This is a genomic window from Streptomyces abikoensis (assembly GCF_014648775.1).
Classification (GTDB): Bacteria; Actinomycetota; Actinomycetes; order Streptomycetales; family Streptomycetaceae; genus Streptomyces; species Streptomyces abikoensis.
On sequence record NZ_BMRT01000002.1, the window covers coordinates 170055 to 880596 of the forward strand.

Genomic DNA, 710542 nt, shown 5'->3' on the forward strand with positions numbered 1-710542 from the left:
CCGGTGCCGCCGATCTCCACCCGTGCGTCGGGGTGGGTGAGGGTGGTGGTGGAGTGGTCGTTCATCGGGTGCCTACCTCTTCCGGGAGGGCCGGGCGGATCTGGTCGCGCTCGGGGACGAAGCGGACGGAGGGGTCGGGGGTTCCCGGGGCGTTGACGAAGGAGACGAAGCGCCGCAGCCGGTCGGGGTCGGCGAGGGTGGCGGCCCACTCGTCCTCGTAGCCCTCGATGTGGCGGGCCATCAGCTCGTCCAGTTCCCCGGCGATGCCGAGCGCGTCGTCGACGACGACGGCGCGCAGGTGGTCGAGGCCGCCTTCGAGGCGTTCGACCCAGGGGGCGGTGCGCTCCAGGCGGTCGGCGGTGCGGATGTAGAACATCAGGAAGCGGTCGATGGTCCGGATGAGCGTGTCGCGGTCGGTGTCCTGGAGGAGGAGGTCCGCGTGGCGGGGCGTGGCGCCGCCGTTGCCGCCGACGTAGAGGTTCCAGCCCTGGGCGGTGGCGATGACGCCGAAGTCCTTGCTCCGCGCCTCGGCGCACTCGCGGGCGCAGCCGGAGACGGCGGCCTTGATCTTGTGGGGGGAGCGCAGGCCCCGGTAGCGGAGCTCCAGTTCGATGGCGAGGGCCACGGAGTCCTGGACGCCGAAGCGGCACCAGGTGCGCCCGACGCAGGACTTCACGGTTCGCAGGGACTTGCCGTAGGCGTGCCCGGACTCGAAGCCCGCGTCGACGAGGCGGCGCCAGATCTCGGGGAGCTGGTCGACGGTGGCGCCGAACATGTCGATGCGCTGACCACCGGTGATCTTGGTGTAGAGGCCGAAGTCCCGGGCGATGGCGCCGATGGTGATCAGGCCGTCGGGGGTGATCTCGCCGCCGGGGACGCGGGGGACGACGGAGTAGGAGCCGTTGCGCTGGAGGTTGGCGAGGAAGTGGTCGTTGGTGTCCTGGAGGGCTGCCTGTTCGCCGTCGAGGATGTAGGAGGTCTCGCCGAGCCCGGCGAGGATGGAGGCGACGGCCGGCTTGCAGACGGCGCAGCCCCGGCCGGTGCCGTGTTCGGCCAGGAGCCGGGCGAAGGAGGTGATGCCCTTGACGCGGATGATCTCGTAGAGCTCGGCGCGGGTGTGGGTGAAGTGCTCGCACAGGCCGCGGCCGGCCGGGGCGCCCGCCGCGGCGAGTTCGCCGGTGACGATCGAGGTGAGGAGCTTCTCGCAGCTTCCGCAGCCGGTGCCGGCCTTGGTGCACTTCTTGACGGCGGGCACGGTGGTGCACTGGTGCTCGCCGACGGCGGCGCGAATGGTGCCCTTGGTGACGTTGTGGCAGGAGCAGACGACGGCCTCGTCGGGCAGGGCCGCGGCGCCGACACCGCCGCCCGATGATCCGGCGGGCCGGGGCAGGAGCAGTTGTTCGGCCGGTACGGGCAGGGGGGCGCCGTTGCCCGCGAGGGGGCGCAGCGTGGCGTAGTCGTCGGTGTCCCCGATGAGGATGCCGCCGAGCAGCGAGCCGTCGGGGCCGAGGGTCAGCTTCTTGTAGACGCCGGCCCGGCTGTTGGCGTAGGTGACATCCAGGGCGCCCTCGGTGGTGCCGTGGGCGTCGCCGAAACTGGCCACGCCCACGCCGAGGAGCTTGAGCCGGGTGGAGGTGTCCGCGCCGGTGAACTCCCCCGAGGCGTCGCCGGTGAGGGCGCGGGCGGCGGTCTCGGCCATGGCGTAGCCGGGGGCGACGAGCCCGTAGACACGGCCGTCGACGGCCAGGGCGCATTCGCCGATCGCGAAGACGTGCGGGTCGGCGGTGCGGCAGCGGGCGTCGACGACGATGCCGCCGCGTTCGCCGACGGGCAGGCCGCAGTCCCGGGCGAGCCGGTCCTGGGGCCGGACGCCCGCCGAGAAGACGACGAGGTCGGTGGGGAAGCCGGTGCCGTCGGAGAGCGTCAGGGCGCTGACACGTCCGTCGGGGCCGGTCTCGACGGCCCGGGCGCCGGCGCCCGTGTGGACGGTGACGCCGAGGTCCTCGATCTTGCGGCGGAGGAGCGCGCCGCCGGCGTCGTCTATCTGAAGGGCCATCAGCCGGGGGGCGAATTCGACGACGTGGGTCTCAAGCCCGAGGGCGCGCAGGGCTCCGGCGGCCTCCAGGCCGAGGAGCCCGCCGCCGATGACGGCGCCGGTGCGGGCCCGGGCGGCGTCGGCGCGGATGGCGGCGACGTCCTCGAGGGTGCGGTAGACGTGGCAGCCGTCGGCGTCGTGGCCGGGGACGGGCGGCACGAAGGGGTAGGAGCCGGTGGCGAGGACGAGGGTGTCGTAGGGCACGCTGGAGCCGGAGGCGGTGGTGACGGTGCGGGCCGGGCGGTCGACGGCGACGGCCGGGTCGCCCAGGCGCAGGTCGATGCCGTGGGTGGTGAGGAAGTCCGGCGGGCACAGGGACAGTTCCTCGGCGGTGGTGCCGCTGAAGGCCGAGGTGAGGTGGACGCGGTCGTAGGCGGGCCGGGGCTCGTCCGCGAGGACGGTCACCGTGAAGCGCCCGGCCGTGCCGGTCCGCTCGTGGAGGGCTTCGAGGAAGCGCTGGCCGACCATGCCGTGGCCGACGAGGACCAGCCGGTGCGGGGCCGGGGTGGAGAGCGGGGGCGTCACGCGCGGGCTCCTTAGGGGATGAGCAGGTAGGAGGGGTCTGCGGGCAGCGGTTCGTCCCGTTGCCAGGCGAGGGCGATGTCGCCCGTGGCGGCGAGGTCGCCCAGGAGGACGCCGGCGACGAGCCGGTCGCCGCGCAGGACGAGCGTGGTGGAGGTGCCGCGCAGGGTGTCGGAGTAGCGCAGCGTGTCGTGGCCGGGGGCGTGTTCGGCGGTCATGTCGCCGAACGCGGCGAGCTGGAGGGGGCCCGCGGACAGCCGGGTCAGGGGGCGGGTGCCGGTGTGGCGGGCGCCGGGGTCCGTGCCCGAGAGGTGGGCGGCGAGCGCGTCGGCCTGGGCCCAGGCGGGTCCGGTCAGTCCGTGGACGGCGCCCCGGTGCTCGGCGCAGTCGCCGATGGCGTGGACGCCGGGGGCGGAGGCGGCCAGCCGGTCGTCGACGACGACGCCGTGGCGTACGCGCAGCCCCGCCGCCCGGGCCAGCGCGGTGCGGGGCCGGACGCCGCAGGCTAGCAGGACGAGGTCGGTCTCCAGCTTGGTGCCGTCGGCGAGTTCGAGGGCCTGGACGTGGTCGGTGCCGTGGAGGGTGACGGGTTGGGCGGCGAGGTGGGTGGTGATGCCGAGGGCGGCGAGCTGCCCGCGCGCCAAGCGCGCGGACCGGTCGTCGAGGTGGCGTTCCATCAGCCACGCGCCCCGGTGGACGATCGTGGTGGACGCGCCGAGGGCGGCCAGGGCGCGGGCGGCGCTGACGCCGAGCACTCCGCCGCCGATCACGACGGCGTGGGTGGCGCGGCGGGCGGCGTCGGCCAGGGCCCGGCAGTCGGCGAGCGTGCGCAGGAGGTGAACGCCGCCGGGTTCCCGGTCGTCGTCGCGCAGCCCCCGCAGGGGCGGCAGGACGGGGGCGGCTCCGGTGGCGAGGACGAGGGTGTCGTAGGACTCGGTGGTGCCGTCGGCCAGGGTGAGGGAGCGGGCGGCGGGGGCGACGGCCGTGACGCGGGTGCCGGTGCGCAGGGTGGCCCCCTCCCCCAGCGGCAGGCCGATGCCGTCGGGGTCGTGGCGGCCGGTGAGGACGTCGGCGAGGAGGGCGCGGTTGTAGGGCGCGTCCGGCTCCGCCCCGTACAGCGTCATCTGGACCGCGCCGGGGGGTGTGCGGGCGAGGAGTTGCTGGGCGAAGCGGGCGGCGGCCATGCCCGCGCCGACGACGGCGACGCGGCGGGTGTCCGTGCCGGCGCTCGTGTTCACGCGTCGGCCTCGGCTTCGGCCGCCTTCTCCACCCGGACCGCGCACACCTTGAACTCGGGCATGCGCGACTGGGGGTCCAGGGCGGGGTTGGTGAGGGTGTTGGCGCGGCCGGGTCCGTCCCAGTGGAAGGGCATGAAGACGGTGTCGGGGCGGATGGCCGCGGTGATCCTGGCGGGGGCGAGGGCGCGGCCGCGCCGGCTGGTGACGGCCAGGACGTCGCCCTCGCCGACGCCGAGGCACTCGGCGAGGTGGGGGTGGAGCTCGACGAACGGGCCGGGGGCGGCCGCGTTGAGCTCGGCGATCCGGCGGGTCTGGGCGCCGCTCTGGTACTGGGCGGTGACCCGGCCGGTGGTGAGGTGGAGGGGATAGGCGGGGTCGGGCTCCTCGGCCTGCGGGCGGTGACCGGCCCCGGCGAACCGGGCACGGCCGTCGGGGGTGGCGAAGCGGTCGAGGAACAGGCGTGGCGTCCCCGGGTGCGCGGGGTCGGGGCAGGGCCAGAAGACGCCGTTCTCGGCGCGGATGCGGGCGTAGTCGATGCCCGCGTAGTCGGCGGCGCCGCCCGCCGAGGCCCGGCGCAGCTCGTCGAAGATCTCCTGCGGGTCGTCGGGGAAGCCGTGGGTGGTGCCCAGGCGCGCGGCGAGCTCCTTGAGGAGGGTGAGGTCCGTGCGGACCCCGGGGGGCGGGGGAACGGCCGCCTGGCGGAGGATGACCCGGCCTTCGAGGTTGGTGGTGGTGCCGGTCTCCTCGGCCCACTGGGCGGCGGGCAGGACCACGTCGGCCAGTTCGGCGGTCTCGGAGAGCACGACGTCGCTGACGGCGAGGAAGTCCAGCGCCCGCAGCCGCTCGGTGACATGGGCGGCGCGGGGCGCGGAGACGACGGGGTTGGAGCCCATGACCAGCAGGGCGCGTGTGCCGTCGGGGGTTCCGGCGCGGTCGAGGAGCTCGTAGGCGGAAGGGCCCGGTCCGGGAAGGGAGTCGGGGTCCACGCCCCAGACGGCGGCGACGTGGGCGCGGTCGGCGGGGTCGGTCAGGGAGCGGTAGCCGGGGAGCTGGTCGGCCTTCTGCCCGTGCTCGCGGCCGCCCTGGCCGTTGCCCTGGCCGGTCAGGCATCCGTAGCCGCTGCCGGGCCGCCCGGCCTTGCCGGTGGCCAGGCACAGGTTGATCCAGGCGCGGACGGTGTCGGTGCCCTTGCTGTGCTGTTCGCTGCCGCGCGCGGTGAGGACCATGCCGGTGCCGGCTCCGGCGAACATGCGTACCGCCTCGCGCAGTCGCGACACCGGCACCCCGGTGATCTGCTCCACCCGCTCGGGCCAGTGGGCCATGGCGGTGGCCCGGGCCCCTTCGAAGCCGGTGGTGCGGGTGGCGATGAAGTCCTTGTCCAGATGGCCGTCGGCGATCACCAGGTGCAACATCCCCAGGGCGAGCGCCAGATCGGTGCCGGGCACCGGGCGCAGGTGGAGGTCCGCCTGTTCGGCGGTGCGCGTCCGGCGGGGGTCGACGACGATCAGCCGGCCGCCGGCCTCGCGCATGCGGGTGAAGTAGCGCAGCGCGGGCGGCATGGTCTCGGCGGGGTTGGCCCCGACGAGGACGACGCAGCCGGTCGTGGCGATGTCCTCCAGCGGAAAGGGCAGGCCGCGGTCGACGCCGAAGGCCGCGCGGTGGGCGGTGGCGGCCGAGGACATGCAGAAGCGGCCGTTGTAGTCGATGTTCGGGGTGCGCAGGACCACGCGGGCGAACTTGCCGAGCGCGTAGGCCTTTTCGTTGGTCAGCCCGCCCCCGCCGAACACGCCGACGGCCGCGTTCCCGTGGCGTTCGGCGGCCCGTCGGAGACCGTCGGCCGTCCGGTCCAGGGCCTCGTCCCAGGACGCCTCGCGCAAGGTCCCGTCCTGAGCGTCGCGGACCAGGGGCGCGGCCAGGCGGAGGGCACGGGCGAGGAGGGCGGGCGCGGTACGGCCCTTGCCGCACAACGCGCCCTGGTTGACGGGGAATCCGGGGCGTTCCTCGACGTCGACCGGCGGGGCGGCGGGCGGCGTACCGCCGGGACCGGTGGGTCGCGGCCGCAGTCGCATGCCGCACTGCAACGCGCAGTACGGGCAGTGGGTGTCGGTCGGGGTCATACACCGAGCATGGGTCCCGACCGTTACACGGCCGGGTCCGAGGTGTTGCGGCCGTGGCACGGATTCCTCACGCCCCGGCGGTGGCCGTGTGATGTGGGTGGCATCCGCATTTAACACGAGCCGGGCACATACTGACGCCGCCATGACAGTGCGGCAACTCGCCGGTAACAGAGCGCCGCGAGCCTGAGCCCATGAGTACGGGGAACACGACCGCCGGCCGGGACACCGGGGCGGTGGGACCGCTGACGGGTTTCACGATCGGGGTGACGGCGGACCGCCGCCGCGAGGAGCTGGTGGCACTGCTCGTGCGCCGGGGCGCCCGCGTCGTCGAGGCCCCCGCCCTGCGCATCGTGCCGCTCGGTGACGACGCCGCGCTGCGCCGCGCCACCGAGCGCTGCCTCGAAGCCCCGCTGGACTACGTCGTCGCCACGACGGGCGTGGGCTGGCGCGGCTGGATGAGCGCCGCCGAGGGGTGGGGGACGGCCGACGCGCTGCTGAGCGCGTGCCGGGGCGCCACGGTGTTGAGCCGGGGCCCGAAGGCCACCGGCGCGGTACGGGCCTGTGGCCTGGCGGAGGCGTTCGCGCCCGGGACCGAGGCCAGTCACGAGGTGCTGACGTGGCTGCTCGCCCGGGACCTCGACGGCCGCCGGGTCGCCGTCCAGGAACACGGGGCGCCGCTGCCGGACTTCACGGCCGCGCTGCGCGAGCGGGGCGCGGAGGTCATCGAGGTCCCGGTCTACCGGTGGGGGCCTCCGGAGGATCCCGGCGCGGTCCGCCGCCTCGTGGAGGCCACCACGCGCGGAGAGGTGCACGCGCTGACGTTCACCAGCGCCCCGGCCGCCGTGGCCCTGCTGGAGGCGGCCGCGGCGGCCGGGCAGCGGGAGAGGTTCCTGGCCGCGCTGCGCGAGGACGTGGCGGCGTTCTGCGTCGGCGAGCTGTGCGCGCACCCCCTGCGGGAGGCGGACGTACCGGTGCACTGCCCGGAGCGGAGCCGGCTCGGGGCGCTCGTACGGACGCTGGAGGACGTCCTGTCCCGGCGCGGCCGCCGCGACCTCAGCCCCGCGCCGGACCCCCTGGTGCTCCAGGGCAACGCGCTCCTCGGCGACGGCGCCCCGGTGTGGCTGCCGCCCCTGCAGGCCGCGGTGCTGCGCGCCCTCGCCGAGCGCCCCGGCCAGGTGCTCAGCCGCGCCGAACTGCTGGTGCGTGCCTGGCCCGACGGCCGCGCCGACCGGCACGCGGTCGACATGTCCATCGCCCGGCTGCGCAGGGCCCTGGGCCGCCACGCCGCCTTGGTCCGCACGGTCCCGAAGCGGGGCTACGCCCTGGCGGGGGCGTGATGGCCGGGCCCGCCCCCGTCCTCGTCGCCGTCGCGCACGGCACGCGGGATCCGGCCGGGGTGCGGACCGTGCACCGGCTGCTGGAGCGGGTGCGGGCCCTGCGGCCGGGGCTGCGGGTGGAGTGCGGGTTCCTGGGGCTGGCCGCGCCCTCGCTGCCGGACGTGCTGGAGCGGGTGGCGGGGCCCGTCGTGGTGGTGCCCGTGCTGCTCGGGCCCGGCTATCACGTCCGCGTCGACATCCCCGCCGTGCTGGACGCCGTCGGCGCCGGTCACCGGGCCGTGCCGGCGCCCGCGCTGGGCCCGGACGCGCTGCTCGCCGAGGCCCTGTCGGGGCGGCTGCGCGAGGCGGGCTGGTGCGGCCGGGCGCCCGGCGCGGCCGTGGTGCTGGCGGCCGCCGGGTCCCGGGACCCGGCGGCGACGGCGGCCACGCGCGCCATGGCCGGGCTGCTCGGCACGCGGCTGGGCGCGCCCGTCGTCCCCGCGCACCTCGGCGGGCCGCTGCCCCCGCCCGCCGAGGCCGTCGCCGCGCTGCGGCGGCGCGGCCTCCCCGGGCCGGTGGCGGTGGCCCCGTACCTGCTGGCGCCGGGCGACTTCGCCCGGCGGGCCGGGTCCGGCTGCGCGGCCGACGCCGTGGCCGCGCCGCTCGGCGCGCACCCGGCCGTCGCCCGCCTGGTCCTGCGCCGCTACGACGAGGCGGCGGCCGTCACGGCACCGCCGGTTCCGGGTGCGCGGCCGGCCCGCGCGGCGGACCATGGAAGCCGCAGCCGGACCGGGAGGTGACCGTGACGGCGAGGAAGACCCGGGACATCCGGGTGCGCAGGGTCTACGAGGAGCCCGCGACGGCCGACGGCAGCCGGGTGCTGGTCGACCGGATCTGGCCGCGCGGCCTCAGCAAGGAGGCGGCCGCCCTCGACGAGTGGTGCAAGGACGTCGCCCCCTCGACGGGGCTGCGCACCTGGTACGGCCACGACCCGGGGAAGTTCGCCGAGTTCGGCCGCCGCTACCGGGCCGAGCTGCACGGCGACGCGACGCACGAGAACGCCCTCGGGCATCTGCGCGAGGTGGCCGGGGAGCGCCCGCTCACCCTGCTGACGGCCACCCGCGACCAGGACATCAGCGCCGCCGCCGTCCTCAAGGAGGAGCTCGAGCGGCGCTGACCCCCCGCCGCGGCGCTCATCCCCCGTACGTCGCCTGGGAGTCGCCCAGCACCGCCGCGAAGTCGGCGGCCAGCCGCCGCCCGTCGGCGGGTGGCAGCCCGGCGGCGGTGATCCGCACCCCGGGCGCCGCGCCGATCCGGAAGCGCGCTCCGGCCGCAACCCACCAGCCGTGCGTCCGCAGGCCGTTGACGACGGCGGACTCGTCCCGCACGGGCACCCAGAGGTTCATGCCGCTCACCCCGTGGGCCGTGATGCCGTGCCGGCCGAGCTCGCCGATCAGGGCCAGCCGCCGTGCCTCGTAGGCGTCGCGGGCCCGGCCCACCAGGTCCCGGGTCGCGGGGTCCGTCATCAGGCCGAGGACCGTCTCCTGGAGCAGGTGACTCACCCAGCCGGAGGTGAGCAGCATCCGCCCGTCGTGCCGGGCGAGGGTCGTCGCGTCGCAGGCGGCGGCCGCCCAGCGCAGGTCCGTGCCCAGGTACTTGGTGACGGTCGCGACGTGCGCCCAGCGCGCGAGGCCGCCGCCGGTGAGGGTGTGGAGGGGGACCGCCGCGACGCTCCCCGCGTGGTCGTTCTCGATCACGAGGACGTCGGGCGCCTCGCGCAGGACCGCCACCAGCGCGTCCCGGCGGGCGGGGGTGAAACGGCCGCCCCAGGGGTTCTGCGCCCGGGGGCTGCACACCACGGCGCGCACTCCCGCGCGCAGCGCGGCCCGCAGCGCCTCGGGGCGCATGCCCTCGTCGTCGACCGCGACGGCGACGGTGCGCAGCCCGAGCGCCGTGACGAGGTCGAGCAGGTGGTGGTAGCCGGGGTCCTCCACGGCCACGGCGTCGCCCGGACGGAGCTCGACGGACAGCAGCCGGCCGATCATGTCCAGCGCGCCGTGCGCGAACGTCACGTGCTCCACCGGCACTCCGTCCGCCCCCAGCCAGGCGCGGACGGCCTCCTCCAGGCCCGGCAGCCGGGGGGACGAGCGGTGGGAGCGGGCGCCGGGCGAGAGCCGGACGGGCGGCAGGAGATCGGGGAGGAAGGCCGGGTCGGGGTGACCGCCGGCCAGGTCGCGCAGCCCGTCGGGCACCTTGGGCGGGCGCCGGGAGGCCACGGCGGGGGCGGGCGCGACGACCGTGCCGCCCCTCCCCCGCGTGACGACGATGCCGCGCCGCCGCAGTTCCTTGTAGGCGGTCGCGACCGTGCCGGGGCTGATCCCGAGGTCCTCCGCGAGCCTGCGCACCGGCGGCAGCGCGGCGCCGGGCTCCAGGGCGCCCTCGGTCACCGCCCGTTCGACGGACGCGGAAAGGGCCTTGGCTGTCGTACCAGTGATCGCATATTGTGTTGCCACACCGTCAATTATGTATTGATACATAACTGGTTGGCAAGGGAATCGGGGGAACGATGCGCGGCGCACGGACACCAGGACGGATACCAGGAGGGCGGGACGGGCGGCGCATGCTCGCGGTCGCCCTCGTCGACCGGGTCGGCAGCGGTCTGTGGGCCGCCACCTCGGTCCTGTATTTCACCTATGTCGCCCACCTCGGCGTGGCCCGGGTGGGCACCCTGGTCGCCGCCGCCGGGATCGTCGGCATCGCGGGCGCGCCGCTCGGCGGCCTGCTGGCCGACCGGCTGCCGGTCGTCCGCGTCCTCGCCGCCCTCCAGCTCCTGCGCACGGCCGCCGCCGTGGGCCTGCTCCTGACCCACGACTACCCGCTCCTGCTGGTCTGTTCGGCGGCCGGCGGCTTCGGCGACCGGGCGTCGAGCGTGCTCACCAAGCTCTACGCCTCCCGCATCGCCGGGCCCGACCGGGTGCGCTACCAGGCGCTCCACCGCACCGTCGCCAACGCCGGCTGGGCCGTCGGCGGGCTCGGCGCGGCGGCGGCCCTCTCGGCCGGCACGACGACCGTCTACACGGGCCTGCTCCTCGGCGACGCCCTCTCGTTCGTCGCCGCCGCCCTGATCATCCTGCGCTGCGCGGAGACGTCCGCGCCCGCCCGCACCGTCACGGGCGCCGACGGTCCCGTGCCGGCGGCGCGCCCCACGAACCCCTGGCGGGACCGCACCTACCTCGCGTACGTGGTCAGCGACACGGTGCTCTTCCTCGACGACGCCGTCTTCCGGGTGGGCCTGCCCCTGTGGGCGATCCGTGCCACCGACGCCCCGCACGGCCTCGTCCCCCTGCTGCTGGTGCTCAACAGCGTGCTGGTCGTGGCCCTCCAGGTGCCCCTCGCCCGCTTCGGCGCCACGACCACCAGGGCGCGGGCGCTGCTCCTCCCCCTCACCGCCGTCTTCGCCGCGTCCGGCGTCGCCATGGCCGCCTCCGCCACCCACGGCGCCGTGCCCGCCACGATCTTCCTGACCCTCGCGGCCACCGGCTTCACCCTCGCCGAGATGCTCCACGCCACCGTGTCCTGGGAGTTGTCCGTCGCCCTGGCCCCCGACACCGCGCAGGGCGCCTACCTGGGCGTCCACGGCCTCGCCCAGGCGACCCAGCGCGCCGTCGGCCCCCTGGCCGTCACGGCCGCCATCGCCACGGGCCCCCTCGGCTGGACGGCCTTCGGCACCCTCATCGCCGCGACCTGCGCCGCCCAGCACCGCCTCGTCCGTGCCCGCCTCACCGATCCGGCCCCACTGCCGGAACCGGTCCCGGCGACGCGGGGCTGACCGGGTCCGCCCGGTCATCGGCACGCGCGCCGCGTACTCCTTCCGACGGCATCCCTCGCCCGAACCGCCCGGAAGACACCGGTCCTTCACTACCGTGATGGTCCTCGGGGCGCACCCGAAAGGCGCTGAAGGGGAGGGGCGATGGGACTCGCGTATCTGCGGTCGGACGCCGACCGGGCGGCGGGGACGGGCACGGCACGGGTGCTGGCGCGGGAGGCCGCCGGGTGTGTGCGGGACATGGCGGTGGGCCTCCGGCGGGGGCGGGGGGCCGGGCGGGTGACGGTGCCGTACTGGATGGCCCGGCGCTTCGCCGGCGCGGCCGGCACTCCCCTCGACAGCGAGGCGTTACTCGCCTTCCGCTTCGCGACGCCCGACCGTCCCGCGTCGGTGGTCGTCCGGCGGGGCCAGAGCGACCTGCTGATCCTCTGGCAGGTGTTCCTGCGCCGCTTCTACGAGCTCGACGCCGTCTACGCGCTGGACGAGCCCCTCACCACCCTCGACACGGTGGTGGACCTCGGCGGCAACACCGGGCTGGCCGCCGCCTATCTGACGGCCCGCTACCGGCCGCGCAGGCTGCTGACGGTCGAGCCCATCGCGGAGAGCCTCGCGGTGCTGCGGCGCAACGCCGGGCTGTCGGGCCTGGACTGGATCGTCGAACCGCTGGCCGTGGACGGCCGGGAAGGGGAACTGGAGTTCGCGGTGAGCGGCTTCTGGGACACCTGCACCGCCGTCCCCGCCGTCCGTGAGCTGCGCGGCAGCCGCCCCCACCGGCTGGAGAACGTGCTGGCCCGGCCGTCGCGCACGGTCCCGGCGGTCACCGTGGAGCGCCTGCTGGACAAGCACGGCATCGACCGCGTCGACCTGCTGAAGATCGACGTCGAGGGCAGCGAGGCCGGGATCTTCGCCGAGCCCCGGCCGTGGATGGCGCGGGTGGCGCGGATCGTCATGGAGATCCACGACAAGTACATCGACGGCATCGCCGTCCGCTCCACGCTGGCCCGGGCCGGTTTCCGCCGCGTCCCGCCCCGGGTCCCCGACCCGGTCGGATTCAACCCGGTGGAGCTCTACATCCGCCGCGCCTAGGCGCCCCCGTCCAGACCCCGGGCCCTCCGTTTCCCCTTCGCGGTCGCGTTACTTACGGTGGAAGAAGAGGGATAAAACGCTACATTCCACACGTCAAAAGCTTGACGTGAAGGTTCCGCACCCGCCGTCGTCCGGGCCCATCGGATGAACAGCACCCCTCACCAATCCGTACATATGGACAGGCAAGGCACACACGCTGCGGATCCGCCCCGCAGGGAGAGGTCATGGCAGAGTCGACAACGGTCGCATACGCCCGTGGCGCCCTCGGCCGCCCGGTCACCGTCGGCGTGCTCCTGTCCACACACCGTGTCCACCTCCTCGACGAGGGACTCCAGCGCGGGCTGCCGCCCGAAACGATCGCAGGAGGCGCGTCATGACCGCGCTCGTCGCCGCCCGCCCGCTGACCGCCCCGCACGTCGACGGCGAGCTGCCCGGTCCGCTCTCCACCGAGCTGCTGGCTCGCCAGGAACTCCGGGAGTCGAACGCCCGGACGTATCCGAGGCATCTGCCCATCGCCCTGGCGGAGGGCTCCGGGAGCTTCGTCCGCGACGTCGACGGCAATGTCTTCATCGACTTCCTCGCCGGCGCGGGGGTGCTCTCCCTGGGCCACAACCACCCCGAGGTCGTCGCGAGCGTGACCCGGCAGCTGGGGCTGCTCGCCCACGGCCTGGACTTCCCCACCCCCGCCAAGGACGCCTTCACCGAGGCCCAGCTGTCCATGCTCCGCCCGGGGCTGCGCGAGAAGATGAAGATCCACTTCTGTGGGCCGACCGGCGCCAACGCGGTGGAGGCCGCCGTCAAGCTGTGCAAGACCGCGACCGGCCGCGGGGACGTCGTCTCCTTCCAGGGCGGCTTCCACGGCAGCACCCACGCCGCCATGGCGCTCAGCGGACTGGTCTCCGCCAAGCGGAACGTGCCCAACACCATGCCGGGCGTCCATTTCTTCCCGTACAACCGCGCCGAGCCCCTGGAGCAGGCGCTCACCGACAGCCTCGGCGGCATCCCACCGCCCGCCGCCGTCCTGCTGGAGCTGGTGCAGGGCGAGGGCGGCGTGGTCCCGGCCCACCCCGAATTCGTCCGGCGGGTGCGGAAGCTGACCCGCGACCTCGGCGTGCCCCTGGTGGTCGACGAGGTGCAGACGGGCTGCGGGCGCACCGGCACCTGGTTCGCGTTCGAGCAGTACGGCATCGAGCCGGACGTCGTCGTGGCGTCCAAGGCCCTGAGCGGCATCGGCATGCCGGTCGCCGTCATCCTCTACGACGCCGCGCTGGACACCTGGGAGGCCGGGGCGCACATCGGGACGTTCCGGGGCAACCAGCTGGCGTTCGCCGCCGGGGTGGAGGCGATCCGGGTGATCCGGCGCGACGACGTGCTGGGCAACGTCCGGCGGCGCGGCGAGCAGATCGCCGGCCGGCTGGCGCCGCTGACGGGCCGTCCGGGGGTCCGCGAGGTGCGGGGCCGGGGCCTGATGTGGGGGGTCGAACTGGCCGATCCCGTGACCGGCCGGCCCGCGACCGGGGCCGCTTCGGCCGTGCAGGCCCACGCGCTGCGCCACGGTCTGATCGTGGAGCTCGGCGGCCGGGACGACTGCGTCGTACGGATCCTGCCGCCGCTCAATGTGACGGCCGAGGTCGTCGACACCGCCTGTTCGATCCTCGTCGACGCGATCACCGCCCGCGCCGCACGTACTCCTTGAGCAGTGGCTCCTCAAAGCAGTGGAAGGCCCCGAACGATGCTCATCGTCCAGAAATACGGCGGCTCCTCGGTGGGGAGCACCGAGCGGGTCCGGCGCGTCGCGGAACGCATCGTCGCCACGCACGACGAGGGCCACGACGTCGTCGTGGTGGTCTCCGCCATGGGGGACACCACCGATCGGCTCCTCGGGCTGGCGCGGGAGATGGCTCCCGTCCCCTCCCGCCGCGAGCTGGACATGCTGCTGAGCGCCGGTGAGCGCATCTCCAACGCGCTGATGGCCATGGCGGTCCAGACGCTGGGGGTGCCGGCCTGCTCCTTCTCGGGCCAGCAGGCGGGTGTGATCACCAGCTCGGTGCACGGCCGGGCCCGGATCATCGGCGTCGAGCCCACCCGGGTCCGGCAGGCGCTGGACCGCGGGCTGGTCGTGCTGGTCGCGGGGTTCCAGGGCGTCAGCCGGGAGACCGGCGAGGACACCACGCTGGGGCGCGGCGGTTCCGACACCACGGCCATCGCGCTGGCCGCCGCGCTCAAGGCGGACGTCTGCGAGATCTACACCGACGTGGACGGCGTCCACACCGCCGACCCCCATCTGGTGCCGCAGGCCAGGCCGCTGTCCCGGCTGGACTACGACACGATGCTGGAGCTGGCCGCGTGCGGCGCCAAGGTGCTGGCCCCGCGCAGTGTGGAGTACGCGCGCCGGCACCGGGTGACCGTGCGCGTCCGCGCCGCCGAGGGCGGCTGCCCCGGCACGGTGGTGACGGCGTGCGCGGACGAACCGGAGCGCGGGGCGTGCGCGGAACACGCCGCCTGTCCGGAGCGCGCGCCGTTCGTGGGCGTCGCGCACGACCTGTCCACGGCCGAGATCACCGTGACCGCGGTCCCGGCCCGCCCGGGGGCCGTGTCCGCGGTGTTCCGGGTGGTGGCGGACGCCGGTGCGGAGATCGACACGGTCGTCCGGTCGGCGCCGCGCGAACCCGGGGAAGAGCCCGGCGAACGGGCGGGCGAACGGGCCGGTGACATCAGGTTCGTCCTCCCGAAGAGCGACGTGCCCGCGGTGCTCGCGGCGCTGTGCGAACACCGCGCCGAGATCGGCCACACGACGGTGACCAGCCGCGACGACATCGGCAGGGTCTCGCTCATCGGCTCCGGCGTCCGGACGGGCACGGGCGCGATCGCGGCGTTCTGCGAGACGCTGGCCCGGGCGGACGTGCGGTTCGAGTCCATCACGGCGACGGAGACCCGGATCTCGGTGCTCTGTCCCGCGGACCGGCTCCCGGGCGCGCTGCGCGCGCTGCACCGGTCCTTCGGTCTCGGCGCGGACGCCGAACCGGCCAAGCGCGTGGTGCCGTCCGGCCGGGCGGCGCCGGTGGACGCGGGGGCCGAACCGGCGCGTGCGGGCGTCTGCCGGTAGCTCGCCACTGGCTCTTACACAGAGCTAAAATGATGGTATGGCCGCAGGGAGTCTTCCCGACGAGCTCGCCGGGGTTCTGTCCGGTATCCAGCGGATGGCCCGCCGGAGGCTGTGGCACGGCCTTCCGGTGCCACGCCCCCGTGGCGCCCAGGTCGAACTGATGCGGCTGGTCACGGCGCGCCCCGGCATCGGCGTCTCGGCCGCCGCCCGCGAGCTGTGCCTGGCCGCCAACACCGTCAGCACCCTCGTCAACCAATTGATGTCGGCCGGCCTGCTGCGCCGGGAGGCCGACCCCGGGGACGGGCGCGCCGTGCTGCTCTTCCCGACGCCGTCGTGCGGGGAACGGCTTCGGGACTGGGACGCGCGGCGCGCCGCGCTCTTCCGGGACCACGTCCGGGAGCTCACGGACGAGGACCGGGCCGCCCTCGCCGCGGCGCTGCCGGCGCTGCGCAGGCTGGCCGCGTCGATGCGGGCGGCGGAGCCCGTCTGACCATCACGGAGGTGCCATGACCACTTCCCTCCCCCACCACGTCGAGCCCGCCGGGCGGAGCGCCGACGGCGCGGCGCTCAGCTGTGTCGACCTCCACTACGCGTTCGGCGCCACCAAGGCCGTGGACGGCCTGGACCTGCGGGTGGAGCAGGGCGAGGTCTTCGGCCTCCTGGGCCCCAACGGCGCGGGCAAGACGACCACGATCCGCGCGATCACCACGCTGCTGCCCGTCCCGCCGGGCGTCGTCGAGGTCTTCGGGCACGACGCGGCCCGGCAGAAGATGGCCGTCCGGCGGCTGCTCGGCTACGTGCCCCAGCAGTTGTCCGCCGACGCCGGCCTCACCGGCCACGAGAACGTGGCCCTCTTCGCCCGGGTCTTCGACGTCCCCCGCCGCGAACGCGCCGCGCGCGTCGCGCAGGCGCTGGACGCGGTCGGCCTGACCGACGCCGCGCAGCGGTCCGCCGGGACGTACTCGGGCGGCATGGTCCGCCGCCTCGAACTCGCCCAGGCCCTGGTGAGCGCCCCGCGCCTGCTGATCCTGGACGAGCCGACCATCGGCATGGACCCGATCGCCCGCGACAGCGTCTGGGAGCGCATCTCCGACATCCGCGCGGGCACGGGCATGACCGTGCTGGTGACCACCCACTCCATGGAGGAGGCCGACCAGCGCTGCGACCGGCTGGCGCTGATGCACCGGGGGCGCGTCCGGGCCCTGGGCACGCCCGAGGAGCTCAAGGCCGAACTGATCGCCCACCGCCGGGAGTCCGGCGACGCGGATCCGCGGCCGCCCTCCCTGGAGGACGTCTTCCGGCACTTCGCGGGCAGCGGCCTGGGCGACCCGGGCCCCGACGAGCAGCGAGGGGAGTTCAGCGATGTCCGCCGTACCCGCCACACCGCGTCCCGCGTCGGCTGACGCCGTGCCGGACGGGCCCGTCGCCCCCGACCAGCGGTTCGCGCTGCTGCTGGCCCCGCCGCGCGCCCGCGGCGGGCTGCGGGTCGTCCCGGCCCGGGTGGTCGCGATGTGCGCGGTCGAACTGCAGAAGCTGCGGCACGACCGCACGGAGCTCTACACCCGGGCCGTCCAGCCGGCGCTCTGGCTGCTGATCTTCGGCGAGACCTTCACGCGGATGCACGTCATCCCCACGGGAAACGTCCCGTACATCGACTACCTCGCCCCCGGGATCATCGCCCAGTCGGCGATGTTCATCGCCATCTTCTACGGCATCATGATCATCTGGGAGCGGGACTCCGGCGTCCTCACCAAGCTCCTGGTCACCCCCACGCCCAGGGCGGCGCTGGTGACGGGCAAGGCCTTCGCGTCCGGGGTGAAGGCGGTGATCCAGGCCGTGGTCGTGATCGTGATCGCCGCGGCGCTGGGCGTCGCGCTCACCTGGAACCCGCTGCGGCTGCTGGGCGCTCTCGTGGTCGTCCTGCTCGGCTCGGCCTTCTTCGCCTGCCTCTCGATGGCGATCGCCGGGATCGTGCTCACCCGCGACCGTCTCATGGGCATCGGCCAGGCCATCACCATGCCGCTGTTCTTCGGCTCCAACGCCCTCTACCCGGTGGACGTGATGCCCGGCTGGCTGCGGGCGTTCAGCGCCGTGAACCCGCTCAGCTACCAGGTGGACGCCCTGCGCGGGCTGCTCATCGGCACCCACGCCCACCTCCTCGCCGACTTCGCCGTCCTCACCGTCGCCGCGCTCCTGGGCATCGCCGCGGCGGCCTCCCTGCTGGGCCGGCTGGCCCGCTGAGCTACGGGCGGGCGCCGCCGGACGCACCGGGTGCGGCGGGCGGGTGGGCGTGCCCGGTGAAGACGCGTTCCAGCGCGCCCCATCCGGTGTCGTGGGCGCGCTCGGCGGCCTCGGCCCTCCCGCCGCCCCGGATGCCGAACAGCCGCTTGGCGAAGAGCAGATACAGCACGACGGCCAGGTTGATGACCAGCGTCAGGACCTTGGTGGCGCTGATCCGCCCGGTGAGCTCGTACACCTCCGGCACCAGCAGCACCTACGTCGCCACGAAGGTCAGGTATTCCGCCCACCGCTTCGCGTACCAGAGCCCCACGGCCTCGACCCCTTCGAGGAGCGCGTACGCCGCCAGGACCAGGCCGACGAGCCAGAGCGTGGCGGCGTGCGCGGCGAAGGCCCTGTCGAGGTCCTTGAGCAGCCCGTGGTTCGCCATCCCGCTCGGCCCTCCGACGCCGTTCTGGATGGCGTCGACGATCCGGTAGAACGGCTTCTGGAGCCGGCCGCGCTCATGGGCGAACACGAAGACGGCGGCGGCGAGCACGGCCAGAACGGCGAAGTGCACCATCCGGTCGACGGCGATCAGCCGCAGGACGTACCGGTCCCGCAGCGGCCTGCCCCGCAGCGGGAGCGCGATCTCCGCCCGGGCGGGCGGGAACTCCCGCGCCGGCGAGGCGGGCGCGGGCAGCGGCAGCCACGCGTCACAGCGCAGGCAGCGGTGCCAGCGCGCCCCGTCGGCCGTCTCGCGGACGACGAGCGCGTCCTCGTGGCGCACGGCGGCCGCGTCGGTGCCGACGAGGCGGTGCCCGTGGAGGGCGCAGTCGATCAGCTCGTAGACGGGGGCGCGGCGACGTCGGCGCGGCCCGGGGTGGGGGTGCGCGCCGGGAGCGGGTACGAGGGCGGGCTTTTCCGTCACGGTCGTGGAGTATGCCCGGGTCCGGCGGTGCTACGCCCACGGGTGCGCAAACGGTGGGCGAGCCGACCGGGCACCGGCTATCTACCGTTCGAGTGAACCGACATGAGCGTTCGTGCCGTCAGAACGCCGAAGGCGTCCCTGTACCGTAGCGGCGGCGGATTTCCCGGGCGGACGGTCCCGGCGGACGACGGAGGCGGAGAGACCTTGAACGATCCCGGCCGGACCGAGGCGTACACGGCCGAGGACCGCGCGACCATGACCGGGCCCGCGTGCGCGTTCCTCGACCAGTGGCTGGCCACCATGGACACCGCGCTGGCGGAGTGGCGCCGGGCCCATCTCCCGGCCGGTTTCCCCTTCGACTTCGGCCTGGATTCGCTGGACGCGCTGGAGCCGCTGCTGCTGTCGCGCTTCCCGGACCGGGCCGCCATCGACGCCGCGTCCAACGCGGACTTCACGACCGGCGCCGTGCGCTACATCGGCGAGACGCTGCTGCGCGCGGTGCCCGCCCGGTGGGGCTACGAGGACCGCGGCCCGGAGGACACCCACCGGTACAACCGGGTCCCGGTCGTCCGCTCCAACACCCCCGCCGCCTTCATGGAGGCGGTGGCGCCCCACCTGGCCCTCCACGTGCTGGTCCGCGACCGGGGGCTGGGGACGCTGCGGCAGTTCACCGGCCCGCTCCTCGACGCCCACGAAGCGGCGGAACTCGCGGGCGGCTGAACCGTCACCGGGCCGTGTACGTCAGGCAGTCCGCCGCGTCCTGGAGGGCGGCCACCGTGATGCCGGGCGCCTGGCACTCGAGCCCGACGTTGTGGAGGCACCCGGCCATGTGGCAGGCGCCCACCCGCCCCACGGCGGAGGTGTCGCCTCCCTTGACCGGGTGCACGAAGAACGTGTCGCAGCGCGCGCGGGTCGCGTCGCCCACGGTGATGGCCAGGGCATGGCAGGCGCTGTCCTCGTTGTACGCGCACTCGCCGACCTCGCACACGGCCACCTGGGGCATCTCCACAGCGCTCTCCTCGTTCCTGGGGGTTCGCGCCTGATGCCTTCCTCGGGCATGAGGTCATGACACCGCCCGTCCCGTCCGTTCACCCGGAAGCCGGGGCCGGGCGGTCCGGTCGGCGGTCCTGTCAGCGGTCCTCTCGCGCCAGCAGTTCCCTCTCCTGTTCGGGGCTGAATCCGCGCCGGAGCGGGGGCAGACCGCGGGCGCGGTCCCAGGCGAGGACGTCGGCCGCCGTCACCTCCAGCGGGGTCGCGGGCAGGCCCGCCGCGCGGGCGCGGGCCGGGCTGCGCTGCTGGGACGGCCAGTCCGGGCGCAGGAGGGGGAAGAGGGGTGGGAGCTCTTCGGGGGCCACCGTCACCGGGACGATCTCGACCCGTGTCCCGGCCACGCGGGCGCAGGTGCGGATGAGCCCGCCGAGCGTGGTGGGTTCGGCGGGGCCCACGGCGTGGAACGCGCCGGGGCGGTCGTCGGCGAGCAGCCGGCCGACGAGGCGGGCCAGGTCGCGCGAGTCGACGATCTGGACCGGCTGGGCGGGGTCGGTGGGCAGGGCGACGCGGCCGCCGAGGGCGGCCCGCCGCACCCAGTGGGTGAAGGTGTCCGACGGGTCGTGGGGGCCCGCGACCTTGCCCGGCCGGACGATCGTGGCCCGGGTGCCGTACCGGGCCAGGACGTCGTCCTCGCAGGCGACCTTGCACGGGCCGTACGTGGAGTTGTCGAGCACCTCGGTGTCGCGCACGGGCGGGCGGCGCGGGGTGTCCTCGTCGGAGCCGGGCCGCAGGCCCGTGTTGTCGTAGACGGCGTGGCTGGAGATGAACAGGTACCGGCCGACGCGGTCGCCCAGCGCGTCCATGGCCTGGCCGACGTGGCGGGGGACGAAGCCGCTGACGTCCACCACCGCGTCCCAACGGCCGTCGCGCAGCGCGGCGTAGTCGCCGGTGTCGCGGTCGCCGATGAGCCGGGTCAGCCCGGGGAACAGGTCGGTGCCCGTCCTGCCCCGGCCGAACAGGGTCACCCGGGCGCCGGCGCGCAGGGCGTCCTCCACGATCGCGCGGCCCACGAACGACGTGCCGCCGAGCACGAGGATGTTCATGTCCATGGCGTGGTCCATGGCCGTCGACCCTACCCGGCGGGGTCGCGGGCGCAAACCGCCGGGCGGGCACGGGTGTTCACCGCGCGCGGCGCCGGAGGGCGATGACGTTGTCGGTGACGGTGGCCGTTCGTCCGTCGGGCCCGGTGACCTGGCGGGCGGGGGCGTCCAGGCGCTCGGTGTGCCACTCGTCGAGTGCGAGGCCCAGCGCGGCGAGTTCCTCTTCCGGGGTGGGGACGGCGTCCTCGTGGGGGTGCCAGGACCACGGGGGGACGGTGGCGTGGGTGACGACGAGCAGGAGGCCGCCGGGCGCGACCTCCTCCGCGACCGCGCGCAGGATCCGTTCGCGGGGCAGTTCCACGTTCGACTGGAAGAACTGGGCGGAGACCAGGTCGAAGGGGCCGTCGGGGAGGGTGCGGGCCAGGTCGTGCCGCTGGAAGTCGATCCGGTCCGCGACGCCCGCCTCGGCCGCGTGGCCCGCGGCCCGCTCCAGGGCGGTGGCGGCCACGTCGGCGGCGGTCACCCGCCAGCCGCGCCGGGCCAGCCAGACCGCGTCGGCGCCCTCGCCGCAGCCCAGGTCCAGGGCCGTGCCCGCCGGCAGCGGCTCGACGACGTCGACGAGGACCGGGTTCGCCCGGCCGCTCCACACGCGTGCGCGCTCCTGGTAGCGCCGCTCCCAGTACTCGGCGGGGTCGACGTTCTCGGCCTGGTGGTGCCGGTGCTCGCTGATGCTCATCGGGAGTCCTCCCTCTCGGTTCCCCGTGAGCCTCGCCCGGACCCCACCCGCTTGACAAAAATTCTTGCCGGATCGGCAAATAGGGGGATGACCGACGACGACATTCCCCAGGTGCTCAGCGCTGTCGGCCCCCGGCTGCGGGCGCTGCGCCACGAGCGCGGGGTCACCCTGGCGCGGCTGAGCGAGACCACCGGGATCTCGCTCAGCACCCTCTCCCGGCTGGAGGGCGGGCAGCGCAAGCCGACCCTCGAACTGCTGCTGCCGCTGGCCAAGGCCTACGGAGTCCAGCTGGACGAGCTGGTCGGCGCGCCGCCCACCGGCGACCCGCGCGTCCACCCCCGCCCGTTCACCCGGAACGGGAAGACCTTCATCCCGCTGACCCGCGACCTCGGCGGCGGACTGCGCGCCTTCAAGCACATCGTCCCGGCCAAGGCGACCAAGGACGTCCGGCCCGAGCAGAAGACCCACGAGGGCTACGAGTGGCTGTACGTGCTGTCGGGGCGGCTGTGGCTGGCGCTCGGTGAGCACGATCTCGTCCTCACCGCCGGCGAGGCCGCCGAGTTCGACACGCGCGTCCCCCACGGCTTCGCCAACGCCGGTGAGGAACCGGTGGAGTTCCTCAGCCTCTTCGGCCCGCAGGGCGAGCGCATGCACGTACGGGCCCGGCCCGGCGGCGCGTGACGGGCGCGCGGACCGGGCTACCCGCGCCCCGACGGGGGTAGAACCAACCCCGTCGGCGGCGGACGGGGGGAGTGGTGCGGGTGAAGTGGCGGGACCGGCTGCGGTACTGGTTCGACAGCACCATGGACCGGGGCACACCGGCCCTCATCGGCTGGCTGGCGCTGGCGTCGGTGGTGCTGGTCGGCGTCACGACCGTGCTGGTGGTGACCCTCACCGACGAGGACACCGAGGCCAACGGCGGCTGGGCGGGCGTGGCGTGGATGAGCATGCTGCGCACCCTGGACCCCGGCACCATGGGCGGGGACCACGGCGGATGGGTGTTCCTGGCGCTGATGCTGATGGCGACCATCGGGGGCATCTTCATCGTCAGCACCTTCATCGGTGTGCTCACCACGGGTCTGAACAACCGGATCCAGCAGTTGCGCAAGGGGCACTCGCAGATCATCGAGAGTGGCCACACCGTCGTCCTGGACTGGTCGGAGCAGGTCTTCACGGTGGTCGCCGAGCTGGTCGAGGCCAATCAGAGCGAGCGGCGCTCCTGTGTGGCCATCCTGGCGGACCGCGACAAGGTGGACATGGAGGAGCAGATCCGGCTGCGCGTCCCCGACACCCGCCGTACACAGGTGATCTGCCGGTCCGGCAATCCGCTGAAGCAGGCGGACCTCGAGCTGGTGAGCCCGGACACGGCGAAGGCCGTCATCGTGCTGCCCTCGTTCTGCCCGGACAGCGACACCAGGGTGATCAAGACGCTGCTGATCCTCAACAACAGACAGTGGACCAGGGGCCGGCCACCGCTGATCGCGGCCGTGCAGGACGCGGGCAACCTCGCCGCCGCCCGGCTCGCGGCGGGGCCGAGCGGACTGGTGGTCGACGCGGACGACCTCGCCGTGCGACTGACCGTGCAGTCGCACCGGCAGTCCGGCCTGTCCACGGTCTGCAACGAATTACTGAGCTTCTACGGCAACGAGATCTACATCGTCGCGGAACCGGCCCTCGCCGGGGTGGCCTTCGGCGACGCCCTCCACCACTACTCCCTCGGCGTGCCCATCGGCGTGGCCCGGGCGGACGGCCGGATCCTGCTGAACCCACCCATGGACACCCTCATCGGCGCGGAGGACGCCGTCATCCTCGTGGCAGAGGACGACGAGTTCATCCGGCTCGCGGAAGAGCCGCCGCCGATCGTGGAGGAGGCTATCGCCAGGGGCGCCGGGCGGCCGCCGGCCCCCGACCGCACGCTGCTGATCGGCTGGAACTCCCGGGCTGAGAAGATCATCGAACTGCTGGACCGGTTCACCCGCCCCGGCTCCGCCCTCGACGTGGCCTCCCCCGGCCGCCCGGCCGGCTTCGACGACCTGGCGCCGGAGCGCCTCGTGCTCGGGCACAAGCCCTGCGAGCCGACGAACAGGCGGTCGCTGGAGGGCCTCTCCCCGGGCGACTACCAGCACATCCTCCTCCTCTCGGACGAGACCGTGGACCCCGAACAGGCCGACAACCACACACTGGTGACGCTGCTCCACCTCCGGGACATCGAAGCCGGCCTCGGCGACCCGTACTCGATCGTCTCGGAGATGAACAACGACAGCAACCGCGAGGTCGCCCAGGTCACCAAGGCCGACGACTTCATCGTCAGCAACAAGCTGATCTGTCTGCTGCTGACGCAACTGGCCGAGAACCAGCGGCTCTACCGGGTGCTGCGCATCCTGCTCGACCCGGCCGGCTCGGAGATCTACCTCAAGCCGGCGGGCCACTATCTGGTCCCCGGCGCCGAGGCCACGTTCGCGACCGCCGTCGAGGCCGCCCGTAGGCGGGGCGAGGTCGCGATCGGCTACCGCCTCGGCCGGGACCGCGACACCGCGCCCTCCTACGGGGTGTGCCTCAACCCGTCCAGGACCGAGCCCTTGACCCTGCGCGAAGGGGACCAGATCGTCGTACTCGCGGAGGAGGGGTGACAGGCGTGAAAATACTTCATTGCTTGCGCAAGTCGGGAACCATAGGTTTTGGCCTGGCGTTATGCGAAATGACAACACCGCGCGATGACAGCACGCGGTCCAGCGAACCCCCGGAGGAAGAACATGGCCGTGACCCTGGCCAAGGGCGGCAACGTCTCACTGAGCAAGGAGGCCCCGGGCCTGACGGCCGTGATGGTCGGGCTGGGCTGGGACGTGCGCACCACCACGGGCGCCGACTACGACCTCGACGCCTCCGCCCTGCTGTGCGACACGGCCGGGAAGGTCCTCTCCGACGAGCACTTCGTGTTCTTCAACAACCTCCGCAGCCCCGAGGGCTCGGTGGTGCACTCCGGGGACAACCTCACCGGCGGCGGCGACGGGGACGACGAGCAGATCCAGGTCGCGCTGGGCCAGGTGCCGCCCGGGGTCGCCCGGATCGTCTTCCCTGTGTCCATCTACGACGCCGACCAGCGCGGCCAGAGCTTCGGGCAGGTGCGCAACGCGTTCATCCGCGTGGTGAACCAGGCCGACGGCCGTGAGCTCGCCCGCTACGACCTCACCGAGGACGCCTCCACCGAGACGGCGATGGTCTTCGGCGAGCTCTACCGGCACGGCGCCGAGTGGAAGTTCCGGGCCATCGGCCAGGGTTACGCCTCGGGGCTGGCGGGCATCGCCTCGGACTTCGGCGTCAACGTCTGACGGTCAGTGGGAATCCCCGGCGCGGGTGATGCCCGGGGCGGGTGAGGAGGCGGACGGCGCATGGCAGCTCGGCGACCCCTGAGGCGGCTCGCCGCGACGGTCGTGGCGACCGCGGCGGCGGCCGGGGCCCTCACGGCCTGCGGCGGCACGGGCGACCGGGCCGCGCCGCCGCCCGCCCCGGCGAGCCCCGGCGCGCCGGGCGGGCCGTCACCCTCCGCGAACCAGGACCCCGCGCGCTTCGCGCCCCAGGTCGTGGAGCAGGCGGGCCGGGCGAAGATCGACGCCCAGCTGCTGATGGCGATCCTCTACAACGAGTCGTACAAGCCGCACGACCCGGCGCTGGAACGGGCCTGGCAACGGATGAAGCCCGATTCGGCGTTCGGCATCGCCAACATGCACAAGGCGGCCTTCGACGACACCAAACAGGGCCGCGACTTCGCGAACCGATCGTGGGACGAACTGCCCGACGATCCCGGCCTGGCCGTCGAGGCGGCGGCGTGGTACCTCCACGACCTGGCCGCTCAGCTGCCGGGGCAGCCGTCCGGCCCCTACACCAGGAACGAGCTGCTGGCGCTGGGCTACAACGCCGGCGCGGGCAACATGAGCGCGTTCGCCCGGGGCGCGAAACCCGGCCCCCAGGCCCAGTCGTATCTGGACCGGCTCCGCGCCAACTGGGCGAAGGCCGGACAGGCCGTCAAGCGGTAGGGCCTCCGCCGGGGCCCTCAGCCGACCACCCGCAGACCGAGCGCGGCGCACACGGCGGCGGCCTGCTCCGGTGAGATCACCGTGCCGCGCAGCCGGGACACCACGGTCTCGCCGATCTCGCCGAGGTCGGCGCCACGCAGATCGGCGCCGTCCAGCCGGGCGTCCCTCAGATCGGCCTCGCGCAGCCGGCAGTCCTCGAAGACCGCGTCCCGCAGATCGGTGCGGTGCAGATGTGCCTCGGTCAGGTCGCAGCCGGTGAGGTGGATGCCGCGCAGGGCCGTGTCGCGCAGGTCGACGAGCTGCATCGCGCAGTTCCGCAGGGTCAGGGTGACGGCCAGGCCGCGCAGCGCGGACAGATCCGCGCCGGTCATCCGGCAGCCCGTGAACGCGGCGTCGTCCAGCAGGGCCCGGGTGAAGCAGGAGTTGGCGAGGTCGGTCCGCTCGAAGACGGCGTCGCCCAGGTCGGCGTCCTCGAAGTCCGCCGAGGCGAAGGAGCCGCCCAGGAAGCGGGCCCGCGTCAGCACCGCCTCCGTGAGACGGGCCCCGACGGCGACGCAGTCGTCGAACAAGGCCTCGTCGAGATCGGCGCCGCGCAGATCGGCCCCGCCGAGGTCGCAGCGGCGCAGCACCACGGGGGCCGTGCGCCGGGCGAGGGCCGCGCGCAGGTCCAGGCCGGTGAGGTCGAGGCCGGTGGGCTCGTCCTGCCCGGCCAGCGCGTCGAGGGCGTCCTGCGGGGTACGGGGAGCGGCGTTCATGCCGCCAGCATAGGCAACCGGCGAGAGGGGTTCCGCCGGCCGCCCATCGCGTCCCTCGGTGCCGCCCGGGCCACGGGACTTGAGCACACCGCACCGCCGCCCGCGCCCGGTCCGGCCGGGTCAGCTCCCGACGCTCCGACGAGCCGTCACCCACGCGGGTGTCCCGGGGGCCGTCCCGGGCGATCGTGGGTCCGTGCGGTCCGGCGGCCCGTGCCGCGCGCGGATCCCGGGCACGGACAGTTCTCAGGCACGGACGGATCTCAGGAACATACGGAGCTCAGGGACAGGAGCACGCCACCATGGCCATCGTCGTCACATTCCAGGTCGAGGGCACCGCGGGTCAGAAGCTCTACGACGACTGCATCACCCGGATCACCAACGGCCGCGGCTTCACCTCGCCGGCCGACCTGCCCGTGCCCGGCCTCCTCGCGCACATCGCGGGCCCGGTGGACGGCGGCTGGCGGGTCGTCGACGTCTGGGAGTCCGCCGAGGCGCTGGAGGCCTTCGCCAAGCACCTCGGCCCCATCCTGGCCGAGCTGGGGTACGCCGATCTGCATCCCGACGTCACCCCCGCCTACAACGTCGTCCTCCGCTGACCGGACCACCACCGGCGGGCCCGCGCCGCACTCCCCTGCGATGCGGCGCGGGCCCGCCCGGCGTCGCCCTCCACCCTGCCGTCCCCCACGCCCCGGGACATCCCTCCGGAGGCGGGTGTCCCTCCGCCGTACGGCGGAGGTGCCCTCCGACCACGGGTCGTACCGTGGCGTCATGACACCGCTGAGCTTCGACCGCCTCCGCGCCGAAATCCTCACGCAGACCGATCTGTTGCGGTCGCACGTCGAAGGCGTGGACCTCCGCGTCCCCGTGCCGTCCTGCCCTGGCTGGAACCTCGGGCAGTTGCTGCGCCACCTGGGCTGGGCGCACCGCTGGGCGGAGACGATCGTGCGGACGCGGTCGCCGGAGGCCGTGTCCCACGCGCGGCTGGACGACGTCGCCGGGTACACCGACGAGGACGTGGCCGTGGTCGGCCCGTGGCTGGCCGAGGGCGCGGAACTGCTGGTGGCCGCGCTGCGGGACGCCGGGCCGGGGGCGGTGGTGTGGACCCCGGTGCCCGGGGAGGACTCCCCGGCGTTCTGGGCCCGCAGGATGACGCACGAGACGGTCGTCCACCGGGCGGACGCGGCACTGGCCGCCGGTGTGGAGTTCACCGTCGACGGTGACGTCGCCGTCGACGGGCTCGACGAGTGGATGTCCTTCGGCTCGGTACCGGAGGCGTTCGCCCCGGGCCCCGGGGTGCCCGCCCTGCTGGGCCCCGGCCGTACGCTCTCCTTCCGCGCGACGGGCGCCGCGCCCGGGGCGGGGGCGTGCTGGCGGGTCGACCTCACCGGCGACGTCCCCCTCTGGAGCCGTGGCCGTGAGGAGGCCGCCGTCGTCGCCAGCGCCCCGCCGGCCGACCTCCTGCTGTTCCTCTACGGCCGCCCCACGACGGACGGTGGCCCGGAGGTCACCGGGGACGCGGCGCTGCTGGAGCTGTGGAGGGAGCGGACCGGCTTCTGGCTCCACGAGTGAGCGTGCCGCCGGCGTAGGAATCCCGCCAGGGAAGCGATCGGATCACGCCGAAAGGCGGGACACGCCGGGAGCCGGTGTCACCGGTGAGCGCGTCCTGCGGTTGTGTCTGCGTGCCACACCGGCACGCTCGCACACCACGAAAGGGACCCGACGCCTCCATGACCCTCCACCGCACCGCCGTCCGGGCCGTCTCCTCCGCCGCGCTGGCCGCGGCGCTCAGCCTCGTCCCCCTCCACGTGGCCTCGGCGGCGCCGGCCGGCGCGGCCGTCAAGACCGTCAACGCCTTCAAGGGCGACCCCGGCGACGGCGGGTGGCACGGCGACGGGCTGGAGCTCAACGCCGCCGACAACAAGAAGGTCGACACCTTCCTTCTCCGCGCCCGCCGCGCGGAGCGGAACATCAGCCCCCAGGTCAGGGCGGCGGCCGTGATCAGCCACGCCCAGGTGATCGGCTTCGACCACCGGCTGAAGTCCGCCGACTCGCTCAAGCGCAAGGTCGCCACCGCCCTGAAGGAGACCCCCGGCCGGACCGTGGACCAGGCGCTGGCGGGCATCGGCGACTCCGTCCGCTACACCCTCCAGTGGCCCGACGGCCGGTACACGTCGGGCGTCGCCCTCGCCTCGTCGGTCCTGGCGGGCTGGGGCGACGACAACGTCAAGTGGTCCAACACCTGGAACCGTCCGAAGGGCTACAAGGGCGTCAATTCCGCGTGGAAGGAGCCGCGTTCGGGGCACGTCTTCGAGGTGCAGTTCCACACCCCGGCGAGCAAGCGGGCGCAGGAGGAGACCCACAAGCTCTACGAGGAGCAGCGGCTGCCCACGACCACGCCCGAGCGCAAGAAGGAGCTCCAGGAGCAGCAGGACGCGATCTTCGCCGCCGTGCCCGTGCCCGCCGGGGCGCCGGAGCTGACGGCGCCCGCGTCACGCCGCCAGCCGGCCCACCCCGCTCACCCCGTTCACTCCGCCGTCTGACGCAGGAGGGCGAACGCCTCCACCTCCAGCAGCAGCTCGGGCCGGAACAGCGCGGCCACCTGCACGGCCGTGCCGGCGGGCAGCGCCGCAGGTTCTCGAAGACCTGCCGTGCCTGAGCGGCGGGGCCGCCCTCGCCGACCACCTCGCCATGTGGCTGAGTCGGGTGTCGGTCATGGCGGCATCCTGACCCGTGGAAGATCGTTTCCGCTACCCGCCTACCGTGGTCGGGTGGACGGAACGAGAACGACCGAAGCGATGACTGCTCCCGGCACGCCGGGGCCCCGCCGGGACCCGGGGGCCGTGCTGGCGCCGGTCGCCGTGGCGGCGGCCGGGCTGGGGACGACGAGCCTGTGGTGGGCCCTGCCGGCCATGGCCGCCGCGTTTCTGGCCGGGCGGCTGTCGGGGCGGACGCGGCCGCTGGTGGTGGCGCTGACCGTGCTGGTGACGGCGGCCTCGATCGCCGTGGTGGCCGTGCCGGGGCTGCTGGTGCTCGGCAGCCGGTTCGTGGTCGTGGTGGTCGGGGCCGCGCTGCTGCCGTGGTTCGCGGGCCGGGTGTGGCGGCAGTACCAGGAGCTGACCCGGCTGGGCTGGGACCGCGCCGCGCGGCTCGAGCGCGAGCAGCGGCTGGTGGCGGAGCAGGCGCGGCTGCGCGAACGGGCGCGCATCGCCCAGGACATGCACGACGCCCTCGGGCACGACCTGAGCCTGGTCGCGCTGTCGGCGGGGGCGCTCAAGCTCGCCCCGGGCCTGACGGAGGCGCACCGGGCGGCGGCCGAAGACGTCCGGGCCCGGGCGGCGGGCGCGGTCGAGCGGCTGGGGCAGGTGATCGGCATCCTGCGCGAGGAGGCGGACGGCGCGCCCACGGAGCCGGCGGACTTCGCCGTCGCGCGGCTGGTGGAGGACGCGGCGGCCTCGGGGCTGCCGGCCGTGCTGCGCGTCGAGGGCGAGGAGTACGCGATGCCGCCCGCCGTGGAGCGGGCCGCGCACCGGGTCGTCCAGGAGGCGCTGACGAACGTCGCCAAGCACGCCCCGGGCGCGGCGGTCACCGTGCGGCTCTCCCGGACGGCCGCGGAGGTCGTGGTCTCGGTGGAGAACACCGCCCCGCCCGCGCCCGTGGCCCCGCCCCTGCCCGGCGGCGGGCTGGGGCTGATCGGCCTGGACGAGCGGGTGCGGCTGGCGGGCGGCTCGTTCGACTGCGGTCCGCGCGGGGGCGGTTTCGCGGTGACGGCCCGGCTGCCGCGCACGCCCTCCGCGGCCGCCCGGCCCGTGTCCTCCCCGCCTTCCGCACAGGCCGGCGCGCTGCCGCCGGAGCACCGGCGGGCCCGGCGGCGGGCCGGCCGGGCCCTGGCCGCCGCGGTCGCGGTGCCGCTGCTGGCCACGGCGGTGCTCACGGGTGCCCTGACGGCGTGGGGCTCGCTGACGCTGTCCCACACCGTCCTCGACCCCGGCGACTACGCCGCGTTGCGCGTCGGGCAGAATCGCGCGGAGGTGGCGCGCGTGCTGCCCGACCGTCAGTTGCCGTACCGGCCACGGGCGTACGAACCGAAGGGGCCGGGGATCGAGTGCGAGTACTACGCGGTGACGGCCGCCCGGTTCGTCTCCAGTTCCGGGGACGCGTACCAGCTCTGCTTCCAGGGCGGCCGGCTGATCGGCCGTACCGTCTTCGGCGGGTGAGCGGGCGGTGATCCGGGTCCTGATCGCCGACGACGAGCCGATGGTCCGCGCGGGCGTCCGGGCGGTGCTGGCCACCGACCCGGGGCTGACGGTCGTCGCGGAGGCGGGTGACGGCGCCGAGGCGGTGGAGCTGGTCCGCAGGCACCGGCCCGACGTGGCCGTCCTCGACGTCCGCATGCCGCGCGTGGGCGGCATCGAGGCGCTGGCGTCGCTCCGGGCCGCCGCGCCGGACACCGGCGTCGTGATGCTCACGACGTTCGGCGAGGACGACTACATCCTCCAGGCGCTCGCGGGCGGCGCCGCCGGATTCCTCGTCAAGTCGGGCGCGCCCGAGGAGCTCATCGCGGGCGTCCGCGCGGTGGCCGGCGGCGCCGCGTATCTCTCACCGAAGGTCGCCGCCCGGGTGGTGGCCCATCTCGCCGCGACCGGCGCCGGGTCCGCCGCCGGCCGGCGCGCCGCCGCCCGGGAACGGGTCGCCGCCCTCACCGCCCGCGAGCGGGACGTGCTGGCCCATGTGGCCGCCGGGCTGTCCAACGGGCAGATCGCGCGGCGGCTGCACGTGGTGGAAGGCACCGTCAAAGCGCACGTCAGCTCCATACTGGCCCGGCTGGGCGTCGACAACCGCGCCGCGGCCGCCGTCATGGCCCACGAAGCGGGTGTGACGCCCCCGGCCGCCCCGGTCCGCGCCGAACCGTGACATCAGCCGGGCCACCGGCCCGACGGTGACCGGCGCCAGCGCGAGGAACAGCACGACCGCGGCCGCCGCGCCGAGCACGGAGCCGGCCAGCACGTCGTGCGGGTAGTGGACGCCCACGGCGACCCGCAGCAGCGCGCCCGCCGCGCCCAGCGGCAGGGTCACGGCGGCGAGCCGCGGCCGCGCCAGGGCCACGCCGACGGCGATCGCGACGGCGAGGGTGGAGTGGTTGCTGGGGAAGGACCAGTCCCCCACCCCGGGACACGGGTCGACGGCCGTGACACCGCTCAGCGCCCGGCAGGGCCGCTCCTCGTCCACCCTCGTCTTCAGGACCTCGCTGATCCCGTACGCCACGACGGTGGCGACACCGGCCAGCACCACCGCGGCGACCGTCCGCGCGTCCCCGCGGCGCAGCCCGCGCAGCCCGGTCCACACGAGCAGCAGCCCGAGCACCACCAGCGTCCCCTCGGTGGCCAGGCCGAGCGACGTCCCCACCCACCCCGGCGCGTCCGCCGCCGCACCGGCGAGCGACCGGTACGCGGAGACGGAGGCCCCGCCGGTGACCTCGACGGCCCCGCCCGGCCCGGGCGTTCCGCCGGGCGTCAGCCACCACAGCAGCCCGGCGGCCGCGACCGCGACCCCCACGGCGGCCGCCGGCCGCCGCCCGGGCCGGCCGGCGCTCATTGACATTCGTTCCCTGTCGCGCTGTTCCATGAGCCCGAACCTACGGACCCGCAACCGGCGCCACCCCTGCCGAACGGCATCGCCGACCCCTGACGATCGTCAGGGTTGCGAGGGCGCCAGAGGGGCGGGTACAGGGAGGAAGGGGCCCAGGGCGGCCAGGCTGTGCTCCACCGCCTCGGCGCCGTAGCGGAGCATCCGGCGCTCGTACGCGTCGACGGCGTCGGGCAGGGTGCGGCGGCCCGCGTGGGCGTCGACGAGCAGGCTCCGCAGCAGGTCGGCGTCGCGCAGTGCCGTGTTGGCGCCGTTGCCGCCGCTGGGGGAGGTGGCGTGGATGGCGTCCCCGAGCAGGGTCACGGGTCCCAGGGGCCATCTCTGTCCCGGCCGTACCACCCGGATGGAGAGCAGGGTGCTGTTGTCGGGGTCGGCGGCCTCGATGACGGCCCGCACCTCGGGGTGCCAGCCCTCGGTCCGGGCCAGTACGGTCTGTTGCGCCGCCTCGCGGCCGGGTTCGGGCGCCTGGCCGGGCGGCAGCAGCATGGCCCAGCGGAGGTAGTCGGCGGTGCCGGGCAGCGAGAGCCCGGGCGCCAGCTCGGCCGCCGCCTCCCGCGGCGGCCGGCGGAAGCGCATCAGGCCGAGCAGCATGCTCACGTCCTGGGCGACGACCCGGGTGCCGAAGCCGGGGACCAGACCGGCGAAGCGGTCGGTGAGCGGCGTACGGCCGATGACGAACCGGACGCCGGTGTCGTGGGGGCGGACGGCCGGCGCCAGCCGGGCCCTTACGGCGGAGTTGACCCCGTCGGCGCCGACCAGCAGATCGGCCGTGGTGGCGGTCCCGTCCGCGAAGCGGGCCTCCACCCGGCCGTCCGACCGCACGTGATAGCCCGTCAGCTCCTGGCCGAAGCGCAGGGCGTCGTCGAGCCCCGCGAGCAGGATGTGGCGCAGGACGTGCCGGTCGGCGGCGGTGGCCCCCTCCGTCGGCTGCTCGTGGAGCGGGCGCAGCCACGGGTCGACGGCCCGGGCGGGGCCCGTCATGTCGCCCAGGGTCGCTTCGACCACGGAATAGAGGTCTTCGGGCAGACAGCCGCGCAGCGCGGCGCGCCCTCGTTCGGCGAGGCCGATCCGGAAGCCCTGGAAACGGGCCGTGATGCCCTGGTCCTTCTCGTGGACCGTCACGTCGACGCCGGCGCGCCGGAGCCCCTGTGCCAGGCACAGCCCTCCCAGCCCCGCGCCGATCACGATGACACGCATGTCTCCCCCTGACTTGAGCACTGTTCAATTGAACAGTGCTCAAGCTACTTGGTCGGTGTTCAACCCCGCAAGGAACAGCGGGCATCATGGGACGGCGAAGGAACAAGGGGAGGTTCGCGATGCCGCTGGACAGGGCCGTCGTGCTGAAGGCCGCGCTGGAGCAGCTCGACGAGGTGGGGCTGGACGAGTTCTCCACCCGCAAACTGGCGGCCGCGCTGGGCGTCCGGGTCGGCGCCCTCTACTGGCACTACCCCAGCAAGCAGGCGCTGCTGGACGCGATCGCCGAACACATCGCCGCCGACGCGGCGGCCGCGCCGCTGCCCGACGGGGACTGGGCGGAGCGACTGGCCGCGATCGCCCGGGCGCACCGCGACGCCATGCTCGCGCGCACCGACGGGGCCCGGGTCATCGCCTGCATGAGCGCGCCGGGCCCCATGGCGCGCGCCTTCTTCGAGCGGCTCGTCGGCGTGCTCCGGGAGGCGGGGCTGGACGCCGAGGCCGCCGCCTCCGCCGGCGACGTCCTGACCAGCTACGTCAACGGGTTCACCGTCGAGGAGCAGGCCCGTGGGCTGCGGCGGCGGAGCACGGCCGAGCGCGACCGGCTCTTCGCCTTCGGCGTCTCCGTGGTGATCGCCGGGCTGCGCCCGCTGGTCGAGGACTGAGCCCGGGGGCCGTCCGGCTCAGCTCGCGGTGTGCCGCGCGACGGGGCGGGTGTCCTCCTCGGCGGGCGTCCTCCTCGACGATCGTTCTCCACGCGGAAGGAGGGCCGCCGGGAGCAGGCCGAGGGCGGTGACCCCGGCCAGAACCAGGAGGGCCGGGCCCATCCTGGGGGCCGCGCCACCGCCGGCCTGCGGTCCGGTGAGCATCATGCCCGCGGCGACGGCGATGCCGAACGCCGGACCGACGTTCATCGCGGTCTGCTTGAGGCCGCCGACGACCCCGGCGTACCCCGGCGGGGCGTCGCCGACGACCGTCCCGGTGGCGGTGACCATCACAGTGGCGAACCCCGCGCCGAGCACCGCGAAGGCGGCACCGGCGACCGTCCACGGGCTGTGCGCGTCGAGCCGGGAGAGCCCGGCGACGCCGAGGACGACGAGGAGCGACCCGGCGGTCGCCATGCGGCGCGGGCCGTGGCGGCGCAGGGCGGCGGCCGCGACGGGCGCGCCGAGGACCATCAGCGCGGTCAGCGGCATGACGCGCAGGCCGCAGTCGAGCGGGCCGAACCCGAGGACGTTCTGGAGGAAGAACGTCGTCACGAACAGCGCGCCGAACATGCCTGCCGTGGTGAGCAGCAGGAGCGTCATCGACGCCGTCACCGGCACGGACCGGGCCACGGCACGCGGCACGATGGGCTGTGGCGTGCGGCGTTCGTGCGCGGCGAACGCCGTCGCGAGTGCCGCGACGGCCACGAGGCCGAGGAGCGTCGGCGGGGCCGTCCAGCCGTGTTCCGGTACGCCGACGAGGGTGTGGACCAGGGCCGCGAGCGCCGTCGTGAGCAGGGCGGCGCCGGGGAGGTCGAGCCGCTGGGAGCCGTCGCGGGGCGGCGCGGGGGCGCGGACGGCGAGGGTGACCGCGGCGCTCGCGAGGGCGACCGGCACGTTGATGACGAACACCGCGCGCCAGCCCAGCGGGCCGACGAGGGCGCCCCCGAGCAGGGGTCCGGCCGCGGCCGCCACCCCGATCGCGCTCGTGCGGAGGGCGACGGCGCGGGCGAGCCGCTCCTCCGGGTACGCCGACCTCAGCAGGGCGAGGGTCGCGGGCTGGAGGAGCGCCCCGAACACGCCCTGGGCGGCGCGCAGTCCGATCACCCAGCCGATGCCGGGCGCGAGCGCGATGCCCGCCGAGGCGGCCGCGAAGCCGAGCAGTCCGAGGCGGAGCATCAGCGGGTGCCCGTACCGGTCGCCGAGGCGTCCGGCGACGACGAGGAGCGCGGCGACGGCCAGCAGATAGCTCGTGCTCGTCCACTGGACCTGGGCGACGCCCGCGCCGAAGTCCCGTTGCAGGCTGGGCTGCGCCACGCTCAGCACCGTGCCGTCCAGGGCGACGATCATCGCGCCGGCCACGCTGACGAGGAGGACGAGGCGGGCGCGCGCGGTCTCCGTCACGGGTTCACCGGACCGAGGTGGGCGTCCAGGGCGGCGGTGACGAGCGCGTCGAGCGGGGCGGGGAGGAGGCGGCCGGCTCCGGCGCGTTCGTCGGCGGGGGTGCCGAGGGCGAGGGGCAGGCTCTCCGCGGTCCAGAGCTGGGCGATGCCGTGGAGGTTGGCCCAGAGGGCGGCGGCCGCGACGTCCGGCCGCGCGTCTCCGTCCGCGCGTGCGCGGCAGTGGGCGACGAGCCCGGTGAGGAGGCCGAACATGGGGAGCGTCGACTCCCGGAGCCGGGACCCGGCCTCGTTCGGCTCGTGCTTCTCGCTGTCCAGCAGGTCGTGGCGGAACATCAGCTCGAACATGCCGCGGCGCTCCAGCGCGTATCCGACGTACGTCCGGGCCAGGGCGTCCAGCCGGGCGCGCGGCGTCGCGGCCTCCTCCGTGATGGCGGCGACGCGGGCACCGAGGTCCGCGAAGCCGCGGCGGGCGATCGCGGAGAGGAGGGAGTGGTGCGTCGGGAAGTACCGGCGCGGGGCCCCGTGCGACACACCGGCGCGACGGGCGATCTCTCGCAGGCCCAGCGCGGCGGTGCCCTCGGCCAGCACGAGCTCCACCCCGGCGTCGATCAGCCGTTCCCGGAGGGAGGAGGTATCGGGTTCCTGTGACATGCGCACTGTCTACCACCGGGGCGTAGACATTGTCTACGCGCGCTGCGGCGCGTGCCTCGCCCGATGGGACATGAACCGGGTGCGGCTGGGCAGGCGAACGGCAGGAGGTAAACGACTGATGGTTCCGATCCTTCTCGTCCTGCTCCTCGCCCTGCTCCTCTTCGGAGCGGGGTTCGCCATCAAGGTGCTGTGGTGGATCGCCGTGGCCGTGCTCGTGATCTGGCTGCTGGGCTTTGTGATGAGGTCCACCGGGCCCGGTGGCACACGAGGGCGGTGGTACCGGTGGTGAGCGACCCCGAGCCGTTCCCCGCATGGGCCGTCAGGATGTGACATACCTTCAGGGGTGAGATCCATTCTGATCAGCCGGCGCTCCCGGCTGCCCGTCGACGAGGCGTGGCGGCGGCTCACGGACTGGGAGCGGCACGGGGCGCACGTCCCGTTCACGCGCGTCGTGGTGACGACGCCGCCGCCGACGGGTGTGGGGACGCGCTTCACGGCCCGGACCGGGGTGGGGCGGGCGGCGTTCGAGGACGTCATGGAGGTCGTCCGCTGGCATCCGCCGGCCGGGGGCCGCCCGGGCCACTGCCGGCTGGAGAAACGCGGCTCCCTCATCACCGGCTGGGCCGAGCTGGAGGCGGGCCCGTCCGGGTCCGGCTCCTGGATCGTCTGGCGCGAGGTCCTGCACATCGCGGGACTGCCGGCGGCGTTCGACTCGGTGACGGCCCTGTGCGGCCACTGGGTCTTCGGCCGGGTGGTCCGGCGGCTGATGGAGGGGTGACGCCGCTTTGGAGGGGTGACGCGGCTGAGGGAGGGGTGAAGCGCGGGGCCCGTGCCGGGGTCAGCGCAACCGATCGACCTCGGCGTCCGCCGCCTCCGCCGCCTCCCGGGCCGCCTGCCAGGCGCGTTCCGCCTCGTGGAGACGGTCACGGACCTCCCCCACCGTCTCCTCGGCGGAGCTCCGCCGGGCCCTGGCGGCGTCCAGTTCGGCGGTCAGCTCCGCGAGGTGCTGCCCGGCCGTGCGCTCGTCCCGTTCCGCCCGGTCGGCCGCCTCGCGGACCCGGGCCAGCTCCGCCTCGCAGGCGCGGACGTCGGCGGCCGCCCGCTCGGCCCGGCGCCGGGCGCGGTCGAGCTCCTCGCGCCGTCGCTCCCGCCGGCGCCGCTCCCGCGCCTCGGCCAGGTCGGTGACCTCGGTCCCCTCCCCGGCCCCGGTCTCCCGGCCGGGCGCGGCCGGCGCCGGCGGGGCCGCCAGCCGGTCCGCCGGGCCGGGGAGCAGCCCGGGAAAGCCGGGCACCCCGGCCGGCGGCCGGGACAACCGGCCCGTGGCCCACTCCTCCGCCGCCCCGGCGTCCGCGAGGACGGCGTACAGGCTCTCCTCGACCTCACGCGCCACGGCGTCACCGACCGGATGCCCGGCCTCCTCCGCGAGCAGGCGTGCCTCCCGCGACAGGGAGGCGACCAGGACGCGCTGCCGACGGCCGAGCTCCCGCAACTGCCCGCCGTCCAGCGTCCGGTGGGCCTCGCGCAGCCCCTCGCCGAGGCGGACGAGCGCGTGGGCCTCGTCCGGCCGTTTCCGTACGAGGAGGTTGCACACCCAGGCCGCCAGGGTGGGACGACGCAGGGCCTTCAGCCGGTGGGCCAGTTGCCGGTCGCCGTCCCGGACGGCCCGCGCGGCGAGCCGGTCACGGGCGGCGGTGAACTCCTCCGGCCGCAGCAGGAAGAGCTCGTCGGCGACGCTGTCGGCGTCCATGGCCGTCGCGTGCGGAACGCCTCGCGTGCGAACGGGCGGCGGCTACTTGTGCTTCTTCCTGAAGGTCTGCCGCGTCTTCTCCATGACGTCGCGGAGGTCGCCCTTGGCCCGCTCGTAGCGCCCCTGCGCCTCCATGCGCCGGTCGCCGGTCATCCGGCCGGCGGTCTCCTTGATCAGGCCCTTCGTCTGCTCGGCCTTCGCCCTGACCCTGTCCTTGGCGCTCATCCGGAGTCCGCCTTTCGCAAGCGAGGTGCTGCGGTCGTGGTGGTGCGGTCGTGGTGGTGCGGTCGTGGTGGTGCGGTCGTGGTGGTGCGGTCGTGGTGGTGCGGTCGTCCCCTCCGTCCACGAGTGTCGGGGGGCGGCGGCGCGGGCGCATGCCCCGTACGGCATACGGCTGAACCGGCCCACGTGCCCGGCGGCGTGCGCACCGCCGGAACGGGTACCCGCCAGGCATGCGAAAGACGGTGAGCGCATGGGACCGGGCCCTGTTCCAGCGGGTCGCGACCCATCACTGGCCTGCGGGCGACCGGGTGCTGCCGCGGCTGTCGCGCGGCGCCGACCACGGGGTGCTGTGGCTCGGCGTGGCCGCCGGCGCGGCGCTGCTGGGCGGCCGGCCGGCCCGGCGCGCCGCGCTGCGGGGCGTGGCCTCGCTGGCCGTCGCCTCGGCGACGGTGAACACCCTCGGCAAACGGACGGTACGGCGCGGCCGGCCGGTGCTGGACGCGGTACCCCTGGTCCGCCGGCTGCCCCGGCAGCCGTTCACCACGTCCTTCCCCTCGGGGCACGCCGCCTCGGCCGTCGCCTTCACCACGGGCGTCGGCCTGGAGAACCCCGCCTGGGGCCTGGCCCTGGCACCGCTCGCCTGGTCGGTGTGCTTCTCCCGCGTCTACACGGGGGTCCACTACCCCGGCGACGTCCTGGCCGGCGCCCTCCTCGGCGCGGGCGCCGCCCTCGCGGTACGCGGCACCCTGCGCCGGGACGACGACAGCGGGGTGTGAAAAGGCACCCCGAAACCTTGGTATTCTTTTCCACGTCGCCACGGGGAAAACCCGGCGGTGACAAAACATCCGGTCCGGGTGGCGGAATGGCAGACGCGCTAGCTTGAGGTGCTAGTGCCCTTTATCGGGCGTGGGGGTTCAAGTCCCCCCTCGGACACCAGCAAGATCAGACGAAACCCCTGCTCAGCGGGGGTTTTTCTGTTTTCCCGGACTGGCTCAGCGCTCGGCGTGACCAGTAGCGTGACCAGTAGGTTTCGAAACTTCCCGTGACCGGCGGCGTGACCAACCACGTGACCAGACCGGACGGGGATCTTGCATCAGTGCGAACGTGCGAGTGCGGGGTGACTTCCTCGGCGTTGACTTCCTCGGCACAGGCGCCGATGTCACTTGGCAGGGCTACGGCGCCGACCTGCGTGCCGAGCGGTGGAACAACCTGTCTGCGGTGATACTCGCTCCCGGGGCCACCGCCATGAAGGGATGACCCGTGGACTTCTCTTCCTGGAATCCCCGGGATCTGGCCGACGCGGGCACGATGAACGCTCGCGTGCGCGACGTTCACCGGCAGCTGGCCAGCCCGCCCCGCTTCTTCGCGGCGGGCGTCAGCACGATCACAAGCGTGCCGGACAGCGGCGTTTTTAAAACCCTTGAGTGGGACGTCGTCGACACGGCCAGCGGATGGGCCACCACCGCGGACACCTTCACCGTGCCGACGGGCGGCGCATACTTTGTGACCGCCGACTTCACCGCCCTGTCCCCCAGGGACACTTCCAAGCGGCCCGCGCTCCACCTGTCCGTCGTCGCTCAGAGCGGCCAGGGCGAGAAGGAATGGCTGCGTGCCTCCACCCCCATCGCGTGGGCGGGACCTACCTCACCTGTTCCCTGCGGGGCGAGGTGGTTGCCGCCAACGGCGACCGGCTCAGCCTCCGGGCCTACACGGCGCCGGGCACAGGCTCTTGGGAGGTGTCGGCCGGCTCCCGGACCAGCGGCCAACTGAACCGATTTTCCGCGGCGCTCATCGCACCCAGCAGCACCAGATAGCCAGGTGACCCGCATAGCAACATCGACTCTCATCCTGGATCTCTTCGGCATCGTCGGAATCCTGGCGACCGTGATCGGCGGCTACGTCGTCGTGAAGGCCTCCAAGGAGGCCAACCGCCGAGGTGTGGCGGGAGGAGGCGGAAGCCCAGAAAGCAAGGGTCGACCGCCTTCAAGAGGGTCTGGCAGAGATCAAGGAACGCCTGAAGCGTATTGAGCAGGAGAACGCCCGGCTGATCGCGCTTCTGACCGCCCTGGACCCGGCCCGGATCCTCCACCCCACTGCGCTACGGGTACCGGGCCTACCCGGAGGGCATTGTCGTTGCTGACCCGGACTGGAAGGGTCACGAGGGTGTTGTTTTCTTCGGCCGTGAGGCCTCGGAGGATGACATCCCGGCCGGCGGTTCCCGCCTGAGCACTCCGACCGATTCCGGCCGTCAGGTCGTGATCGACGGTCTTGCCCTACGACCCGGGGGCGAAGGGTGGCCACATCACGGCTCTCGGCCGGATGCTCGTCGCCGCAGGCTGCTCCGCCTACAAGGAAGGCCCTGGCCCGGTGTGGACTTCTGCGGACTCCGAGTCCATGAGGAAGTACCAGATCAAGGTTGGCGACCAGGGTTCGGCTGCGGACGGCATTCCGGGCAAGCTCCAGCTGGCGCGCCTGAAGCGCGGCTTCGGGCGGTCGGCGTAATGGCGGCGATACCGAAGCGCGGTCGGCACCGAGGACCGGCCGCAGCTTCCCCGATTCTGGAACTGGCACGCGAGCACCCGGCCCGGCTGTACAGCACCGCGGCTGCAGCCGTGGCTCTGGTCACGCAGTACGTCACCATCCCCGAAGAGGCGATCTTGACCCTGGTGGCCGCGCTCCTGGGTGCCGGTGAGATGACACAGCGGGTGGAGAACATCAAGACGGCGGAGGCTTTTGAGCTGCTTGCCTAGAGCGCATCACGAAGAGCCCCCAGCCGCTACGGCACCCCCTGATCGGATTGGAGCGCAAGTCGCCCCTACTGGTCGAGCTGGCGCTCCGTCAGGCTCCCTGCGAGCCAAGTGGGTTGAAGCATCCAGTAAAGAGTATGTAAGATCCACTTCGCTCCGGTTGGCGCCGCCGCGAGTGTCCATCCGTACCTTTTCTGGGGGGGGGAACTCATAATGAAGATAATGGGTAGGGCCGCCGCAACGCTCGCGGCTGCAGGTTCCTTGCTGCTCCTGACCTCGACGCCGAGCCAGGCATATCCTCCGTCGCCGAACCTGAATACCATTAAGAATCAGAACAGCGGCAAGTGCCTCGAAGTCGAGAACTCCGACTTTTCAAATGGCACCCGGGTTCAGCAGTGGGACTGCAATGGTCAAAGTGGCGCACTCTGGAGAATGGTACCCTCGGGGGGCTACGCATTCGAGATCCGGAGTATGTACGGCAAGTGTCTTGAGGTGGACAACGGTCGCAGGGACAACGGCGCCCCGGTGCAGATTTGGGATTGCAAGGGGTATGATCACCAGCGGTGGTTCTTTGATGAGGATTTCGCAATCCGCAACGTGAACTCCGGCAAGGTGCTGGAGATTGAGGATTCCTCTACCAGCAACGGTGCCGGAGCGCAGCAGTGGGACGACGCAGAAAAGCGAACGCAGCGCTGGTACTGGACGGTCGCAATGCCGTAAATCGGGAATCACTCCCGCTTATTTCCTTATCGAACAAACTAACGCCGGCAAGGTGAAAGTGTAGGCCCCGCCCGTCCGAATGGATGAGCGGGGCTTTCCTTGTCCAGCTATTCGCTGGTTGGTGACCTCGACCACAGTTCGAGCGGTGGGCGTCACCAAGCCACCTGGGTCACACCTACGTTATTTGTGGGGCAGTCCTATATAACCAATCAAGACATGAGAAAGCCCCCTCTTCAAGGAGGGGGCTAATGATGGGTTCGGACTACTTGGCCTTCTTGTGGACCTCTCAGATGTCGGCTTGTCCGGGGAGATAGGTCTGCTGCCACTCCACGGAAGTCATCTGCAAGGCTACTTCAGCAAGGGCCTGGGCAGACGCGGTCTTGAGCTTCGAGATGCTGCTGTCGATCCAGGGGCCAACGTTCTTGTACCCCTGCTCGCGATACTCGACAGCCTGGATAAGGCACTCAAGCTTGTCGGCGTCATGCGCGCAAACCACTTCCAGCGAGTCGCCATTTTCATACTCGCTTACGATGCGTTGCGCAGCCGCCCGGACGGCGGGGTGTGCCGCGGAAACTTGGTCTGCGGTGACCTTCTCGTTCGACGCGGCATCGAGGTACCGCCGACCGATGTGCGGGATGTCTCCTACCCGAGTCTCCTGCGTGTCGTGCCACAGGCCCAGGAGGGCCGTCTTCGCCGGGTCGGCCCCTTCCATCATGGCCAGGACCGAGCCGATGAGGGCGACCGGAAGCTATGTTCGGCGATGGTCTCCGGGTCCTTGACTCCGGCGATCCACCACCCGCTCCTCTTGGCCCGCTTCAGCATGCCCATCTCCAGCAGGAAGCCTGCGGTGCCCTTGGCGTGCTCGGTCTCGTCGGCCATGTGGTGCCCTCCGGTTCGTCAGTTGCCCTACTCGCGTAGACGGTATGTCACGGCTCCGAGCTCCTGCCGAAACACCACCACCGTCAAGGATGCGTTCGGTGCGCTCGCGTAGCGCCGGCGGCGAGCGTTGGCGCGGCCTGCGGCAGCCAAGGACAGACCGTAAAGAGCGCCCACAGCGAGTGCGCGTATAGCTCGACGTACGTTGGGCTTCATCAAGCCCTTGAACGAGCAGACGCAGAAGGGTCAGAGGATCCCAGCCGGTCAGCCCGCGATCAAGCATGAAGCCATCGTCCGCCTGCGGTCCGTGGGCAGCGCCAAGCCAGTAAGCCCAGTAGTTCAAGTTCGCAGCCTCGGCTGCATCGTCGTCCACTAGGGAACGGTCGATGAAGTCAAGCAGAGGCTGCTGGTCGCCCTGTCGAGCGAGGGCGGCGGCGATGGAGTGGGCCTCCGCCCAGTGCTGGGACCAGCCTCGGACAGCCAGCACGCCTCGCCGACTGTGCAGGGCGTGAGACGTCCAGGCAGGGGCGTCAAGGCTGCGGTCGTACGAAGTGAGATAGAGCGCCTGACGGCGTAGTAGCGGAGCACTGTCTCCCGCTCTGTGCGCGACCTCGGCGGTGTCGCGAAGCTGTGCGAACAGGACGGCTCTCTCTTGAACAGGTAGTCGAGGGGCTGCTGGAACCGCACCACGACGGATGGGCAAAGGCCTGCTTCCGATGAGCGGCGGAGGCGTTCCGTTCACTGCCCAAGCGATCATGTGGGCGGTTGTGCGGGTGTGTACCCATTCCGCGGGGGGATGTCGGTCAGGGCGCTGCGGCGGGTCCATGTCCGCGCCGACGATGCGGTCAGCGTCCATCGCAGCTCCAAGGAGCTTGACGACGGCCCGGTCTGCTCCGAGAACCGGTAGGCGCCGTTTCAGATCCAGAAAGACCCCGGCCCTCATATTGGCAAGTGGCCGGCGACCCGACTCCCAGCCTTGCACAGTTGCCAGGTCAACTTCCAAGGCTTCAGCGAGCCCGGCTTGCGTGCACGGGATGCTTTCCCTGGCCAGGCGCAGAACGTACCCGGCGATGGTTCCTGTGACCGCACGGCGGCGTGTGGGCGGTCTCGTGGTCATGCCGGCTTCCCGAGTGCGTTCCACGGCGGAACACGTACTCGCAGTCAGTCCTACCGCATCACTGATGACCGTACGGTCAAGCCGTGGATTCAACCAGGGTCCTTTGCAGGACCGGAAGTTGGCCTTCAGCCGCCCGGATTGGGGTGAGGGCACACGGCTCCGCGCTCACCCCACCAGTCCCGGGCGGCACCTAGCCGAAGCCTCACCGCGAGTGCTCCGCGAAGCCCGCACGGCATCCGGCAGGCCGCGGAAGCGTTCCCCCTGAAAGGCGAACCTGTGATCACCCCTGCTGTGCCCGTCACTCCGACCGCTGGACTCCTGTGTTCCGTGAGATTCGCGCACTGGGTCGAGGACACCACCGCCGGCCTTGTCGCCTACCTCCTCATCACCCGCCCGCCCGGCGGCGGAACGAGACGGCCGACACCATCGCGCACGACATGCGGGAGCTGGGGGCCGCCCTGGGCCTGCACCCGGCCCGGGAGACGCTCCAGGACGCCGGACCCCGGCTACTGCTGGGTAAGAGGGCCAACCGGCCCGTGCTCAACCTCGACGAGACACACCTGCGCCTGCACGTCCCTCCTGTTCGTGCCGGCTGGCAGAAGGTCGTCGAGGACAACGGCACGGCATGCACCGTCCTTGGCCTCACGCCGCTGGACCCCCTCGCCACGCACCGCGAGATCGTCAACTACATGCGCAACGGGGCGAAACACGACCTGGTGTACATGGGCCTGTGCCGACTCCCCGAGAACCACGCCCTCCGCCGGGATGCGCCCCGCCCCGCCTCGCCGCTGCGGCACTCCTCCGAGGCCGCGGTGATGGACCGCCGCGTCTTCGTCACCAGTTTCGGAGGGATCACCGAGCAGCACCCCAATGGGCCGGCCGCACCGCCACTCCAGAGGCCCATCGAGGCTGCCCGGCAGCAGAACACGCCGTGAGGAAGCCCAAGGCGCGTGACGGCCTGGTGAGACGGCCGCGCCTGATCGGACGGCGGCGCCCCCGCGAGCCGCTGTCGAACTACGAGCGCAACGTGCAGAGGATCCTCTTCCCGCCTCGGCCGACGCTCGGTCAGCGATTGCGACGGGCCGCATACGCGATCGAAGAATCCTGGCACCGCCATGTGTGGAGCCGGGAGCTGTACCGGAGGCTCGACAACCTTCGAGCCATGGTGGAGGCGCCCCGGCCGCCGGAGTGGGACACGCCGGAATTCGTGGAGCGTGGCCGCCACCCGCCCCGGCCGCCGGGACCGCCTGGCCTTCCTGTTCGCCGGCCCCGTCCTCGACCCCGCCGACACCAGCCGCATCACCTTGCAACGTGACGAACTCGACGCCTGGCGATGGGCCACCCGCGCCGAGGCGAACAGCCTGCTCCATCCCACCATCGCCGCACGCATCGCCAGACCGCGCCAGTTCCCCCGCGGCACGGTCTACCGTGCGCGACGACACGAAGGGTCGTTAAAGACGTCATGAACGACTTTCCCGCCCGCACGCTGCGCATCGGCACCCGCAGCTCACCCATGGCCCTCGCCCAGACCGAACACGTCTCCAAGCTGCTCCGCGACCTCATCCCTGACCTTGAGATCGAGGTCAAGCCCACCACGACCAAGGCCGACCGATGGCAGGGAGACCTCGCACAGCTCGGCGGCAAGGGCCTGTTCGTCAAGGACATCGACGCCCAGCTCCAGCGCGGCGACATCGACATGGCGATCCACTGCCTCAAAGACGTCCCCGGCGACGTCCCCATGCCGCAGGGCCTCGTCTTCGCCGCGATGCTCCCGCGCGCAGACGTTCGCGACGTCCTCGTGGTCCCCGAAGGATCAACCGTCAAGACGCTGGCCGACCTTTCCTACGGCGCGGCCGTCGCCACGACCGCTGTGCGCCGCAAGGCCCAGATCCTCAAGGTGAGGCGCGACCTCAACGTCATTCGGGTTCGCGGCGCCGTCGGGACACGCCTCGAAAAACTCGACGGCAAGATGGGCGACCTCCAGGCCAAGGCCATGGTCCTTGCCCGCGCCGGCCTCGAACGCCTCGGCCTCGAAGATCGGATTCGCCACGAGTTCACGTCGCACGAGATGCTCCCCGCCGTCGGCGCCGGTGTCCTCGCACTCGAATGCCGCCGCGACGACGGCCCCGTCGCCGCACTCCTGGAACGCCTCAACGACCCCAAGACACAGACCGAAGCCACCGCCGAACGCGTGATGCTGCACGGCCTGCGCGGACACTGCAACAGCCCCATCGCCGGGCACTGCACCACCGAACCCGACGGACAACTCTCCCTCCGCGGCATGGTCTTCTCCCGCGACGGCAGCAAATTCGTCCACGCCCACATCTGGGGCGAGACCTCGAACGACCCCGGCACCCTCGGCGCCCGCGTCTCCGCCGGACTGCTCCGGCAAGGCGCCCACGACATCATCGAAGGTATCCCTCACTGACCGGAAGGAGCGATGGACGATCGATATGAACGCAGAGCAAGCCCGTCAAGTGGAAGCCGCCCTACGGCGACTTGGCGCCCCCGGCGTAATCGCGCCGAAAGATCCCAACGCCCCCCAGGGGCCTGGGCGGGTGTACGACCAAGTCGACCCCGAGCAGCGCGAGGACGTGACCGCTGACGCGCCGGCTGCTGTGGCAGCCAGGGTCCTGGAGCCTGCGTCTCCCCGTTGTCGGCGGGCGTGTTCTGGGCCTGGACGTGTGGTGGGCGCACCTCGCCGACGTCACGGTGTTACGACCTGCGGACGCGCGAAGACCGAGTTGTCGATGACAACGTCCATCATCGGCAACGGGTCGACTTCCTGAAGATAGATACGCTCGGCGACCAGATACCTGTTGCGGTGGATCGACTCTGCTTCAGTTCCGGCCCAGTCCTGGTCACGCTCGGCGCCCCGCTGAACGGACAGTTCCGTATCCACCTGCAACCAGACGCGGAAGTCCCAGTATTCATTGATCTCGGGGCGGAAGGCGAAGACACCATCCACAATCAGCACCGCGTCCGCCTCAAGTGGCGTCACTTCGGATGAGTGATCTCGTTGGGTCAGCGGGTCGATGCCGCACAGCGCACAGGTTGTCGCTCCCGCTGACCGGCAGGGATCCAGCAGCAGACGCTTGACCGCCTCATAGTCATACGCGTTGCGGTAGTACCCCTCACCAGACTCCCGGTCATAGAGATGCCGGTCCCTCCACGGCTTCTTGAAGTCGTCGAGAGTCGCCCGGAGCACCGGCCGTCCCGCAGCACTGATCCACTCAGCCAGTTCATGTCCGAAGCTCGTCTTCCCAGCAGCGGTGAAGCCGTCGATCCCCACGAGCAGGCGCCCCTGACCGAGGGCCAGAATGCGCTTGGCGATCTCTTCAACCAGCATGCTGCGCTCGACGGAGGCCGCCGGAGGAGAGGGCTGCCGCCAGGACGAAGCCGAATGATGCACGTCCGCCTGTGGTGATGTCATGGAGGTGAACCTATCGGCTGCTTCAACGGCCAGGAAGATCGCCCATCAGCACTCAGAGCGCCGGCCCTCCACGGCCGTCCTTCCAGGCCAGCGGACACGATGAAGTGAGACAGCCGTCGGCATCTGTTTGGCGCGGGCACGATGAGATGAGACATGGGTGTGGTCCCCTCTCACGTCAAAGCACATCCTCGCTGGTCAGAAGGCCTCGCGAAAGCAAGACCCAATGAGACGGGACAGCTTGATCGGAACCACCTGCGACGGCGCGTTCGAATCCGAGCTCCCCAGAGCTTGCCCCGCCCGGCTCAGGACGTGTCTGGCCGGACGGGGCGTCGTTGATCCGGCCACCAGGCCGCAATGATGAGCGGCCCATATGACAGGAGTGCAGCGACGCTCTTGCCCATTGTCGGTCAGCTCTTGGGCCTAGCCGTGGTCGGGCTCCACGCTCTCGCCGGAGTGGTGATCAGCAACCTGGCCGGCCTGCTCTGAGAGCGGCCTGCTTCCCATGGCGTCGGGCGGGGGAAGCCTCGGGGCCTCCCTTGGCCCGACGCCACCCTGCCCTGAAACGCCTCTAGGGGCTGTCCGATGAGTCACATCTGACCCACCGGACAGCCCCTAGGCCTTGCGGGCTTCTCTACGCCTCGCCTCGAGGTTCCTCACGGCCTGGAGGGCCATAGGGGACAGGGCTGGGACGGTGTCGTCACGGACCACGAGCCAGTTGGTGCCCGAGGTGAGAGTTCAAGTCCCCCCTCGGACACAAGGAAAACCCCCAGATTCTCTGGGGGTTTTTTCGTCTCCCGTCGTGGATGTCCGTCGTGGAGCTCTAAAGGCGCTCGCCCGGAATACCCGCGTACGCGTCGCGCAGTGCCGCGAGCACCGGGTGGTCCTGGGGGAACCGCACGTCGTCGAGGGCGCTGACGGTGCGGACGCCGATGGACGCGTTCGTGGCGAACGCGGCGGCCATGGCGGGGACGTCGGCGAGCCGTACCGGGGCGGTGATCTGTTTCGGGGCGTCCAGGCTCTGGAGCAGCAGCATCGTCGTGCCGGGGAGGACGGGGGCGTCCGGCCAGACGACCGTGCCCTGCTGGTCGACGAAGCCGAGGTTCCAGGTGGCGCCCTCGGAGACGCGGCCGTCCGGTTCGGCGAAGACGGCGTCGTCGAATCCGGCGAGCTGGGCGTCGCGGCGGAGTTTGAGCTGCGGGTGGAGTCCGACATGCTTCACCTCCGCGTTGTCGCGGGTGAAAGTGAAGGTCTTCGCTGTCAGTGGGGGCGGTGTCAGGGCGCCGGCGGGGCGCAGGTTCACCAGGATGTGGGGGTCCTCGGCGGCGCTGGGGCGGCTCAGGTCGAGGGCGGGGTCGAAGACGGTGACGCGGATGCCGGCGATTCCGGTGACGCCCTCGGCCGCTTTGCGGATGTAGTCCAGCGTCCGGTCGCGGTCCAGTTCGACGCCGAACACGATGCGGCAGTCCCGCACCAGGCGGTCCAGGTGGAGCGACAGGCCCCGGATCGTGCCGTTCTCCATCCGCATGGTCGTGAAGTGCCCGTAGTTCGTGAGGGCGAGGCTCTGGAGGTCGTCGAGGGTAACGGGCTTTCCATTGAGTTCGGCCATGCGGGCAGTCTCTCAGCCGTCGAGGAGACGGGGTGCCCCCGGTTGATGACGACCCGGGGGCACCCCCTCCCGCGCCTTACGAGGAAGAGGAAGAGGACGAGGACGAGTCCGGGAGTTCCTCCCTTATCGTGCGCGCCGCCGTCACCAGGTGTTCCAGCGAGGCGCGGACCTCGGGCCAGGCGCGGGTCTTCAGGCCGCAGTCGGGGTTGACCCACAGTCGTTCGGCGGGGACGGCGGCCAGTGCCCGGCGCAGCAGGGCGGCCAGCTCGTCGGCGGCGGGGACGCGGGGCGAGTGGATGTCGTAGACGCCGGGGCCCACCTCCCGGGGGTAGCCGGCGCCGGCGAGTTCGTCCGCGACCCGCATGTGGGAGCGAGCCGCTTCCAGGCTGATGACGTCGGCGTCGAGGTCGTCGATGGCCTGGAGGACGTCGCCGAACTCCGCGTAGCACATGTGGGTGTGGATCTGGGTGTCCGGGCGGACGCCGCCGGTGGTGAGGCGGAAGGCCTCGGTGGCCCAGGCCAGGTAGCCGGGGCGGGTGGCGGCGCGCAGGGGGAGGGTCTCGCGGAGGGCGGGCTCGTCGACCTGGATGACGGCGGTGCCCGCCGCCTCCAGGTCGGCGACCTCGTCGCGCAGGGCGAGCGCGACCTGGCGGGCGGTCTCGGCGCGGGGCTGGTCGTCGCGGACGAAGGACCAGGCGAGCATGGTGACGGGGCCGGTGAGCATGCCCTTGACGGGTCGTGCGGTGAGGGACTGGGCGTGGGTCGTCCAGCGCACGGTCATCGGCTCGGGGCGGGAGACGTCGCCGGCGAGGACCGGCGGGCGGACGTAGCGGGTGCCGTAGGACTGGACCCAGCCGTGCCGGGTGGCGAGGTAGCCGGTGAGGCGTTCGGCGAAGTAGGCGACCATGTCGTCGCGTTCGGGCTCGCCGTGGACGAGGACGTCCAGGCCGGCCTTCTCCTGGAAGGCGACGACCTCGCGGATCTCGGTCTCGACGCGCCGCTCGTAGGTGTCGGCGTCGATGCGTCCGGCGCGCAGATCGGCGCGGGCGGTGCGCAGTTCGGTGGTCTGGGGGAAGGAGCCGATGGTGGTCGTGGGCAGCGGGGGGAGGCCCAGGCGGGCGCGCTGGGCGACGGTCCGTTCGGGGTAGGGCAGGGAGCGGCGGGCGTCGGCGGGGGTGACGGCGGCGGTGCGGGCGCGGACGGCCGGGTCGCGGGTGAGGGCGGAGTCGGCCCGGGAGGCCAGGTCGGCGCGGTTGACGGCGAGTTCGGCGGCGATGGCGGCGGTGCCGTGGCCGAGGCCGCGGGCGAGGGTGACGATCTCGGTGGTCTTCTGGCGGGCGAAGGCCAGCCAGCGGGCGATGCGCGGGTCGATGTCGCGTTCGGCGCCGGCGTCGAGGGGGACGTGGAGGAGGGAGCTGGAGGCGGCGACGTCCACGTGGCCGGCGAGGCCGAGGAGGGTGGCGAGGGTGGCGAGTGACGCCGTCAGGTCGTTGATCCAGACGTTGCGGCCGTCGACGACGCCCGCGACGAGCCGTTTGCCGGGCAGTCCGCCGGCGGCCGCGAGGTCGTCGAGGTTGGCGGCGGCGGGGCCGGTGAAGTCGAGGGCGAGGCCGTCGACGGGGGCCTTGGCCAGCACGGGCAGGGCCTCGCCGAGGCGGTCGAAGTAGGAGGCGACGAGCAGTTTCGGCCGGTTCGTCAGGGACCCGAGGTCGCGGTAGGCGCGGGCGGCCGCGTTCAGTTCGGCCGGGGTGCGGTCCTGGACGAGGGCGGGCTCGTCCAGCTGGACCCACTCGGCCCCGGCGGCGCGCAGCGCGGCGAGCACCTCGGCGTAGACGGGCAGGAGCCGGTCCAGGAGGGTGAGGGGGTCGAAGCCGGGCGGGGCGCCGGGGGCGGGCTTGGCGAGCAGGAGGTAGGTGACGGGGCCGACGAGGACGGGGCGGGCGGCGAGGCCGAGGGCCAGGGCCTCCTGGAGTTCGCCGAGTTGTTTGGCGGGGTCGGCGGCGAAGACGGTGTCGGGGCCGAGTTCCGGGACGAGGTAGTGGTAGTTGGTGTCGAACCACTTGGTCATCTCCAGGGGCGCGACGTCCTGGGTGCCGCGTGCCATGGCGAAGTAGCCGTCGAGGGGGTCGGCGGCGAGGGCCGCGCGGTGGCGGGCAGGGATCGCGCCGACCATGACGCTGGTGTCGAGGAGGTGGTCGTAGTACGAGAAGTCGCCGGTGGGGACCTCGTGGAGGCCGGCGGCGGCGAGATCGCGCCAGGTGGCGGCGCGGAGCTCGACGGCGGTCCGGTGGAGGGCGTCGGCGGTGACGCGGCCCTTCCAGTACCCCTCGACGGCCTTCTTCAGTTCCCGGTCGGGTCCCTGGCGGGGGTAGCCGTACACGGTGGCCCGGGCCGCCGCGGCTGCGGACTTGCTGGTCACGGAACTCTCCTTCGCGAGCTCGTCTCCTGGATCCCGGGAGGGCCGCGAGGGGTCGCGTCGGTGCGGGCGAGCCGTCACGTGCTCGTCCGTGCGCGCCGACCCGCCCTCGGGGTCACCGGGATGTCCGCGCGCGATGCGTTCGCGCGCGGGCAGCGGCAGGTCTTCGGACTCGCGGGCACGTCCGCCCGAGGGCGGACACCTAGTGGCCGTCGCTTCCCGGGCCCTGTCGGGCCCAGTGCGTATGACGGCGGTCGTTCCCGCTCACCGCTGCGGGGCAGTCCCGGATTCCCACCGGGTTCCCTCTTGCGACGCGTCTGCCTGGCGGGCAGGGCGAACCGGCTGCGGCGGCCAGCGTAGGCGGTGAAGCCGCCCGCTGGACAGTGCTGTTCACATACCGGTCACCCATGGGCGGCGGAGGAGCGGAACGGGCGCGGCCCCGGCGCACGCTCCAGAGCGCGCGCGCCGGGTGGTACGCCGGTGCGCATCCTCCCACCCCATGGCGCAATGTTGGCCGGAACGGTACGGTCGCGTGGACATGACGACGGGGTGGCGGAAGCCGGTGGGAATCCGGCACGGTCGCGCCACTGTGAATCCGGTCGGCGCTCGCGGCAGCGCGGCGACGCCCGGGGAGTCAGACCCGCCCTCCGTCGTCCAGGAACCCCTAGTTCTGGGACGCGTGTTTCCCCAGGAGGTCTGCATCATGGCTCACTCCGCCGCTTCCACGACCGGCTCCCCCGCCCTGCCGGAGGTCGCCCCCATATCCCTGAAGGCGATCGCCCCCTGGGCGGTCTTCTTCGGCGTCCTCATGCTCGTCCTGCTGTACTTCGTCGGCGCCGAGCAGGGCGCCACCTCGCTGCTCTCCGGTGAGAGCGTCCACGAGTGGGTCCACGACGGACGTCACCTGCTCGGCTTCCCCTGCCACTGACGGCCGGGGAGTCGCTCTCGTGAACACCGTCTCCGTACGGTCGCTGCTGGTGCGCGGCATGCTCGCCGGGCTGGTGGCCGGCTGTGCCGCGCTGCTGGTGGCCTATTTCCTCGGTGAGCCGTCCGTGGACGCGTCCATCGGCTATGAGGAGGCCCACAGCCACCACGACGACCACGGCGTGGAGCTGGTCGGCCGCACCCTGCAGTCCACCGCCGGGCTGGCGACCGGCGTCCTGGTCTACGGCGTCGCGTTCGGCGGCATCGCCGCGCTGGCCTTCTGCGTCGCCCTGGGCCGGATCGGCCGGTTCGGGCCGCGCGCCACGGCCGCCCTCCTCTCGCTCGGAGGGCTGCTGACGGTCTATGTGGTGCCGTTCCTCAAGTACCCCGCCAATCCGCCGGCCACCAGCGACCCGGACACCATCGGGCAACGCACGGCGCTCTTCTTCCTGATGATCGCGCTGAGCGTCCTGCTGGGCCTCGCCGCGATCATCCTGGGGCGCCGGCTGGCTCCCCGCCTGGGCGCCTGGTGGGCCACCGTCGCCGCGGTGGCGGCCTTCGTCCTCGCGGTCGGCCTGGCGTACGCCTTCCTGCCCTCGTACGACGAGGTGCCCAAGGACTTCCCGGCCTCCGTGCTGTGGCGGTTCCGCCTCTCGGCCCTGGCCGTCCAGGGCGTCCTGTGGACCGGCTTCGGCCTGCTCTTCGGCCACCTCGCCGAACGGCGGCTCGCCCCGCGGGCCGGCTCCGTCGACCCGGCCCGTGGAGTGGTCGAAACCACTCCCTGAACCGATTCCGTTTCCCTCCCCCGACGTGCGGGGCGGCCACCCGGCCGCCCCGCACGTTTTTTCGACTCTGGACTTAGTAGGACGTCCAACTATATGTTCGGGGGCAACCACGAGGACGGACAGGACGGACCGCGCCCCACAAGGGCGCGCGCCCGCGGCCCCGCCGTGCCTGTCCCCGGATCTCACCTGATGAGAGCAGGCTTCCATGGTCCGTGAACTGACCCATTTCATCGGCGGCAAGCACATCCCGGGAACATCGGGCGCCTTCGCCGATGTGTACGACCCCAACACCGGCGAGGTCCAGGCCCGGGTCCCGCTCGCCAGCCGCGCGGAGACCGAGGCGGCCATCGCCGACGCGGTCCGCGCCCAGCGCGAGTGGGGCGAGTGGAACCCCCAGCGCCGGGCCCGGGTCCTGCTGCGCTTCCTCCAGCTGGTCGAGGGCGAGAAGGACGCGCTGGCCCGGCTGCTGTCCGCCGAGCACGGCAAGACGATCGCCGACGCCCACGGCGACATCCAGCGCGGCCTGGAGGTCGTGGAGTTCGCCGCGGGCATTCCGCATCTCCTCAAGGGCGAGTTCACGGACAACGCCGGCACCGGCATCGACGTCCACTCCCTGCGCCGCCCGATCGGTGTCGCCGCCGGGATCACCCCGTTCAACTTCCCGGCGATGATCCCGCTGTGGAAGGCCGCCCCCGCGATCGCCTGCGGCAACGCCTTCATCCTCAAGCCCTCCGAGCGCGACCCGTCCGTGCCGCTGCGGCTCGCCGAGCTGTTCCTGGAGGCGGGCCTGCCGGCGGGCGTCCTCAACGTCGTCAACGGCGACAAGGAGAGCGTGGACGTCCTGCTCGAGGACCCGCGCGTCGGCGCCGTCGGCTTCGTCGGCTCCACCCCGATCGCCGCGCACATCTACGCCACCGCCGCCGCCCACGGCAAGCGCGCCCAGTGCTTCGGCGGCGCCAAGAACCACATGATCGTGATGCCGGACGCCGATCTCGACCAGGCCGTCGACGCCCTCATCGGCGCCGGCTACGGCTCCGCCGGCGAGCGCTGCATGGCCATCTCGGTGGCCGTGCCCGTCGGCGAGGAGACGGCCGACGCGCTCGTCGCCAAGCTCAAGGAGCGCATCGGCACGCTGCGCATCGGCCGCTCCGACGACCCCGAGGCGGACTTCGGCCCGCTCGTCGGCCGCGACGCTCTCGACCGGGTGCGCGGCTATGTGGACCTGGGCGTCGAGGAGGGCGCGGAACTGGTCGTCGACGGCCGGGACTTCGTCCTGCCGGGCCACGAGAACGGCTTCTTCGCCGGCGCCACCCTCTTCGACCGGGTCACCCCGGAGATGCGGATCTACCAGGAGGAGATCTTCGGGCCCGTGCTGTCGGTGGTCCGCGCCGCCGACTACGAGGAGGCGCTGCGGCTGCCCAGCGAGCACCCATTCGGCAACGGCGTCGCCCTCTTCACCCGCGACGGGGACACCGCCCGCGACTTCACCCGCCGCGTCGACACCGGCATGATCGGCGTCAACGTCCCGATCCCCGTGCCCGTCGCCTACCACACCTTCGGCGGCTGGAAGCGGTCCGGCTTCGGCGACCTCAACCAGCACGGTCCCGACGCCATCCGCTTCTACACCCGCACCAAGACCGTCACCTCGCGCTGGCCCTCCGGGGTCAAGGAGGGCGCGAGCTTCACGATCCCGACGATGGGCTGACCGCCATGACGACCACCTTCCTCACCGAGGACCAGCGCGCCATAGCCGAGACCACCCTCGACTTCGCCCGTGAGCACCTCGCCCCCAACGCCGTCGACTGGGACCGCGACAAGCACTTCCCCGTCGACGTCCTCCGCAAGGGCGCCGACCTCGGCCTCGGCGGCATCTACGTCCGCGAGGAGTCCGGCGGCTCCGGCCTCACCCGCGCCGACGGCGTCCTCGTCTTCGAGAGCCTGGCCACGGGCTGCCCCTCCGTCGCCGGCTACTTCTCCATCCACAACATGGTCGCCTGGATGATCGACCACTACGGCGACGACGCCCAGCGCGCCCGCTACCTGCCGGGCCTGTGCGCGATGGACACCCTCGGCAGCTACTGCCTCACCGAGCCGGGCGCCGGCTCCGACGCCGCCGCCCTGACCACCCGCGCCGAGCGCGACGGCGACGAGTACGTCCTCGACGGCGTCAAGCAGTTCATCTCCGGCGCGGGCTCGACCGACGTCTACATCGTCATGGCCCGCACCGGCGGCCCCGGGGCGCGCGGCGTCTCCGCCTTCCTCGTCCACCGCGACGACCCCGGTCTGTCCTTCGGGCCCAACGAGAAGAAGATGGGCTGGAACGCCCAGCCCACCCGCCAGGTGATCCTCGACGGCGTCCGGATCCCCGCCGACCGGCTGCTCGGCGGTGAGGGCGAGGGCTTCCGCATCGCCATGGGCGGGCTCAACGGCGGCCGGCTCGGCATCGCCGCCTGCTCCCTCGGCGGCGCCCAGAGCGCCCTCGACCGCACCCTCGCCTACCTCGCCGACCGGGAGGCCTTCGGCGAGCCCCTCATCGACTCCCCGGCCCTGCGCTTCCGCCTCGCCGACATGGCCACCGAGCTGACCGCCGCCCGCGCCCTGGTCCGACAGGCCGCCGAGGCCCTGGACCGCGGCGACGCCCAGGCCCCGCAGCTCTGCGCCATGGCGAAACGATTCGCCACCGACACCGGGTACACGGTCGCCGACCAGGCGCTGCAACTCCACGGCGGCTACGGCTACCTCAACGAGTACGGCGTCGAGAAGATCGTCCGCGATCTGCGGGTCCACCGGATCCTGGAGGGGACGAACGAGATCATGCGCCTCATCGTGGCCCGTGGCCTGACGGGGGCCGGCCGGTGAGCGGGAGCATCGACGACTCCGTACTGTTCCGCGTCGAGGGCCGGGCCGCCCATATCGTCCTCAACCGGCCCAGGGCCCTCAACGCCCTCACCCACACCATGGTCTCCCGCATCGACGAGGCCCTCACCGCCTGGGAGCACGACCCGGCCGTCGAGACCGTCGTGATCACCGGCGCGGGCGAGCGCGGGCTGTGCGCGGGCGGCGACATCCGTTCCATCCACGAGGACGCCCGCACCGGCGGCACGGCCTCGGCCGACTTCTGGCGCGACGAGTACCGGCTCAACGCCCGGATCGCCGACTACCCCAAGCCGTACGTGGCCGTCATGGACGGCATCGTCATGGGCGGCGGCGTCGGCATCGCCGCCCACGGCGGCGTACGGATCGTCACCGAGCGCTCGCGGGTGGCCATGCCCGAGACCGGCATCGGCTTCGTCCCCGACGTCGGCGGCACCTACCTGCTGGCGAAGGCGCCCGGCGAACTCGGCACCCACCTCGCCCTGACCGGTGAGGCGGTGGGCGCCGCCGACGCCCTGCTGTGCGGGCTCGCCGACCACTTCGTCCCCTCGGACCGGCTGCCCGCGCTCCTCACGGAGCTCGCCGACGCGCCGGCCCACGAGGTCGTCGCCCGGCATGCCGCCGAGGCGCCCGGGGGCGAACTGGCCGGTCACCGCGAGTGGATCGACGCCTGCTACGCCGCCGGCACCGTCGAGGAGATCGTCGAGCGCCTCCAGGGCCATGGCACCCCGGCCGCCAAGCAGGCCGCCGAAACGATCCTCGCCAAGTCCCCGACCGCGCTCAAGGTCACCCTGGCAGCGCTGCGCGCCGTGCCTGGGCTCGGTTCGCTGGGGCGGGCGCTGGAGCAGGAGTACCGCGTCTCGTGCGCGGCCCTGACCGCGCCGGACCTGGTCGAGGGCATCCGCGCCCAGGTGATCGACAAGGACCGGAACCCGCGCTGGTCGCCCGCCACGCTCGCCGAGGTGGGCGAGGCGGACGTCGCCCGGTTCTTCGCACCGCTGGGCGAGCGGGAACTCGCCCTTACCCAGGAGGTGTCGTGATGAGCAGCAGCACTCCCCTGACCGTCGGCTTCGTCGGCCTCGGCCACATGGGCGGCCCGATGGCCGCCAACCTCGTCAAGGCCGGGCACCGGGTGCGCGGCTACGACCTGGTGGCCGAGTCCCTGGAGGCGGCCGCGGCCGCCGGTGTCGAGCCCGCGGCCTCGGCGGCGGACGCCGCGACCGGCGCCGACGTGGTCGTCACCATGCTGCCCGCCGGACGGCACGTCCTCGCCCTCTACCGGGACGAGGGCCTCCTCGCCGCGGCCGCGCCCGGCACGCTGTTCGTCGACTGCTCCACCATCGACGTCGCCGACGCCCGCGCCGCCCACCAGGCCGCGCTCGAGGCCGGCCACCAGGCCCTGGACGCGCCCGTCTCCGGCGGGGTCGCCGGTGCCGAGGCCGGCACGCTGACCTTCATGGCCGGTGGCGGCGAGGCCGAGTTCGCGCGGGCCGAGCCGCTGCTCGCCGTCATGGGCGGGAAGACCGTGCACTGCGGCGGCCCGGGTGCCGGGCAGGCGGCGAAGATCTGCAACAACATGATCCTGGGCATCTCGATGATCGCGGTCAGCGAGGCCTTCGTCCTCGGCGAGAGCCTCGGCCTGTCCCACCAGGCCCTGTTCGACGTGGCCTCCACGGCGTCCGGCCAGTGCTGGTCGCTGACCAGCAACTGCCCGGTCCCCGGCCCGGTCCCGGCCAGCCCGGCCAACCGCGACTACCGGCCCGGCTTCGCGGCCCCCCTGATGGCCAAGGACCTCGGCCTCGCCGCCGACGCGCTCCGCGCGAGCGGGATCGACTCCGCCTTCGGGATCGAGGCGGCGAAGCGGTACGCGGAGTACGCGGCGGGCACCGGGGCGGCGGAGGACTTCTCCGGGATCATCCGGACGATCCGGCAGCGCGACGAACGAAACGAGACGGCTTCCTGATGACGACCACGTACGAGACCATCCTCGTCGAGCGCAAGGGCCGCGTCGCCCTTGTCACCCTCAACCGCCCCAAGGCCCTCAACGCCCTCAATCTCCAGGTGATGAACGAGGTCGTCGAGGCCACCGAGGCCCTCGACCGGGACCCGGACGTCGGCTGTATCGTCCTCACCGGCTCGGCGAAGGCGTTCGCCGCCGGTGCCGACATCAAGGAGATGCAGCCGCAGGGGTACATGGACATGTACCTCAACGACTGGTTCACCGCCTGGGACCGGCTCGGCGCCCTCCGCACCCCGACCCTCGCGGCCGTCTCCGGCTACGCGCTGGGCGGCGGCTGCGAACTCGCCATGCTGTGCGACATCCTGCTCGCCGCCGACACCGCCGTCTTCGGGCAGCCGGAGATCAAGCTCGGCGTCATCCCCGGCATCGGCGGCTCGCAGCGGCTGACCAGGGCCGTCGGCAAGGCCAAGGCGATGGAGCTGTGCCTGACCGGGCGCACCATGGACGCGGCCGAGGCGGAACGGGCGGGCCTGGTCTCCCGGATCGTCCCGGCGGACGAGCTTCTCACGGAGGCGCTGTCCGTCGCCGAGACGGTGGCCGGGATGTCCGCGCCGGTCGCCATGATGGCGAAGGAGGCGGTGAACCGGGCGTTCGAGACGACGCTGGCGGAGGGCGTGCGGTTCGAACGGCGCGTCTTCCACGCGGTGTTCGCCGTCGCGGACCAGAAGGAGGGGATGGCGGCGTTCGTGGAGAAGCGGAAGCCGGATTTCCGTCACCGCTGACGTTCCGGGCGCGCCCCGTCGCGGGGTGCGCCCCGTCGCAGGGTGCGCCCCGTCGCAGGGTGCGCCCCGTCGCAGGGTGCGCCCCGTCGCAGGGTGCGCCCCGTCGCAGGGTGCGCCCCGTCGCAGGGTGCGCCCCGTCAGGGGCGCGGGGAACTGCGCGAACGGCCACGCACGGCCCGCAGCCGCTCGACCGCGCGCCGTCGGGGGCTGATCGCGCAGTTCCCCGCGCCCCTGACGGGGCACGTCTCTAAAGCGCCAGCTTGAAACCGTCGTGGCTGCGCGCGAAGCCCAGCGCAGCGTAGAAGCGGTGCGCGTCCTCGCGCCGCTTGTTGCTGGTGAGCTGCACCAGCGCGCAGCCACGCGCGCGTGCCCTTTCGACCGCGCGCGTCATCAGCGTCCGGCCGAGCCCGCCGCCGCGCCGGTCGGCGCGGATGCGGACCGCCTCGATGAGCGCCCGCTCGGCGCCGCCCTTGCCGAGCCCGGGGATGTACGTCGCCTGCAGGCACCCCACCACCGTGCCGGCCTCCTCGACCAGGACCAAGAGCTCGTTGCGCGGGTCCTCGTCGATCGCCGCGAACGCCCGCTCGTACTCCTCCGTCACCACGACCGTCGACGGATCCACGACGTTCTCCTCGTCCGCGAGCAGGGCGAGCACGGCCGGCAGGTCCGCGCGGGTGGCGGGGCGCAGGATGAGAGCGGGGACGGGGGCGGTATCCGGAGCGGCTGACATGGCCCGACCATAACCGACATCCCCCAGGGTCCCGATCCGGACAAGTCGCGTGCGGGGCCGATACCGTGGTCGGGTGGGGTTACCGGGGGAACCCGGGGCGGTCCGAGGGGGTTGGGAGGGGCTGAAACCCACAGGCCCTCCCGTGTCACTAACGGAGCGTGTCCGGTCCACACTTGACCGTAGTCGGCCGACGCCGATTGACTTCTGCCCGCTTACGTACAGCAGCGCAGCGCCCCGTGACCTCGGAGACCCCGTGACCCCTGAAGTGACCCCCGAACCGCTCACGCCGCTCGACCTCGCCTTCTGGAACATCGAGTCCGCCGGTCATCCCCTGCACATGGGCGGGCTCTTCGTCTTCGACGCCGACACCCCGGACGCCGCCGAGCGTGCCGCCGGGCTGCTCGCGGACCGCGCCGCCCGGATCCCGGGGCTGAACACCCGCATCCGTCCCGTCCTGCTCCCCGTCGGGGCCGCCGCCCGGCATGTCGCCCCCGGCTACGACCCGTCGGACCACGTCCATCTCACCGCGCCCGTGCGGGACTTCTTCGCGGCCGCCGGGGCGCTGATGCAGCGGCCCCTGGAGCGGGGGCGGCCGCCGTGGGCCGCGCACGTGCTGCCCGGTGCGGACGGCACGTCCTTCGCCGTGCTGTTCACGTTCCACCACGCCCACGCGGACGGCATGCGCGCGGCGTCGTACGCCCTGTCGCTCCTGGATCCCGCCGCCGACGGGGCGCCCGTTCCGGCCGGCGTGCCGCGGAAGCCGAAGCAGGCGGCCGGGCCGCGTCTGCCCGGGCCGCGCGAGCTGCCCGGTCTCGTGCGCGGTGTCGTCACCGACGCCGGGCGCGCCCTGTCCATCGGCTCCGCCATGGCCCGCGCCGCGCTGGACGTGCGCTCCTCGCCCGCTCTCGTCTCCCGCGCCACCGGCGCTCGCCGCGCCGACGGCGCGATCGTCGATCTGCGCGATGTGAACCGCGTCCGCGAGGCCACGGGCGGCACCGTCAACGACGTCCTCCTCGCCGTGGTCGCGGGCGGCCTGCGGCGCTGGCTCGACAAGCGCGGCGACGGCAGCGACGGCGTACGTCCCCGCGCCCTCGTCCCCGTCTCGCTGCGCGACCCGGGCGACCCCAGCGCCTCGGGCAACCGGCTCTCCGGCTATCTGGTCCGGCTCCCCGTCGCCGAGGCCGAGCCGCTCGCCCGCCTGGGCGCGGTACGCCGGGCCATGGAGACCAACAAGCAGGCGGGCCCCGCCAGCGGGCCGGGCGCCGCCGCGCTGCTCGCCGAGGTCATCCCGCCCCTCGGCCACCGCTTCGGCGGCGGCCTGATCGCCCGCTCGGGCCGCCTCTTCTACGACCTGCTGGTCTCCAGCGTCCCGTTGCGCGGCGCCCAGGGCCTCACGCTCGCGCGCAGCCGCGTCCGCGAGGCCCATCCGCTCGCCCCTCTGGCGCCCGGGCAGTCCCTCGCCGTGGGCATCACCACCTACGAGGACCGTGTCTGCTACGGCCTGATCGCCGACGCCGTCGCCGTGCCCGACCTGGACCTGCTCGCCCGGTCGATCACGGAGGAGGCCGCCGAGCTGGTCGCCGTCTGCGGCGGCTGAACCGCATGGAAAAGGCCGCTGCCCCCGTCGAGGAGACGGGGGCAGCGGCCCTTCGTGTGGAGAAACGCCGGTCAGTGGTGGCTGGTGGTGTTCATGAAGCCGATGACCACCGCGCCCCACCAGCAGATCTGGGAGATCATCGCCGTGGCCCCGCCCCAGGCCAGCAGGCGCGGCGACGGCTCGCCGGCCGGCTGCCGGGCCATGTGCTTGTTGAGCAGGCCCGCCTGGAGACCGTTGAGGCTCAGGACGAGGACGAACGCCAGCTTGATCGCGGTGGGCGTGGCCGAGGGGTTGGGGTGGAGGAAGACCCCGCTCGTGACGAGCCCGGCGAGACCGGCCCAGATGGGCAGGTGGAGCTTGCTCGCGCTGCCGAGGGCCTCGCGCAGGGTGGTACGGCCGGTGATCCACAGCAGGCCGTAGTAGTCGGCGACGAGCACGGCGCCGAAGCCGAGGACGAGGCTGGCGAGGTGCACGAAGAGCGCGACCGTGTGGAGGGACGCGTCCGCCTGGAGGTGGATCGAGACCCACACGCTGGCGGCCCAGCCCGCGCACAGGGCGACGGCGGCACCGGCGAGCGTCCACCAGGTGTCGTAGAGGCCCAGCGGACGGGCGTGACGGGCGCCGCCGGTGCGGGGTGCCGCCATCGCGACGGGCGGGCGGGACGGTCGGATGACGGACAGAGGCGGCTGTGACGACAGAGCGGACACGTGAATCTCCCAACGCGGACCCTTGGCGATGGGCAGAGCTCACCCGTCGCCGATCCTGGGCCGTACTGTGACCGGCCCGAGGCCGGTACCGAATGAGTCGCGTCCTCGACTGTGAGGACCGACACCAGTGCCAGAGGTCTCCCCGGCAGTGCCAGAGGTCTCCCGGCCAGGTCTTCGGCCTCGGCGCGGCCGGTCGATCCGGCACGGCGCTCCACGCGGCCGGTCGATCCGGCACGGCGTGTCCACACCAGAACATCCCTTCGAGGAAATCGCAAGCCCGGACGTCACAGTCAATGCCGTCGTTTCGGTCCCTCCTGGCCTAGCCTGAGCCCGCAGGACACGGCCTGGGCCACCGGAACGAGGCGGGTGGGGGCATGCGCGTCACTGTCGTCCTTTTCACAGCCGATCTGCGGCTGCGCGACAACCCCGTACTGGGTGCGGCGCTGCGCGCGGCCGAGCGCGTGGTGCCCCTGTTCGTGATCGACTCCGGGATCGCCCGTGCGGGCTTCGTCACACCGGCGCGCGCGGCCTTCCTCGCGGACTGCCTCGCCGATCTCGACGAGGGGCTGCGGGCGCGGGGCGGCCGGCTGGTCGTCCGGGCCGGGGACGTGGTGGGCGAGACGTGCCGTGTGGCCGCCGAGACGGGTGCGACGGAGGTGCACCTCGCGAGCGGGGCGAGCGGCTACGCCCAGCGGCGGGAGGAGCGGCTGCGCTCGGCGCTGGCGGCGGACGGCCGGGCGCTGCGGGTGCACGACGCGGTGACGACGGCCGTGGCGCCGGGGGTGCTCGTGCCCTCGGGAAAGGATCATTACGCGGTGTTCACCCCGTACCACCGCCGCTGGTCGGCCGAGCGGCTGCGGCCCGTCTCCCCCGCGCCCCGGCGCGTCGAGCTGCCCCGGGTGCGCTCGCTCCCGCTCCCCGGGCCCGGGGACCTGGCCCGGGGGCCCGCCCCGGCGGGGCTGCCGAAGGGCGGCGAGAGCGAGGGCCGTCGCAGGCTCGCGGCCTGGCTGCGCTCGGGCCTCTCGGGCTACGCGGTGGCGCACGACGATCTGGCGGCGGACGCCACGTCCCGGCTCTCCCCTTATCTGCGCTTCGGCTGTCTGTCACCGGTCGAAGTGATCTCCCGGGCCCGACGGGCCGCCCAGGCGGGGGCGGGCGCGGAGGCGTTCGTCCGCCAGCTGGCGTGGCGCGACTTCCATCACCAGGTCCTGGCCGCCGTCCCCGAGGCGGCCCACCGCGACTACCGCCCCCGGCACGACCGCTGGCGCACGGACCCCGACGAGCTCGCCGCGTGGCGGGCGGGCATGACGGGCTACCCGGTCGTGGACGCGGCCATGCGCCAGCTCGCCCACGAGGGGTGGATGCACAATCGCGCCCGGATGCTGGTGGCCTCCTTCCTCACCAAGACGCTGTACCACGACTGGCGCGAGGGCGCCGGGCACTTCGAGGGCCTCCTCGTCGACGCGGACGTGGCGGACAACCGGCTGAACTGGCAGTGGGTGGCGGGCACGGGCAACGACACCCGCCCCCACCGCGTCCTCAACCCCCTCGTGCAGGCCAGGCGCTTCGATCCCCGGGGCGAGTACGTGCGCCACTGGGTCCCGGAGCTGGCCGCGCTGCCGGGGGCCGCCGTCCACACCCCGTGGCGGCTCGACGGCCCCGAGCGGGCGGCGCTGCGCTACCCCGCCCCGATCGTCGGTCTCACCGAGGGCCTGGCCCGCTTCCGGCGGGCGAGGGAGCTGGACTGACCGGCGCCGGGCCCGTCGGTTAGCGCACGTCGAAGACGTTCGGCCGGCCCGCCCGGTAGCGGGCCTCGTCCTGGCGCTGGAAGGGCTCCAGCTCGGGCGGCCGGTACAGGGTCCAGACGCGGCAGCGCGGGGCCGGGGAGCCGTCCGCGTCGAGCAGGGCGTTGACCGCGCGGCGGGCGGACTCGTTGGCGCCCTCCATGGTCGCGAGGTCCATGTCGGTGGCGACGTAATCGCCCGCGAGGAACAAGTTGGGTACGGCGGTGCGGCTCGGGGGACGGTCGTACCAGGTGCCCGTGGGGTGGACGAGGAGCTGTTCGCGGTTGGCCGGGGACGGGCCGCCCAGCCCCGTGACCGCCGGGTCCATGAACCAGGAGTGGACGTCGTCGTCGGACAGCACGCGCCGCCCCGTGTCGTTCAGCCCGGCCTTCAGCTGGGCCCACACCTCGCGGATCACCTCCTGCTTGGTGCACTCGATCGCGGGTTTGCCGTAGAGGATGCCGGGCGCGTCCCATTGCGAGACGCACACGGACAGGCAGTCGGCCACCTGGCCGTCGCCGTAGTCCGCGCGGAAGTCACGGCCGGGCCAGAACTGCGCCTGGCTGATGGTGGTGAGCGCCCACGGGGAGTCCACGTGGTCGACGTGCCCGTGGACGACGGGGGTGCGGGTGCGGAGGTAGAACTGCACGCCGACCATCCAGTCGGTGCGCAGCCGGTCGCAGCGGGCCAGCCGGGGGTCGGCGGCCCGCAGGGCGCTCCCCCAGGTGGCGCGGGCGTGCTCGACGGGCATCGCGCTGACGTAGTGGTCGGCGCTCACGGCCCGGGGTACGCCGATCCCCCGGGAGCGCAGCCGGACGTGGCTGACGCGGCCGTCGCGGCACACCACCTCCTCGACCTCGGCGCCGAGTGCGAACCGGACTCCGAGGCGGCGCAGGTGGGCGGCCCAGGGGTTGATCCACGCCTCGTTGGTCGGGGCGTTGAGCACCCGGTCCGGCTCCCCGTCGTTCCCCCGGCCGAGCCCGTTGTAGAGGAAGGCCTGGAAGACCCGGGCGACGGTCCGGGTGCTGGCGATCTCGGCCTTGGTGGCGATGACGTTCCGGGTGACGCCGGTGCCGAGGAGCCGCTGGTAGTCCTGGGACATCCGGGCCGCGTCGATGAAGTCCCACCAGGGCACCCGCTCCCACTGCCCGTAGCGGCGCAGGTCGCAGCTGGTGAGGTGGACGAGCACGCGGTGGGCGAAGTGGAGGACCTCGCCGGGCGGCAGGCGCAGGGCCGTGTCCAGGGCGCCCGCGAGGGTGCCGGGCAGGGCGTCGGGGAGCAGTGCGGCGAGGCCGGGCGGGGCGAGGAGGGTGTGGAAGGGGATGCGGAGGCCGGGGCGGCCGCCGGTGCGGGCGAAGAGTTCCTCGGTGGCGTTCACCAGGTTGTCGTGGACGCTGTGCCTGCCGTCCGGCAGCGGGATCCTGCGCAGGGTGTCGGGGAGGTTGCGGTAGAAGCCGGGGAAGAAGCGGAAGCCGTGCTCTCCCGGGAGCGGGCGCCGGCCGTCCCGGGCCGTGCCGGGGACGTCCATGCTGCGGGCCTTGCCGCCGAGCGCGGTGTTGCGTTCGTACACGGTGACCCGGTAGCCGCGTTCGGCGAGCTCCTGCGCGGCGCTGAGCCCGGCGACGCCGCCGCCGAGCACCGCGACGTCGCGGCCCGTTCCGCCGTGGCGGGCGGCGGCCCCGGCCCGCCCGGCGGACGCCAGGGCGGCCGCGCCGCCGGCGCCGCCCGCCGTCGCCAGGAATTCCCGCCGAGTGCGCTCGTCACGCCCGTTCCCCTGCCGTCTGCCCATGACCGGGCCAACGACCGCACGGCGTCCGGGGCACCGGGCGGGCAGGGGGCGGACAGGGGGCGCGCTCCCCCGCGCGAAGGAGCGAAGGGGGATGCGCGGGATCAGACGGACAAACACACGAACAGGCCAGCACGAACAGGCCAGCACGAACAGTCAGACGGACAAGCGGAAGTGCAAGCTTCCGAAAGCCACTTGGTCCCCCGGGTGGACGCGTACGGTGCCGGCTATGCGCTGCCCGTTGACGTAGGTGCCGTTGCGCGAGCCCAGGTCGGACAGGCGCCAGTGATTGTCCACATAGCGCAGCTCGGCGTGGCGGCGGGAGACCGTGTCGTCGTCGAAGCGCAGGCCGGACAGGGGCGAGCGGCCGATGGTCAGCGTCGCCCCGCCCGGCTCGGGCAGCCTGAGCCCGGGCAGCCGTGCTCCGCGCCAGGCGCCGCGCAGCAGGCCCGTCAGCCCCGCCAGGCGGGTGACCGTGCGGACGAGGAAGTCCGAGAAGCGGCCGTGGGTGCGCAGGTCGGCCATGGCGAGGTCGATCTCGGCGCGGTGGCGGGCGGTCAGGACGATGTTCATCCGGCGCATGAACGTGTCGTGCGAGAGCCTGCCGTCTCCGGCGCCGTCCCGGAGGACGACCAGGGCCTGGTTCCGTTCGGCCTCGGAGGGCCGGGTGAGGCGCGTACGGAAGTCAGGTGAGGTCATAAGGGTGATTCTCGGTCCGGCAGGCGCTCCCTGTCCATATCTCACGCCCCCGGGAGGCGACCGGCGCCCCACCGGCCCCTCCGGGGTGCTCATCGCTCAGGCCGTGGCCGTGAGTTCCCCGATCCGCTCGGGGAAGTCGGGCTGGGGCAGGGGCAGATCGACCTCCTCGACGAAGCCGAGGGCGTCGGGGACGTAGGCGATGACGGCGCTGGCGGCGGGCGAGAAGCGCTCCCCGTCGCGGAGGCTGTCGAGCATCTGGAGGGCGGCGTTGAGATCGCCCCGGTCGATGTCCTCCGGGGTCTGCGGGATGAGCGCCTCCAGCCCGGCCTGCCGGCGCCACAGCTCCGCCTCCCTGCGTTCGCCGAAGGCCATGTGGTGGAGGTAGAGGCAGCAGGCGGCGCCGGCGGCGTCCGCGCCGGCGGCGAACTGCCACCAGAACCGGGCGCTGTCCTCCCGGTCGGCGAGCTGGAGCACACAGCCGAGGACCAGGGCGCCGTCGGGCTCCAGCATCCGGTGGGCCAGGAACGCCCCGAGCTTGTGGAGGTCCTGGGCGACGACCGTCTCGCACAGGCTCCGCAGCCGCCGCCGGAAGGCCCGGTGCGGCAGCGAGTTGCGCTCGGCGGACCGTACGGCGGCCGCGCGGGCGGGCTCCATCTGGTCGTCGAAGTACAGCGCTCCGTGCCACATCCGCTCGGCCAGGCGGGCCCGCAGCCGGGCCTCGGCCTGGTCGGTGTCGGCGATCGTGTAGGGCCGGGGTTCGAGGCGGGCTTTGGCCAGGGCGTGGTCGAGGGACCCGATCACCGGTGCTCCTCTTCTCTCTCCAGTCCGAGGGCGTCGTGGAGACGGTGTCTCGCGAAACGGGCGGTGGACCGTACCCCGCCCTGGGTGATGCCCATGATGTCGGCGGTCTCGCGGATGCTGTAACCGAGGCAGTAGTGCAGGACGATGACGTCGTGCTGGCGCTCGGGCAGGGCGCAGATGGCCTTGTAGACCGACAGGCTCTCCTCGAGCTCGCCGATCGGGTCGACGGCGTGCCGCAGCGCGGACGTCTCGAAGGCGGCGGTGTCGATGACGGTGGGGCGCCGGCCCCGGGCGCGGGCGCAGTCGATCGTGCGGTGCCGGACGACGGACCAGGCGTAGGCGTTCGGCGACTCGGTCCTCAGAACCTCGCTCCAGGTGAAGCAGAGATCCTCGAAGGCCTGGTCGACGGCTTCCTCGGCGTCGTGGCGATTGCCGAGGTAGAGCTCGGCCCACTGCATGTAGCGGGGGCGGTAGAGCTGGTGGAACGCACGATAATCGGCAGGCAGTTCGGTCATGGGAAACGTACCCGCATGGCGGGAGAGCGTCACCGTTTCCCTCCCCGCCGCCGGCCCGTCGCCCCGTCGCCTGCATCGTGTGGGATCACGGAAGTACTGGTCCCTCCGGTTGTGGATGGTCATGAGCCGGGCGGGGCCTGTCCACGCCCCGGTGTCACCGCGCCCGGGAGGGGACGCCTTCGCTCCACCCCCTCCGCAAGTAATGGCGTTCGGGGCGGCGCGTTTGTGCATCGAGCGATCGTAAAGTCTTACGGAAGGCTACCTTCCGGTTGCCCTCCGCCACCCGGCGCGGCGGCCCTTGATCACTCGACGCGCCTGGCCGAAAGCGGACGGGCACCGTCGCCCGCCCTCCACCGGCTCTGCCACAGTCGGCCCGTCAGCAGTTGACGATCAAGGAGAGTGCCGTGAGGGACGTCGTTCCCCCTGCCCGAATACGTCTGCGGGCCGCCGGCGCGGCCGCTGTCATGACCGCCGGATTACTGTGGGCGGGCCCGGCGTTGACAGGCCCGGCGTGGGCAGTCCCGGCCCACCCCGCCGCCACATCCGAAGTCACCGCCGGTGAGGCACCGCTGATCGACGCCGGGTCGGCCGACGGCCGGCGGTTCCGGGCCTCGGGCCGGCTGGTCGGGGGCGGCGGTACGACGTGCACGGCGACCGTCGTCCACGGCACGGGGCAGCCCGACCCCGCGCGCAAGGCACTGATCCTGAGCAACGGGCACTGCGCCGACGACTCGATGCGGACCAACGACGTCGTCGTCGACCAGGCCGCGCCCGAGGGCTGGAGCTTCACCCCCGCGTTCTTCCACGACAACGCCGCCGAGCACAGGACGTTCACCGTCGAACGCGTCGTCTACGCGACCATGAAGGACATCGACGTCTCGCTGCTCCAGCTCTCGGCCACCTACGGGGAGCTCGCCGCGCTGAAGGTGACGCCCTGGACGCTCGCCGACCGCCCGGTCGCGGCGGGGACGCCGCTGCGGGCGGCCCACGCGCCGACCGACGGGGTCGAGGAGGGCAAGCGCTTCCTGCGCCTGTCCACGTGCGGGGCGACGGCCGCCGCCGTGAGCCTGCACGAATCCTCCTGGCTGTGGCGAAACTTCACCCGGACCGACTGCCTCGGCATCAGCGGCGGCTCGTCGGGCGGTGCCGTCACCACCGCCGACGGGACCCGGCTCGTCGGCCTGCTCAACACCGTGGCCACGCCCGGCTATCTGGGCTGCGGCCTCGGCCGGCCCTGCGAGGGCGGCCCGGCGGGGCTGGTCGTCCCCAAGGACGACACGGCCTACGCCACGCCCGTCGACGCCGTGGCCTCGTGCCTGGACGGGACCGGTCTGCGGCTGCGCCGGGCGGGCTGCCGGCTCGACCGGGGCGAGCAGGTGACCGTCGAATCGGCCGGACAGCACACGCAGTCGCACACACCGCAGGGCCCGGCCCGCTGGGAGGCGCGCGTCACCCCCGACAAGGCCGGCCGGCACACCTACGTCGCCTTCAAGAGCGGCCCGTTCGGTGTCACCGACTGCACCCGCCCCCAGGGCTACGGAAAGCCCCAGCGGCTGACGGCCACGGGCGTGGACCACAAGGACCCGCTGCCGCCGCGCGAGGGCCTCCACGTCCTGTGCGTCGCGGGCGGACCCGACGACACCGCGCACGGCCCCGGCTGGGCCGCCTCCTTCGCCCACCCGTCGTACGCCTGGGCCCTCGTGGACGACACCCCGCCCACCGTCGCCCCGACGGTCGACATCCGGAGCTTCGAGGGCGAGGACGGCGGCAAGCGCTTCTGGGTCCGCCCGGTGTACGCGCCCTGGGAGATCACCTCGTACAAGATCAAGTACGGCCCGAAGGCCGGCACCGACTGCGCCGCCCCCGAGGGCTACCGCCCCTACCTGGGCGTACCCACCACCCTCGAGGCGGCCAAGGGCCCCTGGACCTACTGCGTCATCGGCTACGACAACGCCGACAACCCCACCCCGCCGACGCCCTTCACCGTCGCCTGACCCACTGGGACGTCCGGCTGTGGCGCCCGTCGCCCTCTGTCGGCCGGCGGTGCGCCACTGCACGATGGGACGCGTGGTGCCCGCCGGGCATCACGCGTTGCCGGGCGCCACGCGTTCCGGCCGAGGACCTGATGAGGGGGTCTCATGCGACGGATCGCCATCGTAGGAGCGGGACAGGCGGGATTACAGCTGGCGTTGGGGCTCCAGGCCCACGCCTACGACGTCACGCTCGTGTCCGCCCGCACGGCCGGGGAGATCCGGGACGGGCACGTGCTGTCCACCCAGGCGATGTTCGGGCCGGCGCAGACCATCGAGCGCGAGGCCGGGCTGAATCTGTGGGACGACCAGGTGCCCGCCGTCCACACGATCCGGGCCACCGTGATCGACCCGCCCGGCACCCTCGCCGCCGCTGTCACCGGCAGGCTCGACCACCCCCAGCGGTCGGTGGACCAACGGGTGAAACTCTCCGGCTGGCTGGAGCTGTTCGAGCGGCGGGGCGGCCACGTCGAATACCGCTCGGTGGACCGGGCGGAGCTCGCCGCACTGGCCCGCGGGCACGAGCTGACGATCGTCGCGGCCGGACGCGGCGGGCTCTCCGGCATCTTCCCGCGCGACCCCGAGCGCTCCCCCTTCGACCGCCCCCAGCGCACCCTGGCCTGCCTCTATCTGCACGGCGTGGCCGCTCCGCCGGAGCCGGCCGAGACACATGTGCGCGTCATGATGATCCCCGGCGTCGGCGAGGGGCTCCTCCAGCCCGCCCTGACGACGAGCGGCCCCTGCACCATCCTGCTGTGGGAGGCGGTCCCCGGCGGCCCGCTGGACTGCTGGCAGGACCGCCCCGGGCCGCGGGACAACCTCGAGCGCTCGCTGGCGCTGATGCGGGAATTCGTGCCGTGGGAGTACGAGTTGTGCGCGAAGGCGGAGCCGACGGACGCGACGGCCACCCTCTACGGCGCGGTCGATCCCGTCGTCCGGCACCCCGTCGCCCGGCTCGACGGCGAGGTGTCCGTCCTGGGCATGGGCGACACCGTCGTCGTCAACGACCCGGTCACCGGGCAGGGCTCCAACAGCGCCGCCCGCTGCGCCGACGTCTACCGGCGCGCGATCCTCGCGCGCGGCGACCGCCCCTTCGACGACTCCTGGATGCGCGACACCTTCGAGGAGTTCTGGGCCTACGCCCGCCACGCGACGGCCTTCACGACCGCGATGCTCGGCCCGCTCCCCCCGCACGTGGCACGGGTGCTGGCGACGGCGACCGTGCGCCAGGAGGTCGCCGACCGCTTCGCCGAGGTGTACGCGGACCCCTCCGGGGCCCGGTGGTTCCTCGACCCGGCGGAGGCCGGCGCCTATCTGGACGCCATCGGCGCGCGGCCCTGACGAGCCGGGGCGCGCAGCAGCCGTGCGCCCCCGCCCACCGGCCCGAGGGGACCGGTGGGCGGGGGCGACGCCCGCCGCCGTACGGGATCAGCTCCCGGCCACCGCCGGGGCCGGCGCGCGGTGGTGCCGGCTGATGTTCTTCTCCAGCAGGGCCAGGCACTCGGCGACGCCCACGCTCGACGGCGTCGTCTCGGGCAGCCGCCCGTCGTCCTCCTTCAGCCGGCGCAGCGCCTCGTCCATCGCGGACTGGGCGGCGAACAGGCAGGGCGTGCTGTAGATCGCCACGTCCACGCCCAGCTCGGTCAGTTCGGACCGGCTGAGGCGCGGGGACTTGCCGCCCGCGATCTGGTTGAACAGCAGGGGCTTGTCGCCGATGACGCCGCGCACCTTGCGGATCCATTCGACGCTGCGCACGCCGTCGACCAGGATCACATCGGCGTCGCTGGCGGCCAGCGCCTCGGCGCGGCGCAGGATCTCGCCCTCCTCGGTGGCGTCGGTCCGGGCGACGACGACGAGGTCGCGCCGGGCGGACAGGACGAGTTCGAGCTTCTCCAGGTACTCGGTCAGGGGCAGGATCTGCTTGCCGTCGACGTGGCCGCAGCGGCGCGGGCGCTTCTGGTCCTCCAGGATCACGCCCGAGGCGCCGATGGCCTCCAGGTGCTGCACGGTGTGGCAGGCGGTCTCGGGGTCGACGTAGCCGTCGTCGATGTCGACGAGCAGATGGTGGGCGGGGAACGCCAGGCGCATCCGCTGGACGAAGGCGACGATGTCCGGCCAGGCGATGAACCCTATGTCCGGCAGGCCGTAGTGCGAGGCGGCGAAGCCGAATCCGGAGACGAACATGCCGTCGTAGTGCTGGGCGGCGACGGAGGCGGAGAACATGTCGAAGACGCCGATGAGGGGTGTGGTGCCGTTCTCCGCGATGGCGGCACGTAGCCGGTTGGGGTGATTCACGGTACCCTCCAGGACACTGGTCGCGCCGACGCGTGCTGATGACCGCTGCCCGCTGAAGCTCGCGGTCATGCCGTCGGCGTCACGAGAAGGAAAAGTGAAGAGCGGGGAAGCCCCGGGAGCTGTCGCGCGGTCAGGCGCGATACGGCTCCCGGGGTTTTCTGCGTCTGCCATGCGAGTGCAGGTGCGCTGATGCAGGTGCGCTGACGCGACAGGACGTTAGTCAAGCTTTGGTCATGGCACAATATTGGCGAGGTAAAACAGACCGCGCTGCGACGCTTTCACGCCGCCCCGTCCCTCGCCCCACCCCGGCCCCTCCGGACCGTCCTCACCCCTCGTAGGCGTCCACCAGCTCCTGGATGTCGATTTTCTTCATGCCCAGCATCGCCCGCATGACCCGCTGGGACTTGACCGGATCGGGATCGCCCAGCAGCTCGGTGAGGGCCCTCGGTACGATCTGCCACGACACGCCGTACTTGTCCTTGAGCCAGCCGCAGGGACCCTCCGACCCGCCCTCGCCGAGTGCCGACCACAGCTCGTCGACCTCCTCCTGCGACGCGCAGTCCACGCTCAGCGAGATCGCCTCGTTGAACGTGAAGTCGGGGCCGCCGTTGAGCGCGAGGAACCGCTGCCCCGCGAGCTCGAACTCGACGGTCATCACCATCCCGGCCGGCCGCGGACCGGCCTCCCCGTAGCGCCGGATCTCCACGATCCGGGAGCCGGGGACGACGGACGTGTAGAACGTGGCCGCCTCCTCCGCCTGGTCGTCGAACCACAGACAGGGCGTGATCTTCTGCATGGTGTTCTCCCGGCTTCTCCCACGGGCGGCCCGGTGCCGCCGGCGGCGGCGACGCCACCCGCATCATCGCCCACGGCGGCGGCTTTGTCCGGGCGACCCGGGCGGCGTCCGGGGGGAAAACGACAGGACCGGGCGGCGCCCGTGGCGCCGCCCGATCCCCGGTGGATCAGTGCCCCGCGGGCTCGTCGAGCGAGCTCAGGTCGTGGGCGTAGATGCCGACCGCGTGCGCGATGACCCCGATGTTGAGGTCGAACGCCTTGCGGTCGATGTTGGCGAGGGTGTCACCCGCGCCGTGGTAGTTGGGGTCGTACGCGGTGCCCGCCGTGCCGCCGAACCGGGCCGCCTGGTCCTTGGTCTTGATGCCCTCGGCGCCGGTGAAGGTGCCGCCCGCCGGGATGCCCTTCTCGATGAACGGGCCGTAGTCGGAGCGGCCGTCGAAGTCGGTGCCCTCGTGCGGGGCGCCCTTGCGGTCGAGGTAGCCGTTGATCAGCTTCTCGATCTGCGCCGAGCCCTTGGGGCCGGGGCCCGAGCCCGTGTGGTCGGAGTCGTCGCCGTCGTAGACGAACTCCACCGGGTTCGGCGAGGCGATCATGTCGAAGTTGAGGTAGAGCGCGATCTGCTTGCGCTGCTTCTCGCTGAGCTGGGCCACGTAGTGCTCGGAGCCGAGGAGGCCGAGCTCCTCACCGGACCACCAGGCGAACCGCACCTTGTTGGTGGGCTGCTGGCCGTGGCCGCGGGTCTGCTGGGCGAGCTTGAGGGCGACCTCCAGCAGGCCGGCGGAGCCGGAGCCGTTGTCGTTGATGCCGGGGCCGGCGGGCACGGAGTCGAGGTGGCTGCCGAGCGTCACGACGTGGTCGGCGCTGCCGCCCTTGGTCTCGGCGATCACATTGCGGGTGGGGCGCTTGACCGCCTCGGTGGCCACGTCGAGACGGACCTTGGTCTCGCCCTTGGCGACCTGCGCGGCCAGCGCCTCGCCGTCGGCGAGGGAAACGCCCGCGGCCGGGATGTGGGCCTTGTCCGGCGTCTCGACCGTGCCCCGGACCGGCTCGGTGCCGGAGTGGTTGTAGAGGATCAGGCCGGCGGCGCCCGCCTTGGCGGCGATCTCCTCCTTCTGCTGGAGGGCGCAGCTGCCGCGCTTGACCAGCGCGATCTTCCCCTTGAAGTCCTGGCCGGCGTAGTCGTCCAGGCCGCAGCCCGGGGTCGCGTCGACGCGGACGGCGGCCAGCGGGGCGACGAGGCCGCCCTCGGGCGTGGCCTTGCTGAACTTGTAGGCGAACGTGCGGATGTCGCGGGGCTCGGGCGTGACGACCGCCAGCTTCTCGCGCAGCGTCTTGGACTCGTAGAAGTCGAAGTCCTGGTACGAGACGTCGTAACCGGCCTTCTTCAGCAGGCGGTAGACGTACTCGGTGGACGCCACGTGGCCGGGGGTGCCGGCGGCGCGGTTGCCGCCGTTGGCGTCCGCGATCTTCTGGAGGGCCTGGAGGTGGCGGTAGGCGCTCTTGCCCGAGGAGTTCTTGACGAGCTTGCGGGCGAGCCGTTCGGCCTTCTCGTGCTGCCCGGCGGGCCGCGCCTCGGCGGGCGCCGCCGCGGCGAACAGCACGGGGGTGGCGACGACGGTGGTGACGAGAGCGGATATCGCTCTTCGGCGGAGGTGTGCGCGCACGGAGGTCCTTTCGGTGCGGGCGGCCTTCGGTGGCGGCCGCCCGGTCTGCGGTCGTCGCGATCGACGGCCGATCACAACCGACCGGACGGTATCGAGTCAACACCGGTCAGGGGAAGGGTCCCGGGCGGTCGATACAAGATCGCCACATGCCGGTCATGCCCGACCCGGTCGGCGCCGGTACGTCCCCGTATGTGCGAGGCTGGGAGGGCAGCACTGCGGACCACCGAGGACGAAGGACCGGTACATGCTCCAGCACAGAACCGTGGGCGATCTGATGACCCGCTCGGTCGTCCGGGTGCAGCGCGGCACGCTGTTCACCGAGATCGTGCACGTGCTGCAGGAGCACGACATCACCGCCGTCCCGGTGGTGGACGCCGAGGACCGGCCGGTGGGGGTGGTCTCCGAGGCGGATCTGCTGGCGAAGGCATCCCGGCGGCCGGATCCCCATGACGGGCCCGGCGCCCGGGCGAACGCGCCGGGCGCCGGCAACGGGACGGGCGCCAAGCACGAGGCGACCACCGCCGAGGGGCTGATGACCAGTCCGGCCGTGTGCGCCCGGCCGGACTGGAGCGTGGTGGAGGCCGCCCGCACCATGGAGGAGCACCGTGTCAAGCGGCTGCCGGTGGTGGACGACACGGGCCGGCTGGTGGGCCTGGTCAGCCGGGGCGACCTGCTGCGGGTCTTCCTCCGCACCGACCGGGCCATCCGCGAGGAGATCATCGAGGACGTCCTCGTCCGCACCCTGCGGCAGCCGCCGTCAGCCGTCGGCGTCGAGGTGAACCACGGTCAGGTGCGGCTCAGCGGCTCGGTGCGGCGCGCCAGCCTGATCCCGGTCCTCGTCCAGCTGTGCCAGAGCGTCGACGGCGTGGTGAGCGTGGATCACCAGCTGGCGGCGGAGACCGACGACACGGGGGACGAGCCCAGCGGGTCGTGATGGATCCGCGCGGCCGGCACCCCGAGCTCGCGCAGCGCGCGCACAGCGGCCTCGACCATCCCGGCCGGCCCGCTGACATAGGCGAGGCGGTCCGCCCACGCGCCGTGGCGCGCCAGGGTGTCGGTGAGCAGGGACCGGCCGCCGGCCGGGGGCGCGTCACCGAGGACGGGCAGCACGGTCAGCCAGGGGCGGCGGCGTTCGAAGTCGGCGAGCCACTCGCCGTCGTAGAGGTCGCCGCGGTCCCGGGCGGCGAGGAGGAGCTGGACCCGCGGGCCGCCGGTGCGGCGGGTGGCCAGCTCGTCGAGCAGGGCCTTGACGGGGGCGAGGCCGCTGCCGCCGGCGACCAGCAGCAGATCGCGGGAGAGTTCGTCGCCGAGGGTCATCGTTCCGGTGGCGGGGCCGAGCCGCAGGGTGTCGCCGACGCGCGTCCGGTCGACCAGGGCCTCGCTTACCCCGTCGAGGCCGGTGCGCCGCACGTGGAACTCGACGATGTTGTCTGCGCGCGGGGCGCAGGCCATCGAGTACTGCCGCCAGGCGTGCGGGAGTAACGGGGACTCCAGCGCGCCGTACTGGCCCGCGCGGTAGGGGTAGGGCTCGTGGGTGCGGACGCGCAGCACCGCCAGGTCCGGGCGGCGCAGGTCGTGGCGGACCACCGTGGCGTGCCAGTAGGGCGGTTCGGTGAGCGCGGCGTCGGCCCCGGCGACCATGGCGTCGACGGCGGACCGCAGCATCCGCAGCCAGGCCCGCTCCAGTTCCACGCTCCAGCGCCGGCCCGCGCGCAGGCGCAGCGCCTCGCGCAGGGCGTCCTCGAACGTCGCGTAGTGGGCGCGGCGGACGCCGAGTTTGCGGTGGTCGCGGCCGAGCCGGGTGAAGGTGGCGACCACCTCCTCGGGCCGGTCCAGATGGTCCGTCAAGTACTGGAACGCCTGGGCGAGATGGGCGCGCTGGAACGCCATCGACTCGGGGAACATCGAGCGCAGATAGGGGTGGCGGCGGAACATCACCTCGTACAGGGGCGTGATGAGCTCCTCGAACGGGGTGACCAGGTCCAGATGCCCCAGGATCAGCCGCCGGTCGGCCTCGTCGCAGTACGGGGTGGCCTGCGCGGGTCCGGGGCTTTCGGCCGGGCCGGGCGCCCCACCGGGTGCGAGCAGTTGCCGCCGCAACCGCATCGCGTCGTGCCGGGCCAGCAACGCGTAATAGTCGTTGCCCTTGGGGGTGTTCACGGGCTGGGTCTCCTGTACTCCGTCGTTCCGAGCGCAAAGCAGTATGGCAGTGCGGGAACGCACCCGATCGGCCCGGGATGACAGGGCCGTTCGGCCCTTCCGGGGGCCCGGAGGGAGGGGGTAGAGGCTACGGCCGGTCTTCGCCGAGGGCGGCTCTGTGCTCACGCCAGCGGTCCAGGACGCCCTCGAACTCCTTCTGCAGGAATTCGATGAACTCGGCGGTCTCCGCCACGCGCACCCCGGCCGGGCTGTCGGCCCCCAGGGTCTTCGCGCCGTCGCGCAGGACGCCCTCCCAGCGGATCAGCAGCTGGTCGCGGCGGGTGAGGGCGTGGAACCAGACCTCGGCGTTGAGCCGGTAGCGGTCGCGGCGCGTGCCCGGCTCCCGCTCGCGGCCGATCATGTCGACCTGGGTGAGGTAGCGGACGGCGCCCGAGACCGCCGCCGGGCTGATCCGCAGGGCCTCGGCGAGGCCGGCCGAGGTCATCACGCCGGCGTCGGAGGCGAGGAGCGCGGCGAAGACCCGGGAGGCCATGCGCGGCATGCCCGCCTCGGTGAGCTCGGCGGCGAAGCGCTCGACGAAGCGGGAGACCGCTTCCTGGTCGCGTTCGCGGTCCGGCTCCCGGTCGTGGCCGCCCGCTCCGGTCGTCTCGGTCATCGTCCTCGCCCTCTCCCCTGTTCGATCTCACCGGCCAATTTACACTCTTTCCAACCTTCACAAATTTCTGAAGGAAGCGTACGTTCGGAAGCATGACGAAGGCGATCCACGTGTCCGGCCTGACGAAGTCCTTCGGCCGGACCCGTGCGCTCAGCGGCCTCGATCTCACCGTCGAGGCCGGTGAGACGCACGGATTCCTCGGCCCCAACGGCGCGGGGAAGTCCACCACCATCCGCGTCCTCCTCGGACTGCTGCGCGCCGACGGAGGCTCCGCGCGCGTGCTCGGCAAGGACCCCTGGCACGACGCCGTGGAGCTCCACCGCCGCGTGGCGTACGTCCCCGGGGACGTCACCCTCTGGCGCAACCTCTCCGGCGGCGAGGTCATCGACCTGCTCGTCCGGCTGCGCGGCGGCGCCGACCGGGCCCGCCGCGCTGAACTGCTGGAGCGCTTCGACCTCGACCCGACGAAGAAGGGGCGCGCCTACTCCAAGGGCAACCGCCAGAAGGTCGCCCTGGTCGCCGCCTTCGCCTCCGACGTCGACCTGCTCGTCCTCGACGAGCCGACCTCCGGCCTCGACCCGCTGATGGAAGAGGTCTTCCGCGCCTGCGTGGCCGAGGAGCGCGAGCGCGGCCGCACCGTGCTGCTCTCCAGTCATGTCCTCAGCGAGGTCGAGGCCCTGTGCGACCGGGTGAGCATCATCCGCGAGGGGACGACCGTGGAGACCGGCTCCCTCGCCGAGCTCCGCCACCTCACCAGGACCTCGGTGACCGCCGAGCTCACCGGCGCGCCCAACGGGCTGGCGCGCCTGCCCGGCGTCCACGACCTCACCGTCCGCGAGCTCCACGGGGGGCGGGGACAGCAGGTGCGGCTCCAGGTGGACACCGACCGACTCGGGCCCGTCCTCCGTCAGTTGAGCGAGTCCGGCGTCCGCAGCCTGACCAGCGTGCCGCCCACGCTGGAGGAGCTGTTCCTCCGCCACTACCAGCAGGACGCCCCCGCCGCGCCCGCCCGGACGGTGGCGTCATGAGCGCCCCCGCCGCCTCGTACCGGCCGGCTTCGCCCCGGCTGGCCGGCGCGGGCACGCTGACCCGGCTCGCGCTGCGCCGCGACCGGGTGCTGCTGCCGGTGTGGGCGGTGGCCCTCTCGCTCGCCGTCGTCAGTGTGGCGAGGGCCTTCGAGTCGCTGTACGCCACGGCCGCCGACCGGGCCGGGGTGGCCCGCTCCACCAATGCGGGCGCCTCGGTCCGCGCACTGTACGGGCCGGTGTTCGGCGACTCCACCGGCGGTCTGGTCGCCTGGCGCATGGCCGTCCTCGGGGGCGTCCTCGCCGGGATCATGAGCCTGGTGATCGTGGTGCGGCACACCCGCGAGGAGGAGGAGACCGGCCGTCAGGAACTGCTGTCCGCCGCCGTCGTCGGCCGCCGGGCCCCGCTGACCGCCGCGCTGCTGACGGCCCTGGCCGCCAACGGCCTGGTCGCCGCCCTCGTCACCGCCGGGCAGGCCCTTGCCGGGCTGCCGGCCGGCGGCGCGGCCGCCCTGGGCCTGGCCGTCGCCGGTACGGGCCTGTGCTTCGCGGGCGTCGCCGCCGTCACGGCCCAGCTCACCGACACCGCCCGGGCGGCGCGGAGCCTCGCGGGCGCGACGGTGGGCCTCGCCTTCCTGCTGCGCGCGGCCGGTGACGCGGCGAGCGCCGGCGCCTCCTCGCCGTTGGTCTGGGTCTCCCCCGTCGGCTGGGTCGAGCAGACCCGGGCCTTCGCGGGCGAACGCTGGTGGGTCCTCGTCCTGCCCTACGCGGCGGCGGGCCTCGCCGCGGCGGCCGCCTTCGCCCTGGCCGGGCGCCGCGACATCGGCGCGGGCCTGCTGGCCGGACGCCCGGGCGCCGCGACGGCGCCGCGCCACCTCACGGGCGCGACCGGCCTGGCGTGGCGGCTCCAGCGCGGCACGCTGCTGGGCTGGGCGGTCGCCTTCGCCGTCGCGGGCACCGTGTTCGGCTCCCTGATCGAGGGCGCCGCCGATCTCGTCGGCGACAACGAGGGCACGCGGGAGATCATCGAGCGGATGGGCGGCCGGGAGGGCCTCGCCGACGCCCTCCTGGCCGCCCTGACGGGCCTGCTCGGCATGGTCGCCGCGCTCTACGCGGTGGGCTGCGTGCTGCGGCTGCGCGCGGAGGAGACGAGCGGGCGCGCCGAGCCCGTACTGGCCGGAGCGACCGGCCGGACTCGGTGGGCGGCCGGGCACCTGGCCTTCGCCGGGCTGGGCACAGCGGTCGTCCTGCTCGCCGGCGGCCTGGGCATGGGCCTGGCGTACGGCGTCTCCGCCGGGGACGTCGGGGGGCGACTGCCGCCGGTGCTCGGCGCGGCGCTCGCGCAGTTGCCGGCGGCGTGGGTCCTGGCCTCCGTGGCCGTACTGCTCTTCGGGGCGCTGCCCCGGTGGGCGGTGGCGGCGTGGGGGCTCGCCGGGGGATGCCTGGCCATCGGCTGGCTGGGGCCGGCGCTTCGGCTCCCGGGGTGGGTGATGGACCTTTCGCCGTTCGGGCACCTGCCGAAGCTGCCGGGGGCGGGGGTTTCGGCGGGGCCGTTCGTCTGGCTGACGGGCCTTGCCGTCCTGCTCACGGCGGTGGGGGTGGCGGCGTTCCGGCGGCGGGACGTGGGGTGAGGATGCCCCGGGCGGGCTGATTTCAGCCCGCCCGGCGTTTGAGGACCGGGGGTCCGGGGGCGGAGCCCCCGGAAACGGCTACCCCTCCGCCACCAGTGGCGGCTCCACCGGGGACTGCGGGTCCTGGCCGAAGAGGACCGCCTTCGCCACCGGTGGCGCGAAGAGGGACGTCACCGGGGCGGTCAGGGAGAGCACCCGGCGGAAGGCCTCGCCCACGACGGGGTCACCGGTGGCCCGCCGCTGGACGCGGGCGAGGTACCAGTCCCCGGGCCGGTCGACCGGCCGGCCCCGGGGGATGTTGCCGGTCGCGCCGGGCACGTTCTTGTCCGCGCCGGAGGAGATGTCCCACGCCTGCCGGGCCGCGTCGAGGAGGGCTCGCTGCACCCGGCCGGTCGTGGGGGTGCGGCGCGGGTCGGTGAGGGCGTCGCGGAGGGCGACGGCGCAGAGCGCGGCGACGGACATGCCCTGGCCGTAGACGGGGTTGAAGGCGCACAGGGCCTCGCCGGTGGCGAGGAAACCGGCCGGGCGGCGGCCGGGGCCGTCGTAGCGGCGGCGGACGTTGCCGGTCTTGCGGAAGCCGTGGATGGGGGTGAGGGGCTCGGCCCCCCGCAGCCAGTCGTGGAGGACCGGGTGCGGGAGCTTCGCGGCGAAGGCGAGGAAGCCGTCGTCGTCGGTGGGCGGTTCGTTGCCCCGCAGGCCGGAAAGGATCACGGACCAGCGGCCGCCGTCCAGGGGCATCAGGATCCCGCCGTAGCGCTGGGCCGGGTTGGGGATGATGTAGACGCCCCGGAAGCCGGGGTCCTCCAGACCGGCGGGGGTGCGGTAGAAGCGGGTGGCGTAGGCGAGGCCGGTCTCGAGGACCTCCTCGTGGGGCGGTTCGGCGCCCAGGGCGGCCAGCCAGGAGGGGGCGCGGGAGGAGCGGCCGGAGGCGTCGACGACGATGTCGGCCTCCAGGGTGGTGCCCGCCGTGGCGGCGGGCAGGCCCCGCTCGCGCAGACGGACGCCGCGGACGCGCGTGGCGTCGCCGAGCAGGCCGGTGACCTCGGCGCCCTCGACGGTCTCGATCCGGGATCCGGCCCCGAGGACGCGGCGGCGCACGACCCAGTCGGTCAGGGGCCGGGAGCCGGTGAGGACGTGGGTGGTGGGGCGGGTCCGGCGGTACCAGCGGCCCACCTGCCACTGCAGGACGTCGGTGGGCATCGCCACGCGCGGCGAGCCCTCGTCGAGCAGCTCGCCCACGATGCCGGGCAGCAGTTTCTCCAGCGCGCCCTGGCCGCTCTCCAGCATGACGTGGGTGTGCTTGTCCTGGGGGATCCCGGAGCGGTTGTCCGGGCCCTCCGGGAAGCGGTCGCGCTCGACGAGCGTCACCTTGTCGGCGTGGGCGGTGAGCACGTGTGCGGCGAGGAGGCCCGCGAGGCCGCCGCCGATGACGACGGCGTGCCGCCGGGCCCGGCCCTCGTCCTCACTCGCGCGTGGTCCGCCTTCGGCGCCCTCTGCTGTCACGTCGACACCCCATTCGTTCCGTCGTCCGAACCGGAAAATGCTGCGATCACCGTACCGGCAGGGCGCGTTGGGCGTGACCGGGGGCGTTCGGCCGCACCCCAGTGACTTGAGGGGCTTTGGTTCGTTTTCGTGGTGTACGTCGTTCCGGTACCGAGAGAGGCTCTCATGCGTCTGCGTCACACCGTCACCCCGCTGCTGGCCGCCCTGTCGTTCGCCGTGGTCGCACCGGCGGAGGCGTCGGCGGCGCCCCCGAGCGCCGAGCAGCTGCCCGAGTCGTTGTCGTTCCAGGCGGCGGCCGACCTCCCGAATCCGGGGGCGCTCGTCAAGAAGGAACAGGCCGCGGCCATGGACCGGATGCGGGAGGACGCACCCCAGTCCGCCCCGCAGTCCGCACCTCAGGCGGCACCTCAGTCCGGTCCGCAGGCGGCACCTCAGTCCGCGCCCCAGGCGGCGCCCCCGGCGGCTCCGGCCCCGTCCGTGCCGGTGAGCAACGCGGGCAACTCGCTCGGCGGCCCGCTTCAGCCGCTCGTGGGGCCGCTCCAGCACCAGTTGACGCACCTGCCGGTGATCGGTCAGCTCCTCGCGGGGCCCGGCGGAGGGCACTGAGCCCCGAAGGCGTGCCGGGCCGCGCGGCGCCAGCGGTTGCCGGGGAGGCCCGGCCGTAGGGCCGCGTACGCCCCGCAGTACTTGGTGAAGACCGCCGGGCGTACGCCGCTGTCGTGCAACAGCCGGTCCGCCTCCGTCAGATGTCCGGCCGTCTTGGTCTCCACCAGGACGAGCCCGGGCGCGCAGCGCACGCTCCGCCCCGCCCGCAGGTCGTCGCAGACCAGTCCGACGTCGCAGGTGACGCGCTCGCCGTCGGCCACGAAAGTGGTGCGGACGTAGTCCGTGGTGAGGGACGGCCGCAGCACCGGGGGCGAGTCGATTCCGTAGGCGTCGCGCAGGGTGTCCGCGAGGAAGGCCCGGAAGGGCGGGTCGAGCGGGGTGTCCTCGCCGGTGAGGGGGCGGCGGTGTTTGACGGTGTCGCCGCGCCCGCCCTTGAGCTTGATCTCGAACTGCCGCTCACCGCTGTCCTGGTAGACGCGTTCGCGGATCTTGAAACGGAGGCGGCGACCCTGCCGGTGGTCGTGGAAGGAGCGGAGCTCCGGGGTGTCGTAGTACACCGAGTGGTACCGGAAGGCCCGCCGCCCGTCGATGGTGAGGGCGCGGAAGGGGCCGCCGGGGCGGCGGGGGTCGGTAAGCCGTCGCGCCACCGCCAGGAAGACGTCGGCGGGAACGAGGTAGCTGCGGTCGAAGCGGGCCATGAGCTCCGCCCGCGCGTTGACCTCGGCCAGGGAGATCGGCGCGGCGGCGCCGGCCGCCTCGCCGACGGCGCGGACGGCCGCGGGGAGCGGTGGTGCCGGTGTGGTGGTCATACGGTCTCCCACGCGGGCGCGGCACGGTGCGCGGTGCGGGACGGTCCGGCCTGCCGGGCGGCGTCCGGGGCGGGTTCGCGGTAGCGGACGTCGACGACCATCAGGTCGCGGACGTAGTCCACTTCCATGACCGTCCAGTGGAAGGGTTCGCCGAGTCTGCGGGCCAGGTCGGCGCGGAGGGCGGCGGGGTCGGCGTGGACGGTGTCGAGGGTGACGACCGTACGGCGGGAGCGGGCGAACAGCCGGGGGTGGTCCGCGGCGTAGACGACGAGGAGCAGGACCGCGCTCAGGCCGGCCGCCGCGGTGAACGGGAGGTGCGGCAGCCCGCAGAGCAGGCCGAGGACCAGCGTGGTGAAGTAGTAGGCGACTTCCTCGTGCTGGACGGCGTCGGAGCGGAGCCTGATGATCGAGAGCACGCCGAAGAGGCCGAAGCCGAGCGCCGCCCCGCCGTTGCCGCCCACCCGGGCGAGGGCGGCGACGACGGTGAACAGGGCGACGTTCAGGGCGAGATAGGCCGGTACGAGGTCGCGGCGGCGGTGGCGGGGGTAGTAGATCGCGAACGTCAGCAGGCATATGGCGGCGAGGTCGAGCCCGAGGTGGGCGACGAGGTGCCGTGACGAGTCCATGGGGTCGGCTCTCCTGGGATGACGGGAGGAAGAGCTCAGACCCTAGGGAAACGGATGGTGAACACGCACCGGCTTCCGGGTGAACCATGCGCTTCCTTGACGGAAGCGGACGGCAAGTGTCCGGAACGGCACCGCTCCTGTCCCGTCAGGCACTCTTGCCGCCGCGCCGCAAGGTCACTTGACGAAGTCCTCCACCACCTTGGGCGGCCAGGTGCCGACCTTGAGCACACCCATGGAGTAGGCGCGCGAGACCAGCGCGGCGCGGTTGGGCACCTTCAGCTTCCGCAGCAGACAGGTCACGTGGTACTCGACGCCCTGCCGGCTGAGGTAGAGGCGGGACGCCAGCGGGATGGTGGACACGCCGGCGGCTATGCCCTCCAGGATGCGCGCGTCCATCTCGGACAGGATCTTCTTGCGGCCCGCCACCACCCGGGCGCCCTCGGCGCCCCGGGTCGCGGGCATCATCACCAGGATCGCGGTGGTGTCGGGGAGCCCGCCGCGCACGGAGACCGCCGTCAGGGGCACCGTGAAGGCGGACTCGTCCGCGCCCACGGCTATGACGGGGGTGACGAAGCGCTGGTGCTTGCCCTCGATCAGGTGCGAGAACTGCCGCATCAGCGGCTGCCGGACGCTGGGGTGGACCACGTCGCGGAAGCTTCTGCCGCACAGCTCCTCCGAGGAGCCGTCGAACTGCCGGAAGAACTCCTGGTTCGCCTGCTGGATGGTCAGGGACGTGTCGAGGCTCGCCATGCACAACCCCGACTGGTCCGACTGCGTACGGGCGTCCGGGTACCCCGCCTGGCCCTCCGGGCCGTCCTGGGAGGTGACCCGAGCCGAATCGACCGAAGCGAGAACAGAATTCAACAAGAGATGGAACCCTTTCATGGCACTTCACACATGCGGAATCGCTATGCAATCGCGCTGTAACGCGGAATCCAGACCCTCGTCCCGAGGCCCGGCAGCCGAACTGGGCGAACTGATTGAAAGACTAGATAGCCGCCGGTCGACGGTCAACGACCGCCCTGCCGCTCGGCCTAAACCTGCGGTCGGTCGCGAGCGAGGTACGGTCCGCCCTTCGGCCTTCGGTACCCGCGTCCACCTGCGCGTACGGCGCGCCCGGACATCCGGGCGCGCCGTACCGACGGTTTATTGGAAGCCGCGCGCAACACGCGCGGACAAAGGATTCAGCCGGTCATCCCCAATGCCGGTCCGCATTGCTCGGCCGCCAACTCGGCGCGGCCCTTGATCCCCAATTTTCGATAGGAATTCGTAAGGTGTTTCTCGACCGCCCGGGGACTTACCCCGAGTTCCCGGGCGATGCTCTGGTTGGTGAGGCCACGGCCGACGAGCGCGGCCACCCGGCGTTCGGCCGGGGTGAGGACCGCCGCGGGCACCCCCGGGGCGCCGAACTCCTCGCGCCCGGCCCGTCTCACCAGCCGGGGCACGCCACAGGCCACGGCGAGCTCCCCGGCCTCCCGCAGCGCGGCCTCCGCCCGGGGGCCGCCGCCGAGCCGTCTGCCCAACTCCTGGAGGGCACGGGCGAGTTCCAGCCGGTTGGCCGAACCCCTGAGCACGGTGACCGCCTCGGTCAGCAGGGCCTCGCCCCGACCGCCCCCGTACAGCCGGCCCTTCAGCCGCAGGGCGCGGCCGAGCACGGCGGGCGCGCCCCACCGCTCGGCCCGCGCGTGCTCCTCGTCGGCGAGGGCGCGCGCCGCGCCCGAGTCGCCGAGCCGGTGGTGGAGGCTGACGGCCCAGGGCCGCCAGGGGAACAGCGCCGAGCTGTGCCAGCCCGACGCCGCCAGTTGCCGGCCGCAGGACAGGACGGTCTCCAGGGCATCCGCCCAATCGCCGCGCCCCGCCTCCAGAGATGCCTCCAGGAGTCTGAGCATGGACGTGGTGACCAGCCCCGGCGCCCGGCACCGGCCGCCCAGGGCCAGTACGCGCTCGCTGAACGCCGGGTCGCGCACCTCCAGCGCCACGGCGGCGAGCACCACGGCGAACGCCGCGCTCCCCTCGCCGTCCGGCTCCCCCGGCCGGTGGACGACGACGCGCTCGGCGTGCTCGCGCGCCTGCGTCAGCCGCCCCTGGGCCAGGAGCGTCAGCGCCCGCTCCGCGTGGTCGACGGCGCACGCCGCCGGGCCCTCCCCACGGGAAGGGAAGCCGTCCCCGCGAGCGGGGGAAGGGGCTCTCAGCCGGTGCCCGGCGGACAGCCAGGAGGAGACGGCGTCCACCGAGTCGGCCCCGCACAGCGCGAGCACCACCAGGGGCAGCGCCGAGTGGGTGCGGTCGGGGGCGGCCGGCTCGTGCTCCAGGATCCGGTGGCCAAGCCGGGCCGCCTCGGCCGCCGTCAGGGCGCCGGAGACCGCCGCCGCGTAGAGCAGGACGGCCGCGAGCTCCCGCTCGCCCGCCGAGCGCAGCGCGGGCTCCTCCCCCATGCGCCGCAGCCGCAGCACCGACGCGCCGAGCTCGGCGGGGTCCTCGCGGCCCGCGTGGCGCAGCCGCGCCTCCAGGCGCAGGGCCGCCTCGCGGGCCGTGCCCTTCAGCAGCGCGGCGGGGCCCAGTTCCCCGGCCGTCCGGCGGAGCAGGGCGATGGTGGGTGCGGGCAGCGCGCCGAGGAAGGCGGGCGGTATCCGCAGGGCGGCCAGTGCCCGTTCGGTGGGGTCGGACAGCAGGGAGACTGCCTGGGTGACGTGGCGTTCGCAGGCGGCGGCGTCGGTGTCGCGGACGGCCGCGGCGAGGTCGGCCAGCAACCGGGCGCGGTCCGGGCCGGGTTCGGGGCTGTCCTGGAGCGCCCTGCGCAGGGCGCGGGCGGCCGTCTCGGGGTCGCCGGCGCGCAGCGCGGTCTCGGCGGCCTCGCGGAGGATCGCGGCGGCCCAGGGCCGGGGGGCGGTGGCGGACTCCACGAGCCGCTCGGCGATCAGGGCGGCGGGGGCGCCGTGCCGGTGGAGGAGGTCCACCGCGGCCTCGTGCCGGGCGCGGCGCTCGTCCGGGGTGGTGGAGGCCGCCACCGCGTCCTGGACCGCGCGGTGGGCGAAGCGCGGCTCGCCGGGCCCGGTGAGCAGGCCGAGCCGGCGGAGGTCGGCCAGCGCGCCGTCGGCCTCCCAGGGGTCCAGGCCGGCCAGTTCGGCGGCGAGGTGGGGCTCGGCGTGCCCGCCGAGGGCGGCCAGGGCCTCGGCGAGGTGCCGTACGGGGCGGGACTGCGCGCGTAGACAGTCGGCGAGCCGTTCCGTCAGCTGCGGGGGCCGCAGCGTGTACGCCCGGTCGGCGTGGGCGGCCGTCGGCTCGTCGCCGTCGGCGGCCATCCGGTCCAGGAGGCAGGTCAGGAGGAGGGGGTTGCCACCGGTGGCGTCGTGGCAGGCGGCCGTGAACTCCTCGTCGCCCGGGGTGCCGAAGCGCTCGCGGACCAGCGTCCGGGTGGCGTCCGGTGTCAGGGCGGCGGGGCGCAGTACGCGCGGGCCCGCGTCCAGCAGGTCGAGGACGGCGGGGCGGCGGCCGCCCGGGTCGCCGTCGCGCAGGGTGCCCACGACGGCCGCGCGGAGGCCGTGCGGACGGGCGGCCAGGTGGGCGAGCCAGCGCAGCGACGGGGTGTCGGCCCACTGGAGGTCGTCCACGAGGATCAGCAGCGGGGCCTCCGCACTGATATCGGCGAGCAGCGAGCGCAGTCCTTCGAGGACCGCCCACTCCTCGGCGGCGTCACCGGGCCCCTCCCCGGCCCGGTCGGTGGCGGTGAGGCGGGGGTCGTCCTGCCATCGCTCGGTCTCCTCGCGGGGCGCCCGGGACCGGAGGCTGTCGAACAGCTGGTGTGCCACTCCGAAGGCGAAGTCCGTTTCCATGGGGGCGGCGTGGGCGCGCAGGACGCGTACGCCCTCCCCGCCGGCCGGGCCGGGCAGCGCGCGCAGCAGCGCGGACCGGCCCGTCCCCACCGGGCCGGTCAGCAGCAGGGATGACGCCCTTCCTCCGGCGGCGGCGCGCAGGGCGTCACCGGCCGCGGTGAACTCGGTGCCTCGTTCGAGCAGCATGTGGTCAGTTACTCTCCATTCCCCGGACGAGGGCGCGCAGTTCGCCGCGCCCACTGACGCCGAGCTTCTTGTAGACGCTGCTCAGCCGCAGTTCCACGGTGCGCCGGGAGACCGAGAGCATCTCGGCGATGACCCGGTTGGCGTGGCCGTGGCCGGCGAGCGTCGCGGTGTGCGTCTCGGCCTGGGAGAGGGTGGCCCACTCCCGGAGCCGGCGGACGTCGGTCGGGGACGGCGCGCGCCCGTGGTCCCCGGCGAGCCGGCGCACGGTGTCCGCCAGTCTGCTGCTGGGGTGGGCGGTGATGAGCGCGGAGAGGTCGCTCGCCCAGGGGGCGGCGGCGGCCCGCTCGCGGGTTGTGCGGAGTTCGAGGGCGGCGAGGTCGGCGAGCGCCCAGGCGTGGGCGAGGCCGGCGGGGGTGTCGCGCAGGACGTCCACGGCGCGGCCCACCTTGGCGGGTCGTTCCTCGCCGGTGGGCAGGGCGGCGTTGAGTTCGGCCCAGCCGATGGTGCCGGCGGCTCCCCAGCGGCGGGCCAGCGCCAGTTCCTGTCCGCTCAGGCGCCGCGCCTCGGCGTGCTCGCCGAGCGCGAGGGCAGTGCGGGCGGCGAGGGAACGCCAGGGCAGCAGGGCGGGGTTGACGTACTGGCGGCGCAGCAGGATCCGGCCGGTCTCGCGGAAGAGGCCCATGGCCTCGGGCAGGTCGTCGTCGGCGACGGCGACCAGGGCCCGGGCGAAGAGCTGGTACGCCCAGGGGGCGCTGCCCTCGGTGCCGGCGGGGGCGGGTGCGCAGGCGTGGGCGCGGGCCTTCTCCCGGTCGCCGTTCTCCAGGGCGACGGCGGTGCGGACAGCCGTCAGGTAGGGGGCGGTGGCGGGGTGCCAGCCGTTCGGGGGCAGGGAGCGCTCGGCTTCGGCCACGTACCGTTCGGCGTCGGAGAGCAGGCCCCGGCGCAGGCTCAGTTCGGCGCGGACGGTGAGCACCCGGGCGACGCCGGCCCGCAGCCGGTCGCGGCGGACGTCGGCGAGGAGGGCGGCGATGCCGGCGTCGGCGGCCTCGTAGTCGTCGGCGAGGTAGAGGGCGCGGCAGGCGGCGAGGCGGGGCAGCAGGGGCGTGTCCCGGCCGGCCGGTGGGACGAGGGCCGCGCGGGCCAGCCGGAGCGTGCCGGCCAGGTCCTCGCCGTCGCGGGCCAGTTGCCAGGCCCGGACGCCGGCCTGGGCCGGGGTGCGGGGGACGCGGGGCAGGCCGGGGACGCGGGGGGTGCCGGGGTCCGTCTCCTCGCGCCAGCCGTGGTGGGCGGCCCAGTACAGGGCGACGAGGTCGTCGCGCTCGGTGTCCTCGGCGCGGGCCAGGGCGTCGGCCAGCGCGTGGCCCAGTCCGTGGGTGTAGCCGCGCAGGAGGCCGTGGTCGACGGCGCGCACGCGCGCGGCGGCGAGGGCGGGGCCGGGGGTGCGGGCGATCGCGCCGAGCCTGCGGTCGGCGGCCTCGGGGGCGGTCAGGGCCTCGGTGGCGGCCAGTTCCAGCTCCAGCCGGGCGCGTTCCACGGGGTCCTGGGGTTCGGCGAGGGCGCGGCGGAGGCAGGCGGCCGCGTGGTCGTGGTCCTCCCGGCGGAGGGCCGCCGCGTGGGCGTGGCGCAAGGCGGGCACGACCCAGTCGTGGCCCGTCGGCGGGGTGTCGAGGAGGAGCGCGGCGAGGTCCTCGCCGGTCGTTCCGGCGCGGTGGGCCAGTTCGGCGGCGCGCCCGCACAGGGCGGCCCGGTCGCCGGCGGGCATGCCGGCGAGGACGCGGACCCTGGTGGCCGGGTCGACGCCGGGCAGCGGCCGGCCGGGGGTGACGAGCCCGGTCGCCTCCAGCGCGGCCCACAGGGCGGGTTCGTCCTCGGGCCGGGTACCGGCGAGGTCGCGGAGGTCGGGGAGGCCCAGGACGCCGCGGGCGGCGGCGAGGGCGCGCAGGGCGCTGCGTTCGGCGGGGCGCAGGGTGCGCAGGACGCGCGCGACGTGGTCGGTGGCGGCCGCGGCGGCCAGCTCCTGTATTCGGGGGATGTGCGCGGCGACGGGCGGGTGCCCGCGCTGGGCCAGGCGGCGCAGCGCGTCGTCCAGCACCGCGGGGTTCCCCCCGGCCGCCTCGGCGGCGGCCCGGGCGAACCGCTCGTCGACGGACGGTGCGGTGCCGCAGATGGCGGCCGCCATGGCGGCGGCGCCGTGCTCGTCCACCGCCGGGAGGACGAGCACGGTGCCGCCGCCACCGCTGCCCACCCGGGCGAGGGCACCGGGGAGCCGGGGCGGGGTGCCGTGGGTGCCCATCAGCAGGACGAGGGGAGCGGCCCCTCCCGGGCGGCCGACGAGCGCGGCCAACAGCCGCGCGGACTCCGGGTCGGCCCGGTGTACGTCCTCGACGACGAGAAGGGTGGGACGGGCGTGGAGAACCGCCGACAGCGCGTCCGTGATCTCGCCGGGTGCCGGCGGCAGGGTGACCCGCGCGGGCGCGGCGGTGCCGCTCGCCAGGAGGGCGGACGTGAGGGCGTGCGGGATCGTGGCGGCGGATTGCGTGGCGCGGGCGGTCAGGACTTGGAGGCCGCGGGCCTCGGCGGCTTCGGCGGCCCAGCGCAGCAGGGCGTGCTGGCCGTGGCCCGGGGGGCCGGTGACGACGACGACGGTGGAGCCGCCGCGTTCCAGGCGGGTCAGTGCCGAGGTCAGCCGTCCCCGGGCCCGGCCGCAGTGGGCCAGGAGGGGGTCAACGAGCGGCACGGGCGGGCCTCCCGTACGCCACGGTGGGCATTCCGGCGGGGGGTTCCGGCGGGGCTTCGGGGGGCAGCGCCGAGGCGAGGGCGGCCCGGTCGCCGACGCCGAGCTTGCGGTAGACGCCGGTGAGGTGCATCTCCACGGTCCGTACGGTGACGAACAGCGCTTCGGCTATCTCGCGGTTGCTCGCCCCGGCGCGGGCGAGGGCGGCGACCTTGCGCTCGGTGCGGGTGAGGAGGTCGGTGCGGCATCCGGTGGCCTTGCGCATGCGTCCGCCGGCGGTCACGAGCCCGCCGCGGGCGGCCTCGGCGAGGGCGAGGGCGCCGCACTGCCGGGCCAGGCCGACGGCGGTGCGCAGGTGCTCGCGGGCGGCGGGCTGGTCGCCGGCCGCGAGCAGGGCCCGGCCCAGGTGGTACTCGGCGCGGGCGTGTTCGACGCGGGCCGGGGAGCCGGCCAGCCACTCCACCGCCTGGGTGTGGAGGACGACGCCTTCGGGCCCGGGGGTGGTCACCGCCAGGGCGTGGGCGGCGAGTCCGAGGGCGCGCGGGGTGCCCCAGGACCGGGCGGGGCCGGTCCAGCGTTCGGCGATGTCGCGGGCCTCGCCGGTCCGGCCGAGGGCGGTCAGCTGGCGGACGGCGTGCACCCACCAGGGGTGGAAGACGGCGTTGGCGACGCCGGCCGCCGCCAGGGCGTCCCCGCAGGCGAAGAGGAGGGCGAGGGCGCCCTCGTGGTCGCCGAGCCCCCGCCGGGCGCGGGCCCGGGCCAGCAAGTAGGCGGGCTGCTCCAGCACATGGCCGTCCAGGTCGCCGGGCTCGACGCGGGCGAGGGCCTCCTCGGCCCGCCGGGGCTCGGCGTGGTCGACCAGTGAGGTCGCCAGCACGATATGAGGCATCGTCAGCTCGGTGCACTGGTCCTCCTCCGCGGTCAGGCCGACGGCCGTGCGGGCGTCGGCGAGCGCGTCGGGGATCGCGCCGATGCCGTGGAGCACGAGCGAGCGGGCGGCCAGGGCGAGGGTGTACACGCGGGCCTCGCCGTACTCCTGACCCTGGGTCAGGACACGGTCCAGGGCGCCGAGCGCGTCGTCGACCTCGTCGGCCAGGGCGAGCGGGAAGGCCGCGGCGAAGGCGGCCCAGCCGCCGGGCTCGGCGGCCGGGGAGCGCAGGGCCCGGCGGGCCTGGAGGACCGTGCGCGCCGCCGAGCGGCCGTCGAGGGCGGTCAGGATGCTCATCATGGCGGCCTTCTGCCGCTGGGCGGGGGTGTCGCCGTGGGGCAGGGCCATCCGCGCGGCGCGCTCGCGGACGGCGGCGATCGTCTCCCGCCGGACGGTCCCGGCGAGCAGCAGGACGGACTCCAGGAGCGCGGTCAGCTCGCGGTCGGCGGGCCCGGCGTCGGGCCCGGTCTCGGCGGCGAAGGCGGCCACGGCCTCGTCGAGGACGCGGACGGCGGTGGGGACGCGGCGCAGGGCCAGGCAGGTCAGCCCGTACTGGGCGGCGACGGCCGCCTTCGTGCGCGGGTCGGTGCGCAGTGCGAGCGTCTCCTCGATCAGCGGCAATGCCTCCTCGGGGTTGATCTCGGCGAGCGCCCGGGCCAGTTCGGTGCGGGCGGACAGGTCGTCCGGTTCCGCCCGGAGCACGGCGTGGAGGTAGCGGGCCGCCGTCTTGTGGGCGCCCCGGGCGGCGGCGCGCGCGGCGGCGTCCCGCAGGGTGGCGGCCATCCAGGGCGGCACGGGGCCGGGCAGCCGCAGCACGTGTTCGGCGATGTCCTCGGCGGGACGGCCCGCGTCGCTGAGCAGGAGGACGGCCCGGGTGCGCAGCGCGGTCAGCTCCGGCTCGGTGAGCGGGGCGAGGACGGCGGCGCGGGTGGCGGCGTCCGTGAGGGCGGCGCGGCCGGGGGCGACGAGGCCGGCGCGGCGCAGCGCGGTCAGGGCGTCCTCGGCGAGGGCGGTGGTCACCCCGGCGAGGGCGGCGACGCGCCGGGGTTCGTCCTCGCCGAGGACGGCGACGGCCGTGGCGACGTCGCGGACCCAGCCGGGCTGGTGGCCGAGCCGCCGGCGGGTGGTCCTGGCGGTCATGGCGGCGCAGAGTTCGGCGGCGCGGCGCGCGCCGTGCTCGTCGGGCGCGGCGCCTTCGGCGCGCAGGGTGCGCAGGGCGTGGGTGAGGGTGCGGGGGTTGCCGCCGGCGGCCTCCGTGAGGTGAGCGGCGAAGGCGGGGGCGACGGGGGTGCCGAGGATCCGGCGGGCGAGCTCGGCGGCTTCCGCTTCGCCCAGCGGGCCGAGGGGGAGGAGGGTGGTCCGGTGGGGTGCGCAGGCGGCGGCCAGGGCGGCTCCGGCGACGGGCTCCGCTTCGGGGCGGTGGGCGAGGACGACGAGCAGCGGCAGGTGGTGCTCGGCGCGGCGCAGCAGGAAGTCGAGCCAGCGCAGGGAGTGTTCGTCGGCGTGGTGGGCGTCGTCGAGGACGAGGGTGAGCGGGCGGTCCGCCATCAGGTTGCCGGCGAGGCGGTAGAGGCCGTGGAGGACCTGGTGCGGGGGCGTGGCGGTCGCGTCCGCGCCGGGGGCGAGGGCGGGCAGGGCGTGGTGGGCGCCGCCCCGGAGGAGGGGGGAGGGGCCCGTGCCGGTGAGGCCCAGGGGACCGAACAGGGCGCGCACCGCGCCGTAGGGGGCGGCGGCACCCCCGGGTATGCCCGCGGGTGTGTCCCCGGGCGCACCTGCGGAGATGCCCCCGGGTATGCCCCCGGGCATCTCCCCGGGTATGCCGTCCGGCAGGCCGTCGTAGGCGCTGGGCGCCCGGTGCGCGGCGGGTTCCCGGCCGCAGGCCGCGTAGAGGGTCCGGACGCCGTGGGCGGCCTGGTCGTCGAGTAAGGCCCGCAGGAGCCGGGTCTTGCCGATGCCGGAGGGTCCGCCGATGAGGACCGCCTGGGCGTGGCCGGTGCGGGCGGAGGCGGCGCGGGCGGCGAGCGCCGCCAGTTCCCCGCCGCGGCCGGGCGGTGGCTCCGTTAAGCCGCCGGCGGGCGGACGGTGCAGCACGGTCGTTCTCCTCACGCCCCACGGGGGGATCCGGCGCCCAGACATCACATTCCGCTCAAGTCCCGGCAAGGTGGATCTTGGGCCACCTCGTCAGGTCTCTTGTCACTCTAGAGCGTTTTGTATGACTAGGGGTTCCACTTGCTCGAACTCCTGGACATTAGAGCCTCTTGTCGTTTTGACGTGGTAAGGGGCCGTGCCCGGCGCGTCGCGTCCGGGAGGAGTCTAAGGATTTCCCGGGGCGTGGCGTGAGATCACAGTGCGGGGAGGCCGACCGGCCCGCCCGGGGGCGTCCCGTGCCCCGCCCCGACGGCCACCACTGAAAGGGATGCCATGGACTCCGCCCGACGGCCGATCCTGTTCGTCAGCCTTCCGGAGAGCGGACTGCTCAACCCGCTGCTCGTACTGGCGGGCGAACTCTCCCGGCAGGGCGTGGAGGACCTGTGGTTCGCCACCGACGAGCCGCGTCGCGAGGACGTGGCGAGGATCGCCGAGCGGTCGCCGGTGGAGTTCGCCTCGCTGGGCGAGGTGATACCGGAGCTGTCCGCCGTGACCTGGGACGACGAGGTCTACCGGGAGGTGACCCAGTCCTCCCGCTTCCGGGCGCACCGGGCCGTCATCCGGCAGTCCTACAAGCCGGCCCTCCAGGCGGGGAAGTTCCGCAAGCTGGAGGCCGTGGTCGAGAAGGTCCAGCCGGCGCTGATGGTCGTCGACTGCATGGCGGGCTTCGCCGTGGACCTGGCCATCGCCCGGGACATCCCGTTCGTGCTGAGCGTCCCGTTCCTGCCGAGCAACGTCCTCACCTCGCTCAACCCCTTCGCCAAGGGCCACACCCCCCGGGACTTCCCGGTCCCCCACTCCGGGCTGCCGCGGAAGATGACCCCGGCGCAGCGCCTGAGCAACGAGCTGTTCAAGTACCGGACCCTGGCGATGTTCTTCAACCCGGCCATGGGCAAGGTGCTCCAGGAGGACGCGCGGATCCGCAAGGAGCTGCGCATCCCGCCGCCCAACCCGATGACCAGGATCGACAAGGCCGAGCTGGTCCTGTGCAACTCCATCGCCGAGCTGGACTACCCCTTCCCGATACCGGAGAGGATGCGGCTGGTGGGCGCGATGATGCCGCCCCTGCCGGAGGCCCCGGACGACGAGGACGTCCGCGCCTGGCTGGACGCGCAGTCGTCGGTCGTCTACATGGGCTTCGGCACCATCACCCGGCTGACGAAGGAGCAGGTCCACGCGCTGGTGGAGGTGGCCCGCCGGCTGGAGGGCGAGCACCAGGTGCTGTGGAAGCTGCCCAAGGAGCAGCAGCACCTGCTGCCTCCGAAGGAATCGCTTCCGGCCAACCTCCGTATCGAGGGCTGGGTCCCCTCCCAGCTCGACGTCCTCGCCCACCCCAACGTCAAGGTGTTCTTCACCCACGGCGGCGGCAACGGCTTCCACGAGGGCATCTACTTCGGCAAGCCCCTGGTGGTGCGCCCCCTGTGGGTGGACTGCTTCGACCAGGCCGTCCGCGGCCAGGACTTCGGCATCAGCCTGACCCTCGACCGGCCCCAGACCGTCGCGGTCGACGACGTCGTCGACAAGCTCACCCGGGTGCTCGGCGACCTCTCGTTCCGTGAGAAGGCGGAGCGGCTGGGCGCCCTGCAGCGCGCGGCGGGCGGTCGCGAGACGGCCGCCGGGCTGGTCCTCGGTCTCCCCGCGCTGGCCTGATCCCGGCCTGATCAGAGAGGAACCCATGTCGTTCAAGTACCCCGTGTCCCGTCCCGCCCTCGACGGCAAGGAGCTCGAGTACGTCACCGCGACCATCGGCGACGGCTGGATATCGTCCCAGAGCCCCGTCATCCAGCGGTTCGAGCAGGCCTTCGCGGACTGGAACGGGATCGCCCACGGCGTGGCCTGCTCCTCCGGGACGGCCGCGCTCACCCTGGCCCTGCGGGCCCTGGGCGTCGGTCCCGGCGACGAGGTGATCGTCCCCGAGTTCACCATGATCGCCTCGGCGTGGGCGGTCACCTACACCGGCGCCACGCCCGTCTTCGTCGACTGCGGGGACGACCTCAACATCGACGTCACCCGCATCGAGGAGAAGATCACCCCGCGGACCAGGGCGATCATGCCGGTGCACATCTACGGCCGGCGTTGCGACATGGACGCGATCATGGACATCGCGTTCCAGTACAACCTCCGGGTCGTCGAGGACTCCGCCGAGGCCCACGGCATCCGCCCGGTGGGCGACATCGCCTGCTACTCCCTCTTCGCCAACAAGATCATCACGGCGGGCGAGGGCGGCATCTGCCTCACCGACGACCCCGGGCTCGCCGGCCAGCTGGCCCATCTGCGCGCCATGGCCTTCACCCGGGACCACAGCTTCCTCCACAAGAAGCTCGCCTACAACTTCCGGATGACCGGGATGCAGGCCGCCGTCGCCCTCGCCCAGGTCGAGCGGCTGGACGAGATCCTCGCGACCCGCCGGGAGATAGAGAAGCGCTACGACGAGGGCCTCGCCGGCATCCCCGGCATCACCCTGATGCCCTCGCGCGACGTGCTGTGGATGTACGACCTGCGCGCCGAACGCCGCGAGGAGCTGCGCGCCTTCCTCGCCGACGCGGGCATCGAGACCCGGCTCTTCTTCAAGCCCATGAGCCGCCAGCCCGGCTACCTCCACCCCGACTGGCCCTCGCTGAAGGCCAACCGGTTCGCGGAGGACGGCTTCTACCTGCCCACGCACACCGGGCTCACCGCCGCCGACCAGGACTTCATCATCGCCCGGGTCCGCGAGTTCTACGCCGCCGCCCGCTGACCGGACCCGCAGGCACGCCACGAGGGAATGAGTTTCCGATGACGCACGCCGACCCGATGGTGGTCGACTTCCCGCTGCGCAAGCCCGGCGAGGCCTTCCCGCCTCCCCGGTACACGACCTACCGCGAACAGGAGGGGCTGGTCCTCTCCTACCTGCCCAACGGCAACAAGTGCTGGCTGGTCACCCGGCACGAGGACGTCCGCGCCGTCTTCACCAACCCGAAGATCAGCTCCAACCCGGACCACAAGGGCTTCCCCAACATCAGCGAGACCATGGGCGTGCCCAAGCAGGAGCAGATCCCCGGCTGGTTCGTGGGCATGGACTCCCCGGAGCACGACCGCTTCCGCAAGGCGCTCATCCCCGAGTTCACCGTGCGCCGGGTCCGGGCCATGCGCCCCGCGATCGAGGAGACGGTCGACAAGCTCATCGACGAGCTGCTGGCCTCCGGCAACTCGGCGGACCTCGTCGCCGACTTCGCGCTGCCCGTGCCCTCCCTGGTGATCTCCGCCCTGCTGGGCGTGCCCCCGGTGGACCGCGACTTCTTCGAGTCCCGCACCCGCACCCTGGTCGCCATTCGCTCCTCCACCGACCAGCAGCGCGACACCGCCACCAAGGAACTCCTGCGCTACATCAACCGGCTCATCGACATCAAGTCGAAGTGGCCCCAGGACGACCTGGTCAGCAGGCTTCTCGCCACCGGCACCATCGCCCCCCACGAGCTGTCCGGCGTGCTGCTGCTCCTGCTGATCGCCGGCCACGAGACCACGGCCAACAACATCGCGCTGGGCGTGATGACCCTGCTGCAGAACCCCCAGTGGATCGGCGACGACCGCGTCGTCGAGGAGACGCTGCGCTTCCACTCGGTCGCCGACATCGTCTCCCTGCGGGTGGCCGTCGAGGACGTGGAGATCGCCGGGCAGCTCGTCCGGGCCGGGGAGGGCGTCATCCCGCTGGTGGCCGCCGCCAACCACGACGAGAAGGTCTTCGCCTGCCCCCACGCCTTCGACCCCTCCCGCACCGACCGCCACCACGTGGCCTTCGGCTACGGCATGCACCAGTGCCTCGGCCAGAACCTGGTGCGCGTCGAGATGGAGATCGCCTACCGCAAGCTCTTCGAGCGCATCCCCACCCTCCGGCTGGCGGTCCCCGTGGAGGAACTGGCCTTCAAACACGACGTCGTACTCTTCGGGCTGCACGAGATGCCCGTCCAGTGGGAGAGCTCCTGATGCGTATCACCGCCGACAACGAACGCTGCATCGGCGCGGGCCAGTGCGTGCTGACCGCCCCGGACGTCTTCGACCAGGACGACGACGGACTGGTCACTGTCCTGGCCCCCGAACCCGGCGCCGGACTCACCGACGCCGTATGGCGGGCGGGCGACCTCTGCCCGGCACGGGCCATCACCGTGCACGAGGACTGAGCCCGCGCGAGGACCGACGCGCGCAACGCCCCGCCACCCCCACCGAGAAAGGACCCGAGCCCTTGAACAGCGCGGACAACGACCTGGCCCTGTGGGCCCGGCGCTACCACCCGGCCGAGACCGCCACCACCCGGCTGGTCTGCTTCCCCCACGCGGGCGGCTCGGCCAGCTTCTTCCACCCCGTCTCCGCCCGGTTCGCCCCCGGCGTCGACGTCATCGCCCTGCAGTACCCCGGCCGCCAGGACCGCCGCCACGAGCCCTGCATCACCGACATCGCCACCCTCGCCGACCGGATCACCGACCGGCTCATCGACCTGGACGACAAGCCCACCGTCTACTTCGGCCACAGTATGGGCGCCGTCCTCGCCTTCGAGGTGGCCCTGCGGCTGGAGGCCAAGGGCGCGGCGTCCGCCCCGAAGGCCGTCATCGCCTCCGGCCGGCGGGCCCCCTCCACCTCCCGCCCCGAGACCGTCCACCAGCGCGACGACGACGGCGTCATCGCCGAACTCAAGCTCCTCAACGGCACGGACGCCGGGGTCCTCGGCGACGAGGAGATCCTGCGGATGGCCCTGCCCGCGATCCGCGGCGACTACACCGCGATCGAGACCTACCGCTGCCCCGAGGACCGCGTCGTCCGCTGCCCCGTCACCGTCCTCACCGGCGACGCCGACCCCCGCACCTCCCTGGACGAGGCCAAGGCCTGGGAGCGGCACACCGAGGGCGAGTTCCGGCTCGAGGTGTTCCCCGGCGGCCACTTCTTCCTCACCGGCAATCACGTGGCCGTGAACGCCGAGATAGCCCGCGAACTCGGGAAACTCTGATGCGCACGCTCCTCGTCGACAACTACGACTCCTTCACGTACAACCTCTTCCACTACCTGTCCGAGGTCAACGGCGAAGAGCCCGAGGTCATCCGCAACGACGACCCGGCATGGCGCCCGGAGCTGCTCGGCGCCTTCGACAACGTCGTCCTCTCCCCCGGCCCCGGCACCCCCCACCGGCCCGCCGACTTCGGGTTCTGCGCGGAGATCGCCGCCGAGGGCCGGATACCCGTCCTCGGCGTCTGCCTGGGCCACCAGGGCATGGCCCTGGCCCACGGCGCCTCCGTCGGCCGGGCGCCCGAGCCCCGCCACGGCCGGGTCTCGCCCGTCCGGCACGACGGCACCGGCCTCTTCGAGGGACTCCCCTCCCCCCTCGACGTCGTCCGCTACCACTCCCTCGCCGTCACCGAACTCTCCCCCGACCTCGAACCCACCGCCTGGTCCCCGGACGGCGTGGTCATGGCCCTGCGCCACCGCACCCTCCCCCTGTGGGGCGTGCAGTTCCACCCCGAGTCCATCAGCACCCAGGGCGGCCACCGCATCCTGGAGAACTTCCGGAAGCTGACGGAACGCCACCAGCGCGCCACCGGCACCCCGCGCGCCGCAGCGAGAACGGCGACGAGAACCACGCCGGGAACCGTGCCCGCCCCGGCGGAGCACGCCGCCCCCACCCGGCGGCTGCGCGTGCTGACCGAGTCCCTCCCCACCCGCTGGGACCCCGAGGTCGTCTTCGACCGGCTCTTCCGCACCGGGAACCACCCCTTCTGGCTCGACAGCAGCCGCACCGGCGGCCCCCTCGGCGAACTCTCCGTCATGGGCGACGCCTCCGGCCCCCTCGCCCGCGTCGCCACCGCCGACGTCGCCCGGGGCACCGTCACCGTGACCGCCACCACGGAACCCGCCCGGACCGTACCCGGCGACTTCCTGACCTGGCTGGAGCGGGACCTGCGCGCGGCCCGCGTCGAAACCCCCGGCCTGCCCTTCGACTTCGCCCTCGGCTGGGTCGGCTACCTCGGCTACGAGCTCAAGGCCGAGTGCGACGGGGCCGCCGCGCACCGCCCCGCCGAGCCCGACGCCGTGATGGTCTTCGCCGACCGTGCCGTCGTCTTCGACCACCGCACGGACACCACCCACCTGCTGGCCCTCGCCGAGGACACCGACGAGGCGCCCGCCCGCGCCTGGCTGCGGACCACCGCCGACCTCCTCGACGGGGCCGCCGGCCATGACCCCGGCCCCTGCGACCGGCCCGTACCGCCCGGCACCACCGGGATCCGGCTGCGCCACGACCGCGACACCTACCTCAAGCTCATCGCCGCGTGCCAGGAGGAGATCAAGGCCGGCGAGACCTACGAGGTCTGCCTCACCAACATGATCGAGGCGGAGGCCGACCTCGACCCCTGGCAGGCGTACCGCTTCCTGCGCCGCACCAGCCCCGCCCCCTTCGCCGCCTACCTCGGCTTCGCGGACCTGTCCGTCCTCAGCACCTCCCCGGAGCGCTTCCTGCGCATCGACCGGAACGGGCTGATGGAGTCCAAGCCCATCAAGGGCACCCGGCCGCGCGGCGGCTGCGCCGAGGAGGACGCGGCCCTCGTCGAGGAGCTCGCCTCCTGCGAGAAGGACCGCGCCGAGAACCTGATGATCGTCGACCTGGTCCGGCACGACCTGGGCCGCTGCGCCGAGATCGGCTCGGTCACGGCGTCCCCCGTCTTCCAGGTTGAGTCCTACGCCACCGTCCACCAGTTGGTGAGCACGGTCCGGGCCAGGCTCCGGGAGGACGACTGCGCGGTCACGGGCGTCCGGGCCGCGTTCCCCGGCGGCTCGATGACGGGTGCGCCGAAGATCCGCACCATGCAGATCATCGACCGGCTGGAGGACGGCCCCCGCGGCGTCTACTCCGGGGCCATCGGCTACTTCTCGCTGACCGGCGCGGCCGACCTGAGCATCGTCATCCGCACCGTGGTGCTCAGCGGCGGCACCCTCCGCTACGGCGTGGGCGGCGCGATCATCGCGCTGTCGGACCCGGAGGCGGAGTTCGAGGAGACGGCGGTGAAGGCCACGCCGCTGCTCGAGCTGCTCGGCGCCGAATTCCCCGGCCGCGCGCCCGCGACCCACCCCTGACCGCCGCACCGGGCCCGGCCGGCGACACCGGCGCCCATCCGAACCTCCGGGAGTGACGATGCCCGTCCGCACCACCGACTACACGATCGACCCGACGGCCGGTTCCCCCGGCGTCCTGGGCGGCTTCACACTCCCGGACGTGTTCCAGGCCGCCGTGAGCGCCGCCCCCGACGCGGTGGCCCTCGTCGACGGGGAACGCTCCTGGACCTGGCGGCAGTGGCACGCCGACGTCGACGCCCTGGCCAGGGGCCTCCAGGAGCTCGGGGTGGCGCCCGGCGACGTGGTGGCGGCGCACCTGCCCAACAGCTGGGAGTTCCCCACCCTCCACCTGGCCGTCGCCGCCGTCGGCGCCGTGCTGCTGCCCGTCCACCAGGGCAACGGCCCCAAGGACGTCCACGCCCTGCTGAGCCGGGTCGAGCCCGCGCTCGCCGTCCTCCCCGCCGCGACCCAGGACGGACGCGAACACGAACTGACCGTCCGTCATCTCCAGCGGACCGTGCCCTCACTCGGGACCGTCCTGCTCACCGGCACGGCCGGCAAGCAGGAGGACGAGCCCGGCACGGCCCGGCTGGACACCCTGCTGGCCACCTGGTCGGGCCACGCCCCCCACCCCGTGACCGTGACCCCGGACATGCCGTTCGTACTCGTCCCGTCCTCCGGCACCACCTCCGCCCGGCCGAAGATCTGCCTCCACAGCCACGACGGCCTGCTGTCGAACACCTCGGCCGTCACCGCCGAGGCCCCGGAGGCGTTCGCCCGCGCGGTCGTCACGGCCTGCCCCCTCACCCACCTCTTCGGCCTCCAGTCCCTCCACTCGGCCCTGTTCGCCGCCTGCCGGCAGGTGCTGCTGGGCTCCTGGGACCCCGACCGCTTCCTCGCCCTGGCCCGGGAGGCCGACCCGAGCGTCGTCTTCGCCGTCCCCGCGCAGCTCCACGACGTCGTCACCCGGCTCACCGAGACCGGCGAACCGGCCGGCTTCCGGCCCCACGAGGTGCGCACGGCGGGCGCGGCCATCCCCGGCCCGCTCGTCGCGGGCGTACGGGACGCGCTCGACTGCGCGCTCGTCGTCGTCTGGGGAATGTCCGAACTGGGCACCGGCACCCGCACCCGCGCCGACGACCCCGCCGACGTCGCCACGCGCAGCGTCGGCCTGCCCACGAACGGCGCCGGGATCCGCGTCGTCGACGAGGACGGCCGCGACTGCCCCCCGGGCACGGTCGGCGAACTGCGCTACCGCAGCCCCGGGATGTTCCGCGGCTACTACCGCGAGCCGGAGCTCACCCGCGCGGCCGTCACCGACGACGGCTGGCTGCGCACCGGCGACCTGGCCGCCCTGGGCCCCGACGGGCGGGTCGCGTTCCACGGCCGGTCGGCCGAGATCGTCAACGTGGGCGGCCGGAAGTTCAACGCCACGGAGATCCAGGGCCTGCTCGCGGACCTCCCCGGCGTGGGCCCCCTCGCGGTCCTGGGCGTGCCGGACGCCCGCCTCGGCGAGTACCCCTGCCTGGTCGTCACGGAGAAGGCCGCTCCCGCGCCCGGCCTCGCGGAGGTGACGGACTTCCTGCGGCGGCGCGGCGTGGCCGACTACAAGATCCCGCTGGAGGTGGTCACGGTGCCGGAGCTCCCACTCACCCCCGCCGGCAAACTCCACCGCCGGGCACTGGAACAGGCGCTCGCCACGGGCGAGATCGCCCGGGGCCCGGTCTGCGACGGCCCGGACCGGCGGCCGTGCACGGTCGAGGAGGCGCTGGACCTCGTCCGCGGGTGCGTGGCCGACGTCCTGGCGGGCGTATCGGTGGGCGCCGACGGGGACGTGCCCGGGGCCGGCCGCGGGGACGTGCCTGGCCTGCAGGACGCCGTCCCCGCGGAGGCGACCTTCCGTGATCTGGGCCTCGACTCCGTCCTCGCCATCCGGCTGCGCAACCTCCTCCAGGAGGCGACGGGGCTGCCCCTGCCCACCACCCTGGCCTTCGACTTCCCCACCCCGCTCGCCGTGGCGCGTGCCCTGACCGGCTGCCCCGCCGAGGAGACGGCACCGGAGGCCGTCCCCGCGCACGGAGCGGACTCCGGCGAGCCCGTGGCCGTCATCGGCATGGCCTGCCGACTGCCGGGCGGCGCGAACTCCCCCGAGGAGCTGTGGGCCCTCCTCGCCGACGGCACCGACGCGGTCTCCGGCTTCCCCACGGGCCGCGGCTGGGACCTCGACCGGCTCTTCGACGACGACCCCGAGCACCGGGGCACCTCCTACGCCCGCGAAGGCGGCTTCCTCCACGACGCGGGCCACTTCGACGCGGGCTTCTTCGGCCTCTCCGACCGGGAGGCCCTGGCCACCGACCCCCAGCAGCGGCTGCTGCTCGAGATCTCCTGGGAGGCCCTGGAACGGGCGGGCATCGACCCGACGACCCTCAAGGGCACCCGCACGGGCGTCTTCACCGGCGCCATGTACCACGACTACGCCACCGACCGGGCGGGCGCGGCGGCCGATCTGGAAGGGCTGCTGGGCATCGGCACGGCCGCGAGCGCCCTGTCCGGGCGCGTCGCCTACACCTACGGTTTCGAGGGCCCGGCCCTGACGGTCGACACGGCCTGCTCGTCCTCGCTCGTCGCCCTGCACCTGGCGTGCCAGTCCCTGCGGTCCGGCGAGTCCTCCCTGGCCCTGGCGGGCGGGGTCGCCGTCATGGCGACCCCGGCGTCCTTCGTCGAGTTCTCCCGGCTGCGCGGCCTGTCCCCCGACGGGCGCTGCAAGTCCTTCGCGGACGCCGCCGACGGCGCGGCCTGGTCCGAGGGCGCGGGACTGCTCCTGCTGGAGCGGCTGAGCGACGCCCGTCGCAACGGCCACCCGGTGCTGGCGGTCGTCCGGGGCTCCGCTGTCAACCAGGACGGCGCGTCCAACGGCATCACCGCCCCCAACGGCCCCTCCCAGCAGCGCGTCATCCGCCAGGCCCTCGCCAACGCCGGGCTGGAGGCGGCGGACGTCGACGCCTTGGAGGGCCACGGCACGGGCACGGCCCTCGGCGACCCCATCGAGGCGCAGGCGCTGCTGGCCGCGTACGGCAAGGACCGGGACGCGGACCGGCCGCTGTGGCTCGGGTCCGTCAAGTCGAACATCGGCCACGCGCAGGCGGCCGCCGGCGTCGCCGGTGTGATCAAGACTGTGCTGGCGCTGCGCCACGAGGTCCTGCCCGGGACCCTGCACGTGAACCAGCCGTCCTCGCACGTGGACTGGGCGGCGGGTGCGGTGGAACTGCTGACGGAGGCGCGGGCGTGGCCCCGGGAGGACGGGCGGACGCGCCGGGCGGGCGTGTCCTCGTTCGGGATCAGCGGCACCAACGCGCACGTGATCCTGGAGGAACCGCCGGCAACGGCGGCGGACCCCGTCGGGCCTTCGGGTGAGGATGACGGGCCGGCCGTGCCCTGGGTCCTGTCCGCCCGCACCGACGCGGCCCTGCGCGCCCAGGCGCTGCGGCTGGCCGAGCACGCGCGGGCGAACCCCGCCCTGTCGGCCCGGGACATCGGCTACTCCCTGGCCACCACCCGGGCCCTGCACGGCCGGCGGGCCGTCGTCACCGGCTCCTCGCGCGAGGAACTGCTCGCCGCCACCGCCGCGTTCGGCGGCGGCGAGCGCGCGCCCGGCGTCGTACGCGACGAGAGCGCGCCCGGCGACATGGCGTTCGTCTTCACGGGCCAGGGCAGCCAGCGCCCGGGCATGGGCCGGCGGGCCGCCGCGGCCTTCCCCGTCTTCGACGCGGCGCTGCGCGAGGTCTGCGCGGTCCTCGACCCGCTGCTGGAACGGCCGCTCACCTCGGTGATGTGGGCGGCCCCCGACTCCGAGGAGGCCGGGCTCCTCGACGACACCGCGTACGCCCAGCCGGCGCTGTTCGCCGTCGGGGTCGCGCTCCACCGGCTGTTCACCTCATGGGGAGTGGTCCCGGACCACCTGGTGGGCCACTCGGTCGGCGAGATCACCGCCGCCCATGTGGCGGGGGTCCTCGGCCTGCGGGACGCCTGCGCGCTGGTCGCGGCCCGGGGCAGGCTGATGGGGGCGCTGCCCCCGGGCGGCACGATGGTGGCGGTCCGCATCGCCGAGGACGAGCTCACGCCGTGGCTGGCCGGGCTCGCCGACAGCGTGGCCGTCGCCGCGGTGAACGGGCCGCGCTCGGTGGTGCTGTCGGGCGCGGAGGGCCCGCTCACCGGGCTCGCCGACCGGCTCGCGGCCGCCGGGCACAAGACCCGGCAGCTCGTGGTGAGCCACGGCTTCCACTCGCCGCTGATGGAGCCGATGTTGGCGGAGTTCCGGGAGGTCGTCGAGGGGCTGTCCTTCGCCGCCCCGGCCGTGCCGGTCGTCTCGGCCCTCACCGGCCGCCCCCTGACCGCCGAGGAGGCCCGCGACCCCGGCCACTGGGTGCGGCACGTCCGGGAGGCGGTGCGCTTCAAGGACGCCGTCGACCGGTTGCGGGGCGGGCCGGCCGCGACGACGTGCTTCCTGGAGCTGGGCCCGGACCCGGCGCTCACGCCGATGATCGACGAGTGCGTCCAGGCGACGGCCGGCCGGCCGGGGGCCGTCACGATCGTCCCGACACTGGCGACGGGTCAGGACGAGGCGCGGGCCGCGCTCGCCGCCGCGGCCCGGCTCCACGCCCACGGCGCGTCCGTCGACTGGCGGGCCGTGCTGCCGGCGGCCGTGCCGGTGGCCCTGCCGACGTACGCCTTCCAGCGCCGCGAGTACTGGGTGGGCTCGGCGGCCACGGCCACCGCGCCCCCGGCGCCGCCCGTGATGCCCTCGGTGCCCGCCGTCGACGACACGGGCGCGTCCCCGCTGCGGGAGCGGCTGGCGGGGCTCGACGGGCCGGAGCGGGATGAGTTGCTCCTGGGCCTGGTCCTGGCCGAGGTGACCGCCGTGCTCGGCGGGCGCGGGCCGCAGGGCGAGGACGCCGGGGCGCAGCCCTTCACGGAGATGGGCATCACGTCCGTGAACGCGATCGAGCTGCGCGGACGGATCATCGAGGCGACCGGCGTCCGGCTCCCGGCGACGCTGGTCTTCGACCACCCCACTCCGGACGCCGTCGTCGCTCTGCTGCGGGAACGCCTGGAGGAGACGGCGACGCGGTCGCCGCGCGGGGTGACCGGTCTGGTGGACGAGCTGGAGTACCTCCTCTCCACGGGCGTCACGGTCAACGCGGAGACGGCGGCCCGGCTGCGGGCCCTCGCGACCCGCTGGGGCCCGGAGACCACACCCGAGGCCGAAGTGCCGGAGAGCGGGCTGGACCTGGACTCGGCCAGCGACGAAGAGCTGTTCCGGCTGATGGACGGGGAGTGAGGGCACCCGCGACGTTCGAAGCGGGGCGTGAGCGCGTGGGTGAGCGAGTGGGTGAGCGAGTGGGTGAGTGCGGGCGCGAGTGCGGGCCCTGACCGGTGGGGCGCCCGTCGCCGACGGTGTGCGCCGGCGCCCGTTCCCGGGGCCGGCGCACCCTCACCCTACGACCCGGCTACGCGCCGGCCCGCCGGGCCAGGGAGTACAGGGGCCAGCCGTCGTGGTCGGCGTGGGTGGACACCTCGGTGAAGTGGCCGCTCGCCCACAGCAGTTCCGGCACGGACTCGCCGTGGACGTGCCCGTGCTCCACGACGAACCCGCCCCCGGGCCGCAGCAGCCGCCCGGCCGCCGCGACCACGTGCCGGATGACCCGCAGCCCGTCCGGTCCGCCGAAGATCGCCTGCCGGGGCTGGTGGGTGCCGAACTCCGGGGGCACCTCCGCACCGTCCGGCATGAACGGCGGGTTCGCCACCACCAGGTCCACCCGTCCGGTCAGCTCCTCCAGGAGCCCGGGGCGGGTGACGTCCGCCTCGTGGAGGACGATCGGGGTGTCGCCCAGCTTGACGCGGCGCTCGCGGTTGCGGCGGGCGAAGTCCAGCGCCAGCGGGTCGAAGTCGACGGCGTGGACGGTGGCGTCGGGCCGCCGGTGGGCCAGGGCCAGCGCGATCGCGCCCGAGCCGGTGCACAGGTCGGCCACGAGCGGCGCGGAGACCTCCGCGACGGCCGCCAGCCCGCTGGAAAGGACCAGCTCGCTGTGCGGGCGGGGGACGAACACCCCGGGACCCACCGCCACCTCGACGCCGCCGAGCTCGGCGAGGCCGGTCAGGTGGCCCATCGGCGCCCCGTCGGCCCGGCGCCCCACCAGCCTGCGGAACTTCGCGACGACCCGGTCGTGCGGCTCGAAGTCCGCGACCAGCTCGCCCACCCTCCTGCCGAGCACATGGGCGGCGATCTCCTCGACCTCGCCCCGGGGGGCGGGATGCCCCTTGCGGCGCATGATCGCCACCGCCTCGTCCAACAATTCCCCGAGGGGCTCTCGTGCCATGGATCCTCCCTCTGCGCGGCCATCGGTCGACGGACGCCGAAGCAGCAACCATGCACCCGACAGCCCTAGGTGAGACCCGAGACTTTTCGTGTTACGGCCGGTGGCCGGTCAACTCCCGGGTCCCGCATGCTCGCTGTCGGAAATCACTCGAAAATCACGGCGTTTTCGCCATCTCATCCATCTGCGGGAGAACAGCCATGAGTGGGCTCACCGTACCTGTCGACGCCCCGATGGCCGGGGACGACATCATGATCGAGACCGAGGACGTGGGCAAGGTCTTCGGCTCCGTACGCGCACTGGACTCGGTGAACATCACCGCCCGGCGGGGCACCGTCCTCGCCCTGCTCGGCCACAACGGCGCGGGCAAGACCACCCTCGTCAACATCCTCGCCGCCGCCCTGCCGCCCAGCTCGGGCCGGGCCAGGGTGGCCGGTTTCGACGTCACGCGCGAACCCCGCGAGGTCCGCCGACGCGTCGGCCTGACCGGCCAGTTCGCCTCCGTCGACGCCCAGCTCAGCGGGCGGGAGAACCTCGTCCTCATCGCCCGGCTGCTGGGCGCCGACCGCAGGTCCGCCCGGGCCAGGGCCGACGAACTGCTGGAGCTCTTCGGGCTCCAGGAGTTCGCGACCCGCCGGCCGGGCACCTACTCCGGCGGCCTGCGCCGGCGCCTCGACCTCGCGGCGAGCCTCGTCGGCCAACCGGACGTCATCTTCCTCGACGAACCCACCACCGGGCTCGACCCGTCCAGCCGACTGAGGCTGTGGGAGATCGTGGAAGGGCTCGTCGCCCAGGGCACCACGGTCCTGCTCACCACCCAGTACCTCGACGAGGCGGACCGGCTGGCCGACTCCATCACGGTGCTCTCCGCCGGATCCGTCATCGCCGGCGGCACGGCCGCCGAGCTCAAGGCCACCGTCGGCCAGCGCACCGTCACCGTCACCCCCGACCCGGCCACCGGCCCGGACGCCGCCGCCGCGGCCCTGCGCCGCGCCGGGATGGAACCGGTCCCGGACCGGGAGAACGGCACGGTCGTCATCGCCATCGAGGCGTCCAAGGACATCGCGGCCGTCATCAGGGCCCTCGACCACGCGGGCATCGAGGCCACGGAACTGTCCTTCGGCGAACCCAGCCTCGACGACGTGTACCTGGCCCTGGCCGACCAGCAGACCCGCCCCCGGCCGGCGGCACCGGCGGCACCGGCGGCACCAACGGTCGTCCCGTAAACCCCCGTCCCCATCCCCACCCCCGCCCATCCGCATGTTCGCGTTCACTGTGGAGACTCCATGACCGCACCGCTCACCCGGACCCCCGAGGAGGGCACGGCGGCGCCGGTCGCCCACGCCCCCGGTCGCCCGGGCAGCCCCACCGCCTGGGCCGGCAGCTCCATGCTCGGCCAGGTACGGGTGCTCACCGGCAGATCCCTCCGGGCGATGGCCACCGACCCCGGCACGGTCCTGTTCGGCCTGATCCAGCCCGTGATCATCCTCTTCGTCCTCACCCAGGTCTTCAGCAAGATGGGCCACCCGCCCCACTTCCCCAAGGGCGTCAGCTACCTCGACTTCGTCCTGCCCGCCGTCCTCGTGGACAACGCGGTCCAGTCCGCCATGCAGAGCGGCGTCGGCCTCGTCGACGACCTCAAGAACGGCATCGTCGCCCGGCTGCGCTCCCTCCCCATCCACCCCAGCTCGCTGCTCATCGCCCGCAGCATCTCCAGCCTCGTGCGCAGCGCGATCCAGGTCGTCATCATCCTGCTGCTGGGCATCACCGTGCTCGGCTACTCCCCCAAGGGCGGCGCGGGCGAACTCGCCGCCTCCGCCGGGCTGACGCTCTTCATCAGCTGGACGCTGGGGTGGGCGTTCATCGCGGCCGGCGCGTGGCTGCGGCGCGCCGAGCCCATGCAGAACCTCGCGATCATCGCCATCTTCCCCCTGATGTTCGCCTCCAGCGCCTATGTGCCCGTCGACGACCTGCCCGCCTGGCTCCGGGTGGTCGCCGAGGTCAACCCGCTGACCTACGCCATCGACGCCACGCGCGCCCTGGCCCTCGACGTGCCGGGCGCCGACGCCGCGCTGCCCGCGGTGCTCATCAGCGGCTTCATCGCCGTGGTGGGCGCCGTGGCGGCGGTGCTGGGGTTCCGGCGTCCGCTCTGACGAGTCCTTCCTCTCACCTGCATACGACTCACCTGCATACGACGCTGCCCGTACCGGGATTCCGGTACGGGCAGCGCGCTGTTCGGGGCTGGTGTCAGATCTCGTCCGAGAGCCCGAGCTCGTTGTCGAGGAGGTCGAAGACGTCCTCGTCGGAGGCGGACTCGAAGTCGAACTCCGCGTCCTCCCCGGAGCCGGTCACGTCCCCGGCGCCCGCTCCCTTGCCGCCGTCGCGCAGGGCGCCCCACTTGGACCGGAGCACCTCCAGGCGGCCGGCGACCCGCTCGAACATCTCCTCGGTGACCTCCAGGCCGAGGAAGGCCTTCTCGAGCCTGTCGAGCTCGCCCAGGACCGCCTCCGGGCCGGAGGGCGAGTCCGCCGGGGCCACCTTGGCGTACAGGTGGTCCACGAGCTCCCCGGCCGTCGGGTAGTCGAAGAGCAGCGTCGCCGGCAGCCGGACGCCCGTGAGCGCGCTGAGCCGGTTCCGCAGCTCGACCGCCGTGAGGGAGTCGAAGCCCAGGTCCCGGAACGCCTTGGCCGGGTCCACTTCCGCGCCACCGGCGTGGCCGAGGACCGTCGCGATCTGCCCCCGGACGGCGTCCAGCAGCACCTCGCGCCCCTCCGCCGCCGACAGCCCGGACAGCCGCTGGGCGAGATCGGCGGCGGCAGCGCCGCCACCGGCCCCGGCGGAGGCCGCCCGCCGGCCCGCCGGCGTCCGGATCAGGCCGCGCAGCAACGGCGGCACCTCACCCCGCGCGCGCAGCGCCGCGAGGTCCAGCCGCACCGGCAGCGTCACGGGCTCGTCCGCGAGGGCCAGCGCCCTGTCGAACAACGCCACGCCCTCCTCGGCCGAGAGCTCCGGCATGCCCGTCCGGGCGATCCGCTGGACGTCGGCCTCGGTCAGTGTGCCCGTCATACCGCTGTCCTGAGCCCACGGGCCCCAGGCGAGCGACGCTCCCGCGAGTCCCTCTGCCCGGCGGTGCCGGGCCAGGGCGTCGAGGAAGGCGTTGCCGGCCGCGTAGTTCGCCTGGCCGGGGGTACCGAAGGTGCCCGCGGCGGAGGAGAAGACGACGAACGCGTCGAGATCGAGGTGCTTGGTCGCCTCGTGGAGGTTCCAGACAGCGTCGACCTTCGGCCGCAGGACGGCGGAAACACGATCCGGGGTGAGGGAGGCGACGATTCCGTCATCGAGCACACCGGCGGTGTGCACGACGGCCGTGATGCGACCGTGCCGGGAGACGAGATCGTCCACCGCCGCGCGGTCCGCGACATCGCACGCTTCCACGGCCACGTCGACACCCTCGACGGCCAACTCGGCGACCAACGCCTCAGCTCCCAAGCCGCTACGGCTCACCAGGAGAAGGCTGCGTACGCCGTGGTGAGTGGCCAGGTGCCGGGCGACGATCCGGCCGAGGCCACCGGTGCCGCCGGTGACGAGGACCGTACCGTCGGAGCGCCAGGGGGCCTCGGCCTCCGGCTCGGCCGTCACCCGGGCGAGACGGGCGGCGAGGAACTCGCCGCCACGGACCAGGAGCTGCGGCTCGTCGACAGCCAACGCCCGGGACAGCACCGAGGCATCGACATCACCATCGACATCCACCAGACCGAACCGGCCCGGGTTCTCCGACTGCGCCGAGCGGACCATGCCCCACACCGCCGCACCGGCCAGATCGTCACCCGTAGTGGCACCACGCGTCACGAACGTCAGACGCGACTCCTCGAACCGCTCCTCCACCAGCCACGACTGCAGCAGACCCAGAACACGAGCGGTGAGCTCGTGCGTCGAAGCCACTACGTCAGCCTCACCGCCGACCTCGACCACGACTGCCGCAGGGACGGCCTCCGTCTCACCCAGCTGGTCGAGATCCACATACGACACAGCCTCGACGCCCGTCACCTGGACCGGCGTCCAGTCGAGAGCGAAGAGCGAGTCCCTGTCGACTGTGTTGAGCTGGTCGGCCGCGATGGGCCGGACCACGAGCGACTCGACGGAAGCGACAGGCGCACCCGTCGTATCGGCGATCGCGATGGACACCCCGCCGCCATCGACGGCCGTACGGATACGCACCCGGACGGCGGAGGCACCAGTGGCGTGCAGCGAGACACCCGTCCACGAGAACGGGACGTCACCGCCCTGGCCCTCACCATCCCCGCCGCCGAAGGCAGCGGCGTGCAGGCTCGCGTCGAAGAGCGCCGGGTGGAGGCCGAACGCCCCACCGTCGGTGCCTTCGGGCAGCGCCACCTCGGCGAACACCTCGTCGCCGAGCCTCCACGCCGCCCGCAGACCCTGGAACACCGGACCGTACGCGAAACCGGACTCCGCGAACCGCTCGTAGGCGCCCGCCACGTCGATCGCTTCCGCTCCGGCCGGCGGCCATGCTGCGGCATCGAATTCCTGCGCCTGCGCGGTGCTCGTGGTGAGGAAACCGCTGGCATGCAGCGTCCACGGCTCCTCTCCCGTACGGGAGTGGATCGTCACCGCGCGACGGCCCGCCTCGTCGGGCTCACCGACCCAGACCTGCACCTGGACACTGCCCTGCTCGGGCAGGACGAGCGGCGCGGCCAGCGTCAGCTCCTCCAGCAGGCCGCAACCAGCCTCATCGCCCGCTCGCAGCGCCAGCTCCACCAGCGCCGTACCCGGCACCAGCACCGACCCCATGACAACGTGATCCGCCAGCCAGGCGTGGGACTGGACGGACAGCCTGCCCGTGAAGAGGAAGCCATCGGTGTTGACCAGTTCCACTGCCGCGCCCAGCAGCGGGTGCTCGGCGGAGCCGAGGCCCGCGAACCGGACGTCCCCGGCGCGTACGGCCGTGCCCGTGGGCCAGAACCGCTGGTGCTGGAACGCGTACGTCGGCAGGTCCACGTGCCGCGCGCCCGTCCCGGCGAAGAAGGCCGTCCAGTCCACCTTCCCGCCGTGGACGTGGAGTTCGGCGAGCGCGCTGACGATCGACGTCTCCTCGTCCCGGTTCCTGCGGAGCGCGGGAACGAGGGTGGCCGGGTCGGTCAGGGACTCCTCGGCCATGGCGGTCAGGACACCGTCGGGGCCGAGCTCCAGGAAGCGGGTCACGCCCTCGGTCTGAAGGGTGCGTATCCCGTCGGAGAAGCGGACCGCCTCGCGGACGTGCCGCACCCAGTAGTCGGCGGAGGCCAGTTCCTCGGGCTTGGCGAGGTCACCGGTGAGGTTGGAGACGACCGGGACGGCGGGGGCCCCGAAGGTCAGACCCTCCACGACCTCCCGGAACTCCGCCAGCATCGGCTCCATCAACGGCGAGTGGAACGCGTGCGAGACACGCAGACGACTCGTCTTACGCCCCTCCGCCTCGAAGTGCCCGGCGATCCGCGCGACCGCTTCGTCCGCGCCCGAGACCACGAGCGACGACGGGCCATTGACTGCCGCTATCGAGACGTCGTCCGACAGCAGCGGCAGAACCTCGTCCTCCGTGGCCCGGATGGCGACCATCGCCCCGCCCGCAGGCAGCTCCTGCATCAGCCGCCCGCGAGCGGCGACGAGCCGGCAGGCGTCGTCCAGCGGGAAGACCCCGGCGACGTGTGCCGCCGCGACCTCGCCGATCGAGTGCCCGGCGACGAAGTCCGGGCGCACGCCCCACGACTCCACCAGCCGGAACAGCGCCACCTCGACCGCGAAGAGCCCGGCCTGGGTGTGGACGGTCTGGTTGATCAGCTCCTCGTCCTCACCCCAGACGACCTCCCGCAGGGGCCGCCGGTCCAGGTGTTCGTCCAGGTGCTTGTCCAGGCCCGCGCACACCGCGTCGAACGCGTCGGCGAAGACGGGGAAACGGGAGTACAGCTCCCGGCCCATGCCGAGCCGCTGGGAGCCCTGGCCCGAGAACAGCACCGCTGTCCTCCCCGAGCCGACCGAGCCCTCGACCACACCGGCGCCGGACTCACCCGACGCCAGTGACGCGAGCGCTCCCGTCAGCGACTCCGCGTCGGCTGCCAATACGACGGCCCGGTGCGCGAAGCTCGACCGGCTCGACACCAGCGAGAATCCGACATCCACCGGCCGGCTTCCGCTGATGTGCGCCAGCAGGCGTGCGGCCTGATCCCGCAGAGCGGCTTCGGTCTTGCCCGACAGCACCCAGGGCACGACCGCACCCGAGACGGGGGTGTCGTCGCCTTCCGGCTCCGGCTCAGGGTCGGCCTGCTCCAGGATCACGTGCGCGTTCGTCCCGCTGATGCCGAACGACGACACACCCGCCCTGCGCGGTCCGTCACCCTCGGGCCAGACCGTCCGCTCCGTCAGCAACTCCACCGCGCCCGCCGACCAGTCCACGTGCGAGGACGGCTGATCGACGTGCAGCGTCCGCGGGAGGACGCCGTGGCGCATCGCCATGACCATCTTGATGATGCCGGCCACGCCTGCGGCCGCCTGGGTGTGGCCGAGGTTGGACTTCACCGAGCCGAGCAGCAACGGCCGCTCCCCCGACCGCCCCTGACCGTAGGTGGCCAGCAGCGCCTGTGCCTCGATGGGGTCACCCAGAGTGGTACCCGTACCGTGTGCCTCCACCGCGTCGACATCAGCGGCCGACAGCCCGCCACTGGCCAGCGCCTGGCGGATCACCCGCTGCTGCGACGGACCGTTCGGCGCCGTCAGACCGTTCGACGCACCGTCCTGGTTGACGGCGCTGCCCCGGACCACGGCGAGGACGCGGTGGCCGTTTCGACGGGCGTCCGACATCCGCTCCAGGACCAGCATGCCCACGCCCTCGGACCAGCCGACACCGTCGGCCGCGTCCGCGAACGCCTTGCACCGGCCGTCCGGGGACAGGCCGCGCTGACGCGAGAACTCGATGTACGTGGTCGGGGTCGACATGACCGTCACACCACCGGCCAGCGCCAGCGAGCACTCACCCGAACGCAGCGCCTGCGCCGCCAAGTGCAGAGCGACCAGGGAGGACGAGCAGGCCGTGTCGACCGTCACCGCAGGGCCCTCGAAACCGAAGGTGTAGGACACCCGGCCCGACGCCACACTGCCCGCGCTGCCACTGCCCTGATACCCCTCGAACTCACGTCCGGAGAGGAGGTTGGCGTAGTCGTTGTACATCACGCCGGCGAAGACGCCCGTCTGGCTGCCGCGGAGCGACACCGGGTCGACGCCGGCCCTTTCGATCGCCTCCCACGTAGCCTCCAGCAGCAGGCGCTGCTGCGAGTCAGTCGCCAGGGCCTCACGCGGGCTCATCCCGAAGAACGCCGGGTCGAACTCCGCCGCCTCCCGAAGGAAGCCGCCCTCACGGGTGTAGACGGTCCCCGTGTGGTCGGGGTCGGGGTTGTAGAGAGCGTCGAGGTCCCAGCCGCGGTCGGCCGGGAAGCCGGAGACCGCGTCCACACCGTCCGACACCAGCCGCCACAGGTCCTCGGGCGACGAGACCCCGCCCGGGAAGCGGCAGCTCATGCCCACGATCACCACCGGATCGTCCGCGACGGACGGCAGCACCCGTACCGGGACGATCGCATCGGCCTCGGTGTCCCCGCCGAACAGCTCGTCCAGCAGGAAGCGGACGAGAGCCTCCGCCGTGGGGTAGTCGAACACCACTGTCGCCGGCAGCCGGAGGCCGGTCACCGAACCCAGGCGGTTGCGCAGTTCGACCGCCGTGAGGGAGTCGAAGCCGAGGTCCTGGAAGGCCCGCGTCGGGTCCACCTCGGCGGAGCCGGCGTGGCCCAGGACCGTCGCGATCTGCCCGCGCACGACGTCGAGCAGAGCCTCGTGCCGTTCCGGCGTGGACAGCCCGCCCAGGCGCTGGATCAGCCCGGAGGCCGCAGCCGTGCCCGCGCGGCGCGTGGGCCGCGTACGGATGAGCCCGCGCAGGAGCGGGGGCACTTCGCCCTGGTTCCGGAGCACCGGCAGGTCGAGGCGGACGGGCAGCACCGCTGCCTCACCGCCGGCGACGGCACCGGCCAGCGCCGCGTCGAACAGCGCCAGCCCCTGTTCGGGCGACAGCGGCGGCATGCCCGCGCGGGTCATCCGCGCGGCCTCGGCCTCGCTCAGCGTGCCGGTCATGCCGCTGTCCTGGGCCCACGGGCCCCAGGCGAGCGACAGACCCGGCAGCCCCTCGGCCCGACGGCGCACGACGAGCGCGTCGAGGAACGCGTTGCCCGCCGCGTAGTTCGCCTGGCCCGCGCTGCCCAACGTACCGGCGACGGAGGAGAACACGACGAACGCGTCGAGATCAAGGCCCTTGGTCGCCTCGTGGAGGTTCCAGACAGCGTCGACCTTCGGCCGCAGGACCGCAGAAACACGATCCGGGGTGAGGGAAGCGACGATTCCGTCATCCAGCACACCAGCGGTATGCACGACAGCCGTGATGCGACCGTGCCGGGAGACGAGATCCGCCACGGCAGCCGGATCCGCGACATCGCACGCTTCCACGGCCACGTCGACACCCTCGGCCGTCAAGTCGGCGACCAATTCCTCGGCGCCCAGGCCACTACGGCTGACGAGGAGGAGGCTGCGCACGCCGTAGGCACTCACCAAGTGCCGGGCGACGATCCGGCCGAGGCCACCCGTACCACCCGTGATCAGAACCGTACCGTCAGGACTCCACGAAACCTCCGCCGACGCCTGCCGCTCCACCCGCGCCAGCCGGGGGATCAGGAACTCGCCGTCCCGGACGAGCAACTGCGGCTCGTCCACAGCCAGCGCGCGGGACAGCACCGAGGCATCGGCAGCGTCGTCGAGATCCACCAGGCCGAAGCGGCCCGGGTTCTCCGACTGCGCCGAGCGGACCATGCCCCACACCGCCGCACCGGCCAGATCGTCACCCGTAGTGGCACCACGCGTCACGAACGTCAGACGCGACTCCTCGAACCGCTCCTCCACCAGCCACGACTGCAGCAGACCGAGAACACGAGCGGTGAGCTCGTGCGTCGAAGCCACTACGTCAGCCTCACCGCCGACCTCGACCACGACTGCCGCAGGGACGGCCTCCGTCTCGCTCAGCTGGTCGAGATCCACATACGACACAGCCTCGACGCCCGTCACCTGGACCGGCATCCAGTCGAGCCGGAACAGCGAGTCCCTGTCCACTGTGTTGAGCTGGTCGGCCGCGATCGGACGGACCACGAGCGAGTCGACGGAGGCGACGGGCGCGCCCGCCGTGTCCGCCACGGCGATGGACAGCCCGCCGTCGGCGGCCGTACGGATACGCACCCGGACGGCGGAGGCACCAGTGGCGTGCAGCGAGACACCCGTCCACGAGAACGGGACTCCGCCGCCCTGGCCCTCACCCTCCCCGCCGCCGAAGGCAGCAGCGTGCAGGCTCGCGTCGAAGAGCGCCGGGTGCAGTCCGTACGCGCCGCCGTCCACGTCCTCGGGCAGCGACACCTCGGCGAACACCTCGTCGCCGAGCCTCCACGCCGCCCGCAGACCCTGGAACACCGGACCGTACGCGAAACCGGACTCCGCGAACCGCTCGTAGCCGCCCGCCACATCGAGGGGCTGGGCGCCTTCCGGCGGCCATACCGTCGCGTCGAACGCGACGGCGGAGCCCACTCCGTCGGCCAGTGTGCCCTGCGCGTGCAGCGTCCACGGCTGATCCTGACCGTCGTCGGGCCGGGAGTGGACGGTCACGGTACGCCGACCCGCCTCGTCGGGCTCGCCGACCCGGACCTGTACCTGCACGCCACCCCGCTCGGGGAGGACGAGCGGCGCGGCCAGCGTCAGCTCCTCCAGCAGGCCGCAACCGGCCTCGTCACCGGCCCGCAGCGCCAGCTCCACCAGCGCCGTACCCGGCACCAGCACCGAACCCATGACAGCGTGATCCGCCAGCCAGGCGTGGGTCTGGAGTGACAGCCGCGCTGTGAAGAGGAAGCCGTCGGAGCCTGCCAGCTCCACCGCCGCGCCCAGCAGCGGGTGACCGCCCTCGGACGAGGCGCCGAGGGGCGTCATCACCGCCGGCCAGAAGCGCTGGTGCTGGAAGGCGTAGGTGGGAAGGTCGATTCGGCGGGCACCGGTGCCGGTGAAGAACGCCGCCCAGTCCACCTGCTCACCGGAGGTGTGCAGCCGGGAGAGGGCATCCACGACAGCGGTTTCCTCGGCCTGATTCCGCCGCAGAGCGGGGATCACGCTGGCTTCGCCTGTGAGGGAAGCCTCGGCCATGGCGCTCAGGACGCCGTCGGGGCCGAGCTCCAGGAAGCGGGTCACGCCCTCGGTCTGAAGGGTGCGTATCCCGTCGGAGAAGCGGACCGCCTCACGGACGTGGCGCACCCAGTACTCAGCGGACCCGATCTCCTCGGCCGTCGCCAGGGTGCCGGTGAGGTTGGAGACGACCGGAATGGCGGGAGCGTCGAAGGAGACGCCCTCCACGACCTCCCGGAACTCCGCCAGCATCGGCTCCATCAACGGCGAGTGGAACGCATGCGAGACACGCAGACGACTTGTCTTGCGCCCCTCGGCCTCGAAGTGCCCGGCGATCCGCGCGACCGCCTCCTCCGCGCCCGACACCACCACCGACGACGGGCCGTTCACAGCCGCGATCGCGACATCGTCCGTCAGCAGCGGCAGGACCTCGTCCTCCGCCGCCTGGACCGCCACCATCGCACCACCGGCAGGCAGCTCCTGCATCAGACGACCACGAGCCGCCACCAACGCACACGCATCCGCCAGCGAGAAGACCCCGGCCACATGCGCCGCCGCCACCTCACCGATCGAATGCCCGGCCACATACTCCGGCCGCACACCCCACGACTCCACCAACCGGAACAACGCCACCTCGACCGCAAACAACCCGGCCTGGGCATACACCGTCTGGTTGATGACCTCCTCGTCCTCACCCCAGACAACATCCCGCAGCGGACGCTCAAGGTGCTCGTCCAACCCGGCACACACCGCGTCGAAAGCATCCGCAAACACCGGGAAGCGGGAGTACAACTCCCGACCCATCCCCAGCCGCTGCGAACCCTGACCCGAGAACAGCACCGCCAGCAGTCCTTCGGCCCGCGAGCCGTGCGCCGCCGCCTCGCCGCGTGCCAGGGCTCGCAGGCCGGCGACGAGTTCGTCCGGCTGCGTGCCGACGACCGCCGCGCGGTGGTCGAGGGCGGCCCTGGTCGTGGCGAGCGAGAAGGCCACGTCGAGCGGGCTGTGCTGCGGCGACGACCCGGAGTCCAGCAGGGTCAGCAGGCGCTCGGCCTGCGCCCGCAGCGCGTTCTCGTCACGGGCGGACAGCAGCCACGGCACCACGACCGGTGCCGCGTCCCTCTCCTCCTCGATCGCCGCCTGCGGCGCCTGCTCGACCAGGACGTGCGCGTTCGTGCCGCTGATACCGAAGGACGAGACGCCCGCCCGGCGCGGGCGGCCGTTCGTACCCCATTCCCTGGTCTCCGTCAGCAGGCGCACGCTTCCCTCGGACCAGTCGACCTTCGACGACGGCTCGTCCACGTGGAGCGTGGAGGGCAGGACGCCGTTCCGCATCGCCATGACCATCTTGATGACGCCCGCGACGCCGGCGGCGGCCTGTGTGTGACCGATGTTGGACTTCACCGAGCCCAGCCACAGCGGCCGGTCCTCCGGCCGGTCCTGACCGTACGTCGCCAGCAGCGCCTGTGCCTCGATCGGGTCACCCAGAGTGGTGCCCGTGCCGTGGGCCTCGACCGCGTCGATCTGGTCGGCGGCGAGGCGGGCGTTGGCGAGGGCCTGGCGGATGACGCGGCGCTGGGACGGGCCGTTGGGCGCCGTCAGGCCGTTGGAAGCGCCGTCCTGGTTGACGGCGGAGCCGCGGACCACGGCGAGCACGGGATGCCCGTTGCGGAGGGCGTCCGACAACCGTTCCACGACGAGGAAGCCGGCGCCTTCCGAGAAGCCCGTGCCGTCGGCGGCCGAGGCGAAGGACTTGCAGCGGCCGTCCGACGCGAGCGCGCCCTGGCGGCCGAACTCCGCGAACACGCCCGGGGTCGACAGCACGGTGACACCGCCGGTCACCGCGAGCGAGCAGTCGCCCTGCCGCAGGGACTGCACGGCGAGGTGCAGTGCGACCAGAGAGGACGAGCACGCGGTGTCCACGGACACGGCGGGCCCTTCCAGGCCGAGCTTGTAGGAGACCCGGCCGGACACCACGCTGCCGTTGCCGTCGCTGCCGGGGTAGTCGTGGTACATCACACCGGCGAACACGCCGGTCCGGGTGCCCTTGAGCGAGGTCGGGTCGATGCCCGCCCGCTCCAGGGCCTCCCAGGACAGCTCCAGGGTGAGCCGCTGCTGGGGATCCATGGCGAGGGCCTCGCGCGGGGAGATCCCGAAGAACGCGGGGTCGAAACCGGCCGCCTCGTCGAGGAACCCGCCCAGGCGGGGGTACTGGCCCGCGTCCTGGAAGCCCTCCCAGCCGCGGTCGTCCGGGAACGCGGAGATCGCGTCGCCACCGGAGGTCACCAGCCGCCACAGGTCCTCGGGGCTGGTCACCCCGCCCGGGTAGCGGCAGGCCATGCCGACGATGGCGATGGGCTCGTGCCGGGCCGCGGAAAGCTCGCGGTTGTGCTTCCGGAGCCGGGCGGTCTCCCTGCGGGCGGCCAGCAGCGCCTCGCCGTCGATGTCGTCGGTGTCGTCGATGTCGTCGGCGCTGATGTCGGGCGCCTCTTCCGCGTCCGGGCCGACCGGCAGTCCACGCACCTCCGCGAGTTCGAGGAGGCTGTCCATCAGGCCGGCGTCGCGCAGCCGGTTCGTCGGGATCGTCTGAAGCGCCCGGCGGATGTCGTCGTCGACGCCGCCGGTTCCGGCGCCGTGTGCGTCCACCACCGGGGTCAGCTGGGCCTCGATGTGGTCGGTGACGGCACGGGAGTTGGGGTAGTCGAAGACGAGGGTGGCGGGGAGACGGAGACCGGTGATGCGGTTGAGCTGGTTGCGCAGCTCGGTCGCCGCGAGCGAGTCGAAGCCGAGCTCCTGGAACGCCCGGTCCGGACCGATCGCATCGGCCGAACCGTGCCCCAGGACGGCCGCCACCTGACCGCGCACGATCTGCAGCACCGCACGGTTCCGCTCGTTCGCCGACAGTCCCGCGAGCCGCTGTTCGAAGCCGGCCGGTTCGCCCGCTGCCACGCCGTCCCCGGCGGCCGCCGACCGGCGTGCCATGGGGGCGAGGCCGCGCAGGAGGGCGGGGATCTCGTCGGTACGAGTGCGCAGGGCGGCCGTGTCGACGTGGATGGGGACGACCGTGGGCCGCGACGACCGCAGCCCCGCCGCGAACAGCTCCAGACCGGCCTCGTAGGAGAGTGCCGGGACGCCCTGGTTGGCCATGCGCTTGCGGTCGATGTCACTGAGGTACTGGCCGAGTCCGGCCCCGACCTCCCAGAGGCCGTACGCCATCGCGGTGGCGGGCAGCCCCTCGGCGTGGCGCTGCTGCGCCAGGGCGTCGAGGAAGACGTTGGCGGCCGCGTAGTTACCCTGCCCGCCCGTCAGAACGAGCCCGCCGGCGGACGAGAACAGGACGAACGCTGCCAGGTCCATCTCACGGGTCAGCTCGTGCAACCACCAGGCCGCGTCCGCCTTCGGCGCGAGCACGGAGTGCACCTGCTCGTGCGTCAGGGCGTCGACCAGTGCGCTGTCACCGATTCCGGCAGCGTGGACCACGGCGGTGAGCGGCCGGTCGATGGTGATTCCGTCCACCACGGCGACCAGCGCCGCCCGGTCGGACACATCACAAGCGACGACGCGCACGTCAGCGCCCGCAGCCGTCAGCTCCGCCACGAGCTCCGGAGCACCCGGGGCCTCCAGACCCCGACGGCTCGTCAGCGTCAGATGCCGGATCCCGTGCTCGGCGACCAGGTAACGGGCCACGACCGCGCCCAGACCACCCGTACCACCGGTAATCAGCACCCCACCCTCGACATCGAGGGAGACATCCGCTGCCTCAACACCAGGCGCCAAGCGCACCAGGCGCGGCACCAGCACCTCACCACCGCGCACCGCCACCTCCGGCTCACCCGAAGCCAGCGCCGCGACCAGCGCCTCCCCCGGCTCACCATCAGCGTCCACCAGAACGAAACGCCCCGGGTTCTCCGCCTGCGCCGAACGCACCAGACCCCATACCGGAGCCTGCACCACGTCCAACGCCACACCATCAACCACAGCCACCGCGTTGCGGGTCACCACAGCCAGCCGCGCGCCCTCGAAGCGCTCATCGGACAGCCAGCGCCGTATCGCCTCCAGTACGTGGTGCAGCACGGCTCGTACGTCGCCGGGCACATCGCCCGCCGACGCCGCCGCACCACAGTCCAGCACCACCACATCCGGCACGGCAGCACCGGACCCGGACTCCGCGTCCACGGCCTCGTCCCACAGCGCCCACGACACCGCCGCAGCACCATCCGCCACCGCCGCACCGGACCACTCGACCCCGTACAACGACTCGCCCGAGCCGTCACCCGCGTCGAGCTGCTCGGCCGACACCGGCCGGCCGACCATCGAGCCCACGGACAGGACCGGTCGCCCGGCCGTGTCGGCGACCGCCAACGCCAGCCCGCCACCGTCGAGCCGTGACAGGCGTACCCGGACCGCGGAGGCGCCCACCGCGTGAAGGGCCACATCGGTCCACGCGAAGGGGATCCTGGTCTCGCCGTCGCCCGCGCCGACGAAGATCGCGGCGTGCATGGCAGCGTCCAGCAGCGCCGGGTGGAGACCGAACGCCCCACCATCGGTGCCTTCCGGCAGCGCCACCTCCGCGAACAGCTCATCGCCCACCCGCCACGCGGCCCGCAGGCCCTGGAACACCGGGCCGTAGCCGTAGCCGTGCTCGCGCAGCGCGTCGTACGCGCCGTCCAGCCGCACCGGTTCGACACCGGCCGGGGGCCAGGCGCTCAGGTCGAACGCCGCTGCCTTCCGGCCGTCGGCCGTGGCATCGGCCGTGAGGAACCCGGAGGCGTGGCGGACCCATGCGCGGTCGCCCGTGTCCTCCCGTCGCGAGTACACGGCCACCGGGCGACGCCCGGCCTCGTCCGCGCCCACGACGACCTGGACCTGTATCGCGCCGCGCTCGGGCAGCACCATCGGCGCGGCGAGCGTCAGCTCCTCCAGCACGTCGCAGCCGACCTCGTCACCGGCACGGACGGCGAGCTCCAGCAACCCGGTGCCCGGCACGAGCACCGTGCCCCGCACCGCGTGATCGGCGAGCCACGGGTGCGAGGACACCGACAGCCTGCCCGTGAGGACCACGCCGTCCGAGTCGGGCAGCCGCAGGACCGCGCCCAGCATCGGGTGCGCCACCGTGTCCACACCGGTGGCGCTCAGGTCACCCGTGCCGGTCGTGGCGTTCACCCAGTACCGCTCGCGCTGGAAGGCGTAGGTGGGCAGATCGACACGACGGGTGCTCGGGCCGGCGAAGTACGCGTGCCAGTCCACGGCGGCACCGTGCACGTGCAGGTGACCGAGAGCGTTCGCGAGGTTCGCGACGTCGTCCCTGCCCTTGCGGAGGGCGGACACCGTCAGGGCGCCGTCCGCGGCGTCGTCGCCGAGGGTGTCCTTGACCATCCCGGTGAGCACGGCGTCGGGGCCGAGCTCAAGGAAGCGGCTCACGCCCTCGGCGAGGAGAGTGCGGACTCCGTCCGCGAAGCGGACCGCCTCGCGGACGTGGCGCACCCAGTACTCAGCGGACCCGATCTCCTCGGCCGTCGCGAGCGCGCCGGTGAGGTTGGAGACGACCGGAATGGCGGGAGCGTCGAAGGCCAGGCCCTCCACGACCTCCCGGAACTCCGCCAGCATCGGTGCCATCAGCGGCGAGTGGAACGCGTGCGAGACGCGCAGACGACTCGTCTTACGCCCCTCCGCCTCGAAGCGGGAAGCGATCTCCAGGACGGCGTCCTCACCACCCGACACCACCACCGACGACGGGCCGTTCACAGCAGCGATCGCGACATCGTCCGTCAGCAGCGGCAGGACCTCGTCCTCCGTCGCCTGGACCGCCACCATCGCACCGCCCGCAGGCAGCTCCTGCATCAGACGACCACGAGCAGCGACAAGCCGGCAGGCATCCGCCAGCGAGAAAACACCGGCCACATGCGCCGCCGCCACCTCACCGATCGAGTGACCGGCCACATACTCCGGCCGCACACCCCACGACTCCACCAACCGGAACAACGCCACCTCAACCGCGAACAACCCGGCCTGGGCATACACCGTCCGATTGACCAACTCCTCGTCCCTGCCCCAGACAACACCCCGAAGCGGCCGGTCCAGGTGCTCGTCCAGCCCCGCGCACACCGCGTCGAAAGCATCCGCGAACACCGGGAAACGGGAGTACAACTCCCGACCCATCCCCAGCCGCTGCGAACCCTGACCCGAGAACAACACCGCCGTCGAGTCGTTGCCGCGCGCGGAGGCCGTGAAGGCGGTGGGTACGGACTCGCCGCGGGCGAGGGCGTCGAGGCCGTCGAGCAGCTCGGCGCGTTCCGCGCCGACGACGACCGCGCGGTGCTCCAGGGCCGACCGGGTGGTGGCCAGCGAGTGCGCCACCTCGAACGGGGTGAGCTCCGGGCGGGCCGCGAGGAACGAGTGGAGACGGGCGGCCTGGGCGCGCAGCGCCTCCGGCGTGGCGGCGTGGACCAGCCACGGCACGACATCAGCCGTGTCACCGTCCGGTTCGACGCTCTCCGGCTGCGACGTCGACGTCGACGGACCCTGTTCCAGGACCACGTGCGCGTTCGTGCCGCTGATGCCGAAGGCCGAGACGCTCGCGCGTCGCGGGTGTCCGGTCTCGGGCCACGCGGTCGGCTCGGTCAGCAGTGCCACGGCACCGGCGGACCAGTCGACGTGCGGCGAGGGCTCGTCCACGTGCAGGGTCTTCGGCAGCAGACCGTTCCGCATCGCCATGACCATCTTCATGACGCCCGCGACACCGGCCGCCGCCTGCGCGTGACCGATGTTGGACTTCACCGAGCCCAGCCACAGCGGCCGGTCCTCCGGACGCCCCTGGCCGTAGGTGGCCAGCAGCGCCTGCGCCTCGATCGGGTCACCGAGCGTCGTGCCCGTGCCGTGGGCCTCGACCGCGTCGACGTCGGCGGGTGCGATGCCGGAGTTCTCCAGGGCCTGGCGGATCACCCGCTGCTGCGAGGGGCCGTTGGGCGCGGAGAAGCCGTTGCTCGCCCCGTCCTGGTTCACCGCTGTGCCCCGCACCACCGCGAGCACCTCGTGGCCGTTGCGCAGGGCGTCGGAGAGCCGCTCGACGAGGAGGACGCCCGCGCCCTCGGACCAGCCGACGCCGTCGGCCGCACCGGCGAACGCCTTGCAACGGCCGTCCGCGGAGAGCCCGCGCTGGCGGCTGAACTCGATGAACATGCCCGGCGTCGACATCACCGTCGCACCGCCGGCCAGCGCCAGCGAGCACTCGCCCGAGCGCAGCGCCTGCACCGCCAGGTGGAGGGCGACCAGCGACGACGAGCACGCCGTGTCGACCGTCACCGCAGGTCCCTCGAAACCGAAGGTGTAGGAGACGCGGCCGGATACGACGCTGCCTCCGCTGGTGCCCGAGGGCGAGACGTTCAGGGCGTAGTCGTGGTACATGACTCCGGCGAAGACGCCGGTCCGGCTGCCCTTGAGCGTGGCCGGGTCGATGCCGGCGCGCTCCATCGCCTCCCAGGACACCTCGAGGAGCAGTCGCTGCTGCGGGTCCATGTAGGTGGCCTCGCGGGGCGAGATGCCGAAGAACCCGGGGTCGAATTCGGCCGCGTCGTGGAGGAAGCTGCCGCGGCGCGTGTAGCTCTTGCCGTCCTTGCCCGGCTCGGGGTCGTAGAGGTCCTCGACGTTCCAGCCGCGGTCGACGGGCAGGTCGGAGACGGTGTCGACGCCGTCGACGACCAGCCGCCACAGGTCCTCGGGGGACGCGACGCCGCCGGGGTAGCGGCAGGCCATGCCGACGATGGCGATCGGTTCGTCGTCCAGGGGACGGGGGCGCCGGCCGACGTCGGCCGTGGTCACCGCACCCGCCACCGCCCCCTCCTGGTCGGCGACCAGGGCGAGGATGTGGTCGGTGACGGCACGGGAGTTGGGGTGGTCGAAGACGAGGGTGGCGGGGAGGCGGAGACCGGTGATGCGGTTGAGCTGGTTGCGCAGCTCGGTCGCCGCGAGCGAGTCGAAGCCGAGCTCCTGGAACGCCCGGTCCGGACCGATCGCATCGGCCGAACCGTGCCCCAGGACGGCCGCCACCTGACCGCGCACGATCTGCAGCACCGTACGGTTCCGCTCGCCGTCCGTGAGTCCGGCCAGGCGCGCCCGCAGGCCGGTGGCCGTGACGGCGGTCGCGTCGGCGGCCGTGGCACGCCGGATCCTGGGCGCGAGGCCGCGCAGGAGGGCGGGGATCTCGTCGGTGCGGGTGCGCAGCGCGGCCGGGTCGACGTGGATGGGGACGACCGTGGGCCGCGGCGACCGCAACCCGGCCGCGAACAGCTCCAGACCCGCCTCGTGCGACAGCACGGGCACGCCCTGGGTGGCCATGCGCTTGCGGTCGATGTCGCTCAGGAACTGGCCGAGCCCGGCGCCCACGTCCCACAGGCCGAAGGCCATCGACGTCGCGGGCAGCCCCTCGGCATGGCGCTGCTGCGCCAGGGCGTCGAGGAAGACGTTGGCGGCCGCGTAGTTGCCCTGCCCGGCGGCGAGGACGAGCCCGCCGGCGGAGGAGAAGGTGACGAAGGCCGTCAGGTCCATCTCACGGGTCAGCTCGTGCAGCCACCAGGCGGCATCGGCCTTCGGCGCGAGGACGGCGTCGACGCGCTCGGGGGTGAGCGCTCCGACGAGACCGTTGTCACCGATTCCGGCAGCGTGGACCACGGCGGTGAGCGGCCGGTCGATGGTGATTCCGTCCACCACGGCGACCAACGCCGCCCGGTCGGACACATCACAAGCGACGACGCGCACGTCAGCACCCGCAGCTGTCAGCTCCGCCACGAGCTCCGGAGCACCCGGAGCCTCCAGACCCCGACGGCTCGTCAGCGTCAGATGCCGGATCCCATGCTCGGCGACCAGGTAGCGGGCCACGACCGCGCCCAGACCGCCCGTACCACCGGTAATCAGCACCTCGCCCTCGACATCGAGGGAGACATCCGCTGCCTCAAGCGCAGAGGGCAAGCGCACCAGGCGCGGCACCAGCACCTCACCACCGCGCACCGCCACCTCCGGCTCACCCGAAGCCAGCGCCGCCACGGGCACCTCATCAAGCCCGCCATCGACGTCCACCAGGACGAACCGGCCCGGGTTCTCCGCCTGCGCCGAACGCACCAGACCCCACACCGGAGCCTGCACCACATCCAACGCCACACCATCAACCACAGCCACCGCGTTCCGCGTGACCACGGCAAGACGCGACGTCGCATAGCGCTCGTCGCCGAGCCACTCCTGCACCACGCCCAACACACGGCGCAGCACGGTCCGTACGTCGCCGGGCACATCGCCCTCCGACGCCACCGCACCACAGTCCAGCACCACCACATCCGGCACCGCAGCACCGGACTCAGCATCCACGGCCTCGTCCCACAGCGCCCACGACACCGCCGCAGCACCATCCGCCACCGTCGCACCGGACCACTCGACCCCGTACAACGACTCGCCCGAGCCGTCACCCGCGTCGAGCTGCTCGGCCGAGACCGGCCGGCCCGCCACGGAGCCCACCGTGAGCACCGGTCGGCCCGTCACGTCGGAGACCGTCAGCGACAGCGCGCCGTCGCCCTTGCGGGCGAGGTGCACCCGGACCGCGGAGGCGCCCACCGCGTGAAGGGCCACATCGGTCCACGCGAAGGGGATCATCGTCCCGCCCTCGCCGTCGCCGGCGAGGATCGCGGCGTGCATCGCCGCGTCGAGCAGCGCCGGGTGGAGGCCGAACGCCCCACCATCGGTGCCTTCCGGCAGCGCCACCTCCGCGAACAGCTCATCGCCCACCCGCCACGCGGCCCGCAGGCCCTGGAACACCGGGCCGTACGTGTAGCCGTACTCCGCGAACGTCTCGTACGCGCCCTCGACCGGCAGCGGCTCGGCTCCCGGCGGGGGCCAGGCGGCATCGGAGGTGTCCGGGGTCTCGGCGCCCGAGGCGAGCACGCCGGTGGCGTGCTGGGTCCAGGGGTCGAGCGCCCGGCCCTCCGGACGGGAGTGGATGCCGAGGCTACGGCGCCCCGTCGCGTCCTCCGCTCCGACGCGCACCTGGATCTGGACCGCCCCGCCCTGCTCGGGCAGCAGCAAGGGTGCGGTGAGCGTGAGTTCCTCGACGAGGTCGCAGCCGACCTCGTCGCCGGCCCGGACGGCCAGTTCGAGCAGACCGGTGCCGGGCACGAGCACCGTGCCCTGGACGACGTGGTCCGCGAGCCACGGCTGCGCCTGCGCGGACAGCCGGCCGGTGAGCAGGAAGCCGTCGGCGTCGGCGAGTTCGAGGGCGGCGCCCAGCATGGGGTGTCCGGCCGCGCCGAGGCCCGCGAAGCGCACGTCCCCGGCGCGGGCCGGGCCGCCCGTGGGCCAGAACCGCTCGCGCTGGAACGCGTACGTCGGCAGGTCGGCCCGGTGTGCCCCGGTACCGGTGAAGAGGACGGACCAGTCGGCGGCCGCGCCGAGCACGTACAGACGGGCGACGGCGTCGAGGAGCGCCCGCTCCTCGTCCCGGCCCTTGCGCAGGGCGGGGACGAGAGCGACCTCTTCGTCCGCCGGCTCGATCGACTCGGCCGCCAAGGCGGACAGGGAGCCGTCCGGGCCGAGCTCCAGGAACGACCTGACGCCCGCCGTCCACAGCGTCCGCACGCCGTCGGCGAAGCGGACCGCCTCCCGGACGTGCCGCACCCAGTACTCCGGGGAGCGGAGCTCCTCGTCGGTGGCGGATTCACCGGTCACATTCGACACGAGAGGGATGGTGGCGGTGCCGTACGTCAGGCTCTCGGCGACGGCGCGGAAGTCCGCCAGCATCGGCTCCATGAGCGGCGAGTGGAAGGCGTGCGAGACCCGCAGCGGGGTGGTCTTGCGGCCCTGCTCCTCGAAACGGGCGCGGATCGCCTCGACAGCCTCCGCGGCTCCGGAGACCACCACCGACGACGGCCCGTTGACCGCCGCGATCGCGACCTCGTCCGTCAGCAGCGGCCGGACCTCGTCCTCGCCTGCCCGGACGGCCAGCATGGCGCCGCCCGAGGGCAGCGCCTGCATCAGCCGCCCACGGGCCGCGACGAGCCGGCAGGCGTCGGCCAGCGAGAAGACGCCCGCGACGTGCGCGGCCGCGATCTCACCGATGGAGTGACCGAGCAGCTGGTCCGGGCGCACGCCCCAGGACTCCAGCAGCCGGAACAGCGCCACCTCGACCGCGAACAGCCCCGACTGGGTGTAGACAGTCTGGTTGATCAGGCCCTCGTCCTCGCCCCAGACCACATCCCGCAACGGCCGGTCCAGGTGTTCGTCCAGGCCCGCGCACACCGCATCGAACGCGTCGGCGAAGACGGGGAAACGGGAGTACAGCTCCCGGCCCATCCCCAGCCGCTGCGAACCCTGACCCGAGAAGAGGAAGGCGACCTTCCCGGGGCGCACAGCGCCCTCCGGGTGCTCCTCCGACCGGCCGGCCGCGAGTGCCGACAGGGAGCGCAGGACGTCGTCCCGGTCCGCGCTCAGCAGCACGGCCCGGTGGGGGAAGACCGCCCGGCTCGTCACCAGCGAGTACGCGACATCGGCGAGCCGCGACTCCGGCCGGTCCTGAAGATGGGCCAGCAGGCGCGACGCCTGATCACGGAGGGCCGCCTCGGTCCTGCCGGACAGCACCACGGGCAGCAGCGACGCGTCCGGCATCGGGGCGTCCTCACGCTCCGGCTCCGGCTCGCCCTGTTCCAGGATCACGTGCGCGTTCGTCCCGCTGATGCCGAACGACGACACACCCGCCCTGCGCGGTCCGTCACCCTCGGGCCAGACCGTCCGCTCCGTCAGCAGTTCCACCGCGCCAGCCGACCAGTCCACATGTGCGGACGGCTGGTCGACGTGCAGCGTCTGCGGCAGGACGCCGTGGCGCATCGCCATGACCATCTTGATGATGCCCGCGACACCCGCCGCGGCCTGGGTGTGGCCGAGGTTGGACTTCACCGAGCCGAGCAGCAACGGCCGCTCCCCCGACCGCCCCTGACCGTAGGTGGCCAGCAGCGCCTGCGCCTCAATCGGGTCACCCAACGTCGTACCCGTACCGTGCGCCTCGACCGCATCCACATCAGCGGCCGACAGCCCACCGCTCGCCAGCGCCTGGCGGATCACCCGCTGCTGCGACGGACCGTTCGGCGCCGTCAGACCGTTCGACGCACCGTCCTGGTTAACAGCGCTACCCCGCACGGTCGCCAGGATCCGGTGACCGTTGCGACGGGCGTCCGACATCCGCTCCAGCACGAGGATGCCGGCGCCTTCACCCCAGCCGACACCGTCGGCGCCGTCCGCGAAGGCCTTGCACCGGCCGTCGGCGGAGAGCCCGCCCTGGCGGGAGAACTCGACGAAGGTCAGCGGCGTCGACATGACCGTCACGCCACCGGCCAGCGCCAGCGAGCACTCACCCGACCGCAGCGCCTGCACCGCCAGGTGCAGAGCGACGAGCGACGACGAGCACGCCGTGTCGACCGTCACCGCAGGTCCCTCGAAACCGAAGGTGTACGACACCCGGCCCGACGCCACACTGCCCGCACTGCCACTGCCCTGATAACCCTCGAACTCACGCCCGGAGAGGAGCTGGGCGTAGTCGTGGTACATGACGCCCGCGAAGACGCCCGTCCGGCTGCCGCGCAGCGTGGCCGGGTCCATGCCGGCCCGCTCCAGGGCCTCCCACGTCGTCTCCAGCAGCAGGCGCTGCTGGGCGTCGGTGGTCAGGGCCTCGCGGGGGCTCATGCCGAAGAACTCGGGGTCGAACTCGGCCGCGTCGTGGAGGAATCCACCGGACCGGGTGGCGATGGCGCTCTCACGGTCCGGGTCGTCCAGTTCCCAGCCGCGGTCCGTCGGGAAGCCGGAGACCGCGTCCACACCGTCCGACACCAGCCGCCACAGGTCCTCGGGCGACGAGACCCCGCCCGGGAAGCGGCAGCTCATGCCCACGATCACCACCGGATCGTCGACGAGCGAGGGCAGCGAGCCGACGGCCTGGAGCGAAGCCTCCGGCTCCGCGCCGAAGAGCTCGTCGTACAGATGGCCGACCAGGGCCCGGGCGGTGGGGTAGTCGAACACCGCCGTCGCGGGCAGCCGCAGGCCCGTCGCCTTGCCGAGCCGGTTGCGGAGCTCGATGGCGGTCAGCGAGTCGAAGCCGAGGTCCTGGAAGGCCCTCGACGGGTCCACCGTGTCCGACCCCGCGTGGCCCAGCACGACGGCGATCTGCGTGCGAACGAGGTCCAGCAGGGCGTCGCGCCGCTCGGCCTCGGGGACCGCCGCCAGCCGCCGGATCAGCCCGGAGGCGGCAGCCGTGCCCGCGCCGGCCGTCCGCCGGACGCGGGTGCGGACGAGGCCGCGCAGCAGCGCGGGCACCTCGCCCCCCGCCCGCAGGGCCGCGAGGTCCAGACGGACGGGCAGCAGCGCCGGCCGCGACGCGGCCACCGGCAGGGCGGCGTCGAACAGCGCGAGGCCCTGCTCCACGGACAGCACCGGCATACCGGAACGTGCGATCCGCTGGACGTCGGCCTCGCTCAGCGTGCCGGTCATGCCGCTGCCCTGGGCCCACGGGCCCCAGGCGAGCGACAGACCCGGCAGCCCCTCGGCCCGACGGCGCACGACGAGCGCGTCGAGGAACGCGTTGCCCGCCGCATAGTTCGCCTGGCCCGCGCTGCCGAACGTACCGGCGACGGAGGAGAACACGACGAACGCGTCGAGATCGAGGCCCTTGGTCGCCTCGTGAAGGTTCCAGACAGCGTCGACCTTCGGCCGCAGGACCGCAGAAACACGATCCGGGGTGAGGGAAGCAACGATTCCGTCATCCAGCACACCAGCGGTGTGCACGACGGCCGTGATGCGACCGTGCCGGGAGACGAGGTCGTCCACCGCCGCGCGGTCCGCGACGTCACACGCTTCCACCGCCACGTCGACACCCTCGGCGGCCAGCTCGGCCACCAGCGCCTCGGCACCATCGGCGCCCAGGCCACTACGGCTCACCAGTAGAAGGCTGCGCACGCCGTAGGCACTCACCAAGTGCCGGGCGACGATGCGGCCCAGGCCACCCGTACCACCCGTGATCAGAACCGTACCGTCAGGACTCCACGAAACCTCCGCCGTCGCCTGCCGCTCCACCCGCGCCAGCCGGGCGGCCAGCACCTCGCCGCCACGGCCCAGCACCTGCGGCTCGTCGACAGCCAGCGCCCGGGACAGCACCGAGGCATCGGCATCGATATCGCCATCGACATCCACCAAGCCGAACCGGCCCGGGCTCTCCAGCTGCGCCGACCGGACCAGACCCCACACGGCGGCACCCGCCAGGTCGTCGCCCGCGACGGCCCCATGGGTGGTGAACACCAGACGCGAGGAGGCGAATCGCTCCTCGCCCAGCCACGACTGGACGAGTTCGAGGGCGCGCGCGGTGGCGGCGTGGACCGAGCCCACCACGTCGTCCGCATCGATCATCGGTACCGAGGTCACGACGACGGCCGGTACGGCATCGTCCTCGCTCAGCGACGCGAGGTCCGCGTAGGCCACGGCTTCGGCGTCCGTGACCTGAGCCTGGGCCTGGACCTGGACCTGGACCGGGGTCCAGTCCAGGGCGAAGAGCGAGTCGCGGTCGGCGGTGCGGAGCTGGTCGGCCGCGATCGGACGGACCACGAGCGACTCCACGGATGCGACGGGCGCGCCCGCCGTGTCCGCCACGGCGATGGACAGCCCGCCGTCGGCGGCGGTGCGGATCCGGGCCCGGACGGCGGAAGCACCCGTGGCGTGCAGCGAGACACCCGTCCACGAGAACGGGACGCCACCGCCCTGACCCTCACCATCCCCGCCACCGAAGGCAGCAGCGTGCAGGCTCGCGTCGAAGAGCGCCGGGTGCAGTCCGTACGCGCCGCCGTCCACGTCCTCGGGCAGCGACACCTCGGCGAACACCTCGTCGCCGAGCCTCCACGCCGCCCGCAGACCCTGGAACACCGGACCGTAGTCGAAGCCCGCCTCCGCGAACTCCTCGTAGCTACTGGTGACATCGACCGGCTCGGCACCCGCCGGCGGCCACGTCGCGGCATCGAAAATCTGCGGTTCGGCGTCGTCAGCGGTGAGGAAACCGTCGGCGTGCAGCGTCCACGGCTCGTCGGCCTCGCGCGAGTGGACGGTCACGGCGCGGCGGCCCGCCTCGTCGGGCTCGCCGACGCGCACCTGTATCTGCACCCCGCCCTGCTCGGGGAGGACGAGCGGCGCGGCCAGCGTCAGCTCCTCCAGACCCGCGCAGCCGACCTCGTCGCCCGCTCGCAGCGCCAGTTCCACCAGCGCCGTTCCCGGCACCAGCACCGACCCCATGACAGCGTGATCCGCCAGCCAGGCGTGGGTCTGGAGCGACAGCCGCGCTGTGAAGAGGAAACCGTCGGAGCCCGCCAGCTCCACCGTCGCACCCAGCAGCGGGTGATCGGCGGAACCCAGGCCCGCGAAGCGAACGTCTCCCGCACGGGCGATCGTGCCCGCCGGCCAGAACCGCTGGTGCTGGAACGCGTACGTCGGCAGGTCCACGCGCCGCGCGCCCGTCCCGGCGTACACGGCGGCCCAGTCCACGGCCGCACCGGAGACGTGCAGGTGTGCCAGGGCGGTGAGTGCCGTCAGCTCCTCGGGCCGGTCCTTGCGCAGGACGGGCACGAGCACGGCGGCCTCGTCGGTCACCGACTCGCGGGCCATTGCGGTCAGCACACCGTCCGGGCCCAGCTCCAGGAAGCGGGTCACGCCTGCGGCGTGGAGGGTGCGTATGCCGTCGGCGAAGCGCACGGCCTCACGGACGTGGCGGACCCAGTAGGCGGGAGAGGTCAGCTGTGCCTCGGTGGCGGTCTCCCCGGTGAGGTTGGAGACGACCGGGATGGCGGGGGTGCCGAAGGTCAGACCCTCCACGACCTCCAGGAAGCGCGCGAGCATCGGTGCCATCAGCGGCGAGTGGAACGCGTGCGAGACGCGCAGACGGCTCGTCTTGCGCCCCTCCGCCTCGAAGCGGGAGGCGATTTCCAGGACGGCGTCCTCACCACCCGACACGACCACCGATGACGGGCCGTTGACGGCCGCGATCGTGGCATCGTCCGTCAGCAGCGGCAGGACCTCGTCCTCCGTCGCCTGGACCGCCACCATCGCACCGCCCGCAGGCAGCTCCTGCATCAGACGACCACGAGCCGCCACCAACACACACGCGTCCGCCAGCGAGAAGACCCCGGCCACATGCGCCGCCGCCACCTCACCGATCGAGTGACCGGCGACGAACTCCGGGCGCACGCCCCACGACTCCACCAGCCGGAACAGCGCCACCTCGACCGCGAACAGCCCGGCCTGGGCATACACGGTCCGGTTGATCAGCTCCTCGTCCTCGCCCCAGACCACATCCCGCAACGGCCGGTCCAGGTGCTCGTCCAGCCCCGCGCACACCGCGTCGAAAGCATCCGCGAACACCGGGAAACGGGAGTACAACTCCCGACCCATCCCCAGCCGCTGCGAACCCTGACCCGAGAACAGCACCGCCGTCCTGCCCGAACCCGCCGCCGAGCCCTCGACCACACCGGCGGCGGGCAGCTCGCCCGACGCCAGCGCCGCGAGCGCCCCCGTCAGCGACTCCGCGTCCGCGCCCAGCACCACCGCGCGATGCGCGAAGCTCGACCGGCTCGCCACGAGCGAGAAGCCCACGTCCACGGGTCGCTGCCCATCGACGTGCGCCAGCAGGCGCGACGCCTGATCCCGCAGGGCCGCCTCCGTCCTGCCCGACAACACCCAGGGAACGACCGCGCCCGACTCCACCGGCTCCGACTCCACCGGTTCCGGCTCGGCCTGCTCCAGGATCACGTGCGCGTTCGTCCCGCTGACGCCGAACGACGACACACCCGCCCGCCGTCGGCCGTCCTCCGCGGCCGTCCACTCGACGGGTGCGGTCAGCAGTTCCACCGCGCCCGCCGACCAGTCCACATGCGTGGACGGCTCGTCGATGTGCAGGCTCTTCGGCAGAACACCATGCCGCATCGCCATGACCATCTTGATGATCCCGGCCACACCCGCCGCAGCCTGCGTGTGCCCGATATTCGACTTCACCGACCCCAGCCACAACGGCCGGTCCCCGTCCCGCTCACGACCGTACGTCGCCAGCAACGCCTGCGCCTCGATCGGATCACCCAGAGTGGTGCCCGTACCGTGCGCCTCCACCGCGTCCACATCAGCCGCCGACAACCCCGCACTCGCCAGCGCCTGGCGGATCACCCGCTGCTGCGACGGACCATTCGGCGCCGTCAGACCATTCGACGCGCCGTCCTGGTTCACCGCCGAGCCCCGCACCACTGCCAGCACGCGGTGGCCATTGCGCCGCGCGTCCGACAGCCGCTCCAACACCAGCATGCCGACGCCTTCCGCCCAGCCGACTCCGTCGGCGGCGTCCGCGAAGGCCTTGGAGCGGCCGTCCGCCGCGAGGCCGCGCTGGCGGGAGAACTCCACGAACGTCGTCGGCGTCGACATGACGGTCACACCGCCGGCCAGTGCCAGCGAGCACTCGCCCGAGCGCAGCGCCTGCGCCGCCCAGTGGAGGGCGACCAGCGACGACGAGCACGCCGTGTCCACCGTCACCGCCGGGCCTTCCAGGCCGAAGGTGTACGACACCCGGCCCGAGGCGATGCTGGCGGCGCTGCCGTTGCCCCGGAAGCCCTCGAACTGGTCTCCGACCAGCATGTTCGCGTAGTCGTTGTACATGACGCCGGCGAAGACGCCGGTCCTGCTGCCGCGCAGCGACACCGGGTCGATGCCCGCGCGCTCGATCGCCTCCCAGGTCGTCTCCAGCAGCAGGCGCTGCTGGGAGTCCGTCGCCAGGGCCTCCCGCGGGCTCATCCCGAAGAATTCCGGGTCGAACTCGCCCGCCTCGTGGAGGAAGCCGCCGGAGCGGGTGTAGGAGGTGCCGGGGACGTCGGGGTCGGGGTTGTAGAGGGCCTCGACGTCCCAGCCGCGGTCGGCCGGGAAGCCGGAGACGGCGTCCACGCCCTCCGACACCAGCCGCCACAGGTCCTCGGGGCTGGTCACCCCGCCCGGGTAGCGGCAGCTCATGCCGACGATCACGATCGGGTCGTCGGCCACCGCCGGCAGCGTGCTCACGGCCGCCGGGGGCGCGGCCTCGGGCTCCGTGCCGAACAGTTCGTCCAGCAGGAAGGCCACCAGGGCCTCCGTGGTCGGGTAGTCGAAGACCACCGTCGCCGAGAGGCGCAGGCCCGTGGCCGCGTTGAGGCGGTTGCGGAGTTCGACGGCCGTCAGGGAGTCGAAGCCGAGGTCCTGGAAGGCGCGTGACGGGTCCACGGTGTCCGCGTCCGCGTGGCCGAGGACGACGGCGATCTGGCCGCGGACCAGGTCCTGGAGCACCTCGCGGCGCTCGACCGGGCCCAGCCCGGTCAGGCGGCCCACGAGTCCGGCGGCCGCCGCCGAGGTCGTGGCCGCCGAGCGGCGGGCGCGGCCCCGGACGAGGCCGCGCAGGAGCGCGGGGGCGTCGCCCTGGGCCCGCAGGGCGGGGAGGTCGAAGCGGACGGGAAGGACGACGGCGTCGTCCACCGTCAGCGCGGCGTCGAACAGGGCGACGCCTTCGGCGGGGGTGAGTTCGGGCATGCCCGAGCGGGCGATGCGCCGGATGTCGACGTCCGACAGGGTGCCGGTCATGCCGCCGTCCTGGGTCCACGGACCCCAGGGCATGGAGACGGCGGTGCGGCCGGTGGCGCGGCGGTGCTGGGCGAGCGCGTCGAGGAAGGCGTTGCCCGCCGCGTAGTTGGCCTGGCCCGGGCCGCCGAAGACTCCGGAGACGGAGGAGAAGGTGATGAAGGCGTCGAGGTCGAGGTCCCGGGTCGCCTCGTGGAGGTGCCAGGCGGCGTCGGCCTTCGGGCGGAGGACGGTGGCGAGCCGGTCGGGCGTCAGGGCTTCCACCACGCCGTCGTCCAGCACTCCGGCCGTGTGGATCACGGCTGCGAGGCGGTGCCGGGAGACGAGGTCGTCCACCGCCGCCCGGTCCGTGACGTCACACGCTTCGACGGTGACCTGGGCGCCCCGGTCGGTCAGTTCGCGGGCCAGTTCCCCGGCGCCTTCGGCGGCGGGGCCGCTGCGACTGACCAGCAACAGGCTCCGGACGCCGTGGGTGGTGACCAGGTGGCGGGCGACGGCGCGGCCGAGGCCGCCCGTGCCGCCGGTGATGAGGACGGTGCCGTCGGGGGTCCAGGGGGTGCCCGTGGTCTCCTGGGGCGTGGCCCGGGTCAGTCGCGCGGTGAGGATCTCGCCGTCGCGGAGGAGGAGTTGCGGCTCGTCGGGGGTCAGGGCGAGGGCGTGCGGGAGTGCGGTGAGGCAGGCCGCCTCGTCGCCTTCCCGGTCCAGCAGGCCGAAGCGGTCCGGGTGCTCCGAGCGTGCCGAGCGCACCAGGCCCCACGCGGCCGCCGCGGCGAGGTCGTTGCCGGCCGTGGCGCCCCGGGTCGCGAACACCAGCCGCGACCCGGCGAACCGCTCGTCCGCCAGCCATGCCTGGACGAGTTCCAGCACCCGGGCCGTCACCGTGTGGACGGAGTCCACCACGGCGTCCGGGTATCCGTCGCCCGCCAGGGGGACGAGCACCGTGTCCGGTACGTCGCCGGCCTCGGCCAGCGCCGCCAGGTCCGTGTGGTGGACGAACCGTTCGGGGTCTGTGACGGCGAGCGCCTCCGGGCCCACGACCGTGACGCTGCCCGGTCGCGGCACAGCCCGGGGTGCGGGTGTCCAGCGCAGCTGGAACAGCGAGTCCCGGCCGATGGCGCCCGGCGTCGTGCCGGCGCCCGTCAGCCGGTCGGCGCGGTCGGCGGAGACCGCCCGCAGGACGAGCGTCTCGACGGAGGCGACGGGCCCGCCCTCGGTGTCGGCGACGGTCACGGACACCGAGTCGTCGCCCGTGCGGACGACGCGGACGCGGATCGCGGAGGCGCCGGACGCGTGGAGGGTGACGCCCTCCCAGGAGAAGGGGAGGACGCCCCGTTCCATGCCGTTGAACGCGGTGACGTGGAGGGCCGCGTCCAGCAGCGCGGGGTGGATGCCGTAGGCGGCGGCGTCGCCCTCGCCCGCCTCGGGCAGGGACACCTCGGCGTACATCTCGTCGCCGCGCCGCCAGGCGCGGCGCAGGCCCTGGAAGAGCGGGCCGTAGTCGAAGCCGCCGACGGCCATCCGGTCGTAGAGGCCGGTCAGTTCGACGGGCTCGGCGCCGGCGGGCGGCCAGGCGGTCATGTCGAGGGCGGCCGGGGGCCGCTCCTCCCCCGTGCCGCCGATCACGCCGGTGGCGTGGCGGGTCCAGGGGCGTTCGCCGTCGCCTTCGGGGCGGGAGCGGGCGGTGAGGGTGCGGCGGCCGGTGTCGTCGGCGGGGCCGATGTGGAGTTGCAGCTGGACGCCGGTGCCGTCCTCGGGGAGGACGAGGGGCGCGGCGAGGGTGAGGTCCTCGATGCGGTCGCAGCCGACCTCGTCGGCGGCGCGGATGGCGAGTTCGACGAAGGCGGTGCCGGGCAGGAGGACGGAGCCCAGGACCATGTGGTCGGCGAGCCAGGGGTGGGTGCGGACCGACAGGCGGGTGGTGAGGAGGAGGCCGTCGCCGCCGTCGGGGAGTTCCACGGAGGCGGCGGCGCTCAGCAGCGGGTGGTCGGTGGCTTCGAGGCCGGCGGTGCCGACGTCGCCGGTGGCGGGGGCGGGTTCGGGCCAGTAGCGGCGGTGCTGGAAGGCGTACGTGGGGAGGTCGGTCCCCCGGGCCGCCGTACCGGTGAAGAGGGCGCTCCAGTCGACGTCCGTGCCCTGGACGGACAGGTGGGCGAGGGCGGTGACGAGCGCGGTCTCCTCCGGCCGGTCCTTGCGGAGGGCGGGGACGGCGGGTGTCTCGTCGGGGAGGGTTTCCCGGGCCATGGCGGAGAGGGTGCCGTCGGGGCCGAGTTCCAGGAAGCGGGTGACGCCTTCGGCGTGGAGGGTGCGGATGCCGTCGGCGAAGCGGACGGCTTCGCGGACGTGGCGGACCCAGTAGTCCGGGGAGCGCAGTTGGTCGTCGTCGGCGAGGCCGCCGGTGACGTTGGAGACGACGGTCAGGTCCGGGCGGGCGAAGGTCAGGGCGGCGACGGTGGTGCGGAAGTCGTCCAGCATCGGTTCCATCAGCGGGGAGTGGAACGCGTGGGAGACCCGCAGCCGGCTGGTCTTGCGGCCGTCGCCCTCGAAGTGGGTGCGTATGCGTTCGACGGCGTCCTCGGCGCCGGAGATCACGACGGAGGACGGGCCGTTGACGGCGGCGATGGCCACGTCGTCGGTGAGCAGCGGCAGGACTTCGTCCTCGGTGGCGCGGAGGGCGGCCATGGCCCCGCCCCGCGGCAGGGCCTGCATGAGCCGGCCCCGGGCGGCGACGAGGGCGCAGGCGTCGGCCAGGGAGAGGACGCCCGCGACGTGGGCGGCCGTGATCTCGCCGAGCGAGTGCCCGGCGACGTACTCGGGGCGGACGCCCCAGGACTCCACGAGCCGGTACAGGGCGGTCTCGACGGCGAACAGCCCGGCCTGGGCGTACGTCGTCTGGTTGAGGAGGTCCTGGTCCTCGCCCCAGACCACTTCCCGCAGGGGCCGGTCCAGATGCGCGTCCAACCCCGCGCACACCGCGTCGAAGGCGTCGGCGAACACGGGGAAGCGGGCGTGCAGTTCGCGGCCCATGCCCAGGCGCTGGGAGCCCTGGCCGGAGAAGAGGAAGGCCGTTCTGCCCGGGGTGGCCGCGCCCTGGACGAGGCCGGTGTCGGGTTCGCCGGAGGCGAGTGCCGTCAGGGCCCGGGTGAGGGATTCGGTGCCGTCGCCGAGGACGACGGCGCGGTGCGGGAAGCCGGCCCGGGTCGTCGCCAGGGAGAAGCCGACGTCCAGGACGTGCCCGCCGGTGTGGTCCAGCAGGCGAGCGGCCTGGGCGCGCAGGGCGGCTTCCGTCTTGCCGGAGAGGACCCAGGGCACCACGCCCGGGGTCACGGCGGGTGCCTGCTCCTCGGCGGTGGGCTCGGGCTCGGGTTCGGCCTGCTCCAGGATGACGTGGGCGTTGGTGCCGCTGATGCCGAAGGCGGAGACGGCGGCGCGGCGCGGGCGGCCGGTGGCGGGCCAGTCGAGGCGTTCGGTGAGCAGTTCGACGGCGCCGGCCGTCCAGTCCACGTGCGAGGTGGGCTCATCGACGTGGAGGGTGCGCGGGAGGACGCCGTGGCGCATCGCCATGATCGTCTTGATGACGCCGGCGACGCCGGCCGCGGCCTGGGCGTGGCCGATGTTGGACTTGATGCCGCCGAGGCGCAGCGGCTGTCCGGCGGGCCGGTCCTGGCCGTAGGTGGCGAGGAGCGCCTGGGCCTCGATGGGGTCGCCCAGCGTCGTACCGGTGCCGTGGGCCTCGACGGCGTCGACCTGGTCGGGGGTGAGCTGGGCGTTGGCGAGGGCGGCGCGGATGACGCGCTGCTGGGAGGGGCCGTTGGGGGCGGTGAGGCGGCTGCTGGCGCCGTCCTGGTTGACGGCGGTGCCGCGGACGACGGCGAGGACGCGGTGGCCGTTGCGGCGGGCGTCGGAGAGGCGTTCGACGAGGAGGACGCCGACGCCCTCCGCCCAGCCGGTGCCGTCGGCGGCTTCGGCGAAGGGCTTGCAGCGGCCGTCGGGGGCGAGTCCGCGCTGGCGGGAGAACTCGGTGAAGAGGCTGGTGGTGGGCATCACGGCGACGCCGCCCGCCAGGGCGAGGGAGCATTCGCCGGAGCGCAGGGCGCGGACGGCGAGGTGGAGGGCGACGAGGGAGGAGGAGCAGGCCGTGTCGACGGTGACGGCCGGGCCTTCGAGGCCGAGGGTGTAGGCGATGCGGCCGGACAGGACGCTGGTGGCGCCTCCGGTGAGCAGGTGGCCCTCGGTCTCGTCGGTGCGGGAGGCGAGCGAGCCGTAGTTGGTGTCGGCGCCGCCGACGAAGACGCCGGTGTCGCTGCCGCGCAGGGAGGCGGGGTTGATGCGGGCGCGTTCGACGGCCTCCCAGGCCGACTCGAGGAGCAGCCGCTGCTGGGGGTCCATGGCCAGTGCCTCGCGGGGGGCGATGCCGAAGAGTTCCGCGTCGAAGTCGGCCGCTCCGGTGAGGAAGCCGCCCTGGCGCACATAGCTCTTGCCGGGCTTGCCGGGCTCGGGGTCGTAGAGGGCGTCGAAGTCCCAGCCGCGGTCGGTGGGTACGTCGCCGACCGCGTCGACGCCGCCGTCGACGAGCCGCCACAGGTCCTCGGGGGAGGCGACGCCGCCGGGGAAGCGGCAGGCCATGCCGACGACGGCGATGGGCTCGCTGTCCCTGGCCTCGACGGTCTCCAGCCGCTGCTTGGCTCGCCGCAGGTCCGCGGTGACGCGCTTGAGATAGTCCCGGAGCTTGTCTTCGGTGCTGCTGGTCATGGTGCTTGCTTCCTCCCAGTCCGGAAAAAGGGTGTTTTTCGACTGACTGGGCTTGTCAGGCGAGGCCGAGTTCTTTGTCGATGAGGTCGAACATCTCGTCGTCGGTCTCGGCGGCTTCGAGGTCGGAGGCGGCGGGGTCGGCGGCCGTGGGGTCCTCGGCCGTCGTGCCGTCGCCGTCGGCGTCGAGCTTCCACTGGAGTGACTTCAGGCGCTGGAGCAGCCGGGTGCGGGCCTCGCCGTCGAGTTCGCTCGCCGCCACGGCGGCTTCCAGGAGGCCGAGTTCGGTGAAGACGGGCGCGTCCCCGCCGGTGCCGTCGGCGCCGGGGGCGAGGTCGAGGCGTTCGCGGAGGTGGCGGACGAGGCCGAGCGGGGTCGGGTGGTCGAAGATCGCCGTGGTGGGCAGCCGCAGTCCGGTCTCGACGTTGAGCCGGTTGCGCAGTTCGACGGCGGTGAGCGAGGTCATTCCCAGGTCGAGGAAGCCGCGTTCGGCGTCGACGGCGTCGGCGGAGCCGTGGCCGAGGACGGTGGCGACGTGCCCGGCGACGAGCCGCAGCAGCAGGGCTTCCTGCTTCGCCGCGCTCAGCCCGGCCAGCCGTTCGGCGATCCCCGTCTCGCGGGCGCTGTCGCCGCCGCTGGCGGCGCGCCGCACGGGGGTGCGGACGAGGGCGCGCAGCAGCGGGGGGACGCCGGCGGGGGCGGAGGCGGCCAGGGCGCGCGGGTCGAGCCGGACCGGCACGAGGAGGGCGCGCTCGACGCCGGCGGCGGCGTCGAGCAGGTCCAGTCCGTGGCCGGTCGGCATGGGGAGCATGCCGGAGCGGGCGAAGCGGTCGAGGTCCACGTCGTCCAGGGTGGCCGTCAATCCACTCGATTCTTCCCAGTATCCCCACGCGAGGGACACGGCGGGCAGGTCCTGGGCGCGGCGGTGGTGGGCGAGGGCGTCGAGGAAGGCGCTGGCGGCGGCGTAGTTGGCCTGGGCCATGCCACCGGCGACGCCGGCGAAGGAGGAGAAGAGGACGAAGGCGGAGAGCCCGGCCTCGCGGGTGAGCTCGTGGAGGTGCCAGGCGGCGTCGGCCTTGGGCCGCAGCACCCGCTCGGCCTGTTCGGAGGTCAGGTTCTCCAGCAGTCCGTCGTCGAGGACGCCCGCGGCGTGGACGACGGCGGTCAGCGGGTGTTCGGCCGGGATCGCGGCCAGTACGCGGGCGAGGTCGGTGCGGTCGGCGGCGTCGCAGGCGACGACGGTGGCTTCCGCGCCCAGGGCGGCCAGTTCCTCGCGCAGCTCCCGGGCGCCGGGGGCGTCGGGGCCGCGGCGGCCGGTGAGGAGCAGGTGGCGGACGCCGTGCCGGGTGGCGAGGTGCCGGGCGACGTGACCGCCGAGCGTTCCCGTGCCACCGGTGATCAGCACGGTGCCCTCGCCGGTGGGGTTCCACTCCCACACGGGGGTGTCCGTGAGGTCGGCCGGGTCGGTGCGGACCAGGCGCGGGACGGTCACCGTGCCGCCGCGAACGGCCAGTTGGCTCTCCCCCGCCGCTTCGGCCGCGGCGAGGGCCGGGGCCAGGGCGGCGGTGGAGCGGTCGTCGCCGTCGAGGTCGGCGAGGACGAAGCGCCCGGGGTGCTCGGTCTGCGCGGAGCGCACCAGGCCCCACAGGGCGGCCTCGGCCGGGGCGGGCACCGCGTCGTCGGGTCCGGTGGCGACGGCGCCTTCGGTGACGAGGACGAGCCGGGAGCCGGCGAACCGCTCGTCGCCGAGCCAGGACTGGACGAGGGCGAGGCCGTCCCGGACCACCCGGTGGGCGGCCCCGGGCACGTCCTCGTCACGGCGCGCGTCGACACGCAGCAGGACGGTCCGGGGTGCCGGCTCCCCGGCGTCGAGGGCCGCGCCGAGGGCGGCGAGGTCGGTGTACGCACGGACGGGCAGCCCGTTCACCGGGGCCGCGTCGCCGAGGACGGCGAAGTCCCCGGACTCCGGCGCCGCTTCGAGGGCCAGCGGCGTCCAGTTCACCCGGTGGAGGGCGTCGTACCGTGCCCGGCTCGTGGTGGTGAGCCGGTCGGCGGCGAGCTCCCGCGTCGTCACGGCCTCGACGACGGCCACGGGCGCGCCCGTGGTGTCCCACGCGGTCAGCGACAGCGTGGCGTCGTCGCCCGCCGGGGCGAGCCGCACCCGGAGGCGGTCGGCGCCGGTGGCGAGGACCGTGGCGCCCCGCCAGTCGGACGGGAGCGCGGGCGTGCCCTCGGGGTCGCGGAGGGTGAGGAGCGCCTGGAGGAGGGCCGGGTGGAGGCGGAAGCCGGGGGCGCCCGCCCGGTCCTCGTCGGCCAGGGCGACCTCGGCGTACAGCTCGCCGTCGCCCTGCCAGAGCGCGCGGACCGTGCGGAACGCCGGCCCGTGGTCGTGGCCGTGGGCGGCGAGCGTGTCGAGGAGGGCGTCGAGGTCGACCGGGCGGGCGGCCGTGGGCGGCCAGGTGACGGGCGCCGGGGCGGCGGGGGCGGCCGGTCCTGCGGTCAGGGTGCCGGTGGCGTTCCGCGTCCACGGCGCGTCCGTGCCGCCCGGGCGCGTGTGCACGGTGACCGGGCGCCGCCCGTCGCCGTCCGGCGCGCCGACGGCCACCTGGACGTCGGTGGCGCCCTGCCCGGCCAGGGCGACCGGCAGGTGTTCGGTGAGCTCGTGGACCGTCGCGGAGCCGGCCTCGTCGCCCGCGCGCACGGCCCATTCGAGCAGGAGTGTGCCGGGGACGACGGCGGAGCCGTGGACCGTGTGACCGGCGAGCCAGGGGTGGGAGGCGAGGCCGACGGTTCCGGTGAGGACGGTGCCGTCGTCGGCGAGGGCCACGGCCGTGCCCAGGCCCGCCGGGTCGGCGGAGCCCGACGGCTCCAGCCAGAAGCGCTCGCGCTGGAAGGCGTAGGTGGGCAGCTCGACGGGGCGGCCGCCCGTGACGGGGCCGGTCCAGTCGACGGGCAGGCCGTGGACGTGGGCCTCGGCCAGGGAGGTCAGCAGGCGCTCGGCCCCGCCGTCGTCGCGGCGCAGCGAGCCGAGGGCGACGGCGTCGGCCTCCGCGTCGGCGACGGTGTCCTCGATGCCCATGGTCAGGACGGGGTGGGGGCTGCACTCGACGAACACGTCGTGGCCCTGGGCGAGGAGCGCGCGCAGCGCGTCCTCCAGCCGTACGGTGCGGCGCAGGTTCCGGTACCAGTAGGCGGCGTCCAGACGGTCTCCGTCGCCCTCGTCCTCACCGGCGCCGAGCCAGTCGCCGGTGACGGTCGAGAAGAACGGCACGTCGCCCGGGGCGGGCGCGAGGCCGTCGAGGTCGGCGAGGAGGGTGTCGTGGATCCGCTCGACCTGGGCGGAGTGGGAGGCGTAGTCGACGGGGATCCGCTTGGCGCGGACGCCGTCGGCCGCGCACTCGGCGAGGAGTTCGTCGAGGGCCGTGTCGTCGCCGGAGACGACGACGCTGGAGGGGCCGTTGACGGCGGCGACGGACAGCTTGTCGCCCCAGCGCGCGAGGCGGTCGGTGACGTCGGCGTGGGCGGCGGTCACGGACACCATGCCGCCGTGGCCGGAGAGCTCCTTCGCGATGGCCTGGCTGCGCAGGGCGACGACCTTGGCCCCGTCCTCCAGGGACAGCGCCCCGGCGACGCACGCGGCGGCGATCTCGCCCTGGGAGTGGCCGAGTACGGCGGCGGGGCTAACGCCGTGGGCCCGCCACACCTCCGCGAGGGAGACCATGACCGCCCACAGCGCGGGCTGGGCCACGTCCACGCGGTCGAGCCCCGGCGCGTCCGCGTCGCCGCGCAGGACGGCGGTCAGGGACCAGTCGGTGTACGGGGCGAGGGCGCGTTCGCACGCGGCGACGCGGTCCGCGAAGACGGTGGAGGTGGCGAGGAGTTCGGTGCCCATGCCGGCCCACTGGGAGCCCTGGCCGGGGAAGACGAAGACGGCCTTGCGCTCGCGGGAGCCGGTGAAGCCGCCGTGGACGGTCGCGGTGGCGGGCTCGCCCTCGGCGAGGGCGCGCAGCCGCTCGGTGAGCCGCTCGCGGCCGGCGCCGACGACCACGGCCCGGTGTTCGAGCGTGGAGCGCCGGGTGGCGAGGGAGAACGCGACGTCGAGGGGGTTCGCGTCCGGGTGCTTCTCCAGGTGGGCGAGCAGGGCGCGGGCCTGGCCGCGCAGCCCGCGCTCGCTGCGGGCCGACAGCAGCCACGGGACCGTGGCCTCCGAGGGCTCCGGCGTGCTCTCCGCCGGTGCCTCCGTATCGGCGGGGGCCTGTTCGAGGATGACGTGGACGTTGGTGCCGCTGATGCCGAAGGAGGACACGCCGGCCCGGCGCGGCCGGTCGTTCCCGGGCCACTCGACGGCCCGGTCCAGCAGGCTCACCGCGCCCGCGCTCCAGTCGACGTGCGGCGACGGCTCGTCGATGTGGAGGCTGCGCGGCAGGACGCCGTTGCGGATCGCGAGGACCATCTTCATCACGCCCGCGACACCGGCGGCGGCCTGCGTGTGGCCGATGTTGGACTTCACCGACCCCAGCCACAACGGCCGGTCCTCCGGCCGGTCCTGACCGTACGTCGCCAGCAGCGCCTGCGCCTCGATCGGGTCGCCCAGGCCGGTGCCGGTGCCGTGGGCCTCCACGGCGTCGACGTCGGCGCTCTTCAGGCCGGCGTTGACGAGGGCCTGGCGGATGACGCGCTGCTGCGAGGGGCCGTTCGGGGCGCTCAGGCCGTTCGACGCGCCGTCCTGGTTGACGGCGCTGCCGCGGAGGACGGCCAGCACGGGGTGGCCGTTGCGCCGCGCGTCCGACAGCCGCTCGACGAGGAGCAGGCCGACGCCCTCGGAGAACCCGGTGCCGTCGGCGCCCGCGGCGAAGGGCTTGCAGCGGCCGTCGCCGGCGAGGCCGCGCTGGCGGGCGAAGTCGGTGAACAGGCGCGGCGAGGACATGACGGTCACACCGCCGGCCAGCGCCAGCGTGCACTCGCCCTGCCGCAGCGACTGGGCGGCCATGTGCAGGGCGACCAGCGACGACGAGCAGGCCGTGTCGACGGTCACCGCCGGGCCCTCCAGGCCCAGGGCGTAGGCGACGCGGCCGGAGACGACGCTCATGGCGTTGCCGTTGTTCACGTACCCGGCGAGTTCCTCGGGGATCTCGGGGATCCGGGCGAGGTAATCGCTGGAAGCCAGTCCGGCGAAGACGCCGGTGCGGCTGCCGCGTACCGACCTCGGGTCGATACCGGCGCGTTCGAAGGTCTCCCACGCGGTCTCCAGCAGGAGCCGCTGCTGCGGGTCCATGGCGAGGGCCTCGCGCGGCGAGATGCCGAAGAACGCCGCGTCGAACTCGGCGGCGTCGTAGAGGAAGCCGCCCTCGCGGGTGCGGGAGGAGCCGGTGCCCTCGGGCACGGAGGCGTAGACCGCGTCCGGGTCCCAGCCGCGGTCCTCGGGGAAGCCGGCGATGGCGTCGGTGCCGGAGGCCAGCAGCTCCCACAGGTCCTGGGGCGAGCGGACCCCGCCGGGCAGCCGGCAGGCCATGCCCACGACGGCGATCGGCTCGTCGGCGGCGGAGGCGACAGCCGTCTCGTCACCCGGGGCACTGTCGGGCAGGCCGCCCGCGAGCTCGCCGTCGAGGTAGGCGGCGAGGGCCGCCGGGGCCGGGTAGTCGAAGGCGAGGGTGGCCGGGAGGCGCAGGCCGGTGGCGGTGCCGAGCCGGTTGCGGAGCTCCACGGAGGTGAGCGAGTTGAAGCCCAGGTCGCGGAAGGCCCGTTCGGCGGGGACGAGGCTCGTGTCCGTGTGGCCGAGGACGGCCGCGACGCACCCGCTGACCAGCTCCAGCAGGTGGGCGCGGCGGTCGGCGGAGGGCAGGCCCGCGAGCCGCTGCCGGAGCGCGTCGGTGCCGGAGGCGGGCCGTTCGGCGCCGGCCGCGCGCCGCGCGGTGGCGGCGTTGCCCCGGTACAGGCCACGCAGCAGCGCGGGGAGTTCGGCCGCCTGGCGGGCGCGCAGCACGGAACCGTCGAGGCGGACGGGGACGAGCAGGGGCCTGCGGGCGGCGAGGGCGGCGTCGAAGAGGGCGAGGCCGTCGGCCGTGGAGAGGGTGAGCGCGCCCGACTGGCGGGCCCGCGCGCGGTCGCCGTCGTCGAGGTGCGCGGTCATCTCGCTGGCCTGTTCCCACAGGCCCCAGGCGAGGGAGGTGGCGGGCAGGCCCTGGACGCGGCGGTGCTGGGCGAGGGCGTCGAGGTAGGCGTTGGCGGCCGCGTAGTTGCCCTGCCCGGCCGAGCCGAAGACGCCGGCGGCCGAGGAGAACAGCACGAACCCGGCGGGGTCGTGGGGCGCGGTCAGCTCGTGGAGGTGGCGGGCGGCGTCGGCCTTGGCGCGCAGGACGCCGGAGAGCCGGTCCGGGGTCAGGGAGGTGATCACGCCGTCGTCGAGGACGCCGGCGGCGTGGACGACGGCCGTCAGCGGGTGTTCGGCGGGGATGCCGGCCAGCAGCGCGGCGAGCGCGTCGCGGTCGGCGGTGTCGCAGGCGGCGACGGTGACGTGGGCGCCCAGGGCGGTCAGTTCGTCGCGGAGCTCGGGGGCACCGGGGGCGGACGGGCCGCGCCGGCTGGTGAGCAGCAGGTTCCGGGTGCCGTGGTGGGTGACGAGGTGGCGGGCCAGCAGGCCGCCGAGTTCACCGGTGCCGCCGGTGATCAGCACGGTGCCGTCGGGGTCCCAGGGGCGGGGCACGGTGAGGACGACCTTGCCGACGTGGCGGGCCTCGGACACGAACCGGAAGGCCTCGCGGGCGTGCTGGACGTCCCACGTGGTGACGGGCAGCGGCCGCAGCGTCCCGTCCTCGAACAGGGCGACGAGCTCGGCGAGCATCTCGTGGATGCGCTCGGGCCCGGCCTCGATCAGGTCGAACGCCCGGTAGGTGACGCCCTCGTGGTTCCGGGCGACGTCGGCGGCGTCGCGGATGTCCGTCTTGCCCATCTCGATCAGCCGGCCGCCGGGGGGCAGCAGGCGCAGCGAGGCGTCGACGAAGTCGCCGGCGAGGGAGTTGAGGACGACGTCCACGCCCCGGCCGCCGGTGGTCCCCCGGAAGTGGTCCTCGAAGTCGAGGGTGCGGGAGGAGGCCAGCTTCTCGGCCGGCCAGCCCTCGGCGCGCAGCAGGTCCTGCTTGTGGGTGCCGGCGGTGCCGAGGACGTCGGCGCCCCAGTGGCGGGCCAGTTGGGCGGCCGCCATGCCGACGCCGCCGGCGGCGGCGTGGATGAGGACGGACTCCCCGGCGGTGAGGCCGGCGAGGTCGCGCAGGGCGTAGTAGGCGGTGAGGAACACCACGGGGACGGCGGCGGCCTGCTCGAAGGACATGCCGCGCGGTACGGGCGCGAGGACGCGGTGGTCGGCCACGGCCAGCGGGCCGAAGCCGCCGGGCACCATGCCCATGACGCGGTCGCCGACGGCGATCCCGTCGACGCCGGGTCCGGTCTCGACGACGACGCCGGCGGCCTCGGAGCCGAGGTACTCGGCGCCGCCGGGGTACATGCCGAGGGAGTTGAGGACGTCGCGGAAGTTCAGGCCGGCGGCTCGGACGGCGATGCGGACCTGTCCGTGCTCCAGGGGGGCGGCGGCCTCGGGGCAGGGCGCCAGCGCGAGGTTGTCGACGGTGCCCTTCTCGGGGATGTCCAGCCGCCACGGGTCCTGGCCGTCGGGGACGGGCAGGGGCGCGTGGGTGTGGGTGCGGACGAGGCGGGGCGCGTGGGCGGTGCCCTGGCGGAGCGCCAGCTGGGGTTCGTCGGCGTCGCTGACGAGGGCGGGCAGCGGCAGCCACGAGCCGGCGTGCGCGTCGACGTCGGCGAGGACGATCCGGCCGGGGTGCTCGGACTGCGCCGAGCGCAGCAGACCGCGCACGGCGGCGGCCGGCAGATCCCGGACGTCCTCGCCGGTGTGGGTGGCGACGGCGTTCCGGGTGACGACGACGAGGCGGGTGTCGGCGAACCGTTCGTCGGCGAGCCACGCCTGGACGAGCGCGAGCGCGCCTTCGAGCGCGGCGCCCGGCGCGTCGTCCGGGTGGCCACGGCCGGTGACGAGAACCGCGATCACGTCGGGCACGGGCCCGGCGGACGCGGCCAGGGCCGCGAGACCGTCCCACGCGGTCACGGCCACACCGGCGTCGGCGAGGGCGCCGGCGACCGCGCTGTCGGGGTCGGACCCGACCAGGGCCCAGGCGACGGGCCGGTCGGTGCCGACGTGGCCGGCGTCAGCACGACCCGCGTCAGCGGTCCGCGTGCCCGTGAGCGGCGTCCACTCGACGTGGAAGAGCGCCTCGCGCGCGGCGTGGGCGGCCGGGTCGAGGAGGGCGGCCGGGACGGGGCGTACGGTCAGGCGCTCGACGGTGGCGACCGGGCGGCCGGTGCCGTCGGCCATGGTCACGGCGATGGCGTCCGGTCCGGCGGGGGCGATCCGTACGCGCAGCAGGGTGGCGCCGGTGGCGTGGAGGGTGACGCCGGTCCAGGAGAAGGGCATGCCGGGGCGGCCGTCCCCGGCGTCGAGCGGGCCGAGTCCGGCCGGGTGGAGGGCGGCGTCCAGCAGGGCGGGGTGGAGGCCGAAGCGGGCGGCGTCGGTGCGGGCCCGTTCGGGCAGCTCCACCTCCGCGTACACGTCCGTGCCGTGCCGCCAGGCGGCCCGTACGCCCTGGAAGACCGGGCCGTAGCCGTAGCCGCGCTCGGCGAGCGTGGTGTAGAAGCCGTCGACGGCGAGTGCCTCGGCGCCCTTCGGCGGCCAGGCGGTGAGCTCCTGGGGCGCCGCCGGGGCGGCGGGGGCGAGGGTGCCGGTGGCGTGCTCGGTCCAGGTGTCCTCGGTGGTGCGGGCGTGGAGGGTCACCGGGCGGTGCCCGGACTCCTCGGGGGCGCCGACGGCGATCTGCACCCGGATCTCGCCGCGCTCGGGCAGGACGACGGGGGCGTGGAGGGTGAGTTCGTCGACGTGGCCGCAGCCGAGCTCGTCGCCGGCGCGGATCACGGCCTCGACGAGGGCGGCGCCGGGTACGACGACCGTGCCGGACACGGCGTGGTCGGCGAGCCAGGGGTGGGTGCGCACGGACCAGCGCGCGGTGACCATCAGCCCGCCGCCGCCCGCGAGTTCCACGGACGCGCCCAGCATCGGGTGCTCGGGCGACTCCAGCCCGGCGGAGGCCACGTTGCCCGCGCCCTCGACGACGCGCGGCCAGTACCGCTGCCGCTGGAAGGCGTAGGTGGGCACCTCAACACGCGGGGCGCCCGTGAACAGCGTGGACCAGTCCACGGGGACGCCGTGCGTCCAGGCGTCGGCGAGCGCGGCCCGGAATCGGGCGGGCCCGCCGTCCTCGCGGCGCAGGGTGCCCATCGCGGCGGCGGTCACGCCGGTGTCGGCGGCGGTCTCCTGCACCCCGGCGATGACCACCGGGTGCGGGCTGACCTCGATGAAGGACCGGTGCCCGGCGCGCAGCAGCGCCCGCGTGGTCTCCTCGAACTCGACGGTCTGCCGCAGGTTGCGGTACCAGTAGGCGGCGTCGAGCGTGGTCGTGTCGACGGGCTCGCCGGTGACCGTCGAGTAGAACGGGACGTCGGCGGCGCGCGGCGTGACGGGGGCCAGCAGGGTCAGCAGTTCGTCGTGGATCCGCTCGACCTGGGCGGAGTGGGAGGCGTAGTCGACGGGCACGCGCCGGGCGCGCACGCCGTCGCGCTCGCAGTCGGCGAGGAGCTCGTCGAGGGCGCCGGGCTCACCGGAGACGACCACGGAGGCCGGGCCGTTGACGGCCGCGACGGAGACCCGCTCGCCCCAGGCGCGAATGCGTGTCCGCACGGCGTCGGCGGGCTGGGCGACGGACACCATGCCGCCGTCGCCGGACAGGGCGCGGGCGATGGCCTGGCTGCGCAGGGCGACGACGCGGGCCGCGTCGTCCAGGGTCAGGGCGCCCGCCACGCAGGCGGCGGCGATCTCGCCCTGGGAGTGGCCGAGGACGGCGGCGGGCTCGACGCCGTGCGCGCGCCACAGCGCGGCCAGCGACACCATCACGGCGAACAGCGCGGGCTGGACGACGTCCACCCGGTCGAGGGACGGCGCTCCGGGGGCGCCCCGCAGGACGTCCGGCAGCGACCAGTCGACGTACTGGGACAGCGCGGCGCCGCATTCGGCGAGGCGTTCGGCGAAGGCCGGGGAGGTGTCGAGGAGTTCGAGGGCCATGCCGGCCCATTGGGAGCCCTGGCCGGGGAAGACGAACACCGGTCCCCTGTCGCCCTCGGCGGTGCCGTCGAGGACGTGCGGCGAGGGCAGCCCGGCGGCCAGCGCGTCGAGCGCGGCGAGGAGTTCGCCGGTGTCGGCGCCGCCGGTGACGACGGCGGCCCGGTGCTCCAGGGCGGCGCGGCCGGTCGCCAGCGCGTGTGCAATGCCGACGGCGTCGGGCGCCTCGGCGGCACGGACGTATTCGGCCAGCAGGCGGGCCTGGTCGCGGAGGGCGTCCCCGGTCTTCGCGGAGAGCAGCCAGGGGCCCGGGGCGGCGGGGGCCTCGGTCACGGGCTCGTCCGCCGGGGCCGCCGCCGGGGCCTGTTCGAGGATGATGTGGGCGTTGGTGCCGCTGATGCCGAAGGAGGACACGCCGGCCCGGCGCGGCCGGTCGCCACCGGGCCACTCGGTGGGTTCGGCGAGCAGGGCGACGGCACCGGTGGCCCAGTCGACGTGCGGGGTGGGCTCGTCGATGTGGAGGCTGCGCGGCAGGACTCCGTGGCGCATGGCCAGGACCATCTTCATCACGCCCGCGACACCGGCCGCCGCCTGCGTGTGGCCGATGTTGGACTTCACCGAGCCCAGCCACAACGGCCGATCCGCGTCGCGGTCCTGACCATACGTGGCCAGCAGCGCCTGCGCCTCGATCGGGTCGCCCAGCGTCGTACCCGTGCCGTGGGCCTCCACGGCATCCACATCGGCAGCCGCCAGGCCCGCGTTGGCCAGTGCCTGGCGGATGACGCGCTGCTGAGACGGGCCGTTCGGGGCGCTCAGCCCGTTCGACGCGCCGTCCTGGTTGACCGCGCTGCCGCGGACGACCGCCAGCACCGGGTGGCCGTTGCGCCGCGCGTCCGACAGCCGCTCCACCAGCAGCAGGCCGACGCCCTCGCTCCAGCCCGTGCCGTCGGCGGCGGCCGCGAAGGGCTTGCACCGGCCGTCGGCGGCGAGCCCGCGCTGCCGGGAGAACTCCACGAAGGAGTACGGGGTCGACATGACGGTCACGCCGCCCGCGAGGGCGAGCGTGCACTCGCCCTGCCGCAGCGACTGGGCTGCCATGTGCAGGGCGACCAGCGACGACGAGCAGGCCGTGTCGACGGTCACCGCCGGGCCCTCGAAGCCGAAGGTGTAGGCGACGCGGCCGGAGACCACGCTCATGGCGTTGCCGGTCAGCAGGTGGCCCGCGACCTCGTCGCGGGTGCCGTCGAGGATGGTCTGGTAGTCGTTCGAGTTGGTGCCGGCGAACACGCCGGTGCGGCTGCCGCGCAGGGACGTCGGGTCGATACCGGCCCGCTCCAGGACCTCCCAGGTGGTCTCCAGCAGCAGGCGCTGCTGGGGGTCCATCGCGAGGGCCTCGCGGGGCGAGATCCCGAAGAACCCGGCGTCGAAGCCGGCCGCGTCCGTGAGGAAGCCGCCCTCGCGGACGTAGCTGGTGCCCTGGTGGTCGGGGTCGGGGTGGTGGAGCCCGGCGGTGTCCCAGCCCCGGTCCTCGGGGAAGGGGGTGATGCCGTCGGCGCCCTCGGCGAGGAGCCGCCAGAACTCCTCCGGGGAGTTGGCGCCGCCGGGGAAGCGGCAGGCCATGCCGACGATCGCCACGGGCTCGTCGAGGAGGGCGGCCGCGTCGGCCTGCTCGAGTGCGGCGCCCGTCGCGCCCAGGACCTCGGTGCGCAGGAGCGCGGCCACGGCGGCGGCCGTGGGGTGGTCGAATAGGAGGGTGGCGGGCAGCCGTACCCCTGTCGCGGCGGAGAGGCGGTTGCGCAGCTCGACGGCCGTCAGGGAGTCGAAGCCCAGGTCGCGGAAGGCCCGTCCCGCGTCGATGCCGTCGGGTGAGGCGTGGCCGAGGACCTTGGCGATCTCCTCGCGGACGAGGTCGACGAGCAGCCGGTCCTGTTCGGCGGCCGGGCGGCCCGTGAGGCGGTCGCGCAGCGGCGAGCCGCCGGGTGCGGCGCCCGGGGTACGGCCGGCTTCGCGGGTCCGGCGGGCTTCGGGCACGCCGTCGATCAGGGGGCAGGGGCGGGTGGCGGTGAGGGCGGCGGCGTAGGGGGCCCAGTCGATGTCGGCGACGGTGGTGTGGGCCGTGCCCCGGGCAACGGCCTGCCGCAGGGCGGCGAGGGCGGGGGCGGGGGCCATGGGCCGCAGCCCGTCGCGGTTCATGCGTCCGGCGAGGGCGTCGTCGGTGGCCATGCCGTCGCCCGCCCACGGGCCCCAGGCCACGGAGGTGGCGGTCAGGCCCTGGTGGCGGCGCTGTTCGGCGAGGGCGTCGAGGCAGGCGTTGGCGGCGGCGTAGTTGGCCTGGCCGGCGTTGCCGATGACGCCGGTGATCGAGGAGAACAGCACGAACATGTCCAGGTCCTGGCCCTGGGTCAGCTCGTGGAGGTGGCGGGCGGCCTCGGCCTTGGGGCGCAGGACGGTCGCGAAGCGCTCGGGCGTGAGGGTGGTGAGGACGCCGTCGTCCAGGACGCCGGCGGCGTGGACGACGCCGGTGAGGGGGGTGTCGTCCGGGATGTCCGCGAGGAGGGCGGCGAGCGCGTCGCGGTCGGCGGCGTCGCAGGCGGCGAGGGTGACGCGGGTGCCGTGTGCGGTGAGTTCGGCGGCCAGTTCGCGGGCGCCGGGGGCGTCCGCGCCGCGCCGGCCGGTGAGCAGCAGGTGTTCGGCGCCGGCCTCGGCGAGGGTACGGGCCACCCGGGCGCCCAGGGCGCCCGTGCCACCGGTGATCAGGATCGTGCCGTGGACGGGCCAGGCGGTGTCCGTGTCGTCGGCGGCGGCCGGGACGCGCTCCAGGCGGCGGGCGAGGGTTCCGGCGGGGCGGAGGGCGATCTGGTCCTCGCGGCCGTCGGCGAGCACGCCGAGGAGGGCGGAGAGGGCTCGCGCGTCGGCGTGCTCCGGGAGGTCGATCAGCCCGCCCCAGTTGCCGGGGTGTTCGAGGGCGGCCACGCGGCCGAGTCCCCACAGCTGCGCCTGGGTGGGGCTCGTCGGTGCCTCGGTGGCGTCGGTGGCCACGGCGCCCCGGGTGGCGCACCACAGGGCGGCGGGGGTGCCGGCGGCTTCCAGGGCGGTCAGGAGCGCGGTGGTCGTGGTGAGGGCGAGCGGTACGGACGGGTGCTCGGGGTGGGGTCGTTCGTCGAGGGCGAGCAGGGACAGCACGCCGGTCACGGGCCCGTCGGCGAGGGCGGCGGTGAGCGCGTCCCGGTCGGCGGTGGCGTCGCCGGTCAGGGTCAGCTTGTCGGCGCGCGGGCCGGCCGGGCCGGTGAGCGCGTCGATCCAGCGGTCCGCCGCCTCGTCGGTGACGGCGGGTACGGCGAGGAGCCAGCGGCCGGCGGGGGTGCGGTCGGTGCCGGTGGTGACCGGGGTCCAGGTGGTGCGGTAGCTCCAGCCGTCGACGGTGGCGCGGGTGGTGCGGCGGCGGCGCCAGGACGCGAGGGCGGGCAGGATGCCGCCGAGGGTGGTGGCGTCGTCGCCGTCGAGCGCGAGGACGTCGGAGAGGGTGCGGGTGTCCTCGCGTTCGACGGCCGCCCAGAAGTCGTCGTCGACGGCGTCGGCCGGGGCGGGGGCCGTGTCGGTGCCGCCGGGGGCGTCGGCGGCGTTCAGCCAGTACCACTGTCGCTGGAAGGCGTAGGTGGGCAGGTCGACGCGCGTGGCGTCGACGCCGGCGAAGGAGGCGGCCCAGTCGACGCGGACGCCGCGTGCCGAGACCGCCGCGAGGCCCTCGGCGAGGGCGCGGGCCTCGGGGCGGTCGCGGCGCAGCAGGGGCACGGCCACGGCCGCGCCGGCGGCGGTCAGGCAGCCCTCGACGAGCGGGGTGAGCACCCCGCCCGGGCCGACCTCGACGAAGGCCGTCACGCCCGCGGCCTCCAGGGCCCGTACGGCGTCGGCGAAGCGGACGGTCGCGCGGACCTGGCGCACCCAGTACTCGGGGGAGGTCAGCTCGTCCGCGCCGGCGAGCGCGCCCGTGACGGTGGAGACGACGGGGACGCGCGGGGCGTGGTAGGTGAGGCTCTCGGCGACGCGCCGGAAGTCGTCCAGCATGGCGTCCATGCGCGGCGAGTGGAAGGCGTGGCTGACCCGCAGCCACTTGGTGCGGTGGCCCTCGGCCTCCCAGCGGGCGGCGAGGCGGGTGACGGTGTCCTCGTCGCCGGAGACGACGACGGAGCGCGGCCCGTTGACGGCCGCGACGGAGACCTGGTCGTCGAGTCCGGTGAGCGAGGCGCGGACCTCGTCCTCGCCGGCCTCGACGGCCACCATCGCCCCGCCCTCGGGCAGCGCCTCCATCAGACGGGCGCGGGCGGCCACGAGCCGGGCGGCGTCGGGGAGGGAGAGGACGCCCGCCACGTGGGCGGCGGACAGCTCGCCGATGGAGTGGCCGCCGACGAACTGCGGGGTGACGCCCCAGGACTCGACGAGCCGGTGGAGGGCCACCTCGACGGCGAACAGGGCGGTCTGCGTCCAGCCGGTCCGGTCCAGCAGCGCGGCCTCGGCCGTGCCCTCCCCGGCGAGGACGATCTCGCGCAGCGGGCGGTCCAGCAGCGGGTCGAGCTCCGCGCACACCGCGTCGAAGGCCTCGGCGAACGCCGGGTAGGTGCGGTGGAGTTCACGGCCCATGCCGGGGCGCTGCGAGCCCTGCCCGGCGAAGAGGAACGCCATGGGGGTCTTCTTGGCGGCGGTGCCGGTGACGAGGCCGTTCGCGGTGCGGCCCGCGGCGAGGGCGTCGAGCCCGGCCAGGGCCTCCTCGCGGCCGTCGGCCACGACGAACGCCCGGTGCTCCATCAGGGGCCGGCCGGCCGCGAGGGAGAAGGCCGCGTCGGCGGGGGCGAGCCCGGGGTGGGCGCGCAGGTGCCGGGCGAGGCGCACGGCCTGCGCCCGCAGGGCCTCCTCCGAGCGGGCCGACAGGGCCCACGGCAGCGCGGCGGGCCGCACGGCGGCGATGGGCGCCGGCGCTTCCGGCTGCTCCACGGGCTCCGGTTCCGGGGCCTGTTCGATGATGACGTGGGCGTTGGTGCCGCTGACACCGAAGGAGGAGACGGCGGCGCGGCGCGGCCGGCCGGTCTCCGGCCAGGCCTCCGGGCCGGTCAGCAGCCGGGCGTGGCCGGACGTCCAGTCGACGTGCGGGGTGGGCTCGTCGAGGTGGAGGGTCTTCGGCAGAAGGCCGTGGCGCATGGCCAGGACCATCTTCATGACGCCCGCGACACCGGCGGCGGCCTGGGTGTGCCCGATGTTGGACTTGAGCGAGCCGAGGAGGACGGGCCGGTCGGCGGGGCGCTGGCGGCCGTAGGTGGCGAGCAGGGCGTGGGCCTCGATGGGGTCGCCCAGGGTGGTGCCCGTGCCGTGGGCCTCGACGGCGTCGATCTCGTGGGCGGTGAGCTCGGCGTTGGCGAGGGCCTGGCGGATGACGCGCTGCTGGGACGGGCCGTTGGGGGCGGTCAGGCCGTTGGACGCGCCGTCCTGGTTGACGGCCGAGCCACGGATGACGGCCAGCACGGGGTGGCCGTTGCGCCGCGCGTCGGACAGCCGCTCCACGAGCAGCAGGCCGACGCCCTCGCTCCAGCCGGTGCCGTCGGCGGCGGCGGAGAAGGGCTTGCACCGGCCGTCGGGGGCGAGCCCGCGCTGCCGGGAGAACTCGACGAACATCTGCGGGGTGGACATCACGGTCGCCCCGCCCACGAGCGCCATCGCGCACTCGCCCTGGCGCAGCGAGTGCACGGCGAGGTGGAGGGCGACCAGGGAGGAGGAGCAGGCGGTGTCGACGGTGAGGGCGGGGCCTTCGAGGCCGAGGACGTAGGAGATGCGGCCGGAGGCGACGCTGATGGCGTTGCCGGTCAGCAGGTGGCCGCCGACCTCGTCGGTGCGCTGGACGGCGCCCAGCGAGACGGCGCCCGGGTCGTAGCCGCCGGGGCCGGTGCCGACGAAGACGCCGGTGCGGCTGCCGGCCAGGGACGCCGGGTCGATGCCGGCGCGTTCGACGACCTCCCACGCGGTCTCCAGGAGGAGCCGCTGCTGCGGGTCCATGGCCGTCGCCTCGCGGGGCGATATGCCGAAGAACGCGGGGTCGAACTCGCCCGCGTCGTGGAGGAAGCCGCCCTCGCGGGCGTAGCTGGTGCCCTGGTGGGCCGGGTCGGGGTCGTAGAGGCCGTCGAGGTCCCAGCCGCGGTTGGCGGGGAAGGCGGTGACGGCGTCGACGCCGCCCTCGACCAGCTCCCACAGCTCCTCGGGGGTGCGGACGCCGCCGGGGTAGCGGCAGCCCATGGCGACGATGGCGATGGGCTCGCGCTGCCGCCGCCGGGTCTCGCCGAGTTCCTCGCGGGTCTCGTGAAGGTCGGCGATGGCACGCTTGAGGTACTCGCGGAGCTTGCCCTCATTCGACATCAGGATGTCAACCCCTCGCTGATCTGCCGGTCTTGGGGAGCGGACTGCCGACTGCCGACACTCACGTCTGACCCGTTGCAAGGCCATCCTGATCGAGGTCGACTGCGGGTTTCCCTAGATGCGGGCGCGAGGGGACGTTCCGGAACACCGCGGCGGGCGGCCCGGGGGCCGCCCGCCGTGGGTCGTGCGTCAGGCTCCGGTGATCGCCCCCAGCCAGTCCTCCATGATCGCGGCCGTGGCGGCGGAGTCCTCCCGGACCATCGAGAGATGGTCGGCGTCGACCGTGCGGACGTGCGCCGACGGGATCAGCGGCTCCTGCGCCGCGCCGGCGGCCCCGCCGGTACCGAGCGCCTCGGACTCCGTGCCCAGCAGCTGCCGGTCGCACTGGATCATCAGGACGGGCGCGGTGGTCGGCTGCACCTCCAGCCGGTTGAGCAGGACCATCCAGCGGCCCATCGCCGAGAGCCGGGAGTTCGTCATCCGCACCGGCGACGCGTCACGGCCCGCGAAGTTGAGCCGCATCATGCCCGCGTAGTCGACGCCCTCGTCGCTGTTGTGCTGGATGCTGAGGGTGTCCAGCAGGACCACGGCCTCCGGCCGGATGCCCCAGGTGCTCTCCAGCAGCCCGGCGGCCGCGTAGGCGAACGAGCCCCCGGAGGAGTGCCCGACGAGGACGAACGGGGCGCCGTCGCTCGCGCGCAGCGCGCTCTCCGCGATCACCCGCGTGGCGCTCTCGGGCGTCGCCGGCAGCCGCTCACCGGTGGCGAAGCCGATCAGCGGCAGCGCCGACACGTCCCGCCGGCCCCGGAAGTGCGCGGCGAGCCGCGCGTACTGGTGGACGCCGCCGTTGGCGGTGGGCGCGCTCACGCAGATCAGCTTCGGCCCGTCCGGGCCCTCGGCGAGGGTCGCCGGCAGCGGCAGGTCCTCCAGCTCGGCCGTCGCCTCGAACGTCGGGCGCAGCGCCGCGACGGTCGCCAGCATCTTCTGGGCCTCCGGCATCTTGCCGTTGGTCATCGCGTCGAGGAACAGCCGCTCCAGCGAGTCGATCTCCGGCTCGCCGGACGGGATCCGCAGCCCCTCCCCCTCCGGGGTGCCGTCCGGGCCGGGCTGCGAGGCGAGCTCGCTGCGCAGCCAGACGGCCAGGTCGGCGGGCGTCTTGCTGTCGAAGACGAGCGTCGCGGGCAGCCGCAGCCCGGTCGCGGAGCTGAGCCGGTTGCGGAGCTCGACGGAGGTCAGGGAGTCGAAGCCCAGCTCGTAGAAGTCGCGCCGCTCGCCGATCTCCTCGACGGAGGCGTGGCCGAGGACGGCCGCCGCCTCGGTGCGGACGAGGTCGACGACGTGCCGCACGCGGTCGGCCTCCGCCATCTCCAGCAGCCGCCGGGTGAACGAGGCGGGCGTGCCCGAGCCGCCCGAGGCGGTCGCGGCGGCACGCCGGCCGCCCTTGACCAGGCCCCGGAACAGCGGCGGGACGTCGCCGACGGGCCGCATGCTCCCGGCGGCCAGACCCAGCGGCACCACGAGCGGCTCGTCGGAGCCGAGGGACGAGAAGAACAGGTGGAGGCCCTGTTCGACCGTCAGGGGCGGCATGCCGCCGCTCTGCATCCGCTGGACGTCGGCCTCGCTGAGCTTGCTGGTCATACCGGCGTCCTGGGCCCACGGGCCCCACGCCAGCGACATCCCGGCGAGGCCCCGGTCCCGGCGATGCCGGGCGAGCAGGTCCAGGAAGACGTTGGCGGCGGCGTAGTTGCCCTGGCCGGGGCTGCCCATGGTGCCCGCGACGGACGAGAAGGTGATGAAGGCGGCGAGGTCGAGGCCCTCGGTGAGCTCGTGGAGGTGCCACGCGGCGTCGACCTTCGGGCGCAGGACGCCCGAGAGCCGGTCCGGGGTCAGCGAGGTGATCACGCCGTCGTCGAGGACACCGGCCGTGTGGATCACGGCGGTCAGCGGACGGGCGGCCGGGACCGCCGCGAGCAGCTCGCGGGCCGCCTCGCGGTCCGCCGTGTCGCAGGCCACGACGGTGGGCTCCGCGCCCAGCGCCCGCAGTTCCTCGGCCAGTTCCGCCGCGCCGGGCGCGGCCGGGCCGCGCCGGCTGGTCAGCAGCAGGTGTCGGACGCCCGAGGCGGCGAGCCGCCGGGCGAGGTGCCCGCCCAGGGCGCCCGTGCCACCGGTGATGAGCACGGTCCCGTCGGCGGGCCAGGGCACCTGGGCGGCGGCCGGGGTCGGGGCCGGGGCCTCGGTGGCGGGCAGCTGGGCCAGGCGGCCCACCCGCACCTCGCCGCCGCGCACGACGAACTGGGCGTCCCCGCTGGCCAGCAGCCCCGGCAGGACCGGGAGCAGCGCGGCCGGGTCGGCGCCGGCGTCCAGGTCGAGGAGGACGAACCGGTCGGGGTGCTCCGCGTGCGCCGAGCGCACCAGGCCCCAGACCGTACCGGCGGCCAGGTCCGTGACGGCGTCGTCCGCACCGGCGGAGACGGCACCACGGGTGACGAAGACGAGCCGGGAGGCGGCGTACCGGTCGTCGGCCAGCCACTGCTGGAGGAGCCGGAGGACCTGGCCGGTCAGGGCGTGGACGGCGGCGGGGAGGTCGTCAGGCGCGTCGCCGCCGGTGGCGGTGCCGGAGAGGTGGACGAGGACCAGGTCCTCGCCGCCCTCGACGCCCGCCAGGGACACGGTCCCGTCGGCGCCCGTGCCGAGCGTCACCGACCGCACGCTGCGGTCGGCGCGCACCTCGGGCGCCGGGACCCAGTCCACCCGGAACAGCGGATCACGTCCCCGGGCAGCGGAAACCTCCGCCGAAGGAGCGCTCAGCGTCAGGGATTCCGCTGACAGAACGGGCGCGCCATCGGCGTCGACCGCCGCGAGGGACACGGTGTCCTCACCGGTGCGGGCGATCCGGGCGCGCAGCACGGAGGCACCGGCGGCGTGCAGGGACACCCCGCTCCAGGCGGCGGCCTGCGGGATGACGTCCTCGTCACCGGTGCCCGCGAAGGCGGCGGCGTGGGTGACCGCGTCGAGCAGCGCCGGGTGCAGCCCGAAGTACCGGGCGTCGTCGGCGGAGTCACCGGGCAGCCCGGCCTCGGCGAACACCTCGTCACCGCGGACCCAGACCGCCCGCAGCCCCTGGAAGACGGGGCCGTAGTGCGTGGCGTCGTAGAAACCGTCCAGGTCGACGGCGGCGGCGCCGGTGGGCGGCCAGGTGGAGGCGTCGAAGTCCGCGACCCGCTCGCCGGAGGCGAGGACGCCGGTGGCGTGCTCGGTCCACGGCTGGTCGAGCGCGTCCTCGGGCCGGGAGTGAACGCGGATCGGGCGGGCCCCTGCCTCGTCCGGCGCGCCGATCCACACCTGGAGCGCCAGCGCGGAGGCGTCGGTGAGCGCGAGCGGCGCGGTCACGGTCAGCGTCTCGACCCGGTCGCAGCCGACCTGGTCGCCCGCGCGCACCGCGATCTCCACGAACCCGGCGGCGGGCATGACGGCCGCACCGCCCACCGTGTGATCGGTGAGCCAGCCGTGCACCAGCAGCGAGAGCCGGCTCGTGAACAGCACCCCACCGGCTTCCGCGAGCGACACGGCGGCACCGAGGAGGGGGTGGTCCGCAGGGACCAGACCCGCCGACGTCACGTCACCGCTGAGAGCGGCGGGCCGGGGCCAGTAGCGCTCGTGCTGGAAGGCGTAGGTGGGGACGTCGACCTGACGGGCGGACGTACCGGCGAACCAGGCCGCCCAGTCGACGTCGACGCCGGCCACGTGGAGCTGGGCGAGGGCGGTGAGGAGAGCAGTCTCCTCGGGACGGTCCTTGCGCAGAGCCGGGACGGAGACCCTTGCCTCGGCGTCGTCCAGGGTGTGCTGGGCGAGGGCGGTGAGCACACCGTCGGGGCCGAGCTCCAGGAAGGCGGTAGCGCCTGCCTCGCTCAGCGCACGGACACCGTCGGAGAAACGCACGGCCTCACGAACATGCCGCACCCAGTACTCCGGGGTGGCCACGAGCTCCGCCGTAGCCAGCTCACCCGTCACATTCGAGATGAGAGGAATTGCCGGGGCCTGGAAGGACAAGCCTTCAATAGCCCGACGGAAATCGTCCAGCATCGGATCCATCAACGGCGAGTGGAACGCATGACTCACCGACAACCGCTGAGTCTTACGACCCTCGGCGGCAAAGCTCGCCGCGATGGCCAGAGCCACGCCCTCGTCACCGGCGATGACCACGGCCTCGGGGCCGTTGACAGCGGCGATCGAGACACCAGCGGTGAGACGAGGAACCACCTCGTCCTCGGACGCCTGCACAGCCACCATCGCACCACCAGCAGGCAGCGCATCCATCAACCGAGCACGCGCCGCGACGAGGGAACACGCATCCTCAAGAGAGAACACCCCCGCCACATGCGCGGCAGCGATCTCACCGATCGAATGCCCCGCCACGAAGTCCGGCCGCACTCCCCACGACTCGACCAGCCGGAAAAGCGCCACCTCAAGCGCGAAAAGCGCGGGCTGAGCGAAACCCGTCCCGTTCAACGCCTCCGCATCGGCACCGAACATCACCTCCCGCAGCGGACGCTCCAGCTCCGCGTCCAGCAGGGCCGCCGCCGCGTCGAAGGACTCCGCGAACACCGGGAACCGGGCGTACAGCTCCCGGCCCATCCCCAGCCGCTGCGAGCCCTGTCCGGAGAACAGCACCGCCAGCGACCGGTCAACAGCGACTCCGCGAGCCACCTCGTCCCCTGCCAGCAGCACGGCACGGTGGTCGAAGACCGACCGACCCGCCGCCAGCGAGAAGCCCACGTCAACAGGCTCAGCCGTCACGGAAGCCAGCCGCTCCACCTGCTCCGCCAGCGCGCTCTCGGACTTCGCCGACACCACCCACGGCACCAGCCCACCCGACGACGACACACCAGCGCCAGCATCAACAGCCTCGGGCGCCTGCTCCACAATCACATGCGCGTTCGTCCCACTGATGCCGAACGACGACACACCCGCACGCCACGCACGTCCCACCTCCGGCCACGACCGCGACTCCGTCAGCAGCTCCACCGCACCCGCCGACCAGTCCACGTGCGACGACGGCTCGTCGAGGTGGAGGGTCTTGGGCAGGACGCCGTGGCGCAGTGCCAGCACGGTCTTGATGACTCCGGCGACGCCCGCCGCCGCCTGGGCGTGGCCGATGTTGGACTTGAGCGAGCCGAGCAGCAGCGGACGGTCGGCCGGGCGGTCCTGGCCGTAGGTGGCGAGGAGGGCCTGGGCCTCGATGGGGTCGCCGAGCGGGGTGCCCGTGCCGTGGCCCTCGACCGCGTCGACGTCCGCCGCCTTCAGCCCGGCGTTGGCCAGGGCCTGGCGGATGACCCGCTGCTGGGACGGCCCGTTGGGGGCGGTGATGCCGTTGGACGCGCCGTCCTGGTTGACCGCCGATCCACGCACCACCGCCAGCACCGGGTGACCGTTGCGGCGGGCGTCACTCAGCCGCTCCAGGACGAGCATGCCGACGCCCTCGGACCACGCGGTGCCGTCGGCGGCGTCGGAGTAGGCCTTGCAGCGGCCGTCGGGGGCCAGGCCGCCCTGGACGGTGAAGCCGGCGAAGCTCGCCGGGGTCGTCATCACGGTGACACCGCCGGCCAGGGCCAGCGAGCACTCGCCGTCGCGCAGGGCCTGCGCGGCCCAGTGGAGGGCCACCAGCGAGGACGAGCACGCGGTGTCGAGCGTGGCGGCGGGGCCTTCCAGCCCGAAGGTGTAGGAGATCCGGCCGGAGATGACGCTGCTGGCGAGACCGGTGCCGGTGTGGCCGGCGACGTCCTCGCGGGAGTTGAGCACCAGCTGGGCGTAGTCCAGGCCGTTCGTGCCGACGTAGACGCCGGTCCGGCTGCCCTGGAGGCTCTCGGGGGCGATGCCGGCCCGCTCGAACGCCTCCCAGGACGTCTCCAGCAGCAACCGCTGCTGCGGGTCCATCGCCAGGGCCTCACGCGGCGAGATCCCGAAGAACCCGGCATCGAAACCGGCGACGCCTTCGAGGAAGCCGCCTTCCAGCGTGGCGCTGCGGCCGCGGCCACCGGGGCCGCCGGTGCGGAGGGTCTCCAGGTCCCAGCCGCGGTCGGCGGGGAAGGGGCTGATGCCGTCGCGTCCCTCGGAGACCAGGTTCCACAGGTCCTCCGGCGAGGTCACGCCGCCGGGCAGACGGCAGGCCATGCCGACGATCGCGATCGGGTCATCGGCGAGGGAGTACGTCTCCGACAGACCGCCGTCGGCGGTGCCGGGCTCGTCCCCTGTTCCGTCGGACAGCTCGGCGAGGAGGTGCTCGGCGAGTGCCGTGGACGTGGGGTAGTCGAAGACGGTGGTGGCCGACAGGTGGAGGCCCGTGGCGAGGTTGAGCCGGTTGGGCAGTTCGATCGCGGTCAGCGAGTCGAAGCCGAGGTCGCGGAACTTCCGGTCGGGTTCGACGGCCGCCGCGTCGGCGTGGCCGAGGACGGCCGCCACGTGCGTACGGACCATGGCGACCAACGGTGCGAGCCGCTCGTTCGCGGCCAGTCGCCGCAGCCGCTGCCGCAGGGCGAAGCCGGCCGACTCGCTCTCCTCACGCGAGACGGTGGGCTCCGTGCGGGCGGCGCGGATGCCCGGCAGGTCCCCGAGCAGGGCGCTGTCCCGTACGCCGAGGAGGGTGTCCAGGACGCGCGGCTGCTGGAGGTCGAGGAGGACGAGGCCGGGCTCGGGGCGGGTGACGGCCTGCCGTACGGCGGCGATCGCCAGGTCCGGGTGGACGGCGGGGTACGGCTGCTGGGGGTTCGTCAGCGGCTGTCCGACGTCCGACGGTTCGTCACCGATCCAGGCGCCCCAGGCCAGGGACGTCGCGGCGAGGCCCTCGGCGCGGCGCCGGACGGCCAGGGCGTCGAGGACCGCGTTGGCGGCGGCCAGGGTGGCGCGGCCCGCGCTGCCGACGGCGCCCGCGACGGACGAGAACAGGACGAAGGCGGCGAGGTCGTGGTCGCGCGTCAGCTCGTCCAGGTGGAGAGCGGCGGTGACCTTCGCGCGGTGGACGGCGGCGAAGCGTTCGGGGGTGAGGTCGGCCAGCAGGCCGTCGTCGACGACACCGGCCGCGTGCACCACGGCGGTCAGCGGCGCGTCCTCGGGGACGGCGGCGAGCACGGCCGCGAGCGCGTCGCGGTCGGCCGCGTCGCAGGCGGCGACGGTGACCCTCGCCCCCAGCTCGCGCAGCTCCGCCGCGAGTCCGGCGGCGCCGGGCGCCTCCTCGCCCCGGCGGCTGACCAGCAGGAGGTGGTGGGCGCCCGCCTCGGCGAGCCGGCGGGCGATCCGCCCGCCCCGGCCGCCGGTACCGCCGGTGATCAGTACGGTGCCCTTGGGCTCCCAGCCGTCGTCCGGCGCGCCCGCGGGGGCCTGCGCCAACCGGCGGCCGTACGCGGCGGAGGAGCGCACCGCGACCTGGTCCTCGCCGTCGGAACCGGCCAGGACGGCCGCGAGGCGGTGGGCGGTCCGGGGGTCGAGGTCCTCCGGCAGGTCGACGAGGCCGCCCCACTCCGCCGGGTACTCCAGGGCCGCGACCCGGCCCAGTCCCCAGACGCCCGCCTGTTGCGGGGCGGTGAGCCGGTCCGAGCGGCCGATGGAGACCGCGCCGCGCGTCACGCACCACAGCGGTGCCGTGACGTCCGCGTCGCGCAGGGCCTGGAGGAGGGCGGCGGTCGAGGCGACCGCGCCGCCGCCCTCACCGACGGCCTCCGTGAACGGCGCGAGCAGGGAGATCACGCCCGCGAAGGCCGTGCCGTCGGTGGCCTGTTCGCGTAGCAGCTCCGCCAGGGCCTCCCGGTCGGGGGCGCCTGGGGCGAGGTCGACGTCGAGGCGGATCGTGTCGGTGCCGACGGCCTCGGTCACGGTCGTCGTCCACGCGTCGTCGGCGGGGGCGAGGGCCGTGCGGGCCGGGGCGACGACGAGCCAGGTGCCCGCCGGGCGGCGGCCGGGCGCGCCGCCCGACAGCGGCTTCCACGCCTCGCGGAAGCGCACGGCGTCGAGCATGGCCTGGCCGCGCCGGTTGCGGCGCCAGGTGGACAGGGCGGGCAGGACGGCGCCGAGGGCCTCGGCGCTGACGTCGAGGTCGGCGGCGAGGCCGTCGACGTCGGGGTCCTCGCCCTCGACGACGGCCCAGAACCGCTGGTCGACCGGGTCGCCGGCGGCGGCCGCCGGGCCGGCCGCCGCGGGCCGGGGCCAGAAGCGCCGGCCCTGGAAGGCGTACGTGGGCAGCTCGACCCGCCGGGTGGCCGTGCCGTCGAACAGCGCGGCCCACTCGACGCCGACGCCCGCCGCGTACAGCGCGGCGACCGCCGTGACCAGCGTGGTCTCCTCGGGGCGGCCCTTGCGCAGGGCGGGCGCCACCACGGGGGCCGTGGCCCCGGTGCGTTCCGGCAGGGCGCGGTGGGCCAGGGCGGCGAGGATGCCGTCGGGGCCGAGGTCCAGGAAGGCTGTCGCGCCTTCGTCGGCGAGGGTACGGAGGCCGTCGGCGAAGCGTACGGCTTCCCGGACGTGGCTCACCCAGTAGTCCGCCGAGCGCAGCAGGCCCGGCGCGGCCACGCCGCCCGTGACGTTGGAGATCAGCGGAATGCGGGGTTCGCTGAACGTCAGGTCCTCGATGGCCCGGTGGAAGTCGTCCAGCATCGGGTCCATCAGCGGCGAGTGGAAGCCGTGGCTGACCGCCAGCCGCTGGGTCTTGCGGCCCTCTGCGGCCAGGCCCTCGGCGATCCGCAGAACGGCCGCTTCCTCACCGGCGATGACGACGGAGTCGGGGCCGTTGACGGCGGCGATGGACACGCCCGCGGTCAGCAGGGCCTCGGCCTCTGCCTCGGAGGCCTGGACGGCGACCATCGCGCCACCGGCGGGCAGTTCGCTCATCAACCGGGCGCGGGCACCGACGAGCTTGCACGCGTCCTCCAGCGAGAACACTCCCGCGACATGCGCCGCCGCGATCTCACCGATGGAGTGGCCGGTCACGAAGTCCGGGCGCACTCCCCAGGACTCCACCAGCCGGAACAGGGCCACTTCGAGGGCGAAGAGCGCGGGCTGGGTGAAACCGGTCTCGTCCAGCACGGCCGCGTCGTCCTCGAACATCACCTCGCGCAGGGGGCGTTCCAGCTCCGCGTCCAGCAGCGCCGTCACCGCGTCCAGCGCCGCCGCGAAGACCGGGAAACGGGCGTACAGCTCCCGGCCCATCCCCACGCGCTGCGAGCCCTGGCCGGAGAACACCACGGCCAGCGACCCGCCCGAGGCGGCGGTGCCGCGCGCCACCTCGGCCGTGCGGCCGTCGGCGTCCGTCAGCAGCACCGCGCGGTGGTCGAAGGACGACCGGCCGGCCGCCAGCGTGAAGCCGACCTCGGCGGGCGTCAGCTCCGGCCGCTCGGCCACCCAGGCGCGCAGCCGCTCCAGCTGGGCGTCCAGGGCGTCGGCCGACTTGGCCGAGACGGGCCACGGCACGGCCGTCATCGCGACGGGCCGGGTCTCCCCCTCGCCCGCCTCGGGCTTCGGCTCGGGCTCCGGGGCCTGCTCCAGGATCGTGTGGGCGTTGGTGCCGCTGATGCCGAACGCCGAGACGGCCGCCCGGCGGGGCCGGCCCGTCTCGGGCCAGGCCCGCTCCTCCGTGAGCAGCCGGACGTCACCGGCCGTCCAGTCGACGTGCGAGGAGGGCGTGCCGATGTGGAGGGACTTCGGGAGGGTCCCGTGGCGCATCGCCATGACCATCTTGATGACGCCCGCGACACCGGCGGCCGACTGGGTGTGGCCGATGTTGGACTTCACCGAACCGAGCAGCAGCGGCTGTCCTTCGGCGCGGCCCTGCCCGTAGGTGGCCAGCACGGCCTGGGCCTCGATCGGGTCGCCCAGCGTGGTGCCCGTGCCGTGCGCCTCCACGGCGTCGACGTCGGCCGTCGACAGCCCGGCGCTCGCCAGCGCCTGGCGGATGACGCGCTGCTGGGACGGGCCGTTGGGGGCGGTGAGGCCGTTGGAGGCGCCGTCCTGGTTGATGGCCGAGCCGCGCAGGACGGCCAGCACCTCGTGACCGTTGCGGCGGGCGTCGGAGAGCCGCTCCACGACGAGCATGCCGACGCCCTCGGACCAGCCGGTGCCGTCGGCCTCGTCCGAGAAGGCCTTGCAGCGGCCGTCCGTGGCGAGGCCGCCCTGGCGGGTGAAGCCCGGGAAGCCGACGGAGGTGGACATGATGGTGACACCGCCGGCCAGCGCCAGCGTGCACTCGCCCGAGCGCAGCGCCTGCGCGGCCCAGTGGAGGGCCACCAGCGAGGACGAGCACGCGGTGTCGAGGGTGACGGCCGGGCCCTCCAGGCCGAAGGTGTACGAGACGCGCCCGGAGACGACGCTCGCGGCGAGGCCGGTGCTGGTGTGGCCCTCGACGTCCTCGTCGGAGTTCATCACCAGCATCGTGTAGTCCTGGCCGCCGGTGCCGACGAAGACGCCGGTGCGGCTGCCGCGCAGCGAGGTGGGGGCGATCCCGGCGCGTTCGATGGCCTCCCAGGAGGTCTGGAGGAGGAGCCGCTGCTGCGGGTCCATGGCGAGGGCCTCGCGCGGGGAGATCCCGAAGAAGTCGGCGTCGAAGTCGGAGATGCCGTGGAGGAAGCCGCCCCGCGAGGTGGCGCTGCGGCCCCGGCCGCCGTCCCGGTCGTCGCCGCCCAGCAGGGTGTCGAGGTCCCAGTCGCGGTCGGTGGGGAAGTCGGAGATGCCCTCGCGGCCCTCGGCGACGAGCCGCCACAGGTCCTCCGGCGAGTTCACGCCGCCCGGCAGCCGGCAGGCCATGCCGACGATGACGATCGGGTCGTCGGCGGTGTCGAGGGCGGTGGCGCCGGTGCGCGCGGGCACGTCGGCGGTGTCCTGCTCGTCCAGCAGCAGGGCCAGCAGGTGTTCGCCGAGCGCGGTGGGGGTGGGGTAGTCGAAGACCAGGGTCGCGGAGAGGCGCAGGCCGGTGGCGGTGCTCAGCCGGTTGCGGAGCTCGACGGCGGTCAGCGAGTCGAAGCCCAGGTCGTGGAATTCGCGCCGGTCGTCGACGGCCTTGGCGGAGGCGTGGCCGAGGACGGCGGCCGCCTCGGCCCGGACGAGGTCCACGACGAAGCGGAGGCGCTCGTCCTCGCGCAGCTCCCCCAGCCGGCGGGTGAGCACGGCGGCCGTGCCCGCGCCCGCGGCGGTGGTCGCGGCGGCGCGCCGGGTGGTCTTGACGAGGCCGCGCAGGACGGGCGGGACCGGTCCGGCCACCCGGACGGGGCCGGAGACGGCGCCGATGGCGACGAGGTGGGCGGCGTCGCAGATCCCGGCGGCGTCGAACAGCGCCAGGCCCTGCTCGACGGTCAGGGGCGGCACGCCGGACGAGGCGATGCGCTGCATGTCGGCCTCGGACAGGGTGCCCGTCATGCCGGTCGACTGCGTCCACGCGCCCCACGACAGTGACTGGGCGGCGAGGCCCAGGGCCGTACGGTGGCGGGCGAGGGTGTCGAGGAAGACGTTGCCCGCGGCGTAGTTGCCCTGGCCGGCGGCGCCCGTGACGCCGGCGATCGACGAGAAGAGGACGAAGGCGGCGAGGTCGAGGTCCTTGGTGAGCTCGTGGAGGTGCCAGGCCGCGTCCACCTTCGGGGTCATGACGGAGGCGAGCCGCTCCGGGGTCAGCCAGGCGACGACGCCGTCGTCGAGGACCCCCGCCGTGTGGATCACCGCGGTCAGCGGGCGCTCGGCGGGGACCGCGGCCAGCACGGCGGCGAGCGCGTCGCGGTCGGCCACGTCGCAGGCGGCGACGGTGACGTGGGCGCCTGCGGCGGTCAGCTCGTCGCGGAGCTCCGCCGCGCCCGGGGCCTCCGGGCCGCTCCGGCTGACCAGCAGCAGGTGTTTCACGCCGCGTTCGGCGACGAGGTGGCGGGCCAGTTCACCGCCGAGGCCACCGGTGCCGCCGGTGATGAGGACGGTGCCGTCGGGGTTCCAGGCGCGGGGCATGGTGAGGACGATCTTGCCGATGTGGCGGGCCTGGCTCATGTGGCGGAAGGCCTCGCGTGCCCGGCGGACGTCCCAGGTGGCGACGGGCAGCGGCCGCAGCGCGCCGTCGGCGAACAGCCCGAGGAGCTCGGCCAGCATCTCCCGGATGCGGTCCGGGCCGGCCTCGGCGAGGTCGAAGGCCCGGTACGCCACCTCGGCACCGTCGATCCCGGTCACGGAGCGGGGGTCGCGGATGTCGGTCTTGCCCATCTCCAGGAAGTGGCCACCGGGGGCCACGAGGCGGAGGGAGGCGTCCACGAACTCGCCGGCCAGGGCGTTGAGGACGACGTCGACGCCGCGTCCGCCCGTGGTCGCGAGAAAGCGCTGCTCGAAGTCGGTGGTCCGGGAGGAGGCGATGTGGTCGTCGGGGACGCCCAGTTCCCGGAGGGTGTCCCACTTGCCCTCACTGGCGGTGGCGAACACCTCGGCGCCCAGGTGCCGGGCCAGCTGGATCGCGGCCATGCCGACGCCGCCGGCGCCCGCGTGGACGAGGACCGACTGCCCGGCCCGCAGCCCGGCGAGGTCCTTCAGGGCGTAGAGGGCGGTGAGGAACACCAGCGGCACCGACGCCGCCTCCGCCGCCGTCCACTCCTCCGGCACCCGCGCCAGGAACCGCTCGTCGACGACGGCCAGGGTGCCGAAGCCGCCGGGCACCATGCCCATGACCCGGTCGCCGACGCCCACGCCGGTCACCCCGGGCCCGGTCTCGACGACGACACCGGCGGCCTCGGCGCCCAGCAGCCCCGCCTCACCGGGGTACATGCCCAGGGCGTTCAGCACGTCGCGGAAGTTCACACCGGCGGCCTGGACCTCGACCCGGACCTGTCCGGGCGCGAGGGGCGCCAGGGTCTCGGGGCAGGGGGTCAGCAGCAGTCCGTCCAGGCTGCCCTTGGCTGCCGTGTCCAGCCGCCACGGGACCCCGGCGGGCGGCAGCAGACCGGCGCCCGCGCCCAGGTGGGCGAGCCGGCCCACGCGCACGAGGCCGTCGCGCACGACGAACTGGGCGTCGTCCGTGGCGAGCAGAGCCGGCAGGGCGGGCAGGAGCGAGGGGAGGTCGGCGGCCTCGTCGAGGTCGAGGAGGACGAGCCGCCCGGGGTGCTCCGACTGCGCCGAGCGCACCAGACCCCACACGGCACTCGCGGCGGGATCCGCCACGGCCTCGCCCTCGTCGGCCGACATGGCGTTACGGGTGACGAAGACGAGGCGGGAGCGCTCGGAGTGGCGCTGGGTGAGCCAGTCGTGGAGCAGGTGGAGGACACGGTTCGTCAGGGCGTGGGCGGCGGCGGGGACGTCGTCGGTGCGGTCGGCACCGGTGACACCGGAGAGGTGGACGAGGACCAGATCCTCGTCGCCCTCGAGGTCGGCCAGGGTGGCGACGGTCGCGCCGACGCCCAGCTCGTCGGTGCCCAGCGATACGGCCTTGGCGTCCGTGGTCAGGTCCACGTCCGGGGCGGGTATCCAGTCGAGCGACAGGAGCGCGTCGTGCTCGGCGCTGCGCGCGGCGGCGGCCGGGGACACGGCGGAGGACCGGGCACGGAAGGCCAGCGTCTCCACCGACAGCACCGGGGCGCCCTCGACGTCGACGGCCGCGATGGACACCGACTCGTCACCGGTGCGCGCCACCCGGGCCCGCACCACGGACGCCCCGCCGGCGTGCAGGGACACACCGCTCCAGCCGAAGGGCATCAGCAGGTGGTGCTCGTCACCCACCCCGGCGAAGCCGTGGGCGTGCAGCACCGCGTCCAGCAGGGCCGGGTGAAGGCCGAAGGCACCGGCGTCCCCGGCGGCGTCGGCGGGCAGCGCGGCCTCGACGAACACCTCGCCCTCGCGCAGCCACACCGACCGCAGCCCCTGGAAGACGGGCCCGTACTCGGTCCGCCCGTAGAACTCCTCGAGGTCGACGACCACCGCGTTCTGCGGCGGCCAGACGGTCGCGTCGAAGGCGGCGACCCGCTCGCCCGTCGCCAGAGTGCCCGTGGCGTGCTCGGTCCACGGCCGGCCGGGGGCGTCGTCCGGACGGGAGTGGACGGTCACGGTACGGGCGCCGGCCTCGTCGGGCGCGCCGACCAGCACCTGGATCAGGACCGCGCCCTCCTCGGGCAGCACCAGCGGCGCGAGGAGCGTGAACTCCTCCACCCGGTCGCACCCCACCTGGTCCCCGGCGCGCAGGGCCAGCTCCAGGAACCCGGTGCCGGGGAACAAGGCCCTGTCGCCCAGCACGTGGTCGGCCAGCCACGGGTGCGTACGCAGCGACAGCTTGCCGGTGAACAGCACCTCCTCGGAGTCCGCGAGGGCGAGCGTGGCACCGAGCAGCGGATGCCCGGCGGGCATCAGCCCGGCACCGCTGACGTCGCCGGTGAGGGCGGCGGGCCGGGGCCAGTAGCGCTCGTGCTGGAAGGCGTAGGTGGGGACGTCGACCTGACGGGCGGACGTACCGGCGAACCAGGCCGCCCAGTCGACCTCGACGCCGGACACGTGGAGCTGGGCGAGGGCAGTGAGGAGAGCGGTCTCCTCGGGACGGTCCTTGCGCAGAGCCGGGACGGAGACGCTCGACTCGGCATCGTCGAGGGTGTGCTGGGCCAGAGCGGTGAGCACACCGTCGGGGCCGAGCTCCAGGAAGGCGGTAGCGCCTGCCTCGCTCAGCGCCCGGACACCGTCGGAGAAACGGACGGCTTCACGAACGTGCCGCACCCAGTACTCGGGAGTCGCGACGAGCTCGGACGTAGCCAGCTCACCCGTCACATTCGAGACGAGGGGAATGGTGGGGGCCTGGAAGGACAAGCCCTCGATGGCCCGACGGAAATCGTCCAGCATCGGATCCATCAACGGCGAGTGGAACGCGTGGCTGACGGAAAGCCGCTGGGTCTTGCGGCCCTCGGAAGCGAAACCCGCCGCGATCGCCAGGGCCGCGTCCTCGTCACCGGCGATGACGACAGCCGTCGGACCGTTGACGGCCGCGATGGACACGCCCTCGACCAGCCGTACCGCGACCTCGTCCTCGGACGCCTGGACGGCGACCATCGCACCGCCGGAAGGCAGCGCGTTCATCAACCGAGCACGAGCCGCGACGAGGGAACACGCATCCTCAAGGGAGAACACCCCCGCCACATGCGCGGCCGCGATCTCACCGATCGAATGACCGGCCACGAAGTCCGGACGCACTCCCCACGACTCCACCAGCCTGTAGAGCGCCACTTCGAGTGCGAAAAGCGCAGGCTGAGCGAAACCCGTCCCGTTCAACGCCTCCGCATCGTCGCCGAACATGACGTCCCGCAGCCCGTCGAAACGAGCCGCAATCTCGTCCAGCGCCTCCGCGAACACCGGGAACCGGGCGTACAGCTCCCGGCCCATCCCCAGCCGCTGCGAACCCTGACCCGAGAACAGGAACGCCGGCTTTCCGTCGACGTCCCCGGTGACACCGCGCGCGATCTCATGGGCCTCGTCGGCGCCCGCCAGGAGCACGGCGCGGTGGGCGAGGTGGGAACGGCCGGTGGCCAGCGAGTAGCCGATGTCCGCCGGGGAGTCCGTGCCCACCAGGGCCGTGATCCGCTCCAGTTGTGCCGCCAGGGCGGCCTCGGTCTTCCCGGATACCGGCCAGGGCACGACGGCCGGCGACGGTGCCTCGGGGGCCGGGGCCGGCTCTTCGGCGGGCTCGTCCGCCGGGGCCTGCTCGACGATGACGTGCGCGTTCGTGCCGCTGATGCCGAACGACGAGACGCCCGCGCGCCACGGCCGGTCCACCTCCGGCCACGCCCGGGCGTCCGTCAGCAGTTCCACCGCGCCCGCCGACCAGTCGACGTGGGTGGAGGGCTGGTCGACGTGCAGCGTCTTCGGCAGGACGCCGTGCCGCATCGCCATGACCATCTTGATGATTCCGGCGACGCCTGCGGCGGCCTGCGTGTGCCCGATGTTGGACTTCACCGAGCCCAGCCACAGCGGCCGGTCCGCGTCCCGCTCGCGCCCGTACGTGGCCAGGAGCGCCTGCGCCTCGATCGGGTCACCCAGCGTCGTACCCGTGCCGTGCGCCTCCACCGCGTCCACGTCGGCCGTCGACAGGCCGGCGCTCGCCAGCGCCTGGCGGATCACCCGCTGCTGCGACGGGCCGTTCGGCGCCGTCAGGCCGCTCGACGCGCCGTCCTGGTTCACCGCGGACCCACGTATCACGCCCAGGATCCGGTGCCCGTTGCGCCGGGCGTCCGACAGCCGCTCCAGGACGAGCACGCCGACGCCCTCCGACCAGCCCGTGCCGTCGGCACCGTCCGCGAACGCCTTGCAGCGGCCGTCCGCCGCCAGGCCGCCCTGGCGGCTGAAGCCCGCGAAACCCATCGGCGTCGACAGGACCGTCACACCGCCGGCGAGCGCCAGCGAGCACTCCTCGTTGCGCAGCGCGTGGGAGGCGAGGTGGAGGGCGACGAGCGACGACGAGCACGCCGTGTCGACCGTCACCGCCGGGCCCTCCAGCCCGAAGGTGTACGAGACGCGCCCGGAGAGGACACTGCCGGCGAGGCTGGTGCCGCCGTGGCCCTCCACGTCCTCCTGCGAGTTCATCACGACGCCCGCGTAGTCGACGCCGTTGGTGCCGACGAAGACGCCCGTCCTGCTGCCCCGGAGAGAGGCCGGGGCGATGCCCGCGCGCTCGATCGCCTCCCAGGACGCCTCCAGCAGCAGCCGCTGCTGCGGGTCCATCGTCACGGCCTCGCGCGGCGATATGCCGAAGAAGTCGGCGTCGAAGCCGGCAGCGTCGACGAAGCCGCCTTCGGCGGTGACGCTGGTGCCGTCACCGCCGTCGCCCGTCAGGGCCTCGAGGTTCCACCCACGGTCGGTCGGGAAGGGCGTGATGCCGTCACGTCCTTCGTGCAGCATCCGCCAGAGGTCCTCCGGGGACCGAACCCCGCCCGGCAGCCGGCAGGACATGCCCACGATGGCGATGGGCTCCTGCTTTCCGGCCTCGACTTCCAGCAGCCGTTGGCGGGTCTGGTGCAGATCCGCCGTGACCCACTTGAGGTAGTCAACGAGCTTGCTGTCGTTCGACATTGCGTGGAACCTTCCGTGTGAAGAATGAGGCCGGGTCAGCGATCGCCCAGACGGCCGAGCTCGTTGTCGATGAAGGCGAAGATCTCGTCCTCGCTGGCGGAGCCGATCCGCTCGGCGACCTCGGTGCCGGCGGTCTCGGCCGCGCCGCCCCGCCACTTCTCCAGCATCTGGAGCAGCCGGTTGGAGACGGCCGCCCGGGTGAGGGCGTCGGGTTCCGTGGTCGTGAGGGCGGAGTCGAGGCGGTCGAGCTCCGCGAGGAGGGAGGAGGAGGTGTCGGGGCCGTCCTCGCCCACGAGCTGCGAGACGAGGTGTTCGGCCAGGGAAACGGGGGTGGGGTGGTCGAAGGTCAGGGTGGCGGGCAGCCGCAGCCCCGTCGAGGCCGTCAGCCGGTTGCGGAGCTCGACGGCGGTCAGGGAGTCGAAGCCCAGGTCCTGGAACCCCTTCTTCGCCCCGATCGCCTCGGGCGAGGCGTGCCCGAGCACACGTGCCGCCTCCGCCCTGACGAGCTCCACGGCGAAACGTACGCGCTCTTCTTCCCGTATTTCCCTCAACTGTCGTGCGAGTCCGGCGGCCGTCGCGGCACCGTCCCCGGCGGCCGCCGCCACCCGTCGGCCGCCCTTCACCAGGCCGCGCAGCAGCGGCGGCACCTCCCCCTGGGCGCGCCGTGCGCCGGAGGCCGGGCCGATCGGGACGACGTACGGCTCGTCGAGCCCGACGGCCGCGTCGAACAGCGCCAGGCCCTGCGCGACCGTCAGCGGCGGCACTCCGGACGCCGCGATCCGCTGCATGTCGGCCTGCGACAGCGTGCCCGTCATACCGCTCCCCTGTGCCCACGCCCCCCACGCCAGGGACTGGGCGGGGAGGCCGAGACCCCTGCGGTGGTGGGCGAGGGCGTCCAGGAAGACGTTGCCCGCCGCGTAGTTGGCCTGACCGGCGCTGCCCATCACACCGGAGATGGAGGAGTAGACGATGAAGGCGTCGAGGTCGAGGCCCTTGGTGAGCTCGTGGAGGTGCCAGGCGGCGTCGGCCTTCGGGCGCAGGACGGTCGCGAGGCGGTCGGGGGTCAGGGAGGTGACGACGCCGTCGTCGAGGACACCGGCCGTGTGGATCACGGCCGTCAGCGGACGGGCGGACGGGACCCCGGCCAGCAGGCCCTTCACCTCGGCTCGGTCGGACGTGTCGCAGGCGACGAGCGTCGCCTCGGCGCCCAGGGCGGCGAGTTCGTCGGCCAGCTCCGCCGCGCCGGGGGCCTCCGGGCCACGGCGGCTCGCCAGCAGCAGGTGCTTCACACCGTGCTCGGTCACGAGGTGCCGGGCGAGTACGCCGCCCAGGCCGCCTGTGCCACCGGTAATCAGCACTGTGCCGGTCGGGTTCCATGTGTGTACCGCTGCCGGAGTGCCGACCTCCGCCGCGACGCGGGCCAGCCGCCCCACGCGCACCACGCCGTCGCGGACGACGAACTGGGCGTCGCCGCCTGCGAGCAGACCGGGAAGCACGATGCTCGGGTCGGCGACGGCGACGTCATCGACGTCGAGGAGGACGAATCGTCCGGGGTTCTCCGACTGTGCCGAGCGCACCAGGCCCCAGACCGCGGCGGCCGCCGGGTCACGGACGGCGTCCGCCGCGTCGGCGGGGATGGCGTTACGGGTGAGGAAGAGGAGGCGGGAGGCCGCGTGGCGGTTGTCGGCGAGCCACTCCTGAACGAGCTGGAGGGCGTGGGCCGTCAGCCGGTGCGCGGCTGCGGGTACGTCCTCGCCGTCGGTGGTGGCGACCGGGACCACGACGAGATCCGTGCCGGCCGGTACGTCGGCCAGGGACGCGATCCCGTAGCCGCCGAGCGTCACGGACCGGTGCGTCTCCTGGGCAGTGGCGACGGGGTCGGGCGCCGGGACCCACTCCAGGCGCAGCAAGGCACCCTGCTCCGCACCGGCCCCGGTGGGGGCGTCGTCGGCGACCGGCCGGGGGTGGAGGACCAGCGTCTCCACCGACAGCACGGGAGCGCCGGAGGCGTCCACCGCCGCGACCGAGACCGAGTCCCCCGCGGTCCGGGTGAGGCGTGCCCGTACGGCCGAGGCGCCGCTTGCGTGCAGGGAGACCCCCGACCATGACAGCGGGGACAGCTCTTCCTCACCGTCCAGGCCCGCGAATTCCGCTGCCTGAGCGAGGGATTCCAGCAGGGCGGGGTGCATGCCGTAGTAGGCGGCGTCGGACGCGGCCTCACCGGTCAGCTTCGACTCGACGTACACCTCGTCGTCCCGGACCCAGAGGGTGGTGAATTCGTCGCCCGCCTCGACGGCGGTGGCGCCGGTGGGCGGCCAGATGGACGCGTCGAAGGACACGACCTGCTCGCCGGAGGCGAGGACACCGGAGGCGTGCTCGGTCCACGGCTCGTCGAGGGCGTCCTCGGGGCGTGAGTAGACGCGGACGGCACGGGCCCCTGTCGCGTCCGGCGCGCCCGTCCACACCTGGAGCGCGAGCGCGGACTCACCGGTGAGGGCCAGGGGCGTGTGGACGGTCAGAGCGGTGACGCGGTCGCAGTCCACCTCGTCACCGGCGCGAATGGCCAGCTCAAGGAAGGCCGATACGGGGAATTCGCTGGTCTGCGGGGCAAGCCGGCTCGTGAACAGCATCCCGTCGGAGTCGGCCAGCGGCACAGCGGCGCCCAGGAGCGGATGCCGGGCGGGCACGAGGCCGACGGACGAGACGTCACCGGTGAGGGCGGCGGGCCGGGGCCAGAAACGATCGTGCTGGAACGCGTACGTGGGCAGCTCGACACGCCGGGCACCGGTACCCGCGAACAGCTCGGCCCACGCGACCTCGACGCCGGCCACGTGGAGCTGGGCGAGGGCGGTGAGGAGAGCGGTCTCCTCGGGACGGTCCTTGCGCAGGGCTGGGACGGAGGGCAGGTCCTGGCCGGGGTCGAGGGTGCGCTGGGCCAGAGCGGTCAGGACACCGTCGGGGCCGAGCTCCAGGAAGGCGGTAGCGCCCGCTTCGCTCAGCGCACGGACGCCGTCGGAGAAACGGACGGCCTCACGAACGTGCCGCACCCAGTACTCGGGGGTCGCGACAAGCTCGGCCGCAGCCAGCTCACCCGTCACGTTCGAGACGAGGGGAATGGTGGGCGCCTGGTATGACAGGCCCTCGATGGCCCGACGGAAGTCCTCCAGCATCGGGTCCATGAGCGGCGAGTGGAAGGCGTGGCTGACGGAAAGCCGCTGGGTCTTGCGGCCCTCGGAAGCGAAACCCGCCGCGATGGCCAGAGCCGCAACCTCGTCACCGGCGATGACCACGGCCTCGGGGCCGTTGACAGCGGCGATCGAGACACCAGCGGTGAGACGAGGCGTCACCTCGTCCTCGGTCGCCTGCACAGCCACCATCGCGCCGCCGGAAGGCAGCGCGTTCATCAACCGCGCACGCGCCGCGACGAGGGAACACGCATCCTCAAGGGAGAAGACACCGGCGACGTGCGCGGCAGCGATCTCACCGATCGAATGCCCCGCCACGAAGTCCGGCCGCACTCCCCACGACTCGACCAGCCTGTAGAGGGCCACTTCGAGCGCGAAAAGCGCAGGCTGAGTAAAACCGGTCTCGTTCAGCGCCTCGGCGTCGTCGCCGAATATGACATCCCGCAGCCCATCGAAGCGCCCCAGCACCTCGTCCAGCGCCCCCGCGAACACCGGGAACCGGGCGTACAACTCCCGCCCCATCCCCAGCCGCTGCGAACCCTGACCCGAGAACAGCACCGCCAGCGACCGCTCCACGGCAGCCCCGCGAGCCACCTCGTCCCCTGCCAGCAGCACCGCGCGGTGGTCGAGGACGGCCCTTCCCGTCGCCAGCGAGAAGCCGATATCGACCGACTCACCAGCCACAGAAGCCAGCCGCTCCACCTGCTTCGCCAGCGCCGCCTCCGACTTGGCCGACACCACCCACGGCACCAGCCCACCCGACGACGCAGCAGTGTCAACACCGCCCTCAGGCGCCTGCTCCACAATCACGTGCGCGTTCGTGCCGCTGAGACCGAACGACGACACGCCCGCGCGCCACGGACGGTCCACCTCCGGCCACGCCCGCGCCTCCGCGAGCAGCTCCACCGCGCCCGCCGACCAGTCCACATGCGACGACGGCTCGTCGATGTGCAGGCTCTTCGGCAGAACACCATGCCGCATCGCCATGACCATCTTGATGATCCCGGCCACACCCGCCGCAGCCTGCGTATGCCCGATATTCGACTTCACCGACCCCAGCCACAACGGACGCTCCACGTCCCGCTCACGACCATACGTCGCCAGCAACGCCTGCGCCTCGATCGGATCACCCAACGTCGTACCCGTACCGTGCGCCTCCACCGCATCCACATCAGCCGCCGACAACCCCGCACTCGCCAACGCCTGCCGAATCACCCGCTGCTGCGACGGACCATTCGGCGCCGTCAGACCATTCGACGCACCATCCTGATTCACCGCCGAACCACGCACCACCGCCAGCACGCGGTGGCCATTGCGCCGCGCGTCCGACAACCGCTCCAGCACCAGCACGCCTGCGCCCTCCGACCAGCCCGTGCCGTCGGCGGCGTCCGCGAACGCCTTGCAGTAGCCGTCCGCCGCCAGCCCGCCCTGGCGGCTGAAGCCCGCGAAGGTCATCGGCGTCGACAGGACCGTCACGCCGCCGGCGAGGGCGAGCGAGCTCTCGCCGCTGCGGAGGGACTGGGCGGCGAGGTGGAGGGCGACGAGCGACGACGAGCACGCCGTGTCCACCGTCACCGCCGGGCCCTCCAGCCCGAAGGTGTAGGAGATCCGGCCGGAGATGACGCTGGTGGCGAGGCCGGTGCTGGCGTGGCCCTCGACGTCCTCGCGGGAGTTCATCACGAGCGTGGCGTAGTCCTGGCCCGTGGTGCCGACGAAGACGCCCGTCTTCGTGCCGCGCAAGGCCGTCGCGTCGATCCCGGCCCGCTCGAACGCCTCCCAGGACGTCTCCAGCAGCAGCCGCTGCTGCGGGTCCATCGCCAGGGCCTCGCGCGGCGAGATGCCGAAGAACCCGGCGTCGAAGTCGGCGACGTCCTGGAGGAAGCCGCCGCGCCGGGTCGCGCTGCCGCCCCGGTTCTCCGGGTCCGTGCCGAAGAGCGCCTTGAGGTCCCAGCCCCGGTCGGTGGGGAAGCCGGTGATGCCGTCGCGGCCTTCGGCGAGCATCCGCCACAGGTCCTCCGGCGACCGTACGCCGCCGGGCATCCGGCAGGCCATGCCGACGATGGCGATGGGGTCGTCGGCGACGGCCGGGGTCCCGGCGGTGGTACCGGTGGCGCCGGCGGCCTCGTGCTGTTCGAGCAGCTCGGCCATGAGGTGGCTCGCGAGGGCGGCCGGGGTGGGGTAGTCGAAGATCAGGGTCGCGGTGAGCCGCAGACCGGTGGCGGTGGTGAGCCGGTTGCGGAGTTCCACCGCCGTCAGGGAGTCGAAGCCGAGTTCGCGGAACTCCCGGCCCGCTTCGACCTGCCGTGCCGAGGCGTGCCCGAGGACGGCGGCCGCCTCGGCCCGGACGAGGTCGGTCACGGACCGGAGCGCGTCCTCCTCCCCCAGCGCGGACAGCCGGAGGCTGAGCGCGGCCGCCGTGCCGGCGCCGCCCGCCGCCGTGGCCGCCGTTCGCCGGCCGCCGCGGATCAGGCCGCGCAGCAGCGGGGGTACGACGCCCGGGGCGCGCCCGCCGCGCGCGGCGGGGCCGATCGGGACGACGTACGGCTCGTCGAGACCGACGGCCGTGTCGAAGAGCGCCAGGCCCTGTTCGGCCGTCAGCGGGGGCACTCCGGAGGCCGCGATCCGCTGCATGTCGGCCTGCGACAGCGTGCCCGTCATGCCGCTCGACTGCGCCCACGCGCCCCACGCCAGGGACTGGGCGGGGAGGCCGAGACCCCGGCGGTGCCGGGCCAGGCCGTCGAGGAAGACGTTGCCGGCGGCGTAGTTCGCCTGGCCCGCGCCGCCCATCACGCCGGAGACCGACGAGAAGAGGACGAACGCGGCCAGATCCAGTTCCCTGGTGAGTTCATGGAGGTGCCAGGCCGCGTCGGCCTTCGGGCGCAGGACGGCCGAGAGGCGGTCAGGGGTCAGGGAGGTGACGACGCCGTCGTCGAGGACACCGGCCGTGTGGATCACGGCGGTCAGCGGACGATCCCCCTGGACCCCGGCCAGCAGCCGCTCCACCTCTCCGCGGTCCGCCGTGTCGCACGCCTCGACGGTCGCTTCCGCGCCGAGGGCGGTCAGTTCCTCGACCAGCTCCGCCGCTCCCGGCGCCGCCGGGCCGCGGCGGCTCGCCAGCAGCAGGTGCCGCACACCGTGCTCGGCCACCAGATGCCGGGCCAGCAAGCCGCCCAGGCCGCCCGTACCACCGGTGATCAGCACCGTGCCGGCCGTGTCCCATGTGCGTACCGCTGCCGGAGCGTCCGGCTCCGGCGCGACCCGCGCCAGCCGCCCCACGCGCACCGCACCGTCGCGCACCACGAACTGGTCGTCGCCCGCCGCCAGCAGCCCCGGCAGTTGGGGCAGTACGTCAGCGATGTCCGTATCGGCGTCGAGGTCGAGCAGGGCGATGCGGTCCGGGTGTTCGGTCTGCGCCGAGCGCACCAGGCCCCACGCGGCGGCGGCCGCGAGGTCGCCGCCGTCCGTCGCGCCCCGCGTGACGAACACCAGTCGTGAGCCCGCGAACCGCTCCTCCGCCAGCCACTCCCCCACCAGGCCGAGCGCCCGGGCCGTCAGCTCGTGCGCCGCGCCGGGCACGTCGGTCCCGTCGGCGCCCGCTGCCAGCGGGGCCAGTACCAGCTCCGTGCCGTCCGGTACGCCGGCCAGGGCCGGCGCGGCCGTTCCGGCGGCCAGGGTCACCTGGCTGATCTCGCGGTCCTCCGACCGCTCCTGCGGTGCCGGGACCCAGTCCAGCCGGAGCAGGGATCCATGCTCCTGGCCGCCGGCCCGGCGGTCGGTCTCGGTCTCCGCCCGGTCGCGGAGCACCAGCGTGCTCGCCGAGAGCACCGGTGCGCCCTCGGTGTCGACGACGGTCACGGAGACGGTGTCCTCGGCGGTCCGGGTGATGCGTATCCGTACGGCCGACGCGCCACCGGCGTGGAGGGAGAGCCCGGACCACTTCAGCGGTACCGGCTCGTCGGCTCCCCCGCCCGGCGCCGTGATGGCGAGGGCCTGGGTGACGGCCGTCAGCAGCGCCGGGTGGAGGCCGAACGCTCCGGCGTCGTCCGCGGCGTCGGCGGGAAGGGTGGCTTCCACGAAGGTGTCGGCGGCCCGCGTCCAGATCGCGCGGACGGTCCGGGAGGCGGGGCCGTGTCCGGCCTTGTCGTAGAACTCCTCGACGGCACCGGCGCCGACGGCGGTGGCGTCGCGCGGCGGCCACTCGTCGGTGCCGAAGTCCGCGACGCGCTCGCCGGGGCTCAGCGTGCCGTGCGCGTGCTCTGTCCAGGTCTGGTCGGGGGTGTCGGCGAGCTGGGAGTAGACGCTCACCTTCCGGGCGCCCGCGGGGTCGGGGGCGCCGACCCAGACCTGGAGGAGGACGGCGTGCTCGTCGTCCAGGGCGAGCGGCGACGTCAGGGTGAGTTCGTCGACGCGGCCGTAGCCGACCTGGTCGCCCGCGCGGACGGCGAGCTCCACGTACGCGGCGGCCGGGAACGTGGTGCCGTCGGCGAGCCAGGGGTGGGTGCGGGTGGAGAGTCTGCTGGTGAACAGCACGCCGTCGAGGCCGGCCAGGGACACGGCCGCGCCGAGCAGCGGGTGGCCGGCGGGGGTGAGGCCGGCGGCGGACACGTCGCCCGCGACGGCGGCGGGCTTGGGCCAGTAGCGCCGGTGCCGGAAGGCGTACGTCGGGACGTCCACGCGGCGGGCGCCCGTGCCGTCGAACCACGCGGCCCAGTCCACGGCGACGCCCGCCACGTGCAGCCGGGCGAGCGCGGTGAGCAGCGAGCGCTCCTCGGCGCGGTTCCGGCGCAGGGCGGTGAGGGCGAGCGGGGTCCCGGTGGTGTCGTCGAGGCTGTGCTGGGCCATGGCCGTCAGCACGCCGTCGGGGCCGAGTTCCAGGAACGCGGTGGCGCCCTCGTCGGCCAGCGTCCGGACGCCGTCGGCGAAGCGGACGGTCTCCCGGACGTGCCGCACCCAGTACTCGGGCGTGCACAGCAGTTCCGCCGTCGCGATCCTGCCCGTCACGTTGGAGACGACCGGGAGGCGCGGTGCCTGGAAGGACAGCCCGGCCAGGGCCTGCCGGAAGTCGTCCAGCATGGGGTCCATGAGCGGCGAGTGGAAGGCGTGGCTCACCGCCAGCCGCTGGGTCTTGCGGCCTTCGGCGGCGAACTTCTCGGCGATGCGGGGCACCGCTGTCTCGTCGCCCGCGATGACGACGGCGTCCGGGCCGTTGACGGCGGCGATCGAGACGCCGGCGGTCAGACGAGGAACCACCTCGTCCTCGGACGCCTGGACGGCGACCATCGCACCGCCGGGAGGCAGCGCGTTCATCAACCGAGCACGGGCCGCGACGAGGGAACACGCGTCCTCAAGGGAGAACACCCCCGCCACATGCGCGGCCGCGACCTCGCCGATCGAGTGGCCGGTGACGTAGTCGGGGCGCACTCCCCACGACTCGATCAGCCGGAACAGGGCCACTTCGAGGGCGAAGAGCGCGGGCTGGGCGAAACCGGTGCGGTCCAGCACGGCCGCGTCGCCCTCGAACATGACCTCGCGCAGCGGGCGTTCCAGGGCGCCGTCGAGGTGGGCCGCCACCGCGTCCAGGGCCTCGGCGAAGACGGGGAACCGGTTGTACAGTTCCCGGCCCATGCCCACCCGTTGGGATCCCTGGCCCGTGAAGAGCACCGCCAGGGGGCGGCCGCCGGCGGCCGCGCGGCCTCGCGCGGCCTCGGACAGGGAGCCGTCGGGGCCGGCGAGGAGGACCGCGCGGTGGTCGAAGGACGAGCGGCCCGTGGCCAGGGAGTGGCCGACGTCCACGGGGGCGGCGGTCCCGGCGAGGGCGGTGGCGCGCTCGATCTGGGCGGCGAGCGCCTCCTCGGTCTTGGCGGACACCGGCCACGGCACCACACCGGGCCGGACCACGGGCGCCTCCGGCTCCCCCACCGACTCGGGCTCGGTGGCCTGTTCCAGGATGACGTGCGCGTTCGTCCCGCTGATGCCGAAGGAGGAGACGCCCGCGCGCCACGGCCGGTCCACCTCCGGCCACTCACGGGCTTCCGTCAGCAGTTCCACCGCTCCCCCAGCCCAGTCCACGTGTGCCGAGGGCCGTTCCGCGTGGAGGGTGCGCGGCAGCACGCCCCGGCGCATGGCCATGACCATCTTGATGACTCCGGCGACGCCCGCCGCCGCCTGCGCGTGGCCGATGTTGGACTTCACCGAGCCGAGGAGCAGCGGCCGTTCGGCCGGGCGGCCCTGGCCGTAGGTGGCCAGCAGGGCCTGGGCCTCGATGGGGTCGCCGAGCGGGGTGCCCGTGCCGTGGCCCTCGACCGCGTCGACCTCGGCGGCCGTCAGGCCCGCGTTGGCCAGGGCGCGGCGGATGACCCGCTGCTGGGCGGGGCCGCTGGGGGCGGTGAAGCCGTTGGAGGCGCCGTCCTGGTTGACCGCCGAACCGCGCACCACCGCCAGCACCGGGTGACCGTTGCGGCGGGCGTCGGAGAGGCGTTCGACGAGGAGCATGCCGACGCCCTCGGACCAGCCGGTGCCGTCGGCGGTGTCGGCGTAGGCCTTGCAGCGGCCGTCGGCGGCGAGGCCGCCCTGGCGGCTGAACTCCATCAGGGAGCCCGGTGACGACATGACGTTGACGCCGCCGACGAGGGCCATGGAGCACTCGCCGGCCCGCAGGGCGTGGATGGCGGAGTGGAGGGCCACGAGGGAGGAGGAGCAGGCCGTGTCGACGGTGACCGCCGGTCCTTCGAGGCCGAGCGTGTAGGAGAGCCGGCCGGAGGTGGCGCTGGCGGCGATGCCGGTGCCGATGTCGCCGGTGGCGTCGGCGAGGGAGCGGACGAGGAGGTAGGCGTAGTCCTGGCCGTTGGTGCCGACGAACACGCCGGTGCGGCTGCCGCGCAGGGTCGCCGGGTCGATGCCGGCGCGTTCGATCGCCTCCCAGGAGGTCTCCAGCAGCAGGCGCTGCTGGGGGTCCATGGTGACGGCCTCGCGCGGCGAGATGCCGAAGAAGTCGGCGTCGAAGTCGGCCGCGCAGTCGAGGAAGCCGCCTTCCTGGCTGACGCTGTTGCCGCGCTTGTCGACTCCGGCGTCGCGCAGGGCCGCGAGGTCCCAGCCCCGGTCGGTGGGGAAGCCGGAGATGGCGTCCCCACCGGCGGCGACGAGGTCCCAGAGGTCCTCCGGGGTGTGGACGCCGCCCGGGTAGCGGCAGCTCATCGCGACGATGGCGACGGGCTCGGTGGCGGCGGCCGCCAGGGCGCGGTTCTGCCGGCGCAGGTGCTCGGTCTCCTTGAGGGAGGCCCGGAGAGCTTCGACTACTTTTTCGCTGGGCGTGGTCATGTTCCGCTCTCTCAGCCTTCGTCGTCGTTGGAGCCGGTGGAGCCAGTGGTGCCGGGAGTGCCGTCCAGCGCCGCCCGGACGAGGGCGTCGACGTCCATCTCGTCGATCGAGTCCGCGTAGCCGCCGTCCGGGTCCGCCGTCCGCCCGGTGGTGGCGTCGTCGGCCGTGGCCGTGGTGGCGGCGAGCCTCAGCAGGGGTTCCAGCACGCCGATCTCGCGCAGTTGGGCCACGGAGACGGAGGCGAGCAGGGCCCGGATGCCGTCCTGGTCGATCTCCTCATCCTCCCCACCGGTGCCCTGTCCGGCGCCGGGCAGCAGCTCGCGCAGGACGTGGGCGGCCAGGTCGACGGGGGTGGGATGGTCGAAGACGAGCGTGGCGGCCAGGGTCAGCCCGGTCGCGGCCGTGAGCTGGTTGCGCAGTTCGACGGCGGCGAGCGAGTCGAAGCCGAGGTCCCGGAAGGCCCGGTCGGCGCCGACGGCGTCGGCGTCGGTGTGGCCGAGGACGGCGGCGGCCCGGGTCCGTACGACGTTCAGGACGGTCTCGGTGCGCTGTGCCGCGCTCTGGCCCGCCAGCTTCTCGCGCAGGGCCGCGCCGTCCGCTCCCGGCGCGGTGTCGTCGCCGCCGGGACCGACCGGGGCCGGGTCGCCGGCGGGGGCGAGCTCCGCGAGGAGGGGGCTGGGCCGGACGGCGGTGAAGGCGCGGACGAACCGGGCGGGTTCGACCTCGGCGACGACCTCCGTCGGCCCGTTCTCCATGACGGCCCGGCGCAGCGCGGTGACCGCGAGGCGCGGGTCCAGCGGCCGGATGCCGGTGCGCTGGGCGGCGGCGGTGGCGCGGGCGTCGGCGGCCATGCCGCCGCCGGCCCAGGCGCCCCAGGAGATGGAGGTGGCGGCCAGGCCCTCGGCGCGGCGCCGCTCGGCGAGGGCGTCGAGGAGGGCGTTGGCGGCGGCGTAGTTGGCCTGGCCGGGGTTGCCGACGGTGGCGGACGCCGAGGAGAACAGGGCGAACACCGTGAGGTCGAGGTCCCGGGTCAGGTCGTGGAGGGCGAGGGCCGAGGCGGCCTTGGCGCGGTGCACGGCCGCGAACCGCTCGGGGGTCAGGCCGTCGATCACGCCGTCGTCGAGGACGCCCGCCGCGTGGACGACGCCCGTCAGGGGCGTCTCGTCGGGGATGTCCGCGAGGAGGGCCGCGAGCGCGGCGCGGTCGGCGACGTCGCAGGCGGCGAGGGTGACCTCGGCGCCGAGCGCGGCGAGTTCGGCCCGCAGCTCCTCGGCGCCGGGGGCGTCGGCGCCCCGGCGGCTGACGAGCAGCAGGTGTGCCGCGCCGGCTTCGGCGAGGCCGCGTGCCACGTGGGCGCCCAGCGCCCCGGTGCCGCCGGTGATCAGGACGGTGCCGGTGGGCCGCCACTCCCGTACGGGCACGTCGGCCGGTACGGGCACGAGCCGGCGGCCGAAGACGGCGGAGGGCCGGACGGCGAGCTGGTCCTCGCCGCCGGAGTCGGCGAGGAGTCCGGCGAACCGGTCCGCCGACCGCTCGTCGAGGGTCTCCGGCAGGTCGATCAGGCCGCCCCAGCGGCGCGGGTGCTCGAGTGCGGCGACCCGTCCCAGGCCCCAGACGCCGGCCTGGGCGAGGCCCGGTACCGGCTCGGCGGGCGAGACGGCGACCGCGCCGCGGGTGACGCACCACAGGGGCGCGTCGATCCCGGCGTCGCCGAGGGCCTGGACGAGGGCGGTGGTGCGCAGGGTGCCCTCGGGGACGCCGTCGGTGTCGCCCGGAGCGGCGAGGGCGAGCAGGGAGAGGACTCCGGTGAACTCACGCCCGGCGGCGGCCTGTTCCTTCAGCAGCGCGGCCAGGGCGTCCCGGCCGGTTCCGGTGGTGACGTCCAGGCGTACGGCCCCGTCGCCGAGGCGGGCGAGGACGCCGGTGGCCCAGGGGTCGTCGGCCTGTCCGGCGGGTACGACGGCGAGCCAGGTGCCGGCCGGGCGGCCGGTGGGCGCGGCGGTCAGGGGCTTCCAGACGACGCGCTGGCGCCAGCCGTCCACGGTGGAGCGCTCGGCGCGGCGGCGGCGCCAGTCGGCGAGCGCGGGCAGGACCTTGGCGAGCGCGTCGCCGTCGACGTCCAGCTCCGACTCCAGGGCGGCGAAGTCCTCGCCGCCCACGGCGGACCAGAACGCCTCGTCCTCGCCCCCGGTCGTGCCGGGGGCGGCGGCGGGCCGGTGGTCGGGCCAGAACCGCTGGTGCTGGAACGGGTAGGTGGGCAGGTCCACGCGCGCCGCCGGGTCGGCGGCGCCGAGGACGGCCGTCCAGCGCGGGCTCAGGCCGTCGGCGTGGAGCCGGGCCAGGGCGGTGAGCACGGACCTCTCCTCGTCGCGGCCCTTGCGCAGCGCCGGTACGGTCACCGCCCGGGAGGAGGCGGCGTCCAGGGTGTCCTGGGCCATGGCGGTCAGGACACCGTCGGGGCCGATCTCCAGGAAGCGGGTGACGCCGCGCCCGGTGAGGGCGGTGACGCCGTCGCCGAACCGGACGGCCTCGCGGACGTGCCGCACCCAGTACTCGGGCGAGCACAGCTCCTCCCCCGTCGCCAGGTCGCCGGTGAGGCAGGACACGAGCGGGAGCGCCGGCGCGGCGTACGTCACGCCGCGGGCGGCCCGTCGGAAGTCCTCGAGTACGGCGTCCATGTGCAGGGAGTGAAACGCATGGCTGACCAGCAAACGCCTAGTCTTGCGGCCGTCGGCGGCGAACTTCTCCGCGACGGCGAGCACGGCGTCCTCGTCGCCCGACAGGACGACCGCCCGCGGGCCGTTGACGGCGGCGATGGACACGCCGTCGACCAGCCGCCCCGCGATCTCGTCCTCGGTGGCCTGGACGGCCACCATCGCACCGCCGGAAGGCAGCGCGTTCATCAACCGAGCACGGGCCGCGACGAGGGAACACGCGTCCTGAAGGGAGAAGACGCCCGCGATGTGCGCGGCGGCGATCTCACCGATCGAGTGACCGGCCACGTAGTCCGGTCGCATCCCCCACGACTCCACCAGCCGGAACAGCGCGACCTCGAGGGCGAAGAGCGCGGGCTGGGTGAAGCCGGTGTCGTTCAGCGCGGTGCCGTCCCCGGCGAACATCACGTCGCGCAGGGGCTGCTCCAGCACGCCGTCGAATTGGGCGGTCACCGCGTCCAGCGCCTCGGCGAAGACGGGGTACCGCTCGTACAGCTCGCGGCCCATGCCCGGGCGCTGCGAGCCCTGGCCGGAGAAGAGGAAGGCGAGCTTTCCGGCACGTCCCGCCGTGCGGCCCTGGACGACGCGCGGGTCGGCCTGGCCGTCGGCGAGGGCCGTCAGGCCCTCCAGCAGCTCGTCGCGGCTCGCGGCCAGGACGGTGGCCCGGTGCTCGAAGGACGACCGGGTCGTGGCCAGGGCCCGGGCCAGGTCGGCGACGGTCAGCTCCGGGCGGCCCGTCAGATGGGCGGCCAGGCGGGCGGCCTGGGCCTTGAGGGCCTCGGGGGCGGCCGCCGAGACGGGGACGGGCAGCACGCCCGGGCCGCCGTCCTCGGGCGCGCTCGCGCCGGCAGGCACCACTACCGGCTCCGGCTGCTCGATGATGACGTGCGAGTTGGTGCCGCTGGCGCCGAAGGCCGAGATGCCGGCCCGGCGCACACGGCCCGTCTCCGGCCAGTCGGCGCGCTCGGTGAGCAGCTCGACCGCACCGGCCGTCCAGTCCACGTGGGTGGACGGCTCGTCGATGTGCAGGGTGCGGGGCAGGACGCCGTGGCGCATGGCCATGACCATCTTGATGACGCCCGCGACACCGGCGGCGGCCTGGGTGTGGCCGATGTTGGACTTCACCGAGCCGAGGAGCAGCGGCCGCTCCTCCGGCCGGTCCTGGCCGTAGGTGGCGAGGAGCGCCTGGGCCTCGATGGGGTCGCCGAGGGTGGTGCCCGTGCCGTGTGCCTCCACCGCGTCGACGTCGGCGGCCGTCAGGCCGGCGTTCGCGAGGGCGCGGCGGATGACGCGGCGCTGGGAAGGCCCGTTGGGGGCGGTGAGGCCGTTGGAGGCGCCGTCCTGGTTGATGGCCGAGCCGCGCAGGACCGCCAGCACCTCGTGGCCGTTGCGGCGGGCGTCGGAGAGCCGCTCCAGGACGAGGACACCCACACCCTCGGACCAGCCGGTGCCGCCCGCCGACGCCGCGAAGGCGCGGCAGCGGCCGTCGCCCGACAGGGCGCCCATCTCGCCGAACTCGATGAAGTTCACCGGGGTGGACATGACCGTCACACCGCCCGCGAGGGCGAGCGGGCACTCGCCGTTGCGCAGCGACTGGGCGGCCAGGTGCAGGGCGACCAGGGACGAGGAGCAGGCCGTGTCGACGCTGACCGACGGGCCTTCCAGGCCGAAGGTGTAGGACAGCCGGCCGGAGAGCAGGCTGGCCGACTGGGCGGTCTGCGCGTGGCCGAGCTGGCCCGCCTCGGGGCGGTAGTCGCCGGTGCCGCCGCCGATGAAGACGCCGGTGTCGCCGCCGCGCAGCGCGGCCGGGTCGATGCCGGTGCGCTCCAGGGCCTCCCAGGATGCCTCCAGGACGAGGCGCTGCTGCGGGTCCATCACCATGGCCTCGCGCGGCGAGATGCCGAAGAAGCCCGGGTCGAAGTCCGCGACGTCGTAGAGGAAGCCGCCCTCGCGGGTGACGCTGCGGCCCCGGCCGTCCCGGTCGCCGTGGACCATGCGGTCCAGGTCCCAGCCACGGTCGTCGGGGAAGCCGCCGATGGCGTCGGTCTCCCCGGCGACGAGCTCCCACAGGTCCTCGGGCGAGCGGACGCCGCCCGGGTAGCGGCAGCTCATGCCGACGATCACGATCGGGTCGTCGGCACCGGCCGTCGCGGCCGGCACGGCGGCCCGGCGCTCGTCCTCGCCGTCGCCGCCGAGGAGTTCGGCGAGCAGGTGGGCGGCGAGGGTCTCGGCCGTCGGGTAGTCGAAGACCAGGGTGGCGGGCAGGGTGAGCCCGGTGGCCGTGGCGAGCTGGTTGCGGAGGTCGACTGCGGTCAGCGAGTCGAAGCCCAGGTCCCGGAAGGCCTGCGCGGCCGGTACGTCCGCCGGGTCGGCGAAGCCGAGCACGGCGGCGACCTCGGTGCGGACCAGGGTGAGCAGCGCCTCGGCCCGGTCGCCCTCGGCGAGGGCGGCCAGTTCGGCGCGCAGGCCGGTCGCGGCGCCCCGCTCGTCGCCCGTGGCGGGCGTCAGGGCGGCGCGGGCCTCGGGCAGTTCGGTGAAGAGGGCGGTGGGCCGGGAGCGGCCGAAGGCCGGGGCGAACCGGTCCCAGGCCACGTCGGCGACCGTCACCGCGGCGTCCTCGCCGGCCGTGGAGCCGGCCATGGAACCGGCCAGGGACAGGGCGAGCGCGGCGAGCGCGCGCCCGGGGTCCATGGCGGGCAGGCCGTTGGCGCGCAGGTGGGCGGCCAGGCCGTCCGGGGTGGTGTCGGCCCAGGCGCCCCAGGACACCGACAGGCCGTGCAGGCCGCTCGCCCGGCGACGCCGGGCCACCGTGTCGAGGTAGGCGCTCGCGGCGGCACCGGCGCCCTGGCCGCTGACGCCCCAGACGCCGGCGATGGACGCGAAGAGGACGAACGCCACGTCCGCCGCGCCGTCACCGGCAGCCGCGTCGACGGCGGCCTCCAGGCCCGCGACGTCCGCGTGGAGCGCGGCGAGGTAGGCGGCCGGGTCCGGGTCGGGGCCGGTGTCCCGGCCCGTGTGGACGACGGCGGTCAGCGGGTGCTCGGCGGGCGCCGCGGCGAGCGCGGCCGCCACGGTCTCGCCGTCGGCGAGGGAGCCGGTCGCGACCGTCAGCCCGGCGCCCAGGCCGGCGAGTTCGGCCTCCAGGGCCGCCACGGCGGAGGCGTCCGGTGCCGTGTCGCCGACGAGCAGCACGTGCCGGGCCCCGCGCTCGGCGAGCCAGCGGGCGGTGTGGCCGCCGAAGCCGGCCGGGCCGCCGGTGACCAGCGCCGTGCCCGAAGTCCGCCACGCGTCCGGCGCGGTGGGGGCGGCGACGCGCACGAGCCGTCGGCCGAGGAGGCCGGAGGAGCGCAGCGCCAGCTGGTCCTCGGCGTCGATGCCGGCCAGGGCGGCGCGGAAGCGGTCCGCGCCGCGCCGGTCGAGGACGTCGGCGACGTCGATCAGGCCGCCCCAGCGCTCGGGCCGCTCCAGGCCCATGACCCGGCCGAGCCCCCACGCGGCGGCCCCGGCGTCGTCGGCGGCCGCCTCGGAGCGGCCGGTGGCGACGGCGCCCCGGGTGACGCACCACAGGGGGGCGTCGACTCCGGCGTCCGCGAGGGCGCGCAGGAGTTCGTCGGGCGCGGTCGTCACGGACAGGGAGACGACGCCGGTGAAGTCCGTGCCCAGGCTGGCGAGGTGCTGCGTCAGCCCGGTGTGCTCACCGTCGCCGACCTCGACGCGCACGGCGTCGTCGCCGAGCGCGCCCACCAGCGCGGAGACGTACGGGTCGTCGGCGTGGCCCGCCGGGAGCAGCGCCAGCCAGGTGCCGGTCAGGGCGCTCGCGCCCGGGACCGCCAGCGGGCGCCAGGTCACGCGGTACCGCAGGCCGTCGACGGCCGACCGCTCGGCGCGCTTGCGGCGCCAGGACGACAGGGCCGGTACGAGGGCCGACAGCGCGGCGTCGTCCAGCTCCAGCTCGGCCGACAGCGACGACAGGTCCTCGCGCTCCACGGCCGACCAGAAGGCGGCGTCCACCGGGTCCCGGTCGCCCGCCTCGCCGTGGCCGGCCGCCGTGGCGCGCTCCGGCCAGTACCACTGGCGCTGGAACGCGTACGTCGGCAGCGGCGTCCGGCGGGCGCCCGTGCCCGCGAACCAGGCCGCCCAGTCCACGGGGACTCCGGCGACGTGCAGCCGGGCGAGGGCGGTGAGGAGAGCGGTCTCCTCGGGGCGGTCCTTGCGCAGGGCGGACACGGCCGCGGTGCCGTCGAGGGTGTGCTGGGCGAGGGCGGTGAGGACACCGTCGGGGCCGAGCTCCAGGAAGGCGGTGGCACCGGCCTCGTTCAGCGCCCGGACGCCGTCCGCGAAACGGACGGTCTCCCGGACGTGGCGCACCCAGTAGTCGGCGCCGCACAGCAGCTCCGGCGAGGCGATCTCACCGGTCACGTTGGACACGACGGGAACGCTGGGCGCCTGGTACGACAGGCCCGCGGCGACCCGGCGGAAGTCCTCCAGCATGGGGTCCATCAGCGGCGAGTGGAAGGCGTGGCTGACGGAGAGCCGCTGGGTCTTGCGGCCCTCGGCGGCCAGCTCCTCGGCGATCCGCAGGACGGCCGCTTCCTCACCGGCGATGACGACGGCCTCCGGGCCGTTGACAGCGGCGATCGAGACACCAGCGGTGAGACGAGGCGTCACCTCGTCCTCGGACGCCTGGACGGCCACCATCGCACCACCGGAAGGCAGCGCGGCCATCAACCGAGCACGAGCCGCGACGAGGGAACACGCATCCTCAAGGGAGAAGACACCGGCGATATGCGCCGCCGCGACCTCACCGATCGAATGACCGGCCACGAAGTCCGGACGCACTCCCCACGACTCGATCAGCCTGTAGAGCGCCACCTCAAGCGCGAAAAGCGCAGGCTGAGCGAAACCCGTCCCGTTCAACGCCTCCGCATCGGCACCGAACATCACCTCCCGCAGCGGACGCTCCAGCTCGCGGTCGAAGTACGCCGCCACCTCGTCCAGCGCCTCGGCGAAGACGGGGAACCGCTCGTACAGCTCCCGGCCCATGCCCGCGCGCTGCGAGCCCTGGCCCGAGAACAGGAACGCCTGCTTGCCCGTCGCGTCCCCGGCGACGCCGCGCGCGGCCTCCCGGGCGCTCTCGCCGTCGGCCAGCAGCACCGCGCGGTGCGCGAAGGCCGCCCGGCCCGTGGCGAGGGAGAAGCCGACGTCCGTCGCGTCCCGGCCCGTTCCGGCGAGGGCGGCGATCCGCTCGGTCTGCGCGGCCAGCGCGGCCTCGGACCGGGCGGAGACCACCCACGGCACGAGGCCGGGCGCCCGCTCCGCCACCGGCTCCTCGGAGGGCGTCGCCTCCGGGGCCTGCTCCACGATGACGTGCGCGTTGGTGCCGCTGACGCCGAAGGCGGAGACGCCCGCCCGGCGCGGGCGGCCGGTCTCCGGCCAGGCCCGGTGCTCGGTCACCAGCGCCACGGTCCCGTCCGTCCAGTCGACGTGCGAGGACGGGGCGTCGACGTGCAGCGTGCGCGGCAGTTCGCCGTGGCGCATCGCGAGGACCATCTTGATGACGCCCGCGACGCCGGCCGCCGCCTGGGTGTGGCCCAGGTTGGACTTGACGGCGCCGAGCTGCAGCGGCAGCGCCGGGTCGCGGTCCCGGCCGTAGGCGGCGATGAGGGCGTGCGCCTCGATGGGGTCGCCGAGGGTGGTGCCGGTGCCGTGGGCCTCCACGGCGTCGACGTCGGCCGGGGTGAGGCCGCCGTCGGCGAGGGCCTGGCGGATGACGCGCTGCTGGGCGCGGCCGTTGGGGGCGGTCAGGCCGTTGGAGGCGCCGTCCTGGTTGACGGCGCTGCCGCTGACGACCGCGAGGACGTCGTGGCCGTTGCGGCGGGCGTCGGAGAGCCGCTCCAGGACGAGGACGCCCACGCCCTCGGACCAGCTGGTGCCGTCGGCCGTGTCGGAGAATGCCTTGCAGCGGCCGTCGGGGGCGAGTCCGCCCTGCGCGGTGAACTCGGCGAAGGCGTCCGGGCTGGACATGATCGACACGCCGCCGGCCAGGGCCAGCGCGCTCTCGCCCTGCCGCAGCGAGCGCGCGGCCATGTGGAGGGCGACGAGCGAGGAGGAGCAGGCGGTGTCGACGGTGACGGCCGGGCCCTCCAGGCCGAGGGCGTAGGAGAGGCGGCCGGACATGACGCTGGCGGTGTTGCCGGTGGCGACGTGGCCGCGGACGTCGGCGGTGCCGGCGCGCAGCACGTTGACGTAGTCCTGGCCGTTGGTGCCGACGAACACGCCGGTGCGGCTGCCGCGCAGGGACGTCGGGTCGATGCCGGCCCGTTCGAAGGCCTCCCAGGTGGTCTCCAGCAGCAGGCGCTGCTGCGGGTCCATGGCGAGGGCCTCGCGCGGGGAGATCCCGAAGAACGCGGCGTCGAAGAGGCCGACGCCGTCGAGGAAGCCGCCTTCGAGGGTGGCGGAGCCGCCCCGGGCGAGGTGTTCGAGGTCCCAGCCGCGGTCGGCGGGGAAGCCGGAGATGGCGTCCTGCCCGTCGGACAGGAGCCGCCACAGGTCCTCGGGGGAGCCGATGCCGCCGGGGAAGCGGCAGTTCATGCCGACGATCACGATCGGGTCGTCGGCCACGTCGGCCCGGGCGGCCGGGAGCGCGCCGCCGCCGTCCCGCTCGGGCAGGGTGCCGAGGAGCTCGGTGAGGAGGAACCCGGCCAGTTCCGTCGGGGTGGGGTAGTCGTAGACGAGGGTGGCGGGCAGCTTCAGGCCGGTGGTGGCCGACAGGGCGTTGCGGAGTTCGACGATGGTGAGGGAGTCGAAGCCGAGGTCGGTGAAGGCCTGGTCGGCGGCGATGCTGTCGGCTCCGGCGTGGCCGAGGACGGCCGCGACGTGGGCGCGCAGCAGGTCCAGGACGAACCGGGGGCGCGCGGACTCGGCGAGTGCGGCGAGCCGGCGCCGCAGGTCGTCCTCGCCGGAGCCGCCCGTGAGGAGCGCGGTGCCCTGGGGGGCGGCGGTGACGACGGTGGCGGCGCGGAGCTCGGGGAGGTCGCCGACGAGGGGGCTGGTGCGGAACGCGGTGGCGTAGCGGTCCCAGTCGATGTCGGCGACGGTCACGGCGGTGTCGTCGTGTTCGACGGCGTGCCGCAGGGCGGTGAGGGCGGAGGCGGGTGCCATGGGGGTGAAGCCGCCGCGGCGGACGCGGCCGTCCGCGAGCGTTCCGTCGCCGGCCATGCCGGTTCCGGCCCAGGGGCCCCAGGCGATGGAGGTCGCGGGCAGGCCCTGGGCGCGGCGGGCGGCGGCGAAGGCGTCGAGGTAGGCGTTGGCGGCGGCGTAGTTGCCCTGTCCGGCCGCGCCGAGGGTGCCGGCGGTGGAGGAGAACAGGACGAAGGCGGCCAGGTCCGTCTCGCGGGTGAGTTCGTGGAGGTGGACGGCGGCGGTGGCCTTGGCGCTCAGGACGGCCGTGAACTTCTCGGGGGTGAGCGTGTCGACGACGCCGTCGTCGACGACTCCGGCGGTGTGGAACACCGCTGTGAGCGGCTGCTCGGCCGGGATGTCCGCGAGCAGCGCGGCGAGCGCGTCGCGGTCGGCGGTGTCGCAGGCGGCGAGGGTGACGTCGGCGCCCAGGGCGGTGAGTTCGGTCCGCAGGTCCTCGGCGCCGGGCGCGTCGGCGCCCCGGCGGCTGACGAGCAGCAGGTGGGGCGCGCCCGCTTCGGCGAGCATGCGGGCGACGTGGCCGCCCAGCGCCCCGGTGCCGCCGGTGACCAGGACGGTGCCGGTGGGGGTGTAGGGGCGGGGGGCGGGGGTGTCCCCGACGGGGTGGTGGGCCAGGCGGCGGGCGTAGGTGGCGGTGGGGCGTACGGCGAGCTGGTCCTCGTGCCCGGCGCCGGAGAGGACGCCCGCGAGGCGGCTCAGGGTGGCGTCGTCGAGGGTTTCGGGCAGGTCGACGAGGCCGCCCCAGCGCTCGGGGTGTTCGAGGGCCGCGACGCGGCCGAGGCCCCAGAGGGCGGCCTGTGCGGGGTCGCCCGCGGGTTCGGTGCGGGTGACGGCGACGGCGGCGCGGGTGACGCACCACAGGGGGGCGTCGATCCGGGCGTCGCCGAGCGCCTGGACGGCCGTCGCGGTGAGCGGCAGGGCGGCGAGGCCGTCCGGGCCCGGGGTCAGGGCCGGCAGGGACAGGACGCCCGTGAACTCTGCGCCCTCGGCGGTGAGTTCGCGCAGGCGCTCGGCGAGGGCGGCGCGGTCGGGCGTGGTGACGTCGAGGCGTACGGTCCCGGTGCCGAGGCCGGCCGCGATCGCGTCCGTCCAGGCCCGGTCGGCGTCGGACGCCCCGGCCGTGTCGCCGGGGGTCAGCAGCAGCCAGGTGCCCGTCAGTTGGGCCGTCGGGGCCTTGGCGAGCGGCTTCCAGGTGACGCGGTAGCGCCAGCCGTCGACCGTGGTGTGCTCGCGGCGCTTGCGGCGCCAGGAGGTGAGGGCGGGGACGACGGCGGTGAGGGTGGCGTCGTCGAGTTCCAGGGAGGAGCCCAGGGCCGTCAGGTCGGCCCGTTCCACGGCCGACCAGAACTCGGCGTCGACCGCGTCGGGCGTGCCCGCCGGGGCGGGCGCGGCCGGCAGGGCGGTGGTGTCGGGCCAGTAGCGCTGCCGCTGGAAGGCGTAGGTGGGCAGGTCGACGCGCCGGGCGGGGGCGTCGAGGACGGCCGCCCAGTCGGGGCGCACGCCGTGGACGTGGAGCCGGGCGAGGGCCGTGGTCAGGGTGTGGGTCTCGGTGTGGTCGCGGCGCAGCGCGGGGACGGCGAGGGCGGGCGAGTCGGCGTCGAGGGTCTCGCGGGCGGCGCCGGAGAGGACGGCGTCGGGGCCGAGTTCGAGGTAGGAGGTCACTCCGGCGGCGTCGAGGCGGCGTACGGCGTCGGCGAAGCGCACGGTGCGGCGGACCTGCCCGGCCCAGTAGGCGGGCGAGGTGGCTTCGTCGGCGGTGAGGAGTTCGCCGGTGACGGTGGAGACGAGGGGGATGGCGGGCGGCTGGAAGTCGAGCCCGGCCGCGACGCGGGTGAACTCCTCCAGCATGGCGTCCATGCGGGGCGAGTGGAAGGCGTGGCTGACGCGCAGGCGCTTGGTCCTGCGGCCGAGGGCCGCGAAGTGCTCCTCGATCGCGTGGACCGCGTCGTCGTCGCCGGCGACGACGACGGAGGCCGGGGTGTTGACGGCGGCGAGGGAGACGCGGTCGTCGTTCCCGTCGAGCAGCGGCAGCACCTCCTCCTCGCTCGCCTGTAGGGAGCACATGGCGCCGCCCGTGGGCAGGGCGGCCATCAGCCGGCCGCGTGCCGCGACGAGCGTGCAGGCGTCGTCCAGGGAGAGCACGCCCGCGACGTGGGCGGCGGCCAGTTCGCCGATGGAGTGCCCGGCGAGGTAGTCGGGGCGCAGGCCCCAGGACTCCATCAGCCGGAAGAGGGCGACTTCGAGGGCGAAGAGGGCGGGCTGGGTGTAGGCGGTGTCGTCGAGGAGGGCGGCCTCCTCGGTGCCCGGTTCGGCGAACAGGATGTCGCGCAGGGGGCGGTCGAGTTCGAGGTCGAAGCGGGCGAGGACGGCGTCGAGTGCCTCGGCGAAGACGGGGTGGCGGTCGTGGAGCTCGCGTCCGGTGCCGGGGCGCTGGCTGCCCTGGCCGGTGAAGAGGAACGCGAGGCGGCCGCGTCCGGCCCGGCCGGTGAGCAGGGCGCCGTCGGGGGTGCCGTCCCGGAGGGCGGCCAGTGCCCGGCGGAGGGTGTCGTGGTCGTCGGCGACGACGGCGGCGCGGTGGTCGAGGGCGGCCCGTGAGGTGGCGAGCGCGTGGGCGAGGTCGGTGAGCGGCGGGGCGGGGTGCTCGTCCAGGAGGGCGAGCAGGCGCCCGGCCTGGGCACGCAGGCCCTCGTCGGTGCGGCCGGAGAGCACCAGCGGCACGGTCGTGGGGCCGGCCTCGGTGGCGTCGGCCGGCTGCTGCGGCTCGTCCTCGACGGGGAGTTCGAGGACGGTGTGGACGTTGGTGCCGCTGAGGCCGAAGGAGGAGACGCCGGCGCGGCGCGGACGCCCGGTCGCGGGCCACTGCTGGTCGTCGGTGAGCAGCTGGATGGCGCCGGAGGTCCAGTCGACGTGGGTCGAGGGCCGGTCGACGTGGAGGGTGCGGGGGACGGTGCCGTGGCGCATGGCCATGACCATCTTGATGACGCTGGCGACGCCGGACGCCATCTGGGTGTGGCCGATGTTGGACTTCACGGAGCCGAGCAGCAGCGGCCGGTCGGCGGGGCGGTCCTGGCCGTAGGTGGCCAGCAGGGCCTGCGCCTCGATGGGGTCGCCGAGCTTGGTGCCGGTGCCGTGGCCGTCGACGACGTCGACGTCCGCGGCGCTCACGCCCGCGTTGGCCAGCGCCTGGGCGATGACGCGCTGCTGGGACGGGCCGTTGGGGGCGGTCAGGCCGTTGGAGGCGCCGTCCTGGTTGACGGCGGAACCCCGGATGACGGCGAGGACCTGGTGCCCGTTCTTCCGGGCGTCGGAGAGCCGCTCGACGAGGACGAGGCCGACGCCTTCGGCGAGGCTCATGCCGTCGGCGGCCTCGGCGTAGGCCTTGCAGCGGCCGTCGGCGGCCATGGCGCGCTGGCGGCTGAAGCCGACGAAGGCGCTGGGAGTGGCCATGACGCTGACGCCGCCGGCGAGGGCGAGGGTGCTCTCGCCGTTGCGCAGCGACTGGCAGGCCAGGTGGAGGGCCACGAGGGACGAGGAGCAGGCGGTGTCGAGGGTGACGGCCGGGCCCTCGAAGCCGAAGGTGTAGGACAGCCGGCCGGACAGGACGCTGGAGATGGTGCCGGTGATCAGGTGGCCCTCGTTGCCCTCGGGGGACGCCGGGCTGCTGTAGTCCTGGTAGCTGGCGCCGATGAAGGTGCCGGTGCGGCTGCCGCGCAGGGTGGCGGGGTCGATGCCGGAGCGCTCCAGGGCCTCCCAGGCGGTCTCCAGCAGCAGCCGCTGCTGCGGGTCCATGGAGAGGGCCTCGCGCGGGGAGATGCCGAAGAAGCCGGCGTCGAAGTCGGCGACGTCGTGGAGGAAGCCGCCGCGCGTGGAGTAGGTGCGGCCGGGCCGGTCCGGGTCGGGGTCGTAGAGGCCCTCGGCGTCCCAGCCGCGGTCGACGGGGAAGTCGGTGATGGCGTCGCCGCCCGCGGCGACGAGGTCCCACAGCTGCTCGGGGGTGCCGACGCCGCCGGGGTAGCGGCAGCTCATGCCGACGATGGCGATGGGCTCGTCGTCGGCGGCCGCACGGACGACGGCGGCCGTCTCGGTGCGGGCACCGGCGACGCGGGTGCGGAGGAACTCGACGAGCGCGAGGGGGGTCGGGTAGTCGAAGACCATGGTGCTGGGCAGGGTGAGCCCGGTGACGTTCGACAGCCGGTTGCGCAGGTCGACGGCGGTCAGCGAGTCGAAGCCGACCTCGCGGAAGGCGCGCTGCTCGGAGAGGACGTCGGGCGAGGCGTGGCCGAGGACGGTGGCGGCCTCGCCGCGCACCAGGTCCAGCAGCACCCGGTCCTGCTCGACGGCGGGCAGGGTGAGCAGCCGGGCGGTGAACTCGCTGTCCCCGCCGGCGGACGCGGTGCTGTCCTCCGCGAGCTTCTGGACCTCGGGCACGTCCTCGAAGAGGGCGGTGGGCCGGCCGGAGGTGAAGACGGGGTGGTAGCGCTCCCAGTCGACGTCGGCGACGCACAGGACGGTCTCGTCGTCGTCGAGGGCGCGGCGCAGGCCGGTGAGGGCCGCGCGCGGGTCCATGAACTCCAGGCCGCTGCGGCGGATGGCGCCGGGGTCGACGCGGCCGAGCTTGAGGTCGTCGGCCCAGATGCCCCAGGAGACGGCGGTGGCGGTGGCGCCCCGGGCGCGGCGGTGCTCGGCGAGCGCGTTGAGGTAGGCGTTGCCCGCGACGTAGGCGGCGTGCCGGCCGCTGCCCCACATGCCGGCGGTGGAGGAGTAGAGGACGAACGCGTCGAGCTCGTCGTCGTCGAGGAGTTCGTCGAGGTGGCGGGCGCCGGACACCTTGGCGTCGACGACCTTCGCGAAGGCGTCCAGGCTCGTCTCCTCGATGGAGGCGAGCTCGATGGTGACGGCGGTGTGGACGACGGTGCGCACGGTGTGGCCGTCGGCCTTGAGGCCGGCGAGCATCGCGGCGACGGCGTCGCGGTCCGTCAGGTCGCAGGCGACGACGGAGGCGTCGCAGCCCGCGTCGGTGAGCTCCTGGACGAGTTCGGCGGCGCCGGGTGCCGCCATGCCCCGGCGGCTGGTGAGGACGACGCGTTCGGCGCCCTGCTCGGCCAGCCAGCGGGCCAGGTGGGGGGCGAGGGTGCCCGTGCCGCCGGTGACGAGGGTGGTGCCGCGCGGCGTCCAGGCGCGGGCCGGGGTGGCCCCGGCGGTGGCGCGGGCGACGCGGCGGGCGAGGACGCCGGAGGCGCGGACGGCCAGCTGGTCCTCGCCGGTGCGGCCGGTGAGGACGGCGGCGAGCCGTTCCCCGGCGCGCCGGTCGAGGGTCTCGGGCAGGTCGACGAGACCGCCCCAGCGCTGGGGGTGTTCGAGGGCGGCGGTCCAGCCCAGACCGAGGATCTGGGCCTGGACGGGCCGGGTGAGCCGGTCGGAGCGGCCGGTGGCGACCGCGCCCCGGGTCAGGCACCACAGGGGCGCGTCGATCGCGGCGTCGCCGAGGGCCTGGAGGAGGGTGACGGTCAGGGCGAGGCCGGTCGCGAGCGCCGGGTGCCCGGGGGCGGGCTCCTCGGCGGCGGCGAGCAGCGACACCACGCCCGTCAGGCCGGTGGCGTCGTCGAGGCCGGTGAGGCGGTCGGTGAGGGTGGCGCGGTCGAGGCAGACGTCGTCGAGGACGAGCGTGCGGACGTCGGCGCCGTGCGCGGCGAGCGCGTCGGTGACGTCGTCGCCGGGCAGGCCCTGCGCGGTGACGACGAGCCAGGTGCCGGTGAGGGCGGCCGGGGGCAGGCCGGTCAGCGGCTTCCAGGTGGCGCGGTAGCGCCAGGAGTCGACGGTGGTCTCCTCGCGGCGGCGCTTCCGCCACGTCGCGAGGGCGGGCAGCACGGGGGCCAGGGCGGCCCCGTCCAGGCGGAGCCCGGCGGCGAGGGCGTCGACGTCCTCGTCCTCGACGGCCGCCCAGAAGGCGCTGTCCGCCGGGTCCGCGTCGGCGCCCGTGCGCTGCTGCTCGCGGATCGCCCACAGGTGTTCGCGCTGGAAGGCGTAGGTGGGCAGCTCGACGCGGCGGGCGCCACCGCCGAGGACGGGCGTCCAGTCGGCGCGGACGCCCCGGACGTACGCCTCGGCGAGGGAGGTCAGGAACCGGTCGGCGCCGCCCTGGTCGCGGCGGAGGGTGCCGAGGACGGTGGCGCGGGCGCCGGTGTCCTCGGCGGTCTCCTGGACGGCCATGGCCAGCACGGGGTGGGAGCTGACCTCGACGAACACCCCGTGCCCGGCCTCCAGGAGGCTGCGGACGGCGGGGTCGAAGCGCACGGTCCGGCGCAGGTTGCGGTACCAGTAGGCGGCGTCGAGGGGCGTGTCCTCGGTCAGCCACTCACCGGTGACGGTGGAGAGGAACGGCACCTCGGGGGCGTTCGGGCGGACGGGGGCGAGCGCGGTGAGGAGCTCGTCCTCCAGCAGCTCCACCTGGGCGGAGTGCGAGCCGTAGTCGACGGCGATGCGCTTGGCGCGCACGTCCTCGGCGGTGAGCCGCTCCATGAGGATGTCGAGGGGTGCGGCGGGGCCGGCGACCACGACGGAGCGCGGGCCGTTGACGGCGGCTATGGACAGCTCGCCGCCGAGGGCGGCCAGGCGTTCCTCGACGTCGGCGGCGGGCAGCGGCACGGAGACCATGCCGCCGGTGCCCGCGAGGATCCGGCCGATGGCCTGGCTGCGCAGGGCCACGACGCGGGCGGCGTCGCGCAGGGAGAGCGCGCCGGAGACGGCGGCCGCGGCGATCTCGCCCTGCGAGTGGCCGATGACGGCGTCGGGGACGACGCCGTGGGCGCGCCACAGCTCGGCGAGGGAGACCATCACGGCCCAGGAGGCGGGCTGGACGACGTCGACGCGCTCCAGCGAGGGGGCGCCGTCGGTCTGCCGGAGGACGTCGAGCAGCGACCAGTCGGTGAACTCCGAGAGGGCGGCCGCGCATTCGGCGAGGCGCTCGGCGAAGACCGGGGACTCCTCCAGGAGCCTGGCGCCCATGCCGGCCCACTGGGAGCCCTGGCCGGGGAAGACGAAGACGGTCTTGCCGTCGGCGTCGGCGACGCCCAAGGCCGCGCCGGGCGCGGAGCGGCCCTCGGCGAGGGCGCGCAGCGCGGCCGCCGGGTCCTGGCCGGGGCCCGCGAGGACGACGGCGCGGTGGTCGAACAGGGCGCGGGAGGTGAGGAGGCTGTGGGCGACGTCGACGGGACGGGCCCGGTCGAGGGCCGGGTGCTCGATGAGCCGGGCGGCCTGGCCGCGCAGCGCGCCCGGGGTGCGGGCGGAGAGCACCCACGGCACGACGGCCGGTGCCTCGGGGGCCTGGGCGGCCTCGTCCGGCACCTCGGTGCGGGGGGCCTCTTCGAGGATCGTGTGGGCGTTGGTGCCGCTGATGCCGAAGGAGGACACGGCGCCGCGGCGGACGCGCTCGCCGCGCGCCCAGTCGGCGCCCTCGCGGAGCAGGGAGACCGTGCCGGGGCTCCAGTCGACGTGGGTGGTGGGCGTATCGGCGTGGAGGGTCCGCGGCAGCACGCCGTTGCGCAGCGCCATGACCATCTTGATGACGCCCGCGACACCGGCGGCCGACTGGGTGTGGCCGATGTTGGACTTCACCGAGCCGAGCAGCAGCGGCCGTTCGGGGGCGCGGTCCTTGCCGTAGGTGGCGTGGAGGGCCTGGGCCTCGATGGGGTCGCCGAGGGCGGTGCCGGTGCCGTGGGCCTCGACGGCGTCGACGTCGGCGGCCGTCAGGCCCGCGTTGGCGAGGGCCTGACGGATGACGCGCTGCTGGGAGGGCCCGTTGGGGGCGGTCAGGCCGTTGGAGGCGCCGTCCTGGTTGATGGCGGAGCCGCGGATGACGGCGAGGATCTCGTGGCCGTTCCTCCGGGCGTCGGAGAGGCGCTCCAGGACGAGGACGCCGACGCCCTCGGCGAGGGTCATGCCGTCGGCGGCCTCCGAGAAGGCCTTGCAGCGGCCGTCGCCCGCGAGGGCGCGCTGCTTGCTGAAGGCGATGAAGGGGGCCGGGGTGGTCATGACGGTCGCGCCGCCCGCGAGGGCGAGGCTGCTCTCGCCGTTGCGCAGCGACTGGCAGGCCAGGTGGAGGGCCACCAGCGAGGAGGAACAGGCGGTGTCGACGGTGACGGCGGGGCCTTCGAGGCCGAAGAGGTAGGCGAGGCGGCCGGAGAGGACGCTGGGGCTGGTGCCGGTGACGGCGTGTCCGGCGGCGGCGCCGTCGTCGAGACCGAGGCCGTACTCCTGGTAGGTGGAGCCGATGAACGTGCCGGTGGCGCTGCCGTGGACGGTGGCGGGGTCGATGCCGGCCTGTTCGAACGCCTCCCAGGTGGTCTCCAGCAGCAGCCGCTGCTGGGGGTCCATGGAGAGGGCCTCGCGCGGGGAGATGCCGAAGAAGCCCGCGTCGAACTCGCCCGCGTCGTGGAGGAAGCCGCCCAGGGTGGAGTAGGTGGTGCCGGGGTGGTCGGGGTCGGGGTGGTGGAGGCCGGTGTCCCAGCCGCGGTTGACGGGGAAGTCGGAGATCGCGTCGACGCCGCCCTCGATCAGCTCCCAGAACTGCTGGGCGGAGCGGACGCCGCCGGGGAAGCGGCAGCTCATGCCGACGATGGCGACGGGCTCGTCGAAGCCCCCGGCGGGCGCGGCGGCCGGGGCGGCCGCGGCCTGCCCGGCGCCCAGGAGTTCGCCGCGCAGGAAGCGGGCGAGGGCCAGCGGCGTCGGGTAGTCGAAGGCCATGGTCGCGGGCAGGGCCAGGCCGGTGACGCCGGCCAGGCGCTTGCGCAGCTCGACGGCGGTCAGCGAGTCGAAGCCGGCGTCGCGGAAGGCGCGGCGCCCGTCGACGGCCTCGGCGGAGGCGTGGCCGAGGACGACGGCGGCCTCGGCGCGCACCAGGTCGGTCAGCAGCCGCTCCTGCGCGGCCTCGTCCAAGCCGGCGAGCCGCCCGGCGAACTCGGGCGCGGCGCCTTCGCCGGTGGTGCCGGCGGGGGTGGTCAGGGCGCGGACGTCGGGGAGTTCGTCGAAGAGGACGCTGGGGCGGACGGAGGTGAAGACGGGGTGGTAGCGCTCCCAGTCGATGTCGGCGACGGTGACCGTGACGTCCTGCTGGACGACGGCGCGGCGCAGCTCGGCGAGGGCGGCGGCCGGCGCCAGGAAGCGCAGGCCGCTCTGCCGGAGACGGTCGGCGACGGCCTCGTGTGTGGCCATGCCGGCCTCGGCCCAGGGGCCCCAGGCGAGGGAGGTGGCGGGCAGGCCGCGGGCCCACCGGTTCTCGGCGAGGGCGTCGAGGTAGGCGTTGGCGGCGCCGTAGGCGCTCTGGCCGGCGCTGCCCCACACTCCGGCGACGGAGGAGAAGAGGACGAAGAAGTCCAGGTCCTCGTCGGCGAGGAGGGCGTCCAGGTGGGCGGCGCCCAGGAGCTTCGCGGCCATGAGCGCGGTGGCGTCGGCCAGGGAGGTGTCCGTCAGGGGCGCGGCCTGGCCGACGCCGGCGGCGTGCACGACGCCGGTCAGCGGGTACTCGTCCGGGACCGCCGCGAGCAGGTCGGCGAGCGCGTCGCGGTCGGCGATGTCGCAGGCGGCGAGGGTGACGCGGGCGCCCAGCTCCTCCAGTTCGGCGCGCAGCGCGTCGGCGCCGGGGGCGTCGGGGCCGCGGCGGCTGGTGAGCAGGAGGTGTTCGGCGCCGCTGCGGGCGAGCCAGCGGGCGACGTCGGCGCCGAGCGCGCCGGTGCCGCCGGTGACGAGGACGGTGCCCTCGGCGGCGAAGGCGTCGGCGGGCGGCAGGTCGGCCGCCGGGCGGCGGACGAGCCGCCGGCCGAGCGTGCCCGTGGCGCGCAGGGCGAGCTGGTCCTCGCCGCCGCGCGCGGCGAGCGCGCTGACGAGCTGCTGGACCACGGGGGCGTCCAGGACGGGCGGCAGGTCGATCGTGCCGGTCCAGCGGCGCGGGTCCTCCAGGGCGGCCACCCGGCCCAGGCCCCAGGAGGCGGCCTGGAGGGGGGCGGCGAGCGGGTCGTCGGGGCCGGTGGTGACGGCGCCCCGGGTGAGGGTCCACACGGGCACGGTCAGGCCGGCGTCGCCCAGTGCCTGGGTGAGGACGACGCCCAGGGCGAGGCCCGTGGGCAGCCGGTCGTCCAGGGGGCGGCCGGGCCGGTCGGCCAGCGGCAGGAGGGAGAGGACGCCGGCGATGTCGCCGGACTCCCGGAGGCGGTCGGCGAGGGCCTCGCGCTCCTCCCCCGCCGGGTCGAGGTCGAGGCGCTCGAACTGGGCGCCGTGGCCGCGCAGCGCGTCCACGATCTCGTCGGCGTCCACGCCGTCGGTGGTGACGACCAGCCAGGTGCCGTCCAGGACGGGGGCGGCGGCAGCGTGCACGGGCCGCCACTCGACGCGGTAGCGGGTGGCGTCGAGCAGCGCCTTCTCCTGGCGCTGCTGGCGCCAGGACGACAGGGCGGGCAGCAGGGTGTAGAGGGAGGCGTGCTGTTCGTCGCGCAGGCCGAGGAGCCCGGCGATCCCGGCGGCGTCGCCGCGTTCGACGGCGCCCCACAGCTCGGCGTCGGCCGGGTCGGCGAGCACGGCGGCCGGAAGCGCCTCGGGCGCGGTCTCGGGCCAGTAGCGCTCGCGCTGGAACGCGTAGGTGGGCAGGTCCACGGCCGGGGCGGCGGGCGGGGTGGTGCCGGCGAGGACGGCGGTCCAGTCCACGGCGACGCCGCGGACGTGGAGGCGGGCCAGGGCGGTCGTGGCGGCCCGCTCCTCGTCCCGGCCGGCGCGCAGCAGCGGGACGACGTCGGCGCCGGTGTCGCTCTCGTCGCCCAGGACGTCCTGGGCGAGGGCGGCCAGCACCCCGTCGGGGCCGACCTCCAGGAAGGTGGCCGCGCCCAGGGTACGGGCGGCGCGGACGCCGTCGGCGAAGCGGACGGTCTCGCGGACGTGACGGACCCAGTGGTCCGGGGAGCACAGCTCCTCGGCGGTCGCGGGACGGCCGGTCAGGTTGGAGACGACGGTGACGGCCGGCGCGCTGTAGGCGATCTCCTCGGCGACGCGCCGGAAGTCCGCCAGCATCGGCTCCATGAGCGGCGAGTGGAAGGCATGGCTCACCCGCAGCCGCCGGGTCTTGCGCCCCAGCGCGGTGAAGTGCGCGGCGATCTGCTCGGCGGCGGCCTCGTCACCGGCGACGACGACGGCGTCGGGGCCGTTGACGGCGGCGAGGGACAGCTCGTGCTCGCGCCCGGCGAGCAGCGCGGCGACCTCGTCCTCGGTCGCCCGCAGGGAGACCATCGCGCCGCCCTCGGGCAGGGCCTCCATCAGGCGGGCGCGGGCGGCGACGAGCTTGGCGGCGTCCGCCAGGGAGAACACCCCGGCGGCGTGCGCCGCCGCGATCTCGCCGACGGAGTGGCCGAGCAGGACCTGCGGGCGGACGCCCCAGGAGCGCAGCAGCCGGTGGAGGGCGACCTCCAGGGCGAACAGGGCGGGCTGGGTCCAGCCGGTGCGCTCCAGCAGCTCCGCCTCGGCGCTGCCGTCGGCGGCGAAGAGGACGTCCCGCAGCGGGCGGTCCAGGTGCGGGTCCAGGGCGGCGGTGACCTCGTCCAGGGCCTCGGCGAACACGGGGAAGCGGGCGTACAGCTCGCGGCCGGCGCCGGGGCGCTGGCTGCCCTGCCCGGAGAACAGCAGGGCGAGTTCGCCGGCGGAGCCGGTCTCGCCCTCGACGAGGGCCGGGTCGGGCCGGTCGGCGGCGAGCGCGGCGAGCGCGCGCGACAGCTCGTCCCGGTCGCCGACGACGACGGCGCGCCGGTCGAAGGCGGAGCGGGTCGTGGCGAGCGCGAGGGCGGTCGCGGCCGGGTCCAGGGCGGGCTCGGCCTCGACGAGGGCGTACAGGCGCGCGGCCTGTTCGCGCAGCGCGGCGCGGCTCTTGGCGGAGAGCGTCCACGGCACGACGGCCGGGGAGACGGCGGGGTCCTGGACTTCGGCGACCCTGGGGGCCTCTTCGAGGATGACGTGGGCGTTGGTGCCGCTGATGCCGAACGACGACACGCCGGCGCGGCGGGCGCGTCCCGCCTCGGGCCACGGCGTCTCCTCGGCGAGCAGCCGGACGGCGCCGGCCTCCCAGTCGACGTGCGAGGACGGCGCGTCGGCGTGCAGGGTGCGCGGCAGCACGCCGTGGCGCATGGCCATGACCATCTTGATGATGCCGGCCACGCCGGCGGCGGCCTGGGTGTGGCCGATGTTGGACTTCACCGAGCCGAGCAGCAGCGGCCGCTCCTCCGGCCGGTCCTGACCGTACGTCGCCAGCAGCGCCTGCGCCTCGATGGGGTCGCCGAGGGTGGTGCCGGTGCCGTGGCCCTCGACGGCGTCGACGTCGGCGGTGGTCAGGCCGGCACCGGCCAGGGCCTGGTGGATGACGCGCTGCTGGGACGGCCCGTTGGGGGCGGTCAGCCCGTTGGACGCGCCGTCCTGGTTGACGGCGCTGCCCCGGACCACGGCGAGGACGCGGTGGCCGTTGCGGCGGGCGTCCGAGAGCCGCTCCAGGACGAGCATGCCCACGCCCTCGGACCAGCCGACGCCGTCGGCGGAGTCCGAGTAGGCCTTGCAGCGGCCGTCCGGGGACAGGCCGCGCTGGCGGGAGAACTCGATGAGGGACGTCGGCGTGGACATCACCGTCACACCGCCGGCGAGCGCCAGCGAGCACTCCCCCGCCCGCAGCGCCTGCATGGCCCAGTGCATGGCCACCAGCGAGGAGGAGCAGGCGGTGTCGACGGTGACGGCCGGGCCCTCCAGGCCCAGGACGTAGGAGACGCGGCCGGAGGCGATGCTGGGCGAGGTGCCGCTGCCCTGGAAGCCCTCGAACCGCTCGTCGGCGAGGTGGGCCGCGTAGTCGTTGTACATGACGCCCGCGAACACGCCGGTGCGGCTGCCGCGCAGCGACACCGGGTCGATGCCGGAGCGCTCGATCGCCTCCCAGGACGCCTCCAGCAGAAGGCGCTGCTGGGAGTCGGTGGCGAGGGCCTCGCGGGGGCTCATCCCGAAGAACGCGGGGTCGAAGTCGGCGGCGTCGTGGAGGAAGCCGCCGAAGCGGGTGTAGGTGGTGCCGAGGTGGTCGGGGTCGGGGTGGTAGAGGGCGTCGAGGTCCCAGCCGCGGTCGGTGGGCAGGCCCGAGATCGCGTCGGTGCCCTCGCTCACCAGCCGCCACAGATCCTCGGGCGAGGCGACGCCGCCGGGGTAGCGGCAGCTCATGCCCACGATGACGATGGGGTCGTGGTCGGCGGCGGCCTTGGGAGCCGCCTCGGGTGCGGCGGTCTCCGCGCCCATGAGCTCGGCGAGGACGTGCCCGGCCAGCGCGGTGACGGTCGGGTAGTCGAAGACGACGGTGGCGGCGGTGCGCAGCCCGGTGACGGCGCCGAGGCGGTTGCGCATCTCGACGGCGGTGAGCGAGTCGAAGCCCAGCTCCTGGAACGGGCGGTCCACGTCGACGTCCTGGGCGCCGTCGTGCCCGAGCACGGCGGCGACCTGCGTGCGGACGAGGTCGCGCACCAGCGCGGCGCGGCCCTCGTCGTCGAGGACGGACAGCCGCTGGACGAGGCCGACGGCGGTCTCCGCGCCGGAGACCGCGGAGCGGCGCACGGGGGTGCGGATCAGGCCGCGCAGGAGCGGCGGCACGTCGCCCTGGAGGCGCAGCACGGACAGGTCGAGGCGCACGGGCAGGAGGACGGGCGTACGGGAGGAGAGCGCGGCGTCGAAGAGGGCGACGCCCTGCTCCTCGGTGAGCGCGGGCGTGCCCCGGCGGGCCATCCGCTCCAGCTCGGCGCCGGACAGGCCGCCGGTCATGCCGGCGGCGGGCGCCCACGGGCCCCAGGCCAGGGACAGGGCGGGCAGGCCCTGGGCGTGGCGGAGCCGGGCGACGGCGTCGAGGAAGGCGTTGGCGGCGGCGTAGTTGCCCTGGCCGGGCGCGCCGACGGTGCCGGAGAGGGAGGAGAAGACGACGAAGGCGGCGAGGTCGAGGGCCTGGGTCGCCCGGTGGAGGTGCCAGACGGCGTCGGCCTTGGGCCGCAGGACCGCGTCGAGGCGCTCGGGGGTCAGCGACTCGATGACGCCGTCGTCGAGGGCGCCGGCGCTGTGGAGGACGGCGGTGAGGGGGTGCTCGGCGGGCACGGCGGCGAGCAGCCGCTCGACGGCGGCGGCGTCGGCGAGGTCGCACGCTTCCAGGGTGACGTGGGCGCCGAGTTCCGTCAGTTCGGCGCGGAGCTCCTCGGCGCCGGGGGCGTCTGTGCCCCGGCGGCTGACGAGCAGCAGCCGGGTGACGCCGCGTTCGGCGACCAGGTGCCGGGCGAGGACCCGGCCCAGGCCGCCGGTGGCGCCGGTGAGGAGGACGGTGCCGTCCGGGTCCCAGGCGCGCTCTTGCGCGCGGGGCGCCTGGGCCCGGGCGAGCCGGGCCCCGAGGACGGTGCCGGCGCGGACGGCGGCCTGCGGCTCGGTGACGGAGAGGGCGCCGTCGGGGAGGAGGGCGGCGGGGGCGGCGTGAGCGCCGTCCTCGCCGGGGGCACCGGCCCCGGCAGGGACGTCGGCCTCGGCGAGAGCCGCAGCCTCAACGGAGACGTCGGTCTGGGCAGAGGCACCGGCCCCGGCGCGGGCACCGGCCTGGGCCGGGTCCAGGTCGAGGAGCCCGAAGCGGCCCGGGTGTTCGGTCTGCGCGGAACGCACCAGGCCCCAGACGGCGGCGGCCGCCGGGTCGACGGCCTCCTGCCCGTCGGTGGCGACAGCGCCCCGGGTGACGAACACCAGCCGGGACTGCTCGTACCGCTCGTCCGCGAGCCACGTCTGGAGCAGCTTCAGCGCGGTCGCGGTGAGGGTGTGCGCGGCGGCGGCCGCGTCGTCCGGGTCGCCCACGACGGGCACGAGGACGAGCGCGGGCACATCCTCGGCGGCGGCCGGCGACGCGAGCGCCGTGGCGCCCGCCGCCGCGGCGAGGCCGAACGCGTCCGGCCCGAGGACGGCGACGGACGCGGGCGCGGCGGCGGCCCGGTCCCGCAGCGGGGACCAGCGCAGCTCGAACAGCGCGTCGCGGACGATGGGCGCGGCGGCGGCCGACTGCTCGTCGGGCAGGGCGCGCAGGACGAGCGAGCCGACGGAGGCAACGGGGGCGCCCGTGGTGTCGGTGACGGCGAGGGAGAGGGCGTCGTCCCCGGCCCGGGACAGCCGGACGCGGACCGTGGTCGCACCGGAGGCGTGGAGGGACACGTCCTGCCAGGAGAAGGGCAGGCCGCCGCGCCCGCGCTCGCCGAGGCCGAGGAAGGCCGAGGCGTGGAGGGCGGCGTCGAGCAGCGCGGGGTGGATGCCGAAGGAGCCCGCGTCGGCGGTGGAGTCCTCGGGCAGGGCCACCTCCGCGCAGACGTCCTCGCCCGCGCGCCACGCGGCCCGCAGGCCCTGGAAGAGCGGGCCGTAGCCGAAGCCGGTGGCGGCGAGTTCGTCGTAGAAGCCGTCGAGGTCCAGCGGCTGGGCGCCGGCGGGCGGCCAGGCGGCGGCGTCGGGGCCGGCGGCCCGGTGCTCGTCGGGGGCGAGGACGCCCGTGGCGTGCTGGGTCCAGGGCAGTTCCTCGGCGCCGTCGGGGCGCGAGTGGAGGCTCAGTTCGCGGCGGCCGGTGGCGTCGGGGCTGCCGACCCACACCTGGACCTGGACGCCGCCCTGCTCGGGCAGGACGAGGGGCGCGGCGAGGGTGAGTTCCTCGACGCGCGCGCAGCCGACCTCGTCGCCCGCGCGGACGGCCAGTTCCAGGAAGGCGGTGCCGGGCAGCAGCGCGGTGCCGCGCACGGCGTGCTCGGCCAGCCAGGGGTGGGACTGGAGGGAGAGCCGGCCGGTGAGCAGCAGTCCGTCGGAGTTGGCGATGGTCACGGCCGCCGCGAGCAGCGGGTGGTGGGCGGCGCCGAGTCCGGCGGCGCGGACGTCGCCGCTCTGGGTGACGCCCTTGGGCCAGTAGCGGCGGCGCTGGAAGGCGTACGTGGGCAGGTCGACGCGGCGGGCGCCGGTGCCGGTGAAGTAGCCGTCCCAGCGCAGGGCCACGCCCCGGACGTGGAGTTCGGCGGCGGCCGCGGTCACGGCGCGGGTCTCGGGGCGGCCGGCGCGCAGCAGCGCGACGGTGGCGGGCGCGGTGCCCTCGGCCCGCTCGTCGGCGTCCAGGCAGTCGCGGGCCATGGCGGACAGGACGCCGTCGGGGCCGAGTTCGAGGTGGGTGCCGGTGCCGTGGGCGTCGAGCCAGGCGATCGTGTCGGCGAAGCGGACGGTGTCACGCGCGTGGCCCGCCCAGTAGTCGGGCGAGGTGAGCTGCTCGACGGTGGCGAGCGCGCCGGTGACGGAGGAGACGACGGGGACGACCGGCGCCTGCGGGTCGAGGCCGGCGACGACGGCGCGGAACTCGTCCAGCATCGGCCGCATCAGCGGCGAGTGGAAGGCGTGCGAGACGCGCAGTTCCTTGGTCTTGCGGCCCAGGTCGGTGAAGTGCCGCTCGATCGTGTGGACGGCGTCGGCCTCGCCCGCGACGACGACGGCGCGGGGGCCGTTGACGGCGGCGAGGGAGACGCTCTCGGCGCGGTCGGCCAGTAGCGGCAGGACCTCGTCCTCGCTCGCCTGGAGGGAGACCATCGCGCCGCCGGCGGGCAGGGCCTGCATCAGCCGGCCGCGCGCGAGGACGAGCGTCGCGGCGTCGGCCAGCGAGAACACTCCGGCCACGTGGGCGGCGGCGATCTCGCCGACGGAGTGCCCGGCGAGGAAGTCGGGCTTGACGCCCCAGGATTCGGCCAGCCGGAACAGCGCGACCTCGAGGGCGAAGAGGGCGGGCTGGGCGTAGCCGGTCTGGTGGAGGAGCTCGGCCTCGGGGGTGCCGTCGGCGGCGAAGAGGAGCTCGCGCAGGGGCCGGTCCAGGCCGGGGTCGAGGTGGGTGAGGACCTCGTCGAGGGCCTGGGCGAAGGCGGGGAATCGGGTGTAGAGCTCGCGGCCCATGCCGGGGCGCTGGGCGCCCTGGCCGGTGAAGAGGAAGGCGAGCTTGCCGCGGCCGCCCTGGGTGGTGCCCTGGGTGAGGGTGGCGGCGGCCGGTTCGTCGGCGGCCAGCGCGGTGAGCGCGGCGATGGCCTCGTCGCGGTTGGCGGCGGTCACGACGGCGCGGTGCTCGAAGCCGGAGCGGGAGGTGGCGAGGGAGTAGGCGATGTCGGCCGGGTCGAGGGCGGAGGCGGGGGCGGTGGTGAGGAAGGAGAGGAGCCGGCCGGCCTGGGCGCGCAGGGCCTCACGGGTGCGTCCGGAGACGAGCCAGGGCAGGACGTCGACGTCGAGGCGCCCGTCCTCGGCCTCCTTCGTCTCTTCGGCGTACTCGGGGGCCTCTTCGAGGATCGTGTGGGCGTTGGTGCCGCTGAGGCCGAAGGAGGAGACGCCGGCGCGGCGCGGCTGGTCGCCCTTGGGCCAGGGGGTGGCCTCGGTGAGGAGCCGTACGGCGCCTTCCGTCCAGTCGACGTGGGTGGACGGGGTGTCGACGTGGAGGGTCTTGGGCAGCAGGCCGTGGCGCATGGCCATGACCATCTTGATGACGCCGGCCATGCCGGCGGCGGCCTGGGTGTGGCTGATGTTGGACTTGACGGAGCCGAGGAGCAGGGGGCGGTCCTCGGGGCGGCCCTGGCCGTAGGTGGCGAGGAGGGCCTGGGCCTCGACGGGGTCGCCGAGGGTGGTGCCGGTGCCGTGGGCCTCGACGACGTCGATCTCGTCGGCGGAGAGGCGGGCGCTGGTCAGGGCCTGCTCGATGACGCGCTGCTGGGAGGGCCCGTTGGGGGCGGTGAGGCCGTTGGAGGCGCCGTCCTGGTTGACGGCGGAGCCCCGGATGACGGCGAGGACCTGGTGCCCGTTGCGGCGGGCCTCGGACAGCCGTTCCAGGACGAGGACGCCGACGCCCTCGGACCAGCCGGTGCCGGCCGCGGAGTCGGCGAAGGAGCGGCAGCGGCCGTCGGCGGCGAGCCCGCCCTGGCGGCTGAACTCGACGAAGGTGGTGGGGCTGGACATCACCGTGACGCCCGCGGCCAGTGCCAGGGAGCACTCGCCCTGGCGCAGGGAGTGGGCGGCCAGGTGCAGGGCGACCAGGGAGGAGGAGCAGGCGGTGTCGACAGTCACCGCGGGCCCGACGGCCCCGAAGAAGTAGGAGAGCCGGCCGGAGAGGATGCTGGTGGCGTTGCCCGTGAGGGTGAAGCCCTGGACGTCGTCGTCGGGGCCGACGCGGTAGTCCTGGGGCATGGCCCCGACGAACACGCCGGTCCGGGTGCCCCGGACCGACGCCGGGTCGATGCCCGCCCGTTCGAAGGCCTCCCAGGAGGACTCCAGCAGCACCCGCTGCTGGGGGTCCATGGAGAGGGCCTCGCGCGGCGAGATGCCGAAGAAACCGGCGTCGAACCGGGCGGCGTCGTGCAGGAAGCCGCCGAAGAACTCCTCGGTGCCGTCGGTCATCAGTTCCCAGCCGCGGTCGCCGGGGAAGCCGGTGATGCCGTCCTCGCCGGCGACGAGCATGGACCAGAGCTCCTCGGGGCTGCTCACGCCCCCGGGGAAGCGGCAGCTCATGCCCACGATCGCGATGGGCTCGCGGGCGGCCGCCTCCAGTTCGCCCACCCGCTGCCGCGTGCGCTTGAGGTCCGCGCTCGCCCGCTTGAGGTAGTCCCGGAGCTTCTGTTCCTTGTCCATTGTCAACTCAACCCATCTCAAGACCGGCGGACAGCAGAGGAATTCGCTGTGGGCATCCGGCACTCGGGATGGCTGATCCACAGTCGACGTGAGTCATCTGGGCGCCCCGCACCGACGGGGCGCCTGCTCGACTTCCCGCACGCCACGCGCTCAGTGTCGGCGGGCGTGGCCATGGAATTCCCTAGAGTCGGCCGGTTCGCTCGGTTCGGTCCGCTCCGGGGCGTGTGCGACGGGTGTGAGCAGGGGGGCGTGGTGGGCTCGGGCCTACCAGCTCGCGGCGGAGAGCAGCTCGCCGTATTCGCGCTCGCGGCCGGCCTGGCGGAGGTCGGACTCGACCATCATCCGCATCAGTTCGGGGAATTCCACCGAGGGCTCCCAGCCCAGCTGTTCGCTGGCGTTGCCGTGGTCGGCGCAGAGCGTCTCGACCTCGGCGGGCCGCACGAGGGCCGGGTCGACGACGACGTGCTCCTCCCAGTCGAGGCCCACGCACTCGAAGGCGATGCGCGCCGCCTCGCGTACGGAGTGCATCTGTCCGGTGCCGATGACGTAGTCGCCGGGTTCGTCCTGCTGGAGCATGAGGTGCATGGCGCGTACGTAGTCGCCGGCGAAGCCCCAGTCGCGTACGGCGTCGAGGTTGCCGAGCAGCAGTTTGTCCTGGAGGCCGAGCTTGATCTGGGCGACGGCCAGCGAGATCTTGCGGGTGACGAACTCGGCGCCGCGGCGCGGTGATTCGTGGTTGAAGAGGATGCCGGAGACGCCGTACATCCCGAAGGACTCGCGGTAGTTCTGGGTGATGTAGTGCCCGTAGGTCTTGGCGACGCCGTAGGGGCTGCGGGGGTGGAAGGAGGTGCGCTCGTTCTGGGGGCTCTCGACGACCTTGCCGAACATCTCCGAGGAGGAGGCCTGGTAGAACCGGATCTGCCCGGGCCGGTCCGCCCGCGCGGACGATCCGCTGAGCCCGCTGACCATCCTGATGGCCTCGAGCATCCGGAGCACGCCGGTGCCGTTGACCTCGGTGACGAGCTCGGCCTGCTGCCAGGACATGGGCACGAAGGAGATCGCGCCGAGGTTGTAGACCTCGTCGGGCTGGACGAGGTCCACGGCGGCCACCAGGCTGGCCTGGTCCATCAGGTCCCCGTGGACGAACTGGAGGTCGGGGATGAGCTTGCTCACCCGGTCCTTCCGGGGATTGGCCTGCCCCCGGTTCAGCCCCCAGACCTGGTACCCCTGGGAGAGCAGGTGCTCGGCCAGGTACGAACCGTCCTGCCCGGTGATTCCGGTTATCAGCGCGCGCTTGGACATCCAGTCCCCTTTCGCAGTGCTCGGCACGCTCACGGAATCACGCATGGGGCTAAGGAATTTCCGAGACTTCGGGAAGGAGGCTTCGGAACGGGACGCCGAGACGGACCGGGGGCGGACGGCCACCGGATGTGATGGTGGCCGCCCGCCCCGGGCGAAGCGATCGGGATGGTGTGGCGTCAGTCGCCGAGGATCTCCAGCGTGACCTCGGTGAGGCCCCGGTCCGTATCGGCGATCCGGGCGAAGGCCCCTCGCGTCAGGTCGATACAGCGGCTGGTGTCCGTGGGGCCGCGGTCGTTGATTCTCACGGTGACGGACTCACCGTTCTCGGCGTTGGTGACGCGGACCTCGGTGCCGAACGGCAGGTCGCGGCTCGCGGCGGCCATCGCCTCGGAGTCGAAGGGCTCACCGCTGGCGGTGGGCCAGCCCGGCGGGATCTCGCCGGGCGCCCCGTACCAGGAGGCGGTGCAGGCCTGCGGCCCGCTGTCGGCGTGCGCCGGCACGGAGACGACGGTGGTGAGACCGGCGGCCAGCGCGGCGACGGCGAGCGTACGGCCGAACAGGGAGCGTACGGAAGCGGACATCGGAGTGTTCATCCCATCTGAGTGGTGGTTGTGACGGCGGCGGGGAACGGATCGGCCGGGGCCGTTCGTCAGCCCAGGACGGCCGGACGGTCGTCGTAGTAGCCGTTGTTGGAGAGGTCCTCGAGGATCCGGCCCATGGCCTCGACGCTCTGGCTGCGGTCGTTCTCCTGCGAGCCGTCGTGCATGAGGATCACTCCGCCGCCCTGGAACGCCCGCTTGTAGTTCTCGAAGATCGCGTCGGCGCCGGGCCGCCGCCAGTCCTCGGTGTCGACCGACCAGCCGATCGGCTGCATGCCCTGGCTCGCGGCGTACTGCTTGGCGTCGTCCGTCCAGCCGCCCTCCGGCGCCCGGTAGAAGTCGATCGACGCACCCGGCGCGGCGGCGCGAATGGCGTCCGAGGCCTCCTGGATGTCGGACCGCTGCTGGTCCGGGCTCTGCGTCGTGGGGTTCACATGGTGCATGGAGTGGTTGCACAGGCTGTGCCCCTCGTCCACGATCCGCCGGATCAGGTCCGGGTACTGGCGCGCGTGGTCCCCGATGACGCAGAAGGTGGCCTTCACCTCGCGATCCTTGAGCAGGTCCAGGACCTGGTTGGTCCAGGTGGGGCTGGGGCCGTCGTCGATGGTCAGGGCGAACGTACGGCTGCCCGCCCCGGACGCGGCGGCGGTGACCACGTCGGTGTTCGCGGCCGACGCCGTGCCGGCCGCCGTCACGACCGCGGCGGCCATGGCGGTGGCGACCCAGGCGCCCTTGAGCACGGTGCGCATCGTTTTCATGGTTCTGCTCCCTTTCGCTGTCGGCCGGGTTGGCCGGCGGAACGAGCGAGAGCTTGGAAGCCTGCGTTCACCACACGCTAAACGCCCGATCAATCCTGAATAAAAAGCCTCGTGGGCATCGGTGCACCCATAGGTCGCACACATCACACGCATCACACACACGCGCAGCCGCGGGCAACCGGCTGGATCGCGACGGCGTCTCCACCACTACCCCCGGACCGTGCGAGGCTGAGGGGCTTCGGCATTCGAACGGCAGGGGATGGACGTGGACGACATACGCGGGTCGGCCGGGGTGACGGAGGCGGCACCGCACCGACCGCCCCGGCCGACGGCAACCCCGCGAGGACTGATGGATCTACGGGGGCAGGACGGCACCCCGGTCACCCTGTCCTACCCGGCAGGCGCCGCACTGGTCGTCTCCGGTCTGCCCGGCAGCGGCAAGAGCACCTTGTTGCGGCGCCTGTCCGAGGCCGCCCCGGCCATGGACCCGCGCATGGTCCACGAGGCGTGCGAGGCCGTGATGCCCGCCTGGCTGCCGTACGCCGTCTACCGGCCCTGGGCTCGTGTGGAGTACTTCCGGTGGCTGCGCGCGGAGGTGCGCGGGGGCCGGCCGTTCCTGGTGCACGACTGCGGCAGCCGGGCGTGGATGCGCCGATGGCTGGCGCGGGAGGCGGCACGGCAGGGGAACGAGCTGCATCTGATCCTGCTGGATGTGACCGCGACAGAGGCCCTGGCCGGGCAGGACGCCCGTGGCCGGTGGGCGCCCCGGCGCGTCTTCGACAAGCACCGCAGGGGACTGGACCGTCTGCTGGGCGAGCTGTCCGGGGGCTCGCTTCCGGAGGCGGCGTCGGTGGTGCTGCTGGACCGGGTGTCACGGGAGCGGGTGGCGGCGGTGGAGTTCGCACCGGGCGGCGGCCCGGGGCCGACGGCACGGAAGCTGCCCGCGGTGCTCCGCCGAATACACCGGCGCACCGCGGACGCGGCCGCTTAGCCGCCGCTCACCACTCGATCTCGGTCCCGTCGGAGGGGACCTCCACCGGCGTCCCGGCCAGGGCGCCGCGCTCGGGGGACGCCCGATCGGCGAGTGGGTTGGTGTTGTTGAGGTGCGTGTAGAAACAACGGACGCCATCACGGCCGAGAAGCCGTACGAGCGTGCCGTCGGGCCCGTCGACGGGCAGGTGGCCCATCGCGCGGGCACCGCTCCCCCGGCCGCCGGTCGCCCGGGCCATCTCGTCCTCGCTCCAGAACGTCCCGTCGAGGATCAGGCAGCCCACCCCGGCGAGGGCGTCGTCGAGGGCGTCCGGCCAGCGGGCCAGCGAGGGCGCGTAGACGGCGGCGGCGCCGGTGGCGGTGTCGTCGAAGCGGTAGGCGACGACCCAGGGGCCGGGGGCGTCGGATCCAGAGGCGTACCGGGGCCGTTTTCCGCTGATGGGGACGGCGGTCACCCGCAGCCGCCCGCCGTCGAGGAGCAGTGGGCCGGAGCCCACCGCGTGCCAGCGGGCGGAGCCGTAGGGGGCGAGCAGGGTACGGAGCGGGAACGGCCCGTCCAGCGCGGCCAGGACGGCGGGCGGGGCGTACAGATCGAGGGCGGCGCCCTCGCGCAGGGCCAGCAGGCCGGCGGTGTGGTCGAGTTCGCCGTCGGTGAGGAGGACGCCGCGCAGCGGGGTGTGCCGGGTGCCGGTGGGTGGGGTGAGGCCGGGGGCGGCGAGGATCTGGGCGCGGACGTCGGGTGAGGCATTGACGAGGTACCAGGCGTCCGGGGAGACGGAGACGGCCAGGCATTCCTGGGTGCGCCAGGCGTGGGAGCCGGTGGCGCGGGCCCGGGCGCAGCCGGGGCAGGCACAGTTCCACTGCGGCAGTCCGCCGCCCGCCGCTGTGCCCAGGATCCGTAGCTTCATGCCCGGTACGGAAGCGTGTCGGGGGCGCTTTCGGCGTCCTGGAGGAGGGTGCGTACCAGCGCGTGGTGTGGGGAGAGCCGGCAGGCCGGGTCGGTGGCGGCGGGGTCGCCGGCCAGCTGGAAGGCCTGGCAGCGGCAGCCCCCGTGGTCGTCCTCCTTGAGGGGGCAGCTCCGGCACGGCTCGGGCATCCATGCGGTCCCCCGGAAGCGGTTGAACGCGGCCGAGTGGAACCAGATGTCGGCGAGAGCCGCCTGCCGGACGTTGGGCACGTCCAGGCCGGGGATGCGGGCGGCGGCCGGGCAGGGCAGGACGTCGCCGCTGGGTGTGACGGTGAGCTGCCGGCTGCCCCAGCCGTGCATACAGGGCTTGGGGACGCCGTCGTGGAGGTCGGACCGCACGTAGACGATCTCCAGGCGGTGGGCGAGGGTGTTGCGGGCTTCCTGTACGAGGGTCTCTGCGGCGTCGAGCTGTGCCCGGTTGGGCAGCAGGGCAGGGAGGTTGAGGAGGGCGGACCCGTAGTACTGGGCGTTGGCGAGTTCGAGCCGGTCGGCGCGCAGTCGGAGGGCGAGGTCGATGAGATCGCGGGTGTGGCCGATGTTGGCGCGGTGCAGCACGACATTGAGGGTCAACGGAAGCCCGACTTCCTTGACCAGCCGAGCGGCGGTGAGCTTGCGCCGATGTACGGCGGCACGCCCGGCGATGGCGTCGGCGACCGCCGCATCGGCATCCTGAAGGCTGATCTGGACGTGGTCGAGGCCGGAGGCGACAAGGTCGGCGAGCCGGTCGGCGCTCATCCCCTGCCCGCCGGTGATGAGGCTGGTGTAAAGCCCGAGGCGCCGCGCATGGGCGACGAGCCCGGCCAGATCGCGGCGCAGCAGAGGCTCTCCCCCGGAGAAATAAACCTGAAGCACTCCGAGCTCACGGGCCTCTTCGAACACCTGACACCACTGTTGGGTCGTGAGCTCGCTGGAACGCGAATGACGCCCAATGGGGTTGGAGCAGTAGCCGCAGCGGAGGGGGCAGCGGTGGGTGAGCTCGGCGAGCATGCCGAGGGGCCTGTTCACGGGTGTGCTCGTTCGATCAGCCGTCGCCGGGCGAGTGCGTCGAGGAAGTCCCGGAGGTCGTGCAGGGGGACGGCGTCGTACGCCCGGGACAGGGCGTCGGCGATCGTGACCAGGTCCGTGTTCCCGTCACAGAGTGCGAGAACGCGGGCACCGGTCTCGTTGAGGATCAGCACCCCGTCGGGGTGCAGCAGAACACCGGCGTCCCGCACGGAGTCGTGGATCAGCCGCACCCCTGGCCGCAGCCGCCAACACGTCACCGGCCACGACCCGTGTGTGCGTGATCGAGGGAGTCGAGGATGCTCCACAACACCTCGCACTTGAAGGCGAGCGCGGCGAGTGCCGCGTCCTGCTCGGCGCGGGTGACGCAATGGGTGGTGACGAGGGTGAGGGCGTGCCCGGCGTCGTGGGTGGCGGTGTCGGGCCGGGCTTCGTGGTAGCGGTGGCCGGAGGGGGCGATCCAGGGATAGTGGGTGCGCAGGGCGGTGAGGCGGGTGCGCATGAGGGCGGGTGAGAAGAGCTCGGTGAGGGAGGCGGCGACGGCCTCGGTCCAGGGCCGGGTGCGGGCGAAGGCGACGTAGGCGTCGGTGGCGAAACGCACGCCGGGCAGGACGTGGCGTTCGTCGAGGACCTCGGCGCGGGTGAGCCCGGCGGCTTCGGCGAGGTCGAGCCACTGCACGTGCCCCCCGGGCCGGCCGTCGCTGCCGTCCTGGTCGGCGAGGCGCCGTACCCAGCGGCGGCGCACGTCGGCGAGTGGGCAGTTGGCGATGATGGCGGCGTCCTTCTGGGGCAGCCATTTCTGGTAGTACCAGCGGTTGGCGATCCACTGCCGCAGCTCGTCGGGCGCGAGACGTCCTTCGTGCAGCCGGAGGTGGAAGGGGTGTTTGTGCCAGTAGCGGTCCTCGTGGGCGCGGAGGGCGGCGGTGAACTCGGCCGTACTGCGGGCTTCCGGGTCGGTCATGAGGCTCCTCCCGGTCTCGGAATGACGGGTTCCGGGTTCCGGGTGGGGCCTACCAGTGCCCGGCGTAGGCGGTGACCTCGGCGGCGAGCTCGACTTCGGTGAAAGCGGGCGGCGTCCAGGGCCGCGAGCCGGCGGCAGGACCACCCGCACCCTGCTGCGGGTCACCGCGTACACCCGTGACGGCCTCGGCGACGATCGACGGCACGACGGTCTCCGGCATGACATCTCCCCCTGATCCGGGCCGGGGCGACGCACCCGGCCGGTATACCAGGTTCGGTCAACGACCGCACGCCCCGCAATCGCCGGAACGAGTGACGGGTCGACGGGGCAGCACAGCGGTGTGGAAGGTGTATGCGTCGGCGTATGAGAGCGAGCGTGTGCGGTGGGTGCGCTCCAACGAGCCAGGGGCGACCGGGACCTGCGTGGGTAGCAAAGGTGGCGACAGCGTCTCGGGACACTCTGGAGGATGCATGGTCGGCAGGCGCGGTTCGGCACTGGCGTTGACTTCGCTGGTCTTGGCGGGCTCGGTGGTATGCGCCCCGGCCAGCGAGGCCGGCACGGGTCATAGTGGCGGGATCACCTGTACGGGTACCTTCAGCAACGCTTACGACCCGCCCCTGACCCTTGCGCCTCGGACAGCCGGCATCCATTCCGAGGCCCGGTACACGTGTACCGTCGCACCCGGTCGCACCGTACCCGCCACCGGCTCTCTCGACGCGGTGGCGCCGAGAGCGTCCTGCGTTGCGGTAACCGCACCACGCGCCACAGAAACCGTTCGGTATGCCGACCGTCACCGGTCGTTGATCGTCTATGACCGTGCCACTGCTGTCTATGTCGCGGGCGTCCTCGTTGTCAGGCTGTCGGGCCGGGTGACCGAGGGACGTGGCGAAGGGCAGCCCGCACAGCGAACCGTGACGACGCTGCCCGGTCAGCTGCCTACGGAGTGCCTGGCTTCCGGCCTGCGGGGAGACCACGGTGGGGTCGAGCTGGACATCCAGCCGTAGCCCCCGTGGAAGGGTCTGCCTCGATGAGTCCTCTGGACAGCAGCGGCAATACCGGAGCCGAGCTGGTCAAAGAGGCGATACGGCGTCAACTGAATCGCAGCGGCAACACCTTGCTGTGCGGGCTGGAACCCCTCGATGACGCCGAATTCTTCGCCGAGGGTCCAAGCGGGATCTCCGCCGCGTGGTCGGTGGGACACCTGGCATGCGTGTGCGATCTCTTCTCGTCATGGTTCGACCATGACGAGCTCGTCCTGGAGAAGTCCTTCCACCGAACGTTCAACGAATTGGGCATCGCCCTGTCCGAGGGCGTCAGCAAGGCAGCCAAAGTGAATCGTGGAAGGTTCTCCAAGGAGCTGCTGTTCGCGTGCTTCCGGCGGGCCCAGATCAAGGCGCTGCGTACCCTTGCCGCCTTCGATGTGCGGCTCTGGAACGCCGCCGGCCCTCCGGCTGCCCCGGACACGCTGCTGACCTGCGGCGCCGTGTGGGAACACCTGGCGGTCCACACCTACTGGCACTTGGGCGAGCTGGCCGGAAGCATGCCGCGCTTCTTCGGCACGTACACGCTGAACACACTGCCGCACTTCTTCTACGAGCCACCTGGGACTGGGAAAGGAGGTGCGGTATGCGGGACCGATTGGACGTCGTCAATGTGATCCAGTGGGCCCTCGACAGTGCCGCCGCCGGCGCGAAGCCGGTGATGCATCACGAGCTCCTCTGGAACGACGGACTCATGGTCGCGCTTTTCGACGGCCCCAGCCCGCCCGGCAGGAGCGACTTCCACATCAACACTTCCCCGGAGCTGTTCTACCAGGTCCGCGGAGAGCTGATCAGCCGAGTGCACGAAGGCGGAAAGTTCCGCGACCTCCTGATCGGGGAAGGCGAGATGTTCCTGATCCCCCCTCAAATACCTCACCTGAACATCCGAACCGAAGGGAGCGTCGGGCTCGTCATCCATCGAAGCCGCGCAGCGGACGCCACCGAAGCGATCGTGTGGTACTGCGAGCAGTGCAGCCATGAGCTGTATCGCGAGGAGTACGTCCACGAGGACGTGCAGCGACAGGTACCCGCGTTCATCGACGCGTTCCACCACCACGAGGAACGCCGCACGTGCTCACAGTGCGGGACGGTCAAACCGGTGCCCGCTGAAGTGGTGCAGCGTTGCCATGGAAGCTCGGTCCGCTGACGATGACCCGACGCTCACCAAGGACCTCACCCTGCCGGATCCGATACTGCCATGACCGGCTTGGCAACCGGAGCAGTCGTCAGGGGCGGAGGCCGGTTGCGGTGAGACATCCGTCGATGAGATGGCTGCGGTACTGGATCTCGCGGAGGCCTCGGCGGAGGGCCCGGAGGAGCTGGCCGGGGTCGGTGAGCGCGGTGTTGGCTTGGGAACTGCGGCGTAACAGGGACCAGACGCCTTCGACGGGGTTGAGGTCGGGCGCGTAGGGCGGTAGCTGGAAAACCGTGATCCAGCCGTGCCGGGCGACGAAGCCACGAAGGCCTTTCGCGGTGGTGGGTGTTCAGGTTGCCCCAAACGAGCACGAGCGGAGCGCCGAGCTGCTCCTGAGCGGCGATAAGCAGGTAGCGGTAGTCGGTCCAGGCGAAACTCCGGCGCCCAGCCCTCGTTCCGCCGTGGGGTCGTGGAAAATGGGCCGGTAGATCAGGCGGGACCGCTCACCCGGGCGGTAACAGCACAGGGCCGCCATCGGGATCTGGCCCCGGGAGCCTCCGCGGACTCGCATCACCGGGGTGTGAGCGCCGGGCCGGGTCGACGCACCCGGCCAGTATTCCAGGTTCGGTCAACGACCGCACACCCCGCAATCGCCGGAACGAGTGATGGGCGGGCAGGGTGGAGCGGCCGGATACGGGCAGATAAGGAAACGTTCAATCCAGCAGCGCCGTCGTCAGTCCGTGGCGTGACTGTGCGGCGCCTCGCCCCATGGATGGTTCTCCTCGACGGCGGGTGTTTGGATCGGTGTGATGCGATCGGTGCGTCCGTCGCCACCGGCGTCCAGGGGCGCGGATGCTTCCGCTGTGTCGTCTGTACGGGTTGAGCCGGCGCCTGGCGTTTCAGTTTCTGCCCGACCGGCTGATGTCCTGGATCACGGCTTGCGATCGGTCCTTGGCAGGGCCTCTGAGGGATTGCCGGACACATTCTGCTGGTCAGTGGAAGAACGCGAGACTGTGCTGGCCGCCGGCGCCAACGGTGTTCATGTTTTTGATCTTGTCGGTATGAACCGGTACCCAGCTGTGTGTGTTGCTGTTGTTCCCCAGTTGGCCGAAACCGTTGTTGCCCCAGGCCCAGACGCTTCCATCCTCTTTGGCTGAGAGGCTGTGCGCATTGCCGGCAGCAATCGCTACGACGTGGTATTGGTCCTGTGCAGACTTGGGGACCCAGCTGTATGACGCACTGATGTCTCCCGTGCCGAGCTGCCCGTTCATGTTGAGGCCCCACGCCCAGATCCAGCCGTTCTGTTCCAGGGCCAAGCTGTGGGCGCCTCCTGCGGCGATAGCCTTGAACACACCGTATGAGGGCGCTGCGACCTTGACCGGGGTAGTCCGACCCTTCAGGGTGTGATCGCCGAGCTGTCCGGCTCCGTTGTCGCCCCAGGACCAGAGGCTGCCATCCTGTTTCAGAGCCAGTGTGTGAAAGTAGCCGCCGTCAACAGCGATCACCTCCGTGATCCCCACAGTCTGGACCGGGCTGGTTCTGCTGATGGTTGTTCCGTCTCCTAGCTGTCCTCTCGCGTTGTCGCCCCAGGCCATTACGAAGTCGTCGGAGTTGATGGCCAGGCTGTGGCCCGTGCCGGCCGAGATGTACTTTGCGGGGGACTGATGCAACTGTTGTGGCGTGTTTCGGTTGATGTTGGTGCCATCGCCCAGCTGGCCCCAGGTGTTGTCCCCCCAGGTGAAGACGGTGCCATCATTGCCCAGCGCCAGGCTGTGGTAGCCGCCGGCTGCGATAGCCCTTACGGGCGGAAGCCCAACCTGTTGGGGGGTGGTCTTCTTTGTGGTGGTGCCGTCTCCGAGCTGACCGCTGTTGTTGGCGCCCCATGCCCACACCTGTCCGTCACTGGTGAGGGCCAGGGTGTGCCGGTCACCACCGGAAACGGCGATCACGCCGGTGAGCCCGAGCACCGCGACCGGCGTTGGACGGTTCGTGACAGTGCCGTCCCCGACCTGACCGTCAAGGTTCCGGCCCCATCCCTTCACCAGCCCGAGCTCGGGTGTATCCACCTGCGAGCACCCGCCGAAGGTTTGCACATAGATGTAGCCGTCATCTTGGGCGTGCTCCTGTGTCGCGGTTCCTCGGAGGACGGCGACTCCTGACTCCTTGAAAGCCGGGTTGAGAATGTTGGCGGCGTGGGGCGGGCTCCCCATCCACCAGCTGACGGCAGCCTCGGCCGTAGTGTCACCCTGGTCGGCAACGGGAGACCCGGGAGTGAACCAGGAGTCCCGGCCGTTTTCCGCCGTTGGAGGGCCGGCCTGGGCCGGGCAGTATCCGCTGTCCTTGATGCGGGACTGCGGGGTCGACCCGGTGTGGGGGTTGGTGTGGATCTTTGGCCCGCCACCGTCCCACCATTTGATCAAGGAGGCGGCCAGAGCCTGATCACGTGCGGCATTCCGCAGCTCTAGATTGAGAGTCAGGGGAGCGATGCCGTTCTTCTGTCGCACCTCATTCACACGACAGAGGATCGCTGCCTCAACCACCTCGACATACCCGGTATTGCCGTTCGTGTGGGGCAGGGTGCTGGGTGGTGTATTGACGTCAGGGCATGGCATGCCTTACTCATCCCCACGCTGCCTCACCGAGGACCGGCTTTTCGGCATAGGAGCCCACCTTCGGAGCAGCGAAATCCCTCACTCTGCCCTCGCGGGTGCCTGCTGGTCGGACCTGGTCGGTCGGGCCATCGCAGGTACCCCGCGCGATACGGTCGTCGTCCATGCGCGCCCACTCTTTTCAGCTCCGTCGAGATCTGCGGCATACCCAGGCCACCCGTACCGCCTGTCCGTCGCGGACGACGGCGGAAGCGTGCAGGATCGACCAGCCGTCTGCCAGCAGCCGGCCACGGACGACCTCGCGGACGAGGCGGGCGGCGGCCAGAGCAACGGGGACGTCCTCACAGCCGTAGACGTGCAGGGGGCCGCCGGGCTCGGCCTTGTAAGCGGTCTTGTCCTCGGGCTGGGCAGCGAAGATCATGCCGTTCGCTTGGGTGACTGGGGGCGGGCCTAGGGCCTGTCCTGCGGGACCCGCGGCACCGGCGTGGCGCGATGTGGTTGAGGATCTGCTGGGGCAGGCGGGCATGGCGCTGCGCCGGACGGACGAGAACCACAATGACTGGTTCGGCGGCGGACACATCAACGGCCGCATCGCCCACGACCTGGACGGAAGGAGAAGACCGTCCGCAATCACGTCTCCAACGTCTTCGCCAAGTCCAGGTCACAGACCGCGCCGCAGCCGCGATCCGCGCCCGTGATGCCGGCCTGTCCGGCCAGCCTGAGCGGCGGCATGCTCACTTCGGCGGAAGGAACCCTATGGCCGGCGTAGAGCCCAGCGATGCGGGCTGTTCGGACTCGGGTCCGCTGTGACGATTTTGCGACATGGAGCGAACTCGTCAGCCACGCAAGTACGTCCGCGCAGCGAGAGAATCTTTCACTGCGCGGACTCGCCATGGTGGCAGCCGCCCCCCTTCATCGCCTCCGCCAATACGGGAGCGATGCGATGCTGTTGAGTCAGGCAGCTGACGACTCGGACAGCAAGGCACCGGGCAGGCCGGGGATTCCCACCTTCAGGCAGGAGCCGCCACCACGGGGCCACGTAGGGAACCCATCATCCGGTCGCCTACCAAGCATGGGGGCTCCGCCACCGATGAGCACCGCATGGCGCGTGTGCCGCCTCCGGTGGTCTCGCGACCGCCCTCGTGGGGCCGGAATCAGGGCGCTGTCAGGTGGACCGGAGATAGCGGATGCCCGGACCAAGGTCGGCGTTGTCGGACAAGGGCGTCAGGTGGAGCGGGGTCTGGGAAGGGGTGATGCTGGTGGGGATCAGGCACAGAGGGTCGTTGTAGCCGATGACCACGGTGCGGTCGGTGCGATTCTTCATCGAGCGGGCGGTCATCAGCCGCGCCGGGTCGCCGGCGGAAGGCTTGACGAGGCGGGTGCATTCGACGAGCGCCGACTTGTAGACGGTCTTCTCCCCGCGGAAGCCGGGTTCGGACCAGAAGCAGATGTTGCCCGCGGTGCATTCGTCGTGCCCGACCGCGCGTCCGATCCTCTGCTTCCCGGTTCCGTGATCGCCCGGATCCGTGATCGCCGCCATGGGCGTCGGCCGGAACGGCCGGGCCGAGGACCGCGGTTGACGCGAGGAGGAATCCGAGGGCGGGTGCGGCAATGCGCTGAAGCATGTCTCTCCCAGGAGGTTGCGGGCCTACGGCGAACCCAGGCCGTAGCGTCCGTACGCTTAACCACTGAGATGCCTATCGGTTCCGCAGGTGGGCGCAATCCGACCGTCGGGATGAAACACCGGCCGGCGCGTTGACATCTGCCGTACGACATCACGTCCAGATTCGTCAGCACCGGTCATGCCCGGGGATCGGCATCCGCGCGACAAAGGGCAGTGGCTTCTTCCCGAGTGGCATTGTTCACGAGCCGACGGCGCCTGTACACGAGTTTGGGCAGCACTCGAAGCTCTCTACAGGCATCGAGCAGTTCATGGCATCGGGCAGCGCGGCCGGGCCCCTGCCGAGAGTCTGGCAGGGGCCCGTGGTGCAGAGAGCCGAGGAGGGCCGGGCCCTGTCCCTGGAGGGGCAGCATCCCGGCCGGCACGGCTTACCGTCTGCTGGTGGCCTGACGGCCCGGCGTCACTTCAGGTGTCGGGCGAAGAACTGGGCCGCGGCGTCCCCCGCGAACTGCGGGACGCCGGTGTGCCCGCCCATGTTGGCGTGCAGCGTCTTCTCCTTGGAGCCGAAGGCGTCGAAGAGCTCCAGGGCAGCCTGCCGGTCGTTCCCTTCGTCGTCCCACTGCAGCAGGACGTGCAGCGGAATGGTGACCTGTCGAGCCTCCTCGAACATGGCCCCAGGGACGAAACTCCCGGCGAACAGAACTGCGGCCGAGATCCGCGGCTCGACCGCCGCCAGCCGGGTCCCGATGGAGATCACTCCCCCCGAGTACCCGACCGGGCCGTCGATCTCGGGCAGCGACAGGAGAGCGTCCAAGGCTGCCTGCCATTCCGGGACCGACTTTTCGACCAGCGGGAGGATGAGGGCGTCGACGATCTCGTCGCTGACCGGCTCGCCGGCCTGCACGGCCCGGCGCAGGTCGGCGCGGGCCTGCTCGGCGGCGGGCTCACGGGGCCGGTCGCCGCTACCGGGGAGCTCGATGGTGGCCGTGGCGAAGCCGTCCGCCGCAGCGTGCCGGGCTCGGGCCACCAGCCGGGGGTACGCCTTGCGCAGCCCGAGAGGAGGAGGGCTGAGCAGGATAAGCGGCGCCGGTGCGGACGCGGATACCGATGCGGGCGTCCACAGGATGCCGGGGATCTCGCCGAGGGTGAATGCGCGCTCGAGGACACCGTCGTCGAGACGCTGTTCAGAAGTGAAGTGCATGGTCATGCCTTTCAGGAGTGCCATTGAACGGCGCTCCCGGACGACCTACCGCCCGACCGTGACCCCGGAGGGGAGCACCCATGTTGATACTGCGTTCACGGGTACCACCTCCTCGTTCTCTCGCACGGCCTCCGGAAACATAGCAGTGGCCGCCGTGGTTCCGCCAACGGGTTTTCGCGGAGGCGCCGTGGCCGGACGCCACGGCGCCGGCTTCGTCGCCCTGGGCCGCCACCACCGGCTGCGCATCGTGAACGACGACGCGAAGGAACCCCGTCCGGGAGAGCACGTTCACGAGCCGGCGTGCGGCAGCGGCGGCCTCCTACGCGCAGCCGCGCAGGGCATGCGCGAACGCGGACTTGATCCGGCATCCGTGCACTGGTCGGGCGTCGACATCGATCAGATCGCCGCCGCCTGTACGGCCGTCAACGCGATCGTCTGGGGGGCTCGGTCCCCGTGTGACCGTTGCCTGTGCCAACATCCTCGACCGCCCTGACGCCGTCGAGCAGGCCGCGGAGGAAGCGCGCACCGTCATCGAGCACCGCGACCAGCTCTTCGGCCGGGCCGCCGTGATCGGCGCAGTACGCAAGGCCCAGCGCCTCTTCGACCAGGTGGTGGCGGCAGCGTGAGGGTCGTCAGCTACGACGGCGGCGTGCCGTCCACCGCCCCCTCGACCTGACCGCCCAACACGAAATCCCCTACCGCAACTTCCTGTTCGCAAACACGGGCGACGACGTCGGCTGCGACTCCGGCTGGTGCATGACCTGACCGGTCACCCGACCACCACCCCATCACCGACATCCAGCGAGAAGGACAGCTTCGCCATGCCCAAAATCACCGCCCTTCAGATCGACCTCGACGGCACCCTCACGGAACTCGACCTCACCGACGACCCCAGGCAGCAGGCCAAGACCATCGCCCGCGCCCTTCTCGACGCACCCACGGCCATCGCCAGGTTTCACCGCCGCACCGGGTGCCTGGCTGTCATCGCCGGAATGAATCGAGCCCAGTCCTTGCCCAACTTCCACGCCGGCGTCGCCCTCGAAGAGCTCACCGGCGAATTCCACGACGCGATGGGCACGGTCATCTTCACCGGCTACCACCGCGACGGGGAGCTCACCACGCTCCCGCACGACGTCAACAGCTGCCTCCGCACCCTCTGTCCCTGCGCCACCAGCTGACCACCGTCCCACTCGGGGCGGCGGCAATCCGCCGCCCCGGCCCTACTGTGCGAAAGCCCGCTCATGATGATTGTTGACTACAGCCGCGCAGCCATCCGCAAAGAGCTCGAAACCGCCGACCGCCCGCTCCTTCGGTACGACATCATGGTCCGCCTGCACTGGGCCGCCGGCGCGGACCCGGCCACGTACCGAACCATGCTCGACTTCCCCATCCACGGATCCGCCGGGAACGCGATCGAGTTTCACCGCACGCTGGGCGCGATGCGCGCGGACAACGAGGTGGTGCTAACTGCGCAGCCCCGAATGGCGCGACGCCCTCGGCCACCGCTTCAACCCGAAGCTTCGCGTCCATTCCCAGCACGGCGGCACCTACTGGTTCGCCGCCCGCGCCCAGTACGACCGATGAGCGAAGGGCCCCGCAAGCCGAGCCCAACACCTCGCCCAGGTTCAGACCCTCCTCCACTCCGACGCCGACACACCATCCGTCACCGTGGCCCGCGACGACCTCAGCCTCCTCCTCGACCCGGCTCACCACGACACCCCCTCACCCAGTGCCGCACCAGAGGGCCTCCGTCAACTTGGATTCGCAGGTCAAGTGGCTGGTGTGCCGGTCTGTTGGGGTACTCGCGCTGGGTGCGAGCGACTGCTTGAGGAGTAGGTCGTCCGCCTGGATGTCGTTCGGCTGAAGGCCCGGCAGCGAGGAAAAGCAGTTCGTTCTTCAGTGCAGTCCGATCTAGGTTCGCGGCCTTGCGGAACTCGTCAATTTGGCGAGCACGAAGCATGACACTGCGGCGACAATTAGTCACGCGGTCCGAGCTCGTTGGATCGCCCCCACTTACCTCACCAGGCGTTCAAGTGGCTCGATTTCTCGAACGATGCCAGGGCAGGTGTGGCTATCAGTCAGGTTCTCGGTGGGCCGGATTGATGGGCAACCCTCTGCACGGCACTCGCCTCGTCTGCAGGGTGCTGGTAAACCCCTGCCTGCATGCGGTCAACCCCGGGCAAAGGACCAATAGGAAGAAGGGGGAACATTCATGCTCACACGCGCAAAGGCTGCTGTCGGCCTCACGGCCGCTGGCCTGGTCCTCGGTCTGACCGGCACTCTCGTTGGCGCAACCACAGTCACTGCCGCACCCGCCCAGCAGGTACACACCCAGACCGTCGCCATCCAGGCCGTGAACAACCTCGGCCTCAGCACCAGCGAAGGCAAGAGCGTACAGTGCTACGTCCGCGATGCCGGATTCGACCCCGGCACGATCGACGGCCAGCTCGGCTCCAACAGCTGGATAGCCTGGCAGAATTTCCTCAACTCCCGCGGATTCCCCGCTGGAACCGCCGACGGCATCGTCGGCCCCAAGACCATCAGCGGCCTCCAGAGCTTCCTCGTTAAGCTTGGCTACGACACCGGCGGTGTCGACGGTGTCGCCGGACCCAAGACCAGGGACGCCTGGAAGCAGTTCTCCCACCTCGGCCAGGGCAGAGACGGAAGCTGGTGCTGACCACCCGTCGCGCCCCGGATTCCCCTTGTGTCACTCTCCAGCAAGTTGTGAAGCAGGCCGATCACCGCCTCGCGGGCGTCGGCAGGGGCGAGGCGCTGACAGCCTCTCCATTCGTCCCACCCCGTCGTCATCCTGGACAGCATCCATGCAGGTCAGGGGCTGGGACGTCCCACCTTTTCTTCAACTCTTCAACAGCCGTGGCTGAATGCTGCAATCGGTTGGAACACCGGTGACGCAAGCCGGGCGTCCCTCTGATGCAGGGCGTCCCGACAGCGGGTGTAATCCCGAAGCTGATCGCTACACGAGGGGACTTTCAACGATGAACACGCGGAAGCGGGTTGCGCTGTATACAAGCGCACTCACGCTGGTGGCTGGAACGGGCGTTGGAGCCCTGGCTGGAGGTGCCAACGCGGCGCAGAGCACACCACAAATCAACTCGATCTGCAAGGCCCACCACACCGGCAGTAACGGAGCGTACTCTCAGTGCAGTCCTCCCCGGGCTCAGTGGACTCATCGCATCGTTCTCGTCTGCCTCACACCGGTCAATGTCCAGTACAAGAAGTACGGTCCCTGGGTCGGCGGCTACAGCACGTCGAAGCGGTACTGCGACCACAAGTGGGATAGCCTCGACCGGGCGTATGTGCAGGAATACTCAGAACCGCCCGCGTAGTTCGGCGCCAGCAACCGATACCCCACACCTGGACGGTGTGGGGTATCGGTTGGGTGACGGCCGGAGAAAAACGTTCGACAGTACGGCGGCCCAGGGGCGTCTTCCGCCACCCACCCCTCTTGTTCCGCCTCCTGGTTCGCCGGGAGGATCACGGTCATGACCGAGCTGCAGCGCCTCGCCGGCGCCTTCGCCGCAGACCGCCTTTCCGGACAGTGGACACCCGGCTCGACCGAGGAGCACCGTGCGCGGATCCTCTCGCTGAGTGCCAGCGCCGACGACGGCTTGGACGGGCTCGCCTCGGGCGGCGTGATCACCGGCGAGGCCATCGCGCAGATGCTCCGGCCGCTCCCCGACCTCGTCTGATGGCCCCTGGCCCCGGTCCTGCGCGCCTACCCCACCGGCGACACACACGGGCGGGCCCTGGTCCGCGACCTTCTCGAACATGGTGGCCGGCCACCAACATCCCCCTGCCGACCGGTACGTCCGCTCGCCCCATCCGTACGACGGCAGCGGGCCCGCAGTGTTCCTGGCCGGTGGCATCACCAGCTGCCCGGACTGGCAGACCCGAGCAGCCCTTCAACTCCGCTCCGCCGGCGTCACGGCCAGGATTCTCAACCCCTGGCGAGCGGACTTCTCCGAGGGCAACCCTGTGGCCGCCCGGGAGCAGATCGCCTGGGAGCATGAGCACCTGCACCGCGCCGACGCCGTCCTGTTCTGCGCGGAGAGCATCCAGCCGATCGCCCTTGTACGAACTGGGCGCCCACGCCGAACGCGGAGCCACGATCGTGGTCGGCGCGCACTCGGAGCACGCCCGCCGTCTCGACGTCGGAGGACGGCCCGGCAGATTCACCGGCCACCAACTGCGACCGCCCCACCTCCGAGGCGCTGCAGCACCCCGAGCTGACCGGCATGCCCCGCCAGCAACTCGACGAAACGGCCCGCAGCTTGACGCCTCTGCTTGAGGAACAACGCGAACGATCCCGGCACGCGCGCACGCACGCCGCGGCGGCGAACGCCACGCAACCTGCGGTGGCGGCCCCAAAGAGAAGCTCACGCCAACCGACCGGATCCTGATCACCGTCCTCGACCTGCGCAAACTCGCCCCCAGGAACTCCTCGGACAGCTCTTCGACGTCACTACCATGACCATCTGCACCGTTCGCGAAGTCCGCCCATTCCTGCCAGCCCACGGCGGCACCATCGACGCTTCAACCGCCCGATTCCGCACACCAGCGGACAGCACAAGCTTCCTCGCTCCGGATGAGACGACCGGCAAGATCGAAGCAACACGTTGATTCTCTGCTGTCCCAAATCACTAGAAATCGGTCGAGCAGACGGCGAAGACCTCCGTCAGACCGGCGAGGGGCTCTCGTGGACCGACCGTCAGCGCCAGGACGTCGACGCCACCACCAGCCCCCGGCCGTGGACGTCCTTCAGCGGGCGGGGACACTCGCGCGGGCGGGCACGGAGAGGTCGAACGGGGGGAGCGAGTCGGTGCGTTCCCACGTCGCAGAGTCGATCGCATCGCGCTGGCAGACGTACTCGACGGGCTGGAGCCGTTGTTCAAGCAGGACGGAGTTCATCTGCTCGGCGCTGAGGAAAATCTGCCAGGGGTTCTCCAACACGCGCTCAGAACCGTCACCAGCTTCCCGAAGGTGCGCGGGCTCAGCCCGGAGAACGGGGCTAATCCAGTACGGCTACGACGCCGTGATCACACCAGTCACGTGAAGAGATCGTTCCACAGCTGTGGGCCTCGGAAAGCTGCGAATCAGCCGCAGCGGCTCTCCTGTAGCTCCGCAGAACCCACCTGTTCCATGCGTCGGATCTCCCGCTTCGCCGCTTCCAGACGCTCGAGGTCGAGGGTCATCGCGGCCCGCCCGGCGACGTAGTAGACGTCCTGGCGGATCCGGCAATCCAACGTTTGTGAGACACCGGCTGCACCCCGCGCACTTCCCGATGCGTCAGCGCGCCGGCAGCGCGGCGTCGTTGGGGCGCTGCTGATTCAATGCGTTGTTCTCAGCGGCGGGGTAGTACACCCAGGAGAGTTGCGGTCAAAGCCTGCTTCAAGTAGTCCTCCAGGTCCAGGTGGAAGCGGGCCAGGTCGGGCTCGGCCTGGTAGGCCGCCTGCAGACTGGGTGGGGGGGTGCTGTACGCCGACAGCGCCCCGGCCATGACCATGGTTTGCAGACTGAACAGGGTGGCGTTCTCACCGAGTTCCGGTAGGTACGTCCGGATCAGGCCGGTCATGGTCGTCAGGCGGGCCAGGGAGGCGCGCTTGTAGCGGGCTGCGACCTCGACGGAGACATTGTGTTCGAGAACGCTGCCCTGTGCACCGAAGAGCTCGCACAGCACCACCCGGCCGGACAGCGAGCGACTGAGGACCTCGGCCACCGCTGCCGCTCGCTCCGGCATGGAGAGATCGTTGTCGACAGCGGTGGCCAACTCCTCTGCCAGTTCTGCCAGCCACTCCCGCAAGAAGCGGTCGAGCAGTTCCAAGAGCACCGCTTCCCGGGAGTCGAAGTAGCGCAGCACATTCGGCTTCGCCAGCCCTACCCGGCGGCTGAGCTCGTTGAGGGTGACCGCGGCCACCGGCATCTCGTCGAGCATGGCCGACGCCACGTCGAGGATCGCCTGCCGGCGGATCTTCCGTTGTTCCTCTGTTCGCGCGCGCTGGAAAGTCACGTTCCCCAGTCTAGATTACGTACCGCCGGTACGTTGACATCGTACCGGCGGTACCTTAGCGTCCAAGGTACAAGATACCTTCGGTACTTTCAGCGGCTGGGAGTCTGGCATGAGCGATAAGTGGACGACCGCACGTATCCCTGACCAGCACGGACGGGTGGCCGTCGTGACCGGCGCCAACACCGGCCTGGGATTCGAGACCGCCAGGGCGCTCGCCGAACGTGGAGCCTCCGTGGTGCTCGCCGTGCGCAACGTCGAGAAGGGCGAGAAGGCGGCGGCCCGCATCAGCGGCAAGGTGACCGTGCAGGCGCTGGACCTGACCTCGCTCGACTCCGTCCGGGCCGCAGCCCAGGCCCTGCGATCCCGGTACGACCGGATCGACCTGCTGATCAACAACGCCGGCGTCATGTACACCCCGAAGCAGACGACCGCCGACGGTTTCGAGATGCAGTTCGGGACCAACCATCTGGGCCACTTCGCACTCACCGGCCTCCTGCTGGACCTGATGCTGCCGGTGCCCGGCTCGCGCGTGGTGACGGTCAGCAGCACCGGCCACCGCATCCGGGCCGCGATCCACTTCGACGACCTGCAATGGGATCGGTCGTACAGCCGGGCCGGCGCCTACGGCCAGTCCAAGCTGGCCAACCTGATGTTCACCTACGAGCTGCAGCGCCGGCTCGCCTCGCACGGCACCACCGTCGCGGTGGCCGCACATCCCGGCCTGTCCAGCACCGAGCTGGTCCGTAACAGCCCTGCAGCCATCCGGCTCCCGCTCACTTGGCTCGCGCCGCTGGTCACCCAAACCCCGGCGATGGGCGCGCTGCCGACCCTACGCGCCGCCGCCGACCCCGCCGTGCTGGGCGGCCAGTACTACGGCCCCGGCGGACGCCTTGAGATCAAGGGTCACCCTCAGCTGGCCACCTCCAGCGCGCAGTCGTACGAGACGGCCATCCAGCAACGGCTGTGGGCGGTCTCCGAATGCCTCACCGGCGTGATGTTCCCCGTCGCCCAATCCCAGCCGCGGCCGGGGTGGAGGCGGTGAGGCTGTAGCGGCCGAGCACGTTGAGGTTGCGTTGCTTGAGCGGGGAGAGGCGGGCGATTTCCTCGTCCCGGATCTCGCGGCCCTCGGCGCGGAGCTGGGCGACGGCGGCGTCGACGTACTTCGTGGTCCAGAGCACGATGGCGTTGAGGACCAGGCCGAGCGCGCCGAGCTGGTCTTCCGTTCCGTCCCGGTATGCCTGGTGGATGGTGCCGCGCTTGCCGTGGCAGATGCCCCGGGCGAGAGTGTGACGGGATTCCTGGACGGACAGCTGCTTGCCCATCTGCCACCGGTAGGTGTCATCGACCGGGTCGACGACAGCGAGCAGGTGCAGGGTCTTGGCGATACGTCCGTACTGTGCCAGAACCGCTGGTCGTCCAGGTCCTCGAACCGCGGGGAGAAGTTGTAGCCCAGGATCTCGAACAGGCCGAACACCATGTCCGAGTACGAGGCGTTGTCGCTGGCGACCATCTCCGGCTTCACCCCGCCATCCAGGTTCAACAAAAGCGCCCAGGATGTGCAGGGAGTCGCGTGGCGTGGCGGGGACCACCATCTGCCCGATCCCGAAGTCCTGGCCGCACCCAGCAGCCTGAAGACCTTTCACCAGGGTTCGCCGGCCCCCTGTGGCACCGGCGGTCTACCGTACGGGCATGCCCGCGCTCCCACTGCGGCCATCAGAGGAGGAACCCCGTGCCATCGCCCTGCGATCCCCAGCATGCTCCCGCCGGTGACGTGGGTGCTGCGCTCATGTTGATCGACTCTCGGCTCAAAGGCATCCACGACGGCAAGACCGCCACCGACCCCGGACAACAGGCGCTGACAGACCAGGTCACCGCGTCCCTGGGGCCCAAGGAAGCCAATGACGTGCTGGACGGCACGTGCACGCTCATCTTCATGTTCACGCAGTGGCTGCGAACGGCCTGCGCGGAGCACGACGAGGACGTCATCGCGTATGTGGTGCCCAACCTTGTGGCGACGATGCGCATGATGCCCAAGAGCGTCCGCCCCGAGGTCATCCCCACCATGGCCGGCCTGGTCATAGCAGCGGCCACGGACCTGAGTCCCAACCTGTGGCGCAAGCAGTACGGATTCTGGACCGAGGAGGAGATGAATCCCCTCGAAGCCACGGCCTTCCTGCTCGCGGAGCAGATCAACCGCCTCACAAACGATCCCGACTTCGCCACCCGCTTGATCACCGAAGCACTGTCCGATGCAGGCTGGTACTGACGAGCCGCACCGCGTCGGACGTCACATCGCCTCGGCAGCGTGTCACCGGGGCGGCCAGGCTTGGATGTGCTGATGGGGCATGGCAGGGGCCCGCCCCAGGTTCGCCTCCCGGCATCGAACCGGCATCGTCATGATCCGAAGGCCGGGAGCGGGCCGACAGCCCCCGTCCACCCAGCGGGCGTGCCCAGCCGTCCGGTGCCACGCTGGGCGTGGGGTCCGGCCTGTGGAATGCGGAGGAGCGGACATGGAGATCAAGCCGCAGGCAGTCGTCATCCCCAAGGAGACCGACCACCTGGAACAGGGAAAGTACGGCCCCGTCTTCCCGAGAACTCCGGCCTGCTACGGATTCACCATCGTCGGGAACGTCAAGCCGGGCCGGGCCGACGCGATACGGGAGCACGGCCATGCGCTGGCCAGGGCGCTGGAGCAGGATCCGTACCTTCTCGCGCCATTGAAGCTGCACTACCTGCGCTGGGTCCTGTTCGACGACGACACCCGCTTCATGTACCAGGGGATCTTCGACACCGACTTCGACAAGTACACCGAGGACGCCGTCGCGCTGTTCAGCAAGGCGGGTGTGAGCACCGCCTTCGAGAACCTCGAAGGGTTTCCCGAGGACTGGCGGACCAACCCGGAGGCGTTCGTGCGCTTCGTACGGGAGCACCACTGTCCGAGCTTCATCGAGTACGGAGAGTATCCGTACGTGACGGCGGACGAGATCAAGAAGGCTCTGCGGATCAAGAGCGCCCTGTCGGAGATGCTCGACCAGATGCAGTGAGGGCTGGGCGATGAGCGAGGCCAGAACAGCGCGGACCTACAACCAGCGGCACATCCTTCGGAAGTACAGCCCAGCCGGACGGCGCGTGAGTATCTACGTGTCGTGGAGCTATCCCGCCGAGGCAGGCCGGAACGCGGCCGAGCTGGACAACCGCTTCTCCACGATGACCGAGGTCAGGCGGGTGGCCTGGCCCGCGTACGAGGACCCGAAGTGGTCGGACCCCTACCGGTTCCAGCAAGGCATCGCAGGCTCCCTGGAGCTGTTCTTCTGGGCCTGGGTGCCGTTCCAGGACTTCGTCGAGGAGGTGACCGGGCATCCCGTCCCGGTCTACCAGCGCATCGACCAGGCCGGTTTCCGCACCCCGCTCGATGAGCGGGTACTCGACGACACGGACGTACTGTTCGTCTTCGGACTGGACCACATGATCACCGGGCAGGAAGCCGAGCCCGGGGAGATCGAGGCGCTGCGGGCCTTCCTCGCCCGGGACGACGCCCGACTCGTCCTCGGGCCCCACCACGACGTCGGCGCGTCGGACGATCTGTCCGTGCGGGAGGTGGAGTACCGCCACCACGGCGACCCCCTGGTGCCGCGCCAGCAGCGGTTCGCCACCTACGCCAGGGACCTCATGAAGGGCCTGGGCGTGCCGGTCATCAACCGGTACGGGCTGCGTCCCGCCACCGGTGAGGACAACCGGATCGCTCCTCTGTCGACCGTCCCGGACCTGGACGAGAAGGGGTGGCTGAACGGGGTCACGAACTTCAACTTCCACATGCATCTGCCGCACTACGCCGTGACGGCCGACGAGCCGAAGGCCGTCCACGTGCTGGCCCGGCAGCCGATCGACACCTCCCGGCCCCATCCGTTCACCGAGGACGGGAACACCGAGTTCAACATGCTCCTGTGGATGCCCCCCGGCGACAACCGCGCGGCAGACGTTCTGCTGGCCGACTCCACGATCTTCAGCACGCTCTTCGGCGCCGACGACAGCCTGCGGAACTTCTGGCGCAACCTCGTTACGTAGCGATGCCGCAAGGAGGCCGACGTGAGCGCACCCACCCACGTCACACTCGAACTCGACGACATCCAGCGCGGGGTGCTCAGCCCACGCCCCACCCCGTACGCGGCGACGTACCTCGTCTTCCGCATCGACGACCGCACCCAGGGCCGGGAGCTGATGCGGCGGGCGAGCGCGGCGGCGACCTCCGCCACCGACACCTCCAGCCCCCTGGGGGACACCTGGGTCAGTGTCGCCGTCACCTACTGGGGCCTCGAGGCCCTGGGGGTGCCGCGCTCCTCGCTGGAGACGTTCGCCTGGGAGTTCCGGCAGGGCATGGCAGCCCGCGCCCGAACGCTGCGCGACGAGGGAGCAAGCAGCCCACAGCACTGGGAGGCACCGCTCGGCACGCGCGACGTCCATGTGGTCATCACGGCGATCGCACCCGACCCCCCGCACCTGGAGGCGGCCATCGACCGCGCCCGCCCCGCCTACGAGCGTCTCTCCGGCGTGACGGCCATCTGGAGACAGGACTGCTACGCACTGCCCACCGAAAAGGAACACTTCGGCTACCTCGACGGCGTCAGCCATCCGGCCATCGAAGGCAGCGGCATCCCGGGCTCCAACACGCTGGAAGCGCCCCTGAAGAGCGGGGAGTTCGTCCTCGGCTACCCCGACGAGCTCGGCGGCGTCCGGACGCCCCAGCCGACCGTGCTCGGGCGCAACGGCAGTTACGCGGCCTTCCGCAAGCTCCACCAGGACGTCGCCGCCTTCAGGCGCTACCTGAGGGACAACTCCGCCGGCCCCGAGGACGAGGAGCTGATCGCCGCGAAGATCATGGGCCGCTGGCGCAGCGGGGCCCCTTTGGCACTCGCCCCCCAGCACGACGACCCCGCGCTCGGCGCCGACCCGCACCGCCGCAACACCTTCCTGTACGAGCAGAACGACCCCATGGGATTCACCACGCCCGGTGGCTGCCACATCCGCCGGGCCAATCCGCGCGACGCCTCGGTGGCCGGGGAGGTCCGGCTGCACCGCATGATCCGGCGCGGCGCCGTCTACGGTCCGCCGCTACCCGATGGCGTGCTGGAGGACGACGGAGCGGACCGCGGCCTGATGTTCGCGTTCATCGGCGCCCACCTGGGCCGGCAGTTCGAGTTCGTCCAGTCGGAGTGGATGAACGACGGCGTGTTCTTCGGGGCCAGCAACACGAAGGACCCCGTCGTCGGCGCCGCCGACGGGGAAGCCGGCTACACCGTCCCCCGGCGACCGGTGCGGCGCCGCCTCGCCCCGCTGCCCCGGTTCGCGGTCACCCGTGGAGGCGAGTACTGCTTCCTGCCGAGCCTGAGCGCCCTGCGCTGGCTCGGGGACCTCCACGACTGACAGGGCGGGCAAGCGCCATGGACACCCTGCGTCTCGTGCTCAACGCGGTCACCGTCATCTTCATCGCGGCCACCATGTTCGCCGCCGGCCTGCGCGCCACCGTCCCGGCACTGCGCGGCGTCTTCGCCGACGTCCCCCTGCTGTCGCTGGCGCTGATCGCCAACATGGCGGTCATCCCGCTGCTCGGCTGGGGCATCGGCGCACTGTTCGTCCTCTCCTCGGCTTCCTTCATCGCCCTCGTCCTGATCGCCTCCTCCCCGGGCGGCCCCTTCGGGGCGAAACTGGCGACCGTGCAGCAGGGCGACGTCGTCGCGGGCGCGGCGATGCAGGTACTGCTCGCCTCCCTCGGCAGCCTCACCTTCGCCCCCACGGTCAACGCCATCCTCACCGCGGCCGACATCGGCACCAAGGTCTCCCTCGACGTCGGCGCGCTGGTGCGGACGGTGGCGCTCCTGCAGCTCGTCCCCTTCGCCATCGGCCTGCTCATGCGCCACTACGCCGCACCCATCGCCCAGTCATGGCACCCCACTGCGGCCGCCGTCTCCAACGTCACCTTCCTGATCGTGCTGGCGGGCATGCTGCTGGGCAACTGGCGCGATGTCGTCGATCTCTTGGGCTCACTGGCCCTGCTCGCGGGGTTCCTCCTCGCGGTGTTCGCCTTCGCCGTGGGAACACTGCTGGCCACCGGTCCGACGACGCGCCGCACCACCATGGGCGGCGTCGCCTTGGTGCGCAACGCCGGTCCCGCCCTGGCCGCCATCGGCCTCGCCTTCGCCGACCAGCCCGCGATCCTCGGCGCACTCGCCGCGATCCTCCTCAGCGGCCTCGCGGCAGCCCTCCCGATCTCCACACTGCTCAGCAGGCGCAGGATGGCCCCGGACGCCGCCCCAAGCAGGAGCTCACCGTGAAGCAGAAGCCGATCAACCCGGCTGCGGTGTCTGGTCTGGCGCGGGCGGGTCCCTCGTCAGCGGGGCAGCAGCCCCAGGAATCGGGTGGCCGAGGTCCACGCCTTACGGCTGTGCCCGGCGGAGTAGTGAGGACTGCCGGGGTCGCAGAACCCGTGCCGGCAGGGGTGCACCTCCGTCACGACGCCCCTTCGGCCTGCCAGACGTCCGGCGACTGCCGGCACCGAGAAGCTGGGCTCCTGCTCGGCGAAGATGACGAGGCACGGGGCAGTCGGTTGGATGTCCAGGTAGTCGCGGATCCGGGAACCGTAGAAGCACACTGCGCCGTCCACAGCGCCGGTCCCCGAGGCGAGCCAGGTGCTGGTGGCTCCGACGCTGAAGCCGATGCAGAGCACCCTGCGATAGCGTTCACGAAGGCCGTCGGTGTACTGCGCGAGTGCGTTGCCCATGCCCTCCACACCTGGGGTCCGCGTGAATTCCCGGTATGCCCTGGGCTCGTCTTCGCGGGCGTACACGACGCCCGACGGAAGGAAGCTGGGTGTGAAGACGTCGCAGCGGTACGGGCGAAGCATCCCGGCGACGCCGTTGATGTGCTCGTTGACTCCGTAGATCTCGTGGGCGACGACCACAGCCGTGTCGTGACCGTTGCCGTCCAAGGGGTGACTCGCCATGAAGGGACTGTAACCAGGGTCGCAAGACGGGTGATCAGCTGGTGGCCGATGAGTCGACACTCGACCTGTGAGCCGGAAGCCGTCTCCTCCTCTCCCCGGAACGTCCGTTCACGGGCGAGGGTTCATTCGGACGGCGCCGCAGCCGTGTCCCCCCTCAAGGAGCGGTCGCCCGCGAGTGCGCCCAGCAGGAATCCGGCGTACCCGGCCAGTAGAAGCAGCAGAACACGCCCGTTGCCGCCCTCGTCGGTCCGTGGATAGAGCCCGTCGAAGGCCAGGACGAGGACCACGTCGAGGAGTTGGCCGACGATCACGACGGCGACACCGAGTCGAACTCCGTATCCGGCCGGGAGGAGTCGGCCGACCAGGGCGCCCATGCCCGTGAAGGCGGCCACGACCGCCGCCGCGACCGGTGCGGTCGGGGCGCCCGCGAGCGTGGGCGCCAGGGCCGTGACTCCCGCCGAGGCGGCTACCCAGATCACAAAGGCCCCCACTGTCTCGGGCCACACGTGCGCCAGCCGTCGCTTCTCCATCGAGCCGCACCTCGCCGTTCACGTAGTATGTAGCGATCGCTACATACGCTACATCCCCCAGAAGGAGAAATCGCGTGTCCCGTCGTGAGGAGCTGCTGAGCGCGGCCATGCACTACGTCGGGGAACACGGTCTCGCGACGCTCACCCTGCGGCCCCTCGCTGCCGCGTTGGGCACCAGCGACCGGATGCTCGTGTACCACTTCGGCAGTCGCGAGGGGCTGGTGGTGGCCCTGCTGGACCGGGCATTCGCCGACCTTGCCATCGTGTGGCAGGGGCGGCAGGCCGCCAGGCCGTCCGATCTGGTACGTGCGCTGTGGCAGACGTTCGCAGAACCCGGGGTTCGCGTGGCTCTGCGGTTGTACCTGGAAGCGGCCTCGCTGGCAGGCACGGACGAGCTGTGGCGCGAGCAGCTGGCGCCAGCCGCGTCGTCCTACCTTCGCACTGCGGAGCAGTGGCTCGTCGAAGCAGGCATGTCTCCCGCCATCGCGCCGAGCGCCGCCCGCCTCGCCTCCGCCACCTTGGACGGTGCGCTGCTGCAGCTGGGCATCGACGGGGATCGGAGCGCGGCGACGGAAGCCGTGGAGTTGCTGGCCCGCCAACTGGACAGCCTGATCGACTGAGTTGACCTCCCCCCCCCCCTCACGTCGCGCCGCTTTGTCCGCGACGGTGATGATCTCCCCGGTTGCGACGAACCGCCTACCCCTGGGCCGGGACGGCCCCGGCTTTCCAGGTACGACCGAGAGGCCCGGCCTCCCCGACCCGAGGCAGGGAGGGCAGTCGGTATCCCGGTGACCGTTCCTCAGCGGCACGCACACACCCGGCGCGAGGCGGCTTCAGTCGTCGCTCCCGACACCGCGATCGGGTGCGCTCATGTCCCCCGTGTCGGGCGTGCCGCCGGCGGCGCCCCCGCCCGGCCCGGCCGTCGCCACCACGAGCAGCAACGCCACGTTCACCATGCACACCACGAACCACAACGACCGCTGCCCCGTCCCCTCGGGTCCACACCCCCATCGGGGCCCCTGCCGGAGCCTTCCGGCGGGGGCGTGGCATGCCCGCGACCGGTCCCCGAACGGGAACCACTGCGGCTGGTGTGGCCCAGGTGAAAGAAGCGGTTACAGTACTCTGCCCGCGTGGACGGTACGGATGAGGTGAGGAATCTTCCCGACTGGCGGGTGCTCGTCGTCGGGGGCGCGTCGGGGATGGGGAAGACCGGTGTCGGACGGGCCTTGGCACGACGGTACGACGTCCCCGTCGTGGAGGTCGACGACATCGTGGAGGCCCTCCTTGCGGTGACACTGCCCGAGCACCTGCCGGAGGTCCACTTCTGGCGCACTCACCCGGAAGCCGCCCGCGGGACGCCCGAGTCAGTGGTCGAGCGGCAGATCGCGATCGCCGAGGCGCTGGCGCCGGCGATCGAGGCGGTGGTGGCCAACCATGTGGGCACCGACACCCCGGTGATCCTGGAAGGGGACTACATACTGCCCACACCGGCGACGCCCGAAGGCCCGGTCCGTGCCGTCTTCCTCCACGAGGACGACGAGAGGCAGGTGACGGCCAACTACCTACGCCGGGAGCCGGAGGCCGGACCACAGCGCCATCGCGCACGCGTCAGCGTGCTGTACGGCCGGTGGCTCGCCGCACAGGCACGGGCGGCCGACGTGCCGGTCGTCGCTCCACGTCCGTGGGAGGACCTGGCCAGCCGTGTCGCCGAGACGGTGGAGGATGCCTCTACAGAAACCGTGGCGTCAACCTGAACCACCGCTACCCAGAGCCTTCCGAGGAGCCCGGCGGCTTGATCGATCCGAAGGTGACCACGCTCCGGGGGGTTCAGAAGCAGGCACTCACCTCGTTCCTTATCGTCGACTGTCACGTAGAGCGACGAGTGCCTCGGGGCGTTTGACGGTCTTGCCCACGTCGTAGCGGATGGCGGGGTGCCGGTTCCTGTCCGCGCCGACAGCGCCCGGCGTGAGGCGGGCCTCCTCGCACACCGACCGGCCGTTGGCGCCGCGCAGCGTCGTCGGCTCCGCTCGCGCGACAGCAGCGGCCATTGCGGCCCGTCGAGCCAGGCGACTCACCGCCCGCCAGCTCAGCCCACTTCGCAGGTCACCTCAACGCGGCCCGGGCCGCGGCGGGGAACGCCCCACCTGTCCTGTGACGCCCTGAACCGGACACTGCAGGAGGGAGCGGTGCTGCCGTATGCGACAGAGCACACCTCCCATGGTGCACCAAGCCCCCTGCCACCCAATCAGATCGGCCGTTTTCGACCTACCGAACAGGGGTGATGTGGCACTGACTGGCACTACCCGCAAATCGACCATTCAGGTCTATTCTGCGACAGAAAGGAGAACGCCATGCCTCCGACCGGCACCATCGTCGATCTCTCCACCAGCCCCCAAGCCCAGCCCAACGCGTACTACACCGGCCTGGGCCAAGAGCTGCACGTGGTCGACGCACGCTTCCTCGAACCGCACGTCACCGCCAACTACCTCACCATCTCCGGCAATCCGAGCATCGACGGCTGGGCCGTCACCGTCGACAACATCGACACCTTCAGTGCCGACTTCACCAAGACCGGCAACCTGTCCCAGGCCGTGAATCTCAACGGCACCCAGGCCGGCGAGATCCAGCAGGAACTGCTCACCACTCCGGGCCACCGTGTGACGGTCAAACTCCGGGCCGGCCACAACACGGCCGGGAGGTACGACACGGACGCGCTGTTCTGGATCCAGGTCAACGGAAACCCCACCACCCGTGTCACCTACAACCTCGGCGCGCTCTCCAACCTCGTCGACCAGCCCGGCAAGCAGAACTACTGGCACGAGGTGACGTACCAGTTCATCACTGAAGGGCACGACGTCCCGCAACTCCACGGCGATCCCGAAGGCGGAGCCTACGGGGCGCTCGTCACCGAGGTCCGCGCCTACCAGGCGGCCGCCTGAGACGGTTCCTCGGCAGCCAAGCGCTTGGGTTCCGCCCGGCCATCGCTCGGTCTGGACGGCGAACTCCCCCTGGTCGAAGCACACTGATCCGTCTCAAAGTCGACCACCTCCCCGGCGACCGTGACGCACCACCGGTCTGGCTGTGGTCCTCCGCGACCGGCGCCACCCCGGCCGCGCGCACACCCAGCTCCGCCTCGCCGTCCCTCTCGCCACGGACCAGCGCAAGCCCTGGGAGAAGACCACCCGCCCTGGCATCATGCTCACCCCGACCCGGGTCCGGCGTGGGTTCAGGAACATCCGCCCCCGCCTGGGCAGTCCGGCCCGCGCACCCAAACCCAGCCGGCCAGGACCAGGACGGCCACTCGGCTCGAAGAACCGCCGCACGGCAGAATCAGGCTGACCGGTGGCGCTCAAGGCGAGCCACCCCGGCGTCGAGGTCGATCCGGGCTCGCCGCGGGGCGCCATCTTGCTCGTCATCCCGCAGCACTAGCTCAATGCGGCGTTGCTCCAGCTGGACCCGCTTGCTCGGGTAAATCAGAGCATGCAGTTCCTCAGTAGCCGTGGCGCCCACGCCCCGGCTCCCCAGCTCCCGTTCCCGAAAACGGCCAGGTAGCCACCCCCGCCGCTGAGCCTGCCGGACCACATACTGGACGGCCGCCAAAACGAACAGCGGTATCACCACGATCAGCACCACGAACGGGCTTGTCAGCAAGCGCACCATGAGCTGACAACGTCCGCCATCGCACTCACGTTCCAGCTGACCTGACCGCCCAGGAACCACAGGAGAGCTGTCGAGAAGCGCGGGCGCCAACGCGGCGATCACTGCGACCCTCACCCGTGATGGTCATCGTGGCCGCCCGGCCCATGGTGGCCGTCGTGGTCATCATGGCCGTCATGGCCACCGTGCCCGTCGTGGCCATCGTGGCCGTCATGGCCGTTGCCATCCCCGTCATGGCCGTCGTGCCCGCCGTGGCCGTCATGGCCGTCGTGCCCGTCGTGGGGACCCTCTCCCTGGCCGCCCTGCAGTGGCGGTAGGTCGACAGTGCCGCAGTAGATCACCGGCCCCGGTGCCGTAGGCGCGGTGGGGCCGCCGTCCGGGAGGTCCTCGGTCTCGACGACCAGCAAACGCAGGGGCACCCCGCGCAGCCCGGGCGGTACCGGGACCTGACCCGTGTAGAAGGGCCTGTGGGAGGACTCGGCGTCGACCGACTTGAGAGCGACCGCCGTGTCCCCGAGCGTGACCCAGCCGAGGTCCTTGTCGGTGACGACGTCGTGCCGACGCTGGAGCGTGGCGGTGATGTGCGGCGGAAACGATCCGGTCGGGTCCCAGGAAGGGCCGGTGACGCTGACCGACAGCACCTCGCCGGGCCGGACTGTCAGCTCCCGGTCGGGCAGGGTGCGCACCAGGTCGGCGAGAACGACCTGTGAGATCTCGGCTCCGGGGATCGAATCCGGCTGGAAGCGGACCAGGGCGAGCCGGAGGAACGGGAGGCAGGCGTCCCCCGTGTTCAGGTCCAGGTCGCAGAACCAGCGGCCGCCCTTCTCGCTCGTGTCGTCCCTTTCGAACTGCGGGGTGAAACCCACGACCGTGACGGAGAGCGGACCGGAGGGCCTGGACAGGGTGAGCTTGCCGGATCGCCGGACCGCGTTGGTGAACACGTCCGGGGTCGGGGCGACGACGGACGCGGAACGGTGGATGGGGTCTCGGCCCATCAAAGTGACCCACGCGTCCCGGGTGGAGTTCGGATCGCCGCCCGGTGGCTCTCCGAGGACCACGCCCAGCAGTTCGCCGTCTCCGGAGGAGTACCACGGACGGTCCAGGTACACCCGGATACCGCTGCCGCGTCGACGTTGGACGATGGCACCGGCCGGTCCGTCGAGGGTCTCCAGGGCGAGAGTGGGGACGCAGTACAACAGCCGTGGCGCCGTGGGCGACGCGCTGCTCGGCACCGAGTGCTCCTTGGCGTCACCCTGAACGGTGAGCGCGTTCTGGCCGGGCTCCGCGAAGCTCGGAGGGAAATAGTCGCTGAACTTGCTGCCGGCCACCGGCCGGTAGCTCACGATGCGGTGTTTGGTGTCTCCGAACTCGTGCTTCTCGGGCACGGGCTTGCCCTGGTTCGCTTTCGACTTGTCCTCGGCCGCCTTGGTGCTGAAGGTCAGGGTGCCGTTCCGGAGGACGGCGGGATCGGCGCCGGGCACGCCTTGCCGGTCCACTCTCGCCGTCAGCAGGCCGAACACCGGGACCGTCATCTCCCGGGCGTCGCGGCCCGTGGGGCCGGCGTCCGTCACCTCGGTCCACTCCGCGACCAGCTCGATCCGGTCCGTACTCGCCTCGTCCAGCGCGATCGCACCGGCGAGGTGCTCGGCCGTCTCCTTGGGGCCGCGTGGGGTTCCCAGGGCCGACAGGTCCAGTACCGGTGTCCTCAGCGGCCTTTGCACCGCGTGGACGAGCGTCAGTTCATGCCAGGGGGTGAACATCCAGTGCCGGCCGGCGGCGGCCAGTTCCAGCGCCTGGTCGGTACGTCGCAGCTCTTCCGTCCTCCTCGCCGCCGCGTCCGCCTCCGTCTCCGTCGCGAGCTGAGGTGTCGACTCCACCGCGTCCCGGCACCACGAGGCCATGCCCATGACCTTCTCGTCGAAGTCGATGCCGGAGCACAGCCGTACGGTCGCCACGGCACCCTTCGGCAGCGACACCGTCAGCACCCGGGACGCCTCGTCGAAGCGGGGCGCCGCGGTGCCTTCGGCCAGCCTCAGCCTGAAGGACCTGGGGCGGTGCCAGACCTCGCCGCCCCAGGGGACGGTGAAGGGCTCCCCGGGGGGCATTCCCGGAAGGTCCAGGAAGACGGCTGCCCTGGCGAGGGGGTCGGGAAGGTACGGCAGTTCGATCGTCTCGCCCGTGTGCAGGGCGGTCACCGCCGGGTTCCTGGGGTCCGTCGCCGGTGAGTCCACCGTCTCCAGTCGCACATTCGGCTGGGACGAGTCGTTCAGCGAGCCTTTCTCCCGTCTGGCCACCTCATAGACCGAGTTCTGGGCGTGCTGGTCGGTGGAGCCGATGGCTCCGTCCAGCAGCCCGTGCCACTCGACGCACCGCAGCGACGCCTTCGGTGCCACCACATGACGCTCGTCCGCCCCTTGGTACGGGACGTGTCCCCCCGTGGTCACCAGCGAGGACCGGTTGAAGTCCGCCGCGTACTGCTCGGCTGTCACGCCCGGCGCGGGGCTGTGACCGTCACCGCAGTCGACGGTGAAGCCGCTCTCGCTGCCCAGCTTGGTCAGGGACGTACAGCCGGGGTTGCCGTCCGCGTCGTCTCCTGAGAAGCCCTGGTCGCGTTGTTCCTCGGCGTAGGCGGCCTTGGTCCGCGGGCCGAAGACGCCGTCCGCGCCACCCACGAGCTGGTGGCCGCGGTCAATGAGAGCTTGCTGGACGATGCGGACGTCCTCGTTGGTCTTGCCGAACTGGACGTTCGCCAGGGCGACCCTCACCACGTTCCCCGCAGGGCCGGCCGCGGGCGGCCGGTCCCCCGGGCTGCTCCGGATCACCAGCCGGAAGGCCGAGGCCCCTTCCCCGAACGGCAGTCTGGGTGCCACGGCGGGTGCCAGGACGGGCTCGAACCTCTGAAAGGTCAGCAACCCCTCACCGGGGAGCGACAGGACCTGGGCATTGCCGTCCATCAGGGCGTCGGCCTCGGCCGGCCCGAGGCCGTTGCCCGCGAGGTCGACGGTGCGCAGCCGCACCCTGTACTCGTGGCCGAACCGCAGCCTGGGCAACGAACCGGGCCTTACCTTGGCCGTGATCTCCAGCGGAAGTGCCGTCTTCGCCTCGTTGATCGCCTCCACCGGCTGGTTGGGGGCCTTGGGGGGCTTGCCGTCCTCGACCGATCCATCATCGATGCCCAGCACCAGGCCGAGGTACGGCGCGGACAGCGACCATCCCTCCCAGGTGACCAGTTGCTCGGGTACGTGGAGGTGAGTGTCCAGGGCCTCGGGCGGCGGTGTGGCCAGGTTGGCCTGGAAGAAGCCCTCGTCGGAAACCGACAGCAGGACGGGACCGTTATCGGGCTGCCGATACACCACATCACGCTCGTGCAGTGAGAACCACCGCTTTCGTTCCTCGTCCCAGATGTCCATCCGGTGGCCGCGTACCAGGTCCTCGGCCACCAGCTCGGGGACGCTCGGGGCGCCCTGGACATCCGGCGTGGCGGCTGCCGGGGACGGCGGGTCCGGCACCTGGACCGCGGCTCCGTCCCGGGCGAGGGCCCGGGTGAAGGCACCCTCGTGCTGGGCCGCCCGGCCGAAGTCCTCCTTGAGGCTGCCCAGACGGTCCTCCCTGACAAGCGAAATCCCATAGGTCCGTACCGGGGACAGTCCCTTGGCGTCCGCCGGCACCGACGTCAGCTTGAGCGCGGCACCATCGATGTCGGCCTGCTCGATGCGGAAGTCGCTCTGGAGCGCGACCAGGCCACGGGATGGCGGTGCCAGCGGGTCGGCGGCCGTGAGGGACTGGGCGCCGGGCACGAAGGCTCGCCGGTCGGGGAGGAAGACGTACCGCGTGCGTGGGGACACGTCATGCGAGTCGTCCCCCAGCGCGGGCTTCCAGTGGGGGGTGACCGTCAGGAACCGCTCACCCGAGGAGACGGGGAGCCGGTCGGCCGGCAGGAGGACGTCCAGAACCAGCCCGAGGCGTCGGAGCAGCTGGGGATGGTCGCCCAGCGAGGTGAGAATCTGGTGGAAGTCGGGACGCGGCAAAACGGGCGGTGGCTGCGGCCGAGGATTGACGCCGACGACCGTGGGAGCGCTCCTCACCGCGTGGAAGTCGTCCAGCGCGGCCAGCTTCGGGGGCATCCCACCGTCCGTCGCCGAGGCCACGTTTTCGGTGCCTGCTCCGGCGGCGGTTGCCGCGCGCAGCATGTCCCTTGTGACAGGCGGGCTTTCGGGTGACGTCTTGGCCGCCTTGGCATAGGTGTCCCTGGTGAAGTCGTGGACTTCCTTGGCCGAATAGGTGCGGAATTCCCGCTGTCCGGCGTCCAGGAAGACGTAGGGCTCCAGTGGGATGTCCTTGTGGAAGAGGTTCGTCCACAAGTTCGTGTCCGGTGCCGGGCCCTGTGGTTCGAGCGGGCCGGTGAAGGATACGGACGACGTGGAGGAACCGTCCGTGGTACCGAACTCGAAGGTGGCCGCCTTGACCTTTTCCGGCCAGGTGATGAAGTCGGGGAAGTTCTCCAGCGTGACGCGGCCGTTCCCGGCGGTTGTGTCGGGGCCGGTCCCGGCGGGTGCTTGCAGGCGCGGGGCGATGAACACCGATACCCGGGCCTGGGTACCGTCGGCCGAGAGCCCGGCGGGAAGAACGGTCCAGTTGATGTGCTGTTCGAACGTCATCTCGCCTCCCACGGGCTCACGGGGCGAAGGCCGCGCAGTACTCCTGCCAGTGGTGTGGCAGAACACATACGTCGAAGGACGGGTCACCGGGCGCACCGGAGAAGCTCCGCTCGAGGGTGAGCGAGACGGACTTGCTGAAGAAGGCGATCCGCACGCCGACGGTGAGGGTGCCCCTGCCCCGCACCACCGACTGGTGACCGTGCTTCTCGTAGGTGAGCTCCAGATAGAACTGGGCGGTCACCGTGAGGATGCCCAGCACCGTCAGATTGCCGTTGCACCGTAGATATCCGCCCAGCGTGACATCCTTGGGGCCGAGCGAGAAGCGGACACCCGCCATGACCGACACCCCGCCGCTGGCCACCCCGAGATTCAGTGCCGTGGCGCCGCCGAACTCTATGGAGCCCTCGGCCTGCCGCACACCTTGTTCTGTATCGACCAGCATGGAGAAGTAGCCGCCGCCTCCGAACAGGGAGACGGTGACATTGAAGGGGTGTGCCCGCTCGGAAACCGAGAAACGAAACGAGACCGGCTCGCCCTCGAAGGGCACATCCAGCTCCGCGCCCAGCGAAAGGTTCGACAGGGTGAAGGCGCCTAGCCCTATGGCGGGAACCGCGAGTTTGAAGCCCGCACGGATACCGGACGGCTGGACGTCCAGGTACGAGCCGGGGCCGAACGCGTCGGCGGGCAGGGCGCTGCGGAGGGAGTTGATGAATTCCAAGTCCTTGTGGAAGGTCAGTTCCAGGCCACTGGCCGTCACGTCGGGCTTCTTCCCGGGGGAAGCCTTGAACTTCAGTTCAGCGAAGTCGAGTCGGGCGATGTCCTCGAAGTCCAGTGCGAAGTGGGTCAGTCTCCCCTCCACGGTGGACCGGTCGACGGCGTCCTTCGAGCGGACGGTCCGGGCGTCCAGGATCAAGGAGGCTTTGGACACATCGAGAAGGTGCGCCGGTCCGGACTCCGGCCGCTCCAAGGAGGGCTTCCAGACATAGCGCAGTTCCTTCCCCTGCCCGTCCACCAGGTCGCGGATCCGCAGCACGGGCGCCGGCAACAGGCCGTTGGCATCCCGCAGGATCGCCTCGATCTCGGCGTCGCCCAGTTGCCGCAGAGCGCCGAGGCTGTCCTTGGTGACACTCTTCAGGATGTCGCCGAGAGGGATGAATCCGAGCATCTTCGCCCCGGCGAAGGCGGCCCTGATGGCGCCGATGTCATGCGCGCCGACAACCTGCCCTGTGGCACCGTCCGTCTTGAACATGTCCGGGATGACGCCCGCCTGGGCGGTGATGACCTTGACCGCGGCGTTGGGACTGGCGACTCCCCCGGACTTCTCCGCCCCGAAGGTGAGGCTGACCGCCTTCTCCAGATCCAGGTACGCGCCGGCGGGATGCCCCGCCATGGTCTGCTGAAGGTACGTCTCGTTGAACGCGACAGAGAGAGCGCCGCCATTCGGGGTGAACTGTTCGACGGCGGGGACCCGCACCGTCGCGCCGGACACAAAGGGCAGACCGATCACGGGCAGGTCTCGGTCCTTCCCGTTCCCGTTGCGGATCCCGAGCCCGAACGTCAAGGTGCCGACCGCGTGGCTGGTGCTGCCGGGAGCGCCGGGGGGCGGTTGCGCCATGGCCATCACCTGGCCGCCCATCGACCGGTTCAGGCGATCGCCCAGCCGTGGCTGCTGCGCCGGGTCGTACAGGTTGTTCAACCGCTCTTGAGGCACTCCGTCGGCCACGAACGCCAGCGGCATGGTGAAGCTGACCTTCCGGCCTTCCCCGCCGTCCCGGCCTTCGCAATCCGTGCCGATCAAGGTGAACTCGTGGTCCTTCCCGGAATCCTGGAGAATCACCCAGAACGCATCGGGGTCGGATACGGGTTGCTGAATCAGCGGCGTGACACGGTCCGTGATACGCAATGCGCTGAAGGGCATTTCACGCCCTTCGTGCCGGTAACCGGACGGTCCGTACTGGACCTCCGGCTGCTTGATGACGACGCGGTCCTGCCGCTGCAGGTAGGCGACGATTCCGTCATTGGGGCGCGCGACGAACACCCGCCTGAATTCCTGGATATGCACGGCCTCGTGGCCCGTGCTCATGCGTCCGTGTGTGGCGGTGCGTACGAACTGGTCACGGCCCAGGCCCGTGATGTGGTCGTACAGCACCAGGTTCGGCGGGCGTCTCCCCGCCTGTGTGAACCGGTCCTGGGCCGGTTGCGACAACGGCTCCCAGGCGCCGTGCAGGTGGGCCGAGGATCCCAGGGGCGTCACGATGAACTGCTCGGCGTGCAACGGCGCGCTGTGGACCTCGAGGGGCGGGCCGCCACCCGGGCCGGGTAGCTCGACCCGGCTCGTGAGCGTGACGATGTCCTCCAGGTTCTCGGTGGAGAGCGGGGTGGGCGCGGGCAGGCCGCCCCGGTCTCTCACTGTCGCGAAGGCCCGCAGCAACACCTCGCCGTCCTGCGAGCCGCGCAGCCGGGCGTGCCACAGCGCGGTCGGCCCGTCCGCCTCGGGGGGCTCCGACGTGACCACCCAGCCCACCGGCTCGTCGTAGGTGACCAGCAGTCGGGTGGGGAACTCGAGGACGCTCTTGGGGATGCCCTGGAAGACCGCCGATCCCGGCGTGTCCGGGACCTGCAGACCCACGGGCACCGTGATCGGCACCAGCCGTGCCCAGTCGAGCAACGAAGCCAGCGACAGGTCCAGGCCGTCCATGGTGGCCGGCACCGAGAAGGCCAGGTGAGTCGGACCGGCGGTGAAAGCCTTCATGGGGCCGAGCGCGGTGGTGACGGTGCTCAGCAGCGGCGGCACCTCTTCCACCACATGCTGTGGCGGCAGCCCGACGACCACGAACGCCGCACCCGGATCCCTCCGCACGAGGCGGTGACCGTCGAACCGCAGATTGACCAGGTTGATGTCGACGACGAGCATGTCCGCCGGCCGCACCACCCGGAACGGCCCCTCCGCGACGTCCGCGTCGTGGGGCCCGGGTCCCGGGGGGCCGTCGGGGTGGGGATGCGGGTGCGGGCCGGAGGGCTGGCCCGGACCGTGCCCTCCGCCGAAGCCGCCATGATGGTCACCATCGTGATCGTCGTCGGGATGGTTCCGCGCCTCCAGCCAGAGCCTCAGGGAGACGGGACGGGCAGCGTTGAACGGCATGACGAATCCCCATCCGAGTCAAGAAGGTGTGGGGTACGAATCAAGAAGGCGTGGGGTACGCGGCGGCTTCGCTCACCATTTTCCATGCTCACTCCGATGGCGGATCCCCGCCACTGGGCGTCGGCACGACGGCTGGGGCTCCGAGCCGGAGGTAGGCCTGTGTCACGACCTGCACCCTTGCCCCGCCCGAAGGATGATGGGTTCGCGGGGAGGAGCCCCTACATCCCGATGGCCGGCAAACGGAGTGCGGCAGGTGCGGGGGTTCGCGGGCGGACGATCCGCGACTTCGAGGGGTTCATCACCATGGTTCTGAGATGTCCACGATTCACCGGTGATCCTGTGCTGGAGGCTTGCCTGGCCGGTACGCACCGGATGTTCCAGCCCGAACAGGGACTGGCGGTCAAGCGCGTCCAAGCCGCGCTGATCGCGCTCGGCAGGCCGGTGGGCCCAGCAGGGGACGACGGATTCTTCGGCCCCGACACGGGCGCGGCCGTCTCGGCGTACAAGGACGACAAGGGGCTTTCACCGGACGATCCGGTCGTCGGCAAGGGGACGATGGGCGCCCTGGATGACGACCTGTTCGTCGACCCGCCGACGCTGGATCCGGCGTTCAAGGAATTCAGCCCCTTCGTGGTCGGCCGGCGGCTCGAGCCGTTCGCCGGGCTGGAACTGGCCGCGCTCATCGACACACCTTTGAACTCGTGGCGCCATATGCTCGGCCGATTCACGCTCGATGCGCTCAACTCGCGTACTTTGCTCGGCATCGTGGCCATGAGCAGAAGTCTGGACCTCCGTGACCGCTTCCTCGCCGCCGCGGCGCCGACGCAGCCCAATGGGACTTCTGCTGCGGACTTCTTCGACGACGCTCTGATCACCGACGACGCCGTGGGCCGCACCGTCACCTTCCAGGCCCGGGACGGCACGCGGCAGGCCTTCGTGCTGATCAAGGACGACGTCATCCTGGGCCGCCAGTTCATCGTGCGCACCACCACCGGCGGCCGGGCACGGGTGAGCCTGCAGGGCGTCCTCGTCCACGAACTCACCCATGTCCGGAACCGTTCGGCCGAGGTGCAGCTGCTTCAGACCCCGGACACCGATGGCGGCACCTACATCGACACCGCGCTCGCCCAGGCACGATCAGCGACGGGCCGGCCGACCGCGCAGGTGCTCGACTCCTTCGTGGGGGAGATCTGTGCCCGCCATGTGCACTGGATCGTGGTGCAGGAAGCGGCAGGCAACCCCTTCGCCCCGCGGTTCCTGCCGCCCGAGAAGCTTGCGGAAGCGGTGAGGTTCTACGCTCAGGAAGTCACCAGCCTCTTCGACTCCAACGGATATCTGACCGGCATCGTCCACCAGGGGCGGGCAACGCTTCTCCAGCAGCTGAGCCTCTGGCTCCAGCGATGCCGGGAGTTCACCTTGACCGACGACCCGGACGAGAGTGCGCGCACCGACACGCTCTTCGCCGATACGGCCGACGCATGCGCCCGTGGCGCTGTCGACACCCAGGCTGACGGGCTCTTCCCTCTCCCGGCGGACTTCACTGAATGACTTCCTCGGCCCGAAACCCTCTTTCTCCGCTCGTCTCTCTGCTCGCACTTTCACACGCAGGAGTTGCCATGCGTCGTCGCGCCCTCCGTACCGGCTTAGCCGTCGCCGCCCTCGCCGGTTCCGCCCTCGCTCCGACCGCCGCGTTCGCGGCCGGTTCGCACGGCACCCGCACCGCGTCGCCGGCCGATCCCTCGACCGCCCGCTGCACGGTGGTCAAGGAGGACAGCATCGGCGCGGGCACCGGCGTCCGGATGACGATGAGCCCCCAGGGCCCGTCGGTCGTCTTCCTCGACCCGGTCGACGGCCCGATCACCGGGCTCGGCACGCTCGACCGCAGCCGTCCCGCGCTGCCGCAGGACGCGGGCATCGACGTGGAGATCCTCAACCCGTACGGCTCGACCCCTCAGCTGCTTGCCAAGACCAACGGCGGCAACGACGGCCTGTACGGCCTCGCCGACTTCCCCCGGATGCCCAAGGGCTGCTCGGTGGACAAGGCACTGGTCATCAAGCAGTGCACCGTGGTCAAGAGCCAGGACATCGGCGCGGGCACCGAGGCCCGGATGACGACGAGCCCGCAGGGCCCGTCCGTGGACTTCTACGACTGGGCCGACGGCACCCGGATCTCACGTCTGGGCACACTCGACCGTGCCCACCCCAAGCTCCCCGATTCCGCGGGGATCTACGAGGAGATCGTGGAGCCGAACAGCTGGAACCCGCGACTGAAGTCGAAGACAGAGGGCGGCCGGACCGAGTACGCGTTCTTCGACTTCGCCAAGATGCCCAAGGGATGCCCGCTGCGCTGACCCGCTCCGCACCACGTCAGCCATCCCCGTTTCCGGCCGGAGCCACCAGCATACGGTTGCTCCGGCCGGAAGCCGCGAGACGCCGCAGTCGCCGTGCCGCTACCTCCAACCGGCGCGAGGACGATCAACACCCGGACGCACCCGGCGCGGGGTGGCCTCAGTGGTCGCGCCCGACACCGCGATCGGGTGCGCTCATGTCCCCCGTCGCGGGAGTGCCGTCGGCGAGCCCGTAGCGCAGGTACACGGTGCCCTTCGGGCTGGCTGCCGGGGGTGCGAGGAGCGTGACGTTGGTGGGTACCGCGCCACCGTCGAACACCTTCTTGCCGACGCCGAGCACGATCGGGTGCAGCCACAGGTCGAGACGGTCGAAGAGCTTCTCGCGCAAGAGGGTCTGCACGAGGTTCAGGCTCCCGACGACCTTCACATGCTCGTGCCGGTCACGGATCTCGCGCACCGCGTCGGTGAGGTCCGGGCCGAGTCGCGTGGACCCGGCCCACGAGAGGTCGGGCCTGCCGCGAGAGGCCACGTACTTCGGGACGCGGTTGAAGAGCGTGGCGATCTCGTTGTCCTCGCCGCCCTCCTGGTGAGGCCAGTAGGCGGCGAACAAGTCGTACGTCCGCCTGCCGAGCAGCAGCGCGTCCGTGCCCTCGTACGCGGCACCGACCTGCGCCCCGGCGACCTCGTCCAGCAGGGGCGCCTGCCAGCCGCCGAACGGGAACCCCACCGGGTCTTCGTCAGGGCCGCCGGGCGCCTGCCCGACGAGGTCGAGGGTCGCGAACAACTCGATGTGGATGAGGCCCATGGCTTACTCCTGATGAGTCGGTTTCCTCCGTCAAGAGGTAGACCCACGGGTACGCGCAGACTCACCGCCACGCCGGAACACGGAAAGTTCCGATTCACCCGGATGGCCCAGCTGGGCAGGTGCCGGGTCCCACCTCGCCGCACCGTGAGAGGCGAGTGCGGTAAGCGCAGCCACCGAGTAGGAGGCCTCATGGAATACGCCGCCCCTACTGCTGGACTCATAATCGCCGCAGTGCTGTTCCTCATCGGCGTTCTCAGCGTGAACGACCTTGCGGCACGCGACTTCAAGATCACCATTTCCGGCAAGGTTGGCCCGTTCCAGAGAGGCGTGCTGGTAGCCGCTGCCGCCCTCTCCTTGACTCTCTCCGTTGTGGGGTTCTACCTGCTGGCCAATCGACCCGCCGGTTCGGATCACACTCCACCCCCGGTCGGCCAGGAAATGTCGGTAAAGGTCTCCAGTTCGCTGGGAATCGAAGGGCAGGATGTCAAGTCGGAGACGGACACGATCACAATCGACGGCGCACAGCTGAAGCTCACCATGGATAGCGACAACCCGGAGACGAGCGACGTCTTCCATTTCCAAGGGGACCCTGGGGATCAGAACTACAGGGTGGAGATTTCCATGACCATGAATGACGACTCCAAGAAAGAGGTCTCCGGGACTGGGACCGTGTACATCGACAACCAACTCTCTTATAAAGTTGACATAACGGGTGGCGATCAGCCGCAGGCTGTACTGACGAGAACGGCCTAGGCTGCTCGCCGAAAGGATTCTTTTCGCTGCTCCGTGAGGGAGTTGCGGCTGTTCAGGGCAAGTCGGGGCCGCGGATAGACGCTTCACTCGATCGTTAGAGGACCTGACGACTCCTCGGAGATTCCAGGGGTCGTCCTCCCCGATTCTCCGATTCCCGGAGGCGGACATGCCACTCAACAGCGCCCGGTTCGCCGGGGTCGACAGGTTGGAACGGTGTCTGGCAGGAGAATTCGCGGCCCGTCTGACCCAGGGCACAACGGGGGACTTCGTCGCTCTTGTGCAGCAGGCACTGATGGATCTTGGCGAATCACTGCCGGCCTTCGGCGCGGACGGGGTGTACGGGCAGGAGACCGGCGCGGCTGTGCTGAGTTACAAGACCGCCCACGACCTGCGAAGCCCGGACGGGTCGATCGACGGGGTCGTCGGGCCACTGACGATGGCCGCGCTCGACGAAGAGTGCACGGCACTCGACGAGACCTTCGGTGGGTGTCCGCCGGACTCGGACGGGCCGGTTGTCGATCTCGGCGGCGCCGACGAACAGCTCGTCAACGTGGTACTCGCCCACACAGCGGCCGCTGTCGCCGTGGGCGTCGACGGCGATGGCGCGACCCGCCTGGTGAACTCGGGGGCCGAGGTGCCCACGGACCTGGCGGCCGGCCTGGTCGGCGCGGCGGCCCGGATGCTCGGCGACGACGGTGCGGCGGCGTCCGTGGATCTCGTCGATGCGCTCGGTGAGCTGGCGACCTTGTTTACCGATGCCGGGGAGGTGGAGACCGCCAAGGCGGTGACCGACGGGGCGCAATGGCCGCCGACGGTGGATCCGGGGCCCGCGCTGGCGGCGCTGATCGCGGAAGAGCTGGCGCAGCACATCATCGGCGGGGCAACGCTGGTACGCGACCACAGCAAGGACTCGGCCCTGATCGAGGCGGTTCAGCACGCCGGTCTGGGACGTATGACGCTCTCGCCGGCTCCTACCACGGCGCCGGACGGTTCGGTCCACATGCCGAACCCGCACGGGAAGTTCACCATTTCGTCCACGGTCGCCGGGGTCGCATTCAAGTCCACGGAGGGCGGCGACAAGCGACTGCCGAGCTACCACCCGGTCGCGGCGGCGTTGACAGGGCTCGACATCCGGCACGTGGTCGGCCTGGTCCGCCTTGCGCTGCACCTGTCGTCGACGTGGGGTGTGACCGAGGTGCATCATTCCGGGATCAGCGGTGACGCGTCCCGGAACGACTGCCACGGCAACGGCAGAGCGATCGACTTCGTCGGCGTCGTGGGTTCCCGGCTCGGGACGCCGTTCCATCTGACGGTCTTCAACGACTGGAAGAACCACAGCGTGCCGGATCTGGACGACCCGGCCAAGCCCCGCCGTCCGGACTGGCCCCCGGTGTCACGCCCGCTGGTGTTCCGCCTGCTCAGTCTCCCCGGTGTGGACCCGCTCGCGCGCGACTTCTTCGCCGACCTCTACGCCTGGGTGGCCGGCGAGTACCAGGACAGGACCGAGGACGCGCTCCAGATCGCTCCTCCGTCGGCGATCGGCGAGGCCAGCAGGATCATGACACCCGACCATCCGACCTCCGCGCCCGGCACTCCGAACGGCCGGGAGGCCCACCACTCCCACATGCACTGGCAGGTCGGGCCGACCGGAGCGCAGGTGCCGTGAAAGCGGCCTGACGCCGAGCTGCGCAACCGACATTGCCCACGCCTTGCCGTCGCCGCGATTGCCGGGCGGGACGGCTATGACGCCGCCCACCTCGACGCGAGAACGGCCGTATTCGGGACAGGATTTGGCCGCATACGTGCCCTGGACGTGGCGGAACCAGGGCTTTACAGGTAGGCGGAGCGGCCGCTGAATCGTCCTTGAAGGGCGGTTCAGGCCCACCGTGGGCCGCCACCGTGGGCCGCCACGTGCCACGCGGCAGGCGCCGCCCTCCTGGACTCGCCTGGAGGCCGCAATGGACTGGCAGCGTCACCGTCGCCCCAACCGTCACAAGCGGCGCAGACGGCCTGCCGCGGTGGCCCTTGCCGCGGCGGCCGCCCTCGCCGCTTCCCTCGTGGGCGTCTGCTCGGCCCCGGCCACCGCGGCAGTCGTTCCCGCCTCGTCTCTGTGCCCCACCGGGAACCTCTGCCTCACGGGGGCCGGAATCGGCATTCCCGAGCCGCTGCCGATTCGCGAGTGCAAGGTGGAGGACTTCACCCCGTACTTCGAGGTGAGCGTGGTCGAGAACAACACCGACCGCTCCGCACGGATCGTGTACAGGGGCGGATCGCTCATCCTGATGCCCCGTACGGGCATCGACTCCCGACCGCCCCTGGAGATCACTTCCGCCGGAACGCTCTGCTAGGGCATGACGAATAGGGCATGACGAACCCGCCGGGCATCGCCCCTCGGTCTGCGCCGGCACGCATGGCTCCGGCCCTTCACGCGGTGGGCTGGAGAAGGAGCAGGGCGATGTCGTCGGTGCGTTGACCGGTGGGGCAGGCGTGCTGGACGAGGCTGTCGATGAGGTGGTGCAAGGGGAGATCGCTTGATCTCGCAAGGTGCTGCGCGAGGTCGTCGGTGGTCCGGCCGATGTCGGCGCCAGGCACTTCGACGAGTCCGTCGGTGTAGAGCGTGAGGATGGCGCCGGTCGGCAGGGGCAGGACGGTGAGCGGTTGAGGGACCTCGATGCCGATGCCCAAAGGAGGCTCGGGGTCGACGTCCACGACCTGTACATGGTGGTCCGAGTGATACAGCAACGGGGGCGGGTGTCCGGCGCTCGCGACGGTGACCTGCTGACGGGCGAGGTCGAGGTGGGCGTAGAGGCAGGTGATGAAACGGCCCGGGTCCAGGTCGGCGAGGTCGCGGTTGGTTCGCGTGAGCACCTTGTCGGGAGACGCGCCGGCGGTGGCGTGGGAGTGGATGGCCGTGCGGACCTGGCCCATGAGGGCGGCCGCTGTCACGTCGTGGCCCTGGACGTCACCGATGACGGCGGCGACGGTGGTGTCGGTGAGACGGATGAGGTCGTAAAAGTCGCCGCCGATGTCCATGCCGAAGCTGGCCGGCAGGTAACGGGCGGCAACGTTCAACCCGTTCACCGTGGGCAGGGCGCGGGGCAGGAGCCGCTGCTGGAGGGCATGGTTGAGGGTGTGTTTGGCATCGTAGAGGAGGGCACGGTCCAGGGCCTGTGCGATGAGGCTCGCGAGCGGGATGAGGGTGGCGCGTTCATCGGCGGTGAAGACGTGTGAATGGCTGTAGGCGAGGACGCAGCAGCCGACGGGTCGCCCGGAGGCGATCAGCGGCAGGAAGGCCCAGGCCTGCTTGTCGCTGAGCGGGCTTTCGGGGTGGCTGCGGGCCAGTTCGGAGCGGTCGGCGAAGAACGAAGGACTGCCGGTGGCCAGCGCCCGGCCGACGGGGGTCAGGTCGGCGTCCACCGGCAGCCCTTCCAGGCGTTCGATGACCTCCGGGTCGTAGCCGCGGTGTCCGATCGCTTTCAGTCGGCCGGCTTCGGCGGTGGACACGACCATGCTGTCGGCTCCGAAGGTGGGCATGATCAGCTCGGCGATCAGGTCGACGACGTCCTGGACGCTGACGGTCTCGGTCAGCGACGCCGCCAGGTGCATCAGCTGGTGGATCCGGCCTGCGGCAGCGGCGGAAACGACCGAGGCCGGGTCTGGCGTGTGCGCGTCGTGCGGCTGGGGGTGCTGTTCAGCCGCGCGGCCGGGGGTGATGAGGATGCTGATGCCGCCGGCATCGGGATACAGGCGAAGGCTGAGCGACCGGTCCGGTGGGCGCACCACGCCGAGGGCTGCGGGCGCGCCGCCGAGCCAGGCGACACGGTACGTCTCCTTGCAGGAGGCATCCCCCAGCCAGGGAACCGTTTCCCACAGCAACGTGCCCAGCAGTTGCTCGGGAGTACGGCCCAGCAGTCCGGCGGCGGCGTTGTCGACGAAGGTGACGTGCCCTTCGCGGTCCAGGGCCAGGGCACCGGCGGGCAGCCGTTCGACCAGGTCAGCGGCCGCCAGCGCGGCCTGCCCCGGCCTCGCGGCGCCGGGGTGCACCGGGACGACGCGCGGCGTGTCCGGCAGGTCAGGAGGGTGGACGGCGGCGTCCAGGACACGGGCGACGTCACGGGCGCCGGACAGGACCCGCGCGCGCTCACGCCGACCGAGCCGCGGCGACCGTCTGGCCGCCCACACCAGATTGAGTGCGCCCCAGCAGCGGTGCGCACCCCGGATCGGGGTGGTCGCCACCGCCATCCTGTGGGGAAGAGTCGCCGCGCTGGGTGGGGACAGGCGTGCCATGTCCTCTTGAGAGCCCACCCACACCAAGCGGTCCTCGCGCACCGCTGTCGACGGCGGACCGCGACGGGCGACGGGCACCCGCCACCACGGTTCGGTGACCTCTTTGGGCGCACCGCACATCACCGCCAGGCTCAGCACCTGCTCCTGCTCGTCCAGCAGGTAGATGCCGCCGCATGCCGCTCCCGCGCGGTGCACAGCCCGGACCAGGGCCTCGTCCACAAGGCCCGCCGGGTCCAGCCGAGACGGCCTGGTCAAGCGCGCCACCGCTGCCGCGCGCCGTGGTGCATGCCCACGTACCGACGATATGACCAAACGGCTGTGGCGGCATACCGGATCTTGCCGGGGCTGATCAGGCAGGCGCCCTCGCGCGAGAGGGTGCCGACCGGATGAGAGGTGCCGGTATCAAGCGGTCATGGCCAGTATGCACTGATCCCGAAAACCCAATGGTTGTTATCCGTCACACGCGCGAGCATCATGTCCGGGCCGATTCTCGTGACGGCAAAGAAGCGACCGTGGCCAGCAAAAGTCCTTCATTTGTCCATCCCCCTTCCCGGTACCCGTCAAAGGGAGTTGTCCCATGCCGTTCATCACGGTTCAGAACCAGCTCTACAACGCGCTGGTCGAAGGTCTGGGCCAGTCGAATCAAACCTTCCAGCTCCTCCAGCCGGCGGCGCCGATCACCTCGGACGGCGGGGACAGATTCCTCTGGTCCTTCCTCAACAACATCCCGCCGCTCTCGCTGGACCAGAACTACACGCAGAGCGGCGGAAATCAGCTCTTCTCCGACTACAAGGGCGTCCTGTCCGCACTGCGGCCGGCGACCAGGGTCGACATCAAGCAGGAGATCGGTCAGGAGAACTTCGAGAACTTCGTGAAATACCTGCAGTCGCTGAAGCCGATACCTCCGGCGAACCAGTTCCCCGACGTATTCTTCAACTGGGCGATGGTGAACGCGCCCGACGTCGCGCAGCAGGGAGCGTCGGCGTACGCGGCCATCATCCTCGACCCGATCGGCGGCGCGCAGCAGGCTCTGATGCCCTACATGCAAAGACCGCCCGCGCCACCGGACTGGGTCCGGGGGTACGACGCCCTGGTGCAGGACCTCTCGCAAGCGCCTCGGCGGGCTTTCGAGATGCGCAGCGCCACCACGAGCTCGGACGTGAGCAGGACGTGGAGCTCGGGGCGGCGCTCCGTACTGTTCGGCCTGTGGAGAAGTAGCGAGAGCACCGAGCGTCTGAGTGAGTACTTCTCGCAGAGCGAGCTCACCGTCACCGCCTCCTTCGGGCACGTGCTGAACTTCCAGACCAACGCGGGAGCCTGGTACGGCTCGTCCGCCCTCGGCACCGCCTACACCAAGAAGGGCGACCCGCCGTGGCGTAGCGGTAGCGCGATCACCTGGGACAACACGTTCGGCGCCTCGGGAAACATCCAGCGGGTCGCGATCAATCTGATGGTGGCCGACACCATGGAAATCACCGTGACGGCCAAAACTTCGTTCAGCCAGCAGGACCAGCAGATCATCCGCGGAAACGCGGGCTTCGGGCTCTGGCCGTTCTACAACGGCCGCGGAGAGTACGGAATGACAACGAACACACAGTTCAGCGGTTCAGGCGGGACCACGATCACCACCGCGTCCGCTCCGGGCGTTCCGGTGGTGATCGGGGTCAACGTCCTGCCGATCAGCCGTTTCCTCGGCTACACACCGGCAGCGCGCGAGCAGTAGCGCCCTGGTCGGCGGCGACGCCGATGGCCGGGCAGCCCGGTGAGCCGGCGGCCGCCCGCCGGCTCACCGGCAGTTCGGAAACGCCCAGGGAAAAACGACGGAAGGCCGGCGCCATGCCAACCGTGCAGCCTCCGCCCAACCCGATGGCCGAGCTCCAGAACCGCTGGTACAACGCCGTATTGAAGAACTTGCCCGCTTCTCCCTCGACCGCCCAGCTCATCCAGCCCGCTCCCCTGGTGGAACTGTCCGACATCAAGCTGTGGGCCCGGGAGAACGTCGTTCCGCCCGCGTCTCTCACGTTCGACCGTCAACTGGCCGAGAGCACGTCCTTCTTCGACGAGTACACCACCGTGATTCAGGAACTGTCCGTCCCGGAGAGCACCCTCGTGGCGGCGATCGGCTCGGGCGTCCATCAGGAATGGCTCGCCTACGTCAGAGGACTGACGCCCCAGCCGGGCGAGGACAGGCTGCCCGATGTCTTCTACGCCTGGGCCATGACACACCACCCTGATATCGCCAACGAGGGCGCGTCCGTGCTGCGGGACATCGTACGCCTGAGAGCACTGCAGAGGTTTCTCCGCTCGTATCAGGGGCCGCCCCCCAAACCGGCCGAATACCTGGGCGGTATCAGGGAGTTGCTGAGCCTGCTCAGGAACTCCTCATCCGCGACGATTTCTTTTGACAGTACGACAACGAGCGGTGATGTTTCCGGCACCTGGACCAGAGGGGTCAACAAGGACTTCTCGGGCCTGTGGTCCGGCGCCGATCAGTTCGACACAACGACCACCGGATTCGCCCGGAGTGTGGTGACGGTCAAGGCCGAACTGGGTGCGTATGCGCTCTGGGCGGTCAATCCTGACCCCTGTTGGTACGATTCGAGTCAACTTCACGTGGCCTACACCAAGCAGACGATTCCCCCCTGGGCCTCGAATCCCCGCCTTTACTGGGACATGGCGTTCGGCGAGAAGTCCGGGAGGCTCCAGCGGGCGATCGCCTCACTGATCGTGGTGGAAAGGCTCAGGAGTGTGGTCACCTCGGATGCCGTCTTCTCCCCCGAGGACCAGCAGGTCATCAAGGCGAAAGCGGCTGCGGGCCTGTGGCCGTTCTTCGTTCCGACCGGCGACGGCGTCACCAACAATGCCGAGTTCGACGGTGGAAAGCTGAGGCTCGAAACCACCACCCCAATGGACCGACCGCTGGTCATCGGAGCCCATGTACTCCCCATCGCCAGATATCTCGGCGCTTCGCGTATCGCTCCTCGAGCAGGAACCGACCGCTACTGAAAATCCGTCGTCAGACGACCGTCCGTCGGTGCCGCCCGGCGAGCCGGCCTGTGCGGTCGTGCCGCAGACGCTGCACGGGCGGCAGGACGTCGACCCCGCACGGCAGGCCGGCCACCCTGGACAATGCCGCTTCTGTGGTGACCTCGATGGTGTGAACAACCATGAGGCGCGAACGCTCAGGCGCCACAGCGCGCACACGCAAGCAAGGGGGCGGCAAAGACCCACCGAAGTGAGCACATACCCGGCCCCTATCCTGCCGCAGGTCCGGCCAAGTCAGAAATCGGTCGGGTCGTCAGGGCGAGGGGTGTGCCATGCTCAAGGGCGTGACGACCGAGTCTGTTCGCGACGAGGACCCCGCCACACTGCCTGCCGTGGTCGCACTGGGCAAAGTGGTGGCCAAGCTACGGGCCGACAACGAGCGGCTGGAGCGCCAGGCGTCCACCACGGCCGTGCTGGAACGTGCCAAGGGCGTGCTGATGGCCCGTTCCGGCTGCTCGGCTCCGGCGGCGTACGAGGAGCTGACCCGGCGTGCGGCGGCCGGCAGCCGCACGTTGACGGAGGAGTGCTGGATAGTCCTCGGCGAGATCCACCAGCGTCCGACCGTGCCCGCCGCCCGGGAGGACGAGCGGCCGCCCGTTACGACCGACGCGCCCGGCGGCGGTTCGGTGTTCGACTCCACCCGTGGCACCCGGCGCGCAGCCACCGACGTCCCGAGTCCGCCGTCCCGGCCGAATCCGCCGAACCCGTCGAATCCTTCGCCCCCTTTGAACGCATCGAACCCGTCGAATCCCCCGGAGACGATCACACTCGGCGCTCTGGGCGAGGCCCTGGCCGGCGTCACCGATCCTCATGACCTGGCCTGGCGACTCCTGGACCACCTGGCCGCGGCTCCGGTACAAGCCGACGCCGTGATGCTTTACACCCGTACCGGTGACAGCGCCCTGGAACTGAGCGGGCACGCCGGTGTCGGGGCCACCGTGGCCACCCAATGGCGGCATGTGCCGCCCGTCGCCGGGGTGGCCGCCCTGGACGTGATCCGGCGCGGCGAGCCTGTGTGGCTGGAGGACCACCAACACGACATAGAGCATTATCACTTGATCGGGGAGCCCGCTTCCCGGTGGCCCACCCGCGCCTGGCTCCCGGTGGTCACCGGTGGCACGGTCACCGCGGCCCTGGGCGTACTGCGCACCACGGACGCACCGTTCGAGCCGGCGGTACGCGAACTGCTCCGGCAGGTCGCTCCGCTGTGCGCGGGAAGCCTGAGCATGATCGGCGCGTCCCGCGCACGGACCGACGACCGCACCGACCGCACCGCGCAGCGGGTGCAGGCGGTCTTCGACGCACTCCCCGGGGCGGCCGTACTGCTCACCCCCCTGCGGTCGGCGGCCGGCCAGGTCGAGGACTTCCGCGTCGATGCCGCCGCCCCGGGCTCGGTCGACGTCGCCGGGAGGCAAGGCCGACAGCTGGTGGGGGCGCGACTACTGGAGTGCTACCCGACCGTGGCCGGTTCCTCGGTCTGGAACGGCTATCTGGATACCCTGCGCACCGGCGTGGTCTTCGAGACCGGCTCCTTCCCCTACCAAGAGGTGACGGCCGGAGTCCGGCAGCACTCCACCTACAGGCTGCGGGCCGCCAAGCTGGACGACCGGCTGGTGATCACCTGGGCCTGCGAGGACGAGGCCGACCGCCAGCGGCAACTGCTGGCCGACCTCCAGCGGGTCGGCAACCTCGGCTGGGCGGACTGGAACCTGGCCGCCGACACCGTCACCTGGTCACCCCAGGTCTACGACATCCTCGACCGGGACCGGTCGCTGGGCCCGATGTCGCTGGAGGAACTGCCCAGCCGTCTGCTGCCCGAGGACCTGCCCGCCTTCGCCCGGGAGCTCCGGGAACTCCTCGGCCGGGGAACTCCCCTCGACCATCCGTTCCGGATCAGGACGGCTGCCGGGGTGCGGCATCTGAGGATGGTCGCCGAAGTGGTGCCGGACGCCGACGGCACCCCGGTGGAGGTCCACGGCTTCGTACAGGACCTCACCGCCCGGCGCCGCGCCGAGCTGGCCCTGACCGAGTCCCAGCAGGCCGTCCAGGCGCAGCGCAACGTGCTGGAGGCGGAACGGACCGTCGCCGCCCGCCTGCAGCACGCGCTGCTGCCGCTGCCCGGGCAGTCGCTGAACCTGGCGGACCTGCGGGTGGACGTGGCCTATCTGCCCTCGCACGACGACCTCAATGTGGGCGGCGACTGGTACAGCGCCCTGGAAATGCCGGACGGCAGCGTGCTGTTCGCCGTCGGCGACGTCGCCGGGCACGGCATCGACGCGGTGGCCACCATGGCGCAGCTGCGCTTCACCGCCAAGGGCATGGTCTTCACCGGCTCCTCACTGACCGGCGCGCTCCACCGGCTCAACACCCTGCTGCTGCATGCCCACGACGGGCACCACTCCACCGCCACCATGGTGCTCGGCCGCTACGACCCCGCCCGCCGCTGCCTGACCTGGGCGCAGGCCGGCCATCCACCGCCACTGCTGGTGCGGCAGGGCAAGACGGACTACCTCGCCCCGCCCGAGGGCATGCTGCTGGGCGCCACGCCACAGCCGCACTACGGCGAGGCCGAGTGCCGCATCGAGCCCGGCGACCACCTGCTGCTGTACACGGACGGACTGATCGAGCGCCCTTGTGAGCACCTGGACGAAGGCTTCGACCGCTTCGCCGAGGCGGCCCGGCGTGAGCTCGGGGAAGCGGACGACGGATCGCTTCAGCCGCTGCTGGACCGGCTGCTTTCGGGCCGGCAACGCGATGACGTCTGCCTGCTGGACGTACACCTTCCCCTGGAAGGCGAGGGGCAGGAGGGCGAGGGACGTTCCTGACGCCCTCGCCGCAGTCCGGGACACGAGACGCCTGTCCGGCCCCACCCGAACGCACGCGGGGCGGGGCCGGACAGGCGTCTCGACACAACGACCGGCGCTCGCCGGCGTCCTTACTTCTCTTCGGCGACGCAGGTGGTGTGGTTGAGGACACCGATGGTGTCCGTCCCGCAGTTGTTGCTGAACCCGGAGGCGTTGCGGGAGTCGATGTTGGAGAGCAGACCACCGCTCGGGCCGGTCACCTGGCGGTCGTTGCCGTGGCCCTTGTGGGAGTCGCGCCGGGTGACACAGGTGCGGTCGTTGAGCAGGCCCACCCTGCTGGCGCCGCACAGGTTGGAGTGCGCCGAGGCGTTCCTGCTTCCGATGCTGGACAGCAGACCGCCCGCCCCCGCATCGATCGTGTCAGCACTCGCGGCCCCGATGCTCGCGGGGGAGGCCAGGACCGCCAGGGCCATGCCGGACAGAACCGCGAATCGCTTCAGTGAACGCACTGGTCCGCCTTTTCCTTTGTTTTTCCGATGATGTGATGCAAGAAGGGCGGGAAAAGCAGCCGACACACCCTGTGGCATTCCCGTCGACCCCCACCCGGTTGGTCTAACGGAAATGCTCGCCCGAGGTTACGATCGGACGAGCTCATATCGAGACCGTATCCGGCGGAAGAAAATCGTCACCCGGACCGGGGTCAGCTCCCGTCCGCGGTCTCCGCCAGATCGATCAGCGCCCAGAGATTCCGCCACCACTGCTCGAGAAAGCCGTAATGGCGTACCGTGTGCGCCACGAAGTAGAGCCCGAAGCGGTTGACCGCCAGGTCCTTGAGGGCGAGGCGGTACCCGGATTCCCACCGGTCCTTGTCGATGGCCGCCCCGGTGTGGGTCTCGAGCGATCTGCGGTGGACTTCCGAGAGCTCCCGGACCACCGCCGCGTCGATGTCGGCGGGCTCCAGGGCGGTGCAGAGCAGTTCCGCCAGGTCGTGCTGCGGAATGTGGAGAGTGGCGAGCTCCCAGTCGTACGCGCAGAGCCTGCCGTCCGCACGGATGGCGAGGTTACGGGGATTGAAGTCGTTGTGCACGAGCGTTCTGGGCATGGCCTCGATCCGCGGCCACCAGCGGTCGATGGTCCCGATGCAGTCGAGAAGCCGGTCGTGGTGGCGTCCGCTGACGATCTCGGGGAACTCCTGCGCCGAATGGTCGGCCAGGGCCAGCCACAAGTCCCTCATCTCCACCATGTCCGGGGCATTGGGAACATGACCGATCCACGGCATCCGGCGGAGCGCCGATTCCTTGCCGTACCAGACGGAGTGGAGTTGCCCGAGGTCGCGCAGGGCGATGGTCAAATGCCGGCGCGACCAGCCGCGCCCCCGGTCCGACGTGTCCATCAGCTCCATGTCGCGAAGGCACTCCATCACGATGACGTACGTCTCCCGCCGGTCGTCACGATGGGTTCGGTACTGCTTCGGCACGAGGCTGGTGAAGCGGGTGTCGGTCTGCTCGTAGAGGGCCAGTTCGCGCACATCGCATCCCACGAATCCGAGGCGCCGGTCGAACGCGCGGTAGTGGGTGGCCACCGGACCGCCGCACAGAGCGGCGGCCAGCCCGGCCATCTTGATGACCTCCCGGTCGGTGGGCTTGACCTTGACCATGACGTCGAGCTTGTCCGCCACGTCGTCACGCTCGATCTTCAGCTGCATCGGGAAGAGGCCGACGTCCTTCTTCACCGTCCGCGACGTCAGCTCGGAAAGGACGCTGGGACCCATGGGAATGCTCACTGCCTCGACACCTGTGACCTTGACGCCCGGCATCCCGGAGTCGCCCAGCGCCGATTCGAAGAACGCGGCGTCCAGCTCGTCGAGTTGAAACCGGCGGACCGGCCGGTTGCGGCCGAGGCGTTCGTGGGCGCTGGCGAACTGGCCGGAAGCGGCGGCCGAGACCGTCGAGAGATCCAGGGCCAGGGCGAAACCGGCGATGATTTCCGCCAGCCGTGCCGCGCTCCCCCGGCCCGTGCACCCCATCGACTCCAGAAGTTCGTGTTGCGCGGGGAGGTGAGTGCCGCCCCCGACCGTGCCGATGGCCAGACCGGGGAGGGTGATGCTCGCGTAGACGCCTTCCGGCCTCCGTTCGAGGACGAACTGGCTCAGGCTCGACTCGTGAACACAGGCGATGTCCTGCCCCGTGGCGGTGAACAACGCCGCCACCATATTGGCGGTGTTCGCGTTGGAGCCCAGAACTCCGCTGTGCACGGCCCCGGCCGCGATGTGCTGGTAGCCCCTGACCAATTCGTCGGGCGTGGTCTTCAGGACCCGCTCGACGATTCCCCCGGGCAGGAGACAGTCGGCGGACACTCTGATGCCGCGGCCCTCCGCCATGGCCTGGGACGACGCCTTCTTGTCGCCCGAGGTGTTTCCCTCGACGATGAAGGATTCGAGCTCTTCGGCCCCGATCAGATGAGGCTGGTCCAGGATCCACTGGCAAGCGTGCCAAGTACAGGCCGTGGTCATGTTCTGCCCGGCCGCGTCCCCGGTGGTGTACCGGAATTTCAGATGAACGGTCCTGCCCACCACCAAGGGCTGGACCGAGAGGAGCCGGGCATGGTCGGAGACCTGCCGAACGGCCGTGCGGAGCGCGTCGAGGTGCTGGGGAATCACCGAGGCGAAACGGCTCGCGGCCGCCAGCCGGGAAAAGGCGAACACGGGTGCCCGGGTCATCGTCTGCGAGAGCACGCGAGTACTGACACCGCCTGCCATGGTGACGGCCAGGGCGCCCCGCGTCGCCGAGGAGACCAGGGCACCTTCCGTGGTCGCCATGGGGGCATGGACCTCGCCCTGGACGTTCTCCCCGTGGATAAGCAAGGGACCGGCGACGCCCACCGGGATTTCGACGGCGCCGACGAAACCCTCGATGTTTCCCGTCAGTTTCCCGGCGTCGAGCTGTGTGTGCTGCAAGGAGTCGAGCTCCAGCCGGGTCGTGGAACGGAACCAGGCGAGCCGCTGAAGGCGCGCCGACTCCGTGTAGATCCCTCTGGCGGGAACGTACCGTCCGGTGGGACGGGAAGGACGGGGCCGGCCCGGATCTTCTCCAGGGTTCATGAGGCATCGCTTTCGTCGTGCGGGCACGTGCGTGACCGAGGGGATTCTTCGAGGACAGCGGTGACCCGAGGCACACCGGAAGGCACATTGGAAGGCGAGCCAGGGCGCGAGCCAGGGCGCGAGTCGGGAAGCGCGTCGGGGAGCGAGTCGGGAAGCGAGGAGAAGCGCAGGACCAGGAACGGGACGGCCAGGGCGGCGGCGCCGAGGGCCAGGCCGTCCCACAGGCCGTACCAGGTCCCGACCGCGCCGGCGAGAAGGGCGGCCACCGGCTGGGAGCCGTAGACGACCCACCGGCTCGTGGCGAGCATGCGGCCCTGCAACGCGGGATCGCAGGCGGCCTGCCGTACGGTGCGCTGGGTGGAGCCCTGGGCGACGGCACACCCCACCTGAACGAACATCCCCAGGGCTACGGCCATCTGCGAGAAGCGGCCCGGCGTGGCGAGCAGGAGCGGCGCCACCGTGAACGGGGCCAGGGCCAGCGCGGCGAGCATGACGCGCACCGGGCCGTACCGCGCGACCAACGGGCGGACGACGAGCGCACCGCAGAACCCACCGAGCGCGGCCACGCTGAGCGTCGTGCCCAACGCCGCACTCGAGTAGTGCAGCCAACGCAGCAGGTAGACCGGCCACAGCGTGGTGAGGAAGGCCATGACGGCGACGTACGCGGTGGCGGCGAGCACCAGCGGCCGGATCGTGGGATGGGACCACACATAGCGCAGCCCCTCAGCGATCTCTCCCCGGAAAGTCGTCCTCCGGCCCGGACGTGCCACATCCGGTTCGTGGGTGCGGATACGCCCGAGGAGCAGCGCGCAGAGCAGGTAGGAGAGGACGTCCAGGCACACGGCATGGGCGGCGCCGAGGGCGGTGACCACGACGGCACCGAGCTGGGAGCCCGCGCTGTCGGCCAGGGAGTTGATCCCCCCGAGCTTGGAGTTCGCCTCCATCAGCCGGGAGCGGGGCAACAGCGACGGGAGAAGGCTGATGCGCGCTGTGGAGCCGAACACCTCGGCGACCGAGCCCACCAGTGCCACCCCGTACAGCAGCCCCAGGGACAGCCGGCCCACGGCGTCGGCGAGGGGGATGACGAGGAAGGCCGCACCGCCCACCAGCGCCGCGCCCACCGTCACCGGACGCTTGCGGTGCCGGTCCGCGAGCGCCCCGGCGGGGAGCGACACCAGCAGGGGCGGGCACTTCTGGGCGAACGAGAGCAGCGCGGCCTGCCAGACGGAGGCGTGCAGTTCGACCACCGCGACGAGCGGCAGCGCCACCTGCGTGACCCCGCTGCCCACGAGGTCGACGGCGTTCGCGAGCCAGTACCGGAAGAAGCATCCGTGCCGCCAGAGACTGCCTCCCGCCGCGGCGTCCTTCACCACGGAGCGCCCTCCGATCGTCGTAACGTCATACCCATCACAACGATCAACTCGGGAAAGGGTGCGGAGGCCATTGCCACCAGGACGCCGAGTCCGTGATCACCTCACCTGCCGGGCCCGTCGCCCTCCGCGTGGACGGCCTCACGCCCTGAAATCCCGGACCGGGGTCGTTCCCCTCGCGACGCGCTCGTCTCCCTCAGCAAGGAGGCGACGGTGAGACCGGTTGCCGGACCGTACCGCACCATGCCAACGGTCTGAGCGAGCGTGAGCGCCAGCAGCGCGCCCATGACCGTCGACCGCGCGAGCGCGTCCCATCCGGCCTGGTCCGTCGCCAGGTGGGCCAGCTGCAGGATCAGCATCCCCCGGCCGAGGGCCGCCGCGCCGGTGATGAGCGCCTCCTCACGCCGGTGCCCGACCTCGCCCGCCAGGGTGCGAAGGATCACCAGCGCGAGAACGAGGCAGAGGAGGTAGGAGCATACGAGCGCCGGGGTGCGCCGAGGTGTCGCGGCCAGGATGACGAGGCCGCCGATGGTCCAGCCGCAGGCACTGAAGAGGCAGGTCGCGCGTCGTCCGTGCCGGACCAGGAACGTCCGCTTGCCGAAGAGGGTGTCGCCGCGCACATCACGGAAGTCCTTGAGCAGGATCCGGCCGACGAAGCCGATGTAGAGCCCGAGGAACATCAGCAGGTCGCGCGGGTGGACGGCGGAACGGGCCGCGGTGAGGGCGAGCAGGTACGGCAGCGCGACGTAGCAGGCCGGCAGCGCCAGGGCCGCTACGGCTCCCCGGTCGGCGAGGCGGATCGGGCGCAGCGAGTACCCGGCGCTCACCGCGAGAGCGGCGAGCATCAACAGCCCGGGGCGGCATCCGAGCACGAACGCCGAGCCGAGTGCGACGACGGCGGACACCACGGCCGTGACCACGAGTTCGCGGCCGCCGGCGGCGGCGGTGACCAGCGGCCGGTTCCGGTCACCAGGAAGGTTGACTTGGTCGATGGCCCGGTCGGACAGGTCGTTGACACAGACCGAGCAGAGCAGGAAGGCCATGACCGGGATGAGGCACCCCGCCAGTAGCAGACGGTCCTCCGCGTGTCCGGCCTGGCCGAGGCCGAGCGCGACGTAGAGGGCGAGGAGCACGGCGACGGCGGGACGGCTGAGCACGACCAGCACACGGATTCGGTCGGCTGTCTGTCCATCGAGCATGTGCGACCGCCTCACTTGTTGGGAAACAACTGGATCGAGCCGGTCGCGAGCAGCACCATCACTCCGAGGACTCCCAGGCCGCTGAGTATCAGGACGGCCGCGAGCACGCACCCGAAAGCCATGCCGATCTTCGCCAGGAGCGACCGCTCCCCGGTCGCGGGGACATGTGACGTGGGCGGATGCGACGGGTAAGGCGGTGGCGAAAAAGGATCCTGCACGAGCTTTCCCCCTTCTTTCGGGATGTGACGGGCCGTCGGCCAGTGTCCACTCGGCGTCGCCACGGCACCTGAGTACTCGTACTCAGACGCCACGCCGCACGTATTCCTCGGGCGTCCACCGGGCGTCCACCGGGCTTCCGCGCGCCGGGGGCGCATTCGGCCCTTCGGGAACGTGCTCCGGCGGGCCGGGCCCGTAGGCACTACCGTCGGCGGCATGACACGCTACTTGCGCGGCCGGGCAGTCGCCGCCGCGCTCGCCACGGTCCTCGCCCTGATCGCCGCGCCGAGAACGGCCGTTGCCGCCCCGGCCGCCCCGCAGCTGAGGTGGGGTAGCTGTGTGCGCGGCTCCGACGACAGTGCGGGCAGGGAACTGGAGGCGGCGGGCGCCCGGTGCGCGCGGTTGGCCGTCCCGCTGGACCACACGCGCCCCGGTGGCCGGACCGTGACCGTCGCCCTCGCCCGGATCCCGGCGGCGGACACGGCCCACCGCATCGGCACCCTGGTGGTCAACGAAGGCGGGCCCGGGGATCCGGTCATCGACTTCCTCCCCGCCCGTCGTACGGCGTTGGGCGCCACCGGCGCACGTTTCGATCTGGTGGGTGTCGATCCGCGGTTCACCGGCCGGAGCACCCCGCTGGACTGCGGCTGGGAAACCGGCAGCTACTTCCGGTCGGCCGGTCACGACCGTGCCGGCTTCCGCCGCACGGCCGCCTTCGAGCAGGACCTCGCGCGACGCTGCCGCGCCCGCGCCGATGCCCGGGACCTGCTGCCCCACGCGTCGACCCGGAACGTCGCCCGCGATCTGGAGCTGGTCCGCGCGGCCCTGGGCGAGCAGCGCCTTTCGTACCTGGGGATCTCCTACGGGACGTACCTGGGCGAGGTGTACACGGCGATGTTCCCCGGCCGCACCGACCGGATGGTCCTGGACGGCGTGCACGAACCGGGCCACCTCGCCCCGTGGCCCGAGTACGGCACCGAAAGCGCCAACGAGGCGGCGCTGCGGCACTGGGCCGCTTGGGCCGCCGCCCGGAACGGCACGTACGGGCTGGGGGCGAGCGCCGACGACGTACTCGCCACCGTGGCCGGGATCGCCGGGGCGGCCGCCCACCGGCCGCTGCGTGTCGGTGACTACCTGCTGGACGAACACGTGGTGCCCGTGCTCTTCTACGGGGTGCTCGGTGCCGACACCGAGGCGACCGACGCACAGATCGCGGTGATGACCGGCACCCTCAAGACAGCCGCCACGAAGGGGCGGGCCGAGCCCGACCCCGCGCTCGCCGAATTGCTGCCCTCCCTGCTGTCCGCCCAGGACTCGGCGTACGCGAGCGCGCAGACGGCGTTCCTGTGCGCCGACACACCGGGACCGCACGATGCGGAAGTGTTCTGGCACGCGGTGCAACGCTCACGGCACGGGCATCCTCTGTTCGGCCCGCTGCTCAACAACACCACCCCGTGCGCCTTCTGGGCCCCACCACGCGAGGGGCCCACCGCCGTCGACGGCGACGTCCCCGCGCTGATGCTCAACGCCACCGGCGACCCCCGAGTGCCGTACGACGAGGCTCAGGCCATGCACACGCGGTGGCCCTCGTCCCGGATGATCACGGTGACGGACTCGTTCCGCCACGCGGTCTACGGCACCGATTACGGCAACGCCTGCGTGAACGACGCCGTCAACGCCTACCTGGCGAGCGGCAACCTCCCACCGGCCGACCTGAAGTGCGCTGCCGGCCGTCAGTACCGCACGGCTCTGGCGACTTCGGCCCGCACGTCACCGGACAACTTCCGGTTGCTGCGCGCCGTGGCCGTGCCGTTCTTGCCGGCGGGGACATCCGACACGGTCACGACCGCGGTGTCCAGGAGGTTGCCTCCCGGATCCGTGAAGTTGACCTGAACGGCGAACGATTTGGTCGAGTCGGTCGTGTTGTCGGGGGTGAGCCGGACCTCGGCACGTCCTTCGCCGTCAGTGGTCACGTTGCCGAGCTTCACATCACCTTTGACGTCGACCCCGCCCTTGATCCCGTCCAGCTTCCGCCTCGCCTCCGCGCTGGCCGACGCCAGCGCGCCGGAAGCCTCCGAGGCGAGGGACGACACCGCCGCGGAAGCCTGAGAGGCGACGGAGGCCGCCTTGCTCCCCGTGCCGGACGGGCCGCTCGAGCCCTGGGAGCAGCCGACACCCGTGAAGGCGACGAGTCCGGCCAACGTCACGCCCGTCGCGCGGTGTGTCCAGCGTCGAGTCACTTCTCCTCCAGGGGCACGTTCGGCGGTTCGCTCTCCAGTCAAGGGCTCACCGCCCGCCGACGCACGCCGAGAGAGCGAAACGGATGGTGCCGGGCAGTGGGGAGGCAGGGGTGGGCATGGGCATGGAGCGGTAAAATTTAAGTGCCACCAATATCCGCGCGAAGCTGTTGTGGCGGATCATGACCCCGGATGACGAGCGGAGAGAAAGGGAAACCCCCGGACGGGAGCCGGCGTGGCCGTGGGTGCCACGGTCGTCGAGTCGGCCGGACGGGTTGCTGACCTGCGCCGGGGACGGCGGACCGGCCCGTTGGCGGGACGGTGAGCGGCTTGAGCGTCTGTTCGAGGAGCGGTGCGACCGGCTACGGGCGCAGGGCCGGGAAAGCCGGCTCGCGGTGGACGCCGGCGATGTCACACTCACCTACGCACAGCTGGACGACAAGGCGAATCAGCTCGCCCGCTTTCTGCTGGACCGGGGCACCCGCCCCGGCGACCGGATCGGGCTGCTGCTGGACGACCCGGTGGACGCCTACACCGGGATGCTGGGCGTACTGAAGGCACACGCGGCCTACGTCCCGCTGGACCCCGGATTCCCGGCGGACCGGCTGTCGTACATCGTCTCCGACGCCGCCGTACGCACGGTCCTGACGCTCTCCGGGCTCGACGACCGGGCGGCCCACCTCGCCGCCGGGGACGGTGCCACCGGGGGCGGTACAGAGCTGGTGTACCTCGACCGGGTGCGGGCCGACATAGCGCGGCGATCCACCCGACGCCTCGGCGCCGCGCCCGCCACCGCCGCCCCCGGCCGGCAGGCCGACGATCTCTGCTACGTCATCTACACCTCCGGCTCCACCGGCCGCCCCAAGGGAGTGGCCATCGGCCACCCGGCCATCTGCAACTTCGTCCGCGTGGCGGCGGAGGTCTACGGCCTCACCGCCGAGGACCGGGTGTACCAGGGGATGACCCTCGCCTTCGACTTCTCCGTCGAGGAGACATGGGTGCCCTGGATGGCCGGTGCCACGCTGGTGCCCCGGCCGGCCGGGCCCGGTCTGGTCGGGGCCGAGCTGGACGCCTTCCTGCGGGACCGGCACGTCACCGCGCTGTGCTGTGTCCCCACCCTGCTGGCCACGCTGGACGCGGACCGGTCCGAGCTGCGGTTCCTGCTGGTCTCCGGGGAGTCGTGCCCCCAGCACCTCATCCGCCGCTGGCACCGGCCCGGCCGGCGGTTCCTCAATGTGTACGGCCCGACCGAGGCGACCGTCACCGCGACCTGGACCCTGCTGGACCCGGACCGCCCGGTGACGATCGGCGTCCCGCTGCCGACCTACGCCGTGGTCCTGCTCGACCCCGAGGGGAACACCGTGCTGCCACCCGGATCGATGGGCGAGATCGCCATCGCCGGCATGGGGCTCGCCGACGGCTACCTCAACAGGCCGGACCTGACAGCACGCGCCTTCGTCCCGGACTTCCTCGGCGTTCCCGGCAACCCGTCCGGCAGGATCTACCGCACCGGGGACCTGGGCAGGATCAACGATCTCGGCGAGATCGAGCATCACGGCCGCATCGACACCCAGGTCAAGATCCGCGGCTACCGTGTGGAACTGGCCGAGATCGAATCGGTGTTGCTCCGCGTCCCCGGAATCGCCCAGGCCGTGGTGACCCGGCACGAGGCCGCCCCGGACACCGTGGAGCTGTGCGCGTTCTACACCACCCGCGAAGACGCCGTCGTGGACCCCGATCACGTCGTCGTACAGCTGCGGGAGCAGCTGCCGGGTTACATGGTTCCCGCCTACCTCGAACCCCTCCCGTCGATACCGGTGCTGCCCAGCGGCAAGGCCGACCGCAACCGTCTGCCCGCGCCGGCCGGACCGCGCCGACTCGCGACGCGACGCGGGTTCACGGAGCCGAGGACCGGCACCGAACGGGCGCTGGCCGAGCTGCTGGCCCGTACCCTGCGGGTCGAACGGGTCTCCGTGGACAGCCACTTCTTCGACGAACTCGGCGCCAACTCCCTGCTGATGGCGCACTTCAACGCTGCCGTCCGCGACCTCCCGGGCCTGCCCGGCGTGTCGATGAAGGACGTCTATCTGCACCCCACCGTACGCGCCCTCGCCACGGCCCTGGACGGGACGGCACCGGCCGCACCGGACGACCGCGCACCGGCGCGGCACCCGGCGCCACCACCGGTACCGGAACCAGAACCGGGGCCCATGGTGAGCACCCCTCGGTACGCCCTGTGCACGGCGGCGCAACTCCTCGTGTTCCTCGCCTACGTATCCCTCGCCTCGGTGGCACTGGACGCCGGGACCGCCTGGGTGAGGCAGGCCGACGGGTGGCCCGGCGCCTGCGGGCGCGCGATCGTCCTCGGTGCCGCGGCGCTGGGCGGGACGGGACTGCTGCCGATCGCCGCGAAGTGGGCCCTCGTCGGCCGGTGGTCGGCGCGGCGCATCCCCCTGTGGAGCATGGCCTACGTCCGCTTCTGGTGCGTGAAGACCCTCGTCACCACCAATCCGCTCGCCCTGCTGTCCGTCGGTACGCCGTTGTACACGCTGTACCTGAGAGCGCTGGGTGCCAGGGTCGGACCCCGTGCCCTGATCCTCACCATCCGGGTACCGGTGTGCACCGACCTGCTCACCGTCGGAGCCGACGCCGTCATCCGCAAGGACACCTATCTCAACGGCTACCGGGCCCGCGACGGGTTCATCGAGACCGGCCGCGTCACCATCGGCGACCGCGCCTTCGTCGGCGAGCACAGCACCCTCGACATCGACGTGCGCCTCGGGCACGCCGCCCAGCTCGGGCACGCCTCCTCGCTGCACTCCGGCCAGTCCGTGCCAGACGGGCAGTGCTGGCACGGCTCACCGGCCGTGCCGACGCCGGCCGGCTGCCAGTACCTGACGGTCCCGCCGGCCCGTTGCGGCAATGTGCGCCGCGTCTGCCACAGCGTCGTCTGGCTGCTGACCGTCATGGCCACCGCCGGGGTGGGCGGCACCGCCGTCGCCGCGCTGCTGGTGTCCCGGCCCTCCCCGCTGGCCGACGCGGTCCCCGGGACGGCCGGCCCGGACAGCTTGAGGTACTACACCGACAGCCTGTGGATCGCCGCCGCCGCGGTGCTCGGCCTGGCCGTCCTCGGGCCGGTCCTGATCTCGGCCCTGTCGCGGCTGCTGTGCCACCTGGTCAGGCCGAACGTGGTGCACCCGCTCTACGGTGCGCGGTTCGCACTGCAACGCGCCACCGCCCGCGTCTCCAACATCCGCTTCTACAACGCCCTGTTCGGCGACAGCTCGGCCGTCGTGCACTATCTGTGCGCCATCGGCTACCGACTGAGACCGTTCGAGCAGACCGGGTCCAACTTCGGCATGGTCGTCAAGCACGAAGTCCCCACCCTCAGTCACGTGGGCACCGGGACGATGGTCTCGGACGGGCTGTCCCTGATGAACGCCGAATTCTCGAGCACGTCCTTCCGCGCCGTCCCGGCCGTCATCGGCCGGAACAACTTCCTGGGCAACAACATCGCCTACCCCGCCGACGGCAGGACGGGCGACGGCTGTCTGCTGGCGACCAAGACCATGATCCCGGTCAGTGGCCCGGTCAAGGAGAACACCGGGCTGCTCGGCTCGCCGCCCTTCGAGATCCCGCGCTCGGTCGAACGCGACCGCCTCTTCGACCAGGCGGGCACGGGACCCGAGCACCGCGCCGGGCTCGCGGCCAAGAACCGCCACAACGCCGTCACCGTCGCCCTGTTCCTGACCGTCCGGATCCTGTACGTCTTCGGCCTGGTGCTGATCGCCATGCTCCCCTCGGGAGGCGACGACGTGTCGCACTGGCTGGGAACGGTCTGCTCCGCCGTGCTCGGACTCGCGTTCACCGTGGGCTGGTTCGTGGTGGTCGAACGGGCCGTGGTCGGCCCGCACGGACTGCGGCCACGCTTCTGCTCCATCTACGACAAGGACTTCTGGAGACACGAGCGGTACTGGAAGGTACCGTCCACGGCCTATCTCGCCGTCCTCAACGGAACCCCCCTCAAGCCGGCCGTCTGGAGGCTCCTCGGTGTCCGCATGGGCCACCGGGTCCTCGACGACGGTTGCGGCATCATCGAGCGCACCCTCACCCGGGTCGGCGACAATTGCGCCCTCAACGCGGGCAGCACTCTCCAGGCCCATTCCCTGGAGGACGGTGTCTTCAAGTCCGGCCCCATCGCGATCGGCGACGACTGCACCATCGGCACCAACGCGTTCGTCCACTACGGCGTCGTCATCGACGACTCCGCCCACATCGACGCCGACTCCTTCCTGATGAAAGGTGAACACGTTCCGGCTCGTACGCGCTGGCGGGGAAACCCCGCCGCCGAAACACCGGAGGCGCTCACCTCGGCCCGGCCCACGTCCGCGCCCGGCCCCTCGCGCCCGACGTGAGAGTGGTCGGGATCGGTGTGAGACTGGGAACGGAAGGTGGTGATCCCGGTGCCGGACCCACCGCATGTTTCCGCTGGTCCCCGCGTCGCCGTCGACGAGAACCGATTGGAAGAGCTGCTCACCGAGGCGCAGACGGCACTGCCGTTCGAGCTGCCCGACCTGGCGAACCGGTGCGCCGCGGCCCTCGGCCTGGGCACCGCCCTGATCTACCTCGTCGACCTGCAGCAACAGTTGCTCGTCCCGCTCGACGAGGCCCTGGAGCCGCTGCCGGTGGACCGTTCGCCGGCCGGCTGGGCCTACCGCACGGTCACCCCGCGCGTGGTCGACGCCGACAACGACATGATCGCCTGGATGCCCCTGATCGACGGCTCCGAGCGCTTGGGCGTGCTGGCGGTACGGACCGCCTCGCTCGACGGGATGCGGATGCGCCGCAGCCGGATGCTGGCCCATCTGTTCGCCATGCTGATCACCTCCAAGCGCGCCTACAGCGACTGGCTCGCCGCCCGCACCCGCGTCACACCCATGCGGTTGCCCGCAGAGATGCTGCGGGCCTTCCTGCCCTCCCACACCATCGGCAGCAGCAAGTGCGTCTCGACCGCGGTTCTCGAACCGGCCTACGAAATCGCCGGTGACGCCTTCGACCACGCGGTGGTCAAGGACATACTGCACACGATGATCATCGACTCCATGGGCCACGACGTGTCCGCCGGCCTGACCACGTCGGTCGCCATGGCGGCGGCGCGCAACGCCCGCCGCGGCGGTGGCGACCTGGCCGACATCGTCGGCTCCGTCGACCAGGCGCTCGCCCAGTGGCTGCCCGACCACTTCTGCACCGGTGTGCTGTGCCGCCTCGACGCGGCCACCGGGGTGCTGCGCTGGGTCAACTGCGGTCACCCGCCGCCGCTGCTGATCCGTGCCGAGCGGGTGCTCGAGGGGGCGCTGGACAGCCCCCCGCAGCCGCCGATCGGCCTGATCGGCCAACTCGCCCCGGCGGCCCGGCACGTCCACGAGACGACACTGGAGCCCGGCGACTGCGTCCTGCTCTACACCGACGGCGTCGTGGAAGCCCGCGACGACGACGGCGCGGAGTTCGGCCTCGCCCGGTTCACCGACTTCATCATCCGCTCCTCCGCGGCCGGCCAGCTCCCGGCCGAGGTGCTGCGGCTGCTCATCCACGCCATCCTCGACTACCAGCGCAACCACCTACGGGACGACGCGACCATCCTGCTCTTCGAGTGGCGCCCGCAGTACCAGTGACGCGGCATCGCGCCGCGAGGTCTCTCAGGTCGTGTGCGTGGGCGGGAAGGCCGCCGCCTCTCCCGAGGCGGCGGCCTTCCGGCGGCCGGTTCGTTACTGCTGCTTGACCACCGCGAGGTATTCCTGGGCCGCGTCAAGGGTCGCGATCTTCTTGCCGCCGACGGCGTGGGGTTCCACGGGCTGGTTCTTGAGCTTCTTGACGGCCCACGTGGAGAAGGGATCCCAGTCGTTCTCCAGGTCGACCAGCAAGTCGCGCTGAGCGACGGATCCGTTGACCCAGCCGGCTGTCACCAACGTGTCGATCTTGGTGAACCGAGCGGCTTCGTTGATCTCCTGGACCAGGACGAGGAGTGCCTTGGCGGCTTCCCCGCCCTTCGCCGGAGTGGTCGCCAGGTTGATGACGCCCTGCTTGGTGCTCTCCTTGCCGAGAGCGACAGTGAGGCGTGTGGCCTTGCCGGGCGCGCGGCCTTCGAGAGTGCCGTAGTTGCCGTCGTAGTCGAGCCGGTCCTGCGTCGTGTTCGGCTTCGGCGCGTAGACGGGGTTGGTATTGCCGTCCTTGAGGGAGTGGAAGGTGTTGTTGCTCTCGGTGTACCAGCCCACGGTGTACAGGTCGCCGGAGCGGACGACGAGGTCCACGGAGGCCCTGGCCGTGGTCAGGCGTACCGGGAAGAGGTCGGTGGCCTGCGGGTTGGTCCTGTACATCTTGTCCTTGAAGACCTTGCCGTTGGTGGCTCTCAACCGCAGGCTCTGGACGAAACTGCGGTAGTCCTTGGCGCTGGCCTTCTCGACGTCCAGAACCGGGTTCGGATAGGCCGCGGCCTGGGCGGCCGGGGGCGCCACGACCGCCGGTCCGGCCGGCCCCGGTGCCGCGAAGGCGGCTCCGGTGGTCATGACGGCGGCTGCCACGGTCGTGGCGGCGATGACGGCGGCGTTCGAAGGACGACGCGACACACGCATGCGCATGCTGAACTCCTGTGGGGGCGAACTCTGGTGGCGATGCGACGGAATCAGGAGATGGCGTCAGCTGGTGCACTCCCACATGGCCGCCTGCGTGCCGGGCGAGGTGCTCCAGCCCGGCATGTCGAGGCACATCCACGTCGGGGCGCCGCTGGGCGTGTTACCGCTGATCCACCAGCCCTGGTCGGCGTTGATGCCGTCCGTGTCCCACCACTTCTGGTTGCCGCCGCCGAAGCAGTCCCACTGGACGATCTTCGCGCCCCTGGTCGCCCTGCCGCCGTCGATGCTCAGGCATTTGTTGGAGTTGGCGTTCCGGAGCATGATGAACGTCCCGTTGTCCGTCACCTGGGGCTTCCACAGGTTCTCGGAGGCCGTGCCGCATTCGCCCTGGACGACCGGTGCCCCGTTGTCGGTCGAGCCGCCCTTCACCTTCAGACACAGATCACTGTGGGAGTTGGCGATCTCGTACTTGTCGCCCTTCTTGCGCAGCTTCCACAACTGGTTCCCCTGCAGCCCGGCCAGCTGCTGGGCCTGGGCGGTCTTCGGCTGGGCCTGCTGCGTGACGCCCGGGACCGGCGTGGCGGGGCTCGCCCCGGCGGCGCCGGCGGGCAGGGCGAGTCCCGCGGTGATGCCGGCGGCGGCGAACAGCGTGGCCAGGGAGTTCCGGACGGTCCTGCGCGTGGTCGGCCTCATGATGGTTACCCCTCTTCCGCGAGCGCTCGGCGGCTCGCACGTCTCCGGTGGGAAACGCCGGGTCCCGCACCCGAACCACGGCCGGTGCGGGTGGGTCCTGCCGGTACTGCCCGGCGCGGCTCCCACGATGCCCGGCGGCCGGATGACCGGGCCATCGTGGAAGACCACGAACACAGCGGACGCACAGCGACGGCGTGGAGATGTGGATCGGGCTCGGGACCGGGATCAGGTCAGCGCGGTCATGTCCCGTGCGGCGGAGGGGCTTGCGGAGGGGTTTCCTGTGCTCGCGGCACCCAGACAGGACGCGAGCTGGGTGCGGCGCGTCACGCCGAGCTTCCGGTACGCGTTGGTGAGGTGGGTCTCCACCGTGCGGCGGGCCAGGTGGAGCGCCGCACCGATCTCCGCGTTCGTCCGCCCCGTGGCCGCGAGTTCGACGATGCGCCGCTCCGCGACGGTGAGCGCGGCGCTGCCCATCGCGACGCGGCGGGTCCTCCGGGCGCCCCCGGTGCGCAGAGCGTCCTCGGCGGCGCGGACCAGGCGTCCGGTGACCGGAGCGGAGACGGAGACAGGGACGGAGTCGGGGGCGGAACCGGGGGTGGAGTCGGGGGCCAGGAGCCGTAGTGCCAGGGTGTGGGCCTCGTGCAGATCGTCGCGGCCCTTGCGGCCGTTCCCGGCGCCGATCCGCGCCTGCCCCAGGTCGAGCAGCGTTTCGATGAGGTCCACGGGCGCCGGTGCCTGCCGCAGCACGGCCACCGCCTCCCGCAACGAGTCCAGCCCGCGCCGGCCGCCCACCGCCGCGCCGTGGGCCCGCAGCGCCCGGCCCACCGTACGGGGAGTCCCCCAGGTCCGCGCGTGGCGCAGTTCCTCCTCCGCCAGGTCCAGGGCCCGCACCGGCTGCCCGAGTCCGACGAGGGCGAGGGCCGCGCCGGACCGCCAGGGCGTGGCCACAGGGCTGACGAAGTCGCGGGCACTCTGCCCACGGCCGCAGGACAGGTAGTCGTCGAGGGCGGCCTGCAAGTTCCCCTCGGCCATGCGCATACGGGCCCTGGCGTGGCGCAGCTCGTTCCACTCCCAGGAACTGTCGGCGCTCGCGCTCGCCTCGTCGAGGGTGGCCACCAGTCGCCGGGCGTGGGCAGGGTGGCCGAGCTCGTGGTGGGCGAGTGCCACCATGGACACCAGGTGGGGCATGCGGAGTCCCTGCCCGGTGCGGGCGTCCAGGAGCGGGGCGTTCTCGGCGATGACCCGCCGGAAGTCGCCGACCCACAGGGCCGCCTCGGCCCGCACGCTGATCAGGCACTGCTGACCGATGTCCGTCAGGTCCGGCAGCGCGGGCGGCGCGGGAAGGCACTCGTCGGCGAGCGCGCGTGCCTCGTCCAGCCGGTCGGCCCACTGCAGCAAGGTGGCCGCGCTGCCCAGCCAGCCCGTGCGGAGCCGGGGGTCCACCGGTGCCTTCAGCCGGGGCAGCACACGGGTCATGGCCTCGGCCGCCGACAGCCCGCCGGCCCCGGCCTCGTACTCGGTGACCAGGCCGCAGGCGAGCGGCTCGACGGTGGCGGGGGCCGTCGCCGCCAGCTCCCGCATGCGGGCGACGGCGTTGCGCCAGGCGATCGCGTCATGGGAGGCCATGAGGGCGGCCGTGGTCTGCAGCACGCGGACGAGCTCGTCGTCCTCCACGGCACTGCCCACTTGGCGCATGACGTGCATGGCGGTGTCCGTACGGCCCCGGGCGACGAGCGCCGCGCCGAGGGCGGGCGCGACGGTCGCGCGTTCGTGGCCGTCCGCGTGGAGCTCCAGGGCCGCGCGCAGCCTGCGGATGCCGGCGTCGGCGCTGTGGGGCAGTTCCAGGGCGGCGAGGCGCAGGGCGAGCCCGGCGCGCCGGGCGGGGGCGAGCGGGGCGGTGAGGGCATGGCGGAGGAGGGCGGTGGCCTCGTCGGCGCGGCCGTCGCGTACGGCGTCCTCGGCCGCGTCCTCCAGGGACTGCGTCATCCACTCCTCACCGGGCCGGTCGGTGTGGAGCTCCATGTGGAGGAGATGCGCGGCGACATGAGCCGCGGGCGCGCCCTGTTCGTCGAGCAGCCGGGCGATACGGCGGCGCAGCGCGTTCAGTTCGGCGGGTTCGGCGGCCGCGAGGGCGGCTTCCCGTGCCAGCGGGTGGGAGAAGAGACGACCTAGGCCGAGCGCGTTCGCGGGAGGGTCCGCGGGGATGTCCGCACGGGTGTCGTGCCCGTCGGGGCCGAGGTCGGCGGGGCGGAGGTCGGTGGGGCCGAGGGCGGCGGGTCCGAGGGCGGCGGCCTCGTGGAGCGGTCTTCCACCGAGCGGTGCGGGACCGTCCCCGGCGACGGCCACCGCCAGGGACAGGCGGCGCGAGCGCGGGGTGGCGCGGACCCGTAACCAGTGACCGATCACGTCCCGGTAGCGGCGTCCGGCCAGGTCGGACAACCGGCCGGGCGGCGGCCCCTCCCCGAGGTCGGCGAGGAGGGCGTGCACCAGTGCGGGATTGCCGGCGCACGCCCGGACGCACAGCTCGGCCCGGTCGGCGTCCTGCTTCCGGGTACGCGCCGGGCCGGCGAGCGCGAGGCGGGCGACGGCCCCGGGGCCGAGCGGGCGGAGCGTCACGGACGTACCCGTCGCGCCGGGCAGCGCGGTGTTGTCGTTCTCGAGGTATTCGGTGAGGCACTTGGTGAGGAGCAGCAGCACGGGCAGGCCCGCGAGCCGCCGGGCCAGGTAGCCGATCCAGCGGCGTGACACCGCGTCGGCGTCGTGCAGATCGTCGACGGCCACGAGCACGGGCCGCCGGGCGGCGGTGCGGGCCAGGGAGGCCACGAGATGGTGGAAGACCTGCTGTTCCTCGGCAGCCGGCGGGTCCGCGAACGGGATGTCCTCCGTTCCGGCCTCGGCCTCGGTCCTGGCCTCGGCACCGGCACCGGCGAAGATCAGGCGCACGAGGCCGAAGGGGAACGCCGACTCCTCCGGCGAGCAACGCGCGTGCAGGACGCGCATGCCGCCGGCCGTCGCCTCCCGCCGCACCGCTTCCTCCAGCAGGGCGGTGCGGCCCAGGCCCGGCGTCGCGCGGAACAGCAGCCAGCGCCCGTTGCCGGACCGTGCGGCCTCGGCGGCCCTCGCCGCCTCCGCCAACGCCTCGTCGCGTTCGAGAAGCACGTTCCTCACGCTCAACCCTTCACCTCGGTCCGTCCGTACGACGCCGTTCGACGTGCCCCCTGATGAATGATGGACGGGGCGCATGACCGGGAAGGATGCGTTCTGGTCACCCTTGCATGGAAAATGTGCGATTCCAGCCATGCTGGCATGGTCTTTTGCACGGCGGCCGGGGGGACAGGGCCCAGGAGGGAAGCCATAGGGTGCTCGTTCGTGATGGAACCTTCCCTTTACTCTTCCTCTCCCCCGTACCTCCGGACGACAGCGGACGCGTACGACGCCGTCGCCGTCCGCTACGCCGAATTCGTCCGTGATTCGCTCGACGCTCTTCCGCTGGATCGTGCGGTGCTCGCCGCGTTCGCCGAGCTCGCGCTGGCCTCCCGGGGCGGGCCCGGGGCCGGTGCCGTCGCCGGTGCCGTCGCCGAGCTGGGGTGCGGCCCGGGACATATGACGGCACATCTGCGGGACCTGGGACTGGACGCCTTCGGCGTCGACCTCTCGCCCGTGATGATCGACCTCGCCCGTGAGGCACACCCGGACCTGCGGTTCGAGGTGGGTTCCATGGACGCCCTGGACCTGGCCGACGGCGAGCTGAGCGGCATCCTCTCCTGGTACTCGGTCATCCACACCCCGCCCCGGGAAATCCCCTCGTACTTCGCGGAGTTCCGCCGGGTGCTCGCACCCGGCGGCCACCTCCTGCTCGCCTTCTTCGAGTCGGAGGGCGAGCCGGTCACGGCGTTCGACCACAAGGTGACGACGGCCTATCGGTGGCCGATCGACGACCTGGCGGGACTGGCCCGCGAAGCCGGGTTCGTCGAAATCGGCCGGATGCTTCGTGAACCGCGCCAGGACGAGCGGTTCCGGCGGGGACATCTGCTGATGCGCATGCACGAGTGACCACCGTGCGTGAGCCGTCCCGGGGTGCCGACGCGGGCGACGTGAAAGCCGCGGCCGGTCGCGGAGCCCGCCATATGCTCAGCGGCAAGCACGGCGGGAGAGGGCCGTGATGGTGAGGGAGACCGCGGCCAGAACGGAGATCGTGGTGCCGGGGGTGAGGTACTGGGCGACACCGCCGGCGATCGCGGCTCCGATACCCTGCCACGTCATCCGGCCGGCGGACTCGACGCCTTGCACCTGACCGCGGACCGGATCGGGCGTCGACGCGAGGAGCTGCTCCTGGAGCGGCAGAGTGGCGGCGAACCCGGCACTGGCGACGAACACCGCCGCCGTCGCCACCAGCACGGGTGGGTGGACGGCGAACAGCAAGTAAGGGGCGGCGAGCAGCAGCCGCAGGGCGAACGCCCAGCGGCGTCGCTGGTCGGCGGTGAGCAGCCGTCCGACGGTCAGGTCCCCGAGGAGCATGCCGGCCGAACCGGCGGCCAGGAGGGCACTGGCGGGTCCTGGGTCGTAGGAGATGAACAGCGCCTCGCAGCCGACGATCAGGCCGTTGGGAACCCACAGGTTCAGCAGCAGTACCCGCCGCCCGGGGCGGGAGAAAAGCGCGATGTTCGCTGTCCAAGTCTGTCGCAGTCCGGGGCGGCGGGTCAGACGGATCGAGCGTTCCCGGATGGTCGCCCGCACGAGGACCAACGCGGTTCCGGTCAGGGCGGTGGCGACGAGGAAGACTTCTCGCGGACTCAGGTGCCGCAGCAGTACCGCGCCGACGGCGTAGCCGAGGACTGCCATGCCGCCCGAGGTGATGTTCATCAGCGAACGTGCCAAGGCGTACGCGGAGTCCGGTATCATCTCGGCGAGCAACCCCATCCGCGTGCCGGTCGCCAGGGACTGGAAAAAACCCACCACCAGGAGCAGCCCGAACCGGGCGACCAACGACAACCCCGGAACCGCCTGCGTGGCGACCGCCGCAAGCGAGACGCACTGGAGTGCGAGGAGGGTCCGGCGGGGACGGCTCCCGTCCGCGACCGACATCAGTGTCAGCGCCCCGAGCACCGTGGCGAAGGTGGCGCCGTACATGCTCACGGCCGTCAGGAACGGGGAGTTGGTCTGACGGTCGACCAATGTGCCGAGCGCGAAGCCCGACAGGGTGCCGGCGGCGACAGTGAGTGTGAAGCCGGCGTACAAGCCGGCGAACTCGCGGTTGCGCAGGAGGGCGCGGTAGCCCGCGACAGTAGGTGCGGTGGATGGCGGTATGGATGTGTCAGTAGGCATGAAAAAAGCCTCCGTACGCACCTATGGGAGCGCCGAAGGCCAGCGCGTTCATTGTAGCAGCCGGCCCCACGGACAGGACGGCTGCTTAAGATTCCGCCGTGAACGACAGCACACATGACATACGGATCAGACCAGGCGGCCTGGCCGACGCACCGGCCGTTCTGGACATGCTCGACGCCGCGGTGGCCTGGATGAACGGTCGCGGCAACACCGAGCAGTGGGGCACGACACCGTATTCGCGAAAGCCCGGTGGTGTGGCGCGGGTCGAGCGGTACATGACCGAGAACACCCCCTACATCGCGGAACGGGACGGCACACCCGTCGGAGCCATGGTGCTGGACTCCGGGCCCAGCCCGCAGATGCCGATCGCCCCGGCCGGGGAACCCGAGCGGTACGTCCGGCTGCTGGTCTCCGACCGGCGGTACGCCGGTCTGGGCGTCGGGGCGGCACTGCTGGCCCATGCCGTCGAGGAGACCCGGCGGGCCGGTGTGGAGCTGCTGCGGGTCGACTGCTGGGCGGGCGGCGGGGGCGAGCTGGTCGCGTTCTACGAACGCAACGGGTTCGCCCCCACCGACCGGTTCCTGTCCGACTCCTGGCCGGGACAGGTACTGGCCCGACGGGTCGGCTGACGACGCGGCACGGCTGGGCACGGCTCGGCACGGCACGCCTCGGCGCCGGGATCAGCGCCCCTGCTGCTCCGGCACCCCTACTCCGGCTTACGGAGCGTCTCGACGAGTGCCGAGATGCTGTGGTCGCGGTGGCCGTCGGCGACGGCGCGTTCGAGCAGCGCATGCATCGGCAGGTGCCAGGACACATCTATGTCGGCCTCCCGGCCGAGCTGGGGCACGTTGGCGATTCCCTGGTGGAATATCCCGACCGTCGCGCGCGGCCGGGTGTAGTCGCCGCTGTCGATCTCCTCGGCGATGGCCGGCAGTTCGGCGGCGATCATCTCCAGCCACTTGACGGTGTAACGCACCAGGGTGCCGGCCGTCAGACCGCGTGCGGTGACCAGTGCGGCTCCCTGGAAGAAGCCGAGGAGGGCGGGCAGCAGGAGCCCGCCCACGGCCTGCTCGTAGAGCGCGGCCAGGTCCGGCTCGTCACCGAGGTGGACGGTGTCCCCGCCCAGCACCCGCAGTGTCGCCTCGTGTGCGTCGAACACGCCCTTGTCGCCGCCGTAGTACAGGAGGGTGCCGGGTGCGCCGACGGCTGTGGGCACGTTCTTGACCGCACCGTCCAGGAAGCGTGCTCCTCGCTCCTCCGCCCAGCCGGCCATTTGGCGGGCGCCTCCCGGCGTCCCGGTGTTGAGGGTGACCAACGCACGCCCGGCCAGGGCGGCGGAGGCCGGCTCCAGGGCCTCGCGGGTGGCGTCGTACGTGGTCAGGCAGGCGACGATCAGCGGGCCGGCGGCCACCGCTTCCTCCACCGTGCCGGCCTGTCGCGCTCCCTTGGCGACGAGTGGCGCGGCCTTCTCCGCGCTCCGGTTCCATACGGTCGTCGGGTGCCCCGCCGCGACGAACGCCTCCGCCAGCGCGGTACCCATCGCCCCCAATCCGATCACGGTCACCGGCGTGCGGTCGTTTGCAGGCATGCTCAACTCCAGTCGGAACACGGGCGGTTTCGGCCCTTCGGCCGTTGCCGCTCCATGCTCCGGCTCATGCCGACATTTCCTCAAGTACCGACTATTTTGACGGGTACTTACTTTTGGATCGGTAGATCAGTGGGAGTGCTGATGACGAAACGAACCTTCACCTGCGGGTTCGACGCCGCCCTCGCCGTCGTCGGCGGCAAGTGGAAGATGCTGATCCTGTGGGCACTCCACACCGATGGACCACTGCGCTTCGGAGAGCTGCGGCGCGCGGTCGTCGGCATCAGCGAGCGCGTCCTGATCAGCCAGCTCAAGGAGATGGAAGCGAGCCAGTTGGTTCACCGCGAGGAATTCCACCAGGTGCCGCCGAAGGTGGAGTACTCCCTGACCGAGTTCGGCGCGTCGCTTCTCGGCGCCCTCATGCCGCTGGGCGAGTGGGGGTCGGCCAACATGGAGCGCATTACCTCGCTCGCCGCTTCCGAACCCGCGCACGGCACGGTTCAGGCCCGTACGGCCCGGGTCGGGCCGAAGGCGTAGCGGCGGCAGCCGGACCTTCACCAGCTCACCGTCGCCGCCTCAGTGCAAGTGTTCGTACCGGGATGTAGGTTGGTGGCGGCCGGCGGGGGTGACACGGGGTGAGGGGGCAGGCGTTGGGCGTCGTACTGTTGGCACTCGGCGGCACCATTTCGGTGCCGGGGCGGGGGCGGGGAGCGCGGCTGAGCGGGGCCGAGATCGCCGCGGCCGTACCGGGCCTGACGGAGCTGGGCGTCCCCCTGGACGTGCGGGACGTGCAGGCCGTGCCCGGCGGGAGCCTCACCTTCGCGCAGTTCCTGGACGTCGTCGCCATCGCCTCGCGGGCCGTGGCCGAGGGCGCGGACGGCGTCGTCGTCACCCAGGGCACCGACTCCCTGGAGGAGACGGCGTTCCTGGCCGACCTGGTGTGGCCGCACGAGGCGCCGTTCGTGCTGACCGGTGCGATGCGGCAGCCGGCCATGGCGGGGGCGGACGGGCCGGCCAACGTCCTCGCCGCCGTGCGCGTCGCCACGGCACCCGAGGCGCGGGGCGCGGGTGCGCTGGTCGTCCTCAACGACGAGGTGCACGCTGCGCGGTGGGTGCGCAAGACGCACAGCACGAGCACCGCGACCTTCGCCTCGCCGAACGCCGGCCCGCTCGGGCACATCGTCGAGGAGCGGGTACGGATGCTCCTCACCCCGCCCCGGCACGAACCGCTGCCCGCCGGGCTCGACCGGGAGCGGCTCGCGGACACACGCGTCGCCCTGCACGTGGTCACCCTGGACGATGACGGCACCCAGCTCCAGGGGCTGGAGGCCACGCACCGGGGCCTGGTCGTCGCCGGGTTCGGCGTCGGCCACGTGCCGGGCGCGCTCGCGCCCCGGCTCGGCGCCCTGGCCGAGCACATGCCGGTCGTGCTGACCTCGCGCACCGGGAGCGGCCCGGTCCTGCGGCACACCTACAGCGCGCCCGGCTCGGAGACGGACCTGCGGCGGCGCGGGCTGATCGACAGCGGCTTCCTCGACCCGTACAAGGCCCGGGTGCTGCTCCGGCTGCTGCTGGCGGCCGGTGCCGGGCGCGACGACATCGCGGAGGCGTTCGCCCTGCGGGGCTGAGGGGTCCGGCCTCGGTCAGCCACGGGAGCGGCGGCTCCGGGGCGGCGGCGTGATGCGTACGCGCTCCTCGGCGGGGGCGTTCTCGATGTCGTCGAGCTGCGCGACGATCGTGCTCCGCAGATCGTCGTAGTCCTCGAACCGGTAGTCGTGGAACAGCGTGTGGCCCGTCCACATCAGGTTCGCGCACACCCGGGCCGGCACCCGGCCGGTGTGGGCGCCCATGCCGACCAGTGCCACCGACTCGATACTGCCCGGCGCCTTCTCGTTCTGCTGGTGTATCGCCTGGAACGCGGCGGCGCACGCCAGGGCCACGTTCAGGGTCTCGCTCACGTTCTGGGCGGAGTGCTCCATCGTCGGTGTCGAGATCAGGAACTTCGGGTGGACCGCCCCGGACGGCACGCACACCGCGCCGCCCACCGGCAGGCTCCCCGCGAACCGGTCGCGGATCGCCCGCTGCACGCGCAGCTGGATGCCCGCCCCGAGGTATCGCTTGATGGCCGCGTCGACCCCGCCGTCCATCCGGCCCCGGGAGTTCGTCGGAGTCACCCAGGCGTCGGCCTTCTCGTCCAGGATCGAGCCCTTGCGGATCTCGATCCCGGGGGTGTCGGCGAACGCCGCCCGCCAGGCCTCCACCACCGACGCGTTGATGTCGGTGAGCACCACCTTCAGCGGCGACTGCGTACGGTCCATGCTCATGCTCCACTCCGATCGGAATACGGCCCTCGGCGATGCGGCCCTCGGTCGTTCACGACGCTACCGCGCCCCACTGACAAGCCCGTTCCGGCCGGGCGCCGTTGTCGGACCCCCTCGGTATAACAGTGGCGTCCCGCACAGCTGTGGGGTCCGTCAGCCATCCGACGGGCTCCCACGAAGACCGGAGTCCCCGCACCATGAGCGACGCCCAGACCCCCGCCACGCCCGACCCGAACGACCCGCTGGCCCTCGCCGAGCTCTTCGAAGGCGGCGGTGAACCGTGGCTTCCGCTGCTGAAGCCGGTGATCGAGGCGCAGCCGGACGCGGCCGCCTTCATCGGCACGGGACGCGGCCCGGAGGTCGTCCCCGTCCGTGAGCTGACCTTCCAGGCGCTCAAGCCCCATCCGCCGCACAAGTGGAAGGTCGTCGTCTTCGGCCAGAACCCCTACCCGCGGCCGGAGAGCGCCACCGGCATCGCCATGTTCGACAACACCTTCCACGACTGGAAGGACAGTCAGTTCGGACGGGTCGTCAGCATCCGCTGCATCATCAAGGCGGCGGCCATGTGGAAGTACGGCATACCCAAGAAGACCCCGATCGCCGACGTCCGCGCGCTGCTGAAGGAGCAGGACACCGTCCAGCCGCCCGAGTGGTTCCAGGCGATGCTCACCCAGGGTGTGCTGCTGCTGAACGCGGCGCTCACCGCCAGTAGCGCCGAGGCGCGGGGAGCCGACCGGCACACCGTGTTCTGGCGTCCGGTCGCCGAGCGGATCGTCGAGGAGATCCTCAAGGCCAAGCAGAACGCCGACGAGGAGGACCGCGGTGTCGTCTTCGCGTGGTGGGGCGCGCACGCGCGCAACCTGAAGAAGATCGTCCTCAAGCTCCAGGAGAAGTACCCCGAGGTCGAGGTCCGGCACATCGACCACGCCAATCCCGCCGCACAGGGTGACCTCTTCTGCGAAGGCGGCCATTTCGGCGTGGTGAACGACGCCCTCGCGTCGCTGGGCATGGATCAGATCGACTGGCTGCCGAGCAAGGGGTGGAACGACGCCGCGGCGGAGGCAGGAGGAGGGGTGGACGGCGGCGTGGCCGAACGCATGGGGGCGTTCATCGCGTCCACCATGGAACTGCACCAGCTGTATCTGGAGCGGCTCGCCGGCGTCAAGGACGAGGGTCTGGCCCTCCCCGCGATCACCGGTGTGTTCGACACCCCGCTGATGGACTTCCGGGAGGCCGTGGCCCCGGTCGCAGAGCTGCTGTCCGGCCTCGGCCGGCACGTCGACCTGTCGCACGACTTCGGCAAGAGGCGGGCGGACGAGGCGGCCGGCGCCGGCGGTCTGTCCGCCGACGCGATCGCCGCGCTCTACCTCTACACCTGCGAGTCCGCGTTCTACCGGGAGATCAACGCCATTCTGCGCTCCCCGGACCGGAGCAGGCTCATCCCCTACCTTCCGTACTTGCGGCTGCTGTTCTCGGCGGTTTCGGGGCTTCCCGCCCGCACGGAACCGCTGTGGCGCGGGGTGTCGCTGGACCTCCGCGCGCAGTACCCGGTCGGCCGGACCGTCACGTGGTGGGGCGTCTCCTCGTGCACGTCCAAGCTCAGCGTGGCGCGGGCGTTCCTCGGGAGCAGCGGCAAGCGGACGCTCTTCGAGGTGACGCCCGCCCGGGCCGTGGGCATCCAGAACTTCTCGGCGTTCACGGGCGAGGAGGAGTTCATCCTCGCGCCGGGAACGCAGCTCAAGGTGACGGACGTGAGGACGGAGCGCGGCGGCCTGTGCACCGTGAGGCTGACCGAGCTGGAGGAACAGCCCCTCGTGTCCTGACCGGCCTGTGCCCTGACGGGCCCGTCCCCTGACCGGCCCGTCTCCTGACCGGGGCCGGCGCCGTCAGCCGGTCGCGGCCGTGGCGCAGGCGGGGTGGCCCCAGCCGTCGGGGTTCTTCGCGATCGTCTCGCCCTTCGCGTACGGCTTTCCGCAGCGGCAGCGCCCGGGGAACCTCGCCTTGAGCGACCCCCTGGTCCGGCCGCTCGACGGGCGCCCCGCCCCCGGCTCCGCGGCGGGCTTCCGGGCGCGGCCGCCGCCGGCCCGGGGCGCGGCCCCGGCCTCCGGTTCCGGCAGGTCGGACCCGAGGGAGGTGCCCGCCTCCCGCTGGGTGCGGGCGGTGTGGCTGGCGGCCGCGTCGGCGGCGGCGTTGAGGGGGTCGCCGTCGACCTGGTGGGCCGGTACGTACACGAACTCGACGGCGCGGCCGGTCAGCAGCTCGTCGATCCGCATCACGAGTGCCTGGTTGGCCACCGGGGTGCCGGCGGCCGTCTTCCACCCCTTCCGCTTCCAGCCGGGCAGCCATGTCGTCACGGCCTTCATCGCGTACTGGGAGTCCATCCGCACCTGCAGGGGGACGCCCGGGTCGGTGGACTCCAGCAGCTCCTGGAGCGCGGTGAGTTCGGCGACGTTGTTCGTCGCGGTGCCCAGCGGTCCGGCCTGCCAGCGGTGCACCTCGCCGGTGGCGTCCCCGATGACCCATGCCCAGGCGGCGGGCCCGGGGTTGCCCTTCGACGCGCCGTCGCACGCGGCGGTGATCTGTTCGTGCATCCCACCATGGTGCCAGCACTTCGCCATCAGTCGCTCACGGCCGGAACCACCCGCCCCCACCGACCCCTCTGTTTGATCAACGGGGGCTCGGTTAGGCGCATCAGCGCACACGCACACGCACCAAAGGGGCAGGGATCGGCATGGCCATCAGCAGGCGCACACTCCTGACAGCGGCGGGCACGGGTCTGGCGGCGACCGCCGCCTGGGGCGCCACGGCGACGACCGGCGCGGCGCGGGCCGATACGAAGAGGGCCGGCGACGCGTGGGGCGCGTCCAGGGCGGCCAAGGTCGCGGAGAGCGACTGGACCGCCCTCGGCAAGGGCCTCGCCGGCGGCCTCGTCCGCCCCGGCGACGCCGACTACACGGCCGCCCGTCAGCTCTACAACACGCGCTTCGACGCGCTGCGCCCGGCCGCGATCGCCTATGTCGCCGGCACCCCGGACATCACCGAGGCCCTGGCCTTCGCCCGCCGCTTCTCCATACCCGTCTCCATCCGCAACGGCGGCCACAGCTACGCGGGCTGGTCCAGCGGCAACGGCCGGCTGGTCGTCGACGTCTCCCGGCTCAGGAGCGTCCGCACACCGTCCGCGTCCGACGCCGTCATCGGCGCCGGAGCCAAACTCATCGACGTGTACACGAGCCTGGCCGCGCACGGCGTGACCATCCCGGCGGGCTCCTGCCCCACCGTCGGGGTCTCCGGGCTCACGCTGGGCGGCGGGCACGGCGTCCTCTCCCGCGCCTACGGTCTCACCTGCGACAACCTCACCGGCGCCACGATCGTCACCGCCGACGGCAAGACCCTCGACTGCGACGCCACCCGCGACGCCGACCTGTTCTGGGCCTTGCGCGGCGCGGGCAACGGCAACTTCGGCGTCGTCACCGAGCTCCGCTTCCGCACCCATGCCGTCGGCGAGGGGGTGACGGGCTACGTCTCCTTCCCCTGGTCCAAGGCCGCCGCCGTCGTGCGGGCGTGGCAGGAGTGGGGACCGAGCCGGCCGGACGAGATCTGGTCCGCCTGCGACCTGTCGGTCGCGGCGGGCGGCACCCCCCACATATCCGTCGCCGCGTTCACGATCGGCACGCACGGGGACCTGGAGAACGCCTACGACGAGCTGATCGGCAAAGTGGCCGGGGCGAGCGGCGGCAGCGACGGCATCGGGACGGTCCGGCTGCGCCGCCACTCCTACCTCGACACGGTCCGTGCCTACGCCGGCTGCGGCGACACGACCACCGAGCAGTGCCACCTCCCGGGCACCACTCCGGGCCGCGAGTCCTCCGGGAAGCTGGAGCGCGAGACGTACGCGGCGCGCTCGGACTTCTTCGACCGCTCGCTGGACGACGCGGGCGTCCGCACGCTGCTCGACCAGCTGGAACGCTTCGGGCGCGGGGTCAAGGGCGGCGGCGCCTCGGTGCAGCTGACGGCCCTGGGCGGCGCGGTCAACCGCGTCAAGCCGCTGGACACGGCCTTCGTGCACCGGAGTTCGCGCATGCTGGCCCAGTACCTCACGTCGTGGGCGGCGGGCGGGCCGGGCACCGCGCAGACCGCCTGGCTGGACGGGACGCGCACGGCCATGGGCCGCCACGCCTCGGGCGCCGCCTACCAGAACTACACGGACGCGGGCCTGACGGACTGGCGCAGGGCCTACTACGGGGACGCGGCTCCCCTGCTGGCGGAGCTCAAGCGGCGGTACGACCCGAAGCGCGTCTTCGACTTCCCCCAGGCGCTCTGACGCACGAGCGCACCGGCCGGTCCCCGCAGGCATGAAAACGGCGCAAGCACAGAAGCGGCGGGGCCCGGCCGGCGTGGCGCGTCAGACCGCCGGAGCCGCCTCGACGATCGACACGGCCGATCCGGTCGGCACGACGCGGACCAGCCGCAGCCCCGCCTCGGTGAACAGCCGGCGGAAGTCCTCCTCACCGCGCTCCCGGCCGTTCAGCGCGGTCATCATCAGCACGTCGAGGACCTTCCCGGGGTGCGGAGTGTTGTCCTGCGGGATGACGCAGTCGACGGCGAGGAGACGGCTGTCGGCGCTCATGCCGGCACGGCACGCGCGCAGGATGCGGACGCACTCCTCGTCGGACCAGTCGTGGAGGATCCGCTTGAGGAGGTAGACGTCGGCTCCGGCCGGGACGGACGTGAAGAAGTCACCGGCCCGGACCTCCCAGCGCCCGGTCAGCTCGGGCACGTCGAGCGAGTGCCCGCGCAGCACGGCGTCCCGGTCGTAGAGGACGCCCGTGAGCCCCGGGTTGCGCACCAGCGTCCGGCCGAGCAGCCCGCCGCGCCCGCCGCCGACGTCCACGACCGTGCCCTTCGCCGGGAAGGAGTACGCGGCGGCGACCGCGTCGTCCTCGCCGGTGGAGACGTTGGCCATGCCCCGGTCGAACGCCTCGCCCGCGTCGGGCTCGCGGGACAGGTAGTCGAAGAAGGGTGCGCCGTAGATCTCGTCGAAGACGGAGCGTCCGGTGCGCACGGTGTCCTCCAGCCGCGTGGCGGGCCGCACGAAGGTCTCGTCCGTGGCCATGAGGACGGCCTCGCGCAGCGACGCCGGGGTGTCGGAGCGCAGGCGTTCGGCCAGGGGCGTGAGGTGGAAGGCGCCCTTGTCGTCCTCGTGGAAGACGTCCCTGGTGGCGAGGAGCCGCAGTATCCGGCGCAGGTGTCCTTCGGAGGCGCCGGTCAGCGCGGCGAGCTCGTCCGCGCCGCGGGGGCCGTCGGCGAGGTGGTCGGCCACGCCGAGCCGCGCGGCCGTGCGCAGCGCGGCGGAGTGGAGATAGCTCAGCGCGTAGTCGGTGAGGCGTGCGGCGAGCGGATCGGTGGCGGTGTGGTCCATCGGGGCTGCCTCCATAGCGGTTCCGAAGTGGCGGTTCCGAAGTGCCGGCCGTACGGCATATGCCGGGCCGTACGACTCCACGATGGCCGTGCCGCCCGCCCGGCCGCCAGGGCATCTCACGCCACTTCGTGCCCGTTTCAACGACGGAGGCCGGGGCGACCGTTGCGGGGGAGCCCCGGGCCGCGCCACGATGCCAGGATGCGGTTCTCGGTGAACGTACCCAACTTCGGCGACTTCTCCGACGCCAGGAACGTGGCGACCCTGGCCGTGGCCGCCGAGGAGGCGGGGTGGGACGCCCTGTTCCTGTGGGATCACGTCGTCCACCGGAAGGACTTCCCCCGCCCCGTCGGTGACCCGTGGATGCTGCTCACGGCGGCCGCGCTGGCCACCACGCGCATCAGGCTGGGCACGCTGGTCACGCCCGTGCCCCGGCGGCGGCCGCACCAGCTGGCGCGGCAGGTGGCGACGCTGGACCGGATCAGCGGCGGCCGGGTCGTCTTCGCGGCGGGACTGGGCGGGCCGGTCGAGGACGAGTACGGCAGCTTCGGCGAGCCCACCGACGAAGTCCTGCTCGCCGAGCGCCTGGACGAGGGGCTGGGCCTCCTGGAGGCGTACTGGACCGGCGAGCCGGTCACCCACCACGGCCGCCACTTCCACGCGGACGACGTGGCACTGCTGCCCCCGCCCGTGCAGCGCCCGCGGCCACCCGTGTGGATCGCCGGCTTCTGGCCGCACCGCAGGCCCATGCGGCGCGCGGCGCGCTGGGACGGCGCGGTGCCCCTGTTCGAGTCGGCGGGGCACGGCAGCGCCCCTGCCGTGGACGAGCTGCGCGACCTGGTGGCCTACGTCCGCCGGCACCGGCCCGGCGACCGCCGTGACGCGCCCTTCGAAGTGGTCGTCGGAGGCGTCTCCCCCGGGCAGGACGCGGCCGCCGCGCGGGACGTCGTCGGGCCTCTCCTCGACGCGGGCGCCACGTGGTGGGACGAACGGCTTCCCCTCGGCGACCCGCGCCTGTCCCACCTCGGGACGGTCCTCCGCCGCGCCGAGCAGGGGCCGCCCCGGCTCTGACCCGGCGGCGGCGTGCGCGGCGACGGCCGGCCTCAGCGCATCAGGCCGGCTCGGCGCCACCAGTGGTACTGGGCCGGGGTGATCATTCCGACGTCCTGGAGGAAGGCGACCACCTTCGCGCCGGAACGCAGCCGGAACTCCCTGTGGTGGGGGTTCCGGCCGGCCTCGCGCCGGGCCCGGGCGGGATCGAGGCCGGCGTTGGCGTAGAGGCTGGGATCGAGGAGGCCCGGAATGATCAGGCTTGCGGCCAGTCCCGTGAGTTCGCGATGGCAGGCGAGGCGTCGCCGCGAGGCCCTGCCTACGGCATCGCGCAGTTCGGTCCGGGCGAAGCTCACATGGCGGGCTTCCTCCGCGACGTGAATGCGGCAGATCTGGCGGACCAGGGGATGGACGCGTTCGTCCGCGAGGAGCGCGCGCTGGAAATGGTCCAGCACCTCTTCGCCCACCAGAGTGGCGGCGAAGGTGGTGAGGCCCTGGAAGAGCGGGTCGCCCAGCGGAAACAGACGACGGACACTCCCGGGGAGCCGATATACCGGGCAGCCGAGAACGCTCAGGCAACGCCCGAACATCTTCATGTGGCGTGTTTCGTCGCCCAGTTCCGTGAGTGCGTAGTGACCGCGCGGGTCGGTGGGGGCCAGCGACGTCAGGTGGCGGGAGAACATGCGCAGGACCAGCAGCTCGACCCAGTACCCCATGCTCATGTAGCTGGCCAGTTCCTGACGGGAGAGTTCGACGCGCTGCCGCGTGTCCATCCGGTCCCACAAGGCAGTCCCGTACAGCGACACCAGCTCGGGCGGGACGAACCAGGCGTCGTCCGGTGCGCGGACCTCCCAGTCGACGTCCCTGTCGGGGTCGAAGGAGCGGGTTGCGGAGGCACGCAGCAGGCGTTGCGCCACGGCTGCGGGGCCAGGGGACGGGGAGGGGGTACGAGTCGTCATCTAGCGCCGGCGTCCGTTCAGGCGCAGGGCGGTGCACATCGCGAGGTCCACGGCGGCGGGCGGGATCAGGCGTGCGGCCCGGGCCACAGCCGCTTCGTAACCGACGCCGTAGCGGCGGCGGGGCACCCGGGCGGTCAGCGCCCGGCGGACCGCGCGGGCGACGGTTTCGGGGCCGGGCGGCTTCCGGGCGACGACGATCCGGCGGGCGCGGTCGTAGGCGGCCTCGTATCGGGAGCCCGGAGGGGCGATTCGCGCGAGTGCTCCGGAGACCAGCGGTGTGTCGACGGTTCCCGGTTCGATGAGCGAGACCCGTACTCCGCTTCCGGCGAGCTCCCTGCGCAGGGTGTCGGTCAGGGCCTCCAGCGCGAACTTGCCGGCGGAGTACCAGCCGTTGAAGGGAACGGCGATCAGTCCTCCGGCGGAGCTCATCTGGAGGATGCGGCCCTCGCCCCGCCGGCGCATTCCGGGCAGGATCAGCCGCGTCATACGGGCGACGCCCAGCAGGTTGACCTCCAGCACGGCGCGCGCGTCCGCCTCGGACACGTCCTCGAAGGCACCGGGGTTCACGATGCCCGCGTTGTTCACCAGGGCCCAGGGGCCGCCGTCGGTCTGTTCGTCGATCTCGGCGACGGCGTCCTGGCAGGAGCGGGGGTCGGTGACGTCCAGGAGGACCGTGCGCATGGTGTGGCCGCGTTCGGCCGCCTCGGCGGTGAGTTTCCCGGCCTTTTCCGTGGTCCGGGCGGTGGCGATGACGTGGAAGCCGTGGGCGGCCAGGTCCAGGGCGGTGACCCGGCCGATGCCGCTGGTGGCTCCGGTGATGACGACGGTCTTCTTCACAGGGCTGATTCCTCGGGTCGGTTGATGAGCGCTGTGCGAAGTTCGGTGAGGGACTCCGCGATGAGGCCGGGCAGGCGGCCCGCGTCGCCCACGAAGGGCCGCAGGACACAGTGCACCGTGATCTTCGTGGTACCTACGGTGACGAGGAACCCGGCGGTCTGTTTCGGCAGCCTCGCGGGCAGGGCGAGCAGTTCCTCGGCATCCAGGTCGGCGGGGTCGGCGGCGGGAATGATCGTCACGATGGGCCGGGGTTTCTCACCCCTGAGCACCACATGGGCGAAGAGCCAGCCGAGCAGGTTCGGGGCGCGGTACAGGGAGGTGAGAAGCTTCCGGAAGTCATTGACCTCCCGGTAGTCGGCCTGTTCGGCGATCCGGCGCAGGCGCCGCACCGGCGAGGGTTCGGCGCAGGGCAGGGTCAGGGGCAGACCCGCGACCCGGTTTCCCAGACAGTTCGTCTCGCGCTGGGCACGCAGGCTCATGGCGAGGTACGCGGGCAGGCCCCGGCGCTGCCGGCGATCGAGGGCGCCGGTCCAGTGCCCCGGTGTCCAGGCCCGTAGCGCCCCGCAGAGCACGGCCAGGCAGATCTGCGCGGTCCCGGCTCCGGTGCGACGGCCGATGTCGTCGAAGTCCGAGCGGTCCAGGACGGCTGTGTACCGTTGCCATTCCTCGGAGGCGTCGGGTTCGTCGGCCGGCAGCCAGCGGGCGCTGGGCAGGAAGAAGCGCGGCGCGAGGCGCAGGCCGACGCGCAGGGCGCGGCCGGACAGCTTGTTCCCGGGTGGCTGGGCGGGGACGAACGGCAACCGTTCGCCGCTGAAGAGGGATTGCCCCGTCATGGCGATGGCGATGCCGTCCTGGAGGACGTGGGAGACGCGGTAGGCGAGCAGGTGTTCGTCGGCGCGATATCCGCTGATGATCTGCACGCTCCACGGCGGGCGGCCCGGGGGCCACGGCCGTTCCACCGCTTCCTTCATGCACTGCTCGGGAGTCCGGCCGGCCGGGAAGCGCAGTTCTTCGACGTGGTGGCGCAGGTCCACCTCGCACGCTTCGAAGTACCGCCTCCATCCGCGACCGCCCACGCGGTGGCCGAGCGCGGGAATCCGTTCGACCACATCGGACAGCCGTGCGCGGACCTCCCCTGCCGTCGGCGGGGCGCCGCGTCTGCGCAACGCGGCGATCGCGTTCCAGTCACGACTGTCCTGCAGATGGATGGACTTGTCTCCCACGCTGAAGGGCACCGTGCCCTCCGCCGTTCGACGCGTACGTGTGAACATGCCGGGCCGCTTGACGATGACTTGAGCGGTCTTCATGGAACCATGTTCCACATTGACCGGAATATTCCATTTTGCGACACAGTGCCCTTCTTTATTGCTATTTGATGATGCGAAGGAGGCGAATTACGTGACATGGCCACGAGCCCGCGGGAACCGGTGGCACGTACTGGCGTGGGCCGTTCTCGCGCTGGCCGCGTGCCTCGCCCTCCCCGCCGGGCTCGGTCATCTGCGCGGCGCCGTACCGGAGTTGCCGGGCAGTTCCTCCGCCCGCGCCGCCGCGCTCGTCGTGCGCGGCATGCCACGGCTCGGCACCGAGCAGCTGGTCCTCGCCTTCGACTCCCCCACCCTGCGCGCCGACGAAGCCCCGTACCGCCGCGCCGTGACGGCCGCCGCCCGGGCCATGGCGGCGGCGCCCGGGGTGGGGCAGGTGCTCACCGTCCCGGACACCCCGCGCGTCGACCCCCACCACGCTTATCTGATCTTCGGGGCCCGGGGCGACGCCGACGCCCGGCAGCGGCTGTTGCCCGTATGGCGCGCCACCGCCCACCACGCCACCGCCACCGCCTCCGGCGGCCGGGTCACCGTCGCGCTGACCGGCGGGACGCCCGTCTTCACCGCCCTGCGCGACGCGGATCTGCGCGACCTGCGGTACGTGGAGGCCGTGACCGTACCGGCCGCCCTGCTGCTGCTCGTCCTGGGGCTGGGCTCGGCGGGATCCGCCCTGGTGCCGTTGGCGGCGGCCGGGTTGGGAGTCCTCGTGAGCGCCGGGTCGCTCGCCGCCCTCGCCTTCCTGCTGCCCGTCGACAGCATGGCGCTGACCGTCGCCACCACCGTGGGCTTCGGTCTCGGCCTCGACTACACCCTGCTGGTCCTGCTCCACTACCGCCGTCACCGCGACCACGGTCTCGCCCCGCGCGCGGCGGCCGACCTCGCGCGGGCGACGGCGGGGCGGGCGGTGCTGTGGTGCGCGGCGGCGGTGCTCGTCACCAGCGCGGCCCTGCTGACCGTACCGCTGGCCTTCGTCCGCACGATGGCGCTGGCCACCGGTCTCTCCACCGTGGTCACCGCGGCCGTGGCGACCACGGCCCTGCCCGCCGTCCTGCCCCGCCTGGACCGGCTGCCGGCTTGGGGCCGGGTCCGGCGCGGGCGCCCCCGGCGGGGGCGCTGGGAGCGCTGGGCCGAGCACATGATGCGCCGCCCCTGGCCGTATCTCCTCGGCGCCGTCGCCGTCCTCGCCCTCGCCGCCGTGCCCGCGGGCGACCTGCGGCTCGGACTGCGGATGGACCGCGCGGCGATCGCCCACAGCGCGGCGGGAGCCGGCCTGGCCCGGCTGGAACGGGACGGGCTGGCCGACATCACCCTGCTCGCCCTCCCCCACCGCGCCGGAGCGGACCCCTTGGACACCACCACCCTGGTCGACGCGCTGCACCACGACCCACGCGTCACCACCGTCGGCGCCGTGGACAACGGGCGCGACCTGACGGTCGTCACCGTCACCGACCGCCTCCCCGTGGACAGCGCCGGGGCCCGCCGGCTCGTCCATGACATCCGGTCACTCGCCACCCGCACCCTGCCGCCGGGCCAACCGGTGTACACCGGCGGTCCCGCCGCCACCCTGGCCGACTTCGTCGGCGCGCTCCGCTCCGCCCTGTGGCAGGTCGGCGCGCTCGCCCTCGCGGGCTCGCTCCTGGTGATGCTGGTGGCCTTCCGCAGCCTGCTCGTCCCGGTCAAGGCCCTGGCCATGAACGCCCTGTCGACGGCGGCCGCCTTCGGGCTGCTCGCCTCGCTCACCCGGAACACGGCGGGAACGGTCAACCTCGCGGTGCCGCTGCTGGCCCTGACGATCGTCTTCGGGCTGTCCCTGGACTACGAGGTCTTCCTCGTCCACCGCATCACCGCCCACTACCGCGCGGACGGCGACTGCCGCCGGGCCGTGGCGCGCGGGCTGAGCGAGACCGCCCGTCCCATCACGCTCGCGGCGGCCACCATGGCCGTCGTCTTCGCCGGACTCATGGCCACCCACCGCCAGGACTTCCGCCAGACCGGCTTCCTCGTCGCCACCGCCGTGCTCCTGGACGTCACGCTGATCCGCCTGGTGGTCGTACCGGCACTCATGCGGTTGCTCGGCCATCGCAACTGGTGGCTGCCGCGACCGCTGCGCCGGCTGCTGCCCCCGTTCCCCGCCGCCGCACTGCCCCCGCAACGACCGGCCCCGCCCGAGCCGGTGGCCACCTCGCCCGCCCACCCCCAAGGAGACCCCTTGTGACCCCGCCACTCCTCCGCCCGCTCAGGACCGCCGTCGCGGCTCTGCTCGCGTCGACGGCCCTCGCCACCGCCCCGGCCCCCGCGACCGCCGCCCCCACCGACCTGCGCACCGTGCTGCGCTGCCGCGTCGCGACGGCCACCGAACGGCCGATCACGTTCTCCCCCGAACTCACCCTCCAGCCCCGGACCATCCGGGTCACCGGCACCTTCCGCGTGACCCACTGCAGCTCACCGGACGGCTCCGAACCACGGCTGCGCGGCGGGATGGCGATGGTCCAGGGCAATGCCCTGGCCAGTTGCACCGGTGCCTCGCGGATCACCGGTTCCGGCAGGATCGTCTGGTACGACAGCGCGGGTCGCCACGCGGGCGTCTCCCGTTTCCGGCCGCTCCGGGACACGGTGAACGGCCACAACCCCGGCGACGCCTTCCTCGGCGGCGTCGTCACCAGCGGGCCGCTCACCGGGGCGTACCTGTCGGGCAAGGCCACCCCCACCAGTGACGTGAGCCAGTGCGCCGGCCTGGGCCTGCGCACGGTGTACGGCACGGGCAGGCTCAGGTTCCTGCGATGAGCCACGACGGCGCCGTCCCGCCATCCCCCGGCCTTCCCCGCCACAGCGCGCTCTCCCAGGTCGCCGTCCACACGCCGCCCGGCCGCCAGACCGGCGAGGAGATCGAGGACGACATCCGGGCCCGCAACCCGGGCATCCGGCTCCTCCCCGGGCTGCTGCGGCAGATGTACGGCTTCGAGGAGCGCCGCGTGGCACCCGCCGGCACCTGGCCCTCCGACCTGGCCGCGGCGGCGGGGCGCCGCGCCCTGGAGCGGGCGGGACTCGGTCCGGACGCCGTCGACCTGCTGGTCTTCGCCTCCGCGAGCGAGGACGTGGAGGAACCGGCCACGGCCCACATCGTCGCCCACAAGCTGGGCATCACCGCGCCGGTCTTCGACATCCAGAACGCCTGCAACGGCGTCCTCAACGCCGTCGAGATCGCCGACGCCCTGATCCGGGCAGGCCGCTACGACCGCGTGCTCATCACCACCGGGGAGCTCGGCAGCGCCCTGTCCCGGCTCCCGGCGCGGCACCAGGACGAACTCGCCGCGCTCCTCCCCGCATACACCCTCGGCGACCTGGGCGCCGCCCTCCTCCTGGAGGCGAGCGACCACCCCGGAGTGCTCGGAGCGGCCTTCCACGCCAACTCCGCCGGCTGGCGGGCCGCGACCGTCACCAATCCGTACTACACCCCCCGGTTCGGCTCGCAGTCCGCACGCTTCGACTCCCACGCCCTGGCCGCCTCCTTCACCGGCATGGAAGGGGCGGCGTTCGACGCCCTCCACGCCATCGGCCGCACGACGGGCGACATTCACCTCTGCTGCGTCCACCAGGCATCGGTCCCCTTCACCCACGCCATCCTGGAAGCCCTCGGCGTTCCCGGTGACAGAGCCGTCTCCACCTTCCCCCGCTACGGCAACGTCGCCACCGCGACCCTGCCGCTGCAACTCGTCGAGGCCGAGCGGCGGGGCATGCTGCGCCCCGGCGACCTGGTGGCCCTGTTCGGGCTGGCCAGCGGCGCCTCCTTCGGAATGCTCCTCATGGCCTGGCACCCGTCCGGAACACCGAGGCCACCCGCCCAGCGGACGTGGCAGCACACCACCTCCCTCGTGCCCTGACCGGCGGAAACGTCCACGACCGAACCGAAAGGAAAGGAAACACACCATGACCGACACCTACGCCGTCATCCACTCCATCCTGACCACGACCTTCCGGGTGCCGGACCACGAGATCGGGCCCCAGGTCACCCTGGAGCAGCTCCAGTTGGACTCCCTAGCGCTCGCCGAGCTCGCCCTCCTCCTCGAGGAGCGGATCGGGGTGAAGCTCGACAGCGAGCACGCCACCCGCTTCACCACGCTCGCCGAGATCACCGACCACCTGGACGCCCTGCGGCGCGGGGAGGCGGTGGGAGCCCCGTGAACCCGCCGGGACCACCGGTCGCCGTCACCGGCCTCGGCCTGGTCACCCCGGCCGGGGACGGTGTCGACGCCACGTGGGAGGCCGTCCTCGACGGCCGGGGCACGGCGGCCCGCGACCCCCTGCTCGACGGCCTCCCCATGGACTTCTCCTGCCGCGTGCCCCTCGGCGAGGACGACCTCGACCGTCGCGTCGGGCGGACGTCCTGGCGCATGGGCAGGCCGGCGAAGCTCGCCGTCCTGGCCGCCCGCGAGGCGGTGCGGGACGCCGGGCTGGACCCGGCCGCGTGGGACGGTTCCCGCGTCGCCACCGTCATGGGGTGCGGCATGGGCAACATGGAGCAGGTCGAGGAGCAGTACCGGCGTCTGGGCCGGCGCGGCCCCGACGCCGTCTCGCCGCTCGCCATCCCCATGATCATCCCCAATCTCGGCGCCGGCGAGGTCTCCATCGACCTCAAGGCCCGGGGGCCGAACCTCGCCCCGGCGACCGCCTGCGCCTCCGGCGCCACCGCCATCGCCGTGGCACGCGACCTGCTGGTCTCGGGCGCGTGCGACGTGGCGGTGGCCGGGGGCGTGGAGGCGGCCATCAGCCGTCTTTCGACAACCGGATTCCGCAACATGGGCGCCCTGTCCGGACGGACCGACGCGCCCGGCGAGGCGTCCCGTCCGTTCGCGCCCGACCGGGACGGCTTCGTGATGGCCGAGGGCGCCGGCGTCCTCGTCCTGGAGCGCGTCGGGGACGCCGCCGCGCGCGGCGCCCGTCCCCGTGCCCTGCTCACCGGCTGCGGCAGCGCCTCGGACGCCCACCACCCCACCGCGCCGCCCGAGGGGGCCCCCGGCGCGGAGGCCGCCCTGCGCACCGCGCTCGGCGGGGCCGGGCTCGCGTCGTACGAGATCGACCACGTGAACGCGCACGGCACGTCCACCCCGCTCAACGACGCCACGGAGGCGGCGTTGATCGCCCGGGTCCTGCCGCACCGGCCCAGCGTCACCGCGCCCAAGGGCGTCCTCGGCCACACCCTCGGCGCGGCCGGGGCGATCGAGGCGGCGCTGACGGTCCTGACGATCCAGCACCGCCTCGTACCGCCGATCGCCAACCTCACGGCGCCCGCACCGGAGTTCGACATCGACTGCGTGACCAAGCAGCCACGCCGTCAGGACGTCCGCGCGGCCGTCAGCCACTCCTTCGGCTTCGGCGGCCACAACGTCGTCCTGGTGCTCACGGCCCCCTGAGCGCCCGTCACACTCGGAGCGTCACACCCCGCACGTCACGCTCCGAGTGTGGCGAGCAGTTCGTCCCGGCCGCTCACCCCGGTCTTGCGGAACACCGCCTTCACATGCGTGTTGACCGTGTGGAGGGACACGCTCAGGCTGCGGGCGATCTGCTTGGGCGCCGCGCCGGAGTGCAGGTGCTGGACGATCTGGCGTTCGCGGGCGGTGAGGCCGTGCCAGGCCGAGAACACGGGCAGCAGCAGGTCACCGGTGGCCTCCTGGAGGATCACCGCGACATCGCCCGTACCGTCGGCGTCGAGTGGCTGCGCGTGCACGGCGACCCTGCGGCCGAGAAACGCGGCGGGACTGCAGGCGACCGGGGCGGGAGCGCTCGGATCGATCAGGTGGCGCCGCGCGGCGAGGGTGATCTCACGCATCGACACCATCGGCATCCACTCCGGTGCCATGCCGTGCGCCGGATCGATCTCCCCCAGCCACGCCCGCGCCTCGGGGGTGAGGGAACGCACCTCGTTGTCGGCGCCGACGATGACGACTCCGGCCGGCAGATACGGCCGGGCGGTACGGGGTTCACCGGCGGTGGCGTACCGGCGCAGCAAGGTGATCAGGGGTGAGGAGATCCGGGAGAGCCGCTCGGCGTCGTCGGGGCCGAAGGCCCTGCCGCCCTCCGACCTCAGCAGGGACAGCAGGCCCCACAGGCCCCGGCCGTCCCGGAGGAACAACCGCAGCTCGCAGCCGGCGCCGTGCGCCGTCAGGATCTCCAGGGCACGTCGGCGCCCGGGCGACCTCGGTGGGGGCGCTTGATCAGGGCGCTCGTCCCCGCCGATCAGGCCCACGGGCGCCGGCAGCCGGGCGACGTCGACCGGGCTGAAGGGGTCGTCACCCAGATAGGACTCGTACAACTGGTCCCGGACGAGACCGGGGCTGAACGTGTGCAGGAACCCGAACGAGACCGCTCCGGTGACCGGGTTCATCCCGAACAGCCGCAACCCGTCGTGCGCCACGCAGGGGCCGATCGCCCGCGAGACCAGCTCGGCCAGTTCGTCGCGGACGAACCGCTCCCCCGCCGCCGCTTCCAGGCGGCGTGCCACCTGGGACACATCTCCGCGCACCGGTTTTACCGCCAACCGACGTCTTCCCTCCGGCCTTCAGCATGCCGGGGCGCGGGGAGGGCGGGAAACCGGCGGTCCACTGAGCGGACCATGACGTGCCGCATAGCGACGGGCCCGGGGCGCGCCCAGTCCCCAATTCTCGGGATTACGGGAGGAACGACGGCCGGGCGACAGTCAGGTGTCCGGAACAGAAGGAGGAGACCATGCGAAGCGTCATGCGCGGCCCGGCGAGATCGAAACGCTTGTTCGCCCTGCTCACGGCCCTGCTGGCCCTGGCCGGGGCCCAGCTCGGCGGCTCCGCCACGGCGGCCGACCGCGCTCCCGTCGCGCGGGCTTCCGCGCAGGGGCGGTCCGCCGAGGTCGCGAGGTACCACGACGCGAGCGGCCGCGTCACCGTCGCCGTCTTCAGTGAACTCGCGCAGCCGCCCCAGGAGGTGTGGACCGACCACCGGGTGCAGGTCACCGACCCCTCGATGATCGCGATCGGGGGCGGCGCGACGGGGGCGGAGTACCCCTACGGCGCCTACCTGACCGCCTCGTACCCCAGCAACGACCTCTCCTCGTGGATCGTGTCGTCCAAGGACCACAACGGCAGGCGACAGCCGCACGAGCTCAACGGCTACGCGATCGGCCTGAAGATCGAGGGCGTGGACAGGGACCAGTTGCGCGCCTGGATCAACTCGTGCAGCACCTCCCGGCCCAGCGGTGCTCCCGCCCCCGCCCCGCAGGCGACCGCCGGCATCAACTCGGACCGGTGCGTGCTGCTCGGCGGCGGCTTCAAGGTGGACTGGCTGGGGAAGGGCAACATCGCCACCGCCTCGTACCCGGCCATGGCGTCGTCGTCCTCCTCGGGCTCGACGTGGACGGTCCGGTCGAAGGACCACATGGTCGACGATCCGGCCAGGATCACCAGTTACGCGATGGGCATCCCGAAGTCGCTCCCGGTCGGCACCGTGCTCTCCCGTGCCTTCTCCGGGTCGGGAGGCGCCGCGCAGCACCCCACCGCCACGGCGCAGGTGGACGACGGATGGTCGCTGACCGGCGCCGGCGCGCGGGTCTTCTACCACGCCGACGGCAGCCTGCTGTGGAACCTCCAGCCGGTCGTCAACGACACCCAGCAGTACGTGACCGCGGCGTCGAAGGACCACGACAGTACCGACGCGGCGTCGATCGTGGCGTGGGCGATCGCCATCCGGCTCGTATGACCCGTAGGGACCGGGGCCGCGCGCCGAGCCGGCGCCCTCGGGGGCGGCTCGGCGCGCGGCGCGTCAGACGGTCGAGCCCAGCAGGGTGCCGACCCCGTAGGTCACCGCCATGGCCAGCGCCCCGCCGATCACATTGCGCAGCGCCGCCGGGCCGATGGTGGCGCCGCCGAGCCGGGCGCCCGCCCAGCCGGTGGCGACGAGGGTGGCGAGGACGGACAGGACGGTCACCGGGAGCCGCCAGTCGGCCGGCGGCAGGACGATCAGCAGCAGGGGCAGCAGCGCACCGGCGGTGAAGGAGAGGAAGCTGGCCACGGCCGCGGCCCAGGGATTGGTGAGGTCGTCCGGGTCGATGCCGAGCTCCACGCGCGCGTGCGCCCGCAGCGCGTCGTTCCCGCTGAGTTCCCGGGCGGCGGCCTGGGCCACGCCATGGCTCAGGCCGCGCCGCTCCAGCGCGGCGGTCAGCGCCGCGAACCCGGCGCGGGGATGCGCGCGCAGCTCCTTCTCCTCCAGCTCCAGCGCCGCCCGCTGCGCGTCGCGCTGGGCGCAGACGGACACGTACTCGCCGGCGGCCATCGAGAGCGAACCGGCCAGCAGCCCCGCCAGCCCGGCGGTCAGCAGGGTGCCCCGTTCCTCGGTCGCGCCGGCGATGCCGACGACGAGTCCGGCGGTGGACACCACCCCGTCGTTGGCGCCGAGGACAGCGGCACGCAGCCAGTTGAGCCGTCCTTCGGTGGCCTGGACGGGCCCGGCGTGGTGCGGCGGGTCATGATCGCTCACGGGGCAAGGATCCCGTCGGGCCGGGCGGGGCCGGCGCACGGCGCGCCGGAGCCCGAATTTCCTGTGATTGTCAGCCAGTTGGCGCGCATTCTCCCTCTGTGACATAAAGGGTGACATGGCGGATACGTTCAGGAACGCCGAGGCCGAAATCAAGATCATCCTTGCGGGTGGGACGGCGGAGGACGCGCGCCGGGCCCTGGGGCTGGAACCCGGGAACGGCAAACACCTCGGCATCCACTTCTGGGACGCCCCCCGGGAGGACGGCGCGGGCATCCGCCTCCCCCTGGCGGAGGCCGGGGTCATCATCCGGCTGCGCAGGCCGGACAGGGGTGGCAGGGGAGACAAGGGCGGCAAGGGGGACAAGAGCGATCTCACGGCGAAGCTCCGGCCGTGCGACCCGGCCGCTCTGCCCGCGAAATGGCGCGAGAACCGCGGCGGCAAGGGGTGGGAGTTCAAGGTCGAGGAGGACTGGAGCGGCAGCGACCGCGTCTGGTCGGCCTCGCTCAAGGTGGACGGGACCTTCGAGCCGCCCGCCCCCGGCGAGGGGAAGGGGCCCGCCGCCTGGCCGCCCCCGCTCACCCCCGACCAGCGCGACCTGCTGGCGCACGCCGGGATCACCGACGACGGCCTGCGGGACGCCGTCGCCCTCGGCCCGGTGAGGGCCGTCAGGTGGAAGCTCTCGCGGCCGGACCTGGCCCGGCCGCTCACCGCCGAGTTCTGGAGCGTCGACGACGACGGCCCGTGCTTCCTCGAACTGTCCCTGCGCGCCCCGCACGCCGACGCCCCGGGCGCCCAGGAGCTGCTGGAGCGCATCGTGCTGGAGCAGGGCCTCCGGCCCGCTCCACGGCAGGCGTCGAAGACCCAGACGGTCATGACCGAGCTCGCCCGGAACCATCTGCGCGGGGCGGTGTGACACGTCCGGCGGCCGCGAGGCGACCGCCGGATCGATGTCTGCGGCGGCCGTCAGTGAGCCGTGCGGGTGTTCCAGATCGCCTGGCTGCCGTCGTAGATCACGACATTGCCGTCGTCCTGGACGGCCAGGCGCGACCCGGGGTGCCCGGCGGTGCCCGAGGCCCAGACGGCCCTGCCCGAGCGGGTGTAGACGACGAAGTTTCCGTCCTCCTGGAACGCCGCCCGCCAGCCGCTGTTGACGGTGTTGGAGGCCCAGCGGGCCCGGTTGAACTCGTCGTAGACGACGAGGTTGCCGTCGGACTGCATGACCAGCCGGGCGGTGTCGGACGACACCGACTGGTCTCTCTCCAGGACGAACGGGGCGTAGCGAATTTCCGTCGACATGGCTGTGGACGCGCTCGTCCGGGTCGCGCCGGTCGTCGAGGAGGTGTGATCGAGGGTGGCCGCGCCGGCCTGGCCGCCGAGGGTGACGGCCATCAGTGCCGCGGCCGCGAGCGTCGTTGCGGTCTTCTTCGCGGTCTTCTTCCCCACGAAAGGATCCCTTCGTCGAGTTGCTCTTCCACCGGTGCCCCCGGGTGAAGGCGGGCGGAAAGGAACTCTCGCAGCTTCCCCCGTCACGGAGGACCGCTCGGTTCCCGTATGACGGGTTCACACCGACCTTTGGCCAAGGAACTCGCGTTCGATGCTTTTTCGCCGGTGAAAAGCCACGCGCTTGGCGGGAACTAGAGCGGGCGATCCTGAAATGATGTGGTCCTGCTGGAGCGGCGCCACAGGAAGTTGACGGCGGCGTGGACGGCGAACGCCACCGGCAAGGCCGGGAGGACCTCCCAGGGGACCACGCCGAACGCCGCCAGCGAGGCGAGGACCGGGACGGCCAGCGCGGTGGGGAACGTCTCGATCAGTGCGAGGCGGACACGGGTACGGATACGGCGGTGGCTCACGGCCGGGCTCCTTCGACGGAAGAGGGCGGAAGAGGGCGGGGGGAATCGACGCGGGCGGCGTCCAGGTAGTCGGCCAGTTCCCGCCACTCATCGGCCGGGGCGTCCGGCCCACCGGACATCGCGGCCGGGTCGTCACGCCACGCCGCCCGCACGCCGGTGGAGATCCCCGCGTCGCCGCCGGTGAACAGCGTGCTCAGCTCGTCCATGCGCGCCACCAGGCGCCGGACCTTCGGATCGGTGGGCGGGATCCCGGCCGTACGGAGCCGGTCGGCCCGGCGGTAGAGCTCCGGCCATTCGATCCGCAGCAGGTAGTGCGCCGCGGGTCCCAGGGCGGCGGCGCGCGTCTCCAGCACCCGCATCCGGTCGTCGTCCAGGTGGCGGCGCAGCGTTCGTTCGCCGTCCGGACCGGTGCCGCCGATGGCGTGCAGGGCGTCGAGCAGCATGCCGGTGGTCGGGTACCGGTCGGACGCGAGGCTGTCGCCGAGGCGGCGCAGCCGTTGCCGCAGGACGTCGAGCGCGGCGATGGATTCCTCGACCTTCGCCAGGTGGTCCCGGACCAGCCGTCCGGGGTCCACTCCGGCGTCGAGGCAGACGGCGATGGTGTCCAGGCCCAGCCCGAGGCCGCGCAGGGCGAGCACCTGGTAGAGCCGGACGAGGTCGTCCTCGGTGTACTCCCTGTGCCCGCCGGCGGTGCGCCGGGAGGGGCTGAGCAGGCCGATGGTGTCCCAGTGGTGGAGCGTCCGGACGGTCAGCCCGCTGGCCTCGGCGAGCGGACCGACCTTCCAGGTCGTGGAAGCGGTCATGGGGACAACGATGCATCCTCACGTGACGTGAGGTTCAAGCCGGGATCCGGACTGCCGGCGGAGCGCTCAGTAGCGCAGCACCGCCGCCAGCCGGTCCTCCTCGGCCAGGGTGTCGTCCCGGACGAACTCGACGTCCGCTCCGTTGTCCAGCGCCGCCTCGACGATCTCGTCGACGACGTCCTCGCGGATGGCGGGGTCCGCCGTCAGCGGCTCGGCGGGCTCCTCCAGGCGCACCGGGTGGCCGCCGTTTCCGTCGACGCGGGCGGTGATCTGGTAGTGGTCCTCGACCGCGAGGAGCGCCACCCGGCCCTGGCGGACGGTCTGCCAGATCTCGTCCAGCCCGGAGGTGAAGCGCTTCTGGCCGCGCGCGTCGCTGAGGCGGCGCAGCACCTCCCCCTGCCGTGCGGCGCGGCGCTCCTCGAACGCCGGGCGCAGTACCTCGGCCAGCGCGTGCGCGGACAGACCGATCGCGCCGCCCTGCTCGGTCCGGGCGGTGATCACACCGGGCTTGGGGCACAGCTTCTCGAACAGGGCGATCTGCTCGCGCAGCCCCACGACGTACAACGGCCGGGGCTCGCGGTCCAGCACGGGCATGAGGGCCCCGACGACGGAGCGCGTGTACTGGCGCTCGCGCTCCACGTGGGCCTCCTCGCGCGCGGTCGTGGCATGGCTGCCGACCTTGTCGAAGTTCGCGCCGGGCAGGGCGTCCTCGTGGTCGGGAAGGGAGGGGCGGACGGGGAAGCCGTTGCCGATGGTCTCCACGAGGTGGTCCCCGGCGCCGTCCCACAGCCGGGTCTCGGACTCGGAGAGCACCAGCACCCAGTACGGCTCCTCGGAGAGCCGGGCCGCGACCAGGTTGCGGGTGAGGAAGGTGTCCGAGACCACGACGCGCTGCGGCACGGTGCGCGGCAGGTACCAGACCTGGTGCTCGCCCGGCGCGGCCAGGATGAGCAGGCCGTCGCTGGAGTGGGCGAGGTCGACCTCCCTGACCGCCGCGTCGATCTGCGCCTCGACGTCGATGCGCGCCGACCGGCTCGCCTTCGGGTCGTCGGCGAGCCGCCGCTTGGCCTCCGCGACCGTGTTGCGCAGCCTGACCTGGTCCTCGGTGCTGGTCGGGGCACGGCGCGTGGTCGGCAGGAGCAGTGACACGGCCGGGTACGGGCGCTCACGGCGCAGGTCGCGGAGCGTCTCGTCGGTCAGCTCGCCGATGTCCATCAAGGTCCTCCTCGGGCCTGCGGGGTGTCTTCCAGCTCACCAGAGGCACGGCCGAACGGCCAATCGAGCGGGTCCACCCGGTGCACGGTCGCGGTGCGCCTACCCGTGCGGGGGCCGTCCACCCGTGCGGGTTCCCCGTACGGATGACTTCCCCCGCTCGTCCGACGGGCGGATCGTGGGTCGCGGTAGCGAAGAGTCATGACGAAGCGCACCGTCCGCGGCGTTCTGCCGGCCCTGCTCGCCGCCGTGGCGCTGATCGGCGGCGCGTCCGGCCCGTCCGGTGCCCGCTCGTCCGTCCCGCCGGACCGCCGTGCGCACGAGGGGACGCGGGCGGCCATGGAGGCGCTGGTGCGGGCCGGGATGCCCGGCGTCGTCGGCCAGGCGCGCGAGGGGCGCGACGGGGGCGACGGGAGCGACGGGCGCCGCGTCTGGAACGGGTCCGCCGGGACGGCCGAACTCGGGCGGCCACGGGCGCCGCGGGCGCGCGACCGGTTCCGGATCGGCAGCAACACCAAGACGTTCGTCGCCACCGTGATGCTCCAGCTGGAGGCCGAGCACCGGCTCCGGCTCACGGACACCGTGGAGCGCTGGCTGCCGGGCGTGGTGCGCGGCCAGGGCAATGACGGGCGCGCCGTGTCCCTGCGCCGGCTCCTCGACCACACCAGCGGGATCTTCGACTACGCGGCGGACCCCGCCCTCCACAAGCGGCTCTTCGAACGGGACTTCCTCCACCACCGCTTCGACACCTACACCCCACGGCAGTTGGTGCGCACGGCCGTGTCCCATCCGCCGGTCTTCGCGCCCGGCAAGGGCTGGAGCTACTCCAACACCAACTACGTGCTGGCCGGGCTGGTCATCGAGAAGGTCACCGGCCACCCCTACGGCCGGGAGGTCCGCGACCGTGTCCTGCGCCCGCTCGGTCTGCGCGCCACCTCCGTACCGGGCCGGTCGACCGCCCTCCCCCGGCCCTCCGGACGCGGCTACATCCGCTTCCCGGACGAGCCGGGGACGCCGTTCCACGACGTCACCGGCATCAACCCGACGGAGGCGTGGGCCGCCGGCGAGATGATCTCCACCGTCGGCGACCTCAACGCCTTCTACCGGGCGCTGCTGGGCGGCCGGCTCCTGCCCGCCCGCCAGCTCGCGGAGATGCTGACCACGGTGGACACCGGGCTGCGCCCGCCGGCGCGGTACGGGCTGGGCGTCGCCGCGCGGAAGCTGTCGTGCGGGGTGACGGTGTGGGGGCACGACGGCGGGATCCAGGGCGCGGTCTCCCAGGTGAGCAGCGTCCGGGACGCCTCGCACACGGCCGCGTTCGGCGGCAACGCCCTCGGGGTGCCCTTCGACACGCTCGCCCTGGCGGAGGCCGAGTTCTGCGGTGGGGCGCGGTAGCGCCGCGCGCGTCGGGCGTCCCGGGTGTCGAGATGCCCCCGGTGCCGTGGTCGGCGGCTCCTACGCGAAGGCCGGCCAGGACCCGGGATCCACATGGGTGTTCTCGGGTACCTGTGCGTGGGCGTACCAGCCGCCCTGGGTCTCCCAGACCATTTCGGAGCGGTTGGGGGTGAAATCCACGGGGTGCCCCATGGGCCAGGTATCCGGAACCTCCCAGGAACGCACCCACGCGTTGAGTTTCGGCCACCCTTTGCACGGGGTGTCGGCCAATCGCCGGAACACCTTGCCGTCGACGCGGCAGAACGGGAAGAACAGGGCCTCGATCTGGATGACGACCTTTCCCGCACGGTTGGTCCGCGTGCCGCCCGCGAGGTCGTGCACCGCCTTGCTCCGGGACGTCGCGGGGAAGAACTGGGCGAAGGCGCCGGCGAACGGGTCCCAGAGGATGTGCGGCGCCTTTTCCTTCCCGTCGTGGGTGAAGAAGTGCTGGAGGCTGGCGAAGGGCACAAGGTCCAGCGGATTCTCCGCCGTGGCGTTGTCACGGTCCGCCGTGATGTGCGCGATGGCCTTCGGCGGAAAACCCGGGTCGTAAGGGGCGTGGTCACCGAGGTCCATTTTGATGGCTTGCGGCATCCATATCTCGGCCATGGTCCACCTCCTGCCGTCATGGCGTGCCCTTCCAGAGTCGTCCCGTGCGTACCGTCCGGCCACTGGTGGGCCAGCCCGTACCGGGCGTCTCAGCCGCGCACGCGGCAGCGCCGTACGAGCCGCCCCAGGTCGGCGAAGCCGTAGCCGTGGGCGCGGGCGGCGGTGATGATCCTCGGCAGGGCGTCGGCGTCCAGCACGGAGTGGCGCGCGTCCGTGGAGCCGACGTGCATCTGGATGATCGCCCCCGGTGAGAACGCCCGCTCCGCCCGCCGGACGACCATGTCCACCGTCACGCCCCCGTCGGGCCCGCGCCAGCCGGCCGTGTCGTCCACCCACTCGACGACGGGGTACCCGAGCGCGTTGACGTCGCGGACGTTCCGCTCGGTGAACTCGCCGTACGGGAACCGGAAGGCCACGGGCGTACGGCCCGTGGCCCGGCGGATGGCGCGTGCGGACAGGACGGCCTCCCGGCGCTCCTCGGGGAAGGACAGGCCGGGGAACCTCGGGTGACTGTAGGAGTGGCTGCCCACGAGGTGGCGGGCGGCCAGCGCACGGGCCGCCTCGGGGTGGCGATCGGCGAAGTCCCCTGTCAGGAAGAACATGGCGGGCACCCGCTCCCCGCGGAGCACGGCCAGGACGCGGCTGACGCCGTCCTCGTTCCACGCCGCGTTGAAGGTCAGCGCGATGACCTTCCGCTCCGTGGGGACGCGCCGGAGCGCGGGCCCGGAACACCCCGGCCGCCCGCGTTCGCCCGCAGCGCCCGGAGCCGCCACGGCGAGCAGCGTCAGAAGGACGGCCACGATCGCGGGCCACCGACGGGACCAGAACATGTGAACACTCCTCCCGCGCGGAAACCCGGGACGATCTCACGCGATCCGGTGCCGTCCACTCGCACGCCGTGCCGATAGATCGTTTCTCCTTCCCCCGTACGGGCGATACGGCGCGTGCCGTCCCGGCACCGGGGCAGACCCCTTACGACCAAGCCGATGACCGGATAAGAGGTACTTCATGCGCCGCACCCCTGTCATGACCCTTGGCACCGCCGCCGTGCTCGGCCTCCTGCCCGGCTCGCCCGGGACGGCCGACAGCGGCGCCCCCACCACCCCCGCGTGCCGGCTCCCCACCCCCGCGCGGCCGGGCACCCGGTTGCGCGGCACCGCCCCGGTGGCACGCTTGAACTGTGGCCCGGCCCAATGACGAGGTCGAGGCGGTCCTCCAGGAGTACGCCGACCTCGTCGCGATCACCGGTGGCGACGCCTTCAAGGCCCGTGCCTACGAGAAGGCCGCCCGCGCGATCGGCGGCTTCCCCAAGGACGTCTCCACCCTCGACGCCGAGGGCCTGCGGGAAATCCCCAACGTGGGGAAGTCCATCGCCGACAAGGTCCTGGAGTATCTGAGCACCGGCCGCATCCCGGCCCTGGAGGAGACCAGGGCGGCGATCCCGCCCGGCGTCCGGGAGCTCATCTCCGTCCCCACACTGGGCCCCAGAAAGGCCATGACGCTCTACGAGGAGCTGGGCGTCTCCTCCGTGGAACAACTCCTCGACGCCATCCACGACAAGAAACTGCGCGACCTCAAGGGCTTCGGGCCCCGGACCGAGGAGAACATCCTCCACGGCATCGCCCTGGCGCAGAAGGCGGGCGGCTCCGGCGGCCGCATCCTCCTCAACGCCGCCATGGACGTCGCGGAACAGATCGTCGCCGAGCTCTCGGGGACGCCCGGCTGCGAGGGGTGCGCGTACGCCGGGTCGCTGCGCCGCATGCGGGAGACCATCGGGGACATCGACGTCCTCGTCGCCGCCACCCGCTCGGGCCCGTTCATGGAGGCGATCGCCGCCCTCCCGTACACCGCCGAGGTCATCGCGCACGGCGAGAAGAAGACCTCGATCCGCACCACCGAGGGTCTCCAGGTCGACCTGCGCGTCCTGCCGCCCGGCTCGTGGGGGGCGGGGTTGCTGTACTTCACCGGCTCCAAGGCGCACAACATCCGTATCCGTGAACTCGCCGTCCGCCACGGGTACAAGCTGTCCGAGTACGGGCTGTTCCACGCCAAGAGCGGACGGCGGATCACCTCGGCGACGGAGGAGGACGTCTACGCCCGGCTGGGCCTGCCCTGGATCCCGCCCACCCTGCGCGAGGACCGGGGCGAGGTGGCGGCCGGGCTCCGCGACGAGCTGCCCGAACTCGTCGAGGACGGCGACATCCGGGGCGACCTCCACACCCACACCGACCTCACGGACGGGCTGGCCTCCCTGGAGGACATGGTCACCGCCGCCGCCCGGCGCGGCTACTCCTACTACGCCGTCACCGATCACGCCCCCGACCTGTACATGCAGCGGATGACGGACGCCAAGATCCTCGCGCAGCGCGAGCGGGTGCGGGAACTCGACGGGAAGCACCGGAGGATGCGGCTGCTGCACGGCGCCGAGCTGAACATCGGGCCGGACGGGGAGGTGGACTGGCCCGGCGAGTTCCTGGCCGGGTTCGACCTGTGCGTCGCGTCCGTCCACTCGCACTTCAACCAGAGCCGGGCGGAGTTGACCCGACGGCTGGTGCGGGCCTGCGAGAACCCCCATGTGTCGGTCATCGGGCACCCCACCACCCGGCTCATCGGCAAACGGCCCGGAATCGACGCCGACTTCGACGCCGTATTCGAGGCGTGCGCGCGGACCGGCACCGCCCTGGAGATCAACGCCCATCCGGAGCGGATCGATCTGTGCGACGAGGACATTCTGCGGGCGAAACGGTACGGGGTGAAGTTCGCGGTGAACACGGACGCGCACTCCACCACGCATCTTCCGTATATGCGCTACGGCGTGGGAACGGCGCAGCGTGGCTGGCTGACCAAGGACGACGTCATCAACACCTGGCCGCTGCAACGGCTGCGCCGTTTCCTGTCCCCGAAATGACGGGGAGTCGGTCGATCAGGCCTCAGACGGCGCGGCGCCCTCGGCGCGGCCCTTGGCGCGGGCGCGCTTGGAATAGGTGATCGTCCAGGCGATCAGAAGGGCGGGGACGCCATAGGCGAGGACGGAATTCACGCCGACCATGGCGCCGGTCGACAGCGCGTAGGACAGTCCGACGCGGGCGATCGCCTCGACAATGTATCCGAGGCCCCAGACCGTGGTGATCAGGGTCATCGTCCGCCGGAAACTCTCGTGCCGCCAGAGGCCGTTCCAGTGGGCGACGGCGTTCGCGGAGCCGTCGGTGCCGAATTTCCGGCCGAGGTAGAACATCAGCGGGCGCGGGGTGGCCAGGCTGATCAGGCAGACGACACCGAAGAGGCCGGTGATCAGGGAGTCCTTGACCAGCAGCAGACGGGCCGAGTGCGGTCCGACGCCGGTGACGGCGATGGTCAGCACCAGGAAGATCAGGGTCAGCACGGCGAACTCGTCGACGCGCCGGTGCCAGATCAGATAGATGACGACGTCCACCACCGGCCAGACACCGGAGGCCACCAGGGCGGAGAAGTCGCTCCAGCCCGCGTCGGTGAGCTGGTTGTAGGTGACGAACGGCAGCACCACATTGCAGGCGATGGTCAGGGCCCAGCTCAGCATGGCACTGGGCCCGAAGCGCCGGGACGGCGCGGATGACGTAGATGACGCTGTGGTCATCGATTCCCCCAAGATCAAATGAGCAAAACGGGGGGACTGTAGGGGAAAGGCGTCATCAGTAGCAAGATCGTTAATCTCAACCCCTCTTTTATTCACCATATTGGGCGGAAATCCTACTTTCCCTGGACTCCTCGCCCACTCCCCGCCATAGCGTGCCCCCGACGGTCCCATCCGCACCGAAAGGCCGCCCACGCGATGCCCAACCCCTTCGAGCTGCCCCGCTTCTACACACCGCACCCGGCCCGCCTCAATCCCCATCTCGAGGGCGCGCGGCGGCATTCGAAGGCATGGGCGCGGCGGATGGACATGATCGAGGGATCGGGCGTCTGGGACGAGGGGGAATTCGACTCCCACGACTACGCCCTGTTGTGCTCCTACACCCACCCCGACGCCTCCGGCCCCAAGCTGGACGTGGTCACCGACTGGTACGTGTGGGTGTTCTTCTTCGACGACGACTTCCTGGCCCGGTTCAAGCGCACGGGCGACACCCTGGGCGCCCGCGCGTATCTCGACCGCCTCGGCGCCTTCATGCCGCTCGGCCCGGACGACGCCGCCCCCGAGCCCACCAACCAGGTGGAGGCGGGGCTGGCCGACCTGTGGGCGCGTACCGTGCCGGACATGTCGCCGGAGTGGCGGCGGCGCTTCCGGGAGAGCACCTGGCATCTGCTCGAGGAGTCGATGTGGGAGCTGTCGAACATCAACGAGGGCCGTGTCGCCAACCCCGTCGAGTACATCGAGATGCGCCGCAAGGTCGGCGGGGCGCCCTGGTCCGCCCACCTCGTCGAGTACGCGGCGGGCGCCGAGGTGCCCGACGCCGTGGCGGCGACCCGGCCGCTGCGCGTCCTGAAGGACACCTTCGCCGACGGGGTCCACCTGCGCAACGACCTCTTCTCCTACCAGCGCGAGACCGAGACCGAGGGCGAACTCGCCAACGCGGTCCTCGTCTTCGAGCGCTTCCTGGGCTGCGACACCCAGCGGGCCGCCGACGCCGTGGGCGAGCTCCTCACCTCCCGCCTCCAGCAGTTCGAGCACACCGCCCTCACCGAGGTCGGCCCCGTCCTGGCGGAGCACGGGCTGGACGCGCGGGCGTACGCCGACGTCTTCGCCTACGTCAAGGGCCTCCAGGACTGGCAGGCCGGCGGCCACGAGTGGCACCTGCGCTCCAGCCGCTACATGAAGAGCACCACGGGCGGCCCCCGGGTGCCCGAGGCCCTACTGGGCGGGCCGCTCGGCATCGGCACCTCGGCGGCCCTGCTGGTGCCCTCGATCCTGGCGGCGCTGCCCGCGCGGCTGCGCGGGTTCACCCACGTCCCGTTCGAGAAGGTGGGCCCGCTGCCGCGCCCCGACTTCGAGATGCCCTTCCAGACCCGGCACAACCCCCACCTGGAGGCCACCCGCCGGCACGGCGTCGACTGGGCCCGTCGCACGGGCATCACCGTCCCCAGCCCCGCCGACCCCCTCGCGGGCCACTGGGACGAGGAGAACCTCCACGACTTCGACCTGGGGCTGTGCGCCGCCGGCATCAGCCCGGAGGCCGGCCCCGACGAACTGGACCTCGCCACGGACTGGCTCATCTGGGGCACCTACGCGGACGACGTCTACCCCGCCCACTTCGGACGGCGCCCCGACGGGCTGACGGCGGCGAAGGACTGCACCGACCGGCTCAAGCTGTTCATGCCGCTGGACGCCGTCGTCACCGAGACACCGCTGAACTGCCTGGAGCGGAGCCTGGCGGACATCTGGGTCCGGACGGTGACGCCCATGCCCGCCGCCGACCGCGCGGTGTTCCGGCGGGCCGTCGAGGGGATGCTGGACAGCTGGCAGTGGGAGCTGTCCAACCAGCGCATGAACAAGATCCCCGAGCCGGTCGACTACATCGAAATGCGCCGCGACACCTTCGGCTCCCCGCTCACCATGACGCTCTCCCGCCTCCGCCACGGCAGGGCGCTGCCCCCGGAAGTCCTCGCCTCCCGGCCCGTCCAGGCGCTGGAGAACGCCGCCTCGGACTACGCCACGCTCATGAACGACGTCTTCTCCTACCAGAAGGAGATCGAGTTCGAGGGCGAGGTCCACAACTCCGTCCTGGTCGTCCAGAACTTCTTCGACTGCGGGCGCGAGGAGGCCCTGGGCATCGTCGCCGACCTGATGAGGTCCCGGATGCGGGAGTTCCTCCACATCGTCGCCACGCAACTGCCCGCCCTGTGCGAGGAGTACGCGCTCGACGTGCGGGCCCGCATCGCCCTGGACGGCTACGTCCAGGAGCTCAAGGACTGGCTGGCGGCCATCCTCACCTGGCACCGGGAGTGCCGGCGCTACGGCGAGGCCGACCTGATCCGCCGCCGCGCCGCGTCCGCCGCCGCGCCGCCCCCGGAGGCGCCCCTGGGCGCACCGGCCGGCCTCGGCACCTCGGGGGCCCGGCTCGCGACCCTCCTGCGGGGCTGACGCCCAAGGAGCACGGCGAAGGCCCCCACCGACCGGTGGGGGCCTTCGCTGTCGTTCAGTGCGCCACCAGGGACTCGAACCCCGGACCTGCTGATTAAGAGTCAGCCGCTCTGACCAACTGAGCTAGCGGCGCGGCACACATACTACCCGATCGGCTGACGGGCTCGTATCCCGAGAACGTATGACGCGGTATGCGCGACGGCACGGTCTTCGTCATGTGACAGATCCGCGAGGGCACGTGACGCCGTGGTTCCCGGGATGTCCGCGAGCGCTTGTGTCAGCCGTCGGCGTGCGGACGTTCCGACGCTGCTGTGGGCGAGGCGGTCGACGAGCCCGGTGGCGATCTGATCCGCCAACGCGGGATCACTCGCCAGCGCGCTCAACGTATCGGCCGCGTCGGCGTCGTACGCACCCTCGGCGATCATGTCGATGAGCGTCGGGACCGTGTCGACTGCTCCCCGTGCCCCGAGCGCCAGAGCCGCATACCTGCGGACCGTGATGTCGAGGTTCGTGAGGGCGTCCCGCAGCAGTGCGGTCGCCTCGCCGTTCGGGATCTCGGCGACGGACCGGACGGCACGTTTCCGCACCTCGGCCACCGGTGAGCCGAGTGCCTCCGTCAGCAGCGCCAATCCGCCGTCGCCCGTTCGCGCCAGAGCCCATCGAAGGGCTCCGGCCACGTTCGGGTCCGTCTCGTTCAACACTGCCTCGACCAGTGCTTCCACCGGCACCGGAACCCCTTCGACCGAGGACAGTGCCGCGCGTTGGCGCGTCCCGGCGCTCTTCGACCCCAACGCCTGGAGGAGTGCGACGATCCGGAGGACTTCCGGCCAGCCGACGGGTTCCGCGGCGTCGACCCGGCTGAGCCGTGTGAGCAGCTCCGTCTCATCCGCGATGCGCTCTCGCGTCCGGCGGATGAGGTCGTCGACGAGCTCCGTGGGCGTGAAGCCCGGATCGTCGAGTGCGCGCCCGACGTCACGCAGCGACATCCCCAACGACCGCAGGCTCTCGATATGGAAGATCCGCCTGATGTCCTCGCTCGAGTACTCCCGATAGCCGGCGTCGTTACGATCCGTCGGCCGCACCAGGCCGAGCGCGTCGTAATGCCTGAGCATGCGGGCGCTGACCCCGGATCGTCGTGCCACATCACCGATCAACACGGCCTTGTCACCCCTCCTGGCTGGTCGTACCGAGGGCCATGATGCGCTTCGCCTCCTCGATCGCGAACTCGAATCCGGCATCGGGGTCGCGCAGCAGCCGTTCCGTGGCGATCGCGTGCTGACGCACGCGAGGATCGGGATCCGTCATCGCGGCACGCAGGGTCGGCATCATCGCCTCACCGAGCGCGATCAGCGCCCGGCTGAGACTCAGCCGCGTCTCACGCTCGCCGCGCCCGAGCTGTGTCGCCAGCACTCCGGCCAACTCGGGCTCCTCACCGTCGGGTACGAGGACGACTGCCGCTCGCCAGGCGCTCCGCACCACCTCGTCATCCGTGGCGGTGAGTAGTCGCCGTGTGATCGCCGGCCACGCTCGCCGATCCCCGATCTTGGACAGCGTGTGCAACGCCTGGCTCCGCGCCTGCGCACGCTCCGAGCGGAGTTCATCGATGAGCCTGGGGAGCGTCATGGACGACGAGTGGCGGGTGAGTGCCCACGTGAGCATGTCCCGCACGTGGAATTCGGGCTCGATCGCGCATCGTTCGACGAGCTTGTCGATCAACCGCGGGTCGGGGGTCGTGCCGGCCGCCAGCGCCGCCCGCAGGCGCACTGACGAGCGGCTGTCCTCCAGCCCCGGCACGGTCATCGGGACCACCTCCTCGACGCAGTGAAGACCTTGTCACTGTGTCAAGGTCAAGCGGTTCGTTGGTCCGGACGGCCCATGGTTGCCCTCCCCGCCCCAGGGGCATGATCGCCCGGTTGGTTCCACCCCCTTGACCACGTCAGGAGATCCCATGCAGCGGATCGGTATCGCCGCCACCGCGGCGGCCGCCGCCCTCGCGCTCGTCCGGATGCCCGCCTCCGCGCAGCCGCCCACCACCGCGGCGAACGGACCGGCGTCCTGGACGGCACCGTCCTGCACCCGTGTCACCGGTGACGGCTCCGTCACCTTCACCACCGACGACGGCAGGACCCTCGCGCCCACCTCCGGCACCCTCAAGGCCACCGGCTACACCCACGGCCTGGTCGCGCTGGACACCCCGGGCGCCCTGCTCGCCACCCACAACGACGCCCTGCTGCGCTCCACCGACGCCGGCTGCGTCTGGCAGCGTGTCGCCACGCTCGGCGGCGCGTCCACGCGGCTGGCCGCGGCACCCGGCGGGCGGGCCTTCGCCTGGCAGAAGAACGGCCGTTACCTCGCCCGCGTGGACGGCACCACCGTCACGCCCCTGAAGGCGCCGACCGCGCGCATCAGCGGGCTGGGCACCGACCGGGCGCGGCCCGGTCATGTGCGCCTGGCCGGGGACGACGGGCAGTTGTACGACTCGGTGGACGGCGGGGCCGGCTGGCGCCGCGTCGGCACCCCCGCGTTCGGCGGCACGGCGAGCGTCTACGGCGTGGCCTTCGACCCGGCCGATCCGGATCACGCCGTCGCCGGGGGCATGGCGACGGGTGGGGCCGTGACCACCGACGGGGGCGTCACCTGGCGGGCGGCGCGCGGGCTTTCGGCCGACGGCGGGCGGGCGAACCTCTTCGACGCCGTCGTCTCCCCCGCCGACCCCCAGGTCGTCTACGCCCTGGGCATCGACCTGGTGGAGGCCACGCCGGGCTCGTCCTCCGAGGGGCGGCATCTGTACCGGTCGGCCGACGGCGGCCTGACGTACGTCAAGGTCGTCGACGACTCCGCGGCCGTCAAGCTCACCAACGGCACGCTGCTGGCGCCCAGTCCGGTCGACCCGAAGGTCCTCCACTTCACGTACGGCACGTACTTCCAGAACTACGGCACCGATCTGTTCCGTTACGACGCCTCGACGGGCCGGGTGACGGCGACGCACAACGCCTACGACGGCGTCTCCGCGATCGCCTTCAACCCGGCCCGGCCGGACGTGATGTACCTGGGCGTGGAGGAGGTGCGGGTCGACTGATCCGCGCCTCACCTCATGGGCGCCCGCCCGACGATGGGCGCCCGCCCGGCTCGCGCGGGGTGCCCTTCAGCGTCACGGTGATGCCGGACCGCGCGTTGGCCACGGTCACCGCGTACGGCCCGAACGCCCGCTCGGGGGGCGGGAGATAGCCGTCGGGCACGACGGTCTGGCGCAGGTAGTACGCGCCCGGCGGCAGGCCCCGGAAGGCGCAGCGGCCCGCGCGGTCGGTGGTGCAGCCGGGGTCGGCCCGGCGGTCGGGGGCGGCGCCCGCGATCTGGAGCCCGGGGCGGCGGTTGGTCTCGCGCCACAGCTCGAAGCGGGCTCCGGGCAGCGGCCGGCCGGTGCGGGCGTTCTTGGTCACCAGGTGGATCGAGCCGTAGGAGGCCGGGTCGGGGGTGCTGCCGACGGTGACGGAGACGCCTTGGGCCGCGTTGACGGCGGTGAGCTCGAACGGCCCGAACACCGTGCGGTCGGGCAGCCGGTAGCCGGGCGGGGGCTGGAGCTGCTGCCAGTAGTAGGTGCCGGGTTCCACCGTGCTGCGGCACACGCCGTGGGTGTCGGAGACGCACTCGTCGGCGGAGCGGGTGTCGGGCCGGTCGCCGGAGGTCTGGAGGCCCGGGACGCCGTTGGTCTCCCGCCAGAGCTGGAAGCGGGCGCCTTGCAGCGGCCGGCCGTCCTGGGCGTCCCGCTCCACGACCGTCACCTCTCCGGTGGGCCGGGGCGGGGGCGCGCAGTCGGGGAGGTCGCCGGTGAAGGGGTAGGCGTGGAACTCCTGGCCGCTGCCGCCGCCCGTGGCGGAGGTGTGGGTGAGCGAACCGGCGGTGAGGAAGCGGCCGTTCATTCCCGGCAGGGTGACCGTGGCCTCGCTGGTGGGGTCGCCCACCAGGACGCTGCCCTGGAACTGGCCGGTGCCGAGGAAGTCGACGCGCCGGGCGTCGGGGACGTTCCACAGGAGGCGCTCGCGCAGCCGGTTGAAGGGGTTGTCGTCGGTGGCACCGCCGCTGAAGGTGTTGACGACACGGGAGGTGCCTTCGAGGTTGACGAGGACGGTGGCGCCGGCGGGGATGCCGGTGAAGCGGATGGCCTGCTGGCCGCCGTCGCGGCCGACGAGGTCGAAGCCGACGTGGAACACCTGGAGCCGGGAGGTGCCGTCGCCGGTGAACACGGTCTCCGTACCGGTGTTGCGGGCGGTGCCGGTGGCGGGGCGGGCGCGTCCGTCCGCGCCGCGCGCGTAGCAGCGGGCCGCGGCGACGAGCCGCTCGCGCAGTCCGGCGTAGGGCCGGGCGGCGCCCGAGGCCGCGACGTCGCCGCCGATGACCAGGCCGGAGACGTCGCCCGCGTGCCGGACGACGCCGCGTTCGGCGTCCAGCCGCTGGCCGGGGGCGACGAGGACGTCCCCGTCGGTGGTGAGGAAGTCGGCGCCGTCGGACGGGGGGACGCGGGAGCCGACGTGGAGGACGCCCACGGTGTAGAGGGCGCCACCGGAGGTCTTGTTCACGTCGAAGTCGCCGAGGGACACCACCCGGCCCTCGGCCCCGGCGGCGCCGCCGCGGACGCGGAAGTCGCCGCCGGTGAAGACGTTGATGTTGTCGTCGCGGCCGGTGAACGGCCTGTCGTTGAGGGCCGGGTAGGTGCGGGGGCAGCTGCCCGGCAGGCAGGGGCCGAGGCCGCCGGGCAGCGGGGCCGCCTGGGCGGGCAGGGCCAGGCCGCCGAGGGCGGCGGCCGCGGTGGCGGCGCCCGCCGCCGTGCGCCGCAGCCATGTGGCGCACCGGGTGCGGAAGCGGGTCCGGGGGTCGTCGGGGGGCCCGGCCGTGCCTTCGTTCACTTTGTCTCCGCCTGGTCTAACCGATTTGTCGACGTTTTCGCCGCACGGTCCCGACTATGGCTTTGACCATCTCTTCAGATATTCCGACGCGCCGGGTCGTGACCCGAACAGCCCCCTCCCCGGCGCGCCCGGCCGGGCGGCGTCACGGACGCGGCGTCACCTCGGCCATGGCCGACCAGCCGGTGCCCGGCGTCTCGACGTGGATGATCTCCGGCGTGCTCGCGACGACGTCGGGCATCCAGGCCATGGCGGTCTTGAAGTGCTCGGAGTTGACGTGGACCTCGCCGGCCGCGCTGTCCTTGAACGCCTCCAGCAGGACGAACTGGTGGGGGTTGTCGACGCTCTTGGACCACTCGTAGAAGACGTTGCCGTCCTCCGCGCGGGTGGCCTCGGTGAAGTCCTTGACCAGGTCCAGCCACTCGGCGCTGCGCTCGGGGCGGATGGTGAACTTGACGGCGATGAAGATCATGCGTGCTCCCGGGGGATGCGGACGGCCGGACGGCTGAATCGCCACCATCGTGCCCCGGCCCGTCGCGGCCCGCGAACGCCGGTGCGACCGATTCCGGCCCTGCCGGAAAACGGGCCGCCCGGCACTCACCCCGCGAGAGCGGCCGCCCGGTCGCGAAGCTCCGCCAGGGCCAGCCGCAGCAGGGGGTGCCCCTCGCTGCCCCGGCGGACGGCGGTGAACACCCGGCGCGTGGGGCCCGGACCGCGCAGCGGGCGGACGGCGGGGGTGAGCGCCGGGCGGATGCCGTGGAGGGCCGAGCGCGGTACGAGCGCGACGCCCGCCCCGACGGCCACCAGCGCGCAGACCGCCGAGAAGTCGTCCGAGAGGCACTCCACGCGGGGCCGGAACCGGGCCTCCTCGCAGGCCCGCACCACGGCCTCGTGGACGGGGTTGCCCGGCCAGGGGGTGATCCACGGGTCGTCCCGCAGGTCCGTGAGGTCCACCTCGGGCTTGTCGGCGAGGCGGTGGCCGGGCGGCAGGACGGCGTCGAAGGGCTCCTCGTAGAGCGGGGCGTGCAGCAGCCGCCCGGCGTCGGAGGCCAGGGCGTCGCGGTGCTCGACGGCCACGGCGATGTCCGCCTCGCCGTCCAGGAGCAGCCGGGCGCTGGTGTGCCCCTCGGCGTCCTTGACCCGCACCCGGACCTGGGGCGCCCGCCGGCCGAGGGCGGCCACGGCGGGGGCGACGACCTCGGTGATGGACGTGGCGAAGGCCGCGACGGTCACCTCGCCCACCAGACCGGTGGAGCACCGGGCCAGGTCGGACTCGGCCCGCTCCAGCTGGGCGGCGATCTCCACCGCGTGCCCGGCCAGGACGCTGCCGGCCGCCGTGAGCCGCACGGTGCGGCCGCGCCGCTCCAGCAGGGCGTGCCCGGTCTCCGCCTCCAGGGCGGCCAGCTGCTGGGAGACCGCCGAGGGCGAGAGGTACAGGGCGTGGGCGGCCGCGGTCACGGTGCCGTGGTCGGCGAGGGCGCTCAGCACCCTGAGCCGGCGGGGGTCGATCATTTGTCCACTATCGCATCCATGAAGCAGAGCTTCACAGGTGTCATCGCATAACGTTGATGGACTTCACAGTCCTCAGCCGCCACAGTGATCCCCCATGAGGGCATTGGTGAAGACCGCGGCGGGGCCGGGTCTCGAACTGACCGAGGTACCGACCCCCGAGGCCGGTCCCGGGCAGGTACTGATCAAGGTGCTGCGCACCGGCATCTGCGGCACGGACCTGCACATCGACAGCTGGGACGACTGGGCGGCCCGCGTGGTCCGCGCCCCCCTCGTCGTCGGCCACGAGTTCGCGGGCGAGGTCGTCGAGACCGGCCCCGGTGTGAGCACCGTGAGCGTCGGCGACATCGTCAGCGGCGAGGGCCACCTCGTCTGCGGCACCTGCCGCAACTGCATGGCCGGCCGCCGCCACCTGTGCATCCGCACCATCGGCCTGGGCGTCCACACCGACGGCGCGTTCGCCGAGTACGTGGTCCTGCCCGAGTCGAACGTCTGGGTCCACCGGCACGAGATCGACATCGACGTCGCCGCGATCTTCGACCCGTTCGGCAACGCCGTGCACACCGCGCTGTCCTTCCCGGTGCTCAACGAGGACGTCCTCATCACCGGCGCCGGCCCGATCGGCATGATGGCCGCGGCCGTCGCGAACCACGCCGGGGCGCGCTCCACCGTGATCACCGATGTGAGCCCCTACCGGCTCGCCCTGGCGGAGAAGATGGGCGCCACCGTCGCCCTCGACGTCAGTGAGCGGCGCATCGCCGACGTCATGCCGGAGCTCGGCATGACCGAGGGCTTCGACGTCGGCATGGAGATGTCCGGCCGCGCCGACGCCCTCCAGGACATGATCGCGACCATGTCCCCCGGCGGCCGGATCGCCGCCCTGGGCCTGCCCACCGGCGACGTGAGCATCGACATGGCCACCGTCGTCACCCGCATGCTGACGCTGCGCGGCATCTACGGCCGCGAGATGTTCGAGACCTGGTACGCGATGTCCGTGCTGCTGCGCAGCGGCCTCGACATCTCGCCGGTGATAACGCACCGCTTCGGTTTCGAGCAGTACGCCGAGGCCTTCGCCACGGCCCGCTCCGGCCAGTGCGGGAAGATCGTCCTCGACTGGACCCGTCCGGTCCTCCCCTGACGCCGTCCCGCCCCCGACGCCGGTCATCCCCCTGGCGTACGACCACACCACGAGGAGTCCCCCCGTGTTCGACAACATGCGCGAGCACCTGCGCAAGGAGCTTCAGGGCATCCGTGACGCCGGGCTGTACAAGTCCGAGCGCGTGATCACCAGCCCGCAGTCCGCGGCCATCAGCGTGGGCGACGGCAAGGTCCTGAACTTCTGCGCCAACAACTACCTCGACCTCGCCGACCACCCCGAGGTCATCGCCGCCGCGAAGACGGCCCTGGACGACTGGGGCTTCGGCATGGCCTCCGTCCGCTTCATCTGCGGCACCCAGGCGCCGCACAAGGAGCTGGAGGAGAAGATCTCCCGGTTCCTCGGCATGGAGGACACGATCCTCTACAGCTCCTGCTTCGACGCCAACGGCGGTGTCTTCGAGACGCTGCTGACGGCCGAGGACGCGGTGATCTCCGACGAGCTCAACCACGCGAGCATCATCGACGGCATCCGCCTGTCGAAGGCGGCCCGCTTCCGCTACCGCAACCGTGACATGGCCGATCTGGAGCGCTGCCTCAAGGAGGCCTCCGGCGCCCGTCACAAGCTGATCGTCACCGACGGCGTCTTCTCCATGGACGGCTACATCGCCCCCCTGGACGAGATCTGCGACCTGGCCGAGCGCTACGGCGCCCTCGTCATGGTCGACGACTCGCACGCCGTCGGCTTCGTCGGCGAGGAGGGCCGCGGCACGCCCGAGCTGTTCGGGGTGACCGAGCGGGTCGACATCATCACCGGCACCCTCGGCAAGGCCCTCGGCGGGGCCAGCGGCGGCTACGTCGCCGCGCGCGCCGAGATCGTGGAGCTGCTGCGCCAGCGCTCGCGCCCGTACCTCTTCTCGAACTCCCTCGCGCCGTCCATCGTCGGCGCCTCGCTGCGGGTTCTCGACCTGCTGACCGAGTCCGGTGACCGCCGGGCGCGGCTGCGGGAGAACACCAAGCTCTTCCGCACGGAGATGACCGCCGCGGGCTTCGACATCCTGCCGGGCGAGCACCCGATCGCCCCGGTGATGGTCGGCGACGCCGCGCTGGCCGGCCGGATGGCCGCGGCGCTGCTGGAGAAGGGCATCTACGTGATCGCCTTCTCCTACCCCGTCGTGCCCAACGGCAAGGCGCGCATCCGCGTCCAGCTGTCGGCCGCGCACTCCCGCGAGGACGTGCTGCGCACGGTCGCCGCGTTCCGCGAGGTCCGCGACGCGCTGGTCGCCACGGCCTGAGCGCGATGACGCCCGCAGGGCCCGTCCCGGATCACCGGGACGGGCCCTGCGGCGTGTCCGGCCCGGATCAGTCCGCGAGGCCGGCGACGCCCGCCTTCGCGTACTTCTCGTCGAGGTCGCCGCTGGGCGCGCCCGCCACGCCGATGCCCGCGACCGGGGCGCCCTTGTCCTGGACGGGGGCGCCGCCGGGCAGGAAGAGCGTGCCCGGGATGTCCTTGAGGTTCGGGGTCTGCTGGAGCCGCTTGACCAGCTCCGAGGTCGGGGCGTTCCAGGAGACGGCCGTGAACGCCTTGCGCTCGGCGGACTCGTAGGACTGCGGGCCCGCGCCGTCGCCGCGCAGGGTCACCACGGTGTTGCCGTCGCGGTCGACGACGGCGACGGACACCTTCTGCCCGTCCTTCTTCGCGGCGGCGAGCGCGGCCTGCGCGGCCTTGGCCGCCGCGTCCACCGACAGCCGGTTCACCTGGACCAGGCCCTTGGCGGCCGGGGCCGGGGCGGCGGGGGCGGGGGCCGCCGTGGCGGCGACGGCGCCGAAGGTGACGGCACCGGCGACGGCCACCGCCACGCTCCCGGTGATCACACGGGCGCGGACGGAGAACTGCTGCGGGCTCTTCATGGGAACTCCAGTCGGACTGTCGGAACTGATCGGAACCGATCGGGACGTCTCCATCCTCGAAGCGATCACGACCCCTCCCGGTCGTCGGTCCGGAGGGCGTCCGCGCGCGGTTCGGACGACCCGGGGTCGACCGATCGGATGATGCGAGGGCGATCACCAGGGGTTAGGACAGAAGACGTGAACACGTACGTGACCGGCACCGCCCCACCGCTCCCGGACCGCGACCCCGACGCGCGGTGGTTCGCCGTCGTCCGGCACACCGCGTTCTTCCTCCTCCTCGGCGCGTCCCTCGTCCGTTTCCTGATCCGCCACGCGGGCCAGCCGGACACCCCGTGGATCATCGCCCTGAGCACCCTGCTCGGCATCCTCTACGTGCTCGGCGCGGGCCTCGACGACGCCGCGCCGGCGCACCGGCGGCTGTGGCTCGGCGCGGTCGTCGGGGTGTGGGTGGTGCTGGTGGTCGCGGCCCCGAGCTTCGCCTGGTGCGCCGTACCGCTCGTCTACACCGCCCTGCGCACCCTGCCCGTCCGCGGCTCCCTCGTGCTGATCGCGGGGCTGACGGTCTTCGTCGTGGCCGCGCAGATCAGCCTGTTCGGCTTCGACCCCAACCTCGTCGTCGCGCCGCCCACCGTCGCCGCGCTGGCCACCGCCGCCTTCGTGCACATGGAGCGGCAGCGGGCCCGGCAGGACGCCCTGATCGGCGATCTGCTGCGCACGCGCCGCGAGCTGGCCGCCACCGAGCGCCGCGAGGGCGCGCTCGCCGAGCGGCAGCGGCTGTCGATGGAGATCCACGACACCCTGGCCCAGGGCCTGTCCAGCCAGCAGATGCTGCTCCAGGCGGCCGACCGGATCTGGACGGCCGACCCGGGCACGGCCCGCCACCACGTCCGCGCCGCGGCGGACGTCGCCGCCCGGGGTCTGGCCGAGGCCCGCCGCTTCGTCCAGGACCTGGCCCCCGCCGACCTCGCGGACGGGGTGCCCCTGGCGGAGGCGCTGCGCGCCCTGGCCGAACGGGAGCCGGTGCCCGGCCTCACGGTCCGCTTCCACCAGGAGGGGACGCCCGTGCCCCTGCCGGAGAGCGCGGAGTCGGCGCTGCTGCGGATCGCGCAGGGCGCGCTGGCCAACGTCCGCGAGCACGCGGGGGCGAGCACCGCGGCCCTCACCCTCACCTGGCTCGACGACCAGGTCGTCCTCGACGTCGCCGACGACGGGCGGGGCTTCGACGCCGGTGCCGCCCCGGTGGCCGGCCCGGGGCGCGGCCACGGCCTGCCCGCGATGCGGGCCCGTGCGGGCCGGCTGGGCGGCCGGCTGAGCGTGGAGTCCGTGCCCGGCGAGGGCACCGTCGTCTCCGCCGCCCTCCCCCTCGTCTCCTCCGACTCCCCCGACTCCCCGGAGCTGTCATGAGCGCCGCCACGCCCGTCCGTCTGCTGCTGTGCGACGACCACGCCGTCGTCCGCGCCGGGCTGCGCGCCCTGTTCGCCAGCGAGCCCGGCATCGAGGTCGTCGGCGAGGCGGGCACCGGCGAGGAGGCCGTCGCCATGGCGGCGAAGCTGCGGCCGGACGTGGTCCTGATGGACCTCCAGCTGGGCCCGGGCATCGGCGGGGTGGAGGCCACGCGCCGTATCACCGCCGCGCCGGACGGGGTGCGGGTGCTGGTGCTCACCACCTACGACACGGACGCCGACGTCACCCGGGCCCTGGAGGCCGGGGCCACCGGCTATCTGCTCAAGGCCGAGCGGCCCGAGGAGCTCTTCGCGGCCGTGCGGGCCGCCGCCCAGGGCCGTACGGCGCTCTCCCCGCCGGTGGCCGGCCGGGTCATGGCCCGGCTGCGCGGCACCCGGCCCGCCACCGGCACGCTCACCGACCGCGAGCGCGACATCCTGGGCCAGCTCGCGCGCGGCCTCGGCAACCGGGACATCGCCCGGGCGCTGTTCATCAGCGAGGCCACGGTCAAGACCCACCTGGGCCGCATCTACGCCAAGCTGGGCGTGGACACGCGGGCGGGGGCGGTGGCGGTGGCGAAGGAGCAGCGGCTGCTGGGCTGAATTCAGCCTCGCCGGCGTTTGAGGCGCGGGGGTCCGGGGGCGGAGCCCCCGGTGGCTAGTGGTGGAACGCCGTCGCCACCCGCTCCGGCCGGTCCAGTGGCGCGTCCTGCCGGCGCAGTTCGGGCAGGAGGGCGGCCAGGTCGTCGAGGAAGACGTCCGCGAGGTCCTGCGAGAACCCGTTGCGGCACACGACCCGCAGCACCGACAGGTCCTCCCGGTTCGGCGGAAACGTATACGCGGGCACGAGCCAGCCACGCTCCCGGAGCCGGCGCGAGACGTCGAAGACGTCGAAGTTGGTGATGCCGTCGGCCGTGGTGAAGGCGAACACCGGCAGTTCGTCGCCGCGCGTCAGCAGACGGAAGTCGCCCAGTTCCCCGATGCGCCGGGCGAGACCGCTCGCGACGGTGCGGGAGTTGCGCTGGACGGCCCGGTAGCCCTCGCGGCCAAGCCGCAGGAACGTGTAGTACTGCGCGGCGACCTGCGCGCCCGGGCGGGAGAAGTTGAGGGCGAAGGTGGGCATGTCGCCGCCCAGGTAGTTGACGCGGAAGACCAGCTCCTCGGGGAGCGCCGCCTTCTCCCGCCACAGGGCCCAGCCGACGCCGGGGTAGACCAGTCCGTACTTGTGGCCGGAGGTGTTGATGGACGCGACGCGCGGCAGCCGGAAGTCCCACACCAGGTCCTCGTCGAGGAAGGGGGCGATCATCGCGCCGGACGCGCCGTCGACGTGGACGGGGACGTCCAGGCCCGTGCGTTCCCGGAGGGCGTCCAGGGCGGCGCAGATCTCGGCGACCGGTTCGTAGGAGCCGTCGTAGGTGGAGCCGAGGACGGCGACGACGCCGATGGTGTTCTCGTCGCACAGCCCGGCCGCGGCTTCCGGGTCGATGTGGAAGCGGTCGCCCTCCAGGGGCACCTGGCGGGCCTCGACCTCCCAGAAGTTGCAGAACTTGTCCCAGCAGACCTGGACGTTGGAGCCCATCACCAGATTGGGCCGGGCCCCGCCGCCCGGGTAGCGGTCGGGGTGGGCGAGGGCCCAGCGGCGCTTGAGGGCGAGGCCTGCGAGCATGCACGCCTCGCTGGAGCCGGTGGTGGAGCAGCCGACGGCGGAGGCGGGGTCGGGGGCGTGCCACAGGTCGGCGAGCATGGCCACGCAGCGCCGCTCCAGCTCGGCGGTGCGCGGGTACTCGTCCTTGTCGATCATGTTCTTGTCGCGGCACTCCGCCAGCAGCACCCCGGCCTGGGGCTCCATCCAGGTGGTGACGAAGGTGGCCAGGTTGAGCCGGGCGTTGCCGTCGAGCATCAGTTCGTCGTGGACGAACTGATAGGCGGCGGACGGGGTCATCGGCCCGTCGGGCATCCGGTGCCGGGGCGGCTCCAGCGCCATCGAGGAGACCGGGTCCGCCTCGCCGTAGAAGGGGTTGACCGCGTAGCCGCGGGCGGCGTGCCGGCCGCCGCCGCCCTTGTGCAGCGCCATGCGCGCGTCAGCCCTCGCCGCCCTCCGCGGGCTGCTCGGCCTCGGCCGCCTCGGCCGGGGCGGCGGCCTCGGCGGCGGCGCCCTCTTCCTCTTCCTCCTCGGGGACTTCCTCCGCCTGGGCGGCGACGACCTGGAGCAGGGCCGTGCTCCCGTCGACGGCCAGGGAGCAGCCGCGCGGCAGGTCGATGTCCTCGGCGCGAATGGTGTGACCGGCCTCCAGGCCCTCGATGGAGACGGTGAACGACTCCGGGATGTGGGTGGCCTCGGCCTCGACCGGCAGCGCGTCCAGCATGTGCTCCAGCAGGTTTCCGCCGGGGGCCAGTTCGCCCTCGGTGAGGACCGGGACGTCCACGGTGACCTTTTCGCCCTTCTTCACGGTCAGGAGGTCCACGTGGATCAGAAAGCCCTTGAGCGGATCGCGTTGGACGGCCTTGGGGAGCACCAGCTCGCTCTTGCCCCCCTCGATGTCGAGCCGGATGAGCACGTTCGGCGTCTTGAGGGCCATCCACAGCGCGTGGCCGTCCAGCGCGAGGTGCTTGGGGTCGGCGCCGTGGCCGTAGACGACGGCGGGGACCCTGTTCTCGCGGCGGATACGCCGGGCGGCACCCTTGCCGAAGTCGGTACGCGGTGTGGCGGCAAGCTTCACTTCGGCCATGGGGGCGCTCCTCGGAATTCGTGGCTCTCCGGCCGCCGAGTTTATTCCGGGTTCATCCGGCCGGACCGCCCGGGAAATTCTCGATTGCTCCGTTCGGCCGAGAAACCCATTTCCTCGGGCGGCGCCCGGCGGCCGTGCCGTCGGGGCCGCGCGGACGGGGCGAACCACCCGTCCGTGCGCCCTCTCCGCACGCCGGAGCACAGCCGGGCGGCCGCGCTTCGGCCCACGGGCCGTCACCCGTGAATCACCGGTGACGGCCGGAAAGCACGGTGAAATCATCGGTTCCGCGCAGCATTCCGCATCCGGCCGCCGCCGGGTGCCGCCCGTCTGCGCGGACGCGAGGAAAGGGTGGCCCATGCCAGAAATCCGCCTCGAACCACCGCCGGACCGACCGGGCCTCCCGGAATTCCCAGCCGTCGTGGAGCCCGCCGTCCGTGACATTCCCGGGCCGCCGCCGGCCCCCGGCCCCGCCGAGCCGGTGGCCTGGGAGCGCACGGCGACCCCCTCCGGCGAGGAGCTGCTCGACCGCGCCGCCCCGGCGGTGCTCGCCGACCCCCGGGCGCGGGCCGCGCTCGACGGACACCGGTACGCCTTCCTGGGCGCCGGCCTGCTCGCCGACGACAAGGACCGTACGACGCCCGCGATCCTGGTGCTCGTCTACGACTACACCGACGACCGGACGCTGGAGTTCACCCTCGACGACGGCGAGCCGCCGGTGCTCACCGGCATGACCGCGGGCCCCGGCCAGCCCGCCCTCTCGGACGCGGAGATCGAGCGGGCGGTGGAGATCGCCCGGGCCCAGTCCGAGGCCGCGCGCCGGGCCCCGGCCGACGCCGTGCCCATGGTGCTGCTCACCAGCGACGTCCATGAGGGCGACGAGCACCACGGCCGGCGCCGCGCCTACGTCGCCTTCGGCTCCCCCGACCGGCGCATGCCCCAGGTGCGCGTCCTGGTCGACCTCGGGGAGGAGCGGGTGGTCGACGCGGGAAGGAGGGTGGGCGATGAGTGAGTCGGGCCGGATCAGCTGGCCCGCCCAGCAGCCGGTGTGGACCTTCGACTGGCGGCTGGCGGACGCCCCCGACGAGGAGGGCATCGTCATCCTCGGCGCCGCCTACCGGGGGCACCAGGTCTTCGCCAAGGCCAGCCTCCCCTCCTTGCGGGTGCGGTACGAGGGGCCGTGCGGCCCGTACAAGGACCCGCTCAACTACAACAACGCGCACCCCACCTCCCGCTGCCCCGGCAGCAGGGTGTGCGTCTACGCCTACTCCAGCGGGGGCCTGCGCGCCCTGAGCGTGGAGTCGTACCACACCATCAGCGCCTACCGGCTCACCCACCGCTGGGTGTTCTGGGAGAACGGCGTGATCATGCCCCGGCTCTTCAGCGCGGGCATCCAGTGCCCCTTCGACCACCGCCACCACGTCTACTGGCGGCTGGACTTCGACATCGACGGCGCGCGACGGGACCTGGCGCTGGAGTACAACACCTATACCGGCGAAGAGGGGTGGGGAGCGGGCTGGCACCCCTTCCGCACCGAGACCAAGCGGCTGAAGAACCCGCCCTCGCGGCGCAGCTGGGCCGTCGTCGACCTGGACAGCCACCGTGGATACCACGTGCTGCCCGGGCCGAACGACGGCACCGCGGACGCCTTCTCGGCCTCCGACCTGTGGCTGCTGCGCTACCGTGCGAGCGAGGACCGCTACGGACGGCAGGGCACCGCGGCCGACGACGGGCTGAACGGCTATCTGAACGCCGAGAGCACCGACGGCCAGGACCTGGTCGTCTGGTACGCCGCGCACCTCTTCCACCGGGTCGCCCACGGGGGCGACGACTGGCACGGCGTGGGCCCGGACCTCGTCCCGTTCGGGCCGTGGTGACGTGTCGTGGGCACGACGCGACCACCGGCCCGCCCCCGGGGACCCGGCATCAGCCCAGCAGACCCCGCACGAGCCCGCTGATCAGGTCGTTGACGCCGCCCACCACACCGCCGAGCGTGTTGACGAGCCCGCTCAGCAGGCCCTGGACGGAGGGGATCAGCCCGGCGCCGTCGAACCGGCCGCCGTCGTGCGCGGCCCGCTCCTTGGCGAGCCGTACGGTCGCGACGACCGCGTCGGTCGTGGCGACCGTGACCGCGCGGAGCTCCGGACGCCCGCTGCCCGCCTGCCGCTCCAGGCCGGCCCGGGCCCGGCCGAGCGCGTCGAGGTTGTCCCGGATCGTCCCGCAGTGCCCGGCGCGGGACCGCTCCGGGCCGAGGGCGGCACAGCCCGCGGCCTCCTCGGCCGCCTCCTTGCCGACGGCGTTCTCGTCGATGGCCCGCATCGCCTGGCCCGCGGCCTTGCGCAGGGCTTCGGGCGAGGGGGCCTGGACGTGGGCGGTGGCGCCGGACGCGCCGGCCGGCGCGGACACCGTGCCGGCCGTGGTGGGGGCCGCGGTGCCGAGGAGGAGCGCACCGCACACGGTGGCGGACACCAGCAGGCCGGATCTTCGGGGGACACCCATGGAGGTAACTCCTTCGAACAGAAGGGGATCTTCACGAAGACCCTGCGCCGGGTGCGACGCCCCCGCAAATCGGGCCACCCCTCCGGTGACAACGGGTCCCTGACACGGTGTGCCGCGGTGCGGTCGTCAAGTCGCCAAAACGCTTCAGACCTCCAGTTCGGACTCGATGCGGCGGAGCTGATGGCGGGCCATCGCGAGGTTGGCGCGCTTGGAGTCCAGGACCAGGTACAGGAACAGGCCGTTGCCGCCCCGGCCCGTCAGCAGCCTGATCAAGTGGTACTGCGTGCCGAGGGTGATGAGGATGTCCTCGATGCTGTCCTGGAGGTTGAGCATCTCCATGGCGCGCAGCTTGGCCCGGACGACGTCCGTGTTGGCCGCGGCCGCGACGTTGAGGTCGAGCGACGCGGAGCCGCCCAGGGTGCCCAGCGCCATGCCGCTGCCGTAGTCGACGAGGGCCACGCCCAGCGCGCCGTCGATCGAGTTCATCGCGTCCTTGAGGGCCGTTTCGGTGTTCGCCATGGGAAACCCATTTCTTTGTCGATGAATTTATGGATGGATACGCGATCGGTCACTACGCCTGGCGCTGCCGCTCCAGTGCGCCGTCGACGATCTGCGCGATGCGGGCGCCCGCTCTGCGGGCCTCCAGGTTCAGCCGCCCCACATTGGCGTCGGCCGAGGCCAGCAGCGTCAGCACGCTCGCGGCGCCGGCCGCGTACGTGGCCACGTAGCCGAGTTCGCCGCTGACGACGAGTTCGCGGAACCCCCCGTGGCCCACGGCGTCCGAGAGCCGCGCGCCGACCCCCAGGGCCGCCGCGGTCAGCGCGGCCAGCCCGTCCGGTTCGGCACCGGTGACGAGGTGCGCGATCACCAGCCCGTCGGTGCTCGCCACCATGGCACCGGTCAGATGCGGTACCCGGACACGTAACCCCTGGAGCTCGGCGAGCACCTCGGGTGCGGCGGTCATCGGCTGCCTCCTTACGACGAATTGCCTCAACGCGCGCCTCATCATGGGATCGGTGGGACCCGGCCGGCACCCGGCCCGGTCGCGGAGCGTCTCAGGGTCACAAGGCCTCCAAAGCGTCGCGGATCCGTTGGAGCAGGAAGATCTCCGGTGCGTCGGCGGGGACCCTCGCGGCCGGCGCCGCCGGGCGGGCCCGCCGGGGCGGCGGCGTGCCGGGTGCCGGGGTCCGCACCAGCCCCGCCGCGGCCAGCCGCCGGACGTCGAGGAGGGTCGCGAACGCGGAGCGGCCCAGCGCGCCGGCGATCTGCGTCGGCGTCCGCACCCCGTCGGCCGCGGCCAGCACCGCGCCGGACGGCGACCGGCGGACGGCCCTGGGCGCGGGGGCAGGGGCGGGGACGGGGACGACCGGGGACACGTCGAGCTCCGGGCAGGGCCAGGCCCGCTCCAGCAGGCCCCGGCGCCGGCGCACTTCCCGCCGCACGGCCGCCACGGGGACGGGACGGACGGGCCCGAACCAGTGCCGGGCGCCCCGCAGGAACCGGTCGGGGGCCCGCTGGGAGCCGTCGAGGGGGGACAGCACGAAGTAGGCCGCGTCGAACAGGGCGCTGAGATGGCACAGTTCGAGCTCGCCCCGGCTCAGCCTGCCGCGTTCGACGAGCAGGCTCCCCGCGCGGTGGTCCGGCCCGCCCTCGGTCACCGCCTCCTCCCAGCTCTCCCGCGACAGCCGGCCGCTCGCCGTCAGCCGCCACCCCACGTCCGGCACGACCGGGCTCTCGGCGTGCACCAGGGCCCCGTCGGCGAGGTAGAGGGCCCCGGCCCGGCCGTGCAGCGCTCCCGTCGCCCGCTCCCGGACGAGCCGGTCCAGCGTGGCCGTCACCACGGCACCGCCCGTCACCACAGCCGTCATGCCGACACCAGCCGGGTGGCGAGGTCCTTCATCCGGAACAGCGCCACCGCGAGATTGGCCTCCGTCCGGTCCAGCCAGACGTACAGGAAGACACTGCTGTCGAACGAGGTCGCCACGTACCGGAACAGGTGGTAGCTCCCCCGGGCCGTGACGATCAGCTCCTCCACCGGCCCGTCATGGCGTGCGCCGCCACCCGTGAACCCACCGTTCTCCACGGCGAGCCGGGCCAGTTCGGCGGCCTCCGCCGCCGACGCCTCGTGATCGCCGTCCGGCCCGTCGCCCACCGCCCCCAGGGTGAGCCCGCTCGTCCAGTCCACCAGGCTCGCGCCCCGCGCCCCGGGAATGGCCATGGCCTCCGTCAGGCACCCGTCTATTCCGGTCACACGATCCTCTCCAGCCGCGCGACGGCAACAGGGAGCGCCGCGTATCGGTACAAGGCTCGGTACATGGGGGGTGATCACCAGGGGATGTGACCCATGCGACGGAAGGTAACCGATACCGGTGGCAGGGGGTGAGGGTTTTGGCATTTTCTCTCGGCACATGTGCGGAGGTGCTATAGGCCTGACGTGTTGGGCGTTAGGGTGAGCGCTGCCGGTCCCCCCACGTTCGGCGGCGATGCCCGCCTGCCCGTCCGTACCGATCGTGGAGTTCCGCCTTGGCCATAGCCACCGTGTCCCGTCCCGCGTCCCGCCGGCGCCTCGCCGCCGCGTGCGGGCTCGCCCTCGCGACCGCGCTGACCCTCACCGGGTGCACGGGGGACGACAAGTCGCCGACGCGCCCGTCCGCTTCACCGTCCGCGTCGACATCCGCGTCGACCTCACCGTCGCCGGGCCCCACGGGGAGCGCGACGCACACCGACACGCCGTCCCCCGGGTCGGCGACCCACGTGCCGAAGGCGCCGCCCAAGACGCGCGGGCCACAGACCGAACCCCCGGCGCCCGGCGCGGAACGCACGGCGGGGGCGGCGGGGGCGAAGGGGTCGTCCACGTCGGAATCGTCCTGCGAGATCCGTTCCGACGCCGGGAACTGCTACAAGGCGGGCCAGTTCTGCCGCAAGGGCGATGTGGGCGCCGGTACGCACGACGCCCACGGCCGCCTCATCACCTGCGGCGGCGACGGTGGCCGCCCGCGCTGGCACTACTGACCGCCGGGCGGCCGCCGCGCGCACGATCCGGGCGTGCGGCGGCCGGGCACCCGGGCGGGGCGTGCCGCCGGGGCGGCGTACCGGGGCCGGCCATCGGCTTCCGGCCCCGGCACGCGCCCGGGGGACCGAGCGGGGACGACATCCCGTCCGGGCTGTGACCAGCGTGCCGTCGCGCGGCCCCGGCGCGCAGGGGCCGAACGGACCCCGCGCGGGGACACCCGGGCCTTGCCGTCCCCCCGGGCCCGGCGCACCGTGGAAAGAGCGAGGGCCCGACGGCCGGAGGTGAGCACGATGACGGTCCCGGAACCGCAGGCTCCGCGATCCCCCGGACCCGTGCCGCCCCCGACGGAGACCACGGCCTGGGTCGTCGACCACACAGCGCCCGCCACCGAACGGCCGCTGCGCCGGGAGCGCAGGCCGCTGCCGGAACCGGGCCCGTACGATCTGCTGATCAAGGTCGGGGCGTGCGGGGTGTGCCGGACGGATCTGCATCTGGCGGAGGGCGATCTGCCGCCGCGCGCGCCCCGCCGTACGCCCGGCCACGAGATCGTCGGCCGGGTGCTGGCCGCCGGGCCGGCCGCGGAGGGCTTCGCCCCCGGTGACCGCGTCGGCGCCGCCTGGCTCGCGGGCACCTGCGGGATGTGCCGCTATTGCACCGGTGGCCGGGAGAACCTCTGCCCGGACTCCCGCTACACCGGCTGGGACGTCCACGGCGGGTACGCCGAGCACGTCATCACGGACTCCCGTTTCACCTACCGGCTGCCGGAGGGGCCGCCGGACGAGGAGCTCGCACCGCTGCTCTGCGCGGGCATCATCGGCTATCGCGCGCTGCGGCGGGCCGAGCTGCCGCCCGGCGGCGCGCTCGGCATCTACGGTTTCGGCGCGTCCGCCCATCTGACCGCGCAGCTGGCGATCGCCCAGGGCGCGTCCGTGCACGTCCTCACCCGTGCCGAGCCGGCCCGCCGGCTGGCGCTGGAGCTGGGCGCGGCGTCGGCGGGCGGCACCTACGACGATCCGCCCGTGCCGCTCGACGCGGCGATCCTCTTCGCTCCCGTCGGGGATCTCGTGCCGGTGGCGCTGGCGGCCCTCGACCGGGGCGGGACGCTCGCCGTGGCCGGAATCCATCTCACCGACATCCCGGTGCTCGGCTATGAGCGGCACCTCTTCCAGGAGCGGACCCTGCGCAGCGTCACCGCCAACACGCGGGCCGACGGGCGCGCGTACCTGTCCGAGGTCGCCCGGCACCGGCCGGTGGTGCACGTCCAGCCGTATCCGATGAGCCGCGCCGACGAGGCGCTCGCGGACCTGGCGGGGGACCGGGTCACGGGCGTGGCGGTGCTGGTCGCGGAGGAGTGAGCCCCGAGCCGGCCCGGCGGCGTGGGGCGGCCGGATCGGGGCCGTTCGGCCCATGGCGGTCCGACAAATGCTGGATCATGATCCAAACAGGACGACATGCCGACGAATCGATGAGGAGCCGGAGCGGTGGAGCAGCAGTCAGCGCGAGCGGGGGCGTTCTCCGCGGAGCGGCCGATCCGGGTGTTCCTCCTGGACGACCACGAGGTCGTCCGCCGGGGGGTCCACGACCTGCTCGACGGCGAGGACGACATCTCGGTCGTCGGCGAGGCCGGCAGCATCGCCCAGGCGCTCGCGCGCGGGCCCGCGCTCCGTCCCGACGTGGCGGTGCTGGACGTCCGGCTGCCCGACGGCGACGGCATCACGGTCTGCCGCGAGCTGCGGTCCCGGATGCCGGGGCTGACCTGTCTGATGCTCACCTCCTTCGACGACGACGACGCGCTGCTGGACGCGATCATGGCGGGGGCGTCCGGCTACGTCCTGAAGCAGATCAAGGGCTCCGACCTGGTGGCCGCCATCCGCACGGTCGCCTCCGGCCAGTCGATGCTGGACCCGGCGACGACCACGCGCCTGATGAACAGCCTGCGCGGCGAGGACGAGCAGCCCGAGCCGGAGGACGAGCGCCTGGCCGGGCTGTCGCCGCGCGAGCGGGAGATCCTCGGCCTGATCGGCGACGGCATGACGAACCGTCAGATTGCGGAGCGGCTCTACCTGTCCGAGAAGACGGTCAAGAACCACATCTCGCGGATGCTCGCCAAGCTCGGCGTGGAGCGCCGCATCCAGGCGGCCGTGCTCGCGTCGAACGTCGCCCGGCCGTCCTGACCCCCGGTTCCCGTCACACGTCGCCGGACCTGTCACCCCTCGCCGGAGCCGTCACCCCTCGCCGGAGCCGCCCGGCAGCGGGATGCTCCACGTGAGGGTCGTCCCGCCGCCCGGCGGCGCTGTGAGCCGGAGCCGGCCGCCGTGGCGGGCAGCCCGCTCGGCGAGGTTGCGCAGGCCGCTGCGGCGGCCGCCCTCGCCCTCCGGCATCCCGGCACCGTTGTCGGTGACCGTCAGCGTCAGCCGGCGGCCGTCGTTGACGACGGCGACATCGGCCGACCGGGCGCGGGCGTGCCGGGCCACATTGGCCAGGGCCTCGCCCAGGACGGCGGCGACGTCCTCGGTGACCTCGCGCGGCACCTGGGTGTCCAGCAGCCCCTCCATCCGCAGGCTCGGGGCGAAGCCGAGGAGCGTGCCGCCCTCGCCGACCGTCTGGACGACCCGGGTGCGGAGCCCGTGCTGGGGAGCGGTCTCCCGGGAGCGCAGGCCGAAGATCGTGGACCTGATGATCTTGATGGTCTCGTCGAGGTCGTCGACCGCCCGCTGGACGCGCTCGGCGGCCTCGGGGTGGTCGATGAAGCGGTCGGCGCTCTGGAGCGTCATACCGGTGGCGAAGAGCCGCTGGATGGCCAGGTCGTGGAGGTCGCGGGCGATGCGGTCGCGGTCCTCCAGCACGGCGATCTGCGCGGCGTCCGCCCGGCGTTCGGCGAGCTCCATGGCCACGGCGGCCTGCCCGGCGAAGGCGAGGAGGGGTTCCGTCTCCTCCTGGGTGAACGGCGCGCGGCCCTTGGCCCGGGCCAGCAGCAGCACACCGCGCACCGCGTCGCCGGAGGTGAGCGGTACGGCCGCGGCGGGACCTGCGGCGCGGCAGGGCCCGGCGGCGTTCGCCGGGTCCGCGGCGAGGCCCGCGCTGAGGACCGGCCGGCCCGTGGTGTACGCGCTCCCGGCGAGGGTGCCGTCGGCCGGCAGGACCGCACCGCGCAGGTCGTCGGCCTGCTCCCCCAGGGCGGCCTCGACGGTCAGCGCGGGCTCCCCCTCCGGCAGGGGCAGGGAGACGGTGACCAGGTCGGAGGAGGTGATCTCCTTCGCCCGCTCGGCGATCAGGCCGATGACGTCGGCCGGGCGGGCGCCGGACATCAGACGGTTCGTCACCTCGGCGCCCGCGCGCAGCCAGCGCTCGCGGCGGGTGGACTCCTCGTACAGCCGGGCGTTGTCGATGGCGACGCCCGCGGCGACGGCGAGCGTGGCGAGCACCTCCTCGTCCTCGTCCTCGAAGTCCGCGCCGCCCCGCTTCTCGGCCAGGTAGAGATTGCCGAAGACCTGCTCGCGTACCCGGATGGGCACGCCCATGAAGCTGTTCATCGGCGGGTGTTCCGCCGGGAAGCCGTACGAGGCCGGGTGCGCGGAGATCCGGGGCAGCCGCAGCGGCTCGGGGTGGCGGATGAGCTCGCCCAGGATGCCGTGGCCCGAGGGGTACGGCCCGATGGCCTTGATGTGCTCCTCCGACAGCCCGACGGTGAGGAACTGCGACAGCGTCCGCCCGTCCGGCCCGATGACGCCCAGCGCGCCGTACCGGGCGTCCACGAGCGCCACCGCCGCCTCGACGATCCGGCGCAGCACGTGCTCCAGTTCCAGCTCCCGGCCGACCGACATCACGGCCTCCAGGAGGCTGTGCACCCGGTCCCGGGTGCCGCGCGCGGCGTCGATCCGGGCCTGGAGCTCCTCCAGCAGCTCGTCCAGTCTGAGTTGCGGTAAGCGCACCACCATGCCGTGCCTCCTCGTAGGCGCGTCCGAACCTTCACGGACGGACGACCCGCCCACCCGATGACCACCGTATCCGCTGGCCGGGGTACCGGAGGAGCCGGGTCCGGGCCATGAAGGGGCCCGGACCCGGCCTCGGCCGGGGCATCCGCTCAGGTGCCGGCCTTGCGCCCGTAGACGTAGACGTCGTCGCCGTTCTTCAGCATCGACCAGTACGCTTTCGCGTCCCCGCGCCGCATGTTGACGCAGCCGTGGGAGCCGGGCGCCGACCAGACGCTGCCGTCGATGGAGTGGAACGCCTGCCCGCCGTCGAAGAACTGGCTGTACGGCATCCGCACCTTGTAGATCGTCGACCAGTGGTCGACGCTGCGCCAGTAGATCCGCTTGAGCCCGGTCCGCGTCCCGTACCCCTCCCGGCCGGACCGTATCGGCACCGGCCCGAACGCCAGCCGCGAGCCGTCCTGTATCCAGCTCAGCTGACGGGTGAGGTCGACGCAGGCGATCCGCCCCTTGTCGACCGGGCACTTGCGGTCGGCGTTGGGGTTGCTCCCCGCGGCGCGCTGCTTGGCGACGAGGTCCATCACGCCCCAGGTGACGGGCCCGGCGTAGCCGACGGCGGGGCTGATGCCGTGGTCGAGCTGGAAGTCCCGGATCGCCCGGCAGTCGGCGGCCGACTGCCGCCCGTCGACGGGCCGCCCCAGGAACCGCTCGGCCTGTTTCTGGTACGGCCCGGCCCCGGCGGTGCAGGAGGCCGTGGCCGCCTGCGCGCTCCCCGACCCCGCCGCGACGGACAGCGGCACGGCCAGCACGGCCGCCGCGCCGAGGAGAACACCCAATCGTCCGCGTGGGCGGACGTTCGCTCTCTTCACTGCTGCGCTTGTCATGCCCGTATGACACACGGGGGGACCGCTTGGTTGCGCTCCGGACACGTCGCGGTGACGGTTTCGGAAGGGCCGGGTGGGGATACCCGACGGCGATGACCGAGTACGGCTATTTCCTGTCCTGTGAGGAGCACTCCCCCAGGGACCTGGTCGAGCAGGCCCGGATGGCGGAGCAGGCGGGCTTCACCTCGCTGTGGATCTCCGACCACTTCCACCCGTGGACGGGCGAGCAGGGGCACAGCCCCCTGGTGTGGTCGGTCATCGGCGCGCTGTCCGAGGCCACGTCGCTGCCGGTGGAGACCGCCGTGACCTGCCCGACGATGCGGCTGAACCCGGTGGTGACGGCGCAGGCGGCGGCCACGAGCTCGGTGCTGCTGCGGGGGCGCTTCCGGCTCGGGGTGGGCAGCGGCGAGGCGCTCAACGAGCACATCCTGGGCGGTCCGTGGCCGCCGGCGGCGGTGCGGCTGGAGATGCTGGAGGAAGCCGTCCAGGTGATGCGGCTGCTGTTCGAGGGCGGCCAGGTCAACCACCGGGGCAAGCACTACACCGTCGAGAACGCCCGCCTGTACACGCTGCCCGAGGCGCCGGTGCCCATCGACGTGTCGGCGTTCGGGCCGGCGGCCACCGAGGTGGCCGGGCGCATCGGCGACGGGCTGGTGACGATGACCCCGGACCAGGACGCGGTGGCCCGCTTCCGGCGCGCGGGCGGCGGCCGGAAGCCGGTGCAGGGCGGGTTGAAGGTGTGCTGGGGCCCGGACCGGGAGGCGGCGCTGGACACCGCGCACCGGCTGTGGGCCGTGGAGCAGCTGCCGGGCGAGCTCAACCAGGTGCTGCCCACGCCGGCCCACTTCGAGCAGGCCACCGAGCTGGTGACGCGTGAGCGCGTGGCCGGATCCATCACGTGCGGCGACGACGTCGAGGCCCATGTGGAGGCGCTGCGCGCGTACGCCGACGCCGGGTTCGACCGGGTGCACGTCTCGCAGATCGGCCCCCTGCAGCGGGGGTTCTTCGACTTCTACCGGACGAACGTGCTGCCCCGGCTGACGGGATAGGGCGGGGCCGCCCGGGAAGCCCCGCCCGTCGGGCCGCCGCCTACGCCTTGCGGAGGCGGCCGATGATGCCGTCGAGGTCGCCACGGAAGAACTCCGTGCGGAAGAAGTGGCCGCCGCCGTCCTCGTGGGCCTCGTAGGGGATGCCGGCCCGGTCCAGGAGGCCGCGGAACTCCCGCTGGCCGGCCAGGACCTCGGGCTCGTTGAGCCAGTCGAAGGCGGTCTTGGGTGCCGTACCGGCAACCATGAAGATCCGCTTGTTCCGGTAGCTCTCGACGCGCTCGACCGGGTTGTCGGCGCTGACCCTCCGCTGGTCCCACGGCACGCCGTAGACGGTGGCGCCGCCGAGGTCCAGGGCGGACGTCGTGTTCGCCCAGTGGACGACCAGGCCGCCGTCACGGCGGAGGCTGGCCGGGCCGGAGTAGGAGCTCACCGAGGCGAAGTGGCCGTAGTACTTGGCCGTGTACTTCAGCGCGCCGAAGCCGCCCATCGAGAATCCGCCGATGGCACGGCCGTCGTACTCGGCGAACGTCCGGAAGTTCGCGTCGATCCACGGGATCAGCTGGTTGATGTGGAAGTTCTCCCAGTTGCGGGGCCCGACGTTGGAGCGGACGGGGTTGGAGTACCAGCCCGTCTTCCCGCCGTCGGGCATCACCACGATGATCGGCTTGCCGGCGGTCAGCTCGCGGATGCCCGCGCGGTCGAACTCGATGAAGTCGCCCCCGCCGCCGTGGAGCATGTAGAGGACGGGGTAGGTGCGTCCGCTGGTGTGGTAGTCGTCGGGGAGCAGGACGTTGACGGCGGGCTTCCAGCCGATCTCCGCGGTCTCGAAGCGGTAGTACCACATGCGGGGGTCGTTCTCACCGCGTTCCGCGACGCGCAGCCCGAAGCCGTCGCCGACGGCGTGGGCCGCCGACGCGGTCGCGAGGACGCCTCCGGCGCCGAGCGCCACCGCCGCGGACAGGCCGCCCGCGGCCTTCAGCAGGCTCCTGCGGGAAGGGCTGTACTCACTCACCATGACCTCCTGGTCGTCGAACGAAGACAGAACGCGACGGCCCGCAAGGTAGTGGCGGTGTGCCGGGGCGCGGCATCCGGAACGATCCGGGGTGACGGCGCCCGGCGCTCACCGGTAGGAAGGTGGGTGCCGCGCCGGCCGGGTCAGCGCGCGGGGGTGGGGCGCGGGCAGCCGGGAATCCCGGGGCGGTCCTTCGTGCGCACGGCCGGGAGCCAGGCGGTGGGTTGCGCGGAGCCGTTCGGGAGGCGGACGCGGTACCACTGGGCGGACCACGTGCCCGCCTCGTCGACGATGGGCACGCCGTGCGGCAACTGGCAGTCGACGGCGAGGACGTCACCGTGCCACACCCGGGTCGGGACGACGTTGTCGATGGTGTACGGCCGTTGGGGGTCGATCGCCAGGCCGAGGCTGCACTCCGCGTTCCGGTCCTTCCGGTCCTGGCATGCCTCCTCGACGTTGAACACCCGGATCCGGCCGTTGCCCCCGGAGTCGGCGGGCGGGCCGGATCCGGCGTCGCGCACGGCGTACGACCAGCCCGCCGCCACCACGCCGCACACCGCCACGGCCCCGACGGCGGCACCGATGCGGAGGCGTCGGCGTCCCGCCGGTGGCGGGGTGCCGGGGCCGGCCCGTTCCGGTGGGACGTCCTGCCGGGCGTCGATACGGGCCAGCAGGCTTTCGGCGGTGTGGGCGGCGCGCGCGGAGTGCGTCGGGGCCAGGCAGTCGGCGGCCAGGGCGCGCCAGAACGGGGGCACCGCGCCGTCCATGCGCAGCGGTGCCCGTCCCTCGGCGTACTCCTGCGTCGAGGCGGCGCGCGAGACGGGGGTGGCGCCGGGGAACGGGGAGGTTCCGGAGGCGAACACCTGGTGGATGATGATGCCCAGGGCCCAGATGTCGGCGCTGGGCCGGACGGTTACCCCGTGCTCGCCGAGCGGGGCCTTCCAGCGCTCGGGCGGAAGGTAGTCGAAGGTGCCCATGGGGGGCGCGTAGCCGTGGGTGCCCCGGTCGCCGGTGAGTTCCGTCGCGAGCCCGAAGTCCGAGAGCCTCACCGAACCGTCGGCCATGAGCAGGATGTTGTCCGGTTTGAGGTCGCCGTGCACCCAGCCGGTGGCGTGGAGGTGCGCCAGGCCCTCGCAGATCTCGGCGACGATCCGGCCGGCCTCGGTCTCGGTCGGCCCGCCACCCCTCAGCGCGTCCCGCAGGCTCCGCTCGGCCCGCTCCATGACGAGCACGATCGCGCCGTCCAGGAAGGGGTGGTCCGGCTCGCTGAGCACGAAGGAGTCCAGCAGAGGGATGAGCCGGGGGTGGCGGGCCCGTCGGGCGAGTTCCACCTCGCGCCGGGCCGTCTCCGCGACCTTGCGGGCCTGGCGCGGCGCGAGGCCCTCGGTGGGCAGGATCTTGAGGGCGACGTCGTCGGCGGTGTCCTCGCCCCGGCCGGCCCGTCGTCCCGCGTAGACCGTGGCCCAGCCGCCGGCCCCGATCGGCGCGGTGACCTCCCAGTCGCCGACGCGCCGGCCGGGCGGGAGCGGCCGGTGGGTCATGGCGCGCTCTCCCACGCCACCGCGCCCGTCCCCACCCGGGGCGGCAGCAGCGCGAGGTGTTCCTCCCGGACGAGCCCGAAGCGCAGCGCGAGGCCGACGATCGCCTCCCGTTTGCCGTTGCGGCGGGCTCCCCGGCCGGTTTCGGCGCCGGCCGGCGCGGCGATCCGCATCTTCTCCTCGGCGAGGTAGTCGATGTGCGAGCTGACGGCCCGGGCCGTCAGCCGGGCGCAGGCGGGGTGTCCCCGCAGCCGTTCGACGATCTGCGGGGTGGTGGGCACCGCCACGGGCGACTCGTCGCGCAGCCTCGGTTCGCAGAGGGCGACCAGCACCAGGAAGTAGGTGGCGGTCTCGTCCAGGGAGTACGCGGTGACCGTGCGGTGCTCCCAGGGGCCGCCCGCGCCGTCGGGGTCCAGGTAGACGTGGTCGGGCGCGTACACCTGGAAGGCGACCGTGCTGCCGCCGCGGGTGGGCAGGACGACCCGGGAGAACTCGAAGGGGATGGGTGCCCCGGCCCGGCGCGGCGGCACTCTCAGGTACTCGCCCGCCCCTTCGGGGTTCTCCACCAGATAGCTCTGGGTCGCGCTGTGATTGCTGAGCTGCCAGTGGTCGTCGGTCACCCGGATCTCCCCCGCCAGCCGGGAGATCGCCTCGTCGACGAGGCGGAGCTCGACGGGGGTCGTCGCGGAGCCCCGCCCGAAGCGGGCCACCTCCCCCGGGCCGAGCCGTAACGTGACCGCGTCGCCGTACGGCTCCCCGTCGGCGTCGCCGCTCCCGTCCGGCGGCCGGTTACCGCTTCCCTGTGGCAGATGGACGACTATCCCGCTCACTCCGCCCCCTCCTTACACCCCGTCAACAGCTGTCACACAGGGGTGAACATTACCGATCCCGCGTCCGGTGACGGGGTCAGGGCTGTCGCCCCAGTAGCGCCAGCAGCCGCTGCCAGGAGTCGGCGTCCGGCGGCGGTTCGACCGCCGGTGCGAACAGGCCCGAGCCGGAGAGCGCGCCGGCGTAGGGCTCCACCTCGTGGCGGGTGAAGTCGACCAGGGCCTTGGAGGGGTGTTCGTCCGCGCCGATGGCCCGGGAGAGGTCCCACGCGTGGACGACCAGGTCGGCGATCATCTGGGCGCAGTAGGCGTGGGTGGCGGTGCGTCCGTAGGACAGCTCGACCGTCCCGGTGAGGGCGCCCCGGGCTGCGAACGCCTCGCGGGCGGCCTCGGCCGCCCGTTCCCAGGCGGCGACGGGGTCGTCGCCCAGCTGGTCGCCGTCGAAGGCGTCGCCCACGTCCGCGATGCCCTTGCCGTCCAGCAGGGGCGGTACCCACAGCTGTTCGACGGTGAGGTGGTTGACCAGGTCGCGGACGGTCCACTCGGTGCAGGGGGTGGGCGCCGTCCACTGGTCGGGGCGGACGGCGCGCACCCGGTCGGTGAAGAGGTCCAGTGCCTCCGCGTGCCGGGCGCGCACGGTCCTGCGCCGCGATTCGGTGGGGGTCGCGTCAGCGCTCATGCCACCCATGGTCCGCCCGCATGCGGGTCGCGGCGAACGCGGCGGCGACGAACGCCGCGCCGGCCGCCAGGGCGCCCCGGTGTTCGGAGAGCCACAGCTGCGGGCCGTGCGACCGGGCGCCCATGCCGAATTCGCCGTGGGCGCCGTGGTCGTGGCCGCCGTCCCCGTCGGCCGGGTGCCACAGGTTCACCTCGGGCAGCGGGGGTGCCGGTTCCGGGCGCTGCTGGGCCTCGTAGCCGGTCCGGGCGAGGTAGCGGTCGAGCAGGCCGGGGGCGACGGCGTTGGCGAGGAGGGTGGCCACCGTGCTCGCGCCCACCCAGTACTCGCGGCGGCGCGGGTGGGCGGCCGCGAACAGGATGGCGCGGGCGGCGAGCTCGGGCTCGTAGACGGGCGCCACGGGCCGGGGGCGGCGGGGCATCCGGTTGAGCACCCAGCCGAACTGCGGGGTGTTCACGGCGGGGAGCTGGACCATGGTGGTGCGGACCTTGCTGCCCTGGTGGAGGAGTTCGCAGCGCAGGGACTCGTTCCAGCCCTGGATGGCGTGCTTGGCGCCGCAGTAGGCGGACTGGAGCGGGATGCCCCGGTAGGCCAGCGCCGAGCCGACCTGGACGATGGTGCCGTGGTCGCGCGGGAGCATCCGGGTCAGCGCGGCGTGGGTGCCGTACACATAGCCCAGATAGGTGACTTCGGTGACGCGCCGGAACTCGTCGGGCTCGATCTCGACGAAGGGGGCGAAGACGCCGGTGAAGGCGTTGTTGACCCAGACGTCGACCGGGCCGAAGACCTCCTCGATCCGGTCGGCGGCCTCGGTGACGGCCCGGTGGTCGGCCATGTCCACGGACAGCGGCAGCGCGGCGCCGCCGGCCCGCAGGACCTCCTCGGCGGCGGCGTCCAGCCCCTTGCGGCCACGGGCGAGCAGCGCCACGCTCGCGCCGCACGCGGCGAAGGCCCGGGCGGTGGCCCGGCCCACGCCGCCGCTCGCCCCGGTCACCACGACGACGCTCGGCTGGTTTCTCTTCATCACCGGAGCCGGGTACCCGGGCCGGTGCCCCGTAAACAGGGCCCCATAAACGGTGGCCCATAAACAGAAGGCCCGGTAAGAGGGTTATCGCTTGCTTTCACCCGTTCCGGTGATTGTGACCCGTGTCGTCACCGCTCACCCTGGAATCCGGGCCGCCGGGGGACGGGGAGCGCCATGCAGCGGACAGCGAACGTTCCGGTGGCGGTCACCACGCAGCACAACGACAACCGGCGCACCGGCCTCAACGCCTTCGAGACGACGCTCCGCCCGGCCGACGTCACCCCCGCCACCTTCGGCCGGCTCTTCAGCCGCGCGGTCGACGGCCATGTGTACGCCCAGCCGCTGGTCCTCCCCGGCGTGGAGCTGCCGGGCCGGGGCCCGCGCGACGTGGTCTACGTGGCGACGATGCACAACAGCGTCTACGCCTTCGACGCCGTCGACCCCGCCGCCTCCGCCCCGCTGTGGCGCACCTCGCTCGGCCCGTCCTGCCCGCTGCCCGACCCGGAGATCGGCCCGCCGCACTACCGCGACATCGCGGTCGAGGTCGGCGTGGTGAGCACCCCCGTCATCGACGCCGCGCACCGGGTGCTCTACGTGCTGGCGTTCACCAAGGAGGCGGACGGCCACCACCACACGCTGCACGCCCTCGACACCCGCACCGGGCAGCCGGTCCTCGGCGGCCCGGTGCGGATCGAGGCGACCGTGCCGGGGACGGGCGACGGCAGCGTGGGCGGGCGGCTCGCGTTCACCAGCAGCCGGCAGATCCAGCGCTCGGCGCTCACCCTGGCGAACGGCACGGTGTACGCCGCCTTCGCCGCCTACGGCGACCGGAGCCCGTACCACGGCTGGGTGTTCGGCTTCGACGCGCTCACGCTGCGCCGCACGGGGGTGTACGTCACCACGCCCGGCACCGGGCTGGGCGGCATCTGGCAGGCCGGGCAGGGGCTCGCCGTGGACGAGGCGGGGTGCCTGTACTTCATGACCGGCAACGGTGGCTTCCGCCCCGACGGCTCGGAGCTCGGCGACAGCGTCGTCAAGCTCCGCCCGGACCTGACGCCCGCCGACTGGTTCTCGCCGTTCGACAACGCCGCGCTGGACGCGGCCGACGCCGACCTGGGCTCGGCCGGGCCGCTGCTGATCCCCGGCACCCGGCTGCTGCTGGGCGGGGGCAAGGAGGGCAAGTTCTACCTGCTGGACAGGGAGGCCCTGGGGCACTTCCACGCCGGTTCCGACAGCCAGATCCCGCAGAGCTTCTACGTGGTCGCACCCGACGCGAACAGCCATCACATCCACGGCGGGCCGGTCTACTGGGACCTTCCCGGCGGCCCCTGGTGCTACGTCTGGCCGGAGAACGCCTTCCTGCGCGCCTACCGCTTCTCCGGCGGGCGCCTCGATCCGTCCCCCGTGTCGACGAGCACCACCACCGACCCGACGGGCGTGCCGGGCGGCTCCCCCGGCATGCCCGGCGGGACGCTGTCCGTCTCCGCCGCCGGCCGGGACCCGGACTCGGGCCTGGTGTGGGCGTCCCACCCCTGGAGGGAGAACGCCAACCAGGCCGTCGTGGACGGCGTCCTGCGGGCCTATCGGGCCCACGACCTCACCGACGAGGTGTGGCACAGCAGGATGAACGCCGCCCGGGACGACGTCGGCAAGTTCGCCAAGTTCGTCCCGCCGACCGTGGCCAACGGCCGCGTCTACCTGCCGTCGTTCTCCGGCGCGCTGCACGTGTACGGGCTGATCGGCTGAACGGCGACGCCCCGGGGGGCCGGGCGGCCGGGCAGCCGTGCCGTGCCCGGCCGCGGCCGGGCCTCCGCGCGCAGGGCCGCGGCGAGCAGCCCGAACCACACGCCGACGAGCAGCAGATGCGCCCGCTGGGGCACCCCGTGCCAGCCCGGCCGCCCGAACAGGGGCCCCACCGTGGCCAGCGCCGTCGTCATGGCGGTGCCCAGCACCCACGGGCCCCAGCGGCGGACGGCGGGGCGGGGCGGGGCGCCGAGCGCCGCCGAGGTCAGCAGCAGGGCCATCGAGGCGAACAGCGCCAGGTGCACCAGCGCGCTGGTGGTGGTGTGCCAGGGGTTGACGGCCTCGCAAAGGCTCTCCACCGAGGGGGCGCAGCGCATCGGGACGGCGACGTCGGCCACGGAGGCCGCGCCGAAGGCCACCAGCGACCACCAGCCCGCCTCCTCCCAGCGGCCGGGCGACCGGCCCCGCGCCAGCAGCGCCCCCGCGCCCACCAGGGCGGCGGCCAGGAGCTCGATGCCGCCGAAGAGCCCGTGGAAGCGCTGGTCGGCGGCGTAGAGCTCGCTGACGTAGGAGTGCCGGGGGTCCAGGCCGGTGGGCAGGAGGAACTCCAGCACCCAGTCGTTGTAGACCACGGCCGCCGTGGCCAGCAGCAGCGGGGCCCACACCGCTCGCGCGGTGTGCGGGTCACGCGTCGGACGGGGCATCAGCGCGGGCGGACCGGGGGCGGGCCGTACGCCGGGGGCGCCGGCGGCTGCCCGGGCGGCGTGGTGACGTAGGGCGTGGTGGGCGGCGGCGCGGTGGTGTGCGGCGGCGACTTGGGCGGGGGCGGGGGTGCCGGCGGGGACTGCTGCCCGCCGCCGCCCTGCGACGGGTTCGGCTTGGGGCTCATCGTCACCCCGCCCTTGGGGGCCGAGGTGGAGCGGTCGTCCTCGCCGTCGGTGCCCACGGGCCGTTCGAACCACTCGCCGGTGTCGGGGTCGTAGACGACGAAGTACTCGAGGACGGAGTCGGCGGGGGTGACCGCCACGACGTCGGAGGCCTTGTACAGGGGCCAGGAGTCGCCCTTGGCCGTCGGGGTGCCCTTGGCGGCGACCGGCGGGCCCAGCGGGTTGCCGCAGGCGCAGCGCACCCGGGGCATGCCCCGGTCGTCGACGAGCACGGCGGTGCCGGCCTGGAGGACGGACTGATAGCTGGTGACGGAGCCGTCCTTGAAGCCGTGGTTGGTGACCCGGGTGTCGGCGCGCAGCTGCAAGGGGGTCAGGCCGCGCAGATAGGCGGCGAGGCCGTTCTGCTCGATGCCGGCGGCGCCCGCGAAGGCGCGGCCCTTGGCCTGGTCCTGGGTCAGGTAGCCGATCTGGCGCTCCACGTCGCAGCTGGCGTTGTGCCGGGAGCCGCCGTAGAGGCCCCGGGTGTCGCCCTTGACGCTCCGGGTGCCGCCGTTGCCGCCCGTACCGGCCGGGACGACGGGGTGGGACGACGCCGACGCGCCGTAGTCCTTGGCCGTCGACTGGGTGAACGGATCCCTGCCGTTGGCGGACGCGGCCTGGAGGTACACCTCGCCGGCGCCGCCGGAGCCCTGGCGGAGGAAGAAGACCGCGAGCGCGGCGGCGACGACCAGGGCGGCGAGCGAAACGAGCGCCTTCTTCGACCGCCACCAGCGCGCGCCTCCGCCGGGGCCCTCGCCCGGGGTGCCCCCGGGTGTGCCCCGCCCGCCGGCGGGCGGGGCGGGCGGGCCGCCGGGACCACCCGGTGCGGCGGGGCCGCCGGGGGTCTCCGGGCGGGGGGCCGACCAGTCGGGCCGGGTCTGCTCCGGCTCGCCCGCCGGGCGGTCCGGCGGCTGGGAGCCCCGGCCCGACAGGGGGCCGGACGGCGGGCCGGAGGGGCGGTTGGCTGACGGTGGCTCGGACGACACGTCCCTGACTCCTCAATGGAGGTTTTTATTCCTTTTCACCACCCCTGCGCACATTGTGTGTACCAGACCCATGGGCCCCGCAAGCGGGCGTACGGGTTGCTCCCGAGTCGCTCCGGACAGCGTTAGCCCGCCCGCGCGCCCGGACGGGTGGTGCGATCGCCGCTGGCTTACGTTGGCGGCATGAGCGAGCTGCGTGCCTGGGGGGACGCCCTCGCGGCCGTGGCCGCCGGGCTGGCCGCCATGGCCGCGGTCGCCGCGCTCGGGCTGTGGGCCGCCGGGGCCGGGGCGCTGGGGGCCGACGCGCTGGCCCCCGTGATCGCGGCCACCGTCGTCAGCGCCGTCGGCGGGACCGTCGAGCTGTCGGGCGGCGCCGGCTTCCTCGGCCGTACGGGCGCGGGGCTGGCCGTCGTACCGCTGTCGGTGACCCTCGCCGGGGGCCTGGCGCTCGCGGCGGTCTTCCTGCTGCCGATGCGCCATCACGCGGTGGCGAGCGGAGCCGCGTTCCTCGGCCGGGCCGCCCGTACGGCCGTGGTCTGGGTGGTGGCGCTGCTGCTCGTCGCGCGGGCGGCCCGGCACACGTTCCGCATCCGCCTGGACGAGGACATCCTCGACGAGCTCGGCGCGGCGCTGGGGGTGACGCCCACGGTCGGCTTCCGCGCCGCGGCCGGGCCGACGGTCGGCTACGGGCTGTTGTGGCTGCTGGTCCTGCTGCTCGTGGCGACGGCCGCGTCCCGGAGGACGCCGCTGCCCTCGCGGCTGCTGCGCTTCCAGGACTCCGTCCGCCCGGCGGCGTTCGCGGTGCTGGTGCTGCTGCTGGGCTATGTGGTGCTCGGGCTGCTCGTGGGCCTGGTGGTGGCCGCCACGCGCGGGCACGCGGACCGGACGTTCGCGGTCCTGCTGCTGGGGCTGCCCAATCTCGCCTGGATGGGGCTCGGGATCGGGCTCGGCGGCGCGTGGGAGGGGCGGGTCCCGGACGGGATCGGGCTGCCGATGCCGCAGGCGCTCGCGGCGGTCCTGCGGGAGGGCGGCGAGGGGACCGCGACGGTCGACCTGTCCTCGCTCTCCGCCCATGACGGGCGGGCCTGGCTGCTGGCCCTGCTGGCCGCGCTCGCCCTCCTGGCGACGGGCTTCCTCACGGCCGTGCGCTCCCCCGCCGGGACGAGCCCCTGGCGGCTCGCGGTCCGCCTCGCGGTGGCGCTGGCGCTGGCCTTGCTGGTGATCGGGCTGCTCACCCGTGTCTCAGCCCGCTACGGCCTGTCCTTGCTGGGCATCGGTGACCTGGGCGACTTCGGCGGCGAGGTGTCCCTCGACGCGCGGCTGTTGCCGCTGGTGGGGCTGGGGTTGCTGTGGGGGCTGGTGGCGGGGTTCCTGGGCGGGGTGCTCGTCGGATACCTGCGGCGCCGCGAGGGGACCACGGGGGCGGGCTGAGGCCGGATCCGCCCCCGGGCGGATCCGGCCCGGCGGGACGAGCCCGGCGCGGCGGGCCCGGGTCCGGCACGACACCCCCCGGGCCGGCGGGACGAGTCCGGCCCGGCGAGGCGGACCCCACCGGCCTCCGGCCGGCCCGCCGGGCGGGCATCCCGCCCGGCCACGCACGTGGGGCCGTGCCCGGCGGTCTCCCGTCGGCCACGGCCCCACGATCCGGGCCGACCGGGGTCCCCGGTCGGCACCCGGCGCGTGACGTCACCCCTGACGCGTCACGCGCCGCACCGCTCACTCAGCCGGCGCCGGAGGCGCCGGCGTCAGCGCTTGAGGTTGGCGTTCACCGAGGGCGTGTTCGCCTCGGTGACGTTCACGCCCGCCCACGCGGCGTCGACGGCCTTGTACTCCGCGCCGTCCTGGCCGTAGATGTCCGCGGCCGCCTGCAGGGTGGCCTTGCGGGCGTCGTGGAAGTCGCTGGTGGAGACCAGGTAGCGGCTCAGGGCGCGGTAGAAGATCTGCTCGGCCTTGGCGCGGCCGATGCCGGTCACCGTGGAGCCGTCGTAGGTCGGCGAGTCGTACGAGAAACCGCCGATCGTCTTCTTGCCGCTGCCCTCGGCCAGCAGGTAGAAGGCGTGCGAGGAGACGCCGGAGCCCGCGTGGACCTCGCGGTCGTAGGAGCCCTCGTCCCAGTAGTCGACCGTGCCCTCGAGCTTGTCCAGCGACGGCTTGTCGAGGCGGCGCAGGAAGGTCTGCTGGAGGCCGAGCTTCTCGCCGAGGAGGTAGTTCGGCGGGTTGGCCGGGTTGTTGGTGGCGAACTCCACGCCGGTGCCGAAGATGTCGGCGAAGGACTCGTTGAGCGAGCCGGCCTCGCCGAACTGGTTCTGGTCGTCGTCGACGCGGGTGGGCTGGAAGTTCGCGGTGGCCTCGACGACGCCGTGGCTCAGCTCGTGACCGGTGACGTCCAGGGCGACCAGCGGCTGCTTGAACGTTTTTCCGTCGCCGTCGCCGTAGAGCATGCAGCCGCAGTCGGGGGACCAGAAGGCGTTGCCGACGTTGCTGCCGAAGTGGACGAGGGCGTGCGGGCCGACGCCGTCGTTCTTGATGCCGTTCCGGGCGAACGTCTTCTTGTAGTAGTCGAACGTGGCGGTGATGCCGTACTGGGCGTCCACCGCGGCGCTGGCGGAGTCCGACGTGGTGCCGTTGCCCCACTTGTTGTCGCTGTCGGTGAAGGCCTTGCCGCTGGTGAAGGTGCCCAGCTGCTGACGGCCCGCGTTACGGGTCTCGGCGTTGCCGCGGCTGGGGTCCTTCAGGGTGAAGGAGCTCGTGGCCGTCTGCGTCGTGATCAGCGGGACGTTGCCGACGAAGATCGAGGAGCCGCTGCCGGTGGCCTGCGCCGGGAAGGCGCCCGAGGCGGGCTTGACCGGCCCGGGCAGGGGCTTGGTGCTGGGGCGCGGGGTGGCCTGGGCGCCCTGCTCGCGCAGCTTCGCCTTCAGGGCGGGCGAGATGAACGCGTCGGAGAGCGGCGTCTTGCTGATGACCTTGCCGGACGCGGCGTCGACGAGCACCGAGTGGGCGGCACCGGCCTCGGCCTTCGGGGTGCCGGTGACGGTCACCCGGTAGGCGAGGACGGCCTTGTCGGCGCGGGCGTCCACCACCAGCTCGGGCTTGCCGGCGGCGGTGCCGTCGGCCGACGCGGCGGCCTTGGCGGCGGCGTCGGAGGCGCTCAGCTTGGGGGTGACGCTGGGGACGGTGACCTGGCGGTTGGCCGAACGGGTCACGCCCAGGTAGGAGTTCTTCGCGTCCAGGTGGACGATCAGGTCGCCACCGACGACGGCGACGCCGTGCTGCGACCGCTCGAAGCGGACGTGCCGCTTCCCTTCGGGGTCGGTGAGGACGTCCTTGACGGTCAGCGTGTCCGCCGAAGTGACGCCGGTGGCCGCCGCGTTCGCGACAGCGGCGCTCCGCGCGGCCTTGACGACGTCCGCCTGGACACCGCCGGCCACGGCGGTCGCGGCCGGGGCCTCGGCCGCGGAGCGGGAGGGGAGGGTGTCGGCCGCGGCCGTGCCGGCCATGGTCGCCGCGGCGGCGACCGCGACGGCGATGGTCAGCGCGCGTCTGCCGGACGAGGCCGATATGAAGTTCGTGGGGGATGTACGCACGTTTCAGCGCCCTTTGCCATGAGGGCGGTTCGGACGACCGGACCGCCTGCGTGCACGCGGTGCCGGTTCTGCCGCACCACGGGGACCCCTGGTCCAGGTCCCGTGGATGACCATGCACCCATTGGCATGCCCATGAAAAGAGCGAAGAGGCTTCTTGTCCGAACAGTTGATCTATCGTTTACAAATACCCAACGCACCGTTACGACAGCGCAACTTCCTGTCGACTTATGGGGGAGGATGCGGCAACGCGCCGAAAGGTTGCCGCCGTTGGCCAACTGATCACTATGTGAGACGGGGCCCGCCGCCACCCCGCCAGTCGCCGCCCGGCACCCTGGTTCCCGACGACCGCAGCCGGCGCGCCACCCGGTCCGCCGCGAGATACACCCACCCCCGTACCGGACCGCCGCCCTCCACCAGCACGTCGCACACCACGCGCTCATAGAGATTGAGGGGATCGCCCGGCACGTAGTCCTCCAGCGCGTCGAGCGCGGCCAGCACCCGGACGTACTCCCCCGGCGCCACGGTGATCAGCTCACCGCGGATCTCGCCCTCCGCGTCCGCCACCGCGTACGGATACCCCGGCCCCTCGTACAGCACCGCGCCCCGCAGCCGCGCGGGTTCCTCCGCGACCGTCCGGCCGCGCAGGAAGCGGTCGTGGTTGTGCCGCCCGGGCCGCAGCGTCCCGTAGACGAAGACGGGCAGCCCTCCGGATTCCTCCGCCACCGCTCCCGCGCTCCCTTCCCCGGCCGTCCCCGGCCATCCGTCTCCCCTTGCCCCCGTCCGCCGCCGCCGGAAGGCGGGCGGCGGCGGTCGGCCGTAGCCTGGACCCATGGGAGAGCGGTCGGTCGCGCCCTCCGCGCCCGAGCTCGTCGTCGAGGCCGACGGCGGCTCGCGGGTGATGAGCCCCGACAGGGTCTACCACGTGGGACGCGACCCCCTCAGCGACATCGTGCTGCACGACGGGCGCGTCTCGTGGCACCACGCGGTCCTGCGCGCCGTCGCGGACCACTGGACGCTCGAGGACACCGGCAGCACCAACGGCACCTACGCCGAGGGCCATCGCGTGACCTCGCTCGACGTGGGCCCCGGCAGCGTCGTCCGCTTCGGCAACCCCTCCGACGGGCCCGCCGTCCATGTCACCGAGGCCCTGCGGCGCCCCGCCGACCGGCCCTCCGCCGTCTCCCACCCCTCGGGCACCAGTACCTTCCGGCAGCCCACCTCCGTACGCCCCCTGCCCACCCGCACCGTACGGATCGGCCGCGCCGCCGACAACGACCTCGTCCTCGACGACCTCATCGTCTCCCGGACCCACGCCGAACTGCGCGCGCTGGCCGACGGCGACTACGAGATCGTCGACCTCGGCAGCCACAACGGCACCTACCTCAACGGCCACCCGGTGCAGCGCGCCCTCGTCGGGCCCGGCGACATCATCGGCATCGGCCACTCCGCGTTCAGCCTGGTCGGCGACCAGCTCCAGGAGTACGTGGACACCGGCGAGGTCTCGCTCGACGTGCAGGACCTCTCCGTCCAGGTCGACGAGGGCCGCAAGACCCTGCTGGACGACGTCTCCTTCCCCGTCGGCGCCAAGACCCTGCTCGCCGTCGTCGGCCCCAGCGGCGCCGGGAAGTCGACCCTGCTCAACGCCCTCACCGGGCTGCGCCCCGCCGACCGGGGCACCGTCCTCTACGACGGCCGCGACCTCTACCGGGACTACGCCGAGCTGCGGGCCCGCATCGGGCTCGTCCCCCAGGACGACATCCTCCACACCCAGCTGACCGTGCGCCGGGCCCTGAACTACGCCGCCGAGCTGCGCTTCCCCGGCGACACCGCCAAGGCCGAACGCCGGGCCCGGGTCGAGGAGGTCATCGGCGAACTGGGCCTGGAGCAGCGCGCCGACCAGCCCATCCACAGCCTCTCCGGCGGCCAGCGCAAACGCGTCAGCGTGGCACTGGAGCTGCTGACGAAGCCCTCGCTGCTCTTCCTCGACGAGCCGACCTCCGGCCTCGACCCGGGCATGGACCGCTCGGTGATGAACATGCTGCGCGGCCTCGCCGACGACGGCCGCACCGTCATCGTCGTCACCCACAGCGTGCTCAGCCTGGACGTCTGCGACCGGCTGCTGTTCCTCGCCCCCGGCGGGCGCACCGCCTACTACGGGCCGCCCGGGGACATGCCCGGTTTCTTCGGCTTCGGCCAATGGCCCGAGGCCTTCGAGGCGTTCGAGAACGACAGGGACCGGGACTGGGCGGGCGAGTACCGCGCCTCGGCCCACCACCGGCAGTACATCGCCTCTGCCACCGACCAGCCGCGCCTGGGCGCGCCGCCCGCGCCGGAGGCGGCCCCCGCGCCGGCCAAGGCGCAGACCTGGGGCGCCCAGCTGTGGACCCTGATGCGCCGCTATGTGATGGCGCTCAGCGCCGACCGGACGTTCCTGATCATCATGGTGGCGCTGCCCTTCCTCACCGGCGCCATGGCCCGGTTGTCCTCCGGCACCCGCTTCGCCTCCGCCGACAAGGCCAACACCGTGCTGCTGATCCTCTGCGTGGGAGGCGTGCTGACGGGCGCGGCCAACGCCGTGCGGGAACTCGTGAAGGAACGCGTCATCTACCGGCGCGAGCGTGCCGTCGGGCTGTCCCGGTCCGCGTATGTGATGTCGAAGATCCTGGTGCTGGGCGTGATCACGGTGGCGCAGGCGATCGTCCTGGGCGTCGTGGGTCTGGGCGGGGTGGACACCCGCGCGCCCCACGGCCAGGGCGTTCTGATGCCACCGCTGCTGGAGATGACCCTCGCCCTGGCACTGCTGTCGTTCACCTCCATGCTGCTGGGCCTGCTGGTGTCGGCGTTGGTGCGCAGGGAGGAGGTCACCATGCCGCTGCTGGTGCTCATCACCCTCGTCCAGGTCGTCTTCTGCGGCGGGATGATCGAGCTCAACGGCAGGCTGGTGCTGGAGCAGCTCTCCTGGCTGGTGCCGTCGCGCTGGGCGCTGGCCGCGATGAGCGCGACCATCGACTTCACCCATATCCCGCCCGAGACCGGCCAGCTCCCGCCGAAGGGCGGGAGCGGGGCCGATCCGCTGTTCCGGCACGCCGTCGGCACGTGGCTGCTCGACATGAGCATGATGGTGGTGCTGTCCCTGGTCTTCGCGTTCCTGGTGGCCCGGCTGCTGCGCCGCCACGAGCCGGCGGTCATGCGGAAGTGACGGCGCCGCCATGAGTACGGTCCCCCTGCCGTCCGGCGCGGCGCCGGACGTCCCCGGTTTCCAGCCGACCCACGTCGTGCCCAACGAGGGCCTGTCGACGTGGGCGACGCCCGACGCGGCCGTCCCCAGCGAGCCGCTGGACCCGCTGCTGCCGGTGCGGCTGCTGGACCGGCGCGGCGACTGGGGTCAGGTGCTGTGCTCCAACGGATGGTCGGCGTGGGTGGACGCCCGGCTGCTGGTCACCTTGCCGCAGCGGCCGCCCGGTACGGGCGGGGCGCTCGTCCGCACGGCGGACGCGCGCGAGCTGCTGGCCGGGGTGGAGGAGACGCTGGGGCGCTACCGCAGGGCGGTGGAGGACCTGACGGCGGGCCGGACGGACGGCGAGACGTTCCGGCTCACGACGCGGGGCCTGCGGATCGGGGTGGTCGTGGCGGGCGAGGAGATCTGGCTGTACGACGTGGCGCACGACCGCTGGTGCTACAGCGACGGCGCGACGATGACGACCGTCGCGGGCGGCGAACCGTCCCCGGACCGGAACGCGAGCGGTGGCCCGGCGTGGGCGAGCGACGCGAGCGCGGGCTCGACCCGCCTCGACACCGGCGGCCCCGCCGCCGGCTCAGGCCCCACCGGGCCCGGGGCGACGCGGCTGAACGGCGGGGGCGCGGGGCCCGCCGCCGACGGCGGAGACTCCGGAGCCACCCGGCTCGACGGCGGGGGCCCCGCTCCTTCCGGCCCCGGCGGCGGGGGCGGGCGCTCCCGGCCGTCTGACGGCGGGGACCGGTGATGGCCGGCGAGGGGGAGGCGCGGGCCGCGCGGCCCGATGTGTCGCTCGGGGCCGGGCCCGGGGGGCTGCTTGGGCATCAGATCGCGAGCTATCGCGTCGAGAGCGAGATCGGCCGCGGCGGCATGGCCGTCGTCTACCGCGCCACCGACCTCCGGCTCGACCGCACCGTCGCCCTCAAGCTCCTCGCCCCCGAGCTGGCCCGCAACGACACCTTCCGCCGCCGCTTCAGTCATGAGTCGAGGGTGGCCGCCGCCATCGACCACCCCCACATCGTGCCGGTGTTCGAGGCCGGTGAGGTGGAGGGCGTCCTCTACATCGCCATGCGCTACGTGCCCGGCCAGGACCTCCGGGCCCTCCTCGACCGCGAGGGACCGCTGTCGCTGTCCGTCACCGCCCGGATCGCCGGGCAGGTCGCCTCCGCCCTGGACGCCGCGCACGCCCACGACCTGGTCCACCGGGACGTCAAGCCCGGCAACATCCTGGTCGCCGAGGGCACCGACGCCGAGCACCCCGAGCACGTCTACCTCACCGACTTCGGGCTCACGAAGAAGTCCCTGTCGCTGACCGGCTACACGAGGGTGGGCCAGTTCGTCGGCACGCTGGACTACGTCGCGCCGGAGCAGATCTCCGGCAAGCCGGTGGACGGGCGGTGCGACGTCTACAGCCTGGCCTGCGTCGTCTTCGAGATGCTGACGGGGGCGCCGCCGTTCCGGCGCGAGGACGACATGGCGCTGCTGTGGGCCCATCAGTACGAGCCGCCCCCACGGCTCTCGGAGCTGCTGCCGGGGCTGCCCCCGGATGTCGACGACGTCCTGGCGACGGCGCTGGCCAAGGCACCGGACGACCGTTTCGACAGCTGTCTGCGGTTCGTGACGGCGCTGCGGCGCACGGGACGGGCCAGGCCGGCGCCGGAGGCGGCGGAGCCGCCGCCTCCCCCGCCGGACTGGGCGGCCGTGGTCTTCCCCGGCCCGGGTGCGGGCCAGGGCCCGGGTCAGCGTCCCTGAGGGATCGTGAAGGGCAACTGCTGGGAGTGGAAGGACGCGTCGCCGTTGCCGACGGAGAATCCCGCGTCCGCACGGGTCACGTCGCGCGGGGCCGTCCGGGCGACGGCGACCTTCAGCCGGTAGACGGCCGTCTCGCCGGGGGCGAGGACGCGCTTGCCGGTGGTGGGCAGCAGGGCGGCGCTCATGCCGGGGTCGCAGCCGCCCGCGACCAGCGGGACGCCCACCCAGCCGCGGTCCGAGCGGTACTGGGACAGCGTCAGGTCCTTGGGCGTCAGGACGTGCGAGCCGCCCGCGCCGTAGGCGAAGTACGAGCCGTTCAGGGCCGGGTAGGCCCGGTCGGTGGTGTTCTTCACGGTGACCGTGACGACGCGCCCCGTCCCGCCGCGCCGCAGGGTGGCGCCCCGGTCCCATCCGGTCACGGTGACCTGCGGCCGGGTGGCCTCGGCGGTACGGGCGGGGGCGCGGTAGGTGTGGCCCCGGCCGTCGTCGAGGGAGGCGGCGACCGTGAGGGTGCCGGGCCGGTCGAGGTCCTGGAGCCGCAGGGCGATGCCCACCGGGTGCTCGGCGCTCGCGTCCGGCGCGGTCACCGGGAAGGTGAGGACGCCTCGGGTGGGGAAGGATTCCGAGCTCGGCTTGGTGTCCAGGTCGACCCAGCGGCGGTCGCGCGGCTCGTAGCGCTGCACCGTCAGGGAGTCGGTGCTGAAACCCTTGCTGGCGACGTCCAGCCGGACCGTGCCCTTGGTGACGGGCGTGCGCAGGGTGACACCGGATTCCGACCACAGCCCGATGGGCAACTGGCCAGGCATGCCGTACGCGAGGCTCTGCGCGGCCGTCCCGGTGAGGGCCGGCACGGGCGCCGGCTGGTGCGCGGCGGCCCACGCGGGCGCGGCGCTCGCGGCACCGGCCCGGTCCGGGGTGTCGCAGCCGGCCTTGGCCGGGGCGGCGCCCCCGGCCGGCGTGGCGGCGGCCTGGCCCGGCGCCGCCGCGCCCATGACGAGCGCCAGGCCGGCGGCCAGCGCGGCCGCCGTTCTGACCGTGGCCTTCCGTGCCGCCGACGACCGCCGCTGCGCGACCTTGAATGTCATGTACCGCCCCCCGCGATGTGGGTGTGTATCCCGTGCTCGACGTACGTGTGTACGCGTCCGGCCTCAGAGAGGGCCGTCCACAGCTGATGGTTCCCCACGGGGAACGGAAATCCCACGTTTTCCGTCAGTGGCCGCGCAGCTGCTCCATTTCGCGCCGGTCGCGCTTGGTCGGCCGGCCCGCGCCCCGGTCGCGGACACCGGCGGGGGCGACGGCCTCGCGCGGCGGGGGCGGCGGGCTGTTGTCCTCGTAGCACTCGACCGCGACGGGCGCGCCGACGCGCTTGCGGATCAGGCGCTTGACGACCACGACCCGTTCCCGGCCCTCCTGGCGCACCCGCACCTCGTCCCCGGGCCGGACGGTCTGGGCGGGCTTGGCCCGCTCGTCGTTGAGCCGGACGTGCCCGGCGCGGCAGGCCGCGGCGGCGGCCGAGCGTGTCTTGGCGAGCCGTACGGACCAGATCCAGGCGTCGATCCGTACCGCCCCTCCCTCTGTCTCCATGTGCGTAAGCCTAGGGGACCCCACCGACATGGCCGATTACCGTCGGCGCCACCCGGCCCGGCCCGGGAGTCCGTTGACTTCTGCACCTTCCCGTGCGACTGATGTCGTGTTCACATCAACCCCGCTCTTCGCAGCCGGCGGTGGCCGCGAGTGCCGCTCCCGGCCGGAAGGGAGTACGGCGATGAACACATCCACCATCGGCAACCGGCACCGCGGGCGCGCAGCGGCCGCCGCGGCCTTCGTGGCCGCCCTGGCGAGCGCGGGCCTCGGACTGGGCGCGCCGTCCGCCGCCGCGGACACGGTGTCCGTCAGCTACACCTGCACCGGACCGGGCGCCCCCAGCGACGTCCAGTCGCTGCAGGTCACCGTGACCGCTCCGGCGAGCGTCCCGCAGGGCGGCACGGCGGACCTCACCGTCGAGGCCAGCACCCAGCTGAAGGTGCCGATCAGCGTCCCCGCGCGGGCCGTCACCGGGGAACTCGACCTGACCCTCGGCGGCGCCGCGTCCGGCACCGTGACGGCCACCGGCTTCACCAACCCCGACCCGGTGCCGAGCGGTTCGGGCGTGACCCTCACCGGCGGCACGGCCTCCGTCAAGCTCGACAGCGCGGGCACCACGACCTTCAGCCCCGGCACGGCGAAGGTGCACGTCTTCGGTGTGACGGTGGAGTGCGCGGTCTCCGGCAGCGCGCCCGTGGCGGCGAGCACGCAGGTGACGACCGAATAGCCCGCACGGTCCGGCCCGGTCCGGCACGGGTCGCCTCGCGCGCCGGGCGGTCACGCCGCCGTCCGGCGCCCGCCGGCCGACAAGGCGCTGGTCGGGCGAAAAGGCACCGGCCCGCCGCCGGTGCCGGCCCGGGTGCGCCGCGCCCGTCCCGCGCGCGGTTCAGTCGTCCTCGGCCAGGCGCGCGAGGAGGCCGAGCGCCTCGACGACCACGGCCTGTTCGCGCTCGTCCAGGCGCTCCGCCAGGGCCCGGGCGATCCAGCCCTCGCGCTCCCGGCGGACCTCGGCCAGCCGGAGGCGGCCCTGGTCGGTGAGGGACATGATGGCCTGGCGGCGGTCGCTGGGGTGCGGGGAGCGCTCGACGAGGCCGGCCTCCTCCAGAGCGGCGAGGGTCGCGCCCATCGACTGCGGGCGCACGCGCTCGGCGCGGGCCAGAGCCACGGTGGTGGCGGGCCCCTCGCGGTCGAGCCTGCTGAGGGCGGCGGCCTGCGAAAGCGTCACGTCCGTGCCCTCGGAGGCCGCGCGCAGACGCCGCATCAACTGCCCGGTGAGCACGCGGAGCCGGGCGGCCGCCTCGGTCAGTTCGGCGGACGGGGCGGGGGCGGCGGTGGGCTGCTCTCGGTCCTTCATCAAGCAAGGGTACCTTTCGAACGGCCGGCGGTCCGGGGCCGGGACGAACCGGTCCGGGCGGACCTCACCCCGCGTCGCCCGGGCCGCGCGGCAGGTCGCGGTCCGCCAGGGTCGCCACCAGCAGGAGCACGCTCAGCGCGCCCAGGACGAGGGCGAGGGCGTGGAGCCCGGACGTGGTGGCGCGGTCCCCGTAGAACAGGCCGATCAGGCTGGAGGCGGCGATGGCGCCCGTGTACTGCGCGGTGCGGAAGAGGCCGGCGGCGGTGCCCGTCTGCTCGGCGGGGGCCTGGGCGTACAGGGCGGTCTGATTGCCCACGGCGTTCAGCCCGTTGGGCAGCCCGAAGAGGGCGCCGAGGACGACGAGGAGCACCACGGGGCTGTCCGGCCCGGCGCACAGCAGGACCCCGGTGGCCACCACCATCGCGCCGGTGCCCAGCAGCAGCGGGCCGCGCACCCGCTTGCGGCGCGAGCCCAGCCAGGAGGCCACGGCCGCCACCACCGACATCGGCAGCATCAGCAGCCCCGCGGTCGTCGTCGAGCGGCCCGCCGACTCCTCCAGCCATTGCGCATAGCCGTAGAGGACGCAGTAGAGGACGAGGAAGGCCGTGGCGTAGCGGGCGTAGGTGCGCACCAGGGGGCGGTTGGCCGCCAGCATCCGCAGGTCGAGGAAGGGGCGGCGGGCGCGGAGCTCCCAGGCGACGAGCGCCGTGGCGAGGGCGCCGCCCAGGACGAGCAGGGACCACCGGGGGTGGTCGAGGCGCATCAGGAAGAGCACGGCGGGCAGGGTGACCCCGGCGAACAGGGTGGCGCCCAGCGGGTCGAGGGCCGTCCAGGCGGACTCCCGTCCGCCGGCCGGGCGCGGGGCGTCCCGGGGCAGCCAGGCGAGGGTGAGCAGGAGGCCCACCACAGCGAGCGGGACGTTGACGACGAAGATGGCGCGCCATCCGGCGAGTCCGGTCAGCAGCCCGCCGAGGGCCGGGCCGACCGCCGCGCTGGCGAGGCCGGCGATGGTGAGGGCGCCGAGGACGCCGCCCGGCGGTTCCCGCCGCAGGCGGGCGGACTGGGCGCGGATCATGGCCATCGCGGCGGGGTAGGCGGCCGAGGTCCCCACCCCCAGGGCCACCCGCACCGCGACCAGCTGCCCCAGCGAGCCCGCCCGGAGCGCGGCGAGCCCGGCCAGGGCCACCAGGACCAGCCCGGCCGCGTAGACGCGGCGGGGACCGAACCGGTCGGCGACCTTGCCCATCGCGGGCTGGGCGACGGCGCTGGCCGCGTAGAGGCCGGAGACCAGCCAGGCGGTGCCGGCCGCGCCCGTGCCCAGCGCGCGGCCGATGGGAACGAGGGCTGTGGAGATCATGGTCGAGTTGACCGGGTTGAGCATCGACCCGATGACGATCGGCACCACGAAGCGGGGGCCGAAGCCTATGGATCCGGGTGGCCCGGACGGGGAAGGCGACATATAGGAAGGCTAACTTCCCAGAAGGTCACCTTGCAAGGTTGCCTTTCTATTATCGTTTTTCCCTACGGACGATCAGCAGCGCGGCGTCGTCCGCCAGCGCACCCCCCGTGTAGTCCCGCAGATCGGCCATGATCCGGTCCGCCAGCTGTCCCGGCGTCAGGTCCGGCAGCGCCGCCAGCCGCTCGCCCAGCGGGTAGAACGTGCCGGTCGCGTCGCGGGCCTCCGTCACCCCGTCCGTGTAGAGCACGAGCGTGTCGCCCGGCGCGAAGGGGGTGCGCAGGAGGTGGTACGGGCCCGGGTCCAGCTGCCGGAGCGCCAGCGGCGGGTCGGGCGTGGGCGACTGGATCTCGGTCACCTCGCCCGCGCGCCACAGCAGCGGCGGCAGGTGCCCGCAGTCGACCAGCTCCGCCGCGCCGTCCCCCACCGGCACCCCCACGAGCACGGCCGTCACGAACTCCTCCCCGGCCCCGCGCCGGACGACGGTGGCGTCCAGCCGCCGGGCGACCCCGTCGAGCCCCGGCTCGACCTGGGCGGCCTCCCGGAAGGTGCCGAGGACGTCGGCGGCGGTCTCCACGGCGGCCAGCCCCTTGCCCCGTACGTCGCCGAGCAGCAGCCGCGTCCCGTACGGGGTGCCCAGCACCTCGTACAGATCGCCGCCCACCCGCGCCTCGGCCGCCGCCGAGGCGTAGCGCACCGCGATCCGCAGGCCGCCGATCCGCTCCGGCGCGGGGCGCAGCAGGGCGCGCTGGGCGGCCTCGGCGATCGAGCGGGACTGCAGCAGCTGGCGCTCGCGGGTCGAGACGAGGACGACGTTGGCGGTGGAGACGCAGGTGATGGCCAGGACGGTGGCCCCGGCCGTGAGGTGGACGGGCAGGGCGACGCCGGGGTCGGCGAGGGCCAGCGGGGCGACGAGCAGCAGCGCGATCAGCCCGGTCGCCAGGGGGACGCGGGCGCTGCGGGTGCCGAGGCTGGCGAGCGCGGGGGCGGTGGCCAGCACCGGGGAGAAGGTCAGCGAGGGGTTGGTGGCGAGGTCCAGCGCGACGGCGGCGGCGAGCAGCACATAGGCCGCCACGACGAGCGGGCGCACACCGCGGGGCAGGGGCGGGGCCGCCCCGGGCACCTCGGGGCCGGGGTCTCGCTTCATGGCTGTCTTCCACCCTAGGGGCCGGGCGGGGCGCCGCAACCGCTGGGACGGCCGTGACCGGCCCGGGGCCACCGCCCATGGCACAGTGCGCCTTATGACCCGAAAAAAGGCCATTGCTCCATAAAGGTGATCGTTGACCCGTTCGGCCGTGCGCCCCCGGGGCGGCGCTCGATGATGGGCCCGTGAGCGGCAAGGTGGTGACGCGCGACGTCCTGATCGTCGTGTACGACGGAGTGCAATTGCTGGACGTCGCGGGGCCCTTGGACGTCCTCGACCGGGCCGGCGGCGAGGGGGACGGCGGCTACCGGGTGCGCCTGGCCTCGCTGGGCGGCCGGTCCGTGTTCACCTCCGCCGAGGCGCAGTTGGGCGTCTCGGCGGACCTGACCCGGATCCGCAAACCGCCGGACACCCTGATGGTGGCCGGCGGCCGGGGCTACGCCGCCGCCGCGTCGGACCGCGAACTGGTCCGGCACGTACGGCGGCTCGCCACCGGGGCGCGGCGGACGGGCTCGGTGTGCACGGGCGCGTTCGTCCTGGCCGAGGCCGGTCTGCTGGACGGGCGGCGGGCCACCACCCACTGGGCGTTCTGCTCCGAACTGGCCGCCGGCTACCCGGCCGTGTCGGTCGAGCCGGACGCCATCTTCGTCCGTGACGGCGCGGTCGTGACCTCGGCGGGGGTGACGGCGGGGATCGACCTCACCCTGGCGCTGCTGGAGGACGACCTCGGCCCGGAGGCGGCCCGTGCCGTCGCCAAGTTCCTGGTGGTCTTCATACAGCGCCCCGGCGGCCAGTCCCAGTTCAGCACCTGGACGCGTGGCGACCCGCCGCGCGGGGGCGCCCTGCGCGAGCTGGTCGAGGACATCGACGCCCACCCGGCGGGCGACCGGTCGGTGCCCACGCTCGCCGCGCGGCTGGGCATGAGCCGGCGCCACTTCAGCAGGCTGTTCAGCCAGCAGGTGGGGACCAGCCCCGGCGCGTACGTGGAACGGGCCCGGGTCGCGGCGGCGCGGGCCCTGCTGGAGAGCACGCCGGACAGCGTCGACGCCATCGCCGGGCAGTGCGGCTTCGGCACGGTCGAGACGATGCGCCGCGCGTTCGTCCGCGAGACGGGGGTGTCCCCGGCCGCGTACCGCGACCGCTTCCGCAGGGTCTGAACCCCTCGCGCGATGCCACCGCCGGCCGTCGGCCCATGCCGGGGATCTCGCGGATGATCACCCGTGGTGCAATTCACGAGTGAACGCGATGGTCAATTCCGCTGGTCCCGCCGCTGATCCCACCCGTGGGACGACCCTGGGCGGCCCCGGCGGCGATCTCCACCTGGAGCTGCCGGACGGCCCCGGCGGGCGGCGCGGCGCGCTGATCCGGGCCCTGCGCGACGCCGTCCGCACGGGCCGGCTGACGCCCGGCACCCGGCTCCCGCCCTACCGCTCCCTCGCCGCCGACCTGGGCCTGGCCCGCAACACCGTCGCCGACGCGTACGCCGAACTCGTCGCCGAGGGCTGGCTCACCGCCCGGCAGGGCTCCGGCACCCGGGTCGCCCACCGGGCGGAACCGCCCCGCGCCGAGCGCCTCCACCGCCCCACCGACCCCACCCCGCCCCGCGGCCCCGTCCACGATCTGGTGCAGGGCACCCCCGACGCGTCCTGCTTCCCCCGCACCGCCTGGGTCGCCGCCACCCGCCGCGCCCTGACGGCCGCGCCCAGCGAGGCCTTCGGGCCCGGCGACCCCCGGGGCCGCCCCGAGCTGCGCCACGCCCTGGCCGACTACCTCGCACGGGCGCGCGGCGTACGGGCCGACCCCGAACGCGTGGTCGTCTGCGGCGGCTTCGCCAACGCCCTGCGGCTGCTGGGCCGGGTGCTGGAGGGGACGGTCGCCGTGGAGTCGTACGGGCTCGGCTTCCACCGCGGCCTCCTCACCGAGGCCGGGCTGCGGACGGTCACCCTGCCCATCGACGAACACGGGGCGCGGGTCGACGTGCTGCCCGCCACCGGCGTGAGCGCGGCCCTGCTCACCCCCGCCCACCAGTTCCCGACCGGCGGCCCCCTGCATCCCGGGCGACGGGTCGCGCTCGTCGACTGGGCGCGGAGATCGGGCGGGCTGGTACTGGAGGACGACTACGACGGCGAGTTCCGCTACGACCGCCGGCCCGTGGGTGCGGTCCAGAGCCTCGACCCGGAGCGGGTCGTCTACCTCGGCACGGCCAGCAAGAGCCTCTCCCCCGCGCTGCGGGTGGGGTGGATGGTGCTGCCGGGGCACCTCGTGGACGCGGTACTGGGGGCGAAGGGCGAGCGGGAGTCCTGGACGAGCGCGCTGGAGCAGCTGACCCTCGCCGAGTTCATCGCCTCGGGCGCCTACGACCGCCACGTCCGCCGGATGCGGCGCCACTACCGGCGGCGCCGCGACCGGCTCGTCGCGGCCCTCGCCGAATCCGCCCCGCACGTCCGGGTCACCGGGATCGCGGCCGGGCTGCACGCGGTGCTGGAGCTCCCGCCGGGCACGGAGCGGGCCGTCGTCGGGGCCGCCGCCCGGCGGGGGCTGGCCGTGGAGGGGCTCGGGACCTACCGGTACGGGGAGGCGGCCGGGGTGCCGGGTGACGGCCTGGTCGTGGGGTACGGCACTCCGCCCGAGCACGCCTTCACGGGCGCGCTGGAGGCCCTGTGCGGGGCGCTGCCACCGGCGGGCGGGGTACAGTAAAAAGCACCCTTTGGTTCATGATGTTGCCCTGAAGGGTCCGAGGAACCGTACCGACCCGAGGAGCAGGCATGACCACCGGCACCGGCACCGTCGACACCGCCGACATCGGGACCTGGCTCGAGGCCGTGGCCGTCGACCCCGCCGTACGGGAGCTGCGGCCCGACTACCGGGCCCTGGTCGTCGTCGCCGAGGGCCTCGTGCCCGGCCCGAGCGACGACGCCAGCGAGAAGCTGCTCGCCGGGGCGGAGGAGACCGCCCGCGAGTGGCTCGCGCACACCGCCCCGGAGGACCACCCGCACCTGGCCGCCTGGCGCGAGGCGTTCCGCGCCTTCGGCGCCAAGCCGCAGCGCACCCGCCCCAGCGCGGAGGCGCTGCTGCGCCGCGTGCCCGCCGGGCTGCCCCGGGTGGACCGGCTGACCGACATCTACAACGCGATCTCGGTCGCCCACGTCCTGCCGCTGGGCGGCGAGGACCTCGACCACTACCGGGGCCCGGCCCGGCTGGTCCGCGCCACGGGCGACGAGCCGTTCGAGACGACGGGCGGCGGCGAGAGCGTGACCGAGCACTGCCCGCCCGGCGAGGTGGTCTGGCGCGACGACGCCGGGGTCACCTGCCGCCGCTGGAACTGGCGCCAGTGCGCCCGCACCCGGCTGACCCTCACCACCACCCGAGCGGTCTTCATCCTCGACGCCCTCGGCCCCCTCGACGACCCGTCCCTGACGGCCGCCGGGGACGCGCTGGTGACGGCGCTCGGGGAGAGCAGCCCGGGGGCGAGGCTGGCCTCACGGCTGGTCCGGTAGGGCGGGTACCGTCGCCTCTCGCGGACCGGCGCTGTCAGACCCGCCACCGCCGAACGAGGCACTGGGAGTCGCCGACAAGGCGGGAGTGCCTCTCGGCCGACGAGGCCAGCGAGCACGAGATGCTGATGGATCTGCTCCGGCGGGTCGCCGCCCACCTCGACGCCCTGGCGGCCGAAACGCCCCGGTAGCAGTCGTCGGCGGCGTTCTCCCCGCGAGGTGGTGGCCATCAGACGAGGACGCCGACGCGGGCGGCGAGCCCGCGTAGTTCCGTGGTCGTCCGCCCGGAGAGCAGTAGCCCGGAGACCAACGACTTCACCGCCGGGCGAGCGTGGGTCTCCTCGGGGGCGTGATGCTCGGCGGCCAGGAGTGCACGGATGCAGTCGTCCCGGCGGTTCCAGCGGGCGAAGGCGGTGGCGACGTCGGTGTAGTAGCGGGCGCGGCGCTCGGTGCTGGGCAGGCTCCCGGGCGCCACCGCCTTGGCCGCGGCGAGCGCGGCCGCCGGGTCGCCGGCGGAGTTCTCCGCGGACACCAAGTGCAGCTGAACGGTGGTGGGGCCGAATCCGCCGCCGTGGTCCCGCAGCAACGTCGCCTTGCCCAGCTCCTCGGCGATGGCGGCGGCTTCGCCGGTCAACTCCCGCATGCCCGCGGCGTCACCGGCACGGGCGGCGGTGTAAGCGGCGGACTGGATCAGCAGGCCCCGCTGCGCCGCGAGGACCGGAGCGCCGCCACGCAGACGGGGATCGTCGGCGGCGGTGAGCGCAAGGGAAAGGGCCTGCTCGTGCCAGTCGGCCTTGCGGGCGAGTACGGCGAGCTGCCGCGCGGCCTCGGCGGCCAGCAGGGCATCGTCGGCGGCTTCGGCGGCCTGGCGGGCACGGTCCGCGGCCATCCAGCCGAGCTGCTGTTCGTCCAGCTTGATCAGCATGCGTGTGGCCAGCAGGTAGCTGTGTGCCAGCAGTCCGTCGTCCTCTGCCGCCCGGGCGTGCGCGGCGCTCAGGAGCCGGGGCAGGCGGATCGCAAGACTGCTGTAGGCGCAGGCGCGGAAGTCGGTGAAGGCACGGGCCAGGTCGGTGCGCAGGACCGTGACCGATGGCACGGCGGTGTCGGTATGGAGACCCAGCATGGCGTCGCGGACGCGCGCGACCAGGGCCTCTCCAGTAACGGCTCCAGCGGCGGGTGTCTTGCCGGTGGGCGGGATCGGGGCGCCGACGGCCGCGGCAGCGGTGACCGCGAGATGGGCGAGCAACTGCCTGCGCCGCACCGGATCCTCCCCGTCTCCTCGACGAGCCGTCCCCGCCAGCCTAGGGGCTGGCAGGCGCGGGTAGGCGGTAGTCCGCACGACCGCGCGCCCGTGCCGGATCTCGGGTGGGTCGGTCAGCCCCAGGGCCTGCGCCGGGATACCGAGCGCTCCGGCGAAACGCCGCAGCACGGTGATGTCCGTCAGCGGTGAAATGCCCCGTTCGTAGCGGGATACCTGGGCGGCGGAGTACCCGGTCAGTTCGCCGAGCTGGGCCAAGGTCAGCCCGTGTTTTTTACGCGTCAGCCGGACCAGCTTCCCGGAATTTCCGTCCGTCGCCGGTGCTGGCCGTGCTGGGACCGCGTGCATATCCGTCCCCCGTTCGCCGGGAGTGCGCCGCGGCAACCGTAGCGGTACCGGCCGTCCGGGGACAGGGGCTTTGCACCGGATGCAAACGGCTTTGCGGCTCACGGCTACGCCCCTGACGCCGCGTTGCCGGTCGCGGTGTCCTCGAAGGGCGGGCGGCCCGGACGGCGGGCCACCGCCGCGCGTCCGAAGGGGGACATGAGCGATGACCGTACGCAAGAGGGCGGTTGTGGTGGGGCTCGGTGGCCAGGCCACCGGAGACCATCTTCCCGGCCTGGCCGAGTGCCGCCTCGCCGAGCTCGTCGGCGTCTGCGACGTCGACCCCGATCGGATCGCCCTCGTGGCCGACAGGCACCACGTGCCAGGCTTCACCGACATCGAGCAACTGCTGAAGTCGGTGCGGCCGGACTTCGTCATCATCGCGGTCCCGCACCACTCCGGCCGGGAGGTCGTCAAGGCGTGCGCCGGGGCGGGGGTGCACGTGCTGAAGGAGAAGCCGTTCGCCACCGACCCGCACGAGGCCGCAGACCTGGCCATGCTGTGCGAGAAGGCAGAGATCGAGCTGATGGTCACCGTCCAGCGCCGCTTCCACCCCGTCTACGCGGGCGCGCTCGCCCTGCTGGAGCGGATCGGCGACCCGTACCTGGTCGAGGGCCGGTACACGTTCCACTGCCCGGACCCGGCCGCCGGTTGGCGTGGTCGCGCCGAGCTCGCCGGGGGCGGGGCTCTGGCGGACATGGGCTACCACCTCGTCGACCTGCTCCTGTGGTACCTCGGTCTGCCCGACCGCGTCCTCGCCGGCATCTCGACCGCCGCGGCGCCGGAGAGCGAGTACGACGCGGAGGACACCGCCCTGGTGCACGTCGCGTACGACCGTGGGCTGTACGGGTCGCTGTTGGTCTCCCGCTCGACCGGTCCGAAGACCGAGCACCTGGCCATCACCGGCCCCCACGGCACCCTCGCCATCGAGCGCGGCACCGCGCGCCTCCTCGCCCCCGGTGGTCAAGTCGTGGAGTCGCTGCTGCGGGAGCCCGCCTGGCCCTGCCCTCCCGCCACCGTGATCGACCGCTTCTGCCGAGTGCTCGACGGCACCGCCACCAACCCGTCGGGCCCGGCCGAGCACCTGCCGCATGCCGCGTTCCTGGCCGCCGCCTACGCCTCCACGGCCACCAACCAGCCCGCCGACCCCAAGGAGTACCTGCCATGAACGACTCCACTCTGGCCCTGCTCGGCGGCGCCCCGGCCATCACAGCCTCGGGCCCGCACTTCGCCTGGCCGCCGATCACCGAGGCCGACCGCCGGGCGGTGGCCCGCCAGTTGGAGACGGCCGTCTCGATCCCGGATCGCTCCGGCGTCGTCGCCGACCTGGAGGACGCCCTCGCCTCCTACCTCGGCGTCCGGCACGTGGTGACCACCTGCACGGGGACAGCGGCGCTGCACTCGTTGTACGCGGCCGTCGGCATCGGCCCCGGCGACGAGGTCATCATCCCGGCGCTCACCTTCCACGCCACCGCCACCCCCTTGTTCCACCTCGGCGCCCATCCCGTTCTCGCCGACGTGGACGAGCGCGGCCGACTCGATCCGGAGGAGGCAGCACGCCGTATCACCGACCGGACGAAGGCGGTGGTGGCTGTGCACCTGTGGGGGCTGCCGGAGGACATGGACGCGTTGACCTCGTTCGCCGATGAGCACGAGCTAATGCTGCTGGAAGACGGCTCACACGCCCACGGCGCCATCTGGAATCGCCAGATGGTGGGCACCTTCGGTACCGCTTCGGCGTTCAGCCTCAACGGGCCCAAGCCGTTGTCCGCCGGCGAGGGCGGCTTCGTCGCCACCGACGACACCGAGCTGTACTACCGGGTACTGCTGCACGGCCAGTACAACAAGCGCTGCCGCCGCGAGATCCCCGCCGACCACCCACTCGCGCGCTTCGCCGTCACCGGCATGGGCCTGAAGCTGCGTATCCACCCCTTGGCCGCCGCGCTCGCCCGCGCCCAGCTCACTCGTCTGGAGGACCACCTCGCCGGGCGTCAGGCGGTCGCGCGCCGGATGTGCGCCGCGCTGGACGGCGTCCCCGGCATCAGCGTTCCCGACCTGCCGGCGGTGACGCGGCCGTCGTGGTACGCGCTGCCACTGCGCTACGAGCCGGCCGAACTCGACGGCCTGCCGATCGAGAGGTTCCTCGACGCCCTCCACGCCGAAGGCGCCACCGAGGCCGACCGCCCCGGCTCCACCTGCCCGTTGCACGCCCATCCGCTCTTCCGTACCCCGGGCGCCCTGCTGCCTGGCTACGCTGACGGCCACGGCCTGCCCGCCGACGGCTTCCCGGCGGCGGAGCACGTGCATGCCACGACGCTGAAGCTGCCGGTGTGGCATCACGAGGGCGACGTTCGCCTCGCCGACGCCTACACCGCCGCCATCACCAAAGTCGCCACTCACGCGAAGGACCTCACGTGACCTTCTCCACCGTCAACCCTGGCCTTCTGGACGACCTCGCCCGTACCGCCGCACAGGACAGCATCGAGAAGACCGTCGTCGGCGCTGTCATCACCGACCCGGACGACAGGGTGCTGCTGCTGCACCGGCCTGCCGACGACTACCTGGGCGGCCTGTGGGAACTGCCCTCGGGAGGTGTCGAGCCCGGCGAGAGCCTGACCGAGGCCCTGCGGCGCGAGGTCACCGAGGAGACCGGCCTGATCGTGACAGCGGTCGAAGACTACCTGGGGCACTTCGACTACCGCTCCGGCTCCGGCCGCCGCACCCGGCAGTTCAACTTCACCGCCGCGGTCACCGGGCAGACCGTCAGGCTCACCGAGCATGACGCGCACCTGTGGGCCGGTGACGGCCGGCAGAGCCAGGTCTCCAGCGCCGTCCAGGCCATCCTGGACACCTGGCGCCGGCATACGGCCGGGCGTACGCCGCTACGGCGAGGGCACAGCGAAAAAATTCCGCACGGCGATGTCGAGAACCCGCGTCCGGCTCCGTCCCCGGGGTGAACGCGACCACAATGGGTCGCACCCGCACCGAGGAGAACCACCATGGCGAAGTACCTGCTGCTGAAGCACTACCGCGGCGCCCCGGATCCGGTGAACAACGTGCCGATGGACCAGTGGACGCCCGAGGAGATCTCGGACCACATGCGGTACATGAACGACTTCGCGGCCCGGCTGGAGAAGACCGGCGAGTTCGTCGACGGTCAGGCGCTCGCCCCCGAGGGGGCGTGGGTCCGCTACGACGGCGAGGGGCGCCCGCCGGTCACCGACGGGCCGTTCGCCGAGACCAAGGACCTCATCGCCGGGTGGATGGTGATCGACGTCGACAGCTACGAACGCGCCGTCCAGCTGGCCGGGGAGCTGTCGGCCGCCCCCGGGGCGGGCGGCAAGCCGATCCACGAGTGGCTGGAGGTGCGCCCGTTCCTGGCCTGCCCGCCCACCATCACCGAGTGACCTCACCCATGGACGAGGCCCTGCTGCGCGGCCTCACGCCGAGCGTGCTCACCGTCCTCGTCCGCCGCGGAGCCGACTTCGCGGCGGCCGAGGACGCCGTGCAGGACGCGCTGGTCGAGGCGCTGCGCGTCTGGCCCGCCGACCCGCCGCGGGACCCCAAGGGCTGGCTGGTCACCGTGGCCTGGCGCAGGTTCCTCGACGCGACGCGCGCCGACACCGCCCGCCGCCGGCGTGAGGACCGCGTCGAGGAGGAGCCGTCGCCCGGGCCGGCGCCCGCGGTGGACGACACGCTCCAGCTCTACTTCCTGTGCGCGCACCCGTCGCTGACCCCGGCCTCGGCGGTCGCGCTCACCCTGCGTGCCGTCGGCGGGCTGACCACCCGCCAGATCGCCCGCGCCTACCTGGTGCCCGAGGCGACCATGGCGCAGCGGATCAGCCGGGCCAAGCGCACCGTCTCCGGCGTGCGGTTCGACCGGCCCGGCGATGTCGCCACCGTGCTGCGCGTCCTCTACCTGGTCTTCAACGAGGGCTACTCCGGCGACGTCGACCTCGCCGCCGAGGCCATCCGGCTCACCCGGCAGCTCGCGGCCGCCGTCGACCACCCCGAGGCGGCGGGGCTGCTCGCCCTCATGCTGCTCCACCACGCCCGGCGCGCCGCCCGGACCGCGTCCGACGGCAGCCTGGTGCCGCTCGCCGAGCAGGACCGCGGCCGGTGGGACACCGCGGCGATCGCCGAGGGCATCGGGATCCTCCAGGCGGCCCTCGCCCGCGACCGGCTGGGCGAGTTCCAGGCCCAGGCCGCCATCGCGGCACTCCACGCCGACGCGCCCACGGCCGAGGAGACGGACTGGCCGCAGATCGTCGAGTGGTACGACGAGCTCGCGCGCCTGACCGACAGCCCGGTCGTCCGGCTCAACCGCGCGGTCGCCGTCGGGGAGGCCGACGGACCGCGCGCCGGCCTGGCGGCGCTCGCCGCGCTGGACCCCTCCCTGCCCCGCTACACCGCGGTGGCGGCATACCTCCACGAGCGCGACGGCGACCTGGCGACGGCGGCCCGGCTGTACGCCGAGGCGGCCCACAAGGCGCCCGACCTCGCCGAGCGCGACCACCTGACGCGCCAGGCCGCCCGGCTCAACGCCCTCCGACGCCGCTGACGGGTCGCTCTCGGAATTCCCCCGCCGCGCTCAGTGGCGGCCGGCCGCCAGCGTGGTCGCGATGCGGTCGGCGGCTTCCCGCAGGAGGTCGCGGCAGTGGCCGGAGGCCGGGAGGGTCGGGTCCAGGGCGGGGCGCGGGCCGGTGAGACCGAGGGCGCAGGACGTGGGTTCCGGGCCGGGGCAGGGGATCGTGGTGGCCAGGGAGGCCGTCCCGTGCCCGTCCGTGTCCGTGTCCGTGTCCATGGCGTAGACGAAGCGCCCGTCGTGCGGGGCGGCCAGGGCGCGGGCCAGGGCGCCGGTCGCGGGGCGTGTCTCGCCCGTCTCCAGGCGCTGCGGACTGTTGTCGGGGCGGAAGACGTGGTGGACGATCCGCGCCCCGTCCGGGTGCGCCACCGCCAGGCGGACGCTCATGCCACTGTGCGCGGCCAGCTTGTCCGCCCAGTTCATGGCGGCGGCACGCAGGTCGTTGCAGTCGGCGGCGGGCCCGCCGAGCGGGCCGGCCGGCCGGAAGGCGCCGTCCGGCTCCCGCCGGACCAGCCCTTCCGCCTCCAGGCTCCGCAGCAGCGCCGTGACACCGTCCTCCGGGTGCCGGTCCAGAAGCCGCAGCGCGGCGGCGGTGCGGCCGGCGAGTGCTTGGTTCCGGTACATGCGGCCCAGGCTAGGAGGGCCGCCGCCGGACGCGGGTCGGCCGAATGGCCGATTCGGCGAGACTGCCGTCATGGATCTTCTGTCGCTGCGCTATTTCCGGGCCGTGGCCCGCCACCAGCACATCAGCCGCGCCGCCGAGGAACTCCGGGTCGCCCAGCCGTCACTGAGCCGGACCATCATCCGGCTGGAAGCAGAACTGGGTGTTCCGCTCTTCGACCGCCACGGCCGCCGCATACGGCTCAACGAGCACGGCGCGGCCTTCCTGCGCCGCGTCGAGCGGATGCTGGCCGAGCTCGACGACGCCCGGCGCGAGATGGCGGATGCCGCCGGTGACGGCCCGGGCCGGGTCGCCGTCGCCGCCGAGACCCTGGTCCAGCTGGGCGGGGTGCTGGCCGCCCTCCGCGCCCACCGCCCCGGGGTGGGGGTGCGCCTGTTCCAGGCGCCCCCGGAGTCGATGCGGCGCCATCTGCGCTCCGGCGAGGTGGACTTCGCGGTCGCCTCCCAGCCGCTGGCCGGCCCCGGGCTGTGCGCGGTGGAGCTGGTGCGGGAGGAGGTGATGCTGGCCGTGCCGCCCGGGCACCCGCTGGCCGGCCGGGAGCGCGTGGCGGTGACGGAGCTGGCGGACGAGGAGTTCGTCAGCACGCGCCCCGGCCACTGGCAGCGCGCCCTGCTGGAGCGGCTCTTCGCCCGCGAGGGGCTCACACCGAAGGTGGTCTGCGAGGGCGACGAGGCCGCCGCCACGCCCGAGCTGATCGGCGCCGGACTGGGCCTCGGCCTCATGCCGGCCGTCGCGCGGGACACCCTCGGCGGGCGCAGCCCGGTGGTCTGGCTGCGGCTGGACGCCACGGACTGCCACCGGACGCTGAGCCTCGTATGGCGCGAGGACGCCTATCTGTCCCCCGCCGCCCAGGACTTCCGCCGGCTGGCCATGTCGGGCACGGATCATGCCTCCGGGGTCATGAGTTCATGGCGGAACAGGTCGTGGAAGGTATGAGGGGCCACCACTAGCGTCGGGTCCGTCCACCGGTTCCGACGAGGGAGACCAGCGATGAGCCAGCGAGACGACACCCGGGACGACGGTTCCGGCGGCTATGTGGAGGCCGTCCTCGACGCCCTGTCCGAAGGGCCCGGACGACCGGCCGTCACCACCGCCGAGGGGCGGGTGATCAGCGCGGGCGAGCTCCGGGACCAGGTGTTCCGGCTCGCCGGGGAGCTGGCGGAGCGCGGGGTGGCCCGTGGCACGACGGTCACCCTGCTCACCGGCAACACCGCCGAGGCCCTCGTCGCCCGCTACGCCGCCAATCTCGCCGGCGCGCGCGTCGTCGGCCTCTACGAGGGCATGAGCCCGCCGACCATGGCCGAGATCATGGCGAGCGTGGAGTGCGCCCTCCTGCTGGTGGACGACCGGCGGCACGACACCGCCGAGGAGCTGGGGAAGATCGCCGGCGTTCCCCCGATGCTCGCCCTGGGGCCGGCCGGCTTCGCCGAGGACGTCCTGGCCGCGGCCGCCCAGCGGCCCGCCCGGCCGATGGGCGGCCTGGTGGGCCCGGGCGACGACTGGTGCGTCCGGCACACGGGCGGCACCACCGGGGTCCCCAAGGGCATCCGGACCACCCACGGCCCGTACCGGCGGAGCCTGGACCACCGGTTCACCGGCGCCGGCGACCCGTCCCGTTTCCTGGCGTGCACCGCGCTCGCCCATCTCGCGGGCGTCTTCATCGACATGACGCTCCGTCAGGGAGGTTCGGCCGTCCTGCGGCACGGCTTCGAGCCCGGGGACGTGCTGGCCACGATCGAGCGCGAGCGCGTCACCCACACCTGGCTGTTGCCGCCGCTGCTCTACCGGCTGCTGGACCACCCGGACCTGCCCGGCACCGATCTCTCCAGCCTGAGCCGGATCAGCTACGGCGGCACCCCCGCCTCGGCGGCCAGGATGCGACAGGCGGCCGAGGCACTGGGGCCCGTCCTCTACGGCCTGTACGGGCAGGCCGAGGCGCAGCACATCACCGAAGCGGGCCCCGACGAGCAGACGACGACCGGCAGCGGCGGGCATCTGACGGTCGGCCGGGCCGTGCCGGGGGTGGAGATCGCCATCCGGGACCCCGACGGGACGACCCTGCCGCCCGGGGAGCGGGGCGAGGTGCAGGTGCGCACGCCCCAGGTGATGGCCGGCTACTGGAAGCGGCCGGACCTGACGGCGGAGGTGCTGCGGGACGGCTGGGTGCACACCGGGGACGTCGGCTACCTCGACGAGGACGGCTATCTCTACATCGTGGACCGCATCAAGGACATGATCGTGGTCGTCGGGGGCCATGTGTACCCGACGGAACTGGAGGAGCTGCTGCTGAGCCACCCCGATGTCGCCCGGTGCGCGGTCTTCGGCAGCCGGGACGCGGAGTCGGTGGAGCACGTCCACGCCGCCGTGGTGCCCGTGGCGGGGCGGCGGCCCTCGCTGGAGGAGGTCCGGGAGTTCGTCATCTCCCGCAAGGGGCGCCTCTACGCCCCCGAGTCCCTGCATCTGCTGCCCGACATCCCGCTGACGGCGGCGGGCAAGCCGGACAAGCGGCTGCTGCGGGAGCGGCTGGCGGGCTGAGGCCCGCCGGACCGGTCGTCGCACGGCCCGGCGGGCGCGGTCTAGGCCGTCAGTTGTTCCTCCGCCGGGTCCAGGTCCGCGACACAGGCGTCGGCCAGGGTGTCCATGGACAGTCCCAGCGCGTTCGCCAGCGCCGAGATCGTGAAGAACGCCGGTGTCGGCGCCCGGCCGGTCTCGATCTTCCGCAGGGTCTCGGAGGACAGCCCGGCACGGGCCGCCACCTCCACCATGCTGCGCTCACCGCGGGCCTCGCGCAGCAGCTCGCCCAGCCGCTCGCCGCGCTGCCGCTCCCAAGGGGTCAGAGGAGTCCTCACCATGCCCACGATCCTAGTGGGCGTGATACTAATACCGGTATAAGAATTGGTTGATCACCGGTGGGGAGTCAGTGGACATGGTGGAGATAAAGACGGACGCGGCGCTCACGGCCATGCGGGAGGCGGGCCGCGTCGTGGCGCACGCGCTCGCCGCCGTGGAGGAGGCCGCGGCCGTGGGGGTGAGCCTGCGGGAGCTGGACGGGGTGGCCCGTGACGTCCTGGAGAAGGCCGGGGCCACCTCGCCCTTCCTCGGCTACCGGCCCTCGTTCGCGCCCGTGCCGTTCCCGGGGGTGATCTGCGCGTCGGTCAACGACGCCATCGCCCACGGCATCCCCGACGACTACCGGCTGCGCGACGGCGACCTCGTCAGCGTCGACTGCGGCGCGATGCTGGACGGCTGGGCCGGCGACGCGGCGGTCAGCTTCACCGTCGGCACGCCCCGGCCGGCCGACGCGGAGCTGATGGAGACCACCCGGCGCGCCCTCGACGCGGGCATCGCCGCCGCCACCGTCGGCCACCGCGTCGGCGACATCTCCCACGCCATCGGCGCCGTCGCCCGGGCCGCCCGGCTGGGGATGCCCGCCGACTTCGGCGGGCACGGCATCGGCCGCCGGATGCACGAGGATCCGCACGTCCCCAACCGGGGCCGGGCCGGGCGCGGCTTCCCGCTGCGGCACGGGCTGGTGCTGGCCATCGAGCCGATGCTCATCGCGGGCGGCCGCGACGACTACGCCACCGCGGCCGACGGCTGGACCCTGCGCACGGCCGACGGCAGCCGCGCCGCCCACTTCGAGCACACCGTCGCCATCACGGACGACGGCCCGCGCGTCCTGACCCTCCCCTGACGGGCGGGCGGGGGGAGCCGCGCGGGCGTCCTCACCGCCGCCGCTACTTCTTCGCGACGATCTCGACGAGGGTGTAGTCGCGGCCCTGGCCGTCGGCGGTCTTGCCGATCGGCGTCCAGCGGTTCTTGTCCAGCTCGAAGGACTTCTCCTCGGCGCCGGTCACCATGCTGACGTTCACGTTGTAGTCGTTGTTGCCCATGCCGCCCACGACGCGCGGGATCTCCAGGCTCAGGTAACCGGACGCGCCGGTGACGCGGAAGCAGAACCGGCCCTGGCCGACCTTGTCGGTCTGCTTCATGCCCTGGGCCATGATCTCGATCAGGCCGGGCTCGCTGTCGCACGTGGCCAGCATGAGGTGGCCGTCGCCGCTCTTCAGCTTGATGCCGCGCTCCTGGAAGATCTTGTCGGCCTGCGGGTACTCGAAGTCCTCGACGTTGGACGGCGGCATCTCGTCGGCCACGGCCGTGGCCGCGCCGGCCATCACGGTGGCGGCCACGACGGCGCCGGCGGCGAGCGTACGGGTGAACAGACGCATGGATTCGGTTCCTTGCTTTTCGGTCGGCGATGCGATGGGTGAAGGCCGTGCCGCGACTGCGCGCACGGACGCAGGCCCGCCCGGCAAGGAACCGGAAAGTTCGGTCGTACCCCCCAGTGGCGGGCGGACGTCAGCTCTCTGACGGTCCGTCCGCATTCCCCCGTGCTCGGACTGGCGAGCGAGCTATTGATATCACCTGGGCCGCTTGTCCCGGAAGCCGGTCCGGTACCGGTCCTCACCCTCTGACCCGCTCTGCGGCTGTGTGTCATCTCCTCCGGCTTTTACGGAACTTGAGGCTCCACATCCGGATCGAGCCATGTCGGCCGATTCGCTTACGATCATGCGCTGTGTGCCGTGCTGACCGCCGCGCACCCGACAGGCCCGTTTTGGCCTGCGAACTTTCGAGGGGATATGACCGACAAGAGACCGACAGCGGGTCCGTCGCGCGGGGGGACCATGCGCGCGAGACTCATCGCTGTCGCCGCACTGAGCATGGCCGCCACCGTCTTCGGGACCACGGTGGCGGGCGCCGTGCCCGCCACACCGGACGGCCCTCCACTGCCCGAGAACGCCCGGGCCCAGGTCGTCGAGGCGTGGAGCGCCGGTGGCTCGGCGACGAAGGACGCCGCGGAGAAGGCACTGCTCGGCTCCGAGGGCGACATCGCCACGTTCCTCCGGTCGGGCCGGGACCGGGCCCGGGCCGAGGACGAGCGCTTCGCCGTGCTCAAGATGCTGAGCTCCTCGGGTGACAGCGTCCGCGAGGCCGCCTCCAAGGCGCTCAGCGGATCCGACGCGGACATCCACGAGTTCGTGAGGTCCGGTTACAAGGACCCGCTGGAGGAGGACCAGCGCGCGGCCGTCCTCTCGGCGATGAACAACGCCGGGGACGAGGTCCGTGGCGCGGCCGACCAGGCGCTCAAGAAGAACACCGCGGACGCTCTGGAAGCGTTCCTCCAGCAGGGCCTGCCCGAGGCCCAGGAGGAGGACGACCGCTTCCAGGTCCTGAAGGTCATGAACAACGCCGGGCCGGAGGTGAAGAAGCTCGGCGACCGCGCCCTGAAGGGGACGGCGGAGGACCGCCGGGAGTTCCTCGAGACCGGCCAGCACGTGGGCCGGGCCCGGGACCAGGAGAGCCTGACCGTCGCCCAGCTCGCCCAGGTCGCCCAGGACGCGGGCAAGCGGGCCCAGGTGGAGACCGAGGCGGCCAAGGAGGCCGGCAAGCGGGCCGAGGACGCGGCGGAGAAGGCCAAGGAAGCCGCGCTGAAGGCCGCCGAGGAGACCGCGGCGGCCAAGGACGACCTCCAGAAGGCGGGCCAGTCCGCCAACCGCGCCGCCGCGGCCGCCGAGGGCGCCGCCGACGCCGCGCGGACGGCCATCTCCGCCTCGAACACCGCCGTGTCCGCCGCGCGGACGGCCGCGAACGCCGCCCAGGCCGCCGCCTCGGCCGCGGCCGCCGCCGGCCGGGCCGCCGCGCGCGCCTACTCCGCCGCCTCCGCGGCCGCCGGGAACGCGGGCGAGGCCGCCGCGGCCCGGCAGGCCGCCCAGGCCGCGCGGAACGCCGCCGCCGGTGCCCGCACCGCCGCGGACGCCGCCGCCAACGCCGCCGACGCCAGCGCCAAGGCGGGCCTCTCGGGCGCCGCCGCCGCGCGGGCCGCCCGGAACGCCGCCGCCGCCGCGGACGCCGCCGCGAGCGCCGGCAGCGCCGCGAACCAGGCGAGCAGCCAGGCGCGCCGGGCCCGTGAGGCCGCCGCCACCGCCCGGGGCGCCGCCGCCGCGGCGACCGAGGCGTCCGACCGGGCGCAGTCGCTCGCGGCCCGCGCCGCCGAAGCGGCCCACGACGCGCACACGTACGCCAACGGTGCCGCCGACCACGCCGACAAGGCCGCCCAGGCGGCCGACGAGGCCGCCGCGCAGGCCGGCCAGTCCCAGGACTGGGCGGACAAGGCCACCGCGCACGCCAACGCCGCCGCCGAGGCCGCGAAGACCGCGTCCGGCGCGGTGGCGCAGGCGCAGAAGACCGAGCAGCTCGCCCGCGACGCGGAGAAGGCCCAGCTCGAGGCGGACACGCAGGCCGGCATCGAGGACGCCAAGGCCCGCAAGAAGGCCGAGCAGGACGCGTTCAAGCAGGTCAACGACGCACGGAAGCAGTCCGGCGCCGTCGACGACGCGACCAAGGACCTGCTGGCCAAGGCCGCCGCGGCGGGCAAGGACACCAAGTCCGCCGCCCAGCTCGGCCGCAAGGCCGCGGTCAACCTGCTGCGCAGCACCGGCACCTGGACGCGCGGGGCCAGTGAGGCCGCGCTGTCGGGGACGGACAGCGACGTCGTCAGCTGGGTGAGGACGGAGTTCCAGCGGGCCCGGCAGCTGGACAACCGGGACCAGGCCGTCTTCCTCGCCAAGGTCGGCGGGCCCACGCTCGCCGAAGCGGCCCGGAAGGCGCTGGAGAGCAAGGACCCCGGCCAGGTCGACAAGTTCCTCGACGAGGGCGCGTACGACGTCCAGGCCGAGGACTACCGCGTCCAGGTCCTCAAGCTCATGAACGGCGCGGGCGACGCCGTCAAGGACGCGGGCAGCGCGGCCATCAAGGACGGCGGCGTCAAGGCGCTGCACGCCTTCCTCCTGAGCGGCTACCAGGACGCCCTCGAAGAGGACGACCGGGTCCGCACGCTCACCATCATGAACAACGGCGGCGCGGCCGTGAAGGCCGCCGCCCAGGTCGCGATGGCCGGACCCACCTCCATGCAGCACGACTTCGTGACGCGGGTCCAGTACAAGGCCGCCCAGATGGACGCCGACACCGCCACCCACGTCGCCTCCGTGCGGGCGCTGATCGCGAGCGCCGCCCAGGCGGCCGCCACGGCGAACGAGAACGCCGCCCTCGCCTCCGAGGTCGCAGCGAAGGCCCGGGACAGGGCCCAGGAGGCCGGCGAGTGGGCCGACAAGGCGAGGGCCTCGGCCGACGAGGCCAAGGGCTACTCCGCGGAGGCGCAGAAGAAGGCCCAGGAGGCCGACGCCTCGGCGGCCTCCGCGGCGAGCTCCGCGCAGAAGGCCAAGGACGCCGCGTCGACCGCCCAGCGTGCCTCCCGCCAGGCGAACTACTCGGCCAACCAGGCCACGGCGTCCGCCCAGCGGGCGGCCGCGTCGGCCGCCAACGCGGCGGCGTCGGCCGCGAGCGCCCGCCAGTCGGCCACCAGCGCCGGCCGGGACGCCGCGGCGGCTTCCGCCGCCGCGTCCGAGGCCCAGGGCATCGCCGCCGCGAAGTACCAGGCGGAGCAGGCGGCGGCCGCCGCCCAGGCCGCCCAGGAGGCCCGCGAGAACAGCGCCAAGGGCGTCGACCCGGCCGACAACCCGGCCAACGACATGGCCCTCGCGGCCGTCGCCGCCCCGCTGCCCGGCGAAAAGGGCAACGAGCACGAGACGGCTCAGAAGTGGGCGAACTACCTCGGCATCATCGGCACCGTCTCGGGGTTCATCTCCGGCTGGCTGTCCAAGGTTCCGAAGGGCATCCCCTACGTCGGTCAGCTCGCGACGATCGCCGCGGGCGTCACCAAGGGCATCAGCATGGCGGCGGGCGCGGGCAGCGCGTTCCTCAGGTTCTACGCGACGGGCGCCCTCGACGACTCCCTCCGCAGCGCCGGCAACTCCCTCAACGAGTACATGCACGGGCACACCGGCCCCGGCGCGAGCCCCGGCGCCCGTGCCCTGGGCATCGTCACCCGGAAGACGAACGAGGTAGTCGACAGCGTCAAGTCCGGCTTCAGACGGCTCTTCGACTGACCGGTCCGCAAGGCACACAGTCCGTAAGGCACATCACCGAGGGGCCCACCATGTGGGCCCCTCGGTCCTATCCCTGGGGCATCCCATGCACTCCCCCTCGTTCCCCCTGTCCGTCTGGTGGGTCGTCTCCGCCGTCGTGACAGTGATCTACCTCGCCTTCTACGCCCGGCTGATCCCGGACCGGCGCATCACCGTCCGGCTGTGCACCGCGCCGGCCTGGATGGCGGCGGCCGCGGTCGTCCTCACGCTGGTCCGGTGTTTCGACGCGCAGGAGGCGCTCGTCTGCTACTCCGCCGCGCCGCTGGGGCTCGTCCTCGCCTTCGCGGGCCGCGGCAGGACGATCAGGCAGGCGTACCTCGACGGCGCCGGCCGCCCCGGCGTGGACGCGCCGAAACTGACCCCCGGCATGCACGCACAGCTCTTCGGCGCGGTCACGGCCGTGATCGCGCTCGCCGTCTGGCTCTGCGCCTGAGAGTTCCGCGCGTAAGACTTTCGTCATCGGAAATCCGGATCCCGGCCCGCCTCCCCGGCGTTCTCCCCGGTGAGATACGGAACGGCTTCGGGAGGCGGAACATGGGACGCGTGCGGCGACTGCTGGGCAAGAAGGTGGTCATCGGCATTCTGGGCGTCGGGATCCTGCTGGTGGGCGCGGGGACGTACTGGTTCCAGCCGTGGAAGCTCTGGGTGAGCGAGACGGTGCGCGAGGCCGCGCCGACCGCCGGGGACGGGCGCGGGGAGGCGCCGCGCACGCTGGCGACCGGCCGGCTGATCAGCCACGAGCACGCCACGAGCGGCACCGTGCGGATCCTGCGGCTGCCCGACGGCTCGCGCACCCTGCGCCTGGAGAACCTCGACACCAGCAACGGCCCCGACCTGCGCGTCCTGATCACGGACGCCCCGGTGAAGGAGGGCCGGGCCGGCTGGTTCGTCTTCGACAAGGGCGCCCACACCAGCCTCGGCAAGCTCAAGGGCAACAAGGGCGACCAGAACTACGCCCTGCCCGCCGGCCTCGACCTCAACCGCTACACGAGCGTGAGCATCTGGTGCGACCGCTTCGACGTCTCCTTCGGAGCCGCCGCCCTGACCCGTGTGTGAGCACGCATTTCCGCGCCCCCGCCCGGGCAGGGTGAGAGGGCGAACGGGAAAGGGGAGGTGCCCATGGGAAAGGGCGCGCGTGATGTGGTGATCGTGGGAGCCGGGGTCGCGGGAACCAGCGTGTTCCTGTGCCTGGTGCGCGCGCTCGGCCGGGAGAACGCCGGGCGGATGCGGTCCATCCGGATCGTCGACCCCAACCCCGTCGGCTGGGGCCTCGCCTTCGGCGACACCGACCCGCTGCTGCTGTGCAACAGCGCCGCCGAGGTCAACTCCCTCCTCGCCGACGAGCCCGCCGACTTCGTCGCGTACCTGCGGCAGCACGGCTGGACGGGCGAGCCGCGCGACTGCGTGCCCCGGGTGCGGATGGCCGAGTACTGCCGTGACCGCTTCGAGGAGGCCCGCGAGACCGCCGAGGCCCTGGGCGTCGAGGTCACCCACGTACCGGCGGTGGTCGACTCGATCGCGGCCGGTACGGTCCGGCTGAGCACGGGTCAGGAGCTGTACGCCGACGCCGTCGTCGTCTGCACGGGCGTCCACCGCCCCCGCGTCCCGGACGGCTTCGCCGCCTTCACCGGGCACCCCCGCTACTCGCCCGCCCCCTACCCCTCCGCCCGGCTGCGCGACCCCGAGCTGGGGCCGCCGCCCGGAGCGGAGGTCCTGGTCCTGGGCAGCCGCCAGTCGGCCATCGACGCCTCCCTGCTGCTGTGCCGGGAGGGCCACCGGGTGACGATGGCCTCGCCCTCGGGCGTCCTGCCCGCCGTACGGGTCTCGCTGGGCGCGCCCGTGGCGGACTTCCCGTCGCTGGAGGGCCTCGCACGGCTCGCCCCGGACGATCCCCTGCTGGAGGAGAAGGTGCGGCGCGCCGTCGTGGAGGCCGTACGGTCGCTCGACCCGACCCCGCTGCGCCTGCAGTCCTCGTCGGCCGGCGACCCCGTGGCGCGGCTGCGCGAGGAGACGGCGCTGGTGGAGGCGGGCGCGTGCGCCTGGCCGGGGGCCGTCATGGCCGCGCTGGAGGCGGTCATCGAGCTGGGCGCCCGGCTGCCGGCCGAGCGGCGGGCGGCGCTGCTGGAGCGTCATGGCCGGCTCATCGCCCGGTATGCCACGGCGATGACGGTCGTCAACGCGCGCCGGCTGCTGACGCACATCGACTCCGGCGCGCTGCGCCTGGCCGGCGGCTACCCGGACGCGGTGGCCTTCGAGGCGGGCGCCTGGCGGGTGGAGTGGCCCGGTGCGGGCGGGCCGGAGCGCTTCGGCCACGTGGTGAACGCCACGGGCTTCGACCAGCCCCGGCTGTACTGGTCGGAGGACGGCGCCGCCCTCCACCCGGCGGAGCCGCCGCGCCACTCCGGCACCGTGGACTTCCTGGCGGACGACCTGCGCGTGCGGCGGAGCCCCGGGGCCCGGCCCGAGCGGGTGTGGGTGGTGGGCGTCGGAACGCACGTACGGTTTCCGTTCTCGAACCACCTGCGCCAGGTGGTCCGGCAGGCCCGCCGGGTCGCCGGGGAGGTGTCGGGGACGGCGGACGGCACCGCGGTGTGAGGCGGGGCCGCCGCCGGGCGCGCCTTCCCCTCGGGCGCCGGTCGGGCGGCGGACAATACGCTCGCCCGTCCGCGACCGGCCGCCGAGGAGTCGCATGCGCCACAGCCCGCCCCGCTGGACCACCGAGGACATGCCGAGCCTGGAGGGCCGGCTGGCCGTCGTGACCGGCGCCACCGGTGGCATCGGCTATGTCACCGCGCGCGAGCTGGCCCGTGCGGGCGCCGAGGTCGTGGTGACGGGGCGGGACGCGGGCCGGGCGCGGCGGGCGACGGAGGACATGGCGGGCGAGGTGCCGGGCGCGCGGGTGCGTCCGGACCTGCTGGACCTCGCCGACCTGGCCTCCGTCACGGGCTTCGCCCACCGGGTGGAGCACGGCGGTCGCCCGGTCGACCTGCTGGTCGACAACGCGGGGGTGATGGGCGTCCGGCACCGGGCCACCACCAAGGACGGTTTCGAGCTGACCGTCGGCACCAATCACCTGGGCCACTTCGCGCTCACCGGCCGGCTGCTGCCCCAGCTGCTGGCCGCGCCCGCGCCGCGCGTGGTGACGGTCAGCGCGGCGATCTCCCGCAGCGCGATCGCGGAACTCTCCGACCTGCAGAGCACCCGCAAGTACCGGCCCCTGAACGCCTACGCCAAGTCCAAGCTGGCCAACGTGCTGTTCGCCCTGGAGCTCCAGCGCCGGGCCGACGCGGCGGGCGTCGCGCTGACGAGCGTGGCCGTCCACCCGGGCTTCAGCGCGACGGGCCTCCAGCGGCACGCCACCCGGCCCGTCCGCGCGCTGGCCCGGCTGCTGCCGGGGCACTTCGTGGGCCAGTCGGTGGAGTCGGCCGCGCTGCCGACGCTCTACGCGGCGACGGCGGCGGACGTCGCCCCCGCCGGCTTCTACGGCCCGACCGGCCGCTTCGAGACCCGTGGCGACCCCGGCCCGGTGGACCTCCCCGCCCCCGCCGCGAGCGCCGCGCTCGCCACCTGGTTGTGGGAGACGTCCGAGTCCCTCACCCACGTCCGCTACCGCTGGCCGGAGGGCGCTTCCTGACGGGCGTCTCACCGCCTGAGCACCTTGCGGGCCAGGAAGTTGCCCAGCAGCTGGGCGAGCTGCACGAGGAGCACGAGGACGGCCACGGTGACCACCATCACCGAGGTGTCGAAGCGCAGATAGCCGTACGTCATGGCCAGGTTGCCCACTCCCCCGCCGCCGACGGTCCCGGCCACGGCCGAGAAGTCGATGAGGGCGACGAGCATGAAGGTGAAGCCCAGCACCAGGGGTCCGAGGGCCTCGGGGACGAGGACGGTGAGCAGGACGCGCAGGGGCCCCGCGCCCATGGAGCGGGCGGCTTCGATCACCCCGGGCTCGACGGACAGCAGGTTGCTCTCGACGATCCGGGCGACGCCGAAGGTGGCCACGACCGTCATGGGGAAGATGGCGGCCTCGGTTCCGATCATGGTGCCGACGACGCCGCGGGTCACCGGGGAGAGCGCCACGATGGCGATGATGAAGGGGACCGGGCGGATGACGTTGACGAGGGCGCTCAGGACGGCGAAGACCGCGCGGCTCCGGAGGAGGCCGCCCTTGCGGGTGGCGTAGAGGGCGAGGCCCACGGCCGTGCCGAGCACGGCGGACAGGGCCAGGGTGACGAGCACCATGTAGACCGTCTCGCCGGTGGCGTCGACGACCTTGACCCAGAAGGTGTTCCAGTCGGCCTTCATCGGGCCACCACCTCTTCCCCGGCGGTCAGGCGGGCCAGGACGGCGGCCACGTCCCGTTCGGCGCCGCGCAGTGCGAAGGTGACGCCGCCCAGCGTCCGGTCCTGGACCTCGGTGACGCCGGCGTGGGCGATCGTGAAGTCGACGTCGTGTTCGCGGAAGAGCCGCGAGAGGTCCTCGCCGCCGCCCACCGGGACGGTCACCAGCCGTCCCGGGTGGCGGGCGCGGAGCCGGTCCAGGGTGGCGGCGTCGGGTACGTCGTGGAGCGCGGAGCGGACGAACGTCTCGGTGACGGGGTGCGCGGGGCGGGAGAAGACGTCGTGGACGCCCCCGCTCTCCACGACCTTGCCGGCGGCCATCACGGCCACGTGGTCGCAGAGCGAGCGGACCACCTCCATCTCATGGGTGATCAGCACGATCGTCACGCCCAGTTCGCCGTGGACGCGCCGGAGGAGGTCCAGGACCTCGCCCGTGGTCCGCGGGTCGAGGGCGGAGGTCGCCTCGTCGCACAGCAGCACGCCCGGCTCGGTGGCCAGGGCGCGGGCGATGCCGACGCGCTGGCGCTGGCCGCCCGAGAGCTGTTCGGGGTAGCGGCGGGCGTGAGCGTCCAGGCCGACGAAGCGCAGGGCCTCCCCGGCCCGTTCGCGGGCCTCGGCGCGGCCGAGGCCGGAGAGCCGGAGCGGGTAGGCGACATTGCCGAGGACGGTGCGCGAGCGGAACAGGTTGAACTGCTGGAAGACCATCCCGATGGAGCGCCGGACCTCGCGCCGCCGCCGTTCGCCCAGGGCGCCGAGGTCCTGGCCGTCGACGAGCACGGTGCCGGAGGTGGGGGTCTCCAGGTAGTTGACGAGGCGCAGCAGGGTGCTCTTGCCGGCGCCGCTGTGGCCGACGACGCCGAAGACGCTGCCGCGCTCGACGGTCAGGGAGACGCCGTCGACGGCGGGCGCCGCGGCGCCGGAGCCCTTCTTGGCGGCCGGGAACACCTTGGTGACGTCACGGAGTTCGATCACGGTTCAGCCCCGGTCCTGGCGCGTGAGGCGGTCGAGCTCGTGGCGGAGCTCGCCCTGGGGGATGTCGAGGACGTACCGGGCGCCGTGGGCCGACTTCCTGACGGCCTCCTGCACCGTGCGCGAGCGGTAGAGCTCGACGATCTTCCGGATGTTCTTGTTGTCCTTGTCCTTCGCGCGGGCGGCGATGACGTTGACGTAGGGGCGGGCGACGGCGCTCTCGGGGTCGTCGTGGAAGACGGCCTGCTCGATCCGGTAGCCGGCCAGTTCGGCGACTCCGGCGTTGATGACGGACGCGGCGGTGTCCTTCAGGGCGCGCGGGGTCTGCTGGGCGTCGACCGGTGTGATCTTCAGGTGTTTGGGGTTGTCGGTGATGTCATCGGGCGTGCCGTGGATGCCGGCCTTGTCCTTGAGGCCGATGAGCTTGGCCTGGCGGAGGACGAGCAGGGCGCGGCCCTGGTTGGAGGGGTCGTTGGGGATCGCGACGCGCGCCCCGTCGGGGATGTCCTCCACCTTCTTGTGCCGGAGCGAGTACAGGCCCATGGGTGCCACGGAGGTGGAGGTGACGGGCACGATGTCGGAGCCGTTCCGCCTGTTGAACTCGGAGAGGAACGCCAGGTGCTGGAAGGCGTTCAGTTCGATGTCGCCGTCGGCCAGGGCCCTGTTGGGCAGCTGGTAGTCGTCGAAGTTGACGATCTTGACGTCGATGCCCTCCTTCTTGGCCTCCTCGGCGAGGACGTCCCACTCCGGGTCGGCGCCGTTGACCCCGATGCGCACCCGGTCGCCGCCGGCCGCGTCCGACATGCCGCAGGCCGACAGCAGGAGCGCGAGGGCGGCGGCGACGGAGGCCGCGGTGGCGCGGCGGCGGGAGAGGGAGATTCTCATCGGAGCTCATTCCACGAAAGAACGTACGGGGCTTGCTGTGCCGATGATCGTAGGGGCGAAATCCCGCTTCGCCTGGAAATGAAAGGAGGCATTCATGTTTTCGCAATAGAAGCAAGGAAGGCCCGGTCGCGGCGGGAGCTGTGGCGGGAACACCTCCCTTGCCGGGGGCGGCACGCGGCGCTGCAATCGGCTCATGGTGACGACCCGACACAGTCCCCGCCCTCTCAACCACCCGAAGATGGCCACCGGGTTCGACCAGGTCCTTCACGCCCTGCGCGGCCGGAAGCCGCGGCGCGCCGCCGGGCTGCCGGGCGAGCCCCGCTGGCGCGCCGAGTTCGTGGCGAAGGACGCCGAGGGGCCGCGCCTGGGGCTCCAGGACTTCGGCTACGCCTCCCACGAGCTCAGCCGCGGCTACGGCGCGGTGGACGACACGGCGCTCGTCGGGCCGGTGCGCCTCCTCACGCCGGACGGCCTGGCCTGTCTGACCGAGGTGTGCGACCGGCTGGAGAGCTCGGCCGGCACCGCCCGCTTCATCACCACCCGCCGGGTGCGCAACGCCGATCTGATGTCGGCGTTCATCAACAACATGATCCGGGACAAGGGCTTCCTGCTGGCCTGCTCCCGCCTCGCGGGGGTGCCCCTGATCCCGCATCCGCTGCGGATCCCCACCGTGCAGATCAACTACTTCGAGGCCGACGGCCGCGCCGACATCGTCAAATGGCACCACGACGGCATGGACCACGTCCTCACCCTCCAGCTCAACGGCTACGAGGACTACGACGGCGGGCGCTTCCACTACTTCCTGGGCCGCGTGGACGAGTTCACCGGCGCCCGGCAGGGCGATCCCCGGATCCGGGAGGCGCCCTGCGGGGAGCCCGGGGCGGCGCTGTTCCTGCACGGCAGCCGGATCTACCACGCCGTCACCCCGGTGACGCGGGGCCGCCGGGTGACGGTCGTCGTCTCCTTCCTCTGCCCGTACTTCGCCCGCCGGGACTCCAACACCTTCTGGCACCTGGCGGCCGACGACGGCATCCCGGCGACGATCCCGGGCTGGCTCCGGCTGAAGTGGCCGGTGCGGGACCCCGCGATGGACTACAGCCTGCGCGCGGGGAGCCCGGTCGTCACCTGGGAGGACCTGCGGGGGTAGGCGCGTGCCGGGCGACGTACGCGGCGAACGGCTCGATGCCCACCGCCGCGCGCAGCTCGTCCACGCGCTCGGGCTCCTCGCAGGGCCAGGGGACGGGCGAGCCGTTCTCGACCCCGGCGATCTGGGTCCCGTAGATCTGCTTCCGGCCGTCGTTGACCAGCACCCGGTCGCGGAGGAAGGCCAGTTCGCGGGGGCCGGCCGCGCCGGCCGCGACGGCCTCCTCCAGCAGCCGCAGCGCCCTGCGCTGGACGCCGAGCTGCCGGTCGGCGTGCTGGGCGATCAGCCAGGCGGCGCGGGCGGCGTCCGCGCCGACCAGGCCGGCGGTCGGCCAGCCGAGCTCGTCCATGATCTCGGCGAGCCGGTCGCCGTGGCGGGCCGTCAGGCGCCGCCAGGCGAGCTGGTCGGCCGGATCGGCGCTGTTCGCGCGGGGTGCGGTGCGGTGGTCCTCCTCGGCCATCCGTATGAGCTCGGCCGCCAGGGCGGTCGTATCGGGTCGCGTCACGTTCTCTCCCGGGAATCGGGTCGGGGTCGGTCCCCGTAACGCTAGGGGCACGCGCGAGCGTCAAGATCGTTCCGAGGGATGGTGACAGGACCCGCCGTTCGCGACGATAATGGATGTACTCCCCCGGGCCTCATGCCTCCTTTTCCCGCGGCGCGTGCCGCAGATACGCGAGGACGGCGCTGACACGCCGGTGCAGCTGGGGCTCCTCCGCGAGGCCGAGTTTGGCGAACGTGGAGTTGACGTGCTTCTCGATGGTCGATTCCGACAGGACGAGCTCCGCGGCGATGCCGCGGTTGGTCTTGCCCTCGGCCATGTGCCGCAGGACGTCCAGCTCGCGGCGGGTCAGGCAGGCCAGCGGGGCGTCGGCCGCGCGGGTGTGGCTGCCCATCAGGACCTCGACGATGCGGGGGTCGACGACGGAGCGGCCCGCCGCCACCTCGCGCAGGGCGCGCAGGAGTTCGTCGAGCTCGCCGATGCGTTCCTTGAGGAGGTAGGCGAGGCCGTCGGTGCCGCGCCGGAACAGGTCGAAGGCGTAGTTCTCGTCGGCGTGCTGGGAGAGCATGACGACGCCGATGCCGGGGTGGCCGGCGCGGATGGCGTGGGCGGCGGTGATGCCCTCGGTGTGGTGGCCGGGCGGCATGCGGATGTCGGCGATGACCGCCTCGGGGCGGAGCGCCTCGACGGCGTCGAGGAGCTCCGCCGCGTCGCCGACCGCCGAGACGACGGAGACGTCGCCGGTGTCCTCCAGCAGCCGGCGGGTGCCCTCGCGCACCAGGTAGTGGTCCTCGGCGATGACGACGCGCATCGGTCCCTCCGTCACCTCAGTCAACGGTCTCCTCTTCTCTGAGCCTCTCGGCCAGCCGGGAGCGGATCGTGGTGCCGCCACCGGCACGGCTGGTGATCCGCAGGTCCCCGCCGACCGCCTCGATGCGGTCCCGCATGCCCGTCAGCCCCGAGCCCCCGGTGGTGTCGCAGGGGAAGCCCACGCCGTCGTCGACGACCTCCACCACCAGCCAGCCGTCCGCGCGCGATATGCCGATCGTCACCCGGCCGGCCCGGGCGTGCTTGAGGACGTTCGTCAGCGCCTCCGAGACCAGGTAGAACGCCGACTCCTCGATGTCCAGGGCGAAGCGCACCCGGTCCAGGGACTCGTCGACGCGCACGGTGACGGGGATCGGCATCCGCCGGGCCCGGGAGGTGACGGCCGCGACCAGGCCCTGGTCGGTGAGGACGGGCGGGTGGATGCCGTGGGCGACCTCGCGGAGCTCGTCGATGACGCGGTAGGCGTCGTCCTGCACCTCGGTGAGCACGGCGTCGACGTCGCCCCCGCGGCCCAGCCGGTTGCGGGCCAGGCGCAGTTTGGCGACGAGGGCCACGAGGTCCTGCTGGATGCCGTCGTGCAGCCGCCGTTCGATGCGGCGGCGTTCGCTGTCCTGGGCGTGGACGATCCGGGCGCGGGAGGCGTCCAGCTCGCCCGCCTGGCGCTGCACCTCCCGGACGCGGGTGGAGAGTTCGGCGGCCAGGCGCGCGTTGTGGACGGCGAGGGCGGCCTGCCGGGCCAGGGTCTCCACCAGGTCGTGGTCCTCGGGGGTGAAGCGGCCCTCGGCCTTGGGCCCGTACTCGATCAGGCCGAGGACGTCGTTGCCGTAGCGCAGCGGGAAGCCGCCCCCGGGGCCGGCCGGGCGGCCCCGGCCGGGGGGTTCGCCGGCCGTGCCCAGGTGGACGGGCAGGTCCCCGCCGCCGAGCCGGACGCGGGTCCAGCTCAGGGCGAGCCCCTGCTGGAGGCCGGCCGCGAGCTGGGGCGCCAACCGGCTGAGGTCGTAGGCGTGTTCGAGGGCGCTGCCGAACTGGACGAGCAGTTCGAAGCCGCTCAGCCGCTCGCCGAAGACCCGCCGCTGGGCGAGCCGGTTCAGCCGCTCCCGCACGGGCTGGAACAGGGCGGTCGCGGTGACCGCGACCAGCACGGACAGCCCGATGGGGAAGTACTGCCCGGCCGTCAGCCCGAGCGTCATCGCCATGCCCAGGTACCAGCCGCTGATGATCAGCCACAGGGTGCCGTAGACGACCGAGCGCCGGATGACGATGTCGACGCCCAGCAGACGGTAGCGGAAGGCGGCGTAGACGACGGACAGGGAGATCAGCACATAGGGCAGGGCCCCGAGCGCCGAACCGACGAGGTAGAGGACGCCCGTCTCGCCGTGCCAGGGCCGGAACAGCCGCGAGGCGCCCCGGCCGAGGAAGAGGACGGCGGCCACGGCGGCGACGGGCAGCACCCCGGCGAGGTCCCGGTCCCCTGCGGCCCGCCCGCGCAGGGCGCGCAGCACCAGCAGCGCGGCGCCCACGCCGGGCAGCCAGGCCTCGGGGTAGTAGAAGACCACGTACTCCACGACCCGCGTGGGCACGCCCGCCAGCGGCAGGAGGAACGGCAGGGCCAGCAGCGCCCACAGCGAGCGGAGCACGGGGCGTTCGTAGCGGAACCGGGGGCGGCCGTCGGGCAGCAGGGCGAGCAGGTGGACGACGAGGATGCTGACGGCGAGGTTGTCCCACTCGGTGGGCAGGACGAGGCAGGACGCCGTCAGGGACGGCAGGCCGTTCTCGGGCGCGGTGAGGTCCCAGCCGAACGAGGTCGTCAGCAGCGCCGACGTACAGCGGATGCCGATGCTCACCGCCAGCGCCGCGCCGATCAGCAGCAGCCGGCGGGCGACCGGGCTCGCGGGGGCGTGCCACCACGCGAACAGCCCGGCGCAGTAGCACGGGAGGACGGAACCGAGGATCCACGGCAGGGTGACGGTGTTGTTCCGCAGCAGAAACGCTCCGGTGGTCACCGCCCACAGCAGGCACAGCCCGCCGGAGAACGCGGCGATCTGTATCGCACGGCCGTTACCCCTCACACGCACCCCTCACGCGCGACATTATCGGGGGCGCCCAGGTGCCAGTCCAGACGATCCCGTTCGGCGCGTATAGCGGAAAACCCCCAGTGGGATCGGAGGATTCCGGGGTACGCACGACGGTCCCGGCGCGGCAGACTCGGTATATACGCCCTTTACCCGGCCCCGGCGGCCCCGGTAAGACGATCGACTGTGCGATTCTGCGATTCAAGGAAAGCCGAAAGGGAACCATGAGCGTGTCTTCCGGTCCCGAGGTGGTCGTCTGGGACACCACCTATGCCTGTCCCCTGCGTTGCTCGCACTGCTATTCGGAGTCCGGCAGGCGGGCGCCGCGGCAATTGAGCCACGAGGACATGCTGCGGGTCGCCGACGCCCTGATCTCGCTGAATCCCCGGGTGGTGGCGCTCTCCGGCGGGGAACCCCTCGTCGTCAAGGGGATCTTCGAGGTCGCGGGCCGGCTCTCGCGGGCCGGGGTGCGCACCGCCGTCTACACCAGTGGCTGGATCATGGAACCGTGGATGGCGGCCGAACTCGGTTCGGTGTTCGACGAGGTGATCGTGAGCCTCGACGGGGCGACGGCCCAGGTCCACGACCGGATCCGGGGCCGGCGCGGCTCCTTCGACCGGGCGCTGAGCGCCCTCACCCTGCTCGACGGGGTCGCCCGGGAGCGCGCCCGGCGGGGGCGCGCGCCGCTGTGGTTCGGCATCGACTGCGTCGTCGTGCGCAGCAATTTCCCGCAACTCGAGGAATTCTGCACGGCCATCGCCCCGCGCTTCCCGGAATTGCGCACGCTCACCTTCAACGCGGCGGTGCCCGAGGGGCTCGCCAGCCGTCCGGAATTCTGCCGCTTCGAACTCCTCGACGACACCCAGGTCGCCGAGTTGACCAGTGACGGGCGGCGGGCCCGGCTCCAGCGGCTCGCACCGGCCGGGGTACGGGTCTTCACCACCGACAATCAGAACCTCGTGATGCGCCCCGACCGTTTCGCCAGTGGCGTCGACACACTGGTGATGCAGATCGAACCGGACGGTGATGTCAGGGCGCTGCCGGTGTACGAAGGAACGGTGGGAAACATTCTTCAGGAATCCCCGCTCGATCTGTGGCACCGGGGCGTCTCCCGGCTCAGCGATCCCTTTGTCGTGGAAACGCTGTCGGCGGTGCGCACGATGCAGGACTGGGCCGCGGCCGTGCGCCGCATGGACTATCACTTCGGCTCCCCGGAGGTCCGTTCCCGTATCGACCGCCGGGCGATCCGTACGAATCCCCCGGAGTTCAGCGCCCTCGCCCACTGACCCCCGCAGTCCTCGCCCCGAAAGGGACGCGCCGTGCTGACGCCCAAGGCCGTGCTGACGCTCAAGGACTACGACCGTTTCTGCCTCGCCGACCCCGTCTTCTACGAGGTGCCCGAGCGCTACCCGGACGACCACGACAGGTTCGCGGCGGCCCGCCGGGAGCCGCCGAGGGGCTGGGAGCGGGGCGAGTCCGGCTGGTGGATCACCCTGCGACCCGGCCCGGCGGAGCCGGAGGCGGGCTGGCGGATCCATGTGTCGGTGGCGCTGCCGGAGCTCGCCCGGGCCGTCGAGATCGTCTGGGGGCACTGCGTGGCGCACGCCCTGCCCTTCGACTTCGTCCGCAGCCGCGCCACCGCCCGGGAACTGTGCGGCGACCGCGCCGAACCCCTGCCGGGCAACCGGCTGATCACCGTCCACGCGGGCGACGGGGCGACGCTCACCCGGAGCCTCGAAGAGCTCGGCGTCCTCCTCGCCGGGCTGCCCGGCCCGTACGTGGCGGGCGCGCTGCGGCACGGCCCCGGCCCGCTGTACGTCAGCCACGGCCCGCCCGGCCCGGAGGGCCGGCCCCGGCCCGGCGACCGGACCGTCTTCGCCCCGCCCGACGGGGTGCCGCTGCCCGAGCCGCTGCGGGCCGACCTGGAGGCGCTCCGCGCCCGGCCGGCGGGCGGCTTCCCCTACCGGGCGGAGCGGGCGCTCGGCAGGTCCCACGGCGGCGGCACCTACCTCGCGGTCGACAAGCGCACCGGCGAGCGCGTGGTCCTGCGCGAGGCCCGGCCCCACGCCGGGATCGACGAGCGCGGCGAGGACGCCGTCACCCGGCTCGACCGGGAACGGGCCGCGCGCGAGCGCCTCGTGGGCCTGGACTGCGTACCGCGCGTCCTGGCCCACCTCACCCACGCCGAACACCGCTTCCTCGCCGAGGAGTTCATCGAGGGGACCTCGCTGCTGCGGGCCGCCGCCGACACCTTCCCGCTCACCTCGCGGGAGCGCGCCGCCCGGGAGGCCGCCCCCTACACCGCCTGGGCCCTGGACGTCGTGGACCGGACCGAACGGGCCCTGCACGCCCTGTACGCCCACGGGCTGCGCCTCGGCGAACTCCGGCCGGAGAACGTCGTCGTGCGGCCGGACGGGCGGGTGGTGCTCGTCGGGCTCGGCACGCTCACGGATGCCGGGGACGACCGGGCCCCCGCCACCGGCGACCCCGGCTTCGCCGCACCGCCCGGCCTCACGGCCCCCGACGCCCTGCGCCATCTGCTGGACCGGCTGCGCCTGTGGCTGTTCCTGCCTGTCCCCCACCGCGGCCCCGGCAAGCTCCACACCCTCACCGCCGCGATCGAGCGGCACTACCCGGTGCCCCGGGGATTCGGCGCCGGGCTGCTGACGGGGCTGTGGCCCCGGGGCCACCCGGCCGAGGACGACCGGGCGGGCGCGCTGCTGGCGGCGGACCGGCCCGACTGGCCGGCGATCCGCGACTCCCTCGTCCGGGGCATCCACGCCACCGCCACCCCGGACCGCCCCGACCGGCTCTTCCCCGGCAGCCCCACCGGGGCCGGGGCGCTGGGCGGCCCCGGGCTCGCCCACGGCGCGGCCGGGGTCCTGTACGCGCTGCACCGGGTCGGGGCGCGGGTTCCCGAGGAGTACACCGCGTGGCTCCTGGACGCCGTGCGGCGCGACCCCGGCCCCGCGCCCGGCCTCCACGAGGGCCTCCACGGCGTCGCGTTCGTCCTCGACGCCCTCGGCCTGCGCGCGGAGGCCCTCGACGTCCTCGGCCGCTGCCCGCCGGAGCGGGACGCGGTGCCCGACGCGGGCCTGGCCGCCGGCCGGGCCGGCATCGCCCTGACCCTGCTCCACTTCGCCACCGCCACCGGGGACCCCGCCCTCCTGGCCCGCGCGCTGGGCCTCGCGGGCGCGCTCGGCCGCGCCGTCGAGGACGGCCCCCCGCCCGCCCCGCCGGGCCACCCCGCCCCCTACGGGCTGCTGCACGGCGCGACGGGAGCGGCCCTGCTCTTCCTGCGGCTGTACGAGCACACCGGCGACGCCTCCCTCCTCGGCCTCGCCGGGCGCGCCCTGCGCCACGACCTGGTGCGGCTGCGCGCCCTCCCCGACGGGATGCTCACCCTCTTCGACGGCACGGCCAACCTGCCGTACCTCCACGGGGGCAGCACCGGGCTCGCGTTCGTCCTGCGCGACCTGCTGCGGTACCGGCCGGACCCCCGGCTGGCCGCCGTGCTGACCTCGCTCCGGCTCACCTGCGACGCCGTGTACGTGCGCAACGCGGGCCTGCTGCGCGGCCGGGCCGGTTCGGTGGCCGTGCTCGCGGCGCTCGGCGAGCCGGTCACGGGCACGGCGCTCGGCGGGCAGATCCGCCGGCTGTCCTGGTACGCCCAGACCTACCGGGGGCACCTGGCGTTCCCCGGGTTCCGGATGCTGCGGCTGTCGGCGGACCTGGCGACGGGCGCCGCCGGTGTGCTGCTCGCGCTGGGCTCGGCGTTCGCGGCAACCGGGCCCGTGCTGCCCTTCCTCGACCCCCGCCCCGTGGCCGTACCGCCCGCCCGGGAGGGAGGTGAACGACGTGTCGGAGATCCTGGAGCTGCAGGAGCTGGAGGAGGAGACCCCCGCCCAGTGGCCGTGTAGCAACAGCTACCAAAGCACCCTCGGACAGGTCTGAGCCGCCCTCGCCAGGACGGCGGGCCGGCCGCCGCACCGCACGGCGACGGCCGGCCCGCCGGAATCGCGAGGCCCGACACGGCACCGGAGGAGCACGGCATGCTCGCTCAAGGCCACCTCGTCGCCGACCCCCTCTTCGTGGACGCCCCGGAGCGCGTGGAGGACACCGCCGTCCGCTTCGCCCACGCCGCCCGCCCGGCCCCGCCGGGGTGGCGGCGCGCAGAACGCGACGGCTGGGTGATGCTGCGGCCCCGGGACGCGCGGCTGCCGCCGCAGGGCTGGAAGATCCACGTCTCGGCGACCGCCGAGGAGGCCTCCCGGGCGGTCGCCACGGTCTGGGAGTACTGCGTCGCGCGCGGCATCGGCTTCAAGTTCCTGCGCAGCCGCGCCCTGCTGGCCCTCGTCAACAGCAAGCGGGCCCCGCGCTCGGCGGGCGGCAAGCTCGTCACCGTCTACCCGCGCTCCGAGGAGCTCCTCGAGCGCGCGCTCGAGGAACTGTCCACGCTGTTACGGGGCGTCAAGGGCCCCTACATCCTCAGCGATCTGCGCTGGGGCGACGGGCCGCTGTACCTGCGCTACGGGGGCTTCACCCCACGGTTCTGCTTCTCCGGCGACGGCGAGTACGTGCCCGCCGTCGTCCGGCCGGACGGCAGGGCGGTGCCCGATGTGCGCGGGGCCGCGTTCAAGGTGCCGCCGTGGGCGGGCGTGCCGTCGTTCATCGCCGGGCGGATCCGCGCCGCGCGGGCGGACGGCGCCGGGGGCTTCCCCTACCGGGTGGAGAAGGCGCTGCGGTTCTCCAACAGCGGCGGCGTCTACCGGGCCCTCGCCCCCGGCACCGGGCGGCGCGTGGTGCTGCGGGAGGCCCGGCCGTACGCGGGGGTCGACGACAACGGCATGGACGCGGTGGCCCGGCTGGGGCGCGAGCACGCCGTGCTGGAACGGCTCGCGGGGCTCGGCTGCGTACCGCGGGTGCTCGCCCGGACGCGCCATTGGGAACACCACTTCCTCGTCGAGGAGTTCGTCGAGGGGGAACGGCTGGAGGAGGCCATGGGCCGCCGCCACCCCCTCTTCCGGCCGGACGCGAGCCGCGCGGAGCTGGCCGCGTACACCGACTGGGCGTGCGCGGTCGTCACCCGCGTCGAGGAGGCGATAGCGGCCCTCCACGGGCGGGGCGTGGTCTTCGGGGACCTCCAGCCGGGCAATGTGCTGGTGCGGCCGGACGGCAGCGTCTGCCTCGTCGACTTCGAGACGTCCTTCGGGATGGACGAGAACTTCACCCCGGCGCTGGGCACGGCGGGCTTCACGGCCCCCTGGGCGCGTACGGGGCCGGCCGTCGACGCCTACGCGCTGGACTGCATGCGGCTCGCGGTCTTCTGCCCGCTCACCGAGCTGCTGCGCTTCGACCCGCGCAAGCACGAGCAGTTGATCCGGCACGTCGAGGACCGCTTCCCCCTCCCGCCCGGCTACGGCGAGCGGTTGCGCGCGGGCCTCGCCCCGCCCCCGGACCCCGCGCCGCCGCCCGCGCCCGCGTGGCCGGACGCGGCGACCGGGCCGGCCGGTCCATGGGACGAGGTCCTCGGCTCCCTGTGCGACGCCGTGGTGCGCAGCGCCACCCCGGAGCGGGAGGACCGGCTCTTCCCCGGTGACGTCCGGCAGTTCGACGGTCAGGGCGCGGCGCTGGCGTACGGCGCGGCGGGCGTGCTGCACGCCCTCCACCGCACCGGGCACGGCGGCGGCGCGCGCTTCGAGGGGTACGTGGACTGGCTGGCCCGGGCGGCCGAGCGGACCGACTGGCCCCGCCCGGGCCTGTACGACGGGCTCGCGGGCGTGGCCTACGTCCTCGACGAGCTCGGGCGCCCGCAGCAGGCGCGGGCGGCCCTGGCCCGGCTGGCCTCGTTCGACCTGCGCGGCTGCGGGGCGGGGCTGTTCGGCGGGCTCGCCGGGATCGGCCTGGCCTTCGCGCACTTCGGGGACCTGCGGGCGGCGGCCCGGCTGGCGGATCGGCTGGCGCGCGGCCTCGACGAGGACGTTCTCGCGCCGGTACCGGCGGCGGGACTGATGCGGGGCTGGTCCGGGCCGGCCCTGCTGTTCAGCCGGCTCTTCGCCGAGACGGGCGAGGACCACTGGCTGCGGTGGGCGGAGACCGCGCTCGCCCGCGACCTCGCGCACTGCGGCGTGTCCCCCGGCCGGCACATCCACGTGCGCGCGGGGCGACGCCGGCTGACCACGCTGGGCGGGGGCGGCGCCGGGGTGGCCATCGCCCTCCACGAGTACCTGCGGCACCGCGAGGACCCGCACTTCGCCGGGCTGCGGGACCGGATCCGCGCCGGGCTGGGCGCCGAACTGCTGCTGTCCTCCGGCCTCTTCGAGGGCCACGCCGGGCTGCTCTACGCGCTCGTCCACCTCGGCGGCCCGGCGGACGCGCGCGAGGCCCAGCTGCGCGGGCTGGGGCTGCACGCGGTGCGGTTCCAGGGGCGGCTGGCCTTCCCGATGGACGGGCTGCTGCGGCTGTCGATGGACCTGGCGACGGGCACCGCCGGGGTGCTGCTCGCCGTCCACGCGGCGCTGCGGGGCACGACGGCGGGGGCGTCGCTGCCGCTCCTGCGCACGGGGTGAGCGCGCCGCGCCGGGGTGCGCGCGCTGCGGCGCGGGCGGGCCGGGAGTGCTGCCGGAGCCGGGCGGTGCCGGGTGGTTCGCGTGGACGGCGAGGGTAGAGAGGGCCGGAACGCGCCCGTCCGGGTGCGTCGGGGCTTCTCGAAGGGGTACCGCATGTTCGGAAAGCGCGGCATCGGGGTCGCGTCGGTCTCGCTGGCGCTGATCGCCTCCTGCCTGGGCTGGGCCGCTCCGGCGGCCGGGGCCCACGGCGGCCACGGGCCGGTCACGTGCCAGGGGCAGGAGAGCACGACGTACACCCCGGGCCTGACGCTCACGCCGCAGCCGGTCGGCATCCGGGGGGCCACCGCGTACACCTGCTCCGACCGCCCGGGGCACACCGTCGCGGCCACCGGAACCGCCAACGGCCGGTCCCCGGAGTCCACGTGTCTCGGGGTCAACGCCCCCGCGGGGCACGAGGTCCTGTGGTACGGGGACGGCTCGGTGTCGGAGATCTCCTACCCCGTCGGCAACGCCGAGCGGGTCTTCGGCGTCAACACGGTGATGCTCAAGGGCGTGGTCGTGGCGGGGCGCGACAAGGGCGCGGAGGCGGAACGCTTCGTCCAGCTGGCGCCGGCCCAGGGGCTTCCGGTGGGGTGCCTGACCCCGGAGGGCGTCCGGCGGTCGACCGGTGTGACGCAGCTGCGCATCATTCCGTGATCCGGACGGCGGGCGGCCGTCGTTCAGTGGCCGCCGCCCGTCACCTTGAAGCCGCGCGGGACCATGAACACGGTCAGCAGGGTCACGGCGACGACGATGCCCGCCGAGACGTAGGCGGTGGTGGTGAGCGCGTGGTCGAAGGCGCCCCGCGCGGCCGTCAGCACCCGCCGTCCCGTCTCCCCGCCCACCTGCCGCGCCACGTCCGCCGCGCCGCCGACGGAGCCGCGCGCGGTGTCGAGGTCGTGCCCGCGCAGCGGCAGGTCCGCCGTCCGGTCCGTCATCCGGTCGGAGAAGACGGCGCCGTGGACGCTGCCGAGCAGGGCCACGCCCAGGCCGACGCCGAGCTCGTAGGCGGTCTCGGAGACCGCGCCGGCCTGCCCGGCCCGTTCCGCCGGGACGGCGGAGACGAGGACGGACGCCGAGGCGGTGATGGCCAGCCCGTCGCCGAGGCCGAGCCCGGCCAGGACGACGGCGACGACCGGGTAGGTCGTCGGCTCCGGGGCCAGCGCGAGGAGCAGGAACCCGGCGGCCAGGGCGCCCAGTCCGGTGGCCAGCACGGCGCGCACCCCGGCGTGGTGCATCAGCCACGGTGAGCTCAGCGAGCCGGCCAGCATGGCGAGGGCCGAGGGCAGGGTGCGCAGCCCGGCCTCCGAGGGCGAGTAGCCGTGGACGTACTGGAGCCACAGCGAGATGAGGAACAGCGCGGCCCCGATGGCGAGCATGGCCAGGAGGGTGGCCAGCGCTGCCGCGAGGAACGGGCCCTCACGGAACAGCCGGACGTCCAGCAGCGGGTCGTCGAGCCGTAGTTGGTGCCAGGCGAACAGGGCGAGCAGGGCCACGCCGAGGACGAGCGCGCCCACGTCCGAGGGGTTCGGGCTGCCCTTGGCGACGTGCTTGATGCCCCAGGCGAGGGCCACGATGCCGACGATCGACAGGCCCGCGCCGGGCCAGTCGAGACCCCCGGGGTGCGGAGCGCGGTACTCCGGCAGCAGCCGCACGCCCACGGCGACCGTCACGACGACGACCGGGACGTTCACCCAGAACGCCGCCTGCCACTCGAAGTGCTCGACGAGGAACCCGCCCACCAGCGGCCCCACACAGGCGCCCGCCCCGGCCACGGCGGCCCACACGCCGATGGCCAGGGCCCGTTCCCGGGCGTCGGTGAAGATGTTCCGGATGAGGGAGAGCGTCGAGGGCATCACCATGGCACCGCCCAGCCCGAGCAGCACCCGGCCGCCGATCAGCTGGACCGAGCTGTGCGCGGTCGCGGCGAGGACGGAGGCGACGCCGAAGAGCACGAAGCCGAGGAGGAAGAGCCGTTTGCGGCCCCACCGGTCGCCGACCGCCCCGGTGGTGACGAGGAGGCCGCCCAGGATCAGCCCGTAGATGTCGATGATCCACAGCTGCTCCAGCGGGCCGGGCCGGAGGTCGTCGATCAGTGAGGGCAGGGCGACGTTGAGGATGGTGGCGTCCATGGCCACCAGCAGCAGGCTGGCGCACAGCACGGCCAGCATCGCCCAGCGGCCGGGGGCGGGACCGGAACCGGACGCGGGGCCGGGGTCCCCGGAAGCTCGCGCCATCGGACGACAACACCTCACCGATCTCGGGAACCCGAGCGTCCGGTGGCCGGAAGGCACCGGTCAGCCCAGTCGACCGGATCCCCGGGGCACCCGCAACCGGAGCGTCGTCCGAGCCCGCGGACTGCCCGGATCCCGGGGTGGCGTGTCGGCTGCGGGCCGTCATCGGCCGATCGCGCAGTTCCCCGCGCCCCTGCGGGGCGCCGTGGTGGCGCGTGACGAAGATCCGCCGGACACGGCCTAGTCGAGCAGGCCCCGGCGCATGGCCTCGGCGACCGCGGCCGCCCGGTCGGGCACGCCGAGCTTCTCGTACAGCCGGTGGGTGACGGTCTTGACGGTGCTCGCCGCCAGCCGCAGCTCGGCCGCGAGTTGGGGGATGCCCTTGCCCTCGGCGAAGCCGCGCAGGAGCTCCCGCTCGCGCTCGGAGAGGGCCGGCGCGTCCCCGCCGGCGGACGGCCGGGGACCGGCCTCCGAGGGCACCGGCCTGCCGTCGGCGGCCGCCAGCACCGCCTCCACGAACTCGGGCCGTTTGGCGTCCTTGGCGAGGTACCCGGCGGCTCCCTCCCGGAGCGCCCGGTAGACGACGGTCGCGTCGGTCGCCGCCGACAGCAGGACGAGGCGGGTCGGCAGGCCCTCCCCGACGACGGCGTGGATCACGGCGACGCCGTCCATCTTGGGCAGCCGGTAGTCGATCAGGGCCACGTGCGGGACGAGCTCGCGGATGGCGGTGAGCGCGGCGACGCCGTCCTCGGCCTCGGCCCGCACGTCGATGCGGCCGTCGGCGCGCAGGCCCCGGACGACGCCCTCGCGGTAGGCGGGGTGCTCGTCGGCCACCACCACGGTCACTCTCCGGGAGGGCTCCGCCCCCTCACCCCCCTGGGAGGACCTCCGCGAGCCGGTCACCCCTGGGGTTCCACGGGCGGAGCCTCGGACCCGCTTTCGTCGGGGATGGCGTTCTTCGCCGCCTCCTTGCCCTTTTCGATCTTCTCGGAATACTTGTGGTCCGTCTTCTCGTCGATGAAGTCCCCGGCCTTGTCGACCGCTTCATGGACCTTCTCGGGGTTCTCGGCCGCCGCGTCCCTCCCCTTGCCGACGAGGCCCTTGAGCGTGTCGATGAACGACATGGCGTTCTCCTCCCTGCGCGCCGGGTCGCGGGGCCACGGTGGGGAAAGCCCCTGTCTTCAGCATGCGCACAGCCCGTGAGGGGGCATGCGGAGCACGGCGCGGACTAACCCGAACGGGTGACGACAGGGGTCGCGATCCGTGCGACGTCCTCCGCCACGCCCGTCAGCCAGGCCTCCGCGTCCACCGTCAGCAGGACGCGCGCGGCGTCCACATGCCCGGCGTGCAGGGCGGCGCTCCGCAGGAGGCCCGACGTGGCGGCGGGGTGCGGGGGCGGGTCGGGGATGCGGGGGGCCGGGTGCGGCGGGTCGGGGGCGCGCAGCGCCTCGGCCGCACGGAGGGCGTCGTCGGCCACGCGGTCGGCCAGGAAGGTCAGTTCGGCGGCGGCTCCGGGTGACAGGGGCGTGGCCCCGAGGGCGGCGCCGTGCCGAAGGAGCATCAGTTCCGCGCCGCGCAGCATGTGGTAGCCGGTCAGCATGGCGGCCTCCCACGGCGGGTCGGCGGTGCGCCGGAGGAGGCGTTCGCCCTGGTACTGGCAGTACGAGGCCTCGGCCAGGAGCATGGCCACCCGGACCGGGCGCAGGGGGTCGGCGGGCGCGGGGCGGCCGCAGAGGAGGTCCGTGACGCCCCGGCACCCGGCGGCGCCCGCGGCGAGGAAGTCGGCGACGGCACAGCGCAGTTCGCCCCCGGCGCCGCGCGGCCAGGCGAGCAGGCTCGCCAGGGCGCCGATCGCGCCGCCGACGAGGACGTCGACGAGGCGCACGGCGGACAGCTGCCACTGCGGGGTGGAGAGCTGGGCGAACATCAGCACGATGACGACGGTGAACGTCGCCTGTCCCCACGCGGGCCCGAGCAGCGGGGCCGCGGTGAACCCGACGAGCAGGACGACGGGCAGCGCGGCCGCGTAGAAGAGCGGTACGTCGCCGACGACGCGGAGCGCGAGGGCGGCGAGCAGGGCCCCGGCGGTCGTCCCTGTGACGGCGGGGCGCAGGGCGGTACGGGTGTCGGCGGCCGAGGTGCGCATGAGGCTGAGGGTGGCCAGGAGGACCCAGAAGCCGTGCGAGAGGCCGAGGACGCCGACCAGGAGCCGGGCGCCTGCCATGGCCGTGGCGACCCGGAGGGCGTTCTGGAGGTGGACCGAGCGGAGGGTCAGGTGCACCCGCATCCGGTGCCACCACAGCTCGGGGGCGGGCACGGCGGCGTACCAGAACGGTCCGTCGCGCCCCGCCCCGGCCGTCGTGGAGCGGGCGCCCAGCGCGATCCGCGCCGCCCGGCCGGCCAGCCGCGCGCCCTCGGCGGCGGAGCGGACGACGGCGTCACGGCGGAGCCGCTCGGGCGGGGCGCCGGGGAGCTCGTCCGCGCGGACGGCGTCGAAGGCGGCGACGGCGCGACGCAGTGCGTCGCCTTCGTCGTCGCCGTCGTCATTGCCGTCGGGTGGCGGAGTGCCGCTGGTCAGGCCGGTGGCGACGGGGCGCAGGGCGGTGGCGGTGCGCTCCAGCAGGGCGGTGGCGGGGGCGTCGAGGCCGGCGGGGCCGCCGGGGGCGCGGCAGAAGCGGTCGAGCTGGTCGTGGACGTGCCGGACGCACGCGCGGGTGTGGTTGAGGGCGCGGTCGCGGGCGGAGGGCGAGGTGGGTCGCTCGGCGGGCGGGATCCGGGAGGGGCGCGCCTCCTGGAGCGCCCGCTCGGCGGCGGGCCGGACGTCCTCGCCGCCGCGCGCCGCGGCGGCGCAGCTGTCGGCCACGGCGGCCGTCGCGCGGCCGAGCCGCTCCCGGTAGGGGGTGGGCGGGGGCTCCCGCAGGCCGAGGAGGTCCAGCAGCCGGTCGACGAGGGCGGTGAGCAGGATGCCGGCGGTCAGGCCGGCCAGGCGGGAGCCGAGGGTCGCGGGGGCGTAGGGCGGGAAGCAGGGCAGGATGTAGAAGAGCTGGCAGGCCACGCTCAGCCCGGCCGGGCCGGGCCCGGCCGTCGCCGCGAAGGCGACGAGGAAGCCCACGACGAACATGCCGGCCGCGGCGGCCCAGCCGCGCACGGCCAGCAGCGTGCCGGACGTGACCATGACCCAGCCGACCGGCACCATCGCGAGGAGGACGCGGGTGCGGTGCCGGGCGGGGCCGGGGATCTGCGAGAACAGCACCAGCGGGAGGACGCCGAAGATGGCGTAGAGGCCGACGGTGCGGTCGCCGAGGGCGTGCGCGAAGCCGTAGAACCCGGCGCAGCCGGCGAGGGTGGCCCAGACGGCGCGGCGGGCCGCGCCGGCGGGCGGGGTGGGTGCGCGAGCCATGGTGCTTTCCCAGGCTAGGCTGCGCGCCGGGGGCCGCAACCGGGGCACATCCTCACGCCGCCCGCGCGGCCGCCAGGCGCCCGTCCACCTGGTCGGCCGTGGCGTGGCCCACGGCCAGGACCGTGACGCGCTCGCCGTCGACGGCGAGCAGCGTCGGGAAGCCCTGGACGCCGTACTCGGCCGCGCGGCGGAAGTCCGCGCGGGCGGCCTTGGCGGCGCCGGGTGCCGAGAAGGCGGCGGCCACGGCGTCCGCGTCGAGGCCGGCGGCCTCGGCGACGGTGCGGTAGGTGCTCTCCTCGGAGAGGCTGAGCCCGTCCGCGTAGAACGCGTCCTGGAGGGCGGCGGCCAGCTCGGCGGCCCGGTCCGGGGCGGCCTGGCGCAGGGCGGCCATGCCGCGCGCGGCGGCCTCGGAGTCCATGACGAAGGAGCCGTCCGCGATCAGCCGGTCGTAGGCCGCGCCGAACTCCGCCCCCGTCAGCTCCGCGATCTTCGCGTTGGCGCCCTGGACGTAGCCGAACTCGCGGATCGGCACGCGGCGGGCACCGGTGAACAGTCCGCCGGAGACGACCTCCACGGGCAGCTCCGGGTGGCGCCGGGCGGTCTCGGTGAGCGTGGCCGAGAAGCCGTGGGACCAGCCGCAGTAGGCGTCGAAGACGTAGACGAGCTTCATGGGGGGTGCCTCCAGGAGGGTGTGACGCGAGCTATTCACCTGCCACAACAGTATCTGCTCAGTCAGATATTCCGGACGCCCGCCCGCACCCCTCAGCGCAGTCGCGGCAGCGCGTCCCTCGCCGCGTGACTGAGGACCTTCAGGTCCTCCGCGAACCGTTCCCGGTGCGCCTCCGGCAGCGGCTCCAGGAAGAAGCGGCGGATGTTCTCGCGGTGGATCCGGGCGGCCCGGACCGCCGTCTCCTCCCCCGCCGGGGTCAGCCGGACCAGCCGGCCCCGCCGGTCGCCGGGGTCGGCGTCCCGGACCACCAGGCCCGCCGCCTCCATCCGGTCCACCAGCCGGGTCACCCCGCCCGTGCTCAGCACCCGCTCCTGGGCGATCGCCCGCATGGGCAGCCCCGCCTCCCCGGCCCGGCCCAGGATCAGCAGCACCTCGAACATCAGGTGACTGATCCCGCACTCCTCCTCGATCGCCCGGCCCAGGATGTACTCCAGCCGGTTCGCGGCCCCCTGGAGCCGGCCGAAGGCCAGCACCAGGCCGTCGTCCGCCGCTTCCTTGGCCGTCGCGATCCCGCTCTCGTGTGCCACGTGGCCCCTCTCGCCCGTCACCCGTCACCCCTGGCTGTGCGTGGCACCCGTGCGCCACTGGAGGAGCCTAGAGCTACGCCGAGAACTGCCGCACCAGCCGCACCCCCTGCACGGCCGTCAAGTGGGGCAGATACGCCTTGCTGACCGCCCGGGTGATGGCGGGCAGCGCCGCCGGGTCCGGATACGCCATGTACATGGGCCGGTAGCGCGGCTGGAACTTCGCCTTGAACGCGAGCAGCGACCGGAAACCGTAGACGGGCTCCAGCATCTTCCCTCCGTAGTCGAGGACCCGCTGGAGGGCGACCGGCGGTTCCTCGGTCGCCTTGCGGGCCAGCGGGGCGCCGGAGAGGCTGAGGAAACGGGCGCCCTCCTCCTTGAAGCCGAGCGCGGCCGAGGCGATCAGGAACTCCATCGAGCCGCGGAAGCCGTCCGCCCTGCGCCGCATGAAGTCCAGCGTCCAGCCGGCGGGCCGGCCCTCCTCGTACACCGGCATCCAGCTGGTGATGCCGTGCACGGTGTGCTCGGCGTCGACGGCGAGGAGGCAGCGCACGGCCGGGTCGTCCAGCTCGTCGAGGCCGCCCAGGGTGAAGTTCATCTCCGGCAGGCCCTTGTCGGCGACCCACTCCTCGGAGATCGACCGGATCTGGTCGGTGACGGCGACGGGCGCGTCGGGGAAGGACCACCACTCGGCGGTGACGCCCTCCTTCTTCGCCTTGTTCAGCGCCGTGCGCACGTCCTGCCACTTCTTCCCGGTGAACGCCAGGTCGGGCAGCGGCACCACGGTGTCCTCGGCGACCTGCACCGAGCGCCAGCCCAGCCGCTCGGCGGCCTCGCGGGTGGCGGCGCCGACGCTGTAGAAGCAGGGCGTCCAGCCGCGCTCGTCGCAGAAGCGGGCGAAGCCGCCCACCGCGTCCGCCCGCTCCTCCGGCACGCCGAAGGGGTCGCCGGTGGTCAGCGCCACGGTGGCGATGACCCGGTAGGCGACGGCGGTGCGGCCGTTCGCGGCGAACCAGTAGTAGTTGCCGTCCCAGGTCGTCAGGTACGACAGCGTCGAGCCGCCGTGCGCGACGAGCAGTTCGCGGGCGCGCACGGCCGCGTCCGCGTCGGTGTGGAGCCGGGGCCTGCGGAAGGTGATCAGCAGCGCGATCAGGGTCACCAGCCAGAAGAGGAGCCCGCAGTAGCGGAAGAGGGTCTCCGCCGCGCCGCCGACCGGCACCGGCCAGTCGGTGAAGTAGCCGAGGAACGCGGGCGGCAGGTACTCCGACACCAGGCCGCTCAGCAGCAGGCCGAACCCGGCCGGCGGGTCGTACTGGTCGCGCACGGCCCAGCCGATGCCCACGTACGCGGCGGAGGCCAGCAGCAGGGCGCCCCCGGCCACGGCGGCCAGGCCCCCCAGGGCGGAGCGCGGCAGGCGCAGGTCGAAGCGTTTCCGGGTGACCAGCAGGAGCAGCAGCACCAGGACGGGCAGCAGCATCTGCTCGGCGAAGTACTGGACGTAGTCGGCGTGCTCGGTGGGCTCGGCGCCGTAGGCGGAGGGGTTGCCGAGGAAGTCGTGGAGCCAGTAGGCGAACAGGGCGATCCAGCCGAGGTGGAGCAGGACGGCCAGGCTCCAGGCGAGCCGCAGCCCCCGGCGCAGCCCCTCGGCGAGGACGAGGAGGACGACGGGGACGACGACGGCCATGGCGATGGCGGGCGAATCGTAGAAGCCGCGGACGGCGTGGGCGGCGTGGCAGTCGCGGGCCGACTGGGCGCAGGCGTCGGCGACGTCCTGGGCGCTGGGCCGGGTGGAGACGTAGAGCTCGTTGAAGGTGCTGAAGGGACCGTAGGCGTCCTTGTAGAGGATGGCGGTGATCGGCCCGATCGCGGCGGCGGCCACGACGAGGGCGACGAGCACCCGGGCCTCGGTGTGGGAGGAGTGCAGCGGGCGCAGGGGGCCGCGGCGGCGGAGGAGCAGGGCGCCCGCGGCGAGCCCGGCCACCGCGCCGCCGAGCCGCAGCACGCCCTGGAGGTGGCCCACGTACAGGGCCATGACCAGGGAGAAGGCGACGATGCCGAGCCGTACCCGGCGCCGCCACAGGGCGGTGAGCCGGTAGCTGAGGACGGCTCCGGTGGCGAGGGCGCCCACGGTGGGGGTGACGGACAGGTCCTGGGTGAGGCTGTCCAGCCACTGCTCGCCCGCGAGGGAGCCGAGCTTCACCACCCCCACGCCCAGCAGGGTGCCCAGGATCTGGCCGCCGAGGAGCGCGGCGGCGGCCCGGGCGACGCCCAGGCGCCGCTCGGCGGGGGTGACGAGGAGCAGCACGATGACGGTCGAGCCGATGTACGCGGCGAGCCCGGGGCACCACAGCAGGGAGCTGGCGGGCGTCCACCAGCGGCCCTCGGCGAGGGCGGGCACGCCGACGGCGATCCGTTCCATGCGGTGCGGCCGGGGCCCGGAGCCCAGGGAGCCGGTGACGGCGCCGACGATCCACAGCACCGCGAGGAAGCCCAGGGTGAAGGGAGCGTGGCGGACGGGCACGAGGAGCCGGTCGAGGGTGGCCCGCCAGGGGTGGGCGCTGTCGCCGACACCGGGCACGTCCCCGGGCGCGGGTGCCCCGCCGGGCGCGCTCACCGGATCAGTCCCGTCTCGCGGGACAGCCAGGGCAGTTGCCGCTCCAGGCCGGGGCGCCAGACGGCCCAGCTGTGCCCGCCGGGCAGCAGCACGAACTCGGCCCGCATCCCGGCCTTCACCGCCGCCTCGTATGCCTTGCGCTGCTGCGGCCGGTAGGTGCTGTCGTCGCTGCCGGCGACGAAGGCGGCCTTGGTGTCGGGGAAGCGCCGCCGGGCCATGACGTCCAGCGGGTTCACCTGCTCGTAGGCGGCCGCGTCCCCGCCGAAGGCCTTGTCGATCGTCTTCTGCCGGCTGCCGAGGGTGGGCGCGTCCTGCCCGGAGATGTCGTTGACGACGCCGTAGACCTGGGGGGCGTTCACGCCGAGCTGGAGGGAGCAGGTGCCGCCGAAGGAGAGGCCGGAGACGGCCCAGGAGGTGCGGGCGCCGGCGACCTGGAGGTGGGAGCGGATCCAGTCGGGGACGTCGGTGGCGAGGTAGGTCTGGACGTTCCCGAGCCGGGAGTCCAGGCAGAGGGTGTTGGCGAACTGCGAGCCGAGGGGGTCCACGACGGCGACGACGGGGGCCAGGCCCTGGTGGTCGCGGGCGAAGGCGTTCATCATCTCGACGAGCCGGCCGGAGTTGATCCAGTCGTCGGGCGAGCCCGGCTGACCGGCCATCAGGACGAGCACGGGCAGCAGCGGGCGCGGGGTGGCCTTGTAGGCGGGCGGCAGATAGACGTAGGCGCCGCGGGCCTTGAAGCCCGAGACGGTGCCGGGGATGTCGGTCCGGGAGATCGTGCCCGCCTCGGCCATGCCCGCCGGGGGCCGCCACACCTCGGAGAGCGCCTTGCCCGGCGGCACGGCCAGGGTGGGTCCGGCGGTGCCGGTGGCCTCGGAGAGGCGGGTGGTCTTCTGCAGCCAGGCGTTGAGAGCGCTGCGCGCCGTCGGGTACTGGTCGAAGTGGCGGTTGATCTGCGAGGCGCCCATGAGGACGACGAGCAGGCCCGCGAGCACGGCCGGGAGCCAGTGGCGCGGCCGCAGCAGCGGCAGCCGGAAGGCGGTGAGGCACAGGCCGAGGGCGGCGACGCCCGCCCAGACGACGACCTCCGTGGGCAGGGGGTCGGGGAAGGGCTGGAGCCAGTCGTCGACGGCCACCTGGAGGAGCAGGGTGAGCAGGGCGGCGAGCACCACGGCCGCGGGGGCCCAGCGGGCCCACCACGCGCGCCGCCGGGAGAAGAACAGGGCGGCGAGGGCGCAGAGGCCGGCGGCCAGGACGGCGAACGGGATCCATCCGCTCACCAGGGACCAGTCCAAGGGGCCCGCCGCGAGGTCCAGTGGGCCCGCCGCGAGCCGCGGCGGGCCGTCCGGTATCCGTATCCGCACCACGACAAAATGCTACGCATGTACTGATTTCCGGCAACCCGGGGCGTATGGGCGCGGGCTTGCCGGAACTCTTCCCTCCCGCCGGATTCCCAGCAGAATCGCTGCTTCGCGCGACTGCCGCGCCAGCGGCGACGGACGTCACCTCAGGAGGTCGAAGTCATGGACGTGCCCCGGAGAATGAGCCGGAGAGGGCTGTTACGGGCGGGGCTGGGGGTGGGGGGCGCCGCCGTGGTGGGGCAGCACCCGGCGCTCGCCGGCCCCGCCTCGGCCGCCTCCCCGGCCGCACCCGCCCCGCTGCCCCTGGACCGGGCGGCGTGGGCCGCGCCCGCCGTACGGGCGGGGGCCTTCCCCGAGTGGAGCCGGTTCGCCCGGCTGGCCGACGGGACGTTCGACGAGGACGCCGACCCGGTCCGGGACATGAAGCCGGTGATCGACGCCCTCAAGGCGCAGAACGTCAGCGTGATCGAGCTCGATACCGTCCTGTCCAACTGGCTGACGGACCAGGAGTTCACCCAGCACGTGGGCAAGGTGAGGGACTTCGTCGGCCTCGCCCACGCGGCGGGCCTCCGCGTGGTCATGTACTACCCGTCGATGGAACTCATCAGCGTCGGCGGCGAGAAGGGCCGCTCCTTCTACAAGAACGACCGGGGCAAGGACTGGGTCCAGCGCTCCCTCGACGGCAAGCCCAACGTCTTCTACGGCAGCCTGGTCGTCTGGGTGGACCCGGGCGACGAGAGCTGCTGGCTCAGCCCCAATTCCCCTTGGCGCGACTACTACCTGGGCCGGGTCAAGGCCCTCGCCGGCACCGGCCTCGACGCCATCTGGCCGGACGTCCCCATCTACTTCGACGGCGCGCTGAGCTGGTGCGACGGCTCCTCCTGGGCCGCGGCCGCCTTCAAGGCCGACACCGGCCTCGCGCTGCCCCCCAAGGCCGACTTCACCAGTCCGACCTTCCGCCGCTACGTCGAATGGCGCCATCGCACCCTCCACCAGTGGCAGCTGGACATCGCGGCCGCAGGCCGGGCCGTCAACCCCGACCTCGTCACGTTCGTCGAGACCGTCAGCATGGACTACCAGTACGCCACGCTGGTCGGCCTCGACGGCGCGTACCTGCGCACGGCGGAGGGCGTGAGCCAGATGTGGGAGGTGGACGTCCTCGGCAACTACGACGGGATGCGCCACGCCACCGCCACCGACTGGACCTGCCTGATCTCCATGTACAAGTACGCGCGGGCCGCCAGCGGCACCAAGCCGGCCTGGGCGTTCTCCTACGGCTGGAAGGCCGACGACGCGTCCCTGGTGATGGCCGAGCTGCTGGCCGCGGGCTGCAACCCGTACGAGGTCAAGAGCCCGTTCAAGAACGAGACCACCGACAAGGCCATGCGCACCCGCATGTACGCCTTCGTGGCGGCCAACCAGGAGAAGCTCTACACCACCACGACCGCCGCCGAGGTCGGCGTCTACCACTCCTCCGCCTCACGGGACTTCGTCAGCCCCTCACCCGGCACGGGCATGTACGCCAACGTCAAGAAGCCGGCCGGCGTCAAGGAGTGGTGGAGCTCGGGCAGCGCGGAGGAGAGCTGCGCCCGGCAGGCGTGGCTCGGGGAGTTCCGCGGCACGGTCAAGGCGCTGGTGTACGCGCACGTCCCCTTCGTCACCGTCACCAGCCCGGGGCTGACCGCCGCCGATCTGGCCGGGCTGAAGGTCCTGCTGCTGCCCAACCTCCAGGCGGTCTCGGACGCGGAGGCGGCGGTGCTGCGGGGGTTCGTCGCGGGCGGCGGCACCGTCGTGATCACCGGCCCGGCGCCGACGGCGCTGGACGAGCTGGGCACGGCCCGGAGCGAGTACGCGCTCGCCGACGTCCTCGGCTTCCGCAAGGGCGACGCCCTGCCGGACGGCAAGCAGAACCGGTTCGGCGCGGGGACGTGCCGGTACGTCAAGTCCCTGCCGGGGCACGCTTATCTGGAGACGGCCGACAAGGCGGCGGGCGAGCTCCTGCTCGCCCCGGTGCGGGCCGCCGCGCCGCCTTCGGTGACGCTGAGCGGGGACGACCGGATCCATCTGGAGATGGGGCGGCTGGGCGGTGACGTGGTGGTCCAGCTGGTCAACTTCACCGGGTTCGGGGACGTGCCGGCGGCGTTCAGGACGACGCCCGCCGCGTGTACGGTCGCGCTGGCGGTGCCGGCCGGGAAGAAGGTGCTGGGGGCGACCGTGAGCTCGCCTGACGCGGCATCGCCCGCTCCGCGTGCGGTGCCCTTCACGGTGGACGGCGGAACGGTGAGCGTTCCGCTGACAGTCGCCCAGTACGCGCTGCTCACCGTCAGCATGGGCTGACGCCGGGGACGAAGGCGGTGGCCCGGGCGCCTACCGGATGTCGCCCTCCTCCGCCACCGCCTTCGTCCGTGCGATCACCGCGCCGCCCAGGCGGGCCGCCCCGACGAGCTCGCTCATCGACTGCTCCAGGAGCCGGCCGTTCGACTGCTCCACGGCCCGACCGCACGTCCGGCCCGTCTTCTCCACCTGTGCGACGAACTCCTTCCACAGCTCCGCGCCCCGCGGCTCCGGCACCCGGAAGAACGCGCCGGCGTCCCGCGCGATCCTCCCGAAGTCCTCGCAGAAGGGGCGGACACGGGATTCGGACACCTCGCCCCGCCCGGCCATCAGAAGGGCCGAGAAGCCCTTCGCGCCGGTCATGAAGCGCTTCACCAGCTCTTCCCCGCCGTACATGTGCCAGGCGAGCACCTGGATCTCCCGGGTCCGGGCGGACACGGGCGGCCCCTCGGGGCCGGCCGCCGCCTCCACATGGCCCGGAGTGGTCGCCGGTTCGCGTCCGCGCGCCCTGTCGTCGAGGCCCTGGCCGTTCCCCGCCCGGAACGCCCCCGCCGCCACGGTGGCGCCCACCGCCACGGCGCACAGCAGGCCCACCGCGACGGCGCGGCGGACGGGCCGCACGGCCCGTCGTGGGGCGGCGGCGGCGCGCGGCGCGGGCCGCCGTCGTACGGCCCCGGCCGCCGATACGATCGCGGCCGCAGCGACGGCGACGACCGCGCCCAGCAGCAGAGCGGGCCCCAGCAGGAGCCGGTAGAGCGGCCAGGGCACCTCGGGGCGCCAGCCACAGGTCCGGGCGAGCGTGCCGAGCGGCGGGACGCATCCGTCGAAGGAGGCGAGCGTGAACGTCGCGGCGCAGCCCGCCGCCACCGCCGCCTCGCCCGCGACGAGCGCGACGAGCAGCCGGTAGCGACCGGCCGACGCGCTCGCGACGACGGCGGCCACCGCCGCCGCCGTCCCCAGGGCCACCAGGATCCATCCGCAGTAGGTCAGCACGTCAAGGACCGTCAGGCCCCCGGAGACCCGCCGGGCGTGGAGGAAGGCCATGGCGCCCGCGAGGGCGGCACAGGCCGACACCCCGCCGAGCAGCACGGCCAGGAGCACGCGCCGCAGCGGCGGCACCCCCTCTCCGTCCGGCTCCACCGCACCGCCGCCGGTGGCGTCCCGCATCCAGCCGGGCGGGGCGGTGGCCGGGCCGATCGCCCAGGCGAGCAACGGCGCGACCCACAACGTCGCGACCGCGGGGAGCACGAGGGGCCCACGAGCCACCGTGGACATCTCCAGCAGCACCTTGGCGGGCAGCGACCGGTACGGCTCGGCGATGGACTCCAGACCCGACGACTGCAGGAAACCCCCCGTGTCGAAGGGCCCGCCGGCCGCGTACAACGTGCCGGTCCGCTGCCACCACTCGAACCACGCCGACAGCACCAGGCACATGGCCGCCAGCCCCAGCAGCATCGGCGGGCGGATCGTCCGGCCCGGCCACGCCCGGATCCACAGGTGCGCGCACTGGGTGGCCCACCACGCGAACGCCCCTCCCGCGAGCACCAACAGCGCGAGGACCCAGGGCCGTGCGGGCAGCCAGGTGAACGACGTCACGTCGTCCACGACCAGTTCGCCCACCGCCGTCCCCGCCCCCAGCCACAGCCCCGCCCGTACCCCGGACGGCACCCGGCGCGAGGTGAGCACGGCGTGGGCCACCCCCCGCCACAGCGAGACGCCGAGCACTCCGACGACCAGCACGGCCGAGGCCAGTACCCACGCTCGGGCCGCCCACCCGGCGTTCGCGGCGAGCGCCTCGTGACGCGCCTGGGAGGTGATCACGGTGGCGGCCGCTCCGGTCAGGAAGAGCGGCAGGGCCCGCACGCCGAACAGCACGACGGGGTCGTCGAGGGACTGCCGGCGAAGGTCCCACCTCGGGTGGGTGCGCCACAGCTCCGCGAGGGCCCCGGCGGCCCGCCGCCACCCGGCCGGCGGCGGGTCCGCTGTCGTGACCGCCCAGCCACCGCGATCCGCGCCCCAGCGCACCGCCGCGAGGTCGGCGTAGATCTCCCGGCTGCGCAACACGTCCGCGCGGGCGAGGTGGACCAGGACGACCAGGAAGCCCAGCAATCCGAAGCTCCGCACCAGGGAGGGGACCTGGGTGTCCTGGAACTGCGGGGAGATGGAGACGGCGCCCCTGACGAGGACCGCCACCGCGGGCACGAGCACCACGGCGACGAACGCCCACCACACGGCGAAGGTGACGTAGGTGAGCGTCACGTCCCGGTTGCGGATGTGGGCGAGTTCGTGGAGGAGCACCGCCCGGAAGCCCTCCGGATCGGTGTGCCTGCGGGCGAGCAGGCCCCCGTGGAGGCACACCGTGGGGCGGCGGTCGCTGCCCAGCACCACCGCGCCGGTCGAGGCCGCCGCCGGATCGACGACGACGCGCGGCACCCGGCCCAGCCCGGCCACCGCCGCCAGCTCCTCGACCAGCCGCAGGATCCCGCCGTCGGAGTCGACGGCCGCCAGCGGCACGGCCCTGCCGCGCCGCGCCCTCCAGGCGGGGACGGCCCGGAACAGCGCCCAGGCCACGGCCACGAGCAGCACCGGCCAGGAGAGGGTCACCCACCAGGCCAGCGGCGGCTCGTAGCGGTCGAGGCAGGCTTGATAGGCCGGGCCTTGGAGAGTCGTGGCGACCATGTCGCGTGTGACGCTGCCCGCGAACGGATCGCCCCCGGCGGCGAACAGACAGCCGTAGTGGTCGAAGCCGGTCCGCAGGGCGGCCCGGCGGGTGATGCCTCCCATCACATTCCAGCAGCTCACCAGCAACAGGACCATCAGGAGCACGAAGCGCACCGTCGTGCCCGCGCCCATCACCCGTTCGTCGACCCGTATCCGGGGAGGCGTCGTGGTCGCCATGCGGCGCTAGCCCCGCTCCGGTGCGGGGGACTCCGGTGTCCCGTCCCCCGCCTCCGCCTCCGCCAGCGCCAGCCGGGCCACCACCGCGTCGGCGATCGTCTCCGCCCGGCGCGCCGTCAGGCCCCGCGCCAGGGCCGTCTCCACCACGCGCCTTCGGACCTCGGCCAGCTGCTCCGGGCTCAGGGCGGGGAGGACGACGGGCGCGGACGGCCGGCGGAGGACCCTGCGCAGCACGGACCTCGACCTGGTGGCCGCGGCGTCCACGACGGCGTCCGCCATCCGGCGCCCCGCCTCGTCCAGGACCAGCCACACCACGGGCGCGGCCATCGCCACGACCTCGCCCAGCCCGAACCCCAGCGGCTCGCGGCGCCCGCCCGTGCGGCCCAGCCGCCGGACGACCGTGGCGTCGTCGAACCGGGCCAGCGCCGTCACCAGGGGCAGCTCCTCCGGCGCGACCTCGGCCACGACCTCGTGGACCACGTCGCGCACCGTACGTCCGCCGGCTGAAGTCGCTCCAGAGCCCATCGCGCCCTCCTGTGACGTGAGTTCCGCAAGGGCACGGTACTGCGGAGCCTCTCGCTCCACCCGCGGTTCCGAGAGTTCGTTCGAGTTCGCGGGCGTGCGCGCCGTCAGGTCCGGGGAGCCGGGATCCGCCACAGGGAGCTCGGGCGGTCCTCGCCGCCCTCGTGGGACTCGAAGGCTATCCAGCGGCCGTCCGGGGACCAGCTGGGGGCGCCGTCGTAGGTGTCGGGGTTCCTGGTCACGCGGACCGGCGCCCCGGAGCCGTCGGCGGGGATGACGAAGATCTGCGGCAGTTCCAGGCCGCCCGCCGTGGAGGAGAACACCACCGACCGCCCGTCCGGCGACCAGCTGGGGTCGGTGTGCTCGCCGGCGTCCCGGGTGAGGCGGCGCGACCCCGAGCCGTCCGCGTTCATGACGTACAGCGCCCAGTCGTCGCCGTCCTCCTCGCGCCGCTGGAAGACCAGCCGGTCGCCCTTGGGGGACCAGTTGGGCTGGCGGTTGTCGGTCCGAGTGGCGGGACCGTCCACGAGCTTGGTGGCGCGGCTGCCGTCGCGCCGGACCTTCCACAGGGAGCCGAGCTCGGCGCCGTCGCCGGAGCCCTCGCGCTCGACGCTCTCCTGGAAGACGATCCACTCGCCGTCCGGGGAGAAGCTGGGCTCCAGATAGCCGGAGGGCCCCTCGTGCTCGGTCACCCGGGTGGGCCGTCCGCCGGGCCTGAGCACCCAGACCTCGTCCCGGCCGCCGCCGGCCCGGTCGGAGGCGAAGGCCACCTCGCCGGACGGGTTCCAGCTCGAACCCGGCAGGTTCACGGCCGCCTTGTCCCGCTCGTCGAGCAGGGTGCGGGGCGCGGCCCCGGTCGTACCGCCGTCGCCGGTCAGGGGCAGGACGCGCAGGGCGGCGGCGCCCGCGTTGTAGCCGTCCTCGAAGACGGTGAAGAGGAGCGACCGTCCGTCCGGGGAGAACGCCGGGTTCTGGGCGCTGGCCCGGCGGCCGCAGTGGAAGAGCGGTTCGGCCTGGTCGGCGCGCCGGGAACGGGAGGGATCCGGGTCCGGCTCCTCCGAGCCCTCGCCGCCGCAGGCGGACGTCAGGGAGGCGGTCAGGATCGCTGCGACGAACAGACGTCTGCGCACCGGGCCGACCGTAGCGGAGCCGGGCGCCCTCGAACAGGGGTGTGCCGGAAGGAGCGGAGGTGGCTACGGCCCCTGGAGGGGCGCCGGGTTCGCCAGGAGCTTGGGTACGGAGGTGAGGAGGGCCCGGAGGTCGGCGGTCACCTTGCCGTTGAGCGCCGTGACCCTGCCGACGTCCTTGGCGTCGACGGCCGCCAGCAGGTCGTTCACGTCCTTGACCAGGGTGTCCAGCTGGGTTTTGACGTCCGTGAGCGGGTCGACCGCCAGGCCGTCGGTGCCGGGGCGGGCCGGGGTCTTGGCCTTGGCGGCCCGGATGTCGGCGAGCAGCCGCTCGGCCGATTCCCGCAGCCGCGTTCTCAGGTCCCGCAGGTGCTCCACGTCGGGGTTCCAGGAATCGGCCTCCTTGGTGATCCGGGAGCCGAGGTGGAGCGTCTCGCCCAGGCTGCCGATGGAGTCCGCCGGCCCGGTCGCCGCGGCGGCGGGCCGGGCCGCGCGGCCGGCGGCGAGCGCGGGTCCGGTGGCGCCCAGGGCGACCGAACCGCAGACGAGAACCGTGGCTATGGCGGTGAGCTTGGTGCCGCGCATACGGATGACTCCCTTCCGGACGCCCGAACACCTGTCGGGACACCGACCACCGTCCGCCGCGCCGGAGGGGCGCGCAACCGGTCGCTCCCGGTGACCGGCGCCGGGCGCTGGGCCCCCACACCCCGATGAGCTGGGAATTCACCCGAAAGATCAGCCGGGGCGGCGCCATCCGGCCCTGCCGCCGAAAGGGTTCGCCCCCGTGGCCGGGGGCGCTCCTTGGGGCAGGCAGAATCGGGGGGTGTCCAGAAGAAGCTCACGTTCCCCGAAGCCGCCCGTCGTCACCGCCGGCGCGCCGTGCCCCTGCGGGCTCGACGCGACGTACGGCGACTGCTGCGGCGCCTTCCACGACGGCCGCGCCACGGCCCCCACCCCCGAACGCCTGATGCGCTCGCGCTACAGCGCCTTCGTCGTCCTCGACCCCCACTACCTGCTGCGCACCTGGCACTCCTCCACGCGCCCGGCCGAGCTCGACCTCGACCCCGGCATCCGCTGGACCGGGCTCGACGTCCTGGCCACGACCGGCGGCAGCACCTTCCACAACGACGGAACGGTCGAGTTCCGCGCCCACTACGAGGCCCACGGCGAGACCGGCTCCCAGCACGAGCTCAGCCGCTTCGTACGGGAGGACGGCCACTGGGTGTACCTGGACGCGGTGGAGTAACGCGTGGCTGCCCGACCCCGGTGCATACACACGCTGGGGTGAGACTGCGAGATCTCGGCCACCTGGCGTGAGCGCGCAAGTACCGTCTGCGTTCGGAGTACCGGACGTATGAAACGCTCACGAGAACAGGCGGAACAACATGAGGACAGCCTTCCGCGCCTGCGCGATCGTCGCGGCGAACCTGCTGGCGGTCGCCCTGGCCACGACGGCGGGGCAGGCCACGGCCGCCCCCGCGCATGCCGCGCACCGTGCGCAGGGGTGCCGCGGCGACGGCACGTCGTTCACCGACAGGCTCATCCCCGGCCACTGCCTCCAGAACGGCGGCTACCGCCTGGAGATGCAGTACGACGGCAACCTCGTGCTCTACTCCGGCTCCCGCGCCTGCTGGGCGAGCGGTACCGACGGGACGAACGGGGTCTACGCGAAGTTCTCCGGGGACTGGAAGCCCGACTCCCCCTACATGACGCTGGAGTCGCCCGTCGGAGAGCTGCGGAAGTACCGCGGGAAGTACACCGGGCTGCACAAGACCGGGAACGTCAGCCTCAACAACAAGGGCGAGGTCTGGATCGCCTACGGGAAGATGGCGGGCTGCTGACCCGGCGCCCGGGTGCGCTCGCGGCGCCCCCGGGCCGTCGTTGCCCCACCGGCCGTCAGGCCGGCAGATCGTAGGGCCGGACCGTCCGGCCCTCCCAGACCTTTCGGGACGGCTCCTCCGGGTACGGGGCCGTGCTCGGCTCCGTGTCGAGGAGGCGGGTGAGGCGGCCGTCGGCGGCGGCGTGGGCGGGCCAGCCCGGGTCGCCGTGGGTCGCGAAGGCCGTCCACGAGCGGCGGATCTCCTCCCCGACGGCCAGGAGGTCCTCGGGGAGGGGCCCCTCGCCGAGCAGCAGCCGGGCCTGCGGGGCGTCGTAGGTGCCGAACAGCAGTGAGACGTCGAGCCCGTGGGCGGCGCCGAGCGCGCCGCCCAGGACGGGCGCGGGGCGGCGCAGCTCGTACAGGTGCGCCGTGCCGCCGCCGGCGGTGTGGGCCTCGGCGAGGTGGAGCGAGGGCATGCGGAACAGGACGTCGCTGTGGACGGTCTCGAAGAGTTCCACGGGGGTGGCGTCCGGGTAGGCGGCGCGGTAGGCGCGGGGGCCGTCGGGGCCGGGGGCGAAGGCGTTCAGCGCCGCCGTGGTGTCCTCGTCGGTGACCTTGTCCCGGCCGCCGCTCATCACGAGGAACGGCCGGAACTCGTCCCGGGTGTGACCGGTCAGCAGGTCGACGCCGCTCGCCCGGCCGTCCGGCAGGGCCGTCCAGGGCGTCTCCGGCACGAGGTCGCCGTCCACCACGACGGAGAACGGGGAGCCGGTCCGGGCCAGCGGTCCCCAGCGGTCGGCCTGGGCGGGCAGCCCGTACATCATCGGGGTGATCGCCTCGGCCAGCCGCCACGGGTCGATCGTGGCGAGGCCGGCGGCCGTGGGGGTGGTGCCCAGGCTCCCGGCGAGCTCGGCGGCGAGGCCGGAGGCGAGGGCCGGGGTGGTGTAGAGGCCGGGGACGGACTGGGCTATCGCCCGGCGGAAGAGACCGGCGGCGCGGGGGACGGCCAGCAGGGTGGCGATCGAGCCGGCGCCGGAGGACTGGCCGGCGACGGTGACGCGCGCGGGGTCGCCGCCGAAGCCGGCGATGTTCTCCCGGACCCACTCCAGGGCCGCGATCAGGTCGAGCAGGCCCCGGTTGGCGGGGGCGCCCTGGAGCTGGGCGGAGGCCTCGGCGCCCACCCGGTAGTTGAGGGTGACCACGACGAGGCCGCCCTGCCGGGCCAGGAGCCCGGCGTCGTAGAGCGGGTCGCCCGCGTGGCCGGAGACGTAGCCGCCGCCGAGGATCCACACCAGGACGGGCAGCCCCGAGCCGCCGGGGTCCGGCGACCAGACGTTCAGGGTGAGCCAGTCGTCGCCGGTGGCCGTGCCGGTCGCGGGGATCGGGCCGGACTGCGGGGGCGGCGGGCCGAACTCCCCCGCGTCCCGCACGCCGTCCCAGGGCCGGGCCGGACGGGGGGCCATGAAGCGCAGCTCGCCCACGGGCGGCTGGGCGTAGGGGATCCCCCGGAAGACGGCGAGGCCGTTCTCGGTACGGCCCCGTACGGTGCCCCGGTCCGTACGGACCTCCGGACCGGTGAGGCCGGCGGGGCCGGTAGGGGCGGTCACGCCGGTGGCATCGCTCATCGTCGCTCCCTCCCGCGCCCGGAAGCGGCACCCCCGTGCGCGAACGCGGATGTCGGACGGCCCGGGGTTCCGGACCGCCCGGTCAAGGAGCCTAGTTGACGCGTCCGTACCAGACGCTGCCGGTCCAGATCTTCTCCAGGCGGACCGTGGTGCCGGGCTTGGGGGCGTGCCAGATCTTGTTGCTACCCGCGTAGATCCCCACGTGGTAGACGTTGCTGCCCGAGTGGAAGAACACCAGGTCGCCGACCTGGCGGGAGCCGCCGGAGATGTGCCGGGTGCGGTTGTACTGGTCGGCGGCCACGCGCGGCAGGTTCTTGCCGACCTTCTTGAACGAGTACTGGGTCAGGCCCGAGCAGTCGAACCGGTTCGGGCCGGCGGCGCCGTACTGGTAGGGGGAGCCCGCCTTGGCGGCGGCGACCTTCAGCGCCTGCTCACCGGGGGTGGCCGCGGACGCCTGGGAGGCGAGGCCGGGGACGAGAACCGATGCCGCCAGCGTGGCGGCGGTGACGGCAGAGGCGGTGCCGGCCCGGGATATGAGCGCGGGAATGCGAGGCATAGCAGACATGCCGAAGCCCTTCGACATCCGCCTACGAAAGATGACCTGTCGGGTTCGGGCTGCGAAGTTGCCCGGCCGGATTTCCCGGCTTCACCCCAAGGACCACCGACTTCGTGGTCCGTACCGCTTGGGTCTCCCGCTCCTGCCGATTCATCAATTCGATGCCGCACCCGGGGCGGCGGCAGGACTCGGCGTCCGCCCGGGTGGCCCGCCAGGGTGACGGGATCTTGTGTTCGGTGAGAGATCCTGCACCATGAATCATTAAAATCCGGCACCCGGGCGGCCATCTGTGAACTTCTTCACTTCGGGAGCAGACCCGGAACCGCGCGCCGCGCGCCCCCGCCGAACTGGCCCTAAACCCCTGTGGCCGCGGGTACTTGCAGCATGGAACGAGTAATTCCGGGAGCGCCGTTCAGCAGGGCCGGCGCCAGGCGTCCAGCTCCAGCTTCTTCTGCATCGAGCTCAGCCCGAGCCGCCGCGCCGTGGCACAGAACTCCCCCGGCTGCAGTTCGTATTCAACGTGAAAGACCGCTTTGTCCTGCTTCACAAAGGGGCTGAGCTTCTCGCACTCGTCGTACTGCGCGCACTGCTCGTTCACCGCGAAGTCGAAGACCTTCACCAGCTGCGGGATCTGGTCCAGGTCGTTCTTCAGCCCGATGGCCATGCCCCGCTCATGGGCGAGATCCGCCAGCATCCGATTGAAGGCGAGCTGGTGATCGGCCGTCAGCGGAAAGCCGGTGGCATTGCGGAATCCCTCGGTCAGATCCGGTTCGACGGCGTCGAACCCCTTCTGCCGGCACATGTCCATCCGGGCCGCCATGAGCGGCCGCAGGGTGTCGAGGCGGCGGATGTCGAACCATTTCTCGCCCTTCCACCCCTTGTTCTTGTTGCCGAGCAGGGTCTTGGGGAATTTCCCCTGGTCGGGCCGGAAGTCCTCCCAGGCGCCGGCATTGATGTAGCAGATCACCTTCCGGCCGCGGGAATGCAATTGGGCCACGGTTTCGGCCGAATTCTCGAAGCCGTCGATGTCGTAGACGGGGGCGTCCACCGAGGTGTCGGCCTTTCCGTCCAGTTGCCACTGCCAGCCGGTGCCCGGCTTCGGCTGCCAACGCTCCCCGGCGGACCCCGGCGCCGAACCCGTGGCCGAACTCCCGGGCGAGGCGGAGGCGTCCGGAGTGCCGGTGGCCTCCGGCCTGCCCGAGGGGCGAGGGGAACCCGAGGCGCGGGGGGCCGCCGTGACGCCCTCGTCGTCCCGGTCCGGCCCGTCGTCGTCGGAGGGCGACGCGGAGCAGGCCGCCAGGACCAGCAGCAGCCCGGCGCACAGCCCCGCCCGGACGCGCCGAGCGCTCGTGCCACGCCAAGTCCCCGTACCTTCACGCGCGTTCATATCGTGCCTCCCGCCGCGAGGCCGGCGGTCGGCCGGGGCACCGAGCGCCAGGGGTTGGCCCCCGTGCCCGGCACCGCGCAGTGCACCGCGGCACCGCGCCGGGCGGCGAGCCGCGCCACGCCCGCCGTGCGCTCCTCGGGCACGCCGTGCACGAGGTGGCAGAACCGCTCCGGTGGATGGCCGGTGGTCCACTCCGGGATCCGGGCGCGCCGGTAGTCCTCCCACGTGCCCTCGAAGGTGACCAGGAGGTCGGCGAGCGAGGCGTAGCCGGGCTCGGGGTGGGTGCCGGGGTTGAGGACGGCCGTCCGGGCGCCCAGCACCCGGGCGGCCAGCACCATGCGGCGGTAGCGGGGCAGCGGGGTGTCGTGCGCCGGGACCTGGTCGAGGAAGACGCCGTCCACGTCGTACCAGCGGCGGTGGCGGCGGATGTCGGCGACCACGGCGCCGGTGCGGCGGTGGCCGTAGCCGGTGTCGACGTAGCCCAGCAGCCGGACGCCCGCGGCGCGCAGCCGTCCGGCCGCCGCGTGGAAGGCGGGGTCGGGGCGGCCGCCGGGGCCGTCGGCGACGTTGAGGACGACCCCGTACAGCCGGGGGGCGGCGTCGAGCAGCGCCGCCCACTCCTCGGGGTGGGTGGCGGGGTGGACGTAGAGCGGGACGAGCAGCCGCCCGTCGTCCTGGTGGGCGGCGGGCGCGGTGGCGGTCATGGCACGGGCTCCGTGGCGGGCGCGGTGGCGGCCCACAGGTCGGTGAGGGAATCGGTGAAGGAGTGCCGGGGCACCCAGTCCAGGACGCGGCCGGCGGCGGTGATGTCGGCCTGCTGCCAGGGGACGGCGGCCGAGCGCGGCGAGCCGTCGCCGTCCTCGGCGACGCGGTCGCCGACCGGGCCGGTGAACCCGGCCGCGCGCAGCAGCCCTTCGGCCACGTCGCGGACGGGGCGGGCGGTGCCGCTGCCGATGTTGAGGACGGCGGGCAGGGGTCGGGGGGCGGTGACGGCGAGGGCGACGGCCTCGGCGACGTCGCGCGGGTCGACGAAGTCGCGGTGGGCGGAGAGGTCCCCGGTGCGGACGCGGTCGTCGGGTCTCGCCCGGCGCAGTTCGGCGGCGAGGCGGCCGGGGAGGGAGGCGGCGGGGGCGCCGGGGCCGACGGGGTTGAACACCCGCAGGACGACGGCGTCCAGGCCGGAGCCGGTGACGGCGAGGGTGCCGGCCAGCTTGCTCGCGCCGTAGAGGCCGAGCGGGCGGGCCGGGGCGCCCTCGCCGACGGGCAGCCGGGCCTCGGCGGGCCCGTACTCGGCCGCCGAGCCCAGGTGGACCAGGCGGGCGTCCGGGGCGGCTGTGCTCAGGGCCTCGCAGAGCACGGCGGGGCCGCGGGCGTTGACGGCGGTGAGGGTCACGGCGCTGCCGCCGACCGCCCCCGCGCAGTTGACGACGGCGTCGGGGGCGGCCTCGCGAATCAGGGCCGCGAGCCGGCCGGGGTCGGCGGCCGCCAGGTCGACGGCCAGGAGGTCGACGGCCGCCGGGTCGACCGTCGACGGGTCGGAGGGCGGCCCGGCGGCGGGGGCACGGCCGGCGACCCGCACGTGCGCGCCCGGGAGGGCGCGCAGGCGCGAGGCGGTGTGCCGGCCCAGGAAGCCGGTGGCGCCCAGGACGAGGATGCGCATCGGGGCCGGTCACGCTCCCTTGATCAGCAGGTCACGGCGGACGGCGAACTCGGCGTTGGCCCGGTCGTAGTCGTCGGGGCGGCCGATGTCGAGCCAATAGCCGTCGAATTCGTAGGCGTTGGGCGGGGTGCCGTCCGCCAGCAGGTCGAGGACGAGCTCGTCGAAGCCGAGCGGCAGTCCGGGAGTGTAGCGGTCGAGGGCGGCGCGGGAGACTCCGTAGACGCCCATGGAGACGCGGTAGTCCATGCTGGGCTTCTCGGCGAAGCCGACGACGCGGCCCGCCTCGGTGGTCAGGACGCCGAAGTCGATGCTGACCCGGCGCGGGTAGGTGGCGATCGTCAGGGGCGCCCCGGAGACGGTGTGGTCGCGCAGGACGTCGCCGAAGTCCAGGTCGGTGAGGACGTCCCCGTTCATCACCAGGAAGCGCTCGGGGAGCCGGTCGGTCATGGTGAGGAGCGGGCCCATGGTGCCCAGGGGGCTCTCCTCGGTGGTGTAGTCGACGTCGAGGCCCCACTGGGAGCCGTCGCCGACGTAGGCGCGGATGATGTGGCCGAGGTGGCCGATGGCGAGGGTGCAGCTGGTGAACCCGGCGCCCGCCAGCTGGCGCATGACGATCTCGAGGATGGCGTGCTGGTCGCCGATGGGCACCAGGGGCTTGGGCAGTGCGGTCGTGTACGGGCGGAGCCGGACGCCCTTGCCTCCGGCAAGTATCACTGCGTGCATGTGGGTGCCGTTCCTCTCTTGTGCCGCGTGAGTGGTGCCGCGTGGGTGGACGGGAACGTCAGTGGACGGGACGGGAACGTCAGTGGACGGGACGGGAACGTCAGACGTTGTAGATGCCGGTCTTGTAGCGGCCGAGGTTGGCGGGGTCGCGGAAGAAGGCGATGGTGTCGGCGAGGCCCTGTTCCAGGGTGTGGGCGGGGGCCCAGCCGGTGGCGGCGCGCAGCCGGGTGGAGTCGCAGACCAGCCGCATCACCTCGGAGTTGGCGGGCCGGACGCGCTCGGCCTCCTCGGTCACCTCGAGGTCGGTGTCCATGAGCTTGCCGATGAGGGTCACCAGGTCGCCGACGGAGATCTCCTCGCCGGTGCCGGAGTTGAAGGTGCGGCCGAGGACGGCGGCTGCGGGCGCGGTGCCCACGGCGCGGAAGGCGGCCACGGTGTCCTTGACGTAGCTGAAGTCGCGGGTGGGCCGCAGGTCGCCGAGGGTGATGGCGCGCTGTCCGGCGGCGACCTGGCCGATGACGGTGGGGATGACGGCCCGCATGGACTGGCGGGGGCCGAAGGTGTTGAAGGGGCGCAGGGTGACGACGGGCAGGCCGAAGCTGGCGTGGTAGCTGTCGGCGAGCCGGTCCCCGCCGGCCTTGGAGGCGGCGTAGGGGGACTGGGTGTTGATGGGGTGGTCCTCGGTGATGGGCACGGTCCGCGCGGTGCCGTAGGTCTCGCTGGTGGAGGTGTGGACCAGGCGCGGGATGCCCTGGTGGCGGACGGCTTCGAGGACGTTGAGGGTGCCGGTGACGTTGGTCTCGACGTAGCTGTGCGGGGCCCGGTAGGAGTACGGGATCGCGATGAGGGCGGCCAGGTGGTAGACGGTCTCGGCGCCGGCCACCAGGCCCTGGACGGAGCCGGGGTCGCGGACGTCGCCGAGGACGACCTCGACGTGCTCCATGACCTCCTCGGGCAGGTCCTCCAGCCAGCCGAAGGACGAGAAGGAGTTGTACTGGACCATCGCGCGGACCCGGTGGCCGTCGGCGACGAGGGCCTCCACGAGGTGCGATCCGATGAATCCTTCGGCGCCGGTGACGGCGACGAGTGCGCTTGCGGACACGAGCGTTCTCCTCTTCAGGGCTTCTTCACGGTGGCTCAGCGGTGGGTGGTGATCCGGCCGAGCAGGGCGGTGGCCACGGCGAGCAGGGCCGCCGCCGCACCGGAACAGATGACGAGCTGGTCGGTGACCGGGGCCGCCGTGCCCAGCCGGAGCGCGCCGGCCTCGGCCGCGGCGGCGCCCAGGCAGAGCAGGGCCGGGGGCCAGGCGGTGCCGTAGGCCTGCAGGAGCAGGCCCGTCCAGAGCACCGCGCCGAGCGCCAGCAGGGCGGTCAGCCGGCCGGGGCCGGGTGGTGCCCCGCCGGGCCACAGCGCCCCGACGGCCAGGACGAGCGCGGTCAGGGCCGCCAGGTATCCGGCGGCGCACAGGGCGAGGACGCGCGCGGCGCGCCACAGCAGCCCGGTGGTGGTCGTGGCGGCGGCGAGCGCCGCCAGGGAGCGGCCCCGGCAGCGGTAGAGCAGCCATTCGGCGGGGCCCATGCTGAGGGTGAGGGCGATGACGGCCGGTCCGCTCGTGCCGCCGCCCCGGTGGGCGAGGGCGTCGCCGAGGGCGGCGAAGGTCGTCAGCAGCCCGCAGCCCAGGCCGAAGAGGCCGTAGGGCAGGGACGCGGCGGGCGGGGGCACCGGCCCGGAGGGCGGTTTCTCGCCGCGCCGGGCGCGCAGCGTCTCGTACCCGGCGGCGAAGAGCGCGCCGCCGACCGTGGCCACCAGCAGTCCGGTGCCCAGCAGGGCCGGGGGCCGGGCGGCGACGAGCACCGCTCCCCCGGTGGCGGTGGGCAGCAGGGCGAGCAGCAGGAGCCGTTCGCGGCCGAGGACGAGCAGGGCGGTGGCGGCGGCCAGGTAGAGGGCCTGGCCGGCCGCGAAGACGAGCACGCCGGCCGGGGCGCGCAGGGCGAGCGCGGCGGCGGTGGCGAGCAGGGCGCCCAGGGGGGCGCCCACGCTCAAGGAGCGGCCCGCCGCGGCCCGGCCGCCGGCGGCGAGCCGGAGGTAGGCGCGGTGGGCCAGGCCCTGGTTCCAGGCCCAGGCGGTGAGGGCGGAGGCCACCAGCGCCCAGGTGCCGGCGGGCATCCCGAAGCGGTCCCGGGCGCCGGCGAGCAGGGGTGAGCCCAGCGCGTAGCCGAAGCCGGGCAGAGTGAAGACCACCGAGCGCAGCAGGGACGCTCCCGGTCCGACCTTCCAGGGGTCGGGGCGCGGGGCGGGTTCGGGGTGGCCGCGCGGCACCCGGGCGAAGAGCTCGGCGGCGAGCTCGAAGGCGTCGGCGCGGCCGTAGCGTTCGGCGATCTGTTCGCCGGTGAGGCCGTCGGCCTCCAGGACGGCGGCGATCTCGTCGGGGTGGACGGCGGCCGCGCAGACGTCGGCCAGTTCCTCGGCGAGTTCGTCGAGGGGGTCGGCGGCCCACCGGGGCCGGGAGCGCGTCCCGGTGGGCGCGGCGGCGAGCTCGTGGGAGGGCTCGGGCTCGCCGGGGACGAGGCGCAGGAGTCCGCTCATCCCGCACCGCCGGCGGCCAGGGCCATGACGGGTGCGGGCCGGTCGGCGGTGACGTCCACGGGGACGGGGCGCCGCAGGCCGGAGAGGTCGTGGTAGATGTCGCGGAATCCGTCGATGGTCTGCCGGAGGGTGAACTGCTCGATGACGCGCAGCCGTGCCGACTCCCCCATCTTGGCCCGCAGTTCGGGTTCGCGGAGCAGCCGCAGCGCGGCCCGGGCCATGGCCTCGGGGTCGCGCGGCGGGACGACCAGCCCGCTGTCGCCGACCGCCTCGCGGACGCCGCCGACGTCGGTGGAGACGGTGGCGCGCCCGCAGGACATGGCCTCGATGAGGGTGAAGGGGAAGCCTTCGCTGATGCTGGAGAGCATCACGACGTTCCCCGCTGCGTAGGCGTCGCGGATGTCGTCGACGCGTCCTTCGAAGGTGACGGCGTCGGCCACGCCGAGTTCGGCGGCGAGGCCCTCGCAGGCGGTGCGGTAGCCCTCGCCGCCGCGCGGGGTGCCGCCGAAGAGGCGCAGCCGCGCGTCGGGTATCTCCTTCCGTACGAGCGCGAAGGCGCGGATGAGGGTTTCCAGGCCCTTGATGGGGTCGACCCGGCCGGCCCAGCTGAGGGTGGGCGACTCCGGCTCGGGCCCGGCGGGCGGGAAGGCGGCGGGGTCGACGCCGTTGTAGACGGTGCGGATGCGCTCGGGCGGGGTGCCGCCGTGCTCCTCCCAGCGGCGGTTGTAGCGGTTGCCGGGGGTGACGAGCGCGGCGTTGCGGTAGCCCTCCTCGGCGAGCAGCCGGAACAGGCCGAGCATCACGGCCTTGACGGGCCAGCGGTACGGCTCGGCGCGGAAGCTGAGGTAGCGCTCGCGGAGGTAGATGCCGTGCTCGGTGAGGAGGAAGGGGGTGCCGTGGCGGTGGTGGGCGATGAGCCCGGGGAGGGTGGCCAGGCCCCCGCTGACCGCGTGGGTGATCCCCTCGGCGGGGGCCGGTGCGGCGAGCGGGCGCAGGGCGTGCTCCAGCAGGTCGGTGGCGGCCAGCGCGTCGTGGAGCGTGGGGCGAGCGGCGGCCGTGGCGAGGTGCGGCCGGTTCCACAGCCGGGCCAGCAGCCGGGCCGCCGCCTCGCCGCGCAGGGCGGCGAAGAGGGTGCCGTCGGCGGCGTGGTCGGCCAGCCGGTAGAAGGCGGGCGCGAAGAGCGCTTCGCGGGCGGGGTCGAGGAGGGACAGCAGGAACTGTTCGTAGGTGGCGAGGAATCGGCGGAGGTGGCCGCCGCGCGGGGCGCGGCCGGCCGGTGGCGGTCCCCACAGGGGGAAGGTGTCGACGGCCTTGACGTGGCCGGGCAGTTCCCAGGCGAGTGCCTCGCGGCCGGTGCCGGTGACGGCGATGACGTGGAAGTCGACGTCGGGCATGCCCTGGACGAGCTGGTCGCACCAGACGCTGACCCCGCCGTGACTGTGGGGGTAGGTGCCCTCGGTGAGCAGGGTCACCGAGGGTGTGGCGGACGCCGGTTCGGCTGACGGTCCGTGCATGAAAGTCGGTTCTCTCCAGGAGACGGTGGGGCGGGGTGGTGCAGCACGGAGGTACGAGCCGGTTCAGCGCCGTTCGGTGTGCCCGGCCCCGAAGGGGACGCGGTGGCCGACGCCCGGGGGCACCGGGAGGGCGGCGGCGGGGGCCTGGATCCGGGTGGCCCTGCCGTCCGCGACGCGGGCGACGGGGGTGCCGGCGGGCAGGGTGAGGGTGAGCTGGGTCTGGTCGGCGGCGGGCGTGCTCCAGCCGGAGCGGGCGCCGGCGTACGCGGACCCGAAGGCGGTGCCGCCCTGGGCGGTGGTGCCGGCCGGGACGGTCGCGGTGGTGTGGAGCCCGGCGGGCGTGGTGACGGTGACGGTGTTGCCGACGCGGTAGCCGGTGACCTTGCCCGCGGCCACGGCGGCGCTCCAGGCGGCGCGGCGGCTCAGCTCGTCGCCGATGTCGCGCTGGCGGAGGTTCACGAGCGGGGTGTTGTCGGCATAGAGGCCGGCGTAGTCGGCGAGGACCTTCTCCAGGACCGTGTAGCCGATCCGCTCCTCGGAGAGGTTCGACTGGTGCATGAAGTGCGGGCGCGGGTCGTTGGCGAGGACGTGGCCGAGGGCGATCCGGGCCTCGAGCGGGGCGATGTAGCTCTGGAAGCCGGTCCTGACGTCCAGGGGCTTGGACAGGCAGGTGGTGGTCTCGGGGAACTTCTCGCAGGTGCCGCTGCCGCCGTCGGCCTTCTTGGTGTAGAGCCAGTTGTACTCGTCGGTCTGCTCGGTGGCCTTGCCCACGTTGTAGTACACGTTCATGGGGTAGCGGGGCACGGTCAGGGCGGTGCCGACCGGGCGCTGCTCACGCTCGCGGGAGGTGTCGCTGGCGATCCACTTGACGCCCGTCCGGTCCAGGACGGGGGCGAGTTCGGGGTTGTCCTGGGGCTGCTGCGGCGTGGTCTTGAGGCCCGAGTGCTCGCCGGTGACCAGCTCGTCCTTGTCGATGCTCAGGCCCTGGCGGGCGGCCCAGCGGAGGTTCTCGTCGACCTGGTAGCCGATGGTCTGCCGGCTGACCCAGCGCGTCTTGCCGGTGGCGTCGGTGGCGCACTTCCAGGGCACGGAGGTGGTGTCCTGCTCGCAGCCGAGGAAGGCGTGGGTGTAGGTGTGGTTGATCCAGCGGAAGGACTTCTGGTCGGCGACGAACTGCTGGAGCAGCGGGTCGGGCGCGCCGCCGTGCGAGGCGCGGTACTCCTCGCTGCCGACGCCGTTGTAGGCGAAGTCGATGGGCAGGTTGTGGGCGGCGGACCACTGCTTGGCGTACTGCGCGTCGGCGGCGGTCATGCGCAGCGAGGGGGCGCTGGGGTCGGGGTTGCCGGGGCAGTCGACGTCGCCGGGGGTGCACTTGAGCTTGGTGTCCCAGCGGTCGTCGGCGGCGAAGACGTCGTCGACGTGGACGCCGAAGTAGTTGCGGGCGGCGCCCAGGTGGACACCCCGGGTCAGCCACTCGACGATGCCCCGGGAGACCAGGCGGAACTGCGTCTGGTAGCGGTTGGCGACGAAGGTGACGACGAGTTCGCTGCGGCCTTCGTGGTCGTACTGGCCGATCAGCGAGCCGCGTCCGGAGCCGCCGGGGACGGGCGCGTCGACGAGGCTGGTGTAGCTCGCGCCCTTCTCCTGCTGCGCCAGCGGTACGGCGATGTAGCCGTAACTCTCCTTGACGGCTGGGTCGTTGTCCTCGAAGGGAACGTTTTTCTTGAGGTAGCCGAAGGGCCCGGCGGCGCCCGCCGTGGTCACCTGGGCGGTCTGCCCGTCGAGGGGGCCGGCGTAGCCGCCCGTGTCGGGGGTGTTCAGGCCGACGGCCGGGCGGGCGTAGGTGTAGGCGTCGACCTGCCGGATGCCGAATCGTTTCTCGTAACCGGCGAGGGCCGTCATCTCGGCGGAGTTGGCGCCGAAGGGGTTGTCGTTGGGCAGCACCACGCCCTGGAACTTGGCTCTCGGTCTGCCGTCCAGGGTGTCGCTGAGGAACGCCTCGTCGACGCGGGGGCGGGCCGCGTCGGCGAGGTCGAGTCTGGTGTACGGGGTGCCGGCCGCGTCGAGCTCGGCGCGGATGGCCTCGACGGCGGGGCCGCCGTCGTCCACCAGCAGTAAGCGAAGGTCGATGCGCGGCGGCAGGTCCGCCGCGCTCGCGCTGCCCGCGGGCAGTGCCATCGTCAGCATCGCGGCGGCGGCCCAGGCCGCGACCGCGCGCGTCGTACGCCCCATGTGTGTCTCCCCCCGGACGGAGGTGCGCGCGGGGTGCGCGGGCCTCCGTACCTGATACGTGCACGGCGTCCCTGACGAACGCCGTCACACTTCGAGTGATCGCGAGCGGCCCCCTGGCGGCCGGATCCCCACTCCGGCCGCGAACGCTCCTCCCCTGCCAGGGAACGGACGCCGATGTCCGGTTCCCAGCCGCGCGCCCAGGAGCCCGGGGCGCGCGACGACGACGCGGGCTCCGGGCACGGGGGTGCCACGGCTCCGAGAGGCATCGCTGCCTCTCGACCGCTCAGCCATATAGTGCGTCATGCCCGAAGCCCGCGCGGGGCGCACCGGGGACTCGCCCGGCGGGCCCCGGAGGGGTGTTGGCCGAAAGCCGCCGCAGCGTCCGGCACCCCGTCGCACCGGCCCGTGAGGGGCGGTCCGGGGCCATTCCCGAGGTGACCTGTGTCAACTTCCGTATACAACGTCACCGGACGTGTGTTCAGGGGCCGGAGGCACATCCGGCTCGGATGGTTCCGGGCGTCACGAGATCGGCCTGATGACGGCTGTCCGGAATGACCGTTCCACCCGCTATTCAAGCGCCGTGACCGTCAACTTCCCTGCAAAGAACGGACGGTAACCGTCCGGACCCGATCGTTCGGCCACGCGGGACGGTACGGAATCACTCTTCCGGGTCCGGGGTGTCGCGTGTCAACCATGTTGCGGACGGGGGACGTTGATCCTTGAAGGACCGTCGGGGAGCGGGAGCGGCAGCGGAACGGGGGGCGGCCTGATGGGTCGTGGGCGGGCGGGGGAGCTGTGCATGGGGGCGGTCGTGTCGCGGACGGGGCGGCTCGCGCGGCTGGGCGACCCCCTGGGGTACGCGCTCGGCAGACTGGCGCCCCGGCTGGCGGGCGGGGTGCGCGGCCGGCCGGTCCGGCTCGCCTGGCGCGACAGCCGCTCCGGCCCCGACGGGGCGCGCCGCGCGGTCGCGGAACTCGTGCGCGACGAGGGCGCCTCGGTGGTGGTGGCGATGGGCGGCACACGGGTGCTGCCGGCCGTGGCCGACGCCTGCGAGGTGCTGGGCATCCCCTGTCTGTCGACGGGCTTCCCCTGGCAGGCGTACGCCCTCGGCCGGGGCGCGGAACCGGGGCGCGCGTTCCGCTGGACGTTCCACTTCGGGTGGGGGCTGGACGACATCGCCGCGGTCTTCGCGGAGATGTGGGAGCGCGTGGGGCCGCGCCGCACGGTGGGCTGCCTGTGGAACGACGGGCCCCAGGGACGGGCGCTGCGCCATCCCCGGCACGGCTTCGCGCCCGTGGCGGCCGCGCGCGGCCACACCCTCGTCGACCCGGGCGGCTACCGGGAGCCGGCCACCGGATTCGCGGGCATCGTCCGGCGGTTCAAGGAGGCCGGGACGGATGTCGTCACCGGCGCGGCCACCGTCGCGGACCTGGCCCTCTTCCACCGGCAGGCCCGCGAGGCGGGGCTGCGCACCCGCCTGATCACCTGCTCCCGCTGGCTGGCCCACCCCCGCTTCACGGCGGCCCCGGACGGGCTGACGAACGCCCGGATCGCCACGCTCGTCTACTGGACGCCCCGGCACCCCTACCGCTCCTCGCTGGACGACACCACGGCGGCCCGGCTCGCCCACGACTACCGGGCCACCACCGGCCGGCCCTGGCTCCAGCCCCTGGGCCCCGCCCACGCCCTGCTGGAGGTCGCCGTCCACGCCCTGACCACCGCCCCCGACCCCACCGACCGCCACGCGGTCGCGGCCGCCCTCGGCGCGACGCGGCTGGCCACGGTCGCGGGCCTCCTCGACTTCACCGCGGGCCCCGTGCGCAACGTCGCCCTGCTCCCCCTGATCGGCGGCCAGTGGCGCCCGGGCCGGGACGGAACCCGCGAACTGGCCCTGGTCACCAACGCCCGCCTGCCCCACATCAGACGGGACGCGGACCTCACGGTCGGGCTCTGAGCCCGACGGCTGGTGCCGCCGGGGCCCTTGACACCCCAGGGGCTGTCATGGACATTCCCATCGCCGGAGTCCGCAGGCGCATCCCACCCCCCGTCCCTGCTGGAGTTCATGTGAACAGACACCGGACCCCCCTCGTCGCGGCCCTGCTCACCGTCCTGGCCGCCCTCGGCGCCACCGCACCCGCCACCGGTGCGACCGGTGCCACCGCGCCCGACCCCGACGCCCCGCACCGGGGCGTGGTCACCGGCGCCCGTACGCCCGACCGCGCCCCCGGCGGTTCCGCCGGCCGCGACCGCGCCGTCCGCGCGTTCGAGAACGGCCGCCGGGCCAGGGCCGGCACGTGGGCGCACCACCCGCCGACCGCCACCGGCCGGCCCGCGGCCGACGTCACCCACAACTGGTGGGGGATCTTCCCCCGGCCCGGCTCGCACGACGGCATCACGGCCACCCACACCGTCGACCCCTCCTACAAGGTGTCCAGCGCCGACGACTTCACCTACGCGCCCACCACCAAGGCCCAGAACTCCTGCATGGAGATCGTCACGGCGTACTGGAACAGCGGTGACGAGATCTGGGCCTGGGACTGGTGCGGCAAGGGCGGGCCGGCGAAGGTGCTGACCGTCGACGCGGACTTCCTCGCGACGTACACCACCGGCACCGGCGGCGGCCGGAGCTACAGCGTGCAGCTGGTACGGGACGCGGCGAGCGGCAACCGCTGGTCCTCGTACCTCTACAACGTGCGGACGCGCAGCTGGAACCTGCTCTACCAGCAGTCCGGCACTGATCAGAGCGGCCTGGCCCACGGCTGGGACATGTTCGAGATCTACGCGAGCGTCGACCCCGCCACCGGCGTGGGCCACTACTGCACCGAGGCGCGGAACACCGTCTTCGACAGCAGCGCCATTCAGTTGCGCGCGAACGGGGCGTGGAAGCCCGCGAGCCCGGCGGACGCTCCGTGGACGGAGGACCGGCCCGACGGCAGCGCGTTCCTCTGCCCGCCGCTGCGGTTCGTCGAGGCCGGGGCCAACGACCACTGGACCGTGCGGCGGTGACGAGCGCCGGACGAGCGACCGGGCCACGGCGGCCCGGGCCACGGCCGGCCCGGGCCGCTCAGGCCACCGCGATGACGATCTTCCCGGTGAGGTGCCCGTGCTCGCTGGCGCGGTGCGCCTCGGCGGCCTCCGCCAGCGGATAGACGCGGTGGATCGGCAACTGGAGGATCCCCGCCTCGTGGAGGGCGAGGGCGGCCTCGATCGCGGGCACCGTGCCCGTTCCCGTGCCGCCCGAGCTGAAGCGCGCGCCGTGGCGCCGGGCGCCCTCCGCGTCGGCGATGGACAGCACCCGGCCGGGGTCGCCGGTCACCTCCACCGACACCCCGACCGCGTCGCCCTTGCCCACCGCGTCCAGCGCCGCGTCCACTCCCTCGGGGGCGATCCCCCGCACCCGGCCGGCGAGGCCCTCCCCGTAGGCGACGGGGAGGGCGCCCAGCCCCCTCAGGTACTCGTGGTTGAACTCGCTCGCCGTGCCGATCACCCGGACGTCCCGCGCGCGGGCGAACTGCACGACCAGGGTGCCGACCCCGCCGGCCGCGCCGTGGACCAGCAGCGTCTCCCCCGCGCCCACGCCCAGCTCGTTGAGGCTCCGCAGCGCCGTCTCGGCGGCCACCGGCAGGGCCGCGGCCTCCTCCCAGGGCAGCGAGAGGGGCTTGACCACCAGCTGGTCCGCCCGGGCCAGGGCCGCGTCGGCGTAGGCGCCGGTGAGCGTGCGGCCCAGGACGGCGTCCCCCGCGCACACCTCCGTGACGCCCTCGCCGACCGCCTCCACCACCCCGGACGCCTCCACACCGGGGACGTGCGGCAGTTCGGTGGGGAAGACCGCTTCCATGGCGCCACTGCGGATCTTGTGGTCGAGCGGGTTGACGCCCGCGCAGCGGACGGCGATCCGGACCTGCCCGGGCCCGGGGGCGGGCAGGTCGGCGTCGCCGAGCCGGAGCACTTCGGCGGGGCCGAAGGAGCTGAAGGAGATGGCCTTGATCTTGGTCATGGAATCACCATCATCGAAAATCAGGATTTTCCGTACCAGGCTGGCCGTCCTCCCCCCGATTTCGCCCTACGCCCCGGACCCGGACCCGGCCCCTGCGGTCGCCTCCCGGGCCGGCTCCTCCGCGAGCCGCTTGACGCCCTCCAGGGTGGCCCGGATGCCCTCCCGCAGCTCACCCAGGCGCATGGCGAGGATCTGCTCCTCGCGGTCCGGCATGCGGCTGATCGCGACGCTGAGCCCGGAGGGCGCCGGCCCGACGCGCACCGACTGCCGCAGCAGCGTCCCCCCGTCCTCGGGCCGGAGCTCGAACTTCCAGGTGGCGAGGGGGAAGGCGGGATCTGCGGGGCCGCCCCCGAACCGGTTGTCCGGGTCCGTGACCGCCCAGCCGAACAGCCGCTCGGGCTCCAGGGCGACGATGTGCGAGACGGTCCGCCACTCGCCGACCACGGGGTGGCGGTTGTGGCCCTCGAAGGCCGCGCCGAGCGCCGGCCCCGTGGCGCCGTCCAGCCACTCGACGCGCTGGAGTTCGGTGCTGATCCGGGCGGGCAGGCCGATGTCGGCCACCAGTCTCCAGACCTCGGCCGGAGCCGCGCCGATGTGGACCTCGTCGTGGACGCCGGGCCCGTCCGCGTAACGCATGCGATCTCCTGAAGCTGCCGGGTGCGTGACACCTTGTCGAACAACAGTCTGCACCCGGAAGGGGGTGTTCACCCGGACGTACGGCGCACGTCACACCGGCCGGAGGATCCTGGGAGGGTGACAGCGGTCTTCGTGGTCTCGGTGCACGACGTCGCCCCCTGGAGCTTCTCGCGCAGCCGCCGGTGGCTGGCCGAGCTGGACGCGCGGGGGGTGCCGGCGACGCTGCTGCTCGTGCCGGGCGCCTGGCGCGGGCCCCGGCTGCCGGACGACCCCGCCCTGGTGCGCTGGCTCCACGAGGCGGCCCGGCGCGGGCACGAGCTCTCCCTCCACGGCTGCACCCACCGGGCCGTGCCCGGCGGCCCGCCCGCGCGGCGATGGCTGAACTCCCTGCTGGCGCGCGGCTGCGCGGAGTTCTGCGCGCTGGACGAGGTGGAGGCCCACCGCCGGCTCTCGGCCGGACTGGCCGCCCTCGCCTCCGTGGGGATCGCCCCGGAGGGCTTCACCCCACCGGGCTGGCTCGCCTCGCCGGGCTCGTTCGCGGCCCTGCGCGCGGTGGGCCTGGAGTACACCACCAGCCACTTGGCGGTGCACGACCTGCGCACCGGCGCCCGGCACCGGATGCCGGCGCTCTCCCACCGGCCGGGCGGCCTCGGGGAGCGGGCCGGCGCCCGTCTGATGCGGGCGGCGGCCGGGCGGTGGTCCGGGCGCGGCAGGCCCTTCCGCATCGCCCTCCACCCGGCCGACCTGGACCGGCCGGGCCTGCGCGAACTCGCCCTGGAGGCGGTCGACCTCGCCCTCGCGGCGGGGGCCCGCCCCTGGACGTACGCCGGCCTGGTGCGCGCCCTGCGGCGCCCGGGGGACGACGACGCGTGAGGATCGTCCAGCTCGCCAACTTCCACGGCCCGGCCTCCGGCGGCCTGCGGACCGCGCTGGACGCGCTCGGCCGGGGCTACGCGGCGGCGGGCCACGAACGGGTCCTGATCACCCCGGGCCCCCGGTACGCGGCGTGGCGCGACGCCGCCGGGCTCCGGGTCGTCCTGCCCGGCGTGCCGGTGGGCGGCGGCTACCGGCTGATCTGCGCCCCGGCGGCACTGCGCGCGCTGAGGGCGCTCCTGGAGCGCCTGACACCGGATTGCGTCGAGGTGTCCGACAAGCTCACCCTCGTCCACGCCGCGCGCTGGGCCCGCGCGCGGGGCATACGGGCGGTGCTGCTCTCCCACGAACGCCTGGACGCCATCCTGGCGCCCCGGCTGCCGGCCCGGCTGCCCCTGGGGCTTCCGGCCGACACCTGGAACCGCCGCCTGGCCGGGGCGTTCGACGCCGTGGTGGCGACATCCGCCTTCTCCTGCGCGGAGTTCACGCGCGTGGCGGCCCCGGCGCTGTACCGGGTGCCGCTCGGCGTCGACCTGGACGTCTTCGCGCCGTCGGAGGCCGTCCCCGGAACGGTGGCTCACCTGGTGTACGCGGGCCGCCTGTCGGCGGAGAAACTCCCCCGTCTGCCCCTGGAAACCTTGCGCGTGCTGCTGCGTCGCGGCGTCCCGGCCCGGCTGGACGTCCTGGGCACCGGCCCGGAGCGCGGCCGCCTGGAACGGCGGGCGTACGAGGCGGGGTTGCCGGTGCGCTTCCACGGCCATGTGGCCGACCGCCGCGCCGTGGCCCGCGCGCTCGCGCGGGCGGACGTGGCGCTGGCCCCCTGCCCGGTGGAGTCATTCGGCCTCTCGGTCCTGGAGGCCCTGGCCTGCGGCACCCCCGCCGTCACGGCGAACACCGGCGCGTCCCCCGAACTCCTCGCCCCCGACGCGGGCCTGGCCACCCCCACCACACCGGAGGCCACGGCGGACGCGGTGCTCGACCTGCTCTCCGTCCCCGAACCCCGCCGCCGCACGGCGGCACGGAAACGGGCGGAGCAGTTCCCGTGGGAGCGCACGGTACGGGGGATGCTGGCGGTGCACACACGTGCGGGTGAACGAAGTTTCCCTGATCCGTAATCTCCGCCGATGCGGCCGAGCTCTCGGCCTCACCCGCCCCCGTCGCGAAGGAACCGGCCTCAGGCACAATGTCGCCCCATGACCGTGCGCGCCATGTTCCTCTCCCCCGCCACCGGCCCCGCCCTCCGCGCGGCCCGGTTCGACGACGGCTCGGCGCTCGACGAGCACGGCATCGCGCGCGCCCGCGCGGTCGCCGGGGCCGTGCCGCGGGCGTCCCGGCGGTTCACGGCGCCCTCCCGTCGCTGCCGCGAGACGGCCGCCGCCCTGGGGCTCTTCCCGGAGCCGGAGCCCGTCGCCGGGCTCGCGGACCTGGATGTCGGCCGGTGGCGGGGCCTGGGCCTCGACGAGGTGGCCGTCGCCGAGCCGGAGGCCGTGGCCGCGTGGCTGGGGGATCCCGGGGCCGCGCCGCACGGCGGCGAGTCGGTGCTCGCGCTCGTCGGCCGGGTCGGCGCCTGGCTCGACGGGCTCGGGGACGGCGACGGCCGGGTGCTGGTCGTCGCCGAACCCGCCGTGATCCGGGCGGCGGTCGTGCACGCGCTCGCGCTGCCCCCGGAGACGTTCTGGCGGCTGGACGTACAGCCGTTGACGCTGACCGCGCTCAGCGGCCGGGCGGGGCGGTGGAACCTGCGGTGCGGGGAGGCCCTGGGGTCCACCACGCCGTAGCAGGTCAGGCCCGGTACGGGTACGGGTGGAACCCCCGTCCCGTCTTGCGGCCCAGCAGCCCCGCCTCCACCATGCGCCGCAGCAACGGCGGCGCCACGTACAGCGGTTCGCGGAATTCCTCGTAGAGCGACTCGGCGATCGACAGGACCGTGTCGAGGCCGATGAGGTCGGCCAGGGCGAGCGGGCCCATGGGGTGGGCGCAGCCGAGTTCCATGCCCGTGTCGATGTCACGGGCGGCGGCGAAGCCGGACTCGGCCATGCGGATCGCGGAGAGGAGGTACGGGACGAGCAGCGCGTTGACGACGAAGCCGGCCCGGTCCCGGGAGTGGATGACCCGGCGACCCAGCGTCGCGGTGACGAACTCCTCCGCCGCGCGCAGGGCGTCGGCGCCCGTGTGGAGCGAGGTGACGACCTCGACGAGCGGCATGACCGGCGCGGGGTTGAAGAAGTGGAGGCCGATGACGCGGTCCGCCCGCGTGGTGGCCATGCCCAGCCGCATCACGGGGACGGACGAGGTGTTGGTGGCCAGGACGGCCGCCGGATCCTCGACGATCTTGTCGAGGCCGGCGAAGACGTCCGCCTTGACGTCGGCGTCCTCCACCACGGCCTCGACGACGAGCTGCCGGTCGGCCATGTCGTCGAGGTCGGTGGTGAGGACGATCCGGGCGAGGACGGCGTCGCGCTCGTCCGCCGTCGCCCTGCCCCGGGCGACGGCCCGGTCGAGCGAGCGGGCGATCCGCTCGCGCGCGGCGCGCGCGGCCGTGGCGTCGACTTCCCGGACGACCGTGTCGAGCCCGGCGCGGGCGCACACCTCGGCGATGCCCGCCCCCATCCGCCCGCCACCGACGACGCCGACACGGCTGATCGGGCCGACACGGCTGATCGGGGTGTCGGATTCCGCCTGCTGCATGTCCCCTCCCGGGGGTGAGGTCTCCGAAGCGCGTGAAGACGGGCGAAGGCGTGCGAAGCCTTGCGAAGAAACGGAACGCCCGCGAAGGCCGTCGGCCCGGCCCCCCTCAGGGCCGGGCCGGCCGTGCGACGAGCGTCCCACCGGCACGACACGTCCGTCGACGCTGGCCGCGTGCCGATTTCCGCGAAGAATCCACGGCCGCTTTGCGAACGTTGCCAACCCCACTACGCTCGCGGGCATGGGCAGGACCTACGCCGGCGCCCGATTACGCCGGCTGCGCGAGGAACGGGGGCTCAGCCAGGCCGAGTTGGCCCGGCGGCTGGCCGTCTCGCCGAGCTACCTCAATCAGATGGAGCACGACGCCCGGCCGCTGACCGTACCCGTGCTGCTGCGGCTGACCGAGGCGTTCGGCGTGGATCCCGGCTTCTTCGCCGAGCGGGACACCTCCCGGCTCCTGGCGGACCTGCGGGAGGCGCTCGCGGACGGGCCGGAGGGCGGCCGGGTCTCCCCCGCCGAGCTGAGCGAGCTCGCCCAGCGGCTGCCGACGGTGGCCCGGGTCCTGCTCGACCTCGACCGCCGCAACCGCGCGCTCACCGAACGGGTCGCCGAACTCGCCGGGGACCGGGGGCCGGACGAGGCCGCCGTCCTGGGCCGCACCCCGTACGACGAGGTGCGGGAGTTCTTCTACCGGCGCCAGAACTACCTCCACGACCTGGACACGGCCGCCGAGGGCCTGGCGGCCGGGATCGGGCTGCGGCGCGGCGAGGTCCGCCGGGCGCTGGCGGCGCGGCTCGCCGAACGCCACGGTGTCCGGCTGGTCGCCGACGCCGAGCAGCAGCACCGCTACGACCCGGCCGCCCGGGTGCTGCACTACTCGCCCCGGCTCCGCCCCGGCCAGCAGGCCTTCCGGATGGCGACGCAACTGGCGCTGCTGGAGTACGGGCAGGAGCTCTCCCGGCAGGCGGCCGAGGACTTCACGGAGGACTCCCCCGCCTGGACGCCCGCCCGGATCGGCATCGCCAACTACTTCGCCGCCGCGCTGATCCTGCCGTACGCCGTCTTCCACGCCTCCGCCGAGGAGACCCACTACGACGTCGAGCGCCTCGCCGACCACTTCGGGGTCGGCTACGAGACCGTCTGCCACCGGCTGTCCACCCTCCAGCGGCCGGGGGCACGTGGCGTGCCGTTCTCGTTCGTCCGCGTCGACCGGGCGGGCAACCTCTCCAAGCGGCAGTCCGCCACCGGCTTCCACTTCTCCCGGGGTGGGGGCACCTGCCCGCTGTGGAACGTCTACGAGGCCTTCGCCTCGCCCGGGCGGGTCCATGTGCAGATGGCCGCGATGCCGGACGGCCGGCGCTATCTGTGGACGGCCCGCACGGTCACCCGCTCCCGGGGCGGCTGGCACGAGCCCCGCAAGACCTTCGCCATCGGCCTGGGCTGCGAGATCCGGCACGCCCACCGGCTGGTCTACTCCGCCGGCCTCGACCTGGCCGACGCGTCGGCCGCGACGCCCATCGGCATGGGCTGCCGGGTCTGCGAGCGGCTGGACTGCCCCCAGCGGGCCGTGCCGCCGCTGGGCCGCCGCCTGGCCGTCGACGAGAACCGCACGACCTTCGTGCCGTACCCGGTGGAGCCCTGACGAACGAACCGGAGCGCGAGGTTTCTGGTACGGCTATAGGATGAAAAAGGCCCTCTTTCAGGAAACCGCGTCCCGTCGTTTGCCCTCTCTCCAGGAGACCCCCCGTGAAGAGGAGCGACAACCGTGGGCCTTACGTCCCAGACCTTCCTGCTGACCCTGGTGGTCATAGCCGTCGCGGTGACCGCGCTGGTCCTGTGGCTGTGGCCGCGGGCCGCGAAGAAGGGGCCCCTGGCGTTCGCCTCCCGCCTCGGGATGCTCGTGCTCGTCCAGCTCTGCGTCCTGTCCGTGCTGCTCGTCGCGGCGAACAACGAATTCGGCTTCTACTCCACCTGGAAGGAACTCCTCGGCCAGAACTCCCGCAAGCAGGCCGTGCGGGCCGGTTCGGGGAACGGCAAGCGGCCGCCGGCCCTGACGGTCAAGGGCCAGGAGCCCGTCGGCCTCGGCCCCAAGGAGAAGGCCGGACAGGTGGACCGGATCGAGATCAACGGCCCGGTGACCGGGCTGAGCATGGACGGCTTCGCCTATCTGCCGCCCCAGTACTTCCAGAAGGGGCACGAGAAGGACACCTTCCCCGTGATCGTGTCGATCACCGGGCAGCCCGGCCAGTCCATCAACCTCATCACCAAGGCCAAGGTCCCCCAGGCCGCCTCCAAGGCCGTGATGACGGGACAGATGAAGCCGACGATCGTGCTGATGCTGCGCCCCTCGGTGGTGGCGGACCGCGACACCAACTGCACGGACGTGCCCGGCGGTCCGCAGGCGCTGACCTTCTTCAACCAGGACGTCCCCATCGCCGTCAACGACGTCTACCGCGTGGACAACACCCGTGGTGGCTGGGGCGCGGTGGGCAACTCCACCGGCGGCTACTGCGCGTTGAAGATGGCCATGACCGCCCCCTACCGGTACGGGGCCGCCGCCGGCCTGTCCACCGACCTCTTCGCCCGCGAGGACCGTGACACCGGCGACCTCTACGCCGGCAACAAGCAGGTCAAGAACGAGTCCGACCTGACGTGGCGCCTGGAGCACATGCCCCCGCCGCCGGTCTCCCTGCTCCTGGCCGCCAGCGAGAAGGGCGAGGAGAAGTACTACGCGCAGATGCAGAAGTTCGCCGGGAAGGCCAAGCCGCCCACCAAGGTGGAGAAGCTGGTGCGCGAGGAGGGCGGCCACAACTTCGTCACCTGGCGCGAGGAGTACCCCGTGGTGTTCCGCTGGCTCGACAAGGAACTCGCCACCCGCCGCTGACGCCCGCGCGCACACGGCCTTCACCAGCGGAGGGGAACGGTATCGGTCGGCGCCACGTCCCAGCCAGTGTGGCCCGAAAGCGCACGGCTCCGTACGCCGTACGCGGGGGGAAGGGGCGTACGGCATATGGACACGGAACGCCGCAAACCACTGCTGGCCGGGCGCTACCGGCTCATGGAGCAGCTCGGCCGGGGCGGCATGGGCGTCGTCTGGCTGGCCATGGACGAGGTGCTGGACCGCGAGGTGGCCGCGAAGGAGGTCCAGGCCCCGGAGCGGATGAGCGCCGACGACGTACGCGTCCTCTACGCCCGGCTGAAACAGGAGGCCCGCGCGGCCGCCCGGGTCAGTCACCCCAACGTCATCACCGTGCACGACGTGGTGGAGCAGGAGGGCCGTCCCTGGATCGTGATGGAGCTGGTGCGCGGGCAGTCCCTGGACGCCGTCCTCCGCCAGGAGGGCGTGCTGACGCCCAAGGAAGCCGCCCGCATCGGCGCCCTGGTGCTCCAGGCGCTGCGCGCCGCCCACGCCGTGGGGGTGCTCCACCGCGACGTCAAACCGGCCAACGTCCTGCTGGAGGCCGGGGGCCGGGTCGTCCTCACCGACTTCGGCATCGCGCTCGTCGAGGGCGCGGGCACCCTCACCCGCACCGGTGACCTCATCGGCTCCGCCGAGTACCTCGCCCCGGAGCGGGCGACGGGCAAGCGCCCCGGCATCCCCTCCGACCTCTGGTCGCTGGGCACCCTGCTGTACGTGGCGGTCGAGGGCGTGTCGCCGTTCCGGCGCGGCGACGCCCTCAGCACGCTGCGGGCCGTGGTCGACGACCCGCTGGCGCCGCCCCGGCGCGCCGGCCCGCTGACGCCGCTGCTGGAGGGGCTGCTACGGAAGGACCCCGCCCGGCGGATGGGCTCGGCCGAGGCCGAGCAGCTCCTGGACGCCGTCGCCACCGGCCGGCTGACGGAACAGCCGGGGTACGTGCCCACGACCCTCGACGAGCCGGTGCGCGCCCGGACGGAGACCCCGTCCCCCCTCCCCCTGCGGGAGACGCCACCGCCGTTCACGCCGACGCCCACACCGCCTCCGACGCCGACGCCGTCCCGCGCTCCCACGCCGACGCCCACGCCGTCACCGACGCCGAGGCCCTGGGCCGGGCCCTCCCCCGTCGGCTCCCCGACCCCGCCGCCCGTGCCGGTCGGGCTGCAGCAGGGGGGCCTCGCCACTCCCCTGGTCGGCCCCGGCTACGGCGATCCGCGCCATCCCGGGTACCCGGTGGGCCCGGATCCGGATCCGGTGCCGGACCCCGGGCGGCGGAAGGCCGCCTGGATCGTGGCGGCCGTCACCGCGCTGGTCCTGGTCGCCGGGGGCACCGCCGGGGTGATCGCCTTCCGGGACGCGGGCGGCGGCGCGGGAACGCCGGGCGGCGGGCCCACCGCCCCGGTCTCCCAGGGCGTTGGCGGCGGCCAGGACGGGCAGAGCCAGGCCCCGGCCACCGGGGCGACGGGCGACGACGGGTCCGGGAACCCTTCCCCCACCCCGTCCCTCACCTACGAACCATCTCCCAGCGCCCGGACCTCGTGCGGCGGTGGCTGGGTGACGTCGTGTTAGTCACGCTATCGGGGGTGTGAGTGTGCAACGGACCAGGATCGTCTCACTGTTGGCGGTGCCCGTGCTGCTGGCCGGCGCGGGGCTGACGGCCTGCTCGTCGGACGGGGGGAAGCCGTCGAAGATCGCCCTGGAGGCGGCGGGCGTGGTGGCGGCGCAGCCGTTCGTCCAGGCCCCCGGGGCCGACATCCAGGGGGTCAAGGCCGTCCCGGTGACGGGAGGCACCACCCGCGCCGACGCCAAGGGGGCCTTCGGCGGAACCCCGGGCCAGACCCACTGCGACCGGGCCAAGCTGATCGACCAGCTGACCCAGGACCCCGTGAAGGGGAAGGCCTGGGCCGAGGTGCGGGGCATCGCCTTCGACAAGATCAAGGATCACATCAACGGCCTCAACGAGATCACTCTCGTCCAGGACACCCTGGTCGAGAACCACAACTACCAGGGCGACGGCAAGACCGTCGCGTACCTCTCCGTCCTCCAGGCGGGCGTCACCATCCTTCAGGACGACTACAGGAACCCGGCGGTCAAGTGCAACTGCGGCAATCCGCTGGGCAAACCGGAGGACGTCGACCGGAAGGGGTCCACGTACACCGGGACCAAGTGGGAGCGCTTCGAGGTCACCCAGATCACCGTGATCGAGGCGCGCACCATCGAGGAGGGTCCCCTGAAGTCGGTCTCGCTCGTCGACGTCCGGCAGCCCGACAAGGCGTTCGACCGGCCGGCCAAGGGCGACGGCTCGACCGACGGAAAGCCGTATACGCTGCCGCCGCAGTCGCGGCCCGGCGGGTCCGGTTCCCCGTCGGACGCGGGATCCGGGTCTCCCTCCGGTTCCGCTTCCGGTTCCGCTTCCGGCTCCCCGTCCGAGCCGGGTACGGGCTCGCCCTCGGGTTCCCCCTCGGACTCCCCTTCCGGCTCGGGCTCGGGCTCGGCGTCGGGGCACGGCCCGTCGTCGACGCCGTCCCACTCGTCCACCCCGTCCGGGAAGGGCACGGGCGGCACCGGCAGCCACAGCCCGTCGTCCGGCGGCGGTCACACGCCGTCCAAGCGGCCGTCGCTCCCGGCCCCCTCACGGACCGGCGGCGACAGCAGCGGCGGCGGTACCCACACGACCCCGCCGAAGTCGCTCGCCCCTCCGCCTCCCACGTCCGGCCATACGCCGGGCACCGTCCCGACGCACGCCACCACCGCCGCCCCCGTGCGCACGACGGCCGTGGCTCCCCCGCCCGTCCACACCACCGCCGTGGCCCCGCCCGTGAGGACGGCGGCCCCGCCGGAGCGGAGGACCGAAGCCCCGCCGGCGCGGAAGACCGAAGTCCCGCCGGAGCGGACGGCGGCGCCACCGGCCGTCAGCCCGCCGGCTCCGAACGGGCACGCGCCAACCGGCTATCAGTGATCTCGTAGGTGGGTGACGCGAACAGCCCCCGCGCCCGCTTCTCGGGGTCGGGGTGGGGGTTGCGGCAGAGCCACCCGGCGAGGTCGCGGAGCTCCAGCATGGTGGGCACGGTCCGGCGCAGCGCCCCGGGGTCGCCGGTGAAGGCCCGCTCCAGGACGCACAGCAGGAGCGCGTAGACGTCGTCGAAGCGGTCGGCGGCCCGCCGGACCTCACCGCCCGGCGGGTAGTCGGCGGCCCGGGCGGCGGGGTCGATGGGGTGGACGTCGTGCCAGGTCACCGCGAGCGCCGGGCCGCTCGGCCCGGTGGCGGGGGTGTCGTGGGGCCCGTAGGAGCGCTGCCGGAGGATCTCCTCGAAGCGGAAGTAGTGCGCGGGCTGCCGGGCCTCGCCGAACAGCCGGTCGTCGGAGTCGAAGACGGTCCTGTCGGCGCCCTCGCCCTGCTCGGTGATCACGCGCAGGGCGGTGAGCGCCGAGGCGAGGTCCGTGACGGGGAAGACTTCCCCGCCGGAGTTGTAGAAGTCCCCGGGCCCCACCTGGCGGGCGGGGTCGCCGCGGAAGAGCTCGCGTTCGCCGAGTCGGTCCGCCAGCCGGAGCACGCCCTCGCGGATGGTGCGGTAGAACTGGCCGACCGAGGTCCAGCCGTCGTCCTCGCGCACCGACGGGTGGCCGGGCGGCTCGGCCACGTACGCGGGCCGTTCGACGGCCAGGAAGGTCTCCAGCGCCTCGACGCCGAAGTGGCGCAGGGCGACGGTGACGTCGTCCCTGCTGAAGGGCAGCCGGGCGGGGTAGGCGCTGACGAACCGCGAGTGGGCCACGAGGGGCCGGCCGCCGACCGCGTTGAGGAGGTTGGCGACGAGCGTCATGTGGAGCATCTCCTCCAGCACCACGCTCCGGATGACGAAGAAGGCGGGGCGGTTGGTGCCCGCCCGCAGGGTGTGCATGGCGGTCAGGTAGGGCGGGATGGTGAGGTGTTCCAGCGTCAGCGCGGCCTGGAGGAACATCTGGAGGTCCGCGCGGTCGCGCGGCACCCGGAACGGCGGCTCCGGCAGGACCGCACGCAAGGGCGCGGCCGCGGTCATGACGATCCTCCCGGCTGCCGGACGACCAGGGGCCGGCGCAGCTCCGCGAGGTCGCGGTCGACGGCCTCGGCGCTGCGCAGTGCGAGCGCGGCCATGGTGAGCGAGGGGTTGGAGGTGCCGACGGAGGGCATGCTGCCGCAGCCGACGGCGTAGAGGTTGGGGTGGTCCCAGCAGCGCTGCCACGGGTCGACCACGGATGTCGCGGGCGAGTCCCCCATGACGTGGGTGCCGGCCGCGTGGCCCGCACCCTGGAAGACGTAGTCGCGCCCTTCGAAGCGGTACCAGCCGGGCGCGGCGGGCCCCGGCGCGTACGCGGTCCGGTCGTCGGCGCCCAGCAGGGCGAAGAGGCGGGCGGAGACGGCCCTGGCGGCGGCGATGCCGCGTTTGACGTGCTCGGAGAGGTCGTAGGTGAGGACGGGCCGGGGATTGCCGAGCGCGTCGCGGTGGCGGGGGTCGAGGGTGACGCGGTTGCGGCTCTCGGCGTCCTGTTCCATGGCGAACTGGAGGCACAGCTGGCGGCCGACCTCGTGGCCCAGCGTCTCGCGCAGCGCGGTGCCGAAGAGGCCCGCGCCGCGCGGCGCCCCGGGCTCGGCCCCGATGCCGAGGAGGCGGGCGACGTCGCTCGCCGGGGCGCCGGTGGGCCAGCTCCAGCCCCAGTTGGCGATCTCCACGCGGAAGGGGGCGCGGGCGCGCCGGGCGGGCCCGGTGCGGAAGCACTCCAGGCCGGAGGTGGAGCCGGGGCCCCGGAACGGGCCGACGGGACGGTTCAGCAGGCCCCAGGTGAGCAGCGTGGGATGGTCCATCAGGTTCCGTCCCACCTGGTCGCTGCTGTTGGCGAGCCCGGAGAGGAGCAGCAGCCGGGCGTTCTCGACGGCGTGGGCGGCGAGGACGACGACGTCCGCCTCGGCGGTGCGGGTGGTGTGCGCGGGGGCGGCGGGATCGTCGTAGCGCTGGTACTCGACGCCGAGGACGCGCCCGTCGCCCGCGACGAGCACCCGGTTGACCACGGCGCGGGCGCGGAGGGTGACCCGGTGGCTCCAGGCGGCCTGGGTCTTGCGGGCGTCGTACTTGGCCTGGACGGGGCAGATGGGGACGCAGGAGGCGTTGCCGACGCACCGCTCGCCGTAGTTCGGCAGGCCGGTGGCGCCCGCGGGACGGTAGTGGTCGTGGCGCGGGTCGGGGGTGCCGTTGCGGGCGTGCGGGGTGGTGACCACGCGCAGGACGGTCCCGGGTCCGTCGGGCGTCTCCCGGAGGGGCACGCCGTCGAGGCGGGCGGCGAGGAGCCGGTCGAGGTGGCTGCGGGGGATCGCGCGCATCGGGTAGGCGTAGCCGGGCGGGAAGGGCAGGCCGATCGCTTCGCGCTGCTCGTCGGCGTCCCCGGCGGCGCCCAGGGCGTGTTCGGCGGCCCGGTAGTGGGGTTCCAGGTCGGCGTAGCCGAGGGGCCAGTCGCGTCCGTAGCCGTAGTCGGCGCGCACGGCGAAGTCGTCCGGGTGCATCCGGGGCACCAGGCCCATCCAGTGGAGGGTGGTGCCGCCGCAGGCGCGCAGGTAGTCGCTGGCGTAGGGCAGGGGGCCGTCCTGGAGGAAGTAGCCGTGGGCCCGGTAGCCGCCGGACGGCAGGCCCTCCAGGTCGAGGACGTCCGGGGAGGGGGCGGCGGCGTTGGGCCGGTAGGGCGCGTTGGGCACCTTCGCGAGGGCCGCGTAGTAGGTGTTCAGGGCGTCGAGGTGGCCCGGCCAGGTGTCCAGGGTGCGGGTGCCGGCCTCCAGGACGAGGACGCGTCGGCCGCGGTCGCCCAGGTGTTTCGCGACGAGGGAGCCGGCGAGCCCGGCGCCGACGACGATGACGTCGTGGCGGTCCCCGGCGGTCATGCCACGTCCCCCGCCGCGCGGTCCGGGGTTCCGGGGGGCGGGTCGGCCCAGGTGCCGAAGCCCGGGGGCCGGGCGCCCGGCGGGTGGCCGTGGAAGGTCCGCCAGGCCAGGCCCTCGGTCCAGGCCTCGGGCGAGACGACGAAGGCGGTGTTGGGTGTCCCGCGGCCGAGCGCCGCGTGCGTGGCGCGGGCCAGGGAGGGCCAGACGCCCAGGTACCACAGGTGGGTGATGGCCCGGGCGATGTCGCGCGAGACCTCGTCGGCGAGGGCCCCGGGGTCGCCCCCCGCCGCCGCCAGGTCGTCGAGGAAGCGGCCCACGGCCGCCCGGCCCAGCTGTTCGAGGGTGGTGTCGTGGTACAGCCGGACCATGCCGGTGCCCCGGAGGTCGAATTCGTCGAAGCCGGTGAGGCGTACGGACAGTTCGACGAACCCGGCGCACTCCGGGGGCGCTCCGGGTGGTTCGTGCGCTGTTGTCGCAGGGTGCTGGGTGTCCATCCGTACTCCCCCCGTCGGTACGCCTGCCGCATTTCTAGCGGAGCGTCCGCAATGGGCGGAAGAGGGCTGAACGCCCTTCGTGCTCCCGGACGTTGCCCGGGGGCACACCCGTGGTTCCTCAGCGTCGTACGAGGTCGCTGGGGTCGGTGTTGGCGCCGCAGACGACCACGGCCACGCGCTCGCCCTCGGCGGGCGCGTACGCGGCGTCCGCTCCCCCGGCCAGGGCGGCGAGGGCGGTGGCGGCGGCGTGTTCGACGGCCAGCCTGCGGTCGTCCCAGAGGGCCTGGCGGGCGCGGACGATCGCGGTGTCGGGCACCAGCACGGAGCGCACGTCGGCGTCCCGGGCGATGGCCAGGGCGGTGCGGGAGGCCCGGCGGGCGCCGAGCGCGTCGGCGGCGACGGAGTCGACGGGCACGTCGACGACCCGGCCGGCCTCCAGCGCGGCGTTCAGCGCGCGGCAGCCCTCGGGCTCGACGGCGACCGTCCGCACGCCGTGGTGGCGCGCGGCGGTGGCGACACCGGAGAACAGCCCGCCGCCGCCGACCGCCACGACCACGGTGTCCAGCCCGGGCACCCGCTCCCGGATCTCGTCGACGAGCGTGCCCGCGCCGGCCGCGATCAGCGGGTGGTCGTAGGCGTGGCTGGCCAGGGCGCCGGTGGTCGCGGCGAACTCCTCACAGGCCGCCAGCGCCTCGGCGTACTCGGCGCCCACCAGGCGGACGTCCGCGCCGTAGCCGCGCAGCTTGGCGACCTTGACGTGGGGGGCGTTCTCGGGCAGGAAGACCGTGGCCCGCACCCCCTGGAGCCGGGCGGCCCACGCGCAGGCCAGCCCGGCGTTGCCACCGGAGGCGATGGTCACGCCGGCCTCGGGCAGCGTCCCGGCCTCGCGGTGGGCGGCGAGGAAGTTGCAGGCGCCGCGCGCCTTGAAGGAGCCGGTGTGCTGCATGTGTTCCAGGGCCAGCCACACGCCGCCGTCGCCCTCGACGACGGTGACCGGCCGGGTCCGCCCGGCCAGCCGGTCGGCAGCCCGCTTGACGTCGTCATAGGTGAGATCGCACACGCCCCTGCTCCTTCGAATGAACGGATCACTCCACGGTACGGGATCGTTTCCGTTGGCGTCCCGGCCGGACGGCCCTACTTTCACCGGCTGTTCACGGGGTATGGGGTCTGACGCGGGCTCAGCGGCCGTCATCGCGGGCCCAGCGGCCGTTGTTCAGAGATCGTTGCCCGCGTAGGAGAGGTTGAAGCTCTTGTTGGCCAGCGGGAAGTCCGGGACGATCGTGTCCGCCAGGGCGACCGGGAGCGCCGGCCAATTGAGGAACGACGGGTCGACGATCTTCACACGGGTCAGCACCGGGCCCGGGACGAGCTCGACGCGGGTGGCGATCGTGCCCCGCCAGCCCTCGACGAGCCCCACGCCCGAGCGGGGGCCGGGGGCCGCCGGGCCCGGCTCCGGTGGCACGGCCACGGCGCGGCCGGGGGCGAGGCCGTCCGCGAGGTGTTCGAGGAGCGCCAGCGAGGTGTCGGCCTCCTCCGCCCGGACCAGGAACCGGGCCAGCACGTCGCCGCCGGAGTGGACCGGGACGCGCAGCGCGGGGCCGTAGTCGCACAGCGGGTGGGCGAGGCGGGCGTCGGCGGCCAGGCCGCTGGCCCGTGCCACATAGCCCAGGCAGCCCAGGTCCCGGACGGCCGCAGTGGTGAGCCGGGCCGTGCCCGTGAAGCGGTCGCGGACGGTGGTGTGGCCCAGGGCCAGCTCCACGATCGAGCCGATGTCCTCGCCGAGCGCCCGCAGCCGCCCCGGGCGGGGCACGGACCGCAGCTCGGCGCCGCCGAGGACGACGCCGCCGCGCAGCAGCCGGTGCCCGGTGACCTCCCGGTTGAGCCTCAGCAGCTCCTCCCGGACGCGCTGGGCCTGGGCGTTGAGCACGCCGTGGCCGACGTCGTTGCACAGCGCGCCCAGGTCGGCGACGTGGTTGTGGAGCCGTTCGAGCTCCAGGAGCAGCGCCCGCGCGCGGCGGGCGGTGCCGGAGACGCGGACGTCGAGGGCCTCCTCCACGGCCAGGCAGTAGGCCAGCGCGTGTCCCACGGCGGTGTCGCCGCTGACGCGCTCGGCCAGCGGCAGCCCGCGCCCGGGGGTGCGGCCCTCGAAGAGCTTCTCGACGCCCTTGTGGGTGAACCACAGCCGGGCCTTCAGCTTGATGATGGTCTCCCCGACCACGGAGAACCGGAAGTGGCCGGGCTCGATCAGCCCGGCGTGCACCGGCCCGACCGGGATCTCGTAGACGCCGTCGCCCTCGACCTCCAGGAAGGGGTACGGCCCTTCGGGCTCGGCGAAGGGCGGGGGCGGTCCGGCGTCCGGGCTCATCGGGTACCAGCCGCGCGGCCAGTGGAAGTGCCGCACGAGCCGGTGGGGCAGCGGGTGGTCCCGGGGGACGATGCCGTACAGGTCGCGCATCTCCCGCTCGAAGCGTCCCCCGGGGAAGGACAGCCGGGCCAGCGTGGGCAGTTCCGGCGCGTCGGGGTCGAGGCGCACGTGCAGCTCCGTGCGGGTGTCGGGCGGGCCGGAGACGAAGAGGTGGACGACCCGTACGGCGCGGTCGCGGTCGCCGTGGGCGGGGTCGTGGTGGGCGGCGACCAGGGCGAGGCGGTGGCCCGCGCGCAGCAGCGCGGCGAAGCGCCCGGGCAGTTCGGCGGCGTCGGTGACGGTGACGGTCCGCGACCCGGTGGCCGTGTCGGGGGACTCCATGGCTCACCGCCCTCCGACGATCGCCGCGGCGTCGGCCAGCAGCCCCGTGAGCGGCCCGGTGCTCACGCCGAGGGCCGCGCACAGCACCAGCCCGCCGGCCAGCGGGACCGCCTCCGCGACGGGCAGCCGCGCGGGCGGGCCCGGCAGGGGCGGTGGGCCCAGCAGCATCCGGGCCGCCCGGGCGCCCAGCGCGGCGAACGCGACCAGCAGCAGGATCAGGACGACGCCCATGACCGCGCCCATGCCGGCCGCGAACCCGGCCCGTACGAGCCCCAGTTCGGCGGCGAACAGCCCGAACGGCGGCAGCCCCAGCAGGGCCAGCACGGCCAGCGCGAACAGGGCGCCCGCCCCGGGCGCCTGGGCCAGCAGCCCGCGCACCCGGCCGATGCGGCTGGTGTCGCGCAGCCGCAGCACGTGCCCGGCCGCACGGAAGGCGACGGTCTTGGCCAGGCCGTGCCCCGTGATGTGCAGCAGCATCGCGGAGGCCGCGAGCGGGCCGCCGACGGCGGCACCGAGGGCGATCAGGCTCATGTGCTCCATGCTCGAATAGGCCAGCATCCGCTGGTGGTCGCGCTGGGCCAGCAGCAGCGCGGCGGCCAGCGCGAGGGTGAGCAGGGCCGTCGCGGTGAGCAGGGTGCGCGTCCAGCCGGGGCCGAGGGCGGCGTCCGCGATCACCTTGTAGCGCAGCAGGGCGGTGAAGGCGACGGAGGACAGCACCCCGGACATCAGCGCGGAGACGGGCGCGGGCGCCTGGCCGTAGGCGTCGGGGAGCCAGGCGTGCAGCGGGGCGAGCCCGGCCTTGGCGCCGAAGCCGAGGACGACCAGGCCGGTGCCCAGCCGGGTGACGGCCGGGTCGAGCTCCCCGGCCCGGGCGGCGAGGGCCGGCCAGTCCAGCGCCGACGCCTCGGGGATCCCGGCGCGGCGGGCCGCGTAGTAGAGGAGCACGGTGCCCAGGAAGGCCAGGGCGATGCCTGCCGAACAGATCAGCACGTACTTCCAGGCGGCCTCGACGGAGGCCCGGGTGCGGCGGTGGCCGACCAGGAAGGCGGTGAGGATCGTGGTCGCCTCGATGGCGATCCAGACGATCCCGAGGTTGGCGGCGAGCACGGCGGTGGCGAGCGTGCCGAGGAAGGCGTGGACCAGGGCGTGGTAGCGCCGGGCGGTCCGGGCCTCGGGCCCGGACGCCGCGCACGCCAGGACGGCCACGGCGCCGACCGTCAGCAGCATCCACACGCCGAGCGCGTCGGCGCGCAGCCCGTACGCGGCGACGGGCCCGTGCCGGGTGACGGTCCGGGCGAGCGCGACGGCGCAGGCGAGGACGGTGAGGGGGGAGACGAGCGCGAGCCACGGGGTGACGGCGCGTGGGATTCTCCCCCGGCCCGCCTCCTCACCGGACCGGGGCGCCGCCCCGGACCCCGACGGGTCCTGGCCCACGGGGCCCGGGCCGGGGACCCGCCGCCACCGGCGGGGGCGCGGGCCGGGCCCCGGCCCCGGCCCCGGGGGTGCGGATGCCGTCCGGCCCGGTCGGCGCCCCCGCGCCGGCGTCCCGGGCGGAGCGCCCGGGAGGATGCCGGTGGCGGGGTCGCCGCCGGGCCCGGACGTGCGCGGCACGCGCCGACCGGGGGCCTCGGCGGGCTCCGGGGGGCCGGGGGCGGAGCCCCCGGTCTCGGGAAGGGACGGGCCGGGGGTGGAAGCCACCGCACCCGCGCCCACCCGTACGCGCCGGGGTGCCGCCCCGCGCTGCCGTGGCGGCCGCGCCGTGCCCGCCACGGCGGCCCGCCGTCTCCGCGCCCCCGCCAGGGCGAACGCGCCCGCCACCGCGAACGGCACCCCCACCGGCGCGGTCAGCAGCAGCACACAGGTCGTGGAGTGCGTCGTCATCGGTCGCAGAGCTCCCGCAGGTCGTCGATGCCGGTCCCGCCGAAGGCGGCCCGCATCCGGGTGGTGAGGATGCCCAGCACGAGCACCGCGAGGAGCACGTCGAAGGACACGCCGAGCTCGACGATGAGGGGGACCCCGGAGGCGGCCAGGAACGCGGTGGCGGTGATGCCGTTGTCGAGCAGCAGGAAGCCGACCACCTGGGCCAGGGCGCGCCGCCGGGTGACCAGGACGAAGAAGCCGATGAGGACGACGGCCAGGCCGACCGGCAGGGCGCGGGTGGCGGGCGTGGGGTGGAGGGCCACCAGGGGCCTGGCGACGGCGTAGGCGAGGAGGGTCAGCAGGGCCGCGCTCAGCAGGGAGGCGGCGACGTTGACGAGCGGCTGCGTCTCGCGGGCCTCGCTCACGTCCTCCGCGTAGTGGTGACCCGTGCCCCCGGCCCTGCCCCCGCTCCCGGCCGTGCTCCCGGCCTCGCTCCCGGACGCACCCCCGCCCGCGTCACCGGCGAGCGGCGCGGGGCCGGTCGCGACGGCGGTCAGGGCACGCCGCATCAGCAGGGGCAGCAGCCCGGCGCGCAGCAGGCCGATGCCGACGGCGACCGCGAGCAGCTCCCAGCGGCTGTCGTGCCCGTCGAGGAGGGCGGCGATCCCGGCGAGGGCCACGCCCTGGAGGGCGAACGCCCGGACGATCGAGGCGAGCTGGCGCAGCCAGAGCACCACGACGGCGGCCAGCAGGAAGGCGCCGCAGACCAGGTCGAGGAGCTGGGCGTGGAGGGTGCCGGGCACGGCTCGTCACGCTCCCGTCAGGAAGTAGGAGGAGGTCACCGCGAGGAGGGCCAGCAGCAGGGAGCCCGCGAGGAGTTCGGGGACGCGGAACAGCCGGAGCTTGGCCCAGCACACCTCGGCGGCCGCGAGGGCGGCGCCCAGGACCGCGACCTTGACGGCCAGCAGCGCGATCGCGAGGGCGACGGCGAGCGGGGCGGCGGTCGTGGCGATGCCCCAGGGCGCGGCGAGGGTGGCCAGCAGGCCGAGGAGGACGGCGAGCCGCATCTGGGCGCCGAGTTCGACGAGCGCGAGGTCCGGGCCCGCGTACTCCAGGACCATCGCCTCGTGGACCATCGTCAGTTCCAGGTGGGTGGTGGGGTTGTCCACGGGGAGCCGGCCCGTCTCGGCCAGGACGGCGAGGGCGAGGGCGGCGGTGGCCAGCAGCCCGGACGGGGAGGCGAGCCGGTCCGCGTCGCGCAGACCGGCGGAGACGATGGCGGCCAGGTCGGTGGAGCCGGCGGGCAGCGACAGCGCGAAGACGGCCAGCAGGATGGTGGGTTCGACGAGCGCGGCGACGGTCATCTCCCGGGAGGCGCCCATGCCGCCGAACGCGGTACCGGTGTCCAGCCCGGCCAGGGCCAGGGCCACGGTGCCCAGGGCGAGCAGCGCGACGACGAGGATGAGGTCGGACCGGCCGGTGGCGGGGGTGGCGGTGCTGGCCAGCGGCATCAGCGCGGCCACCACGGCGGTGGTGGCGACCAGCAGGGCCGGGGCGACGCGGAAGGCCGGTCCGGTGCCGGTGGGGGTGATGGGCTCCTTGCGCAGCAGTTTGCGCAGGTCCCGCCACGGCTGGCGGACGCCCGCCCCGGCCCGGCCCTCCATCCGGGCCCGTACCTGCCGCATCAGCCCGGTGAGCAGGGGCGCCCCGGCGACGACCGCCACGACCTGGGCGCACATGGCGGCCGCCCCGGCGGTGGTGTGGCCCGTCACGGGCGCGCCGCCAGGACGAGCAGGAGGGCGACGAGGCCGCAGAAGCCGTAGCCGAGGTAGAGGTGGACGCTGCCGGTGGCCAGCCGGCGGGAGGCGTGCCCGAGGGCGGTGACGGCCTCCAGCAGCGGGCGGTAGAGGCGGTGTTCGAAGCGGTCGGGGACCCGGCGGCGGAACCGTACCCGTTCGACGAGGTACGCGGATTCGGGGGCGGCCGTCACGCGGACGTCCTGTTCGGGCGCCAGCACCCGGTCGAAGACCCGCTGGAGGGGCTCGGCGAACGAGGTGGCGGTGTAGGCCATGCGGGCGGTCGGCGCGCCTCCGCCGCAGTCCCACAGGCGGGCGTTGCCGCGCCGGCGGCGGCGCGCCAGGAGGCGGGCGAGCGCGGCCGCGGTGATCAGACAGGCCGTCAGCGCGCAGGCCGCCCACAGCGGGGAGAGGGTGGTGGCGAGGCGGTCCAGGCGGACGCCGAGGGGGCCGCCGGTCAGCGGCGGGCCGTCGGCGAGCCCGGTGGCGGCGACCGCCGCGGACAGCCCGTCGCCGAGGACGCCGGGGACGAGCGCGAGGGCGGCGCAGAGGGCCGCGAGGAGGCCCATCCCGGCGAGCACGGCCGGGGGGCTCTCGCGGGCCTCGGCGGCGCGCCGCCCGCGCGGGCGGGCGAAGAAGGCGACGCCGAGGGCCTTGACGAAGACGGCGGCGGCCAGTCCGGCGGACAGGGCGATCACGGCGACGGCCGGGGGCAGCACGAGGGCGGTGACCAGGCCGGGCACGGCCAGGCCGTGGATGAGGGACTGGAGCAGGAGCCACTCGCCGAGGAAGCCGTTGCCGGGCGGCAGGGCCGCCGCGCCGAGGGCGGCGAGCGCGAAGAAGCCCGCGGTGACGGGCATCCGGGAGCGCAGGCCCCCCATGCGGTCCAGGTCGCGCAGGCCCGTGGCCCGCAGCACCGAGCCCGCCGCGCAGAACAGCAGGCTCTTGAACGCGGCGTGGTTGACGAGGTGCAGCAGGGCGGCCGCCAGGGCCAGCGCGGCGGGGGCACCGCCGCCCGCGTCGGCGAAGAGCCCGGCGGCGCCGACGCCGATGAGGGCGAGGCCGAGGTTCTCGGAGGTGGAGTAGGCGAGCAGCCGCTTGAGGTCGGAGGCCATCGCGGCCTGGAGGATGCCGTACGCGGCGGAGAGCGCGCCCGTGGCCAGGACACCCAGCCACCACCAGCGCGGCCCGCCGTCCAGCAGGTCGAAGCCGGTGCGGACCAGTCCGTAGATCCCGAGGTTGACCATGGCGGTGCTCATCAGCGCCGAGACGTGGCTGGGGGCCTCGGGGTGGGCCCGGGGCAGCCAGGGGTGCAGCGGCACCGCGCCCGCCTTGGCCGCGAACGCGGCGGCGGTCAGGACGAAGACGGTGCCGCGGACGGCGGAGGGCAGGTGGTGGGCGCCGTCGCGCAGCGCGGTGAACGTCTCGCCGCCGGCGCGGGCGGCGAAGAGGGCGGTGCCGGCCAGGAGCAGGAGGAAGCCGAGCTGGGTCATGACGCCGTACCAGAGCCCGGCCGCGCGCACCGCCGCCCGCGCGGCGGGCGGGCCGCTCCGGTGCCCGGCCAGGACCAGCAGCAGGGAGGTGAGGGCCATCAGCTCCCACAGCAGCAGGAAGGAGCAGACGGACGCGGCGGCCGGGACGAGCAGCAGGGTGAGGGCGAAGAGCGGCAGCACGGCCTGGGCGGTGCGGGAGGCCGCGCCGTGGCCGGTGTGCCCGGCGGCGTACCCGATGCCGTAGACGGCCACGGGGAGGATCACTCCGCCGGCCACGGCCATGAACAGGCCGGACAGCGCGTCCACGGCCAAGTGGACTCCGGTGGGCGGCAGGACGCCGGGCAGGAAGGCCGACCAGCGCGCGCCGCGCAGGGCGGCGGTGCCCGCCGCGAGGCCGGCGGCGCCTGTGGCGGCGGTGCAGACGCCCGACGCGACGACGCGGGGCCGGCCCGGCAGCGCCGCCCCGCACAGGGCGCCGGCGGCGGCAGAGGCGACCGCCGCCTCGGTGGCGTGCCCGATGACGCTCATGTCGCCGCTTCCGGCGGCCGGGCCCGGCTGCGGGCGGCTGGAGGCCGGGGGCCGGGTGCCGCCCGGTGGGCGGTTTGTGCCCACCCGTTCCGCCCTGCGGAACGATTGCCCACAAACCGGCCACTCATCGTCCGGTCACCCGGCGCAGCGCGGCCACGATTCGTTCCGGCTCCGGGGGGCAGCCCGGTACCTCCAGGTCGGTGGGCACCACGTCGGCGACGGCGCCCTCGACCCCGTAGCCCCCGGCGAACTCCCCGCGGTTCAGGGCGCAGTCGCCGACGGCGACCACCAGGCGGGGCCGGGGCATGGCGGCGACCGTGCGGCGCAGCGGCTCGGCCATGTTGCGGGTCACCGGGCCGGTCACCAGCGCGACGTCGGCGTGCCGGGGCGAGGCCACCAGGCGGGCGCCGTACCGCTCGGCGTCGTACACCGGGCCGAACGCGGCGGCGATCTCGATCTCGCAGCCGTTGCACGAACCGGCGTCCACGCAGCGGACCTGGACCGAGCCGCCCAGGTCCCGCGCGGCGCGCGGCGGGGCGGCGGTGGGTGGGGGCGGGGCGGGCTCCGCCACCCGTCCGGTGTTGCGGATCTTGCGCAGCAGGCCCATGCCGCCTCCCTCGAAAACTCCCCGGCGCCCGGTACCGCCGCGCCGTGGGACTGAGTAGTAAACGGCCGCACCCCCCTCGGGGGTTACGGGCCCCGGGGCCCGTCCGCCGGGAAAACCGGGTGTTCACGAGGACAGGTGATAACGGAATGGCCAAGAGGTCGGTGATGCGTGTATCGGCGGTCGGTATCTTTGGATAGGCCCGCGTCCTATGCCACCGCCGGGAAAGGTGCCCGGAGCTGCGGATCGTATGACCAGCCGATCGTCGCCATCGCCGAGCGGATGCCGTTCTCGCTGGTCAAGCCCGCAAGTCAGCATCGTGGGCCATTGCCCGGAACCGGGCTCGCCCGGAGTCCCCCGCTGCTACTGTCCCGCCTCATGGAGACCCTCTTCACTGCTGAGGAACTCGTCCGAATCGAGGCCGCCGCGCTGGAATGCGGCCTCTCCGTGCGGGATTGGGTGCGCGAGGTCGTGCTCCAGCGCCTCAAGGGCGAGTGGCGCCACGACCTCGAGGACGCGATCTGGCCGGTCACCGTCCACCGCCGCCCCGGCGGCACCCTCCACGAGCTCCACCACGCGGGCTGCTGGGTGCCCAGGGGCGGCGAGGACACCCTGACCACGGCGGAGGCCCGTGAGCGCGCGGCCAAGTTCGACGTCCGGTTCTGCGACGCCTGCGAGCCCGAGAGGTTCCTCGTCCCCTTCGAGTGACCGGGTGACCCGGTAGTGGGCGCGCGCCATTACGCTGTCCCCCTCAAGATCAATTAGGTGGGTGGGGGAAGTACGGCATGAGGGTGTGGACGCGCCTCACGGGGTGGGCGACGCTGCTCACCGGGTACGCGACCGTCCTGCTCGGAGCGGCTCCGTTCCGGGAACTGCCGCCCAAGCGGCACCAGTTGGGGCTGTTGTGCGCGACAGCGGTATGCGCCGGATGCTGGATCCTCGCTTCGCTCGTGGTCCGCGCGCACCGGCGGAAGGCGCTGCGGAAGAAGACCTGGCGCAGGCGTTACGAGCCCTGGCCCGAGCCGCGGCCGTCCCGGCTGCTCTGCTGGGCGCTGGGCTTCGGCGTCGCGCTCACCAGCGCCGCCGCGCTGTGCCAGGGCGTGGGGCCCGACGGCGCGGAGGGCGAGTGGCTCGCCACGGCGGCCCGGGCCGGCGCGGTGACGGGCGAGGTGCGCGTGGAACGGATCCTGGGCGAGCCGCGCCCCACGGACGTCGAGATCAACGACACCGACGAGTACGCCTCGACGATCGTCGCCACCGTCCGGTTCGCCTCGGGCGCCCGGCAGCTGACCGTCGAGGAGGTGCACACCGCCGGCAGGCCCGAGGTGGGCCGGGCGGTGGAGTTGCTGTACGTGCCCGATCGGCCCGAGCTGGGGGCCCGTCAGGCGCCGGGCAACGACATCGGCACCTTCGCCGGCCGCATGATCATGCTGCCGGTCATCTGGACCTTCGCCCTCGCAGCGGGTTTCGTCACCGGTGTGGCCATGCACCGCAGGGAACCCGGCGTCCGCTACGCGCGTCGATTCGAGCCCTGGGTCCATCTGCCCGCCGCGCTCCTCCTGGTGTGCGGCGCGGGCCTGGTCCTGCCCCTGCTCATCGGCTTCCCCGAGACGGGGACCGGCTGGGCCCTGGCCGCCGCGAGCGCCACCACGCCGTGGCTGGCACTGGCCTGGGTGGCGAGAACGAGCTGAGAGGGAGCTGACGACGAGCCCGGAACGAGCCGAGCGGGGCCCGCGACGGCGGGCCCCGCTCGGCGGGAGGACGACCGGGAGGTCAGGAACGGCGGCGCTTGAAGGCCCGGCGGATCATGAAGATCACCAGCACGATCACCGCCACCACGAACAGGACGGCCAGGATCAGGATGACGAGCAGGGCCACGCCCAGCTTCGCGAAGAAGCCCTTCTTCTTTTTCTTCTTCTTGTCCTTGGCCAGCGTCGTGTGACCGTGCTTCGCGTGGTGGTGGGAACCGGCGACGACCCGGTGGCCGCCCGACGCCTCCACGGCGCCGTCCGTGCCCACCGCCGCCGTACCGGCCTCGGCGGCCGCGACGGAGACGACCCGCGCGGTAGCGGCGGACGGGCTCGCCGCCGTCGCGGGCGTCGCCATCAGGACGGCGCCCAGCGCCACGGCCACCAGGGCCGACATCCTGCGGGCCACCCGGCCCCTGTACCGTCCGTCGTGCTTCCGCTCGTGCTTCATCCGCGCCCCCTGTGTCTGGTGCTCTGGCTTTCGGTGCTCCGCAGGCCGCGGGGCGCATCCATTATCCGCACATCCGAAGACCGCCCAGCAGGGCGCGTCCACCAGCCCCGAGTGGCACACACCGCGCGCGGGCCATAAGTACGGCCATGTCGTGATTGGCGGTGCCGGGCGCCGGACAGGGGTGGGGAATGCGGGCCGCGACGCGCGGACCGGAGCCTAGAGTTGCGTCACGGGCTCCCGAAACGGCCGGAAGGAAGAACGCGTTGGATCAGCCGACCCATGGTTGTGTTCTGCTGCTGGACGGCACTCCCGACCGGCGGCGGGGCGCCCTGCCGAACCCGACCGCCCACGCCATCGCCGGAGCGAACCCCCGTGGCTTCCTCGCCGCCGCCTCGGCCGACGTGGTGCAGCTCCCCGCCATGGCCGGGCCCCAGAGCGTCCTCGCCTACCTCCAGGACGCCGTCCGGGTGCCCGGGCCGCTGCTGATCTGGATCACCGGCCATCTGATGGTCCCGACCCGCCGCGGCACCGGGCTGCACCTCGCGCTGCGCGAGAGCACCGCCGCGACCGTCCGCTACACCGGGCTGCCGTGGGAGTGGCTCACCCGGACCCTGCGCGAGCACGCGGGCCCCACGCTGCTCCTCGTCGACGCGGAGGCCGATGCCCACGCCTGGCCCCACGTGACCGCCGCCGCCCACGACGGCCGGCTCGCCGACGGCCTGGCCCTCCACGGGGTGATCACCCCCACCCCGCCCAAGCCCTCGCTGGAGGCCGGGCCCTACACCCGGGCCTTCCTCACCGCCCTCTCGGTCGGCCACCCCACGGCCGGGCCCGTGCTCGACCCGGCGCTGCCGCACCAGCTGGCGCTCGCTCAGGCGACGCTCCCCGAGGGCTTCCTGCCCCTCCAGTACGGCGACGCCGGACCCGTCCTCGCCAACCGGGCGGCCCCGCCGCGCGCCACGGCGCCACCCCGGGCCACGCCCGCCGCCGAACCCGCGCCGGCCGCGTCCGCCCCCGCCGAACCCGCCGTCCCCGCACCCGCGGAGCGGGCGGAGGATCCGCTGCCGGGCATCCTCGCCGCCGCCCACGCCGGGCGGCACAACGAGGCGGCGGCCATGGCCGCCGCCTGGGAGCAGCAGGCGCTGCGCCGCCACGGCCCCCACAGCCCCGAGGCCGCCCTCTGGATCGAGGTGAGGGCCGACCTCGCCCGCCTCGCCGGGGACCATCCGCGCGCCGCCGAGCTGTGGCTGTCGGCCGCCTCCCACCGCCTCGACCGGGGCGGCCCGGCCGACGCGGAGGCCCTCGCCGCGCTGAAACGGGCCCACTACTGCTGGCAGCACAGCGGCGACCGGGCGGCGCTGCTGGCGCCCGCGCTGCTCGCGCTGTGGGAGCGGGTGCCGGGCGGCGAGGAGGCCGCCGCCGACGTACGGGCGCGGCTGGCGGGGGAGCTGCCGCCGGTGGGGTCGCGCTAGGTCCTCACCCCCGTCGGGTCGTCCACCAGCGGGCCTTGTACATGCCGCCGCGCAGCAGCGTCCGGGTGCCGTCCGGCCGGTAGAGGACCAGCGTGGTGGTGCACCACGAGCAGGAGTGGCCCGGCTCGGGGCGGGAGATCAGGATCCGGCCCGTGGCGGGGTCGTCCCCGACGCTCTTGACGTCCGGGCCGCTGATCCTCGACTGGAGCGGGTAGCCGACGAACGCCTGCTCCCCCGTCGCGTACTGATAGACCGCCGACGCCGTGGCCACCCACAGGTGCCCCGGCCTGCTCAGCACGGGTGCCAGGTCGTGGCCACCCCGGGTGGGCAGGTCCACGCGCCGGACGACGGTCAGCTCGGGCTCCGGGGCGGAGCCACCCACCCGCAGGGCGACGAGCTGCCGGCTGCCCAGGGCCCACAACAGCCGGGTGCCCGGGTCCCAGTGCACCCCGTGGGCCCCGGGGAGCGGCACCTGCGCGTGGTCCGTGGCGCGCGGGCCGGCGGAGGCCGCGTACACCCGGACGTAGCCGCCGGTGCTCGCCGCCACGGCCACGTTCCCGTCGGGCAGCAGGTCGATGCTGTGGGCGTTGCCGGTACCGGTGTCGGCCGCCCAGTACACCTCCCGGTCGGGGTAGCCCACCACGGCGGCCAGTCCGCCGGAGGCCGTGGCCAGCAGATAGCGCCTGCCGTTCAGCGAACGGAACTTGACCTCGCTGGGGTTGGTCCACGTCGTGCCGGGGTCCAGGTCGGACAGTTCGGACCGGCCGTCCGCGCTCCACGACCAGAGCACCCCCGGGTCGTCCTCGTCCCGGGCGTCCCACCGCGTCCGCGCGGAGTCCAGGACGTACACGGACCGCGTCGCCTGGTCGGCCGCCACGATCGGCGCGGCCGCCGCGCGCTCCCCCGACCGGGCGCCCGCCACGCCCGGTGCCGCGAACGTCAGCACCCCCGCCAGCAGCAGGGCCACCGGCCCGCTCACCCCTGTGTTCACGTCGCACAGCGTCGGGCCGGACCCCCCGGACGGACGCGGCACCACGCCCGCGCGTCACGCGAACGGCCCCGCCGCGACGTGGGCCGGACGGGTGATTTCCCCGGCGCGGCCCGCCGCGCGTGCCCGTTCTGGGGGAGCGTGTCTGTCGGACGGACGTGCTCGCGGCCCGGGTGGGAGTACTCATCGATGACGACGACCGATTCAGCGCAGGAGCGGTTCCCCGTACGGTTCTGGGACGTGGGGGACCTCCGGGGGCTGGACTTCGACCCCTTCATGGCGGCGCAGCTGCGGGACGAGCCGATCTCCCGCGTGAAGCTGCCCAACGGCGAGGGGCACGCCTGGTTCGTGACCCGCTACGAGGACGTCAAGTTCGTCACCTCGGACCCCCGGTTCAGCCGGCAGGCGGTGCTGGGCCGCCCGATCACCCGGCTCGCCCCGCACTTCATCCCGCTGGACGAGGCCGTGGGCTTCGCCGACCCGCCCGAGCACACCCGGCTGCGCAAGGCCGTGGCCAGGTCCTTCACCACCCGTAGCCTCGACCGGCTGCGGCCGGGCGCCCAGCGGGCGGCGGACGAGCTGCTCGACGAGATGGAGCAGGAGGGGCCGCCCGCCGATCTGATGGAGCATCTCCACGGGCCGCTGCCCCTGGCCGTGATCAGCGATCTGATGGGCGTGCCCCAGGTCGACCGGCGGCAGATGGCGCTGTGGACGAACGTGATCCTCTCCGCCGGGTACGGCCGCGAGGCCAGCGAGCGGGCGAAGAACGGGATGGCGACGTACTTCACCGACCTGCTGGCCCAGCGGCTCGCCGAGCCCCAGGAGGACCTGGCGGGCGAGCTGGCCGACGCCACGGCCCAGGGCGGGCTCAGCACGGAGGAGGCGGTGGCCATCGCCCTGCTGATCCAGGCGAGCGCCGCCCACGCCGTGCGCAACAACAGCGCCAACATGGTCTACGCGCTGCTGACCCACCCGGAGCAGCTGGCCCGGCTGCGGGCCGAGCCGGAGCTGCTGCCGCAGGCCATCGAGGAGCTGCTGCGCTTCATCCCGCACCGCAACGCGGTGGGGCTGGCCCGGATCGCGACCGAGGACGTCGAGGTCGCCGGGGTGCTGATCAAGGCCGGTGAGGTGGTGCACTCCTCCTACCTCACGGCCAACCGCGACCCGAGCGTCTTCGACCGCCCCGACGAGCTGGACTTCGACCGCGAGCACGTCCCGCACCTGTCCTTCGGGCACGGGCCGCACTTCTGCCTGGGGTCGATGCTGGCCCGGCTGGAGGAGGAGATCATCCTCTCCACGCTGCTGCGGCGCTTCCCGGAACTGCGGCTGGCGGAGCCCGTGGAGAAGATCCGCTGGCAGCGCAGCGCGCTCATCCGGGGCCCGGAGAACCTTCCCGTCACCTGGTGAGAGGCTCCCGCCATGACGCTCATCGGCGCCCCCGACGGTCTGGTCGTGCCCCCGGGCGAGGGCCGGACGCTGGTCACCGCGGCCCAGCGGGTCACCTTCAAGGTGACCGGGGAGCACTCGCGGGCCGCCTCCAGCTTCGAGGTGGTCGTCCCCCCGGGCTTCGACGTCGGGGCCCACCGGCACACGCGCAGCGAGGAGCTCTTCTACGTGCTCGAGGGCGAGCTGGACGTCCTCGCCTTCGAGCCGCGCGTGCGCACCCGGGACAACTGGCGGGAGTGGGAGTCCGCCAGTGGCCGGCGCTGTGTCAGGGCCCGCGCCGGCACGGTGATCGTCGTGCCTCCGGGCTGTCCGCACGCGTTCGCCAATGTGACGGGCGAGGCGGCCCGGATGTTCTTCCAGGCGTCGCCGCCGCCCGATCACGAGCGGTATTTCGAGGAGCTCTTCGAGATCCTGAACTCCGGGCCCGCGGTGGACCACGAGGCGATCGCCGAGCTGCGCCTCCGCTATGACATCGAGCAGCTCACGCCGCTGCGGATGACGCCTCCGGGGGCAGGTGGAGGCGCCGCTCCCGCTCGGTGATGGCGACGTCGTTGACGCTCGCGTAGCGGCGGCGCATCAGGCCGTTCGGGGCGAACTCCCAGTTCTCGTTGCCGTGACTGCGGTACCACTGGCCGTCCGCGTCGTGCCACTCGTACTCGAAGCGCACGGCGATGCGGTCGTCGGTGTGGGCCCACAGCTCCTTGCGGAGCCGGTAGCAGAGCTCGCGCTCCCACTTCTCGCGGAGGAAGGCGACGATCCGCCGACGGCCGGTCAGGAACACATCGCGATTGCGCCACTCGGAGTCCTCGGTGTAGGCGAGCGCGACCCGCTCGGGGTCCCGGGTGTTCCAGGCGTCCTCGGCGGCGCGCACCTTCGCGAGGGCGGTCTCGGTGGTGAACGGCGGGACCGGCGGTGTGATCTCGGGCATGGTTCTCCCTCTCTCCACGTGGAGAACGAACGTTCTCCACCGTGTGCGGTAGCGTAGGAGAACGATGGTTCTCGCGCAAGCGGTGAAGTGGAGAGGGAGAGCGATGGGGAGCGTGGCGCCGACGGAGGCCGAGGTCCGGGTCCTGGACGCGGCGGAGGAGCTCTTCTACGCCCGGGGGCTCCAGGCGGTGGGGATGGACGCGATCCGGGGCGCGTCGGGGGTCTCCCTCAAGCGCCTCTACCAGCTCTTCCCCTCCAAGGACGTGCTGGTGGAGGCGTATCTGCGGCGCCGTGACGAGCGCTGGCGCGCGGCGCTGGCGAGCCACGCGGAGGCGCTGCCCGCCGGGCGGGAGCGGGTGCTCGCGGTGTTCGACTGGCTGGAGCGCTGGTTCGCGGAGGACGGCTTCCGCGGGTGCGCGTTCGTGAATTCCTTCGGCGAGCTGGGGGGCGTCTCGCCGGCCGTGGCGGAGGCGGCCCGGGCGCACAAGGACGCCTTCCGCCGCTACCTGGGCGGCCTCGTCACGGAGGCGGGCGCGCCGGCTCCGCTGGGCGGCCAGATCGCCCTCCTCGCGGAGGGCGCGATCGTGACGGCGGCCGTGTCGGGCGACCCGGGGGCGGCCCGGACGGCCCGGGAGGCGGCGTCCGTCCTGCTGGCGCCCTACTTCGCGTGCGAGCCGAGGTAGAAGAGCAGCCAGATGAAGCCGGCCAGGACGTGGCCGAAGACGATGTAGATCAGCACGCGCCAGCCCACCGCCTTCTCGGCGTACTTCTCGGAATCGTGGGTCATGGCCGTATCTCCCCGGTCGTCGTGGTTCGTCTTGCTCGCGAGTTCGTGGACGGTGTCATCACTCCGCCGCGCTCTCCGCGCCCCGCAGCTCCGTGAGGAGCTGCTCCTGGCCGCTGAGCACCTGGGTCAGGATGCGCCGGGCGGCGCCGAGGAGCTCCGCCACGTCCCCGCCGGCCAGGGCGTAGACGACGGTGGTGCCCTCGCGGGTGGCGGTGACGATGCCCGAGCGGCGCAGCACCGCGAGCTGCTGCGAGAGGCTGGACGGTTCGACCCCGATCTCGGCGAGCAGGTCGCGCACCGGCATGGGCCCGTTCTGGAGGAGCTCCAGCACCCTGATGCGCACCGGGTGGCCGAGCATCCGGAAGAACTCCGCCTTGGCCTGGTACAGCGGCACCTTCACGCCGTTCAACTCCCACCCCGCTCGTCGTCCTCGTCCGTGGTGATGCCGTGGGCGAGGGCCAGCCGCAGGGCGTCGTCCAGCTCGTCCTCCGCGACCGCGGCCGCGTAGACGTCCCCGGCCGCCCGCGCGGCCGCGAGGTCGGCGCGCGCGGCGCGCACCCGCTCCCGCATCGCTTCGGCGAACGCACTCACGGCGGCCCCCTCGCTGACTCGTCCGGCTCTTCGCAGACCTGCTGAATTGAAGAATTACGCAATTCTAGGCCGCGCGGGCGAACGGACCGTACCCCTCGGCTGTGCAGGTGATGTGATGCCGGTTTTCGGGGCGTTCATCACATGATCGTAGGTCCGTTTTGTTAGGTTTTCTCCCACTGTCCCTCCTGGTCCGACTGGGGGTCTGTGGTGGCGATCTCGACGAGCGAGTCCCGGCTGGCGGCGGCCCGTGGCCGCCCCGACGGCGCGGTGCCCGCCCCCGGCGGCGCGCCGGGCGACACCGGGAGCCTCGGCCCGGGCGCGCCGGGGGTCCCGGCTCCCGCCGGGCCCGGCGGGAGCGCGGCCTACGACTACGCGCGCTACAGCAGACTGGCCGGGCCGCTCACCGAGGCCCCCGACAGCGGCTACCGGGTGCGCTACCGGCGCCTCCTCGGGCCCGGCCCGGGCGGCGGCGTCAAGGTGATGCTGCTGGTCGCCGCGGGCCCGCTGGTCTGCCTCGCCCTCCTGTTGTGGCTCGTCTCCCCCGAGCACTGGCTGTACCGGCCCTACGTCAGCGACTGGGAGCGCGCGCTCGACACCGTGATGCTGGTCTCGATCGGGCTGATCGAGCTGTTCCGCGTCGTCAACGTCGCCTCCAACGCCCACGCCACCTGGGCGGCCCGGGACCCCGTCCCCGTCCGCGCCCGGCCCGGCACCCGCGTCGCCTTCCTCACCAGCTTCGTCCCCGGCAAGGAACCGCTGTCCATGGTCCGGGCCACGCTGGAGGGGGCGGTGCGCATCGAGCACGACGGGCCCCTGGACGTCTGGCTGCTCGACGAGGGCGACGACCCGGAGGTGAAGCGGCTCTGCCGGCGGCTGGGCGTACGGCACTTCTCCCGCAAGGGCGTCGCCCGCTGGAACCAGCCCTCCGGCCGCTACCGGGCCCGTACCAAGCACGGCAACTACAACGCCTGGCTGGACGCCCACGGCGACGCCTACGAGTTCATGGCCTGCGTCGACACCGACCACGTGCCGCTGCCCAACTTCCTGGAGCGGATGCTCGGCTACTTCCGCGACCCCGACGTGGCGTTCGTCGTCGGCCCCCAGGTCTACGGCAACTACACCACGGCGGTCACCAAGGCCGCCGAGAGCCAGCAGTTCCTCTTCCACGCCCTGATCCAGCGGGCCGGCAACGCCTACGGCTCGCCCATGTTCGTCGGCACCAGCAACTGCGTCCGCGTCGGCGTGCTGCGGCAGATCGGCGGCCTCTACGACTCGATCACCGAGGACATGGCCACCGGACTGGAGATCCACCGCCGGCGCAACCCCGCCACGGGCCGCCGCTGGAAGTCCGTCTACACCCCCGACGTCCTCGCCGTGGGCGAGGGCCCCTCGACCTGGACGGACTTCTTCAGCCAGCAGCTGCGCTGGTCGCGCGGGACGTACGAGACGCTGCTGCGGCAGTTCTGGCGGGCGGCCTGGTCCCTCTCCCCCGGACGGCTGCTCAACTACGGCTTCATGGTGGCCTACTACCCCATGGCCGCGCTCAACTGGGTACTGGGCGCCCTGACCTGCGTGCTCTTCCTCGGTTTCGGGGCCTCGGGAATCTCCGTGGAGCCGTCGCTGTGGCTGATGCTCTACTGCGACGCGGCCGCCCTCCAGATCGGCCTGTACGTCTGGAACCGGCGCCACAACGTCAGCCCCCACGAACCGGCCGGCTCCTCCGGGGCCGCCGGCATGGTGATGTCCGCGCTCTCCGCACCCCTCTACGCGCGCTCGCTCGCCCAGGCCGTGCTGCGGCGGAGCTCGCGCTTCGTGGTGACGCCCAAGGGCGACTCGGCCAGCCCCGACCGCCTCGCGACCTTCCGCTGCCATCTGCTGTGGGCCGGGCTGTTCGCCCTGTCGCTGGCCGCCTCCTGGGTGCTCGGCCACGCCCACGCGGCGATGCGGTGCTGGGCGCTGCTGGCCCTGGTGACCGCCCTCGGCCCGGTCGCCGTCTGGCGGGCCGGCCGTCGGCGGGAGCGGCGCCGGGCCTGGTGAGGGGGGCCGCGCGCACCGCGCGCGGGACTCGTACGAGCGATGGGACGTGGATGCGGTGAGGTTCCCGAGGAAGACATTTCCGGCGAGGTCCTGGGCCCGGTTCCGGGCCAACAGGAAGGCGCGCAAGGCGGTGCTGGGCGCCGGTGCCGCGCTGGCCCTGATCGCGGCCAACGGCCCGGCCGCCACCGGCTTCGCCGAGCGGGCCTGGCACGAGTACACGATCAACCAGGAGTCGTACAAGCTCCGGTACGGGCACTGGGACGTGGTGGACGTCCCCGCCCGGTTCCGGATCAACGCCATTCACGCGGCCCTGCTGCGCACCGGAAAGGTGCTGCTGATCGCCGGGTCCGGCAACGACGAGAAGAACTTCCGGGCGGGGACCTTCCAGAGCGTCCTGTGGGACCCGGCGCGCAACACCTTCCGGGAGATCGACACCCCCAAGGACATGTTCTGCTCGGGCCACGCCCAGCTCCCCGACGGCCGGCTGCTGGTCGCGGGCGGCACCGCCCGCTACGAGAAGCTCACCGGCGACGTGAAACGGGCCGGCGGCGCGATGCTGGTGAAGAACGAGAACCCCGACGCCCCCCGGACCTTCCCCGCCGGGACCGTGTTCGTGGGCTCCACCGGCAAGCGGTACCGCACGCTGCTGCCCGTCCTCGTGCCGCGCGCGAAGAAGAACGTCGTCGAGCAGACCGACCGCGCGCCGAAGAAGGTCACCGTCACCGCCGCCCAGGCCCGCGTCTACGTCGAGGCGGTCACCGACGGGGAGCAGGGCATCACCCAGACCGCCGACCAGTACCGCGTCCAGGGGCTGCGCGGCCGTGACGCCCAGGACCTCTACGGCCTCGCCGCCAAACTGGGGCTGGACAAGAAGGACTTCCAGGGCCTCAAGGACGCCTACGAGTTCGACCCCGTCGCCGAGCGCTACGTCCGCGTCGACCCGATGTCCGAGGCCCGCTGGTACCCCACCCTGGTCACCCTCAAGGACGGCCGGGTCCTGGCGGTCTCCGGGCTGGACGACATGGGCGAGATCATCCCGGGCAAGAACGAGATCTACGACCCCAGGACCCACAAGTGGTCCCCGGGTCCCAACCGCTACTTCCCCACCTACCCCGCGCTCTTCCTCACCGCCGGCGGCCGCCTCTTCTACTCCGGCTCCAACGCCGGCTACGGGCCCGCCCACGCGGGCCGCACCCCGGGCCTGTGGAACGTGGACACCAACGCCTTCGTGCCCGTACCCGGCCTGGAGGAGCAGGACATGACGGAGACCTCGGCCTCCGTGCTGCTGCCCCCGGCCCAGGACCGGAAGGTGATGATCATGGGCGGCGGCGGGGTCGGCGAGTCCCACGAGTCCACCGGGCGCACCGCCATCGCCGACCTCCGCGCCCCGGCCCCCCACTACGTCCCCGGGCCCGATCTGCCCCAGGGCACCCGCTACCTCAACGCCGTGCTCACCCCCGACGACCGGGTCTTCACCTCCGGCGGCTCCCGCGACTACCGGGGCAAGCGCGGCTCGGACATCCTGCGCGCCCAGTTCTACGACCCCAGGACCCGCGCCTTCGAGACGGCGGCCGCGCCGGCCGTCGGCCGCGACTACCACGCGGAGGCCCTGCTGCTGCCCGACGGGCGGATCGCGGTCTTCGGCTCCAACCCGCTCTTCGCGGACAAGGACGACACCCGCATGGGGGTCTTCGAGAAGCGCATCGAGGTGTACACGCCGCCGTACCTCTACCGCGCCCACCGCCCCGCACCGCCCACGGGCCCCCTCCGCACCGCCCACGGCGCCACGCTCGTCCTGCCGGGCACCGACGCGGGCGAGGTGGCGACCGCCCGGCTCATGCGGCCCAGCGCGGTGACCCACGCGACGGACGTCGAACAGCGGTCCGTGGCACTGCCCCTGGCCCACCACGGCGGGGCGGTGGCCGTGACGATCCCCCAGGATCCCTCGCTGGTGCCGGGCGGCTGGTACATGCTCTTCCTGACGGACCGCGCGGGCACGCCGTCCCGCGCGGCGTGGGTGTACGTACGCTGACGTCCCTCCGGCCCCCCGTCAGCCCGGTGTCGTCGCGGCCGCCGCCGGCGGCCGCGCGGGCGCCGCTTCCTCCGGCGGCCTCGCCAGGCCCAGCGCGTACTCCGACCACCAGTGCCCGGCCGGCGGCGCCCCCCGGCAGCTGCCGTCGGACTCCCCCGGCCGCTTGACCCACACGAACGCGTCGACCCTCGGATCGCCGGTCGCCGTGGTCGGCGGCGTGCCCAGCGTCCGTCCCGGCGGATTGCACCAGCTCTCCGCCCCCGGCTCGTCGTTCCTCAGCGGCCCGTTCCCGTTGCGGCTGGTGTCGATGATGTAGTGGGCCCCGCCCAGCCGCGCGGAGAGCCGGTCGCCGTACTCCCGCGTCACCGGCGTCGTATGGAAGTTGGAGACGTTCAGCGCGAAGCCGTCCGCCGCCCCGACCCCGGCCCCGCGCAGCGCGCCGGCGAGCAGCGCCTGGTCCGAGATCCAGCCCGCGTTGCCCGCGTCCACGTACACGGACACCCCCCGCCGGGCCTTGAGCGTCCGCACCGCCTCGGCCAGCAGCCCCAGCCGCTCGCGCGCCGCGGTCTTCGGCAGACAGCCGGAGGCCCACTGGGCGACCGCGTCCGGCTCCAGCACCACCCAGGCCCGGTGCTCACCGATGCCGGCGGCCACGCGGGAGACCCAGGCGCGATAGGCGGCGGCCGTGGGCGCGCCGCCCGAGGAGTACTGGCCGCAGTCGCGGTGCGGGACGTTGTACGCCACCAGCAGGGGGATCCGGGAGGCCCGCTCGGCCTCCTCGGTGACGCGGGCGGCCTGAGCCCTGGGGTCGTCGCCCGTCAGCCAGACGGCCGTCGGCTGCTCCGCGATGCGCCGCACCGCCTCGGCGTCCCCTTCCCGGCCCCGTTCCTCCCAGGTCCGGGCCTGTTTGCCGGCCCGGCCCGACGGTTCGGCCCAGAACGGCGAGTCCGCGCCGTCCCCGGAATCCGTGGCCGCCGCGGGGCCGGGCCCCCAGGCGAGGCACACGGCCCCGGCGCACACCAGGACCGCCGCGCCGTACCGCGCGCCGGCGCGGAAGCGGACCGTACGGGCACCGGTCATGAGCGTCACCTCTTCAAGCCGGTATCAGGTGGTCGTACCAGCGTGAAATATGGCGACTCGTCAGGCACGCATTGGGGCGGCCGTACGGGGCGTCGTTGCTCCGGAAGGTCTACCGCGGCTCCGGCTCACCGCCGAGGACCCGCGCGAGGTCGTAGCGGACCGGCTCCTCCAGCTGGTCGTACGTGCAGCTCTCGGGGGTGCGGTCCGGGCGCCACCGGCGGAACTGGGCGGTGTGGCGGAAGCGGTCCCCCTGCATGTGGTCGTAGGCCACCTCGACGACCCGCTCGGGCCGCAGGGCGGTCCAGGACAGGTCCTTCTTGCCGGTCCAGCGGCTGGGGCCGCCGGGGAGCCGGCCGGCGGCCTGGGCCTCCGCGTCCGCCCAGTCCTGCCAGGGGTGGCCGGTGGCGTCCGGCATGCGCAGCGGCTCCAGTTCGGCCATCAGCTCCCGGCGGCGGCGCATGGGGAAGGAGGCGCACACGCCCACGTGCTGGAGCCGGCCCCCGGCGTCGTAGAGGCCGAGCAGCAGCGAGCCGACGACCGGGCCGCTCTTGTGCGGACGCAGCCCCGCGACGACGCAGTCTGCGGTGCGCTCGTGCTTGACCTTGACCATGACGCGTTCGCCCTGCCGGTAGGGCAGCCCGGGCGGCTTGGCGATCACCCCGTCGAGGCCGGCGCCCTCGAACTGCTCGAACCAGCCCCGGGCCACGTCGAGGTCGTGGGTGACGGGCGCGGTGAAGAGGGGGGCGCGCGCGTCGCGGAGCGCTTCGGTGAGGGCCGCCCTGCGCTCGCTCTGCGGGGTGTCGAGGAGCGAGGCGTCGCCGAGGGCGAGCAGGTCGAAGGCGATCAGGCTCGCCGGGGTGACCTCCGCCAGATGGCGCACCCGGGAGTCGGCGGGGTGGATGCGCTCCAGGAGGGCGTCGAAGTCCAGCCCGCCGCCGCGCGCGATGACGATCTCCCCGTCGAGGACACAGCGGGCGGGCAGCTGTTCGAGGAGGGCGCCGGTGAGCTCGGGGAAGTAGCGGGTCAGCGGTTTGCCCGTGCGGCTGCCCAGTTCGATCTCGGCGCCGTCGCGGAAGACGATGGCCCGGAAGCCGTCCCACTTGGCCTCGTACTGCATCCCGGGCGGGATGGTGGCGGCGGTCTTCGCCAGCATCGGCCGGACCGGGGGCATCACCGGAAGGTCCATGGTCGTGATTGTGCGGGCGGGGCCGGGCGGCCGCCCGCCGACAGGCGCCGTCCCGCCGCCCCGCCTAGCGTGAAACGCATGGCAGAGGCGCTCGAGCTCACCGTCGGCGAGCGGACCGTACGGCTGTCCAACCCGGACAAGGTGTACTTCCCGCAGCGCGGGTTCACGAAGTACGACCTCGCCCGCTACTACCTGAGCGTCGGCGACGGCATCGTGCGGGCCCTCAAGGACCGGCCCACGACGCTGGAGCGGTATCCGGACGGGGTGGAGGGCGAGTCGTTCTTCCAGAAGAGGGCGCCCAAGAACCTGCCCGAGTGGATCCCGACCGGGCGCATCGCCTTCCCCAGCGGCCGGTACGCCGACGAGATCTGCCCGGGCGAGCCGGCCGCCGTGCTGTGGGCGGCGAACCTGGGCTGTCTGACCTTCCACCCCTGGCCGGTGCGGCGCTCGGACACCGAGCACCCCGACGAGCTGCGCATCGACCTCGACCCCCAGCCGGGCACCGACTACGCCGACGCGGTGCGGGCGGCGCTGGAGCTGAAGGACGTCCTGGCGGAGCTGGGTCTGGCCGGCTGGCCCAAGACCTCGGGCGGGCGGGGCCTCCACGTCTTCGTGCCGATCGCGCCCCGGTGGACCTTCGTCCGGGTGCGGCGGGCGGCCATCGCGGTCGCCCGGGAGCTGGAGCGCCGGGCGCCGGAGCGGATCACCACGGCCTGGTGGAAGGAGGAGCGCGGCGAAAAGATCTTTGTCGACTACAACCAGACCGCCCGGGACCGGACCATCGCCAGCGCCTACTCCGTGCGGCCCCGGCCGCACGCGCCCGTCTCGGCGCCGCTGCGCTGGGACGAGCTGACCGATGCCGTGCCCGAGGACTTCGACCTGGCGACGATGCCGGCCCGGTTCGCGGAGGTCGGCGATCTCCACGCGGGCATGGACGAACAGGCCAGCGACCTGGAGGCGGCCCTGGAGCTGGCCGCGCGCGACGAGCGGGAGCACGGCCTGGGCGATCTGCCCTATCCGCCGGAGCACCCGAAGATGAAGGGCGAGCCCAAGCGGGTGCAGCCCAGCCGGGCCCGGCGGACCGATGACTGAACGGACGGCCGGCGCACGCCGAACGCGCCCGGAGGAGCGCCCGGATCAGCCATCCGGGCCGTCCATGCGGGCCGTCAACTTGATTTGTGTTTATGGCGACATTTCATGTGGAACCCGGTCAATGCGTGATCCACTTCGCATCGAGGGAGTTCCCATGATCAGTACACTCGCGATCCGCAGCAGAAGGGTCTCGGCCGGTGTGATCGCGGCCGTCACCCTCGGCGGTTCCCTGCTGGCCGCCGCCCCCGCCGCCCACTCCGCCGATGCGCCGCCGGTCCCGCCCATCCGGCCGTACGGTGCGGTCGTCTCCAGCACGGGCATCAACGAACGCGGCTTCCCCACCACGGACTCCGCCGTCAAGGGCGTGCTGAAGTACCGCACCCAGGTGGCCCTGCGCTGCAAGGCCCACGCCCAGGACGTCGCGGGCAACCCCGTCTGGTACCTGCTGCGGGACCGCAACACCTGGGTCTCGGCGAAGTACGTGGAGAACACCGGCGCCGTGCCCGTCTGCAAGAACGTCAGCAAGGGCATGCTGGAGGACGCCCAGCAGACGCGCCCGCAGAACGTCCGCCCGCCGCAGAACGTCCGCCCGCCGCAGCCGGCCCGGCCCCCGCAGTCCCGCAGCGCCGAGGCCGAGCAGCCCTCCGGCCCCATGGGGTGACGTCCGCCCGGCGGCACCGACCAGTCCGGGCTCCCGGACTGGTCAGGCCATGGGCCGCGGCGCCGGGCCGCCGGGCGCGGTCGGCCGCTCGGCCGCTCAGCCGCTCAGCCGCTCAGCCGCTCTTGCGGCGGAACGAACGCTGCCCGCCCGCCTTGCCGTGAGTGCCATGGATCTTGGAGCCGTCACGGCCCCGGCCGCCGGAGGCGCCTTCCGGCGATTTCCCGCGTTTGCGGTCCAGGGCTTCCCGGAACTTGCGCTTCACGTCGTCCTCCTGCCCCTCCGGGGCCTGGGCGCTTGTGTCGTCCGCCATTGAAACCTCCTGGTCATAGGGGCCTTCGCCACAGCTTGACACACACCGGCCGGGGTCGGCCGCCCGTTTTCCGGGCCACTGGGCCGCCGGCGGACGGCCGGTGTCAGCGGACCGTCTGGTCGCCGTCGGGCACGTCCTCGACGCTCACCCGCGCCGACGCCGGCAGCCCGAGCCCGGCGGCCACGGCGCGCGCCAGCCCCTCCGGGTCGGGCCGCGTCGGGAAGGGCACGGTCTCGCCGTCGCCGTAACTCTCGATCGCCTTGGTGAAGTACGAGGGGTCCCAGGCGCCGACGGCGCCCCTGACCTCGACGGCGAGCACCCGGCGCCCCGCGACCCGGCGCCGCACGGCACCGAGGATCTCGTCCGAGCGCAGCTCACCGGGCACCCGGAACAGACTGGCGTGCGCGCCGACTTTCGCTCCGCCGCTCAGCCGCACGGTGACGGTGAGGCAGCTCGTCACGCTGGGGTAGAGGATCGCCTGGCCCCGGGCGGCCTCGGCGACCTGCCCCTCCGTGACGCGGACGGGCGCGTCCCCGGCGGGACGGGCGGGCTCGGCGGCCATGGCCGCCGTGGGCCACAGGGCGAGCGCGGCGGCTCCGGCGAGCAGGGCGCGGCGGGAGGGGGCGGACCCGGTGGGAACGCCCTTGGATGCTGATCGTGACATACCGTCAGCTTCGCAGCCCGCGCGAAGCGGCGCGGAACCGGGTCCGGGCCCGGGCCGGGAGACCGGGGCTGCCCGCGGTGCCCGGCCGTCCCGGGAGGGAACCCGGCCCCGCGGCGAAGCCGCTGCCCGGAGGCGGGGCTGGCTCCGTCGCCCGGAGGCGGGGCCGGCGTCCGGAGGCAGGGCCGACCTTGCCGGAAGGCGGGGCCGGCGTCCGTTGCCGGGAGGCAGGGCCGACTCCGTTGCCGGGAGGCAGGGCCGACTCCGTTGCCGGGAGGCAGGGCCCGCATGCCGGGTGCGGGCCGGAGCCGGCTCCGGGGGTCAGGCCGTCGGAGCCTCCGGCTCGAAGCGGCTGAGCACCGCCGTCTGCACCTCCGCCTCCTCGGCCGGATCGGCGGCGAGCCTGCGCAGTTGGTCGACGACGCGGGCGTCGGCCGTCGTCGCGTGGCGGGCGGCCAGCTCCCGGGTCGACTCCTCGCAGTCCCACAGGCACTCGACGGCGAAGCCCGCCGCGAAGGAGGGATCGGTCGCGGCGAGGGCGCGCGCGGCCCGGCCCCGCAGATGGGACGAGGCCGTCTCGCGGTAGATGTGCCGCAGCACGGGCGCGGCGCAGGTGATCGCCAGCCGGCCGGCCCCGTCGACGAGGTCCCACAGGACGGGCGCGTCGCAGCCCTCGGTGCGGACGGTGCGGCGCAGGGCGGCGAGGACGAGCGCGGAGTCGTAGGCGGCGCCCCGGCAGGCGAGCATCCCGGCCGCGGCGGCGCCCAGCGCGTCGCCCCGGTGGATCCAGGCGCGGGCCCGTTCCAGGGCGGCCGTGCTGCGCATCCGTTCGAAGGCGGTCACGGCGGCCGAGGAGACGAGCTCGCCGGGGTCGGCGGCGGCCGTCTCGATGAGGTCGAGGGCCTGGGGGTCGTGGTGCTCGGCGAGGTAGCGCAGGGCGGTGGCGCGGGCGGCCTCGGGGCCGAAGGCGGCGGCCTCGATGATCTCCAGGCGGTCCTCGGGCCCGGCCACGGCGGTCAGGCAGCGGGTGGCCGGCACGTGGCGGTGCTGGGTGGGGTGGGCGTCGAGGCCCTGCTGGGCCCAGTCGAGGACCTCGCGGACGCTCCAGCCCGGGCGGGGGCCGGTGGGGCGCAGCTGGCGCTGCCAGCGGTCGAACGAGCCCTGTTCCCGGGCGGCGCGCACCCGGGCCGCGGTGGCGGGGGCGCGGCGGTCGTCGGCCCACAGCCGCCAGGGCCGGGGCTCGAAGGCGTCGCGGACGGCGGCGGCCAGCGCGGCCTCGCCCTCGGGGGTGTGCGGGAAGCGGGCGAGGACGGGGGCGGCCAGGGCGCGCAGCCCGGCGTCGTCGTCGCGCAGGGCCAGCTCGTCGAGGGCCCAGGCCCAGTTCCCGCCGGTGGCGGCGTAGCGGCGCAGCAGGACGAGGGCGTCGTCGCGGCCGTAGGAGGCGAGGTGGCCGAGGACGGCCAGGGCGAGGCCCGTGCGCTCCTCGGAGGTGTCGATCAGGTCGTCCGGGTGGAAGAGGTGCTGTTCGATCTCGCCGAGCCTGCCGTCGAGGTCCAGATAGAGGCGCGCGTAGTAGAGGGAGCGGTTCTCCACCTGCCAGTCGCGGCGGGGGTCGCGGAGCACGCAGTGGTTCAGCGCCGCGAGCGCCTCGGCCCGCGGCGCCGCGAGGGCATGCAGGGTCCCGTCGCCGCGGCCTCGCTGGAGGAGGCCGAGCAGGGTGCCGCTGGGCGCTATGTCTGGATCGAACATGGGGTCAGCATCCGGTGCGAGGAGTCGGCTGGCAACGGGATTTCCTTCCGGACGGCATTCTTGCCGGTGTCCACCTGTGCTATGCCTGGTGAACTGTGGAAACTCGGGTACTCCCAAGCGCCGCAGCCTACCCGGAGCGGTGGGTTCCGCGGAGTGCCGCCGGAAATGTCCTACCCATGCCGTCGGCATATGCCTCAAGCACCACCGTATCGGGTATTGCCAAAGCCCTTACAGCCCGTCGCTCCCTGTGCCACAGTCGTGACAGCAGTCCTGCCGGCCGTTCCAGCGGATCCCCGGAGCCGGCCGCGCCCCGCCTGTATCGGAGTACGTGATGCCGTCCCCACAGTCCGCGGACCGTCCCGCCGCCGAGCCGCCCGAGCGCGGCCAGGTGGACGCGCTCATCTCGCAGACGCAACGGCTCAGAGGCGGCATCGACGCCGTGCGCCGGGAGGCGGTGGCGAGCGCGGAGACCTCGGACGACCCCCGGCTCCACTGGCAGCGCGCCGTGTGCGAGCTGGCCGCCCACCACGCGGACGACCTCGGCGAGCAGCTGGGCCAGCTCCTCGCGGGCCTGCCCACCTCCCGGCGCGCCGGGGCGGGGAGCGGCACGGCCACCTCCGTCGGCGCGGAGGGCGGCACGGCGGCCCGGGGTGCCGGCACGGCCACGCGCGTCGCCGAGGACGACGGGGCGGACGGGGACGGCCTCGCGGCCGGGAACGGCCCGGCGACGCCCGGCAGGGTGGGCAGCGCCGAGTGGAACCTGCTGACCGACGAGGTGGCGTGGACCGACGAGCTCTTCGCGCTCTTCGGCCGCCGCCCCGAGGACGGCGCGCTGACCCTCGACGAGCTCCCCTCCACCCTCCTGGAGGAGGACACCGGGCTGCTGACCACGATGGTCACCGACTGCCTGGTGGACGGGAAGCCGATCGACGGGGAGTTCCGCATCGTGCGCGGCGACGACGGCGCCGTGCGCACGGTGCACATGATGGGCGAGCCGGTGCTCGACGCCGACGGCTGCACGAGCTCCATGTGGGCCGTGCTGCGGGACGTCAGCGATCTGCGGCGCTTCCGCCGGGAGGTGCACGAGACCCGTGACTCGGCGCACCGCCGGCGGGATGCCGCCCGGACCGAGCACCGGCTTGCGGTCGAGCTGCAGGAAGCCGTGCTGCCACCGTGGCGCGGCTCCCTGCGGCTCCCGCAGAGCGTCCCCGCCGGCCCCGCGGCCCCGGGCGGTGGCGTCCTCGATCTGGCCGGGCACTACCTCCCGTCCTCGACCAGCAGCCTCATCGGCGGCGACTGGTTCGACGCGATGGAGCTGCCCGGCGGCCGGACACTGCTGACCGTCGGCGGCCTCACCGGCCGGGGGGTGGCCGCCACCTCGACCATGGCCATGCTGCTGGGCGCGGTGCGCGGCATGGCGGTCTCCGGGGCCGAGCCCGGCCCTCTGATGGGCTGGCTCAATCACCTCCTGGAATCCTCCGCCCAGCCCGCCCTGGGCAGCGCGGTCTGCTGCCGCTACGAGCCCGCCTCCGGCACCCTCCTGTGGTCCCAGGCCGGCCACCCCGCCCCGCTGCTCTTCCGCGACGGGGCGGGCCGGGCGCTGCGGCCGCCGGAGGGCGTCCTGCTCGGTGCCATGACGGATGCCGCCTACGCGCAGACCGAGGAGCGGCTGCTGCCCGGTGATGTGCTGCTGCTCCACACCGAGGGGCTGGCGGACCGGGCCGGTGCCCGGCGGCTGCTGGAGCTCGCGCCGCGATTCGCCATGGCGGACACCGCTCAGGACTGCCTGCGGGCGGTACTGGAGGAGTTCGGCGACAAGGAGCGTGAGGACGACGCGTGCGTACTGATCGCCCGCATCGGCTCATAGGGCTCGTGGCCTCATAGGTGACTTCTGGGTTGACTTCCGGCTGACGGCTCGGGTCATACGGCCGTCGGGCGGTTCTTCCCCGGAGCCTTGGCCAGGGCCCGCTGGATGTCCTCCCGCAGGGGCGAGAGGGCGGGGTAGTCCGCGTACTTCCCGGTGAGCCGGTACATCTCCCGCAGCCGGTCCCAGGTGCGGTGGGAGGACGTCTCATTGATCGTGGTGAGCGCCATCCGGGCGAAGGTGTCGGCCTGCTCGGGGTCGTTGCCGATGAAACAGGCGGACGCCATGGAGATGTAGTCGAAGATCATCGACCGCTGGCGCTGCCCCCCGCGCAGCTCCAGCGCCCGCTTGGCGTGCTGCTGGGCGACGGGGGCGGCCGTGGGATCGTGCTCGGCGAGGGTGCGGTAGGCCAGGGCCTGCATTCCGTGGAGATCCGCCTCGTCGAACATCTGCATCCAGCTCGGCGGGGCGACATCCCCCTTGTCGGCGACGAAGAGGTCCTCGGCCTCGCCGAGCGTCCGCCGCATGGCCTGGCCGCGCCCCATCGAGGCCTGGGCCCAGGCCTCGACCGTGTAAAGCATCGCCCGGGTGCGCGGCAGGGTCTCGGGGCCGGAACCGGACTTGGCGAGCTTCATCAGATCCATCGCCTCGTCCGGCCGGCCCAGGTGGACCATCTGACGGGCGCAGCGGGAGAGGGCCTCGCCGGCCCTCGGGCGGTCCCCGCCCTCCCGGGCCGCGTGGGCGGCGATGATGAAGTACTTCTGAGCCGTGGGCTCCAGGCCCACGTCGTGGGACATCCAGCCGGCCAGCACCGCCAGATTGGCGGCGACACCCCACAGCCTGCGCTGGAGGTGTTCGGGGTGGCGGTAGGAGAGCATGCCGCCCACCTCGTTGAGCTGGCCGACGACGGCCTTGCGCTGGAGCCCGCCGCCGCGCTGGGCGTCCCAGATCCGGAAGATCTCGACCGAGTGCTCCAGCGCGTCGATCTCGAGGGAGCCGACCGGGGCCGCCTCGTAGCGGTCGAAGGCGGCGGGGTCCGCCTGCGCGGCCTTGACGCGCAGGGGATCGTCGAAGTGCGGGGCGTCGGAGGCCAGGACCGGGTCCATGTGGAGCCAGTCGTGCATCGCACCGCTGATTGCTGAGCCTGCGGCGAGCGCGGCGCCCGCGCCCACCAAGCCGCGTCGGTTGAGCATGAGGTCCATTCCCGTGAATTCGGTGAGGACCGCGGCGGTCCGCTCGGGCGGCCAGGGCAGCCCGTCAGGGGTCTGCGCCTTGCCGGCGCGCCCGCGCCGGCCGAACCCGAGGTCCTCGATGGTCACGACACGGCCGAGTCGCTCGGTGAACAGGGCGGCCAGCACCTTGGGCACGGGATCGCGAGGGGACTCCCCCATGTCGATCCAACGCCGCACCCGCGAGGTGTCGGTCGCCAGCTGCGGATGGCCCATGGCCGCCGCCTGCCGGTTCACGAGTCTCGCGAGCTCGCCCTTGGACCAGCCGGCCAGGCCGAACAGGTCCGCGAGGCGGGTGTTGGGTTCCCTCGTCACGTCAAGCCCCCAGGTTCCTCGGCTGACTTGAAGGTACTCGGGCCGTCATGGGCCAAGCGAGTATTCGCCAGGGTTCGCCAGGGTGCGCCACATGGTGTGCCACCCGCGATCGGGTGTGATGTAGGAACGCGCAACCCCGGCCACCCGGCAACCCGGCCGCATTCCCCAGGGTGCCCACGGGACCGGGGACCGGGTAGCGCCGCAATTCGCCGACACGAAGGGACCTGTTCCGCTCATGTATGCAGCCTCGACCTCCGTGTCCGCTCCGCCCCGGCCGCTCCGCCCCCAGCAGAGCGGCGGCGGCCCGTACCTCGATCCGTCCCACGCCGTGGGGGCCGCGTTCGGGGGCGGGCGGGCGCGGAGGGCCCCGGGGCCAGGCACCCAACCGCTCAGCGGGAGAATCGACTTGTCCGGCCCCCAGGGCGCGCAGCTGCGCACGGTGATCTCATCGGTCCATCGCATCTGCCCCGAGTTCAACCCCGTCCAGGTGCTGCGCCGGGGCGGGCGCTCCGTCCTCCTGGTCGGCACCACCGGTCGGAGTACGGCCGTGGCGAAGTGTTTACTGGACCATTCCTCCGCATGGGCCGAGCGATTCCGTCATGAAATAGCCACATATCGGGCGTTTGTCCGGCATCGCCCCCCGGTCCGGGTCCCGCGGCTCATCGCCGCCGATCCGGAGCACTGCACCCTGGTCATCGAGCGGATGCCCGGCCGGCCCGCCGCCACCCAGCGGCACCCGGTGGACACCCTGCCCCGCGCGGACGTCCGGGCGGCGCTCGGCGCGATCTGCCGGGTCAATCTCTGGCGGCCGCCCGCCGGGATGTTCGACATGCCGCTGGACTACGGCAAGCGCATCGCCCGCTATCACGAGCTGGGCCTGCTGACCGACCGTGACATGGGCGATCTCCAGAAGCTGCTCCACGGCCTGGCCCATGTCCAGGGGCAGTTCTGCCACGGCGACGCCCAGCTGTCCAATGTCCTGCTCTCCCCCGCCGGGCCGGTGCTCGTCGACTGGGACCACGCCGGCTGGTATCTGCCGGGGTACGACCTGGCGACGCTGTGGACCGTCCTCGGCGACGCCCCCCTGGCACGGCGTCAGATCAGCCAGCACGCCCAGCAGGCGGGGACGACCTCCCGGGACGCCTTCCTGGTCAACCTGATGCTGGTCCTCACCCGGGAGATCAGGACGTACGAGACGGCCGTGCAGCGCTCGATGCACGAGCCCGCACCACCCGGCAGCACCCCCGAGTCCGGTGAGGAGCAGCGACTCCTGCTCCGTCGGCTCCACGACGACTGCGCGATGGCCCGCCGGGCCGTCCGGGCCGCCGTCGGTACGCGCTGAGGGGCCGGACCGACACGCCGTTCCGCCGACTTACGGCGTGTCGGTGCTCGCCCGGACGGGCGAGCACGGCTCCGGTGCGTCCCCTCGCCCGCGTCGGGAAACCCCCGGCGCGGGCGTTGACGTGGATTGCGCCAGCCACCCAGTCTGATGAGCGCCACTCCAGTCATATTGACGCATCGTCTGCCGGGGCTTTGCTCTTGGTAAGTTCGGTCCATCAGCAGCCCAAGCGCTCGGCACGGCCCGTCCCGAGGAGGCCGCATTGCGAGGATCCGTACCGGAGTCACGACGGAACGCGAGGACCGGCAGACGAAGAAGCCACCGGAGCCGGGTGTTCGGTGCGGTCGCCTCGGCGGCCCTGCTCCTGCCGATGGTCACGGCCGGTCCGGCCGCCACGGCGGACAAACCCGCCGCCGGCGCGCTCCAGCGGGAGTTCGCCCAGGCGGCCGCCCGCTACCACGTACCCGGCAGTGTGCTGCTCGCCGTCTCCTATCTGGAGTCCCGCTGGGACAGCCATGGCGGCGCCCCCAGCGTCACCGCCGGCTACGGCCCGATGCATCTCACCGACGCCGCCACCGCCCTGGCCGCCGCCCCGCACCACAGCGACCCCGGCGAGGACGCCCGGGGTGATCTCGCCCGCCCGCGCGCCGCGAGCCGCCGCGCGATGGACGTCCCCGCGCCCGCCGCCCTCCCGGCCCGGCTGCGCACCCTGGAGCGGGCCGCCGGGCTGACCGGGCGCTCCCCCAAGGAGCTGCGCGCGAGCACCGCCGCCAACCTCCAGGGTGGCGCGGCCCTGCTGGCCGCCGAGCAGAAGCGCCTCGGCCTGCCGCTGAGCGGTGACGCCGCCGACTGGTACGCGGCGGTGGCCGGCTACTCCGGCGCCACCGACGCCGCCACCGCGACCACCTTCGCCAACGACGTCTTCGACGTCATCCGCAAGGGACAGCGGCGCACCACCGACAGCGGCCAGACGGTCGTCCTGCCCGCCGCCCCCCGGGTCGCCCCCCACGCCGAGCAGGTGCGACGGCTGGGTCTCGGCACGGTCCCGTCCCAGGGCACCGAGTGCCCGGAGTCGGTGGCCTGCGAGTCGATCCCGGCGCCGTACCAGCGGCTGGAGGGCAAGGACTACGGCAATCACGACCTCGCCGACCGGCCCGCCTCGCAGAAGGTCGACTTCATCGTCGTCCACGACACCGAGGGGACGTGGGAGACGACGATCAAGCTGATCAAGGATCCGGCGTACGTCTCCTGGAACTACACCGTGCGCTCCGGGGACGGCCACATCGCCCAGCACGTGCCCACCAAGGACGTCGCCTGGCACGCGGGGAACTGGTACGTGAACGCCAAGTCCGTCGGCATCGAGCACGAGGGCTTCCTGGCCCAGCCCGACGCCTGGTACACCGAGGAGATGTACCGCACGTCGGCCCGGCTGGTGGAGTATCTGGCGGACAAGCTGGACATCCCGCTGGACCGCCGGCACATCCTGGGCCACGACAACGTCCCGGGCACCGTCCCGTCGACCATCAGGGGCATGCACACCGACCCCGGGCCGTACTGGGACTGGGCGCACTACTTCGACCTGATGGGCCAGCCCTTCGAGGCGGACGCCAGTCCCCTCAGCGGCATGGTCACCATCGCGCCCGACTACGAGGACCACCAGCCGGTCTACACCGGCTGCGCCAAGCCGGGCGAGAAGTGCTCCCCCCACGGCTCCGGTGCCGTGCGGCTGCACACCGCCCCGCGCGAGGACGCCCCGCTGATCCGGGACATCGGTCTGCGCCCGGACGGCAGCCCGTCGACGATCGACGTCAACGACACGGGTGCCCGCGCCTCCACCGGTCAGCAGTTCGCCGTGGCCGACCGGCAGGGCGGCTGGACGGCGATCTGGTACCTGGGCCAGAAGGCGTGGTTCCGCAACCCCTGGTGGGATCCGACGGCGGTGGGCGCACACGGCCGGCTGATCACTCCGAGGGAGGGCCTGGCCGAGATCCCGGTGTACGGGCGCGCCTACCCGGAGAAGGATGCCTATCCGGCGGGCGTTCCGGTGCAGACCGTGACGCCGTTGCCGTACAAGCTGCTCGCCGGGCAGTCGTACGTCGTGGGGGCGGTCTCGCCGAGCGAATACCTGTGGGCGGCGACCTTCGAGCCGGCGGGCCACCGGATCGTCCGGGGCAAGGACGTCTACTACGAGATCCAGTTCGGGCACCGGGTGGCCTTTGTGAAGGCCACCGACGTGGAGGTCCACTCCTCCAGGTGGTAGCGGCCCGGCACGGCGGGAGCCCGGCACGCGACGGCGTGCCGGGCTCCGCTGGTCCGTGGGGCCTCGTGGGGCCGGGGGCGGTCCTAGCCGGCCTGGAACATCTCGGCCGGGAGGGGCTTCAGCAGCTGGTAGAGGTCGTCCGTGATCGGCCGGTCCCAGCTGGCGATGGTGACGAGGACGCCGTCGCTGCGGTCGAACTGGGTGCAGGAGATCCGGCTCTCAGAGCACTTGAGGCGGCGCACGATGAGGAGGTTGTCCTCGTGCATGACGGGCACGTCCTCGGTCTCCACCACCTGGACCGGCTCGTCGTTGCCGAGGGCGGCCAGCAGCTGGGCCACCTCGAAGGGCACCTGGCCCTCGCCGAGCTCCCGGGCCGGGGACCCCTCGGGCAGATTGCCGATGATCATCGCGGGACCGCGGCCGCCGAACAGGTCGTAGCGGAGGAAGACCCCCTGGCAGCTGCCGTCGGGCGCGGGGAGCAGCCCGGCACCGAGATCACCCGGCCAGTCACCGGGGTCCATGGCGAGGACGTCGAAGTCCGGCCCGGTGGGGGTGGCGGCGCTGCGGCGGCGGAGGAAGGACATGCCCACATCGTACGTGCCCGCCGCGGCGCCGTGCCGCCGGGGAACCCGTCGGGCGGGTCCCTTCACCGGGAGCCGGGCGCTCCGGCGCGCCCGGTCACGTGAGGTCGAATTCCCCGGCCCGCGCGCTCAGCATGAACGCCCGCCACTCGCCCGGTGAGAAGATCACCGCCGGGACGTCGGGGTCCCTGCGGTCCCGCAGGGCGATGTAGCCCTCCACGAAGGCGATCTGCACGTTGCCCCGGCTCCCCCGGTCGCTCGACTGCCACGTGGCCGTGGCGAGGTCGAGGTCCGGCCTCATGTCGCCCGCCAGTTGTTCGGTCGTGCTGTCCGCCACGTCCGTACCCCTTCCGGCTCGTCGTCGCCGCCCACACTAGCGAGCGCGGCCGGTGCCCGACAGGCCCCCGGATCCGGCCTCATCCGGTGGGCGGGGCGGCGGCGACGAGCCACATGGCGAAGAACTGGGCGCCGCCGCCGTAGGCGTGCCCGAGGGCCCTGCGCGCGCCGGGCACCTGGTGCTCCCCCGCCGCGCCCCGCACCTGGAGCGCGGCCTCGGCGAAGCGGAGCATGCCGGAGGCCCCGATGGGGTTGGTGGACAGGACCCCGCCCGAGGGGTTGACGGGGAGGTCGCCGTCCAGTTCGGTGGCGCCGGACTCGACGAGCTTCCAGCCCTCGCCCTCGGCGGCGAGGCCGAGGTTCTCCAGCCACATCGGCTCGTACCAGCTGAAGGGGACGTACAGCTCGGCGACGTCGATCTGGCGGCGGGGGTCGGTGATCCCGGCCTGGCGGTAGACGTCGGCGGCGCAGTCGCGGCCGGCGCGCGGGGAGACGAAGTCCTTGCCCGCGAAGAGCGTGGGTTCGCTGCGCATGGCCCCGCCGTGCACCCAGGCGGGCGGCCGCGGGGCGCGGGCGGCGCCGGCGCGGTCGGTGAGCACCATGGCGCAGGCCCCGTCGGAGGAGGGGCAGGTCTCCGAGTAGCGGATGGGGTCCCAGAGCATGGGCGAGTTGCGCACCGCCTCCAGGGTGAGGCCGTGTTCGTGGAGGTGGGCGTAGGGGTTCTTCAGGGCGTTGCGGCGGTCCTTGTGGGCGACGAGCGTGCCGGTGCCGGCGGGGGCGCCGGTGCGGCGGATGTACGCGCGGACGTGCGGGGCGAAGAAGCCGCCGGCGCCGGCCAGGAGGGGTGGCTGGAAGGGGACGGGCAGGGAGAGGCCCCACATGGCGTTGGACTCGGACTGCTTTTCGAAGGCCAGGGCGAGGACGGTCCGGTGGACGCGGGCGGCGACGAGGTTCGCGGCGACGAGGGCGGTGGAGCCGCCGACGGAGCCGGCGGTGTGGACGCGCAGGACGGGTTTGCCGGTCGCGCCGAGGGCGTCGGCGAGGTGGAGCTCGGGCATCATGACGCCCTCGAAGAAGTCGGGGGCCTTGCCGATGACGACGGCTTCGATGTCGGTCCAGGTGAGGGCGGCGTCGTCGAGGGCGCGCCGGGCGGCCTCGCGGACGAGTCCGGCGAGGGAGACGTCCCGGCGGGCGGCGGCGTGGTGGGTCTGTCCGATGCCGGCGACGGCCACGGGTTCCTTGCTCACTCGGGTTCTCCTTCCAGCTCGGCTTCCAGCACGGCGACGAGGTTCTGCTGGAGGCAGGGGCCGGAGGTGGCGTGGGCGAGGGCCCGGTGGGACTCGCCCCGGTGGATACGGGCGGCGGCCTCGCCGATGCGGACGAGCCCGGCGGCCATGAGGGGGTGCGCGGCGAGGGCGCCGCCGGAGGGGTTGACGCGGACGTCGCCGGTGAGGCGGAGCGCCTTGCGCAGGATCACTTCCTGGGCGGTGAAGGGCGCGTGGAGTTCGGCGGTGTCGACGGGCGCGTCGAAGGCCCCGGCGCGTTCGGCGGCCAGGCGGGTGGAGGGCGAGTCGGTGAGGTCGCGCCGGCCCGGGTCGTGGGGTTCGATCCGGTGGTCGATGCCGCGGATCCAGGCGGGCCGGCGGCACATCCGCCGGGCGCGTTCGCCGGCGGCGAGGACGACGGCCGCGGCGCCGTCGCTGACGGGCGGGCAGTCGCCGGTGCGCAGGGGGCGTACGACGTAGTCGCCGTGGGGGACGGCGCCGCGCAGTTGGGCGTGGGGGTTGTGGGTGGCGGCCGCGCGGTTGCGGGCGGCGATGGCGGCGAGGTCGTCCTCGTCGGTCTCGCCGGCGTCGATGAGGGCCTGGGCCTGGAGGGCGGCCAGCGAGACGGAATCCGGCCACAGGGGTGCCAGGTAGCAGGGGTCGAGCTGGCGGGTGAGGACGTCGCGGACGTCGCCCGCGGAGGACTTGCCGTGGGCGTAGACGAGAGCGGTGTCCGCCTCGCCGGTGAGGATCTTCACCCAGGCCTCGTACAGGGCCCAGGCCCCGTCCATCTCCACGTGGGACTCGGCGATCGGGGGCCAGGCGCCGACGCCGTCGAGGGTGAGGGTGAAGGAGAAGGGCCGGCCGGCGAGGTAGTCGCTGGAGCCGGAGCAGGTGAAGTCCGCCTCGCCGGGGGCGAGTCCGGCCCGGTCGAGGACCTCGCGCAGGACGGGGAGGAGCAGTTCCGTCTCGGAGAGACCGGGGGTGGCGCGGCGGTGGTCGCTCTGGGCGAAGGCGACGACGGCCACGTCGCGGGGGCGCGGCGTCACAGCGGCCTCCTGGTCACAGCAGCCTCTTGTAGGTGTCGTAGTCGGCGTCGGGTTCGCCGGTGGGCCGGTAGTGGTCGGGGTGGCGGTCGCCGTCGCGCCAGACGGGCTCGACGCGCAGCCCCATGCGCACCTGGTCGTAGGGGATGCCGGCGATGCGCCCGTGGAGGGCGAGGTCGGCGCCGTCGAGGGCGATGTGGGCGTAGACGTAGGGCACGTCGATGGCCAGGTTCCTGGCCTTGATGTTGACGACGCAGAAGGTGGTGACGGTGCCGCGGGGGCCGACGACGACCTGTTCGGTGGCGGCGACTCCGCAGGTGGGGCAGGCGCCGCGCGGCGGTACGTGGACCTTGCGGCAGGAGGGGCAGCGTTCGCCGGTGAGGAGATGGCGGGCGAGGTTGCCGAGGTGGCGGGTCTGGGCGCGGCCGGGTGTGTAGGTGTAGTCGAGGCGGGCGGGGGCGGTGAGGCTGGTGACGGGGTCGGTGAACGTGCCGTGGTGCGGGGTGGCGTGGCCGGTTTCCGGTCCGTCGTGGGGCTCGAAGCAGGCGATGTCGGTGATGGCTCCGGTGCGTTGTTCCGCCCAGCGGACGCGGACGCGCGCGCCGGTGCGGACGGCCTCGGGGCCGGGGGCGTCGAGGGCGTGGAGGAGGGCGGTGTCGGCGCCGTCGAGGCGTACGAGCACCCAGGCGAAGGGGGTGGCCAGCGGCTGGTTCGGGCGGGGTGCGGGGTTCCAGGCCCAGGTGGTGACCGTGCCGGTGGTGCCCACTTCGACGAGTTCGTGGATCTCCTCGGCGGTGGTGGGGTCGTATTCGGCGGGCGGTACGAGCACGCGGCCGTCGTGGGCGCGGACGCCGAGGACGACGCGTTCGCGCAGCCCGGTGAGGAATGCGCTCTGGACGGGGCCGAGGGAGCGGGTGAAGGGGAAGGAGACGACGAGGGGCGCGGTGAGCTGTTCCGGCATCGGTTCGCCTCCTCGTCAGGCGCGGCGGAAGACGGCGGGGCGCTTCTCGGCGAAGGCGCGGGCGCCTTCCTCGGCGTCGGCGGTGTCGAAGACGGGCCGGCCGCGTTCGAGTTCGAGGGCGAGCGCCTCGGGTTCGGGGAGGGCCGCGGCGTCGTGGACGCAGGCCTTGACGGCCTCGACGGCGAGCGGGGCGTTGGCGTTGACGAGTTCGGCGGTCGCGAGGGCCCGTTCGAGGGCGGTGCCGTCGGGGACGACGTGGCCGATGAGGCCGATGCGCTCGGCTTCGGCGGCGGTGTACGGGCGTCCGGTGAGCAGCATCTCCATGGCGTGGGTGTGGGGGATCTGCCGGGGCAGCCGGACCGTGGAGCCGCCGATGGGGAAGAGGCCGCGGCGGACCTCGAAGAGGCCGAAGACGGCACCGGCACCCGCGATGCGGATGTCGGTGCCCTGGAGGAGTTCGGTGCCGCCCGCGACGCAGGGGCCCTCGACGGCGGCGATCACGGGCTTGCGGGGCCGGTGGTGGCGGAGCATGGCCTTCCAGTGGAGGTCGGGGTCGGCCTTGAAGCGGGCGCGGACGGGGTCGTCCGGATCCCGTCGGCCCGCGAGCGCCTTGAGGTCCATGCCGGAGCAGAACGCGCCGCCCGCGCCGGTCAGGACGACCGAGCGGACGTCGTCGTCTGCGTCGGCGAGCAGCCAGGCGTCGTAGAGGCCGGCGAGCATCGGCAGGGACAGCGCGTTCCTCGCCTCCGGCCGGTCGAGGGTGAGGACGAGCGTGGCGCCGACGCGCTCCACGGTGAGGTGCTCGGTCCCGCCCATGGCGGACCTCCCGTCGTGGTTCGTCTCTGGTTGCGAGGACCGGAACAGCGTGCAGGAGGCGGCGGCACGGTTCAATAGTTTTCTGACTGATCGTCAGATTTCTTGGGTCGTGGCCCTTCCGGTCGCCGCGCCCCGGCGCTCTAATGACCGCCGTGGACTACAACCTCGCGGATCTCCTCGAGTCGGTCGTGGACGTGGTCCCCGCCAGGGAGGCCCTCGTCCACCTCGACCTCCCCGGCGGCGGCGCCGAGCGCCGGCTGACGTACGAGGAGCTCGACACGGCGGCGGGCCGGCTCGCCGGCCACCTCTTCGGCAGCGGAATCGGCCCGGGCGACCACGTGGGGCTGCACCTCTACAACGGCGTGGCGTACCTGGAGGCGCTCTGGGCCTGCCTGAAGGTCCGGGCGGTACCGGTCAACGTCAACTACCGCTACGTCGAGGACGAGCTGGCCTACCTCTACCGTGACGCGGACCTGGTCGCGCTGGTCTTCGACGGCTCCTTCACCGCGCGGGTGGCGGCGGCCCTCCCCCGGTCCGGGGGACGGCTGCGGCACCTCGTCCGGGTGGGGCCGCCGCCCGCCGGCGCCCCGGAACCGGCCGTCGCCCCGGTGGACCTCGCCGAGGCCGAGGCGTCCGGCTCCGCCGTGCGCGGCACCGTGGGCCCGCGCTCGGGCGACGACCGGTTCATCGTCTACACCGGCGGCACCACCGGGATGCCCAAGGGTGTGGTGTGGCGGCAGGAGGACCTGTTCTTCTCCGGGCTCGGCGGGGGCGCGCCGACGGGCCAGCCGGTCGAGCGGCCGGAGGAGGTGGCCGAGCGCGTGGCGGCGGGCGGCGAGGGCCTGGTCTTCTTCCCCACCGCGCCGCTGATGCACGGCACGTCGACGCTCACCGCGCTCATCGCCCACCTCCTCGGGCAGAAAGTGGTCCTGCACCGCAAGTACGTCCCGGAGGAGGTGCTGCGCACGATCGCCCGGGAGCGGGTCACCAATGTCTCCCTGGTCGGCGACGCGATGCTGCGCCCCCTGGCGGAGACCCTGGCGGGCCCGCTGCGGGGGACCGACTGCTCGTCGCTGCTCAGCGTCAGCAGCTCGGGGGCCGTGCTGTCGGAAGCCGTGCGCGAGCGGTTCACGGCGCTGCTGCCCGGAGTGCGGATCGTCAACAACTTCGGCTCCTCCGAGTCGGGTTTCAACGGCACCGCCACCGAGGACTCCGGGCCCGAGCGGGGCTTCCGGCTGCGCGTCAACGACCGTACGACCGTGGTGGACCCGGTGACCCACCGGCCGGTCGCCCCGGGCGTGCCGGGCCGCGTCGCCCAGCGCGGGCACGTGCCGCTCGGCTATCACAACGACCCGGTGAAGACGGCCGAGACCTTCTTCACCTCCGGCGGGGAACGCTGGGTGCTGCTCGGCGACATGGCGACCGTGGACGCCGACGGGGTGGTGACCGTCCTCGGGCGCGGCTCCCAGTGCATCAACACGGGCGGCGAGAAGGTCTTCCCGGAGGAGGTCGAGCAGGTCCTCAAGGCCCACCCGGCCGTCTACGACGTGCTGGTCACGGGCGTTCGGGACGCCCGCTGGGGCCAGCGCGTCACGGCGGTCGTCCAGCCCCGGGAGGGGACGGAGCCCCCGACCCTGGACGCGCTCCAGACGCACTGCCGGACGCGGCTCGCCGGGTACAAGGTGCCGCGGGGCCTGGTGCTGACGGAGCGTGTCGAGCGCTCGCCGAGCGGCAAGGCGGACTACCGCTGGGCGCGGGCGGTGGCGGAGCGGGGATCCGGGGGCTGAGCGTCGCAGCCCGCCGGCGGGGCGGCGGGTGCTCAGGGCCGAGTCCGGGGGCCGACCCATCCCACACCGTCTCTTGGGCCGCCGGACACCTCGGATGCGGCGGGCGGTCATCCCAGCGCCCTTCACTGAATGCGCCCCTCCCTTTCCCCGGCTCCAGGAGATCCCATGACTCCCCTGACCCGTCGCGGTTTCCTCGGCGCGGCCGCGGCCACCGGCGCCGCCACGGCCCTGAGCTCGGCGCTGCCCACCTCGCTCCAGCAGGCGATGGCGGCGACCTCTCCCGCCGGCACGCTCGACGATGTCGCGCATGTCGTCATCCTGATGCAGGAGAATCGTTCCTTCGATCACTACTTCGGCACCCTCAAGGGCGTACGCGGCTTCGGCGACCGTTCCCTGCTCCGCTTCCCGGACGGCTCCGACGTGCTGAGACAGACGACGCTCGGCCCGCTCGGCGGGCGGGTGGTGCGGCCCTGGCACCTGGACACGGCCACCACCGACGCCCAGCGGGTCCGCGACCTCGACCACGGCTGGTCCGGCACCCACCGCGCCTGGAACGGCGGCCGCTACGACAACTGGATCCCCGCCAAGAGCGCCTGGACCATGGGGCACTACCGGCCCGAGGACATCCCGTTCCAGTTCGCGCTGGCCGAGGCCTTCACCATCTGCGACCAGTACTTCTGCTCGGCCCAGGGCCCCACCAACCCCAACCGGCTCTACCAGTGGACGGGCACGGTCGACCCGGGCGGCAAGCAGGGCGGGCCCGTCACCGACAACTCCGAGAAGGGCTACTCCTGGACGACCTATCCCGAACGCCTGGAGGCGGCCGGGATCTCCTGGCGCGTCTACCAGCAGCAGGACAACTACGACGACAACCCCCTGGCCTGGTTCACCCGGTTCCGCGCCGCCAAGCCCGGCTCGTCCCTGTACGACAACGGCATGCTGCGCCGCCCCGCCGACGCCTTCGCCCAGGACGTCGCGGCGGGCCGGCTCCCGGCGGTCAGCTGGGTCGTCGCCCCCGAGAGCCAGTCGGAGCACCCCGCCTACCCGCCCGCGTACGGCGCGGACTTCACGGCGAAGTACGTCCTTACGTCGCTGGCCGCCCATCCCGAGGTCTGGGCCAGGACGGTGGTGTTCCTCAACTTCGACGAGAACGACGGCTTCTTCGACCACGTGGCCCCGCCGGTCCCCCCGGCGGGCACGCCGGACGAGTTCGTGGGCGGCGCGCCGATCGGGCTGGGGCCACGGGTGCCGATGACGGTGATCTCGCCGTGGAGCCGGGGCGGGTACGTCCACTCCGAGGTCCTCGACCACACCTCGCCGCTGCGGTTCCTGGAGAACTGGACGGGCGTCAAGGAACCCAACATCTCCGCCTGGCGGCGCACCGTGTGCGGCGATCTGATGAGCGCCTTCGACTTCGCCTCGAAGAACGTCTCCTTCCCCGCGCTGCCGGACACCGCCGCGCTCGTCGCCGCCTGCGACCGGCAGCACTCCCTCCCCGAGGCCCGGCCCCCGGCCGACCCGCCGCAGCCCGCGCAGGAGCCCGGCACCCGGCCCGCCCGCCGCACGGGCTACGGCTTCGACACCACGTCCTGGACCGACACCGCCACCGGCAGGCTGTGGTTCAAGGTGGTCAACACCGGTACGCTCGGCGCCGGTTTCAGCGCCTACACGGTCAATTACCGCACCTACGCGGCGTGGCACTACACCGTTCCGGTGGGCGGCGAGGCGAGCGACTACTTCAGCGCCCTGACCTACGGCGGCGGGAAGTACGACGTCGACCTGCACGGCCCCGACGGTTATCTGCGCGGCTTCAAGGGCGACGTCCGCACCTGGTCGGACGGCGCCAAGGGGCACCCGGAAGCGGCCGTGACGCCCGACCCCGCCGTGCCCGGGACGCTGCGTCTGACCCTGACCAACGGCGGTGGCGCACCCGTCGTCTTCACGGTCTCCGACGGACAGCGGGCCACCGTGGCGGCGGGCGGGAGCGCCCGGCTGACGCTCACGACCGAGCGGGACGGCGGCTACGACCACACCGTCGCGGCCGACGTGGGCGACGGCTTCGAGCGCCGCTTCGCGGGGCGCCTCCTTCCGGCGTTCACTCCCAAGAGCCCTTGACGCCCGGCCGTGACCCTGGATACTTGATCCTATCGAATCTACCGAACGATCGGTCGGGCACTCGGGGTCACGGCGAGGCAGGGGGAGACGATGACGGACACGCGGGCGGGCGTGGGGGCCGGCATGCGGACGGGCGTGCGGGCGGGCGTGCGCGACGCGGCGGAGAGCATGTCCCGCGAGGAGCTGGAGGCGCTCCAGCGGGAGCGCCTGCGCGCCACGCTCCAGCATGTCTACGCCAACGTCCCCTTCTACCGGCGGGCGTTCGACGCCGCCGGGTTGCACCCGGAGGACTGCCGGACGCCGGCCGATCTCGCCCGCTTCCCCTTCACCACCAAGGCGGATCTGCGCGCGCAGTACCCCTTCGGCATGTTCGCGGTCGACCGGTCGCGGCTCCGGCGGCTGCACGCCTCCAGCGGCACCACGGGCACCCCGACCGTCGTCGGCTACACCGAGCGCGATCTGGAGGTGTGGGCCGACGTGGTGGCCCGTTCCCTCCGCGCGGCCGGCGTGCGGCCGGGGGACACGGTCCATGTGGCCTACGGGTACGGTCTGTTCACCGGCGGGCTCGGCGCCCACTACGGGGCCGAGCGGCTCGGCTGCACGGTCGTCCCCGCCTCCGGCGGCATGACCGCCCGCCAGGTCCGGCTGATCCAGGACCTGCGCCCCGAGGTCATCATGGTGACCCCCTCGTACATGCTCACGCTGCTCGACGAGTTCGAGCGCCAGGGCATCGACCCCCGGAGTACCAGCCTGCGCGTCGGCGTCCTCGGTGCCGAGCCGTGGACCGAGGAGATGCGCCGCGAGATCGAGGAGCGTTTCGCGATCGACGCCGTCGACATCTACGGACTCTCCGAGGTCATCGGGCCCGGCGTCGCGCAGGAGTGCGTGGAGACGAAGGACGGCCCGCATCTGTGGGAGGACCACTTCTATCCGGAGATCGTCGATCCGGTCACCGGTGAGATCCTGCCCGAGGGGGCGTTCGGGGAGCTGGTCCTCACCTCGCTCACCAAGGAGGCCATGCCGCTCGTCCGCTACCGCACCGGCGACCTCACCCGGCTGCTGCCCGGCACCGCCCGGCCCGCCTTCCGGCGCATGGAGCGGATCACCGGCCGCTGCGACGACATGATCGTGCTGCGCGGGGTCAACCTCTTCCCCTCCCAGATCGAGGAGATCGCGCTGGACATCGCCGGTGTCGCGCCCCACTTCCAGCTGCGGCTCACGCGAGAGGGCCGGCTGGACCGGCTCACGGTCCGCGCCGAGGCCCGGCCGGACGCGACCCCGGAGCGGCGCGCGGCGGCCGCCGTGGAGATGGAGCGACGGATCAAGGACGGCATCGGGGTGACGGCGGGCGTCGAGATCGTGGACCCCGAGACCCTGGAGCGCTCCCTAGGCAAGCTCAAACGGATCGTCGACGAACGCCCGAAGTGACGTCGTGGAGCTGGCCCGCCGCACCCGCCTCCCCGCCGGGCGGGGCCGCTGCCGCCGCCCCGGGGCGCACGGGGCACCCGTCGGACGGCGGCCTCTCCGCCGTCATCCGCTACACCGAATACGGCGTCCCGCACATCGTCGGCAAGGACTACGCGAACGTCGCCTTCGGCTCGGGCTGGGCCCAGGCCCGCCGAGAAGCCCCTCGACCGGCCCGCCCAGAGCCACGCCCGCCGTGAGGAGTGGCGCAAGCGCGTCCTCGACTTCTGCCGGGTGGCACCCGATACGGCGCTGGGCCTGTCGGATCTCGTCTGCAGCCGCACCCTGCCCCAGCGCGGGCCGCATCGGCCCTGACGAACAGCCGCAGGGCGTACGGCGCGCGCGAGAAATCACGCACCGGCGTACGCAACCGCACCACCGGCCGGGGCGCACAGGACGCGAAAGTGGCCGGTTTTCGTCTCCGGCGGCCGGGAATCGTCGGTGCGGTGGAGATGTCCGGGGCCGGAGGGAAGCCATGCCTGCTGCGAAAAGCGGGAAGCGCACCGCGACCCGTTCCCGTGCGCCCGGCGCAGCCGACCGGGGCGGGGAATCGCACGCGGACATCTTCGCCTGCTTCGCTCAGGATTCGCCGGGCCGGCTCTCTCCCGACCGGTTACTGAAGGTGCTCAACGAGGCGGGCATCCTGCGCGACGACCCCAGGATCGCCGAGACCATCGCCTACCTGGACCGTGTCCGGCCCGCACCACCGGCGAGCGGGCCGCTCCTGCTGACCGCGGAGGAGTTCACCGCCGCGACCCGGCACAACCGGGGCATCATCGAACGGGCCGCCTGCGGGGAACTCGCGGTGCCCGACTTCCCGGCGCTGGTGGCCGACCTCCGGCGCATCCACGAGGAGGTCCGCGCCGACCGCAGCGGCGCCGTCGCCTCGTACATCCCCCAGCTCGCCCGCGTGGACCCCGAGCAGTTCGCGATCTCGGTGTGCACCGTGGACGGGCAGCGCTTCTCCATCGGCGACGCGGACGTGAACTTCTGCCTGCAATCGGTGTCCAAGACCGTCGGCTACTGCCTCACCCTGGAGGAACACGGCCCCGACACCGTCCACCGTCACGTGGGCAGGGAGCCCAGCGGCCAGGGATTCAACGAGCTGACCTTCAACAAGGCGGGCCTGCCGCACAACCCGATGATAAACGCCGGTGCCATCATGAGCTGCGCGCTCATCCAGCGCGGCCTCGACGCCGCGGACCGCTTCGACTTCGTCGCCGAGACCTGGAAACGCCTCGCCGGCGGCCGGAGCGTCGGGTTCAACAACTCCGTCTACCTGTCCGAACGCAACACCGCCGACCGCAACTTCGCCCTCGGCTACTCCATGCGCGAACGCGGCGCCTTCCCGCCCGGCACCGATCTGCTGGCCACGCTGGAGTTCTACATACAGTGCTGCTCGATCGAGGTCGACACACGGCAAATGGCCGTAGCGGCGGCTTCCCTGGCCAACGCCGGGGTGTGCCCGCTCACGGAGGACCCGGTGTTCTCCGCCCAAACAGTGCGCCACTGCCTTTCGCTGATGTCCTCGTGCGGGATGTACGACTTCTCCGGCGAATTCGCCTTCACCATCGGCCTGCCGGCCAAGAGCGGCGTATCGGGCGCGCTGATGCTGGTCGTCCCCCAGCTGATGGGCATCGCCATCTGGTCCCCCCGGCTGGACGGTCACGGGAACTCGGTGCGCGGCATCGAGGTCTGCCGGCGTCTCGTCGACTGCTACAACGTCCACACCTACGACCTGCTCACCGGCACCGGCGCCGAGATCGGCAAGCGCGACCCCCGCCTCAAGCGCCACCAGAGCGCCACCGAAGGCATCGTGGGCCTGTGCTTCGCCGCCAGCAGGGGCGACGTCAACGAGATCCGCCGCCTGGCCGCCTGCAACGTCCCCCTCGACGCCGCCGACTACGACGGACGCACCGCCCTCCACCTGGCCGCGGCCGAAGGGCACCGCGGCCTCGTGGAATACCTCCTCGCCAAGGGCGTCGACCCCCGCCCCGTGGACCGCTGGGGCGGCACCCCCCTGGACGACGCCAACCGGTCCGGACACCGCGACCTGGCCCGCCTACTGGCCGAAGTCACCGGCACACCGCGGCGGCCGGCGCCTTGAGAACGCGGCGCCGGGGCCGCGCGCCGACTGGTCGGTGCGCCCCACCGGGTGCGGCAACGGGGCCGGTAAACGAAGTTACCGGCCCCGCACACATCCGCTCAGTTGTCGACGATCACAAAATACGGCTCACCGTTGATGATGCGGGCCGAACGGGTCGCTTGGCTCAGCTCGCGGCCCGCCGCCTCGTTGTCCGGCAAGGTGACATGGGAGCGCACGCACGCCGCCGTATCGGGGTCGCCCCGCATGACCCTCACATTCGCCACATCCCACACGCCGCCAACCTCCCTGGGCAGGATGTCCACACACAGGTTGTTGGGATTGCCGCCCTCGAAGGACCGGGCAAAGGGGAACTCGTCACAGGAGTCTCCCGGTACCAAAAGAGGGTCCGCCGGGAACGGGTACGGGAGGTTCTTGCACGTTCTACGGCGCTTGGTGTCCGTCCAGGAATCCTCGGAATTGGGATCGCGGTGCAGGGGGTTCACCTTGGTACCGGTGACAGCGGACTTGAGTGTCTTCTGCGCCCACTCGTAGCTGACGGCGGCGGCCCTGTATTGCGACTTGTGGAACGTCACGTTGGCCATGTGCGTATCGTCGGCGCAGCCGGGCCCGTTACCGACCTTGTTGTCACAGCGAAGCCAGGGGCCCTGCCAGTCCAGCGAGGCCCTGCCGGGCGTTCCGGGCGTGAGGATCGTCCCTGTCATGTGGTAGAGGGGCTGGGACTGTGCCACGCCGTCCTTGGCGACCGTGGTCCTGTAAGTGATCGACGTGAGGAGCTCCCTGCCCACCGCCGGAAGGACCGCTTGCCCGCCGCCAAAAGCCGCGCCGCCCGTGCACGGGCCGGTGCAGTCGGACCTCAGGCCAATCGTCATCTTTGGCATTTTGGGTGTTTCCCGAGTGATGGCCGCAATGACCTTCTCCTCCCACTCGGTTTTGCCGACCCTGGCCGAGGTGATGACGACGCCCTCGGCGTGCTCGAGCACCTTCTTGTCAGCATCACGAAGCTCGTAGCCGATCGGGTGCTGTACGCAGTACATACTGCGGGAGGTGTTGATCTCCTTATCGTTTTCCTTGCACAGATCGAGCGGATCGGCCGGGTCGACGTCGGGGTCACGGGCCGCGACGCGGGCCGCAGCCGGTCCGTGGGCGCCGGTCAGGCGGTGCATGGCGGCCAGGTCGCGGGCGGTGGCCGGGCCGCCCGTCCTGAAGCAGAACCAGGCGGCGCCCTGGCGCCGGAGGGCGGAGCCAGGGGTGGTGGCCGCGCAGGTGCCGTGGCCTTGGGGGGCCGCCCGGCCGGCCGACGGCGGTGCGGCGGCGGCAGGTGAGGCACCCAGGGTGAGAAGGGCTGCGGTGAGGGTGAGTGCGGCTATAGCAGCCAGCAGTCGTCTGGCGCGTTCCAAAGGTGGCCCCCCTTTTTTCCGGTGGCAGGTAAATCCACTCGGGCGTCACTTCCGCGGTCGGCAGGACGCGCGGGCAGGGCGGCCGTCGCTGGAGCTGCCAGGTCGGCCGTCGGGGTCGACGCATCTCCTTCCGGCTCACCGCAGACACCGTCTGGCTCGATTCGCTGAATTCTCTTCTGTCGCGCCGATACCTCTCTGCCCTCATCGTTCATAGGGCCGTTCACGCTGGCGCGCAAACATTCAAGGCGCCACAGCCGTCCAAGGTCCTCGATTTGAGAATGCGCAAGTTGGCCGAATATCGTGACGCCTTGATGGCAGTCGACCGCGCCGGCAGACGATGAAATCCGTTCTGACAGTCGCTGGCCATCGAGGCAGCCAGCGAAATCACGACTGAAACAGCCCATCTGTGCGGCGGCGACGGCGGATCGTAGCACCGCAGATGAAATCCTGATGAACCGCGGGCAGGTCAAGACTTCGCAACAGCCCATGAAGGGCATGAGTTCCGCCTCGGACCGGCTGATTCCATCATCGTCACTGCATCGCTGCCGACGCTAAATTCACCTCGGTCGACCACCGCTCCCCACCACATAACTGGCAGGGTTCCGGCCCGGGCCGACATGGCGCCCGGCCAGGGAAAGGGCATGATGAGCCACTTAAGAACTCCCGGCCGCAGGGCCAGAGGGCTGATCGCCCTCACCGTAACCGCTGCGTCGACGCTCGCTGCCATGACCGCCGTGGCCGGCCCCGCCGCCGCCCAGGGCTCCACCCCCGCCGCCGACGCCGGCGCCGTTCAGGCCGGGCAGTCCTGCACGGCGGCCGACCTGGGCAAGCGCCACCCGTTCATCAAGTCGACCGAAGTCGCCCCGACGATCACCCACTTCAAGGGCTGGTACGTCACCGAGGGCACGACCGGAAGCCACTCCGTCTCCACCAACACCCAAACGTCCATCTCCGTCTCGGTGGGCCTCAACGGCAACATCCAGGGCAGCTTCGGCAAGGAAGCCCTCGGCATGGTCGGAGCGAGCCTGGGCCTGAACGTCCAGGTCAACTACTCCTCCACGTCCAGCGTGTCCGACACGGTGAACTGGAACTTCAACCAGCCCGGCTACTACGGCGTGTACAAGGGCACCAAGAAGGTCACCGGCACCTATGGCAGTCTCAACTGCAACCGCGTCCTGCAGGGCGACGGCAGTTGGGCGCTGAAGTGGATCGAAGGGGCCGACACCGGCAGCTACACCACCTACACCGCACTCGAGGAAGGCGCGGTGCGCTGCGAGGACAAGGTCCCCGCCAACAGCATCATGGCCAAGGCCCAGCGCCTGTTGGACTGCGGCTCCGCCACCGCCACCGCGAAGCACCCGGCAGGTCCCGTCCCCTCGGCGAAGGCCGACAAGGCAAGGCACGAAGCCGAGAAGGCCGCCAAGACCGAGAAGAGCGTGAAGGTCACCGGGAGCCCGGCCCCCGCCACGCGGACCGCCCTGAACTGCCAACCCGGCGCCTACAGGATCGACGTCCCCGGCAAGGTCCTGAACTGGAGCGCACCGCTCCTGGCCAACGACGGCATCCGCCTGCGCGAATCCAATTGGACCAGCGCCCACCTGGACAACTGGCGCCTGTGCAACGTGACGGAGAGCAACGGCGTCATCGAGGCGTCCCTGTGGAACTGGGGCAACGGCGGATGCGCGACCATCCCGTCGAACATCGCCAACCTGGAGCAGGCCTACCTGACGACGGCCACCTGCGGGGAGGACGACCTGCAGCGGTTCTACATCTACCGCGACGTACCCGGCAGTTCGAAGATCGGTCTGCAGAACAAGTACACCGGCTCCATGCTGGGCCACGACCGGTACGCGGACGGGGAGTTGATCCGCCAGTTCTCCAGCGGCAGGCAGGACGGCACGGGTACGTACACCCTGACCGCGGTCTGACAGCCCCCACCCCGTGAGCGCGGCCCCGCACGTGAACCCCCGGCCTCCCGGTTCCGTGCGGGGCCTTCCGCGTCCCTACCCCGAGCCCAGCCTTGGGGGACCGGTAGCAGCGGGGACTGGAAACGGAGCGGAAGCCACCGCGCCAGTCCCCGACCCTGCTCACGGGTGGACGCTCAGGTGCGTGAAGGCGATCGTGTGCTTGATGCCACCGGCGAGCGCGCAGTCGGTCGGCAGGCCGGCGGGCAGCGTGTGGATGCTCTTCTCGGCGACCGACCCCTTGCCGCGTCCGGCGACGACCACGCCTTCGAGCACCGCGGTGTTGACGCCCACGAGCCGGACGGAGGGACCGGAGCGGTACGCGATGACGGTCGTGCCGCCGTCCGCGTAGTGCAGGGTCTCCTCCGACCGGTTCCCGGCGAGGAGCAGGCAACTGCCTCCGGTGGTGCCCTCGGTGTGGTACGTGGCCGTGACCAGGTGGCCCGGGCCGTCCGCGCAGTGGTACGTGCCGTCGACGCTGACGGCCGAGGGGCTGCTGGAGAGGCCGAGCCCAGGGGTGTAGGTGATGTCCTCCCGGCCCGAGCAGTCCACGGCATGACCATGACCACCACCATGGGCCTGGGCCGCCGGTGCTCCGACGCTCGCGGCGACCAGGGCGAGGGAGGACAGAGCGATCCCGGCGCCACGCTTGCCGACCATGGGCACTCCTTCGTTTCCTGCACGTGCGCCGGCCACGGCGCGGCTGACGGCCACTTGGCTACCCCCCGCGCCCCGGGTTCCATCCCCTTCCCCGGGCCTCCGAAAGCACCGCAGGCCCTCCACGCCGCATGACGCGCTCTCACGCCCGGCTTCACGCCCTGCCGGACGGGCCGGGCCCGCGTCACCGTGGGCTGTCCCGTACCGAGCAGACGCGGTCGCCGGCGCGACCGCCCTTGGGAGGCCTGATGAGCGACATGAGCCCGGCGGCTCCCCGGGTGGCCTCCGTGGCGGTGTCCGCGCCCCCGCACCGGCACCGTCAGGGGGACATCGCCGCCGTGTTCGCCGAGGCGTTCCTCTCCGCCGATGCGGTCGTGCGCCGCCGGCAGTTCACCGGCATCGCCGCGCACACGGGCATCGCGTACCGCAACCTGTCCCTGCCCCTGGCCGAGTACCGCCGGCCGCGCACGTTCACCGAGTACAAAGAGACGTGGACCGCCACCGCCCGCCGGGTCGGGCTCGACGCCCTCGAACAGGCCCTGGCCGCGGCGGGCGTGCGGCCCGGCGAGGTCGGGGCGGTCATCACCACGACCACCACCGGGGTCTCCGTCCCGTCCTTCGACGCCGAGCTCATCCAGCGGGCCCGCCTGCCCGGTCACGTGGCCCGCATGCCGCTGCTCGGCCTCGGCTGCGCGGGAGGTGCCGCCGGTCTGTCGCGGGTGCACGACTACCTGAGGGGCCGGCCCGACGACGTGGCCGTGCTGGTCTCCGTCGAGCTGTGCTCGCTGAACTTCCAGTACGCGGACACGTCCGTCGCCAACCTCGTGGCCACCAGCCTGTTCGGCGACGCGGCCGCCGCCGTCGTGGTCCTCGGCGCCCGCCGGGCCCGGGAGGCGGCAGGCCCGGCGCTGGTGGCGGCCCGCAGCCGACTGCATCCGGGGACCGAGCACCTCATGGGCATGCGCGTGGGCAACGGCGGCTTCGCCGCCTTCCTCTCCCCCGAGGTCCCCGGCTTCACCGAGAAGTACCTCCCCGGCGAGGTCCACGACTTCCTGGCGGGCCACGGGCTGAGCACGGATGACGTCGCCGCCTGGGTCTGCCACCCCGGCGGCCCGAAGATCATGGAGGCCCTGGACCGCGGCCTCGGTCTGCCGCCCGGGGCGCTCGCGCGTTCCCGGGACTCGCTGGCCGAGTACGGCAACGTATCCTCCGCCTCGGTGCTCGACGTCCTCCGCAGGACCCTCGCCGCACCGCCCGCCCCGGGTTCCGCCGGCCTCCTCCTCGCCCTCGGGCCGGGCCTCACGAGCGAACTGCTGCTCCTGGCCTGGTGACGGCTACTGGCCCCTGACCGTCTTCAAGGGCGCCTACACCCTCACCAACGCCCGACGGGGCTGACGCTGTCCAGCGCGACGGCTCCCTCGCAGGCAGCCAGAGGTGGCGACTCTCCCCGGTCAAGTGACCAGGGAGACTTGGCCCACTCACCGCTCGCAGAGGCCCCGCGCAATCGCTCCCAGGCCGTGAAGCTCACCGACGGATCGGTCGGGCGCTCCGTCGGACACGCCCTGGGCAGCCGCGATGCGAGGGGTGGCCGACAGGGCCAAGGAGGGGCCGCTCCGGCTCGCCCGCCACCTCGTCGGCCGTCGACGGGGCCTTTGCCGTCTACGACTTGTGCGGTTCGGGGCGGCGGACCGACGCCTCACCTCTCTCCTTGGTTGAGTCGACCAACCGTGTCCATCGACACAATCGCCCGACATTGTCGACTGACAATGTCGGGCGTACGTTGGTCCGCAATCGACTGCCGGTCTGAAACGAAAGGCGGGCTCATGACTCACGCGTCCGTTGGTACTGCCCAGGCGATCCCCGAGCGTCCGGCGCTGCCCCTGATCGGCCACGCCCTGGAACTGCTCAAGGGCGCCGACGGTCACGACCTCCTGATGAAGGAGGTCAGGGAGATGGGTCCGGTGTTCCGGCTCCGCCTCTTCGGGACGGAGAGCGTCATCGTCGGCGGCCTGGATCTGGTGGCGGAGCTGTCGGACGAGTCCCGGTTCCGCAAGAACCTGTCCCCGGACCTGATCGAGGTCCGCCGGTTCGCCGGGGACGGCCTGTTCACCGCCTTCAACGACGAGCCGAACTGGCGCAAGGCCCACGACATTCTGATGCCGGCGTTCTCGCTCGGCTCGATGCGCGGCTACCACGGCACCATGCTCGGGGTCGCCCGGTCCCTGATCGCCAAGTGGGACCGGGCCGCCGGGGCACGGCTGGTGGACGTCCCCGAGGACATGACCCGGCTGACCTTCGACACCATCGGGCTGTGCGGCTTCGGCCACGACTTCCGGTCGTTCGGCCGTGACGAGCCGCACCCCTTCGTCGAGGCGATGTCACGGGCGCTGGCCTTCTCCCAGGACAGGGTGGAGTCCATCCCGGGCACGGAGCTGTTCAAACGGAAGCAGGCCGAGCAGTTCCGCCGGGACGTCAAGCTGATGACGGATCTCGTCGACGAGGTCGTCCGGCGGCGCAGGGCGTCCGGCGACACGGGCACGGACGATCTGCTGGGCCGGATGCTGCACACCCGGGACACGCTGACCGGCGAGCTCCTGGACGATGTGAACATCCGCAACCAGGTGATCACCTTCCTCATCGCCGGGCACGAGACCACCAGCGGTGCCCTGTCCTTCACCCTGTACTACCTGACCAAGCACCCCGAAGTGCTCGCGCGGGCCCAGGCCGAGGTGGACGCCCTGTGGGGAGACACGGACACTCCCGAGCCCGGGTACGGGGACATCGGCAAGCTCACCTACATCCGTCAGGTGCTCAACGAAAGCCTGAGGCTGTGGCCGACCGCCCCCGGCTTCGCCGTGGAGCCCCTTGAGGACACCGTCATCGGCGGCAAGTACGCCGTGCGCAAGGGGGAGGCGCTCACCGTCTACACCCCGGCCCTGCACCGCGACCCCGCCTGGGGCGAGAACGTCGAGCTGTTCGATCCCGAGCGCTTCGCGCCCGAGCGGGAGGAGAAGCGCTCGGTCCACCTGTTCAAGCCGTTCGGCAACGGCGAACGCGCCTGTATAGGCCGGCAGTTCGCCCTCCACGAGGCCACCCTGCTGCTCGGCCTGCTGACGCACCGCTACCGGCTGATCGACCACGCCGACTACCAGCTGAAGATCAAACAGACCCTCACCATCAAGCCCGACGGGTTCACCCTCAAGCTGGCCCGGCGCACCAGCGGCGAGCGCCGGCTGCCCACGGCCGCCACGAGCGGCGCCCCCGCCGACCGGGAGAGTCCTGCGGTCCGACGCGCCACCGGCACCGCGCTGACCGTTCTGCACGGCTCCAACCTGGGCACCTGCGTGAGCATCGCCCGCGACCTGGCCGCGGACGGCGCCGAGCACGGGTTCGCCCCGGCCGTGGCGCCCCTCGACGACTACGCGGGCGAACTGGGCGCCGTCGAGGGTCCGGTGGTGATCGTGGCCGCCTCCTACAACGGCAGGCCCACCGACGACGCCGCCGAGTTCGTCGCGTCGCTGGAGGAACTCGATCCCGGCTCGCTCGACGGTGTCCAGTACGCCGTTCTCGGCGTCGGCGACCGCAACTGGGCGGCCACCTACCAGCGCGTCCCCACCCTCATCGACGAGCGCCTGGCGGCGGCCGGAGCCGCGCCACTGCTGGCACGCGGCGTCGCCGACGCCTCCGGTGACTTCGCGGGCACGGTGGACCGGTGGACGGGCGACCTGTGGACCGCCCTGCTGGAGCGCTACGGCGACCCGGCGCCCCGCGCCGTGTCGGCCGCCAAACCGGGAGAGGGCCAGGACCGGGATCAGGGCCAAGATCAGGGCCAAGATCAGGGCCAGGGCCGGGATCAGGGCCTCTACGAGATCCAGGACACCCCCGAGTCGGTCATCGGCGGGCTCGCGGCACGGCACGGCGTGCAGCCGATGGAGGTGCTCGACGCGTACGAGCTCGTCGACACGGACCACGAGCTCGGCCGCTCCAAGCGCTTCCTGAGACTGCGGCTGCCCGACGGCGTCACCTATCGCACCGGGGACCACCTGGCCGTGCTCCCGCGCAACCCGGACGCCCTCGTACGGCGGGTCGCCGACCGGTTCGGCCTCGACCTGGACCGTACCGTCCGGCTGCACGCGCGCCGCCGCGGCGTCAACACCCTGCCGATCGACCGCCCGCTGACCCTGCGCCGGTTGCTGACCGACTTCGTGGAACTACAGGACCCCGCCACCCGGGAACAGGTCGCCGTGCTCGCCGAGCACACCGGCTGCCCGCCCGAGAAGCGCCCCCTGGCCGAACTCGCCGCCGCGGACCCCGAGACCTTCCGCGAGCGGGTGACGGCCGCCGGGCGCAGCGTCCTGGACCTGCTGGAGCACCACCGCGCCTGCGAACTGCCCTTCGCGCGCTTCCTGGAGATGCTGCCGGTCCTGCGCCCGCGCCACTACTCGATCTCCTCGTCCGCCGACGCCTCTCCCGGCGAGGTGGACCTGATGGTGTCGCTGCTCACCGCGCCCCACCGAAGCGGCGAGGGCGTCTTCCACGGCATCGCCTCGCACCACCTCCGGACCGTGACGGCCGGTGACACCCTCCAGGCCCGGGTACTGCCGTGCAGCGAGGCCTTCCGGCTGCCCGAGGACCCCTCCGTGCCGGTCGTCCTGGTCAGCGCGGGCACCGGGCTGGCGCCTTTCCGCGGCGCGATCCTCGACCGGCTCTACACCCGGTCGGCCGGAACGCTGCTGTGCTACTTCGGCTGTGACCACCCCGACGTCGACTACCTCCACCGGGAGGAGTTCGAAGCCGCCGAGGCGGCCGGGGCCGTGAGCATGCGCCCCACCTTCATGCACGCGCCCGAGGACGGCGTCCGCTTCGTCCAGGACCGCATCGCGCGCGAGGGCGCGGAGGTCTGGGCGGTGCTGGAAGCCGGCGGCCGGGTCCGTGTCTGCGGCGACGGCCGCCGCATGGCGCCCGCGGTGCGGGAGGCGCTCATGGCGATCCACCGCGAGAACACCGGCGCGTCCGGCGAGGAGGCCGCCGCCTGGCTGGTCTCCCTCGCCGAGTCCGGTCACTACGCCGAGGACGTCTGGGCGGGCTGACCGTAGCCCCTGGCTGACGGGTCCACTGCCCGTGGACCCGTCGGCGCCGACGACGGATACCGGGAACGTCCCGTCCGCGCCCCCAGGGAACCGACGTCAGCCCGTCGTCGGCATGTCCGCCGGCTCCAGCCGCCCCCCGGCCAGGGCGATGGTCGCGGAGACCAGTGCCCGCAGGCCGATGCCTTCCGAGAACTCGTCCGGCGCGTAGAGGTACTGCATCGTCAGTCCGTCGACGCCTGCGAGGAAGAAGCGGGCGATCGTCTCCGCGGGCTGGGCGAGTTCGTACCCGGTCCGCGCCGCCACCTCGGTCACCAGCCTCGCCGTCACCTCGCTCACCCCCCGGTAGTAACCCTGGTATGCCTCGTTCAGGCCGGGGGTGCGCAGGGCGAGCATGCTCAGCTCGGTGAGCAGACGGTAACGAGCCGTCTCCTCCTGCACGGCGCGCCACAAGGCGGCCGCCATCGCGACGATCGTCTCCTCGAAACCGGCGCCCTCGGGCGCCGCTCGCTCGACCCGCGAGGTCAGGTCGTCGGTGAGCCGCTCCATGACCGCCCGGTACAGGTCCGCCTTCGTGCCGAAGGTGTAATGGACCGTGGCCTGCGCGACGCCGAGCTCCGCGGCGATGGCGCGCGTGCTGCCGGCGGCGACGCCCTCCCTGGCCATGAGGTCGATGGCCGCTTTGATCAGCTGAGGACGGCGCTCGGCCGCGGAGACATGAGCCATGCCCGCATTGTATCGACGACCTGGTCGATTGATTGAGTCGAACGACCCAGTCTTTCGATACGCGGCCCAGGGCCACTCCCTCCGTATCACCCGCGCCGCTCGAACTCCACCGCAGCGCGCTGCGGCAGGCCGCCGTCCTCGCCGCCGGAGCCGCCGGCCCCGCCGAGCGCAAGGCCCCGCGGGTCTACGCCGCCCGCATCACAACCGCGGCGACCGCGCCCTGATCGTCAGGCGCTTACCGCCAACCAGTCGGCCGAGACGGACCTTCGGGCCGGAATCAGAAGGCGGGCGCCCTCGGCACACAAGGAGCCGCCGGCGCTGCGGGGTCCAGGGCCCGCTTGACCAGTCCGATCGCACGCGGGCTGTACGACATGCTCAGGTGGGCGGAGAAGTCGACGAAGCAGCCCTCCTGCAAGGTGATGTTCCGCACCGTTGCTCCGGGGCCCGCCGTCATGAACGTGCTCCGCCAGGGGGTGGTGATCTCGTCGTACTTCGTGCCGATCACGGTGTAGTCGACGCCGGGGACGGTGTCCCCGTCGGCGTTGAGCTCCTTGATGAAGTCGGACTTCTCGTACTGCTGGATGCCCGCCTTCCCGAGGGGCTTCTCCCCGGACTCCAGGATGTGGAGCTTGTCGGCGAGGGTCTCGATGCCGCTGATGGTGGTGCCGTGGTTGGTCGCGCCGAGTTGGACGACCTTCTTGACCTTGTTCTTCGAGGGATCGCTCGTGTTCGCGCCACCGTCGGCCTTGAGATACCAGCGGGACAGGGTCCCGCCCTGGGAGTGGCCGACGAGGTCCACCTGCCCGGAGCCGCTGGCGGCGAGCACCTTGTCCACGAAGGCGGCCAGCTCCTTGGAGGACTTCTTGATGTCTCCGTAGCCCTTGACGGTGGGAGCGAGAGCCACTCCGGCGTCGTCGGTGTCGCCGAAGTCGAGGGCGTAGACGCAGTAGCCCTGGGCCTTCAACTCGGGGGACATCCGGGCCCAGTTGTTGTAGCGGTTCTCGTAGGTTCCGTGGACCAGGACGACCGGACGCGGGTGGGCGGCGCTGGGACGGCAGTTCCAGTCGTTGGCGCCCGGCGGATCGATGTCGAGGCGGAGGATGGAATAGCCCAAGGCGGGAAGGAAATTGTCCTGCGCCGGGCCGGTCTCCGCTGCCGCGGACGTGGAGGTGGCCAAGACAGTCGCCGCGGCGGCGGCACAGACGGCGGCGGCGTATCTGGGTATGTGCAAGACGGCCCCTGAGGAGTGCGGAACTCGGACCACGCGCGATATTTCCCAGGAGTGCCGACCGAGGAGGATCCCGGACCCTCGGCCGCGCGCCCCCGGGGGCGGCCTTCCCGGCCCTCGGTGTGCACGCCGAGGCGGGAGGTTCTAAAGGGAGGGAAGCACAGGCGCGTACTCACACCCCGCGAACAGCCGGATCATCACACCAGTCACACCCGGCCATCACATCTCTACAAGATCGCGTCACGAGCTCGGTCATGAGGCCGGGGACCAGTTCCTGATCCGGGCCCTCGTAGTCGGTGGCGAGCTCGTCACCGGGGGCCGCCTCGACGGCCTCGCGCTCGCCGTCCATCAGATCCGCGACATCCTTGGCATCGACCCGGTAGCCCCCTCGATCGTGTGATCACATGTGAGGCACGTGAGGCACGCGGGTCGAACTTCAATCCATGCATCAGATCTGACCAGTATTCGGTCTCGACGCCACCGGCCAGCGCTGCCAGCATCGCCGGCGGCCCATCAACCGCGCACCAGGGGGGAAACATCCATGGCCGGCCGAACCCGCACCAAAAGGGAGATCGCCACCGCTTCCGCAGCCGCTGCACTGCTCACACTCTCGATCAGCGCGGGAACCGCCGGCGCCAGCACGCCCGAGCCGTTCGCCGACCAGGCCCGCGCCGCGCATCTCACCCCCGCGCAGGACGACGCGCTGCGCGCCGAAGTCGCCAAGTACCTCCAGCGTAGCGGCGGCAAGCAGATCTCCCTCAACGAGATCAAGGTCGACGACAAGCGCACCATCCGCGTCGCCATCCCCGGCGAGGCGCACCCGCGCACCTTCACCGACCACGGCAGCACCGCCCCCGCCTACAGCAGCATCTGCAACCCATACGCCAGTACCCAGAACGGCTACTTCTGCGCCTTCAGCGGCTACGGCTGGACCGGCAGCGAAGACCCGATGTACTCCTGCCACTCCTACGCCATGAACTACACCGGCACCGGATCCTGGGTGAACCGCCAGTACGGAACCCACCGTGCGAAGTTCTACGGCAAGTACGGCAAATACATCGAGCAGACCCTCCCGCCGATCTCCGCCCTCAACTCGCAGAACTGGTACCACGTGTGGACGGTCGTCCCCTGCTGAGCAGGCCGCCGAAGAACGATGCTCCGCAGCTGGGGGCATAGTGGAGTCCGGGGGCTTCCCGCATCGGGGCGGCTCCGAGCTCCGGCGGGGGCACTGTTGCCGGGCGCGCGCGTACAGAGTGGGTACGAGTGCGCCGAAGAGGTGCTGCGCTGAAGGTGGTCGGGGTGCGCGAGCGCTGAGGCGCGATCGCGTCAGACGGGACGGTTCCGGCCGTGCCAGTACGGGTCGCGCAGCAGCCGCTTGTAGAGCTTGCCGTTGGGGTCGCGCGGCATGGATTCGGTGAACTCCACGCTTCTGGGGCGCTTGTAGCCGGCGAGCCGGGCGGCGCAGTGGGCGAGGAGTTCGGCGGCGAGGGCGGCGTCCGGGGAACGGCCGGGCTCCGGTTCGACGACGGCCTTGACCTCCTCGCCCCAGTCGTCGTGCGGGACGCCGAAGACGGCGGCGTCGGCGACGGCCGGGTGGGCCAGGAGCACGGACTCGACCTCGGCGGGGTAGATGTTGACGCCGCCCGAGATGATCAGGTCGATCTTGCGGTCGTGGAGGAAGAGATAGCCGTCCTCGTCGAGATGGCCGAGGTCGCCGACGGTGAAGAAGTCGCCGACGCGGCCGCGCCGGGTCTTGTCGGCGTCCTTGTGGTAGGCGAAGGAGCCGGTGGTCATCCGCAGATAGACCGTGCCGACCTGCCCGGTGGGCGCGGGCTCGCCGTCGTCGTCGAGAACGGCGATCTCGCTGATGGGCCAGGCACGGCCGACCGTGCCGGGCTTGCGCAGCCACTCCTCGGACGTGGCGTACGCGCCACCGCCTTCGCTGGCCGCGTAGTACTCCTCCACGCACCCGCCCCACCACTCGATCATCGCCCGTTTCACATGCTCCGGGCAGGGCGCGGCGCCGTGGATGGCGTGCCGCAGCGAGGAGACGTCGTAGGCGGCCCGTACGTCGGCGGGCAGGGCGAGCAGCCGGCCGAACTGGGTGGGGACCATGTGCGTATGGGTGCAGCGGTGGGCGTCGATCAGTCGCAGCATCTCCTCGGGGGTCCATTTGTCCATGACCACCAGCCGGTGCCCGAGGTGCAGGGACGCGGCGGCGAATTGCAGGACGGCGGTGTGGTAGAGCGGTGAGCACACCAGATGGACGTTGCCGTCGTGGGGCTTGATGCCGAAGATGCCGAGGAACCCGCCGAGGTGGGCCTCCTCGGGCGGGATGCCGGGCAGGGGGCGGCGGATGCCGCGCGGGCGGCCGGTGGTGCCGGAGGTGTAGTTCATGACCCAGCCGAGGGTCCGGTCGCCGGGCGGGGTGGTGGGCCGGCCGTCGAGGAGGGCGGCGTAGGGCCGGAAGCCGGTGATGTCCCCGACCGCGTACCGCCCGGAGGGCGGCAGTCGGGCCTCGTCGGCGGCGGCCCGCACGGTGTCCGCCCAGCGCTCGTGGGCGATGAGCGCCTTGGCGCCGGAGTCCGCGAGGATCCAGGCGATCTCCGGGGCGACGAGGTGGTGGTTGACGGGGACGAGATACAGGCCGGCCTGGGTGGCGGCGAGGTGGGCGGTGAGGAATTCGGCGCCGTTGGGGAGGACGACGGCGAAGGCGTCGCCCTCGCGCAGCCCTTCCGCCCGGAGGGCGTGGACGAGGCGGTTGGCCTCGGCGTGGAGGTGGCCTGCCGTCCAGGGTTCGCCCTGCGGGGTGACCAACACTTCGCGGTGCGGGTCGGCGGTGGCCTGGGCCCAGAAGCCGTTGCTCTGCTCTGTCATGAGGTCGTGTCCTTATGGGGAGCGTCGCCGGGTGCGGGCCGGTGGGTGGCGTTGTGCCCACCCTCCCCCAAGCTCTCGGCTTCGCTCGAGCAGGGGGGACCCCCATCGCCTTGCGGAACGATTGCCCACAACTTCCTCACTGCTCGTTCGAAGCCCCTCGTCAGGTCGTCCACTACCGCCTGGACGCTGCGGACCGTGTCCATCGCCCCTACGATCTGGCCCACCGGCGTGCCCAGCAGCGGTACCACCTCGTGCTTCTGGATGCGGGAGAGGGCCTCGGCCACGAGGAGGCCCTGGAGGGGCATGGGCAGGGTGCCGGGGCCGTCGGGGTCGTCCCAGGCGTCGGTCCAGGGCGTGCGGAGCTGGCGGGCGGGCTTGCCGGTGAGGGCGCGGGAGCGGACGGTGTCGCCGGAACCCGCGGCCAGGAGCTTGGCGGTCAGGGCGCGGGAGGTCAGGCCGGCCTCCTCGGTGGTGAGCCAGATCGAGCCCAGCCAGACGCCCTGCGCGCCGAGGGCGAGCCCGGCGGCGATCTGCTCGCCACTGCCGATGCCGCCCGCCGCCAGGACGGGCAGCGGATCGACGGCCCGGACGACCTCGGGGGTGAGCACCATCGTGGCGACCTCCCCGGTGTGGCCGCCCGCCTCGTAGCCCTGGGCGACGACGATGTCGACGCCCGCCGCCGCGTGCCGGACGGCGTGCCGGGCGCTGCCGGCGAGCGCGGCGACGAGGACGCCCCGGCTGTGGGCGCGTTCGATGACGTCGGCGGGCGGTGGGCCGAGGGCGTTGGCGAGGAGCGCGAGGGGGTAGTCGAAGGCCACGTCGAGCTGGGTGCGGGCGACGTCCTCCAGCCAGCCCGTGATGCGCCAGCCGGAACGTTCGCCCTCGGCGAGTTCGGGCACGCCGTGCTCGGCGAGCGTCCTGCGGACGAACTCCCGGTGCCCGTCGGGGATCATGGCCTCGACATCGGCCTCGGTCAGGCCGGGGACGGTGCGGGCGGGCATGACGACGTCCAGGCCGTAGGGTCTGCCGTCGGTGTGCGCCTGCATCCAGTCGAGGTCGCGCTCGAGTTCACCGGGCGCGGTGTAGCGCACCGCGCCGAGGACGCCGAGTCCTCCGGCGCGGCTGATCGCGGCGGCGACCGGGGGGAAGGGCGTGAAGCCGAAGAGGGCGTGCTCGATGCCCAGCCGGCGGCTCAGCTCGGTCCGCATGGGCGGCAGGATGCCGCAGGGAGGTGGCGGAGGGAAGCCATCGGAGCAGATTTTCTGACACCTCGTCAGTTCAGCGCGGCTGCTGGTTCCCCCGGGTGGCGCTGGTCCGGCGGACCGCCGCGACCTGGCGGTAGAGCTCGACGGCCTCGGCCGAGCGGCCGAGCTGCTCCAGGCAGTGGGCCTCGTCGTGCCGGCTGGCCAGGGCGTCGGGGTGGTCCGCGCCCAGCACGCGCTGCCGGGCCTGGGCCACGTCGCGGTAGACGGCGAGGGCGTCCGTCCAGCGGCCGAGCCAGCCGAGGCCGACCGCCACCTCGCGGCGGCTGACGAGGGTGTCGGGGTGGTCGGGGCCCAGTACCCGGGCGCGGATCGCGCAGACGTCGCGCGCCTCGGCGAGGGCCTCCTCCCAGCGGCCCAGACGGCCGAGGTTGACGCCCAGTCCGTGCCGGGCGCGCAGGGTGTCGGGGTGGGCCGGGCCCTGGGCGCGGGTGCGGTCCTCGACCAGTTCGCGGTAGAGCTCCAGGGCCTCCTCGCTGCGGCCCAGCCGGCCCAGGCAGATCCCGGCCTCGTAGCGGGCGGCGAGGGTGTCGGGCTCGTCGGGGCCGAGCACCCGGGCGCGGGAGGCGGCGACCTCCTGGTACGTGCGCAGCGCCTCGGTCCAGCGGCCGAGCTGGCCGAGCGCGTAGCCGACCTCGTAGCGGGTGACGAGGGTGTCGGGGTGCTCGCGGCCCACGACCCGGGAGCGGGCGGCCGCGACGTCGCTCGCCATCCGGTAGGACTCCTCCAGGCGGCCCAGTCTGCTGAGGTTGAAGGCCAGGTTGTGGCGGCAGCGCAGGGTGTCGGGGTGGTCGCCGCCCATGACGCGCTCGCGGGCGGCGAGCACGGACGTGTAGACCTGGTGGGCCTCGAAGTGGCGGCCGAGCTGGCCGAGCACGTACGCGGTCTCCTGACGGGCCGCCAGGGTGTCGGGGTGGTCGGGGCCCGCGGCGCGCTCGCGGCCCGCCGCCGTCCGGGCGAACTCCCGCAGGGCGTCCTGGGGGCGGCCCAGCCGGCTCAGGGCGAAGCCGAGCTCGTAGCGGGCGGCGAGGGTGTCGGGGTGGTCGGGGCCCAGCAGCCGGTCGCGTTCGGTGGCGACGGCCCGCTGCACCTCGGCGGCCTCGGCCCAGCGGTCGAGCCGGGCCAGGCGCAGCCCCTCGCTGTAGCGCGCGGCGAGTTCGGCCGCGCGCTCGTCCGGGGACGGGCGTTCGGAGCCGGACGGCTGCGGCGGGATCCGGCGGGTGCCGGTGCCGGCGGGTCCGTCCTCCCGGGCGCCGGTCCACGCGCCGGTGAGCGCGGCGGAGGGGTCCGGCGGCGGCTGGAGCCGGCCGGTGCCGGCGGCCTTGGAGCCGGTGGTCATGTTCCGGGCCCAGCCGGGCAGCCGGGGCGGTTCCGGGAGCCGCGCGGCGGCCCGTACGGGCCGCGGCCGGCCCTCGGACAGGGTGCCGCCGGGGGGCGTGGCCATCATCCGGTACGGGGTGAGCTCGGCGAGGCCCTGGACGAAGGCGGCGGCGTCCGCCGGCCGGTCGTCGGGGTTCTTGGCGAGCAGGTCGAGGACGACCGTCTCGAAGGGGCAGGGCAGTTCGGGCCGGAGCTCGCGCGGCGGGCGGGGCGGGGTGTCGCGGTGGCCGACGAGCACGGCCCAGGCGTCGTCCATGTCGAAGGGCGGGGCGCCGGTGGCGATCTCGTAGAGCACGCAGCCCAGCGAGTACAGGTCGCTGCGGTGGTCGACGTTGCCGGAGCCGATCTGCTCGGGCGACATGTAGTGCGGGGTGCCCATGGCGATGCCGGTGCCGGTGAGCCGGGCGGAGAAGCCGATGTCGTGGGCGAGGCGCGCGATTCCGAAGTCGCATATCTTCACCGTGCCGTCGGCGAGGCGGACGATGTTGGCGGGCTTGAGGTCGCGGTGGACGATGCCCTGCCGGTGGGTGTAGTCGAGGGCGGCGCCCACCTGGGCGGCGATCTCGATGACCTCGGGCACGGGCAGCGGGTGGTGCCTGTTGTCCTCCAGGAGCTGACTGAGGTTGCGGCCGTCGAGGAGCTCCATCACCAGATAGAGGACGCCGCCCTCCGACTCGCCGAAGTCATGGACGACGGTGATCCCCCGGTGCTGGAGGGAGGCGGCCACGCGCGCCTCCCTGCGGAACCGCTCGCGGAGCACCCGGAGGTAGGACGGCTCGTGCTGACGGCCCATGGGCTTGAGGCACTTGACGGCCACGTGGCGGCCGAGGGACTCGTCACGGGCGCGCCACACCTCGCCCATGCCGCCCCGCCCGATCAGGTCGAGCAGCTGGTACCGGCCCTGGATCAGCCTGGTGTCCGCCATGCTGCCGCCGCCCCCGTCGATTCGCTGTGCCTCCCCCGGCCCCTCAAGTATGGCGGCCGGGCCAGGCGGCTTGTAGGCCGACGACGAGGCCGGGGTGAGCGCGCGAAGGATACGGCAGCCGAGGAAGCCGATCGCTCCGGGGGGCAAGGGCGGCGACGCATTGTCACTCGATACGACCAGGACGCCGCTTGTCTGTTTTCGTCATTTCGAGTGACGGAAGGACCAGTGCGCCAATGGAGTGCTTTGCTCGATTCGGCTACGCAATGATCGTTCGCACGAAAACGTCGGGAGGATCCATGACCGGTCCGCGTCGCCGGGACGTACTGGGGCTCGCGGCCAAGGGGGCGCTGGCCGGCATCGCCGGTGCCGGCCTCGGCCGGTCCGGCGGCGGCGCGGCCCTCGCCGCGGCGGCGTCCCGCACCCACTTCCGCGCCGTGGTGATCGGCTCGGGTTTCGGGGGTTCGGTCGCGGCGCTGCGCCTGGGGCGGGCGGGAGTCGACACGCTGCTCGTGGAGCGCGGCCGGGAGTGGCCCGTCCTCCCCGCCCGGCCCTTGTTCGGCTCGCCCACCCGGATCACGGACACGATGTTCTGGTTCCGCCGCACCACCCGGTGGCCCGGCATGCTCCCCGTCCCCGTCACCCCCGCCCCGGGCGTCATGGAGCTGTCCGAGGAGCACGACCTCGACATCGCCTGCGCGGCGGCCGTCGGCGGCGGCTCCGTCGTCTACACCGGGGCGACGGTCGCCCCGCCGCGACGCTTCTTCGAGAGGCTGTACCCGTCCGGTCTCCCCTACGACGAGTTCGCCGGCAAGTGGTACCCCACCGTGCGGGCCATGCTGCGCGCCGCCCCGATGCCCAAGGACGTCTACGACTCGGCGCCCTTCACCCACTCCCGGCTGTGGGACCGGCAGCTGGCCAACGCGCGGATGACGACCCGCCCCGCCGACTCGACGTTCGACTGGCACGTGGTCCGGCAGGAGCTCGCCCACGCGCTCCCGCCGTCCGCGACCATCGGGGAGTCGGACTTCGGTTGCGGAACGGGGGCCAAACGCGACCTCACCCGCACCTACCTCCCCGCCGCCCTGGCCACCGGGCACGTCCAGCTGCGCGCCCTGCACGAGGTGCGTTCCGTCGGCCGGAGACGTGACGGCGGCTACTCCGTCGTCGTACGGCGCCTGGGCGAGGACGGCGCCACCCTCGGCACCACCGAGTTCACCTGCGAGATGCTCTTCCTCGCGGCCGGAGCCCTGAACACCAACCGGCTCCTCGTGGCCGCCCGGGAGGAAGGCCGCCTGCCGGACCTGCCGGACACCGTCGGCACCGGCTTCGGGGACAACGGCGACCAGGTGAACCTGCGCTCCCAGCCCCTGGAGCCCATCGGCCCCGCCCAGGGCTCCCCCTGCGCCTCCACCGCCTTCCTCCCCACGGGATTCGGCCTCCCGATCCGCGTGGAGAACTGGGTGCTGCCCGGCTTCGCCTCCCTCCCGGCGACCGCCACCTTCGCCATGACGGTGGACACCGACCACCGGGGCAGCTTCCGGTACGACCCGTCGAGCCGGCGCGTGGTGCTGGCGGACTGGACGAGGGAGAAGTCGGCGGCCGCGGCCCGGGCCGTACTCGCCTTCAGCGCCCGGGTCGTCGAGGCGAACCCCGGCACCCTCCCGGTGACGGTGAACAACCTCCACCCGTTCACCGGCCATCCCGTCGGCGGGTGCGTCATCGGCCGTTCCACGGACCTGGAGGGCCGGGTCAAGGGCTGCGCGGGCCTGTACGTGGTGGACGGTTCGCTGCTGCCGGGAAACGTCGGGGGCGCCAACCCCTCCCTCACGATCGCGGCGATCGCCGAACGGGCCCTTGCGGGCATCGTCGCCGCGGGCGGATGACGAGGCCGCGAGCGGCACGGCCGACCCCCGGTCTCATGCGCGGCTGGCGTCAGCGGTGGAGCACGAAGTCCGCCACGCGCCAGGGCTGATGGCCCTCCTCGGTCAGCGTCGTCACTCCCGCGTACACCCCCGGCCGCACCTCACGCATCCAGTCCGTGACAAGTCCGCCCATGTCGCGTGGGTGGACGATCCGGATGGCCTCGCGGCCGTCGTCCGGGTAGGCGGCGTAGCCGACCTCGCCCCGGATCACGCGCAGTTCCGGGCCCACGACCTGGAACAGATGGCCTCCGCGCTCGTCGGTGTGGAAGACCTTGCCGTGCCACACCGCACCCGCCAGCAGGCCGAACACCGGATCGACGGCCGGCTGTCCGCACGCGGTGCACCGCAGCAGCCGCCCGCGCATGGGCCCATGGGGCATCCGGCCGGCGGGAGCCTGCCGGAAGAGCCGGTCGAACGCGACGCGGTCGCACCTGCCGAGTTCCTCGGCGGCCCGCTCGCCGTCACCGCGCACCACGCACTGCCGCGCGGCGGCGGCCTGGGCGGGGGCGGCGGGCAGCGAGAGCGCGACGACGGCTCCCAGGGCGAGGGCGACGACGGAACGGCGGCGACGAGCCGAACGGACAACACGTGTGATGTTCATACCGGGAACAACGGCGTCCACCGCACGCCGACACGGGCGGGCCGGCGCCGAGGCCGGGGCCGGGGACAGGGGGGACGACCTCAGCGCCGCACCCTGGGCATCCCCAGTCCGATCCAGGAGATGATCTCCCGCTGGATCTCGTTGTTGCCCCCGCCGAAGGTGAAGATGACCGCACTGCGGTAGCCGCGTTCCAGTTCGCCGTGGAGGACGGCGCCGGCGGAGCCGTCCTTGAGGGGGCCCGCCGCGCCGAGGATCTGCATCAGCCAGGCGTAGGCGTCGCGGCGGGCCTCGGAGCCGTAGACCTTGACGGCCGAGGCGTCCTGGGGGGTGAGGGCGGAGCGCTGGAGGGCGTCGACCATGCGCCAGTTGAGGAGTTTCATGGCGTCGAGCCGGATGTGGGTGCGGGCGAGGAGGCCGCGGACCCAGCCGAGGTCGGTCACCCGGCGGCCGTCGGGGAGCTTGGTGGCGGCGGCCCAGTCGCGGACGTCGCGCAGGGCGCGGATCGCGGCGGAGCCGTGGGCGGCGAGGGTGACGCGCTCGTGGTTGAGCTGGTTGGTGATCAGCCGCCAGCCGTCGTTCTCGGCACCCACCCTGCGGGTGAAGGGGACGCGGATGTTCTCGTAGTAGCTGGCGGTGGTGTCGTGGGAGGCGAGGGTGTTGATCAGGGTGCAGGAATAGCCGGGGTCGCTGGTGGGGACCAGGAGGATGCTGATGCCCTTGTGGAGCGGGACGCCCTCCTCGGCGGGCGCGGTGCGGACGGCGAGCCAGACCCAGTCGGCGGTGTCGCCGTTGGTGGTCCAGATCTTCTGCCCGTTGACGACGTAGCCGTCGCCGTCGCGCACGGCCCGGGTGGTCAGGGAGGCGAGGTCGGTGCCGGCGCCGGGCTCGCTGTAGCCGATGGCGAAGTCCAGTTCGCCGGAGAGGATGCCGGGCAGGAAGGTGGCCTTCTGCTCCTCGGTCCCGTAGCGCATCAGGGTCGGGCCCACGGTGTTGAGCGCCATCAGCGGCAGCGGCACCCCGGCCTGGGCGGCCTCGTCGAAGAAGATGAACTGTTCCATGGGGGTCATCCCGCCGCCCCCGTACTCCTCGGGCCAGCCCACCCCGAGGCGCCCGTCGGCGCCGAGGCGGCGGATGGTCCGCCGGTAGAACCTCTTGCGTTCGGCGGGATCGGCGTGCAGCCGCTGTCGCCGCGCGTCGGAGTCGTCGGGCACCACGTCGGCGAAGTACTCACGCAGTTCGGCCCGTAACCGCCGCTGCTGCGGGGTGTACTGGAGATCCACGGCCCCTCCCGGTGTGCGCCGACAGCCCCTGCGGATGCCGGCGCACACGGTAGAACGCGTGACGACAAGAGGGAAGTCACACGGGGCGGTACGTGCCCGGGGCGACGTACACGGCGAACCTGGGCGCGCTCCCGCCCCGGTAGGAGAGGAAGTTCTGGGTCGCGGACTCGGTCAGCGGGCGGTCCGCGAGGGCGTCGAGCGCCGCGACGTAGGGCGCCGGGTCCACGCCCTCCTCGCGCATGAAGGCCACCGCGCGGTCGCGGGCCGTCGCGTCGTCGGGATGGCCGGGGACCATGGGGACGTAGAGCGTCGCGCCCGGCAGGTCCTTGCCGCCGCTGAAGGAGAAGCAGGTCACCGGGGGCTTCCGCCAGCCGGACGCCTCGCGGTGGCCGGTGACGCGCTCCAGGGCGCGGGCGAAGGAGCCGGGCACGTGGTCGTACGCGACGGCCGACTTGGCGTCGATGTCCGCGGCGGAGACGCCCGAGTGCGCCATGTACAGCTTGACGCGGGCCTCGTCGGCGTCGGAGAGGTCCAGGGCCAGGGCGGCCGGCTCGTGGGCCACGTCGGCGGCCTTGCCCAGGTGCTCCACCAGGGCCCGCCAGGGGCGTTCCAGGCCCAGGCGGACCAGCGCCTCCTCGGTGCGGGCGAGGGAGTGTTCGCGGCCGGCGACCGCCGGGTTGAGGTAGACCTTGTACAGCGGATCGCCGCCCCGGCGCCAGGCGACACCGTGGGAGAGGGCGAAGAAGCCCTGGGGGTCCTCGTCCGTGAAGAGGTCCTCGATCAGCAGATAGCGGTCGAGGGAGACGCCCGGCCGCCGGGCCAGCCGGCGGGTGAAGGCCCTGCCGTCCGCCATCCGGCCGCGCGGCGTGCCGGGGTGGCTCGGGGACTCCAGCGACAGCCGCAGCTCGGCGCCGCCGTCGGCCCAGGCGAACGAGATCTCGAAGGGCATCCCGTCGATGGACACCCAGCAGGCGCGCTGCGGCGGTGTGCCGACGGGGAGTTCGCCCCAGGCGCCGCACAGCTCCCGGACGAGGGAGAGCATCGGTTCGCGGTCCGGGCCGCCCACGCCGAGGCTCGCGGCGGCCCGGTCCACCTTGTCGCAGGCGATGTCCGCGTAGCTGTCGGTGGGGGCGTAGCGACGTGAGTCGAACCGTACGGCGCGCCCGACCATCTCGGCCACGACCCCGGTGCCGGGGTCGGCGAAGGCGGGATCCGGACGGCCGGTCACGGGGCTGGCGGCTTCCATCGTCACTCCCTGAACAGATCGCGGACAAAAACGATCGGGATCGTCTCACCAGGTCAGAGGTTGCGTCCGCCTTTCGCTCGACAACGCTCCCAAGTGTTCATCTCAGGGCGTGTGTTCACGCCAATTCGCCGCTTCGCCGGTACCGACGGGTGGCTGGCCGGGAAGCCCCGGCCGGTCCCTCCGCCGGGGCTTCCGGGCCCGGTATCGCCGCTGATCAGCGGGGCCCACCAGGGCCTTACCCGGGGTCGCACCGGTTCCCGGGAGCCGGTGCGCCGAGAAAGGCCGGAAGGGTTCACCCCAGGGGTTTGCGATCCGACAGACCGAGACATGATCGCAAGGCGTCGCCCGGCGGCCGTTCCCGGCCCTCCCGGCGATCACATGTGGCTGTCCGACCGCGGCCGAACGGACCGCCGGCACACCGCCGCAGTCCTGCGAAGTCCGCGCAGAGGAGATGTTGACGCGTGTCCGCACAGCACCGCTCCGCCGCACTCCGGCCCCTCACCGGCGGCCGGCGCACCACCTCCCCCGCACCCGATGAGCTCGGCGAATCCGATGAACTCGACACCCTCACCGGTGCGTTCGCCCGACAGGTCCGCCGGACGCCCGCCGCGACGGCGGTGGTGTCCGGGGAGACGTCCCTGACCTACCGGGAGCTGGACGCGCGGGCGGACCGGCTGGCCGGACGGCTGGCCGAGCGCGGGGTGGCGCCGCAGGACACCGTCGCCGTCCTGATGGACCGCTCCCCCGGCCTGGTCGTCGCACTCCTCGCGATCGTGAAGGCCGGTGGCTGCTATGTGCCGCTGGATCCCCGGCACCCCGCCTCCCGGCTGGAGTGGATCCTCTCCCGCACCGGCGCCCGCGCCCTGCTCACCGACACCGGGACGGCCCCGCCCGCCGGGCTCGGCGACGGCGTGCTCGTCCTGCGGGCCGACGACGCCGAGGAACCGACGGCCGCTCACGCCGCCCCCGAAGCCGTCGCCGGTCCCGCCCAGCTCGCGTACGTGATGTTCACCTCCGGCTCCACCGGCACCCCCAAGGGCGTCGCCGTCACCCACGGGAACATCACCGGCCTCGTCCGGGACCCGGCGTGGCACGGCGGCGCCCACGAGCGCGTCCTGCTCCACTCGCCGCACGCCTTCGACGCCTCCACCTACGAGCTGTGGGTGCCCCTGCTCACCGGCGGCACCGTCGTCGTCGCGCCTCCGGGCGAGCTGGACGCCCGCGGCCTCGCCGCCGTCACGGCCGCCACCGGGGTCACCGGACTGTGGGTGACCGCCGGGCTGTTCGCGGTGCTGGCCGAGGAGGACCCCGCGTGCTTCCGGGGCGTGCGCGAGGTGTGGACCGGCGGCGACGCCGTCCCCGCCGCCGCCGTCCGCCGGGTGCTGGCGGCCTGCCCCGGCACGGCCGTGGTCAACGGCTACGGGCCCACCGAGACCACCACGTTCGCCACCTGCCACCGGGTCACCGAACCGGGCGCCGTGGACACGGTCGTGCCCATCGGCTCCGCCATGGACGGCATGCGCGCCGAGATCCTCGACGCCGCCTTGCGGCCCGTGTCGCCGGGCGAGGTCGGGGAGCTCTACCTCGGCGGCACGGGCCTGGCCCGGGGTTACTGGGCGCGCCCGGGCCTGACGGCCGAACGGTTCGTCGCCGACCCCCTCGGCCGGCCCGGCGAGCGGCTGTTCCGCACCGGCGACCTCGTCCGCCGCGGCCCGGACGGGCTGCTGGAGTTCGTCGGCCGCGGCGACGACCAGGTGAAGATCCGCGGCTTCCGCGTCGAGCCCGGCGAGACCGAGGCCGTCCTCGCCGGACACCCGGGCGTCGCCCGGGCGGCCGTCGTCGTCCGCGAGGACCGCCCCGGCGACAGGCGGCTCGTCGGCTACGTCGTCCCCGCCGGCCTCCAGGCCGGCACCGACGACGCCGAAGACGCCGAGGACGAGGCGCCGCGGCAGCTCGGCGAATGGCGGGAGATCTACGACACCCTCTACAGCGACGTCGCCGACGCCCGCTTCGGCGAGGACTTCTCCGGCTGGAACAGCAGCTACGACGGCCTGCCCCTCCCCCTGGACCAGATGCGTCACTGGCGCGACGCCACCGTCGAGCGGATCCGTGAACTGCGTCCCCGCAGGGTGCTGGAGATCGGCGTCGGCACCGGCCTGCTGATGTCCCGGCTGGCCCCCGACTGCGAGACCTACTGGGGCACGGACTTCTCCGGCCGGGTCATCGAGGGCCTGCGGACGCTCGTGGGGCGGGACCCCGCCCTCGCCGACCTCGTGGAGCTGCGCGCCCTGCCCGCCGACCGGATCGACGAGCTGCCCGCCGGGTTCTTCGACACCGTCGTCGTCAACTCCGTCACCCAGTACTTCCCCGACGGCCGCTACCTGACGGACGTCCTCACCAAGGCCCTCGGCCTGCTCACGCCCGGCGGCGCCGTCTTCGCCGGCGACATCCGCGACCTGCGGCCGCTGCGCCGCTTCCACACCGACGTCCGGCTGCGCCAACCGGAGCCGCCCGCGGACCCCGCCGCGCTCCGCGCCGCCGTCGAGCACAGCGTGGTGCGCGAGAAGGAACTCCTCGTCGACCCGGCCTACTTCACCGAACTCGCGGCCGCCGTCCCCGGCACCGACGGCGCCGAAGTGCGCGTCAAGCGCGGCCGGTACGCCAACGAGCTCACCCGCTACCGCTACGACGCCGTCCTGCGCAAGGCCGGTACCGGGGGCCCCGCGGAGCGCCCGCCGATCCCCCCGGCGCTCCGGTGGGGCCGGGACGTGACCTCCACGGCCGCGCTGGCCCCCCTCCTGGGCAGCACCCACCCCGGCGGGCTGCGGGTCACGGGCGTTCCCGACGGGCGGCTCGCGCCCGTCGCGGCGGCGGTCCGGGCGCTGGAGGAGCGCGGCGAGGTCACCGCCCTCGGCAGCGGCCGCGACGAGACGGGCGGCGAACTGCTGGAGGAGTTCCACGACCTGGCGGAACGATTCGGCCTCCGGGTGATCGCCACCGCGTCCCCCACCGCCGACGCCGCCCTCGACATCGAGCTGACCGGCCGCGCCCCCGGCGCCCCGGGCGGCGGCGAACCCACCGGCGCCCCGCTCGCCTCGCTCGTCAACGCCCCCGCGACCGCCCGCGACACCGGCGCCCTGCTCTCCTCCGTCCGCTCCTATCTGCGCGAGCGGCTCCCCGAGTACCTGCTGCCCACCGCGACCGTGGTCCTCGACGCCCTGCCGCTCACCCCCAACGGCAAGGTCGACCGGCGCCGCCTGCCCGAGCCCGACACCGGCTCGGCCGCGAACGGCCGGCCCCCGCGCGACCCCCTCGAAGAGCTGCTGTGCGGGCTGTTCTCCGACATCCTCGGCGTCTCCCGGGTCACCGCCGACGACAGCTTCTTCGCCCTCGGCGGCCACTCCCTGTCCGCCACCCGGCTCACCGCCCGGCTGCGGTCCACGCTGGGCCTGGAACTCCCCGTGCGCGCCGTCTTCGAGACGCCGACGGTCGCCGGGCTCGCCGACGCCCTCCGGAAGGCGGCGGAGGGCGAACGGCCGCCGCTGCTCCCGGCGGAGCGCCCCGGACGCGTACCGCTGTCCTTCGCCCAGCGGCGGCTGTGGTTCCTCCAACGCCTCCAGCAGGAAGGGGACGCCGCCCGCGCCGCCTACAACGTGCCGCTGGTGCTGGCCCTGGACGGCGAGCCGGACCGGGCGGCCCTGGAGGCGGCGCTCGGCGACCTCGTCGAGCGGCACGAGAGCCTGCGCACCGTCCTGCCCGAGGAGGGCGGGGTGCCGTACCAGCTCGTCCTGGACCCGGCCGCCGCCCGGCCGCCGCTGACCGTCGCCGAGGTCGCCCCGGAGGTCCTGGAGGCCGCCGTCGACGTGGCCGTCCGCCGGCCCTTCGACCTCGCCGCCGAAATCCCCGTCCGCGCCGCACTGCTGACCACCGGGCCCGGCCGGCACGTCCTGGTGCTGGTGGTCCATCACATCGCCTGCGACGGCTGGTCGCTGGCCCCTCTCTGGCGCGACCTGGCCGCCGCGTACACCGCGCGCCGGGCGGGCCGCGCGCCCGGCCGGTCGCCGCTGCCGGTCCAGTACGCCGACTACACGCTGTGGCAGCGCGAGCTGCTGGGCGACGGGAACGACCCGGGCAGCGCGGCCGCCCGCCAGCTCGCCCACTGGAAGGGCGCCCTCGACGGGCTGCCCGAACGCACCGAACTCCCCCTGGACCGGCCGCGCCCGCAGGTGGCCGGCCACCACGGCGACACCCTGCGCTTCACCCTGGACGCGGACCTCCACCGGCGGATCACCGACCTGGCCCGCTCCTGCGGCGCGAGCCCCTTCATGGTCGTGCACGCGGCGCTGGCCGCCCTGCTGACCAAGCTGGGCGCGGGCACCGACATCGCGATCGGCAGCCCCGTCGCGGGCCGTACCGACCCGGCCCTCGACGGGCTCGTCGGGTTCTTCGTCAACACCCTGGTGCTGCGCGCCGACACCTCCGGCGACCCCTCCTTCCGGGACCTGCTGGCCCGGGTCCGGGAGACCGACCTGGCCGCCTACGCCCACCAGGACCTGCCCTTCGAGCGGCTGGTCGACGCCCTCGCGCCCGCGCGCGGCCTCGCCCACCACCCGCTGTTCCAGGTCATGCTGGCCCTGCAGAACGCCCCGCAGGGCGCGCCCGAGCTGCCGGGCCTCGGGGTCACCGAACTGCCGTGGGCGACCGGGGCCTGCCGCTTCGACCTGTCCGTCTCCCTCACCGAGCGGCACGGCCCGGACCGGCGGCCGCTGGGCGTCGACGGGGTGGCCGAGTACAGCACCGACCTGTTCGAACGGAAGGGCGTCGAGCGGATCGTCCGGCGCTTCGTCCGCCTCCTGGAGGCCGTCACCGCCGAACCCGGCCGCCGCCTGGGCGCTCTCGACGTCCTGCTGCCCGGGGAACGCGCCGAGCTGCTGGCCCGCGCCGGGGACCCCGGCGAGGACGTGCCGCCCGGCACGCTGCCGGAGCTGTTCGAGGAGCAGGCCCGGCGGACGCCCGAGGCCCTCGCCGTCCTCTTCGACGACGGCGGGGGCACCGTACGGACGCTGACGTACCGCGAGCTCAACGCCCGCGCCAACCGGCTGGCCCGCCATCTGCTCGAACGCGGCGCCGGGCCCGAGGAAACCGTGGCCATCGCGCTGCCGCGCGAGCCCGACGCGGTCGTGGCCACCCTGGCCGTGCTCAAGGCGGGCGCCGCGTATCTGCCGCTGGACCCCGGCTACCCGGAGGCCCGGCTGCGCCTGATGCTCGACGACGCCGCGCCCCGCCTGCTGCTGACGGACCTCGCGACGTCCCTGGCCCTGCCGGGCACCCCGGACCTGCCCCGGATCGTCCTCGACCACCAGGAGACCCGGCGCGCGGTCGGCGCCCACTGGGACGGCGACGTCACCGACGCCGAGCGGCCGCGCCCCCTGGACAGCGCGAGCCCCGCCTACGTCATCCACACATCGGGCTCGACCGGCCGCCCCAAGGGCGTGGTCGTCACCCACTCGGGTTTCACCGGCGTCGTGCGGGCGCAGATCCGGCGGTTCGGGGTGACCGCCGACAGCCGGGTGCTGCAGTTCGCCTCGCACAGCTTCGACGGCGTCGTATGGGAGTTGTGCGGCGCGCTGCTGACGGGGGCAACGCTGGTGATGGCCCCGGCCGGGGTCACCGCCCCCGGCCCCGGCCTGACCGCGCTGGTCCGACGGCACGGCGTCACCCACGCGACGCTGCCGCCCGCCGCCCTCTCGGTGCTCGATCCCGCGGACACGCCCTCGCTCACCTCGATGATCGTCTCGGGTGAGGCGGCGAGCGGGGAGACGGTCCGCCGCTGGTCCGCCGGGCGCCGGTTCCTCAACGGCTACGGGCCCACCGAGACCACCGTGTGCGCCACCCTGAGCGCCCCGCTGTCCGGCGGGGGCGCGCCGCCCATCGGCCGGCCCACCGTGGGCGCCCGCGCCTACGTCCTCGGCCGCGACCTGCGCCTGGTGCCGCCGGGGATCCCCGGCGAGCTCCACATCGCCGGGGCGGGGCTGGCGCGGGGCTATCTGGGCCGGCCGGGGCTGACGGCCGAACGGTTCGTGGCCGACCCGTTCGGGGAGCCGGGCGGGCGGATGTACCGCACGGGCGACCTGGCCCGCTGGAACCGGGACGGGCAGCTGGAGTTCATCGGCCGCGCCGACGGCCAGATCAAGCTGCGCGGCTTCCGGGTCGAGCCCGGCGAGATCGAGGCCGCGCTCGGCACCCACCCGGGGGTGGCCCAGGCGGTGGTCGTCGCCCGCCGGGACGACCGGGCCGGGACGTACCTCACCGCCTACGTCGTGCCCGCCGGGGACGCCCCGGCCCCGGACGGGGCCGCGCTGCGCGCCCACGCGGCCGCGCTGCTGCCCGGCCACATGGTGCCCTCCGCCGTCCTGGTGCTGGACGCGCTGCCGGTCACGGCCACGGGCAAGGCCGACCGGGCGGCGCTCCCGGCACCGGACTTCGGGGCGCTCTCGGCGGGCCGCGAGCCGCGCGACCCGCGCGAGCGGATCGTGTGCGAGCTGTTCGCCGAGGTCCTGGGCGTCCCCCGGGTCACCCTCGACGACAACTTCTTCGTCCTGGGCGGGCATTCGCTGCTCGCCACCCGGGTGATCAGCGGGCTCCGCCGGCGGCTGGGCGTCGAGCTGCCCGTCCGCGCGCTCTTCGAGCACCAGACGGTCGCGGCCCTGCTGGCGGCCGTCGACGGCACGGCCGCACCGGGCCCGGCCGCGGCGCCGGAGCCGGACCTGGCCGCCGAGGCCGTCCTGGACGCGGAGTTCACCGTCGGCCGGCGGGCGGCGCGGGCTCCCGGACCCGAGCGGGTGCTGCTCACCGGCGCGACCGGGTTCGTCGGCTCGTTCCTGCTGCGCGAGCTCCTCGACCGCACGGACGCCGAAGTCCACTGCCTGGTGCGGGCGGCGGACGCCGGGCGGGCCGAGCGGCGGATCCGGGCGGGCCTGGCCCGGTACGGGCTGGGGGACGAGGGCGTCGCCGCCCGGGTCGTCCCCGTCCCCGGCGATCTGGAGCAGCCGCTGCTCGGCCTGGCCCCCGCCGCCTTCGCCGAGCTCGCCGGGCGGCTGGACGCGATCTACCACAACGGCGCCCGCGTCAGCGCGGTCGACCCCTACGACCGGCTGCGGGCGGCGAACGTGGGCGGGACGCGCGAGGTGCTGCGACTCGCTGCCGGAAGCGGCGTTCCGGTCCACTACATCTCCACCGCGTCGGTCGCGGTGGGCACGGGAGCGCTGCCGGACGTCATTCCGGAGAGCCATCGCGTCGCGGCGCCGGACGTCGCCTCCGACGGCTACACGGCGAGCAAGTGGGTGGCCGAGGAGCTCGTCCGGGCGGCCGCCGGGCGCGGCCTGCCGGTGACCGTCCACCGCCTGGGCCGGATCAGCGGCCACTCCACCGGCGGTGCCGGGCCGGAGGACGACGTCCTGTGGCAGCTCGTCCGGGCCATGCTCGTCCTCGGCGCCGCGCCCCGGCTCACCGGGCCGGACGGGCCGGCGGCCGTGGTCGACCTCGTGCCCGCCGACCTCGCGGCGGCCGCCGTGGTCCGCCTCGCGCGCCGGGCGGAGAGCCGCGGCCTCACCCATCACCTGGTCTGCCCCCGGCCGCTGCCCCTGGACACCCTGCTGGACGACCTCCGGGCCCACGGCCACCCGCTGGCGGTCGTCGAGCGGGACGAGTGGGTGCGGGCGCTGCGCGAACGGGCCGAGGCGGACCCCGCCGCCGGGCTGGACGCGGCGGTGCTCCTGAGCGACGTCCTGCCCGCGCTCGTCCGGCTGGGCCGCGTCCGCCTGGACGACGCCAACGCCCGCGCGGGACTGCCGGGCCCCGCCTTCCCCGCCCCCGACCGCCGCCTGATCCACGCCTACGCCCGTCACTTCTTCTCCACCGGGTTCTTCCCGCGCCCCGACGGGCCGCCCGCCGAACCCCGCACTCCCTGATCGCACGCAACGACAGAGAGGTACGAGCATCGTGAACAACCCCTGGGACGACAGCGAGGGGACCTTCCTGGTCCTCGTCAACGACGAGGGCCAGCACTCCCTGTGGCCGTCCTTCAGCGATGTGCCCGCCGGATGGGCGACGGCCCGCGGCCCGGGCACGCGCGCGGAGGCCCTCGCCTACGTCGAGGAGCACTGGACCGACATGCGGCCCAAGAGCCTCGTGGCGCGGTACGAGCGGGTGGCGGAGGTGCGGAGCGCGTGAGCGAGACCCGGAGCACCGCGCAGACCCCGCCCGCCTACCCGTTCAACGAGGCCGTCGGGATCGAGGTCGACCCGATCTACGCGAAGCTGCGCAGGGACGAGCCCGTCGTCCGCGTCGGCTGCCCCTTCGGCGAGGACTCCTGGCTCGTCACCAGCCACGCCGACATGAAGACGATCCTCGGCGACCCTCGCTTCAGCCGGGCGCTGGCCGCGCTGCACGACGAGTCACGGCTGACGCCGCTGCCCATTCACACCAGCATCCTGGGCATGGACTCCCCCGACCACACCCGGCTGCGCCGGCTGCTCTCACGGGTGTTCACCATGCGCCGGGTCGAGCTGATGCGCCCCGGCGTCGAGCGGGTCGCCAACGAGCTCCTCGACGGGCTGGTGGCGCGCGGTGCCCCCGGCGACCTGATGGAGGAGTTCGCCGTGCCGATGGCGGGCGCCGTCATCTGCGACCTGCTCGGCGTGCCCTTCGAGGACCGCGACGACTTCCGGCAGTGGCTGGACGCCTTCTCCGCCACGACCGTGATGACGGCCGAGGAGACCCAGGACGGCACCGACGCCCTCCACGCCTATATCGCCAAGCTGACGCGCGAGCGGCGCGCCGAGCCCCGCGAGGACCTGATCAGCGGCATGGTCAAGGCCAGCGACGAGGAGGAGCGGCTCTCCGAGAAGGAGATGGTCGAGCTGATCAGCGTGCTGCTGATCGCGGGCCACGAGACGGTCTCGTCCCAGCTCATCGACTCCCTCTACGTCCTGCTCACCCACCCCGACCAGCTGGCGGACCTCGTCCGGCGGCCCGGGCTCGTCCCGCAGGCCGTCGAGGAGCTGCTGCGCTACGTCCCGCTGATCTCGCACGTCACCTTCGCCCGCTACGCCACGGAGGACGTGGAGCTCAGCGGCACGCTGGTCCGCGCGGGCGAGTCGGTCCTGCCGGCGATCCCCTCGGCCAACCGTGACGAGGCGGTCTTCGAGAACGCCGACCGCTTCGACATCGGCCGGGAGCACAACCCCCACCTGGCCTTCGGCTACGGCATCCACCGCTGCCTGGGCGCGCCGCTGGCGCGGCTCCAGCTCCAGGTGGCGCTGCGGGTGCTGCTGGAGCGCTTCCCCGGGATGCGCTGCGCGGTCCCGTTCGAGGAGCTGGAGTGGAAGGACGGCATGCAGGTGCGGAGCCTGCTGAGGCTGCCCGTCGTGTGGTAGCCGGCTGAACGGACGGGAGGCCCCGGACCCGCGCGAGCGGGTCCGGGGCCTCCTTGCCGCTGTCAGGCCAGGCGCCAGTCGGGCGAGCCCGGGCTGCTCTTCGCGGTCTCGGCCGGGTCCGTGGTGGCCACCGGGGCGAGCGCGGCGTCGATCCGGGCGACGGTCTCCTCGTCCAGGGTGACGTCGGCGGCCTTCGCGTTGTCGGTGATCTGCTCGGGCCGGGAGGCGCCGATGACGGCCGTGACGACTCCGGGGCGGGCCAGCACCCAGGCGAGGGCGAGCTGGGCGAGGGTCAGCCCGAGCCCGTCGGCGACGGGCCGCAGCCCGGCGACCCGGCGCAGGACGTCGTCCTTGAGCCAGCCGCCCAGCAGCTCGGAGCCGTCGTTCTCGCTGGTGGCGCGGGAGCCTTCCGGCCAGCGGCCGCCGGGCTCGTACTTGCCGGTGAGCACGCCCTGGGCCAGCGGCGACCAGACGATCTGGCCGATGCCCAGCTCCTGGCAGGCGGGGATCACCTCGGCCTCGGGGACCCGCCACAGGGCGGAGTACTGCGGCTGGCTGGAGATCAGGGGGATCCGCAGCTCCCGGGCGAGCGCGGCGCCCCGGCGGATCTGCTCGGCGGTCCACTCGGAGACGCCGATGTAGTGGGCCTTGCCCGCGTGGACCACGTCGGCGAACGCCTCCATGGTCTCCTCCAGCGGTGTGGAGGGGTCGAACCGGTGGGCCTGGTAGAGGTCCACGTGGTCGGTGCCGAGGCGGCGCAGGGAGTTGTCGATCGACTCGCGGATGTGTTTGCGGGAGAGCCCGAGGTCGTTGCGGCCCGGGCCGGCGGGGGCGAAGACCTTGGTGCATATCTCCAGCCCCTCGCGGCGCACCCCTTTCAGGGCGCGGCCGAGGGATTCCTCGGCGCGGGTGTCCGCGTAGACGTCCGCGGTGTCGAAGGTGGTGATGCCGGCGTCGAGGGCGGCGCGTACGCAGGCGCGCTCGGTCTCCTCGCCGCGCGACGCGTCGTGGGTGAGCCAGTTTCCGTAGGCGATCCGGCTGACGATCAGTCCGCTGCGTCCCAGGTGACGGAAGTCCATGGCGGCACGCTACCAACGGGCCCGCGCGCGGCGGGGGTTAACAAGGATCATGGCGGACCCCCCGTGGGAAGTCCGCCATGACGTGGTGTTCTTCGGCCGTTTTCCGGTTCGGGCCGCCGCCTCAGCGGCGGTGCCACCCGTCGGAGGAGGGGTCGCCGCCCGCCCCGTGCCGTCCGCCCTCGGACGGGCCGCCGGTCCACTCGCCCGGGTGGCCGCCGTAGCCGTCGTGACCGCCGTAGCCGGGGCCCTGCCCGGCGTGGCCGTCGTACTGGCCGCCGTAGCCGCCGCCCTGGCCGGCGTGGCCACCGCCGTCGTACTGGCCGCCCTGCCCGGCGTGGCCGTTGTGCTGCCCGTACTGCCCGTACGCCCCGTACTGGTTGTTCTGGTTGTTCTGGCCGTGCTGGCCGTACGCCCCGTACTGGCCGTTCTGCTCGGGCTGCTGCTGCCCGTACCCGTACGGGGTGTAGGCGCCCTGCTGTCCGTACTGCCCCTGAGCGGCCTGCCCGTACTGGCCCTGGGCGGGGGGCTGCCCGTACTGGCCCTGCCGGCCGTAGGCGTCGTGCTGCCCGTACGGGTTGTGCTGGGGCTGCTGGGCGTGGGGGGTCTGCTGGGCGTGGGGGGTCTGCTGGATCTGCTGGGCCTGCTGCGCGTACCCGTCGTACTGGCCGTAGTGGCCCTGCTCCGGGTGGACGTCACGGCCGTCGTGACCCTCGTGCCCGTCGTGGCTGTCGTCGCCGCCATGGCCGTCGTCCTCGGCGGGCGCGAGCGCGGCCCGCTCCTCCGCCAGGCCGAAGCGCGCGAGCAGCGGCCCCACCAGCGGCAGCGTGTCGAGCCTCGGCAGCAGCCAGGCGTGCCACACGCCGGTGACGAAGAGGATGGCGGAGCCCGCGATCAGCACCGAGCCGAAGGTGTCGGTGGGGTAGTGGGCGCCGATGTACATCCGGGAGAAGGCGACGAGCAGGACCGCGAAGACGCCGCCGATCAGGACGGTACGGCGGTGCCGGGTCTCGCGGAGGAGGAAGTACGCGGCCACGACGGCGGCGACGGTGAAGGCGGTGTGGCCGCTGGGGAAGCTGTTGGAGCCGATCTCCGGGTCGAGCGAGAACTGCCGCGGCGGCCGCTCGCGGGCCACGATGGCCTTCGCGATCTGGGTGCTGTTCCAGCCGACGGCGACCACGAGGAAGGTGGACACCGCGGCGGTCGGCCGGCGCCGCACGAACAACAGCCACCCGCTCCACGCCGCGAGGATCAGCACGCCGGCGACCGGCGAGGCGCAGTAGCTGACCAGCTCCATCGCGTGGTTGAGCCAGGAGGTGCGCAGATTGGTCTGGATCGTCCGGTCCAGCGACAGGTCGTGCGGCTGGATCAGCGTGGTGTGCGCGGCGACCAGCCCGAGCACGATCGCGGCCGCGAACAGCAGGATGGAGTTGCGCAACCAGTGGCGCACGTAGGGCATGGGTGGGGCGTCCTTCGTATCGGTACGGCGGTACCGGGGCGGCAGCACGGTAGGCGTACGTTCGGGTGACGGGTGACGCCGCGCAGATGTCATCGGCGCGGCTGCACAGCAAAAGCTACACGCGCGGCGTGACACCCTTCCGGCGCGGCCGTGGACGCACGGCCCTCCATGTGACGGGGGTCACCCGAAGGTCACGGCCACTCCACCAACAGTCGCTCGCCCCGTACGGTCACGGGCGTGCCGAAGGCGGCGCAGGCGCGGGAGAAGCGCTCGCGGACCCATTCCCAGTCCTCGCCGCGCGCCGGCTCGGTGCGGCAGTAGTCGAGGCGGAGGGGGACGGCCTCCAGCCGGACCGGCCGGTAGCGGCCCGGGTCCGGGTCGTCGGGCCGCGCGGGGTTGTCCAGGGTGACGAGGAAGAGCAGCCCGAGGTCGTTGCGGAGCACCGGGTCGACGGCGTAGTCGTCCACGAAGTCGCCCATGTCGTGGATCACGAACCCGGCCACGCCGTGGAAGACGTGCGCGGAGTGCCCTGCGACCAGGGTCGCCCCAGCCGCCAGCAGCTCCGCCGCGGCGACCCTTACGTGGTGGGGCGGCGTCGAGGTCATGTTGGGGCCCCAGTGCGGGGTGACCAGCACGGCGTCGGCCTCGGCCGAGGCCCGCCCGACCAGCTCGGTGAGCCAGTCCGGCACTCCCCTGTGGAGGTCCGCGAAGGCCACGCCGGGCCGGTCGGGGCCGGCGGCGAAGTCGTCCGGGTGGTCGGTGACGCCGATCACGGCCAGTCGTACCCCGCGCGCCTCCAGCACCGCGTACGCGCGGGCGGCGGCCGTGTCGGCCCCGGCGCCGACGACCCGGATCCCGGCCGCCGTGAGCAGCTCGCGGGTGTCGGCGAGGGCGTCGTGGCCGTAGTCGAGGGCGTGGTTGTTGGCGAGGGTCACGCAGTCGACGCCCAGCTCGGCGAGGACGGCGGCGGCCGGCGGGGGCGCCCGGAAGAAGAAGGGCTTGCCCGGGGCCGCCCAGGGCTCGCCCCGGGCCGAGACGCAGCACTCCAGGTTGAGGACGAACAGGTCCGCCCCGGCGATGACCTCCCGGATCTCCTCGCTGAGGATCGTCGCGGGCTCGGGAGCCTCCCCGAGCCGCTCGCCGACCCCGCGTCCCAGCATGGTGTCGCCCGCCATCGCCACCGTGATCGGCGCCATCCGCTCGCCTCCGTCCGGGCGGTGCCCTCGCGCACCCGCCCTCATCGCAGTAGTACCAAGCCGGGGGCCGGGGGTGCCCGTCACGCTCCGCCGAGCGGGTCGGGACCCCGGCCCGCCCTGCCCGGCGTCGTGGGGCGGGCAGGAGGGCTCAGCCGCTCGGCAGGACGGCGCGGAGCGCGGCGTCGAGCCGCCGGGCGATGTCCTCGTCGGGCGCGGCCCGGGCCGTGGCGGAGGTGTGGAGCGCGGCGAGTTCCGTGGTGAACGCGTGGGTGAAGGCGCCGTAGAGCGGGGTGCGGGGGCGCAGGGCGGCGGCCTCCAGGGCGGGCAGGAGGGTGTCGCGGGCGTAGCGGGGGCGGCGGGCGGCGTCGCGCGGCACGTCGCCGCCGCTGCCCTCGGACGGCCCGGCCGTGCCGGGCAGCGCGCGCCGGTCGTCGCAGGAAACGTTCGGGTCCGTGTAGGAGGAGGCGCGGGTGGCGGCGAAGCCGGCGTCCAGCAGGCAGCGCTCGCTGGTCCTGCCGGTGAGGAAGGCGACGAGTTCCCGGGCCTTGCGCACCCGCTCCTCCGGCATGGACGCCCCGGCGGACACCGCGAGGTTCTGCCCGCCCAGCACGGCGGCGCCGGGCAGGGGGGCGACGCCGAGCCTGTCGTCGCCCAGGGCCGCGTGGAGCGTGCGGTACGCGTAGGGCCAGTGGCGCAGGAAGGCGGTGCGGCCCTCGGCGAAGTCCTTGAGGGTGCCGGCCTCGTCCGACGCGAAGGCGTCCTCGTAGGTGTGGGCGCTCGCGACGCGCCGCCGGAACTCGGTCACGCCCTTCTCCAGCGTCCGCGGCGAGGCGGTGTACGTGCCGTCCTCGTCGGTCAGCCGTACGCCGGCGGCCGTGAAGGCCTCGACGCCGTTGACGGTGAGGCCCTCGTAGGGGCTGAGCTGGCTCGTCCAGGCGCCGCGGTAGTTCTTCGACCTGTCGGACTTGTCGGCGCGGGCCCAGGCGTCCACCGCGTCCATCAGCGAGGCCAGGTCGTCCCAGGTCGCCCGCCCCCGCGCGAGCGCGTCGAGCTTCCGCTCGTCGACGCCCGCGCCGCCGGCCAGGTAGTCGCGGCGGTAGTAGAGGAGGCCGACGTCGCTGTTGTAGGGGGCGGCGTAGACCTTGCCCTTCCAGCGGGCGGTGGCGGACGCCTTCGCGAGGATGTCGCCGTCGTCGGCGAAGGACTCGGGCAGCTCCCGGACGAGTCCGGCCGCGGCGAACTCGGGGACCCAGGTGACGTCGAGGTTGACGATGTCGTACGCGGCGCTGCCCGACTGCAGTGCCGCGAGGAGCTGGCTGCGCTGGAGGTCCGCCGAGCCGGGCAGGATGACGGCGCGGGCGCGCCAGGGGGAGTCCTGCTTCTCCTGGAGGTCGTTCCACGCGTCGACCAGGCGTTTGCGGACGCCGTTCTTGCCGGTGACGTCCACGCCGGTGGCGATCACGAGCTGGGTGCCGGTGACCGGTCGCGCCGAGGCCGTCCCGGTGGGCGGGCCCGGCTCGCCGCCGCCGAAGCAGCCGGTCGCGCCCAGCAGCAGGGCGACGCACCACGCGAGGAACCGGACGGGATGCCGCAGGGGAGACCGGACGGTTCCCGCGCGTCTCCTGCCGCCGCTCATCTCCCCCGCCCCCCCGTCGCGCTAGTCCCGGCCCTGCGCGACCTGGGCGATCTCGGCTCCGAGATCCCTGGCCAGGTCGCCCCGGGCGTCCAGGCACCTGCCGCCGCTCGCGTCCGCCACGCGCAGGTCGAACCGGTCCTTCAGACAGCCGCCGGAGTCGAACGAGACCATGACGACGGGCACCTTCCGGGCGGCGACGGCCGCCACGAGCTCGTCCTGCCGCGCGGCATTCATCCGGTCGTTGTCCTCGTCGTCGGTGAGGAGCACGACGAGCTGGGGGTGGCCGTCGTCCTCGGTCCCCTGCGGCATCCCCTCCAGCGCGGCCTTCAGCGCGCCGCCGATGTCGGCCTCCTTGGACGGGTCGGGCTCGGCGTCGTCCACCTTCTTCGCCGCCTCGGCGGCCTTGTCCTGCTCGTTCCGGGCGGCCGCCCTGGACCACGAGCCGTGGGTGCCGAAGGGGAGCAGGTCGCGGTAGGGGGGCTCGGATCCGGCGGAGGCGACGCTCCACACGCCGAACACGTCCTCGGCGCCGAAGCGGCCCATCGCCTGCTTGAGGATCTCGCGCGCCCCGTTGGGGCCGTCCCACCAGCGGCTCATGGAGCCGGAGCTGTCCAGCAGGAAGCGGACCCGGCTCGCCGCGTTGGCCTGCCGGTGCTTCTCCATGGTGTCGGCGGCCTCGTCCGCGGTCAGGGCGCGCGGCAGCGGGCCGGCGTCGCCGAGCAGGCCGGGCGGCGGCGAGGGCAGGGGCTCCCGGGGCGCGCCGCGGAAGGCCGCGTCCCGGAAGGCCTTCCGGCCGTCCTTCGTGGCCAGCCATTCCCGGAACCGCCGGACGGCCCGGTCCCGCTCCGCCTCGTCCAGGCGGGCGTCGTTCCAGCGGACGTGGACGAAGACCGGGTCGAGGCCGGGGACGTCGGCCGGGTACTCGGCCACGCGCGTCACCCCGGTCGTCCCCGCGCAGTCGCGGTACTGGGCGAGGGTGGGCTCCGCCGCCAGGACGGCGGTGCGCCGGTCCACCGCCCGGTCATCGGCCGAGCCGCCCCGGGCCAGCGCGCAGACGAGGTCCCTGCCGGTCGGCATGGACCGTCCCTGCCGCCGTTGCCCCAGTTCCACGGCGCGCGGGGCGTCCACCCGGTACTGCCCCCGGGCCGCCGCGAGCGCGGCGTCGGTGTACCGCGGGTCGGCGCGCCGGACCTGGGCCCGCTCGTCCTTCGCCCGCATCGCCGTCATCAGCTCGGCGAGGGTACGGCCCGTGCGCCCGCTCCCGGCCTCGGCGAGCCGGTCGGGCACCAGTAGGACGGGCGGCGCGTAGGCCAGCGGCTCGGCGTCGTCGAAGTCCAGGGAGAGCACCGACGGCTGGTTGCCGGTCTCGTCCCGGGCCCTGCGCGCGCTCGCCGACGACGCCGGGATCCACACGTCCGGCTGCGGCCCGACCGTGCCCACCGGGTTGAACCCGGACCGGCCGGCGTGCGCCCACTCGCCGTACTGGGTGCGGAACGCCTCCACCGTCTCGGCGGACCCGGCGCTGTAGACGGTGACGCCGGAGCGCCGGCAGCCGTCGCCGTCCTCGTTGGCGGCGGAGGCGACGAAGCCGTTCGCCGCCTCACGGACGGCCGGTTGCAGGTCCGGGTCGACGAGGACCCGCAGTTCGAGCGGCGGGTGCCGGGCGCAGGAGGCCGAGGGGCCGTCGCCGCGCGAGTCGCCGGAGGCGAGCCACCAGACGCCGGCGGTGAGCGCGACGACCGCCGCCAGGCCCGCGCCGATCAGCCGCACCCGGCGGCGGGCGGGCGGCTTCGGGGCCGGTTGGGGTCGCTCGGGTGGTGGGGTCGGCTGTGTCGGCCGGGGCGGTGTCGCCGGGGGCGGCGGGACGCCGGGCCGGCCGCCGGCGGGCGGCCGGGCCAGGACGACGTGCTCGCCCGCGCCCTTCCGGCAGACCTGCGGGCTCCACGCCCTGCCCCCGGCCGTCCGGGCCTCCTTGAGGCCCGCCGCCAGGCGCTCCTGGAGGCCCCCCAGGGTCAGGGGCCCGGCCGGCTCCCCCGCGAGGTGCCGGACCAGCTCCGCCGTGTACGGCGTCGGCGTCGCGGCGTCCCCCGCGTCGATGCGCTGGTTCTTCTGGACGGCCAGCAGCAGCGAGATCCGGTCCTGGTCCCGTTCGTCGAGCTCCTCCCAGGCGCCGGCCGCGTTGCCGGCGTAACAGCAGTCGAGGACCACCACGGTGTGGCGGCGGGCACTCGCGCCCGAGCACAGCCGGCGCAGCGTGTCGTCCCAGCGGATCCAGCCGGGAAAGCTGGGCCCGTTCTCCACCGTGGCGTCCCGCAGGCCCAGGAACAGCCGGCCGTGGCCGCCGGTGCGCGTGTCGACGATGCCGTGCCCGGCGAAGTAGACCAGGAGCAGTCCGTCGGTGGCGTCGCGGACGTGTCCCAGGCGGTGCTCGAACTGCTCGACGCCGGGCGAGTGGAGCGATTCGATCCGGTCCTCGGCGAAGACGCCGCCCGTGCTCAGCGCGGCCCGCAGCTCCGTCAGGTTGCGCTCGACCGCCGCGATGTCGCCGAGCCCCTCCGCCACTTCGAGCGGCCGGTCGCTGGCGTAGTGGGACACGCCGATGAGCAGGGCTCGGTCGGCTCGCTCCCGCCGTCCGGATCCGGCCATCGCGCTAGTCCCGCTCGTCGTTCCGCTCGTCGCCCCGCCGGTCGTTCCGCTGGTCGTTCCGTCGGTCGTCCGGCTCCGCGCGGAATCCGGGCGGGCTGTCGTCGCCGAGGGCGCGCCGGCTGCGCACCCACTCCCTGATCGACGCCGTCACCAGACGCACGATCTCGGTCGTGGTCGCCGCCCCGAACCACTCGATCACGATGTCCAACTGAGGGCCCATCAGGGCTCCGGCCTCGGCGGGTCGCGCACCCCGTTTGACCTGCACCAGGTCCTTCAGTTCGGGTTCGCCCCTGAGCCACGCCTCCAGGGAGCCGACGTCCCCTTCCGCTACGTGCCCGGGCGCGGAGACCCGCACGCTGTGCCGTAATTCGCCCTCTCCCCGCGTCATAACTGGACATGGTGGCACGGAGCGCGGCGTTCGAGGAGAGGCCGGGGAGCGGCATTTCGCCCGCCGGGAGCGGCATTTCGTCCGCCGGAGCGCTTGCCGGAAGCGAACCGTTGTACGACGCTGTCCCGGCCACCACCGGCCGGCCCACCCCCGGCCGGTCCGGGCGCGATCCCCCACCCCCGACGCCATGCGCACTCGGCTCACCGCAAAGGGGCTCCGAATGGGCATCTACGGCCAGGACTGGGCCTCGTACCAGTCCTCGACCCCCGACACCAGCGGGCTCTCCTTCGCCTTCGTCAAGATCACCGAAGGGCTCGGCTACCTCAACCCCAAATGGGTCTCCCAGCGCGACCACGCCAAGGCGAACGGTCTCGTCTGGGGCGCCTACCACTACCCCCACATGGCCAACGACCCCCGGGCGGAGGCCGACTACTTCCTCCGCCAGGTCGCCTGGCGCCCCGGCGACATCATCGTCCTGGACTGGGAGGGCTACGACGACGCCAACGCGAGCGTCCCGAAATCCCGCCAGCTCGTCTACCGCGACGCCTGGCTGGACTACGTGAAGGCGCAGATGCCGGACTACCCGGTCGGCATGTACTGCAACCTCGACTACTGGCTGAACGTCGACCGGACCTCCACGTGCGGCGACTTCCTGTGGATCGCCACGTCCGGCCGGACGGCCGGCCGGCCCGGCATCCAGGACCCGTGGCTCTTCCACCAGTACAGCGAGGCCGGCGGCGTCGACCGCGACTACTGCCCCCTGGGCTCCACGGCGGAACTCCGCGACTGGAGCCTGTCGTTCCAGCGCACTCCCCCCACCCCTCCCGCCCGTTATACGGAGGAAGACATGTACTCCTACTTCGACGTCCCGGCGAACGCGGACTTCGACCTGCCGGTCGAACCCGCCGGCACCCTCGCCGCGCCGGCGGGCGGCGCCCGCAACGGCCCCATCTGGCTGGTCCTCTCCGCGCAGGGCAGGGACGCGCAGGTCACCACCGCCTTCCACGTCGAGGGCGGCGCGTGGGGCCGCCCGACCGGGCCCGTCCCGGTCACCCTCACCGGGGACAAGCTCGTCCTCCACCTGCCCACCGACCGGCTCGTGGACAAGGTCCGGATCCGCTCGACGGCTCCGCTGACGGGCTATCTCGTGGGGCGGCAGGTCGCCTAGCCGGGCCCGTCCGTGAAGGGGACGGTACGCCACGGGCTCTCCGGGTCGACGGTGAGGGCGCGATGGGCGTCGAGGACCTCGGTGTACCAGGAGCCGAACCGCTCCTCGTCGAAGTGGAGGCACCGGCCCAGCACATAGCCGGCGGAGAACTCCTCCCACGAGCCGTACGCGTCCCGCGCGGCCTTGGAGGCGCGCTCCAGGGCCGCGAGCGTCTCGGCCTCCGTGGCGTACCGGGCGCCGCGGCCCCAGCGGGCCATGTTGGAGCCGCGGCCGATGTCCCAGGCGGCGATCGTGCGCACGAACCCGTCGGGCGGCAGGAGCCCGTCGGCCCGGAACCGCGCCTCGTACCGCAGGACCTCGCCCACCAGCCTGCGGAGGTCCGCGACCATTTCGGCGAACTCCGGGTCGTCGGCGGCGACTCCGTTCTCCCGGGCGCGGGCCCGCAGCTCCGCCTCGACCAGGGCGCGCCACCGCTGCGGATCGACGTGGCCGCCCCTGCCGCCGGGGGCGAGGGCGACGCGGGCGCCGAGGACGAAGTCCCAGTGCCAGGGGCTCACTTCGAGAGCGAGCAGCCGCTCCTGCGTCGAGCGCCAGTCCTCGCGCCCGTGGACGCCCCAGCCGGCGGCGATCCGTCCGACCTCGCCCCGGTAGCCCGAGCCGTGCCAGTGCGGGGTGTTCCACGCGTCGCCGTTCTGGAAGCACAGATGGGCGCCGCAGGCCAGGCCGTGCAGCAGCGGGCCGGGCGGCGGGGCGCCCGTACGGCGGGTCACCACGCGGTCGCCCAGGCCCTCCGGTTCGAACAGCTCGTGGTGGAGGTCGAGCCAGGTCTCCCGCTCGTCGTCGTCGGTGGAGAAGTACTCCTCGCAGGGCGTGGCGGCGTTGACCGCGAGGATGTCCACGCCGGCGGGGAGGATCCCCGCGAGCGCGCCGAGCGTCGCGTACTCGTAGACCAGGTGGGGGTGGGTGCGCGGCAGCAGGCCGGCCGTGTAGACCTGCGCCGCGACGCGCCCGTCGCCGAGCGGGACGGTCAGCATGGGGAACTCGTCCTCGCCGGCCGCCCGCGCCTCGTCGAGCCGCACCGGGTAGTAGACGCCCTCGATGGCGAGGACGCGCAGGTACGCGTAGGCGTTGCCGGTCCGGGTCAGCCGGTACAGCTGCTGCTCGACGTCGGTGGGCGCGGTCCAGCGGGTGCCGTCCTCGGGGGCGGGAACGAAGGGGAAGACCTCCTCGTGGTCCTCTTCGTGCTCCTCTTCATGGCCCCCTTGGGCTTCCCGGTCCCCTTGGGCGTCATGGCCCTGACGCTCGTCCCCGGACGCCGTCCGCATGCGGTTTCCTCCCGTTCCGTGGCCGTCGCCGCGATGACGACCGCAAGATCACGCGGGGGTACGTTACCGACGGTCCGCGCCCGGCCCGGGAGGGGCCCCACGGCTACCGGGAGGAGCCGACGACCGCGCCGGCCGGGTCCAGGGCATCGGCCCGGCGCCGGAGGTCGGCGGCCACGTCGTCCCAGACGGGCCCGTGCAGATAGAGGCTGTCGGCCGCCTCGCGCATCAGCACGGGATCGTCGGGACGCTGAAGGATCGCCAGCCGGTAGGCGAGGTTGCGCACCCAGACGGGGAGGCGCCCTTCGACGACGCGGGGAGAGAGGTCACGGAGCATGGCGACGATCGAGTCGGCGTCGGCGAAGGTGAGCTCCTCCACGAAGTACTGCTCGTGGTGGTCACCGCCGCACCCGGGCGCGTCCTGGTATTCGTCGTCGTAGAGGCATCGAGCGTGTTCTGTGAGGCTGGCGTGCATGATCAAGACTTTATGACCATGATCGTGAGCCGGGCGATCATGCTGGCGAGTCCACCCCCGGCCGTTCGCCCAGCGGGGCGGCGTTGGGCGACGGTGCTCCAGCAGCCAGTGTGGGGGCCGACCAGGAGGAGGATCGCGGCGATCGCGGATCTCGCCGATTATGGCTGCGCTTGACCAGCCGCACCTCGGTCGCTTCGCAGGACAGGCGGAGCACCGTGAGGATCCCGACGAGCACCCAGGTGGCAAAGGGCCACGGGAGACTTGCCCGTCGGCGTCGCTGTCCCGCACCCTTTCCAGCCTGCCCGGCCGGCGCTCCCCCGGCGCCAGGGCCTGGGCCGGACGGGCGAAGGACAGCGGGCGCGGGCTCATCCAGGGCCTCCACCCATGACCGTACCCGGCGATCGCCTCCTGCCGGAACTCGTGCCACCGGATACTGCGGGCGCCGTTCAAGGACGCCGGCACCGCCGATGGAGAAGCGCACAGCGTAGCCGTGTGCTCGGAATGGTCACCGAGGAGCAGAGTGAAGTTGATCAGCGTCATCGTCGTCGTGATGTGACCGACGACAGGCGGCAAACCTCAGAGCTCAGGGATTTCCTCGTCCGTCAGCCGGTCGGTCAGCCCGATGCCCTCGGCCCGCTCCATGGTGGCGCGGTAAGTTCCAACCGCCAAGAGTCGAGCTGGTACAAGTGCAAGACCTCGATCGGGAATTCGTCGATTGCACCGATCTCGTCATCAGTGTCGGAGACCAGTACCCGAGGGGGGCAGGTCAGCCGAGCGTGGATGGTTAGGCGGTGGGCCGGGGCCTCGTCGAGGCTGACGCAGTCACGCAATCTCCAGACCTGATCGTGGGACGCCATCAGCAGAGGGTCGCCATCAGTAACCCGTTCACAGACCAGCTTCAGCGCGGTTGCGGGATCGAGGTGATCTAGACAGGCAAGTTTATCGGCGAGTTGCCGGAGGTACGCGGCGGCACGTTCGCAGCCGAGGAGTCGGTCGAGCGGAAAAGCGCTGGTCATGGTCAATTAGCCCTTCGGCTAACGGCTGTTCGGGTTGGTTGGCCGACAGCCCCGGGTCCGGGGCGGCCAGGCGATGCGCATACGGCGATCCGCGGTAGTGCAGTCGCGGGCATAGTCGGCCCAGGCGCTTCCACCGGACTCGACGAGCCAGCTGAACATGCACGGCATCCCGCATCTGCGGCAGGTGAGTTCAGAGCTGTGGAGTGCCGGTCCGTGACGCTCGCCAAGGATGGGCCAACGTTGGCGTTGCCGGGTCAGTCAGCGGACTTCAGCAAAGCCAGATAGCCATGCCGAAGCAGCCGGCTTACGACGGCAACCGCCCACCCAAGTGCCAGTCAGTTCGGCATGCCCGACCTGTCACCACCGATGTCGTCCAGCACAGCAAGGTCCGTTTCGTCAGTGGTGTATACCGTCGCGGTGGCGGCGTTCCAGGCCAGCTCCCATCCAAGCCGCAGCCCACGGGCAGTCCACCCGTCGTGGCCGGCGGAGGGAATCTCGCGACCTGACGACTGCGCATGTACGGCTTGTTCATACACGGCCCTGGCGGCTGCCACGGCATTGTCTGCACCGTTGGCACGGCCGGCGAACACGTGCAGGCCCACTCGGCCGTCGGGAATGCGAAGCATCGGCACATCAACTATCCACACAGACGCCCGCTTTGGGTACATGATGACTCGCCCATCGTTCAGGACCAGGATTACTCTGCGACGCGAGCCGGAGTCGGGGAAGGTAGCTCCCAAGTCGACACTGATACCCGGAGCCAGCCAACTGCCAGCATCGCGCTGCTTCCACGAGAGAAGCTCAGATTTCCAGCGACGCCAAGCACCCTTCATGTGTCCCCCTGTGCCTTTCTCTCCCAGCGGGGCGAACCGGGTTCACCTTGCAGTGACGGATGCGGGATTGCACCCGCAGCTTGCCAAATGAGGTTTTCGTCAGCCCTTTGACGGAATGGGATGGATTGCCAATGGCCAGCCTCGTACCCATGCGCCTGGACACCTCGTCACAGTTTCGCCCGGACCGCACCAACTCGGGAGAAATCAAGCCTGGGAGGCCGCCCGCCGACCGGACTCATGTCAGGGCGGAACGAATGTTTCGGACACAAAGGACTCCGGCTCGGAATGGACACCGACATACTCACACCACTGAAGCCCCTACACCCACAGGACTAACGAAAACCCCTACAAGACAGGTGGCTCATACGAGGAAGCCGCCACCAGGCCAGTCAGTGACCGGCCGAAGGTTCCTCACCACCTGGTCGATTACAGGGGGGTGGCGGCCGCTGCCCTGGCACGACCGCTCCTGGCAGCAGTCTTTGGAGGCCGCACCAAGAATCCCCTGGCCAAGTCGCCGGGGTTCAGCCGGGACAGGCGAAGCACACGCAGGCACACCAAGACCCCTAGAGGTGGGGATCGTCTCCCGGATATACAGATTGCCGACCGTCACTGCCGAGGACGAAGAACAGAGATCCCCGCACAACAACCCTCGAACAACTGCGGCATTCTGGTCGCGTAGGCCTATTCGCCACAGCCGACCAATGCGCCCGGAAATCAGAACTGAAAGTGGAGCCAATTCTGGCATCCAATTTCACCCCGTCTCTCGTCCAGCTGAATGCATGGCAAAAGGATAACCTCACATGCGCACGCTCATCGTGGACAATTACGACTCGTTCACTTACAACCTTGCCCACTACGTGGCGCAGGCCACGGGTTACGAACCCGTCGTGGTCACCAACGACGATCCGCTCTGGCGGCCTGGGCATTGGGCGGAGTTCGACAGCATCATCATCTCACCGGGGCCGGGCACCCCCGAGCGGCAGGCGGATTTCGGAATCTGCCGTGACATCATCCGGGACTCCGAAGTTCCTCTGCTCGGCGTCTGCTTGGGGCACCAAGGTCTGGCACACGTGCACGGCGGCACGGTGGAGAGGGCCCCGGAGCCCAGGCACGGCAGATCCTCGCCGGTGCTACACGTCGGGACGGGTATCTTCACCGGGCTGCCCTCACCGTTCGAGGTCGTGCGTTACCACTCGCTGACCGTCAGCGCTCTGCCCGACAGGCTGGAGGCGACGGCCTGGACGCCGGACGGGATCCTAATGGGGCTGCGGCACCGTACCCGCCCGCAGTGGGGCGTGCAGTTCCACCCCGAGTCCATATGCACCGAGCACGGCCATAGACTCCTCGCCAATTTCATGCGGTGGGCCGACCGCTGTGGACACTCGAGGCACCACCGTGGCAAGCCCTCGGCCGCAGTCGCGGGGCAGTCCGTCGCCATCGCCCATGCCCCGGAAGCCTCATCGTCCGGGCTTCACCTACGAGTGCACACCATCGCCCTGCCCACCCAGTGGGAGCCCGAGATGGCCTACGACCACCTCTTCCGTGCCGCCTCTCACTCCTACTGGCTCGACAGCAGCCGCCCGGACGACCGGCTCGGCCGGTTCTCTGTCATGGGTGATGCCACCGGACCGCTGGCTGAGGTGGTGCTTGCCGACGTCGAAAACCGCACTGTGACCCGGCAGAAATCCGACGGCACCAACGAGGTGCTGAGCACCGCATTCCTGGACTGGCTGGACGCAGATCTGCGCGCACGGCGTGTAGACGTCCCCGAGCTGCCCTTCGAGTTCGCCCTCGGTTGGGTCGGCTACCTCGGCTACGAGCTGAAGGCCGAGTGCGGCGGCGACGCCGCCCACTCCTCACCCGATCCCGACGGCGCCCTGATCTTCGCCGACCGCGCAGTGGTGTTCGACCACGCAACCTCCACAACCCACCTGCTCGCCCTCGCCCCTGCAGACGACGACACCCAGGCCCGCGCCTGGCTGGAGGCCACTGCGGAACGGCTGAGTCGCCTCAAAGGGCTGCGCGCAGACGCCACAGCGGCAGGACCGGGCGCGGCTGTCGAGGTGAGCCTGCGCCACGACCGGCATACGTACCTCGATCTGATCGGTGCCTGCCACGAGGCGATCAACGCTGGCGAGACCTACGAGGTCTGCCTTACCAACATGATCGACGCCGAGGACTCGATCGATCCCTGGGGCAGCTACCGCTTCCTGCGCTGTACGTCCCCGGCGCCCTTCGCCGCCCTGCTGAACTTCGGCACGCTGTCGGTGCTGAGCACCTCACCGGAGCGGTTCCTACGCATCGACCGGCACAAGATCGCCGAGTCCAAGCCCATCAAAGGTACTCGCCCGCGCTGCCTCACGCCCGTCGAGGACCGGGCCCTGGCAGAGGATCTGCTGGCCAGCGAGAAAGACCGCGCCGAGAACCTCATGATCGTCGACCTTGTCCGCAACGACCTCGGCCGGTGTGCGGAGGTCGGCTCGGTCACGGTGCACCAGATGTTCGATGTCGAGAGCTACGCGACCGTCCACCAGCTCGTCAGCACCGTCCGCGCCCGGCTCAAGGCCGACAGCTCGGCAGTGGACTGCGTGCGCAACACTTTCCCCGGCGGCTCGATGACTGGCGCCCCCAAGATCCGCACCATGCGGATCATCGACGAGCTAGAGGGGGGCCCGCGCGGCATCTACTCCGGTGCGATCGGCTACTTCTCCCTCAACGGCGCCACCGATCTGAGCATCGCCATCCGTACCACCGTCATCACACCCGACCGGGTTCGCTACGGCGTCGGCAGCGCGATCACCACGTTGTCCAACCCCGAAGAGGAGTACGAGGAGATCGCCGTCAAGGCCACCCCGATCCTGCGGCTACTCGGAACGACGTTCCCCGAGCGGGCCCTCAGGACGTCCGGCCTGTGACGACCATGCCAGCGATGTCGACCATCTTCGTCGCCGGGCCCTCGGGACGGCTGGCGGAGGAGAGGAACTCTGTCGCCCGGCTCCCGGCTGCCGACTCCTCGCTTTCCAGGAAGATGCGGTCTGGACAGGTTTCGGCATCCGATCTGACGCGCCCCGATTGGCCGCCGCCTGGCAGGCCGAGTGGCCAGCCACATCGACCTCCCTGCCGCACACCGACCGCTGGAGCACGTGAGATGCCCCTGAACCCGGCCTTCGTCGGCCGCGCCTACCCGCCCACAGCCCCGTATGAGGTGAACTGCGAGAAGATCCGCGAGTTCGCCGATGCCGTGGGTGACACCCACCCTGCCTACACCGACCCCGCCGCCGCCCGCGCCCTCGGCCACGACGCCGTGATCGCCCCGCCCACCTTCCCCTTCATCATCGCCCATCGGGCTGCCGAGCAAGTCGTCAAAGACCCGGAGCTGGGCCTCGATTACAGCCGGGTGGTCCACAGCGACCAGCAGTTCAGCTATACCCGTCCGGTGCGGGCGGGCGATCGGGTCTCCGTCGTTACCACCGTCGAGTCGGCCAGGTCACTGGGCGGCAGCGACATCCTCGGGGTGCGTGGCGATCTGATCACCGCGGACGGGGAGCACGTCGTCACCGTCCGCATGGTGATCGTCGCGCGCGGCACCGGCCGAGAACGCTGACGGCTAATCGGATACACGGACATGGCAACTGCTTCACAGGAAACGGAAACCCGAACATGACCGCGTTCACCTTCGCCTCGAACCCATACGACGCACCGTCCACCACCACAGGCTCCGGCTGGAACCCCGGCTCCTGGCAGGAACACCCGGCCGCCCAGCAACCGCAATGGCCTGACACTGCCGCCCTCGATATCGTCATCCAGCACCTAGCCCTCCTCCCGCCGCTGGTCAGTGCGGCGGAGAGTGCACGGTTACGCGCCGCCCTCGGCGCGGCCGCCCTCGGCAATGGCTTTCTCCTCCAAGCCGGTGACTGCGCTGAGTCCACCGGCTCCTTCCACACCGACGCCGTGCACGACAAGGTCAAGGTCATCCACCAGATGTCCACCGTCCTCGCCTTGGGCAGCGGCCTGCCCGTGGTCAGGGTAGGCCGCATCGCCGGCCAGATGGCCAAACCACGCTCCAACCCGGTCGAGTCCGTCGAGGGCCCGTCCGGCCCCCTGCTCCTGCCCAGCTACCGCGGCGAGATGGTCAACGGCAACGCGCCCACAGCCGAGGCCCGCCGCCCCGAACCCACCCGTCTGCTGTACGCCTACTATCGATCCGCCGCCAGCCTCAACCTGCTGCGCATGTTCACTGCGGGTGGCTTCGCGACCCTGGACGAGATACACGCCTGGAACCGCGAGCTCATCACGGCGTCCGCCGCCGAACCGCGCCACGCCGCACTGCTCGACGACATGGACGAGGTCCTGCGCCACCTCGCCTCACGCGCCGGCGATCGGCCCGGTGCACCGGAGCACCACGGCTTCGACTTCTTCACCTCGCACGAAGCCCTGATCCTTCCCTACGAGCAGGCTCTGACCCGTTGCAACCACAGCAGATCGTCCTGGCATGACGCCTCGGCCCACATGGTGTGGATCGGCGAACGTACCCGTCAGCTGGACGGCGCGCACATAGAATTCGCCGCCGGTATCGACAACCCGGTCGGTGTGAAAATCGGCCCGGCCATGGAGTCCGAGGAACTCCTTGCCCTCTGCCACCGTCTTGACCCGACCCGCGACCCGGGCCGCCTCACACTGATCACCCGCATGGGTGCGAGCGACATTCGCGGGGCCCTGTCGCCTCTGGTGCGCGCGGTCCGTGACGCGGGCTACCCAGTGTTGTGGGTCTGCGACCCGATGCATGGCAACACGATCGCCGGTTCCGACGGTCTCAAAACCCGACGGTTCGACGACATCGTCGACGAACTGCGCGGATTCATCGAGGTCCACCGCGCGGCGGGCACACACCCCGGCGGCCTGCATCTGGAACTCACTGGCGAAGACGTCACGGAGTGCCTGGGCGGCACCACGTCAGAAGTCCTGTGGGGAAATCTGCCAGACCGCTACGAGACAGCCTGCGACCCGCGCTTGAACCGGAGCCAGGCGCTGGAACTGGCGTTTGTCGCGGCGGAGCTGTTGCGGGAAGAAGGCCGCTCCAGCGCGGGACCCGCACGTGCGAGGTCCCGAGAATCCGGAGCATCGATGTATCACGGGGCGGCAACGCAGCTCACCGGTGTCACGACCGGTGCGGACTGGGTCGACGAAACCTTACTGAGCGGCTCCTCGGATGACGTGTGCCTCGTCCTCGATCACGAGATCGACCGCGCCACCCTCCGCCGAGCCGTGCGTGACTGTGAAGCTCTCCTCACCCAGGCCGGTTTGAAGGCAGGCGGTACGGCTGCCCTACAGCTGCCGCCCTCGCTGGCGTACGTGGTCCACCTCCTCGCCGTCTGGCGGCTCGGCGTCCAAGCAGTGCTACTGGACCATCGACTCACCGTGCCCGAGACCGATCGCGCGCTGCTTACCACGGCGCCCCAACTCCTGGTGTCCACCACGAAGGCCGGCGGTGCGCTGCACGGCTTCCACCAGGTGGACGTGAACCTCACGCCGTACCCGGGCCGCCCTGCTGAGACCGGGCATCTGCTCCTCCAGCTCAGCTCCGGGACGGCCGGGCCGTCGAAGGTCATCGGCCGCACGGCGACAAGCCTGACCGCCGAGCTCGGCAGGTACGCACAAATCGATGGCATGCCGGGCCCTGGCGGACGGCTGATCGCGCTCAGCTCGCTCACTCACACCTATGGTCTCCTCGGCGGACTGCTGCACAGCCTCCACAACAACGTCCGCTTCACCCTGCCCGCACGCACCACACCCACCGGGGTCATGGACACCGTTCTCGCGCACCCCTCGCCGACCCTGCTCATGGGGGTGCCAGCGCAGTTCACCCTGCTGGGGTCGGTGGCCGAGCCGCCGCGCATGCCCCAGCTCGTCCAAGCGATGTCGGGCGGCGGCCGGACGTGCCCGGAGGTCGCCGACGCTTTTGCCGACCGGTTCAATGCCCCGCTCGGCGAGTGCTACGGCATGACCGAGACCGGCGTCATCGCCACCGACATGAGCGGCGCGATGCGCCCGGCGACCGGCTGGGCCGCTCCGGGGATGCGCATTCGTGTCGACGAGGGCGAACTCCTCATCGCCACAGCAGAATCCCCCTACCTCAGCGACCACATCGGTGACCATCCGACGGGCCGCTGGGCCAACGGCTGGCTGCGCACCCGCGACGCCGGGGAGATCAACGACATCACCGGACTGATCACCGTGCGCGGTCGGCTTGACTCCCAGGTCTCGGTCCGGGGACTGAAGGTCGACCTGAGCGAGGTCGAGGACACCCTCACCGCCCTGCCAGGCGTGCGGGAGGCGGTCGTCCTGTACGGGGACGGGATCAACGCCTACGTGGAGGTGGAGGGTGCGACCACGCTCGACGGGATCAAGGAGGCACTCGGCCGACAGCTCGCCGACTTCAAGCTGCCGCGCCGCTGGTACGTCATGCCGCAGCTGCCCCGAACGGCGACGGGCAAACCGCTGCACGACCACAAAGCCCTGCGGGCAGCCGCGCAGCGGAACGGGTACACGCGATGAATCACGCGGAGGATAAGGGATGTTCGAAGACTGTACAGAATCCCGTCGCAGGGACAGGTTGCACGGGATCACCCTTCCCGAGACCAAGGCGACGGGCCGGGGCCCGTCAGCACGACCGGCGCTCCTGTCACAGCGGGTCCGGCAGCGGCGACGGCCAGCAGGTACCCGTCGGATACGCGGGGGGCGGCCGTACTCATCCCCGGTTCACCCAGCACGGGTGCCAGCAGGGACCGGCCGAGGCGTGGGGTGTCCCGCCGCGGGCCGGGATCCGTCCACGGCAGACCGTCCGGGTACGGCACCGGCCGACGCAGACCACCATCAGACAGTCCCAGGCCCCGCGCCTTCCCGATGGCCTCCTTGTGGGTCCACAGCCACAGGAAGGCCGCGGGCTGCTCCCCGGCCGCCCGCTCCGCGAGCCACCGGACCTCGGCCGCCGAGAACCAGCGACGGCCCAGCGCTACGGCTGGCAGCGGGCGCAGTCGTTCTATGTCGACTCCCACCGGGCCCAGCCGACTCAGCGCCACCGCCACCACACCAGCGCAATGGCTGACGCTCACGTGCAGCCCCTCTGCCGCGCCGCCCAGCCAAGGACGGCCCCGGGCTTCCCGTCCGACTCGTATCTCCCCCGGCGGGACCCGCAGGGCATGCGCAGCCGCCGCCCGCACCAGCGGGGCGCTGGCCGGCCGTCGCTCCGGACTGGGCGTCAGTCGGACGACGACCGCACTGCCCGGATCAACCGGCTCCGGGGTACCCGATACGCCCTCACTCATGCGTCACCCCACACATGCACACCCAAAGGTCAGGAGCCAGTCCAGTGAACACCAAGACCCGCGAATTCGTTCTGAGCGTGCTGCGTGAACTCAACTATGAGGTCGACGGCGTCACCGACACGACCCCGCTCGGCGACGAGGGCCTGGAGCTGGAGTCGCTCACCCTCGCCGAGGTCACGATGCGGCTGGAGGAGAAGTACGACATCCAGTTCACCGACGAGGAGCTGGAGGGTCTGACCAAGCTGACCCTCGGCGACTTCGTCTCCCAGATAGTGGACCGCGCGACTACGGGTCAGGGCCGATGACCACCGCACCCGCACTGACCAAGGAACTGCTGGTCCAGATCCTCGCCGAGTACGGGGAGCGGGAGGCCAACGAGATAGCCGAGCGTGTCGACTCGCTGGAGCTGGCATGGCTCGTCCACTCGTTGGAGGAGCGGTACGGCCTGAAACTGGACCTCGACGACGTCCAGCTGGCCCGGATGACGACGCTGGATGACGCACTGGCCATCCTCGGGAAGGCTAGACGCCACATACCGCGTAAACCCGTTGTCGTCACCGGGCTTTCCGTGACCACGGCCTTCGGGCGCGGCCTCGAAGCGCTGCGGCAGGGCCTCGCCGCCGGGCAGCCGGCCTTCGGGCCGGTAACCCGCTTCGAGGTGGGCAAGCGACGTGTGGACCGGGCTGCCACCCTGCCCGGTGACCCCAACCTCATCGACGAAGTCACCGACGCAGTCACACAGGCGATCGGCCAAGCCGGTCTGGGCCCCGGGACAACAGCCCGCACGCCACTGCTCTTCGCCCGGCACGCCGACCAGGCGCCGCCCAGGCTGACGCTGCCCGAACACCACGCGCAAGCGCCGCACACGAGCGGCACACAGATCGCCAAACAATGCGGGCTGCGGGACGCAGCCCGTACGTACACCAACGCCTGTGTCGCAGCGAGCAGCGCGATCGCGGACGCGGCGGCCCTGATCTCGGCAGGGCGCGAGGAGCGGGTCGTAGTAGCGGCGGGCTATTTCGTCGACGCCGACACCTACGCACTTTTCGACGCGGGCCGGGCCCTCGCGACGGACGGTCATCTGCGCTCGTTCAGTCAGGACCGCAAGGGGCTGCTGCTCGGCGACGGCCTGGGCGCGGTGGTCCTGGAGTCCACCGAGTCAGCGGCCGCGCGGGGAGCCGCCCCGATCACCGAGCTCCTGGGCTGGGGACGGGCCGGAGACGCGTTCCATGTGTGTCAACCGCACCCCGAGGGGCTCGGCATGGCCGCTGCCATCGAGGCAGCCCTCGGCCGCGCGGAGCTGACCCCCGACGGAATCGGCTACATCAACGCGCACGGCACCGGCACGCCCCTCAACGACTCCGCTGAGACTGCCGCGATCCGGCGGGCGTTCGGCGAGGCTGCCCGCACGGTGCCGGTCAGCTCCACGAAGTCCCTGCACGGCCATGCTCTGGAAGCCTCTGGCGTCGTTGAGCTCGCGGTGTCCGTGCTGGCGCTCCAGGAAGGCACCGTCCCTGTGAACGCGGGCTACCTCGGACCGGATCCGGCCTGTCGGCTGAACCTCGTGGTGGATGCCCCCCGGCGGGTGGCTGCGCAGGCGGTGCTGTCCCTCAACGCCGCCTTCGGTGGTGCCAACACGGCCTTGGTGCTCGGGGCGGTGGCGGCATGACGGAAGTATCGGTCGCGGGGCTCTCGGTTCTGTCCCGGGCCGACTGGCCGGAGGCTGGGGACAACCCGGTCAAGGGGCCGCCGAGCCTGGCCGGATTCGTGGTGTCATCGTTCGCCCCGTTGGCCGCCGAAGCCGCCGAGCGCTGCCTCAAGCGTGCCTACGGCGAGGCGCCGGCCCAGCCAGGACGGGAGCGGCGCACAGCAGTGCTTGTCGTGAGCAAAGCCGGTGACACCGCCACCGAACGGGCCGTTGCCAGAGCTGTTGACGCCGGCCGGTCCGTCCAGCCGCTGCTGTTCTTCCAGTCCGTCCCCAACGCCGTGATGGGCTACGTGGCGAAGCGCTGGGGCCTGGTGGGCCCAGTCGTGTGCCTCAGCCCTGCGGGCGACCCCGAACAGGAGGCGCTGGCGACGGCCGATCTACTCCTCCTGGACGACGCGGCCGACGACGCGTTGATCGTGCTGCTGGAACTGGCGGCGGAGGACGGCGCGCACGACACGGCCACGGCCTTGCTGGTCGGGCCGGACATAGCAAACGAGGTGGAAGCGTGAGTGACAACGGCAAGGAGCTCCCAGACAGGCGCCCGGGCCTCAAGATCAGCCCTGACCTCGCCGAAAACGAGCTGACGGTGGCGCTCCGGCGGTTTTGGTGGCTGCACGACGCCCGCTGGTATCAGGGCGTAAAGAAGCGCTTCGGGCAGGAGGTCGCCAACGAGATCAATGCCGAGGCACTGCGCTTCGTCGGACGCCGCGTGGGCGTCTGGTACGCCAACGCTCACGGCGTACCGGACGGCTCCTCGCCCACCGAGCTGGCGGAGGCGGTGGCGGGCCTGACCCGCACGATGATGACAGAGCAGATGCTGCGCTGCCACATCAGGGAGATCGATGAGGAGAGCCTGGAGACGATCGTCACCGAATTCTTCGCGCTGCGGATGCTCAAGGCCGCTCGCTCTCTGGAGGGCTACCAATGCCCCTGCCTCGACATGCGGGACGGCTGGTTCGAGGGCCTCGGGGTGAAGGTCGAGGAGACCACCGTGGAATGCATGCGCACCGGTGGCCGCACGTGCCAGATCTACACAAAGGTCGGCGCCGGCGTCCCACGAATCGAAGCATAGCGCTCACAGAGAAATGAGCCCGTCAATGGGCAGGCGTCCGTCATTCTGACCGGCGCGCTATGGCGCCGGTCAGAATGACCGACTCAACCATCGGCCTGTCATGGATGCGTTACGGCCCTCAACAATAGACCACGGAGGCAGGTATGAGAGGCGACCCCAGCACGCCGGACGGTATTCCGGACCACGACGAGAACGACCCGGCGGAGCACGCGGTCATCGTCCGCCTGGCGGGCAACTGGCACCGCAGGGCGTCAGTGAAGCGGGAGGAACTCCAGCAGGACGAGCTGTTCGACATCGACAAACTCGACTACCCCGAGCGCATACTGCCCTTCCGCGAACACCCCACGTATCTGGCACTGGACCGGGAGGAGCGCTCCCGGCTGCTCAGCTGGGCCTGGATCGCCTACAACCGCACGACGGTGCTGCTTGAGGGCCAGGTCGTGAACCCGGCCTTTCAACTGGCCCTGGACGGATGGCTACCCAGCGTGGGTAAGGAGAAGCTGCAGCGCTCGGTGGCCCAGGCGATGGTCGACGAGCAGTACCACACCCTCATGCACATGAACGCGAGTGCGGTCACCCGCCGCCGGCGCCGCCAGGCCTTCCCGGACGCCGCGCTGCCTTTGCCCCGTGTCGCCCGCGAACACGCAAAGCTGCGCGACTCCTGGCCGGAGCAATGGCAGCGCTCGCTGACCACCCTGGGCTTCGCGACGGTCGCAGAGATATCCATCAACGCGTATCTGAACCTGATTGCGGACGATACGGAGATTCAACCGGTAAACAGCGCCACCGTCCGCATACACAACCGCGACGAGTACTGCCATGCGTCGATAGCCACCGTCCTCGCCGAACAGGTCTACGGCGATTTGGACGAGAAGGGCCGCCGGTTCTTCCTGAACTCCCTCGCGGCGGGGCTGGACAGCTTCGTGGCCAATGACTTCGCCACTTGGCACCGGATCATCGACCAGACCGGCCTGCCGGGAGGTCACCGCATGCTCCACGACATCGAGGACGCGACGGACAATCGGCCGCTGATCCACGACTACAGCGGACTGCGGGGCCTGGCGGAGCGACTGGGCGTGGAAGACGACCTGGAGTTCGACTGGTCGCAGACGATTACGGATTCGGAGTCCGCACCACCGACGTAGTGGTGGGAGCGGAACAAAAGCCGAAAGGAAACCCATGGAACAGCGGAAACCCCGCACGGTACTGATCACCGGCGGCAACCGGGGCATCGGCGCGGAGATAGCCCGGGCCTTCGTGACCCTGGGCGATCGGGTCGCGGTCACCCACCGCGGCAGTGAGACTCCCGAGGGCACGTTCGGCGTCGGGTGTGACGTCACGGATGCGGCGTCCGTGGACAAGGCCTTCACCACTGTGGAGCGGGAGATGGGCCCCGTCGAGGTACTGGTGTCGAACGCGGGGATAACCGCGGACGGTCTCCTCATCCGCATGGACGAGGAGCAGTTCCTGCGTGTTATCGACACTAACCTCGCCGGCGCTTGGCGCTGTTCAAGGCGCGCTGTCCCTCAGATGCTGCGGCAGCAGGGCGGCCGCATCATCCTGATCTCCTCGGTGGCTGCTCTCCTCGGCAGCCCGGGCCAGACGAACTATGCCTCCAGCAAGGCTGGCCTGGTGGGCCTGGCCCGTTCCCTCACTCGGGAGTACGGCACCCGCAACATCGCCGCCAACGTGGTGACCCCCGGCCTCATCGAGACGGACATGACCGCCGGCCTCTCCGAGGCACGCCTCGCCGAACAGCGCGCACAGATCCCGCTCGGCCGCACGGCGACGGCCGACGAGGTCAGCGGTACGGTGACCTGGCTTGCGAGCGAGGCGGCCGCGTATGTGGCGGGCGCGGTGATCCCGGTGGACGGAGGCCTGGGAATGGGCCACTGAATCAAACTCGCGAGCGATCCCCATGAGTCAGGCCCAGATGTCACATTCGAGGGCCTGGATGGAGCAGTGGACTTCGAACTCGATGAAGGACTCTCCTCGAACATCGCCGCCAGGTGGCGCCGTGCAGGGATCCGATGACTCCCCTGTTGCCATTTCCAGGGCTGCGCAGAGGGCGGTAGTGCCGACACGGAGGTAGTCACGGCTTCGCCACTCAGGGGATTCTGGGCACCGTCGGCAGAACCAGCTGAGAGGCCTCCAGGGCTTGGATGTGTGGCTCCTCGTCGCATTCGAGTGGACCAGCTTCCCCCCTGCTCAGCGGGCCTTGGAACATGATGAGAGGGCCGTCGCCAGATAGGTGAAGGAGACATGGCCTCGGATGGAAGAACCTTGCGGCGGCGCTCCGGTCTTCACTGTCGTCGAGGTCTCGTTGACGTCGCCGGCCGCCCGCGCTTAGGTCCCGCCGCAGGACATCTGGTCCCTGCTGCGCATCCGCGGCTTCACCACGAAGACCGCCTTCACCTGCCCACCGCCCCATCCGCGGGGTGGGATTCCTACGCAGAGTCAAGACCTGGCTGCCCCGTAGGGAAAACACCTCGGGTGGCTGCAAGAGTTGCCAGACGGCCGTCGGCCCGAACCAACCAGCTGCAGCAAAGCCGCTGACTACCGAGTCCCAATCAGTGTGCTCGTAGGTCCTCGGCTCGTGTATCGCCCGGAGGCCCCGGCCATGGATTCCGTAGACGGTGAAGTCGGCCAGAACGGCGGTTGCCTGTCACTGTCAATCGTCCCAGTGATCTACGACCTTGTCCCGAATGTCGGCCGGATACGCTTGAGCGAAGGAGCTGTGGCTCAGCCGTCCCTCGCCCCAGGCAGGGAGCAAGCCGTCGTGGACGACGCTCGGGCCACGCATCCTCCTCCGTTCCTCCTCCGTGTAACAGGCCATCAACGGCAGCACCGTGCTGTCCCATGCCAACCGCCGATCCCGTGGGTGAATTCGGGTGGCGAGCGCCCACAGCAAATCGGCCTCGTCCGACGGATCGATATCATCGTCGAGTACGAAAGTGGTGGGCATCAGGTTGCTGGGGTCGCCGCTGTTGTGGATAACCTCTCCGATCCGGCGTACGAACTCCGCGGAGTCGACGTCTGGGAGAATCGTCCGCCAGTCTTCGGGCACGGTCACCACTGCCCAGTGCATGGCGGCGGGGAACGGCATCCATACAGTGGTGACAGGCAAGCCCGCTCCCCGCAGACCGTGCAGAACGTTCGCCGAGCGTCCGGTACCGGTCACAGTGTGGTATTCGTCCACTGGCCTGCCCTCTGCAACGACGGGCCAGATCGGCTCGTCGCGGTAGGTGATCGCGTCAACGGAGTACACCGGCTGCGGCGAGGTCTGGTTTGAGCAGTAGCCGGCGTACTCTCCGAACGGCCCTTCCAGACTGTCACGGCCCACCGAGAGGTGGCCCTCAATCACCACCTCTGCGTGGGCGGGCACTTCCAGGTCGACGGTTTCGCAGCGTACGACGTCGAGTGGTTCGCCGTGCAGTGCGCCGATGTAGCCTGCTTCATCTACCCCCTTCGGCAGCGGGATACCGCCAACGAAGGGGATCGCGGGAGCCCCACCCTGCACCAATGCATAAGGCATCGGCTCGCCTCGCTCGGCCCATGCCTGCCACACCAGGCCGAGGGGCTGCGGAGGAACCACCAGCCCCGTCATCCGCTTGCCGTCAAGCATCATGATGCGGGAGATGGACCAGTTAGTCCATGATCTGTCCGGCATTCTCGCGATAATGACGCCCCAAGTGTTGAGGTAACGGCCGCCGTCCGATTCATGGATACGGGGCACGGCAAAGTGGTCGAGCGACGCCTCGCTGCCGAGGAGGATGTTCTGCTTGCACGTCGCGCTCTCGCGCGGCACGAGCCTCGGCGGTACGGGTGGGGCGATACGGGTCCGCACCAGGTGCTCCACTAGCGCCGCAGCCCCGGTCTCGGGTGGCAGCCCCACCGAAAGGGCCAGCCGAGCCAGTGGAATGTCCGGCCGGGAGCTCATGCCCGCCGGCGCACCGAACAGCCTCATCCCGATCCGGTCCTCCACAATCTCGGTAAACAGCGGTGCCGCGGTTCGGAGTTCGTAAGAACGTCGCGTGACGGCCGCCGCTTCCAGGTCCACGCTCACCGGTCGGTCGATGGTCTTCAGGTCTCTGAGAGCGGCGAGCGCGTCGGTGTACTCACGCAGGTCGACGAAGTGGCTCATGAGGACAGCCCTCCTGGGTCCTTCGGGGGTGTCAGGACGGTAGTCGGGAGCCGACTACCGCCAAAGAGAGGTCGCGTTCGGTAACCCCTGCCACCGCCCCGCGCCGTGGGAGGCGATCCCGAACTGGTCGAGCACCCGGGCGACGATGTGGTCGACCATGTCGTCGAGGGTGGACGGGTGGTTGTAGAAGGTCAGCATCGGAGGAAGAATCACTGTGCCCATCCGGGACAGCGCCAGCATGTTGTCGAGGTGGATGTCGCTGACCGGGGTCTCACGGGGTACGAGTACGAGCTTGCGTCGTTCCTTGAGCGTCACGTCTGCGGCTCGTGCGACGAGGCCGTCGGCGTGCCCCGCCCTGATGGAGGCCAGGGTCTTCATGCTGCACGGGATGACGATCATCCCGTGTACGGGGAATGAGCCAGACGAGATCACGGCCCCTTGGTTGTCTGGAGAGTACGACACATCGGCGAGCGCGCTCACCTCACGTGCCGAGAGAGCGGTTTCGACCTTAAGGGTCGAGCGTGCCCACCTACTCATCACCAAGTGAGTTTCTACGCCCTCGTGGAGCCGCAGCTCCTCGAGCAGCCGCACGCCCAGCACCACTCCGGTAGCACCGGTGATAGCCACGACCAGTCTCATCGATCTTCACCTCGTTCTCTGCTGCCGCTGCTGATCCAAACGCCAGTTCAGGCAGGCGCGGAAACGGCAGAGCTCCTCGGTCTTCCAAGCTCCATAGCCGAGTTCGCTGGCAGTACCTTGACTCGATCTCCTCCTCACCGCCTGGAATCACCGGGCGACAAGCAGCAACCTGAATCGCGCCGTACGGCAAGCAGAGGGAAATACGAGACAAAGCCCGCCATTCCGCGCCGTTGTTCATTGCCCATGGCCACTGCCATCCCAGATAAGGACAATTCTTAAGCACATCTTCAGCCTGTCAACAGTGGGAGCCTCAAGGAGGCCTCGTCGGCAATTGGCTACCGCGCCTTCGTGCGACACATATCTGGATCTCAGCGCAGAACCCTGAGATTTTCCACCACTCAGCGTGTGCCTCAGGTGTGCTTCGCAACAGGTGGACGGTTCGCGAAACCTTCACAAACGAGAAACTGATCATTTTCCCACCCGGCTGAGCGGGTTCGGGCCGAGGGATTGGCAGGCAGCAGGCGGAGGCCTGCGGTGCAGCGGCTGGGTGACGTGGTTACGGTTGCCACCGGCAAGAACCGCTGAGGGGCGGGCCCTGGCCGCCGGCGATCAGGGCGTCCAACCGGGCCCGAGTTGAAGGGGCTGGCGGCCAGCCGCTTGGACGACTGCCCCATGGCATCGCGAGGCAGGGCCGGGCAACCAAGGGGCTGGGCGCACCAAGCAGGTCGCTGCAGCATTGGCGGGCGCACGGTGGAGCGTTACTAGAGCTTGGGATGCTCGGCGAGGCGAAGGAGAAAGTCCCGGACGATCGGCACCGCTCGGTATGCGATAAACCTCTCCTTGTATCGACGGACGACCGCGCCGGGCGGGTAGCAGTAGAGGGCAAGGACACGACTGGCAAGGTTGACAGCTGCCTCGATGTCCCCGACGGCGAGCTGCGCGTCGGTGACGAAACACAGGTCGCCAGCCGCGATAGGGAAGAGCCCTACTAGGGCGTCCTCTTCGACCAGAGGGGCGAACAGTTCCATCGCCTTCGTGGACTGCCCCAGGTGAAGCCAGGTGATTCCCTCACTGAAAGCCGCCCAGGCATTAACACTCCCCAGACGGTGACGGCGCGAGCTTTTTTCAACTGCTGGGAAGGGTGGGGTGATGTCGGCCAGTTCCAAAGCCCGGGCGGCAGCGCCGACATCATTGAGGCGGGCGTGGGCACGGGCCTCAAGAAATGCAGCCATGGCGTGATGCGGTCGGGAACCCTGGGTCATTTCCCGTATAGCGTTGACCAATGGTAATACGTCTCCAGGAGCGCCGACGATGAGGTGACCGTAGGCCACGCCTCCCATATAGGTGGCCGCCGCCAAAGGCACCCCGGCTGCCGTGGCGGAGCGCGCCGCCATGAGGAAGTACCGTTCGGCCCGGGCGACCTCCCCAAGACTCAGACTGATCGCCCCGCACAGGCCTGCGTTGCGGGAAGCGAGGAGGAGTAACTCGGTCCCGGCCTCCTGGTCGTAGGCGTGATCAGACAGGAACCGGGTGAGGGTGTGAAGGAATCCGCTTGCAGTAGGGAAGATCGTTGCCGGACTCGCTTCCAAGAACACGCTTGCAAACTCTTCCAAACACCCGCAAGCCCAGGTTATGACGCCGGGGCTGATGGGCTTCCCATCAGGAGATGAAAGCGACAGTTGGCAAGTCATGGCCTTCTGCCACTGCTCGACAAGGGCGTGTACGGTGGGGCCCGCGACCGTAGGATACTCGGAGAACAGGCGAGTATCAGCAAGCCACGTTGCGCTGCGCAGTGCGTCGATGGCCCCTTGGAGAGTCCACGGCTGGTTGATCAGCGCGTAGTCGCCGATGACCAGGTGAAGCCAATGCGGCCATCCCAGTTGCTCTGTGTCCCGCCAGCTCACACCCAGCAGGTCAGCCAGAGCCCTCTGGGTGTTGCGGTCCGGGGGAGTCCCACTGTTCTCCCAGGCCGCGACCTTTGACCGACTGTCCCCCATTTGCCCGAAGCCCAGCTCCTGGTGCCGACGTGCTATGCGCCTCGCAAAGGAGCTCTGCGTATCGCCGAGCGAGGCGCGGACCAATTTCAGCGGATGCGGCATGGAGGTGACGCAAACCCCTCTGTGAACGTATGCGGCCAAGGCCGCCGACCAGCTCCGACATTAGTGATCATTACACGCTGGCCCTAGCAGTCAGTTGTGCCGATGGACATCGGATGGACACCCGCCGCCATTGAAGTGCGGCCACGTTCACGGTGTGCTGGGGACCGCGGCACGTTCCGTCGTGCGCGAGGTTTCGCCAGCCGCTAGCAGTTGCCACGGTCAACCGCACCCGTCCGGACGTGGGGCAGGGAGGACACTGATGACCAGTCAGCTTGATGCTTTGGTGGCCGCCTACAGTCATCGCGCGAGGCAATCGCCCATCTGCCAACGCATCGACTCATACAGCCAGCTAAGGCGGATCGGCAGCCTCGTCGGTCTCTCGGTGCTCGATCTCGGCTGCAGTACGGCGGCACACGCCCGGTGTTTCCGTATCGTCGGCGCCGGGCGCCCCGCGGGTTTGGACTCCTCCCCGACGTGCGATGCCGCGACGCGGTGGATGGTTCGTCGCGATGATGCTCGGTCCTGGACTTCACTGCGCAGCCAGCCAGTACCTGGGTTACAAGATGGACCCGACCACAGACCGGCCAAGTAAAGAGGAAGCCCAGCCCATCTGAGAGAGCGAACGGGCGGACAGGTAGTCGGCGCGGACGCCCATCTGGTCGTCCGACACCAATGAGTGGGCGTTGCGCGAGACCGGCTTCAGTGAGATCACATGAGTCCGGCTGAAGGACTCCTGGAAGAGCCGGGTACACCGGGGCCCCTTCTGGATGAACTGCGTTCCCTTCCCGCAAATGCGATCATTGCCATCACGCAGGTCCGGACACCACCTCCCACAATGGACACCGCTGAAAGGATTCCGCGTCATGGAATTCGTAGCACGGCCCTGTACTCGCGGAAGCCACAGCGTACTCAAGCACGCCGAGCATACGCTGATCGGGATCCGTCCCTGGAACAGCCACTACAGGCCCCGCACTGTCGAAGGCCTGGTGGAGTGGGCCTGTGGGAAATTCGCCGCAGCGGACGTCTCTATCCCCGTAGACGAGGCCGTGCACATCCTGACTACGACCGGAGTCCCGCGCCGGGAGGCGGTCCGCCGAGCCGAGCGCACCATCGGCAAACTGCGTACGCCCGCCCTGCGTGCGTTACACCGCACGGGCGGTCCCAACCCCAAACGCCGGTTCCATACTTGTACCCAGTTGGCCGACTGCCCTGACTACCAGCCTCTGCTGGAGCTGGCACAGCACGCCTACATGACCGCTGAAGCCGTCCGCCATGCTTGTCGCCTGACGGTACGTGGTGTGATGCTGGCCGCCGTCGGCATCGAACCCACAGAAAATCAGGTTGCCCAGGCCGTCGGCTACGTGATTACCGAACTGCCCTTGGTCCTCGACGCACCGTCGATCCTCGAAGTGCAATCCTCTCTCTTCGTCTTTCACTGTGAGATGGGCTTTCTGGAACCCCTCCTCGCCGGCAAGGTCGCCCGGCTCCACCCCGACTCCGGTCAGGGGTACGCGGTGATACAACCAGGCGAACGCGACTCTGCGGTGGGGCACCTCCTTTGGCAGCAAGACGGAGACCCACGCTACGATCCACCAACTAACCAAGGCACCTCTTGTCGACGGGTGTTGGCCGAATGCAGGAAGAATCGGCAAGTGCGGCGACAGGCCTTGAACCCCCGTAAGCACTCTTTTGATTTACCCAACTTGCGTCGCCGTCTCCGGACTCAGGCGTTCCAGTGACCAGGCATCCAGGCCAAGGGGGATCCTCCGCCCGGGGTGAGGCTCGGGACCGACGCACGGTAGCGCGCACGCGGTGCCGACTTCTCCGTTGCCCCGGATGTACGCCGCCTATCAGTCACCAGTGGGAAATTTCCTGGTGGCCAGCCATTCGCGGCGCAAGTAAGCACGGACTGCGTCCCGCTCCGTGTCAGTGCATCCCTCCTCAAGCCCCGGAGGGATGTTGCCTGTCAAACTGGTGCCATGGCAGTGATCGTGGCGAACGAGTTGGTCGGCCACATCTGATACATCCGTGCGTAGCTCAACGCCCGGTTCTGGAAGCTGGCGAGAGATCTCCTGGTAGGGGCGGGGCAGGTAGGCGCCCTGCTCATGGCATAGCGCGAGCGCGTCTAGGACAACCCCCGTTTCCAGAAGGTCGTCTCGGCGCTCGAGCGCCATGCTGTGTGCCTGGTGGTTCACCAGGTCACGTCGGCCAGCAACATACGCGGCCGCAAGCCTGTCGCGATCCGAAATATACATGAATAAGAGGGTAGGAATGAGTTCAGCGATACAGACCAGATGCTCCCCATATATGGACCGCGCTTCCGGACTCGGCCTCCAGCCGGGCCACGGCTCGGCCGCAGATGCTCGATGTGCGCTCATGTCAACGACGCTACCCATCCGGCAGCGACAGTGGCAGCGGGTCCGGACTCTCTTTCGTTAGCCGATCCCACCCTCTTAGGCCTTAGTCCAGTTTGATACCCCCTCCCGCTCCAGTAGGTACGCCCCGCCAGCTTGACATCACTCGCCCTTACGCGCTTGGCGAAGTTGCCAACGCAAGCCAACTGTCCGAACATCCTGCGGGCGCTCCTGCACGCATACACATCGTTGCCACCTGAGATTCAGCAGGCCACACGTGCACTTGGCACCTGGCTAACCCGCTTGCCGTCCTCGATGAACGGACGCGCCGCAGTGTCGATGAGGTCGAAGTCCTCGGCGACCTGACCGACCGATCGGTCACCTCGCCGACACAACTCGGCGGTCTTGTTCATACTCCCCCCTGACGGACACCCTCGGGAATCGAGGTCCTCATTTTGAATGTCGGTCAAACCGAATGTAGCCCACCGCATGAGAAATCAGCAGGAACTGCCATACACGGACGGGTGCCTCTCGATCACCTCCTGTGGGGATACACTCGTCAATAGGAGTCAGTGCGAAGTCCCATATGGCTCCGAGTAGATTTCCACCTATCTCCGTTCCAGGACTCATCAGTCCTGGGGATGGGACAGCGGATGACATCTTCGCGATCAGTCCGTCACCCTCTGGCTCTCGTGCGGCAGCAAGCCGGGCATACTCACGGGAGCTACGCTCGCCTCGTCGCCCAGGCCCACGCTGCCCTGGGCCTTGGTCACATGGCTGCACGTCGAGAGAAGGTCGCGCGCTGGGAGTCCGGTCGAGTGGTTCCTGAGCTCACCGCTCAGTTCGCTATCGCACACATTCATGGCATACCTCAAGAAGAAGTGTTACGCCGAGGGTGGCCGGACTGGATCCACCTGGCTACCGGCCATTCGACACTCTTGATGTCCCCATGGACAGCTGAAGAGTCATTGAATGCCCTTAACCACATCGCTTCGACTGCCACCATATACCCCCAACAAGAATCTCTCATCATTTCGGATTTCGATGGCCTGCAAGACATCGTCACCTCCTGGTCAAATGCATCCGCATCAAGCAGGGTGTTCCCTTCGGGAAAAAGTCGGCGTGTCGAGGCTGCAACAATGGAACACCTCAAGAAGCTACATATCGCCACGGAGCACGTCTACGTGACCTTCGGTCCGCACATAGCGAGCCAACTGGCCGACACTTATCTGGAACTGGTCTCCGCCCTATGCCTCGAGACACGTTACGGCGCACCCGCAGCAGCGCAGCTCTGCGCGGCAGCTAGCGACGCAGCAACCCTCTGTGGTTGGATCGCCTTCGAGCGTGGCAATCAGGCCCGGGCCCAAGCCTGCTATCTGACCGCACTGCGCACGGCCTCCATCGCTGAAGATCCCGAGCGTGAAATATACGCTTTAATTATGTTGGCAAAGCAGCAGATCGAGCTCTCAGATCCACTCAATTCGGTGCCGCTACTTGATGCCGCGAGGCGTGTCATCAGGTCAGATATCAACGTTCGAGTTGAGGCACTCCTCGAATCCACCTCAGCCACCGCTTCAGCATTCCTAGGGGAGAGAACATCTTTCGACCGTTACACCGATGCCGCGTTTACAGCCTTTGCTACTGGTTCCAACGATGACGCCCCCATCTTCACGGAATGGCTCACCGAGGACCAGCTGGCTCTGATGGCGGGCGCAGGCGCCGCGGAACTTGGCCAGGCAGAGAGAGCCTTGGATTGGCTGGAGCCAGTGCTGGGCCCAGCCGGTGCGGCCCCCCGGGTTCCACCCAGAGAGGCTGCTTTCCACCTGTCCTCGGCCGGCCGAGCGTACCTCGCACTCGGAGCCACCGATGAGGCTGTCAGCTGCACGGACAGTATGGTGTCATTCCTCGCCGATAGGCCGTCCTGCGGGATACAAGCAGAGTTCGTACGTCTGAGGACGAGCCTCATCGACCACAGACACATCCCTGCCGCCCTAGATCGGCTGGAGAGGCTGGGCAATCTTGCGCCTTTCCGAAAGTCCTGACCAAAGCGTTGGCGAAGCCGAGCCGAAGGCGTGCGCCAAGTCGGTTCCCCACTGTTCTCTGTGAGCTCCCGCCAGTACGACGACGGCAGTACGTGCGGCACCCATGACCAAGCCGAAGGTCTCCTAGCTCGACGCCTCGGCCCGTGTACCAGTCAGCCGACCACGATCAGATCGCGGGTGAGGGTGGTCAGCAGGCGGTTGCCGGTGGACTCGACCACGAAGGGATCCTCGACGTGCGCGGCACCGAAACCAAACTCGTAGTACGGAGTCTCAATGTTGACCACCGTGCCCTGCTCGAGCTCATCCGTACACCCGGAGCGGAGCAGCACCGGGTCGTGCACCTCAACACCGATGCCGTGGCCTACATGGCTGCGGCGGTAATCGGGAACCCCCGCAGCGCGAACAGCGTCCACGGTCAACGTGCACAGCTCTTCCCCGGTCATCCCGGCACGAGCCTGGTCAATGGCAGCCTGTTCACCGGCGAGCATCGCCGAGTAGAGGTACGCCATGCGCGGGTCAGGGTCACCAAGGGTGCATACTCGAGCAATATCGGACCAGTAGCCATCGACAACCACTCCGACGTTGAACCACACCGCCTGCCCCTTACTCAGCATGGCGCCGGTCGGCCGTCGCCGACCGGCGACGGCGTTGCTGCCGATCCGGATGAGCGTAAACTTCGATGCCCCGCCCTGAGCGGCCACCGACCGGTTGAACTCACGCACCAGCTCCCGCTCGGTGACTCCTTCTCCCATGATGGCGATGGTGGCGCGAATGGCGTTCTCGGCCACAGCGGCCGCGGCAACGACGCGCTTGAGCTCGACAGGGGTCTTCACCTTGCGCACACTGCGTAGGTGAGCCGCGCCGGCCACGATCTCCCAGCCGGCTAGCTGCTGAGTCAAGGCATCCAAGAAGGCGGCAGGCACGCCCTCTTCGTCGACGGCAACACGCCCGCCCCACGGGCAGGCCGACTTCACCGCGTAGACAAGCGCAGGGAGCGCCTCGTCGAAGCGGGTGTCGTCGTTGACCTGCTGCAGAAGAGGCGCGTCATGCAGCAGCGCGTCCGCAGGGCTCTCGCGGTAGAACGGGCCGTAGCCGATCGCCTCGGCGATGGGCTCATCTGCATCAAGAAACTGGTCGACCTCGGACCTGTCGCACACAAAGACGGAACCTGCGGTGGTGTTCTGTGACAGGACCGCGAAAGCCCGCCCGGAGTGCGGGAACATTCCCAGGTGGACACTGTCGATGCCAGTGAGATATGTGAGGTTCTCGGCCGTCGTGCTGACGATCGCATCCAGCTCGAATTCTGCCATGCGGCGCCGCAAGCGCTCATGATTTACACGCACGTTCATTTCCGGTAACTTGCTCCGTGGGCTGGCTATGCGAACTTTCCAGGAAAGGTCATGCAGAAGACTCGGGTGACCATGAGGGAGAGCTCCTAGCTTCCTTGCGGTGTTTCGACGGATACGCCGAGTCCGGCTGGACAGTGGATCGCAGGCCCCGCACGGCTCCCATGTCCACCCGCCCCCAACGGCTATGAGACCCCGGCTGCAGCCTCGGACCTGTATCCCACCCGCGGGCATACAGGTCGGACACCAACAGGTCAATATCGATCGCATCCAGCCGAGCCAACCGAAACAGGGAGACCAGATCTGCGGGGCCGAGCGGGGGACACTGCCCCCTTCCCCAACCCCGTACTGCGGCGCAACTGTCAGGCATCCCCGCCGCAAGCCGTTGCTGGGCATGCCAGGCGATTGGGCGGCGTAGCAGGATTTCGGTGAATCCGCGAGGGCCCCGCGCCAGGGGGCACCGGGTCGTCGCCGCCGATCCCGGTATACCCGGGACGTTCTGCGGGCATTGGGGAGTGCTTGCGGCAGGGGAACGTTGCCATCCACGGCGGTGTACACCTTGAGGCCCCGCGCAACACGCTACCGAGCAGTTGTGGCACGGCGATCGCGGCGTCGAGACCGGCATCGCCATCGAGGGCGATCGGCGCGAGATCCATACCAAACCCCACCGCTTCTCCGTTCGGGAACGTTTCATTAAACCTGATTCACGCCGTGATCGGCGAATTTGAATCCCTGTCAACTGTGGGGACTCATTCGTGCAGATGCATCCAGTGATTACGTTTCCGAGATTCACACACCACCACGCCAACGGCCGCTGAAGCACGTCCAGTTCATCAATATGCACCACCCGGCAGAGGCGATTTCAGATGCCATCAGTAGGTTAGGCTGCCAGCACAGCAACGAGTGCCGGTCAGGGTGTCACATTGCCGCCTGGCGGCGAAGTGAGGGGTGCCACAATGTCGGATGTGACGCGCGTCACATGGGGTCAAGGCTGCGAGCAAGCCGGAGAAGCGGGTCCCGGCTATTTGATCTTGGACTCTTCGCCGGGTGCGATCCCTCGCCTCCAGGACGAGGATCGGAAGGTCTACGGCTGGATTTCCGCGACTGCAGGCTCCGAAGTCGGAGAAATCGCTGCGGGCACCGGACTGCAGCAGCAAGAAGTCGAGAAGTCGCTTGGCCGACTGATTCAACTGCGATTGGCACGCACCGACCCGGCTTCACCCTTCACCTACTTCGCAATGGCACCTGAAACGGCTCGCGTCGAGATATTGGGGCCATTGCAGCGTGAAATCGACCGGCGGCAGTTTGTCGTAGACCGCACACGAGCCGTCTTGCACGAGCTCGCCGATGTGTATCAAGCAGGAGTGGCAAGCTACGCGGGACCTGCGCCAGTAGAAGTCATTGCCTCGCCACCCCAGGCTGCCGAACTGACCATGGAGTTGGCCGCTTCCTGCCGCTCGGAGATCCTGTGCAGCCAACCCGATGCGGCCGCTGCTGTCGCATCCCTATATTTTCGAGCGGACGGCAAGTCTCTACTGAGCCCCGAGGTCCGGGTGCGCACGCTTCTCACACACACAGCGCGCTTTCGTCGAGAACTCATCGAGCACATGCGGGCCCAAACACAGCGAAACGTTTCATACCGCACACGCAGCGACGGCTTCATGCCGCTTACGGTCTTCGACGGACAGGTGGCAGTCTTCTCTCATCACGTGCACTCCGGCGGCATCGTGCTGGTGCGGGACCCTGCCGTTGTGGCCTTCGCCGTCTCCGCTTTCGAGAGGGCGTGGAATCGGGGAATCGAGTTCTGCACCTCGTACGACCCCGGCGTGGTGGACGAGCTCTCCGAGAGCACTAAGCGCACCATCTTGCATCTCATGGTGCAGGGCGTTGAGGACCGGCTGATCGCTAGGCGGCTGAACATGTCACTGCGCTCCTGTCAGCGGCACATAGAGGTCATCATGCGACGCCTGGGGGCCAAGAACCGCATGCATGCGGGGTTCCTCGTCAGCGAGCGTGGCCTGCTGCGCGAGCAAGAGGAGCCGATGGAGCCGGGTTGCCGTTGACGATACCGAAGCGGCAAGGCCAGCAGCCGCCTGCCCGAGACGCTCGGGAACGATGGTCACAGTGGTGTCAGTGCAGGCATGCGGAGTCCTGTCCTCCCCGGCACCATGTGCGCCACCTTCGCAAGGAAGTTCCGTCGCGCGCTCTGGGCGATCACGCCGACGAGGGTGGCGCTGTTGATGTTCGGCCATGATTGGTGGCAAGTGGTCCAGGCAGTCTCCGTGTTGGGGGGGGTATCCCCTCATCCAGGCGGTGGCGATCCCTTGAGCCCGCCACGGATTACGAAGCATCATTGGTTCCGGCAGCCGCGATCGAGGTTGTGAGCTGGGGTTCAACCAAGGGCGGCGACCGATGCCGGTACGTGCCCGACGACAGCCTGGCAAGCCGCTGGCCACTGTGTCCGGCGAAGGCCTGCAGTCACGACCAGTCCGCCCCGATGCCGGAAGCATTCCGGACGGGCACTGCCGGGCCGTCACGTTGAGTAGTCACTCGACGAGCTGATATACCGTCAACCAAGTCAGCACCGGGTCAACGCCAGTGCTGTAACGGGCCGTCACCGGCTGGCAGAATCCATCAAGGTTGACTGCTCCATTCATCAGATCTGACATGAGGAACGCCGGTCAGCGCCCCACCACCTGTTACCGAAGGAGCCCCGCATGAAAATGCTGATCAACGTGCCCGAGACCGTGGTCGCCGACGCGCTGCGCGGGATGGCCGCCGTGCATCCCGAGCTGACGGTCGACGTCGAGCGGCGGGTCGTCGTGCGGCGGGACGCGCCCGTGGCCGGGAAGGTGGGGCTGGTGTCCGGTGGGGGGTCCGGGCACGAGCCGTTGCACGCGGGGTTCGTGGGGGTGGGGATGCTCGACGCCGCGTGCCCCGGGGAGGTCTTCACCTCGCCCGTGCCCGATCAGATGGTGCGCGCCGCCGCGGCCGTGGACAGCGGTGAGGGCGTGCTGTTCATCGTGAAGAACTACACGGGCGACGTCCTCAACTTCACCATGGCCGCCGAGCTCGCCGAGGACGAGGGCGTCCAGGTGGCCAGCGTGCTGGTGAACGACGACGTCGCCGTGACGGACAGCCTGTACACCGCCGGGCGGCGCGGCACCGGCGCCACGCTGTTCGTGGAGAAGATCGCGGGCGCGGCGGCGGAGCAGGGCGCACCGCTGGAACGGGTGGAGGCGATCGCGCGCCGGGTGAACGAGTCGTCGCGGAGCTTCGGGGTCGCCCTCACCGCCTGTGCCACCCCGGCCAAGGGCGGGCCGACCTTCGACCTGCCCGAGGGGGAGCTGGAGCTGGGCGTGGGCATCCACGGCGAGCCCGGGCGGGAACGGCGGGCGATGATGACGTCCGGGGAGATCGCGGACTTCGCGGTGGACGCGGTGCTGGAGGACCTCCGGCCGGCCGGCCCCGTGCTGGTCCTCGTCAACGGCGCGGGCGGCACACCGCTGCTGGAGCTCTACGGTTTCTGCGCCGAGGTGCACCGGGTGCTGCGCGAGCGCGGGGTGCCGGTGGCGCGGACGCTCGTCGGGAACTACGTGACGTCGCTGGACATGGCCGGCGCGTCGGTGACCCTCTGTCAGGTCGACGACGAGCTGCTGCGGCTGTACGACGCACCCGTACGGACGCCCGCGCTGCGCTGGGGCATGTGAGCGGCGCCCGCCCCCGTCACGCGCCGGGCTCGGCCCCGTACCAGACGGTCGTGACGTTGCAGAACTCGCGGATCCCGTGCCCCGACAGCTCCCGCCCGTAGCCCGAGCGCTTCACGCCGCCGAAGGGCAGGGCGGGGTGGGAGGCGGTCATGCCGTTGAAGAAGACGCCGCCCGCCTCCATGTCCCGGACGAACCGCCGCTGTTCCTCCTCGTCGCGCGTCCAGACGTTGGAACTCAGCCCGAACGGGGAGTCGTTGGCCACGGCGATCGCCTCGTCGACGCCGTCCACGCGGTACAGCGTGGCCACCGGCCCGAAGGCCTCCTCGCGGTGGATGCGCATCTCGGGGGTGACCCCGGCGAGGACGGTCGGCTCGTAGTACCAGCCGTGTTCCCGGCCTGCGGGCCTGCGGCCGCCGCACAGGGCCGTGGCGCCGCGCCGCAGCGCGTCGTCGACGAGCTCCTCGAGGTCGGCGCGGCCCCGCTCGGTGGCGAGGGGGCCGACGTCGGTCGACCCGTCCATGGGGTCGCCGACGGTCAGGCCCTCCATCAGGGCGGTGAAGCGCTCGGCGAAGGCGTCGTAGACGTCGGTGTGGACGATGAAGCGCTTGGCGGCGATGCAGGACTGGCCGTTGTTCTGGACGCGGGCGGTCACGGCCGTGCGCACGGCGCGGGCGAGGTCGGCGGACGGCAGGACGACGTACGGGTCGCTGCCGCCGAGCTCCAGGACGGTCTTCTTGACCTCGTCCCCGGCGACGGCGGCCACCGCGCGGCCGGCCGGTTCACTGCCGGTGAGGGTCGCGGCGGCGACCCTCGGATCGCGCAGGACCGCCTCGACGGCGCCCGAGCCGATCAGCAGGGTCTGGAAGCACCCCTCGGGGAATCCGGCGCGCAGGAAGAGGTCCTCCAGGTAGAGGGCGGTCTGCGGCACGTTCGAGGCGTGCTTGAGCAGCCCGACGTTGCCCGCCATCAGGGCGGGGGCGGCGAACCGGACGACCTGCCAGAGCGGGAAGTTCCAGGGCATGACGGCGAGGACCACGCCGAGCGGGCGGTAGTGGACGCGGGCGACGGACGCCCCGGCGTCGCGCGCCTCGGCCTCGGGCGGCGTCTCGTCGGCCAGCAGGGCCTCGGCGTTCCCGGCGTACCAGCGCATCGCCTTCGCGCACTTCGCGGCCTCCGCGCGGGCGGCGGCCAGCGGCTTGCCCATCTCGGTCGTCATGGTGCGGGCGATGTCGTCGCGGTCGTCGTCGAGGAGCTCGGCCGCGTGCCGCAGCAGCCGGGACCGTTCGGCGAAACCGGTCGTGCGGTAGGCGCGGAAGGCGGCGTCGGCGGTGGCCAGGCGCCGTTCGACGTCCTCGGGACCCAGCTCGGCGAAGGTCTTGAGGGTCTCGCCGGTCGCGGGGTTCACCGTTGCGATGGGCATGCCTCGACTCTGCGGCGCTCCGCCCGGCCGCGCAAGGCGTACACGCGCCAGGCGGGGCCCCGCGCCCCGTTCGGAGGCGGGTGATACAGGTGACCGCGGGCGATACATGTGACCGCCGGAGATATGGGTGACCGCGGGCGATACAGGTGACGGCGGTGTGGCGGAACGTTCCGCCACACCGCCGTCGTCCTCCCCTCCCCGCTATCTCGGCGGCTGGTCGGTGGCCTCGTCCGTGGCTCTGGACGGGCCCGGCAGCCGGGCGGGGTCGTGCTGCCGGAGGGCGTCGACGGCGTCGTTCGCCGGGCCCGTGGCCTCCCGGCCGGACGCCGGGGCGGTGGCGGCCTGGGATCCGGGCGGGACCGCGGGCGCCACGGGGACCACGGGCGCCGACGCCCGTTTGACGACGGTCTTGCCCACGACCGGCCCCTCCACCACCGGCGCGCCGGACGGCACCGGCAGTCCCGGCAGCATGCCGCCGCGCTGGAGCAGGGCCACCGAGGTGGCCGAGGCGAGCCCGAAGGCGAGGCAGACCAGCCAGGGCACCCACCACAGGCCGGTGCGCCCGCCGAAGTCCATGGCCCGGCCGACCACGGCGTTGCCCGCGGTGGCCGCGAGGCCGGAGAAGACGTAGAAGAGCCCGAAGTACGTACCGGTCAGGCTCTCCCGCCCGAACATCGGCACCATCTCCAGCACGGTCGGGTGGGCGACCATGATGCCGAAGAAGAGCATGACCGAGCCGACCACCATGACGGTCATCCGCGCCACCGCCTCACTCGTGCCGGCCGGGCTCTCACCACCGCAGACGAGCAGCGGTGGCAGGAAACTGAGGCCCATCACGACCAGGCCCGAACTGACCCACCGGGTACCGCCCCCGTTGCGCTGGAGCGCTCTGGTGATCCGCAGCTGGAACAGCATGTTGGCGAGGGCGCCGGCGGCCAGCAGCACCCCGGCCGAGCCCTTCCAGCCCGAGGCGCTGAGGGCTCCCTCGGGCAGGAGGAGGTAGAGCTGGTTCTCCATCGTGAACATGCCGATGGTGGAGAAGGAGAACAGCAGGAACCGGCGGTTGCAGAAGGCCTCGCGCCAGTCGCCGAGGACGGTGGCGGAGGGGCCGCGCGGTGGCTCCCCCTTTGTGGGCAGGACCAGCGCCTGGGCGACCGTCAGCGCCCCGAAGATCGCCGCCGCCACCACGGCGCACAACCGGAAGTCGGTCAGGAACAGCACGCTCCCCAGCAGCAGCCCCATCAGTGAGCCGATGGTGGCGTAGACGTTGAGGAGCGCGAACGACTCGGCCTTGCGTTCGCCCGATTCGAAGGCGACGTAGGTGCGTACGGCCGGGTAGAACAGCGCGGCCGCCAGCCCGGTGAGCACGGAGGCGCCGAGCAGCAGCGGCAGCGAGTTGCCGAAGGCGAAGAGGGCGAAGCCCACGGTGCGCAGGGCACAGCCGGTGATGATCACCACGCGTGGCCCCAGCCGGTCGGTGGCGGAGCCACCGAGGATGAACAGGCCCTGCTGGCTGAGATTCCGCGCCCCGAGCACCAGCCCGATGAGCGCGGCCGACATTCCCAGGCCCTGCTCCAGATATGCCGCGAGAAACGGCATCAGGAGGTAGAAGCCAATGTCGATCCCAAACTGATTGAGCAATAGCAATCGCAATGCGAGTGGAAACTCGCGCGTCGCCCGAATGTTTCTCATGCGCGTTCCTGAATCCAGCCCGGGCAGGCCGAGACACCCTGAACCACAGGTGCGCCAAGCTCCGGGGGTTTGACCGTGCGTCAAGCGGCAGGGACGGCGACCGAGGCTGCGTTTGGGACTTCTTCCTGATCAGAGGCCTGATCAAGGGTCAGCGCACCCCGGCGTCCAGATCGTTGGCTCGCTTTTCCGTTCACAGGAACGGTCGCACTCGCTGACGGTGAGAGGGTGGTCGATCATATGCTTTTGCGATGCATCCTCACTGACCCCCGACTGCTCTCGGAAGAATGAGCAGAGGACACTTTAGCAAAGCAAACCCTTTCCCAACAGTGCGCGCGTACGAGCCCGGACGGCTCCGGAGCCAAAGGATCCGCAGGGAATTGCTACCGGTTTTTTCTTCGAGCGCTGGAACGAGGGTGCTGGCGAACTGACCTACGATCACACCGGCTGGAAAGCCCGGTAATCCCTCCGTCAGGACCGGGCGCGCATCAGCCGCGCCACCCCTGACGGAGCGTCAACAAGTGGGTTGACGGGCTGTCAGCCCTCGCCCAACTCCTCGCCGCACCCCGCGAACCACGTCGGCGCGCCCTTCGCGGCCAGCTTGATCCGTGCGACCGCGAACGGCTCCATCGGCGGCAGCGCGTCCACCGCGAACCAGCCGACCTCCAGCGACTCGTCGTCGTTGACGCGGGCCTCTCCACCCACCGCGCGGGCCAGGAAACAGATGTCCATGAACTGGCATTCGTCCCCATTGGGGTAGACGACCCGCTCCAGGGCCTCGACCAGCAGCACCCGCTCCGGCACGCAGTGGACCGAGGTCTCCTCGAACACCTCGCGCACGATCGCGGCGGCCGGCTGCTCCCCCGGCTCGGGGATCCCCCCGATGATCGACCACTTCCCGGTGTCGGAGCGCAGCCCGAGCAGCACACGGCCCTCGTCGTCGAGGACGACCGCGCTCGATCCGGGCATCCACAACAGCCGGTCACCGATGAGGGACCGGAGCTCTCGGATGAAATCGGGGGTGGGCATGCGCCGAGCCTAGCCAACGGCCACCCGGCCGCACCGCCCGGTCCCGAAGGCGCGCACCGCCCGGTCCCGGGGCGCACACCGCAGACGTCCCGGAGGCGCGCACCGCAGGCTCGTACGCCGGGGTGCTCGAAATCGTACGCGCGCCCCGTCAGGCGTGCGCGGAGCGGCCGCCGAGCATCCGGAGCCGGTCGCGGATCACGCGCACGGCGGCCTCGGCGTCATCGACGGTGACCGTGTACATACGGCCGTCCCCGAGCCGGACGACGAAGCCCTCGCCGCGCCGGACGACCACGCCCGTGCCCTTCTCCGGGCGCCAGCGATAGCCCCAGCCGCCCCACTGGCGCGGGGTGACGCGCGGATCGAAGTCCGCGCCGACCACATGGGTCAGCGGAATGCGGGTGCGCGGTACGCCGATGTGACCGCAGCGGATCTCCAGGGTGTCCTTGTCGACCCGCACGGCCACGTGCACGAAGGCGATGGTGCCGTACAGCATCAGCAGGCCCGCCGCCACACAGCCGACGACGGCCATCACCAGGGGGGCGAGCCCGGACGTCCACGCGCTGTCGACGGCAAGCTCGACACCGAGCGCCAGGCACGCGGCGCCCACGGCGGCCAGCAGCCACTGGACACGGTTGGTCGCGCGCCCCGTCCAGACGGCGGGCGCCTCCGGCCGCTCGTCGTCACCGGGGCGCGACGCGCTCCCCTGCTCCCGCGGGTCCTCGGAGTGGTCCCTCATACCGGGCAGCCTACTCACGTTCCGCCACCGCGGCAGGGGTGCGCGCGGACGCACCGCGACCGGGCCGTGCAGCGGGACGTAACGGACGGGTCAGGAGCGCGCGGCGCTCACGGCACCGAGCGAACGGCCCTCGGCGTAGCCGAGCGAAGCCGCCCCCAGCTCCCCCTCGCGGCCGGTGAGCAGCACGGTCACCCGGCCCGTGGGCGCGGCGCCGGGGTCGGGCTCGGTACCGGCGCGGCGCAGCGCCTGGGTGGCGACGGCCGTGGCGGAGCCGTACAGCTCCACCGGCCGGGCGCCGGGCGCCTGGATCTCTGCGACGGCGGCGCGGATGCGCTCGGCGACCAGCTCGTAGTGGGTGCAGCCCAGGACCAGGCCGCGCACATCGGCCGGCGTGTTGGCGGCGGCGGCGCGCACCGCGGCGGCGATGGCGTCCGCGTCGGCGTGCTCCACGGCGTCGGCGAGGCCGGGGCAGGGCACCTCGGTGACCTCGACCCCGGCGGCGAAATCGCGGATCAGCCCGCGCTGGTAGGGGCTGCCGGTGGTGGCGGGGGTGGCCCAGATGGCGACGGGTCCGCCGTCGGCCGCCGCCGGCTTGATCGCCGGGACGGTCCCGATGACGGGGAGGCCCGGCTCCAGCTCGGCGCGTATGGCCTCCAGCGCGTGGACCGAGGCCGTGTTGCAGGCCACGATCAGCGCGTCGGGCCGGTGCGCGGCGGCCGCGCGGGCGCAGGCCAGGGCGTGCTGGGTGAGGTCCTCGGGGGTGCGGGGGCCCCACGGCATGCTGGCCGGGTCGGAGGAGAGGACCAGATCGGCGTCGGGGCGCAGCCGGCGCACGGCGGCGGCCGCTGCCAGCAGGCCGTTTCCGGAGTCGATGAGCGCGATCTTCACCCGGTCACTTTAATCGATGTGCCCGTCGTGACGGCCCGGGCTGCGGCAGACTGCGACGGTGAGCGCGCTGACGTGGATCACTGCGGCCTCCCTGGCCGCATGGGCCTGGCTGCTGCTGGGGCAGGGGTTCTTCTGGCGTACGGACGTCGGGCTGCCGCCCCGGACCCCGCCCGAGGACTGGCCCGCGGTCGCCGTGGTCGTGCCCGCCCGGGACGAGGCGGAGGTGCTGCCCACGAGCCTGCCGTCGCTGCTCGCGCAGGACTATCCGGGGCCGCTGGAGATCTTCCTCGTCGACGACGGGAGCACCGACGGCACGGGCGAGCTGGCCCGGGCCCTGGCCGGGGAGCGCGGCGGGCCGCCGCTGACCGTGTCCTCGCCCGGGGAGCCCGCCCCCGGCTGGACGGGGAAGCTGTGGGCCGTGCGGCACGGCATGGCGCTCGCCCTGGACCGTACCGGCGCCGAGTACCTGCTGCTCACGGACGCGGACATCGCCCACGCCCCGGACAGCCTGCGGGAGCTGGTGGCGGCGGCCCGGAGCGGGGAGCTGGACCTGGTGTCGCAGATGGCCCGGCTGCGGGTCGCCACGTTCTGGGAGCGGATGGTCGTCCCGGCCTTCGTGTACTTCTTCGCCCAGCTGTACCCCTTCCGGTGGGTCAACCGGCCCGGCGGACGGACGGCCGCGGCGGCCGGCGGCTGTGTGCTGCTGCGCCGCGAGGCCGCGCTGCGGGCCGGGGTGCCGGAGAGCATCCGGCAGGCGGTGATCGACGACGTGGCGCTGGCGCGGGCGGTGCGGCGCTCGGGCGGCCGGATCTGGCTGGGGCTGGCGGACCGGGTCGAGAGCGTGCGGCCGTATCCGGGCCTGGGGCCGCTGTGGCGGATGGTCTCGCGCAGCGCCTACGCCCAGCTGCTCCACAGCCCGCCGCTGCTGGCGGCCACGGTCGCCGGGCTGGCGGTGGTGTACCTCGCGCCGCCGGTGGCCGTCGTGGCGGGCGCGCTGAGCGGCGCCGTCGTACCGCTGGTGTGCGGGGCGCTGGCGTGGGCGGTGATGGCGGGGACGTACGCGCCGATGCTGCGCCACTACCGGCAGCCCCTGTGGCTCGCCCCGCTGCTGCCGGTCACGGGGCTGCTGTACCTGCTGATGACGGTGGACTCGGCGGTGCAGCATCACCGGGGGCGGGGCGCGGCCTGGAAGGGGCGGACGTACGCCCGCCCGGAGGCCGCGCCCTGAGCCGTATCCGGGGCCGGGGTCATTTGCGGCCGGGTGTCCAGTTCAGGCCCCAGTCGTAGGCGCGGTCCAGGGTGCGCTGGGGGCTGACGCCCCGGTCGGGCACGAGGTAGCGGGCCTCGCGCTGGACGACGAGCTCGCCGCCGCTGTTGGTGATCAGGACGAGGGCGCAGACGTTGGAGGCGACGACGCACTCGTCGAGCGAGAACTCGATCGGCGCCCCGTGCTGCGGCTGGAGGGTGACGGTGGCGTGGAGGCCGGCGAAACTGGTGGCGCCCTCGTAGATCGTGACGAAGACGAGGACGCGCCGGAAGGCGGCCGTGTGATCGAGGTTGACGGTCAGGTTCTCCCCGGATTCCACCGCGCCGGTCCGGTCGTCGCCGTCGAGGTGGATGTACGGGGGCCGGTGGAGCGAGCCGAAGGAGTTGCCGAGGGCCTGCACCACGCCCTTGGTGCCGTCGGCGAGCTCGAAGAGGGCGCCCAGGTCGAGGTCGATACCGGGCTGGAGCGCCAGGCCCAGCCGCTGTCCCCAGGTCCTGGTCTGTTGCCGTATCGACCAGTTGAGGTTGACCCGCAGCACGCCGGACGTGCCGCCCTGTTTGGCGAGGGAGACCCTCGGGGCGTCCTTGGTGAGCGTGACCTTGGTCAGCCGCACGGTCCGGTCGGGAACCGGTGCGGGGGCGGGCACCGGCGCGGGCGCCGGCACAGGAGCGGGCGCGGGACCGGTGGAAGGGGCGGGCGCCGGGGCCGGGGGGACCGGGGCCGCCGGCCGGTCGACGGTGATGCCGTAGTCGGTCGCCAGGCCCTCCAGGCCGCTGCTGTAGCCCTGCCCCACCGCGCGGAACTTCCACTCGCCCTGCCGCCGGTAGAGCTCGCCCAGCACGAAGGCGGTCTCGACGGTGGCGTCCCGGCTCTCGAAGCGCGCCAGCTCCGTGCCGGCCGCCGCGTCCAGGACGCGGATGCCCAGTCCCGGCACCCGCCCGAAGGCGCCGCCGTCGGCGGAGGCGGCGAGCACGACTGTCTCGACGGCGGGTTCCAGGGCGGCGAGATCGACGGTGAGGGTGTCGGTCACCGTCCCGTCCGCCGTGCGCTTGCCGTCGTGGCGCACGGCGCCCGAGGGATGGACCGGCTGGTTGTAGAAGACGAGGTCCGCGTCCGAGCGGACCCGGCCCGCCGAGAGGAGCAGCGCGGAGGCGTCGGCGTCGGGCACCCCCGGCCCCGTACGCCAGCGCAGCTCGATCCGTACCACCTGCGAAGGTATCCGGACATTGGCGCCTTTGAGCATTTCCATCCTCAACCCCTCCGAAATGACCCGGCTCTTTACGCGATCCCAACGTACCTTGACGACCGATTTCCCCAGGTTCGATGGGATTGGTAAAGCGGCCCTGTTCCGGGCCCCGCAAACAACCCCCGTACCCGTCTCCCCAACCGGCACAGCATGGGCTTAACTTATGGGCTATGACCTCCCCCCGCAGCACCTACGGCGGTGGCTACTACGCCTCGTCGTCCTTCCCGGACACCCCCATCTACGACAGCCTCGTCGCCGAGCGGGGCACCCCGCAGATCGCGCCGATCCGGGTGTCCTCCCCGTACGACTTCGGTGCCGGCCCCGCCCCCGCCCCGGCCCAGAGCAACCTGCCCGCACTGCCGGCCCTGCCCTCCGGCCCCTCCTCCCACCAGGCGCCCCCGGCGGGTTACGCCGCGCCGGCCCCGCAGTACGGCGGCCAGCCCGCCGGCATGGGCCAGCCGATGCAGGCCCCGGGCCCCGGCCTCCAGCAGACGCCCGCCCCGTACATCCCGCAGCAGGCCAACACGCCGCGCGCCGGCTACGCGGGTCCGGCGCCGCTGCAGACGCAGCAGCGCCCGGGTGCCGCGTCCGCGAGCCCGGCCGGTTTCGACGCGATGCGCCCGGTGGCGCCCCGCCCGGCGCAGGCGCAGTACGAGGACCCGTACGGCGGCGGCCGCCCGTACCCGGAGCAGCGGGGATACTGACCCGCGGCCCGGCGCGGGCCCACCGGGGGCGGCCAACTGTCATATCCGGCTGGCAAAATGGCCGCATGCCCCGTTCCGTGCTGTCCTCGGTCCATTTCTACCCGGTGAAGTCGATGGCGGGGTGTGCTCCCGGCGAGGCGGCCGTGGAGCCTTGGGGGCTCGCCGGGGACCGCAGATGGATGGTGGTGGATCCGGAGCACCGGATGATCACCCAACGGCAGGAGCCGCGGCTCGCGTTGGCCGCGGCCGAGCCGCTGCCGGGCGGCGGGGTGCGGCTGACCGCCCCCGGCGCCGAGCCCCTGGAGGTGGCCGTGCCCGCTCCGGCCGACGGGCCGGGCGGCACGGTCGTCGCGGAGATCTTCCGGGACAAGGTGGAGGCGGTGCCCGCGGGCGGGGCCGCCGAGGCATGGCTGACGGCCTTCCTGGGCACCGGCGCCCGGCTCGTCCACATGGACGACCCGGCCCGCCGCCGCCCGGTCGACCCCGACTACGCGCGGCCCGGCGAGACGGTCAGCTTCGCCGACGGCTATCCACTGCTGGTCGCCACGACCGCCTCGCTGCGGGAGCTCAACTCCCTGATCGCCCGGGGCGACCGCGCCGACGAGGGGCCGCTTCCCATGGACCGCTTCCGGCCCAACGTGGTCGTCGACGGCACGGCTCCCTGGGCGGAGGACGAGTGGCGGCGGGTGCGCGTCGGCGAGGTGACCTTCCGCGCGGTCAAGCCCTGTGCCCGCTGTGTCGTGACCACCACCGATCAGCGCACGGCCGAGCGCGGCAAGGAACCCCTGCGCACCCTGGCCCGGCACCACCGGATCGACGGCAAGGCCGTGTTCGGCAGGAACCTGATACCCGAGCACACGGGGACCGTCCGGGTCGGCGATCCGGTCGAAATCCTCGCCTGAGCCCTTCTCACCCCGCCTGTCCCGCCCCGTCCGTCCTGTCCAGCTCGTCCGGCTCGTCCTTCGTCGTCCCGTCTTCCGTCAACGTGCCGCCGCGAACGGCAGCCGCGAGGGGTGATTTTCCGCCCTCCGCCGCCTTCCTCCGCATGCGGTGCCCGGTGTGAGGTATTTACGGACGCGTAAGGGGGTGAACACCATACGCGCGACGCTTTCCTTCTGGCTGTCCCTGTGGCGCCGGCGGCGCAGTCCGCTGCGGCGCCGGAGCGATGTCGTCGAGGCCTGGGCAGGGGTGGCCGCCGTGGTGCTGACGCTGCTCGTGGGGCCGGCCCTGGGCTGGACGGCGGGCTCCCTGGCCCACGAGGCGCTCCGGGAGACCGTCCGGGACCAGCACCTCCACCGCCATCTGGTGACCGCCACCGCCCTGGCCCCTGTCTCCGGGAGCACCGACGGCCACGAGGCCGGTGCGGGGCGGGAGGCCGGTGCGGGGCGGGAGGCCGGTGCGGGGCGCGACGGTGGTGCCGGGCGCGACGGCTACCGGCGCGTCCTCGCCCGCTGGCGGGGTCCGGACGGCCTGGAGCGCACGGGCCTGGTGGCCGTCCGTCAGTACGCGCGGCCCGGCGAGCCCTTCCCGCTGTGGACCGACGACCGCGGCGCCGCCGTGAGCCGTCCCATGGACGGCGCGGCCGCCGCCGTCCACGCGGTGCTCGCGGGCCTGGGAGCGGCGGGCGCCGCCGCCGGCCTGGTCGAGGGGGCGCGCAGGATGGTGGTCTGGCGGCTCGCGCGCCGCCGGTACGCCGAGTGGGACCAGGCATGGGAGCGCGCCGGGCACACCTGGGGGCGGGCCGACGCGGGAAGCTGACGAGGGTCCCGGACAGCCAACTCCCGTGCTCCGCGCGCGCTACGGTGGTGCGGCCGGTACTCCTCCGTCCCGGATGCACACACACGCTTACGTGGGGGCACAGCAGCACCATGGCACAGGGTTCGAGCACGGGATCGGTCCAGGTGACGCACACGGGCACGTCGCGCTGGCGGCGGCGTACGGGCGAGTACGACTCCCTGGCCTCCGCCCTGGAGGCGGCGGCCGACGGCGATGTGCTGTCCGTCGCGCCCGGAACATACCGGGAGAATCTGATCGTCTCCCGGCCCGTCACCCTGCGGGGCGGCGAGGGCGGGCGGGGCACGGTGCGGATCGCCCCGACCGAGGGCGTCGCGGTGACCGTGCGCGCCTCGGCGACGCTGCGCGACCTGCTGATCGAGGGGCATGACGCGTCCGCGCCGGCACTGCTCGTCGAGGACGGCGCGCCGGAGCTCGCGGACCTGCGGGTGGTGACGCGCTCGGCGGCCGGCATCGAGGTGCGCGACGGCGCCCGGCCCACGGTGCGCCGCTGCACCGTCGACAATCCGGGGGGCGTCGGCATCAGCGTGCTGGACGGCGCGACCGGGCTCTTCGAGGACTGCGAGGTGGTGGCGGCGGGCCAGTCGGGCGTCACGGTGCGCGGCGGCGCCGCGCCGCGCCTGGAGCGCTGCCGGGTGCACCACACCCGGGGGGCGGGCCTGTCGCTGACGGGCGAGGGCAGCACCCTGGAGGCCGTCGGCTGCGAGGTGTACGAGATCCAGGGGACGGGCGTCCAGCTGACCTCCCGGGCCACCGGGCTGCTGACGGACTGCCGGGTGCACCGCACGTCCGCCGACGGCGTGACCCTGGACACCGACGCCGTGCTGTCGCTGACCGACTGCGACATCCACGACGTCCCGGAGAACGCGATCGACCTGCGCTCCCGCTCGGTGTTGACGATGACGCGCTCGGCGGTGCGCCGCTTCGGACGCAACGGCCTGTCCGTGTGGGATCCGGGCACGCGCGTGGAGGCCGGGCAGTGCGAGATCCACGACAGCACGGGCGACTACCCGGCGGTGTGGGTGAGCGACGGCGCGGGCGCCGAGCTGGTCTCCTGCCGGGTGCACGACGTGCCGGACGCGCTGTTCGTCCTGGACCGGGAGTCCAGCGCGGACGTCACCGACAGCGATCTGGCGCGGGTGCGCGGCACGGCGGTCTCCGTGAGCGGCGGGGCGACCGCGCGGCTGGCCGACTGCCGGATCCGGGAGGCGACCACGGGCGTCTGGTTCCGGGGCCACGGCAGCGGGGGCACCCTGAGCGGCTGCGCCGTCGACGCGACGTCGACCGGCGTCATCGTCACCAAGGGCGCGGACCCGCTCGTCGAGCGCTGCACGGTCACCTCCCCGAGGGAGGCCGGCTTCTACGTCTCCGCCGAGGGGCGCGGCACCTTCGACGGCTGCCGGGTGACGGGCAGCGCCGGCTACGGCTTCCACGTCATCGACGGCTGCCGGTCGACGCTGACGGCGTGCCGCACCGAGCGGTGCGCGCGCGGCGGCTACGAGTTCGCCGAGGACGGCCCGGTCAGCCGGGGCTGCACCAGCGACGAGGACACCGTGCGGCACCGGGCCGCGGTGCCCGCCGTGGAGCGGGCGGCACGGCCGCCCGACCGGGGGGCGCCGGGGGTGCCGGCCCAGCGCTCCCCCGCCGCCGCCGACCCGCCGCCCGCCGGGGCCTCGCGCACGGCCGCGGCGGCGCTGGCCGAACTGGACGCGCTGGTGGGCCTGGAGAGCGTCAAGCGCGAGGTGCGGGCCCTGACGGACATGCTCGAGGTCGGGCGGCGGCGCCGGCTGGCCGGGCTGAAGGCGGCCTCCCCCCGCCGGCATCTGGTCTTCACCGGCTCGCCGGGCACCGGGAAGACCACCGTGGCCCGCCTCTACGGGGAGATCCTCGCCTCCCTCGGGGTGCTGGAGCGCGGCCATCTGGTGGAGGTGGCCCGGGTGGACCTGGTGGGCGAGCACATCGGCTCCACCGCGCTGCGCACCCAGGAGGCCTTCGACCGGGCGCGCGGCGGGGTGCTGTTCATCGACGAGGCGTACGCGCTGTGCCCCGAGGACTCCGGGCGGGACTTCGGCCGGGAGGCCATCGACACGCTGGTGAAGCTGATGGAGGACCACCGCGACGAGGTCGTGGTCATCGTCGCCGGGTACACCGCCGAGATGCAGCGCTTCCTGACCGTCAACCCCGGTGTGGCGTCCCGTTTCTCACGCACCATCACCTTCGGCGACTACGCGCCGGAGGAGCTGCTGCGCATCGTGCGGCAGCAGGCCGACGAGCACGAGTACCGGATCAGCGACGAGGCCGCCGAGGCGCTGCTGCGGTACTTCACCGACATCCCCAAGGGGCCGGCCTTCGGCAACGGCCGCACCGCCCGCCGCACCTTCGAGGCGATGGTCGAGCGGCACGCGGGCCGGGTGGCGCAGCTGGCCGCGCCCAGCAAGGACGACCTCACCCTCCTGTACGCGGGGGACCTGCCCGAATGAGGGCGAACCGGGTTGTGGGAAAAGGTGCGGGAAAAAGGGGGAGCCCGGAAGTGGCCTGAGCGAAACCGTTCGTTGTCGTTCGCGCGTGAAAGGATGTGTGCGCATCATGGGCGGCGGTCGGCCGGCAAGGAGGGACCGCGTGAGCGACCAGCAGAATCTCCTGGCGGAGCAGCGGCGCGCCCTGATCCTCGACGAGGTCAGGCGGCGCGGCGGGGTGCGGGTCAACGAGCTGACGCGGCGCCTGAACGTCTCGGACATGACGGTCCGCCGCGACCTGGACGCGCTGGCCCGGCAGGGCGTCGTGGAGAAGGTCCACGGCGGCGCGGTGCCGGTCGCGGAGGCGACCACGCACGAGCCCGGCTTCGAGGCGAAGTCGGCCCTGGAGCTCGGCGCCAAGGAGGACATCGCGCGGGCGGCGGCCCGCATGGCCGCGCGCGGCGCGGCCATCGCGGTGGCGGGCGGGACGACGGCCTTCGCCCTGGCCCAGCGGCTGGTGGACGTCCCCGATCTGACGGTGGTCACCAACTCGGTACGGGTGGCCGATGTGTTCCACACCAACCGGCACTCGATGTCGGCGAACGGGCCGCAGGCCCGTCCGGGCGCGGCCACGGTCGTCCTGACGGGCGGGGTGCGCACGCCGTCGGACACACTGGTGGGGCCGGTCGCGGACGCGGCGATCCGGTCGCTCCACTTCGACGTGCTGTTCATCGGGGTGCACGGGATATCCGTGGAGGCGGGGCTGTCGACGCCCAACCTCGCGGAGGCCGAGACCAACCGCCATTTCGTCCGCTCCGCCCGGCGCGTCGTGGTGCTGGCCGACCACACCAAGTGGGGCACGGTGGGGCTCAGTTCGTTCGCCGCGCTGGACGACGTCCATGTGCTGGTGACCGACGGGGGCCTGCCGCCGCGCGCCCGCGCGGAGATCGCCGAGCGCCTGCCGGAGCTGGTGGTGGCCGAGGCCGGGAGCGGCAAGGGCGCGCGGGCCTGAGCCGATCAGCCGGGCCAGCGGCCGGTCGACAGGAAGGCGTCGATGGCCATGGCGTAGGGCTGGATGTCCAGGCCCTCCGCGGCGAGCCAGGCGTCGGAGTAGTACTTGTCGAGGTAGCGGTCGCCGGGGTCGCAGATGAGGGTGACGACGCTGCCCGCGCGGCCCTCGGCGACCATCTCCGCGACGATCTTCAGCGCGCTCCACAGGCCGGTGCCGGTGGAGCCGCCGGCCTTGCGGCCGAGGGCCGTCTCCAGGGCGCGCACGGCCGCGACGGTGGCGGCGTCCGGGACCTTCATCATCCGGTCGATCGCGGCGGCGAGGAAGCTGGGTTCCATGCGGGGCCGGCCGATGCCCTCGATGCGGGAGCCGCGGTCGCTGGTCGCGTCGGGGTCGTTGTCCCGCCAGCCCTCGAAGAAGCAGGAGTTCTCCGGGTCGGCGACGCACACCCGGGTGTCGTACTGCATGTAGCGCGTGTAGCGGGCGATGGTGGCCGAGGTGCCGCCGGTGCCCGCGGTGGCGACGATCCAGGCGGGCTCGGGGTGGCGCTCCAGCCGCAACTGGCTGTAGATCGCCTCGGCGATGTTGTTGTTGCCCCGCCAGTCCGTGGCCCGTTCGGCGTAGGTGAACTGGTCGATGTAGTGTCCGCCGGACCGCTCCGCGAGGGCCGCCGCCTCCGCGTACATCGTCCGGGGGTCGTCCACGAAATGGCACCGGCCGCCCTGGAACTCGATCAGCCGGCACTTCTCCCGGCTCGTCGTGCGCGGCATGACGGCGATGAAGGGAACGCCGATCAGCTGGGCGAAATAGGCCTCGGAGATGGCGGTGGAGCCGCTGGACGCCTCGATCACCGCGACCTCGGGGCGGATCCAGCCGTTGCAGAGACCGTAGAGGAAGAGCGAGCGGGCGAGGCGGTGCTTGAGGCTGCCGGTGGGATGGGTGCTCTCGTCCTTGAGGTAGAGGTCGACGCCCCACTCGGCGGGCAGCGGGAAGCGCAGCAGATGGGTGTCGGCGGAACGGTTGGCGTCCGCCTGGACCTTGCGGACCGCCTCCTTCAGCCAGGAGCGGTAGGCCGCGTCGCCGCGGTCGACGTCGATGGTGCGCACGGTGCCGGTCACACGCCGCTCCTCATGGTTCCGAATGGACTCACACGGATCACTCGGGCGTTTCGATCATAAAGGGGCACTGGTGCGCCGGCCTGCTCACGGGCAGACTGCGCACGGGACAGCGATTTCGGCCGAGGGGCGGTGCACCGTGACGGAACCGGAGTTCAGCGCGACAGGGGTGCGGATAGAACGGGCGCACCGCAATCTGACCCGGGCCGGCCAGGTGAGGATCCAGGACGGCCGGCTACGGCTGCTGACCAGCTACGGCCGGGAGATCGACAGCGCGCCGGTGGACTCGGTGCGGGCCGGCAAGCCCTGGTTCGCCGCCCGGGACCGGGCCCGTGCCACCGTCAACGGCAATCGCTACGTCCTCACGCTGGGCGGTCCCGAGGGCGCCGGGGAGGTGGGCTCTACCACGGGCGAGGCGGAGGTCAACCGCTTCCTCGAGGTGGTGCGGTCGGCGCACGGAAGCACGGTGAAGCACTGACGGGTGCAGGAGTTGCGAACACGGCTGCGAGAGTCGACCCTTGACTCATATTGGCATCACCGAGGGTCCATCGGTGGTCACCGAAGCGGTCCGGGCCGCCGGGCGGGCCGGCCGAAGGCGCCGCGGGACCGTGTCGGGCGTGTGTCGCACCGTCCATCGGAATCAGGCTAGCCCTACTTCTTCCGGGAGTCGCAGCCGTGATCAGCCGAGTGAACAAGCACTGCACCGTTGAGCTCCAGGCCCTCCCGCCGCGCATCGGGCAAGTGCGCAGAATCGTATCTGCGCAGTTGCGGTACTGGCATCTCGACGCCCTCATCGACCTTGCCGCGCTCGGCGTCACCGAGCTGCTGACCAATGTTCACCAGCATGCCGAACCGGACAAACGCTGCACGGTGGAGATCGACCTCGTGCCGTCCCGGCTGACCGTCTCGGTGCGGGACCACGATCCCCGGCTGCCCTCGATCGGCGATGCCGACACCGGCAGCACCCACGGCAGGGGGCTGGCGCTCGTCGCGGCGCTCAGCTCCAGCTGGGGGGTGCAGCAGCGGCACGACGGTGGGAAGGTCGTCTGGTTCACCCTGGCCGTGCCCACCGCCGCCCCGGCGGCGCCACCGCGCTCCGCGCGGAGCGCGGGCACCGTCACCCCCTTCACCCGGCCCGTCCAGGTCCTCCATGGTGGGCCCGCCCTGGAGGACCTGGACGAGCTGGAGGACCCCGCGTTCACGGGGACGGCGGCCAGACCGCGCCGCGCGGTGCCGCGCCTCCACGCCCCCGTCCGGTCCGCCGTCCCGGGCTGAAGCGGAGGACGGCGGACCGGACGATCCGTCAGCCGAGCAGGGCCAGCGGGTCGTCGAGGACGGGCTGCCAGGCCGCTTCGGCCGCGCCGATGAGGCTGTTGAAGTCCAGGGTGCAGGGGAGGATGGGGACGCCACCGCTGCGGCCCCACAGGCTGCGGTCGGCGACGACCGCGCGCAGCCGCTCGGGGTCGGCCTCCAACAGCTCGCGGTGGAGGCCGCCGAGGAGGATGCGGTCGGGGTTGAGGATGTTCACCAGCCCGGCCAGGCCCAGGCCCAGCCGGTCGACGATCAGCTCGGCGGCGGCCCGGACGGACGGGTCGTCGTATTCCGAGCGCAGCAGGTCACGGGCCTGCTGGAGCAGTGAGACGGCGGGGCCCGGAGCGCGCCCGGCGGCGGTGAGGAAGGCCAGCGGGTCGGTCTCGACGTCGAGGCAGCCGCGGCTGCCGCAGTGACAGGGCAGGCCCGCGGGGTTGACGGTGAGGTGCCCCACCTCCAGGGCCAGCCCGGAACTGCCGCTGTGCAGCCGTCCGTCGAGGACGAGCGCGCCGCCCACGCCCCGGTGGCCGGTGGCCACGCACAGCAGATGGCGGGCGCCGCGGCCCGCGCCGTGGCGGTGCTCGGCGAGGGCCGCGAGATTGACGTCGTTGCCCGTGACGCCCGGGACGGGTGAGGCGTCCGGGCCCAGGACCCCGGACTTGGCGAGGGCCTCGTCGAACAGCTCGCGCACGGGGGCGCCGACGGGCCAGGACAGGTGCAGCGGGTTGAGGGCCGTCCCCTCGGGTTCGGCGACGGCCGACGGCACGGCGAGCCCGGCGCCCAGACAGCGCCGCCCGGACTCCCGGAGCAGCGCGGCCCCGGCCTCGACGACGGCGTCGATGATGTGCGCGGGGTCGGCGGGCACGTCCATGCAGCCGGGGGCCGTGGCGACCATCCGGCCGCCCAGGCCGACCAGCGCGGCGCGATAGCCGTCGGCGTGGATCTGCGCGGCGAGCACGACGGGCCCGCGCGGTGCGATGGACAGCCGGTGGGAGGGCCTGCCCTGGGAACCGGCGGCCACCGGGCGCGGGTCGACCTGGATCAGGCCGAGCGCCTCCAGCTCCGCCGCGACGGCACCGGCGGTCGCCCGGGTCACCCCGAGCTCGGTGGTGAGGACGGCGCGCGTGGGGGCGCGACCGGTGTGTACGAGCTCAAGGGCGGGGCCGAGGGCGCCCCGTCCCCGCTCCAAACGTGTTGTCCGAGTCTGCGTCACGCCTCTATTCTGACTTTGTGCCGACGCTAAACAAAATACGGACGGCCATCCTCGGAGAACCACGAGTAACCTCCGGCACCGACGCCCTCCGTCCCCTTCGTTCCGCCCTGACCCTTTTCTTCGCCCTCGACGGCTTCCTTTTCGCCGGCTGGGTGGTCCGCATTCCCGCGATCAAGCAGCAGACGGGCGCCTCCGACGGTGCTCTGGGGCTCGCTCTGCTCGGCGTGTCGGCCGGAGCGGTCGCCACGATGACGCTGACCGGACGGCTGTGCCGGCGCTTCGGCAGCCATCCGGTGACCGTCGTCGCCGCCCTCCTGATGTCCCTCGGCATCGCGCTGCCCCCGCTGACGCGCTCCCCGCTCGCCCTCGGCCTGGTGCTGCTGGTCTTCGGCGCCGCCTACGGCGGCCTCAACGTCGCGATGAACAGCGCGGCCGTCGACCTCGTCGCGGCGCTGCGCAGACCCGTGATGCCGAGCTTCCACGCCGCGTTCAGCGTCGGGGGCATGCTCGGCGCGGGGCTCGGCGCCCTGCTCGCCGGCCGGCTGTCCGTCACCGCGCACCTGCTGCTCCTCACCGCGACCGGCCTGATCGCCGGCGCGGCGGCGGGCCGCGTCCTCCTCGCCCACACGCCGCCGCCCCGCAAGGGGCCCAGCCACCGACCGCCCGCATCTGTCGTCACACGGACCGACTCCGAGGGACGCGGGAAACCGCGCGAACGGCGCCTCGTCACCGTCTTCGGCCTGATCGCCCTGTGCACCGCCTACGGGGAGGGCGCGCTCGCGGACTGGGGCGCGCTCCATCTGCGGCAGGACCTCGCCGCCCCGGCCGGGCTCGCCGCCCTCGGCTACTCCGTCTTCGCGCTCGCCATGACGCTCGGCCGGCTGAGCGGCACCGCCCTCCTGGAACGGCTGGGGCAGACGAGACTGCTGGTGGCCGGGGGTACGACGGCCGCGCTGGGCATGCTGCTGGGCTCGCTGGCCCCGTCGGTGTGGGCGGCCCTCGCCGGGTTCGCGATCACCGGGCTGGGGCTGGCCAACATCTTCCCGGTCGCGGTCGGCAGGGCCGGTGAGCTGGCCGGTCCGGGCGGTGTGGCCGCCGCCTCCACCTTCGGCTACGGCGGCATGCTGCTGGGACCGCCGGCCATCGGCATCCTCGCCGAGCGCTTCTCGCTGCCCCTGGCGCTCACCACGGTCGCCGCGCTGGCGGCGGGGTCGGCGCTCGTCGCGTACGCCACCCGCCGGGCGGGCGCCGTTGTCAGTGCCGGCTGACACCATGGAGGAAACACGGCGACCGCGGGGGTGGGCACGATGAGCGAGCAGAACGAGGGCTGGCTCTGCGCGGGCCCACGGTGGAGCGCCTCGGGCCCGGCGCTGGTCTGGCGCCACCCACGGCACGGGGAGCGGCTCTCCCCCCTGCCGCCGGACCGGCCGCTGGCCTTCACCACGGGCGCCGCCCGGAGTTGCGTCGGAGTACGCAGGGCCGGGCGCCACACGCCGTGCCCGACCGCTGGGACGATCCCGCCGTCAGCGGTCTCGGCCCAATGCCCGGAGTGCGCCCGTCTGGACCGTTCGCACTCGGTCGCGGCGGACACGATCGCCGACGACCCGCGCCCGTACGACCTCTACCTCGCCTGGTTCGCCCCCGGCCTGATAAAAGTCGGCATCACGGCCGCCGAACGGAAGGGCACCCGCCTCCTCGAACAGGCCGCCCTGTCCTCGGCGCTCCTCGCCCGGGGCCCGCTGATGGCGGCCCGCCGGGCGGAGGCGGTGCTGGGCACGGCGCTGGCGGTCCCGGACCGCTTCCCGTACGCGGCGAAGCGGGCGGCGCGCCACCCCGTCCCCCCGCAGGAGCGGCGCACGACGGACCTGGCCCGGATACACGCCCAGGCCCTGGCCCTGGCCGCCCTGCCGGAATCGCTGACGCGACACCCCTTCTCCCCGACGCACCACGACACGGCGTACCACCTGGACCGGATACGCCCGGGCGAGGCTGTCGTCGAGCTCGCCCCCGACCGCACAGTCGCGGGCCGGGTGACGGCGGTAGCCGGCCCGGACGTCTACCTGGAGGCGACGGACGGACGCCCCCTGCTGCTGGACGCCCGCAAGCTCGCGGGCTGGCCCCTCACCGCCGCGGATCCCTCCGCCCCGACGACGGCGACGGCCCGGCCGGGGACGGCGGGCCCGCAGGACGCCCTGTTCTGACGACGGCCGCCGGGCCGCAGGACGCCTCCGAAGCGGCAGCCCGGCCGGCCCGGCCTCCCCTTCACCGCCGGAAAACGGCTCAGCCCCGGTCGACGGAGCTCAGCACGCGCCGGGCCACCGGATGCGTCCGCACGATCTCGGCGAGCGTGGTCGAGCCGCGCGTGATCCGGGCGAAGGCCCGCCAGGCCGGACGAAAACCGGTGACGGCGGCATGGATGAGACCGGGCCGACGCTCGAAGAGGGCGAGCATCCGGCGCCCCACGCCCATCTCCACGCCCAGCCCCGCCTTGATGGCGAAGGCGTAGTTCAGGGCCTGGCGGCGGGCGTCCACGGCGTCCTGCGCCTCGGCGATCCGCACGGCCCACTCCCCCGCCAGCCGCCCGGAGCGCAGGGCGAAGGAGATGCCCTCGCGCGTCCACGGCTCCAGCAGCCCGGCCGCGTCACCGCACACGAGCACCCGGCCGCGGGAGAGCGGCGAGTCGTCGGCCCGGCAGCGCGTCAGGTGCCCGGACGAGATGCTGGGCTCGAAGCCGGCCAGCCCCAGCCGGGCGATGAAGTCCTCCAGATACCGCTTGGTGGCCGCGCCCTCGCCCCGTGCCGAGATCACTCCGACCGTCAGGGTGTCGCCCTTGGGGAAGACCCACCCGTAACTGCCGGGAATCGGCCCCCAGTCGATCAGGACGCGCCCGGCCCAGTCCTCGGCGACGGTCGCGGGCACCGGGATCTCGGCCTCCAGGCCGAGATCCACCTGCTCGAGCTTCACCCCCACGTGTGCCCCTATGCGGCCGGCGCTGCCGTCGGCGCCCACCACGGCGCGGGCCAGCACGGTGCTCCCGTCGCCGAGCACGAGGGCCACGGTCCGCCGGTCGGGCACGGCCGGGCCGTGCTGCTCCACGCGGGAGACGGTCACGCCCGTACGCACCTCGGCGCCGGCGGCCTTGGCGCTCTCGACCAGGGCGGCGTCGAACTCCGGCCGGTTGATCAACCCGAAGAGCATCCGCTTGGACCGTCGCGTCCGCGTCATCCTGCCGTTCAGCGAGAACGTCACGGCGTGCACGCGGTCGCGCAGCGGCAGCTCGAAGCCGGGCGGCAGCGCGTCGCGCGAGGGGCCGATGATGCCGCCCCCGCAGGTCTTGTAGCGCGGCAGTTCGGCCTTCTCCAGGAGCAGCACCCGGCGTCCTTCGGAGGCGGCGGCACGCGCGGCCGAGGCACCGGCGGGCCCGGCTCCGACCACCACGACGTCCCAGACGCTCTCCCCCGCGGCTTCCCGGGCTGCGTTGTCGCTGCTCACCTGTGCTTCTGCTCCCCTCGAACACCGGCTAAGGCTGTCGCCCGCATCCTAAGGCCAGGCCCCTGACGGGCCAGCGGCCGGAGCCTACGGAGGCCATGGGAGGATCGGGGACGATATCGCCCGTACGTACGGACTCAACGCCGCGCCCCCAAGGAGCGTTCCATGGACACGTCCCCGACCCGCCAGCAGCCGGACCCGGCAGCGCTCGCGGCGACCGTCGCCGGCCTTCAGGCCCGCGCCCGCACCGAGCTCGCCGAGCTGGTCGCCTTCAAGTCGGTCGCGGACGAGGCGCAGTTCCCCAAGAGCGAGTGCGAGGCCGCCGCCCGCTGGGTGGCCGACGCGCTGACCGCCGAGGGCTTCCAGGACGTCGCCACCCTCGACACCCCCGACGGCACCCAGTCCGTCTACGGCTACCTCCCCGGCCCGGCCGGCGCCCCGACGGTGCTCCTCTACGCGCACTACGACGTGCAGCCGCCGCTGGACGAGGCCGCCTGGATCTCCCCGCCCTTCGAGCTCACCGAGCGCGACGGCCGCTGGTACGGGCGCGGCGCCGCCGACTGCAAGGGCGGCCTGATCATGCACCTCACCGCCCTGCGCGCCCTCAAGGCGCACGGCGGCGTCCCGGTCAACGTCAAGGTCATCGTCGAGGGCTCGGAGGAGCAGGGCACCGGCGGCCTGGAGCGCTACGCCGAGGCCCACCCGGAGCTGCTGACCGCCGACACCATCGTCATCGGCGACACGGGCAACTTCCGCCTCGGCCTGCCCACCGTCACGGCGACGCTGCGCGGCATGACGCTCGTCCAGGTCCAGGTCGACACCCTTGAAGGCAACCTCCACTCCGGAATGTTCGGCGGCGCCGCCCCGGACGCGCTCGCCGCGCTGATCCGCGTCCTGGACTCGCTGCGCGCGGAGGACGGCTCCACGACCGTCGCCGGCCTGGAGGCCCAGGGCACCTGGCAGGGCCTCCAGTACCCGGAGGAGGACTTCCGCCAGGACGCGAAGGTCCTCGACGGCGTCGGCCTCATCGGCGACGGCACGGTGGCCGACCGCCTCTGGGCCCGCCCGGCCGTCACCGTCCTCGGCATCGACTGCCCGCCGGTCGTCGGCGCCACCCAGTCCGTCCACGCGAGCGCCCGCGCGCTGATCAGCCTGCGCGTTCCGCCGGGCATGGACACCGCCGCGGCGACGAAGCTGCTGCGGGAGCACCTGGAGCAGACCACGCCGTGGAACGCCCGCGTGACCACGGAACAGGTCGGCCAGGGCCAGCCGTTCCAGGCCGACACGGACAGCCCGGCGTACACGTCGATGGCCGAGGCCATGCGCGTCGCCTACCCGGGCGAGGAGATGCAGACGGCCGGCATGGGCGGCTCGATCCCCCTCTGCAACACGCTCGCCACGCTCTACCCGGACACGGAGATCCTCCTCATCGGCCTGAGCGAGCCGGAGGCGCAGATCCACGCGGTGAACGAGAGCGTTTCCCCCGAGGAGCTCGAGCGCCTGACCCTCGCGGAGGCGGTCTTCCTGACGAAGTACGCGGCGAGCAAGGCCTGAAACCACCGGCCGGGTCCGGCAGGTCGTCCACGACCTGCCGGACCCGGCGTGGGTGGTTCAGTGCAGGATCTTCTCCTTGGCCCGCTGGAACTCCGCGTCCGAGATGTCGCCCCTGGCCTTGATCTCGGAGAGCTTGGCCAGTTCGTCGGCAGCGCTCCGGTTTCCCGGGCCGGCGGCCTCACGGACGTACTCGTCGAACGCCCGGCGCTGGGCCTGGGCGTGCCGTATCTCGCGCTTCCCCATCTCCCGGCCCCGGGCGAGGACGTAGACGAAGACGCCGAGGAACGGCAGGAAGACCGTGAAGAGCAGCCATGCCGCCTTGCCCCATCCGCCGAGCTGGTCGTCGCGGAAGATGTCCCCGATGACGCGGAAGAGCAGCATGACCCACAGGACCCATAGGAAGATCCACAGGATGGTCCAGAACGCGCCCAGGACGGGGTAGTCGTAGGCGAGGTTCACATAAGCGCTCATGTCGTTCTCCTGATCTGATCGCCCGTCGGCGGTGGCCCGGAGGCCGCCGCGAGGATGCCGAGCAGCGCGAGGACGACGACCACGATGCCGAGGACCAGGGCGACGCAGGCCGCGGTGGGGTAGTTCCACAGGACCAGGGCCACGGCTCCGCCGGCGATGACGACGCCGGTCGTCCAGGCACGGTGGGCCTCCAGCCAGCGGCCCGTGGTACCCGTGCGCAGGCCGGACCGGGCGAGGGCCCTGCCGGTGGCCCCGGTGCCCCGGGCGGTCACCGACCGTACGAAGCGCGCCCCGCGCCCGGGGCCGTAGAGGTAGCCGGCCACGGCGGTGATCACCGCAGTGACGAGCACGGTGCGGGTACTGACCCGCAGGAACCGTACGAACGTGTCGTAGATGGTGCTCGCCGCGTCGGCGGGGAGCACGTCCGTGGGGACGGAGCCCAGGTAGATCCTCCGCATGACGGCGAGCCCGATGAGCAGCGCGACCATCATGACGCCGATGCCGATGGCGGCGCCCATCAGGGCGATCCGGTGCGAGGGTGCCGTCCAGACGGCGATCGCCGCGAGGGCGATGGTGGTGACGGGCAACCAGGTGCCGACCACGTCGAGCAGGCGCATCAGGCCCTGCGCCTTGTCCAGCTTGTCCGTCGTGAACAGGGGAACCGTCTTGTCGACGTCCGGGATCGCGGCGGCCTTCTCGTATCCCTCGTCGACCAGCCGCTTCTTGACGTTGTCGACGAGTGTGCCGATGTCCAGGACGATGGTGTCGCCCCGGGCCTGAACGGCGCTGTTGCCCTCGCCGGTGAGGGTCTTCACCACCGCCGCGTGGGCGCGCCGGTTGGCGATGTTCCATGCCTCGGCGAACTGGTCACTGGTGACGACTTTGTTCACGACCGTGTGGACGGCCGTGGTCATGGCGTTCTTGAGCGGGCCCGTCAGGAGTGCGGTGTTGTCCACGACGGCGGACGGCGCCTCGGTCTTGGCCAGGGCGCGCCCCAGCGCGTCGGTGAGGGCACGGAAGTCGACCTTGTCGACCACGCGGGCGGTCAGCCGGTCGGTCACGGCGTTCCGCACGGACGGCGCGGTCGCGACGGGGGCGACCGTCTGCACATAGCGGTCGGGGTCGGAGATCTGACTGTTCACCCACGCGGCCACGACGGCCAAGGGGGCGAGGAGAAAGGTCAGGACCAGCAGCACGGACGCCGTGACCGTACGCGCCCGCCGGTGACGCATGGTCGCCAGCCTGCGCAATCGTTCGTACTCCTGGCGCTCCGCCGTACTCAGGGGTTCGGGGGCGGGTGGGTGTGCGCCGGACGGGTCCATCGCTGCCTCCCTCCGCGCGGGACTTCGTCGCTCCCCACAAGGGCGGGAGCCGGTTCGGGGCGGGTGTGCCCTGGTGCGGCTCTCGTTCCATCGTGGTCCTCACCGGGCACGCCCGCCACGCGAGCGGAAGCGGTCCGGCCGGGTGACCCGCGGCACCGGGAACGTCCACCACGCCTTCGGTCCGCCATCGCCGACCTATGGTGATCGTCGTGCCCGTGCGCGAGCGCGCCGGCCGTGGCAGCAGGGAGGAGGCTCATGCCGTGAAACGCTGGCGGGCCCTGGCCGTCCTCGGCACGGCCCAGTTCCTGATGGTCCTGGACACCTCGGTCATGAACGTGTCGATCAGCCGGCTGGTCGAGGACTTCCACACCGATGTCACGTCGATCCAGGCCGTGATCACCCTCTACACCCTCGTCATGGCCGCGTTCATGATCACAGGCGGGAAGCTCGGGGACATGGCCGGGCGGCGGCGCGCCTTCGCCGCCGGCCTCGCCGTGTACGGCGTCGGGTCCGCCCTCACCGCCCTGGCCCCCGCCCTGTGGGTGCTCACCCTGGGCTGGTCGGTGATCGAGGGACTGGGCGCCACCCTGGTCCTGCCGGCCCTGGCGGCGCTCGTCGCCGGCGCCTACCGGGGCCGGGAACGGGCGGTCGCCTACGGGGTGATCGGGGGCCTCGCCGGTGCGGGCATCGCGGTGGGACCGCTGATCGGCGGGTGGGTGACGACGTATCTGACGTGGCGTCTGGTGTTCGCGGCCGAGGTCGTGGTGGTCGCCGCCATGCTGTGCTGCGTCCGCTGGATTCCCGACTCACCGCCGCGTTCCCGGCCCCGGCTGGACGCGGTGGGTGTGCTGCTGTCCGCCGCCGGGCTCGCCCTGGTGGTGCTGGGGGTCCTGCAGAGCGGCGCCTGGGGCTGGCTGCGGCCGCGCCACGTACCCTTCACCGTGCTGGGCTACTCCCCCACCCTCTTCGTCATCGCCGCGGGTGGCGTCCTCCTGTGGCTCTTCCACGCCTGGGAACGGCGGCGTGAGGCACGGGGACGGGATCCACTGGTGCGCTTCTCGCTCTTCGCCATCCCGCCCCTGCGCGCCGGCCTGAGCATGCTGCTGGCCCAGAACCTCATCCTGCTCGGCCTGTTCTTCACCGTCCCCCTCTACCTGCAGATCGTCCAGGGGTTCAACGCCTTCCAGACCGGACTGCGCCTGCTGCCCACGTCGGTGACGATGCTGGTGTCCGCCCTGTCCGGCCCCGCACTGGGCAGGATCGCCGGGCCGCGCGCGATCGTCCGGTCGGGCCTCGCGGTCCTGCTGATCGCGACGCTGTGGCTGATCAGCGCCATCCGGCCCGACATCGACAACCTGTCCTTCGGGTCGGCCATGGCCGTCCTGGGCCTGGGCATGGGGCTGCTCGCCTCCCAGCTCGGCAATATCACCCAGTCCAGCGTGGGGGAAGACGAGCGCGGCGAGGTGGGAGGGCTGCAGTACACGGCGCAGAACCTCGGCTCGTCCCTGGGCACCGCGCTCATCGGCTCCCTGCTGATCGGCGCGCTCGTGAGCGTCTTCACGACGCGGATCGAGGGCGACCCCAGGATTTCGGACGCGGTCCGCCGGGAGACGGGCGTCGCCGTCGAGGCGGGCGTCAGCTTCGTCAGCACGACGCAGGTCAAGAACGCGGCCGAACGGTCCGGGCTGTCACCGCAGGAGACGGACGCCGTCGTGGACGCCTACACGAGCGCCCAGATCGAGAGCCTCAAAGCGGCCGTCCTGGCCACCTCGGGCATCACGCTCGTCGGTTTCGCCTTCACCCGCCGCCTTCCGACGGCCCGGCTGACGGCCACCGCCGGCCAGGGCGCGGCTCCGTGACGGGCCGCCGCCCGCCGGTGGGGGCGATCATGCGCCCCCTGGCCACCGCGACGGCCCTGGTGCTCGCCTACTACCTGCTGCCCATGGACAAGAGGTTCACGGGCGTGGCGGCGGTGACGCTCGTGCTGGGACTGGCCGCGCTCCTGCTGCTCTTCGTACGGCAATTGCGCTCGATCTCCGCCTCGTCCCGGCCCCGCCTGCGCGCGGTCGAGACCCTCGCGACGACCGTGCCCCTGTTCCTACTGATCTTCGCCACCACGTACTACCTGCTGGAGCGGAACGTTCCGGGAAGCTTCAGCGAGCACCTCGACCGCACAGGGGCCCTCTACTTCACCCTCACCGTCTTCAGCACGGTCGGCTTCGGCGACATCGTCGCGACCTCGGCGTCGGCCCGGATCGTCACGACGGCCCAGATGGTCGCCGACGTCCTGCTCGTCGGGGTCGCGGCCCGGGTGGTGGTCGGCGCGGTCGAGACGGGCCTGCGCCGCCGCGAGGCTCCGCCCGCCCCGGCGGAGGACGCGTGAGCCCGTCCTCCGCCAGGCCCGTCCAGCCGGTGGCGGTCGAAGCACAGAAACTGCTGCCGATGATCTGGGGCGACCCCGAGCACATGCCCGAACAGCTCGCCTTCTTCGCCGTCCGCCGCTTCGGCCCCCGAGCGGCCGCGGCGGTCGAACGCCGACGGGAGCGTGCGCCCGGCGCGGGACCCGACGAGCTCAACGCGGGCATCATCAGCCGCGGCACGCGCGTGACGATCGCCGAGGGCGCGGTGGTGGGCGGCCCGTTCGTCGTCCTCGTCCCGTTGAGCTTCGTGGCGGCCCTGCTCGCGCGGGCCCAGATGGTGCTGGAGCTGGCGGCCGCGGCGGGCCACTCCCCGGAGGACGAGCAACGGGCCGCCGAACTGCTGCTCCTGCAGGACGTCTACGCCTCGCTGGACGAGGCGAACAAGGCACTGGCGCACGCGGAGCGACACCCTCCAGGAGGTGCGGGACGGGTACCGCGACGGACGCGCTGGCGGTTGATCCTGAAAATGGCGGCGCTGCTGGGACTCATCGGCGGCGGAAAACGGAGCAGGGCCCGCCAGGCCCTGTCCGTCGTGTCCTTCTCCGGACTCTTCCTCATCGGGCTGGCCCTGCCGTGGATCTGGATGCCGGTGCTGGCCGTGTTCTACCAACAAGCGACATCGCGGCTGGGGACGAAAGCGGCGATGTTCTACGCACAGGATCCGGCCGCCGCCCGCAGACACCGGCGGTGGACCCACCGCGGCCTGAAGGCCCCGGGCATCGCCTCCGTGCTGCGGTTCGTAGCCCTGGCACTCCTGCCGGTGGCGACGGCGGGCGCGGCGATCCTGGCCGAGGCCCGCATCGCCGGCGGCCCGTGGGGCACCGCCCTGATCGTCCTGTGCGCGGTCTCACTGGTGACGGCGGCCATCTGGTACGGACGCCGATGGGCGAGAAACCGTTGACGTCCCGGCAGGAGCACCCCCGAGGGGGTGACGCAAGGGGGCGGGGTGGGGTGGACGGGCCCTGGTAGGGGCGTAAGGAGCTCTTCGCCGCTGGAGCACATACGGGGCACCCGGCACCAAAGTGGCAGGGGCCGCGAAGAGCTCAGCCCCGTAAGGGCCCGTCCACCCCACCCCCGCCCCCGCCCCACGACGCACCCACCCACCCCACGAATCACCCCACCGGCACCCCAGCCTCCAGATTCATCACCCGCCCCCCTTCCCGCGCCCGCAACGCCCACCGCAACCGCCTCAACCGCACAGGCGGCAGCATCGTCGACGCCTCGTCCTCCGTAACGAACCGCCACCCCCGCAACTCCGCCCCCGGCAGCAACACCCTCCGTGCCGCCCCCGAACTCAACCGCCCCCCGTCGAACAGAAACCGCAGCCCCCCGAAACCCGGCGGCTTCGGCGGCTCCCAGTCGACGACCAACAACCGCGGCACAGCGGTGAGCTCGATCCCGATCTCCTCCGCGACCTCCCGCATCCCGGCCCGCGCGGGCGCCTCCCCCTGCTCGACGACACCGCCGGGAAACTCCCACCCCGGCTTGTACGTGGGGTCGACCAGCAGTACACGGTCGTCCTCGTCGAACAGCAGCACCCCGGCCGCGAGCGTCGCCGCCTTCGGCTCGGGCGTCTGGACGATCGGGCAGTACCCGGCGGTCCCGTTGCGCACGGCCTCGGCGATGCGCTCGGCCGTCTCGAACGGGGTCAGCCGCCCGTTGTCGACAACGAGCCCGTCCCCCGACAACCAGGACCACGCCTCCCGATAGGCGGCGACATGGTCCCGCGCCCACTGCCGCACGGCCTCACTCCGAACGGCGTCGTCCGGAAACTCGACGCGCCCCTCGATCCGCCCCCGAAGGATCGTTTCCTCGGACGTCAGCACCACATGCCGCACCCGGATCGCCCGCGCGGCCAGCGCCCCGAAGATCTCGTCCCGGTACTCCTGCCGCAACAGCGTCATGGGCACGATGAGCACCCCGCCCACCTCGGCCAGCAGCGCGGAGGCGGTGTCCACGACCATCCGCCGCCAGATCGGCAGGTCCTGGTAGTCGCAGACCTCGCTCAGTCTCTTCGGCGGCAGCAGGTACCGCAGCGCCCCGCCGGTCACCTCGGGGTCGTAAAGGGTGCTGCCCGGGATGAGCCGGGTCAGTTCCCTCGCCGTGCTGGTCTTGCCCCCACCGAACGCGCCGTTCAGCCAGACGATCACGGTGCCCCCTCCTCCGTAGCCCCCGGTGACGGCCCCGGCTCCGTAGCCCCCTGTGACGGGCTCGGGAACACAGTGCCCGCACCACCTTGCCACGGAAACGTGTACGAGCGGCATGGGGCGCGCTCCCGGCCACGGCCCGCCGGCGAAGCACCGGCGGGGCACCGGCGGACCGCCGGCCGCCCCGCCCGAAGCCACCGGCCAGCGGCCTGATCAGCCGTCACATGCCGCTGGCGGTTCCACTGACGGTTGCCTCCCCCGTCCCGCGCCCCAGCCCCCACAGCCCCGCCTCCGCGGCGGCCGCCGCGGCCGCGCCCACCACGCCCGCGTCGGCACCGAGCCGGGCCGGGAGGACCTCGACGCCGGAGGCGAAGGACAACGCCGCGTAGTCGCGCAGGTGTTCACGGAGCGGCCCGAAAAGGACGTCGCCGGCTTCCGCGACACCGCCGCCTATGACCGCCACCTCGATCTCCACGAGCGTCGCGGTGGCGGCGATGCCCGCCGCGAGGGCGCGCGCCGCCCGGGCGAAGGAGGCGAGCGCGACCGGGTCGCCCGCGTGGGCGGCCGCCGCGACGCCTGCCGCGCTCCGATCGCCGTCGGGCCCCGGCCGCCAGCCCGACTCAAGGGCGCGCCGGGCGATATGGGGCCCGCTGGCGATGCGCTCCACGCACCCCCGGGATCCGCAGGCGCAAGGATCCCCGTCCAGATCGACGCTGATGTGACCGATGTGCCCGGCATTACCGGTGGGCCCCGACCGCAGCCGGCCACCCAGGACCAGCCCCCCGCCGACCCCCGTGGAGACCACCATGCAGAGCGCGTCGGCCCGTCCCCGGGCGGCGCCCTGCCAGTGCTCGGCGGCGGTCATCGCGACCCCGTCGCCCACGAGCGTCACCGGCAGCCCGCCCACCCGCCGAGTGACCTCGGCCACCAGCGGAAACCCGCGCCACCCGGGCACGTTGACGGGACTGACGGTTCCGGCGGAGGCGTCGACCGGGCCCGCGCTGCCGATGCCCACGGCCCGGACCAGCGGCCACTCGGCGGAGCGGGCCAGCTCGTCGAGGACGGCGGCCACGGCGGCCATGACCGTCGCGCCGTCCTCCCGGGCCGGGGTGGGCCGGCGGGCGCGGACGCGCGGCCGTCCCGCTCCGTCCACCAGCGCTCCGGCGATCTTGGTGCCGCCGATGTCGAGAGCGGCGACGAGGTCGCCGGAGTCGGTGTGCACGGTGCCGGTCTCTCTCCTGTTCCAGGGGAAGTTCCACGGGAAGTCCCACGGGAGGGTCCACCGCAAGGCTGCCGCAATCGCGACCGGGCCGCCGCGACCGCCACAAGCTCACCGCAAGGCCGCCGCAGGGTTTTCGGGACGTCAGTCTCTCCGGGCTTGACAACGTTGTCCAGGCCCTATGCTCGACGTCACTCCGCCCATCGGAACCCGCACTCGGAACTCCGCGCATCGGAACTCCGCCCATCGGAACCGTACTCGGAACCCCGCACCCGGAACTCCGTGCAGCGGACGCACGCCTCAGCCGCCCCTCCCCGCGCAAAGGACCAGCGATTGTGAACGACGCCGCCACCGGCCGGCTCCCCCGCTACGGCAACCGGCCCACCATGAAGGACGTCGCGGCCCGCGCCGGGGTGGGCCTCAAGACCGTCTCCCGCGTGGTGAACGGCGAGCCCGGCGTCACCCAGGACACCGAGCGGCGCGTCCAGGAGGCGATCACCGCCCTCGGCTTCCGGCGCAACGACAGCGCCCGCGTCCTGCGCAAGGGCCGCACCTCGTCGGTGGGCCTCGTCCTCGAGGACCTCGCCGACCCCTTCTACGCGCCGCTGAACCGCGCCGTCGAGGAGGTCGCCCGCGCCCACGGCGCCCTGCTCATCAACGGCTCCAGCGCCGAGGACCCCGAGCGGGAGCGGGAGCTCGCCCTGGCGTTCTGCGCCCGCCGCGTCGACGGACTGATCGTCATCCCGGCGGGCCACGACCACCGCTACCTCGAACCCGAGATCGCCGCCGGCGTCGCCACCGTCTTCGTCGACCGCCCGGCCGGGGGGATAGCCGCCGACGCGGTGCTCTCCGACAGCCACGGCGGCGCCCGGGCCGGCGTCGCCCACCTGATCGCCCACGGCCACCGCCGCATCGGTTTCATCGGCGACCGGCCGCGCATCCACACCGCCGGGGAGCGGCTGCGGGGTTACCGCACCGCGATGGCGGACGCCGGGCTGCCGGTCTCCGACGCCTGGGTCTCGCTCGGCCCGACCACCCCGGAGCGCGTACGGGCCGAAGCGGAACGCATGTTGACGGGCGAACATCCGGTGACAGCGTTCTTCACAGGAAACAACCGGGTGACGGTCACGATCCTGCGTGTCATCGCGCGGCTGCCCCACCCTGTGGCGCTCGTGGGCTTCGACGACCTCGAACTGGCCGACCTGCTCTCCCCCGGCGTCACGGTCGTCGCGCAGGACGCGGCCCGCCTCGGCCGCAATGCGGCGGAGCTGCTGTTCCACCGGCTGGACGGCGCGGAGGAGGCGCCCCGCCGCGTCGAGCTGCCGACCCGTCTGATCGTCCGGGGCTCGGGCGAACTCCCCCCGGCGGAACGCTGAGCGACGGCTGGACAACCGCGCGCCGCAGGTGGCCGGTCGCGCAATTCCCGCGCCCTGACAGGGGGGCACCACACCCGCCCGATCAGACCCCCCGCACCGCCGGCCGCCCCGCCAACCGCTCCAGCCCGCCCCGGTCCAACCCGGTGAGGCCGGTCACCTCCGCCGTGTCGACGGCCCCGCAGTCCAGCCCGCGCAGCAGGTGGCCGCTGAGCGCCCGGGCGGTGGCGGGCTCGTCGAGCACGTCGCCACCGGCCCGCCGCGTGTACGCCACGAGGCGGGCGGCCGCCCGTTCGAGCCCCTCGCGGTAGTAGGCGTACACGGCGGCGTAACGGGTCGGCAGGTGTCCCGGGTGCATGTCCCAGCCCTGGTAGTAGGCGCGGGCCAGCGACCGGCGGACGAGCCCGTGGTGCAGCCGCCACGCCTCGTGGACGCGCGCGGTCGTGCCGACGGGCAGCACGTTCGTCGAGCCGTCCGAGAGGCGGACGCCCGTGCCGGCGGCCGCGACCTGCATGACGGCCTTGGCGTGGTCGGCCACCGGATGGTCCGGTGCCTGGTGGGCGGCGCCGACGCCGCAGGCGGCGCTGTAGTCGAAGGTGCCGTAGTGCAGCGCCGTGACGCGTCCGGCACCGGCGTCGATCAGCCGGGCGACGGTGGCCCGGCCGTCGGCCCCGAGGATCGCCTGGGTGGTCTCGATCTGTATCTCGAAGCGGATCCGGCCCTCCGCCAGCCCGTGCGCCGTCTCGAACTCCCCTGCCAGCCGCGCCATGGCGACGACCTGTTCGGGATAGGTGACCTTGGGGAGGGTGAGCATCAGCCCGTCGGGGAGTCCGCCGGCCTCCATCAGCCCGGTGAGGAAGACGTCGAGGGTGCGGATGCCCCGGTCGCGGACGGCCGCCTCCATGCACTTGACCCGCACGCCCATGTAAGGGGCAGCCATACCGTCGGCGTACGCCTGTGACACCAGCCGGGCGGCGCGGGCGGCGGCCGCGTCCTCCTCGGCGTCCGGGCGCGGCCCGTACCCGTCCTCGAAGTCGATCCGCAGGTCCTCGACGGGCTCGCGCTCCAGCTTGGCCCGCACCCGCTCGTACACGGGCCCGGCGAGTTCGCCGGGCAGCCCGAGGACGGCGGCGAACGCCTCCGCGTCGGGGGCGTGCTCGTCGAGGGCGGCGAGCGCCCGGTCGCCCCACTCGCGTACGGTGCCGGCGGTGAAGGCGTCGGCCGGGACGTAGACGGTGTGCACGGGCTGGCGGGCGCCGGCGTCGCCCGGATAGCGCCGGGCGAGCTCGGCGTCGACCGCCGCGAGGGAGCTGCCGACGCTCTCCCGCACCGCGCTGCTGAAGGTCGTCGCTATAGCCGCCTGCTGCCCCATGAATGCCCTCCCACCCCTCCGCGACTTCCACTTCGCGGAATCGACCATCCACACCGACCATTCGTGCCGCGAAGTTAGTCAGCGGAGCGCCGAGGGGTCAACACCCCCTCCGCGGCGGCTCAGAAGTAGTCCCGGACCACGTGCTCGGCCGCCCGGTTCTCCGCCGTGGGCGGGTCCAGTTCGCTCAGCGACAGCAGGTCGGTGTCGTCGCGCAGATACTTCTCCCATTCCTCGGCCATCTTCTCCTGCTGCTCGCGCGGCAGTTGTTCGACGTCGTCTCGGCTCGCGGGGCTCAGAGCATGGAGGAACCGCGTCACGGTGTCAGTCTGCATGCCGTATCTCTTCCAACGCCCGGACGCGACGGACACCCCGGCCCCCGCCCACATCACCCGGACGGCGGCGGCCGGCGACGGCTCCCCTTCGGCGGCGTCGTCCGAGAGCGAGCCGGGCCGGCCGAGAGCGGACTGGACCGTTCGGGTGGTCTTTCGACTGAACGGGGGATCCCGGGGGGATCGGCTCAGCAGAGGCCGCGCGCTGCGCGCCCGCACGGATCGGAACGGAGAGCCCGATCATGCCCCCTCGCGATGAGCCGCACTTCCCCGACTTCTCCGCCTTCATCGACGGCGTGCGCGCCATGGACCACGCGCGATTCAGCGCCGCCCGCCCCGCCACGCCCGTGGCGGCGGAGGATTTCGACGGGATGAAGGCGCACGTCCAGTCCCTCTACGCCGGCATCGAGGCCGTCCCCCACAGCTTCGTGGACGACAACGGCCAGATCTTCGACTGCGTCCCCGTCGGTAGCCAGCCGGCCCTGCGCGGTGTCGCCGAGGCCCCGGCCGCTCCGGTCGACGCCCCGGCCGCCCCCGGCCCCGCCGTCGCCCCGCAGAGCCTGCCGCTGCTCCAGCAGCTGCGGTCGGACCGCATCGACAGGTTCGGGCACGCGATGGCGTGTCCGCCCGGCACGATCGCGCTGCGCAGGATCACCCTGGACGAGCTGGCCCGCAGGGGCACCCTCCGGGACTTCTTCCGGAAGAGCCCCCTGGGCACCGGCCGCCACCCCCGGCTCAGCCCGCCCGCCGTACAGGCGGGGCTCCACAAGTACGCCCACGCCTATCAGGTGGCCGGCAATCTCGGTGGCCACAGCTTCATCAATGTCTGGGACCCCGCCGTCGGCTCGCAGGTCTTCTCGCTCTCCCAGCAGTGGTACGCGGCGGGCTCGCCGGTGCAGACGGTGGAGTGCGGCTGGCAGGTCTACCCGGGGAAGTACGGCACCACCCAGCCGTGCCTCTTCATCTACTGGACCGCCGACGGCTATCAGCGCACCGGCTGCTACAACCACGACTGCTCCGCCTTCGTCCAGACGAACCCCAACTGGGCCTTCGGCGGCACGCTGGGCCCGGTGAGCGTGCTGGGCGGCGCGCAGTACGAGCTGGAGGTCACCTGGTACTTCAACGGCGGCAACTGGTGGCTCTACCTCGGGGGCACCACCGTCGGCAACGCCGTGGGCTACTACCCCGGCTCGCTGTTCGGCAGCGGCCCGCTCGCCTCCGGCGCGGCGTCGGACGTCGACTACGGCGGCGAGGTCGTGGACAACACGGCCTGGCCCCCGATGGGCAGCGGCCTGTTCGCCTCGGCGGGCTGGCAGTTCGCCGCCTACCACCGCGACGTCGTCTACTACCCCACGGCGGGCGGCGCGGTGCAGGCATCCCTGACGGCGTCCCAGCCCTCCGCGAACTGCTTCACCTGCGACGTCCAGCACGCCGCTCCCCCGTGGAACGAGTACTTCTTCCACGGCGGCCCGGGCGGCACGGCCTGCACCTGACGGCGGTGCCGCGAAAACGCCGCAGGGCCCTCGCCCCGGCGCGCGGCCGGGGCGAGGGCCCTGTCAGGAGCAGGCGGGATCAGCCCTTGCGGGACTTGATCTCCTCGGTCAGCTGCGGGACGACCTCGAAGAGGTCGCCCACGACGCCGTAGTCGACGAGCTCGAAGATCGGGGCCTCGGCGTCCTTGTTGATGGCGACGATCGTCTTCGAGGTCTGCATGCCGGCGCGGTGCTGGATGGCACCGGAGATGCCCGCCGCGATGTAGAGCTGCGGCGAGACGGACTTGCCGGTCTGGCCGACCTGGTTGGTGTGCGGGTACCAGCCGGCGTCGACCGCGGCGCGGGAGGCGCCGACCGCCGCGCCGAGGGAGTCGGCGAGGGCCTCGACGATGGTGAAGTTCTCGGCGCCGTTGACGCCGCGGCCGCCGGAGACCACGATCGCGGCCTCGGTCAGCTCGGGGCGGCCGGTGGACTCGCGCGGGGTGCGGGAGACGACCTTGGTGCCGGTGGCCTGCTCGCCGAAGGAGACGGCCAGCTGCTCGACCGTACCGGCGGCCGGGGCGGCCTCCGGGGCGGCGGAGTTGGGCTTGACGGTGATGACCGGGGTGCCCTTGGTGACGCGGGACTTGGTGGAGTACGAGGCCGCGAAGACGGACTGCGTGGCCACCGGGCCCTCGGCGCCGGCCTCCAGGTCGACGGCGTCGGTGATGATGCCGGAGCCGATGCGGACGGCCAGGCGGGCAGCGATCTCCTTGCCCTCGGCGGAGGACGGGACGAGCACGGCGGCCGGGGAGACGGCCCGGTACGCGGCCTCGAGCGCGTCCACCTTCGGTACGACGAGGTAGTCGGCGAACTCGGGGGCATCGGCGGTGAGGACCTTGACCGCGCCGTACTCGGCGAGCGTCGCGGCGGCGGTGTCCGCGCCGGCGCCCAGGTGCACGGCGACGGGCTCGCCGATGCGGCGGGCGAGGGTCAGCAGCTCGAGGGTGGGCTTGCGGACGGCGCCGTCCACGTGGTCGACGTAGACGAGAACTTCAGCCATGGTGTTGCTCTCCTGCAAGTACGAAGGGAGGGTGGACGGCGGGGCTCAGACGAACTTCTGGCCCGCGAGGAACTCGGCGAGCTGCTTGCCGCCCTCGCCCTCGTCCTTGACGATCGTGCCGGCCGTGCGGGCCGGGCGCTCCGTGGCCTCGTCGACCTTGGTCCAGGCGCCCTCCAGGCCGACCTCGTCGGCCTCGAGGCCCAGGTCGGAGAGGTCCAGGGACTCCACCGGCTTCTTCTTGGCGGCCATGATGCCCTTGAAGGACGGGTAGCGGGCCTCGCCGGACTGGTCCGTGACGGACACGACGGCCGGGAGGGACGCCTCCAGTCGCTCGCTCGCGGCGTCGCCGTCGCGGCGGCCGGTCACCTTGCCGCCCTCGACGGCCACCTCGGAGAGCAGGGTCACCTGCGGCACGCCCAGGCGCTCGGCGAGCATCGCCGGGACGACGCCCATGCCGCCGTCGGTGGAGGCCATGCCGGAGACCACCAGGTCGTAGCCGACGTGCTCCAGGGCCTTGGCCAGCACCAGCGAGGTGCCCAGCGCGTCGGTGCCGTGGAGGTCGTCGTCCTCGACGTGGACGGCCTTGTCCGCACCCATGGACAGCGCCTTGCGGAGGGCGTCCTTGGCGTCCTCCGGGCCGACGGTCAGGACGGTGATCTCCGCGTCGTCGTCGGCCGCTTCCTTGATCTGCAGCGCCTGCTCGACCGCGTACTCGTCGAGCTCCGAGAGCAGACCGTCCACGTCGTCGCGGTCGACGGTCAGGTCTTCGGCGAAGTGCCGGTCGCCGGTGGCGTCGGGCACGTACTTCACAGTGACAACGATCCTCAAGCTCACGCCGGCTCTCCTACTGCATCGTCTCTATCAAAGCTGCCTTGGCAGGCAGCATAGGCGCCTGGTGGGGCGGACCCCGGTCGGTACGGCACCCGCCCTCGACCGGAATGTTACTCGTCAGTACATCGAGGCTGTTCACCGAACGCAAGGCCGGTCGACTGTGATCTGCCCAACGCGCGGAGAAGGGACTCCTCAGTCGCGCAGAGCGTTGAAACTTCCCTGGTGGTAGAGAAGGGGCCGGCCCGTACCCGTGGGGTCGCCGGCGACCGCCTCGGCGAGCACCAGACGGTGGTCCCCGGCGGGCACCCGGGCCACGACGCGGCAGACCATCCAGGCCAGGACGTCCTCCAGCAGCGGCACCCCGTGCGGGCCGGGCCGCCAGCCCGTGGCAGCGCCGAACCGTTCGGCGCCGCTGCGCGCGAAGGTGGCGGCCAGCTCCCGCTGGTGCTCGCCGAGTATGTGGACGCCGACGTGCTCGGCCTCCGCCAGCACCGGCCAGCTGGAGGAGCCCGTGCCCACGCCGAAGGAGACGAGCGGGGGCGTCGCCGCCACCGAGGTCAGGGAGGTGGCGGTGAAACCGACCGGGCGGGCGCCCTGGGCGGTGATCACCGCCACGCCGGCCGCGTGCCGGCGGAACACCGAGCGCAGCAGCTCGGGACCGGCCGGATCGGCGGCGTCGAGTCCGGGGGAGGCCGTCATGGGGTTGCCCTTCTGCCGAGGTGGACGAAGTGGGGCGCGGCGAGGCGGTGCACGGCGCGTCAGACCGCCGCGCCCAGTGCCGCGATGACATCGGCCCGTCTCGGCTGCCCGGTGGCGCGCCGCACGACGCGCCCCGCGCCGTCCAGGACGAGCGTGGTGGGGGTGGCGGTGACGCCCAGCGCGCGGACGAGCTCCAGCCGCGCCTCCGCGTCGACCTCGACGTAGGCGACGCCGTCGACCATGGCCGCGACGTCCGCGAGGACGCGCCGGGTCGCGCGACACGGCTGACAGAAGGCACTGGAGAACTGGACGAGCGTGGCCCGCTCCCCCAGCTCCGCCACTCCGATCCCGGCGGCGCTCAGCCGCTCCGGTACGCCTTCCCGCTCGTCCCCTACGGGCACGCTCACCCTCCCTCGTCCGTAACCGGTTCCGTAACCGGTGTCGACCTCCGGTCGCTGCTTGCAGCATCATCGCCCACGCGGAAATTTCCCGACGTGACGAGGATCTCGTGGGCCCCGGGGCCGCCCGGCTGGCTCCTGGGCGGGCATTCGGGCACGATCTGGCAGATAGTCGGCGACGGGCCACGTCCCTACGTTCGCGTAACTTAGGGGCTTCAGCACATCAGCGTTTCAGCCGGGAGCACCCTCCCCAGGCCGGAAGGATCTTCCCGATATGGCAGAGCTCGTCTACCCCCCGGTGATCGGTATCGCCCGCACCATGTTCAAGGCGCTCGACCTGCGCTTCGACATCCAGGGCAGCGAGCACGTCCCGGCGCGCGGCGGGGCGGTCCTGGTGAGCAACCACATCGGCTACCTCGACTTCGTCTTCGCCGGGCTGGCCGCCCGGCCCGCCAAGCGGCTGGTGCGCTTCATGGCCAAGGAGTCCGTCTTCCGGCACAAGGTCTCCGGGCCGCTGATGCGGGCGATGAAGCACATACCCGTCGACCGTGCGGCGGGCATGGACGCCTACAAGCACGCGCTCTCCGCCCTGCGGTCGGGCGAGGTCATCGGCGTCTTCCCCGAGGCCACGATCTCCACCTCCTTCACCCTGAAGAACTTCAAGTCCGGCGCGGCCCGGCTGGCGCAGGAGGCCGGGGTGCCGCTGGTGCCGATGGCGCTGTGGGGCACCCAGCGGCTGTGGACCAAGGGCCACAAGCGCGATCTCGGCCGCAACCACATCCCGGTGACCATCCGGGTGGGCGAGCCCGTGGCCGCCGATCCGGCGGAGCCCGCCGAGCAGGTCACCGAGCGCGTCCGCGCCCGGGTCCAGGACCTCCTGGAGGCCGCCCAGCGCGCCTACCCGGTCCGTACGGAGGGCCCCGGCGACAGCTGGTGGATCCCCGCCCACCTCGGCGGCACGGCCCCCGCCCCGGCGATCGCCCGGAGCTGAAGGGCTACGCCAACAGATGCGGGGTACGTACGTCACCGTACGTACCCCGCACCCTTGGGTACCGGTAGGCCCGACCGCTACCGCTTGGCCATTTCCTCCGCGATCGCGGCGGTGAAGGCGTCGATGTCGGCCTCGGTGGTGTCGAAGGAGCACATCCAGCGGACGTCCCCGGCGGCCTCGTTCCAGAAGTAGAAGCGGTAGCGCTTCTGGAGGCGCTCGCTCACGTCGTGCGGCAGCCGGGCGAAGACGGCGTTGGACTCCACCGGGTGGAGCACCTCGACGCCCTCGATGCCCCGGACGCCCTCGGCCAGCCGCGCCGCCATGGCGTTGGCGTGCCCGGCGCTGCGCAGCCACAGGTCGCCGGAGAGCAGCGCCTCGAACTGCACGGAGACGAAGCGCATCTTCGACGCGAGCTGCATCGACATCTTGCGCAGGTGCTTCATCGCCCGCACCGCGTCCGGGTTGAGGACGACGACGCACTCGCCGAAGACCATGCCGTTCTTGGTGCCGCCGAAGGAGAGCAGGTCGACCCCGGCGTCCGTGGTGAACGCGCGCAGGGGCAGGCCCAGGGAGGCCGCCGCGTTGGCGATCCGCGAACCGTCCAGGTGGACCTTCATGCCCCGCTCGTGGGCGTGGTCGCAGATCTCCCGGATCTCCTCGGGGGTGTAGCAGGTCCCGAGCTCGGTGGTCTGGGTGATCGAGACGATCTGCGGCTGGGCCCGGTGCTCGTCCTCCCAGCCGAACGCCTCACGGTCGATCAGCTCGGGGGTGAGCTTGCCGTGCTCGGTGGGCACGTGGAGCAGCTTCAGCCCGCCGACGCGCTCGGGCGCCCCGCACTCGTCGACGTTGATGTGCGCGGAGGAGGCGCAGACGACCGCACCCCATCGCTCGGTCGCGGCCTGCAGGGCGACGACGTTGGCCCCCGTGCCGTTGAAGACGGGGAACGCCTGGGCGGTGGGGCCGAAGTGGGCCCGCATCACGTCCTGGAGGTGGGCGGTGTAGTCGTCCTCGCCGTAGGCGACCTGGTGGCCGCCGTTGGCGAGGGCGAGCGCCGCGAGGATCTCGGGATGCGCGCCCGCGTAGTTGTCGCTGGCGAAGCCGCGCACCTCGGGGTCGTGCCGGCGTATCGCGTCGGTCGCGGGCGGGGTCACGGTTGCGGGGTCAGCCACTGACGGGTTCCGTTCACTTCCTGGGCGGGCGTGTCCCAGACGCCGGCGATGGCCTGGGCCAGGTCCTTGACGTCGGTGAAGCCCGCGAATTTCGCGTTGGGTCGTTCGGCGCGCATCGCGTCGTGCACCAGCGCCTTGACCACCAGGACGGTGGCGGCGGCCGGCGGGGCGCCCTCGCCGCCCGCCTTGCGGAAGGAGTCGGCGAGGGCCAGGGTCCAGGCCTCGGCGGCGGCCTTGGCGGCGGAGTAGGCGGCGTTCCCGGCGGTGGGCTTGCTGGCGCCGGCGGCGCTGATCAGCACGTACCGGCCGTTGCCGCTGCGGGCCAGGGGGGCCTCGAAGGCCAGGGAGGTGTGCTGGACGGTCTTGATGAGGAGCTTCTCCAGCAGCTCCCAGTCGGCGAGGTCGGTCTCGGCGAAGGTCGCCGAGCCGCGCCAGCCGCCGACCAGGTGGACCAGGCCGTCGACCCGCCCGAACTCCTTCTCGGTGCGGTCGGCCCAGGCCCGGGCGGCGTCGAGGTCGAGCAGGTCCACGGTGTCGCCGGTGACGGTGGCGCCGCCGTGGGCGTAGCGGGCGGCGTCCACGGCCTCGGCGAGGCGCGCGGCGTCCGCGTCGGCGGCGACGACGATCGCTCCGGCCTCGGCGAGCCGCAGCAGGGTCGCCCGGCCGGCCGGGCCGGCCGCTCCGGCCACCGCCACGACGGCACCGTCCAGCGGGCCGCCGTTCCCGTTCGACGGAATGCTCATACCCGTCACCTCCTTCTCGCGCTCGCTCACGCGGCCACCTGCTCGGCGCCGGCGGCGGTGATCCCCTTGGTCGAGGCGATCACGCCGCGCAGCTTCTTGGCAAGGGCCTCGAAGAACATGCTGAGCGGGAATTCGTCCGCGAGCACCTCGTCCACCAGCTTGCGCGGGGGGAGGGAGAGGTCGAGGGCGTCGGGGCCCTTGGCCCACACGGAGCCGGGGTGCGGCGCGAGGTAGGCCGAGACGAGCTCGTAGGCGGCGAACCAGTGGACGAGCTTGGGCCGGTCGATGCCGTCGCGGTAGAGCTTCTCGATCTCGCCGCACAGCTGGTTGGTGACCTGCGGGGCACGGTCCCAGTCGATGTGCAGGGTGTTGTCCGTCCAGCGTACGACGTCGTGCTTGTGGAGGTACGCGAAGAGCAGCTGGCCGCCGAGGCCGTCGTAGTTGCGGACGCGGTCGCCGGTGAGCGGGAAGCGGAACATCCGGTCGAAGAGCACGGCGTACTGCACGTCACGGCCCTGGGTGTAGCCGTCGGCCTCCAGCTTCACGGCCTCCTTGAAGGCGGTGAGGTCGCAGCGGAGCTCCTCCAGGCCGTACATCCAGAACGGCTGCCGCTGCTTGATCATGAAGGGGTCGAAGGGCAGGTCGCCGTGGCTGTGGGTGCGGTCGTGGACCATGTCCCACAGGACGAATGCCTCCTGGCAGCGCTGCTGGTCGTGGAGCATGGCGGCGATGTCGTCGGGGAGCTCCAGCTTGAGGGTCTCCACGGCGGCCGCGGTGACCCGGCGGAAGCGGGCGGCCTCGCGGTCGCAGAAGATGCCGCCCCAGGTGAAGCGCTCGGGGGCCTCGCGCACGGCGATGGTCTCCGGGAAGAGGACGGCGGAGTTGGTGTCGTAGCCCGAGGTGAAGTCCTCGAAGGTGATGCCGAGGAACAGCGGGTTGTCGTAGCGGGTGCGCTCGAGCTCGGCGAGCCACTCCGGCCAGACCACGCGCAGCACGACCGCCTCGAGGTTGCGGTCGGGGTTGCCGTTCTGCGTGTACATGGGGAAGACGACGAGGTGCTGGAGGCCGTCGGCGCGCTGGGCGGCGGGCTGGAAGGCCAGCAGAGCCTCCAGGAAGTCCGGCACGCCGAAGCCGCCGTCGGCCCAGCGGCGCAGGTCGGCGACGAGCGCGGCGTGGTACTCCGCGTCGTGCGGCAGGAGCGGCGAGAGCTGCTCCACCGCGGCTATGACCACCTCGACCTCGGCGCGGACGGCCTCGCCCGGTGGCGCGCCCTCGGCGGCCAGGTCGATCGAGCCGTCGGCGGACTGCCAGGGCCTGATTGTCTCCACGGCGCTCTTGAGGGCAGCCCAGGCGGGATGCTCGACAACACGATCCACAGACAAAATGTCGGTTTGCGTTGCCGCCGACGCAAAGATTTCCGTCACGACTAACCCTCCTCTGGAGAACCTGGCGTTAAGACACCGTATCCATGCGAGGTTCTCCGGCTCAAGAGGTGCAGCCATAAATTATCCTGCCGACCCCCCGGTGACGCCGCTGTTTTTCCTGTCGGCCTCCCCCGTCCGGGGCATCAGCTCCGATCATCCGCCTCACCGGCCCCTGCCGCCACCGGGACCGTTCTAGGCGCGTTCCGGCCATCCTCGGGTGGCCGGAACGCCGGCTCCTCGGGTGGCCGTCCCGTCGGCGCCCCGGATGGTCAGCCCGCCAGCTCCTTGACCAGGAGCTCGAACTCCAGGTCGTCGCGCTGCGGCACACCGAAGCGCTCGTCCCCGTAGGGGAAGGGGCTCATCTGACCGGTGCGCCGGTAGCCGCGGCGCTCGTACCAGGCGATCAGCTCGTCGCGCTGCTTGATCACGGTCATGTGCATGGCCTGGGCGCCCCACTCGGCGCGGGCGACGCGCTCGGCCTCCGCCATGACGAGCTTGCCCAGGCCGCCGCCCTGGGCGGTGGGCCGGACCGCGAACATGCCGAAGTAGACGTGGTCGCCACGGTGCTCGAGCTGGCAGCAGGCGAGCAGTTCGCCGTCGCGTTCCGCGATCATCAGCCGGCTGTTCTCGTCGGTGATGACGGCGAGCACGCCCTCGGGGTCGGTCCGCTGGCCGTCGAGCAGATCGGCCTCGGTCGTCCAGCCGGCCTTGCTCTCCTCGCCCCGGTAGGCCGACTCGACCAGCCGGACGAGCGCCGGCACGTCGTCGGCGGTCGCGATCCGGAAGTCCGGCGCGGTGATGGGGCGGCTGGCGGTCTCCATGGGCTCCCTGGTCCTCTCCTGCGGCTTTTCGGGCGTATGAACGACCCTAACGGAGGGGGTGTGCGTACAGTCGCGGGCATGGTGCATGTTCTGAGCAGCAGGTTGTTACTGAGACCGACCGATCCCGAGCGCTCGCGGCGGTTCTACGGCGAGACCCTGGGGCTCGCGGTCTACCGGGAGTTCGGCACGGGCCCGGAGCGCGGTGTCGTCTACTTCCTGGGCGGCGGCTTCCTGGAGGTGTCGGGCAGGTCGCGGACCCCTCCCGCGCCCGGGCTCGAGCTCTGGTTCCAGGTGGCGGACGCGGCGGCGGCGTACGCGGAGTTCCTGGAGCGGGGCGTGGTGGTGCTGGAGCCGCCGGAGAAGAAGCCGTGGGGGCTCATCGAGATGTGGATCGCGGACCCGGACGGCGTGCGCATCGCGGTGGTGGAGGTGCCGGAGGGGCATCCGATCCGCTACCGGCCGACGGTCTGAACACCTGAGCGTCTTCTCCGTGCGCGCCCTCGGCCCGGCGCACCGCCGTCGCGCACCGGCGCTGCACCGGCGCTGCGCGGGCGCACGCGGGGGCCTGCGCGTGCCACGGCCGTGCGCCTGTGCGCTCCCGTGTGCGGCCCCCGGCCCGGGCATCCTCCGGAGGTAGGCCCGCGTCGGGAGGTGTGCCGTGCACGGACCGCCGCTTCTCGGCTGGTCGCTGGTCGCGCTGTGCGCCGCCGCGGGCCTGTACTGCCTTCTGCGGGCGCGGCCCGGCGCGGCGGGGGAGCGCCGGGCCGCGGCCGCGGGGGGCGACGCCGTCATGGCCCTCGGCATGGCGGCCATGGCCGTGCCCGCGGCCGTCCTGGACACCCCGCCGTGGGGCCACGTGCTCTTCGCGGCGCTGTTCGGGGTGCTGGGGCTGCACGCCCTGACGTCCGCCGGAGCGCCCCCCGGCCTCCGTCGTCTGCACCACGCGGTGGGCGCCTTCGCGATGGCCTATATGTCCCTCGCCATGGCTGCCGCCCCGGCCGGCGCCCACGCGGGCCACACCGGCGCGGACCGCGCGCCGGCCGGGGCGCCGCTGCTCACGGGGCTGTTGCTGGTGTACTTCGCGGTGTACGTCGTCCGCACGGTGGCGGGCGTCGTGCCCGTGCCGGCCGGGCCGTCGGTGGCGGGGAACGGCCCGGTGCGCCCGGGGCCGGACACGGGCGCCGGGCTGATCACGGCGTGCCGGCTGTCGATGGCCATAGGAATGGTGGTCATGCTCCTGACGATGTGACAGGACGATGTAACAGGCGGTCCGGATGGCAGGCGGTCCGGCGGCCGTCCCCGGGCCACGTGTCCTGTGTCACTTCGGCACGGTGCCCGTATCCGGGCACGGCACGGCCCTCATAGGCTGGCACCCATGATGGTCCCGCTCGCGCTGCTGGTCCTCGGCGGCCTGGCCGCGGCGCTGGCGCCGCGTGTGCTGGCACGTGCCGACTGGCCCACTCGGGAGCCCGTGCTCGCGCTGCTGGTGTGGCAATGCGTCGTGGCCGCCGTGCTGTTGTGCTGCGCGCTGGCCATGGCGCTGAGCGCCGCCGCCGCGTGGGAGGCGGTGCGCGGCCATGTGTTCGCGCCCGCGCCGCGCGGGGTGATGGAGGCGTACGCCCTGACCGGGTGCGGCGCCTGGGCCGCACCCCTGGCCGTCGCCCTCGCCTCCGGGGCGGTCTGGACGGCGGCGATGCTCACCCGCGAGATCCGCACCGCCCGGGCCCGGCGCCGGCGCCGCCGCGCGGACCTGCTCGTCCGCGCGCCCCTGCTGCCCGGGGAGGAGCGCGGCGCCGAGCGGCTCGTCGTACTGGAGGGCGAGCGCGCCGAGGCGTGGCTGCTGCGGGGCGGCGCCGCGCCCCGGCTGGTCATCACGACGGCGGCGCTGCGCCGGCTGAAGGGCTCCCAGCTGGACGCGGTCCTCGCCCACGAACAGGGGCACGCCCGCGCCCGCCACGACTGGCTGCTGCACGTCTCCTCGGCGCTGGCCAACGGCTTTCCGCAGGTGCCGGTGTTCGCGGCCTTCCGCGACCAGATGCACCACCTCGTCGAGCTGGCCGCCGACGACTCGGCCTCCCGGCGCTTCGGCCGTCTGACGACCGCGCTCGCGCTGGTCGAACTCAACGAGGACCGGGGAGTGTTCGGCCCCTGCCCGGCCGGTGTCTCGGGACTGCCCGACCGGGTCGACCGCCTCCTGGCCCCCGCGCCCCGGCTGACGGTCCTCCAGCGGTTCCGCCTGACGGCGACGGCGGCGCTGGTGCCGGTCGTCCCGGTGCTGGTGACGTTCGTACCGGGGCTGAGCGCGCTGGGCGGGTGAGCCGCGGGTGCCCGGGGACTTCACCGACGACGTGTCAGCGGTCTCGCGCGGCCGCGGTGAGGCCGGCGGCGGAGCGGTAGGCGGCCGGGGCGGTCGTCAGGGACCGGGCCAGCGCGAGTGCTCGCCGCTCGGCCGCGGCGCGGTGGGCGGAGTCGGTGATGGTGGTGAGATCGGCGGGGCGGGCGAAGCCGACGACCCGGCGGATGATCTCGGCGCCACAGAATCCGAGCGTCTCGGTGAACAACTCGTCGAGGTAGCGCTGCCGTTCGGCCTCCAACGCGGTCGTGGCGGCCCCCGTGAAGAGGGCGGGCGGGTAGCCGTCACCGCCGGCGTGGTCTCGCCACAGCTGGGTGAAGTGCGTCCGGAAGCCGTCCCAGACCTCTTCGACGGCGGCCAGCAACCAGTCCTGCTGGGCGGCCCGGTCCGGTCCGCGCGCGCCGGCGGCGAAGTACGGGGTCCTGTCCGCATTTGTTTACGGTCTGAGGAGCGCGGGGGCCTTGTTTGGGAGGATGGAGGGTGCCGTTGAGCGCTCGAATATTGGTGGTTGAGGATGACGAGAAACAGGCTCGACTGATCCGGATCTATCTGGAAAGGGGAGGAAACGCGGTGCAGGTCGTGGCGGACGGCCGTGCGGCGCTGGAACGGGCTCGTTCGTCGAGGCCGGATCTCATGGTTCTCGATGTGATGCTGCCGCTGGTCAACGGGCTCGATGTGTGCCGGATTATTCGCGCCGAGTCGGATGTCCCGATTCTGCTGCTCACCGCGCGCTCGACCGAGGAGGATATGCTCCTCGGCCTTGACCTCGGCGCTGATGATTACCTCACCAAGCCGTACAGCCCCCGTGAGCTGGCGGCGCGGGTGCGGGTGCTGCTGCGCCGTTCCGGCAGGTCTGGTGGGGTGGCGGAGCCTGTCGTACTGCGGGTGGGTGAGGTGGAGCTGGACACCGCGCGCTTCGAGATCAGGGCGGCGGGTCGGCTGGTGGCGGTGACCGCGAAGGAGTTCTCGATCCTGGAGGTGCTGGCCCGCGAGCCGGGCCGGGTCTTTACCCGGGCGCAGATCATCGAGCGGGTCTTCGGTTTTGACCGGGACGTGCTGGAGCGGACCGTGGACGCGCATGTGATGAACCTGCGGCGGAAGTTGGAGGCGGACCCACAGCGGCCCCGGTACCTGGAGACGGTGTATGGGCGGGGCTACCGTCTCGCGGACGGCTCCGGCCCGGCGCCACCGTGATGCTCCGTGGTGAGGACGACCGTAAATGTCGTGCCCACCCCGACGGTGCTGCGTACGTCGAGCGTCCCGTCATGGTCGGTGACGATCTGGCGGGCGATGGACAGCCCCAGGCCGCTGCCGCCGGTCGCGCGGCCTCGTGAAGGGTCCGCCCGCCAGAAGCGGTCGAAGAGATGCGGCAGGTCCTCCGCGGATATCCCTGTGCCGGTGTCGCGGACTTCCACGATGGCCAGTGCGCCGTCCGGGATCAGGGTCAGGGTCACAGTGCCACCGGGCGCCGTGGCCCGCAGGGCGTTGCTGATCAGATTGCCGACGACCTGGCGTAGCCGGTCCGGGTCGGCGCTCACGTGTGTTGTCCGTGGTGCCTCCAGCTCGAGTGTGACGCCTGCCGTCTCGGCTTGGGCGCGATGGGCCCGGAGGCTGATCTCCAGGAGCTCACGCAGGTCGACTTGGGTGCGGTGGTAGGCGAGGGCGTTGGCTTCCGCGAGGGCGAGGTCCCGGAGGTCGTCCACGATCCGCTGCTGCAGCAGTGTTTCCTCGTGGAGGGAGTCCAGCAGTTCGGGGGTGGGTTCGAGGATTCCGTCCCGCAGGGCTTCCAGGTAGCCGCGCAGGTTGGTCAGCGGGGTGCGCAGCTCGTGCGCGATGTCACTGCTGAGGCGGCGTTGGCGTTCCTCGCTTGCCTGGATGGAGGCGGCCATGCGGTTGAAGGCGTTGCCGAGCTGGGCGATCTCGTCCCGGCCGGATACGGGCACTCGCCGCCTCATGTCGCCTTCGCCGAGTCCTTTCGCGGCGAGGGTCAGGGCTCGGACTGGGCGCAGCACGGCTCTGCTCAGGAGCGTCGCGGCCAGGACGGCCGCAGCGGCGATGCCCGTCGCGGCGGCCACCGTGGGGGCGGTGGCCAGGGCGGGTGGCGGGGCGTTCTGGGCGCCGAGGCGGATCGTCAGGCGTGGCGGGGCGGCTGGGCCGGCTCGTTCGTTGAATACTCGTTGCAGACATGTGGTGAACTGCGGCTCGGATTCGCACGGTCGGGCCGCGTCGAGATCTGGTTGTGCCGGGGGTTTCGTTTCTTCATGCGGTTCCTCGCATTTCGGGAGTCGGCGGTCCGTACTGATCTGGGGGAGGCCAATGTCGTCCGGCCGGGCCGTCACGTTGGCCCCTGCGCGTGTCAGGCAGGCCGCGTAGGCGGTTGCGGAGCGATACCTCGTGATCGCCTGGGCGGTCAGTTTCACCGAGATCCTCGGTGCCTGGGTCCGGGGAAAGCGCAGGGTGGGGCGAGGGTCGACCAGGACCGGGGGCCGGCTGCTCGGTGCGCGGGGATCGCGGCCGGTGATGGCGTCGGAATCTGCGAGCAGGACGTCGGCCTCCGTGGCGACCCGGATGCGTTGGCCGGTCTCCTTCGCGAGTGCGCTCACCGTCGGCGCGAGCCCGTCCCAGGTGCCGTGCGCGAAGCCGTATGAGCGCAGTTCGCTGGTGATCCGGGAGACCTCCTCCTGGCCGGCCATGACGGTCTGCCGCACCTGATGGTCGGCCTGACGCAGGGTCAGCCAGGCGGTGGCAGCGGTGGCGGCCATCGCGACGAGTGCGAGCAGGCCGAGAACCCGGAGCCGGAAGCTCATCGTGGCCCACCCGCTGCGGCCGTCGGCGCGAGGTCCGTTCCGGCTACCGGCGCGAACACCGCCGCGGCCGTCGGCGCGCATGCGTTCAAGGTGACTCCTTCCCATGGTTCTCCCGGGTTACGGGATGCCTGGCAGGACACGATGTTGACCGTCCCAGGATGGCGCCGATCTGCATATCCAGGAAGTGGCGCATATTCACTGGTGAGGCTTTCAGCCGCTTGTGGGTCTTTCGGTCGCTTGGGCGTGAAAAGCGGTCAGACGTGTGCGGAATCCTTTCTTCAGCTTTGCCGGACGGCAATCGTTGCGTATGCCACTCGCATCTGCGTGAGGCGAGACTTCTGGCTTTCATCCCGGTGCCGTCCGCTATCCGGGCCATGTGCTTCCGCAACGACACTGTGGGGGTTCAGAAATGAAACGTCGCATAGCAGCGCTCGTCCCCGCGGTCGCGGCCATCGCCCTGGCCGTTCCGCTGTCTCTTCCCACCCCGGCCGCCGCGCACGCTCCGTGCGGCGCACGGGGCACGAACCAGGACCACAACCCCTTCGTCCAGACGGCCAACGGCGCCAACGTGCGCAGCGGATCCAGCACCAGCTGCACCGTCATGGGCATCGCCTACAGCGGCGACTGGCTCAACTACCGCTGCTACACCAGAGGCAACGACGGCTACACCTGGACGTACCTGGAGAACGCTTCCAAGGGCACTGAGGGCTGGGTGCGTGACGATCTGCTGAGCGACGGGGGCACCACATACAGCTGTGGCTTCTAGCGCCCCGTCGGTCGGACTGAGGCCATCGAGGTGACGCGCTGACTGAGGCGGCTCCTGCCGGGGCCGCCTCAGGTAGGTCGCGTCATGTCGACGGCGGGTGAGGGCGAAGGGTCGGCGGCCGCTTGCGGCGGCTCGCCCCGAGGTACCGGTTGTTTCAGGTGCCGGACAGTGCCTCCGTCGGCGACAGCCGGCTCGCCCGGACCGCCGGATACAGCCCGGCGATCATGCCAATGGCCAGGGCTGAGCCGGTGCCCGCCGCGCTCGCCCACACTGGGACTATCGCCGGCCAACCGCGGCTGAGGGCGTAGCACGAGGTGATCAGCGTCCCGAGGACCGCCCCGCTGAGTCCGCCGATGAGTGACAGGAGCAGCGATTCCGTCACGAACTGGGTGCGGATCTGGCCCCTGGTCGCCCCGAGCGCCCGGCGCAGGCCGATCTCGGGACGCCGTTCCAGAACCGAGATGATCATGGTGTTGCCCACTCCCACGCCGCCGACGAGCAGGGCGACTCCGCCGAGGCCGATGAGCAACCCGGCCAGCGTCGATTCGCTGGCCTCGCGCGCCGCGAGAGCGTCGGAGGGCCGCGAGATGCGCACCTCGCCCGGTTTCTCCGGGTATGCCGTGGCCGGGAGTACCGTCCAGACCGCTGTGACATGGCTGTCCTCGGTTCGGACATAGATCGTGGACGGGTGGCCGTCGAAGCGGAGGTATGCGCGGGCCACCGGTTGGCCGATCAGGGCCGCGCTGTCGATCTCCGGTGCGAGCGGTACGGGATCGAGTACGCCGACCAGGGAGAACCAGCGGCCGCCGAGCCAGACCCGGGTTCCCGGGGTGTACACGTCCAGCCGCTGGGCGGCGGTGGCACCGAGCACGACTGTCGGGTATCGCTCGAGGGTGGAGTCCAGCCAGCGGCCTGTGCGGAGGTGACCGCCGACGGCGGGGAGAAGGTCGGCGTCGGCCGCGAGGACACTCAGGGAGCCGGTGCGCCCGGTGGCGATGCGCTCGTTGCGGTAGACGTGGGCATCGGTCGCGCCGGTGGCCGCGACCTGCCGCACCGGTGGGATCCGACGGATCATCGCGACAGCCTCATACGGCAGTCTGGCTTTGTCGCCCGCGAGGGACCGGCCGGGGGCGACCCGTAAGAGATTGGTGCCGAGCGCGTCGAGCCGGCGGTCCACTTCGGCCTGGCCGGAGGCCGAGATGCCGACCACCGCGATCATGGCGGCGACGCCGATGGCGATGCCGAGGGCGGAGAGAACGACGCGTACGGGGCGTGCCCGGAGGCCGGCGCCGCCGAGCCGCACGACATCGGCGGGCCCGAGACGCGCTGCCCTCGACTGTGACCGGCCGCGGGCGGGGCCGGACGGCACATCGCGGGCGCAATCCGCGGGCTCGGTTCCCGCCCGGGGGGAGTTCGCCCTTCCGCCTCTCAACGGGACGCCCCGGTCGTAGGGTTTTGTGCCGTATCACTGATCAGCCGACCGTCGCGCATCTCGAGGCGGCGAGGCAGCCCGGCCGCGATCTCACGGTCGTGAGTGATGATCACTACGGTGGTTCCGGACGCTTGCAGAGCGCGGAGCAGGCTCAGGACGCTCGCTCCCGACGCGGAGTCCAGATTTCCGGTCGGTTCGTCCGCCAGCAGGACCGAGGGCTCGCCGATCACCGCGCGGGCGATCGCGACCCGCTGCCGCTCGCCGCCGGAGAGCTGGTGCGGCAGATGGCGGACGCGGTGGCTGAGCCCGACCCGGGCCAGCGCGGCCGCCGCCTCGGCGCGGCGGCGGCGTATCGGGACGCCTGCGTAGAGCAGGCCGTCCGCTACCGCGTCCAGGACCGGAACGCCGGCCGCCAGATGGAACTGCTGGAAGACGAAGCCGATCCGGGTGGCCCGTAGTGCGGAGACCTCGCGGTCGGACAGCTTCGCCACGTCGTGGCCCTCGATCAGGACGCGACCCGCGGAGGGCCGGTCAAGACTGCCCATGAGGTTGAGCATGCTGGACTTGCCGGAGCCCGACGGGCCGATCACGCCGACCAGTTCCCCGCGCCCGATCCGCAGACTCACCTCACGGACCGCGGCCACTTTGCCCCGGTACATCTTGGAGACGGCGTCGAATTCCACGACCGCCGCAGGCCTGTCGCTCACTCCGGGACCCTCACCTTCAGGCCTTCGCGGACCGCGGGGCCGCTCACTTCCACTCTGCCATCCGCGAACAGCCCGGTCTTCACGGCCACGAAGGTTCCGTCCGCGGTCTCCAGTCCGTGGCCGCCTTCCGCGAGCGCGACGAGCGCTGCGACGGGAACCGTCAGCACGCCCTTGGCCTCCCGCCCCACGTACTCGACGGTGACGGGGCCGCTCTCCAGCCTCCCCAGCGATTTCTGGTCCCGGAGGGTGATGGACACCGGCACGGTCGTGGGGACCTGCCCCGAGCTGCCCTCGCCCTTCTCGGGCGCGGTCACTTGCTTGCCCACCGATTCCACTTCGCCCCTCACGAATGCGCCGTCGGGCAGCTGGACCCGGACAGGAGCGCCGCGCACGGCCCAGAAGGCGTCTGCGGCCGATGCGTTGACGACGACATTGCGGGCCGTTCCGGTGTATGTCAGAGCGTTTTCGCCGACAGGTGCGCCGAGCCGAACGCCCGCATGGCCGATGCGTACCTTGCCTGCGGAGTAGAAGACGTCCCCGACGCCGACCGTGCCGGTCTGGGGCAGCCCGAGCGACTTCTGCCAGCGCCTGACCGCCTGAGCGGTGCCAGCGGTGAACGTACCGTCCACCGCGAATCCCGTAAACCCGAGCGCTGCCAGGTTGGTCTGGAACTGCAGGACATCCGAGCCCTTCACCTCCCCAAGCGCACCGGCCCCGGTGCTCGACGCCCCACCCTCGGCACCCCCCGGCGCCGGCGAAGAGCCCGCCGCGGCGCCGGCCGCGCCGTCCTGCCGCTCCTTGCCGGCCCTCTGGTCGCCTTCCTGGTGCCGGCCGGAATCACGGGAAGCCGGACGCAGGTCCCGGTACATGGGCAGGCTCCCGTACAGGAGGACCACTGGGCGGTCGTTGACTCGTAGGAGCACGCCGCCGCGTTCCACCAACGTCCCCTGCTCGGGCAGCCAGGTCACGGTGCCTGTCGCCTTGACCAGGAGGGGAACTTCCGCGCCATACCCCAACTGCCCGTCAACCTTGGTCCGTTCGGTCACGGTGGCCCGGGTGACCGGGACGAACGAGCTGGCTCGGGATGGTACGCCTGGATGCTTGTCCTTGCCTCCGCCGAACCCCAGGGCGCCGACCAGTATGACCGTCGCCACGACGGCCACGACGGAGCAGATCAACGCCGCACGCCGCACTCGGCGGGTGCGTGGCGGCGCGGGTGGTGTCCCTGGACGGTCATCGGGATGCGGAACGGACTCGGTCACGATCAGCCCTTGCCCGGGCCCGGGCTCGTCGGAGCGCCGGCGATCGGCCCGCAAACCCGCAGGGCCCGCTGCGCGGCAGCCGAGCTCTGATCCCACCGGCCCTCCCCGAACCCGTCAGCGCCCGGGTCGGGGAAGTCGGGGGCGCCGTTCTTCTGCATGCACTCGGCGTACTTGCGCATCGTCTTGATCTGCTCGGGGGAGAGCTTCGGCCGGTTGTTCTTCTCGACGCTCTCGGGGACGGCCGACAGACTTGGAGCACACTTCGCCGAGGCGGTTCGGAACTTCGGGTCCCTCTTCAGGGCGCGCACGTGGTCACCGTCACCGAAGTCGAGGTTCCCCTTGGCATCCGGGTCCGGTGCGTCGACCCCATTCTCCCGCAGACACTTCGCGTACTCACGCTGAGCTTTCACATACGCGGCCATGTCACCCCCGCCGCCCTGCCCGCTTGTCGTGCCGGACACCTTGGACGTGGCACCGCCCGCAGCTGTCGGGACCTTCGCGCTGTCGTCGCTGCCGCAGCCGACCAGCCCGAAGGCCACAACCGAAGCCGTCACGGCCAGCAACGCCTGATCTCGTCTCATAGGTTCCCCCTGCTCCCTTACTGGAACCGGTCCGTGAGTGCGATGGGCAGACCGACCCTAGGATGCAAGTGATGAAGAACCTTTGAAGAACTCGTCAACCAATCGTGCCGTCGCTGATCCACTCTTTGACCGCCCGCTGGTATAGCCCCGCCAGGGCATCGTGCTTCTTGGCACCGGCACGGCGGTTCCGGCTGGCGTCGGTGGTGGGGGGACGTGCTTTCGCGGTCTTCTTATCAGCAGTTGGCTTGCCAGCGGCGGCCTTCCGCGATGGAGCCCGATTCCGAGGGCGGGCTTCACTGTTTACCGACCCCAGCGCTGTGGCGCTGTCGGTGTGGGTGGACGAGCCCGTGTGCCATGCGCCTTCTCAGGGCAGCCGGGGAGATCAGTACCCGGCATAGAGGGCCACGTTCCACTCAGGGCACCAGCCCGTGCTGCTTTGCCAGCAGGGCGGTGGAGACCCGGTTGTTGGTGGAGCTTCCGGTAGACCTTTTCGAGGTGACGGTTGACGGTGTGCAGGGAGATGAGCAGACGGCGGGCGATGCCCTGGGTCGTCAGGCCCTCCGCCGGCAGGCCCGGCACCGTCAGCTGGATCTTCACTGGGATCCGGGGTCAGAAGGCAAGACCGCGAACGCGGAACTGCATGACGCGGTAGGGCCATCCCGCCTTGGTGTTCCACTGGCTCACTGACAGATGGAGGTCGTCGAGCGTTGACCCGGGAATGACATAGCCGCCGTACAACTGCGCCACGTGGGTGTCGTCTTCGTTGCCCCAGGACGTGCCCCACAGCAGGGTGCGGCGGTGGGCAGTGCGCAGGTCCGCCGTGGGGTGGTCCGCCACCAGGCCCTCGATCCGGTAGTCGCCCTGGTTGAACCAGGTCAGGATCCACTGGCCGTCGAGCAGCCGCAGGCACAGTTCGCCGAAGGTGCCGTCCAGGACGGGCGTGGGTGGATTGCCCCAGGCGCAGCGGCTGTCGGGGCCCTGTCCCCACGGCTCGTAGGCGCCGGGGTCCGTCAGGCGGTCGGGGCGGACCCGGTGCAGGATAACCGGCTTGTCCCGCTGGAACCCGGTGGACAGGACATAGACGTAGCCGTCGTCACCGAGGGCCCAGGTGAGCAGCTGGAACTTGCCGTCGTGCAGGTTCGGGGCGAACACGGCACCGGTGGGGCTCCAGGTCGCGCCCGAGTCGTCCGACCGCCAGATCTCGGTGCGTACCACGTTGCCGATCCGCCCCTTGTTCATCATGACGTGCAGGTACATGGTGCCGCCGAGGGTGATCCCATCGGACGGCAGGACGGTGGAGTACTCGAGGTTGTCGTGGTCGTACGGCCACAGCTGCCGGGCGTGCCGTCCGCCTACCGCACCGGTCCAGACGACCGGGCGGCCGGGCCCGTCGAGGCGCCCGTACAGTGCCACGGGCGAGCGCCACCACCCGCCGCCGGCCCTGGCTTCCTCGAAGGTGTCGCCGAAGACGAACAGGAGTCGGTCGTCGGGTGTCCGTACAGGCACGCCCAGGTCGGTGGCCTCCATGCGGAACCGGGCGGTGAGACCGGGACCGGTGAGGTCGGCGACCTTGAAGACGCGGAGGGGGCCTGCTGCCGCGTGGGCTGGGGCGCGGAGCAGGGGACCGCCCGCGAGGGCCGCCGTGGCGGCTGCTCGGAGGAAACCGGCCCGGCTGAGGTGAACCGGGCGGATCGGGGTCTGGGGCGGACGCGGGGCGCTGTCCGGTGTGCTGTCGTGCATGAACGCTCCTGGGTGGATGTGTGGGGACAAGGGAAGAGGCAGGGTGCCGGGTGGCCACGGAGGCCGTGAGGGCATACGCCGGACGATGCCCGCGGTGGCTTCGCATCTGTGTCCTGCATGCCCCGGCCGTTTCCTAGCGGGGTGTCCGGCAGTCTTTGCGGGGGTCGGAGCGTGCGGCTGCGGGACGCGGCAGTCAGACTCCACATCCCTCTTGTGGGTGGTTCAGAGCCCGAGGGGGTACGCGCTACCACGCGTACCCCCTCCGACCAACAAGATCGCCCCTGCCGAGGGCGGCAGCTACGCGCTCCGGTGGTCGCGCCCGTTCGGCAGGTCACCAGGACCTGCCGAACGGGCACAGGTGGCCGCAGGATCAGCGGTTGGTCCACAGGTGGTGCAGGATTCCGCCCCTGCCCGGGCGGCAGCTGTAGTTGTCCCAGTGCCCTGCCGTCACGCCGGCATCGCCGGCATCACGGCAGGTCTCCTTGGAGAAGTACCAGCCGCGGTAGACGTCCTGGCCGTCGAACAGCGGCTGCTGGAGGGAGGGCGCGGTCCGGGCGGCGACGGCGGAAGCGGCGACGGCGGGCACAGCCGCGCCCACGCCGAGCACAGTCGCAGCAGTGATCAAGAGCGCGGGCAGGGCCGTCCTCACACGAGTGTTCATGGGATTCCTCTTTTCCGTTCGGTGTCCGGTCCTCGGTGCGGGACCTGGTGCACCGTTTGTAGCCGCTAATCTGTTGTTCAATTCGGGTCGGCCGATGCTGAACAAACGGATGCCGAACAATCGGTGTGACCTGGGGAAAGGGTGGGCGTGTGCCTCGGGGAGAGAGTCCTCTGGATCCGAACGGCGGTCCGCTGTTCGAATTCGCCGCACGTTTGCGAAAACTGCGGGAAGAGGCCGGCCGTCCCACTTACCGGGACCTCGCACGTAACGCGCACTATTCGATCGCGACGCTGTCCTCAGCCGCGGCAGGGCACCAGCTGCCCAGCCTGGCCGTCACCCTCGCCTACGTCCGCGCCTGCGGCGGTGACGAGCGGGAATGGAAGCTGATCTGGCAGCGGACGGCTGACGCGTGCACCGGCACGGACCCGTCGGCTGGGACCGGCACGAAGAACCGGCAAAGGAGCGGCGCCAAGCCGCCCTATGTCGGTCTGTTCGCGTTCGGGGAAGCTGATGCCGGGTTTTTCTTCGGCCGCGAGAAACTCACCACCACACTCGTCGAACACTTGAAGGAAAAACGGCTTCTTGTGTTGTTCGGGGCCTCGGGATCCGGTAAGTCATCGGTGCTGCGCGCAGGTGTGCTTCCCGCCTTTCCTGGTGTTTCCTCGCTGGCCTTCACACCCGGCCCGCATCCGCTGGAGGAATGCGCCGTCCGGCTGGCGGCCCGCGCAGGCACCGCTCCCGGCCCGGTGCACGCCGGACTCACGGCCGAGCCGAGCACCTTCCACCGGATGGTGCGGCAGATCCTCGCCCGGCAACAGGAGGCAGGCGCCGCGGCGGGTGAACTGCTGGTCGTCGTGGACCAGTTCGAGGAACTGTTCACCCTCTGTCGCGACGCGCGGGAACGGGAGCGGTTCGTCGCCGCGCTCGTGCACGCGACGCAGGTCCCCGACAGCCACACCAGGGTCGCCATCGCCGTGCGGTCCGACTTCTACACCCACTGCACGCGGCTCCCCGGCCTCGTCGACGTCCTGCCCCATGCCCACCATCCCGTCGGCCCGATGACAGCCGAGGAACTGAGGGCGGCGATCGTCCAGCCCGCCGCCCGCTCCCGGCTCACCGTCGAAAGTGCCCTGCTGACGACCCTCACAGCCGACGCCCACGGCCGGACGGGCGCGCTGCCCCTGCTCTCGCACGCTCTGCTGGAGACCTGGAAGCGACGGCGGGGCAACACTCTCACCCTGGCCGGATACCGTGCGGCGGGCGGCTTCGAGGGCGCGCTCGCCCAGACCGCCGAGGAGTTCCACCGCGCCCTGAACGACAGCCGGCAGGAGGCCGCGCGGCGGCTGTTCCTGCGGCTCATCGCGCTGGGCGAAGGCACCGAGGACACCAAACGCCGTGTGCCCCGTCAGGAACTCGATGACGGTCCCGATACCGCGTTCGTCCTCGAACAGGCCACCCGGGCCAGACTGCTGACCGCCGACGGCGACCACGTGGAGATCGCCCACGAGGCTTTGATCCGCTGCTGGCCCCGGCTCGGCGGCTGGCTGGAGGAGGACCGCGGCCAGGAACGTCTGCACCGCGCGCTCACCGAGGCCACCACCCTCTGGGAGTCCCTGGACCACGACCCCGACACCCTGTACCGCGGAGTGCGCCTCGCTGCCGCGAAGGACCTCCCGCCACAGGCGCTGACCGCCCGCGAACGCGCCTTCCTCGACGCCGGCGAATCGGCGGCACAACAGGCGCAACAGCGCGACCGCCGCCGCCTACGCCGCCTGCGCAGGCTGGCCGGAGCCCTGGCCGCCCTGCTCGTGTGTGCCGTGGCCGCCGCCGGCTTCGCCGTACGGGCACAGGACACCATCACCCGGCAGCGCAACGAGGCCGTGGCTCTCCGGGCCGCCGACGAAGCCGTACGCCTCAGCCCGCACGATCCGTCACTGGCCGTCCAGGTCGCGCTGGCCGCCTACCGGCAGACGAAGCAGGACCGTACGCGGGACGCCCTGCTCAGCACCCTGTCCGTCGCGTCGACCGGCCCCAGAGTCATCGGGCGCACACCGGCCGGGCACACACCGGCCGTGCCCGCCGACGGCCGCGTGCTGGCCATGGCCGACGGCTCGCAGATCGTCCTGTGGGACATGAAGAACCCATGGCGGCCCCGCCGGCTCGGTACCACCGACGGAGTCGGCCTCGGCCCGATCCAGTTCACCCAGGACGGCAACACACTGCTCGGCGTGGACAGCGACCGCACGCTCCGGCTGTGGGACGTGACCAACCCGCGGAACCCCAGGCTGTTGTCGAAGCTGCCCACGGGGCACACCGACACCGTCTACTCCGTCGCCCTGCGCCACGACGGGCATATCGCCGCCACCGGCAGCTATGACGACACCATCCGCCTCTGGGACATCACTGACCCAGCCCGCCCCCGCATGCTCGACACGCTGACCGGGCACCGGGACAACGTCAAGCCTGTGGTCTTCAGTCCCGACGGGAAGACCCTGGCCTCGGGCTCCGACGACCACGACGTCCGCGTCTGGGACGTGACCGACCCACACCACGCTGCCCCCCTCGCCGTCCTCAAGGGGCACCGACACTTCGTCGACGCCCTCGCCTACAGCCCGGACGGCCGCACCCTGCTGAGCGGGAGCGACGACCACACGGCGAAGCTGTGGGACATCAGCGATCTTCCCCGGCACCGTCAGCTGGGCGAGCTGGCCGAACACGCCGACATCGTCACCGACGTGGCCTTCGCCCCCCACGGCCGCACGGCAGTGACCGTCGGCATCGACGGCGTGGTGAACGTCTGGGACATGACCGACCACGCACGCCCCGCCTCCCTGGCCCACCTCACCAACCCCGGCGGGACGATCAAACATCTGCACTACCTCACGACAGACGGCACGCTCCTCACCGTGACCGCCCACCACAACGTCCAAATCTGGTACACCGACCTCGACCAGGCGCTCGCCGACGCCTGCGACCAAGTCCACGACACCATCAGCCGCGCCCAGTGGGCCCGCCACTTCCCCCGCCTCGACTACACCCCACCCTGCCCGCGCCGCACATGACCCGGCCGGCCGGAATCCCACCTCCGGATATCCGGCACCGATCCGGCCGAGAACACATGATCCACCTGCGTCATCCGAAAGGGCGGCATGCGAAATCGCCGCTCCAGCGTGTCCTCACCAGCGAGCGGGAGAGGCAGCAGCGGCGTCTGGGCGAGCATCACCGAAGCCTGCGGACGGACCGCCTTCACTCTCCAAGCCGTCCGGCACCACACCCCATGCCGCCACCATTGGGCGCCCCGCCGACAGCCCGGGAATCGTCGCCCCGTGGCTGTTCCACCAGTACAGCGACGCCGGGGTCGATCTCGACTACTGCCACCTGAACAGCCGGACTGGACTCCGTGACTGGGCACTGAGCTTCCAACCCAAACCCACCCCCGAACCCCCGGCTGCACGCTTCCAGCCGGAACGGCCCAATTTGGATCGCCCTCGCGCCGCAAGGTGCCGACGGGCAGGTGACCACAGCGTTCCACCAAGAAGGCGGATCGTGGGGAAGCCCTGGAAAGGCGAGTCCGGTGACTGCCAACGGGAGTAAGTACCTGGTCTCGCTTCCTGCGGGCGCCTCCGTGGACAAGGTCAGAATTCACTCGACGGTCCCGCTCTTCGGCTACCTCGTAGGCCGACAAGTCGCATGAGCGGCAACCCGATGCCAGATCCGGCGGGAGTCGCTGTCGAGTTGGAGAGGCTTCGGGGTGCCGTTGACACGGGCTTCGCCACCTTGAACGGTCGCCTCGATGTTTCATTGCAGCGCACATCGACGATCGAATCCGACATCGCCGAGCTGTGCCGTCGAGTGGACGCATTGGAGCGAGGACGCTGGCCCCTTCCTTCCTTGGCCGCTCTCGTCGGCTTCGCTGCTCTACTTGTCAGCGTCTACCAGGCGGTACGACCGTAGGTCGCCAGACCACACTTCGCCCCTTGCGCTGCTCTGCCCAGCGCAAGGGGCGTCTTCACGTTGGATCAGTTGCATAGGCGCTTTGCCAGCGATTCGAAGATCGGTGAATTTTCGAAAGGTTGGATGTCGCCGAGCTTCTCCCAGCCCCACGAGTAGTACGCCGTCCTCGCTGGTGTATTCGCCGGATCCACGAGGATGGTTGCTAGGCTCTCGCGACGCCCCTCCAGCAGACTGTCATGAAGGTGCCGCGCGATGCCCCGACGCCTCCAGGCCGGCCGCACCATGAGTTCGGAAATGGCGAAGACTTGCCCCAGCTCAGTTTGCTCCCGAACCTCCTGTGGAACCGCACCGCGAAAACCGCCCCACCAGGTGCCCGATGGCGCGATGCCGAATCCGAAGATGTAGCCGACGAACTCGCGGCCATCCATGGCCGACACCAGTTCAAACCCAGGGCGTTGCACGTATGCAGAAAGTCGATCCAGGAACGCAGGACGTGACCGAAAGGCGCCATCCAGCCGTTCTGCATAGGCCTCCTCGTACACGTCCGCCAGTACTTCCCGGCGCTCATCGGCTGCCCTGCCATCGAGCCTGCTCAGGGACAGGTCCGTCATGCCTTCTCCAATCGCTAAACTGCAAGAGCTCTGGACTCCTCCAGGAAGTCATGAACCACCGGAGCTCCCTTGTGCGGCTCTACGCTTTTCCGGAAGGCTCCAAGACGCGCCGAGGTGCGAGTCGAGGACACATCCGCGAGTAGGGGAAGAGCGCTACGGGCGACTTCACATGCGTCACCCACTTCCCCCTGCTTGAGGTGCACTTCTGCCAGGACGACGGAGTACCACGCCAGATTTCTCCCGTAACGCGGGTCTATATCCTTCAGCGTCTTCTCTGTCATCCGCTGAGCGACCTCGAAATCACCCAAGTCGGCATGGCATGTGGCAGCAAGTCCGTCAAGTTCGGCTTGTGAATAGAAGTCGATCCACCTGGGGTCTTCATCCGAAGGGCCATGGTCGAACGCACGGTAGGCGCGGGTCAGTGCAGCCGTGCATTCCTTCTTGTCCCCGAGCCGCGACCAGCCACAGGCCTCCCTCAGGGCGAGCAATGACATCAGTCTCGGGGGGACATGTCGAGCGCTGACACGCTGGCCCATGCGAGCGAGCTCGACAGCATCGCGGGGCATCCCATTGCGCGCTGCTGCCATAGACATTTGCGCGTAGGCATGCACTTCGACCTCTGGATCGTCGGCCATTCGTGCCTGATAGAGGGACTGGCCGTAGAAGCCCCAAGCGTCCACCGGGCGGTCTGCGTCGTAGCTGAGCCACCCTGTAAGAACCGCGAGGTCGCCATACGCCGAGCGTAGATGCTTGCCCGTGGAATCCGTGTATCGCGCCGTATTGATAAGGCGATTCAGCGCACCTAGCTCTCGCTGCGCGACTACGCTCAGGTCGTCGCCGCCCATGCGTTCGTCGAGTTGCTTGAGCTGACGTACCGTCCTTCGAACCGTCCGCACCTCTGCGGTTCCGATCTTGCGGGGCGTGCCACGCTCTGAACAGAACCCCAGAGCGGCGAGGCCGAACGTGAACTGCCGCCGGTCCATTGCCTGCTCCTGGCCGTCGAGTTGATCCAACGTGACGACCGTACGCCGGGCACTGCGACCGGTGGAAGGGGCGACCGCGAACCCCAGCACCTCCGCGCTCTCTCCGGTGAGATCCGTCAAGACCCTCCGGTACACAGCCCGTGGGCACTTGACGTCACCGTCTTCCCACGTGGCAATCACCCTGGAAGTACAGCCCGTGTTCTCGCCAAGCTCGGCTGAACGTTTGTTGATCAGGGTGGCGAACTCGGAGCGGCTCATCTGGAAGCGTTCTTCACGGATGGCACGGATCTTCGCATTCGGGATCTTGGTCTCAGCCATCACGCTCCCGGCTCTTCTCTGTCGATGCGCTCGACGGTAGCGCCGTTGAAGGGCGTGGGGGTTCGAGACGCATGACAAAGTCCCGCACGGCCATGAACTTGCACCGAAGTTGCATCGCCGTTCCGTCGCTCGTGCTCGCGCACCGCTCCTACGGTCGGTGCCCTACCTGACCCCAACGGACGCCGAGGTCTCACATGCACTCGACGACGAGCGGCGGCGCCATCAGTGCTGGCACCCCCGAGCAGGTCGTCACTCCTCCCATCGAAGGACTGATCGGGAGAGTGGTGGTCGACACCACCTGTAAGCGGGTGGGCAGAGTGATGGGCAACGAAGGGCCGAAATACCAGCTGCGTCCTCTGAGGGGAGGTCGCGAGTGGGAAGTCTCCCTGCGCAACATCGAGGTGCTCCCCACTCGAGCCGACTGCCCTCAGTGCGTTGGCATCAAGACGGCACGTTCCCGCGCCAACGACGAGGGTCGTACCAACGACGTCTCCTTCCTGACAGCGGCCCTTGGCCGCCATCAACGATCGGCACACTCATGAGTACCGCGATCCTGCTCACCGCACCGAAGCAGCCCACACCGAGGTTGCTGTGCTCCTTCAACTGTTCGCTGCGACTGGAGGAAGCGGCCGCTGGTTCCATGGGTTTCCTCTGCACCGTGCGCCCTCCCGACCGCCAACCAGACGCCGCGCCGCTCGCCCACCCCGCCGACGCCGACCTCACGCGCCGTCGGTTCGTCACCAGCTGGGCCGGAATCACGCGAGTCGCCGGTCAGCCGGAAGTAGGAGAGGGCTGGTGACCCTCCTCTTACGTCTGCTTTGCCGGCTTTGGCCTGCCATCGAGGAGCCACCGACCCCGTCGGCTGCTCAGATTCCGTCGCCTCCCGTACTGCCGACACCGTCGGTGCGCTCGTGGGCGGAGGCCGTCGGCCCTTTCTTCAGCCCGCCCGCCATGCCGCACCCCGACATGCCGGCCGCCATGCGCCGCCACTACGCACCCGTGATCTGTACCTGTAAGAACGCGCACGTCCACGGAGCGATGACACCTACCTTTGGTCAGCTGCCTCCTCACGGAGGTAACTGAGCGGCTGGCCTTGGTCGCTCTCGTCGCCGAGGGCGACCGGGCGGGCCCAACGGCCAGCCGGCCTGCACCACTGAACGACGGCGCAGGGAAGGCCCCTGCGCCAGCACGTGGGTTCCAGGAAGGCAAACAGACCATGACGGTGGTCACGAAACAGTCGCTCCTTCCAGTAAGGCCGCAATCTGCACAACTTGAACTCACAGCGAAGTGCCCGCTCAGGTGTGGGATGTGCTTCGCCGCATCGGGTCCACAGGGCACTCACGGGACCATGACCCGTACCGAATGGCTCGCGGTGATCACCGACGCCGCCGCCCTCGACATCCCGCTGATCCAGCTGCTCGGCGGGGAACCCACCGCTCATCCGGACTGGATCGAGCTGACGGAACACGCCTTGACGCTGGGGCTGCGCGTCGAGGTGTACAGCAGCCTCTACAAGATCCATGAGCGCTGGTGGGGAATCCTCGCGCGCAAAAACGTCTCTCTCGCGACCAGCTACCACAGCGACAACCCCGAGGAACACGACCGGATTACCGGAAAGCCGGGCAGCCACCGGCGGACGCGAGCCAACATCCAGGAAGCCGTCCGCCGCGGTATCCCCCTACGCGCCGGCGTCGTGGAAGTCCTGCCCGGCCAGCGCATCACCCAGGCCCGCGACGACCTTGTCGGCTTGGGCGTCACCAAGGTCCGGATCGACCGCAGTCGGGCGATCGGGCGGGCCGTGACCACGGGGAAGCCCGAGGCTTCCGAGCTGTGCGGAAGGTGCGGCCGCGGACAACTGGCCGTGCTGCCCGACGGCAGCGTGGCACCTTGTGTGATGAGCCGCTTCATGCCAGGCGGCTCCGTGAAGAACGGCACGCTGGCCGAGATCCTCAGCAGCCCGGCGTGGCGGGACACAGTGGAACGCGTGCCGGTGCACGCACAAGATCCGTGCGATCCGGAGTGCCTCCCCGGTCTGGACGGTTCGGATTGCTCGCCCGCCGAGCAGGAAGCATGCGATCCCGCGTACGAGGACATCCCCGACAAGAAGTGAGGCGGCGCCCGTGGACTGGAAACCGTATGCCGAGCGACTGGCCGAAGAGATCGCCGACCCCGTCTCGCGCTGGCGTCCACTCGTCGCACAGACCCCACGCCATGCCCTCGTGCCCCGCTGGTGGGAGCGCACGCCGGGCGGCGGCTGGGTGCTGCACAACGGACCCGCCGACCCCGAGAAGTGGACGAGCACGGCCTACTCCGACCGGACGCTGGTGACCCGAATCGGCCCCCTGCACGCCGACCACGCCGAGAACGGGCAGACCACCACCGGCCAGGCAACCTCGTCCTCGACCCACCCCGGGCTCGTGATCCAGATGTACCGGCACGGCCGGCTCGCGAAGGGCCTGGACCTACTCGACATCGGAACAGGATCTGGCTACGGCACCGCGCTCGCCGCCGGCCTGCTCGGAGACAAACACGTCCAAGCGATCGACGTAGACCCGTACCTGGAGGCGGCGGCCAGGGAACGGCTCGACCGCATCGGCCTCCACCCCGACCTCGTCACTGGCGATGCGACAGGCCCCCTTCCCGGGACATACGACAGGATCGTCTCGATGGTGTCCGTCTGGCCGGTACCGGCCTCATGGCTGGCCGCTCTCCGGCCGGGCGGACGCCTCGTCACCACCATCGCCAACACCTCCGCGATCCTCACCGCGTGGAAGACGGAAGACGGCCGGGCAGCCGGAAGGATCGAACGGGACTGGGCCGGCTTCATGAGCACCCGGCACGGCGACGACTACCCCACAGGGCTCGGCGGCCGCCTCGAAGAGCTCACCGACGTGGACGGCGACCACATCACCCAGGGCAGGTATCCCGTGCTGAACCTCAGCGAAGCGTGGGAGCTGCGGTCGATGCTCGAACTCGCCGTGCCGGGAGTGGAAACCCACTACCGCCAGGACGGCCGACGGCGGACCGCGTGGCTCCTCCATCAGGACGGCTCATGGGCACGGGCATCGGCCACTTTCATCGACCCGCCTGTCGTCCACCAGGGCGGCCCGCGCCGGCTCTGGGACGTCCTCGAACGCATCCGTCACCGGCAGAACTCGGAAGGAGGACTCCCGCTGTACGGCAGCCGCGCCGAGATCACGCAGGACGGCGCCGTCCACCTCTCACGAGGCAAGTGGACCGCCACGATTGAGTAGCGGGGGTCCTTGAGGCGAGAGCCTGGCCAGCCGCAGGAGAGCTACGTAGCAAGCCGTCAAAAGGCTGGGGTGATCTACCTCATGAACCCTGGATTCGCCGCCCACCACCTGCAAGTATCTCCGCTACTGCAAGGTAGTTGAACCCCGCACAGCCTTACTCGAACGAGGCGAGGCGTGCGGAAGAACGTCGCCGCTCGCTCCACGCGACGGCGACGACCGCGCCCCGGCTCACTCGTCTCCGCAGGACGCGAGCCGGGGCTCTGGTCGGCCCGGCGATTGCCCGCTGCGGCTACGTTGTCACCATGAGCGACCTTGACCTGCATCCCGCCCCAACTCTCTGCGGCGGACGTGCCGATGTCCCCGGTGGACCTGTACACGAGCTGCTCCAACCCAAACGAGTGCCGCTCGGCGAATCCACCTACGTTCGCCGGCTGCTCCCGAACCTGGGCCGCCGCATGATCGGCGGGTGGGCCTTCGTCGACCACTACGGCCGAGACGACATCGCCGACGAGCCGGGGATGCAGGTTCCGCCGCATCCGCACATGGGTCTGCAGACCGTCAGCTGGCTGCACGAGGGAGAGGTGCTCCACCGGGACAGCGTCGGCAGCCTTCAGACCGTCCGCCCCCGGGAACTCGGGCTGATGACGTCCGGCCGGGGCATCGCGCACTCCGAGGAGAGCCCCCGTCCGCATCCCCGCTACCTCCACGGCGCGCAGCTCTGGGTCGCCCTGCCCGACGCCCACCGGCACGTGGAACCGCACTTCGAGCACCACCCCGACCTGCCGACCGTCAGCGCGCCCGGGGTGACCGCGACGGTGATCCTGGGCGAGCTCGACGGCACTGCCTCACCCGGCACCACCTACAGCCCCCTCGTCGGTGCCGACATCGCCCTCGCCGCCGGCACGCGGGCGAACCTGCCGGTGGAACCCGACTTCGAGTACGCGGTGCTCGCCATGTCCGGTGAGGCGGAGGTGGACGGTGTCCGCGTTCTGCCAGGCTCCATGCTCTACCTCGGGTGCGGACGCACCGAACTGCCCGTTCACGCCGAGTCGGATGCCGGGCTGATGCTGCTGGGAGGCGAACCCTTCGAGGAGAAGATCGTCATGTGGTGGAACTTCGTCGGTCGCACGGGGGAGGAGATCGCCCGCGCTCGTGAGTCCTGGACGGCTGGCGAACGATTCGGTGACGTTCACGGGTACGCGGGTGCCCGGCTGTCAGCCCCCGAACTGCCGCCGGTGCCCTTGAAGCCCCGTGGGCGGGTTCGCTGAGGATACGGCAGAGCCCTCACCAGCGTCATGCCTGGTGAGGGCCCTAGTGTGCTTTTGAGTAGTGATCGACGAAGGCCCACCCGCCGACCATGCGGCGGCCCAGGTTCGGGAGCAGCCGGCGGACGTAGGTGGATTCGCCGAGCGGCACTCGTTTGGGTTCGAGCAACTCGCGCACGGGTCCGCCGGGAGTATCGGCGCGTCCACCGCAGAGGGACGGGGCGGGATGCAGATCCAGATTGCTCATGCGGACAACGTAGCCGCACAGCGTCCAGGGCGCGGCGGTCCGCCCTTCACCCGTTCGGCCCACAGCCCGGTGCGCCCGGCCGGCCGCCGTGGTCCCCTGTGAGCGTGGGGAACGACCGCCCCCGCAGGGGCGAGAAAGCGGCTCCGCACCTCGCGGCGGAGGAGCTCGGCGCGCGGTACGCGGTGGCCAAGGAGGCCGTGGAGTGCCTCGGCTTCGGCATGTCCGTCAAGGAGGCCGTCCAGCAGGCCCGTACCGCCGAGCCAGGAGGGCGGCAGGTCACGCCGCAGCAAGTGGTCCAAGGGGCGCACGACATCATCAGCGCCGGTCCCGACGAGGACATGGACGTGGACATGGACGGGGACGGGGAACCCGGCACGGGCGGCGACGACCATGGACCCACGACTCGGTGACCTGCCCGCCGGCCCCGCACCCGGCGTCGTGGAGGCCGCCGTCGACCGCTTCCACGAACTCCTCGGCCACGACCGCGCGGCCCAGGCCACCCAGCACCGGCTGCTGAAGCACCAGCGCGACGCGCGTATGACGCCCGACGGCCGGCCGCTGACGCACATGCTGCGGCCGCGCTTCATGAGCGAGGCGGAACACGCCCAGGGGTGCGCGGACGGCGCGCTGCTCGCGCGGGCGATCCACCGGCTGGCCGCGTACGCCCTGCGGCCGGGAGAGGCGGGTGAGCTCGTGCGGCGCCAACTGGCGCTGTCCGACGAGGAGAGGACGCTCGTCGCGATGGCCCCGCCGGCCGGCGACTGCGGCTCGCACTCCCGGCTCGACGGGTTCCGGGCCGCCGGGCGGACGCTCTTCGTCGAGTACAACTCCCACAGCCCCGGCGGCGTCATCTCGCAGGACCTGCTGGCCGACGCCTACCTGGACACCCCGGTCATGGAGGCGTTCACCCGCGAGTACACCGCGCGGCCCGTGCCGGGGCTCCCGCGCATGGCCGACACCCTGGTGGGCGCCTGGGCCGCCGGCGGCTCCCCGGGCGGCGCGCCCCACGCGGCCATCGTCGACTGGGAGTCCAAACTCCCCTGGGAGTTCGGCGCGCTCCAGGCGCGGCTGCGGCGGCGCGGCGTGCCGACGGTGGTGTGCACGCCGGACGATCTGCACTACGACGCCGGGCGGGGCCTGTTCACGCGGGACGCCGACGGGCGGCCGCGGCCGGTCACCGTGGTCCACCGGCGGGCCGTCCTCGCCGATCTGCTCTCCCGCTACGGGCCCGCCTTCGCCGAGCATCCGATGACGCGCGCCTGGGCGAGCGGGGCGTGCGTCATGGTCAACCCGTACACCAGCAACCTGGCGAACAAGAAGTCGGCCCTGGCCCTGCTCACCGATCCGCGCACCCGTTGCCTCCTGCCGGCGCCGGAGGCGGCCGCCGCCGGGGCCCTCGTCCCGTGGACGAGGCTGGTGCGCCCGGGGTCCACGGCCTGTCCCGACGGGCGCACGGTGGACCTCTTGGACTTCGCCCGCTCCCGGCGCGAGCGTCTGGTGCTCAAACCCAACGACGACTACGGCGGCAACGGAGTCGTGTGCGGCTGGCGCACCACGGACGCGGACTGGCGGACCGCCCTCGGCCGGGCCCTCGCGACCCCGCACGTCGTTCAGGAACGCGTTCCCGTTCCGGTCGTCCCCTATCCCGTCCTCGCGGGCGGCCGCCTGCGCGTCGAGCGGTCGGGCGAGAGCACCGATCCGTTCCTCTTCGGCGCCGACGCCCCGGGGTGCGTCTCGCGGGTGTCCACCGGCTCCCTGATCAACGTCAGCGCCGGCGCCTGCCCCGTCCCCGTCTTCCGTGTCGCGCCTCGGCGACGCGAACCAGCCGCCTGACGCCTGACGCCCGACGCCCGACGCCCGAAGGGCCCTACGCGCCCGCCCACTCCCGCAGTGCCGCGCGGGTGTCGAAGCGGGCGACGTCGCGGTCCAGGCCGCCGGCCCAGCTGTACTGGTGGAAGGTCCACGGGTGCTGGACCGCCGGACGGCCGGCGGCGTGATCGGGGTCGGCTATCCACAGGCCGTCGCCGGCGTTGTCGGTGGTGTCGCGGTTGAACCAGTATGCGCGGTTGCAGTAGAGGACGACGCGGTGGGCGGGGGCCGCGTCCTTGACGTCCTCCAGCCAGCGGTCCTTGTCCAGGCACCAGACGTCGGGGTGTTCCCAGTCGAGGGCGAGCACGTCGCCCGCGCGTAAGGCGATCTTGTCGAGGAAGTAGCCGGCCTGGGCGGACATCGAGCCGGGTGTGACGTAGTGGTAGTAGCCGACGACGAGCCCGGCGTTCCGGGCCCGGTTGCGCTGGGTCACCCACTTGGGGTTGGTGTACGAGGTGCCCTCGGTCACCTTGACGAACACGAAGTCCAGCCCCTGGAGCGCGTAGTTCGCGCTGTTGTGGCTGCTGACATCGATGCCGTGAAGCATGGCGCTCTCCTCCGGGTACGGCGGTCGACGGAGCGTCCGCAGTATCGGCCCGGACCGTCACGACGGCGAGAGCCGTGGACCGGAAACTTCGAAGAGAGTTCCGGATACGCGCCGCTACGGGCCGCCGCGCGCCTACGGCACCGCCGGAACGCGCGGCCGGCGGCTGCCCGTGGCGGTGCGCAGGGCCAGCGCGGCCAGGGCCTCGGGGGCTCCGTGCTGGCCCCGGATGCCGGGGAAGGCGTTGATGTCGACGATCACCGGTGTTCCCCCGGCGTCGAGGAGGTCCACGCCGTAGACGTCCAGGGCGAACACCTCGCCCACCCGCCGGGCCAGCTCCGCCCATCCGGCGGGCAGCTCGCCGGGCGCGAGGGCGCGGGTGCGGCTCCCGGGGACGGCGTCGGCCAGCTCGGAGCGGCGCAGCGCGGCGAAGACCTGGTCGGCGACGACCCAGAGTTTGTGGTCCCAGCCGTCGTTGGGGGTGAAGGGCTGGACGACCACGGGTTCGTCCGGCCAGCGGGCGGCGAGCTCCCGCAGCCGCGCGGCGTCGTCGACGCGGGCGACGAGGTCGTGGCGGCGGCTGTGGCGGCTCTTGACCACGACGGGCGCCGCCGGTTCGCCGGCCGCCACCAGGGGGGCGAGCGAGGGCTCGGTGCGGGTGGCCACGAACGGCAGTCCGGCGCGGCGGGCGACGTCGGCCATGGCGGTGCGGTCCTGGCAGAGCTCGGTGGCCGCGGCGGAGTTCAGCACGGGCGCGCCGTGCTCCTCCAGGTGGCGGGCGAGGGCCAGGGCGCGGGGGGTGCGGGTCTTGAGGAGGTAGACGTCGGACAGGTCCGAAGGGCAGGGAAAGTCCTCAAGGCCGGTCGGGTCCAGCCATGTCACCTCGTGGTGGGGTGTCAGCAGGGCGGTGGTCGCGGCGAGCAGCGGGTGGTGCGGGTCGGGCGTGAGCAGGCAGATCCTCATGCGTTGCCGCCGATCGCGCGCGCGGGCGCGGTCAGCGCCGGGCGGGGCATGGGTACGACGTGCGCGGTGCCGCCCGCCTCGGCGAGCCGGAGGACGGCCCGGGCCACGCGGGCGACGGCGTCGGGCACCTGGCGGAAGCTGGGGAAGTCGTTGACGTCGACGACGACAGGGCCGTCGGGGCCGAAGACGATGTCCACGCCGTAGAGGTCGAGGCCGAAGACGGCGCCGACCTCGCCGGCGATGGCCGCGACCTCGGGGGTGAGGGGGACCTGGCGCTCCGTGGGCGGCCGGTCGGGGTGGAGGGGGCTGCGGCGTTCGGTGGCGTAGAGCTCGCCGTCGAGGCAGTACACCTTGAGGTCGACGCCCGAGTTGGGGACGTACGGCTGGGCGATGAGCAGGCCGTCGCCGGTGGGTTCGGCGCCGGGGTCGGTGAGCCGCCCGGCGTCCGGGACGAGCCGCACCGCCCGCCCGGAGCTGCCGTCGGCGGGCTTGACCACGAGCGGGAAGGCGTCGGCGGGCAGCTCCGCGAAGTCCTCGGCGCGGGCGGCGGCGTAGGTGACGGGGACCGGCAGTCCGTGGGCCTCGGCGAGCACGGCCGCGAGCGCCTTGTCCCGTACGCCCCGGATCGCCCGGGCGTCGTTGACCGTGGTGAGCCCCATGGCGGCGGCGCCCTCCAGCAGGGTGAGCCCGGGGCCGCCGGAGACGGTCTTGAGCACCCAGGCGTCGTGGCGCCCGGCGCGCACCGTCTCGGAGAGCCAGATCAGCGAGCCGCCCGGCCGCAGCACGTCCACCCGGTGTCCCCAGGCGGTCAGTTGGCGGATCACGTCCACCGGCATGCCGTCGTACCGGTACTGCTCCTCCACCAGGAAGCAGAGTCTCATGTGCTGCATCATCCTCGAAATCCCCGACGTCCGCCGTGCCCGCCCCGGCGGGGCGTGACGGCCCAGGATGTCATGGGCCCGAGGGCGCTCCGCACGGGGCGGCGCCCCGAAGGGGCGCGGGCCGAGTCGACATGCGGCTACCACCGCGTGGGCGCGACCGGCCACGGCGGCGCCGCGGCCGGCCGGCGCCCCGTCGCGGCACTGTGGACTCCCGGCTCAGCCCGGCGGACGGAATGCTTCCAGTAGCCGCTCCGCGGCCAGGGCCGCCGTCAGGGTGCCCTCGCGCACCTGTCGTTCCAGGCCGGGGGCGAGCGCGCGGACGTCGGGGTGGTCGCGCAGTTCGGCCAGGAGCCGGTCGCGGACCATGCTCCAGACCCAGTCGACCTGCTGGTCGCGGCGGCGGGCGGCCAGACCGCCGGTGGCCTCCAGGACGCCCCGGTGGGCCTCCACGCGCTCCCACAGGGTGTCCAGGCCGGTGCTCTCGCGGGCGCTGCAGGTGAGGACGGGCGGGTTCCAGGCGGCGTCGTGGGAGTGCATCAGGCGCAGGGCCCCGGACAGTTCGCGGGCGGCGGCCTTGGCGTCGCGTTCGTGCGGTCCGTCCGCTTTGTTCACGGCGATGACGTCGGCGAGCTCCAGGACGCCCTTCTTGATGCCCTGGAGCTGATCGCCGGTGCGGGCGAGGGTGAGCAGCAGGAACGTGTCGACCATGTCGGCGACGGCGGTCTCCGACTGGCCGACGCCGACGGTCTCCACCAGGACGACGTCGTAGCCGGCGGCCTCCATCACCACCATGGTCTCGCGGGTGGCCTTGGCGACCCCGCCGAGCGTGCCGGCGGTCGGCGAGGGGCGGACGAAGGCCGCCGGGTCGACGGCGAGGCGCTCCATCCGGGTCTTGTCGCCGAGGATGCTGCCGCCGGTGCGGCTGGAGGAGGGGTCGACGGCGAGCACCGCGACCCGGTGGCCGAGCCCGGTGAGCATGGTGCCGAAGGCGTCGATGAAGGTGGACTTGCCGACGCCGGGCACCCCGGTGACGCCGATCCGGCGCGCCCCGCCCGCGTGCGGCAGCAGCTCGGTCAGCATCCGCTGGGCGAGCTCCCGGTGGTCGGCGCGCCGGGATTCCACGAGCGTGATGGCGCGGGCGACGGCCGCCCGCTCGCCGTCCAGCACGCCCTTGACGTAGGCGTCCAGGTCTATCGCGCGGGCCATGGGCTCACAGCTCGTGGCCGAGGACCCCGGCGAGGGTCTTCAGCAGGTCGTGGGCGGCGTCCGGGATGACCGTGCCGGGCGGGAAGACCGCGGCGGCGCCCATCTCCAGGAGCGTGGGGACGTCCTGCGGCGGGATGACCCCGCCCACGACGACCATGATGTCCTCGCGGCCCTGTGCCGCGAGCTCCTCACGGAGCGCCGGGACGAGCGTGAGGTGACCGGCCGCCAGCGAGGAGACGCCGACGATGTGGACGTCCGCCTCGACCGCCTGCCGGGCGACCTCGGCGGGCGTCTGGAAGAGCGGGCCGACGTCCACGTCGAAGCCGAGGTCGGCGAAGGCGGTGGCGATGACCTTCTGGCCGCGGTCGTGGCCGTCCTGGCCCATCTTGGCGACCAGGATGCGCGGGCGGCGCCCGTCCTCCCGCTCGAACGCCTCGACCAGCGCGCGGGTGCGCTCCACGCCGGACGACATGCCGGCCTCCTCCCGGTAGACACCGGAGATCGTACGGATCTGCCCGGCGTGCCGCCCGTAGACCTTCTCCAGGGCGTCGGAGATCTCGCCGACGGTGGCCTTGGCGCGGGCGGCGTCCACGGCGAGGGCCAGGAGGTTGCCCGTAAGGCCCGGGCCGGGGCCGGCCTCGGCGGCGCGGGTGAGGGCGTGGAGGGCGTCCTGGCAGGCGCTCTCGTCGCGTTCGGCGCGCAGCCGGCGGAGCTTGTCGATCTGCTGGGCGCGCACCGAGGAGTTGTCGACCTTGAGGACCTCGATCTGTTCGTCGCTGTCGACCCGGTACTTGTTGACGCCGATGACGGGCTGCCGGCCGGAGTCGATGCGGGCCTGGGTGCGGGCCGCGGCCTCCTCGACGCGGAGCTTGGGGATGCCGGCGTCGATGGCCTGCGCCATGCCGCCGGCCGCCTCGACCTCCTGGATGTGCTGCCAGGCGCGGCGGGCGAGGTCGTGGGTGAGCCGCTCGACGTAGGCGCTGCCGCCCCAGGGGTCGATGACCCGGCAGGTCCCGGACTCCTGCTGGATGAGCAGCTGGGTGTTGCGGGCGATGCGGGCGGAGAAGTCGGTGGGCAGGGCCAGCGCCTCGTCGAGGGCGTTGGTGTGGAGGGACTGGGTGTGGCCCTGGGTGGCGGCCATGGCCTCGACGCAGGTGCGGGCCACGTTGTTGAAGACGTCCTGGGCGGTGAGCGACCAGCCGGAGGTCTGCGAATGGGTGCGCAGCGACAGGGACTTGCTGTTCTTGGGGTCGAACTGCTTGACGAGCCTGGCCCACAGCAGCCGGGCGGCCCGGAGCTTGGCGATCTCCATGAAGAAGTTCATGCCGATCGCCCAGAAGAAGGACAGGCGGGGCGCGAAGGCGTCCACGTCGAGGCCGGCGCCCTGGCCGGCGCGGAGGTACTCGACGCCGTCGGCGAGGGTGTAGGCGAGCTCCAGGTCGGCCGTGGCCCCGGCTTCCTGGATGTGGTAGCCGGAGATGGAGATGGAGTTGTAGCGCGGCATCTTCTGCGAGGTGTACGCGAAGATGTCGGAGATGATCCGCATCGAGGGCCGGGGCGGATAGATGTAGGTGTTGCGGACCATGAACTCCTTGAGGATGTCGTTCTGGATGGTCCCGGCCAGCTTCTCGGGCGGTACGCCCTGTTCCTCGGCGGCGACGATGTAGAGGGCGAGGACGGGCAGCACCGCGCCGTTCATGGTCATGGAGACGGTCATCTTGTCGAGCGGGATGCCGTCGAAGAGCTGCCGCATGTCGTAGATGGAGTCGATGGCGACGCCCGCCATGCCGACGTCGCCGGTGACGCGCGGGTGGTCGCTGTCGTAGCCGCGGTGGGTGGGCAGGTCGAAGGCGACGGACAGGCCCTTCTGGCCGGCCGCCAGGTTGCGGCGGTAGAAGGCGTTGGACTCCTCGGCCGTGGAGAAGCCGGCGTACTGCCGGATGGTCCAGGGCTGGTTGACGTACATCGTCGGGTACGGGCCGCGCAGGTAGGGCGCGATGCCGGGGTAGGTGGCGAGGAAGTCCAGCCCTTCGAGGTCCTCGGCGGTGTAGAGGGGTTTGACGCCGATGCCCTCGGGGGTCTCCCACAGGAGGTCCTCGGCGCTCTTGCCGGTGCTCTCCTTCAGCGCGGCGCGCCAGGCCCCGGGGTCGGCGGGGCCGGTGGCGGCGGGGCCGAGGTCGATGCCGGAGAAGTCGGGGATCCGCATCACGCCACTCCCATGCGGTCGAGGACGGAGGAGAGGACGGCGACGGCGTCGCCGCCGGCGAAGACGAACGCGTCGACTCCCGCCCGCAGACAGTCTTCCCGCAGCTCGCCCTTGGGCTTTCCGGCGAGGAAGACGGTGTCGGCGCCGGCGGCCTTGAGCGCCTCGGCCACGGCCGGGGCCTGCTCGGCGTAGAGGGTGTCGCTGGAGCACAGGCAGGCGATCGTGGCGCCCTCGGCCGTGAGGGCGCCGGCGGCGTCCTCGGCCGTGACCTGGCGGGTGACGGGCTCGATGCCGCCCGCCTGGAAGAGGTTGGCGGCGAAGGTCACCCGGCCGGTGTGGGCGGCGGCGGGGCCGAGGGCCGCGAGGAGGACGCGGGGCCGGGCGCCGGTGGCGGCGAGGTGGGCGTCCGAGCGGGCGCGCAGCGCCTCGTACGCCTCGTCGCGGCGGACCTTCGGCAGTCCGCCGGAGGGCGCGGGCGGGGCGGGTTCGCGGTCGACGGGCGCCTCGCCGAGGTGGGGGAACTCGCTGACGCCGGTGATGGGTTCGCGGCGGGTGGCCAGGTCGGCGGAGCGTTCGGCCCAGGTGGCTGCGAGGCGTTCGGCGAGGAGACCGGAGCGCAGGGCGGCGGCCTGGCCCCCGGCGCGTTCGAGGTCCTGGAAGAAGGCCCAGGCGGCGTGGGCGAGTTCGTCGGTGAGCCGCTCCACGTACCAGGAGCCGCCCGCCGGGTCGATGACCCGGGCCAGGTGGGATTCCTCCAGCAGGATCGAGGAGGTGTTGCGGGCGATCCGGCGGGCGAAGGCGTCGGGCAGGCCGAGGGCCGTATCGAAGGGCAGGACGGTGACGGCGTCCGCGCCGCCGACGCCCGCGCCGAGGCAGGCGATGGTGGTGCGCAGCATGTTCACCCACGGGTCGCGCCGGGTCATCATCACCGAGGAGGTGACGGCGTGCTGGCGCTGGGCGCGGGCGGCGGGCGTGGCACCGCTGACCTCGGCGACGCGGGCCCACAGCCGGCGGGCGGCGCGGAGTTTGGCGATGGTGAGGAACTGGTCGGCGGTGGCGGAGTAGCGGAACTCCAGCTGGGAGCAGGCCTCGTCGACGGTGAGTCCGGCGGCGGTGAGGGTGCGGAGGTAGGCGACGCCGGTGGCCAGGGAGGCGCCCAGTTCCTGGGCGGGCGAGCCGCCGGCCTCGTGGAGGGGCAGCGCGTCGACGGTCAGGGCACGCAGGCGCGGGTGGTCGCGGACGCACAGGGCGGCGAGGCGGGCGGCGGCGGCCAGGGCCTCGGCGGGATCGGCGTCGGTGCCCGTGCGGGCGAGGGTGCCCAGGGGGTCGGCGCCGAGGTTGCCGGCGGCCGCGTCGCGCGGCAGGCCGCGCTCGGCGTACAGGGCGAGCAGCTTCCGCGCGGCGGGCTCGGACTCCTCGCCCGCGTCGAGGACGACGGGGGCGAGGTCGAGGTAGACGCCATCGAGGGCGGCGGGCAGCGCCTCGACGGGCAGTCCGGCGCCGCCGACGGCGATCCACAGGGAGGTGACGCCGTTCTCGAGGTCGGCGAGGACGGCCTCGTTGACCCGCCGGGGGTCGGGGCCGCCGTGGTGCTGGCGTACGTCCCAGCCGGTGAGCGCGGTGCCCTCCGGCCGCCCGCCGCGGACGAACGGGGGGAAGCCGGGCGGGCCGGGCACCGCGCCGCCGTCATCGGCGGTGTAGAGGGGACGGGTGGCGAGCCCGTCCTGGAGCGCGGTGGCCAGTGCGTCCTCGGCCGCCGGTCCCTCGGCCGCGGTGCCCGTTTTGCTCAGCACGCCTGTGACAAGGCGCTGCCACTGCTCACGGGTCGCGTCCGGGAACTCGGCAGCCAGGTGGAAGCCGTCGTCGGGCAGGACCGTCATGGGGGGAAGGCTAGTGAGCGGCCGCGTCCCACAGCAGGGGCAAGGGTTGTGACCTTGGCCTCTTCCCGGTGGAACGCGGGATTCAGCTCTTGGGCGCGCAGTCGCGGGCCGGGGCGTCGTGGGTGAGGGCGCAACCGATGGTCTCCGCGCGGTCCTTGCCGTACCTGGCGGTCAGGGCGGCACGGAAGTCGGCCCACTGGCGGCGGGTGTCCGTGATGGCCCCCTGGACGGCGCGGTCGAAGTTCCCGGCGACCTTGCCGCGGGGGGTGGTGGGGCCGCCGGTGGCTCCGGTGGCCGGGTCGATGACGCCGGTGTCCTTGTTGAGGCCCGCGTGCTGGACGTGGCGGGCGCAGCCGAGCGGGAGGAGGGAGAAGCAGCCGGTGGTCAGGTCGGCGGGGACGGACGGGGCGGCGGGCGGGCGGCCGGTGCCGAGGGCGAGGAGGGGGGAGGGCGCGGGGCGGCCGAGGCCGGGCGGGTTGTCCTTGCCGAGGGGGCCGCCTGCGGCCTTGTCGGTCCAGTTGCTGTGCGAGTAGAAGTCCTGGACGCCGTGGAGGGCGCGGCCCAGGCCCTCGATGGCCTCGCACTTGTCGCGGCCCCGGATGCCGAGGGTGAAGGTGCAGTCCCTGGTGAGGTCGTTCTCGCCCGGGACGACCTCGCCGTCCGCCGCGACAGTGCCGCCGGCGGCGGTGACCCCTTCGGTGAAGCGGGTCTGGAGTCTGGCTATGCAGGCCAGCAGCTGCCGGGTGGCGTCGGCGCGGTCGCGCGGGTAGCCGGGGGTGGTGAGGAAGTCGGCGTTGTCGCAGTGGGCGGCGGGGACGACGATCTCGTCGGTGTCGGGCGCGCCGACCGCGCCGAAGGTGCGCTTGTGGCCGGCGAGCTGGTCGAGGGAGCGGGGTTCGAAGCAGGTGCCGTCGGACCGGGTGCCGGGGGCGCAGGCCAGGGCGGCGCGGGTGATCGCCTCGTGTTCGGCGTGCTGCCCGAACGCGCTGACCGTGCCGAAGGCCCGGGCGGGCCCGGCCTGGGCGGTGAGCAGCACGGCGGGGGCGAGGGCGGCGACGCCCAGGAGCTGGCCGGCTCTGCGGCGGAGGGGGTGGTGGTGGCGGGGGGTGCCCATGGTTTTCGGCCTTGTCGACGGTCCGTCAGGGGGGATTGCGTCAACAGTTGACCCAAGAAGACCGGAATTTGCAATTCCTTTGCAAGGAAGGGTGTATAGGGCATGAACTCCCGGACAACCGGTTCAGCCGTCTTCGTCCGGCACCGGGTGCCGCTCGGGCACCACGAACTCGCACCAGACGCACTTGCCGTTCCCGCGCGGCTCCACGCCCCAGACGTCCGCCAGCCGGTCCACCAGCAGCAGCCCGCGCCCGGACACCCCCGACTCGCCGGGCTCGCGGCGGCGCGGCAGGACGCTGGACTTGTCCTCCACCTCCACCCGCACCCGCCGTTCGTGCCCGGTCAGCATCCGGATCGTCACGACGGCCGCGCCGTCGGTGTGCAGGAGGGCGTTGGTCACCAACTCGTCGGCGACCAGCTCGATCTCGTCCGAGCGCTCCCGCGCGCCCCATGCCCGCACCGCCGCGCGGATCATGTGCCGGCCGGCCGAGAGGGCCTCGGGGTCCGCGGGGGCGATGTGCTGCTGGAGGCGGCCGCCGCCACGGGCCGCCGGGCCCTGGCGGCGCAGCAGCAGGACGGCCAGGTCGTCCTCGCCCATCCGCTCCCCGACCACGCCGCACAGCAGGTCGGCCAGCTTGTGGAGGTCGTAGGGGCCCTCGCGGACCAGGGCGCCGAGCCGCCGCATGCCCTCGTCGAGGTCGGAGCCGGGCTGCTCGACGAGGCCGTCGGTGAACATCAGCAGGGTCTCCCCCGGGGCCAGTTCGACGGTCGTCACGGGGTAGTCCAGCCGCCCGAACTCGGCGGACAGGCCGAGCGGCAGCCCGCCCGAGACGGGCAGCCGGCGGCAGGTGCCGTCCGCGTGCCGCAGCATGGGGTCCACATGGCCGGCGCGGACCAGCTGGACGACCCCGGTGGTGAGGTCGGCCTCCGCGTAGGTGCAGGTGGCGAAGCGGTCGGTGTCCAGCTCGTGGAGGAAGGACGAGGCGCGGGCCATGACCGTGGCGGGCGAGTGCCCCTCCGTGGCGTACGCGCGCAGGACGATCCGCAGCTGGCCCATCACGGCGGCGGCGTGGGTGTCGTGGCCCTGGACGTCGCCGATGACCGCCCCGACCCGGCCGCCGGGCAGCGGGATGGCGTCGTACCAGTCGCCGCCGATGTCCCGGCCCATCCGGGCCGACCGGTAGCGCACCGCGATCTGCGCGCCGGGCACGTCGGGGATGCGGCGCGGCAGCATGGACTGCTGGAGGCCCTCGGCGAGGTCGTGCTCCTGGTCGAAGAGCATCGCCCGGGCTATGGCCTGCGCCAGGCTGCTGCTGAGCGCGATGAAGAGGTTGCGCTCCTGCCGGGTGAAGCCGCGCGCCTCGCGGTAGAGCAGGCCCAGCGCGCCGATGGGCCGGGCCTGGGCGACCAGCGGGAGATAGGCGGCGGAGCAGATGCCGATGTCCTTGATGCGCTCCCACAGCCAGGGGTAGTGGGTGGAGAACTCCTCGGGCGACTCGATGAACCGGGGCGAGAGGGCGCGGATGACCTCGCTCATCGGGAAGTTGTCGTCGACGCGCGTGTAGCGGGTGCCGGGGATGAAGTGCTCCGAGGGCCCCTCCGCGACGAGGTGGATGCGGCCGGACTCCAGCAGGCCGAGCACGAGCAGGTCGGAGCCCAGGTGCTCGACGGCCCGGGCGTCCCGGAAGAAGTCGATGACGTCCTGGACGGTCCGGGCGTGCGCGAGGGCGGCCGTCGTGGTCTCCACGACCGTGGTCTGGTGACGGCGCTCCTCGTCGGTCTCCCGGGGCCCGGTCCGGCCCAGCTCCTCGGTGGCGTCCCGGACGACGCCGATGATCCGGCAGGGCCGCCCGTCGGCGTCGCGCCGGATGCGCCCCTGGGTGTAGGTCCAGCGCTGGGAGCCGTCCGCGCAGCGGACGAGGTAGTAGCCGCCGTAGCTCTCGCTGCCGTCCTTCAGGGCCCGGGCCACCATGGTGTCCAGCCGGGCGGCGTCCGGGCGCGAGACGCGGTACGTCAGATCGGTGATCCGGCCGTGGAACCGCTCCGGCGGCACCTCCAGGAGCTCCAGCGCCTGCGGGTCCAGATGCAGCCGTCCGCTGATCAGGTCCCAGTCGAAGCCGCCCATGCGATTGAGGGCGAGCACCGTCTCCGGGCGGGCGGGCCAGTCGTCCGGCGGCGGGACGGCGGCAGGCGTCGCTCCCCGATCAACCATAGAGTCACTCTGCCATCTTTTGTCCGTTTCTTCGATGCGACCGCAGGGTCCGGAAGGACGCAAACGGTGCGGAGGGCGCCATGGAATGGTTCACGGCATCCGGGTACTGGCTGAGCCGGCTGCTCCTGACGCGGGCGCTCGCCGCGATCTACCTGGTCGGCTTCGTCTCGGCGGCCCTGCAGTTCCGCGCGCTCATCGGGGAGCGCGGCATGCTGCCGGTCCCCCAGTACGTGGCGTACGTGCCGACGCGCCGGGCGCCCAGCGTCTTCCAGTTCCACTACTCCGACCGTTTCTTCGCCGCCTGGGCCTGGACGGGAGCGCTGCTGTCGGCCGCGATGGTGGCGGGCGCGGCCGACGCCGTGCCGCTGGGGGCGGCCATGGCGATGTGGGCCGCGCTGTGGGTGCTCTACCTGTCGATCGTCAACGTGGGCCAGACCTGGTACAGCTTCGGCTGGGAGTCCCTGCTGCTGGAGACCGGATTCCTGGCCGTCTTCCTGGGCAACGCCCGGACCGACCCGCCCGTGCTCACCCTGTGGCTGATGCGCTGGCTGCTCTTCCGCGTCGAATTCGGCGCCGGGCTGATCAAACTGCGCGGCGACCCCTGCTGGCGCGATCTGACCTGCCTGTACTACCACCACGAGACCCAGCCCATGCCGGGCCCGCTGAGCTGGTTCTTCCACCGGCTGCCCAAGCCCCTCCACCGGGTGGAGACGGCCGCCAACCACGTCGCCCAGTTGGTCGTACCGATCGGGCTGTTCGCCCCGCAGCCGGTGGCGAGCGTCGCCGCCGCGGTGATCATCTGCACCCAGCTCTGGCTCGTCGCCTCCGGCAACTTCTCCTGGCTCAACTGGCTGACGATCGTCCTGGCCCTCTCCGCCGTCGACGGCGCGGCCCTCGCGGAGCTGCTGGGCCTCCCCCGGCACGCCCCGGCCGGCGCCGCCCCGCTCTGGTTCGAGGTGCTGGTGCTCGCCGCCACCGCGCTGGTGGTCACGCTGAGCTGGTGGCCGGTGCGCAATCTGCTGTCCGCGCGGCAGCGCATGAACATGTCCTTCAACGCCTTCCACCTGGTCAACACCTACGGCGCTTTCGGCAGCGTCAATCGCAGCCGCTACGAGGTCGTCGTCGAGGGAACGGCCGACGAGCGGCTCACCGAGGACACGGAGTGGAAGGAGTACGGCTTCCGGGGCAAGCCCGGCGACCCCCGCCGGCTCCCCCGCCAGTTCGCGCCGTACCACCTGCGGCTCGACTGGCTGATGTGGTTCGCCGGGATCTCCCCCGGCTACGCCCGGGAATGGTTCGGCCCCTTCGTCGAACGCCTGCTGACGGGCGACCCCGCGACCCTGCGCCTGCTGCGCGACAACCCCTTCCCCACCACCCCGCCCACCCACGTCCGCGCCCGCCTCTACCTCTACCGCTTCACGACCTGGCGCGAGCTCCGCGAGACGGGCTGCTGGTGGCACCGCACGCTGGTGCGCGAATACCTGCCGCCGGCGCGGCTGGCAACACGGCCGTGAGGGGGGGTCCGGGGGCTTGCCCCCGGGAAACGGGAAGGGGCGGGTCAGGGGCCTGATCCCCGCCGCGACGGCGACCGGCCACGACGGCGCGGCCCGGCGGTGCCGACCCGCCTGCCGACAGCGGGGGCGCGCGCCGGGCCGCCGGCCCGGCGTCAGGCCGGCGCGTCAGGCCGGCGCCAGGCCCGCCCGGGCCAGTTCGGCCGCCGTGATCGGCGGCTCCGGGGGCGGCAGCCGCCGGGGCCCGCGAGCCACCCGCGCCACCACGGCGGGCGTGAACAGCGCCGACATGGGCGCCGCCAGCGTCATCACGTTCACCATGGCCCGGGTCAGGGCCGGGTCCACCGTCGCGGTCAGCATCATCCGCTGCACATAGCCCCGCAGCAGCCGCGCCGCCGCCGGCGGCCGCTCCCCGATCGCGCCCGGGTAGTGGATGTCCTCTCCCACGGCCATCGCCCAGGGCCCGTCCACCGTCCGGGCCACCGCGCGCTGCGCCCGCCGGGCCGACCGGGGGTCCCCGAGGACCTCCCCCGCCAGGACCTCCCGCAGGGCGACCGCGCCCGCCGCGGCGACCGACATCCCGTGCCCGTAGACGGGGTTGTACGCCGCCACCGCGTCCCCCGTGACGACGAAACCGCCCGGCCAGGAGGCCATCCGCTCGAAGTACCGGCGGCGGTTGACCGTGGAGCGATTGAGCCGCACCCCCGTGAGCGGCTCCGCGCGGGCGATGAGATCGGCCACCAGCGGGTGCCGCAGCCGGCGCGCGAACGGCTCGAACTCCGCGTCCTCCCGTGAGGGTTCGCCGCCCCTCGTACCGGACAGGGTCACCAGCCAGCGCCCGCCCTCCACCGGGTGCATCGTCACGCCCTGGCCCGGCAGAGCTGCGTCGGGGCGCGGCGCGACGCTCACGACGGGGAAGTCCTCCGCGCCCGGGGGCGCCCGGAACAGCCGCGTCGCGTAGACCAGGCCCGAGTCGACGGTCTCCTCCCGGACGGCGGGCAGCCCCAGCTCCGTCAGCCACCGCGCGGCCTGCGACCCCCGCCCGGTGGCGTCGACGACGAGCGCGGCCGGGAGCGGCCGCGCCCCGCCCGCGCCCACCTCGCCGATCCGCACGCCCGTCACCCGCCGGGCGTCGCCCAGGAGCCCGTGGACCTCGACGCCGTCGCGGAGCGTGATCCGCGAGTGGGCCAGCACCCGCTCCCGTACCACCGCGTCCAGCAGGTCCCGGCTGCACGAGATCAGGAACTGCGCCTCCGGCGTCCGCGGGATCCAGCCCTGCGACGACAGCGACACCAGCGCCGTCGGCAGCGCCACCCGCCGGGCGCCCTCGGCCAGCCACCGGTCGGTGATCCCCGGCAGCAGCGACTCCACCGCCCGCGCCCCTCCCGCGAGCATCAGGTGCGCGTGCCGCGCCTGGGGCAGCCCCTTGCGGGGCAGGGCCCCGGACGGCAGCCGGTCCCGCTCGACGACCACCACCTCGTCGGCGTGGTCCGCCAGGGCCGAGGCGGCCAGCATCCCCGCCATCCCGCCGCCCAGCACCACGGCCCGGCGCCCGGGAACGACACCGCCGTCACTGTGCGCGTCGCTCATGCCCGCTCCTCCTCCGTCGCGGTGGAACTCCGCACGGTCCGCCCGTACGGGATGGTCTGCCCATACCGCGCCCGCCCGGAACACATGCGCGCCGCTCCGCCGTACCGCACGGTGGTGGTGTGGAGGTGGTGCCATGGGTGGCATGGAGCCCGTGGAGGCGCTGGAACGCGTCGCGTTCCTGCTGGAGCGCTCACAGGCGCCGACGTACCGCGTGAAGGCCTTCCGGACGGCCGCCGCCGTGATCCGCGACCTGCCGGACGAGGAGCTGCGGCGCCGCGCGGCCGACGGCTCCCTGACGGCACTCAAGGGCATCGGCCCCAGCACCGCGGGCGTGGTCACCGAGGCCCTCACCGGCCGGGCGCCCGGCTATCTGGCGAAGCTGGAGGAGGCGGCGGGCGCCCCGCTCGTCCAGGGCGGGCTGGCCCTGCGCGAGGCCCTGCGCGGCGACTGCCACCTCCACTCCGACTGGTCGGACGGCGGCAGCGGCATCGAGGAGATGGCCCGCGCCGCCCGCGCGATCGGCCACGAGTGGGCCGTGCTCACCGATCACTCCCCCCGGCTCACGATCGCCCGAGGACTGTCCCCGGAGCGGCTGCGACAGCAGCTCGACGTGATCGCCGGGGTGAACGCGGAGCTGGGCGACGGCTTCCGGCTGCTGACGGGCATCGAGTGCGACATCCTCGCCGACGGCGCGCTCGACCAGGAGGAGGAACTGCTGGAACGGCTGGACGTGGTGGTCGCCTCCGTCCACTCCAAGCTGCGGATGGACGCCCCGGCCATGACCCGGCGGCTGGTGGCCGCCGTCGCCAGCCCTCTCGTGGACGTCCTGGGCCACTGCACCGGACGGCTGAACGGCGGGCGGACGCGGCCGGAGTCGGAGTTCGACGCGGACATGGTCTTCGCCGCCTGCGCCCGCTTCGGCACCGCCGTGGAGATCAACTCCCGCCCCGAGCGGCTCGACCCGCCGCGCCGGCTGCTGCGCCGGGCCCTGGACGCGGGCGTGCTGTTCGCCATCGACAGCGACGCCCACGCCCCCGGCCAGCTCGACTGGCAGATCTACGGCTGCGCCCGCGCCGAGGAGTGCGGGGTGCCCGCCGACCGGGTCGTCACCACCTGGCCGGCGGACCGTCTGCTGGACTGGGCCGGTTCGAAGTGAACGCCCCGCCGGACGCCCCGCTGCCCGAGCGCACCTCGATCCGGCCGATGCTGGCCACCCCCGGGCCGCTGCCCGCCGAGGGCGAGGACGCCCACTGGGCCTTCGAGGTCAAATGGGACGGCGTGCGCTGCGTCGCCGACACACCCGGCGACGGCACCCTGCGCCTGGTCACCCGCACGGGCAACGACGCCACCCGGACCTACCCCGAGCTGCAGGCCCTCGGCGAGCAGCTGCACGGCAGGCCCGTGGTGCTCGACGGCGAGATCGTGGTCCTGGACGCGGAGGGACGCCCCGACTTCGGGCTGCTCCAGCGCCGGATGAACATCGCCAACCCGCGCCGCGCGGCGCACCTGGCGATGGAGTACCCGGTGCACCTGATGGTCTTCGACATCATGTACCTCGACGGCGTCGTCCTCACCGACCTCGGCTACCGCGAGCGCCGGGCCGTGCTCTCGGGCCTGGGCATCGGCGGCCCGAACTGGTCGGTGCCCGCGTACCTGGAGGGCCAGGGGAGACGGGCCTGGGACGCCACGCTCAGCAGCGGCTTCGAGGGCGTCATCGCGAAACGGCTGACCTCCCGGTACACGCCGGGCCTCCGGTCACCCGACTGGCGCAAGATCAAGCACGTGATCACCATCGACGTCCTCATCGGCGGCTGGACCGAGGGCCAGGGCCGGCTGACGGGCCTGCCCGGCGCGGTGCTGGCCGGGCTGCGCGAGCCCGAGGGCCTGCGCTACGTGGGCTCCGTGGGTTCGGGGCTCGCCGAACGGGAACGCGCCGACCTGGCGCGCTATCTGACGGTCGTCCAGCGCCCCGACTCCCCGTTCACGGGCCCGGTCGACGTACCGGCCGCGCACTGGGCCGAGCCCCGGCTCGTCGCGGAGGTCGTCTTCAGCGGCTGGACGGCCTCCGGTCGCCTCCGCCACCCCACGTGGCACCGGCTCCGCCCGGACCTGACGGACCTGGCGTGAACGCCGCCCCCACCTGACGGCCCAGGCTTGGGCCTGGGCTGGGGCTGGGGCCTGAGCCCTCGGCCACACCCTCACGGCAGTGGGGCCCTCCCCCGTCCACCTCCCAGGCCCACCAGCGGGTCGCCGTGGCCGGCGACGCGGTCGAGGACCTCCTCCGGGCCGAAGGCCAGGTCGGCCGGGTCCCGGCAGCCGGCGACCTCGTCCCAGGTCACCGGGGCCGCGACCCCCGGACGGTCCGGTGTCAGACGCACGGAGTACGGCGCCACCGTCGTCTTCGCGCTCGCGTTCTGGGACCAGTCGATGAGGACCTTGCCCCGGCGCTCGGCGCGCGCCATGGAGACCACCACCAGCCCGGGGTGCTCGCCCATCATCCGCCCGGCCAGCTCCTTGGCGTACCGGGAGGCGGCCCGGCCCGAGGCGGGCCGGATGGGCGCGTAGAGGTGGAGCCCCTTGGAGCCGGAGACCACCGGGTACGCGGCGAGCCCGTCGGCGTCGAGGAGCTGGCGCAGCCGCTGGGCCACCCGGCAGCAGACGACGAGGTCGGTGCCGGGGCCGGGGTCCAGGTCCAGGACGAGGCGGTCGTGCCCGTCCGGGCCCGCCTCGGCCGTCCACTGGGGCACGTGCACCTCGTACGCCCCCAGGTTCACCATGGCGACCAGCGCGGCCGTGGAGTCCAGCACGATCTGTTCGGTGAGCCCCTCCCGGTGTTCCACCGGCACCCGGGGCACCCAATGGGGGGAACCGGCGGGCGGATTCTTGGCCACCCAGCTCTGCCCGGCCGGTCCCTCGGGGGCGCGGACGAACGAGGCGGGACGGCCGCGGGCGTAGGGCAGCAGCGCCGGGGCGATCCGGGCGTAGTACCGCAGCACCTGCGCCTTCGTGTGCCCCGACCCGGGGAAGAGCACCCGGTCCAGATGGGAGAGGGCCAGTCGGTGGCCCTCGACCTCCACCACCTGCCGGTCCGACGAGGCGGGCATAAAGTAGGAATTCCCCGCGGAGGGACGGATCTATGCGGACGATGTGGAAGGGCGCCATCGGTTTCGGCCTGGTCTCCGTGCCGGTACGGCTCTACGCCGCCGTCCAGGAGCACGGGCTCAGGCTCCACCAGGTCCATGACGAGGACGGCGGCCGCATCCACCTCAAGCGCGTCTGCGACGCGTGCGGCAAGGAGATCGACTACGAGCACGTCGCCAAGGGCTTCGAGGACGACGAGGGCAATACGGCCGTCGTCACCAAGAACGAGCTGGCGGGCCTGCCGCTGCCGAGCAAGAAGCTCATCGACGTCCTGGCCTTCGTCGACGCCGACCGCATCGACGCCCTGCGGCTCTCCGGCGCCTACTACCTCGCCCCGGAGAGCGCGGCCGCCGACAAGCCCTACGTCCTGCTGCGGGAAACGCTGAAGCAGACCGAACGCGTCGCCGTCACCAAGATCGCGCTGCGGACGCGGGAGTCGCTGGCCCTGCTCAGGGTCCACGAGGACCTGCTGGTGCTCCACACCATGTACTGGCCGGACGAGATCCGCGACAGCAAGGGCCTCGCCCCCTCCTCCTCGGTCACCGTGCGGCCGCAGGAGCTGAAGATGGCCACGAGCCTGATGGACACGCTGTCGGAGGACTTCGACCTCGACACGCTGGAGGACGAGTACGAGATCGCCCTCGGCGAGCTCATCAGCGCCCATCTGGACCACCGGCCGGCACCCCGGAAGAAGACCACGGCCGCGCCCGACAATGTCATCGACCTGATGGCGGCCCTGCAGGCCTCCATCGATTCGGCGAGCGGAAAAGGCGCCCCCGCGAAGACGGCGGCGAAATCCACGTCGTCCGGGCGCGCGAAAAAGACCGCGGAATCGACCAAAAGTACGAGCAAAAAGGCCGCGGCCAAAAAGACCACTGCCTCCAGGACCACCGCGAAGAGCGGCTCTTCGAAGACCCGTGCCACGAAGACCAGTGCCACGAAGACCAGCGCTTCCGCGACGACGAAGAAGACCGCGGCCAAAAAGACGGGCCGCCGGGCCTCCTGAGCCTGTAGCTCGGCCCGGCGGCCCCTCTCCGCATCACGCGATGACGTCAACCCACAGCGTCAACATGGGAACTTACTGTGCGGGCTCGCCCTCCTCCTCGACGCCCAGCTCCACGAGCTCCGCCCGGGCGGTACGGACGAGCCCGTCCGCGCCGCAGCGCTCCGAGACCTCCAGGCCCTCCCGCAGCCGCTCCACCGCCTCGGCCTTGTGGCCGCACTCGCGCAGCGCGACCCCATGGTCGACCAGCGCCGCCGCGAATTCGTAGCGACAGGGCGACAGCCGCAGATGGGCGACGGCCTTGCTCAACCTCTCCGGCCGCTCCCGCGGCGCGTCCACCCTCGCCGCCAAGCGCAGCGCCTCGCCGATGGCCGTGTCGGTGCCGAACCGCATGGCGTGCTGGATCGCCTGGCCGACCAGGGTCCGGGCGCGCTCCGGCTCCTCGTCCTTGATGGCGAAGGCCAGGTCGAACGCCCAGGGTGCCCAGAGGGTGTTGTGCCGACCACGCTCCTCCAGCCTGCGCCCGGCAGCCTCCAGCTCCGCGATGGCCTCCTTCGTCTTGCCCCTGGCGAGCAGCAACCTGCCCGCCAGGCAGGCGGCGTCGGGAAGGGCGATCGCCGGTGAGTACGGCGGGAGGAAAGAGTTGGCCTCCGCCACCTCCTGGGCCTCGTCGGCCTTCCCCCGGGCGAGGAGGGTGTCGATCAGCAAGCACGTGCCGTCCCACTGGATGGGCAGCCCGGGGCCGAGCCGGTGAGCCAGGCCCAGGCCCTTCCGCAGGGCCCGCTCGGCCTCCACCAGATCGCCACGACGACGGAAGACCAGCCCTCGGAAGTCATGGGCGAACGCGAGATGGGCACCGCTCCAGCCGGCGATCTCGAAGGCGCGCACGGCCTGGTCGAAGAGCTCCCCGGCCTCGTCGAGCCGGTCGAGGTAGGAGCAGACGATCCCGATCTGACTGGGGATCTCGAAGCCCCACTCCGCGTTGGTCCAGCCCAGATCGTCGGGGAGCTTGCCGTCCACCAGGACCCGGTCGATGAACTCGCCGACCTCCAGGGAGTTCTCACTGCGGAGCATCCCGTCGAAGGCACGCAGCACGAGCAGGGTCCGCTCGGCGTTGTCCCGGCCCTCCAGATCACGGGCCAGCTCGGCGACGCGCCGGGAGCGGCTGATCGAGTCCTCTTCCTCGACCTGGATGCCCTGCCACATGAAGTGGGCCACCTCCAGGCGCAGCTTGGCCGGGCCCGGGGAACTGCGCCTCGCCTGGTCGGCGACCACCCTGGCGGCCTCGTCGAGCTGGCTGTTGTGCGCATATGCCTGGGAGAGCCGGAAGGTGGCGTCGATGCGCAGTTCTTCGCTGAGGTCCGGCAGATCCAGGGCGGCGCGGAGGTGGTTGATCGTCGTTTTGGGGGACGTCAGCAGCGCGGCACAGCCCAGCTCGTAGAGCAGCATGGCCCGGTCCTCCTCCGGCGGAGGCTCCACCAGCGCCCGCTCCAGACAGCGGCGGGCCGCGTCGGGGGCACCGACGGCAAGGTGTTCCCTGGCCGCCGCGCGCAGCTGACCGACCACGTCCGCGTCGGCGTCCGGGTGCACTTCCAGCAGGTGCCGGGCCGAGACGGCGACGCCCTTGCCCGCGTCGGCGGAGAGCCAGGCGGCCTGCCCGTGCATGGCGGTGCGGGTGCCGGTCGGGATCGCCCGGTAGACGGCGGTGGCGATGAGCGGGTGGACGAACTCCAGCGTGGTGTCGCCCGTGAGGATCCGGGCCTCCCGCAGCTGGTCGGCGCGCTGCTTGGCCTCGGCGGGGCCCATGCCGGCCAGGTTGGCGGCGAGGGTGAGCTCGATCTCCGTGCCCAGGACGGCCGCCGCGTAGGCGAACCGGGTCACGGCGGACCCCAGCTGCTCGAGCCGGGCGACCAGGCCCTTGCCCCGGGCGGCGGTACCGAGCTCGCGCAGCAGCGCGGCGGACTCCTCGACCGGATCCATGTCGCGGTCCCGTGCCTTGGCTATCAGCTCGACGGCCTCGTAGGCGTTTCCGCCGGTGACCGCCCAGACCTCCCGGCAGAACGGATCGTCCGCGCCGGGGCCGAGGGCTTCGCGCACCAGCCCGGCCACCGCCTCGGGGGTCAGGGCGCGCAGCTCGACGGGCCGGGCCACCCGCCCGGCGACCAGCTCCTTGAAACCCGGGGTGTGGTCGGGCAGTTCCTCCGGCCGGTAGGCCAGCACGATGAGGAGCGGCATCTCCCGCAGCCGTACGGCGAAGGAGGTGATCCACGCCAGGGACTCGGGGTCGGCCCAGTGGGCGTCGTCGACGATGACGACCAAAGGCTTTCCCCTGAAGGCCAGTTGGGTGATCACCCAGTCGAGTCCGTCGCGCACGCCCTGGGGGTCGGCCAGCGGGCCGACGGGCGGGGTGATGCCGAGCGCCGGGCCGGCGATGTCGTGCCAGTCGCCGAGCAGCTCCCGCCGGGCCTCCTGGGTCATCGCGGCGAGCTCGGGCTGGAGGAGCTGCCGGACGATGGTGAAGGGGACTCTCTCGGCGGACTTGCTGCCGCGCCCGAAGAGCACGGTGCAGTCGTCGCGCTCACCGGCGACGCGGCGTACATGGGTGAGCAACGCCGTTTTGCCCAGGCCCGCTTCACCGCTGATGAGGAGCAGGCCGCCTTCCTTCTCGGCCGCACCCTCGGTCTCGCGGTCCCCTCCGGCACGACCGGCCTCGATGACCTCTTCGTTCTCGGTGCTCTCCTTCTGGATCTCACACTGCATCTCACGGCCGCAGAGGCCGTACACCGCCCGCTCGACGACGGATAGCTCGCGCTCTCGCTCGAACAGGGCGGCAGATAGGACGCGTTCACGCTGTTGCCCCGACATGACGGTGTCTCCCCGGAGGATGTGGTGGAGCGAGCCTAGCCCCGTCCACCGGCCAAGGGGCAGGGTTCGGTGGACGGACCACCCGTGAGCGTGACCTTCGCTCCGGGCCGAACGCGCCCCCTGCCATTCGGAAATGCATTCGCCCACTCAGGCGTGGGCCATTATGAAGCCTTTCGAATTCGCTCGTCAGCTCATTCCGCGAATATGACAAGTTCGCGCCGGGAGCGTCCGACGACCGGCTACGCTCCATGTCGCGCAGCGGGCCGACGTGTGTACGGCCCGCCGCGGTCAAGTGCTGTGCTGCCGCCGTCTTTCCCGCCCAAGAAGCGAGGAAAATGCCGCGCTCCGGCACCCACTCCCTTGTCTCAAGAGTTCCGAGGATCTCGATGGTTGGTACAGGCTCGTCGGCTCCCAGGCGGCCCGCCTCCGCGCTCATATGGCTGATCTCCCCACTGGTGCTGGCCGTGTGCGCGGTCACGGCGGTCCTCTCCGTGACCCCGGCGGCGCGCGCGCCGGTGATCTGGTGCGGAGCGGCCGCGACCGTCGCGGTGGGGCTGGCCTCCGCCGAGGCGGCGCGGCGCGGCAGGGTGATCGCGGGGCTGCGCCGGCGCCTGGCCGAGCGGGAGGCGCTCCTCCAGCGCCGGCTGGACCAGCACGACGCCGAGACCTGGCGCTTCGCCCGGGACGTCCTCCCCGAGGCGCTCAAGCTGATGCGTCGCGGCGCCCCCACCGACCAGGTCGTCAGGGTCACCGTCCCGGCCCATGAGCTGGAGCCCGGCTTCTCCGCCGCGCACCGGGCCGTGGTGCGGTCCGTCATCGAGGCGGTGCAGCAGGAGGAGGCGCTGCGTGACGCGGCCCACCGGGCGTTCGTCAACATCGCGCGCCGCATGCAGGCGATCGTGCACCAGCAGGCGTACGACATCCGGGAGATGGAGCACAAGCACGGCAACAACCCCGATGTCTTCGGTGACCTGCTCCACCTCGACCACGGCAACGCCCTGACCGGCCGTCTCGCCGACAGCATCGCGGTTCTGGGCGGCTCGCGCCCCGGCCGTCAGTGGCGCTCCGAGATCCCGCTCTACAACGTGCTGCGCGGTGCGATGTCCCGCATCCTCGAGTACCGCCGCGTGGACCTCCACTCCGTGGCCGACGTCGCCGTGGTGGGTCCCGCCGTCGAGCCGGTCATCCACGCCCTGGCCGAGCTGCTGGACAACGCCACCCGCTACTCGCCGCCGCAGACCCGGGTGCATCTGACCGCCGTCGACATCCAGTCCGGGATCGCGGTCGAGATCGAGGACGCCGGTGTCGGCCTCACCGACGAGGCCCGCCGCCGTACGGACCGGGTGCTGTCCAAGGAGGGCGGCCTCGACCTGGACGACCTGGGCGAGTCCCCGCGGCTGGGGCTGGCGGTGGTCAGCCGGCTGGCCAACACCTATGACTTCATCGTGTCGCTGCGGCCCTCGGCCTACGGCGGCGTCCGCGCGGTGCTGGTCATCCCGCCGAACCTGATCACCGCGAGCAGGTTCCCCGGTGGCGACATCGCCCGCGCGCCCAAGCTTCCGCCCGCCAAGAAGAAGCGGCGCCCGGGCTCCATCCCCCTCCAGCCGTCCGAGACGCCGATGATGGACAGCCCCGTGCCACCGCCGATGGGCGACGGCGGTCTGCCCCAGCGCCGTCGGCGGCGCGGGCCGGCCCCGCTCCCCTTCGGCCGCGGCGCGGCCGCCGAGCGGGCCCGGAACGCGGCCGAGGGGCGCACGCCCGCCCCGTCCGTGCCTGAGGAGCCGCCCGTACAGCCGGGAATGTGGCTGGCCGCGTTCACCAGCGGCATCAACGGCGAGCTGCACGAGCAGAACGGGCGCCCCATCACTGATAACCCGTCAGACAAGGAAGAGTAGCCAAGTGACGCAGCAGCCGCGGTTCAACATGGACTGGATGCTCAAGGACCTGGCCACCAGCGTCCCCCAGACCCGCCACGTGATCGTGCTGTCCTCGGACGGCCTGCGCATGGCCCAGCACGGTACGGACACGGAGGTCGCCGACCGCCTCGCCGCCGCCTGCGCCGGACTGCAGAGCCTCTCGACGGCCATCGCGCAGGAGTTCCCGCACGGGGACGGGGAGATGCGCCTGGTGGTGATCGAGGTCGACGGCGGCTTCTTCTACCTCATGGCCGCCGGGGCCGGGGCGTATCTGGCCGTGCTGGCCGACGACGACGTGGACGCCGGGCTGATGGGCATGAAGATGCGGGATCTGGTGGCCCGCATCGGCTCCCATCTCACCAGCCCGCCCCGGGTCGGCGGGGCGGCCACGTGAACGGTTCCCGACCCGACAACGAGCCCGGTGCGGAGCCACCCGGCAATCCGGACAGGCTGTACATCCTCAGTACGGCGGAGACACGGGCCAGGCCGAGGACCCACCTCGATCTGGTCACCCTCATCGTCTCCCGCGCGGAGCCCGACCCCGGCCTCCAGCCCGAGCACGCCGCCGTCGTGCGGATGTGCGACTTCCCCCTCTCGGTCGCCGAGATATCCGCCTATCTGGAGCTGCCGGTGAGCACCCTCACCCCGATGCTCACCGAGCTGCTCTCCGACGGAAAGGTCGAGGCCCGCCCGCCCGTACCCGCGGCCGCGCTGCCCGACGTCCGAATCCTTGAGGCGGTGATGCATGGACTACAGAAGCTCTGAGAGCTACGCCGGGCCGCGCAGCGAGGACACCCTCCCCGCCACGGCCACCGCGGCCGTCAAGGTCGTCATCGTCGGGGGCTTCGGGGTCGGCAAGACGACCCTGGTGGGCTCGGTCAGCGAGATCCGTCCGCTGACCACCGAGGAGACGATGACGCAGGCCGGTGTCGGCGTGGACGACCTCGCCGGCATCGAGCAGAAGACCGAGACCACGGTGGCCATGGACTTCGGCCGCATCAGCATCAACGACCAGTTGGTGCTGTACCTGTTCGGCACGCCCGGCCAGGAGCGGTTCTGGTTCCTCTGGAACGGCCTCTTCGAGGGCGCCCTCGGCGCGGTCGTACTCCTCGACACCCGCCGGATGGAGGTCAGCTACGACGTGATCGGCCGCCTGGAGGAACGCGGCGTCCCCTTCGTCGTCGGCGTCAACGCCTTCCCCGGAGCCCCCAGATACCCCATGTCGGAACTCCGCGCGGCCATGGACCTGGACGACTCCGTCCCCATGATCGACTGCGACGCCCGCGACCGCGCTTCCTGCCGCGACATCCTGATGGCGCTGATGCGCTACCTCTACACCCTCACGACCGTCTCCCCGGAGCCCCAGTGACCAACCCCCCCGAACACGCCCGCACCGACTCCCTCGCCACCCCACCCCCGGGATGCCCGGCACACATCGGCGCGTCCCACGCGGGCGCGTCCCGGCTCTACGGCCCGGAGGCCGAGTCGGACCCCTACGGGCTGTACGAGCGGCTGCGCGCCAAACACGGTCCGGTCGCGCCGGTGCTGCTCTCCGGCGATCTGCCGGCCTGGCTGGTGCTGGGGTACCGGGAGATCCTGGACGTCACCCGGACGCCGTCGCGGTTCTCGCGTGACGCGCGGCTGTGGACGGAGATGCGCGAAGGCCGGGTGTCCATGGACAACCCGCTCCTTCCCATCGTCACCTGGCAGCCCATGATGTCGTTCGTCGACGGCGAGCAGCACGAACGGTGGCGCGGTGCGGTCAACGACAGCATCGCCCGCTTCGACAAGAGAGGGATCCGCCGCCATGTGACGCAGTGCGCTAACCAGTTGGTGGACCGCTTCTGCGCCGCGGGGAACGCCGACCTCGTCCATCAGTTCGCCGAGCACCTCCCGATGATGGCGATGACCCAGCTTCTGGGGATGCCCGAGGCCTACAGCCCCCAGCTGGTCAACGCCGCCCGTGACATGCTCCGGGGCACCGAGACGGCCATCGCGAGCAATGAGTTCGTGCAGGAGACGCTCCGCAGGCTCGTCGCGCGCAAGCACGCCCAACCCGGTGCCGACTTCACCAGCTGGCTGCTCGAGCACCCGGTGGGCCTGACGGACGAGGAAGTCCAGCAGCATCTGCGGTTGGTGCTGATCGCGGCGTTCGAGACAACGGCGAACCTCATCGCGAACACCCTGAAGATGGTGCTGACGGATGTCAGGTTCCGGGCGTCGCTCGCGGGCGGGCACATGACCCTCCCGGACGCCGTGGAGCAGGTGCTCTGGGACGAGCCGCCGTTCGTGACCGTGCTGGGCCGCTGGGCCACACAGGACACGGAGCTCGCGGGCAAGCAGATCAAGGAAGGCGACGCGCTCGTGCTGGGGCTGGCCTCCGGCAACGTCGACACCGTCGTCCGGCCGAACCTGGACGCCCCGATCCACGGAAACCGGGCGCACCTCGCCTTCAGCGGCGGGGCACACGAGTGCCCCGGTCAGGACGTCGGCCGGGCCATCGCCGGAACCGGAATCGACGCCTTGCTGCTGCGGCTTCCCGACCTCGCCCTGGCCGTCGAGGAGTCGGGCCTGCGCTACCGCTCCTCGCTGCTGTCACGTCACCTCGTCGAACTGCCGGTGAAGTTCACCGCACAGCAGCCGTCGCCGGACGCCGATCTGACGGGTGGGCAGGCACCGACCACGGCGTCGGCCGACGTCGGCCAGGTCGCGAGTGACCTTTCTCAGCCGGGGCAAGCTCAAGGGCCGGCATCCCGCACCTCTTGGTGGGCATCGTTCCGGAACTGGTTGCGCGGTCGGTAGGCAGCACGGCCCGCGGCGCTTTCCAGGCTTCCGCGTGGTGGGCCCCGGCGGCATGCCGGGGCCCACCACGCCTGAGCGGGCACGGCCCGCTCAGGCCTCCCCCAGCATGGCCAGCAAGTCGGTGAGGTGTGCGGCTTCGCCGCCCTGCTCAGTGTCGTAATGATGGGTGTACCGCGGGACCTCGAGATGCCACTGCCGGTTCCCGTTGAAGGTCGCTCGGTGGCTGTGCGCGTAGCGCAGCGCGTCGACGCGCTGCGAGCCCGAGGCGCCCGCGGCATCGAGTTGTACGGGCAACTCGCTTTCGGCCCGCAGGTACCAGCGTACGCATTCCCTGGTCATCTCCCGGGCGCGTTCGATCGCCTCTGGAATGGTGCATTTCTCCTGCGCGCGAAGGACCGTCACGACGTTCTGTGGTCCGTCCAGGGCGAGGTCCTTGTCGACCGACACCAGGTCGTTGACGAGGCCGGCGTAGTCGGACGCCAAGTTGTGCTGCGCTTCGAGTGCCGGTAGATGGCGGATGTCCTCATGGAGGTCGATGTGCAGGGCCACTTCGAGAAGGTCGGCCATCGGAAGCATTTTGATGTCGTGCCGTCGGCGTTCCCGGTATTCAGCCACCGACGGGGTACGGCCGGACAGCCGGTCCATCTGTGACGCGCAGCCGGATTGCCACCCCTGTCGCCAGTGGCTGATGAAGGATCGCTTCCAGCCTTCCGAGCGGCCTTCGGCGGTACGTCGCCACAGGTCGTCCAGGGCCCTGATGACGGGTGTGTCGGTGAAGTGTCCGTGCTCCAGGTATGCCAGCGCCTGTGCCATCGCGGTCCGGCACACCGTGGGGGCCTGGTCGGCCTGGCCGTCGTCCATCACGTCATCGACAAGCGTTCCCCACAGGATCCAGCCCGTCACCACGTCAAACGTTTCAGCATCGGCCGTTGGGTAATACAAGGCGGACAGGTACTCCATGCGGCTGCGGTCCATGTGCACCCGTACGGCCCCAGGGATCAGACCGTAGGAGTCGGCCCACGCGTACATGCGCTGCCGGGCCTCCTCCATACGGGGGTTGACCCCGGTGTCCGAGAGTGGTGCGGGGAGTGCCGGTACGCGCGTCTCGTCCATCCTGCGGATCCTTTCCTTCGGCGACAGATGGGCAGCACAGCGAACTCACCGGCCGGCCGCACGGCACGAGACCGGTGATTCGGGATCCGACGGGCAATGGCGAGCGGCTTCTCACATACCGAATCGGCGCTTCCGCGCCGCGTAGTCGCCCAAGGCCGATTCCAGATGGGTTCGCCGGAAATCGGGCCACAGGGCAGGGCAGAAGTGCAATTCGGCCATGCTGGTCTGCCATGACATGAACCCTGACAGGCGATGCTCGCCGGACGTGCGGATGACCAGGTCCGGGTCGGGCTGCCCTCTCGTGGACAGGGCTTCGGCGATCCGCTCCTCGGTCACTTCGAGAGGGGCGTCGACGTCCAGTCCCATGTGGGCCGCCCGCAGGACGGTGGTGCGGACGGCCTCGACGATGTCGGCTCGTCCGCTGTAGGCGATCGCCAGATTGACCTGTGGCCGTAGGACGTCACCGGTGCTCCCGGCAGCCTCCTTGAGCTCCGTCGCCAGTGATGACGGCAGCATGGCGGGATCGCCCAGGTGACGGATCCGCCAGCGGCGACTGGTGGCGAGCAGGCGGACAAGTCCCCTGATGATGTCCACGAGTTCACGGAGTTCACCGGCGGAACGGCTGAGGTTGTCCGTCGAGAGCAGCCACCAGGTGGTGATCTGGACACCTGCCGCCTCGCACCACTCCAGGGCCCTGCAGATGTTCTCCGCTCCCCGACGGTGCCCCTCTTCCACCGAGATGCCCCGGTTCCGCGCCCAGCGGCGGTTGCCGTCGACGATGAAGGCGATGTGCTTCGGAACCTCTCCACCGTCCATGACGAGGCCGGGAGACCGGAACGGGGACGGGCTGCCCACCCGAACCGGGAGAGGGACCTCGACCGTTGCGCTGCTCGGATTGGTCATGATCGCTCCGCTCGTCGTGTCGGACGCTTGCTGCAACGTTTCCTGTCACGAATCAGGGGCCACGCAAGAACGGGAAGGAGCTGTCGGGCAGACGCGAGCCATGGCGACGCACAAGTCAGCCGAGCGCCATACGTCGTGTGCGCCACCGGTGGCACAGGACTGCGATGGCGACACACAGGATGAAAGGCCCAGCCACTGGCCTATTGTCATCAACCTGTCGGCATGGTCACAAGAGGGGGTATGTGAGGACGCCGACGCCTGAATGGGGTGGTACCCGGTCAGTAGAGTGACGATCCACATGGAGTCATGTTCAACCTACGGCTCTGTGGATCCAGAGCACAGCTGCCGTCGCAGCCGATCTGGATCCGTCCTTGTCCCCAGGACCGAATGCGCATCGAACACGCGCTGTTCCCCGGGCGGGCACCGCTGAGAGGTGTACCCTCCGCCGGACGGCGAACACCGGGACACCGCGGCCGATACGTCCGGAGCGGTGTGCTCCAGCACGGACGGCAGACGTGGAAGAGGAGGTACCGCATGGTGGCGGAACCGCACGAGCCCCTGCTCACCTCACCCTGGACCCGGGCCTTCGCGGCCGTCACCGCCGGCGCCATCCCCGCTCTCGCCTTTCCCGCGCCCTCCCTGTGGTGGCTGGCCTGGGTCGCGCTCGTGCCGTGGATGCTACTCGTCCGCTCGGCGCTCACGGCTCGGCGGGCGGCGCTCGAAGGGTGGCTGGGCGGGGCCGGGTTCCTGCTGGCCGTGCACCATTGGCTGCTGCCGAGCCTGCACGTGTTCATCCTGGTGCTGGCCGCGCTGCTGGGGTCCCTGTGGGCGCCCTGGGGGCTGCTCGTGCGGCGGTTGCTGGGGGGCGCGCCGGGGCCCGGGCGCGTGGCGGCGGCCCTCCTCGTCGTGCCCGCCGGGTGGATCGGTGTCGAACTGGTGCGGTCCTGGGAGTACTTGGGCGGGCCCTGGGGGCTGCTCGGGGCCAGTCAGTGGCAGGTCGCACCGGCGCTGCGGGTGGCTTCCGTGGGGGGCGTCTGGCTGGTGGGGTTCCTGGTCGTGGGCGTCAACACCGCTCTCACCGCGCTCGTTTCGGCGCCCCGCGCTCGTGTGGTGGCCGTCGTGGGGGTGCTCACCTGCGCGGGCGTGGTCGCCGGGGTGTGGGGGTGGGCGCCGGTGCCCGAGCTCGCGGGGACGGTGCGGGTCGCGGTCGTTCAGCCCGGCGTCGTCGACGGGGTGGGGAGCGTACAGCGGCGCTTCGATCGGGAGGAGGAGCTCACCCGCGAGCTCGCCGGGCGGCGGGTGGATCTCGTGGTGTGGGGAGAGAGCAGTGTGGGGCAGGATCTGGGAAACCGGCCCGATCTGCGCGACCGGCTGGCCGCGCTCTCCCGGTCCGTCGGCGCGGACCTGCTGGTCAATGTGGACGCGCGGCGGTCGGACCGGCCGGGGATCTTCAAGAGTTCGGTACTGGTGGGGCCGGACGGGCCCACCGGGGACCGCTACGACAAGATGCGGCTGGTGCCGTTCGGCGAGTACATTCCGGCCCGCTCGCTGCTCGGCTGGGCGACGTCCGTGGGCAAGGCGGCCGGGGAGGACCGGCGGCGCGGCAGCGCGCAGGTGGTGATGCGGCTGCCGGACACCCGGGGCCGGGGCCTGCTCGTCGGGCCGCTGGTGTGCTTCGAGTCGGCGTTCCCGGACATGAGCCGGCAGCTGGCCGGGGACGGGGCCCAGTTGCTCGTCGCGCAGTCGGCCACGTCCACGTTCCAGCACAGCTGGGCGCCCGCCCAGCACGCCTCGCTCGCGGCGCTGCGTGCCGCCGAGACCTGGCGGCCCATGGTGCACGCGACGCTGACAGGCGTGAGCACGGTGGCGGATCCGCGGGGGCGGATCGTCGGCGAGCGGCTGGGTACGGACCGGAGCGCCGCGGCCGTCTACGACGTGCCCCTGGCGCGCGGCACCAGCCCGTACGTCCGGACCGGCGACTGGGCCGTCTACGGCTCGTTGACGGTCCTGGCTCTCTACGGGGTCGTGGAGTTGCTCGTCTGGCTCGTCGGGAAGGCCGCCCGCGCGTCGCGGTGACGGTCCTCACCGGGCGGTCGCCAGTCGGCCACGCCGTCGAGGCCGCGCAGGGCGACGCGGGGGCCCAGGCGGTTGACGGTGGTGAGGGCCGCGGTGCGCAGGGCGCAGGCGAGGGGTGAGGAGAGGCGGGTCAGACGGGCGACACGCGCCGAGCGGCGGACGACGGCCGTGGTGCGCGGCAGGCGCTGCCGGGTGTATTCGGCGAGGGCGTCGCCGGGGGCGGCGGTGGCCAGGGCGTGGGCGAGGACGACGGCGTCCTCGATGGCCTGGCAGCCGCCCTGGCCGAGGTTGGGGGCCATGGCGTGGGCGGCGTCGCCGAGGAGGGCGACCCGGCCGCGGTGGAAGGCGGGCAGGGGGCGGGCCGTGGTGTGGACGTCGTTGCGCAGGATCGCGGCGGGGTCGGCGGCGTCGAGGATGTCGGGCACGGGGTGGTGCCAGTCCCCGAAGAGGCGGCGGAGCTGGTCGAGTTCGCCGCCTGGCGAGACGGCCCGGGCGGGGGCCACGGCCTGGGCGTAGGCGTAGACGCGGCCGTCGCGCAGGGGGACGGTGCCCCACACCCGGCCGGGTCCCCAGGTCTCGTGGGCCGGGAAGGGCGTGGTGGGGCGGGGGACGACCAGGCGCCAGACGGTGGCCCCGGTGTAGCGGGGGGCGGGGTGGCCGGGGAAGAGGACGGCGCGGACGGCGGAGTGGATGCCGTCGGCTCCGACGACGAGCTCCGCCTCCAGGTCGCCGTCGGGGGTGGTGACGCGGGCGGGCCGGTCGGGGGCGCCGGGGTCGGTGAGGGTGGCGGGGCTGCCGGTGCGTACGACGCCCTCGGGGAGGCGGGTGGCGAGCAGGCCGACGACGTCGGCGCGGTGGGCGACGACGACCGGGCCGCCGAAGCGCCGGGCCGCGGCCTCGTTGCTGGTGCGGGAGAGCCAGCGGCCGTCGGGCAGCCGCAGGCCGCCGTCGGCCTGCCAGCCGGAGAGGGCGCGTACGGCGTCGCCGGCGCCGAAGGTGTCGAGGGCGCGCTGGGCGTTGGGGGCCAAGGCGATGCCCGCGCCGACGGGTTCGAGGGCGGCGGCGCGTTCGAGGACGGTGACGTGCCAGCCGTGGTGGTGCAGGGCGCAGGCCGCGGTGAGGCCGCCAATGCCGCCGCCGATGACGACGGCGCGGGGCTGTGCCATGGGTTCCTCCCGAGAGCGGAACTACAGGTGTAGTGACAGCCAAATTACTACGCCTGTAGTGGCAGCGGTAGGTTGGGGGCGTGCGCCCCGAGAAGACCGCCCCCGCCCGTCCCCGCGCCCAGCTGATCGCCGACACCGCGCTCGCCCTGCTCGCCGAGCGCGGCATGCGGGGCCTGACCCACCGCGCCGTGGACGAGGCCGCCGGGCTGCCGCCCGGCTCGACGTCGAACCACGCCCGCACCCGTGCCGCGCTGCTGGAGGCGGCCGTACGGCGGCTGGCCGAGCGCGAGGAGGCGATGCTGACGCCCCGCGAGATGCCGGACCCGGCGGGGGCGGACGGGCTCGACGCGCTGGCCGACGCCCTCGCGCTCGCGCTCCACCGCTCGCTGACCGGGCAGCGCGAACTCGTCCTCGCCCGCTACGAGCTGGCGCTGGAGGCGGCGCGCCGGCCTGAGCTGAGGGAGGTCTACGACGTGACGGGCCGGGACCGCTTCCGCGCTCCGGTGATCGCGCTGATGACGGCCGCGGGCTCCCCCGAACCGGAGCGGCACGCGATGTCGCTCATCGCGTGGTGCGACGGGCTGATGTTCTCGTGCGTGGCGGGGAGTTACCACGCCGAGGTGCCCGGCCGTACGGAACTGCGGCGGGGGTTCAGGGAGCTGCTGCGGGGAGCGCTGGGACGATAACCCCTGGCCGGGGATCGAGCCGCGCCGCGATGATGTCCCCATGACGATCAATGAACGCACCATGCCCTCGACCACCGCGGGCGAACGCGAAATGCTGGAAGGCTGGCTGGACTTCCAGCGGGCCACGCTGGCCGCCAAGTGTGCCGGCCTGGACGACGAGCAGCTGCGGACGGCGTCCGCGCCGCCGTCCATCATGTCCCTCATGGGGCTCGTGCGGCACATGGCGGAGGTGGAGCGCCACTGGTTCCGCCGGGTGCTGTCCGGGGAGGACGCGCCGCCGATCTACTACGACGACAGCGACCGCGACAAGGACTTCAAGGTCACGGAGAAGGACACCGGCGAGGAGGCCCTCGCCACCTGGCAGGCCGAGATCGCCAAGGCCCGGGAGCTCGCCGCCGAACGGTCGCTGGATCACACCGGCACCGGCGTCAGGTGGCGTGAGGGCGAGCCCTTCAGCCTCCGCTGGATCTTCACCCACATGATCGAGGAGTACGCGCGGCACAACGGCCACGCCGACCTCATCCGCGAGCGCGTCGACGGCGCGACCGGGTTCTGAGCGGAGCGCGGCCGGGCCCGTGAACCCATGTCACCCCTGCGGGGAATTCCCCATGTCCCTTCGCGGGCAGCAGGGTTGGCCGAATGCATCGAGTGCCCTCAGCCGCCGTCCTGGTGGCGGTGGCCATGTCGGCCGCGGTCGGCTGTGTCTCCGTCTCCCCCCGGCCCCTCGCGCCCGGCGGGCCCGGCGGGCCCCGGGCCGTCCACCAGGGCCCGGCCCGTGAGTCGCTGACCGTCACGGGCCCGGGCGCCTCCCGGCCCCCTTCGCCGGACGGGACCCCGACGCAAGGGGCGAGTGGGGCGAACGGGGCTCCCGAGGCGAACGGGGCCCCGGGCCGGACGGCCGACCCCTTCCGGATCGGCCCGTACGACCCGAAAGGCCCGGCGGATCCCAAGGACCCGGCCGATCCGACCATGCCCTGGGACCCTCCGGCGCCCTCACGGGCGGCCGGGGACGACCAGGGGGCGCGCCGCTCCCCGGACGCGCCGTCGCTCGTCGCTCCCCCGCCGCCCGCCACCGATCCCGGCGGCGCCCGGCAGGCCCCCTCCCCGGAGCACCGCGCCGAGCGGCAGGAGCCCGCCCCGGCGCCGCCCGAGCCCCAGCGCCAGGCCCCCCGGCCTGCTCCCGAACCGGAGGAGCGCCACGCGGCCCCGCCCCCGGCCCCCGCACCGGCCCCGGCGTCGCGGGGCCAGCAGGGCAAGGGCCTGTGCGCCCTCGGCGACACCTATGGGAAGTGGGAGAAGGGCGGCGACGCGTCGCGGATCTGCCACCAGGTGTACGGGCGTTGAGCCCCGGCCGGGAGCCGTCGGCCGTCGGGCCACCGGTCCCCCGGCCCGTCAGTCCGTCAGCCCGTCAGACGGCGATGCTCGGGATCCGCCAGTCGATCGGCTCGTGGCCCTGGGCCGCGACCGCCTCGTTGATCTGGGTGAAGGGGCGGCTGCCGAAGAACTTCTTCGCCGACAGCGGCGAGGGGTGGGCGCCCTTGACGACGACGTGCCGCTCCTCGTCGATCAGGGGCAGCTTCTTCTGCGCGTAGTTGCCCCAGAGCACGAAGACGGCCGGGTCGGGGCGGGAGGCGACGGCGCGGATGACCGCGTCGGTGAACTTCTCCCAGCCCTTGCCCTTGTGGGAGTTGGGCTCGCCGCCCCGGACGGTCAGCACGGCGTTGAGCAGCAGGACGCCCTGCTCGGCCCACGGCAGGAGGTAGCCGTTGTCCGGGACGTCGTAGCCGAGCTCCTCGCGCATCTCCTTGTAGATGTTGCGCAGCGACGGCGGCGTCCGGACGCCCGGCCGCACCGAGAAGGACAGGCCGTGGCCCTGGCCCGGGCCATGGTACGGGTCCTGGCCGAGGATGAGGACCTTCACCCGCTCGTACGGGGTGGCCTCCAGGGCGGCGAAGACCTCTCCGCGCGGCGGGTACACCGGGGCCTTCACCCGCTCCTCCTCCACGAACTCGGTCAGCTCCTTGAAGTAGGGCTTCTCCAGCTCTTCGCCGAGGACACCGTGCCAGGACTCGGGCAGCACGTCGGTGACGGTCACGTCGACAACCTCCGGGGTTCGTTCCGTTCTCGCCGGAGAACTTACCGCCGACCACTGACAACGCCCGCCCCGGAGTCCCCGACCTCCGGCTCCGGAGACCCGACGCCGGGCCCGGAAGGCCCCGGGCCCGGCGTCGTCCGCGTGCTCAGACCCCGGCGTTGAGGAAGAGGCCCCCGTCCACGACGAGCGTCTGGCCCGTGATCCAGCCCGCGGCGTCCGACAGCAGGAAGACGGCCGCGCCGCCGATGTCCTCCGGTACGCCCAGCCGGCCGAGGGGGTAGGAGGCGACGGCCTCCTCCTCGCGCCCTTCGTAGAGGGCCGCGGCGAACTTGGTCTTCACCACGGCCGGGGCGATCGCGTTGACGCGTACGCCGGGGGCGAATTCGTGCGCGAGTTGCAGGGTGAGGTTGACCATGGCGGCCTTGCTCATGCCGTACGCGCCGACGAAGGGGGAGGCCGCGACCCCGGCGACGGAGGCGATGTTGACGATCGCGCCGCCGTTGTCCTTCTGCCAGGCGTGCCACGTCCGCTGGGCGAAGCCGAGCGCGGAGACGACATTGGTCTCGAAGACCTTGCGGGCCACGGCGAGGTCGAGGTCGGCGATGGGACCGAAGACGGGGTTGGTGCCCGCGTTGTTGACGAGGTAGTCCACGCGGCCGAAGGCTTCCATGGCGCGCTCGACGGCCTGGGCCTGGTGGGCCTCGTCGTGGGCCTTGCCCGGGACGCCGACGGCCCGGTCGGGGCCGAGGGACTCGACGGCCTGCTTGAGGGCGTCCTCGTTGCGGCCGGTGATGACGACGCGGTCGCCACGGGCCACCAGGGCCCGGGCGATGCCGTAACCGATGCCGCGGCTGGCACCCGTGACGAGGGCGACCTTGCCGGAGGGTTCGCTTCCCTGAGCGGGCGTGACGGATGCGCTGGGCGTGGTGGAAGCGTCGGGCGTGGCGGGCATGCTGTCCGTTCTCCTCGGTTCTCTCCTGGGCGGCCGATGAGCACGTACGTGCCGTCCGCTCGCGGGGCCCCCGGCCTGCGTGGGGGGTGGGGTGGGGTGCCGGGCCGTGCGGGCCGGGTCAGTCGAGCGGGCCGCCGGCCACGTACAGCACCTGGCCGGAGACGAAGCCGGCCTGGTCCCCGGTGAAGAAGGCGATCGCGTTGGCGATGTCCTCGGGCTCGCCGACGCGCTGCACGGGGATCTGCGTGGCCGCCGCTGCCTGGAGGTCCTCGAAGCTCATGCCGACGCGGGCGGCCGTGGCCGCCGTCATGTCGGTGGCGATGAAGCCGGGGGCGACGGCGTTGGCGGTGACGCCGAACTTGCCGAGCTCCTTGGCGAGGGTCTTGGTGAAGCCCTGGAGGCCGGCCTTGGCGGCCGCGTAGTTGGCCTGGCCGCGGTTGCCGAGGGCCGAGCTGCTGGAGAGGTTGACGATCCGGCCGAAGCCCGCGTCCACCATGTGCTTCTGGCAGGCGCGCGCCATCAGGAACGCGCCCCGCAGGTGGACGTTCATGACGGTGTCCCAGTCGTCCTCGCTCATCTTGAACAGCAGGTTGTCCCGGAGGACGCCCGCGTTGTTGACGAGGACGACCGGCGCGCCCAGCTCGGCGGCGACGCGGGCCACCGCGGCGTCCACCTGGGCGGCGTCGGAGACGTCACAGCCCACGGCGAGCGCCCTGCCGCCCGCCGCCGTGATCTTCTCGACGGTGTCCGCGCAGGCCGCCTCGTCGAGGTCGAGGACGGCGACCGCGCGTCCCTCGGCGGCCAGGCGCACCGCGGTGGCGGCGCCGATGCCACGGGCCGCGCCCGTGACGAGGGCCACGCGCTGCTCGGTGGTGGACATGCGGGTTCTCCTCACCTCGAAGGCGGCCCGCCCCGGCGGCGCGCTCCGACCAGGGGAGCGGCGGCGGGGTGAGCAACCGCTCAGTAGCTTGGTCGATCAGACGCTAGAAGTCCCGCCACGCGCTGTCAACGCCCCACCACCCGCCCTCTCCTGCGTCCCCGCCGTCGCCCGGGCGCTATCGCACCAGCAGATCGAGCAGGCGTTCCGACTCGCGCTCCGCGTCGGCCGTCAGCCCGGTGTGCACCGGGCCCGGCTGCACCACCGTGCTGCGCGGCGCGATCAGCCAGCGGAACCGCCGCCCGGCGTCGTCGCAGGCCGCCTGCCCGGCGCGCTCGCCTCCGGCGCAGACCCCCTCGACGGCGTGCAGCGCGGCCCGTACGCCGGCCACGTCCGCCGCCGGGTCGAGGGCCAGCAGCCGGTTCTCGTCGAGGTGGACGCGGGCGGTCACATACGACTGCGCCTGGCAGTAGACGACCACTCCGGCGTTGATCTGTTCCCCGCGCTCGATCCGGGGCACGACGCGCAGCAGCGCGTACTCGAAGACGTCGCGCTTCGCGCCGTCGCGGCCCTTGTGGTCCTGGGGGTGGGAGACACGGTGCGGCTGCTGCGCCCCGTGACCGTTCTCGCGGCCCGTCACTTCGCGGCGCCCTTTCCGTTCAGCCTGACTCGTACCCATTCCGGCGCCTGCGACGGTTTCTCCGCGGTGCGTTCGCCCATGGTGATCCTCTCGCCGATGGTCGCCGCGCGTTCGAGCAGCACCTCGACGTACGCCCGGCGCAGGGCGTCCGGGCTGTCGAAGCCGGGCTCGTCGGCGAGCCACTCGTCGGGGACGTCGGCGGCCGCCTCGGTGAGCAGCTCCTCGGTGACCCGGGGCGCCAGTTCGGCCGCCGCCCCGGCGATGTCCGGGGAGAAGGTGGCGAGGACGTGGTCCGAGGCGTCGTACGGCTTGCCGGCGGCGGTCGCGGCGCCGGGCCAGTTGTGGTGCCAGATCATGGTGGCGCCGTGGTCGATCAGCCAGAGGCAGCCGTGCCACACGAGCAGGTTGGGGTTGCGCCAGGAGCGGTCGACGTTGTTGATGAGCGCGTCGAACCAGATCACGCGGCCGGCCTCGGCGGCGTCGGTCTCGAAGGCGAGCGGGTCGAAGCCGAGCGCCCCGGGCAGGAAGTCCATGCCGAGGTTGAGCCCGCCGCTGGCCTTGAGCAGCGCCTGGACCTCCTGGTCCGGCTCGGCGCGGCCGATGACCGGGTCCAGCTGGATGCGGGCCAGCTCCGGGACGCGCAGGCCGAGGCGGCGGCCGAGCTGTCCGCAGATGACCTCCGCGACGAGCGTCTTGCGGCCCTGGCCGGCGCCGGTGAATTTCATGACGTAGGTGCCCAGATCGTCTGCCTCGACGATGCCGGGGAGCGAGCCGCCCTCACGCAAGGGCGTGACATAGCGGGTGGCCGTGACTTCGGGGAGCATCGCCCCAGATTAATCGCCCGGCGGCGGCCGGTTGAACGCCGGGCGCGGCGCGGCCGTATGTGTCCTCGCATCACTCAAACCACTCGATCCAGCTGATGCGAAGCGACAGCAAAGGAACGATCATGACGCATTCGTCACCCGAGCCATCCGTGCCGGCCGCGCCATCCGCCCCAGCCGGTCCGGTCCGTCCAGCCGGTCCGGTCGGTCCGGTCCGTCCGGTCGGGACCACCCGCCGTACCGTCGTCGCCGCGACCGGAGCCGCCGGTCTCGCCGCCGTCCTCGCCGCGTGCGGCGGCTCCGACGACACGGGCTCCGGCTCCGGTTCCGGCTATGCGGGCGCCGCGCCGGACACGTCGGACGCGTCGAAGGCGACGCCGGGGCAGGCGGCCGGCGACAAGGGCACGCCCGGGCCGGACGCCACGTCCGGGGCGGGCGCGGGTGCGGCCCTGGCCCGGACCTCGGAGATCCCCGAGGGTGGCGGCAAGGTCTTCCCGGACCGGAAGGTCGTGGTCACCCAGCCGACGAAGGGGCAGTTCAAGGCGTTCTCGGCGGTCTGCACCCATCAGGGATGCGTGGTGAAGGACGTCGCGAACGGAACCATCAACTGCCCCTGCCACGGCAGCAGGTTCGCGGTGACCGACGGAGCCGTAAGGGGTGGCCCGGCGCAGAAGCCGCTGCCCGAGGAGCGGATCTCGGTGAACGGGGGCTCCATCACGCTGGGCTGAGCCCCTCGGGGCCGGGCGTCCGCCGGGGCCGTCCGCGCCGGCGCCAGCCGCGCAGGACGGCCTCGGTCGTGGTCACGGTGGCTACCAGCGCGAGGGTGTGGCGCACCATCGCCGCCGTGTAGTCGGCGGGGACCCCGGCGATGGCGTCGGAGGGGACGAGGGCCGTGTAGCCGAGGTTGACGGCGTCGAAGACGGCGTTGGGGATGCCGACGTTGGCCGACACGCCGGTGACGATCAGGGTGCGGCAACCGAGGTTGCGCAGCAGGGCGTCCAGGCCCGTACCGGCCAGCGGCGAGAGCCCGTGCAGCCGGCGGACGACCAGGTCCCCGTCGCCGACGGGTACGGGCTCGGCCACCCGGACGGCGTGGGTGCCGGTCAGCTGTTGTACGGGCAGTCGTTCGGCGACGCGGAAGAGGTGGGCGTTGCGGCTGGCGCCGCGGCCGTCCGGGCGGCGTTCGGCGATGGCGTGCACGACCTGTACGCCCGCCTCGTGCGCCCCGGCGACGAGCCGGGCGACGTTGACGAGTGCCCCGGAGGCACGGGCGACGGCCGCGAGTTCCGGGAGCGCGCTGTCGGGGCCGACGACCCCGCGCTGGCACTCGACGGTCAGCAGCACGGTGCTCGCCGGGTCGGTCTCCTCGGCGAACGGGTCCTGAGTGGCCATGGATCTCCCCCGCAACGGTTCGTACCAGCGCCCCGCCCGGGGCGCGCGTGAGGCTAGTGGGCATTGCGGCGCCGGGGAAGGGGCATCATTCTTCTGACGGAGAGTCAGATGCGGTCGGGTCGGGAAGGCGGGTGCGCGGGATGACCGTCACACAGCGGCGGGGCCGTCGGGCCATGATGACGCGGGACGAGCTGGACGCCTTCCTCGCCGGGCGGCGCACCTGCCGGGTGGCGACGGCCGGGCGGGACGGGCGGCCGCACGTCGGCCCGCTGTGGTTCGTCTGGGACGGACGGGCGCTGTGGCTGTACTCCCTGGTCCGCAGCCGGCGCTGGGCCGATCTGCGGCACGACCCCCGGGTGGCGGTGGTGGTCGACGACGGCGAGGAGTACGAGGAGCTGCGCGGCGCGGAGCTGTCCGGCACGGTGACCGTGGTGGGCGAGACCCCGCGCCGGGGCGCGGCGTGCCCGGAGCTCGTGGTGCCCGAGCGGCTGTTCGCGGAGAAGTACTTCGGCCTGGCGGCGATGCCCCACGACAGCCGGCACGGCTGGCTCCGGCTGACGCCGGAAGCCGTCGTCTCCTGGGACTTCCGCAAACTGCGGAGCCGATGACACGGAGCGGACGTCGACGACCCGACGCGGACAGCGATGACCCCGCGCGGACGGGGATACGCGACGCGCACGAGGATGACCCGACGCCGACGGGATCGCTCCCGTCACTCCCCTATGCCGCCGGCCGCCTCCCGCAGCGCGTCGGCCACCGCCCGGATCGAGGGCCTGCGGTCCGCGTCCGCGCGCCAGATGGCGAAGACGTGGCGGCACATCGTGTGCCGTACGGGCACCGCGCGCACCCCCTCCGGCAGGGGGCCGCGGCCGAGCCGGGGGGCGACCGCGATGCCCAGGCCCGCGGCGACGAGGGCGAGCTGGGTGGCGTGCTCCTCGGCCATGTGCGAGATGCGGGGCTCGATGCCCTGGCCGCGCAGCGTGGACATCAGCCAGTCGTGGCAGAACTCGCCCTTGGGCCAGGCGATCCACTCGTCCTCCGCGAAGTCCGCGAAGTCCGTGAGGGAGACGTCCGTGCGGTCGGCGAGCGGGTGCCCGGCGGGGACGGCGATGTCGACGGGGTCGTCCAGGACCGGGGTCCTGACCAGCTCGTCCGGGACCGGCAGCGGCTTGTTGTACCAGTCGAGGACCACGGCGAGGTCGATGTCGCCGCGCACCGTCCCCTCGACGGCCTCCTCCTGCTCCATCTCCACCAGCCGCGCGCGCAACTGCGGGTGTTGTGCGCGCAGGGCCATGAGCGCGGCCGGGAACAGGCCACGGGCGGCCGTGGGGAAGGCGCCGAGCCGCAGTTCGCCGACGGCGTGGCCGCGCTGGGCCTCCAGGTCGGACTGGGCCAGCTCCACCTGGGAGAGGATGCGCCCGGCGTGCTCGGCGAGCAGCCGCCCGGCGTCGGTGAGGCGCACCCCGCGGCCGCTCTTGACCAGCAGCCGCTGACCGGCCTCGCGCTCCAGCTTGGACAGCTGCTGCGAGACGGCCGAGGTCGTCACGTGCAGCCCCTCCGCCGCGCCGCTGACGGAGCCGTGGCGGGCGACGGCGTGGAGGGTGCGCAGGCGCTCCAGGTTCAACATATAAGCGATGCTACGCGATGTCTCATAGAATTATTTGCTTGTTCTAATGACTCATGGCCCTGCATGGTAGTCGTCATGAGCACCGTCGCGACGCCGAAACATCCCTCCGCCTCCACACCCGCCGCCCCCTCCGCCACCGTCACGACGGTCACTCATCCCGGGCGCCGGGGCCTCGACTGGCGGATCAAATTCGCCGTGCTCTCGGTCGTCTGGGGATTCAGCTTCCTCTTCATCAAGCTCGGCACCGACGGCTTCGCTCCTCCCTATGTCTCCTTCGGCCGGATGTTCTTCGGCGCGGCCGTGCTCATGGCGGCGCTGGTGATCAAGCGGCAGCGGCTGCCGCGCTCCCCGCGCACCTGGGCCCATCTGTTCGTCGCGGCCTTCCTCTGCAACGCCTTCCCGTTCACGCTCTTCGCCTACTCCGAGCTGACGATCCCCACCACCCTCGCCGGGGTCTGTAACGCCACGACCCCGCTGTGGGGCATGGTGCTCTCGCTCGTGGCGCTCTCCGAGGACCGGCCGACGCGCCGCCGCTTCGCGGGGCTCGGCCTCGGCTTCATCGGGGTGCTCGTGGTGCTCGGGGCCTGGCAGGGCTTCTCGGGGCAGGACCCGAAGGGCACCGCCATGGCCCTGGTCGCCTCGATGAGCTACGCCCTGGGCTGGATCTACGTCCGGCGCACGCTGTCGGGCACCGGCGACGGGCATCTGGCGCTCTCCGGCGGCCAGCTGCTCGTCGGCGCGGTCCAGCTCGGTGTCGCCGCGCCGCTGCTCAGCCCGCTGCCGTCCGCCCTGCCCGTCGTGTCGCTGCTCGCGATCTTCGCGCTGGGCGCGCTCGGCACGGGGCTCGCCTTCCTCCTCCAGTACGGGCTGGTCGCCGAGGTCGGGCCGACGACCGCGACCATGACGACGTACCTCATCCCGGTCGTGGCGACCGCGGCGGGCGTCACCCTGCTCGGCGAGGACCTCACCTGGAACACCCCGGTCGGCGCGCTGATCGTGCTGGCCGGAGCGGCCCTCACCCAGAGCAAGGGCCGCTCGGGCAAGGGGCGTTCCTTCCGGGCCGACCGGACCGTGGCGGCGGGGGACGCCACGCGGGGGAACGGGGCCGCTCAGTCGTAGCGCCCCGCCGGCACCGGGCCGGTCGCGGACGCCAGCGCGTCCGCGACCGGCCCTATCTCGTGCATCCCCAGCGCGGACACGGTCAGCCGCACACCGGGCGGCGACGCGAGCCGGAACCGCGCCCCCGGCGCCACCGCCCAGCCCGCCTGGAGCAGCCGGGCCACGGCCCCCGTCTCGTCCGGCACGGGCAGCCACACGTTCATCCCGCTGCGCCCGTGCGCCTCGACGCCCCGCTCCCGCAGCGCCGCGACGAGCGCCTCCCGCCGCCGCCCGTACGAGGCGGCGACCCGCGCCGCGTCCACGGCGCCGCTGCGCCACAGATGCACCACCGCGTCCTGCAGGACATGGCTCACCCAGCCGGGCCCCAGCCGCTGCCGGCCGCGCACCCGGTCGACGGTGACGGCGTCGCCGGTGAGCACGGCGAGGCGCAGATCCGGCCCGTACGCCTTGGCGACGGAACGCACCAGCGCCCAGTGGTCGGTGACCCCGGCGAGGGGGCACAGGGGCAGATCGACGATGCCGTGGCCGTGATCGTCCTCGATGAGCAGCACTTCGGGGTGGCGGGCGAGCACGGCCCGCAGCTCTTTGGCGCGCGCCTCGCCGATCGCGGCGCCCGTCGGATTCTGCGCGCGATCGGTGACGACCATGGCCCGGGCGCCCCGGCGCAGCGCCCGGTCGGCCTCGTCGGGCAGCGGGCCGTCGTCGTCGACCGCGACGGGCACGGCGCGCAGGCCGAGCGCGGGGATGAGATCGAGCAGGCTTCCCCACCCCGGATCCTCGACGGCGACCGTGTCGCCCGGCCGCAGATGCGCGCTCAGTACCCGCTCGATGGCGTCGAGCGAGCCCGAGGTGACGGCCACGGGGCCCTCCGGGACGCCCTCGTCCGTGAAGGCGGCGCGGGCCATCCGCTCCAGGTCGGTGTCGACGGCCGGATCGCCGTAGAGCACGGGCCTGCGGCGGGCGCGCTCGGCGGCCGCGGCGAGGGCCTCGCCGAGCGGGGGCAGCAGCGCCGGGTCGGGGTTGCCGCCTGCGGCGTCCCGCACGCCTTCCGGCGCCTCCACCCGGATGAGCTCGCGGGGCGTGCTGGCCGGACGCTCGCGCACCCGGCTGCCGCGCCGGCCCGCCGTCTCGATCACTCCGCGGTCGCGCAGCGTGCGGTAGGCGGCCGCGACGGTATTGGGATTGACCCCCAGCTCCACCGCCAACTCCCGCATCGGCGGCAGCAGTTCGCCGGGGGCGAGCCTGCCCGCGCCCACCGCTCGTTCCACGCTCGCGGAGATGTCCGCTGCGCGACGGCCTTCGATCCGATACTCTCCTAGCACAAAACCAACTATGCACTAGTGCAATGGAGAACGCAATGCCTTCTTCCACGGCCGCCACCCCGACTCCCACGACCGCCGCGCCGATCCCCGGAGCCGGGCAGTACGAGCGCGGGCAGTACGAGCGGACCGAGCGCACGACCCCCACCCGCTACCGCGACCGCGCGTCCTACGACCGCGACCTGGTGCACGCGATACTCGACGCGGGCTACGTCTGCCATCTCGGCTTCGTCCGCGACGGCGCCCCCGTCGTCCTGCCCACCCTCTACGGACGCGTCGGCGACCGCCTCTACGTGCACGGCTCCACCGGGTCCCGGCCCCTGCGCTCGGCGGGCGAGGCGCAGGAGCCCGGCATGCCCGTCTGCGTGACGGTGACGCATGTCGACGGGCTCGTCCTGGCCCGTTCCGCCTTCCACCACTCGCTCAACTACCGCTCCGTCGTGGTGCACGGCACGGCCCGGCGGGTCACCGACCCCGCCGAGCTGCGCGAAGCCCTCGACGCCCTGGTGGACCAGGTCGTGCCCGGCCGGGCGGCGGACTCCCGGCCCGCGTCGGCCAAGGAGCTCGCCGCCACGGCCGTGCTGCGCGTCGACCTCACCGAGGTGTCGGCGAAGGTCCGCCACGCCGGCCCGGGTGACGACGAGGAGGACCTGGGCCTCCCCCACTGGAGCGGGGTCGTCCCCGTGACGACGGCCTACGGCACTCCCGTCCCGGCGGACGACCTCGCCCCCGGCATCCCCGTGCCGGACTACCTCACCGGTCGCTGACGGGCCGCGACCGCGCTGCCCCGGACCGCCGCCCGTCCCCCTCGGCACCGGCCGCCGCCGCGTCCGCGTCCCCGCCGCTGCTCTTCTTCGTCGGCCCCGGCCGCCGCCCGCCGCCACCGGCCTCCGCGAGGGCGAGCGCCGCGACCGCGCCCAGCAGCACGCACGTGCCGAGCGCGGTCGCGGCGGTCAGGCGCTCCCCGAGCAGGGTCACGGCGATCGCCGCCGCCGTGACCGGCTCCAGCAGGGTGATCACCGAGGCCGTCGTGGCCCGGACGGCCACGAGGCCCGCGAAGAACAGCCCGTAGGCCAGCGCCGTCGGCACCGTCACCAGATACCCCAACAGCCACAGCGTGCGCCCCAGTTCCTGGGCCCGGGGCCACAGGCCCTCGGCCGCCGCGAGCGGCAGGAGGCAGACCGCGCCCACGGCGAAGGAGGTGAGCGTCGTGGTGAACGGGTCCGTGGCCCGGCCCTCACGGCCGAGGCGCCGGGTGTACAGGGTGAGCAGCGCGTAGCCCCCTGCCGACACCAGCCCCCAGGCCACTCCGGCGGGCCGCACCGTGCCCGCGCCGTCACGGCCGAGCACCAGCACCACCAGGCCGGTCAGCGCCCCGGCCACCGCGACCCGGCCTCCCGCGCCGAGCCGCTCGCCCATGAAGAACCTGCCCGCCAGCGCCACCAGGACGGGCGCGGCGCCCTGGGTGACGACCGTGCCGACGGCCAGTCCCGTCCCGTCGACCGCCGCGAAGTAGGCGGCCTGGAAGACGGCGAGCCCGCCGCCGGTGATCAGGAGGCGGGTCGCCCGGCGCCGCCCCGTCTCGGGCGCGCGCAGAGGACGGACGGGCCGGGGCCGCACGGCCCGTACGGCCAGCAACAGGACGAGGCCGCCGACCGTGCGCCAGAAGGTGAGGGCGACGGGGCCCAGGCCGCTGCTGGCGGAGGCGAGCGCGGCGGTGGCGCCCGCCGTGCCCCAGGCGACACCCGCGACGACGACGCAGGCCAGCCCCTGGCCGACGGAGAGCCCGGGACCGGCGTGCGAGGGCACGCCGTCGGACGGCCCACCCGGAGCGGGGCAGGCCGGAAGAGAGGAGTTGCGCATGACTGTTCTGTTCTCCCGCGGAAGACATCGGTGATCGATCGCTCCGTCTGCGGGCAGCGGCGATCGGCCCGTGGCCCGTCCGGGCCCGGGTCCTCCGGGAAGCGGCCGCCCGCGCTAGGCGGCGGGAGGCGGAAGAACAGCGGTCGTCGGCATGATCGGCACCCTAGGCGGGCGGATGGCCGCGGGGCAACTCCCTTTGGCGGGGCCCTCGACCGGCGGAGTCCTCGACCGGGCGGAGTCCTCAGCAGAGGCCTGCGCCGGAATCCCTTGACCGAAGCCTTCGGCGGAAAGGATTCAGAGGGCTTCTGCGGAAGGGGTTCAGAGGGTTCTGCGGAAAGGATTCAGCCGCACTCGCAGCGGGCGGCCGCGTCCAGTCGGGCGCCCAGCGCCACCGGGTCCACGCCCGCCCGGCGCAGCACCTCGACCGCCCGGCAGCGGGAGTCGCGCACCAGCGCGGCGAGCAGATCGGTTCCCTCCACCTGGGCGGCACCCCGTGCGCGGGCCCGGTCGCGGGCCTGCCGCATGGCCCCGGCGGCCGCGGGCGACCAGCCGGGCACGGGGCTCCCGGCGAGCGAGGGGAGGGCGCCGGAATCCTCGATCGTGCCGCTCCAGCGCAACCCGTAGCCGATGGTGCGCTGGACGAGGTAGCCCAGCAGCCGGGCGACCTGGGCCGGGCCGCCCTCGAAGGCCCGGCGGGCGGCCGGGTCGGCCTCCAGCAGGGTGTGGAGGAGGTGGGCGGTGTCGGCCTGCCGGTCGCCGTCGCGCGCGGCCCGCCGACGGGCGCCCACGACCGCCGTGGCCAGTTCCGCGCTGAGCGGGTCCTCGCCCGGGGCCCCGGCCCGTCCGGTGTCAGGTGTACGGCTTCGCACCCTTCCCACCCCATCAGTCCCGAGTGATGAGAACATCCCCGGAAGGTTGCATTCGCGTGTCCGACGCGAGTTGGGCACGGCCCTCCGGGGCGTCATCCTTCAGGAGGAAGGCGGCCGGATCCGTCTCAGGGGCGCACGGGCTTCCCTCGGGGGCGCGCCCCCTCCCCCGCACCCTGGGTGATCTCCAGCGCGGCCGTCCGCGCCCCGGCGCGGAAGACGTACGGCCCGGGCTCGACGCGCGGCGGACCGGCCCCGTCGATGTCGCCGGGAGTGACCGCGAGCGCCTTCGACGGCACGGTCAGCCGCACGGTTCTCGTCTCCCCCGCCTTCAGGCGCACCTTGGTGAAGGCCACGAGTCTGCGCGGCGGCGACAGTACGTCGCCGACCGGCCGTGAAACATAGACGGGGAGGATCATTTCGCCGTCACGCGGCCCGGTGTCGTGTAGCCGCACGGTCATCCCGACGTCCCCGCCGGCCGGGACGGAGGGCGCGTCGAGCGCGAGCGACTCGACGCGGTAGGCGGTGTACGACAGGCCGTCCCCGAAGTCGTACGCCACGTCGTGCCCGGACTCGGCGCCCGCGTTGGTGCCCGGCAACTGCTGGTAGTAGAGGGGCTCGTTGCCGCTCCGCCGGGGCCACGAGACGGGCAGCCGGCCGTCCGGGCCGACCGCCCCGAACAGGACGTCCGCGACGGCGTGCCCGCCCTCGCCGCCCGGCAGCCAGGACATCAGCAGCCCTTCCGTGCCGTCGGCGTCGCCCAGCACCAGCGGGCGGCCGGCGAGAACGACCACCACGACCGGGCGGCCGGTCTCCTTCAGCTGCCGCACCAGCGCCCGCTGGTCCGCGGGGAGTTCGGGGCGCGGGCTGTCGGCCCCGCCCTCGGCGCCCGGCCGCTCGCCCACCACCACGACCGTCGCGTCGGCGTCCCGGGCCCCCGCCACGGCGTCGGCCGGGGCCGGGACGTGGACGACGCGGGTGCCCTTGGGAGCCGCCTGCCGGATGCCCTCGAGCACGGTCGTACCCGGGATCCGCACGCCGTCGGGGAGCCCCTGCCAGCCGACGGTCCAGCCACCCGCCTGGGCGGCGAGATCGTCCGCGTGGGGGCCTGTCACGACGATCTTCTTCACGGACGGCCCGAACGGCAGGACGCCCTTGTCGTTGCGCAGCAGCACCTGTGAGGCGGCCGCGGCGCGCCGGGCGAGCTCCCTCCCCGCGCCCAGGACTTCCGTGTTTGCGCGCTCGACGTCGACATACGGTCGCTCGAAGAGCCCCAGGGTGAATTTGAGCCGCAGGACGCGCCCGGCGGCCTCGTCGATCCGACGGCCGGACACCAGCCCGGCCCGTACGGCCGTGCGCAGCGCGTCGGCGAACTCCCCCGCCTCGTAGGGCTCCATGGCCATGTCGACGCCCGCGTTGACGGCGAGGGCGGCGGCGTGCGGGTAGTCGGCGGCCACCTTGTAGGTCGTCCACAGGGCACGGACGTCCTGCCAGTCGCTGACCGTGACACCGGTGAAGCCCCACCGTTCCCGCAGGACCGTGGTGAGCAGATGGCGGGAGGCGGTGACGGGGACGCCGTTGAGCGCGCCGGAGTTGACCATGACGGTCTTCGCCCCGGCCTCGACGGCCGCCCGGTAGGGGGCGAGGAGGGTGTCCTGGAGATAGCGGGCGGAGACGTCGGCGGGTACGCGGTCGTGGCCGTTGGACGGCTCGGAGTAGCCGGCGAAGTGCTTGACGGTCGCTGCGACGTTCTTGGCACCGCCGGCGCTCCCGGCGTTCTCGGTGCCGCGCACGGCCGCGGCGGCCAGGGCGCCGGCGAGCAGCGGGTCCTCGCCGAAGGTCTCGTAGTAGCGGCCCCAGCGGCGGTCGCGGGCGAGGTCGGCGACGGGGGCGAAGGCCCAGTCGGCGCCAGTGGCCGCGACGGCCCGCGCGGTCGCCTCGGCGCAGGCCCGGACGAGCTCCGGGTCCCAGGTCGCGGCGAGGCCGATCTGGTGCGGGAGGACGGTGGCGCCGAGGACGTTGTTGTGGCCGTGGACGGCGTCGACGCCGTAGAGGACGGGGACGCCCAGCCGGCTGTGCTCGACGGCGTACCTCTGCACCGCGTCGACCATGCGGGCCCATTCGCGCGGCGTGTTCACGGGCGGGCCGCTGCCGCCGGCGGAGAGGACCGAGCCCACCGCGCGGTCGCGGAGCACGGCCGCCAGACAGCGCTCGTTCAGCTCGCCGCCGCCGGTCTCACCGCAGTCGCCCTGGAGCTTGACCACGGCGATCTGGGTCATCTGCCCGATCTTCTCGTCGAGCGTCATCCGGCGCAGCAGGTCGGCCACCCGCTCGTCCACGGGGGCGCGGGCGTCGCGGTAGCGCGGCCCGCCGGCCTCGGCTGCTCCGGCCTCGGCTCCGCCCCGGGCCCCGGCCTGGGCCCCGGCCTCCGCTCCGGCCGGGGCGCCGGAGAGGGCCGCCGCCAGGCACACGGCGACGGCAGCGAGGGCGATGACGCGGCCGGGTACGAGGGCGGGGAGGGGGCGCCGGCGGCGTGGGAGCGGGGGCATGGCCGGAGTCTCCCACCCGCTGACGTGCCGTCAAGAAAGCGCGCGGGGCGGCCCGGGTGATCCCGGGCCGCCCCGCTCCAGACCTCGACCGCCGGGCTCAGCCCTCGTCGGCCAGGATGAGGTAGAGCTTCTTGCGGGCGTCGTTGACGACCGCGAGCGCCTTCTCCTTCTGCTCGGCGCTGCCGGTCTTCCAGACCTGGCCGAAGGCCTCCATCAGCCCGAAGCCCGCCTGGCGGACCTCCTGCATCGCCGCCCAGTCGACGCCGCGCCCCGCGTCCTCCCAGGGGGTGCCCGGGCCGGACTCGGCCTCGGCGCGACCGTCCTCGGTGAGCGTGAACAGCTTCTTGCCGCCCTCGCTCGCGCTGCTGATCAGGCCCTCGTCCTCCAGCAGCTGGAGGGTGGGGTAGACCGAGCCGGGGCTCGGCTTCCAGGCGCCGCCACTGCGCTCGGCGATCTCCTGGATCATCTCGTAGCCGTGCATCGGGCGGTCCTTGAGCAGCGCCAGGATCGAGGCGCGCACATCGCCGCGCCGCGCCCTGCCGCCCGGACCGCCCCGCCCGCGCCCGCCGAAGGGCGGGCCGCCGAACGGAGGCCCGAAGGGCCCGAAGGCCCGGCGCCCGCCGAAACCGCCCGGACCGGACTCGCCTGCCCCGGACCCCCGGCCGCGCCCGGGGCCGTAGCCGTGGTGCTCATGACCGTGTCCTTGGAAGCGCATGGTGCCGCTCCTTTCTTCATCGATCGTTCGCGATGCCTCAACGATATATCGGAACCGATCGGATGGCAATGGCCCACGACCTGGGCATCGACTTTCGGCGGAGGCCGATCAGTCCTGACGGAATGGGGCCGGAGGGGCGGCCACGACCTTGGCGGCGTAGGCCGCCAGTTGGGCGCGCAGGCGTTCGCGCGGCACGCCTTCCCCGTCCGCCAGGCGTTCGACGAGGTCGGCCCGGGTGGCGGCCAGCAGCGCGTGGGCGGTGAAGTCGGCGTCGGGCAGGCCGGGGATCCGCTCCAGCACGGACCGGAGCAGGGCGTGCCAGCCCGCGTAGTGCTCCGCCCGGTACGGGCCGCCGCTTCCGCTCTCCTCCAGGGCCAGCGCGAGGCGGCGGTTGTCGAGCTTGAAGCACAGGACGGCGTCGAGCAGGGCGGGCACGCGCTCCTGCGGCGGCGTGGCGGGTCCCAGCGGCGGCGGGCCCGATTCCGCGGCCTCGCGGACCGGTTCGAGCCGGGCCTCGTACAGCGCGCGGAGCAGGCCGGCACGGTCGCCGAAGGCGCGGAAGAGCGTGCCCTTGCCGACGCCGGCCGCCGCCGCGATGTCGGCCATGGTCAGGTCCTCGGGGCTTTCGGAGCGGGCGAAGAGGGCGTCGGCGGCCTCCAGGACGGCCCGCCGGTTACGGGCGGCGTCCTTGCGGGTCCTGCGCTCGGGGTCGGGCACGTGGTTCCTCCCATTGAAAAACGGACCCTGGGTCCGTATTGTCGAACCGGACCCGAGGTCCGCATTTCTGAGACGGAGGATACCCATGTCCGTACCCGTATCGACCGCTCCGGCGGAGCTGTACCGCCACAGCTTGCGGCTCCTGCTCGCCAAGGACATTCCCGGCTGGGTCGGCCTGTGGGCCGAGGACGGACTGATGGAGTTCCCGTTCGCGCCCCCGGGCCGGCCCGCGCGACTGGTGGGACGGGAGGCGATCGCCGATTACATGCGCCCCTACCCCGACCACATGGACCTGCACGACTTCCCCGAGGCCGACCTGCGGATCCACCGGACCGCCGACCCCCGGACCATCGTGGTCGAGATGCGCGGCGTCGGCCGGCTGGTGCGGAACGACCGCCCCTTCGACATGAGGTACATCGCCGTGGTCACCGTCGAGGACGGGCGCTTCACCGCGTACCGCGACTACTGGAACCCCCTCGCCGTCCTCGAACCCGGCGTCGACTTCGCCGGGCCCGGGACCGCCACCCCCACCACGACCGGGAGCAGCCGATGACCACCGCCGACACCTCTGCGGTCACCCGTGCCACTCCCGCCATAGGCTCCACACTGGTCATCGGTGCCACCGGGACCACCGGCAGCCGTACCGTCGCGCGGCTGACGGCCGCCGGTCACGCGGTCAAGGCGGCCAGCCGCAAGGGCACGCCGGTGGCCGGGGCCGAGCCGGTGCGCTTCGACTGGTACGACCCCGGCACCCACGCCGCCGCCCTCGACGGCGTCGACCGCGTCCACGTGATCCCGCCCGTGGGTGATCCCGACCCCGCGGCCGTCGTCCTGCCGTTCCTGCGCCGGGCCCGCGCCGTCGGCGTGCGGCGCGCGGTGCTCCTGAGCGCCTCCTCCATCCCAAAGGGCGGGCCGGCCGTCGGTCAGGTCCACCAGGCGCTGCCCGGCATCTTCGACGAGTGGGCCGTGCTGCGGCCGTCCTGGTTCATGCAGAACTTCACCGGCGGCCACCTCCACGCCCGGAGCATCCGGGCCGACGGCGTCATCCGCACCGCCGCCGGGACCGGCCGGGTCGGCTTCGTCGACGCCGACGACATAGCCGCCGTCGCCGCCCACGCCCTGACCGACGTCCAGGCCGCCAACACCGACCTCGTCCTCACCGGACCGGAGGCGCTCAGCCACGACGACATCGCCGCGATCGTCACGGAGGTCACCGGCCGGCCCGTGGTCCACCGGCCGCTGCCCTACGAGGAACTGCGCGACCGGCTCGCCGCGCTGATGCCCGAGGAGTTCGCCGAGATGCTGGCCGGCATGGACCGGGCCATCGCCGAGGGGGCGGAGGACCGCGTCACCGACTCCGTCCGTCGCGTCACCGGGCGCCCCGCGCGCGGCTTCCGCGCCGTCGCGGAGCGAGAGCTGCGCCCCGGGCGCTGACACTCAGGCGATATCACGGCATGTCACGGGGGCGCCGCCCTGGCCGCGCCGACCTCCTCGATGTCGCGATGTGAGAGACGCGTCCCTGCGACGGCCGCCCGCCCGGAGCCGGCGCCGCGCCGCCTCGACGCTGTCCCCGCCACAGAACAGGGGCGCCGTACGCCGTGGCAGCAGCGCTCTTCGTGCCGAGTCGGCGCGTGCGCCCGGGAGCGCCGGCAGTGCGGCGGCCGCAGTGTACGACGGGCCGAGGAAGCCGCCGGCAGACGCCGAGCCCCACCCGGCCCGATACCGGCGGCCCCGATGCCAGCCGGGCCACCCCGATCCAGGGCCACCTTCCGGAGATTGGCCGTGGCGATGGTCCCGCCGGGCCCCTAGGTTCACGGCCATGCGGATTCGAATCGTCGACGCCTTCACCGACCGTCCCTTCGCCGGCAATCCGGCGGGAGTGGTGCTCCTGGACTCCGACTCCGACGGCTTCCCCGATGGCTTCCCCGATGACGCCTGGCTGCGGGGCGTCGCCACCGAGGTCAACCACCCCGAGACCGCCTTCGCCCACCCGCTGCCGCCCGGTTCCGACGCCGACTGGGCGCTGCGCTGGTTCACTCCCGCCACCGAGGTCGACATGTGCGGCCACGCCACGCTCGCCACGGCGCACGTCCTGCACACCACGGGCACCGCCACCGGCACCGTGCGGTTCACGGCCCGCTGCGGCGTCCTCGTCACCACCGCCCACGAGGACGGCACGATCACCCTGGACTTCCCGACGGCGCCGCTCACCCCCACCGCCGTCCCCGACGGACTGGAGCGGGCCCTCGGCGCCACGGCCCGCTCGGCCCACGACACCGGACCGCACATCGGCGACCTGCTGCTGGAGCTCGCCGACGAGGCGACCGTACGGGGTCTCGCCCCGGACATCGCGGCGCTGGGCCGCCACTCCCGCCGGGGCGTCATCGCCACCGCGCCGGCCGAGGACCCGGCGCGGGGCTACGACTACATCTCGCGCTGTTTCTTCCCCAACGTCGGCGTCGACGAGGACTCCGTCACCGGCAGCGCCCACACCGCGCTCGCCCCGTTCTGGTCCGCCCGGCTGGGCCGCGACGAGCTCACCGGGTTCCAGGCGTCCGCGCGCGGCGGCCTGGTGCGCACCACGCTGCGCGGCGACCGGACCCTGCTGAGCGGTTCCGCCGTGACCGTCGTCGACGGCGAACTGCTGGTGTAAGCCGTCGAAACGGGGCGGTCAGGCCGTGGGCAGCCAGCCCACCTTGCCCGCGAGCAGCGCGTAGCCGACGAACGCCACGATGTCGATCAGCGCGTGCGCCGCGACCAGCGGCCCGACGCGCCCCCACCGCCGGTAGAGGAGGACGAAGACCACGCCCATCACCGCGTTGCCGACCAGACCGCCGATCCCCTGGTAGAGGTGGTACGAGCCGCGCAGCGCCGCGCTCGCCACCAGGGCGGCGGCCGGTGTCCAGCCCAGCTGCCCCAGCCTGCGCAGCAGGTAGCCGACGACCACGACCTCCTCCAGCACCGCGTTCTGCGCGGCGGAGGCGATCAGCACCGGGATCCGCCACCAGACGTGGGGCAGGTGCTCCGGTACGACGGTCAGGTTGAAGCCCGCCGCCCGTACGGCGAGGTAGAACAGCAGGCCGCTGCCGCCGATGGCGGCCGCGACCGCCGCGCCCCGGGCCAGGTCGGTGCCGGGGCGCGTCCGGTCGAAGCCGATGCTCCGCAGCCCCGCGCCCTCGCGGGTGAGGAGGTGGGCCACCAGGAGGACGGGCACGAGCGCGGTCGCGATGCCGAAGAGCTGCCAGGCGAGGTCGAGCCAGGGGCGGCCGGGGGCGTGCGAGGCGTTGAGGGTGGCCGCCTGATGCTTGAGGCCGCCCGGCCGGGTGGCCGCGCCGACAAAGCTGATCAGCGCCGAGACCGCGCTGGCGCCCAGCGAGAGCGCCAGGACGATCAGCGTCTCCGAGCGCAGCAGGCGCCGGGCGTGCCCGGCGCCGGACGCCGGCCCGGAGGGCGCCTCCGGCCGGATGCCCGCGCCGCCGTCCCGAGCGTTCTGCCGCACCGTCGCCTCCCAGCTGCCCGTCCTCACGACGGTCACAGCTTGCCCGAAGCCTCCCGGCCCCCGCGCACAGGGGTGCCGCGACGCCCCGAACGCGACGCCCCCGAACGCGACGCCCCGGAAGGGGTCACAGGGAGGGCGCGTCCGTGGGCCAGGTGTGGACGGGCTCGCCGGTGTGCATCAGCTCGCGGTAGCGGCGGGTCGTGACGGCGAGGGCGCGCTCCCGGTCCAGGCCGTGCTCCAGCGCGCGGTGGTAGGCGGCGGCCTGCCAGGAGGCTCCGTTGACCCGGCGCAGACAGCGTTCCTCGACGACCCCGAGGTAGTGGTCGCGATCGGCGGGCTCCACCCCCCACGCGTCCAGCCCGGCCGAGGCCATGGGCAGGAGCTCGTCCAGGACGAGCCGGACGGCCGGGACCCGCGCGAGGCCGCCGGTCCGGCCCGCCCGGGGCCAGCGCAGTACGGCGTCGATGCCGTCGCGACAGGCGGTGTCGAAGTTGTCGGCGGCGACCCCGAACGGCATCCGGGACCACACCGGCCGGGGCTCCTCGGCGAGGGTGCGGACCAGACCGTAGTAGAAGGCCACGTTGGCGATGACGTCGGTGACGGTGGGCCCGGCCGGCAGGACGCGGTTCTCCACCCGGAGGTGGGGGACGCCGTCGGCGATGCCGTAGACGGGCCGGTTCCAGCGGTAGACCGTGCCGTTGTGCAGGGTCAGTTCGGCGAGCTCCGGGACGCCGCCCGCGTCCAGGACGCGCAGCGGGTCCTCGTCCCCGGATATGGGCAGCAGCGGGGGGAAGAAGCGGAGGTTCTCCTCGAAGAGCTCGTAGGCGGAGGAGACCCAGCGCTCCCCGAACCAGGTGCGCGGCCGGACCCCCTGGGCCCGCAGCTCGGGCGGGCGGGTGTCGGTGGACTGCACGAACAGCGGCGGCCGGGACTCGCGCCACAGCTCGCGGCCGAAGAGGAAGGGCGAGTTGGCGCCGACGGCGATCTGCGCCGCCGCGACGGCCTGGGCGGCGTTCCACACGGCGGCGAACCGGCCCGGGGTGACCTGGAGGTGGAGCTGGACGGAGGTGCAGGCGGCCTCCGGGGCGATGGAGCGCGCGGTGCAGGTCAGCCGTTCCACTCCGGCGATGTCGATGGTGAACTCCTCGCCCCGGGCGGCCACGACCTGGTCGTTGAGCAGGAAGTACCGGTCGGCGGCGGAGAGGTTCGCATGGACCAGGTCCCGGTCGGTGAGCGTGGGCAGTATTCCGATCATGACGATGCCGGAACCCACCTCCATGGCCCTGCGGTCCGCGTAGGACAGGCCCGTGCGCAGTTCCTCGGCGAGCTGGTCGAGAACCCTTCCCGAGAGCCGGTGCGGGACGATGTTCACTTCGAGGTTGAATCGCCCGAGTTCGGTCTGGAAATCCCGGCTGGCGATACGCTCCAGCACCTCGGCATTCACCATGCTCGGCATACCGTCGGGACCCGCTAGATTCAGCTCGATCTCCAGCCCCATGAGATTGCGGGGGCGGTCGAAACGCTTCTCCTCCAGCAGCCTCGCCAGCCCGTCCAGACACCGCCGGAGCTTCTCCCGGTGGCGCTGCCGGTCGGCGAGGTCGAACCCCAGGGCCGCGACCTTCTCCCCCATGCGAAGCCTCCCTCCCGGACGGGCCGCCCGCCGCACCGGCCTCTTGTCACGGTCGATGATGCCCAGGCGGGACGATCCATAACGCCCCGCGGCGCACGGGGAAGCGATAGGCTCTCACCCGGTGCGCTCCGGCACATTCCGTCGGCATGGAACAAGCGGCGAGCGGGGCGCAATGCGCTGGTGATAAACACCGATCGGATCCGGCCCACCGTATACGGTGACGAAGCCGAGGTCATGGGCGCGCGGCCTTCACAAAAACACCGAAATCCCCCCGGAATCGGGACCTGAATTGCCCTTGCCGGAAATACCCGCGACAGCTAGCCGAAACATCATGTGAACAAGTGTCGTATAAACTCCGGAATGAGGCAGAGAGCAGGCGCCCCGGAGTCGGTCCCGGCCCCCCTCTGACCCCGCACGCCGACAGCGTCGTCCGCACCCCGCCCCGCACCCCCGTGTCTTTCCTTGAGCGAGAGGCGACCCACCATGCCGCTGCATGTTCCCCCTGCTCCCGCGCCTGCCCTCCGCACGGTCCTCACGGCCCTCGGTTCCCCCACCGCCGTCCGTGAGGCCCGCACCCCCTCGTTGCGGTCCGCCCGGACCCCGCTCAGCACCGAACTCCCGCTGCCCGTCCACCTGCTGGAGCGGGCGGGCAAGCCCGGCGGGGTGCCGCGCACCCGGCTGACCGGCTGGCGGTTCCAGATCAAGGAGGGGGAGCGGGCCGTGGCGGCCGGCGAGGCCGTGCTCACGGCGGACGGCTGGGCGTTCTCCCACTTCTGCGAGGGACCGTACGTGGCCTCCACCGAGCTGGCCCTGTGCCAGGCCGAGGCGCTGGCCACCGCCTACCAGCCACGGCTGCTGTCGGTGCCCGAGCTCTACATGCTCACCCTCTGGCTGCACGCGGACATCACGGCCGACGCCGCCTCCGAGCTGTTCGCCCCGGGCGACGTGCTCGTCCCCCTCGCCCCGGCGCCGCCCGGCATCGCGGCCCACCGCCCGCACCGGGCCGCCGATCTGCTGCCCGCGCTGACGCCCCGGCTGGCGCCCCCGCACCGGCTGCGGGCGACGGCCTGACGCCGCCCGACCGGACCTCACGGACCGAACCTCACGGACCGGCGGAGCCGACCCGGCCGGGCCCCGGAGCCGTCGCGCCCCGTGCCTCCCCGCACCAGGGGAGTCGCGGGGCGCACCGCCGCTCCCACCCTTCACCCTTCCGGGCTAGTCCGATGCGGCCATCCCGAACCCCCCGAAGGGACCGTCCAGTTGGGAGCAACCGCCCGCGCGGGTGACGCGTCATCACCCTGTGAGGAGCGTCCCTGGGAAATCCCTGCGGAACGAGGCCCGTAGGGCAAGACTGGGACCGACCGACGATGACAACGGGGGGCGGCATGAGCGACGCGTCGAGCCGCAGGACAGCCACCACATCAGAGCGAAAGATCACTTCCATGTGCCCGCACCAGCCCACGTGCCCGTCAGCCGACTCCGCCGACCGGGAGGCCGCCCACCTCGTGGCCGCCTACCCCGAGCAGGGATGGAGTCTTCTGTGCAATGGCGTCCTCTGCTTCGAGGACACCGGTGAGCTGCTGCCGGACGGACAGATCATCGCCCCGCACCGGGCGCTGGGCACCGACCAGGTGGTGACCGCCGCCTGACGCGGCGCCATCGCCCTCGCCCGGAACGCCGCACAGCGGTACACGACATGCGAGAGGGGCCGGCCCGGCGCCGTAGCGCCGGACCGGCCCCCACCCGTGCGGGTACCCGTCAGCCCTCGTACTCGTCCAGCGGCGGGCAGGAGCAGACCAGGTTGCGGTCACCGTAGGCGCCGTCCACGCGGCGCACCGGCGGCCAGTACTTGTCGGCCTTCGACTGCCCGCCCGGGAAGACGGCCTCGTCGCGGGTGTAGGGGTGCTCCCACGCGCCCGTCACCGAGGCGGCGGTGTGCGGTGCGTTGCGCAGCGGGTTGTCCTCGGCGGGCCACTCCCCCGTGCCGACCTTCTCGATCTCGGCGCGGATAGCGATCATCGCCTCGCAGAACCGGTCGAGCTCGGCGAGGTCCTCGCTCTCCGTCGGCTCGATCATCAGCGTGCCGGCGACCGGGAAGGACATGGTCGGCGCGTGGAAGCCGTAGTCGATCAGGCGCTTGGCGACGTCGTCGACGCTCACGCCGGTCGCCTTGGTCAGCGGCCGGAGGTCCACGATGCACTCGTGCGCGACCAGGCCGCCCGGGCCGGTGTAGAGCACGGGGTAGTGGGGCTCCAGGCGCTTGGCGATGTAGTTGGCGCCGAGCACCGCGACCTGCGTGGCGCGCTTGAGGCCTTCGCCGCCCATCAGGCGGACGTACGACCAGGAGATCGGCAGGATGCCCGCGGAGCCCCAGGGCGCGGCCGAGATCGGGCCGACGCCCGTGGCCGGGCCCGCGGTGGGCTGGAGCGGGTGGTTGGGCAGGTACGGGGCGAGGTGGGCGCGGACGGCGACCGGGCCGACACCGGGGCCGCCGCCGCCGTGCGGGATGCAGAAGGTCTTGTGGAGGTTCAGGTGCGAGACGTCGCCGCCGAACCGGCCCGGCTTCGCCAGGCCCACCAGGGCGTTGAGGTTGGCGCCGTCGACGTACACCTGGCCGCCGGCGTCGTGGACGGCCGCGCAGATGTCGGCGACGTGCTCCTCGAAGACGCCGTGGGTGGAGGGGTAGGTGATCATCAGCACGGCGAGCTCGTCGCGGTGCTGCTCGATCTTGGCGCGCAGGTCCTCGACGTCGACCTCGCCGTCGTCGGCGGTCTTGACGACGACGACCTTCATGCCGGCCATCACGGCGCTGGCGGCGTTGGTGCCGTGCGCGGAGGAGGGGATGAGGCAGACGGTGCGCTGCGTGTCGCCGTTGGCGCGGTGGTAGGCGCGGACGGCCAGCAGGCCCGCGAGCTCGCCCTGGGAGCCGGCGTTGGGCTGGAGGGAGACCTTGTCGTAGCCGGTGACCTCGGCGAGCCGCTCCTCGAGCTCGGTGATGAGGGTGAGGTAGCCCTCGGCCTGCTCGATGGGCGCGAAGGGGTGCAGCTGGCCGAACTCCGGCCAGGTGACCGGCTCCATCTCGGTGGTGGCGTTGAGCTTCATCGTGCACGAGCCGAGCGGGATCATGCCCCGGTCCAGGGCGTAGTCGCGGTCGGCGAGGCGGCGCAGGTAGCGCAGCATCGCGGTCTCGGAGCGGTGCTGGTGGAAGACCGGGTGGGTGAGGTACTCGTCGCCGCGCAGCAGGCCCTCGGGGAGCGCGTCGAAGGTCGTCCGGTCGAGCGTCTCGACGTCGGCCTCCACGCCGAACGCGGCCCAGACGGCGGCCAGGTGGGCGCGGGTGGTGGTCTCGTCGCAGGAGATGCCGACGTGGTCGGCGTCGGTCCGGCGGAGGTTGACGCCGCGCTCGCGGGCGGCCTCGACGACCTCGGCGGCCCGGCCGGGCACGCGCACGGTGACGGTGTCGAAGTAGGCGCCGTGGACGACCTCGGCACCCCCGGCGCGCAGGCCCTCGGCGAGGATCGCGGCGTAGCGGTGGGTGCGGCGGGCGATCGCGGCGAGGCCCTCGGGGCCGTGGTACACGGCGTACATGCCGGCCATGACGGCGAGGAGCACCTGGGCGGTGCAGATGTTGCTGGTGGCCTTCTCGCGGCGGATGTGCTGCTCGCGGGTCTGGAGGGCCAGGCGGTAGGCCTTGTCGCCGTCGGCGTCGACGGAGACGCCGACGAGGCGGCCGGGCAGGCTGCGGGCGAACTTGTCGCGGACGGCCATGAATCCGGCGTGGGGGCCGCCGAAGCCCATGGGGACGCCGAAGCGCTGGGTGGTGCCCACGGCGATGTCGGCACCGAGCTCACCGGGCGGGGTGAGGAGGGTGAGGGCGAGGAGGTCGGCGGCGACGGTGACGATCGCGCCGAGCTCGTGGGCCCGCTCGATGACCGGGCGGAGGTCGCGCACGGCGCCGGAGGCCCCGGGGTACTGGAGCAGGACGCCGAAGACGCCGCGCTCGGCGAGCTCCTCGGGGATGCCCGCGGACAGGTCGGCGACGACGACCTCGACGCCGGTGGGCTCGGCGCGCGTCTCGATGACGGCGACGGTCTGCGGGAGGGTGTCGGCGTCGACGAGGAAGACACCGTCCTTGACCTTGCCGACGCGCCGGGAGAGGGACATGGCCTCGGCGGCGGCGGTGCCCTCGTCGAGGAGGGAGGCGCCGGAGGTGGGCAGCCCGGTCAGGTCGGCGACGACCGTCTGGAAGTTGAGGAGGGCCTCCAGGCGGCCCTGGGAGATCTCCGGCTGGTAGGGCGTGTAGGCCGTGTACCAGGCGGGGTTCTCCATGACGTTGCGGAGGATCACCGGCGGGGTGAACGTGCCGTGGTAGCCCAGGCCGATCATGGAGGTGAGCACGGTGTTGCGGTCGGCGAGGGAGCGGAGCTCGGCGAGGACCTCGGCCTCGGTGCGGGCGTCGGGCAGACCGAGCGCCCCGGCGCTCTTGATCGCGTCCGGCACCGCGGCGGCGGTGAGCTCGTCGAGCGAGCCGAAACCGACCTGGGCGAGCATCTTGGCCTGGGCGGCGGTGTCGGGACCTATGTGGCGCGCCTCGAAGGGCGTGCCGCGCTCCAGGTCGGTGAGGGCGATGCGGTGGACGGTCATCTGCGGAGGCCTCCTGGTCGATGCGACCTGCGAGGGGCACCACGGCGCGGGTACCCGGACGGCCTCCCCCTCTGTCATCTCAACCTGAGAGCTTCACCGGGCCGCGGCGCACGACCCGGCTTTCACCGTCGGTGAGGAGGGGCTTCGGCGTTGCTGCCTGACCTGGGCCCGCCCTGCTTTCCAGAGTGACCTCGTCCATGCGGTACGGGTGCCTGAGAGATTCCGGGGAGGATTTGCTCCTTCGGCGCCTTCCACGAACGCCTTTGTGGGCTTCGAGAAGAGCTCTCCCGCACGGGGTCTGCGGCCACTGGCCAGCCTACCAGCGAGGGTTTCCGGGTGGATCTCCCGAGTGGCCGGTTTCACCTTCGTGGTTTTTCGTGGTGACGAGGACCGTCATGGGCGGGGAGCAGCGGAGGAGCCGTGCAGACCGACATCGACCCCCGGAGCCTCATCGGGCGCAAGGCCTTCGACCGGGACGGCGTGAAGATCGGCACCGTGGACGAGGTGTACCTGGACGACGCGACCGGGGTGCCGGAGTGGGCGGCCGTGCGCACCGGCCTCTTCGGCCGGGACGCCTTCGTGCCGCTGGAGCCGAGCCGGGTGGAGGACGACGGGCTGCGCATCCCCTTCGAGCGCGCGCTGATCAGGGAGGCGCCCGGTTTCGGGGTGGGCCGGCACCTCTCCCCCGCGCAGGAGCTGCGGCTCTACCGGCACTACGGGCTGGAGCTGCCCTCGCCCGAGCCGGCACCGCCGCCACCGACGCCGCCTCCGCCCCCGGCGCCCGACGGCACGGCCGCCGGGGATTCCGCGTCCGGGGAGCCCGCGTCCGGGGACCCGGAGGGGGCGGGCGGCGCGGGCGGCTGATCGTCGGCCGGGCGGATCAGCGGCAGGGGCTCGGCGGGGTGGAGCGCCGGGTCGTCGACGCGGAAGGTCCGCACCCGGCCGGGCGCCGACCAGGGTTCCTCGAAGCGGACGGTGACGCGTCCCACGCCGCTGCCCTGCACCCAGCCCGGCCCGTGCTCGTCGTGGCGGACGTCCAGCCCGGGAAGCCACCGCGGCGGCCCCTCGGGGGCCTTCTGGGGCTCTTGGGACGTCTCGGGCTCGTGGGGTGCCGCCCCGGCGTCCTCGGCCGCCCTGGCCGCCGCCGCGGCCTCGGCGGCGCCGGCGGCGGCCTGGGCGAAGAGGTCCTCCTGGGTGTAGTCGGCGAGGCCCGAGACGCCCACGCCCAGCAGCCGCACCCCGGCCGTGGTGTCCACTCCCTCCAGCAGCCGGGCGGCCGCCTCGCGCACCACGGCGGGGTCGTCGGTCGGGCCGCGCAGGGTCTCCGAGCGGGTCAGGGTCGAGAAGTCGTACCGCCGGACCTTGATGACGACCGTGCGGCCCGAACGCCCGGCGCCGCGCAGCCGGGTCACGCAGCGGTCGGCGAGGCGGGCGAGCTCCAGCTGCACCCGGGTCCGGTCGGTGAGGTCCTCGGCGAAGGTGTCCTCCACGGACACGGACTTGGCGTCCCGCTCGGCGACGACGGGGCGGTCGTCGTGCCCGGTGGCCAGGGCGTGGAGCCCGGCGCCGTGGGCCTTGCCGAGGAGGCGCACCAGCTCGTCCTCACCGGCCTCGGCCGTCTCGGCCACGGTGGTGATGCCGGCGCGCCGCAACGTTTCGGCGGTGGCGGGGCCGACGCCCGGAATCGTCCGGACCGACATCGGGCCGAGCACCTCCAGCTCCGTGCCGGGCTCGATGATCTTGAGGCCGTCCGGTTTGGCCTCCTCGGAGGCGATCTTCGCGAACATCTTGGACCCGGCCAGCCCCACCGAGGCCGTGAGCCCCGTGGCCGCCTCGATGTCGCGCCGCAGCCGTTCCGCCACCGCGCGGGCGGCCGCACCGGTGGGCGGCACCCCGCCCGCTTCGAGGTCGACGAACGCCTCGTCGAGGCTGAGCGGCTCCACCAGCGGGGACAGCTCGCCCAGCAGCCCCATCACCACCTGGCTGACCCGCTGGTACAGGGCGAAACGCGGGGTGAGATAGGCGGCGTTGGGGCAGAGCCTGCGGGCCTGCGCCGTCGCCATGGCGGAGTGGACGCCGAAGACCCGCGCCTCGTACGAGGCCGTGGCCACCACGCCGCGGGGGCCCAGCCCGCCCACCACCACGGGTTTTCCGCGCAGGCTCGGCTTGGACGCCTGCTCCACCGAAGCGTAGAACGCGTCCATGTCCAGATGGAGAATCGTCGGCGCACCCCTCACAGGACAGATGCTGCCGCATACCACTGACATTCGCACCGATGTACGAAGAGGCGCCCCGCGCCGACCGCTGTCACGGCCTGCGCGGGGCGCCCTGTCACGCTGTCGTACCGACGGCCCCGGGGGGCCTCAGCCCGCCCGGTTGCGGCGGCGGGCGAGCTCGTCGGCCGGGTTGTGGCCCACGAGCGTCTCACCGGTGTCCACCCGCTCCCCGTGGAGCTGGGCGAGGGCGCTCTCGACATCCCGCCAGACGACGCCCACGGCGATCCCGAAGACACCCTGGCCGCCCTGGAGGAGGTCGACGACCTCGTCGGGCGAGGTGCACTCGTAGACCGTGGCGCCGTCGCTCATCAGCGTCATCTGCGCCAGGTCCGCCATGCCGCGCGAGCGCAGATGCTGCACGGCGGTGCGGATGTTCTGGAGCGAGACCCCGGTGTCCAGCAGCCGCTTCACGATCTTCAGGACGACCACGTCCCGGAAGTTGTAGAGCCGCTGGCTGCCCGACCCATAGGCGGGCCGCACGCTGGGCTCCACGAGCCCCGTGCGCGCCCAGTAGTCGAGCTGCCGATAGGTGATGCCCGCGGCCGCGCACGCCGTCGGCCCCCGGTAGCCGATGCCTTCGGAGCTCCGGGAGGCGACCGCGCCCTCGGACTCGCTTCCCCGTGGGGTGGTCACCGCCGCCGTCGCGGAATAGCGGGGCACTGGTTCGACCGTTCCCCCATGCAGCGGATACGGACCGCCGACCGCCGTACCGTCGCCCGTGCTTCTCACGCCGACCTCCGTCCTTGACCTGCCTTCTCGACGGTAGGCAGTCGCTCGGGGTGCGTCAACGATCGCCACACTCGGCACGCCGAGTGATAATCACCCTGAGAGTGGTTTTACGTGTCCAGGTAGCGGGAAAAGCTACTCGAATGCGGCCTACTGGCTGCTGCTGCCGAAGTCCTCCGGCGAGATCTGGTCGAGGAACTCGCGGAACTTCTCCACCTCGTCCTCCTGCTCGTCCGGGATGGCGATCCCCGCGTCGTCCAGCACCCCGTCACTGCCGTAGATCGGCGTGCCGGTGCGCAGCGCGAGCGCTATGGCGTCGGACGGCCGCGCGCTGACCTCCACCCCGCTGGCGAAGACGAGCTCCGCGTAGAAGACGCCTTCGCGCAGATCCGTGATGCGAACCTCCGCGAGCTGCTGTCCGACCGCCTCCAGCACGTCCTTGAACAGGTCGTGGGTCAGCGGACGGGCAGGCGCCATGCCCTGCTGGGCGAAGGCGATCGCCGTCGCCTCTCCCGGTCCGATCCAAATCGGGAGGTAGCGATCGCCTCCCACTTCACGCAGGAGCACGATCGGCTGGTTTGAGGGCATTTCCACCCGGACACCCACGACATCGAGCTCGTTCACACAGCAACCCTAGGCCGTGCCCGGCGGGTTTGGGTAGTCGGGCACTCACTGTCACTGGCCACGGGGCTGGAGCGCGGCCCTCACCAGGGCCGCGTGGAGCCGTACGGACAGGGCGGCCAGTTCCCTGGCCGTGGCCTCGGCATGGGCCCTGGTCTGCGGATTGCGGTGCCGGCGCAGGGGGGCGACCACCTGCTCGACGAGACCGGCCTCCCGCTCGGCGGCGGCCTTCACGGCCCGTAGATGGCGCGGCTCAAGGCCGAAACGGCCCAGGTCGGCGACGAGCTTGGCGATCGTGAGGGCGTCGGCGTCGAATCCGCCGTCCGGGTGGGCCGTGAGCAGCCCGTAGGACTCCCACTCGGCCAGCTCCTCCTCGGTGACCCCGGCGCCCGCCAGCAGCTCCGTACGGCCGATACGGGCCGTCACGGGCCCCTCGGGCCCTCCCGGGGCCGTCGCGGGCGCCCCGGGCTCGTCCAGGACGTCAGCGAGGTCGAGGGCGTCCCTCGGCTGCGCGGGGGCGGGCAGCTGGACCCGCTCGCCCCGGGCCAGGGCGTCCAGCTGCTCCCGGATGACCTTGAGCGGGAGGTAGTGATCGCGCTGCACGCGCAGCACGTACGCGAGCCGGGCCACGTCCTCCGTACTGAACTTGCGGTAGCCGGACGGGGTGCGCCGGGGCTCCACCAGGCCCTCCGCCTCCAGGAAACGGATCTTGGAGATGGTGACCTCGGGGAACTCCTCGCGCAACAGGTTGAGCACCGTTCCGATGCTCACCAGCCGGCCCTCCGCGCCGGCGGCACCGGAGGATCCGGTACCGCCCGACGGTGTTCGAAGCATGGCCCTTCCCTGGAGGTGCCCCGGACCGCGTCCGGGAACGGTCAGATCCCCCGCTGGCTGCCGAAGAAGACCAGCCGGTACTTGCCGATCTGCACCTCGTCGCCGTTGGACAGGACGACCGACTCGATCTGCTCACGGTTGACGTAGGTGCCGTTGAGGCTGCCGACGTCGGTGACGGTGAAGCTGCCGTCGTGGCCCCGGCGGAACTCCACGTGCCGGCGCGAGACGGTGACGTCGTCGAGGAAGATGTCGCTCTGCGGGTGCCGGCCCGCGGTGGTCACCTCCGCGTCCAGCAGGAAACGGCTGCCCGAGTTGGGGCCCCGGCGGACCACCAGCAGGGCCGAGCCCTGGGGCAGCGCCTCGACCGCGGCCTGCGCCTCGGGCGAGAGCGCCGGGATGGCCGTCTGGCCGGTGGTCTCCGAGTCGTACGCCTCGAGACCGGAGATGGAGATGGTCGAGGTCGTCTCCGACGCGCGCTCGGCGACCGCACCCGGCCGCAGCGGAGCACCGCAGTTGGAACAGAACCGGCTGGCCTCGGCGTTCCGGTGGCCACACCTCGTACATACCGGCAAGGCAAACCCTCCACCCGCACTTGAGGTCGCTGGTGCCCCGAAACCTATGCGCCCCGCCTGGGCAGGGTCAACAGCGGACGCGCCCGGACCGCCCGGAATGTCGCCCCCGTAGCCCTGGGCGTCGACCTGGTCCCGGAACAGCGGGCGGCCTTCCTGGGCGTTCTCGCCGCCCTCCCCGGACCGCGGCGCCCGGTGCCGGGCGGTACCGCCGTCCTGGCGTGCGCTCTTGCCGAACAACTTCGCAAACAACTTCACGGGCGATTCCCCTTGACCGAAACAGACCCGCCCGTGGGGCAGGACAAACCCTTGCTGCACACACCGTCCGACCTGGACATCTCTACAACGTCCGCAGTCAACAGACAGTTTCCATCACGCACCCTTGACTTGGTGCGCCGACCCCCCGCAACCTCCCGCCCTCCCCATGGGCCCCGCTCGCGCGCCCGTCTCACTGCGATGACGACCGAGCGTAGTCAGGCCGCTTCGCCGGGCGCAAGGCGTCCACAATGATCTTCTCAGACCGGGAGACACTCACCGACGCCTGCTCCTTCTCGAGAGTCTGCACCACACCACCGGGGATGTTCAGCGCGGGCTCCAGGTCCTGGGGCTTGCCGATGACCTTGAACTTATAGGGCTGCGAGACCTTTTTCCCATCGATCTCCACCTTTCCCGCGGAGCCCGAGAAATAGGTGCCCGCGACGACCCGGACATCGTTGATCTGGATCGCCTCCGCGCCCGCGGCCCGCAGCTCCTGGATCGTGTCGAGCAGCTTGTCCGACTCCACGGTCCCCTTGCTGTCGCTCACCGTGAGCTCGATGCCGGGCCCCTCGGCCGCCACCGTACCCGCGAGCACCCCGAGCTGCTCCTCCTTTTGCGCGGTCTGCTTACGGGCCTCGGCGGCCTGGTTGGAGCTGCTCTCCAGCTCGGACCGCTGACCGTCCAGCCGGCGCTTCTCGTCCTCCAGCCGCTTGGTGCGGTTGTCCAGTTCGTCCAGGATCCTTACGAGATCCTCCTGCCGGGCGCCGCGCAGTGCGCTGTTGTCGCTCGTCGAACGGACCTGGATGGCCAGGCCCAGCCCGAGGACGCACAGCAGCACCGCCACGGTGAGCTGGGCACGCGTCAGCCTTGGGGGCCACAGCCCGCTCATCAGCCGTTGACGCCCCGTCAACGGGACGGCCTCGGGAGCGGTTTTCTTTGGGGGGACGGGGCCGGGTACGGCCTGCTCCGGACCGGGCTCCCCGGGCCCGGGCACCCCGGCCTCCGGCTCCGCGGCCTCCTCGGGCGCCGGCTCGGAACGCTCCTCCTCCGGGCGCTCCGTCCCCGGCTCGCCCGGTGCCCCGGCGCGCTCGCCCGATGCCCCGGCCGGCGGCTCGGGCCGCTCCCGCTTCTCCTCTTTCTCCGGCTCCTCCGGCCGCCCCTGCTGTCCGGACTTGTCGGGAGTGTCGTCTGCGCTCATCGGTCTCACGCCCGGAAGATGTGCCGTCGGATGGCGGCCGCGTTGGAGAAGATACGAATGCCGAGGACGACCACCACACCGGTGGACAGCTGCGCGCCGACGCCGAGCTTGTCGCCCAGGAAGACGATGAGCGCGGCCACGACCACGTTGGACAGGAACGAGACCACGAAGACCTTGTCGTCGAAGATCCCGTCCAGCATCGCCCGGAGGCCGCCGAACACCGCGTCGAGCGCCGCCACGACGGCGATGGGAAGGTAGGGCTCGACCGCCGTCGGCACCACGGGACGGACGACCAGCCCGACCACGACTCCCACGATGAGGCCCAATACGGCGATCACGATGTGCCCTTCCCTGGTGTTGCGGTACGTACGATCAGACTCGGCGCGGGAGGCAGCCGGACCTCGTCCTGAGTGGAAATGCTCGCGCGGACCCCGTAGTTCTGCTGGAGCACATGCAGGTACTGGCCGTCGACGCTGTCCTGGAACGCGGTGCTGAGCCGCTGCCCGTCCCCGATCGCCAGCACCGTGTACGGCGGCACCAGCGGTCTGTTGTCGACCAGTATGGCGTCACCCGCGGCCCTGATCGCCGACAGCGCCGTCAGCCGCTGACCGTTGATGGCGATCGCCTCGGCGCCCGACTGCCACAGACCGTTGACGACACGCTGCATGTCGCGGTCGCGCACCCGCCCGGTGTCGGAGAAGCCACTGCTCTCCCGGGGCCCGCCCCCACTGGTCCGGGCCTGCTTGGCGTCGTCGACCATCACTTTGATCCCGGGCCCGCGCACCGGCGTGGCCCCGGCGAGCAGCGACACCAACTCGGCCTTGTCCCCACCGTGTTTCCGCAGCACGTCACGCTGCTTGGTGCCGACCGCGTCCCGCAGGGAGTCGACGTTCTTCTGGAGGCTGTCGGCGGCGGAGGTCTCCGCCTCGATCCGCTGGATGAGCTGCTCGCGCTCCTTGGCCAGCGTCGGTGCCGATATCCGCGCCTGCGCCGCCCCCAGCGTCACCACGACGGCCGACAGCAGCAAGGCGGCGGCCAGCCCCAACTTCGCCCGCAGGGTGCTCGGCAGGCCCTTGCCGCCCTCGGCCCGCCGGGCCGCCGCCTCCGCGTAGCCCTCGTCGAGGCTGTGATCCATCACATTGGTCAGCAGCGACATCGACGCGTCGGGACGCGACGGTGGCGACGAGGTGCTCCGAACGGGGGGCTGCTGCGACATGCCGCACATCGTCGCACGTCGGGGGCGTCGTCTCCCAATGGCCCCACCGGCGTGCCGGATCCGGTACGGATTCACGACACTCCCGGAACACCGGGGGGACATCCCCCGGCCCGGGCAGGACGACGCCCCCCGGGGCCGTCAGCGCCCGGCGCCGTCCACGACCGCCGACCACTCGTCCAGCAGCGCCTGCGCGGAGGCGTCGTCAGGCCCCTCCGCCCACAGATGCGTCACCGCCTCCGCCGGGTCCGGCAGCACCATCACCCAGCGCCCGTCGGCCTCGACCACCCGCACCCCGTCCGTCGTGTCCACCGAGCGGTCCCCGGCGGCCTCCACCACATGCCGCATCACCAGGCCCTTGACGGCCCACGGCGTGGCCAGGTCCCGGCGCAGGACGTGCGCCCTGGGGATCCGCGCGTCTATCTGGCTGAGCGTGAGCTGGGTCCGGGCCACCAGCCCGATCAACCGGACGAAAGCGGCCGTACCGTCGAAGACGCTGTTGGACTCCGGGATGATGAAGCCGCCGCGCCCGTCGCCACCGAAGATCGTCGACTCCTGCCGGCCCACCCTCGTCAGATCGTCCGGCGACGTCGTCGTCCACTCCACCTGCGTCCCGTGGTACGCGGCCACCTGCTCGGCGATCCGGGTCGTGGTCACCGGCAGCGCCACCCGCCCGCTGCGCCGCTCGGCGGCCACCAGGTCCAGCAGGACCAGCAGCGCGCGATCGTCCTCCACGATGCGGCCGCGTTCGTCCACCAGCGAGATCCGCTCGCCCACCGGGTCGAACCGCACCCCGAACGCGGCCCGCGCCGACGCCACGATCTCCCCCAGCCGCACCAGCCCGGAACGGCGGGTGTCGGCGGTCTCGGTGGGACGGGCCTCGTCCAGCCCGGGGTTGATGGTGAGCGCGTCCACGCCCAGCCGGCCCAGCAGGCTGGGCAGAACGAGCCCCGCGCTGCCGTTCGAGGCGTCGACGACCACCTTCAGCCCCGCCTCGGCGACCCCGGTGGTGTCCACGGACCTCAGCAGCGAACCCGTGTAGGAGTCGTAGACGCTGGAGGGGAAGGACAGATCGCCGATCTCGCCGGGGAACGCACGCCGGTACTCCTGGCGGGCGTAGACCCGGTCGAGCTTGCGCTGCCCCGCCTGGGAGAGGTCGGCGCCGCGCTCGTCCAGGAACATGATGTCCACCGAGTCCGGCACCCCGGGTGATGTACGGATCATGATGCCGCCGGCACTGCCCCGCGCGGTCTGCTGCCGGGCCACCGGCAGGGGGACGTTCTCCAGGTCGCGGACGTCGATGGCACTGGCCTGAAGGGCCGAGATCACCGCGCGCTTGAGGGCACGCGCACCACGGGAGTGGTCACGTGCCGTGGTGACGGTGGCCCCCTTCTTCAGCGTCGTCGCGTACGCCCCGGCGAGCCGGACCGCCAGCTCGGGCGTGATCTCCACATTGAGGATCCCGGACACGCCGCGCGCGCCGAAGAGATGGGCCTGGCCCCGGGACTCCCAGATGACGGAGGTGTTGACGAATGCGCCGGCCTCGATGGTCTTGAAGGGATAGACCCGGACATTGCCCTGGATAATCGATTCCTCACCGACGAGGCACTCATCGCCGATGACGGCGCCGTCCTCGATCCGGGCCGCCCGCATGATGTCGGTGTTCTTCCCGATGACACAGCCGCGCAGATTGCTCTGCTGACCGACGTAGACGTTGTCGTGGACGACGGCCTTGTGGAGAAAGGCGCCGCTCTTGACGACGACGTTGGAGCCCACGACCGTGTGCTCCCGGATCTCGGCGCCGGCCTCGACCTTCGCGTAGTCGCCGATGTAGAGCGGGCCGCGCAGGACCGCGTCGGGATGCACCTCGGCGCCCTCGGCCACCCAGACGCCGGGCGAGATCTCGAAGCCGTCCATGTCGACGTCGACCTTGCCCTCCAGGACATCGGCCTGCGCCTTCACATAGCTCTCGTGGGTGCCGACGTCCTCCCAGTAGCCCTCGGCCACATAGCCGAAGATGGGCTTGCCTTCCTTCATCAGCTGCGGGAAGACGTCCCCCGACCAGTCGACCGGGACATCGGGCCGCACGTAGTCGAAGACCTCGGGCTCCATGACATAGATGCCCGTATTGACGGTGTCGGAGAAGACCTGACCCCAGGTGGGCTTCTCCAGGAAGCGTTCGACCCTGCCCTGCTCGTCGACGATCGTGATGCCGAATTCCAGCGGATTGGGGACGCGCGTCAGACAGACCGTGACCAGGGCGCCCTTCTCCTTGTGGAAACGGATCAGGTCGGTGAGGTCGAAATCGGTGAGGGCGTCGCCCGAGATGACGAGGAAGGCATCGTCCTTGAGCGCCTCCTCGGCGTTCTTGACGCTGCCCGCGGTGCCGAGTGGCTTCTCCTCGTTGGCATAGGTGAGCTCCATGCCGAGCTCCTCACCGTCACCGAAGTAGTTCCGCACCAGGGAGGCCAGGAACTGTACGGTCACCACGGTTTCGGTGAGCCCGTGCCGCTTCAGCAGGCGGAGCACATGCTCCATGATCGGGCGGTTGGCCACGGGCAGGAGCGGCTTGGGCATGCTCGAGGTCATGGGGCGAAGGCGGGTGCCTTCGCCTCCGGCCATCACGACGGCCTTCATGTCGGAAGCGTCCTCCTTGAGAGACGACGGTCATGCCGACGAAACCGCCCGACGAGCCCGGCCGGGCCGCGCGTCCACGCGCGCCCACAGGGGCTCCTGCCCCGTGAGGCCGGTGGGTACGGCGAGATCAGTCGGCCGTGGCATCCGCCCGGACGAGTCGGCGGACCTGGACCACGTAGAGGATCCCTGCCCACCAATAGAGGGTTGTACCCCATCCGGCGAACGCCCATCCGAAAATCGCGGCGAGGGACGAGAGCCAGCCGGATCCATCACTGAGAAGCAGCAACGGGAAGGCGTACATCAGGTTGAAGGTCGCGGCCTTGCCGAGGAAGTTCACCTGGGGCGGCGGATAGCCGTGGCGCCTCAGGATCCACACCATGACCAGCAGCATCGCCTCGCGGGCCAGCAGGGCCACGGTCAGCCAGAGCGGAAGAATCTCACGCCAGGTCAGACCGAAGAGGGTGGAGAGGACATAGAGCCGGTCGGCGGCCGGGTCGAGCAGCCGGCCGAGGCTGCTGACCTGGTTCCAGCGCCGGGCGAGCTTTCCGTCGAGATAGTCGCTGACACCGCTGAGCGCCAGGACGAGCAGCGCCCAGCCGTCGTACTTCTGAAGAATCAGCCACAGGAACAGGGGAACGCCGACGAGGCGCGCCATGCTGAGGATGTTCGGGATGGTGAGGACACGGTCGGTCTGGACACGCGTCTCCTGGACCTCCACCCGGGGGCCTCCTGTGGGGATATGTACCAACGATTCCCCCTGACCTTACCCCCAGCCGTCCGGGGGTCACGCAGAGGGGGCTACGACGGCCGCACAACGCAAAAAAGCCCTGGTGGGGACAGTGTCCCCACCAGGGCTTTCTCTAAAAGGAGTTCGGCGGCGTCCTACTCTCCCACAGGGTCCCCC

The 710542-nt window shown here is 72.9% G+C and carries 522 protein-coding genes, 2 tRNA genes, 15 pseudogenes and 3 riboswitches (1 of these 542 running past the window's edge); of the genes and pseudogenes, 248 read left to right on the plus strand and 291 right to left on the minus strand.

Annotated elements, in window-relative coordinates; translation table 11 throughout:
- The 4 genes in view from nirD to IE096_RS07690 are tightly spaced (at most 11 nt apart) and all read right to left on the minus strand, a layout consistent with a single transcriptional unit that may run on beyond the window.
- Nucleotides 1–65, minus strand: partial view of a nitrite reductase small subunit NirD gene (nirD, locus tag IE096_RS07675; RefSeq protein WP_373298047.1) — the beginning only. It extends 1597 nt beyond the left edge of the window; 65 of the gene's 1662 nt are visible here — the first part of the coding sequence; it begins with the start codon at nt 63–65; its stop codon lies beyond the left edge, outside the window.
- The gene (gene nirB / locus IE096_RS07680) at nt 62–2620 is read right to left on the minus strand and encodes a nitrite reductase large subunit NirB (protein WP_189449984.1); all 2559 of its coding nucleotides are present in this window, start codon (nt 2618–2620) and stop codon (nt 62–64) included. Before nirB ends, nirD begins: the two co-directional genes overlap by 4 nt.
- A gap of 11 nt (nt 2621–2631) precedes the next feature.
- A complete protein-coding gene (locus IE096_RS07685; protein WP_308430323.1) occupies nt 2632–3855 on the minus strand; it encodes an NAD(P)/FAD-dependent oxidoreductase in 1224 nt (407 codons plus the stop codon).
- A complete protein-coding gene (locus tag IE096_RS07690) occupies nt 3852–5972 on the minus strand; it encodes a molybdopterin oxidoreductase family protein (RefSeq protein WP_189449986.1) in 2121 nt (706 codons plus the stop codon). Before IE096_RS07690 ends, IE096_RS07685 begins: the two co-directional genes overlap by 4 nt.
- Before the next feature lie 191 nt (nt 5973–6163).
- On the opposite strand from IE096_RS07690, the gene IE096_RS07695 reads away from it, so the two are divergent.
- From IE096_RS07695 to IE096_RS07705, 3 genes are read left to right on the plus strand one after another with little or no spacing between them, the layout of a single operon-like run.
- Nucleotides 6164–7309, plus strand: a complete 1146-nt coding sequence (locus tag IE096_RS07695) for a uroporphyrinogen-III synthase (protein ID WP_189449987.1) — start codon at nt 6164–6166, stop codon at nt 7307–7309.
- Complete coding sequence (locus IE096_RS07700) at nt 7309–8088, plus strand: sirohydrochlorin chelatase (RefSeq protein WP_189449989.1); 780 nt, start codon at nt 7309–7311, stop codon at nt 8086–8088. The genes IE096_RS07695 and IE096_RS07700 overlap by 1 nt, the downstream gene beginning before the upstream one ends.
- 2 nt (nt 8089–8090) lie before the next feature.
- A complete protein-coding gene (locus IE096_RS07705) occupies nt 8091–8465 on the plus strand; it encodes a DUF488 domain-containing protein (RefSeq protein ID WP_189449991.1) in 375 nt (124 codons plus the stop codon).
- 16 nt (nt 8466–8481) lie between these two features.
- Here the strand turns inward: IE096_RS07705 and IE096_RS07710 are convergent, their stop codons facing one another.
- The gene (locus tag IE096_RS07710; protein WP_229820030.1) at nt 8482–9801 is read right to left on the minus strand and encodes an aminotransferase class I/II-fold pyridoxal phosphate-dependent enzyme; all 1320 of its coding nucleotides are present in this window, start codon (nt 9799–9801) and stop codon (nt 8482–8484) included.
- 107 nt (nt 9802–9908) lie between these two features.
- On the opposite strand from IE096_RS07710, the gene IE096_RS07715 reads away from it, so the two are divergent.
- The 8 genes from IE096_RS07715 (at nt 9909) to IE096_RS07750 (ending at nt 17547) form a co-directional block, all read left to right on the plus strand.
- On the plus strand, nt 9909–11117 hold the full coding sequence (locus IE096_RS07715) for an MFS transporter (RefSeq protein WP_189449995.1): 1209 nt from the start codon (nt 9909–9911) through the stop codon (nt 11115–11117).
- Nucleotides 11118–11258: 141 nt separating this feature from the next.
- On the plus strand, nt 11259–12200 hold the full coding sequence (locus tag IE096_RS07720; protein WP_189449997.1) for an FkbM family methyltransferase: 942 nt from the start codon (nt 11259–11261) through the stop codon (nt 12198–12200).
- 224 nt (nt 12201–12424) lie between these two features.
- The gene (locus tag IE096_RS07725; protein WP_189449998.1) at nt 12425–12577 is read left to right on the plus strand and encodes a hypothetical protein; all 153 of its coding nucleotides are present in this window, start codon (nt 12425–12427) and stop codon (nt 12575–12577) included.
- Nucleotides 12574–13896: a diaminobutyrate--2-oxoglutarate transaminase family protein gene (locus IE096_RS07730; protein ID WP_189450000.1), complete on the plus strand. Its 1323-nt coding sequence runs from the start codon at nt 12574–12576 to the stop codon at nt 13894–13896. The genes IE096_RS07725 and IE096_RS07730 overlap by 4 nt, the downstream gene beginning before the upstream one ends.
- Before the next feature lie 36 nt (nt 13897–13932).
- On the plus strand, nt 13933–15306 hold the full coding sequence (locus tag IE096_RS07735) for an aspartate kinase (protein ID WP_189450002.1): 1374 nt from the start codon (nt 13933–13935) through the stop codon (nt 15304–15306).
- 37 nt (nt 15307–15343) lie between these two features.
- The gene (locus tag IE096_RS07740) at nt 15344–15796 is read left to right on the plus strand and encodes a MarR family winged helix-turn-helix transcriptional regulator (RefSeq protein WP_189450003.1); all 453 of its coding nucleotides are present in this window, start codon (nt 15344–15346) and stop codon (nt 15794–15796) included.
- A gap of 16 nt (nt 15797–15812) precedes the next feature.
- On the plus strand, nt 15813–16709 hold the full coding sequence (locus tag IE096_RS07745; protein ID WP_189450005.1) for an ABC transporter ATP-binding protein: 897 nt from the start codon (nt 15813–15815) through the stop codon (nt 16707–16709).
- Nucleotides 16669–17547 carry an ABC transporter permease gene (locus tag IE096_RS07750; RefSeq protein ID WP_189450007.1) on the plus strand — a complete coding sequence of 293 codons (879 nt, stop codon included), beginning with the start codon at nt 16669–16671 and terminating at the stop codon, nt 17545–17547. Before IE096_RS07745 ends, IE096_RS07750 begins: the two co-directional genes overlap by 41 nt.
- A 1-nt stretch (nt 17548) precedes the next feature.
- Here IE096_RS07750 and IE096_RS31305 read toward each other — a convergent pair.
- Nucleotides 17549–18454 (minus strand): annotated as a pseudogene (locus IE096_RS31305) (DUF2127 domain-containing protein).
- A gap of 204 nt (nt 18455–18658) precedes the next feature.
- Between IE096_RS31305 and IE096_RS07760 the strand changes: the two are divergent.
- Complete coding sequence (locus tag IE096_RS07760) at nt 18659–19174, plus strand: hypothetical protein (protein ID WP_189450009.1); 516 nt, start codon at nt 18659–18661, stop codon at nt 19172–19174.
- A gap of 4 nt (nt 19175–19178) precedes the next feature.
- On the opposite strand, the gene IE096_RS07765 is transcribed toward IE096_RS07760, so the two are convergent.
- The 3 genes from IE096_RS07765 to IE096_RS07775 all read right to left on the minus strand — a co-directional run bounded on the left by IE096_RS07765 (nt 19179) and on the right by IE096_RS07775 (nt 21280).
- Nucleotides 19179–19457, minus strand: a complete 279-nt coding sequence (locus tag IE096_RS07765) for a DUF1540 domain-containing protein (RefSeq protein WP_229820096.1) — start codon at nt 19455–19457, stop codon at nt 19179–19181.
- A 127-nt stretch (nt 19458–19584) separates the two neighbouring features.
- The gene (locus tag IE096_RS07770; protein WP_229820031.1) at nt 19585–20565 is read right to left on the minus strand and encodes an NAD-dependent epimerase/dehydratase family protein; all 981 of its coding nucleotides are present in this window, start codon (nt 20563–20565) and stop codon (nt 19585–19587) included.
- Nucleotides 20566–20623: 58 nt separating this feature from the next.
- Nucleotides 20624–21280, minus strand: a complete 657-nt coding sequence (locus tag IE096_RS07775; protein ID WP_189450012.1) for a class I SAM-dependent methyltransferase — start codon at nt 21278–21280, stop codon at nt 20624–20626.
- Nucleotides 21281–21367: 87 nt separating this feature from the next.
- On the opposite strand from IE096_RS07775, the gene IE096_RS07780 reads away from it, so the two are divergent.
- The 4 genes from IE096_RS07780 to IE096_RS07795 all read left to right on the plus strand — a co-directional run bounded on the left by IE096_RS07780 (nt 21368) and on the right by IE096_RS07795 (nt 25314).
- Nucleotides 21368–21961, plus strand: a complete 594-nt coding sequence (locus IE096_RS07780; protein ID WP_189450013.1) for a helix-turn-helix domain-containing protein — start codon at nt 21368–21370, stop codon at nt 21959–21961.
- A gap of 80 nt (nt 21962–22041) precedes the next feature.
- Complete coding sequence (locus IE096_RS07785) at nt 22042–23910, plus strand: CASTOR/POLLUX-related putative ion channel (RefSeq protein WP_229820032.1); 1869 nt, start codon at nt 22042–22044, stop codon at nt 23908–23910.
- Nucleotides 23911–24033: 123 nt separating this feature from the next.
- Entirely contained in the window at nt 24034–24609 is a 576-nt protein-coding gene (locus tag IE096_RS07790; RefSeq protein WP_189450015.1) for a TerD family protein, read from the plus strand.
- A gap of 60 nt (nt 24610–24669) precedes the next feature.
- Nucleotides 24670–25314, plus strand: coding sequence for a transglycosylase SLT domain-containing protein (locus IE096_RS07795; protein ID WP_189450017.1), 645 nt, complete (start codon nt 24670–24672; stop codon nt 25312–25314).
- A 17-nt stretch (nt 25315–25331) separates the two neighbouring features.
- Here the strand turns inward: IE096_RS07795 and IE096_RS07800 are convergent, their stop codons facing one another.
- Nucleotides 25332–26069 (minus strand): pentapeptide repeat-containing protein, encoded by a 738-nt coding sequence (locus IE096_RS07800; protein ID WP_189450019.1) that lies wholly within the window; start codon nt 26067–26069, stop codon nt 25332–25334.
- Between the two features lie 299 nt (nt 26070–26368).
- On the opposite strand from IE096_RS07800, the gene IE096_RS07805 reads away from it, so the two are divergent.
- The 3 genes from IE096_RS07805 (at nt 26369) to IE096_RS07815 (ending at nt 28609) form a co-directional block, all read left to right on the plus strand.
- Nucleotides 26369–26665 (plus strand): hypothetical protein, encoded by a 297-nt coding sequence (locus IE096_RS07805; protein ID WP_189450021.1) that lies wholly within the window; start codon nt 26369–26371, stop codon nt 26663–26665.
- Between the two features lie 172 nt (nt 26666–26837).
- The gene (locus tag IE096_RS07810; protein WP_189450022.1) at nt 26838–27638 is read left to right on the plus strand and encodes a maleylpyruvate isomerase family mycothiol-dependent enzyme; all 801 of its coding nucleotides are present in this window, start codon (nt 26838–26840) and stop codon (nt 27636–27638) included.
- A gap of 158 nt (nt 27639–27796) precedes the next feature.
- Nucleotides 27797–28609, plus strand: coding sequence for an ATP nucleotide 3'-pyrophosphokinase (locus tag IE096_RS07815; RefSeq protein ID WP_189450024.1), 813 nt, complete (start codon nt 27797–27799; stop codon nt 28607–28609).
- On the opposite strand, the pseudogene IE096_RS31310 reads toward IE096_RS07815, so the two are convergent.
- Nucleotides 28594–28757 (minus strand): annotated as a pseudogene (locus IE096_RS31310) (RidA family protein); the annotation flags it as partial. The gene IE096_RS07815 and the pseudogene IE096_RS31310 sit on opposite strands and share 16 nt — an antisense overlap.
- Before the next feature lie 80 nt (nt 28758–28837).
- Here IE096_RS31310 and IE096_RS07820 point away from each other — a divergent pair.
- Both IE096_RS07820 and IE096_RS07825 read left to right on the plus strand, forming a co-directional pair.
- The gene (locus IE096_RS07820) at nt 28838–30283 is read left to right on the plus strand and encodes a sensor histidine kinase (protein WP_229820033.1); all 1446 of its coding nucleotides are present in this window, start codon (nt 28838–28840) and stop codon (nt 30281–30283) included.
- Between the two features lie 7 nt (nt 30284–30290).
- Nucleotides 30291–30980, plus strand: a complete 690-nt coding sequence (locus IE096_RS07825; RefSeq protein WP_189450026.1) for a response regulator — start codon at nt 30291–30293, stop codon at nt 30978–30980.
- A 54-nt stretch (nt 30981–31034) separates the two neighbouring features.
- On the opposite strand, the pseudogene IE096_RS07830 reads toward IE096_RS07825, so the two are convergent.
- Together IE096_RS07830 and IE096_RS07835 are read right to left on the minus strand one after the other, a co-directional pair.
- A pseudogene (locus tag IE096_RS07830) lies at nt 31035–31691 on the minus strand (phosphatase PAP2 family protein); the annotation flags it as partial.
- Between the two features lie 69 nt (nt 31692–31760).
- Nucleotides 31761–32909, minus strand: a complete 1149-nt coding sequence (locus IE096_RS07835) for an FAD-dependent oxidoreductase (RefSeq protein ID WP_189450027.1) — start codon at nt 32907–32909, stop codon at nt 31761–31763.
- A gap of 86 nt (nt 32910–32995) precedes the next feature.
- Between IE096_RS07835 and IE096_RS07840 the strand changes: the two genes are divergently transcribed.
- Nucleotides 32996–33571, plus strand: a complete 576-nt coding sequence (locus IE096_RS07840; RefSeq protein WP_189450029.1) for a TetR/AcrR family transcriptional regulator C-terminal domain-containing protein — start codon at nt 32996–32998, stop codon at nt 33569–33571.
- 18 nt (nt 33572–33589) lie between these two features.
- Here IE096_RS07840 and IE096_RS07845 read toward each other — a convergent pair whose 3' ends face one another.
- Together IE096_RS07845 and IE096_RS07850 are read right to left on the minus strand one after the other, a co-directional pair.
- Nucleotides 33590–35014: an MFS transporter gene (locus tag IE096_RS07845; RefSeq protein WP_229820034.1), complete on the minus strand. Its 1425-nt coding sequence runs from the start codon at nt 35012–35014 to the stop codon at nt 33590–33592.
- Complete coding sequence (locus tag IE096_RS07850; protein WP_189450030.1) at nt 35011–35664, minus strand: TetR/AcrR family transcriptional regulator; 654 nt, start codon at nt 35662–35664, stop codon at nt 35011–35013. The genes IE096_RS07845 and IE096_RS07850 overlap by 4 nt, the downstream gene beginning before the upstream one ends.
- 118 nt (nt 35665–35782) lie before the next feature.
- Between IE096_RS07850 and IE096_RS07855 the strand changes: the two genes are divergently transcribed.
- Entirely contained in the window at nt 35783–35953 is a 171-nt protein-coding gene (locus IE096_RS07855; protein ID WP_126912710.1) for a hydrophobic protein, read from the plus strand.
- Between the two features lie 54 nt (nt 35954–36007).
- On the plus strand, nt 36008–36442 hold the full coding sequence (locus IE096_RS07860) for an SRPBCC family protein (RefSeq protein WP_189450032.1): 435 nt from the start codon (nt 36008–36010) through the stop codon (nt 36440–36442).
- Between the two features lie 60 nt (nt 36443–36502).
- On the opposite strand, the gene IE096_RS07865 is transcribed toward IE096_RS07860, so the two are convergent.
- Both IE096_RS07865 and IE096_RS07870 read right to left on the minus strand, forming a co-directional pair.
- Nucleotides 36503–37411, minus strand: coding sequence for a hypothetical protein (locus tag IE096_RS07865; protein ID WP_189450034.1), 909 nt, complete (start codon nt 37409–37411; stop codon nt 36503–36505).
- Between the two features lie 42 nt (nt 37412–37453).
- Nucleotides 37454–37636, minus strand: a complete 183-nt coding sequence (locus IE096_RS07870; RefSeq protein WP_189450035.1) for a CsbD family protein — start codon at nt 37634–37636, stop codon at nt 37454–37456.
- 227 nt (nt 37637–37863) lie between these two features.
- On the opposite strand from IE096_RS07870, the pseudogene IE096_RS07875 reads away from it, so the two are divergent.
- Nucleotides 37864–38376 (plus strand): annotated as a pseudogene (locus IE096_RS07875) (phosphatase PAP2 family protein); the annotation flags it as partial.
- Between the two features lie 105 nt (nt 38377–38481).
- Nucleotides 38482–38569: transfer RNA gene (locus IE096_RS07880), tRNA-Leu, on the plus strand.
- Between the two features lie 395 nt (nt 38570–38964).
- Here the strand turns inward: IE096_RS07880 and IE096_RS07885 are convergent.
- The gene (locus IE096_RS07885; protein WP_189450039.1) at nt 38965–39180 is read right to left on the minus strand and encodes a hypothetical protein; all 216 of its coding nucleotides are present in this window, start codon (nt 39178–39180) and stop codon (nt 38965–38967) included.
- A gap of 721 nt (nt 39181–39901) precedes the next feature.
- Here IE096_RS07885 and IE096_RS07890 point away from each other — a divergent pair.
- From IE096_RS07890 to IE096_RS07900, 3 genes are all read left to right on the plus strand, one after another.
- A complete protein-coding gene (locus tag IE096_RS07890; RefSeq protein WP_229820035.1) occupies nt 39902–40135 on the plus strand; it encodes a peptidoglycan-binding protein in 234 nt (77 codons plus the stop codon).
- On the plus strand, nt 40135–40383 hold the full coding sequence (locus IE096_RS07895; RefSeq protein ID WP_189450040.1) for a hypothetical protein: 249 nt from the start codon (nt 40135–40137) through the stop codon (nt 40381–40383). The genes IE096_RS07890 and IE096_RS07895 overlap by 1 nt, the downstream gene beginning before the upstream one ends.
- A 219-nt stretch (nt 40384–40602) precedes the next feature.
- A complete protein-coding gene (locus tag IE096_RS07900) occupies nt 40603–41100 on the plus strand; it encodes an RICIN domain-containing protein (RefSeq protein ID WP_229820036.1) in 498 nt (165 codons plus the stop codon).
- A 286-nt stretch (nt 41101–41386) separates the two neighbouring features.
- Here the strand turns inward: IE096_RS07900 and IE096_RS07905 are convergent.
- Nucleotides 41387–41979, minus strand: a pseudogene (locus IE096_RS07905) (HD domain-containing protein).
- A 1551-nt stretch (nt 41980–43530) separates the two neighbouring features.
- On the opposite strand from IE096_RS07905, the gene IE096_RS07910 reads away from it, so the two are divergent.
- From IE096_RS07910 to hemC, 3 genes are all read left to right on the plus strand, one after another.
- Complete coding sequence (locus IE096_RS07910; RefSeq protein ID WP_189450043.1) at nt 43531–44028, plus strand: hypothetical protein; 498 nt, start codon at nt 43531–43533, stop codon at nt 44026–44028.
- 279 nt (nt 44029–44307) lie between these two features.
- Nucleotides 44308–44559 (plus strand): NUDIX hydrolase, encoded by a 252-nt coding sequence (locus IE096_RS07915; protein WP_189450045.1) that lies wholly within the window; start codon nt 44308–44310, stop codon nt 44557–44559.
- On the plus strand, nt 44556–45521 hold the full coding sequence (hemC, locus tag IE096_RS07920; RefSeq protein WP_189450046.1) for a hydroxymethylbilane synthase: 966 nt from the start codon (nt 44556–44558) through the stop codon (nt 45519–45521). The genes IE096_RS07915 and hemC overlap by 4 nt, the downstream gene beginning before the upstream one ends.
- Before the next feature lie 279 nt (nt 45522–45800).
- Here the strand turns inward: hemC and IE096_RS07925 are convergent, their stop codons facing one another.
- The 3 genes from IE096_RS07925 to metE form a co-directional block, all read right to left on the minus strand.
- Complete coding sequence (locus IE096_RS07925; protein WP_189450048.1) at nt 45801–46526, minus strand: nucleoside/nucleotide kinase family protein; 726 nt, start codon at nt 46524–46526, stop codon at nt 45801–45803.
- Between the two features lie 820 nt (nt 46527–47346).
- Nucleotides 47347–48132 (minus strand): aminotransferase class IV, encoded by a 786-nt coding sequence (locus tag IE096_RS07930; protein ID WP_189450049.1) that lies wholly within the window; start codon nt 48130–48132, stop codon nt 47347–47349.
- A gap of 76 nt (nt 48133–48208) precedes the next feature.
- Complete coding sequence (gene metE, locus IE096_RS07935; RefSeq protein WP_189450051.1) at nt 48209–50551, minus strand: 5-methyltetrahydropteroyltriglutamate--homocysteine S-methyltransferase; 2343 nt, start codon at nt 50549–50551, stop codon at nt 48209–48211.
- A 157-nt stretch (nt 50552–50708) separates the two neighbouring features.
- Nucleotides 50709–50853, minus strand: a riboswitch (cobalamin riboswitch).
- 398 nt (nt 50854–51251) lie between these two features.
- Here metE and IE096_RS07940 point away from each other — a divergent pair.
- From IE096_RS07940 to IE096_RS07970, 7 genes are all read left to right on the plus strand, one after another.
- Nucleotides 51252–51476, plus strand: coding sequence for a CbtB domain-containing protein (locus tag IE096_RS07940; protein WP_189450053.1), 225 nt, complete (start codon nt 51252–51254; stop codon nt 51474–51476).
- A gap of 19 nt (nt 51477–51495) precedes the next feature.
- Nucleotides 51496–52257 carry a CbtA family protein gene (locus IE096_RS07945; protein WP_189450055.1) on the plus strand — a complete coding sequence of 254 codons (762 nt, stop codon included), beginning with the start codon at nt 51496–51498 and terminating at the stop codon, nt 52255–52257.
- 205 nt (nt 52258–52462) lie between these two features.
- On the plus strand, nt 52463–53962 hold the full coding sequence (locus IE096_RS07950; RefSeq protein WP_189450057.1) for a CoA-acylating methylmalonate-semialdehyde dehydrogenase: 1500 nt from the start codon (nt 52463–52465) through the stop codon (nt 53960–53962).
- A gap of 5 nt (nt 53963–53967) precedes the next feature.
- Nucleotides 53968–55116: an acyl-CoA dehydrogenase family protein gene (locus IE096_RS07955; protein ID WP_189450059.1), complete on the plus strand. Its 1149-nt coding sequence runs from the start codon at nt 53968–53970 to the stop codon at nt 55114–55116.
- Nucleotides 55113–56171 carry an enoyl-CoA hydratase/isomerase family protein gene (locus IE096_RS07960; RefSeq protein ID WP_189450061.1) on the plus strand — a complete coding sequence of 353 codons (1059 nt, stop codon included), beginning with the start codon at nt 55113–55115 and terminating at the stop codon, nt 56169–56171. The genes IE096_RS07955 and IE096_RS07960 overlap by 4 nt, the downstream gene beginning before the upstream one ends.
- Nucleotides 56171–57094 (plus strand): 3-hydroxyisobutyrate dehydrogenase, encoded by a 924-nt coding sequence (gene mmsB, locus IE096_RS07965; RefSeq protein ID WP_189450062.1) that lies wholly within the window; start codon nt 56171–56173, stop codon nt 57092–57094. The genes IE096_RS07960 and mmsB overlap by 1 nt, the downstream gene beginning before the upstream one ends.
- Entirely contained in the window at nt 57094–57873 is a 780-nt protein-coding gene (locus IE096_RS07970; RefSeq protein WP_189450065.1) for an enoyl-CoA hydratase, read from the plus strand. The genes mmsB and IE096_RS07970 overlap by 1 nt, the downstream gene beginning before the upstream one ends.
- Nucleotides 57874–58120: 247 nt before the next feature.
- On the opposite strand, the gene IE096_RS07975 is transcribed toward IE096_RS07970, so the two are convergent.
- Complete coding sequence (locus IE096_RS07975; RefSeq protein WP_189450067.1) at nt 58121–58603, minus strand: GNAT family N-acetyltransferase; 483 nt, start codon at nt 58601–58603, stop codon at nt 58121–58123.
- Nucleotides 58604–58868: 265 nt separating this feature from the next.
- Here IE096_RS07975 and IE096_RS07980 point away from each other — a divergent pair, with 265 nt between their 5' ends.
- Entirely contained in the window at nt 58869–60200 is a 1332-nt protein-coding gene (locus IE096_RS07980) for a wax ester/triacylglycerol synthase family O-acyltransferase (RefSeq protein WP_189450902.1), read from the plus strand.
- Nucleotides 60201–60271: 71 nt separating this feature from the next.
- On the opposite strand, the gene IE096_RS07985 is transcribed toward IE096_RS07980, so the two are convergent.
- Nucleotides 60272–60907 (minus strand): hypothetical protein, encoded by a 636-nt coding sequence (locus tag IE096_RS07985; protein ID WP_229820037.1) that lies wholly within the window; start codon nt 60905–60907, stop codon nt 60272–60274.
- Between the two features lie 374 nt (nt 60908–61281).
- On the opposite strand from IE096_RS07985, the gene IE096_RS07990 reads away from it, so the two are divergent.
- Nucleotides 61282–62655, plus strand: coding sequence for a cryptochrome/photolyase family protein (locus IE096_RS07990; protein ID WP_189450069.1), 1374 nt, complete (start codon nt 61282–61284; stop codon nt 62653–62655).
- A 19-nt stretch (nt 62656–62674) separates the two neighbouring features.
- On the opposite strand, the gene IE096_RS07995 is transcribed toward IE096_RS07990, so the two are convergent.
- From IE096_RS07995 to IE096_RS08010, 4 genes are all read right to left on the minus strand, one after another.
- Nucleotides 62675–64480 (minus strand): hydroxysqualene dehydroxylase, encoded by a 1806-nt coding sequence (locus tag IE096_RS07995; protein WP_189450071.1) that lies wholly within the window; start codon nt 64478–64480, stop codon nt 62675–62677.
- Nucleotides 64481–64633: 153 nt separating this feature from the next.
- Nucleotides 64634–65176, minus strand: a complete 543-nt coding sequence (locus IE096_RS08000) for an FHA domain-containing protein (RefSeq protein ID WP_189450072.1) — start codon at nt 65174–65176, stop codon at nt 64634–64636.
- A 96-nt stretch (nt 65177–65272) separates the two neighbouring features.
- Nucleotides 65273–65977, minus strand: coding sequence for a hypothetical protein (locus IE096_RS08005; protein WP_126912727.1), 705 nt, complete (start codon nt 65975–65977; stop codon nt 65273–65275).
- Nucleotides 65974–66492 (minus strand): RNA polymerase sigma factor, encoded by a 519-nt coding sequence (locus IE096_RS08010; RefSeq protein ID WP_126912728.1) that lies wholly within the window; start codon nt 66490–66492, stop codon nt 65974–65976. The genes IE096_RS08005 and IE096_RS08010 overlap by 4 nt, the downstream gene beginning before the upstream one ends.
- A gap of 404 nt (nt 66493–66896) precedes the next feature.
- On the opposite strand from IE096_RS08010, the gene IE096_RS08015 reads away from it, so the two are divergent.
- On the plus strand, nt 66897–68486 hold the full coding sequence (locus IE096_RS08015) for a trypsin-like peptidase domain-containing protein (protein ID WP_189450074.1): 1590 nt from the start codon (nt 66897–66899) through the stop codon (nt 68484–68486).
- A 144-nt stretch (nt 68487–68630) separates the two neighbouring features.
- The gene (locus tag IE096_RS08020) at nt 68631–69863 is read left to right on the plus strand and encodes a styrene monooxygenase/indole monooxygenase family protein (RefSeq protein ID WP_189450076.1); all 1233 of its coding nucleotides are present in this window, start codon (nt 68631–68633) and stop codon (nt 69861–69863) included.
- 87 nt (nt 69864–69950) lie between these two features.
- Here IE096_RS08020 and IE096_RS08025 read toward each other — a convergent pair whose 3' ends face one another.
- The 3 genes from IE096_RS08025 to IE096_RS08035 form a co-directional block, all read right to left on the minus strand.
- Nucleotides 69951–70817 carry an isocitrate lyase/PEP mutase family protein gene (locus IE096_RS08025; RefSeq protein ID WP_189450077.1) on the minus strand — a complete coding sequence of 289 codons (867 nt, stop codon included), beginning with the start codon at nt 70815–70817 and terminating at the stop codon, nt 69951–69953.
- Nucleotides 70818–71142: 325 nt separating this feature from the next.
- Nucleotides 71143–71613, minus strand: a complete 471-nt coding sequence (locus IE096_RS08030; RefSeq protein ID WP_189450079.1) for a VOC family protein — start codon at nt 71611–71613, stop codon at nt 71143–71145.
- A 166-nt stretch (nt 71614–71779) separates the two neighbouring features.
- Nucleotides 71780–73276, minus strand: a complete 1497-nt coding sequence (locus tag IE096_RS08035) for a M28 family metallopeptidase (protein ID WP_189450081.1) — start codon at nt 73274–73276, stop codon at nt 71780–71782.
- Nucleotides 73277–73520: 244 nt separating this feature from the next.
- Here IE096_RS08035 and IE096_RS08040 point away from each other — a divergent pair, with 244 nt between their 5' ends.
- A complete protein-coding gene (locus IE096_RS08040; protein WP_189450083.1) occupies nt 73521–74210 on the plus strand; it encodes a CBS domain-containing protein in 690 nt (229 codons plus the stop codon).
- Here the strand turns inward: IE096_RS08040 and IE096_RS08045 are convergent.
- Both IE096_RS08045 and IE096_RS08050 read right to left on the minus strand, forming a co-directional pair.
- Nucleotides 74156–75436, minus strand: a complete 1281-nt coding sequence (locus IE096_RS08045; protein ID WP_373298049.1) for a globin domain-containing protein — start codon at nt 75434–75436, stop codon at nt 74156–74158. The genes IE096_RS08040 and IE096_RS08045 overlap by 55 nt on opposite strands.
- Nucleotides 75437–75563: 127 nt before the next feature.
- A complete protein-coding gene (locus tag IE096_RS08050) occupies nt 75564–76091 on the minus strand; it encodes a GbsR/MarR family transcriptional regulator (RefSeq protein ID WP_189450085.1) in 528 nt (175 codons plus the stop codon).
- Between the two features lie 92 nt (nt 76092–76183).
- Here IE096_RS08050 and IE096_RS08055 point away from each other — a divergent pair, with 92 nt between their 5' ends.
- Together IE096_RS08055 and IE096_RS08060 are read left to right on the plus strand one after the other, a co-directional pair.
- The gene (locus tag IE096_RS08055; protein ID WP_189450087.1) at nt 76184–77119 is read left to right on the plus strand and encodes an ABC transporter ATP-binding protein; all 936 of its coding nucleotides are present in this window, start codon (nt 76184–76186) and stop codon (nt 77117–77119) included.
- Nucleotides 77116–78747 (plus strand): ABC transporter permease, encoded by a 1632-nt coding sequence (locus IE096_RS08060; protein ID WP_189450088.1) that lies wholly within the window; start codon nt 77116–77118, stop codon nt 78745–78747. The genes IE096_RS08055 and IE096_RS08060 overlap by 4 nt, the downstream gene beginning before the upstream one ends.
- Before the next feature lie 78 nt (nt 78748–78825).
- On the opposite strand, the gene IE096_RS08065 is transcribed toward IE096_RS08060, so the two are convergent.
- A complete protein-coding gene (locus IE096_RS08065) occupies nt 78826–80250 on the minus strand; it encodes an NAD(P)/FAD-dependent oxidoreductase (protein ID WP_189450090.1) in 1425 nt (474 codons plus the stop codon).
- 165 nt (nt 80251–80415) lie between these two features.
- Between IE096_RS08065 and IE096_RS08070 the strand changes: the two genes are divergently transcribed.
- The gene (locus tag IE096_RS08070; protein WP_189450092.1) at nt 80416–80856 is read left to right on the plus strand and encodes a hypothetical protein; all 441 of its coding nucleotides are present in this window, start codon (nt 80416–80418) and stop codon (nt 80854–80856) included.
- On the opposite strand, the gene IE096_RS08075 is transcribed toward IE096_RS08070, so the two are convergent.
- The 6 genes from IE096_RS08075 to IE096_RS31800 all read right to left on the minus strand — a co-directional run bounded on the left by IE096_RS08075 (nt 80823) and on the right by IE096_RS31800 (nt 92063).
- Nucleotides 80823–81665: a polyphosphate polymerase domain-containing protein gene (locus IE096_RS08075; protein ID WP_189450094.1), complete on the minus strand. Its 843-nt coding sequence runs from the start codon at nt 81663–81665 to the stop codon at nt 80823–80825. The two genes, IE096_RS08070 and IE096_RS08075, sit on opposite strands and share 34 nt — an antisense overlap.
- Nucleotides 81662–82291, minus strand: a complete 630-nt coding sequence (locus IE096_RS08080; protein ID WP_189450096.1) for a DUF4956 domain-containing protein — start codon at nt 82289–82291, stop codon at nt 81662–81664. Before IE096_RS08080 ends, IE096_RS08075 begins: the two co-directional genes overlap by 4 nt.
- Before the next feature lie 174 nt (nt 82292–82465).
- Nucleotides 82466–83047, minus strand: coding sequence for a LuxR C-terminal-related transcriptional regulator (locus IE096_RS08085; RefSeq protein WP_268248292.1), 582 nt, complete (start codon nt 83045–83047; stop codon nt 82466–82468).
- A 428-nt stretch (nt 83048–83475) separates the two neighbouring features.
- Nucleotides 83476–86310, minus strand: coding sequence for a helix-turn-helix transcriptional regulator (locus IE096_RS08090; RefSeq protein WP_189450100.1), 2835 nt, complete (start codon nt 86308–86310; stop codon nt 83476–83478).
- 4 nt (nt 86311–86314) lie between these two features.
- On the minus strand, nt 86315–89047 hold the full coding sequence (locus IE096_RS31795) for a helix-turn-helix transcriptional regulator (protein ID WP_189450101.1): 2733 nt from the start codon (nt 89045–89047) through the stop codon (nt 86315–86317).
- Entirely contained in the window at nt 89034–92063 is a 3030-nt protein-coding gene (locus IE096_RS31800; protein ID WP_189450103.1) for a LuxR family transcriptional regulator, read from the minus strand. Before IE096_RS31800 ends, IE096_RS31795 begins: the two co-directional genes overlap by 14 nt.
- A gap of 330 nt (nt 92064–92393) precedes the next feature.
- Here IE096_RS31800 and IE096_RS08105 point away from each other — a divergent pair, with 330 nt between their 5' ends.
- The 7 genes from IE096_RS08105 to IE096_RS08135 all read left to right on the plus strand — a co-directional run bounded on the left by IE096_RS08105 (nt 92394) and on the right by IE096_RS08135 (nt 104532).
- Nucleotides 92394–93770 carry a glycosyltransferase gene (locus IE096_RS08105; RefSeq protein ID WP_189450105.1) on the plus strand — a complete coding sequence of 459 codons (1377 nt, stop codon included), beginning with the start codon at nt 92394–92396 and terminating at the stop codon, nt 93768–93770.
- 25 nt (nt 93771–93795) lie between these two features.
- The gene (locus IE096_RS08110; protein WP_189450106.1) at nt 93796–94857 is read left to right on the plus strand and encodes a DegT/DnrJ/EryC1/StrS family aminotransferase; all 1062 of its coding nucleotides are present in this window, start codon (nt 93796–93798) and stop codon (nt 94855–94857) included.
- Between the two features lie 38 nt (nt 94858–94895).
- On the plus strand, nt 94896–96083 hold the full coding sequence (locus IE096_RS08115; RefSeq protein WP_189450108.1) for a cytochrome P450: 1188 nt from the start codon (nt 94896–94898) through the stop codon (nt 96081–96083).
- The gene (locus IE096_RS08120) at nt 96083–96277 is read left to right on the plus strand and encodes a ferredoxin (RefSeq protein WP_189450109.1); all 195 of its coding nucleotides are present in this window, start codon (nt 96083–96085) and stop codon (nt 96275–96277) included. Before IE096_RS08115 ends, IE096_RS08120 begins: the two co-directional genes overlap by 1 nt.
- A gap of 62 nt (nt 96278–96339) precedes the next feature.
- Nucleotides 96340–97098: a thioesterase II family protein gene (locus IE096_RS08125; protein WP_189450111.1), complete on the plus strand. Its 759-nt coding sequence runs from the start codon at nt 96340–96342 to the stop codon at nt 97096–97098.
- Nucleotides 97098–99215, plus strand: a complete 2118-nt coding sequence (gene pabB, locus IE096_RS08130) for an aminodeoxychorismate synthase component I (protein WP_189450113.1) — start codon at nt 97098–97100, stop codon at nt 99213–99215. Before IE096_RS08125 ends, pabB (IE096_RS08130) begins: the two co-directional genes overlap by 1 nt.
- Nucleotides 99216–99273: 58 nt before the next feature.
- Nucleotides 99274–104532, plus strand: a complete 5259-nt coding sequence (locus IE096_RS08135) for a type I polyketide synthase (RefSeq protein WP_189450908.1) — start codon at nt 99274–99276, stop codon at nt 104530–104532.
- A 169-nt stretch (nt 104533–104701) separates the two neighbouring features.
- Here IE096_RS08135 and IE096_RS08140 read toward each other — a convergent pair whose 3' ends face one another.
- Nucleotides 104702–105571: a N5-glutamine methyltransferase family protein gene (locus IE096_RS08140; protein WP_189450115.1), complete on the minus strand. Its 870-nt coding sequence runs from the start codon at nt 105569–105571 to the stop codon at nt 104702–104704.
- 197 nt (nt 105572–105768) lie between these two features.
- Between IE096_RS08140 and IE096_RS08145 the strand changes: the two genes are divergently transcribed.
- Together IE096_RS08145 and IE096_RS08150 are read left to right on the plus strand one after the other, a co-directional pair.
- A complete protein-coding gene (locus tag IE096_RS08145; protein ID WP_189450117.1) occupies nt 105769–106794 on the plus strand; it encodes an ATP-binding cassette domain-containing protein in 1026 nt (341 codons plus the stop codon).
- A gap of 60 nt (nt 106795–106854) precedes the next feature.
- Nucleotides 106855–107721 (plus strand): ABC transporter permease, encoded by an 867-nt coding sequence (locus IE096_RS08150; RefSeq protein ID WP_189450118.1) that lies wholly within the window; start codon nt 106855–106857, stop codon nt 107719–107721.
- A gap of 94 nt (nt 107722–107815) precedes the next feature.
- Here IE096_RS08150 and IE096_RS08155 read toward each other — a convergent pair whose 3' ends face one another.
- The 8 genes and pseudogenes from IE096_RS08155 to IE096_RS08190 form a co-directional block, all read right to left on the minus strand.
- Nucleotides 107816–139207, minus strand: a complete 31392-nt coding sequence (locus IE096_RS08155) for a type I polyketide synthase (protein ID WP_189450120.1) — start codon at nt 139205–139207, stop codon at nt 107816–107818.
- Nucleotides 139208–139262: 55 nt separating this feature from the next.
- Nucleotides 139263–155783, minus strand: coding sequence for a type I polyketide synthase (locus IE096_RS08160; protein ID WP_373298067.1), 16521 nt, complete (start codon nt 155781–155783; stop codon nt 139263–139265).
- 186 nt (nt 155784–155969) lie between these two features.
- A pseudogene (locus tag IE096_RS08165) lies at nt 155970–172778 on the minus strand (type I polyketide synthase); the annotation flags it as partial.
- A gap of 77 nt (nt 172779–172855) precedes the next feature.
- Entirely contained in the window at nt 172856–183322 is a 10467-nt protein-coding gene (locus IE096_RS08170; protein WP_189450126.1) for a type I polyketide synthase, read from the minus strand.
- 11 nt (nt 183323–183333) lie between these two features.
- Nucleotides 183334–211929: a type I polyketide synthase gene (locus IE096_RS08175; RefSeq protein ID WP_189450128.1), complete on the minus strand. Its 28596-nt coding sequence runs from the start codon at nt 211927–211929 to the stop codon at nt 183334–183336.
- 264 nt (nt 211930–212193) lie between these two features.
- Nucleotides 212194–213231 carry a GDP-mannose 4,6-dehydratase gene (locus IE096_RS08180; protein ID WP_189450130.1) on the minus strand — a complete coding sequence of 346 codons (1038 nt, stop codon included), beginning with the start codon at nt 213229–213231 and terminating at the stop codon, nt 212194–212196.
- Between the two features lie 176 nt (nt 213232–213407).
- The gene (locus IE096_RS08185; protein WP_229820038.1) at nt 213408–213812 is read right to left on the minus strand and encodes a septal ring lytic transglycosylase RlpA family protein; all 405 of its coding nucleotides are present in this window, start codon (nt 213810–213812) and stop codon (nt 213408–213410) included.
- A 68-nt stretch (nt 213813–213880) separates the two neighbouring features.
- Complete coding sequence (locus tag IE096_RS08190) at nt 213881–214588, minus strand: polysaccharide deacetylase family protein (RefSeq protein WP_189450133.1); 708 nt, start codon at nt 214586–214588, stop codon at nt 213881–213883.
- Between the two features lie 349 nt (nt 214589–214937).
- Here IE096_RS08190 and IE096_RS08195 point away from each other — a divergent pair, with 349 nt between their 5' ends.
- Nucleotides 214938–215579 (plus strand): AAA family ATPase, encoded by a 642-nt coding sequence (locus IE096_RS08195; protein WP_229820039.1) that lies wholly within the window; start codon nt 214938–214940, stop codon nt 215577–215579.
- Nucleotides 215580–215586: 7 nt separating this feature from the next.
- On the opposite strand, the gene pqqB is transcribed toward IE096_RS08195, so the two are convergent.
- The 5 genes from pqqB to pqqA are packed head-to-tail and all read right to left on the minus strand — an operon-like array spanning nt 215587 to nt 218728.
- On the minus strand, nt 215587–216486 hold the full coding sequence (pqqB, locus tag IE096_RS08200) for a pyrroloquinoline quinone biosynthesis protein PqqB (RefSeq protein ID WP_189450136.1): 900 nt from the start codon (nt 216484–216486) through the stop codon (nt 215587–215589).
- A complete protein-coding gene (gene pqqE / locus IE096_RS08205) occupies nt 216483–217550 on the minus strand; it encodes a pyrroloquinoline quinone biosynthesis protein PqqE (RefSeq protein ID WP_229820040.1) in 1068 nt (355 codons plus the stop codon). The genes pqqB and pqqE overlap by 4 nt, the downstream gene beginning before the upstream one ends.
- The gene (gene pqqD, locus IE096_RS08210) at nt 217547–217807 is read right to left on the minus strand and encodes a pyrroloquinoline quinone biosynthesis peptide chaperone PqqD (protein ID WP_189450138.1); all 261 of its coding nucleotides are present in this window, start codon (nt 217805–217807) and stop codon (nt 217547–217549) included. The genes pqqE and pqqD overlap by 4 nt, the downstream gene beginning before the upstream one ends.
- Nucleotides 217804–218508 carry a pyrroloquinoline-quinone synthase PqqC gene (gene pqqC, locus IE096_RS08215; RefSeq protein WP_189450140.1) on the minus strand — a complete coding sequence of 235 codons (705 nt, stop codon included), beginning with the start codon at nt 218506–218508 and terminating at the stop codon, nt 217804–217806. Before pqqC ends, pqqD begins: the two co-directional genes overlap by 4 nt.
- A gap of 49 nt (nt 218509–218557) precedes the next feature.
- Nucleotides 218558–218728 (minus strand): pyrroloquinoline quinone precursor peptide PqqA, encoded by a 171-nt coding sequence (gene pqqA / locus IE096_RS08220; protein ID WP_189450142.1) that lies wholly within the window; start codon nt 218726–218728, stop codon nt 218558–218560.
- Between the two features lie 807 nt (nt 218729–219535).
- Between pqqA and IE096_RS08225 the strand changes: the two genes are divergently transcribed.
- Together IE096_RS08225 and IE096_RS08230 are read left to right on the plus strand one after the other, a co-directional pair.
- Nucleotides 219536–220165, plus strand: a complete 630-nt coding sequence (locus tag IE096_RS08225; RefSeq protein WP_189450143.1) for a hypothetical protein — start codon at nt 219536–219538, stop codon at nt 220163–220165.
- A complete protein-coding gene (locus IE096_RS08230; protein ID WP_189450145.1) occupies nt 220135–220695 on the plus strand; it encodes a cupin domain-containing protein in 561 nt (186 codons plus the stop codon). The genes IE096_RS08225 and IE096_RS08230 overlap by 31 nt, the downstream gene beginning before the upstream one ends.
- 79 nt (nt 220696–220774) lie before the next feature.
- On the opposite strand, the pseudogene IE096_RS08235 reads toward IE096_RS08230, so the two are convergent.
- From IE096_RS08235 to IE096_RS08255, 5 genes and pseudogenes are all read right to left on the minus strand, one after another.
- A pseudogene (locus IE096_RS08235) lies at nt 220775–221263 on the minus strand (transposase); the annotation flags it as partial.
- A 412-nt stretch (nt 221264–221675) separates the two neighbouring features.
- On the minus strand, nt 221676–223196 hold the full coding sequence (locus IE096_RS08240; RefSeq protein ID WP_189450147.1) for an RCC1 domain-containing protein: 1521 nt from the start codon (nt 223194–223196) through the stop codon (nt 221676–221678).
- A gap of 277 nt (nt 223197–223473) precedes the next feature.
- Entirely contained in the window at nt 223474–223713 is a 240-nt protein-coding gene (locus tag IE096_RS08245; RefSeq protein WP_189450999.1) for a hypothetical protein, read from the minus strand.
- A 744-nt stretch (nt 223714–224457) separates the two neighbouring features.
- Nucleotides 224458–224832 (minus strand): peptidase inhibitor family I36 protein, encoded by a 375-nt coding sequence (locus IE096_RS08250; RefSeq protein WP_189450148.1) that lies wholly within the window; start codon nt 224830–224832, stop codon nt 224458–224460.
- A gap of 541 nt (nt 224833–225373) precedes the next feature.
- Nucleotides 225374–226114: a dienelactone hydrolase family protein gene (locus IE096_RS08255; protein ID WP_189450150.1), complete on the minus strand. Its 741-nt coding sequence runs from the start codon at nt 226112–226114 to the stop codon at nt 225374–225376.
- A gap of 4 nt (nt 226115–226118) precedes the next feature.
- Between IE096_RS08255 and IE096_RS32120 the strand changes: the two genes are divergently transcribed.
- The 7 genes from IE096_RS32120 (at nt 226119) to IE096_RS08285 (ending at nt 230755) form a co-directional block, all read left to right on the plus strand.
- Nucleotides 226119–226607, plus strand: coding sequence for an N-6 DNA methylase (locus tag IE096_RS32120; protein WP_373298070.1), 489 nt, complete (start codon nt 226119–226121; stop codon nt 226605–226607).
- Nucleotides 226570–226740, plus strand: a complete 171-nt coding sequence (locus IE096_RS08260; RefSeq protein ID WP_189450152.1) for a hypothetical protein — start codon at nt 226570–226572, stop codon at nt 226738–226740. The genes IE096_RS32120 and IE096_RS08260 overlap by 38 nt, the downstream gene beginning before the upstream one ends.
- A 195-nt stretch (nt 226741–226935) precedes the next feature.
- On the plus strand, nt 226936–227292 hold the full coding sequence (locus IE096_RS08265) for a hypothetical protein (protein ID WP_189450154.1): 357 nt from the start codon (nt 226936–226938) through the stop codon (nt 227290–227292).
- Between the two features lie 1034 nt (nt 227293–228326).
- Complete coding sequence (locus IE096_RS08270) at nt 228327–228791, plus strand: peptidoglycan-binding domain-containing protein (RefSeq protein ID WP_229820041.1); 465 nt, start codon at nt 228327–228329, stop codon at nt 228789–228791.
- 826 nt (nt 228792–229617) lie between these two features.
- Entirely contained in the window at nt 229618–229824 is a 207-nt protein-coding gene (locus tag IE096_RS08275) for a hypothetical protein (protein WP_189450155.1), read from the plus strand.
- 79 nt (nt 229825–229903) lie between these two features.
- Nucleotides 229904–230365: a nucleoside 2-deoxyribosyltransferase domain-containing protein gene (locus tag IE096_RS32125; protein WP_189450156.1), complete on the plus strand. Its 462-nt coding sequence runs from the start codon at nt 229904–229906 to the stop codon at nt 230363–230365.
- Nucleotides 230366–230602: 237 nt separating this feature from the next.
- Nucleotides 230603–230755: a hypothetical protein gene (locus IE096_RS08285; protein WP_189450157.1), complete on the plus strand. Its 153-nt coding sequence runs from the start codon at nt 230603–230605 to the stop codon at nt 230753–230755.
- 138 nt (nt 230756–230893) lie between these two features.
- Here IE096_RS08285 and IE096_RS08290 read toward each other — a convergent pair whose 3' ends face one another.
- The 3 genes and pseudogenes from IE096_RS08290 to IE096_RS08300 form a co-directional block, all read right to left on the minus strand.
- Nucleotides 230894–231085: a hypothetical protein gene (locus IE096_RS08290; RefSeq protein WP_189451001.1), complete on the minus strand. Its 192-nt coding sequence runs from the start codon at nt 231083–231085 to the stop codon at nt 230894–230896.
- Between the two features lie 5 nt (nt 231086–231090).
- Nucleotides 231091–231184 (minus strand): annotated as a pseudogene (locus IE096_RS08295) (IS5/IS1182 family transposase); the annotation flags it as partial.
- 292 nt (nt 231185–231476) lie between these two features.
- Nucleotides 231477–232142, minus strand: coding sequence for a TetR/AcrR family transcriptional regulator (locus tag IE096_RS08300; RefSeq protein WP_189450158.1), 666 nt, complete (start codon nt 232140–232142; stop codon nt 231477–231479).
- 109 nt (nt 232143–232251) lie between these two features.
- Here IE096_RS08300 and IE096_RS08305 point away from each other — a divergent pair, with 109 nt between their 5' ends.
- Entirely contained in the window at nt 232252–233184 is a 933-nt protein-coding gene (locus tag IE096_RS08305) for an SDR family NAD(P)-dependent oxidoreductase (protein WP_189450159.1), read from the plus strand.
- Here IE096_RS08305 and IE096_RS08310 read toward each other — a convergent pair.
- Nucleotides 233126–233755 (minus strand): annotated as a pseudogene (locus IE096_RS08310) (Tn3 family transposase); the annotation flags it as partial. The gene IE096_RS08305 and the pseudogene IE096_RS08310 overlap by 59 nt on opposite strands.
- A gap of 116 nt (nt 233756–233871) precedes the next feature.
- On the opposite strand from IE096_RS08310, the gene IE096_RS08315 reads away from it, so the two are divergent.
- The 5 genes from IE096_RS08315 to IE096_RS08335 all read left to right on the plus strand — a co-directional run bounded on the left by IE096_RS08315 (nt 233872) and on the right by IE096_RS08335 (nt 238471).
- On the plus strand, nt 233872–234408 hold the full coding sequence (locus tag IE096_RS08315; protein ID WP_189450160.1) for a hypothetical protein: 537 nt from the start codon (nt 233872–233874) through the stop codon (nt 234406–234408).
- Between the two features lie 244 nt (nt 234409–234652).
- Nucleotides 234653–235186 carry a hypothetical protein gene (locus tag IE096_RS08320; RefSeq protein WP_189450162.1) on the plus strand — a complete coding sequence of 178 codons (534 nt, stop codon included), beginning with the start codon at nt 234653–234655 and terminating at the stop codon, nt 235184–235186.
- An 85-nt stretch (nt 235187–235271) separates the two neighbouring features.
- Nucleotides 235272–236207 carry a hypothetical protein gene (locus tag IE096_RS08325; RefSeq protein WP_229820042.1) on the plus strand — a complete coding sequence of 312 codons (936 nt, stop codon included), beginning with the start codon at nt 235272–235274 and terminating at the stop codon, nt 236205–236207.
- Nucleotides 236208–236228: 21 nt separating this feature from the next.
- Nucleotides 236229–237563: a Dyp-type peroxidase gene (locus IE096_RS08330; RefSeq protein ID WP_189450166.1), complete on the plus strand. Its 1335-nt coding sequence runs from the start codon at nt 236229–236231 to the stop codon at nt 237561–237563.
- Nucleotides 237564–237580: 17 nt separating this feature from the next.
- Nucleotides 237581–238471 (plus strand): bile acid:sodium symporter, encoded by an 891-nt coding sequence (locus IE096_RS08335; protein ID WP_189450168.1) that lies wholly within the window; start codon nt 237581–237583, stop codon nt 238469–238471.
- 56 nt (nt 238472–238527) lie between these two features.
- Here the strand turns inward: IE096_RS08335 and IE096_RS08340 are convergent, their stop codons facing one another.
- Entirely contained in the window at nt 238528–239139 is a 612-nt protein-coding gene (locus tag IE096_RS08340) for a dienelactone hydrolase family protein (protein WP_189450170.1), read from the minus strand.
- 122 nt (nt 239140–239261) lie between these two features.
- A complete protein-coding gene (locus IE096_RS08345; protein ID WP_189450172.1) occupies nt 239262–239669 on the minus strand; it encodes a hypothetical protein in 408 nt (135 codons plus the stop codon).
- Nucleotides 239670–239743: 74 nt separating this feature from the next.
- Between IE096_RS08345 and IE096_RS08350 the strand changes: the two genes are divergently transcribed.
- Nucleotides 239744–240289 carry a TetR/AcrR family transcriptional regulator gene (locus tag IE096_RS08350; RefSeq protein WP_189450174.1) on the plus strand — a complete coding sequence of 182 codons (546 nt, stop codon included), beginning with the start codon at nt 239744–239746 and terminating at the stop codon, nt 240287–240289.
- 213 nt (nt 240290–240502) lie between these two features.
- Here the strand turns inward: IE096_RS08350 and IE096_RS31805 are convergent, their stop codons facing one another.
- Nucleotides 240503–240625, minus strand: coding sequence for a hypothetical protein (locus IE096_RS31805; protein ID WP_268248288.1), 123 nt, complete (start codon nt 240623–240625; stop codon nt 240503–240505).
- Nucleotides 240626–240799: 174 nt separating this feature from the next.
- Here IE096_RS31805 and IE096_RS08355 point away from each other — a divergent pair, with 174 nt between their 5' ends.
- Nucleotides 240800–241423, plus strand: coding sequence for a hypothetical protein (locus tag IE096_RS08355; RefSeq protein ID WP_229820043.1), 624 nt, complete (start codon nt 240800–240802; stop codon nt 241421–241423).
- A gap of 99 nt (nt 241424–241522) precedes the next feature.
- Here IE096_RS08355 and IE096_RS08360 read toward each other — a convergent pair whose 3' ends face one another.
- A complete protein-coding gene (locus IE096_RS08360; RefSeq protein WP_189450176.1) occupies nt 241523–241717 on the minus strand; it encodes a hypothetical protein in 195 nt (64 codons plus the stop codon).
- Nucleotides 241718–242020: 303 nt separating this feature from the next.
- On the opposite strand from IE096_RS08360, the gene IE096_RS08365 reads away from it, so the two are divergent.
- Both IE096_RS08365 and IE096_RS31350 read left to right on the plus strand, forming a co-directional pair.
- Nucleotides 242021–242608 (plus strand): hypothetical protein, encoded by a 588-nt coding sequence (locus IE096_RS08365; RefSeq protein WP_189450179.1) that lies wholly within the window; start codon nt 242021–242023, stop codon nt 242606–242608.
- Nucleotides 242609–242662: 54 nt separating this feature from the next.
- Nucleotides 242663–242996 (plus strand): annotated as a pseudogene (locus IE096_RS31350) (NF041680 family putative transposase); the annotation flags it as partial.
- 3 nt (nt 242997–242999) lie between these two features.
- Here the strand turns inward: IE096_RS31350 and IE096_RS08370 are convergent.
- The 3 genes from IE096_RS08370 to IE096_RS08380 form a co-directional block, all read right to left on the minus strand.
- Entirely contained in the window at nt 243000–243329 is a 330-nt protein-coding gene (locus IE096_RS08370; protein WP_189450181.1) for a DUF6191 domain-containing protein, read from the minus strand.
- Nucleotides 243330–243439: 110 nt separating this feature from the next.
- On the minus strand, nt 243440–247984 hold the full coding sequence (locus tag IE096_RS08375; RefSeq protein ID WP_189450183.1) for a peptidoglycan-binding domain-containing protein: 4545 nt from the start codon (nt 247982–247984) through the stop codon (nt 243440–243442).
- Nucleotides 247985–248000: 16 nt separating this feature from the next.
- The gene (locus IE096_RS08380) at nt 248001–250916 is read right to left on the minus strand and encodes a hypothetical protein (protein WP_189450185.1); all 2916 of its coding nucleotides are present in this window, start codon (nt 250914–250916) and stop codon (nt 248001–248003) included.
- A gap of 438 nt (nt 250917–251354) precedes the next feature.
- On the opposite strand from IE096_RS08380, the gene IE096_RS08385 reads away from it, so the two are divergent.
- Both IE096_RS08385 and IE096_RS08390 read left to right on the plus strand, forming a co-directional pair.
- A complete protein-coding gene (locus tag IE096_RS08385; protein WP_189450188.1) occupies nt 251355–252674 on the plus strand; it encodes a peptidoglycan-binding domain-containing protein in 1320 nt (439 codons plus the stop codon).
- A 68-nt stretch (nt 252675–252742) separates the two neighbouring features.
- A complete protein-coding gene (locus tag IE096_RS08390) occupies nt 252743–253477 on the plus strand; it encodes a hypothetical protein (RefSeq protein WP_189450189.1) in 735 nt (244 codons plus the stop codon).
- A gap of 157 nt (nt 253478–253634) precedes the next feature.
- Here the strand turns inward: IE096_RS08390 and IE096_RS08395 are convergent, their stop codons facing one another.
- On the minus strand, nt 253635–254279 hold the full coding sequence (locus tag IE096_RS08395) for a dihydrofolate reductase family protein (protein ID WP_189450191.1): 645 nt from the start codon (nt 254277–254279) through the stop codon (nt 253635–253637).
- Nucleotides 254280–254468: 189 nt separating this feature from the next.
- Between IE096_RS08395 and IE096_RS08400 the strand changes: the two genes are divergently transcribed.
- The 3 genes from IE096_RS08400 (at nt 254469) to IE096_RS08410 (ending at nt 257380) form a co-directional block, all read left to right on the plus strand.
- Complete coding sequence (locus IE096_RS08400) at nt 254469–255032, plus strand: hypothetical protein (RefSeq protein ID WP_189450193.1); 564 nt, start codon at nt 254469–254471, stop codon at nt 255030–255032.
- A 166-nt stretch (nt 255033–255198) separates the two neighbouring features.
- On the plus strand, nt 255199–256698 hold the full coding sequence (locus tag IE096_RS08405; protein ID WP_189450195.1) for a peptidoglycan-binding domain-containing protein: 1500 nt from the start codon (nt 255199–255201) through the stop codon (nt 256696–256698).
- A 292-nt stretch (nt 256699–256990) separates the two neighbouring features.
- Nucleotides 256991–257380, plus strand: coding sequence for a hypothetical protein (locus IE096_RS08410; protein ID WP_189450197.1), 390 nt, complete (start codon nt 256991–256993; stop codon nt 257378–257380).
- Between the two features lie 76 nt (nt 257381–257456).
- On the opposite strand, the gene IE096_RS08415 is transcribed toward IE096_RS08410, so the two are convergent.
- Nucleotides 257457–259574: a SpoIIE family protein phosphatase gene (locus IE096_RS08415; protein ID WP_229820044.1), complete on the minus strand. Its 2118-nt coding sequence runs from the start codon at nt 259572–259574 to the stop codon at nt 257457–257459.
- A gap of 322 nt (nt 259575–259896) precedes the next feature.
- Here IE096_RS08415 and IE096_RS08420 point away from each other — a divergent pair, with 322 nt between their 5' ends.
- From IE096_RS08420 to IE096_RS08430, 3 genes are all read left to right on the plus strand, one after another.
- The gene (locus IE096_RS08420) at nt 259897–261042 is read left to right on the plus strand and encodes a hypothetical protein (RefSeq protein ID WP_189450199.1); all 1146 of its coding nucleotides are present in this window, start codon (nt 259897–259899) and stop codon (nt 261040–261042) included.
- Between the two features lie 23 nt (nt 261043–261065).
- Complete coding sequence (locus IE096_RS08425; protein WP_189450201.1) at nt 261066–262325, plus strand: hypothetical protein; 1260 nt, start codon at nt 261066–261068, stop codon at nt 262323–262325.
- A 323-nt stretch (nt 262326–262648) separates the two neighbouring features.
- Nucleotides 262649–265189, plus strand: a complete 2541-nt coding sequence (locus tag IE096_RS08430) for a SpoIIE family protein phosphatase (protein ID WP_229820045.1) — start codon at nt 262649–262651, stop codon at nt 265187–265189.
- 110 nt (nt 265190–265299) lie between these two features.
- Here the strand turns inward: IE096_RS08430 and IE096_RS08435 are convergent, their stop codons facing one another.
- The 4 genes from IE096_RS08435 to IE096_RS08450 all read right to left on the minus strand — a co-directional run bounded on the left by IE096_RS08435 (nt 265300) and on the right by IE096_RS08450 (nt 270837).
- Nucleotides 265300–265677: a hypothetical protein gene (locus IE096_RS08435; protein ID WP_229820046.1), complete on the minus strand. Its 378-nt coding sequence runs from the start codon at nt 265675–265677 to the stop codon at nt 265300–265302.
- A gap of 191 nt (nt 265678–265868) precedes the next feature.
- The gene (locus IE096_RS08440) at nt 265869–268268 is read right to left on the minus strand and encodes a hydroxymethylglutaryl-coenzyme A reductase family protein (RefSeq protein WP_189450205.1); all 2400 of its coding nucleotides are present in this window, start codon (nt 268266–268268) and stop codon (nt 265869–265871) included.
- Complete coding sequence (locus IE096_RS08445; RefSeq protein WP_189450207.1) at nt 268265–269641, minus strand: MFS transporter; 1377 nt, start codon at nt 269639–269641, stop codon at nt 268265–268267. The genes IE096_RS08440 and IE096_RS08445 overlap by 4 nt, the downstream gene beginning before the upstream one ends.
- A 101-nt stretch (nt 269642–269742) precedes the next feature.
- The gene (locus tag IE096_RS08450; protein WP_189450209.1) at nt 269743–270837 is read right to left on the minus strand and encodes a UbiA prenyltransferase family protein; all 1095 of its coding nucleotides are present in this window, start codon (nt 270835–270837) and stop codon (nt 269743–269745) included.
- Nucleotides 270838–271269: 432 nt separating this feature from the next.
- Between IE096_RS08450 and IE096_RS08455 the strand changes: the two genes are divergently transcribed.
- The 3 genes from IE096_RS08455 to IE096_RS08465 all read left to right on the plus strand — a co-directional run bounded on the left by IE096_RS08455 (nt 271270) and on the right by IE096_RS08465 (nt 278962).
- Nucleotides 271270–272946, plus strand: coding sequence for an alpha/beta hydrolase (locus IE096_RS08455; protein ID WP_308430325.1), 1677 nt, complete (start codon nt 271270–271272; stop codon nt 272944–272946).
- Between the two features lie 526 nt (nt 272947–273472).
- The gene (locus IE096_RS08460; RefSeq protein ID WP_189450211.1) at nt 273473–277705 is read left to right on the plus strand and encodes a Pls/PosA family non-ribosomal peptide synthetase; all 4233 of its coding nucleotides are present in this window, start codon (nt 273473–273475) and stop codon (nt 277703–277705) included.
- 39 nt (nt 277706–277744) lie between these two features.
- Nucleotides 277745–278962, plus strand: coding sequence for a PP2C family protein-serine/threonine phosphatase (locus tag IE096_RS08465; protein WP_189450920.1), 1218 nt, complete (start codon nt 277745–277747; stop codon nt 278960–278962).
- Between the two features lie 93 nt (nt 278963–279055).
- Here IE096_RS08465 and IE096_RS08470 read toward each other — a convergent pair whose 3' ends face one another.
- The 3 genes from IE096_RS08470 to IE096_RS08480 form a co-directional block, all read right to left on the minus strand.
- On the minus strand, nt 279056–279925 hold the full coding sequence (locus IE096_RS08470; RefSeq protein ID WP_189450213.1) for a ribosome-inactivating family protein: 870 nt from the start codon (nt 279923–279925) through the stop codon (nt 279056–279058).
- A 57-nt stretch (nt 279926–279982) separates the two neighbouring features.
- Complete coding sequence (locus IE096_RS08475) at nt 279983–280612, minus strand: RICIN domain-containing protein (RefSeq protein ID WP_189450215.1); 630 nt, start codon at nt 280610–280612, stop codon at nt 279983–279985.
- Between the two features lie 225 nt (nt 280613–280837).
- Nucleotides 280838–283780, minus strand: coding sequence for a helix-turn-helix domain-containing protein (locus IE096_RS08480; protein WP_189450217.1), 2943 nt, complete (start codon nt 283778–283780; stop codon nt 280838–280840).
- Nucleotides 283781–283984: 204 nt separating this feature from the next.
- Between IE096_RS08480 and IE096_RS08485 the strand changes: the two genes are divergently transcribed.
- Complete coding sequence (locus IE096_RS08485; protein WP_189450219.1) at nt 283985–284665, plus strand: class I SAM-dependent methyltransferase; 681 nt, start codon at nt 283985–283987, stop codon at nt 284663–284665.
- A gap of 78 nt (nt 284666–284743) precedes the next feature.
- Here IE096_RS08485 and IE096_RS08490 read toward each other — a convergent pair whose 3' ends face one another.
- Nucleotides 284744–285937 carry an MFS transporter gene (locus IE096_RS08490; RefSeq protein WP_189450221.1) on the minus strand — a complete coding sequence of 398 codons (1194 nt, stop codon included), beginning with the start codon at nt 285935–285937 and terminating at the stop codon, nt 284744–284746.
- 98 nt (nt 285938–286035) lie between these two features.
- Here IE096_RS08490 and IE096_RS08495 point away from each other — a divergent pair, with 98 nt between their 5' ends.
- On the plus strand, nt 286036–286566 hold the full coding sequence (locus tag IE096_RS08495; RefSeq protein WP_189450223.1) for a GNAT family N-acetyltransferase: 531 nt from the start codon (nt 286036–286038) through the stop codon (nt 286564–286566).
- Between the two features lie 77 nt (nt 286567–286643).
- Here IE096_RS08495 and IE096_RS08500 read toward each other — a convergent pair whose 3' ends face one another.
- A complete protein-coding gene (locus IE096_RS08500; protein WP_189450225.1) occupies nt 286644–287525 on the minus strand; it encodes an NAD(P)-dependent oxidoreductase in 882 nt (293 codons plus the stop codon).
- 141 nt (nt 287526–287666) lie between these two features.
- On the opposite strand from IE096_RS08500, the gene IE096_RS08505 reads away from it, so the two are divergent.
- Both IE096_RS08505 and IE096_RS08510 read left to right on the plus strand, forming a co-directional pair.
- Nucleotides 287667–288059 carry a winged helix-turn-helix transcriptional regulator gene (locus IE096_RS08505; protein WP_189450227.1) on the plus strand — a complete coding sequence of 131 codons (393 nt, stop codon included), beginning with the start codon at nt 287667–287669 and terminating at the stop codon, nt 288057–288059.
- A gap of 113 nt (nt 288060–288172) precedes the next feature.
- Nucleotides 288173–289150 carry an asparaginase gene (locus tag IE096_RS08510; RefSeq protein WP_189450229.1) on the plus strand — a complete coding sequence of 326 codons (978 nt, stop codon included), beginning with the start codon at nt 288173–288175 and terminating at the stop codon, nt 289148–289150.
- A 15-nt stretch (nt 289151–289165) separates the two neighbouring features.
- On the opposite strand, the gene IE096_RS08515 is transcribed toward IE096_RS08510, so the two are convergent.
- Nucleotides 289166–289840, minus strand: a complete 675-nt coding sequence (locus tag IE096_RS08515) for a macro domain-containing protein (RefSeq protein ID WP_229820050.1) — start codon at nt 289838–289840, stop codon at nt 289166–289168.
- 200 nt (nt 289841–290040) lie between these two features.
- Here IE096_RS08515 and IE096_RS08520 point away from each other — a divergent pair, with 200 nt between their 5' ends.
- A complete protein-coding gene (locus tag IE096_RS08520; RefSeq protein ID WP_189450233.1) occupies nt 290041–291666 on the plus strand; it encodes an ADP-ribosyltransferase domain-containing protein in 1626 nt (541 codons plus the stop codon).
- Between the two features lie 63 nt (nt 291667–291729).
- Here IE096_RS08520 and IE096_RS08525 read toward each other — a convergent pair whose 3' ends face one another.
- On the minus strand, nt 291730–292434 hold the full coding sequence (locus IE096_RS08525; protein ID WP_189450235.1) for a ribonuclease H family protein: 705 nt from the start codon (nt 292432–292434) through the stop codon (nt 291730–291732).
- A 146-nt stretch (nt 292435–292580) separates the two neighbouring features.
- Here IE096_RS08525 and IE096_RS08530 point away from each other — a divergent pair, with 146 nt between their 5' ends.
- Entirely contained in the window at nt 292581–294164 is a 1584-nt protein-coding gene (locus IE096_RS08530) for an FAD-binding oxidoreductase (protein WP_229820101.1), read from the plus strand.
- A gap of 81 nt (nt 294165–294245) precedes the next feature.
- Here IE096_RS08530 and IE096_RS08535 read toward each other — a convergent pair whose 3' ends face one another.
- Nucleotides 294246–295262: a methyltransferase gene (locus IE096_RS08535; RefSeq protein ID WP_189450238.1), complete on the minus strand. Its 1017-nt coding sequence runs from the start codon at nt 295260–295262 to the stop codon at nt 294246–294248.
- Nucleotides 295263–295460: 198 nt separating this feature from the next.
- Between IE096_RS08535 and IE096_RS08540 the strand changes: the two genes are divergently transcribed.
- Complete coding sequence (locus tag IE096_RS08540; protein ID WP_189450240.1) at nt 295461–296330, plus strand: LLM class flavin-dependent oxidoreductase; 870 nt, start codon at nt 295461–295463, stop codon at nt 296328–296330.
- Between the two features lie 32 nt (nt 296331–296362).
- Here the strand turns inward: IE096_RS08540 and IE096_RS08545 are convergent, their stop codons facing one another.
- Genes IE096_RS08545 through IE096_RS08555 form a run of 3 tightly spaced genes read right to left on the minus strand, consistent with a single transcriptional unit; the run spans nt 296363 to nt 299412 of the window.
- Entirely contained in the window at nt 296363–297226 is an 864-nt protein-coding gene (locus IE096_RS08545) for an AurF N-oxygenase family protein (protein WP_229820051.1), read from the minus strand.
- 42 nt (nt 297227–297268) lie between these two features.
- Complete coding sequence (locus IE096_RS08550) at nt 297269–298105, minus strand: SDR family oxidoreductase (RefSeq protein ID WP_189450244.1); 837 nt, start codon at nt 298103–298105, stop codon at nt 297269–297271.
- A complete protein-coding gene (locus IE096_RS08555; RefSeq protein WP_189450246.1) occupies nt 298102–299412 on the minus strand; it encodes a wax ester/triacylglycerol synthase domain-containing protein in 1311 nt (436 codons plus the stop codon). Before IE096_RS08555 ends, IE096_RS08550 begins: the two co-directional genes overlap by 4 nt.
- 91 nt (nt 299413–299503) lie before the next feature.
- Between IE096_RS08555 and IE096_RS08560 the strand changes: the two genes are divergently transcribed.
- Genes IE096_RS08560 through IE096_RS08580 form a run of 5 tightly spaced genes read left to right on the plus strand, consistent with a single transcriptional unit; the run spans nt 299504 to nt 304838 of the window.
- Entirely contained in the window at nt 299504–301642 is a 2139-nt protein-coding gene (locus IE096_RS08560; protein WP_189450249.1) for an MMPL family transporter, read from the plus strand.
- The gene (locus IE096_RS08565; RefSeq protein WP_189450251.1) at nt 301639–302211 is read left to right on the plus strand and encodes a hypothetical protein; all 573 of its coding nucleotides are present in this window, start codon (nt 301639–301641) and stop codon (nt 302209–302211) included. Before IE096_RS08560 ends, IE096_RS08565 begins: the two co-directional genes overlap by 4 nt.
- Nucleotides 302208–303308 carry a 3-oxoacyl-ACP synthase III family protein gene (locus tag IE096_RS08570; protein WP_189450252.1) on the plus strand — a complete coding sequence of 367 codons (1101 nt, stop codon included), beginning with the start codon at nt 302208–302210 and terminating at the stop codon, nt 303306–303308. Before IE096_RS08565 ends, IE096_RS08570 begins: the two co-directional genes overlap by 4 nt.
- A gap of 46 nt (nt 303309–303354) precedes the next feature.
- Entirely contained in the window at nt 303355–303609 is a 255-nt protein-coding gene (locus IE096_RS08575; RefSeq protein WP_189450255.1) for a phosphopantetheine-binding protein, read from the plus strand.
- Entirely contained in the window at nt 303606–304838 is a 1233-nt protein-coding gene (locus IE096_RS08580) for a beta-ketoacyl-[acyl-carrier-protein] synthase family protein (protein ID WP_189450258.1), read from the plus strand. Before IE096_RS08575 ends, IE096_RS08580 begins: the two co-directional genes overlap by 4 nt.
- Nucleotides 304839–304873: 35 nt before the next feature.
- Here the strand turns inward: IE096_RS08580 and IE096_RS08585 are convergent, their stop codons facing one another.
- Nucleotides 304874–305926: a helix-turn-helix transcriptional regulator gene (locus IE096_RS08585; RefSeq protein WP_189450260.1), complete on the minus strand. Its 1053-nt coding sequence runs from the start codon at nt 305924–305926 to the stop codon at nt 304874–304876.
- A 224-nt stretch (nt 305927–306150) separates the two neighbouring features.
- Between IE096_RS08585 and IE096_RS08590 the strand changes: the two genes are divergently transcribed.
- Complete coding sequence (locus IE096_RS08590) at nt 306151–307152, plus strand: hypothetical protein (RefSeq protein WP_189450262.1); 1002 nt, start codon at nt 306151–306153, stop codon at nt 307150–307152.
- A gap of 63 nt (nt 307153–307215) precedes the next feature.
- Here IE096_RS08590 and IE096_RS08595 read toward each other — a convergent pair whose 3' ends face one another.
- Nucleotides 307216–307929: a VIT1/CCC1 transporter family protein gene (locus IE096_RS08595; RefSeq protein ID WP_229820052.1), complete on the minus strand. Its 714-nt coding sequence runs from the start codon at nt 307927–307929 to the stop codon at nt 307216–307218.
- A gap of 115 nt (nt 307930–308044) precedes the next feature.
- Between IE096_RS08595 and IE096_RS08600 the strand changes: the two genes are divergently transcribed.
- Nucleotides 308045–308842, plus strand: a complete 798-nt coding sequence (locus IE096_RS08600) for a hypothetical protein (RefSeq protein WP_189450267.1) — start codon at nt 308045–308047, stop codon at nt 308840–308842.
- Between the two features lie 50 nt (nt 308843–308892).
- Here the strand turns inward: IE096_RS08600 and IE096_RS08605 are convergent, their stop codons facing one another.
- The 4 genes from IE096_RS08605 to IE096_RS08620 form a co-directional block, all read right to left on the minus strand.
- Nucleotides 308893–309372 (minus strand): hypothetical protein, encoded by a 480-nt coding sequence (locus IE096_RS08605; RefSeq protein ID WP_189450269.1) that lies wholly within the window; start codon nt 309370–309372, stop codon nt 308893–308895.
- Nucleotides 309373–309563: 191 nt separating this feature from the next.
- Nucleotides 309564–309782 carry a hypothetical protein gene (locus IE096_RS08610; protein WP_189450271.1) on the minus strand — a complete coding sequence of 73 codons (219 nt, stop codon included), beginning with the start codon at nt 309780–309782 and terminating at the stop codon, nt 309564–309566.
- Nucleotides 309779–310585: a MerR family transcriptional regulator gene (locus IE096_RS08615; RefSeq protein ID WP_189450273.1), complete on the minus strand. Its 807-nt coding sequence runs from the start codon at nt 310583–310585 to the stop codon at nt 309779–309781. Before IE096_RS08615 ends, IE096_RS08610 begins: the two co-directional genes overlap by 4 nt.
- 66 nt (nt 310586–310651) lie before the next feature.
- Nucleotides 310652–311800: a baeRF3 domain-containing protein gene (locus IE096_RS08620; protein ID WP_229820053.1), complete on the minus strand. Its 1149-nt coding sequence runs from the start codon at nt 311798–311800 to the stop codon at nt 310652–310654.
- A 198-nt stretch (nt 311801–311998) separates the two neighbouring features.
- On the opposite strand from IE096_RS08620, the gene IE096_RS08625 reads away from it, so the two are divergent.
- A complete protein-coding gene (locus tag IE096_RS08625; RefSeq protein ID WP_189450277.1) occupies nt 311999–313192 on the plus strand; it encodes a serine hydrolase domain-containing protein in 1194 nt (397 codons plus the stop codon).
- Nucleotides 313193–313252: 60 nt separating this feature from the next.
- Here the strand turns inward: IE096_RS08625 and IE096_RS08630 are convergent, their stop codons facing one another.
- Nucleotides 313253–313840 (minus strand): hypothetical protein, encoded by a 588-nt coding sequence (locus IE096_RS08630; RefSeq protein ID WP_189450280.1) that lies wholly within the window; start codon nt 313838–313840, stop codon nt 313253–313255.
- An 89-nt stretch (nt 313841–313929) separates the two neighbouring features.
- Nucleotides 313930–314670 (minus strand): polysaccharide deacetylase family protein, encoded by a 741-nt coding sequence (locus IE096_RS08635; RefSeq protein WP_189450282.1) that lies wholly within the window; start codon nt 314668–314670, stop codon nt 313930–313932.
- A 178-nt stretch (nt 314671–314848) separates the two neighbouring features.
- Between IE096_RS08635 and IE096_RS08640 the strand changes: the two genes are divergently transcribed.
- Together IE096_RS08640 and polX are read left to right on the plus strand one after the other, a co-directional pair.
- The gene (locus tag IE096_RS08640; protein ID WP_189450286.1) at nt 314849–315037 is read left to right on the plus strand and encodes a hypothetical protein; all 189 of its coding nucleotides are present in this window, start codon (nt 314849–314851) and stop codon (nt 315035–315037) included.
- Entirely contained in the window at nt 315021–316748 is a 1728-nt protein-coding gene (polX, locus tag IE096_RS08645) for a DNA polymerase/3'-5' exonuclease PolX (RefSeq protein WP_189450288.1), read from the plus strand. Before IE096_RS08640 ends, polX begins: the two co-directional genes overlap by 17 nt.
- A gap of 15 nt (nt 316749–316763) precedes the next feature.
- On the opposite strand, the gene IE096_RS08650 is transcribed toward polX, so the two are convergent.
- Complete coding sequence (locus IE096_RS08650) at nt 316764–317396, minus strand: VC0807 family protein (RefSeq protein ID WP_229820054.1); 633 nt, start codon at nt 317394–317396, stop codon at nt 316764–316766.
- 252 nt (nt 317397–317648) lie between these two features.
- Between IE096_RS08650 and IE096_RS08655 the strand changes: the two genes are divergently transcribed.
- Complete coding sequence (locus IE096_RS08655) at nt 317649–319895, plus strand: terpene synthase family protein (protein WP_189450292.1); 2247 nt, start codon at nt 317649–317651, stop codon at nt 319893–319895.
- Between the two features lie 59 nt (nt 319896–319954).
- Here IE096_RS08655 and IE096_RS08660 read toward each other — a convergent pair.
- The 3 genes from IE096_RS08660 to IE096_RS08670 all read right to left on the minus strand — a co-directional run bounded on the left by IE096_RS08660 (nt 319955) and on the right by IE096_RS08670 (nt 321695).
- Nucleotides 319955–320028: transfer RNA gene (locus tag IE096_RS08660), tRNA-Lys, on the minus strand.
- 10 nt (nt 320029–320038) lie between these two features.
- Nucleotides 320039–321052, minus strand: a complete 1014-nt coding sequence (locus IE096_RS08665; RefSeq protein WP_189450294.1) for a MerR family transcriptional regulator — start codon at nt 321050–321052, stop codon at nt 320039–320041.
- Between the two features lie 7 nt (nt 321053–321059).
- Nucleotides 321060–321695, minus strand: coding sequence for a HEAT repeat domain-containing protein (locus IE096_RS08670; RefSeq protein WP_189450298.1), 636 nt, complete (start codon nt 321693–321695; stop codon nt 321060–321062).
- 148 nt (nt 321696–321843) lie between these two features.
- Between IE096_RS08670 and IE096_RS08675 the strand changes: the two genes are divergently transcribed.
- Entirely contained in the window at nt 321844–322974 is a 1131-nt protein-coding gene (locus tag IE096_RS08675) for a sialidase family protein (protein WP_189450300.1), read from the plus strand.
- Nucleotides 322975–322987: 13 nt separating this feature from the next.
- On the opposite strand, the gene IE096_RS08680 is transcribed toward IE096_RS08675, so the two are convergent.
- From IE096_RS08680 to IE096_RS08690, 3 genes are all read right to left on the minus strand, one after another.
- Nucleotides 322988–324799, minus strand: coding sequence for a choice-of-anchor A family protein (locus tag IE096_RS08680; protein WP_189450302.1), 1812 nt, complete (start codon nt 324797–324799; stop codon nt 322988–322990).
- A gap of 142 nt (nt 324800–324941) precedes the next feature.
- Complete coding sequence (locus IE096_RS08685) at nt 324942–325268, minus strand: putative quinol monooxygenase (protein WP_189450304.1); 327 nt, start codon at nt 325266–325268, stop codon at nt 324942–324944.
- A gap of 125 nt (nt 325269–325393) precedes the next feature.
- The gene (locus IE096_RS08690) at nt 325394–326308 is read right to left on the minus strand and encodes a LysR family transcriptional regulator (protein ID WP_189450306.1); all 915 of its coding nucleotides are present in this window, start codon (nt 326306–326308) and stop codon (nt 325394–325396) included.
- A 94-nt stretch (nt 326309–326402) separates the two neighbouring features.
- Here IE096_RS08690 and tdh point away from each other — a divergent pair, with 94 nt between their 5' ends.
- Together tdh and IE096_RS08700 are read left to right on the plus strand one after the other, a co-directional pair.
- On the plus strand, nt 326403–327443 hold the full coding sequence (gene tdh / locus IE096_RS08695; protein WP_189450308.1) for an L-threonine 3-dehydrogenase: 1041 nt from the start codon (nt 326403–326405) through the stop codon (nt 327441–327443).
- Between the two features lie 64 nt (nt 327444–327507).
- Complete coding sequence (locus IE096_RS08700; RefSeq protein WP_229820055.1) at nt 327508–328695, plus strand: glycine C-acetyltransferase; 1188 nt, start codon at nt 327508–327510, stop codon at nt 328693–328695.
- A 67-nt stretch (nt 328696–328762) separates the two neighbouring features.
- Here the strand turns inward: IE096_RS08700 and IE096_RS08705 are convergent, their stop codons facing one another.
- Nucleotides 328763–329311, minus strand: a complete 549-nt coding sequence (locus IE096_RS08705; RefSeq protein ID WP_189450309.1) for a GlcG/HbpS family heme-binding protein — start codon at nt 329309–329311, stop codon at nt 328763–328765.
- Between the two features lie 138 nt (nt 329312–329449).
- On the opposite strand from IE096_RS08705, the gene IE096_RS08710 reads away from it, so the two are divergent.
- Both IE096_RS08710 and IE096_RS08715 read left to right on the plus strand, forming a co-directional pair.
- Nucleotides 329450–330715 carry a sensor histidine kinase gene (locus tag IE096_RS08710; RefSeq protein WP_373298051.1) on the plus strand — a complete coding sequence of 422 codons (1266 nt, stop codon included), beginning with the start codon at nt 329450–329452 and terminating at the stop codon, nt 330713–330715.
- Nucleotides 330712–331356, plus strand: coding sequence for a response regulator (locus IE096_RS08715; RefSeq protein ID WP_189450313.1), 645 nt, complete (start codon nt 330712–330714; stop codon nt 331354–331356). Before IE096_RS08710 ends, IE096_RS08715 begins: the two co-directional genes overlap by 4 nt.
- Before the next feature lie 55 nt (nt 331357–331411).
- Here the strand turns inward: IE096_RS08715 and gad are convergent, their stop codons facing one another.
- Together gad and IE096_RS08725 are read right to left on the minus strand one after the other, a co-directional pair.
- On the minus strand, nt 331412–332827 hold the full coding sequence (gad, locus tag IE096_RS08720; protein WP_189450315.1) for a glutamate decarboxylase: 1416 nt from the start codon (nt 332825–332827) through the stop codon (nt 331412–331414).
- Between the two features lie 7 nt (nt 332828–332834).
- Nucleotides 332835–333482, minus strand: a complete 648-nt coding sequence (locus tag IE096_RS08725) for a 50S ribosomal protein L25/general stress protein Ctc (protein WP_189450317.1) — start codon at nt 333480–333482, stop codon at nt 332835–332837.
- Nucleotides 333483–333837: 355 nt separating this feature from the next.
- Between IE096_RS08725 and IE096_RS08730 the strand changes: the two genes are divergently transcribed.
- Together IE096_RS08730 and IE096_RS08735 are read left to right on the plus strand one after the other, a co-directional pair.
- Nucleotides 333838–334491, plus strand: coding sequence for a hypothetical protein (locus IE096_RS08730; protein ID WP_189450319.1), 654 nt, complete (start codon nt 333838–333840; stop codon nt 334489–334491).
- A complete protein-coding gene (locus IE096_RS08735; protein WP_189450321.1) occupies nt 334484–335356 on the plus strand; it encodes a hypothetical protein in 873 nt (290 codons plus the stop codon). Before IE096_RS08730 ends, IE096_RS08735 begins: the two co-directional genes overlap by 8 nt.
- A 49-nt stretch (nt 335357–335405) precedes the next feature.
- Here the strand turns inward: IE096_RS08735 and IE096_RS08740 are convergent, their stop codons facing one another.
- The 5 genes from IE096_RS08740 to IE096_RS08760 all read right to left on the minus strand — a co-directional run bounded on the left by IE096_RS08740 (nt 335406) and on the right by IE096_RS08760 (nt 338229).
- Complete coding sequence (locus IE096_RS08740; RefSeq protein WP_189450323.1) at nt 335406–335978, minus strand: hypothetical protein; 573 nt, start codon at nt 335976–335978, stop codon at nt 335406–335408.
- A gap of 144 nt (nt 335979–336122) precedes the next feature.
- The gene (locus IE096_RS08745) at nt 336123–336497 is read right to left on the minus strand and encodes a hypothetical protein (protein WP_189450325.1); all 375 of its coding nucleotides are present in this window, start codon (nt 336495–336497) and stop codon (nt 336123–336125) included.
- Between the two features lie 52 nt (nt 336498–336549).
- Complete coding sequence (locus tag IE096_RS08750; protein WP_373298052.1) at nt 336550–336942, minus strand: roadblock/LC7 domain-containing protein; 393 nt, start codon at nt 336940–336942, stop codon at nt 336550–336552.
- Between the two features lie 97 nt (nt 336943–337039).
- Nucleotides 337040–337846, minus strand: a complete 807-nt coding sequence (locus IE096_RS08755) for a transcriptional regulator (protein ID WP_189450329.1) — start codon at nt 337844–337846, stop codon at nt 337040–337042.
- Nucleotides 337843–338229, minus strand: coding sequence for a hypothetical protein (locus tag IE096_RS08760; protein ID WP_189450332.1), 387 nt, complete (start codon nt 338227–338229; stop codon nt 337843–337845). The genes IE096_RS08755 and IE096_RS08760 overlap by 4 nt, the downstream gene beginning before the upstream one ends.
- A gap of 272 nt (nt 338230–338501) precedes the next feature.
- Here IE096_RS08760 and IE096_RS08765 point away from each other — a divergent pair, with 272 nt between their 5' ends.
- From IE096_RS08765 to IE096_RS08775, 3 genes are all read left to right on the plus strand, one after another.
- Complete coding sequence (locus IE096_RS08765) at nt 338502–338990, plus strand: hypothetical protein (protein WP_189450334.1); 489 nt, start codon at nt 338502–338504, stop codon at nt 338988–338990.
- Between the two features lie 291 nt (nt 338991–339281).
- Complete coding sequence (locus tag IE096_RS08770; protein WP_189450336.1) at nt 339282–340346, plus strand: zinc-dependent alcohol dehydrogenase family protein; 1065 nt, start codon at nt 339282–339284, stop codon at nt 340344–340346.
- A gap of 126 nt (nt 340347–340472) precedes the next feature.
- A complete protein-coding gene (locus tag IE096_RS08775; RefSeq protein WP_126912909.1) occupies nt 340473–341165 on the plus strand; it encodes a response regulator in 693 nt (230 codons plus the stop codon).
- Nucleotides 341166–341216: 51 nt separating this feature from the next.
- Here IE096_RS08775 and IE096_RS08780 read toward each other — a convergent pair whose 3' ends face one another.
- Together IE096_RS08780 and IE096_RS08785 are read right to left on the minus strand one after the other, a co-directional pair.
- Nucleotides 341217–342929, minus strand: coding sequence for a GAF domain-containing sensor histidine kinase (locus IE096_RS08780; protein WP_189450338.1), 1713 nt, complete (start codon nt 342927–342929; stop codon nt 341217–341219).
- Nucleotides 342930–343075: 146 nt separating this feature from the next.
- Nucleotides 343076–343807: a L,D-transpeptidase family protein gene (locus IE096_RS08785; RefSeq protein WP_189450340.1), complete on the minus strand. Its 732-nt coding sequence runs from the start codon at nt 343805–343807 to the stop codon at nt 343076–343078.
- A 92-nt stretch (nt 343808–343899) separates the two neighbouring features.
- Here IE096_RS08785 and IE096_RS08790 point away from each other — a divergent pair, with 92 nt between their 5' ends.
- Entirely contained in the window at nt 343900–344856 is a 957-nt protein-coding gene (locus tag IE096_RS08790; RefSeq protein WP_189450341.1) for an LLM class F420-dependent oxidoreductase, read from the plus strand.
- Nucleotides 344857–344896: 40 nt separating this feature from the next.
- On the opposite strand, the gene IE096_RS08795 is transcribed toward IE096_RS08790, so the two are convergent.
- The 5 genes from IE096_RS08795 to IE096_RS08815 form a co-directional block, all read right to left on the minus strand.
- A complete protein-coding gene (locus IE096_RS08795) occupies nt 344897–345871 on the minus strand; it encodes an alpha/beta hydrolase-fold protein (protein ID WP_189450343.1) in 975 nt (324 codons plus the stop codon).
- 140 nt (nt 345872–346011) lie between these two features.
- Complete coding sequence (locus IE096_RS08800; RefSeq protein ID WP_189450345.1) at nt 346012–347409, minus strand: serine/threonine-protein kinase; 1398 nt, start codon at nt 347407–347409, stop codon at nt 346012–346014.
- Nucleotides 347406–348236, minus strand: a complete 831-nt coding sequence (locus tag IE096_RS08805; RefSeq protein WP_189450346.1) for a serine/threonine protein kinase — start codon at nt 348234–348236, stop codon at nt 347406–347408. The genes IE096_RS08800 and IE096_RS08805 overlap by 4 nt, the downstream gene beginning before the upstream one ends.
- A gap of 76 nt (nt 348237–348312) precedes the next feature.
- On the minus strand, nt 348313–348912 hold the full coding sequence (locus tag IE096_RS08810) for a TIGR03086 family metal-binding protein (RefSeq protein ID WP_189450348.1): 600 nt from the start codon (nt 348910–348912) through the stop codon (nt 348313–348315).
- Nucleotides 348902–349933, minus strand: a complete 1032-nt coding sequence (locus IE096_RS08815; protein ID WP_189450350.1) for an SDR family oxidoreductase — start codon at nt 349931–349933, stop codon at nt 348902–348904. Before IE096_RS08815 ends, IE096_RS08810 begins: the two co-directional genes overlap by 11 nt.
- A gap of 174 nt (nt 349934–350107) precedes the next feature.
- Between IE096_RS08815 and IE096_RS08820 the strand changes: the two genes are divergently transcribed.
- Complete coding sequence (locus IE096_RS08820; protein WP_189450352.1) at nt 350108–351679, plus strand: PQQ-binding-like beta-propeller repeat protein; 1572 nt, start codon at nt 350108–350110, stop codon at nt 351677–351679.
- Here the strand turns inward: IE096_RS08820 and IE096_RS08825 are convergent.
- Together IE096_RS08825 and IE096_RS31810 are read right to left on the minus strand one after the other, a co-directional pair.
- Nucleotides 351628–352380: a DUF998 domain-containing protein gene (locus IE096_RS08825; protein ID WP_189450354.1), complete on the minus strand. Its 753-nt coding sequence runs from the start codon at nt 352378–352380 to the stop codon at nt 351628–351630. The two genes, IE096_RS08820 and IE096_RS08825, sit on opposite strands and share 52 nt — an antisense overlap.
- Complete coding sequence (locus IE096_RS31810) at nt 352380–353588, minus strand: DUF6777 domain-containing protein (RefSeq protein ID WP_189450356.1); 1209 nt, start codon at nt 353586–353588, stop codon at nt 352380–352382. The genes IE096_RS08825 and IE096_RS31810 overlap by 1 nt, the downstream gene beginning before the upstream one ends.
- 180 nt (nt 353589–353768) lie before the next feature.
- On the opposite strand from IE096_RS31810, the gene IE096_RS08835 reads away from it, so the two are divergent.
- Complete coding sequence (locus IE096_RS08835) at nt 353769–355016, plus strand: streptophobe family protein (protein ID WP_189450358.1); 1248 nt, start codon at nt 353769–353771, stop codon at nt 355014–355016.
- Between the two features lie 314 nt (nt 355017–355330).
- On the opposite strand, the gene IE096_RS08840 is transcribed toward IE096_RS08835, so the two are convergent.
- Complete coding sequence (locus tag IE096_RS08840; protein ID WP_189450925.1) at nt 355331–357082, minus strand: M4 family metallopeptidase; 1752 nt, start codon at nt 357080–357082, stop codon at nt 355331–355333.
- Nucleotides 357083–357451: 369 nt separating this feature from the next.
- Nucleotides 357452–357892 carry a gamma-glutamylcyclotransferase family protein gene (locus tag IE096_RS08845; protein ID WP_229820057.1) on the minus strand — a complete coding sequence of 147 codons (441 nt, stop codon included), beginning with the start codon at nt 357890–357892 and terminating at the stop codon, nt 357452–357454.
- 106 nt (nt 357893–357998) lie between these two features.
- Between IE096_RS08845 and IE096_RS08850 the strand changes: the two genes are divergently transcribed.
- From IE096_RS08850 to IE096_RS08860, 3 genes are read left to right on the plus strand one after another with little or no spacing between them, the layout of a single operon-like run.
- Nucleotides 357999–360368, plus strand: a complete 2370-nt coding sequence (locus tag IE096_RS08850; protein ID WP_189450362.1) for an FHA domain-containing protein — start codon at nt 357999–358001, stop codon at nt 360366–360368.
- Between the two features lie 10 nt (nt 360369–360378).
- Nucleotides 360379–361152, plus strand: a complete 774-nt coding sequence (locus IE096_RS08855) for an SH3 domain-containing protein (RefSeq protein ID WP_189450363.1) — start codon at nt 360379–360381, stop codon at nt 361150–361152.
- Nucleotides 361152–362156, plus strand: a complete 1005-nt coding sequence (locus tag IE096_RS08860) for a serine/threonine-protein kinase (RefSeq protein WP_189450365.1) — start codon at nt 361152–361154, stop codon at nt 362154–362156. The genes IE096_RS08855 and IE096_RS08860 overlap by 1 nt, the downstream gene beginning before the upstream one ends.
- Here the strand turns inward: IE096_RS08860 and IE096_RS08865 are convergent.
- Complete coding sequence (locus IE096_RS08865; RefSeq protein WP_189450367.1) at nt 362144–363241, minus strand: hypothetical protein; 1098 nt, start codon at nt 363239–363241, stop codon at nt 362144–362146. The two genes, IE096_RS08860 and IE096_RS08865, sit on opposite strands and share 13 nt — an antisense overlap.
- A gap of 124 nt (nt 363242–363365) precedes the next feature.
- Entirely contained in the window at nt 363366–363740 is a 375-nt protein-coding gene (locus IE096_RS08870; protein ID WP_229820058.1) for an RNA-binding S4 domain-containing protein, read from the minus strand.
- 181 nt (nt 363741–363921) lie between these two features.
- Here IE096_RS08870 and IE096_RS08875 point away from each other — a divergent pair, with 181 nt between their 5' ends.
- Nucleotides 363922–364467, plus strand: coding sequence for a hypothetical protein (locus tag IE096_RS08875; RefSeq protein WP_189450371.1), 546 nt, complete (start codon nt 363922–363924; stop codon nt 364465–364467).
- Nucleotides 364468–364626: 159 nt separating this feature from the next.
- On the opposite strand, the gene IE096_RS08880 is transcribed toward IE096_RS08875, so the two are convergent.
- From IE096_RS08880 to IE096_RS08890, 3 genes are all read right to left on the minus strand, one after another.
- Nucleotides 364627–365094, minus strand: a complete 468-nt coding sequence (locus IE096_RS08880) for a MarR family winged helix-turn-helix transcriptional regulator (protein ID WP_189450373.1) — start codon at nt 365092–365094, stop codon at nt 364627–364629.
- A 64-nt stretch (nt 365095–365158) separates the two neighbouring features.
- A complete protein-coding gene (locus IE096_RS08885) occupies nt 365159–366553 on the minus strand; it encodes an MFS transporter (RefSeq protein ID WP_189450375.1) in 1395 nt (464 codons plus the stop codon).
- A gap of 49 nt (nt 366554–366602) precedes the next feature.
- Entirely contained in the window at nt 366603–367697 is a 1095-nt protein-coding gene (locus IE096_RS08890; RefSeq protein ID WP_189450377.1) for a PP2C family protein-serine/threonine phosphatase, read from the minus strand.
- A gap of 194 nt (nt 367698–367891) precedes the next feature.
- Here IE096_RS08890 and IE096_RS08895 point away from each other — a divergent pair, with 194 nt between their 5' ends.
- From IE096_RS08895 to IE096_RS08905, 3 genes are all read left to right on the plus strand, one after another.
- Nucleotides 367892–368851 carry a GlxA family transcriptional regulator gene (locus IE096_RS08895; protein ID WP_189450928.1) on the plus strand — a complete coding sequence of 320 codons (960 nt, stop codon included), beginning with the start codon at nt 367892–367894 and terminating at the stop codon, nt 368849–368851.
- Nucleotides 368852–368939: 88 nt separating this feature from the next.
- Entirely contained in the window at nt 368940–370391 is a 1452-nt protein-coding gene (pdxR, locus tag IE096_RS08900) for a MocR-like pyridoxine biosynthesis transcription factor PdxR (RefSeq protein ID WP_189450929.1), read from the plus strand.
- A gap of 68 nt (nt 370392–370459) precedes the next feature.
- Nucleotides 370460–371191, plus strand: coding sequence for a B3/B4 domain-containing protein (locus IE096_RS08905; RefSeq protein ID WP_189450379.1), 732 nt, complete (start codon nt 370460–370462; stop codon nt 371189–371191).
- Between the two features lie 226 nt (nt 371192–371417).
- Here IE096_RS08905 and IE096_RS08910 read toward each other — a convergent pair whose 3' ends face one another.
- Entirely contained in the window at nt 371418–372794 is a 1377-nt protein-coding gene (locus tag IE096_RS08910) for a helix-turn-helix domain-containing protein (protein ID WP_189450381.1), read from the minus strand.
- Between the two features lie 202 nt (nt 372795–372996).
- Between IE096_RS08910 and IE096_RS08915 the strand changes: the two genes are divergently transcribed.
- Genes IE096_RS08915 through IE096_RS08935 form a run of 5 tightly spaced genes read left to right on the plus strand, consistent with a single transcriptional unit; the run spans nt 372997 to nt 377391 of the window.
- Nucleotides 372997–373998 (plus strand): Gfo/Idh/MocA family protein, encoded by a 1002-nt coding sequence (locus IE096_RS08915; RefSeq protein WP_189450383.1) that lies wholly within the window; start codon nt 372997–372999, stop codon nt 373996–373998.
- Nucleotides 373995–375248 carry a DegT/DnrJ/EryC1/StrS family aminotransferase gene (locus IE096_RS08920; protein ID WP_189450385.1) on the plus strand — a complete coding sequence of 418 codons (1254 nt, stop codon included), beginning with the start codon at nt 373995–373997 and terminating at the stop codon, nt 375246–375248. Before IE096_RS08915 ends, IE096_RS08920 begins: the two co-directional genes overlap by 4 nt.
- On the plus strand, nt 375245–375787 hold the full coding sequence (locus IE096_RS08925; RefSeq protein WP_308430327.1) for an NUDIX hydrolase: 543 nt from the start codon (nt 375245–375247) through the stop codon (nt 375785–375787). The genes IE096_RS08920 and IE096_RS08925 overlap by 4 nt, the downstream gene beginning before the upstream one ends.
- Before the next feature lie 42 nt (nt 375788–375829).
- The gene (locus tag IE096_RS08930) at nt 375830–376237 is read left to right on the plus strand and encodes a YciI family protein (RefSeq protein ID WP_189450387.1); all 408 of its coding nucleotides are present in this window, start codon (nt 375830–375832) and stop codon (nt 376235–376237) included.
- A gap of 8 nt (nt 376238–376245) precedes the next feature.
- Entirely contained in the window at nt 376246–377391 is a 1146-nt protein-coding gene (locus IE096_RS08935; RefSeq protein ID WP_189450934.1) for an RNA polymerase sigma factor, read from the plus strand.
- Between the two features lie 30 nt (nt 377392–377421).
- Here IE096_RS08935 and IE096_RS08940 read toward each other — a convergent pair whose 3' ends face one another.
- Nucleotides 377422–378039 (minus strand): IclR family transcriptional regulator, encoded by a 618-nt coding sequence (locus tag IE096_RS08940; protein ID WP_189450389.1) that lies wholly within the window; start codon nt 378037–378039, stop codon nt 377422–377424.
- Nucleotides 378040–378109: 70 nt separating this feature from the next.
- Between IE096_RS08940 and IE096_RS08945 the strand changes: the two genes are divergently transcribed.
- Together IE096_RS08945 and IE096_RS08950 are read left to right on the plus strand one after the other, a co-directional pair.
- Complete coding sequence (locus IE096_RS08945) at nt 378110–379033, plus strand: LysR family transcriptional regulator (RefSeq protein ID WP_189450391.1); 924 nt, start codon at nt 378110–378112, stop codon at nt 379031–379033.
- A gap of 54 nt (nt 379034–379087) precedes the next feature.
- Nucleotides 379088–380632, plus strand: coding sequence for an AMP-binding protein (locus IE096_RS08950; protein ID WP_189450393.1), 1545 nt, complete (start codon nt 379088–379090; stop codon nt 380630–380632).
- Between the two features lie 41 nt (nt 380633–380673).
- Here IE096_RS08950 and IE096_RS08955 read toward each other — a convergent pair whose 3' ends face one another.
- The gene (locus tag IE096_RS08955; RefSeq protein WP_189450395.1) at nt 380674–380949 is read right to left on the minus strand and encodes a helix-turn-helix domain-containing protein; all 276 of its coding nucleotides are present in this window, start codon (nt 380947–380949) and stop codon (nt 380674–380676) included.
- A 74-nt stretch (nt 380950–381023) separates the two neighbouring features.
- On the opposite strand from IE096_RS08955, the gene map reads away from it, so the two are divergent.
- The gene (gene map, locus IE096_RS08960; protein WP_189450397.1) at nt 381024–381791 is read left to right on the plus strand and encodes a type I methionyl aminopeptidase; all 768 of its coding nucleotides are present in this window, start codon (nt 381024–381026) and stop codon (nt 381789–381791) included.
- Between the two features lie 43 nt (nt 381792–381834).
- Here the strand turns inward: map and IE096_RS08965 are convergent, their stop codons facing one another.
- Nucleotides 381835–382326 (minus strand): hypothetical protein, encoded by a 492-nt coding sequence (locus IE096_RS08965; protein WP_229820061.1) that lies wholly within the window; start codon nt 382324–382326, stop codon nt 381835–381837.
- A gap of 456 nt (nt 382327–382782) precedes the next feature.
- Between IE096_RS08965 and IE096_RS08970 the strand changes: the two genes are divergently transcribed.
- From IE096_RS08970 to IE096_RS08990, 5 genes are all read left to right on the plus strand, one after another.
- Complete coding sequence (locus tag IE096_RS08970) at nt 382783–386103, plus strand: ALF repeat-containing protein (RefSeq protein WP_189450399.1); 3321 nt, start codon at nt 382783–382785, stop codon at nt 386101–386103.
- Nucleotides 386104–386188: 85 nt separating this feature from the next.
- Nucleotides 386189–386575, plus strand: coding sequence for a hypothetical protein (locus tag IE096_RS08975; RefSeq protein ID WP_189450401.1), 387 nt, complete (start codon nt 386189–386191; stop codon nt 386573–386575).
- 101 nt (nt 386576–386676) lie between these two features.
- A complete protein-coding gene (locus tag IE096_RS08980) occupies nt 386677–387198 on the plus strand; it encodes a DM13 domain-containing protein (protein WP_189450402.1) in 522 nt (173 codons plus the stop codon).
- A 63-nt stretch (nt 387199–387261) separates the two neighbouring features.
- Nucleotides 387262–388737 carry an FAD/NAD(P)-binding protein gene (locus IE096_RS08985; protein ID WP_189450404.1) on the plus strand — a complete coding sequence of 492 codons (1476 nt, stop codon included), beginning with the start codon at nt 387262–387264 and terminating at the stop codon, nt 388735–388737.
- A 94-nt stretch (nt 388738–388831) separates the two neighbouring features.
- On the plus strand, nt 388832–389776 hold the full coding sequence (locus IE096_RS08990) for an oxidoreductase (RefSeq protein ID WP_189450406.1): 945 nt from the start codon (nt 388832–388834) through the stop codon (nt 389774–389776).
- An 8-nt stretch (nt 389777–389784) separates the two neighbouring features.
- Here IE096_RS08990 and IE096_RS08995 read toward each other — a convergent pair whose 3' ends face one another.
- From IE096_RS08995 to IE096_RS09005, 3 genes are read right to left on the minus strand one after another with little or no spacing between them, the layout of a single operon-like run.
- Nucleotides 389785–390447 carry a methionine ABC transporter permease gene (locus tag IE096_RS08995; RefSeq protein ID WP_189450408.1) on the minus strand — a complete coding sequence of 221 codons (663 nt, stop codon included), beginning with the start codon at nt 390445–390447 and terminating at the stop codon, nt 389785–389787.
- Entirely contained in the window at nt 390444–391454 is a 1011-nt protein-coding gene (locus tag IE096_RS09000; protein WP_189450410.1) for a methionine ABC transporter ATP-binding protein, read from the minus strand. The genes IE096_RS08995 and IE096_RS09000 overlap by 4 nt, the downstream gene beginning before the upstream one ends.
- Nucleotides 391455–391457: 3 nt before the next feature.
- Nucleotides 391458–392336, minus strand: a complete 879-nt coding sequence (locus tag IE096_RS09005) for a MetQ/NlpA family ABC transporter substrate-binding protein (protein ID WP_189450412.1) — start codon at nt 392334–392336, stop codon at nt 391458–391460.
- Between the two features lie 193 nt (nt 392337–392529).
- Here IE096_RS09005 and IE096_RS09010 point away from each other — a divergent pair, with 193 nt between their 5' ends.
- Entirely contained in the window at nt 392530–393483 is a 954-nt protein-coding gene (locus tag IE096_RS09010; protein ID WP_189450414.1) for a 2OG-Fe(II) oxygenase, read from the plus strand.
- Here IE096_RS09010 and IE096_RS09015 read toward each other — a convergent pair.
- From IE096_RS09015 to IE096_RS09025, 3 genes are all read right to left on the minus strand, one after another.
- Nucleotides 393458–393940: a DUF6624 domain-containing protein gene (locus IE096_RS09015; protein ID WP_189450938.1), complete on the minus strand. Its 483-nt coding sequence runs from the start codon at nt 393938–393940 to the stop codon at nt 393458–393460. The genes IE096_RS09010 and IE096_RS09015 overlap by 26 nt on opposite strands.
- A 175-nt stretch (nt 393941–394115) precedes the next feature.
- Nucleotides 394116–394805: a response regulator gene (locus tag IE096_RS09020; protein WP_308430333.1), complete on the minus strand. Its 690-nt coding sequence runs from the start codon at nt 394803–394805 to the stop codon at nt 394116–394118.
- Between the two features lies 1 nt (nt 394806).
- Nucleotides 394807–396876, minus strand: coding sequence for a GAF domain-containing sensor histidine kinase (locus IE096_RS09025; protein WP_189450416.1), 2070 nt, complete (start codon nt 396874–396876; stop codon nt 394807–394809).
- 227 nt (nt 396877–397103) lie between these two features.
- Here IE096_RS09025 and IE096_RS09030 point away from each other — a divergent pair, with 227 nt between their 5' ends.
- From IE096_RS09030 to IE096_RS09045, 4 genes are all read left to right on the plus strand, one after another.
- Nucleotides 397104–398165 carry a radical SAM protein gene (locus IE096_RS09030; RefSeq protein WP_126912953.1) on the plus strand — a complete coding sequence of 354 codons (1062 nt, stop codon included), beginning with the start codon at nt 397104–397106 and terminating at the stop codon, nt 398163–398165.
- A gap of 33 nt (nt 398166–398198) precedes the next feature.
- Nucleotides 398199–400799: a class III lanthionine synthetase LanKC gene (gene lanKC, locus IE096_RS09035; protein WP_189450418.1), complete on the plus strand. Its 2601-nt coding sequence runs from the start codon at nt 398199–398201 to the stop codon at nt 400797–400799.
- Nucleotides 400800–400931: 132 nt separating this feature from the next.
- Nucleotides 400932–403448 carry a class III lanthionine synthetase LanKC gene (lanKC, locus tag IE096_RS09040; RefSeq protein ID WP_189450421.1) on the plus strand — a complete coding sequence of 839 codons (2517 nt, stop codon included), beginning with the start codon at nt 400932–400934 and terminating at the stop codon, nt 403446–403448.
- Nucleotides 403449–403601: 153 nt separating this feature from the next.
- Nucleotides 403602–404144 (plus strand): hypothetical protein, encoded by a 543-nt coding sequence (locus IE096_RS09045; protein ID WP_189450422.1) that lies wholly within the window; start codon nt 403602–403604, stop codon nt 404142–404144.
- A 23-nt stretch (nt 404145–404167) separates the two neighbouring features.
- On the opposite strand, the gene IE096_RS09050 is transcribed toward IE096_RS09045, so the two are convergent.
- The 8 genes from IE096_RS09050 to IE096_RS09085 form a co-directional block, all read right to left on the minus strand.
- Nucleotides 404168–405724 carry an MFS transporter gene (locus IE096_RS09050; protein WP_229820062.1) on the minus strand — a complete coding sequence of 519 codons (1557 nt, stop codon included), beginning with the start codon at nt 405722–405724 and terminating at the stop codon, nt 404168–404170.
- A gap of 237 nt (nt 405725–405961) precedes the next feature.
- Nucleotides 405962–406567 carry a response regulator gene (locus tag IE096_RS09055; protein WP_229820063.1) on the minus strand — a complete coding sequence of 202 codons (606 nt, stop codon included), beginning with the start codon at nt 406565–406567 and terminating at the stop codon, nt 405962–405964.
- A 53-nt stretch (nt 406568–406620) separates the two neighbouring features.
- Nucleotides 406621–406845 (minus strand): antitoxin, encoded by a 225-nt coding sequence (locus IE096_RS09060; RefSeq protein WP_189450426.1) that lies wholly within the window; start codon nt 406843–406845, stop codon nt 406621–406623.
- 104 nt (nt 406846–406949) lie between these two features.
- Nucleotides 406950–409121: an FUSC family protein gene (locus tag IE096_RS09065; RefSeq protein ID WP_189450428.1), complete on the minus strand. Its 2172-nt coding sequence runs from the start codon at nt 409119–409121 to the stop codon at nt 406950–406952.
- Between the two features lie 52 nt (nt 409122–409173).
- Nucleotides 409174–409791 (minus strand): DsbA family protein, encoded by a 618-nt coding sequence (locus IE096_RS09070; protein WP_189450430.1) that lies wholly within the window; start codon nt 409789–409791, stop codon nt 409174–409176.
- 92 nt (nt 409792–409883) lie between these two features.
- Entirely contained in the window at nt 409884–410378 is a 495-nt protein-coding gene (locus IE096_RS09075) for a MarR family winged helix-turn-helix transcriptional regulator (protein WP_189450432.1), read from the minus strand.
- Nucleotides 410379–410451: 73 nt separating this feature from the next.
- Nucleotides 410452–412989 (minus strand): bifunctional lysylphosphatidylglycerol flippase/synthetase MprF, encoded by a 2538-nt coding sequence (locus IE096_RS09080; protein WP_189450433.1) that lies wholly within the window; start codon nt 412987–412989, stop codon nt 410452–410454.
- Nucleotides 412986–414353, minus strand: coding sequence for an alpha/beta hydrolase (locus IE096_RS09085; protein WP_229820064.1), 1368 nt, complete (start codon nt 414351–414353; stop codon nt 412986–412988). Before IE096_RS09085 ends, IE096_RS09080 begins: the two co-directional genes overlap by 4 nt.
- A 174-nt stretch (nt 414354–414527) precedes the next feature.
- Between IE096_RS09085 and IE096_RS09090 the strand changes: the two genes are divergently transcribed.
- Complete coding sequence (locus tag IE096_RS09090; RefSeq protein ID WP_229820065.1) at nt 414528–416684, plus strand: type 1 glutamine amidotransferase family protein; 2157 nt, start codon at nt 414528–414530, stop codon at nt 416682–416684.
- Between the two features lie 30 nt (nt 416685–416714).
- Here the strand turns inward: IE096_RS09090 and IE096_RS09095 are convergent, their stop codons facing one another.
- The 4 genes from IE096_RS09095 to IE096_RS09110 form a co-directional block, all read right to left on the minus strand.
- Entirely contained in the window at nt 416715–419579 is a 2865-nt protein-coding gene (locus tag IE096_RS09095; protein ID WP_189450435.1) for a M48 family metalloprotease, read from the minus strand.
- 6 nt (nt 419580–419585) lie between these two features.
- Nucleotides 419586–420059, minus strand: coding sequence for a hypothetical protein (locus tag IE096_RS09100; protein ID WP_189450437.1), 474 nt, complete (start codon nt 420057–420059; stop codon nt 419586–419588).
- A gap of 149 nt (nt 420060–420208) precedes the next feature.
- Nucleotides 420209–421231 (minus strand): beta-propeller domain-containing protein, encoded by a 1023-nt coding sequence (locus tag IE096_RS09105; RefSeq protein WP_189450439.1) that lies wholly within the window; start codon nt 421229–421231, stop codon nt 420209–420211.
- 63 nt (nt 421232–421294) lie between these two features.
- Complete coding sequence (locus IE096_RS09110) at nt 421295–421813, minus strand: hypothetical protein (RefSeq protein WP_189450441.1); 519 nt, start codon at nt 421811–421813, stop codon at nt 421295–421297.
- A 238-nt stretch (nt 421814–422051) separates the two neighbouring features.
- On the opposite strand from IE096_RS09110, the gene IE096_RS09115 reads away from it, so the two are divergent.
- Both IE096_RS09115 and IE096_RS09120 read left to right on the plus strand, forming a co-directional pair.
- The gene (locus tag IE096_RS09115; RefSeq protein ID WP_189450443.1) at nt 422052–422474 is read left to right on the plus strand and encodes a YchJ family protein; all 423 of its coding nucleotides are present in this window, start codon (nt 422052–422054) and stop codon (nt 422472–422474) included.
- 139 nt (nt 422475–422613) lie between these two features.
- Complete coding sequence (locus tag IE096_RS09120) at nt 422614–423069, plus strand: hypothetical protein (protein WP_189450445.1); 456 nt, start codon at nt 422614–422616, stop codon at nt 423067–423069.
- 55 nt (nt 423070–423124) lie between these two features.
- Here the strand turns inward: IE096_RS09120 and IE096_RS09125 are convergent, their stop codons facing one another.
- From IE096_RS09125 to IE096_RS09170, 10 genes are all read right to left on the minus strand, one after another.
- Nucleotides 423125–424672 carry a carboxylesterase/lipase family protein gene (locus IE096_RS09125; protein WP_189450447.1) on the minus strand — a complete coding sequence of 516 codons (1548 nt, stop codon included), beginning with the start codon at nt 424670–424672 and terminating at the stop codon, nt 423125–423127.
- 91 nt (nt 424673–424763) lie between these two features.
- On the minus strand, nt 424764–425237 hold the full coding sequence (locus IE096_RS09130; protein ID WP_189450449.1) for a C40 family peptidase: 474 nt from the start codon (nt 425235–425237) through the stop codon (nt 424764–424766).
- Nucleotides 425238–425241: 4 nt separating this feature from the next.
- Nucleotides 425242–425394, minus strand: a riboswitch (cyclic di-AMP (ydaO/yuaA leader).
- Between the two features lie 246 nt (nt 425395–425640).
- Complete coding sequence (locus tag IE096_RS09135) at nt 425641–426615, minus strand: endo alpha-1,4 polygalactosaminidase (protein WP_189450450.1); 975 nt, start codon at nt 426613–426615, stop codon at nt 425641–425643.
- Nucleotides 426612–427319 (minus strand): spherulation-specific family 4 protein, encoded by a 708-nt coding sequence (locus IE096_RS09140; RefSeq protein ID WP_189450452.1) that lies wholly within the window; start codon nt 427317–427319, stop codon nt 426612–426614. Before IE096_RS09140 ends, IE096_RS09135 begins: the two co-directional genes overlap by 4 nt.
- Nucleotides 427316–428275: an NAD-dependent epimerase/dehydratase family protein gene (locus IE096_RS09145; protein WP_189450453.1), complete on the minus strand. Its 960-nt coding sequence runs from the start codon at nt 428273–428275 to the stop codon at nt 427316–427318. The genes IE096_RS09140 and IE096_RS09145 overlap by 4 nt, the downstream gene beginning before the upstream one ends.
- A 9-nt stretch (nt 428276–428284) precedes the next feature.
- Nucleotides 428285–428998 carry a sugar phosphate nucleotidyltransferase gene (locus tag IE096_RS09150; RefSeq protein ID WP_189450455.1) on the minus strand — a complete coding sequence of 238 codons (714 nt, stop codon included), beginning with the start codon at nt 428996–428998 and terminating at the stop codon, nt 428285–428287.
- 100 nt (nt 428999–429098) lie between these two features.
- A complete protein-coding gene (locus IE096_RS09155; protein ID WP_189450457.1) occupies nt 429099–430100 on the minus strand; it encodes an SDR family NAD(P)-dependent oxidoreductase in 1002 nt (333 codons plus the stop codon).
- Nucleotides 430101–430135: 35 nt separating this feature from the next.
- Nucleotides 430136–431584 (minus strand): hypothetical protein, encoded by a 1449-nt coding sequence (locus IE096_RS09160; RefSeq protein WP_189450459.1) that lies wholly within the window; start codon nt 431582–431584, stop codon nt 430136–430138.
- Nucleotides 431581–433098 (minus strand): GT4 family glycosyltransferase PelF, encoded by a 1518-nt coding sequence (pelF, locus tag IE096_RS09165; RefSeq protein ID WP_189450461.1) that lies wholly within the window; start codon nt 433096–433098, stop codon nt 431581–431583. The genes IE096_RS09160 and pelF overlap by 4 nt, the downstream gene beginning before the upstream one ends.
- A gap of 63 nt (nt 433099–433161) precedes the next feature.
- Nucleotides 433162–435330: a hypothetical protein gene (locus IE096_RS09170; protein WP_189450462.1), complete on the minus strand. Its 2169-nt coding sequence runs from the start codon at nt 435328–435330 to the stop codon at nt 433162–433164.
- 799 nt (nt 435331–436129) lie between these two features.
- On the opposite strand from IE096_RS09170, the gene IE096_RS09175 reads away from it, so the two are divergent.
- Both IE096_RS09175 and IE096_RS09180 read left to right on the plus strand, forming a co-directional pair.
- Nucleotides 436130–437284 carry an ABC transporter substrate-binding protein gene (locus tag IE096_RS09175; RefSeq protein ID WP_229820066.1) on the plus strand — a complete coding sequence of 385 codons (1155 nt, stop codon included), beginning with the start codon at nt 436130–436132 and terminating at the stop codon, nt 437282–437284.
- 110 nt (nt 437285–437394) lie between these two features.
- Nucleotides 437395–438336 carry a carbohydrate-binding protein gene (locus IE096_RS09180; protein WP_189450466.1) on the plus strand — a complete coding sequence of 314 codons (942 nt, stop codon included), beginning with the start codon at nt 437395–437397 and terminating at the stop codon, nt 438334–438336.
- A gap of 58 nt (nt 438337–438394) precedes the next feature.
- On the opposite strand, the gene IE096_RS09185 is transcribed toward IE096_RS09180, so the two are convergent.
- Together IE096_RS09185 and IE096_RS09190 are read right to left on the minus strand one after the other, a co-directional pair.
- Complete coding sequence (locus IE096_RS09185; RefSeq protein ID WP_229820102.1) at nt 438395–439318, minus strand: NADP-dependent oxidoreductase; 924 nt, start codon at nt 439316–439318, stop codon at nt 438395–438397.
- Nucleotides 439319–439393: 75 nt separating this feature from the next.
- Nucleotides 439394–439963 carry an SRPBCC family protein gene (locus IE096_RS09190; protein ID WP_189450471.1) on the minus strand — a complete coding sequence of 190 codons (570 nt, stop codon included), beginning with the start codon at nt 439961–439963 and terminating at the stop codon, nt 439394–439396.
- Between the two features lie 117 nt (nt 439964–440080).
- Here IE096_RS09190 and IE096_RS09195 point away from each other — a divergent pair, with 117 nt between their 5' ends.
- The 3 genes from IE096_RS09195 to IE096_RS09205 all read left to right on the plus strand — a co-directional run bounded on the left by IE096_RS09195 (nt 440081) and on the right by IE096_RS09205 (nt 442614).
- On the plus strand, nt 440081–440836 hold the full coding sequence (locus tag IE096_RS09195; RefSeq protein ID WP_189450472.1) for a DUF2334 domain-containing protein: 756 nt from the start codon (nt 440081–440083) through the stop codon (nt 440834–440836).
- Nucleotides 440833–441951, plus strand: coding sequence for a glycosyltransferase (locus tag IE096_RS09200; RefSeq protein ID WP_189450474.1), 1119 nt, complete (start codon nt 440833–440835; stop codon nt 441949–441951). Before IE096_RS09195 ends, IE096_RS09200 begins: the two co-directional genes overlap by 4 nt.
- Before the next feature lie 78 nt (nt 441952–442029).
- Nucleotides 442030–442614 carry a histidine phosphatase family protein gene (locus tag IE096_RS09205; RefSeq protein WP_189450476.1) on the plus strand — a complete coding sequence of 195 codons (585 nt, stop codon included), beginning with the start codon at nt 442030–442032 and terminating at the stop codon, nt 442612–442614.
- Between the two features lie 4 nt (nt 442615–442618).
- On the opposite strand, the gene IE096_RS09210 is transcribed toward IE096_RS09205, so the two are convergent.
- Nucleotides 442619–443524 (minus strand): 3-hydroxybutyryl-CoA dehydrogenase, encoded by a 906-nt coding sequence (locus tag IE096_RS09210; protein ID WP_189450479.1) that lies wholly within the window; start codon nt 443522–443524, stop codon nt 442619–442621.
- A gap of 238 nt (nt 443525–443762) precedes the next feature.
- Here IE096_RS09210 and IE096_RS09215 point away from each other — a divergent pair, with 238 nt between their 5' ends.
- The 4 genes from IE096_RS09215 (at nt 443763) to IE096_RS09230 (ending at nt 449397) form a co-directional block, all read left to right on the plus strand.
- Complete coding sequence (locus IE096_RS09215) at nt 443763–445163, plus strand: short-chain fatty acyl-CoA regulator family protein (RefSeq protein WP_189450481.1); 1401 nt, start codon at nt 443763–443765, stop codon at nt 445161–445163.
- Between the two features lie 123 nt (nt 445164–445286).
- Nucleotides 445287–446405 (plus strand): alpha/beta hydrolase, encoded by a 1119-nt coding sequence (locus IE096_RS09220; RefSeq protein ID WP_189450483.1) that lies wholly within the window; start codon nt 445287–445289, stop codon nt 446403–446405.
- 126 nt (nt 446406–446531) lie between these two features.
- A complete protein-coding gene (locus IE096_RS09225; protein WP_229820067.1) occupies nt 446532–448007 on the plus strand; it encodes a serine/threonine-protein kinase in 1476 nt (491 codons plus the stop codon).
- A gap of 16 nt (nt 448008–448023) precedes the next feature.
- Nucleotides 448024–449397 (plus strand): DUF6777 domain-containing protein, encoded by a 1374-nt coding sequence (locus IE096_RS09230; protein ID WP_189451002.1) that lies wholly within the window; start codon nt 448024–448026, stop codon nt 449395–449397.
- On the opposite strand, the gene IE096_RS09235 is transcribed toward IE096_RS09230, so the two are convergent.
- The 10 genes from IE096_RS09235 to IE096_RS09280 all read right to left on the minus strand — a co-directional run bounded on the left by IE096_RS09235 (nt 449351) and on the right by IE096_RS09280 (nt 461867).
- Nucleotides 449351–450475 carry a ferritin-like domain-containing protein gene (locus IE096_RS09235; protein WP_229820068.1) on the minus strand — a complete coding sequence of 375 codons (1125 nt, stop codon included), beginning with the start codon at nt 450473–450475 and terminating at the stop codon, nt 449351–449353. The genes IE096_RS09230 and IE096_RS09235 overlap by 47 nt on opposite strands.
- Nucleotides 450472–452343 (minus strand): GMC family oxidoreductase, encoded by a 1872-nt coding sequence (locus tag IE096_RS09240; protein WP_189450485.1) that lies wholly within the window; start codon nt 452341–452343, stop codon nt 450472–450474. The genes IE096_RS09235 and IE096_RS09240 overlap by 4 nt, the downstream gene beginning before the upstream one ends.
- Complete coding sequence (locus IE096_RS09245) at nt 452340–452837, minus strand: hypothetical protein (RefSeq protein WP_189450487.1); 498 nt, start codon at nt 452835–452837, stop codon at nt 452340–452342. The genes IE096_RS09240 and IE096_RS09245 overlap by 4 nt, the downstream gene beginning before the upstream one ends.
- A gap of 118 nt (nt 452838–452955) precedes the next feature.
- A complete protein-coding gene (locus IE096_RS09250) occupies nt 452956–453897 on the minus strand; it encodes a serine/threonine dehydratase (protein ID WP_229820069.1) in 942 nt (313 codons plus the stop codon).
- Between the two features lie 153 nt (nt 453898–454050).
- Nucleotides 454051–455583 (minus strand): hydrogenase large subunit, encoded by a 1533-nt coding sequence (locus IE096_RS09255; RefSeq protein ID WP_189450492.1) that lies wholly within the window; start codon nt 455581–455583, stop codon nt 454051–454053.
- A 3-nt stretch (nt 455584–455586) separates the two neighbouring features.
- Entirely contained in the window at nt 455587–457464 is a 1878-nt protein-coding gene (locus IE096_RS09260; protein WP_189450494.1) for a proton-conducting transporter transmembrane domain-containing protein, read from the minus strand.
- On the minus strand, nt 457461–458246 hold the full coding sequence (locus tag IE096_RS09265) for a hypothetical protein (protein ID WP_189450496.1): 786 nt from the start codon (nt 458244–458246) through the stop codon (nt 457461–457463). The genes IE096_RS09260 and IE096_RS09265 overlap by 4 nt, the downstream gene beginning before the upstream one ends.
- A gap of 6 nt (nt 458247–458252) precedes the next feature.
- On the minus strand, nt 458253–459215 hold the full coding sequence (locus IE096_RS09270; protein WP_229820070.1) for a respiratory chain complex I subunit 1 family protein: 963 nt from the start codon (nt 459213–459215) through the stop codon (nt 458253–458255).
- The gene (locus IE096_RS09275) at nt 459212–461260 is read right to left on the minus strand and encodes a proton-conducting transporter transmembrane domain-containing protein (RefSeq protein WP_189450951.1); all 2049 of its coding nucleotides are present in this window, start codon (nt 461258–461260) and stop codon (nt 459212–459214) included. Before IE096_RS09275 ends, IE096_RS09270 begins: the two co-directional genes overlap by 4 nt.
- 124 nt (nt 461261–461384) lie before the next feature.
- The gene (locus tag IE096_RS09280; protein ID WP_189450498.1) at nt 461385–461867 is read right to left on the minus strand and encodes an NADH-quinone oxidoreductase subunit B family protein; all 483 of its coding nucleotides are present in this window, start codon (nt 461865–461867) and stop codon (nt 461385–461387) included.
- Nucleotides 461868–462242: 375 nt separating this feature from the next.
- Here IE096_RS09280 and IE096_RS09285 point away from each other — a divergent pair, with 375 nt between their 5' ends.
- Both IE096_RS09285 and IE096_RS09290 read left to right on the plus strand, forming a co-directional pair.
- A complete protein-coding gene (locus IE096_RS09285) occupies nt 462243–462572 on the plus strand; it encodes a DUF6233 domain-containing protein (RefSeq protein ID WP_189450500.1) in 330 nt (109 codons plus the stop codon).
- A gap of 77 nt (nt 462573–462649) precedes the next feature.
- Nucleotides 462650–463555 carry a hypothetical protein gene (locus tag IE096_RS09290; protein ID WP_189450502.1) on the plus strand — a complete coding sequence of 302 codons (906 nt, stop codon included), beginning with the start codon at nt 462650–462652 and terminating at the stop codon, nt 463553–463555.
- Nucleotides 463556–463637: 82 nt separating this feature from the next.
- Here IE096_RS09290 and IE096_RS09295 read toward each other — a convergent pair whose 3' ends face one another.
- Nucleotides 463638–464063, minus strand: a complete 426-nt coding sequence (locus tag IE096_RS09295) for a hypothetical protein (RefSeq protein WP_189450504.1) — start codon at nt 464061–464063, stop codon at nt 463638–463640.
- 263 nt (nt 464064–464326) lie between these two features.
- On the opposite strand from IE096_RS09295, the gene IE096_RS09300 reads away from it, so the two are divergent.
- Entirely contained in the window at nt 464327–465535 is a 1209-nt protein-coding gene (locus IE096_RS09300; protein ID WP_189450506.1) for a hypothetical protein, read from the plus strand.
- Between the two features lie 4 nt (nt 465536–465539).
- Here IE096_RS09300 and IE096_RS09305 read toward each other — a convergent pair whose 3' ends face one another.
- Nucleotides 465540–466526: a DUF6528 family protein gene (locus IE096_RS09305; protein ID WP_189450507.1), complete on the minus strand. Its 987-nt coding sequence runs from the start codon at nt 466524–466526 to the stop codon at nt 465540–465542.
- Nucleotides 466527–466712: 186 nt separating this feature from the next.
- Between IE096_RS09305 and IE096_RS09310 the strand changes: the two genes are divergently transcribed.
- Nucleotides 466713–467930 carry a cytochrome P450 gene (locus IE096_RS09310; protein WP_189450509.1) on the plus strand — a complete coding sequence of 406 codons (1218 nt, stop codon included), beginning with the start codon at nt 466713–466715 and terminating at the stop codon, nt 467928–467930.
- Between the two features lie 12 nt (nt 467931–467942).
- Nucleotides 467943–468509, plus strand: a complete 567-nt coding sequence (locus IE096_RS09315) for a cupin domain-containing protein (protein WP_189450511.1) — start codon at nt 467943–467945, stop codon at nt 468507–468509.
- Here the strand turns inward: IE096_RS09315 and IE096_RS09320 are convergent.
- The gene (locus IE096_RS09320; protein WP_189450513.1) at nt 468451–468897 is read right to left on the minus strand and encodes a nuclear transport factor 2 family protein; all 447 of its coding nucleotides are present in this window, start codon (nt 468895–468897) and stop codon (nt 468451–468453) included. The genes IE096_RS09315 and IE096_RS09320 overlap by 59 nt on opposite strands.
- 103 nt (nt 468898–469000) lie before the next feature.
- Between IE096_RS09320 and IE096_RS09325 the strand changes: the two genes are divergently transcribed.
- The gene (locus tag IE096_RS09325; protein WP_189450515.1) at nt 469001–469579 is read left to right on the plus strand and encodes a TetR/AcrR family transcriptional regulator; all 579 of its coding nucleotides are present in this window, start codon (nt 469001–469003) and stop codon (nt 469577–469579) included.
- Here the strand turns inward: IE096_RS09325 and IE096_RS31365 are convergent.
- The 3 genes from IE096_RS31365 to IE096_RS09335 are packed head-to-tail and all read right to left on the minus strand — an operon-like array spanning nt 469555 to nt 470274.
- A complete protein-coding gene (locus IE096_RS31365) occupies nt 469555–469683 on the minus strand; it encodes a DUF6126 family protein (protein ID WP_229357789.1) in 129 nt (42 codons plus the stop codon). The genes IE096_RS09325 and IE096_RS31365 overlap by 25 nt on opposite strands.
- Before the next feature lie 58 nt (nt 469684–469741).
- Nucleotides 469742–470083 carry an ArsR/SmtB family transcription factor gene (locus tag IE096_RS09330; protein WP_189450517.1) on the minus strand — a complete coding sequence of 114 codons (342 nt, stop codon included), beginning with the start codon at nt 470081–470083 and terminating at the stop codon, nt 469742–469744.
- A 5-nt stretch (nt 470084–470088) separates the two neighbouring features.
- On the minus strand, nt 470089–470274 hold the full coding sequence (locus IE096_RS09335) for a hypothetical protein (protein WP_126913020.1): 186 nt from the start codon (nt 470272–470274) through the stop codon (nt 470089–470091).
- A gap of 213 nt (nt 470275–470487) precedes the next feature.
- On the opposite strand from IE096_RS09335, the gene IE096_RS09340 reads away from it, so the two are divergent.
- Entirely contained in the window at nt 470488–472311 is a 1824-nt protein-coding gene (locus IE096_RS09340; protein ID WP_373298071.1) for a glycosyltransferase family 2 protein, read from the plus strand.
- A gap of 55 nt (nt 472312–472366) precedes the next feature.
- On the plus strand, nt 472367–474343 hold the full coding sequence (gene glxA, locus IE096_RS09345; RefSeq protein WP_189450519.1) for a radical copper oxidase GlxA: 1977 nt from the start codon (nt 472367–472369) through the stop codon (nt 474341–474343).
- 18 nt (nt 474344–474361) lie between these two features.
- On the opposite strand, the gene IE096_RS09350 is transcribed toward glxA, so the two are convergent.
- Together IE096_RS09350 and IE096_RS09355 are read right to left on the minus strand one after the other, a co-directional pair.
- Nucleotides 474362–475423: a glycoside hydrolase family 6 protein gene (locus IE096_RS09350; RefSeq protein ID WP_189450521.1), complete on the minus strand. Its 1062-nt coding sequence runs from the start codon at nt 475421–475423 to the stop codon at nt 474362–474364.
- A gap of 109 nt (nt 475424–475532) precedes the next feature.
- Nucleotides 475533–476609, minus strand: coding sequence for an ATP-dependent DNA ligase (locus IE096_RS09355; RefSeq protein ID WP_189450523.1), 1077 nt, complete (start codon nt 476607–476609; stop codon nt 475533–475535).
- Between the two features lie 78 nt (nt 476610–476687).
- Here IE096_RS09355 and ligD (IE096_RS09360) point away from each other — a divergent pair, with 78 nt between their 5' ends.
- Together ligD (IE096_RS09360) and IE096_RS09365 are read left to right on the plus strand one after the other, a co-directional pair.
- Nucleotides 476688–477701, plus strand: a complete 1014-nt coding sequence (gene ligD / locus IE096_RS09360) for a non-homologous end-joining DNA ligase (protein ID WP_189450525.1) — start codon at nt 476688–476690, stop codon at nt 477699–477701.
- Nucleotides 477702–477855: 154 nt separating this feature from the next.
- On the plus strand, nt 477856–478362 hold the full coding sequence (locus tag IE096_RS09365; RefSeq protein WP_189450527.1) for a hypothetical protein: 507 nt from the start codon (nt 477856–477858) through the stop codon (nt 478360–478362).
- Nucleotides 478363–478474: 112 nt separating this feature from the next.
- Here IE096_RS09365 and IE096_RS09370 read toward each other — a convergent pair whose 3' ends face one another.
- From IE096_RS09370 to IE096_RS09380, 3 genes are all read right to left on the minus strand, one after another.
- Nucleotides 478475–478672, minus strand: coding sequence for a DUF5302 domain-containing protein (locus tag IE096_RS09370; RefSeq protein ID WP_189450529.1), 198 nt, complete (start codon nt 478670–478672; stop codon nt 478475–478477).
- 103 nt (nt 478673–478775) lie between these two features.
- Entirely contained in the window at nt 478776–479336 is a 561-nt protein-coding gene (locus tag IE096_RS09375; protein ID WP_229820073.1) for a hypothetical protein, read from the minus strand.
- A 318-nt stretch (nt 479337–479654) separates the two neighbouring features.
- Nucleotides 479655–481082: a HEAT repeat domain-containing protein gene (locus tag IE096_RS09380; RefSeq protein WP_189450531.1), complete on the minus strand. Its 1428-nt coding sequence runs from the start codon at nt 481080–481082 to the stop codon at nt 479655–479657.
- Between the two features lie 331 nt (nt 481083–481413).
- Here IE096_RS09380 and IE096_RS09385 point away from each other — a divergent pair, with 331 nt between their 5' ends.
- Nucleotides 481414–482949, plus strand: coding sequence for a PP2C family protein-serine/threonine phosphatase (locus IE096_RS09385; protein WP_189450533.1), 1536 nt, complete (start codon nt 481414–481416; stop codon nt 482947–482949).
- Nucleotides 482950–483002: 53 nt separating this feature from the next.
- Here IE096_RS09385 and IE096_RS09390 read toward each other — a convergent pair whose 3' ends face one another.
- A complete protein-coding gene (locus tag IE096_RS09390) occupies nt 483003–484490 on the minus strand; it encodes a DNA-binding protein NsdB (RefSeq protein ID WP_189450537.1) in 1488 nt (495 codons plus the stop codon).
- A 235-nt stretch (nt 484491–484725) separates the two neighbouring features.
- Here IE096_RS09390 and IE096_RS09395 point away from each other — a divergent pair, with 235 nt between their 5' ends.
- On the plus strand, nt 484726–485832 hold the full coding sequence (locus IE096_RS09395; RefSeq protein ID WP_189450539.1) for an aminoglycoside phosphotransferase family protein: 1107 nt from the start codon (nt 484726–484728) through the stop codon (nt 485830–485832).
- Nucleotides 485833–486091: 259 nt separating this feature from the next.
- A complete protein-coding gene (locus tag IE096_RS09400) occupies nt 486092–488089 on the plus strand; it encodes an N-acetylmuramoyl-L-alanine amidase (RefSeq protein ID WP_373298056.1) in 1998 nt (665 codons plus the stop codon).
- An 83-nt stretch (nt 488090–488172) separates the two neighbouring features.
- Here IE096_RS09400 and IE096_RS09405 read toward each other — a convergent pair whose 3' ends face one another.
- The 6 genes from IE096_RS09405 to IE096_RS09430 form a co-directional block, all read right to left on the minus strand.
- Nucleotides 488173–488673, minus strand: a complete 501-nt coding sequence (locus IE096_RS09405; RefSeq protein WP_126913029.1) for a hypothetical protein — start codon at nt 488671–488673, stop codon at nt 488173–488175.
- 94 nt (nt 488674–488767) lie between these two features.
- The gene (locus IE096_RS09410) at nt 488768–489007 is read right to left on the minus strand and encodes a DUF397 domain-containing protein (protein ID WP_189450541.1); all 240 of its coding nucleotides are present in this window, start codon (nt 489005–489007) and stop codon (nt 488768–488770) included.
- A 79-nt stretch (nt 489008–489086) separates the two neighbouring features.
- Nucleotides 489087–490253 (minus strand): thiolase family protein, encoded by a 1167-nt coding sequence (locus IE096_RS09415; protein WP_189450542.1) that lies wholly within the window; start codon nt 490251–490253, stop codon nt 489087–489089.
- Nucleotides 490250–491320: a thiolase family protein gene (locus IE096_RS09420; protein WP_189450544.1), complete on the minus strand. Its 1071-nt coding sequence runs from the start codon at nt 491318–491320 to the stop codon at nt 490250–490252. The genes IE096_RS09415 and IE096_RS09420 overlap by 4 nt, the downstream gene beginning before the upstream one ends.
- A 13-nt stretch (nt 491321–491333) precedes the next feature.
- Nucleotides 491334–492278: an OB-fold nucleic acid binding domain-containing protein gene (locus IE096_RS09425; protein ID WP_189450546.1), complete on the minus strand. Its 945-nt coding sequence runs from the start codon at nt 492276–492278 to the stop codon at nt 491334–491336.
- Nucleotides 492279–492293: 15 nt separating this feature from the next.
- On the minus strand, nt 492294–493094 hold the full coding sequence (locus IE096_RS09430) for a crotonase/enoyl-CoA hydratase family protein (RefSeq protein WP_189450548.1): 801 nt from the start codon (nt 493092–493094) through the stop codon (nt 492294–492296).
- Between the two features lie 152 nt (nt 493095–493246).
- On the opposite strand from IE096_RS09430, the gene IE096_RS09435 reads away from it, so the two are divergent.
- The 5 genes and pseudogenes from IE096_RS09435 (at nt 493247) to glsA (ending at nt 500567) form a co-directional block, all read left to right on the plus strand.
- Nucleotides 493247–494881, plus strand: coding sequence for an acyl-CoA synthetase (locus IE096_RS09435; RefSeq protein ID WP_189450550.1), 1635 nt, complete (start codon nt 493247–493249; stop codon nt 494879–494881).
- A gap of 165 nt (nt 494882–495046) precedes the next feature.
- Nucleotides 495047–496996 (plus strand): phosphocholine-specific phospholipase C, encoded by a 1950-nt coding sequence (locus IE096_RS09440; RefSeq protein WP_189450552.1) that lies wholly within the window; start codon nt 495047–495049, stop codon nt 496994–496996.
- A 123-nt stretch (nt 496997–497119) separates the two neighbouring features.
- Nucleotides 497120–498424, plus strand: coding sequence for a phenylacetate--CoA ligase PaaK (gene paaK / locus IE096_RS09445; RefSeq protein WP_189450959.1), 1305 nt, complete (start codon nt 497120–497122; stop codon nt 498422–498424).
- Nucleotides 498421–498612, plus strand: a pseudogene (locus IE096_RS09450) (penicillin acylase family protein); the annotation flags it as partial. The gene paaK and the pseudogene IE096_RS09450, both read left to right, overlap by 4 nt.
- Nucleotides 498613–498935: 323 nt before the next feature.
- On the plus strand, nt 498936–500567 hold the full coding sequence (gene glsA / locus IE096_RS09455; RefSeq protein WP_189450553.1) for a glutaminase A: 1632 nt from the start codon (nt 498936–498938) through the stop codon (nt 500565–500567).
- Nucleotides 500568–500665: 98 nt separating this feature from the next.
- Here glsA and IE096_RS09460 read toward each other — a convergent pair whose 3' ends face one another.
- On the minus strand, nt 500666–501964 hold the full coding sequence (locus IE096_RS09460; protein WP_189450555.1) for a NucA/NucB deoxyribonuclease domain-containing protein: 1299 nt from the start codon (nt 501962–501964) through the stop codon (nt 500666–500668).
- A gap of 725 nt (nt 501965–502689) precedes the next feature.
- On the opposite strand from IE096_RS09460, the gene IE096_RS09465 reads away from it, so the two are divergent.
- Complete coding sequence (locus tag IE096_RS09465) at nt 502690–503892, plus strand: hypothetical protein (RefSeq protein WP_189450557.1); 1203 nt, start codon at nt 502690–502692, stop codon at nt 503890–503892.
- Between the two features lie 159 nt (nt 503893–504051).
- Here IE096_RS09465 and IE096_RS09470 read toward each other — a convergent pair whose 3' ends face one another.
- Nucleotides 504052–504588, minus strand: a complete 537-nt coding sequence (locus tag IE096_RS09470) for a hypothetical protein (protein WP_189450559.1) — start codon at nt 504586–504588, stop codon at nt 504052–504054.
- Nucleotides 504589–504833: 245 nt separating this feature from the next.
- Between IE096_RS09470 and IE096_RS09475 the strand changes: the two genes are divergently transcribed.
- Together IE096_RS09475 and IE096_RS09480 are read left to right on the plus strand one after the other, a co-directional pair.
- A complete protein-coding gene (locus IE096_RS09475; protein WP_189450561.1) occupies nt 504834–505916 on the plus strand; it encodes a type III polyketide synthase in 1083 nt (360 codons plus the stop codon).
- A 492-nt stretch (nt 505917–506408) separates the two neighbouring features.
- On the plus strand, nt 506409–509675 hold the full coding sequence (locus IE096_RS09480; protein ID WP_189450563.1) for a bifunctional cytochrome P450/NADPH--P450 reductase: 3267 nt from the start codon (nt 506409–506411) through the stop codon (nt 509673–509675).
- 96 nt (nt 509676–509771) lie between these two features.
- Here IE096_RS09480 and IE096_RS09485 read toward each other — a convergent pair whose 3' ends face one another.
- From IE096_RS09485 to IE096_RS09495, 3 genes are all read right to left on the minus strand, one after another.
- A complete protein-coding gene (locus IE096_RS09485; RefSeq protein WP_189450565.1) occupies nt 509772–510398 on the minus strand; it encodes a TetR/AcrR family transcriptional regulator in 627 nt (208 codons plus the stop codon).
- 277 nt (nt 510399–510675) lie between these two features.
- A complete protein-coding gene (locus IE096_RS09490; RefSeq protein WP_229820074.1) occupies nt 510676–511512 on the minus strand; it encodes an esterase/lipase family protein in 837 nt (278 codons plus the stop codon).
- A gap of 286 nt (nt 511513–511798) precedes the next feature.
- Nucleotides 511799–511975: a hypothetical protein gene (locus tag IE096_RS09495; RefSeq protein ID WP_189450569.1), complete on the minus strand. Its 177-nt coding sequence runs from the start codon at nt 511973–511975 to the stop codon at nt 511799–511801.
- Between the two features lie 192 nt (nt 511976–512167).
- Here IE096_RS09495 and IE096_RS09500 point away from each other — a divergent pair, with 192 nt between their 5' ends.
- The gene (locus IE096_RS09500; protein WP_189450570.1) at nt 512168–512761 is read left to right on the plus strand and encodes a hypothetical protein; all 594 of its coding nucleotides are present in this window, start codon (nt 512168–512170) and stop codon (nt 512759–512761) included.
- A gap of 191 nt (nt 512762–512952) precedes the next feature.
- Here IE096_RS09500 and IE096_RS09505 read toward each other — a convergent pair whose 3' ends face one another.
- The 3 genes and pseudogenes from IE096_RS09505 to IE096_RS09515 form a co-directional block, all read right to left on the minus strand.
- A complete protein-coding gene (locus IE096_RS09505; protein ID WP_189450572.1) occupies nt 512953–514503 on the minus strand; it encodes an acyl-CoA synthetase in 1551 nt (516 codons plus the stop codon).
- A gap of 128 nt (nt 514504–514631) precedes the next feature.
- Nucleotides 514632–515711, minus strand: a pseudogene (locus IE096_RS09510) (NAD(P)H-dependent flavin oxidoreductase); the annotation flags it as partial.
- A 70-nt stretch (nt 515712–515781) separates the two neighbouring features.
- Nucleotides 515782–518070, minus strand: coding sequence for a serine/threonine-protein kinase (locus IE096_RS09515; RefSeq protein ID WP_189450576.1), 2289 nt, complete (start codon nt 518068–518070; stop codon nt 515782–515784).
- A gap of 296 nt (nt 518071–518366) precedes the next feature.
- On the opposite strand from IE096_RS09515, the gene IE096_RS09520 reads away from it, so the two are divergent.
- Nucleotides 518367–519953: a GMC oxidoreductase gene (locus IE096_RS09520; RefSeq protein ID WP_189450578.1), complete on the plus strand. Its 1587-nt coding sequence runs from the start codon at nt 518367–518369 to the stop codon at nt 519951–519953.
- Nucleotides 519954–520002: 49 nt separating this feature from the next.
- Here the strand turns inward: IE096_RS09520 and IE096_RS09525 are convergent, their stop codons facing one another.
- The 3 genes from IE096_RS09525 to IE096_RS09535 form a co-directional block, all read right to left on the minus strand.
- Nucleotides 520003–520593: a hypothetical protein gene (locus tag IE096_RS09525; protein WP_189450580.1), complete on the minus strand. Its 591-nt coding sequence runs from the start codon at nt 520591–520593 to the stop codon at nt 520003–520005.
- Nucleotides 520594–520673: 80 nt separating this feature from the next.
- Nucleotides 520674–521873, minus strand: a complete 1200-nt coding sequence (locus tag IE096_RS09530; RefSeq protein ID WP_189450582.1) for an acyl-CoA dehydrogenase family protein — start codon at nt 521871–521873, stop codon at nt 520674–520676.
- A gap of 76 nt (nt 521874–521949) precedes the next feature.
- Nucleotides 521950–523119 (minus strand): tryptophan dimethylallyltransferase family protein, encoded by a 1170-nt coding sequence (locus IE096_RS09535; RefSeq protein WP_189450584.1) that lies wholly within the window; start codon nt 523117–523119, stop codon nt 521950–521952.
- Nucleotides 523120–523580: 461 nt separating this feature from the next.
- Between IE096_RS09535 and IE096_RS09540 the strand changes: the two genes are divergently transcribed.
- Genes IE096_RS09540 through IE096_RS09550 form a run of 3 tightly spaced genes read left to right on the plus strand, consistent with a single transcriptional unit; the run spans nt 523581 to nt 532556 of the window.
- The gene (locus IE096_RS09540) at nt 523581–531089 is read left to right on the plus strand and encodes a non-ribosomal peptide synthetase (protein WP_189450586.1); all 7509 of its coding nucleotides are present in this window, start codon (nt 523581–523583) and stop codon (nt 531087–531089) included.
- Nucleotides 531090–531120: 31 nt separating this feature from the next.
- Nucleotides 531121–531351, plus strand: coding sequence for an MbtH family protein (locus tag IE096_RS09545; RefSeq protein WP_308430328.1), 231 nt, complete (start codon nt 531121–531123; stop codon nt 531349–531351).
- Entirely contained in the window at nt 531348–532556 is a 1209-nt protein-coding gene (locus IE096_RS09550; RefSeq protein WP_189450588.1) for a cytochrome P450, read from the plus strand. The genes IE096_RS09545 and IE096_RS09550 overlap by 4 nt, the downstream gene beginning before the upstream one ends.
- A gap of 62 nt (nt 532557–532618) precedes the next feature.
- Here IE096_RS09550 and IE096_RS09555 read toward each other — a convergent pair whose 3' ends face one another.
- The 6 genes from IE096_RS09555 to IE096_RS09580 all read right to left on the minus strand — a co-directional run bounded on the left by IE096_RS09555 (nt 532619) and on the right by IE096_RS09580 (nt 540957).
- Complete coding sequence (locus IE096_RS09555) at nt 532619–533635, minus strand: aldo/keto reductase family protein (protein WP_189450590.1); 1017 nt, start codon at nt 533633–533635, stop codon at nt 532619–532621.
- 121 nt (nt 533636–533756) lie between these two features.
- Nucleotides 533757–535091, minus strand: a complete 1335-nt coding sequence (locus IE096_RS31370; RefSeq protein ID WP_229820075.1) for a phosphatase PAP2 family protein — start codon at nt 535089–535091, stop codon at nt 533757–533759.
- A 191-nt stretch (nt 535092–535282) separates the two neighbouring features.
- Nucleotides 535283–536287 (minus strand): CapA family protein, encoded by a 1005-nt coding sequence (locus IE096_RS09565; protein ID WP_189450592.1) that lies wholly within the window; start codon nt 536285–536287, stop codon nt 535283–535285.
- Nucleotides 536288–536435: 148 nt separating this feature from the next.
- A complete protein-coding gene (locus tag IE096_RS09570) occupies nt 536436–537923 on the minus strand; it encodes an extracellular solute-binding protein (RefSeq protein ID WP_189450594.1) in 1488 nt (495 codons plus the stop codon).
- A 21-nt stretch (nt 537924–537944) separates the two neighbouring features.
- On the minus strand, nt 537945–540569 hold the full coding sequence (locus tag IE096_RS09575) for a vWA domain-containing protein (RefSeq protein WP_189450596.1): 2625 nt from the start codon (nt 540567–540569) through the stop codon (nt 537945–537947).
- A gap of 4 nt (nt 540570–540573) precedes the next feature.
- Nucleotides 540574–540957, minus strand: coding sequence for an effector-associated constant component EACC1 (locus tag IE096_RS09580; protein WP_189450598.1), 384 nt, complete (start codon nt 540955–540957; stop codon nt 540574–540576).
- Nucleotides 540958–541177: 220 nt separating this feature from the next.
- On the opposite strand from IE096_RS09580, the gene IE096_RS09585 reads away from it, so the two are divergent.
- A complete protein-coding gene (locus IE096_RS09585; protein WP_189450600.1) occupies nt 541178–542125 on the plus strand; it encodes a glycoside hydrolase family 25 protein in 948 nt (315 codons plus the stop codon).
- Here the strand turns inward: IE096_RS09585 and IE096_RS09590 are convergent.
- The 3 genes from IE096_RS09590 to IE096_RS09600 all read right to left on the minus strand — a co-directional run bounded on the left by IE096_RS09590 (nt 542122) and on the right by IE096_RS09600 (nt 545564).
- Nucleotides 542122–543450 (minus strand): DUF1266 domain-containing protein, encoded by a 1329-nt coding sequence (locus IE096_RS09590; protein ID WP_189450602.1) that lies wholly within the window; start codon nt 543448–543450, stop codon nt 542122–542124. The genes IE096_RS09585 and IE096_RS09590 overlap by 4 nt on opposite strands.
- 103 nt (nt 543451–543553) lie before the next feature.
- Nucleotides 543554–543922, minus strand: a complete 369-nt coding sequence (locus IE096_RS09595; RefSeq protein ID WP_189450604.1) for a hypothetical protein — start codon at nt 543920–543922, stop codon at nt 543554–543556.
- A gap of 1351 nt (nt 543923–545273) precedes the next feature.
- Nucleotides 545274–545564, minus strand: coding sequence for a hypothetical protein (locus tag IE096_RS09600; protein ID WP_189450606.1), 291 nt, complete (start codon nt 545562–545564; stop codon nt 545274–545276).
- Between the two features lie 1007 nt (nt 545565–546571).
- On the opposite strand from IE096_RS09600, the gene pabB (IE096_RS09605) reads away from it, so the two are divergent.
- From pabB (IE096_RS09605) to IE096_RS31380, 4 genes and pseudogenes are all read left to right on the plus strand, one after another.
- Complete coding sequence (pabB, locus tag IE096_RS09605; RefSeq protein WP_189450607.1) at nt 546572–548686, plus strand: aminodeoxychorismate synthase component I; 2115 nt, start codon at nt 546572–546574, stop codon at nt 548684–548686.
- Between the two features lie 233 nt (nt 548687–548919).
- Nucleotides 548920–549375, plus strand: a complete 456-nt coding sequence (locus IE096_RS09610) for a MaoC family dehydratase N-terminal domain-containing protein (RefSeq protein ID WP_189450610.1) — start codon at nt 548920–548922, stop codon at nt 549373–549375.
- Between the two features lie 56 nt (nt 549376–549431).
- A pseudogene (locus tag IE096_RS31375) lies at nt 549432–550841 on the plus strand (3-deoxy-7-phosphoheptulonate synthase class II); the annotation flags it as partial.
- Between the two features lie 54 nt (nt 550842–550895).
- Entirely contained in the window at nt 550896–552326 is a 1431-nt protein-coding gene (locus IE096_RS31380) for a class I adenylate-forming enzyme family protein (RefSeq protein ID WP_229820103.1), read from the plus strand.
- Nucleotides 552327–552394: 68 nt separating this feature from the next.
- Here IE096_RS31380 and IE096_RS32130 read toward each other — a convergent pair whose 3' ends face one another.
- The gene (locus IE096_RS32130; RefSeq protein ID WP_373298058.1) at nt 552395–553096 is read right to left on the minus strand and encodes a 4'-phosphopantetheinyl transferase family protein; all 702 of its coding nucleotides are present in this window, start codon (nt 553094–553096) and stop codon (nt 552395–552397) included.
- A 44-nt stretch (nt 553097–553140) separates the two neighbouring features.
- On the opposite strand from IE096_RS32130, the gene IE096_RS09625 reads away from it, so the two are divergent.
- From IE096_RS09625 to IE096_RS09650, 6 genes are all read left to right on the plus strand, one after another.
- Nucleotides 553141–553401 (plus strand): acyl carrier protein, encoded by a 261-nt coding sequence (locus IE096_RS09625; RefSeq protein ID WP_189450616.1) that lies wholly within the window; start codon nt 553141–553143, stop codon nt 553399–553401.
- Nucleotides 553398–554765: a beta-ketoacyl synthase N-terminal-like domain-containing protein gene (locus IE096_RS09630; RefSeq protein WP_229820076.1), complete on the plus strand. Its 1368-nt coding sequence runs from the start codon at nt 553398–553400 to the stop codon at nt 554763–554765. The genes IE096_RS09625 and IE096_RS09630 overlap by 4 nt, the downstream gene beginning before the upstream one ends.
- A complete protein-coding gene (locus IE096_RS09635) occupies nt 554762–555313 on the plus strand; it encodes a hypothetical protein (RefSeq protein WP_189450618.1) in 552 nt (183 codons plus the stop codon). The genes IE096_RS09630 and IE096_RS09635 overlap by 4 nt, the downstream gene beginning before the upstream one ends.
- Nucleotides 555310–555876, plus strand: coding sequence for a hypothetical protein (locus tag IE096_RS09640; protein WP_229820077.1), 567 nt, complete (start codon nt 555310–555312; stop codon nt 555874–555876). The genes IE096_RS09635 and IE096_RS09640 overlap by 4 nt, the downstream gene beginning before the upstream one ends.
- Before the next feature lie 143 nt (nt 555877–556019).
- Nucleotides 556020–557021: an AurF N-oxygenase family protein gene (locus tag IE096_RS09645; protein ID WP_189450620.1), complete on the plus strand. Its 1002-nt coding sequence runs from the start codon at nt 556020–556022 to the stop codon at nt 557019–557021.
- A gap of 34 nt (nt 557022–557055) precedes the next feature.
- Nucleotides 557056–557772 carry an SDR family oxidoreductase gene (locus IE096_RS09650; protein WP_189450622.1) on the plus strand — a complete coding sequence of 239 codons (717 nt, stop codon included), beginning with the start codon at nt 557056–557058 and terminating at the stop codon, nt 557770–557772.
- Nucleotides 557773–558547: 775 nt separating this feature from the next.
- Here IE096_RS09650 and IE096_RS09655 read toward each other — a convergent pair.
- The 3 genes from IE096_RS09655 to IE096_RS09665 all read right to left on the minus strand — a co-directional run bounded on the left by IE096_RS09655 (nt 558548) and on the right by IE096_RS09665 (nt 562758).
- Nucleotides 558548–560020, minus strand: a complete 1473-nt coding sequence (locus IE096_RS09655) for a UbiD family decarboxylase (protein ID WP_189450624.1) — start codon at nt 560018–560020, stop codon at nt 558548–558550.
- Nucleotides 560021–560074: 54 nt separating this feature from the next.
- Nucleotides 560075–560659: a UbiX family flavin prenyltransferase gene (locus IE096_RS09660; RefSeq protein ID WP_189450626.1), complete on the minus strand. Its 585-nt coding sequence runs from the start codon at nt 560657–560659 to the stop codon at nt 560075–560077.
- A 761-nt stretch (nt 560660–561420) separates the two neighbouring features.
- Nucleotides 561421–562758, minus strand: coding sequence for a helix-turn-helix domain-containing protein (locus IE096_RS09665; RefSeq protein WP_189450627.1), 1338 nt, complete (start codon nt 562756–562758; stop codon nt 561421–561423).
- Nucleotides 562759–563621: 863 nt separating this feature from the next.
- On the opposite strand from IE096_RS09665, the gene IE096_RS09670 reads away from it, so the two are divergent.
- Complete coding sequence (locus IE096_RS09670) at nt 563622–564497, plus strand: tRNA-dependent cyclodipeptide synthase (protein ID WP_189450629.1); 876 nt, start codon at nt 563622–563624, stop codon at nt 564495–564497.
- A 111-nt stretch (nt 564498–564608) separates the two neighbouring features.
- Here the strand turns inward: IE096_RS09670 and IE096_RS09675 are convergent, their stop codons facing one another.
- A complete protein-coding gene (locus tag IE096_RS09675) occupies nt 564609–565013 on the minus strand; it encodes a hypothetical protein (RefSeq protein WP_189450631.1) in 405 nt (134 codons plus the stop codon).
- Between the two features lie 362 nt (nt 565014–565375).
- Nucleotides 565376–565525 carry a hypothetical protein gene (locus IE096_RS09680; RefSeq protein WP_189450633.1) on the minus strand — a complete coding sequence of 50 codons (150 nt, stop codon included), beginning with the start codon at nt 565523–565525 and terminating at the stop codon, nt 565376–565378.
- Nucleotides 565526–565765: 240 nt separating this feature from the next.
- Between IE096_RS09680 and IE096_RS09685 the strand changes: the two genes are divergently transcribed.
- On the plus strand, nt 565766–567154 hold the full coding sequence (locus IE096_RS09685; RefSeq protein ID WP_506005071.1) for an NsdA family TPR-like regulatory protein: 1389 nt from the start codon (nt 565766–565768) through the stop codon (nt 567152–567154).
- Between the two features lie 152 nt (nt 567155–567306).
- Here IE096_RS09685 and IE096_RS09690 read toward each other — a convergent pair whose 3' ends face one another.
- On the minus strand, nt 567307–568503 hold the full coding sequence (locus IE096_RS09690) for a M24 family metallopeptidase (RefSeq protein WP_229820079.1): 1197 nt from the start codon (nt 568501–568503) through the stop codon (nt 567307–567309).
- A gap of 962 nt (nt 568504–569465) precedes the next feature.
- Here IE096_RS09690 and IE096_RS09695 point away from each other — a divergent pair.
- On the plus strand, nt 569466–570563 hold the full coding sequence (locus IE096_RS09695) for a LuxR C-terminal-related transcriptional regulator (RefSeq protein ID WP_189450641.1): 1098 nt from the start codon (nt 569466–569468) through the stop codon (nt 570561–570563).
- 654 nt (nt 570564–571217) lie between these two features.
- Entirely contained in the window at nt 571218–572210 is a 993-nt protein-coding gene (gene dhaK / locus IE096_RS09700; RefSeq protein WP_189450643.1) for a dihydroxyacetone kinase subunit DhaK, read from the plus strand.
- A gap of 16 nt (nt 572211–572226) precedes the next feature.
- On the opposite strand, the gene IE096_RS09705 is transcribed toward dhaK, so the two are convergent.
- From IE096_RS09705 to IE096_RS09725, 5 genes are all read right to left on the minus strand, one after another.
- Complete coding sequence (locus IE096_RS09705; protein WP_189450645.1) at nt 572227–573630, minus strand: NADP-dependent succinic semialdehyde dehydrogenase; 1404 nt, start codon at nt 573628–573630, stop codon at nt 572227–572229.
- A 201-nt stretch (nt 573631–573831) separates the two neighbouring features.
- Nucleotides 573832–575322, minus strand: coding sequence for an MFS transporter (locus IE096_RS09710; RefSeq protein WP_189450647.1), 1491 nt, complete (start codon nt 575320–575322; stop codon nt 573832–573834).
- 534 nt (nt 575323–575856) lie between these two features.
- Nucleotides 575857–576348, minus strand: a complete 492-nt coding sequence (locus IE096_RS09715; RefSeq protein ID WP_189450649.1) for an NUDIX hydrolase — start codon at nt 576346–576348, stop codon at nt 575857–575859.
- Between the two features lie 148 nt (nt 576349–576496).
- Entirely contained in the window at nt 576497–577084 is a 588-nt protein-coding gene (locus IE096_RS09720) for a hypothetical protein (RefSeq protein WP_189450651.1), read from the minus strand.
- Nucleotides 577085–577174: 90 nt separating this feature from the next.
- The gene (locus IE096_RS09725) at nt 577175–577972 is read right to left on the minus strand and encodes a glutamate racemase (RefSeq protein WP_189450653.1); all 798 of its coding nucleotides are present in this window, start codon (nt 577970–577972) and stop codon (nt 577175–577177) included.
- A gap of 67 nt (nt 577973–578039) precedes the next feature.
- Here IE096_RS09725 and IE096_RS09730 point away from each other — a divergent pair, with 67 nt between their 5' ends.
- Nucleotides 578040–579200 carry a glycosyltransferase gene (locus IE096_RS09730; RefSeq protein WP_373298072.1) on the plus strand — a complete coding sequence of 387 codons (1161 nt, stop codon included), beginning with the start codon at nt 578040–578042 and terminating at the stop codon, nt 579198–579200.
- Nucleotides 579201–579219: 19 nt separating this feature from the next.
- Here IE096_RS09730 and IE096_RS09735 read toward each other — a convergent pair whose 3' ends face one another.
- Nucleotides 579220–580488: a TerD family protein gene (locus IE096_RS09735; protein ID WP_189450657.1), complete on the minus strand. Its 1269-nt coding sequence runs from the start codon at nt 580486–580488 to the stop codon at nt 579220–579222.
- A gap of 167 nt (nt 580489–580655) precedes the next feature.
- Here IE096_RS09735 and IE096_RS09740 point away from each other — a divergent pair, with 167 nt between their 5' ends.
- From IE096_RS09740 to IE096_RS09760, 5 genes are all read left to right on the plus strand, one after another.
- Nucleotides 580656–581189, plus strand: a complete 534-nt coding sequence (locus IE096_RS09740) for a DUF6643 family protein (RefSeq protein WP_189450658.1) — start codon at nt 580656–580658, stop codon at nt 581187–581189.
- A 65-nt stretch (nt 581190–581254) separates the two neighbouring features.
- On the plus strand, nt 581255–582091 hold the full coding sequence (locus IE096_RS09745; RefSeq protein ID WP_189450660.1) for an MOSC domain-containing protein: 837 nt from the start codon (nt 581255–581257) through the stop codon (nt 582089–582091).
- Nucleotides 582092–582275: 184 nt separating this feature from the next.
- Nucleotides 582276–582947 carry an Rv1733c family protein gene (locus IE096_RS09750; RefSeq protein ID WP_229820081.1) on the plus strand — a complete coding sequence of 224 codons (672 nt, stop codon included), beginning with the start codon at nt 582276–582278 and terminating at the stop codon, nt 582945–582947.
- A gap of 110 nt (nt 582948–583057) precedes the next feature.
- Nucleotides 583058–585463 carry a right-handed parallel beta-helix repeat-containing protein gene (locus tag IE096_RS09755; RefSeq protein WP_189450662.1) on the plus strand — a complete coding sequence of 802 codons (2406 nt, stop codon included), beginning with the start codon at nt 583058–583060 and terminating at the stop codon, nt 585461–585463.
- 139 nt (nt 585464–585602) lie between these two features.
- Complete coding sequence (locus tag IE096_RS09760; RefSeq protein WP_189450664.1) at nt 585603–586451, plus strand: DeoR/GlpR family DNA-binding transcription regulator; 849 nt, start codon at nt 585603–585605, stop codon at nt 586449–586451.
- Between the two features lie 5 nt (nt 586452–586456).
- Here the strand turns inward: IE096_RS09760 and cds1 are convergent, their stop codons facing one another.
- Nucleotides 586457–587566 (minus strand): L-cysteine desulfhydrase Cds1, encoded by a 1110-nt coding sequence (cds1, locus tag IE096_RS09765; RefSeq protein ID WP_229820082.1) that lies wholly within the window; start codon nt 587564–587566, stop codon nt 586457–586459.
- A 136-nt stretch (nt 587567–587702) separates the two neighbouring features.
- On the opposite strand from cds1, the gene IE096_RS09770 reads away from it, so the two are divergent.
- Together IE096_RS09770 and IE096_RS09775 are read left to right on the plus strand one after the other, a co-directional pair.
- On the plus strand, nt 587703–588041 hold the full coding sequence (locus IE096_RS09770; protein WP_189450666.1) for a hypothetical protein: 339 nt from the start codon (nt 587703–587705) through the stop codon (nt 588039–588041).
- Between the two features lie 197 nt (nt 588042–588238).
- Nucleotides 588239–588838 (plus strand): ATP-binding protein, encoded by a 600-nt coding sequence (locus IE096_RS09775; protein ID WP_189450668.1) that lies wholly within the window; start codon nt 588239–588241, stop codon nt 588836–588838.
- A 28-nt stretch (nt 588839–588866) separates the two neighbouring features.
- Here IE096_RS09775 and IE096_RS09780 read toward each other — a convergent pair whose 3' ends face one another.
- Nucleotides 588867–590087: an ROK family protein gene (locus IE096_RS09780; protein WP_189450671.1), complete on the minus strand. Its 1221-nt coding sequence runs from the start codon at nt 590085–590087 to the stop codon at nt 588867–588869.
- Between the two features lie 17 nt (nt 590088–590104).
- Between IE096_RS09780 and IE096_RS09785 the strand changes: the two genes are divergently transcribed.
- Together IE096_RS09785 and IE096_RS09790 are read left to right on the plus strand one after the other, a co-directional pair.
- Complete coding sequence (locus tag IE096_RS09785; RefSeq protein ID WP_189450673.1) at nt 590105–591355, plus strand: MFS transporter; 1251 nt, start codon at nt 590105–590107, stop codon at nt 591353–591355.
- Nucleotides 591356–591394: 39 nt separating this feature from the next.
- Nucleotides 591395–592288: a DUF2797 domain-containing protein gene (locus IE096_RS09790; RefSeq protein ID WP_189450675.1), complete on the plus strand. Its 894-nt coding sequence runs from the start codon at nt 591395–591397 to the stop codon at nt 592286–592288.
- Nucleotides 592289–592367: 79 nt separating this feature from the next.
- On the opposite strand, the gene IE096_RS09795 is transcribed toward IE096_RS09790, so the two are convergent.
- On the minus strand, nt 592368–593579 hold the full coding sequence (locus IE096_RS09795) for a geranylgeranyl reductase family protein (RefSeq protein WP_189450677.1): 1212 nt from the start codon (nt 593577–593579) through the stop codon (nt 592368–592370).
- A gap of 162 nt (nt 593580–593741) precedes the next feature.
- On the opposite strand from IE096_RS09795, the gene IE096_RS09800 reads away from it, so the two are divergent.
- The gene (locus IE096_RS09800; protein ID WP_189450679.1) at nt 593742–595130 is read left to right on the plus strand and encodes a dipeptidase; all 1389 of its coding nucleotides are present in this window, start codon (nt 593742–593744) and stop codon (nt 595128–595130) included.
- Between the two features lie 57 nt (nt 595131–595187).
- Here the strand turns inward: IE096_RS09800 and IE096_RS09805 are convergent, their stop codons facing one another.
- Both IE096_RS09805 and IE096_RS09810 read right to left on the minus strand, forming a co-directional pair.
- Nucleotides 595188–595601 (minus strand): SHOCT domain-containing protein, encoded by a 414-nt coding sequence (locus IE096_RS09805; protein ID WP_189450681.1) that lies wholly within the window; start codon nt 595599–595601, stop codon nt 595188–595190.
- Entirely contained in the window at nt 595598–596923 is a 1326-nt protein-coding gene (locus IE096_RS09810; protein ID WP_189450683.1) for a hypothetical protein, read from the minus strand. Before IE096_RS09810 ends, IE096_RS09805 begins: the two co-directional genes overlap by 4 nt.
- Before the next feature lie 260 nt (nt 596924–597183).
- Here IE096_RS09810 and IE096_RS09815 point away from each other — a divergent pair, with 260 nt between their 5' ends.
- From IE096_RS09815 to IE096_RS09825, 3 genes are read left to right on the plus strand one after another with little or no spacing between them, the layout of a single operon-like run.
- Nucleotides 597184–598782: an MFS transporter gene (locus IE096_RS09815; RefSeq protein WP_189450685.1), complete on the plus strand. Its 1599-nt coding sequence runs from the start codon at nt 597184–597186 to the stop codon at nt 598780–598782.
- The gene (locus IE096_RS09820; protein WP_308430329.1) at nt 598779–599306 is read left to right on the plus strand and encodes a potassium channel family protein; all 528 of its coding nucleotides are present in this window, start codon (nt 598779–598781) and stop codon (nt 599304–599306) included. The genes IE096_RS09815 and IE096_RS09820 overlap by 4 nt, the downstream gene beginning before the upstream one ends.
- Complete coding sequence (locus IE096_RS09825; RefSeq protein ID WP_189450687.1) at nt 599303–600244, plus strand: hypothetical protein; 942 nt, start codon at nt 599303–599305, stop codon at nt 600242–600244. Before IE096_RS09820 ends, IE096_RS09825 begins: the two co-directional genes overlap by 4 nt.
- 211 nt (nt 600245–600455) lie before the next feature.
- Here IE096_RS09825 and IE096_RS09830 read toward each other — a convergent pair whose 3' ends face one another.
- The gene (locus IE096_RS09830) at nt 600456–601493 is read right to left on the minus strand and encodes an NUDIX hydrolase (RefSeq protein WP_189450689.1); all 1038 of its coding nucleotides are present in this window, start codon (nt 601491–601493) and stop codon (nt 600456–600458) included.
- A gap of 217 nt (nt 601494–601710) precedes the next feature.
- On the minus strand, nt 601711–602712 hold the full coding sequence (locus IE096_RS09835; protein WP_189450691.1) for an ROK family protein: 1002 nt from the start codon (nt 602710–602712) through the stop codon (nt 601711–601713).
- Between the two features lie 383 nt (nt 602713–603095).
- On the opposite strand from IE096_RS09835, the gene IE096_RS09840 reads away from it, so the two are divergent.
- Nucleotides 603096–604085 (plus strand): LacI family DNA-binding transcriptional regulator, encoded by a 990-nt coding sequence (locus tag IE096_RS09840; RefSeq protein ID WP_189450974.1) that lies wholly within the window; start codon nt 603096–603098, stop codon nt 604083–604085.
- Between the two features lie 82 nt (nt 604086–604167).
- Here IE096_RS09840 and IE096_RS09845 read toward each other — a convergent pair whose 3' ends face one another.
- Both IE096_RS09845 and IE096_RS09850 read right to left on the minus strand, forming a co-directional pair.
- The gene (locus IE096_RS09845) at nt 604168–605454 is read right to left on the minus strand and encodes a DUF6986 family protein (RefSeq protein WP_189450693.1); all 1287 of its coding nucleotides are present in this window, start codon (nt 605452–605454) and stop codon (nt 604168–604170) included.
- Between the two features lie 119 nt (nt 605455–605573).
- A complete protein-coding gene (locus IE096_RS09850; RefSeq protein WP_189450695.1) occupies nt 605574–605786 on the minus strand; it encodes a hypothetical protein in 213 nt (70 codons plus the stop codon).
- Between the two features lie 239 nt (nt 605787–606025).
- Here IE096_RS09850 and IE096_RS09855 point away from each other — a divergent pair, with 239 nt between their 5' ends.
- A complete protein-coding gene (locus IE096_RS09855) occupies nt 606026–607276 on the plus strand; it encodes a neprosin family prolyl endopeptidase (protein WP_189450697.1) in 1251 nt (416 codons plus the stop codon).
- A gap of 79 nt (nt 607277–607355) precedes the next feature.
- Here the strand turns inward: IE096_RS09855 and IE096_RS09860 are convergent, their stop codons facing one another.
- From IE096_RS09860 to IE096_RS09875, 4 genes are all read right to left on the minus strand, one after another.
- Nucleotides 607356–608318: an electron transfer flavoprotein subunit alpha/FixB family protein gene (locus IE096_RS09860; RefSeq protein WP_189450699.1), complete on the minus strand. Its 963-nt coding sequence runs from the start codon at nt 608316–608318 to the stop codon at nt 607356–607358.
- A 45-nt stretch (nt 608319–608363) separates the two neighbouring features.
- Nucleotides 608364–609152: an electron transfer flavoprotein subunit beta/FixA family protein gene (locus tag IE096_RS09865; protein ID WP_189450701.1), complete on the minus strand. Its 789-nt coding sequence runs from the start codon at nt 609150–609152 to the stop codon at nt 608364–608366.
- A gap of 189 nt (nt 609153–609341) precedes the next feature.
- Nucleotides 609342–609848: a flavin reductase family protein gene (locus IE096_RS09870; protein WP_189450703.1), complete on the minus strand. Its 507-nt coding sequence runs from the start codon at nt 609846–609848 to the stop codon at nt 609342–609344.
- Between the two features lie 59 nt (nt 609849–609907).
- Nucleotides 609908–610249 (minus strand): TlpA family protein disulfide reductase, encoded by a 342-nt coding sequence (locus tag IE096_RS09875; protein ID WP_229820083.1) that lies wholly within the window; start codon nt 610247–610249, stop codon nt 609908–609910.
- Between the two features lie 271 nt (nt 610250–610520).
- On the opposite strand from IE096_RS09875, the gene IE096_RS09880 reads away from it, so the two are divergent.
- The gene (locus IE096_RS09880; protein WP_189450705.1) at nt 610521–611237 is read left to right on the plus strand and encodes a lysophospholipid acyltransferase family protein; all 717 of its coding nucleotides are present in this window, start codon (nt 610521–610523) and stop codon (nt 611235–611237) included.
- 77 nt (nt 611238–611314) lie between these two features.
- Here IE096_RS09880 and IE096_RS09885 read toward each other — a convergent pair whose 3' ends face one another.
- The 4 genes from IE096_RS09885 to IE096_RS09900 form a co-directional block, all read right to left on the minus strand.
- Entirely contained in the window at nt 611315–612406 is a 1092-nt protein-coding gene (locus IE096_RS09885) for a threonine aldolase family protein (protein ID WP_189450707.1), read from the minus strand.
- Complete coding sequence (locus tag IE096_RS09890; RefSeq protein ID WP_189450709.1) at nt 612385–613149, minus strand: SDR family NAD(P)-dependent oxidoreductase; 765 nt, start codon at nt 613147–613149, stop codon at nt 612385–612387. The genes IE096_RS09885 and IE096_RS09890 overlap by 22 nt, the downstream gene beginning before the upstream one ends.
- A 26-nt stretch (nt 613150–613175) precedes the next feature.
- Nucleotides 613176–614573, minus strand: coding sequence for a DUF6421 family protein (locus IE096_RS09895; RefSeq protein ID WP_189450710.1), 1398 nt, complete (start codon nt 614571–614573; stop codon nt 613176–613178).
- 269 nt (nt 614574–614842) lie between these two features.
- The gene (locus tag IE096_RS09900; RefSeq protein ID WP_189450712.1) at nt 614843–615394 is read right to left on the minus strand and encodes a GNAT family N-acetyltransferase; all 552 of its coding nucleotides are present in this window, start codon (nt 615392–615394) and stop codon (nt 614843–614845) included.
- A gap of 78 nt (nt 615395–615472) precedes the next feature.
- Between IE096_RS09900 and IE096_RS09905 the strand changes: the two genes are divergently transcribed.
- From IE096_RS09905 to IE096_RS09915, 3 genes are all read left to right on the plus strand, one after another.
- Nucleotides 615473–615865 (plus strand): VOC family protein, encoded by a 393-nt coding sequence (locus tag IE096_RS09905; RefSeq protein WP_189450714.1) that lies wholly within the window; start codon nt 615473–615475, stop codon nt 615863–615865.
- Between the two features lie 187 nt (nt 615866–616052).
- Nucleotides 616053–616643, plus strand: a complete 591-nt coding sequence (locus IE096_RS09910; protein WP_189450716.1) for a DUF5134 domain-containing protein — start codon at nt 616053–616055, stop codon at nt 616641–616643.
- A gap of 126 nt (nt 616644–616769) precedes the next feature.
- Nucleotides 616770–617711: a M56 family metallopeptidase gene (locus tag IE096_RS09915; RefSeq protein WP_189450722.1), complete on the plus strand. Its 942-nt coding sequence runs from the start codon at nt 616770–616772 to the stop codon at nt 617709–617711.
- Nucleotides 617712–617745: 34 nt separating this feature from the next.
- Here the strand turns inward: IE096_RS09915 and IE096_RS09920 are convergent, their stop codons facing one another.
- Nucleotides 617746–618111: a hypothetical protein gene (locus IE096_RS09920; protein ID WP_189450723.1), complete on the minus strand. Its 366-nt coding sequence runs from the start codon at nt 618109–618111 to the stop codon at nt 617746–617748.
- A gap of 122 nt (nt 618112–618233) precedes the next feature.
- On the opposite strand from IE096_RS09920, the gene IE096_RS09925 reads away from it, so the two are divergent.
- Nucleotides 618234–618941, plus strand: a complete 708-nt coding sequence (locus tag IE096_RS09925) for a response regulator transcription factor (protein ID WP_189450724.1) — start codon at nt 618234–618236, stop codon at nt 618939–618941.
- Here the strand turns inward: IE096_RS09925 and IE096_RS09930 are convergent.
- On the minus strand, nt 618902–620554 hold the full coding sequence (locus IE096_RS09930; RefSeq protein WP_189450725.1) for a sensor histidine kinase: 1653 nt from the start codon (nt 620552–620554) through the stop codon (nt 618902–618904). The genes IE096_RS09925 and IE096_RS09930 overlap by 40 nt on opposite strands.
- Before the next feature lie 409 nt (nt 620555–620963).
- Between IE096_RS09930 and IE096_RS09935 the strand changes: the two genes are divergently transcribed.
- Complete coding sequence (locus IE096_RS09935; protein WP_189450727.1) at nt 620964–621320, plus strand: SH3 domain-containing protein; 357 nt, start codon at nt 620964–620966, stop codon at nt 621318–621320.
- Between the two features lie 154 nt (nt 621321–621474).
- On the opposite strand, the gene IE096_RS09940 is transcribed toward IE096_RS09935, so the two are convergent.
- The 7 genes from IE096_RS09940 to IE096_RS09970 all read right to left on the minus strand — a co-directional run bounded on the left by IE096_RS09940 (nt 621475) and on the right by IE096_RS09970 (nt 627703).
- On the minus strand, nt 621475–622689 hold the full coding sequence (locus IE096_RS09940) for an ABC transporter permease (RefSeq protein WP_189450729.1): 1215 nt from the start codon (nt 622687–622689) through the stop codon (nt 621475–621477).
- Nucleotides 622690–622748: 59 nt separating this feature from the next.
- On the minus strand, nt 622749–623411 hold the full coding sequence (locus IE096_RS09945; protein WP_189450976.1) for an ABC transporter ATP-binding protein: 663 nt from the start codon (nt 623409–623411) through the stop codon (nt 622749–622751).
- Nucleotides 623412–623455: 44 nt separating this feature from the next.
- Complete coding sequence (locus tag IE096_RS09950) at nt 623456–624622, minus strand: peptidoglycan-binding domain-containing protein (RefSeq protein WP_229820085.1); 1167 nt, start codon at nt 624620–624622, stop codon at nt 623456–623458.
- A gap of 101 nt (nt 624623–624723) precedes the next feature.
- Nucleotides 624724–625302 (minus strand): hypothetical protein, encoded by a 579-nt coding sequence (locus IE096_RS09955; RefSeq protein ID WP_189450731.1) that lies wholly within the window; start codon nt 625300–625302, stop codon nt 624724–624726.
- Between the two features lie 300 nt (nt 625303–625602).
- A complete protein-coding gene (locus IE096_RS32135; RefSeq protein ID WP_373298059.1) occupies nt 625603–625899 on the minus strand; it encodes a LuxR C-terminal-related transcriptional regulator in 297 nt (98 codons plus the stop codon).
- 12 nt (nt 625900–625911) lie between these two features.
- Nucleotides 625912–627042: a glycoside hydrolase family 183 protein gene (locus IE096_RS09965; protein WP_189450733.1), complete on the minus strand. Its 1131-nt coding sequence runs from the start codon at nt 627040–627042 to the stop codon at nt 625912–625914.
- A 370-nt stretch (nt 627043–627412) separates the two neighbouring features.
- Nucleotides 627413–627703 (minus strand): hypothetical protein, encoded by a 291-nt coding sequence (locus IE096_RS09970; RefSeq protein ID WP_189450735.1) that lies wholly within the window; start codon nt 627701–627703, stop codon nt 627413–627415.
- 149 nt (nt 627704–627852) lie between these two features.
- Between IE096_RS09970 and IE096_RS09975 the strand changes: the two genes are divergently transcribed.
- The gene (locus tag IE096_RS09975; RefSeq protein WP_373298061.1) at nt 627853–630765 is read left to right on the plus strand and encodes an nSTAND1 domain-containing NTPase; all 2913 of its coding nucleotides are present in this window, start codon (nt 627853–627855) and stop codon (nt 630763–630765) included.
- A 957-nt stretch (nt 630766–631722) separates the two neighbouring features.
- On the opposite strand, the gene IE096_RS09980 is transcribed toward IE096_RS09975, so the two are convergent.
- Both IE096_RS09980 and IE096_RS09985 read right to left on the minus strand, forming a co-directional pair.
- Complete coding sequence (locus tag IE096_RS09980; protein ID WP_189450739.1) at nt 631723–632268, minus strand: GNAT family N-acetyltransferase; 546 nt, start codon at nt 632266–632268, stop codon at nt 631723–631725.
- Nucleotides 632269–632282: 14 nt separating this feature from the next.
- Nucleotides 632283–633569: an NsdA family TPR-like regulatory protein gene (locus IE096_RS09985; RefSeq protein WP_189450741.1), complete on the minus strand. Its 1287-nt coding sequence runs from the start codon at nt 633567–633569 to the stop codon at nt 632283–632285.
- Between the two features lie 538 nt (nt 633570–634107).
- On the opposite strand from IE096_RS09985, the gene IE096_RS09990 reads away from it, so the two are divergent.
- From IE096_RS09990 to IE096_RS10005, 4 genes are all read left to right on the plus strand, one after another.
- Nucleotides 634108–634368, plus strand: coding sequence for a hypothetical protein (locus tag IE096_RS09990; RefSeq protein ID WP_189450743.1), 261 nt, complete (start codon nt 634108–634110; stop codon nt 634366–634368).
- A 417-nt stretch (nt 634369–634785) separates the two neighbouring features.
- A complete protein-coding gene (locus IE096_RS09995) occupies nt 634786–635679 on the plus strand; it encodes a radical SAM/SPASM domain-containing protein (RefSeq protein ID WP_189450745.1) in 894 nt (297 codons plus the stop codon).
- A 10-nt stretch (nt 635680–635689) separates the two neighbouring features.
- On the plus strand, nt 635690–636823 hold the full coding sequence (locus IE096_RS10000; protein WP_189450747.1) for a methyltransferase domain-containing protein: 1134 nt from the start codon (nt 635690–635692) through the stop codon (nt 636821–636823).
- 302 nt (nt 636824–637125) lie between these two features.
- The gene (locus tag IE096_RS10005; protein ID WP_189450749.1) at nt 637126–638091 is read left to right on the plus strand and encodes a pirin family protein; all 966 of its coding nucleotides are present in this window, start codon (nt 637126–637128) and stop codon (nt 638089–638091) included.
- 58 nt (nt 638092–638149) lie between these two features.
- Here IE096_RS10005 and IE096_RS10010 read toward each other — a convergent pair.
- Nucleotides 638150–638335, minus strand: a pseudogene (locus IE096_RS10010) (pirin family protein); the annotation flags it as partial.
- A 104-nt stretch (nt 638336–638439) separates the two neighbouring features.
- Between IE096_RS10010 and IE096_RS10015 the strand changes: the two are divergent.
- Together IE096_RS10015 and IE096_RS10020 are read left to right on the plus strand one after the other, a co-directional pair.
- Nucleotides 638440–638745, plus strand: a complete 306-nt coding sequence (locus IE096_RS10015) for a hypothetical protein (RefSeq protein WP_189450752.1) — start codon at nt 638440–638442, stop codon at nt 638743–638745.
- The gene (locus tag IE096_RS10020) at nt 638726–640168 is read left to right on the plus strand and encodes an ATP-grasp domain-containing protein (RefSeq protein ID WP_189450753.1); all 1443 of its coding nucleotides are present in this window, start codon (nt 638726–638728) and stop codon (nt 640166–640168) included. Before IE096_RS10015 ends, IE096_RS10020 begins: the two co-directional genes overlap by 20 nt.
- Before the next feature lie 34 nt (nt 640169–640202).
- On the opposite strand, the gene IE096_RS10025 is transcribed toward IE096_RS10020, so the two are convergent.
- The 8 genes from IE096_RS10025 to IE096_RS10060 form a co-directional block, all read right to left on the minus strand.
- Entirely contained in the window at nt 640203–640751 is a 549-nt protein-coding gene (locus IE096_RS10025; RefSeq protein WP_189450755.1) for a glycoside hydrolase family 25 protein, read from the minus strand.
- Between the two features lie 132 nt (nt 640752–640883).
- Nucleotides 640884–641711, minus strand: coding sequence for an ATP-grasp domain-containing protein (locus IE096_RS10030; RefSeq protein ID WP_189450757.1), 828 nt, complete (start codon nt 641709–641711; stop codon nt 640884–640886).
- Entirely contained in the window at nt 641708–642592 is an 885-nt protein-coding gene (locus IE096_RS10035; protein ID WP_189450760.1) for an ATP-grasp domain-containing protein, read from the minus strand. Before IE096_RS10035 ends, IE096_RS10030 begins: the two co-directional genes overlap by 4 nt.
- Nucleotides 642593–642808: 216 nt before the next feature.
- Nucleotides 642809–643798, minus strand: coding sequence for a methylmalonyl Co-A mutase-associated GTPase MeaB (meaB, locus tag IE096_RS10040; RefSeq protein ID WP_189450762.1), 990 nt, complete (start codon nt 643796–643798; stop codon nt 642809–642811).
- A 4-nt stretch (nt 643799–643802) separates the two neighbouring features.
- Nucleotides 643803–646004 (minus strand): methylmalonyl-CoA mutase, encoded by a 2202-nt coding sequence (gene scpA, locus IE096_RS10045; protein ID WP_189450763.1) that lies wholly within the window; start codon nt 646002–646004, stop codon nt 643803–643805.
- A complete protein-coding gene (gene mutA, locus IE096_RS10050; RefSeq protein WP_189450764.1) occupies nt 646004–647884 on the minus strand; it encodes a methylmalonyl-CoA mutase small subunit in 1881 nt (626 codons plus the stop codon). Before mutA ends, scpA begins: the two co-directional genes overlap by 1 nt.
- A gap of 82 nt (nt 647885–647966) precedes the next feature.
- On the minus strand, nt 647967–648998 hold the full coding sequence (locus IE096_RS10055; protein ID WP_189450766.1) for a CinY protein: 1032 nt from the start codon (nt 648996–648998) through the stop codon (nt 647967–647969).
- A gap of 123 nt (nt 648999–649121) precedes the next feature.
- Entirely contained in the window at nt 649122–651209 is a 2088-nt protein-coding gene (locus tag IE096_RS10060; protein WP_189450768.1) for a SpoIIE family protein phosphatase, read from the minus strand.
- Nucleotides 651210–651289: 80 nt separating this feature from the next.
- Here IE096_RS10060 and IE096_RS10065 point away from each other — a divergent pair, with 80 nt between their 5' ends.
- On the plus strand, nt 651290–652723 hold the full coding sequence (locus IE096_RS10065; protein ID WP_189450770.1) for a lipase maturation factor family protein: 1434 nt from the start codon (nt 651290–651292) through the stop codon (nt 652721–652723).
- Between the two features lie 165 nt (nt 652724–652888).
- Here the strand turns inward: IE096_RS10065 and IE096_RS10070 are convergent, their stop codons facing one another.
- The gene (locus tag IE096_RS10070; RefSeq protein ID WP_189450772.1) at nt 652889–654310 is read right to left on the minus strand and encodes an NAD(P)/FAD-dependent oxidoreductase; all 1422 of its coding nucleotides are present in this window, start codon (nt 654308–654310) and stop codon (nt 652889–652891) included.
- A gap of 142 nt (nt 654311–654452) precedes the next feature.
- Between IE096_RS10070 and IE096_RS10075 the strand changes: the two genes are divergently transcribed.
- Both IE096_RS10075 and ligD (IE096_RS10080) read left to right on the plus strand, forming a co-directional pair.
- On the plus strand, nt 654453–655466 hold the full coding sequence (locus IE096_RS10075) for a PHP domain-containing protein (protein ID WP_189450983.1): 1014 nt from the start codon (nt 654453–654455) through the stop codon (nt 655464–655466).
- 47 nt (nt 655467–655513) lie between these two features.
- On the plus strand, nt 655514–656437 hold the full coding sequence (gene ligD, locus IE096_RS10080) for a non-homologous end-joining DNA ligase (RefSeq protein ID WP_189450984.1): 924 nt from the start codon (nt 655514–655516) through the stop codon (nt 656435–656437).
- A 71-nt stretch (nt 656438–656508) separates the two neighbouring features.
- Here the strand turns inward: ligD (IE096_RS10080) and ligD (IE096_RS10085) are convergent, their stop codons facing one another.
- Nucleotides 656509–657414 (minus strand): non-homologous end-joining DNA ligase, encoded by a 906-nt coding sequence (gene ligD, locus IE096_RS10085; protein WP_189450774.1) that lies wholly within the window; start codon nt 657412–657414, stop codon nt 656509–656511.
- A 32-nt stretch (nt 657415–657446) separates the two neighbouring features.
- Here ligD (IE096_RS10085) and ku point away from each other — a divergent pair, with 32 nt between their 5' ends.
- Nucleotides 657447–658457, plus strand: coding sequence for a non-homologous end joining protein Ku (gene ku, locus IE096_RS10090; RefSeq protein WP_189450776.1), 1011 nt, complete (start codon nt 657447–657449; stop codon nt 658455–658457).
- A 72-nt stretch (nt 658458–658529) separates the two neighbouring features.
- Here ku and IE096_RS10095 read toward each other — a convergent pair whose 3' ends face one another.
- Complete coding sequence (locus tag IE096_RS10095) at nt 658530–661319, minus strand: ATP-binding protein (protein WP_189450778.1); 2790 nt, start codon at nt 661317–661319, stop codon at nt 658530–658532.
- A 386-nt stretch (nt 661320–661705) separates the two neighbouring features.
- Between IE096_RS10095 and IE096_RS10100 the strand changes: the two genes are divergently transcribed.
- Genes IE096_RS10100 through IE096_RS10120 form a run of 5 tightly spaced genes read left to right on the plus strand, consistent with a single transcriptional unit; the run spans nt 661706 to nt 666037 of the window.
- Nucleotides 661706–663214, plus strand: a complete 1509-nt coding sequence (locus IE096_RS10100) for an ATP-binding protein (RefSeq protein WP_189450780.1) — start codon at nt 661706–661708, stop codon at nt 663212–663214.
- A 28-nt stretch (nt 663215–663242) separates the two neighbouring features.
- Entirely contained in the window at nt 663243–663629 is a 387-nt protein-coding gene (locus IE096_RS10105; RefSeq protein WP_126917876.1) for a roadblock/LC7 domain-containing protein, read from the plus strand.
- Nucleotides 663626–664000: a DUF742 domain-containing protein gene (locus tag IE096_RS10110; protein ID WP_189450782.1), complete on the plus strand. Its 375-nt coding sequence runs from the start codon at nt 663626–663628 to the stop codon at nt 663998–664000. Before IE096_RS10105 ends, IE096_RS10110 begins: the two co-directional genes overlap by 4 nt.
- Nucleotides 663981–664604, plus strand: coding sequence for a GTP-binding protein (locus IE096_RS10115; protein WP_189450784.1), 624 nt, complete (start codon nt 663981–663983; stop codon nt 664602–664604). Before IE096_RS10110 ends, IE096_RS10115 begins: the two co-directional genes overlap by 20 nt.
- Nucleotides 664601–666037, plus strand: coding sequence for a cytochrome P450 (locus IE096_RS10120; protein ID WP_189450786.1), 1437 nt, complete (start codon nt 664601–664603; stop codon nt 666035–666037). The genes IE096_RS10115 and IE096_RS10120 overlap by 4 nt, the downstream gene beginning before the upstream one ends.
- 90 nt (nt 666038–666127) lie before the next feature.
- Here the strand turns inward: IE096_RS10120 and IE096_RS10125 are convergent, their stop codons facing one another.
- On the minus strand, nt 666128–667150 hold the full coding sequence (locus tag IE096_RS10125; protein WP_189450788.1) for a terpene synthase family protein: 1023 nt from the start codon (nt 667148–667150) through the stop codon (nt 666128–666130).
- Between the two features lie 111 nt (nt 667151–667261).
- Complete coding sequence (gene uppS, locus IE096_RS10130; protein WP_229820086.1) at nt 667262–668053, minus strand: polyprenyl diphosphate synthase; 792 nt, start codon at nt 668051–668053, stop codon at nt 667262–667264.
- Between the two features lie 534 nt (nt 668054–668587).
- Between uppS and lnt the strand changes: the two genes are divergently transcribed.
- The gene (gene lnt / locus IE096_RS10135) at nt 668588–670129 is read left to right on the plus strand and encodes an apolipoprotein N-acyltransferase (protein WP_189450790.1); all 1542 of its coding nucleotides are present in this window, start codon (nt 668588–668590) and stop codon (nt 670127–670129) included.
- Here the strand turns inward: lnt and IE096_RS10140 are convergent.
- A complete protein-coding gene (locus tag IE096_RS10140) occupies nt 670069–671295 on the minus strand; it encodes an FAD-dependent monooxygenase (protein ID WP_189450791.1) in 1227 nt (408 codons plus the stop codon). The two genes, lnt and IE096_RS10140, sit on opposite strands and share 61 nt — an antisense overlap.
- A gap of 80 nt (nt 671296–671375) precedes the next feature.
- On the opposite strand from IE096_RS10140, the gene IE096_RS10145 reads away from it, so the two are divergent.
- The 3 genes from IE096_RS10145 (at nt 671376) to IE096_RS10155 (ending at nt 673325) form a co-directional block, all read left to right on the plus strand.
- A complete protein-coding gene (locus tag IE096_RS10145) occupies nt 671376–671981 on the plus strand; it encodes a TetR/AcrR family transcriptional regulator (protein WP_229820087.1) in 606 nt (201 codons plus the stop codon).
- 40 nt (nt 671982–672021) lie between these two features.
- Nucleotides 672022–672537 (plus strand): DinB family protein, encoded by a 516-nt coding sequence (locus IE096_RS10150; protein WP_189450793.1) that lies wholly within the window; start codon nt 672022–672024, stop codon nt 672535–672537.
- An 83-nt stretch (nt 672538–672620) separates the two neighbouring features.
- A complete protein-coding gene (locus tag IE096_RS10155; RefSeq protein WP_189450796.1) occupies nt 672621–673325 on the plus strand; it encodes a hypothetical protein in 705 nt (234 codons plus the stop codon).
- A gap of 64 nt (nt 673326–673389) precedes the next feature.
- Here the strand turns inward: IE096_RS10155 and IE096_RS10160 are convergent, their stop codons facing one another.
- The 5 genes from IE096_RS10160 to IE096_RS10180 form a co-directional block, all read right to left on the minus strand.
- Nucleotides 673390–674076: a uracil-DNA glycosylase gene (locus IE096_RS10160; RefSeq protein ID WP_189450798.1), complete on the minus strand. Its 687-nt coding sequence runs from the start codon at nt 674074–674076 to the stop codon at nt 673390–673392.
- A gap of 145 nt (nt 674077–674221) precedes the next feature.
- The gene (locus tag IE096_RS10165) at nt 674222–675028 is read right to left on the minus strand and encodes an SDR family oxidoreductase (protein WP_189450800.1); all 807 of its coding nucleotides are present in this window, start codon (nt 675026–675028) and stop codon (nt 674222–674224) included.
- A 118-nt stretch (nt 675029–675146) separates the two neighbouring features.
- A complete protein-coding gene (fabG, locus tag IE096_RS10170) occupies nt 675147–675908 on the minus strand; it encodes a 3-oxoacyl-ACP reductase FabG (protein ID WP_189450802.1) in 762 nt (253 codons plus the stop codon).
- A 175-nt stretch (nt 675909–676083) separates the two neighbouring features.
- Nucleotides 676084–676545, minus strand: coding sequence for a DUF3037 domain-containing protein (locus IE096_RS10175; RefSeq protein ID WP_373298062.1), 462 nt, complete (start codon nt 676543–676545; stop codon nt 676084–676086).
- Nucleotides 676542–677369, minus strand: coding sequence for a HipA family kinase (locus IE096_RS10180; RefSeq protein ID WP_189450804.1), 828 nt, complete (start codon nt 677367–677369; stop codon nt 676542–676544). Before IE096_RS10180 ends, IE096_RS10175 begins: the two co-directional genes overlap by 4 nt.
- Nucleotides 677370–677491: 122 nt before the next feature.
- Here IE096_RS10180 and IE096_RS10185 point away from each other — a divergent pair, with 122 nt between their 5' ends.
- Entirely contained in the window at nt 677492–678094 is a 603-nt protein-coding gene (locus IE096_RS10185) for a Rieske (2Fe-2S) protein (RefSeq protein WP_189450806.1), read from the plus strand.
- On the opposite strand, the gene IE096_RS10190 is transcribed toward IE096_RS10185, so the two are convergent.
- On the minus strand, nt 678081–678758 hold the full coding sequence (locus tag IE096_RS10190) for a cysteine hydrolase family protein (protein WP_189450808.1): 678 nt from the start codon (nt 678756–678758) through the stop codon (nt 678081–678083). The genes IE096_RS10185 and IE096_RS10190 overlap by 14 nt on opposite strands.
- Nucleotides 678759–678898: 140 nt before the next feature.
- On the opposite strand from IE096_RS10190, the gene IE096_RS10195 reads away from it, so the two are divergent.
- Complete coding sequence (locus IE096_RS10195; protein ID WP_189450810.1) at nt 678899–679366, plus strand: pyridoxamine 5'-phosphate oxidase family protein; 468 nt, start codon at nt 678899–678901, stop codon at nt 679364–679366.
- Nucleotides 679367–679470: 104 nt separating this feature from the next.
- Here IE096_RS10195 and IE096_RS10200 read toward each other — a convergent pair whose 3' ends face one another.
- A complete protein-coding gene (locus IE096_RS10200; RefSeq protein ID WP_189450812.1) occupies nt 679471–680385 on the minus strand; it encodes a LysR family transcriptional regulator in 915 nt (304 codons plus the stop codon).
- 75 nt (nt 680386–680460) lie between these two features.
- Between IE096_RS10200 and IE096_RS10205 the strand changes: the two genes are divergently transcribed.
- A complete protein-coding gene (locus IE096_RS10205; protein ID WP_189450814.1) occupies nt 680461–681504 on the plus strand; it encodes a DMT family transporter in 1044 nt (347 codons plus the stop codon).
- Here the strand turns inward: IE096_RS10205 and IE096_RS10210 are convergent.
- Nucleotides 681495–682826 carry an aminotransferase class I/II-fold pyridoxal phosphate-dependent enzyme gene (locus IE096_RS10210; RefSeq protein ID WP_189450816.1) on the minus strand — a complete coding sequence of 444 codons (1332 nt, stop codon included), beginning with the start codon at nt 682824–682826 and terminating at the stop codon, nt 681495–681497. The two genes, IE096_RS10205 and IE096_RS10210, sit on opposite strands and share 10 nt — an antisense overlap.
- Before the next feature lie 35 nt (nt 682827–682861).
- Here IE096_RS10210 and IE096_RS10215 point away from each other — a divergent pair, with 35 nt between their 5' ends.
- Nucleotides 682862–683590 (plus strand): pyridoxamine 5'-phosphate oxidase family protein, encoded by a 729-nt coding sequence (locus tag IE096_RS10215; RefSeq protein WP_189450818.1) that lies wholly within the window; start codon nt 682862–682864, stop codon nt 683588–683590.
- Here the strand turns inward: IE096_RS10215 and IE096_RS10220 are convergent.
- The 5 genes from IE096_RS10220 to IE096_RS10240 all read right to left on the minus strand — a co-directional run bounded on the left by IE096_RS10220 (nt 683577) and on the right by IE096_RS10240 (nt 689533).
- Nucleotides 683577–684686, minus strand: a complete 1110-nt coding sequence (locus IE096_RS10220; protein ID WP_189450820.1) for a DMT family transporter — start codon at nt 684684–684686, stop codon at nt 683577–683579. The two genes, IE096_RS10215 and IE096_RS10220, sit on opposite strands and share 14 nt — an antisense overlap.
- 341 nt (nt 684687–685027) lie before the next feature.
- Nucleotides 685028–685555, minus strand: coding sequence for a Clp protease N-terminal domain-containing protein (locus IE096_RS10225; protein ID WP_229820088.1), 528 nt, complete (start codon nt 685553–685555; stop codon nt 685028–685030).
- Between the two features lie 125 nt (nt 685556–685680).
- On the minus strand, nt 685681–688101 hold the full coding sequence (locus IE096_RS10230) for a glycoside hydrolase family 3 N-terminal domain-containing protein (protein WP_189450824.1): 2421 nt from the start codon (nt 688099–688101) through the stop codon (nt 685681–685683).
- A gap of 97 nt (nt 688102–688198) precedes the next feature.
- Nucleotides 688199–688816, minus strand: a complete 618-nt coding sequence (locus IE096_RS10235; RefSeq protein WP_189450826.1) for a PadR family transcriptional regulator — start codon at nt 688814–688816, stop codon at nt 688199–688201.
- A 108-nt stretch (nt 688817–688924) separates the two neighbouring features.
- Entirely contained in the window at nt 688925–689533 is a 609-nt protein-coding gene (locus tag IE096_RS10240; protein ID WP_229820089.1) for a TetR/AcrR family transcriptional regulator, read from the minus strand.
- A gap of 85 nt (nt 689534–689618) precedes the next feature.
- Here IE096_RS10240 and IE096_RS10245 point away from each other — a divergent pair, with 85 nt between their 5' ends.
- From IE096_RS10245 to IE096_RS10255, 3 genes are all read left to right on the plus strand, one after another.
- A complete protein-coding gene (locus IE096_RS10245; protein ID WP_189450830.1) occupies nt 689619–690086 on the plus strand; it encodes a nuclear transport factor 2 family protein in 468 nt (155 codons plus the stop codon).
- Nucleotides 690083–690967, plus strand: coding sequence for an NmrA family NAD(P)-binding protein (locus tag IE096_RS10250; protein WP_189450832.1), 885 nt, complete (start codon nt 690083–690085; stop codon nt 690965–690967). Before IE096_RS10245 ends, IE096_RS10250 begins: the two co-directional genes overlap by 4 nt.
- Before the next feature lie 385 nt (nt 690968–691352).
- Complete coding sequence (locus IE096_RS10255; protein ID WP_189450834.1) at nt 691353–692186, plus strand: PhzF family phenazine biosynthesis protein; 834 nt, start codon at nt 691353–691355, stop codon at nt 692184–692186.
- Nucleotides 692187–692204: 18 nt separating this feature from the next.
- Here IE096_RS10255 and IE096_RS10260 read toward each other — a convergent pair whose 3' ends face one another.
- A complete protein-coding gene (locus IE096_RS10260; RefSeq protein WP_189450993.1) occupies nt 692205–692999 on the minus strand; it encodes a CPBP family intramembrane glutamic endopeptidase in 795 nt (264 codons plus the stop codon).
- Between the two features lie 157 nt (nt 693000–693156).
- Nucleotides 693157–694662, minus strand: coding sequence for a glutamate-cysteine ligase family protein (locus IE096_RS10265; protein ID WP_189450837.1), 1506 nt, complete (start codon nt 694660–694662; stop codon nt 693157–693159).
- Between the two features lie 483 nt (nt 694663–695145).
- On the opposite strand from IE096_RS10265, the gene IE096_RS10270 reads away from it, so the two are divergent.
- Both IE096_RS10270 and IE096_RS10275 read left to right on the plus strand, forming a co-directional pair.
- Entirely contained in the window at nt 695146–695733 is a 588-nt protein-coding gene (locus IE096_RS10270) for a hypothetical protein (protein ID WP_189450839.1), read from the plus strand.
- Between the two features lie 371 nt (nt 695734–696104).
- Nucleotides 696105–696311, plus strand: a complete 207-nt coding sequence (locus IE096_RS10275; RefSeq protein WP_189450841.1) for a DUF5999 family protein — start codon at nt 696105–696107, stop codon at nt 696309–696311.
- Nucleotides 696312–696420: 109 nt separating this feature from the next.
- On the opposite strand, the gene gcvP is transcribed toward IE096_RS10275, so the two are convergent.
- Entirely contained in the window at nt 696421–699306 is a 2886-nt protein-coding gene (gene gcvP, locus IE096_RS10280) for an aminomethyl-transferring glycine dehydrogenase (protein ID WP_189450842.1), read from the minus strand.
- A gap of 190 nt (nt 699307–699496) precedes the next feature.
- Nucleotides 699497–699606: riboswitch (glycine riboswitch) on the minus strand.
- 120 nt (nt 699607–699726) lie between these two features.
- Between gcvP and IE096_RS31970 the strand changes: the two are divergent.
- Nucleotides 699727–700056 (plus strand): annotated as a pseudogene (locus IE096_RS31970) (PRC-barrel domain-containing protein); the annotation flags it as partial.
- On the opposite strand, the gene IE096_RS10290 reads toward IE096_RS31970, so the two are convergent.
- From IE096_RS10290 to clsA, 10 genes are all read right to left on the minus strand, one after another.
- Nucleotides 700020–701543 carry a DNA polymerase IV gene (locus IE096_RS10290; protein ID WP_189450846.1) on the minus strand — a complete coding sequence of 508 codons (1524 nt, stop codon included), beginning with the start codon at nt 701541–701543 and terminating at the stop codon, nt 700020–700022. The pseudogene IE096_RS31970 and the gene IE096_RS10290 overlap by 37 nt on opposite strands.
- Nucleotides 701544–701669: 126 nt before the next feature.
- On the minus strand, nt 701670–702311 hold the full coding sequence (locus IE096_RS10295; protein WP_189450847.1) for a MerR family transcriptional regulator: 642 nt from the start codon (nt 702309–702311) through the stop codon (nt 701670–701672).
- Nucleotides 702312–702458: 147 nt separating this feature from the next.
- The gene (locus tag IE096_RS10300; protein WP_126913184.1) at nt 702459–702932 is read right to left on the minus strand and encodes a bifunctional nuclease family protein; all 474 of its coding nucleotides are present in this window, start codon (nt 702930–702932) and stop codon (nt 702459–702461) included.
- A gap of 51 nt (nt 702933–702983) precedes the next feature.
- On the minus strand, nt 702984–703763 hold the full coding sequence (gene ftsR, locus IE096_RS10305; RefSeq protein ID WP_189450848.1) for a transcriptional regulator FtsR: 780 nt from the start codon (nt 703761–703763) through the stop codon (nt 702984–702986).
- 41 nt (nt 703764–703804) lie between these two features.
- Nucleotides 703805–704650, minus strand: a complete 846-nt coding sequence (locus IE096_RS32145; RefSeq protein WP_373298066.1) for an FHA domain-containing protein — start codon at nt 704648–704650, stop codon at nt 703805–703807.
- A 130-nt stretch (nt 704651–704780) separates the two neighbouring features.
- Nucleotides 704781–705788 carry a DUF881 domain-containing protein gene (locus tag IE096_RS10315; protein ID WP_229820090.1) on the minus strand — a complete coding sequence of 336 codons (1008 nt, stop codon included), beginning with the start codon at nt 705786–705788 and terminating at the stop codon, nt 704781–704783.
- Nucleotides 705789–705793: 5 nt separating this feature from the next.
- The gene (locus IE096_RS10320; RefSeq protein ID WP_071964751.1) at nt 705794–706126 is read right to left on the minus strand and encodes a small basic family protein; all 333 of its coding nucleotides are present in this window, start codon (nt 706124–706126) and stop codon (nt 705794–705796) included.
- Nucleotides 706123–707004, minus strand: coding sequence for a DUF881 domain-containing protein (locus tag IE096_RS10325; RefSeq protein WP_189450849.1), 882 nt, complete (start codon nt 707002–707004; stop codon nt 706123–706125). Before IE096_RS10325 ends, IE096_RS10320 begins: the two co-directional genes overlap by 4 nt.
- Before the next feature lie 138 nt (nt 707005–707142).
- A complete protein-coding gene (locus IE096_RS10330; RefSeq protein ID WP_189450850.1) occupies nt 707143–709638 on the minus strand; it encodes a mannose-1-phosphate guanyltransferase in 2496 nt (831 codons plus the stop codon).
- 127 nt (nt 709639–709765) lie between these two features.
- Nucleotides 709766–710356, minus strand: a complete 591-nt coding sequence (gene clsA, locus IE096_RS10335; RefSeq protein WP_189450851.1) for a cardiolipin synthase ClsA — start codon at nt 710354–710356, stop codon at nt 709766–709768.
- Nucleotides 710357–710542 lie beyond the last annotated feature (186 nt).

Bases quoted from the DNA above. Each gene is read 5' to 3' on its own strand.
- IE096_RS09905 (WP_189450714.1), top strand. From the start codon at position 615,473: ATGGTGCATGTTCTGAGCAGCAGGTTGTTACTGAGACCGACCGATCCC.
- IE096_RS32130 (WP_373298058.1), bottom strand. From the start codon at position 553,096: ATGAGTGAGGGCGTATCGGGTACCCCGGAGCCGGTTGATCCGGGCAGT.
- IE096_RS09440 (WP_189450552.1), top strand. From the start codon at position 495,047: ATGACTCCCCTGACCCGTCGCGGTTTCCTCGGCGCGGCCGCGGCCACC.
- IE096_RS07955 (WP_189450059.1), top strand. From the start codon at position 53,968: ATGACGACCACCTTCCTCACCGAGGACCAGCGCGCCATAGCCGAGACC.
- IE096_RS08880 (WP_189450373.1), bottom strand. From the start codon at position 365,094: ATGAAGGACCGAGAGCAGCCCACCGCCGCCCCCGCCCCGTCCGCCGAA.
- IE096_RS07720 (WP_189449997.1), top strand. From the start codon at position 11,259: ATGGGACTCGCGTATCTGCGGTCGGACGCCGACCGGGCGGCGGGGACG.
- IE096_RS07855 (WP_126912710.1), top strand. From the start codon at position 35,783: ATGGTTCCGATCCTTCTCGTCCTGCTCCTCGCCCTGCTCCTCTTCGGA.
- IE096_RS08460 (WP_189450211.1), top strand. From the start codon at position 273,473: ATGACCCCGGATGACGAGCGGAGAGAAAGGGAAACCCCCGGACGGGAG.
- IE096_RS09845 (WP_189450693.1), bottom strand. From the start codon at position 605,454: ATGGGGCAGCAGGCGGCTATAGCGACGACCTTCAGCAGCGCGGTGCGG.
- IE096_RS09685 (WP_506005071.1), top strand. From the start codon at position 565,766: ATGACATCTTCGCGATCAGTCCGTCACCCTCTGGCTCTCGTGCGGCAG.
- IE096_RS08265 (WP_189450154.1), top strand. From the start codon at position 226,936: ATGCCCAAAATCACCGCCCTTCAGATCGACCTCGACGGCACCCTCACG.
- IE096_RS07975 (WP_189450067.1), bottom strand. From the start codon at position 58,603: ATGTCAGCCGCTCCGGATACCGCCCCCGTCCCCGCTCTCATCCTGCGC.
- IE096_RS07725 (WP_189449998.1), top strand. From the start codon at position 12,425: ATGGCAGAGTCGACAACGGTCGCATACGCCCGTGGCGCCCTCGGCCGC.
- IE096_RS09670 (WP_189450629.1), top strand. From the start codon at position 563,622: ATGGAATTCGTAGCACGGCCCTGTACTCGCGGAAGCCACAGCGTACTC.
- IE096_RS08870 (WP_229820058.1), bottom strand. From the start codon at position 363,740: ATGGAGACAGAGGGAGGGGCGGTACGGATCGACGCCTGGATCTGGTCC.
- IE096_RS08540 (WP_189450240.1), top strand. From the start codon at position 295,461: ATGCGGTTCTCGGTGAACGTACCCAACTTCGGCGACTTCTCCGACGCC.
- IE096_RS10125 (WP_189450788.1), bottom strand. From the start codon at position 667,150: ATGGACGAGACGCGCGTACCGGCACTCCCCGCACCACTCTCGGACACC.
- IE096_RS08155 (WP_189450120.1), bottom strand. From the start codon at position 139,207: ATGACCAGCAGCACCGAAGACAAGCTCCGGGACTATCTCAAGCGCGTC.
- IE096_RS10265 (WP_189450837.1), bottom strand. From the start codon at position 694,662: ATGGGGGAGAAGGTCGCGGCCCTGGGGTTCGACCTCGCCGACCGGCAG.
- IE096_RS08855 (WP_189450363.1), top strand. From the start codon at position 360,379: ATGAGTACGGTCCCCCTGCCGTCCGGCGCGGCGCCGGACGTCCCCGGT.
- IE096_RS08555 (WP_189450246.1), bottom strand. From the start codon at position 299,412: ATGAAGACCGCTCAAGTCATCGTCAAGCGGCCCGGCATGTTCACACGT.
- IE096_RS08270 (WP_229820041.1), top strand. From the start codon at position 228,327: ATGCTCACACGCGCAAAGGCTGCTGTCGGCCTCACGGCCGCTGGCCTG.
- IE096_RS09720 (WP_189450651.1), bottom strand. From the start codon at position 577,084: ATGAGGGACCACTCCGAGGACCCGCGGGAGCAGGGGAGCGCGTCGCGC.
- IE096_RS09170 (WP_189450462.1), bottom strand. From the start codon at position 435,330: ATGGGGCGTACGACGCGCGCGGTCGCGGCCTGGGCCGCCGCCGCGATG.
- IE096_RS07895 (WP_189450040.1), top strand. From the start codon at position 40,135: ATGGCGGCGATACCGAAGCGCGGTCGGCACCGAGGACCGGCCGCAGCT.
- IE096_RS08965 (WP_229820061.1), bottom strand. From the start codon at position 382,326: ATGCGTCTGTTCACCCGTACGCTCGCCGCCGGCGCCGTCGTGGCCGCC.
- IE096_RS09650 (WP_189450622.1), top strand. From the start codon at position 557,056: ATGGAACAGCGGAAACCCCGCACGGTACTGATCACCGGCGGCAACCGG.
- IE096_RS09870 (WP_189450703.1), bottom strand. From the start codon at position 609,848: ATGACGGCCTCCCCCGGACTCGACGCCGCCGATCCGGCCGGTCCCGAG.
- IE096_RS08770 (WP_189450336.1), top strand. From the start codon at position 339,282: ATGACGGTCCCGGAACCGCAGGCTCCGCGATCCCCCGGACCCGTGCCG.
- IE096_RS09735 (WP_189450657.1), bottom strand. From the start codon at position 580,488: ATGGAAATGCTCAAAGGCGCCAATGTCCGGATACCTTCGCAGGTGGTA.
- IE096_RS10115 (WP_189450784.1), top strand. From the start codon at position 663,981: ATGGACTACAGAAGCTCTGAGAGCTACGCCGGGCCGCGCAGCGAGGAC.
- pqqB (WP_189450136.1), bottom strand. From the start codon at position 216,486: ATGAAGCTACGGATCCTGGGCACAGCGGCGGGCGGCGGACTGCCGCAG.
- IE096_RS09680 (WP_189450633.1), bottom strand. From the start codon at position 565,525: ATGAACAAGACCGCCGAGTTGTGTCGGCGAGGTGACCGATCGGTCGGT.
- IE096_RS09365 (WP_189450527.1), top strand. From the start codon at position 477,856: ATGATCAGTACACTCGCGATCCGCAGCAGAAGGGTCTCGGCCGGTGTG.
- IE096_RS09745 (WP_189450660.1), top strand. From the start codon at position 581,255: ATGCCCCGTTCCGTGCTGTCCTCGGTCCATTTCTACCCGGTGAAGTCG.
- IE096_RS10165 (WP_189450800.1), bottom strand. From the start codon at position 675,028: ATGCCCGCCACGCCCGACGCTTCCACCACGCCCAGCGCATCCGTCACG.
- IE096_RS08305 (WP_189450159.1), top strand. From the start codon at position 232,252: ATGAGCGATAAGTGGACGACCGCACGTATCCCTGACCAGCACGGACGG.
- IE096_RS09350 (WP_189450521.1), bottom strand. From the start codon at position 475,423: ATGACCGGTGCCCGTACGGTCCGCTTCCGCGCCGGCGCGCGGTACGGC.
- IE096_RS09580 (WP_189450598.1), bottom strand. From the start codon at position 540,957: ATGACGCGGGGAGAGGGCGAATTACGGCACAGCGTGCGGGTCTCCGCG.
- IE096_RS09425 (WP_189450546.1), bottom strand. From the start codon at position 492,278: ATGCCGGAACAGCTCACCGCGCCCCTCGTCGTCTCCTTCCCCTTCACC.
- IE096_RS08395 (WP_189450191.1), bottom strand. From the start codon at position 254,279: ATGGGCCTCATCCACATCGAGTTGTTCGCGACCCTCGACCTCGTCGGG.
- pelF (WP_189450461.1), bottom strand. From the start codon at position 433,098: ATGCACGGACCGTCAGCCGAACCGGCGTCCGCCACACCCTCGGTGACC.
- IE096_RS07840 (WP_189450029.1), top strand. From the start codon at position 32,996: ATGGGACGGCGAAGGAACAAGGGGAGGTTCGCGATGCCGCTGGACAGG.
- IE096_RS08070 (WP_189450092.1), top strand. From the start codon at position 80,416: ATGCGTCTGCGTCACACCGTCACCCCGCTGCTGGCCGCCCTGTCGTTC.
- IE096_RS09755 (WP_189450662.1), top strand. From the start codon at position 583,058: ATGGCACAGGGTTCGAGCACGGGATCGGTCCAGGTGACGCACACGGGC.
- IE096_RS09215 (WP_189450481.1), top strand. From the start codon at position 443,763: ATGGGCAGGACCTACGCCGGCGCCCGATTACGCCGGCTGCGCGAGGAA.
- IE096_RS07970 (WP_189450065.1), top strand. From the start codon at position 57,094: ATGACGACCACGTACGAGACCATCCTCGTCGAGCGCAAGGGCCGCGTC.
- IE096_RS09965 (WP_189450733.1), bottom strand. From the start codon at position 627,042: ATGCACGACAGCACACCGGACAGCGCCCCGCGTCCGCCCCAGACCCCG.
- IE096_RS07715 (WP_189449995.1), top strand. From the start codon at position 9,909: ATGCTCGCGGTCGCCCTCGTCGACCGGGTCGGCAGCGGTCTGTGGGCC.
- IE096_RS07900 (WP_229820036.1), top strand. From the start codon at position 40,603: ATGGGTAGGGCCGCCGCAACGCTCGCGGCTGCAGGTTCCTTGCTGCTC.
- IE096_RS08030 (WP_189450079.1), bottom strand. From the start codon at position 71,613: ATGCAGAAGATCACGCCCTGTCTGTGGTTCGACGACCAGGCGGAGGAG.
- IE096_RS09805 (WP_189450681.1), bottom strand. From the start codon at position 595,601: ATGAGCGCTTATGTGAACCTCGCCTACGACTACCCCGTCCTGGGCGCG.
- IE096_RS08850 (WP_189450362.1), top strand. From the start codon at position 357,999: ATGGGAGAGCGGTCGGTCGCGCCCTCCGCGCCCGAGCTCGTCGTCGAG.
- IE096_RS08175 (WP_189450128.1), bottom strand. From the start codon at position 211,929: ATGGACAAGGAACAGAAGCTCCGGGACTACCTCAAGCGGGCGAGCGCG.
- IE096_RS09935 (WP_189450727.1), top strand. From the start codon at position 620,964: ATGAAACGTCGCATAGCAGCGCTCGTCCCCGCGGTCGCGGCCATCGCC.
- IE096_RS10055 (WP_189450766.1), bottom strand. From the start codon at position 648,998: ATGGGCACCCCCCGCCACCACCACCCCCTCCGCCGCAGAGCCGGCCAG.
- IE096_RS08455 (WP_308430325.1), top strand. From the start codon at position 271,270: ATGACACGCTACTTGCGCGGCCGGGCAGTCGCCGCCGCGCTCGCCACG.
- IE096_RS09840 (WP_189450974.1), top strand. From the start codon at position 603,096: ATGAAGGACGTCGCGGCCCGCGCCGGGGTGGGCCTCAAGACCGTCTCC.
- IE096_RS09145 (WP_189450453.1), bottom strand. From the start codon at position 428,275: ATGCGCATCCTCGTCCTGGGCGCCACCGGCTTCCTGGGCCGGCACACC.
- IE096_RS09710 (WP_189450647.1), bottom strand. From the start codon at position 575,322: ATGAGAAACATTCGGGCGACGCGCGAGTTTCCACTCGCATTGCGATTG.
- IE096_RS09645 (WP_189450620.1), top strand. From the start codon at position 556,020: ATGAGAGGCGACCCCAGCACGCCGGACGGTATTCCGGACCACGACGAG.
- IE096_RS09535 (WP_189450584.1), bottom strand. From the start codon at position 523,119: ATGGAAGCCGCCAGCCCCGTGACCGGCCGTCCGGATCCCGCCTTCGCC.
- IE096_RS08935 (WP_189450934.1), top strand. From the start codon at position 376,246: ATGGACGAGGCCCTGCTGCGCGGCCTCACGCCGAGCGTGCTCACCGTC.
- IE096_RS07770 (WP_229820031.1), bottom strand. From the start codon at position 20,565: ATGGACCACGCCATGGACATGAACATCCTCGTGCTCGGCGGCACGTCG.
- IE096_RS07865 (WP_189450034.1), bottom strand. From the start codon at position 37,411: ATGGACGCCGACAGCGTCGCCGACGAGCTCTTCCTGCTGCGGCCGGAG.
- IE096_RS08590 (WP_189450262.1), top strand. From the start codon at position 306,151: ATGCGAAGCGTCATGCGCGGCCCGGCGAGATCGAAACGCTTGTTCGCC.
- IE096_RS08485 (WP_189450219.1), top strand. From the start codon at position 283,985: ATGGAACCTTCCCTTTACTCTTCCTCTCCCCCGTACCTCCGGACGACA.
- IE096_RS07810 (WP_189450022.1), top strand. From the start codon at position 26,838: ATGACACCGCTGAGCTTCGACCGCCTCCGCGCCGAAATCCTCACGCAG.
- IE096_RS09015 (WP_189450938.1), bottom strand. From the start codon at position 393,940: ATGGCCGAGGAGGACCACCGCACCGCACCCCGCGCGAACAGCGCCGAT.
- IE096_RS10070 (WP_189450772.1), bottom strand. From the start codon at position 654,310: ATGAGCGACGCGCACAGTGACGGCGGTGTCGTTCCCGGGCGCCGGGCC.
- IE096_RS07780 (WP_189450013.1), top strand. From the start codon at position 21,368: ATGACCGACGACGACATTCCCCAGGTGCTCAGCGCTGTCGGCCCCCGG.
- IE096_RS08075 (WP_189450094.1), bottom strand. From the start codon at position 81,665: ATGACCACCACACCGGCACCACCGCTCCCCGCGGCCGTCCGCGCCGTC.
- IE096_RS08535 (WP_189450238.1), bottom strand. From the start codon at position 295,262: ATGGACCACACCGCCACCGATCCGCTCGCCGCACGCCTCACCGACTAC.
- IE096_RS09380 (WP_189450531.1), bottom strand. From the start codon at position 481,082: ATGTTCGATCCAGACATAGCGCCCAGCGGCACCCTGCTCGGCCTCCTC.
- IE096_RS07870 (WP_189450035.1), bottom strand. From the start codon at position 37,636: ATGAGCGCCAAGGACAGGGTCAGGGCGAAGGCCGAGCAGACGAAGGGC.
- IE096_RS08000 (WP_189450072.1), bottom strand. From the start codon at position 65,176: ATGACCTCACCTGACTTCCGTACGCGCCTCACCCGGCCCTCCGAGGCC.
- IE096_RS09995 (WP_189450745.1), top strand. From the start codon at position 634,786: ATGACGGTGGTCACGAAACAGTCGCTCCTTCCAGTAAGGCCGCAATCT.
- IE096_RS09045 (WP_189450422.1), top strand. From the start codon at position 403,602: ATGTTCGGAAAGCGCGGCATCGGGGTCGCGTCGGTCTCGCTGGCGCTG.
- IE096_RS09160 (WP_189450459.1), bottom strand. From the start codon at position 431,584: ATGAGCGGACTCCTGCGCCTCGTCCCCGGCGAGCCCGAGCCCTCCCAC.
- IE096_RS10075 (WP_189450983.1), top strand. From the start codon at position 654,453: ATGGAGCCCGTGGAGGCGCTGGAACGCGTCGCGTTCCTGCTGGAGCGC.
- dhaK (WP_189450643.1), top strand. From the start codon at position 571,218: ATGAAAATGCTGATCAACGTGCCCGAGACCGTGGTCGCCGACGCGCTG.
- IE096_RS08820 (WP_189450352.1), top strand. From the start codon at position 350,108: ATGCAGCGGACAGCGAACGTTCCGGTGGCGGTCACCACGCAGCACAAC.
- IE096_RS09665 (WP_189450627.1), bottom strand. From the start codon at position 562,758: ATGCCGCATCCGCTGAAATTGGTCCGCGCCTCGCTCGGCGATACGCAG.
- IE096_RS09060 (WP_189450426.1), bottom strand. From the start codon at position 406,845: ATGTCGTTCATCGACACGCTCAAGGGCCTCGTCGGCAAGGGGAGGGAC.
- IE096_RS08080 (WP_189450096.1), bottom strand. From the start codon at position 82,291: ATGGACTCGTCACGGCACCTCGTCGCCCACCTCGGGCTCGACCTCGCC.
- IE096_RS10190 (WP_189450808.1), bottom strand. From the start codon at position 678,758: ATGGCCACTCAGGACCCGTTCGCCGAGGAGACCGACCCGGCGAGCACC.
- IE096_RS31380 (WP_229820103.1), top strand. From the start codon at position 550,896: ATGTATCACGGGGCGGCAACGCAGCTCACCGGTGTCACGACCGGTGCG.
- IE096_RS09900 (WP_189450712.1), bottom strand. From the start codon at position 615,394: ATGGAGACCGCCAGCCGCCCCATCACCGCGCCGGACTTCCGGATCGCG.
- IE096_RS09355 (WP_189450523.1), bottom strand. From the start codon at position 476,609: ATGGACCTTCCGGTGATGCCCCCGGTCCGGCCGATGCTGGCGAAGACC.
- glsA (WP_189450553.1), top strand. From the start codon at position 498,936: ATGCCTGCTGCGAAAAGCGGGAAGCGCACCGCGACCCGTTCCCGTGCG.
- IE096_RS09090 (WP_229820065.1), top strand. From the start codon at position 414,528: ATGAGCCGGAGAGGGCTGTTACGGGCGGGGCTGGGGGTGGGGGGCGCC.
- IE096_RS09280 (WP_189450498.1), bottom strand. From the start codon at position 461,867: ATGGGCCTGCTGCGCAAGATCCGCAACACCGGACGGGTGGCGGAGCCC.
- IE096_RS08635 (WP_189450282.1), bottom strand. From the start codon at position 314,670: ATGTTCTGGTCCCGTCGGTGGCCCGCGATCGTGGCCGTCCTTCTGACG.
- IE096_RS08825 (WP_189450354.1), bottom strand. From the start codon at position 352,380: ATGCCCCGTCCGACGCGTGACCCGCACACCGCGCGAGCGGTGTGGGCC.
- lnt (WP_189450790.1), top strand. From the start codon at position 668,588: ATGGTGGCGGAACCGCACGAGCCCCTGCTCACCTCACCCTGGACCCGG.
- IE096_RS08740 (WP_189450323.1), bottom strand. From the start codon at position 335,978: ATGGGTGTCCCCCGAAGATCCGGCCTGCTGGTGTCCGCCACCGTGTGC.
- scpA (WP_189450763.1), bottom strand. From the start codon at position 646,004: ATGCGGATCCCCGACTTCTCCGGCATCGACCTCGGCCCCGCCGCCACC.
- IE096_RS10140 (WP_189450791.1), bottom strand. From the start codon at position 671,295: ATGGCACAGCCCCGCGCCGTCGTCATCGGCGGCGGCATTGGCGGCCTC.
- IE096_RS10105 (WP_126917876.1), top strand. From the start codon at position 663,243: ATGGACTGGATGCTCAAGGACCTGGCCACCAGCGTCCCCCAGACCCGC.
- IE096_RS08285 (WP_189450157.1), top strand. From the start codon at position 230,603: ATGACCATCTGCACCGTTCGCGAAGTCCGCCCATTCCTGCCAGCCCAC.
- IE096_RS07925 (WP_189450048.1), bottom strand. From the start codon at position 46,526: ATGACATCACCACAGGCGGACGTGCATCATTCGGCTTCGTCCTGGCGG.
- IE096_RS09385 (WP_189450533.1), top strand. From the start codon at position 481,414: ATGCCGTCCCCACAGTCCGCGGACCGTCCCGCCGCCGAGCCGCCCGAG.
- IE096_RS07835 (WP_189450027.1), bottom strand. From the start codon at position 32,909: ATGCGTGTCATCGTGATCGGCGCGGGGCTGGGAGGGCTGTGCCTGGCA.
- IE096_RS07910 (WP_189450043.1), top strand. From the start codon at position 43,531: ATGCGGGAGCTGGGGGCCGCCCTGGGCCTGCACCCGGCCCGGGAGACG.
- IE096_RS09175 (WP_229820066.1), top strand. From the start codon at position 436,130: ATGGGGGCGGTCGTGTCGCGGACGGGGCGGCTCGCGCGGCTGGGCGAC.
- IE096_RS09310 (WP_189450509.1), top strand. From the start codon at position 466,713: ATGACGACGACCGATTCAGCGCAGGAGCGGTTCCCCGTACGGTTCTGG.
- IE096_RS09485 (WP_189450565.1), bottom strand. From the start codon at position 510,398: ATGGCTCATGTCTCCGCGGCCGAGCGCCGTCCTCAGCTGATCAAAGCG.
- IE096_RS10020 (WP_189450753.1), top strand. From the start codon at position 638,726: ATGGACCCACGACTCGGTGACCTGCCCGCCGGCCCCGCACCCGGCGTC.
- IE096_RS08320 (WP_189450162.1), top strand. From the start codon at position 234,653: ATGGAGATCAAGCCGCAGGCAGTCGTCATCCCCAAGGAGACCGACCAC.
- IE096_RS10230 (WP_189450824.1), bottom strand. From the start codon at position 688,101: ATGCCCCCGCTCCCACGCCGCCGGCGCCCCCTCCCCGCCCTCGTACCC.
- IE096_RS08630 (WP_189450280.1), bottom strand. From the start codon at position 313,840: ATGGCCGAGATATGGATGCCGCAAGCCATCAAAATGGACCTCGGTGAC.
- IE096_RS08755 (WP_189450329.1), bottom strand. From the start codon at position 337,846: ATGACGGCTGTGGTGACGGGCGGTGCCGTGGTGACGGCCACGCTGGAC.
- IE096_RS08275 (WP_189450155.1), top strand. From the start codon at position 229,618: ATGACCGAGCTGCAGCGCCTCGCCGGCGCCTTCGCCGCAGACCGCCTT.
- IE096_RS09945 (WP_189450976.1), bottom strand. From the start codon at position 623,411: ATGTACCGGGGCAAAGTGGCCGCGGTCCGTGAGGTGAGTCTGCGGATC.
- IE096_RS09570 (WP_189450594.1), bottom strand. From the start codon at position 537,923: ATGAGCGGCGGCAGGAGACGCGCGGGAACCGTCCGGTCTCCCCTGCGG.
- IE096_RS08920 (WP_189450385.1), top strand. From the start codon at position 373,995: ATGAACGACTCCACTCTGGCCCTGCTCGGCGGCGCCCCGGCCATCACA.
- IE096_RS10235 (WP_189450826.1), bottom strand. From the start codon at position 688,816: ATGCGCTTCCAAGGACACGGTCATGAGCACCACGGCTACGGCCCCGGG.
- IE096_RS09955 (WP_189450731.1), bottom strand. From the start codon at position 625,302: ATGAGACGAGATCAGGCGTTGCTGGCCGTGACGGCTTCGGTTGTGGCC.
- IE096_RS08800 (WP_189450345.1), bottom strand. From the start codon at position 347,409: ATGACCCACCGGCCGCTCCCGCCCGGCCGGCGCGTCGGCGACTGGGAG.
- IE096_RS09520 (WP_189450578.1), top strand. From the start codon at position 518,367: ATGACCGGTCCGCGTCGCCGGGACGTACTGGGGCTCGCGGCCAAGGGG.
- IE096_RS07700 (WP_189449989.1), top strand. From the start codon at position 7,309: ATGGCCGGGCCCGCCCCCGTCCTCGTCGCCGTCGCGCACGGCACGCGG.
- IE096_RS08050 (WP_189450085.1), bottom strand. From the start codon at position 76,091: ATGACCGAGACGACCGGAGCGGGCGGCCACGACCGGGAGCCGGACCGC.
- IE096_RS09860 (WP_189450699.1), bottom strand. From the start codon at position 608,318: ATGGCTGAAGTTCTCGTCTACGTCGACCACGTGGACGGCGCCGTCCGC.
- IE096_RS09810 (WP_189450683.1), bottom strand. From the start codon at position 596,923: ATGGACCCGTCCGGCGCACACCCACCCGCCCCCGAACCCCTGAGTACG.
- IE096_RS31805 (WP_268248288.1), bottom strand. From the start codon at position 240,625: ATGGTGAACGTGGCGTTGCTGCTCGTGGTGGCGACGGCCGGGCCGGGC.
- IE096_RS08690 (WP_189450306.1), bottom strand. From the start codon at position 326,308: ATGATCGACCCCCGCCGGCTCAGGGTGCTGAGCGCCCTCGCCGACCAC.
- IE096_RS08335 (WP_189450168.1), top strand. From the start codon at position 237,581: ATGGACACCCTGCGTCTCGTGCTCAACGCGGTCACCGTCATCTTCATC.
- IE096_RS09205 (WP_189450476.1), top strand. From the start codon at position 442,030: ATGACCGTGCGCGCCATGTTCCTCTCCCCCGCCACCGGCCCCGCCCTC.
- IE096_RS08945 (WP_189450391.1), top strand. From the start codon at position 378,110: ATGGATCTTCTGTCGCTGCGCTATTTCCGGGCCGTGGCCCGCCACCAG.
- tdh (WP_189450308.1), top strand. From the start codon at position 326,403: ATGAGGGCATTGGTGAAGACCGCGGCGGGGCCGGGTCTCGAACTGACC.
- IE096_RS08835 (WP_189450358.1), top strand. From the start codon at position 353,769: ATGAGCGAGCTGCGTGCCTGGGGGGACGCCCTCGCGGCCGTGGCCGCC.
- IE096_RS08475 (WP_189450215.1), bottom strand. From the start codon at position 280,612: ATGAGGCCGACCACGCGCAGGACCGTCCGGAACTCCCTGGCCACGCTG.
- ku (WP_189450776.1), top strand. From the start codon at position 657,447: ATGCGGACGATGTGGAAGGGCGCCATCGGTTTCGGCCTGGTCTCCGTG.
- IE096_RS09850 (WP_189450695.1), bottom strand. From the start codon at position 605,786: ATGCAGACTGACACCGTGACGCGGTTCCTCCATGCTCTGAGCCCCGCG.
- IE096_RS09150 (WP_189450455.1), bottom strand. From the start codon at position 428,998: ATGCACGCAGTGATACTTGCCGGAGGCAAGGGCGTCCGGCTCCGCCCG.
- IE096_RS10030 (WP_189450757.1), bottom strand. From the start codon at position 641,711: ATGAGGATCTGCCTGCTCACGCCCGACCCGCACCACCCGCTGCTCGCC.
- IE096_RS07950 (WP_189450057.1), top strand. From the start codon at position 52,463: ATGGTCCGTGAACTGACCCATTTCATCGGCGGCAAGCACATCCCGGGA.
- IE096_RS08640 (WP_189450286.1), top strand. From the start codon at position 314,849: ATGCGCCGCACCCCTGTCATGACCCTTGGCACCGCCGCCGTGCTCGGC.
- IE096_RS08055 (WP_189450087.1), top strand. From the start codon at position 76,184: ATGACGAAGGCGATCCACGTGTCCGGCCTGACGAAGTCCTTCGGCCGG.
- IE096_RS08010 (WP_126912728.1), bottom strand. From the start codon at position 66,492: ATGACCGAACTGCCTGCCGATTATCGTGCGTTCCACCAGCTCTACCGC.
- IE096_RS08500 (WP_189450225.1), bottom strand. From the start codon at position 287,525: ATGCCTGCAAACGACCGCACGCCGGTGACCGTGATCGGATTGGGGGCG.
- IE096_RS08105 (WP_189450105.1), top strand. From the start codon at position 92,394: ATGGACTCCGCCCGACGGCCGATCCTGTTCGTCAGCCTTCCGGAGAGC.
- map (WP_189450397.1), top strand. From the start codon at position 381,024: ATGGTGGAGATAAAGACGGACGCGGCGCTCACGGCCATGCGGGAGGCG.
- IE096_RS09285 (WP_189450500.1), top strand. From the start codon at position 462,243: ATGGAGACCCTCTTCACTGCTGAGGAACTCGTCCGAATCGAGGCCGCC.
- IE096_RS09675 (WP_189450631.1), bottom strand. From the start codon at position 565,013: ATGTATATTTCGGATCGCGACAGGCTTGCGGCCGCGTATGTTGCTGGC.
- IE096_RS08955 (WP_189450395.1), bottom strand. From the start codon at position 380,949: ATGGTGAGGACTCCTCTGACCCCTTGGGAGCGGCAGCGCGGCGAGCGG.
- IE096_RS07790 (WP_189450015.1), top strand. From the start codon at position 24,034: ATGGCCGTGACCCTGGCCAAGGGCGGCAACGTCTCACTGAGCAAGGAG.
- IE096_RS08225 (WP_189450143.1), top strand. From the start codon at position 219,536: ATGAGTCCTCTGGACAGCAGCGGCAATACCGGAGCCGAGCTGGTCAAA.
- IE096_RS09970 (WP_189450735.1), bottom strand. From the start codon at position 627,703: ATGAACACTCGTGTGAGGACGGCCCTGCCCGCGCTCTTGATCACTGCT.
- IE096_RS09585 (WP_189450600.1), top strand. From the start codon at position 541,178: ATGGGCATCTACGGCCAGGACTGGGCCTCGTACCAGTCCTCGACCCCC.
- IE096_RS07735 (WP_189450002.1), top strand. From the start codon at position 13,933: ATGCTCATCGTCCAGAAATACGGCGGCTCCTCGGTGGGGAGCACCGAG.
- IE096_RS09500 (WP_189450570.1), top strand. From the start codon at position 512,168: ATGGCCGGCCGAACCCGCACCAAAAGGGAGATCGCCACCGCTTCCGCA.
- IE096_RS08815 (WP_189450350.1), bottom strand. From the start codon at position 349,933: ATGAAGAGAAACCAGCCGAGCGTCGTCGTGGTGACCGGGGCGAGCGGC.
- IE096_RS08990 (WP_189450406.1), top strand. From the start codon at position 388,832: ATGCGCCACAGCCCGCCCCGCTGGACCACCGAGGACATGCCGAGCCTG.
- pabB (WP_189450113.1), top strand. From the start codon at position 97,098: ATGCGCACGCTCCTCGTCGACAACTACGACTCCTTCACGTACAACCTC.
- IE096_RS09395 (WP_189450539.1), top strand. From the start codon at position 484,726: ATGTATGCAGCCTCGACCTCCGTGTCCGCTCCGCCCCGGCCGCTCCGC.
- IE096_RS08910 (WP_189450381.1), bottom strand. From the start codon at position 372,794: ATGCACGCGGTCCCAGCACGGCCAGCACCGGCGACGGACGGAAATTCC.
- IE096_RS10275 (WP_189450841.1), top strand. From the start codon at position 696,105: ATGTGCCCGCACCAGCCCACGTGCCCGTCAGCCGACTCCGCCGACCGG.
- IE096_RS09495 (WP_189450569.1), bottom strand. From the start codon at position 511,975: ATGGACGGCGAGCGCGAGGCCGTCGAGGCGGCCCCCGGTGACGAGCTC.
- IE096_RS08115 (WP_189450108.1), top strand. From the start codon at position 94,896: ATGACGCACGCCGACCCGATGGTGGTCGACTTCCCGCTGCGCAAGCCC.
- IE096_RS08885 (WP_189450375.1), bottom strand. From the start codon at position 366,553: ATGTCGCCTTCCCCGTCCGGGCCACCCGGATCCATAGGCTTCGGCCCC.
- IE096_RS08255 (WP_189450150.1), bottom strand. From the start codon at position 226,114: ATGCACTTCACTTCTGAACAGCGTCTCGACGACGGTGTCCTCGAGCGC.
- IE096_RS08185 (WP_229820038.1), bottom strand. From the start codon at position 213,812: ATGTCCGCTTCCGTACGCTCCCTGTTCGGCCGTACGCTCGCCGTCGCC.
- IE096_RS08865 (WP_189450367.1), bottom strand. From the start codon at position 363,241: ATGACATTCAAGGTCGCGCAGCGGCGGTCGTCGGCGGCACGGAAGGCC.
- IE096_RS10315 (WP_229820090.1), bottom strand. From the start codon at position 705,788: ATGAGCGCAGACGACACTCCCGACAAGTCCGGACAGCAGGGGCGGCCG.
- IE096_RS08650 (WP_229820054.1), bottom strand. From the start codon at position 317,396: ATGCTGAGCTGGGCCCTGACCATCGCCTGCAATGTGGTGCTGCCGTTC.
- IE096_RS08655 (WP_189450292.1), top strand. From the start codon at position 317,649: ATGCCCAACCCCTTCGAGCTGCCCCGCTTCTACACACCGCACCCGGCC.
- IE096_RS08420 (WP_189450199.1), top strand. From the start codon at position 259,897: ATGCCGTTCATCACGGTTCAGAACCAGCTCTACAACGCGCTGGTCGAA.
- IE096_RS09290 (WP_189450502.1), top strand. From the start codon at position 462,650: ATGAGGGTGTGGACGCGCCTCACGGGGTGGGCGACGCTGCTCACCGGG.
- IE096_RS07930 (WP_189450049.1), bottom strand. From the start codon at position 48,132: ATGGCCGAACTCAATGGAAAGCCCGTTACCCTCGACGACCTCCAGAGC.
- IE096_RS08120 (WP_189450109.1), top strand. From the start codon at position 96,083: ATGCGTATCACCGCCGACAACGAACGCTGCATCGGCGCGGGCCAGTGC.
- IE096_RS09855 (WP_189450697.1), top strand. From the start codon at position 606,026: ATGCCCCCTCGCGATGAGCCGCACTTCCCCGACTTCTCCGCCTTCATC.
- IE096_RS07745 (WP_189450005.1), top strand. From the start codon at position 15,813: ATGACCACTTCCCTCCCCCACCACGTCGAGCCCGCCGGGCGGAGCGCC.
- IE096_RS09525 (WP_189450580.1), bottom strand. From the start codon at position 520,593: ATGAACATCACACGTGTTGTCCGTTCGGCTCGTCGCCGCCGTTCCGTC.
- ligD (WP_189450984.1), top strand. From the start codon at position 655,514: ATGCTGGCCACCCCCGGGCCGCTGCCCGCCGAGGGCGAGGACGCCCAC.
- IE096_RS08615 (WP_189450273.1), bottom strand. From the start codon at position 310,585: ATGACCGCTTCCACGACCTGGAAGGTCGGTCCGCTCGCCGAGGCCAGC.
- IE096_RS09295 (WP_189450504.1), bottom strand. From the start codon at position 464,063: ATGAAGCACGAGCGGAAGCACGACGGACGGTACAGGGGCCGGGTGGCC.
- gad (WP_189450315.1), bottom strand. From the start codon at position 332,827: ATGGCGCTGCACAAGGGCGGCGGCGGCCGGCACGCCGCCCGCGGCTAC.
- IE096_RS08970 (WP_189450399.1), top strand. From the start codon at position 382,783: ATGCGCGCGAGACTCATCGCTGTCGCCGCACTGAGCATGGCCGCCACC.
- IE096_RS09010 (WP_189450414.1), top strand. From the start codon at position 392,530: ATGGTGACGACCCGACACAGTCCCCGCCCTCTCAACCACCCGAAGATG.
- IE096_RS09465 (WP_189450557.1), top strand. From the start codon at position 502,690: ATGACCGCCGTGGCCGGCCCCGCCGCCGCCCAGGGCTCCACCCCCGCC.
- IE096_RS08675 (WP_189450300.1), top strand. From the start codon at position 321,844: ATGCAGCGGATCGGTATCGCCGCCACCGCGGCGGCCGCCGCCCTCGCG.
- IE096_RS08875 (WP_189450371.1), top strand. From the start codon at position 363,922: ATGAACACATCCACCATCGGCAACCGGCACCGCGGGCGCGCAGCGGCC.
- IE096_RS08020 (WP_189450076.1), top strand. From the start codon at position 68,631: ATGCGACGGATCGCCATCGTAGGAGCGGGACAGGCGGGATTACAGCTG.
- IE096_RS08980 (WP_189450402.1), top strand. From the start codon at position 386,677: ATGGGACGCGTGCGGCGACTGCTGGGCAAGAAGGTGGTCATCGGCATT.
- IE096_RS08405 (WP_189450195.1), top strand. From the start codon at position 255,199: ATGCCACTCAACAGCGCCCGGTTCGCCGGGGTCGACAGGTTGGAACGG.
- IE096_RS08425 (WP_189450201.1), top strand. From the start codon at position 261,066: ATGGCCGGGCAGCCCGGTGAGCCGGCGGCCGCCCGCCGGCTCACCGGC.
- IE096_RS08440 (WP_189450205.1), bottom strand. From the start codon at position 268,268: ATGAACCCTGGAGAAGATCCGGGCCGGCCCCGTCCTTCCCGTCCCACC.
- IE096_RS10005 (WP_189450749.1), top strand. From the start codon at position 637,126: ATGAGCGACCTTGACCTGCATCCCGCCCCAACTCTCTGCGGCGGACGT.
- IE096_RS10200 (WP_189450812.1), bottom strand. From the start codon at position 680,385: ATGTTGAACCTGGAGCGCCTGCGCACCCTCCACGCCGTCGCCCGCCAC.
- meaB (WP_189450762.1), bottom strand. From the start codon at position 643,798: ATGGCCCGCGCGATAGACCTGGACGCCTACGTCAAGGGCGTGCTGGAC.
- IE096_RS07740 (WP_189450003.1), top strand. From the start codon at position 15,344: ATGGCCGCAGGGAGTCTTCCCGACGAGCTCGCCGGGGTTCTGTCCGGT.
- IE096_RS09005 (WP_189450412.1), bottom strand. From the start codon at position 392,336: ATGAGAATCTCCCTCTCCCGCCGCCGCGCCACCGCGGCCTCCGTCGCC.
- IE096_RS32120 (WP_373298070.1), top strand. From the start codon at position 226,119: ATGCCTTTCAGGAGTGCCATTGAACGGCGCTCCCGGACGACCTACCGC.
- IE096_RS08390 (WP_189450189.1), top strand. From the start codon at position 252,743: ATGCGTCGTCGCGCCCTCCGTACCGGCTTAGCCGTCGCCGCCCTCGCC.
- IE096_RS07730 (WP_189450000.1), top strand. From the start codon at position 12,574: ATGACCGCGCTCGTCGCCGCCCGCCCGCTGACCGCCCCGCACGTCGAC.
- IE096_RS08525 (WP_189450235.1), bottom strand. From the start codon at position 292,434: ATGCACGAACAGATCACCGCCGCGTGCGACGGCGCGTCGAAGGGCAAC.
- IE096_RS10215 (WP_189450818.1), top strand. From the start codon at position 682,862: ATGCCTTCTTCCACGGCCGCCACCCCGACTCCCACGACCGCCGCGCCG.
- IE096_RS07765 (WP_229820096.1), bottom strand. From the start codon at position 19,457: ATGCCCCAGGTGGCCGTGTGCGAGGTCGGCGAGTGCGCGTACAACGAG.
- IE096_RS08795 (WP_189450343.1), bottom strand. From the start codon at position 345,871: ATGGTGAGTGAGTACAGCCCTTCCCGCAGGAGCCTGCTGAAGGCCGCG.
- IE096_RS10095 (WP_189450778.1), bottom strand. From the start codon at position 661,319: ATGTCGGGGCAACAGCGTGAACGCGTCCTATCTGCCGCCCTGTTCGAG.
- IE096_RS08145 (WP_189450117.1), top strand. From the start codon at position 105,769: ATGAGTGGGCTCACCGTACCTGTCGACGCCCCGATGGCCGGGGACGAC.
- IE096_RS09590 (WP_189450602.1), bottom strand. From the start codon at position 543,450: ATGCGGACGGCGTCCGGGGACGAGCGTCAGGGCCATGACGCCCAAGGG.
- IE096_RS09480 (WP_189450563.1), top strand. From the start codon at position 506,409: ATGACTCACGCGTCCGTTGGTACTGCCCAGGCGATCCCCGAGCGTCCG.
- IE096_RS10220 (WP_189450820.1), bottom strand. From the start codon at position 684,686: ATGCGCAACTCCTCTCTTCCGGCCTGCCCCGCTCCGGGTGGGCCGTCC.
- IE096_RS08735 (WP_189450321.1), top strand. From the start codon at position 334,484: ATGAGTGAGTCGGGCCGGATCAGCTGGCCCGCCCAGCAGCCGGTGTGG.
- IE096_RS10205 (WP_189450814.1), top strand. From the start codon at position 680,461: ATGAGCACCGTCGCGACGCCGAAACATCCCTCCGCCTCCACACCCGCC.
- IE096_RS08370 (WP_189450181.1), bottom strand. From the start codon at position 243,329: ATGGTGCGCTTGCTGACAAGCCCGTTCGTGGTGCTGATCGTGGTGATA.
- IE096_RS08575 (WP_189450255.1), top strand. From the start codon at position 303,355: ATGACCGACACCTACGCCGTCATCCACTCCATCCTGACCACGACCTTC.
- IE096_RS09130 (WP_189450449.1), bottom strand. From the start codon at position 425,237: ATGTCTGCTATGCCTCGCATTCCCGCGCTCATATCCCGGGCCGGCACC.
- IE096_RS09880 (WP_189450705.1), top strand. From the start codon at position 610,521: ATGGCAGAGCTCGTCTACCCCCCGGTGATCGGTATCGCCCGCACCATG.
- IE096_RS08745 (WP_189450325.1), bottom strand. From the start codon at position 336,497: ATGGCGAACACCGAAACGGCCCTCAAGGACGCGATGAACTCGATCGAC.
- IE096_RS08725 (WP_189450317.1), bottom strand. From the start codon at position 333,482: ATGGCCGAAGTGAAGCTTGCCGCCACACCGCGTACCGACTTCGGCAAG.
- IE096_RS08110 (WP_189450106.1), top strand. From the start codon at position 93,796: ATGTCGTTCAAGTACCCCGTGTCCCGTCCCGCCCTCGACGGCAAGGAG.
- IE096_RS09320 (WP_189450513.1), bottom strand. From the start codon at position 468,897: ATGCCCGAGATCACACCGCCGGTCCCGCCGTTCACCACCGAGACCGCC.
- IE096_RS08400 (WP_189450193.1), top strand. From the start codon at position 254,469: ATGGAATACGCCGCCCCTACTGCTGGACTCATAATCGCCGCAGTGCTG.
- IE096_RS08180 (WP_189450130.1), bottom strand. From the start codon at position 213,231: ATGTCCAAGCGCGCGCTGATAACCGGAATCACCGGGCAGGACGGTTCG.
- IE096_RS07940 (WP_189450053.1), top strand. From the start codon at position 51,252: ATGGCTCACTCCGCCGCTTCCACGACCGGCTCCCCCGCCCTGCCGGAG.
- IE096_RS09705 (WP_189450645.1), bottom strand. From the start codon at position 573,630: ATGCCCATCGCAACGGTGAACCCCGCGACCGGCGAGACCCTCAAGACC.
- IE096_RS08905 (WP_189450379.1), top strand. From the start codon at position 370,460: ATGACCACCGGCACCGGCACCGTCGACACCGCCGACATCGGGACCTGG.
- fabG (WP_189450802.1), bottom strand. From the start codon at position 675,908: ATGTCCACCACCGAGCAGCGCGTGGCCCTCGTCACGGGCGCGGCCCGT.
- IE096_RS10025 (WP_189450755.1), bottom strand. From the start codon at position 640,751: ATGCTTCACGGCATCGATGTCAGCAGCCACAACAGCGCGAACTACGCG.
- IE096_RS08450 (WP_189450209.1), bottom strand. From the start codon at position 270,837: ATGCTCGATGGACAGACAGCCGACCGAATCCGTGTGCTGGTCGTGCTC.
- IE096_RS09660 (WP_189450626.1), bottom strand. From the start codon at position 560,659: ATGAGACTGGTCGTGGCTATCACCGGTGCTACCGGAGTGGTGCTGGGC.
- IE096_RS08505 (WP_189450227.1), top strand. From the start codon at position 287,667: ATGACGAAACGAACCTTCACCTGCGGGTTCGACGCCGCCCTCGCCGTC.
- IE096_RS09325 (WP_189450515.1), top strand. From the start codon at position 469,001: ATGGGGAGCGTGGCGCCGACGGAGGCCGAGGTCCGGGTCCTGGACGCG.
- IE096_RS09740 (WP_189450658.1), top strand. From the start codon at position 580,656: ATGACCTCCCCCCGCAGCACCTACGGCGGTGGCTACTACGCCTCGTCG.
- IE096_RS08715 (WP_189450313.1), top strand. From the start codon at position 330,712: ATGAGCGCCGCCACGCCCGTCCGTCTGCTGCTGTGCGACGACCACGCC.
- IE096_RS07695 (WP_189449987.1), top strand. From the start codon at position 6,164: ATGAGTACGGGGAACACGACCGCCGGCCGGGACACCGGGGCGGTGGGA.
- IE096_RS08140 (WP_189450115.1), bottom strand. From the start codon at position 105,571: ATGGCACGAGAGCCCCTCGGGGAATTGTTGGACGAGGCGGTGGCGATC.
- IE096_RS08930 (WP_189450387.1), top strand. From the start codon at position 375,830: ATGGCGAAGTACCTGCTGCTGAAGCACTACCGCGGCGCCCCGGATCCG.
- IE096_RS09930 (WP_189450725.1), bottom strand. From the start codon at position 620,554: ATGAGCTTCCGGCTCCGGGTTCTCGGCCTGCTCGCACTCGTCGCGATG.
- IE096_RS09565 (WP_189450592.1), bottom strand. From the start codon at position 536,287: ATGGCGCCGATCACGGTGGCGATGGCGGGCGACACCATGCTGGGACGC.
- IE096_RS08090 (WP_189450100.1), bottom strand. From the start codon at position 86,310: ATGCTGCTCGAACGAGGCACCGAGTTCACCGCGGCCGGTGACGCCCTG.
- pqqC (WP_189450140.1), bottom strand. From the start codon at position 218,508: ATGACCGACCCGGAAGCCCGCAGTACGGCCGAGTTCACCGCCGCCCTC.
- IE096_RS08060 (WP_189450088.1), top strand. From the start codon at position 77,116: ATGAGCGCCCCCGCCGCCTCGTACCGGCCGGCTTCGCCCCGGCTGGCC.
- IE096_RS08810 (WP_189450348.1), bottom strand. From the start codon at position 348,912: ATGAGCGCTGACGCGACCCCCACCGAATCGCGGCGCAGGACCGTGCGC.
- IE096_RS09370 (WP_189450529.1), bottom strand. From the start codon at position 478,672: ATGGCGGACGACACAAGCGCCCAGGCCCCGGAGGGGCAGGAGGACGAC.
- IE096_RS31365 (WP_229357789.1), bottom strand. From the start codon at position 469,683: ATGACCCACGATTCCGAGAAGTACGCCGAGAAGGCGGTGGGCTGGCGC.
- IE096_RS08515 (WP_229820050.1), bottom strand. From the start codon at position 289,840: ATGGACCGTACGCAGTCGCCGCTGAAGGTGGTGCTCACCGACATCAAC.
- IE096_RS10185 (WP_189450806.1), top strand. From the start codon at position 677,492: ATGACGCATTCGTCACCCGAGCCATCCGTGCCGGCCGCGCCATCCGCC.
- IE096_RS08625 (WP_189450277.1), top strand. From the start codon at position 311,999: ATGACGAAGCGCACCGTCCGCGGCGTTCTGCCGGCCCTGCTCGCCGCC.
- IE096_RS09630 (WP_229820076.1), top strand. From the start codon at position 553,398: ATGACCACCGCACCCGCACTGACCAAGGAACTGCTGGTCCAGATCCTC.
- IE096_RS09690 (WP_229820079.1), bottom strand. From the start codon at position 568,503: ATGAACGTGCGTGTAAATCATGAGCGCTTGCGGCGCCGCATGGCAGAA.
- IE096_RS08785 (WP_189450340.1), bottom strand. From the start codon at position 343,807: ATGACAAGCGCAGCAGTGAAGAGAGCGAACGTCCGCCCACGCGGACGA.
- IE096_RS10100 (WP_189450780.1), top strand. From the start codon at position 661,706: ATGGTTGGTACAGGCTCGTCGGCTCCCAGGCGGCCCGCCTCCGCGCTC.
- IE096_RS09430 (WP_189450548.1), bottom strand. From the start codon at position 493,094: ATGGGCGGGACCGAGCACCTCACCGTGGAGCGCGTCGGCGCCACGCTC.
- IE096_RS09555 (WP_189450590.1), bottom strand. From the start codon at position 533,635: ATGGACTTCCGTCACCTGGGACGCAGCGGACTGATCGTCAGCCGGATC.
- IE096_RS08985 (WP_189450404.1), top strand. From the start codon at position 387,262: ATGGGAAAGGGCGCGCGTGATGTGGTGATCGTGGGAGCCGGGGTCGCG.
- IE096_RS08620 (WP_229820053.1), bottom strand. From the start codon at position 311,800: ATGGACATCGGCGAGCTGACCGACGAGACGCTCCGCGACCTGCGCCGT.
- IE096_RS08365 (WP_189450179.1), top strand. From the start codon at position 242,021: ATGCCTCCGACCGGCACCATCGTCGATCTCTCCACCAGCCCCCAAGCC.
- IE096_RS08490 (WP_189450221.1), bottom strand. From the start codon at position 285,937: ATGCCTACTGACACATCCATACCGCCATCCACCGCACCTACTGTCGCG.
- IE096_RS08730 (WP_189450319.1), top strand. From the start codon at position 333,838: ATGCCAGAAATCCGCCTCGAACCACCGCCGGACCGACCGGGCCTCCCG.
- IE096_RS08135 (WP_189450908.1), top strand. From the start codon at position 99,274: ATGCCCGTCCGCACCACCGACTACACGATCGACCCGACGGCCGGTTCC.
- IE096_RS08790 (WP_189450341.1), top strand. From the start codon at position 343,900: ATGACCGAGTACGGCTATTTCCTGTCCTGTGAGGAGCACTCCCCCAGG.
- IE096_RS08600 (WP_189450267.1), top strand. From the start codon at position 308,045: ATGGCGGATACGTTCAGGAACGCCGAGGCCGAAATCAAGATCATCCTT.
- IE096_RS09595 (WP_189450604.1), bottom strand. From the start codon at position 543,922: ATGCACGCCAGCCTCACAGAACACGCTCGATGCCTCTACGACGACGAA.
- IE096_RS07805 (WP_189450021.1), top strand. From the start codon at position 26,369: ATGGCCATCGTCGTCACATTCCAGGTCGAGGGCACCGCGGGTCAGAAG.
- IE096_RS08250 (WP_189450148.1), bottom strand. From the start codon at position 224,832: ATGGCGGCGATCACGGATCCGGGCGATCACGGAACCGGGAAGCAGAGG.
- IE096_RS07690 (WP_189449986.1), bottom strand. From the start codon at position 5,972: ATGACCCCGACCGACACCCACTGCCCGTACTGCGCGTTGCAGTGCGGC.
- IE096_RS08685 (WP_189450304.1), bottom strand. From the start codon at position 325,268: ATGATCTTCATCGCCGTCAAGTTCACCATCCGCCCCGAGCGCAGCGCC.
- IE096_RS09260 (WP_189450494.1), bottom strand. From the start codon at position 457,464: ATGACGACGCACTCCACGACCTGTGTGCTGCTGCTGACCGCGCCGGTG.
- IE096_RS08375 (WP_189450183.1), bottom strand. From the start codon at position 247,984: ATGACGTTCGAACAGCACATCAACTGGACCGTTCTTCCCGCCGGGCTC.
- IE096_RS07795 (WP_189450017.1), top strand. From the start codon at position 24,670: ATGGCAGCTCGGCGACCCCTGAGGCGGCTCGCCGCGACGGTCGTGGCG.
- IE096_RS07990 (WP_189450069.1), top strand. From the start codon at position 61,282: ATGCGCGTCACTGTCGTCCTTTTCACAGCCGATCTGCGGCTGCGCGAC.
- IE096_RS07995 (WP_189450071.1), bottom strand. From the start codon at position 64,480: ATGGGCAGACGGCAGGGGAACGGGCGTGACGAGCGCACTCGGCGGGAA.
- IE096_RS09275 (WP_189450951.1), bottom strand. From the start codon at position 461,260: ATGAGCGTCATCGGGCACGCCACCGAGGCGGCGGTCGCCTCTGCCGCC.
- IE096_RS08670 (WP_189450298.1), bottom strand. From the start codon at position 321,695: ATGACCGTGCCGGGGCTGGAGGACAGCCGCTCGTCAGTGCGCCTGCGG.
- ftsR (WP_189450848.1), bottom strand. From the start codon at position 703,763: ATGCTTCGAACACCGTCGGGCGGTACCGGATCCTCCGGTGCCGCCGGC.
- IE096_RS10250 (WP_189450832.1), top strand. From the start codon at position 690,083: ATGACCACCGCCGACACCTCTGCGGTCACCCGTGCCACTCCCGCCATA.
- IE096_RS09600 (WP_189450606.1), bottom strand. From the start codon at position 545,564: ATGCTTCGCATTCCCGACGGCCGAGTGGGCCTGCACGTGTTCGCCGGC.
- IE096_RS10255 (WP_189450834.1), top strand. From the start codon at position 691,353: ATGCGGATTCGAATCGTCGACGCCTTCACCGACCGTCCCTTCGCCGGC.
- IE096_RS08840 (WP_189450925.1), bottom strand. From the start codon at position 357,082: ATGGCCGGCACGGCCGCGGCCGACACCCTCCCCTCCCGCTCCGCGGCC.
- IE096_RS09980 (WP_189450739.1), bottom strand. From the start codon at position 632,268: ATGACGGACCTGTCCCTGAGCAGGCTCGATGGCAGGGCAGCCGATGAG.
- IE096_RS09050 (WP_229820062.1), bottom strand. From the start codon at position 405,724: ATGGCGCGAGCTTCCGGGGACCCCGGCCCCGCGTCCGGTTCCGGTCCC.
- IE096_RS10065 (WP_189450770.1), top strand. From the start codon at position 651,290: ATGGAATGGTTCACGGCATCCGGGTACTGGCTGAGCCGGCTGCTCCTG.
- IE096_RS09985 (WP_189450741.1), bottom strand. From the start codon at position 633,569: ATGGCTGAGACCAAGATCCCGAATGCGAAGATCCGTGCCATCCGTGAA.
- IE096_RS10245 (WP_189450830.1), top strand. From the start codon at position 689,619: ATGTCCGTACCCGTATCGACCGCTCCGGCGGAGCTGTACCGCCACAGC.
- IE096_RS09065 (WP_189450428.1), bottom strand. From the start codon at position 409,121: ATGGCTCGCGCACCCACCCCGCCCGCCGGCGCGGCCCGCCGCGCCGTC.
- IE096_RS09515 (WP_189450576.1), bottom strand. From the start codon at position 518,070: ATGGCGGACACCAGGCTGATCCAGGGCCGGTACCAGCTGCTCGACCTG.
- IE096_RS10155 (WP_189450796.1), top strand. From the start codon at position 672,621: ATGCATCGAGTGCCCTCAGCCGCCGTCCTGGTGGCGGTGGCCATGTCG.
- IE096_RS07775 (WP_189450012.1), bottom strand. From the start codon at position 21,280: ATGAGCATCAGCGAGCACCGGCACCACCAGGCCGAGAACGTCGACCCC.
- IE096_RS09110 (WP_189450441.1), bottom strand. From the start codon at position 421,813: ATGCGCGGCACCAAGCTCACCGCCATAGCCACGGTTCTCGTCTGCGGT.
- pabB (WP_189450607.1), top strand. From the start codon at position 546,572: ATGCGCACGCTCATCGTGGACAATTACGACTCGTTCACTTACAACCTT.
- IE096_RS08890 (WP_189450377.1), bottom strand. From the start codon at position 367,697: ATGAAGCGAGACCCCGGCCCCGAGGTGCCCGGGGCGGCCCCGCCCCTG.
- IE096_RS08340 (WP_189450170.1), bottom strand. From the start codon at position 239,139: ATGGCGAGTCACCCCTTGGACGGCAACGGTCACGACACGGCTGTGGTC.
- IE096_RS09225 (WP_229820067.1), top strand. From the start codon at position 446,532: ATGGACACGGAACGCCGCAAACCACTGCTGGCCGGGCGCTACCGGCTC.
- IE096_RS08170 (WP_189450126.1), bottom strand. From the start codon at position 183,322: ATGACCACGCCCAGCGAAAAAGTAGTCGAAGCTCTCCGGGCCTCCCTC.
- IE096_RS09475 (WP_189450561.1), top strand. From the start codon at position 504,834: ATGAGCGACATGAGCCCGGCGGCTCCCCGGGTGGCCTCCGTGGCGGTG.
- IE096_RS08040 (WP_189450083.1), top strand. From the start codon at position 73,521: ATGCTCCAGCACAGAACCGTGGGCGATCTGATGACCCGCTCGGTCGTC.
- IE096_RS08915 (WP_189450383.1), top strand. From the start codon at position 372,997: ATGACCGTACGCAAGAGGGCGGTTGTGGTGGGGCTCGGTGGCCAGGCC.
- IE096_RS07750 (WP_189450007.1), top strand. From the start codon at position 16,669: ATGTCCGCCGTACCCGCCACACCGCGTCCCGCGTCGGCTGACGCCGTG.
- IE096_RS09125 (WP_189450447.1), bottom strand. From the start codon at position 424,672: ATGAGCGATGCCACCGGCGTGACCGCCCCTACCGGCCCCGCCGGCCTC.
- IE096_RS09210 (WP_189450479.1), bottom strand. From the start codon at position 443,524: ATGCAGCAGGCGGAATCCGACACCCCGATCAGCCGTGTCGGCCCGATC.
- IE096_RS09245 (WP_189450487.1), bottom strand. From the start codon at position 452,837: ATGGACACCCAGCACCCTGCGACAACAGCGCACGAACCACCCGGAGCG.
- IE096_RS08710 (WP_373298051.1), top strand. From the start codon at position 329,450: ATGATGCGAGGGCGATCACCAGGGGTTAGGACAGAAGACGTGAACACG.
- mutA (WP_189450764.1), bottom strand. From the start codon at position 647,884: ATGACGGTCCTGCCCGACGACGGCTTCCACCTGGCTGCCGAGTTCCCG.
- IE096_RS09120 (WP_189450445.1), top strand. From the start codon at position 422,614: ATGAGGACAGCCTTCCGCGCCTGCGCGATCGTCGCGGCGAACCTGCTG.
- IE096_RS08940 (WP_189450389.1), bottom strand. From the start codon at position 378,039: ATGTACCGGAACCAAGCACTCGCCGGCCGCACCGCCGCCGCGCTGCGG.
- IE096_RS09240 (WP_189450485.1), bottom strand. From the start codon at position 452,343: ATGACCGCCGGGGACCGCCACGACGTCATCGTCGTCGGCGCCGGGCTC.
- gcvP (WP_189450842.1), bottom strand. From the start codon at position 699,306: ATGACCGTCCACCGCATCGCCCTCACCGACCTGGAGCGCGGCACGCCC.
- IE096_RS09405 (WP_126913029.1), bottom strand. From the start codon at position 488,673: ATGTCCTTCCTCCGCCGCCGCAGCGCCGCCACCCCCACCGGGCCGGAC.
- IE096_RS09505 (WP_189450572.1), bottom strand. From the start codon at position 514,503: ATGACAGAGCAGAGCAACGGCTTCTGGGCCCAGGCCACCGCCGACCCG.
- IE096_RS09095 (WP_189450435.1), bottom strand. From the start codon at position 419,579: ATGGCGACCACGACGCCTCCCCGGATACGGGTCGACGAACGGGTGATG.
- IE096_RS10035 (WP_189450760.1), bottom strand. From the start codon at position 642,592: ATGAGACTCTGCTTCCTGGTGGAGGAGCAGTACCGGTACGACGGCATG.
- IE096_RS09375 (WP_229820073.1), bottom strand. From the start codon at position 479,336: ATGTCACGATCAGCATCCAAGGGCGTTCCCACCGGGTCCGCCCCCTCC.
- IE096_RS10195 (WP_189450810.1), top strand. From the start codon at position 678,899: ATGACCGTCACACAGCGGCGGGGCCGTCGGGCCATGATGACGCGGGAC.
- IE096_RS09990 (WP_189450743.1), top strand. From the start codon at position 634,108: ATGAGTACCGCGATCCTGCTCACCGCACCGAAGCAGCCCACACCGAGG.
- IE096_RS08950 (WP_189450393.1), top strand. From the start codon at position 379,088: ATGAGCCAGCGAGACGACACCCGGGACGACGGTTCCGGCGGCTATGTG.
- IE096_RS10325 (WP_189450849.1), bottom strand. From the start codon at position 707,004: ATGTCGCAGCAGCCCCCCGTTCGGAGCACCTCGTCGCCACCGTCGCGT.
- IE096_RS08360 (WP_189450176.1), bottom strand. From the start codon at position 241,717: ATGGCCGCTGCTGTCGCGCGAGCGGAGCCGACGACGCTGCGCGGCGCC.
- IE096_RS08150 (WP_189450118.1), top strand. From the start codon at position 106,855: ATGACCGCACCGCTCACCCGGACCCCCGAGGAGGGCACGGCGGCGCCG.
- IE096_RS09790 (WP_189450675.1), top strand. From the start codon at position 591,395: ATGAGCGAGCAGAACGAGGGCTGGCTCTGCGCGGGCCCACGGTGGAGC.
- IE096_RS09800 (WP_189450679.1), top strand. From the start codon at position 593,742: ATGGACACGTCCCCGACCCGCCAGCAGCCGGACCCGGCAGCGCTCGCG.
- IE096_RS10060 (WP_189450768.1), bottom strand. From the start codon at position 651,209: ATGGTTGATCGGGGAGCGACGCCTGCCGCCGTCCCGCCGCCGGACGAC.
- IE096_RS09070 (WP_189450430.1), bottom strand. From the start codon at position 409,791: ATGAAGCTCGTCTACGTCTTCGACGCCTACTGCGGCTGGTCCCACGGC.
- paaK (WP_189450959.1), top strand. From the start codon at position 497,120: ATGCGGACGGGCGTGCGGGCGGGCGTGCGCGACGCGGCGGAGAGCATG.
- IE096_RS10150 (WP_189450793.1), top strand. From the start codon at position 672,022: ATGACGATCAATGAACGCACCATGCCCTCGACCACCGCGGGCGAACGC.
- IE096_RS09610 (WP_189450610.1), top strand. From the start codon at position 548,920: ATGCCCCTGAACCCGGCCTTCGTCGGCCGCGCCTACCCGCCCACAGCC.
- IE096_RS07850 (WP_189450030.1), bottom strand. From the start codon at position 35,664: ATGTCACAGGAACCCGATACCTCCTCCCTCCGGGAACGGCTGATCGAC.
- IE096_RS09135 (WP_189450450.1), bottom strand. From the start codon at position 426,615: ATGAACGCGCGTGAAGGTACGGGGACTTGGCGTGGCACGAGCGCTCGG.
- IE096_RS08780 (WP_189450338.1), bottom strand. From the start codon at position 342,929: ATGGTGGTGCGCTTACCGCAACTCAGACTGGACGAGCTGCTGGAGGAG.
- IE096_RS32125 (WP_189450156.1), top strand. From the start codon at position 229,904: ATGGTGGCCGGCCACCAACATCCCCCTGCCGACCGGTACGTCCGCTCG.
- lanKC (WP_189450421.1), top strand. From the start codon at position 400,932: ATGCTCGCTCAAGGCCACCTCGTCGCCGACCCCCTCTTCGTGGACGCC.
- IE096_RS08750 (WP_373298052.1), bottom strand. From the start codon at position 336,942: ATGACCGCCGCACCCGAGGTGCTCGCCGAGCTCCAGGGGTTACGTGTC.
- IE096_RS09190 (WP_189450471.1), bottom strand. From the start codon at position 439,963: ATGCGTTACGCGGACGGGCCCGGCGTCCACGACGAGGTCCACATCGGC.
- ligD (WP_189450774.1), bottom strand. From the start codon at position 657,414: ATGCCCGCCTCGTCGGACCGGCAGGTGGTGGAGGTCGAGGGCCACCGA.
- IE096_RS08860 (WP_189450365.1), top strand. From the start codon at position 361,152: ATGGCCGGCGAGGGGGAGGCGCGGGCCGCGCGGCCCGATGTGTCGCTC.
- IE096_RS09140 (WP_189450452.1), bottom strand. From the start codon at position 427,319: ATGACCGCCACCGCGCCCGCCGCCCACCAGGACGACGGGCGGCTGCTC.
- IE096_RS07800 (WP_189450019.1), bottom strand. From the start codon at position 26,069: ATGAACGCCGCTCCCCGTACCCCGCAGGACGCCCTCGACGCGCTGGCC.
- IE096_RS08345 (WP_189450172.1), bottom strand. From the start codon at position 239,669: ATGGAGAAGCGACGGCTGGCGCACGTGTGGCCCGAGACAGTGGGGGCC.
- hemC (WP_189450046.1), top strand. From the start codon at position 44,556: ATGAACGACTTTCCCGCCCGCACGCTGCGCATCGGCACCCGCAGCTCA.
- pdxR (WP_189450929.1), top strand. From the start codon at position 368,940: ATGGTCAATTCCGCTGGTCCCGCCGCTGATCCCACCCGTGGGACGACC.
- IE096_RS08410 (WP_189450197.1), top strand. From the start codon at position 256,991: ATGGACTGGCAGCGTCACCGTCGCCCCAACCGTCACAAGCGGCGCAGA.
- mmsB (WP_189450062.1), top strand. From the start codon at position 56,171: ATGAGCAGCAGCACTCCCCTGACCGTCGGCTTCGTCGGCCTCGGCCAC.
- ligD (WP_189450525.1), top strand. From the start codon at position 476,688: ATGGCAGAGGCGCTCGAGCTCACCGTCGGCGAGCGGACCGTACGGCTG.
- IE096_RS09915 (WP_189450722.1), top strand. From the start codon at position 616,770: ATGATGGTCCCGCTCGCGCTGCTGGTCCTCGGCGGCCTGGCCGCGGCG.
- IE096_RS08470 (WP_189450213.1), bottom strand. From the start codon at position 279,925: ATGCGCATGCGTGTGTCGCGTCGTCCTTCGAACGCCGCCGTCATCGCC.
- IE096_RS08975 (WP_189450401.1), top strand. From the start codon at position 386,189: ATGCACTCCCCCTCGTTCCCCCTGTCCGTCTGGTGGGTCGTCTCCGCC.
- IE096_RS08705 (WP_189450309.1), bottom strand. From the start codon at position 329,311: ATGAAGAGCCCGCAGCAGTTCTCCGTCCGCGCCCGTGTGATCACCGGG.
- IE096_RS09030 (WP_126912953.1), top strand. From the start codon at position 397,104: ATGAGCGTGTCTTCCGGTCCCGAGGTGGTCGTCTGGGACACCACCTAT.
- IE096_RS09235 (WP_229820068.1), bottom strand. From the start codon at position 450,475: ATGACCGCGGCCGCGCCCTTGCGTGCGGTCCTGCCGGAGCCGCCGTTC.
- IE096_RS09890 (WP_189450709.1), bottom strand. From the start codon at position 613,149: ATGAGCATTCCGTCGAACGGGAACGGCGGCCCGCTGGACGGTGCCGTC.
- IE096_RS10270 (WP_189450839.1), top strand. From the start codon at position 695,146: ATGCCGCTGCATGTTCCCCCTGCTCCCGCGCCTGCCCTCCGCACGGTC.
- pqqA (WP_189450142.1), bottom strand. From the start codon at position 218,728: ATGCCGGAGACCGTCGTGCCGTCGATCGTCGCCGAGGCCGTCACGGGT.
- IE096_RS07815 (WP_189450024.1), top strand. From the start codon at position 27,797: ATGACCCTCCACCGCACCGCCGTCCGGGCCGTCTCCTCCGCCGCGCTG.
- IE096_RS08190 (WP_189450133.1), bottom strand. From the start codon at position 214,588: ATGAAAACGATGCGCACCGTGCTCAAGGGCGCCTGGGTCGCCACCGCC.
- IE096_RS08245 (WP_189450999.1), bottom strand. From the start codon at position 223,713: ATGATCTTCGCTGCCCAGCCCGAGGACAAGACCGCTTACAAGGCCGAG.
- IE096_RS09315 (WP_189450511.1), top strand. From the start codon at position 467,943: ATGACGCTCATCGGCGCCCCCGACGGTCTGGTCGTGCCCCCGGGCGAG.
- IE096_RS08230 (WP_189450145.1), top strand. From the start codon at position 220,135: ATGCGGGACCGATTGGACGTCGTCAATGTGATCCAGTGGGCCCTCGAC.
- IE096_RS08520 (WP_189450233.1), top strand. From the start codon at position 290,041: ATGAGCGACGCCCAGACCCCCGCCACGCCCGACCCGAACGACCCGCTG.
- IE096_RS09655 (WP_189450624.1), bottom strand. From the start codon at position 560,020: ATGAGCCACTTCGTCGACCTGCGTGAGTACACCGACGCGCTCGCCGCT.
- IE096_RS09715 (WP_189450649.1), bottom strand. From the start codon at position 576,348: ATGCCCACCCCCGATTTCATCCGAGAGCTCCGGTCCCTCATCGGTGAC.
- IE096_RS10330 (WP_189450850.1), bottom strand. From the start codon at position 709,638: ATGAAGGCCGTCGTGATGGCCGGAGGCGAAGGCACCCGCCTTCGCCCC.
- IE096_RS10180 (WP_189450804.1), bottom strand. From the start codon at position 677,369: ATGCTCCCCGAAGTCACGGCCACCCGCTATGTCACGCCCTTGCGTGAG.
- uppS (WP_229820086.1), bottom strand. From the start codon at position 668,053: ATGACCAATCCGAGCAGCGCAACGGTCGAGGTCCCTCTCCCGGTTCGG.
- IE096_RS09635 (WP_189450618.1), top strand. From the start codon at position 554,762: ATGACGGAAGTATCGGTCGCGGGGCTCTCGGTTCTGTCCCGGGCCGAC.
- IE096_RS08995 (WP_189450408.1), bottom strand. From the start codon at position 390,447: ATGAAGGCCGACTGGAACACCTTCTGGGTCAAGGTCGTCGACGCCACC.
- IE096_RS09575 (WP_189450596.1), bottom strand. From the start codon at position 540,569: ATGGCCGGATCCGGACGGCGGGAGCGAGCCGACCGAGCCCTGCTCATC.
- IE096_RS08195 (WP_229820039.1), top strand. From the start codon at position 214,938: ATGGATCTACGGGGGCAGGACGGCACCCCGGTCACCCTGTCCTACCCG.
- IE096_RS09470 (WP_189450559.1), bottom strand. From the start codon at position 504,588: ATGGTCGGCAAGCGTGGCGCCGGGATCGCTCTGTCCTCCCTCGCCCTG.
- IE096_RS08570 (WP_189450252.1), top strand. From the start codon at position 302,208: ATGAGCCACGACGGCGCCGTCCCGCCATCCCCCGGCCTTCCCCGCCAC.
- IE096_RS31370 (WP_229820075.1), bottom strand. From the start codon at position 535,091: ATGCCCTACGTGCGCCACTGGTTGCGCAACTCCATCCTGCTGTTCGCG.
- IE096_RS09255 (WP_189450492.1), bottom strand. From the start codon at position 455,583: ATGGAGTCCCCCGACACGGCCACCGGGTCGCGGACCGTCACCGTCACC.
- IE096_RS08385 (WP_189450188.1), top strand. From the start codon at position 251,355: ATGGCCGGCAAACGGAGTGCGGCAGGTGCGGGGGTTCGCGGGCGGACG.